Consider the following 731,667-nt stretch of genomic DNA (forward strand, 5'->3'; position numbering starts at 1 on the left):
ATATCAGAGTAGAATATTGCCGGTTGTTCCAAACTCCTATACGAGGTCATCACATTTTGTGAGCCTCACGATGATTTTCGGTGGCAGGGGCAGTTAATCTCCCCTACGAAGTCTTCTTTCTACTCCCTGAGCAGAAAGTGCTTCAGAAAAATATCCAACCTGCCACCTATCCACTCTGAGAAGTCATTATCTTCTCTTGCTTCCAACCAAGCAATACTTATTCATACCATCTCTCCTTCCTTCTTTATCGTTACCCCGGGTGTTGTAAAACTGGGGTAACACCTTCCGCTACGCAAATCACCTACAAAACACAATCTTTTTATTCCCCCAAACAATTAGTTGTGAATTTAAGCAATCATATTAATATAGTAAATATTTACTTAATATACTAGTATTTACCTTGACTAAACAATTATAGTGCTGTATCATTTGTACTTAAGCTTTAATAGTGAGGTGTTGATGGACGCACAAGAATTAGAAAACTTACGGAAAAGTTCATCAATAAAATCCCAAGATGCTGGGGAGAAAACATCAGAAGAGTTGGAAAGAAATTTAAACCTGAATGAAGCCAATAATGATAGTGTGCTGCAGCAACAAGCAGAATAATGTTTGTGAGAAGCTTTATTGAAGATGAAGGAAGGTCCTTCGAAATCGGCTTTCAGGAGCAGGTTTCAAACCACCTTAAGTGGCTCTATTTAAGAGATAGGGTCATAAGCGTTAAGGAAAAATCAGCGTAAGAGCTGGAAGGTGAGGATCAGAAAGGCGAACGTAAGTGAACCACTGATGAACGTGTCGAAATGGGAAGTGAACATCGAAAGGGGGAGTGAATCGTTCTCCTCTTAAGAGCTTACAGTGAACCTGATTACTGTGTAGGCGGTGTTCGGCATAAAGGTGGCGTGAGTCTGATCTGGGCTTTGATAAGGAACTGCAGGAACCAGTCGATTTGATGAAAAGCGAGACAAGCAAGAGGCCAATCCTCAAGTTTTAGAGTAGCGATGCAAATCACTGGGACGGATCAACTCGTAGTAGTGAAGAAGTGGTTGTAATGACTATGGAGCGAAGGGGTTGAGCTAGTCGACTTTAGTAAATCATTCAACTTGAAGGAGGATGAAAATGATTGAACGAACAAAGCCTTTTGATATACCGAAATCTCTGGTATTTTCGGCTTATAAAAGAGTTAAAGAAAACAGAGGAGGGGCAGGTATTGATGATCTAACAATTGAAAAGTTTGATCAAGATTTAAGCAAGAACCTTTATAAGTTATGGAATAGGCTGTCATCTGGTAGTTATTTTCCACCTGCAGTAAAGGCTTGTGATATAATCAAGGCAGAAGGAGGGACAAGGACACTTGGAATACCTACTGTCTCCGATCGTATAGCGCAGGAAGTTGTAAGAAGTGTTTTAGAACCAGAGCTTGAGAAGGTATTTGATGAAGATTCATATGGTTATAGGCCAAATAAATCGGCGTTAGATGCGATAGGACAAACTAGAAAGCGATGCTTCTACCAAAATTGGTTAATAGAGTTTGACGTCAAGGGAATGTTTGATAACATAGAGCACAATCTACTGATGAAAGCAGTCAGAAAACACACTACAAACAAGTGGATTCTCTTATACATACAAAGATGGCTAAGTGCAGATATACAACTTGAAGATGGAACAAGAATAAAGCGTCTCAGCGGAGTACCGCAGGGAGGTGTAGAGTCCTATCTTAAGCAACCTATGACCTTACCCAGAAAAAGTAGACAGAAAGTTAAGACGTTTTTGCTATGAGAATGATGAATCAAAAAGCTCAGGAATGCAATAGTTAATAGTAGAATGTCTACGCTGTTTATTATAAAAAATTTCTATATATTCAAATATTGCGGTTTTAGCTTGTTGTGCAGAGTGTTGTGAAGTATCAATGAGTAACTCTCTCTTAAGTGAACTAAAAAAGCTCTCTGAAACAGCATTATCATAACAACAACCTTTGTGACTCATACTAGAAGTAATATTTTTTGTACTTAGTAAAAATTGATAATTTTTAGAGGTGTATTGCGATCCTTGATCGCTATGAAATAGTAGATTTTTAGCAGATTTGCGCCTACCAATAGCCATGAATAACGCATCTATAACTAATTGCCTATTTACTGCATTACTCATTGACCAGCCAATCACCATGCGTGAATATAAATCTATTATTGCTGCCAAATATAACCATCCTTCATTAGTTTTTATGTACGTAATATCAGTTACCCATATCTTGTTAGGTTGATCAGCGATGAAATTCTGATTTAATATGTTAGGAGTTATAACTCTATTGTCTATTTGTGGTTTTTTACTTTTAAACTTTCGTCTAAGCTTAGCTTGAATGCCATTTTTCTGCATAACATTTTGCACTGTTTTGATGTTATAATTTTTACCTAAAGCCTTTAATTCAGCGTGAATTTTAGGAGCTCCGTATCTGCATTGTGATGCTCGATATACCTTCTGAATATCTTGTATGAGCTCTTCTCTTATTGATTTTTTGTTGTTTTTTTCCTTAGTAATCCATTTATAATAACCACAAGCAGATACGTTCAAAAATCTGCATGATTCCCGTATTTTATAGCATTTTTTATGTTCTTTTATAAAAGAATATTTTACTCTTTTTGGTTTGCAAAATATCCCAGGGCTTTTTTTAAAATGTCTCTTTCCCTCGTTACTCTTGCCAGCTCTTTCTTTAAATCAAACTTTTCTTTGTCACAATGAGCTACTTTCCCTTTTCCTGGAAACGCATCTACTCCAGACATTCTATCATTGTATGTTTTTACCCATCTGCTTAATGAATCACCGCTAATACCCAAATCTCTTGCTATTTTTGCTGATGATTGACCTGTTTCTTTTACTAGTCTTATAGCTTCAATTTTGAATTCTGCTGTATATTCTTTTCTTTTTGTCATACCACACCTCTTTGAAAAAACGTTTTATTTTACTTCAAAAACGTCTTAACTTTCTGTCTACTTTTTCTGGGTAAGGTCAAATCACCATGCGTGAATATAAATCTATTATTGCTGCCAAATATAACCATCCTTCATTAGTTTTTATGTACGTAATATCAGTTACCCATATCTTGTTAGGTTGATCAGCGATAAAATTCTGATTTAATATGTTAGGAGTTATAACTCTATTGTCTATTTGTGGTTTTTTACTTTTAAACTTTCGTCTAAGCTTAGCTTGAATGCCATTTTTCTGCATAACATTTTGCACTGTTTTGATGTTATAATTTTTACCTAAAGCCTTTAATTCAGCGTGAATTTTAGGAGCTCCGTATCTGCATTGTGATGCTCGATATACCTTCTGAATATCTTGTATGAGCTCTTCTCTTATTGATTTTTTGTTGTTTTTTTCCTTAGTAATCCATTTATAATAACCACAAGCAGATACGTTCAAAAATCTGCATGATTCCCGTATTTTATAGCATTTTTTATGTTCTTTTATAAAAGAATATTTTACTCTTTTTGGTTTGCAAAATATCCCAGGGCTTTTTTTAAAATGTCTCTTTCCCTCGTTACTCTTGCCAGCTCTTTCTTTAAATCAAACTTTTCTTTGTCACAATGAGCTACTTTCCCTTTTCCTGGAAACGCATCTACTCCAGACATTCTATCATTGTATGTTTTTACCCATCTGCTTAATGAATCACCGCTAATACCCAAATCTCTTGCTATTTTTGCTGATGATTGACCTGTTTCTTTTACTAGTCTTATAGCTTCAATTTTGAATTCTGCTGTATATTCTTTTCTTTTTGTCATACCACACCTCTTTGAAAAAACGTTTTATTTTACTTCAAAAACGTCTTAACTTTCTGTCTACTTTTTCTGGGTAAGGTCAGGATGGACATCAAAGGTGTCATTCCATCTTCAAACGCGTTAACATTCGCTCCTTCTTTCAATGCTTGTTGAAAATGATTCCAAGCTTCCTCAGGTGTTATTCTTTCACCACTAGCATTTTGAAATTCAATAGCTTTAAACAACTTTTTTGTTGCTTCACTTGTACTAAACATTTTAACCCCCTATCACAACAAACTTGATAAAATTATACATAGAAAAAATTAAAATATCAACTATTAAGCTAATGATCCAGAATATACTCCTTCGTTAAAGGAGACTGAGCATTTTCAAAGATTTCTTGAGTACTTCCGAATTCAACAATCTTGCCATTGCAAAAGAAAACTATGCTGTCAGATAATTTTTTAGCTTGCTTCATCGAATGAGTTACCATAATTATGGTGAACCTCAATTTCAATTCTTGTATAAGATTTTCGATTGCATTGGTTGCCATTGGATCAAGAGCAGAGCATGGTTCATCCATTAATAAAATAGTTGGCTTTACTGCAATTGCACGAGCAATGCATAATCTTTGTTGCTGGCCACCAGATAAATTTAGTGCACTATCTTGCAATCTATCTTTCAACTCTTCCCATAAACCAACCTTAGTTAAACTACTTTCTACTATTTCATCTAATTTTTGCTTATTTTTCACCATGCCATGCAATTTAGGCCCATAAGCAACATTATCATATATTGACTTTGGAAAAGGATTGGGTTTTTGAAATACCATACCAACTTTTGCTCTGAGCAATACAACATCCATATCACGTGAATATATATTACCCAGCCCATCGATTACCAGTTCACCAGTCGCTCTACATCCAGGTACGTAATCATTCATACGATTAAAACAACGCAAAAATGTCGATTTACCGCACCCAGAAGGTCCGATAAAAGTTGTGACTTTCTTTTTGCAAATATTCAAATTTATATCGAATAAAACTTGTTTAGAGCCATACCAAAGATTTAAATTTTTAACGAAAGCGTATTTATCGCTCATACTAAATCCTGCATTGAATAAAGTCCTGGAGTTTTATTCTCGCACAACCATATTGCTGCCTGAACCGCCCCTCTAGCAAACGTTGTACGATCAATTGCCTTGTGATTTAATTCTACTCGTTCATCGGAATTGACAAACATGACACTGTGATCTCCTATTACTCCACCTCCACGAGATACTGCAAAGCCTATTCCTCCTTTCCCTCTTATATTTGAATTATTATGTGAATATTGATTGAGCTCAAAATCCACTTTTGCAGCGTTAGCAACTGCTTTACCAAACTCTATAGCTGTTCCAGATGGTGAATCCTTTTTTAAATTGTGATGCATTTCCCAAATTTCAACGTCATACTCATTACCTAAAAGCTTGGCAGCTTCTTTTACCAATTTCAGCAACACATTAACTCCTATACTCATATTTGCTGACCATAATATTGGAACTTTAGCAGCATATTCTTTTAAATTTAGACCTTCTATTCCAGTTGTGCCACTAACTAGCGGTTTTTTAAATTTCACGGCCGCCTTAAGGCATTCTAGCATACATTCTTTAGTTGTAAAATCTATTACAACATCAGACGATTCAAATACCTCACTAATAGAACTTGTAATTTTGATTCCTAAATTGCAATTATTGCCTACAATAGGCCCAATATCTAAGCCTATATACTCACTGCCCAAGCGAGCAACAGCACCTGCTATTTCCACTTTGGTATTCGTAATTAATTCATTGAGTATTTTCTTACCCATTCTGCCTAAGCAGCCTATTACTCCAACTTTGATTTTCATAAAGCTTTTTCCACTATGTTAGGCTTTTTTTGAAGCTTTGTCATCTTTATAAGCTTAGCATATTTAGCCTTACACTGATAAAACTATAGCTATACATCGATGAATCTATTGAAAATTGATACTAGGAAGATACAAATTGTAATTAGTCAATTTTCTCCTATGGAGAAAACTTATAAAAAAAAAGAGCACCAAAGAAGATACTCTTTAGGAAATTGACATAATAAGTTTTGATTTTATAAGTTGTTTTTTAGATGGATTATCTACTTGACCTTACCCAGAAAAAGTAGACAGAAAGTTAAGACGTTTTTGAAGTAAAATAAAACGTTTTTTCAAAGAGGTGTGGTATGACAAAAAGAAAAGAATATACAGCAGAATTCAAAATTGAAGCTATAAGACTAGTAAAAGAAACAGGTCAATCATCAGCAAAAATAGCAAGAGATTTGGGTATTAGCGGTGATTCATTAAGCAGATGGGTAAAAACATACAATGATAGAATGTCTGGAGTAGATGCGTTTCCAGGAAAAGGGAAAGTAGCTCATTGTGACAAAGAAAAGTTTGATTTAAAGAAAGAGCTGGCAAGAGTAACGAGGGAAAGAGACATTTTAAAAAAAGCCCTGGGATATTTTGCAAACCAAAAAGAGTAAAATATTCTTTTATAAAAGAACATAAAAAATGCTATAAAATACGGGAATCATGCAGATTTTTGAACGTATCTGCTTGTGGTTATTATAAATGGATTACTAAGGAAAAAAACAACAAAAAATCAATAAGAGAAGAGCTCATACAAGATATTCAGAAGGTATATCGAGCATCACAATGCAGATACGGAGCTCCTAAAATTCACGCTGAATTAAAGGCTTTAGGTAAAAATTATAACATCAAAACAGTGCAAAATGTTATGCAGAAAAATGGCATTCAAGCTAAGCTTAGACGAAAGTTTAAAAGTAAAAAACCACAAATAGACAATAGAGTTATAACTCCTAACATATTAAATCAGAATTTCATCGCTGATCAACCTAACAAGATATGGGTAACTGATATTACGTACATAAAAACTAATGAAGGATGGTTATATTTGGCAGCAATAATAGATTTATATTCACGCATGGTGATTGGCTGGTCAATGAGTAATGCAGTAAATAGGCAATTAGTTATAGATGCGTTATTCATGGCTATTGGTAGGCGCAAATCTGCTAAAAATCTACTATTTCATAGCGATCAAGGATCGCAATACACCTCTAAAAATTATCAATTTTTACTAAGTACAAAAAATATTACTTCTAGTATGAGTCACAAAGGTTGTTGTTATGATAATGCTGTTTCAGAGAGCTTTTTTAGTTCACTTAAGAGAGAGTTACTCATTGATACTTCACAACACTCTGCACAACAAGCTAAAACCGCAATATTTGAATATATAGAAATTTTTTATAATAAACAGCGTAGACATTCTACTATTAACTATTGCATTCCTGAGCTTTTTGATTCATCATTCTCATAGCAAAAACGTCTTAACTTTCTGTCTACTTTTTCTGGGTAAGGTCACTCTCCCTTTTTCTAAAGTGACGTCTTGATCTAAAGATGTATTCTTGATTAAACTCAATTCTTTCTGCATGTTCAGTATAGTGTTTGTTAAAACTTCTATTGATTGCCATACAGTTAATTTATTATCATTCAAGTTATATACTTTCAGTATTAAATTAGCAGAATTTTATCATAAATTTATGTTAAAAGTATTACATTTTTGTGTCATGATGTTAACTACATTAGCTAAAACATGCTTTTTATCTAAGCGAAATTGCTTTGCAGCAACGAAAAGTTCATCTATTTCTTTCCATTGACTTAGTAGAATTTCAACATTATTTACTTCTTTCTTTATACTTTCTAAAATGGAGGTTTGAATTATATGTGATGCTAGTTCTAGCTCAATCTCACTATTAATTATTTTATTAACTATATCAGAATTATTTAGATTACGGAAAAATGTATAAAAATGCTTATGTGACTCATAAGCACCACTGTTTATTGCATTTATTATTACTCCCGGAGTTCCAGGAAACAAAGTAATGATCTCACTAAATATTTTATCGTCGAATTTACACTGAGATGAAACAACCTGCTTTGTTTCATCGTAAGTTAATGGAAGTAAATTCAGCTGAAAACACCTACACCTAATAGTGACTTGTACATCATATGGCTTATGGCTAATTACAAATATTTTAGAATTTTTTGGCGGCTCCTCTAATATCTTTAATATTGCATTTTTAGCATTGCTAGTCATTGCCTCCAAGCTATCTATTATAGCTATCTTATATTCTGATTGAATGGGGCTTAAGTGCAGAAAATTTTTCATTTCTCTCACCTTTTCCACTCCTATCGTATCACCTTCAACAATGTGTAAGTCTAATGCTACTTCATCGTAATTTTTGATAAGAAACCAATTAGAAAAGGATTTTGCGAATGTTGCTTTTCCTATACCTTTTTTACCACAGATCAGCCAAGATTGAACAGACAAGTTGTTCATTATCTTTTTTTTTGCTTGGTTGTGGCCTATCACCTTTTTCATTCTTTCTCCTATAGATCTTAGTTTGAAAATTCGTTATTTATTGTTTGTAATGAAATTTTACCTTTTCTTAAAACCTTAATCTTGTCTCCAGTTAAGTCAATAATAGTAGATTCTATACCAGAAACTAATTCATCATCTTCAATTACTGCAGATAAGTGCTGCTTAATAGACTGAGGTATATCTCTTGCTTTGCATATACTTTTTTCTCCTGAAATGTTAATACTAGTTGCAACTACTGGAGTTTTCAGTTCATTTAATATTGAAATCGCAATAGGATGATCAGGAATTCTTATGCCTATACTATCTTTAAAGAACTCATTTGGTAATATACTGTTATCTTGAAGTGGTAAAATATAGGTCATTGGTCCAGGAGAAAAATAGTTTATTAAATCGATATACTCTTCCTTTACCTTTGCTATATTTATCAAACTATCAATATTACTAACAAATACAGAGAGCGGCTTGTTTTGAGAACGCTTTTTTATTCGATATATTTTTTCTATAGATTCGTTACCTAGCGCATTACAAGAAAGAGCATATACTGTCTCTGTTGGAAAGCATGCTAACAAATTATTTTTTATTGCATTTATTACTTCAAATACCATATAGCTAAAACTTATGTCTACAATAGCTCTAGGTTTACCGTTATCTCGCTATATGGTAGCAATTAAGATACCGAAATGGCTAGCACGCATCTGTTGTATACTTACAGTAAATTTTATTAGCAACTGCTCGTTTTGACTGCTAGTACAACATTGCATAATTCTATTATGGCTATTTTGATCAAAATTTGCAAGATTTTTTATGCGAAATACTATGTATAAGTGGTTGTGGTTGATTTCAATTTGATGAATTAACATTCTAATAATATTTTGTTTAGTCTGCCAATCTACCAGATCAAGTTGTAATAGTTTAGACTTAATCTGACAAGCGAATAGAGTAAGATAAAAATATAAACAAATTTTAAAGGAGTGTCAGATATGAGTACAACACAAGAAAAAATATTAAAACCAAAGTTAGGATTGCTAGAACTTGCAAAACAATTAGGGAATGTATCGCAGGCATGTAAAGTGATGGGATATTCGAGAGATACATTTTACCGATTCAAAGAACTATATGAAACAGGAGGAGAAGAGGGATTACATGAGATAAGTAAAAGTAAGCCATTATATGCAAATAGAGTATCAGAGAATATAGAAAAAGCAGTAGTTGAAATAGCAATAGAATTTCCAGCATATGGACAAGAAAGAGCAGCAAATGAACTGAAAAAGAGAGGAATTCTAATATCTGCTAGCGGGATAAGATCAATATGGCAAAGAAACGATCTTGAAAATTTTAAAAAGAGATTGAAAGCGCTGGAAGCGAAGGTAGTACAAGATGGTATAATTTTGACAGAGGAGCAAGTTACTGCTTTAGAAAAAGCTAAGGAACAAAAAGAGGCACATGGCGAAATTGAGACACAACACCCTGGATACTTAGGTAGTCAAGATACCTATTATGTAGGCAATATCAAATGTATTGGACGAATTTATCAACAAACTTTTATTGATACCTACTCTAGAGTGGCCTTCGCTAAGCTTTATACGGAGAAAACTGCCATAACAGCTGCAGATCTTCTCAATGATAGAGTTATACCATTTTTTGATGAACAGAAAGTTCCATTGCTACGCATTTTAACCGATAGAGGTACGGAGTATTGTGGCAAACCAGGGAATCATGCGTACCAGCTATATTTGGGAATAGAAAATATTGATCACTCTAGAACCAAAGCTTATTCTCCACAGACTAATGGTATATGTGAAAGGCTTCATAGAACTATGCAAGACGAATGTTACAATATTATCTTTAGGAAAAAGATTTATAGTACTTTGGAAGAGCTTCAGTTAGATGTTGATCATTGGTTGCATTCTTACAATAGAGCTAGACCTCATTCTGGTAAGTATTGCTACGGTAAGACTCCTATGCAGACCTTTTTTGACAGTATGCATATTGCTTACCAAAAAAATATTGATAACATTAAAGCAGATTCTGATATCGGTTTTGACTTCGTCGATTCTTCTGTCAGATAATTCATGCTTGTCAGATTAAGTCTAAACTATTACATCTACTAAACGCAAATTACAACAAACGCAGTAGCATAATCTTGATCATCACTTAGAGAAAGGTGTATCTTGTAGTCTTTCGAGATGAAATCCTTTGTGATAGCAAGATGTGGTTTTCCCCTGATATTACTGTATATTTCTATATCTTTCATTATAATTCCCTGGCTGAATCCAGTGCCTAGCGCTTTAACAAAAGCTTCCTTTGCAGCAAAGCGTTTAGCAAAATATTTTGCCCTTACTTCTTGGCTATTATATTTTTTGCTTATCTCTATCTCCTTCTTAGTATAGACTTTATTGAGAAATTTTTCCCCGTATTTTTGTGATATTCTCAATATTCTGGGTATATATACTATGTCAGTGCCAATACCGTATATCATTTTGCGCTAAAACGATTTATTGCTTCTTCAACTTGTATTTCCTCTACCTCTCCAGTTGCCCTATTTTTTACTTCAACTATATTTGAAGTTACTGATTTCTTTCCAATAATTATTTGCCACGGCAAGCCTATCAGATCCATTCTAGCAAATTTTACTCCTATACTCTCGTCCGTATCATCATAAAGCACTTCATCACTTTTCAAAATTTTATATACCTTATCTGCAGCATTTACACACTCCGCTACTTTTGTTTGTAAATTGATCAAACCAACTTTAAAAGGAGCTACTGCCTCTGGCCAGATAATTCCTTTATCATCATGGAAAGCTTCTATTATTGCGCCAACAAGCCTTGAAACTCCAATACCATACGAACCCATATGCATATTAACATTTTTTCCATCTTGAGAAGTAACACTTGCCTTCATAGGCTTCGAATATTTATCACCAAAATAAAAAATATGCCCTATTTCAATACCCTTGCTAACATTTAACTGTTCTTGCGGTATAGGACAACTTTCAGGATCATGCATATCGTCTGCAACTGCATATATGCTCTTCAGACTTTCAATATCTTCACTCTCTAGCAGTTCAGAAAATTTATTGTCATAATATAAAGTGCTCTCACCGGTGCTTGCCAATATATGAAATTCATGACTTAAATTTCCTCCAATTGGTCCTGTATCTGCCCTCACTCCAATTGGAGTAAGTCCCATGCGTTTGAAGATTTTTATGTAAGTTTTATACATCAAATTATATGAATTCAGTGCACCTTCGTAATCTACATCAAAACTGTATGCATCCTTCATCAGAAATTCTCTGCCTCTCATAACACCATAACGTGGCCTTACTTCGTCACGAAACTTCCACTGAATTTGATATAAACAAAGTGGTAAATCTTTGTAACTTTTTACCGTATTTCTAATCAAATCAGTTACCACCTCCTCATGTGTTGGACCAAAAAGCATATCGCTTTCATGCCTATCTTTAATACGTAGCATTTCTTTGCCGTAATCATCGTAACGTCCTGACTCTCGCCAAAGACTTGCTGGCTGCACACAAGGCATCAACACTTCAATAGCACCAATTTCATCTCTGATAATATTTTCAATATTTTTAAGTACCAAAAGGCCAAGCGGCAGCCAAGAATAAATTCCAGATGCTGTCTGCTTGATTAAGCCCGCACGTAACAAATATTGATGAGAAATAATTTCAGCACCAGCCGGGGTTTCTTTTAAAGTTGGCAGGTAATATTGAGATAAGCGCATTTGATAAATCTGATTGTACTAAGTAATCTTAGTACAATCAGGCCTGTAGGTAAACTTATTTTAGGAAAGGAAAGTTGTAGTGTTTTCCTTCTATTTGTTTAAACCTTGGAAATTCTTAATCTTTTCCTTAACAGAAACAGTAGATGATTCTTGCACCTCATTACTCACTTGGTCTGCACCACTTCCTTTTGTTGCAGAAGGAGAAGCACCTTTCTCCTTTTTCTCTTGTCTTGTCCTATCACAGTAAATATAAGCTATAGACTGTGATTGTGTTTCCCAATCTTCATCATCAGGTACATTACCACTATTGCTCAATAAATTATTACTAGGGCTATTTAGTAATGGATTTGTACTGGACATTATATTCTTTAATACTATTGATTCGTTTAGCGAGTGTACATAGTTCTTTTGCTCTTGATTGAACATTTTATTTGGTTCTGTAAGTGATTCTTCCAAACTACAAAGAGAATCATCTCGTTCCTCTAAGGAATCTAGCTCTTCATCTTGAAAACCACTTCTATTTCTTTGCTTTAGAACTGTGCTTCTCAAACCCTCATCCATATAATTTCCTTGTTGAATACTCTCACTATTGTTTGGCTCTTTGTCAGTTTTTTGATTTTCAACTTTCCTTATTTGATGTACTTCTTTGTTTCGCGATTGTACGTCGCTCTCTTGTTTTTCATCCTTAGGAAGATAATTTTTCTGTTCATCTGGAACGTGTCTCAAAGAAGTACCTATTCTAATTTCTGTAATTAGATTGCTTCGAGCATCCACTGAAGTATTAGATTGTTTTTGCTGCACATCTTTTTGATTAGCATCACTAGGGCTACTTTTTCTTGTTACCCTTGGTGCTGTAGACAGATCGTTTGATTTCACAGGTAGCGGAGGTGGTGATGTCGGTGCACTGGATGTTCCAAGCGTTACTGGAAGTGATGATGCATAAGTATTGCTATGTTCAAGTCCGTTTGCTTTCTGTAAACTACTATCTTGTGATTGATTTTGACATACTTCGTTGTTTTGCTGTTGTACGTTGTCCTTTCCACAAGTTTGTTTCCTTCGTTGTTCGAGCACTTTGGACAACTCAGACTGGAAATCTCCACTTTCTTGTTGCTTGCCACCTCCTGAGGGTATGGATTTATTAGTAGTATTATTCTTTAGAGTAGGTGGTGTCGGTACACTGGATGTTCTAAGCGCTACTCGAGGTGATGATGTATAAGTATTGCTGTGTTCAAGTCCCTTTGCTTCCTGTAAATCTTGTGGTTGTTTTCTACCAGGATCAACTCCTTTCTCGCTGTTTATTGCAGAAAGGTGTGAATTGATAAGATATGCAGCTAAGCTCAACATAACCGATGCAGAAACAAAAGCAATAACTGTGAAAAGTACTGGATCACTTAGTGTTACTGAAATCGAAAGATATGTATATATACCAGCTGTAACACTAGATATACATAGCAACAAAGTAGCAATTAAATATTTTAAGGCAGCTGTCTTACTTATTCCAACTAAAGTATTAATCAAAATGGGAGTATCGATTTTTTGTTCTGTTGCAAGTTGAATAGGATTCTCAGATAGCCCTTTTTTTGATTGAGTACTATTGTTAGTTCCTGAATTACTGGAAGGTTTGTTACTATTACCATTACCTTGTTGAGAACTAAAAACTCTATGTGATACAGGCTTGGAAGTTAATCCTCTATTTGGCTCACTCTGTCTAATATTGCTTCTATCATTTTTAGTTTTGTCACTCGCATTATGTTCTTTTTGTTTTTGCAGGTATAGTGGATGATTGCTAAAATCTAAAGTTGGTTGTTGAACAGGACTCTTAGATTGATCTCTTCTTGGCTTATTGCCACTGCTGCTTTTTTCTGCAGTAACACTAGGAGATTTTCCATCTTTATCGTTATGCTTACAAGTGTTTTTCCAACCCAGAGGTGGGAGAGGTGGCGGTGGCGGAGGTGATGTAGATATGTTATTATTAGATGAATCAGTAGTAGGCATTTCTCTTCTTTATTATTAATATAGTACTAATAATAATTAAATTATTAGTACTTGTCAATAATTTTTTAGTAAGTTAATATTCAGATAATAAAATAAAAAGGAAAGAGAGAGGAGCAGTCTTCTAAGAAGAAATAGAAGCTGTTTTAAACCTCAAGATAAAAAGGACCTTCCTTCATCACTTTGTTACTACAGCACATCATCGATGTTTTGGTATAGAGTAATCAGAATCATAAGAATAGCTTAGTGTTAGCTATTTTTATGATAACCTCTCTTAAACAATTGATATTTTACAGTGTTTTTGGTAAAATAATAGCTTAAGGCTTAGAATAAAAGTTTATGAGTGAAGCACAAGGTCCAAATATTGCAGAATGGCAGGCACAGCAGCAACACCAGGAAGCCGCTAGTGAGAAAAGTGGTTTCGGTCTTGGTCATAGTGACTCTGTTGCAACAATTGTGGATGGAATGAAGTGGATGTTCAACTTTCATGAAGGAGCAATTGCTGCTTATAATAATGTGTTTGAAGGTTTGGTTAGTGGTAGCAGTCTAGTAACGTTATTTGGGAAATCAGGTAATATGTTTGGCATAAAATTTCTTGAAAGTCTTGCTGAATATTTTTCAGGTGGTGGTGGAGAAGATATGCCATCAGAAGGAATGGGTATGGACTACGGTGATGAGGGGCATCATCCGGATGATTATCCCCACTCTAACAATGAAATAGCTCAAAGTGCCGATGGTTTGCATGATATGCATGATGCAGGTGATCATCATGGCCAATCTTTTTCACCTGGTCCTTCACCATCTGTTGGTGATGATCATGAGCTTGGTTACTAAATAACTAAGAAGATTTTATTGTAATTAGTGAAAAAAGTTTCAGTTTTAGGATCAACAGGAAGCATTGGAAAAAAGACTGTAGATTTGCTCTTAAAGAGAAAGGAAGAATATCAGGTGGAAGCACTAAGTGCCAATTCTAACTTTGCTCTGCTAGCACAACAGGCAAATCTACTTAATGCAAAATATGCTGCCATTTCTGATGAAAGGTTCTACAAAGATTTAAAAGAAGATCTACTTGGTACAAACGTCAAAGTAGAAGTTGGTGCTCCAGGTCTAGCAAATGTTGCTTCTCTACCTGTTGATCTCTCAGTTATTGCAATAGTTGGCATTGCAGGCCTTAAGCCAGTCATGCAGACCATAGAAAGCGGTACTAAAGTTATTGCCCTAGCAAATAAAGAAAGCATTGTTTGTGGTGGCAAGTTACTGCTTGAAAAAGCTAAAGAAAGGAGCGTACAAATAATTCCCATCGACTCTGAACACAACGCAATTTTTCAAGTTTTGCAAAATGATGATAAATGTGTAGAAAAGATTATACTCACTGCCTCTGGTGGACCATTTTTAAATTATAGCCTTGAACAATTAAGAAATATCACAGTAAATCAGGCACTAAGTCACCCTACTTGGAAAATGGGAAAGAAAATCTCAGTTGATAGTGCAACAATGATGAATAAGGCACTAGAAATAATAGAAGCACATCATTTCTTTAATATTAGCCCAAATAGAATTGAAGCAGTAGTGCACCCTGAATCGATAGTACATGGAATTGTCGTTTATCACGATGGATTCAGCTTTGCTGTGCTTGCAGAAACTGATATGGAAATTCCCATTGCATATGCTTTGTCTTGGCCAGAAAGATCAACTTTGAACTACAAGTTAGAATTAACAAAACAAAAAAAATTGACCTTTCAAGAACCAGACCACAAATGTTTTTCTTCACTAAAGCTAAGCATGGAAGTGTTAAATTCTTCTTCTCCACATACAAATAGTATTGTTTTGAACGCTGCAAATGAGATAGCTGTTAATGAATTCTTGAAATCACGAATCGGCTTTTTAGAAGTAGTAGAGGTAGTAAAATCAACAATAGAAAACTTTGACAAGTACTCTGATATTAACTCACTATCTGACATAATAAGTGTCGATTTTGAAAGCCGTATTATTGCCAATGAAATTATAAAAAGTAAAGGTATCTGTTCAGCAGAGTGATAAAATAAGGTAGACGAGAAAAGACTGACCTTACCCAGAAAAAGTAGACAGAAAGTTAAGACGTTTTTGAAGTAAAATAAAACGTTTTTTCAAAGAGGTGTGGTATGACAAAAAGAAAAGAATATACAGCAGAATTCAAAATTGAAGCTATAAGACTAGTAAAAGAAACAGGTCAATCATCAGCAAAAATAGCAAGAGATTTGGGTATTAGCGGTGATTCATTAAGCAGATGGGTAAAAACATACAATGATAGAATGTCTGGAGTAGATGCGTTTCCAGGAAAAGGGAAAGTAGCTCATTGTGACAAAGAAAAGTTTGATTTAAAGAAAGAGCTGGCAAGAGTAACGAGGGAAAGAGACATTTTAAAAAAAGCCCTGGGATATTTTGCAAACCAAAAAGAGTAAAATATTCTTTTATAAAAGAACATAAAAAATGCTATAAAATACGGGAATCATGCAGATTTTTGAACGTATCTGCTTGTGGTTATTATAAATGGATTACTAAGGAAAAAAACAACAAAAAATCAATAAGAGAAGAGCTCATACAAGATATTCAGAAGGTATATCGAGCATCACAATGCAGATACGGAGCTCCTAAAATTCACGCTGAATTAAAGGCTTTAGGTAAAAATTATAACATCAAAACAGTGCAAAATGTTATGCAGAAAAATGGCATTCAAGCTAAGCTTAGACGAAAGTTTAAAAGTAAAAAACCACAAATAGACAATAGAGTTATAACTCCTAACATATTAAATCAGAATTTCATCGCTGATCAACCTAACAAGATATGGGTAACTGATATTACGTACATAAAAACTAATGAAGGATGGTTATATTTGGCAGCAATAATAGATTTATATTCACGCATGGTGATTGGCTGGTCAATGAGTAATGCAGTAAATAGGCAATTAGTTATAGATGCGTTATTCATGGCTATTGGTAGGCGCAAATCTGCTAAAAATCTACTATTTCATAGCGATCAAGGATCGCAATACACCTCTAAAAATTATCAATTTTTACTAAGTACAAAAAATATTACTTCTAGTATGAGTCACAAAGGTTGTTGTTATGATAATGCTGTTTCAGAGAGCTTTTTTAGTTCACTTAAGAGAGAGTTACTCATTGATACTTCACAACACTCTGCACAACAAGCTAAAACCGCAATATTTGAATATATAGAAATTTTTTATAATAAACAGCGTAGACATTCTACTATTAACTATTGCATTCCTGAGCTTTTTGATTCATCATTCTCATAGCAAAAACGTCTTAACTTTCTGTCTACTTTTTCTGGGTAAGGTCAATTAAGGTATTATAAGGCAATTCTATAAAACAGGTGAGGGTTTCTCTTGTTACTACTTTAGCTTCTGTCAAAAAGGCGTTGCATTATAATACAAATGTTATATATCCAAGTTAGTATGCGGGTAAAAATAGCTTGTATTTCTGATAATAAATAGTGGGTTTGGTATAATGTAATGAAGGGGGCTTTATGTTTAAGACACAATATCTAACAGATCACCTAAAAAAAGAAGGCGTTAATTCAAAGATTACCGAATTATCGGATCAAATACAATATATAGAGCAAGCTAAAGAATTTTATCAACTTAAGCGTTATCGGAGATCTGATGTTGATTCCGAAAGTGGAAGTCAGGTTAAGAGAATCGATGTTCCAGGAGACGGTAGTTGCTTATTTTGGTCTGTTACTATGGCTTACTTAATACCCGTCAGAAACGACGATGCTTTATTTCGACAAAGGTATGAAGTACTATTTGGAAATGATGGAACTGTAACCCAAAATTTAGATCATATTAGAGGTTTGGTTCGGAATTTAGGTGCTGCGAATTATGATGATACATTTGCAAATTTAGTAAGAAACGTATTTCGTAATCGAGTAGTTGATCACATAAGTTCTTATAGAAATGAGTTCAGAGATTTTGTTGAAGGTGATTTTGAGCGTTACTTGGAAAACATGAGGAACCCTGATACTTGGGGAGGTGAACCTGAAATAAGAGCAATGAGTGGAATGCTTAGCGCAACGATTAGTGTTTCTGGTGATGTTGAAACTCAATATGGTAATGGAAATACTCAAATACAGTTATTTCATGTTGGTGCATCAGGTAAACGAAACCATTATAATTTTGGTCTTGAAAGGAATATTATTGATAATGATAAAGAGCTTGCAAAAGGCTTAAAAAGAGTCATGGGTAAAGTAAGACCACAAGACTTTGAGTTAATACAGTTATTGATAGAGGAAGCAAGTAAAGAAGTTGGTATAAGCCGGCAAGATGAGGATTTTAAATCTTTTGAACCGAGATTTCAGTCATTTGTGGATCAGATTCCATCTTATTTACACTCTGTAGAAAAAGCAGGATTTTTTACACACTTCTTCCTAGGGAGCTTTTCTACTTTGCTAGATACAAAAATTGCAGAAAAGTTAAATATTAAAAAGATTTATTTTAGTTTTGATACTTCAAAAACTTTAAAAGTAGCTATTGTTAAAAATGGTCAAATTGGAAATGCTGAAGATGCTATTAATAATATAGATTTATTTTCCATTTCAGAAGGTAAGCGTAGCCATCAGTTTACCGTTAATGAGTTGGAGAACATATTAAGAAAGAATATAGATAGGAGTAAGATTAGAGATCGGGATGTTGAGAATGAGATCCTAAATATTAAGAATGAAATTCAAGATAGAATAAAATCTAGATTAGTACAGATCTATAAAGGAAAGGGTGATATTTTTGTTAATATGGAAGCTAAAGAGATACTTGATTCTGCTACTAGCAAGGAATTTCATGAAATAGAAAAAGGAATATGGAATAATCCGGAAGGTGATATAGCGAAGCTATCTGATTCTGATGCGCAAACAGTTAGCAGGTCTTTAAAAAAAGTTCTTGAAAAAATTAATAACGTTCATTCTGAGTATATAGGATCAGTAGTCTATGATAATAGTGCACGTGAAGCAGCACGCCGCTAGATATTGCTATTGAGCAAAAACATAATAATGTTGTAGAATATTTGGAAAAAGTTAAGGAAGAAAGAGGAGAACCTTTACAACGCAAACGCCGTCATCATCATGGAGATCATGCTCGTCATCATATGTCAAGAAAACTTCTTGCTATAGATTCAAGTAATCAACCTGAAATAGCAACAAGCAGTGGTATAAGACCAACTGCATGGATAAATGATTTATTTGGTTGGGTAAGAAGCTCAATAAGTGGATTGTTAAGTTCTAAACCTGAGAGCACTCCAAGTCCTATCTCACAAGTAGATGCAAGAGTGGATGTAAATGGTACGATAATGTTACTTGACGTGTTTATTAGAAAAGTTACAGGTCAAAAGTATGTTTCTACAGTAGATCATTCTATATCTCCACTAGAAGCACAGGGCTATGCACTCAATATTACAAATAGATTTGAGAAAGTGTTGAATAAAACTGCTATTAAGTCAGGAATATCAGTGACAAATCTAAACTTTGATCCTGTGGTAGTGCAATCAGCTATAATTGAAAAAATAATAGGAGATCTTCTGATGAAATAGCAAAAACCCTATATTCATTTGCAAAAGAAGCGTGTCCAGAATTTAAACAAACTGATAAGTTTATAGATCATTTGAGAAGCAATTTAAAAGAGGAAAAAGAAACAGTAATGTTACAACAGAAAGTAGAAAAGCCTTATAAAGACTTGAGTCAGGAAGTTTCAAGGAAAGTACAGTTATCTAAAAAGCCGGATACATTCTTAAATGGAACATCAGTTGTTCAAGGAATAAGCAGAGCGATAAATTGAGGGGGACTATGTGGTCTTTTCTGCCTGTAACTGTTTGATCTCATCGAAAGAAAGACCTGTGGTTTGTGATATGATGTCAGTAGAGACTCCAGCACTAAGTAGATTTTTGGCCACAGCTATTTTAGCCTGTTGTTCACCCTCTGCTATACCTTCAATTTTACCTTCAATTTTACCTTTTTGATGGCCGATTTGGATGCCTTCATGAAGTTTCTCTTCAAGACTAGATAAATAATCATCGGTACGTTTCTTAGCTTGGTCATAAGCAAGACGTTCTTCTTTACTCCAATTATATTGGTTCAGCTCATCATAAGCCCTGCCAATAATTAAATCACTTCCTATTATTTTTTTTAGATCCTCTTCACTTGTTTCACCGGCGTGTTTAAAAAAATAACACCATTTCTCTACTATATTTTCTAATTGATCTTCTCTTTTTTTAAATTTAGGTAACTCTATAAAAGTAAAACTAAAGTCTCTGAGATCATGTTCAAAGGTCATCTTATCAAAAGTAACGTGATCAGACTTATAAGCCAGCTTATTAGGAAATAAGATGAAATCAGCAATAGCAATAAAGATAACGCCTTTAAGATCATGATACTGGTCACCTACATCAGCTTGACTTGAATAGGCCTTAGCGGCATAATATTGGGCACGTTTTTCAAAGCCAGTAGTTTTAGCGACTTGCATCTCAATTATTGTTTTTATTCCTGTAGAATCAACACAGAGAACATCAACAATGCTTTGCTTTTGAGAGGCGATGACAGGGTCTTGAATGGGACTGAGAAAGGAGACATCTTTAATCTTATTGTCATCGGTAAGACCTAGTATATCATTGAGAAAGTGAATAAGAATATCTTTATTTTTTTCGGTACCAAAGATACGGCGAAAAGCTATATCATTGCGAGCATCAAGAAACTTGGAAAGAGCCATGATAAGTTAACCTAAAAAGCATTAATAATTATACACAATTGTGAAGAAATATTCAACTAAAATTAAACTACAGGAGAGCTTGCCATAAAATTTTAGCCTGGGTCTTTTACAATTATTTCTGTTTTGAAATTAGTGAAGATGCCTAATAGAGATTGATTTTTATTAACATTAAAGCTATATCTTCATCAGACTGAGAATTGAAAATATGGCAATAATTCTTTTAGACACAAAAACTATAAATCGTATAGCAGCGGGAGAGGTAATAGAGAGGCCAGCGAGTGTAGTAAAGGAATTAGTAGAAAATGCAATAGATGCTGGAAGTTCAGAGATAGAGATCAAAATAGAAAGTGGTGGACGTAACCTTATAACTGTGACAGATGATGGAAATGGAATAGAAAAGAACGATCTGGAACTAGCACTTATGAGGCATGCCACTTCAAAATTAAGCGATAGTGAGTTAATAGAAATCAAGCACCTTGGGTTTAGGGGAGAAGCTTTACCTTCAATTGCAGCAGTAAGCAGAATGAAATTATCATCCAAGGCAAGTGGAGCAAAGGAAGCATGGTCTATAAGATATGAGGGAGGAGAAAAAATAAGAGAGATTACCCCTTGTTCTTTGTTGCAAGGTACATATATTGAAGTTCGTGACTTATTTTTTGCTACACCAAATAGACTAAAGTTTCTAAAAACCGAAAGGGCGGAAACACAAAGTATTGTTGATATTGTGAATAACTTAGCGATGATTAATTATAGTATTGGGTTTACTCTCACTTCTGGTAATAAAAAGCTCTTAAAATATGTTAAGCAAACTTCGCTGTTCAACAGATTATGTGAAATAGAAGAAGAATTTCAAAGCAATTCACTGGAAGTTAAAGAGGAAGAAGAAGGCATCAAACTTAAGGGACACATCTGTAAACCTAATGTCAATCGTGGCAACTCAACTCAGATTTATACGTTTGTTAATGGAAGGCCAATAAAAGACAATCTACTTGTTGGTGCAATTAGATATGCGTATCACGATTTTATTCCAAACAATAGGTATCCTTTTGCAGTGTTGCATTTAGAAGTACCATATGACCAAGTAGATGTAAATGTGCATCCAAATAAATCGGAAGTAAGATTTCAGAATAAAAGGCTAATATATGAAATAGTGAGAAGAGGGATAATAAAAACACTATCAACGAGATTTGCAGCGGGTGATCAAGGTATTGAAGAGGAGCTAATTTTTAATGATAGTAAAAGCCAAGAGCAGGTTGATAGTCAAGAGAAAAAAGATCAAAAAGAGTTTTATGAAAAGAGACCAAGTCTTTTAGAAAATCGTCTAATGAAAGAATTCAATGCACCAGATGAAAGAAGGCAAAGCTTACCAGAAACGTTTAAATATGGAGAATCTCCACCCCAAAAGGGAACGATGGTTCTAGAAAGGGAGCAAATTGATTTAATAGAGGATCATCCCCTGGGATATGCACGCTGTCAGGTCTACAATACTTACATTATTGCTGAGGCTAAAGGCAAATTAATTATAGTAGATCAGCACGCAGCTCATGAGAGATTGATATACGAGTGCTTAAAGCAAAAATCAAGCATGAAAAGACAAAAACTTCTTCTTCCTGAAACAGTTGAAATTAAAAACCAAGCTGGAATGGAGATGGTTGAAACTTATAAAGATAAGCTTTTTGAAATGGGTTTTGGTATTGAAATAGAATCAGAAGATAAAGTAAGGGTGAAAGAAATACCTGCAATCTTGGGAACTGTAATAGTTTAGACTTAATCTGACAAGCGAATAGAGTAAGATAAAAATATAAACAAATTTTAAAGGAGTGTCAGATATGAGTACAACACAAGAAAAAATATTAAAACCAAAGTTAGGATTGCTAGAACTTGCAAAACAATTAGGGAATGTATCGCAGGCATGTAAAGTGATGGGATATTCGAGAGATACATTTTACCGATTCAAAGAACTATATGAAACAGGAGGAGAAGAGGGATTACATGAGATAAGTAAAAGTAAGCCATTATATGCAAATAGAGTATCAGAGAATATAGAAAAAGCAGTAGTTGAAATAGCAATAGAATTTCCAGCATATGGACAAGAAAGAGCAGCAAATGAACTGAAAAAGAGAGGAATTCTAATATCTGCTAGCGGGATAAGATCAATATGGCAAAGAAACGATCTTGAAAATTTTAAAAAGAGATTGAAAGCGCTGGAAGCGAAGGTAGTACAAGATGGTATAATTTTGACAGAGGAGCAAGTTACTGCTTTAGAAAAAGCTAAGGAACAAAAAGAGGCACATGGCGAAATTGAGACACAACACCCTGGATACTTAGGTAGTCAAGATACCTATTATGTAGGCAATATCAAATGTATTGGACGAATTTATCAACAAACTTTTATTGATACCTACTCTAGAGTGGCCTTCGCTAAGCTTTATACGGAGAAAACTGCCATAACAGCTGCAGATCTTCTCAATGATAGAGTTATACCATTTTTTGATGAACAGAAAGTTCCATTGCTACGCATTTTAACCGATAGAGGTACGGAGTATTGTGGCAAACCAGGGAATCATGCGTACCAGCTATATTTGGGAATAGAAAATATTGATCACTCTAGAACCAAAGCTTATTCTCCACAGACTAATGGTATATGTGAAAGGCTTCATAGAACTATGCAAGACGAATGTTACAATATTATCTTTAGGAAAAAGATTTATAGTACTTTGGAAGAGCTTCAGTTAGATGTTGATCATTGGTTGCATTCTTACAATAGAGCTAGACCTCATTCTGGTAAGTATTGCTACGGTAAGACTCCTATGCAGACCTTTTTTGACAGTATGCATATTGCTTACCAAAAAAATATTGATAACATTAAAGCAGATTCTGATATCGGTTTTGACTTCGTCGATTCTTCTGTCAGATAATTCATGCTTGTCAGATTAAGTCTAAACTATTACATTTATAAACGTTACGACGCTGAGCCGTAAAATTTCTCCAATTGCTCACTCCACAGCATCGGTATTTCTCTCAAATCAACTAATTTCAAATCTCTTGGCTGTCTCCCATTTACTATGTCTTCTTTAATCTTTGGTGCTAAATAGTTCAACCTCAAAATTTGCTGTATACGTCTTGTACCTATATTAATTTTGGCACTCAGCTCCTTCACACTTTCATATTTTCCCTCTTCTAGTTGCCGTTTCCACAAATGAGCTCTTACCACTGCTTTCAGTAGTACATTATTTGTTTTTCCTTCTGGCTCTACTACTGTACATTTGTTTCCTTTCTTTTTTATTGGTATAAATTCCACCTTATCCTCTGAACTCACTTCTATTCCATCTTCTTTTACCATTACTCCCTTTATTAATTTTTTCATTGCTTCTTTCTGTTCTCTGAAGCTTAAATTTTCTCCATTTCCATATAAGCGTTCAGCTCTTTTCATCACTTCTTTTTCCACCTCTCCCGCTACTATAGTTCTGTTTATTGATTCACAACCTTTTCCCCTTAAATGGTTATTGCACACGTAATATCGGTACCTTTTATTTTCTTTTTTTGCATACGTTAGTGTCATATTTACACCACAGCTCTTGCACTTAATTATTCCCCTAAGCAATGCTTCCTCATATTTTGCTTTTCTATATGGTTGATTCTTTATCAATTCCTGCGCTTTTTGCCATTTTTTTTCTTCTATTATTGCTTCATGTTTTCCTTCATACTGTTTGTCATAATGCCGTATTTTTCCCATATATATTGGATTTGTTATTATTCTTCTCACCGTCGCCTTTTTAAAGATATCTGATTTTGTTCTGTAACCTTGGCTATTTAACTCCCTTGCCAATTCTGCCATTGACTTCAGCTCTATATACCTCTCAAATATATGTTTTACCAACTTTGCTTCTTTCTCATTTATTATTAATTCTTTATCTTTTACATCATACCCAAGCGGCAAAGTTCCACCCATCCATAGTCCTTGTTCTTTTGATGTTGCTATTTTATTTTTTACTCTCTCTACTATCATTTCTCTTTCTAGTTGTGCTGCTCCTGATAACACTGTTTGTACAAACTTTCCCATTGGCGTATTATTGTCAAATATCTGCGTTACTGCTACAAAATTTACTCTATGCCTTCTAAAAAATGACGTTACTTCGATGCTGTCTTTTGTTTCTCTCGAGAGCCTATCTAGCGTATATACTACCACACAATCTACTTCTCCTCCTTTAACATCTTCAAACAATTCCTTTATCGCTGGTCTTTCTAAATTTTTTCCTGAATAGCCGCCATCATCGTACCTTTTTGCCAATGCTACCCAGCCTTCTCTGCTCTTTATGTACTTTTCACATGCTACTCGCTGGGCATCAAGACTGTTAAACTTTTGTTCTAGCCCATCCTCATTTGATTTTCTTGTATATATCGCACACCTTACTTCTTTTAGCATTTTATTCTCTTCAATTTTCATTTTTATCACGCATACCGAATAATAAAGGTCCGTTGTAGCTCATTCCCATTATTTTCCCGGCTACTGCTGATAATGATGTGAAAAATTCTTCTCGGTAGATTAAACCCTTATCTGTTACCATTACTGTATGAGTCTCTTCCCCTCTCTCTAGTATTAATTCTGTCCCTTCTACTGGTAATTTGTCACTACTTATTCTTTTTCCCTTCTCTAGTCGATCTGCCAGATACTCTAGTCTTTTTGCTCCTTTTCTTGACATTTCTCCATATGCTTTTTCCTGCATTCTATAAGCTAATCTTGGTATCAGATATTTCTTTGAGTATCTAGGCGCTTCTTCCCCAAATACCTTCTTCCATATTCTTCTCAACTCTACCAACGCTTTTTTCTCTAAATTCATTACCTTCTTTTCTATTTCTTTCTCCATGCTTTTAGCCTCTTATAGAAGATTTCCCACTTTGCTGTTCAAATAACTTTTCAATTCTGTCTGTTTCTTTCTTTAATACCTCGGTTATCTTTTTGCTATTTTTAGCATAATCCATCGCTATCATTCCAAATTTATCCGCTTGCTCTATTTCTCCTCCAGCTTTTACCAGCTCCTCCACTATTTCTTTTTCACCTACCATGCACGCAAGGTGTAGAGGTATGCATTTATTTCCATATTCCTCAGCATTTACGTCTGCTCCTGATTTTATCAATTCCCTCACGATTTCTAGACGTTTCTCCGTTACCGCTAGGTGCAGTGCTGTGTATCCTTTCACATCTGCTGCATTCACATTCACTCCTTTTTCAACTAATAACTTCACTGTTTTTACCTCTACTGCATAATGCAGAGCTGTTCTTTCCTTCTCGTCTCTTTCATAAATATTTTCATATGAGTTCTCTAATAATTCTTTTGCTGACCTATTAAATTTGCCAAGCTTTAACATAATCCACCTCACCTTTTCTTTAAATTTAAATCCCTCTTTTAAACCTTCCTTTTCGCTACCTCATCTATCATTTCGTTCACTTGGCTCATTATTTTGCTTGCTAAATTTTTACATTCTTTCTTTATTAGCGATTTGTCTCTCTTCCTTATTTCTCCTATCTCTATTATTTTTAGCTCCGGCATGTAGCTTCCATTCAACATGTCTGCTATTTCTCCCACTAGCCTCTCTATTCCATAGCACGTCAGTTCTCTACTTTTTGTTATTCCTCCTTTTTCTCTCAAAAATTTGCTTGCCTTTTCACTTTCTTTGCTATCACACAGAGAATACTTTTCACTTTCCCAGATATAGTACATTGGTGTTGCACCATATTTATTCAGTTGATTAACCTCAGCTCCTGCTTTTACTAGCTCCTTTATTATTTCAACTCCTGCTCCTCCTATTTTGCACGCAGAGTGCAGTGGCGTACATCCAGTGACATATTGAGTGGCATTTACTTCTGCTCCTTCTCTTAGCAGCACTTTTACATTTTCTAAACTTTTCGCAAATACTGCACAGTGCAGAGGTGTATAACCATTTTTATCTCTTGCATTAACCTCTGCCCCTTTTTTTATTAATAATCTCACTGTTTTGTAATCAGAGATTTCTACTGCTTGGTGCAATATCGTCTCTCCTTCTTCATTTCTTTTATTAATGTTTTTAAACCCTTTACTTGATACTTCTTTAAAAAACTTACTAAAAGATTCTTTGCTAAACTTCATACTTACCTCACAAAATTAGCTTTTCTAGCGCCAGATAAATTTCTTATGTTTACCTGCTGCTATTCAAGTCATGTCTGTTTTAGCATAAGAAAGCAAGTCTTTTTCTTTTTATTTCATACACTTTTACCTGTTATTAATATAATATATGAGGATCTAAATATAAGTACTTAACTTATTATAGATATAACTTGACTACTTTTCCAACTTCTGTGCAAATGTCGATGTTCGTGCCATTTCAGTACTCCTGGGTAAAATACCAAAATATGCTTTTCTAATTCATGTATTGAGTCTTTTTGCTCTAAATCGTTTTTATAGTAAACATTGTGTTCTGCTAAAACATAGTTTGTAATCTTCTGATCAGTATAATTTTCTACTTTGTAGTGGTGAGTAACGCTAAACCTTTCTAAAATTGGTTTGTGTTTTAAATTCCAATATTGCCCTGAAAGTTTATCGCTTCCCAATACAAATTTATTTCCTCTTTCTTCTACGCTACTTACTGGAAAGCACGTATTTATGTCTCCTAAATCCCAACTGTCTGATAATACTATCTGCGCTTTTGCAAATTTAATCGATGGTAATAAACTCTGTGGTAATGGATATAGTGCTTTTAAGTTGTACCACAAATGATCTCTTTCATAGATGCCTTTATAATCCCTTGTGTGAGGCTCGGTTTCTCCAAGGATTGCTACATCTAATCGATATATGTCATTACTAAATGCTTGCTCATAATGAATCCGAAAAGTGCTAAACTTAAAATTTGGATTTAAGCTTTTTAGCTCAAATGTGTTCTTTCTACCAAATGACAGTACTGGTCCATCTTTTTCAACTTTTCTACCTGAATAGTCTGACAATAAGCTGCCGAATAAACTTTCATCTAAAATAAACCTATCAACGTTATAGTGATCATTGAAAATCCTCATTAGCCGCGATCTTGCTGGTAACGATAGTTTTGCAAGTTCTATTACTGCATCCACAAAAAAGTCATTTGGAACATCTTTTATTCCTATTTGCAACTCGAAAAAATGTTTACCAGGTGGTTCTTCGATAATTGTAATATCTTCTATATTTGCCCATTTTAGTGCTATTTTTAGTGATGCTGGAGTTCCTCTCAGTCTTTGAAATTTTACTCCTTCTACTACGGCTTTTCTTCTATCTTTTACCCAGCGTAGTATTTCCCCCAATTCATATTCCTCAATCAAACACGGCAATGTTTCTTCTTTAAGACTAAACTTAAATCCTCTGATACAGTTTGGATCTACTTTATAATCTATCGCATCTACTAGCGCTCTTTCCTGCCTTGTTGCATTTGGTGGCAGTAACATTAATTCAACTCAATCTTTAAATTTCTCAAATTTGCACATTCATTTCCCAGAACCACAACATCCTCTTTTGGCTCGATTAATTCTACGTTTTCTACACCATCTACAAATAAATTCGCTATTATCCATGATCTTGTAACATTCCATCCCAGCCTTCTACTTGCTTCAAACTTCTTGATGAACTGTTCCTTAATTTCCTCCTTTGATATTACAGAACTTATGCTCATTCTGCTGTCAATATCTATTTCCGTAATATTGCAACCAATTACTGTTATCGTATCTGTTAAAACCCTTATATCATCTCTAGTAACCTGCTTTTTTACAATTTCAAGTAGTTCTTCTGACACTATGCCAGTTTGTGTTGATAAGATTGAAATTTGTACTTTCCCTGGTATAGGTGATTCTACTAGTGCATCTTTTACTCTACTATCTGCTGACAGTGCATGATATTTATAATATTCCTTACTTCCTCCTGTTGACCAACCTGCTATCTTTGCTTTAATTCTTTTTCTAAATCGTTCATCATCTTCTTCTTTTTGCCTCTCCACTCCATAAAACTCAGCTAAATTATCAAGATCTTCTCCTGTCGCAAATTTTAGTAAATTGCTCTTTACTGATTCATTTATTCTTTGTCTTAGTAACAATTCCCTCCATGCTGCTACTTCTAATACCTTCATCGCTGGGTCACTTTCTACTAACGCTGAAAAGGTTTCATCTCTACACACTAACTCCTCCTTCATTCTGGAAAAGATTTCCTCATAGCTTAGTTTTTCAATAATATTAGATGTCTGCATTTCTAAACAACTACTCCACTAATACCTATGAATTTGCCTTCTGAAAGATACATACCTTCAAGTACAAGAGTCATTTTTCCTTCTTTAGCTTCAGCAATCTTTACTTTTTCTAACTTAAATCTCTTCTCAAATTTCCCCAGTGCTTCTGCTGTTGCTGCATAGATTTCCAAAGTTAAATCTCTATTTATTGGCTTATCCACCAATTCAAATAATCTTGAGCCATAATCTCTCCTCATTATTCTACTGTTTACTGGAGTGGTCAGTATATCAATTATCGATTGCTTTAAGTGCTCTATTCCTTCTAACGCTTTTCCTGTTTTAGCATCCATTCCTCTCATATATTTTTCATGGCTCTGACTTAATACTTGCATGTTTTTCACGTGCTATAGAAATAGCCTTTCTCAACTTCTTTTCAAGAATTTCTTTAGAAGGAAGCTGTGTTAAATACTGTGCAACATGAATATTAGAGCCTTCGAGTTCAAGATATTCTATATCCTCTTGATCCTTATCAGCACATAAAATAATCCCTAACGGTTTTTCTTCACCTGCTTTTCGTTCATTTTTATCTAACCAATTTAAATACCATTCCATCTGTCCTTTATAAGCTGGTTCAAAGCGACCTATTTTTAGTTCTATTGCTATAAGGCGTTTTAATCCTCTGTGAAAAAATAGCAGGTCCAAATACCTGTCAGTTGTTTTAGTACTCATCCTTTTTTGACGTGTTACAAAACAAAAATCATTCCCAAACTCTTGTAAAAACTTTGTCAATTCATCCAAGATTGTATTTTCTAGATCAGTCTCACTATAACTTGATGGCAATTCCATGAAGCTAAGGAAGTATGGGTCATGAAAAATGAATTCTGGTGCTAACATATTTTCTTCACGTAAATTTTTTATACTCCTTCTTATGAAATCTTTAGGTTTTTTTGCTAGTGCTGTACGTTCATACAACATAGTATCGATTTTACTACGTAGTGCCCTAACACTCCACCTTTCAATACGACACATTTCTATATAATAATTACGCTTTAGCTCATCAGAAATTGCAATAATTTCTACAAAATGTGACCAACTCAATTGTTGTGACAGTGTCGCGACAATCTCTTGATCAGGAAAGAATTTAGAAAATTGCACCATACGAAATAATGACGCTCTATCAAACCCACGTCCATATTTAATCTGAAGTTCTTTTGCAAGTTGGGAGATGATTTGCTTCCCATAATCTGCGCGTTTGTGCTTTAGAATATCTTGATCAATTCTGGAGCCAATTTCCCAGTTTAACAATACTAGAGTAGAATTGAATTGAACAGAAAGATGATTCTTTGCTCTATCTATTAAATTACTAATGTCTCCTAATAGGCTAGTAGTTATATCCATATTCATAACTTTACTTTTGGTAAGTATAGCAGATAGTTTATTTTTATCCTGAAAAAACATTACTACTACCACTTATTACTTTAGAACCACAAGATATTGAATCTCCAACTCTTCCTATACTATAGCCATTTGCAAACACTTTTTTTGATCCTTCAATTAATACTCTACCTTCTGTAAAATTATCTCCTTTTCGGCAAACTGGCTTACCATTTACAAAAACATTGTTACTGCCGCTAATGCAGAAATGTGGTATAGCTTCTCCACAGCAGTCTCCTAACCTCACTATTCCTTTGTTCAATTTAAGTCGATCCTTTCTGCTTTCAGTTTGATTCCACTTTTTGTCATTTCTATCTCTGATTTTCCTACTTTGAAATTTAATTTATCCACTACAGAAATTTCAAGATTCTTGCTCTCTTTGTCATACAATAACTTTGTTCCATCTTGAAATACTAAACTGTTAATCATTTCACTATTCTCTGGAGCAGAATAATTTTGCTGATATATTCCAGCTAGTACTACTCCTAATGATAACTCTCCCAATGGTGACAATATTACTACCTGTTCATTTATGCTTGGTGGTAGCCAGCTTCTTTCCTCTCCTGCTCTAGAAGTTATCCATGGAAGAAAATCTGTTAAAAGTTCTCCTATCTTCACTCTTACTTTTGCTTTCTCATAATCTACTTCTTTTACAACTCCTATTCGTACAATGTTTGCTAACTTTCTTTGCAGCTCTGAAATAGCAAAATTACTCTCTAACATTTTCTTCTATTATAATCGTATGTGGCTTAATCTTATTTTCTGTCCATATCGATTTACCTAAATGAAGCTGATGACTCCAATCAACCATCCACACCAAATATGCATCTAATTCGGGTCTAAATCCATCAGGCTCTGCAGAGAGAAATTCAGCAGGAGAAATATTTTTTACGTTCCAAGTATTTTTATTTACTACTCTTGCTACTTCTGCTGCTAATGACCTTACAACTAACGAGGAATACTCGACTGTTCCATCAACTACAATTCTCGCTTCAAATCTTGCTTTCAGCGCTAATTCCTCTGTTCCAGGATCTTTTCCCGATTCTAAACTCACAAGCTCTACAAATAACGCTGGCGCTAATAATTCTTTTCTTATTGCTGGATAAATTTCACATGTCTGGATAGACGGTATTTCTTCCTTCAGTGTGCTGCAAATTGCTTGATGTAAATCTTTCCAGAACTTTGTCATGCATATAATTTAACTCATGTAATGTATAAAATATTTTTCAAATACCTTTTCAACTTCATAATTAACAAGATTCCCTATTATCCTTGAAGCCTCTGGTTTCAGTGACAATTTAACTTCCTTTATTGGCAATGCTGCCCTTCCTTCACGTTTAAACATACCGCTATTTCCTTTTGGCATAACTGCTGCAAATCCTCCTATAAATTGGTGCTTTCCTACTTTCGATCCTCTTCTTGTTTTTTGTATTTTGCCAATTGTCGATGCTCTAATGTCATAGAGATTTGCTCTAATCAACACTGCTAGTTTTCGCCTTAAAAATTCTTAATCTCTTTCTTATCAAACTTAATTTTACCTTCTTTTCCTCACTGATTTCCTTAGCTGCTTTTGATTTTAGCCATATTGCTGTTCTGTTCAGCGCTTTTATAGCTGCCAGTTTTATTTTCTGCTCTTTTCTTTCAATATTGGAGATTATTTCATTAATATTGTTACTAATTTTAATATCAAACACTTTCTATTGCCTCAATTTTCCATATTTCACTCGAAGAATCTTTTAACGGTGGTTCAAAAATCTTGTAGAACCTTTTTTCAATCTTGATATAATCGCCTATGCTAAAGGAAGTAACGTCCTGATCACGTATTTCTATAGAAGCAATTTGCTGAGTTAATGCTCCATCTGCACCTAGAGAGTACGTAGTCTCAGGACGTTTTATTAGCACTTTTATTCTACGAATACCCTCCTTATTTTTATTACAGTATGTGGCTTCCACTCCTAAATGCTCAAAACAATCTTCTAATAATCTCCCTATATTCATCAACTAGAACTAATTTTTACCAAAACTGCCGGACGATGGCACATTGGCAGAGGATTTGACTGTGTATGTAAATCTGTTCCTCTATCAAACCTCCTTGGCTCTTGTTTTGCATAGAGTGGCTGTCCAAGAGTATTTACTGTCTCATTAAAGTCTGCTGGTGCAAAATATGTTGTAAATGTGCTCGCTGTTCCTAGTGGAAAACAGTGCCCTGTATCTTTCTCAATAAATCTTCTAACCGTTCCTTCAGGATCAGTTGCTTGCCCTCTATATTCCTCAAACGTGATTCCACAAAACGTAAATCCTGATCTCATATCATTCCTTAGCGCTGCTCCTTCTTGCCATCTTTCATATGCTTCTTTCACTTTACTATGCGAAGTTAATGCATCAAAAAACTCAGGGCTTACCAAGGCATGAACTCCCGTCATATATTCGCCACTTAAGTTGTCTTCAATATGTCGCAATACCTCCAGACACTTACGCTTGACATCTGTTGTTGCTGTTCCAAGGGCAAAATTTACTACTTTTGGTGTAATTTCAAATTCGTTGTACAGATTTAATAATTCTGACCCGTCAGCATCTAAAATTATTCCTTTCAGCGCTCCCATTCGCAAATGTTCTAATGTTATCGCATGTTTGTTTCTCATTAGCTGTAAATGGTCAGTTATTACATCTGCCAGCGCTTTCAGTTCACTCTCTGATCCAAATGCCCTTACTCCTTGTACTTCCTCTGGTAATACTACATCATCATGTGGAATGTGCGGAATTGTAAATGTTCTTACCTTTCTTTTTCCTCTTTTTCCTACTGTTGCTGGTGCCCCTGGAACTTGCGTTGGTAATAAACTTAATACTCCGTTTTGCTCTTCTATTGTAATATGTCTAAATCTTACTGACCTACTTGGAAATAAATTTAAATTTTCAACTCGTCCATAATTTACCGGCAATATATTCATCGCATTTGTTAGTGCCGTCATGCTAAATGCTGTATTTGTAAATGGATTTTGCATTCTTTTTCTCCTTATTAATTTTAGTTAAACTCCCTTGCGGATAATGATCCCTCGTGCTTCAAGTTGCTTTATTGCTTCAGCTTTCTGTTCTTCAGTGATATTTGCTGGCCACACAACTGCATGATCTGCTAGTATTGCACCACGAGTAATAATTACTGCTTTGGCATTTTCTGTCGCATTTACATCACTTACTATTGCACCTATTGCTGTTTGTGTGCCATCTGTTCCAACAGGATTAAGTACTCTAATAAAACCATCTTCCGTCTTTTTGGCAACTACTGCACCAAGCTTAAGATTTTGACCTTTAGCTACTGTTATTTGATCTCTTGAATATAGGTTGGACACTTCATATTTCAGAAGATCGCCTAAATTATTTCCTTCAGTTATACTTATCATGTCTTTTTCTCTCCTTTTTTTATTTTTTTACCGCCGCGTTTACAATTGCTATACACCGCGGTTATTACCTTATAATTAGCCATTATGGCGCATTTTGGACACTTATTTACCGCAGAGCACTATATACGGCGGTTATAAAAATACTTTAACTCCTACGACTTCTTGCTACCTGTGTCATCAAATCTTCCTGCGAATTCTGTGGTACTGCACTCAGTATCTCTGTCTTCTTCGTTCTTTCTGCAAGTAATTCCATCAAAACCTCCCTTGCTTGCTCAACACTTACGCTTTGCTCAATAAATTCTCCTATCTTTTCTGGCATCTTTGATACATTACATAATCTTATTATCTCTAAAATTTCTCTACGACAGTTCTCCTCAATAGTTGTCATACTAACACTCCTACTTTTATGATTGTTGATAAATTCAAAAAATGTTGTAACTCCATCTGCAAGACCTATTTCTACTGCTTTCTCCCCAAAATATAGCCCTGCCTCTGTTGATCGAATCTTTTCAATTGAAAGACCTCTGTTCCTTGCTATTAGCTGCAAAAACATTTCATATAGTCGGTCTACTTCTTTTTGTAAGCTTTCCAGACTTTCAGACGTCATTGGCTCATGTGGGTTTAAATCATTCTTTCGACTACCAGCAAAGATTGTGGTGTACTTAATACCTTGCTTTTCATCAAATCTACTTTGATCTATATGACTTGCTATTACTCCAATACTTCCTACTCCTGAAGTTCTACTCACAAATACCTTTTCAGCGCTAGAGGCTATAGCGTACGCAGCAGAACATGCATCATCATTTGCTATTGCAATAATTCTCTTTTTTGCTCTTGATTCATAAATAAAATCAGCTAGGTCAAAGACACCGTTTACTTCCCCTCCTGGACTGTCTATGTCAAGTAGAATCGTCTCTATGCTTTTATCTTCTAAAGCACTCTCTATCTCTTCATGAATATTTTCATACGAAGTCATGTCTAAAATATGATCAAAAGCTTCTGTTTTTTTAGTCAAAACTCCATAAATACGTATTATTGCTATTCCTTTTGGGTTTATATGAAAATGCTTTAAGTTTTTAAAGATAGGTTGTTTGCTGTTATATAATGATAGTAGTTCAAAGCTTCTTCTCTCTACCATTACTGGTTTATTTATCCACATCACCTTCCTTCCCTTTTATGATTAACATCAGAATCGAAACAAAGTCCAAAAGAATCAGCACGCTTTTGATCTTCTGCTATTTCTTGGTCAATTTCTTCTACATCGTAACCCATTTCTGAAACTACTTCTGAGCGACTCTTGAAGCCATTTCTTACCGCCATTTGCTGTGCTTGCTGATCTTTAAGAGGATCCACCCAATCAAATCCCTGTGGTATCCATTTTACTTCTTCTTTCGCTGCTTTTACTACTTTTTCATCTATACGAAGTTCTCCAGAAAGTACTGCTAATTCTAGCCATCTATTCCAAATAGGTCTACAAAACTGGAACACTATCACGTTATGCTGTAACATTGCACACCTTCTGCGAAACTCTATCAGCCCTGCTCGAATGGATGAATAATTAACACCTGTTAAATCTCCTGTTAGCTGCTCATATGTTATTCCTGTACCTATTGCTATTGCCCTCAGTTGCTGTCTCATGAATGCTTCATAGCTTCCTCCAACATCTGATGGCTCTGAAAATTTTATGTCCTCTCCTGGGTCTAAAAGCTGCATTGTTCCTGGCTCTAAACCTGATAGTGCTACTCCTTGCTCACTTGCTTCACCTTCTCCCATGATATTTGCTTCTGGATCGAGTCTCGTAATAAATCCAGCAAACATTGCTGCAGTTTTCTTTCTCACCAGCTCTGCATCATCATATTGATCAAGCTCATAAAGCTTCAGCAGTATATTAGAAAGCCAAGGCTCCCCTCTGATTTGCCCAGGTCTTAATGGTCTATAAATATGTAAAACATCATTTGCTGGCACTCTCACTGATTCACCAAACGAGCCTTCACCAGGGTGTTCTTTAAATAGGTAATATGCTTCTCTTTGCCCAAGCTTGTTAAACTCAATCCCGTTTCTTATTACATTACCATTTCCTAAAGTTTGATTTGTTTTATTATCTAAATGTTCAGACTCAAGTACTTGCAGTTGTAATGGCACAGAAAATCTATCTTCCAGCTTTCTCGTTCTTAAACGTACAAAACATTCTCCTCCCTCTATCATACTTCTGCATACTAGAGCTTGTAATCCATAAAAATCACTTATTCCACAGCTATCTGCTTCATCTGTCCATTTTAGCCATAATTCTTGCACTTTCTTTCGAAATTCTCCATCTCTTGCTTTTGATTGTGGTTTTATTCCTGTTCCAATAGAGTTACTTACTATTGTATCAATGATATTTGCTGCATATGGATTTTTTCTTACCATATCCCGAGAGCGGCTACGTAAGTGCCCAAGGCTCTGAGAAAGTAAATTATTTATGCTTCCTGTTTCTCCTTGCCAATACATCACTCTTCTTCCTGAGCCTGACGCATCCCAAGCAGAACTTTTGATTTTTGGCTTACTAAATAGTTGTTTGAAATTTTTCAGCATCATACTAACCAAAATTCTCTTAATTCTTTCAAAGTTCCGTTAAATTTATTTCTGTCACATTTTCCGATTCCTTCTACTTCATGTGGCTCTGGATTTGTTTTACCGTCAGTATATTGCCATAAAATCCAATCATTCCAGCCTTTTGGTAATGTGAGCTCTTTTCTCCAGCTTGCTATCCATAATGGACATTTTGTCAAAGTTGGCGTGGCAAAATCCTTAAGAAAATAGCTACTGCCATAAATTAGGGGTAATCTTCCTGTTACTTCTTCAACTCTCTTTACAAATTCCTCAGCTTGCTTAACTGCAATATTTTTGCCACTTTTGTTTTCTTCAATATCCAGCGCAAGTATGGTATTTTTGCTTTCGCCTACCGTTTTTAGAAAATGATCAGCTTGATTCTTGCCGTTTCCTTCTGTGCCAAAATGATATGCTCCCCAGAGTAATCCTTCTTCTTCAGCTTTCTTTCTTCTCTTCGCATACTTTGAATCCACATATTTTAGCCCTTGTGTTGCCTTGTGAATTACTCCAACTATACCATTCTCTTTGTCTAGCTTAAAATTCACATTTTCTTGCCAATGTGACAAATCTATTATTCCATTTACTGGACTCTCTCTATTCTCCCATAGTTTTATAAAAGTTTTTAATTGCTCTAAAAATTCAGAATATTCCTCTTTTACAACTTTTCTCAGAAAATTTTCCCTCATATAACTCCTTTATTTGTTGCAAAAATAATCTTTCGTTTAGGCTTCATTCCAGCAATCTTTAGTTCACCTTTGATGCGTTGTCTGAGGCTGAGCAAATCATTTATCTGAACTTCAGCATATCTCACCACATGGTCACCATATGCAATTGATACCACTCTTTCGCCACTCTGAAGCTTCTTTATTGCTTGTTCAACTTGAATTAGATAATCTTCGTTATACATTTACTACTCGCTGATCCATTTGCTTTTCACTATTTTCTTTGATTTTTTACTTTCTGGTTTTTCACTTAAACTATTCCATTTACTCTCTGGCCATCTATCTATTCCCAGTGCTATCGATGCTGCTCTTGCATAAATCCTACAGTCTAATACTTCATTTCTTTCTCTTACCTTTTGCCACTCCTGTTTTGTGTATCCTTTTACTACCTTGCTGACTAATTGCTCTGCCGTTAGCTGTTTAAAATATTCAGGTGCATACTCGGGAAAATGACAATATCCAGGTAGAGCTTTTCCCTCTTCTTCTTTCAAAATATTAAGTAATTGAAAAAGCTCTGATTTTAATATCGATACTCCAACTGGCCATAGCTTTATTCCTCTCTTTAGCTTTTGACCACCAACTGTTATATCAACTCTACTTGGGCTACTCAGCGGCACTAGCGCTTTATTTACACCTTTCACTGCCATTACTCTTCCACAGCCTTGATGACCTCTTACCCAATTGTATACTTCTTGTGTTGCATATCCCGCATCAACTGCCATCATGCTTATCATGTATTCAAGCCCATTTTCACCGATAAAATGATGGTTGAGTAACTCTGAAAGTTTTCCCCATACTTCTCCTCCTCCAGTATCACCTTCAAATACTCGGTAGTCTATTGACCAATTTTCACGGCTTTTTCCCCAGGCTACAACTTCTACTTCTAAGCGATCTTTTTGGACATCTACTCCTGCTGTGAGAACCACTTCACCTTTTGGTACTGTGCCTACGGGAAAAAATTCTCTTCTGTTAAATAATTGCTTCCAGTCTGGTACTTCTCCTTTATCTACCCAAGTTTCTCCTAGCGTAGTATTTATCCAAACTTTCAGTAATTGTTCACTCTCTTTTGCATGGAGAAAATCTTCTACTGCTTGTTGCCAACTATACCAACCAACTGGACTATAAAGACTTGAAAGATGAAATCCTTTTTTCTCACCTTTTACTCTATTAGTAGGTCTCCATTCTCCACGATCTAGCATCTCTGTCTTTTGATGATTTTCTATCTTTTTACCACATTCTATACATATATAGTGTGCTGTATTTGGATTTTTATCTTCCCATTTTATTTGTGACCATTTTAAAACTTGATAGTAATTACAATGCGGACATGGAACAAAAAAGTATCTCTTATCTGTCGCTTCAAATTCTTTTTCAATTCTGCTTATTCCATGAATCGTTGGTGTTGATACTAAAAAAATCTTTCGCCGTGCAAATGTATTAGTTCGTGCAATACTGAGCAGTACTGGATCTCCTTCACCTCCTGAATCTCCTGGATATGCATCTATTTCATCAAGAAAGAGATATTTTACTGGCATAGATCGGAGGCTTACACTGCTGTTTGCTCCGGTTATTACTACTATTCCACCTGGAAATTCCTTACTTTGTACAGTATTCCCTGAATCTCTTGATCTTGGGTCTTTTACTTTACTTTTTAAACATGGTGTACTTTCAATCAGTGGCGCAAATCTTCCTTTTGACCAACGTTTTCCCATTTCAACTGTTGGCTGTACTACTAGCATTGGACCTGGTGTTTGATCGATAATATAGCCTATCCAATTATTTCCAGCTTCTGTTCCTCCAATCTGTGCTCCTTTCATGAATACTACTTTTTCTGCTGGTGAGGACGGAGAAAGTGAATCCATGATCTCTTTTAAATAAGGAGTTCTCTCTGTTCTCCATTTTCCTGGCTCTGATGCTGCAGTTGGTGCTAAAACTCGATACTCATTTGCCCACTCTGACACTTTAAGCTGGGGATCTGGTCTTAAACCTTCAGAAAAAGCTCTAGCGTATATCATTGTCTGCATCTACTAGTAATTGGTTCTAACTCAACGTCATTAACAGTAGAACTACACTCCTCCAGTTCCATAAACATCTTTTTCTGAAATTCGTTTTCTATATATCTTTTGCTCACCTCACTTATCATTATTGCTATAATAAGTGCAAATATCCCTGTTGTTGTTGCAAAAATGATTGCACTGCTTATTGTTGTTGCTGTTAAACCTATATATGCTGCCATTGCTACTGCGCTAACTGTAATACAGATGCAGATAATATTATTGTGTTTTTTCATCCTTTTATCTGCTATTTCTCTCTGTGCTATATATTTATTATGAAGGGTTGGAAAATTAATAACGGTATCTCTGCAGAGCAATGCACCATTTTTTTCAGTAAATAAAACTTTAAGTAACTCTAAATTGTTTGATTTAATTGCTAAATGTAAAACAGGTGTATAATTTGCTCCTTTTTTCAGCAATAACTTTACTACATGTAAATGCCCTTTTTCCGCAGCAAGGTAAACCGGTGATAAACCTTTATTATTTACAATATCAATATCGATTTCTTCTTTTAAGATAGACTCTACAAGCTCAATTTCTCCTCTTTGTGCAGCTAAATGTAGTAGACTATTCTTTTCAGAACCGTATTTATTACTCATCAAAGCCTTCTTTATCTCAGGTTTAGCGTAATCAAATGGTGTCTTGCCGCTATCGTCTTTTACCAGAGGGTCTATATCTTCTCGCGTTAGTAAGACCTCTATTGTTTTAAGTCTTTCAGCGTAATGTAGTGGTGTTTTATTTTCGTAGTCTTGCAAATTAACTTGAGCATTAGGTTCCTTTATTAAGCATTTGAGAATATCAAGACATAAATCCCTTTCATCATAATTAGTATTACTTACAGCTATATGAACAGGCGACAATTTCATTGAGTTTTGTCCCATGCGTGCACTATTTACATCTGCTCCAAGCTTTAGCAGTAACTTTACTATCTCCAACTTTTTATTATTAACTGCATAGTGCATTGGTGTCTGATTTCGTGCATCAAAGACATCTATTTCAGCGTTTCCTTCTTCCACTAAAATTTTGACAACATTCTCATGTCCTATGCCTGCTGCTAGATGTAATGGCGTATGATGCAAAGCATTTCGTACATTAACGTCAATACCTTTTCTGATCAAATATCTAACTGCATTAACTTCACCTATCATTGCAGCTAAATGAAGTAAGCTATCTTGTTCTGATCCGTATTTGTGATTGATTAATGCTTGTAATATTTCTGCTTTTTTCCCTTCTTTGGCGTAATCAAGAGATGTTTTGCCATCATTATCTTCTACAAAAGGATTGATATTCTTTTTTGTGAGTAGCAGATCTACCATACTTAACTCATCAAACTCTATAGCGCAATGTAGTGGGGTTTTTCCGTTTGATCCTCTAATGTTTATATCTACCCCTGGTTGATTAATGAGGCACTTTATTAATTCTAAACTTAAGTTATCAGTCATTTTATATTCAAAATCTTTTTATATTTGAAATTTAGTGTTAGATAATTCTTCGAGTGAGTTTGTAATCTCTTCAGTTAGCGCCATATGAATCTTTTCAGTGTCACTCAGTGATGCAAGCAGCGCTGAAACTCTATTTGGAATATTAAGCAAATTATTACGGACAACTCTTGCTACGTTAAATGCATCGCGCTTTACTTCCTCTACTGCTACAAGTTCTCCTATTTCAGCCTTAGCTTTTGCCTCAAGCAGTTTACCTCGTTCCATTTCATTTTTTATTCTAGTTTTTAGCAACATCGTGGAAAGGTTACTTGTATTTTCTGGATTTTTCCTCCTCAGTGGCTGACTTGGATCTCTTATTGCTGCTACCGCTTCATTTGCTTGCTCTCGGTCGATCAAACCATCCTCCAACTCAACTATTCCTTTTTTTACTAAATAACAGACATATTGCTTTGATACTCCTATCTCTCTTGCCCATTCCGTTTGTGTGATTTTTTCCACTCTTTTCCTCCTTTGCTCCTTTTTACGAATTTTCTTCTTGAATTTCTGCAAAAGTTTTACCAGTACTGGCTAAAAGGGCATCTCTTCCGGTATATACTTGCCAACGTTTTATGGTTACATCTACAAATTTTGAATCTAGCTCTATTGTCCTACAAATTCTTCCTGTTCTCTCACATGCAATCAGTGTACTTCCAGAGCCGCTAAATGGATCAAGTACTATGTCTCCTGATCTACTGCTATTAACTATTGCTCTTTCCATTAGCTCTACTGGCTTCATTGTTGGATGTAATGAGTTATGCACTGGTTTGTCATAAAACCACAGGTCACTTTGATTTCTACCTCCATGCCACTCACGTTTATTGCCGCTTTTCCATCCATAGAGCATTGCTTCGTATTGTCTTTGATAATCTGATCTTCCTAGCGTAAAGTGATTCTTTGCCCAAATGATAAATGTTGACCATTTCCCTCCCGCTTCCTCAAATACTTTTTGTAACGTTGAAAACTCTGATGATGATATGCAGATGTAAATTGCACCTTTCGTATATGCTAAAATATGGGAACAGATGTCGTAGAGAAAAAGTTCGTACTTTTCACCTTGATTATCATTTAATATTTTTTTCTCTTCTCTCTCCTGACTGCTACCGTAATCAACGTTATATGGAGGATCACATACGGTAATATCTGCCATTTTATTATCTAATACCGCTTTATATGATTCAACTAAAGAGCTATCACCACAATAGATTCGATGATCACCTAAAATCCATAGATCAGCTGGTTTTGTTATTTCTACCTTTTTGTCATCAACAACTAAGTCAGAAAGATCTTCTTTTTCATCATCTAAATCATCAAGAAAGTTTTGAACTTTTTCTAATTCAAATCCAGTCATTTTAAGATCAAACTGCAAATCTTCTAACTCTTGAATTTCTACCTTTAAAAGATCATCATCCCACTTTGCCCAATTAGCTGATTGATTTGCCAGTAATCGAAAAGCTTTGGTTTGTGGTTCATTTAAATTATCACTTAAAACAACTGGAATACTCTCCATACCAAGTTTTCTTGCTGCTTTAAGTCTTAAATGACCATCAACCACAGTTCCATCGCTTTTTGCAACTATTGGAATACGAAAACCGAATTCTCGAATAGAAGCACACATTCTGTTTACTACGTCATCATTTTTACGAGGATTACGCTTATATTCGACGAGGTTTTCAACAGGATAGTAGTGGATTGCTAAATTCATATCTTAATAATTAAAAAGTTAATATTCAAAATATCTCTGACGCTAAAGAAGGCCTGGGGTCAAACCCACCAAACCCGCCAGTATGGCCGAAAGGACCCACTTTTTATGGATTTTTCGTCTTATTAATATCTTTACTAATATAGAACATTAATGCCAAAGCATCGGCCTCATTATCATCTCTAGGTAAAAAACTTTTTTCACGTATCGCTTCAATAACTTCACTCTTACTTGCATTGCCTTTGCCTGTTATAAAGCGTTTTATAGTTTTAACATTAACACCTTGGTAGGGAATATTGTTCTCTTCACACCAAGCAGACAGAACTGCGAGAAAACCGCCATAGCAATGCGCTGTATCAGTTCCTAGATGTCTGACCTTACCCAGAAAAAGTAGACAGAAAGTTAAGACGTTTTTGAAGTAAAATAAAACGTTTTTTCAAAGAGGTGTGGTATGACAAAAAGAAAAGAATATACAGCAGAATTCAAAATTGAAGCTATAAGACTAGTAAAAGAAACAGGTCAATCATCAGCAAAAATAGCAAGAGATTTGGGTATTAGCGGTGATTCATTAAGCAGATGGGTAAAAACATACAATGATAGAATGTCTGGAGTAGATGCGTTTCCAGGAAAAGGGAAAGTAGCTCATTGTGACAAAGAAAAGTTTGATTTAAAGAAAGAGCTGGCAAGAGTAACGAGGGAAAGAGACATTTTAAAAAAAGCCCTGGGATATTTTGCAAACCAAAAAGAGTAAAATATTCTTTTATAAAAGAACATAAAAAATGCTATAAAATACGGGAATCATGCAGATTTTTGAACGTATCTGCTTGTGGTTATTATAAATGGATTACTAAGGAAAAAAACAACAAAAAATCAATAAGAGAAGAGCTCATACAAGATATTCAGAAGGTATATCGAGCATCACAATGCAGATACGGAGCTCCTAAAATTCACGCTGAATTAAAGGCTTTAGGTAAAAATTATAACATCAAAACAGTGCAAAATGTTATGCAGAAAAATGGCATTCAAGCTAAGCTTAGACGAAAGTTTAAAAGTAAAAAACCACAAATAGACAATAGAGTTATAACTCCTAACATATTAAATCAGAATTTCATCGCTGATCAACCTAACAAGATATGGGTAACTGATATTACGTACATAAAAACTAATGAAGGATGGTTATATTTGGCAGCAATAATAGATTTATATTCACGCATGGTGATTGGCTGGTCAATGAGTAATGCAGTAAATAGGCAATTAGTTATAGATGCGTTATTCATGGCTATTGGTAGGCGCAAATCTGCTAAAAATCTACTATTTCATAGCGATCAAGGATCGCAATACACCTCTAAAAATTATCAATTTTTACTAAGTACAAAAAATATTACTTCTAGTATGAGTCACAAAGGTTGTTGTTATGATAATGCTGTTTCAGAGAGCTTTTTTAGTTCACTTAAGAGAGAGTTACTCATTGATACTTCACAACACTCTGCACAACAAGCTAAAACCGCAATATTTGAATATATAGAAATTTTTTATAATAAACAGCGTAGACATTCTACTATTAACTATTGCATTCCTGAGCTTTTTGATTCATCATTCTCATAGCAAAAACGTCTTAACTTTCTGTCTACTTTTTCTGGGTAAGGTCAATTACTTCAATTGAACATAGGAAAGATTCTTATCAAAGCTAATCCTATTTATAGCACCATAGTTATAACAAAGAAATTAGTTATGTAAAAGCCGATATAGATTTTTATTTAATTAGCTTTTTAAGGAGGAACATGCAAGCTATAACACTTAATAACCCAATAACAGTTGATGGAATTTCTGTCTCAGAACTTACTGTTAGACGTCCAAAAGTTAGAGACTATCTTGTATCTTGAAAAAAGCATCTGGTGTTTTAAGCTTAAGCATTAGGTGGAGAAGGGAATAACTTTGAAGATTATCTTAGATATAAAATCTGTTAGCAAGACAAGAGTTCCCTGCTCAAAAGATTATGAACAGGTTCTAAGAGATAAGAAATATAAACCAAAAAGCCATTGGATGACAAAGTTAATGCTTTTTTAGTTTTAATGGTTTATATTTTATTTCTATAACACTAAAGGAATATTAAAATGGGAGATGTTTTTTCGATGTCAATGGAATCTTCTAAAGACAATAAAGATAGAAATGAACAATTTCTCATGCAAGTAGCTGCTTGGTTGGTTGATAACACTAGCTTAACTTTTGATCAAATAGCACAATGTTGCAAGTTATCCCTTGAAAAAGTACAAGACATAGCTGATGAGGAAATAGAAGTTGAAAAGTATGACCTTATTATTTCTGAAATAATTACTGAAAAAGAAATCGATAATTGCAAAAAAAATCCAAATCGTGTACCAAATTTGATTATAAAAAATATGAAAAAAAGGGCAAAGACGATTAGCTTTCTTGCCTTTGCTTCCACAGCAAGGCGTAGAGATAAACCTAATGCGATTTATTATTTGGTAAAAAAATTTCCTATCTTGAACAATAATGTGATAGCTAAGCTAGTTGGTACAACAAATTACACAGTTGAGCAGGTAAGAGATAGATCTCATCATAACATACTCAATATCAAACCTCAAGATCCTGTACTACTTGGTTTATGTAGCCAGGAAAATTTAGAAGCGGAAGTAGAAAAAGCGAAAGTAGAAGAAGAGAAGAAACAAAGATTAAAAAATATAAATAATAGCTATTGATGATTCTCAAATTCTTGTACTTTGTTAATATTAAATTGACTTGACTTGTTAGTTTTTATCAGTATAATGTAAGTAAAGTATCTAGTTTAATAATAATTAAGTCTAAATACGCACTAAAAACTAGCTCAGCCTAATTTATTGTTTTATATTCACATTTTAGGTTAGTAAGCATCAATTAAAATTTTTGGAGGATTATGACAACAATCAATGAAGATGTCTTAGCAAAAGGAGAGGTTGTAGGTCAACCTGAAAAAAGCGAACAAATTCATAATGCTGACGCAGTAAAACAAATGACCAGTGAAGGTGCTGAAAAAAACAAGAAAACGTTGGACCTGAGCGAATTGAAAGAGAAAACAGCAGAAGAATTGTTAGAGCTAGCTGAAGAAAGAAAAATTTCAACTAGTGGTAAAGGCAATGGCAGGATGCTAAAACAGGAAATGATATTCAGTTTAATGAAGAAAATGAGTGAAGAAGGAGGCATAACCACAGGAAGTGGAGTAGTGGAAATCTTGCCTGATGGTTTTGGTTTCTTACGTTCATCAAGTGCAAATTATGCTCCAAGTACCGATGATGTTTATATTTCCAATGGCCAAATAAAGAAGTTTAATTTACGTACAGGAGATATGGCATGTGGAGAAATAAGGCCACCTGGTGATAAGGAAAGATATTTTACTTTAACTAAGGTTCAAAGTATAAACTCTACTGAAATCAGTGAATTGAGAAAGTACGTCCATTTTGATAATTTGCTTCCGCTTTATCCTGAAAAAAGCCTCATCCTTGAAAACAACAGTAGCGGAGATAATAAAAAAGATATAAACATGCGTGCTGTAGATATAGTTACACCTCTTGGAAAAGGACAAAGAGCATTGATAGTTGCTCCACCTCGTACAGGAAAAACGATATTGCTTCAGCAAATGGCTCACTCTATAGCTACAAATCATCCTGAAATAGAACTAATAGTATTACTTATAGATGAAAGACCCGAAGAGGTGACAGATATGATACGCTCTGTAAAGGGTGAAGTGGTAAGCTCTACATTTGATGAACCTGCCTACCGTCATGTCCAACTTGCTGAAATAGTAATAGAAAAAGCTAAAAGAATGGTTGAACACAAAAAAGATGTAGTGATTTTGCTTGATTCTATAACTCGCCTTGCACGTGCTTATAATGCAGTCATTCCTTCGTCTGGAAAGGTTCTAACCGGTGGTGTAGATTCAAATGCGCTGCAAAGACCAAAACGCTTTTTTGGAGCAGCTCGTAATATTGAAAATGGTGGTTCTTTGACAATCATCGCTACAGCCCTTATAGAAACTGGTTCAAAAATGGATGATGTTATTTTTGAAGAGTTTAAAGGCACAGGTAATGCTGAAATTATACTAGATAGAAAACTTGCTGATAAACGTATATTCCCTGCTATTGATATTACAAAATCCGGAACAAGGAAGGAAGAGCTATTAGTTGATAAGGCCATACTAAATAAAATATGGGTATTGCGTAGGATACTTAACCCTATGGGATCTGTTGAAGCAATGGAGTTTTTACGTGACAAACTACTTTTAACAAAGAGCAATGCTGACTTTTTTAACTCCATGAATCACTAAAAGTAAGCCAATTCTAATGGAGCAAAAAAGCAAAGCTCTCTTATAGCTAAAATAATTTGGATTTATCAAAATATATTAAGCTGGCAATCTACCTTAAGTTGCTATTCCAACTTATAGCACTGATTTTGATCAAAAATTTTATGTAGTCAGTTTATTTACAATCGATTTTCCAGTGTCAGCCACTTAGATGACATCTTTTTGACTCTTAATATTAATATGTTTATACAATTGTGTACCAGTGTTGAAATGACACACTCAAAAGGGGATTGTATTTACTCTGAATCAGATGATAAATTAGATGCTTGGTAAGCGTAATTTGGAGCTTCCTGTGTAATGATTATATCATGAGCATGACTTTCTCTTAACCCTGATGAAGTAATAGTGACAAATTTGCAGTTTTTTTTCATCTCTTCTATATTACGGTTGCCAGTGTAACCCATTGCAGCTTGCAACCCACCAATTAACTGACAGATCACTCCTGAAGCTGGACCTTTAAAAGGAACTCTTGCTTCTACTCCTTGTGGGACTAAATCAAGTTTTGAATCTTGAAAATAACGGCTAGCTGACCCTCGTTTCATTGCACTAATAGATCCCATTCCTCGATATTCCTTATATGCTCTACCCTTATACATGATAATCTCACCTGGGCTTTCCTCAGTACCAGCAAAGATTGAACCTATCATCACAGTATCAGCACCAGCTGCAATAGCTTTTGCAACATCTCCCGAATATTTTATTCCACCATCAGCAATTAGTCTGACGTTTTTTGTTTTACAAACCTCTGCAATATTCTTGATCGCAGAGAATTGTGGCATACCAACGCCTGTAACTATTCTGGTAGTACAAATTGATCCTGGCCCTATTCCAACTTTCACTGTATCAACACCAGCATCAATCAACGCTTCAGCAGCCTCTGTTGTTGTGATATTTCCGCCGATTAATTGAGTATTCGGATACATCTTTTTTATTTCCTTAATAGTGCTGATAACGTTCTGGGAATGACCGTGAGCGGTATCTACAATAACCACATCAACTTCTTCTTCGACCAAAGCTTCACATCTTTCTATACCGTCTTTTTTACCAGTACCAATTGCAGCGGCAACTCTGAGTCGACCTTTACTGTCTTTACATGAATTTGGATATCTATTGTATTTTTCGATGTCTTTAACTGTGATTAGACCTATGCAACAAGAATTTTCATCAACAACCAAAAGCTTCTCTATTCTATTTGCATGCAACAATTTCATTGCTGAGGCGCTGTTTACTGCCTGCTCTCGAACTGTTACTAACTTATCTTTTGTCATTACCTCGGAAACTTTTATATTCATGTTCTGGTCTTCAATAAACCTCACATCTCGATTAGTTAAAATTCCCACTAACTTGCGTTGATCAACTACAGGAATGCCGGAATAATTATACTCTCTCATTAATGAAACTGCTTCTGCAACTGTTTTATCTGGGGAAATTGTAATTGGGTTATACACGATCCAGCTTTCATATTTTTTCACCCTTCTTACTTCTAACACTTGTTCATCTATTGATAAATTCTTATGTATGCAACCTATTCCACCATGTTGGGCAATAGCTATTGCAAAGCCTGATTCAGTGACAGTGTCCATTGCAGAGGATATGAGAGGGATATTTAGTTCTATATTATTTGTTAGATAAGTTCTTGTGTCTGCATCACGAGGCAATACATCAGAATAGGCCGGTAAGAGAAGTACATCGTCAAACGAATAACAAGCTTCCATTTTTTTCATATGCTTTATTTAAAGCTTATACGCCAATTAATGAAATTGCAATAGAGCTTTTGCAAAATTAGCCTGGCTCCAGCTATTTTTAGATCAAAATAGGATAGAAGAGGTATGTAGCTCCTAATATATTTATCGCAAAATTATATTATTTGCTAGCAAACAGAACTGCTCAATAGTTAAGCTTTCTGGACGTTCGTCTCCACTCAGTTTAGCATTCTCAAGAGTAGTTGAGACATCACTAGTTATACTTTGCAAGCTATTTCTCAGCATCTTTCTTCTTTGAGCGAACACAGCACGTGTTAGCTTTGTTAAGGTTTCTAAATTTACTGCAAATCTTGGAGTGGGTAAAGGTTTTACTGTAATTACTGAAGAATATACTTTTGGTCTTGGAAAAAATTCCTTAGGTTCAATATCAAATTCCTTTTTTATGTCGCATAGTAACTGGCTTAGCACTGATAGGGAACCATAATCTTTAGAATTAGGTTCTGCTGTAATACGCTCTGCTACCTCCTTTTGGAACATTAACGTCAAATTCGTAAAAAATTTTATATTATTTAACCACTTTAAAAATAACGCTACTGAGATATTGTAAGGCAAGTTAGCAATGACTTTGACTGGACATTCTACCAGCTCTTTTTCTACAACATTAAGTGCATCTGCTTCTATAATTCTATATTTTCCCTGATGCTCATTTAGCAATTGTTCGTGATGTTTCACTAAACTACTATCTTTTTCTATAGAAAGTAGAAACTTTGGATTATACGCCAATATTTCTCTTGTTAACGCACCATACCCAGGACCAATTTCAATAACATTAAAATCTTTCAGGCTACCAGCTAAGGCAACTATTCTTTTTGTTATCTCATTCGATAAAATAAAATTTTGCCCTAGACTCTTTTTTGGCTTCAGTGAAAATTTTTTCATATGATCTTAGTATGCAGTATTTTAAAAATTAGTTGACGAAAATTCATCAATAATTGTATATTGTCAGTGTATTTAATGCCGGCTTAGCTCAATTGGTAGAGCAACTGACTTGTAATCAGTAGGTTGTCAGTTCAAGTCCGACAGCCGGCACTCTTATCCATACAAGTAAAGTTGATGTCCTTTTTAATAGTAGCAAATTGGAAAATGAATGGAACACGTTCTTCATTTGTTGACTTTATAGGCAAACTTAACAACAAGAGCAACGAAATTACCTCTAAATTAGTAATTTGCCCTCCTTTTACATCATTTCCAAGCAATATAGAGTTGAACAACAATATTAAAATAGGAGGACAGAATTGCCATCATAAAGAGTTCGGTTCTTACACAGGTGAAATTAGTGCAGGAATGTTGAAGGAACTAGGATGTAGTTACGTAATACTTGGACATTCTGAAAGGGCTCATGAAAAAGATAGTGAAATAAAACTTAAATCGAAAACAGCAATAGAATCAGGATTACACCCAATCATCTGTGTAGGTGAAAACTCAGAAGATTATAAAAATAAAAAAACAAAAGAAGTAATAGAATATCAATGCAAAAACCGTTTGCCAACACAAGGTGAATATACCATAGCATACGAACCGATATGGGCAATAGGAACAGGAAATGTGCCAAATAATGACGCAATTGCTGAGGTGATAGAGATAATAAAATTGTGTACTGGTAAAAAACACATTATATATGGTGGCTCAGTCAGCTCAGAAAATATAGGAAACTTGCTCAGTATTCCAAATCTATTAGGAGTTTTAATTGGTAGTGCAAGCTTAGATTTTGATCACTTTTATCAAATTATACAACAAGTCGAGAAAAAATTTTCTCTTAATTAATTCTAAAGGATAAATACTCTTATTGTCATGACGTCCAGTACAATGTTGCAAATTAAAAATCTCTCCATCCTGGGCTGGTTCTTCGATTCTAAATGCCACCTCTACCTGGTCATGACTAATCTGAATTCGTTCTACTAATGCTTTAATGATACCACGCTTAGTTTGCCAATCTAGCTGTTCCAAGTTCGATTTTATACTAGTATAAAGACTCTTTATACTGTTGATGATAAGGTTCATTCCCTTCTCTATTGCTTTTTGATCAACTACCTTTTTCTTCTCTTCTTCTATCCCTCTTAAGCGTTCCCTCATTCTTTTCATCGTCTGTTTAAATTCTTCCTCACTTATATATCCTTTATCTCCTACATTTTCTTGACTATAATAGTCTTCCATTAACTTTTCGATGCCTTGTTTTATTTGATTTTCCCTTCTTGCAAACTTCTTATCTGATGATTCATCATTTTTATTTTCTGCAATTCTACGGTGATACTCATTTTTTATTATCTCTGGGTTTTTTAGTAAATTTTTCACCTTTTCCCATATAGCTGTTTCTAACATATCTGTACGGACCAATTTATTAGTACACTTCTCCCTACCATCAGTAATACGTATAGTACTACTACAGCGATAATAGCTAAACTTTTTTCCCTCAACTCCACATTGTGCACCACTATACGCATATCCACAGTTTTGACACACAACTAGACCTTGTAATAGATATTTCTTTTTTCCTCCCTCTCTCTGCATCCTTGCTCTTTTTCTATTTTCATCCAGTTGCTTTTGTACTTTATTAAATAACCCTTCATCAACTATTTTTGGTACTGGTATATAAATCCAGCTGTCCTCATCTGTGCGACAGATAGAAACCTTTTGTTTATTTCTTTCTCTTCTTTCAACCCTCTTTAATTTACCAAACGCTGCTTGTCCTTTATATGCTGGATTTCTTAATACCTTCCAAATTATTATTGGACACCACACCTTCTTTCCAGTTCTTGTTCTAATTGACTTATCTCTTAGTCTACGTATCACTTCCCTTATACTTATTCTCTCTTGCCCTACCCACATGAATATCTGCTTTACTATTTTTGCTTCCTCTTCATTTATTTCAAACTTTGTCTTTTCTCTATCTACATGCTTTATACGATTATAACCAAAAGGTGCAATGCCAATTACACTTACACAGCCTTTTTTTGCTCTATGGAGTTTTCCCCTACGACTACGTTCCATAATCTTTGTACACTCATATTCTGCCACTAATCCTTGCATTCCCAATAACAATTTAGACTCTGGATTATTTTCAGTCTTATGATTTAAGAAGATTACTTCTACTCCTGCTTTTTCAAATTCATCAAGTAGTATCATTTGATGTGCAGATTTTCTTGATAGTCGGTCAGGTGAATGAATATAAATTTTATCAATTTGATCTTCTCCTACTTTATCACGTAATGCATCTAAACCTTCACGTTCTAAACTCCACCCACTAAGCCCATCATCCTTAAATTCATACTCATTCAATAACTCATGCTTATCTGCAGCAATTCTATGCTTGAGCTCGGCAATTTGACTCTCTATTGTATTGTTCTGCGCTTGACTCTTCGATGAAACTCTTGCATATAAGGCCACTGTTATCATTTTTCTTTATCTTCTTTTCATTGTTTCTTTTTACCGCATACCTAAGTAACAGCTCATAGGCTTCTGCTAGATGTTGTTCCGCTAATTCATCTGGCTCGTATCGGCAAGTTAATGTTCTTTTTCTCATAGTTTCTCCTGCAAATGTTTTTGTAGTGCAAGGAGCCTTACCACTCCTTTTTTCCATCAATCCATTTACTCTTATGAAAAAGACCAACTTTTATCAGCTACAGCCTTCAAATTTGGTCTAGCCCTTCCTTTGCCAACTGCTGTTGCGCTTTCTGATACGACTCTTATTTTTTTAACAAACTTTCCATTTTCTCTGTTTCTTTCTTTAATACCTCGGCTATTTCTTTGCTATTTTTCGCATAATCCATCGCTGTTATTCCAAATTTATCTGCTTGCTCTATTTCAGCCCCTGCTTTTACTAGCTCCTCCACTATTTCTTTTTCTCCTACCATACATGCAAGATGCAGCGGAGTGCATTTATTGCCATACTCTTCAGCATTTACATTCCCTCCTGATTTTATCAATTCTCTAACTGTTTCTAGACGTTTCTCCGTTATCGCTAGATGCAGTGCTGTATTTCCTCTTACATCTGCTGCATTCACATCTACTCCTTTTTCGATTAATAACCTCACTGTTTTTACCTCTACTGCATAATGTAGAGCTGTTCTTCCTTTTTCGTCTCTTTCATAAATATTTTTAAACGAGTTCTCTAATAGTGACTTATCTTTTTTACCCAGCTTTACCATAACTTACCCCACCTTTTCTTTAAACCTAAGCCTTCCTTTTTACCACCTCATCTATCATTGCATTCACTTGGCTGATTATCTTGCTTGCTAAATTTTGACATTCTTTCTTTATTAGCGATTTGTCTCTCTTCCTTATTTCTCCTATCTCTATTATTTTTAGCTCCGGCATGTAGCTTCCATTCAACATGTCTGCTATTTCTCCCACTAGCCCCTCTATTCCATAGCACGTCAGTTCTCTACTTTTTGTTATTCCTCCTTTTTCTCTCAAAAATTTACTCGCCTTTTCACTCTCTTTGCTATCACATAGACGATACTTTTCACTTTCCCAGATGTAATACATTGGCGTTGCGCCGTACTTATTCAGTTGATTAACTTCAGCTCCAGCCTTTACCAGCTCTTTTATTATTTCAACTCCTGCTCCTCCCATCTTGCACGCAGAGTGGAGTGGCGTACATCCAGTGACATATTGAGTGGCATTTACTTCTGCTCCCGACCTTAGCAGCACTTTTACATTTTCTAAACTCTTTGCGAATACTGCACAGTGTAGTGGTGTATAACCATTTTTATCTCTTGCATTTACCTCTGCTCCTTTTTTTATTAATAATCTCACTGTTTTGTAATCAGAGATTTCTACTGCTTGATGCAAGATCGTCTCTCCTTCTTCATTTCTTTTATTAATGTCTTTAAATCCGTTACTTGATACTCCTTTAAAAAACTTACTCTTGCTAAAACTCATTTCATACCTCACAAAATTAGCTTTTCTAGCACCAGACAAATTTCTTATATTTACCTGCTGCTATTCAAGTCATGTCCTTTTTAGCATGAGAAAGCAAGTCTTTTTCTTTTTATTTCATACACTTTTACCTGTTATTAATATAATATATGAGGATCTAAATATAAGTACTTAACTTATTAGAGATATTATTCGACTATCTTTCCAACTTCTGTGCAAATGTCGATGTTCATGCCACTTCAGTACTCCCGGGTAAAATACTAAAATGTGCTTTTCTAATTCGTGTATTGAGTCTTTTTGCTCTGAATCCAAATCATTTTTATAGTAAACGTTGTGTTCTGCTAAAACATATTTTCTGACCTTCTGATCTGTATAATTTTCTACTTTATAGTTGTGAGTAACGCTAAACCTTTCTAAAATTGGTTTGTGTTTTAAATTCCAACGTTGCCATGAAAGTTTATCGTTTCCCAATACAAATTTATTTCCTTCTTCTTCTATGCTACCAACCGGAAAGCACGCATTTATTTCTTCTAAGTTCCAACTGTCCGATAATATAACTTGCGCCTTCGCAAACTTAATTTCTGGTAATAAACTCTGTGGTAATGGATATAGTGCTTTTAAGTTATACCACTGATGACTTCTTTCATAGACGCCTTTGTAATCTTTTGTATGAGGCTCTGTTTCTCCAAGTACTGCTACATCTAATCGATATATGTCATTACTAAATGTTTGTTCATAATGGTTGCGTAGATAACTCTCTATAACCTTAATTGACGTAACACTAAACCTGAAGAAATTTACTCTTCCAAACGATAACACCGGTCCATCTTTTTCTATTTTTACCCCTGAATAGTCAGAAAGAAGATCTCCAAATAAACTCTCATCCAATATAAATCTTTGCGCATTATAATAATCGTTAAAAATCCTCATCAATCTGGATCTTACAGGCAGTGATAGTTTTGCCAGCTCTACTACTGCATCTACGAGGAAGTCATTTTGTACCTCTTTTATCCCTACTTGCAACTCAAAAAAGTGTTTACCGGGTGGTTCTTCGATGATTGTAATGTCTTCTATATTTGCCCACTTGAGTGCTATTTTAAGTGATTTAGGTGTTCCTCGCAGTCTTTGAAATTTTACTCCTTCTACTATGGCTCTTCTTTTATCTTTTACCCAGCGTAGTATTTCTTCTAAACCATATTCTTCTATTATCCACGGCAATGTTTCTTCTTCCAATCTAAACTTAAATCCCCTGATACAGCTTGGATCTACTTTATAATCTATCGCATCTACTAGCGCTTTTTCCTGTTTTGTTGCATTTGGTGGCAGTAACATTAATTCAACTCAATCTTTAAATTTCGCAAATTTGCACATTCATTTCCTAGCACTACAACATCTTCTTTTGGCTCGATTAATTCCACATTTTCTACACCCTCTACAAATAGATTCGCTATTATCCATGATCTTGTCACACTCCATCCCAGCCTTCTATTTGCTTCAAACTTCTTAATGAACTGCTTCTTGATTTCCTCCTTCGATATCACAGGACTTATGCTCATTCTGCTGTGAATATCTATTTCCGTAATATTGCAACCAACTACTGTTACTGTATCTGTTAAAACCCTTATATCATCTCTAGTAACCTGCTTTTTTACAATTTCTAGTAGCTCTTCTGACAATATGCCAGTTGTGGATAATTGTGTTGATAAGATTGAAATTTGTACTTTTCCTGGTATAGGTGATTCTACTAATGCATCTTTTACTCTACTATCTGCCGACAGTGCATGATACCTATAATACTCCTTGCTTCCACACGCTACTATCTTTGCTTTAATTCTTTTTCTAAATCGTTCATCATCATCTTCTTTTTGCCTCTCCACTCCATAAAACTCAGCTAAATTATCAAGATCTTCTCCCGTTGCAAATTTTAGTAAATTACCCTTTACAGCTTCGTTTATCCTTTGTCTGAGTAAAAGTTCTCGCCATGCTGCTACCTCCAGAACTTTCATTGCTGGATCCGATTCTACTAATCCTGAAAAGGTTTCATCTCTACGGACTAACTCTTCTTTCATTCTCGAAAAGATTTCTTCATAACTCAGCTTTTCTACAATATTTAGCTGCTTCATCTTTAAACTACAATTTCATCAAAATGAATGTTTTTCCCGCTTGGTAAGTATAATCCTTCTAGATCAAGCGTTACTTTTCCTTCTTTCACCTCTGTCATTTTTACTTTTTCTAGCTTAAATCTTTCCTCCCACCTTTGTAGAGCTTCTGCTACTGCTGAATAGATTTCCAAAGTTAAATCTCTATTTATTGGCTTATCTACTAATTCAAATAGTCTTGACCCATAATCTCTCCTCATTGTTCTACTGTTAATAGGAGTGGTCAGTATATCAATTATCGACTGCTTTAAGTGCTCTATTCCTTCTAACGTCTTTCCTGTTTTAGCATCCATACCCTTCATTTCTATTTTGCAAAGACGCTTTCACTGCCTTTTATTACTTTAAACCCACATGAAACTATATCTCCTACTCTTCCTACACTAAGACCATTTGCAAACACTGTTTTTGATCCTTGAATCATTACTTTTCCTTCACTAAAACTGTCTCCTTGTCTACATATTGACTTACCGTTTACAAAAACATTATTACTTCCGCTAATGCAGAAATGTGGTATAGCTTCTCCACAGTAGTCTCCTAACCTCACTATTCCTTTGTTCAATTTAAGTCGATCCTTTCTGCTTTCAGTTTTATTCCACTTTTTGTCATTTCTATACTTGATCCCCCAACTTTCAGTGTTATTTTGTCTACTACTTCAATCTCTAAATGATGTTTATCTTTATCGTATGACAACTTTGTTCCATCTTGAAATGTTAAGCTACTCACCTCTTTTTTATTTTCTGGTGCAGAGTACTTTTGTTGATATATTCCAGGAAGTACTACTCCTAATGATAACTCTCCCAATGGTGACAATATTACTACCTGTTCATTTATGCTTGGTGGTAGCCAGCTTCTTTCCTCTCCTGCTCTAGAAGTTATCCATGGAAGAAAATCTGTTAAAAGTTCTCCTATCTTCACTCTTACTTTTGCTTTCTCATAATCTACTTCTTTTACAACTCCTATACGAACAATGTTGGCCATTTTCCTCTGTAGTTCCGAAATTGCAAAATTATTTTCTAACATTTATTTCACCGATTTCTATTTTGTGTGGCATAAATTTTCCTTCTTTCCAAATAGATCGCCCTACGTGTATTGTATGCACCCATTCAACCATCCACACGAGATATGCATCTAATTCTGGCCTAAAATCATCTCCTCCTCCTGATATAAATTCTCCTGGTGAAACATTTTTCACGTTCCAAGTATTTTTATTTACTACTCTTGCTACTTCTGCTGCTAATGTTCTGACAATAATAGCTGCATTTTCTATTGTGCTATCAATCACAATTCGTGCTTCAAATCTTGCTTTCAGTGCTAATTCTTCTGTTCCAGGATCTTTTCCCGATTCTAAACTCACAAGCTCTACAAATAACGCTGGCGCTATCAATTCTTTTCTTATTGCTGGATAAATTTCACATGTCTGTATAGCCGGTATTTCTTCCTTTAACTTAGTACAAATTGCTTGATGTAAATCTTGCCAATTCATATAGGTGTAATGTCACTTAATTCGCGGTGGAAGAATTTTTCAAATACCTTTTCAACCTCATAATTAATAAGATTCCCTATTATCCTTGAAGCCTCAGGTTTCAGTGACAATTTAACTTCCTTTATTGGCAATGCTGCCCTTCCTTCACGTTTAAACATACCGCTATTTCCTTTTGGCATAACTGCTGCAAATCCTCCTATAAACTCATGCTTTCCTACTTTCGATCCTCTTCTTGTTTTTTGTATTTTGCCAATTGTCGATGCTCTAATGTCATAGAGATTTGCTCTAATTAACACTTCTAATCTGCTAGTTTTCGCCTTAAAAATTCTTAATCTCTTTCTTATCAAACTTAATTTTATCTTCTTTTCCTCACTGATTTCCTTAGCTGCTTGCGCTTTTAACCATAGTGCCGTTTTGTTTAACGCTTTTATAGCTGCCAGTTTTATTTTCTGCTCTTTTCTTTCAATATTGGAGATTATTTCATTAATATTGTTACTAATTTTAATATCAAACACTTTCTATTGCCTCAATTTTCCATATTTCACTCGAAGAATCTTTTAACGGTGGTTCAAAAATCTTGTAGAACCTTTTTTCAATCTTGATATAATCACCTATGCTAAAGGAAGTAACGTCCTGATCACGTATTTCTATAGAAGCAATTTGCTGAGTTAATGCTCCATCTGCACCTAGAGAGTACGTAGTCTCAGGACGTTTAATTAGCACTTTTATTTTACGAATACCTTCCTTATTTCGATTACAATATATGGCTTCCACTCCTAGATGATCAAAACAATCTTCTAATAATCTTCCTATATTCATCAACTAGAACTAATTTTTACCAAAACTGCCGGACGATGGCACATTGGCAATGGATTCGACTGCGTATGCAAATCAGTTCCTCTATCAAACCTCCTTGGTTCTTGTTTTGCATAGAGTGGCTGTCCAAGAGTATTTACTGTCTCATTAAAGTCTGCTGGTGCAAAATATGTTGTAAATGTGCTCGCTGTTCCTAGTGGAAAACAGTGCCCTGTATCTTTCTCAATAAATCTTCTAACCGTTCCTTCAGGGTCAGTTGCTTGCCCTCTATATTCCTCAAACGTTATGCCACAAAATGTAAACCCTGACCTCATATCATTTCGAAGTGCTGCTCCTTCTTGCCATCTTTCATATGCTTCTTTCACTTTACTATGCGAAGTTAATGCATCAAAAAACTCAGGGCTTACCAAGGCATGAATTCCAGTCATATATTCACCACTTAGGTTATCTTCTATATGCCGGAGTACTTCCAGACACTTACGTTTTACATCAGTTGTTGCTGTTCCAAGGGCAAAATTTACTACTTTTGGTGTAATTTCAAATTCGTTGTACAGATTTAATAATTCTGACCCGTCAGCATCTAAAATTATTCCTTTCAGCGCTCCAATCCGCAAATGTTCTAATGTTATCGCATGTTTGTTTCTCATTAGCTGTAAATGGTCAGTTATTACATCTGCCAGCGCTTTCAGTTCACTCTCTGATCCAAATGCCCTTACTCCTTGTACTTCCTCTGGTAATACTACATCATCATGTGGAATGTGCGGAATTGTAAATGTTCTTACCTTTCTTTTTCCTCTTTTTCCTACTGTTGCTGGTGCCCCTGGAACTTGCGTTGGTAGTAAACTTAATACTCCGTTTTGCTCTTCTATTGTAATATGTCTAAATCTTACTGACCTACTTGGAAACAAATTTAGATTTTCAACTCGTCCATAATTTACCGGCAATATATTCATCGCATTTGTTAGTGCCGTCATGCTAAATGCTGTATTTGTAAATGGATTTTGCATTCTTTTTCCCCCTTATTAATTTAAGTTACACTCCCTTGCGGACAATGATCCCTCGTCCTTCAAGTTGCTTTATTGCTGCAGCTTTTTGCTCTTCAGTGATACCTGTTGGCCACACAATTGCATGATCTGCTAGCATTGCACCACGAGCAATAATTACTCCTTTACTATTTTCCTTTGCGTTTACATCGCTTGCTATTACACCTATCGCTGTTTGTGTACCATCTGTGGCAGTTGGATTTATTATCTTAACCATGCTATTGACCTTACCCAGAAAAAGTAGACAGAAAGTTAAGACGTTTTTGAAGTAAAATAAAACGTTTTTTCAAAGAGGTGTGGTATGACAAAAAGAAAAGAATATACAGCAGAATTCAAAATTGAAGCTATAAGACTAGTAAAAGAAACAGGTCAATCATCAGCAAAAATAGCAAGAGATTTGGGTATTAGCGGTGATTCATTAAGCAGATGGGTAAAAACATACAATGATAGAATGTCTGGAGTAGATGCGTTTCCAGGAAAAGGGAAAGTAGCTCATTGTGACAAAGAAAAGTTTGATTTAAAGAAAGAGCTGGCAAGAGTAACGAGGGAAAGAGACATTTTAAAAAAAGCCCTGGGATATTTTGCAAACCAAAAAGAGTAAAATATTCTTTTATAAAAGAACATAAAAAATGCTATAAAATACGGGAATCATGCAGATTTTTGAACGTATCTGCTTGTGGTTATTATAAATGGATTACTAAGGAAAAAAACAACAAAAAATCAATAAGAGAAGAGCTCATACAAGATATTCAGAAGGTATATCGAGCATCACAATGCAGATACGGAGCTCCTAAAATTCACGCTGAATTAAAGGCTTTAGGTAAAAATTATAACATCAAAACAGTGCAAAATGTTATGCAGAAAAATGGCATTCAAGCTAAGCTTAGACGAAAGTTTAAAAGTAAAAAACCACAAATAGACAATAGAGTTATAACTCCTAACATATTAAATCAGAATTTCATCGCTGATCAACCTAACAAGATATGGGTAACTGATATTACGTACATAAAAACTAATGAAGGATGGTTATATTTGGCAGCAATAATAGATTTATATTCACGCATGGTGATTGGCTGGTCAATGAGTAATGCAGTAAATAGGCAATTAGTTATAGATGCGTTATTCATGGCTATTGGTAGGCGCAAATCTGCTAAAAATCTACTATTTCATAGCGATCAAGGATCGCAATACACCTCTAAAAATTATCAATTTTTACTAAGTACAAAAAATATTACTTCTAGTATGAGTCACAAAGGTTGTTGTTATGATAATGCTGTTTCAGAGAGCTTTTTTAGTTCACTTAAGAGAGAGTTACTCATTGATACTTCACAACACTCTGCACAACAAGCTAAAACCGCAATATTTGAATATATAGAAATTTTTTATAATAAACAGCGTAGACATTCTACTATTAACTATTGCATTCCTGAGCTTTTTGATTCATCATTCTCATAGCAAAAACGTCTTAACTTTCTGTCTACTTTTTCTGGGTAAGGTCAGCATGATTTATTGCAACTGGAAACAGAACTACCCTCTGGTTCACAACCTGAAGTTCAATCTGATGAAGCTCATGATCTTATCAAATACAGCAATTACTTCTGCAAGCCTGAAAACAAGAGCTTTATTGGTCTTTGGGATAAAGTTGAAGATCGTTTATACAAGATAAGACATTGTTTAGATATGGAAGGCAAAAAAGCAGTACCGCCTTTATTCCAGCCGCCGCTTAATCCTAAGCAACTATCAGCAGTAACTGGAGGCCATTCTGTAGAATTACCACAAATACAACTACCACATTATCGATTCAGTCAGATGGTGAGTTATGCAAAATCAATAGTTGAAACTGTGATGCAATTTGGCTCAGAGTTACTTGATGTTTTGGAAAAGAGAGATGCTGAATCATTAACTATTTTTTACAATAAACAAGAAGGGATAACCAGTAATTTAATCTCATCGATTAAAGAAAGGACCATAGAAGCTTTAAAGAAAGAACAAGATGCACTAAGTGCAAGTTTAAATAATGCTGAGGAGCGTTGTAATAGTTTAGACTTAATCTGACAAGCATGAATTATCTGACAGAAGAATCGACGAAGTCAAAACCGATATCAGAATCTGCTTTAATGTTATCAATATTTTTTTGGTAAGCAATATGCATACTGTCAAAAAAGGTCTGCATAGGAGTCTTACCGTAGCAATACTTACCAGAATGAGGTCTAGCTCTATTGTAAGAATGCAACCAATGATCAACATCTAACTGAAGCTCTTCCAAAGTACTATAAATCTTTTTCCTAAAGATAATATTGTAACATTCGTCTTGCATAGTTCTATGAAGCCTTTCACATATACCATTAGTCTGTGGAGAATAAGCTTTGGTTCTAGAGTGATCAATATTTTCTATTCCCAAATATAGCTGGTACGCATGATTCCCTGGTTTGCCACAATACTCCGTACCTCTATCGGTTAAAATGCGTAGCAATGGAACTTTCTGTTCATCAAAAAATGGTATAACTCTATCATTGAGAAGATCTGCAGCTGTTATGGCAGTTTTCTCCGTATAAAGCTTAGCGAAGGCCACTCTAGAGTAGGTATCAATAAAAGTTTGTTGATAAATTCGTCCAATACATTTGATATTGCCTACATAATAGGTATCTTGACTACCTAAGTATCCAGGGTGTTGTGTCTCAATTTCGCCATGTGCCTCTTTTTGTTCCTTAGCTTTTTCTAAAGCAGTAACTTGCTCCTCTGTCAAAATTATACCATCTTGTACTACCTTCGCTTCCAGCGCTTTCAATCTCTTTTTAAAATTTTCAAGATCGTTTCTTTGCCATATTGATCTTACCCCGCTAGCAGATATTAGAATTCCTCTCTTTTTCAGTTCATTTGCTGCTCTTTCTTGTCCATATGCTGGAAATTCTATTGCTATTTCAACTACTGCTTTTTCTATATTCTCTGATACTCTATTTGCATATAATGGCTTACTTTTACTTATCTCATGTAATCCCTCTTCTCCTCCTGTTTCATATAGTTCTTTGAATCGGTAAAATGTATCTCTCGAATATCCCATCACTTTACATGCCTGCGATACATTCCCTAATTGTTTTGCAAGTTCTAGCAATCCTAACTTTGGTTTTAATATTTTTTCTTGTGTTGTACTCATATCTGACACTCCTTTAAAATTTGTTTATATTTTTATCTTACTCTATTCGCTTGTCAGATTAAGTCTAAACTATTACAGTTTAGTACATATGATTTCAAAAATTTTTTTTGAAATTATACTTTGACCTACACAGATCGACCTTTTTGTGAATCCTGGTTTCTGCTTTCTTCAACTTGTTTTGCAAAAGACGTCTCTTGTGTATTCATATGTTGAAGTGGTTTAGCAATTTCGCGCACAACAGCAGCAACTGCAGTTAAAAACGCCTTGAACAATCCACCTAAAACTCCACCAACTGCTTCTCTACCGTACATACGAGCTTGCTTTTCATTGTCATCAGCAGTTTCCCCTGCCCTCCTTCTTGGATCCATTCTATGAGCAATAACTGAAAACAACACCCCCCTAATTGAAGACTTCACTCGTGCTTTTGCCTTCTGAACATCTTCATCACTTGCTACTTCATGTTTTTCCCTACTATTCATTAGCTCCTTTTGTTGTTGAAAACTTAAGATCTCTTCCATCAGTTGTTTCTTTCTCTTTTCCAGAACTCTTTTCTTGGACTCTGATTTATCGCGAGTGTGTTTTGTGGTTTCAAGTTCTACATCAATATCCTCAGATGCTGCTTGGCTATATAAGGTTTCTATGAGCCTATCTATACTTCGCTTTACTTGCATAGTCCTTTCGTAACTATCTAAATTATCAACTCCTTCATCAATTTGACTTAAAATATCCTCGAAAGGTTTTAAATACTCTTTGCACTGCTCTTCAAGCTGATTTTCATTCTTCAAATTCCTTTCTCTTCTGTCATCGCTATTCTCTTCAACATTATCATCGCCTTCTTCGAAAAGATCCTCATCGTTCATAATTTTTTTTAATTTATTCCCACTTATTATTATTGTATATGAAAAAATTAAATTAACACTAATGAAAAGTGTTCACAACTTCAGCACTGGCTAAAACTACAGTGAAGCTGTCAAAAGTGGCAGGATCGTAATATCTCTCATATAATTCAACCGAACACCTGAGTTTTATCTTCTCCTTAGCATTAAAACTAATCTCATAATCATTATTAGAGTTTAACATTGCAGAATTACGCAATAATTCATCAGCCAATACTGAATTTAAAATGCCATTAATTTTTATTGTAATCTTTCTACTTCCAGCACAATCAAGCACTTTTCTCCAGCCAAAAGAGGAAATATCTTTCATCTCTTCTTTGTTATTACGCAAAGTAAACCTTAAGTTTCGTATATTATTCAACACAACAAAATTATTGTCATGACCTTTAATTTTCAGCTGTAATTTGCTCATCGCTACCTCCTTGTATTAAAATATCAAAATTAATTGTTGAATGTAAAACTTCATCATGCTGATTTATAGCACAATTACTTTCCAAAATGGTCTCACTACTAATGCTCTTTACCACCAAGCTAACATGCTTTATAGCAGCAAGCATGCTGCTTATATGATAAGTATATATGTCGCATGAAAATCTTACTTTTGTAGCAAAGTTAGATAGCATATGCAGGTTAATATAATTTACTATGCGCAATCTCAGATAAGGAATAGTAACCTGCTTAGGCAGGTAATCATAGATGTTAGTAACATATTTCTTTAAATCAGAGTTTGCTTTTAATGCTGCATAAATACTATCATACAACTCATTTATAATTTGAGTTTTTTCCATCTCACAGATACGGTTACGAAGATTGCAATTTGTAGGTACAACAGATGGTGTCATCCCATGCCCAGACACTGGTTCACTTTATAATGATGTCATTCCAGTAGCTCTTTCTTGTCGTCCCAGTGCTTGACACTGGGATCCAGGAATTTTATTAAGTTGGTAAGCATAAAAGTAGCCGTTTTATTTTAAAATACAACGTTTTGATGATCATGAAAAAACTGGATCCCAGTGTCTGAGCACTGGGATGACATCGAAGGGGCTACTCGGATGAAACCATCTGTTGTATCTGCTATTGAATGACAAACAGGAGCTACAAAACAACCTTTGGTAATACACCTTCTTCACTTCAGATAAATGGCTACTTACTTCTGATTCACGATTTTTATAGAGAGCAGAAACATGCTGTATAATACCTAGCTTTATTTGCTCAGGAACACTATCATAACCAGCTTCATATACAACATCAGCTCTTATTATGCTCAAATAATTGAAAAATTCAATATAGCTTCCTATATCACTAAAATAATAACTAAGTTTTCTATTCTTATCAGTAGCCAATATTATTTTATTCACAGGACCATAGCTTAAATAGATTCTACGAGGTATATAACCTTCATATGAAACTTGCCACGTTTGCTTTACCAGTGACTTTTCCATATGCCACTGAGCATAATCAGTTGCCATAAAAATAAAACTTGAAATCAACTTATCATCTTGATCATTTTCAATTCGTAAAAAAGATTTAACCTCTCCTAAAGTTACTGGAAAAGATTTAGGCTTAGACTTACGTTGTATATTTATGATTGGATACTTTAGTCTTGTTGACATAACAACCCTCCTTTTCTATATATAGCTAAAATAAGTAAGACTTATCCATAAAAAATCTTACTTATTTTAGTTATCACTTAATATTAAATTGCAGCAGCAACTCTATCGTACAAGTATATTGAGAAGAGAACGTATTAACGCTGTTTCTCCTTTTTTATTGATCAAGTTTACTAAGCCGGATTTTAGTAGATTGACATTCTGAGAATGAATGTTATTGAAAGTGGAGTTTATTTCTTTAGCAAGTAGACTGCGAAATTTCTGCACACTTTCATATGCGATATTTTCAAGTTCATGTGCAAACTTATCTTGAGCTACAGCTGATATGTCTTCAACTTTCTCATTGAACTCTTCTAGCTTTCTTTCCTTACCTTTAAAATTTTTCGTAAAAGTTTTCATATTAATTGGCCTCAACTATTCTTGTAATTATAATGACAATAAAAAGACTACCGAAGTAAAAAATTAGCACTACAATACTGCAAACAACAGTAGCACACCAAACCGGTTCACTTTATAGCGTAAATTCAAGTATGTCATTCAAGTAGCCCCTTTGATTTCATTCCAGCGCGTGACGCTGGAATGGCTTTGTTGCATCACTCTTCGGATAGTAGGTAACGTGGAATAAATTCATGAAGCTATCTCAAATTTAGCCATGCCTATATCAGTAAATTTGTTAAGCAAATAACACTTGAGTAGCAGTTCTCTCTCACGATTAACCTCAGATTTGTTTCTAAAACTAAACCCAAATGTTTGCTTCAGTCGCGAGAAAAAACTTTCTATATAAGATCTCTTCCCATAATTTATCTCTTTTTTCCACCTCTTCATACCATCTTCATCATATGACTTTATGAGCTTGATTGTAGAATTTCTCTCATCCATATAATCCAACTTTGGATGCTCTACTGCATTATTTTGCGGAGGAATCCTTGTCTTTATGTCAAGCTCATCGCACAGTTTGTATAACTTCTTTCGATTATATGCCCTGTCTGCATATAGTGTGCTTATATTATATTTAACATCAATCCTTGCAATAAGATCACATGCTCCATAGTGGTCAGAATAAACTCCGCCACTGTATTTTGCTGCTATAACTTTTTTGCTACCTATCTCTAGCATTACATGCAGTTTTCTTGTTTGCTCATAGCGGCGATACTTTCTATCTGTACCATTTGCCTTGCTATGACCTGGAATATTATTGTAGATGCTTATTCCAGTACTATCTATGGCAATCTCAATATCTTCTGTATTATTTTTATCATGTCTTCGATCATTAATTTTGATGTTAAGTTTTTTAAGCCTTCTTGAGGCCTGGGAATAGCTAATAACTTGCAAGTTTTTCCTTACTTGCTCAAGGTACCCTGCTATAAATCCCGCTGTTTGTCTCAGACCTATTCTAAATAAACAAGTTATTATGTGAACCAGAATCACGACCTTATCGCTATAAATATAGTTGCCACCAGCCATTTTTGGACCTTTTTCGTACCAATTTTCTATGGCATCATTGACGTAATAAAAAATATTTCCCCTCTCTTGGAGAAATTTGTTATATTCATGGCAGTTACTGACTCTCATTTTTTGTGGCATATTTTTCTTTAGTAGGTTAAATGCTTGTCTTATAGTGAATTTTGTCAGTAACTGCCAGTTCTTTTTATTTGACCTATGCAACAAAGCCCGCTGGAATCCAGTTTGTCCATAATCTCACCAAAAACGTTGTGTTTTAGCATAAAGCAACTACTTTTGTGCTTACCAACTTAATAAAATTTCTGGATGCCAGTGTCTGGACACTGACCTTTTGCTGTCTTCAAAAATGAATGTTCGTACAGTTATGTGTCACGTACTGGAACATTAAGGTGTCATTCAAGTAGCCCCTTTTTTCTCATCCCAGTGCCCAGACACTGAGATCCAGGAACCAGCGTCACGCGCTGGAATGACACCCTCTATATAAACGTTAAGAAATTTACTAATAAAAAAAGGCGAAAGCGTTAGCTAGTTGTTACTCTCTAATCCTAAAAATTGGCGTTCTATACTGTATTTAAACATTTTATAAGCCCGCTTCAGCTTATATTAGGTGAAAACCCTAGAAATTATTGTGAAGACATAAAGTGCACATAGCGCAAAGATTTATAAGACGCCAACTGTATAATACTTTTGTCGTTTAATCTGTATAGATTGAAGGCAATAAAACAACTTCAGTTTTATAGTAAGGAAGCTGAAAAATTTGTCAAGTAGTTTTCTTATCTTTTACAGGCATAATTTACATGCTACAATCAAATTTTCATAACTGGTGAATAAAAATGCAGAGAGATAAAATTAAAGTAGAAATAAAAAAGTTATCACATGGCAAAAGCTTGCCTCTTCCCTGTTATGCAACTATGCAGAGTGCTGGCATGGATCTTTATGCTGCATTGGACAACTCTGTTATTTTAAATCCACTTGAAAGGTTACTTATTCCAACTGGCATTGTGATTGCAATACCAAACGGTTTTGAAGGGCAAGTTCGCCCACGTTCTGGGCTTGCTGCAAAATATGGAATCACTGTCTTAAATTCTCCGGGCACTATAGACTCCGATTATCGAGGTGAAGTTAAAGTTTGCCTAATCAATCTAAGTAATCAGCCATATGAAATAAAAAGAGGAGATAGAATCGCACAAATCCTCATTACTCCTGTATCTCAAGTAATTTGGGATGACAGAGAAGAATTCTACACAGAAGAAACCGTCCGCAATGAAGGGGGCTTTGGATCAAGCGGTAGGTAGTTTTTTATATGTAAGTTGACTGTAATAGTTTTTGCATATATAACTCTAATTTATTTTAGTGAGGCAATTATATCAATTTTAAAGAACCACCTTCACAAAACAAACATTGCACTTGCAGCACTTACTTCTCTGTATGTTATAGGCACAGCAGTAGCACTTTCAACACCGTATTGGGTGTCTTCAACTTCGCTTTTAGCGCCACTTGCAGTTTTTGCAGCTATACCACTTGGAATAAGTGTTTTAGCATTTGTTGCTGTTGCACTGGTTAGTTTAGCAATATACTCCATCATCAAAAACAATGAAATATCTGAGCTTAGAGCTCCGAGAATTGTTACTGGTAGCTATCAAAGATACCTGATGTTGCAGGTAACAGATAAAGATCTTGAATTTATTGAAGAGATTTATAAGAACGAAAATGGCGAATATATCATAGATTTTACTAACTCAAAAGGTGAAATATTCAAAGCTGCAAGTTATGGCCAGATTAAATACAAGGATAATCCTGATCCGATCTTGCTTGGCAACACTAAACTCCTTGATCTACATCAGCTATACAAGAAGAAAGGGGATAGTATATTTGAACAGATAAATTGTGGACAGGAATTAGAAACGTTAGGTTTAGGCGTTGAAGAAAATGATGCTAAAGAAGTAATCATTAGATTTGTGCCAAGCTCAATTGTTAAGTCACCAGAAGTTAAACACAAAAAAGAGCAAGAAAAATTACAAAACCACTAGGTATAAAAGGGGTAGACTAAATAAGCCTGCCCTTCATTTTTTAGTGTTAGGTTACTTAAACTTATTGTAGAAACTATCTCAAAAAATAGATATTCACATACTTATAAGAAATTTTCTAAGGGTTTTTATTTAGTCTGACTGCATCCTTTACCTTATCTAACAACCCATTAATAAAGCCAATTTTGTTTGGAGCATCAAGTAAATCAGATGCAATGTTAGTATATTCATTAATAACAATTAGTGCTGGTGTATCAAAATCAATTAACTCACATACTGCAATACGCAAAATAGATAAGCTTATAAGATTTAATCGTGAAAGTGACCAGCTTGGGTGTAAATAAGACTCTATTATTTTATCATATTCTTCACTGCTTTTTATAACCTTACATAACAAGTTTTCTAAGAACTGATGTTCAAATTCTTCACATTCAAATATATCTTTCAACGTACTTATGTAGTCCTTAAGCTCACAATTTTCCAATTTAAAAGTGCTTTTGTTGTAATTTACAAAAATATTTGAATAAGCAATTTGTACAGCAAGAAATCTTGCCGTACTTCTTTTTATGCGCCACTTTTTATCTACTGGTTTTTCCTCCATTATTTTAATTTATTGTGTAGATCTATCATATGCAAAACAGTTGAGGCTGCATGGCCACCAACGTTCTTTTTATTTTTGTCAGCTCTAATTAGTGCTTTATCTTTGCTGTCAGCGGTAATTACGCCCATACCAAGGGGTATTGCATAATGCATAATAACTTCATTTAAGCCTTCGATTACTCCTTTACAAACGTATTTATAATGATCAGTTTCACCGCGAATCACGCACCCAAGAGCTAAATAACCGTCATAATTAGCATTCTTGCTTTTTACTGCAAAGAGAATTGTAGCTGGTATCTCAAATGCACCAGGAACTTCAATTATGTCATAGCTTGCATGACTTTCTTTTAATCTATCGACTGCACCTTCAAGCAAAAGGTTCGCTATTTCAGTGTGGTAAATTGAATTAACTATTAGTATTTTCGACATTCATCCCCACTTTTCTTGTTAAAAGCAACTTTATTAATGATTGTTGAACCAGAGTTATAATATTACTAAATATCCAATATATTACCAGGCCAGCAGGAAAAGAAGAAAAAATAAAGACAGAAATGTAAGGTAAAAACTTCATAACATTTACTTGAATATCATCTTTACTGGTTTGATCTTTCTCACTTAGCTTCTGCTGAATTATCATGGTAGCGCCGAAAATTATAGGTAAAATGCCTATAGAAATAGGAAAGTTATAATTAAACAACCCAAATAATGTAAAAATGTTTGTTGGATCAGAAGCTGAAAGATCCTTAATCCATAAATAAAAAGGGGCGTGTCTCATCTCTATAGTAACAAATAATACTTTATACAGAGCAAAAAATACTGGTATTTGTATGAGCATAGGGAAAATGCTCGACATTGGATTTACATTGTTTCTCTTGAACAACGCAATTGTCTCTTTGTGCTGCTTTAAGCTGTCATTTTTGTACAACTCTTTTATACGAGTTAATTCAGGCTGCAGGCTTTTCACCTTGAACATCGAAATATATGATCTATTAGATAAGGGAAGCATCAAAAGTTTGATTACTAAAGTTAGCAATAATATTGCTAAGCCAAAATTTTTCAAAACAAAGTTAAAATATTCAAGCAGTAAAAACACCGGCTTGGTTATAAAATAAAGAACACCAAAATCTACAGCCTTATCAAACAAAGGTATATTGAGAGTGTCTTTATAAGAATCAAGTAAATTCAATTTCTTTGCCCCAGCAAAAAAGTAGTTCAGAGTAGAAGCACTTGTACCAGGGAGTATGTGTGTGTAAGGTCTAACAAAATCTGCTTGAAACTTATCAATGTTATTAACATTCGTGTGTTTAATGCTCACATTTATTTTATCTGATTTCTCAGGTATGATGGCTGTAAGCCAGTATTTATCAGCAAAACCAAACCAATTTTTTCCACTCGTGCTTGCCTTTATTAAACGCTTCTTAGAAATATCCTTATATGTCCACTCCTCTAGCTTATTGTTAAATGCACCTAGTACTCCTTCATGTGATATCCAATAGGATTCATTAATATTATCACGTTTACGATTGATTTTACCATAGGGAACCAAAACTACATTATCTTTTGTATTGTTTTCAATAATTTGCTCAACTTTAAACATGTAGTTATCGTCAAGGCTAATTTTCATTCTAAATAAAATGCCATTTTCATTATCCCAAAATAAATTGACCTCTTTTTGATTGAGTTTATCTGCTTGCCATACTGTTTTAGAATCTGGAACTTTAATCTTTTCATTCGGATCGAGCCACCCAAATTCTGCGAAATATACATCTTTTGATTCTGCAGGTGACAGTAACACCACTTGTGGAGAAGAAGAACTCGGTTCTAAGTGGTAGTTAGTTAGGATTAAGTCATCAAACCTTGCACCTTTCAGAGAAATTGATCCTTCAAGCATATTATTGGTTAAATTAACTCTCTGTTCTCTAGTAGAATTAATAATTTCAGAACGATTTTGGTATATCATAGGAGCAAGGTCGTTAGAAGATTCGATATGTTCAATATTTTCAATCGATGGTTGGCTTTGGCTCGTGTTAAGAAAATTATCATACATAATATGCCATAATACTATAATCAATATAGAAAGAATTGTTGCTAAAATTAAATTTTTTGCTTCTGACATGAAATTAAATCGAACATACCTCCTTAAAGTATATATTAAATATTGTACTAAAACAATAAAATTTACTTATTTTTAATAATAGCTTTTAACGCTAATCTTAAAAATTTACTCTTATGGCTTCAAATTTTCATAATATGAATGCAGCAAAAAATCTAGTTATTTGGCTACTGATAATAGTCATTACTGCAATGTTTATTGATTCACAAGGGGATAAACTAAGCAATAGGTTTCTGAGCACTTTTCTACCGTACAAAGGAAGGGTTCAAAATGGCGGAAGTATTGAATTTACAAAGTCATACGATGGACACTTTTATATTCAAGCTCAAGTCAATGATCGTAATATAACGTTTTTGCTTGATACCGGAGCAACTGATATTGTTCTATCGCAAAAAGATGCGTTACATGCTGGTATTAACTTACAAAACATTCAAGACTTTAAAATATATGAAACTGCAAAAGGTCAAATAAAAGCTGGAGTGGTTCAAATACCTCAAGTTAAAATAGGAAATTTTTTAATTAATGATGTGCACGCTAGTGTTAATACTCACTCTATGTCCCATTCATTACTTGGTATGAGCTTTTTGAGATATTTTCATTTCACTATTAGGGATAATAAGCTAATATTATATCGTAGTTAAACGTTCTATACTCTACTTATCAACGCTCTGCAGGTCAATATAGGAGCAGAGATAAATATTGCGGAACAGGTGCCGATTGCAATGCCAAAAGAAATGATTAAGCAGAAGTCTCTGACCACACCTGTACAAATCAGCACTAAAGGAAGAGCGGCAAGAAGAGTAGTACCTGAAGTTAACATAGTACGAAATAGTGTAGAATTAATGCTAGCATCAACTATTTCATCCATTTCTACATCTTTTCTATTTTTTTGATACTCTCGAATCCGATCGTATATAACCACTGAATTATTGATTGAATAGCCAATCACGGTAAGTAGAGCTGCAACTGATGAAATATTAAACTCAATACTCGTTAAGCTGATAAAGCCAAGAGTTAAAATCACATCATGGATCAGTGCCATTATTCCACCAAGTCCACACTGCCAGTTAAATCTAAGCCAAACATAAAAAAATATTCCAATAATTGCAATTAGCATGGCTGATATCCCTTCAAATATCTGCGTTGAGCCTATTTGTGGACCAACATAATCTATTTTGCGATAAGTTACTAAATTACCTAATTTGCTTTCTAATATACTTTTAACCTTTTTAATTTTATCTTCATCTCCCTCATCTTTAAACCGCACAACTAAGTTATCACCAGCTTTTGAACTCTGTATCGTAAATCCACTCTCTTTTAATATACCGAGAATAGCATCATCCTTGCTTGAAGATTTTATCTCTATCAAAATTCCACCTGTAAAGTCTATACCCAAACTCATTCCACGCAGCATAAAAGTAAGCATTGAAAAAATGATAAGAATAACGCTAACAAGTGCTGTCAAATTTCTATATTTACTAAATCTTATATCAAGATTATCTGGAATAAGTCTAATTGCCATATTTCCTACTTAAATTGTGATTTTATATACTTTTTAAGCAATCGACTAGCTATTTTCTCTTAGCTTATACTAATAATGATCTTTGATTTACTTAATCTACTTGAAAAAGATATTTGATCAAAAAAATGAAAACAGCCTGGTTGTCATTAATAAAGTGCTACTTAAACATCTTTTTTAATCGATTGATTTCATCAGCAAATTTTGGGTCAGTTCTTATGAAATTTTCCACTTGTTTGACTGCGTGTATAACAGTAGCATGATCTCTACCACCAAAATTTCTTCCAATATCTGGTAAACTTTTTTGCGTAAACTTCTTTGCGAAATACATAGCTATTTGTCTCGGCCTCGCAAGACTGCGGAGCCTTCTATTAGATTGCATATCTGCAATCTTTATATTGAAAAATTCAGCTATTTTTTTCTGTATCTCTTCTATTGTGATTGACCTATGATTTGACCTAAGAAGATCAATTAGGGTCTCACTAGCTGATTCTACTGTCATGCTTCTTCCAATTAAAGAGGTATGAGCAACCTTATTTAATGCTCCTTCTAGTTCTCTTATATTGGATTTTATATTCCTTGCCAAAAATTCTAGGACATCCTTTGGAACATACATATTCATTCGTTCCACTTTCGCCTGCAATATACCAAGTCTTAATTCAAAAGTTGTTTCATTAATATCTGCAACTAATCCCCAACCAAGTCGTGATTTTATTCTTTCTTCTACTCCATCAAGATCACTAGGAGACCTATCAGCTGATATAACCAATTGTTTATTTTGGTCTATCAATGCATTGAAAGTGTGAAAGAATTCTTCTTGTGTACTATCTTTACCACTGATAAATTGCACATCATCTACCATCAATACATCTACTGATCTAAATTGCTCTTTAAATAACATAATATCTTTGCTCCGCAGCGCCGTAATATATTGATACATAAATTTCTCTGCTGATAAATATACCACTTTTCTTTTTGCTGACGGAGAATTGACTATGTCCCAAGCTATAGCATGCATTAAATGTGTTTTACCAAGTCCCACTCCACCATATAGAAATAAAGGGTTGCTTCCTGATATTGGATCTATAGATTCCGCTACACGCTTTGCCGCTGTAAATGCTAACTCATTTGACTTTCCTACCACAAAATTATCAAAAGTGAATCTGGTATCTAGTGGTGAACCAAGATTATGATTATTTTCCTCTCTATTTTTTAGTATCGTATTAGAATTTGAATTTCTTTCTTCAATTAATTGAATATCAATAGAACATACACTTTGATCTTCGCTTTGCCATAATGATAATATTTTTTCCATGTAGTGAACTGTAATCCACTCCTTTATAAATCTTGTTGGTACAGACAACAAAACTTCTCCATTTCTGTTGCTGATAAATCTTAGTGAACTCAGCCAGCTGTTATATGTTGCTTCTCCATAGAGATTATGGAGATAATTTTGGATTTTTTCCCAAGTAACATTATGGTCCGTTACTGTAATAATCTGATCAAAAAACATAGTAGAAACCTTAGGGTTAGTTAAGTTCATATACCACACCAAGAAAGAACAATAGTCAGAAAGATACAAGCTAATCAATAGCTTACTGTAAGATAAAAAGCTAACACTACTTAATACATACTTAAAATTATGAGGATTTTTTGACGAGTTGTAAAGAGTATAGAAGCACTAAAATTGATCATTTTTTTGAAATAAAAACAATCAATTTGTAAATGCCGCTTGTACCAAGTATTAGAAGTATGTTATTAAAAAATAGTAATATATTATGTATAAATAAGATATTAAATTTACTGATAAATAAGTAAAGTACTTGTATAAATATATCTGATTTAATATAAATTTATTGAAGTAAATCTGTGATTATATTAAGTAATTTGAGCCATAATACTGTATTTGGTATTGAGCTGGAGTTTTACACCGAGGGAATAAAAAAAGAATATTTATTTCTGAATAGCATCAAAAATAAAATAGCTTCTCTTGGATTTTTTTGTGAGAAAGAGAGTTCTTTAAACCAATATGAGATAAAAAGTGATTGTTATACGAGCTCTGATGATTTAATTATGCATTTTGAGTTGGCAAAACAATTACTTACTGAAGTAGCACAAAAACTTGGGGGAAATGTTTCTTTTAAAGCAAAGCCTTATCTGGATAGAGCAGGCAGTGCATTAAATGTGCATGTTAACCTTATGAATTCAAATAACGATAACTTATTTTACAGCAGCAAACAAAAATATAGTGACTACCTGATTCACAGCATAGGTGGACTATGTGCAATGATGAAAAAACATATGCTATTTTTTGCTCCAAATGATGATTCATATTTAAGATTTCAGTACCCAGATATTCATACTCCAACTACGATTAGTTGGGGAGTGAATAACAGAACTGCTGCAATAAGAATTCCCTATTTTGGCAATGATTCCAAAAGATGCTGCCTAGAGCACCGTGTTCCTGGAGCAGATTGTAACCTTGAAAAAGTACTCACAGCAATAATTGAAGGTATAGTTTTTGGTATAGAGAACAAAATTGCTCCGCCAAATAGAGTGTATGGCATTGCATCTGATCCTCAATATAAGATGGAGAGTTTGATATAGCAACTACCTGTTAAACCCTAACCCATTAAACTCCTTTGAGGTAATTGGCCATTCTAGCACTTTCCTCACATCATTATTTACATTCCCATACTGTAATAGCAAGTCTGCAGCAGATAGTTTCTGCGTACTTTTAGATGATCCAAGTCCTATATTGGTAAGGTTGCTCGGTGGCTGCTCAGGAAGTGGATTACCAAGTGCATCCATGTGTTTAGGTAAAGGTTCCATAACAATATTTGTAGCACTAGAAACGAAATGACTATCTGTAGTATCAGCACTTTCAGAAAGTGAATTACCTTTGAAATCCATATGTTTAGGTAGTCCATTTTTCATTTCTTCTTCTGCTCTTTTATTTTTTAATTCTTCTTCTAGCTCAGTTTCAGTTCTTTTTGGTTCTTTTACGGTATCTTTTTCTTCACCTTCATCAACACTGCTATACCCTTCATCTTCTGACATATCATCAGTTTTAGCAGACTTAGCTCTTGCTTTATTAAGCAATGAAAGTAATGCGTAAGTAACTGCAGCAGCAGTAACTATAATGGCTATCTTTGCAGCAATGTGAATCACTGTTAAAAATACTAAAGTTGATGAAACACCAACCAACCCAGATACGATCACTTTATTCTTGCCTTCTGTCACACTTAGAACTGCTACCATAATAATCCCTCAAATACCATGCTAAAATCATATTATATAGAAATTTTCTTACACTTGCAAAACTGTAAAAATTTTAATCATTTACATAAAGACATATAAGGATTAATTAATATATAATTTATCTTAGCTATAATATGATATAAATACGTATAATGTTTGGCATGAAAAGCTTACTTGTAGAGAGGAATAGAACAGTAATATTATTGCTTATCGTGATTTTTACCTTCGGCTCATACACTTATATAAAGATGCCAAGAGAAAGCAATCCTGATATACAGATTCCTATAATTAGCGTATTTGTCGGGTTTCCTGGTATTTCTGTCGAGGATAGTGAAAAGTTATTAGCTATTCCAATAGAAAATGAACTAAGGTCCATTGAGGGCGTGAGAGAGCTAAAGGCACTTGCAACTAATGACGGTGCTCACATGATAATTAAGTTTGGTACAGAATATGATAACAAAGAAGTACTTGATAACGTCCGTTCAAAGCTTTTAAACATAAAATCAAAATTACCTATTGAAGCAGAATCTCCGATAATCAATGAAATAAACTTGAGCTTATTTCCGATACTAAACGTTGGCTTGATTGGTAATTTGCCGGAAAGAGCTTTAACTGAAATAGCACTCAAACTAAAGAAAGAAATAGAATCTCTGCCAAATGTTCTTAAAGTTGAAGTGGCAGGTATGCGTAAAGAAACAGTGGAAGTTATAATTGAGCCCACAGTTCTAACAAAATATAACATTCAATCAAATGAGATATTTCAAGCTATATCAAACAACAACAGATTGGTAGGAGCTGGATCACTAGAAAACGATACCGGTAAATATTCGATTAAAATATCAGGGTTATTAAAAGACATAGAAGATATTATGAATATTCCTATTAGATCTCAAAGTGATGCAGTTTTGAGAATCAAAGATATAGCAAAAGTATACTTTGAGTTTGAAGATCACCAAGGATTTGCTCGTATTAATGGACTACCTAGCATTGTACTAGAAATTTCAAAACGTAATGGAAAAAACATAATAGACACGGTAAATCAAGTAAAATACTTAATGGACAAAGCAAAAGATCAATTACCTGAAAATTTAAAAGTAGTTTATTTGAATGACCAGTCAAAAAATGTACGTGATGTGCTTGAAGACTTGGAAAATGGTATAATATTTGCCGTATTACTAATACTAACCATAATAATGCTCTTTATGGGAACAAGGGCTGCTATTCTTGTTGCACTATCAATACCTGGCCCCTTTCTCATAGGAATAATGGCTCTTTACCTAATGGGTATTACTCTAAATATAGTTGTGCTCTTCAGTCTAATTATGGCAGTTGGCATGCTGGTTGATGATGCAATTGTAATCAGCGAATATGCTGATAGAAAGATGATTTGTGGCATGGATAAAGTAGAAGCCTTTTGCACCTCAGTTCATGATATGTTCTATCCAGTTTTATCATCAACATTGACTAAATTAGCAGTGTTTTTCCCTCTGTTACTCTGGCCCGATACAGTCGGTAAATTTATGCAGTACATACCAATTACAATAATTCTAACTTTAACTGGATCGCTAATTATGGCTTTGGTTTTTATACCAACACTTGGTGCAATATTTGGTAAACCTTCAATAACTTCAAAAAAAGAAATAATAAGAATGAGTGCTATAGAAAGTGGTGAGGTAAAAAACACTGGGCTTATAATAAGAACTTATGTACGTATGTTAGAGAAAGTCTTAGATCACCCCAAAAAATTTGTATGTGTTGTTGTATTTGTTTTATTTTTGTCTAGTATATTATATTTTACTTTTGGTCCTGGATTAAAGTTCTTTCCGAATGTAGATTCAGATAACATTTTAATCAGCGTTAAAGTAAAAGAAAGCTTATCAGCCAAAGAACGAGATTTGATACTTAAGAAAGTAGAAGAACGTATTTTAGGTGTTGAAAAAGAAATTTATGTTTTTTATGCTCGATCAGGAAAATTTTCAGACAACGTTATTGCCAAAATTCAATTGGAACTTGTAGATTGGCGCTGCAGGTGCAAAGCTAAGCAAATACTAAATGATATAAGGAGCAGTGTGCAAAACATAAAAGGAGTAATAATTGATGTACAGGAACAAAAGTCAGGACCATCAGCTGATAAGCCAATACAAATTAACTTAAGCGGAAGTGCATCCAACTTGAATTCAGTAGCAGAGAAAATCCTAAAAATTATGGACCAACCTTCATCTGGATTTATAAATATTCAAGATAGTAGATCAGCACCTGGAATAGAGTGGAATATGAGTATTGATAAGAGTAAGGCTACAAGCTCTGGAGTAAGTGTTGCAACCATCGGTGATTTTATAAAGATGGTTACAAATGGAGTATTAATTGGAAAATATAGACCAAATAACGCAGATGAAGAAATTGATATTATACTACGCTTTCCCAGAAAGAATCGCAACATGAAAACTATAGATAACCTTTTTATTAATACAGCAAATGGACCATATTCTATGAGTAGCATAGTGAAATACGTTCCCGAAAAAAAGGCAAATAAACTAAGTAGGATTGATGGATCACGCACAGTAACAATCTCTGCTGACGTTGATACTGGCTATCTTGTTGATGAAAGAGTTAAGTTCATTCAAAATTCGATTACTCAAGACTGTAGTAAAGGAGTAAAGATTGATTTCAAAGGTGACAAGGAAGATCAACAAAAATCAGGAGCATTTTTATTAAAGGCTTTTATATTAGCAATTACATTGATGATATTGGTGCTAGTGGCACAGTTTAACAACATATACTATACATTTATCGTAATGACAGCAGTGTTTTTATCAACAACATGTGTATTTTTCATTTTCTTTCTTATTCAGAAAGTTTTTGTAGTTGTCATGTGTGGAGTGGGGGTAATTGCTTTAGCAGGAATTATAGTGAATAATAATATACTATTGCTTGATGCCTTTCATCAGCAAATTAAGGTGCGCAAAAATAACATTAAGCAATGTATAATAAACGCTTCAATTTCTCGCATCAGGCCAATACTACTTACCGTTGCAACTACAGTTCTTGGTTTAATACCGATGATTACTAGGTTAAATATCAGTTTTTTTACGCTACAAATCACATATGATGCTCCATCAAGCCAGTGGTGGGTTGATATTTCAGCAACCATAGCAAGTGGAATATTGGCTGCAACGGTCTTAACTTTATTCTTTACTCCGGCATTGCTTACCATACAAAGACATGAAAAAACTTGACTTAAATTAGCAATCATTTAACATTTAAGATAGCGTTCTTTACCTGTTGAAGCTATAATTATAACTAATTAAATTGGATTTATTTATATGATTGCTAATCGTAAAAGCAGTGTTAAGCAGAAAAGCAACAAGAATAACATAGTTGGAAGCCTTGATGTAATAAAAACAGCGGGAGAGCTCTCACTTCAAAAAGGTTTGGATTTTAATATTATAATAAATGCACTTAAAAGTGCTATCGAAGCAGTAGCTCAACAAAAGTATGGTAGCAAAAGTAAAATTGTAGTTAATATAGATAAAAACACAGGCAAAGTTACCTCATATAGACAACTAAAAGTCATTAATGATGAATCAAATGAAAATGAGTGTGACTTAATTAAGTTGACACAAGCTAAGTTAATAAAAGAAGATGCAAAAGTTGGAGATACTATTAGTGAGTTGATTTCTCTTAACACTGATCTTGTTTCAGCAAGAATTGCCCAGCAAAAGATTTCTGAAATAATCAAAAATGAAGAGTTAAAAAAGCAATATGAGGAATTTAAAGATAAGGTAGGAGAAATGAGGTATGGCATCGTTAAACAAGTAGAATATTCAGATCTTATTATAGACATAAACGGAATTGGAGCATACCTCCCTTTACGAAACTTAATTGGTGGTGAGTCATTTCGTGAAGGCGATAAGGTTAAAGCTTACATACAGGCTGTTAAGCGCTCTGACGATGGACGTCAAATCATTCTTTCTAGGGCTCATGAAGGCTTTTTAGAGGCATTGTTGAATCAAGAAGTACCAGAAGTTGCTGACGGATTGATAACAATTAAAGGTATAGCTAGAGACGCTGGTTCAAGATCTAAAGTTGCTGTTTTTTCATCTGATAAGAATATCGATCCAGTAGGTGCTTGCGTTGGAGTTAAAGGAGATAGAATAAAAACTATTATACATGAATTAAACGGTGAAAAAATCGACGTCATACATTACTCATCAGATTTGGGTCAATTTGTTATTAAAGCCATTACTCCTGCAGAAGTATCAAAGGTCATTATTGACGAAAATGAAAATTGTATAGAGTTAATAGTTGCTGAAGATCAATTGAGTTTAGCTATAGGAAAAAAGGGTCAGAATGTAAGATTAGCTTCAGAGCTTGTTGGATGGAAAATTGAGATATTAAGCACTCAGCAAGAATCAGAAAGAAGAAATAAAGAATTTAGTCAATGTTCAGTTTTATTTGCTGAAGCTTTAAACTTAGAAGAGATTATGGGCCAATTATTGGTAACAGAAGGTTTTTCAAGTGTAGAAGATATATCTAACACTTCAATTAAGGAACTTGCTTCAATAGAGGGCTTCAATGAAGATATTGCAAATGAACTTCATAATAGAGCAAATAATTACCTGAAAGCAGAGAATGATAGAAAAATAGAAGAGCTAAAAAATTTAGGTATGGAAGACGATGTAATCAACTTAGCCTTATCAATAGATAACAAAATTGCTCTTAGTAAACATAATATTAAAACTTTAGAGGACATAGCAGATTTATCAAATTATGAGTTTTGTAGCATACTCTCTTCCTCAATTAATAATAAAGACAATCTAAAAGATACAGCAGATTTAATAATCATAGAAGCACGTAAAAAGCTTGGATTAATATAAAAACAATATGAATAATGAAGATATCAGTAATAAAAAATTAACCCTACGAGGCTTAAGCAAGCTTAAATTAGACATTAATTTAAACTCTTTAGATAGTCAAAGTACTGGTACTACAATAGTAAAAAAAAGAAGAAAAATCCATTCTGCAGAAGAATATAGTTTATTTGACGAGAGTAAATTAGGCTCTTTAACTGAAAAAGAACAAATTTCCCGCATTAATGCTGTACAGAATGCTACTTTGCTGAAAGAAAGGAATCAGAGAGAGCAAGAAGAGAAAATAAAAAAAGAAGAAAGCAATCAAGAAGCTGAAGATAAAAATGAATCACACTCTGTACCTAAAGAAATAAATAAGGAAGTTTTAAGTAATACTAACTCAGTTGAACAAAAAGAAGATAGTATTGAATATGAGAATAATGATAAAAAGTCTTTTAAAGCTAGCAAAGATATATACTCTAAGCATTCTAAGCTAGTAATTACAAAGGCAATAGATGAAAGAAATGAACACCTCCCTGTATTTAAGCAAAAATTTGGTATAAGAAGTAAACAATCAAAGTTTACTAAGGGTAAAAATATAGCAAGAGAAGTTATTATACCAGACAAAATAACTATCAGGGAATTATCTATTCGTATGGCAGAAGATAGCAAAAGTGTGTTAAAAATGTTTAAAGAAGAAGTTGGTGAGAATTATAGAGTAGATGATACAGTAGATCCAGATATAGCATGTGAAATAGCAAAAAAATTTAATCATACGGCTAAACGAGTAAGTGATGCTGATAAAGAAAAGAATTTACTCTTCATAAGCAACAGAGAAAACTTACCTAAAAGACTCAAACCACCTATTGTTACTTTTATGGGACATGTCGATCATGGTAAAACATCATTACTCGATGCATTTCGTGAATCCAATGTTGCAGAAAGAGAGTCAGGTGGCATCACTCAACACATAGGTGCTTATCAAATAACGACAAAAGATAAGCAAAAAATTACTTTTATTGATACACCAGGACATGAAGCGTTCACTGCGATGCGTGCATGTGGTGCCAATATTACTAATATAGTTGTAATAGTAGTTGCGGCTGATGATGGAATCATGAAACAAACAGTTGAAGCAATAAACCATGCAAAAGCAGCAAATGTCTCTATTATAGTTGCCATTAATAAAATTGATAAATCACAACCTGGCGATATAGAAAGAATAATTAATAGTTTGCCTCAGTATGACCTCATCCCCGAAGAACTTGGTGGTGATGTTATAATTGTGCCAGTATCAGCAAAAAAGAAAATCAACTTAGATAAACTAGAAGAGGCAATTTTATTAATTGCTGAATTAATGACGCTAGAAGGAATAGAGGATTGTCGAGCACTTGGATGGGTAATAGAATCCAAAATAGATAAAGCGAAAGGAATATCAGCTACATTGATAGTTGAGGAAGGAACGTTAAAGGTTGGTGATATATTGGTAGTTGGTACAACATACAGCAAAGTACGTAGTATGGTTAATCACCTTGGTCAAAGAGAAAAAGCAGCACTACCCTCCGCTCCAATTGAAATTACTGGTCTAAATGGTGTGCCAAATGCTGGAGATAAATTTGTTGTTGTAAAGTCTGAAAAGCAGGCGCGTGAAATTGTTGAATACAGGCTAGAGTTGATCAAGAAAAAGAAAGAAAACTCAGACGACAATAATTTAGATATATTCAGTCGTAATAACAGTGAAACAGAAGAACTATCTGTAGTTTTAAAGTGCGATGTAACTGGTTCTATTGAAGCAATATCAAGTTCAATTGATAAATTAGGTAAAGACCAAGTGAAATTAAATATCCTACACAAAGCAGTAGGAGGGATAACAGATTCAGATGTGCTGCTTGCGGAAGCATCAAGTGCAGTAATTTTAGCTTTTAATGTAAAAGTGGATTCAAAAATAAGGGACTTGGCAAAACAAAAAGGTGTAGAAATACATACTTATAACATAATATACGAGCTCATTGACGACATGAGAATGTATTTAACTAAAATGTTAAAGCCTGTTACACGAGAGGTTCGTGTTGGTTCTGCATCTGTGAGGCAAATATTTAATGCATCCAAAGCCGGTAATATAGTCGGATGTTATGTCACTGATGGAGTTATAAAAAAAGATTCTTTAATTAAGGTAGTACGTGGCAGCAAATTGGTGCATGAAGGAAAGTTAAAAGCACTACGTAGATTTAAAGATGACGTTAAAGAAGTAGGTGTAAACTTTGAATGCGGAATATCGCTAGAGGGTAATATCGATATTAAAGTTGGAGATATTTTGGAAGCTTATCAATTAGTGCAAGAAGAAAGGACGTTATAGTAGTTGAATATGAAAAAGGAAATTAGAAACCTAAAAGTAGCATCGGTATTACATAGGGCAATATCAAAAGTCTTAATGGAAGGTAATGTTCTTAATGAAAAAGTAGTAGTATCTGATGTAAAGCTAAGCAAAGATTTGAAGAAAGCAGATATATATATTGTGTTATCTTCATTAAACATCCAAAATGATAATGATGATATCAGCACTGTTGTTAATGAAATGAACCAATCTGCATGGTCAATACGTAAATCTATATTATGTTATGTTGATTTGCGATTTATACCTGAGTTAGTTTTTAAGCCTGATTTAGCATTCGATAATTTTGTCAATGTAAGCAAAATATTACATAATCACACTTAATTAATGTATTTCAACCATTATTTCTCATTAATGAGAATACACAATTTAACAGGTTTATGGCTTGTGCTATTTTCTAGCTTAAGCGGCATTCTTTTAGCCTCAACTTCTCTATCGTATCAAGCTCTTTTTCTCCTTGTTTTGTTTACTATAGGTGCATTTTTAATGAGACCCGCAGGGTGCATAATCAATGATATCTTCGATAGAGAAATAGATGCACATGTTGAACGAACAAAATACAGACCACTTGCAAGTGGTGCATTAAACATAAAGCAAGCTTTGGCTTTACTTTCACTGTTACTGTCTATTGCCCTGGTAATCTTATTATTAACCAATAAAACTACTCTTATACTTGGAACAATTTCAATGTGCATGATAGTTATCTATCCCTTGCTAAAGCGTTACGTTTGGTGGCCACAATTGTTTTTAGGGTTTACTTTCAACATGGGATCACTCATGGGTTCAGCAGCAATAACAAACCAGATTAGCATAGAATCCTTGCTATTTTATATAGGATGCGTCTTTTGGACGCTTAGTTATGATACTATATACGCTCATCAAGATAAAAAAGATGATAAGAAATTAGGAATGAAATCTACTGCATTATATTTTGGCAATACAACAAAATCTTGGTTGAAAAGATTTTATTTAATATCCTTAATGGCATGGTTGTACGCTGGTATACTATCATCATTAAATAACATCTTTTATATTGCTTTACTTGCTATAGGATTCATATTTCACCACCAACACAAAAATTTCAATCCAGACGATTCTAATCAATGCATGTCCATATTTAAAAATAATTCCCAGATAGGACTCCTGCTCTTTTTCGGTATCCTTTTAGATAGAATTGTAAATTCTACTTTTGTATCCGTTCAGATGCATGGCTAATGTGTAAATATCGAAGCAAAAATGGTGTCATTCCAGTGTCAAGTACTGGGATGACAGAGAAAGCATCATATTGGGATGACACCATTTATTTCTATGGCTGTCTTTTCTATCTTATTTTGTCACCCTGCTGAACGGATTCTACTTTTTAGAACATATCTTGAAAGAAAATCAGGAAGATAATATGATAGGATCAGTAAAAAATATATCCAGGTGATGTAAGTGACAAAGAATGGAAATTTCTTGAGCCAAGAGTTGCACAAGGTGTGGCCAAGAAAGCACAAAATAGGAACAATTATTAATGTTATACAATACATAATGAAAGGTATTTGCCAGTAGAGCAAAAGATTTTCCTCCATGGAAGACAGTGTATGATTATTTTTTTAGGTTGCATAAGTAGTCACACATTGCTTGAATACATACAAAATAAAGGCTGGTGTGCCCATTGATGTTATAAGATCAAATTACCAACCTTTTACTAGATGAAATCAAAAAGCTAAGGAATTAAGCCTTACCTTGATTGATTAAACCTCTATCCTGAATTAAATGACCTTGAACAGAAGTATTACTTAAATAACTTTGAGGCTCTAAGTTTATTTGCTATTCTTCAACTTCTAATGTACTATCTCTATTGTGTAATATCTGTTGCATTGATTGATTTACTATTAAATCTAGTTCCTTATTAAATACAACCATAAATTTGTTAAACTTCTTTGGACTTAACTTACCTGTTTCTCTATCGTGGCATGCTTGCTCTACATATGAGTTTAAAAATCCTGAAATCTCATTAAACTTACCACCCGTGATTTTTGCAGTAACCTCTTTCTGCATTTCTACACAATCAATATTTAACCGATGCATTGATATCCCACTTTTTAATGCAGCTTGCTCTACTACTTTCTCAAATTCCTCTATAATATTTAATGCATAGCCCTGTGCTTCTAATGGTGATATAGACTGAACTACTGTGGAAATATACTTCTGACCTGTGATTTTCCTTATAAATACATCTAATAAAAGAAGTACACCGTTGTTATCAATACCTTGAACTGTAATAGCTTTAGAAGGTTCCATACTTATAGCTGCCTTAAAAGGATAAGAAACAAACTGAAAAATACCTTTAATAGTATCTACCGCAGTGTAAGCAAAAATATTGATAAATGAAGATGGCTTACTTGTTCCGCTTGTAACTCCTATTTTATTAGGACCTATCTTATCATTTTGCAACGAATTTTCATCTTCTTGTCCAATACTGCGGCGATTATGGACACGTGTTGATAGGGAGCTGCTTTCTTCTTGTAAGTTAAGATGTTGGGTGATTTCTTCATTTCTTCTTATTCTTTCTTCTAGAAGGTTTCGTATTTCTAAGCTGTTTTCTTCATTAAGCGTATTTGCCACGGCTAAAGCTCCTCTAGCATCAACATAATCACTTTTATCAAGAATGAGCTTAACTATATTTAAATTGCCATAAGCAGCTGCAAAGTGCAAAGATGTCCAACCATCTTTATTTTTAGCGTTAACGTCAGCATGATTACTTATAAGAAATTTAGCTACTTCTAAATGACTGCTTTTAACAGCCCAATGCAAAGGAGTATTGCCATTATTGTTCTTAGCATTAATATCAGCTCCTTTCTCTATAAGCTCTTCTACTATACTTAACCTACCATAACTTGCAGCCCAGTGTAAAGGGATATTACCATATTTGTTTCTTTCATTAACATTCCTTTATGAGCTTTTCTAATACATCTAAATGACTATTTTTAGTAGCCAAGTGCAAAGGAGTATCGCCATTACTGGACTTAGCATTAATATCAGCCCCTTTCTCTATAAGCTTTTCTACTATATTGACATTCTGATTGAGAGCAGCCCAGTGCAGAGGAATAGCGCCATGATTATTCTTAGCATTAACATCAGCCCCTCCCTCTATAAGCTTTTCTACTACCTGTAATTTATCTGCAAGAACAGCTAAATGTAGAGGAGTATTGCCTCTATTGTCCCTGGCATTAACATCATCCCCTTTATTGATAAGATCCGCAACTTGATTAGCATCTCCACTACGTACAGCAGCAAATAATTCATTAATCATTTAACCCTCCATAAAAACCACTCAATTTCAAAGTAAGAAAAAATGTCCTTTTCTAAATAAAACAGCTACCTGATAATATAAAGAAAAATATTTTCACTATCATATTTATTATACATAAAAAATTAATAGCTCAATATACTTTTCATAAAATACTCCATCTCTAAAACTTGTCAATCCCTATTTAGAAGTTTTTTTGATAATCTTTAATGAAAGTTCTCAACGAATTAATACTGACTTAATAGTATATATTACTAATAACTTAGACAACACAATCACTTCCGCAACCAAAACCAGCTATTGTAAGAAGATTTTATTTTGAGATCGTATGGTCTAGCAAAAATTACATTACCAATTCCAAGAAAGCGGAGCATTTGGATCATCTGGAATTTCATAAAAAGACAGCCTATCAATTAACAGACTTTCTTCATCTCTACTAAGATCTCTTTTTACAATATTGCAAAAATCTCTATTGCTCCCAAAATTAGCTGTTACTGCAGTCCTTAAATCTTGATTTCCTGCCACATCTTCCTGAAAGCTGCTGTTATTGGCAAGATGAGTTTCCAGCACAGGTTTTGCGTCATTACCAAATTTGTTTTTCACATTCAGAATAGCTTGTCCCAATTTATTTGTGTTGCTACTAATTAATTTTTCTGCCACTCCTTCTTGCAAAATACGACTACCTGCTAAGATCTCTCTATTTTCATTATCCTTCACAACCGCTTTCCCTATTTCATCTACCTTGGTATTCAAAAGGTGCTGAGTTACGTTATTGACTAACGTCTTCGACTCATCTATATTATCGCCTAAGCCACTTGCATTAAACAAATACTCAGCTAATTTTTCAGGGCTGACCTTCCCTTCAGTAATTCTTTTTGCTTCACCTTTTTCTATACTGCCAGCATTAAATAACAACTCAGCTAACCTAGAAGTGCTGACATTTTTTATTATATCTTCAATAAAGCTCTTTTGATCCCACTGATGATTCTCTGCTAGTGCATTCTTAGCATCGTTAAATACTAGTTCAGAAATCTTATACGAGCTAACTTTATCTTCGGCAATCTTTTTGGCTGCAAGTTGATCTACGTTACTTTTATTAAAAAGCAACTCAGCAAGTTTTATTGGATCAGCTTTATTTATAAAATCCTGCGAATTAAGATTTATTTTATTAGCAACATGAGTGGCAAGATTTTGACCAGTGCTATCAGTTATATCAAGTACTGTTTTTCCCAATATATCTTTATTTTCATCAGTAAGTAGCTGTACAGCGACTTCCTCAATTGATGGGCTTTTTCCATCCCTACCTGCCGGACCTTGAGGACCATCTGCACCTTTTGATCCCTGCATCCCCTTGTCTCCTAAAAAAGCTTTTGCTACCTTACCGTCATAAGCATTTTTGTTATCAGCAGTTTGATCAAGAAATCTGCCTAATTTCTCCACTAAAATTGATTTCTTTTTCCCATCTCCTATATCCTCTGTTGCATCAAGTATTTTTTTCGTGAATTCTAAAATTTTTATATTAGAGCCATCAGCTTTAGCAAAATTACCCTTTTCTGCCAAAAAATCTTTTGCTGTTTTATTATCACCATATATTTCATATTTTTCATCAAGAAGCTTCCCTAATGTATTAACTAAAATTGAAGTTGCATCGGGTTCATGTTTATAAAATAATTCACTTGCTAATCTATTGATTCCATCACTGTCACGAGAAATAAATCCTCTATCTGTATCTTCCTTAGTATATACATTTTCAACATCAACCTTTTTATTTAATCCTTTATCTACTTCTTCCTTAGTATATACATTTTCAACATCAACCTTTTTATTTAATCCTTCATCTACTTCTTCCTTAGTATATACATTTTCAACATCAGCCTTTTTATTTAGGTAAGCAGGCAGAACATCTTTCCTAAGAAATGTATTATCTAGTATCAAGTTAGAGATTTTATCATTCTTATCAAAATCTTTTGCATCAAATATCGCCTCCACTATGGACTTTTCTGCTAACTTCTCTTCAAGTACTGTATGTTCATCATTGTTAGTACTTTTCATATCAAGTAGACTTTTAAAAGCTGCCGCTAAACCTCCTACTTTATAGCTTATTTCACCTTGACCATCTTGTTTATATTTTAATTCCAGACTACCATTGCTTGCATCTAAAGTATACTTATTACCTTTCTCATCGCTCAAGGTTATAATTTTAACATTTTCCAAATTTGATATTGATGTGCCTTGATTATCTTTAAACTCTATATTAGATGTCATATCATTTCATATTAATTAAAACGAAAGGATACGCAAAAAAATATATTTTTTTATTAATACATGATGCAAAAAGAGCTTTTTATTTCCAAATAAACTAATTTTCACTCTTTCAAAACCAAGGGTCGTGAGAAGAGTTTGTTTTGGGATGGGTTGGTCTACCATGTGTACCATACGAACTTTTCTACATAATAATTCTACTATATCTTAAAACTAGCTATATTAGCCTACTTTTACCACATTTACATACGAACCAAATTGCCTAACTTTGCTGTAACAATTTCACGTTTTTATTTACACAACGCCGCTTTTGTTTAAATTATTCTCACAAATATACGATCTTTTTTTGTGTTTTTTATAAAAAGTAAACGATCAAATTTTTTGTAACGCTACGGAGTGTGGTGTTTTCTACAATCTTTTATTAGTTTGTTAACATAATTGATAATCATTAAAATATTTGCTAATATAATAACTAATGAAGTATAAGGAGATATAGAAATGAATTTCAATAAGCATGTTAATGACAACGAATTATTGTTGGAGAATCAAAGAGTAGATATCAAGAAATTGCTAAGCTTTTTGCAAGAGAAAAAAAATATTACACAACTTTCTCTCAGCTGTTGTGGTATTGGTAAAGAAGGAGCAGAGGCTTTAGCTAAGAGCGAGAACCTTAAAAATCTTACTACGCTTAATTTAGAATGGAACAAGATCGGTAAAGAAGGAGCAGAGGCTTTAGCTAAGAGCGAGAACCTTAAAAGTCTTACTACGCTTAATTTAGAAGATAATGAGCTTGGTAAAGAAGGAGCAGAGGCTTTAGCTAAGAGTGAGAACCTTAAAAATCTTACTACGCTTAATTTAGAATGTAACTTTATTGATCTTCAAGGTGCAAAAGCATTATTAAAAAGTGATAACTTTCCAAATCTTAAATTGATTAGTTTTCATTTATGGGACCAATTTTATATTGGAAGTAAGATAGATCTTTTACAAGAGATAGAAAATGCTCAATCACGTAGTAAAGCAATGATAACAGGTAGTGTTTGTGGTGTTATAACTGCACTGACAGTGGGTATTGGATGCGGTGTTATCGGTGTTGAATTATCAATATTGGCTATAGTTGGTATAGCTGTAGCAGCTGCGTTAGTAATAGGAGTTATTGCTGGTGGCACTACATATTCAGTGCTTAAGTTAGATGAACCTCCCTTAGGAATAGCTAACCAACAACAAGTACCTGGAAAGAGCTAGCTTGATAACAAAAGCCCTACAGTCAAGCGGAGGTAGGGCCACCTTTTACCTTCCTTTTGTATTTTTTTGTTGGGAAAACCCTATTAAGTTAATAACTTAAGATAATTTCTAAAAAAGTCATTCCTATGCTTATGATTTTTGGAGTATGATGAACTTTTCTTCTGCAGCATCACATGTCAGCTGAAAAGCGGTCATTGGAAGCATTTGGTGTTTCTGTTGGAGCATTTTTGGGCTTTTTTACTGATTTTATATGTAAGTTGAGATATGATAAGATCCTTATAACTTTTATTGAAATCTTAATATAACTAAGCGTTAATTTCTGCAATACTGGTTTACTTCAACTTTCACTTCTTCAACATCCTCTGGTATATCAGAAATCCTTTATAGCAGCTCTTTTTGCAGTAAACATTTTTAATTTTTTGGCACATCGATCTCCTATTGCTTTTGTAAATTAAGACCGTAAAACTTCTCTACTTGCCCACTCCATAGCATCGATATTTCTCTTAAATCCACTAACCTCAAACTCCTTGGCTGTCTCCCATTTACTATGTCTTCTTTTATCTTTGGAGCTAAATAATTCAACCTTAAAATTTGCTGTATACGTCTTGTACCTATATTAATTTTAACGCTCATCTCCTTCACGCTTGCATATTTTCCCTCTTCTAGTTGCCGTTTCCACAGATGGGCTCTTACCACTGCTTTCAGTAGCGCATTGTTTGTTTTACCTTCTGGTTCTATTACTGTGCATTTATTTCCTTTCTTCTTTATTGGAATAAATGTTTCCTCTGACTCAGAATGTACCTCTATTCCATCTTCTCTTATCATTACTCCTTTTATTAATTTCTTCACTGCTTCTTTCTGTTCTCCGAAACTTAAATTTTTCCACTCTTCTGCTTTTTCTTGCCAATTTTTGTATAGGTGCTCTGCTCTCTTCATTACTTCTTTTTCCACTTCTCCTGCTACTATTATTCGATTCACTGATTCACAATTCTTTCCCCTTAAGTGGTTATTACATACGTAGTATCGATATCTCTTATTCTCTTTTTTTGAGTATGTCAGCGTCATATTCACATCACAGCTCTTGCACTTAATTATTCCCCTAAGCAGCGCTTCCTCATATCTTGCTTTTCTATATGGCTGATTCTTTATCAATTCCTGCGCTTTTTGCCATTTTTCTTCCTCTATTATCGCCTCATGCTTTCCCTCATACTGGTTTTCATAATGCCGTATTTTTCCCATATATATTGGGTTTGTTATTATTCTTCTCACCGTCGCTTTTTTAAAGATATCTGATTTTGTTCTGTAACCTTCTCTATTTAACTCCCTTGCCAATTCTGCCATTGACTTTAGCTCCACATATCTTTCAAATATATGCTTTACTGTTTTTGCTTCTTTTTCATTTATTATTAATTCTTTATCTTTTACATCATACCCAAGCGGTAAAGTTCCACCCATCCATAGACCTTGTTCTTTTGATGTTGCTATTTTGTTTTTTACTCTCTCTACTATCATTTCTCTTTCTAGTTGGCTGCCCCTGATAACACTGTTTGTACAAACTTTCCCATTGGCGTATTATTGTCAAATATCTGCGTTACTGCTATAAAATTTACTCGGTGCCTTCTAAAAAATGACGTTACTTCTATGCTGTCTTTTGTTTCTCTCGAGAGCCTATCTAGCGTATATACTACTACACAATCTACTTCTCCTTTTTTTACATCTTCAAACAACTCCTTTATTGCTGGTCTTTCTAAATTTTTCCCTGAAAATCCTCCATCATCGTACCTTTTGGCCAATATTACCCAGCCTTCTCTGCTCTTTATGTATTTTTCACATGCTACTCGCTGCGCATCAAGACTGTTAAACTGACCTTACCCAGAAAAAGTAGACAGAAAGTTAAGACGTTTTTGCTATGAGAATGATGAATCAAAAAGCTCAGGAATGCAATAGTTAATAGTAGAATGTCTACGCTGTTTATTATAAAAAATTTCTATATATTCAAATATTGCGGTTTTAGCTTGTTGTGCAGAGTGTTGTGAAGTATCAATGAGTAACTCTCTCTTAAGTGAACTAAAAAAGCTCTCTGAAACAGCATTATCATAACAACAACCTTTGTGACTCATACTAGAAGTAATATTTTTTGTACTTAGTAAAAATTGATAATTTTTAGAGGTGTATTGCGATCCTTGATCGCTATGAAATAGTAGATTTTTAGCAGATTTGCGCCTACCAATAGCCATGAATAACGCATCTATAACTAATTGCCTATTTACTGCATTACTCATTGACCAGCCAATCACCATGCGTGAATATAAATCTATTATTGCTGCCAAATATAACCATCCTTCATTAGTTTTTATGTACGTAATATCAGTTACCCATATCTTGTTAGGTTGATCAGCGATAAAATTCTGATTTAATATGTTAGGAGTTATAACTCTATTGTCTATTTGTGGTTTTTTACTTTTAAACTTTCGTCTAAGCTTAGCTTGAATGCCATTTTTCTGCATAACATTTTGCACTGTTTTGATGTTATAATTTTTACCTAAAGCCTTTAATTCAGCGTGAATTTTAGGAGCTCCGTATCTGCATTGTGATGCTCGATATACCTTCTGAATATCTTGTATGAGCTCTTCTCTTATTGATTTTTTGTTGTTTTTTTCCTTAGTAATCCATTTATAATAACCACAAGCAGATACGTTCAAAAATCTGCATGATTCCCGTATTTTATAGCATTTTTTATGTTCTTTTATAAAAGAATATTTTACTCTTTTTGGTTTGCAAAATATCCCAGGGCTTTTTTTAAAATGTCTCTTTCCCTCGTTACTCTTGCCAGCTCTTTCTTTAAATCAAACTTTTCTTTGTCACAATGAGCTACTTTCCCTTTTCCTGGAAACGCATCTACTCCAGACATTCTATCATTGTATGTTTTTACCCATCTGCTTAATGAATCACCGCTAATACCCAAATCTCTTGCTATTTTTGCTGATGATTGACCTGTTTCTTTTACTAGTCTTATAGCTTCAATTTTGAATTCTGCTGTATATTCTTTTCTTTTTGTCATACCACACCTCTTTGAAAAAACGTTTTATTTTACTTCAAAAACGTCTTAACTTTCTGTCTACTTTTTCTGGGTAAGGTCAAAATGATAAACAAGTAGAAACAACAACACTTGAAAGCAAGCCAACTGAAAATGATTGGTATGAAGCACCAGAAGATTTTGATTGGCAAAAAAGCTATTGTTTAACAGAAGGAGGAAAAATTGCTCAGCGTACTAAAGAAGATATACAAAAGGAGTTACTGGATAATGCGAAGCTTTGTGCATTTGATAGTATGCGTTTCTATTATGATAATCATACTCACCAATATGCAGGTCATTCTCACCAAAAAGCTAAATCTTATGAGATTCAAGCGGAAGCCGCAAAAAGCATTCTAGCAGCACCAGAATCTATAGATGAAAAGGATAAAGAAATTATAGAACCTTTAGCAAAAGTCCGTGGTATTACGGTTATTGAAATGGCAAGAATAATTGAGGAAAAAGTGAAAAAAGCAGTAAAAGCAATAATTAAATGTGAAGAGCTTGAAGATTTAGCCAAAAGAAAGATTGAAGAAGCCAAAAGTGAAAATGAGCTACAGACTTTGCTAGATGATTTCAGGAAAAAAATACAAAGAAATGGCTGAAGAATTTTTACATGGCGTAAATGTTATTGAGGTAACCTCAGGAGCAAAGACAGTACGTACAGCTAAATCATCAGTGATAGGTGTAATTGGTACTGCACCTGAAGCTGATGAGCAAAAATTTCCACTGAATAAACCAGTGTTAGTTGCAGGAAGCTTAAAGGAAGCAGCAAAGCTCGGAAAGAGTGGCAGTTTACCTTCTGCAGTAAATGGAATATTTTCCCAAATCGGTGCAACAGTAGTAGTTATTCGAGTTAAAGAAAGTGAAAACAGCGATCCAAAGCTCAAAGAAAGTGAAACTATTCAAAGTATAATCGGTGGAGTTGATAAAGAGACTGGAGAGTATCAAGGGATAGAGGCATTCCTCAGTAGTGAAAGTATAGTTCATGTTGCTCCAAGAATATTAATTGCACCTCAGTTTACTCATCAGTTACCTGAAATAGATGGAGTAAATCCAGTAGTGAGTGCTTTAATTTCCATAGCAGAAAAATTAAGAGCAATTATTGTTGCAGATGGACCAAATACTAATGATGAAGAAGCAATAAAATGGAGAAAAAGTGTAGGCAGCTCAAGAGTTTACGTAGTTGACCCTTGGGTTAAGGTATTTATTGAAGGAAAAGAAGGAACCTTGCCAGCAAGCCCATTTTTAGCTGGTTTAATAGCAAAAGTAGATAGCGAACAAGGATTTTGGCACTCACCTTCAAATAAAGAGATAAATGGTATTGTTGGAACAAGCAGGCCTATTGATTTTACGCTCGGTAATACAAATTGTAGAGCAAACCATTTAAATGAAAATGAAGTAACAACGATAATTCATCAAAATGGCTATAGGCTTTGGGGAAATAGAACATGTTCAAACGATTCGAAATGGGCTTTTCTATCAGTAAGGCGCACTGCAGATTTAATTAACGATAGTTTACTTCGAGCTCATCTCTGGGCAGTTGATCGCAATATCACAAAAACTTATATAGATGATGTGATTGAGGGGGTGAATTCTTACCTTGCAAGTTTAAAAGCGCAAGGAGCAATTATCAGTGGAAAATGTTATGCAACTCCCGAACTCAATACACCGGCAAATATTGCAAGCGGAAAAGTGTCTTTTGATTTTGAGTTTACACCGCCATATCCAGCTGAGCAAATAATATTCAGATCCCATCTTGTAAATAATAGTGTAATAAGTTAGGAGAAAGCGAAGTGTTACCCAAAATACTGAGAAATTTTAACGTATTTGTAGATGGTCGTGGTTATGCAGGAAAAATAGATGAAATTACGCTACCAAAGCTTACCATAAAAACAGAAGAGTACCGTGCTGGTGGTATGGATATTCCAATAAATATTGACATGGGCATGGAAAAGCTTGAAGCAGATTTCACTTTTGCTGAATACGATACAGAGCTATTTAGACTATTTGGCTTGATAGATGGAAATGCGGTTTCTTTGACGCTAAGGGGCGGATTACAAGGCAGTGGAAGTAATGATATTGAAGGAGTTATTATCAACCTTAGGGGAATATTTAAAGAGTTTGATTTTGGTAGCTGGAAACCTGCTGAAAAAGCCACTCTCAAATGCACTGTAGCTGCCCATTATTATAAACTTACGATAGGTGGCAATGAGCTGATAGAAATCGATGCTGAGAATATGATTCGCAAGATTAATGGTGTTGATCAGATGGTACTACTTCAGACGGTACTTGGAATATGAGGATTTTTAGAATTCTATTTTTTAGATGTTGATCAAAAACGTTTTACAAGATTTTATTTTTTATAGGAGAATTTTATGCAAACTATAACACTAAACAACCCAATAACAGCTGATGGAATTTCTGTCTCAGAACTTACCGTTAGACGTCCAAAAGTAAGGGATTATCTAGCAATAGAACGCCTTAATGGTAGTGATCTGAGTAAGGAAGTAACTTTGACTGCCAATTTGACATCAGTTGCAAAAGAAGCAATTGAAGAGTTAGATATTGCTGATTATGTAAAAGTGCAAGAGGTATTAAAGGATTTTTTTTCACCGATTATCCAAAAAACTTGAGATTAGAAGTACTAGTGCTTGGCTCTATCGTTGGTGGTGGAGTTGAGCACTTACTTGAAATGGAGATTAGTGAATTTATTTCATGGAGCAAATCAGCAAAGGAGCTTAAATGTCAACATTATCTATAAAAATCGGAGCTGTTTTAGATGGTAGCTTTAATACTGTAATAAAAGGAAGTAGTAGTCGACTTACTCATCTTGGTGAGAATATAAGAAAGCTTGATTCATCTTTTAAATCAGTATCAAAATTTAAGCAGTTGGGTAGTGATGTTTTGACTAGCAAGAGATCATGGAAAGGTTTTGAGGATCAGGTAAAATCCCTTGCTAAACAGATAAAAGCAGTCGAAAAACCGAGCAAAACTTTAAAAGCTGAGTTTAATAAGGCTAAAGCATCAGCAACAAAAGCAAAAGAAGCATACTTGAAAAAGAGAGATGCCTTACATTCATTCAATGAAGAAGTAAGAAAAAGTGGAAGAAATATTAAGTCATTAGTAAGTGATCAATATAAACTTAGTTCGTCCATTGAAACGTTAAAAGGTAAGTATAGTAAGCTTGGATCTGCAATACGTAGTCACCAAAGTTTTTTAGCAAGCAAAGCACATTTTAAGTCACAAATTATAGAAACTATTGGTCTTGGACTAACACTTGCAGCACCAATCAAAGTTGCTATTGATTTTGAATCGGCCATGGCTGATGTTACAAAAGTAGTTGAATTTAACAAAGAAACAAAGGAAGTAGATAAATTTGCCCAGAAATTAAAAGAGATGTCACGTACTATACCACTATCAGCAGCAGAATTAGCACAAATAGCTGCAAGCGGTGGTCAACTTGGTATCAAGAAAGAAGACCTTTTTAATTTTACAGAAACAGTGGCAAAAATGTCCACAGCATTTGATATGTCTGCAGAACAAGCAGGAGATTCCATAGCTAAACTTTCTAACGTTTATGGAATTGATGTTAGTGAAATGGAGCATGTTGGCAATGTAATCAATCACTTATCAGATAACACTGCTGCTAAAGCAAAAGACATGGTTGAAGCTCTAGCAATAGTTGGTGGTACTGCAAAGCAGTTTGGATTAAAGTTTGAACAAACAAGCAGTTTAGTAAATGCTTTCATTAGCTTAGGCAAACAACCAGCAAAAGCTGCAACTGCAATCAATGCACTACTTTCAAAGCTTCAAACTGCTGAAAGTCAAGGAAAAGCGTTTAAAGCAGCATTAGAAGAAATGGGCATAGCCACAGAAGAAATGGTACAAAGGATAAGTGAAAATGGAGAAGAAGCATTGCTATATTTTTTCCAAACTCTAAAGAAAATGGATAACCAGGAACGTTCTCAAATCCTTATGAAACTTTTCGGTCAGGAATATCAAGATGATATTGCATTATTAGCTGGAAGTTTTAATAAGTATGAGGATGCAATAAAGTTATTGGCTAATACAGAAAAGTACGGGAGCTCTCTGCAAAAAGAATTCAAAAATCGTGCAGATACCACAGCTAATAAATTACGACTCCTTAAAAATGCAATAATTGAAGTTGGTATGAACTTGGGCTCAGTGATGCTGCCTACTTTAAAATTTATAGCTGAATTTTTACAAGAAAAAACTAGGAACATAGCCTTATTTGCAGAAAAATATCCAACCTTAACTACAGCAATCATGGGAACTATAACAGCTTTAATAAGTTTGAAAATTTTAGTAGTGAGCTTGGGTTATGGGTTTACTTTTTTAGCAAGTACAGTTCTCGGGGTAAGAGCAAAAATAATTGCAACATTTTCATTTTTATCAGCTACAGTTTTTCCTGCAGTAATAACAGGGCTAAGAGCAATAACGCTTGCTGTAATGAGTAATCCTATAGGGCTTTTAATTACTGGACTTGTCACAGGTGCAGCACTTGTTATCACCAACTGGCAAAAGGTGAAAGACTTTTTCTCTAGCTTTTGGAAATCACTCATTAAACCTATAGGGAAAGCTTTTTCATGGGTAGGAAATACAGTTAGTAGCATATTTGGAAAAATCTCTGAAAATAGTCCACTGAAAGAATTTGAAAAGAGAAAAACTGTTGTTTCGTTGGTTGATGGAAAAAACAGCAGTATACTCTCTCAAAACAACATTTTTAATAACAGAAATCCTCTATTAAGTAATAGTGCACTCAAAGAAATTTCCCAGAATAGCTCGAATAATGTTAAGATTACACATACTATCACAGAAAAGAAATCTATAGCAGATGAGAAAAATCTAGAAGAGTACATAAAAGGCAAGTATGAAAATAAAACTTTTAACCAAACTCAACATAATTATTTTAACATAAGCATTCAAGCAGCAGCAACTCAGGATGTTCGTAGCCTTGCTGATGAAGTAATAAAAAGGATAAGAGAAAAATCACGTGATGTTCTGTTTGATAACATAGACCCCGTTTATTAAAGTGTTGTCTCTTGGCCCGTATAAATTTGCTCCAACAAGTTTAAAGTATAATAGAGAAAATCGTTGGAGCACAATTGAGTGTATTGAAAATATGCCACTATTGCAAAATATCGGCCAAGGTGTAGAAAATATAGATTTGAAAGGAATGATTTATCTTCATAATCTTAACGGGCTAAACCAATTAAAGAATATGAAAGAAGCTGAAAAACCACATGTTTTAGTAGATAGTTTAGGTAATATTTTAGGACAATTCGTAATTACCAAGTTAGAAGAAAAGCAGATGTATTTTTTACCTAATGGACTACCGAGAAAAGTTGAATTTAGTTTGAGTTTGAAAAGCTATAGATGACTATATATTACTTAACTAAAGAAGGAGAAATGCTAGATCTGATTTGCTGGAAACATTACGGGTTTACGGATGGAGTAGTGGAATTAGTACTAGCAGAGAACTTAGGTTTGGCAGAATACGGAAGCTTTTTGCCTGCTGGATTAAAGATAAAACTTCCTACTATTAAGAAAACAGTACAAAAGTCAAAATTAAAGGTCTGGGAATAAATGCAGCCAGATTTTATAATAGATAAATGTGAATCAATTAAAGATAGAGTTATCTCATTGCGCCTTACAGATGAATCTGGGACAATAGACGATGTAGTTGAAGTGTGTGTTGATTACAGAGATGAAAACATAGATGTTCCGAATGAATTAAGTATCGCTCTAGGTTACAAGGAAACTGGAGTAGTACCTATGGGTATATATACGGTTAATGAAATTACAGTGCAGAGTCCACCTAAAACCTTACTAATAAAGGCTCATGCAACAAATTTAAGACTCTCATTAAAAGAGAAAGTATCTAAAGAATGGCATCAAATTACTTTAGGTAACTTGGTTAAGGAAATAGCAGAAAAACACGGATATGGGTGCAGAGTTGCAGAAGAATTTGAAAATGTGTTGATTCCACATATTAACCAAACAGAAGAAAGTGATATAAGTTTACTAACAAAAATAGCAATAGAACGCGAGGCAATGGCAAAGTTAGCTGGCGGATATATACTCTTTATTCCAAAAGGCAAAGCAAAGTCGGCAACTGGAAAAGCTTTAGGAACAACAGCGATTAGACCTAAAGACGCGATAAATTGGAAAGCGCACTTTACCGTGAGCAGGTACAACTCAGTGATTGCAAAATGGCATAGTTATGAAAGAGGTGAAACTATATCAGAAACAGTTGGCTCTGGTAGTCCAAGTTATATCATACAAACAATTTACTCGAATGCAGAGTTAGCATTAAGTTCGGCAAATGCTAAATTAAAACAACTAAAACGAAATAATGCAGTGTTGGATATCACTATGCCTGGTAATCCAGAGCTATTTGCAGAGGCAAAACTTAGCCTGTTAGGGTTTCATCAAGATATAGACGGTGAATGGATAATTGACAGAGCAGAACATGTGTTAGATAGTTCAGGTTATCGCACTGCATTGTCAGCATCTATCAGTAAACGTTAAAGGAAAATCAGTAAAACCAATGTTTAATGTTGAAAAAGTATTGAATATGAATAGAGACTCAAGAAATAAGCTACATTTTTGGTGGTGTATAACAATGATAATATGTGTTGTTATTACCTATTGCTATATGAAAGCAAAAGCTACAGATAATTATAAAACAATATTACGCGTTGCTTCTCAAAATTGTAACTTAGAAGTTGTAAAATTTTCAGCAAATAATCTATTAGATATTAATACACAGATTCCCGAATTAACAGCATTACATTATGCATCTGGTGCAGGATGTTTGGAGATTGTTAAATTTTCAATAGAAAAAGGAGTTGATATAAACACAGAAAAATATGAAAGATGGACAGCATTACATGCAGCTTCATACAAAGGTAACCTAGAGATAATTAAATTTTTGTTAGAAAAAGGCGCAAACCCTAACATTAGAGACACAGATGGAAAAAACCCAAGAGATGTAGCTGTACTAAGATCGCGGCATAATAAAGATAAACCATACGATGAAATTATACACTTGCTCTATAATGCTGAAAAGAAACACGAGTCTGATCGGTAATATTTCGTAACTGGAAACGAGAAGTAGTTGAAAGTTTTTTATTACACAGTTAGGAGAAACATGCAGAATCAAAAGATTCCAATCACAGTAATAGTAACGATGGTAATACAGACCATAGCAACAATTTGGTGGCTTGCCAAGCTGGATTTACGGGTTCACATTCATGATAAATTTATAGAGCAGAACAACGGATTGACCGTTACGGTATATCGTCTGGAAGAACGGGTAAAAAATCTTTCTGAGGAACTTGATGAGTTTAAATTACAAGTCTTAAGCGGGAAAATTAAATCTTAACATCTTTATCTAAATTTTCATTTCACAATGACTAAATATATTTTACCCGTTGACGGCGGAGGCATAAGAGGAATAATACCAGCCATAATACTAGCAGAAATAGAAAAAAGATCAAGAAAAAAGGTAGCAGAAATCTTTGATCTTATGGCAGGGACCTCAACCGGTGGAATTGTTGTAGCAGGATTATGTAAAAAAGATAAACAAGGAAACCCTCAATATTCAGCCAATGATTTAGTTGAGCTTTACCAAAAGTATGGACCATATATTTTCAAGTCTTCATTTTTTAGGCGATCAATATTATCTTGGTTTAACTGTGCACAATACCCATATAAAAATATTGAATTTGTATTGGACAAATATTTTGGTGATGATACTCTACAAAACACTTTAAATAATGTACTGCTTACCAGTTACGACATTCAGAATAATTGCCCATTTTTCTTTAAAAGCTGGAAAGAAGGTACTATTAAGCTGAAAGATGCACTCAGAGCTGCAACGGCTGCACCTACTTATTTCATACCAAAACATCTAAAAATTGACCAGATAGATAGAGTATTAGTGGATGGCGGGGTGTTTGCCAATAATCCTGCGGCTTGTGCATATGCAAGTGGTAAGAAATTGTTTCCAAATGATGAGATTATACTGTTATCACTAGGTACTGGTAGAACAGATAGAAGCATAGCTAATTCAAGGAGATTTGGAAAAATAGGATGGATCAAGCCACTACTGAATGTGATGTTTTCTTCAAGTTTAGATGCAGTAAACTATCAACTTAATCAAGTTATAGCTGATAAATATATACGCATACAATCGCAACTAAAAACAGCATCACCTGACATGGATAATATTACATCAAAAAATATCAAATCTCTTCAGCAGGAGGCAAATGCAATGATAGAAGATAATCAAAAAGTAATCGATAAATTTTGCGATATCGTATCTTAATTTACATAAAAATGCCAAGCAAACTAAAAAAATTATACCACAAAGCAAAGAAAGGTTTAAAAAACATAGTTTCGTCCGAAAAACATAAAGCCGTAACTAAAAATCAAGAAGTTAAAATTTCAAACGATAAGCCAAAACCGCTACATGAGCAACCTCTAAAGTTGATGGAGAAGACCTCTAAAGTAAAAAAAGATAAAAAAGGAATAAAAGAAAAAATAAAAAGCTTTAAAATAAAACCCGTAGAAAAAGAGCTGAAAAAGGGTAACATATTCAAAAAAGGCTTCAAAAAGCTAAAAGGGAAAATAAAAAGCCTAAACCCCATAAAGTCCAAGAAAAACAAGATAATCGGGAGCAAAAGACTAGCATTTTTACTAATATCTGCTACAATCGTGGCAATTTTACCAACATTCAGTTTAGCTCCCTTGCCAGCATTAGCGGTAACTTCTGCATGTGTTTTCAGTATAAACTTTATCGCAGTCAAAACATTGAAGAAGTTTATCAAACAACGCAAATTAGCAGCAGAATCTAAAGAAGTAGCCGAACCAAACAAGCCGGAAGAGGAAATTCAAGATGTATCGGTTAAACCGGTAAAAGAAAAAGCCGCAAGCAAAACTTCAGAGAAGTCTTAAATAGATTAACTATTTTTATCTATATCATAATATATTATATAAATTATCATAGTTTTAATTCCGTTGGGAGCGTAAGTTGCGCAATTTCCTCAACAGTCAAGCTAGTTATTGAAGAAATAGCATCAGCAGAAACACCTAGTATAAGTAGATTATTTGCAACTTTTATTCCCTCTATTTTATCAATCTTCTCTTTGTAAATTTGCTTTCTTTGCAATAGAAATTCTACCCATATATCCAGTTCATCTTGTGATTCTTGAGTGTTAATTTTTTTTAACTCTCTCGCCCAGCTTAATAGCTCTCCTTCACTATCTGTATCTTCGTCTTCACAACAGTTTTCTTCCGTTACCAGATCTTCAGCATTCACTGATAATTCTCTTGCTATCTCCCACAACCTTTCACTGAAAATGGTGACACTCCCTTGTTCATAGTGATGTATCTGTGAGGGCCCTACATTAAGCTTTTTTGCTAATTCCTCTTGCGTATATCCTCTTATTATCCTCCACTTTTTCATCTCTTGTCCTCCGTTTTGGCTTGTACAACCGATACTCTCTCTATCAGCATATTCTTCAATTGATAAGCCCGTTGCTCGATAGATAATCTCAGTATCAAACCCCGCCTTAACTAGATTCTTTGCAATTCTTATTCTTGCTGCTTTTATATTACTTTCTTCTTCAGCTCGAACAGATTTGGTTAATGCATAAATTGCTTTGTGTCCTCCTGTTTTTTCTATGAAATTATACATTTCCTGAACCTTAGCTTTGTCGAAACAACTACTTTCTTTTAGTACTTTTCGTCTTGGAAAGAGATTTCTAACAGGAATTGATAACGCCTCTGCTAGGATTTTTAACTTTTCAGTTGGAATGCCACATGTTCCTTGCTCGTATCTTATCAGTGTATGATAGTTTATGCCTGCCTTGTCTGCTAAGTTTTTCAGAGTATATTTTTGTTTTAACCTCCAGCTCCTTACTTTTTGTGCTATCTGGTACCTTATCGAGATGTTTGTCATAAATATTATACAGGTTAACATAAATCAACTACGTTTAATTGTTGAATATTTCTTCAGAATTGTGTATAATTATTAATGCTTTTTAGGTTAACTTGTCATGGCTTTTTCTAAATTTCTTGATCCGAAAAACGACCTTAGCTTTAAAAAGATATTTGGCTCTGAAAAGAATAAAAATATCCTCATTCACTTCCTCAACGATATCTTGGACTTTTCTACTTCTGATCAAATAATAGAAATTGAATTCCTCAGCACTATTATGGACCCTGAAATTGCCTCTGACAAGCAAAGCATTGTTGACGTTCTTTGCAAAGACTCCATTGGTAATAGATTTGTCATCGAAATGCAGCTCGCTCGTGATAAAGGCTTTGAAAAACGTGCTCAACTTTATGCCGCTAAAGCTTACTCAAGGCAATTAGATAAATCTGGTAATTACATTGATCTTCAGAAAGTCTTCTTTATTGCTATTTCCAATTGTAACCTTCTGCCTGAAGAAGTTAACTATATTTCTACTCATAATATACGTGATATCAAAACCAATGGTCATTACTTAAAAGATCTACAATTTGTCTTTATTGAATTGCCTAAATTTACAAAAAATAGAGTAGAGCAGTTAGAGAACACTACAGAGAGATGGTGTTTCTTTTTTAAATACGCAGAAGAAACAACTGAAGAAGATCTGAAAAAGATAGCAGCAGAAGCTCCAATAATAAAGCTAGCATATGATGAATTAGACAGATTTCGCTGGAATGAAAAAGATTTGATAGCATATGAAGAAAGAATATTAAGTGTACAGAAAGAAAAGGCTATTTTAGAACAAAAACTCGATGATGCTACTCAAAAAGGCATCCAAATCGGCCAGGAAAAAGGCAGAGCGGAAGGCGAAAAACAGGCTAAAATTGCTGTGGCTAAAAATTCACTTAAAGCAGGTGTCTCTATTGATGTTATTGCTCAAATTACCGGCCTTTCTTTGGATGAGATTAAGCAACTTGACTTGCATAAGTAACTCCTTTCAAGCCCTTGTTATTCGCAGGTTCTACAGCAATGCTGTTAAGTGAAGATAAAGGTATTTTATTATCTACATTAGCTATACCTTGCTCCTGATTATTACTGTTAATCATTTGCTGCCTACCTAGCATCTTTTCAATATTGCCTTTTAAAATACTTAGAAATTTCTCATTTTTCGGACAAGCTTCTTTTGCAGCTGAATATAAGGTATTTGGCATTTGAGAGTACCTCTCGTTCCTCACATGGCCTGCTATATCTAAATATACTTTAAAAAAGTTAACATCTTTTACTAATACACCAGATTGTTTAGCTGTTTTTCTTAGTATCTCCTCAAACTCTCCTATAATATTCAATGTGCTTGCAAGAACTTCTTCAGGAGTAATAGAACACATTTTAGGAAGAGGATATTTTTTATCTAGAAAACTTTGTAATAAGAAGAACGTCAAGCCAATATTATTACTCATACAAACCTCACTACTAAATTGACTAGTGTACTGTTTATTTGGATTTCTTGCTGTATTATAATAACCTGAGCCTTTTTTGGGAATCCCAGGTAATTCAACTTTTAAAGGGGAGTATATAAACCGAGAAATACCTTTAATAGCATCTACAATAGTATTAGCAACAATATTTATCAATGAAGATGGTCTTGCCCCACTACTTGCTGCTATCTCAGGTTGATCACTTGAATCTAGGGATTCACTTAGCAAATGACGGCGTTCGCGCTGTGCAGATTTTCCTTTTTCTTGATTAAGCTTTTCTCCTAAATATTTTAAAATATTATTATGGCCTTTATCTCTAGCAATATCTAGCGGTGTTTTACCATTATTATCTTTAGCATCAATGTTAGCTCGATTATTTATAAGATGCTGCAGTACATCTAAATGACCATCCCAAGAAGCCAAGTGTAGTGGCGTCTCACCATTTTTATCAACCTCATTAATACTTGCTCCTTTCATAAGAAAAAGCTCTATAATCTCTTTATCATTACTCTCAGCAGTGTTATATATAGGCCCTCTACCATATTCATCTTGAATATCTTTGTGATTATTCATAACAGCAAAGTGCATAGGAGTTCTGCCAAGTATATCCTTAGCATTCACATTGGCTCCCTTATCAACTAAAAACTTGGCAATATCTGAATGACCTTTCAATGCAGCCCAGTGTAGTAATGTGCAGCCATATTTATCAGTCGCATTAACACTCACATCTTTACTAACAAGAAACTCTACTGTGTCTAAGTTACCACTCCAAGTATAATAAAACCCGCCATGCGTTCTGTCGTCAATATCTTTAGCAATAAGGTCATTAATTGTCCTTAGATCCTTTTCACTTTTTATGGTAAGTAATAATTCTTTATCTAAGTGTGCTTGCATAAAAACTTCCCTCATTGTATGAGAATTGGCCTCATCTAGAGGAGTTCTACCATTGTTATCTTTAGTATCAATATTAGCACCTTTACCTACAAGGTATTTTGCTATATCTAATTTATTAATCCAAGAGGCCCAGTATAAAGGTGTTCTGCCATCCTTATCCTTAGCATTAATATTGGCACCCTCATCTATAAGGCACTTTGCCATATCTAATCGATTATTAGAAACAGCAAAGTGTAACGGTGTCCAACCGTTCCAATTTTGAGCATTCAAGATAGCACCTTGACTTACAAGATCTTTTACTTTATTAAAATCACTATCTTGTACTGCAGCCAGTAATTGCTCATTTAACTGCGCTTGTTTTAGATATTTTATAACATCATCATGCTTTTGATCGATAGCAACATTCAAAGGTGTTTTACCACCTTTGTCTTGAGTATAAACGTCGGCTCCCTTATCTACAAGGTACTTTACTACACCCAAGTGACCATTCCAAGAAGCACAGTATAGTGGTGTTCGACCATATCTATCAACATCATCAATGCTCATTCCCTTACTAAGAAAAAATTCTATGATGTTTTTATTATTATTTTCAGCAGCAATATGTATAGGTTTCCTACCAAAAATATTCTCAGCATTAATATCAGCTCCCTTCTCGACTAGTGATCTAGTATCATTTAATTGACCTTTCCATGCAGCTAAGTGTAGCGGTGTCCAACCATTTTCATCTTTAGAATTAATATCAACATTTTCTCCAAAATGACTATTCACAGAAATATTGCAAATAGGAGGCTCTATTATGCTTTGATTAAAACTAAAAGCTACGCCATTATTGTCTCTAGCGCCAGTACCCGTACTCTGGCTTCTACTTTTTCTTACAGTAGGTCCACAATCTTCTATCTTCCATACACCTTGCATAACCTTGCCCCCTGGAATCCAAGTAAATACTCTTCGCCTATCATCGTCATATTTAGCATAATCAGCAGCATATAAATATTCATTAAGCTCAACATTCATAATAGAACAGTTATCGCCATCAGGTTCAATCTTCCACACATCTCGTGCAACTCTTCCTCCTGAAATCCAAGTAAACACCATTCGTCTATCATTATCATAATTAAAATAGTTACTAGCAGCATACAAAGTTTCATTAAATGCAACATTCAATATATAAAAGTTGTCACCGTCAGGTTTAATATTCCACCTAAACTTATCATTTTTTTCATTCTTTGGAGTCCAAGTAAATGCCATTCGTCTGTCGGTATCATAATTGAAACATTTGTTAGCAGCATATAAATATTCACCTTGATAAATATTCTTAATACATACTTTCGATGAAAATACTGCATTCCTTACTGATTCTGGCAATCTGCCTTTTAGATTTTCAAGTTCAGATTTTTTTTCTTGTAATAGTTTAGACTTAATCTGACAAGCATGAATTATCTGACAGAAGAATCGACGAAGTCAAAACCGATATCAGAATCTGCTTTAATGTTATCAATATTTTTTTGGTAAGCAATATGCATACTGTCAAAAAAGGTCTGCATAGGAGTCTTACCGTAGCAATACTTACCAGAATGAGGTCTAGCTCTATTGTAAGAATGCAACCAATGATCAACATCTAACTGAAGCTCTTCCAAAGTACTATAAATCTTTTTCCTAAAGATAATATTGTAACATTCGTCTTGCATAGTTCTATGAAGCCTTTCACATATACCATTAGTCTGTGGAGAATAAGCTTTGGTTCTAGAGTGATCAATATTTTCTATTCCCAAATATAGCTGGTACGCATGATTCCCTGGTTTGCCACAATACTCCGTACCTCTATCGGTTAAAATGCGTAGCAATGGAACTTTCTGTTCATCAAAAAATGGTATAACTCTATCATTGAGAAGATCTGCAGCTGTTATGGCAGTTTTCTCCGTATAAAGCTTAGCGAAGGCCACTCTAGAGTAGGTATCAATAAAAGTTTGTTGATAAATTCGTCCAATACATTTGATATTGCCTACATAATAGGTATCTTGACTACCTAAGTATCCAGGGTGTTGTGTCTCAATTTCGCCATGTGCCTCTTTTTGTTCCTTAGCTTTTTCTAAAGCAGTAACTTGCTCCTCTGTCAAAATTATACCATCTTGTACTACCTTCGCTTCCAGCGCTTTCAATCTCTTTTTAAAATTTTCAAGATCGTTTCTTTGCCATATTGATCTTATCCCGCTAGCAGATATTAGAATTCCTCTCTTTTTCAGTTCATTTGCTGCTCTTTCTTGTCCATATGCTGGAAATTCTATTGCTATTTCAACTACTGCTTTTTCTATATTCTCTGATACTCTATTTGCATATAATGGCTTACTTTTACTTATCTCATGTAATCCCTCTTCTCCTCCTGTTTCATATAGTTCTTTGAATCGGTAAAATGTATCTCTCGAATATCCCATCACTTTACATGCCTGCGATACATTCCCTAATTGTTTTGCAAGTTCTAGCAATCCTAACTTTGGTTTTAATATTTTTTCTTGTGTTGTACTCATATCTGACACTCCTTTAAAATTTGTTTATATTTTTATCTTACTCTATTCGCTTGTCAGATTAAGTCTAAACTATTACAAATTAAGTATAGGGTTAGGGCAATGACTAGTGGGAGCCTTATGAAGCGCGAGTTTCACGTAAGGTTCTGTGAGGGGCCAGGAAGGAAGTTTTCCTGGTCTACTCTCCTGAGCTTTAAAAAGATCTTTGGCTCTGAAAAGAATAAAAATATCCTCATTCACTTCCTCAACGATATCTTAGTTTTTTCTAGTTCTGATCAAATAATGGAAATTGAATTCCTTAGTACCATCATGGATCCTGAAATTGCCTCTGACAAACAAAGCATTGTCGATGTTCTTTGCAAAGACTCTATTGGTAATAGATTTGTCATCGAAATGCAGCTCGCTCGTGATAAGGGCTTTGAAAAACGCGCTCAACTTTATGCTGCTAAGGCTTACTCAAGACAAATTGATCTTCAGAAAGTCTTCTTTATTGCTATTTCCAATTGTAACCTTCTGCCTGGAGAAGTTGACTATATTTCTACTCATAATATACGTGATATCAAAACCAATGGTCATTACTTAAAAGATCTGCAATTTGTCTTTATTGAGTTGCCTAAATTTACAAAAAATAGAGTAGAGAAGTTAGAGAATACTACAGAGAGGTGGTGTTTCTTTTTTAAATACGCAGAGGAAACAACTGATGAAGATCTGAAAAAGATAGCAGCAGAATCTCCGATAATAAAGCTAGCATATGATGAATTAGACAGGTTTCGCTGGAATGAAAAAGATTTGATCGCATATGAGGAAAGAATATTGAGTGTACAGAAAGAGAAGGCTATTTTGGAACAACGTCTTGATGATGCTACTCACAAAGGTAGACAAGAAGGCATCCAAATCGGCCATCAAAAAGGTAGGGAAGAGGGAGAAAAACAAGCTAAAATAGCTGTGGCTAGGGAAATGCTTGCTGACAAAATGAATATTAATACTATTGCTAAATTTACTGGATTGTCCATTAGCAAAATTGAAAAACTTTAAAAGGGTGCTGATCTTCTTCTCATCTTATTAGCTGATGTTACATCGTTTAAGTTGGTTCCTGGTCGCATTTCCAAAATTTTACAATAATTACGACATAATCTAGCGTTTTCATTTTTTAAAATTTCAATAAGTCCCTGGTTGCTTTTTTCCTTAGCTAAAATAAAAGGAAAATTCTTTAGGTTGTTTAGAGCGTTTACATTAGCACCTCTCTCTAATAAAGTCTTAACAACCCCATTGTGACCCTCTAATGCTGCATCATGTAATGGTGTCCTACCGTCTTTATTTTTAGAATCAACATCAGCACCTCTATCAACAAGAAATTTAACTATATCTAAATTACCCCCTTGTACAGCACGATGTAAAGGCATTTTCTGGTATATTGTTTCATTAAAGAAATTATAAGACTTTTTTACAAATTAGTAAAGATTTTCATTTTAGAATCTTTATAGAAATTTTTAAAACATATGACAAATGAATTGCCTACTTCCATTCCCATTATTTGTCATAATACTGTTATTTAAAGCATCATACTGATCAAATCATATTTATCATGAAGAAAGGGGCAACTGTACTACTTTGAGTTAATCTAATATCCTCTTTTACTCATTGATTTCCACGTCCACGACCTCTGGGAACATTACTAACTCCTGGAGATTCTAACTCACTTCTAGGGCTCATACCACGCCCACGACCTCTGGGAACACTACTAATCCCTGGAGATACTAACTCATTTCTAGGTCTCGCACCATCGTTACTACCCATTGCAGATTCTAAAGTCCGCTGATCTTCTCCTTGTTGTTCTACTGTATCGGGATGTATCATATGAATAGAACTATGAACTACCTCAACAGAAGTAAACTCATTCTTGCTTGGTAAGATAAGAGAACCTGCATTATTCGCACCTTTATCAAACACAACACCCATAAAAGCCACTTTCTTTCCATCTGTCAGCGTCTTATAAGTTATACCTTTCTTATACTCATCACTTATTTGTTTGTTCGCCTCATCTTTTAACGCATCAGCTGTTTTACCTTCCCTTGGTCCTTTAAGCTCTAACCCTACTGGATCGTATTCTTTAGCATTGCTATCATGACCTCCAAATTTAATACCATGAACTAGCATATCAATACGTTTCCCCCTTCCAGTTTGAAACTCTGTTAATACTAATGCCCTGTTTTCTTGTAACTCTCCTAACTTTATATCACTATAGTGGCTAAATGCTCCATGAAATACAGCTTGGGTATGTGCTTCCTTTTCTACTAAGTTTTTAAAAGGCAGCATTGCCTCACCTATTTTTTTAAATAACTCTTTATATTTGCCTATTGATTGAGATCGATCTTGTGAAGAAGTAAGCTGAGACTCTAATACCTCATCGAACTTTTCCTTGAACTCGGCGGGATAAGGAATATCTTTAAAATTACCTTCAAATTTATTAGTTTGTCTTCTATTATACTGCTCTAGGGAAACGGATTCTCCCACCTCCACGCTAAAATACTCTTCAAATTTCGATTTTTTCTTAATGTTAAAATTAAGATTTAGTTCAACTATTTTTCTTTCTCCTATTTCTTGCTGAAGCTGATCAAGAGGAATTCCCTTTCTCATCACATTATCTCTTCCATCTGTTTCAACAATATTCATTACATAAACTGATTTTTGATCATTGCTTGGAATAAATACCATTGTCACAACTCCATGGCCTTGGTCTAACCTAGATATCTGTCCAGCATCTTGTCCTTTACTTTTCTGATCTTTAAGACGTTGAGATTTAGGTTCAGGTTGAGCTTCTGTGGGTATATTTTCTCCATAAATAAAAACGTACTTTTTAAAACTGCTTTCTAAAGCTTGAACTTCATTTAATAACAGGGACTGCCCTAACAAAAACCTACTAAAATAATGATTATCTCCCTTCTCTCCTGTACCAGGAAATGTGTGATAGATACGTTCTATATTATTCTGAACTTTCTCTTTCAGCCCCTCTTCATTAACTCTACAATTATTTCGTCCATCAATAGATATCAATATTTCATTAAAAAGAGGAATGATTTCTTGATCACGTGATTTAGCAACGATATTCGAAACAGGAGATGGATGATCAAGGTTTACACCAACGCATAGCATGTCATTTGCAGTAGTTAAAACTCTCATTACATTCGGTTGAAAACCTTTTGTATAATCCTCAGCTTGTTTTAAAGCAGCAGCTGGTGTAGTTCCACTCTTTTCCCCTATTTTACCTTCTTTTAGCTCTGCTTTAGTAGCAGCCTTCATCTCTATAATAATAGGAATAGCATTTAATGACCTATCCTTACCACGAGGCACTAGAACAATATCAGCATAACCTCTCCCTGCAAATTGCTCCAGGTAAACTCTAAGATTATGTCTATAGCGAAAATTAACAAGAGCTCCTGCTAAAAACCCATGATGTGCTGCTTCTCTTGCTTGATCAGCGTAAACAAGTGAATCCTTGTATTTTGAGTGAACTGCAATGATTTTACTAAGGACTTTTCCATAGGATTTTTTAACCTCTTCCTTATCTGAATTAGTTAGCTTAGCTATATCACTTTCTGGATTATTCCATAGCCCCTTTTTTATTTCTTTAAACTTATCTTTTGAAGCATCATCTTCATGCAATTTTTTATCTTCCACTACAACAAGTACTCCTTGTTGATTAGTATTACCTTTATCAATTGTTACTGATTTAACCCTTAACTCACGCTTATTATCAAAAACAGGTTGAAACCTTGTAGGCTGAGATCTTCCTAATGCATCCCTCAATTCACCATCACTGAACCTTTGAGTCCCAGAACGCGCACCTTTTTCTGAGATCGCAAATAACCTTATCTTATCTATCACATCTTTTTTACCTTTAATATCACCTTTTCTTATGATCGCCACCTTCAAAGTTTGTGGACCATCAAAGCAGAAATATGTTTTTTCAATATCTAGCCTCGTTGCAATCTCTGTGTCTATGAAAGTAGAAAAGATCCCTAAAAAGAAATGCGGAAAAAATCCTTCTTTACCTACTGAATGTAAATATGATGGAATCTGATCAATATACGACTGAAACCTTACTTTGAAAGATTCAAAACCACTTCCTTGCTGAGTTGAAGTACTTGGAGCAGCTCTTGTTTCTCTAATTAATAACTCTATTAACTCAAAACCCTGTGGTCTTTCTTCGTTCGGCATAAAACCCCTGTTAATATATAATTTTTTTTATTTACCCATACTGGAATGTGTTTTTCTCACTTCTACTTCAGTTAGGTCACCACTTGGACCAGGTATATTTTTTGGATTACGTTCTTCATCAGCAGACTTACCATAGGATAAAAACCTATTTAATGAATTATTATCTCCCTTCTCTAATATAGAACATATGTAATCTGCTTGCTTATAATTCATAAACTCTTTTATTTGACTAGAATCTAATTTATCCAGTACTGCCCACAGTATTTCCACACAACCCTTTTCTAACCAACGTACTAATAGATTTTTATGGAAAAAGGGATACTCATCCATTACTTCCTCATTTATTACAAGTGTACGATGGCTATCAAACCCTTCCTTTGTCCATATGTGCATGAAAAGCTCTTTAGCCGCATCTGCATAATGTCCTGAATAGTTTTGTATTTCTATAGAAAATAAGCGAGTATGATAAGAATCTTCTGTAATATCATTTGGCTTTAAACAATCAAATAGTTCCTGAAATTTATCAAAACTAAGCATGTCCTTCATTTTATTTAAAGACCCATAATGACCATTTTTCTCCAAATCTCTTTTCAAAAGCTCTGGATATCTATCAGGATTTATCTGATTAAGGAAGAACTCGAATATATCAGGGTAAACGCGAAAATTAGGTCCTGCCGAGTACACTGCATTTTTCATCAAGATCTCATCCTTTTCCTGTGCACTCATTTTATTGTCAGGCAAGGATTTTATCTTATTCCAAAAGAATTCCACTGCTTCTACTCTGTGCCAACCTACTGCACAGTCAAGCCCATACTCATATAGATGACGACCCCTCAAATCCAATTTATCAAGATACCCACTAATGAAATGTGACCAAAACTGTGCTATAGGACCTTCTCCAAAGCACTTAACTAAGTGATTATACTCTAGCAAGCTACTTCTACCTTGAGCAGACAATTCCTCTTTTCTTTCCTCAAATATAGCTCTTATTTCATCCTCCAAACAACACTCACATGCAATTTTATATCTACTTGCTCTGCCAAAAGCATTATCTGAATCTGGTAGTGTAGTAAGCCTTTTACCTACCTCGCGTCTATTAAGCTTGACTCCATGTAATCCTCCTACTTCTTCCCAAGACTCCTCATCAGATAACACTTGTGCAATAAGATTGTGTCCTTTTTGACCACTTCTTTCAATTATCTTCGAATGTGTATAGCACCAGCGTTCAATTTGGAGGAGCTTAGATGCCCTATAAGGATCATCCTCTTTAACAGATGAAAACAAAACTTCCGGAATATCTCCACGATCCATAATTACCTCCCTTACAAATGAATAAAAAAATACTTTGATTCTTAACCTTCTCACGTGCCATAATGAATTAGTCTAATATATTTTAAGTATACTATCCCATCTTTAAAACTTGTCAATCAATATTGTAGAAAATTTTAGACTTGAAATAATTTTCAAAAAAAGCCTCTTAAATATGAGAGATACATAACGTTTTGTTTGTTTTAAATTCTGTTTTTTATAATTTTATCTTAATTATTATTCTAAAATAAACTAATATTAATTTAGTGACGTATTTTATTAAAAATAAAACAATATAACCAATTTCCAGCGCTCAAAATCAAAGTCGGTGAGAAGTGTTTTTCTTGGGATGGGTTGGTCTACCATCTGTAACATACGAACTTTTCAATATAATGATTTTGCTATACGCTAAAACTAGCCATATTAGCCCATTTCATCCATATCTACATACGAACTGTTTTGCCTAACTTTGTTGCAAAGATTTCAAAATTCTATTTTTATAACCTTATTTTTACGCTGCTTGTTCTCACAAATATACGATGTTTTTTATGTTTTTGGAGAAAGTCAATAATTCAATTCTTTATAACACTAACTAGCATGGTACTTTTACTAAAGTATTTTTTGAAAAAGTTAGTTGACTTATAAATAATTCTCTACTAATACTGGCATGTGTTTTTTATTCTGCTGAAGTGGCTCCGCAGGTTACTGTATAATCTTCAGCAGTTTTTCCACTCCTTTAAAGCATAATCCATCATGCTCTTATAGTAGTGATATCAAATATAGGTCTTAACCATGTTAATTTATAGTAAAATTAGCTCAAATTTGCAGTCATAAGCAACTTTTAACCTATCTACATACTCCATTGTTACTCACCATAAAAACTTAACAAGAGCTTAACGATATGAGTAGTAAAAAGATTATGGTATTGACTTAATGTTATATATTGCATATAGTATATTAGTTTAGAGGGGTAAGTATGGGTAATTTTACTGGGATGATGAAATCTATCATCAATCAACCAAAATCCAAATCAGAATTATATGATATTGAATATGAATCCATTATAGAACATCTATCATCTAAAGAACATTTATTAAATGAGCTGATGAATGATATGTGGTACTCAGGAGATTTACCATCAGTTAGAAATCATAATGAACTACCTTCTTTAATAGATAGCAAACTTGGACTAAGCGAGCAAATTTGTGTTTGGTTTGCTCTGGACTACGATCTTACGCCAAGTCAAAAAAATTTAAACAAGAAGTTACTTAGTGCTCTAAAATGTTTAGCTCCTAACTGTGGTTCATTTGATAATACTGAACCTCTTGAAGAATTTTTACATGATAATAGAAACAATAAAGATTTAAAAGTAATTCTTAACCTCAAAAGAGGAGAATCTCAATCAACAGTATTGCATGCGGTTGCAGGAGCAAATATTGGTGAATTTCGTTGCACAGGAAATCAGGCTATAGATTTACTCTTAGAAGCAGGCGCAGATCCTAACATACAAGATAATAAAGGAAAAACACCATTATACCTTGCTGCTGCCAAAGGTCATTACAATAATGCAAACTCTCTTCTCTTAAAAGGAGCTAACCCTAATATAACAAGTAGAAAGGGCAAAACTCCACAACGAATAGCAACTAATAACCTCTGCTATAATATTGAAGAATTATTTTTAACTGATAAACAGAAAAAGATGAATAAGGAATTGTATGACTTACTTGCACTCGATTCAGACTGCACTGAAAATTTAAAGGAGTTTTTAAGTAAGCATAAAAGAGATTCAGACCTAAAAGTGGTGCTAAATATTCGGCAAGGAATGGGTGAATCAAAAGTGTTTTCGTATGTTGATCGTTTTGCTTGGAACAATGAAGGTCTTGCTCAAGAGTTAAGAAAGATATTTTTAGAAGCAGGAGCATTAGATTATGATATAAATATTTATCGTCAGCAAAAGAAAGGACAGGTCAGTAAATTACTCGTTAATTTAACTTCAAATCAAAAGGAGAAGTTAAATAAGTTTTCTGATAAGGTATTTCGAGCTCAAAACATGGCTGAACTTGAAGAGATTGTAAATGATGCTATAAAGTCTGGTGTACGTTTAAATTATTCTTCTTCACAAGATTTTTTTTTAGGTAATGAGTACACTTTTACCGATTATGTGATGAAAAAAATCAGTGAGTTAGAAAAGAATCCTAAAGTTGCTAGTAATATAGTATGTCAATTAGTATCAAAAGGGGCGGTGTTTGGTAATACAGTTGATGCTAACACACTGACATCAGAATTTAAAGAGCATAAAACTAACCTAAAAAAAGCTTATAGAGATTATATTAGCAATTCTCATAAGTTTATTGAAATCGCAAAAAGTGCAACCAATAGCGAGCTAAAAGATGCAAGAGTAGACAACTCCGTTTTTTACTTAGAATATTCTAAAGATAGTAAAATAGACATTATAAAGATAACAGATGGGGCAAGGGGTTTAGGTCTAACCGATGGAGAGGTAAACTGTGGAAGAAATATAGTAAAGATCGGTAAAAGTGAAGTAGAAATTAAAACTGAAAACGGCATAAGGAATTATACAGATCTTACAGAAGGCAGCAGTATAGTATTAACTTTCTATACTAGTTTGGGAGAATTAAAAGTTAGGTTATATCCTGATGAGAAAAATGAAAATTGGATAAAAGTAGAGGTGAGTGAAGAAGGCCTACTTCTACTCGATGAAATAGAAAGTTATAATAAAGCAATAGAAGATTGTAATGAGGGAATAGAAAATTATGAAGAAATAGGACAAAATTGCTTACTGGGGGGTTTATCAGTTATTAAAGCTATAGATCAAGGTGTTTTTGCTAGATCTGGTGGGTTAATGCGTCCTGAAGTAATAAGCGAGTCTAACAACAAATGGACAGAACGTGAAGAGTTAAGAAGGACTTCTGATCCTAGGAGAGAAGTTTCTAGGTAGGTTAACTTACTAAAAAAGTTAAAGATTATTATTTAAATACAAACTACTATAATTTATAGATTAAGAAAATTGTACCAATGTCTTCTAAGAATACTCTTTTATATTGTTTTTAAGCTGGCTACAAAATGAGGATATGGAACATACAATTGGCTGAGCTGCCTTTTATAGCCCTTCCCATAATAGTCCAAAAGAATCATAAGAAGGAAGAATCGACAGCATGACGAAAAGATGTGAATAGAGGAATGTTTTTCCTAATTCTATTTTTTATAGCTGTAATAGTTTAGACTTAATCTGACAAGCGAATAGAGTAAGATAAAAATATAAACAAATTTTAAAGGAGTGTCAGATATGAGTACAACACAAGAAAAAATATTAAAACCAAAGTTAGGATTGCTAGAACTTGCAAAACAATTAGGGAATGTATCGCAGGCATGTAAAGTGATGGGATATTCGAGAGATACATTTTACCGATTCAAAGAACTATATGAAACAGGAGGAGAAGAGGGATTACATGAGATAAGTAAAAGTAAGCCATTATATGCAAATAGAGTATCAGAGAATATAGAAAAAGCAGTAGTTGAAATAGCAATAGAATTTCCAGCATATGGACAAGAAAGAGCAGCAAATGAACTGAAAAAGAGAGGAATTCTAATATCTGCTAGCGGGATAAGATCAATATGGCAAAGAAACGATCTTGAAAATTTTAAAAAGAGATTGAAAGCGCTGGAAGCGAAGGTAGTACAAGATGGTATAATTTTGACAGAGGAGCAAGTTACTGCTTTAGAAAAAGCTAAGGAACAAAAAGAGGCACATGGCGAAATTGAGACACAACACCCTGGATACTTAGGTAGTCAAGATACCTATTATGTAGGCAATATCAAATGTATTGGACGAATTTATCAACAAACTTTTATTGATACCTACTCTAGAGTGGCCTTCGCTAAGCTTTATACGGAGAAAACTGCCATAACAGCTGCAGATCTTCTCAATGATAGAGTTATACCATTTTTTGATGAACAGAAAGTTCCATTGCTACGCATTTTAACCGATAGAGGTACGGAGTATTGTGGCAAACCAGGGAATCATGCGTACCAGCTATATTTGGGAATAGAAAATATTGATCACTCTAGAACCAAAGCTTATTCTCCACAGACTAATGGTATATGTGAAAGGCTTCATAGAACTATGCAAGACGAATGTTACAATATTATCTTTAGGAAAAAGATTTATAGTACTTTGGAAGAGCTTCAGTTAGATGTTGATCATTGGTTGCATTCTTACAATAGAGCTAGACCTCATTCTGGTAAGTATTGCTACGGTAAGACTCCTATGCAGACCTTTTTTGACAGTATGCATATTGCTTACCAAAAAAATATTGATAACATTAAAGCAGATTCTGATATCGGTTTTGACTTCGTCGATTCTTCTGTCAGATAATTCATGCTTGTCAGATTAAGTCTAAACTATTACACGAACGATCCATTGAACGTTATCATAGAGCATTTTTATAAAAATTGCCGTAGTGATGATTTTTTGGGATTTATTGATGAGAATAAGGTACTTTTTATTTTGATGAACTGTGGTACAAAAAACACGTCTAAAATAGTGAATCGTATACGCTCTGCTATTAATAAGCAGTTATTAAAGCGAAAACTACCAAGTATATCAATTATTTATGGAAATATAATTCAAAAGCATAGTGTGAAGAATGCTTAAACGCTTTTGTCATTAATTGGTTTGTAGTATCTAAGTTCTACACAATATAAGGATTGTTTTTTATTTCTGTTAAGCTTATATTAAGAATTTAAGCTTACCTATGAGGTTACTAATCACACTGTTTTTATCATTGCTCGTGGGAGGAAGTGCTAACGCTAGGGTAATTCTGGATAAGGAGATGTCTTATGTAGAACTAGATGGAAAAGTAGATTTAAGATTTGGCTACGCTTTCAATAGAGATTCTTTTAGCTCTACCAAAGACAAGACCTCAAGTTATTCAGACCTGCGCTTGCTTTATTTACAGCAAGTTTATCCAAATACTAAAATGGGTTTTGATGTTAAGGCAGGAGTTTCTGGTATTGCAAACTTAAAGGCACTAGACATAGAAAAGTTAGAAATGGAGAAGTGGTATTTTATCATAAAGAATCAGGAGTTTGGATCATTTGAATATGGTAAAGGAAGTTTAGTTAGTCAGAGTATGTTAATTAACACTTCAAAAATTTACGCAGCTGCCGGAGGAATAAATGGTCATTGGACAAACTATGCAAATCTGCGCGGTAATGGAAAAAAAGATGATGACTCTGGGTACGATAAGGACAAGGTATTTTGGGTAAAACCCAATATTTACAGCGACTATAATGGACTAGAGCTGAAGTTAAAACAACCAATGATAAACTATATTTCTCCTGAAATTCATAACTTTCAACTTGGATTCAGTTATGTTCCAGGAAAGAATAATTTACAATATAACAACCTCATAGCTGCCGGTCTTTCCTATAAAAATGGCTTATCAGATGAAATAAATTTTACTACTGCTTTGACTGGCGAATTTGCAAGGGAAAATTTAACTGACTGTACAAACAAAAATTCTAGCGATCTTCAGTGTCATAATCAATTACTACACTGGAATTTTGGTGTGAAACTAAAACTTTTTGAACTTGATTGCATTTTGTCGTACGGGAATGGTGGTAAATCTGGTGAGAAGCGTAGTTCTGAAACAAATAATATGCATTATATAAATGCAGGTATTGCTTATCATTCTGATTCTCGTAAAGTGAGCTTAACATATTTTAATAGTGTTAGGGATATTGCAGACAAAGGTACAAACGAATTAACATCACAGGCTTTCAGTCTTGAATATCCATTAGCTGTTGGTACTTCATATTACTTTGATATTGTAAGATTTAGTACTAAGGAGCTTGCAGTGGAAGATAATAACTCCGGATATGTGCTTTTGGCCGGATTGAAGCTAAGTTTTTAGTGAAGTAACTGGTATGTAAGTATTGTAATAATGAGAGTAAAATTGAGTTGTTAATATATGTGCTATTTGATATTATAAAAATAACTATTACATAAGATTTTCAATAAAAAGACATTCTGTTACTAATCCAAGTGTAGAAGAAAACGGTTATTAATTAGCAAACCAAGCCCTTCAGTAAGCTCATCTCTTCAGGTGCTCTTTTTTTCTTTTTTATATATAAAAAAATTAGATAGTATTGTGAGTGCGGTTTTTTCTGTGTTCTGATGCTTTTCAATTCTATAGCTTTTGTATTGAATTTCCTTTTTTTACTACTATTTCTCTATATTGTTGTAAGAAAGAACAGAAAATTTAGTGAGAATCTTGAGAAGAATTTACTTAAAGTAGAACATGAACTTCAAGAGGCAAAACAGGCTTTAGTAGATAAAAATAAGGAAATAGTTGATTTGAAAGTGAGGAACGCAGAACTTGAAGTAATTCTTCAAAAAGAGCGTGAAGAAAAGAAAAAGGAAATAGAATTACTAACAAAAGCAGAGGAGAGGCTTACGAACACTTTTAAAGCACTTTCTCTTGATGCTCTTCAGGTAAACAATAATAATTTTCTGAACTTAGCAAAAGAAGTGATCGATAATAAGCTAAAAGAAACAGAAAGTGACTTCAAAAAAAGGCAAGCAACGATCAACGAAGTTATCACTCCAATAAAAGAAAAATTAGAAAAATTCGACAGTGAAATACGTGAGCTAGAGAAAGAGAGGGTAGGGGCCTACGAAGGTTTAAGGGAGCAAATTGGAGCATTAATGAACCAAACTTCTAGCCTTGCTAACGCCTTGAGGAAACCTCACATTAGAGGTAAGTGGGGTGAAATGCAGCTCAAAAGAGTGATAGAGATGGCGGGAATGATTGAATATTGCGATTTTTTTACTCAAGCCTCAGTAATTGATAAAAATGAGGACAATTTGTTACGTCCTGATTTAATAGTAAAAATGCCATCAGGAAAGCAAATAATAATAGATGCTAAAGTACCACTTGATTCTTACATGGATGCTATGTCGCAAAATGATTTACAGATACAAAAGGAAAAATTGAAGAATCATTCTCTGGCAATAAAAAAACATATAAATGATCTAGGCAGAAAGGAATATTGGAACCAATTTGAAAATACGCCAGAGTTTGTGGTGCTTTTTTTAACAGGAGAAGGGGTTTTCAGCGCAGCACTAGAATGTGAACCAGCTTTGATAGAAATTGGAATAGAAAAAAAAGTAATTATTGCAACACCAATCACTTTAATCGCGCTACTTAGGGCAGTAGCCTATGGATGGAAGCAAGAGATGATAGCTGAAAATGCAAAGAAAATAAGTGAACTAGGCCATATTTTATATGAGCGAATCTGCACAATGGGCGAAAATTTTGATAATTTACGCAGAAGCTTAAAAAGTGCTGTTGATCATTACAATAAAACTGCTGGTTCGCTTGAGGCAAGAGTGTTTCCTGCTGCCCGAGAATTCAATAAGCTTGGTATACATGCAAAAAATAAAGAACTCACTGCTGCAAAAGAGTTGGAATCTTTACCACGCAGTTTACATGCTGAGAGGTTGAAAGTAGATTAGTATTTCAGGTCTCCTTAACTTACATTTGCTGATTAAAACAACTTTCTAAAAATTTTTTTTATATAGCTCAATTCCTGCACATCATTTGCTGCATAAACAGGTATAGTTTTTTGCTCAGTACCAGGTATTTCTACAAAAATTTTGCCCACTTCTTGACCTTTTTTAATTGGTGCGGGTACCATATCTTTATACTCAATACGCACTTTAATTTTATCATGTAATCTGCGGTTATAAGTTATGGTAACATCGTTTGCAACTGTAACGGGCACTTTTTTATCTTTTCCATAAACAATATTTATTTCTTCAACTACGCTATCCTTAGCAAATATTTTCTTGGTATTAAAATGATTTAAGGAATATTGTATTAGTCTTTTTGCTTCCTCTATTCGCTCTTTCTCGGTGTCCAAACCATTCACGACAGCAAAAATTCTTCTATCGTTCCGTTTTGCAGATGCTATAATGCCATAACCACCAGCACTTGTATGACCTGTCTTTAGACCATCAACTCCAATATCATGGAAAAGTAAAAGATTTTTATTTTTTTGTACAATATCGTTATATGTCAAATATTGTTCAGAGAATAGATCATAGTATTCAGGAAAATCGGTGAAAATTCTTTTTGCCAGTGTTACCAAGTCTTTTGCGCTCATAAAATGGTTTTCATCTGGCCACCCGCTTGAGTTAACAAAATGACTATCATTAAGATTTAAATCTTGTGCAACTTCATTCATTTCAGCAACAAAATTCTCCTCTGATCCTGCAATACCCTCGGCTAGCGCTATGCATGCATCATTACCTGAGGCAATTGTAACTCCTTCAAGTAGTTCTTTTACCGTAACAAATTGACCTTCTTTCAAAAACATAGAAGAGCCTTTCCTTTCCCATGCTTTTCTACTTACTCGAAATTTATCTTCCATTTTTATTATTCCAGCTTTTAGATAATCAAAAGCTACATATAAAGTCATCAATTTGCTCATTGAAGATGGGGCCATTTTTTCCCTGGAATTGTGTTCAAAAATGAACGAGTCTGAAGCTAAATCTAAGACAATTGCTTGCTTTGCTTTGGTTCTAAACTGATATGAGTATGAGTAAAAAGGAAATATAAAAATTAATAGCAAAGTTACTAATTTGCTTAACATATTTATAATTTTAAATTTATAGTGTACTAATTAATAGTATGATTTTGCACGAGCATTTCAATAGATCTCTCGCATAAAACTTCCTTGACAAACTGCGCCAGCTCCCTTATTATGACAATAAGAGTATTTATCCTTGTTTTCGATCCGCGCGGGTTCAACAACAAAAATTCAGTAAAAAACTCAGATATTTATTGGCAAATTACATAAAAATTATAGCGGCTGCATGTCTTTTTTATTTTTTCTACATTCAGCCAAAACGCGCTTATTTTAAGCGTTAGCACATTATTACAGCGCCAATTTACATTATTATAGGGTCAAAACTCGTTACACGGGGATTTTTTTGCCTTTTTTTTCGCTTGGTAAATTTCTTAACATTTACAGCTAAAGCTTCAGGCCAGCACTTGATGCTGGAAATTTTTTGAGCACAAAAGTTATGCTAGGTTTTTGTTGGTAAGAAAGGCTGGATCCCAGTGTCAAGCACTGGGATGATATATAGAAGGGACACTGGGATAGAGGCTACTTGAATGACAAGAAGGAGGGAGCAGGAGATGACAAGAGAGGGGCTACTTTCATTTGCTGTCTTCAAAAATTTACAATTATGCTTCATGTGTTTTATTAAATATTTTACTTAAAAATTCAATTTCTTATTATAAGAGATAAGCAATTCATGAATAATGAAAGATTACAAAAAAGGTCATAGAAAGCGCCTAAGAGAGAGAATTATTTCAGATAACGGACAATCATTACTTGATTATGAGATTTTAGAACACATTTTATATTCAGCATATAGTAGAATTGATGTAAAGCCAGTAGCAAAGAGTTTGATAGAAAATTTTGGTAGTTTAAATAAGGTTTTTAATGCCGATTTAGAAGCACTGCAGAATATCGAAGGAGTTAGTAATGCAGCTATATCTGCTATCTTTTGTGTTAAACAGGCTTTTGTTCGTTCTGTACGAAAAGAAGTAAAGGACCTACCTATAATCAATAACTGGGAAAATTTGCTTGATTATTTAAAAGTAAGTATAGGAAGCCTTAATAAAGAAAATTTTCGCGTCATCTATATGAATAAAAGATATCGTCTAATAGCGGAAGATCTGCAGAACTTTGGTACAGTAGATCAAACTCCTATTTACGTTAAAGAGATCATAAGACGCGCTCTTTTGATTGGCTCAACATCCATTGTAATATCCCACAATCACCCAAGTGGAGATATACAACCTTCAAGTAGCGATATGTTTCTCACCAGACAGCTTGCAGAAGCTTGCAAAAGCATAGGAATAGAATTAATAGATCATATTATTATCACATTTAGTAGCTATTTTAGTTTCAAGGAAAATAGGCTTTTATTAGAGTAGATCTAAAATTGCTTTTGCCATTTTTCTTATTATGGAAGTAAAGCTATACATGAGGTGGTTGCCAGTGGAACAAAAATTTTCCTTCTGGAAGACAATGTGTGATTTAGGTGGCGTAATAGTGGCAAATTGAAAGAAATACATGGTATTTGTCACTATTAGAAATCTCCTGTTTTGATAAGACTTATGAGGTCTTTATTGGTTTTTTGAATTTTGTTGAAGCACTCACATGCTTACTCTAATATTTTGTTCACAGAGCCTAGTTAGCTCAATTTCAACGTTAATTTGTGAAGCTCTGAGTTCTGTTAGGGGATTTTCTGGTTGAATATCTAGCTTATTCTGTATGTTCGGTAAACAAATTAAAGCCGAATCAAAAATTTCATCATACTGCTCTGCTTCATGCACACAATTGATTATTTCCTTAAATTCTTCCACATCTTGCGGCGTATCTTTTAATATTGCTCTTATTTGGTTTAGGTTTTGACGAATTTTTTCCTGATATCCAGCAATTCTCTCTTGATATATATATCAATCATTTTTTGACATGAGGTGCCTCTAAATGGGTGTTCTGCTTTTTCCTTTATGTAGGAGCTCTGAAAATTTTTGCAATTAAGGACTGCTTCTCTACATTTTTTTATGTCACTAATTATACTGGTTATTGACTTACTTGCTTTCTCATGCTCTTCTTTTTTGATTATACATTCATTCTTTGTTTGGCTCATTTTATCATACAGATTTCTGCATTCTTTATATGATACCAGCGGTTGTAGTATTCCTTCCTCTACACCTTTATTATAAAAATTCTTCAACTCATCGCTTGATAGTATTCGTATAGCATCTTCCCTTTTACCTTGTGATTTAGGATACTTTTTGTTCAGTGAACTAATATAATTTAATAGGAAACTCTTAGTTAAATCTTCCTTTTTAACTTCTGATAATTTTTCTAGTGTTTCTATATATTTCAAAGTTTCCGCAAAAAGCTGCGCACCAGATGTAGCAAATCCTGGCAGTGGTTTGCTCTGCGCCTTATAAAAATCGGTTTGTAAAAAATCTTCGGCTTGTTTTTTTATTACTGAAAGTTCATTGAAGGCTTTTTCTGGATTGATTTTTTTTTAAATACTAGTAGCTTTTTTAATCGCTCTTTCTCTCTTTTTATTATCTTGTTTTTCGTTTAAGATTAAGCTTTCAGCTTCAGTAAAAGCATTGCCTTGGGCACTTTTGGCAATATTACAAACAACGTTTTTTACAACTTGCTTAGTTGCTACATAATCTATTTCCTTTGTAAAGCAATCAATAAATAGCTGCCAAATTTTTTTATTAACGGACTTACTTGTCTTATGTTCTAAATCTTCTACATCTTTGAATCCTAAAATAGTATAGAGATTTTTTTCAATTATTGGTTCAGCATGTTGTTTTGCCACTTTACCTTTTATATTGAATAGAAATTCACTAATCTTAGTTGTGCCCATAATATTACCTCACAATATTAATGTTATATAATATAAAGTATAAAAGCTTAATGCTTAATTTTTACTTACTATTAATATAATTGAAGATTAACTTTGTTCCTATATTAAAACTTTAACTCCCAATTTATTATTAGTAATATCATTATATGAATCTTATGCCTGAATTTGGGAATATATTGTTATTGGTAGCCTGTTTGTTATCTTTAACGTATTTGTTTCTACCGTTTAGTTCTTACCGATTCGTCTCCTCTGCCATATTTTTTTGTGTGTCAGCATCAATGGCTATTTTGATCTACTGCCACATTAAAAATGATTTCTCACTTGAAAACGTATATTACCACTCACACACAACAAAACCTTTGATCTATAAGATTTGTGGTGTTTGGGGAAATAAAGAAGGGTCTATGTTGCTTTGGACCTTAGTGCTTGTCATGTATTTATTACTAATGGATATTTATATACCTTCTGTCATCCCAGTGCCCAGACACTGGGATCCAGACAATTTAATTGCAAATGAGTACATCAAATGGCAGTGTAATAAAAACTGGATTCCAGTGTCAAGCACTGGAATGACACCAGAACGAACTAATGGTAGTAAATTAAAAAAAATATCTCTTATCACCCAAGGCTTGATTTGCTTTTGTTTTTTACTGTTCACTTTACTTGAATCCAGCCCCTTCACTAAAATGCCAGGCATTGAAACAGATGGACTGGGTTTTAATCCGATATTGCAGGATATAGGCCTTGCTATTCATCCACCGGTATTATATTTGGGGTACCTTGGATTTAGCGTTCCTTTTTCGCTCTCTATAGCTGGATTAATTTTAAATACTGAAGGAAATGTTTGGGCTAAAATTGTCAGGCCTTGGGTACTTATTTCTTGGTCGCTGCTCACTTTGGGCATCAGCTTGGGTAGCTGGTGGGCATATCGTGAACTCGGTTGGGGTGGATTTTGGTTTTGGGATCCAGTGGAAAACGTTTCTTTGATGCCGTGGCTAATTGCAGTGGCGCTGACACATTTGTTGCTCGTTGTACGAAATTTCAATACTTTAAGGAATTTTGCTATTTTACTTACGCTCACAACTTTTATATTGAGTGTGACTGGAACATTTCTAGTCCGCTCAGGAATACTTACCTCAGTGCACACGTTTGCAGATGACCCAAGATATGGACTGTATATATTAGCTCTACTTGGTGTAATTACAGTCAGTAGCTTAGTAATATTTGTAGTGTTTACGAGAAAGAATCACACATCTTTCCAGTATTCGATATTGGAATCTGAAAAGAAATCTGCTACTCAAGTGACAGAGGGTAGAAGATTCTTTTCACGCCTTACGGTGATGCTGATGAACAATTTATTATTCATCACTGCCTTTTTCATCGTGTTCGTTGGCACTTTATACCCTACAGTGCTTGAGTATTTAACCGGTGAATTAATTTCAGTTGGAGCACCATATTACAATTCTTTATTTAACTCTATTGCACTAGCTATTCTAGTGCTCACCATGATAGGGCAATACTGCAGTTGGCAGGGAAATAGTCTATTGCCAATATTCCGTGAATATAGATTTTCATTTTGTAGTGCTGCAGCTATTTTGCCGTTTATCTTTCACATGGAGCTAATGATTGTGCTATCAATTACCATCTCCATAGCATTATTAATCTTTGTTTTAGAAGCATATAGTAAAAGAATTTGTTTATTTAAGGTAGCATTTGGTGAATCAATTTTATTAGCAAGAAGAGTTTCTAAGTCCTACTATGCAATGATGCTTGCTCATGCTGGAGTGGCAATTCTAGTGCTTGGTATATCTTATTCAGTTGGTTGGCAGGAGAAAAAAGAAAACTACTTGGGAATAGGAGACAGCATAACAGTCAATAAATTTAAAGTTACTTTACGAAATATTGAGCTAATAAAAGAAAAAAATTTCCATGCAGTGAGGGGTACAATGGATATCAGGAATTTGCTGAATAATAAGATATTAGGTGAAGTAACTCCTGAATATAGATTTTACCTTGCGGAAGGTCAGAAAAATGTTGAAAGCAGTATCTACCACAATTTATTTTCTGATATTTATGTTGTAATTGGAGAGATTGATAAGAGTAAGAGCAAAATCGCAGCTAAAGTGCACTATAAACCTGGAATGTCTATAATCTGGCTTGGATCCTTTCTTATCGCTTTTGGTTCGCTCCTTGCTGCTTTGCCTTCTAGCAAAAAAGTAGTTCCTTCAGTATCATAAAGTTTGCATTTTTTGGCAATTTAAACTTAAGCTAAGCAACACTAACCTTGCTAGCGAATTTTCTCTATGTTCTGTTGTACAATAGGAAATAAAGATATATTTTCTAATGAAGAACTTACATGATATGATATATGGAATCTTTTTCTAAAACTTCCTCAGGCCTTTTAAAATATCCCTGCTTAATAGCGTCGTAGACAGAAGAACCACCAAGCAAGCAGTTCTCACCTAACTCTTCTTTATAATTTTTAAACTTTTCCAATATTTCCTCCTTGTTACTCACTTCTACTATAATTTTTCCTTCATCTTGCACATCAGAATACAATCTAGCATCTACTTTTCCCAAATCAGTATGAAAAGTCAGTACTATATTACCTATAAGGTCAGTATAATTTCTTACCCCACCTTCCGTTAAAATTTCTGTCTCGCTTTCACCGATTGCTATCACGTCTCTTCGAAATTCTGTGCTTTCATCTGTTCCATTTATGATTTTTGCAACCTCGACTATACTATTCTTTGAGTATTTCAAGTAGAAAGTGAAGTTGTCCATTTTTGCCTCTTTTACCTTACCAGTAGTTGCGTTTTTTGCAGCTTCCAAAAACCTTAGAGAGTAATGTATATAGCTTTTACGTGCTTCTTTAAGATTAGCTTTGTGGTCTTTAAACTTCTCTAGTTTATCAATTACAATTATACTACTTAGAGTTTCAAATACTGCACCTCTTTTTACCAAATTACATACTATGCGACTAGCAACTTCTATGTCCCTTTCACCTTGAAAAATCTTTAATTCACTAATTCTTCTTATTACATAATCTGTAAAATTATACTTACTCTCATAAGTATTTTCATATATATTTCCCTCACAAGTAAGATTGAACCTTACCCTAGATTTTATAGCTTCATTTACAACCTGTTCTAGCTGATTTATGTCTTGAACTTCATCTAATTTACAAAAATATTTATCTGGATCTTGCTCATCTAGTAGAAAATCCTCTCCCCATAGATTTACACTTTTGCACAAATACTTTTTTCCATTATAGTCAACTTGTGTTTTTTTACGAAAAGTTCCATAAATAACATCATCAGTTAAAAAGTACTCTTTAATATTAAGGTTGGGATTATTAACTGCAAATTCTATTGGGGTTTTACCTTTTTTATCCTTTATATCAAGATTAGCTCCTTTCCTTAGAAGCAATTTGATAATTGTATCACAATGACCAGAACGAGTAGCATAATGCAAAGGCGTTCTTCCTGTGTCGTCCTTTTCATTAGGATCAGCACCTGAATTCAACAGTAAATCTATGCATTCTTCTGAATTGCTACATTCCATACTTGATAGAATATGCAGTATTGTCAGTTTAGATTCTCCTCTTTTAAGGTTGAGAATGGTTTTTAGATCTTGATTACTTTTATGATCTAGTAAAAATTTTTTAATTTTTTCAACATCGTTCTTATAATCCTTATAAGTAACATGTGGAAAGTCTTTAAAAGTACTTAAGAATTTTTTATTCAACTCCTTCTGACTCTCTGTTAAGTTGGACATGTCAACAAGCCACGTAGATATCAGCTTGCCAAATGCACTTCTTTCGACAACATCCGTTAAGGAGCAGTCATTGCGAAGTAGCAACGAGTATTTAATCAATTCATATTCATCATCTTCTTGTTGCTGTGTTTCTTCTGCTTTCTTAGAGTGCTTAAAATCATTTTTTATTAATTCAATTAAAAGCTTTAATGTGTTAAAACTTTTATGTCCCAATAAAGGATCTGCTTTGTTTTCAAGTAGAATTCTTGCTATTTCTAAATAGCCATTTCTAATAGCCCAGCATAACGAAGTACGCCCGTATTCATCCGCTACGTCAACATTAGCCCTTTTCTCTAATAGGAGTTCTACTATTTCTTTATGTCCATTGATAGTAGCACAATGCAAAGGAGTACACCCATTTTGATTTACTGCATCAACATTAGCCCCCTTGTCTAATAGGAGTTCTACTATCTCTTTATTTTCATTGTGAGCAGCACAATGCGAAGGAGTAAACCCATTTTGATCTGCTACATTAACATTAACCCCGTTTGCTATGAGAATCTCTACCACTCCTATACTGCCACTTGCAACAGCAAAGTGTAAAGGATTCCATCCATCTTGATCTGCTGTATTAACATTACCCCCTTTTTTTATTAAAAGCTCTGCTATCTTTACAAGATCATTTCTAGCAGCTATATGTAACAATGTACTTTGATCATCGAATGTATAATTTATGTTAAATCCATTATCTTGCCACTTTTTATACGTGTCTGGATCTTCTTTTTCCAATTCCTCTTTTACCCTTTCGATTATATTGTTCTCATTTAAGTCACTTATTGTCCTTAATATTTTTAACAACCGTTCATATTCCATAATTCTACCTCAAACTATTTGTTTTTGTACTATAGCTAAAAAAAATTATTTATCCATAATAAAACAACCAACACCAGAGTAAGTGGTTTGCTGATAACATATTTAAAAATGTTATGAACTTAATAAGAGAAAAAAATACCCCTGTAATGGAGCAATATTTAAATTTGAAAGCTCAATACACGGATCATCTATTGTTTTATAGACTGGGCGATTTTTATGAATTGTTTTTCGATGATGCTATTAAAGCTGCGAAATTGCTGAATATAGTGCTAACCAAGAGGGGCAATTCAAATGGGCAAGAAATACCAATGTGTGGAGTGCCAGCACACAGTAGTGAGTCTTACCTGCACAAGCTAATAGATTTAGGATTCAAAGTAGCAATCTGTGACCAATTAGAAACTGCTGATGAAGCAAAAAAGAGGGGCTATAAATCCATAGTAAAACGTGATGTAGTGCGAGTTGTAACTCCAGGTACAATTATAGAAGATTCACTACTGGAGGATAAAAGCAATAATTATCTCGCATCCATAGTTGAACAAAATGACGAATATGCTATTAGTTGGCTTGAATTATCGACGGGAAAATTTTTTCACACTTTAACGAGTTTGAAAGCTCTAGATAGTGATTTATTGCGTATATCACCAAGAGAATTATTAATTTCTGAAAAATTCATTGAGGACGAAAAAATTAGATCGATTTTAAAAAATTATAAAATATCAATTACACAACACGTACAGAGTTTTTTTGAGTATAGTAAATCTCACAGAACGTTATGCGAGTTTTATAAAATCAGGGAACTTGGAAGTATAGGAAATTTCAGCAAAGTAGAAATCATGGCGTGCGGTGCACTGCTTGAATATGTCAGAGTAACACAAAGGGGCTCCATTCCAAGGCTTGAATTCCCGAAAACCTATAAGCAACAAAATTTCATGCTTATTGATGCTTCAGCAAGGAGAAATCTTGAGTTATTCTCAACTCAATTTGGTGAAAAGAAAGGTTCACTAATTTCAGTTATTGATCACACAGTTACAGCTTCTGGTGGACGCCTGCTCAAACAAATGCTTGCTTCACCACTTGCTTGCTCCAAGGCAATCAATTTGAGGCTCAACACCACTCAATTTTTTGTAAATAATTATGAGCCACGTAGAAAAATACGAGAGATATTATCTAACATTCCGGATATTGAGAGGTCTTTATCGCGCTTAATACTAGGACGTGGTTCGCCAAAGGATATGAACCTATTAAAAATAGGCCTAGGAAAAACTTTAGAGTTATCTGAGTTTCTGTCTACCTTGCATAATTATTGTTTAAGTGAAGAACCGGCAGCTAACTCTCAGATGTCATTCCAATGCTTGAACAGAGAAAAGTCTACTACTCAGGTGATAAGTAGTAACGAAAGTGAACTAAGCACAATACATAAAAGTCTTGGTAATCATAAAGATCTATTCGGGCTTCTAAACAGTGCTATACTTGATAACAACCTCAGTTCCGTAAAAGAAGGAGGATTTATCAATCCAAAATATGATCAAGAATTATCCGAATTATATTATATATTGAACAACAGTAACAAGTTGGTAACTAAGCTCCGTGAGTCTTATCGCGACCTAACTGGCATTGCTGCACTCAAAATATTACACAACAATATACTTGGTTACTACGTTGAAGTGTCGGCAAATCACAAAATAACTTCGGATATATTTATTCATAGGCAAAGCTTAGCAAATAGCATGCGCTATACTACTAATGAATTGAAAGAACTAGAAAATAAAATTCTTACGGCACGTGATGCTGCAATCGGCTTAGAAGTGAAAATTTTTAGTGAACTATGTAGTAAAGTCGCTAAAGAATCTGAAAAAATTGCTCTTGCTGCAAATGCTTTGGCAAAACTTGATATTAGAGCCACGTTTGCGGAGCTTGCAGTGCAAAATAATTACGTAAAACCCATTATCGATGACAGTAAAGAGTTCAATATCTGTAGTGGAAGACATCCAGTGGTTGAAGTTAACGATAAATTCATTTCAAATAGCATCAATTTAGCTGGTATACATCTAATTACTGGGCCTAATATGGCGGGAAAAAGCACTTTTTTGAGGCAAAACGCTCTCATTGCAGTTTTAGCTCACATGGGGTCATTTGTGCCAGCAGAGAGTGCGCATATTGGAGTGATTGACAAGATATTCAGCAGGGTTGGCGCAACGGATAATATAACAGCTGGTTATTCTACCTTCATGGTAGAGATGATCGAAACAGCAACGATAGTAAATCAGGCAACGGACCGTTCCTTGGTGATACTTGATGAAATTGGTAGGGGCACAGGGGTGTATGATGGATTATCTATTGCACAGGCGGTGATTGAACATATTCACAATGTAAATAAGTGCCGCGCCATTTTTGCAACTCATTATCATGAATTGACTAAAGTAGGTGAATACTTAGAAAATGTGAAATGTTTTTGTATGAAAATAAAAGAATGGAAAGGAGAAGTCATCTTTTTACATGAAGTAATTGAAGGCATTGCAGATGAGTCATATGGAATACATGTAGCAAAACTTGCTGGTTTTCCTGATTCTGTTTTAAACAGAGCAAGAGAAGTATTTGAGGAGCTAAAGGCTTGAGGAAAGTAACATTATATTACTCCACAATTATGGAGTTTTAGCAGTCTATGGCGCTTTAATTTTAGTCAGCTTTCTGAGTAGCTGAATTAACGTAGCATTGATCTATTGCCACATTGGTCAAGATTCCAATTCCACCACCTACAACTGCACCTACAGCTCCTAATGCTAGTTGAGTACCAATTCCAGCAGAAGACCCAATGATTAATGGAGAAAGAAAATATAATGCTGTAATAGTTTAGACTTAATCTGACAAGCATGAATTATCTGACAGAAGAATCGACGAAGTCAAAACCGATATCAGAATCTGCTTTAATGTTATCAATATTTTTTTGGTAAGCAATATGCATACTGTCAAAAAAGGTCTGCATAGGAGTCTTACCGTAGCAATACTTACCAGAATGAGGTCTAGCTCTATTGTAAGAATGCAACCAATGATCAACATCTAACTGAAGCTCTTCCAAAGTACTATAAATCTTTTTCCTAAAGATAATATTGTAACATTCGTCTTGCATAGTTCTATGAAGCCTTTCACATATACCATTAGTCTGTGGAGAATAAGCTTTGGTTCTAGAGTGATCAATATTTTCTATTCCCAAATATAGCTGGTACGCATGATTCCCTGGTTTGCCACAATACTCCGTACCTCTATCGGTTAAAATGCGTAGCAATGGAACTTTCTGTTCATCAAAAAATGGTATAACTCTATCATTGAGAAGATCTGCAGCTGTTATGGCAGTTTTCTCCGTATAAAGCTTAGCGAAGGCCACTCTAGAGTAGGTATCAATAAAAGTTTGTTGATAAATTCGTCCAATACATTTGATATTGCCTACATAATAGGTATCTTGACTACCTAAGTATCCAGGGTGTTGTGTCTCAATTTCGCCATGTGCCTCTTTTTGTTCCTTAGCTTTTTCTAAAGCAGTAACTTGCTCCTCTGTCAAAATTATACCATCTTGTACTACCTTCGCTTCCAGCGCTTTCAATCTCTTTTTAAAATTTTCAAGATCGTTTCTTTGCCATATTGATCTTACCCCGCTAGCAGATATTAGAATTCCTCTCTTTTTCAGTTCATTTGCTGCTCTTTCTTGTCCATATGCTGGAAATTCTATTGCTATTTCAACTACTGCTTTTTCTATATTCTCTGATACTCTATTTGCATATAATGGCTTACTTTTACTTATCTCATGTAATCCCTCTTCTCCTCCTGTTTCATATAGTTCTTTGAATCGGTAAAATGTATCTCTCGAATATCCCATCACTTTACATGCCTGCGATACATTCCCTAATTGTTTTGCAAGTTCTAGCAATCCTAACTTTGGTTTTAATATTTTTTCTTGTGTTGTACTCATATCTGACACTCCTTTAAAATTTGTTTATATTTTTATCTTACTCTATTCGCTTGTCAGATTAAGTCTAAACTATTACAATTAGTATAGGTTAAAGTAATTACTTAGCAAGCAATGGGTTTCATGTAATGGTAAACCTATTACAGAAGAGTATGAGCCACGTAAAAATAATACAAACATTCCTGCAAGACCTTGTATGTTGCACCCCCCTGCCCTGTTTTTCCACTCTTCTGATGCTAAATAATATTTAATTTCTTGTTCGCTGAGACGCTTAAATTTCACTATTGTAACTACAGTCCTAATATGCTGTTTAGATTGATCAGGAGTTAATAAACACACACTGGTGTATACTCTATGCCTTCTTCCTGATAACAAGCGAACGCATTTTTCTGCTTGCTCAACGTTTTCAGCTTTGAGCAGTATCCTTCTACCACAAGCAACAACTGTATCAACACCAAGCACAAAGTAATTTGGATTTGCACTTTGTATTTTCTCGGCTTTACTTTTTGCCATACGGATTGAGTAATCTTTTGGCAGCTCTTTCTTCAAAGGCGATTCATCTGTATCTGCTGGCAAAACTAAACCTGGCTTAATATTTATTTGTTTTAGTAAGGCTACTCGCCTTTCTGATGATGAAGCAAGAATAAGATTATCTAGAGATTGTTCTATCACTTGAGCCTTTTTATTATCCTACCCTTTCTTGCATTCCTATCATAAATACTCATCTCAACTAACACTCTATCGCCTATAATGATACGTATTTTACTTCTTCTCACTCTTCCTGATACATGACAGATAATCTCATGTTCATTGTCCAGCTTCACTCTAAATTCTGCTGCAGGTAGTAAAGCAGTTACTGCCCCTTCCACTTCAAAAATTGTTTTTGATTTGTCTTCTTTTATCATTGTCGTATTATAATTTAATAATCTTTTTCAGTCTACTATAGATTTTAAATTATTATCAATACAGGAGATTTTTATACTCTACTTGAGTATTGCTCTTGCAACTTAACTCCAATCATCTCCTTAACAATGCAAGAGGAAAGCGAGCTACCTACGCTTCTACTCTCTACTACCTTCTCAATAGAACTTATATTAGAAGATAAATCATTATCACAATTTTCCTCATCGCTATCAAGTCCACTATCAAAACTTGAAGATCTGGATAACTCTGTCTTCTTTTGTGAGGCACTATCAGGTTCACTAAAAACGTTTCCTGCTAGAGTATAAAATTGATGATTGAAGCTTCTTTGTTCAATAGAACTCATGTTAGAAGATAAACCATTATCACTACCATATCCGCCATCAGAGCTTGAAGATCTGAGTAACGTCATCTTTTCTTCCAGTGGAACACAAGACTCATTATTAGTCTCATTAAAAATATTTCTTGTTGGAGTATAAAATTGATTATTGAGGCTTCTTTGTTCATCAGCATGAATTTTTTCTCCCAGTCCATCAGCTATTTCTACAACTTTATCATCCCATTCATTCTCACACTCTAGCTTGCTTCTTAACTCTTCAACTTCCCATGCTAGTTTGCATATCCCTTGTTCATAAGATTCCAGTTGTGCTTTATGCTCATCTTTCAACTCTTGCACTTGAAGTTTTAAATTGCTTATATACTGCTCCTTTTCCTTCATTATGTGTGCTGCTTCTTTTAATTTGTCTTCTAACTCCTTCTTTTCTGTATTAACACCTTTTAGCTTACCCTCTAGCTTTCCTTTTGCTTCACATACATTTTTAAGTTCTTGTGCTTTCTCTTGTAACTCTGCTAACACACTTGCTAACTTTTCATCTTTTTGTGCCAGTTCAGTTTGCAATTCCGTGTTCTTTCGCTCTTCTTTTCCAAAACTGTTTTGTAAATCAGTTATTTGTTGTGAAGCAATTTCTGGTTGAGTTTCAGTGTGCTGTAAATTGGCTTCCAATGCATTACTATTAATAGAAGGAGAAGAAGGAAGGCTATTATCAGCATAAACTTTATGATCTAACTTCCCCTCTGGTTCCTTACCTTGATAGGCCACCATAGATTCATTGTGAAAATTAATAGGAGTAGCCCTATCCTCTTCTAGTGATTCCATTACAGCATCATATAAGGAGAGACCTTGAATATATAATTCATCGTTTTGCTTTATTAATTCTAGAATCTCCTTCGATGAAACAAAATCTTCACCATTAAATTTTAGTATTTCAGTTATGCCATCGCTACTCACATTCATAATCATGGTACACATTCCTGATCCATCTTTTGCAGCCCAAGTGCTTGTCATTTCATAATATGCACCTTCTTTAAATTCATAATATCTTTTCTTATCTTTTTTATGAGCGTGTATTTCATGTTTTTTATTGCAATAGATATTCAGTTCTTTAATATCTTTCTCTTGCTGTAAAACGTCACTAATCTTTGTTGGCTCACTATTGTCGTAATGAGTAAGGTTAATATTCAAAACTTTATTATTATCGTCAATTTCTTCACAGTAAACTTGAAAGTCCTCTTTCCACTTTCCAAAATACCTACTTGCAACTTCTTTTCCTTCCTTTACTAACTCTATGTATTTACCTATATTTTTCTCAAAGTCCTCATTAACAGGCTTTTCTCTTTCTTTTACTGCTTCATCCACATACATTCGCTTAAAATCATTATCACCTATTAGATTACTAAAACTCCAATTACCATAAGCTTTTTGTATATCAGTAAAGTCCATCTTTTCTCTCAAAAGCGCTAATAAGCTTATCTTATCTCTCAAATTTTCTAACTCACAATCGAGAAAATCATCGAAACTGCATAACTTTTTATACAGTTCTCTATCTTCTATAATTGAGCGAAGAAATTTCATTACAGTAAGGTTCTTAATGGAAGGCTCATTTTTTTTCTACATCATTAATATAGCTTTTGAGAAATTGAAATATACCAAGCCCATCACTATCTTGGACAAACTTCTCTCTATCATTAACACAATTGTTGCCCTGTGATGAACATAATCTATTATGCAATTTTTGCAAGTCATGTATTGACTTAACTACATATTCTGCAACTGACAATTCTCTCAGCTGATCACTCGTTTTTTCCGCTTTTATTGCTTTGTCTCCCTTAGTCAAACTTGCAATCATAATACGCCTCCTTTAACTATGTTTATATTATAACAATCAACATGTATTTAAGAAAAATCACACTGCTCACTGTACGTTTACGCTGCTACTTTGCATAATAGATTGCTTGAAGTCACACAAGTATCGTTTTTTATTAGATAAAAGTTAACAAGACGTTTTCATAGATTTTTAAGCTTAATAACATCCTCTCTATTGGGACTAGTTGAAATTAGATGAATTGATACGCCTATTAATTCTTCTATTTTTCTCACATATTTCATCAAATTTGCAGGTAATTCCTTAACTGACCTTTTGCCTTGAGTTTTCTCTTTCCAACCAGGAAATTCTTCATATATTGGCTCTAATTCTTTTTGTATTGAATGTGATGCGGGTAAATAATCATACATTTTTCCGCCATACTTATAACCAGTGCCTATTTTAATAGTATCAAAAGAATCAAGAATATCTAATTTGGTTAATACAATGCTTGAAACTCCAGAGAGTTGTACGGCCTGGCGCACTAAAACTGCGTCAAACCATCCGCAGCGCCTTCTTCTATTGCTTACTGTTCCAAGTTCCTTACCTATAGAAAATAAGCTGTCTCCAATCTCGTTATTTTGTTCAGTAGGAAATGGACCATTACCCACTCTTGTTGTATACGCTTTTGCTACACCAATAATGTGAGCATTGTAGGATAATCCTGAGCCTGTTATCGCTTGCGATGCTACGGTATTACTTGAAGTAACAAAAGGGTAAGTTCCGTGGTCGATATCTAAAAATGCGCCTTGAGCGCCTTCAAATATTATTTTCTTACCTTCTTTCATAAAATCATTTAGTATCTTCCACACAGGTTTTTTATATAAAAGAATTTTTTCTGAAATCTCTTGAATTTCCTTTAATATTTCTTCTTTTTTAACTACCTGGTAGTTAAGTCCTTTTCTGATAGCATTATGGTAACTTAGGAGAGCATCCACTCTTTGATTGAGCTCATCTGTGTTTTCTAAGTCACAAAGGCGTATAGCTCTCCTCCCAACTTTATCTTCATAACATGGCCCTATCCCTTTGTTTGTTGTACCAATTTTGTGATTTCCGTTTAAATCTTCAAATAGCTTTTCCTTGTCCTTATGTACGCTAAGTATTAATGGACAGCTCTCGGATACCATCAAGTTGTTATAGTTTACGTCCACTCCTTTAACTTTCAATGACTCTATTTCTGAGACTAGAGCATGTGAATCAAGAGCAACACCATTTCCTATAATAGATATTTTGTCCGCTCTCAAAACAGCAGAGGGCAGTAAATTTAATTTATAAACCTCATCATCTATTACTATAGTGTGCCCTGCATTATTTCCTCCCTGAAATCTCACAACTACATCTGCATTCTCAGAAAGATAATCTACTATTTTACCCTTGCCTTCGTCACCCCATTGCAGACCAACAATTACAATATTATTCATCACTATTTTCTAGATTAATACGTAAATATTAATGCAGCATGCTACAAATGAAAAGAGAAATCTACGCCTTTCCTATATCCCTAAAATAAAGAAATAGACTATCGACTTTTTTATATATTATAAAATTATTCATCATTATATGGTACAACTTACAGCATATTTATAGTAAGGTGTTAATTATGAAAGAGGCAAAGAAGAGTCCGGTAGTTAGATTAAAGGCCACAGCTAAAGAATTCAATTTTAGTAAATTAAGAGCAGATCAAGATAATAAATTAGCGAATTCCGGTGAAACAATGTTCTTAGATTTTCAAAGAATGAATTTTATTATTAATGAAAAAGAAATAGATAAAAATTTTATTATTGCATTTAAGGAAGGAGCTAAAGATTATAAAAATGAGATTTTTAACCGTGATAATTTTGATAACCTCTCTGAAGAAGGTAAAGCTTTTATGGAACCAGTACTTAAGGAGCTTGATCAAGATAGACTATCTGAAGTTTGGGAAAATCATTGTAATAGCCCTACAGTTGCTGATGAAAAAAAAATTGATGAATATAGAAAGGAATTTGAGAGATTTTATAACGCAGGGAGAAGTTCTTATCATCTATTCTCCAAAAAAGATTACCGTGCATTAGCAAAGGAAATTTTTAAGGAAATGTTTAGATACGCTGGAACAAGGGTTCCAAGTGATGCTATTTTAGAAGAGTTAGTCACCAATTGTAATCAAGCAGGGTATGGGGCTGGTATATTTAATGAATCTCATGCCGCACTCAGTAGTTGTAATTTAACTCCACACAGTCCTAAAAAAGTGCTAAACATTTACTGCACTGACCACAACCGCATAAAAGTGACGTCTGATATGGCAATACCTATAACCACGATTGACAATCCGGAAGAGAAAATATGTGACCTATCCAGCTCATTAGAATTTACACTTGAGTCTCAATATGGTGAAGACCTTGTAAAATATGGAGATGGTAAATTATCACTTACTATTCCTGAAGAGTTGAAAAACTATAAAGATAATGGCAAGACCTTGTTTGACACTATTAAAGAATATTTTCAGAAATTCTGTGCAAAATTAGGATTTAAACCTGAGGCAAAAATACAAATAGAGCATAGCTTAGGTACTCAAATCAAAGTAAACAACTATTTAGATGGTACAATATCTACTACAGGATCGGATGCAAATGAAAAATTTACCAATCTTTTAAAGAAAAATCTCAGAGAGAGGTTATTGGAATCAGGAGTTGCTCTAGGAGGTGAAGATGTTGATGATATTATTGAAGTCAGAGTATCTGCAGTTATGGATCTACTGCGTGATTATACTAAATTGGAAGATAATAAAGAAAACAGAGAGTTATTAATAAGTGAAGTAGCAGATAATTTAGGGCTTTCCACTCAAGATAAAACAGCATCAGAAGTATTGATGGAATTAAACTCTTTACCTTCTTCGATAAAAGGTCAGGTTAATCATAATCAAGTGCAGTTTGTTGTAAATATTTTTACCAATTTAATTGTTGAAGGAAAAAGCGAAGTATACAAAGAAAAAAATACAATTAATGCAATTGATGCAATTCATCAGAAGATAGATAAGGCAATTGTTGAGCAAGAAAAAAGAGCAACCAACAAACAAGATATAGAAAATGATAAATGGACAGATAAAATAAAAAAACAGAGATTATCTATGGAATCACATGGGCATTTGCATTAAAGATACTGTGTACAGAGGCGTAGTATGCTCAATTTTCGCCTTTCATTTAAAGCACTCAAATTGACCAAACACACTCAATCCAAAGCGTTTGTAGATTCGATATCTTGAGTAACTTGACGCAGAGAGAATTGTATACCTTAGTCAACTTTTCTAGCGGTATCCATAAGGTAAATCATTATTTGAGTGTTACACCCAAGCCCTCTTTATTTTCCTCTGTTATCAAGCTAAAAATACCATTTGGTTTCATTATGTATACGAAACTATTATGCTTGCAAGAAAAAAAACCCTAAAAAACTGGAAAAGAGAATAGGAATTTGACATAAGCTATTCCCAAATTTTCAATGTTCATATGGTTATAAGCAGTACAGCTATTAATCATCCATTATTGATATACCTGAATTATTCTCAGTAAATAAATCAAGTATAATGTTAGGTACTCTACCATCAACTATGTGAACAACCCCTGCACATTCTTCTACCATTTTAGTATATGACATAAGCCTTTCAACAAATTTTTCTCCTTTAATTTTTCCACAATCAATCGATTCTTTTAAATTTTTAATCAAGACTCTTCTATTGCCAACTTTGTTTATTTCTTCATCTGTATCACTCAAGATTATCATTTTAGATGCGTAAACTGCAAGTGCAATTGCACTTGCAGTGCTATCAGTATCAATATGATATGTTTCTCCATTTTTTCCATAACCGATAGGTGCAATAACTGGTATAGAATCTGATTCTTCAATAAAGAATAATATATCAGGATTGATTTCAGTTGGTCTACCGATAAATCCCATGTCTAGTATTTTTTCAATATTATTTAATCTATTTTCCCTAAGCGTAGTGCTTATCTTTTCAGCTTTTATGAGGTTGCCATCTTTTCCACATAGTCCAATAGCTGAACCACCAGCAGAATTTATATGCTGAACAATTTTTTTATTAATTGAACCACACAGTGCCATTTCAATGATTTTCATAGTGCTTTTGTCTGTAAGTCTGACACCATTTATAAACTTATCATTCATACCTAGCATTTTTAACACTAAGTTAATTTCATATTCTCCGTCATGAACTACCACCGGATTTATACCAAGCTGTTTCAACAGAACAACATTATGCGCAAAAGCACTAAGCAGCGTTTCATCTGAGATTATTACACTGCTGCATTTGATGATAAAAGTTTCGCCTACAAATTTAGGTATGTTAGACAGAACTTCAAATAATATTTCTGTTTTTTCCTTCAATGGCATCTTACCATTTAAAGATTCATCACTTTTCATTTTTTTATCTTGTAAATTTGAAAAACTCATCTCTTACCTTGGTGATTTTATGCTTAACACGAATGCTTATTTGATGAATTGATACATGTTCATTATTAACCCACTTTTGAGTATTTTCTAGAATAGCATCTAGACTTTCCTGATTCACTTTATCTATTTTTGTTAGCACAATATTAAAGTTAATATTATTACATATTAACCAATAAACAAAGTCTTTGTCTATTTCTTTTAATCCTACCTTGCTATCTATAAGCACAAACACTCTTTTTAGATTTCTCCTGTGAATTAGATAATACTCAATTAGGTTTAAGTATTGTACTGCTTCTTCCTTGCTTGCACAAGAATAGCCATAACCCGGTAGGTCGACAATCCTAAACTTATCATTGTACATAGAGTAAAAATTTATTTGTCTAGTGCATCCAGGTTTAGAAGAAACTCTTGCAGCTTTTTTGCTGTTTATCAGCAAGTTGATTAAACTTGATTTTCCTACGTTTGATCTACCAGCAAATGCAATCTCTGGAGCCGACTCATCTGGTAATGATTTTTTGTCTGAAGCTCCAAATATGAAGCTGCAGATTGATGTTATCTGTTTTGCCATTATACTTAGGTAGAAATATTCGAGACAATTATAGTGTTATTGCTTGATATAAGAAATTTTTTATTTCAGTATATATTACTTACTTAAACAGCTAAAAACTAGACCTGTACTATATGGATATAGAGAATAATTTACAAGACTTAAAAAAAAAGTTTTCTGATGTAGAGAGAAATCTGGAAAACCCTACCAATTTGAGTCAAAAAGAATTCGTTAGTTTTTCAAAGGAATACTCTGAACTCAGACCAATTATCGAGATAATCGATGAATATAATATATTAAAAGAGGAAATTTCAGATTTAGAAGAAATCATGAAAGATGAGAACAGCGATGGTGATATAAAAGAGTTAGCAAAAGAAGAACTTCTTGAGAAGCAAAAGATACTATTACCGAAAGTAAAAGCAAAACTAAAGTTGGCATTATTACCCAAAGATGAAGATGACTCAAGAAATGCAATATTAGAAATTAGAGCAGGCACAGGCGGAGAAGAAGCAGCATTATTTGCAGCGATGTTATTTCGTATGTATCAAAAATATGCAGAAAGAAGAAATTGGAAGTTTGAGCCAATAAGTATTTCTAATACAGGTATAGGTGGCTATAAGGAAGCTTCTGCACTCATTAATGGAACAGAAGTTTTTGCAAGACTGAAATTTGAGTCAGGGGTGCACAGAGTACAAAGAGTGCCAGAAACTGAATCCTCAGGAAGATTGCACACTTCCGCAGCTACTGTTGCAATATTACCTGAAGTAGAAGAGGTTGACTTTGAAATAGAAGAAAAAGATTTACGCATAGATGTTTATAGATCCAGTGGTCCTGGAGGGCAATCAGTGAATACAACTGACAGCGCAGTAAGGGTCACCCACTTGCCAACAGGGATAGTTGTAATACAGCAAGATGAAAAATCGCAGCACAAAAATAAGTCTAAAGCGCTCAAAGTTTTGAGAGCAAGGCTATACGAAATTGAAAGACAAAAAAAAGAAATGGAAAGGTCAACAATGAGGAAAAGCCAAATTGGTTCTGGAGATCGCTCTGAACGTATAAGAACTTATAACTTTCCACAATCAAGAATAACAGATCATAGAATTAATCTCACTTCACATCGACTAGAACAGATTATAAAAGAAGGTGAACTAGATGAATTTATTGAGGCATTGATTTCACGAAATGAAGCAGAAAGGTTGACTGGAGGGGGTAATGTTACTTTTTGATGGAAATTTGAAACAAAGCATAGGTATCAGGTTAAAAAGAAGTAAAGTTAGTTGTTCATAAGGTTGACAATTATTTAAATTTATGCTGTAATTAGCAGCTCTATAACTTACAGAAACTATGGAAGTTGACTTTAATCAATATGTTAATAGTAACACCTTAGAGTTAAATAATCTATATGTATATATGGAGAAGCTAGTAAACTTTTTACAGAAAAAGCAAAATATTACAAGCTTGACTTTATCTAATTGTTATATTGATGCTCAGTGCGGAGAAGTTTTAAATGAAGCATTAGACAATATTAATCTTCCAAATATTACTGAGTGTAAATTAACTTCTAGCATTATTGGCGCAGAAGGCTCAATAGCAATCACTAAATTGTTAAAGAATGGGTAACTTTCCAAATCTTGTTAAACTTGATTTAATTTCTAATGATATTGATGTTGAAAGTGGAATAATATTAATGAGTGCGCTAAGGGGTGGTAGTTTTTCAAATATTAAAGAATTTAATTTACTTTATGACAACGTTTGCAACGAAGGCATAGCAGCATTACGTGAATCATACAACAACAATATGCTTCCAAATCTTATTAAGTTTAGTTTTCCCTTTAGTATTACTAATGATAACAAAGATATGGAAATGTCAAGCGAATACCTATTCGGTTAATAGCATCATATAGAAAAAGGCAAGTTACATTTATTTGTTGCTGCTCATAGAACATCCAAATTCAACTATAGACCTGCTAAAAGGTGTAGGAAATCTTACTGCTATTGACATTATTGCGAAAATTCCATCAATTGATAACTTCCTATTCTGTGTAAAAAAATAAGAAAGGAGAGGAAAAAAGGATTAGTTTCTTTTATGATTATCCAAGAAGTCTAGTCTAAATTCAAGTTTTGTGAATAGGCCTAGCGCTTAAATTTTTGATCAAAAAGGGACAAGTTTAGTAAAAAATAATGATATTATAAGTGGAACATAAAATAGTCCCACTGCAGTACTAATTAGGAGCAATAAAGTAGCTTTATCTGGTTGGTAATTTAAAATATTAGCAAGTATTATACTGGATCCAGAAATCGGAATAATAGCCAGTAACATCAGTGCTTTATAGATGCTTTCATCGTATATACCTGTAACATGCTTGTCTAGCAAGACAATTCCCAAAACAAATAACGGCCAGAATATGTACTTTGCTACAATAGTGGTCAAGGCAAGTTTCCAATCTACTTTAAAATTTGTAATTTGTGCAATACTTACTCCAAGCAGCACCATTCCTAATGTGATAAATGTACTTCTGATATTTATCATAACATCTGTCAAAAAAGTGGGTATTTGTATATCATATATACTTAAAAAGAAACCTAGAATCATTGCATATAATGAGGGAAGTTTGAGTAACTTTAATACGCATTCTTTTGCAGTATAGATACCATTTGCAGCTATATAAAATCCCAAGCTATTTTCAAATAGTGCCATTCCTATGTAACAGACAACATACACAGACACTGAATCTTCATCAAATAAAGCCATGGCAATCGGTAGACCAAAATAACCCATACTTGTGCTGCCCGAGCTAAACGCTAATATGTTTCTCGTGTTGTCCTTAAATAAAAAAGAAGAAAGATAATACACTGATAAGGACATAGTACTACCTATAAACCATATCAAAATCGGCAGAGAAATTACTTTTAAATTAACTTCTGTATGAGATACTCCGTATAAAATCACTATTGGATTAGCTATATAAAAGAGTATTTGAGATATAGTATTTCTATCAATTTTAAGATATCTTCCTGCTAAGTAACCAATAAGTATTGTAATGTAAATAGGTAATATTTTGAGGAAAAGAGTAAAGAACATACTAGCCTATTGTGATATCTTTGCTGATAAAGTGATATTAGATTTTAAGGTATTGTAAAAGTAAGTAAAATTTATTTTCCAATTAATCAAGTTCATAGTTAGTTAAAAAAGATTCACTGAGTGCCAAAATTTGTTTTTATATAGGACTTAATAATGATATTTTTATGATTAAATTATGTTAAGTTTGTATAAAGCTCCTTGTATATTTTTATAAACCACTTGTAGTAATTTAGGTAGATTGTTGAAAAAACACTCATCTTGAATGGTTCTCAGGAATTCTTGCCTTAATCATTAAAATCGCACTATTACTTTCCATAATTTTTTTAAAGCCAACTTTTTCGTAAACACGGATTGCACAAACATTTGCTATACCTGGGTTGACAAAGGCATTCTCATAAACTTTAAAGACAAATTTGTTTAAAAATATATTCAAAGCTTGTGAACCAACTCCTTTACCTACATAATTCAGCTCTCCGATATACCAGTCTATAGCAGCACAACTTTCTGGAAGTTCTAAAGTGTTATAGACCTGTTCAGGTGGGAAATCATGTTTGTTGTAATATTGAATATAACCAATATCAACTCCATCACAATTAATAATGAATGCGTGCATTGGTTTTTCAATAATTTGTGTCTTAGATTTCAAACGTTTGAATCCTTTAACGTAGTTGCTATATTTTTTCTCAATTAACTCTGGTGTCCAATTTATATCCGCATCCCACCACTTCTTTATATGGGGCGTTTCTACCCATTCTAATAATAGTGAAAAATGTTCTTCTTTCAACGCTTTAAATGTGATATTTTTATTCATTAATTAAAGATTTTAAGTGTTACTACCGTTTTTATTAATTCTATCTCTAATTGCTAAGTTCATTGAAATTGATATTTCTGTACCTAGTTTCCCTGATATAGTACGCTATTTTAACGTACCGGAAGGCACAATTCAATTAACTATTGCTTATAATTTTTTAGGCTTTTGCATAGGAGGGTTGTTTTTTGGTCCATTATCCGAGTGTTATGGTAGAAGGAGAATGATGATCATAGGTAATACTTTTCTATTAATTGGTGCTGTTGGTTGTGTTGTTGCACCGTCAGTTTTTTATCTTCTAATTTCCCGATTTATTCAAGGCATTGGTGCAAGCACATCTGTGGTTGTGTTTGCAATTATTGCAGACAGCTATAAAGGTGAAGAAGCGGTGAAGTTTATCGGGATCATGAATTCTGTTCTAACAATTGTCATGGCAATTGCACCAGTGTTAGGCAGTTTCATCAACGAAATTATTGGGTGGCGTGGCAATTATGCAAGTGTTGCAATACTTTGTTTTATTTCTTGGGTTTTGCTGATTTTTCTGTTACCAGAAACAAAAAAGGACCGCGATGTTTTTAGTCTAAAAAAAATGATGAAAGATTACAAAAAATTATTATCGAGTTCAAAATTTATGGTTCTGTCTTTGCAGCAGAGCCTCTTCTCTGCTGCTTATATGTCATTCATTACTTGCGGACCTTTTTTGTATATGGAAACTTTTGGCTTATCCAGTACTATTTATGCACTACATCAAGGTGCAATAGTTGGGTCCTTCTCACTAATTAGCCTATTTTCCATTTAAGATCCTCAAAAAATTTGGAGCCGTATGGTGTGTAATTTCTGGTACGAGCGTGGGTGCTATCGGATCTCTATTGTTTGTAATACTCAGTGTAATTATGCCCCATTCTTTCTACTTAGTAACACTATCTATGATTATTTTTTCTATTGGTTGTGCAATATGCCAGCCAGTGGTTTTTAACGCATCAATAAACGTTTTTCCTGAAATTAAAGGTACGGCTTCTTCTGCACTCTCGTTCATTAGAGCTTTTGTTATGGCTATTTTTATCGGCTTAACAAGCTACGTTTACAATGGTCAAGTAATCAGTGCAGCTATTCTTGTTTTTTCTGCAGTAATTCTAATTTACTGTCTACTTATTGTTTTCAAGATCTGGAGAGATTACTATATAGATCCTTCTTACTTCTAGTTATTGCGGTAATATGTATTGCAATTTTGCCGGCTGCTCTAAATGTATCTCTTCCACATCACCTAGTCTATATTAGTTAACAAGTATGAGCTTGCTCATGCGTCTAAAACTTGAGAGCCAACTTTCAACAATCCAATCAAATTCTAACTTTCTTTAAAATACTGTTTCTTGCTGTTTTTATACCCTAAAAAATTTAGCTTACTTTTGCGCTAGTTCGTTCAAATAGCATTAGTACGATTTACTTTTTTTGGGATGTAGAGATTTTCTAGGGATTGTCTTCTTGAGTTCTATAGTATTTTGTTCAACATTGAAACGAGAGTCCCGTTTCAAGCATTGAAGTGACGAATCAAGAGCTGCTTTTATCCCATCCCTATCAACTATTTGAGTAGTTGACAATGGAATCCAGTTATTTTCGTTTATACTAATCAATACATCAAATTCTATGCTATTATTGTGTTGTTTGACGTTGCTGGCTCTAATCTTATCATTCCCAAACCCAAACGTTATAGAATTATTCTCATCATAATTGACGCTTGCAGAATCAGGTAAAACCGCAAAATCCGCGTTGTTTACAAATCGAGAAAATGCATTTTTGATTTCGTTAAATGTACCGTAATGGTCTATATGGTCGTCATTAATACTTGTTACAACAGCAATATTTGCAGGAATTTTTAACATAGTTCCATCAGACTCATCAGCCTCAATTAAGAAAATGTCACTTTTGCCAAGTTTTGCATTACTCTGATAGGAATTTAATATTCCTCCAACAATTACAGTGGCGTCAGCACCAGAATGATCAAAAATGGAAGCAATCATAGCTGTCGTCGTCGTCTTGCCACTTGAACCTGAAACTGCTATCACATATTTACCTTTCATAATTTTAACCAGCATGTTTGACCTATGCAAAACGGTTTTATTGTTATTTCTTGCTGCAACTAGCTCCACATTATCAGGTTTTATTGCGGAAGAATGTACAACTATTTGAGCTTGTCTAATACTACTTGCATCGTGACCAATATAGACCTCTATACCTAATTTTTGTAACCTATCTATATTGTCGTTTGATCGCGTATCACTACCTTGAACTTTATAACTGGAATTATGAAGAATTTCAGCAATTGCGCTCATTCCAATTCCACCTATACCGATTATATGTATTACTTCTTTTTTAGTGCTGTGCATATTTGGCAGTAGACGTTTACTTATTACTAAATTTATTATAGTATAATTTAAAATCCTCATGGTATCGAACCATTTCACTAAGTACAATGATAAAAAAACTAGCCTTTCTATGTCTAATATTCGTTTTGATGAGTAGTTGTAGTTTTAGCAATAGGTGTAATCACACCGCAGGTCATTATAAAATTGGCAATAGCTATACAATAAATGGTATCACCTACCACCCAAAATACTGTAGCTGTTATGAGGAAGTAGGAATAGCATCGTGGTATGGAATAGAAGATCATGGCACAATTACAGCTAACGGTGAAGTGTTTAATCGTCACTTGATTTCTGCAGCACATAAGACCTTGCCCCTACCCTGCTTTGTTCGTGTTACTAATTTAGAAAATGGAAGGAAGCTTGTTATAAGAGTTAATGATAGAGGGCCATTTGTTGAAGGTAGAATAATAGACTTGTCAGAAAAAGCAGCACAAGTTTTAGGACTTCATAAGTCTGGGCTTGCTAAGGTAAAAGTCGAGTACTTAAGAAAGAGGTCAGAACAATTGATACAAAATACTCCTCATTACAAAAGGCAATATGAAAAAGAAATGCAGAAACGTCACCCAAAACAAAACAATGCAGAAAGTAAGGGATATGTAGCATTTTTTGTAAACGCTCAGGTAGCTAAATCAGCTGCATCAAAGCTTCGTAATCAAGGAATAGAAAATGTTAGATTGCTTTTCAAGAATGATCAATATTGCGTAAAAGTAAGTTAAAACCTGCATTACAGATTGTGTAGCATGCCAGAAACTATTTGACAAATGAGAATGTTCCAAAAGCATGTGCGTCAAGTTGAGAAACTATCGTGAAATATAGCAATATTTAAGATTGGTATTTTATTTGTTACATTTCAGGTAGTGACAGCTACCTCAGCTATAGCTGTAAAAAATAATCTACCACTTAAGAAATTTCATTAAAAAAATAGCATAATCTTATTTCTCTAAAAAATACTATCTTCAACTTGAATATGTTGAAAAATATTTTGCGTATTATCCAAAAAGTCATCCTTTATAGCAGCTAGCTCGGATTGTTTTTGAGATAGATTATCTTCTATTGTTCTATTAAAACAATCAAGATCATTGCACTTTAGTTGAGAGCGCATGTCTCCATTTTCATATAAACCTCGTATAACGTCATAATATGCTCGAGTTTCATCAGTTTCTGGTTGTTGCTTTTCTTTGAGTATTGCCTTTAATTTTGAATCTATGTCTAATTCTCTTTTTATAGCTTCAGTAGCATTTTTATGATATTTTTCATAATCTTCAAAACTTTTTAATATTTTACCTTTTACTTCATTTTGTAACATCTTTAGCAAATCTTTAGCATGAGGTTTTTCAATTTTTTCCTTCCACTCATCATACGTATATTCTTGTCGACTACCATATTTTGTATCTTGACACTCACTTCCTATGTTAAACAGCTCTTTGTTACAGATTTTATCACCCTGATAAAAGTAATCGCTTATATTAATTTTATCGCTAGTTAAAGTTTGTCTAATTGCTGCTTTATTTTCTGCAAGTTCTTCTCTGTACTTGCTAATGCAATTTAGTAATTCTTTTTTGCAATCTGTAGTCATAATCTAGCTCCTTTAATAAAATTAGACCTAATTTAGTGTAAAATAATTAATATTTTATTACTATTTTGGTTATAACTAAGATAGTAATGAGAAGTTCAGTGTCTACAAAGTTCGTTTAAACTATTTTCAAAATGGGTAGAATGTAATTTTAGGTTAATAAAATGAGTTACGATGTAATCATTTCAGGTGGTGGGCTGATTGGTCTTATTACTGCTATTGGCCTGAGTGATGATTCTGTATCTGTAGCCGTAATTGAAAAAAGTAGTTTGCCACGTACAGTTGATGACAATCGGGCATTTGCCATTTCTCAAGGGTCGAAAAAAATACTGAAAAAATTAGGGATTTGGCAGTTCTTAGAGGATGAAGCTGAACCAATACTTGATATATGCATATTAGATGGAAATAGCCCATTTACTGTGCATTATGATCATAAAATGGTCGGTGAAGAACCAATGGGTTATGTAATCAAGAGCGCTATTATATGGAATGCAATCAATAATAATTTTTTGCATAAACTCAATATATATTCTCCACGTTCCTATAAAACAATTTCTTGTGACGAAGGATACGTGGAAGTTACTCTTGATAATGATCAAAAATTGATATCATCACTATTTATCTGCGCTGAAGGTAAAAACTCTAAGCTGCCAGAGCTGTTTTCTATACCAATGATGAAATTTGGTTATAAACAAAATAGCATGGTATTTAATGTAAAACATGAACTACATCACCAAAACTTAGCTGTAGAGAGGTTTTTTCCTGGTGGTCCATTTGCAATTTTGCCAATGAAGGGTGGCTATACTTCTTCAATTGTTTGGACAGAAAAATGCGAAATTTCGAAAATGCTAATGAGCTTATCCGAAGAGGAGTTTATCATAGAACTCAAAAAAAGATTTGGTTCTTATTTGGGAGAAATTGAATTAGAGGGTGAAAGAAGATCTTACCCTTTGAGTTTTACTTTTGCGAGAAAGCTGCATAAAAGCAGAATTTTGCTTATTGGCGATGCAGCACATTCAATCCATCCAGTTGCAGGTCAAGGACTTAATCTTGGAATGAGAGATGTAGAGAGTGTTATTAGACAAATAACTACTGCAAAATCCTCTGGCATTGATGTTGGCAGTAATTATCTATTGAAGAAAATTTCACGTGACAGATACTTTGATAATTTTACTATGGCACTTGCAACTGATGGACTAAATAGAATATTTTCCAACAGAATACTTTGCGTTAAAGTTCTGAGCAATCTTGGTTTAATGGTAGTTGAAAATTCAGATTTTCTTAAAAAACGCTTCATTCGCCACGCTATGGGGTTTATATAAATCATTAGATTTCTTTCATCATAATCAGGTGTCATTAGAGTAGTTGACACTGGAGCCCAAATTCCATAATGTCATGCCAGTGCCCAGACACTGGCATCCAGAAAAATTTATAAGCAAACTTGAGCTTATGCTAAATTTGATGAAATGAAAAACTGGATTCCAGCGGGCTTTGTTGCATAGCACCTTAAGCAGTGATGGTTTACGACAAATTTATGTAATGATTTCAAATTTAGCCATACCAATACCAGTGAATTTGTTGAGCAAATAGCACTTAATTAGTAATTCTTTTTCACGGTTTACTTCAGATTTATTCCTAAACAAATACTTGCTTCAACCTTGAGAAAAATCCTTCTATGTAAGATCTTTTTCCATAAATTGCTTCCTTTTTCCACTCTTTTACACCATCTTGTCCATATAATTTTATTAACCTAATAGCAGCATTTCTGTCAGACATATAATCTATTTTTGAATGTTCTGCTGCATCCTTTTTTGGTAGAACTTTTGTCTTTATATCGTATTTCTTACACAATTTATAAAGTTTTTGCCTATCGTATGCCCTATCTGCATATAATGCTTTTATTTTGTGCTGAAAATTAACTTCTTCAAGCAAGCTCCATAGTGGTCAGAGTAGACGCCATTACTGTATCTTGCAGCTATAGCTTTTTTACTATTCACACTTAACATAACATGTAACTTTCTTACTTGCTCGTAGCTTCGGTACTTTCTATCTGCACTGTTTTCCTTACTGTGGCCAGGAGTGTTACTGTAAATTTGTACTATCTATGATAATTTCAATATTTTCCATGTTGCTTTTATCAATCCTGCAATCATTTATCTTAATATTAAGTTTTTTTTGATGCTTGTGAATAGCTGATAACTGCCAAATTTTTTCCTATTTGTTGCAGATATCCTTTTACAAACCCTACCGTTTGTCTTAAGCCAATTCTAAAAAGATTAACGATTATATGCACCAAAATCATAACTTTATCACTATAAATATAGTTGCCGCCCTGCATTTTTGGACTATTTTCATACCAATTTTCGATAGCTTCATCGATGTAACGAAAAATATTCCCCCTTTTTTCAAGGAATTTGTTATATTCGTTTTGGTTACTGACTTTCATTTTCTGTGGCATATTTTTTCTTCAACAGTTAAATGGCTGTTTTATAATGAATTTTGTCAGTAGCCACCAGATTTTTTCAGTTGCTATGCAACAAAGCCCGCTGGAATCCAAATTGCAAGTAATGCATTAGGTTGGGTGAGTATAGGTCTTGCGTTATAGAATGATGGTGTCATTCCATTGCTTGACACTGGGATGGCTTTGTTGCATCACTCTTCGGATAGTAGGTAACGTGGAATAAATTCATGAAGCTATCTCAAATTTAGCCATGCCTATATCAGTAAATTTGTTAAGCAAATAACACTTGAGTAGCAGTTCTCTCTCACGATTAACCTCAGATTTGTTTCTAAAACTAAACCCAAATGTTTGCTTCAGTCGCGAGAAAAAACTTTCTATATAAGATCTCTTCCCATAATTTATCTCTTTTTTCCACCTCTTCATACCATCTTCATCATATGACTTTATGAGCTTGATTGTAGAATTTCTCTCATCCATATAATCCAACTTTGGATGCTCTACTGCATTATTTTGCGGAGGAATCCTTGTCTTTATGTCAAGCTCATCGCACAGTTTGTATAACTTCTTTCGATTATATGCCCTGTCTGCATATAGTGTGCTTATATTATATTTAACATCAATCCTTGCAATAAGATCACATGCTCCATAGTGGTCAGAATAAACTCCGCCACTGTATTTTGCTGCTATAACTTTTTTGCTACCTATCTCTAGCATTACATGCAGTTTTCTTGTTTGCTCATAGCGGCGATACTTTCTATCTGTACCATTTGCCTTGCTATGACCTGGAATATTATTGTAGATGCTTATTCCAGTACTATCTATGGCAATCTCAATATCTTCTGTATTATTTTTATCATGTCTTCGATCATTAATTTTGATGTTAAGTTTTTTAAGCCTTCTTGAGGCCTGGGAATAGCTAATAACTTGCAAGTTTTTCCTTACTTGCTCAAGGTACCCTGCTATAAATCCCGCTGTTTGTCTCAGACCTATTCTAAATAAACAAGTTATTATGTGAACCAGAATCACGACCTTATCGCTATAAATATAGTTGCCACCAGCCATTTTTGGACCTTTTTCGTACCAATTTTCTATGGCATCATTGACGTAATAAAAAATATTTCCCCTCTCTTGGAGAAATTTGTTATATTCATGGCAGTTACTGACTCTCATTTTTTGTGGCATATTTTTCTTTAGTAGGTTAAATGCTTGTCTTATAGTGAATTTTGTCAGTAACTGCCAGTTCTTTTTATTTGACCTATGCAACAAAGCCATCCCAGTGTCAGCTACTTGAATGACAACATTTAGTTGTTTTTTCTCGTCTACCTTATTTTACTACTCTGCTGAACGAATAACACCAATAGTTAATCTCATGCTGAAAGATCATTTTATGGTCCAAGTCAGTTCTTTTACAGGTCACTTCCAAGCTCATCAAATTTTCTAAGATCTTCTTAAGTTCTGAAAGTTGCAAACTTTTCAAATGAGATTTAAAACTCTGCAATTGTTTGAAGAACAATGGAGGACTCAGCTGGTCAATTGCAGCTTGTTCATTCATTCCATTTTGTATTAACAGCAAAACGCTTTCTAGCCGTAGAAAATAATTTGATATAACACGGATTAATGCTATCGGTGAAAAATTCTCTTGTAATATCAATACATCGGAAATTTTGATGAATTGTCCCATGTCTTTACTCACTATTGCAGAGCACAGATTATCAAGTGTAACATAATCATTGCCGGAGGTTGAAAAGCATAGATCTATATCAGCAAGTTTAAGATCTTTTCTTTTTCCTAGATATAAAACTAATTTTTCAAGCTCTGAATATATAGGCAGTTTGCTATGATTAAAATAAGACTGCAAGTGGTAGATTATCTCACTTGTGCACTCTATATCATTTTGTTTCAAGTAACTTGATATAATATCACAAAGATTACTACCGCTGTCCTTATAGCAGGTAATGACACCGAAAATTTTTGAGCTTTCCACATAACTTTTAGTTGTAGAACTATATGGAAGATCATTTGCTATCATTACTATATAATGATCGCCTATATTATGATCCAATATGTTTCTTAACTCTTTAGATATACTTCCACTGACATTTATCAGCTTAACTAACCTTTTTTTAGTAAACATCGAAATGTTTGCCAACTCGGAAAATAACAAGCCAGGCGACTTATTCACTACTGCAAAATCCATCACCTGAACTGAATACTCATTCAAGTTGGCAATTACTTCCTGTACAAAAATATCGACCTTACTATTGTCACTCCCATGAATTAATACACCACTTAAAGTATCGGGTTTCTCAAGGAATTTTTTCACTTTAGATGGCGTGATTCTCATGCCATCTATATTATATTATCACTACTTGGTGGTACATCATTTGATTGCACATCAGTTTCCAACAATTCTGAGCTTTCTTGATTTGCTGTATTCTGCATATCATCAGACACTTCTTTCTTTCCCGTAACATAATTATAAAAATTTTTTATAGGCTGTCCTATATATCTAGAAAAAAATCCTTCGGCCATATCTTTCACTCCACAAATTAACAATTAGCACATAAAAACAACGTAGCAAAAACTACTTTACGCTCAGATAGTTACACTCATTTGTTAATGAATTATGAACTTCCGAGAACAAAATTAAGTCGATCTACTTAACACCAATCTTATAAAATAAGCAATGATTAAATACACAGCTGCGATAAGTATAATTGCAGGTCCAGTTAATAAGTCAAAACTTGCAGATAATATCAAACCTGATACTCCAGAAATCACAGAAAAAACTGTTGCAACAATAATCATTTGCATTGGAGTTTTTGAAATGAGTCTTGCTGATGCAGCAGGTATTAACAAAAATGCAGCAATGAGTAATATTCCTATTAATTGAGCAGAAATTGCAATAAAGATAGCGAGTATAATCAAAAATTCTAGCCTAACAAAATTAACATTTACTTTCTCAACTGTTGCCAAATCTTGATTAATCGAAATCATCAGCCAATAGCGCCATCTAAATATTAATATCAAAGTAACTATTACGGAGGTTAGAAAAATTGATATTATATTACTTTGGTCAATCATTAATATGTCACCAAAAAGTGAGCTAATAATACTATTATTACCTGATGGAAGAAAAGACATAAGTATTAAACTCGATGATAAAACTACATTGGTAACTATGTTCAATATCGTATCAGCAGAGTATAATTTATTAAAATTAAGAGAAAGTAGTATAGCAAACATAATTGCAATGAGCATTATACTTACCGATGGGCTAATATTAAAGATCAAAGCAAGTGCAATACCAAGCAATGAAGAATGGGACAAACTATCACCCAAATACGATAACCTTTGCCATATCATAAATGACCCTAGAGCTCCTGTGACTAGGCTAATCATAATTACCGCAATTAGACTGTTTATAAAAAAACTCTGTGTAAATATCTCTAACATGCTATCAGATAACTGACAACAAATCTATCTTCAGATATTAAAACGTTATGGGTTCTGCATGCAGAACCCGTCGTCATAAATTCAAAATTTAAATTCTTTTGCTCCATAAGATAAGACTTCATCGAACAATCGCGTATCTTACCAGTACCTATTATCAAAATCTCTATTTCCTCTGTTAAAAAAGATTTAAAATACTCCTTGTTATTTATATCACTTTCTTTCAATTCAATCACCTTTTCAGGAAAAATTATAATTGAGCCATGATATTCTTGATTATTTACCCAAAATCTTTCTTCCCTGTAACCATCTATAAGATTTTTCTTCTTGGAAATTAAGGGCATAAATCAAACTATTAATTCCGTGTCGCACACCCACCATTCTGGATATTCCTTTTTGATATTTGCCGCTGCAGCTTTTGCACTTTCTTCACTATCAAACATTCCAAAACACCCTACACCACTACCTGACACACGAGAAAGTATAGAGCCTTCTTGTGACTCTAGTGTTGATATTACATTCTGAATTTCAGGTACAAGACTTATTGCTGCTTCTTGCAGGTCATTTTTTGTCTCTTTAAGAAGCTCTAACAAATTCTCCTCAGTGTTATCACTCCACTTAATTGGCTGAGAGAAATCCTCTTTATACTTGGAAAATACTTCTGATGTATTCAAAAACTTTCTTTTCGGTTTCACAAGTACCAGACTTGTGGGTAAAGAGCATTGTTTAATGGGGCATAATTCCTCACCAACACCTCTGACAAAAACTGGCTTACTATCTATACTTGCAGGCACATCAGCACCAACGCTTAAAGCTATATCATTTAAAATTTGCCTATCAATGTCCCAAAGCTCTCCCAGCATGCGTATCACAGCTCCAGCATCTGAGGAACCACTACCAAATCCCGCAGCAATTGGTACATTTTTTACAACCTTCACAGTGACTTTAGTGCGTACAGGAGCATGCCTAAGCAGTAGACTCAATGCTTTCGTTATAGTATTATATCGATAATTTATTTTAAACTCAGAGTTTACAAATTGAACTGTAGAGTTATCATATCTAAAGTTTTTTTCTCCTACTTTTATCTCTAAAAAATTAGAAAGTTTAGCAAAGACAACCAAACTTTCAATTAAATGATACCCTCTTTCTTCTCTATTTATAATATGTAAAAAAAGATTGATCTTTGCAGGAGCCTTTACACAAAAATTTTCCATCTGTATATCTTCACTAACACTATCTTATTTACTATACTTGAAATGCCACTTCAGTCAAACTTTATACACTCCTAATGAGATCAAATGCCATAAATCCTAACTTCTCTGTATGGGTAAGTGCATCAGCTGGTACAGGTAAAACAAAGATCTTAATAGACAGAGTATTAAGACTTCTATTAGAGAATAAGAGAAATATTCTCTGCTTAACATTTACCAATGCTGCAACAAATGAAATGGAGGATCGCATTTACAGTACACTTAGTAAGTGGGCAATATGTCCAGAGGGTATATTGGTCGCAGATTTAGAACAATTAGCCCAGTGTGTGACCAGAGAAAATAAAGATTATTTAACAAGAGCAAGAAGGCTTTTTTCTGAACTGGAAAATCTTGGTCTTAATATTCAAACTATACACGCCTTTTGTTACAAATTAATCTCCAGCTTTCCTACAGAAGCTGGTATCGCTCCAAATTGCACGTTGAGCGAATGTAAAGAATTGCATTCCATCGTATTTGAAAAAACGCTTCATAATGAAACTGTGCAGGACAATATAAATATTATTGCAGCTGAAATTGATGAAAACAAGCTGAGTGATTTGCTCTATACCTTATGTATAAAGAGATCAGCTCTAGAAAATAATTTAGGGTATATCAAAGATAAACTAAGTGCCCCAGATAAGATTCACGATTTACAGAGTGAAACGATTGAGCAGATAAAAAGATTAGCTAAAATATTAAGTGAGGGCAGCAAAAGAGATCAGAGTTACAGTGCGATACTTTATGATTGGTGTAATAGCACAAAATCGTCCGTACCAAATGTTGTCATCCCAGTGCTTGACACTAGGATCCATATTTCTTTTTTTCTGGATCCTAGTGTCAAGCACTGGGATGACAACAAGATAGAGAACTTAGCTAAAGTATTTCTCAAATCAGAATCGTACGAAAAAAAGAGCATATCATCCATTATAACAAAGGGTGCTTTGGAAAAATTTGAAGACGTAGAGCAAATGATAGAAAGCATTCAAAATGCATTGTTTACCCATGTAAAGGATATAAATTCTTATCAAATATTCGTAAGAACCAGCAGTTTACTTAGTATATTTAAAGTATATGTTGATCTATATAATAGTGAAAAATCAAAGAATGCACTGCTTGATTATGATGATATCATCAATTTAGCAACAAATCTCCTTAGCAATCCAGGCTATAAAGATTGGATATTGTTTAATCTAGATCAAAAAATAGACCACATTCTTGTTGATGAGGCGCAAGACAATAGTATCAGTCAATGGAAAATTATAACAAATCTCTGCAATGAATTTTTTACTGGTGGTGACGAAAAGAGAACTTTATTCGTTGTTGGCGATGTAAAACAGTCCATTTACAGATTTCAAGGAGCAAATCCCCATCTATTTAATTACATGCAGCAGTATTTTCACACAAAAATTGGTGGTAGAGATTGGGTATCATGTCAACTTAAAAAGTCATTTCGCTCAACTCCAGAAGTTTTGATGCTTGTAGACAAAATATTCAACAATTTTCGTGAAGAAATATCTTTCGATGATAACGAGATAAAACATATTCCACATAGAGAAAATGATCAAGGGTACATTGAAATCTGGCCGTTACTGCCAAGGTATAAAGAGGAAGAGCAGCAAGCCTTACAAATTCATTTAATACAGAGGAAAGATTATATAGTAACAGATCGATTACTTGCTCAGGCAATAGCCCAAAGAATTCACAATTGGTTAAACGAAGGGCGTATTTTAGTTGCCAAAGATCGTCATATAGAACCAAGGGATATTATGATTTTAGTACGGCAGCGAAATATGTTAGTTGATTACATAATAAGTGAGTTAAAAAAAGTAAATGTACCAGTTATAGGCCGAGATTATTTTAGAATTATGGATTACATAGCTGTGCAGGACTTAATAGCTTTAGCCGAATTTTTGCTTCTTCCAACAAATGATTTAGCTCTCGCGAATGCTTTAAAATCACCGCTATTTAACTTCACTGAGGACGATTTATTCAATATTGCATATGATCGTAAAGAACAGTCGTTGTGGGAAAAACTTCAAGATTATCAGGAGATTACCTCTAATGAATTAAACTATCTAATTAATTTATCTCAGATAGAATCCCCCCTTACACTATTCACGCATATATTGCGCACAGGTAAGAAGAAATTTGCTGCAAGGCTAGGTCTTGAGTGCTTCGAGGTCCTAGACGAATTTATGAATCTCGTATTGCAATTTGACCACCCATCTCTTCAAGCATTTGTTCAGTGGATCAAAGAAAATAATCCTGAGATTAAAAATGATATGCAATCAGAACGCAACGCTGTACGAATAATAACAATTCATAAATCAAAAGGTCTACAAGCTCCAATAGTGTTTTTAGTTGACACAAATACAGTGCCAAGAAACAGCGAAAGTATTTTGTTTGATGCAACGGAAGCACCATTTTGGTGTGGCAAAAATAGTAATGCTTATTGTAATCAAGTAAAAAGAGAGAAAAAACTAGAGGATTATAACGAATATTTGCGTTTGCTGTACGTGGCACTTACGCGTGCTGAAGATGAGTTATACATTTTAGGCAAAGAGCCAGTACAAAAGGGCTCTTGGTATGATCTAGTTATTCAATATGGAGCATTATATGAGAGGAAAAAAGTATACTTACAGCCGATATTTAAAGAAAAAGTTGAAGTGCTATGCATGAATGCAAACTACCCTTCTATTTATAAAAAACGTGATTATTTTGATGTTCCAGTGATTTCACCTCCATCAAACCTATCAATGTCATTGCAGCACGTAACGCTGGAACCTGAAGAAAAAAAGCCAGTGTCAAGCACTGGGATGACAGATGAGAATGCTGGAATGACAAAAAGGAGCATTGGGACGACAGACAGCTATGCAAGAGGCTTAATAATTCACAGTATATTGCAATATATGCCCAAGATAGAGAAAGACAGGAGAAAAAATTGGGTTAGGAAATATCTTGATAGCATAAACACTAGTGAAGATAAGGATGAAATTTACAGCAAAATATTAACCTTTAATGAAAAATATGATTACCTGTTTGACTTGGAGGGCAAATCAGAAATTCCACTTAGTGGAACAATTGACGGAAAACCAGTATTAGTGCGGCTAGACAGACTGTGCATAACAGAAGACAAAGCAATCATAATTGACTATAAATCACACCATAACGTTTCTATTTCCTCATCAAATGAAATAACAAAGCAAATGTTGATCTATAAAACCTTAGTGCAAGAAGTCTACCCAGATAAGCAGGTAGAGTGCGTGATTATTTGGATGGAAGATTTAACCTTACAATCTTTGATCTAAACTCAAATGTTCGTATAGTAGCTACTTGCATTTGTTGTAAACTCACTTTTACTCTATAATTATCTTTTTACTACTTTATCTATTTTCTGAACTGATTTTCGTATTAGAAAACATCCAATAAGAAGAATTATAAAAGGAATAAACCATAAAATGTAGGTACTAGATTTTACAGGTGGTACAATGATAATTGAATCTCCATAAGAATTTTTTAACTCTGAAACTATTTGCTCGTTAGTATATCCATCACTGATCTTCTTGCGAATTGTCTTACGCATACCATATGCAACTTGAGACTCAGATTCGGATAATAATTCACCAGAGCATACTGGACACTTTATTACTGCAAATAAGCTACTTGCTCGCTCTTCCATGCTTTCGTCTCTTAGTTTATCATCCAAAGTAAAAGCATTTATGCTTAAATGGAATATCAATGTAAAAAGTAAGCTAATTACTATTCTCATTCTTGGTGAATTGAGTGATAAAATCAGTAGTGGATAATTTTCCAATAAAGCCTGAACCTACATTATTGTCGTACTTTATTGAAAATTGAATGTCGTTATCAGTGATTTTTTCTGATAAGGAAGATATTGATTTTTCCAATTTATCTGCAGTCTTTGAATCATTAGTCATAAACGAAATTAATTCTTTATAATTTGATATGGCTACATTGATTTTATCTTCAAATGAAGATGTAACTAAATTGTAATTACTTACTCCACCATTCGCAGCAATAGAAAAGTTATTACTCTCAATCAAAAATTTTTCTATGTTGAAATTAATCTTAGAAGCTGAAATATGGTTTACAAATTCATAATCTAATTTAGCGTCGACACTAAGGTAATTTTCAGGACTTGCAGTATGTTTATAACGGTAAGTATAAAAATCAAATTCTAGTTTAGTATTTTCATTCAGTTCTTTATCAAAGTGAAATTGAATGTAATTACTTTTATCATTCACTTCAGTTATAACACTTTGCTGATTTTCTAAAACATCACATTTTAATCCATAATCTTCGTAACGAAATGTATCTATATAGTCTATTACAGTGCTATTTCTGTTGAATTTTAATGAAGATAGTAAATCATTTAGTTTAACAACAAAGTGGCTACTCACGTGTGTGTGACACTTTATATTCTTTTTCTCATCACTACGGACAGCAATGTTTACTTTATTGCTTGGTATATAGATATATACTGACTTATCAAATAATCTGTTTTTTATCATTAAAGCTTCAGATGAAACAGTTAATTGCTCATTAGAAAATTTTGGATTCGTTACACGAAAAACTAGGTTAAAAGGAAACCCCTTAAAATCATGTGAAATATCAACTTTTTCGTCATTAATGTAATCAGTTAAAAGACTTTTTACCTTAAATGCAGAAAAATACCAAAAACCACTATACGCTAGAGGAATAAACAAAGGTAAGGAGATGAGAATATAGATAAAAATTTTACGCATTATCCTCTTATTTATCTAATGATATATTTCTTGTACCTCTGGGCACGGTTACGCACAAACCGTCAATATCTTTTGTGATTTTTATTTGGCATCCAAGCCTCGATGTCTCTGTTAAACCGAAAGCTAGATCCAGCATGTCATTCTCCTCATCAGATATAGGATTATGTGTTTCTACAACATCATAAAATTTTGGATCAATAATCACATGGCATGTAGAGCAAGCAAGAGAACCTTCACATGCACCTTCAAGCAGATCTGGATCACTTCTATGGGCTAAATTAAGAAGAGTTTCTCCCTCTGCAGCTTCATAACTTTTCTTACTTCCATCAGGTAAAATAAAAGTAATGGATGGCATACTATTAAAATCTCTACTAATTTCTCTATATTCTACAAATAATAACTAATATTTGCAAACTCTTTGTAATTCCATTGCCTATCTCTTGTCATCTATATTCCTATCAAGAAAGTAAGATAGATACCACCAGCATCTCACAGAGTTGCAAGTATAGAATTTTCTTAGTTTTAGATTTTACTAAATATATTACTGAATTAACATTATTAAACTTGATCTGCCATTTCTTCTGATCTTAAGTTATAATTTTACTAATGCCATTTGATTAATTGCAACTTCAGCATTGCTATCTTTCAATAAATTTGCAGGACTATTACAATGGTATGTGATTGCAGCAACAATAAGACAACAAACTCCAATTCCTATCCCTACCGCTAACATTCCTGAGTAGACTGCAATAGCTACTCCTAAAGCAACTCCTACTACTGCTAACGTAGAAGCAACTATGATAGAAGTATTACGACACTTAATACGAAGCTCATTTAGTTTATCTAATGCAGGAGTACCATCTTTATATTTTAGCTCTCTTAGTACATCTTTATTTTCACATTTGTTAAACAACTTCCAAGCATAACTTAACCTTGACGCTTGACCATAAAACCCCTTCTCAACATATTCAACCAAGAGATCAAACGGAGTTTCACCTTGGTCATTTTTAACATCAAATCTCGCACCTGCACTCACAAGTGATTCAACTTTGCAAAGCATTGACGTATAGGGGTGCAAGTTTCTTAAAGCATGATGTAGAGGTGTATTCCCATTTTCATCCTGAAAATTACATTTCTTTCTATGTAAAAAGCAATCAAAAATCTTTTTATTGCAATTGCTTGTAACGATATTTTCTAAAGTAATACTTGAAATTTTTATGTTATTTTCGACTAGGAGATCTAGAGCTTTTTTATGCTTATATTTAACAATAGTATCTACTAGTTCATTCAACGCAGAAGTACCTTCTAGCTTCTTTAGCTCATCGGTTTTACAACCACTAAGCACCACCGAAAGATTATTTAATTTTTCTACTACTTTTTCCTTACGAGAGAAGTATGTAGCATAATTGACCAAGAGATCAAATGGAGTTTTATCTTTGCTATTTTTAACATCAAGCCTTGCACCTTTACTAAGAAGTGACTTGACAAAACCTTGGTATTTCGATTTACCCAAATCCAACCATTTTAATGTATGATGTAAAGCTGTATTTCCTTTTTTATCTGTATAGTTGATATTTAATTTATCTAAGCACTTATTAAAAAAATAATCCAAAAACTCTTCAGATTGGTATTAACAAGCATAGCTTAAGATTTCATTTAGTGATATTTCTATCCTTCCTTCAAAGAGCTTGAAAAATGCCACACGATCGTACATAATAGCAATTTGCACTAGAAATGTAATGTCACCAGCAGAAATTGTAACTTTCTCTATTATATTATAAAACTTTTCATACTCATTTGACTTGATATTTAACAACAATCCCAGAATAGTGTCTACATATTCGAATTTGGTTAATTCTTCAGTCTCTTTAGCTTTGCCCATCTTGCCTATTTGTTCAAAACGCTTGTTTAGCCTTTCTGCTTCCTCTCTGATTAATTTTTGACTTTTCGACCCATACATACTCCATATTTCATGAAAAATTTTTTTTCTTTTCATTTCTTGTTTAAATTTACTCATCTCTTCCCTCAGTTCTGCCCGCAACAACTCCAGTTCATCACTACAATCCACATCCTCATACTTTCCTCTATCGTACTGGCTTCTTGTTTTTGGGTCAGATAACACTTTGTGTGCTACTGATATTTCCTGGAACTTTTTCAATTTCTCTTCAAGTTGAGCTCGTCGATCTTCTTCCGACTGTGATAGTAGCTTTCCGTCCTTCTTTTTTCCTTCTAGCCTATTTAGCTCTTTCCTTTCCTCAGGCAATTTATCTGGATGAAGCTCAAGTGCCAATTTGTGATATGCTTTTTTTATCTCATCGTGAGTAGCATCTCTTTTTACTCCTAATATTTCATAATAATCAGGCATTTGTTTCTCCACTATTTTGATACATTTTTTATAACATTAGTAATACTATGTCTTTAAAAGAATTGGTACTATATAAGTATTTTAGCAAATATTATAATATTTATCAATTTTATCAACAAATTGAGTGAAAATTTAAAGAGTTGTTTATGGTAATTGAGGAGCTACAACCGCATGACGTCTGCCATTAATAACTATTTCACTTATTGCAACTGCTGCAAAAACAAAACAATAATATACTTTTGTTAGTACAGCAATAGGTGAAAGAGAGGAAATGCTGCTTGCTAGTAATACTTGAGAACCATAAGGTAAGATACTTTTTGTGATCGCAGTAAATATTTCTAATAAATACGCACTACGGTGTGGTGCAATGTTATATCTTTGTGCAAGTCTTTTCGCAATATTACTAGTTAATAAAATAGCAACAACATTGCTGGAAACTAAAATAGTAAACATAGATGATATTCCTGCAATCATAAGTTCAGCTTGACTTCTTGTGAGATTCACCTCATCGGTGAATTTATCTATCTTTTTCTGACTGTATTCGTACATTAAGTGGCTTAATCCACTACTGAAAAGAATAAATATCATTACCTCATTCATCTTATTAAAACCCCTACATATATCATGAGAATAATCAATAATAGAATAATCAAAAAAAGCTATTCCTAATATTCCAGCAACAACCATATTAACAGCTAATGTTACCAGTGTGTTTATTTCAAATAAACCCATAATTATTAAAGATATATAAGGGATAATTTTGACTATGGATAAATAATTCAGACTTGAGATAGAAACAACTTCTGTACTATTTGAAATTATTACTAGATAAATAAGTATTATAAGACCTGTAACAGATCCTGTCTTGAAAGTGAGTTTTATTTTATCCTTTACTGAAGCTCCTTGTGAAGAAGTAGCAGCAATAGTAGTGTCAGATATAATTGAAAGGTTGCTGCCAAACATAGACCCACCTATCACAGCTCCAACGCCCACCGCACAATCAAAAGCTCCATTTTGTGCTAGATTCACAGCTATTGGTGTTATAAGTGCAATAACTCCGATTGATGTGCCTATTGCACTTGCAATAAACGCAGAAATTAAAAACATTCCAGGAAGTAATAATTGTGCTGGAAGAAAGCAAATAGTTAAGCTAGCAATAACATTTATACTACCAAGCGATTGAGTAACAGTAGAAAATGCCCCAGCAAGGAGAAAAATCAAACACACGGTAAGAGTAGTTTTATTCCCCATACCTTTTATAAGAATATCAACGCTATGCTGAATTTTGTTTTTATTGAATAGAATAGCAAAAAATAATGCTGGTAATAAGCAAACTAACGGTGAAATTTGATGAAGAGGATTGTCAAGTCCTATAAAGGAAAAATAAGTACTACTACCAAGATATAAGGTTAAAAAAATAATGAGAGGGAGAAATGCAAACACTTGTCGTAATTAAATAAATTGAAAATATACTAGAATAAGCTATTTTAAGCAACTACTAATACAGTGTTTTTCTAATAATTTTGAACATCTTAAGCCATCTACTTTTGAATAAATTCCATTTGCATTTCTTGTATACTATCCTCTATTTGCTTTATTTGTTCTATTAGCCTTTCCTCTAAGTCAAAATTACCGCCCAGCCTTGCTTTAATTTTTTCTTCTTGTAATACATTTAATTCTTTCCGTAATACTATGTTATTCCAGACAGTTTCTGCCGATCTCTTCTCACTTAATTGACTATTTAGTACGCTAGTTTTTTCAAATATAAACTTTATAACACTAGACTCCTGTAGCAGAATTTCTTTATTAAAGTTGCTCTCATTAGTTACCATATTAATTACGCACTGTTGTAATTTTTTCATCTCATTAGTAAATTCGAAATGAGAAAATTGCTCAAAAAATATAGGACGGTTCAAGATTTCAGGAAATTCTACGGCTATACGCAAAATTATGGCCTGATTTTGCTCTGCTTCAATTAGCTCTGGAGATTTATTGTAAAGATACTCACCTTTTGTTGCTTTGCTATTAAAAATCAGCTTTTTAAAGTTTCTTCTTAATTCACTGACCTTATTGTAAAAATAATCTCTATAATACCTTCTAATACTGCTGTTACCGATAGCATTGACATATTTCATGAACTTGTGCTCAAGAATTGAATATTTTTCCGGAGCAAATTTTTCATAATTTTGCAAATTGCTACCAATTATGTGATGCCATAAATATTCAGAGTGCAGTTCTGTTGAGCGGTTAAAAGCGGATAGTACATCTTCCGTCTTATATTCTAGTTCATTGCATATATCGTATGGGTCCTTGTTGCTTGGTAAAGTCACGAACTTCAATGTGTATCCAGGCTCCAGTATCGGCAGAACAAGTTCTGCAATTCGAATAGCAGCATGACATCCAGGACTATCGCCATCCATACAGATAGAAATTTCTTTAGCAAGTTTCCAAAGATTTTTTATCTGCTCTGCAGAAATTGCGGTACCAAGCGGAGCGATTGTATTGCTAATTCCCGCTTGATGTAGTGCTATTACATCCATATATCCTTCAACAACAAATAGATGCTGTTTTTTGCGTATTTCACTCAAAGCAAAGTTTAATCCATATAAATTTTCTCTTTTCTTAAAGAGCTGACTCTCTGGGCTATTTAAATATTTTGGTTGTTGATCAGAACTCAACGCACGTCCACCAAAGCCAATAACTTTTCCTGCAATGTTCTGTATAGGAAACATGAGTCGATCATAGAAATAATCACGAGAATTTCTATTTATCAACCCAACATTAGCCAAAATTTTGTCTTCAATACCTGAAGAGTTCAAATATTCTCTCAAACCAGAGCTTGGTGCATAACCTATTCTAAATTTATCTATGATTTTGAGTGAAATCTTGCGTTGCTTTAAATAATCTACAACTCCCTGATTTTTTTGTGTAAACCAATTTGCAGCTAAATTCAGTGCTGAAAACAGTTTGTCATTTTCTTTAGCAAAGCTGAGGTTTTTGGGTAACTCAACACCTGCAACAGATGCCAATTTTTCCAACGCTTCCTTAAAACTTAAGCCCTCAGTTTGTGAAATAAATTCAAACGCATCACCATGAGCTGAGCAACCGAAACAGTAATATAAGCCCTTAACATTGCTGACCGAAAAAGATGGAGTTTTTTCGTTATGAAATGGGCAGAGTCCAACAAAACTATCTCCTCTTTTTATTAACCTAACTTTTTTTCCTACTATGTCGGACAACAATAATTTTGACTTTATAATATCTATATGATCCATTTTACCGAATTAGTAGTGGTAGGATAAAAATTATATAGAATTTATGCATATCTGACTCGAAATTTATTCAGAAAGATCAGGAGAGCTTGACAAAAAGCTCAAAATAAATTACCCATATAAATACCCTTAAGTTGCAATTTCTTATATGTCAGATGTGATATCAGTTGCTTCAGACCACGCAGGTTATGAACTAAAATCAGAAATAAAGGCTTACTTGGAAACTTTAGATTATACAGTGATAGACCGTGGCTGCACTGCTGAACAAAAGAGTGTAGACTACCCTGACTATGCTGCTGAAGTTGTAGAAGATATAACAAACAAAAAAGCAAATTATGGAATATTAATTTGCGGTACAGGTTTGGGCATGAGTACTGTGGCAAATCGTTTTGAAGGAATCTACGCTGCTTTATGTAATAGTGTTGAGATCGCAAAATTAGCTCGCGAGCATGGCAACGCGAATATACTTTGTCTTGGTGCAGGGTTTACTGCGAGTGGATTAGCAAAAGACATAGTCAAACAATTCCTCGAAACAGAATTTTCAAAAGAAAGTAGACATAAAGAACGCCTTGATAAACTTAGCAATATTAGCAAGAAAAAAACCACAAAAACTTATAACAAAGATGAAATATCAAAATTCGCTAAAATAGCAGGTGAATGGTGGAATGAGAATGGCAAATTCAAGCCATTGCACATGATGAATCCTGTGAGAGTATCATACATCGTTGAGAAAATAAAAGAATTAAAAAAATGCGATTTAAAAGAACTATCATTGCTCGATGTTGGTTGTGGTGGTGGCATTTTGTCAGAGTCAATGGCGCGTATTGGTATTAGCGTTGCGGGAATAGATGTATGTGAGGAAAACATAAAAGTGGCACAGTCGCATGCGAAGAAAGTAGTGTTAAATATAGAATACACACACACTAGCATTGAAGAGCTAAGCAATGACAAGAAGTATGACGTGGTTTTGTTGATGGAAGTGGTTGAACATGTCGATAATTTAGAGTTTTTCATGAAAAAAGCAATAGAGCTGTTGAAGCCAGAAGGGCTAATTTTTATATCGACGATAAATAGAACTATTAAATCCTTCTGTCTTGCAATAGTCGGCGCAGAGTACATATTAAACTGGCTGCCAAAAGGCACACATAATTGGAATAAATTTCTCAAGCCATCAGAAATTGCAAATCATCTAAGGGAAAACAATGTAACACTACAAGATATGACTGGTATGGAATATAATGTAATAAAGCGTGAATGGAACTTGACCAAAGGTGTGGATGTTAATTATATACTTTGTGGAAACGTTGTAATTTGAAATCTCATTCAAGTACTAGAAGGTAATGCAAATATTTTAGGCAGTTTTACTTTACTTAGCAGCTAATTTATCATATGTATTTCCATAGGATATCGCTATATTAGAATATGTTACAATTACTAACCTTACTTGCTGTTATCACTTCGGTTGTATTTTTTGGTCATCTAGTTCCAATGGAAGTGAAAACCTTCTTGTATTCAATAAGCCTTAGTATAAAAGAGATCTTACTATTTATAATGCCTTTTATTGTTTTTGCATTAATCTTTAGTAGTGTTAACAATCTTAAGCAGTCGGCTATAAAGTTTATATTGTTACTTATTATAACGATTTTCTTGTCGAATCTAGCTTCAAGTTTAATAGCTTATTCTGTTGGGCATTTCATCACACAAAACACTTATTCAATACAAGATATAACATATGAAGAAACAATTGTTCCTTTATGGTCATTTAGGATACCTGCATTGCTTTCTAATTTTTATGCCCTTGCTTGTGGATTTGTGTTAAGCATATTAGTGTCCACAATATTACCAAAAAAAAGTAAAGAGCTCTCGAACAAAATGTTAGATTTAACTCTCTTTATTTTGAAGACATTTTTGACGCCAATTATTCCAATGTTTGTACTTGGTCTTGCTTTAAAAATGGAACATGATCAGGTTTTACCCATAATATTTAAGGATTACTCAATAATTTTTATTATTATATCATCTGCAACCTACCTTTATGTTTTTCTCTTATATGGAGCAGTAAATTCGTTCAAGATCACAAGCTGGATAGCTAGTATAGGTAATATGATACCAGCATTTATTACTGCAATGAGCACAATGTCTAGTAATATAGCTATGCCGCTTACTCTTGAAGGAAGCAAAAAAAATGTAAAGCAGCATGATATAGCATCGTCTGTTGTACCAATAACTGCTAGCTTTCATTTAGTAGGTGATTGCTTTTTTATTATAATACTATCAATGATAATGACTTTTGGTGGTGCATTGTCTGCAACAGACTATGTGACTTTCCTTCTCTACTTTCTGTTATTTAAATTTGCTATTGTTGCAGTTCCAGCGGGAGGGATTATGGTAATGTTGCCTGTTCTTGAGAAGTATCTTAAATTCTCCCCAGAGATGCTTTCATTAATTACAGCATTGTATATAGTGTTTGACCCAATAATAACTTCAGCAAATGTTATGGGTAACGGTGCGTTCACTATGATGTTTACAAAGCTCTATGATAAGCTTAAGTGATGTCCATTCTAGCAATTAATACTGTAGGTGCTGGTAGTTCAATAGCAGTAATTGATTACGATGGTAATTGTTTTGTAGAACGCAATTCTGCAAACAATAGTCATGCAGAATCATTTTTTCAAATACTGAATACTTTGTTTGATAAGCATAATTACAGCTACGATAAAATAGACCATTTAGCAGTGATAGTTGGACCAGGAAGTTTTACTGGAATCAGAGTTGGTATATCAACTGCACAAGGTATAAATCTTGCTACAAATAAGCCGTTATATGGGGTTAGTGCGCTGGAAGCTCAAGCATATGCAATATCGCTACTTTGTACAAATAGCAAAAAAAATATTAAAGCTATAATCGAAGATGATCAAAAGCTTTATACGCAGTTATTTGATTTCAATTTGTTACCGCTATCAAATCCTGCTGTAGTAAGTGAACTCCAGCCTGAAACGCACTGCATTACATATATGGATTGCAGTTTACCAAAGTTGGATGCTAGCCATGCAGGGCTATTAGTCCGTTATAGACTAAAAAATAAACAAAAATTAAATGGAGTTGAGGCTCTATATTTAAATGAGCCTCAGTATATGAAATCGTTGCCTATTGCGTAAACACTATTAATTTGGCCAAGTTTGTACATCTGACTTACTATTTCTTCTGCTACTTCTTTTATACTCATATTTGAATTTTCTACCTCTATAGCATTTTGTGGTACAAATAAATCTTCCTCCCTAAATTTAATACTATTTATATTAGTAACCTTCCTATTTTTTCTTTGCTTTTTTGATATAGTACGCTCTTGTAATATCAATGGATTGCACCTAAGTACTATAGGGAGGGTTTTTGTGCTCATTTTTTTACTAAGTTCTACTACTGAGTTATATATTCTTATGTTGTAATCATTATTTTTAATTAATTCATCAATAAATATATAATTTTTTGAGTCAATAGGATAGGCTTCTATTGCCTGAAACATAACATATGTAGTGTTATATATTCTATCTCGAGCTTCTTTGGAAGTTTGATTATATTCAAGTCCACTTACAATTACTGCATTTATCATACTAGATAATACTATTGCTGTAGAAAGTTTACCACTTCCTGGAAGACCAGTGATATATATGAAAAATTTTGTTAGCTGTCTTTTTATGTCAATGTTTATCATATTATTTTTAATATTAAAACCTATAATTATAATAACATAAAAACAAGGCTTTAAAACATATGAAATATTACATAAAAAGTCGTTTTTATAGTTAAAATACTATGTAATCTAAAAATGTAAACTCTAATCACCTAAGGCAAGTAAAAGTCCTTAGTATTTTAACGTAGGTTCACCTTTTAGTTTGTAATAAACTTTTTTTTACGTATAAATCTTTAGAAAATTTTAGTCAAGAGCTATGTTATTAACAAATAGTGAGTTGAAAAGAGACCTAGTTAACGCCTATCAAATTTTATCTTATCTTAAATTAGATGATCATACGTATACTCATCTCTCTGTACGTTCTGAAGATAAAAAGTCATTTTATGTTTATCCGTTTGGTATACGTTTTTATGAAGTAGATGAAAATTCATTGATGAAAGTATCGTTTGATGGGAATATAATTGAAGGCAAAGAATATCAATATAATAAAACTGGCTATGTAATCCATGGCTTCATTTATCAAGCAAGGAAAGATATTCAAGCAATTTTTCATCTACATACACCTTCTATTGTAGCAGTTTCTTCTCTCAAGGATGGATTACTCCCAATAAGTCAGTGGGCGCTGCACTTTTATAATAAGGTATCTTACCATGATTATAATTCCCTGGCACTTGATGATACAGAAGGAAAAAGATTAATAGCTGATTTGAAAGAAAATTTTGTGATGTTAATGTGCAATCATGGATCTATAACATGTGGTCAGACTATACAAGAAGCAATGTTTTATACGTATCACTTAGAACAAGCTTGTAAAACTCAATGCCTGACGCTAGCAATGAATAGGGCGTTGTCAATTCCAAGTGAAGAAATTTGCTCAAAAGCCGTAAAGGATCTTCTGTCTTTCGAAAGCAATCTTGGTGAGAGAGATTGGCACGCATGGGTTAGGTTGATTAAAGGTAAGTTATAAAAGTTTCTGACTCTTCGATAGATATTAGATTTCTTGCATAACCAGCCAGTCTGAAATCCAATAATGGTTTCACACGCTGTAACTCTTCAATTCATGCAAAAAGTCTAATGTCTCCATCTCTACTTAAGTTAACACCCTTAACTAAGCAGATACAAGTAAATAACTAGTAAGTTTTTTCAATCCTGCTCCACAGCAAATTTTAATGCTATGTGAGTAGTTATAGTGCTGTTAACAATTAAAATGACAAAAACTAAGATGGTGATTAGTAGTGTATAAATATTCAAGGATAAATTTTCAAATTGAGTTAGCAATTTGAAATATACAAAAGTTGGCATTATCATTGGCAAAACAAGAATTTGCGACACTCCTGATGCTAAGTTATTTCGACCAATCATCAATGCATTTCCAGTAGCTGAAATATTAATGATTATCAGCGTATTAAATAATAAAGACACTCCAACTGCTATTGAATGTTCAATATTATTGCCTAGAATTGCAAAGCTGAACATGAAAGAAATCACTGAAATCGGTAACCCAAATAACAACCAGTGAGCGAAGATTTTATAAGCAACTATCAGCCTAGAAGAGAGTGGCTGTACAAAGATTTGCTCTAATATTCCATCATGATAATCAGATGTAAATAAATTATTTGTAGAGATCTGCAAAACAAATGTAGCACATATCCATGTTAATGTTAATATGACTTCTTGTTTACTGTTGTTTTCAAGTGTATATGAAGATAAACTTAACATTATAATAAAAATACATACTATATAAGTAAGATTATTATCATTTATTACTAATTTTTTTACCGAACTAATCATACCAGGATTTTAAATGTTTATTATAAATTATAGTGTTTACTTTGAGGGTAGTATAATTTTTTTTGTTTATAAGTTATATAAGCTTTAATATATTTTATTGATAATGCTATGGAAAAATTAATAAAAATAAAGTTACCGGAAGATTACGTTCCTTCAGAAAATGAAGAATATATGAACGTAAAACAACTGGAATACTTTAGCTTAAAGTTAAAATCGATACTCTCTGAACTGGAGAAACAAGATCTAGAAGATAGTAGTATTTATTCTGATAGTGAAAATGGAGAATTAATTAAGCGCCGAAAAGATAGAAAAGAAAAAATTAAGGAGGCGTTGGAAAAAATAAAATTAGGCATTTATGGTTACTGCAATGGAACGGGAGAAGAAATAGGAGTCGAAAGACTTAAAGCTAATCCGCTTGCTATGTATTGTATTGAAGAACAAGAGAGAATAGAAAAAGAAAAGAACGTGTATAACATTAATGATTAGAACTTGTTCGGGAATTGATAAACTCAAGCATATTTCTCTCCTTAACATAACTCTACTCATAGCCAGATATATGAAATTTTCAGTGAGTAAATCTTATTCTTTCGATAGTCTTCTATTCCTAAAGCAAAAGTCCTTTCTACAACCCACCTTCTTGGCTGTACTTTAAACCCCTCATTGGTAGTAGCTAAGGCGGTGTGTCTTTGTTGACTTAGAACCTACATGAAGGCCTTTTGACAATCTCAATATCCATACCATATTCTTCCTTTATATGATTTTTTAAATTTTCTCCTTGGTATCCCATCACATTTTTTAACTATAGTATATTTTTTTCTTATATTATTTAATGCCACCTTTATCATTTTCATTAGCAGCGCTTACGTAACAATCTAGTATAAAACCCTGAGTATCTGTAATTATATGCCTTTTTCTACCCTTTACTTTCTTAAATAGCCTTTGATTCCCCTTTTTCTGTAGTCTGTACAGATTACTATACAAACACTTGACTGATCATACACAGTTTTCCATAGCGGAAAATCATTTAGTAAATACCGCCATTTACACCTGTACACAATACATAGAAAATTGCTTCTAATATTTCTCTTTTGCTATACTTTGACGACCTTCCTCCTTTCCTGTATGATACTCTGGAGTAGCTTTCTATTCTTGCCCATTCCCTTCGATTTAGCTCTGCTGGATGCTTTTTTCTCATCTTTACCCAGTATTAAAACTTTAGATATTATAGCCTCTTTTACTAATCTCTGGACAAGCTCTAGCTTCGGTAAACTCAGTAGAAGGTTCTTTTGCAAAAAATGCAGCATGTACAGCATTTTTAATAAAAAAACATGCAGCAAGTGCAAATATTGCTGTCGGTACATAGCGCAAAGGAGAAGCTATACTAAAAAAAGTAGCAGAAGCGACGATTAAGCAACAACAAGTCAGTATCGTTTGATCACGTAGATAACGTCTATCAACTCCACTGTATTCAGCCATCAACCCTTTAACTTTATCATTGCTACCATATGGCAGAGTAAGCGTTTTAATCAAATTCATTACACAATTATTAGTGAAATATGGAGCACACTCTATAACTCTGGAGCCATTAACCTTCTGATTAGGATCTGCACCATACTTTAGAAGCAACTCTACATATTTTTCGCGTTTATCGTTGTCACAATTGATTGCTTGATATAATGGACCTCGACCATTTTCATCTAACATATTAGGATTAGTACCATATTTCAAAAGTATTTCCATAGTATGATCATCATCACAAAAAAACGCTTCAAACAAAGGATTTTTACCATTTCTATCTACCATATTAGGGTCAGCACCATATTGTAACAATAACTCTACAATTCTGCTGTCGTTGAGAACCATATAATAGCATAACGAAGCTTCATTATTATTGAGTAGCCTTATGTTAGGGTCAGCACCATTTTCTAAAAGAAGTCTCAAAATACTATAATCTCTTGAATTTTTGGCTTGCATTAAAGCAATAGATAATGGAAAGTAAATACAAATAAGTTCTTCATTGATGTAATCACCAAATCTTCCATCTTTACTGCTTTTGAATTTGGAAAAAAGCTTTTCAAGAAACTTTATATCCTGATTATATAGAGCCCTATATAAGTAAAACCTCAAATCTCCAGGCGAATTAATTTCATTTAAATTTTCGTCAGTTAGATTTTTAACCCCTTCTATATTTTCCTTAGTGAGAAATTCATATGCAGTACCTAGCTTTTTAAATTTCTCCTCATTTTGTTTCTTTACAGCTTCTGAATGTTTATCAGGATGATATTTCAAGGCTAATTTTCTATACGATGATTTAATTTCTTGTTCACTGGGCGCATCGCTTGATTCAAAACCTAATATTTTTAAAGCTTCCTTTCTACTTACAATAAATTCCCCACTGAAATATGTTAAATTAAACGTAACCCAAAATTTCAAAAAGTAAAGCTTTTATGTCAAATTGCATCTATTTCATAACTGTACAAATATTGTAGATCAGGAAACTTCAGTCCTTGATACTGGAATAACATCTCTATACTACTCCGGGCCAATCTAAATATTAAGAAATTTACCATATAAAAAAAAGGCAAAAGAAACCCTATTATCTATTTTTTAAATTTACGTTCTTTATTGTCTCATTTAACGTTCACTAAACAGATACCATTTTTGCATTTAATTTACAGAATGTAGTCTAAGTACAAACTTGTGAAAGGCTTATGTGTAATGCTTCTCCACATAATCACTAATAATTTCCTTAAATTCTTCAAAAATATTATCACCTTGTAAAGTTTTGAAATATTTGCCGTCTTTGTAGACTGCTGAAACAGGTTTTTCTCCATACCCAGGCAGGCTGATCCCCAGATTTGCATGTTTGCTCTCTCCAGGACCATTTACTATGCATCCCATAACAGCAACTTTCATATACTCTACACCAGGATTCTTTTTCTTCCATACCGGCATATGAGTTTTTATGTAGCCATTTACTTCCTTAGTTAATATACGAAAACGATCGCTACTTGTGCGTCCACAACCAGGACATGAACTCACCTGAGGGTTAAAGTAGCGCAAACCTATAGACTGCAGTATTTCCTGACATACTACCACCTCATTAGTGCGTGATTCACCAGGGCGCTGAGTTAAAGAAGCCCGGATAGTGTCTCCAATACCATTTTGCAATAAATAAGTAAGCCCTGCTGTGGTATTTACTACGCCTTTGTTACCCATACCAGCTTCGGTTAAACCCAAATGCAGCGCATAATTGGAAGATTTTGCAAGTGCCGTATAAACTAAAATTAAATCCTGCACTCTACTGACTTTACATGAAATGATTATTTTCTCTGCATTAAGGCCAATCTTCTCAGCTTTTTTTGCACTACCAAGAGCAGACATTACAAGCGTCTTACGTAATATAACATCAGAAGTTTTTGGATTACTAGACAAGGAGTTTTCATCCATTAATTTTTGTGAAAGGTACTTATCAAGACTACCCCAATTTACTCCAATTCTGACAGGAAGATCATGCATTATTGCATACTCTATAATTTTTTCAAATTTTTCATCACGTTTATCACCAAAGCCTATATTACCTGGATTTATCCTAATTTTACCCAGAATTTTAATGTTGTCTGGATAATCCTGAATCAGCCTGTAGAGCTCATATTGTCCACAGCCTACTAATATCTTACCATCAAAGCCTTCTTTATTTATTTCCTCTACTATATAAGGTATTGCTTTTGCTACTTCCTTTGAGTTCAAAGCAATTCGCACCAACTCTGAACCTGCATGCGCTAGTTCTATTACTTCTTTTGCATATTTCTGAGCACTGCTTTTTATGTTGTCAGAATCTATATGTGCACCAAGTGCCATGGATTGAACAACTATAGGATTATTTCCACCTATCTTCACTTGTCCAACTTTTACAGTATGAGTTTTATGCCTGGAAACCGGCGATGACTCATATGCATCATCACTCAATGTCAGGTCTCTATCTAGCATATTATTAATCGTGACACTATTTTACTGTGTCAACTACACTGCCAAATGAACTTGAACCATTTAAACTATGCTGTGATGTTCTATTTAGATCAGTAATAGAATCATGAGAGCACGTTCTTCTTGATGGACTTTCTTTTATAGTAACATTTATAGGGGAAACTTTTTTTTCTCGTGCTGAAGTAACTTTTTTCCCTTTTTGTTGTTCACTTTTATGCTGCTTACTTTCATACTGAGAAACTGGCTCTTGATCTATAAATACAGCACCCTTTAAACGTGCAAGATTAATACCATGCTGATTGATCATAGCATCCTCCCCATCTTCAACTATGCAAGCTCCAACGTTGTTTGGCTCGTTATCAAGGCTAGCAATTTTTTTTTCTTTTAATTTTTTGATTAGATCTTCTTTATTTATAGCTAGATCTTGTAACTTTTTTTTCTTGAGGAGCTCCCTACGCTTCTCATACAGTTTATATGACTCAGCAAAATCCTCGTCTGCATGAAAGTTTGCACCACCAGGGTTACCAGGAGGTATGTACCTCTTACTGAACTTTACCTTAGACTTCGCTTCAACATTATGTACAGTAAAGAAACTAGAAACCAAAAGTATTAATATAAATAAAACTTTAGAAAAGATCTTAAGCATACTATAGTGAATATTGTGCTTTAAAAGATACCAATTAACAAACTTCAAGTAAATCAGAATCTCTACCAACTTTATAATACAAACATCTTTCTAAAAAATTTACTACCAAAACCTACGTAATCTAAAGGAAATTTAAGGTGTTACAAATTTTACGTAACACCCTTTCAAGAAGAGCATTACACTCTTCCTTGCTGTAAGTTATTCTTCAGTTTTTCGGTATCATTCACATTATTAAACTTTCCGCTTGGCATATCTTGAGACAAGTCGTTTTTCTTCTCTTTATCAAGCTTAACTCCCTGATAGATACAGAATGCAACAAAACTAGTTACCGCTATTGCAGCAACAGCACTGACTATGGCACAAGTTAGTATTGCTTGTTCTTGTCCCCCTACCATGTCTGCAAATGTTTCTACTTTTTCTTCTAAGCCTGTAAATTTTTCTTGCAAGCCGCTTAAGTGCTCTTGCATAGCTTGAAACTGCTCAGTACCAATCTTGTCTTCTAATGCACCAAAAACTTTTTCAAACTGCTCAACATCTATCTTTTGAGCTTCTTGCCACTCTTTTAATGCACTAAATACCTCTTCAAACTGTTTAGCATCTATCTTTTGAGCTTCTTGCCATTCTTTTAATGCGCTAAATACTTCTTGAAACTTTTTAGCATCAATATTTTGACTTTCCTGCAATGCTGTTACATCCGATTTATCAAAACCGAATACAAATTTGGTTATACCCATTTTTAACCCCCTAGCTAATTAATATATTACTATTGTACGTTTTTAGTAGTTAATTTAGTATTAAACACTATACAACTGGGATCCAATAAGAAATATCTGGATTCCAGTGGGCTTTGTTGCATCACTCTTCGGATAGTAGGTAACGTGGAATAAATTCATGAAGCTATCTCAAATTTAGCCATGCCTATATCAGTAAATTTGTTAAGCAAATAACACTTGAGTAGCAGTTCTCTCTCACGATTAACCTCAGATTTGTTTCTAAAACTAAACCCAAATGTTTGCTTCAGTCGCGAGAAAAAACTTTCTATATAAGATCTCTTCCCATAATTTATCTCTTTTTTCCACCTCTTCATACCATCTTCATCATATGACTTTATGAGCTTGATTGTAGAATTTCTCTCATCCATATAATCCAACTTTGGATGCTCTACTGCATTATTTTGCGGAGGAATCCTTGTCTTTATGTCAAGCTCATCGCACAGTTTGTATAACTTCTTTCGATTATATGCCCTGTCTGCATATAGTGTGCTTATATTATATTTAACATCAATCCTTGCAATAAGATCACATGCTCCATAGTGGTCAGAATAAACTCCGCCACTGTATTTTGCTGCTATAACTTTTTTGCTACCTATCTCTAGCATTACATGCAGTTTTCTTGTTTGCTCATAGCGGCGATACTTTCTATCTGTACCATTTGCCTTGCTATGACCTGGAATATTATTGTAGATGCTTATTCCAGTACTATCTATGGCAATCTCAATATCTTCTGTATTATTTTTATCATGTCTTCGATCATTAATTTTGATGTTAAGTTTTTTAAGCCTTCTTGAGGCCTGGGAATAGCTAATAACTTGCAAGTTTTTCCTTACTTGCTCAAGGTACCCTGCTATAAATCCCGCTGTTTGTCTCAGACCTATTCTAAATAAACAAGTTATTATGTGAACCAGAATCACGACCTTATCGCTATAAATATAGTTGCCACCAGCCATTTTTGGACCTTTTTCGTACCAATTTTCTATGGCATCATTGACGTAATAAAAAATATTTCCCCTCTCTTGGAGAAATTTGTTATATTCATGGCAGTTACTGACTCTCATTTTTTGTGGCATATTTTTCTTTAGTAGGTTAAATGCTTGTCTTATAGTGAATTTTGTCAGTAACTGCCAGTTCTTTTTATTTGACCTATGCAACAAAGCCATTCCAGCGTCATGCGCTGGAACTTTTGAATTCCAGTTATGCAAGAGATCTATTGATCTTAGAAATAACTTTCCTTGGTGTAAGTTAGCGATTATTCTACCAATATCTCTCTCTTTCCTGAGTAACTCGGAGCACTGACAATACCTTCTTTCTCCATTCTTTCAACAATATTTGCAGCTCTGTTATAGCCTATTCTAAGTTGCCTTTGAATGTAACTAGTTGAAACCTTTTGATCTCTCTGAATGATGGCCACTGCTTGCTTGTATAGATCGTTCTCTTCATCTTCTGTTTCACCTTCTGATTCCGTGAAAGAATTTTCATCTTCTTGAGTGATTTCCTCCATGTAGTTTGGCTCACCTTGCGTTTTTAGATGATCAACTATATTTTGCACCTCATCATCACTTACAAATGGACCGTGAACTCGAATAATCTTACCACCAGAGGCCATATAAAGCATATCACCCATACCGAGCAATTGTTCAGCCCCTTGTTCACCAAGTATTGTACGGCTATCTATCTTAGAAGTAACAGCAAAACTAATTCTCGTTGGAAAGTTTGCTTTTATCACACCTGTTATCACATCTACAGATGGGCGTTGTGTTGCCATTATAATGTGTATTCCTGCAGCACGAGCCATCTGAGCTAAACGTTGAATAGAGCATTCTATATCTTTGCCAGCAACAAGCATTAAATCTGCCATTTCATCTACAATCACCACAATATACGGAAATGTCTCCATTTTAATCGGTATTTTTTCAAACAAAGGTTTACCAGTTGTTGAGTTAAAGCCAATCTGTACAACACGTTCCAATTCTATTCCGCTATTCATCGCTTCTGTAATTTTTTGATTATAGTTTATTACATTCCGCACATTTAAATATGACATCATACGATAGCGATTTTCCATCTCTTTCACGATCCACTTAAGAGCAATAACAGCTTTTTTTGGCTCTGTTACCACTGGTGTTATTAGATGCGGTATTGAATCATATATTGAAAGCTCAAGCATTTTTGGATCGATCATTATCATCTTGCATTCATCAGGACTTAGTCGATAAACAAGCGACAGAATCATCGTGTTAATTGCAACCGACTTACCTGACCCTGTAGTTCCGGCAACAAGCAAGTGGGGCATTTTAGTCAGATCTGCAATAACTGGTTTTCCGCTTATTTCCTTGCCAAGCGCAATTGGAAGATTTAAGTTTGCATTTTGGTATTCTGGCGATTCAAGTAAATCACGCAGCATCACAATCTCTCGCTCCTTGTTTGGCAATTCTATTCCCATGGCATTTTGTCCACGAATTATTGAAATACGTGCAGAAAGTGCACTCATTGAACGTGCAATATCATCTGCAAGACCAATCACTCTTGCAGATTTTGTACCTGCTTGTGGTTCAAGTTTGTATAAAGTCACAACCGGTCCATAACATACACTTATAATTTTTCCTTGCACGCCAAAATCACTCAGCACCTGTTCGAGCAGAGATAAATTCTTATTGCTCTCTAATGCATTCAACTGTTTTCTCTGCATAGATTCTTCTACTTTAGAAAGTAAGTGAATGCTTGGAAACTCAAACTCGCTAGAAGGTGGTTTAAAAATCTCTTCGGTAGCTTTTTTCTGTCTTTCTTTTGGTTGTTGTCTAGTGGTTCTATATTTTCCCTCTATTACTAATGGTGCTATTGAATAATCAGTAGTTTTACGTAACCTGAAAAACAGAACCTTTTTAAAAAGGGAAAATATTTTTTTACATAGGAAAAGCAAAGAATAAACCGTTCTCTTCCAACCAACCAACCCTACAACACCTATTGATGCTACTACTGTGAATATGTAAAACGGGCAGTGGCCAATTAGAGTATTGCCGACTATTCCACTGTGCATATACCTAGCAGTAATGCCAAGCGACAGTTGCGCTAATGTAGCACATATTCCTAAATTGATTAATATTAAATAGAGAATTTTCAGCAGCCTTTTTGATATCAAAAAGTAAACTATGGTTGTAGCTATTGTAATACTAGCGAGTCCAAGAAATTGAACCAATATATCAGCTAAATATGAACCTACCACTCCGCCCAAATTTGTTACTTCCTGATTTGTAGCTGTATTTAAGGATGGATCTTGATAATTATAGCTAAAAACCGATATATATATATACATTAAGAGTAACAGGTATATCGCTGATTTTAGCTGTTTTTTTAACATCTACTTAAAGTAATAAGTAATTGTATATTTTACAAAGTGAATTGCTATTATCAATATCATCACGGATAAATCTAATCCATTGAATGGTTGTATATACCTTCTGATAACCTTTAGTGGAGGATAAGTGAGTCTGTTTAAAGTTTGCATTATATTGCTTACAACTTCATTATATATGTTAACTACATTAAATTTAATCAATAAATCGAGAGCAACTGAGCATATTAGAATGAAGCTGTAGAGATCAAGTAGCAGGTTAAGTAAGCATATGATTGGATGCATATTACTGATTTACACTAAAACCTATTATGTGTAGTGATATGTATAAAATCAAGCCCCACAATAATTTTTATGCTGAAATAGGTGCAAACAATAACTGATTAGTCTGTTTATCAACAGAGATGTCCACTATTTGCTGCCTTGGATTCCCTCTACTGTAAAATTCTTCAACTTCCTGCAGCGCCAATGTTACATCTCGAAGCAAAATTAATGTGTCACAGCTATGTGGAACTTGCTCTCTAAAATATCCACTGGCTGAATAATACCAGATGGCAAGGTTTATCAAATCAAGCACATCATTTAGTTCTAATATTGCGCAATGCCTGTTTTAGAACAAAAACCAACCACTCCAATATTAGCGTCAAAAAATATGTACCTACTATTTTCTCCCTTATATATTAGCATAGCATGCCCATCTTTACTGAGCTTTTCATCTTTATAATAATAACTGTGGCGGCAGCTAAACATTATATAATGCTCTGATTTTGTGTTATCTAATGCATGCTCAAGTTGCTCTTGAGAAATGGAAGCTTGTTTTTTTGTTAGGATCAAAGAAAAATTTTTGTTTATTTAGCAAGATGTTGTCAGAGAAAACAAAATTTTTACTCTTTTTAGCATCATAAAAACATAAAATAGGTAAGCACTCCGATAGAACTAGTATCAAATGTAACTTCCGTTCTTTTTCTTCCTTGCCATTAAGGTAATCTATAATATCTTGCTCGGTTATTTTGTTATTTAGTCTATTAAAAAAGCTTAAAAAGTCTTCTCTACTTTCTAGCTTCATAAAAACAATTAAGTTACTTAATGGGTTACATAATCCGTTTCTAGGATTAAAGCCTAGAATTTTTTTATACCATCCACTCAATGTTGGCATATTCCCTATGGCTGTGGAAATATGTCGATTTAATCCTAATTTGATACCATCTTCTCTCTTAAATTTTTGTGTATACTCTTCATAAGCCAACTTTACCTGAGTATATGATATTATTTCTGTGTAGTGATATTTCCCTTTGCTGTCTTTATAAATTCCTTTTATATTACAAGCAATGCTATTCTCTATATCTTGCGTGATAACAAAGTCTTCAGTTTCAATAGTTTGGTTTAAAAATTCTGCAATATCTCTTTTTGAGAAAGTTCGATCAAAAGTTTTTCCATTATCATTTTTGAAAAAGACTCTGACCTTGTCTTCCTTAAGAAGATGAATTTTTGATATTTGCGATCCACAAATATCGTTGACGTACTCTTTTATATATGTTGACATTACTGCTACCTAATATTTTAGTAATATATTAAGTATGACATAAAATATTAAAATTTTAAAGATTTTTATTAAAATTTAATAAGATATTGTAATCTTTGATTCCACGTGGATAAAAAACTTATTGATAAGTTAACGGAGAGATGTATACAATATAAGTATCTGTTCAGCAGAGTGGCAAAATAAGATAGATAAGAGAATCACAGAAATAGACGGTATCATGCCAGTGCTTGATACCTTTGTGTTTGAGGCAAAATCTGCTATAATATTTAACACACTGCTTTCACAAACGAATGTTCATACAATTCTGTGTCTGAGCACTGAGATGACGCCATTACAAAGGAACCAGCATCAGCTACTTGCATAACAAGAAAGAAAGCACTGGTTTAAATATTTGCACATTAGCCATACACCTGAATGGATATCTATATGACAAGATAAGTGTTCAGAACCATTTTCCTTATTTTAATTACCCATTACTTAATGAGATCACTTCTTTTAATTGATATTATAAAACTACTTATCGTAAAGTTGATCTATAGATATAATACTACCATTTGATGACTTTTCAGCACATTTCTCACTTTCATATTCTTTATCAGAATCAACGCTAAAGACTAAAGTATCTCCTGAAATTTTATCATGAAACTCACTAATAGCAAAAAACGGTACAGTGACTTGTTCTTGTTTTCCACGAAAGCTCAAACTGACGCTAAACTTATCCTCAAGAACTTTTAGACTATAAAATTGGTGCTGTAATATAATAAGCATTTGAGTAGGATACGATTCTTTCAAGTAGTCTGGTATGACAACACCATTAAATCGCGTAAAAAACAGTATCTCTAAGTGAGGAGTAAAAACATTATCTAATATAGTATTCAAAGCCTTTTTGATAACTTGAAATTTAGCATAACTAAGCGACTTCTGATAATCTGTTTTATCCATATAACCCTTACATGTTTGGGGGAACTTCTGTTACCCGGCGTTCCCTAAACCGTGCTTATAGCAATGAAGTTATAGTGCCTAAATTAAGCAGCTAATGCAACATTGTCTTCAGCAGCAAAGTTATCGTTTGCATCTAAATTATGAACTCTTAGCGGTGGTATCTAACCGAGCAAAGCTACCATCTTTACTATGCATGTCGATCCTTATTCGCCCCCGTATTAACAGAAAATATGGTGGAGGCGCCGAGTACTGCCCTCGGGTCCAATACACCTATTACAAGGTAATTTTATTGCCATAGTACAAAAATGCACATCTTTATTATACAGTAGTATTGAATAAATGTCAAGTTGTTGAACGTAAAATCGGTTGTAAGCTAAAAAACTAATATAAAAATTACTTCGCCTATTTATCTAATCTTAGTATAATCAAAGTAGAGGTATTTTTAGAGCTCAAAATCTATCTTCGTCTGCAGACTTTTTTATCAAATAATCAAACTCAGTGAAGAATGTAGCGTATCTTCTTCAGCGCAAATGGGTGCACACATATGCTTAATCTCTGTCGTATGTGCGTTACATTTTTTCTGTTCTTTATTAATAAATATGGGGGATTCTATGCCTAATTCTTAACAAAAAACTACTCAAATGCTTTTGTAGCTATTGAATTTCTGAGTTCAAGAAAGCAAGAGACAGTGTGAGAAATGGCACAAGCCGAAAAAAAGATAAGTTGTGGAACAAAAAATGCAAACAACTGTGGAAAATTACCCACTGGAATCCAGACTTTGATTGTCAAATAAAAAATTCACATCTTAAAAGGATCATATACATTAATTTCCTTAGTTTTCACTTTCTCGTTTAATAATCTCAAGATGGGCTGTAAATCATCGTCGATTGATAAGCACAGTACTTCTCTATCAAGAAAACCGGCTAGGTGATTCCTTTTCTCAAGGATTTCTGTTTCTTCCAATAAGTCACATTTATTTAACACTACAATTTCCTCTTTTTCAACAAGATCGCTATTGTAAAGCTTCAGTTCATTATGCGTACAATTATAAGCTGAAATAATGTCATCGTGAGTTACATCAATTAAATGCAGTAAAATTTTGCACCTTTCTATGTGCTTTAAAAATTTGTGTCCGAGCCCAACTCCAAGATGAGCATCAGCGATTATTCCAGGAATATCTGCTATTACAATTTCGCTATAATCCACTTTTGCTACACCTAAATGTGGTCTTATAGTAGTAAATTCATAATCGCCTACTTTCGTATCAGAATTCGAGCAGCGGGTTAAAAATTTAGATTTACCTACATTTGGCATACCAATAATGCCAACATCAGATAAAACTTTTAGCTTCAATATTATATTTCTTTCTTCGCCGGGCTGACCATGGGTAAAATGTCTTGGTGCCCTATTAGTAGCAGATTTAAAGTTAGTATTTCCAAGCCCACCTTTTCCACCTTTCACTACTTGAAATTCCATGTCAGGTTTATCAAGGTCTACTATTATTTCCTCACTTTCTTCATCGATTATTTGTGTACCAACTGGAACTTTAAGTATAATATCTTTTCCTGCTGTGCCAGATTTATCTCTACTCGTACCACTTTTTCCACTACTCGCTTTAATATGTCTTCGACAACGAAAATTAAGCAAAGTGTTGAGATTTGCATCACTGATGAAAATTATGTCTCCTCCCCTGCCCCCATTACCACCGTTTGGGCCACCAAATTCAACGAATTTTTCTCGACGAAAACTAGAGCAGCCATCGCCACCATCACCTGCTTTTAAATATAATTTAACTTCGTCTATGAAATCCATGCTAACCCGCGATAATATTTAGCATTTTCTCCTAGTGAACTTTCTATTCTCATCAATTCATTATACTTTGCAAGCCTATCAGAACGCGACAGCGAGCCAGTCTTTATTTGCCCACAATTCGACGCAACTGATATGTGGGATATCGTTGTATCTTCTGTTTCACCTGAGCGGTGAGAAATAATAGCCCTGTAGCCATTTAATTTTGCCATTTCAATAGCAGCAAAAGTTTCCGTAAGTGTTCCTATCTGGTTTGGCTTGATTAGTACAGCATTTGCCATTTTCTCCTCTATTCCTTTACTTATTAGTTCACAATTTGTAACAAATAAATCATCTCCAACCAATTGAACTTTATTCCCAAGTTTTATAGTAAGTAATTTCCAACCTTCATAGTCGTCTTCATTCATTGCATCTTCTATAGAAATTATTGGATATTTGCCTACAAGGTCAAAATAATACTGAACCAATTCCTCTGAAGTGAGTTCTCTGTTTTCAAATTTATAAACTCCATCTTCATAAAAAGTAGATGCAGCAACATCAAGACCCAGTGCAAAGTGATTTTTCATCGAATAACCGGCAGATTCAATAGCCTGAATTATCAAATTAAGAGCTTCTTCAGTGCTTCCAATGTTTGGTGCAAAACCACCTTCATCTCCTACGTTTGTGCTATAACCTTTTTTCTTAAGAATGCTGCGCAAGTTATGAAATACCTCTGCAGATATTCTGATTGCTTCACTGAAAGTTTCAGCACCAACCGGAAGAATCATAAATTCTTGAAAATCGAGTTTATTATCCGCATGTACTCCACCATTCATTACGTTAATGAGTGGAACTGGCATCTGCTCTTCCCCTACTCCCAAATACTTATATAACGGCATTTTAAAGCTGTTTGCTGCTGCTTTTGCAACAGCAAGAGACACACCCAAAGTTGCATTTGCTCCAAGTTTAGATTTATTTTTTGTTCCATCTAGTTCAATTAAAACTTTATCAATTGCACTCTGGTTTGCTGCGTCCATGCCAACAATTTCATTTGCTATCACTCCGTTTACGATTTGAACAGCTTTCAGCACTCCCTTACCACAATACCTTTTTTCATCCTGATCTCTCAGCTCCAATGCTTCTAGTTTACCGATTGACGCCCCAGAAGGGACAGCGGCTCTGCCTGTTGCTCCATCACATAGTTCTATTTCTACCTCAATTGTTGGGTAACCCCTGCTATCTAAAATTTCTCTTGCAAATACACTGCTGATCGTCTTCATATTAAACCTCTATTTTTAGCATAAGTACCGCAGTTTCTTTCGCTAGTTTAGCTATATTACTACCAGCACCAATAAATAATACTACATCTCCTGAACTTGTCGAATTACTAATAAAATGTGAAATGAGTAAAGCATCATTCATAATCTTCACATCATTAAACCCATTACTGATCAAGGCTTTTTGTATATCATCAATTCCACAGCCAGGAATAGGCTTATCTTCTGGAGGATGGACAGGAGTGAGAATTACATAATCAAACATCATGAAAATTCGTACGAACTCATCAAAAAAATTACGAATACGAGCAAAACGAAGCGGCTCGATAATTCCTGTTACCTTTCCTTTAGTGGTCAAACGTGCTGCTGCCAGGGTTGCCTGTATTTCATTTGGGTGGTGAGCATAATCCTCAATTAACTTAACACCTTTAATATCGGCAATTAAAGAAAATCTCCTTGCTACTCCTTTAAATTCCAAAAGACCTTTTTTAATCTCTTCATCACTAATTCCAAGTTTCACTGCAACTGATATTGCAGCCAGGGCGTTGCTAACTTTATGCATTCCTATTGCATTTGATAGCACTACATTCTTTATAATTCTGGTACAAGGTTGAATATCTTCTTTTTGTCTTTCGAGAGCGAGTTCTTTTAATCGAAACACCATATGTACATTATCATCATCAATTTCAATACGCTGAACTAACTTTCTAATTATATTAAATTTAGTCTCCCAATCTACCTCTGATAAATCACACTTTTCCTTCGTTATATGCTCTCTTACCATCTTCGCTTCTTTCCATATTACCTCTTCTAGTATATCCGCGCGTATTGGTCTGCTATTACATTCATCAAAACGGTTTCCAGGACAACGATAGTAACTTCTTCCTCCCTTAGCATTACTCATTCCATAATAAATGGATTTACAATACTGACATACAATTAATTCTTGTAATAAGTATTTACTTCCTCTTTGTTGCATTTTTTCTATTTGTAGCTCTTCTTTTTCCATGCTACCTCCCTACAACTTATATCTATTTTGCCTACAGTAAAATACGCACATAATGAGACAAATAAAGGAAAGTGCAAACCAAGTAATTGCATACTCCAAATGCTTAATTGGCTGTATAGTCAATTTTCCACCAAAATTGTCTTGCCACAATATACATTTTTCTAGCTTAATACCTAGATCATTGGAGATTTCTTCTGTACTTAAGGTAAACCACGTATTTGAAGCAATATCATTTTTGATAAACCAATTTTTGCTACCATCACAATATAAAACTCCACTCAAAGCTACTTTTTCAATTTTTGCTTTTTCTTCTTTTTTTTCTCTAACTATTCCTTTATTCACTAACATGTAATGTCCAGTGGTAAGCAATATAGGAGACAGCACATGATAGCCACGTTGACCTGCGAAAACATATAGTTCTATATCACTTAAAATTCCGTCGATTTTAACGTTTCTGTAGTTAAACTTTGAAAGATTATCACTAGGCAGTAGATGAATAACTGGAAGATCCATATTTTTGATAATATTATTCTTCCAGCTCAATCTAAATAACTGCCATAACCCGAGTGAAAAAAGAAGTAAAAAAGGTATAATGAAAATAAATACTGTTTTTCTTAACACTCTATATTTGTGTTCTCAAGTAATTTTCAATACCCATAAGCTCAATAAGGTCAACCTGTCCTTTGATCCAATGTAAGTGCTCTTCCTCATTTTTCAGTAGTCCTTCTAATAACATTACACTAATCACATCCTTTTCTTTTTCAGCAACAGAAATTGCCTCTCTGATGCCCTTTATGCCTTCTTCTTCTAACTTTAAATTATCTTCTAAGATTTTCTGTATTGTATCTTTTGTGAACTTTCCGTCATACTTTGAGATTTGATTTGTATCTTGAAAATTTGGCATGCCCTTAAGCAGTAAAATTCTTTCTGCTAGCCTATTTGCATGCTCAAGTTCTTCATTAAGCTCGTTTTTCATCTTTTCTGCAAGTTTATTAATTCCGCTATCTTTAAGAATCGCAAAATGCAAAAGATACTGGCGTACAGAAGTCAGCTCATTTGTAAGTAATTTATTTAAATGTTCTACTATTTCTTTATTCATAACCTTCCTTTAGCTAATATACCAATCTAATCTACATAACAATCAAGGCCACATCAATTCATTTTTCTCACAACAATTGTACCAAATAGCACATCATGAAATGCCTGTTTCCTCTGAGAGAAGCAAGCAACTAAATACCAACTGAAGGTAAGCATCACTATAATCACTTCTAGTGTACTTAAAGCATTTACTGATGTTTGAAAAAGTTTGATAAAGGTGATAATTGAATTATTTAGCATAGGAAGAAAAAACTGAGAGATAGTGCGATCAAATGCTAAGCTCAAACCTATTTTAGAACTATCTAAAGTGATAGTATATATATTCATTAACTGTTGACCAGGAGTTGCTTGAGCTGTTGAAGATATAAAATATGTAAAGTAGCCACAATTTATACACATGTATGACAGGTGTAAAATTAATGGAAAATCCCCTAATGACAACACAATTAGTAAGGTTGGAATTAATAAAATTGCTACATCTATTAAATATGCGCAAAAGCGCCTGTGTACACTAGCGATCTCTGTCATTACCACCTATCTTTCAAATACTTTACTATGAATTCTGTAAGTTTATTAAAATGTTGAAAATATAACAAATCTTCATAACCGCTTATTGATTGGCCGTATATAATAGGTAAGCAATTGGCATTTTGTGCACATAGAATGTCTGTGATGCTATCACCAACAAAAAACACATTTTCTCTATTTACAGGTAGCGTACTCTCCTCTAGTGCAAATAGCAGTGGAGTTGCAGATGGCTTATCTTCTGCAGTATCACATGAGCCAACTACTCTTTCAAAGTAAGAATCTAGTTTAAAATAGGCAACTTCTTGACGTAAATTAGTATTTTTCTTATTGCTAACTATCGCTAGGTAAATATTGTGGCTTTTCAGTGTCTGCAGCATTTTCTCTACTCCTTCATTCAGAGTAATATTTTGTAACAGTGCATTATCTAGGTATTTTTGATATATCTGGTTCGCTTTTTTCCACTTATCACCAAACAAATTGACCATGTAGCTCTTTCTTGATTCATTAGAGTTTCTATCAGCAACTTTGTTGCTGCACCCCATTGAATCCAAGGTATGCTGAATGGCATTAGAAATATTATCTTGAGTGTCAACTAAGGTATTATCCCAATCAAATACTACTGCTAATGGGCTATTTTTCATTTTTATATTGTTACGTATTTTAAGCTAATAAGTAAATGATATTTTGATGAAAAAAGCATAAATGAGGTGCTCCTTGTGTCTTAACCATTTTTACATAATTAACTAATATACTAATTTTAGTATAAGCTTTTATTTAGTTAGGTATGACACAGCTTAAAGATACACAAGATATTGAGAAGAAATTCAAGGATGTCTTTGCTGGTGCTTTTCCAGAAGGTACGTCGCTGGAAGATAAAGTGAAGATTATCAATGAGTTCCGCCAGGAACTTAAAGCTTACAAAAGGCAAGTAACCAAAGAAAATCTCGAGAAAAGGTTAAAAGATATTTCTGCAGCAGATAATTTTTCACTAGAAGATAAAATTAAGACTATTGCAAAATTAAATCGTAGTCTTAGAGATCGAATGAACCGTGCAGCTAAAAAAGTAGCTAAAGATTTTGAAAAGATCGTCGAATTGAATCGGGAACTTAAAGATGTTTTTCCAGAAAATTCTTCATTGGAAGATAAAGTAAAAATTATTGTTGAATTGCACCGAGAGCTTAAAGCTCAAAAAGGGCGTAAAGATGAAGTGAAGATTATTAAAAAATTGATTCATAATCTTGGAGGTCGAATGGATCGTGCAGCCAAAAAAATAGCTGAAGATTTTAAAAAGATTGCTGGATTTAAACAGAAATTCGAAGGAAAAGACGTTTTTACAAGTAAAAAAGTTGCAGAGTTTGAAAGTAGTAAAAAATCTCAAACTACATTAGAAGGCAAAATTTCTGATCAAAATAAACAAGAAAAGACCTCTGTACAAACAGACAAAATTCGTGACTCAGTTAGTGAGGTAGATACTTCTGAAAAAGCTGTTTCAGAAGATAAAAACTTTGAACAAGAAAAGATTTCTGTTCAAACAGACAAAATTCGTGACTCAGTTAGTGAGGCAGATACTTCTGAAAAAGCTGTTTCAGAAAATAAAAACTTTGAACAAAAAAAGATTTCTGTTCAAACAGATACAGTAACTAAGTTACAACCTTCAGTAAGCAAAGATCCTATAAAAGATAAACCTAGCAACAAAAAGCCTGAAATTTCGTTAAAACAAGTCTCAGTGGATAGGAATGCTACAGAAAAAAAATCTAATAATAAAAAATCTCAGTTGAGTGAAAAGAAAAATATATCTCAACCGAAAGAAAATCAAAAAGAAGAAGGCTTTTTGGTACGTTTTCTGAAGAAAATATTCAAAAAACTTTTTGGTGAAGATAAAAAGAGTGTAGAGGATATAAAAGGAACTACTCAAAAAAGTACGCCAAATGATGAAGGGCAACAACAAAATAAGCTCCTTTCAAATCAAGACCAAAGCGCAAGTGAAAGTTTAAAGCAAATTGATAATCCATTGTTAACTCCTGTCACGAAAGTAGAAAAAACAAATACAGACCATAAACGATAATTCGCCTTAGATTTCTTGCATAGTCTGGGGTCCAATTTGTCATCCTATGGCTTGACCATAGCTAAAAATCTTGATTCCAGCGGGCTTTGTTGCATCACTCTTCGGATAGTAGGTAACGTGGAATAAATTCATGAAGCTATCTCAAATTTAGCCATGCCTATATCAGTAAATTTGTTAAGCAAATAACACTTGAGTAGCAGTTCTCTCTCACGATTAACCTCAGATTTGTTTCTAAAACTAAACCCAAATGTTTGCTTCAGTCGCGAGAAAAAACTTTCTATATAAGATCTCTTCCCATAATTTATCTCTTTTTTCCACCTCTTCATACCATCTTCATCATATGACTTTATGAGCTTGATTGTAGAATTTCTCTCATCCATATAATCCAACTTTGGATGCTCTACTGCATTATTTTGCGGAGGAATCCTTGTCTTTATGTCAAGCTCATCGCACAGTTTGTATAACTTCTTTCGATTATATGCCCTGTCTGCATATAGTGTGCTTATATTATATTTAACATCAATCCTTGCAATAAGATCACATGCTCCATAGTGGTCAGAATAAACTCCGCCACTGTATTTTGCTGCTATAACTTTTTTGCTACCTATCTCTAGCATTACATGCAGTTTTCTTGTTTGCTCATAGCGGCGATACTTTCTATCTGTACCATTTGCCTTGCTATGACCTGGAATATTATTGTAGATGCTTATTCCAGTACTATCTATGGCAATCTCAATATCTTCTGTATTATTTTTATCATGTCTTCGATCATTAATTTTGATGTTAAGTTTTTTAAGCCTTCTTGAGGCCTGGGAATAGCTAATAACTTGCAAGTTTTTCCTTACTTGCTCAAGGTACCCTGCTATAAATCCCGCTGTTTGTCTCAGACCTATTCTAAATAAACAAGTTATTATGTGAACCAGAATCACGACCTTATCGCTATAAATATAGTTGCCACCAGCCATTTTTGGACCTTTTTCGTACCAATTTTCTATGGCATCATTGACGTAATAAAAAATATTTCCCCTCTCTTGGAGAAATTTGTTATATTCATGGCAGTTACTGACTCTCATTTTTTGTGGCATATTTTTCTTTAGTAGGTTAAATGCTTGTCTTATAGTGAATTTTGTCAGTAACTGCCAGTTCTTTTTATTTGACCTATGCAACAAAGCCATTCCAACGTCACACGCTAACTTAAATTATTCATAAAATTTGCTTCGGTAAACCTAATTTGGGTTAGCTATAGAAAGCAAAACAGACACAAATCAGGAAAATAAAAAAAATTATAGATTTTCTGTTTTTATTATAAAAATAATTAATTTTTAAATATTTTATATTGATTTTGTCATCAAAGTTCATATAATATTAATATATTAACTTTGATGGTGGTAAAGAAATGCATGGTAGTATAAGCGACGAAGTGGTGAAAAATTTAGACAAGTTTACTTCTTATAGACAAGTAAATAAATTTAAAAAGATATTCAATAATCTTACCACTAACCATAAAAATGAATATATAAGGCATTGTAAAGCAAAGCCTAAAAGCTCTTCAGCTATGTCCGGCATACTAAATGGACTAGACAAGGAAGAAGCACTTTCTATCTTTAATCAGTTACCTCAAGAGTTTGCTTTCAATACACTCGATTGTATTCATCCCACATTGACTTTATTTAAAATTCTATTTAATCAACTGAATCCCCAGCAAAAAGAAGATTATAAAGTAAATTTAGAGACAAAATCAACTGTCAAAGCTAAGCTTGTCCTAAAGAATTTTTACTTAAGCAATAAAGAGAGTTCAAGCAACTTAAGTACTGAAAACTCCAATGAACCGTTAGTACAAAACAGAGATGATTTGCCAGCAGCAAATTTCTCTCCTATATCTCCTGCGTTCAAGGAAACAGTTGTTGAACATCAATTTGATACTAGACTAGAACTTTCTTCTGACAAAGAGGATCAATCATGTAGCCAAACAGTAATTCCATTTCTGGGTTTTGCTGAATTCGATAATCAATTCTGCAATACTGTAACAGAAAATTCGACAGTTAGTAGTAGTTTAACGTCGAATGATAATATATCAGATAGCCTAGAAGGTGAGCAATTATCCCCAGAATATTATAACTATTTGATAAATGGAGTAACTAGTCTGCAATCCTCAATTGTGGATGATTTGCCAGAGTTAAATTTATCTCCTATAACTCCTGCATTCGAGGAAACAGTTGTTGAACATACATTTGATAGTAGATCAGACTTTTCTTATGAAAATGAACCGTTAGTAAACAAAAGAAAAAGAGCTGAAGAGAATCAATTATATAGCCAAATAATTCGTTCAATAACTGGAAAACAGCGATCACAAGACTTATGTTTTACAGCGTATAATAGTCTTACAGAATGTGAATTAGAAGAAATATGCACAGTGGAGCCACCAGCAAAGCGCCAATGCATATCAGTACCTTCATTTGAGGGTTTTGCTGAATTCCATAATCAATTCTGCAATATAGTACCAGAAGATTCAATAGTTAATGATAGTTCAGTGCCAGAAGAACATACTAGCCTGGAAGGTGAGCTAACTTTCCTAGACTCTCAAATAAATGGCGGAGAGCCATTAACTAGTCTGCAATCCTCAAATGTGAATCCATTGCCAGAGTTCAGTTTCTCTCTAAGCTCTGTTACACTAGATGAAATGGTTAAGAGATATGGCTTTAATCACAATGACCACGCTCTAAGTGATTTAGAAGAGGTATATGTAGAGCAACCAGCAAAGTTCCATACATATTACCACAATAACTAGGGACAAAAAAAGGTGGTAGTTTAACCTACCATCTCCTCTGGTTTCACTATCCTTTCAAACTCCTCCTCAGTGAGCAGTTGAAGTTTTGCTGCTGCTTCTTTTAGAGTGATATTTTCTTTATAAGCAAGCTTCGCTATTTTTGCTGCATTGTCATATCCTATATGCGTATTTAATATAGTAACTAGCATTAACGACTGATTTAGTAAATCCTTTATTCTTTCTTCGTTTGCTTTAATATCAACTACGCATTTCTCTGCAAAATTTAAACTTGCATCAGCTAAAAGTCTTATAGACTGCAAAACATTGTAAATTATCACCGGCTTAAACACGTTCAATTCAAAGTGACCATTTGAGCCACCAATTGTCACGGCAACATGATTTCCTATAACTTGAGCACATACCATAGTCACCGCTTCACATTGAGTTGGATTTACTTTACCTGGCATGATTGAAGAGCCAGGCTCATTTTCTGGTAACATTATTTCTCCAATTCCGCATCTTGGACCAGAACCAAGTAACCTTATATCATTTGCAATTTTCATCAAACTGACTGCTACTGTATTGAGTACTCCACTGAGCTCAACTAAAGCATCGTTTGCTGCCAGTGCTTCAAACTTATTCTTTGCTGAAATAAACGGAAGATTAGTGATTTCTGCTACTTCTTTAGCAAAATCCTCAGCAAAACCCTTTTTAGTATTGATTCCCGTGCCAACCGCGGTGCCACCTTGTGCAAGTTCATACACATTGCTTAGAGTTGATTTTACTCTCTCTATTCCCTTTTGAATCTGAACTGTATATCCAGAAAATTCCTGCCCAAGTGTTAGAGGAGTTGCATCTTGCAGATGAGTACGTCCTACTTTTATTATATCTTTAAATTCATGAACCTTATTATTTAGCGCTTTATATAATTCCTCAAGATTGGGAATAAGCAAGCGGTCTATTTGTTCTGCTACTGCTATATGCATTGCTGTTGGAAAAGTGTCATTTGATGACTGACCACAGTTTACATGATCATTTGGATGCACTGGAGACTTACTACCTAAATCACCGCCCAAAATTTCTATTGCACGATTGCTGATCACTTCATTCACATTCATATTGGTCTGCGTTCCAGACCCGGTTTGCCAAACAACAAGCGGAAATTGATTATTAAATTTACCGTCTATTACCTCCTGTGCCGCTGTGCAGATTGCATCCCCTACTCTATTATCTATGCTACCCTGTTTCATGTTAACACGTGCTGCTGCAAGTTTTACTATTGCTAGCGCTTTAATCAGGGGCTCTGGCATTTTCTCTGTACCAATTTTGAAATTTTCCAAAGAACGTTGAGTCTGCGCTCCCCAGTAATGTTCACTTGGTACTTTTACTTCTCCTAAGCTATCTGATTCTATTCTAATTTTTTTATCCATATTTCCTCCTTCTAGTGCTTGACGTTACCTACATATATGAATTAATTAAATCAAATTGTATTTCAGTGTCAAGCTGAGACATTTTTAGTGAAGACCTTAGAAAACTTTCAAGCCATATCTTTTGCTTCTATTATTTTTTTATTGTTATTAAGGCAATCATGCAACCTTAAGCAATAAACCTACTTTCATTCTCTACAAGGCTATTCTACTTAGAGCTTGAATAGTGAAAACATCTTTAAGCGCAGAAGCTATACCTGTGTTTGCTTTCTCTTTTTTTACTTCTACAATTGTATAACCAAAAATTGCACCTAACGCTAGACTAATGGTAGCTGATGCTACACAAACTGCAATCGCTGCTCCCGCAGAACATGATATTGTCATACCTGCAACATAACCTATTGTACCACTCACACCAATGCAGACGTATTTCTTCCGTAGCTCTTTTTGTATATGACTTTTCAGATATTCTTTTACATCTAAATGCCCGTTTCTAGTAGCATAATTCAGAGCAGTGTTTTCATAGCCATCTTTCACATTAACATTTGCTTTTGCTGTTTCTATCAGGTACTTTACTACCTCTAAATAGCCACTTCCAGCAGCCCACATTAGAGCAGTTCTGCCATAGTGATCTGTTGAATTAATATCTTCTTTCTGTTTTTCTATCAGGTATCTTACTGTTTCTAATTGACCATTTTTGGCAGCTGAAAATAATCCTGCATGATTGTTAATCATTTGTGCAAATGATAATGTTTTTAGTTTAGGGGGTTGTAACTCTTGAGTATTAAAGTTTAATTGTGCTGGAACAATTTCTACTTCAAGCTCTACATGTTCTCTCGTGAAATGATCAAGTAGCCTTTTTACCTGATCAATTGTTTGAATTCTTACCTTATAACACCGCGATAAAGAATTGATTATTTCCCTGTTGTTAAGAAAAAATATCACTAATTCTATTTTACCTGTTAAATCTTTAGCATAGATTGAGTATTCTATATTTAATCTATCTTGTGAAATATTTTGTATTGTCTCACTCTCTTTCCAAATTCTTACCTGTTCATTAATTCTCTTACTTACAAGAAAATTATATAATTCACTATCTTCTTCCTTCATTTTATTAAGTTCATCCTTACAGTCATACCAATAAGATGATAACTCTGGTATCCAAGTAGGATCAGGCAAGCGAGGAATTGACATATCAAGATTAGCTATTAAATGACATCTAGTTAGAAGCTTTGCTACCTCCTTATGGCCGTTTATAATAGCATATGTTAGAGCAGGGAATTGACATTTACGTTTCACATTAAGATTAGCTCCATTTGCCATTAGAAGTTGTATTACCTGAAGATGACCACGGGCAGCAGCATGAATTAGAGCAGTTATGTTTCCCGCATATTCCGCATTAACATTTGCTCCCTCTTCTATCAAGTATTGTACTATCTTTAGTTGATCATTGTTAGCAGCCCATATTAGAGCGGTTCTTCCAGAGTGATCCGTTGAATTAACAATTGCTCCACCCTTTATAGCTTGCTGCACAAAATCTAGCTGTCCTTTTTTAGCAGCATTAATTAGCTGCGCATTTAGCTGTTCTTGTGATGGCATATACCCCTCCTAAAATAATATACAATTTAAAGCTATTTTAGCCACTATTCAAGCTTTAATGGCTAAAATTGATTGAATCACTTTTTAGTGTTTTTTTATGGTTATTTGAGTCTAGCAAAGATGAGTCTATATCACAATCTAGTAATTCTCCTACTGCACTTAGTAAACCAGCTGTACAACCAGCTATTTTGATCTGGATGAGAGGAGATATAATTTATAACCACTCCCCTATCCTTTCTAGTTGTTTGTAGCTGTTAAATCTCAGGAATTTATCAAAATAAGGAGAGGCAATGAAGGGAGTAGTATCTCTTAAATAATTAGATAAGAAATCTGGTAGAATATTCTGAAACTCATGCATTTTTTGTCTATAATCTTTCAAAGCAATAACCTTTATTTTATCATAATCAAGTTTCCAATAAGCAAGCTCCGAGACTTCTTTTTTTGTTGTGTATTCCACTGCTAAAGCTTGTAAAATTAATTGCGGGAAAAATCCTGACATAACTTCCTCATTGGAAGGTGGTGAACCAAGTTTATAGTCTATAATTGCTACTTGCCCGCCTGGTAGATACTCAACTCTATCACATCTTGCTGTCAATAAAATTTCTTCTGTCATTCGAGTATCTGACCAGCTCTTATTACACAATTGTTTGGTGTGTTCATTTGCAATCAAATTTTCTGGATCCAAGTAGTCAAGTACTGGGATGACACCCTTCTTCTTAGTGGAAGTTGTACAGCATCCGCGCAGTTGTGTGTCACGCGCTGGAATATGAAATATCGGATAGGAAAAGCTCTTCTCCAACTCAACTTGATTGTTTCCAGTCCTATCAAACTCAACAAAAGATTGAATTATCCTCTGCAACCTTACCCACCACATATTTGAAAAGTGGAATCGATTAGACGAGAATATTTCTCGTGCAATACTCATCAGCGACTTTTCGTTGCGTAAATATCTTGCAAAAATATTGTGTACCATAGTGCCAAACTCCAATATCGATGGCTTAAAATTTAAGTCTTTCAACTGTCTAAGGTTCAGTATGTATTCAACATAAAATGAATAAGGGTTACGAATCAGTTTTTCTACCGCACTGCAAGACATCACTTGCATTTTTTCTTCTCTGACTTTGGCTTGAGGTTTTGGCATAGGCTGAGTACATGGAACAATGCACTCAGGTGTATTTAATATTCTTAGCCAATTGCGATAAGGATATTTTGGTTCTTGTAACAGAACCTCCAAACGGCGCAATAGAATTGATTTTCTATCACTCACTAGCCTCGTAATATAAACCTTGCCGGCACCAAATAAATTGCGCAAAGTATACAAAAAGCACCCTTGCTCTTCTTGCACAGAAGGAAGGTTAAATTTTTCTCTATTCAGTGCACTCAAAAACGGATTCTGAAAATTTGGTATATCATTAAATCCAGCAAGTATTACAACTTTATTTTGATATAAGCTAAATTTATCAAAGTTATTTTCTGGAGAAAAAAACTTCCTTTTTAAAAATAATATCAGGATTTGACTATATAACTCTAAGGAACACTCAATTGCTATACCGTCACATGCATTTAAGAAATCACGAGTAAAATTACCTATTTCACTATTTAGCTCTGAAAAATTTATACCAGATAATATATTAATACACTGCAAATGAGTTGCCACCACATCAGAAATAGGGCAATTTATAGAGTTAAGTAAAAGATTAAGTATAGCCTCTAACTTACTGATAATAACCAATATATCCTCTTTATATTTTAGCTTTTCGCGGGCATTAATAGCATTTATAATACTGCTTCGGCCGTTCGCACTGAAGCTACGTAATATCTCTATCTCAAACTCAGATAAAACACGAGCGTACTCTTCTTGAGTGTAATCAAAAGTCACTAGCCTATGTTTAAGGAGCGAAAGTAATGACACATTGCTCCAATTTGAGGTCAAAACTTCGATACTATAAAGTAGGAGTGTTATATAAGGATAATTTTCCGGTATGGCACTGTGTTGCCTTGATAAACATGCTATACGAGCTGCAAGTAATTTATCAAAGACAACCAAAGAAACGTTTTCATAACCTTCATTCTCTATAATTAGTGACGTCACCTGTGCTTCTTCCTCTCTGGAATCACAAGTGATGACTTCAATATTTTCAACTGATCCACTACTAACTTCGCTCAGATCAGCAGTTGTATCGAAGACGTAATCAATAATTTCGTTATTCACAGTGTTCAAGCAGATAATATTCCTCCTATCTACATTTAAATAATCGAGTAGATCTTTCAGGCAATGTTGATGGTGTTTTTTATCAAGTGACTTCCAGTCTTTTTCTTTAATTCTCAGATTCAGGTTAGGTAAAATTATCTTTCCAAGTGGTAGGTCATATATAGCTTTAATCAATAACTTGTAGATTTCACCCTTTCCAATTCCAACAAAGATTATATGTTGATCTTTCTGCAAAGAGGCTATTATATTGTTTATGTAGTCACTTTTATGTTCTAGTATATCTACTACTCCCAGGCCTTTTAAAGTGTTACCCCAAGTTTTGACAAGTAAGTTTATAAAATTCTCTATTTTCTTTGAGTGCTCATCGAACTGATAATAATCCGCTATTTGTATATATTGAAATAGTGATGGCAAGCTATAAGCCAAATCAATCGGAAAATTATCATTGTTTTTTTTATTCCACTCCAATATGAATTGAATGAGTAGCAGCGTTCTCTTTGTTGGGTTGATAACTTTAACTCTATCAAGATTTAATATTAAATCTTCTTCATCAATATTCTCTAGTGAAACTATCTCTGGCAAAATTATAGCGCTGCAACTCTTGAATGCGCTCAGTAATGCTATCACACCCCTCTTGCAGGGAAGTATGATCTTTATTTCAGGAATTTCTTTTCTTTCATATTCAGAAAATATGTGCTGAACCAGAACATCAAAAAGGGACTCATTCACATTAACAGTAAAAACTCTTCCCACTAACAGTAACAATTAATACAACACTTTTATTGTATAGAAATTATTTAAAATATAAATGTGCCCGCAGTTTCTTATGCTATGATATATTAAAGTCTTTCACAATATTACATGGCAAACATCAGAATAGAAGTTTTTAATAAATGTGAACAAGTTGGCCGCAGAAGGGTAGTTAATGTTTACTTGATTTACATAAGCAAAGAATTACCATCAAAATTACATGAAGAAATTTGTGGGCTATTTTATAATAAAGTCATACAAGACTGTCGTTATTATTCCTACAATGAAAACCTTGAAGAAGTTCAATATAACTTCATAGAATCACAAGCAAAGTGGGGCTTGGAGATAAGCTTTTTACCTGGCATGACCGATAACGTAGGCAACACGGCAAAACAAATTGTTAGAGAATATCTAATGAGCAAAGGCCACATTGATGAAAGTGTTTCTATCAAGGCAAGAAGTTCAAAATTGATTCTAAGTCAAGGAGGTTTTCCAACCGAAGATGACATAAAACAGGAATTCAATCCTATTACTGAATATTGCACACTTGTCTATAAAGAAAACGGCAATTGCCATTGGAAGTATTACAGTAAACCAAATACCCCACCTGGTGTCATTACAGCGCGTGACCAGGAAAAAAAAGAATGGATCCCAGTGTCAAGCACTGGGATGACACCAGGTAATAATGGAGCAAAATCTGTTAAACTCAATGTAAGTGACCAAGAGCTTGAAAAAATCAGCAGAGATGGAATCGATGGTAATGGCACTTTAGGGCTCTCGCTGGCAGCAATGAAAGCTATAAAGGATTACTTTAAAAAACTCGGTAGAAATCCATATGATATTGAACTTGAGTCTCTGGCACAGACTTGGTCTGAACATTGTAAACACAATATTTTTTGCTCCCCTATTGATGAAATAAAAGACGGTCTATATGCTCATTATATTAAGCGTGCAACGCGTGAGATAAATTCTAACATATGCGTGTCAGTTTTCTCCGACAACGCAGGAGGAGTAATTTTTGATGACGATTACTTGATTGTAGATAAAGTTGAAACTCACAATAGTCCTTCAGCTCTCGATCCGTTCGGTGGAGCAATGACTGGAGTGCTTGGAGTTAATCGAGATATAGTCGGTTTTGGCAAAGGTGCAGAACCTATCATGAATACTTATTACTTTTGCTTTGCCAAAGAATCAAAAGGCAAACTTTATAGAGATAAAGAGCGTACTGATAAAATCTTACCACCAAAATATATAATGAAAGAAGTGATTCACGGTGTTAATGTTGCTGGTAATTGCTCCGGTATTCCAACGCAACTTGGATCGGTATACTTTGACGATAGATTCTGTGGAAAGCCATTAGTTTTTGTTGGAAGCATCGGAATTATTCCACGGAATATAAATAATGCACCTTCACACATAAAAGAACCCAAAAACGGTGATAAAATCGTAATTATTGGTGGAAGAGTTGGAAGGGACGGAATTCACGGTGCAACTTTTTCTTCAGAGGCATTGTCGGGAAACAGCCCTTCAACAATTGTGCAAATTGGTGATCCTATAACACAAAAAAAATTATCCAACGCCGTCGTAAAAGCAAGAGATCTTGGTCTTTATAATGCAATAACGGATAATGGAGCAGGCGGTCTATCATCGTCCATTGGTGAAATGGGAAAAGACGGATTTGAAGTTGATTTGAGCAAGGTTCTCCTTAAAAACGATGGTATGGCTCCGTGGGAAATATGGATATCAGAATCACAAGAGAGAATGACCTTAGCAGTGCCAGAAGAAAATCTTCCTGCGTTTAAGCAAATCATGAAAACACATGATGTGGAGGTCTGTGTAATTGGAGAATTCAACAAAAGTGGCAAAGCCGTTGTTAAATGTCCCCCAGGAGCAGTAATAATGGACATCGAAACTGAATTTCTGCATGACGGTAATCCCAAAGTGCATTTACAAACAAAGCCATGGTCTGGAAAATCTAACCCATACGCTGTCATTCCAGAATTCTCTCCTGTTATCCCAGTGCTTGACACTGGAATCCAGCAGGCTTTGTCTGCAAATAAATCTAAAACTTTATGTCAAAATACGTGCGATGGCAGAGTTGAGCTTGAGATAGATTCCAGTGTCAAGCACTGGAATGACACCTTTGCACTAAAAGAAATGCTAAGCAGACCAAACATACGCAGCAAAGAGTTTATAGTGGTGCAATATGACCATGAGGTTCAAGGATCGTCAATACTGAAACCACTGCAAGGCAAGGGAAGAGTGTGCAGTGAAGCTGTTGTCTCGAGGCCAGTCCTTTCTTCAAACAAAGGTGTTGTAAAATCGCAGGGATTTGGCTCAAGTTATGGAGAAATTGACACTTATCACATGGCAGCATGTGCAATTGACACTGCAATACGCAACTACGTAGCTGCAGGAGGAAATATAAATCATCTAGCGTTGCTCGACAATTTTTGCTGGTGCGATGCTTATAATCCAGAAAGATTGTGGCAACTAAAGAGAGCTGCAGAGGCTTGTTACAACTTTGCAACTGCATTTAAAACGCCATTCATATCCGGAAAAGACAGTATGTTCAATGACTTCAAGGGATATGACGAAAATGGCGAGAAAGTGATGATATCTGCACCACCTTCATTACTCATTTCAGCAATTGGAGTTATAGACAATATTGAAAATGCGGTATCGCTTGATGTGAAAATGCCAGGGGACTTGATATATGTGCTTGGTACAACCCACGATGAGCTTGGTAGATCTGAATATCAGTTATATAGTGGAATAGATAATAACAACGTGCCAAAAGTTAATGCAAAGAGCGCTAGGAAGTTGTATGAACGTTACAACCAGGCAATAAAAGATGGCATAATTGTCTCTGCAATTGCACCAAACTTAGGCGGCTTAATTATTGCTCTGGCAAAATCGCTAATTGCAGGAGACCTTGGTGCTGAAATTGATCTTTCACTAGTACCAATAGGAAAAACACAAAATACAGACATAATAAACAAGATAATAATGTTTTCTGAATCGCAAAGTAGAATATTAGTAACCATTGCCCCGCAAAATCAGCGGAAGTTTGAAAAATTGTTTAAAGGTATAGTTTTTTCATGTATTGGAAAAGTGACAAAGGAGAAAGCTCTCAATATAAAGGATATTATAAGAATAGATTTGAAAGACTTAGGTACTAGTTTAAATAACTTTTGATTACGCTAGACAAATTTTTCATTATGTGTAATGTCTGATTAAAATAAATGCATGTTATTAAATTTGGGTAGGTGATTATGTCCATTTTATCAATACTCTTGCTTATCAGTCTTTCTTTACTTAACACTTCAAATAAATTAATGATATGTGCTACCTTATTTGTGGGAGCTACTTTAGTTGTAAACTCAATGGTTGAGTTTCATGGTAGAAGCAAAGCTACTTACAGCTTAATAGTGTGTACAGTGATATGCTGTCTTTTTAAATTGCAAAATTTTAGTTTGGTAATATTGGTTTCATATACTGCAATTCTAGTCTCTCTTCTCTCAAGCATAGTTATTTTAAAAAAATTAAAGTCCAAATTGAATTTTCATATGGCAAATTTCATCACTTTAATTATAGCATCAGTCATTGATAGTACGATTGTTTGTGTTGGACTACTATACAAAATTTCTGCAGGTAAATGCTTATCAAGATATATTAAAGATTTAATTTTTAAGTTTTCCTATGCATCGATATTGAGTATCTGCTTGTTTGTAGGAATGTATTTATTCTCCTTGGCAAGCAAGAAGTATTTTAAGGTTTCTGCATAACCCGTCTTCTGATATAGCCAAAATAGTTTAGATTTAACTATAACCGTCATTCCGCTATTTGTTAGCAGCTTGGCAGTATAATGTGAAAAGCTCTTATTCGGATAGCGGTTCTAAAATCAAAGTAATTGGAAACTGTTAACTTAAGTTATCCTTTAAGAGAGCTAGTACAATTTCTTACAGGTTTCATACATGATAAGAGTTTTATTTTTAGCTAAACCAATTGAAATAAGCTATAAAATCTGTTAAAGTCAACTTTGTGCAAGCACCCTTAGCTCAGTTGGATTAGAGCATTTGACTACGGATCAAAAGGTCGGGCGTTCAAGTCGCTCAGGGTGCACCATATTTTATAGGAAATAGAGGTCATACTTGAAATTCATATGTGTAATACCTATCTTTAAAGGTAAAATACTGAGCTATTATATATGAACAAAAAAGACTACTATGATCTGCTAGAAGTGAGCAGAAATGCTAGTACTGACGAGATAAGAAAAGCATATAAAAAACTAGCATTAAAATATCATCCTGACAGAAATCCTGGTAATAAGGAAGCAGAGGAAAAATTTAAAGAAGTAACAGCTGCATATGAAGTTCTATCTGACTCTGAAAAAAGAGCAGGTTATGATCGTTATGGTCACGATGGTGCTTCCGGTGGATTTGATTTCAGCCAAGCTGGAGGGGATTTTAGCGATATATTTAACGATTTTTTTGGTGGAGGATTCGGCGGCAGTACAAGTAGGTCAAGAACAAAAAGAAGTACAACAGGAGTATCTGGAGCAGATCTGCGCTACGACCTTAAAATCACCTTAGAAGATGCATTTAAAGGAATACAAGCACCTATACATTATGTGACAAATATAAAATGTAATACATGTCAAGGCACAGGTAGCGAAGGAGCAATCAAACCAGTTCAGTGCAACACATGCCAGGGAAGCGGTAGAATTAGAACTCAACAGGGCTTTTTTACCATTGAAAGAACGTGTACTACATGCTATGGGGAAGGAGAAATAATACAAAATAAATGTAAGAAATGCGGTGGAAGTGGGCGTAAAAGAGATGAAGTAAATATCTCCGTTTCAATTCCAAAAGGCATAGAAGAAGGAGCTAAGGTAAGGGTCAGTGGTAAAGGAGAAGCTGGAGCAAGAGGTGGAAAAAGCGGAGATTTATACGTATGTGTGAAAATAGCTACTCATCAGATCTTCACTCGCAATAGAGCAGATTTACACTGTAAAGTGCCTATAAGAATGACACTAGCAGTACTTGGTGGTGAAATCGATATTCAATCAATTGATGGAGCTAAAATAAAAGTAAAGGTCCCTGAAGGCACTCAAACTGGTACCAAACTACGTTGTAGGGAAAAGGGTATGCCATATATGAACTCACATGCTCGTGGTGATTTATACGTACAGGTAATAGTTGAGACTTTAAATCCAAAGAATTTAACCCAAAAGCAGATTGAGCTATTAAAAGCGCTTGAGGAAGAGGAACATGAAAGTGTAGAGCAGAAATCTGAAGGATTCTTTGGAAAAGTAAAAAAAAAATGAGAAATTTGCTAAATGATATAAAGAGGTAGCTGTCTACACTTAATTCTTTTTACCAATTTGAAAGCCTTCTCTTTTAGTGAAAAGATTTTTTTAAGTTATGCAAAAGTGATAAATTCCTTTATTTAAGGTCGAAGTTTTGCTATCCTCGCATTTTAATAATTTAAAATTAATGAACATAAACAAAAATGAGTTTTTATTTCTTCCTCTTGGAGGAGTAGGAAGAATTGGGATGAACGTTAGCCTATATCATTATCAAGGCAAGTGGATTATGATCGACCTTGGTATCGGTTTTGCAGATGAAACTATGCCAGGTGTTGAGCTACTCGTTGCTGATGTAGATTTTATTGCTCAAAGAAAAAAAGATTTGCTTGGAATAATAATTACACATGCACATGAAGATCACTGTGGTGCAGTGCCTCATCTGTGGGAAGATTTGCAATGTCCCATATATACAACAAAGTTTACAGTCAATTTTCTCAAGGAGAAACTAAAGGAGTTTCGATTGGAAGGTGTGGTACCTGTGAAAGAGGTAGACATAAATGGCAGCATAAATTTGGGTCCTTTTACCGTTGAGTTTATAAATGTAACTCACTCAATTCCTGAGGCAAATTCAATATTAATTAGCACTGAAGCAGGTAGTGCACTTCATACTGGGGACTGGAAATTTGATCCAAAACCTGTTGTTGGATTAATTTCTAATATAGAGCGTTTAAAAGAAATTGGCGATAAAGGTGATCTACTTGCAGCAATTTGTGATTCAACAAACATACTGAGCAAACACGACCCTGAATCAGAAAGTGAAATTTATGATAATATTTACAATATAATAAAGCGGTCTAAAAAATTGATTGCTGTATCGCTATTTGCCTCAAATGTGGCGCGAATTGAGACTATCGCTAAAGCTGCACAAGCACTAAATAGAAAAGTGGTTTTACTTGGCAGATCTTTATGGAGAATAGTGAAAGTTGCGCAGGATAGTGGTTATTTAACTGATTCTCCTGAGTTTCTAGAAGCAAAGGAGGCAGTAAATTTTCCAAGGGAAAAGCTGGTGCTACTTTGCACAGGTTGTCAAGGTGAGCCACTGGCAGCTACCGCAAGACTTGCCGCTAAGAGTCATCAAGCATTTAAAATGCAGCAAGGTGATACCATGATCTTTTCATCAAAAATCATTCCTGGCAATGAAACTCGTGCACATAACATACTCAATGCCTTTATTGAGATGGGAGTAGAAGTTATTACTGAAAAAACAGAGAATGTTCATGCTTCCGGACATCCAGTAAAAGCAGAGCTAAGGGAAATGTATTCTTTGATAAAACCTAAGATGTCTATTCCGGTTCATGGTGAGTATATTCATACGGATGCACATGTAAAGTTTGCTAAAGAGTGCGGTGTGAAAAAAGCAATAATGATTGCACCAGGTGATATTGTTAATTTGGAAAATGGGGAAAAAGTTAGCTCCATTGATGTCAACTACTTTGGTATTGATGGTATGTTACTCCGTCATCCAGAATGCAGCGTTATAAAAATGCGTGAGAGAATGAGAGATGCCGGAGCTATCGTAGTGACAGCAGTTGTAAACAAGAAAAATAAACTGCTTGCTAAGCCAAAAGTATTTGCACCTGGTGTTTTCGAAGCGCAAAAAGATGCAGCCATTATGCAAAAGATCATAAAGAAGGTTGAGTTAGCATTTGACTCACAGCCGATAAAAAAAATAAGAAATAAAATTGAGAGCTCAATATTTAGTATCTTAAAAGAATATTTACTAAAAAGACCTATAATTGAAGTCCAGATAGAACAGGTATAGAAATATACCTCTTTTTATTAACCATTATTTGAGTAAGAAGTTAACAATGTATTCTTTGATGTTATTTCAGCATGCAATACTGGAATCCGTAAAAAAAAATCAGTGTCAGATCACACAACTATACAAACATTGTGATTTGAATCTACCAGAAGGGTGCCATCTCAACGCCCAGGCAAACATTATAGTTTTAGAGCAATCTCCACCAGTAGGGTGTCATCCCAGTGCTCTGACACTGGAATCCAGTTTTTCATGCAACCTTGTCAAAGACGTTTATTTTAGAATAAAACAGCTACTTTTATGCTTGCCACCTCAGTGCACTTACTTGCAGTCAAATTTCTGGATTCCAGTGTCAAGTACTGCAGAAATTGATTTACTCTACTGTCATGCAGTTTAACTTCAAAAGTAAGCTATTTGCTGAGATGACAGGAGGTAATGCAAGAAATCTAATGAAGCTATTCGTTCAACTGGTGTTATTTATTTCGTTATTTATTCCTTATTCCACAAAAGCTGTTTTATATGTTGATATAAAAAAAAGCAATATTGGTAATATTGATCTTGTTGTATCTAAATGTGCATGCAAGACAGAAGTGGAAAGTGAGCTAAGTGAAAGCATCACAAAAGTAATTGAAACAAATCTATCTAATTGTGGCTTCTTTAATGTGAAACGTAACACGAAAGTTGAGTCTTGGAAAAGCGATACTGTAGTCACAGTAAGTTTAAGTGAAGTATCAAACAGAAATTTAGAGCTATCTTTTCGTTTATCTGACAGCTTTACAAACAGAGAATTACTTACTCAGTCGGTTGTTTTTCTAGCAAAAGACTGGAGGAAAATTAGTCATCTTGTTTCAGATGTGATACATGATAGATTGATTGGTGAGAAAGGGCATTTCAATACAAAAATTACATATATCGCTGAAGAAAAAGATAGCAATTACAAATCCGTCCGTAAAATTGCTGTGATGAATCAAGATGGAAGTAATATAAAGTACTTAACAAATGGTGAGAAATTTGTGTCAACACCAAGATTTTCACCAAATGGAAAGGGTATTGTTTATATCTCATACACAAATGGTAAAAGTTATATAATATTAAAAAATTTAAAAGATAACACTGAATCAATAATCAGCGCATTTGAAGGAGTTATTTCTGCACCAAGATTTTCTCCTGATGGTAAATCTCTTTTTATTTCCCACTCATTGAGTGGTGAAACAAATATATTATCTCTAGACTTAAGCAGTAAACGAACAAAAAAAATTACTAAAGGTTCAGCTATAAGTACTTCTCCCTCTTTGTCTCCAGATCAAAAGTACATGGTTTTTAGTTCTGATATAAGTGGAAGTCAGCAACTATATATCATAGATTTCACTAAAAAAAGCAAAAAACCCAAGAGAATTAGTTTTGGAAATGGAAGATATGCTACACCTGTTTGGTCGCCAAAAGGAGATCTGATAGCTTTTACAAAAATTCAGTCAGGAAAATTTTACATAGGAGTTATGAAGCCAGATGGCAAAGAAGAGCGCTTGCTTTCAGAGGGACATAAAATTGAATCTCCGGCATGGCTACCAAATGGCAGAGAAATTATCTTTACTAACGCAGAATCACCAAGCAACTCTAAATTATATTTAGTAGATTTAGTAAAGAAAAATCAAAAAATGGTTTTTACTCCAACGAATGCTTCTTTACCAGATTGGTCTTATTTTTGAAAGTAGATCTATAAAATCGGTATAAATCTTGCTTTATCTTAATCGTTTATAACCTTCGGTACTACGAAATACCCATGCTCCGATTTTGTATTGGATAATATTTCTTCTTTAATGTTTTGAGAATTTATAATATCATCGCGTACATGGATATCCTTATCTATAGTTCCATAACGCATAGGAGAAACACCTTCAGTATTAACTTTCAACAAAGTATCATGTATCCAATCCAGCATTGTCAGTTCTTTTGAGTAGTATTGAATCTCATCATCGGATAACTTAATCCTCACAAGCTGTGCAATTTTAAGCATTTCTTCTTTAGTAATTGTTATTTTTCTCTTATTTGCAAATTCTATTAACGAGGTGATAACATCTTCTGTTGATCTAGCTGGCACTTTTACCTCCTTGCATAAAGCAAATTAAAATATTTGCAATTGAAACAACATCTATCTTATCATTTTTTTCAAATTTGTGAAATACGGTGTCTGTAATTACTAATTTATCCAGAGAAGAGGAAGAGATTTTCTCAACTGCATTTCCTGAAAGTATTCCATGTGTAATGCATGAAACTACAGACTTTGCTCCTCGGTTTTTTAAAGCAAGAGCTGCATTACATAATGTTCCGCCAGAGTCAACTATATCATCAACAATGACGCAATTTTTGTTTGCAACTTCTCCGATTACATTCATTACCTCAGATGTACCTGCTTTTTCTCTATATTTATCTACTACAACAATATCATTATTTAACTTGTATTTTTCCTCTAAAATCTTTGCAAAAGTACGAGCCCTTCCAATTGCTCCAACATCAGGCGCAACTATTGCCAAATTCTCCTTGTATATAGAGTTAACAAATACTTTAAAACAGCTTAAATTAGTAACTGATATATCAAAAAAACCTTCAATTTGACTTGAATGCAAATCAATAGCAGCAACGCTATTTGCACCTGCAGTTTGAATAAGATTTGCAACTAATTTAGCACTTAAAGCAGATTGCATATTATTGTTTTTAATAACCCTATCCTGCCTACTGTATCCGTAATAAGGAATAATAGCCGTTATTCTCTTGGCTCCTGACCTCTTTGCTGCATCAATTGTAAGCAGAAGCTCCATAAGGTTATCATTTACAGGGGAAGAAATAGATTGTACTACGTATACTTCTTGATCACGTAGATCATTTGCTACTTCTACATTTACCTCACCATCAGCAAATCTTGACACCTGAGTAGGAAATAGCTGAGCATTTAGCCCACTTGCTATTAAATCTCCTAATTGTTTACTAGCGCTACCTATTATTATCTTCATATATATCAATTAAGTTTTGAAAATTATACAGAAACCATGGAATAATTAAAACTTTATTCTTGCCGTCAAGTAGCTCATAGAAAAGAAAAAGTTACTCGAAACATTTCACTAGCTTTCTTATCATAATAACGGTACTGGCTGAGTTCATTAAGTAATTTTATGGGCAGTGGAATGATAAAAAGCGTTTTCACAAACACATTTTACTACATAATCAGCGCTAATATTAAAATGCTTATAAAGAGCTTCATAAGGTGCTGATTCTCCAAAATTTTTCATGCCAATAAATATACCGTTTGAGCCTACATATTTATGCCAACCCACTTCACTTCCAGCTTCAATTGCAACTTTGATGCTGTCATTATTTAATACTACCCCTTTATATTCATCACTTTGCTCGTCAAAAAGCCTCCAACACGGCATAGAAATGACCCTTGTACCTACACCTTTTTCCTGTAATTTTTCTCTTGCCTCAACTGCAATTTCAACTTCAGATCCGGTAGCAAATATCGTCACTTCTAGCTTCCCTGAATATTCGCATAGTATATATGCACCAAATTTTGATAGGTTGGCCAATTGGTCAGTATAAGAGTGCATGTAATTAATATTTTGCCTTGAAAGCGCAAATAGTGCAGGTGACTCTTTTTTTTCAAGTGCAATGCTAATGCACTCCAAAGTTTCAATTGCATCTGCTGGCCTCAAAACATACAGATTTGGTATAGCTCTCAGAGAAGCTAAATGCTCTATTGGCTGGTGAGTTGGACCATCCTCACCTACTCCAATTGAGTCATGAGTCATTACATATATAACCTGCTGTTTCATCAAAGCTGAAAGACGTATAGCAGGTCGGCAGTAATCGGAAAATACTAAAAAAGTTCCACCATAAGGAATAATTCCACCATGAAGAGCCATACCATTCATACAAGCTGCCATAGCGTGCTCTCTCACTCCATAGTGTACATAAGAGCCACCATAATTATTACTATCTATTGCCTGCATGTGCTTATATTTAGTACAATTTGAACCGGTAAGATCAGCAGAGCCACCAATTAGTTCTGGCATAGACTTAGTTAATAGTTCCATTACTCTGCCGAAAGAAGATCGAGTAGCTTCGTTTGGCATGAGCTCACATATTTGTTTCTTCAGGTTAGCCAAATCACTCTCGATGTTATTCGGCAAACGTTTCTCAAGTCTTCTTTGTAGTTCTTCATTGATCAAGGATGTATAGTTTTGTTTTGCCCTCTTAACTGTTTCCATCCAAGCGTTTTTCACATCTTCTGGTACATAAAATGGTTCATAGTTCCAATTCAATTTTTCTCTCATCTGTTTTACATCTTCCTCTGTAAAGGCACCACTATGAGCAGAAGATGTGCCAGCACGGCTCGAAAATTTTCCGATAATAGTTTTGCAACAGATTAGTGTAGGTTTATCAGACTTTTGCGCCTGCTCTATTGCAAGGGATATAGCATCAAAGTCATGCCCATCGATTTTGTCTACATTCCATCCATACGCTGAAAAACGCTTTTCTACATCATCAGAGCAAGAGAGGCTAGTAGAGCCGTCTATAGAGATGTCATTGTCGTCAAAAAGTGCTATCAGCTTATTTAATTTAAGATGCCCAGCAAGGGACGCTGCTTCATGGCTTATACCTTCCATAAGACAACCATCTCCTAGCATCACGTAAGTGTAGTGGCTGATTTCAAACTGCTTTGCAAGAATCGATTCAGCAAGTGCCATGCCAACAGCAGTGGCAAATCCCTGACCAAGCGGGCCTGTTGTTGCTTCTATACCGGAAGTTAAGCTAAATTCTGGGTGACCTGGAGTTTTTGATGTAAGTTGCCTAAAGTTTTTTAGTTCATCTATACTAATATAGCCTGTCAGATATAATATAGAGTATTGCAGAATCGAACCGTGACCATTTGATAGGACGAAACGATCTCTACTGATCCATTTAGAATCATCAGGGTTATGGTTTAGATATTTAGCAAATAATACAGTGGCAACATCTGCCATGCCAAGTGGCATACCTGGGTGTCCAGAATTTGCTTTTTGTACCGCATCAATTGATAAAAAGCGGACAGCATTTGCCATGGATTTTAGTAGTAGATGATTCATGTATTAATAGGAAAACTTAAAAGTGAAGTATACTACATCATAGTGGCAAAAACAAGTTGACACTTAATGTTAAAATCATTAATAATTTATAGTTAGATTGTGAGAATTTTTGTATGACAACTGTTATCAATAGAAAGTATAGAATCAGTCGCAGGCTTGGTGTAAACTTATGGGGTAGAGCAAAAGATTCGGTCAATAAAAGAAAATACCCTCCAGGTCAGCATGGTATTCTTGGATTTAAGAAGTTATCTGACTTTGGTAAGCAGTTTGCTGCACATAAAAAATTTAAGTTCTACTATGCAATTTCAAGCAAACAGCTTAGACGTACATTTTTAGATGCTTACAAAAGAAAAGGTTATACGGCTGATAATTTCATTGGTGCCTTAGAATCAAGGTTAAGTTCTGTTTTATATCACTCTGGTTTTGTGCCAACAATTTACTCGGCAAAACAGCTTATATCTCATAAACATGTTACAGTTAATGATAAGGTGGTTAACATATCAAGTTATAGAGTGAAGCCTGGTGATATAGTAAAAATAAGGGAAAGAGCAGCAAAAATTCCTATATTAATAGAGGCTGAACAAAAACAAGAACGTAAGGCTCCAGATTATTTAGAGGCAGATAGCAAAGCACTTTCAGTGAAGTATTTGAGAGCGCCTCAATATTCCGAAGTCCCATATTCAGCAGACATGGAAGTTAATTTAGTAGTAGAATTTTACTCTAGATAAATAAGGCCCGTGTGGCGGAATCGGTAGACGCAGCGGACTTAAAATCCGTGGGTTTTGCGACCTTGGGAGTTCAAGTCTCCCCATGGGCACCAGTTTAATTTATCGAAAAAGTATGAAATGGCTTGATATAGAAGATATTGCAGAAGCTCTAGAAGAGAAATTTCCAAATGAAGATATAATTAGTATTAGATTCACTGAACTTAAAAGAAAAGTCTTGGATTTAGAAGAGTTTGATGATGATGAAAAGTATTGTAATGAAAAAATATTAGAGGCCATTCAAGCAGCTTGGATTGCAGAAAGATCTTAAAAAACAGATAGCTATAAGAAAATTACTGCATACAGTAAAAAGATAATCTTCTTGGAAATACTATACTTTACTCGAATTTTACTTAGCTTCATAATAATTTAATAAATTTCAATTAAAAATGATTACAAGTTAGGCAACAATATACAAATACTGCTTTTTATGTGTGAGGCTGGAGGTGTAGTTATTGTAAATCAGCTACAATCCAAGCTAGCACTACTGGAACTGACAAATAACTCCAGGATATGTTAAGCCTACCGGATGATAAAATTTGATTTGTGAGGTTGTTATGTTTAAAATATACCAATATTGTATATCTTCTAGGTTACTAAACATTTGTTTAATGTTGTCTACAATTGTGTTATTAACCGGTTGTTTTGCAACAATTCTTTCGGGTTCTACACAAGAGATTAAAATGAAAGTAGTAGATGATAACGATAACTTAGTAGAAAAAGTCAAATGTGTCATACGTGACCCATCTGAAACGAATCATTCTCTCACATCTAACCCTGGAACAGTGGTTATTCATCGAGGTTCGGGATCATTGTTTGTTGATTGCAAAAAAGAAGATTATAAACAATTAAATGTGATAGTAGGTGAAAGTTTTAATAGCGTTACCTTATTGAATCTACTATGGTTACCTGGTTTTGCTGTCGATGCAATTACTGGAGCTTATAAACAATATCCATCACACTATGTTGTGAATATGACAAAATCTGATTAATAGAAAACTATGCTTAAATATAGCGGGCCAAAGAAATTAAAATCTATAATAGAAAACTATGCATTAAAATGCATGAAAAATAAGATCAGCAAAAATGAAATACGTCTTATTTTAAACTGGAAAAGTATAGTTGGAGAGGAATTAGCAGAATGTACAAAACCACAAAAGATCTCATACGCACAAAACGTAAACTCTGGTGTGCTGTATCTGTTAGTAACAAATGGCAGTAAAGCATTAGAAATGCAGCATATGGTTTCTCTTGTAATAGAAAAAATTACAGTGTTTTTTGGCTATAAAGCAGTATACGGTATAAAAATCAAGCAAGGGAGTTGACTATTTAACTATATCAGGTTAACCTAGTTACATAGGATAAATTGGTATATTGAAGTGAGTAGAATTTGTGAGTTAACAAATAGAAAAAAGTCTTTTGGTAATAAGGTATCGCATTCAAATCGTAAAACAAAGCGTACCTTTCTCTTAAATTTACATAAAGTTACATTGACGAGTAATATATTAGACAAAAAGTTTAGCTTTCGTATAGCAACAAGAACTTTAAGAACTATAGACTATAAAGGTGATCTTGATGCTTTCTTGCTCAATACAAAAACAATTAAACTAAGTAAAGAAGCACAAAAGATAAAAAGAAGATTAAAGAAAGTTTTAGCAAAACAAGAGGTAGAATTAGCTGTTTCAGATGCATAGTAAGCCTATATGGCTCAGAGCAAAAGCTCCAGCTGGTAAAATATTCAATGAAACCTTACACACTGTTAAGCTACATAACTTACATACAGTATGCGAAGAAGCTGCGTGTCCAAATATTGGTGAATGTTGGAATAAACGTCATGCTACTGTGATGATTCTCGGTTCTGTTTGTACTCGTGCTTGTGCGTTTTGCAACGTTGCAACTGGCATTCCTGATAAGCTCGATCCTCATGAACCAGAAAATTTAGCAAAAGCAATAAAAAAGTTAAATTTAAAGCACGTTGTCATTACCTCTGTTGACCGTGACGATTTACCAGATGGTGGTGCAAATCAGTTTATAAGGTGTATAGAAGAAATTAGAAAGATAACTTCGGAAACAACAATAGAAATTCTCACTCCTGATTTTTTAAATAAGAAAGGAGCGTTTGAAGCAATAGCTATTGCATCACCTGATGTTTATAACCACAACATCGAAACAGTACCAAGGCTGTATGCAAAAATAAGACCAAGAGCTCGTTATTTTCATTCACTATATTTGCTAAAGATGGTGAAACAGATTAATCCTAAACTTTTTACGAAGTCAGGGCTTATGGTTGGTCTTGGAGAAACAAAAGAAGAAATCTTTCAGGTTATGGATGATTTACGTAGCGCCGAAGTTGACTTCATTACAATTGGTCAATATTTGCAACCAACTCCAAAGCATGTAAAGGTTGATAGATATGTTACCCCAGAAGAGTTTGAGCATTATAAATATATTGCTTATTCCAAAGGCTTTTTGGTAGTTGCATCAAGCCCATTAACGCGGTCATCGTACCACGCTGAAGAAGATTTTAACAGACTTGCTGCTGCTAAGACTTCAACCTAATTTAACCTACCTGTTCAAGGAAATGTGCAAGCCATTGCTCCCTTTCTTTTCATTCAAGTAGCCTCTTATCCTTCCAGTAGCCCATCGGTGTTATTTCAGTAACACCTGTTATTCGAGTAGCCTAACACTGAAATCAAGAGGACTGACCTTACCCAGAAAAAGTAGACAGAAAGTTAAGACGTTTTTGAAGTAAAATAAAACGTTTTTTCAAAGAGGTGTGGTATGACAAAAAGAAAAGAATATACAGCAGAATTCAAAATTGAAGCTATAAGACTAGTAAAAGAAACAGGTCAATCATCAGCAAAAATAGCAAGAGATTTGGGTATTAGCGGTGATTCATTAAGCAGATGGGTAAAAACATACAATGATAGAATGTCTGGAGTAGATGCGTTTCCAGGAAAAGGGAAAGTAGCTCATTGTGACAAAGAAAAGTTTGATTTAAAGAAAGAGCTGGCAAGAGTAACGAGGGAAAGAGACATTTTAAAAAAAGCCCTGGGATATTTTGCAAACCAAAAAGAGTAAAATATTCTTTTATAAAAGAACATAAAAAATGCTATAAAATACGGGAATCATGCAGATTTTTGAACGTATCTGCTTGTGGTTATTATAAATGGATTACTAAGGAAAAAAACAACAAAAAATCAATAAGAGAAGAGCTCATACAAGATATTCAGAAGGTATATCGAGCATCACAATGCAGATACGGAGCTCCTAAAATTCACGCTGAATTAAAGGCTTTAGGTAAAAATTATAACATCAAAACAGTGCAAAATGTTATGCAGAAAAATGGCATTCAAGCTAAGCTTAGACGAAAGTTTAAAAGTAAAAAACCACAAATAGACAATAGAGTTATAACTCCTAACATATTAAATCAGAATTTCATCGCTGATCAACCTAACAAGATATGGGTAACTGATATTACGTACATAAAAACTAATGAAGGATGGTTATATTTGGCAGCAATAATAGATTTATATTCACGCATGGTGATTGGCTGGTCAATGAGTAATGCAGTAAATAGGCAATTAGTTATAGATGCGTTATTCATGGCTATTGGTAGGCGCAAATCTGCTAAAAATCTACTATTTCATAGCGATCAAGGATCGCAATACACCTCTAAAAATTATCAATTTTTACTAAGTACAAAAAATATTACTTCTAGTATGAGTCACAAAGGTTGTTGTTATGATAATGCTGTTTCAGAGAGCTTTTTTAGTTCACTTAAGAGAGAGTTACTCATTGATACTTCACAACACTCTGCACAACAAGCTAAAACCGCAATATTTGAATATATAGAAATTTTTTATAATAAACAGCGTAGACATTCTACTATTAACTATTGCATTCCTGAGCTTTTTGATTCATCATTCTCATAGCAAAAACGTCTTAACTTTCTGTCTACTTTTTCTGGGTAAGGTCATCATCCCAGTACTTGACACTGGGATGGCTTTGTTGCATAGCACCTTAAGCAGTGATGGTTTACGACAAATTTATGTAATGATTTCAAATTTAGCCATACCAATACCAGTGAATTTGTTGAGCAAATAGCACTTAATTAGTAATTCTTTTTCACGGTTTACTTCAGATTTATTCCTAAACAAATACTTGCTTCAACCTTGAGAAAAATCCTTCTATGTAAGATCTTTTTCCATAAATTGCTTCCTTTTTCCACTCTTTTACACCATCTTGTCCATATAATTTTATTAACCTAATAGCAGCATTTCTGTCAGACATATAATCTATTTTTGAATGTTCTGCTGCATCCTTTTTTGGTAGAACTTTTGTCTTTATATCGTATTTCTTACACAATTTATAAAGTTTTTGCCTATCGTATGCCCTATCTGCATATAATGCTTTTATTTTGTGCTGAAAATTAACTTCTTCAAGCAAGCTCCATAGTGGTCAGAGTAGACGCCATTACTGTATCTTGCAGCTATAGCTTTTTTACTATTCACACTTAACATAACATGTAACTTTCTTACTTGCTCGTAGCTTCGGTACTTTCTATCTGCACTGTTTTCCTTACTGTGGCCAGGAGTGTTACTGTAAATTTGTACTATCTATGATAATTTCAATATTTTCCATGTTGCTTTTATCAATCCTGCAATCATTTATCTTAATATTAAGTTTTTTTTGATGCTTGTGAATAGCTGATAACTGCCAAATTTTTTCCTATTTGTTGCAGATATCCTTTTACAAACCCTACCGTTTGTCTTAAGCCAATTCTAAAAAGATTAACGATTATATGCACCAAAATCACAACTTTATCACTATAAATATAGTTGCCGCCCTGCATTTTTGGACTATTTTCATACCAATTTTCGATAGCTTCATCGATGTAACGAAAAATATTCCCCCTTTTTTCAAGGAATTTGTTATATTCGTTTTGGTTACTGACTTTCATTTTCTGTGGCATATTTTTTCTTCAACAGTTAAATGGCTGTTTTATAATGAATTTTGTCAGTAGCCACCAGATTTTTTCAGTTGCTATGCAACAAAGCCATTCCAGTCTGGAATGAAATTGTTTTAACATTGTACCATATTACAATGTTCATACAGTTGTGATTGGTATGACAAGATAAGAGGTGCTAGAATAATGGAACCGAAGTCATACATAGAAAATAGGTTAGGTATTTTTCAACTTTTGCTATATACTCAAGTAAAAATCTCTCTTTTACAGATGGATACAGTAAAGTTTGTTTTATTACTGCCAACAATACTACTCATACTAGTTGCTGGTGTTTACCTATCGGTTAAACTAAAATGGTTGCAGATATTTAAACTACCGTATGCCCTTTCACTTATTGGAGCTAAAAGAGGAGAAAATAAATTTTCTTCTATAGCTGCTCTGTTTACAATCTTAGGGGGAAATTTAGGAGTAGGAAATATTTCAGGAACTGCTGTTGCTCTAAAAACCGGAGGACCGGGATCCATTTTATGGATGGCAATAATTATTGTTGTTACTTCTGTGATAAAATATGTTACTTGTTACCTAAGTATAAAAACCAGAAAAGAAAAAAATGGACGGTTTATAGGTGGACCTGTAGCCTACATGGCTGATGCATTTAACTCTAGAAAAGCTACAGTTGTGTTTCTAGTTATTATGATGATGGTTTCAATAACAGTTGGTAACCTTGTTCAGGTAAATTCTCTATCAATACCACTCAGCATGGTAGATATACCTGTAGTCATTGGCGGCATTGTAATGGCCATAATATTTTTTGTTGTTGCAGCTCTCAGCTTAAAAAAAATTAAAATTTTTATATCGGCTATGATACCGATAATGACGGTAAGTTACCTCACACTTTGCGGTATCATATTATTTAAGTTTAGTGAAAATATTCTTCCTTCTCTAAAACTAATAACAAGCAATTTTTTTACAACTAGTAGCTTTAACTCTGGCTTATCTTTAGGTTTAATTTTAGAAATGTTGACTATTATTCAAGTAGGAACTCTGCGAGGTATTTTTGCAACAGATATAGGACTTGGCCTCGAAGGAATTGTACACTCCTCGATTACTCCTAAAAAAAATAACAATAAATTTATCATTGAACAGAGTCTAATCACAATAATATCTCCTTTTATAGTTGCACTCATAGTGTTCATTACAGCAATGGTACTGCTTGTCACAGATTCTTGGATTACTGATTTAGAGAGCACTAACATGTGCATTTTTGCTTTTAGAAAAGCTATGAATTGGCCCTATACTGACTATTTAATTATGGCTATAATGTTTTGTTTTGCCTTTACTACTATCTTTACTTGGTTTTTTTGTTCAAAACAAACAATACGCTATGTATCTATGGATAATAAATACACTAAAATCTGGACTGTAGTTTTTACCTTAATCATTCCATTTGGTGCAATCGGTGGAGTTAAGTTACTCTGGGATATCGCTGATATTTCAATTGCTGCTTTGCTGCTCATAAACATACTTGCTATACTCAAGCTCACTTCTCAAGATCCAGAAGTATTTACTATGAGTAGCAAATACTTGAAGTTGCAAAAACAGAGCTAAAGCAATATTTTAAGTTGTCATCCCAGTCTGGAATCCAGCCTTTCATGAACTTCATCAAAAATGTTATGTTTTAACATAATACTTTTATGCTCACTAACTGAGTGCGACTGGATCCCAGTGGGCTTTGTTGCATAGGTCAAATAAAAAGAACTGGCAGTTACTGACAAAATTCACTATAAGACAAGCATTTAACCTACTAAAGAAAAATATGCCACAAAAAATGAGAGTCAGTAACTGCCATGAATATAACAAATTTCTCCAAGAGAGGGGAAATATTTTTTATTACGTCAATGATGCCATAGAAAATTGGTACGAAAAAGGTCCAAAAATGGCTGGTGGCAACTATATTTATAGCGATAAGGTCGTGATTCTGGTTCACATAATAACTTGTTTATTTAGAATAGGTCTGAGACAAACAGCGGGATTTATAGCAGGGTACCTTGAGCAAGTAAGGAAAAACTTGCAAGTTATTAGCTATTCCCAGGCCTCAAGAAGGCTTAAAAAACTTAACATCAAAATTAATGATCGAAGACATGATAAAAATAATACAGAAGATATTGAGATTGCCATAGATAGTACTGGAATAAGCATCTACAATAATATTCCAGGTCATAGCAAGGCAAATGGTACAGATAGAAAGTATCGCCGCTATGAGCAAACAAGAAAACTGCATGTAATGCTAGAGATAGGTAGCAAAAAAGTTATAGCAGCAAAATACAGTGGCGGAGTTTATTCTGACCACTATGGAGCATGTGATCTTATTGCAAGGATTGATGTTAAATATAATATAAGCACACTATATGCAGACAGGGCATATAATCGAAAGAAGTTATACAAACTGTGCGATGAGCTTGACATAAAGACAAGGATTCCTCCGCAAAATAATGCAGTAGAGCATCCAAAGTTGGATTATATGGATGAGAGAAATTCTACAATCAAGCTCATAAAGTCATATGATGAAGATGGTATGAAGAGGTGGAAAAAAGAGATAAATTATGGGAAGAGATCTTATATAGAAAGTTTTTTCTCGCGACTGAAGCAAACATTTGGGTTTAGTTTTAGAAACAAATCTGAGGTTAATCGTGAGAGAGAACTGCTACTCAAGTGTTATTTGCTTAACAAATTTACTGATATAGGCATGGCTAAATTTGAGATAGCTTCATGAATTTATTCCACGTTACCTACTATCCGAAGAGTGATGCAACAAAGCCATCCCAGTGTCAGCTACTAGAATGACATACTTTTTGGTGAAAATTACTCTTATATTATAACGTTTGTGTAGTTATGAATTTGACTATAGGATCAAGTCTAGAAAAATCTAGATTCCAGACTGGAATGACAACTTAAATTGCTTGATGTGAACATAAAATAGCTCATGTCATCACGTTAGCAATACAACTTCTTTAATAAAAACTAAATCAATTCCCGTAATAATTGTACTAGCTAAGGCTAAAAGGCAGAGGGTTATTAGTGAGGGAAAATATGAATACTCAAAGCACACAACAATATCATGAATTCATTCGAAGATTTTTTACTTTATTCGATGAAATAAAAAAGGAAGACGACCCAATTTATAATTCCAGAGTTGGTTTTAATGCAGTAAAGTTTCTAATAAAGCACCCCATCTGGAATTTGGAGACAGATGAAGACAAAAATAAAGCTTATGAAGTTATTCTTCCAGAGCAGAACAAGATAAAGAAAGCCGAACAAAAGCTTGAAAATGAAGTTAAAGCAAGGTTAAAAGAGTATGTTGATGATATTGCAGGAGTTTCAATATATGGCGATCACGCAAGTATTACACTGGGAGATGACAAAAAAGAGTTTAAAATCAGCGAGTTTTTAAATAGTGACTTTTGTCAGAAGAAAGGAATTTCGGGATTTTCAACGCTGCATAGTGATGGAAAGAGCGGAATGCACGGTTTTGTTGCCGAAGAAGGAGAGAAAAGAATAAGGCATTATGTTGTAACCGATGGTTCATATGAAATGACTTTGAATTGGCATGACAAAAATGGAAAAAAATGTACTATCAAAATCAAGATTGATAAAGATGGTGTAGATCTCACTGAACGTAATGGTGTTACTGAGGAACAATTAAAAGCAAACACAGATGTAAAAATAGGTGGCTTATTCCTATATCAAATACAATTCAAGGAGAAAGGACAAGAACAAGAGAATCAACAATCATCTGAAACTTTCATAGAAAGTGATATTAGTAAAGGTGTTGGCGTTCAAGCTACTCAAGATCAAGAAGTTGAGTTTAAGCATGCAACGACTAGCACTACAAATTCTAATAACGCATCTGCTAAAAAGATTCCACCGTCACTGCCACCTAGAGCTAGTTCATTACCTAATAATCAGAAAAAAGATGAGTATCAGCCAATACGGATTAATAGTAGAAATAACTACAATTCTCCATATTCTGATGCTTCTTCAAGCAGTACTATTTTCACCAAGTCTGTAATCTACAATCAAGATAATACACAAGAGGATGAACGGTATGACAATCCTACATTTGCTACATTTGGACATGCTGTACCTGGAAGCCGAAAATCAGATGAAAGTGAGCAAATATCTAATAATCGGCAAAAAGGTGCAATTTTTGATCCTACAACTACTGAAAGCGCTGCACCAGTACAAGACGTTGCATTCAAAAAAGTTAAAGATGCATTTAAGTATGAAAACGCTAAAGAATCACGCAATACTGGAAATAAGCAACCACTAAATGATGTAGCTTCGATTCTTGCATGGAAAGCAAAAAATGAGTTATTACGTAGTGAAAGTGAGTATGATGAAGAATTTTCTGACTTCGAAGATGGTTGGAGCGATAACGAAGATGAGTATATAACGCTTTCAAATCCTCAATCAGATTATAAACAAGAAAAAGATTATCTTAGCACTAAGGAAAACGAAGAAAGAGGAAACGATAAACAAAAAGAAACCGAAGATAAATTACAAGAAAATGAATCGCTAGAATACAGCTTAACAGACATAAAAACAAACGACTCAGGTTACTCATCTCCAACTTACGCTAGCCACTATAATTTTCAGGTCAATTCTGAACAATTAGAGAAGAGATTAGAAACCATTGAACCAAAAGATACATTGGAAAAATTGAATAAAGGATTGAGAGAACCTTCACACCAGGCTACTAAAGATTTATTCTCAGAAAGTATGTTGAAAGAAATAAAAGAAGGTAAAAAATATGACCCTGTACGTAAGTTATTAGAAAGAAAAGTGGCAGAACAAGAAGCAGAACAAGAAAATGATAATACTAATCTGACTATAGACAAAAATAGCGAACTATATAAATTGCTAGAAAAAGATGCAGCACAACTGAAAGCTGGAATAGTAGAAGAGGAAAGAAAAGATACTTTAACAGAACGCAATGATAGTCCTGATCGCAATAGAATTGCATTAGCAAATAGAAATAGAATCTGGGCTAAACTTATTGCTGAAGAAAAACAAAAAAAGGACAGTGGTATTAGTTGTAATAGTTTAGACTTAATCTGACAAGCATGAATTATCTGACAGAAGAATCGACGAAGTCAAAACCGATATCAGAATCTGCTTTAATGTTATCAATATTTTTTTGGTAAGCAATATGCATACTGTCAAAAAAGGTCTGCATAGGAGTCTTACCGTAGCAATACTTACCAGAATGAGGTCTAGCTCTATTGTAAGAATGCAACCAATGATCAACATCTAACTGAAGCTCTTCCAAAGTACTATAAATCTTTTTCCTAAAGATAATATTGTAACATTCGTCTTGCATAGTTCTATGAAGCCTTTCACATATACCATTAGTCTGTGGAGAATAAGCTTTGGTTCTAGAGTGATCAATATTTTCTATTCCCAAATATAGCTGGTACGCATGATTCCCTGGTTTGCCACAATACTCCGTACCTCTATCGGTTAAAATGCGTAGCAATGGAACTTTCTGTTCATCAAAAAATGGTATAACTCTATCATTGAGAAGATCTGCAGCTGTTATGGCAGTTTTCTCCGTATAAAGCTTAGCGAAGGCCACTCTAGAGTAGGTATCAATAAAAGTTTGTTGATAAATTCGTCCAATACATTTGATATTGCCTACATAATAGGTATCTTGACTACCTAAGTATCCAGGGTGTTGTGTCTCAATTTCGCCATGTGCCTCTTTTTGTTCCTTAGCTTTTTCTAAAGCAGTAACTTGCTCCTCTGTCAAAATTATACCATCTTGTACTACCTTCGCTTCCAGCGCTTTCAATCTCTTTTTAAAATTTTCAAGATCGTTTCTTTGCCATATTGATCTTATCCCGCTAGCAGATATTAGAATTCCTCTCTTTTTCAGTTCATTTGCTGCTCTTTCTTGTCCATATGCTGGAAATTCTATTGCTATTTCAACTACTGCTTTTTCTATATTCTCTGATACTCTATTTGCATATAATGGCTTACTTTTACTTATCTCATGTAATCCCTCTTCTCCTCCTGTTTCATATAGTTCTTTGAATCGGTAAAATGTATCTCTCGAATATCCCATCACTTTACATGCCTGCGATACATTCCCTAATTGTTTTGCAAGTTCTAGCAATCCTAACTTTGGTTTTAATATTTTTTCTTGTGTTGTACTCATATCTGACACTCCTTTAAAATTTGTTTATATTTTTATCTTACTCTATTCGCTTGTCAGATTAAGTCTAAACTATTACATCATTGGCTGCGTTCTTACAATGAGACAAGGCCTCATTCAGGCAAATATTGCTATGCCTATGCAAACTTTTCTTGATAGCAAACAAATTGCTTTTCAGAAAAATATTAGTAACATTAAACAAAAGACTGATATTAGTTTTAACCACCTCAATTCTTCTGTCAGTTAATTCTCACCTGCAGATTAAGTTGTGTCTAGTACAATTTATATTAACTCCCTCTAGAAAGCTAGATGGATTTTCCATTGTACAATCTGACTGTCTAATAGTCTTACCTAACTCTTTAAAAGCACTACTATTTCTTTCGAAATACCCATTTTCTATAGCTGTCAAAACACTTTTCCCACCTAACAGACAACTCTGCCCTAAACTTGATTTATTCTCTAACTTGTTAAATCTTACTTCATCGACAAGCCTCACTTCTATTTTATTACTATCTTTCTCATTAGGACATAGATGAATACTGATCTCTCCTACTTCAGTGGTAAAAGACATTTCAATGATATCTCCCGAGAACTCTGTATAATTTCTCCTTCCTCCTATATTTTCAACTCTAATTATACTGTTTCCAACTTGAAGTATACCAATGTTTAGATTTAAATCTTTAGCTTTTTGATTATTTAATATCCTTGCAACTTCAACAATACTATTTTGTGGATAATCTATGCAAAAATATCCATTATCTATTTCTAGTTCAAAGTCATATTCATCAATTTGCTCACTTTTATTCATAATACTTTCAAATGCTAATTCCTTAAGCTTTGAAAGGTTTTCGGATCGTTTACTCAAAGTGTCTACATCTGAACAAATTATGTTCACAAAATCTTCATGCTCTTCGTCGCTCGATCTATTTAAAGATGCACCTTCTGATATTACCTGAAATATTTTTCTCTTGTGTAAGAACTCATGAATTCGAGTAGTGTCAGCAGATAAATATAGCTTTTGAAATGTGTCAGCTATACGATCTATCAAGGACATACCAGATTTATATGGAAAAGTGAACATTATTCCTTGTTCCAGTGCTGCGCTTATAACTTTATCAAGTTCTTTTTCGCACTCCTCATAATCTTCTTCGCTACCAGAGTAACCTAAAATGTCTAGATAATCATGAATCTTATTTATTTTTTGCCAAATACTTTCATACTTTTCTTCTTCTCTTGTATTCAGCTTTACCTTTGTTAGAGAAAAAGAGTCTTTTTGACGCATTAAAAGAAAAGTATCTTTTCCTTTTTCTTTACGGGTTATCTCGTCAGTATAGAATAGTTGACTGTAACGCCTACCAAACCCTTCATCATAATCAGGGCAAGGGCTAATATTGTCACTTTCACTATCTGTTCCATTCCATACTCCAATCTCGTAGTCAGTATCTTCAGAGTCTTTATCTTCACTTGTTCGATAATCTTGATTGTTCTCTAATCCTTCGTATAGCCGGGTTGATTCTTGATCATCGCTACTTTCATTATCAGCTTCATTCCATACTCCAATCTCGAAATCGATATTTTCAAGGTTTTTATCTTCACTTGTTTTATCATATTGATTATTTTCTCCTTCTCTACATAGCCAGGTTGGTTCTTGATCATCATTATCTTTAATACACCTGGTTTCTACTTCAGGTATAGACTGAGTTCTCGCTATTTCTTTTCTTACGTTTTCTTTGTTTATTTCATCTGCAAGAGACACTTCATTACTAATATAGAAATTTTTCTGTTTTAAACTCTCGTTTTCCTTCTGCAGGCTACTGAATTCTGCAAATAGCTCTTTATACTCTGATAAATAAATACACAATTGATCTCTTATATCATTAAGTTCCTTCTTTTTTTCTAGTATCTGATTTTCATAATTACCTTTCAAATCCTCTATACTGTTTATCAGCACTGTACTTTCTTTTCTTACTCTGTTTAACTCAGCTTCAGTCAAATCCAGTTTTTGCTGTAACTCTTCATTTATTTTGTCTGTTAACTGAATTTCATTCTTTGCCTCTTTTAATTGGTTATTTAATTTCTTAATTACATCACTTTTGTTCTGAGTTTCTAATAATAATATTTCTACTTTCTGTTTTAGCTGTTCGATGTCTTGATCATTTTCAGTTAAACTTCTTGTACTTTTTTGTAATTTAACTTCAAGCTTTTTAATTTTCCCTTCTAGGGTTTGCATTTCTCTGGTAAGTTCACTTACTTCTTCGTAATACTCTTCTACTCTTTTCTTATAGTGTTTTTGTAACTCTACATTTTTTTTAAGATCAAAATTTTCCTGTTGTAGATTTTCTATTTTGCTTTCTAAACTATCTATTACTTGATTTTCTTCACTGCTAATCTCAAATACTTCTTCAGGAAAATGTGCAAATTTACAAGATGAAATGCCTTCAAGGACGTTACTACCAAATAAATTATATTGTACTACCTGCTTCGAACTAAACATACCTATACCTCCTACTAAAATAAACAAGTAATATATTGTATGCGCTATATATCATAAATACAATCGGTTTGAATATAATCTATTTACTAATTCGTATTGTGAATTTTTATAGAATAGATTTAGGTGTAAAATATTATGATACCATTAAAGTAGATGGATAAAGCACAGTCTTTTTGAGAGGATAAATTTAATGAAAAGACCATACTAATTAGTGTTATAAGGAATTTGATCATTTACTCTTTCCAAAAATCACAAGAAAGTACCTACCTTCGTGAGAACAATTTAAATAAAAGCGGCGTTGTGTAAATAAGAATGTGAAATTGTTGTAACAAAGTTATACAAAACAGTTCGTATGTATTGCGTGGTAGACCAACTCATCCCAAAATAAACTCTTCTCACGGCTATTGGTTTTTAGCACTAGAAATGGTTGAATTGTTTAGATTATTAATAATATATAATAATAAATTAATATTAATTTATTTAAGAATAACGAAGAAGAATTAAGGCAAATTTATAGAAACAATACAACTTGAGGCCAATATTACCCCTAGCATCGTAAGCCTTAAACATTCTTTTTAATTAATTTTTTATAGCCTTCCTTAACCCTACTCTTTCTTCATTAAAAATCTTGCAATTCTGGCTAATATATGCTTTCATAAAAAATGATGCTACTATTAACTTGGTGGAGGTAAGATAGTCGTGAATGAAAATGAAAAAAAGTTTATAAATTCAGTTTCAGAAAGTGACCCAGATCATGCTGTAAAGCGCTTTCAGATTAAGGAATGGTATGAGCCATTTGGGGAAAAAGTCTTAATGAGTGCAGATCTTTCTTATGTTGCTGAAAAGCTAAATAATTTCTCAGATGCTAAATATTGGATGCACAGGCAATCTGGTGATTTTATTCTCAATAGAGCCTCTGTTGTAAATGAATTACTTGGCATAAAGAGAACAGACGATGAAGATCTATTAGATGACTACGACAGGTATCAAGTTGTTTGTTGGCTTTGCTCAGAGGAAAGTATACGTAAAAATTTTCCATCTCTAAAGCAATATCAAGGCGATTCAGAGTCAGAAGGGGAGTTTGTTACAGACACACTGAGTAGGTATTCTAGGCTGATGGAGTTCTGGTCACACTATATTCAGATAATGGATAAAAATGGTGACCTTATTTCAAATCCTAATGAGGAAATCCTAAATAACTTCAAAGAATTAATAGCAAAATATAATAAGAACTATCATAAAAACTTAGACTATAACACCCAAGTTGACTTATGGAAATATGGGTTTGAATGTGCAAAAAAAGAAGGGTGTATAGAAGCTCTTGAATTCTTTTTAGGTAAATTAGAAGGGAGAATAACACAAGATGAACGTGATGGAATTTTAATTGACACAGCACTGTATACTACTTCCTCGGGTGGTTTCAATCTCAGGCATAGCAATGCTAATGTCATAGACTTTTGTCTTGCTAATCTAGGTGCTGATAAGTATAAGATGCTTCTGCAGAAAGATTTTGAGGTTCGTGGCAATTACTCTATATTAGACGAGTTAGAAGGTAGGTATTTGTTCGGGTATGTAAAAGAGTTAATTAGTTGTTTGGAGCCTGAGAATATCTCATTTGAGAAATATTCTATTCACTTGATTTCTGGGATAGGACGTCAAGTATGTGTGGCGCCTGATAAGAAATTAATGCAGGTAAGAGGTGATTTTTTAACGTGGATATGGGATAAAGAAGGTTTTGCAAAACATAGGGAATACTGTCTCAATAAATTAAGTAAAGGTGATCCTGGATTAATTAATATGTTATCAGAACTTTCCAAAGCTGGTGCATTTGAGCCTTTAGAGAAGATATTAGACTCTGCAACTAAAGCAGGGCGTAAGGAGATAGCCGAGTCATTTCGTATGTTACAGGAACCTTGTTGTGCTTTATACATTCAAGGCAGAAAAGATCTGTTGGATAAAGTTCTTGATGATACTAAATATAGTAATAATTTTGTAAGGGCTATAGAGGAAATTCTAAAACAAAATCCTGCTTACAAACAAAAATTGGATTGCGCGTGCAACCTACATAAGGAATTTAGAATAAAAGAATCTATGACAAAAATCTTGGAATTACTATCGGACTACGGGTTAAGTGATATTATAGATAAGAAAATAAATGAGTTCGAGCAAGCTAATCAGGCTGGTGGTGATGTATCATCATCTTTAAATGATCTGAAGTCTACCGCTTCTATTCAAGCAGACGTATCTAAGTATAGAACACATTAAGGAGTGGCAATATTCCAGATGATAAAAAGGAGTTAATACAGCATCTTTTCGAGGCGAGCACTGCTAATAAAAAATTTCAAGAAAGATTTCAGTCATTCTTGGATCAAATACCAAAACCAAGTGGAGCTTCTGCTGCACCAGAAAAGGAAGGGTTCTTTATAAACTTCTTTCTTGGCATGTTCGCTAGTTTAAAGAGCACAAAACTTGCTGCAAAACTTGAGCTACAAAATTTGCATTTTCGTGAAGTTCAGGTAATTAGAAAAGATTTACATGTTATTGCAGAATTTGGAGAAGATAAGAAAAAACATCTTTTTGTTTTCTCAGAAAGCAAAGGCAAAAAGTCCAGTGCCAATTTGGAGGAAGAAATAAAGAATATAGGCGACAATATAGGCAAAAATGTAGGAACTAAGGTTCTAATAGGTAGAGAAATACTTGAAGGAGAAGAAAAAAAGAAAAAAGAGGATCAGAGGTGGAAGTTTAAAGTCTTAGTAGAACATAAAACAAGTAAGAACCCTGAAGTCAAAGATTTTAAAAAAGTAGATTGCAAAGCAGATGAAAATTTAGAAGGCAGTATAGTTAAGTTAGCTACAGGTGACTTTCAAGATAGTATAGATGTTATTGAAAAGATAATTCAAGAAGCTAAAAAACTTTACTCTGACCTCAAAGGAAAAAATCTCGTACAAAATAGTAGCAAAGAAGCAGCACAACATGGCTTTATCAGTGGTATGTTGATAAACTTTCGTTATCGCTACAACTTGAAGTTATACTTAGAGTTATTAACAGGGAGAGGGTATAGTGATATTATGTTGCTTGTAAGAGGAAAAGAGCGATCTTGGTCAGCTGTTCCTGTGGTAATGGAATTAAAGGCAGAGGGTAATGTAAATAATGCATTAACAGAAGCAGAAAGTTACGCTAGGGGATTGCGTCGTAATAAGATGCGCTTATTAACAAATGCTGATAAAGCTATTTGTATAGGTATTAACCTTAATGAGCAGAAAAAATCATATAAAATTTCTGAAGTAGCATCTAAGATAAAAAGAAATGAAGAACCTATTATGCAATCCTTGTTTAATACGGTTTATAGTAATGAAGATACTCAAAATAGAATGGAAAATCTATTAGGCCAAGTATACTACACGTTTCCTTCAGAGCAATATACAAGAGATTACTTAAGTAGGTTCTTACTTGGACAGTTGCCTTTAGTAAAAAAGCCTAAAAAGGCAAAAGATATAAAAGTATGCTTATTTAACCACTCAGAAGCAGATATACAGGACCGTCTTACTACGTACATGATTGTTATTAAGGAACAAATCAATAAAAGCAAGATATTTATTTTTCATGTACAGGAAGCTGGTAGTGAAAAATTTAAGTATAACAAGTATTCATTTACTGAAGAAATATTAAATAAAATTGGTCCCAAACAAGGAGAAATTAGACAAGTCACTCAGGTATATGTAATGGGTTATGGAGAAACCGGACCTAGTCAATCAGCACCTTCACCTGGCACTTTTTATCAAAATAAAAACTTAGTAAAGGTTGAAAATAAAGATTCAAGGGAATACTTTGAAGGAACTTTTTCTTCTCAAGGGAGACAAACAAGATCTATCACATCTAAGAATAAGTTCAAAGGAGAGGTGCAACTAATCAATCCTGCACCTAAATTAATTGATAAATTTAGAGAATCAATAAATTATCAACAAAAAGGATTAAGGGAAGAAATTGAAGGAAAAGAGAAAGAGTTAGAAAGAAATGACAATAAATTTGAGTTAGGTGCATATAAAAACTTGTTTGATGCAGTTAAAGAGTTAATGTGTGATGAAAATGGGAAACCAAAACAAAGTCTTGTATCAATGATTAGTAGTGAAAACAGGTTTAAAGCTTTTTTAGATGGGCTATTCACTGGATTAAGTGATTTGGATAAAGATAGAGTAATTGCTGTACTTACAGAATTTCAAGTTGGAGAAGGAGGTAGAGTTGATATTATGGTACAAGTTGTAGATAACGAAAATCCTGATGAAAAGAAAAAGATGGAAGAGCTAACAGAATCTGTATCTGTGGGGTTTGAATTGAAGTACTCTGAAACAACAAAGGAGGCAGCTAGTGAAAAGTTAAAAGAAGCAAATAATCAGATAGAGGGATATGCAAGATCTCAAAATATCAAATCAATAACAGAAGGTGACAAGGTAGCGTTTATTGGAGTTGTTTTCAACAGCAATGCTGATAAAAGAGATAATTTGATACTAGTAAGCGAAAAGTTTATTGTGGCTGGTGTTCCGCACAGCTCGATAGAGATTATGGGTGGTAAATTATCTACATCAGCATCGGAAATAACGTTAGGGGTAGCTAAGCTAGGTGTTAATGAGCCAAGTACATCTAGAGGAGTAAGATAATTATCATTAACAATAGTCATAGCTATTAGAAGAGTTGGTTAAAGGAGCAATTAATTTATAACTGGTAATCTTAATACTGTTTATCCTGCTAGCGCTACTCGATTAAAGAATCAGTTACCAGGAACTACTTGCGGGACAGATGACAAACCTGAATCTTGTTTAAGTGGTGTAACAGTGAATAACCAATTAAAGAGATCACCAGATTTTAAGCTATTTCTTCCTGAAGTTGTTTTATTTCATCCACCGAAAGACCGGCAATCCGAGCGATAACATCTATAGAGACACCGGCCTTGAGTGAATTTTTAGCTGCTGCTATTTTAGCCTATTTTTCGCCTTCTTTTTTCCCTTTTTCCTGGCCGATTTTGATGGCTTTTTTATCCATGAGCTGTATTGTTGTAACATTGTATAGTGAAATTTTCTGTTATCCAATCTGGTGCTTCTCTACCCTTTTCCCACTTAGCAAATCTCATCTTTTCCTTCAGGTAATATTCTCTGTAGGCTTTTATAGCGCTACTACATTTATATCGATCAGGGAGTGCTTGCACGAAAGCTTGTATATCGGTTGACTGAAAAATGAGGAAATTCTTGTTACTATCACACCAATCTATTACTTCCTCTGACTTATACTTTCTTTTGTATCGCCAGGTATACTCCGTACATAACTCTTTTCCATACTTTATCAACCAGTGAAAGTTTCCTTGTGATTGTCTAGCCCATAAAGAACAAGGATGATTGTTGTGAGTAAGTTTATATGGAACTTCTATGTTTTGGTTTGTGATACTGACAAAAGGATTTGGCATTTTTAATGCTGTTGAAAAAACATTACTCAATAATTGAGCAGTTTCTAATGGCATTTTTACTATATGCTTATCACATAACATTTGTGCTGAAATCACTGGGCTTTCATCTAATATAAAGATATTCATCTAGTAGCTTAAGTTTTTGATTTCATCAGCTGTAAGGCCAGTAGTTTGAGCTATGATATCAATAGAAACCCCTGCTTTAAGTAGATTCTTTGCAACTTCAATTTTCTCTTCTAGTCTACCTTTTTGAGTAGCATCATCAAGTTTTTGTTCCAAGATAGCAGCTTCTTTCTGTAAATCCATTACTCTTTCTTCATAAGCCATTAGGTCCTTTTCATTCCAATGAAACTTATCTAACTCATCATATGCTAGCTTTATTATTGGTGACTTTTCTGCTATTTTTCTTAAATCTTCATCCGTAGTTTCTTCTGCATATTTGAAGAAAAAGAGCCAACGATCTACTACATTTTCTAGCTGATCTTCTCTACTTTTAAGAAACTTTGGTAACTCAATGAAGATAAATTGAAAATCTTTTAAATCATGCTCATTAGTTTTTTCATCTCTTATGGTATGGCTAGATATATAATCAAGCTTATCAGGAAATAAATTACAGTTAGAAATAGCAATAAAGAAAACCTTCTTTAAATCAATGTACTTACCACCTTTATCAGCCTGCCTTGAGTAAGCCTTAGCAGCATAAAGTTGAGCACGTTTCTCAAAGCCTTTATCACGAGCGAGCTGCATTTCCGCAATGTATCTATTTCCAAGAGAATCCTTACAAAGGACATCAACGATACTCTGTTTATCAGAAGCAATCTCAGGATTCATAATGGTGCTAAGGAATTCAACATCTTGAATAGTATTGACTCCAGTGAAGCCCAAGATATCATTTAAAAAATGGATAAGGATATTCTTATTTTTTTCAGTACCGAAGATTTTCTTAAATGTTAAGTCCAATTTTGGATCGAGGAACTTGGAAAGAGCCATGAGAAAGTAAGTTAAAAAGCATTAGTAATTATACACAATTCTGAAGAAATATTCAACTTTTTTATATTGAAATCTTATTTTTTTAAGCTTTGAGAAAAAATGACCTTCAGAGGTGGGCTTAGAACCGCATTCTCTGCTTTAGACGTCCTTTGTATATCTTTTATCAACCCTTCTGTAAAGTACCTAAAAACCCCAGCTCATGAGTTTAGTGGTCATACCTATTTTAAGTGTGAAGTTCTCATTTTAGCTTGTCACGGCATAGGCATTTAATATACTAGTTTTTAACAGGCATCTGAGAGTATGTGAAAAAGAGTAACCCTGCAAGATACAAAATAGCACAAAAGGTAAGAAACTGGAGGTTAAGAAGAGAATGTACCGTAAAAGATCTAGCAGACAAAACAGGTATAAGATATTATACGCTGCTAAAATATGAACAAGGGGTACAAGGTATTCCAACTGAAGACTTAAAAAGACTAGCGGATGCATTATCAATTAAGGCTGGAGGTCTATTTCCTAGACAAAAAGTACTAAGAGAAAACTGTTGTTTTGATAAAGCCAAGGAACAAGCAATATACAATCTCATGGCACAAACAAGAGAACGCAAGGCAATTTATGCATTGACCCAATCTATTTGAGCTGAAGAGGAAAGTGATGTCAAAGCAGGATTTGCTAATTATATAATCTACCGAGCAACAGGCTTATCAGCTGATGAATATGAAAATAAAGAAGAAAAAAGTTCTAAGCATCGAAGCAAAAGACAAGAGATGAAAAAGTGGAGATGGTATGAATAAGTATTGCTTGGTTGGAAGCAAGAGAAGATAATGACTTCTCAGAGTGGATAGGTGGCAGGTTGGATATTTTTCTGAAGCACTTTCTGCTCAGGGAGTAGAAAGAAGACTTCGTAGGGGAGATTAACTGCCCCTGCCACCGAAAATCATCGTGAGGCTCACAAAATGTGATGACCTCGTATAGGAGTTTGGAACAACCGGCAATATTCTACTCTGATATATTGAAATATGCAATTGGAGGAAAAAATATGCGTCACATTGGAGTTGATTTACATACCAATAGTTTTACTGTTTGTTCCTTACAGGAAGGGAAACCTGAGCATATTCAAACGTTTCGCTTAAAAGACTTGGATAATTTCACCAAAGATCTTCAAGAAACAGATGAAGTAGCCATAGAAGCAACAGGTAACAGCTGTTTCTTTTATGATGCAGTTTCACCTTACGTTAAACGCATAGTAATAATTGCTCCTGGGCAGTTTGAAGTTGTTCGTCGCTCTGTGAACAAAACAGATAAGCATGATGCACGAGCTATTGCTTTCTTTCTCAGCAAAGATATGTTGCCTGAGGCAAGGTGCAAAAACAAACAATGCCAGCAGTTAGCTTCTCTTCTTCAAATGAGAGATCAGTTAGTAAAGTCACGGGTATCTTTAATCAATAAAGTTCATGGTCTTTTTAATTACCATGGAATAAAAATTAAAAAAGAAGTACTTACAACTAAAGTAGGATTTGAACGTGCTACTCAAAAGCATAATTGGGATCCTTTAGAAAAAGTTGAAATTGAAGTGATTAGCTATCATTTAGAAGCTATCCGAGAAAGCCTTAAAAAGCTTGAAAAGGAAATTATAGCTTTCGCTAAACAACTTCCTGGGTTCAGCAATCTTATCAGCATAAAGGGAATAGGTCCAATTTCTGCAGCTGTTTTTATTGTAACAATTGGAGACATTAATGATTTCCGTAGACCTGAGAAACTTACTGCATATTTTGGAGTTGTGCCAAGAGTTTCTCAATCTAATCAGCAATGTACAATTGGAAGAATTACCAAACGAGGGTCAAAAATAGCGCGTACTTCTTTAGTTCAATGTACTTGGATTGCTGTACGTTACAGTCCTTACTTGAAAAGCTTTTATGAACATATAAAAAAGAAGCGTGGTTCTGCTAAGGCTATAACTGCTACTGCTAGGAAATTTCTTATAACTATTTTCTACACTCTTAAAAATAACTGGGTTTTTAAAGATTTTACAAAATTTGAAATTTTTACTGGACAATAATCATAGGAGAATAATACAAGGGTATACGCAAGAGGAATTAGCGAAGGAGCTTGGTATAGGAGGTCCACAGATACATTACTATGAACAAGGAAGCACCATGTTCGGTGAGAGGTTATGGGAAATAGCAAGAAAATTATCAGTGAATGCTGAAGATCTGGTAACGGAAGAAAATTGTTGTGGAGAGGAAGATACAGATAGTGAAGAAGAAAAAGAGCTATTAAGCTGGGCGAGAGAGTTAAAAAAAATTAACACTCAAGAATCACAAGATGAACTGGATATATGGGTAGAATTTTTATCCCAAAGAAGGCAAATTTACAAAGAAAAGATTGATAAAGTAGAGTCAATCAAGGTTGTGCATAATCTACTTATACTAGGTATTTCCATTGATAATATTTCTCAAATAACTAGCTTGACTGCTGAGGAAATTGCGCAACTTACGCTCCCAACGGAATTAAAACTATGATAATTTATATAATATATTATGATATAGATAAAAATAGTTAATTTATTAAGATTTCTCTGAAGTTTTGCTTGCGGCTTTTTCTTTTACCGGTTCAACCGATACATCTTGAATTTCTTCTTCCGGCTTAGCCAGTAGAGTTGACTCTTCTTCAGATTCTGCTGCTAATTTGCGTTGTTTGATAACTTTCTTCAATGTTTTGACTGCGATGAAGTTAATACTGAAAACACATGCCGAAGTTATGGCTAAGGCTGGAAAAGGGGCCAAATTGAACATCGGCAAAATTGCCACAATCGTACCAGAAGTCAGTAAAAATGCCAACTTCTTGCTCCCGACTATCTTGTTTTTCTTGGACTTTATGGGGTTTAATTTTTTTATTTTCCCTTTTAGCTTTTTGAAGCCTTTTTTGAACACGTTGCCTCTTTTCAGCTCTTTTTCTACGGGTTTCGTTTTTAAGCTTTTTATTTTTTCTTTTATTCCTTTTTTATCTTTTTTTGCTTTAGAGGTTACTTTCGAGTATAGGTTAGGTTTCACCACAATTTCAGAGAGCGGTTTTGGCTTATTATTTGAAATTTTAGCTTCTTGCCCCTCAGTATGTTTTTTGGGCGAAACTATGTTTTTTAAACCTTTCTTTGCTTTGTGGTATAATTTCTTTAGTTTGCTTGGCATCGTTTATAGTTCAATATTGCAAAATCTATCTATTGCTTCCTGGTTGTCCTCTATCATTGCATTTGCCTCCTGCTGTAGAAATTTAATATTTTTAGGTATTACATTATCCATCTCAGCCGATGCTATTGTCAGTTGTGATTGAATTCTGATGTATCTGTCGTCCATTACGTTACCTAGCTGGTAATTTACTACATCAAGGCTCGAAGCAAACATCACATTTAATAGGGGCTTTATCCATGCTATCTTTCCTAATTTCCTGTACTTTATTCGATTAGAGAGTCTACCTGTACCAATTGACACCAGAACGATTTCTTCATTAGGAAAAAGTTTTTTACTATTCGCATACGCACAAGCCGCTGGATTATTGGCAAATACTCCTCCATCTATTAACACTCTTTTCTCTTGCTTAACTTCTAAATACTTAGGTGCAAAGTATGTTGGGGCTGCTGTTGTGGCTCTGAGTGCGTCTTTCAACTTGATAAAATTTTTATCTTTCTTCCAGCTCTTAAAGAAAAATGGGCAGTTATTGTGAATATCATAACTTGTAATTATACCAATTCTCATTATTAATGAACCAAATAAGAAGCATTGCAGAGTTGTTTAACCGTGGAAGGGGAAAGAGAGGTAATAAAATTACACAAAGCGCTCTCAAGCAGAACAATTGTATTGTAGATTTTATTGCGTAAAATGTTCTGTTTTATATATAACCAAAACCTCTCAACAGGATTGAGTTCAGGTGAGTATGGCGGTAGGTATATAATTTCGATATTTTTAGGTACCTTTAAATTTTTTGACTTATGCCAACTAGCGCAATCCATCACGAGAAAAGCCTTTCGTATTCCTAAATATTGCGACATCTGTTCAAGGAATATATTTATACAATCAGTGTTGACGTTTGGTGCAAATAAGCTAAAATTCTCTCCATTTCTGGGATTAACTGCACTATAGAGATAAAAATTTTCCCTACCTAATTTTACCTTAATCTGTGTCCTACTGCCTTTTTTAAACCACCCGTGTACAACTTTTGAATGTGTACCAAACCGTGATTCATCGAAGAAAAACAGCTCTTTTTCAGAATGCATGACAATAGTTTCATTGAGGTTTTTTTTTAAACTCCTCTTGCTTATTTTTATCTTGTCCACTATGAACTGGTCTTGGTGTGATATATGAGAATTTCATCCTTTGCATATTACGATGTATTGCAGATTTGCTGATATTCAAACCAAATCTTTCTTGGATTCTTATTCTCATTTCTCTAATAGTAATATTGGGGTTTTCCTCTATCCACACCTCAATTTGTTCAAGTTGACTTTGGTTCAATATAGTTTTTCTACGGCGTTGAGGTGGAGAAAATAATTTTTCTTCTCTTCCAAATTTTATGTGCTTTATCCATGTAGTAATTGCCTTTCTCGAAATGCAACATATTTTTGCTACAGCTGTTATACTGTGCTTTTTTGCTGCAATTACAGCATTTAGTTTTTTTGCAACATACGCATTATTTCTTACTTTCTTCAGCATCTCTTTTGCTGATTCCAACACTTTTTCATCCAATAATTTTGATCTTAATGCCATCTAAACCTCGCTATTTTACTTACTTCAGTATGGCTTTTTTTCCATTATTGTCTATTCGTTGCTTGTATAGCGGGAATTGGTATAAGGCGCATAATCTCTTCATTTTCATATAACCCTCATACAAAAAAATATATATAATGCACAAGTATATAACCTTTATATTAAAAAAGGTATAACTACATGTCAAAAAAAGTATAACTATAAAGTTAGGAAAGCGCTACTTAGATTTTTATATAACTATGTTTACTATCTTATTTGGTACAGCATACATAGCGCGAACTTTGCTTTGATCGATCCTGTTGGACACGGAGTCTATTGCTATTTTCTTTAATTCTTCTTGAGATAAGTCAACTGCCACTTCGATTGTTGCACGCAGTTTTCCATTGATCTGAACTGCCACAGTCACCATGTCATCAGTTAGCAGTGACTTGACAGCTTGTGGCCAAGGCTTTAGATATAGCATACCTTCGCCTCCTATTTCTTGCCATAAGTTTTCAGCGAGGTGTGGTATAAATGGCTCAATTACTCTGATTAGTATACATATACCTTCATCAATAAGAGATTTTCCATTTTTCACATCTATTTCAGCTATTAAATTTGTCATTTCACGGAATTTTGCCACTACACAGTTTAATCTGCAGCTTTCCAAGTCATCTGTAAGTCCGTGCAAGAGCTTATGTATTTTTTTTCTGTATTCTAAAAGTTGACCCGTGACCTTACCCAGAAAAAGTAGATAGAAAGTTAAGACGTTTTTGCTATGAGAATGATGAATCAAAAAGCTCAGGAATGCAATAGTTAATAGTAGAATGTCTACGCTGTTTATTATAAAAAATTTCTATATATTCAAATATTGCGGTTTTAGCTTGTTGTGCAGAGTGTTGTGAAGTATCAATGAGTAACTCTCTCTTAAGTGAACTAAAAAAGCTCTCTGAAACAGCATTATCATAACAACAACCTTTGTGACTCATACTAGAAGTAATATTTTTTGTACTTAGTAAAAATTGATAATTTTTAGAGGTGTATTGCGATCCTTGATCGCTATGAAATAGTAGATTTTTAGCAGATTTGCGCCTACCAATAGCCATGAATAACGCATCTATAACTAATTGCCTATTTACTGCATTACTCATTGACCAGCCAATCACCATGCGTGAATATAAATCTATTATTGCTGCCAAATATAACCATCCTTCATTAGTTTTTATGTACGTAATATCAGTTACCCATATCTTGTTAGGTTGATCAGCGATGAAATTCTGATTTAATATGTTAGGAGTTATAACTCTATTGTCTATTTGTGGTTTTTTACTTTTAAACTTTCGTCTAAGCTTAGCTTGAATGCCATTTTTCTGCATAACATTTTGCACTGTTTTGATGTTATAATTTTTACCTAAAGCCTTTAATTCAGCGTGAATTTTAGGAGCTCCGTATCTGCATTGTGATGCTCGATATACCTTCTGAATATCTTGTATGAGCTCTTCTCTTATTGATTTTTTGTTGTTTTTTTCCTTAGTAATCCATTTATAATAACCACAAGCAGATACGTTCAAAAATCTGCATGATTCCCGTATTTTATAGCATTTTTTATGTTCTTTTATAAAAGAATATTTTACTCTTTTTGGTTTGCAAAATATCCCAGGGCTTTTTTTAAAATGTCTCTTTCCCTCGTTACTCTTGCCAGCTCTTTCTTTAAATCAAACTTTTCTTTGTCACAATGAGCTACTTTCCCTTTTCCTGGAAACGCATCTACTCCAGACATTCTATCATTGTATGTTTTTACCCATCTGCTTAATGAATCACCGCTAATACCCAAATCTCTTGCTATTTTTGCTGATGATTGACCTGTTTCTTTTACTAGTCTTATAGCTTCAATTTTGAATTCTGCTGTATATTCTTTTCTTTTTGTCATACCACACCTCTTTGAAAAAACGTTTTATTTTACTTCAAAAACGTCTTAACTTTCTGTCTACTTTTTCTGGGTAAGGTCAATTTCTTCGACAACCGTATCCCAACTGTCACATGCAATACACCTTCCTACCCACCTTCCAGTGCTATGACCGCAGAATTGACATACGTATGCAGTTTTCATAAAAGCCAAAATTATAATTGTAATAAAAATTAGCTAAATAAGTGAAATAAATTTAAATAGAGAAAATTACCAATCACACTTTTTATCTTGTGGTTTTATTTGCAATATTGCTACTAAGCTGACTAATAAGCAAAAAATTACATAAAGCCCAGCAGCAAAGTCTATTTTAGGAAACATTATAGTAAACCAAGTGCATATCATAGGAGTAAATCCTCCATGCAAGGCAAAAGAGATGTTGCGTGATAAGCTAACACCACTAAATCTAACATTAGTAGGAAAAAGCTCAGCAGTAACTATCCCTATAGGATTAATACCCCTCTCGATTATAGAAAGAGCCATCACACTCAACATAATTATTAGGTAGCTTTTATAGTAATATGCAATAGATAACATAGGACAACATATTACCATTGTTATCACTATAAATAAGATTGCAGTACGTTCTCTTCCTGTTTTATCAGCTAAAATTCCAAGCACTATTGAAGATATCGGCATTAATATACTGGTTATAATGAGTACAACTTCGTTGACATACGTTGTTACATAAGTCTCAACCGACACTATTTCTTTTGCAATTGTTCTAAGAAATATGGTAAATCCAACAGCAACATTAACAGGTACAGATATTAAAATTGCAAGTATCAGGGCTCTCTTATAGCGTTTTGTAAGCTCTATTATTGGTAAATTAGGTAAATTTCTTTGTTCTCGATTTTTTTCATACGCTGGAGTTTCTCCTAGTGTATATATACTATATGCGCTTATTAATCCTAAAATGGCTGAAAAAATAAACGGCAGCCTCCAACCCCAAGCGTTAAAATCAGTGGTTTTTTTACAGATGATCACTGCAACCACAGAGAGCAATATGCCAATGGAGCGACCAAAACTTATTATTCCAAAAAACATTCCTAGTTTTTTCTTATTAGGTAAATGCTCTATGAGATAAACAGAGCTACCTCCTTGCTCAGCGCCAAGTGCAACCCCTTGTATCAGATGGATTGTAAGAAGCAACATAGTAGAGGTTATTCCTATTTTACTATAACTTGGAATAAACGCAACGAGACTAGAAGGAATCGATATTAGCAAGATAGCAATCGTTAACGCCATTCTCCTTCCATACCTATCACCAATGTGACCAAATACAGATGCACCAAGTGGTCTTACCATTGCACCCATTCCTGCAATTCCAAACAATTGCAATATGCTGTAGTAGATATCTTTTGCATAACAAAATTCTCTACTAATTATATTAACCAGATCAATAAAGAGCATATGGTCATACCATATTGCGATTCTACAGAGTATTGTTGCAATCAATACTCTTGTTTGTTGATTGTACACTTTGACCTTACCCAGAAAAAGTAGATAGAAAGTTAAGACGTTTTTGCTATGAGAATGATGAATCAAAAAGCTCAGGAATGCAATAGTTAATAGTAGAATGTCTACGCTGTTTATTATAAAAAATTTCTATATATTCAAATATTGCGGTTTTAGCTTGTTGTGCAGAGTGTTGTGAAGTATCAATGAGTAACTCTCTCTTAAGTGAACTAAAAAAGCTCTCTGAAACAGCATTATCATAACAACAACCTTTGTGACTCATACTAGAAGTAATATTTTTTGTACTTAGTAAAAATTGATAATTTTTAGAGGTGTATTGCGATCCTTGATCGCTATGAAATAGTAGATTTTTAGCAGATTTGCGCCTACCAATAGCCATGAATAACGCATCTATAACTAATTGCCTATTTACTGCATTACTCATTGACCAGCCAATCACCATGCGTGAATATAAATCTATTATTGCTGCCAAATATAACCATCCTTCATTAGTTTTTATGTACGTAATATCAGTTACCCATATCTTGTTAGGTTGATCAGCGATGAAATTCTGATTTAATATGTTTGACCTTACCCAGAAAAAGTAGACAGAAAGTTAAGACGTTTTTGCTATGAGAATGATGAATCAAAAAGCTCAGGAATGCAATAGTTAATAGTAGAATGTCTACGCTGTTTATTATAAAAAATTTCTATATATTCAAATATTGCGGTTTTAGCTTGTTGTGCAGAGTGTTGTGAAGTATCAATGAGTAACTCTCTCTTAAGTGAACTAAAAAAGCTCTCTGAAACAGCATTATCATAACAACAACCTTTGTGACTCATACTAGAAGTAATATTTTTTGTACTTAGTAAAAATTGATAATTTTTAGAGGTGTATTGCGATCCTTGATCGCTATGAAATAGTAGATTTTTAGCAGATTTGCGCCTACCAATAGCCATGAATAACGCATCTATAACTAATTGCCTATTTACTGCATTACTCATTGACCAGCCAATCACCATGCGTGAATATAAATCTATTATTGCTGCCAAATATAACCATCCTTCATTAGTTTTTATGTACGTAATATCAGTTACCCATATCTTGTTAGGTTGATCAGCGATGAAATTCTGATTTAATATGTTAGGAGTTATAACTCTATTGTCTATTTGTGGTTTTTTACTTTTAAACTTTCGTCTAAGCTTAGCTTGAATGCCATTTTTCTGCATAACATTTTGCACTGTTTTGATGTTATAATTTTTACCTAAAGCCTTTAATTCAGCGTGAATTTTAGGAGCTCCGTATCTGCATTGTGATGCTCGATATACCTTCTGAATATCTTGTATGAGCTCTTCTCTTATTGATTTTTTGTTGTTTTTTTCCTTAGTAATCCATTTATAATAACCACAAGCAGATACGTTCAAAAATCTGCATGATTCCCGTATTTTATAGCATTTTTTATGTTCTTTTATAAAAGAATATTTTACTCTTTTTGGTTTGCAAAATATCCCAGGGCTTTTTTTAAAATGTCTCTTTCCCTCGTTACTCTTGCCAGCTCTTTCTTTAAATCAAACTTTTCTTTGTCACAATGAGCTACTTTCCCTTTTCCTGGAAACGCATCTACTCCAGACATTCTATCATTGTATGTTTTTACCCATCTGCTTAATGAATCACCGCTAATACCCAAATCTCTTGCTATTTTTGCTGATGATTGACCTGTTTCTTTTACTAGTCTTATAGCTTCAATTTTGAATTCTGCTGTATATTCTTTTCTTTTTGTCATACCACACCTCTTTGAAAAAACGTTTTATTTTACTTCAAAAACGTCTTAACTTTCTGTCTACTTTTTCTGGGTAAGGTCAATATTCAAGGGATACATTTTACCGCTTCAAAGAACTGTATGAAACAGGAGGAGAAGAGGCTTTACACGAGATAAGCAAAAGCAAGCAATTGTATGCAAATAGAGTGTCGGAGGATATAGAAAAAGCAGTAGTTGAAATAGCAATAGAGTTTCCAGCATACGGACAAGAAAGAGCAGCAAACGAACTGAAAAAGAGAGGAATTCTCATCTCTGCAAGTGGAATAAGATCAGTGTGGCAAAGAAACGATCTTGAAAATTTTAAAAAGAGGTTAAAGGCATTAGAAGCAAAAGTAGCTCAGGATGGTATCATTTTAACAGAAGAACAGATAACAGCTCTAGAAAAGGCTAAGGAAGAAAAAGAGGCCCATGGAGAAATTGAAACAGAGCATCCAGGATACTTAGGTAGCCAAGACAGTTATTATGTTGGTAATATCAAAGGTATTGGACGAATTTACCAGCAAACCTTTGTTGATACCTATTCCAGAGTTGCTTTTGCTAAGCTTTACACAGAAAGGACTGCTATCACAGCTGCAGATCTTCTTAATGATAGGGTAGTACCGTTCTTTGATGAACAGAAAGTATCATTGCTACGTGTTTTGACGGATCGTGGTACAGAGTATTGTGGCAGACCTGAAAATCACGCTTACCAGCTATATTTAGGGGTAGAAAATATTGATCATTCTCGAACCAAAGCTCGTTCTCCACAGACTAATGGCATATGTGAAAGGTTCCACAGAACTATGCAAGATGAATGTTACAATATTATCTTTAGAAAGAAAATTTACACCTCTTTGGCAGAACTTCAGTTAGACGTAGACCATTGGGTGCATTCTTACAATAGATCTAGACCGCATTCAGGTAAATATTGCTATGCCTATGCAAACCTTTTTTGATAGTATGCATATTGCTTATCAGAAAAATATTGATAGCATTAAACAGGATGCTGATTTTGGTTTTGACTTTGTCAATTCTTCTGTCAGTTAATTCATGCTTGTCAGATCAAGTCTAAACTATTACAGCTTGGTGTCATTCAAATACATTAGGTGCATTTAAACCTTTTGTATGATTTTCTTCTAACCTTGCAACAATGCTCTCTCTACCGATAAAAATTAATAATTTAGCGAGTTCTGGACCTGTTTCTGTTCCTGTTAAAGCGAGGCGCAACTGCATAAATAGATCTTTTGCCTTTATATCAACTGTCTGTCGAATATTTTTAACCCATTCTGATAACGTATTTTCATTACAATCACCTTGAGGTAATGTGCTTAGTGCTATTTTTATAAATTCTTTATTAATAACCATAGGCTCTATATTGGATTTACATACTTGCCACCATTTGGCCACCTCAGAAAACCTGTTTATGTTGTTTCTTATAAAATACCAAAACTCTGAACCAATTTGACTTAAACGATCTTTCACCATTTCAAATGGCATTTGTTGCAGCACTTTGCTATTTAGCTTATACATTTCACTCAAGCTGAATTGTAAAGATGCTGAGCTAAATTTTTTGATATCAAATGAGTCAATTAAAGGCTGCATATCAATATAAGCTTCTATCGGATCAGATGTTCCAAGTTTTACTAAATAGCTAATGAGTGCCATTGGTTCAATCTCATCTTCTCTTATGGACTTAATATCCAGCCCGCCTTTCTGTTTCGATATTTTGCTATCATCAAAATGTAGTAGAGGAAGGTGAGCAAAGATAGGAATTTTCGCTTTTAATGCTTGAATCATTTGAATCTGAACTGCGGTATTAGTTACATGATCTCCCCCACGTACAACATGGGTTACATTAAAGTCAATGTCATCAATAACAGAAGGTAGCATGTACGTATAAATTCCATCTTCTCTTTTTACTACAGGATCGCTGATATGAATTGTTGCAATATTTATTTCGCCTTTAACTTCATCATTCCATTTTACAGTTTTATTTCTATCCAATTTAAATCTGAAATGTGGTTTTCGTCCTTCTTGCTCATAACGAATTTTCTCTTGCTCAGTTAAAAGCAACGCACCTTTATTGTAAATAGGGGGAAGACCTTGTTTTAATTGCAATTTTCGTTTAGTGTCTAATTCTTCTCTTGTTTCATAACATGCATAAATATGACCTTCTTTCATTAACTGTAAGAACACCTCGTTATAGCGCTCAAAACGCTCTGATTGCTTAAAACTTGAATTCCAATTTATGCCAATCCATTTTAGGTCTTCTATGATATTATCTACATATTTGATATCTGAACGCTCAAGATCAGTATCATCAAAACGTAGTAAAAATTTTCCATTTTGATTACGTGTGTACATCCAACAAATGAGTGCAGTGCGTATGTTTCCTACATGTAGGTAGCCAGTTGGGCTTGGAGCGAATCTTGTTAGCATTTAAGTGATCACTTTAGTTTATTTAATTGTATATAAATGTACTGCTAAAGCAAGATTCTTCTTTGTCTTGGTGTTAGTTGCTACAAAGTACAGCGAACATGAAACCTTTTTGTTAGAGTTCCATGATCTGCCTAAAATACTCTGAAAGCACGGCTTTAGTTATTTACTCTAAATATATTATACGTATACTTGTTATTAAATTAAATTTGAAATGATAAGAAATGAGTGAATTTAAATCAATCCGCAATATTGCAATAATTGCACACGTTGACCACGGAAAAACTACTTTACTTGATAACATGTTAAAACAAAGTGGCACGTTTCGTGAGAATCAAGAAGTTCAAGAACGAGTGATGGATAGTGGTGATCAAGAACGTGAACGTGGGATTACAATACTTGCAAAATGTACGTCAATAATGTGGGGTGATGAGAAAATCAATATCATTGATACACCAGGACATGCGGATTTTGGTGGAGAAGTGGAAAGGGTGCTCTGCATGGCAGATGGTGTATTACTACTGGTTGATGCTGCAGAAGGTCCAATGCCACAGACTAAGTTTGTGTTGTCAAAAGCACTAAAGGCAAATTTAAAACCGATTGTGATAATCAATAAGGTTGATCGACCAGACAGCAGAATTGATGAAGTACTAAATGAAATATATGAGTTATTTTTTAACCTTGATGCAACCAACGAGCAACTAGATTTTCCAGTACTCTATGCTTCAGGTAGAAATGGTTGGTGTGCTAAGGAGCTATCTGATGAGAGAAAAGATTTAAGCCCATTATTTTCAACGGTGATAGATTACATAAAACCTTCTGTTTATGATCAAAATGCACCTTTTGCTATGCTAGTTACTTTACTTGAATCTGATAAATTTCTTGGCAGAATATTGACAGGAAAGATCTACCAAGGAATCGCGCAAGTTAACTCAGATCTTAAGGTAATTGATCTTGATGGTCAAGTGGTTGAGCGAGGGAGATTAACTAAGTTACTCTCATTTTCTGGCTTAAAACGCGTTCCAGTAGAGCAAGCTGTAGCTGGTGATATCATTGCCATTGCAGGACTTGAGAAAGCTTCAGTTTCAGACACTATAGCAGCACCAGAAGTTACAACTGCGATCAGCTCAACTCCAGTTGACCCGCCAACAATGGCGATTACTATAAGCGTGAATGACTCACCTTTTGCTGGGCAAGAGGGAACAAAACTTACCTCAACTGTTATAAAAGATCGTTTATATGCAGAAGCAGAAACAAACATTGCAATTACTGTAACTTTGGCTCCAAGTGGTGAAGCATTTGAAGTAGGTGGACGTGGTGAGTTGCAGCTTGGGGTACTGATTGAAAATATGAGAAGGGAAGGTTTTGAACTTTCAGTTTCACGGCCTCGAGTGCTGTTTAAAGAAGAAGATGGCAAAAAACTTGAACCTATAGAGGAAGTAGTAATTGATGTAGATGATGAGTATAGTGGAATCATCATGGAAAAACTTAGCTTTCGAAAAGGTGAAGTAACTGACATGAGACCTTCTGGTAGTGGAAGAACTAGGTTGACATTTTTAGTGCCATCAAGGGGATTAATTGGCTATCAAGGAGAATTTTTAACTGATTCTCGCGGCACTGGTATAATCAACCGTTTATTTCACAGTTATGCTCCACATAAAGGTTCAATTTCCGGAAGGCGTAATGGGGTTTTAATTTCAACAGACAAAGGCGAAGCAGTAGCGTATGCAATTTTCAATCTGCAAGATAGGGGAATTATGTTTATTAAGCCACAGGATAAAGTATATTGTGGCATGATCGTCGGTCAGCATAGTCGTGACAATGATTTAGAAATAAATGTACTTAAAGGTAAGCAATTAACAAACGTAAGAGCTTCAGGTAGCGATGAAGCTATAAAGCTTACTCCACCAAAAATAATGACACTGGAGGATATGATAGCATATATAGACGATGATGAATTGGTAGAAGTAACTCCAAAATCTATACGTTTGCGTAAGAAGTTCCTCGATCCAAATGAACGTAAACGTGCAGGAAGGGCGAAGAATAAAGAGTAATCAACGTTCCTGATAAAAATCTGGATGCCAGTGTCAGCTACTCGGATAACACCATCATAAAGGGAACCAGTGTCAGTTACTTGAGCAGGTACTGGGATGACAAGAGAAGGCTACAAAGGTGTCATGCAAGTAGCTCATCCAGCTTTTTTATAATCATCGAAAACATTGTATTTTAACATTACTTTTATACTTATAAGTTTCTAGGCACTGGATTTGTTGTAGACTTACTATTTACTCTATCACTTTACCCTCTTATTTTACCACTCTCCTGCCTATATATTTTTATATGAGGCTTTTTGCGAAAATTTTGCATTTTGTGTAATATGATATATATGAAAATTGATCACGAAGTTAGTATAATTATTGAGGCAATAGAGAAATTTGGTGGTGAGGCAAGGCTTGTTGGTGGGTGTGTTAGAGATTCAATTTTGCAGCGTGAAATTCACGACATTGATCTTGCTACTAATCTGCTGCCTAATCAAACAATTAAAGCGCTCAAGCTTTGCAATATAAAGAGTATTCCAACAGGTCTGAAACATGGAACTATCACTGCAATTTTACACAAGAGGTCCTTTGAGATTACAACGCTAAGGCATGATGTAAAGTGTGACGGTAGACATGCGAAGGTAGAGTTTACTAATGATTGGCAAGCTGATGCTTCAAGGCGCGATTTTACATTTAATGCTCTTTATGCAGACAAGCATGGCCATATATACGACTACTTTGGTGGCATTCAGGACTTAAAAGCACGAAAGTTAAACTTTATAGGTAACGCTGAAGATAGGATTAAGGAAGACTATCTACGTATTTTAAGAGCGTTTCGTTTTCACGCTAAAATATGCATAGGAGATTTAAGTGATGAAATATTGGATGTGTGCAAAAAGCATTCACACATGATTCAAAACCTCTCTGGAGAGAGAATAAGAGAAGAAATATTTAAACTCTTGGAATGCAATGATCCTGCTCCAACACTTAAGAGCATGCAAAAATCTGATGTTTTACAAAAAATTATTCCAAAAGAAGTAAAATGCGAAATTTTATCTTCACCACTTCTTATCAACACTAAACCTCCTACAAAACCCTCAGCGTATGTCCATATGCCTTTCCTAGATCCCAGTTTGGATCCAATCGATGCACTAACAAAATTAGCTTTGCTTCTTAGGACTGCCGAAGATAGAGTTAGTCTTGGAGAATATGTAAGCAAACTTCTACGTCTTTCAAATAAGCAAAAGAAAAAAATATTATTTTTATTATCAAACAATATCAAAACAGAGCTTTCAGAAAAAGAGCAAAAGAAATACATATCTTTATTTGGTAAGGAATTATATTGTGACTTAATGAAGATTTGTGGTATTGAGTCTGGAACAAATGTTGATGAGTATATTTCATTTGCTCATATATTCAATATTCCAAAATTTCCTTTATCTGGTGATGATTTAATAACTATAGGTCATCAACCAGGGAAAAATTTAGGTAGAAACTTGGAATTGCTACGACAACACTGGGAAGACAGCTCCTACACTTTAACAAAGGAGGAGCTGATACTTTATGCTAAAAGTTTTATCTAGACGTTGCTTCTTGCTTCACACTTACCAGAGTGCTATTAGTGTGACTCATGGAAGAATTAGGTGGTAATTTGTATTTTTTTTGAGCTTTCTCTGTTAATTGATACTCGTTTACTCCTACTTGAGTCTGATTACACATTCCCTGATCTGGGGATAAAAATTTATCTCTTATACTTGATGCCAGTTGTAATCCCTGAATCTTATCTGAAAAACATTTCATTTCAGCTTCCGTTAACTTCTGCACAACAAATTTTTTGACTGAATCATTATTGCTATCATTTCTGTTAGCCAAAAAACCTGTGAAAGAATTTAGTATTGCTTTACTATCTTCTTCATTTAAATACAACTCTTTTGCGCACTTTTGAACAGAAGATACCTGTATGACAGAATTTTTTTTAACATCTTGTTCAAAAGCTCGTGTAACAACTTTTTTAACTAGATCTTCTATGATCGCTTTTCCAGATTTGACCAAATTCTCTTTCAACAGTGCAAGTAATTTATTGCTTTCAAATTTACCATCACTTTGATTTGATAGAGATTTTATAGTTTCACCAAGCACGTTATGGCAAAAGTGTTTTCCTTCAAGTTCAGGAAAACTTTTTTTCAATTCTTCATTTTGATGAGATTCTTCTTCAGGTTCAAGATTTTTGAAAACTTTGACCGAGTTGATTTCATAGAACCAGTAGTTGATTTTGCAGTAGATACTGTGCTTATCAAACTCACTGTATCTGACGCTTTAGTTTTTGTTTGCCCTTGTGATTTTTGAGTTTCTCCATCAATATCTTCTAACCTTTTATCAACATCCTTTAACTTTTCTTCCAACTTTTGTTGTTCTTGATTATTTAACAGTTGTTGTTGCATTATTCTTAATTGTTCTTCCATGTTTTCTTTTTCTCCCTGTAGTTTTTTAATATCAGCTTTCAATTGATCTTCTACTTGCTTCTGTTTCTCTTGTAATTGCTCAATCTGTTTCTCTTTCTTTGCAAGTTCTTTTTTTAACATTTCTATCAGATTCAAATGAGTTTGCCTTAAGCTATCATCTATTCCAGCTGATTCCCACTCTTTACCTTTTTCTAATGTCTGTACTTGTTCTTGTAGACTAGCAATCTTGCTTTCTAATTCTTTTTTCTCCTCTTTAGCAGCATTTAGTTTACTACTTGAATCCTTTAATTGATTTGTTAGATCAGTATTTTTTTGCTCTAATTGTTGCTGAGCACTTTCCAATTTTTTTTCTAAATTTAGTATTTTTTCCTCAGCTTGTGTGAATTCTGCTTGTTTCTCCTTAAGTTGATTTTCTAATTGCTTTATTTTAGTATCAGACTCGTTGTTTAACTTACTAAATTTACTCTTAAGTTCTGTGTTTTGCGCTCGTAGGCTTTTATTCTCTTTCTTCACAGTTTCATTTATATTTTTATTTTCATGAAATGAATTTATTAAATTATCTTGTTCCCTTATTCTTTTCTCTTCTTCAATTATAGTTTGCTTTTGTTCGTTATTTTTAGTCTCCATTTCCTTTTTCTCTTGTTCTAATACTTTATTTAATTGCGTTAAACTGCTTATTTTTGCTTCTTTTTCTTCTTCTAATAATTTTACTTGTTCTTTAAGTTCAGTAATTTCTTTCTCTTTTTTAGTTAATTCCTGATTTAAATTTGACTGATTTTCCTCCTTCTTACTACCTTCTTTCAACTTTTCTTCTAGTCTCTTAATTTCATCCTTCAATTCCTTTTCTCTGTCAGAATTTAAAAGATCATCAGTCTGAACCCCATTATCTGCAATATTGTAATGTAGGATATTCTCTGCCCATTTATTCCATCTCCCTGGCAATATTCGTCCAATTGTTTTTAGATATAGCCAAGCAAGCACAGTGGATAAGCTGTATTTTTTTTCCTTTTGTTTAGTACTAGGTTCGTAATTAACCTTATTGTTAGTATTTAGCATAAAATTACCTAATTTTTAAAGTATTAAAGTTATATATATTAATGTAATTATAAAATAAATAATAATATAGATGTTAAATTGTGTGAAAGTTTTTATAGATTTTAAGCAGAAATACACATGTTCGTAAGCACAGAATTTGCTTTTTCTATTGCTCTTGCTAACATTTCTTGTTCATTGTGCTGATTTTTCACGTTGATTACCTGAGCTGCCAAATTTGCAGGGAAAGTAACCAAACTAACTTCCCATAGCTCCACTTGTTTTAACACTCGAGCTCCGCTTTCATGATCAACATCATACTCTATTGGTATATAGCCAATCGAAAGCCCGTTAATAGTTCCAGTTTTTAGCATTAAATATGCTTCCTCTGCTTTTTGAATACCAAAAAGCAAATGTGCAGTTATATATAGGCCAATATCATTTTCGCAAATATCTGTAATATTACCTATAGGCTCACTTGGGTTGTGCTGCCAAAGAAGTTTTATCTGACTTTTATTTAAGTTGTTCTTAAATGCTCCGGGTAATATCAGATCATTTTGCTTATCAACTATATTAAAAACGCTCGCATAGCCAGAAAATACTCCGTTTTCTTCTATGCTTTTTATTGACAATGGTGAATAGAGAAATTTCTTATTCATAAGTCCTCCTTGTAAATTATGGTATTGGGTTTGCCAGTGCTCTGAGCCAGCTTAAAATGTTGTATAGATTGTTTTCCTATATCTCAGGATGAGTATAAGGCACTGCAATATAATTCTATTGTATGCAGTGCTTTGAAAATGGGGAAGTACTTTTTTAGTTATAAAATTTGTCATTTTATATACATAAGGGTAGGGTTTGTTGCACATTGGGTTGTTCAACAGCAGCGTTTTCTAGATTTGTAGAAACAGCTTCGTTTGTAGGAGTAATTATTTTTCCTAGAAGGAAGCCAAATCCCAAAGAAACAGCGGCTATAAAACCATTCATTAATGACTCTGTCCATGTTTCTCCCTCGTATTCTTGATAGATTTAAAATAGGAGAGTAGACCAGGAAAACTTCCTTCCTGGCCCCTCACAGAACCTTACGTGAAACTCGCGCTTCATAAGGCTCCCACTAGTCATTGCCCTAACCCTATACTTAATTTCCAGTGTACAAACAGATTTGGTTTACTCTTTGCAGTTCTCTCTAGTACCTTAGCTGCTTTGGTTCTATGTCCTCTCAGCTTTTTGTACTTTGCTTGAAACCACTTTCTGAGTTTCCTATTAAACATTCTTATTATGCTATCTAGTGCAGTTATATGATACTTCCCGTAATAATTAAACCACCCCCTCAGGATTGGATTACATATCCGTGATATATCCTCTATTTCCAAGTTTGTTCTACGAGCAAATTTCCAGCCTCTAATTTCTTTTCTCATCTTCTTTAAACTTTCTTTGCTTGCTATTGGAGTAAAGCTTACAAATAGACTACCATCCTTTCTATTCCGTACAAGCCTTTTTCGAAATTCATACCCAAGGAATGTGAATGATACATTCTCATGATTCTCCTTCCGCTTTCCATCTTGACAATAGATAATTTTGGTCTTTGTATGTTTTATTTCCAATTTGCAAATCTTCAGTCTCTGTTCAAGTTGACTCAAAATTAGTTGTGCTTGGTTCTCGCTTACACAATGTATAACACGGAGAGTAGACCGGCGGAACTTCCCCACCAGTCTCTCGCAGAACTGCACGGAAACCTCTCGGCTTATACAGCTCCCATTATTTAGCCTTTTGATCCTAACCCAAGTGTCCAATGATAGAAAATACTTGGAGACCTCTTTCTCACTTTTCCTAAAAATTGCTTTGCTAGTCTTCCGTGATCACGAAGTTTCTTATATTTTGTCCTGACCCATCTTATGAGGTATCTCTCTATATTCCTGAGAGATGGATACATCTCTGATTTATAAAACCTGCCATAGTACTGAAACCAGCCTCTGACTATTGGATCTATTTTCTTCGATATTTCCTCTAGTGTGGTCCATGTAATCCGATGTATTCTCCATGACTTTATGGTTTTCTTGATCTTCTTCTTGGCTTTGTTACTAATTGCAGGTAGAAATGAGATGAAATAATTCCTCATCTTATTCTTTGCTACTCTAGGTCTAAAAGTATAACCTAGAAAATCAAAGCTTTGTTTAGGAAATTGTTCTTTTCTATCATCATCCTTACTGTACACAATCTGTGTCTTTTCAGGATGTAACTTCAATTTACACTTAGCCAATCTTTCTTCAATCATTACTTTCATAAATCCTGCCTGTCTTTTAGTTCTGCAGTGCACTATCGCATCATCTACATATCTTTCAAATGGTACTGTTGGATAATTTTGTTTCATCCACATATCAAACGCATGGTGCATAAATATGCTTGAAATGATTGGGCTTATTGAACCTCCTTGCGGAACTCCTTTATCCCTTGTTACCCTACTGCCATCTGCTTGCTGAATGGGGGCTTTCATCCACCTCTCAACATACAGTATGACCCATTTGCAGTCTGTGTGTTTCTTGATAGCCTGCAGTGTGACCTTACCCAGAAAAAGTAGACAGAAAGTTAAGACGTTTTTGAAGTAAAATAAAACGTTTTTTCAAAGAGGTGTGGTATGACAAAAAGAAAAGAATATACAGCAGAATTCAAAATTGAAGCTATAAGACTAGTAAAAGAAACAGGTCAATCATCAGCAAAAATAGCAAGAGATTTGGGTATTAGCGGTGATTCATTAAGCAGATGGGTAAAAACATACAATGATAGAATGTCTGGAGTAGATGCGTTTCCAGGAAAAGGGAAAGTAGCTCATTGTGACAAAGAAAAGTTTGATTTAAAGAAAGAGCTGGCAAGAGTAACGAGGGAAAGAGACATTTTAAAAAAAGCCCTGGGATATTTTGCAAACCAAAAAGAGTAAAATATTCTTTTATAAAAGAACATAAAAAATGCTATAAAATACGGGAATCATGCAGATTTTTGAACGTATCTGCTTGTGGTTATTATAAATGGATTACTAAGGAAAAAAACAACAAAAAATCAATAAGAGAAGAGCTCATACAAGATATTCAGAAGGTATATCGAGCATCACAATGCAGATACGGAGCTCCTAAAATTCACGCTGAATTAAAGGCTTTAGGTAAAAATTATAACATCAAAACAGTGCAAAATGTTATGCAGAAAAATGGCATTCAAGCTAAGCTTAGACGAAAGTTTAAAAGTAAAAAACCACAAATAGACAATAGAGTTATAACTCCTAACATATTAAATCAGAATTTCATCGCTGATCAACCTAACAAGATATGGGTAACTGATATTACGTACATAAAAACTAATGAAGGATGGTTATATTTGGCAGCAATAATAGATTTATATTCACGCATGGTGATTGGCTGGTCAATGAGTAATGCAGTAAATAGGCAATTAGTTATAGATGCGTTATTCATGGCTATTGGTAGGCGCAAATCTGCTAAAAATCTACTATTTCATAGCGATCAAGGATCGCAATACACCTCTAAAAATTATCAATTTTTACTAAGTACAAAAAATATTACTTCTAGTATGAGTCACAAAGGTTGTTGTTATGATAATGCTGTTTCAGAGAGCTTTTTTAGTTCACTTAAGAGAGAGTTACTCATTGATACTTCACAACACTCTGCACAACAAGCTAAAACTGTAATAGTTTAGACTTAATCTGACAAGCATGAATTATCTGACAGAAGAATCGACGAAGTCAAAACCGATATCAGAATCTGCTTTAATGTTATCAATATTTTTTTGGTAAGCAATATGCATACTGTCAAAAAAGGTCTGCATAGGAGTCTTACCGTAGCAATACTTACCAGAATGAGGTCTAGCTCTATTGTAAGAATGCAACCAATGATCAACATCTAACTGAAGCTCTTCCAAAGTACTATAAATCTTTTTCCTAAAGATAATATTGTAACATTCGTCTTGCATAGTTCTATGAAGCCTTTCACATATACCATTAGTCTGTGGAGAATAAGCTTTGGTTCTAGAGTGATCAATATTTTCTATTCCCAAATATAGCTGGTACGCATGATTCCCTGGTTTGCCACAATACTCCGTACCTCTATCGGTTAAAATGCGTAGCAATGGAACTTTCTGTTCATCAAAAAATGGTATAACTCTATCATTGAGAAGATCTGCAGCTGTTATGGCAGTTTTCTCCGTATAAAGCTTAGCGAAGGCCACTCTAGAGTAGGTATCAATAAAAGTTTGTTGATAAATTCGTCCAATACATTTGATATTGCCTACATAATAGGTATCTTGACTACCTAAGTATCCAGGGTGTTGTGTCTCAATTTCGCCATGTGCCTCTTTTTGTTCCTTAGCTTTTTCTAAAGCAGTAACTTGCTCCTCTGTCAAAATTATACCATCTTGTACTACCTTCGCTTCCAGCGCTTTCAATCTCTTTTTAAAATTTTCAAGATCGTTTCTTTGCCATATTGATCTTATCCCGCTAGCAGATATTAGAATTCCTCTCTTTTTCAGTTCATTTGCTGCTCTTTCTTGTCCATATGCTGGAAATTCTATTGCTATTTCAACTACTGCTTTTTCTATATTCTCTGATACTCTATTTGCATATAATGGCTTACTTTTACTTATCTCATGTAATCCCTCTTCTCCTCCTGTTTCATATAGTTCTTTGAATCGGTAAAATGTATCTCTCGAATATCCCATCACTTTACATGCCTGCGATACATTCCCTAATTGTTTTGCAAGTTCTAGCAATCCTAACTTTGGTTTTAATATTTTTTCTTGTGTTGTACTCATATCTGACACTCCTTTAAAATTTGTTTATATTTTTATCTTACTCTATTCGCTTGTCAGATTAAGTCTAAACTATTACAGCAATATCTAAAGGGACCATCTCATTACAATCTTTAATATTTAAGTTTGCTTTTTGTTCTATTAAATAACTTATAAATTTTAAGGTTTTATCAGATTTTTGATCGTCTATGTCTTTATATTTGTAATATATTCTAATTGCAAAATTCAACGCAGTTTGACCCTTTAACGCACTACCACCAATAATTAAGTTCTGATAGCTTTTTACCTCTTGATTTATTAAGTTAACATCCGCGCCGTTTTCTATTAAAGCCTTAGCTCCTTTGAAATTGCTTTTTGCAATTTGCAGATGAAGTAAGTAACGACCAAGATGATCAGTTGCATTAGGATTTGCACCTTGTTCAATCAAATACCTTGCAATTTTATCATTAAATTTGTGATCATAAGTTGCAGATTCTAGTGGATTAGAATCTTGCTGTAACTCATCTTTAGCTATTAAGCTACTCACCTGACAGATTGATTTTACTGACTCTAAATCTCTTCTTGAACTGCCTTTGTGACTGCAGCGCTAAAGCTTATACCCTTTTCTATTAGATATTCGGCCATTTTGTTATTAGCAGAACACTTTAATAAATTTGTACCGCTTTGGGAATTAACGTCAGTAACAACATCTCGAATAATGGAACTATTTTTCTCAAAAATTGACTTTACTTTTTCTAAATCATTTTTGGTAACAGTATCAACAAGATCTTTTATTACAGCATCCACCCTCTTTTTTTTAGCCAACATTTCTTCTAATTCTTCAGAATTCATAAGTATACCTCAACACACATAAATAAAGAAACTATATTAAAATCAGAATTGTTTGTAAAGGATTTTCAGATATTAGCTTGCCCAAAGGTTAATTTATTTTATAATCTTTCTGTATTCTAGAAATTTCAATTAAATGAACTGTTATAAAACTCACGAGTGTAATGAATTAAGGAAGAATGATGTAGAAAAGGAAGTTACTCTCTCTGGGTGGCTGTACCGCAAACGTGACCATGGTAACCTAATCTTTGTTGATTTGAGAGACTTTTATGGAATCACTCAGCTAGTGTTCAATAATGATAAAAACTTTTTCGATGAAATTTCAAATTTAAAATCAGAGAGTGTGATTACTGTCACAGGAACAGTCAAAGCTAGAACTGAAGATACGGTAAACAGCTCTATTTCCACAGGAGAAATTGAAGTTATAGTTAGTAATTTACAAGTTGAATCGGAAGTTGAGTTCCACTGTGATGAAGAAATAGCAAAAGAAGAAAGGAGTATATTAGCAAGTATCGCCGGCGAGCAAGAATACCCAGAAAACATGAGATTTAAATACCGTTTTCTTGATTTAAGACGTGAAAAGGTTCGTAATAACATTATTCTGCGTTCACAGATCATTTCAGAGCTCAGGAGGCTCATGATAGAGCAAGGATTTTTGGAAATTCAAACTCCAATACTTACTGCCTCTTCTCCTGAAGGTGCACGTGACTACTTAGTGCCAAGCAGACTAAATCCTGGTAAATTCTATGCATTACCACAAGCTCCACAGATTTTTAAGCAGTTGCTTATGGTTTCAGGGTTTGATAAATATTTTCAAATTGCACCTTGTTTTCGTGATGAGGACGCAAGGGCTGACCGTTCTCCTGGGGAGTTTTATCAGCTCGACCTTGAAATGTCTTTTGTGACTCAAGAAGATATATTTCAGGTTATTGAATCTACTTTATATAAAGTGTTCGCGAAATTTTCTTGCAAGTCTGTCGATAAAGATTTTCCACGTATTACATACAAAGAAGCAATGCTCAAATATGGATCTGATAAGCCAGATTTGCGTAATCCATTATTAATTAGCGATGTAACAGAAATTTTCCGTGATTCAGAGTTCAATATTTTCAAAAGCAATATTGAACGCGGTATGGTAGTGAGAACCATTCCTGCTCCTAAAACAGCAGAGGAACCTCGTAGCTTTTTTGATAAAAAAATAGAACATGCACAAAAGGAATTCGGTGCTAAAGGTCTTGGATATATAACGTTCGATAAAGATGGAATTGCAAAAGGACCAATTGCTAAATTCCTTGATGACAATAGGTTAAATTCCATAAAAGAAATAACAAATATAGAACCTGGAGATAGTGTATTTTTTGCTTCTGATAAGGAAAATGAAGCAGCAATAATTGCAGGGAAAGTGCGTATTCTTTTGGGATCAGAACTAGGTCTTATAGATGACAATATCTTCAAATTCTGTTGGGTGATTGATTTTCCTTACTTTGCGTATGACGATAAAAGTAAAAAAATTGATTTCTTTCATAATCCATTTTCTATGCCACATGGTGGCTTGAAAGATTTAGAAGAAAAGAATCCACTGGATATCCTTGCTTACCAATATGATCTTGTTTGCAATGGAATAGAGCTGTCAAGTGGAGCAATTCGTAATAACAAACTAGATATTATGTACAGAGCTTTTGCCATTGCAGGCTACAGTAAAGAAGAAGTTGATACAAAATTTGGTGCGCTTGTGCGTGCATTTAGGTTTGGAGTGCCACCTCATGGTGGAATAGCACCAGGAGTTGATAGAATGGTTATGCTACTTGCTGATGAGCCGAACATTCGTGAAGTAATCTGTTTTCCTATGAATCAGCAAGGTGAAGATGTTCTAATGGGTGCTCCTTCTAAAGTAGAGGATAAGCATTTACGTGAGTTGTCTTTAAAGGTTATTGAATAAAAATTTTTATAGCGGAGTGTGGTAAACTGGAAGTTATGAACAATATTCAAAAAGCAATACTATCAAGCATAATCTGCAATATGATTATATGGTATGAAGTAACTCTGTTTGGAGTTTTAACGCATATAATAAGCAACGTTTTTTTTCCTTCAGAAAGTGATTATTTAAGCACAATCAAATTTCTTGGCAGTTTTGCAATTGGATTTGGATTTAGACCACTAGGTGCATTTATTTTTGGTTACATTGGAGATAAATACGGCAGAAGGAAAATTTTGCTGACTTCCGTAATATTAGCTTCGATATCATCTACTGCAATTGCGATTATACCAAGCTTTAAAGAAATAGGAATATTTTCTCCTATACTGCTTCTGCTTTGTAGAATAACACAAGGAATGGCAGCAGGTGGAGAAACAAGTATCAATTCAGCTTTTTTAATAGAGCATTCAAGCGATAAAAAAAATCTAGGCTTTTTAGGTAGCATGAAAGCTTTTAGTGGTGCTCTTGGTTCTATTACATGCTTTGTAATGATAGCTGTTTGCAAAAAGTTTACAGGTGAAAATTATGAAATTTGGGGCTGGAGGTTGCCCTTCTATTTCTGCTTCATTATGGGCATAATAGGCTTTTTAACAAGATATATAATGGAAGAGAGCTTAGCATATAAAATTCATGATCAAAATAGAAGCTTATCTGATTCTCCATTTTTAGAATTAATCAGGGACTATAAAAAGGCATTTGTGCTAGCAATGGGGCTTGGTATCGCTCAAAATGCAATCGTTTATTCGGTAATAATGTTTTATAACATATCTGTAAAAGCGCTTACTCTGTCAGGTATTGATATTAAAAATGTAGTAAGGATTATAGTTGAAATTACATTTGGAACGTCCGCAGTGCTATTTGCAATACTGTCTGATAAAGTTGGAAGAAAAAATGTAATGATTCCTACATTAGTAGCTCTAGCTTGCGCCGGTTTGCCGGTACTTTCGCTATTATCAAATGATAACCACTATATTGTCACGCTCTCTTTTCTGTTGATAAGTGTGCCGATAGGTGCATCTTTTGGAATATATAATTCTCTTGCCTGCAAGTTATTTCCAACAAAAGTTAGGTGCACCGGCTTTAGCCTCGCACATAACATATCTGCAGGTATTTTTGGTGGTCTTTCTCCATCGATATGCATGTGGATTATAGAAAAAACCGAAACAAAACTTGCAGCAGGGATTTACCTTACTGTTTGTGCATTAATTAGCCTAATATCTGTGCTTCAAATCAAAGCCAAAGACAGAAAAGTTGATTGGTGAAATCTTTTCAGTCAAAAGATAGCATTTCTATAGATTTTTCGATATGCCCAGGGATAGGAGCAGTAATGGTAATTTCTTTATTATTTGGTAGTTTTAAAGATAAAGAATGCGAATGAAGATGGATCTGATTTGCTACTCCATCAATAAAAGCTTTTTTACCGCCATATTTACCGTCACCAAGAATAGGACAATTTATATGAGCTAAATGTGCACGTAATTGATGAGTTCTGCCAGTAATTGGTTGTAATTTTAAATAAGCAACATTATGTTTTAACCTTGCTATAATTGAAAAATGCGTAGTGGCATTTTGAGGTGAATCTTCATTAATAACTACTTTTTCTTGCCCTGAAATATATTTTTTCACCAATGGGTAGTCTATTGTTCCATTATCTTTGCTTGGTATACCAGAAGTTAATGCTAGGTAAGTTTTTTTTATCCTCCGTTCTTTAAATTCCTCCATAAGGTATCTGGCAACACTAGCATTGCGTGCGAATATTATCACTCCGCTCGTATCCCTATCTAGTCTATGGACAATTTTAAATATTTCTCCCTCTCTTATTTGGTCAAGTAAATCACTAATGCTAATTTTTACCTTTATGCCGCCTTGAACAATGACCCCTGTGGGTTTGTTTATAGCTAGTATATATTCGTCTTCATATAATATGTTCTCTCTTAGTAGATTCACTAACTTTTCATTATATTTGCAGTCAGAATTAGTGTTCTCAATATAGTCTAAGTATCTTATCATTATAGTTTGCCCAGAGCTTACCCTATCGCTGGATTTTGCCGTGCAATTATCAACCTTGATTAATCCTTTCCTTAAAGACTTCTCAATTGCAGATTGTTTCAAATTGGGAAAAATTCTTCTAATGTACCTATCGAGCCTAACGTTATTGTCTTCTACTAATATGGTTTTGATACCTTCTGACATCTTACTTATAAAAATTTTATTGTGTAAACTAAAATCTAACATACCTAATGTACTCCTCAGTTTCAGCTACTTGCATCGAGTGCTACGTGCTGGAATTTAGAGGATTATTTAACTATTTATAACAGCTTCATATTTTCCTACAGCTGAGTAAAGTGGTAACAATGATAGTTTCTCGATCATAGAGAGGTGAGTATTAGGCTCTTTAGTACTAGGGCCTAGACGCGCTTCAGTGTTAGGCCCTAACTTCATACACTCAATGCCGTTAGCTAAAGATGTTACTCTTCCTACATTAACATTTTTAGTGCGATATGACCACCTGCAAGGACTATGTAATATTTGTTCTTTTACTCCATCCATTTCAGCTGGACACGCTTTAGTGGTAGTTCCTAACTGCACACATTTAATGTGGTCAGTTATAAATGCTACTCTTTTTTCATTAAGTTTAGCGTTATACTGTAATTGTTCAATTTGATTAGCTTGATCTCTTATCATAAATTCAAAGCTGATAGATGGATGTAATTCTATTTCTTTCAACATATATGATGCTATGTGTTGCACTATCAGTAATGATCTGTTTCTGAGTATACTTGATTCTAAGTCAAGCTGTGTAAGTATAGCTAGTGCTCTTTGTTCTGCTTCTACTAGAAGATTACTTATACCTTGACGTTTAGCTAAATCTCTTACAGTTTCATAACAATTATCAGGCAATGAAGGATTTGCGCCATAGCATAGTAAGGTTATTACTACTATCCAGTTTCTACGTTCGACAGAATAAGTTAAAGGAGATTCCCCTAAGTCATTCTGCGCATTAACATTTGCTCCATATAAAATTAAGATCCTTACTACTTCCGGATGGTTATACTTGGCAGCTTTATGTAAAGCAGTTGATCCTAAATCATCACCTGCATTAGCATTTACTCCAGCTTCTAATAGAGCATGTACCATTAGTGTATCACCATGTCCGGCAGCACAACGTAAAAACTCAGCTCCCATCAATTTCATCACATCCTTCCATATTCCAAGTTGTATCATAGTAGTTACTGCTTCTAGATAATTATATGGACAAATAGAAAGTAATATTTTCTGTGGATCATTCGTCTCAATACTTGCTCCATGGGCTATTAGATAATACATTACTTTTCTATTGCCTTTTGCAGCAGCACAATTAAAAGGAGTCCATCCCCATGCATCCTTATGGTTAACATTTGCTCCATATTTTATTAAGAGCTCTACTGCTTCCACATTACCATTCGTAGCAGCAATATGTAAGGGAGATCGTCCAATTAAATTATCCTCTAGATTAACATCTGCTCCATGTTCTGATATGCACTTTAATAGGGCTTCTAATATTGAAATATCGTTCTTTGTAGCAGCCCAATATACAGGAGTCCATCCAAGTACATCTACTATCTCAATATTTTTGTCAATATTCTTGTCGTTTTTTATTATACAATCCACCATTGCTCTATCAACATTTGCAACAGCAATATGTAAAGGAGTAAGTTTAAGCGCCCCATTCTTCTTAACATCTGCTCCATTATTCATTAAGAACCTTACTACTTCTTTATGGCCATTCCTGGCAGCTTCATATAAAGCAGTCAAGTTCATCAGATCTTCCACATTAGGATTTACCTTATTCATTACTAAGATTTTTGTTATTTCTATATCGCCATTTACAGCTGGCTGATATAAAGTAGTCCGTTGAGATGAATCCAACTGATTAACATTTGCCCCTTTTTCTATTAGCTTGCGTGCTACTTCTGTGTTCCTATCTTCAACAGCCCAATGTAAAGCAGTCCATTCGGAAAACGGACCTGGTGAATTAATATCGATTCCTTTTACTTTAAGCATAGCATTTATTAAATTGCTCAGCTTAAAATCAATAGCTAAATATAATAACGTGTATGAAAAGCGTTCATGCAAACAATCTATTTCAAACCAATAATTTACATCAAATTTGGCTTTCTTCCACTCTTTATACACATTTTTACTTTCTTTCTTTAGTCTATTTAATGTTTTTAGTATCTTTTGTGTATCTAGCATCACTGGTACCTTTTCTGCGATCTTTCGTGCATTTAGCACATCCTCTAGCGCCACTGCTTTTGATTCTTCTGATGTCTCTTGTACACTTAACCTTTTTAGCATTCTTTTTACCATCTGTTGCGCATTTGATACCCCCTTGACTCCTTTAGTATCTTTTTTGCTTCTTCTTTTGTCTGCGGTACATTTACCACCTTTAGTCTCTTTTTTAATGGCTCTTGTGTCTCTTGTACTCTTGGAATCTTGCTTGATACTTCTAATCCATGCGATATCTCTTCTAACATTCTTGATGTTTCTGCTTGCCCTAGTATCTTTACTTCCTTTAATAGCTCTTTTATTCTTTCAATTACATTGTCTTTACTTAAATTTACCTCTTGATCAATTACACCTAATATTATGTTCCACTGTTCATATGTCATTACCATAGCTTTACCTCATACTATAGAGTATTTTTTGATGCTATATATTATGGTAGAATAGTCAACGCATTTTCCATAGCGTAACTTGAGAGTCTAAAAGGACTGTTATTAACTTACAGAAAACCAAGCTTGCCTAAAACCACTTAATTGATTATAATCATAGGTTTTAAGGCAGTAAAATGACAGCTTTTTTTCCTTTGGTTATTTTTTTAATCTTATACCTTGGAAGTGGTGTCTATTTTTCCTTTATTGGAATTGATAATCCGCTTCGCCAAGTTTCACCGGTAATTTGCCTACTACCGGCGCTATTTTTTGCTGTTGCATGCAGTGCAGGTAAAATTCAACGTAACATCGATACTGTCATCGAGGGTATGGGCGATAAAAACACCCTTACTATGTGTTTAACTTTTCTATTTTCTGGAGCATTTTCTGTGGTGACTCAATCAATTGGTAGTGCAGATACTGTTGCTGATTTAATTCTCAATTTCCTTCCAGCAAGATTACTACTGCCTGGAGTATTTTTGGCTTCCGCTTTTATATCAACTGCAATTGGTACGTTTATGGGAGTTGTTGTATTAATGGTACCAATAGCTGTTAACTTAGCAAAAAGTGGGGCTTTTGGTCTTGAAATAGGAACTGCAACTGTAGTTGGAGGTGCCGTATTTGGTGATAATCTTTCAATGATATCTGACACTACTATTGCATCTGTTTCTTCACAGGGGGCCACGATAAAGGATAAACTTAAAGTGAATTCTAAAGTAGCATTTGTTGCCAGCATTATAACGCTTGTCTATCTGGCAATTATGGCAGATAGTACAAAAATTATTCCTACATCAAATTTAGATTATTTATCAGTAATAAAGATTATTCCTTATATTTCTTTAATAATCATGGGGTTATTTGAAGTTACTACTTTAGTAACAATAACTATAAATATAATTGTTGCTAGTGTATTAGGGATGACTTTTTTTGACTATACTATCATTCAACTCTCTCATGACATATATGACGGTTTCAAAAAAGTAAACGAGATAGTGATATTTGCTCTATTTATTGGCGGATTGAGTCATATAATGTACAAGCAGGGTCAAAAGGCATTACACAAACTTATCGATGAAAGCAATATCACAAAAACTAAAGCTGAATTTGTAATAGCGGGCATAGCATCTATGTTTACTGTTTTAGTTGCTAATAATACCATTGCTATTTTATTAAGTGGCGATATTGCAAAAAGGCTCGCGCAAAAGCATAATATTCCGTCATACCGTAGTGCATACTTGTTAGACATTTTTGCTTGCGTTACAAAAGGCATTTTGCCTTATGGTTCCCAGCTGCTGCTAGCAGGTAGCATTGCTTCTGTCTCACCTATTTCTTTGTTAACACAAGTTTATTACTGCTTTATTTTAGCAGCAGTTACAGTAGGTGAAATAATCATCAATGGCAGACGTTGCGCGGCTACAACTTAATGTACGAAGATTTCTCTTCATATTACATTTTTGTGCCCATAAGAAACGAGTTGCCATTTTCATCAGCTACTTGGATAATAGATATATTCACAAAATTGTTCCATTTTTCTCAATAGGTTTTGGTTTTCTTTTCCCCTTATTAGCAGAGCATAAAACTTAGCTTTTTAATAAATCTCATTTTAACTCCAATACACTAACTATGAAACAATCTATATTGCCATCAAAAACGGAATTTATATTGCCAACTTCATGTCCAGTCCTTAAATCCTTTACCATTTGATATGGATGCATAACATACGATCTGATCTGACTGCCCCAACCTATATCGCATTTCTTGCCATATTCTTCGGCCATTTTCTGCTCTTTTTTTTCCAATTCAATTTGATATAAACGTCCTTTAAGTAGTTTAAGTGCTTCATCTTTATTTTTATGTTGAGAACGACCATTTTGGCATTGAGCTACAACGCCTGTTGGAATATGCGTAATACGTACCGCGCTTTCAGTCTTATTTACATGCTGACCACCTACTCCAGAAGCACGGTAAGTGTCGATCTTTAAATCCTTTTCATCCACAACAATATCTATTGAATCTTCAATCACTGGAGTTACTCCTACACTTGCAAAACTGGTATGACGTTTACCATTTGCATCAAATGGTGATATTCTAACCAATCTATGAACTCCACTTTCGCTTTTTGCCCACCCGTAAGCTTTTTCTCCGATGATCTTTATTGTTGTAGATTTTATACCAACTGCATCACCATCTAATTTTTCTACAACTTCAACTTTAAAATTGTGATAAATTTCTGCCCATCTTGTATACATGCGCATGAGCATCTCAGTCCAATCATTGCTCTCTGTTCCACCAGCTCCTGAGTGGATTTCTAAAAAGCAGTTATTGTTATCTGCTTCACCAGTAAATAAGGATTCTGTCTCTTTAAGTTTGATTAATTTCTCTAGCTTTACTAACTCACCTTTAACTTCAGAAAAAAATTCTTCATCATTCTCATCAATAGCAGATTTCATCAAGCTGATAGCATCGTTGTAATCGCTTTCTAGCTTTGAAAACGATTCTATGTCATGCTTAATTTTAGAGCGTTCTTTTAAAATTTCTTGTGCTTTTTGATTGTCTTGCCACAGATTATCATTCGACGCTTGAGAATCCAGCTCTTCAAGACGCAACTTCAATCTTTCTATGTCAAAGACACCTCCTGATAAGAGAAATACTTTTATTTAAGCCTTGAAAGTATTCAAGGATTTCTGGATGGGTTTTCATTATACTTTAGACTTTAATATATTTATTACCACTAACAATAACAGCAAACAAAATAGAAATTTAACCATATAATAGTTAATTCAAAATAATTTTATTATACTTGAATGTTCAATAAAATCAAGTGTGTATATTTATTAAAAAAATAAGGTAAAGTAATGAATATTAAAACAAGTTCTCATTATGGTTTAGATAAAAAGGCTATTGATGATTTAATAGAGTCTCTCGATAATCAAGAATTAGAGAATGTTCGTAATATTGTAAAAACGATAGATAGCGTTCAGTTAGCTTATTTTTTATCTACTTCGATCAGTGATCACAGGGAGAAATTAGTTAATATCCTCGATCAACATTTGTTAAGTGATGCCTTAGTACATGTAGTACCAGATTTACAAGTAGAGATCATAGAAATATTGGGAATAGAAAATACAGCAAAGTTACTAATGCTTCTTGATATAGAAGACATAGTAGCCATAGTGAAAGATTTAGATAGAAAGTCTATAGAAAATATACTTAACTACTTACCCAATGCAACTCAAAAATTAGTAGAGGAATTGTTATCATACCCAGAAGAAAGTGCAGGAAGGTTGATACATAAAAATATGGTTATAGCTCCATATTATTGGACGATAAATCAGCTAATGGAATTCTTGCGCAACTATAAAAAAATACCAGAAACATTTTATCAAATTTTCATCATTAACTCAAAATTAGAACCCATAGGCATTTTCAACTTAAATAAGGTAATATCTCACTCAGGAGAAACAATAATAAAAGAGATAATGAGTCAAGATATAAAAATAATTAAAACTGGAATGGACCAAGAAGAAGTAGCAAGAATATTTAAAGATTACGCTCTATTATCAGCTCCAGTAGTAAATAGGAATGGTAAAATTATAGGTGTAATCCTTATTGAAGATGTAATCAAAATTGTTCAACAAGAAGCAGAAGAGGATGTGCTTAAAATAAGCGGTGTATCTTCTAAATCTGATATAAATGCCCCTATACATAAAACTATAATTAAAAGACTACCTTGGTTACTGTTTAACCTCTTAGCTGCAACAATATGTTCTATAGTAGTTGGCTTTTTCGATAACGTAATACAAAGTTTTATAGTACTGCCAATAATTATGCCAATCATTGCATCGATGAGCGGAAATGCAGGATCCCAAACAGTAACACTAACTATCCGGGCAATCGCAACAAAATATCTAACTGAGCAAAATGCAAAAAGAATACTGATGAAAGAATTTTTAATAGGTCTTATAAATGGAGTGATTTTATCTACAATTTCGCTTGTAGTATTAGCAATAAGGTTCCATAGTTTAAAAGTAGAGATCATTTTCGTAGTTTCCATGATTGCAATGTCGATCATTGCAACATTTATCGGCACTTTTATTCCTATAATGCTTCATCGTTTAAGATCCGATCCTGCTGTTTCGTCTTCAATCTTAACATCAGCAACAACTGATATTCTCTCAGCTCTTATATTTTTTGGTCTAGCCACGATCTTTTTATTAAATAGCTGAATCTTGCTATATAAAAATTGCTTTACAAGCTTTAACTGCCACGTTATCATTACTCACAGGTGCATTGAAGAAGAAAAATAACAGTCGATAAAGAAATAAAAGTACATGAAACTGAGCTGCTTTAGTTTTAAAATACAAACTAAAATAAAATGCTCAAACATGTAAAAGAGTTCTTGCTCTGCTAGATCTTTTTAGCTATAATACAGTTTAATGTAATGAATACATGGAATGTGAGTTAGATGCATTGTATTATATACATCATTCGGAAAGCAATCCTGACTTTTTTAAGCAAGTATTTAATTTAGTAAGAAATCAAAAGAAAGACACACTGCTACTCAGCAATCAAAGTTACCTAGGGTTACCGTGAGGTTTCTACAGTAAATTTGTAGAGCAGTTTAGTACAGCTGTATAAGAATCAAATGAATTAGATATTAAAACCAATCTTCAGAAAAGAGATTTACGGTAAAATAATCAAGTATGAATATTAAAATATAGGGGGTTTTATGTTAGGTAAAGGAAATATAGGAGAACAAGTAGCAGATGATCGAATGGATTATGTAGATGATGAGTCAACAATAGGAGCAAAAGGAGGTCTTGATCATGAAGATAGATTATCTAGTGGAGAACTTCAGTGTGGACAAAGTCAAGAGAGTCTTGGAGTAACAAGATCTTCATCTATAAGCAGCGGTAGTGTATGGTATAGCGCATCGAATGATACAGCCAATGTTATAAGTCTTACAGATAATGAAGTAGTGGAAAAAGCAACTTTTTTTGTTAAGACTTTTATTAAAGAATTCGAGGAAAAATTATCTAAATATTTTGAGGAGGCAGAACCAGATTCAAATATACAAAAAATAAGCAAAGCTTCAGCCAGCTTTAATTCTATTTTGAATAATACTATTCCAGCAAGTCCACTAAAATTATTTAGTGTTAAAGTTAATGAGAGTATCAATTATTGTGTTATAGGAAAACAGCATAAGAAAAGAGCGAAAAATATTTTTACAATAATTATACCTTGCTACAAAGCTGAAATGAGAGAGATTTTAGTAAAAGCTGGCTTAGAAATTTTTCACAGGTTTGAGGAACCATTCATAAAGGTTGTAGATATCAATCCCTCTTTTTATCATAGGAGAGTTAAGAAGTTAGCAATAGATGCTGTACATAGAACAATGAATTACCTTTTAACTTCTGAGGAACAAGACTTTTCTGTTGATCTTATAACACAAGGTGTTGTTCTAGATAAGTCAAAAAAGAAAGGATATTTTACGCGTCCTGGATATGAAATAAAAGATGAGCAAGGTGGTGAAAGTTTAGTAACCTCAGAATTGTATGAATGGGTAGGAATAAAGAAAAAAGAAGAAGATGAAACTGTTAATTATTATCAATATAATTCTGAGGAACATAATCTAGAGGAATATAGATGTGCTGAAAAATACGGCTATCGGCTTCCCTTTGAATGGGAGTTAAGAAAGTGGGAAGAGGTAAAACAAAAGTATGTATCCATTAAAGCACCCATAGAAGGATATGTGTATATTTTAAATGATGAAAAAAAAGAAGAATTAGCTCGTTTTATATTAAAGGAGATTAATGGACAAGATCCTGTGAAAAGGAAAGATATAGAAGATGTAAAAGAACATCTTAGAAAACAAGATGAAGATAGGCGTCAATTTTCCTATAGTTTTGACAAGACACCAGAAAATTTCATTGAAAGAAAAGAGGTGGTAAAAAATTTGAACCTAAGGTTACACAGTAGTAGTCAAGAAGTAAAAATGTCACGAGTAGTTTTAATTAGTGGGAAGTGTAATAGTTTAGACTTGATCTGACAAGCAAACAAAGTAAGATAAAAATATAGACAAGTTTTAAAGGAGTGTCAGATATGAATATGTAATAGTTTAGACTTGATCTGACAAGCATGAATTAACTGACAGAAGAATTGACAAAGTCAAAACCAAAATCAGCATCCTGTTTAATGCTATCAATATTTTTCTGATAAGCAATATGCATACTATCAAAAAAGGTTTGCATAGGCATAGCAATATTTACCTGAATGCGGTCTAGATCTATTGTAAGAATGCACCCAATGGTCTACGTCTAACTGAAGTTCTGCCAAAGAGGTGTAAATTTTCTTTCTAAAGATAATATTGTAACATTCATCTTGCATAGTTCTGTGGAACCTTTCACATATGCCATTAGTCTGTGGAGAACGAGCTTTGGTTCGAGAATGATCAATATTTTCTACCCCTAAATATAGCTGGTAAGCGTGATTTTCAGGTCTGCCACAATACTCTGTACCACGATCCGTCAAAACACGTAGCAATGATACTTTCTGTTCATCAAAGAACGGTACTACCCTATCATTAAGAAGATCTGCAGCTGTGATAGCAGTCCTTTCTGTGTAAAGCTTAGCAAAAGCAACTCTGGAATAGGTATCAACAAAGGTTTGCTAGTAAATTCGTCCAATACCTTTGATATTACCAACTGACCTTACCCAGAAAAAGTAGACAGAAAGTTAAGACGTTTTTGAAGTAAAATAAAACGTTTTTTCAAAGAGGTGTGGTATGACAAAAAGAAAAGAATATACAGCAGAATTCAAAATTGAAGCTATAAGACTAGTAAAAGAAACAGGTCAATCATCAGCAAAAATAGCAAGAGATTTGGGTATTAGCGGTGATTCATTAAGCAGATGGGTAAAAACATACAATGATAGAATGTCTGGAGTAGATGCGTTTCCAGGAAAAGGGAAAGTAGCTCATTGTGACAAAGAAAAGTTTGATTTAAAGAAAGAGCTGGCAAGAGTAACGAGGGAAAGAGACATTTTAAAAAAAGCCCTGGGATATTTTGCAAACCAAAAAGAGTAAAATATTCTTTTATAAAAGAACATAAAAAATGCTATAAAATACGGGAATCATGCAGATTTTTGAACGTATCTGCTTGTGGTTATTATAAATGGATTACTAAGGAAAAAAACAACAAAAAATCAATAAGAGAAGAGCTCATACAAGATATTCAGAAGGTATATCGAGCATCACAATGCAGATACGGAGCTCCTAAAATTCACGCTGAATTAAAGGCTTTAGGTAAAAATTATAACATCAAAACAGTGCAAAATGTTATGCAGAAAAATGGCATTCAAGCTAAGCTTAGACGAAAGTTTAAAAGTAAAAAACCACAAATAGACAATAGAGTTATAACTCCTAACATATTAAATCAGAATTTCATCGCTGATCAACCTAACAAGATATGGGTAACTGATATTACGTACATAAAAACTAATGAAGGATGGTTATATTTGGCAGCAATAATAGATTTATATTCACGCATGGTGATTGGCTGGTCAATGAGTAATGCAGTAAATAGGCAATTAGTTATAGATGCGTTATTCATGGCTATTGGTAGGCGCAAATCTGCTAAAAATCTACTATTTCATAGCGATCAAGGATCGCAATACACCTCTAAAAATTATCAATTTTTACTAAGTACAAAAAATATTACTTCTAGTATGAGTCACAAAGGTTGTTGTTATGATAATGCTGTTTCAGAGAGCTTTTTTAGTTCACTTAAGAGAGAGTTACTCATTGATACTTCACAACACTCTGCACAACAAGCTAAAACCGCAATATTTGAATATATAGAAATTTTTTATAATAAACAGCGTAGACATTCTACTATTAACTATTGCATTCCTGAGCTTTTTGATTCATCATTCTCATAGCAAAAACGTCTTAACTTTCTATCTACTTTTTCTGGGTAAGGTCAAATAGCCTAAAATAGATTCACGCCACTTTTATGCCGGACGCCACCTACCCAGTAAACAAGCTCCCAGTAGATTCATCCCAGGTTAACGACTACCCCCTGGTTTTGACGTCGTCTCTACGCTTTCGACACTTCATCAGTGGTTCACTTGCGTTCGTCTCTCTATTTCATACATGACACATAATTGTGCCTTTTCCATAACGCTCACTACCTTAGCTCTTTACCAAAGCAGCTTATGGCTGTTTGAAGCCTGCTCTTGCAAACCGGCTCCGAGGGGCCCTCCCTCATCTACTGCACAGCTTCAACACTTTCCGTGTTTCTACGGCGCACCAACATCTGCATAACCTTTTCCTATAAGCAGCTCTGGGTAGAAGTCAGCCACAGCTCGGTATCTAAAATTTACTAAAAAACCACACAGAAAACCGTGGTAATCAGACTCTGCACGAAACACTAAGCTATCTTCATGTTCATCATGGATATCAATAACATATTCCAAAATTCTTTTAACATTAGTACGCACTTCTCCTGCATCATCATTTGCCAACTCATTCATCAGGTCTAACAATTCACCTTGTTCTCTGATTGGGTTAATTTCATGAAAAATTGGAGCTCCAGGTTCATCACGTTGAGGAAATATATCTATTTCATGAATAAACCTACATTCTTCTCCAAACCGAAATATTTTATACTCTTCCCAGTCCAGATCCTCATCTTCCTGTAATTCTTGTGGAAGATTCTCTTCTACCTGCTGCTTCTGTAATAGTTTAGACTTAATCTGACAAGCGAATAGAGTAAGATAAAAATATAAACAAATTTTAAAGGAGTGTCAGATATGAGTACAACACAAGAAAAAATATTAAAACCAAAGTTAGGATTGCTAGAACTTGCAAAACAATTAGGGAATGTATCGCAGGCATGTAAAGTGATGGGATATTCGAGAGATACATTTTACCGACTCAAAGAACTATATGAAACAGGAGGAGAAGAGGGATTACATGAGATAAGTAAAAGTAAGCCATTATATGCAAATAGAGTATCAGAGAATATAGAAAAAGCAGTAGTTGAAATAGCAATAGAATTTCCAGCATATGGACAAGAAAGAGCAGCAAATGAACTGAAAAAGAGAGGAATTCTAATATCTGCTAGCGGGATAAGATCAATATGGCAAAGAAACGATCTTGAAAATTTTAAAAAGAGATTGAAAGCGCTGGAAGCGAAGGTAGTACAAGATGGTATAATTTTGACAGAGGAGCAAGTTACTGCTTTAGAAAAAGCTAAGGAACAAAAAGAGGCACATGGCGAAATTGAGACACAACACCCTGGATACTTAGGTAGTCAAGATACCTATTATGTAGGCAATATCAAATGTATTGGACGAATTTATCAACAAACTTTTATTGATACCTACTCTAGAGTGGCCTTCGCTAAGCTTTATACGGAGAAAACTGCCATAACAGCTGCAGATCTTCTCAATGATAGAGTTATACCATTTTTTGATGAACAGAAAGTTCCATTGCTACGCATTTTAACCGATAGAGGTACGGAGTATTGTGGCAAACCAGGGAATCATGCGTACCAGCTATATTTGGGAATAGAAAATATTGATCACTCTAGAACCAAAGCTTATTCTCCACAGACTAATGGTATATGTGAAAGGCTTCATAGAACTATGCAAGACGAATGTTACAATATTATCTTTAGGAAAAAGATTTATAGTACTTTGGAAGAGCTTCAGTTAGATGTTGATCATTGGTTGCATTCTTACAATAGAGCTAGACCTCATTCTGGTAAGTATTGCTACGGTAAGACTCCTATGCAGACCTTTTTTGACAGTATGCATATTGCTTACCAAAAAAATATTGATAACATTAAAGCAGATTCTGATATCGGTTTTGACTTCGTCGATTCTTCTGTCAGATAATTCATGCTTGTCAGATTAAGTCTAAACTATTACATGAATATGTTAGGTATACCTTTTAAAATGCTCCTCATAACCTAATTATTAAGAAATAGTCGATACTTGATCCAATAAATATGTTTTAAGATACTTGCCTGTAACGCTTTTTGGAGTCTGTGCAACTTTTTCTGGAGTTCCTACAGCAACCACTTCGCCACCTTTTACTCCACCCTCTGGACCAATATCTATTATGTAATCAGCAGTTTTTATAACATGTAAATTGTGCTCAATAACTATAACAGTATTTCCTAAATCAACTAGCCTATGGAGTATTTTCAGTAAATTATTTACATCTTCAAAATGTAACCCAGTTGTTGGCTCATCGAGAATATACAATGTTTTCCCGGTAAATCGCTTTGATAGTTCCTTAGACAGCTTTATTCGTTGTGCTTCACCCCCGGACAACGTTGTTGACGACTGTCCAAGCGTTATATAACCAAGCCCTACTTCCTGTAAAGAAATCAACTTTTCCTTTATCATTGGAAGATTTTCAAAAAAGTCACATGCTTGATCTATTGTCATATCAAGCACATCAGAAATTGATTTTCCCTTGTAAGTAACTTCCAATGTTTCTCGGTTATACCTCTGTCCTCTACATTGCTCACATTTCACATAAACGTCCGGTAGGAAATGCATCTCGATCTTTAAATGCCCATCACCTTTACAAGCTTCACATCTTCCTCCCTTGGTATTAAATGAAAATCGGCCTATATTGTAACCTCGTGCCTTCGACTCTGGGAGACCTGCAAACCAATTTCTGATGTGAGTAAACATACCAACATATGTTGCTGGATTTGATGCTGGGGTCCTACCAATTGGTGACTGATCAACTTCTATAATTTTATCTATATACTCAAGGCCTTCTATTTTATCGCATTTACCATGCTTTGCAGATGAATGATTTATCTTCTGTGCTGAGTATTTATATAGTGTTTCTATTACTAAACTTGATTTTCCTCCTCCTGATATTCCAGTAACACAAATAAGATTCCCTATAGGAAATTCAACATTTATATTTTTTAAGTTATTCTCACATGCGTTAACTACCTTTATGAACTGAGTTGTTTGCTTTCTTCTTTTTGAAATTGAAATTTCCTTCTTTCCACTTAAATACTGTCCTGTTATGCTCTCTGAATTTTTTTGTACCTGATCTGGTGTTCCTTCTGCAACGATTTTTCCTCCATTCACACCAGCTCCAGGACCAATATCAATCACATAATCAGCAGCCATTATTGTGTCTTCATCATGTTCAACAACAATCACAGTATTACCCATGTCTCTCAGATTTTTAAGTGTGGCAATTAATCGATCATTATCACATTGATGAAGGCCAATTGAGGGTTCGTCAAGCACGTATAGCACTCCTGTTAAACCAGAGCCAATTTGCGAAGCAAGCCTGATCCTCTGGCTTTCACCACCAGAGAGAGTGCTAGATTCACGGTCAAGTGTAAGGTAATTTAGCCCTACATTCTTTAAAAATGTCAGCCTTTTGATTATTTCGTTTAATATTTTATTTGAAATTTGCCTTTGTTGTTCTGTAAGTTTATCTGATAAATTTCCAAACCACTTAAGGGATTCATCGATGCTGAGCCTTGATATTTCACCTATATGTTTTTCGTCAATTTTCACTGTAAGTGCTTCTTTTCTCAATCTATAGCCAGCACATTCTTTGCAGTCAGTAACAGAACAATACCTATCAATAAGTGATGCATCGTAATCCATCTGGCGTTCTAGGATACTGACCAAACCTTGAAATTTCATTTCTCTAGAGCCAAAAAGTATTAAATCCTTCACTTTTTGGTCTATATTCTTCCACGGAACATCAAGGCTAAATTTGCAATTTTCAGCCAGTGATAGAATTGCATTTTTTAGCAATCCATAGTTTGTATGCACTTGACGGAATATTGATCCAATTGGCTTTAAAGCACCTTCAGATATCGAGAGCGTTTCATCTGGCACTATTAGCTTTGCATCAACACTTAGTTTTTTACCGAGCCCATTGCATGAACTGCATGCACCGTAGGGGCTGTTAAAAGAAAACAATCTTGGCTCTATTTCTTCAAGAGTAAAGCCAGACTCAGGACATGCAAAATTCTCTGAGAAAGTTAAAGTTTGACCATTTTTATACTCGGAATTGTGGTTATCAGGTAAGTTCACTATTTCTGCATACATTAAGCCATGGCCCAGACTCAATGCTGATTCTACACTGCTTGGTAGTCGATTTCCTATATCATCTGATATGGAGATTCTATCTGCAATAACAAAAATATCATGTTTCTTGTTTTTATCGAGTTTAGGCAAGTCATCTATATTGTATGTTTCACCATCTATTTTTAGTCTCACGTAACCCTGCTTTTTAATTTCCAATATCTCTTTGAAGTGCTCTCCTTTTCTACCACGCACAATAGGAGCAAGTATATATATTTTAGTTTCTAAAGGTAATGCTATAATAGTATCTACAATTTGAGATACAGCCTGTTTCGTTATTGGCAACCCAGTTACAGGCGAATAAGGTATTCCTACTCGTGCATATATCAAACGTACATAATCGTAAATTTCAGTAACGGTTCCAACAGTTGATCTTGGATTTTTTGAGATCGACTTTTGATTAATTGATATTGCAGGAGAGAGGCCTGTGATTGACTCAACATCTGGTTTATCTTGAATATTAAGAAATTGACGTGCATAAGCCGATAGACTTTCGACGTATCGGCGTTGGCCTTCTGCATAAATCGTATCGAATGCGAGGCTAGACTTACCAGAACCACTTAGTCCAGTTATAACAACTAACTTATTTTTTGGTATATTGACATCAATACCCTGCAAATTATGCTCTCTTGCACCTTTAACTCTGATCATACTTCATGTACCTTTGACCATTACAGCCCCAAAATACATAAACTTACAACAACTTTCTACTAATTTTTTCAACTATTACGGAAAACGAGATAGCACAACTAGTGCAAAACATTTTGCCACACAACTATATAAACATCTGTTTTCGCCAAGTTAGTTCGTACAACAAATGGTGTCATAAAAGTATGTTTTCTACAATCTCATCAAAAACATGCTTACCAATTTTTGGAAACAGCAAATTTTATTTTATATAAAATATAGAATTTTGATAAATTTAACTTTTTTGTGAGATTATGCAGCGATAAAAATAAATTTAGAGGGAAAGGTTATGGCAATAGAGAAGGAGAAGTTTTTTGAAATAATAAATGAGGTAAGTGAAAGTAGCGATTTAGATGAAGATAATTTACTTGAAAAAATAAAGAATGAGTTAAAAGGAAAAGATGCAGGAGAGTACAACAAGTTTAGTAAAAATTTTAGTAAAGAACATCAATTTAGTATAAAAATTTCAGAAGAAGCTGCAGAAGATTGGACGTTGTTACATCTTGCTACAGCATGCAACAATATGTTAATAGTGGAACTTTTACTAAAAAAGAAAGCAAGTGTTAGCGCTCGAGTAAAAGATGGTTCTAAAAATGATGGGCTAACTGCTTTGCATATTGCTACTTCTTGTGGACATGAAAGCATGGTAAAACAACTACTAAGTGATGATCGAGTGAATCCTTCATTAAAAAGTAAAAATAAGACTCCAAGGGAGGTGGTAGGTAATACAGAAAATAAGGAAGCGATAGTACAAATGTTAGAGGAAGCAGAAGAAAATCATTCGCGAAAGAAGATAAAAGGCTTTCACATCCAAGTTGGAGAAGGAAGTTGTGACCACTCATCTCAGAATGATAATATAACTCGAGTCAGTTCATTTGTGAATGGAATTACTAAATTAGGAAATGATAGAGAAAAATCAATAGCAGTGGAAATACAAATGTGGAATGAAAGAAGGAAAGAGAATAATGATAATATTCAGAGTGAGCAAATCGCTTCTCATTCTATTACTGGTGAAAGTGTTAGTAGTGACGACAGCGGTCTAGAGTCTGAAGCTACATTTGATACTTCTTTCTGCTCTGAAATAAATAACGACGGAGCAGCTAATGAAGTTAATGACCAAATTTTAGAAAGTCTGCAACCTCAAATTCAGTTGCAAGATAGACAAATTCGGAAGTTAGAAAAGCCAGGTAAAGAATTAAAACATGTTGAGAAAGAACTAGAAAAATTAAAGAGTGACTTAGCTGGACATGAGAATAGGTTAGAAGTACTTGATAAACTCAGTGAAGAGAATCAATCACTAAAACAACAAATACAAGATCTAAAAAGTAAAAATACAACTCTTAATAGTGAATTAGAAAAAATAAAAGGTCAGCACTCTAATGATTTAAATGAACATAAGATTAAGTTGGAAGAACTTAGCAAGCTCAACAAAGAGAATCAATCACTAAAGCAAAAAATAAAAGATATAGAAAACGAGAATACAACACTTAATAGTGAATTAAGCAAAACCAAAGCAAATAAAGTATTACTAGAAAAAACAGAAAAAGGACAACTGTCTTTCTTAAAAATTGCTTCTGTAAACTTTGCAATCATGTTGACAGTAGGTGTTGCCTTTAGTATAGCCTTCCAATTACCAATTCTATTGATGATTGCAACTTCTGTGATGTCTTCATTGATAGTCGGTGGAGTTACATACGCACTATCACCGCAACCTACTGAATTAAAAGAAGTAAGTATTCAATGCTCAATGCAACATGATGCTTGTAAAACTTAACTTGTGCGCTTCCTGGTAATTTTGATATAGTTATTTCAGTTGAAATTTACAGATTTACAAATGGCAAGCTTAAGTGTAAGAGAAGCGTTATGCACGGCAATCAGAGAAGAAATGCAAAATGACCCTGATGTATTTATCATGGGTGAAGAAGTTGCAGAGTATGATGGTGCTTATAAAGTAACAAAAGGATTACTGAAAGAGTTCGGAGAAAATAGGGTAGTTGATACACCTATTACCGAACATGGATTTGCTGGTCTTGCTGTTGGAGCAGCGTTTGCTGGGCTCAAACCTATTGTTGAGTTTATGACTTTTAACTTTTCTATGCAAGCTATTGACCAAATTGTGAATTCCGCAACAAAAACAAATTATATGTCAGGTGGACAACTTGGATGCCCTATAGTGTTTCGTGGACCAAATGGAGCTGCAGCAAGAGTTGCCGCACAACATTCTCAGTGCTTTGCATCTTGGTATTCGCATGTTCCAGGTTTGAAAGTAATAGCACCTTACTTTGCCTCTGATTGCAGAGGTCTGCTTAAAGCTGCAATTCGTGATCCTAATCCAGTAATATTTCTAGAAAACGAGATCGCTTATGGGCATGAACATGAGATTCCTGATTCTGAGCTATCAAATAAAGATTATCTACTTGAGATAGGCAAAGCTGCTGTTATACGGGAAGGAAAGGATGTAACTATCACTGCTTTTTCATTGAAACTAATGGATGCGTTAAATGCAGCAGATTTACTCTCTAGTGAAGGAATAGAAGCTGAAGTTATCGACCTCAGAACCTTAAGACCACTTGACACTGAAACAGTTATTAACTCTATTAAGAAGACCAATAGATTAGTAAGCATAGAAGAGGGTTGGCCATTTGCAGGAATAGGAGCAGAACTCTCAGCCATGGTTATGGAACAAGGATTTGACTACCTTGACGCTCCGGTTGTACGGGTAACCGGCAAGGATGTCCCCTTACCTTATGCTGCAAACCTAGAAAAGAAAGCATTACCACAAGTGGAAGATATAGTTGAAGCTGTGCACCAAGTCTGCTTTAGAAAGAAATAGTCCTATTGACTCTTTTTTTTATCTCCCGTTCCACATTCTTCCATAAAAGAGGCATTTGTAGAGTTTATACCACCCATTACTTTTATGACAATAGTTTTAGCGCCAAAATACACAGCGCAAAATACACCGAGGGCGAAAAGAGCAGGCCACGGCATTCTACCAAATATTGCAAGTAAAGCTGCTCCTATTATCACTACGGTCATAAGCGGTCCACCTATTCCCCAAACGTAGCCAATAATATTACATATTACTTGAGCAGTTGTATCGTCATTAGAGTTAGCAGCACTTCCAACATGAGAAAAAGAAATAAATAATACTATAAGTAGAATACAAAAAACCTTTCTAATTGTAGGGTTCATCCCTATACCTTAAGTTTAAATATTATAATTATATCTAAAATAGTATAATTTTCAGTAAAACTAGCATTGTGATTTATACAATATTGCATAGCAAATGATGTCTATTGGTTATCAATCACTGCCAATTACTTGAGAGCTTATTTCGACTTTCGAAAAAGAGCAATAACACCCATGAGTAAAATTTCACATTACCACTTTTATGTGTTATGATAAGCTTAAATTTATAAAGAAAATAAAATTGAAAGAATTGAGAGAGAACCGGATAGCAGGAACGAGAAAGTTTTTATCTTCACTGTTTTTTTTGCTAATAATTGCGCTATCAATACGTAGTTTTTTATTTGAGCCATTTCATATTCCTTCTGGTTCAATGAAAAGCACTCTACTTGAGGGAGATTATATTTTTACTAGTAAATATTCATATGGTTATAGTAAACACTCTTTTCCATTTTCTCCAAACATCTTTAGCGATAGAATCTTTTATACCCCTCCGGAGCGTGGTGATATAATAGTTTTCAAGTCTACAAGAAATGACAGCATTAGATTTGTTAAGCGGGTAATAGGAATACCGGGCGATAAAGTGCAAATGATAGAGGGGGAGTTATATTTAAATGATCAGAAAGTAAAGCGAAGACAAATTGAAAATTTTTTTGATTATGAGTCAAAGCGTAATATAGCAAGATACATCGAAACACTCCCGAGCGGCAAGGAGCATGAAATTCTAATAGATAATCTTTCTAATAAGTTATCATACAATACTCCAGTTTATTATGTGCCTGATGATCAATTTTTTGTTATGGGAGACAATAGAAATAATTCTTTTGATAGCAGGTTTTCTGAAATTGGGTTAATACCAACTGAAAATATAGTTGGGCGCGTAAGCATGGTTGGTTTATCGTTTAAATTAGGCAAAGTTGATTGGTTGCCGTTTGATTTTAGGTTACCTATTGCTCTGAGATTTGACAGGGTACTTCACAAAGTTTTATGAACTCTATCTGTCTGCTGATTCGCATAATTCTAAAGCAGAGTTTTCTAACTCAGAGATAGCATTATTAATGTTGTCTAAGTCATTTTCCTGTAAAGCGTCTTTTGCGTTCTGTAGTAAAATTTTTAACTTTTGCTCAGTGGAAACATTTTCAACTAGATGTATGAGCTTGTTACCGTTAATTTTAGCCTCTGCAAGGGAACGAGCCTTCATGTCTTCATCAAAGTTACTTACTGACTGATTGACCATATCTTGAATATCTTCTTCACTTAAGCCAGAGCTTGAATTTATTTCAACTGTCTGTTCGACTCCAGTAGTTTTTTCTCTTGCAGTGACAGTCAATATTCCATCAATGCTAACTGTAAATCCTATTTCAACTTTTGCAGAACCTGCAGGCAATTGTGGTATACCTTTGAGTTCAAATCGTGCTAGAGATTTATTATCTTTTATCATTTCACGTTCTCCTTGACAAACGTGAATTTTCATTGCTGTTTGCCCGTTAGCGTAAGTTGTAAACTCTTTTATTTCTGAAACTGGTAGTGGTGTATTTCTTGGTATAATTTTTTCAACTATTCCCCCCATAGTTTCTATGCCAAGTGATAAAGGCAGCACATCAAGGAGAATATTCCTATCTTTTGAGTTTGAAGTTAAATAATGAGCCTGCAAAGCTGCCCCATTGGCAACTGCTTTGTCCGGATCCACATCATTCAGCACTTTATTGCCAAAGAGTTTGATTAGTGAATTTTGCACTAATGGCACTCTAGTTGCACCACCAACTAAAATTACCCCTTTTATATCATCGATTTTAAGATCTATGTTGCTTATAGTACGAGTAACTATATTTATAGTCTTATTAACCAAAGGACTGATTGCTTGCTCAAATTCTTCTTTGGTAATTTTGCACTTAAATAATTCACCATTGATGCTGAATTCAAAAGTGCCAGAGGTATCTTCACTTAGGTACTCTTTTACAGCACGTATATTGCAGATACCAGTTTTAGTGTATGAATGTTGTAATTTGTAGGTAGTTGTATCAGATGGTGTCATTCCAGTGCTTGACACTGGAATCCAGTTCTTATTATATAACTTTCTGGTGTGTTCACTTGCAATCAAACTTTCTGGATCCCAGTGTCGGAGCACTGGGATGACACTAGAGCATTTTTTATTTAAACCTACCTTTTCTCTATATTTTTCAAGCACTATTAAACTAAGCAGATGATCAAAATCATCACCACCAAGTTTAGTATCACCACCAACTGCAAGAACTTGAAACACTCCTTGATGTAATTTTAATATTGAAATGTCAAATGTTCCACCACCGAGGTCATAAACTGCATATATGCCACTGTTATTGTTCTTTTCAATGGAGTAAGAAAGTGCTGCAGCGGTTGGTTCATTAATGAGGCGAAGAACATCTATGCCAGCTAATTTTGCTGCATATTTGGTTGCGTTACGTGCTGAATCATCAAAATAAGCTGGTACAGTAATCACTGCTTTGTTAACTTTCATCCCTGTGAATTTTTTTACCCTCTTGCATAGAGTTTTTAGTATCTCAGCAGAGATCTCAATAGGAGTGAGATACTTTTCTTCTGAGCATTTTACCCTAATAACTTTTTCACTTTCGTTATCTATTTCACAATTGATACCTTCTTTATGCAAGTCTTTAACACTTTTACCCATTAAGCGTTTTATAGAGCAGATAGCGTTTTCGCCAACATCGTAGCCTACTTTTAGTACATCCTTTTCATATGAAATGACAGAAGGTAATAGTTCACGACCTTGCTCATCTTTAAATATTTCTACATTGCCAGCTTTATTTACCATGGCAATTAAAGAGTTAGTAGTTCCAAGATCTATACCAAAAACTACCTCATTTGAACTTGGTTCAGAAATTTGAACTGGCCGCATTTTCCTTCATCTCCTCAAATGACTTATATAAATATCTCAATCTAAAAACTTGCGTAGCAGCTTCATCAAAATTTTTTGTAGCAAAAGCATTAATTAGGTTTTTAGTACAATCTTTTACCTTTTCATCAATCATCCTACTTGCAAATTGTAAATCATCGCAGTCTAGAAAGTATTCTCTTATTTCCATTGATTCATTTAATATTTCAGGATCAAGATGCTCTTTTTTGCTTTGTACGTCAAAAAGATCCAACAAATGTTCGGCACGCTTTAGCGGTGACTTCAGTACCTGATAAGCTTTGTTGATATTTTCCATATTTTTGGACTCTCTTTCATTTATATCAGTTTTGCTTAGCTCAATATATTTTTTCTCCAGCTCATCAAAGCTGATGTTAAAAGCCGGTTCAATTCCAAATAATGTAAAATGGTTGCTAGACATGAAAACTCTCTCCACAACCACATTTTCCTTTCTCATTAGGATTTTTGAAAATAAAACCTGATGAGAATTTTTCCTCTACATAATCCATTTCAGAGCCAAGGATAAACATAATAGATTTTGGATCGATCAGCACCTTGACTTTTTGATCATCACTGCAGCTTTCTTCAATTACCGACTCCAAAGGACGAACATCATATGCATATTCAATATCATATTTTAAACCAGAGCATCCTTTTTGCTTAATTAGAACTCTTATTCCTATTGCTTCTTCAAGGTTAGCATGCTTCTTTTTGTCCAATAAAAACCTTACCCTCTCTACTGCATTTGCAGTTAGAGTGATAGGTTTTTTAACAGAATTTACTCCTTGAAATTCACTCATATTCCTCAATTTTTTTGTTTATTTTGATAATCATGAATAGCAGCTTTTATAGCATCCTCAGCAAGTACTGAACAGTGTATCTTTACTGGCGGCAAAGACAATTCTTCCACTATTTGAGTATTCTTTATCTTTGTTACATTCTCAATAGTTTTTCCTTTGATCATTTCTGTAAGCAAAGAACTTGAAGCTATAGCAGAACCACAACCAAAAGTTTTAAATTTTGCGTCTTCAATAACACCTTTATCGTTGACCTTTATTTGCAGTTTCATTACATCTCCGCATGATGGTGCACCAACTAAACCAGTACCAACATTTGGATCATTTTTATCCAGAGAACCAACATTCCTTGGATTTTCGTAATGATCTAAAATTTTCTCATTATAACTCATAGATTACCCGTAAACCATTACTTACATTATAACATATTTAGGTTAAAAACTAAAGTAAAATACACTAGCAAGCGGTACATTTTACTAACAAAATATATAGGTTACGAGTGTATTTACTTTACAAATACATATAGTGCATGTCATTCTTTATATGGTAATTTTAGAAGGAGTATTTCTTGAGTTTATTCAGTAATCTTTATCAAGGACTATTAAAAACCTCCTCCCGTTTTAGTGATGGAGTAAAAAATATTTTTTCTGGCAAAAAAAAATTAGATCAGTCGCTTTTAGATGATCTGGAAGAGCTGCTGATTAGCATGGATATAGGTCATAAAACTTCTAGATTGCTTATTGATAAGCTCGCAAGTATCAAATTTGAATCAGAAGTTGAACATAACATTATCACACAGCAGTTAATGAGCGAAATAGAAACAATATTAAACCCTGTTGTGCAGCCGCTCATTTTGAATAAAAAACCACACATAATAATGGTATGCGGAGTGAATGGTAATGGAAAAACTACAACTATAGGTAAACTTGCCTATAAATATAAGGAAAAAGGAAAATCCGTTATGCTTGTTGCGTGCGACACATTCAGAGCTGCTGCGAGTGAGCAATTAAATATTTGGGCAGAACGTTCTGATTGCTCTATTGTTACTGGAGAGCACGGTAGCGATTCTGCAAGTGTGGCATATAGAGCTGTAAATCAAGCGATAAAAGATAGCGTTGATGTTGTTTTAATTGATACAGCAGGAAGGCTACAAAACAATGTAAATCTCATGCAAGAGCTGTCAAAAATACATAGAACGATAAAGAAATTGGATGATACTGCTCCTCATGATGTTATTTTAGTTCTTGATGCAACTACTGGCCAAAATGCTTATAGCCAATTAGAGGCCTTTAGTAAAATGGTTGGTGTTACCGGGTTAATTGTAACGAAGCTAGATGGTACTGCCAAAGGTGGAGTAGTGATTGGGCTTGCAGAAGCTTATAAGGTGAAATTACACGCTATAGGAATTGGTGAAAGTATAGAAGACCTGAGGGAATTTACTGGCAAAGAGTTTGCTGAAGCGCTGTTTAAATGTGATTGAAGATCTCTTTAATTTTCTCATATGACCAAGCTTAATTATCATGAGAAGCCGTTTTTAGATGGTATCATTCCAGTACTTCCTATTTGAGTAGCCTTTTCTTGTCATCCCAGTCTGGGATCCAGATTGCAAGTGAGTTGGGTGAGCCGTTATAGATAGCTAACGTATAAAAATTACTTCCGCATATTTTCAATCTCATTATAATTACAAATAGAGATATTTTAAGAGCTCAAAATCTATCTTTAGTCTGCAGACTTTTTAATCAAACTTATTAAAAAATGTATTCTTCAGTGTATGTCTGTCGTATGTGCACTGCATTTTTTCCTAACTCTTTTTTATACAGGAGGATTTTATGTCCAGAATTCCAGATACTTGATCTTTACTTTAGCCAATAAAAATCAATGGGCGCCCATGGTTTTTATAAAGAAAGTATAAGAAAAAAAATATTTTAAAGAATATGAAATAAGGATCTAATATGTTTTGTGGGCAACCAAAAACCACTTCAGCTTGTCACTCATGCCTAAAAAGTAATTATATTAATGTAATATTGATACTTGTATACCAACATAAATATATTTTAAAAATTTAAGGAGTATATTATGACAATGTCTACCACAAATTAGTGAGAAATTAGCAGCTAGCGCAAAAAGTCTCTTTGATGAGAGCGAAAAATTATTGCTTATAGAAGAGGAAATACACAATCAAGATTTAATGTATCTTTAATCACAAAAAAGAAGATATTCTACATCTTCTTTTTTTTATGCGATAATTAGCTACTTGTTTTCGTATTCGTCCAGACAAGGTAGTTATGAGTAAAAACAGCAAATGGTCAGTGCGTGAAACTGGAATGGCTTTGTTGCATCACTCTTCGGATAGTAGGTAACGTGGAATAAATTCATGAAGCTATCTCAAATTTAGCCATGCCTATATCAGTAAATTTGTTAAGCAAATAACACTTGAGTAGCAGTTCTCTCTCACGATTAACCTCAGATTTGTTTCTAAAACTAAACCCAAATGTTTGCTTCAGTCGCGAGAAAAAACTTTCTATATAAGATCTCTTCCCATAATTTATCTCTTTTTTCCACCTCTTCATACCATCTTCATCATATGACTTTATGAGCTTGATTGTAGAATTTCTCTCATCCATATAATCCAACTTTGGATGCTCTACTGCATTATTTTGCGGAGGAATCCTTGTCTTTATGTCAAGCTCATCGCACAGTTTGTATAACTTCTTTCGATTATATGCCCTGTCTGCATATAGTGTGCTTATATTATATTTAACATCAATCCTTGCAATAAGATCACATGCTCCATAGTGGTCAGAATAAACTCCGCCACTGTATTTTGCTGCTATAACTTTTTTGCTACCTATCTCTAGCATTACATGCAGTTTTCTTGTTTGCTCATAGCGGCGATACTTTCTATCTGTACCATTTGCCTTGCTATGACCTGGAATATTATTGTAGATGCTTATTCCAGTACTATCTATGGCAATCTCAATATCTTCTGTATTATTTTTATCATGTCTTCGATCATTAATTTTGATGTTAAGTTTTTTAAGCCTTCTTGAGGCCTGGGAATAGCTAATAACTTGCAAGTTTTTCCTTACTTGCTCAAGGTACCCTGCTATAAATCCCGCTGTTTGTCTCAGACCTATTCTAAATAAACAAGTTATTATGTGAACCAGAATCACGACCTTATCGCTATAAATATAGTTGCCACCAGCCATTTTTGGACCTTTTTCGTACCAATTTTCTATGGCATCATTGACGTAATAAAAAATATTTCCCCTCTCTTGGAGAAATTTGTTATATTCATGGCAGTTACTGACTCTCATTTTTTGTGGCATATTTTTCTTTAGTAGGTTAAATGCTTGTCTTATAGTGAATTTTGTCAGTAACTGCCAGTTCTTTTTATTTGACCTATGCAACAAAGCCATTCCAGTGTCAAGCACTGGAATGACGTCATTTACTATGTGACATATTGCAATGTTTGTAAAGTTGTGTGTGTGGTCCACCAAAAGGGTGTCAGCTACTTGCATGACACTATCTGCTATTTTTCCTTGTCTGAATGAATACAAAACGGTTTTTGGTTACTCACGAAATAGATTTGTCCATTTTGCTCTTATTATTTAAAACGCTTTTGTGCCAAATATGTCAAAATTTTTATTTGACATATGTTAAAAACATTCTAAGATAAGGCACTTTATAGAATAAGGGGGTATATAATGTTAAGTAATTCTTCTAAAGAAAAAAACTCTGAGGCTGTTCAAGGAACACCTGGACCAGTGTCAAGTGATAAATGGAATAGGACTTTCAATTTTCCTCCGAATAATAGGGTGAGAGAAGATGATCATCCATTTTTAGGTACCAAGCATGACCGCAAAATTGAATATTTAGATTGTGATGATGCTGATAGCTCTCCTTATAATTCAGAAAATGAAAATCACGGTAAATATCTAAAAGGCAAGATTATTGATGAAACTAAGCAAGAAATTGCTCAACACATAGAAAACAGTGATGTAGAATCTGTACAGCTTAGAGTGAGAAGTCCAATTAGAACTATGTTGACTGCAAGAATTGTGCTGAATGATAATAAAGGAAAAATAAACATTAGTAATATTTTAACTAATGATTTTTTTGAAAGCAATAGGATAACGGCGGTTACATTGTTGCTACCTGGAGATGAAAAAAGAGGAATGCGTGGACGAGTTGATGAGCATGGAGTAAGAATTTATGAAGTAGCTAATGGCTCATATAACATGACTTTGAATTGGTACGATGAAGAAAAAGAGTGTAAAATGAAAATTAATATTAGTGATGACGGTTCTATCAAGCTTATTGAAAGCAATGATATCACTTGGGAGCAAATAGCTGCACATAAAGAAGTAAAAGTAGGAAAACAATACGAAGCGAAGTCCTTGTATGATGCACTATCCTACTTACGTAAAGAAGGTTCTGAAATAGTAAAAATTTCACAGAATCCTTCAACAAGTATGGAAAGTGTGACTATATCAAAACAACTTTCTTCTGCTCAAGGAGTAAGTAAATAAGAAGACTTTATGAGCTGCTTGCAAATGTAGGCAGCTTATATTTCAGTATCCTTATTTCATGTTCTCTAGAGTGTTTTTATTTCCTGTAATCTTTTTATAAAAACCATAGGCGCCAGTTGGTTTTAAAGTAAAGGTCAAGTATCTGGAATTCTGGACATAAAATCCTCCTGTGTAAAAAAAGTTAGAAAAAAATGCAGTGCATATACGACAGATATACACTGAAGAATATATTTTTTAATAAGTTTGATTAAAAAGTCTGCAGACTAAAGATAGATTTTGAGCTCTTAAAATATCTCTAATTGTAATTATAATGAGATTGGAAATGTGCGGAAGTAATTTTTATACGTTAGCTACAGTTAAAACATAATTGACTTTGCCTAGTTAATATTTCAAATTATAAAAAAGGCAAATAATTCTATGATATTGCAGGGCAAAAAAGGGTTAATAACCGGAATAATAAATAAGAGGTCAATAGCATATGGTATAGCAAAGACCCTCTCAGAACATGGAGCTGAGCTTGCAATCACTTATCAAAATGAAACAATAAAAGAGAAATTATTACCAATAGCAAGTGAATTAAATGTAGAGTTAATATTGCACTGTAATGTTTCAAATGAGGAAACTATAGATAATGCTTTTAAGGAAATAAGGGAGAAGTGGGGTGCTATTGATTTTTTGGTACATGCAATAGCATTCTCCGATAAAAATGAGCTAAATGGTAAATATGTCAATACTTCACTAAACAACTTTATTAATGCAATGCATATATCGTGCTATTCTTTTACTGCTTTAGCGCAAAGAGCGGAAAAAATGATGTTAAATGGCGGTAGTTTACTTACTTTATCTTACTATGGTGCTGAAAAAGTTATGCCAAATTATAATGTGATGGGTTTATGTAAAGCAGCACTTGAAGCAAGTGTAAAATATATAGCATGTGATCTCGGACCACAGAACATCAGAGTAAATGCAATTTCTGCTGGTCCAATCAGAACTTTGGCATCTTCTGGAATAAGTGACTTTCACTCCATATCGGAATGGAATAGAAGTAATTCTCCACTTAGACGCAATGTTACAATAGAAGATGTTGGCAAGGCAGCACTATACTTATTAAGCGACCTGAGTAGTGGTACAACTGGAGAAATTTTACATGTTGATTCAGGGTATAATGTTGTGGGAATGAAGATAGTAGACTAATACAGTACTGCAGATGCATGTGAAGCCTGTGTTTTTTTGTTATCCGAGTAATTGACATTGGAGCCTAGTATCAGCTACTAGAATGACAACATTTTTTACTTAAATCTTCGCATATTAACCATAGAGTTATTATTTTACAAGTATTTGTTGCCGCTGATCTTCTATTTTTACTTCTTCCATTTGGGTTAAGAGATTGTGCGTGAGGGTTGCTCTTGAAGTTGCCTTGCAAGGAAAAAGTCTTTTTCCTCCCGATCTTGGAGTTGCTTTGCAAGCAAGAAATCCTATTGTTCTTATGTTTGTTTTGCTAAGACTTTATTCTTATTAAGCAGTGGTTAAAAATGAGCATGGCTTTTATTATAGAATGCCCCCTATAGAAGTATATAGACTATGAAGACTTATCTTACAGGTTGTGGTACTTGTTGTTGATAAAATGTTTTTTCTACACGTGCTTCTTCCACACTGCACCTTCTTGATAAGACTGGCTCCTCAAGGCATTTTATACGTTGCTGTACATCACTAATGCACTGCCCTATAACATCACCAATTTTTCCATCAGCATTTTTTGCCAATAACTCATCAAGCCTCTTCTCAACCTCTGCTCTCTCAGAGATATCCTTTGAAAGGTTACAATACTCCAAAATTTCATCTAATTGAAGTTCTTTTGCTAATTGAAAGTCTTCTTGCTCTTGAATTTCCTTAGTTATAACCCTAGCTCTAGAGTAATGGTTTCCACCCAGGTATATTACTTCCTTCTTCTTATTGCCCCATAATTCATCTTTCCTTACATACTCAGGATTTATCATGTTTGGGTCTGGTTTATATATTGTCATACCTTCCTGACCCTCAAAATATGCTTCGATTTCAGTATTAGATAAAGAAGCTAAAATAGGGATTTCACCGTGAAAAACAAAATACCCTTGTTTTTGTATTGCTTTGAGATAAGTCTGATAGAAGTCTTTTTGACCAATAACTGAATCTAATATTCTGTCGTTATTAATTATATATTCCTCTTTATATTTTTCTTTAGTAAGCGTGGTGTCAAGTCTATATGCACAAGACTCAAGCTCTTCCTCTACTCTATTATACAATGTTTTCTCATTTTCTTTCTTTAGTAAATCTTCAATACTAAGTAAATCTCTTTGCTGCGCATTACGCTCATTATATGCATTGGTAGCTTGCTTTATTACTTCATATATCTCATTACAAAATTTTTCATCTTCAGAAAACTTTTCTATAATGTTATTTTTTAAAGCTTTCGTTCTTTCAACACTTTCATTTATTATATCGTCAACTTTTTTATTTATTTCCTCAATGAGCTCTTTCATCTCTTTTGGTACATTAAGCACTTCCCCAGTGTTACTCAATAGATCTACAAAGAATGTTCTCAAGTGTTGCTTAAGAGCATTTGGCATTTTCGGATCATTCAATGATTTAAACTGATTTAAAAATTCGCGCCACTCTTTACGCATTGCTTGAGCTTTGTCAGTTTTGTATACATCAGAACTATTTTCACCAAACACGGCATGGAAAAAGCAATTGCCATCTCCTGCAGTATCATACTTAGCTACTTGACTGCTAGAAAGTTTTTGTTCCACATCACTAACGGACTGCCCTACAACATCACTAAGTTTACCTTCATAGAAATCGTTAGTGTAAGAATTACTATTTAAAAGAGTTATTTCTTGCCCAAAGCTCTTGAACCTTTTCGGACTTTCAACACCGTGAAGACCACTTGATGATTTCCGTTTCCTAGGTACATTCATTTGCCCTAATATCCTGGGCCTTTCTATTCCAACCTCAACATCATGAAAGTCACTTGGTAGTTTCCGTTTCTTAGCTGTAGTCATAGTTTTTACCTTAATTTAAGCTATATACCAACAAAATTGTAACTAATTAAGTATAGCAGAAATTTTTAAATTATGCAATAATTAAGGCTTTAAATAGCAAATATGAGCTTTAACTGTGGTATAGTTGGGTTACCAAATATAGGAAAATCAACTTTATTTAATGCACTTACAGAGTCAAGTGCAGCTGAAGCTGCAAATTATCCTTTTTGCACAATCGAGCCAAATGTTGGCAAAGTGCCAATACGAGATCAGCGTTTGAAACAAATTGTCGCGATTGCTCACTCAGGGAAAATAATCTACAATCAACTGGAAGTTGTCGATATTGCCGGCTTGGTTAAGGGTGCGAGCAAGGGTGAAGGACTAGGAAATAAATTTTTGAGTCATATCAGAGAAGTTGATGCCATTGTTCATCTGCTCAGGTGCTTTACGGATGACGATATCAGCCATGTAAACAGTAAAATAGATCCAATATCAGATGCTGAAATAGTGGAAATGGAGTTAATTCTAGCTGATATTGATAGCATAGAAAAAAGGCTTCCTCAATTGGAAAAGAAAGCAAAGCAAGGTGATAAAGAGCTAAAGAGACAACTTGAATTAATGCAAGAGGTATTAGCTACTTTAAAATTAGGTAAACCGGCAAGAAGCTTGGAGAATATTGATGAAGATGAAATGAAGTTGCTTCAATTGCTAACAACAAAGCCGGTTATGTACGTCTGCAATGTTGAAGATACACATATCATAACTGGCAATGAACTATCTAAAAGAGTGGAAAAAATGGCGAAGGAAAATAAAAGCAAATTTTATTGTATTTCAGCAAAACTCGAAGCAGATATTGCAAATCTTGGTAGCGAAGAAGAAAAACAGAGTTTTTTGTCAGAATTTGGCTTACAAGAATCAGGACTTGATGGAGTAGCGCGTATTATGTATGAAGTGCTGAGTATGATAACTTTTTTTACTGTAGGCCCTAAAGAAGCACGGGCATGGCCAATAAAGATAGGATCAACAGCTGACAAAGCAGCAGGTGTAATTCACACTGATTTTGAAAAAGGCTTTATAAAAGCAGAAACGATAAGCTTTGCAGATTATATAAAATATGGAAGCGAATCAGCTTGCAAAGATGCAGGGAAAACTCGCTTCGAAGGCAGAGACTATATAGTGCAAGATGGTGATATAATGCACTTTAGGTTTAATGTGTAGTATACATCTAATTACCAAAGTACCCGGGAGTCCAGCCTTTCTTTATGGCTTCCTCTTCGCTGATCTTATCTAGTTCCACGCCATGGAGAATGGAGCTAGGTGTTGTAACAACTTCTTTTCCCTGTGGTTGTATATTCTTCTCTTCCTCACATAATACGTTCTCCAGACATTCTTCTAAAAATTCATATAAAGCTTGATTTTCTATAAGCATATCCTTATTTTGCTTAGCTAATTCTAAAATTTCCCTTACTTGAACATTTTCACCATTAATAGTTGCCTGACCAATCTCAATTTCACTAGGATTTACATTTAAACTAATAAAGCATTTAATAGAATTACCTTTCTCATCTTCTGCACTCCACCTAATTTTCATATCGCATGTTGCATCTTTTGCAAAGCGGTAATTTCTTTGTTGCTTATCATTCTTTTCAATCGTTACAATTAGTTTACCATCGCTGTATATTTTTGCTCTTTTTACCTCATTTTTATTTCTTTCCATCCTTTCAATTTTGTTAGTGAAAAGATGGCTTGTTTCTAAACTCTTTTCAGGTTTAATAATATTTACACTAAGATTATCATAATGATTAACTTCTGCATTTTCGCCTGGCCAATAACGTCCATCAAAAAAGCCTACTAGACCATTTTCTTTTAGAAATTCTTTTGCATCATTCATCCCTTCTTCAATTCGAATAAGATATCTACCTAACCTATTTTCAAAATTCTTTTTCTGATCTTCATTAGTAAACTTCTTATCTAATATATTCATTATTTCTTTTTGCTGACTCAATATCGCATAGTTAAAAAGAAAAATATCCCTTTTTCTTCGATAATAATTTGCTATTTTATCAAATGGATCTGCCGGCCGGCCGCTATTATAATTTACATAATCATTAGGGTCTTCACATTTATTATCCTTAAAATCGAATTTCAAATTTTTAAAATCTGATAATACTTCTTCTGCCCTACCTTTAAGAAACTGAAGTGTACTTTGGAGCTTTTCTCCATAACTCATTCCATCTTTAATACTAGAATAAATATACTCACCCAATCTTTTTCTAAACTCTTCTTGTCTTTTGAGATCAGGAAGCTTATTATCTAATATATTGATTATCTCCTTTTGCTTGCTTAACACTACATAGTCAAAAAGGCCTCTCTCTTTTTTATACTTCTCTGCTATTTTGTTAAAACACTTACTATCATTATAATCCAATTTTTTGAAGTCTTGGAGCACGTTTTTTACATCATCCTCACTAAATTGAAGATTTGTTTGAAGAGATGGGTTAGTTCTACTTTGATCATCAAGTTGAGGATTTTTTTTAGTAGATTGGACTAATAAACTTTCTGTGCTGTTAGAGAAAGAATTATTATTTTCTTCAGGTTGAGAACTTTTCTTTTTAGACGTATTAGTAAAAAAATTAATTAGTGAACTAAACATTAAGCACCTCTTAGTATTACTATTTAACTATAACTTAATGCCAAATGTTGTAAAGCTAAAATTAATATGTAAATTCATTTTTTTAAGACAATTATAAGTCTTCCTTCTATAAAATTTTATAATTAGCATATAACAAATGTTTAAGATATTGATTTTATTTGTATTTTTATTACTTTACCAGGCAATATTATTAATGAATTAGTCAGACAAATATCTTGGCCAAACTTTACTCCATCCACAAACTCTCCATTTGTTACTCCAGTTGCAATAAACACTGATTCACTTTTTGCCATGTCTTTCACGGTGTAGATTTTTTCTGGGTCAGTGATATTCAAATTTTTTGCTCTTTCTTTTAATTGATCCGTGTCAAATATTAATCTTCCTTCTATCTGCCCACCGATTGAGCTTAGCGCTGCTGCTGCAAGCACTCCTTCTGGAGCTCCTCCTGTGCCGATATACATATCGTGATTGCCATTTATTAGCGAAACTATGGCTGCAACATCACCATCATCTATTAATTTCACTTTTGCTCCTAGCTTCCTAATTTTTGCTATTAATTCATCATGTCTTTCACGTTTAAGTACAGTTACTATAAGATCACTTGCTTTACATCCTTTTGCCTTGGCTAAATTGTCCAGATTCTTCTCAATCCTATTTTTTAGTGAGACTACACCCTCTGGGAGATTTTTTCCCACTGCTATCTTTTCCATATAAACATCAGGTGCATGTAAAAAATTACCTTTTTTTGTTGCAGCAAGAACAGACATTGCCCCTTGTTTATAATGAGCGCAAATCGTAGTGCCTTCAAGTGGATCAACAGCGATGTCAATCTCAGGGCCACTTCCTGTGCCAACTTTTTCTCCGATATATAGCATCGGTGCTTCGTCCCTCTCCCCTTCCCCAATCACAATTGTACCATTTATTTCCATTGAGTTTAGCACCGTACGCATTGCATCAACTGCAACCTGATCGGCCTTTTTTTCATTACCAAGGCCTGCCAATTTATATGCAGCAAGTGCTGCAGCTTCGGTTACTTTCACTAACTTATAGGCTAAATCTTCCATCATTTACTTGAGAATGATAAATCAATATATATCATGCCATTTGAGACTGCAAGATTCCTTGACTAATTTTGATGGAATTGATATAATAAAACATCGTAATAGTAGGTTTAATTATGCTGTACAGTAAGGAGGACATCAGAGAGTTATGTCTAGATGCAGATAGCTTTTTAATTAATGATAATAGGTACAACAATAAAATCACCCTTGAAAGCTTGCAAAATAGGTTAAGAAGAAAGGCTAAATTTAAAGACATTGATTTGCAAAGTAAATGCGAAGGGAACAATTCATTAGGAGATTTACTTTTAAAACTTGCATATGAAAATGACTACCTACGTGTTAGGGAATTTTTCCTTAAAAATGGATTCAAGCTTCCTGAGCAAGAACAAGTAACTGCTGATGAAAACAAGGAAAAGGAAGAGCAAAATACACCTAATGTAGAAGAAGATAGAGCAGAACTTAGCAACAAAAATGAAGATGATCAATTTTCTATGTCATACAATAAGATAAGGAAAATTGTAACTAATAATTCTAATATAACTGCTGAGGAGTTTAGTAATGAGCTTAAAAAAGAGAAAATAGATATAAAAATAACAAACCAAGATGGTTGGACCTTGCTTTATTATGCTGTCCGTTCAGAAGGACCTTATATTACCGAAGATCGTAGTATATTTTTAAAGACTGTTGAGTTACTCACAAATTTAAATATCGGAATCGATTTTAAAGATACTGCTTCCAAAACTGTGTTGGGTACAGCTGCAATAAATAAACAAGCTGATGTTATAAAGATACTCTTGGATAGTGGTAAATTTAATGAAGAAGAAAAATTTAACGCTCTGCGTCTTGCTATTATCCAAGGTAATGTTCAAGAAGTTGAAGCATTTTTAAGTTATGTAAATGATAAAAGCAGACAAGCAGCTTTAGAGTTGGCTATGAATAATACACAAGAAGAAATTACTCAGGTGCTTTTAAACTTTATTACACCAGAAACACCTAATGTAAAAGAAAATAGAGCAAAACCTTGCAGCAGTAATGGAAACGTTGGTAATAGATCTGTAGCAACAGCGCCTCCAGTTAGTACTAATGGTAATAATAACAAAAATGAAGCACCTGTATCAATAAGGACTGGCCCAACTGTCACACCAAATAATGATAAGAAAGCTAACGGCTTTGTAAAGGCTCAATTTTCTCCACCACATGAAAAAGAAACTAAATACAAAAAAAGTAAGGAGAGTTTTTACACCTCATTAAGGAGTGATGTTGTTGGAGTTGTTATTGCAGGATTGTTTGTTGCTGCTGCTGTGACGGTTCCATCTTTAGCTGGTGCATTAGTTTGCAGTGTCCTAGCTATTTTAGTTGTAATGGTAACTGGATTACATGTAAAAAATTTTACACTTCCAAGTTACAGCGAAATGAGAGAAAATAAGGTTGAACCTGTAAATTCAAGTTTGAGAAACCATGCAATCTAGCTCCTAGAATCACTTTTCAAACCAATTATAATTTCTTGATTGTTAAACCACTTTATCAAAATTAAGTGGGACTAGTGCGATTCGAACGCACGGCCTTCGGATTAGGAATCCAACGCTCTATCCTACTGAGCTATAGTCCCATGTCTTCTGCTATTTATGCAAAATTATAGCAAAAAGTCTCGCATTTTTCTAGGCACCCTGTACAATTAATTCACAATAATAAAAAATATTTCTGTATTTCTTGAATGTAATACTGTTATATTTAATAATACGATTCCAATTGAAAGATTAATGCTAGTTAACAATATTAGTTACTTTTATAGTAATCAAGATGGCTTTGCTTTAAGCAACATCAACATTCAAGTGAAGAAAGGAAGTGTTGCCTGTTTACTAGGTCATTCTGGCTGTGGCAAGTCAACAATTCTAAAATTAATCGCAGGAATAGAAAATCCAAAATCTGGAACCATTGTTATAAATGATAAATTAGTTGCAAGTAACAAAGTGTCAATTGCTATAGAGCGTAGAAATATCGGATTGATTTTTCAGCATTCTGCATTATTTCCTCATAAAACAGTAATAGAAAATATAACTTTTGCTATTTGCAGTACTTCTAAGAAAGAAAAATACCTTACTGCATTGGAAATCTTAAAGCTATTTAATATAGAAAAATATGAAAACATGTACCCTCATGCTTTATCAGGAGGACAGCAACAATTAGTTGCAATAGCAAGAGTAATGGCGCAAAATCCTGATGTTGTTTTGCTCGATGAACCATTTTCTAATTTAGATATACTGCTCAAATATCGAATAAGGCACCATATATTGTCACTTTTTAGAAGCAAAAATATTCCTGTACTCATGGTAACTCATGATCCGCAAGAAGCGTTGAAAGTTGCAGATTTTATTTACGTGATGAAAAATGGTAAAATTATTCAATCAGGAGTTCCTAGCTACATATACCACAGACCTAAAGATGATACGTTAGCAAAATTTTTTAGTGAGCTTCCTTTTACTCTACAGCTAAACTAAACTTAATGTTAGGCTAAAACTATTATAAGATAATTAAAAACTCTTGATTTATAATTCAATAAAAGTGATATAATTTATGTATCACTTGGCTTCAGTCAAGTTTTAATACCTAAAAGTTAATATTTTCAACGGAGGTACAAATGAGTTTAGGTCCATGGCAGCTGTTTCTAGTCTTAATAATAATCTTAGTTCTGTTTGGTGCAGGTAGGTTACCACAAGTTATGGGTGATTTAGGCAAAGGCATTAAAAACCTTAAACAAGAACTTAAGGATTCAGAGAAACTATCATCTAATGAACCAGATCGTTAGCTTCCTTATGTTTCGTGACACGCACTTTAGTGCGTGTCATTTGTTTAAACAAGGCTAAAGAATTGAAGAGGTATAACTGAAATATATTAATAATTACGTTAGTTAGAATGTTATTAAAGGGCAATTATGCAAAAAAGTGCGAAACTGAGCGAAGATAAAAAATTGGCCTCTGATATTCTAAAAGAGGTTGCAGATACTAATAATAACGATAATGATAAAGTAACATTATTTGATATTAAAACAGCTTTACATGAGCGTGGTTTTGGTATTTTAATAATCATCTTCTCTTTACCGCTATCAGTACCTATACCTGTTCCACCTGGCTATACAACCATTCTTTCTATACCTTTAATCTTATTTTCACTGCAGCTTCTATTTGGGTTTGATTCTCCTTGGATGCCTAATTGGCTAGAAAGGAAATCTTTTCAACGTTCAACACTAGCTCTCGTGGTAGAGAAAACTTCACCTATATTAAAAAAAATAGAAAAGTTCATGAAACCAAGAATGTCTTTTATTTTTCTTGGTCCGGGTGAAAAGATTCTAGCTTTTATGATGTTGCTTTGTGCAATAATAATAGCTCTTCCATTACCTTTTACTCACTTCCTTCCTGCAATTGGTATAACTCTTATTTCACTCGGCATTATGGGTAAAGATGGATTTTTATCTACGCTGGAAGTGTTATTTTCATTCTGTGCGTTATTGGTTACCCTTATTGTAATAGTTAAAGGACCAAAACTTATAGCCGGAACACTTTCTCTTCTTAAAAGCCTTATAACTTAAAAGCTTTAAAACACTTTAATAAAAGAATGAAGTACAGCATGAAATGAATAATTGATATTGAAATATAGCAATAACTATGTTAGTTAGAAGTTATATTGTTATTAAAGGGTAACTGTGGAAAAAAGTGTGAAATTGACTGAAGATAAAAAATTGGCCTCTGATATTCTAAAAGAGGTTGCAGATACTAATAATAACGATAATGATAAAGTAACATTATTTGATATTAAAACAGCTTTACATGAGCGTGGTTTTGGTATTTTAATAATCATCTTCTCTTTACCGCTATCAGTACCTATACCTGTTCCACCTGGCTATACAACCATTCTTTCTATACCTTTAATCTTATTTTCACTGCAGCTTCTATTTGGGTTTGATTCTCCTTGGATGCCTAATTGGCTAGAAAGGAAATCTTTTCAACGTTCAACACTAGCTCTCGTGGTAGAGAAAACTTCACCTACATTAAAAAAAATAGAAAAGTTCATGAAACCAAGAATGTCTTTCATTTTTCGTGGTCCTGGTGAAAATATTTTAGCATTTATAATGCTGCTTTGTGCATTATCGATAGCAATCCCACTTCCTTTAACTAACTTCATTCCTGCAATTGGTACAACTCTCATTTCACTGGGTATCATGAGCAAAGATGGATTTCTCTCTATAATGGGAGTATTAGTATCATTGTGTGGGTTATTACTTACTCTTGTCGTAATAGTTAAAGGACCACAGCTTATATTTGGAGCATTTTCTTTTCTAAAAAGCTTTGTATATGGTTAAGCTTTACAACACTTTAACAAAAAAAAAAGAGCCCTTTACACCGATCGATAAAGATCATATAAAAATGTACGTTTGTGGGCCAACAGTATATGATACAGCACATATAGGTAATGCACGTTCTATTGTTGTTTACGATGTATTATTTCGACTGCTTAAATTTTGTTATGGAAAAGTTACTTATGTGCGTAATATAACCGACATCGATGACAAGATAATCAATGCAGCAAATGAGAAAAATAGTAATATAGAAAGCATTAGCAAATATTACACTAAAACTTTTCATGAAGATATGAGAAGCATAAATTGCGTAGAACCAACACATGAACCAAAAGCAACAGAAAATATAGACCAAATTATTGAGTTAATTGAATCTTTGCTGCAGTCTGGTCATGCTTATGAATCAAATAAACATGTATATTTTAGTGTAGAATCTTACCCTGAGTACGGTGTTTTATCAGGAAAAAAAATTGATGAGTTGGATCATGGTAATAGAGTTGAAGTGGGTGAAAATAAAAAACACCCAGGAGACTTCGTACTTTGGAAACCTGCAAACGAAACTGACTATAAACTTTCAAGTCACTGGAATAGTCCATGGGGAGAAGGAAGACCAGGGTGGCATATAGAATGTTCAGCAATGTCATATGCTTACCTTGGCAAAGATTTTGATATTCACGGTGGCGGTATAGACTTGCAATTTCCTCATCATGAGAATGAAATTGCGCAGAGTAAATCTGCATTTGCTGAGTCAACGTTTGCAAAATATTGGATACACAACGGTTTTCTTACGGTAAATGAAGAGAAAATGAGCAAATCCTTATTTAATATAGTCAAAGTAAGGGATTTGCTAGATAGTGGAGTCAGAGGTGAAGTAATACGTTATGCACTGCTCAAAACTCACTATAGAAAACCACTTGATTGGACAGAAAATGTTATCTCTGAGTCGCAAGAAACTTTAAACAAGTTTTATCGGTTATTACGTAGTACATGTATTGAGGAAAGTGATGCAGAAGTCTCTAAAGATTTTATAGAGGCTTTGAAAAACGATTTAAACATTCCTGAAGCTGTAGCTATATTGCATGAAATGGCTACAGAAATCAATAAGACAAGTAATGAATGTGAGAGGCTCAAATTAACTAAGAAGTTTGTTAAAAGCGCAAGGTTCATTGGTCTTCTTGAGTCAAGTTATCAAGAGTGGTTTGCAAGTGGTGTGAGTCATCAAGAAATAGAAAGGTTGATAGGCTTAAGAAAAGTAGCAAAACAAAGTAAAGATTATGATACTGCAGACAAAATAAGAGAGCAATTGAAACAAATGGGGGTTACAATTTCTGACAACGAAGATGGTACAACAACTTGGTATGGAAAATTATCTCCTATTGTTTATAGATAGCCTAGTATCATCGCTTATCTTACCCATACATCAAGGTTTTGTACTTTACACTATGTTATGCTTTAGGTCAAACTACGATCAACTACTTATATTACTTTTTGGAGTATTAGGATCCAGTCTTGGTGGAATAGCTAACTGGTATTTAGGTAGAATAACAATTTTTATCAGAAGATCACATCACAAATTAGAGAATGAAGACAAAACACCAAAAATTGTAAGGCACCTACTGATTTGTGCAGTTGCATTGCTTTCGTGGGTACCAGCACTTGGAAGTGTGACTCAGATTTTATCCGGTTACTTCAAGTTAAACCTTTATATTCTTGTTCCCTTAATTATTTTATCTAACTTCCTCTGTTTGTTGTATCTAACGTTTACCATCTAACTAAACATCAATAAACAACTTTTCTTCTGGTCATATTGAGCTAAATTTCTTCTTCAAACTACCTTTTAAAATGCTTTTATTAGTTTTTGTCATAATACGATCAAATACTCCTAATAACCTCTTAAGTAAGCTTGGGGTTAGCGAAGAGATAGGATTAACAGATACGTTGTTGTTTTTATCATCACCATTTGCTTTGTAGTCTATTGAAATAATCCCCCTACTCTTCCCACCAGTCAGAAGTTTTCCGATTATAGGGATTTTCAACAAAGATTTGTTAATTGAGTATGCCGGTATTACTTGTCCTTCAACCTGGAATTTATAACCCTTAATATCGAGCATACCACTAGTGCTAATGCCTAGTTCCGCTCCTTCAAGCCAAGATTCTTCAATTTCAACAGTGCCATCTTTATATGAAAAAGGTGCATTACACTTATAAAAATGTACACCTTCGTTCTTTATAGCATTTACAATACCAGGCAGTGAAGACATTGATAATAAAGTGGTAAGCAGTGGAGCATCTTTGATATAGAAATTGCTGATAGATAACATACCATAATGTTCTCCATTTTCTCTCTTAGAAGATAGATAAAGAGATAATTTGCCATTTTTAACTGATTTACCAATACCTAAAGAACGCAAAAGCATACCTGAATTATCCGCGTATATTTCAAGCCCTATTTCACTATGTTCTACTAGTATATTACTGTTATCTTCTAAAAACTGTCCTGTGAATTGACTTCCACTACAATCACCTTTAGCACAAGTTACATTTAGCTTAGCATCTTTTATGATAATTCCTTCTTTCATAATTATATTATCAACATTCATAGTAACTTCTATTTTGTTATTTAATCGATTACTATCTTTGCCAAGTAAACCTAACACATCACTTAAGTTGATTTTCTCACCGTGAATAGTTATGGAATTTTTCTCCTTACCTGATTCAATTTCTATACTAAAATTATTATCAGGTAATTTAAAGTTGCTAGAATTTAAATATAGATTTCCATTTTCTACTCTTCCGCTAAATTTTATGTCTAGATCATTTCCTACAACATCTAGTTTATCTATTAGTAACTTACCTGCTCCTTTTAGCCTTGTAGAAAATAAAACTTCATTGTGATCTTCAAAATGGTTTTTCCACCCTAAGTAGCTTGAACGCAACTCGAGCTCTGATAAATCTATATTACCATTAACATATCCTGTTTTGTCTTGATACATTACTGACTCTATATTTACATTGATATAACCATCACCGAAATTAAGTATTTGAGCAGGTAAATCTCCAGTCAAACTCCAGGCAAAATTTTCATTTTTATTGCTACTTTTGAGGTCAAATAGCAGCTGTGTATTATTTACCATACCACTGCCATTTAAATCAATAAAATCTCTGCCGAAATCAAGCTTAATATCATACTTACCAAGACTTTCATTATATACGACCAAATTATCAATTTCAGAATAGAAATTTGCTGAGAAGTCCACTTTTTTACTATCACCATTTAGATTAAAAATACGAAAATTGAATATAGAATTTGCTATTCCACCTACTTTATCTCTTTCAAATTTTACCACATCATCCAGCTTAAATTTTATAGGCTCATATAACCCATAAGCATCACTTACAGCCTGACCATTAATGGTAAGAACAGAATCTTCTTTATTGAGAGAGTTCATTTCAATATGACCACTATTGATAGTAAAATTCTGAAACTTAGCTCTATTTACAATAATTTTGAGATTGTTATCCTTGAGAGTTAACTCACCGTTCAAGTTCTCTACTCGTTCAAAATCCTCATCAAATTGAACGCTGCCATTTTCTATATCAGCAACAATTACAATATCTGACAGATCATCATTTATTAAACTATCGATTTTACCGTTAAAACTTATAATTGTATTTATAATATTCCCATCAATATTATTACAATACCACTTTCTAAATTCATTGTTCACTAGACCATCTGGTACATAAGTACATAAATCTCTTGCAACAAGTTTACTAATATTAACTCTAAGCAAAGCATGATTTGTGCCAAAGTTCATTTTGCCAATCAAAGAAAGGTAAGTATCATTTAACTTAAAATGAAAGTTTTTTACGCTAATGATTTCATCACTATATGTCAAATTTACATTTACATTAGTCAAGGCTAAGTTTTTACCTGAGTGACTCTCTGTATTTAACACGTATATGTTTCCATCCATAACTTCATCCTTTCCATTAATTCTCATTGAGAAGTTCCCTTTGAACCCTATTTCTTTGTCCAAATTATAACTTTTAACTAGTGTGGAAAACTCGTTAAATAGCCCCAACTTTAGGTTATAAAATGTTCCATACAAATTTAACAAATTATTGCGATTTTTTATCATAATAGATAAATCATCTAGAATCCCCTTTTTATCTTTTGTATGAACACGAATATCCAAAACATTAAAATTTTCCTCCTTTCCTACATATACTTTATCAATGAAGAATTCACCTTCCATATTTTTATTGATAGCAATGTTAGTAATTTCAATCCTTGAGTCTGCATTTAAGTAGAAAAAAATTTTTCTTATTGTCTTCAGCAGATTTTTTGTACTACTCATCTTATCTGTCATTACAGATGTTGTTATTCCTCTGGTCTCTTCCTTCTTGATATATATGTGTACATTACCAGCTAAAACCTGAGAGAACTTTTTGGAACTTAACTTAAAGTGTACGAAAAGCTCAGGAACTTCTATGGTAAAGTCAGGATTTGCTATTTTTAAATCTGTAATGACTAGCTTGCCATCTTTCTGCCAAATAACCGAGGTACTCTCCATGCTGACATCCGAATTGGTAAATATCTTTAATATTTTTTTCTTTATATAAAAATTAATATAACTAATATTGATTTCTAAAGGACCTTCCCCTTTAAAAGGGATAAAGAAGCAGAATATAAATAATAAAATTATAGAAAATGATAGAGCTATTTTTTTAAGCATCGATTATTGCTTTTCTTGCTAAGCTGTCGGCTTCTTCATTGTATTTATCACCATTATGCGCTTTCACCCACTTCCAGCTAATCTCATGTTGCAAAGCAACATCGTCTAATTCTTTCCATAATTCTATATTTTTTACTGACTTCTTATTACTTGTTTTCCAGCCGTTCATTTTCCACTTATTTATCCATTCTGTTATACCGTATTTAACATAGAGGCTATCCGTATACAAACTGATATTACAAGGAAATTTTAATACCTTCAGTCCATTGATCACTGCTGTTAACTCCATTTTATTATTTGTAGTATTTTCTTCTCTACCACAGATGTTCTTTCTATGATTTTGAAATAATATGATTGCTGACCATCCCCCTAAACCAGGGTTACCAAGGCATGCTCCATCTGTATATATTGTCACTTCCTTTTTATTCATCTTTACTGTAGTGAATGAATTAAAGTATACCGTTACTTCTATGAAAATACTATTTTTATAGATATAGAGGCAATTTAAGCCACACCTTTAAATTTTATTATGGAAACAAAAAAAAGTGCTACAACGAGTATTATTAGAAGAGAAAGTAAAAGATAGTTTTTATGTTCTTTCATAGTTAAAATAAGTCAATAGAACAAAAAATAATACTAGCAAATAGAGAAAATAGATAAGAAATTGAGTAAGAAAACATTTTTTTCTGCGAGCTATGACTCTTAAGCCTTATAACTGATATGGCAAACCAAATAAAAACGCAACCTTCAATAATTGCCATACTGAGGTAGAATAATGACTTTTTCAAAAATAGTGCTGGGAGTAAGCTAGTTAATACCAACAATACACTATAAATTAATATATGTTTTCTTGTCTTTTTCGGTCCATGGATAACATTAAACATTGGTATCGATGCTTTTACATAGTCCTCAGATCTATTTAAAGATAGAGCCCAAAAATGTGGTGGAGTCCACATAAAAATTATTAAAAATAGAATAAAACTTTCCCAACTTACAGAGTCAGTTACAACCGCCCAGCCAATCATTGGAGGAAAAGCACCTGCTGCACCACCGATAACGATATTCTGCGGAGTACGCCTTTTTAGCCAAATTGTATATACGAAAACGTAAAATAATATGCTAACTGCAAGTAAAGCAGCAGAAACATAGTTCACTGCTATTGCCATGATAAATACTGACAATATTCCAAGAGTTATACCAAACTCAAGCGCGCTTTCTGCAGAAACTCTACGTGCAGGTATAGGACGATTTTTTGTCCTTTCCATAACCAAATCTATATCTCTGTCATACCACATATTTATTGCACCTGCAGATCCTGAACCAAGAGCAATGCACATAAGAGATATTAGTGCAAGGAAAGGATGAATGCTACCTGGTGCAGCAACCATCCCAGCAATTGCAGTAAACACTACAAGGTACATTATCCTTGGCTTCAGCAAATGCCAAAAGTCCAATATTGTCGATTCAACGTTTAACAAAGCACTTGTATACACTTTATTTTACCACTGGTGGCTTTTCGAAAGTATGAAAAGGTGGTGGTGAAGATACCGTCCACTCTAAGGTATCACCCCCCCAAGGATTATCTCCAGTTTTTTTGCCCCACTTAAAGAGATGTATAACTATAAATACAAAAAACATAACTGAAACAAAGGACATATATGAGCCAATTGAGGATATATAATTCCAAGGGATAAACGCGTCGGGATAATCAGGTATACGCCTTGGCATACCTGCTAATCCCAGGAAATGCTGGGGTAAGAAAGTGACATTGGTGCTAATAAAAGTGAGCCAAAAGTGTATCTTTCCTAAACACTCTTTATATTGCTTACCTGACATTTTGCCTATCCAATAATAAAAACCGGCGAAAGCTCCAAATAATGCAGCAAGCGACATGACATAGTGAAAGTGAGCAACGACATAATAGGTATCGTGCAAAAGCTTATCTATTCCACCGTGAGAAAGAATTATCCCTGTTATACCACCTCCAACAAACATGAAAATAAAACCTAATGCAAATAGCATTGGTGTCTTCAATTCAATCGCTCCACCCCACATAGTTGCAATCCAACTAAAGACTTTTACACCAGTTATAACACCAATGAAAATTGTGCTAGTGCTAAAAAATATAGCAGCATCCTCGCTAAGCCCAACAGTAAACATATGGTGAGCCCAAACCATGAAGCCAAACGTTGCTATTCCTATCATAGCATAAACCATTCCCATATAACCAAATACTGGCCTATGAGAAAAAGTTGACACAATCTGACTGATGATACCAAATGCAGGAAAAATAATTATGTAAACTTCTGGATGACCAAAAAACCAAAACAGATGTTGAAATAACACAGGATCACCACCACCAGCAGGATCAAAAAAGGAGGTACCTATATTACGATCAGTGAGCAGCATAGTTATAGCACCAGCAAGTACCGGTAAGGCAACAATTAACATAAATGACGTGAGTAAAATAGACCAAACAAATAGTGGTATCTTAGTGAGTGACATACCTTTTGCACGCATATTGAATATGGTAACTATAAAGTTGATCGCCCCAACAATTGATGACATACCAGCAATATGAAGTGCAAGTATAGCAAGATCAACTCCTGCACTTGGGTGGGACATAATTTGCGACAAAGGTGGGTATAAAGTCCATCCTGTTCCAGGACCTTCGCCAGCAAATACCGAGAAGATAAGCAAAATAAAAGATGAAACTAACAACCAAAAACTTAAATTATTCATACGAGGAAATGCCATATCTGGTGAACCAATCATGAGAGGTACGAACCAATTACCAAATCCTCCCATTAAGGCTGGCATTATCATAAAAAACACCATTATTACCGCATGCCCTGTAATCATTACGTTATATAGCTGGTAATTATTGTTAAGTATATTAATGTGCATTAGCTGAGTACGAATAATTACCGATAATAATCCACCAATAATTCCAGCTAATATGGAAAAAATAATGTATAGTGTCCCTATATCTTTGTGATTAGTAGAAAACAGCCAACGTCTTATACCTTTTGGTACATCACTCATATCTATACTCCAAACTTAACTTACTAATTTTTTATCTTCAATCCACTTATTAAAATCTTCTTTACTCACTGCTTCAACAACAATTGGCATAAATCCATGACCTTGACCACATAGTTCATAACATTGCCCATAATAAATACCGGGCTTTGTAACGTTAAACCATGCTTCATTCAGCCTACCTGGTATTGCATCAATTTTTATACCAAAAGCCGGTATTCCCCAGCTATGTATTACATCTCCTGCTGTCACTTGTAAACGAATATTAGTATTGATAGGTAAAATAACGTTATTATCAACAGAGAATAGTTTTAAATCTCTTTCGGTAAAGTCTTCTTTTCCTTTTATATAGCTGTCAAATGAAATACCTTGATATTCTGGGTACTGGTAACTCCAATACCATTGATGACCAATAACTTTTAGTGTTATGTCAGCTTTTGGCACTTTCTCCTGTAGTTTAATTAATTCAGCATTTTTAAAAGCCAATACCCCAACAATAATCGTTGGTATAACAAACCAGATAATTTCTACAAAGATATTATGAGTTATTTTACTAACATTTTTCACTTTGCCCTTACGAAAGCGAAATACTACATAAGCAAGCAGGGCCCATACAAAAAGCATAATTGCAATCATTACACTCATCACAAACGAATGTGACTTAACTACAACCTCCATTATCTCAGTTGCAGGCGCAGGAAATCCAAATTGCCAAGAAGTAGGAGCAGAAGCAATTGATATGTTTGAGTAAAACATTATCAATAATGCAAATAACTTCACCATATTTTTTGCTGTAAAACTAACTGTATAATAATATATATAAACTTACTATGCAAACAGAGATTATAGAATGTACACAAGTGTTTTGCTAAATATTGAATCAAAAGTAAATGATGATTAATGTTTTTTTAGCATTTAATAAATATAATAATACGATACTAACTTGAGGAAAAAGCATTTACATGAATCTATTTTAAGTTAGGTATTTACTTTAAGGAAATTCTATAATAAGTTTAATAGTGTCTGTTATTGCTAATAACCCTCTAGCCTCACACCTAAAAGCAGTAACAGACACTATTAAACTTTAGGTAAGTTTGTCTATTTATAATTCATTAAGGTAAAAATCTTACTAATTCCTTTAATTCTATTATACAGCTGAGTTTACTAATTAACCTTTAATGTTTACGTTAGCATTTGCATCTTAAATCAAAGATTTACATATTATAGAAAATAATTATAAAATAATACACTACTTGTGTATAAATTTTTTTTTGCATATCAAACTCTGTAAACAAATTTTTTAGAAAAGCCAAATAAATTATCTCTCTATGAAAGATCTATCGAATGTTGCAATTATAGGTGTAAACAAGAACGATAAAAGAGTGCGGGATTGAGTAACTATATATACTTCTACTGGCATACCAGGATATAGGTATACGTTTTTAAATTGAGCAAGTTCTGATTTTGGTATCACCACTCGCACTGAATAATAACGCCCCATCCTTGGATCATCAAGAGCATCAGGGGAAATATGGTTTACTATACCGTTAATTAAACTTAAGCGACGTGCACTATAAGCGCTCAACCTTACTTTAACTTTCAACCCTTCTAGTCCGTCAATAGAGACTATATTGCTATCTTTCTTTTTTGCTGACAGTATCTCTTCTATGTTTCTGGTTAGAACTTTAGCATCTATTATTAGATCATCATCTGATGGTACTATACTCATGATTGGAACTCCAGATTGTATAACACCACCTTCAGTGTGGTATCTTATATCTGTAACTATACCATCTTGAGGTGATTTAATTATTGTACGTGCTAACGAATCTTCAGCAACCATCAGCCTCTCTTTTAAGTCTGCAATAGATGTATTAACTTCCTTAAGCTCAGCATTTGCTCTTTCTTGAGCATCATTCTTCACATTTATAATCTCTAACTCATTTTCTCCAATCTTTTGCTGTACTTGAGATATTGCAGAACGGTAATGTCCAACTCTACCCTCAATTTCAGCAAACTGTTTTTCTAAAGCTAAAATGTGTGGTTTGCTTATATGGCCACTATCAAGTAATTGTCTTTTTGTTTCTAACTCCTCAGTTATCAAGTCATATTGCTTATGGGCTGCATTTAGTTGAAAATTTAGCCCTGCTAATTCATCATTTAACTGCTTTATACGTTGTTGCAGTATGTCAGTTTTTCCTAATATACTCTTTCTCTGAGAGTTGAACAACTTTACCTGATTCTTTATCGCTTTATTTACAAGTTCATCGTTAGATAATCTTTTAACCTCATCAGAAAATTCTAGCGTATCTAAGTCTCCCCTAATTGAAATAAGTCTTGCTTCAGTTGCCAAAAGTGATAAGAGTTTTTCTTTAATTATACTCAAATTTGCCTTTTCGTTAACATCACTTAATAAAACTAAAGGCTCATCTTTTTTAACTTCTTGACCTTCTTTTACTAAAATTTTGCTTATTATTCCCCCACCCAAGTGTTGCACTATTTTTCTATTTGAAGAGACAATAACTTCTCCACTTGCATGTACTGCTCCGTCAATTGGAGCTATAGCTGACCAAATACCACCTATTCCAAAAAAGATGAATATCACCACTAAACCAAAAAATAGTGGTCCCCATGTGACTTTTAGGACTTCATTTACGTTATTACTCTCACGTTTAAAAATAAAATTTATCATCGCATCAATCCATGCGAACGTCTTATCCAAAAACTGATATTTCTTCTTTCTATTTCCTGCCCTTTGCATGTCTATATCATCACTACCAATCAAGCCTGTCAAAGAAAGTCCAGCACTAAGCTTTTTTAACTTACTCATTATAATACTACTGCGAATTCTTGTTAACCAGGATAACACACAAAAACAAAGAATCTATACCTTAAGTACTTTACTTAGACTACGGAACATCAGAATAAACTATTTAGTAACAATTCTTATACTCTATTGAATGGTTCAGCATTAGGCTAGAAAATCAAAAAGGTTTTACAATAACCATAATAACTATAATTATTATTAACACTGTTACTGCTTCGTTTAAAACACGAAAATAAACGTGAGTTTTCTTATTCAAGCCCACTGAAAAATTTTTCCTATGTTTTGCAAGTAGACCATAAATAGCAAACATTAAGAATAATGCTAGCGCTTTTACATGAAACCACCCTTCGCGATATGCTTCCCTAATAATCATTAGCATAATTCCAAAACTAAGGGAGAAAAGCATTGCAGGGTTTATGATATATCTAAGGAGTCTCTTCTCCATTATTTGAAGTAAGCTGTCATTTTCTGACCCTGGTTTTACAGATGCATGGTAAACATAAAGCCTTGGCAAATAGAGCATACCTGCCACCCACATAATTACAGAGATAACGTGAAAAGCTTCAAGCCAGTGATAGTAGTCCATATAGATAGTATTATAAAATGTTAAAAATTTCTGGTATGATCTCAATTTAATAAAAGAAAGTCAATATGAAAGCAGAAAATTTCACTAAAGAACAGGTGATTGGATTCTACAGAAAAATGCTTCTCATACGCAGATTTGAGGAAAAAGCAGGACAATTATACGGAATGGGATTAATAGGCGGATTCTGTCACTTATCAATAGGGCAAGAAGCAGTTGCAGTTGGGACTCAAGCTGCATCAAAATCTGGTGATGCTTTTATCACAAGCTATAGAGACCATGGCTTAATGCTTGCATGTAATTCTGATCCGAATGTTGTGATGGCAGAACTAACCGGCAAAGAAACAGGGTGTTCAAAAGGCAAAGGTGGCTCCATGCACATATTTGATGTTGAAAAAAATTTCTTTGGTGGACATGGAATAGTAGGTGCACAAGTCCCAATTGGTACAGGAATAGCATTTGCTAATAAATACAAGAAAAAAGATAACGTTGTATTCACATATTTTGGTGACGGTGCTGCAAATCAAGGACAAGTATATGAATCATTTAATATGGCATCTTTGTGGAAGTTACCTGTGGTTTATATCATAGAAAATAACGAATACGCAATGGGAACTTCTGTGCAAAGATCAACTTTAGTAACTGAACTATATAAAAGAGGAGAGAGTTTTGGTATTCCTGGAAAACAAGTTGATGGAATGGATTTTTTCTCTGTTTATGAGGTAACAAGTGAAATAGCTGAGCACGTACGTGGGGGAAAAGGACCTCTCTTGCTTGAAATGAAGACATATAGATATCGTGGCCATTCGATGTCAGATCCTGCTACTTATCGCTCAAAAGAAGAAGTTGAAGATATGAAGCAAAATCATGATCCTATAAGCACCTTAAAGCAGTATATAACAGACAATAAAATCGCTTCTGATGAAGAATGCAAAGCTATTGATAAGGAAATACGAGATTTAGTAAAAAAGTCAGAAGATTTTGCTAAAAATAGTAAAGAGCCAGGCATTGATGAACTATATACTGATGTTTATAAATTTGTTAGCTAATCAGTTGCCATCAAAATTATGTTTTGGCCTACTATAGATATTTTTTGGCAGCACTTAACTTTATTGTCCCAAATTTGGGAGAAAAACCCTGGACTTGAAGTCCATCCTTTCAAGAATATAATTTGAAAGGTGAAAAATTTAGAAGAATGTGAAATATTATAGAAAGAGTAGTCATTCGGTATACGATTGCACTTATCATATAGTATGGATTACTAAATACAGATACCCAGTTCTTGTTGGAGACATAGGGCTAAAAGCAAGAGCAAGCGGTATACCAAGTAGAAATTATCAGAGGTAAAGTAGCATCAAGCCATGTCCACATATATGTTTCAGTACCACCATATTTGAGTATCAGCAAATTAGTACAACTGATAAAAGGAAGGTGCTCGAGGAAAATACAGCAGAATTTTCCAGAATTGAGGAAAAAATATTGGGGGAATCATTTGTGGGCAGTTGGCTATTTTGTCAGGACTACCGGAAATGTGACTGATCAAATGATAAAGGACTACATTGAGAATCACTCTAAAAGAGAAGATAAATTTGGTGACTTTCAAGTCGAAAATTAGCATTCCATGCTCTCTCTCAATCTATGGATTTCAATCCATAGTGGTTGAATATATAACAGCCTAGTCAATAGAAACTGTAGTAACTCTTATATTATTGATATACACCGCTCTTGGATCATAGGTTAAATGAGTTTTATTTGACTTTTTGTGCTAGTTTGCAGAATATAAAGTTATTAATTGAATAAAATACATGACAAAAGAAAACTGGGAGACAGTAATTGGACTTGAGGTACACGCTCAGGTTTCTTCTAAGACAAAGCTATTTTCTAGTTCACTAACGGAATTTGGCACTGAGCACAACACTCAAGTTTCTCTAGTTGATGCAGCAATGCCAGGTACATTGCCAATATTAAATTATTTCTGCATAGAGCAAGCAATACGTACCGGTCTTGCAATTTCTGCAGAAATTAATAAATGCTCTTACTTTGACCGGAAAAATTATTTTTATCCCGATTTACCACAAGGTTATCAAATAACCCAATTCTTTGAGCCAATAGTTAAAAATGGCAAAGTTTTTATCAATAATAATGAAAAAGAAATAAGAATTGCAAGAATTCACTTAGAGCAAGATGCAGGAAAGAGTATTCATGAAGAAAGCAAAACTTACATAGATTTAAATCGTGCAGGTGTTGCTTTAATGGAAATTGTTTCAGAGCCAGATCTTCGTTCATCTGCAGAAGCTGCAGAATTCATGAAAAAATTGAGGCAGATTTTGCGTTACATCGGTTCATGTGATGGTGATATGGAAAAGGGGTCACTTCGCTGTGATGCAAATGTTTCTGTTCGCCCAAAGGGTAGTAGCATATTTGGCACTCGTTGTGAAATAAAAAACTTAAATTCAATACGTTATATTGTACAAGCTATAGATTATGAAGCACAAAGGCAGATCGAAATTTTAGAAAGCGGAGGAGAAATAAGTCAAGATACTTTATTGTTTGATGTCACTTTAGGAAAAACAAAAGTGATGAGAAGCAAAGAAGATTCAAGTGACTATAGATATTTCCCTGAACCTGATTTGCTACCTGTTGAAATAAGCCAAGACAAAATTGATTCTATTAAATTATCTTTACCCGAGTTGCCAGATCAAAAAAAACCTCGATACATAGGGGAATTAGGTATCAATGAATATGATGCAGACGTTATCACTTCTGATAAAGAAATTGCCGATTATTTTGAAAAATTAGCAAAAAAGCATGATTCAAAGATTGCAGTTACCTGGTTAACCGTTGAGCTTTTCGGTCGTTTAAATAAAACAAATATTGATATTGTTAGCTCTCCAATTAAAGCAGATGATTTATCCGAGCTCCTCGACTTTATCGTCGATGGAACGATCTCTGCTAAACTTGGTAAACAAGTTTTTGATATTATGTTTGAAACTGGAAAGCCTGCATCCCTTATTATAGAAGAGCAGAATCTCAAGCAAATAACTGACACATGTCAAATCTCAGAGGTAATAGATAAAATCATCAATGACAACCAAGATAAAGTTCAAGAATATAAGGGTGGTAAAACAAGATTGTATGGGTTCTTTGTTGGTGAAGTCATGAAATCCACCAAAGGAAAAGCCAGCCCTGATGTCGTAAACTTGGTTTTGAGTGAAAAATTAAAATTGAGTGCCTAGGTGTACGGTCCCAGATCTTTTGCTATTTGCTTGACTTGTTTCTTTACATAGCTTCTAATTTAAATTCTGCTGTCTATTCTCTTTCATTCATAACCTTTTGCAAAACGTTTTTGCTTTCTTCTCTGCTGGTCACTATTGCTTATATAAAGCAAGTACAGTACTGAATGATGTTGCAAGCACTCAGTTCGGCAATATTATCGATTTAAGACGAAGTTAAGATTTCGATTTTTTATTCAAACTCTTCTGAAAGTTTTTATACATATTGAAGACATCTTGATAATTTAGGTGAGTGTAAACTTGAGTAGTTTCAAGGCTTGAGTGGCCAAGGAGCTGTTGTATTGATCTTATGTCAATATCTTCCTGAAGCAAATGAGTAGCAAAACTATGGCGAAATGCATGTGGAGATAAAATTTCTGGTAAGTTTAAAAATCTTCTTATTTTTTGCAAACGATTAGCAACATAAGTTCTTCCCAATTTTTTTCCTCTTACCCCCACAAAAAGATGTCCCGCTTCGTCAAAATGGGGACAAGCTTTTATATATTTTTGTATACACTTTTTTACTACTGGAAGAATAAATACCTGCCTTTGTTTATCTCCCTTACCTGTTACTATTAAACTTTCATTGCTAATATCACTAACCTTAAGATTCAGTGCTTCAGTGATTCTTAAGCCCGTACCATATAGCAGAACAACAATTGCAATTTCTCTTTTTACCACCCAAGGCTCGCCTAGATCAGGCAATTTCATTTCTTTCAATAGAGTTTCTATGTTAGATATTGAAAGTGCTTTAGGTAGAGTTCTTCTCTGAATTGGCCTTGATAAAGAAAATACCGCTTCATTATTTATTTCATAATTGTTTTTTATATATTTGAAAAAATTTCTGATTACTGACAATGCGCGAGTGTTAGATCTCGCATTTACACCTCTTGCATAACGAGAGGTAAACCAACTTCTCAGTTCAGGTATGCTTAATTTTTCTAAAGAGCCAACATTTACTTCTTCACCAATGTGAGTATTTAGGAAACTTATAAGATCTTTGAGGTCCCTCATGTATGACTCCAAAGTGTTTGGTGAGTAAGACCTGTTGTACTTTAGCCAATCATACCATTTTTCAATGATTGAACCGAGGTCCACAGTTACTTTTTAAAGAAAGCATCGATGCACGCATCCCTAAAGGCTTCATTTATATCAGGATGAGAGTGACAAATTCTGTATATATCCTCTGCTGCTGCACCATATGCCATTGCAACCGCTGCTTCATTGATTAGCGTATCAGCGTATGCTCCTATGATATGTACACCGAGTATTGTATCTGCTTTGCTACAAGTCAGAACTTTCACGAATCCCTCAACATCGTCAGTGACTTTTGCTCTACCGTTTGCAGCAAATTGACATTTACCAACTTTATACTTTTGACCAGCACTTTTTAGTTCTTCTTCAGTTTTACCGATTGAAGAAACTGAAGGGTGGGTGTAAATGACTGACGGTATGATTTCATAATTAACGTGAGGCAATTGCCTTGCTAGTATCTCTGCAACTGCCACCCCTTCTTCCTCAGCTTTGTGAGCAAGCATTGCTCCACCAATCACATCACCAATAGCAAATATTCCTTTCACATTAGTTTCATATCTGTTGTTAACTTGAACGAAATCGCGATTATCTTTTTCTATTTTTTTATCAATACCAAGACCATCAGTACATGGTTTGCGTCCTGCTGCCACCAATACCTTATCCGCCTCTATAGTGTTTGTTTGATTATCTTTTACAGAGCAAACTTTCACACTCAAAGAGTTACTACTTTGTTTTATTCCCTCAACTTTAGTGCTAAGTAAAAATTTTATTCCCTGTTTTTGTAGACTAGAAAGTAGAGACTTACTTAATTCTCCATCCATTGCTGCAGCGATTCTGTCAAAAAATTCTACTACAGTGACTTCAGACCCTAGCCTCCTCCATACAGAAGACATTTCAAGCCCTATTGCCCCGGCTCCGATTACGACAAGTTTTTTTGGTACTTCAGTTAAAGACAATGCACCAGTTGATGAAATAATACTTTTCTCATCGATATTAATTCCTGGCAAAGAAATAACGTCAGAACCGGTTGCAATTACTATATTTTTTGTCTTCAGCACCTTACCTTCAACTGAAACTTCAAGGTTGCCTTGATCAAAAGAAGTAATTTTTCCAAGTCCATTGATCTTAGTAATTTTGTAAAGGTTAAACAGATATTCTATGCCTTTTCCAAGTTCCTGAACTCTAGCGTCTTTATAGCCTATCATTTCTCTCAAATCGAGACTTACATCCTTAACTTTTATGCCAAGTTTTGATAGATTATTTTTCGCGCTAGCATACTGATAAGAGGAATGGAGTAATGCTTTTGATGGTATACACCCAACTCGCAAACACGTGCCACCAAAAATGCTATTTTTGTCTATACAAGCAACTTTGAGTCCAAGTTTTGCAGCAGCAATAGAGCATTTGTAACCACCTGGACCACCACCTATAATAATCAAATCATAATCAGTCATAAAAAACAAACCTATTTTCTAAAGAATAAACACCATTTCCTTCAGTCGTTATATACATCTTACCATGGGTAAATACTGGAGCATGAAACACATTACCGGGTATTTTAATTACCCTTCCTGTACTTTCAGATCCAGGAAAAGCAAATATTGAACCTTTATTACTTGTTACCCAAAGCGTATGGGCATACATAATTGGAACAAACAATTGCACATTCTCTATAAAATCAGATGTCCAAACTGTTTTTCCACTTTGTATGTCGATGCCAATTACCTTATTATCTTTAGTCACCATGAAAATTCTTCCGCCTTCTTTTTGTTTCTCTGCAGGAATAAGAGGGCTATAATATGACTCAATGTTTGATATACTTTTTACTTGTAGTGGCCTTGACCATAAAATATTTCCTGAGTTTACGTCAATGCTATAAATATAAGAGTTGCTTGTAGCTATTAAGATATTATCGTGTACTCTAGGTGTAGTAGTTACATCTGTAAGCTGTGTATCTAAAAGATTTGTAGCTAATTTTTGGCTCCATAGTTTTTTACCTTCTTCATTAAAAGCTATTAACTCGCCATTTGAAAATGGTGCCATTATTTTATCATTAGAAACTGCTGGTGAGATGGAATATAAACCTCGAACCTCATTTATACCATTTTGATAAGCCCAAATGGGGCTGCCATCTTTTATATCAAATACATGTAGATAGTTATCAATAGTCAATACTACCAACTTATTGTTTATTACTATTGCTTTCCCTCTTGCCGGAGCTCTTAATTCTTTTTCCCATTGAATCTCCCCTGTTTTCGCATCTATTGTGTGTAGAATGTTATCCACTACAAAGAAAACATTTTCTTTGTAGCTCGATAAACTCATATTACCAATTTTTTTCCTACTTGAGAGGTATAATTTCCAATTTATAACTCTTGGGTTATCGATATCAAAGGAATATAAGGTACCGTGCTTGTCTGGTAAAATAACGCTATTTTCTGTAAGCATTGGAGCTACATATCCTTGAGATAATTTTTTATCTACTAAACTTATTCGTTCGCTTGCCATTGTATAGTTACTATACAATAACATTATCATGACAATTATTATTTTCATAATTTAGTGAAAACAAGATTCATTAATATACATACTAGAAACGTAAATCACAACGAAAATGTTCTTAATTGTGGATCAAAAGCATTAACGTAATGTCATGCCATTATGTAAAGATTCTCTTACTGTAATAATTTTTATCAAGTATTGATTAAAACACATTTCGATAGCCCAGACTAACGCTGTCAGTAATATTACCATAATATGAAATGGAAATGGACGCAGCATTTTCACGATGAAAGATATTGTTGTAATGTCATTCATTTAAACTATGCATATCAATTTGAAAAATGTACATTGTCTTATGCTATAGTACCTAAAAGTAAATGCTCAACATACAAAATAACGCTTCACTTTGCAGGCAATGGATATTCTTGGCAGTACTTGCTCTTGCTTGTTCTGGACTGCTGTCAATAATTGTTATTTTTCTACGATTGCCTTTTATTTCTTCTCTCATTCCTTCTGCACAATATATCTTTGATAATGCACTGGTGATACACGTAAATTTGTCAATTTTGGTATGGATGTGCTCTATAATATCTCTGCTCTTCATCATAAACTTAAAAAACACCAATCATTGGTTTAACTTCTCATGGATTCTCTCAATCCTTTCCATGCTGCTAATGTTTATATCTGCATTTGTTCCAAATACTGAAGTTATCAAAAGTAACTATATACCTGTATTACAAAACAAATTATTTTTACTTGGACTCAGTCTTTTCATTACCAGCATATTGATAAATACAGCTCTAGCCTACATATCAAATAAACAAGACTCATATCTTTCAATCGGACAAATTGGCCTGGTCATTATACTTGTGTCATCATTTCTTTGTGTTGTTTTAGCACATAAAAATATGCCTCCAGGTCTATATCACTCAGACAAGAATTTATTTTATGAATATCTCTTTTGGGGAGGCGGACATTTACTGCAGTTTGCCTTTGCTCAAGCAATGTTTTTAGTTTATTTGATCATACTGAATGCTCGCTATATTAGTCTAAATAAAATTACCATTTTACCACTATTTATAAACACAGTTTTGACCGTAGGTGCGCCGTTTATATACTTTATTTATTCGGCGGATAGTGCTGAATTGATACAGTTTTTTACCTGGCATATGAGAATTGCTGGAGCAGTTCTGCCGTGCTTTTTAACAATATTAGTGTATTGCAACACAAAAACTCTGCTCAATGATAAGGGCAATTATCTTCTCCACTCGTTTGTATTGTTCATTTATGGAGGTGTGCTTGGAGTGCTAACTATTGAAGGAAATGTCACTATCCCTGCGCATTATCACGGTTCTGTGGTTGGTATTACTATAGCTTTTATGAATTTTGTCTACTGGCTGTTACCAAAATTGGGCTGTAAAGAAATAAAAAGCTCCATAGTAAGATTACAGATTTATGCATATAGCTTGGGACATTTTCTCCACATTACTGGACTTGTTTGGCTTGGTGGATATGGTGCCTTAAGAAAAGTTGCAGATCTGCCAAGTATTTCATCAATGTTGGCACGTGCTTGTTTTATTACGGGTGGAGCTATATCAGTTATTGGTGGAATGTTATTCGTAATAATTGTGATTTTACATCTTCTTAAAGGCAAGGCTCGTACCAACTAACCCACAGAAACAAAACTAAAAATTTTAGTGTAAAATTACTATATTTACTTTGTACTATGGCTCAAATAACCTGCTTCAAATTTGGAAAGGCAATGAAATGAAAAAAACTATATCAAGCTAGACTGAATTCTTATTTGCTACTCCTTGTGGTTCTTGTGTTCCATTTACTTGAGAGCTAGGTTTCATTATTAAACCACCAGCTAAGAATGCAGATACTGTTGCTATAACAACGATTAACCACATGTCCAATTTAGTTGTATGTCCAAGTGTAATATACACTACTAACCCAACAGCAAGACCAGTACTAGCAGTAGCGATGTATGTTGCTTTTTCTTTTAGTTGTTTATTTGCTTCATTTTTGGTTTCTAATATTTTCTTTTCTTGCTGTAACTGCTGGATTTGAGTATTTATTTTTTGTTTCAGTTCATTCGATACTTCACTTTTTAGTTCATTTTTTATTTTATTTTTTAATTTAGATATTGCCTTTTCTGGGCTTTTTTTAACTTCTAGTTCCAACACGTCCTCAAGCAATTCTGCTAGTTTTATTTTTTCGTTGGAGGGCAGATAGTATGGATCATATAGAGCATTAACAAGATCTTGTAAATCAGAAAATTTAAAATCAGGCATAATAAACCTCAATACTAAAAATTTATCGTGTAATACATAAAAAACTAAAATCAAGAAATTTTGTATTATAAACTAAAATGTCAGACATTAAAATTGCTGTATTTGCTCAATTGTGCTAACTTAAAGCTTAAAACTGAAAAATATTTATGTTGGAAGAAAAATACAGCTTTAGAGAAGTTGAAGACAAATACAATGTATTATGGGAAGGAAGTAAAGTTTATAAATGGAGTAGTGAAAAGGGTAACACTTTCACTATAGATACGCCCCCACCAACGATATCAGGAAAGTTGCATATTGGCCATATATTCAGCTATTGCCACACAGACTTTATTGCAAGGTTTCAGCGTATGCTGGGAAAAGATGTATTTTATCCAATTGGGTTTGATGATAATGGCCTTCCGACTGAAAGGTTAGTTGAGCAAACCTATAAAACCCGCGCAAAAGAAGTTGGCAGAGAAAAATTTATAGAGATGTGCCATGAGGTTATTGAAAAATCAAAGCAAGAATTCAAGGAATTGTTTAAATCTGTTGGCATTAGCTATGACTGGGATTTGGAATACCACACGATCAGCAAGGAAGCTGTGGCACTTTCTCAAATGTCATTCATTGATCTATATAATAAAGAGTATGCATACAGAAAAATGCAACCTATTCTTTGGGACCCAGTCGATAAAACTGCAATTGCACAAGCAGAAATAGAGGATAAAGTCTTTGAGTCATTTTTGAACACGATAGTTTTTTCCACTGAAGAAAATGAGCAGATTAAGATTGCAACTACACGGCCTGAGTTGCTTCCAGCATGTGTTGCAGTTTTTTGCCATCCAGAAGATGCACGCTACACTCAGCTGATTGGAAAAATAGCCGTGGTGCCAATAACAGGAGCAAAAGTTCCAATAATAGCTGATGATAAAGTTAAAATAGATAAAGGTACTGGGCTTGTTATGTGCTGTACGTTTGGTGATGAGCTCGACATATATTGGCAGCAAAAGCATGGTCTGCCGATGAAAATTATTATCGATCAGGATGGTAGGATAAGTCTAGATTCAGTGTATGGTAATAATAGATCCCAGTGTCAAGGCACTGGGATAACAAAGGGGAGTGACATTCCAGTGCTTGACACTGGAATCCAGCCATTAGAGGAGACACACGCTCCAGCGCGTGACGCTGGAATCTACGATGAAATAAATGGCCTAAGGGTTAAAGAAGCAAGAAAGAGAATTATTGAAATCCTAACTGAAAAGGGCCTTTTGATAGAAAGTACTAACATTTCTCATTCCGTAAAGTGTGCAGAAAGATCTGGTGCATCACTTGAAATATTACCAACTTATCAATGGTTTATCAAGACTTTAGAGCAAAAAGCTCAAGTGTTAGATAAAGTAAAAAAGTGTAGTTGGCATCCAAAGTCTATGCGTAAACGCATGGAGGTATGGATAGAAGGGCTAAATTGGGATTGGTGCATTTCAAGACAGCGTTATTTTGGTGTGCCATTTCCGGTGTGGTATTCAAAACGTAAAGGGGAGGAGGGTAAAATCATTCTAGCTGAAGTAAAGGATTTGCCTATCGATCCACTCAAAGATTTGCCAAAAGGGTATATTAAAGAAGAGGTTACCCCAGACCAAGATGTAATGGATACGTGGGCCACAAGTGCGATCACTACCCAACTAAGTGCACTGGCAGTAAACAGTGAGCTCGGTTTACCAAGCCATCGGTATGATAAGATATTTCCTGCAGATCTGCGCAGCCAAAGCCATGAGATAATAAGAACTTGGGCTTTTTATACGATTTTGAAGGCACATTATCATGCAGATTCACTGCCGTGGAAAAATATCATGATTAGTGGTTGGTGTTTGGCCGATGATAAAAAAAAGATGAGTAAATCAAAAGGTAATATCATCACTCCTCATGTAATGCTTGAAACCTATGGAGCTGACGTAGTACGCTATTGGGCAGCAAACTCAAGACTTGGAGTTGACACAGTCTACTCTGAAAATATCTTCAAAATTGGCAAACGACTTGTTACGAAACTTTGGAATGCTAGCAAATTTGTTTCCATGTTTATGGAAAAACATCAAGCATTGAGCATAAATTCCATCAGTGAGACGATGGATAAGTGGATATTGTCCAAATTATATAAAGTGATAGAAAAAACGACGAACAACCTATTACAGTTTGAATACTGCGAAGCTTTGAGCGCAATAGAAGAATTTTTTTGGAAAGATTTTTGTGATAATTACTTAGAGTTAGTTAAAAAACGTGCATATGGAGATGCATTGGACAGCGAGGCAAACATGAGTGCGAAACAGAGTTTGGCATATGTACTCAATATTATTTTGCGGTTATTTGCACCATTTTTGCCATACATTACAGAGGAAATATATCATCAGTTGTATAGTTATAACTCTGTTCACAATAAAAGTAATTGGCCTAACAAGGAAGAACTTATCTACGATAAGTATTCTGAGGAAATGGGAGATAATTTCGTGCAGATATTAAACCTTGTGAGAAAAATAAAAGCAGATAATAACGTATCAGTTAAGCATCTTATACAAAAGTTGATGATAAAAGCGAGTGTAAAAGAGGATGAGTTAAATTATTCTGCTCAGCATGATTTGCAGTCAGTTTGCAATGCTGAAGTGATAGAATGGGTTGAGAGTACAGAAGCAGAGATTATAACTGAGAATGGAAAATTTACTGTAAGTTTATTGATTGATGTAACTTAGCATTCGTATTACTATACTAATTATTTAGTTGTGAGATAATAATGATTGGTAATTCATATGATAATAAAATTGAAGAACAAAAAGATGATTATCATGACTTCATTCAAAGGTTTTTGTTTTTGCTCGGTAAGATAAAAGAAAAGAATAAATCAATTCACACTGCTGTAGCTAGTTTTCGCATATTATCTTTTTTAATAAAATACAATGCCAATTTTAATGAAGATGAAGTGTATAAAGCCGTTATCCAAGGTTTCAATAATGTAAAGGAGGCGAGACTAGAGCTTCAAGATAAGGCTAAAAAGTATTGAATGGGTATATTGAAAGTGGCGTTGAAACAGTGTCAATATATGGTAGTTGTGCAGAAGTTAAATTGGGAGCTAATAAAAACAAATTCAAAGTCAGTGAGTTTTTGAATAGTAATTTCTGCCAAGATAATGGAATTTCAGGGTTTTCAACTCTGCATAGCAATGGAAAAAATGGAATGCACGGTTTTGTTTCTGAAGAAGGAATAAGGCACTATGTTGTAACTGATGGTGCATACGAAATGACTCTGAATTGGTGTGATGAGGACGGAAAAAAGTGCACTATTATAATTAATATTGATGCTAATGGTATAGAACTTATCGAGCGTAATCGTGTTACTGATGATCAATTGAAAGCAAATAAAGATGTAAAAATAGGTAACTTATTCTTGTATCAAATAAAATTTAGAAATAAGGAGAAAGGCAATCATAAATCATCTGAGATTGTGATAGAAAATAGTAATAGAAATATTAACATTCAAACAACTCAAGAAATTGAGCGTGGCAGCAAAGAAGCTCAAATAGGCAGTACTAAAATGCAAGACAAAATTGCACAAGTTGTAGATGACAGCTTAAACGAAAGAATTAATAAATTGGAAAAAGAAAATACAAGATTAACTGGAAATAATCAAACTATATTAGAACAATTACAGCAAAAAATGAGAGAGGTGGAGGAATTAAATGGAAAGGTAAGGGAAAAAGATGAAGTTTTGGCTGAAGTAACACAAAAACTCAAGCAGCTAAGTGATTCGGTAGAGAGTGAATTTGAAAGGAGAAAAGTAGAGAAGGAAAAGTTAGAGGAGAAGTTAAGGAAAGCGCAAAAAGAGATACAAAAGTTAAGTAAAGAAAAAGCTGAATTAGTGCAAGAAAAGCAAGGCTTGGAAGAATATGCTAAAATTCTAGTTGTCAAAATACAAAAACTAGTTAATCAAATAGGGCGATCAGATCTTAAACTGGATGAATCAATAAATGAAAATAAAAGGTTAGAACAAGAATTGAATGATACTAAAAAAGATTTAGGTGATAAATATAGTGAAATCCAGAGATTAGAAAGTCAATCACATGAATTAGAATCTAAAAAAGTAACAGAATTGATGACATGTTTAGAAAAGAAAGAGAAAAAAATAGCAGAGTTAGAAGCACAGTTGCAAAAAGAAAGTTCTGAAACTTATGATTTAATACTTAAATCATCGGATTTAGAAGAAGAAAAAAGACGATTACAAGAAAAGTTAAATGAAAAAACTCAAGAAGTGATTAAACTAACTGTAGATTTAGAAGAACTAAGTAAGCAATCGGAAGAGAAAGAAACTAAATATTTCAGTAGGATTAAAGAGTTAGAAAAAATTCTTAATAAAGAAAGAAAAAACAGTGAAGAGTTGGAAAATTATAGCATCAATCTGGAGGAAGAAAGTCAAATTCAACATGAAAAGTACAAAGAGTTACTATTTGAGAAGCATTCTATAAAAGAAGAAATTTCAGATTTGAATGATCAATCTTCATTAGTTCATCAGAATCGTGTGAGCTTAGCACAAGATTTGGCAAAAAACATGATATATTTGTTCAAAGAGAATATAAGAGAAGGAGATAAAGTGATTATATCGCAGGAAACTGTATTAGAGATTTTGAATAGATTGGAGGAATTAATCAAGAATTTTGGAGTCAGTGATCAAGAAATAAAAGGAGTAATTGAAGAAATATCTGTACAAACTAATGATAGCCTTGCTCCTTCAGATATAAGTAATGGAGATTTATCAGCACTACCAAATAAAGAGCTGGATGAAGCTTCATATTCAGAAGATTTTGGATATTCTAGTAGATGTTCTACTCCTAGATGTTCTACTCCCGTCTGATTCCACCTTGCATTTTGAGTTTAGTTAGCATATCAACTAAAGTTTATCACTGGTACAATTGTGATAAGTGTTCTCCTCTACAGGTAAGACAATTTTAATCAATATATACAAGACTGCTGAAGTTTTGTATATGGGTGATGAGCAATTTACTTAATAAATATAATACATTTTATTTTATAGCTAGTTCTCTGGCTACTCTCACGTTACTTACATCTTTAATGCTTATTAATGTACCTAGTTCTTTAATTCTCGCTTTAGCTGTATTATCTGTTTTGGCTTTTATGATTTTGTATAAAATAATTATTGACACTAGTAAAGTGGAGAAGAAATTTGCTCACAAAGAGCGTGAGTTGACTCAAGAAAAGCACAATTTATACGAGGAAGAAAGAAAATTTGGTCAAAAAATAGAAGCTGAGAGGAAATCTTTTCTTAAAGAAAAAAAATCTTTGGAGGAGAAATTAGAAGCAAAAATGATCCATATAATTGGAATAACAGACGAATTAGAAAAAGTAACGAAGGAGAAAGATGAGCTTGCTGCACAAGAAAAAGAACTACTCGATAAAATCTCATATTTGTGTAAACAGTTACAGGAAAAAGAAGCTAATCTAACTGAGAGGGAAAAACGCATAATGGAATTGAAAAGAAAAATAGACAATGATAAATATGAAGAATTGCATAAGGAAATAGAAAAATTATCCAAAGAAAAGGAAGAATTATCTAAGGAAATAGACAAATTACGTAAAGAGAAACATATACTATATATGAAAAAAGAAGAATTACATAAAAGAAAAGAAGAACTTTGTGTGAAATTAGATGAATTACAATGTAAATTTAAAGAAATTGATCAGAAAAATAAAAACTTATCTCAAGAGTTAAAAAGGAAATTTGAAGAGCTAGATAAAGCAGACGGTTTAATTAAAAATCAATCTTTTGAGTTAGACAGAATAAGACAAGACTGTAATAACGAAGTGAAAAATTTAAGAAATTCACTTTTAGAGCGAGACAGTCAAATAAAACAACTTCAATATGTGATAGATAAGATAGAAGAATCGATAAGAGAAAATGAAACAATTAAAGATTATAGCAAAAAAATAATATTAGGGGAGACTCAGAAAATAAAATTTATATTAGGGCAGCTTGTGCAATTCAAGCCAATGAAAGGTTCCAAAACATCGGAGGAAACGTCTGATTCTTTACAGGAAGATCTTGGATATGCCAGTCGTTCACCCACTCCGACCAGATTATCGGGTTCAGTGTCTGTACAAAGCATTGCAAGTGGACCAATCCCTGAATATGGATTGTAAAATGCAACAATTACTCTTATTATAAAAAAAATTATACAAGATAATGAACCCAATAATATGCGCACTGGATACACAAGATTTGAATGAAGCCATATCTTGGGCTAATGGTCTGCGTGATAAGGTTGGCATGGTAAAACTTGGGTTAGAATTTTTTGCTGCACATGGCCCTTCTGGAGTGAGAGAAGTTGCAAAATGCAATATACCAATTTTTTTAGATCTGAAATTGCATGATATTCCAAACACTGTCGCTAGAACGATTGAAGCAATCAAGATTCTAAATGTTGAAATGCTAACATTGCATATCAGTGGTGGAACAAAAATGCTTCAAGAAGCGCTAAGTATAGTGCAAGGAAAGAAAATAAAGCTAATTGGAGTAACAGTACTAACTAGTATGGGCAATGAAGATCTGAGTGAACTCGGAGTAGCAAGGGAAGCAAAATCACAGGTAATTTTGCTAGCAAAGCTTGCAAAAAAGATTGGACTACATGGAGTAGTTTGCTCTGCACTAGAAGCTCAAGAAGTGCGCCAAGAATGTGGTAAGGATTTTAAGATTATTACTCCAGGAATCCGTATGAATCGAGGTCATGATGATCAAAAAAGGACAGCAACACCAAAAGAAGCAATAAATTCAGGAGCTGATTATATCGTAATTGGCAGACCCATTACAAAAAGTGACAATCCCGCAAGTAGTGCAGAGTTAATATTGAAATCCCTTACTGATTGAAGCAGGGCAGATAAGGTAGCATAGGGTAAAAGCAACAAACGGTATGTATCCGTTCAGCAGGGTGGCAAAACAAGGTAGACGAGAAAAGATAACTAAATGGGTGTCATCCCAGTGCTTAACCATTTTTCTTTTTTTTCTGGATTCCAGCGGGCTTTGTTGCATAGCACCTTAAGCAGTGATGGTTTACGACAAATTTATGTAATGATTTCAAATTTAGCCATACCAATACCAGTGAATTTGTTGAGCAAATAGCACTTAATTAGTAATTCTTTTTCACGGTTTACTTCAGATTTATTCCTAAACAAATACTTGCTTCAACCTTGAGAAAAATCCTTCTATGTAAGATCTTTTTCCATAAATTGCTTCCTTTTTCCACTCTTTTACACCATCTTGTCCATATAATTTTATTAACCTAATAGCAGCATTTCTGTCAGACATATAATCTATTTTTGAATGTTCTGCTGCATCCTTTTTTGGTAGAACTTTTGTCTTTATATCGTATTTCTTACACAATTTATAAAGTTTTTGCCTATCGTATGCCCTATCTGCATATAATGCTTTTATTTTGTGCTGAAAATTAACTTCTTCAAGCAAGCTCCATAGTGGTCAGAGTAGACGCCATTACTGTATCTTGCAGCTATAGCTTTTTTACTATTCACACTTAACATAACATGTAACTTTCTTACTTGCTCGTAGCTTCGGTACTTTCTATCTGCACTGTTTTCCTTACTGTGGCCAGGAGTGTTACTGTAAATTTGTACTATCTATGATAATTTCAATATTTTCCATGTTGCTTTTATCAATCCTGCAATCATTTATCTTAATATTAAGTTTTTTTTGATGCTTGTGAATAGCTGATAACTGCCAAATTTTTTCCTATTTGTTGCAGATATCCTTTTACAAACCCTACCGTTTGTCTTAAGCCAATTCTAAAAAGATTAACGATTATATGCACCAAAATCACAACTTTATCACTATAAATATAGTTGCCGCCCTGCATTTTTGGACTATTTTCATACCAATTTTCGATAGCTTCATCGATGTAACGAAAAATATTCCCCCTTTTTTCAAGGAATTTGTTATATTCGTTTTGGTTACTGACTTTCATTTTCTGTGGCATATTTTTTCTTCAACAGTTAAATGGCTGTTTTATAATGAATTTTGTCAGTAGCCACCAGATTTTTTCAGTTGCTATGCAACAAAGCCCGCTGGAATCCAGAAATAAAGAACAATGGATCCCAGACTCATGCGTCAATGTTAAACAAAATACCATAGAATTCAAGAAGACAATTTCCAGAAAATCTCTATATCCTAAAAAAGGGAAATATTCTCTTTAAGCTACTATAACTTAATCAATAAACTCTCCTACGGGAAGATTAGTTTATTGATTGATATTATGTCTTGTAAAGGTAAATTCATAATCAAGAATAGCCTTTTTACGCTCTACTCCCCAGCGGTACTTATGAATTTTTCCAGATTTACAAATAACACGATGGCAAGGTATGAGAAGAGAAATCGGATTATTTGCAATTGCATTTGCAGTAGCACGTATAGCTTTTGGTTTGCCAATAATGTGAGCAATATTGGCATAGCTTATCGCTGTACCTGTTGGGATTGAAATCAATGCTTGCCAAACTTTAATTTGAAAATCTGTTCCTCTAACAAGTAAAGAGAATGGCTTCTCAGGAAGTTGTGTGTCAAAGATATTGTGTACAATTTTCTCTGTTGTGAGCCTATCCTCTTTTAAGCAGGCTTGTGGCCATTCTTTTTTAATTATCTCAATAGCTGAAGTTTCGGTGTTGCAAAAAGAAATATGACAGATGCTTTGTGTAGTCACTCCAATAAGCACTTTTCCAAAGATAGTAGAGTGGTACCCGTATAAAACATCGATAGATTCTTTATTTTCTCTAGGTGTTATAATCTGATATTTAGCCATACTTAAGAAATGAGTACTGATATAGTTTAAATTGATTTATACTAAAATAAAGAGTTCAAATGCTATGCGAGAACAATGGATCCCAAAGAAAAAACTTCTCACGTCTCTTGATTTTGAGAGCTAGAAATAACTATATTGTTTAGATTTTTAGTAATATACTCTAATGAGTTAATAATTAATCTGCTTAAAAATACAGAAGACAAAGTAGAGTGAACCTACAGTAAAAAGAGAATAAAAAAAACTCTGACAAAAAATTATACAAACTTTCTAAGGTGAACTTGAGCTTAAGAAAACATAAATCAAATTTTCTTGCTAAAAGACCTTACTTTCTCTCCAACCTTACTCAAACGCACTCTAGCTTAATGCATAATTTTACCCATAAACAACCTTATCTTTGGTACATTTATTAGTTACAAGTCATCTAGAAAACCCAGATGCTCTACGAAGCCCACCAATCAATATCAGATCCTGCTCTTGTCCTATAGCATTCAATATAGCGTATAACAAAACCATCGCATCTCCCCCAGTAATACGCTTGCATCCTCCACAAAATTCGTATTCACTTAACTGTCGATTTGCCTCCACCCTTTTTCGTTCAACTTGTTTTACGGTGTTAGCATACTTCAACTCTATTCCAATTGGATGAGTATCATCATTTTCCGCAGATTTTGATAATACTAGGTCTATTTTCCTTCCTCTCTGTAGCTGGAACTCAATAATTACCTTGGCAGGATTATCGCAACTTTGAAATATCCCACGCAACAAAGCCTGAAATTTAGCTTCATTGTTCACGAGTAGACGGTTTCCATTTAATAACGGAGACAACAGACGAGAAATCTCATTAAATAAAACTTCATACCTAGCCCTGTACTCACCATTCACATTACCATCATTACCAAAATTAGGCTCAGCACTCATCAACTGATCTGCAAATTGATGTAAGTTCCTAACATTACCCATTTGTTCTGAAAACCTTCCCTCGAAATAACCTTCACTATGAGAACGTGAGTAAGCACGTAGTGATTCGAATTTCTTTGCAGAAGCCACTTCCAGATGACCCTGGACATCTACTTCACAAAGTACTTGACGCATCTTAGCATCATCTGTGGCTTGAGGTAGTAACGACAGGTTCAATGCCTTATCTGGTAAAGTCTGCCACTTTAAAGGACGAAAAATGTGAAGCACAACAAAACCAATATTTGATAAAAATAGAGCTAAAGTTAATGCATGGCTTACAATATCTGCTGCATCTCCCCTACCACCTGTACGTTTCATTTTCTCTCCCTGAGAGTGGTTAAATAGATACTTGGTAACCCTTACCTCCCGCCCATCATCTGTTTCTAAGTCTCTCCTTGTAGATAAAACATTTCCAAAAACAAACGATGACGTACAGGAAAAAGTGTTACAATGAGGAGATTGAGTGAACTCTGATGCTATGGGTTGTAAGAAACGTTTTACATTTCCCCTAACTCCATTTCCATGAGGATGTAGTAAACCCGGTATTAAGGAAAGACCACCTTCTGAAAAGGGCTGCACAGAAGTTCGGAGACCAGCACCTCCACGTAATTGAAAATTTAACGCTACACAAACAGCATTTGGTGATGAGGTATGAATAGGCAAAGACGAAACAGAACAACTTTTAGCATAATCTTTAGCTTGCTCTAACCCTTCCTCATCACCAACCTTCAACTCAATTATAATTGGAACCGAATCATTTGCCTGATCAACACCACGAACAAGCAAAAGGAGAGTAGACCGGCGGAACTTCCCCACCAGTCTCTCGCAGAACTGCACGGAAACCTCTCGGCTTATACAGCTCCCATTATTTAGCCTTTTGATCCTAACCCAAGTGTCCAATGATAGAAAATACTTGGAGACCTCTTTCTCACTTTTCCTAAAAATTGCTTTGCTAGTCTTCCGTGATCACGAAGTTTCTTATATTTTGTCCTGACCCATCTTATGAGGTATCTCTCTATATTCCTGAGAGATGGATACATCTCTGATTTATAAAACCTGCCATAGTACTGAAACCAGCCTCTGACTATTGGATCTATTTTCTTCGATATTTCCTCTAGTGTGGTCCATGTAATCCGATGTATTCTCCATGACTTTATGGTTTTCTTGATCTTCTTCTTGGCTTTGTTACTAATTGCAGGTAGAAATGAGATGAAATAATTCCTCATCTTATTCTTTGCTACTCTAGGTCTAAAAGTATAACCTAGAAAATCAAAGCTTTGTTTAGGAAATTGTTCTTTTCTATCATCATCCTTACTGTACACAATCTGTGTCTTTTCAGGATGTAACTTCAATTTACACTTAGCCAATCTTTCTTCAATCATTACTTTCATAAATCCTGCCTGTCTTTTAGTTCTGCAGTGCACTATCGCATCATCTACATATCTTTCAAATGGTACTGTTTGACCTTACCCAGAAAAAGTAGACAGAAAGTTAAGACGTTTTTGAAGTAAAATAAAACGTTTTTTCAAAGAGGTGTGGTATGACAAAAAGAAAAGAATATACAGCAGAATTCAAAATTGAAGCTATAAGACTAGTAAAAGAAACAGGTCAATCATCAGCAAAAATAGCAAGAGATTTGGGTATTAGCGGTGATTCATTAAGCAGATGGGTAAAAACATACAATGATAGAATGTCTGGAGTAGATGCGTTTCCAGGAAAAGGGAAAGTAGCTCATTGTGACAAAGAAAAGTTTGATTTAAAGAAAGAGCTGGCAAGAGTAACGAGGGAAAGAGACATTTTAAAAAAAGCCCTGGGATATTTTGCAAACCAAAAAGAGTAAAATATTCTTTTATAAAAGAACATAAAAAATGCTATAAAATACGGGAATCATGCAGATTTTTGAACGTATCTGCTTGTGGTTATTATAAATGGATTACTAAGGAAAAAAACAACAAAAAATCAATAAGAGAAGAGCTCATACAAGATATTCAGAAGGTATATCGAGCATCACAATGCAGATACGGAGCTCCTAAAATTCACGCTGAATTAAAGGCTTTAGGTAAAAATTATAACATCAAAACAGTGCAAAATGTTATGCAGAAAAATGGCATTCAAGCTAAGCTTAGACGAAAGTTTAAAAGTAAAAAACCACAAATAGACAATAGAGTTATAACTCCTAACATATTAAATCAGAATTTCATCGCTGATCAACCTAACAAGATATGGGTAACTGATATTACGTACATAAAAACTAATGAAGGATGGTTATATTTGGCAGCAATAATAGATTTATATTCACGCATGGTGATTGGCTGGTCAATGAGTAATGCAGTAAATAGGCAATTAGTTATAGATGCGTTATTCATGGCTATTGGTAGGCGCAAATCTGCTAAAAATCTACTATTTCATAGCGATCAAGGATCGCAATACACCTCTAAAAATTATCAATTTTTACTAAGTACAAAAAATATTACTTCTAGTATGAGTCACAAAGGTTGTTGTTATGATAATGCTGTTTCAGAGAGCTTTTTTAGTTCACTTAAGAGAGAGTTACTCATTGATACTTCACAACACTCTGCACAACAAGCTAAAACCGCAATATTTGAATATATAGAAATTTTTTATAATAAACAGCGTAGACATTCTACTATTAACTATTGCATTCCTGAGCTTTTTGATTCATCATTCTCATAGCAAAAACGTCTTAACTTTCTATCTACTTTTTCTGGGTAAGGTCATGCGCTGGAATGACATGGTGGAATGTCCTTCTTGTCATTCCAGTACTCCTTTTCTTGTCATCCCAGTGTCGGAGCACTGGGATGACACCTCTCTTAAATTACTTTAGCTACAAATATCAAGAAATTTACCAAGTAGAAAAAAGACAAAAGAAACCCCCTATTAGCTAGCTCTAATCCTGAAAATTGGCCTGTCTTAAACAGCCCGTTTCAGCTTATATGGTTAAAAAACTAGAAGTTTTGTAAAGAAATAAGATGCACATAGTGCAAAAAATTAAAAATAAGACGACAACTGCGTTATGCTTTTGTCGTTTAATCTGCACAGACGAAGATAAATAGTATAGCGTTATCCTTATGGTAAGGGAGTTGAAAAAATTTATAAAGCAGGTTCTTTCATTAGTTTTTTTGCGAACATCAAACAATTACTTAGAAAAATTGGAAAGACCATTAAAATATTTTTTTACTTTTTATTCTATATATTTCAACATATTACCTTTAAGTACTAATAATTATGGCATTATTAATAGTTGAGTCGCCAGCAAAGGCAAAGACGATAGGTAAATATTTGAGTAAAGAATTCAAAGTGGCTGCATCTTTTGGCCACGTCAGAGATCTGCCAGCGAAGAATGGTTCTGTTGATCCTGATAATGACTTTGCCATGAAGTATGAGATTATTGAAAAAGCAGAAAAGTATGTAAAAGAGTTAGTCAAGGAAGCTAGTAAAACATCAGATATATACCTTGCAACAGATCCAGACAGAGAAGGGGAAGCAATAGCTTGGAATGTGATAGAGGCACTAAAGGAAAGAAAAGCAATCAATGATGAAAGCAACATTCATAGAGTAGTCTTTAACGAAATAACAAAAAGAGCAGTGCAAGAAGCTATAAAAAATCCACGTGAAATTAATATGGACTTAGTGCGTGCACAGCAAGCACGCAGAGCGTTGGATTATCTAGTTGGATTTAGCTTGTCACCGCTGCTGTGGACAAAATTGTCGGGAAGCAAATCTGCAGGGCGAGTGCAGTCTGTTGCATTAAAGCTTATATGCGAACGAGAGGATGAAATCAGTAAGTTTATAACACAGGAGTATTGGAGCATAAAGGCAGAAATGCAAAATAGCAAAGATGAGGCTTTTTTTGCTATGCTAAGCCACTATGACAATAAAAAGCTAGAAAAATTTGATATTAAGAATGAAGAAGAGGCAAAGAACTTAGTCAGGGAGATCGAGTCAAGGCAGTATGCTGTAAGCACAGTAGAACGCAAGCAAGTTAAGAGAAACCCGCTTCCTCCATTTATCACCTCAAGTCTTCAGCAAGATGCAGTGAATAAACTGTATTTTAATGTGAAAAATGTTATGCGAGTAGCGCAAAATTTATATGAAGGTATCAATATTGGTGGTGAAACCGTAGGGTTGATAACTTACATGCGTACAGATGGGTTTCATATTGCAGATGAGGCTATAAACTCAATCAGGGGATCAATTAAGTCATTATATGGTGATAAATATTTACCGCAGTCTCCTCGTAAATATGTAAAAAAGGTCAAAAATGCTCAAGAAGCACATGAAGCAATCCGGCCAACTGATATTAATAGAACGCCGGGTAGTATTAAGGATTACTTAACGCCAGAGCAATTTAAACTGTACGATTTAATCTGGAAAAGAACCATTGCAAGTCAAATGGAATCGGCGATTCTTGATCAAGTGGTAGTTGAAATTAGTTCTATTGACCAGAAAGTAATTCTGCGAGCAAGTGGGTCGAGTATATTCTTTGATGGTTTTTATAAAGTCTACCAAGATAACATAGAAGCTGAAAATGAAGGCCTGCTACCTGCCATGAAAGAAGAGGAAGCATGTAAGTTGATTTTTGTTGATCCGAAACAGCATTTCACTCAACCGCCACCTCGTTATAGTGAAGCGAGTATAGTAAAAAAAATGGAAGAAGTCGGTATAGGTCGCCCGTCAACTTATGCAACAATTATTTCGGTATTACAAGATCGTGAATACGTTACACTCGATAATAAAAGATTTATTCCAAGCAGCCGCGGTAAGATCGTGACTATATTTTTGGAAACTTTTTTTCAGCGTTGTGTAGAGTATGACTTTACAGCACAAATGGAAGAAAGGCTTGATTCAATCTCAAATGGACATGCAGATTGGAAAAAAGAACTAGGCTATTTTTGGGTGCCATTTTTTAATCATGTAAATTCTGTTAAGCAAATGACACATGATGAGATTTTTAGTGGTATTCATGATTTGGTAGTCAATTGGTTTTGCTCAGAGGAAGGAAAGGAAGAAATAGGTAAAAAATGTCCTAATTGCTCTGGTGGTATATTGAAATTAAATTTTGGAAAAGCCGGTGTGTTTCTTGGATGTTCTAACTATCCTGCATGCAATCATACAAAAGAAATTACGGGCAGTAATGACAATTCAGAATATCCAAAAAGTTTGGGTATAGATGATGTGACAGGCCAAGAGGTAATGATCAAAAAAGGTCCTTTTGGACTTTATCTGGAGTTTAATAGTGAGTCAGAAAAGAAAAAAAAGATTTCTGTACCAAAAGATATAAATGTTAATGATATTGATCTAAATACCGCCACTCGATTACTTTCCCTGCCGAAAATAATCGGAGAACACCCAGAAACTGGAAAGGAAGTAAAAATAGGTCTTGGACGATTTGGGTACTATATTCTCTATGATAGTCGATACTTTTCTCTTAAAAAAAGCTCTAAGGAGGTATTAGACACACAATTAAACGAAGCTATACAAATTATTGAGAGCAGCCCACGCAAAGAGCTAAAATCTCTTGGTTTTAATGAAAAGGGAAAAGAAGTTTTTATCTGCAACGGTAGGTACGGATTCTATATAAAATGCGGTAAAACAAACGTTGCTTTGGGCAAGAATGCAGATATTGAAAGTATAGATCTGAAGAAGGCTTTAGAGTTAATTAAGAATAAAAAGTAGACTTCTTGCATAACCATTCTTTATATGTTCTTTATTGTTGTTCCAGCCCTACACGCTGGAACTGAGAAAAAAGAGCCTGAATTACAAGAAAGAAAATATTCAGATAACGAGAAAGTTGTCACCTGGTTAGCAGCTACAGTCGTGTGACGCAGACGTGCTACCAGGAAAATAGTCTCTATCAGAGTTAAGCTTTGCTGGCAAAATGAAAAGTAAGACCAGCTTCTATACCGTGTGTGTGAAACACTTGATTGCCTATACTGATACTTTCTTTGTGTAACTTCTGGTCCGATGGTTTTTGACCTTTCTTCAATTCTAATATCTTTTTTCCATCTGGGTTTGCCTGTTGCTTTTCTTTCATTTCTCCTAACACCTCTGCTTCAAAATCAACATTACTACCAAGAACACCAAAACCTCTATATCCGATGTGCATATTTACATCTTCGTTTATACGATAATCAAAGCCAGCTTTCAATTGACCTGCAGGTCTTATTGACGATTTTTCAAACATTGTCATTCTTGTTCCACCAACTCCAATACCAACGTAAGGAGAAAAAGAGAAACTATCACTTTTCCAATAATGATAAACATTTGCCATTACAGATGCGTTTTCTACTTGGTCATAATTAATTACAGTTTTATACATATAAGTTTTTTTATTAGCACTCTCACCAACGTCTTTTAGATACGAAACAGTTACTTGATTACTTGATAAACCAACATTATCTACTTTTACAGAAGAGTACATCCCTTCCAATTCAGCTCTATAGCTATTATTGCCTAGTTCTCCTGTGTAACCAAACGTTACATTTGCAGCAAAAGGTGGGTTATAATCTCCTTTATACTTACTTATTAACTGACCTTCTGTTCTCTGAGCGTCTATGTCATTTATAGATACACGGTTATCATCTGTAGCATCTTTGCCTCCAATTTTTGCTTTCAACTTACCCAAGTTCAAATATTGACCGTAATATCCACCACCAAAGTAAAATCCTTCTGTTTCACTTGCAAAAGATTGTTGTGACAACAATAAAGCAAGTGCCGTAACTGCTAATGTTTTTTTACTCATCATGACTATTCCTCTAGTTAAAATAGCTAATCTAGTACTAATTAATTAAAAATGATTTAATATGAAAAAACTAATTATTTTCTAAGCTAAAAAATAGGTAAAATTAACCTCTATCCTCGATTTTATTGCCGTCTAGTTTGTCCTCATCGTCAAATTCATCCTTACTGTCTTCATCATCAAACCCATCATCGTCTTCCTCATCATCAAACCCATCACCACCTTCAAATTTATCATCAATATCCTCGTCTTCAAATCCATCTTCAATCTCTGGCTCATCGTATACTGCATCTTCAGTTTTAGCTTCAACAGGATAATCAGCAGCTTCAATAGCATTACTCTCTTCTTCATTACTAATCTTATCTTTGTTAGCAGCAGAAAAGACCTTGTTTGGATCATATGGCTCTTGTGTAGGCACACGTGTTGGTTTAATCAGCCTCCTTGTGAATGTGCTATCACTATAGTACAAAATTTTCTTTGACTTAATTGGATAAGTCGATTCTATCAAAATTATTTGATCATCACGTGGCAGCATAATAATTTCTTGAGGTAAGAGCAATGCTCTCTGTGTTTCAGAGATATGCAATGATCTTGATGCAGGATTCAAGTCTAAAAATTTAGGTTTGTTTAATGATTCTTGTTGTACAGTTTTGTTTCCTATAAGCTGAGATATCAAATTAGCCGTTTCAATATTATTGGCTGCAAAAGTTATTCTATAGGTTGAGTTTGATAAAAAGGAGTTCATTCCTGCTTCTTCATATATTCCTTTAAGCTGTTCAGTATCTTGAACGATTAAAAATAACCTTACTCGATAGCCACGAAAATATGCGATGCCCGTTTGAAATTGCTCCATTTTTCCAAGTGTTGGAAACTCATCCATTAAAAATAATACGCCGTAAGGCTCGTCATCCGATGGCAATTTTCTACATAAAAACTCAGTTGCCTGTTGGTAAAAAACCTGCATTAAAGGCCTGAGCCTAGTTAAGTTATCAGGAGTTAAACCAACATAAACTGTAGTTTTCTTCTTTTTAAAATCCAAAATATTAAAATCACTTGATGCAGTTGCAGTATCGATCAATGGGTTTGCCCACAATTCAAGCGACGAGTTCATAGTTGACACAACACCTGATCTTTCTTTGTCAGCCTTTTGCAAAAAAGCTGCAATGTTCATATACGCTACCGGATGTATTATTTTACCCATTGTATCCAAAACTACAGCAAGATTGTAAACTACGTCATCGCTACGCATCGTACGCACAACCTCACCAAAAGATTTAACTTTCTCTGGTGCAGCAAGTAAATATAGTACCACCCCAACAAATAAGCTTCTTGCTTCGTTTTGCCAAAAATCTTGTTCAGGCATGATTAGGTTAGCTATTTTTTGCACATCGTCAACCATCTGTCCAGGTTTTTCACTAATCCATTCCAGTGGATTATAACAATGGCTTACCCCATCTGGCTGCGCTGGGTTCCATACATATACTTTTTGTCCTTGTCGCTCTCGCCAACCACTTGTTATTTCATAGTTTTCTAATTTTATATCATGCACAATTACCGAATCATTCCAAAATAACAAATTAGGAATTACAAAACCAACACCTTTACCAGAGCCTGTAGGTGCAAAGAGCAATGCATGCTGAAACCCATCAGCAATAAAATATCCTCTCTTATCTTTACCAAGCAATAGACCTTTTTTGCTTCTTAATCCCGCTTTTCGTATGTCTTTCTCTGATGCCCACTGTGAATCTCCATGAAGTGATTCTTTCTTTTTAAATGGCCGCCACTCAATTAGTCTTTCTCTCACATTCCACAAAATAATCATCAAAACAATTTGAGGCAGTACAGAAGATACAACTAATTTAATTTTGAGCTCAAAGCTATATAGCTCTGGATGATGCCAACAATATTGTATATGATCAAAAATTGTCGGCCAGAGAGCTTGAGGAAAAGGTGTCAAGCTAGGATTAATTGCTCTAAAATCTACACCATCTGGACCGTCAACAAACAGGTAGAATAATATACCAGACAAATAAAAGCAAAATTCAAGTATGCTAAAAGATACTACACCTCCTATGAGAATATTGCGTAGGTGATTTCCATTACTCATAAACTACTTTTTCTTAACTTACGTATAAATTTAAGCATTTTCATTTGAAGATCTAGTAAATAATATTTCAGAAATGCTTCTTTTTCCACCACTCGTCCTTTTGAGTTGAATAACAATGTCAATTACATTTCTAATGTATGGTATAATCTGGTCTGGGGGAATACCAAGATTTGCCTGCATCACCATCAATTTTATTTGCTCAAGAGCCATTGCCGGACTATCCGCATGAAGAGTTGATATTGACCCTGGGTGGCCAGTGTTTATTGCCCTGAGAAAACTAAAAGCTTCCGCTCCACGGAGCTCACCAACTATTATTCTGTCTGGTCTTAAACGTAAGCACGCTTCTATCAAATCTTGAGTGGTTACTTTTGCTCTGCCCTGCCCTCCTTTAGAAGCAATAAGATGTACTCTATTCGGATGATCATTCAAAACTATCTCTCTTGCATCTTCAACAGTAATAATTCTTTCTTCAGATGGAATAGCACGCAAAGTAGCATTAGTAAAAGTGGTTTTACCAGTGGAAGTTCCACCACTAATTATGATATTTTTCTTATTTATTACAGCATATTCTAAAAACTCTTTTATTTTTTTTTGTTTCAGTAGCAAATCTAGGTGACGATCTACTGGATTATCGGTCACTCCTATAACAGTTTCAGAAAAAGCCCCCATTTTTTCATAATCATCCAATGCCAATTGCATAGAAGAAGGTTTACGAATTGAAATGACTACTTTATCAGGCTCACATGCTGGAGGAAACACTATCTGTATACGATAACCATTTGGTAATGTAGCTGAAAGCAGCGGTGTCTCTTCGCTCAGTTTTTGTTCTGTAGCTTGAGCAATCAACCTGCTAAGAGATTTTAAATGATTAAGATCAAATATTTCTAACTTTTCGCATCTTATTTCACCGCGATTTTCAATCCATACTTCCTTCGGCTTATTTATTGATATCTCATTTACACCTTCTTCTTGAAATATACCTTGTAATGGCTCCAAGTATGTATCAAGTGCAGCATAGCTCATTTCAGTTATTTAATATTGACTGTGGAGGAAATACTATATCTTGGTTAACAAATACTTTCAATGCAGTTCCTTGATTAACATAAATAGTTGGTTTTTTATCTACACTCCTATCAACTATATCTCGCATGTCTTTGGAAAAATCATTGATTGACTTCCCTATTGCTTCATCATAAACAGATTTGCTTCTTTTCTGAGTTTGCCTCAACAGTTGACGTACATCGTCTAAAGTTATACCGATATTGTCACTAGTAATTGCATCAACTCCACTAGCTCCAGAACTTTTTATCACACTTACTATTTCTTCCTTTATTATTCTCAGCAAATCCTGATCACTTTTAGCATTTCGAATTTTTTCAATAGCCCTAATACCCAATTTCCATTTTTCGTCTCCTACCTTCCCAACTTCAGTTTTTATAGAATTCTCCAATCTCTCAACAATAGCCCCTTTGAGAGAAGAAATATCTATTTCAGTTGCAGTAATAGACTTCACTGCATCCATGGCAGTTAGCGCATCGATAAGATTAGAGGCTTTTTGTCCTACAACAGCTGAACCAATCGAAACACCAGCAAGTGCCACTGAAGAGAATAATGCACTTGCTATTTTATTATCAACTATTCCAGCTATCCCTGCCCTTCCAAGCTCATCGGTACCAGATGATGAAATAGCAACATCTATACCATGAGGAAGAATGATCCTATTCCAATTTATGTTCACGCGGGCTTTTGCAACATTTGAGTCGAATGAATAACCACCTATTAACCTTGAGCCTTTTGGTATTAAAATTGTATCACCAGTTTCTGCATAAACGTCTCTACTAACAACAGCACGGAGCATTCCTTGTAAGTCAGAACTTATTGCAGTTTCAAGAATAGCGTCAATAACTTTACCTTGAATAATCATTAAACCAAGCTTTCCTACTTTGGTAGCTTTGCTCGATTGTGCTGAGGTATTGGATAAAACAGCATCTGTAGCTTTACCTTCCCCACTACTACCTGAAATTGCTAACATTTGTGCACTACGTCTGTCTCTAGGATAACCGCCACCCCCTATTGTAGGAAATGAAGTAGGCAAATTGCTAATAACATTACCAGAAGGAAAATTTTGCTTTGGTAAAACAGGTATATTTGACAAGGGAATTTCTTTTAGTTGCTCTTCTTTTTTTGTCACTTCCTCTTTTTTGATTTGTTTTACTTCTGGTATGATTTGTGGAATAGGAAGAGGAGGTAAGGGTGGCAAGAGATCAGTTACTACTCTTTCGGAAACTATTGCATTATCTGGAACTTGTTCTAACTTTCCTTTCAATTCTTGAATGTTTTGCTTTGTTTCCTCTTTTTTAACAATCTCTGGACCCTCTTTATTAGAAGGACTAAAATAAAGATAGTACACTCCACCAACTAAGAGCGCTACCATAACTATCATCAATGCCTTATAACCTTGATTAGAGCCAACTGTTACTACCTTGCTTTCTATCTCTGATTCATCTTCTACACTATTATGCCTTTCTTTACTCATATTATATGTACCACAACTAAAGTGACCTATTTATAACTTCAACTTCACTACCTTCATAACGCATTAATAGCTTTTTATGTACTCCTTTTATTACAACATAATCATCAAATAACAGCCTTTTACAGGATTCGCCTTCTATAAAAATCTGAGGAATTTTATTACTATTTCTAAACTTTAAATAGGTTAAATAACCATCATCGAATAACTCAATTGGAACTATATCTACGTTACCACCTTCATCAATATATGTATAGTTGTACCTCGTATTATTTTCTTGTATTATTTTTTCTGGCTTTTCTGTAATGTATTGCATTTGAGTAGGTAAAGAAACCTCATCTAAATCAACATCAAATTCATCTTCTTCTTGAGGATAATAAAAACGTATTACGTAAGATATATCCTTTTCAACGGAATAGTCATGATCCACTTTTTTAGCATCAGTATCTGGGTATTTATCGTAATTTGGTCTTGAAATTAGATCAAAAATGTAATTTCTCTTTTTAGTTGTCGTAATAATCATGTTAGTGCGACTACTGACTTCAAATGGCATGACAAGCAGTTTATTATCATAAGGATTAATTTTCCAACTTGATGCATCACCAACAGCAATATTTTTGACTTTTTCCCCTTCTGCAAACTCAATATAAGAATAGTAACCTTGACTAAAAATTACTGTAAACACCTCATTAGGGCTATATACAAAAGTCTTTATTCTACTATCTACAGAAATAGGTTTATTATTAATAGATGCATTTAAGTTGCAACTTATTAGTAAAGCTAAAACTAACAATATCCTATACATATTCATCATCTACTCTATATGAAATAACTTGAAACCCTAACGGGTTAATATATCTTTGCTGATCATTCATTTCAAGCGATGCATATTTATACGACATCACAACTATCTTATTTTTCCTTGAGGAATTTCCATCTTTTCGTGTAAATTCTATAGAAAATCTCACTTGAAGAGCATCATTACCTAATTTTTGAATTGAACGAATTTTCAATTCACCTTTAGCATCTGAATATAAATTAAAAAGGTCATTCATATTCTGCGATTTTATATAATTGCTAAATTCACTATATACACTAGGCGAAGAAAACAACCTTACTTTTGTATAATAATTATAATTATAATTATACGGGTCAAAAACCTCCCTTGCTTTTATATACTCTGAAATAAAATAATCGTTCAGCGTTTCATTTGCAGAATATTGTTTTACTGTAACAGGATCAACCAATTGCACTATTCCTGACTTTTTGTCAATTTCTATAACGAATGGCTCAATAGTGCTACTTGTGCTAATTTTAAATATAGCTAATATGCTTATAGAAATTGCAACTAGTAATATTAATGTAAATAAAAGTAAAGTATTTCTCTGAGCAACAACTGTGCTATAGCGACTTGAATTCCAATTTATATCCTTATCCAATGACTCATTACTTTTTCCTTGTTTTAAAAATTTCAGCATCTCAATATTCTTAAAAATCTTAACTTATATTAATTAACATAGCAAGCTAACAAAGTAGTTATAACAAAAAAGCTAATAAACCCTTAATCCATGGCCTAACTTGCCAAATTTTGTTTCCATATATGAATCATTATATTCATTGCGTTCCATAATAAGTGGTATACACTTTGTAACTTCTATACCGTTATTTTTCAACTCTGATAACTTTCTACCATTGTTTGTAAGTAATTGTATTTTGTTAATGTTCAATTTCTTAAGTATTTTAGCTGCAACAGCAAAGCTCCTTTCATCATCTTCAAAACCCAATACTCTATTTGCATCAACAGTATCAAGATTATATTTTCTTTGCATACTGTATGCTCTTAACTTATTAGTTAAACCAATGCCTCTCCCATCTTGCATCAAGTATAATATAATGCCATTCCCAAAGTCGGTCATTATTTGAATCGCTTGATGTAACTGGCTTCTGCAATCACATGATAAGCTGTCTAATAAGTCTCCTGTATAGCATGAAGAATGAATTCTCACTAATGGCTCATTATCTTTATCTGGATTGCCAATGATAATTGCATAATGTTCTCTTCCGCCACTTTTGGTTCTATAAGATATGATATCTACTTCTTGAGTCTGTTTTAAAAATAATGATGTTTTGCACACTTCATACACACTATGATTTTGTTGAAAATCATTCACAAGTAACGTATTTAGTGCAATAATGTCATTTTCTTCACACCAATTTCGCATTTCATGTTTATTCTCAAAAGTCATATCAGCCACTAACGCGTATGGCAATAATTCTGAGAACTTAAGCAAGGCAACAGCATACGCATCTATTGTCTTTGAGCATTGCAACTCTTTTATCCAATCTTCCTTTGAACAGTTTATTAAATAGAGCAGTTCATCAAAATTGCTTATCAACAGACGTTTGCTACTATGTTCTTTACTCTGACATATGTATTTTACCTTACTTGCAGTCAAAGTAACATACACATTACCTGATATAAGCTTATATTGACTAAATAAATTTTTTTCTAAAGTTTCAGCAGCAGCAAGCAATAGATAGTTATTTTCATCATCATATATTAAAATTGGAAGACCACGCCTGACTTCACTGATGGCCCTTTCTACTTTATTTCTACTTTGATTTCCTATAAACATTTCACCTACACCAAACAACTTGGTGCGGTCGAGAAGACTTGAACTTCCAAGGCTTTGTGAGCCACAGCGACCTCAACGCTGCGTGTCTACCAATTCCACCACGACCGCACTTTATTCTAGTTTCTATATAATTACTTTAAATTACTTAATCATTTTAGGATTTTTCATCTAAAGTGTCAATCTGATACTAGGATAATTTAGGAAATGCCTGTATAATTTAACTATGAATTTTATGGTTACAAACTTTAATCATTTAAGATAATCTTACTACTAATTCTTAATTTAGGTCTTTATACAAATGAAAATAGCTAATATCTTCATTTTTTTAATTCTATCTCTTACAATTAGCTTTTACCCCACTCATGCACAAATATTGTACACATGGTCTCAAATCATTCCAGAAAATAAATTAAGCATACGTGCGATTATAGACAATAACATGTGTCCCATTGCTTACGTCGATAATAAGGCAGTAGAAATGCTAAGTCGCAGCTCAATTAACAATACCGAAACAGTTTGTGAACTGATAGTAGAAACAAATGCTCAAAACATTAGTATTGACAATATAAAAGTTCCCGTATTAGCGGAAAAGATCAGCAAAATTGCCTTCATTGGCGATACAGGATGTAGAATAAATATGTTATTTCAGCAAGAATGTAATTCTGTAGATAACTGGCCTTTGAAAAAAAATTTAGATTCAATCGCTTTTCATAAACCAGATTTAATTATCCATGTTGGTGATTATCATTATAGACAAACAAAATGTAGAAACACAAAAAAGTGCGGCGATATTTATGGATATAGCAAAGAAGCTTGGTACGCTGATTGGTTTGAGCCTGCAAAAGATATTTTAACACAATCTCCTTTTCTTTTTGTTCGTGGAAATCATGAGAGTTGTAATAGAGCTTATGAAGGATGGTTCAGATATTTAGATTCATACCCCTTTTTCCCTCAAAAATGTGAAGATCTTATTTCCAGTTGGTTCTTAGATGCTGGGCCGATGAAGTTTTTTATCTTCGACTCTTCATCCGGTGAGGAAATTTTTACAACCCAAAGCACAGTTGATGCTTTTGAGAGGCAGTTTGATAAATTGATACAAGATAAGCCCACGTGGTTTTTGACTCATAAACCACTTTGGAGATCTCCAAAAAAAGAATTTTTGACATTAAAAAGCCATGGTAATCTTACACAAATTGAAGCTTTTGGAGATAAATTTCCAAGCAATGTTACTACCATAGTTTCTGGCCACATTCATATAGCCCAGATTTTATTAATGGATAATGTTCCAGATCAGATTATAGTTGGAAACGGCGGTGCATTATTACACGCTCAAGATCAAGAACCTGTTTATCAAAACGTAGAATTTAACTATCCAAATAGTAGAGATTACTTAGCACACGAAGTTAGAAACTTTTTCGGCTTTGGCTTTGCAATATTAGGTTTAGACGATCACAAATTTACTTTCTATAACCAAGATAATAAGGAAATGTATTCTGCAAACCTAACGAAAGACTTTAAACTTAAAACAAATTAAAATTAGGACTATTTAAGGACGCAGAAAAAACGTGCTGAGCTTAAAAAACTCATAGCAACAAAAACCACTGAAATTCTTGTATATATCGACTAATCTGGAATTGATAACACAAAAGTCAGCGTATTAGTATGATTGCAGCTTTGAATAAGGGAAAAATTATGGTGCCCATGATTTTTGAAGGCTACTGCGATACAGACATTTTTTTGTAACTAGGCGAATGCAATCAGTTTTAGCTGCTTGAGAGGATATCAATTAATAAAGAAATGCATCTATAGTAATTAGAAGAAAGAATGAAAAAGTACAGAAGTAGAAATGTGAGTTGACAAAATAAGAGAAATATAATATATTGACGATAGTGAGACTATTTAAAATTAATTATGCCAGTAATAGTAAATACACCAGGTAACATACAAAGAACGTCAAAATTAAGAGATATTTTACTAGCCCCTGTGAGGTGGCTAGTCATTGGTTTAGCTGTAGTATTACTCATAGCATCTATTGTTCTTGTTCTAGCATTAATTCTAGTCGCTCAAGCATTGAGTAAGCTATATGTTCTTGCAGGAGGCAAATTACCAGAATGGTTAGATCAAAGAACTGAAGCATTTATGGAGGCAGCGCGTATCCCACAAACAACGCATGATACTAATGTAAATGATGCAATTAATATTAACGTTCAAAAGCTAAAAGAAAACTATGGCGAGCCTGATGTTGATGATAAGTTTATAGAGGAAATAGAAGGATTTATTGATCAGTTGGAGTGCATAGCAAATGGCACACAAAAAGCTGTAGATAAAGATCAACTCACAGCAGATGAGCAAAAACATGCACTTGAGTGCCTAAAGCGTATAAAAAATGACCCTGATTCACATAGTGGAAGTGGATTAAGATTGAAGCAAGTTTTAAGTTTGGTTTGGAAAGCTTGTAAGGATAAAAATAAAAAAAGTACTGATAATAATATAGATATTAATACCCGCATATCACAGAGAAAATATCAACTGGTTAAACATTTAGTAGAATCGCAAACAGAATACGGAGTACTTGTTGGCAGTGCATATTTTACTGGTACCTTTAACAGTATTGTCTCTTCCTTGTACACTTTTGAAGAGTTTTCCTTCTTGCAAAGAGCGGATAAGGCTACTGTAAAACAAGAATTCCAAAATGAGCTACAAAAAAAAGGTGAAGAATTATTTAATCAGCTTGCCAATGATGAAGAAAAAAAAGAAGTTGCAAAAGCTTTAAGTAATCCTTCTACAAATTTCTTTATTAGCTTTATAGAATCATTTAAAAATCACTCTGCACGTGCAGTTTTAGGTGATAAAAAATGTGATGAACTAATAAAAGAAAATTTTGCTAATCTTCAATACAAAGAATCAATATCTAGCTTTATCTAAAGTAATCACTTAACTAACGGCAAAGTGATACCATGTTGATTCATATATTTTCCTTTCATATCATCATATGACTTCTCACACTCACTTTCGCCGCTTAAAAACACAAATTGGCATGCTCCTTCATTAGCGTAAATTTTTGCAGGAAGTGGAGTAGTGTTAGAGAATTCAAGTGTGACGTGACCTTCCCATCCAGGCTCTAAAGGTGTGACGTTTACTATAATACCACATCTTGCATAAGTTGATTTACCAACACAAATTACCAGTACATTCCTTGGTATACGAAAATATTCCACCGTGCTGGCAAGTACAAAACTATTTGGTGGGATTATACATACATCTGTTTCCTTATCTATGAAACTATTCTCAGAAAAATTCTTGGGGTCTACAATAGCTGAATTAACATTAGTAAAAATCTTAAACTTATTACTAACTCTTGCATCATAGCCATAAGATGATAATCCGAAAGATACAACACCCTTACTGCTTTTATGATTCACAAAAGGCTCTATCATTCTAGAGTTTTCAGCCTTTTCCCTTATCCATTTATCTGGCATAACTGCCATAATTGTCCTTTAAAGTTTTGTAATACTTATAATAATATGTAATAGAATTTAAATGTAAACCTGAATTAGCGTTACACTCTGGAATGGCAAAGTTTCCAGTATAAACTACCTATACAAAAATAAATTGGCAATATTTCAAGCCTGCCAAGCAGCATCAAAAACGATAGAAATAGCTTTACTCCACCACTAAAGGAGGAATAATTACCTGAAGGACCTATTAGGTTACTAAACCCTGGGCCAGAATTTGTAAGCATTGCAGAAACAGAGCTGATGCTAATTATAAAGTCCGCATTGCTCAAGTAAGACATCACTATTGATGATATAGTGAACGTTAACATGTAAATCGCAAAAAACGTAAAGACGGATTGAACTTCATCATTTTCCAGTATTTTACCATTGAGTTTTACTCTATCGCTTTCACTTGGATTTAATAAAGAGCTAAAGTAATTCCTTATAGACTTTAGAAAAATGACTAAACGGAAGATTTTGATTCCACCACTAGCAGAACCACCACATCCACCAATAAAGGCTAAAAAGAAAGCTAAGACTGAAATAAAGCTCCAATTCAAGTAGTTGCACATTACATAGCCAGTTGATGTGATAAAGGAGGTAATGGTGAATGTGCTGTACCTAAATGATAAAAATACTCCTAAGTCAAAATTTTTATATAACCAAAAACAAGCAAGCAAAGATGAGATAACAACTATCTTAATAAAGTAAGAGACCTGTTCATCATAACAAACGTCTAATCGTCTTATAATTTTTAAATAGCTCAGAAAAGGTAAAGAGCCTAAAATCATAAAGATAATTGTTATGACCTCCAATATAGGGTTATTGTAGTAGCCTATAGAATCGTTATAGTTAGCAAATCCACCAGTTGATACAGCGGACATTCCGTGACATACTGCGTCGAATAATGGCATGCCAGCTAGATAGTAGGAAAATATGCACAATAAAATTAGGCAGTAATATATTTCTGCAATATGTATTACTACGCTTCGCGTATGTGGTAACTTTCTTTTAAGAGCATCTGAGTACTCAGAATAGAGTAAATTATTTAAGCTCAAAACCTTAAATATGGGAAAAATTGCAATTCCTACTGTAATTACTCCAAAACCACCTATACCGTGCAGCATTGCTCTCCACAGTAGTATCCCCGGAGATTGTTGCTCGATGTAACTTAGAACAGTTGCTCCTGTGGTTGTAATCCCAGATACTGCTTCAAACAGTGCATCAATGTAGCTTAAACTATCAAGATAAAATGGAATAGCTGCAAATAGAGATAATGCAATCCAGGTACAACTGGTAATCGCAAAAATTGCCGGCATTCCATGTAACCTACTTAGTTTACCCAGTAGAATAAAAATCGCACTAAATATGCAGGTAACTATAAATCCAACCAGAAAATTTTTCCATTCGTAACCTAGATAATTATTAGTAATAGCAGGAATAAGCATTGCTACGCCAAACAACAATAGAAAAATTCCCACAATAAACGCAATTGAACGTAAAACTTGCAGACTTTCCATAGACAGTACTTTGAAAGCTATATGTTATTAAAACTTCAACCGCTTTGCTAATTTTTTCTCTTGACTTGAGTATAAATACGTATAATTATAGCGCTAAATTTGTCATAAGAGGTAGAGGTAAGGTATGTTATTAACTGAAAGACAAAAAAACATTCGAGATTCATTAATTAGTGAAGCTATACAAGGCAACTTTGAGAATATAAAAAATAATTACGATAGCGATATACAAGAAGTTTTGAAAAGCGAATTACCTAGTAATATACAAAAAGAGTTTAAAGACGATCTACCTAATCCTTGTACCATTTCACAGTTGATTATATTCAAAAAAAATCAAAAGGAAATTAATCAATGTATACAGAAAATGGAGCAAAAAATTGAGAGTATTTCGTATGATATAGCTATGCAAGAAGAGGAAGAAAATGATGATTCGCATATGCAAAAAGTGAAAAACTTAAAGAGAACAAGTGATCTTCACCACAAATTACGTCAAGCAATAGATTATTTAGATGTTAAAAAAGTTAAAGCAGTATTAGAAGATTGTGATACAAATTTAGCAATGATTTTAAATAGACCTATACATTCACAGAGCAAAACTACCCTTTTACTTTATCCTCTGCAAGTTGGTCTTAATAAACGATATATAGGTGATGGTAAAAGATTGAAACAAGAAGATCTGAGAAATATAAAAGAAATTACTAAACTTCTTTGGGATAAAGCTTCTCCTGATATTCGCAATTTCTGGTTTAAATTCCATCAAGATCAACAAGAAGAAAGTACAAAAGACACAAAAGCAACCTTTGAAGCTCATTTGAAAAAAGCTCCTCCTGATATTCGTGACTTGTGGCTTAAATATCAAAGAGTGCCTGAAAATCAAGATGCAGCTGTAATAAAACTTCTTAAAGGTGAGCAACAACGACATGCCAAGATAGGTAGTGAAAAGTGGCTTGAAGATTTCATTCAAGAAGTTAAAGATTACACAGAACAAAAAAGCACAGAAGAAAACCTTGAAATAGCTACAGAGAAACCTACAACAAAATCTGTTCTACAAGACGCACAACTTTCTCAAATAAATAGAACTTGTTGTATTTTGTAGTAAATAAGTTCTTAGGAAATCTAAGTATGATAACAATAAAAACAAGAAATTTAAACGTTCTATTTTTAACCTAGTATCCAGAATAAAAAAATATCAAAGTCATCATATTATATCACGAACCTTTTCCAAGACTTTTTTCATATTTTCGCTTGAAAGTGGAATTAAGCCAAGCCTAGATAAATATCCACCTTCAGTACTAATAGAGTCTACAACTTCTCTAATGAATTCCCTTAATCCATCAACAGTATCTAAGTGTTCTTTCTTTATATAAAGATATAAAGGCCTTGCTAACATATACTCCCCCGATGATATATTTTTATAAGTTGGCTCAATTCCTGCGATTGTGCTTCCTTGAATCTCATCTTGGTTTTTCGCTAAAAAGCTGAAGCTAAATATTCCTAAAGCATTTTTATTGCTCTTCAATTTTTGTATTATTATGTTTTCATTAATTCCAACTTCTATATATCTTCCATCATCTCTGATATTACTACATGCTTTCTTTCTTTTTTCTTGGTCTTGATAATTCTCTTTGAAAATCCTTGAGTTCATACATGAATATTGATCAAGCATAATAAAATTAATCAAAGTTTCATGTGTACCTGTATTTTGATGTGGGCCATAGATTTTAATTTCTGTTTTTGGTAGAGCTTGATTTACATCAGACCAAAATTTCTTGTTATTCTTTACTAATCTATCATTGTCTTCAGAATATGAAGATAAAGTTTCAAACAGGTCATTTTTTGTAAAATCAAATCTATGGCTTTGATTTGAATTTGCAATAACAATTCCATCATAGCCAATTATGATCTCTATTACTTCATTCACTTTATTTCTTTTACATAATTCTCTCTCTACTTCCTTCATAGGGCGAGATGAAGTAGTGATATCTGGTGTGCCTTCCCCTATTCCTGAACAAAACATTTTGAACCCTGATCCACTTCCTATCGATTCTACAACTGGAGTTTTAAAGGAAAATATACGGCTGAATTCTTCAGATATAAATGAGATAAAAGGAAAAACAGTTGAAGATCCAACAATTCTGATATATCTTCTGGCATCAACATTTGACAGTGGGATGAGTAATACAAATGCAAAGATAAGGAAAAGGCGTTTCAGCATCGTTTTCGCTCAAGAGTGTAAACTTAATTATCGTAATAAAAAATCAAACTGAAAAGCTTTTTTTCTAGATTTCAAAAGGTATAACGATCAAATGTGTGCGTAATGATGAGATCTGAATCACAGCATTCATACAACTGTATCTATATCGAATCCTCTTATGTTTTTCAATACTGAAAAATTCTTTCATATTAACTTAATGATGCAATATATCCTTTTCTTTAATAGATAAGTCATCATCGACTTTTTTTACATTATCATCAGTAATGTTTTGTATTTCCTTTTTGGCAACATGAAAATCATCTTCTGAGATTTCCTTATTTTTCTTCATTTCCTCTATTTCTTCCATAACATCTCTGCGTATATTTCTAATTGCAACTCGTGCATTTTCAGAAAATTGATGCAATAATTTCACTAATTTTTCACGAGTTTCTTGTGTTAAGTCTGGAAGAACTATACGTATAGTATTTCCTTCAACAACAGGATTTAAATTTAGGTTAGCATTGATTATCGCATTTTTCACTTCACCGATAACAGTAGCATCCCAAACTTTAACTGATAGAGTTTTGTTATCTATAGCTGAAACGCCTGCAACTTGGTTCAGTTTTTGATGTCCACCATAGATATTTACAACTATACCATCAAGTAATGATGAGTTAGCTCTACCAGTACGTACACCTTTCATATCATCATGAAAAGACTGAATAGTTTTTAGCATTCTTTCTTTTGTTTTAGCTTTTATTTCGTTTAACATAAATTACCTAATGTTTATAATCTGAGACTATAGTATAAGTACCTTGACCTTTAATAATATTGACCATTTTTTCACTTTTCAAAGAAAAAACTACAATTGGAATAGAATTTTCACGAGCAAGTGAAATTGCTGACGCATCCATAACCTTCAAATCACGAGTTAACAAATCTGTGTAAGAAAGCCTATCGTACATTATAGCATTCTCATTTTTTTTTGGATCAGCAGAATACACGCCACTTACTTGCGTACCTTTTAAAATAACATTACAATTCATTTCAACAGCGCGTAAAGCTGCAGCTGTATCCGTAGTAAAAAATGGATTACCCGTTCCTGCTGCAAAAATTATCACCCTGCCCTCTTCTAAATGATGAATAGCCTTCCTTCTTATATAAGGTTCACATATAGTAGTCATAGGTATAGCAGACAACACCCTAGAGACTATAGAGCTTTTTTCTAAAAAATTTTGCAAAATTAAAGCATTAATGACAGTACCAAGCATTCCAATATAATCACTGCTTGCTCTTTCACAGCCACTTAAAGATGCTGATGCACCACGAAAAATATTCCCACCACCAACAACAATACAAACTTGAACTCCGAGATTACAAACTTCAACTATGTCTTTGGATAGTTTATCTATCACTTCCATATCATGGCCAAATAGCTTTGATCCCATCAAAGCCTCCCCAGAGATTTTGAATAACACTCTGGGGTATTTTACTTCTGAAGTTTTGTTACTTATTTGCACCATCCAAAGTAAGTAACTTATAATTAGCTAATTTAACAGCACTTGATTCTATAAAATCAGCAATCTTCATTTTATCATCTTTTATAAACTTCTGCTCTAGCAGAACAACTTCTTCATAGTATTTAGCCATTCGTCCATCTACTATTTTTTTCGCTACCTCTTCAGGTTTATTTAAGCTCTTTACTTGCTCCTCAATTATAGAACGCTCATTGTTTAATTTTTCTTGATCTAAATCATCTATAGATAAAGCTTCAGGTTTCATAGCAACTACATGCATAGCTATTTGCTTTCCAATCTCTTGTTTATCACCAGATGATTGCAATGCTACTAAAGCACCAATCTTACCTAAGCCATGCATATTACCATGTACATAGCCAGCAATAATCCCATCCTTAGTCTCTAGGTAGCAAAGATTGCTTAACTCTAACTTCTCACCAAGAACCGATGTACCACTCATAATAGCTTCCTGCACTGTACCAACATCTTCATATTTGGCATTTTTTAACTCATCAAGACTAGTACAACGTTCTTGACAAGCAATTGATGCTAAATTTGAAACTAATGCTATGAACTTCTCATTTCTAGCAACAAAATCAGTTTCACAATTGACTTTAACCAATACACCATAATTTTTAGCCAAGCACATAGCAATAAGCCCATCGGAAGCTACTCTATCAGACTTTTTGTCAGCTTTAGCAAATCCTATTGTACGTAACCTATCAACGGCTTTCTTAATATCACCATCACACTCTTCTAACGCTTTCTTACAATCGCTTAAGCCAAGCCCTGTTCTATCGCGTAATTCCCTTATACTACTTGAATCCATCTTCATTTACTTACTATTACCTCCCTTTCTGTTTCAACCTTAATACGCTTCTTTTTAGTTTGCACAATATCCTCTTCTTTTTCTTGAATAAGCTCATCATCCTTAACTCTAGACCTTGTCAAACTAGACTCTATTCCAGCTAATATAGAATCAGCAACTAATTTACAATAGAGCTCTATTGATTTTCTTGAATCATCATTTCCTGGTATAGGATAGGCAATACCATCTGGGTCAGAATTGGTATCAAGTACTCCAACTACAGGAATACCCAGTTTTTTAGCCTCTTTAACCGCTATATGCTCTTTGTTAGTATCAATAATAAATAAAATATCAGGAACTGCTCCCATTTCTCTAATTCCACCCAATTCTTTATCAAGCTTTTTTCTTTTCTTTTCAATGTTTCCTAATTCTTTTTTTGTTAAGATGCTATCTTCATCATTGGATATTTTCTCATATTGTATCAAAGTTTTTATCGAAGAAGAAACAGTGTTCCAATTAGTAAGCATACCACCAAGCCATCGATCATTTACATAATACTGACCACAACGAACTGCTTCACTTGCAACAATATCTAAAGCTTGAAATTTCGTACCAACAAATAAAATGCGACCATCTTGAGATGCAACATCGTATAAAGCTTTCATCGCCGCCTCTAACAATGGTAATGTCTTTCGTAAGTCTATTATGTGTATACGATTCTGTTGATGTATACCATATATATATGGGGCCATTTTCGCATTCCAGCGACTAACTTTATGGCCAAAATGCACACCAGATTCAGCTAAATCACGTATAGTAACTTTAGGCAAATTTGTCATATTTATTCCTCCAAATAGTTTATCCTCCATGGCATAACCCTAACGGGACTACTTGCATAAGCCATGTGTGAAATTAAGTTATTTACATAGTAATAAAAAAGACAAAAAAGCGCAAACAAAAAATATTGACAAGTGGCAACACGTTGATTAGCTTTAAAGTTGCAAACGTTAAAAAGCAATGGGGGGTGTAGCTCAGTTGGTTAGAGCGCATGCCTGTCACGCATGAGGTCGTGAGTTCAAGTCTCATCACTCCCGCCATTACAGCAGAAACACCTTAAAATTCTTTAAGTTTCTTATTAATTTGAATTAATTTCTTTCAGAGACTTGACATGATATTGTAATTGCTGCTTAATCTATTTAACTTTATCGTTAATAATTGGGATTAAATATGTTCATTTCTGAGGTTTTTGCGGCAGATGCGACTAACAATGTATCAGCATCTGTTGCTAGCTTTATTCCACTCATTTTAATATTTGTAGTATTTTATTTTCTCATTATTCGCCCCAATCACAAAAAACTCAAAGAACATAGAAGGATGATAGATCAAATAAAACGTGGTGATACGGTTATTACTTCTAGTGGAATAATAGGTGAAGTAAACAAAGTTGACGAAGTAAATGCACAACTAATACTAGAAATAGCACCAAAAATTGAAATAAAAATCCTAAAGTCTGCTATATCTGAAATCTTAAATAAAGAAATTCAAAAGCCAGTAGCTAAATCTATTGAAAAAAGCAAAGTTGAAAAGAATGGCAAGAAAAATAAACTAGAGGAAAGTAAAAAAGACAAAAATGCTTCATAATTTACGAAGTGTGTGGAATATTAGGTATAGTAAGTAGCGGTGATTCAGTAATACCAACTTTACTAACCGCGTTGCAAAAATTGGAATACAGAGGGTATGACTCTTCAGGTATAGCAATTATAAATAATAGAGGTAAGATAGAAGTCAAAAAATCAGAAGGTAAAGTTGAAAGATTATGTGAAGTTATTCATGAGAGCAAGATATCTAGTAGCAAAGTTGGTATAGCACATACTCGTTGGGCTACACATGGAGTTCCAAATCTTAAAAATGCTCATCCCATTTATATAAATAATGTTGTTGTTGCTCATAATGGCATAATTGAAAATTACAATATATTAAAAAAGGATCTGGAGGAAAAGGGAGTATCTTTTCATACCGACACTGATACAGAAGTAATACCAAACATATTAACTGCATATCTTAATGAAGGATTGTCACCAGTTGATTCTATATTACAGTGTCTAAACAATTTACAAGGTTCACTTGCTTTGGCTTTATTATTTGCAGAATATCCAGATACTTTATTTGTTGCAAAAAGAAATTTGCCTTTAGCAATAGGATATAACTGTAATAAAGTGTTTGCTGCTTCTGATACTAATACTTTGAATTCATTTGTAGAAAAAATATTGCATTTAGAAGATAATGATATTGCAGTAATAAAATCTAACGAATTCAGTATATATAATAATGGTATACAAGTTAAACGCAGAACAGAAAATAGCAGTCCAAGAAATTTTCTAGTTAGTAAAAATGGTTACCCTAGCTTTATGCTAAAAGAAATTTTTGAGCAACCGTATGCATTAAACAAAACAATAAATCAATTTTATAAACAATATAAAGAAATCAACAAAGAATTATTTTCTGAACTAGGTTACATTACTATAGTTGGATGCGGTTCATCCTATTTTGCTGGACTAATAGCAAAGTGTTGGCTGGAAAGTATTGCTCAAATTCGGGTATATCTAGAAATCTCGTCAGAATTTAGGTATAGCAGCGTCAAGCTCGAAGAAGGTAGTATTGGCTTATTCATTTCTCAATCTGGTGAAACTGCAGATACTATGGAAGCACTACGTTATGCGAGATTGCAGAAACAAATGATCATTAGCATAATTAATACATTTAATAGCAGCATAGAAAAAGCCTCAGATATTGTATTGCATACTCTTGCTGGACCTGAGATTGGTGTTGCTTCGACAAAAACCTTTTCTACGCAGCTTGCAATTTTAGCATGCTTTGCTGTAGAGCTTGGAAAAATAAAAGGTATACTGGGTAGAGAGAGGATAAAGAAATTAAGCGGTGCTATTAATTCCATTCCCGAACATGTAGAGCATGTTTTGAATGTGATGGAAATACAACATATATCAGGCAGTATATTAGAGCACAATAATATAATTATAATTGGGAGAGGAAGCTCATATGGAGTTGCAATGGAAGGTGCATTGAAGATAAAAGAGCTTTCATATATCAACACAATTGGTATTGCAGCGGGAGAAATGAAGCACGGTTCTATCGCCTTGATAGACTCTACTGTACTTGTTATCGCAATTATTCCTTACGATAATTTATTCTTTAAAACGCTATCCAATATACAAGAGATTATTGCAAGAAAAGGTAAAGTAATTGCCTTTAGTGATAAGCAAGGAGCACCGCTCTTAAAGGGAATTTGCATAGATGTGGTGCAACTTCCAGAAGTTGACAATTTTGTTTCTCCAATTATCTACAGTGTTGCTATGCAATTTCTTGCTTATTCTATTGCAGAAAAAAAAGGGTTAGATGTAGATTGTCCGAGAAATTTAGCTAAATCTGTCACAGTTGAGTAACTTATTTAAAGTGAGTTGCTAATTAACAGCTCTAATTGTCAGTTATAAATTACTGAATTTTACTAATAAATTCATTGCTATCATTAGCCCTCTGCGAAAGAATATGTAACTAATGTAAGGATGAGAGAGGCTAAAATCTACGCCTCAAATTAACAAGATTTGCCATTATGGTTACCAGACACAACTTAACCTAGCAAGCAAGAATTAACTAACAGAAAAATTGAAAACTAATATCAGTCTCTTATGTAATGCTACTAATATTTTTCTAAAAAGCAATATGTTTTCTATTCAGGAAAGTCTACATCGCCATAACAATATTTACTAGAATGAGGTCTTGTCTCATTGTAAAAACACAACCAATGATCAACGTCTATCTGAAGATCTTCTAATGAATTGTAGATTGTTTTACAAAAAAAGAGGAGTAAATGAGAGTTCAGTAACTTGATCATAGAGTTGTACTGCCTTTCCATATTTGAAGCAAGTTGTTATTCTACCTCAAACCATAGCACAAAGTAAATACGGCATTTTATACTAAAATTTTCTGTTTATGAGTTATATTATGTAAAGATACTATTTGACATTGAGCTTTAAAGATATTATGTAATAGCATTATTTAATATGTGAGGTTTATTATGGCTAAAGTAAGTGCTGGTGAAAACTCAAAAAAGCTTAAAGATGGTAAAAATCAGCCCATATCACCAAAAAAGTTCAAAGGCAGTCAGTCTATGTCACCAAAACGGAGTCAGAATTCTGGTGAAAAGCTATGGAATGCATTAGAATCATTAGAAGAAGCAAAATCAGAGTTAAAAAAAAGAAAGTTTGAAATAGAACTAAAAAAAGACACTAAAATATCAGAAGAAGGAATAGAAAAAGTAGTGGAATTGGAAAGGAAAACAGAAAAAGAGATAGAAGAAATAGCAATGCCAATATCAACGTTACTACTTAAGGAAACAATAATAAAATTACAAGGAACAAAAATAATAAATTTTTTAAAAAAATTAGAAAAACAAGTAAAAGAAATGCAAGAATTATGTAAGAAACTAGAATTAAATGCTAAAATAGAAAAAGAAGATCTAAATAAGCTCGAGGACATAAAGAAAGAATCAGAAAAGTGTTGCAGAGAGTTAGTGAGCTATATGCCTAATTCAAATAATCCTAGAATGTTGTACACTGCTGTTATTGGTGTTGGTCTTGCTGTTGGGCTGGTAGCAAGTACTATACTTGAACATACAACTAGACTAAGTATATTAGCAATAATTGGCATAGCTACAGCATCTGCACTCGTAGCTGGTGGTGCTACATATGAAGCACTAAGACCTAATACTAAAATAGATGAATCAAAAGAAGTCCAAATAAAGAGTTCTCATCACTCACTTTCCTAATCACACTTTAATTCAAACTTTATCAGTTTTATTCAAGTTGCTTCTAAAAGGAGAATATCAATGGTGTTCTCCTTACTGATTTGGTTAAAATGCAGAAAACGCCTATGTCAAAATTTACACAGATGTTAAGTGCTGCCACTAATTCCCAGTTAGTACAATTTGTGTATCTTATTGACATATTTAATTTATTCTGTTACAATTTTTAATAATTAGGTTGAGGTAAAACAATGAAGAGTTTTAAATGGCTACTTAATCAAGTCAGACTTTCATGGATTAGCTTAATATCAAAAGTAAAGAGCTTTTTTCAAACTAACGATACACATCATCAAACAACTGCTAGCAATGGAAATGACCATACAAAAAAAATAAGTATAGAGAATAAAATAGAAACGAAAGGTAATGAGATTGATTTAGAGGATGAACAGGATGTGTTTGAGGATGCTCTAACAGGAGAAGAGCTAGATGAAGAAGAATTTTTTTATGCTGTTGAAAGTTTTAATGAACAGGAAATTAATGCTAATAGAGAAAAAAAGGAATATGAAAAAAATAAGTACTATAGTCTACAAGAAAAAAATGAATTTGATCACACAACGCACACTCTTACACTTGCTTTTGAAATTGAAAAGCCATTTCCAGACTCTGACCTTAGTAAATTTAAATTGTGCGAGCTTAAGCAAAATGGTGGTAAATATACATTTACTCTAGAGGATGACCAGAAAAATCTTATAGAGCTACACTCTGAATACCTTAATATGTATTTTCCTAAGTATTTTGAGAAACACAGAAAAAAAGGAGCATACACTGAACTTTTTTCTCAAGAAGAAAATGGAATTAGCAATGATATTATCATCCCATTAGAAGTTCCAAAAGAGGTAGGGATACTTACTGAAAAATTCGGCCGGATGAACTTCATAAAAGCAAATATACAATCTCAAATATCAGATTTTCCGGGAGGTATAAATCTAAAAGATTGTAAAGATCATGTAAACTTCTATCTTAATTCAAATAATACTATATCTCTTTTTCTAACGTCAGCACCGACAAAATTTGCAGCTAAATTATCAGGTACTCCGATAGAAACAAACTGGCCAATAAAGGATATTTTAGTTAGAGGTAATTTTATTAATCAACATATTGATAAACAATCTAGAGTTGAAGAAACTTTTGAAGTAGTTAACGTAGAATATCATCAGAGTCAAAGATTTCAGTCTAGCATGTAGCTTTATACTCCTTCATCAATACAACATAATTTTGTGCTGACTGCATAATATATTTAATTTCCTCATCTGACATTTTTTTGAAGAATTGTGCTGGCCTGCCAGCCCATACTTCACCACTTTTTATCACTTTTCCATGTGTCACCAGTGAACCAGCAGCTACCATAGCTTCAGACTCGACAATCGCATGATCCATTATAACAGAGCCCATACCAATAAATGCTTTATCATGTATCGTGCATGCATGTAACACACAAAAATGTCCAACCGTCACCATACTACCAATAATCGTGTCACCGCCTGGATTTCTATCTACATGAATTACGGTGCCATCTTGAATATTCGTTTCATCACCTATTTTAATTGATCCAACATCTCCTCTGATCACACAATTAAACCAGATACTCGCATTCCTTCCTATTTCAACGTTACCTATGATACGCACACCATCTGCGATAAAAGAACTTTCATCCATTTTTGGTTCATAATCTTTGTATTTTAAAATGTGATAGCTCATAATTTAAATAAGGTTTAATACATACTTGGATTCCAGTAGTCAAGTTACTCGGGTAAAGATATTCTTGACTTATGATCCTTATGCTCCTAAAATCTTTATTTTTAGCTCTATTCATAATGTCAGTAACAGTACTTAGTGTACTTCAAATAATATTAGTTGTTGTATTGGTAATTTTAGTGCTCCTGCAGCCACCTGGAAGTAGTTCATTAAGTGGCTTTAGTAATTCACAACAGGGAATGAATTCAATAATTCCGGTAAAGTCTTCTGAAAATCCACTCAGTAGAATAACTTCTATAGTTGCTGGACTGTTCATTATAAATACACTGTTACTATCAGGATTATGTTCAAAAGATGTACATAAAAAATCAATTGCAGAGAAGATTATATCAGAAAAGAAGCAAGAAGGCCAATCAACTTCTGTTCCATTTGAAAATTAATGAAAGAAACCAAGTTTATCTTTGTTACAGGTGGAGTTGTTTCATCACTTGGTAAGGGTTTAGTTGCTTCAAGTGTGGGAGCACTTCTTCAAGCTCATGGATTCAATGTTCGCATCAGAAAGCTTGACCCATATCTCAACATTGATCCTGGAACAATGAGCCCAGCTCAGCACGGGGAAGTATTTGTTACTGAGGATGGTGCTGAAACTGATTTAGACCTTGGACATTACGAGCGTTTTACTAAAATTAAAGCAACCAAGGACGACAATATAACAACTGGTAAAGTATATAATAAATTATTAAAGAAGGAAAGGTGTGGTGATTATCTAGGCAAAACTGTGCAAATCATTCCTCATGTGACAGATTTAATCAAATCTTTCATTTTTAATGGTACAGAAGATTTAGATTTTGTAATATGCGAAATAGGCGGAACCGTAGGTGATATTGAAAGCCAACCTTTTTTGGAAGCTATACGCCAAGTTAATTATAAACTAGGAAAGCAAAAAGTTATCCTTATTCACTTAACTTTAATACCATATCTCACTGCAGCACAAGAATTAAAGACAAAACCGACACAGCATTCAGTTCGAGAGTTAAACTCTGCGGGGTTACAACCAGATATTATATTATGTCGCAGTGAAAAAGAAATTTCCGATAATCAAAAAGAAAAGATAGCCAATCTTTGCAATGTTTCTTTATCTAACGTAATACCTGCTCCTGATGTAAACCATATATACGAGTTACCGTCCTTGTATAATCAATGTGGGCTCGGGACACAAATTTTGGATCACTTTCACTTAAGTAAGCCAAAACCAAGCTTACCTGAATGGGACCAAATAGTACACTCTATGAGACATCCAACACAAGAAGTTATCGTTTCCATAGTAGGAAAATATACTGAATTTCCTGACGCATATAAATCACTGATTGAAGCATTAAACCATGGTGCAATTAGTAATAAAGCTAGAGTGAAGATAAATTGGGTCAACTCAAGAGAAGAGAATGGAAAATCTATAGATGCAAAGTTTATCAGAGGAAAATTACAAAGCTCTAATTCAGTCCTTGTTCCAGGAGGATTTGGTGATAACGGAATAAAAGGTAAAATATTAGCAATAAACTATGCCCGTGTAAATAACATTCCTTTTTTAGGAATATGTCTTGGTATGCAGCTTGCAGTGATTGAATTTGCTCGTAACGTTATTAAGCTTGAAGATGTACACTCTGAAGAATTTTATACTTGCAAACACCCAATCATCAAGCTCGCTGATGGTAAGAACGTTGATCTTGGTGGAACCATGAGACTTGGAACATACAAGTGTAATGTAAATCCAAATTCAAAAATGGCAAATGTGTATAGTAGTGTCACTATTTCAGAAAGACACAGACACAGATATATAGTTAATTTAGATTATAAAAATAACTTAGAAGAGAATGGAATGATATGCAGTGGTATATCAGAAGATAAAACATGCATAGAGGCAGTGGAGCTAAAAAATCACTCATGGTTTATTGGTGTGCAATTTCATCCAGAATTTCAATCAAGACCATTTTCTCCTCATCCTCTCTTTACATCATTTATTAAGGCAGCTATTGACAATAGAGTTTAATAGAACTGAATAAACTATATTCTAATAGAGAGGTAAAAAATGTTACTAAGAAATAGTAAAGATAGCATTACATATGGATCTGCGACCTTCGAGGAATTGAATAGGCATGTAGAACAAATAATACATAAATTAGAGGAGGATCAAATTATAGAGGATATAATGGAAGAAGTAGTTGTAGCTATAAACGAACTAAAATCGGTAGAAGAAATAAAAAAATATTTAAAGCGAGAAATAGATAGCCTTGTAAAAAGGACAATAGTCCTTAGTGAATTCTATAACCTAGAAAAAATAGAAAAGCCAAGAAAAGAAAATTATATTTACCCAAGCACCTAATGTTTAAGTACCAATATATGGAACTTGCCATAGAGCAAGCAAAACTTGCTCAGAAAGATGGCGAAGTGCCAATAGGTGCTGTAATAGTTAATGGAAACAATATCATCTCCTCTGCACACAATATATCTAATGATCCAACTGCACATGCAGAAATGTTAACAATTAGACAAGCATTTTCAACTTCCACGCTTTATGAAGCTGAAATGTACGTAACGTTAGAGCCGTGCCCGATGTGCGCTCAAGCTATCTCTTTTGCAAAAATTAAACGTCTGTACTTCGGGGCTTACAATCCCAAAGGTGGAGGAGTTGAAAACGGCACTAGAATATTTCAATTCTGTAACCACATACCTGAAGTTTATGGTGGAATATTAGAAACAAAATGTTCTCTTTTGTTAAAAGATTTCTTTGAGAAATTGAGAACTTAGTTTAAGATGTGTGGTTATTGTTCTGTTTTGCATTCACTTGCTCTTTGTACGAGGTTATCACTTAAGAGCGGAAGTTGCTTCATCTAGTATTAAAACCTGAGGATTTTTAAGCTTATACGTTGCTTTTGTCCTTTAGAAATTTTTAGTCTACTATCTTTATCCAGAAAAAAATTGTAAAATTTCTATAGTTATGGTATAATTGTAAATACCGCTTGCCAATAAGCTGAGTATAAAAATGCCGTTCGGACAAATCATTACATATAGCACGATATTACTTGCTATAATTGCAGTATTTCTCTTTTTGAGAAAAATATACAAAAATCATATTAGAAAAATTATATTTCCTCTAAAAGTTCTCAAAGAAGAATGGGAAGAAAATAGAAAATTTAATGAATTATATCAAAAAAATAAGCAAAAAGAGTTGATGAAACAACAGGAAATGCTAAGCGAGAAGCAAAAAGATATTCAAGTTTACAAAGAAGATCTAGAAATAGTTGATATAACAAAGCCACTAGGTAAATGGACAAAGATGGTTATGATGGGTAGTGGTTTAATGAAGCATTTTGCACAATTGATACACAGAGAAGGCGATAAAAAAGGATTTTGGGAGCTATTTATAAAAGCTCAGTCTTCAACTAAGGGTAAACATAAAGGAAAAGGCAGATAATCCATGCTTGAATGTAAAAATCTATCCTGTGCTCGTAATAACAAAGTATTATTTAAAAACCTCAATTTTAAAGCTGAGCCAAAATCAAAAATCTTAATCACTGGTCCAAATGGTAGCGGCAAAACCAGCTTAATCAGAAGTTTATCTGGACTCTTACCACCAGTATCAGGCAATATGCGATACTGCGGAAAAGACATATATGATGATCCAAAATCCTTTATACCTTCCATGGTCTATATAGGCCATAAAAACGCCTGTAAAGATAGCTTAACAATTGGTGAAAACATAGAATTCTGGGCAAGAATACGGAACACTAGAGAATTAGTTATGGCAACTGCTTATTGTTTAGAGTTGCAACCTGTATTTAACATTAGATATGGTGAACTTTCTGCAGGCTGGAAAAGAAGAGTTGCGCTTGCTCGCCTCTTAATTTCTAATGCAAACGTTTGGCTGATAGACGAACCATTTTGTAATCTCGACAGTGCAACGTGTGAATTAATATTAAATCTAATCTCAATACGCTCTGAGCAAAACGGTATAGTAATTATTACAGGACATAGCTCTACAGAACAATTGTGTGACTTCAAGACAATCGACATACGTGATTTTAACAGACCTCTTGTATAATTTTTGGCCTTATTGTACTTACATCAATAATTTATTATCACATTTAATATTACGCATTAAAATTAACTCATCTCTTTCAAAGGCTCTATATTAAAAATCGAAAGTCCAGAAGCAATGACGTATGCTAAGGCTTGGACGAGAAACATTCTTGCAGCGGTAAGATTTAAGTTATTATCCAGTATAAACCGCATATTTAAATCACTTTTGCCATATCCCCATAAAACGTGAAACGCTTCTGCAACTTCAAGTAAATAGAAAGTGATTCTGTGTGGCTCACAAAGCCTTGCAGATATTTCTACCACATCTGACCACTTTGCTAAGGTTTTTATGAGGAATAGCTCCCCATCTGTCTTTAAAAGTGAAGGGTCTGCTGTTGGGAGCTCTTTTGGAACATTACGCATTAGTGAATGAGCACGAGCGTGCGCATATTGCACGTAAAAAATAGGATTGTCTTTTGATTGTTCTTTAACTTTAGCAAAATCGAAGTCCAAGACCATATCATTCTTGCGTGTTAACATTATAAAACGAGTTATGTCCTTGCCAACTTCTTCCACTACATCTCTTGCTGTGAGGAAGTTTCCTGATCTTTTGGACATCTTAACAGGTTTGCCATTCTCAAAAAAATTCACAATATTATGCAGTTTTACCTCTATCTTTGCTTGATCATCACTGAGCGCAGAGACAACTGCTCTAAGCCTTTTAATATAACCGCCATGGTCACTGCCGAGCTCTACGATCATATTGTTAAAACCACGTGATATCTTATCAAAGTGGTAAGCAATATCCGAGGCAAAATAAGTCCAACTGCCGTCCTTTTTCTTCAATGCACGATCAACATCATCACCAAATTTTGTAGAGCGAAATAACATTTCTTTCCTGGAAGTCCAACTTTCACTTTCTTTGCCTTTTGGTCTCTCCAAGTATCCTTCATACACAAGACCCTTATCAAATAATATCTTTATACTCTCTTCGATTTTGCCATTTTTTTGTAGCTCATACTCTGAAGTAAAAATATCATGATTGACTCCAAGCAAGCTCATGTCCTCCTTTATAAGTTCTAAGATAGAACTTAAAGTATATTCTCTAATTACTCGATTATCTTCCTCTTCTCTAAGCTCCTTGCCATATTTTTTAGCTAGCCCCTCCCCTATTGGTTTTAAATATTCACCTGGGTATAAACCTTTTTCGATGCTAATTTTTTCTCCCAGAGCTTCCTTATACCGCAAATATACTGACTTTATTAGTGTATCTATCTGCGCTCCAGCATCATTAATATAGTATTCCTTAGTAACTTTATAACCAACTTTCTTTAGTAAATTTGCCAGAACATCACCAAACACTGCTCCTCTTGCATGACCAATATGCAGTGGACCAGTTGGATTTGCAGATACAAATTCAACATTAATGGCCTGATTGTTCCCTATATCTAGGGTGCCAAACTCTGTTTTTAGCTCATTTATTTGTTTTAAAATTCCATGCCACACTTCTATTTTTAAGTGTATGTTGATGAAACCAGGGCCTGCTATTTCCACTTTTGCAACTTCATCAAAAAGTTCAAATTCTTTGGCTAAAACCTCTGCAATTTCAATGGGATTCTTCTTTTCATGTTTTGCAAGCACCATAGCAACATTTGTATAGATATCACCATGTGCTCTATTGCTTGGAGGCTCTATGATAAAGTTTGTTGCATTCGTGCTTATAACACCCCTTTGCCTCAACTCATTTAACTTGCTGGAAATGAGAGAGGAAACCTGCTTGAAAATATTCATTAACTAAAAAGCTATAAGACCTGTAGCAGTATAGTGGATAAATGGGAGAAGTTGAAGGGTTATCTTGTGTCAGCTTGTTAATACACTTGACAATGACTGAAGTCTATGCTATAATAAGAATTATATTAACAGAGGAGTTATAAACATGATGGAAGTAGAACTTAATAAATATGTTAATGGTAATACCTTAGACTTAAATAGTCTACATATACACATGGAGAAGTTAATAAACTTTTTACAAGAGAATCCAAATATTACAAGCCTTATCTTACACGACTGTTATATTGATGCTGAGGGTGCAGAAGTTTTAGATGAGACATTAAAGAATGTTAATGCTCCGAATCTTACTGAGTGTAAAGTAACTTCTAGTATTATGGGTAATCAAGGTTCAATAGCAATCACTAAATTATTAGAGAATGGTAACTTTCCAAATCTTGTTAAGCTTGATTTAATTTCTAATAATATAAGCCCTGATGGTGGAGTGGAATTTATGTAATAGTTTAGACTTAATCTGACAAGCGAATAGAGTAAGATAAAAATATAAACAAATTTTAAAGGAGTGTCAGATATGAGTACAACACAAGAAAAAATATTAAAACCAAAGTTAGGATTGCTAGAACTTGCAAAACAATTAGGGAATGTATCGCAGGCATGTAAAGTGATGGGATATTCGAGAGATACATTTTACCGATTCAAAGAACTATATGAAACAGGAGGAGAAGAGGGATTACATGAGATAAGTAAAAGTAAGCCATTATATGCAAATAGAGTATCAGAGAATATAGAAAAAGCAGTAGTTGAAATAGCAATAGAATTTCCAGCATATGGACAAGAAAGAGCAGCAAATGAACTGAAAAAGAGAGGAATTCTAATATCTGCTAGCGGGATAAGATCAATATGGCAAAGAAACGATCTTGAAAATTTTAAAAAGAGATTGAAAGCGCTGGAAGCGAAGGTAGTACAAGATGGTATAATTTTGACAGAGGAGCAAGTTACTGCTTTAGAAAAAGCTAAGGAACAAAAAGAGGCACATGGCGAAATTGAGACACAACACCCTGGATACTTAGGTAGTCAAGATACCTATTATGTAGGCAATATCAAATGTATTGGACGAATTTATCAACAAACTTTTATTGATACCTACTCTAGAGTGGCCTTCGCTAAGCTTTATACGGAGAAAACTGCCATAACAGCTGCAGATCTTCTCAATGATAGAGTTATACCATTTTTTGATGAACAGAAAGTTCCATTGCTACGCATTTTAACCGATAGAGGTACGGAGTATTGTGGCAAACCAGGGAATCATGCGTACCAGCTATATTTGGGAATAGAAAATATTGATCACTCTAGAACCAAAGCTTATTCTCCACAGACTAATGGTATATGTGAAAGGCTTCATAGAACTATGCAAGACGAATGTTACAATATTATCTTTAGGAAAAAGATTTATAGTACTTTGGAAGAGCTTCAGTTAGATGTTGATCATTGGTTGCATTCTTACAATAGAGCTAGACCTCATTCTGGTAAGTATTGCTACGGTAAGACTCCTATGCAGACCTTTTTTGACAGTATGCATATTGCTTACCAAAAAAATATTGATAACATTAAAGCAGATTCTGATATCGGTTTTGACTTCGTCGATTCTTCTGTCAGATAATTCATGCTTGTCAGATTAAGTCTAAACTATTACAGTGCGAAATTGGTGCTGGTAAAACTTGTGTTGGCAAATTGAAAGCCGTACAAGGTGATTTTGGGAAATGACTATAATTATAAACCATAATAATCCTTAAAAAAATACTATGATGTTATTATAAGTTAAAATGATTAAAGATTTAATAATTTTCATTATTAATCTAGCATAACAACCAACAAGTATGACTCAAATTTTCCTTCAGTTTTTACTATATCTTCGCCAATTTTGCATACAGCCCATCTTTACTCATTAGAGAATCATGAGTTCCCACTTCTTCTACTTTCCCGCAATTAATCACTATAATCTTGTCAGTTTTGAGTGCGGTTGATAGCCTGTGCGTAATTATAATTGTTGTTCTGTTTTGCATCAACTTGCTAAGTGCTTTTTGCACTAGGTTTTCACTTTTATAATCAAGAGCAGAGGTTGCTTCATCCAGTATTAAAACCTGAGGGTTTTTGAGTATGGCTCTTGCTATTATAATACGTTGCTTTTGCCCTTCAGAAAGTTTTAATCCTCTTTTTCCTACAAATGTATCAAATTTATCAGGCAGCTTATCAATAAATTCCATCGCATAAGCGCTGATAGCTGCTTGCTTCACCTCTTCATATTCAGCATCTGGTTTACCATATAGTATATTTTCCATTATTGAGCAAGAAAATATCATGTGATCTTGTGGTACTAAGCCAAACAGCGATCTTAGATCATTTAGCGCAATTGTCTTAATATTCTGTCCATCGATAGTAATGCTACCTTTGTTTGGATCATGAAAACGGAGCAGAAGCTTTAAAATGGTGCTCTTGCCACTGCCAGATGGTCCAACAATTGATACTGATTGGCCTACCTCTATAGAAAATGATACGTTATTTAATGCTGGCTTATCAGCATAAAAAAATGTTACATCATTAAACGAAATTCCTTTTTGAACACTATTGATCCTTATAGGATTATCACTATCTAATATAGAGCTTTTCATGTTCATAAATTCAAATAAACGCTCTACAATTCCAAGACCTCGTTGCAAATCACTGATGTTATCGCTTAGATTGTTTACAGCCCCTGAAGCAAGCGCTGAATAAAACACAAATGAGGAGAGTTCTCCAATGGTCATATTATTACTTAAGACTTCTTTTATTCCAAAAAAAAGCAAAATAACTAGCGAACCTATCACACACGTGATAACTAGAGTTACTAAAATAGCACGCAAGAGTACTAATTTTACGTATGATTTTGATACTGAGTTTAGATGTTTCTGAAAACGAATTTTTTCATTTTCTTCGAGTACAAACGATTTGATAGTTACTATAGATCTAAAATTTTCCTCACTAAATGATGCAAGCTCACTTAATTTATCCTGAGCAAAGCGTGCATAATTGCGAACTTTTTTTCCAAGTGAAGTCATGATAATGAGCAGTATGGGTATTATTGCAGCTGCATATGCAGTGAGGTGCAGATTTGTGTATAATAGCATTGCAACACTACCAGTCAGTACAACAAAATTTCTCAATATTGTCAGTAAGCTGCTGTTTATTATCGATTGCAATGCAGAGGTATCAGTAATTAATGCTGAGATAACATCTTGTACGCCTGTGTTCTCAAAGAAACTCGGTTGCAAGTCAGTGATACTGCTATATAAGTCGTATCTGATTCTTGCGATAACTTTCTCGCTGCCAATGCCAATGAAATATAACCGAATAAATGCAGTGAAAGAAATGCCCAAAACTATCAGTATTGAAACTACGAGCTTGGTAGTAAAGTTATGCTCTGCGCCAGAATCAATTATGTTGCTTAAGCCCCTACCAAAAAGAAGAATCGTTAAAGCTGAAAATAGAACTGCAATAAAAGCTATGCTAAAATAATGTAGACTAGGTTTTATATAGTAAAATAGCTGCTTAATGTTAGATCGCATTTTATTTTAAAGTTAAGTATATAGATTTTAGTTCAGGAAAAAGGTACAGCATTAGTCCACAGTGTACCTCCTGAGAGCAATACGTTCAAGAAACTTTAGCTTGATTTCTACTGAAGGAAAAACGCTGCGCAATTACAGGAAGATAGCAAAAGAACTGTTGGAAGGATGAGCAGACCAGAGTTTAATATTCATTTTATTCCAATGTGTAACGCCACTATTCCATAGCTCATATTATAGAACTCAACATTCTTAAAGCCTACCTCTTCAATTTCCATTTTAAAATTAGTTTGAGTTGGAAATTCTCTTATGCTTCTTACTAGGTATTCGTAAGAACCCTTATCTTTAGCAACTATGCTACCAATTTTAGGAATTACTTTAAATGAGTATAAGTCATAAAATTTGGTGAATATCTCATTTTGATAATGCATAGGGGCAAACTCCAAGCAAATAAATTTCCCATCTGGCTTCAATACCCTATATGCTTCACTTAAAGCCTTTTTACGGTCAGAAAAGTTTCGAATACCAAAAGCTACTGTATAATAATCAAATTCAGAATCTTCAAATGGTAAACTCTCTGCATTTGCACATACCCAATTGAAATTTAGCTGATTTGAATTTATTGCTTTATCACGCCCTTTGTCCAGCATGTTTTGATTTATATCACATACTGTAACTTGAGTACTTGGTTCACCTCTTGCTATTCTTATAGCTATATCTCCGGTTCCTCCAGCAATATCCAAAACCTTGGAGTTCTTTTTAAAATGCACACTACTTACCATCTTCTCTTTCCATAGCCTGTGCATTCCAAGGCTCATTATATCATTCATAATGTCGTAGCGATTTGCTACAGAATCGAAAACCTCTTTAACTAATTGTGATTTATCCATATTTTATACAGAGATTAGCAGTTAAATTAATATACTAATGAGAAAAATATACTACAATTAAACATATTTAATCCAGTAAATCATTAGTGTCGACAGCTTTTTCACAAAATATCATCTCTCTTATTATGATATTATCTGTAGCAGTTGTTGATATGGCAACAGACTTATACTCAGTTGCATTGCCAAGTATTGCCAACTATTTTAAGGTGAAAGGTAATATAGCGCAGCTTACGATCAGTTTAAATTTAGTAGGAGTTGCAATATCTGGATTAATTTATGGCCCATTGTCAGACTATTATGGCAGGCGCCTAATAATGCTGATTGGTATGACAATTTTTACTTTGGCAAGTATTGTATGTTGTATAGCTGATAATATTATACTTTTAATATTAATCCGGTTTATACAAGGAGCTGGAGCTGGTGTTGCAGGCGTTGTCGGATATGCAGCAATCAGGGATATGTACTCAGGTAGTGAATACTCAAGAGTAATCTCAAAGTTAAATATGGTAGTAGCGCTTTCACCTGGAATAGCTCCAGTAATAGGCAGTTATATGATTTCACATGGATATAGTTGGAAGTTTTTGTTTTTTATCATATCACTTGCCGCAATTGTTATGCTCATTTTTATTTACTTGAAGCTACAAGAAACGCTGACCGTAAATAAAAGTAAAGCCAGTATTAATATCTTCAAGCAGTATATATTAATATTTAAGAATTATCGTTTCCTTGGATTTTCAACCATTCATGGATTAACTTTCATGTGGCTTTGGGCATACATTGCTAACTACCCGTTCATATTTGAATCAATGGGCGTCGAAGTACAATATTTTGGCTATCTCATATCAATCATAGTTATATTTTACATAATTGGAACTTTAATTAATAGAAGGTACGTACCAAAAATAGGAGTGAGCAAGATGCTAATCATAGGTTTGGTATTACCAATAATATCTGATGGTTTATTGGTATATTTTTATTTCATGAACAAATTGAACGTACTTATTCTTCAAGTTCTTTGGATTCCAAGCAATATAGGACTTGCACTCGTAATCAGCAATAACGTAACTTCTGCTTTAGAAACGGTCAAAAGTATAGGGCTTGGTAGTGCAGTTCTCTCATTTTGCAATATGATGTTTGGGGCTGTTGGAATATACATAGTAGGAAAATTCTTTTCTTATGGCATTTTACCAAATTTACTATTAACAGTTGTATGTTCTATAATTGCAATTCTTATATATAGTTTACTTAAATACACTGAAAAACACGAAGGATAATCATTATTTCTACAACCAAGAGTTCATGAATTATTAACTACCTTACTATAGTAATGCAATTTTATAGAGAAGTGTTAAATGAATTATTCAATCAGAAATATAGATGCTGCTTTACTTGATGCTGCTAAAAGAGGTGATCTTAATGAAGCAAAGCGCCTAATAATTGAAGAAGCTGATGTTAATATGCATATGATGGATCTCAAGGTAATTCTCTATATTGGGCTGTTAAAAATAATCATTCTGATATAGCAAAAGTTCTATTAGATAATGGAGCAGATTTTATTGCTTATGACTCTTCTCGAGAACGCCACGTGTTAAATAAATACGAAGAAGTAAAAGCTGAGCATTGTAAGGTTTCTCTACATCTGGCTGCCAGACTTGGCGACTTGAAAGCAGTAGAAGACCTATTAAAGAAAGAAGCAAATGTTAATACAAAAAATGATAAAGGACAGACTCCTTTAGATTTAGCTAAGACAGAAGAAATAAAAAATCTATTACAAAGCATAAAAGATGCCAATGACAAATTGCTTGAAGCTGCTAAAAGCGGTAATATTGATGATGTAGAAAATCTGTTAAATAGAGAAGAAAAAGTACAGGTTAACGCAGAAAATGAATTTGAAGAGACCCCTCTACACTTATCTGCTCAAAATGGACATAAAGACGTAGTGGAATTTCTACTCAGCAAAGGAGCAAAGGTTGATGTAAAAAATGAATTTGAAGAGACTCCTCTGCATTTTGCTGCTAAAAGTAGATATAAAGATACAGAAAGGATAGTAGAATTTCTACTTGATAAAGGAGCAGACGTTAATGCACAAAATAATGCAGGAGAAACCCCTTTACATTTAATTCTTCAAAAAATAGACCTAGATATAGATACAGATAAATTCTACACTCTACTGAACAAAAAAGGCATCAATGTTAATCTAACAGATAAAAATAAAGAGACTCCTTTGCATTTTTTTTTAAAAAAGAAAGCGATGGAGATACCTGAATTGGACGATCTACTGAAAGTAGAAAGTATCAATGTTAATTTACAAAATATAGATGGAAAGACTCCTTTACACCTGGTAATTGAAAAAAACAACTGGAATACATTGCCTAATGTATCGTGGAGCCGTGAAAAGATGGTCGATATTCTAATAGAAATGAAGGCAAATGTTAATGCAGTAGATAAGGATGAGAGGACTCCTTTACATTGGGCTGCAGGATATGGTAGAAAAGAGATAGTAAAAGCTCTAATAAACGCAGAAGTAAATGTTAACGCAGTAGATAAGGATGAGAGGACTCCTTTACATTGGGCTGCAAACTATGATAGAAAAGAGATAGTAGAAGCTCTAATAAACGCAGAAGCAAATGTTAATGCACAAGATAAATATGGAAAGACTCCTTTAGATTTAGCTAGCACAGAAGAAATAAAAACTCTATTACTAAAACCCCCCAAAAAAATTGATGACAGTATAGCATCAAAAGATAATGAAGTAGGTCAAGAGGAAGATGCTAGACAAGAAGGTAATGTCCAACCAAGTTTACAAGAACAAAAGGAAGAACAACAGGAGATCAGTGCAGAAGAAGAAAGTGATGTAAAAATTGAAGCTGCTGATAATGGACATTCTATTGACATAACACTTACACAAAATGGTGTTAGTCCACGAAGTTAATCATCAACAAATGAAGAACAGCCAAGCTCTTTTTTTAGTAGTTTGTTTGGTATACTGATTAAACCTTTTTCTTTAATAGGATCATTTTTAGGTGGATTTTTTCATGGTTGTTTGGATCTGATGAACCATCAACTGAATCTGATCAAATAATTGCACCAAGTATAGCTGTTCTCATAATAGTGGAAACAGAGGAATGTTTTTCCTGGCTCTGTTTTTTATAGCAAACCAATGATGCTCAATTTTATTGAAATCTGGAGAATATGGAGGCAGATACAGAATGTCTGCACCAACCCTTTTGGCAAGTTCGACAATCTTTTTAGACTTATGAAAAGTTGCATTATCTAAAATCACTGTTTGTCCAGGCTGTAAAATTGGTGCCAGAAATTGCTCGAACCAGCCATTAAAAACCTCTGTATCACAATAGCCTTCAAACGTCATAGGTGCAACATTTTTCCCTTATTTAAAGCTGCAATCATGCTAACTCTCTGAGTTTTCTTACCTGATTTTAGTGCATTCTCCCTTTCTGCAATATCCGTATTGGTAATCTTCTGTATTGTCTATACCAGATTCATCAATATATACCAAATTTTTAGGGGACTCTGCCGATATGACTTTCAGAAATTCAGCGCGTTTTTCTTCGTTTCTTTCTTCATATCCATAAGTCTTTTTTTGCGTGTAAATCCAAATTTTTTTAGAGCTCTATGAATCGTTTGACGACTTATATTGCCCCAGCACCTCTGATTGTGTTTTACCGCCGTGCTTTTTTATAAATTCTGCAAACGCATTCCAATCGGTGATTTTATGATTATAGCCTCTATTTCCCAGTTTCTTCGATTCCTGTTTCTTTCCGCCTTTTCTCCCATTTGTACAATGTTACTCTACCGATTTTGAACCTCTTTGCTACTGCTGTTTTACTCTCTCCTTCATCTAACGCCTGCATGGCTTTTTTCCTTAAGTCATAACTGTATGCTGCTGGCACTTTTACCTTCTTATTACCCTAAGTCTCTATTTTATCCTGTTTCCACTATTATGAGAAGAGCTATAACTCAGGAGGAGAGGAGCTAACAAACTATCAAGAGGGTGATAATAATATTATATAATAGATTTCTTGCATAACTGGAATGCAAAAAAAAATCAGTTTCAAGTGACCCCTTATTGTCATTCAAGTAGCTGACACTGGGATGGCTTTGTTGCATAGGTCAAATAAAAAGAACTGGCAGTTACTGACAAAATTCACTATAAGACAAGCATTTAACCTACTAAAGAAAAATATGCCACAAAAAATGAGAGTCAGTAACTGCCATGAATATAACAAATTTCTCCAAGAGAGGGGAAATATTTTTTATTACGTCAATGATGCCATAGAAAATTGGTACGAAAAAGGTCCAAAAATGGCTGGTGGCAACTATATTTATAGCGATAAGGTCGTGATTCTGGTTCACATAATAACTTGTTTATTTAGAATAGGTCTGAGACAAACAGCGGGATTTATAGCAGGGTACCTTGAGCAAGTAAGGAAAAACTTGCAAGTTATTAGCTATTCCCAGGCCTCAAGAAGGCTTAAAAAACTTAACATCAAAATTAATGATCGAAGACATGATAAAAATAATACAGAAGATATTGAGATTGCCATAGATAGTACTGGAATAAGCATCTACAATAATATTCCAGGTCATAGCAAGGCAAATGGTACAGATAGAAAGTATCGCCGCTATGAGCAAACAAGAAAACTGCATGTAATGCTAGAGATAGGTAGCAAAAAAGTTATAGCAGCAAAATACAGTGGCGGAGTTTATTCTGACCACTATGGAGCATGTGATCTTATTGCAAGGATTGATGTTAAATATAATATAAGCACACTATATGCAGACAGGGCATATAATCGAAAGAAGTTATACAAACTGTGCGATGAGCTTGACATAAAGACAAGGATTCCTCCGCAAAATAATGCAGTAGAGCATCCAAAGTTGGATTATATGGATGAGAGAAATTCTACAATCAAGCTCATAAAGTCATATGATGAAGATGGTATGAAGAGGTGGAAAAAAGAGATAAATTATGGGAAGAGATCTTATATAGAAAGTTTTTTCTCGCGACTGAAGCAAACATTTGGGTTTAGTTTTAGAAACAAATCTGAGGTTAATCGTGAGAGAGAACTGCTACTCAAGTGTTATTTGCTTAACAAATTTACTGATATAGGCATGGCTAAATTTGAGATAGCTTCATGAATTTATTCCACGTTACCTACTATCCGAAGAGTGATGCAACAAAGCCCACTGAGATCCACTCTTTTCGTCATCAAAAAAGCGCCTCGTGTTTATCAACTCAGCTGGATTACAGCGTCACACGCTGGAATGACACCTATTTGCTTTCATTGGTTCCTTTCTTATTATCCGAGTGGCCTTTCCTTGTCATTCAAGTAGCCGCGCTGTAGAATAAAATTTTTTATTTTAATGAAAAAATTGCTTCCGCATACTCAAGATGCCATTATAATGATGGTAGAGATATTTAGAGAGCTCAAAATCTATCTCAGTCTGCAGACCTTTTAACCAATTTTTCAATAAAAATTCAGCCACATCTGTTGTGTGTACATTCTGAATCTTTTTTATACAGGAGGATTTTATGTCCAGAATTCCAGATATTTGACCTTTACTTTAGCTAATAACAGGCGCCTGTAGTTTTTATAATTAGTGTTAACACGGTTTTTCTACTTTTTTTTTCCTAATGTTTTAACTCAATACACACCATCATCATTTACTGCTTCTAAATATATCATTGCTAAACACACGCCGCTGTATATTTCTATAGATAACTCATTGCCTAAACTTCGATTAAAGCAAGAATTCTTTCCTGGAAAAGCAAGGTGACTAAGGTACAGTTCCCATTGTAATCCTTTAGTTGATATTTGAGCTTTCGGTATACCAAGTAAGGATATTTTAGTATTTTTTAGCAAAGAGGAAAAATAGCTAATACCTTTTTGTAAGGCGTACCCCACCATGGGAGGCGAAGGCATATAAAAGATACTATCTGTACTTAAAAATATGATCAATTGCTCCTCCAGTAATACCCGTTACTAAAGTTAATATTTTGTAGTAATTGATGGCAATAACTTTACTGTTTTTAAGTGAGCCATTGCTTTAGAAAAGTCGCAATAATCTTGATCAGGTAGATTGACCTTACCCAGAAAAAGTAGACAGAAAGTTAAGACGTTTTTGAAGTAAAATAAAACGTTTTTTCAAAGAGGTGTGGTATGACAAAAAGAAAAGAATATACAGCAGAATTCAAAATTGAAGCTATAAGACTAGTAAAAGAAACAGGTCAATCATCAGCAAAAATAGCAAGAGATTTGGGTATTAGCGGTGATTCATTAAGCAGATGGGTAAAAACATACAATGATAGAATGTCTGGAGTAGATGCGTTTCCAGGAAAAGGGAAAGTAGCTCATTGTGACAAAGAAAAGTTTGATTTAAAGAAAGAGCTGGCAAGAGTAACGAGGGAAAGAGACATTTTAAAAAAAGCCCTGGGATATTTTGCAAACCAAAAAGAGTAAAATATTCTTTTATAAAAGAACATAAAAAATGCTATAAAATACGGGAATCATGCAGATTTTTGAACGTATCTGCTTGTGGTTATTATAAATGGATTACTAAGGAAAAAAACAACAAAAAATCAATAAGAGAAGAGTGACCTTACCCAGAAAAAGTAGATAGAAAGTTAAGACGTTTTTGCTATGAGAATGATGAATCAAAAAGCTCAGGAATGCAATAGTTAATAGTAGAATGTCTACGCTGTTTATTATAAAAAATTTCTATATATTCAAATATTGCGGTTTTAGCTTGTTGTGCAGAGTGTTGTGAAGTATCAATGAGTAACTCTCTCTTAAGTGAACTAAAAAAGCTCTCTGAAACAGCATTATCATAACAACAACCTTTGTGACTCATACTAGAAGTAATATTTTTTGTACTTAGTAAAAATTGATAATTTTTAGAGGTGTATTGCGATCCTTGATCGCTATGAAATAGTAGATTTTTAGCAGATTTGCGCCTACCAATAGCCATGAATAACGCATCTATAACTAATTGCCTATTTACTGCATTACTCATTGACCAGCCAATCACCATGCGTGAATATAAATCTATTATTGCTGCCAAATATAACCATCCTTCATTAGTTTTTATGTACGTAATATCAGTTACCCATATCTTGTTAGGTTGATCAGCGATGAAATTCTGATTTAATATGTTAGGAGTTATAACTCTATTGTCTATTTGTGGTTTTTTACTTTTAAACTTTCGTCTAAGCTTAGCTTGAATGCCATTTTTCTGCATAACATTTTGCACTGTTTTGATGTTATAATTTTTACCTAAAGCCTTTAATTCAGCGTGAATTTTAGGAGCTCCGTATCTGCATTGTGATGCTCGATATACCTTCTGAATATCTTGTATGAGCTCTTCTCTTATTGATTTTTTGTTGTTTTTTTCCTTAGTAATCCATTTATAATAACCACAAGCAGATACGTTCAAAAATCTGCATGATTCCCGTATTTTATAGCATTTTTTATGTTCTTTTATAAAAGAATATTTTACTCTTTTTGGTTTGCAAAATATCCCAGGGCTTTTTTTAAAATGTCTCTTTCCCTCGTTACTCTTGCCAGCTCTTTCTTTAAATCAAACTTTTCTTTGTCACAATGAGCTACTTTCCCTTTTCCTGGAAACGCATCTACTCCAGACATTCTATCATTGTATGTTTTTACCCATCTGCTTAATGAATCACCGCTAATACCCAAATCTCTTGCTATTTTTGCTGATGATTGACCTGTTTCTTTTACTAGTCTTATAGCTTCAATTTTGAATTCTGCTGTATATTCTTTTCTTTTTGTCATACCACACCTCTTTGAAAAAACGTTTTATTTTACTTCAAAAACGTCTTAACTTTCTGTCTACTTTTTCTGGGTAAGGTCAGTCAGATATACTGTATTTAAATTAGCACGTAAATTCGGATTTATACTATCCAAATCTCCTATTACAAGATCAGGTTTTACGCCAATTGATAGAAGCTTATTTGCTCCTCCATCTACAGCAATAACAGGTATATCTTGTTTAAAAAACGATGAATCAGGTATTTCTCCATTTAGTACTACAATAGAACGATATTCTTGCTCCACGCTACAATGTAGCATATGGTTATAAAACGCTTCGTGCAGTTTTTGCATCGTAGTAACATTTTTGAACAATTGATATTATACTGATCACTAATCCAGCAATATTACTGAGTATCACAAAAGTTAAACCCTGACAAATACCGTAAATAAGCCAAGATGATGAACAAATAAGATAATTCACCAACATTAGCATCGATACGTCACGAGTAAGTTTTGTGATATATGCTCTATATACTTGAGGCAATAACCCAATGAGAGATGTAATGAACGCGATGAAGCCAAAGCATTCTTCAATATTTATATACATACATTTTCCTACGTTTGTTTTAACAAGATCAGGTTCAAAGGGTTGTACTTTATGTACTCTCGGCTTTTTTAGAGCACCCCTAATGCGTGTAATTTATAACATCATTTAGTCTATTAATCAAGAAATTAACAGTGACTTGCATTTATGAAACCCAATCGGCTTCTATGCTAATTATTATCCAAACTAATAGTCGGCTGTGCATCCTGCTCAGAGATCAGAGCAACTAGCAAATTGTTTATCAATTGAACCTTTTGTTTTCCATCCAATTGTAAGCTTTTATTTTTTTCAAAATGGGCTATTACTTCTTCGATAATTCCTATTGCATTTTGCACTATATGCTTTCTTGCAGAGGTGATGGCATGCGCTTGTTGACGCCTCAGCATTGCTTGTGCAATCTCAGATGAATAGGCCAAATGCGATATTCTTGCTTCTGCAATTTCAATTCCAGCAATATTCAATCTTTGTTGTAGCATTGATCTCAATTCATTTGAAATTTTATCAGAATTTTTACGCAAAGATTCCTCATCGTTTTCGCTATCATACGGATAATTACTTGCCAGTTCTCTAATTACCGAGTCACTTTGCACAAAAACAAAATTATGATAATTATTAACATTATAATATGCCTTCGCAGGACTGCTCACTCTCCAAACAATTACTACTGAAATCTCTATCGGACTTCCATTAGCATCATTAACTTTAATTTTTTCTGTATTGATATTCTGAAATTTCAGAGAAACTCTATATTTACTCGAAAACGGAAGCGTTACGCATATTCCAGACTTAAAATAAGTTCCAATATAATGACCAAAAAACTCTATCACTCTTGCTTCATTAGGGTCATTAACGAAAAGTGCCTGAAGAAAAGTCAAAATTGAAACAGCAGCAACTCCAAGTGCAATTGTGCTGTCATACACAAAAAGTACCAATAAAACTAATCCTAGTACTATTAGTACAGGAAAAGCCTGAATTTTACTTAAATTTCTATCACTTATCGTATTTTTATCTGTGCTGTCTTTATCAGATTGCTTTTTCACTTGCACCCTCTCTGCTGATTATTTCATCTACCTTACTTACAAATAATTTAAACTCTCTTAATTCACGATCAGGCAACTTTATCTCATTGCCATGAGCTATCGTAAGCGGATCAATATGTTTACCATTATATATAACTTCATAATGTAAATGAGGTCCTGTTGCAACACCAGTGCTGCCAACATAAGCAATGATTTGTCCCTGCTTTACTTTAGAGCCTAACTTTATATCGCTACTAAATTTGCTTATATGTGCGTAACAAGTTGAATATTTATTGTTGTGCTTTATTTTGATGTAATTCCCATAGCCACCATTCTTTCCTATATATTCTATTACACCTTCTGCAGTGGCGTGTATAGGAGTGCCAAGTTTAGCTGCATAATCTACTCCTTTATGAAAAGCAATTTTACCATGAATGGGATGCTTTCTATTACCAAAATTCGAGGATATACGAAAATCTCCGTTTAAAGGACTTACAAAAATTTCGCTACTCTTCAAGCTTACCCCCTCTTTATTAAAATACTCTTCTTTGCTGTTTTGTGACTCATAATAATATAAACTTATAGCTTTATTGCTTGTTGTGAGTGAAGTATATAAAATTTTTTCTTCAGCCTTCTGATCACTCTCACACAGAACTTCCAACTTGCTTTTGGGCACAATGTCTTTTTTAAAATCTACACCATAATCTTTATATATGCCGATTAATCTCATTATTGTATCTGGCGCCAAACCTTCTGCATCAAAAAAAGAGGATTTTATGTCACTGGATATGAATGATAGCTTTCTATCACTTTCTGTCACCAAAGCAGCTTTTTTTTTCCTGATCCCGTCTTGGAATAACACTGGAGAGTGGATTAGTGTCATTCCAGTGCTTGACACTGGAATCCAGCTTTTTAATCGAAAATGTTGTATAGCGTGCTGTTTACAATCAATTTTGCTGAATTCCAGTGTCTGGGCACTGGAATGACAATAGTCTTTCTGCGCAAATGTTTCAGTTGCATATGCTGGTAAAATACAAAGCAGTGGAAGTATTACCAGCCTCATAGTTTATCAGCAAAAATAAAATTACCTTCAACATACTGCACATCATCATTATCTTCTAGCTCTTCAACTAATGTAGATAATTTATCAATTAATTCTTTGTCACTAACTTCAATCAGGTCCTTTGGTTGCCATGAAAGACGAGCAAGTTCTGGTTCTCCAAATTTTGTATAGAAAGCATCACGCACTCTACCAAAATCTTTCACTTCACAAGTTATAACATATAATTCTTCTTTGTTATTTTCCTCAACATTCAATACTTCTAATTCAATTCCATAGTTAAATAAATCTTCAAAATTTATACCCTCTGCTTTATAGACAATTAAGCCTACATGATCGAAAAGGTAACTCACACATCCTGTTTCTCCCAAATTACCGCCTTTGCGAGAAAAGATATAACGTATCTCAGAAGCAGTTCGGTTGCGATTATTTGTCAGAGCATGGACAATAAGTGCAGCACCAGAAGGTCCGCAGCCTTCATATTGTATTTCTTCATAACTTTCTCCAGCAACGTTACCAGCTGCATTTTTTATTGCTGTTTCTATTTTATCTTTTGGTAGATTTTCCTTTCGCGCAGCAAAGATAGCAGAGCGAAGACGTGGATTGAGTTCGGGATCAGGCAGCCCTTGTTTTGCAGCAACTGTTATTTCCCTAATGAGCTTCGTAAATTTTTGCGAGCGCTTTGCATCCTGAGCACCTTTTCGATGTTTTATATTTGAAAACTGTGAATGACCAGCCATAAGAAAACTAATTCACCCCTCCTGCTAACATATTTTCATACTGCTCAGCTTCTAAGTCAAGGCCAAGAGCTAAGTGAGCTGTTATTAAATAACTAATAACTCTAGAAGAATATTTAGAATCTTTATCGCTTACCATATTTTGAAAACGCTTAATTACTGCTAAATATTCACCACGCTTTAGGTAAAATTCACCAATAGAATACTCTTTTTTTGATATATGTTCTGTGATTAATTTTTCTTTTTCTTTGATCTCTTCTATATATTCGCTATTCGGAAAAAGATTAATATATTCAGTAGCTAGCTCTAAAGTTTTATATGCAATTTGCTGCCCAAGCTGCACTTTGTTAATTTGCATGTAATAAGATAATACTCTTAAGTAATATACATATGGCAAATCTTCACCATTTGGATAAACGTATATATAATCATCCATATCACTTGCAGCACCGCTGTATTTACCCATATTATAGTGAGAAACCCCAGACAATAATTTGGCTTTCATTGCCCAATAAGATAAAGGATACAAATCCTCTATCTTTTGAAATGCTCTAATAGCTTGCTTATATTTTTTCTGATCATAAAGCTTAACTGCCTCCTCATATAGTTCAGTTTCAGTGTGTTCAAGATCATTCGCATACGACTGCGTGAAGGGGCAAGTCAGAAGAAAAAAGCATATGATTAAAGTCTTATACATAAGATTTTTTTTGATCAAAATAAAGTATAGACTAAATATTACCTAAATAAACAAATTTTTGGCATTATCATCGAACGAAAAGCGGCTCTTGGCCACCATTACCTATATTGCTCGCACCACCACCTATTGCAACACCCTTTCCACTCACTTCTACGTTCTCTAGCTTTCTACTATAAGAATGTGTGATCAATCCACTTCCTACCATCAAAAGAGCAATACCTACTAGACCTAAAGCAGGCCCAACAGTAGACGATGCTAATGCTACTCCAGAAATCAATATTATTCTCCTGATTAGTAATAAAGAAGAACCAGCGAGCATTAACTTAGCTGCAGACATATTGCTTGTCTTTTTTTCAGATTTCTCATCAAAGCTTTGCTCTTTTTCTACTTCAGAATTTTTATTTTTCTTGTACTCACGATAGCAAAAAGTAGCACTCGCTACAAAGTAAAATAGACTAGAAATTGAAAAAGCTACGTCTTCTATTATTCCTTGCTCCAATGCTTCACTTACTATTTTAGCCACAATAACTAATGTAACTAAAGCAGCATCAGCATAGTTAAGGTAATCATCAACTGTATAAGGAACATCTTTCTTTTCTTTTTCTCCATCTTCAATATTCCCCAACTCTCGTTCTTTTTCTGCTATTTTTCTATTATTATAAATTAAATATAGTGTGCAAATAAGATATAAAGTTGTAAAAGGTAATATAGTATGGCTCAATGCGCTACTTATAAGGCCAAGTAATACCTGATCGCTACATGTTTTTTCGAGCTCAATTGCCATCAGCAATGCAAATGGAACCATTGTTGCCAATGATACACATTTTCTATTTAGCTCTCTTTTTTTTAACGTTAATAACTCCTGTTCCAGCTTCTGCTTTTTTTTTCCTTCTTCAAGTATTAATAATTCTTGCTCAAGTTTTTTTCTCTTTTTTTCTTCTTCATCAACTGTTGACCAGAAATCTCGAAAAAAATCCTCTATTTTAGTATCTTTCTCAGAACTTGATCTCTTAAAGGAAGACTCAGTATTAAAGCTATCTATAATAATACCAGTCATACAAACTTGACTAATTTATAAACTAATACATTATACAGGATTTTAACCAATCAGTCAATATTGTGAAATTATTAACTTTCTTTGTATACTCTTAAGCAATTTAGTCAATCTGTTTGATGCCAGCTAGAACGTAATTATAGCCTGACCACATAGTCATAACAGCTGCAGCCCACAAACAAATCACACCTATGTATTTAGTTGTTTCATAATCACTCATTATTAACGCCACTATAGCAACCATCTGAAAAAATGTTTTAATTTTCCCAGCTTTGCTCACAGGTAGACTAACGTTTGTAGCTATCAAAAACTCTCGTAAACCCGAAACTAATATCTCCCTACAAACAATTACAACTGACGGTATGATTGTAACATCATCTATTTTTTGCTTGTAAACTAGCATGATTATTGTTGAAACTACTACTAACTTATCAGCAATTGGGTCAAATAATTTGCCAAAATTTGATTGGACTTTCCATGCACGTGCTAAATAACCATCAAAAAAATCTGTAATGCACGCAAACATAAAGATCAATATTGTTATTAGACTTGCATATTTACTTTCTATATAAAAGCTTGATATTATTGCCGGTATCGCGAGCGCACGAGAAATTGTTAGCAAATTAGGCACGTTTTTCTTAAGCATGTAAGTCACACTATTGGTAGATAAACTTATACAGAAGTACAGCAGAATTCACAAGCTAATAGTTGAACATTCATAAAAACCCCATATACTTAAAAAATTACTAACAATAAGCTCAAAGCATGAATAATGATTTAGATAACACCACAAAACAAGAAGCACTTAAGTACCATAATAAAAGTGGTAAACCTGGTAAGGTATCGGTTATACCAACAAAACCCTTATCCACACAGCATGACCTATCACTTGCTTATTCCCCTGGTGTTGCAGCCCCATGCCTTGCAATAGCTAAAAATCCTAAAGCTGTTTATGATTACACGGCAAAAAGCAATTATGTGGCTGTCATTTCAAATGGCACCGCAGTGCTGGGATTGGGCAATATCGGTCCTCTTGCTTCAAAACCCGTCATGGAAGGCAAAGCTGTTTTATTTAAGCGTTTTGCTGACATTGATGCAATTGATATAGAAGTTGACACAGAAAACATAGAAGATTTCATCAATGCAGTAAGGTATCTTGGTCCAAGTTGGGGGGGAATAAATCTAGAAGATATAAGATCTCCTGATTGTTTTATAATAGAGAAACGTCTAAATGAGTTGATGGATATTCCGGTGTTCCACGATGATCAACATGGCACTGCAGTAGTTGTTGCAGCTGGTATAGAAAATGCCCTCGATATTGTTGGAAAGAAATTAGGAAATGTAAAGATCATCATGAATGGTGCTGGAGCAGCTGGTATTGCGTGTTTGGAAATACTGAAGTCTATGGGTGCTAAGAACATAGTACTATGTGACAAACAAGGAGTAATACACAAAGACAGAAAAGAGGATATGAATGAGTGGAAAGAAAAATATGCAATTGACACTAAAGAACGTTCCTTGCTCGATGCCATAAAAGATGCTGATGTATTCATCGGACTCTCTGCAAAGGATGTGCTCAGTGAAGGAATGTTAAAAAGCATGGGTAAAGACCCAATCATTTTTGCTCTTGCTAACCCTGATCCAGAAGTAAGGCCTGAATTTGCAAAATCTGTAAGGCCAGATGCAATAATTGCAACTGGTAGGTCAGACTATAACAACCAAGTCAATAACGTAATGGGATTTCCTTACATATTCAGAGGAGCACTCGACGTACATGCAATGACAATAAATGATGAAATGAAAATTGCTGCTGCAGATGCAATAGCAAAGCTTGCCCGCGAATCAGTGCCAAATGAGATATCTGCAGCCTATGGCGGTCGTAAAATGAGCTATGGACGTGAATATATAATACCTACTCCATTTGATCCAAGATTAATTTCTATAGTATCTCCTGCTGTTGCAAAAGCTGCAGTTACTTCAGGTGTGGCAAGAAAGGAAATAGAGAACTGGAATAAGTATGAAAGCCAATTAAAATCTCGTCTTGCTAGTGCTCTAAGCACGCTGAATCTATTGTCTTCACAATAATTAATTGCATATTTTAGACTTATAATTAAAATAAACTGATGACTATTACAATTCATGAGTTAGAGAAAATTATCAAACAATCATTTCCTGATGCTGATATAAAGATCAAGGACCTTGCTGGAGATGATGATCACTACCATTTAAAAATAACTTCCAAGTGCTTTTCTGGAAAGACAAAAATAGAACAACATAGAATGGTATATAAGGCTCTTGAAGGTCAGTCTATACATGCATTGCAACTAGAAACTGGGGCTTAAAATTAAGGTGATATTTATGAACAACTTTGAACAAATAAAAAAAGACATAGCAGAAAACGATGTAGTGCTGTATATGAAAGGCACCTCTGACTTTCCTCAATGCGGATTCTCTGGGCTCGTCGTGTCAATTCTCAAAAAATTGAATGTAAAGTTTAAATGCATCAACGTACTTGAGAATGATGAAATACGTCAGTCCATAAAAAGTTTTTCTGATTGGCCAACAATTCCACAATTATATATAAAGGGAGAATTTGTTGGTGGCTGTGATATAACCCGCGAGATGTATGAAAACGGTGAATTACAAAATTTGTTAAAAGAAAAAAAGGTTATTGCCGAGTAAGTTTACACAGCAGAGTGGCAAAATAAAAACATAGTGTCAGTGTCCAGACACTGCCTTCTTTTCTGAATTTCAGTGTCAGCTACTTGAATGACACCCTTTTAGTAGCACACACACAACTGTACAAATATTGTGATTTATACCTCAAAAATGCGAGTAGCTCATTTGGTGTCATCCCAGGTGGGATCCAGGAATTTTGAGTTTTTGATGAGATTATGGATTCCAGCACCACACACTGGGATGACAGGATTCGTTTTCATGTTACATTCGAGTTATACCTTATCACCAGGCTTAACAAATAGATGACCCAATGTTATTAACTTTATAGGCTTACTTTCATTATTTGCGACTACCCAAACTCCATCGTCTTCATAATCAACAATTTCTATTGCTGTAAATACTACATAATTATTGTCATCAACAATCTTTATTCCAAGAATACCATCGTCATTTAAGCTCAAGGCCGAAGAAGGAATTTTATATGCAAATCTTTCACCTGAAGGGAGGCTTACACTAGCAGTCAGTCCTTGCAAGGATATAATCTCATTATCAGTTACCTTTACCTCCACTCTATAAGATCCAGTTTTAGGCTCAGCAATTTTACTAATAAAACTTACTTCACCTACTAATTCCCTTCCGTCTAGCAAATTAATTTGCGCTGCACTATCCAGTTTTATTTTATTTACTTCATTTTCTGAAACATACAACACTACAAGAACCTGATCAAAATTAACTATGTCAGTTATCTTCTGTCCAACATTAACAAAATCCCCTTCATTTACGTTGATCTTATCTACATAACCATCAATAGGAGATTTAATCGCAGTGTTTTCTAAATCCAACTCTAGCCTTTTTAGGTCAGCTTTTGCACTCTGCAATGCAGTAAAAGCTGCTTCCACTTTTATTTGTGCTCCATACCCTTTTGTATTCAATTTTTTAGAGGAATGATACTCAATTTCACGCTGATTTAACAAAGCTTTGGCTTTCTCAACTTGTGCAACTCTGTCATAATCTTCTATCTTTAAAATTACATCGCCTCTTTTTACTTTTTCACCATCAGACAAATAAATAGCAATGCGATTTTGTGGAGTATAATCCTGAGTTTTTACTGAAAAACTACTAATTGGATTATCACTATGAACCGCCTGATCTTTTTTTAAAAATGTACTGTTGATAAAAAACAGTAGAATAAGAGCAATACTGGAAACGATGATTACTTTGTTTCTCATCCTTAAACAGTAAAATTTATTGACCAATCTTGTTAGAAATAACTGCATAAATTTTCAAATATCAGAAGTATAAGTATAATACATCTATTGTCACTCTATAAACAGTTTTACGTAAGCAAATTTTCCTACAATAAGTAAGTTTGCCAAAATGAAATTTTTAATTAAGAAACCTTATCCGAAAAGTTATTATGTCAATATAAGAATTTGACCTTACCCAGAAAAAGTAGACAGAAAGTTAAGACGTTTTTGCTATGAGAATGATGAATCAAAAAGCTCAGGAATGCAATAGTTAATAGTAGAATGTCTACGCTGTTTATTATAAAAAATTTCTATATATTCAAATATTGCGGTTTTAGCTTGTTGTGCAGAGTGTTGTGAAGTATCAATGAGTAACTCTCTCTTAAGTGAACTAAAAAAGCTCTCTGAAACAGCATTATCATAACAACAACCTTTGTGACTCATACTAGAAGTAATATTTTTTGTACTTAGTAAAAATTGATAATTTTTAGAGGTGTATTGCGATCCTTGATCGCTATGAAATAGTAGATTTTTAGCAGATTTGCGCCTACCAATAGCCATGAATAACGCATCTATAACTAATTGCCTATTTACTGCATTACTCATTGACCAGCCAATCACCATGCGTGAATATAAATCTATTATTGCTGCCAAATATAACCATCCTTCATTAGTTTTTATGTACGTAATATCAGTTACCCATATCTTGTTAGGTTGATCAGCGATGAAATTCTGATTTAATATGTTAGGAGTTATAACTCTATTGTCTATTTGTGGTTTTTTACTTTTAAACTTTCGTCTAAGCTTAGCTTGAATGCCATTTTTCTGCATAACATTTTGCACTGTTTTGATGTTATAATTTTTACCTAAAGCCTTTAATTCAGCGTGAATTTTAGGAGCTCCGTATCTGCATTGTGATGCTCGATATACCTTCTGAATATCTTGTATGAGCTCTTCTCTTATTGATTTTTTGTTGTTTTTTTCCTTAGTAATCCATTTATAATAACCACAAGCAGATACGTTCAAAAATCTGCATGATTCCCGTATTTTATAGCATTTTTTATGTTCTTTTATAAAAGAATATTTTACTCTTTTTGGTTTGCAAAATATCCCAGGGCTTTTTTTAAAATGTCTCTTTCCCTCGTTACTCTTGCCAGCTCTTTCTTTAAATCAAACTTTTCTTTGTCACAATGAGCTACTTTCCCTTTTCCTGGAAACGCATCTACTCCAGACATTCTATCATTGTATGTTTTTACCCATCTGCTTAATGAATCACCGCTAATACCCAAATCTCTTGCTATTTTTGCTGATGATTGACCTGTTTCTTTTACTAGTCTTATAGCTTCAATTTTGAATTCTGCTGTATATTCTTTTCTTTTTGTCATACCACACCTCTTTGAAAAAACGTTTTATTTTACTTCAAAAACGTCTTAACTTTCTGTCTACTTTTTCTGGGTAAGGTCAATTAACATTATATTAGCATATAAGTACTAACGTGCTGTTAGTTTTATAATTAAGGAGTATATTATGACAAACTCTATACTAAACCCTCCATTTCAATGGAAGGCACTTCATGATTGCTATAGAGAATGTGAAGAAAAGTCCCCAGGTAATAGTTGGTGGGTAATAGCAGAGCGAAATAATTGCAAGTGGTACTGTCGTCTGAAAGATACTCATGGCTTATTTAAATCTGATTCACAAGAAGAGTCGACACCTATTGATATAAGTAGTACATTCAGAGAGATTGGAAATAAATTCTATGATCTTGCAGATTCAGTGTCTGTTTTATAGTAAAATAAAGGTATCTATTCAGCAGAGTGGCAAAATAAGGTAAGATCAGTTTAGCTCTTCACTAAACGGGTACCCAATTGCTCAACACTATCAATTTTAATTTGTAAAGTGCCCTTTATAAATTTATTAGCCTGGTCTGTACTCATAAAAACTGTATGTTTATTGGGCATTAATTTTTCCATATCGGCTCTATTTTTTTTATCTTGCAAATGAGGTTCGCAAATATAGCTATACTTTTTAAAATCTAGAAGTTTAGCAAAGCCATCACGATCATTCTAATGGTGAAAAGCAACATTTATACCTACTATTTCGTCCGTTTCTTGCAGCTTTCCATCTTTATCTATTACCTGTGCCTTAGCAAGCGCAACTGTAGGTTTATGGCCATAATTTGCTCCAATAACCCTTCTTATTGAATGTTCTATTGCTATTTTTTGCACTTCAGGATTTTCATCAAACTCTTTCAAAAAATTAAGGTGTAAGTTAATATATTCAGAGTATTTCAATCTGTGTTTTTTATGTATAGTTGGTTTGTAGGACAGTTCATTTGTAGGTGACTTATAGTTTGCAAGAAGCAATTTTTGTTCATACTGCTCATTAAATTCCTTTATCTTTTCAAAATGTCTTTCATATTGAGTCAATCCATCTTTCCCTTTTTTCTCCATCCTTTTCAAGAATTCCTCTACTGGCTCTCGTTTGGCTAGAGTAATTTTGCGTGTAAGCGGAATTTGTTTTTTCAAGCTAATCCAATATGGTAAGCAAACAACTTTCGCATCTTTCGAAAATAGACCTTCTAACTTTTTCACTGCATTGTATAAGTTTGCTGATTCTGGTTTACAATGCCCGCTATTATTGTCTATATAAGTTATTTTACCATTTACCACTTTCATTAAACCAGAACATAAAACTGGCCTACCACCTGCAAGAGTTGAATGACGATAAGCCCATTCGCTTTTGTTAACATTAATATGTTCATGAGTTACTAATTTTCCATCAAGCGTGATAACATAAGCTACACAACCTTTTTTACCCTTACTAATTTTATCAGTTGTATCATATAGTTTGCCTTTAAAGCCTTTTAACTTGTTACCTTCCACTTCTGGCATTAAGTCCACGTATAATTTTCCTTTATAAGGAATTTTAGTATATTCTGCTTGGTCATCTGGAGTAAAATACTTAACCCTTGTATTAGTTCCAGGAATTTTTCTTCCTTCAACTCCAACTTCTGGAAACAAATTATATCGTGGAAAAAAATAAGTAAAATTATTCTCTATCCAATACAGAATCTTATTTATGATACCAAAAACCTTTCTATTACCTAAATCAATAGAGAGTTGCTGTTCCTTTGGTACTGCTAGATGATTGGACTTTGTACCAGATTTGCCAAATTCTTTGGCAGCATATTTAAACTTTTCTAGTAAATATTCCTTACGTTCTTTTGATACTGACATTTTTACCTCACTCACTATTATTTTATCTTATATTATTTTAAACAAAAAGTCAATCTTTCTTAAGATATTAAGAAAAAAGTAGCAGCAAAATAGCTAAACTGACTTAGATTTATCGACAATTTGAAAAATCATCATTCCGCTACTTGTTAGCGAAATCTATGTTCGTACAGTTGTGCTGCCCAACAAACTTATGCTAAGCTGTGCTGCCACTAATTTTGCAACCAGTACTCTATAGGGCGAGCATGACACATAATCAACCCCTGATTTGATGAAAAACTCTATGGACTGTGGATTCGCTCCATGCTCTCCACATATACCAAGTTTAATTTCTTTTCTGGTTTTTTTGCCCCTTTCGATAGCTATTCTGATTAATTCCCCTACCCCTTCAACATCTAGCACCTCAAAGGGATCGTTTTTGAATATGTTGCTTTCCTTATAAGAATCGAGGAAATTAACTGAATCATCTCGTGAAAGTCCCATAGTTGTTTGTGTTAAATCATTAGTGCCAAAACTAAAAAATTCTGCGTGTTTTGCGAGTTTGTCAGCAATAAGTGCTGCTCTTGGCAGTTCTATCATCGTTCCGATTGAATAATTCACATCGAAATTTTTAGCTTCTTTCTTTACTAACTCGCATATCAGAACAAACTCTTTCTCGCTCATGATAAAAGGAATCATGATTTCAGGTTTCACTTCTATCTTCTTTTCTTTCCTTAATTCACTTGCAGCACTGAGTATTGCCCTAATCTGCATTTTATATATTTCAGGATGAGAAATAGCAAGCCTACACCCTCGATGGCCAAGCATTGGATTTTTTTCTGATAACTGTACTATTTTATTTTTTACCGATTCAACTGACTTATTCAGTGATCTGGCGATTTTTTCTATAATGGATTGATCATGAGGTAAAAACTCATGTAGAGGTGGATCAAGTAATCGTATAGTGACTTCCTTGCCCTCCATAATAGAAAACATTTCTTTGAAATCAGACTTTTGCATTTCTTCGAGTTTATTTAATGCATTTGCCCTTTCATTTTCATCATCAGCTATTATCAATTTTTGAATGAATTCGATTCTATCACTAGCAAAAAACATATGTTCTGTGCGACATAAGCCTATACCTTCTGCACCGAATCCTTTTGCAATTTTTGCATCTTTTGGAGTATCAGCGTTCGCTCTCACTTTGATCGTTTTAATTTCATCTATCCAGTTGATTATCGTTTTGAATTCTTGCGATAATTCAGGTGAAATTGTAGGGAGAATGCCAAGCATAACCTCCCCTGTTCCTCCGTTGATGGTAATTGGTTCACCTTTATTTACTTTTGTATCCCCTACAGAAAAGAAAGTTCCATCTTTATCGATATAAAGTCCACTCACACTGCAAATGCATGGCTTACCCATTCCACGGGTTACAACAGCAGCATGCGAGGTCATCCCTCCCCGTGCTGTTACTATGCCACTTGCAGCATTCATTCCATTAATATCTTCAGGACTCGTTTCTGACCTTACTAAAATCACTTTTTTGCCCTGCTCTGCAGCTTTTTCAGCATCACTTGCACTAAACACTACATATCCAGAAGCAACCCCTGGAGAAGCCGGCAGCCCCTTCCCTATTACTTTTTGGTCACCCTTAACGTCAAGAACTGGATGCAATAAATTGTCAAAAGTTTTTGGATCAATTCTCAATATTCCTTCCTCTTTTGTAATCGCTCCTTCGTTTACCATATCAACTATTATGCGAATAGCAGCTTCGGCTGTGCGCTTGCCAGACCTAGTCTGCAAAATCCATAACTTACCGTCTTGTACAGTAAATTCGATATCCTGAATGTCCTTATTATGCCTTTCAAGTTTTGCACATACCGCGCATAATTCTCGGTAGATACTTGGTAGCAACTTCTCCATGGTACTTTCTTGCTCCCCGTCAATTGGCATAGGAGTATAAACACCAGAAACCACATCCTCACCCTGAGCATTAACTAAAAACTCACCAAAAAGCTTTTTTTCTCCAGTTGAAGGATTTCGTGTAAATATCACACCAGTTGCAGAATTATCATTTAAATTACCAAAAACCATTGCTTGCACGTTGACCGCTGTTCCAAGGTTTTCAGGAATATTATGTATTCTTCTATAGGAAACAGCCCTATCATTTTTCCAAGAGGCAAATACTGCATTAACTGAGTTTAACAATTGCTCTTCAACGTTCTGCGGAAAATGTTTCTCAGTTTTTTCATATACTATCTTTTTAAAATCGTTAACAATTCTCTTTAAAACATCAACATCAAGATCAGCTAAGCTTTTTGCTCCACTCTTTTGCTGCTCATTATCAATAACATCTTGAAATAGGTGATGATCAAGCTGTAGTACAACATTGGAGTACATCATGATGAAACGGCAGTAGCTATCGTAAGCAAAACGTTCGCCACTTTTTTTTGCAAGCCCAACAACGGTTTCATCATTTAGACCAACATTTAAAATAGTATCAAGCATGCCCGGCATTGAATTCACACTACCAGAGCGTATGGAAACTAATAAAGGATTATTTGAATCCCCGAATTTACAACCGATGTCACTTTCGAGCATCGCCATGTAGTTTTTTATCTCGTTACGTAGATCACAAGACAATTCATTATCTTGACAATAGGCCTGACAAACAGCAGTGGAAATTGTAAAACCAGGTGGAACAGGAATGCCAATGTTACACATCTCTGCCAGATTTGCTCCCTTCCCTCCTAGTAGATTTCTCATTGCTGCATTGCCTTCACAGTTGCTTTGGCTAAAGTAATATATTAACTTTTCTTGCATTTTTTTCGGATTTTCACTAATATACATACTATTCTAATAAATTTATCAGGCAGGAGTAATAAATTTTGTAAAATTCAGCAGAGCCAATACATTAAATAGTCCCTTTTCCTTTCATTCCAGTATTCTTTCCTGTCATCTCAATGACCTCTATGATGTCATTCCAGCGCATGAGGCTGGAATGGCTTTGTTGCATCACTCTTCGGATAGTAGGTAACGTGGAATAAATTCATGAAGCTATCTCAAATTTAGCCATGCCTATATCAGTAAATTTGTTAAGCAAATAACACTTGAGTAGCAGTTCTCTCTCACGATTAACCTCAGATTTGTTTCTAAAACTAAACCCAAATGTTTGCTTCAGTCGCGAGAAAAAACTTTCTATATAAGATCTCTTCCCATAATTTATCTCTTTTTTCCACCTCTTCATACCATCTTCATCATATGACTTTATGAGCTTGATTGTAGAATTTCTCTCATCCATATAATCCAACTTTGGATGCTCTACTGCATTATTTTGCGGAGGAATCCTTGTCTTTATGTCAAGCTCATCGCACAGTTTGTATAACTTCTTTCGATTATATGCCCTGTCTGCATATAGTGTGCTTATATTATATTTAACATCAATCCTTGCAATAAGATCACATGCTCCATAGTGGTCAGAATAAACTCCGCCACTGTATTTTGCTGCTATAACTTTTTTGCTACCTATCTCTAGCATTACATGCAGTTTTCTTGTTTGCTCATAGCGGCAATACTTTCTATCTGTACCATTTGCCTTGCTATGACCTGGAATATTATTGTAGATGCTTATTCCAGTACTATCTATGGCAATCTCAATATCTTCTGTATTATTTTTATCATGTCTTCGATCATTAATTTTGATGTTAAGTTTTTTAAGCCTTCTTGAGGCCTGGGAATAGCTAATAACTTGCAAGTTTTTCCTTACTTGCTCAAGGTACCCTGCTATAAATCCCGCTGTTTGTCTCAGACCTATTCTAAATAAACAAGTTATTATGTGAACCAGAATCACGACCTTATCGCTATAAATATAGTTGCCACCAGCCATTTTTGGACCTTTTTCGTACCAATTTTCTATGGCATCATTGACGTAATAAAAAATATTTCCCCTCTCTTGGAGAAATTTGTTATATTCATGGCAGTTACTGACTCTCATTTTTTGTGGCATATTTTTCTTTAGTAGGTTAAATGCTTGTCTTATAGTGAATTTTGTCAGTAACTGCCAGTTCTTTTTATTTGACCTATGCAACAAAGCCCGCTGGAATCCAGTTTGTCCATAATCTCACCAAAAACGTTGTGTTTTAGCATAATTTTGTGCTCAATATGCTTATTTGTAGTAAAGACTTCTGGATTCCAGCATCAAGTGCTGGAATGACACCGTCATACCTGTTGGAGTATGAATGTAGCCTTATCTCACACTCCTGTCATCCCAGTGCCCAGACACTGGGATCCAGAAGACTGATCAAGTAATAAGAACTAGTCACGCGCTGGCTCTCTAAAATTACTTTAGCTACAAGTGTTAAGAAATTTACCAATCAAAAAAAGGCAAAAGGAACCCCATGTTGCTTTTTGACCCTATATTACTGTAATTGATAATGTGCTAACGCTTAAACGAAGCGTGTTAGGCTGAATAGAAAAAATAAAAAAGGCATGCAGCCGCCATAATTTCGCCAATAAATACAAGATTTGTCAAGAAGCTTCTATTAAATGAAAGTTATGAAAAAAATCTATTGCAAGTCTTTTAATATTCTGTTAAGGGCTGAAGCAATATAAAAATTATTATGTTTGGATTAGAGAATAAGAAATTTCTGATTACTGGTGCATCAGGCGGAATAGGCCAGGCAATTGTAGAAATTATGCATAAGGCCAGAGCAACTTTATGTATTTCTAGTACAAAAAAAGAAGTACTCGAAGAAGCTGCTAAAAAATATGAAAAAAACATTCACGTACTTCCTTGCAACTTATCAAATCCTGAAGAGGTAAATCAACTAATAAATAAAGCAAGTGAGTTGATGAAAGGCTTTGATGGACTCATATGCAATGCAGGAATTACACAAGACAGCTTATTGTTGAGAATGACAGATGAAGCATGGCAAAAGGTAATTGATATTAATTTGAACTCTACATTTAAACTAAATAGAGAAGCATGCAGAAAATTAATTAAAAACAACTGGGGAAGAATCATAAATATTTCCTCAATAGTAGGATTGACAGGAAATGCCGGGCAAGTAAATTATGCAGCATCAAAAGCTGGAATAATAGCTATGAGCAAATCTATAGCAAAAGAAGTTGCAAGTCGCGGTGTAACAGTAAATTGCATTGCTCCTGGGTTTATAGATACTAAGATGACTGAAGTTTTAAATGAAAAACAAAAAGAAAAAATATTAGATAATATTCCAATGCAAAGAATGGGAACAGGAGAAGAAACAGCAGCAGGAGTATTGTTTTTAGCAAGCGACGAAGCAAGATATATAACGGGGCATGTGCTTAACATCAATGGTGGGCTATTTATGTAGCAACACTTATTTATGGACAAACTATGAGTTTTACCTTAAAATAAATATATATAAATTTAGATTCACACTAGTTTATTACTTGGAGGCAAAAGAATGAGCTATATAATAAAAAAACTTTTTAATGCTTTATGTATAGTGCTGTTTCTCTCTTTTTCAGATTACGCAAATGCTGCTGATAATATAGATGATACAACTGCCCAGGTAATATGCAATATTATTGGTTATATTTGGGGAATAGGTGGGCCACTTATGACTGTAGTCATAATAGGTGCAGCTTTGCTTGCAATATTTGGTAGAATGCCATGGCCAGCTCTCTTTGCCTTGGGTATGTTTTGTGGTGTATTTTTTGGCGCCAAAACGATTATAATGAAAATTATACCCAATATAAGTACTGAAGTAAAAGATATGTTGGATAAGTGCGGGAAATAACCTAAAAATAAGTGTGTTTTTGTGTGTATTGTTCCTTCATATCCTCAATTTGCAGCAAGCAAGAGCTATCTTTCGGTAAAGTTTTAATAGCTAACTCAGCGTACTTCATAAATTTCTCTAAATTACCTTCAATACAAGCCTTTTTCGTCAAAGCAAAATAATACATTGCCATATCAGCGCTACGTTTATATGCAATACTTAAATACTTCCAGACAAAGGCGTTATTTGTTTCTACGTTTGCAACCTGCTCTAGGTAAAAAATTGCCTTCTCTATTTCACCGTGTAATAATAAAGTATGAGATAACGCAAGTTTCACTAAATAGTTATTCTTCTCAGATAAATATCTAAGTGATTCTTCATACATTTTTATTGCTTCACTTAAATTTCCAGCTTTGTATAACATCTCCGCTTTTAATTCATATAAATAAGGATCATTGCGTGACTCTTGAATCAATGAATTAACTTTAGTAATAGCCTCTTCTATCTTTCCTTGCCTATAGTGAATTACAGCATTTACATACTTAGAACTACCTTCATATTTATTAGATAACACATGAATAGGAGCAAAGAAAGAGTCTAGCTTTGCAACCATACGCTCAAACTTCAGCAATTTATCTGCAAGGATTGGTTTTATATTGTTTTTAACCTTATAATTCTGTACAGCAAATATACGCTTATCACTAAGTGGGTGAGTGCGGAAATACTCTTCAGTGTTTTCATGCTCAATACTCTTAAAATAGTCAAAAATCTCTTTCATACCCAAATTATCATAGCCAGATTCATCTAGGTATCTTAAAGCATAGCTATCTGCTACACTCTCTTGCTCTTGAGAATAGTTAAAAAACAACCTTGAACTAAGCGTTACACCACTAAGCAAGATTGCACTCGCAACCTTAGGGTTAATGACAATACTAGAAACTAATCCTACCATATAACTAACCATTGCTATTGATTGAAAATAACCTACAGCACTACTCATTTGTAATACATGACCAGCAGATATATGAGCAATTTCATGTGCTAATATACCAAGTAAGACATAAGGTTCAGTCGAATATTGTAAAAGCCCTAAATGAATGAAAATGCTATTATTGTTAATTACAAAAGCATTAATCGATCTATCATCAACTATAAAAACTTTTATTTTATCATTATCAATACCCGCAGCAGAAAATAAAGGTTGCGCTAGATCCTTCACTACCGCTTCCACTTCACTATCTCTAATAATACTAACAGAGTAAGCGCTATTACAGTATACGAAAAAAAATAGTAAAACAAAAAGCTTAGACATGGAAGTTCCTTGTTTGTATAACTTTTAGGAATTTTACATTTTAACATTTAAACTATACGAATTTATAAACGCTAGTTTAAATTTTGAACGTAACTGATAAGTTTATCAATGGTAGTTAACTTAATTTTGTGTTGTTCAGCAAATTCAAGCAACTGGGGTAAGCGCATCATAGAGCCATCATCATTCACTAATTCACACCCTACAGCCGCATGACTAGATCCAACCAATTTTGCTATCTCAACACTTGCCTCAGTATGACCGTTGCGTGCTAAAACCCCGCCCTCACTTGCAATAATAGGAAAAACATGACCAGGAGTAATAATATCATCCTTAGTACTTTTTCCATCAATAGCGGTAAGTATCGTATGCGTTCTATCATGAGCAGAAACACCCGTTGTAATACCATAACGAGCATCGACTGACGTAGTAAATGCAGTGTGAGGAATAAGTGCTTCATCTACATTACTTCTCTTCATAAATTCAAGGTTAAGTTTATTCATGTAAAACTTTGTCATAGCTAAAAACACAATACCAGTGCCATACCTAACCATAAAAGCAATATGTTCTGGTTTCACCTTTTCAGCTAAAATAACCAAATCACCTTCATTCTCTCTGTTTTCATCGTCAACTAAAATGAATAATTTACCAGAACTAGCATCCCTCAATACATCTTCCACAGAAGAAATACCGGGTAGACTAATTGAAGGATAAGTTACTTGTACCATGATTTACTTAAACTCAATCTTAACTATTTTATACAATTTCTCTCCATTTGGCACTATCACTTCCACATACTCACCAACTTTTTTGCCAATTAAAGCACTACCGAGTGGTGAATCCGTAGAGATCAACTGCTTTGAAGCATCAGCTTCATATCCACCTACAATCTTATAAACATATTCAATTTCACTGTTATCATCGTTTAACATGCTTACCGTAACAGTTGCACCAAACATTACTGTATCACCAGACAAATTTTTTACTTCTATCACTTCTGCATGTGAAAGTTTACTTTCTATCTCAATTATACGGCCTTCAATAAAACTTAATCTCTCCCGTGCTGCATGATATTCTGCATTTTCGGATAAATCGCCTTGATCACGAGCATCAGAAATAGCCTGTATGATAGAAGGTTTTTCTTCCTTTAATTTCTCAAGTTCGACTTGCATACTCTCAAAACCTTCCCTTGTAATAGGAAACTTGTTAACAATGGATGAAGTCATAATCACCGCCTAAACACAATTAAATTGAGTGACAAAATCACTCACAATACCAAGAATATCATCTTTTATATCATCATTCATGTCACCCGACAACTTTTTTAAAACTCCAGGGTGAACAGTTTGAAAATAATTGATAAGATCACACTCGAACCTATTGATGTTGCTCACCTGTACCTTATTTAATTGACCATACAGATTAGAAAAGATATACATAAGCAATACTTGCTCTTCTATTTGCATAGGTGAATACTGTTTTTGCTTTAATAATTCAACAAGGTATTTACCTTTGTTTAAGGACAATTGAACAGTAGCATCAAGATCAGAACCAAATTTAGCAAAGTCTTCCAGTTCTCTATATTGGGCCAAACTCAGCTTTATAGAACCAGCAACTTTTTTCACAGATTTCAATTGTGCAGCAGAGCCAACCCGAGAAACCGATAAACCTATATTCACTGCAGGGCGAAATCCTTTGTGAAACAATTCAGACTCAAGAAAAATTTGTCCATCGGTAATTGAAATCACATTAGTTGGAACATATGCAGATACATCACCAGCCTGAGTCTCAATAATCGGCAAAGCAGTCAAAGATCCCTGTCCTTTTTCATCAGACATTTTGGCAGCTCTTTCAAGCAAGCGAGAGTGTACATAGAATATATCTCCAGGATAAGCTTCACGACCAGGAGGACGTCTGAGCAATAAGGACATCTGCCTATATGCCACAGCATGCTTAGATAAATCATCATATACCACCAAGCAATGCATTCCATTATCACGGAAAAATTCTCCAATAGTGCAACCGGTATAAGGTGCTAAAAATTGCATAGGCGCGCAGTCAGATGCGCTAGCCATAACTACGGTTGTATACTCTAATGCTCCACTTTCTTTTAGCTTATTCACCACTTTTGCTACCGTCGAAATTTTTTGTCCAATAGCAACATAAACACAGTAAATTTTTTGATTTTCGTTTACCTCATCATTAATCTTCTTCTGATTGATAATAGTATCAATCGCAATAGTGGTTTTACCAATTTGTCTATCGCCAATAATTAATTCACGTTGCCCTCTACCTATAGGAATCAACAAATCTATAATTTTAATTCCTGTCTGCAGAGGTTCATGCACAGATTTACGGTCAATAATACCTGGCGCTTTAGATTCTATATACATTTTGTTCTTGGCTCTAATTTCTCCGCCATCGTCTATAGGATCGCCTAATGCATTTACAACTCTCCCTAATAATTCATGACCTACAGGCACCTGTACAACATCACCACTACATTTTACAACGTCCCCTTCTTTTACATCACGGTCATTGCCAAGCACAACTATTCCAGCTGTATCATGATCTAAATCAAGAACTATTCCTTCTACACCGCTTGCAAAAGATACCTTTTCACCAAACTTTGCTTTTTCCAGCCCATAGACCAATGTGATACCATCCGTTACTGAAATTACTTCACCTATATTTTCTCGTTTTATAGGATTATCAAATGTCTCAACCTTCTCTTTTATTATGTTTACTACTTCAGAGGCATTTATGCTATTCTTCATATATAATTCCTTATTTTCAACATTTCCATTTTACTAAAATCAACCAATCTATCCAAATAACTCTTAAGCGAAGCATCAATCAAGTTAAAACCATACCTAACTACGAAGCCACCTAGTATAGAAGGATCAACCACATTACTGACTTTTATTATTTTACCAAGAAAGTTCAAAGATTCAGTAATTATTTTTATATCAGGTTTCTTTAAAACCTCTGCTGATTTTATAGTAATTTCCAATTCGTTTTCACTTTCCCTTACAAGATTTAAGAATTTTTCTAATATAAGGATTAATAAACGGGAGCGCTTGTTTGCAAGTGTAACCATAATAAATTTGACTAAGTTTTCACTCAAGTTCTCATTTATAGAAAGTATCGCTTCTTTTTTGTGCAAAAGAGAAACCATAGGATGAGATAGATACACAAAAACATTACTTTGATCTTTAAAAAAAGCTAACAAAAATTCTACTTCTTTTCTTATAATACCTAATCTGCTTCCTGAGACATGAAACAGTGCTCTAGCATAAGATGAAACTAAATTATTGTTTTTCATATTAAATTACCTATTCTAGTAAATCTAAGTTATTTAAGCTACCATTCCTCTTAAGGAAAGAAAACATAAATCATATCTGACTGAATAATCTAAAAAATCAAGATTTTTACTTAAGAAATATTTAGAAGAATTTATAATAGACTGACACTGAAAATGAGATATCGGTACTTCTTTTCCAAATAAACTTGTTTTAACTTCTATAAAAATCAGCTCCTTTTTTTTAGATACAATTAAGTCAATTTCACCCAACTTACAACGGAAGCGACGTTTTATAACATTATAGAATTTCAGCTTTAAATATATCGAAACTAACAATTCTCCAAAGTAACCTACAAAATAGCGTAACCTACTTACCATAAAAAGAATAATTAGCTTTGTGTAACTACTTTGCTTCCTTTTTTATTTTTACTATAAATCTCACCTTTTGCTGAAATATCTCTATCAACTAGCTCTATCACTGCCATTGGAGCGCAATCACCCTTTCGAGTACCAAATTTTATTATTCTAGAATATCCACCTTTACGGTCTTGATAACGATTAGCTAGAACGCTTAATAATTTATCAACTACTAACTTACTATTATGAAGACGTGAAAGCAAAAGCCTTCTACCATGTAAAGAATCTTTATTCTTAGCAATTGTAATAAACTTTTCCACATATGGACGAAGTGCTTTAGCCTTTGGTAAAGTAGTTACAATCTGCTCATGATTAATTAACGAGATAGATAGATTCTTTAACATTGATAACCTATGCTCGGTACAACGAGACAGTTTATTTTTCTTTATTCCATGTTTCATATACTACCTAATCCTCATCAGTATGTTGTTTAGCCAGTTCATCTATATCCTTAGGCGGCCAATTTGGTATATTCATACCCAAAGACAAACCTGAATTATTTAAAATTGCCTTGATTTCATTCAAAGACTTTCGGCCAAAATTAGCAGTTCTTAACATTTCAACTTCCGTCTTTTGCACAAGATCACCTATATAAGTGATATTTTCATTTTTCAGACAGTTATGGGATCTAACAGATAATTCCATTTCATCTACTTTACGCAATAGAACAGGATCATAGCCCAAATCTTTAGCACCACTAGACAAAGAAACTTGCGATTTTTTATAACTCATATCAGAACTAATAAAAGGCTGAAATTGCTCCTGTAATATCCTTGCAGCATAGTCAACAGCTTGACTTGGAGAGATTGTACCATCAGTTTCAATTGACAATATCAGCTTATCTTTATCAGTAACTTGACCAACACGACTATTCTCTACTCTATACGAAACCCTCTCAACAGGACTATATAAAGCATTAACTGGAATAAAACCAATTAAATCTTGTTCATTCATAGACTTTAAAAATTCATTTTCTTTATATTTATTTACAGAAAGATAACCTTTTCCACTAGCAACATATATAGTAATGTTAAGCTCCACATCTTGACCTAGTGTACATATCACCAAATCTTTATTAACAATAGAGCATTGGTCATCAGTTTCTATCATTCCAGCTAATACTTGACAAGGCCCTTTAGCGCTCAAATTTAAGCACTTATTAGACGTGTTATTTAGCTTACATCTCAACATGCCTATATTTAATGCTATATCAGTTATGTCTTCCCTAACTCCTTGGATCGAAGTAAATTCATGATTCACGCCTTCAATTTTTATTCCATAAACAGCACTACCGCGAAGAGAAGATAACATTACACGCCTTAATGCATGACCCAACGTTAAAGCAAAACCACTTTCCAAAGGTTCTAGAACTATATCACTTTTTTTACTTGAATCACCTGATATTACCTTAATCACATTAGGCTTAGTTAATCTATCTAAATTTCCACAGAAAGAGACATTATCACTATAATACATACAAAAACCTTCCAAATATCCTATACTCTTCTTTTTTTCCTTAATCTACACCCATTATGAGGTATCGCCGTTTTATCTGCAATTGAAGTGACAGTCAATCCACAATTCCGAAGTGCTTTAACTGCAGCTTCTGCACCAAAACCAGGACCACGAATTATTACAGAAACAACCTTCATACCAAATCTCTCTATTACTTTCTTCGCAGCAGAATCGGCAACCTTACCTGCAGCATAAGGTGTGGATTTTCTCGAACCAGAAAAACCACATGCACCAACAGAAGTCTGGTAAAGCGTATTACCACAAACATCAGTCACATTTACAAAAGTATTATTAAAAGTTGCACGAATATGGACAATACCAGTAATAAACCTTTTTGTATTCTTACCAACCGTTTTAACTTTTTTCATAAAAACTCACGATAATAACAAATTTTATTTTTTCCCAGCAATAGGCAATTTAGATCTGCCTTTACGAGTTTTAGCATTAGTATGGGTTCTTTGTCCCCTCACAGGCAAACCTCTTCTATGCCTTAATCCTCTATAGCAACCGATTTCCATTAAAGATTTTATATCCATAGCCACTTTTTTTCTGAGCTCACCCTCTATGACATATTTTTGCCTAATAAAACTACTAATTTTCTCTATATCTTCATCCTGTAATTCTGAAACACGCTTACGCTCATCAATTTTACAGCTACGACAAATTATATTCGCAGTAGTAATACCTATACCATGTATATAAGTTAATGCAAAAGGAATACACTTCTTCACTGGAACATTTATGCCTGCAATACGTGCCACTGATACCTCGATACTTTATTAATAATAACTCTTAATTTATACCATAAAACAACTTATAGTCAAATCAAATTACAAGAAATTTTACTTTCAATCTCTTGCATTACTCTATCAACACTCAAATTAGCGTTAATTGTTAACAACTTGCCCTTATAATACTCGCGCAAACCCTTCATCTGAAAATGATATTCTCTTATCCTCTTATTAATTGCAAGCATATTAGCATCATCAATTCTCTTCTCCAATCTCGTACTTTTACATTTAGCACAAGTAGTATTTTTAAAAGAAGATATACTATATATACTTTTACAATCCAAACAAGTAAGACGATCTTTTAATCTATCAATTGCAATATTATCGTCAAGCTGCAACTCAATTACAAGATCAACATCCCTATTGCATCTTTTTTGCAAAACTTGAGTTAAAAAATGAGCTTGATTTAAATTTCTTGGAAAACCATCTAACAAAAAATCACCATCTATTAATGCAAGCTGGTCACACAATAATTTACATATAACTTCATCTTGAATTAAATTACCAGATTCAACAGTATCCTTTATTCCTTTACCTAATTTACTCCCACTAGATATAATATTCCTTAATAAATCTCCTACTGAAACTAATTTAAAATTATACTTTGCTATTAACAAACTGGACTGAGTACCCTTACCAGAGCCAGGAGGACCAAAAATTGTAATAATCACTTTAGTCTCCTTGTTTTAGACTCATATTTCTTTATCCAACTATCGTACCTATTTGAAAAAACATAAGATTGTACTTGCATAATAGTATCAGTAATAACGTTAACTATAATCAGCAAGCTCGTCCCACCAAAAATAAATGGTATATCATAATGATACCTCATAATTTCAGGTATAGTACATATTACCACCAAATACGCAGACCCAATAAATGTTAATTTAAAAACTATATCTTGAAGATAATCAGAAGTATGTTTTCCAGGCCCTCTACCAGGAATAAAACCACCATTTTTCCTAAGAAAATCAGCATTTTCCTCTGGATTAAATATAAAATTGGTATAGAAAAAATTAAAAAGTACTATGAGTATTAAGTAAGTTATAATGTACATCACTTTATTTGCCATAAAGTAGTTTAAAATAAAATCAGCAATGGCATGACCTTTATAGAAATTTGCAATTGAAATAGGCGTTAATAAAATTGCGTTAGCAAAAATAGTTGGTATTACACCAGATAAATTGATCTTCAATGGAATGTAAGTAAAATCATCATTATGTAATTTTTTAAACTGTTTTTTGGGATATTGAACAATTACCTTTCTATAAGAAGATTCTGTAAAAATGACTAAAAGGAGCAGTAAAAAAAACAATGCTATAACAAAAAGGGTAATGAAAAACGACATACTACCATTTTTATTTAATGTTAGCAGAGATGATAAAGCATTATGTAATTCAGATGTTATGCCAGTAAAAATGATTAATGAGATACCATTGCCTATACCGCTCACACTGATCCGCTCACCAAGCCATATTAAAAATATAGTTCCACCTAAAAGGCTAAAGACACCTATAGTACGAAACATAATACCAGGTTCAACTACAACTAATACCCCTTCTCTATTCATTCTTTCTAACCCTATTAAGATCGTAATTGATTGAAAGATACAAAACACTATAGTCATATAGCGTATATAAGAGTTCATCTTTCGACGTCCCAACTCTCCGTCATTTTTAATTTCATTGATTCCTTTAACGGCAGAAGACAATAATTGCATAACTATGGATGCAACTATGTATGGCATAACGTTTAACGCCAAGATCGTCATTCTAGCTAAAGCGCCACCAGAAAATAAATTAAATACTCCAAAAATACCAGAACTCTCTTTTGGAAATATATCATTGATTATATCAAGATTAATTCCAGGAATAGGAACATAAGTGCCTAAACGATAACAAACTAAAGCCATCAGCGTAAAAAATATACGCTTTAGTAAATCAGTTTTATATAATAACGTAGAATCCAAACTATCAAATGCAAATTTACTGTTCATAATTCATGATAGTATTTCTACACTACCACCAACTGAAGCTACAGATCTTTTTGCAGCTTCTGATGCAAAATCAACATGAAACACAAATTTCTCGCTTAATTTACCCTTATTAAGAAGTTTGATTTTACTTTTTACAGATCTGATAAAACCTAATTTATGCAGTAGCTCCTTATCTATTATAGAATCCTTGACTATTTTTTTAGCTTCCATTAAGCACTGTACATCACCAACATTAAATATAGAGTATAAGTTTTTGCGTATAGGCTTAAAACCTCTTTTAGGTAAACGAGTATATATAGACTGCTGTCCACCTTCAAAACCATTTATAGAAACGCCACTTCTCGCTTTCTGCCCTTTATGCCCCCTACCGGATGTTTTACCTTTACCACAACCAATACCTCTACCTAATAATTTAGGCTTCTTTTTCTCAGATAATTTGGTAAATATAGAATTTAATTTTACAGCATCATTCATAGTTTACCTATTTCCAACTATCTCACTAATCTTTTTACCCCTCTTACCTGCCACTTGGCGAGGAGATAACATAACATCAAAAGCCTTAAATACTGCACATATAATATTATGAGGATCATTTGATCTAGTAGACTTAGCTACCACATCCTTTATACCTAATACCTCAAAAACCGACCTCATTGCTCCACCAGCAATAATACCTGTTCCAGTTCTTGCAGCTCTTAAAACTATCTCACCAGAACAAAATTTAGCTTTAATATCATGATGTAAAGTTCTACCTTCACGTAAGTACACCCTAATCATCGACTTCTTTGCAGCATTTACAGCTTTCACTCTTGCTTCAGCAACCTCTGCATGTTTACCTATTCCACATCCTACCCTACCCTTACCATCACCAACAACAACCAAAGTTGAAAATGAAAATCTTCTACCACCTTTAGTAACCGTTGTTACCCTTCGGACTGAAACCAAAAGTTCTGATAAATCATTATTATTTTGTAAATTCTTTACAGCCATACTTCAAACCTTCTAAAATTCAAATCCAGAGCTTCTTAAAGCTTCAGCAAATTGAGAAATCAATCCTGTATACTTACATGCCCCCCGATCAAAGACGAACCGCTGCTGCAATTTTGTACTAGGCAGACGCTCAATCAATAAAGAAGAAACCTGTTTTATAGTTTCAGCATTGACCCTACCTTTACATACATTCCTAATTTTATCATCCAAAGTAGAAGCAGAAGCTAGGGTTGTTCCTTTTGCATCGTTAATCAACTGAACGTAAAAATGTTTATTAGACTTAAATATGGATATACGTAAACGCCCAGCGCTCTTATCGAGCTTCGCTCTATTACGAAGTTTCCTTTTTTCATAGCTACTTAAAAAATTATACAATCTTTTCATTTTAATTACTTCTTTTTATTTACAACTTTACGCAGCATAAATTTGCCTTTTATTACAATACCCTTACCTTTATAAGGATCATATTTTCTAATTTTGCATATATCAGAGGCCACCATATAGACTTTTTGCTTATCCATACCGCGAATCACTAAATGAGTTGGCTTTATACACTTAATCTCAACGTCTTTAGGCACTTTATACTTAATATTATGACTATAACCAAGATATAAAGTCAAATACTTATCATCACATTCTGCTTTATACCCTACACCATTAATCTCAAGATCAACAGAAAAATCATTAACCATACCGTTAATCATGTTATTAATATTACTTCTATAAGTGCCCCATATAGATTTTATTTTATTATAATCATCCCTGCCTTGATCAACAGAAAGTAACAATTGATTATCAACTATCTGACACAGAATGCCACTACACAAGTTCAGCTCTTTTTCTGCCCTAACACTTCTTATTAATACCCTACCATTATTATATTCAACTGAAAGATCAGCAGGAATATTGATAGGTGCGGCACCTATACGAGACATACATTTCTCCTATCATTTAAAATACACGACACAAAACTTCTCCACCAACTTTTAATCTACGTGCATTATAATCGGTCATCACTCCTTTCGGCGTAGATATAATAAAAATTCCAAGACCATTATATGCTTTAGAAATGTCCTTACACTTAGAATAATAACGACAACCGGGCTTTGATACCCTAGCTATATCATTAATCACAGGTGATTTATCATAATACTTCAACTGCACAACAAGCGAAGGGACACCATCACTCTCTTGCTTTTTATAATTAAGAATATACCCTTCCTCTTTTAAGATCTTCAATATAGAAGAATTCACTTTAGAGAATAGGACTCTTGTTTCCCTATGCATTGCCAATTGAGCATTACGTATTCTTGTTAAAAAATCACCAATACCATCAGATAACGACACTATTACACTCCTTATATCACATTTACCAACTAGATTTTGTAACCCCTGGAACTTGTCCAAAAGAACACAAATCACGTAAAACAATCCTACATAAACCAAATTTTCTATATACTCCTCTCGGCCTACCAGTTAAAGCGCATCTATTCCTAATTCTGATTTTAGAAGAATCTCTAGGCAATTTTTCAATCAGCTTACTTTGAGCTGCAAACCTTTTTGCAATAGATAAATCCTTATTATTCATTATAGATTTTAATTCTTCCCTTCTCTCCCTATACTGATCGCATAACTTTATTCTACGAAGATTCTTCTGTATCATGGATTTTTTTGCCATATATATTTTCTCTCAATTATCAAAAAAAGGGAATTTAAGAGCCAGTAATAATTCCTTTGCTTCCTTATCACTAACTGCACTTGTTATAATATTAATATCCATACCTCTAATTTTACTTATTTTATCATAGTCTATTTCTAAAAATGATATATGCTCCTTGATACCAAAGGAAAAATTACCATGACCATCAAATTGCTTCACACTAAACCCTCTAAAATCTTTTTCCCTTGGCAAAGCAATATATATTAATCTTTCTAAGAATTCATACATTTTATTTCTACGCAAAGTCACTTTACAACCTACAGTTGCACCTTTTCTAATTTTGAAACCAGAAATAGATTTTTTTGCAAAGGTTAACACAGGCTTTTGCCCAGCAATCAAGTGTAGATTATCAAATGGCTCATTTATCGCTTTATTGTCCGTAGCAGCATCTCCAACGCCCATATTGATACAGACCTTGACAAGTTTAGGCACTTGCATTACATTGCCATAGTTAAACTTATCCTTTAAGGATTTTACTATATTATCTTTATACAATTGTTTAAACATATCAACCTAATCTATCACTTCTCCAGAAACTTTTGCAAAACGCACTTTTCTACCATCTATAATCTTAAATCCTACTTTAGTTGGAGTTTTATACTTAGGATCCAATATTGCAACATTGGATACATCAATAGCTAACTCTTTATTCAATATACCACCACCACTACCAGCTCTTGGTTTAGTATGTCTCTTACACACATTTACGCCAGAAACAACTACTTTCTTTTTAGCATCACGTATTATAACTTTGATTACCTTACCAATTTTTCTCTTATCTTTACCAGTTAAAACTATAATATCATCACCACTTTTTATTTTAGCACTCATTATAAAACCTCATCAGCTAATGACATTATTTTCATAAAAGAACCAGATAATAACTTTTTTACTGGACCAAACACCCGAGTGCCAAGTGGTTCACCTTGATCATTAATTAAAACCACAGCATTGCTAGAAAAACGAATTACAGAACCATCAGATTTCTTAACACTATTTTTTACTCTAACAACAACTGCTTTATATACTTTTCCTTTTTCAACTTTACCTTTTGGGTTAATAGACTTAGTAGATATAATAATCGTATCACCTACAGATGCAGATTTCCTACCACCTAACAAGCCAATACAAAGCACTGCACGCGCACCAGAATTATCAGCTACTTCTAACAATGTATTTTTTTGAATCATATAAATACCTATTCCTTTTTAGCTATTGATAACAACCCACTTTTTAGTAACAGAAATAGGCTTATGTTCCTGTATTAAAACCCTATCTCCCTTTTTGCAACTATTATTCTCATCATGTGCTGTATACTTCTTGCATTTTTTAATAACTTTTTTATACAGCCTATCCTTATACACTTGCAACACCGAAACCTTTACAGTCTTATCAGACTCAGCATTAGTTACGACACCACAAAAAACCTTCTTAGGCATTTTTTCCCTCTTTCTTTCTTCTATTCAATACAGTTAGACTACGAGCTATGCTCTTTCTTATTAAGCTAAAACGTGAAAAATTGTTGCACTGGCCCAGCTTTTTTTGAAAAGCCAAATTAACAAATTCTTTCCTCAAATTCACAAGAAGTTCATGTAATCCTTGTGAAGATTCTGATTCAAATTTAACTATATCCATTGCAACTCCATTCAATCATGATTAGATATAAATTTACACTTCATAGGAAGCTTAGCAGTCGCTTTTTCAAGCGCCAATCTTGCTAAATGCATGGGAACATCACTACTAATTTCAAACAAAACCCTACCGGGCTTAGCTTTAAATACCCAAAATTCAACACTACCTTTCCCTTTACCCATACGTACATCTGCTGGCTTTTTACTAACTGGGGTATCAGGAAAAATTCTTATCCACAATTTACCAGAGCGTTTTAACGTTCTAGATATTACGCGCCTTGCAGTTTCAATATGCTTAGACTGAACCTTACCTACTTCCATAGCTTTTAATCCATAATCTCCAAAAGACAGCGTGCTACCACCCTTAGCATTACCCTTGATTCTCCCCTTAAATGACTTTTTATATTTACTCTTTTTGGGAACAAACATTTCAATATACCTTAACTACCAACATAAACCCAAACTTTAACTCCTATAATACCACATATAGTCTTCGCTTCACAAAAAGCATAATCTATATTAGCACGCAAAGTGTGTAAAGGCAAACGACCTTCTTTGTACCATTCAGTACGAGCTATTTCAGCTCCACCAAGACGCCCAGAGCAACTTACTTTAATACCCTCAGCACCCATCTTCAAACAATTTTGAATAGCTTTTTTCATCGCTCTTCTACATGAAATCCTTTTTTCTAGCTGATGTGTAATACTCCTTGATATTAAAGCTGCATCTATTTCAGACTTTTTAACTCCTACTACATTCACTTCGACACTACTTTCTACTTTTTTAGCTATTTTTTGCTTTATCTTCTCAACATCTAAACCCTTCTTACCTATTATAACTCCAGGCTTAGAAGAATGTATTATTACAGACACTAAATTAACTGTACGCTCTACAATTACTTTAGAAATACCAGCATGCTTAAAGGATTCATTTATATAACTGCGAATAAATAGATCGTGATGCAATCTCTGTTTATAATCGTCTGTAGCACACCAAACAGAATCCCAGGTATTACTATTTACTTGTAATCTAAATACTTTAGGATTAACCTTCTGTCCCATATTTTTACACTTTCCTTATTAACTTTCCATTTCTATAAATCATACAATTTCTTTCAATTTTATAGTTATATTACTATAAAATTTACTCATTCTATTAGCCCTACCCATAGCTTTTGGATATACTCTACGCAAAGTAAGGGACTTACCTATTAAAATTTCCTTTATATATAAATTATCAATGTTCAATCCATAATTATTTTGAGCGTTAGAAATTGCAGAATTCAACACTTTCATTATAAAACCAGCAGCTTTTTTTTCACAAAATCTTAATTGTACATTAGCAAAAGAAACTTTTTTATTACGTACTAAATCAGCAACCAAATTCAATTTGCGAGGAGTCGATCTTAAAACCCTAGAACCAGCCTCAACTATTATATCCCTATTTTTCATATAAATTACCTATCTTCTTGTTGCCTTTTTATCACCACCGTGCCCAGTAAATTTACGAGTAGGTGAAAATTCACCAAATTTATGACCTATCATATTCTGATTATCAACACTAACAGGAATGTAATCTTTACCATTATAAACAGCAAACTTTAAACCCAAACAATTAGGAAGAATTACAGAAGCCCTGGAATGAATTTTTATCACCTTATTGATAGAACCCTCTTTTAAAGCTCTCTGAACTAATCTTAGTACAGATGGGTGCAAAAAAGGTGGTTTCCATACAGATCTACTCATAAATTAACCTTTCAATTTTTTTATATACTTATCACTAGATTTATTTTTTTTCCTAGTTTTCTTTCCTTTTGTTGCAACACCCCAAGGAGTAACAGGATGACGACCGCCAGAAGTTTTTCCCTCTCCACCTCCATGAGGGTGATCAATCGGATTCATTGCAACTCCACGCACATAAGGTCTAATTCCAAGCCACCTACTTCTCCCAGCCTTACCCAGCTTTCTATTCTTATGATCAAGATTAGACACTATACCAATAGTAGCTTTACAAGAAGATAAAATCAACCTAACTTGACCAGATCTAAGCCGCAATAAAACATATTGACCATCACGACCAACGATTTGTGCATAACAACCAGCAGCTCTAGCAATCGCAGCACCATTACCTGGCTTCAGCTCAATATTATGAACGAAAGAACCAACAGGTATATGCTTGAGTAGTAAACAATTCCCTGGCAAAATATCAGCATCATCTCCAGCTATCACAACATCACCAGGCTTCATACCTTGAGGAGCTAATATATAAGATTTAGTATCATCTTCCTTATATGATACTAATGCTAAAAACCCACTTCTATTTGGATCATACTCTATTTTCTCAACTATACCCTGATCACTTCTATTACGTTTAAAATCTATAACTCTATACTTCTTCTTGTGACCACCACCCCTGTGACGAGTTGTAATTCTACCATGATTATTTCTTCCACCACTGGATTTCTTACCAAACACAAGAGACTTCTCCGGCTTATCTTTTGATAAACCAATTTTACTTATTAATATAGTCCCACGAGAAGACGGAGTAACAGGATTAAAAAATTTCATACCCATATTAAACGCTCATTATATCTAATTTTTGACCATCTATCAAAGAAAAATAAACCTTTTTTCTCTGTTTTTTACAACCAACCACACCCCTGAAACGTCTATATTTAGGTTTAACTCTAATAACATTTATAGAAGAAATTCTGACATTAAATAAAGACTCTATTGCCGATTTTATTTGACGCTTATTTACATTTACAAAAACATACAAAGAGTATTTATTAAACTTCTCTCTTAAAAGAGAAGCCTTTTCTGTGATTACAGGAGATTTTATTATATTATTATATTTAATCATAACAATCTACCTTCAAGATGCTTTAAAGTGTCTTTTGTTAACATCACGCATTCATGATTCAATATATCAAAAACATTTAACCCAATAGGTTTGATTAAATCTACATAATGCAAATTTTTAGCAGCACGTAACAAATCATCTCCATAATCGCCAACTATTAAAAAAGAAGAAAATTTAAAATTTTTAATATATTCACACATTTTAGATGTTTTCTTCACATCAACATTTAAACTATCAAGAACAATAACTTGATTATTTAAATATTTTAGAGATAAAGCAATTTTCAAACCAAATTTACGTACTTTTTTATTAAGAGAATAAGCATGACTCCTCACAACAGGACCAAAAATAATTCCACCACCTCTAAACTGAGGAGATCGCAAGCTCCCCTGTCTCGCCCTACCGGTACGTTTTTGACCATACGGCTTAGCTGTTGTACCAGAAACATCACTGATACCCTTTGTTTTATGAGCACCAACTCTTCTCTTTGCTAATTGCCATCTCACTATATCATGCAAAATACTCAATTTTTGCTTGGCAGAAAATATCAAGGGATTAAGCTCAACACTACCTACATTATTGTTAGATAGATCAACTAATTCACATTCCATAACTAACTCACCAAATTATTAGCATCATCACTCATATTCAACAGCAGACCTACTGGAAAAGGAACATCTTTATGTAAAGGCTTTTTAACTGCATCTCTCACAAAAACATAAGAGTTTTTAAACCCAGGAACATTATTACCCTTTACAGCAATTATGCTATTTTCATAATCAATGGATAATATTTTCATATTCTGTACAGTTACTCTGCTATTACCTAAATGACCAGCCATTTTCTTCCCCCTGAATACTCTACCAGGATCTTGACATTGACCAGTAGAACCTTGTGATCTATGAGCAATAGAAACGCCATGAGATGCCCTAAGCCCACTGAAGTTATGCCGCTTCATTACACCAGCAAACCCTTTGCCTAAAGAATAACCCGTAATGTCAAGATATTGACCAACTACAAAATGATTAACCCCCACCTTTTTACCACATTCTATTCCGAATAGATCAGTTAATCTACTTTCGTATAATTTACATTTACTATTTATACCCTTTTTCTTTAAATATTCCAACTGAGGTTTTGCTATTTTTTTTAAATCTCCTGTGCCTAAAATGACTGAATTGTAGCCACATTTATCTTGTCCTTTTATATCGATAATATAAGTTTCGCTGAGATGCAATAAGGTTACAGCCATGCGACTATTATCAAAATACATAGCAGTATGGCCAACATTCGTCATTAACAAACCAATTCTCCTAAGCGAATTTATTCTCTTCATTTCCTTTTCCTAAATATTAACTTCCTTAACCTTTAAATCCACTTCTACACCAGCAGAAAAAGATAAATCTGCAAGCATCTTCATCATAGTAGAAGTAGGATTATGTACAATAATTAACCGCTTAGAAATTCTCATTTCAAATTGCTCACGAGATTTTTTATCAACATGAGGAGACCTATTAACAGTAAATTTAGAATCTTTTCTTGGCAACGCAATCGGACCAGATAAATCTGCATTAAACTGCTTTAATTGATCAACAAACTCGCGAATACACTTTTCCAATAAAGAACAATCGAAAGCTTTGATTCTAATATATATATCTTGCTTCATCTTAGTTATTATACTCATTCTAAAATTTCCGAAACAACGCCAGAACCAACAGTTCTACCACCTTCTCTTATCGCAAAACGCAATCCTTTATCCATTGCTATTGGTACTTGCAACTCCACTTCTATACTTACATTGTCCCCTGGCATTACCATCTCCTTTCCATCTAGCAATTTTATACTCCCAGTTACATCCGTTGTCCTTAAATAAAACTGTGGCTGATAATTTCCAAAAAATGGTGTATGCCTTCCTCCTTCTTCTTTCTTCAATATATACACCTCCGCATTAAATTTCTTATGCGGGGTTATTGTCCCTGGTTTTGCCAATACTTGCCCTCTCTCCACTTCTTCTCTCTTTGTTCCTCTTAGTAGTATTCCTACATTGAGTCCTGCACTTCCCTTATCTAGCAACTTCTTAAACATCTCAACACCAGTACATATCGTCTTTTGCGTCGCTTTCAGACCTATTATCTCTACCTCATCCCCTGTCTTTATCTCCCCCTTCTCTATTCTTCCTGTTACTACCGTCCCTCGGCCCGATATTGAAAATACATCTTCTATTGGCAACAAAAACGGCAAATCTACAGGCCTTGGAGGTACTGCCACATACTCATCTAACTTCTCCATCAATTTATCTATTGATTTCTTTCCATACTCACTACTATCATCCTCTAATGCTTTTAACGCAGACCCAACTATCATAGGCACTTCATCACCTGGAAATCCATACTTACTCAGCAACTCTCTCACTTCCATTTCTACCAAATCTATCATATCAGCATCAGCAACATCAGCTTTATTTATATATACCACGATATATCCAACACCCACCTGTTTTGCCAGCAATATATGCTCTCTCGTTTGTGGCATCGGCCCATCAACCCCTGACACTACCAATATCGCTGCATCCATCTGTGCTGCACCTACTATCATATTCTTTACATAATCAGCATGTCCAGGGCAATCAACGTGTGCATAGTGTCTCTTTTCTGTTTGATATTCAACATGCGCTGTTGCTATTGTTATACCTCTCTTTCTTTCTTCTGGCGCTTTATCTATTTGATCATATGCTACAAAATTACCATAATGCTTTGTTATCGCCGCTGTTAACGTTGTCTTCCCATGATCCACATGTCCTATCGTTCCCACGTTTACATGCGGCTTTCCAAATGCTTCTACTATCGCTGTCATAATCTTAACTCTTCTACCTAAAATACAAATACATCAATAAATAATATGTTGATTTTATATAAATACAACAAAAAAAAGAGCGGATAGTGGGAATCGAACCCACGTCACTAGCTTGGAAGGCTAGAGCTCTACCATTGAGCTATACCCGCACAATGGAGGAGGTAGGATTCGAACCTACGTACGCAATGCGGACAGATTTACAGTCTGTTACCTTTAACCACTCGGTCACTCCTCCACAAAAATCTGTTAAGAGAACACTACCTTAACTTAAGTTTTATTATTCCTAATATTAAACATCCAAATCCAAAAGATCAAGTAATAAAAGCTAATCTAACTGATTTCAGTTAGATTTTACTTTTATATAACAAAATATTGTCAATAAAACGCCTAAATAAATAATGTGAATCATGTGTACCTGGCGCTTCTTCTGGATGGTATTGAGTAGAAAAGACTGGGTAATCCTTCATCATTATCCCCTCTACACTATTATCAAATAGAGAAATATGAGTAACTTCAACGTTACTTGGAAGAGAAGCTGAATCAACAACAAAACCATGATTTTGGCTAGTTATCTCAACTTTTTTACTCTCCAGATCATAAACTGGATGATTACTCCCTCGATGACCAATATCCATCTTGACAGTCTTTGCTCCCAAAGTAACTGCAAGTAATTGATGGCCCAGGCATATGCCAAAAACTGGTATTTTAGATTTCACAATAATTTCTATTTCTGAAATTACACTCTCCCCTATCTCTTGTGGATCACCAGGGCCATTTGAAAGCACTATACCATCTGGATTCATGCTTAATATTTTGTGAGCAAAACCTGTATCTGGTTTGACTAATTCAACCGTACAATCAAGTTCTACTAAACGTGAGATTATACTATTTTTTATACCGAAATCAACAATTACAACCCTATATTTTGCATTAAGAGCGCTTTGAAAGTTATTACTTAAACTGACTTTCTTAGTTATTTCTATTCCATTTACAGATTTGTATTTCTTCAATTCATCTAATATATGTGCCTCACTTGACGGACATATCATTCCATTTTGAGATCCATGTTTTCTCAAATATCTCATCAAAGCTCTAGTATCAATTCCCGATATCCCAACTACATTATTTTTCTCCAACCAATCATTTAAACTAATATATGAAGAAGAGTGAGACATAATAGAAAGTTCACGCATAACCACACCACTTGCAAAAATTTTCTCTCCTTCATTATCTTTGTGATTTATTCCAACATTACCAATATGAGGAAAAGTGAACGCTATGATTTGATTAGCAAAAGAAGGATCGGTTATAGTATGTTGATACCCGGTCATACCAGTGATAAAACAAACTTCACCTATACATTTGCCCTTTTTACCTACCGATCTTCCCCAAAAGCACTTGCCATCTTGTAAAACTAAAGCTGCATCCTGCATTTAATTCTCTCAACTCATTTAAAATATTATATAAGAATTTTAAATTACAAGTAAGCAAATACTAAATTTCCCTTTAAGTTTATATAAAATTCAAAATTATAAGTAGCTTTCTTTTTTTATTATTTAGCAAAATTATAGCAAACTTAACTTGTGTGAATAGGCAATAGTCATTACATTCATACTTCACGTTATGTAAATTCACATGGATAGAAAAACTTGTCTCATTACAGGAGCATCATCTGGCATTGGAGAAAGTCTAGCACGGTTGCTCATTAAAGATGGATGGTTTGCGATTGGCATTGCAAGACGCACTGAAAAACTGGAAAAATTAAAAGAAGAATTAGGTAGTAATTTTTTACCTATAACGTGTGATGTAAGCAAAAGTGAAAATATTAAAAACTCGTCTGATTTTTTAAAAAAGCAAAATATTATACCAAATCTCTTTTTTCTTAATGCAGGATGTGGCGAAATAGAAGATAAGTTTCATACCAACATTCATAGAAAAACATTTGAAACCAATTATTTTGGCGTTATCAACTGGATTGAAGAATGGATTCATCATAATTCCTTGGCAACTTTTGCGGTTATATCTTCTCTTGTTGCTATGCATGCAACACCACATGCTTCTGCATACTGTGCCAGCAAAGCAGCACTAAAAAGTTGTTTTCAATCACTAAAAATCCAATATGCTAACAGTAGCACAAAGTTTATCACTATAATGCCAGGGCCAGTAAAAACAGATATGTTTAAGTCTAATAAACCACTTCCCTTCATATGGGAGCCAGAAAAAGCTGCAGCATATATTTTAAAAAGTATATTTAAAGGAAAGAAAGTTATAGCTTTTCCAATTTTCTGGCGGTTATTTTTTCATATTTTACAAATTCTTCCCACTAAAATGACTGCAAGAATCTTACGATAATCACCAAATCTACCATCTTGTAAAGCTAAAGCTCTTCAAAACTCAATCGCAAGCTTCTCCACACAAAAACATCTTGACTATCGCATGTTTCATATTATATGAATAAACTGTTAATGAAAGTGGAGGTTCGCAATGCCTAATAATACAGATCAGTCTAAAAAAATAAATGAGAAATGGTTATTTATAGGAGGTGCTTCATTGTTTCTTGTAATAATGCTGCCATCAATTTTTCTCTTAGCAAAAATAGCTATGATGTTTGTTATAATCTCAACTACAGCAATAGCAATAAAAATTGCCTCAAAAGCAATATCAAACGTTTTAGAGGATAAAGAGAATCAATCAACACAAAACAAAATTATAAACCTAGCTATTGGAGCGGTGTCCATACTTGCAGGTGGGCTATCATTACTTATTACAGCAAAAGTTGGTTTCATCGCAATATGTTCAACTATAGCTATTTTAGCTCTGTACGAATATATTAAAGATGAAAAAATAGGTAAGGATATAAATGATAAATTCGATGAAATAGCTAATAATACAACTGAGTTTTGCGTCAACAGCATTGAAAAACTTATTCCATCACAAAGTTGTGAAGTGTAATCTTTTGTTTATAAATTTTTAGATGCATGGCTAACGTATAAACACTGAAATCAGCACTTCCTTTCTTGTGATCCTAGTAATGGCTTCCATCATCAAAAATGTTGTATTACTTTTATACTCGCAAATCCAACTGAATTCCAGTACTGGAATGACATTACCCTGAATGGAAATCGGTGCGTGATATACATCTGTATAGAGATTAAATATGTCATTCAGGTAGCCTCTTTGTTATCATTCTAGTACTGCCATTCTATAGGTAACAGCTGTACCTGGAACTCCTCTCTTGTCATTTCAGCACTTGATGCTGGAATGGCTTTGTTGTATCACTCTTCGGATAGTAGGTAACGTGGAATAAATTCATGAAGCTATCTCAAATTTAGCCATGCCTATATCAGTAAATTTGTTAAGCAAATAACACTTGAGTAGCAGTTCTCTCTCACGATTAACCTCAGATTTGTTTCTAAAACTAAACCCAAATGTTTGCTTCAGTCGCGAGAAAAAACTTTCTATATAAGATCTCTTCCCATAATTTATCTCTTTTTTCCACCTCTTCATACCATCTTCATCATATGACTTTATGAGCTTGATTGTAGAATTTCTCTCATCCATATAATCCAACTTTGGATGCTCTACTGCATTATTTTGCGGAGGAATCCTTGTCTTTATGTCAAGCTCATCGCACAGTTTGTATAACTTCTTTCGATTATATGCCCTGTCTGCATATAGTGTGCTTATATTATATTTAACATCAATCCTTGCAATAAGATCACATGCTCCATAGTGGTCAGAATAAACTCCGCCACTGTATTTTGCTGCTATAACTTTTTTGCTACCTATCTCTAGCATTACATGCAGTTTTCTTGTTTGCTCATAGCGGCGATACTTTCTATCTGTACCATTTGCCTTGCTATGACCTGGAATATTATTGTAGATGCTTATTCCAGTACTATCTATGGCAATCTCAATATCTTCTGTATTATTTTTATCATGTCTTCGATCATTAATTTTGATGTTAAGTTTTTTAAGCCTTCTTGAGGCCTGGGAATAGCTAATAACTTGCAAGTTTTTCCTTACTTGCTCAAGGTACCCTGCTATAAATCCCGCTGTTTGTCTCAGACCTATTCTAAATAAACAAGTTATTATGTGAACCAGAATCACGACCTTATCGCTATAAATATAGTTGCCACCAGCCATTTTTGGACCTTTTTCGTACCAATTTTCTATGGCATCATTGACGTAATAAAAAATATTTCCCCTCTCTTGGAGAAATTTGTTATATTCATGGCAGTTACTGACTCTCATTTTTTGTGGCATATTTTTCTTTAGTAGGTTAAATGCTTGTCTTATAGTGAATTTTGTCAGTAACTGCCAGTTCTTTTTATTTGACCTATGCAACAAAGCCCGCTGGAATCCAGAAAACTTAATTTCAAACCAGTACTTTCCCTCTTTTCATCCCAATTTCCAAAATGTTACTCCAGTACTGAAATCCAGCTTTTTTATAACTATCGAAAACACTGTATTACTTTACAAATTTAACTAGATATAATTACTTGCATGGCACGTTCGTAAAATTACGATAAAAAATTACTTGACAAACTCTAATAGTTTTGTTACCATGCACAGTGAAGGCGTTCTAGAGCTCGGAATCTATCTTCGTCTGCAGACTTTTCAATTCAATTAATCTATAATCTTCAGTTAAAATATATTTTAGCTATACTTCGGTCGTAGCTGTATACATTTTTCTGAATCTTTTTTTATTAACAGGAGGATCATTATCTTTAAAATTCTGAATTACGCATATCATTAACCTGCATGTCTTTAAGGGACAGATGGTACCTATGTCCTTTTTATATTATATTTTATAGCAATATCATGTATTACTTTACACCCCAGTCTTTTTCAAATATTGCGAGCCCTTGATCAGTAAGTGGATGATTAATTAACTGTCTAAGTATTTTTGCTGGTACAGTAATTGAATGAGCACCAAGCCGTGCAGCTTCTATTACATGTGCTGGACTTCTTACTGATGCAACAAGAACTTTTGTCTTAAAATTATAATTAGAATATATAGTGCATATATCTTCTATTAGCGATAAGCCATCATAGCTTATATCATCAAGGCGACCAACAAAGGGAGAAATAAAACAAGCACCGGCCTTAGCGGCAAACAGTGCTTGCCCAGGAGAAAAACATAATGTGATATTAGCAGGTATTTTATGTTCTGTCCACAACTTTTTACAAGAAATTAATCCTTCATGTGTAAGGGGTAACTTTACTACGATATTACTAGCGATTTTCGTTAACTTAAGGCCTTCTTTAATCATCTCTTTATGGCTATCTGCAACAACTTCAACACTAACAGGCCCTTTTATAACAGAGCATATTTCACTTACTAAATCTTCGTATTTGTCCTTATGCCCGGACTTTGCTATTAAAGAAGGATTAGTTGTTATGCCATCAATGAACTCTTTTAGCTCCTTAATTTCATTCAAATCAACACTATCAAGAAAAATTTCCATATTATTGTCCTATTCAAAACCCATTTTTACAAAATATTGTCATCTTTGAAAAGTGTTAAATAAAATCGGATTTTTAACTCAACTCAATTCTAAGTCTGTTAGGAAAGAAAATATTGAACTGAGACATAGTATACCCCTGGTAATAAACATGAATTGGTTGCATTTTATTAACAGAATTAGCATAACCAATTTCTGAAGTTTACTAGCTTTACGTCCAATAGAAATTCTTGCATAGCCTAAAACTTAGTGCTACTATTAGTATAGTAACACAAATAGATAGTGAGGAACAATAAACAAAATGACTAAGGTCGAGTTTAACGCTCGCAGTTAAATTCAACTAAAAAGGTTAATGTAAAAGGAGTTTTGATAGCTTAATCACTCCTAAAGTAAATATATTACCAGAACAATATAGTAAGTGGGGTACACTATGTCACCAAAATTCCTGATATTGAAAGATATATTAGCAGAATTGAAAAGAAAAAATAGCATTACTGTTCTAGAAGAATACTATCAGAGCAAATGGGAGTTTTATGACTCGTTAATGGATTTGGCAAATAATGAAAAAGCGTATAAAGACCTTATAGAATTAGCAAATCAGGCAAAAAAAGCTGTAAGTAAGTACTTTAGAAACAAAGACATAGACCTTCGAGCTTTTTATGTAAAAACTAACAATTCTGATAGAGTGTTAAACATTAATCTTATTAATTACAATAAAAGTGAGCCAATAAGAATTAGCGATATCTTGCAGCAAGAAAGGGATATTAGCGAGTTGAATATTTATTGCGATAAAAAGCATGACATATACGCTTATCGAAAAGGTAAGGAAAGACATTATGAATTTAAAGAGGATGCATATTATGAAATAACAAGCACTTGGCCTGTGCAGGACAAACATGGGAAAATTTTTACCTGTACTATGGTTATGAATGTAAGTAGTTCTGGTATAACTGAAGTACTGCAATTTAATGGTAAAGATTTTGAATCGCCATCCAAGGAGTTTTGGGAATCAATAAGACAAAATGAGGAATTATATATTCAAGGCCTCTCTCTACACGATGCTGTAAAAGCATTATTGGAAAAGAATAAAAATGCTCCAGCTGTTAGTAATCTGCAAAATAACGAACATATCGTAATCAATCAAGACGAAAAGCTGAAAGATCTTGAGAATAAAGTTGATTTACAAAAGGTTGCAATTCAGACAGAAGTTAATTCACAACAATTAGATCAAGAGCTTACAAAAGCTGAACAAGAAATTAGAGAATTAAATGAGCAGAGGAACGAATTACGATATAGGCTCGATGAGGCTGAGCAAGAATTTGAAGAGTTAGAAAAGCATAATAGTGATTTACAGAATGAACTTGAAGAAGAAAAGCAAAAAAACGTAAAATTGCAAATTGGACTAACACAAAAAGATGAGAAGCTAGAAAATATATCAACAGAGCTGCAAGGGAAAATACAAGAACTTGAAGGTGCATATGAAGAAAAGAAAGACCTGAAGAAAAAGTTGGAAGTTGCTAATGCAGAACGAGAGAAACTGAAAGGTGAAGTGAATAAGTTAGAAGAAGATGCAAGTGAAAATGAAAAGGAAGTAGAACGCATGAGAGATGAACACAGTAAATCGTTAATGAATTTAAAATCTCAAATGCAAAGCTTAGATGATAAGCAAAACACAAATCTGGAATCTTATAAACAAGAGGTAGATCAGCTAAAGTGGAAATATGAAGAGTTAAAGAACGAGGTAGAGCTTAAAAATAAGCAGATTAAGAGTCAAGAAGAACAGTTACGGCAGGATGAACGTTTAACGAATTTAAAACCTCAAATGCAAAATTTGCAAAGTGAGCACAACGCACATTTAGAATCTGATGAACAAGAGGTAAGTTAGCTAGAGTGGGATGAAAAGTGGGATTTTAAATCGTCAGAGGGAGAGCTAGAGACTAAAGATGAGCAAATTGAGAGGCAAAGAGAACAGTTACGGCAGGAGATGGAAGAAGAAATAATGGATCAATGCCGTTCATTTATAGAATCAAAGTTTGAAGAGTATGAGAATGAGATTGAAATATTGAAAGAAAAGATTAAAGATATGGAAATTGAAAGAATAACGGGAGAAAGAGAAAAGCTAAACGGTAAAGAGCAACATCTAAATAACCAAGTAGAAATGTTAAGTACAGAGATTTCTCAACAGGAACCTTTGAACAATCGTGCAAAAATATCTGATCAGCTTGTAGGGGAAGTTGATAATGCAGAAAGAAAATCTAGATCTTCAAGCTCTGATAGTGCATTTTATAGTGATGATGATTGCTGTAATTCACTTCTAGACTTCATCAGCAGTCCCTCAAAGGTGTGTAGCCAAAGTCAGCACGGAAGTGTTTAATAAACATACTTATTTAGATGCATGTGAAATCAGTGCTTTTTTTCCTGTCATTCAACTCTTGTCATTCCAGTGCGTGACACATAGCTGTACGAACATTGCAATACGGCACATAATAAACAATGTCATCCCAGTGCGTGACACTGGGATGGCTTTGTTGCATCACTCTTCGGATAGTAGGTAACGTGGAATAAATTCATGAAGCTATCTCAAATTTAGCCATGCCTATATCAGTAAATTTGTTAAGCAAATAACACTTGAGTAGCAGTTCTCTCTCACGATTAACCTCAGATTTGTTTCTAAAACTAAACCCAAATGTTTGCTTCAGTCGCGAGAAAAAACTTTCTATATAAGATCTCTTCCCATAATTTATCTCTTTTTTCCACCTCTTCATACCATCTTCATCATATGACTTTATGAGCTTGATTGTAGAATTTCTCTCATCCATATAATCCAACTTTGGATGCTCTACTGCATTATTTTGCGGAGGAATCCTTGTCTTTATGTCAAGCTCATCGCACAGTTTGTATAACTTCTTTCGATTATATGCCCTGTCTGCATATAGTGTGCTTATATTATATTTAACATCAATCCTTGCAATAAGATCACATGCTCCATAGTGGTCAGAATAAACTCCGCCACTGTATTTTGCTGCTATAACTTTTTTGCTACCTATCTCTAGCATTACATGCAGTTTTCTTGTTTGCTCATAGCGGCGATACTTTCTATCTGTACCATTTGCCTTGCTATGACCTGGAATATTATTGTAGATGCTTATTCCAGTACTATCTATGGCAATCTCAATATCTTCTGTATTATTTTTATCATGTCTTCGATCATTAATTTTGATGTTAAGTTTTTTAAGCCTTCTTGAGGCCTGGGAATAGCTAATAACTTGCAAGTTTTTCCTTACTTGCTCAAGGTACCCTGCTATAAATCCCGCTGTTTGTCTCAGACCTATTCTAAATAAACAAGTTATTATGTGAACCAGAATCACGACCTTATCGCTATAAATATAGTTGCCACCAGCCATTTTTGGACCTTTTTCGTACCAATTTTCTATGGCATCATTGACGTAATAAAAAATATTTCCCCTCTCTTGGAGAAATTTGTTATATTCATGGCAGTTACTGACTCTCATTTTTTGTGGCATATTTTTCTTTAGTAGGTTAAATGCTTGTCTTATAGTGAATTTTGTCAGTAACTGCCAGTTCTTTTTATTTGACCTATGCAACAAAGCCCACTGGGATCTAGTTTTTGGACATTGTTTTTGACATATGTCCTGAAGAACTATTGTTTACTGCATAATTTGCAAATTTTTATATCTAGATCCCAGTGTCACGCACTGGGATGACAAGAAAGAAGATACTGGGGACATCCTTCTGATGTTCGTACAGCTATGTGTCACGCACTGGAATGACAAACGTAGAGATGACAAAAATAGACTCATTTCTTGAACAAAAAAGAGCCCCTAAAGAGATTTGACATCAAGATAACTTAAATATATACCAACTCTCTTATTTTTTAATGATTCCTCATCATGAGTCAGGTGATCAAAAACCTGAATTTGATTTGTTACAATGCTACAATCATTATTTACGACCTCTAATACACCATTGTCAATTACAACTTTCTCCTTTATCTGGTTACTCATTTGAACAGTAATTATACCAGGCAATAAATAAATTAAATAAGGGGAATGGCAGGCTAAAATCATCAATTCCCCTTCAAGCCCACTCACTGAAAGCGAAACCACTTCATCGAATGAAATTCGATTATCAGGAGAAAAAAACTGCACCTTAAAAGTGTTCATAATCTTTAATGTCCGGCTCCAACTTCAGCTTTTATTGATTCAGCCTTTTCTATTGCTTCACTTATACTTCCCACCATATAAAAAGCAGCTTCTGGCAGATGATCATATTTACCTTCAATAATTCCTTTAAAACTAGAAATAGTATCAGAAAGTGAAACAAATTTGCCAGACATGCCAGTAAATACCTCCGCAACATGAAAAGGTTGAGAAAGAAACTTCTGAATTTTACGAGCTCTATCAACAATAATTTTATCTTCATCAGATAGTTCATCCATACCAAGTATTGCGATAATATCTTGCAGCGACTTATAAGTTTGCAATATACGTTTCACCTCAGAAGCCACATTATAATGTTCTTCACCAATGATTTCAGCAGATAAAGACTGAGAAGTTGAGTCAAGTGGATCAACAGCAGGGTATATACCTATTTCAGCTATCTGCCTTGACAACACTGTGGTTGCATCAAGATGAGAGAATGTCGTTGCTGGAGCTGGATCGGTCAAATCGTCTGCAGGAACATATATAGCCTGTACAGAAGTAATAGAACCAGCAGTAGTTGAGGCTATTCTCTCTTGCATAGCGCCCATATCAGTCGCAAGAGTTGGCTGATAACCAACAGCCGACGGTATTCTTCCAAGCAAAGCAGAAATTTCAGAGCCAGCTTGAGTAAAACGGAAGATATTATCTACAAAAAATAGAACATCTTGATTTTCATGATCACGAAAATACTCCGCCATAGTTAGTGCTGTTAAAGCAACCCTAGCCCTTGCTCCAGGAGGTTCATTCATTTGACCATAAACCAAAACGGCTTGAGATTTTTCGTGCTCATTTATATCTATTACATTCGAAGTAATCATCTCGTTATAAAGATCATTACCTTCACGTGTTCTCTCTCCTACTCCAGCAAACACAGAAAATCCTTTATGAGCTTTTGCTATGCTGTTAATCAGCTCCATTATCAGAACTGTTTTACCAACACCAGCTCCACCAAATAAGCCAATTTTTCCTCCTTTAAGATAAGGAGCAAGAAGATCTATAACCTTTATTCCTGTAACTAAAACCTCTTCCTGTATCTTCTGCTCGGTAAAACTTGGAGGTGATCTATGTATAGGTTCTAAATTATACTTTCCTTTTAAAGGACCACACTCATCTATAAGCTCTCCTACAACATTAAAAATCCTTCCTAAAGTTGAGCGTCCAACCGGAACTGATATTGGTGCACCTGTATCAACAAACTCATCACCTCTTGACATACCATCTGTGCTATCCATAGCAATGCAACGAACTATATTGTCACCTATATGCTGTGAAACCTCTAAAACTAGCTCCTTGCACTTATATTTTAGTTTGCTTTTTAAAGCATTAAATATCTTAGGTAACTCGCCTTCAAATTTTAAATCAACAACTGCTTGAGTTATTTTAACTACTTTACCTGTACTCATCTCTTTCATCACCTAACACTACAATTCTATAAAAGAACTTCTAAAGAAAATAAATCTTATATTATTAACAGAAATTTTGCAATATTAAAACACTCACTAGTTACGTTTCATTATAAACAATGCAAATGCATTCAATAGCCAAGTAATAACAAACAGCACCAAACTAAGCGCATAAGCAGCAAGAGTTTGCACACTATTGAAATCCTGATCTCCGGTAAGTAATGTAGCAATTTGTACAGTGATAGTAGTAACTGAATTGAGAGGATTAAAGGTCAAATTTGCATTGATTCCCACAGCCATTAGTACAATCATTGTTTCACCTATCACTCTTGAAATTGATAATAAAATTGCACTTAAAATTGTAGGCATTGCATAAGGTATTGTTATATGCCATATAGTTTCCGCTGGTGTTGCGCCAAGCGCCATAAAACCATAACGTAAACTTTTTGGAACAGATCTTATAGCATCTTCAAGCAAAGAAATAATAAAAGGAAGAATCATTACCCCGATCGATAAACCAGCAATCAAAGCACTTTCTGAGTGTATACTTAAATTAAAAAAATTTGCTACCTGCTTTATAAAAAAAGACAAAAATACAACTGAGAAGTATCCATATACAACAGTAGGAATAGCAGACAAAACCTGTAAGGCTGTATTAATAACATAATGCACTTTTTCACTCGCATACTCACTAATATATATTGCAGAAAATAAACCAAGCGGCACCGCAACTAACATTGCTATAATAGTTATAAGTAATGTCCCCACTAAAAGTGGCGCTATACCAAAACATCCCACCTCTCCTTCGCCAATAATAGCTACATTATGCTTCCATTTTAAGCAAAATAAGAATTCTGAAATAGCTACTTTATTAAAAAAAGAAATGGACTGAACAAAAATAGATAGCATTATAAATAAAGTGATAAAAAGTGATATTGCTAAAGCCATAAATAACAAAAATTTTACCATCTTATTTCTTTTACCTTTAAAGATAAAAATCAGCATAAAAAAAAGTAACGCTATAGAAATAGAAGTTATAAAATAACCATCATAGAATGCTAACAAACAAGGTAGCATCCACATACAACTCAAATATATATAAGACTTAACTTTACTTACTGCTTGAAACTTACTCAAACAAAATAAAAGGATTAGTAAAACAGGTACGCCTATAATTAAATTCATTTTTCCATATATCAAATTTTATTCAACAAGAATGCCATAGAAGTTGACCATTATTTGACAATAGAGCAAAATAGTTTAAAATAAATAGTCATATTAATATAAAAACAATGAAAAGAACATTTCAACCAAAAAATTTAAAAAAAAAGCACAAACATGGATTTCGTTCACGTATGTCAACAAAAGCTGGAAGAAAAATTCTTAATAAGCGTCGCTCATTAGGGTGTAATAAATTATGCGCATAGTAAGTATAAAAAAAAAGAGTTTTCCTTTGCTTTTAAAAACAGATTAGCACCTTACAGTCTTTTTTATCGAGGGGTATATATATCACTATATGCTATAAAAGAAAGAGAACCTGAAAAGTATATTCATGTTATTAGAGTAGGTCTGGCTATCAGTAAAAAAGTCGGAAAAGCAGCAAAAAGAAATAAAATAAAAAGGCAATTACGAATGCTAGCTAAAGTTAGCATTTCTAATATAAGTAATGTAGGATACTATTACATAATACTAACCCATAAAAACATTATGCAAGCAGGCTATAAAAATTTACAAAAAGACCTCAATATTTGCTTAAAGAAAGATAAAATAAGAAGGAATTTTCACTAAAGTATTTACAGCTATATTTTTTATGATAAGATAAGTGAAGTCTTTAAAATAAATTAATAGATGTGGGTGCTTGAGGTAGAGAGTATAAAAAAACAAGATAAAAAGCTCGATACAAATAATGCTGAAGAGAGTTTTTATGAATATAGAAAGTCTAGCTATCGTACACAATGGGGAATGGCATTTGAACAAAGCCAATACTTAGAACAAAATAAAGATAATCCTAGAGGAAAATTGCTAAATTTTAATATAGAAGCAACTCATTACAATAAGAGAATAGTTTGATAAAAGTACCCGTTCAGGGAAGTGGTTCAAAAAACGATAGGCAGAGGATTATATAGTTCTCTTTGTTTCCATGTTAAGTATAATGAAATTATCCTTTCAAGTTCGTAGCTCTGATTACGTAAAATATGAGCTTTTACAGTAAACGATATAATGCCTAATTTGCTGTTCAGCGTGATAGTGGAATACTTTCTGGTTTACTTAAAAAATTTCACATCATTCTTTCAGATTTTAAAATATTTTTCGCAACTTGAGAAGCTCCAGTTGCTTCAGATAGGTAGCTTCAAGTAATACCTTATACGTTTTGCAACTTTCTTACACTTCTGTTTCATTTTTTAATAAAGCTTTTTTTAGCATAAATAATTCAGTGGATGCGTTTTTTAAGTAACAGCCCAGAATTTTAACTTCAATAGTTCAGCTATGTTTCAAAGTACCTGTCAGCGACTATTACGATTGCAACATACACTGTCTTTTAAATCTTCTTTCCCTTTAAAACTTGCAGTATTGCTTCAGCACTAACCAAGTTTACCTTTATTATAACATGTTGATGCGCAAAACCTCACTTTTCTTATTCGATTTGCTCATACACCTTTTTGCATTTTGAAGGAACTCTATATTCACTATTTGATACGCTTTCAATTCACATTAAAAACATCACTTACAATTCTCACGTTTTGAACTTTTATAAAATCCACTGAGTACTACAATTATCAACTAACTCTTGGACCGAATGTATCTGCTTCTTGGTAGTTTGCTACTTCTTCTTTCTCCTCATCTCCAACAACTTAATTAATATTCAATTATATAAAGTTTGATTTTCGAAAGATCAATTGTTTGATGATTTGTTAAATGTTACTATCTCTCCTTCTAATTTGCAAATAGGTGACAAATTCTACTTTTAAATTTTCTACTTTTATCTTAAAGTTTTCGCAGAGTTCTAAAAGATCAGTTATATTACCTCACAGCTACTCTATGTTTACCTTATTTCATCGCTCTACTTAGAAGATATAAATAAGAAGAAATTTTTATAAACTTGGCAACGACCTACTTTCCCTTTTTAAGTATCATCGGCGCTAAAAAGTTTCACTTCCGAGTTCGAAATGAGATCGGGTGGTTCATTTTTGCTATAGCCACCAAGTCAACAAAAATTTCTGACTTAACAAATTTTAATTTAATATTTAACACTGCATATGCACATATAGAAAGCAAATAAATCAATCAGGCTATTAGTACCAGTTAGCTTCACATGTTACCATGCTTCTACACCTAGCCTATCAACGTGGTAGTCTCCCACGGCCTTAATTGGGAAATTTTTTTGAAGAGGGTTTCTTGCTTATATGCTTTCAGCAATTATCCCATCTATACATAGCTACCCAGCGATGCTATTGGCATAACAGCTGGTACACCAGAGGTATATACATCTCGGTCCTCTCGTACTAGAGTCAGATCTTCTCAAATTTCCTTCACCCACGGCAGATAGAAACCGAACTGTCTCACGACGTTCTAAACCCAACTCACGTAACACTTTAATCGGCGAACAGCCGAACCCTTGGGACCTTCTCCAGCCCCAGGATGTGATGAGTCGACATCGAGGTGCCAAACGGTGTCGTCGATATGAACTCTCGAACACCATCAGCCTGTTATCCCCGGCGTACCTTTTATCCGTTGAGCGATAACCCTTCCATACAGAATTACCGGATCACTATGACCGACTTTCGTCTCTGCTTGGCTTGTCAGCCTCGCAGTCAGGCAAGCTTATGCCATTATACTATCAAGCTGATTTCCGACCAGCTCTAGCTTACCTTCGCACGCCTCCGTTACTTTTTAGGAGGCGACCGCCCCAGTCAAACTACCCACCATACAATGTCCTAGTTCCAGATAATGAAACATAGTTAGATATCAAAAGTGTAAAGGGTGGTATCTCAAGGTTGACTCCATTATAGCTAGCGCCATAACTTCAAAGTCTCCCACCTATCCTGCACATCACACTTTTAATAGCAATGTAAAGCTATAGTAAAGGTGCACGGGGTCTCTTCGTCTAACCGCGGGTACCCCGCATCTGCACGGGGAATTCAATTTCGCTGAAGTGATGTTGGAGACAGTGGAGAAATCGTTACGCCATTCGTGCGGGTCGGAACTTACCCGACAAGGAATTTCGCTACCTTAGGACCGTCAGTGTTACGGCCGCCGTTTACTGGGGCTTCAATTCAGAGCTTGCACCCCTCCTATTAACCTTCCAGCACCGGGCAGGCGTCAGACCCTATACTTCCACTTACGTGTTTGCAGAGTCCTGTGTTTTTAGTAAACAGTCGCTACTCCCTATTTTGTGCCACCTACTCATAGTTGCCTAAAAGCAGGTTACCCTTCTTCCGAAGTTACAGGTATAATTTGCCGAGTTCCTTCAACATCATTCTTTCAACACCTTAGTATACTCTACTCATCCACCAGTGTCGGTTTACGGTACGGCCTCATAAATATAAGTGCTATTTCCTGGAGCTTCTTTTAAGCATAGATCAATCCAATAAGACCTATACAAATACAAAACCCGTCACACTTAAGAGGTTTAGGAATATTAACCTAATTGCCATCGACTACTCCTTTACGGACTCGCCTTAGGAACCGACTAACCCTACGCAGATTAACTTAACGTAGGAACCCTTAGATTTTTGGTGAGAGTGTTTTTCACACTCTTTTACGCTACTTATGTCAGCATTCTCACTTCCGATATCTCCAGCAGTTTTTACAAACCACCTTCACAGACTTACGGAACGCTCCGCTACCGCGCCTATTAATCGAAATCAATAAGCACCCACATCTTCGGTATACAGCTTTAGCCCCGGTACATTTTCGGCGCAGAAAAACTTATTTAGACAAGTGAGCTGTTACGCTTTCTTTAAAGGATGGCTGCTTCCAAGCCAACCTCCTAGCTGTAATGGTTTTTCTACTTCCTTTCCCACTTAGCTGTAATTTTGGGACCTTAGATAGTGATCTGGGCTGTTTCCCTTTCCACCACGGACTTAGCACCCATAGTGTGTCTGCTGTATAATTAATTATTGGTATTCGGAGTTTGGTTAGATTTGGTAAGATGATGAATCCCCCTAGTCTATCCAGTGCTCTACCCCCAACAACATAAATACAACGCTCTACCTAAATAGATTTCGCGGAGAACCAGCTATTTCCAAGTTTGATTGGCCTTTCACCCCTAATCACAACTCATCCAATAATGTTGCAACATTAACTGGTTCGATCCTTCAGTATGTTTTACCATACCTTCAATCTGGTCATGACTAGATCACTTGGTTTCGGGTCTAATCCATAAAACTAAACGCCCTATTCAGACTTGCTTTCGCTACGCCTACACCTACCGGCTTAAGCTTGCTTCATAGATTAACTCGCTGACCCATTATGCAAAAGGTACGCTGTCACTCTAAATATCAATAAATTGATATAGAGCTCCAACTGTTTGTAAGCACTTGATTTCAGATTCTATTTCACTCCCCTCCCGGGGTTCTTTTCACCTTTCCCTCACGGTACTTGTTCACTATCGGTCGTTAAGGAGTATTTAGGCTTGGAGGATGGTCCCCCCATATTCAAACAGGATTTCACGTGCCCCGCTCTACTCAAGGATTTAAAAACTTTCTATTTATACAGGACTATCACCTTCTATGGTTACCATTTCCAGAGTATTCTAATTCTTATTTTTAAATCACTAGCCTTTTCCGCTTTCGCTCGTCACTACTAACAGAATCTCGGTTGATTTCTTTTCCTTTGGCTACTTAGATATTTCAGTTCACCAAGTTTGCTTTATATATTTAGTATATAATAACTAGCTAAGCTAGTTGGGTTTCCCCATTCGGAAATCTGCGGATCAAAATTTGTTGACAATTTCCCACAGCTTATCGCAGCCTGCCACGTCCTTCATCGCCTCTTAACGCCAAGGCATCCATCAAGTGCTCTTAATAATTTATCTATCTGACTATATGTAGAATATGCAGAGTTAAATATTAACTTACAATTGAATTGAGATTAAATAATCTCTACCATAAAACTTTTCAAACATCTAAAAACTAATCTTTTATATGTTACAATCTGATAAATCATATGTCAACGCCTTTTTACACAAAACATTTACCTATTATTATCAACAACAATATACCAGCAATCTTAAACAGTACAATCTGAGAAATATTCGACAAATTGATATGTACAGAAAAATTAATGAAAAAGATATTTTGTAAGATAAAATGTGTTAAAATTAGTTACCTAAAAATGAAAATGAACATTTGGAGTATTTCTAATGTATGAAAAGTAATCTATCTTTTATAAAAAACTTTGCTTTAAATTGTATATCCAAGCTCACTGGCTTATTAAATAGTAAAAAAGTAAAAGATTTCATTATGGATAAATACAGTACTCTCCATAAAGAAATTGTAGTGTTTCTTGAAAAATCTAAAAACCTGTTAAATACCAACACTGAAATCGGGTTATATCACTTCTATAAAGGTAATATATCAGATGCAAAGTTAAGATTTTGGTTAATTAGCATATTCTACCCTAATTTACCTCTAGTCTGGTATAATATCGGAAGATGTCATTTTGCAGTAGGCAATACTAACAAAGCTTATAATTATTTAACAAAAACCCTAAAATTAGATAGTAGTCATAAAGAAGCTTCTTACTATATAAAGAAAATAACAAACACATCAGATATTGTGGAATTGCCTGAAAATCTCATAAAGCAATATTTTGATTACACAGGTGAATATTTTGTTGAACATTGGTTGATTGCCAAACAATACAGAGGACATGAACTAGTACATATGATAATCAAAAAAATCTTTCACAACTCCACTTCTGAACTGAATATACTTGACCTTGGTTGCGGTACTGGAATATGTGGTCACTTCCTAAAAATAAATAATATTAGAAGTCGCATAACAGGAGTTGACATCTCAAATAGAATGCTCAATATTGCAAGAGGATGTCTTATAAAAGGTAAACCTGTTTACAATGAGTTAATACATACAGAAATGAAAGAGTTTCTTAAACAAGAGAAGAACCAGCAGTATGATGTAATTATCTTTGTTGAAGTGCTACACTATCTACATGATTTTCTAGCAGAATTGGAACTAGCAAAAGGATTGACAAACAAAAAAGGGGTTATTGTATGTTTAGTAAGAAGAAAGGAAGGTAAAGGTATTGACTTTGTAAACAAAGGAGATTATTTTCGTCATTCAGAAGATTATATTCAGCATGTTGCAAAAGAAACAAATATGCAAATAAGTCAAATGAGTTACTGTAAAATATATGGCAGTCAGGTTGATGGTATCTTATTTGCATTACAACATCCACAAACAAATTCAACAACTTAATCGAGAAATCGCTCAAATAAATTTCTATATTATCATAAAAGGAGCCTTATGAATTACATTACTATTAATTACGCAAAAGATAGTAAATTAACCGATTTTGGAAAAGCAGTTCTATTGGATAGGTATTTAATAGAAAATGAAAGTTATCAAGATCTCTTTATACGTATTGCTAATTACTATTCTGATGATAGAAAACATGCACAACGTCTTTATGATTACATGAGCAACTTGTGGTTCATGCCTTCAACACCAATACTTAGTAACGGCGGTACCAAAAGAGGATTGCCTATTTCCTGCTTTCTTAATGAAACTGAAGATAGCTTGAAGGGAATAGTTGATCTATGGAATGAAAATGTTTGGCTCGCTGCACGTGGTGGTGGAATAGGTAGTTATTGGGGAAATTTACGTTCAATTGGTGAAAGTGTCAAAGGTAGCGGTAAAACATCAGGAATTGTGCCATTTATCGTAGTACAAAACGCTCTGACGCTTGCAATCAGCCAAGGATCCTTAAGAAGAGGAAGCTCAGCAGTTTATCTTCCTGTATGGCATCCAGAAATAGAAGAGTTTCTAGATTTACGTAAGCCAACTGGTGGTGACCCAAATCGCAAAGCATTAAATATACATCATGCTGTAATAGTAACAGATAAGTTTATGCAAGCTGTTGAAGATGATCAAGAATGGGATTTAATAAGCCCTCATAACAATAAAGTTATTTCAACAGTAAAAGCACGGGATATATGGATTAAAATATTAACAGCAAGAATTGAAACTGGAGAACCTTATATTATCTTTCTTAATGCAACAAATAACAATAAACCAGAACCTTACAAAAAGCTCAATTTAGATATCAAAATGTCAAACCTATGCAGTGAAATAACTTTAACTACAGGTTACGATCACCTGAACAAGTCACGCACTGCTGTATGTTGTTTATCATCCGTAAATCTTGAATACTACGAAGAATGGAAAGATAATGAGCTTTTCATAGAAGATATAATGCGTTTTCTTGATAATGTATTAGAGGATTTCATAAACCAAGCACCAAATGAAATACAGCGAGCAAAATATTCCGCAATAAGAGAGCGTAGTATCGGTCTTGGCGTGATGGGTTTTCATTCATTTTTACAAAGTAAAATGGTTCCTTTTGAATCAGTAACAGCCCAACAATGGAATAAAAAAATATTTAAGCATTTGCGCGAGCAAGCAGATGTAGTTTCTAAAAAATTAGCAGAAGAAAAAGGGCCATGTCTTGACGCTAAAGAAATCGATCTAATGGAAAGGTTCACACATAAGCTCGCTATTGCTCCAACTGCCTCAATTTCGATTATCGCAGGCAACACTTCCCCTGGAATAGAGCCATATGCAGCAAACGTATTTATACAGAAGACATTGACAGGTTCATTTGTAGTACGAAATAAATTCTTGCAAAAACTACTAGCAGAAAAAAATCAAGACAATGATGAAACATGGTCCTCAATTTCAACAAATGAGGGTTCTGTTCAGCATTTAGATTTTCTTAGCAAGCATGAAAAACTGACATTTAAAACAGCATACGAACTTGATCAACAATGGATCATAGAACATGCAAGTGATAGAACTTCTTATATTTGTCAATCTCAATCAGTAAATCTGTTCTTACCTGCCAATGTGCATAAACGTTACTTACATAAAATACACATGCTTGCTTGGAAAAAAGGATTAAAGAGCTTATATTACTGCAGATCACAATCAATGCAGAGAGCTGACAAGGTCTCACATGACATATTCAAAAAAAGTGAAATATTGCAACAAAAAACAGATATTAATTATGATGAATGTCTATCATGCCAGTAGACTGTACATACCTTACTGTCACAAAAATACAATTGTACAAAAGTTATGTTTTCATAGATGCTACATAGAAATCCAGATGAATTTCTAAAGTCTATTCCAAGAGATAAACGTATAATGTGCCTTGATATGGGAGAAAAACAAATAGGCGTAGCATTTAGTGATAAAACACAGCTTATAGCTACAGCTCATAGTATATACTACAGAAGAAATATAAGCAAAGATTTAGGTTATCTAAATAGAGTGCTTAAAGAAAATGAAGCTGGATCAATGGTAATAGGACTACCATTCACAATAGATGAACAAGAGACCGAATGGTGCAAAGTAATAATCCAGTTTGCAAATAAAATAATAAAAAAATGCAAAGTACACATATACCTACAAGACGAAAGTCTATCAACATCTCTTGCAACTCACGCACTAAAAATTATTGGAATATCAATCACAAAATCAAAAAAAATAGATGATAAAATTGCTGCATGTATTATTCTACAACAAACATTAGATAAGATAAACGCCATCAAATAGTTTTTTAAACTGAATTCATGTAAAACTACTCAATAAAACAAAAATTTTTCGTATAAGCATGACAAATTGCTGTAGCAAGAGCATCAGCAGTATGGTGACATTTTATATTTGAGCTTTTAACTATTTGCTTTACCATAAATATAATCTGACCCTTATCAGCATGACCATTTCCAGTAATGCTCTTTTTTATATAGTTTGCATCATATTCATTCATGGGTAAATCCGTCATTCGTAATATTAAAATTGCAATTGCTCTTGCATATCCTAAAGTTAGCGAAGATTTTGGATTCTTATTAACAAAGATTTTTTCTACAGCAGCTTCATTTGGAGAGTATAGGAAAATTACTTTCTTTAATTGTTCAAAAATTATATGTAGACGTTCACCTACACCCAATTTACCATCAGTTGATATGGTACCGCCACCCAAAAATTTAATATTATTCTTTTCTTCCAGTCTAATAATGGCCCAACCAGTCTTACTCATCCCTGGATCTAGGCCTATTATTTTAATCACTTAATAAAGGCTTAACCAATAAATAAACAAAAATAAAAATATCCAGACTACATCAACAAAATGCCAATACCAAGAGGCAAATTCAAAGCATAAATGATCTTGAGGTGTAAATTGACCTTTTCGAGCTCTAAATAAGCATACTGACAAAAATATTATTCCTATTATAACATGCACACAATGAAAACCAGTAATCATGTAAAAGTTAGATGTATAAATAAGTTTTTCTCCTGTTTCTCGCAAAGAAAAACTTGCTTCATGATATTCGATTGCTTGCACTATTATAAAGAATACTCCAAGCAATATAGTTATAAACAGCATTTTAATCATGCTCTTTTTATCATTTTCAAGTAAAAAATGATGTGCTGAAGTAATTGTTGTACCAGAAAGTAATAATATTAGTGTATTCATGAATGGTAACGACCACGGATCCGGTGGTAAAATTCCTTCAGGGGGCCATTCAATTTTTTTTGTAGGAGAAAACGCTTCAAATAAAAAAACCGGATCAAGCCAGGCTTTAAAGAATGAACAAAAGAACGCTATAAAAAACACAACTTCCGAGAGGATCAATAAGTACATTGCAAGCTTGAGTCCATGTTTTACAATGGCAGTATGGCATTTATCATAAATTGCTTCTCTTATTACATCTCTCCACCAATAAAACAGTACACCTGATACTGCAGAGATTCCTAAAACTAAACCAAATATTCCAGAAATTTGTTTATGGAGTGTACCAACTAATCCAAGTGCAAGAACAAGAATTGCTGCTGATATAGCAATTGGCCAGGGACTTGGGTCTACTAAATGAAAATCATGTTCTTTACTTTTCATATCATCTTCAAAAATACGTACCAAGCATACAAATTAGCTTAAAATTGTCAATATTTCTTAAAATCTTGATCAAATTTTGAAAAATTATATGCGCTATTCCAAAAGCCTAACTCAAATTGTGCAGTTATTTTAAATAATTCAAGCATTCTGGTTCTTTCACTTTCTCCTACTTTGTTACAATATTCGTCAACAATATCTTCCAAAGCAACACATCCAGATTCCATCAAACTACCGCCAAAAAAATCAAGCCAATCCTTATACCTATTATTTTTTTTAATTTTATTTCTCATATTATCAACAACAATTTTATATATGAAATGGCAAGAGTAAAGAACTGTTACAGCTTCATAAACATCGCTATATGAAGTAGACAAAAGAAAGTTAGTAAAATTGAAACACTCAAGCGACTTTTCTCCACGATTTATGGAATACACAGCAAAGTAGTGGTTGTATAACACTTTCATAATCTCTATTACCCCTTTAGCCACCTCAATAAATGGAACAATGCTGTTACAACTCTCCATTTTTGATGCAATCATTAAAACAGTACGAATATAATCAGCTAAAAAGAATGCATCTTGTTGTATATAAAATTTGAAGTTTTCTATGTTTAAAGTATTATTTGCTAATTCAACATTGAAAGGATGCTCAATAATATCCTTTAAAAGATTTGACCCATAATAGCTCTTAATTATACCACTGAACATCACATAAACTAGAATATAATTTAGTGTTAATACTACAGACTATGCTAGAGAATACATCTCATCCCAAAACAATATTTCTAGCTCTAAACCTCTCTTAAAAAACTCATGCATCCTTCTTTTTTCACAATCGCCAGCTTTCTTATAAAATTTATTCGTAACATTAGTAAACTCATCAATTGCAGCATTCATTGCTTTGCTATTGTAAATATTGATCCATCCTTCGTACTTGCTATTTTTAACCTCATCAGGTGTTACCTCACTCATCATATTATGTAGAATGATTTGGTATATGTTAAAGCAAGGGTAAGATGCTGATAAAGCTTCAGCAACAGAACTGTGATATGCAACGCGCATGAAAAAGTCAGTAAAGGCAGAACAGGCTCTTGATTTTTTGTGATTATCAGATAAATCACAATCTCCAAAATGTTCTTTATATTGCCTCCGAACATCAAATGTTCCTCTTGCCACATTTATTAAGCTGCTCATTATTTCAATGTCATGAACTTTAGCTGCAATAATCAATAAAGCACGAGTACAGTCCACTAAATATAAAAAATCCTGCTGAAGATAAAATTTGAACTTTTCATAATCTAGCGTATTGTTCATCAATTCAACATTGAAAGGATGTTTTATTATTTTTTCAATAAGGCTAGATGACTCTCTTACAGCAATATCGTAAAATTCTTCTTTTGGTTTGTCGGACATCTTGTAAGCCTCATAAATATTAAAACTGGTATAATTACTAAAAAGTTACTTACAATTTAATAATAAGTTATTATATCAGTATCAAGCTAGAAATAAAAGAGTTTAATAGTTTAAAGAAATTCTCTCTTTTTTTCTTCTATATTAAATTCTTTACAAAAATCAGTAGATAAGTCCACACCTTCCCAAGAAAATCCACCATCACTTTCCGATTCTTTACCAAAATGCCCATAGCAGGCTGTACGTTTATATATAGGACGATTAAGTGATAAATGTCTTATTATGCCTTTAGTTGATAAATCTATGTTACCTTCAATAAACCCTTTAATCCTCTCTTCATCTATTGTATTCGTGCCAAATGTATCAATGTAAAATGCAGTAGGTTTTGAGACACCAATTGCATAAGAAAGCTGCACAAGACAACGTTCAGCTAAACCTGCAAAGACAATATTTTTAGCAAGGTATCTCGCCATATAAGCTGCGGATCTATCAACTTTTGTTGCATCTTTTCCAGAAAACGCTCCTCCACCGTGTGGAATATAGCCTCCATAAGTATCAACCATAATTTTTCGTCCGGTTAATCCACAATCACCAACTGGTCCACCAATAACAAATCTACCTGTTGGATTGACTAAGAGATTTTCTTTAGGGCACATCCACCCTTCAGGTAAAGATGAAGCTATGTAAGGATAAATTATTTCCTTCACTTTCGATTGACTCAGATCCTCAAGATGCTGTATTGAAACAACAATACTTTCAGCACGCACTGGAAGGTTATTCTCATACGCCAAAGTGATTTGCGATTTTGCATCCGGACCAAGCTTTACCTCTTTGACCATACTCATGATATTTCTCAGAATCAAGTGTGCATAAAAAATGGGTGCTGGCATGAGGCTTTCTGTCTCTATTGTTGCATAGCCATACATTATGCCCTGATCCCCAGCACCTTGATCCACACCTATTGCAATGTCATTTGATTGTTCATGTAGCAATATATTTACCTTCACTGTTTCCCAGTGGAAACCATCATGCTCATAACCAATATCTTTTATTGTATTCCATACAATACTTTCAATCTTGCTATTTTCAATGTTCGGCCCAAATACTTCCCCAGCTATAATAACATTATCTTTAGTAACTAAAGTCTCTATTGCAGTACGAGAGGAAGAGTCATTAAAAAGGTATTCGTCAAGTATTGCATCTGAAATCTGGTCTGCTACTTTGTCTGGATGACCGGCTGCTACTGATTCACTGGTTACTGAATTCTTATGTAAAACCATCGTTTAGTTACACAATATCAAAACTATTGCAAATTTAAATGGTGGGTCTGGGAAGAGTTGAACCTCCGACCTCACGCTTATCAGGCGTGCGCTCTAACCACCTGAGCTACAGACCCGTATCTATTCAAGCCAAGGCTTGCATATCATCTGTAGGCACAACATCAATAAACGTCTTTTTATTTGCTGATTTTCTAAAACTTACCCAGCCTTTCGTTTTAGCAAAAATCGTATGATCTTTACCCATACCAACATTCTTTCCAGGATGAAATTTTGTACCTCTTTGACGTACAATTATGTTACCTGGAATAACCTCACCATTCTTCTTTATCCCGAGCCGACGCCCTGCCGAATCTCTACCATTACAGGAACTACCACCTGATTTTTTAGTTGCCATATCTTACCTCTTACTTTTGAAGACTAATTTCATTGATACGAAGAACAGTAATATACTGCCTATGACCATTTTTCCTACGGTAATTTTTTCTTCTCTTTTTCTTAAAGATTATAATTTTTTTATCTCTACACTGCTCCAGTACTTCAGCTTTAACAACAGCATTAGATGAACAAGATAAGCCATTACTTGAAACACAAATCACTTTATTGATTTCCACTTCCTCTTTTTCTTCAGCTTGTAATCTTTCTACTTTAATTATGCTGCCTTTTTTTACTAAATACTGCTTTCCACCAGTTTCGATTACTGCAAACATGACAAATATCAATTATTGTTATTAACACTAATCGTAAATGATGTTACACATACTGTCAATATAAATAAAAACATGAAATACTTCTACCTTTATCTGCTTTTCCTCGTGGAGAGTAGTCAAGTTTTAAAACTTGACTACTCTCAAATTCTCTTAGTCTCATGAAAACTTTACGACGTTAATAAAAACTCAAGCTTTCACTAAAAACATTCAATCGGAGCTTATAAATTAAAACTCATTCCAAGTTCAAACCCATGAGAAAAATTACTGAACTTGTGAAGTTTATAGCCAGCGAAAACATTCGTTCTCTCAGAAAGTGGAAGATTAATACCAGAACCTATCTGGTAGGAAAAAAATCCTTCTCGTTCTTGAGACATTGCAATAATGCCTCCTGTGCCAAAAGTAATATAAGGAGTAATATCCGTGCTTTCAAATTGATGATGATAATGAAGCTTTGCCATAAGTCCCACCTCTAGTCCAGTAGGGTTATACTGACTATTGAGAGTAGGTTTAACTACAGAACCAACCGAAATTTTAACACTATCTGTATAGTGAAAACCAACATCATAATTAATACCAAGCCGGCTATATGACAAAGAAGTATAGATTCTATCTTTAATCCAATCAACTCCAAAAGACGGTACTGACAGGAAACAACAGACCACCAAAATAAGCAACTTTTTCATTTTTAACATGTATATTGATATACATGTATACTAATGCATATGTTAAAAATAACATAATTCGCGTAATAAAAATTAGAGTTATTTTATTTTCTTAGTTATTTGCCTTTCTCTTGCAATTGCAAGACTTTTCTCTGGCACATCCTCTACTATAACGCTACCTGCTGCAACTAGAGAGTCATCATGAACATTAAGCGGTGCAATTAATGAACTATTGGCACCAATAAAACAATTGCTTCCAATATTTGTTTTATGTTTTTTTTTTCCATCATAATTACAAATAACGGTACCTGCACCTATGTTACTCCCCTGCCCTACCTGAGTATTTCCTATATAACTTAAATGCTTTATCTTAGTATTTATACCTATATCACTTGCTTTTGTTTCAACAAAATTACCTATGATTGCACCATCACCTATTGTTGTATTTTCACATTTGGCAAATGGACCAACCCTAACACCAGATCCTATTTTTACTCCAGGACCAAAAAAAACGTATGGGTAAACAATCGAATCCATACCAATTTGCGTATCAAGAGAGAAGAAAACAGTTTCTGGAGCAACAAGCGTTACTCCAGAGTTAGTGAAAAACTTTCTTTTTTCTTCTTGAAAGTAAAACTCGGCCGTTGCAAGGTCATTCCTATTATTTATGCCAGTTGCCTCCTCCTCATCAGCAATAACATAGCCGACATTTAAATTACTCTTTACTGCAATGGCAACGATATCGGTCAAGTAATATTCATGAGCTTGGTTATTACACTCTATTTTCTCCACCAATTCACGTAGATTCTTTTCACGTGCAACCATTATTCCGGCATTAGCAAGAAATTCCTCATCATTATTTCTACCATTTTGTGCTTCTACGATTTCTCTTAGGGAACCGTTCTCAATAATTAGTCTACCGTATCCTTTATTATTAGTTTTAAACCCAAGACAAACTAAAGCATTGCTCTCTCCTAAGCAGCTTATCATTTTAGTTATTGTGCTGCTTTTTATTAGTGGAGTATCCCCATACTGCACAACAACTATATCTGACAATTCTTTCAGGTTTCTCATTGCAATTTTGACTGCATCCCCTGTACCGAGCGTTGACTCTTGTGTAATTAGTTTTATACCCTCAAAGCATTTCAGCCTTTGAGTTAAAGGCAAATCGACTACAATAACTATTTTTTCAGGATTCACGTGCTTTGCATTGTAAATGACATGCTCAAGCATGGAGAAATTACCTATTTTGTGCAGAACCTTAGGCAAGCTTGAATTCATTCGTTTACCATGCCCAGCAGCAAGTACAACAAATGTATAAGATTTATTTGTCACTTATCTTAAAGACGAAAAATGAAAACCATAATGGTTGAGCCAACTAACTCTATTGTCGTAAAAGCTCCTTAGATCACTAATTTGATATTTCAGCATTGCTAGCCTTTCTATACCAATCCCAAATGCAAAGCCACTGTATTTAGTGTGATCTATTCCAACATTTTGAAATACATTTGGATGCGTCATACCGCATCCCAGTACTTCTATCCATTTACTACCTTTATAACTTATGTCCACTTCTGCAGAAGGCTCGGTAAAAGGGAAAAAACTATTACGAAAGCGTATTTTTAGACCTTTATCTCCGAAAAATTTACTAAGGAAGCGATGAATAGTAAATTTTAATTGGCCCATATTGACATTTTCATTAACATAAAGCCCTTCTATCTGATGAAACATAGGAGTGTGAGTTGCATCAAAGTCGTTTCTGTATACTCTACCAGGAGATACGATTTTAATCGGAAAAGTTTTCGCTTTTTCCATAGCTCTGATCTCCACAGATGAGGTATGAGTGCGCAGCACCATTCTTTTATCGTTTATTTTATTCTTTAAGTAGAAGGTATCTTGCTCCTCTCGCGCAGGATGATGACTTGGAGTATTTAGCGCATCAAACACGTGAAATTCATCTTCAATATCAGGACCATCAACTGCTTTGAAGCCCATATGTGCAAAAATGAGCTTTACTTCACTTATAACTTTGCTCAGTGGATGAATCTTGCCAATTCTTTCTGGTCTGACAGGCAGTGTGATATCAACTGCTTCATTTTGCAGTTTTAACTTAACTTCTTTATCTTTTAGTTCATTTTCTTTGCTTGTTATAAGCTGGTCTATCTTATTGCGTAAAACATTAATCACTGCACCTAGGTCGCGTTTTTCTCCTGCATCATCTATATTCTTTAAGTCATCGAAATAAGCTTTTACTACACCCTTTCTCCCCAAGTATGACAACCTAACTTTTTCTAAATCCTTCAAAGAAGCAGCATTTTCAATCTCAGAAACTGCCTTATCTTCAAGTAAAGGTATTTCACTTATTAGCTCTTTATTCACCTTAAAAACGCTAGCTTAAACTTTCATTATAGTGCAATCTTTAATATCATCAATAAAACTATTTGGATAAAAAGGGGAGAGTAGACCGGCGGAACTTCCCCACCAGTCTCTCGCAGAACTGCACGGAAACCTCTCGGCTTATACAGCTCCCATTATTTAGCCTTTTGATCCTAACCCAAGTGTCCAATGATAGAAAATACTTGGAGACCTCTTTCTCACTTTTCCTAAAAATTGCTTTGCTAGTCTTCCGTGATCACGAAGTTTCTTATATTTTGTCCTGACCCATCTTATGAGGTATCTCTCTATATTCCTGAGAGATGGATACATCTCTGATTTATAAAACCTGCCATAGTACTGAAACCAGCCTCTGACTATTGGATCTATTTTCTTCGATATTTCCTCTAGTGTGGTCCATGTAATCCGATGTATTCTCCATGACTTTATGGTTTTCTTGATCTTCTTCTTGGCTTTGTTACTAATTGCAGGTAGAAATGAGATGAAATAATTCCTCATCTTATTCTTTGCTACTCTAGGTCTAAAAGTATAACCTAGAAAATCAAAGCTTTGTTTAGGAAATTGTTCTTTTCTATCATCATCCTTACTGTACACAATCTGTGTCTTTTCAGGATGTAACTTCAATTTACACTTAGCCAATCTTTCTTCAATCATTACTTTCATAAATCCTGCCTGTCTTTTAGTTCTGCAGTGCACTATCGCATCATCTACATATCTTTCAAATGGTACTGTTTGACCTTACCCAGAAAAAGTAGACAGAAAGTTAAGACGTTTTTGAAGTAAAATAAAACGTTTTTTCAAAGAGGTGTGGTATGACAAAAAGAAAAGAATATACAGCAGAATTCAAAATTGAAGCTATAAGACTAGTAAAAGAAACAGGTCAATCATCAGCAAAAATAGCAAGAGATTTGGGTATTAGCGGTGATTCATTAAGCAGATGGGTAAAAACATACAATGATAGAATGTCTGGAGTAGATGCGTTTCCAGGAAAAGGGAAAGTAGCTCATTGTGACAAAGAAAAGTTTGATTTAAAGAAAGAGCTGGCAAGAGTAACGAGGGAAAGAGACATTTTAAAAAAAGCCCTGGGATATTTTGCAAACCAAAAAGAGTAAAATATTCTTTTATAAAAGAACATAAAAAATGCTATAAAATACGGGAATCATGCAGATTTTTGAACGTATCTGCTTGTGGTTATTATAAATGGATTACTAAGGAAAAAAACAACAAAAAATCAATAAGAGAAGAGCTCATACAAGATATTCAGAAGGTATATCGAGCATCACAATGCAGATACGGAGCTCCTAAAATTCACGCTGAATTAAAGGCTTTAGGTAAAAATTATAACATCAAAACAGTGCAAAATGTTATGCAGAAAAATGGCATTCAAGCTAAGCTTAGACGAAAGTTTAAAAGTAAAAAACCACAAATAGACAATAGAGTTATAACTCCTAACATATTAAATCAGAATTTCATCGCTGATCAACCTAACAAGATATGGGTAACTGATATTACGTACATAAAAACTAATGAAGGATGGTTATATTTGGCAGCAATAATAGATTTATATTCACGCATGGTGATTGGCTGGTCAATGAGTAATGCAGTAAATAGGCAATTAGTTATAGATGCGTTATTCATGGCTATTGGTAGGCGCAAATCTGCTAAAAATCTACTATTTCATAGCGATCAAGGATCGCAATACACCTCTAAAAATTATCAATTTTTACTAAGTACAAAAAATATTACTTCTAGTATGAGTCACAAAGGTTGTTGTTATGATAATGCTGTTTCAGAGAGCTTTTTTAGTTCACTTAAGAGAGAGTTACTCATTGATACTTCACAACACTCTGCACAACAAGCTAAAACCGCAATATTTGAATATATAGAAATTTTTTATAATAAACAGCGTAGACATTCTACTATTAACTATTGCATTCCTGAGCTTTTTGATTCATCATTCTCATAGCAAAAACGTCTTAACTTTCTGTCTACTTTTTCTGGGTAAGGTCAGTTGGATAATTTTGTTTCATCCACATATCAAACGCATGGTGCATAAATATGCTTGAAATGATTGGGCTTATTGAACCTCCTTGCGGAACTCCTTTATCCCTTGTTACCCTACTGCCATCTGCTTGCTGAATGGGGGCTTTCATCCACCTCTCAACATACAGTATGACCCATTTGCAGTCTGTGTGTTTCTTGATAGCCTGCAGTGCTAAATCGTGGTCCAGATTGTCGAAAAACCCAGATATATCAAGATCTACCGTCCAATCATTTTTCCAACATCTCTTCCGTGCTGTGTATACCGCATCCAGCGCAGACTTATTTGGTCTATAACCATATGAATCTTCGTGAAATTTCGGTTCTACTAACGGCTCAAGATACATTGTAGCTGCTGTTTGCGCTATCCTGTCGAATACTGAAGGCACACATAAAATTCTTTGCCCTCCTGTATCTTTTGGTATCGCAACAGCTTTTACCGGCTCTGGAAAATAACTTCCGGATGACATCCGATTCCATAATTTGTATAGATTATCCTTTAGATTTTCTTCAAACTTTGTTATCGAGACCTCATCTACACCTGCTGCACCTTTATTTTTCGATACTTGTTTATAAGCTCTCCAAATAAGTTGCTTCGGTATATCAAAAGACTTTGTTTCATTCATTAACTCCTCCCTTTCGGTTGATAAATAATTAAAACTAAATAACTTAGCCCCTTCACTCCATTTCCATTACAGAAACTTCTTCGCTACTACGAGCTAATCCGCCCCTGTTTTTCGCATCGGTACTCTCATCCTCAGAGATCAGCTCTTTGGACTTCTCCCTTTTCATCGAAACGACAGGTTCCCGTAGTTCCATGCAATAGCCTAAAATAGATTCACGCCACTTTTATGCCGGACGCCACCTACCCAGTAAACAAGCTCCCAGTAGATTCATCCCAGGTTAACGACTACCCCCTGGTTTTGACGTCGTCTCTACGCTTTCGACACTGACCTTACCCAGAAAAAGTAGACAGAAAGTTAAGACGTTTTTGAAGTAAAATAAAACGTTTTTTCAAAGAGGTGTGGTATGACAAAAAGAAAAGAATATACAGCAGAATTCAAAATTGAAGCTATAAGACTAGTAAAAGAAACAGGTCAATCATCAGCAAAAATAGCAAGAGATTTGGGTATTAGCGGTGATTCATTAAGCAGATGGGTAAAAACATACAATGATAGAATGTCTGGAGTAGATGCGTTTCCAGGAAAAGGGAAAGTAGCTCATTGTGACAAAGAAAAGTTTGATTTAAAGAAAGAGCTGGCAAGAGTAACGAGGGAAAGAGACATTTTAAAAAAAGCCCTGGGATATTTTGCAAACCAAAAAGAGTAAAATATTCTTTTATAAAAGAACATAAAAAATGCTATAAAATACGGGAATCATGCAGATTTTTGAACGTATCTGCTTGTGGTTATTATAAATGGATTACTAAGGAAAAAAACAACAAAAAATCAATAAGAGAAGAGCTCATACAAGATATTCAGAAGGTATATCGAGCATCACAATGCAGATACGGAGCTCCTAAAATTCACGCTGAATTAAAGGCTTTAGGTAAAAATTATAACATCAAAACAGTGCAAAATGTTATGCAGAAAAATGGCATTCAAGCTAAGCTTAGACGAAAGTTTAAAAGTAAAAAACCACAAATAGACAATAGAGTTATAACTCCTAACATATTAAATCAGAATTTCATCGCTGATCAACCTAACAAGATATGGGTAACTGATATTACGTACATAAAAACTAATGAAGGATGGTTATATTTGGCAGCAATAATAGATTTATATTCACGCATGGTGATTGGCTGGTCAATGAGTAATGCAGTAAATAGGCAATTAGTTATAGATGCGTTATTCATGGCTATTGGTAGGCGCAAATCTGCTAAAAATCTACTATTTCATAGCGATCAAGGATCGCAATACACCTCTAAAAATTATCAATTTTTACTAAGTACAAAAAATATTACTTCTAGTATGAGTCACAAAGGTTGTTGTTATGATAATGCTGTTTCAGAGAGCTTTTTTAGTTCACTTAAGAGAGAGTTACTCATTGATACTTCACAACACTCTGCACAACAAGCTAAAACCGCAATATTTGAATATATAGAAATTTTTTATAATAAACAGCGTAGACATTCTACTATTAACTATTGCATTCCTGAGCTTTTTGATTCATCATTCTCATAGCAAAAACGTCTTAACTTTCTGTCTACTTTTTCTGGGTAAGGTCAACACTTCATCAGTGGTTCACTTGCGTTCGTCTCTCTATTTCATACATGACACATAATTGTGCCTTTTCCATAACGCTCACTACCTTAGCTCTTTACCAAAGCAGCTTATGGCTGTTTGAAGCCTGCTCTTGCAAACCGGCTCCGAGGGGCCCTCCCTCATCTACTGCACAGCTTCAACACTTTCCGTGTTTCTACGGCGCACTGTCATCCCAGTACTCTCCTTCTTGTCATTCCAGTGCGTGACACTGGAATGGCTTTGTTGCATAGCACCTTAAGCAGTGATGGTTTACGACAAATTTATGTAATGATTTCAAATTTAGCCATACCAATACCAGTGAATTTGTTGAGCAAATAGCACTTAATTAGTAATTCTTTTTCACGGTTTACTTCAGATTTATTCCTAAACAAATACTTGCTTCAACCTTGAGAAAAATCCTTCTATGTAAGATCTTTTTCCATAAATTGCTTCCTTTTTCCACTCTTTTACACCATCTTGTCCATATAATTTTATTAACCTAATAGCAGCATTTCTGTCAGACATATAATCTATTTTTGAATGTTCTGCTGCATCCTTTTTTGGTAGAACTTTTGTCTTTATATCGTATTTCTTACACAATTTATAAAGTTTTTGCCTATCGTATGCCCTATCTGCATATAATGCTTTTATTTTGTGCTGAAAATTAACTTCTTCAAGCAAGCTCCATAGTGGTCAGAGTAGACGCCATTACTGTATCTTGCAGCTATAGCTTTTTTACTATTCACACTTAACATAACATGTAACTTTCTTACTTGCTCGTAGCTTCGGTACTTTCTATCTGCACTGTTTTCCTTACTGTGGCCAGGAGTGTTACTGTAAATTTGTACTATCTATGATAATTTCAATATTTTCCATGTTGCTTTTATCAATCCTGCAATCATTTATCTTAATATTAAGTTTTTTTTGATGCTTGTGAATAGCTGATAACTGCCAAATTTTTTCCTATTTGTTGCAGATATCCTTTTACAAACCCTACCGTTTGTCTTAAGCCAATTCTAAAAAGATTAACGATTATATGCACCAAAATCACAACTTTATCACTATAAATATAGTTGCCGCCCTGCATTTTTGGACTATTTTCATACCAATTTTCGATAGCTTCATCGATGTAACGAAAAATATTCCCCCTTTTTTCAAGGAATTTGTTATATTCGTTTTGGTTACTGACTTTCATTTTCTGTGGCATATTTTTTCTTCAACAGTTAAATGGCTGTTTTATAATGAATTTTGTCAGTAGCCACCAGATTTTTTCAGTTGCTATGCAACAAAGCCCACTGGAATCCAGGAATTTTATTAGGTTGGTAAGCATAAAAGTAGCCGTTTTATGTTAAAATACAACGTTTTGATGATCATGAAAAAACTGGATGCCAGTGTCTGGGCACTGGCATGACATCATCTTTTTTATCAGATGCATATGAAATCAGCGCTTTCTTTCTTGTCATCCCAGTGCTCTCCTTCTTGTCATCCCAGTGCTTGACACTGGGATCCAGAACAGGTAATAAGAAGTGCTGGAATGACATCTCTATAGGACTCCTAACTAATCCAGAATATTAAAAAATTTACCAGGCGAAAAAAAAGGCAAAAGAATCCCCCAGTAGTGAGTTTTATAATGTAAATTGGCATTGTAATAATGTGCTAACGCTTATTTAAAGCGCATTTTGGCTGAATGTAGAAAAAATAAAAAAGACATGCAGCCGCTATAATTTTTATGTAATTTGCCAATAAATATCTGAGTTTTTTACTGAATTTTGTTGTTAAATCTGCAGAGATTAAAAACAAGGATAAACACTCTTATTATCATAATAAGGAGACTGATGAGGTTTGTAAAGTAACTTTTTCTGCTCTTATTGAATCCAACACGCTACTGTTATGTAAGAGTGCTATAATTATTAATTTATTGACTAATTATATTTTTTATTTCACTTTATATTAAAAAATTTACTCATGTATAGTAGTAACATAGAAACTAAGAAAAAATACGAAATCGAGGATTTACCTAAGTTTTTTAAGAATAGATCCAAAGACATAAGTAAGGCATTTTCTAACGAAGTACTGGAGATTAGCACCATTCGCTCAAAAAATATTACAAGTGATAAGCAAGAGTTTTCATTTAAGATCAAGCTGCTGACAGAGGTAAACCCTAATACAATATTACCTCAAATAAAACATTTAATTGACTTTTTTAAAATCTGCCTTTCTCAGGAGAAAAACTTCACAGCCAATATAAAAGTAGCAAAAGAAAGCGAAGAACTATACAACAACTACCATAAAGCTAATAAAACTGTAGAAGAATGCATAAGTAATGCTCCAATTCAAATCCTCCTACAGGGCATAACGATAACGCTACAAACAAACGTTAAAAACATTAACCTCGATAGCTTGCAACAAATCGAGATATTCTTAGATGAGCAGCTAAAACATGCAGAAAAAGCTAAAAATGAGGATACTACAAGAAATTTAGTGTCTCAAGAAATAGAGCGGAATATAGGTCAAACTAGGTCACACACAGATTATTTTAATGCTAATAGAAAAAAGAAATCCAAAAAGCAGGCTAAAGAATTATTGCAAGAAGAAAAACAATCAATCATAAAACAAGCTCAAATTGATGCTAGAGTAGCTATGATAGATAATTTGGCTGAGCACAAGGGAAAAAAACTCGATGAAATATTCGTAGAAGTAGTAAGTGAATATACAAATCAAGATCCAGAAATATTTCACAATATTTTCAACTCAGTGTTTAATATTATTTATTTCCAAGATAAACAACTACATGAAGTATTAGAACCAGATGAGATATCAGAAGTGCTAGAGGTACTCAAAAGGCCACAACCCCCTAATAATTCACTTTTAGGTAAAGAATATTTACAAAAGCAAGTATATAGAAAAAAAGAGCAGTTGATTAAATTAGTTTCAGGCCAACCTTCTCCACAGCCTAAAAATGTTTCTCATGAAATTTTACCAAGCAAAGCTGTAGACCATTTACCAAAAACAAATGAAGCGAAAACTCGATTGCCTACTAATATTAGGCTCAAATCACCATTAAAAGCTATGTTTTCTTCGAAAAAGACTTATTTTTGTCTATTTTTAGTAGCAGCTTCTATATCAGCACTCTGCCTATGGCACTTGCCGCTGGGAAAAGTGTCAATTTTAAAGGAATTGGTGCCAACAGAAAAAAGGGAAAGTATCGGTCTAACATTAAACATAGGGTTACCAATATTAATTACACTGTGCATTTTGAACCTGGCTTACTTTCTATATTCTGAATATTCTGTAGAATCTATTGAGCAGATAAGTAAAAAAGATCTTCCTTTGCGCACCTAACAAATAAGATCTTTTGTGATATAATTATTTATTTTATTGCATGTTTAAAGGAATTATCAAAGATATTGGCACTATAACTGGTATCACTATCCACCCTAACTCTGATCAAATCTTCCATATTGAGACACAAAATTTATCCTCTATAAACAAAGGAGATTCAATATCCTGCTCCGGAGTGTGTTTAACTGTTGTCGACATAATGAACGATGTATTCATAGTTCAAGTATCTCAAGAAACTATGAAGGTTTCTAACTTAAATATGTGGGAAACAGGGAAAAAAATAAACCTAGAACAAGCAATGAAACTGAGTGACAGAATTGACGGTCACTTGGTTCAGGGTCATGTGGATAACACAGCAGAAATTTTAATAATCAATCAAAATTCAGAATCTCATGAAATCAGACTATCATGCCCACAAGAATTAATTAAATTTGTTGCAAAAAAAGGTTCTATAACGCTAGATGGAGTTTCCCTTACAGTAAATTCAGTTGTCGATCAAGAATTCACTGTGAATATAATTCCCTATACATGGAAAAACACAACTTTTCAGCATAATAAAACAGGTAATTACCTAAATTTAGAAGTTGATATGATTGCTCGGTACTTAGACCAGCTGATAAAATATCAACACAATTAATTTTACAACTTTGTTATTTACAACTATTATATCTTGAAAATCATATAGATACAAAATATGTTTTTCGATAGCCTAATTATCTTTATTATTGTCTTGTGTGTAATAATATCGATAACTAGAGGTTTTATAAAAGAGCTATGTGCATTAATGTTCTTGCTCTTATCAGTCTTTTTGACAGCTAGTTACTATGATTTTTTTATTATAAATTATAGTAAGTATTTTGACTCTAAAGTTACACAAAACATACTTTCTACAATCTCTGTATTTATTATACTTAATCTTACATTCATGACAATGAATAACTGGCTAATGTACATATTATCACCTATAAGGTTGGGATTAATGGATAGAGTTACTGGAATCTTTGTCGGAGCACTTAGAGGAATATTGCTTTCTTATGTACTATTTTTTGCTGTGCACTTATATTGCCACACAGTATATGATAAAAAAGAGGGAGAGTCTAAAGTAGAAGCAGAAGACATATTGCCCAATTGGATAACAAATTCACACTCTTATCAGGCTTTATTTGTGACAACAGAAGAAGTAATTAACATGTATGTGCCAGAGTCATTGATACTAAAAATAAAAGAGATCGGTGAGGAAATGGTTGATCAAGAAAAACCTCAAAACAATAAAGAAAAGTGAGTGTTGATTTTCTATAGCTAAACTAGCCTAGACATCTATTATCCACAGCAATTCGCCATAGGTTACCAATTCCTATGACTAATCAAACAAAACTGCAGACATTGACGAATAAGTAAATCATCAAAAAAATTTAAATGTATAACTTTAGTTCATCAATGTAATAAAACAAAACTTTTTTAGTGAGTTCAAAATCTTCTAAGGTATTTCCTTCACATCTTGCTGTAATACAGTTTTGCGTATTTGATACTCTAAGAAGCCACCAACCTTTATTATCGGTTACCTTAATACCATCAAGCTCTGAAAATACAATATTTTTCTGCTTTAGTGTCTCCTTTATTGATTCAATTATTTGAAATTTTTTCTCATCCTTCACTACAATTTTCACTTCATGAGTGATATATAACTTTGGTAAATCTTTAATCATCTCAGATAGGCTTTGGTTTTTCTTAAGTAAAATGTCAATGGCTTTAATAGCAGAATATAGTCCATCATCAAAACCTAGCTCAGAAAAGAAAAAATGTCCACTCAGTTCACCGGCAAACTTTGCTCCTTCTTCTACCATCTTTTTCTTAACTAGTGAGTGTCCAGTGGCACAGGTAATTATTTGCCCTCCTAATTTGCTAACGAAATCATGCACTTTCATACTCATTTTTACGTTGGCAATAACCTTGCTTTTTGGGTGTTCCGCCAATACTTCACGTGAAAAAATCATAAACAAGTGATCATTGGAAACAACATTACCTTTATTATCAATCAAGCGTACCCTATCACCATCACCATCAAGTGCAATACCAAGATCACATTTATCTTTCTTGACAATATCTATTAACTGAGCAAGATTTTTCTCTTCTATGGGATCTGGGTCATGCAGTGGAAACGTTCCATCTATAAAGCTATTGGTTACGATGTGTATATGATCTGGTAAAATCTTTTCAATATACCTTACAATTGTTGGACTATTGCCAAAATCCCAAGCTATTTTTAGTTTTTGTGTAGCGTTATTCTTGAGCGCATTTTTTAATATGTTAACGTACTCACTATATATATTCGTGTTAATTAAGCTTCCAATTTTCGTGCTGTTTTTAATTGTACTGCCTATAATTTCCTTCATTTCTTGATCTGAGTAAACTTTTTTACTACTGAAAAATTTAAAGCCGTTATATTCTCTGGGATTATGAGAAGCAGTGATCATAATCCCAAGATCTGCATTCATTGTTGCAGCGTAGAGAATAGGTGAAGAACAGAGTCCAACGCGTATAACATTTGCACCGGATAAAATCAAGCCTCTGATTAATTCTTTTTCTATACTTGGTGAATCTATCCTGCTGTCATAGCCTACACAAACGTTAGCTGCAGTTTGACCGAATTTTCTACCTATTTCATACCCATCACTGATTTGCAGGTCTTTGCCTACCACACCTCTAATATCGTATTTTCTTATAATAGTATTGTCCATACTGCACTTCTTGGAGTGGTTAATATATAACATTCCCGCCAAATACTCAAGTTTATTTAACTATAAAATTAGTTGATTTTTTAAGAAAATGTGTTAATATTATAACATAGTTCTATAAAAATAGAAATTATGCTAGAAGAAAACTTATTTATAGCTGAAAATCAAGGTTTAAATGTAGATGAACAGCAGAAAAAAGATATTTTAGATGTAATTGAATCCTGCAGCAGCTTTCAGGAGACTATAAAACAATTGGAGAAAAAAAACTTAATCTGGTATTTTATTGGTCCTTTACTACAAAATAAAGACATTAAGGAACAAATGAGCTCAAAGTGGAAGACAGATTTCCAAAAATTTGAGCAATCAATAAATGAAACACATAAAGAATTTGAAGCATCTCTACCAGGTGAAAATTTCTTAGCATATACAACAAAAGATAATGACTTTCAAATTAGGTTTGAAAATAAAGAAAAACCAATAGAGATTAGTACCCTTTTAAGAGCCAGCGACGAAGGTAAGGTTTATAACCTATCTTTAGGGAAAGATAGTCAAATAACTGCAACCAAAAAAGGTAGCGAAAGACACTATAATTTTACTGGTTCAAGCTCATGTGAAATGACCATCAACTGGCAAGCTAAGGATTCTAAAGGCAATAACATAAACTGTAGTATGACTGTGAAAATAGACTCTAGTGGCATAAAAAATGTAGTTGATGAACCAAAATTTGGAGGAATAACCGACCCAGAAGAGGTATTAAAATTAATTGAGCAGAATAAAGAAGTTTTTATCAACGGCAAAACTCTACATCAAGCTTTCACTGATATGGGCAAAAGTGTGAACGAGCAGCAAACGCTGGCAGGGGGATATAATAGTTTAGACTTAATCTGACAAGCGAATAGAGTAAGATAAAAATATAAACAAATTTTAAAGGAGTGTCAGATATGAGTACAACACAAGAAAAAATATTAAAACCAAAGTTAGGATTGCTAGAACTTGCAAAACAATTAGGGAATGTATCGCAGGCATGTAAAGTGATGGGATATTCGAGAGATACATTTTACCGATTCAAAGAACTATATGAAACAGGAGGAGAAGAGGGATTACATGAGATAAGTAAAAGTAAGCCATTATATGCAAATAGAGTATCAGAGAATATAGAAAAAGCAGTAGTTGAAATAGCAATAGAATTTCCAGCATATGGACAAGAAAGAGCAGCAAATGAACTGAAAAAGAGAGGAATTCTAATATCTGCTAGCGGGATAAGATCAATATGGCAAAGAAACGATCTTGAAAATTTTAAAAAGAGATTGAAAGCGCTGGAAGCGAAGGTAGTACAAGATGGTATAATTTTGACAGAGGAGCAAGTTACTGCTTTAGAAAAAGCTAAGGAACAAAAAGAGGCACATGGCGAAATTGAGACACAACACCCTGGATACTTAGGTATGACCTTACCCAGAAAAAGTAGACAGAAAGTTAAGACGTTTTTGAAGTAAAATAAAACGTTTTTTCAAAGAGGTGTGGTATGACAAAAAGAAAAGAATATACAGCAGAATTCAAAATTGAAGCTATAAGACTAGTAAAAGAAACAGGTCAATCATCAGCAAAAATAGCAAGAGATTTGGGTATTAGCGGTGATTCATTAAGCAGATGGGTAAAAACATACAATGATAGAATGTCTGGAGTAGATGCGTTTCCAGGAAAAGGGAAAGTAGCTCATTGTGACAAAGAAAAGTTTGATTTAAAGAAAGAGCTGGCAAGAGTAACGAGGGAAAGAGACATTTTAAAAAAAAGCCCTGGGATATTTTGCAAACCAAAAAGAGTAAAATATTCTTTTATAAAAGAACATAAAAAATGCTATAAAATACGGGAATCATGCAGATTTTTGAACGTATCTGCTTGTGGTTATTATAAATGGATTACTAAGGAAAAAAACAACAAAAAATCAATAAGAGAAGAGCTCATACAAGATATTCAGAAGGTATATCGAGCATCACAATGCAGATACGGAGCTCCTAAAATTCACGCTGAATTAAAGGCTTTAGGTAAAAATTATAACATCAAAACAGTGCAAAATGTTATGCAGAAAAATGGCATTCAAGCTAAGCTTAGACGAAAGTTTAAAAGTAAAAAACCACAAATAGACAATAGAGTTATAACTCCTAACATATTAAATCAGAATTTCATCGCTGATCAACCTAACAAGATATGGGTAACTGATATTACGTACATAAAAACTAATGAAGGATGGTTATATTTGGCAGCAATAATAGATTTATATTCACGCATGGTGATTGGCTGGTCAATGAGTAATGCAGTAAATAGGCAATTAGTTATAGATGCGTTATTCATGGCTATTGGTAGGCGCAAATCTGCTAAAAATCTACTATTTCATAGCGATCAAGGATCGCAATACACCTCTAAAAATTATCAATTTTTACTAAGTACAAAAAATATTACTTCTAGTATGAGTCACAAAGGTTGTTGTTATGATAATGCTGTTTCAGAGAGCTTTTTTAGTTCACTTAAGAGAGAGTTACTCATTGATACTTCACAACACTCTGCACAACAAGCTAAAACCGCAATATTTGAATATATAGAAATTTTTTATAATAAACAGCGTAGACATTCTACTATTAACTATTGCATTCCTGAGCTTTTTGATTCATCATTCTCATAGCAAAAACGTCTTAACTTTCTGTCTACTTTTTCTGGGTAAGGTCAGTAGTCAAGATACCTATTATGTAGGCAATATCAAATGTATTGGACGAATTTATCAACAAACTTTTATTGATACCTACTCTAGAGTGGCCTTCGCTAAGCTTTATACGGAGAAAACTGCCATAACAGCTGCAGATCTTCTCAATGATAGAGTTATACCATTTTTTGATGAACAGAAAGTTCCATTGCTACGCATTTTAACCGATAGAGGTACGGAGTATTGTGGCAAACCAGGGAATCATGCGTACCAGCTATATTTGGGAATAGAAAATATTGATCACTCTAGAACCAAAGCTTATTCTCCACAGACTAATGGTATATGTGAAAGGCTTCATAGAACTATGCAAGACGAATGTTACAATATTATCTTTAGGAAAAAGATTTATAGTACTTTGGAAGAGCTTCAGTTAGATGTTGATCATTGGTTGCATTCTTACAATAGAGCTAGACCTCATTCTGGTAAGTATTGCTACGGTAAGACTCCTATGCAGACCTTTTTTGACAGTATGCATATTGCTTACCAAAAAAATATTGATAACATTAAAGCAGATTCTGATATCGGTTTTGACTTCGTCGATTCTTCTGTCAGATAATTCATGCTTGTCAGATTAAGTCTAAACTATTATAGCTAATCCAAACGAGATATTATATTGCAACAATCACTAATTTTCTGTGCTTTCAAAAAAACACATCAAGCAAAATCATTTGAAAGCAAGTGGACATTGTTAGGTGAATTAACCCTAACTTAAGAATCATGTATATACAATATTAGTATGTTTAATTAATAGTGAGGTTAAAAATGTCACCTAGTGAAATAAAATCTAACTCACGTCCTGTTGAAGCTCAACAAGATAATTTGGGTGTTAGTACAATTATGCAAGATTCATTAAGTGCAGATATTGTTCATAATTCTAAAAAACTAAAGGAAAGAATTACTGACTTGTTAAAAGGAGATACAGAATTCTCCAAAATGAAGCAAGGAGATCAGGCCCTTGTAGTAGGTACAGCAAGTGGATTATTTGCAGCAGTGCTACCACTTTTGGCAGTTGGTGCAACACTTGCTATACCAAGTGCTATAGTTGGTCTTACTCTATTTTACGCTGCGAAAGTTGCTGTAAAAGCAGTTCAATCTGGATATAAAGGGCTCAAATGGTCAGCAGAAAAAACAGTTGAAGGAGCGAAGCATATTGGCGGAAAAATTAAGGATGGCTATGAGTATTCAGCAGATTCACTGAAGAGAGGTGCTAGTTTTGTAAGTGAAAAAACAAAGGAAAAGACAAGTAATGTGCTCACTGCAACAGCGAATAAATTATATCGTGCAGCTGGTAATGAGAATTATTCAGATAGAATAGATAATGAGCTTATTCCTGATTCACCACAAAAGAAGAGAGCTCAAGAAGTGAAAGAAGATCTTAGAGCAATTTGTACTGATGGAAAAAATAATTCCACGTTAATAAAGAGCATACTTTCTGGAATATCAGAAAAAATAGAAGGAAAAATAGCAAAAGAAACATATCTTGATTGGAGAGATTATTTGCCAGACCAGCTAGTAGATAAATGGAGAGAGCAGAAAAAATTTATTGATAACTTGGACGCAGATGGTTTGCGTAACTTAGTTACAAAAAGACTATCAGATAAAGATAAATACTTTAGAGACAGTATTTTCTCTGAACATCATGATGAGATTAAGGAAGTTATTAAAGAATGCAAGGAAGAGCATACTCGTTTTAATACTTTAGAAAGGCTTAATAAGTCAGCAAAAAGGCATAAAGCAAGTTCTATGAATTCACTGGAAAATAGCTTATCAGGTAGTAGTTCAACGAGTTCTATAAGTACTGTTAGCAGCGAAGCAGAATTATTAAATCCTAGTGAGCATAAGGAAGTAAAAGCACCTACTTCACTTTGGAGCAAGTTGTCATCATCACTAAAAGGTGGCAAAAAGCCAAAGGAAGCTACTTATATAAGATATCAAGATTCTGAGTTGGATCAGATACAATCTGCGGAGATAGGAAATAGCCGTTTTTATGTTGCTCCACCAAAACCACCAAGAAGCAATTCAATGGAAGATCCTTTTGAGTTAAAGGAGATAATAATTCATAAACTACCAAAAAGCAATTCAATGGGTTCTTTAAGCACTGACAGTACTGCTACAACTTCTAGCTTTGCCAGTTACCGTCGTAATTCTGATAGTGGGTTCAATTCACCAAGTTCTTCTCCGCAACATGGTATGTTCACTGAGAAAAATGGCAAGTTAAAAACCCAAGCTGACTTAAGAAAGACAGGTTCTTTGGACAAATTGGTGGGACCTTCTTCAACAGTAACTGCTGAAGTTGATGTAGAGCATAAAGCTCCAAAAATGAAGATATAGAGAGTAAACAAAACTATCTATCTTCTTAAAAAAGATGTTACTCAGTGAGTAACATCTTTTTTTCATTTGATCAAAAACATTCGCTTGTTTTTGATCAATTTTTCATTACTAGGCCAACTATTGAGTTTCTCTTGCCTTTTTCATAGGTTACGCAAGAAACTTAAAAAATAAAAGTTTTTATTCAATAATTTGTGTATAAGGGATATTATTTTACTGCTAGTGAAATAAACCAGAATGAAGTCTATTTTATTGACAAGGCCTTTATTAGATTCGTTGAGCACAAGAAGCACGCTAAAAAAATATGGATACAAAGTTTTTATAGAACCAGTATTCACAATAAAGTACTTAAATCCTGATATATCTACGTATGAATTTGACGTTGTGATATCTACAAGTAAAAACAGTGTAAAGGCTTTCAGTCAAATATGCAAAGAGGATGGCTTTCCAATTATTACGGTTGGTAATTCAACCATGCAGGCTGCAAAAAATTTGGGATTTTCCGATATAATCTCAGCAGACAGCAACGTTGATGGTCTGATATCATTCATAAAATCTCATTATTCAAATGCAATAAAGTTCTTATATATAAGGGGACAAGAAGTATCATGTGACCTAAAAAAGAGATTATCTGAAGAAGGTTTTAACGTAAGAGAAGTTGTACTCTATAAAACAATTACTAAAAGGAGTCTAACTAATAGGTGTAAAAATTTACTATTGGACGGTAAAATTGATAGCGTTGCTTTTTTTTCCTCACAAACTGCAAGGGTATTTTGTTCATTAGTTCTAAAAAGTGGGCTATCTCCTGTGATGAATAATACAGTTGCATATACCATGAGTAAAAACATTGCTGATAGTTTAAAGTTAATCAAGTGGAAAAAAATTATAACATCGAGGTTGCCTACAGGGGAGAGTTTAATTGATATAATTAATAAGGATTGTTGATGCTAAAGATTGCAACTTGGAATGTAAACTCCATACGTAAAAGAATTAACCAACTTTGTAGTTTTATAGTTGATAGTCAGATAGATATAGTTTTGCTGCAAGAGATAAAATGTACGGAAGAGCAATTTCCTTATGCAGAAATAGAAGAATTAGAATATGAATATGCTATCTATGGACAGGTTGCAAGAAATGGCGTTTGTGTTTTATCTAAATATCCAATACTGGAGAAGTTTAAAATTGATATTGTGGAAAGTCATCAAGAAGCACGTTATATAGAGTGTGTGATAAAACACACCAATAATAAGGTAAGGGTAGGAAGTGTATACGTTCCAAACGGTCAAAGCCCAGACTCTCATACGTTTGAGTATAAACTCAAGTTTTTTGATAACCTATATGAAAGGATGGGCACTTTGTTGAAAAATGAAGAGTTAACTATTATAGCTGGCGATTATAATGTTGCACTGGATGAAATTGATGTTTTTGATTCAAATTTATTAAATGGCCAAGTATGCTTTCATATAAAAGAGCGTGAGAAGTTAAGAACAATCTTGAATCTTGGATTTAAAGACGCGTTTAGAATATCTCACCCAAATTTGCAACAATTCACTTGGTGGAATTATCAAGGCAATTCACTCAGAAACAATCAAGGAATGCGAATAGATTATATGCTATTATCGCCACAAGCTGCAGATAAATTAGAAATATGTTACATAGATGATAGGTTGCGTAAACTAGAAAACCCATCTGATCATACTCCCGTTGTATGTGTTATAAAACAATAAAAGACCTATTACACAATTCACCTTTGGCAAATAGGTCTTACTTGACTGCTGTCTTTTCTGTGCTTTTGGCTGGCTGATCTATAGTAATTTTTCCATCAAGCATAGTAAGCTGCTCACCCCCTTTATTTCCTACCTGAGGAGCTTGTTCCGGAGTAGGTTGTTTTTTACTCCCGTCAGCAATTGTTTCAAGAGAGCTTTCAATTGGGGTTTTTAAAATATCATCAATACCCTTGTAAATTTTTTCATTCAATTTTGCTCTCTTTTCTGTATCATCTTTATCTGGTGAACTAGGATCATATAAAGTACCTTTTTTGTTATTTGAAAAAAGAACCTCAACTCCTCCCTTTACAGCAAATATTGTACCAATAACAGCAGCAACTATCGCAAGTGTAGTAGGACCAAAAATTAATATTGAAGCAATGGAAAAAAGAATAGGCAGAAAAACCTTACGTAAGCACTTTGTTACCATCTCTTGATCACTAAGTAGTGGTTCATCCTCTTCTTTTTTATCTCCACCTAAAAATGGTATTTTTTCTTTCACTCCATCCATAAAGGAGCCATAAATATTTTTCGGGTCTATTTTTATTCCCAATAGTAACCCAACAAGTTTTATTAGTGAATCCTTAGCTTCTGTACCACGTATATCAGCTACACAATCATCTACTAATTTCTTTATTTCAACATTCTTGACACTCTCTTTGTTCGCTAATTTTTTCTCTCTAACTTCTTTAAATACAGAAAGTAAAAACTGACAAAAATTCTCCTCACTGAGTGATTTTATATCTTTTGGATTGACATTATTAAGTAGTATGTCCTTATAAGCTGATATAAAATAATCAGTTATTCCTTTGTCCTTCTTTAATTCGGCTTTAACTTCTAATACTTTTACAAAGCAATCGTAAATTTCCTTATGTTCCTTCTTGAAGAGTATCTCATTTTGCTCGGTCACCTGAGTAGATGACTCTAAAGGCTTATTTTTTGCTTTTGGAACCGTCATAATGACCTACTTGTACTAACCTATGTTTTAATTATAGCATATTTTTCACATTAGTTCAAATTTCTTAGAACCTATCTTGAAAGGGAAAAAAGAAAAGAATAAAGCAAAAAATAGAAGAGTAACAAATGATATAAGTGATAAGGGAACGTAAAAAATTGCTTCCATATATTTTAAATCTGATTATAATTACAGTTAGAGATATTTTAAGAGCTCAAAATCTATCTTTGTCTGCAGACTTTTCAGTCAAACTTTTAATCAAAAAGCGTAGCGTATCTTCTTTAGAGCATTTAAGTGTGCTTAATTTCTGTCGTATGTGCGCTGCACTTTTTTCTAATCTTTTTCACACAGGGAGATTTTATGTCCAGAATTCCAGATATTTGACCTTTACTTTAGCTAAAAATCAATAGGCGCCTATGGCTAATTAAAATAAAAATTTTTCCAATATATAGGAAAATTACAAAATCACTATTTACTGAAAGCGGGATGTTATTGCCAAGAAAGCTGCTGATATCACAGAACCTTAGATTATTCCCAAACGTTGTTTGCTTGACGTATGAGCGTGCTCTCCTTACTTCAAGAACTCTTTAATATGACTATGCTTGTTAATTAAGTCCTTTTAAGACAGGTTCTTAGGGTCTACGGTATAATTAAGAAAAGCCCCAGTTGTCGCTAATTTTTATTTCTACTTCAAGTGGTATAGAGATTTCTATCGCATTTTCCATTACGTCTTTCATAAGTTTTGCTGTTTCTTGTACCTTGTCGTCCTCTACTTCAACTAGTAGCTCATCGTGGACTTGCAGGATTATTTTACCTGTTTTCAATTGATCAAAAAGCTGAATCATTGCACGTCTTATTATATCAGCGGCGGTTCCTTGCAGCGGTGCATTGATTGCTGCCCTTTCTGCAAATTGTCTTAGATAAGGAATTTTATTATTTATGTCTCTTACAAAACATCTTCTGCCAAACAAAGTTTCTACATAACCATGCTGTCTAGCAATAGATACTGCTTTTTCCATATAGACCTTTATTTCTGGGTAACAAGAAAAATAATAATTAATGTATTCAGCAGCCTCTTGAAAGGTAATTCCAAGTCGCTTTGCAAGGCCAAATGGACTAATTCCATATATAATTCCAAAATTAATGGTTTTTGCTTTGCGTCTTAATTGCTCACCTATTTCTCGAACTCCAAAAACTTGTCTTGCGGTAATATCATGAATATCTTCCCTATTTGCAAAAGCTTCTTTAAATGCCGCAACATCTGCCACATGTGCCAGGAGTCTTAATTCTATTTGCGAATAGTCGGCAGAAATTATCTTGCACCCTTTTGGCACAATAAACGCTTGCCTGATAAGACTACCTTCTTCGCTTCTGATAGGAATATTTTGTAAATTAGGATTGCTAGAGCTCAGCCTTCCAGTTGCAGTTACAGTGATTGAAAAGCTTGTATGTATCCTACCATCAAGCGGATCAACCTGTTTTATTAACGCGTCAGTATAGGTACCCTTTAATTTACTTGAATGTCGCCAACTTAAAATTTTACCTGCGATTTCTGTCCCCTCCTCTTCAAGTGCCTCTAGAACTTCAGAGTTTGTGCTATAAGACCCAGATTTTGACTTTTTCTTTTTACTTAGCTCCATTTTATTAAACAAAACATCACTTAATTGTTTTGGCGATGCAATGTTGAATTTTTCTCCTGCTAAATTATGTATATCGTTTTCAAGTACAGCAATTAGCTGCTCAAACTTATCAGACAATTCCTGTAGTTTTTGAATATTGAGCAGTATTCCATTTTGCTCCATATCAAATATTACTTTCATGAGAGGTCTATCAAAGCGCTCGTAAATCGTAAAAAGTTTTTCCTGAAATAATCTTTGTGTCAGTTTCTCATGGATCGCTATTAAAATTTTTGCCGAGAAAGTTTCTACATTTTTACTTAAATTGTGTGCAATTATGTTTGGAATGCTGTGATCATGCTTACCTGTGTCAAGGCTGTATGACATGATCATCAGGTCATCAATTGAGTCTAGCACTCTCTCTATTGTAGGAAATATTTCTCTGATCTTTCTAATATCATGTACTATTTTAAGCACCCCATTTGAAAATAAAGTTGAATTTATTATAGTAAGTGCATCTTGTAGGCAGCTTTGATCTATGTAGAAAATATTATCCTCACTACAAGATAAGGAGATTTTGTTCAATCTATTGTTTTCAAAGTGGCAATGAATTGCAATTTTACCTTCATATCTGCAATGCTCCAAAAATTTTTCTAATTCTTCACTACTATATTCTATTTTCTCTTTTGTGCTAGATCCACTATAAGAAAAGAGCTTTTCTACTTTTCCTATCAATGAATTAAATTCATATTTCTTCAAAAAGGATAACAATTTTTCCATATTTGGAGGATGGACTTCATATTTTACAATATCATGTTGAAGATCTACTTTTTTGTATAGTGACAAAAGTTCTCTTGAAATTAGTGCTTTTTCCTTATGCTCAGTAAGAATATTACGAACTCTTGTTTGCTCAATGTTATTGATGTTTTCTATAATGTTATCCAACGAATCAAATTTATCCAGCAATTTAGCTGCAGTTTTTGGGCCTATTCCTGGAACGCCTGGAATGTTATCAGATGCATCTCCAGTTAGAGAAAATAAATCAAGAAGCTTATTTGAATTTACACCAAATTTTTCTATCACTTGTTTTTCATCTACGTATATATTTTTGATAGGATCAAATATTAGAATGTTGTAATTCAAAAGTTGAAATAAGTCTTTATCTGATGAGACTACTACTACTTTAAAGTCTTCGTGGTTGGCATATTTTGCAGCTAGTGTTGCAATTATGTCATCTGCTTCATAGCCTTCAATCTCTTCATAGCTAAAGTTAAAAGCTTCTACCGCTTCTCTCAGTATTGTAAATTGTGGAATTAGATCCTCAGGAGGTGTTACTCTGTTTGCTTTGTACTCAGAATATAAACTGTGCCTGAAATTTTTTTTGCCAGAATCAAGTGCTATAGTTAAGTAGTCCGAATGGGAAATATACTTCAGAACCATATTAAGAAAACCGTACACAGCACCTACTGGAATACCAGCTGTGGTAGTTAAATGATGTAAGACATAGTAAGCCCTGAAAAGAAAACCATAACCATCAATGATTGTGAAAGTTTTTTCTTTCATTGTAGATATTTATGTGTGCCTTTGATGGTCTGTTATTTAGCTATAAAAATCAAGCTCTTGTTTCCTATAGCCAAAATAATCATAATGCTATAGTTACTATAAGAAAACATATTACGTAAGGGAATTAACTATTCTGCCACAATTTTGCTCTATCACACTTGCCATATTTAATATTCCAGCTTCATCGTAATAATTTCCAATTACTTGCAAAGCAAGTGGTAAGCCTTTATTGGAAAGTCCAACAGGAACAGAAATAGCAGGTAACCCCGCTAAGCTTGCCGGCACGGTAAACACATCATTGATGCACATAATTAGCGGGTCTGGCTTTTCATTTAAGCCAAAAGCTTCTGTTGGAGCAGATGGCACAAGTATGTAATCTATTTTTTCAAACGCTTTTATAAAATCATTTCTAATTAATGCCCTAATGCACTGTGCTTTTTCATAATACTCATTGTAATGACCTGAAGAAAGCGCATAAGCACCAATTAAAATTCTCCTTTTCACTTCTTTACCAAAACCTTCTGCTCTTGTTAGCGAATACATTTCTTCAAGGGTATCAGCATCAACCCTGAATCCGTAACGTACACCATCATAGCGAGCAAGGTTAGATGAAGTTTCAGCAGAACAAATTAGATAGTAAACCGGTATCGCATATTTAGTATGAGGCAGAGTAATGTCAACAACTTCAGCACCATTTTCTTTTAAATTGGAAGAAACTTTTTCCCAATGATGAACGATTTCTTCTGAAATTCCATCCATTCTATATTCTTTTGGTATACCAATGCGCTTACCCTTGATATCACCATTTATAAGATTAGAGAATTTAGGCACTGGTCTTTCGCTCGATGTTGAATCTTTTTCATCATAGCCACAAATTGTTTCCAGCATTAACGCTGAATCAGAAACGGAACGAGTAATTACTCCTGCTTGATCGAGAGAACTTGCAAACGCAATCATACCAAAACGCGAACACCTTCCATAAGTTGGCTTTATTCCAACAACTCCACAATAAGCTGCTGGTTGGCGTACAGAACCACCAGTATCACTTCCTAGTGCTCCAGCACATAAAAACCCAGCAACTGATGCTGCAGATCCACCAGATGATCCACCAGGAACAACTTTTTCTCCGTCACTTTTTCTAATCCATACATTTTTAACAGGACCAAAATAGCTATTTGTGTTCGCAGAGCCCATAGCAAATTCATCCATGTTAAGTTTACCAAGCATGGCTGCTCCACTTTTTAAAAGCACATTAGATACCGTAGATTCATAAGTCGGGATGAAATTTTCCAGCATTTTTGAGCATGCTGTTGTTTTTATTCCTTGTGTACAGAATAAATCTTTAACACCAACTGGTATGCCCATAAGTGATGAAATATTATCTTTTTGTTTCAAAAAGTATTCATCTGCTATTTTAGCAGCTTTTATCGCGATTTCTGGGGTTTTTGTTACAAATGCATTCAGTTGCTCATTTTCAACTGCATTAACATGCGTCTCTACAAGCTCAATAGCAGAAAAATCCCCCCGCCTAAGTCCATCATGCATCTCTGTAATAGTGAGCCTTCTCAATTCATTCATTAATATTCAATTTTAGCGAGGCATTAATTATAACAACAATAGGACAGAAAATCTATATATTTATGATCGAAAACGGGAATACAACCGAGATCAATTCAGATTTCTGAAATGGATTGGTTAGTAGTACGTTTTAAATAGCCGGTTTGGCACACAATGCTAAGCCATAAGGGTTTAGCGTTTCTAAAATCAAATATCAACATCATGCACGTTAAGTGCATTGTTATTTATAAAGTCACGACGTGGTTCAACTATATCACCCATTAGCACCGAGAATATGCTATCTGCTTTCTCACAATCTTTTATTTCAACTTTTAGCAGAGTTCTAGTTTCTGGATTGAGTGTAGTTTCCCAAAGCTGATCAGCATTCATTTCACCAAGGCCTTTAAATCTCTGCAGAGTTAAACCTTTTTTACCATAATCCATCACTATTTTTGCGAGTGCACTTGGAGACTTTATTTTTATTTCAGTTTCTTGCGACTGTAAAAATGAATCACCATTAAATAAGTCAATTATGTTATCAAGAGAACTCAATATATTCCGTATTTCTTTACTTTCAAGCATACTAAGCGAGAATACATATTTGTCTGCTAACCCTTGAAACAATTTAGCAATGTGAATTTCCTCATCTTTTACTTCTACTTCCCAATTATATTCACTATACATCAATTTTAAATATTTTAATATCTCATCAGCAGACAATAGAGCATTCTTTTTGCTTAAAATTAGCAATGATTCTAAGAGATCTTTTGGTATTTCCCTATCATAATTTTTGCTAATGTTTGAAATACTGAGGCACTTATTCAAAACGAAACGCAAATCTTTGCCTACACCATTTAATGTTAATTTTTTAATCGCTGAATTTACTATATACTCTTCAAAAGTTTCATCATCTTTGATATAAGTATCTTTAGCATTTTTTGTAACTTTATAGAGCGGTGGCTGCGCTATGTATAAATATCCTTTTTCAATTACTTCACGCATATGTCTAAAAAAGAAAGTTAGAATCAAAGTTCTTATATGCGAGCCATCAACATCTGCGTCTGTCATAATGATAATTTTATGATACCTAGTTTTTTCAATATCGAAGTGCTCACTCCCTATTCCAGCTCCAATTGCCGTGATCAGAGAGCCAATTTCTGCAGATGAAAAAATACGATCCAGCCCTGCACGTTCTACGTTTAGAATTTTCCCTCTTAAAGCAAGTACCGCCTGTGTTTTACGATTACGTCCCTGCTTTGCAGTACCACCTGCGGAATTACCCTCTACTATAAACAATTCCGATAACTCAGGAACTTTTTCCTGACAATCAGCAAGCTTTCCAGGTAGAGTTGCAATATTAATATTGTTTTTATTTTTAACTAACTCTCGTGCTTTTCTTGCGGCTTCTCTTCCTTTTGCTGACCTAATCGCTCTTTCTACTATACTTGCTGCTAACTTGGGGTCAGTTTCAAGTATTGTACTCAACTTGTCAAAAACTATGCTCTCTACAACTGCCCGCGCTTCAGAACTGACCAATTTATCTTTTGTCTGTGAAGAAAATTTAGGATCAGGCATCTTGAGAGATAAAACACAAGTTAAGCCTTCTCTAACATCTTCTCCAGTCAAATTCACTTTTGCCTTCTTCAAAAAACCTTCATTGTTTGCATAGTTATTGATACATCTGGTTAGTGCAGATCTAAACCCTGCCAAATGCGTACCACCATCCCGTTGTCTTATATTATTTGTGAAGCATAGCATATTCTCATAGTAGGAATCATTCCACTCCATTGATATTTCTACACTGGTACCTAGATCTTTTACATTATCTCTAATGCTGGCAATTTTAGTAACATGTGTCTTATTCTTGTCTAAGTACCGTACAAAATTAGCTGTACCAAAATTATCTTCAGACTCTTTACTATCGTTAAAATGAGACTTTACATGTGGTTTATTACGGAGATCACACAAAATGATCTCAATATTTGAGTTTAAAAATGCCAATTCTCTGATGCGACTTTCAAGAGTGGAGTAACTAAAATCAATACTACTAAAAGTCCCCGTTGATGGCATAAACGTTACTCTAGTTCCTCTTTTATTTTTGTTTTCATTAATTACCTTTAAAGATTCAACAGACTCACCATCTTCAAAGCGTATGAAATATTCCTTCTTATTGCGCCAGATGGTTAATTCCAGCCAACTCGATAACGCATTAACAACTGAAATTCCAACACCATGTAATCCTCCAGAAACCTTATAGGTATTGCTGTCAAATTTACCTCCTGCATGTAATTGGGTCATTATCACTTCTGCTGCTGATATCCCTTCCTCTGGGTGAATGTCTGTTGGAATGCCACGACCATTGTCGGTTACAGAAACTGAACCATCTTCATTTATGCTAACTTCAATCTTACTGCAATACCCAGCCAAAGACTCATCTATCGCATTGTCAACAACCTCGTACACCATATGGTGCAGACCAGATCCATCATCAGTATCACCAATGTACATACCTGGACGCTTTCTTACAGCATCAAGACCTCTTAGGATTTTTATTACATCAGCGTTGTAGTTACTTTCCATGGAATTGCTTTATTTATAAATATTAATTAATATTACATTTGTATGTGCTGATTAGCAACATCTTTAAGTTGAAAGAAGGATCCTTGACATGTAGATAAAATATAATACATCACCTACACGAAGTGGTTTTACATGTTATTTCAATACATAAACTTAAGTTCAAATAATCATACAAAACTCTGCTTCATATTTCAAAATAAATGGCCACAATCAAATACAATTTACCTTTTCCTTCCACTTAGATTTTCCAATTTAACATAGGATAAGTTACTCATACACTCTTCTAATATTTCATTCTTTTTATCATTGTTTAATCTATTGCTGAACTCTTGACACCTTCTCTCAAGAGCTGAATGCGTAGTCATAATATACCTTACTGTTTCAGATGATAACTCTGGTAACTCGCCACGGATCCTTTCTTGTTCTGTTCCAGAGAAATTGGTGAAATTGGCTCTGGCCATTTCAGGGAATTTTTGTGTGATCGTTTCTTTTATCATTTCTCTAGCCTCTTCTCCATCGAGTGTAATAACCACTGATGGATGTAAGCCAGATAAAGACTCAAATAATTTATTGTATGTTCCACCTGCACAACTTTGACCTTGATTACCGTAAGTTGTTGCAGCGTCTACAAGACCTTTTAAAAACATATCTTTTCTGTTTTTTATGTCTTCATCATTCAAAGGAGTTCTTTGATTCTCTGTTCCTGTATTTCTATCATTGCAGGCTTTCCAACATAAAATAGCTGCTTGCTTTAGTGTTAACTTACTATGATTGTCTTTAAAATTATCTCCTGTTCTATTGATAAATCTTAAGCATTCAAGTGCATGAGATTTATCGCCTTCTGTAAATTCATTTGACTGTTTGATGTACTCTTCAATGTCGGTTGTGTTGCCTCTATTTAGCTGTACATAGAATTCATCTTTGCTTAAATTCTCTTTATACTTTTCTATGAGTCTATCAACACTCAAGTTTATACTAGCAACTGCACTTGGGTCATGAGTAGTTTGTGCCATAAAAGGAATGGCTGCTAAATCTTGAAAGAAAATAGGCCTTTCTTCCTCTGGAATTTGTTGTATTAAATCGTTAAACTGCTGTATTTCTTCAATGAGTGATTTGTTTAGCAACCATAAGCACAATATAGGCAGTACCAAAAGCACACAGGAATTAATAATGTGTATAATTAAAAAAATGCTTAATGTTATTCTAATAACATTTTTTGGCCACGCTGATAATCTTTTTTCATTTTCCCTTGGTTTGAAAAAATAATTTACTAATGATAAATACAAAGAGAGCTGTACAAGAAGAAAAAATGAAGGAATCATACTTACTAATAAAACTATATTAATGAATCTTTTAATTTTATTAGTGTTGTTGTAAGCATTTTGCACTCTTTCTATTAAAGCCTGTGCTCTATTTCTATTTTGCTGTTGATTATTATTTTGACCTGCAAACATAACACACACCCTATTCTAACATTAATATGTCATGCTATAGAAAGAATGTAAATAAAGCAAGGAATTTAGAGCTGCTTTTATTTTTGTTTGATTGGGGATACCACTTCTATACTTTCCACTCCATCTAAGGTACTATTTGGTTTTTCTACAGTAATCTTGGGAGTTACTTTATTCTCGATATCTGCTCCATATGAGCTAAGTACTTCAATGGCCTTTTCATTTCCACTATTGAGTGCAATATCCAAGGCATCCATTCCAGCTTTATTTTTGTGGTTGATAAAATTCTTCAACCGATCTCTACCAAAGCTTTCTATATATTGTTTAATGATGAGTTCCACTACTTTTCCAGGACAATTATTAGCAGCAGGAAAAAGTATTGTGTTGTTATTATTATCTTTTTTCGTTATGTCTGCTTTGAGTTTATTTATCAAATACTCGATAACTTCTACTCTGCTATCATCCTTTGCTTCAGTGCATTGCCTAATAGCTAAAAATAAAGCTGTACGCCCATTATTATCAATATCTTCAATATTCTGTCCCTTGTCAACTAAGGCTTGTATTACACTTTTATTTCCATATAAAGTAGCAAGGTGAAAAGGTGTATGTCCTTCAGTGCTTTCTCTTTCATCAATTGACGCACCATTGCTAGCTAGCAATTCTATAAACTCTGGCGTGTTTGCAAAAATTGCAAGGTGCATTGGTGTTAAGTCATCTTTGCAATGATTTCCAGTTTTTGCGTTAACGTTTGCTCCGTTATTTATCAGCAATTTCGCTATTTCAAACTGCTTATACCCGATAGCAATATGTAGTGGTGTACGATTACGTTCATAATTATCATTGACATTTGCACCAAACTTTATTAGCAGCTCTGTAGCTTCAATATCACCCATCCGAATTGCAGAGTATAAGGAAGGAGATTCATCTTTTTCTATTTCCCCTGTCATACGAAATTACGAACATAATAATTCATACATTATTAAGAATTATTGTTAATTTTTTATTAAAATAATATTAGCAACAGCTAAAAATCTTTAATTTTTATTAAAGATTTAATATCCATCAATGCTTATATAAGCATTCCAAAAGTGAAGAAGTGAAAAAAAGCTTTTCATGAGAAATTATAAATGATAAATTGTTAATAATGAATTATCGAGAATAAATTATGTGCTTTGGTTTACCTAACATAAACAGAGAAGGTTATTTATTTATAGTTGTTTCCTTTATCGTAACATGTATAGCATTCTCTATATCTTGGGGAGCTGGAATTACTTGCTTATTTCCAACGTTATTATGTACCTATTTTTTTCGTGATCCAGCAAGAGCTGTACCAAGCAATAAGGATTTTATATTAAGCCCCGCTGATGGTGTGATTTCAAAGATTGAAGAAGTTAGTTACCCTTTGTCAGCAGAAAATGAAGAAGAGAAGAGGTTTACACTCGTCAGCATATTTCTAAGTGTTTTGAATGTTCATGTGAATCGTATACCAATATCTGGTACAATAAAGGAAATGAGTTATAAAAAAGGCAAGTTTGTTTCCGCAATAAGCAATAGGTCTAGTAATGAGAATGAAAAGCAGGTTATTGCAATTGAATATGAGAAGGGAAAAGAAATCATTGTAGAGCAAATAGCTGGATTTATTGCACGCCGTATTGTTTGTAATTTGAGGACATCTCAGGGTGTAAAAGCAGGTGAACGATTTGGAATTATAAGATTTGGTAGCAGAGTAAATATTTATATTCCCATTGGCATAGAAGTAAGAGTTTCAGAAGGGCAAACTGTTATTGGCGGTGAAACAATTATAGCAGATTTTAATAAACAAGAAAAGCTTACTTTTGATGTTATATGAATAACGATGAAAGTAACAGTAAATTTTTACCTATTACCAAGTTATTCCCAAATTTTATAACTTTATTAGGTTTATGTGCTGGCCTTACTTCACTTAAATTCACATTTAATGAACAATGGGAATTTTCAGCAATTTTTATTATCATTGCAGCAATAATAGATGGAATGGACGGCAGGATAGCCAGAATTTTAAAATCAACTAGCGATTTTGGAGCACAACTCGATTCTTTTGCAGATTTTCTAAATTTTGGTTCAGCACCTGCTTTTCTTTTATATTTTTGGAAGTTAAATGAAATTAAAGTTGTAGGATGGATCTTAGTAATGATATATGTAATCTGCATATCAATAAGACTTGCAAGATTCAATGTTTCGCTACACTCAGAGCAATTATACTGGAAAAAAATTTTCTTTTCTGGTGTTCCAGCTCCTGTATGTGCTTTACTCGCTCTGTTACCAATAATTATTACCTTTCAATCTCATGAAAGTGAATATCTACTTCTTATAGAGCAATTTTTTAACGTAAAGAATACAGCTTGTTACTTTTTGACCATCTCATTTTTTTCGATAAGTCATATTCCAACTTTCTCTGCAAAATACATTTATGTCCCTAAAAGTTTATCCTATATATTTGTGTCATTTTTTGGAATATTGATCATATTTTTTATAAGTAAGCCCTGGATAACACTACCAATTTTAGGTGCAGTTTATATCTTGACTATTCCAATAAGTACCGGACTTTATATACATTACGCATATAAAACTAGCCAGCTATATAAAAAATAGTGAGCAGCATGATTATAAAAGTAACTGATCTATTAAACTCTTTTTTATATATAAAGATATTCAACATACCATTTATAATTATTTGGGTAATTGCAACTGGGGTTTTTTGTACGATTCGATTCAAATTCATTAACTTTAGGTTGTTCAAATATGGGATACAAACACTATTCAACCTAGAGAGCCATAATAATAACGGCATAATCACCCACATTCAGGCATTTGCAACGGTAATTTCAGGAACAGTTGGTCTTGGAACAATATCAGGAGTTGCAATAGCTATTACAATAGGGGGGCCAAGTGCAGTTTTTTGGATGATAATTACCGGGGTACTTGGCATGTCAATAAAATTTGCTGAAGTAGTGCTTGCATTTACTCATCGCTCTGAAAACACAACTGGTGGGGCTTTTTATTATATGGAACATGGACTTGCAAAGATTGGATTTATGAAGACTGGCAAATTCCTTGCATTTATCTACGCAGTTATGCTGCTTGTTGCAATGATTCTAGGCGGCATACCATTTCAGGCAAATCAAATTGCAGCGTTGTCAAGTAACTTATTTGAATACAACACATCTGTTATTATCTCGCTATTTGTATTAATTGTAATACTGGGAGGAATAAAGCGAATTGCTTTAGTTGCAACAGGTTTAGGGCCGATCATGATAATGTTATATATAGGCATGTGTATATATTTAATCTGTGTAAACGGAAATAATCTACTGAATGCTCTATCTATAATATTTCAAGATATCTTTAACAAATCAGCTATAGGAGGTGGAGTATTGAGTGGATTAATAGCAGGGGTAAGAAGGTCAGTGTTTGCTAATGAAGCAGGTACTGGAACAGCAGCTATAGCACATTCGATTGTAAAAGAGAAAAACCCAGTTAAAGTTGGAAGTGTTGCAATGATTGCACCATTTGTAGACACAATATTAGTCTCATTTTTGACTGGTATTGTGATAATTATCACCGATATACATATCACTAATACCGTAGGTGATATTACGTTAGTTAGCTCAGCATTTTCAACAGCCTTACCTTTATTTAGCAAGCTAGCTCTTCCGCTGATAATGTTTTCCTTTGCATTTTCCACAATAATAGCTTACTATTACTACTGTGAAGTTGCCCTAGTGTACTTATTTGGTAACAAAAAAGTACTGATATTGTTTCAGTTTTTTATAGTGGGTTCAGTGTATATCAGCTGTATATCAAAAAATATAGAATTTATATCTTATTTAGGTGATAGCCTGTTTATGTGCCTTATGATTCCAAATACTGTTGCGATATATCTACTGAGAAGGGAAGTCTTAAATACAATAGATTCTTATTACAAAAGGTATTAAACATGATTTATAGAATGCTTTATATAGTGTTATTTTGCCTACCATTTAATGATGTATACGCTGCTTCAGTTTTTCATAAAAGTTATGACACTGCATTAAATGGAGTAAGCAACTTCATGAATGAAGTGTTGTTTTTCAAGATCTTTCACGTACCATTTATAATTCTTTTATTGGCCTTTGGTTATATATTTCTAACACTACGTTTTAGATTTCTCAACATAAGGATGTTTAAGCATGCGTTCGCTATTTTATGTGGAAAATATGACACAGATCATCATGATGGTCACATTACGCATTTTCAGGCATTTGTAACCGCGCTATCAAGCACAGTAGGCCTTGGAACTGTTGCTGGTGTTGCAATCGCAATTTCAATGGGAGGGCCAGGAGCGGTACCTTGGATGATGATTACAGGTTTTTTTGGTATGTCTGCAAAGTTTGCTGAAGTAACTTTAGCATTCAGACACAGAACAGAAGGCCAGGAGCAGTTATTCAGTGGTCCCTTTCAATATATAAGAAATGGACTAGAGGAATTTGGATTTAAGAAGCTTGGTATTGTGATAGCTGCAATATATGCAGTGTTTTTTGTATTGTCAGGTCTTGGTGGAAGTGTAGCATTTCAGACTAATCAAATGGTTTCAATATTATCTGGCTATTCAAGCTGGATAGATAGTCATCCTTGGGTTCTTTCCTTCATAATTTCTACATTACTTGCTCTAGTGATTATCGGTGGAATCAGGAGAATAGCTAAAGTCTCTTCTGCGCTGGTGCCTATTATGTCACTCATATATATTTTGAGTTGTTTCACGATTATTGCATTCAATATTCACAATTTTAGCAATACATTAAAAATATTGTTTTCAAGTATGATAGACTTCAATGCTGTTGGTGGAGGAGTAGTAGGAGCATTTGTTGCTGGAATTCAAAGAGCAATTTTTGCCAGTGAAGCAGGTGTTGGTTCTGCTGCAATCACTCACGCGGTAGCTAAAGATGAGGAGCCAGTTAGAACTGGGCTGGTTGCGATGATAGAACCATGCTTTGATACAATGTTAATTTGTTGCTTGACAGGAATAACAATAGTAATAACAGGTGCATACCAGACCGGCATTGGCGAGGGAATATTGATCACCCAAAAAGCATTTGAAACAGTTTCTTCTTGGTTTCCTATACTTTTAACCATCGCTGCGCCTTTGTTTGCGTTTTCCTCAGTAATTTCATTTGTATATTGTTGTGAAATGGGATGGCTGTATTTGTTTGGTGTAAAAAGTGTAGTAATATATCGTATAGCGGTGGTGGTAGTTGCATTTTTGTCAGGTTTGTCTAAAGATATAATGGCTATTGCTAATATTGGTGGGGCTTTATTCTCTTGTTTAGCACTCATCAATATGACAGCACTTATACTGTTTAGCAATCAGATTAACAATGAAGTCCAATGTTATCTAAAAAGGCTAAGGAATAATAAAATTAGCTAGATTTCTGCTATGATAGAGATATTTGTAGTCTTTATATTATCTTACATATTAGGTTCAATAACGTTTAGCTTAATTATTGCAAAAATAAATGGTATAAATTTAAGAGAAGTAGGTTCAGGAAACATTGGTGCTACAAATGTTGCAAGAACAGGAAATAAGAGACTTGCTGTCCTCGCATTATTTTTAGACTCTTTGAAAGGATTTGTCGCGGTTTATACAGCACAACAATTTTGTGATAATAACGATTTTTATATATATGTATCTGCAATTTTAGCAGTTCTAGGGCATATGTTTCCTATTTGGCTAAGGTTCAATGGAGGAAAAGGGGTTGCAACAACTTTGGGAGCTTTGATAGCACTTAACATTTCTATAGCATTAGCATTTGTATTTGTCTGGCTAATAGTATTTTTTATCTTTCGGTACTCCTCTCTTGCTTCCTTGGCTGCTACTGCAGCAGCTGTTATAGCATCTTTCTTTTTTCAAAAGGAGTTATTCCTTATACTACTCACTGTAGCGATATTAATTTTCTTGAAGCATTACAAAAATATTGCAAATCTTCTGCAAGGCAGAGAGCATAAGTTTTTATAAGCGATGAGATGTTAAATCACTGACACTTAAACTACGAGATAAACTGCTTGATGGTATTATTTTATCTTCTTTATTTAAGATTGTAATTTTTACTCTTGTTATACTCTCTACTTCTTGAGGTATTAAAAATTCATCTTCAATGAATCTTTGCTTCACTTCTTGTATTTGTTCATAAAGTGTGGTTACATTGCGCTTATTTTGATTATAAATATCTTCAATCTCTATCTCTAGCCTGTGTGAAGCTTCTTTTTTTAACATGTTATTTATCACTGCTTCTGTTATTGCTAGCTTTTCTTGTAGAATTTTCTTTATTTCTTCTTTATCGTCTCTGCTATTTTTACTCAGTTCTGTGTATACCCTATAACACCTTTTCTCTAGTGGTAACATTCTTAAACTATCTAACATTCTGGCCACTTGACCCTTAATAGTCTTCTTGGCTTTCAATTTTAATTCTTTTACTTCTTCTTTTATTATTTTGCTAGCTATTCTCTTAGCTTCAGTTAAAGATGAGTCCTTGAGAAAAAAATCTGTTCTAAGTAAATTTTGGTTTAAAAGCTCCAAAAAGACTTTTCCTTTGATGTTTTCAAGTTGATCGTCTAAACCATCCCCCTGTAGTTTATTTGTTATGTGCTGAGACAGCGCAAAGTGCTCTAATTTATTTAACTTTACAGAGTTAATATTTTTCATTAACGTCAGCACAATTTGTTCACTATATTGAGAAGTAAAACTCAGTAATCTTCTCATTAAAGTAATGCTTACTTCTGCAATAAAATCATCAACTATTTTTTGACTTTTATCATCTTCATAATTATTTTGGGCGTTATGCCAAGCCCTAAGAATTTCTTTACTGTTCTTCTTATTTTTTAGCCTGTCTAACATAAACTTACGTGCTTCATTTTCTGCTTCTGTAAGGAGCATTTGTCTAGGTGGTGTAAATTTAATCTCTGGATCGGAATGAATACCCTCTAATGTACTTAACATTCTGTAGATAACACCAGTAAAACATGTGTTAGGAATTCGTTCTTTTCTAGAGAAAGTTTGGCTATCTAGTAAATTTGCAATCAACGCGTCTTTTTTATTTTTTACAGCTTCTCTATCTCCATCATTGCAGACTCTAAGAACTAACAGAAGAATTTGTCCACCAGTGAAGCCAGAGCTATGTTTCTCATTACCTTTGCAAAAATCTTGCAAAAACATTACTAATTTTCCCTTATTCTCATTACTAAATGGTTGGCCATCAAGCATATGTAAGTGATTTATATATTCAATAAATTCTTTAAATCCCTCATTATTAATAGCGTCTTCTGGTACTGAATCATATTTGCGTATTAACTTACCAATATTATTACTAATATCGTCATTCAATTGATGGGGTAGTAAATGCTCATAAGTACCATCAAACTTATTTGTCATACTGCGAGTATTTTCTTTTATGCCTTCTAAAAAGAAACTTATAGCAGCTTTGAGTAACGTAAATGGATTAAAATCCTTTGGCCTTAATTCACTTTGTAATAGAATTAAAACCATTGCAAGTGGTATTGTTGCAAGTAACGAAACAAGTAGAAAAGTAATTGTAAAAGTTAGATATGTTACAGAAGCAAAAAATAAAAGGAAAGATGCTATCTTAATTTTATTTTTCTCAAAAAATATTTCCCAATATTCCTTTTTACTTATTTTTTCCTGCTTTGCAGCTTTTATGTCTTTATAAACGTAAAAAGTTTTTATTTCAGATCTAAAAAACAATGTGGCAAAAGATAAAAAGACATTGGCAGGATTAACTAAAATGCTTAAAGAAACAAAAGCTGCGAAGTAACTTGCTGTCTTTAATCTGTAAGAATCCTTTCCAGGAAATTGTATTTGGGAAATACCTATCATAGCCTACTCTCTATAATATTATGATATTGTAGTAATAACAAATAGCCTATAGATGTCAATGCTTAAGTATTTTACTGTCTACGCACTCATCGTATTCAATTTCAACTGTAGAGTGCGCAATTTCGAACCTATTTAATAGTATTTTTTTTATCTCATACAAAATATTAGTGTGTTGTCCATTTTGCTTTATCTTGGCATGCATAGTAAGTATAAAATAATTATCAGATAGTGACCATGCATGTATATGATGCACATCTATCACTTCAGGTAACTTAGATACAATCTCACTTTTTATCTCCTCAGCAGATACACTCTCAGGTGTACCTTCAAGGAGTATATGGCAAGAATTCTTGAGAATTTTATAGCCACTGTTTAAGATCATTACACTGACAAATACTGATAAAATAGGGTCCACTATTTGCCATCCGGTAAACATGATAATTATGGATGCAAGTATAGCAGCTACAGAACCTAAAATATCTCCGATAACATGCAATACAGCACTTTTTATGTTTATATTACTTTCGCATTTACTATGTAATATAAAAAAGACTATAATGTTAGAGATCAGGCCAAGTGTGGCAATTATTAGCATTACTTTCCATTCAACATTGACCGGACAAATGAATCTCTTTATTGATTCAATTATAATGACCGCTGCAATGAAAAATAGAGTTAAACCATTAACAAATGCTGCAATTATCTGCAATCTGTGATACCCATATGACCTCTGTAAATCAGATTTCTTAGCTGAAAATTTGTGCGCTACCCAGCTTAAAATCAAGGCAAAAAGATCAGTGAGCATATGCCCTGCATCTGATAACAGAGCAAGCGAGTGTGAAATTACTCCACCTACTATCTCCATAAGCATTGTTATTGCAACTATTATTATGGAATAAATTAAGCGCTTGGACTCTGCTATTGAGTGTTTGCCATTGTGCACTGCTGTCATATAAAATCTTTTTATGAGCAAAAAAACGTGGGTAACACTGGGCTCGAACCAGCGACCCCTTGCACGTCAAGCAAGTGCTCTACCAACTGAGCTAATTACCCATCGTAGCTTTAGTATAGTGCTTCAGTGGAATGGAAGTCAATTTGCTTTTAGACTTCTTGCTGAATGAAACTCCTTGACAAATTTCCATAAGTGTTGAAAGTATCAAAAATGGCGTGATATAAGGTGATCAACGACATGTAAGTTACCTCCTGATAGTAAAACAATTGAACGTAAAAAAAGAGTCATTAAGATTTAATGTAAACTGTAATAGTGCTATCTTAAATCCGTCTAAGTTACTTCTGATTTTATAAATAAGAAGCTGTTTATATAAATATACACTTTCATTCCATTCATGTCCAAGTTAATGTAATTTATTTGGAAATGGTAGGAAAATTTAGTATATCGTGAAAATATCTATATTAGCCTACTTTTGCCACATTTATATACGAACTAATTTACCTGACTTTGTTGCAGCAATTTGAAGCTTCTATTTTTACAACCATGTATTTATGCGGCTTGCTCTTACAAAGGTGGGTATTTTTTGCAATTTTAAGCAGTTGTGTTAAAAGTCAATAGAAAAATTGATGTAGCTGTGAATAAATACTTAAAGTTTATGTAGACGTATTTATTCACAGCTACGCTAGTACTAGATAAAAGCAGAATTAGGGCTATATTCCTTAGTGAACACTCTACCATCTCTTACTAAAGAGTTAGCAAGAATAAGTAATTTTCTCATGGCAGCAGTAGAAGCAACTTTATATGGTTTTTTGTATTGATCATATAGTCTATCAAAGAAGATTTTTATATAAGAATTGTACCTTTGTGCACTAAGGATACACATATACAAAACTGTTCTAATTTGCGATCTACCGCCTTGAATACACCTTTTTCCTTTACTAAAACCGCTGTCTCGATTAAATGGCGCAATTCCAGAAAGGCTAGATATTTCTTTATGTTTAAGAGTTCCTAGTTCTGGCATGTAACAGATCATAGTAATAGCCAAAGTTTTACCGGCACCTGGTATACTAGTTATTGACATGTATTTTTTTTTAAGCTCTTGACTTTGATCAATTAATACCATTATTTCATCTTCCAAGATTTGAATTTGATTTTGTAAAATTACAAGCAATTCTTCTATTTGTTTGATTATGGATACATCGGTTATCTGGTGAGCTTGGGTTTTCTGTATCTTTGCCATTTCCACTAGTTGATTTCTGCGAGATAGTTTTTGCTTCAAACAATCAGTATTATTAACATTTAAAGGAGTAACACGCATGTCTGTATTATTAATATAACGTGAGATGATACTACAGTCTATTTTATCAGTTTTAGTACTAATACCAAGGCTTTTTGCGTAATTTCTAACCCATCTAGGTTGAATGACATATACTTCAAAACCATTGCTTAGTAAAGTGTAAGCGCATAGTTTTTCGTATCCACCAGTAGCTTCTAATCCAACTTTTGTTACATTATGCAAACGTAGAAAGTCAAGCACTTGATCAATAGCTTGTACGTTATTTTCAAACGTTTTATAATAACTAAGTGGATGAATGTGGATGTCTAGTTTAGTTTTGCTAACATCAATGCCAGCAATAGTATTTGGTGAATTCATAATTCCTCCATAAAATAATATTGAATACTGCATTTTCCACCCTTATATACGAGCCTAAAAGCTCAATCAGTTGTTCGGAACTTTCAGTATATAAAACAGAGAAGAGAACCTTGCTCAAAAACGGTTCTTATAACCAAGAAGGGAAACGGTTCCTCTTCTCCATATGTCCTTATATTGCCATTCTATAACATTTATAAAGACTTGTTTTAACATATAAGAAGGTAAATAAACAAATTTCTTGTAACGCTACAGGGTTTAGTATTTTTTATAAATCTTTACTTAATTTATTAAAATCTTGACAGTTGTTATAATATTTGCTACACATTTATATTGTATTACCGTGCTTTCATAAAGATGTAGTATTGGTGATGTAATGAAAAATGTTTCAAAATAGTAGAGGAATAAATGATTGATCATTATAAAGTATTAGAAGTAGAAAGAAATGCTACTCAAGATGAGATAAAAAAAGCATATCGAAAATTAGCACTTAAGTTTCATCCAGATAAATTTCCTGAAATAGTAGATCTCAATATGTTAAAAGCAAAGACGCACCTTTCAGAAGCAGAAAGAGATCAACTAATTCAACTGAAAAAAAAATTTAAAGAGTGCGAGGAAAAGTTCAAAAAGATATCAGAAGCATTCGAAGTATTATCTGATCCAGAAAAAAAAGCCAGTACGATAATGGAGATGATCCTAGTCAACAAACTTATGATGGACACTCATCATGGGAACAACAAGAGTCAGAGAAAAGACATCAAGAAAATAAAAATCCAATAATTCCTATGTCTTTAGTAATATTTTTAATATCTACGACAATAACCTTAAAAACTAGTCTTGGAGAATCAAAAGTAGGTGAAGTTGTTGCAGCAACACTTGGAGGACTGCTATCTATGCCAGTTGTAAATAATTTAGAACACATACTGGAGTTAATGTCAGATAATTCTGAAGCAAGACAGAAGTTAGCGCCAATTGCAGATAATTTAAAAAAAATATCAAAGTCAATTAGTACAAAAGATATTGTATTATCAGGAGTTATTGCAGGATTATGTACATCGATTTCTTACATCATCGTTAATACTCATAAAGAATCATTCAAATCTGGCCTTATAACTGTAGCTGCAGCTGCAATTGGGGGTGGAGCTGGTGCTGCATTGTCAAGAACTGTTTTTACAAAATTGGAAGATGTTGATACTGAACAACCAAATATCCCAGGACAGAGCATATAGCTACTCTCTCCTTTATCGTTACCCCGGTGTTGTGATACTGGGGTAACACCGTTCACTATGTAAATTAGCTAAAATGTTCATACAGTTTTTACTGAAATGACATTATTCACTGCTTCTTAACTGCTTCCTATATAGTTTGAAGACATGCTCTTAGCAGCTGCGTTAGGTCGGCTATGGAATTTTAGTCATACTTTAAATTTTACATATTAAGTTAATTACCTATATCTTTTCATTAAAATATAAACTATGTCAATACAGGTATTTACGTTTTTTTTAGAGAGATTACCTTATTCTTGATATTGAAAGAACAGCAAATTAGAGGTTAAAATTATGACAATTAATCAACAAGTAAATAAAAATATATCTAAAGATGAATATTTTAACAACAAGCATATCATAGAAGTTAAAGATTTAAATATTAAAGTAGAAGTTTATTCTCATAATTTAAGAGCAAGTAAAGTTGCTCACATTGAAAGTGAGATAAAAGAAACAGCTACTAATTTTAAAGATGCATTTAAGCTGGAGCCTGGTAGCTCAGAACAAACATTCAAAATTTATGTGTTTGATGATAAGGCTGATTACACTCACCTTGGTGGAAGCGAACGTTTTGGTTCTTACCTTGGAGATGAAGGTGGTAAATGTTACTACAAAGGAGAAGCTGATATTTTTGCTGAGATGTATGTCTATCAGCAAGGTGGCGTTCATAACCTTCAGCATGAATTTGCACATGGTTTAACTTACTTGGCTACAGGAGGAAAATCTCTACCTACAGTATTAATGGAGGGAATTGCAGATTACTTTGAACATCATTCAGATCACAAGTTCAATGCTCAAGGGTCAAGCATTGATAAAACTGAAGCCGCAAATTTGGATCTAGGTGGAATTTTAAATTTACAATACTCAGCCAATGGTGAAGAAAACAGTTTAGTGTATAAAACTGGTCATGCGTTGATAATGTACTTACAGGAAAAAGATCCTAGTTTATTAAGAGACTACCTAGATGCTTTACGTCAAGGTAACTCAGATGAATCAAAAAGTTTCTTGAAAGACATAAAAGGACATGATGCTGACTTCAAAAGTTGGCTTGCTGAGAATGATACAGAAACTGCAATGGAACATCTCAACGCTTTGCAAGTTACAAAAGGAGATTTTATAGCAACTGGTCAAGAAATAGTGGGTGGAGAAATTAAAAACATATCCTACTATAAAGCAAATATAGAAAAGATAGATGGAGAAAACGTTGGAAGTTTTTCTCCTGTAGAACATGTTGCATTTTATGATGTTGCTCGTGCTATTAATAGGGCAACAAATGATAACCTCGATATATCAAAGGAATATCATTTTTTAAAGGTAGTAAAAACTCCTGATGGACAGGATAAACTAACTTACTCTGACCAACAAGGTAATGAATATAAAAACAGTCAAGAGTATAAAAATCAGGCTTTTAGAATATTATCAAAATATGATACAAAAATTAAGAGTGAGGCAGACAAATTCGATAATTTGAATAAAGAACGTGGTGAAATGTATCAAAAATATCATAAAGGAGAGATTACTATTGAAGAGTTACGTAATGAGGAAAATACAAAATACAGACCAGCATTCTTAGAGTTTGATCAACTAAAAAACAAAACAGTTGATGAGATTGAAAATAATCCTCAGGCAGCAAAAATATTAGGAAAGCTGGTCAATATCGATCCAAACTTGATAAGAGGTACAAATCATATTGATCTACAAGAAGGCAAGATTTTTTCTATGCAAGCTCTTGGTCACGGAGATATGGGTGCACTATCTATATATGATGGGAATACAAAGCTTGGAGAGTTGTCGAGCGAATCGGGCTTTTTTAAGCAAGTTGAAGGTCAAACTAAAGAAACTTTTGTTTTTGAGGACATATTGCACAACTTGAATACTCAATATGACGGTGGTGCTTATATGGCTATTACAAAAGAAAATGGTCATTATAAAGCTTCTCTGATAGATGGCAGAACAGTTGAACGTGATGAATACTTTGATGAAGCACATTTACATGAAAATGAATTGTTGCATCCTAGCACTGGACACATTCAAAAAGATTTAGATTCTCTGCTTCTTAGAGGGACCAAAATTCTAAATCATCAGGATTCAAAGCATGCTCAATATTCTGATGAGCAAAGAGAAAGCGGCGTAATCGTAGAAAAAGGAACATTATTGGATGATAAAGGGACTGATAGAACAGACGACGATGTATACGAAGCGGTTGTAAAGCAAGGAGGCGAAAATCTACATGCATTCAAAAATATGGGCTTCTATATCATTGAAGAGATGAAAAATGAAAGAGGTGAAGTTATAAATGAAAGTAACTTGTTCATTCATGATCATGGAAAAAACGTAAGGTTTCAATTGCCAGGCAATGTTACTCACCTAAAATTGGTGGAAAAAGATGGACAATATAAATTAGCACCATCTGATTCTGAAGGAAGAGAATACAGTAGCATACCAGACGAATACAAATATATTGACCCAGTATTTGCACATGAATATGAAAAGAGAGATTATTCTCATAAACATATAAATGTGGGCCTTATAAACTTAGAAAAATATGCCCCTGGTAAACTTTTTACCATTAAACATGATCCAAATGATTATCAGATACAAAGAAACTCGAGTGGTGAAATAGTGAGAATCAACAATCAAAGATATTTCACTAAAGTAAAACTATTTGATGGTGATACTGATGAAGAAATAGGAATGTTATCTAATAACTTCCATAACTTCAAAGGGCAAATATTCTTTTCTGCTGATTATAACTACAGCTATAATGATTTCCTCGCATCTGTTTCTCCTCAAGTTGAAATTGAGAATATGGGAAATGGAAGCAAAAAAATAACTTTTGATCAAGGCAGTGGCGATATCGGTGACACTAATAGAGGCTACACTGACTATCAAAGGATATACACAAGGGAAACCGAAAGTCCAAAAGGGCAAGTAAGTGAAACTAAGACAGAGGTTAACATGAGCCATAGTACTACTAATGTTGTTGCTGAAGAGAGAACTGTATCAAACGACAATAGTGAAATACAGTCTGATCAACCACAAATTCCAACAAGGGCAAAAAGGTCAGCTTCAGTGGAGGAGAAAGAGCAGGTAGTGTTGAAAGACACAATCTTGAAAATAGAAAAGAGCTATGATCGAGATGTAGAAGGAAAGCATAAGGCAAATGTAATCATAGATTATAATGATGTGAAAGCCTTGTATAATAGAGCAGAAGGAGCAGATAAGCAATCTGTGTTAGATTTTTGGAACAAACTGCATACATCGGATTATAAGATTGGTGCTTTGCCGGAAGACAAGTATTACTTTAAAGATGGCAAATTTCTAATTCACGATAGTGACACGAAAAAGCTTATAGTGTTACCTGAAGATAAGGTATCCATCAAAATAATGAAGGATGGTGATAGTTATAGTTTGGCTATATCAAATGGTAATGGCAAAGTAATAAGCAGCATTAGTAAAATAGATAATCCAAATTACGAATTGCTATCAGATTCAAGTCACTTCAGCTTAGAAACGCAAGATAACATTGAGTTATCAGATCAACATCATGAATATAATCTCTATCTAGAGAATGGTTTTGTGAAAATGTTCGACTGCGCAAGCGATCACGTTTATCACGATCATAACTCAGCCTATATCTAATATACAAGGAGGGCCCTGCCCTCTTTTTGTTATTCCAATGCCCAGACACTGGCATCCAGTTAAATTTGCTAGTATAAAAGTAATCAACGTTTCTTATGATGGAAAAATGGATTCCAGTGTCAAGCACTGTAATGACACCAAAGGGGCTACTAGGATAACATCGTCTGCTACATACTTAGATCACAAGAGAAGAATTCTGAAGCGAAAAGCCTAAAGGGAATTTTATGCAAAATCTAGTATTTACGGAATTTATATTATTTTTATGCACATGACCTTACCCAGAAAAAGTAGACAGAAAGTTAAGACGTTTTTGCTATGAGAATGATGAATCAAAAAGCTCAGGAATGCAATAGTTAATAGTAGAATGTCTACGCTGTTTATTATAAAAAATTTCTATATATTCAAATATTGCGGTTTTAGCTTGTTGTGCAGAGTGTTGTGAAGTATCAATGAGTAACTCTCTCTTAAGTGAACTAAAAAAGCTCTCTGAAACAGCATTATCATAACAACAACCTTTGTGACTCATACTAGAAGTAATATTTTTTGTACTTAGTAAAAATTGATAATTTTTAGAGGTGTATTGCGATCCTTGATCGCTATGAAATAGTAGATTTTTAGCAGATTTGCGCCTACCAATAGCCATGAATAACGCATCTATAACTAATTGCCTATTTACTGCATTACTCATTGACCAGCCAATCACCATGCGTGAATATAAATCTATTATTGCTGCCAAATATAACCATCCTTCATTAGTTTTTATGTACGTAATATCAGTTACCCATATCTTGTTAGGTTGATCAGCGATGAAATTCTGATTTAATATGTTAGGAGTTATAACTCTATTGTCTATTTGTGGTTTTTTACTTTTAAACTTTCGTCTAAGCTTAGCTTGAATGCCATTTTTCTGCATAACATTTTGCACTGTTTTGATGTTATAATTTTTACCTAAAGCCTTTAATTCAGCGTGAATTTTAGGAGCTCCGTATCTGCATTGTGATGCTCGATATACCTTCTGAATATCTTGTATGAGCTCTTCTCTTATTGATTTTTTGTTGTTTTTTTCCTTAGTAATCCATTTATAATAACCACAAGCAGATACGTTCAAAAATCTGCATGATTCCCGTATTTTATAGCATTTTTTATGTTCTTTTATAAAAGAATATTTTACTCTTTTTGGTTTGCAAAATATCCCAGGGCTTTTTTTAAAATGTCTCTTTCCCTCGTTACTCTTGCCAGCTCTTTCTTTAAATCAAACTTTTCTTTGTCACAATGAGCTACTTTCCCTTTTCCTGGAAACGCATCTACTCCAGACATTCTATCATTGTATGTTTTTACCCATCTGCTTAATGAATCACCGCTAATACCCAAATCTCTTGCTATTTTTGCTGATGATTGACCTGTTTCTTTTACTAGTCTTATAGCTTCAATTTTGAATTCTGCTGTATATTCTTTTCTTTTTGTCATACCACACCTCTTTGAAAAAACGTTTTATTTTACTTCAAAAACGTCTTAACTTTCTGTCTACTTTTTCTGGGTAAGGTCAACAATTATGGTTTTTATAATTAACGGAAAGTGATATGGCTAGTTTAACTTTTAAAGACAACTCTGGAGCAAATGTACCATCCCCTACCATTAAAAGCATAATTTATGAAGATGCTGCACAGAATAAGTATACCTTTGGTGTAGATAATACTAGTGTTTTCAACACTTTTAGGTATGAACCTAATGGTGCTGCTGAAATAGATTACAGTGCTACAGCAACAAACTTCATGACTGGAGGTGCAATTGCTACATTATTAGGTATTGGAACTAACGTAGGTGCAATAAAAACTAAAACTGATAAGATTACAGATACCTTAGGAGCTGATGTCACTGCTATAAAGGCTAAGACTGAATTTATTCCAGATACCTTTACTGCTGATGTTGCTGCTATAAAAGATGCTACAAGTGCTGCTAATTTAGGAAATAAGGTTACTGCAATACAAACTAAGACTGATAAGATCACAGATACCTTAGGAGCTGATGTCACTGCTATAAAGGCTAAGACTGAATTTATTCCAGATACCTTTACTGCTGATGTTGCTGCTATAAAAGATGCTACAAGTGCTGCTAATTTAGGAAATAAGGTTACTGCAATACAAACTAAGACTGATAAGATGCCTGCTGACTTAAACGCTGAGTTAATTAAGTTAACTACAATAGGAAATGCTATAAATGGTAATGGTCACGTCACTGAAGCTGCTAAAGCTGTACTAGAGAGCAGTTTCAAGCAAGCTATCACGGATGCTGGGCAAGAAGGTAGTGAATGGCTTAGAAATGAGATAAAAGAGATAGTGTCACAGCCATCCTTCGAGATTCCAACAGATTCAAGTTCACCTCTTTCTTGGGATTGGTAATGTAAGTGCTAGTGAATGACATCGCAAGATGTCATTCACTGTTGTCATTCCAGTATCACATACTGGAATGACATCCTTGTTTTATTGCAACTAATTTGCAGTGATTTTTGTTTTAATGTAAATGGAATATAGTCCTATTGCTGCTGCGTTTGAAACATTTAGACTGTTAATTACGTTTGACATTGGGATTTTTAAAAGATAATCACAATTTTCTTTAACTAGTCTCCGCATTCCTTTCTCTTCAGAACCAAAAACAATTACTCTTTTTTGCCCAAAATTCTTTATTTCATCTATATTTTCCTTTGCATTGCAATCAAACCCATAACACCAGTAGCCTATCTTTTTTAAAGACTCCATCGTCTTTACTATGTTTGTAACGTATATTAGAGGGACAATATCCAGTGCTCCACTTGCTGCTTTTGCGATAGATGCATTTTCGCTTGGTGAATGGTGATACGGTAAAACCAATGCATCAATGTTAAAACAAGCTGAGGTTCTTAAAATCGAACCTATATTGTGTGTATCAGTAATTTGATCTAAAATGACTATAGTAGAGTTTTCACCTGAACCTTCAGCTATTTTTTCAATATTTAAGCTGTGAAAAATAGGAGTAACTTTTAAAGCAATTCCTTGGTGATTTACACCTTTGGGTAAAACATCATTGAACATTTTGTTCTCTACCAGTCGAGCTTTAATGCCCTTACTATCTGCACATTGTTTAATTTCTTTCTCAAATTCTCTGTAGAAATTTTCTGTTACTAACAGTTCTATACACCGCCTATTTTTGTTTCTTAATGCTGAAATACAAGTGTGCTTTCCATATATCCAACAGTTTTCATTAGCTTTTGATGATTTCATCTCATTATTAAAAATCAGATTTTTATAGAGTAAGCAATATTTTACTGTGTTTATATATTATTGTAAAATTATGCAGTTCAATTAATGAATTTATGTCGGATGATGAGTTAGATTGGCAAAAAAATGTTAAGCCAATAGAATGTGGCAAAGTTACTTTGAAAGTTGATCACAAAGTAAATATAAAATCTATGATTGATAAAGGTATCTCTGGCTTACAAGAAAATTTTCTTAATACTGATAATGGTGATTCATCATTTTGTCTTGACTACAATACAAAATTAAAGATCGATAGGGGCAAATATTTTATAAGCGATAAACTCGATTTGCATGGCTATAGTATAGATAATGCTTATTGTAAATTGATAGATTTTATTATCAAAAATTATCAAGCAAGGAATAGGTGCTTATTGGTAATTACGGGGCATGGTAATAGTACAGATAAAATAGACACTATAAAGAATAGCTTAAATAAGTGGTTGAATGACACAAAAGTTCGAAATATGATCTTATACTATCAGCAAGCCATAAAAAAACATGGTGGCAAAGGAGCTTTTTATGTCTTATTAAGAAGAAATAAAGGTTAATTTTAGAGTACCTATTTAGGAGTACCTTTCTTAGAATTCACGTGTTGAAGAATGATTTCTGCTAAACCTTTACTAATTCCAGGTACGTTTTGAATTTCAGCTAGAGAAGCTTTGCTTATGTTTTCTACCGAACCAAAATGAGACATGAGTGCCTTCTTTCTTTTACTGCCAACACCAGATATTTTGCTTAATTGTGAAGCAAAAAACTGTTTATCGCGTTTTTTTCTGTGCGAAGTTATTGCAAAACGGTGAGCTTCATTACGCAGCAATTGTAAATAAAGCATGACCTTGCTGTCACTTGCTAGAGTAAATTCTTCTCTGCTCGGCACATAAAATCTTTCATTTCCTGCGTTACGATCATGACCTTTTGCCATACAAGCAAAAGGAACGTTTATATTCAATATCTCCAACACATTCTGCACTATGGAAACATGTCCTGGCCCACCATCTATCAGTAAAAAATCAGGAATGATGTCTTTTATATTGCCAGAGAAACGTCTAGTCAGCACTTCTCTCATCATTTTATAGTCATCACCTGAAATTTCTTCTTTTATAGTAAATTTTCTGTACTCACTTTTTAAAAAACCTTCCTGACCTGCAACAACCATCACACCAATCTGTTGATTTCCAGATATATGGCTATTGTCATAAACTTCGATACGCTTTGGAATATTTGGTAACAAAAAGATTTTGCTAAGCTCTTCGAGCTTTTCTAGGTTATTTCTATAATCAGTAAGCTTCTGCTCTAGGCTATGCTTAGAATTATTGTAAATAAAATTCAACAAATCACGCTCTTTACTATTTTTCGCATACAAAACTTTTATTGATTTTTGAGTAAGAGCATAAAGTGCTTGTTCTATAATTTCCTTATCCTTAATAAAATCGGGAACGTAAATTTGCGCTGGTGGTGTATTAACTGGATTATACAAATTGACCAAAAAGGTGGATAAAATTTCATCATTTGGATGATCACTACAATTCTCAATGAAGTAAGGAATGCTTCCATAGTTACCTTTATCTCTGAAAGATAGTACACCAATGCATGCTAAGTCTGCCTCACGTACAACGCTAAAGAAATCTGCATCTTCTTCAAAAGAAAAATCCATTGGCTGCATTTGAATTTGCTGAAGAAATTTCAATCGATCTCTATAGACAGCAGCAAGCTCGTAGTTCATTTCCCTACTGCACTTTTCCATTGTAGAAAATAGCTGTCTTTGCACTTCTTTATTCCTTCCTAGCAGAGTATCTTGTGCTTGTTTTACTGATTTGCAGTAATCATCTTTTGTAATTTTATCTACGCATGGTGCTGAACAGCGCTTAACTTGATACTCAAGACATGGTCTTTTTGTTGAAGAGAAATATTGATCTGAACATACTCTTAAGAGAAAAGCTTTTTGCAATGATAATATAGTGTTCTTAACAGCAGCAGCAGATGGAAAAGGGCCGTAGTAATGAAACTCATTCTTCTTAAACTTACCTCTATATTTCGCTATTCTTGGATAATCATGCTTAGAAATTGTTATATAAGGATAAGATTTTCCATCCCTAAGCAAAATATTATAAGATGGTTTTAACGATTTTATTAACTGTGCTTCAAGAAGCAATGCTTCGATTTCATTCTCAGTGATGAATATTTCAACCTTAATAACCTGTGAGATCATTACTCTGATTCGTTCAGAAAGGTTTTCGAATTGAAGGTAGTCGGATAATCTCGACTTCAAGTTTTTTGCTTTACCAATGTATAAAACCTTATTCTTATCTCCAACCATCTTATAAACGCCACAGGATTGTGGAGATGATTTGATTTGTTCCTTATATTGCCTGAGCATTTATCAATTGTTTAACCTGTATAAGGTTAAACTCTGCTACTAAATGAAAGGTAGAAACAACATTTGCAAGCAAAGATAACCTGTTTATTCTAAGCTCATTAGAATCACAGTTAATCTTTACACTGTCCATAAATTGATTGATAAACGGAGCAAAACGAGCAAGTTCATCAAGCGCTGTATTAAAGTCGTTATTTTCTATCGCTTGTTTGATGTTTTTACAAGCAGCTATAGCACAATTTGATAGCGCAATCTCCTCATCTTCAATCAAAAACTTCTTACTGTAAGATGCATTATAAGTAGTGCCATCACTTTTTCTCACTTTGCTCATCATGTTACTGGCTCTTTTATAAGTGCTTAGAACCTGTTCACCTTCTTTTGTACTAAGATAACGATCCAATATCACAGTTTGCTTTTCCGCTTTCAGCAGATCATTAATATCGACTTTATATAGTATTGAATCTACAACATCTTGCCTTATATTTCTATTTTTTAAAATAATCTTGAACCTTTCTAAGCAGAATTTAAATACTAGTTCTGAAATTTGTTTTTCACTTGGCTTATCAACTGGAGTTATATTTTTATTCAATAGAAGCCTTGAACATAAAGATACTGACTTATCTATCAGCAATCTAATTGGAATATGCAAATTATTTTCAAGTATTGTTCTAATTATACCAATTGTCATTCTCCGCAAACCAAACTGATCATACGAACCAGAGATTTTCTCACCTGCTGCAATTAAGCCAACCAAACTATCCATTTTGTCTGCAATAGCTACAGCAATCGCAGTAGGAGATTTAGGGCATTCTTGGTCCGATCCAATTGGCTTATAGTGCTCAGTTATAGCTTCCACTACTTCTTTATCCTCTTGAAAATAAGAAGCGTAGTATCCACTCATTACTCCTTGCAATCCCGGAAATTCTTTCACTATCAACGTTGCAAGATCTGCCTTTGCTAAATATGCAGCACGTTCAACTTTAATTAATGAAGCATGTGGAATAAATATCGCTATATACTTTGAAAGAGCGATAATACGCTTCACTTTTTCTTCTACGCTACCGAGCGAAGCATGAAATGAAATAGAGCTCAATTTTTTGACATAGTAATCTAGGTTTTCCTTCTTGTCTTGAGATATCAAAAACTGGGCATCAGCAAGACGTGCTTCTAATATTCTTTCATGGCCTTTGACAACTTCATTGTTGTTAACATTTACAACAGTAACAAAATGTGATATTTTCTGTCCATCACTTAAAGCAAGATACTTTTGCTGCGTATTAATTATACTAAGTATTACTTCCTTCGGTAATTCTGATGATTTTACTTTACCAAATAATACTATTGGCCACTCTATAAGCCCTGCCAATTCATTAAGTAAATAATCATTTTTTTCAAGTTGTAAGTTCTCCTCTTTTGTAAACTTATTAATCTGATCTAGTATAAATTGCTTTCTTTTGTCCAACTGGAGAATGACATTATTTTTTTCTAACAATTCAAAATAGTCTTTGGGTGTTTTAACAGTAAGTACTGCATCACCTGAAAGAAACCTATGACCATACGTCACGTTGCATGCTGTAACCCCTGCAAAAGATATAGGTATTATTTCGTCATTTAAAATACATAGAATATTTTTAATTGGCCTAACCCATCTCTCTTTTCTTTCACTCCATCTCATACTCTTTGGCCAAGAAAAGTTTTTTAGCATTTCCTCCAGTTGATTTTTGAGAAACCCGTTGATGTTAAATAAGCAGCTTTCTCTCTTAATGAAGTAAAAATCTTCATCATTTACTTTGCGAATGAGTAAATCTTCTTCACCTTTCCGATTTTTTCTCAAAAAACCTTCGATAGCACTTTTCGGTGCATTAACTCTTGGTCCTTTAATCTCATTGTTAGAATCTTTTAGCTCCAAAGCACTTATACCATCAATAAAAAGAGCAATGCGACGTGCAGTCACATAAACTTCTATAGATGCAAATTTCACATTATTTTTACTAAAAGCATTAGTGATATAGCTCTTAACCTGAGCTGCAGATGAATTCTGCATTCTTGATGGAATTTCTTCTGAAAGACATTCAAACAATAATTGTGACAACATATTCTACTTTGCTCTATATAATTCACAGCATTTTTTTGTTAACTCTCTCACTCTACTAATATAGGCTGTACGTTCATTCACACCAAGCACACCTCTTGCATCAAGTAGATTAAGTAGATGGCTCGTTTTAATACATTGGTCATAAGCTGCTATCGGCAATTCTTTTTCAACAAGGAATTTACACAGTTTTTCTGTATCCTCAAACTGCTGTTGTACTACTTTAGTATCATAATAATCAAGTGCCAGGTAAGAAAACTCTCGCTCCCTTTGTTTAAAAATATCTCCATAAGTTGCACCGCTACCGTTCCACATTATGTCGTAAACACTATCTACACCCTGTATGCACATTGCTAAACGCTCTAACCCATATGCTACTTCACCAGGAATTATTCTGCAGTCAATACCTCCCACTTGCTGTATATAAGTAAGTTGTGTTACTTCCATTCCGTTGCATGTAACCTCCCAACCAAGACCGGATGCACCAACACTTGGGTTTTCCCAATCATCTTCAATAAACTTAATATCATATTCTTTTGTCGATACACCAAGAGCTTTTAAGCTATTTAAGTAAACATCTTGCAAATTGCTGCCAGATGGTTTTATTATAACTTGGTACTGATGATGCTGATATAAACGATTAGGGTTGTCGCCATAGCGTCCGTCTGCAGGTCTGATTACTGGTTGTAGATACGCAATTTTTGTTGATTTTTCGTCAATCGCTGACATGATTGTTGCGGGATGTAGTGTTCCAGCTCCAACTTCAGACGTATATGGATGAAGTATAGTACACCCTTCATCTGCCCAAAAATCTTGTAGCCCCTTTATTATATACTGTAGATTCACGCAAACTGTATATCTTTTAAACTAAATATATAAGCAAATAAGTACTATTCTATACTTATTTTTTTAATAGTGCCATGGAAATAGTCACTTAAGGCTATTGAACTTTCTTTTACATACTCAAATATGCTTTTATTCAAGACAATCGCATCATGCATAGTCAGATCGCAGAATATAAATGCAGTCAAGTACAATAAAATCACTGCATAAAACACATGAAAAATCCCTTCAAATGTGATTGATATTGCATTGTTATAACTAAGCTGTATCGTACTTATCGGCCATGGTTTTATTACTTCTACAATATTAAAAAATAAATAAGGTATTATAAAGAAAAAGAACAAATGCATAAGATCATTAAACCAAAATGGACATTGAAGTATTGCCTTGCATATACTTAAATAGAATTTACTTACAATATAATAAATTGACATTATTGCCGGCATCGAAAACGCAACAGTCATCACCTGTCCTGATGCTATTTGTATTACTATATTCTCATCACTGCTGGCTGAAGGATCTTGAGTATGAAAAATAGATATGCCAACTAATTGCAGCACTAACATAACTATTGCTAGCTTGGTAAAAATGGCAGCTACAACTATGCCTGTATTCGGCATTTTATATAGTATAAAATCACCTCCGTATGTAAGCATTAATATAATGTCGGTAATAAATAATATTAGAAAAGAAGACCAATAATGCTGCCAACCCGGTAAATATCCCACTCCTAAAAAAGAGCTTACTATTTTGGCAGGAAAAACCTTGCCTAGCACCTTACCTAAAAATTGAAAAAAAATCCCCATGTCCTAACTAACACTTGACTTATATTTTTCACAATACTGAATTGTAATGGACTTATCAATACACTTCTTGCATAGAAAAAAGGCAAATAGTTAAAAACGATCTAAGTTTAGCAATAACCGTTGCCCCTTCTATCGTCATCCCAGTGCCCAGGGATTGGCTCTTTTTTTCTAGATTCCAGTACTGGAATGAGATCTTCAATATTCTTACATCTGATCTCAAACTATGGAATAACACCGTTATACGTACTGGAATATGGGCATCATTCAAGCAGCTGATCTCTATGATGGCATCATCCCAGTACTGGGATCCAGAACAGGTAATAAAAACTGGTCACGCGCTGGCCTGAAGCTTTAACTATAAATATTAAAAAATTTACCAGGCGAAAAAAAAGGCAAAAGAATCCCCCAGTAGTGAGTTTTGACCCTATAATAATGTAAATTGGCATTGTAATAATGTGCTAACGCTTAAAATAAGCGTGTTTTGGCTGAATGTAGAAAAAATAAAAAAGACATGCAGCCGCTATAATTTTATGTAATCTGCCAATATATACCTGAGTTTTTTACTGAATTTTTGTTGTTAAATCTGCAGAGATTAAAAACAAGGATAAATACTCTTATTGGTATGATAAGGAAAGTGGGAAGGTTTGTCAAGTCACTTCGGCCAGCTACCTACTTAGATGTTCCACACTGCTAAGTAGATACCAAATTTTTTGCAACATCAAGTGCAGCATAGGTAAATATTGCACTTGCACCTGCACGTTTAAAACCAATTAAGGACTCATAAATCACTCTGTTATAATCCAGCCAGCCATTATTTGCTGCAGCTTTTATCATTGCGTATTCACCGCTTACTTGGTAAGCAAAAATCGGAAAATTAAACTTTTCACTTGCTGTTTTTATTACATCTAAGTATGGCATACCCGGCTTTATCATAATAAAATCTGCACCTTCATCTATATCCATTTCGATTTCGCAGATTGCTTCACGTGCATTTCTATAATCCATTTGATAACCACTTTTGTCGATGAAATTTGATGATGCGCACGAACCGACAACTTGCCTGAACGGCGCATAGAAGCTAGAACAGTACTTTACTGCATAGGACAATATCGACACATTCTGAAAGTTATTATCATCCAATGTTTTTCTTATTTTTCCTATCCTGCCATCCATCATATCAGAAGGAGCAACTATATCGCATCCTGCTTTTGCTAAAACAAGTGCTTGCTTACATAATGCTGACACAGTCTCGTCATTTTCTAAATCTATCCTACTGCTTTTTAAAATGCCATCATGACCGTGAGTAGTGTATGGGTCTAGTGCAATGTCTGCAATAATACCAATATCCGGTACATTTGATTTTACAGCACAAATTGCTTTACAGATTAAATTGTCAGGATTGTACGCTTCCTCGGCGTTTTCAGATTTTAGTTTACTATCAACTACAGGAAAAATTGCAACAGCATTAATCCCCGAGTCCTTAGCTTTCTGAATTATAGAAATTAATCCATCTATTGAATAACATTTGATATCAGGTAAGCCAGAAATTGGCTCAATTGTTTCTTCTCCGTCATGAACAAATAAGGGAAAAATCAAATCATTTACTGATAAAGTGCTTTCACTTGTTAAATTGCGAATCCACTTGCCTGAGCGCCTACGCCTTAACCTTGTATTTGGGAAATTAAACATTGGATCCAGGCAAATTCCCAGTAAAAAGCAACACTCCTGAAATGAGTATTACCCAAAGTACCGATATTGGCAAAAATACTTTCCAACCAAGACGCATTAATTGATCATAACGATAACGAGGTATTGTAGCTCTAATCCAAACAAATATAAACAAAAGTACAACTATCTTCAAAACAAACCAGATTAAACTAGGAATTTTATACAGCAAACTAAGCTCTAATGGAGGATACCACCCTCCTAGAAAGAATATTGTCATCATAGCGCTTGCTAAAATCATATTTGCATATTCTCCCAAGAAAAAGAGAGCAAAAGGCATTGATGAATACTCGACGTTATACCCAGAGACGAGCTCTGCTTCAGCTTCTGGTAAGTCAAATGGGTGACGATTAGTTTCGGCAAGCAAAGAAATAAAAAATATTATTCCTATAGGCATTAGTAATAAATCAATCCAAAATGGCATATTATGTTTCGCTACCACCATCTCTCCAAGATTTAATGTGCCAGTTGTAATAACAACTGTAGCAACTATTAGACCTATTGAAACTTCATATGAAATCATTTGAGCAGCTGACCTTATAGCGCCAAGAAATGCATAATTAGAATTACTAGACCAGCCTGCAATAATAATGCCATATATTCCCAAAGAGGATATAGCTAGCACATAAAGCACTCCAACATTAATATTTGCTATTACCTTAGGGATTATTACCTGCTGTCCATTTTCTGTAATTATTTCAGCTCCAAATGGTATAACTGCCCAGGAAATTAATGCTAAAATAAAGGTGAGCATTGGAGCCATAATAAACAGTATGGTGTTTGCTCTAAATGGTATTATCGGCTCTTTAATTATCAATTTGATAGCATCTGCAAATGGCTGTAGTAGCCCAAATGGCCCTACTACACTTGGACCATGCCTTAGTTGAATTGCACCAATAACTTTACGCTCAAAGTACACTAAATATGCTACTGAAAGCAAAAGTGGAATAAGAAGAAAAAGAATATCAAATATCAAGTACATGCAACCCTAAATCAAAAAAATAGTTCATAATTGTGGCAATAAAAAATACAGCAAATGCTCTAGACACAAAAGACAATGTCCCTATTGAAATCAATAGGACAACACTTTTCTGTACAGCATTTAGCTTAATAGAATAGTAAAATGATATGCATATGAATGACACTAGTGACATCATAATTAAGATCATTGTGAGAGGCAAATAATTCCCTCTTCCCTCGGTAACTATAATAAATGTTATTGCCATCCATACATATCCTTCCGTAAATAGTGCAATAATATCATTGATAAAATCAACTAGCTTATAAACGAACTGTTTTTCTAATGTATTTTGTTCTTTACACAAAAATATAGAGTTTAATTTTCGTTGAAAATATACCAGAATTATTAGTAATAATGGTGTTAGAATAAATAAAATATTAAGTAGAGTGTTCATAAAAATTCTTAGTACAATCTGCCATTATTTTTGAAGCGCGACTTATTGAGTCTGTCATATAAAAATTACACTTTTTTAGAGTGAAAGAGATATTACTTAATTTTATTTCATCACAGGTAATTGGTACCCATTTGTTTTTCACCACTTGGTCAACATCTCTAAACTGTGGACCAATAGTGTATAATTTCTTCCTCACATCAAATAAATTATCGTATAGTAAGGAAAGGCCCAAATATTGGGATAAATTTTTTATAATCAACCAATCTTCCTTTGCTTCACCAGGAGGAAAAACAGCTAAATTTGTTCTCTGTACTCGCCCTTCAGTATTTACATAAGTTGCATATTTCTCTGTGTAAGCAGCTCCAGGTAGAATAACATCTGCTATGTGTGCTCCACTATCACCATGATGGCCTTGATAAATTACAAATGTACTTTCTAACTTTGATATATCAATTTCATCTGCGCCAAGAAGATAAACTACTTCTATCTCACCACTTTCTGCCTGTTTTAGCATCTGATTAATGTCTTTTCCACCTTTGCTAGGAACAAATCCAATATCGAGTCCACCAACCCTTGCTGCAACCTTATGCAGTACGTTAAAGCCATTCCAGTCATCTCTGATCATGTTAAATTTTTCTGCAATTTTGCCAGCTAGAGCTAAAACTGATTCAGAATCATCTCTTATTAATGCATCTTGACCGATAATTAGCATAGGGTTCTGAGCGGCACTCAGTAACTCGCAGAATTTGTGATTTCCCTCTTCTATTTCTTTTAGAACGTTTGGACCATCACCTAATCTTTCAACATTATATAGATATTCAAGATTAGGACCAATATTTGCAATAGTGAAATTACCTTGTAAATATCTCTTTCTCAATCTTGCGTTAATTATTGGTGCTTCTATTCTTGGATTTGTATTTATAAGCAGACATAAATCTGCATTTTCTATACCCTCAATAGTGGTGTTGAATACATATGACCCACGATTATTTGGTATAAGCTTTGCTCCATCTTGCCTACAGTCTATATTCCCCGAGCCGAGCTTCTGCATCACTTCTTTGAGTAGAAGCATAGACTCACAATCTGCTAAATCACCTGCAATTGCAGCTATTTTATTTGATTTTGTATTCTTTAATTTCTTTGCAGCAACAGTTAGTGCTTCATTCCAATCAACTGGGGCTAATTTACCATCTTTTTTTACATAAGGTTGATCAAGACGCTGAACTTTTAGTCCATCATAGGCAAAACGGGTTTTATCTGATATCCATTCTTCATTTACCTCTTCGCTCAGCCTTGGTAATATTCGCATAACTTCCAGGCCACGATAATCAACTCTAATGCTACTTCCCACAGCATCTAACACATCTATAGTCTCACAATGTGATAGCTCCCATGGACGCGCTGTAAAGGAGTAAGGCTTTGAAGTTAAAGCCCCTACCGGGCAGAGATCTATGATATTTCCAGATAATTCAGAACTAATATGCCTTTTTATGTAAGTGCTAATCTCTACATTTTCTCCCCTTCCGATTCCTCCAAGTTCATTTGTACATGCAACATCAGACAAAAATCTAACACACCGAGTGCAATGAATGCATCGATTCATCGCAGTCTCAATCAGTGGTCCGAAGTGTTTTTTTGGCACAGCCCTCTTATGCTCATCAAGTCTGCTGGTTCCTTTCCCATAAGCCATCGTGATATCTTGCAAATCGCATTCACCACCTTGATCGCAAATTGGGCAATCAAGCGGGTGGTTAATTAGCAAAAACTCAAGCACACCTTCACGTGCTTTTTTAACCTTAGGGGTATCAGTGTGAATAACCATCCCTTCTGCAACTGGCATTGCACAAGAGGCTACTGGTTTTGGAGGTCCACCCTCCACTTCAACCAAACACATTCTGCAGTTACCAGCAATTGCTAAACGCTCATGATAACAAAAACGTGGAATTTCAACGCCCACAACTTCACAAGCTTGAATTATAGTGAGCCCATGCTCTACTTCACATTCCTTAGAATTAATAGTAACTTTAACCACAACTATTATACAGCTTCCCACTTTATAGGATTGCCGCTTATCTCATCTTCAACCAGATTGCCGTTGTCATATTGAGCAGACATATAATTCATGCGCGAGTCACGATCTATATATCTAACAGGTTTTACCGGTTTATCTTTATACATTTTTTGCTCAGCTTTCTTACGCTGAGTAGGGTTATTTTTACTAGCTGTTTTCGCTTTCCCGCCTGCTGCCATATAAACTCCTAAAAACTTCTTATTTTATTTTAACACTTAAGTATACACCGTCAATGCTAAATAGCTTTAAAGTTTTAATAGTCCATCATTACAATCATCACTTGAACAAAATACTTTCTCTTGATGCTGCTCAAGTATGTAACTTTAGAACCCCCAAAAAAGAAAATGTAAGTTACTTTGATGATATCATTTTCTACGTCTTATAAATAGACATTCATGTAGCCGTAAATTAAGCTATAAACTCAATACAAAGATCCTTAATTATTAATCTCATAGTACTTCTCAACCAACTTATTTAGCAACCTTACACCGAAACCTACTGCCCCTCTTGGAGAAATATCAGTGCCTTTTTCGTGCCAAGCAGTGCCTGCAATGTCTAAATGTGCCCAACAAGTGTCGTTTACAAAACGCTGTAGAAACTGTGCAGCCATTATACTATCTCCACCAGAACCTGCAGGAGCTATATTTTGCACATCAGCAATCGGCGAATCAATAATTTTGTTATAAGTTTCATTCATAGGAAAGCGCCATAATTTTTCATTTACTTCATTTCCTGCATCAATCAGATGATTCGCTAATTCATCGTTATTTGAAAAAAGACCAGCATATTCATTATTTCCCAGTGCAACCACTATAGCACCAGTTAAAGTTGCAAGGTCGATCATAAATTTCGGTGCAAATCTATCTTGTGTATACCATAAAGCATCCGCAAGTATTAGTCTTCCCTCTGCATCGGTATTTAATATTTCTATTGTTTGTCCAGACATTGAAGTGACTACATCGCTCGGTCTTTGAGCATTACCATCCACTGCATTTTCTGCAAGTGCAACCACACCAATTGCATTTACTTTTGCTTTTCGCCCAGCTAGAGTACGCATCACTCCAACTACAGTAGCAGAACCTGCCATGTCATATTTCATTGACTCCATACCGCGTGAGGGTTTAAGTGACACTCCACCAGTGTCAAACGTTATACCCTTGCCTATAAAAGCTATTGGTTTTTGTTCTTGAGAAGCCCCATTCCATTTTATCACCACTAACTTTGGCTCTTTACTACTTCCTTGTGCTACTCCAAGCAGGGCTCCCATTTTTTTCTCTTCCATTTGCTTTTTATCAAGCACTTCAACCTCAAGACCAAGTTTAGTAAGTTCAGCTTTTATACGATTAGCGTAAGACTCTGGATATAAAATATTAGGTGGCTCAGTAGTAAAAGCACGTGCAAGAAAGATGCCTTCACCTTCGTGTTTTAAACGCTCAAATGATTTTTCAATGCTACTTAACTGTTCATCTTTTACTAATAATGTAATTTCCTCTACTTCTGTAATTTTTTCATCCTTTTTAGTTTTATACTTATTAAACTTGAAACTGCGCAGAAATGCTCCATATGCAACATTTGCTGTACTGCCCTCGATTGAAATAGCTGCTCGCTTGATTCTTAATCTGCTTAGCTCACAATATATTTTACCACCAATATTTAATCCTTTGCTTTCATCCCATTCATCTCTCATTCCAAGACCAGCAACTATAATATTTTTTCCCTCTGATGAAGTAACGGAGAAAAATTCACCAAAATCTCCATTAAAACCACTAAATTTCTTGATGTTATCTATAGCTTGCTTATCTTGTAGAACATTAGTTATGAGCTTATCACCCTCAAACAAACCTACCACTAGCGTCTCAAAATCAGGTAAAGCTTTAGAAATTGTTATCTTCATCGTTGACATCTCCGTTGCAAATAATTGTAAGCTGCACATAAAACATAGTAAAAACATTAGTAAGATATTTTTCATATACATTTTAAGTACAATAGCGCTTAAGACTACTATGAACTCCCCTGATATGCAAGGGCTTTATCTTTTATCAGAAAATTTGTTATGCCCACCTAGGGTTATATTAAATGTGTAGGTCTTCATGGCCTGATTGTTATAAGTAAATGGTGCTATCAGAAGGCTTGCAAGTCCACTCTCAATAAGATTACCAAGAAGAAGATCATCACAGTTATCGCAATTATGATCAGCAAAAAACATTTGTGTTGTGAATTCTGGAAAATCTGGATGTTGGACCAAAAAGTTGATGTGTGGAGCCCTATCACCAATTTTACCTGGTACTATTGTAATAAAATTATAATAGCCAAGGTTATTTACTACAAATCTTCCTGATCCAGCAAAATTTGGATCAAGCTCCACATTTTCATCATAATAGCTCATGCCAAGTGAGTCTGCGTGCCATATAGAAACCACAGCATTTTGTATCGGTAAGCAATTTACATCAGTAACTCTACCCACTACATTTATTAATTCTCCTGCTGCATTATTTGGAGAGCCAGGTTTTCTTCTTAAATTATTTGAAGAGTTAAAGCTTTTTGGCCTTGTTTCAAGATCATAAATCCCTGGAGTTTCAATACAATTAAGCAAAATAGGATCAGCTGCAAATAATGACAAATCGAATATAAATTGTACTAAAAACGCTAATAAGATATTTTTTACATTCATTGTGTTTATAGTGCTTTTATCAGAATTATAGCAACCTTTTTCTTTTATTAAAGACAAGACTTCCTTTGAAGCCTCCTTAGAATCACAACTATCCTTTCAGTGTATGAGTTTTAGGTTTTAGTACTGCATACACAACTGCACGGACTTCCAATTTAGAAATTGCAAATCAATCCAAACACGCAAGTGTAATGTTACCTCCACATGCTGTAGTGTTGACACTTACAACCTTTTCTATAGAAAAACGTTGCAGATAATTAGGACCACCAGCTTTTGGTCCGGTACCTGACAGTCCTCTACCGCCAAATGGTTGTGTTCCAACTGCTGCACCTATTTGATTGCGATTGATGTATACATTTCCAACTGATATTTTCTTGCTTATTAAATCGATCTGACTTTGTACACGGCTTTGCAAAGAAAACGTAAGTCCATATCCTGTATTGTTTATATCACTTATAACTTCATTTAACTGCGACTTATTAAAACGTATGATATGTAAAATAGGCCCAAACACTTCTTGCTTTAATTGCGAAATTTTTTGTATCTCATAAATGTACGGAGGAAAGAAATAACCATTATAAGAATTTGTATCCATGGGTACCTTGGACAAAAGGTTTGAATCTTCATCCCTTGATATTTTTTCCGTATGTTTAGTGAGCATATCAATAGATGCTTTGTCAATTATTGGACCAATATCTGTGCTCAGTTGTATTGGGTCACCTATCTTTAGTTCTTGAGCTGCATTGCATATCATTTTTATCTGTTTTTCTGCTATATCTTCTTGAATAAATAGCACTCTGAGAGCAGAACAACGTTGACCGCCACTGCGAAATGCAGAAATTAAAACATCCTTAGTTACCTGCTCTAAAAGAGCAGAACTATCAACAATCATAGCATTTAATCCACCAGTCTCAGCGATAAGTGGCACAATAGGACCATCTCTACTAGCAAGCATTCGATTAATTATTTGAGCAGTTTGTGTTGAACCAGTAAAAGCTACACCGGAAATTCTATTATCTGGTACTAATGTTTTACCTAAATACCAACCATCCCCTGGAATAAGGTGTAGCACATTTTTTGGTATTCCAGCTTCATGTAGTATCTTAACGGCTTCATAGGCAATAATCGGCGTTTGCTCTGCCGGTTTTGCCAGCACTGCATTACCTGCTGCAAGTGCAGCTGAAACCTGTCCAATGAAGATAGCGAGTGGAAAATTCCACGGTGATATGCATAAGAAAACTCCCCTGCCTTCAAAAAAGATGAAGTTATCTTCACCTGTTGGACCTGGCAATTTTTTCCAGTCATTCAGTTCATTTTTTGCTATCATTGCATAATAGCGCAAAAAGTCGATTGCCTCTCTTACTTCTGCTATTGCATCGGATAAAATTTTTCCTGCTTCTACAATCAGAATATAAATTAACTCTTTCATCCTTTCCTCAAGCAAATCTGCAGCTTTTTCAAGGCATTTAGCGCGCTCTTCTGCTGAAACATTCTGCCACTTAGTAAAAGCACTATGTGCTATTTCAAGAGCATTTAAAGCCTGAGCACTTGTTGCACTTGACACTTCTCCAATTACATTTTCCAAATGTGCAGGATTCACTACTTCGGTAAATTCCGCACTGTCAAGAAACGACTCTCCATCAATTATTGGGCCAACTTGCCATTTCTTTTCACTAAATTCCCTTACATCATCTGCAAATTGTGAAACTGCAATTGAATCGCTAATATCCATTCCCAAGGAGTTTTTTCTTTCCTCTCCAAAAATATCTCGTGGCAACGGAATGCTTGGATGAGGCTCATATTCTAAGCTTTTTACTTTTTCTAATGGATCTGAGACTAATTCTTCAATTTTAACGTCAGAATCATTTACTTGATTGACAAACGAGCTATTAGCTCCATTTTCAAGAAGGCGCCTAATAAGGTATGGCAATAAATCACTATGTTTACCAACTGGTGCATATATACGACAATTGATGCTTGTTGCAAGTTCTGAAATTGCATAATCATACAAACTTTTACCCATTCCATGTAAGCGCTGAAACTCAAACCCAGGATGATTTTTATCGGCAAGCTCTATTATAGTAGCAAAAGTATAAGCATTATGAGTTCCAAAACATGGATAAAAGTGATTCTCTTTGCTTAAAAGTTTCTGCGCACAGGCAAGGTAGCATACATCTGTGTGGCTTTTTCTAGTAAACACCGGATAACCAATTAACCCTAATTCTTGTGTGCGCTTGATTTCTGAGTCCCAATATGCTCCTTTTACAAGCCTCACCATAATTTTATGCTTTGATCGAATGGCAACATCTTCAACAAAATCAAGAACAGATAAAGCACGTTTTTGATACGCTTGCACAGCCAAGCCAAGCCCCTCCCACTTAGAAAGTGAATCATCAAGACGCAATTGCTCAAATAAAACTAATGACATCTCAAGTCTTTCTGATTCTTCTGCATCTATACAAAGTGAAATGTTATATTTCTTCGCTTCATGACACAGTTCCAGCAACTTAGCTCTCAGCTCTTCAGCTATATTACCAAATTGGCTAAATTCATAACGTGAGTGCAGTGAAGACAATTTGATTGAAACCCCTTGAGATTTAAAGCAATCATTTATGTCAGCAGATTCACCTATGGCTTTTATTGCATGCATGTATAAATTAAAATACTCTTCCGCATCCTCAACTGTGCAAGCAGATTCACCAAGCATATCAAAAGAGCATAAATACTTACTGTAGTCATCTGATTTCACACTTTCCAATGCTTTTTCTATAGTTTCTCCAACAATAAAATGCTTGCCAAGAATGGATATTGCTTGTTTCACCGCTTTGCGGATTATTGGCTCTCCTAAATTTTTCAATAACCTGGAAATTATGTGATAGAATTTTGAATCCTCTTCATTGTTTCTTAATATACTGCTTCCTATAATTAAACTCCATGTAGAAGCATTAACAAACAATGAAGAGGAACGCCCCAGGTGTTTATTCCATTCTTGGTTGGCAATTTTATCTTTGATCAATTCATCTATTGTGTAATCGTCTGGTATTCTAAGTAATGATTCAGCAAGACACATTAGCGCTACTCCTTCGTCGTTAGAAAGTGAGTACTGTTGTATAAAAGAATCTATAATGCCTAATTTACTACCTCTAATCTTTTCGACAATTTGTTTTGCAATATTGTAAACTATGTTTTTTGAATCAGCCGAAAGTTCTGATTTTTCTACAAGATAACGTACGTGACTTTTTTCATCAGCACGATAAAATGCCTGCAATCGTTTTCGTAATGCGTTAGGTTCTTGTATAGAACTGATCATAATTATCTACAAAACACCCTTTACCATATGTAAGGTAAGATTATATCATAACTTTGCATCGAATAAATTATTATTTAAATAAAGAGCCAGAATCGATTCAAAAAACCTAGTTAATGACTGTGATAGCTCAAAAGGACTGCGCAAGTATATAGCTCAACACTCCACCACTCATCAAGTACTTAACCTCAGTTGCAGTTTGTACACAGCACTTGAGTTGAATGGATTGCTCTGAATCATCCTTTCTTTTAATGATACATTCTAGATTTCCATTTGGTACTACTTCACCTTTTATGCTCACTATCTCACTACCATCAAATATCTTTCTCGTTACTCCATCCTGAAATGCAAGTGGAAGAACACCCATACCGACCAAATTGGACCTATGTATGCGCTCAAAACTTTCTGCAATCACAGCTTTAATTCCCAGTAATGCAGTACCCTTTGCTGCCCAATCCCTACTTGAACCTGTACCATATTCTTTTCCTGCAATGACAACTAATGGAACAGCTTCTCTTTTATATTGCATTGCTGCATCAAAAATTGACATAGTTTCTTGAGAAGGAATATGTTTTGTATAGCCACCCTCAGCACCCACCATTTTATTTCTTATTCTGATATTAGCAAAGGTTCCACGCATCATTACGTTGTGGTTACCGCGGCGAGATCCATATGAATTGAAATCTTGCGGTTCAACTCCAAGACCTTTTAAATATATGCCTGCAGGACTATTTGAGGCAATATTTCCAGCAGGGGAAATGTGGTCGGTAGTGACGCTATCGCCAAACATCGCTAGTATTTGCGCATTCTTTATATCAACTATGTTGCTTTTATTGTTCTTAGTCGATAAATTATCAAAATAGGGAGGGTTTTGTATATAAGTGCTTTTCGCGTCCCAATCATAGATTTCACTTTTCTCACACTTTATCTTTTGCCAATGCTCATCACCAGAAAAAACATCCTTATACTTTTGTATGAACATTTCACGCGTCACAACACTTTTAACACAGCTCTCAACTTCACTATTTGTTGGCCATATATCTTTGAGATAAACATCACTTCCATTCTTATCTTTGCATATAGGATCTTTTGTCAGGTCAATTTGTACAGTACCTGCAAGTGCATACACAACAACAAGTGGCGGAGATGCCAAGTAATTAGCTTTGACTAAAGGATGGATTCTTCCTTCAAAGTTACGATTACCGGATAAAACTGCTGCAACAGTCAAGTTTTTATCCTTAATATCACTTTCTATATCTTTATGAAGCGGACCGGAGTTTCCAATACAAGTTGTACAACCATACCCAACCAAATTAAAACCCAAAGCACTTAGATCTTCCTGTAACCCTGACTTTTCTAAATATTCTGTTACAACTTGTGACCCTGGAGCAAGAGAAGTTTTAACCCAAGGCTTTGATTTTAATCCAAGGTTGACTGCATTACGCGCTACAAGTCCAGCAGCAATCATTACACTTGGGTTTGAAGTATTAGTGCAGCTTGTTATTGCTGCAATAACTACACTTCCATCTTGGAGTTTATCGCTTTCCTCTGACTCATTAACTGGAAATGATTTAGAAAAAGATTCTGCCACTTGCGAAAGAAAAACCTTATCTTGCGGTCTTTTTGGACCGGCCATTACTGGCTCTACGCTCGATAAATCAAGCTCCAGTGTGTCAAAGAACGCCAATTCGTCATTACTACGCCACAGCCCTTGTTCTTTTGCATAGACTTCAACCAATTTAACCAACTCTTTTGGCCTTCCGGTTAAGTTTAAATAATCTAGTGTCTTCTGATCAATTGGAAAGAATCCACAAGTTGCACCATACTCTGGAGCCATATTAGCTATGGTTGCTCTATCTGCCAAAGATAAACAATCTAAGCCATCACCATAAAATTCCACAAATCTGCCAACAACGCCTTTTGTTCTCAGGATATTAGTAATCGTTAGCACTAGATCAGTTGCTGTTACTCCCTCTGAAAGTCTTCCTATTAATTTAAATCCTACTACTTCTGGAATTACCATACTAATTGGTTGACCAAGCATCACAGACTCAGCTTCTATTCCACCAACACCCCAACCAAGAACCGACAAACCATTTACCATAGTAGTGTGACTATCTGTACCGACTAAGGTATCTGGATATAGAACTCCGCTATCGTTACATACAACTTGCGCTAAATATTCAAGATTCACTTGGTGGCAAATTCCAGTACCTGGTGGCACTACTCTAAAATTTGTGAAGGATGACTCTCCCCATTTTAAGAATTGATATCTCTCCAAATTTCTTTTTACTTCCAGTGCAACGTTTTTACCAAATGCAGAAGTGCTTCCGTAACTATCTACTTGAACAGAGTGATCGATCACAAGATCAACAGGTACAGATGGATTTATTTTGCTTGGGTTACCTCCGTTTTTCTTCACATAATTACGCATTGAAGCTAAGTCAACGACAGCAGGAACTCCTGTGAAATCCTGCATCAAAACCCTTGCTGGCTTGTAGCTAATTTCGTGATTAATGTGTTTCTTGACGCAATTTGCTAATATCTTTATATCATCTAATTTAACGCTTACTCCATCTTCGTTGCGCAATAAATTTTCAAGCAATACCTTGAGTGAACAAGGCAATTTGGTTAAATTTACTCCTAAGAATTTACCAGCGTTACTTAGGTTAAAGTAGTTATATAACCTTCCATCAATATTTAAAGTCGTCTTTGCATTTAAAGAATTGTTCATCCTGTATTAGTTAAAATTGGAATTACTAGCGCTACTTTTTTGTTGTTGACTTTGCTGCTGATACATAGTTTCAAAATCTATAGGATCTAGCATAAGTGGAGGAAACCCACCACTACTTGTAGTTCTTGCAATTATTTCTCTTGCAAAAGGGAAAAGAAAAGTAGGTCCACCAATAAATAAAGCTTGTCTCACCTCTTCTTCACTTAGCTCTGTAAAGTTTTCTATTGAAAAAATACCGCAATACTTTACCTCGCAAATGAAAGCTATATCATCTTTTACATCTTCATCTTTTACCGTTGCTTTGGCTTCTATATGCAAAGTAATTTCATGAAAAGGCTTTTCTTCACTTATTCCTTTTTTATTTTCTGTTCCTTCTAATTTTGCTGAATTAATATTAACCATTACATTAATATCAGGAGCTCTACTAGAAGGAAGGAATGGCGAATTTGGATTCTCAAACGAAAAATCTTTGACATACTGACCATGAATTTTCATTTTGTGTTGTGACATTTCTTACGTCTCCTTTAATTAAGTTGAGATGTTTAATACTTTCTTATATAATATATCTATTTACAAATGAATAGTAAACCTAACTATAGGTTAATATGAAAAACATATTTTTATCAATAATTAATAATATTTAGATACTTTATATATCAAGGAGTAAGTTACCATGATAGAGCTTGTAATATATGCTTTACTAGCGGCGTTTATTTTTTCACGCTTATATAATTCTTTAGGAAGATCATCCAGTCTCAATCTAAAAAAGCTAACAGGTGTATTAGATGTAAGTCAAAGTAAAGAGGATGTGGTAGAAAATATCGAAGATTATACTTATAGCAATAACAAAAGTTCAATAGAAGCTACTTATGAACAAATATTACAAAAAAACAGAGAGTTCTCTATTTCCAATTTTATAGAAGGTTCAAGCATAGCTTTTGAATTAATAATAAAATATTTTAACCAAGGAAATTTACCTCAATTAAAATCCCTTCTGGACAAAGACTTATATAACAGTTTTGTGGATAAGATTAAACATCGTAAAGAGACACATGAGTCCATAATTGTTTCTATCGTTTCACAAAAGATCTTAGAAATAAAGCTAGTAAAAAACGTAGTATTTATTGCAGTATACTTCCTTTCAGAGCAAATTAACTTCGTTAAGAATGGTGAAGGAGACATCATATCAGGTAGTACGTCTACTATTAACAAAGTTGAGGATGTATGGCAATTCAAAAAAAATATTAATTCATCAGATCCAACCTGGTTGCTTGTTTCCATTAACTATAAGAAGGCAAGTACCGATAAAAATTTAACAGCAAATGACAAGTAAGATTAGTTACACCGATGGAAAGTAGGCTACGAGAAATAGTACTTGATACTGAAACTACAGGTCTTGACACTGAGTCTGGCCATCGAATTATTGAGATAGGATGTGTAGAACTAATTAACCGTATTCCAACAGGTAAAACATTTCATCGATATCTTAATCCAGAGAGAGATATACCTTACCACTCATTTAAGATTCATGGTATTAGTGAGGAGTTTTTGGAAGATAAGCCACTATTTTCAGATGTTGCACTTGAATTTCTTGACTTCATATCTAATGACATCTTGGTAATTCATAATGCTGAGTTTGATATTAAGTTCCTTAATATGGAGTTAAACAAATTGAATGCCGGGTTAATTTCCTCAGATAGAGTGCTAGATACATTACCACTTGCAAGAAAAAAGTTTGTAGGATCACCTGCTTCTTTAAATGCATTATGCAAGCGTTTTGATATATCGCTAGAAGGTAGAGAGTTACACGGAGCATTAGTTGATGCTCAATTGCTTGCAAAGGTCTATGTTGAGCTTACAGGAGGATTGCAAACCTTTTTATTTAATAATGAATGTGCTCAGGACAATAACTCTACGTTTATTCAGCATAAAGTGCGTAATTTAGCTCGCAGAGAACATTCACCAAGTATTAAAGAAATTGATGAGCATAAGAAATTGTTAGATAAAATTAACAACCCACTTTGGAAGGAATATATTGAATCAATCAACTAATCAATATATGATTTAACTTTATTGGAAACGCTTTAATGATAAAGTTTATAAGGTTATTGTCTAGTTTGCTAATAACAGTAGCAGCTATCTTCTTAGGTTATTGTTATTTTACCAAGCAAGGCATATTTGTTTCACAAAATACAGAAATTAAGGTAGGTGGAGATTTTTCTTTGATCAATCAAGACGGACAAACAGTACGCAGTAGTGATTTTAAAAATAAGTATATGATGATTTTTTTCGGATTTTCCTCATGCAAAAGAATTTGCCCTATGAATCTCGGAATAATTTCAGAAACACTTGCAAAGTTAGATAAGAAAACTGACAATAAGCTACAAACATTTTTTATCACAGTTGATCCTGAGCGCGATAACACAGAAAGGCTTAAAGAATTTCAGCAGCAATTTGACCATAGAATACAAATGCTAACTGGTGAAAGACAAAAAATAGATGAAGTAGTTGCAAAGTATAAAGTATATGCAAGTAAAGTAGATGGAGAAGAGGAAATTAACCATTCTTCAATGATATACCTTATTAGCCCTGAAGGAAAATATGTCACACACTTTGTAGCTGATTTAAATTCAGATGAAAGTCAATCTGATAAGATTCTGGCTGAGATAAAAAAATATGTAAGCTGAACTAAAGAGCTTAGCTTACTTTAAATTTATGCTAACGGCTATTTTGATTAAACTAAGTCGTTTTTTTAATTTTTTCTAGGATCAACTCAGCAGCTTTTTGTTCAGCAATTTTCTTACTAGGAGCGCATGCAGAAACTTTGTCATAACTCTCTATGCAAACTGATATAGTAAATTCAGGATTGTGTGCTGGTCCAGTTTGTTTTACAAGCTCATACTTCGGTAAAGGTAATTTATTTCTCTGAGTCCATTCTTGCAGTGAAGTTTTAGGATCTTGAGGAGGATCGAGGATGTCCTTAGCTAGCTTTTCCCAATGTCGGATAATAAATTTCTCAACACTCTCAAGTCCGCCGTCAATATAAATTGCACCTATTAGTGCTTCAAGCGAATTTTCTAAATTTTTTAAGTTACATTTTCCTCCGTTACAACGTTCACTATTATTCATGATAATAAAGTTACCTAACTCTATTTCTTTAGCAACATTAGCAATGGTACTGCCACAAACTAAATCCGTTTTTCTTTTTGCCAATGCTCCTTCTTTTTCTTCAGGAAACATTTTAAACAGCATAACAGATACAACCATATTCAAAACACTATCGCCCAAAAACTCTAGCCTTTCGTAGCTTACAACCTGGTCTTCGCTATTTCTCTTATTTACGCTTGGGTGGGTTAATGCCTCTTCTAATATTGCATAATCTGTAAATTTATAATTAATAACTTTAGATATTGTATCGTTCAAAACTCTCATATTAATCATTCAATAGAAAAGCACTCTCTATCATACCTCTACACTAAAAAGTTAGCTCTATTTCACTAAGACAATATCCATAACTTCCAAAATGTACAGTCTAATGTATACAACCCACTGCTTCAGTAACATTACTAAATCCATCTCTTCTTACCAATTCCGCAAGTTCCAGGTTGATTTTGTTCACAACTTGATGCCCCTGGTATACAAGAGCAGTGTACAGTTGTACTAAAGAGGCTCCTGCCTTTATTTTTTCATATGCATCAACACCACTTGAAATTCCTCCGCATCCTATCAATAGAATTCTGCTTTTAGTAAGCTTGTACATGTCACTCAATAACTCGGTTGAAAGTTGAAATAATGGCCTGCCGCTCAACCCACCACTCTCATTATAGTAAGAATCTCGACTTATCGTAGTGTTGCTCACTATTAAGCCGTCAACTTTATATTCTAGTGCAAGCTCAGCGATATTTTCTTTTGTTTGCTGATCTATATCTGGAGAAATTTTTAATATTATCGGTATCGATTCAGAGCTATCAATTGATTTTTTGGTTAGAGTAATAGACTTCAACAACTTGGATAATTCTTGTTTGTTGTGTAAATCACGCAAGTTAGGTGTATTTGGGGATGAGATGTTCAGTACTATATAATTGCTCTTTCCATATACTATCTTTATTAAGTCAACATAATCGCTGATTTGGTCCTTTGATGTACTGTTTTTTCCTATATTGATGCCAAAAATGCAATTATCAAGCTTAGTTTCACTTATCTGCTTAAGAAAATAGTCCACCCCTTTATTATTGAATCCCAATCTATTAATTATTCCTTCATCTTTAATTAACCGAAAAATTCTCGGTTTTTTGTTTCCATATTGGGGATATTTAGTTACAGTACCAGTCTCAATAAATCCAAAACCAAATGAGAGCATGGGCCTTAGAACTTCCGCATTCTTATCAAAGCCTGCAGCAAGACCCACAGGACTTCTAAGTTTATTACCAAAAAAGTTTACATTTAAAGACTCTGGTAGCTCTATAGGTTTCCTAAAGGGCATCTTTTTTAACGCCGTTATTACCAAGGAGTGAGCAATTTCAGGCGGCAGTAAAAACAATAAATTACGTAATATCATTTGCAAAACACTTTGCTTATTTTTAGTTTATTTTTTACCATGCAACAAGAATAACGTAGAAAGCTGATTAAAGTGAGGTTTATCAAAATAGTAAGTATATAGTTTCTATAAGTAGTAAAAACTAATTTTTCTGAAGGTAAACTACAACTTGATCAGTATTTTTATCTAGTAATTCTAGGTAGCCAAATTTGTTAATTTGAGATTTTATTAGTATAGGAATCTTATTTCGATTTAAATAAAATCAATGATCTAATTGGAGTAAGAGGCCGGGACCGGAATTGAACCGGTATAAAAGGATTTGCAGTCCTCCGCATAAGCCATTCTGCCACCCAGCCGTTTTTTATGCGTAGATATTAATTATATCTTTTAGCATAGATAAAGCTTCTTCTCTTTTGCGTTGAAAAGTATTACGCCCAATTATTGAGCCATTACCACCGCCTTGCTTAATTTCTTTTACCTCACTACTTATATCACCCACTGACTTTGACTCACCACCAGAGAAAACTACTATTCTTTTTCCTGCAAAGCAAGACTTTTTAATATATTCAATTCTTTTGAATAATGATTCAATATTTTCTATTTTTTCTCTTTCCATATGGTTGGTTGGAAGTTTTACTTTTATTATGTTGGCACCGAGCAAAGCCGCTATATGCGCAGCATAAGCAATGACATCAACTGCTGTTTCACCTTCTTTGGAAATCCCTTCACCACGTGGATAAGACCATAGCACTACAGCAAGGCCACAAGATTTAGCCTCAGCTATAATTTTGCAAGCTTCTTCCATCATATCAAAACACTTAGCAGAACCAGGATATATAGTAAACCCAACAGCCACGCAGCCCAAACGTAGAGCATCTTTTACAGAGGAAGTTACTGCTTGATCTGAAGTTAAGCTTTTTGAGTGCAAAGAGTTAGCGTTATTAAGCTTCAAAATAAGTGGTAGCATTCCAGCATAAGTTGAAGCACCAGCTTCGATCATACCAAGCGGAGCAGCGTATGCACTTACTCCTGAATCAACTGCAAGCTGAAAATGATAATGTGGATCGTAAGCATCAGGGTTAACTTCAAAACTTTTTATTGGTCCGTGCTCAAATCCCTGGTCTACAGGGAGAATTACTAACTTGCCAGTTCCACCAAGTTTCCCATGCATAAGAATGCGAGTAAGATTCGCTTTTACTCCAGGGTTTTCACTTTCGTAGTAACTTAGGATTTGTTTTACTTCTTCACTCATTAATATCTTCAAATTTACTCAAAGTGTAGCAAAAACTATAGTTGAAGCAAAGACCTTTTTATGCTCTTGTTCCTACGCCTATATTTAAAGGTGTAACTTTAGGATCAGTAGTATGCTGTTGTGGTTTTTCTTGAACTAAATCTTCAAAATACATTTTAACAATAGGAAGAACGAGCGGCATAAGTACTAATTTGTAGTCATACCATGCAAATTTTTCTTTATAACTAAATTCCGCATCTTCTTCATATAAACACTGGATACAGTATTCACCATATAGTTCAAAAGCTTTTATAAAAGTTCTAAGTAAAGCAATAAGTAATAAATCTAATACTAAATTAGCCATAAGCACCATTCCATATTGAACAGGCCAGCCATTTTGTGCAATTTCCGATACTAAACTGCACACAGCAAACGCTGCTGCTATACATATCACATAATTATCAGCAGCAATAAGTAGATTGTATCTTCTATTTAACCTATCTAGATTTTCTTCTTGTGAGCCTCTTTGTTTACTTGCTGCATAGATAATACTACAAAAGGATATAATAAATAACCATGGCCAAACTCCGATGCTGAATGCATAAAATTTATAAGCAATATTTTGCACTTTGCCACTGTTAGCAAGTTGTGATAAGCAATATTTGACTTGAGGAGACGGACCAAGTACCACATTTGCTAATATAAAAAATAAACATGCTCTATTCACAGCTTTCTCTCTACGCAATAGAATCTCATTGATTCTCCTTTGTTTTTCCTGCACTTCTCGCTGTAATGTTATAGATATGCCAGCTGCTTTTAAGTCGTTAAGATATTTCTCTAGCTTATCTTTATCTGCACTAAGTTTTTTAAACTTTTCTTCAGCTATTTTTTTCTCTTTCTCTCCTACTACTTTATCAGGGTGACATTTTAATGAAGCTCTTCTAAAGCGCCGCTCAACTAACTTAAGTACATCATCAAACTCCTGGCTTATTACTTCTTCTGCTTTTATTCCCAGCCTTGAAAATAAGTTCTGTAAATCTTGATTACTGTAATATTGATTTCTGGTTAAACTTGCCACTATAGCCTCATTAAAAAATATTGACTATACTACAAATTTAATACTCAAGCAAAAATTTAAACTATATCAAAAGCAATTCCGTGTTTACCAATATAAATCCTTAATTTCTTTCCTTTAATTAATCGACGATTCAGTATTTCTTCAGCCAAATGACTTTTTATCTCTTTTTCAATCAGCCTCTCTATTGGGCGTGCTCCCATTTCTTTGCTATAACCTGTTTGCGCAAGATAAGACTTTACTTCTTCTTCCACTGAGCAGCTTATACCCTTTTGCACAAGTTGTTTTTTTAATTCCTGAATAAATTTATCCACAATGTGCAAAATGACATCCGCATCCAAATCAGAAAAGGAAATGACTGCATCAAGACGATTACGAAATTCAGAGCTAAAAACCCGTTCCATTGCTTTTTCGCTGTCACTGATGTTAAAGTTTTTATACCCAAAGCCAATAGAACTTTTGTTACGTTCAAATGCCCCTGCATTGGTTGTCATAATTAAAATCGTATTGGAAAAATTAACCTTACGTCCGTAAGTGTCTGTAACACAACCATAATCCATGATTTGTAGTAATATATTATAAATATCACTATGAGCTTTCTCAATTTCATCAAGAAGTACTACGCTATATTGATTATTAGATACAGATTCTGTAAGCAATCCACCTTGGTCGTAACCCACATATCCAGGAGGGGAACCAATCATTCTAGATATTGTGTGAGGTTCCATATACTCAGACATATCAAACCGAATAAGGTTCATACCCATATTTTGTGCTAGTTGCTTCGCAAGCTCAGTCTTACCTACACCAGTTGGCCCTGCAAAAAGATACTTTGCCAAGGGTTTATTGTAACTTCTCAGACCAGATTTAGCAATTTTAATAGAATTAACGAGAAACTCTATCGCTTGCTCTTGACCAAAAATGGCCCTATTGAGATTTTCTTTCAAAGATTTTACTCTTTGCATATCATCAAACCCGCAAGGTACGTTTGTAATCCTAGCGATAGTACTCTTAATGTCTCTACTGTTTATAATTTTTCGCCTGCTTTTTTGTAACTTACAATATGCCCCTGCTTCATCTATAACATCAACTGCTTTATCAGGTAATATTCGCCCAGTAATATACTTGTGTGAAAGTTCAGCTGCAGATTTAATGGCATGTTTCGTGTAATATACTCCATGATACCTTTCATAGTAATGCTTTATACCACCTAGTATCTTTACTGTATCATTAATAGAAGACTCTTTTACATTAATTTTTTGAAACCTCCTTGCTAATGCTTTATCCTTTTCAAAGCTATTGCTATATTCTCTATATGTAGTTGCACCTATACAACGCAACGCACCTCTTGCAAGTGCAGGTTTGAGCAGATTGCCAGCATCAAGAAAGCTGCCACTTGTTGAACCTGCTCCAATAATAGTGTGTATTTCATCAATGAAAAGAATAGCGCCAGGTTTTGCCTCAATTACTTTTATTATAGATTTTATTCTCTCTTCGAAGTCACCTCTATAGCGTGTTCCTGCAAGAAGTGATCCTAAATCCAAAGCATAAATTATGCTGGATCTCAGTGCACTCGGAACACTACCTTCAATAATTTTCAATACCAAGCCTTCAACTATTGTTGTTTTACCAACACCTGGTTCTCCGACATATAAAGGGTTATTTTTTCTGCGTCTTAGCAAGATTTCTATAGTGCGATTTAATTCATAATCACGACCAATGACATAATCTATTTTTTTGCTTCTTGCATAATCATTTAAATTTCTACAATAATTTTGTAGAACTTCTTCATCTTTTAATAATTCACCTTTATTTGCTACAGTAGAGATATCGTTATTCTTATCAAGTTTTATCTTGCGATTAGTTACATATTCTTCTATATCACCTGAATATTTTATATTGGATATGTTATAAATCAAATTAGAATCCTTTGCATTCTGTTTGCGTAATAGCTCTTCAATGTATAAATCTTGCTCAGACAGAATCTCTAATAGAATACTTGCTCCATTTATTTCTTTTCTTCCCAGACGATGAGCTCGTATCATGGCTTTATGTATTATGCGTTGAAATAGCACATCAGGCTCAACTTTATTGACAGTTAATTCGGAGTTGTCTTGTAAAAAACCTTTTGTATTATTACCATGATCATTCCTTAATATAATATTATCTATATTTATGATTTCACCAACTCTGATGTTACATCTTGATAAAACATAATTTACATCCACATCTTTGGTTAATGCTAGCAACAAATGTTCCACTTTTGCATATTTAAGCTTACAATCAGAAGCAATCTGTAACGCTCTATTTAAACTTGCCTCTAAATTTTTAGAAATCATCTATTCTCTTTAAAAGTGTAAATTTATATATAATTAGTAGCACACAATTATTAAAAAAACTGAAATCTAGCAGCTCGTTGTAGCCAAATTGAATGAAGCTACAGATTATAGTCCACACAGCCTAACATTATACCGTTGTGATAATCTCAAAACGTTATAAGCAGCAGAATTAAGATTATCAAATTGTAGGTAAATCTAATTTGGGCTAGCTATATATTCTTTCTACCATCCTCCAATCACTTCACTTTGCAGCAAGCTTACTGGAGCTTTTAAAGAATAGAAGAATAGTTAAGTACATTAATACGCTTTTTCTAGTACTCTGCTTTTCTTCTTAAATACATTGATCTTTTTTCTACCGTATTTAGCCTTTAACGTACTTGGCCTTTTAAAGATCTTTTTGCCGTTACGTTTTTGAGATTGCATACTACAATCAAAATTTGGCTCTCCTTCTTTATCTGCTAGTGCAGGCAGTCTTCTCTTATCTTGAGGTGTAACAAAAGATAATGCAAATCCTTCAGCTCCCGCACGTGCAGTTCTACCTATACGATGAACATAATCAGCTTGCGATTGTGGTACATCATAATTGATAACATGTTGAATGTGCGGAATATCAAGGCCGCGAGAAGCAACATCTGTTGCAACCATGATTTGATTGCGGCCACGACGAAAAGAATTAATGACTCTTTCACGCTTGTGCTGCCTTAAATCACCATGAATTGCCAAAGCGCTATAGTCATCTTTGTGCAATTTGTCAGTTAGCTGATCCGCTCCTCGCTTTGTTTTGACAAAAATAATGATCGATCCTTTGCGCTGACATAATTGTGTAACAAGTTTTCCATATTTTTCTGATTCTGATGCATAAACAATTTCTTGCTTAATTTTTGCAGAAGTTGTAGCCTGACAATCAACAGAAACACGCTCTGGCTGATTAAGGTACTTCTCAGTAAGTTTAACTATATCACTAGGAAGAGTTGCAGAAAACATAAGAGTCTGACGTATTTTTGGCAGATATTTCATGATCCCTTCAATTTGAATTCCAAAGCCCATATCAAACATACGATCCGTTTCATCAAGCACAAGAGTGCTGACATTGCGAGTAATCAAAGCTTTACGCTCAATATGATCTATAATACGACCAGGAGTACCTATTATGATTTGTGGTTTTTTCTGAAGCTGATTTAGCTGCCTAAAAATAGGCTCACCTCCAATCAACAAAGCGACTCTTAGTACAGAATTTTGAGATAAGAGTTTTCTTATCTCATTTGTTACCTGATGAGCAAGCTCTCTGGTTGGCACGATGACTAAAGCTGAACCAATGCTTGGCTCATTCAGCAATTTAGCAACCAGTGGAATAGCAAATGCCAAAGTCTTTCCAGTTCCCGTTTGAGCAGATCCAAGAATATCTTTGCCCTGGAGAGCTAGAGGAATCGCTTGCATTTGAATCGGGGTTGGAACACAAAGATTATTTTTACTTAGAGCTTGCCTAAGCAAAGTTGGAAGCCCCATTTCATGAAAATTACTCACAATACATTACCCTATTAAAAAGCTTCACGATAGACTAATCTTCTAATCTTAAATTTATTGCAGACTTTTTATCTTCCCCGTTCCTACCACGCTCCTCTTTAAGCTCATAACTTACTCTTTCCCCTTTCATTCCTTTCTTTTTATCCTCTCCTCGAAGTGCATCAGGTCTTATTCCTGAACGTTCTAATGTACTAACATGTACAAAAACGTCCTCACCTTTACCTTCTGGCTTGATGAAACCATAGCCTTTTTCAACATTAAACCATTTTATATTACCAAATTCCATATGGATAACTCCTAAACTACTAACTAATATTATTAATGTGATGAAAAACTTTGAAATTACGATTTAGAATGCTTTAAGCTTAGTTACTGCAACTAAACTTCTATACTCCATAGTCTATTCTTAACATTACATAGCAATAGTACACAATTATTGTACTTAATGCAACTAAAATTTTCAATCACTAAGTGAACCTGCTACTGTCATTTCGCTAACTTTAATCGTTGGTGAATTAAACTGCCCACAGAAAGTTAGGTCATTTGCAACAACTAAATTGCTAAACATATTTTTTAAATTGTCGGCAACAGTAATCTCGTGTATTGGATACGTTATTTTACCATTTTCTATAAAAAATCCGCATGCACCTTGACTATAATCGCCATTGATTAAATTAACACCAAAACCAAATAAATCAGTTACATATATTCCTTCTTTTACTTCCTCAATTAATTCCTTAAACGATCTATTACCATTTTTGAAATAGAAATTACTAGCTGAAGGAATAATTGCAGCATTACTTGCACGAGTTGCATTTGCGGTCGTTTCCAAGTTTAATTTCCTAGCCGAATATAGATCTAAAATCCAGTTTTGCAGTACTCCATTTTTTACAAATTCATTTCTTCTGCTCATTATTCCTTCCCCGTCAAACGGTCTTGATGTTATACCCCTTGGTAACAATGGGTCATCAATAATGCTAATCTCAGTATTAAAAATTTGAGTATTTAAACTATTTCTCAAAAAAGAGCTATTATTTACAATATTGCTACCATTTATGGCAGAAGCAAAGCTCTTTACTAGCTCTTTTGCTGCTCTTTTTTCAAAAACAACCGGAAATTTGCCTGTCCTGATTGTACATGAATCCAATTGATCTATTGCTCTTTTTGCTGCTTCTTTCCCTATTGACTCCGGTGTTTTTAAATCACTGAAGTTGCATGCTACATCGTAATCGTAGCCTATTTTCATTTCACTCTTTTCTCCAGCAACAACAGAAACCTGATTAACAAAAGTTGACTTACTAAATGAACCAACAAAACCAGAAACGGTTGATAATACTGTATTTACTGAAGTATGTGAAGATGAAGCTCCTTCGGAATTAATAATATTTTTATGTGCAAGAGCTGAATTTTCTGTAGCTTCAGTAATTTCTTTTAATTTATCAATTGTTACAACATTATTATCTGAGATATTTAAATCTGCAGAAGAGATATAATTACTGCCATCTACAGCAAAACTAATATAAGGATCTTCCTGGGCATTCTTTGCCATTTCCACCACTTGGCTCACTGCACTACTAAGATTATTCAAATCGTTTGTGGAAATATACGCAGCTTTGTTCTTACCTGCTATAGCTCTAATTCCGACAGTACAGTTTTTAGATTGTGATATTTGTTCAATTTTTGATAGACGCTGAGAAACCGAGGTCTTATTAGTTTCATATATTGTAACTTCTGCGTCTTGATTCTGCTTTTTTATTAGTTTAGTGATATCTGCTGCAATATTTAATATATTCATTTTTCATTCCTTGAGTTTCTATAAAGATTCTGCACCACCTATAACTTCAATCAAATCAGTTGTAATTGCTGCTTGACGAGAACGATTATAAAGTAATGCTAGTTTATTTAGCATTTCTTTTGTATTTCTGTTTGCTGATTCCATAGCAACCATCCTAGCACTATTTTCACTTGCTGCACTTTCAAGTAAAGCAGAATAAAGAGCAGCTGTAACATAATCTTGAGTCAAAGATTTTAAAATAAACTCAATATTTTGTGGTTCATACTCATAGCTGTAATCTGTTAGAGGACTAACTACAGAATTATCAATTAATAATGAGTCTTTACTCCATGGTTTTATTGTTTCTAATATTGGCTTTTGCATGAAGGTATTATAGAATTTACTGTAAAAAACCTTAACTTCATTGTATTTACTTAGATCTATATCACTAACCAAGGCTTCCACACGCTTTAGTGTGATTCCCTTACTATTTTCAACCTTCAAGATATTTTTAGAATTAAATCTATTTTTGCCTGTCTCAAAAGCTTTCTTACCAAAAAAAACAATGTCTACTTTCTTATCATTTGCAATTAATTTGTTTATATGCTCCTGACTGAATTTAACAACAGAGGAGTTGAAGCTGCCACATAAACCACGATCAGATGCAATAATAAATACTAGGAAAGAATCTTCATTATTGATATTTAGAATTCTTGCTAGTAACTCTTGATCCGCTGATAGCGCTAGTGAAGAAATAATGCTATGCAGCTTAGATATATGCAATTTTGAATTTGATAATTTCTTTTGGCTTTGTAATAATTTTGCTGCAGAAACCATTTGCATTATTTTCGTGATTTTCTGCACAGACTTAATATTTTTAATTCTTAAGGATAATTCCTTTAAGCTCTTCATTTTGTATATAATTCTAATTTATTAAAATATATAACTGGTAATGTCTAAAAACAAGTTTTTTTGACATTGGAGTCAAACCTAACTAAGAAACTCACAGATTTACTGTTTTGAGATAAAGATTATATTAAAGCAATCTCGATGTAAAAGTATCACACCTTATGGAGTCTTATAATATAAGGTAAATACAATTAAGACTATTGCAACTTGAGCACTTATAATCCCATTGCTTTAGCTCTTTATTACAATCAACACATTTCCAACCTGGATCAGGCACAGCTTCTGAGTCCATCTTATTTAGCCAGTAAATTGCTTGATCATACTCTTGTAGCATAATCTTGAGCTGTACCATAACAAGGTAGATTGATATGTAATTAGCTTTTTTCATAGCAATATCTAAATGCTGACTTGCAAGATCATATTTCCCTAAGCTAATTGAAGACAAAGCAAGCAAGCAATAACTAAAATAATAATCAGGGCGTAAGTTATATAGTCTTTCAGCGCCTTTATTATTTAACTTGATATACATTCTAGCTGATTGAGGAGTAGGATTTACTCTATACTCTTCCTCTAATACTGTGGAAGCTTTTCTGATTTTTTCAAGCTTGATATATAATTCTGCCTTTAAATAATTGATGGGCTGAAAAGTTGCATAATAACTTTGTGCTTTAGCTAAATAATCTATAGCTTTGTAAAAACTTCCTTTACTTTCGTATTGCTTTGCTAAAGCGCAATAAAAAACCGCTAACATCTTTTTACGATCAAAGGGAAGAAAAATATTGAATTTGATAGCTTCCTTTAACTTTGAAATTGCATTTATCCAATCTTCTTGCAATATACAATGCTCTATTTGAAAGGGAATAGACAAAATTTTATCATTAATTGAACTAGAGCAATATTCTATAAATTTTTGAAAGATTAACCTTTCTTGCTTTAGGTGAATAATCAGTTTATTGATCAGAAGTAGAGCTAAGTTGCGATTTTTACTTGCAATACTCGTTAAATTATGGCTGAAAAAGCTGTAATTTCCCGTTTTACCTGAATTAAAGAGCTTTACTAAAGATAATTTATCACTTTCTTCATTTAGATTTTTAATTAGCTTATTGGTGTTCTCTATATTACCTAAGTCTAAGCTAAAGAAAGCTTCAAAGAGAAGCAATTCTTCCCTACTTCTTCTTCTATTTTTTATGTTAGCAAATGTTGATGAAATAGAAGAACAAAAACGTGCAACTGCAATCAATAAAAATAATAAGACTACGCAAGCAAGAATAACAAAATATAGATCAATACTTATAGTGTAATTGCCTAATTCCAATTTTATTACTTCACCACTTACCTTGATCCATATGCCAAATAAAAACGAAAAAGCAAAAATTATAAAATAAATCATGAGATGTATTGTAATAAGTGACGATATATTATTGAAGTATTCTTGAAAGCTACAATAAAATCATTCAATTTATTAAGCCATGGTTTGAATTCTGGGTATGTTAAGTCACTTATTGCGGTGGCTATGCTCTGCCAATCATTATCGCTTATTAATTCTTCAATTTCCGCAAGCTTTAACCTGAGTGGATCACTACGATCATCTATCTTTATCCAATTTGAAATGATTTTTTTAAACAAGTTACTTTTATTGTAGTTAATAACAGTCATGTTCTTCTCAAAAGACAATTTCAACCCGCGTAAAGTATCTACCTCTTTCAAATTTTCCAATTCATTTACTGCATTTTCTATTTCTGGATCGTCAAGCTCTGATATCAAAGGCTTTATTGAATTTATATGATTATCAAACTTGGCTTCTCGCAATAACGAATTCTTCATCTTAATCACAAGTAGCAGCAACTTTGCGAGGTTCTTATGCCTTAAACTACCATCACCCTGCTCACATTGAGTGTGAAGATTTCTCTTTAAGTCAAATATCCTTTTTTCTACCCTAGGTTGATTAATTTCAAGCAACATTCTAAGTTCATCTATCTTTTCCGTTAAAACACTTATACTGTCTTCACTTTCTTGCTGATTTATTTTAAAAAATATTATGTTATTTATTGTAATATAGCTGGCAAATAACAATACAATTAAGAACCAACCTATGCATTTTTTTCGAGTATCATTCATAACGTAATATCTCCGCTGGGTCTTGTGCAGCTGCCTGCAATGCAGGAGGAATTGTTGCTAAAAATGACAAGAACAATGCAAGTGCAGAAATGTTCACTACATCTTGAGAAACTAATATCACTGGCAAACTTGAAAAAAAGTATATCATAGGATCAAATAGCTTGATGTTGGTAATGTTTTCTAAAAACACTCTAATATTTTCAATATTGAGAGAAAAAACAACCCCTATAATAGAGCCAAGACAAGTTCCTGTAAAACCAATGAGCAATCCACAAGCACAAAATATGCGCATAATGCTTCCGCTTGTTGCACCAAATGTACGCATAATTGCAATTGCAGATTTCTTTTCTTGCACTATCATCATCAAACTTGAAACAATATTGAATGCTGCTACAACTATAATTAATGTGAGAATTAAAAACATCACATTTCTTTCAGTCTTTAAAGCATTAACATAATGGCTTTGCTGAGATTGCCAACTTTCAGCTCTCATTCCTGTTTCTTTTGCTATAGCGTTTGCTAGCTTATTAGCCATAGCAATATCATCTACAAACACTTCTATACTTCTCACATTATCTTTATAATTAAAAAAAGCTTGAGCTGACTTTATGGGCATATACACCAAAGTATTATCATACTCAAACATACCCATATCAAATATTGCTACAACTTTATATTCTTTCATTTTTGGTATTTCACCAGACAATGCGTCAAATCCTTCAGGTGATATAAGCATAATGTTATCACCATAATCAATATTCAAAGCTTCTGCTAATCTTGCCCCTATTATGATACCTTCATCGAATTTTTCCACGTTACCCATAATTACATTATTCTTAACGGTAGTATTATTAAGTAAGTCTTTAGTTGACACACCACGGACTACGCTACCCATAATTCCACCATTTGCTGCAACGATCACTTGATCATTGGTCATAGAAGTAGCTTTTAATACACCTGGGATTTTCTCAATAGATTTTAACACTGCGTGGTAATCTGAATTTATGCTTCTATCAAAGTAAACATTAATATGGCCATTAATGCCAAGTACAGAGTCGAGCAGCTTTGCTCTGAACCCATTCATTACAGACATTACTACTATTAGCGTTGCAACTCCAAGAGCAATACCAATAATAGAAAACAAGGCCATTATAGAGCAAAATCTAGAATTCTTTGCTCGCAAATAGCGAATAGCCATAGTAAATTCAAAGGCAATACACATTATACTAAGATTTAAATATCATACTTTTTATGCTTCATATAACTGTAATTTTTCCTTTACCCCAAATTAGGTTGTCTAAATTTAGCAAGCTTATAGAATATATTCAATATTCTATATTAAGACCTTCCATATATATCGTCCAATCTTACTATATCATTATCAGATAAAAACTTTCCTACCTGAAACTCAACTATCTCAAGAGGAAATCTTGTACTTTTATTCTCAATTTTATGAAACACCTTCCTTGGAATCTCTATTACATGATTTTTCGTTATAGCATATGTTTTGTCATCTAAACTAACATATCCAACTCCTGATAGTATTATATGGTATTCATCTCTATAGTGGTGAAATTGCTTAGAAGTGCAGCTTAGTGGATTTATAAAAAGATATTTTATAAGAAAATCCTTGCCCATTAAAACTACACTATAAAATCCCCATGGCTTAATCTCTTTCCTTATTGGCTTTACTTCCTTAACTTTATTAATGAACAACATTAGGCTCTTACTTGGCCGTTTATAAACTCTACCTAGTAAATTTTTTGCATCATTTTCTGTCATCAAAACTGGCTCTCTTCCTTTGGTTACAGCTTGAAACGACTCAAAATTCTTATTAAATCTCTTACTTAACTCTAAAACTGAACCCCAAGTGCCAACATCCATCCAATCAAAATTGGCTTCTATCATTACAATATTTTCTGCTTTTTCTATCACTAGGTGATCAATAGATGTATCACCCATTTCTGCACAATTTTGCTGTTCTAAATACAGAAATCTCTCTCGTGATACAAAATGCTTCATACTTTTACAACATAAATTATAGAGAGTCGGAGCAATTTTTTTTATCTCATCTATATAGCGTTTTGCTCTAAACACAAATATTCCAGAGTTCCAATAATGATCGTTACTTACCTTACGCTCGGGTTTTTCTGTAAAATCTTTTACTATATGACATTTTTCTTTCTGACCATATACTGCATTTATATAGCCGTATTCAGAATTGAATTCATGAGGCTTTACCCCAAAAGTGACTATAGAGTCAGTTTCAGAGGCTAGCTTAGACGCTTTCTCAATAGAAACATAAAAACTATCCAAATCACCTATAAAATGGTCTGAAGGCAGAACTAAGATTGTCTCGTTCCTATCGCAGAGAAGCACAGCAATTAGTATTGCTGCTGCTGTCCCAATTTTAACTGGTTCAAAAACTACTTTACATTCCTGTAATGCATGTAATTCCTGCATCAATAATGACTCATATTATATATTTGTGGTAATGATGGGTGGCATATAATCGCCTTTTAGCCTCAACAAAGTGTTGTGAAACATAGTATTCTGACTAAATATTTTCTGAAATTGCTTTGGCTTAGATAGAGGCCAAAGTCTGCTGCCACTACCACCACACAGTATTACAGGGCGCATTTAATTAAGATATTAATTATTTGATTAATATCTTATACTAACAGCAAAATGCATGCAAGTTTTTATTGTGAGATGATTAAAGTAAAAAGTAATTTAAAGTGATGGTTGACTATGAGCATTATGGAATCCCTACATTTCGTGATGAGTCTTGTCTTCTTTCTATCTCTCTATCAATATTAGGAGTGCTGCTTTTTTGATTAACGGCTGCAGCTATTTTTTTATCAGTTTTGTTTTGCGGCTTCTCCTTTAAGCTTTCTCCAACACCTGGTTCTCTGGATTTATCTATACTTTCACTACTTTCATTCAGCGCCTTTTCCAAGTCTCTTTCAATACCTGGACTTCTAGCGTCAAGCTCATCCCATGTGCCCACTATACTGAGTGGCTTATGATCCTTCTGCTCCGGCTTTAGCCCTTCTTCACCTTTAATAATATTAAAGTCACTTTTTGCCTCTTTCCAACATTCTTTCAATTGGTGTTTCCACATAGTAAGATAAGCATCACCATACTTTTTCTCATTTTCTACAAATAATAAAATTGGAACCTTAAGTATTGTAGCTCCCATATTTACTAAATTTTTTACTACCACTGCAGGAGTGAAAAAAAGATAACCAAAAGATTTTGCAACTCGATTTTTTCTAGCTATCAAATTCTCTCCTAATTTCATAGGGATAAAAGTCAGCATTCTAGCACAAATCTTAGCTAAACCCGCAACAAAAACAATAGGAACAGATATCAGACTTTTATCTAGCTCTAGACTACCATTTTGATCTCTAATTTCTGAAAAATTAGTGCTTAATTTTTTATAATTACTAGTGTATAGTAATTCTCCATTTCTTCCCTTTTCATCAACAACTCCCTGAACTTTACCCTCTCCATTTTTTACCTTTTTCATTAGCACAGAAGAGTGAGTTAATTCAAACGGATATTTAGGATCATTAGTTTTTTTAGCTTCAAAAATTGGAATATGTTTTTCAAGATCGATTTTTGAAAACTCAAATGGTTTATAGTAGCCATCATAATGCTTAACATCCTTGTTTTTTTCCCGATTAACTAAAAAGTCAATAGTAAAATAAGACCTATCGTCCGTTTCCTTGACAAAAGTTAATTCAAAACTTGACCGCTTTCGATCTCTCTCGCCATATGAAAGTTTATATATAGTCTCACCATCACTATTCTTACTTTCTATAACTTTCCCAGATTCTACAATCTGATCGTAATTCTTTGGATATTTGCATTTTCTTCCATCTGTATAGGTCATTACCTTTCTAAGATCCTTGACATAAATTTGAGATTCAGATGAAGCAAATAAAACTTTTGCTTTAAGTGTAAAATCTGTTACTGCTTTTTTTAACACTCCGAACATGTTGTCAAACCAAAATCGCTATAGTTCAATAATAAAATTAGTAAACTAATAATATATTAACACAAAACTAACAATTCTACAAGAAAATATGCCTATAAGAGAAAAAAGTCGTAAAAGCAAGGACTATATAAGTAATGCTTGATAAGTATTTTATGCATGTAATTGTAAAAATCCTTAGAGGTACGCTGTCTATATAATCTTCACACACTACCTGCATTCCAAGAACTGCATGCCAAAAAATGCAAAACACCAGTATAACAAAAAACAAAAGCTCTAGTGGATGATTAATAGCCTGAAATAATTTTTCATTAAAAGATAAAGGGCTATCAACATAAAATGTGCAAGAAAATGAGTAAATAAACCAAGGAAATAAAAATAATAAAATCACCGCAGAAACACGCTGGATCCACCAATGATGTACTGAATTTACAGATTGACTCATATAAATATAAATAAAAAAGCCATAGTAGAAAGAAATAGCATTATTGTTAGTAACATAGCACTTTTTAAAACACTAGCAATTTCTAAATTAAGCCCAGCATCCCACAATAAATGACGAATACCATTAAGAAAATGATACATAAAGCTTACAAAGCATAAGATATAAGCTAATTTAGCAACAGGAGTGAACAATAATGCATTTAAGCACCTTACTATAATTAACTTAGGGGAGTAAACATATAATATAAAATACCAAGAAAGTATGATTAATAAAAGAAATAGCAAGATACCAGTCAATCTATGCATAATAGAAAAAAAACTAGTAACTTGTACTTTATATACTTGTAAATGTGGGGAAAGAGGCCTATTACTCATAAAATTTCGTTATCGAGAAATTAAAAGATAAAGTAGAAGTAAAGACAGCAGTATAGTACATAATGACACTATTATTTGAAATGGTGAATTACGTACAAAGCCTAAGGAGGTAATCCAGCTGCAGATTCCCCTACTGCTACCTTGTTACGACTTCACCCCAGTCACTGATCCCACTTTAAATAACTCCTTCCTTGCGGTTAGGCCATTAGCTTCGAGTGAAACCAATTCCCATGGCGTGACGGGCAGTGTGTACAAGACCCGAGAACGTATTCACCGTGGCATGCTGATCCACGATTACTAGCGATTCCAACTTCATGTACTCGAGTTGCAGAGTACAATCCGAACTGAGATATCTTTTAGGGATTAGCTTAGGCTTGCGCACCTTGCAACCCATTGTAGACACCATTGTAGCACGTGTGTAGCCCACTCCATAAAGGCCATGATGACTTGACATCATCCCCACCTTCCTCCAGCTTATCACTGGCAGTTTCCTTAAAGTACTCAGCATTACCTGATGGCAACTAAGGATGAGGGTTGCGCTCGTTGCGGGACTTAACCCAACATCTCACGACACGAGCTGACGACAGCCATGCAACACTTGTGTAAAATCCGGCCGAACCGACCCTATCCCTTCGAATAGGTATGATTTCCATGTCAAGAAGTGGTAAGGTTTTTCGCGTTGCATCGAATTAAACCACATGCTCCACCGCTTGTGCGGGTCCCCGTCAATTCCTTTGAGTTTTAATCTTGCGACCGTAGTCCCCAGGCGGAATGTTTAACGCGTTAGCTGTAATACAGAAAGTAAACTTCCCATATTTAACATTCATCGTTTACAGCGTGGACTACCAGGGTATCTAATCCTGTTTGCTCCCCACGCCTTCGCGCCTCAGCGTCAGATTTGAACCAGATAGACGCCTTCGCCACTGGTGTTCCTCCTAATATTTACGAATTTTACCTCTACATCAGGAATTCCTCTATCCTCTTTCAATCTCTAGATTAATAGTTTTAAAAGCAATTCCAAGGTTAAGCCTCGGGATTTCACTTTTAACTTATTAACCAGCCTACGCGCCCTTTACGCCCAATAATTCCGAATAACGCTAGCCCTCTCCGTATTACCGCGGCTGCTGGCACGGAGTTAGCCAGGACTTCTTCTGTGAGTACCGTCATTATCTTCCTCACTAAAAGAGCTTTACAACCCAAAAGCCTTCTTCACTCATGCGGCATGGCTGGATCAGGCTTTCGCCCATTGTCCAATATTCCCCACTGCTGCCTCCCGTAGGAGTCTGGACCGTATCTCAGTTCCAGTGTGGCTGATCATCCTCTCAGATCAGCTATAGATCATTGCCTTGGTAGGCTATTACTCCACCAACTAGCTAATCTAATATAGGCTCATCTAATAGCAATAAATTTTTCCCCCGTAGGGCGTATACGGTATTAGTTGCCGTTTCCAACAATTATTCCGTACTACTAGGTAGATTCCTATACATTACTCACCCGTCTGCCACTAAGTTATACTATAGCAAGCTACAGTATAACTCCGTTCGACTTGCATGTGTTAGGCCTGCCGCCAGCGTTCATTCTGAGCCAGGATCAAACTCTCAAATTTAGACTTCAACCTATAAAAGGTTGAGGGTACATCGGATAAATCCGACAAAAAATAATTTAGCTTAATACTGCTGTCTTTATTTCTACTTTAGAAATATTTTAATCTCCAACTATTCAAACAACTTTAAGAATATTATTATGTGATATAATCACTATGTCAATATGTTTTTGCAAATCAAAAGCATTAATGTATAAATATATAACTATTTGGAATATTACCATGAAAAAATACATCTTTCTGCTTGCACTCGCGCCAATGTTAGTTGGCATCACATTATACTTATTGCGCAACATTGATAACACAAAACAATCTATAACTGCAGGTGACAAGTTTTACGAAGTATTATTCTTAAAAAAAGATAATAAGTCGCTGCTAGAAGAAATAGATTCAAATTGGGAGTATTTAGCAAATTTTGAACGCGCATTCAATCATATCTCAGATTCAATGCCAACAGACACAGCATCTATTATTTATAATGATTTGGCAGACGATAAAGATGCTCCTGATGTTTTGCGTGAGTTAGCACAATACTTAGAAGTAATGAGCTTACTTCACTCCAGCGGTGAAAAAACAAATAAAGATAAAATTAGTAATTTAGAATCAAATGCAGTGTACCCTTATTCAAGCCAAGAAGCTATCGCTATATTAAAGATACACAGTAACGACATTAAAGGTGCAATTGAAATATTGCATTCATTATTAAATGATAGAGAATGTCCGACTCTAATCAAGGCCAATGCACAAGAATTACTTCGGATATACGAAAACTAAAAAACTTGCTTGCATAACAATTTGGCAGCGCATCTGATGAAATAAAGAACTTTACTTGACAAACCTCCCTATTTTATTATGGCACTAAAAGTATTTATGACTCAAAATTTGTTTTTGACTGTAGGATCAATCACAAAATCCAGTAAAAACTTAGGTGTTTATTGGCAGATTACGTAAAATTATAGCGGTTTTTTAAATTTTTTCTATACTCAGCCAAGTCGCGCTTGTTAGAACATTATTACAGCACCACTTACAGTAATATAGAGTCAAAATTTCACTACTCAGAGGTTCCTTTTACCTTTTTATTTAGTAAGACTTCTCTATATTTATAGTTAATATATCAAAGAATAAACTTCACTAGCAGAATGTCATTCTAGCACTAAAATGACAAAAAGAGGATAAAATCGCAATAGCTATGTATCAAGCACCGTTGTATTTTCTCTATATTTTAGATTACTTTGTTTACCCCCCTCCCTTTACCATTCAGCTACGCAGATAGTTACTACAAACCGTAAAGATGTTTAAAAGAAATCTAATTTTTTATCAACTCATACATTTCATTACCAACTTCACAATAAGGTTCTGCAGTTGGATAAAAATAATCAAAAAAGAAATAATCCTTTAGTATTTCTGTGCTGCATCCAGAATTATAGTAAGTATCAAGCCTTCCTTTAAATATCAACAATAGTATCTTCATACTTTTTCCAAATCACCCTACCCCAAACTGGTCTACGATGTTTGATAGGTATGCATCTCGATCATTTAACCCTTTGCTCTTATATTTACCAAGCATACTTTTCATTTTAGAGTTAAGATCGAATGCTTTTATTTCAAGATCTGCACCTTTCTTCATATAATCTAAATCATTAGCTAATTTTGTATTGAAACTCTGTGTAAGCTTTGCAGCCAGCTCTCTTGCTTTTCGTCTTTATTAAAGCTAGTATCAAACCAACCTCAGTCACATTTGCAACAATCGCATGCTTTACACCATATTCATTTAGAACCAAATGCATTACATATTTCACTAACCGCTTTATTTCAATACTTTTTCTGCTTTAACATTGTTATAAGCAGTGGCACCCATAATATTATTTCCTCGATTATAATGAAAAATAAAATCTCCTTTACCTACGTCTGGATGATGTTTAATTACTGCGTTTAGCTGATTAACTAAACGAAATTTATTGAGGAAATAAGAAAAAATAGGGTTAAGAATTTCAGATGCTGTTGCATATAAAATCGCATAGTTATGATCTTGCCGTTCATAGTATCGATCAAAAAATGAGCATCTCCATGATGACTTAAATTCTTCTAAACCTAAATACTTTGCTACATATTCAACAACAGTAAGGTCATTGCTAAAAATCCTCCTTAATAAAAAGGGGCATTAAGTTTCACGTTTCTTACAAAGGATAAGTTATTAAAATTTCAATAATTACACCATTATCAGATAAACTATCACCCAGAACACAAAAATTTTTACACTTTGAATTAGAGTTATTATTTTTATTTGCCATAACATTCAATATCTAATCATACTGCTCTATAAAGCCTATAAAAAAAGAAAAATAGGGTAAAATTATAGAACTTTGGCTGAATTTTACCTATTTTTTGAGCAGCCCTTCTGCCTTAAAAGAAACCTCTAAGTTTTTTAGCACGGCTTGGATGTTTCAACTTACGTAGTGCTTTTGCCTCTATTTGCCTAATTCTTTCACGTGTAACATTAAAAATTTTTCCTACTTCTTCTAAGGTATGCTCCTTTCCATCTTTACCAAGGCCAAAGCGCATCCTTAGAATTCTTTCTTCTTTTGGTGTTAAAGTTGCAAGAACATTGGTCGTAATGCCACGCAAGTCGGCAAGTATTGCAGCATCCTCTGGTTTAGAAACTCGCTTATCTTCTATACAATCACCGAAGGTACTACTATCATCCTTTCCTGTTGGAGCTTCAAGACTTACCGGATCTCTTGCTATCTTCATAACTTTGCGTATTCTTTCTAGCGGCATCGCCAATTCTATACTCAATTCCTCTAATGTAGGCTCTCTACCCATTTCATGAGTCATCTTTCTTAATGCTTTGTTGATTTTACTGATAATTTCCACCATATGTACTGGTATTCTAACTACTTTAGACTGTTCAGGTATTGCCCTAGTGATTGATTGTTTTACCCACCAAGTACCATAAGTCGAAAATTTATACCCACGTTTGTAATCAAACTTATCCACAGCCTTCATAAGACCAATATTACCTTCTTGTATCAAATCAAGCAGATCAAGGCCTCTTTTTGAATACTTTTTAGCAATCGAAATCACCAGCCTTAAATTAGCCTTAATCATTTCTTGCTTTGCTTGAGAGACTTCTTGTTCATGTTTCTGTATTCTCTTGATTACCTTCTTAAACTCCTGAACTTTATCTCCTTGTACATAACTCTTAATATTGCTTAAGGCACTAGCTATATACTCATAGCTATCGTTTATAAACCTTAAGAATTTATTTTTTAATTCACCTGTAAAAAGAGATTGATTTTCATCAATCTTGAGAAAACTTATTTCACTAAACTCGTGCTCTAAAAGCACATCATCATAAACATTATAAAAACTTTCTCTATCAATACCGTACTTTCTAGCTTCAGTAATAAGATTAGCTTCTTCAAACGTGATTAGTCTACTTATTTCGTAAAGTTTTTGTGTAATTCTGGTAATAGCAGCATCACTAAACTGAATTTGTAATGCTACAGACCATATTTGATTATATAAATTTTCTAGCTCATTAGAGAAATCTTTAGAATTTTTTTTCAATACCAATGCTTCATTTGTTAAAGCAATGATCTCATCCAATGCCGTGATAACCTTTGGCAATAAATCACTTTCCATTTCAAGAACAGAAATATTTAAGTTAGCTGAACTTATGTCTTCACTCTCATTTCCCTTTTCATCATTACCTTTTTCCTCATCATTAACACAATCTCTAACATCTTCAGCTTCACTTTCTTCTTTGTCTACCATATTAAAATCAGAGTTATAAATTGCATCCAGATTTATAATTTCTCTCAGTAAAAAAGTTCCACCACTTAAATCATCACGCCATGTTTTGATTATTTTGAATGCCACTGATGTTTCAATTATTGCACGTAACATGTTATGCTTTTCAGATTCAATTTTTTTTGCTACCTTAATTTCATCTGCTCGTGACAAAAGCTTTACAGAGCTCATATCCTGTAAATAAATCCTTACTGGATCATCATTTTGCACTAAAGTTGTAGTAGTATTCAACGATGTCTCATCATCATCAAGCTTATTACCATCATCATTAGAAGGAGCTTCTTCCTCATCTTCACTACTTTCGAGTATGTTAATTCCAGAGTCTTGCAATAAAGCTATAGTATCATCTATAAAATCAGTTGAAAAATTTTCATCTGACAACTTATCATTTATATCATCAAAAGCGATAAAACCGCCCTTTCTTATACTTTTGGTTACAAGATCTTTGATGATCTTTTTCCTATCTTCCGTACCATTAATAGTTGACATCATTACCTTTACAGTTTATAATTTTATTTCTTATTTATCAAATAAACTTACAATTAGCAAGCTTATAGTTTTATTCTTAATTTATAGTTACTTGCTACTTCATATAGTTTAAGATACTATCAATTTATTCACACTCTTCTTAATCAACTAATCTCTCTATTCTTACTACTATGGACAATCCAACTGAAAATGTTGCAATTCCAACCACTATAGCAGTAAGCATTAAGACGTGAGGTATAGGATTGGTATATAAGTGAAAATTTGAAGTCAATATAGGAGGTAAAGAACTTTTTACATACCCTAAAGATATGTAAAACAACAAAACAGATGCTTGTAAGACACTTAATCCCATCATTTTTTTGATTAAGTTTTTATCATTTACAATGATATAGAAACCTAGCACCATTAATATAGTAATGCCTACATAATTATATAGAGTCATTGTTTTTTCTTGCGAGCAAAATTTATATATATGATTAACATGGAAGAAGAAACGGTAAGCAATACACCCAGCTCCACTAAGAAAATACCCAATTTTTGACCTGTTCTACTATCAGCTGACAATATACTATAGGATAAAAAATTTTGGCCAAATAAAACTGTTATAATACCAGCTCCTCCATAGGTTAAAATACCTAGTACGTTAGTAAATTTGATAATAGAGTAAGGTATTGCTTTTAAAGTTGTAGGTATATCAAATAACATAGAATATAATATTATCCCAGAAGCAATAATTATTCCCGCCTGAAAACCTCCACCTGGAGTATAGTCACCATGAAACTGTATGTATAAACCAAACAAAATGATAAAAGGTATCATCAAAAATGTTACTGCACTTAATACCGGATCTTTAATCACTTTCTTTCTCTTCTAATATTAACATTATACAAAGTGCAGCAGTAAAAACTACTATAGTTTCTCCAAATGTGTCATAGCCACGAAAGCTTGCTAAAACAGCTGTCACTATATTAGGAATACCAATAGCTTTTTCAGTACTTTCTACATAATAAGGAGCAACATGCAAGTGAACTGGAGCATTATGACTGCCAAAATCTGGTAATTGAATCATAAAGTATGATAAACATGCAGTCAAAAATAACATAAAAAAAAGTGTTGTGGGGCTATGAGATAAATTTGCTTTGTAATTCTTTACCAAAGAGAGTGCTGCAAACGTAAAGACTGTGCTCAATCCTGCACCAACAGAAGCTTCAGTAATTGCAACATCTGGCGCATTCATAATCAAGTACATAAGTGCAATAAGTGCACTAAATACACACATTAGAACAGCACTTACAACCAAATGTTTCGAAAGAACTATAAAAACTGTAACCGTGAGTAACAGCAAAAGTAATATTAGATTCAGTGTTTCTAGCATCTTAACCTTCTTTAATAGTCTTTACTTTTATAATAAGTACGCGCTAAAATATAACTGTTAGTTGAATTGGCTATCCATATTATAAAAATCAATAATATAACTTTAATAGTATTGATTGAAAATTCATTTTGCCAAGCAAAACCAATCAACAACAACATTGCGCCACTAGAATCTGCAATACCTGCAGCATGTAGTCTAGTATAGAAATCAGGAAATACTACTACTCCTACGCTTGAAATGACTATTAAACAAACACCTAAAAATATGAGAATGGATGCTACCATAAATTATCAAAACAACATTAATCTCATTAGCGCTATAGTTGATATAAAGCTGATGCTAGCATATAGTAATGCTATATCAATTAAAAAGAAATCATTCAGAACAATCGATATTGCTGTTATGAGTAAAACTAATTGTGTTGATAAATTATTGAATGCTAAAATCTTATTGTAAACATCACTTGACCTAAATACTATACAACATAACATTACACTCATACAGAACAAAAGGACATAGATAGAAATACTAATCATTTATAAACTATTATAACCTCTGCAGATTTCTAAATCGGTACTTCTTCACCACTATCTTGATCATCTATTTCATCATCGTGGCTTTCTTGACTTACATCCAGACCTGTGTTAAGTTGATGATCAGAAAAATTTAACAAATTCGCTAGCTTACTTGGACTATTAATATAAGTATTATCTGTGTTTCCTTTCATGTGCTCCTTGCACCTTTTGACCAAAAGGTTAAACAACTCATGAGTATTCACCTTCTTTTCCGCTATTTCATATAAAGAAACTATCGTATCCTTATGATCTTTAAACTTAACCATTTCAACGGGATCGCTTGCCCCTGTACTCAAATCATGCGTTCTTTGACTTGCTAGCAGAACCAACTTAAAACGGTTGTGTACCTGTTCTACACACTTTTCTACAATAGACTCAACCATAAAATACTACCTTGATAAGCTTTATACTATATCACAAAAAATAAGATGTCAACTTCAGATCTATTGAGATCCAATTCTACATTCTACTTTTTCTTCTTTAGCTTTTACTGATTGATTTTCTGTTATTGTAATTGTTATTTCATGATCAAGCTTTTTCAAAAAACCTAACAGTCTCTCTAAAGAAAAACCACTTATCTTACCACTTTTAATTTGTGACACCTTTGGTTGATCAATACCAAGTTTCTCAGCCGCACAAGCTTGAGTCCAAGTATTTTTTCCTATAATTTTACTTATTATGCCAAGCAATTTTTTTTTTATTGCTTCACTATCCAGATTGTTTAATGATATTGTTTCCATAATTTTTACTCTCACATACCAACTAGCTTTATTAAATATTATATCATAATATTTAACATACCAATATATTAATAGTATATAACTTGTCAATAACTATCTGATACTCAAAATTTTAAATTGACTATAATTTTTATCAAAATACTAGTAATTTCAAACTATTATTTTGTAAAAAACTTACTATTAAAGAGAATAAGTTGAAATTGCAAAGTTTAAAATACAGAAATAATCATTTTACAAACTCGTTTTAGAGACTGTACATGATCTCAAGAAAGGAATAAAGCCGGAGATAGAGTATGTAAATTATGAAAACAGAGCAAGATGAGTAGGAGAAAAACTGAGTAGAGTTCTGTAGAAAGAAACAAAATCAAGAAGATTTAGGATGTATTTTACATAGTGTTACAGGTCCTAAAAAGTGGCTTCAGTGAATCAACAATGTTTTCAAAATGGCAAGATTATTTTAATAAATGAAGTAAAAAACATAGCGGAAGTAAAGAAAGTGTTTTGAAACATATATAAAAAAGTAGTTGCAAAGAAACAAATAAAAGGATTTAACTGTAGAGATCTTTGCCGTATTGTCAAAAGGTAAGTCTCTAAATACTCTTATAGAAAAGTGTAGACAATTGTGATAAGCAAAATTCAATACTAGCTTACAAATCGTCTTCTTGCTTCCACCGCTTTGCTTCTAAAAAGATTATGAATAGACCCTTAATATCCGAAATTTATACCTCTATATTTTAATATAGGGATTCATTTCAATTTTTAAAGTTTCTATTTAATGAGAATGCTATATCATATTCGTAATTTAATTTAAATATCTGTTGCTTCTGAAATACTATTTGGTTAGTAAATAAAATCATGTCTAATACAGAAAAAATGAAAAAGGATGTTGCTGTAATTATGGGAAGCGAGTCGGATTATGGCACTATGGTGCATGCTATTAACCTATTAAAAGAATTGGAAATTTCACATGATGTATTTATAATATCCGCACACAGAACACCAGAGAGACTCTTTAATTTTACTAAGTCTGCTCAAGAAAAAGGCTTTAAGGTTATTATAGCTGGTGCAGGAGGAGCGGCTCATTTACCTGGTATGACTGCATCGCTTACTTATTTACCTGTTATCGGTATTCCTGTGCATAGCAAACAATTAAATGGGCTAGATAGTCTATTATCTATAGTGCAGATGCCAAAAGGTGTTCCAGTTGCAACAATGTCTATAGGAGAGAGTGGAGCATGCAATGCCGCTATTACTGCTGCATCTATATTGTCGATTTCTAATAGTGAAATTGCAGATAGATTAAAAAAATGGAGAGAGGAGCAAACTCAAGCAGTAAAAGAAAAACCAACATTATAATGGCAATAGTTCTTTTAGATACAAAAACCATAAATCGTATAGCAGCAGGAGAGGTAATAGAAAGGCCTGCAAGTGTGGTAAAGGAATTAGTGGAAAATGCAATAGATGCGAGAAGCTCAGAGATAGAAATTAAGATAGAAAGTGGTGGGCGTAACCTCATTACTGTAATCGATGATGGTAGCGGAGTAAAAAAGGATGATTTAGAACTTGCGTTTATGCGCCATGCTACTTCAAAATTGAGTGACAGTGAATTGATAGAGATCAAGCATCTTGGCTTTAGAGGAGAAGCTTTGCCTTCAATTGCAGCAGTAAGCAGAATAAAATTATCATCTAAGGCAAGCAAAGCAGATCAAGCATGGTCTATAAAGTATGAGGGGGGAGAAAAAATAGGAGAGCTTGTTCCTTATCCTTTATCGATAGGAACATATATTGAAGTACGAGATTTATTTTTTGCCACACCAAATAGACTAAAATTTCTCAAAACCGAAAGGGCAGAAACACAAAGCATTGTTGATATTGTAAACAACTTAGCAATGATCAATTATGGAATTGAGTTTACTCTTATCTCCGATAATAAGAAGCTTCTTAAGTATGCTAAGCAGACCTCATTATTTAGCAGGCTATGCGAAGTAGAAGAAGAATTTCATGAAAACTCTTTGCAAATTAGTGAAGAAGAAGATGGCATTAGACTTACAGGATACATCTGTAAACCTACTGTCAATCGTAGCAATTCAACTCAGATCTATACATTTGTTAATGGTAGACCAATTAAAGATAATCTACTTATTGGTGCAATTCGTTATGCGTATCACGACCTTATTCCAAACAATAGATATCCTTTTGCAGCGCTGCACTTAAAGATACCGTATGATCAAGTTGATGTAAATGTTCATCCAAATAAATCAGAGGTAAGGTTTCAGAACAAGAGGCTAATATATGAAATAGTGAGAAGAGGGCTAATAAAAGTGCTATCAAAGAGAATAGATCTTGTAGAAACTGTATTGGCCCAGACTGGAACAACAACGAATCATCTATCATCAGATCCTTTTAGTAGGTCTAGTCTTAAAAATGAATTTTATGGAAGAAGGTCGGATCCTTTTGAAAACCAGTTAATGAGAGAATTTACTTCTCCAAATATAGAGACAAAAAGCTTATCAGAACATTCAAAATCGTTTGATTATACTGGTATGCAAAAATCTCCTCCACGAGCAGAAACTACAATTTTGGAAAGGAAACAAACCGATCTAATAAGGGACTATCCACTTGGGTTTGCACACTGTCAAATCTACAATACTTATATTATTGCTGAGGTAAGAGACAAACTAATTATAGTAGATCAGCATGCAGCCCATGAAAGATTAGTATACGAGTGCTTAAAGGAGAAATCAAGTATAAAAAGACAAAAACTTCTTTTGCCTGAAATGGTTGAAATCAAAAATCAAGCTGGAATGGAGATGATTAAAACTTATAAAGATAAACTTTTTGAGATGGGTTTTGAGATTGAAATTAAATCAGAAAATAAGATCATAGTAAAAGAAGTTCCTGCAATCTTAGGAGCAGTAGACACAAAGAGAATGCTCATTGATATAGTGGATAGACTAACAGAAATAGAAGATACATTACCTATAGAGGATAAGGTGAATAAAATACTAGCCACAATTGCTTGTTATGGATCAATAAGAGCAGGCAGAAAGATGAAATTGGAGGAGATGAATGAATTATTGAGGCAAATGGAAAAGACACCTTATTCTGGACAATGTAATCACGGAAGGCCAACCTATATAGAAATGAAATTAAGCGATATTGAAAAGTTATTTGAGCGAAGGTGAGAAGTTATCACAAATATGTATAGATTATACAACCCTAGTTTCGTCATCTCAAAACTCAGATACACAATTGTTTGAACATTCTAATTTGCAGGTAATTTGCATAGTAGATAATGTCATTCCATCACTTGACAATGATTTATTATGCAGCTACTTGATTAAAATTAAGTTTCCTAAATCCCAGGCATTGTCTTTATATGTTAATAATTAATATACAACTAAAGATACTTATCAAAAACGACAATAAAGAATTCAAAAAAAAGCTAGAATTCTGTAGAATTGACCATAAGATATAGAAAAAAAGGAAGTGTATGATCACATCCTTCAATCTGATCATTAATTTGTAAACAAAATAGTTTTGCATTTTTTGATAAGATTAAGTAATATCAGCGTATTAGTTATACAATTAATAATTTTTATGGATGAGCGTAATCCTTGGAATCTTGGAAAGAAACCGTCAGGTCCAGGTAATGAAGATATTTTAAGTAAAGCTGTGTCTGATATAAGATGCTTTTTTAATGGCTTAACCAGAAATAGAGGGAAAAAACCTTATTTCATCATTTTCATTGTTTTGTTGTTTTATTTTTGTACTGGTTTCTACATTGTCCATCCGAGTGAGGAAGGTATAGAACTTACTTTTGGCAAATATTCCAATACAGAAACATCTGGTTTGCGTTATCACTTCCCCTACCCTATTGGCAAGGTTTTTAAAGTGAACGTTAAAGAAGTAAATCGTGAAGAAATTGGGATAAGCAGCTCTTATGGGCGAGATACAGATCGTGGTGAAGGAGTGATGCTTACCGGAGATGAGAACATAGTCAACGTTAACTTTGAGGTCCAATGGAGAGTCAGGGATGCTAAAGATTATTTATTCAAAGTGCGGGATTATAAACCTGGTTTTAGCGTTAAAAATGCTGCTGAAAGTGCTATGAGAGAAATAATAGGTAAGAATACGATCTCTTTTGCACTCGAAGGTCAAGGCAGGGCTGAAATTTCCAGAGATACTAGAATTTTATTGCAACAGATTCTTGATGGATATCAAATGGGTATAGAGATTTTATCCGTTCAAATGAAAAAAATTGATCCACCAGAAAAGGTGATTAGCTCATTTAGGGATGTACAAAGTGCTCGCGCAGATAAGGAGCGTACCATAAACGAAGCATACGCTTACAGTAATGATATTATACCTCGTGCAAAAGGTGAAGCAATAAAGATAAAATTAGATGCAGAAGCATACGAGAATGAAATAATAAATGAAGCAAAAGGTAATGCAAATCGCTTTTTATCTCTTCATGAAGAATATAGACAAAATCCTTCTCTTGTTAAGAATCGTATTTATCTTGAAACTATGGAAAATATTTTTAGCAAGGTAGATAAGTTTGTTATAACAGACGATCTGAAAGGTATGTTCTCTTATTTACCCCTTACAAATCTAGGAAAATAGTCATGAGTAGTAATATTAAAATTGTTTTTGCTTTTGTATTTGTTGCGTTATTGATTGCATTATCTAATTCAATCTTCGTTGTTCAAGAAACAAAACAAGCAATAGTTATACAACTCGGTAAAGTCGTAAAAGATGTTAGGGACAGTGGTTTATATTTTAAATTGCCATTTATAAATAACGTAGAATTTCTTGATAAGAGAATTTTAGATTTAAGTCCTGATAAAACTCCAAGGGAAGTGATAACTGCAGATCAAAAGCGTATTATAGTAGATGCTTATGCAAAATATAAAATAATAGATCCTATTATTTTTTATCAAACTGTGAAAAATGAATCAGGGCTAGTTAGAAGATTATATCCTGTCATAGAAGCTCACATAAGGGAGAATATAGGAAGATTTTCATTAATTAGTTTGTTGAATGAAAAGAGATCAGAAGTTATGCAATTAATTCAACGTGGAGTTTATTCTGAAGCTGGAAAATTTGGCATAGAAATAATAGATGTAAGAATTAAGAGAGCAGATCTACCAGAAGAAAATAGTTCTGCAATATTCCGCCGCATGCAAACTGAAAGGGAAAAGGAAGCAAAAGAAATTAGAGCAGAAGGAGAACAAGCTGGACAAGAAATTAGATCAAAAGCTGATAAATTAAAAAGGGGAATTGTCTCTAGTGCAGTAAAAGAATCACATGAAATAAGAGGCCGTGGTTATGCTGAAGCAACTAGAATCTATAATGAGGCATTCAAGGTTGATGAAGAGTTTTTTAACTTTTATCGCTCTATGAAAGCTTACAGTAAATCATTTGCTGAGGGTAATACTAAATTTGTGCTTTCACCAAATAATAATTTCTTAGATATTTTGAACAAGGGATGGAAATAGTTTATGAAAAGTAAAGCATTTATTTTATCTATATTTGCATATTTTTTAATTTCATTTTCTTCATATGCTAATCTGTTTGCAAAAACAGTTGCAGATCCTGTATGTAGTTGTAATAAAGGGCTTGCTGATATAGTGGAAGAACTTATTCCCGCAGTTGTAAATATTTCAAGTGAGCAAATAGTTAAGCAAGAAAATAACAGTAGAACTAAAATTCCCTTTACGCCAAGAAATAATTTCTTTGATGACTTTAGAGAATTTTTCGAGCATTTTGATCAATTTTTTGATAGAGCTCCTAGCATTAATAGAGAAGTGACGTTACTTGGGTCTGGATTTATTATAGATAAAAGTGGAACCATAGTAACCAACTATCACGTTATTAAAAATGCCCAAGATATTACAGTTACTATGAATGATAATACTTATTTCAAAGCAGAAGTTTTAGGCTATGATGCAAAAACTGATCTTGCTGTGCTTAAGATTAATTCTGATAAAGATCTTCCTTTTGTTGAATTTGGTAATTCTGATAAAGCAAGAGTTGGTGATACAGTTATTGCAATAGGCAACCCTTTTGGTTTGGGTGGCTCTGTAAGTACAGGAATTGTGTCTGCAAGATCTAGAGACATTAGTATTGGTACTATGAATGAATTTATTCAAACTGATGCTGCAATTAATAGAGGTAACTCAGGGGGACCACTATTTCATCTAAATGGAAAAGTTATAGGTATTAATACTGCTATTTATTCCCCATCTGAGTCTGGCGGTAACGTGGGTATAGGCTTTGCTATACCATCTAATCTAGCTATTTCAATTATTGACACATTAAAAAGTGGTAAAAAAATAAAACATGGTTGGCTTGGCGTGCAAGTTCAGCCTATAACAAAAGAATTTGCTGAATCCTTGGGTTTAAAAGATATCAAAGGTGCATTAGTTGCAAGCTTAGTAAAGGGCAGTCCTGCAGAGAAAGGAGGAATCAAAGTAGGTGATATACTATTAGAGTTTGACGGCAAAAAAATTGATAGAATGACGCAATTACCTCATATGGTTTCACGAACTGAGCCCGGAAAGAAAGTACAGGTTAAGTTACTTAGAAAAGGTAAAGAAGTCAATATCAAGGTTGCAATCGAGGAATCTACAAATGATGATTCAGGTAATAATCAAGAAGAAAATAAATCAACATCTAGTTATATAAGTGGTTTAACCGTTTCAAATTTGCCAAAAGAACTAAAAAATAATGCACCCACAAAGGGTGTAGTAGTTACTAGTGTAGATAGTAGTAGTAATTCTACACTACGTGTTATTAAGAGAGGTGATATAATTATCCAACTAGATGGAATCGATATTGAAAATACTAATGATTTTCAAAAACAAATTGATTCAGCAGTAAAAAAAGACGGCAAAGATTCAGTAATGCTGCTTATTTACCGCAACGGCAATCAATTTTTCACCTCAATCAAATTGAAGAAGTAGCCATTTATCTAGCTGGTAATGAAAAAACTGCTTGACAAATTTAACTAGCTTCTTTATCCTGAGGGTAAGGGTATTTCTGTAGATTAATAAAATTTATCCCTATACTGAAAACGTCTCCAACGGGATTATGGAAGAACTAGATTTCAGTATCAAGGACTGGAACGATATCATCTATAAGATGAAAGAGCTGTAGTGGTAAGAAACTGGGTAATACAAAGCCTTTTTATAATCAGTTTAAAAAGGATAAGTTTCTTTCACAAATTAATTTATAACTAAATTAGTATAAAGCGTAATCATATTTACTTATCATCATTATTAATCAATAATTAATACCCATAAATTAATTATATCTAATCGCAAAGGGAGGTGGAGATGCGTTTTAAGCTAGAAAAAGAAGATATTCCACAAAAGGATTGTAATAATAGAATTGGTCGTAGGGTACCTGCACAAATAAGATTAAATCACAAAACAACATTTAGCCTGCCTAGTGTATCTTACATTATCATCGATACCAATTTTGATCTGAGTTTTCAAATTTGGGATTCGAAGCATGACGTGGTAAGTATACTAAACGACTTATATCAAGGGCTACAATTAAAGCTAGAAAGGGTAGGAAATGATTACAAATTCGCTTTAGTTACTACTTCTGATAAACCTTATTATTATTACTATGATGGCAAAGCTACTATCATAGCTACTATTGATCTTATACCCCGGAATTACACATATGGTTTCTATGTTAACGCATATAATCCCGAAAGATGTAGTATTTATAATGCACGGCTAGAAAATAGGAAGGTTTTAATAGATCCAAAAGACATAATTAGTAGCAAAAATGTCAGTTTTATTTTGGAAGATCTTAAAAGTTCACCTGATAAAAGACTCAAAATAGAAATAGGAGACTATTTGTTTAAAGAATCAAGATATATATACAAATTATATAGGAGCGCTCAGGTATATAATTTAACTGGTGGAAAAGTTGGCATATTGAATGATATCCTTTCAGCATTTACTCGTATAAGCAATACATTCGAGTTATTCCCTTTTCATGAAATGGAGAGCTTGAAAGCACAAGATACCTATTTCGCAGTAAAAAAGTTAGGCAATAGTTATGTTGGTTGCATATCGTATGAAAATAGCACATGCAAAAATTTTTATAATTTTAACCCTAATTCTTTTGGGTATGAGCACGACAATAGACCAGGTCCATATCCTTATTTTATAACTTAGAAAATTTTGATAACTTTTTGGAGGTTGATGTGAATATTCAAGAACATATAAATTTAGAAACAGTGACCTTACCCAGAAAAAGTAGACAGAAAGTTAAGACGTTTTTGCTATGAGAATGATGAATCAAAAAGCTCAGGAATGCAATAGTTAATAGTAGAATGTCTACGCTGTTTATTATAAAAAATTTCTATATATTCAAATATTGCGGTTTTAGCTTGTTGTGCAGAGTGTTGTGAAGTATCAATGAGTAACTCTCTCTTAAGTGAACTAAAAAAGCTCTCTGAAACAGCATTATCATAACAACAACCTTTGTGACTCATACTAGAAGTAATATTTTTTGTACTTAGTAAAAATTGATAATTTTTAGAGGTGTATTGCGATCCTTGATCGCTATGAAATAGTAGATTTTTAGCAGATTTGCGCCTACCAATAGCCATGAATAACGCATCTATAACTAATTGCCTATTTACTGCATTACTCATTGACCAGCCAATCACCATGCGTGAATATAAATCTATTATTGCTGCCAAATATAACCATCCTTCATTAGTTTTTATGTACGTAATATCAGTTACCCATATCTTGTTAGGTTGATCAGCGATGAAATTCTGATTTAATATGTTAGGAGTTATAACTCTATTGTCTATTTGTGGTTTTTTACTTTTAAACTTTCGTCTAAGCTTAGCTTGAATGCCATTTTTCTGCATAACATTTTGCACTGTTTTGATGTTATAATTTTTACCTAAAGCCTTTAATTCAGCGTGAATTTTAGGAGCTCCGTATCTGCATTGTGATGCTCGATATACCTTCTGAATATCTTGTATGAGCTCTTCTCTTATTGATTTTTTGTTGTTTTTTTCCTTAGTAATCCATTTATAATAACCACAAGCAGATACGTTCAAAAATCTGCATGATTCCCGTATTTTATAGCATTTTTTATGTTCTTTTATAAAAGAATATTTTACTCTTTTTGGTTTGCAAAATATCCCAGGGCTTTTTTTAAAATGTCTCTTTCCCTCGTTACTCTTGCCAGCTCTTTCTTTAAATCAAACTTTTCTTTGTCACAATGAGCTACTTTCCCTTTTCCTGGAAACGCATCTACTCCAGACATTCTATCATTGTATGTTTTTACCCATCTGCTTAATGAATCACCGCTAATACCCAAATCTCTTGCTATTTTTGCTGATGATTGACCTGTTTCTTTTACTAGTCTTATAGCTTCAATTTTGAATTCTGCTGTATATTCTTTTCTTTTTGTCATACCACACCTCTTTGAAAAAACGTTTTATTTTACTTCAAAAACGTCTTAACTTTCTGTCTACTTTTTCTGGGTAAGGTCACTATTTATGCACTATAGTTTTGATGTATGGATGAGGAGAGAATATCCAAGTATAAAGTGGGCAAGATATGCTGATGATGGTGCGCCGTAGAAACACGGAAAGTGTTGAAGCTGTGCAGTAGATGAGGGAGGGCCCCTCGGAGCCGGTTTGCAAGAGCAGGCTTCAAACAGCCATAAGCTGCTTTGGTAAAGAGCTAAGGTAGTGAGCGTTATGGAAAAGGCACAATTATGTGTCATGTATGAAATAGAGAGACGAACGCAAGTGAACCACTGATGAAGTGTCGAAAGCGTAGAGACGACGTCAAAACCAGGGGGTAGTCGTTAACCTGGGATGAATCTACTGGGAGCTTGTTTACTGGGTAGGTGGCGTCCGGCATAAAAGTGGCGTGAATCTATTTTAGGCTATTGCATGGAACTACGGGAACCTGTCGTTTCGATGAAAAGGGAGAAGTCCAAAGAGCTGATCTCTGAGGATGAGAGTACCGATGCGAAAAACAGGGGCGGATTAGCTCGTAGTAGCGAAGAAGTTTCTGTAATGGAAATGGAGTGAAGGGGCTAAGTTATTTAGTTTTAATTATTTATCAACCGAAAGGGAGGAGTTAATGAATGAAACAAAGTCTTTTGATATACCGAAGCAACTTATTTGGAGAGCTTATAAACAAGTATCGAAAAATAAAGGTGCAGCAGGTGTAGATGAGGTCTCGATAACAAAGTTTGAAGAAAATCTAAAGGATAATCTATACAAATTATGGAATCGGATGGGCTTTGTTGCATCACTCTTCGGATAGTAGGTAACGTGGAATAAATTCATGAAGCTATCTCAAATTTAGCCATGCCTATATCAGTAAATTTGTTAAGCAAATAACACTTGAGTAGCAGTTCTCTCTCACGATTAACCTCAGATTTGTTTCTAAAACTAAACCCAAATGTTTGCTTCAGTCGCGAGAAAAAACTTTCTATATAAGATCTCTTCCCATAATTTATCTCTTTTTTCCACCTCTTCATACCATCTTCATCATATGACTTTATGAGCTTGATTGTAGAATTTCTCTCATCCATATAATCCAACTTTGGATGCTCTACTGCATTATTTTGCGGAGGAATCCTTGTCTTTATGTCAAGCTCATCGCACAGTTTGTATAACTTCTTTCGATTATATGCCCTGTCTGCATATAGTGTGCTTATATTATATTTAACATCAATCCTTGCAATAAGATCACATGCTCCATAGTGGTCAGAATAAACTCCGCCACTGTATTTTGCTGCTATAACTTTTTTGCTACCTATCTCTAGCATTACATGCAGTTTTCTTGTTTGCTCATAGCGGCGATACTTTCTATCTGTACCATTTGCCTTGCTATGACCTGGAATATTATTGTAGATGCTTATTCCAGTACTATCTATGGCAATCTCAATATCTTCTGTATTATTTTTATCATGTCTTCGATCATTAATTTTGATGTTAAGTTTTTTAAGCCTTCTTGAGGCCTGGGAATAGCTAATAACTTGCAAGTTTTTCCTTACTTGCTCAAGGTACCCTGCTATAAATCCCGCTGTTTGTCTCAGACCTATTCTAAATAAACAAGTTATTATGTGAACCAGAATCACGACCTTATCGCTATAAATATAGTTGCCACCAGCCATTTTTGGACCTTTTTCGTACCAATTTTCTATGGCATCATTGACGTAATAAAAAATATTTCCCCTCTCTTGGAGAAATTTGTTATATTCATGGCAGTTACTGACTCTCATTTTTTGTGGCATATTTTTCTTTAGTAGGTTAAATGCTTGTCTTATAGTGAATTTTGTCAGTAACTGCCAGTTCTTTTTATTTGACCTATGCAACAAAGCCAATCGGATGTCATCCGGAAGTTATTTTCCAGAGCCGGTAAAAGCTGTTGCGATACCAAAAGATACAGGAGGGCAAAGAATTTTATGTGTGCCTTCAGTATTCGACAGGATAGCGCAAACAGCAGCTACAATGTATCTTGAGCCGTTAGTAGAACCGAAATTTCACGAAGATTCATATGGTTATAGACCAAATAAGTCTGCGCTGGATGCGGTATACACAGCACGGAAGAGATGTTGGAAAAATGATTGGACGGTAGATCTTGATATATCTGGGTTTTTCGACAATCTGGACCACGATTTAGCACTGCAGGCTATCAAGAAACACACAGACTGCAAATGGGTCATACTGTATGTTGAGAGGTGGATGAAAGCCCCCATTCAGCAAGCAGATGGCAGTAGGGTAACAAGGGATAAAGGAGTTCCGCAAGGAGGTTCAATAAGCCCAATCATTTCAAGCATATTTATGCACCATGCGTTTGATATGTGGATGAAACAAAATTATCCAACAGTACCATTTGAAAGATATGTAGATGATGCGATAGTGCACTGCAGAACTAAAAGACAGGCAGGATTTATGAAAGTAATGATTGAAGAAAGATTGGCTAAGTGTAAATTGAAGTTACATCCTGAAAAGACACAGATTGTGTACAGTAAGGATGATGATAGAAAAGAACAATTTCCTAAACAAAGCTTTGATTTTCTAGGTTATACTTTTAGACCTAGAGTAGCAAAGAATAAGATGAGGAATTATTTCATCTCATTTCTACCTGCAATTAGTAACAAAGCCAAGAAGAAGATCAAGAAAACCATAAAGTCATGGAGAATACATCGGATTACATGGACCACACTAGAGGAAATATCGAAGAAAATAGATCCAATAGTCAGAGGCTGGTTTCAGTACTATGGCAGGTTTTATAAATCAGAGATGTATCCATCTCTCAGGAATATAGAGAGATACCTCATAAGATGGGTCAGGACAAAATATAAGAAACTTCGTGATCACGGAAGACTAGCAAAGCAATTTTTAGGAAAAGTGAGAAAGAGGTCTCCAAGTATTTTCTATCATTGGACACTTGGGTTAGGATCAAAAGGCTAAATAATGGGAGCTGTATAAGCCGAGAGGTTTCCGTGCAGTTCTGCGAGAGACTGGTGGGGAAGTTCCGCCGGTCTACTCTCCTCAAAGGGCTACTTGAATGACACTCTTTTAAAATTGGCATGACAAAAAGATGAGCAGCACACACTAAAAAAAAGCACTCCAAAATCACACGCAAATTAAAGAAAACCTTTACACACCTCTCTCTTTGCTAACTGAAGAAGCGTGGTTTTCAACTCTTACACCATCAGTTAATCCTCCTGGCAGTTCCACAGCAGCATTAGCAGCTTTTTGCTGACTATTGGCAGAAGATTCTGCTCTCTTGCGTTTCCTCCCCTGAGCATTCATCTCTGTGTTGTTTCTTCTAACTCTCCTGTGTTCCTTTTGCTGTGGAGCGGGTGGACAGACAGCTAATTTTGGTTTTTCATTTTTCTCTTCTTTTGCTTCTTTCTTTTCTTTATTCATTTTTTCCAGTTTTTGTACTTCACTATTTTTGTGACTTATAACAGGTTTAGGTAGAGTGTCTACTAATTTTTCTACAGGCTTTGGTAAAAGAGCACGTTCTTGCTTGTCTAGAACAATTGGCATTGGAACTTGAGATGAAAAATTAAATAGGGAAATTGGTATGATTTCATTCACTTTTGTTTCTATTTCTTGACGAACTTCTTTTGATTCTGTTTTTTCTGCTTTTTTGTCTCTTTTTTCCTCAGTTACATCTTGCTCTACTACTGCTGCTAAATCAACTGCAAAAATTTCTGCAAACATTGCAATGACTGAGCCCACGAGAAAAGTTTGAAGCTTCAATTTTAAATTTTGCAACGCTTGCAAACGTTCGAGTATTGCTATTTCCTCTTCCGGAGATAACCCACCACTGAGTAATTTCTCCTGCAATTCTTTTATCTCTTTGTCTAGCCTTTTATCCCAACTTAAATCTAAATCTTTTTTGAAGATCTTTTTAACTAATTCCTTAAGCTTATCACGCAAAAACTTAATTATCGAAAGAAGCAGATTTTTCTCTTTCTTCTCCTTGAGCATTTTGTAGACTTTCGGATCTACATTTACTTCAAAAAGATTAAAGAGGGATTCAAAGAAACTTGCGAATACCCCTTGATTATTATCAGTAAAGTAATCCTCATTATCTTGTATCTGTAGCTCTACTTGAGATAATGTTTCATCAATGCAACTCGCAGCCTGACGCTCAAGCTCTATTCTCTTGAGCTCAGCTTTCCTAGCAAGCTCCTCCATGAATCCTTTTAATTCATTGAGCTTCTGCTCTGCAGAGAGATCTTGCTCCCTGATTCGATTAATGAAGATTGAGCTACCGTCCTCTTCGTTGTTATTGATTAAAAAATTTTCCATTGCTTTTTCTCCATTAATTGAATTACTATTTCTATAATTGTTGAGAAAGCTTTTTACCATTTTATCTTAAGTCTATAAAACACAATAATTCAATCTTACAATATGAAGTATTTAATAAGTATTAATCTTAAAAAATATCAATAACTTATTGATATTTTTACATTTATACTATATATAGGTTAGCATATATTACGTAATTTTTCAAGAACATATGAAGACTTTCTTATTTGCCTCTAAAACACCTGCAAATCATATAATAAAAGAATATTATAATGTTTAGTGTAATACTATACAATGTTATAAAATATAGTATAATACTAGCATACCACTGAATTAATGCTGAGATATTCCTTTGCTTGATCAGTTAAAACACGTCCTCTTGGTGTGCGCTTTACGAAACTGACCTTGATTAAATAAGGTTCTACTGTTTCTTCAATATTGCCAACATCTTCAGATAGTGCAATAGATATGGTGTCAATTCCAACAGGTCCTGAGGTGTTAAACAAAAATCTCAGATAATCCATATCTAATTTATTTAGTCCCATTTTATCTATACCCAATTTTGATAGTGCAGAACCGGCAATTTCACAGGTAATTTTTTTATCATCTTTTACTTCAACAAAATCTCTTATTCTTCTGAGTAATCTCAAAGCAATTCTTGGAGTACCACGGGCGCGGCAGGCAATTTCCTGCACAGCATCCTTTTCGATTTCAGCACAAAGAACTCTTGCACCTCTTTTTATAATATCAACCAGTTCCTCAAAAGAATAAAACTCAAGATGCAGGGGAATACCAAAACGATCCCTCAGCGGTGCAGAAAGCAGTCCAAGCCGTGTTGTTGCCCCAATCAGTGTAAATGGTGGTAAATCTATTCTTAAAGTTCTGGTAGATGGGCCCTCACCTACTAGTATATCTAGGCAAAAATCTTCCATAGCAGTATATAAAACTTCCTCAATGCTACGATTTAATCTATGGATCTCATCGATAAATAGAACATCTTTTGCATTTAAAGTAGTGAGCACTGCAGCTAAGTCCCCAGCTTTACTAAGCAATGGACCAGAAGTTGCACGAAAGCTAACCCTTAATTCCTTAGAGACAATTTGTGCTAAAGTTGTTTTACCAAGCCCTGGAGGACCATAGAGCAATACGTGATCCAAAGCTTCAGCTCTCGTCTGTGCAGCATTTATAAACACTTTTAAATTTTGTATTAAGTCTTTTTGCCCGATAAAATCATCAAGTTGCTCAGGCCTGATATTTAAATTACGTACATCTTCAGAGTATTCCTTACTACATGATATTGACTTCATATTGTTTTAAGCGCCATACGAATAATATCTTTAGTGTCCAAGTTTGGTGATTCATCTTCTATTTTTTTTATTGTATCATAAGCTTTTGTTCTTTCATATCCAAGATTGATCAAAGCTGAAAGAGCATCTTCACTAATTGAGTGAAAATGATTGTTATTTGTCTCTAATTTACTTACTTTGCCATTCAGCTCAGTAATAATTCGATTTATGAGTTTCAGGCCAAGTCCACTCACCTTAAGTGCTAGTTTATCCTCATTTATAATTGCCAAAAACAGTTGCTCTGGAGTTAATTTGCTCAAAATTGACATTGCGGTTTTATAGCTGACACCGCTCACTTTAACTAATAAACGCAGACACTGCTGTTCTTCTTTACTTATAAAGCCATATAGCTGAGTAACGTTTTCTCTGCTATTTGCATAAGTGTCGATAAGTAATTTTACTCTACTTCCAATCGAACAAGCACTTAAAGTTTTGGCTGAAAGATATACTATGTAGCCAACATCATTCACATTCAGGATTATGTGATCGCTACACACCTCATCAACTATTCCTCTTAGATTTCCTATCATTTCTAGTACTTTATAAAATTCAGTTTAAATGCTCCTGAATCTTAGGTCAAGCAAACGAACATTATAGAAGTGGTTCCAGTTTCAATCATTGTAGACAGGTTTGCAGGAAATCTATTTGAATATATTATTCCGGACCAGTATGTGACTGGACCACGGAGTTACTCAGCAGCAGAATTGCGGTCTATTAACTAAGTAATAGAAATTTCTATCTTTGGTATAATAAAGGTAATTGTTTGCTGTTTGCGAAAATATTTGCATAATTTAAGTAACATTACTTGATAAGAATTAACTATGGAGCTTAATAAGATTGCAGCATCGATTTTACTTTCTGGATTAATAATTATGATAGTTAGTAATGTAGTTGATATGCTCTATAACCCAGAGGATTATAAAATTGAACACCAAACAATAGTAGCAGCCAGCAATGAGCCTCAACAAAAGATTGAACAAGTGGCACTTGATATTGGAGAGCTCATGCAAAATGCTAGCTTTGAAAAGGGGAAGTCAGCAGCAAAAAAATGTATAGCTTGCCACAGTTTTGAGAAAGGTGGAATGAATAAAGTGGGGCCAAACTTATGGAACGTAGTTGGAAATAAAAAGGCCCATCTTAGCAGCTCATTCAATTACTCAAAAGCACTACTTGAAAAAGGTGGGAAATGGGAATATGAGGAGTTATTTGCTTTTTTAAAAAATCCAAAAGCCTACATAAAAGGTACACGTATGGCATTTGCAGGTATTTCTAATCCACAAGAGATTGCAGATCTAGTCAGCTATTTGCGTTCGATGAGCGATAGTCCGGTTGCCTTGCCAAAGTAGTATGAATTATTGTAAATTACTCGATGGAAGTAATGGCCATATAGCATATCGAAAGCTACAAGGAAAGAAGGCTTCTATAGTTTTTCTTAGTGGTTTTGCATCCAATATGGATGGAACTAAAGCAACTGCCGTTTACAAATTTTGCCAAGAAAATGATATAGCACTTGTGCTCTTTGATTATTTTGGCCATGGTAATTCAAGTGGTGATTTTGCTGATTATACAATAAGTGATTGGCAAAAAAATTGTGCTAAAGTGATAAGTGAATTAACTAGCAATAAACAAATAATTATAGGTTCAAGTATGGGAGGATGGCTGATGCTGCTCACTGCTCTTCAATTTCCAGAAAAAATTGCAGCATTAATCGGCATATCATCTGCTCCTGACTTCACTGAAGATTTAATATTCAAGCAATTGTCAGACAAGCAAAAAGAAGAGCTAAGCTCTAAAGGTGTAATAGATTTTACTTCGGAGCATTGTGCATACAAAATAACTAAAAATCTGATCGAAGACGGTAGAAAGAATCTTCTTTTAAATAAAAAAACAATAGATGTAAACTGTCCTGTGCGCTTGCTGCATAGCATTAATGATCAAGATGTTCCTTATCAAGTTTCATTAAATTTAGCTAAAAAAATCAAATCAACAGACGTTGAAGTACACTTAATAAAATCAGCAAAACACAACATGTCTGATAATTATTCACTGAAAATTTTATTTAAGACCATCAGAGAATTTTTGTCAGGAGAAATATATAATTGAAGTAATTTAGATGTGTTTGTCGCAAGAACTGCAGTTATAGCTTCAACAGTAGGCGCTATTCTTGATCACCTCAACATTTTCTCTTGGCAGTTCTTTAATAAATCGAGAAGTGCGCATTGGTTGCCACTGATTATTAATTTCCCTCCTATCTGCACATGAAATGACTAACCTTTCTTTGGCTCTGGTTATGCCAACATATGCAAGTCTTCTCTCTTCTTCCAAAGCTTTACCACTTTTATCTTCAAAAGATCTTTGATGAGGAAATAATCCTTCTTCCCAACCAGGTAAAAACACGCACGGGAATTCAAGCCCTTTAGCCGCATGAAGAGTCATAACATATACATTGTCATCGCTATTCATATTATCCACTTCCATCACCAAACTAATGTACTCCAAGAAGGTTATAGCGCTGTCAAAATTCTTCAAAGATGCAATGAGCTCTTTAACATTTTCTATTCGCGCTAAATCCATCACTCCTTCATTCTCAAGCATTTCCATATATCCTGATTGATTTGCTACGATTTTAACGAATTCATGCAGCGGTTTTACGCTCACTATTTCTTCCCAAGCTTTAATTTTATTTAAAAAATCATTTAGTGAGAGTTTTATTCTTTCGGTTACTTGATCACTATTAACTAATATTTTTGCTGCCTCAAAAAAAGAAATTTTGTTATCCTGAGCAGTCATGTATATTTTCTTTAGAGTTGTAGCTCCTATGCTTCTTTTTGGCCGATTTACGATCCTTTCAAAAGCGAGGTCATCATTATTATTTGTAACAAGCCTTAAATATGCAATTATATCCCTTACTTCTTGACGTTCGTAGAATTTTACGCCACTTACAATCTTGTAGGGAATTGAATATTTTATAAAATACTCTTCGAGAACTCTAGTTTGAAAAGTAGCCCTGACGAGCACTGCAATATCACTAAATCTGTATTTATTGAGTTTTAATATCTGTTCGCTTATGAACCTTGCTTCAGCCTTTCCGTCCCACAATTTGATTAGATTTACCTTTTCGCCTTCAATGTTTGTTGTCCACAATTTTTTTTCTAAGCGAGTCTTATTGTGATTGATCACATATGATGCAGTTGCAATTATGTGGGATGTTGACCTGTAGTTACACTCCAGTTTAACGGTTTTTGCATTTTTAAAATCATCGGAAAATTTCAAAATATTTTCAACTTCTGCACCACGCCAACTGTATATCGACTGGTCATCATCTCCTACACAGCAAATATTTGAATGCTCTTTTGCAAGGTATTTTAGCCAAAGATATTGTATTGCATTTGTATCTTGATACTCATCTACCATGACATACTTAAACTTGTTTTGGTAGTAGGACAGAACCTCGGTCTTTTTATTAAAAAGTTGTATGTTATATAACAATAAGTCACCAAAATCGACAGAGTTAAGGAATTTTAACCTTTCCTGATACTGGTAATAGACTTTGAGTGCAGTTACGTAAACTGGCCTAAATGATTGAACATCTTCCACTTCAGACGGCAATAAACACTTCTCTTTCCACTGCTGGATGATATTCATAATGGTCTTACATTTTTCTGATAGGTAATCAGGGCTTATTTCATTAATAATATTTTTTATTACCTGTAATTGATCATCCACACCAATGATTGTGAAATTGGAATTTAAGCCCAGAATTTCAGCATGATAACGTAAAATTTTTGCTGCAATTGCATGGAAAGTGCCAAGCCATGGTATGTTTGTGCCTGTTAGCTCAAGTACCCTTGATACCATCTCATTTGCTGCTTTATTTGTAAATGTAACTGCTAATATTTCATCAGAGTAAGCGTGACCGTTCCTAATTATGTGCGCTATTCTTGAAGTGATCGTTCTTGTTTTTCCGGTTCCGGCTCCTGCCAGTATCAAAACTGGCCCATTTATGTTAGTTACAGCTAATTGCTGTTCTGGATTTAACAGTGAGAGATAATCGTTCATTGAAGCTCTATAGATTATAACTTCATAAAGTTAAACCTATGATCCAAATATTGTAAAGGTCTTATTGAACATAACATTCAACTCATTCAAGTACTAGATATTTAAGCGTAGATCTATCTTGTTGGGGTAGCTTCAAGTGTATGCTGAGTAACAACAACTTGATTTGAGATATTGGCATCAAAACTTCTGCTTGTTTGATGAATAGGTGGAGTTTGAAATGTCTTAGACTTACGATTCAGTTCCTTCATCTTTATTTCCTCAGCTTTAATAGGAAGTTTTTCTGAAACATAGAAGTTATGCATTTCAGGTCGTTCAGTGAAATTCTCATATATTTCTTTCAACCAAGCTCCAATATCATATATAAAACCATATGCTTTTTCTTTAAATTCTCTCCATGATCTGCCTAAACTGGCTAGTGTATTATTGAAGTAAATTGTCAAATAATCTCTTGTGGTATATTGATAACTCTCTCTATTTAATTTTTCACTTTGCTTATCACAAGTTTTGAAGTAACCAAATATGTTATACATTTTGAGCTATGACTAACTATTAACATGCATATATTATACATTAATAAATTAAAATTGTCAAGAGTGTTTGTGTGACTGAGAAAATGCTCTATTTAAAATGGAGCTGAAGCTTGTAGTAGAATGTTTTCAAACGTTTAATATAATATTGACTTTACAGCAATAATTACTTTAAGTTAGTAGCTATTGTTGCAGTTAAAGTATCAATGCCTTTTTTCTTTTATTCTTTTGCAATTCTAAGCATCTTATCTGCTGTTTGTGTAATTAGCGTAAGGAATCCTGTGCATGCAGTGTTATTTTTAATTTTCACTTTTGTTAACTCTGCAGTGCTTTTTATTCTCCTTGGAGCTGAATTCATTGCTATGATGGTGCTGATAGTATACATCGGTGCAGTTGCAGTGTTATTCCTCTTTGTAGTTATGATGCTCGATATTGACTACATAAGATTGCATCAGGGTTTTGCAAAGCATTTCACTCTTGGTGCTATATTATGTGTTGTGTTTTTTCTAATCATCAGCTTTGTAATTCGCAGTTCAGAACCGAATATAAGCAATGTTATAAACTATAATAACAATAATGTGAAAGCTATCGGTAATTTGCTCTACACTGACTACATGTACGCTTTTCATCTTTCTGGTATTCTGCTGCTTGTTGCAATTGTTGGTGCAATTGCTCTTACTTTGCAGGAAAAGAAAAAAGGAGTTAGAAAACAGAACGTGTTAAAGCAATTGACACAATCTTCATCTGTAAAATTGATTAAGGCTAAATTTGGAAAAGGAGTGGAATGGAAATAGGATTAAATCACTTTTTGATAATTGCTGCTGTTTTGTTCACTATTGGAGTGTGTGGTATTTTCATCAACCGTAAGAGCATAATCAACATACTGTTATCAATAGAAATATTATTGCTGGCGATTAACATCAATTTAGTTGCTTTTTCTGCCTTTATGAATGATATAGTTGGGCAAATTTTTGTGATGTTTGTGTTGACTGTTGCGGCAGCAGAGTCAGGAGTTGCGCTTGCAATATTGGTTGTATATTATAGAAGCCGTGGCAATATAGACGTTGAACAAGCAAATTTAATGAAAGAATGAAAGTATGATGGATATACTGAAATTAATAGTATTTCTGCCACTTTTTGGTTCATTGTTTGGAGCATTTTTTAGAAAAAGTCAGTTAGTTACAACGGCAGGGATTGGAATATCTGCAGTTTTATCTTGGTATGTTTTTCTCACCTTCTCTGAAAATTATCACTTGAGTTTATTTCCTCTATTTTCATTAAGTGTATTAAAAGTAAATTGGGCAATTAGTGTGGATGCTCTCTCATCCTTAATGCTTATTGTTATTACCACCGTTTCACTGGTAGTACATCTCTACTCTATCGGTTATATGGAGCATGATAAGGGGAAGTCGAGGTTTTTTTCTTACCTATCGCTATTTACGTTTTGCATGATTGTGCTGGTTGTAAGCGATAATTTCGTGCAGCTTTTTTTTGGCTGGGAAGGGGTTGGCCTGTGTTCTTATTTACTCATAGGATTTTGGTTCCAAAAATATTCTGCAAATAATGCAGCAATTAAAGCATTTGTTGTGAATAGGGTAGGAGACTTTGCACTATTGATTGGAATCTTTCTTATTTATTATACATTTCACTCTTTGAATTTTACTGAAGTTTTTGACACAACTGATCTTCTTGGCACGCAGAACATTAGGGCATTCTGCTGTGAATTTAAAATAATTCATATAATATGCATATTACTTTTTATTGGCTGTATGGGTAAATCTGCACAGCTTGGTTTACATGTTTGGTTGCCAGATGCAATGGAAGGGCCAACCCCTGTTTCTGCACTCATTCACGCAGCAACGATGGTAACAGCAGGTATATTTTTAGTAGCAAAATGTTCTCCATTATTTGAGCTATCAAATGTGGCACGAGAATTAATAGTTATTGTTGGGGCACTTACTGCTTTCTTTGCAGCTACGGTTGCGATTACTCAGAACGATATAAAAAAAATAATTGCTTATTCAACCTGCAGTCAACTTGGTTATATGTTCATGGCATGTGGGCTTTCTGCTTACAATGTTGCTATTTTTCATTTAATGACACACGCTTTTTTTAAAGCTCTACTATTTCTTGGTGCTGGCAATGTGATTCATGCAATGCATCATGAGCAAAACATTCAGAAAATGGGAAATTGCTGGAAGAAAATCCCTTGCACTTATACTCTCATGTGGATTGGATCTCTTGCGCTTTCTGGAATATTTCCATTTGCAGGTTTTTACTCAAAGGATTTGATAATTGAACATGCTTATAGCACGGATAGCTTTGCTTTTGTAATAAGCTTAGTTGTTGCATTCTTCACAGCGTTTTACTCTTGGAGGTTATTGCTTCTTGTGTTCCACAGCCAAAAACAAAGTAAAATTAATATACATGAGGCACCAAAGATTATGCTTATACCATTACTGATACTCGCTTTTGGATCAGTATTTTCTGGAATATGGGGAGCAAATATTTTGAACATAACTAGTAATGCGTTTTGGAAATCAAGTTTAGTGATGACTGATGAGCATGGAGTTCATAATTTCTTTATAAAACTACTGCCAACCTTAGCAAGCCTAAGTGGAATAGCACTTGCGTACCTAATTTACCAATATCAAGTAATTAGGCAAATTAAGAGTAAATTTTTACTTAAGTTTTTGCAGAATAAATGGTACTTTGATGAGGTGTATGAGTTTGTTATAATTGCACCGATAAGGTTTATATCTAGGCTTCTATGGAAGTTTGATGTTAAGGCTATTGATTCATTTGGACCAAATGGTGTTGTAAGGTTGGTTAATGAATGTTCAAAAAGTTCTATAAAGTTACAAACTGGTTATATATTTGATTATGCATTTATTATGTTTGTTACTTTAATAATCGGTGCTTTATATATTATTGGAATTAAATAGAAGGTGTTGTTACTTAGTATATTCTTGCTTCCACTGATAGGAGCGTTGATTTTATCCTTAATCAGGATTAATCATCAATCTATACACTTAAGATTCCTTGCTCTATTTTTTGCTGTACTTCCATTTTTGCTTAGCATTGTAGCTTGTATAGAATTTGATTATAACGATGCGGACTTTCAGTTTGTCAGCTACCCAATTAGAAATGTTGGAATAGGGATAGATGGTATATCGTTGCTTTTCCTTCTGCTTACAACTTTCTTGTTTGTAATTTGTATACTCTACAACTGCAAAATGAGTTATACAACCCTTAGGCTATATATGGTATTATTTCTACTGCTTGAGAGTTTTGTAGTCGGTTTTTTCGTTTCACTGAATGCTATAAGCTTTTATGTGTTTTTTGAAGCTGTTTTAATACCAATGTTCTTTATTATTGGCATTTGGGGAGGAAAACACAGGGTATATGCAACGTTTAAGTTATTTCTTTATACATTAACTGGCTCATTATTATTTCTACTTGGATTGGTGTACATCTATAGCACTTTTGGGACGTTTAATATACAAAAATTAGCTACATTAGTGCCAAACCTTGATCTTGAAGTGCAGTCATTGCTGTGGATTGCATTTTTTATTTCTTTTGCAATAAAAGTACCGATGTTTCCATTTCACACTTGGCTTCCTGATGCACATGTGCAATCACCAACTTCTGGATCTGTGATTTTAGCTGGCTTGCTTATTAAAATGGGGGGATATGGATTTTTAAGGTTTTCTATTCCAATGCTTCCTCAGGCAAGTTTGTATTTTTCAAATTTCGTTGTTGTGCTGAGCATTATTGCGGTGATATATGCTTCGCTAGTTGCGTTTGCTCAAGATGATATAAAGAAGTTAATAGCTTATTCTTCAATAGCACATATGGGGATCGTTACCGCTGGCCTCTTTTCATTTTGTGAGGAAGGAGTACTGGGTAGTATATTTCAAATGATTAGTCATGGCCTTATTTCTGCTGCTTTATTTTTATGTGTTGGAATGCTATATACTCGAACTGGGACTTTGGGGATTGCAAAATATTTTGGCATAGTAAACACAATGCCAAAATTTGGTTTTATGTTCATTTTGTTTTCAATGGCTTCAATAGGGCTACCTGGAACATCTGGGTTCATAGGTGAGTTTTTGGCTATGATTGGGGTGTTTAAGAGCATAGGGTTTTTTACAGGATTTATCGCACTTGGCACTATTTTAAGCGCAGTTTATATGCTGAATTTATGTAAGCAAATAATATGGGGGGTTAGCTATTCTAAATTATTAAATAATCGCTTGGATAGCATAGAATTTTCTGTCTTAATTCTGCTTGCAGTGTTTGTTATTTTGCTTGGATTCTACCCAACCCTTGCACTGAATTATTTGAAGCCATGTATGGCAAATTTGTTAGTCAAATATAATGCGCTATGAATTATATACAGATATTGCCGGAAATGTTCTCTATTATCTCCTCGTTAGTGTTGCTACTGCTTGGAATTATATTTAACCGCCGAACTATCAACTTATTAGCACTTGGCTGCACAGTGGTAACTTTGATTATTTTAATTATTTCGGCAGAAAACAATGAAATTTTTCTCTTTAATTCGTTGTTAAAACTCAATTTATATATCAGGTCAGCCCAAGGGTTAATTCTCAGCACAGGAATTTTAATACTTTTGATGCTGAATTTATCAAAATATGACTATAAATATGAATTTTCAATACTGATTCTTTTTGCACTGTTTGGCATGATAACTTTAGTTTCAGCAAATAGTCTGATTTCTTTTTACTTAGCTTTTGAGTTGATGAGTATATCTTTGTATGTTCTTGCGAGCTTTAATAAAGATTCAGCTTATTCATGTGAAGCAGGAGTGAAATATTTTACACTTAGTGCACTATCTTCCTGCATTATGCTATATGGAATGTCGCTGCTTTATGGATATACAGGACAAGTCAATTTCTCTGAGCTCGGTTCATTCTTGCAAAACCATCAGATAACTTATGGAATAGTTTTTGGGTTAGTTTTTATCCTTATTGGTTTGTGTTTCAAGCTTGCTATTTCTCCTTTTCATATGTGGGCTCCAGATGTCTATCAAGGTGCACCTACCATAGTAACTGCGTTTTTTTCTACGGCCCCAAAAGCTGCACTTGTAACATTTTTAATTCGATTGATGAATGAAGAGTTAGTAAATGTAAAAAGTTATGTTCAGCCTATTTTCTTATACGTTTCAGCATTGTCTGTGCTTATCTCAGCTTTTGGGGCCTTGCGTCAGCAAAACTTAAAAAGGCTGTTTGCTTACAGTTCAATTGGTCACATTGGTTTTATATTTGCTTCACTTTCTATTTTTACACAAGCAGGAACAGATAGTGCCTTAATGTATCTGGTGATATATATCATCACAAGCATAGGGCTATTCTCATATCTCGTACAAATTGACGATGATGATTGTGATATTGCAAATTTATCTGGTATAGGAAAAAAGCAACCAATTTTAGCATTCCATCTTTCTATACTATTACTCTCGATGTCGGGAATACCTCCACTTGCAGGTTTTATCGCTAAATTTTTTATATTCAAAAGTTTAATAAATTCTGGCTTTATCAGCCTGTCTTTGATTCTTGTAATAGCGAGTGTGATATCATGCTACTATTATTTAAATATCATGAAAGTTATGTATTTTGATAAAGCTAGTGGTAATAAGGTTGCTTATTCTAGTGGTCTATTCATTATCACTTCAGTGGTTTCACTGATCAATCTCGTTCTTTTCTTGTATGTAGAAGATCTTGACTCACTCATTAAACTAAAGGGCTGACAAGGTGATCCTTGAAGGTTTTCGTATTTATCATTACAAAGAAGTTCCAAGTACTAATAAAGAAGCATTGGGTTTAATTGAGAAAGGGATATCTAATGAAACTATTATTATTGCCGATAAACAAGCAGAAGGCAGGGGACGCACTGGAAAAAGCTGGATTTCTCCAGAGGGTAATCTCTATGCGAGTTTGATAATTAACCAAGAAAAGGATGTCAGCAAATTGACAGAATTGACTTTTGTGACTGCTCTTGCTGTTGGAAATACTATACTGTCATTTATAAATGGTCTAAATCTCCAGTATAAGTGGCCAAATGATGTTCTAATCGATGGCAAGAAAATAAGCGGAATATTGCTTGAAAAAAAATCCAATTCAAATTGGCTCATTATAGGAATTGGAATTAATGTCAATCATGCGCCACTGCCAGGCACAACGTGCATTAGCAATTACGGTGAATCTGTGTCTCACATGGATCTGTTAAAAGAATTAATAATAAACTTTAATAAGCTAAGAAAGCAATGGCTATTTGATGGGTTTTATGCTATAAGAGAAATGTGGTTGAAAAAAGCATTCAAAATGAATGAGCAAATCAGTGTAAAGTTAGCTGACAAATTGTATGAAGGAATTTTTGCTGATATAGATAAAAGTGGTAAATTGGTGTTGCAGCAAAAGGATGGAAGCTTAATTTATTTTGATGCAGGTGAGTTATTTATTGGCAGTGCATTATGAATACATATGTAATTTTTGCTTACCTTATTAGTTTCATGCTGATTGGTGGAAATTTGATTTTTACCGTTTCTTGCTATATAAAAAGTAAAAAAAACTTAGAAAGTCTTAAAAGCAACAATGAAGAAGAAACATAAGCGATTACTTATAACTTCAGGAATTTTCTGCTTTTTAAGTTGTGCAGTTTTTTTTATTTTAACAACGCTCAAAGAAAATATCTCATTTTTCTATACAGTAAGTGAGGCAATAGTTTTACCAAATAATCAAAAGCCAATCCGTGTTGGTGGAATGGTTGTTGAAAATAGCGTGATACGGAGCGAAAGCGAAGTGATTTTTCAAATGACAGATTTTAATAAGAGCATTATGGTGAAATATCAGGGAATACTTCCACCAATGTTTTCAGAAAAAAGTGGTGTTGTTGTGCAAGGTAAAATATTTGATAATAGTACCTTTCTTGCAGATACGGTGTTTGCAAAACATGATGAGAACTATATGCCGAAAGTTTTAAAATAGATTCCCTAATGCAGCTGTATTGAAACGATATGTAGAGAGAGTAACAGCCTGCTAGCAAGCTGTTACTTTCCTAACTACTATAATATATCAGAGTGAGTTGGTGCTTCCCATTCATCTATATTATCACCACCAATTGTTCCTGTTTTTAATTCGTCAATTTTATCATACAATTCATCCATATAATCTTGATGACCTTTCAACACGTCATTCAATTTAAAAATAAATGTGTCGTTTAAATCTGCGATTAGTTTATCTAGAATTGTGTGAACGTAATCGACCGATGCATTCTTTCCTTTATTGCTCTCAAAAGATTTGGGCTTAATTTTGACCTCTATGTCGTCTATTACTCTAGGGTTATCTCCGCCTATTTCGCTCATTAATTCAAAGTTGCTTTCGCTTTCTTTTACACTGTAATTACTCATATTAACTCCTGTAAAATTTTAAAATCAACTCAGCTACACTGAAATAGCATGTGAAAAGAGTAACAGCCTGCTAGCAAGCTGTTATAGCTCTTTTTACAATAATCCGAACAGATCGTAATATGCTACTGGCCTGCTATAGCCATCAACACATATCTTATCGCATTCGGACTATTATAAGAAAAGCTATACTTTCCTAACTACTATAATATATCAGAGTGAGTTGGTGCTTCCCATTCTACGTTATTATGGTCAATTATTGCTGCTTTTAATCCTTCAACTTCTCCCCTTAGGTGATCAAGTTCTTCTGCCCATGTTCTATAGTTTTTATTATTATCAATAAATCCATCCTGTTGAATTAACTCATTCAAATGAGATAAACCTTTGGCCAAGCGTTGGTTTGTATCAAGAGACTCTTTTCGAAGTTGTACTATGTTTTTCATAAGTGAGACATTCAAATTAGAAACAAACTTCTCATTTAAATCGTAGATTAACTTATCCATAACTTGATAGACGTAATGAATTGTTGCAATTTTATCTTCAATGTCCTCAAAGTTTGTGGGCTTAACTTTAACTTCTATATTGTCTATTTCTTCAAAGTTGAAATCGCTCATTTGGTTTATTGCTTCAAAGTTATTTTCGCTTTCTTGTTTACTGTTGTTACTCATGTTAGCTCCTATTGAAATGGCATATACAGACTGGTATGAGGCTGTTACTTTCTTATACTTTACAACATGCCATAATAGGGTGGTGCCTCCTCAGGTAACATATCATTTAATTTAGCGGTTAAATCTGCTAGATCTTTTTGTAACCCTTTACTTTTGTTGCCTATAATATCTTGCAAACTTGCAACTTTATCTTGCTCTTCTTTTAACATACTATTCAACCTATTAATAAGTTGTTCATTAATATTATTAGCTAATTCATCAAATGCTTTTTTAACAGTATCACCACTAACCGCTTTCTTAAAGTCCTGTATATCCTTACCACTACCTGTCTTAAGTTTAATAAGACCAAGAGCGCTTATAAGTTGTTCTTCATTATTAGCACTTTGTAAAAGGTTTTGCGAGTTCTCACTCATATAAATTACCTCCATAAATTATTAAAGTTTAAATTATTTTTTAGTTTCACATGCACACTGTTGATTTATCAATATCCAAGTTCACAATAAATGATCTGTTACTGCAAACTCAGCATTAACATCTTGAAGAACGTAAGTTGATGGATGTGCATCATTCCAATTTGCTTCACTCTCCTCAGGAAGCATTCGTTCAACCTTACTCATAAGGTCTTTCATTTTTTCATTTTGCTCGTTAAATTTCTCCTTCAATGCATCAATAATAGCACTAGACTGATCTTTACTGCCAAGATCACCAATCACAGATATGACTTTCTCATGAGGCAGTTTGTGAATAATATCTTTAAGATCTTTTACATCTACGTTATCCAAAAGTTCTTTAAACTGCTCATGAGACATACTATGAGCAAAAGCTTTAAGTTTTTCTGGGTTGTTAGCTAAAGACTTAACAACCATCTGAATCTTATCAGAATCATCAGTTAACTCTCGAGCTACTATTGCAAGTTTCTCATGGTCTAGCTTATTAATTAAATTATGTAATTTATCTCCTTCTAACATTTTTACTAGAGTTGAAAGTCGATCTTTTAATGCTTCATGTAAAAGAGTGTTGAAAGCTTTCTCATCTGCATCTTTTATTAATTCTACAAACTGATCATTGCTCATTGTATTAATAACTTCCTGAAACTGATCCATTTTCAAGTGAGGGAAAATTTCTTTTACTTGATCTAGGTTAAAGTCTTTTACTAAGTTTGCAACCTGATCCTTATTTAATAAGGGGACTATTATTCCTAACTTTTTTGAATCCAATGTGTGAGTAAGGGCTTGTAATTGATGATTGGTTAGATGATCCACTAAAGCTAGGAATTGGTTGTCTGTTAAGTTCTCTGCTAAAGCCTGCAACTGGTTTGAGCTCAGCTCAGGAATTATTTTTTGTAATTGCTCATTATTAAAAGTATTGGCAAGAGTTTTGAGTTGGTTGCTTGTTAGACCCTGAGCAAAGATTTTAGTAAACGTGTTAGATGACATCATTTCTTCCAATCCATTAGACAATATTATTTCTTTCAAATTACTATAATCATTATATGATATACTCTTGTTTAGTACTACACTGTGTAAGAGGCTAATAGTAGGCTCTTCAGAATCTCTGTCTATCATATTTCCTTGATAATCTGACAAGTAAATTTGATAATCATCACCGCTATTTTCAAGTGTAATATATTGGTATTCCACTGGTTCTATAAGAATACATGAGGATCCTTCTAACGATGCGGGTTTTATGCTTACCAACCTGCCATTAAAGTATGCAAGAGAAAGGCATGGTATTGAAGCAATTACATTTTTTGCTTGGTCACAGACACTAATGAAAGGATACTGTATTATTCCCGGTCTTACTTCAAATTTTGGGTAAAGAACACGCATTTCATCATCTGCAATATTAAATGCAATAAAAAAGTTGTTTGTACCGTTCAGACTTTTTTTTGCCGATTCAAAATCGAAGCTAGAGTCGGTTTTAATTCTAGATTTTATTAAACATTCACCTGACTCTTTATCAAATATACTTAATTTGTAACTTTTGCCTTTTACCAGAGATAGTACTTCATCTAATTCTACTCTATAATAATTTCTATCATCATTAAAATTATTATCAACAGATCTTTCTTGCTTAATTGTACAGAGGTTTAGCTTTTTTCCATCTTCTTTCAGGCACAACATTTCTACAGTAAATGTCTTAACATTATATGGCACAATACCTCCTTCAAATTGGCACATCTGCAAGGGTAAACTTAATTCTATTTCGCTTTCATCATCTAACGCTTCAAAATTCACTTTGGCAAGATTATATTCAGAATATTTTTTCTGCCCTGTACCGTAGGAAGATTGTTGAAACTGTTCAAAAATAGGAATATCGTTAGTATCACTAAAAGATTCTCCAGGCACAATCTTAAAAATATGTTTTTCTCCACTCATAGGTATTACCAAACCAATTTAATTATAGCTATTCTAACATTTATTGATTAATTTATTACTAAGTTGGCATGTATTGGAATTATAATAACAAACATCACTTGTGTTAGGAAAAGTTATAAGAAGAAATAGGGATTTTTGGGAAAATAGATTAAAATAAGCTGTTTTGACAGGATTTATAGTATCCTAGGGATAATATAGATTGGTGGAGGCAAGCGGGATCGAACCGCTGACCTTCTGCGTGCAAAACAGATGCTCTACCAGCTGAGCTATGCCCCCAATTCTTGCTTAAAGCATAAATCACTCACGCTGAAATGCAAGAAATATTTATTTGTTATGCTATTACTCAATAGTGCGCAAACTCTGCAGTTATGTAAAATTCTCTATCTTTTTAGAGTTGTATGTCATCTTTGCCAAATAAATCTGTTAATTAACAAGAAGTTTTCCTTCAAAAATTTTTAATTAAATTATCACTAATACAGTACATTATATAATTTATTTAACCACGCATGAAAATTTTAGTTTGATTAAAACAGATAAAAACTATATTACTGTTTAGTATAGCTGAAAAATAAAATGATCCCGTAGCTCAGCCGGTAGAGCAACTGACTTTTAATCAGTGGGTCACGCGTTCGAATCGCGTCGGGATCACTTAGAATCTTAAAAGCATGCTAAAAGAACAGGACAAAATATTCACAAACTTAAATGGTAAAGAAACACCACTACTTGAGGGTGCAAAAAAACGTGGTAGTTGGCAAAAAACAAAGGAATTACTGGATTTAGGATCAGAAAAAATCATTGAGGAAGTAAAGAAATCTGGCTTGAGAGGTCGAGGGGGTGCAGGATTTTCTACTGGCCTTAAGTGGAGCTTTATGCCTAAAAATCCTTCAAAAGCGTATTTAGTAGTCAATGCAGATGAGTCAGAACCTGGTACGTGTAAAGATAGAGATATATTACGATATGAGCCACATAAGTTACTTGAGGGAATTCTTCTAGCTGGCAGAGCGATCAGCGCATCAGTTGCATATATTTATATCAGGGGTGAATTTTATAATGAATATTTAGTTCTAAAAAAGGCACTTGAAGAAGCCTATAAAGAAAACTTAATTGGAAAAAATGCCTGCAAATCAGGTTATGATCTTGATGTATTCATTCACAGAGGTGCAGGAGCTTATATATGTGGAGAAGAAACAGCTCAACTTGAATCAATTGAAGGAAAAAAAGGCTTTCCTCGCATGAAACCTCCATTCCCTGCGGGTGTTGGACTTTTTGGCTACCCAACCACAATAAACAACGTTGAAACTATAGCCATGGTTTCAGATATTCTAAATCGCGGAGGAGAATGGTTTGCATCTCTGGGTAAACCAAATAATACTGGCACTAAGGTCTTTTGCATTTCAGGGCATGTAAATAATCCATGTAATGTTGAAGAAGAGCTCGGAATTTCACTGCGTGAATTAATTGAAAAATACGCAGGTGGAGTGAGAGGAGGTTGGGATAATTTACTTGCTGTAATACCTGGTGGGTCTTCAGTCCCATTAATTCCAAAATCTATATGTGATACTATTGAAATGGATTTTGATTCATTAAGGGCTGCACAATCAGGGCTTGGTACTGCTGCTGTAATAGTGATGGATAAATCAACTGATATAATAGCTGCAATAGAAAGATTATCACATTTCTATATGCATGAGTCCTGCGGACAATGTACACCATGCCGTGAAGGCACTGGATGGATGTGGAGAATTATGAGAAGAATGGTAGCAGGAAATATTAAACCTGGTGAAGTAGATAAGCTACTTGACCTTACAACTCAAATAGAAGGGCATACAATTTGTGCACTTGGCGATGCTGCAGCTTGGCCAGTTCAAGGATTAATCAGACATTTTCGTCATATAATTGAAGAGAGGATAGTAACTTAACTTATACTTTTAAATGATTTTACTACTTAGCAGCTAAAGTTAAAGAATATTGATTTCCTTCCCTTTTAGGTGCTAATTCTACTTTTGCAATATCTTCAGCGTCTCTAATTAGCCGTTCTAATTTTTCCAGCCCAACTTCAGTGTTTATAAGCTCTCTCCCTCTAAATCTCATTGTGACTTTAATTCTATGTCCATGCACAAGAAAATCCCTTGCTTGACGCAATTTTGTTTCGTAGTCGTGATCACCAATATTAGGACCCAGTTTAATTTCTTTTATAGTTAATGTTTTTTGTTTCTTTTTTGCTTCACTTGCCTTCTTTTTTATATCATACTTTTGTTTGCTATAGTCCAGAATCTTACATACTGGAGGAGTTGAATCAGGTGCGATTTCTACCAAGTCTAAATTAACACTTTGTGCAACTTCCAAAGCTTGTTCTATTGGAACAATTCCGACCATTTCACCACTATGATCAACTAAGCGTACCTCCTTAGCTGTGATGAGTTCATTAATTCTGTTTTTATTGTTCTTTTTGACTTGCAAATTTTAGCTCCATTAATTCAAATTAATAATTTTTAACAGCAATTCAGTAGCATTCTCCAAAGAAAAAGACTCCTGTTTTTCCGATCCTAAATTTCTCACTGACACAGTTTTATTTGTAACTTCATTTTTGCCCATGATCCATAATATAGGTACCTTACTTGAACTATGCAAACGTATCTTATAGCTAATTTTTTCATTGGTCAAATCAGTTTTGATTCTCACACCTTGTTCTTTTAAAACGTTGCTGATTTCTGTAGCATAACCGTCAGCCTCATTTGTAATGGTCAGAATAGCAAGCTGTGTTGGAGCAAGCCAAACTGGAAATTTTCCTGCATAATTTTCTATTAAAATTCCAATAAAACGCTCAAAAGTTCCAAGAATTGCCCTATGTAACATGACAGGGTGATGCTTGTGCCCGTCTGCTCCTATATAAAAAGCTCCCAGACGTTCTGGTAAAATAAAATCAACTTGTAATGTTCCACATTGCCAATTTCTTCCTATTGCATCTCTCAAAACAAACTCTAACTTTGGCCCGTAAAATGCACCTTCACCAGGATTAAGTTCATAACTAAGCCCTGCTTCTTTAACTGCTTCAAGCAGTGCTCTTTCAGCTCTATCCCACACTTCATCATTACCTGATCTAGTATCTGGACGGTCTGAAAATTTCACAGAAATTTCATTGAACCCAAGTTCTGAATATACTTCTTTTAAAAGGTCACAAAACTTTACAGTTTCAGAATTCACTTGTTTTTCCATACAAAAAATATGTGCATCGTCTTGCGTAAAACCACGCACTCGCATCAGTCCGTGCAATGAGCCTGAGCTTTCATTTCTATGGCATGTGCCAAACTCTGCCATACGTATCGGTAAATCACGATAGCTTCTGATGTGAGAATTAAAAATCTGCACATGACAAGGGCAATTCATGGGTTTTATTGCTAGCTTTTTACTTTCAGATTCATCAATAATGAACATATTTTCACGAAACTTATCCCAATGTCCCGATTTTTCCCACAGCTCTTTGCTTACTAAAATAGGTGTTTTTACCTCAAAGTAGCCATTGTTCATTAACTTTTTTCTGATGTAAGACTCAAGAACATCATATAAAGTATATCCCTGTTCATGCCAAAAAATCTGCCCAACAGCTTCCTCTTGAATGTGAAATAAGTCCATATCCCTAGCAATTTTGCGGTGGTCGCGTTTTTCTGCTTCCTCCAGACGTTTAAGATAAGTATTTAATTCATCCTTATTTCTCCACGCGGTGCCATATATTCTTTGCAACATTGGGCCCTTAGAATCGCCACGCCAGTATGCACCTGCTACTTTCATAAGTTTAAACGCTTTAACTCTGCCAGTTGATGGTGAGTGCGGACCACGACATAGGTCTACAAAGTTGCCTTGTTTATAAACAGTTAGGTTTTCGTTTTCTGGTATTGATGAGACAATATCAACCTTGTATCTTTCACCTATATCACTAAAGAAATCAATTGCCTGCTTACGAGTCCAAACTTCTCGGACGAATCTGTGGTTACTTTTTATAATTTCCTTCATTTTTTTTTCTATTGCAGTAAGATCGTCCGTGGTAAAGGCACGATCTGTAGCAAAATCATAGTAGAAACCATCTTGAATTGTTGGCCCGATAGTAATCTGAGTATTAGGAAAGAGCTCTTTTACTGCCTGCGCCATTATATGAGCAGCATCATGCCTTATTATATCTAAACCCGCTTCGTCACTCAGTTGTATTACCTCTATCTCTGTATCAGATTCAATTTCACGTGAGAGATCATACAACTCACCATTTACCTTAAAGGCAATTGCTTCTCTCAAAGCATCCGGTTGTAATATATCAAAGCCAGTGACTCTACCACTGTATTCTTTTACTTTTTGTTCGGATAAAAAGGTAACTTTTATCATTCATTAGACCTTTTGTCATCCCAGTGCTTGACACTGGGATCCATGTTTCTTTCTTTTCTAGATTCCAGCGTCACGCGCTGGAATGACACCAAAAGGTGAGCTACTGATCTTTCAGTTAAATAACAGTTGTACAAGAGATCTATTACATACTTGCTGTAAGAAATTTTAATTGTTGACATACCTAGTTAATAATACGGCCTATTCTTTTTTAACCTGAGTGCAATTGCTTCTTCCCAAACTTCACCATTACGCAATAGCTTTTCTTTATTGTACATTAGCTCCTCTCTTGTTTCAGTAGCAAATTCAAAGTTAGGACCCTCCACAATTGCATCAACTGGACATGCTTCTTGGCAAAGTCCGCAATATATGCATTTTGTCATGTCAATATCATAGCGTGTGGTGCGGCGACTACCGTCTTCTCTTTCCTCTGCTTCAATAACTATTGCTTGAGCAGGGCAGATAACTTCGCATAACTTACAAGCTATGCATCGTTCTTCACCATTTGGATACCTACGCAACGCATGCTCACCACGAAACCTTGGACTTAAAGGGCCCTTCTCTATAGGATACCTCAAAGTAACCTTTGGTTTAAACATATATTTTAATGTAATAACAAACCCTTTAATTAACTCTACAAAAGACCAGTACCAAGCTAATTTCTTGAGCATAAAATATTTAAAACTTGTGTCAGTCATTATAAATCATATTATCAGTTTTCAAAATAAATATTTTCACCTGGGTGACTTTTTAGGTATTTTGGTTTCTTAAGTGTAATATTGCTAAGTAGTTCATATCAATAATGACAAACACAAATGAAACTATTTTCGCTTTATCGACCGTATTTGGTAAGTCAGGAGTTGCAGTAATCAGAATTTCAGGCAACTACGCGCTTAAAGCTTTAAATCATTTTCATATTAAGAAAGAAATTAAACCAAGATTTGCTACTTTAGTTGATCTATATGATGATTCCAGTCAATTGATAGATAATGGAATAATCATCTATTTCCCTGCTCCAAACAGTTTCACTGGCGAGGATGTTATAGAGTTACAAGTGCATGGAAGCAAGGCCGTCATAAAAATCATCTTGGAGGAATTATCAAAAATTTTCGTTATGGCCAGGCCTGGAGAATTCTCACTTAGGGCTTTTCTAAATGGTAAATTTGACTTAACGCAAATAGAAGGGATTGCAGACTTAATTGATGCTGAGACGAAAATGCAAGCTAAACAAGCGATTAAGCAGATATCAGGAGAATTGGAGAGACTATACAGCAATTGGAGGCAAAGATTAATAACGATACAATCCAAAATCGAAGCATATATAGACTTTCCAGAGGACATTTGGGCAGAAAAAAGTGAATTGGAAAAAATTAATAATGAAGTGCAATCTCTCGTGCAGTTGATACAAGAGCATTTAAATGATAATAGACGGGGCGAAAGGTTGCGTGAGGGTTTACATATTGTAATAACTGGTGAACCAAATGTCGGTAAATCAACTCTGTTTAATTTCTTAGCCAAGCGTGATATTGCTATTGTTTCTGAATATGCAGGCACAACAAGAGATATACTTGAAGCTCATATTGACATTGGTGGATACCCAATCATTCTCTCTGATACTGCTGGAATTCGTGAGAGTTCAGATCCAATAGAATTAGAAGGTATAACTCGAGCAAAAAAAAGATCCTTTGAAGCTGACTTAAGAATAGAACTACTTCCTTTTGAGCAGCGTTATAATCTCAATTATAATGCTATAAATAGTGATACTATCTATGTATTAAGTAAAGCTGACAATGCAATTAATGAGAGAAGTATACTGATTGACAGTGTAAATTTTCTACCTATCTCTATTCTAAAGGGAATAGGTACAAACAAATTGATCTCTCTCATAAAAGAGAAGGCAAAGGAAAAATTTGGGCATGATAGAGACACTCCTGTGATTACTCGGCAAAGACATAGGAATCACATGCAGAAAGCACTGGAACATTTACAGCGTTTTAATATCTATAATCCAATTGAGTTGATATCTGAAGACTTGAGGCTTGCTGCATTTGAACTTGGTGCAGTGATTGGAATTATTAACGTTGAGGAAATATTGGACAGTATATTTAGCAACTTTTGCGTGGGCAAGTAAAGCTTTTATAGATTGCTTCAAATCAAATATTGTGATAGAAAAGAAATGGACGGATGGCCGAGCGGTTTAAGGCACCAGTCTTGAAAACTGACGTACGTGATGAGCGTACCATGGGTTCGAATCCCATTCCGTCCGCACAGCATCTCGCTATGATAGCTGATTTTTAGAGCTTATTTGGACTATGTGGTTCATAACGCTGGAAATCTTATCTAATCTAGCCACATCTTTTAAAAATACATCCCTTTGTAAATTGACCTTGTTAGCAAAGAAAGCTAATATCTATAAATAGATCACCATCTGAATATGGAAACCGATATCGTAATAATAGGTGCAGGGCCTGTTGGAATATTCACTGCTTTTCAAGCGGGAATGCTTGATATGAGATGTCATGTAATAGATGTTTTGGATCAAGCAGGAGGACAATGCACAGCTCTTTACTCAGAAAAGCCAATATATGATATACCTGGTTATCCTGTAATTACTGCCCAAAAATTAATTGAGCGACTAATGGAGCAAGCTTCACCGTTTGAGCCTGTTTACCATTTAAGTCAAAAAGTGGAAAAGATTTCAAATAACGAAGGTGAAAACTTTACTATCATAACGAACATAGGTACAGAGGTAAAATGCAAAGCCGTTATCATTGCTGCAGGTAACGGAATGTTTGAACCTAACCGTCCACCCTTAAGTGGTATATTAGAATATGAAAATAAATCTGTATTTTATAATGTAAATAAAATTTCTGATTTTCAGGACAAAACTATAGTCATTGCAGGAGGGGGGGATTCTGCGGCTGATTGGACTGTAGAACTTTCTAAAGTTGCAAAGAAAATTTATGTGATACATAGGAGAAAGGAATTTCGCTGCACTCCTGAAACTAGAAATAAATTAGAATCACTTGAAAATAATGGAAAGATAGAACTGGTAGTGCCATATCAATTACACGAACTAGCAGGAGGTAATGGACAGTTGAGCGCAGTGATAGTAAAAAACATTGCCTCTAAGGAAGAAAAAGAAATATCCGCTGATTTTTTGCTGCCATTTTTTGGATTGTCAATGAATCTTGGGCCAATAAACAGTTGGGGTATAGAGTTAGAACATGGCCGCATAACTGTCGACCCAGCTACACTTAGAACCAGTAGAGATAGAATATATGCAATCGGAGATATAGCTACTTATCCAGGCAAACTAAAATTGATACTAAATGGCTTTGCTGAGAGCGCCATGGCTTGTTATCACATATACAAAGTAATTCACAATTCTCCAGTTAATTTTCAATATTCAACTTCAAAGGGAATTCATGGAAATTAAAGAGTCAGGAGATCCATGAACCTACATGAGTGTAATAGTTTAGACTTAATCTGACAAGCATGAATTATCTGACAGAAGAATCGACGAAGTCAAAACCGATATCAGAATCTGCTTTAATGTTATCAATATTTTTTTGGTAAGCAATATGCATACTGTCAAAAAAGGTCTGCATAGGAGTCTTACCGTAGCAATACTTACCAGAATGAGGTCTAGCTCTATTGTAAGAATGCAACCAATGATCAACATCTAACTGAAGCTCTTCCAAAGTACTATAAATCTTTTTCCTAAAGATAATATTGTAACATTCGTCTTGCATAGTTCTATGAAGCCTTTCACATATACCATTAGTCTGTGGAGAATAAGCTTTGGTTCTAGAGTGATCAATATTTTCTATTCCCAAATATAGCTGGTACGCATGATTCCCTGGTTTGCCACAATACTCCGTACCTCTATCGGTTAAAATGCGTAGCAATGGAACTTTCTGTTCATCAAAAAATGGTATAACTCTATCATTGAGAAGATCTGCAGCTGTTATGGCAGTTTTCTCCGTATAAAGCTTAGCGAAGGCCACTCTAGAGTAGGTATCAATAAAAGTTTGTTGATAAATTCGTCCAATACATTTGATATTGCCTACATAATAGGTATCTTGACTACCTAAGTATCCAGGGTGTTGTGTCTCAATTTCGCCATGTGCCTCTTTTTGTTCCTTAGCTTTTTCTAAAGCAGTAACTTGCTCCTCTGTCAAAATTATACCATCTTGTACTACCTTCGCTTCCAGCGCTTTCAATCTCTTTTTAAAATTTTCAAGATCGTTTCTTTGCCATATTGATCTTATCCCGCTAGCAGATATTAGAATTCCTCTCTTTTTCAGTTCATTTGCTGCTCTTTCTTGTCCATATGCTGGAAATTCTATTGCTATTTCAACTACTGCTTTTTCTATATTCTCTGATACTCTATTTGCATATAATGGCTTACTTTTACTTATCTCATGTAATCCCTCTTCTCCTCCTGTTTCATATAGTTCTTTGAATCGGTAAAATGTATCTCTCGAATATCCCATCACTTTACATGCCTGCGATACATTCCCTAATTGTTTTGCAAGTTCTAGCAATCCTAACTTTGGTTTTAATATTTTTTCTTGTGTTGTACTCATATCTGACACTCCTTTAAAATTTGTTTATATTTTTATCTTACTCTATTCGCTTGTCAGATTAAGTCTAAACTATTACACATCCTGGTTGATTAATAAGACACTTTATTAATTCTAAACTTAAGTTAGCAGACATTATTTAAAACTTAATATTAGATAATTCTTCAAGTGAGGTTGTAATTTCCTCAGTTAGTGTTTCGTGAATCTTTTCAGTGTCACTCAGTGATGCAAGTAGTGCTGAAACTCTATTTGGAATATTAAGCAAATTATTACGGACAACTCTTGCTACATTAAATGCTTCGCGTTTACTTCCTCTACTGCTACAAGTTCACCAATCTCAGCTTTTGCCTTTGCCTCAAGCAGTTTACCTCGTTCCATTTCATTTTTTATTCTAGTTTTTAGCAACATCGTGGAAAGGTTACTTGTATTTTCGTTTTCTGGATTTTTCCTCCTCAGTGGCTGACTTGGATCTCTTATTGCCGCTACTGCTTCATTTGCTTGTTCTCGGTCGATCAAACCATCCTCCAACTTAACTATTCCTTTTTTTACTAAATAACAGACATATTGCTTTGATACTCCTATCTCTCTTGCCCATTCTGTTTGCGTGATTTTCACTTTTTTTTTGCCTATTTTTTACGAGTTTTCTTCTTGAATCTCTGAAAAGGTTTTGCCAGTACCGGCTAAAATTGCATCTCTTCCCGTGTATACTTGCCAACGTTTTATCGTTACATCTACAAATTTTGAATCTAACTCTATTGTCCTACAAATTCTTCCTGTTCTTTCACATGCAATCAGTGTGCTGCCAGAACCGCTAAATGGATCAAGTACAATATCTCCTGGTCTACTGCTATTTACTATTGCTCTCTCCATTAGCTCTACTGGCTTCATTGTTGGATGTAATGAGTTATGTGTTGGCTTGTCATAAAACCACAGACACTGTAATAGTTTAGGCAAGATTATATCTTGAAAAAATTAAGCTTTAGTGCTACTAAATATTGTAACTTCTATGCTGAAACCTGACTATGAATATGGAAAAAATACGCAATGCTAAAATAAAATTACCAATATTTCTCGATTATCAATCTACTACTAAAGTAGATCCTCGTGTTTTGGAGGTGATGATACCTTATTTTGGTGAGTTTAGTAATGCACACTCTCGTAGCCATTCATTTGGTTGGACAGCTGAGGAAGCAGTAGAAAAAGCAAGGAAGCACATTGCTGATTTAGTGAATGCAGACAGCAAAGAAATCGTCTTTACCTCGGGTGCAACCGAATCAAATAACATGGCTATCAAAGGTGTTGCTCATTTTTATAAGAATAAGGGAAATCATATAATAACTGTCTGCACGGAGCATAAGTGCGTTTTAGATTCTTGTCGACATCTGGAAAATGAAGGCTTTAAAGTTACATATTTGTCCGTTAAGCAAAACGGAATTATAGATTTGTTGAAACTTGAGAAGGCAATCACTGATAAGACAATTCTGATTTCAGTGATGATGGCAAATAATGAAATCGGAGTAATGCAACCTGTCAAAGAAATTGGTGCAATGTGTAGAAAGCATAATATATTTTTTCATACAGACGCTGCCCAAAGCTTTGGAAAAGTTCCAATAGACGTAAATGAAATGAACATTGATCTTATGAGCCTTTCTAGCCATAAAATTTATGGACCTATGGGAATAGGTGCATTATATGTCCGTAGAAAAAATCCTCGTGTTAGGTTGACGCCACTAATTAGTGGTGGTGGACAGGAGAGAGGCATGCGCTCTGGAACAGTTCCTACTCCCCTTGCAGTTGGTTTTGGTGAAGCGGCACGTATCGCTAAAGAAGAAATGGAAATAGAAGCAAGCAAATTAGAAGAGTTGAGAGATATTTTGTACAACAAAATAAAAGAGGCATTTCCTGATGTTGTTTTAAATGGTGACTACGAAAATAGGATTCCAGGTAACCTTAACTTAAGTTTTCCTTATGTTGAGGGTGAGTCTCTTATCATGGCAATCAAGGATTTAGCAGTAAGCTCTGGTTCTGCATGCACATCCGCATCTCTTGAACCTTCTTATGTCATAAGATCACTAAACAATGGCCACGATCTTGAGCATTCATCAATTAGATTTGGCCTTGGCCGATTTACAACTAAAGATGAAGTTCTATACGCGGCAGATCTTGTTACTAAAAATGTTGGACGGCTAAGAGAGATGAGCCCACTTTTGGAAATGGTACAAGAGGGAATAGATTTAAGCACCGTAAAATGGGATTCTCATTGAAGAATAAGACGTTAGCCATTAGCAGAGTGATGGTTGTCTAAGCTCTTTCTATGGGTGAAATCGGAAACTTAGCTTTAAGTCCTTTGTAGATGTCACGGAACTAAGTAGCAATCCTATACATATTAAGCTCGCAGCAGTTGTGCTTCCGCCATAGGATAGAAATGGAAGTGGGTCACCTATTATAGGTAATAGGCCTATTGTCATTCCAATGTTTATAAAGAAATGAGCACCAAAAAAGGCGAAAACCCCGATAGATATTAACTTAGAAAAGTAATTTTTTGACCTGTAAGCAATGGAGAATATTATAGCAAGCAATGTGGTATAGAGTAAAATCAAAGCCATGCTGCCTAAGAACCCCCATTCCTCACTAAGTACCGCAAAAGCAAAATCTGTGCGTTTCTCTGGCAAAAATCCAAGTTGAGCTTGACTCCCATTAACAAACCCCTTACCAAACAAACCTCCTGAACCAATAGCTATTTGAGATTGCTGTGCATTATAACCTATTCCAAGTGGATCTACTGATGAATCCAAAAATGATAATATCCTTTGCTTGTGATAAGGGCGCAAAAAAGGCCAAATAGCTGGTATTGCGAAAATGCCAAGCGTTCCAAAAATTATTAAATGAGGTCTTTCCATTATTGCTGTGAATATAATTGATGCTCCTATAAACAATATTATTACAGCTGTTCCTAAATTAGGTTGCTTCAATACAAGGAATACAGGTAAGAAAATAATTATAAGTGGCTTAAATAAACTTTGAAATTTCATCATTTTATACACACTTTGTTTATTAAAATAACGAGCAAGTGCAAGTATTAAGCCCACTTTTACAAATTCTGATGGTTGTAAACTAATTGACCCAATTCTTATCCATCTCGTTGCACCCATTATATGCGAGCCAAAAAAATTTACTGCTAACAGCGCAATTACTGCTGCTATGTAAAAAAAATAAGCGTGCTTCAAATAAAAATCTAGCTCTATAAATGACATAGCTATAGCAAGCAAAAGGAAGAAAGAGAATATGACCAATTGGTGAATTGCAAATGGAGCCCACTTTCCTCCAGCAGAAGAATATTGAACAACAATGCCAACGCAAAACAGAGCTATTACGTTCATGACTAATAATAAGTGAATCTTCTTCAGCTTATCCACAGCGAAAACTTTACAGACTTTTAGATACAATAAAACATAAGAAAATCAAAAAGCAAATTTATTAATTACCAACCGAATTGGATTACTATATATCCCAGTTATTACCGTTAAAATTGCCATAAATAATAGACAAAAGAGCATAAGCAATGGTACCTCATTAAGTGTCATTCCAGCGTTTGATGCTGTACTGTTTTCAAAATACATTTTCTCAACCATTTTCCAAATGTATACTAATGCAAAAAAAGAGCTAACAGCAAAAACCATCAGAGAGACCCATGCATGAGATTCAAGAATTGCTTGCATCATATACCACTTACTTACAAAGCCATTTGTCAAGGGTACACCGATTAATGCTAAACTAAGTAGAGTAAATGCGAGTGTTGTATAGGGCATTGACTTTTTTAGTCCTGATAAATTTTCTATTTTTGTCATACCAACCTTATAAGAAATACACCCTGCAACAATGAATAAAGACGTTTTTATCATGCTATGATTTACTATGTGAAGAACTGCTGAAAACAAACCTGATTTTGAATTTAAACCCAGCATTAAAAGTATATAGCCAATCTGACTGATACTGGAGTGAGCAAACAGTCTTTTTATATCTTTTTCGATTATTGCAGATATTGATCCAAATACAATAGCGCAAAGTGCGAGGATAATTATCACATTATGCAGTGGTAAGAAAAAATTTTGCTGAAAAACAGTGTAAAAGATTCTGATAAAAACATATATCATCACTTTGGTTACTGTACCTGAAAAGAATACGCTAACGAAGCTAGGTGCTTCACTATATGCGTTAACCAGCCATCTGCTGAGTGGAAATAGTGCCATTTTGATTGAGAGACCAACAAAAATGAATAATGTACCAAGTCTTATGATGTTATTATCGTATAATGGTACTATTCTTTCAGCCATGTCAGACATGTTGAGCGTTCCGGTCATAGAGTATAAAAGGCCGATGCCAAACAAGTAAAATGTTGCTCCTACAGTACCACTAATGAGGTATTCAAATGCTGCAATCAGGGCTTTTTTGTCCCTTCCCATTGAAACTAATACATAAGAAGAAAGAGATGAAATTTCCAAAAAAACATAAAGATTGAATATGTCGTTTGTTACTAGAATCCCGAGTAGTCCGCTTAAGCACAGTAGAAATAGAGAGTAAAAACCAGTGATCTTGTTTTTGCTAATTTCTTTTTCGTTAATATAAAAGCTATAAAGCACGCTAATAAGCGCTATAAAATTCACCAAAGTTAGAATCAAGGAGTTCAATATGTCGATTCTCAACTCTATTCCGTATGGAGGAGCCCAATCTCCAAGATAATAAGTTATAATTTCACCATTGTATGTTTTCACTAGCAACATTAATGAAATAAAGAAAGTAGCTGCCGTTGTAAAAAAAGAGATAAACCAGGACACCTTATGTTTCCTGGTAAGAAAGCAGAACATCGATGCAATTATTGGTATAATAACTTGTAGAATTGGTAATTGCATTAAACTGTTGTTAATACATCGTTAAAGTATTAGTATATATAATACTTTTTGTTTTAATACCTTTATGTTATCTAAAATTTATAATGCAGTAACAAACTTATTAAGGAGAAAAGGTAAACTTATAGGTAGGGATGAAAACGGAAATTCTTACTATGAGTCAAGTAAAGGGAAAAGATGGGTAATATATGGTAATGTTTCTGAGCCCACAACAATTCCTCCAGAATGGCATATATGGCTGCATTATACTAATAATGAAGTACCAGTTAATAATAACAAAAGAAAAACTCCTAATTTAACAGGTACGAAAGGTGCATACTACCCAAATCAAAAGGTGAAAAACTACTATGAAAGCTGGAATCCTAATAATTAAAGATGCGAAGGTCAAATATACTTGAAATAATTGCTGGATCATTTGTATTAATTTTCACTATTTTTCTTGTCTTCTTCGCTATTAATAAGCTATCTTACATAAAGAGAAACTATAAGGATTGCTATAAAATACATGGCCTTTTTACTGATGCTAACGGTGTAGGGGTTGGTGATAGTGTCAAGATCTCTGGTGTAGAAATCGGAAGCATAACTGGTGTATCGCTTGACAAAGCTACCTACATAGCACGAATCGATATGTGCATAAGCAGAGACATAAAGTTGCCAATTGATAGCTCAGCTCTAATCGCTAGCAGTGGAGTTGTTGGTAGTAAATTTGTTAATATATCACCTGGTGCAGATCCTAAATTAATTTCACACGGTGGTAAAATAGCGCATACTCAAGCTGAAGCAAATATGGGTGGAATAGTGGATAAAATTATTGGCATGTTTACAAAGTGAGAATAAGAACACATAAGCCAACTTGGCCTATGTACAATTAAGGGATTTTTCTATCAATAGCTTGAAGTTGTTCAGCGTTTGAATTATCAAGATTTCTGCTAGGTTTTACATTCCTAATAATCTCAATAAATGCTTGTACTTTCAGTATAGGAGTGTTTTTTTTTACGTACTTAGGGAAGTGTTAAATAAACTGTATCAAACCGAGAAGTAACAATAAAATAGAAACAAAAAATGGAAGTTTGACAATGAGTCAAGCAAACAGAACTACCGGTTTGGTAGACTATAAAGAATTAGAAACTGACCTTACCCAGAAAAAGTAGACAGAAAGTTAAGACGTTTTTGAAGTAAAATAAAACGTTTTTTCAAAGAGGTGTGGTATGACAAAAAGAAAAGAATATACAGCAGAATTCAAAATTGAAGCTATAAGACTAGTAAAAGAAACAGGTCAATCATCAGCAAAAATAGCAAGAGATTTGGGTATTAGCGGTGATTCATTAAGCAGATGGGTAAAAACATACAATGATAGAATGTCTGGAGTAGATGCGTTTCCAGGAAAAGGGAAAGTAGCTCATTGTGACAAAGAAAAGTTTGATTTAAAGAAAGAGCTGGCAAGAGTAACGAGGGAAAGAGACATTTTAAAAAAAGCCCTGGGATATTTTGCAAACCAAAAAGAGTAAAATATTCTTTTATAAAAGAACATAAAAAATGCTATAAAATACGGGAATCATGCAGATTTTTGAACGTATCTGCTTGTGGTTATTATAAATGGATTACTAAGGAAAAAAACAACAAAAAATCAATAAGAGAAGAGCTCATACAAGATATTCAGAAGGTATATCGAGCATCACAATGCAGATACGGAGCTCCTAAAATTCACGCTGAATTAAAGGCTTTAGGTAAAAATTATAACATCAAAACAGTGCAAAATGTTATGCAGAAAAATGGCATTCAAGCTAAGCTTAGACGAAAGTTTAAAAGTAAAAAACCACAAATAGACAATAGAGTTATAACTCCTAACATATTAAATCAGAATTTCATCGCTGATCAACCTAACAAGATATGGGTAACTGATATTACGTACATAAAAACTAATGAAGGATGGTTATATTTGGCAGCAATAATAGATTTATATTCACGCATGGTGATTGGCTGGTCAATGAGTAATGCAGTAAATAGGCAATTAGTTATAGATGCGTTATTCATGGCTATTGGTAGGCGCAAATCTGCTAAAAATCTACTATTTCATAGCGATCAAGGATCGCAATACACCTCTAAAAATTATCAATTTTTACTAAGTACAAAAAATATTACTTCTAGTATGAGTCACAAAGGTTGTTGTTATGATAATGCTGTTTCAGAGAGCTTTTTTAGTTCACTTAAGAGAGAGTTACTCATTGATACTTCACAACACTCTGCACAACAAGCTAAAACCGCAATATTTGAATATATAGAAATTTTTTATAATAAACAGCGTAGACATTCTACTATTAACTATTGCATTCCTGAGCTTTTTGATTCATCATTCTCATAGCAAAAACGTCTTAACTTTCTGTCTACTTTTTCTGGGTAAGGTCAGACATCCGATTCCATAATTTGTATAGATTATCCTTTAGATTTTCTTCAAACTTTGTTATCGAGACCTCATCTACACCTGCTGCACCTTTATTTTTCGATACTTGTTTATAAGCTCTCCAAATAAGTTGCTTCGGTATATCAAAAGACTTTGTTTCATTCATTAACTCCTCCCTTTCGGTTGATAAATAATTAAAACTAAATAACTTAGCCCCTTCACTCCATTTCCATTACAGAAACTTCTTCGCTACTACGAGCTAATCCGCCCCTGTTTTTCGCATCGGTACTCTCATCCTCAGAGATCAGCTCTTTGGACTTCTCCCTTTTCATCGAAACGACAGGTTCCCGTAGTTCCATGCAATAGCCTAAAATAGATTCACGCCACTTTTATGCCGGACGCCACCTACCCAGTAAACAAGCTCCCAGTAGATTCATCCCAGGTTAACGACTACCCCCTGGTTTTGACGTCGTCTCTACGCTTTCGACACTTCATCAGTGGTTCACTTGCGTTCGTCTCTCTATTTCATACATGACACATAATTGTGCCTTTTCCATAACGCTCACTACCTTAGCTCTTTACCAAAGCAGCTTATGGCTGTTTGAAGCCTGCTCTTGCAAACCGGCTCCGAGGGGCCCTCCCTCATCTACTGCACAGCTTCAACACTTTCCGTGTTTCTACGGCGCACTGTCATCCCAGTGCCTAGACACTGGGATCCAGTTAAATTTATGAGTATAAAAGTAATCAACGTTTCTGATGATTATGAAAAAGCTGGATGCCAGTGTCAAGCACTGGCATGACACCATCTGCTACTCGTTCCACTTCATCTTCCTAAAGCCCTTCCCTGTCATGCCAGTGCCAAATGACACCATTTGTTCTTATGTTTTTGTCTATCTTATTTTACCACTCTGCTGAACGGATACAAAAAATTACTTCCGCATGTTTTTAATCTCATTATAATTACAATTAGAGATATTTATTGAGCTCAAAAATCTATCTTCGTCTGCAGACTTTTTAATCAAACTCATTAAAAATGTAGCGTATCCTCTTCAGAGCATATCTGTCGTATGTGCACTGCATTTTTTCTAATCTTTTTTATACAGGGGGATCTTATGTTCAGAATTCCAGATACTTGACCTTTAATTTAGCTAATAAAAACCAACTGGTACCTGCGGTTTTTATAGCTACGTTTTCTCAAACAGATTTCAAATGGATAGTTAAAAGAAACTCACAGTTATTCTAGTACTGCTTTATTATCTGCAGTTTTTTCATGCTTGACAAAAGAGAGTTGAGGGTTAACAGCTTTTTCTATCAATTTAGCCTGTTTATAGTCCTGACTTAGTAAATATATAGCTACTCCAATTGCTATTCCAGCAACAAGAGCAGATACTGCGAGTGCGCATAATATAATAGTCATTGAAGGGACTAAAGCACCACCAACACCGAGTCCAATGCCAAGAAAAACGCCAGGTATAATGCCAATCAAACTATTACATCTAGCACTTTCTTTTTTCGATTGAGCTTGGTCTTTCATACATTCAATGAGTACTTTTCTTGTATTTCCTTTAGCCAAATCTAATGGAGTGTGCTCATTTTTACCCTCCATCAAAGGATCCGCACCATGTTTTAAAAGTGCTTCTATTGCTTCAGTGTTATTACTTATAACAGCTTGGTGTAATAATGTATTTCCACTTTGATCTCGAAAATTGATCAATTTATAGAAATCCTCAAGAGTAATATAGTCATGCACTGCTTCATCTAGAATATTCATTGCGTTTTGAAACGATAATTTCTCTTTTTTATCAGATATTGCACTATCGTGTGCAATGCAGTGGTGCAAAATAAGATACACCATCTCTTTTCTTATATCTACAATATCCTTTGTAAATAAAGCTGATTTAAATAACTCCTTGTCAATAGGTATTTCGATATTTTTATTAAGGAATTCCTGCAATTCTCTAATTTTTTCGTTATGCTTTATCCCTTTCCTACAGATGATTTCAAGTAAAGTCATATTATCTACCTATTCTTATTATATTAATAATATGATAAATTCTAATAAAAGTCAAATTTTTAATTAAAAAATTAATTAGTAATTCTTGTAAATATCAAATAAATTCTTAAAATTCATCAAAAAAAACTCACAGGATCAACATCTATTGTTACTGCAATATTTGAATTCAAGTTGTAATTTTTAATCCAATATTTTAGCTTTTTCTTTATAGATAAACTATGTTTATTGTGTATTTTGAGTAGCACTCTATACCGATATTTATTATTTAAGAAATTTATTGCTGCTGGTGATGGGCCAAAAATTTCGAGTTCTTTTTTTCTAGTCACGCACTGGAATGACAACGCAGAAGGAATAGTAGCTGAACATTGATCATGCAAAAAGCTTGTTATCTCACTTGCTGCTTTCTGCGTTGCAAATTGATCCTTACCGCAAACTATAAGCGCTATTAATCTACTAAATGGTGGCATTTTAGCTTTGCGTCTTGACTCAAGTTCAATTTCATAAAACAAATCCCTTTTTTGCTGCTGCAATGCTTTTATTATCAAACTTTCAGGATTATTAGTTTGCAATATTACCGTTCCTTTTTCGTTGAACCTCCCAGATCTACCCGCAACTTGATGCAATAATTGATACGTCTTTTCTGCTGCCCTAAGATCAGAATTTTCAAGTCCTAAATCTGCATTTATCACTCCAACCAAAGTTAACTTAGGGAAATTATGCCCTTTGGCAATCACTTGTGTACCGATTATAATATTCACCTCTTCCTTGAGCACTGAGTCAATGACGCTACCAAGCGACTTCTGATCGCTGCTGATAATCGCAGTTTTTGCACTTGGTATTAATTTCACTATTTCCTCAAGTAACCTCTCAATTCCTACACCATAAAGGAACAATGACTTTTCGCTTTGACAATTAGAGCATTTTTCTGGAAGTTTTGATTGATAAGAACAATGGTGACACAAAAGGACGTTCTTCTTTTTGTGGTATGTAAGCCAAACAGCGCAATTTGAGCAGGAAATTTTGTATCCACACTTTTTACAAACTGCAAGTTGCGCGTATCCCCTGCGGTTTAGAAAGAGCATAACTTGCTGTTTTTTCTCTATGGTTTGTTTTATCCCTTCGAAAAGCTCATTGGAAATCCATTGCTTATTATTCACTACTTTTATATGCGGTAACTCCGCACCACCGAATCGTTCGGTTAGCTTTACATGATTGTAATTCCCTTTTTTAACGTGATAAATTGTTTCAAGCAGCGGAGTAGCGGATGATAAAATAATCGAAATATTTTCGAGCTTGGCTAAGATAATGGCCATATCTCGAGCATTATATATAATTCCCTGTTCTTGTTTAAAGGATGAGTCATGCTCTTCATCAATGATGATCAATTTTAGGTTTTTATAAGGCAAAAAAAGCGCTGACCGTGCCCCAATAATTATCTGCGCACTTCCATTTGCGATACTGAGCCAATTATTTCGGCGAGCTTTTGGAGTAAGTCCTGAGTGCCACTCAGCTATGTTGCCGGATATCTGACTGCGAACACGATTTACTAATTGCGAAGTTAGAACAATTTCTGGCAGAAGGATAAGGACTTGTGCATTACCTCCTTCTGTTGTCATTCCAGTGCTTGGCAAAGGCAGTATGCTAAGTGTTACAGTAGGTTTTGCCTTAAATACAAAGGTGTCATTCCAGTGTTTAACACTGGAATTCAGGAATTTTGATTCTAAATTTGGTATTGATTTTAAATTAAAATAAATGTTTGTGATGAGATTATATGAAAAACTGGATCCCAGTGTCGGGGCACTGGGATGACAAGAGAAGAGAGCATTGGAATTGCAAAAAAAGTAGGCACTGGGATGACAGGAGAAAGAAACACTGGAGTTACAGGAGGAGGATAGACAATGTTCGTAAATACTATGATTCTTAATTAACTGTGAAATTACAGAGAGATAAACTTCCGTTTTCCCAGACCCGGTTTCACCGTCAAGTAAAGTCACTGAATACTCATTCAAATTACTTATTACTTTATCGCGAGCTACTTTCTGTTCAGGGTTTAATTGGTAGTCTATTTTGCTTATTTCCTGCTTTTGTTCAGCATAAACTAGTTTATTTATTTGATTTACTTTTAGCACTTCCCCCATTATCACTTTCGCAAGCATACCAATAGGTATTACATTATACTGTGCAACCCACTCTGCAAATTCGATCAGTTTTGGTCTAATACTCGGTAAATCAATCTTTTGCTCAACAAATTTTAATTCTCGATCGCTTTTGCTACTTTCTCTCCAAACTATTCCAATCAAACGCTTTCTGCCAAACGGCACCACTACGTAATCTCCAATTGAAACTTCAGTATCTTCCTCAACTGCATATGAAAATAGCTGATCAATTGGAAGTGGCAGTAATACGTCAACTGTTTTTGTCATAAGTTAGCGCTGTTTTTAGATACATAGAGAAGCCTTAATGCTTTTTTCATAGTACACAATTTATAATCATAAATACTGGAAATGTGAGGAAATTCTGTATGTTTAGCGATAAAATAGTCCTAGACTTTGAAATAGAAAAAGGTGACCGAATAGATCGGTGTTACTTCTCTACACGCATCAAACTTACAGATAAGAGCAAGAGTTTTCTACGTGAAAAGCTCGGTAAACCTAACAATTTAGATGATTACTTTAATCTTAATCCTGAGAATTTTTATATTTATTACAACAAATATAGTGGTCACTATGGTATAAATGAGCTATATGTCAGAGATGATAATGGTAGATATTTAGCTACTAAACTTCCACTTGATCAGAGCGGATTTTCGATAGAGTTATTATTCGACGAGGTGAATTATGGTTTTTATCCTCTGTATGCAATCTATAATCCCACTCAATATGACAAAAAGCAGGAAAAGAGCTTTGAAGATAATGGTGAATTGCAGCCGTTTGTGTCAAGTGTATTGGATTACTTTCTAAATGGCTTAACCATTCAAGATATGTTTTTGCAAATACAAAATGAGCTTGTTGAAAAAGAAACAAAATTAGAAGAAGACAGAAGAAAGGCAGAGGAAGAATTAAATCAAAAGAATGAAAAGTTAAGAGAACTCATAGAAAATGATGAGATTAAAGTACTTAAAGTAATAAAAGGCCATAGTATTGGGAATGGACGTTCAGCGGCAATTTTACAGCTTAATGGTGATCTTGATGCAAGTAAATACTACATAGCAGAGTATGAAAGCAATGAATACTTACATTGCACGAGCTCTGGTTATGACATACTGCTTGACCAGAGCGATTTATTTTTTGTTCTGAATAGCAGCTCTTATCTTGAACTTGAAAGCGGTTTCTACTCAATCCCTGAATTTAATTCTAGAAGCTATGCTAAATATCTCAATACTAAGAATCGGCTTTTCAGCGATGATCAACTATCTCAGCAGTTGTGCAAAAACAAGGTAAAGGCTGAATCTACAGTTAACGCATTTTTCTCAAGACTTATTTATAGTGAAAATTTTTAAGAGGTGAATATGAAATTTAAAACAAATTCTGAATATGATAAATCACAAACTTTGATTAAAAAATTATTTCTAAATAAAGAAAGTATAGTAATAAACGATCAGCTTACAATAGAAGTAAAATATGGGGGATTAGCTAGTTATACCCCTGAGTATATAAAACAAACTGTAAAAGATGCTTACGGAGCCTGGTCTGATAATTTCTATTCACAAAAAAGCGTTCATTCTGGTCCAGTAAAATTACAGCTTTATGTGCTGAAAAATTACGATGATTACAAAGCTCACATCAAGGAACTTTCAGGTGGTAAGGACCATAGAGAATTATGGGGTGGTGGAACAGTAAGAACACACGAAGCTGACGGCACGATAGCAAAGACTTTTATTGTTGGAGATGTAAATGGCTTACTTTGTGCAAAATCTAAAATTTTAATGGAAAAAATGAGCGATGCATTTCTTGAGTACTCTACCGGTAATATGGATACAGTACCTGAAGTTTTACGTACCGGTATGAAGCTTTTCATGTGGAGCTATGATGCAGCTAAAAAAGAAAGCACTCGCGATATGCATTATACAAAAGAAGCATACAATAAAATGCATGAATCTGGGCATGATACACCATATAAAATAGCAAGTATGTCTAACGACTATAGAATATCAGATTGCTTAGTGACATTCCTACAAGAAAAACATCCTCAATTCATAGAGCAATTGCTTACTGAGATGTCCTTCGATAGAGTAGAAGCGATATCAAAATTCAAGCATCTTTTGAATAACTCAGAAGTTGAAAAAGAATTTAAGCAGTGGATGGATGTAAAAAGTGGCGATAAAATTGTGGCAGATCTTGTGCCAGATAGTGAAGTTATGACTTTCGGCGAACACAAGCTTCAAATAAATATAAAATATGATGATGAGGAATTAACTCAGAGCAAATTGAGTAGTGTAAAAAATGCCATCGAGAGTACTATAAAAGATTTTGATTCAGCATTTGGCATTAATAATTCTCAGCCTTGGCACAACATACCAAATAAAGTTAATGTTTTCGTATTTAATACAAAGAGTGACTACGAAAATTATCTTAAGGAGTTGAACGTTAACTATAAAGGCGCTTCTGGCTTAACAGTTCAAGGGCGTGGCTCAGAAATTCATGTTTATTTTTATCTACAAGACCAATTTGATGACTCGTGTAAAACTTTGAAACACGAATTGGGACACGCCTTAACTATCATTAATTCCTATTATGGTACAGGTGATGTCTTATCTAAGGCTATGCATGAAGGGGTTGCTAACTATATGGCAAGTTTAGAAGATGGTCGGCATGTCAATGACCATGGAGATAAAGAGGCCTTGATTGCAATAAAGAATAAAGGTCTCAAACCAGATGAAATATTGCGCAATAATATTTGGAGTAATAAAGGGGAACATTATCATTCGGATGCTGAACAAGTGATCAAATTTCTTGAAGATAAACACCCAGATATGATTGATAATTTGCTCAAGAGCCTTTCTAAATCTGGTGCAAATAGGTCTCAAGGTAATAAATTATTTGAGGATTTTTTGGCTGAGCTGAAAGGTTATGATCAAGAATTTAAAAAATGGGTTAAGGCTGAGCTGAGTGGTGAACAACATATGGAATATAATGTTGTTGAATCTAACAGTGTTGAAAGTTCAACAAGCCAACAAAGTGCAGGCAAGGGTGTATATGGTTATAGTCCAGTACATAATGTAAGTGGTGATAAAACCAAGATAGAACCTAAATCAAGTATTAGTAGAGAAGACAACATACAAGCTGCTAAAAAAGTGATTACAGACGAACAAGGAAAAGCTGTGACAACAAAAGTGATGAAGTATAATAAACAGCCTTTCTTAAAGGTGAATATTGATGACAATAATGTAGAAAACACTATAGGAAAAGTAAACGAGATAAATAAGGTAACAGGTGCGACGAGTTTACATTTTGCTGCTTCATTGGGAGATTTAAGCAAAGTAGCAATGCTACTAAAACACAATTCATATATTGATACAAGAGACCATAATGGACAAACGCCACTACATTATGCCATTCAGTCAGGAAATACGGAAGTAGCAAAATATCTTATTGATCATGGAGCAAATCTTAATGTTCATGACAATTATTATCAGAAAACTAATACTAAATATGTCTATTATAAGACACCTTTACACTATGCTATTGAGTCTGGAAATATAGAGATAGCTAAATACTTAATAGATCGTGGTGCAAATTCTAATATTAAAGATGCTTATTCCAAAACGCCATTATACAGTGCTATTTATTCAGGTAATACAGAAATAGTGAAGTATCTATTAGATCATAACGCAGATCCTAATAGTAAAAGTTATTATACTTTTCCGTTACTTGCTGCTATTAAGCTAGGGAATGCGGAAATAGTTAAGAGTTTAATTGAGCATGGCGCAGATCTTGGTATCAAGAACACGTCAGCTCAAACACTGTTGCACTATGCAATTGAGCTAAAACATACGGAAATTGCTAAATACTTAATAGATCGTGGTATAGATGTTGATACCCGTGATATTGGCTCTGGTAAATCTCCACTACATTTTGCCATGCACATGAAAAATATGGAAGTAGTTAAATATCTCATAGAGCACAATGCGGATATTGATATTCAGGATAGCTACGGCTTAACACCTTTGCATCTTGCTGTTGATCTTGGGAATAAGAAGATGATAGAGCAGTTAGTTGAAAAAGGTGCGAATATTAATGCTCGGGATAATGATGGTTGGACGCCTTTAGTTCATGCAGTGAGGCATGGAAAGTTAGATACAATAGAATATCTAATAAAAAACAAAGCTGACGTTGACGTTGTAGGCAAAGATGGCAGGACACTTGTTGAACATGCTGAGTTATGGGCAGAAGAGAAAGGACTAGCAAGAGATGTAATAGATAGCAAAGGCGATAAAGATTCTTATTATCGTGAGCTTTCAAAAGAAGCTGCAACTTGGGAAAAAGCTGGAAAGGATATGCTTAGCTATCTCAAAAAAATTACTATGCAAGAAGAAGAATCTAACGATATAGACCAAATGCCAGCAGATCAACCTGTAATTGAAGAAAGGAGTAAAAGATCGATAAGAGGAAACGAAGAGAAGCAAGAGGAAACAATTGTTATAGATAATGTGAAAGAAGAGTCACAACATCCTTTAAAAATCAAAGTGGGTGAAGCTATTGGAGATGGTAAATATAAGGCGGTGCTGCAAGCTCAAGGTCAAGACATAGATAATCTTTATCAAAACTTAAGTAGTCAGTATACTGCTGGGAAATACAATTATAATCAAATGATAGCTCTGTATAATAAAGTTTATGTGCAAGATTCCAATCTTGATGGAAAGCCGATCACTCTTTCTGAAGCATACATTACAAATGATCATCTATTTATTAAAAATCAAGATTTTGGAATTTTGAATGATTTTAATGAGATGTTTTATAAAAGTGATGAGTTTATGTAACATAAAAGGTGGATGAGAATTAATTGATATAAGGAATTAGATCTTCTATTTTCATTCCAGCGTTTCCTTTTCCTGTCGTCCCAGTGCCCCGACACTGGGATCCATTTTTTTCATCTTGATTCCAGCGGGCTTTGTTGCATCACTCTTCGGATAGTAGGTAACGTGGAATAAATTCATGAAGCTATCTCAAATTTAGCCATGCCTATATCAGTAAATTTGTTAAGCAAATAACACTTGAGTAGCAGTTCTCTCTCACGATTAACCTCAGATTTGTTTCTAAAACTAAACCCAAATGTTTGCTTCAGTCGCGAGAAAAAACTTTCTATATAAGATCTCTTCCCATAATTTATCTCTTTTTTCCACCTCTTCATACCATCTTCATCATATGACTTTATGAGCTTGATTGTAGAATTTCTCTCATCCATATAATCCAACTTTGGATGCTCTACTGCATTATTTTGCGGAGGAATCCTTGTCTTTATGTCAAGCTCATCGCACAGTTTGTATAACTTCTTTCGATTATATGCCCTGTCTGCATATAGTGTGCTTATATTATATTTAATATCAATCCTTGCAATAAGATCACATGCTCCATAGTGGTCAGAATAAACTCCGCCACTGTATTTTGCTGCTATAACTTTTTTGCTACCTATCTCTAGCATTACATGCAGTTTTCTTGTTTGCTCATAGCGGCGATACTTTCTATCTGTACCATTTGCCTTGCTATGACCTGGAATATTATTGTAGATGCTTATTCCAGTACTATCTATGGCAATCTCAATATCTTCTGTATTATTTTTATCATGTCTTCGATCATTAATTTTGATGTTAAGTTTTTTAAGCCTTCTTGAGGCCTGGGAATAGCTAATAACTTGCAAGTTTTTCCTTACTTGCTCAAGGTACCCTGCTATAAATCCCGCTGTTTGTCTCAGACCTATTCTAAATAAACAAGTTATTATGTGAACCAGAATCACGACCTTATCGCTATAAATATAGTTGCCACCAGCCATTTTTGGACCTTTTTCGTACCAATTTTCTATGGCATCATTGACGTAATAAAAAATATTTCCCCTCTCTTGGAGAAATTTGTTATATTCATGGCAGTTACTGACTCTCATTTTTTGTGGCATATTTTTCTTTAGTAGGTTAAATGCTTGTCTTATAGTGAATTTTGTCAGTAACTGCCAGTTCTTTTTATTTGACCTATGCAACAAAGCCCACTGGAATCCAGTTTCTATTGTACAGCCACCTGGTGTGTTCATTTAAAGTTAAGTTTTCTGGATCCCAGTGTCTGGGCACTGGGATGACATCTTTCTTGGTCTCTTGTATCACAATGTTCGTACAGTTGTGGATAACGTGGCGGTATGACGTAGTAGCTATATATAGACAAATTTTCTTTTCTTAGATATAATCTTAAGAAACCTTCCATATGAAAATTAAAAGAGCTTTAATATCAGTATACGATAAGACAAATATAATTGAACTTGCATCGTTTTTGATGCAGCAACAAATAGAAATTCTCTCAACAGGGAATACTTATAAAGTGCTATCAGGTGCGGGAATAAAAACGCAAGAAGTTTCAGATTACACACAATTTCCAGAAATACTAGATGGCAGAGTGAAAACTTTACATCCTAAAATTCATGGAGGAATACTCTGTGATCGAAAAAGGCACGAAAAGGAAATGCAGAATCTAGAAATTAAGCCGATAGATCTGCTTATAACTAACTTATATCCATTTTGGAAAACGGTTAATAGCAACTCAAGTAAGAAGCAAATCATAGAACAAATAGATATAGGTGGAGTAGCATTAATTAGAGCTACAGCAAAAAACTTTCATTTCACTTCAGTGATTTCTAGCATTCAAGATTACGAAACACTGAAAGCTGAGATGATCAAAAATAACAATCAGACAACATTAGAATATAGAAAACATCTAGCAACTAAAGCATTTGCTCTGACTGCACAGTATGATTCTAATATTCACAATTGGTTTTTATCACAGGGTAAAAGCAATGAGTTACCAGAGTTTTTTACTTTATATGGATGTAAAGCACAAGGACTCAGGTATGGTGAAAACCCTCATCAAAAAGCTGCATTTTATAGCAATCAATTTAGCAAGTATCCACTGGAGAAAATACATGGAAAAGAGTTGAGCTATAATAATATAGTCGACATAGAGTCTGCACTTAACATAATTTCTGAGTTTCAAGAACCTGCAGCAGTGATAATAAAGCACAATAATCCATGTGGCGCTGCTGTTAGTGATAGTGCTTTAAAAGCATATGAAAAAGCTCTATCATGTGATGAAATAAGCAGTTTTGGTGGAATAGTTGCTTTCAATCGGGAGATAGATTTAAAGCTAGCAGAGAAATTAAACGAGATATTTTTGGAAGTGGTGATAGCACCATCGGTAAACAATGAGGCACTAAAAATTTTACAAAAAAAGAAAAATTTAAGAGTGATTATTCATCAATCTCTTCAGCAAAATGCAAAATATCAAATCAAAAATGTTGTTGGCGGGTTCTTAGTGCAAGAAAATAATAACCATACAGTAAAAGTAGAAGAAATAAACCGAGTGACAGAATGCACTACAACAAAAAAAGAGAAGGAAGATCTTATTTTTGCTTGGAAAATATGTAAACATGTAAAATCCAATGCAATAGTGATAGCAAAAGACGGTTGTGCTATTGGCATCGGTGCAGGACAAACAAGCAGAATAGATAGTGTGAATATTGCAGTAAAAAAAGCAGGTGAAAAATGTAAAGGCGCAGCGCTTGCTTCAGATGCATTTTTTCCATTTCCAGATAGTATAGTAGAGAGTGCAAAGCATGGAATTACAGCTATAATTCAGCCAGGTGGCTCATTGAAAGATCAAGACGTGATAGCAGCTGCAAATGAGAATAAAATTGCCATGTTTTTCACTGATGTTCGTAACTTTCTCCATTAAGCTTTGTATCCTGTCAAAATTATACCCACACAGGGCTTTGTTGCATAGCAGCTTATAGGTTTGAAAATTGTAGTAAATTGATGTAGTTACTTTAAACTCAACTATACCTATCTGTAATTGTAAGCTGTACTCTTGAGCTCCTGATGTGATTATAGCAAATCCTAAAATGCCTTGCTGTTTTTCCTTATAGACATTCAGCTTACCTTGTATATTAGTCTATCTGGATGACATTTTACTTTTTCTAGAATATAATAATTCCCTAGAAATTACCCTACTCAATTCTATTGTACCTTGTTTAACATTGAAACATGAGTCTGGAATCCCGATACAATGTTGAACACTTTTTTTTGCCTTTCGAAAGCAAGTTCTTTCAATCGAAACACTATATGTACGTTATCATCGTCAATTTCAATGCGTTGAACTAACTTTCTTATTATATCAAGTTTAGTTTCATAGTCTGCTTGATTAAGCTCTCTCAGAGGAAAAACTTTCTACACTGTTTGTGATAAAATCTAATTCTCTCTGTAGCCTCTTTTCATCGATAGCTTCTTCCCTTTGATCTCTGATTCCTTTAACTCCTTTTCCATGCTCTCAACTTCTAAGTCATACTTTTCCTTCGTTATATGACCCCTTGCATATACATAAGCTAATCTTTCTATACCTTGTTCTATTTTATCTGCGCGTTTTTCAATCTCATCCTTTACCTGCTTATTTTCATATTTTAAAAGTCTAACCTTTGTCATTGCCTCTGGTTCTTTGAGTACCATCTTCATTTCTTTCCATACTGCTTCTTCTAGTATATCAACTCGTATTGATTTGCTGTTACACACCCTATTCCCACCAAAACGAATTGATTTCTTCTTTCAGTCCTCGGAAAAATCTTACTTAGCTTAGCTATAGATGTTTACAAAAGAAATTCAAGTGAGTGAAGAAAGAAAAATTATTTTTGCAATACCGTAGGTACGCTCCACAACTATATTGAAGTTTTTATTGCACTCAAAACCTTCATTTTTCCTCATTTCTAGAATTATTAACGCATTATCATTTAACCAGCCTGAGTGAGCTAACTCGTCTAAAGTTGAGTTAACCAGATTGATATTATAAGGTGGGTCCATAAAAACTATATCGCACTTTGAAATAGGTCTTGGTAATCCGTTAGCATTGCAACAAATTAACGTGATATCGTTCGTAATTCCAAAATCTTCTGCTGTTTTTTTAGGCAGTTGCAAATTGTAATAATCTGAATCTACCATGAATGCATGTTTAGCACCTCGAGAAAGTGCTTCAAATGAAAAAGAGCCACTTCCGCAGAATAAATCAAGTACATTTAGGTTATAAATAGGTTTTCTTGAAGAAAGTATACTAAATATTGCTTCTCGGACACTACTCATAGTGGGCCGTGCAGCTAAATTCTTGCCTGTAGTTATTTTTCTTCCACGATATTTACCCGCAATAACACGTAACATATAAAACAAGTTCGAAGTTAACTAATTATTTATAATACACATTTAATGTCAACATAGCTTCAGCAGTCTAATAGAAAGAAGGTTGCTTGTGGAGGAACGCAAGATCAATCGCTTTTCTTTGATTTATTTTCTATACTGATTGCACGACCAATCTCGTCTTGTAAATCATCATGGTTGTTTTTTTCATCATGACCCATCCCTTCAATTCTACTTTCTAACTCTAACTTAATTAAAGTATTGATTTTCTCTATACTATCGAGGAAATTGTGACACTCTTCATCACTATATTCCTCACCAGATGCTTTTTTTTCTATAAATAGACTTTTGAACCCTATTAGATCAGAACTCTGATCGGCATTCAACACAATATTTCTCTCTATAAAACTAAGATCTGATAGTAACAAACTAACCTCTAATAGATCTTCACTTTCAATGTTTGCAAGATTATCAAGATCGTCTAAAATAGAGAACATCTTAAGCTCCTTCTGTGCAATTTCTTTGTCTTCTTTGTCAAATTCTGACGATAGCCCTTTATCATCTATAAGTCTCTCATTCAGAGCTTTATTTAGCTTTGAAAGACTAACATCACCTTGCTTAGTGCTATCTAGTAACAAATCTACCCTCGCTCTGCGCGCATTTAAAACATCATTGTAATCGTTTAACTTGATATTATCATCTTCGTCTTGCTGAAGACCATAATAACTTAGCCCTTTGAAATTACGATTCTTCATCATTCTCTATGTTTTCATTCCTTTCATTATCTTGACGCTCTCTATCTTCTCCGGCACGTATAGCTTCTGTAGTGTTTTTTAGGGTTTCTGGTTCCGCACCTAATTTTCGATTTGATTGATTAGGCTTATTTTCTTTTGATGATTCATCTTCTTCTGGTTCTCTCTTGCGGCCAATAGTGTAGTCATGAAGCTTCTCAAGAAATTCCCGTCTATATGTTTTTGCTCTATAGAGTAGATTATGCTGGTAACCATCCTTTTCTCCTGTAGCAGGGTTAATTCCTATAGAGTCGAGACCATGTTCCCAAGTAAACTTCATAGCATCTTCTATTGTATAGCCCAAATGTGATCCTACATATCCTTTATAATATTCTAAATATTTATCAATTCTTCTATGTGCAATATCTTCTTTATCAATTCCAAACGCCCTGTAGATTTTTTCCTCAAGCTTATCAACATCATTTTTAGGTGATGTTGCAAATTTTGTTGCTTCAATAGTAGCACCTACAAGCTTACGTGGCACATTAATAGCATATTTCAGCACACCCCCAACTCCTGGTATTCTACCTAGCAAATTAGCTGTACCTCCAGCTAATCTGTCCGGTACATGAGTAGCCCAATTACCTAAAGACTCTAGCCCTCCACCAATTTTATCTTGCATCTGTTGTTTTAATCCCTGCATTAAACCAGTCACAGGTGATGCTTGATACATACTAGATATATTGTAAACACCAAACCCACCACCGGCAATGCTTGAGCCCATCTGTTGTACAAACTCCTTCAAAGAAAACATCAAAAACGAAAGCAAGAACAATACAAAGATCTCTCCTGGGTTGATTAAATAACCTCTCTGTATGTCTTGCACCCTTTGGTAATCACTATTTTCTTTATAATTTTTGCAATCCTCACAATCTTTACATTTCTGACAGTATTCACTGTTGGGATCCTTATATAAATCATGAAGTTTCAGTATTCTACAACCTTGTTTTTTTATCGCACTCCGCACTAAAGATCTTATTTCATTAATTATTTCCCTATAACTATTGCATTTATTTATATCTTGACAGTAGCGTTTTATTATTTCACTAACATCACCTATCCTTTTCTCTATATTGTTGATCAGTAATATAATGTCAGCCCTCTCTGATGCATGAGATAAACTATTTGTTAAGCGTACTAGATCTTTTGCACTACAGCCATTACTAACTATCATATCACTTTCCGCAATATAGTGGTCTGCTGGATTATCTTTAGTTCCAGGAATTGGATTAAAGAAAGGATAATCTATATAACGAAAACCTTTATTAATGTAATCTGGTGGAAGAGGGATATATCCAGCGCCACCAGTAAACTTTACTGTACCACCTATTCTGCTTAGTTTTTCTATACCTTCTATATTCTTATCTACGTTCAATGGAGAAGCCTCTCCAATAGCATAAGGTACAAAAATTTGCCCTGGAGTCCAGCTAAAGTATTCTTTATCAATTATACAAAAACCACCAAATACCCATTTTGGAGCACATAACTTTATTTCAAGCCATTTATTATAGCACACAGTAAAGCCTAACTGTTTATAAAAGGTATTCATTATCATCGCAGCAAGTAATGACAGCAGGGTAAATATCATAATTGATTGCAAACAGAAACTAATACAGAATTTTATCCAACCCTCAAATAGACTTTTCAGTGGTGAAAATAAAATAGAGATTAGGAATAGCGGCATTATAGCTACAAGAAAAGCTATACCCATAAAACCAGAAAGGAATATTATGTAAGCATACATACACAGCAGGAAATATAAGACAATCCCTATAAAAATTGCCGGTATCATAAGGAGACTTGCCCACATTTGATAATGTAAAAATGCTGCAAACTTTTTCCAAACAGAGTAAGCAAAAAACTTATTAAACATATCCTCCATGAAGCTAAACAATTTAGCTTCATTTCCTTGAGCAACGTTTGAATTACCTCCGGTGTTCATGTTGGGAGCAAAATTAGTAATTATGCTTATCAATTGTTCAAGACCTTTAACAAATAAAACAAGAAAATGATCATAGAAAAATCTAAAACTTCCAGGAGATATAAGCACTATTACTAGAGTGATTTTCATCATTCTGATGAGCATATCATGCTTAGTTTCTCTTATCATTCCAAAAAGATAAAGAAGCGATGAAATCACTATAAATAGAACAAGCAAGGAAAGAACAAAATTGTGAAAGCTCGTACTTTTTTCAGCTATATTTTGAAACATCGCTTGTGCAGCTGCAGGATCATTGCTATCAAAATGCTTTTTACAATTTTCGTTAATCAATAACACACATTTTAGATAGTTATAAATGTAATCAAAAAACCCAAAACTACTTGGCTGCTGCACTCCACTTAAGAACTCAAAAGAGTAGCCACCTGCATTATCTAAGTAATATCTATCTAATATTTTTACATATATTTTCCATCCCTTTTTTAATTTCACCGGGGCACAATTTCTGTCTTTTAATTTAGTGCTATCTCTGTCTAAAGTAAAAAGACCGCTCCCATTTTCTGCCATGGAGTTGTAACCTAGATGTACAGTAGGATATTGAGGATCGCGCATTAACTTTAGATTTTCGTTAGGATCATCTTTCCCCGTTTTAAACAAAAGATAAGCACCATGACCGTTGGTAAACCAACATGGAGCACCACGTGATACTGTATTTGCGCTATCATCTTCATTAATGCACTTGCAATTTACAGTGCAACTTGCTTTAGGCTTACTTGAAAATTTTTGTATGCTAGGTTTATAATCATTACAAACTAAGTGAAAGTCAGGTAGACTATTATCACCTGACTCGCCTTCAAACTTAGTCGCATATTTTAGCTGTTCCAAGCTTTGCAAATTATAACTACCTTTAGATTCTTTCTTATTATTATTACTCCAAGATGTCCATGCACCATTTACTCGTACTACTAAACTATCTCCATTGGTTTCAAATCCAGTATCTTTCCACTTCACCACTTGATTAGAGTGAAAACCATAATTGACTTCACCAGTATCATAGTCAATAATTTCCTTATCTTCGGGAACAAAGGCATCGTGATCTCTTGAAAAATGAGCACCAACTGCAACCGGTTCAGGACCAAAATAATCAGCAGATATACATCTTGGAAAAGGCATATCATTCTTACTACAACCTGTAACCAGCACACAGATTACCAAAATTAATAACCTAAACCAACATTTGCCTAAGCGTGATTGCATACCTAAACTTTTTCCAATACAGAATAAATTTCTAAAACCTTACTTCAAATATCTTTTTAATTAGTTACTCCATATATCTCATCAATCTTCCTTGACTTGTCCTTTTGTTTTATCAGAATCCTTTTGCTTATCTGGCTGACTTAGTGTTTCAGATTTGCTCATTTCTCTGCCAGTACTCGCTTTCCCATCTGCTTGCTTTGGTGTATCAGGCAATTTAGCTTCAATTTTGCTACGATCTTTACTCATTCCCTGCTTGATGTTATGTATCATATTTTGGGTTCTATCATCAAGGCCAACAGTTGACAGCATAGCTTGTGATGCGCTCCTAGAAATATGACTAACACTTTGAGCAACTCCATAACCAGAGCTGAACAACACCTGCGCCATAGTTTCTGATATGGAAACAAAAGCTTCCATTGCACTAGCAATGATGAGATATATAAATGCCTGGATTAGATCTATAGGTAATGCTGCAAAGTGCCCACCAGCCCTTTCTCCAGTACTGAGCGCAACATCAACACTATTACCAGGACTATACCCAAGAGGTAATATTGATTTCATAAGACACAGATCATACGATAAAAAATTTACACTAATTAAGCATTGATAGCATGCAGAAAAATTTGTGAGGTTGTATAGAACTGAATACATTAACTGATTTAAAAGAGACAAGGATGAAAATAAAATGACTGGTTGCAATGAAACATGAGCCAGCGTTTTTATCCAATTATCAAATAATGTTTTAGTTTGTTGAAATAGAATAAATACGATAAATAAAGGTGCTAATGACAATAAAAATGCCACTAAAACAGTAGATATTACATACTTAAACGTAGCACTAATAATGCATCTTAAAAACACAAAAGTAGCATAAAGTATTGCCAAAAATGCAATAAAGCCAAAAGGTCCTGATAGCATTAAAGACAAAAATTTCAGCCATGTTTCTCCTGTAAATAATACTCCCGCTGTTAAATCTAAGAATGCAAATTTTTTACCTCCTTCTCCTATATAGCCAGAAAAACTATCAACTAAATAAATGCTACCATCAACAAAAAGCCCAGACAAAGTTGTACCAAAGAATTCCCAACTTCTATCACTAAAAGCAAAAGCTACAAATGCTATTTTGAATATTCTTATAATAAAATCGAATTTACTTAATTGTATTGTTCCAAGCATATAGCCAACAACAGTAAATATAACGTATAGAATAAGCAGAGCTCTTATTCCTTGTAGAAGCCCCTTTCTATATCCTTCATATGGAATTTTAATTCCGTCTTCACCCCCGTCTGTTATGAAATCAAAAATCTTGTTTACAGTTGATGAAATAAAATCGTTTATTTTTCTTTTTAAAAATAAATTTACTGTGTATTTGTTATCTTCGTAATATTTGCCTTCTTTGTCCGTAATATCATCTTTCTTTACGTTTTCTACATTAATACCAAAGTATATCTTTTTAGACTCTTTATCCTTTAAATGACTTCCATCTATTATGTAATAGTCTACATTATCCTCTGTTATTTTATCTAATTTCTTTACTTTTTTGAAATTATTAGTCTTTCGAGCAGATGGATCTTCTGGCGGGCTATCACCCAAGTACATATACAATTTTTTGCCACTATCGAAGTTACATGATCTAGTTACTTCAACATGATATCCACCTCTATGAAGAAAGTAATTGCCATTGCTTGCTATAGCAAGCATTACACTACTACCAGGTTTCACCTTTTTATTTACCCCGTAGTCATGATTTAACTTTAAGGAAAAATCCCTAAAATTATCACTTATTTTTGAGCATACTAGGCCATCACTTGTTTCTTTTCTTTTTGGAAAACATTGAACAGTATTCTGATCATCAAGATCGCCAATTTTTGCAACAAGAGCTTCGGCCCAGGAGATATCTTCAGTTTCTTCTTCAATGTTTGATATAAAATCAGTGTTATCTTTATTTTCTTCAATCTTTTTAAGTTTATCTTCAACTCCTTTAAGATGAGAATATATATCACATTTGTTGTTCTTATCATAATTTTTGTACCTTACAGAAGAAACACAATTTCCATTAAAATCTATACCTTGTTTAGCATAACATATCTTCTGATAGTAACAATTAAGCTCATAAGAGCTGTACTTGCTTATCTCATTAAAATCACATTTTTTCCCATTACATAATTTATCCAGTCCTATTTTAGTTCGTCGTAAATCTAACAATGCACCATTTATCCATGAATTTTGAATATAATCCTTATTAAAATGTACCTTATTATCATATGGAGTGTAGCCATTACCAACTAGCACTCTTCTTTCTTCTATGTTCTCTTTATTAATCTTAGGAAATTCTACTTTAGTCCTCTTACCACTTTCTCCACAAAAGAACGTTCCTCCATTGAGCATGTCTTTTATTGTAGCTTTGTCTTTTTTACCATTTTCTTCAGCTCTATAGCAATTGTCATCAAAACTGATACCTTTCCCTTCCGGATTGTCATAATTAATCGTTATCTCTCTGGGAACTAAGCTAAAGCTTAACTTATCACCAGGATTTGCTTTAATTCCAGTATCTACATAACGTTTATTGCTATAGAATTCATTATTTCCAAAGCCTATATCCCCACATATTTCTCGTTCATCAAGACTAGCATTATCAATTAACTTATTACTGTAATTTGGTATTAAATCATTAGCACAAAATACAGCGGGCACAAGTACTCTCTTTGGATTTTTCCCTTCTTTAAGAGGACAAAAATTTACTGACCCACCAAGAGTAAATTTGATTTTCTCATCCTTGCTAATTACTTGACCAGAATCAACCCAATGAATTTTAACTCCTTCGCCACCTTCACGAACTGGAACATCTATACTGACACTAGTATTTCTGCTCTGCAACCCAGGTTCAACACAATCCATTGTGCAGCCAGTAATTACAAGACATAGTATCAATAATAATGATTTTCTGCTCATCATTGATTTCCTGTGTTTGTCGGTATTTTAGGTGCTGATCTTTGAGCTGATTGTGGTATTTGAGGTCTTCGACTTGGTGTACCAGATTGCTGACCTGCTCTTCTTTGGATACTTTGTTCATCTAAACCTACTGTTCCCATTAAGCTTTGCTGATATTGCCTTCCTGGTTCGCTTGCTACATAAACACCAAACAACGAATCAGATATTGTTGAAGATGCCTCAACTAAAGCTTTCATGGCATGTCCCAAAATCACAAAAGCCATCATAGCTGTGATGTTAGGTGCATGTTTGGAAGCATAACCATAAATAATACAAGGATTAAAAATCTTTAAGTTAAGATTAAGTATACATGTAGGGCAGACCTCAAAATTAAAGACCGAATACACAATATAATCCATAACCTGGCTTATTAATGATATAAAAATTAAAAGCACTACCGGATGAATTGCAAATCTTGCTAAATTTTTGACCCAATTGTGAAACATCTGTCTAGTATATCCAAATAGAAGGCAAATAATAAAAAGAGGCGCCAAGGAAAGCAATAATGCAACTATTGCTATAGATGTGATAAAAGAAAATAAGGCATTAAACATCGATAAGCTCACTGTTATCAAACCCCAAATCACCAAGCAAAACGATACAATACCCAAAGGACCAGAGAATATAAGAGATACTATTAGTAACACTGAGTGTGCTGATAAAAACCTATTGAGCGGTAAATCAAGAAATTCAAAAACATTTGATGTTGTACCTCTGAAATTTGCTATTTCTATTAACTGTTTTGGAGCATTAACAAAAATAGAAAATGCATTGTTATAAAAAAAACTCCAACTGTTATCGTTCAGCAATTGGGTAATAACTCCTATCTTTACACATATAATTAAAAATTCATATATAGAAGCATGAGACAATCCAAAAAAGTAATAAAGGGTGTATAAAACTATATATAATACTAATAACGACACTATTGTAGATCTGATGGTATTTGTTCTATTTGATGCTACAAAACTTTGATAAAGAGACTTCACAGGGCTAGTATCAGAGTGAATCGCGTTAGTGTCTTTGTAGCTAGAACCGAAAAATGCAGTTTTTACTTTTTCATCAAAAAAATTATATATCGCACTAAAAGTTCTTACAGGTGGCTCTTTAGTTGTAAGGTTAATGCTAAACTGACCCTCATTTTTCTTATAATCACAGCCATGATCTCTTATTCCGTAATATATAGTGCCACTCTTGTCCTTTAGCTTTTCTTTTAAGCCTTCCATATATTGAGTATTATAAACTTTGCTAATGTCTACAGGTATATCTCCCTGAGTTTCATCGGGCTCACGCTCAGGAAATTTGTCAGAAACGCTTATATATAAGCTTTTTTCTAAATTAGGGATTCTTGTTACTCTTATGTTGAAACCACCCTTGCCCTTACCATCACCTAAACTAAAAGTTAACTCTGGTTTTGGATGGTTACGATCTATCTTATGATCACAGTTAATACATATACCGCCTCCTGGAATGTGTTCAAATTCCTCATTATCCATGTAAACACGTAATAGTGTAATGTCAGTTTTTACCCGTTTTTCCTTTAATAAGTTATCAATAATTTCAGCAATAACAGATTCACCTCTAGAATTTAAAGTATTGAATATCTCACCTTCTATACTATTGTATTCAATATATACGCAACCTTTTTCTCCGCTGCCGAAAGAAAATTTACATATACGTCCACAGAGTAAATTTAAAATGCGCGTATCTATCTTACTTGCACTGCTCTCTGAAAGCTTGCTACAGTCTACATTTTCCCCTTTTTGTTTTATAGAGTCGATGACATTTCTAATTTCCTCTCTTTCACTTTGATCTAATTCTGAAGACCAGTACTCTTTTCCATTTAACCATTGTGCATTGCCTATTTCATATTTATTAGGACATATTTCACCTTGACACTTCTCTTGATTTAAAACATGTGAAAAATACTCCTTTTCCCCTTCACCGCAATTTTCGTCAATTTTTTTGTAGGTGACCGTGCCATTATTGTTTTTACACATTTTACTTCCAACAACACTAAAGCTTATCGCATCGCCAGCTTTAAGCGCAAACGGTAATGTAACGTTTCTTACTCCAGGTTCAATTGCAAAATCTTTATATTGCGAACAAAAATTAACCTTATTAGGTACTATATTAATCTCTGTTACTTTTATTTTATCCGAAATATAGACTCCAGAATCAACCCATTTCTGCTCTGTTGACACTATATCCAATTTCTCACGCAAGCCTGATGAATCTTCTGGCTTAATACACCCGCACCCAGATAATAAAAAGAGTATCACAAAACTTATGCATAGCTTAACCAAGTTTTGGTTGCTCAAATGTTCAAACATCTGTTACTCACCTGCGCTCACTCTCCACCTGGTTTTATAGATTCACTAGAGGAAGATCCCGATCCCTTATTATCATCTCCACCTCCTCCAATAGCCCCTCTTGCCTTATTTACAGCCGCAGCAGCAACTTGACCAGCACCTCCAGCAGCAGCTTTGGCAGCAGATAAAGCTTTATTCACCATTTGTGCAGGAGTGCTACCTGAACCAAGTGCTGCTCTGTGATTACCAGCAAGCTCAGCAGCCATGCCGGGAAGAACGTTAAAAAAGTGGTAAAAGAGGAATAATACTAAACACAATTTTAATAATTCTCCGATTAGAGAGCTGCCAAACTCCATGTATGTAAAGTCGAATAGACCAAGTATGCTGCTCTTTTTAAAGCTATAATTTTGCATCATACATGCGAGAGTAGTTTCATTTTTATCACATTCCCCATCTTTCAATTTAAACCACTGTTTTTTCTTACTATATGAGATTCCTGCTTGTTTCTTTTCATATGACTTGTCTGGTTGTTCATTTTTATATGACTCGTCCAGTTTAAAATTTAAATTTTTAAAATAGATTTTATCACATGCTATGAACATAAAAGATAGAAATGCAAAAAGGATAACTGGGTATAAACTGTAGGTAATTAACTCTTTTAGCCAACCATCAAAATATCCCTTAGTATGTTGAAACAAAACCATAGGAATGAATAAAGGCGATAAGATGATAATTACACTAAGCGCAACTAAAGATAAGATAAATACATAGCACATCCACAAAATAACCATCATCATCAAAATGGCCATAAATATACAGACAAGAGCTACTAAGATCTGTCCACCAGCGAAAATAATACCAATCACCGAACCTGCAACTAACAAGACAGGAGCAGCGCCAAGCAAAACCGCTAACGTTGCAACACCTCCAGTACCAATTTTGCCACCAATTCCATCTAAAGGGGCACCTAAATAAAATAAAATCCTGCAATCAAGCCTATCCCAAGGTGCAAGATAACTGTAAGATACCCTCTTTCCTGCGCGATCGTATTCATAATCTGTACCTGCCTCATAATTACATATATTTTTACTTTCAGATGACGCTTTAAGCACTATTTCTGATAAGCCGTTCGAAAGTTTCGTTAATTCTCCGTAATAATGAGACATGGTGCTACCTGTCGTAAAGTAAATCACTAAAGCGAATTTAATGATCAACATGTACATTTCTTGCGGACTACGCACTCCACCAGACATAACTTTTATAGAGAACAGTATTAAAGCTAAAACTAGAACAGCAGTTACAGTATTTTTCAACCTTCCTTGTGCTACAGATAAAAAACTACCCTTCTCCTGTCCTTTTTTTTCTCCATCTTCATATTTTAGCTTATCACCATTTGAGTCAATACCTGCCACTAAATTATCTAACGACTCCTTAATACATTGCACTATCATAGAAGTTATAGGAATAGGAGATAATGATTTACTCCCTGCTTGATTGTAGCAAGCTTCAGAGACATACGAGCTAAAACAGCTTTTATTGTCATAACCTACAAAAATTTTTCCTTCTTTTTCTTTTTTCCTGATAAGAGTTTTATAATCGTCATCCCTGTTGATAAAACTCCTTTCTTCACCACCTGTACCATCTTTATTTTTGAATAATATCACAGATTGTTCACACATAGGAGCAATCGGATCAGGTGGTAATTCCGTGCATCCTATATCAATTCCTTGCGGCCAAGCAGTTCCAGCCGCCCTAACTTCAGCCAATTCCACACATAACCTACCCATTTTTCTCACTGCCCTGAACGTTGATCCATGTATGTCTTCGCTCTGCCCAGCTTTAAGCACTTTACATTCTAGATCACCATCAACCTTCGGAGACCATGACCCACTTTCATATCCAGTATCTTTCTCTCTGATATCAAAGTCTATGTATCCATCTTCCCCTCTGAAATTAAAGTCATTCGTCTTGAAAAGGTTACCAAATGTTAAAGGATTGCGATGACATACTTCTATGTATTCACTATATTGCACCCCATTTTTTGGCCAGTAGTAGTGTTCCCTATCAACATTCACAACATCCCAATCAGTAAAGTTTAAAATATCTTTCTCTGTTTGTTTTCCATCTTTTCCTGATCTTTTCTGTAATGCAGAAAAATATTCATCTTCTGTTCGATAATTTTTATCTGTATCACCACTATAACCTGTATCTTTTAGTTTAAAATTTTTATATCTCCCATCATTATCGTATGCAACTGGATGCCTAACAAAACTATGCTGACAAACAATAAGTCCCCCAACTGCCTTCCAGACTCCAACAATTGCAGCTATCATTCCAACGATAACAAGAGCAGTAAATAAACCAGCAGAAGAGACAATCAAAACAATACCAGTAAATATTGCACCAATAGCAATTGCTATCCCAGCAACTGCTGCAGCTGTTTCAAACGCCTTACAGTCAGGATCAGAGGCACGGCTAAAACTACCATTAGAATTAAACCTGCTAACAAATTCTGTCTTTTCAGTACCACTTACTACATCTGCAAATACTGGATATGAGAGTAAAAAATCTATATTTAATAAAAATATCGCAACTAACAGTAATGACAGTTTAGTTTTAAACATTTTTCACCTTTTGATAAAACACAGGCAACCACATCTTTGGATCATCTCCGAGTTCTTTCAATATATCATGTAACAATAGGACACTTTCTGCACGTCCAGATAACACGTTGACCACATCATCCAAATCTTTCAGATCTATTCTAGCTACTACAGCATTAACTCCCTGCTTTACTAAAAAGAATCTAGTACTTGGATCTGTGTGTTTGATCAGTATGTACTCACGTTCAGTTAACATAAAAACATCTCGATAGACACTAGTAGCTTTCAGATTTGGCAAAAAAATTTGTGTTGCTGTCTGCTGTACAAGCGTATCACTAATAGCACTTTTACTTGCATCTTCAACACTCTGAGTAGCAAAAATCACAAAAGCATTTAACTTTCTCAGCACTTTCAACCAGTCTTTTATCTTAGGTGCAAAAACTGGATTATCTATTAACGCCCATGCTTCATCAAGAACAATAATAGATGGAGTGCCATCAAGCGATATACTAATCCTATGAAACAAATAAATCAAGACCGGCCCAAGAGCAACAGGATCTTTTAGCAAGCTAGCCATTTCAAAGCCAAACACTCTTGCTTTTGAAAAATCTAGCAAATCTTCTTTATTGTCAAATATTGCAGCATGAGAGCCATCATCATGCCACATAGATATTGCTCCAGCTAGAGTATCAGGGCCCGCAAGTCCTAAAAATGGTACAAGATTTCTCAAAAATCTGTCTTCTTTTTTTAATTTAAAATTTCCCTCAATTGCATCATTAATTCTAGCAATATCTTCTGAAGTGAATTTATCGTTGTACACTAAAATTAAAGATTTTATCCATTCCATCAAAAATGTTTTATTATCAGGAGTATCGTCAAGTTGCAGAGGATTAAAATTTGTCTTAGTTCTTGGTTCTATTATAGTATAGATACCACCAAGTGCTCTTAAAAAAATTTCTGCACCGCGATCTTTATCAAAAAAGAATATTCTTGGAGAAAATTTCATTGCTTGAGCACATAAAAAATTCATTAAAACAGTTTTGCCAGCACCTGTTGGCCCAATTATCATAGTATGTCCAACATCCCTTATATGAAAGTTGAAGAAAAACGGAGTGCCAGATGTTGTATCAAAAACTGTAACAGCATCTCCCCAGTGGTTATTGAATTTTTTACCAGTAGGATAATTATGTTGAGATGCAAAACCGGCCAAATTAAGACTACTTATTGTACCTTTTCTTACTATATAATCAAAATTACCAGGAATTTGCGCCCAAAATGCTGGTTCTAGATTAACCCTCTCACGAACAGGATAAACACCACAATTAGAAAGCTCCGATTCAACCAATGATAAAGCATTGTCCAATGATTTAGGACTTTTTTCTATACATAAGATAGTTAAATGGTGTTCACCAAACGCAATTTTACCACTCATTGCATCATCAAGCGCATGAGAAATTTCTGCTATTTGAGAAATAGCTTTATCTGCAGATTGTATCATACGATTTTGCTGTATCTGCATTTTCGCAATTGCCATTTGCCTATTTGTAAATTGAAAAGACTGCGTGATAATAAATTCATAAGGAAGTTGTAAAAAAGAATCAAGCATTCCTGCAGAAGTATTATTTCCATATTCTTTGATACTAACTATTCCAGCATATTTACTTTCATTATGAGTCACAACCTGTATCATCTTATGGCCAAAAAATAACCTATGAACTGGTAAGTATCTTGATATTTCAGTTTTTAGTGGAAAAAGCGTATTTGTAACAAAGCCACAATTTACAATTCTAGACAGAAACTCCATTATTTCACAAAACAGTCCGTTTGGAGTTTCTTTTACTCCAAGGACTTTAGGCGAATAATTCCTAAGGCTTGTTACTATACGATTTGTCGTTTCCTCTAAATCTTCATAGGTATCACGCATATCACTTTCCCAAGCATGTTTTGAAGTTACATGCCCAAATTTTTTCAGTAGATGTGATAAAAATTCTACTCCCTTTGTATCTGCCCTACGAATAATCGTAATGTATAAATCATTAATAAAAGATTGCCTAGTTGCGTGTTTTTCTCTCCATTTTAGATTTACATGGTTAGCAAAAAAATTTGGTAAACTCTGATTTGCAAATTCATCAGAAAAAATATTTTTCTTACGTCTGATGGTATGAAAGTACAAACTAAATGCTGGAGATGAAATGCTTCTTAGCATCTGATTTCTGATATTATTTTGTATCACCAAGTCTTCATCATCGGCCGTTTCAAACGCAAAGCCATTTAATTTTATAAATTTAACTAACCAATTCTGCTTTGTTATCAAGGTTGTACTATTCCAATAGCAAGAATAAGGTATAAATTCGGCAGCGTGAACCTCTCTACTTAGAATAGATTTATTCTTTGATTGAATAGCTCTAAATCTCAACATTGCATAACATCAAGTAATGTCATAAGAATTGGCTCCATGATAAAACCGATTTAAACATTTGGAGCATTTTCCCAACTTTACCATAAATAACTCAATAAACAACGGTTCCTTTGCAGAAGCTATATAGCCAAGTCCATGTATACCTGGTAACATCAGGAGAATTACTCTAAGATCATTTGTATTAATGAAAATTAGCATGCAAATTAGAACGTTTAATATTGCAAACATATAACTCACACCAAAGAGCATTGCAGGTCTTGTAAGACCTTTAAATAATTGATTCGTTTGTATGCTGCCAGTAGACATATCTTTAACCTTCTAATAAGAGCTCTAACACTAATACTACATCATTAATTAAAAATCTATTGAAATGAATAGCACTTTAGGTAAGATAATTAATTTAAATTCAATGATTATAAGCTGGCCATTTCAAGAAGCAGAAAAAATACTACAAGAATTCCCTAATAAAAAAGAGATAATATTTGAGACTGGTTATGGTCCCTCGGGTTTACCACATATTGGTACTTTTGGGGAAGTTTTTCGTACCACAGTTATTGCAAACGCTCTAAAAAAAATAGCTCCTAGTATAAAAACCAAAATCATTGCAGTTTCCGACGATATGGATGGTTTGCGAAAAATACCAGATAATGTACCAAATCAGGAAATGCTAAGAGAGAATCTGAACAAGCCATTAACCATGATACCTGACCCATTTGGCACTCATGAGAGTTATGGTCATCACATGAATTCGTTGTTGTGTAAATTTCTTGATTTGTTTGGATTTGAATACGAATTTAGGAGTGCAACAGAGTGTTATAAATCTGGCGTTTACGATGAAAAACTTTTACTCCTGCTGAAAAATTATGATAAAGTGATGGACGTAATGCTTCCATCATTTCGGGAAGAAAGGCAGCAGACTTACAGTCCATTCTTGCCGATATGCCCAAAAACTTCCCAAGTTTTACAAGTTCCAGTAATTGAAACAAATACAGATAAAGGAACAATCACGTATGAAGACCGAAACGGGGAAAAAATAGAAGTTCCAGTGACAAAAGGAAAATGTAAACTGCAATGGAAACCTGATTGGGGGATGAGGTGGGCTGCATTCGGAGTTAATTACGAAGCTCATGGAAAGGATTTGACTCCATCTGCTGTGCTTTCAAGTCAAATATGTAAAATACTTGGAGAAAAGCCACCGCTTTTGTTTTGCTATGAGTTATTTCTTGATAAAGAAGGAAAGAAGATATCAAAATCAAAAGGAAATGGTATTTCAATTGAGGAGTGGCTAACTTATGCACCCACAGAGAGTTTAGCGTTATACATCTTTCAGAGTCCTAAAAAAGCTAAACGTTTACATTTTGATGTGATACCAAAATCAACCGATGAGTATTTGGAGTTTGTTAAGCGCTATAATGAAAATGAGAAAAATAATGCATCTACTTCAGAGTCATCTACTGTCATTCCAGTGCTTGACACTGGAATGACACCTAATGAGGAGTCTAATCCTGTATGGCACATCCATCAAGGTAAAGTTCCAAACGTAGAAACTTCAGGCATAAATTTTTCGTTACTTTTAAACCTGGCAGCAGCTTGTAATGCTGAAAATAAAGAGATTCTTTGGGGTTTTATATCAACTTATGCACCAAACGTTACACCAGAAAGCAACAAAATGCTAGATAGGCTTTCGGATTTTGCAGTTAGGTATTATCACGACTTTATCAAGCCAACAAAAGCGTATAAAGCTTCAAACGAAAAAGAGAAAGAAGCGTTACTAGATTTAAAGAACAACCTACATTCCCTGCCTATTACAGCCACTGCTGAAGAGATTCAATCTCAGGTTTTCTCCATCGGAAAAAAACATAATTACAATAACTTACGCGATTGGTTTCAGTTTTTGTATGAAACATTACTTGGACAAAAAACCGGTCCTAGAATGGGATCTTTTATCAAGCTTTATGGGATAGATAATACAATCTCTCTTATAGAAAGTGCTACTGAACGTACACTTTAGAGTTTACCTTCTTCCATTTGAGCTCTCTAGTTTTATTACTTGACAAACCTTCCCACTTTCCTTATTATACTAATAAAGGTATTTATCCTTGTTTTTGGGCTCAACGACAAAATTCAGTAAAAAACTCAGATATTTATTGGCAAATTACATAAAATTATAGCGGCTTTTTTTATTTTTTCTACATTCAGCCAAATCGCGCTTGTTAGCACATTATCAATTTACATTATTAAAACTCGCTATACGGGGATTCTTTTGTCTTTTTTCATTTAGTAAATTTCTTAATATTTACAACTAAAGTAATTTTAGAGAGCCAGCGCGTGACCAACCTGGTCAGTTTTCTGAATCCCAGTACTGGAATAACAAGAAAGAGGGCGCTGGGATGAAACCATTTGCTGTCTTCAAAATGAATGTTAATACAGCTAGGATGTTTAAACCTCAATTCTGTTTTGGTGTTAAGCAAGGTATCTAGATACCTTGCTAAAGAAGAAAACTTGGAGAAAAGGAAGAAGGGACTTCTTCCTTCTACTTAACTACACTGTTGCGCCTAACTCTGAAGAAACTTCTGATTGTACATCAACTCCTTTTAGCTGCTGACCAGGACTTGACTTTGCTTGTGCAATAGCGTCCTTTAACTCATCACAAGGCTTATACACTTCATATATAATACCACCAGCAACAAGTCCTGTGAGTACAGCAGCAGCCACAGCTATCCCAGCCATAGCACCTACTGATAATGACACACCAAAAAAATATGCATAAGTAACTACTATAGCAGCTACACAAGATGCAATAATAAATATATGAGCACCCAAGTCTACTGCTTTCCCAATTGCTTTTTTAGTAAATATTTCTGCCAGATTTTTGTTACAACGACCTTTTACTAAAGTATCAGCACCTTTTCCTAATAGAGCTCTTACTATCTTGTGATAACCTTTATCAAGAGCTATATACAAAGGAGTTTTTCCAGATCCATCTTGAAAATTAACATTTATACCTTCTACTTCTAATAGAGCTTTTACTACATTTTCTTGATTATATAGACATGCTAAATGTAATAATGTTAATTCTTTTTTGCGAAAATAATCATCAACACTCAATTTATAATTTATATCAAAATTTTTCTTCTTCCATTCTGCATCAGTAGATGGGTCTGCTTTTTGTAGTTGCTTTCCTATTTTTTCAACTATGTTATTACCATTCAAATCATCTTCACGATTTACTATACTTAATATCTGTTTGAACAATGCTAAATACATATAAAATTCTCCTATAAAAATAATAGTATACTTTAATTATCATATACTTAAGCAATAAAGTCAAGAATTTAATTAACTATCATAAATATTTAAACAAGAAAAAGGGGCTTTTGTGTGAGCGTTATTAATCTTCAGTTTAATAGGATAAGATTCGTCAACATTTCTGTAAGTATCTGCTATACAGAATAGTTGCCACCAATAAAGCCTAAACTTACTAAATACATTTCTGTAGATTCAGATCTACTTGACTTTGGTTTGAAGTATCTTACTGTTTTGAACATTTTTTTTAGCTCATTGCAGAAATCTTTATCAGACTCTCCTTGAAAAATTTTTACTACAAATTTGCCATCATGATTCAAAAAATGCTTTGCAAAATTGAGCGCTGCTTCGCATAAAAGCATAATTCTGATATGATCTAACGATTTTAAACCGCAAGATTCTGGTGCCATATCAGATAAAATTACATCAAATTTGTGATCCTTGAATTTTTCTCTTAAAATTTCAAGTTCGCTGATAATATCACACTGTATACACTCTACTCCACTAATTGCGTTTATTGGTTTTATGTCAACAGCAATCACACTCGCTCCTTTCTTAGATGCAACTTGTGACCATCCACCAGGAAAAGCGCCAAGATCAATAATTTTTTGCCCTTGTTGGAGTAGTTTAAATTTATCGTCTATTTCTATTAACTTATATGCCGAGCGCGATCTATAACCGTCCTTATTGGTTTTTTGCACATACTGATCATTCAAATGGCGATGTAGCCATCTTGTTGAAGATAATTTTCTACCTCTAGCTGTTTTTACTCTGGTCTTTATACTAATAACCTACTTATTATTGATTATATCTTTGAGCTCTTTTTCAACTACTTCTTTTACCAATGCATGTAGATACTTATTCAGCCACTCTGAAAGCTGAGGTTTTAAAAGAGATACAACTAATTCTTCAACAGTAAGATCCGCTCTTTTTTGTTGTTTATGCCGTAGTTCGCTTTGCATCTTTTCAAGCAATGTTTTAATTTCCTCCATATTTTCTTTTAAAACTAAATGCTCGTTACTTTGTTCTTGATAGCTCACTTTGTTACTACTCATTTGGATATTATCATACAAATTTTTCTCTTCTGAGTTGTAACTATTAAATTGGTTATTCATTTTCTCACTTTGGCAATTATTCTCTTCTTCACTATTTTCTTTTTCTTCGATATCTTCTGGGTACTCTTCTTCAAGGCACAGTACATCATCATCTATTACTTCTGCTTTATCACCACTTGGATTTTTACCCGATATAGCTTTTTTTATATCTTCTAGTATATCTTTTACAGATTGATTATCGCTCATACCATTAAATTTAAAGGTTTATACTATTTATCATAAAAAGCAAGTTGTAAACACTAATTACATAATTGCTTTTTGCCTGAATTAGATCGGAACGTGCTTTAAATAATTCATCTTCAGTATCCAAAAGATCAGTTGTACTCTTTAAATGCAAGTTTACTTCTTGCTCAACTCCTTCTAATGCTAAAGCTGCCGCTTTTTCTGCTTCTTGACTTGCTTTAATAATAGCTTTTGCTGTCAGCACGTTATTCCAAGCATTTATAACTGCTTGCTCTATATTTTTTACTGCTTCGTAATAATCGTAAGTGGATTGTTTTGCATCCATTTTAGCTCTACTAACACCAAAAACATTAACTCCTCTTTTAAAGATCGGAATATCAAGAGTAAAGACAACATTCACATTTTCTAGTAACGTGTCTAATTTTATATTGTCCTTTCCAAAATTTTTACTTGCGCTTAGATTCAAAGAAGGAAGCCATTTGGAACTTTCAGCAATCACTTCCATTCCAGCAGCCCTTTTTTTATAAATTGCTGCTTTTAGGGACAAGTTGTTGGTTTTTGCTAACTGTAAACATTCATTTAATTCTGGTATAGAAGGTAGTTTACCATTAGTCTCGTGAAGATTATCAGCATCTTCACCAATTAAATGATAGTAAGCAATATTAGCGAGCTTTAATTCACCTTCAGCATCAACTCTTTTGGATATAGAAGATGAAAATTTTGCTTTTGCGAATAAAACTTCAGCATTAGTAACTTCTCCAAGGGAAAAGCGTTTTTTCATAGCTGACAAATGCTCTAAAGAAACACGCTCTTTATGTTCTCTCAGTTTTAATATTTCTACCTTTTGTAAAACATTAACATATGCTTTCACAGCGCTGAGTGCAACTTCTTGCTTAGATTGCTGAAATCTAATTTTTGCTGCTTTAAGAAGATGATTTGATCGGCTGAATGTAGCAAAAGTGCCACCACCATCTATTATTCTTTGACTTAATGTTAGACGTTTTCCAGAGTTTTGTAGACCGTTAATAATATTAAAATTACTATCGAAATTATATTGTAAATTGATGTCAGGTAAAAACCCAGCCAATCCAGAAAATTTTAGTTGTTTTTCAGCACTCTTATATTGGTAAAATTGAGACTTTATTTTTGAGCTGTTTTTGATAGCTTTGCTTATAGCTTCCTCTAAATCAATTGCATGGCAATCTATGGTACAAAAAGCAATTACAAATATAATAATCAATCGAAACATTTTGCTTTCTAGCATGTTGTTTAAGTTATTAGCATAAATTACTTTAATAATCAATAACTAATGTTGTTGACACTATCAAGCAACTTAGTATATTATAATCTACTCTTATGTATTGATATATGAAAACTTTTTTCTTAAAAGAGAAACAAATTGATAAAAAATGGCTTGTTATAGATGCAGAAGGATTAGTAGTAGGAAGGCTTGCAGCATTTGTAGCAATATTATTGCGTGGAAAACATAAACCTGAATATACACCTCATATGGACTGTGGTGATAATGTAATTATTGTTAATGCAGAAAAGGTACATTTTACAGGAAAGAAACTTAAAGATAAAATCTACTATAGGCATACAGGTTATTCTGGTGGTTTAAAGAAAACTACTCCAGATAATATTTTAAATGGCAAATTCCCTGAGCGTGTGATAAAAATGGCAGTAAAAAGAATGCTTGATGATGGTCCTATGGCACGTAGACGGTTTGAAAATTTGTATGTTTATTCTGGTTCAGAACATAAGCATCAAGGACAGCAACCTGAAAAAATAGATTTTGCCTCTTTAAATCGTAAAAATAAGAAATAATGGAGTAAAAAGTGAAAATAAATAATAATGATCAGCCAAAAAAGGCAATGATTGACTCACTTGGTCGTTCATATGCCACAGGTCGAAGGAAAGAATCTGTAGCAAGAGTATGGATGAAGCCAGGAAGTGGAAAATTTAGTGTTAATAAAAAAGATGATTTAATTTCTTATTTTAAAAGAGAATCAGTGTGTCAAATGATTAAAGCGCCATTCATAGTAACTTCTATGTTAGATAGGTATGATGTGTTTGCAACTGTAAAAGGTGGAGGACTATCTGGCCAAGCAGGTGCCTTAGCTCATGGAATAAGCAGAGCTTTAAGTAGTATAAGTCAAGATCTACACTCTATATTACGTAAAGGTGGATTCCTAACTAGAGATTCACGTGTTGTTGAGCGTAAGAAATATGGTCAACATAAAGCTCGGAAAAAATGTCAGTTTTCTAAGAGATAATTGTTTCATAATGGTATTTTTCTGTAAATATTATACAAGTTCTTACAAGGTTTTATGACATTTTCTCTTTTTATGACGAATTTAGTTGACTATTGGCATTAGCATAATATGCTGTTTATGTAATTTTTCAATATTAAGGTAATTTATGAGTAAAGAAGATATAGTAAACCAACTGAGTAAAGAGTGCTCTAGTCAAGGTATAGATATAACAAAAGCTAGTTTGGGTAAGTTTTATGATATTTTTATGGAAATAATCAAGAACGATCTAAATCTTAAAGGTGAAATACGTTTACATGGAATAGGGACATTCTCTACTGCTATAAGTAAGGAAAGACAATGCCGTAATCCCCAAAACGGTGATATCATGACTGTTCCTAAAAAGATAAGGGTCAGGTTTAAAGCAAGTCAAGCTCTTTCAAGTACTTTAAATAACAAAGAGAAAGCATCAGCTATTTAGATATAGTCATTTTCATCTTTTTAGTTACACTGTGTAAGCCATGAAATATAGCCTCGCTGATTAAAGAATGGCCTATATTAAGAGCTGAGATGTGAGGTATCTCTTTTATTCTTTTAGCATGTTTATAATTTATGCCATGCCCTACGTGGCATTCTATTCCTAGCTTATTAATGTATTCTGCAGAGTTAGTAATAAGTTTTAATTTTTCCTCTGATGGATTATCACAGTAATCCCCTGTGTGAATTTCTATTATGTCAGGCTTTCTTTCTAGCTTCTCAAGATATTTTAGTTGATTAATATTTGGATCGATAAACAGTGAGACTTTTATGTCAAAGCTGTGCATTTCCTCTATTATACCAGAAAGTTTACTGTGCATATTCACGATATCCAGGCCACCTTCGGTTGTTAATTCTTCTCTTTTTTCTGGTACTATACAAATCGAATAGGGTTTTACTTCTTTTGCTATTTTGAGCATTTCTTCCGTAGCTGCGATTTCAAGATTTAACTCAGTGCTAATGTTTTGTTTTAGATTGAATACATCCTCATCTCTGATATGCCTTCTGTCTTCTCGTAAGTGTACGGTGATAAAATCTGCTCCAGCATCAATAGCTATTTTTGCTGCTTTTAATGGATCTGGATAAGAAGCTCCACGTGCGTTGCGAAGGGTTGCAACGTGATCAATATTAACGCCCAATTTCACAATTTACCTCAAAAATTATTTATAAATTATACATATTATTAGATCTTATGCATGTCATTGTTTAATGCCATAGCTGAAAGACGGAGCTAGCAGTTATACCAATTCTCATTGTTGGCAAGTCAAATAAGAAACATTCAAAATTGTTTGATTGTGGAAGTGGAAAGAGAAGTAATAAATTTGCATACACTTGCCCTTTTTTACAGTTAATCTAGTTTATAGAACTACTCGTGGTAATCCAAATAAGATTTTTTCTCATAATCAAGTTATAGTAAACTGGAACAATTTTTCGCATCTAAAAAATTTTAGATTTAGGATTGAAATTAATAAGTGGAATGATTATGTAGTGCATGTATTAGTAAAAGGAGGTACAACATGAGTAATATAGTTCATTTAAATAAAAACAATAATCGTGATAATTTTAGTGTAAGAGGGTTACAAAGAGCCGTTGATGACATATTTGATAGCTTTTTTACAGGATGGAACCCAGAGCTTTCCAAAAGAGGCAGTAGTCTACTACCAGTTTGTGATTTTTATGAAACAAAGGAAAGCTATTGCCTATCATTAGAGTTACCAGGTATTCCTAAAGAAAGCATAGATATTAGTATATCTGGCAATAGCTTAATAGTGAAGGGTGAAAAAACATGTGATAATGAATCAAAAGATAAGCAGTTTTACCATAAAGAAAGGTACTATGGTTCTTTCTATAGATCTATTCAACTTCCAACAAATGTAGAGCAAGATAAGGTATCTGCCAACTTTTTAGATGGGGTATTGCATGTAACCATACCTAAGTCAGAGAAACACATCAAGAAAATTGATGTAAAGTAACCAGTAAGTAATAGCAGGCTTCTGACCTTGAGGCTTGCTATTTTCATATCTGTTCAGCAAAGTGGCAAAAAAGACAACTAAATGAATGTCATGAAAGTAGCTGATGCTGGCTCCCTTATGAAGGTGTCATCTTAGCACCCAGACACTGGTTTTTTAATTGAAAATGTTGTCTTGTTTGTGATAAATTTTGCTGGATTCCAGTGTCGAGCACTGGCATGACATTATAGAAGCTGGAATTACAGTGTCAGCTACTTGAATGACAATATTTGTTGTGTAATTTACCTTAAAAAATGAATATTCCTACAGCTACGTGTAAGCTACTTTCATGACATTCATTTAGTTGTCTTTTTTGCCACTTTGCTGAACAGATATGTAAAATATTAACTTAGCAATACAGTTTATTTCAAAAATTATCTATAGATTAGACACACCATTAGATCTTATGCATAGTCATTTTTTAATGCCATAGCTGAGACGGAGCTACTCTGCCTGCTTCCATTATCATGAAACTGTATGATACCAAAGCATAACGGTGTAATAAAATATGAAAAAATACCAATAAAAAAAGGTAAAATAACTTTAATAGTTAAAACCATAGGCGCCAGTTGGTTTTTAACTTAAAAATAAAAGTCAAGTATCAGGAATTCTAGACATAAACCCTCCTATATGAATAAAGAGCTAGCAAAAATAAACTTATATATTTTTTGCTGAAATTTGATTATTTGGTGAAAAAACCTGCAGGTGAAGATAGATTTTGGATCCTAAAAAATCTTCATTCTCCACTATAATGAAGCCACCAGAGTCTGTCAAGTAATTTTTTATTTAAACTGCTCGCAATCTTTTTATACACTCATCTTTACCAAGAATTACCATGATATCGATGATTCCAGGCGCATCCATTATTCCAGTTATTGGGGCGCGTAATGAGTGGTATATATCGCTCATTTTTATATTATGTAATTTTGAAAATTCCTTAATCTGAGAAGATAAAAAATTCTTATTCCAATCTTCATCTCCTATACTCGAGAAAAATGCTGCAAGTAACTTAATTATATTGAGGTTAGACTTGACAATTCTCTCAGCTTCTTCACTTAAATCAACTTGAATATAAAACTTTGCTAAGTCCAGCAGTTCAGTTAGATAGTTTGCTCTTTTTTTCAGCTCTGTCAGTCCCTGCAGTAAATAGCCCTTTTTTTTGTCAGTTAGAGTATTTTCTCTAAGCATTAGAGTCAGAATATCTTCATTGCTCATATTACTAATATAGTGGTTATTCAAATGCTCCAGTTTTTTGAAATCGAGCCGTGCAGGTGAACGACCGATGCTTTCTAAATTAAACCACTCTATTGCTTGCTCATCGCTAATAATCTCATCGTTGCCATGACTCCAGCCAAGTCTTAGCAAGTAATTACGCATTGCCTGTGGCAATATTCCCATCTTTTCATAATCGCAAACACTTGTAGCCCCATGCCTTTTAGATAGCTTATTCCCGTCTTCTCCATGAATTAGCGGTACATGTGCAAAGCGTGGAACATCAAAATCAAGAGCCTGATATATTAGTAATTGTTTGAAGGTATTAGTGAGATGATCAGAGCCACGTATAATATCGGTTATTCCAGCATCATGGTCATCAACCACTACAGCAAAAATATATGTTGGAGTATTGTCAGAGCGCAAGATTACTATGTCATCAAGCTGGTCGCTACTTATTGTAACTTGGCCGTATATTTTATCGTCAACAACAATATCTTCTGAGTCTGGCACTTTGAAGCGAACAACAGGCTCTGCATTTGATGTCGAATGAGTACACTTATGCTTATATATTTTTCCTTCTTCCCTTGCTTTTGCCTTCTTTTCTGCAATTTCATTCTCGGGGCAGTAACAATGATACGCCCTACCCTTTTCAACTAAAAGATTTGCAACCTCAATGTGCTGCTCTATTTTTTTTGATTGATATATTATTTCCCCATCATAGTTTATTCCAAGCCATTTTAACCCATCTATTATTGCATCAATTGCTTCCTGTGTTGAACGTTTTCTGTCGGTATCCTCAATCCTTAGTAAAAACTGGCCACCATGACGCTGCGCATAGAGCCAATTAAATAAAGCTGTGCGAGCTCCTCCAATATGTAAAAATCCTGTTGGTGATGGAGCGAATCTAGTGACTATACCTGGCATATTTGTCTATTGTGATAACGTAACCGATGATAACTAAAATTTGTACTTGCAACAACGTGGAACTATAGTAAATTTGAAAGATCAATTTACATTTATTTTTAACAAACTGCATTGTATAATTTAATATTAGTGAATGCAGTGAGGTGTATATATGGATAATTTATTTGAAATTGCAAGAGGAGTTGTAACAAAAGAGGATGAAAATAAATTTATTGAAGCTTGCAAGAAAAGAGTTGCTTGTGTAGCTAAGCATAGAATTGATGAAAATGGAAACCCATTTCATATAGCAGCAAGTAAAGGGTTTCTATTATCTGCGTTACAGGAGATCATAAAGTATTTAGAAGAAGATACTGAGAGCAAAGTCAAGAAAGCAAAAGAAGCTAAAGATTGGGAAAAAGTAAAAAGATTAGAAAAGGAACTTAAGAATAATAAGAAATATATTAAGGAAGCACTCCTCGATAAAAGCTATATTAAGGATGACGGGAAGAAGGCAGTATCACCCCTTTATTTCTTGGACCCTGCAGAGCGGAAGGAAGTTAAGCAAATTGCAGATATAAAATGTGGCTTTATATGTAATAAGAAGTTTCATATATGCTTATATATAGTAGGAGCTATAGTGTGTGCTATCACTATGTGTGTATCTTTGTATCTTCTATTTTCGGCTTCTCAATCTCTTGCATTGGCTTCAATAGCAACAATAGCTTCTGGAGGATCTTCATATCTGTTATTTAAGGCATGTAATGAAGTATATGGTCTCTATAACGAAAGTACTATAGTGACAGATCCTGATGTTATGCAACTTTTAGATAGTGGTTTAGCCCCAGTGTGAAGTATTTGCAGGTAGTAATATAGAAATTTACTTTCTTAACTTAAGAAAGTATACTGATAAGATGATAAGAAAGAAGTATAGTAAGATTTTAGTAGCGAACAGAGGGGAGATTACCTGCAGGATAATCAAAACTGCGCACAAGATTGGCATATCTTGTGTGTCTGTGTACTCAGATGCAGATGCAAATTCTGTGCATGTAAAGCAAGCAGATGAGTCAAGGCACATTGGCCCTTCGCCTGCTTATCTTAGTTACTTAAATATCGAAAAAATATGCGAAGTAGCAGTTGAAACAGGTGCCGAGGCGGTTCATCCTGGCTATGGGTTTTTAGCAGAAAATCCAGATTTTCCCCGTGCTCTGGAAAAACATAACATAGATTTCATTGGTCCAAGTGCAGAAACAATAGAAGTTACAGCCAATAAAATAACAGCAAAAGAAGAGGCAAGAAAAGCTGGAGTAAATGTAGTGCCAGGATATATGGGTAAGATCGAAGATGCTGCCCACGCAGCCATCGTTGCTGAAGAGATTGGTTTTCCCGTTATGCTCAAAGCTGCATCAGGTGGTGGTGGCAAAGGAATGCGAATTGTATATTCCAAAAAAGAAATTGAACTAGCATTTACATCAGCAACAAATGAAGCAGAGAAAAGTTTTAAAGATGGTAGTATTTTCATAGAAAAATATATAGAACTACCAAGACACATCGAAATACAAATTATTGCAGATAAATACGGCAATATAGTGTGTCTTGGGGAGAGAGAGTGCTCGGTACAGAGGAATAACCAGAAAATAATAGAAGAAACACCAAGCCCATTTATTAGTGAAGAAGTAAGACAAAAAATGTATGCTCAATGTGTTTCTTTGGCAAAGCAAGTTGATTATTTTTCAGCAGGTACTGTCGAGTTTGTTGTAGATAAGAACCAAAACTTCTATTTTCTTGAGGTAAATACGAGATTACAAGTTGAGCATCGAGTAACAGAATTTGTCACTGGAATAGATATAGTGGAAGAGATGATCAGAATTTCTTGCGGAGAAAAATTAAGATTTGGTCAGAATGATATTAAACTTATTGGCTCTGCAATAGAAAGCAGAATTTGCGCTGAAGATCCATCAAAGAGATTTTTTCCTTCCAGCGGAAGAATCAAATATTACGACAAACCAGATGAAAATGGTCATGTAAGAATAGATGATGGAGTAGCTAGCGGTTCAGAAATCAGCATGTTCTACGACTCAATGATTGCAAAAATTATAACCTATGGAAAAGATAGAATAGAGGCGATCAGCAGAATGCAAAAAGCTTTGTCTGAGTGCTATATAGGGGAAGTAATAAACAACATAGAATTTCTAGAATCCATCTTCCATAATCCAAATTTTATTGCAGCAAAGCTCCACACGAGATTTATTCCAGATCATTACCCTAGCGGGTTTCAAGGTGATTTTATTACAGAGGAATATATTAAAATATTTATTTTTATTGCACTGTATGTCCACTTAGAAAATGAGGGAAAGTATTACAGTAAGTCAATAGATGAAGCATTCATAGTGAAAATAGACGATAATGAGTACTCCGTAAATGCAAAATATCAAGATAACACATTAACAACAGTATATAACCACAATAAATACTCCGTGGTAGGTAAGTGGAAACCAAGTTACAGGTTGTTATATATAACAATTAATGATGATACCAATATAGCACTTAAAATAGAAAGGCAAGGCAGCAAATACTTTATAAGACACGCAGGTATGAAAGCTAAATGTTGTGTATTGAAACCTCATGTAGCTGAACTAAGCAAATTAATGCTAAACAACAAAACAGAAGGGATTTCAGTAGACGCTGTAAAATCTCCAATATCAGGTTTATTGGTTAAATTACACGTCAATGCTGGAGATCAGGTAGAGATAGGACAACCTCTATTTGTTGTAGAGGCAATGAAAATGGAAAATATAATATGTGCTGAATCAGAAATGGTGATAAAAAATATCCCTGTTAAAGAAGGAAAAAATATACATGCTGGTGATTTGGTATTAGATCTGATTTCTTAAATAACGCAAGCAGTATAAACCTGATCCAAATAAGATAAATGAAAACATTTGATGGGCTATAGCAATGGCAATTGATATATGCAGCAACAAAGTGACTACTCCTAGAATTACCTGAATGATGACGGAGAATAGCATAACATATAATGGTTTTATACTGGCATTTTTTATTGTGAGTATTGCTGTCAGAACTAATATCAGCAATGCCAATGTCCGGTGTATGAATTGCACTGTTACTCTATTTTCAAAGATATTTAGCCAAGCAGGCTGTAAGTAAAATAAATCTTCTGGAACAATTTGTCCATCCATTAGTGGAAAGGTATTATAAATTAAACCAGCATTTAGCCCTGCAACAAATGCACCGAAGATTATTTGTATTGTAACTAGGATTAAAATTATCCATATGTAACATGTAATGTTGCTATTAATTTTAATTATCTGTTTTGGTTTGATTTGGTAATCAAAAAATTGATATGACAATAATGCAAAGATAACCAATGCAAGCAGTAAGTGAAGTGCGAGCTTATAGTGACTAACATGAGGATTGACTACCAAACCGCTTTTAACCATATACCAACCGGCAAAAGCTTGTAAAATTCCAAATAATAGTGCTATAGATAGCCTTATTATTGTCTTCTTATCTACTCTTTTTCTGAGTATAAAATATATAAATGGTAAGATGAAAAATAAACCTGTCAGCCTTGCAATTAACCTGTGCACATATTCTATTAAGTATATGGTGCGAAACTCTTCCATACTCATACCATAATTAAATGCTTTATATTCAGGTGTAGCTTCATATTTTGATTTTTCTTTTAGCCAGTCTTGTTCACTCAGCGGTGGCAATGTTCCGGTAATTGGTTTCCATTCCGTGATTGACAATCCTGCTTTTGAAAGTCTGGTAAATCCACCAATTCCCACCATGCAAATCACCATGAGAGAGCAGAGAAAAAGCCAAATAGCTACAGGTTTTGCTTCCATAATCCATGCTGAGTTTTATTCCATTGCTGAGGGTGAATAACAAATTCCCACAAAGCGAGAAAAGCTGCAACGCTATGTAGTAGACTATAGACGGGAAAAAATATTGATACTATATAAAAATAAAAAGGCATTTTTTGTTGTCTGATAGCTATTATCAAAAAAATCAAGTTAATACCGTATACTATTATAAAATAATATAAGAATAATTCATTCAAAATTTGAGTCAGCACCAATGAAAGTAACAAAAAAGGAGTCGTGAAAAATATAAAAGCTGAGGAACCAACAAAAAGGTTTAATAGCAAAACTCCCTTAAGCCCAGTGTGCTTAAAAAGTAATTTTATATTTTTTAAATGAACGATATAAGTTTGCATATAACCTTTAATCCAGCGTGCTCTTTGTTTGATCCAAGCAAACACAGTAGTTGGTGATTCTTCCAATGTTTCTGAATCAATAATCCTGGTTTTATATCCCATTTGCGCAAGTCTCAAACCAAGGTCAGCGTCTTCAGTGACATTGTAAGCATCCCAAAAAAGCACTTTCTTTAAAATTTCCACTGAAAAATGGTTACTGCTACCACCCAAAGGTATTGGCATGTTCATTTTTTGAAATCCAGGCAAAAAATATTGAAACCAGTTCATATACTCGAGAGAAAAGAATTTTGTAAGAAAATTGCAACCAAAGTTATAGTAATTTAATTTCGCCTGTACACAAGCCAACTTTTCGTCGCCCTTATTAAATTCAATTAGTGCTTTTTTTAACTGCAACGGATCTGGCTTGTCATCTGCATCATATATTACCACATACTTTCCTCTAGCAAAGCTCATAGCATAATTGCATGACTTAGCTTTTGTTCTAGGCAGAGAATGAGGCACTTTTATTACTTCAAAATACTGTGGTAAAGTGCATTTTTCTATAGCTGCTAACATTTCTTGGTCATCGCTCTCTATCACAAGCTTTACATCTAATTTTGATTTTGGATAATCCAAACTTTCAATGTTCTTAATCAATTGCTTTATAACCGCATTCTCTTTAAAAGCAGGCAATAAAATAGTATATATAGGTTCGTTCATCTTATCATAATCTGCTTTTTGGTTAGAAATTTTACGCAAGCCAAAAATTTTAGTTACAAATTTGAATAAAGAACTAGAACATCCGATTATAAATATCAACACCAAAGCAAAATATGCATATTTTTTTGTCAGTGTTAAAGTCGAAATTATAACAAAAAAAGAGGAAAAAAAGATTGAACTGAGCCTAATGCTTCTAGCTGAAAAATTAGGATTCTTATAATATAAGTAGTTATTTGCGAATTCTGAAATACCAAAGTGCGAGTTAAGAAGATTTAAAATCTGTTCGCTATTCGCTTTTATTAATACATATTCAATACCGTAATGAGATTCGACCCAAAGGTTGATATCTTGGCTTATGTCTTCAACCATAAAAAAAGTAGTATCATTTAATTTTTGCCAAGGAATTATATTAAACCTATAGTAGAAAAGTTTCTCTTGTTCTTTGCATAAACTAGAATCAAATTTAATTTTTTCTACATTATCAGTTTGAAGTACAGGCATTAAACTTAATGCAACTTTTTGCTTAAGTCACGTGAAAACGAAGATATAACCTCACTACTACGCTTATCATCTTTACGTTCATGCATTATTTCTTTTACAGCATCAGCAGCTATACTCGCTGTGTTAGCTTGTAAATCCCCAAGAGCTTTTTCAACTTGGTCAGTAACTTTCTTCAAATTAGAATGGGCATTTTCATCTAACGTTTGATCGAGTTGCTGTCTATTATGCTTAATAATACTATTAGCCTTATCAAGTGCTTCATTCATCATTTTGTTAACTTCTGCATCTAATCTTTTGTATTTTTCAGAAGATTTTTTGTAATACTCCAACATATCTTTTCTGAATTTTTCAGTTTCTTCACTTGAAAACTTGCTTTTGTTACGTTTATTGTTAAGCGCGTTTTTTATTACCTTCCTTAACAATTTATATGAGAGGATAAAACCTACTAAAAAAGCAAGGCTTATAACTAGTAATGTAGACATAAAAACCCTAAAATTCTTTTGACACCAAGTCAGCAACAAATTCCTCTTCAATTTCAGAATTGGTTAACTTAGTATAGTAAATCAAAGCAATACTAGTAGCCATTTGTTTTAATTCACTAATATACTTAGATTTAAATTGTACTACCTTTTCTTCAACAAGTTTAATCATCTTCTTGTCTTCCTCTTCCAATATATCCTTAACATTCGCTCTCATTTCTTCTACTTGAGCAAATGCATCATCTATGATTTTTTTTGCCTGTGCTCTAGCTTGATTTAAAGCTGCATTATACTTGGCAATTTGTTCTTCTGTAAGTCTTAAAAGGTGAACAGAACTATTAAAAGAATCTAATATCCCTTTACTCCTAGTGTTTATTATTTCATCTAACCTTGGTAAGAACAAACAACTTACTACAAAAAAAAGTGAAGAGAAAAAAATTAAAAACCAAAAAACTTGAGAAAAGAAAGTGGAAACATCAAGCTGTGGCATCTGTTAAGCAACAAATATCAATAACACTGCAAGTAAGAACGCAAGTAACCCCATGATTTCAACCATGGCAGCACCAATATAAACGTAAGTTTTCATTTTACTTTCCGATTCAGGATTTCTTGCAATCCCATTTAACATAGCAGAAAAGATATTAGCTATACCTAAACCAGCACCGAGCATTCCAAACACAGCCAAACCAATTGCTATAAATTTTAAAGCCACTAAGTCCATATATTACCTTTAACTATTTCTTTATAATATAATTGTAAAATATTCTGCAAGGAAGTCAATTACTTTACTGCATCTGACAAATATACACATGTTAATATAGTAAATATATAAGCTTGCAAAACTGCAACAAAAACTTCAAATCCTATTAGTGCAATTATAAACAAAAAAGGTGCAGGAGTAAGAAATATGTTCATATTTATGACGAATCCTGCTATCACTTTGATGATTGTATGACCTGCAATCATATTTGCTGCAAGCCTTATTGATAAACTAATCGGTCTTACTAAATAAGCAAATAATTTAATAATGATGATTATAGGTGCAAGCCACGAAGGAGTTCCTTTTGGTAGCAATATGCGTAAAAATTCTACTCCTCTTTCTTTAAACCCAACAATCGTTATATAAGTAAAAACCACCATTGATAAAGCGAAGGTAACTATCACATGACTTGTAACTGTGAAACTATAAGGAAGAACACCAACTAAATTACACGATAAAATGAAAATAAATACTGTAAATATCAAAGGAATGTGCTCCAAACCTTTGCTTCCAGTGTTACTTTCTATTATTGAAACAACAAAATCATATACATATTCAACTGCAGCTTGCAAATATCCTGGTATTACTGCACCTTTTCTTATTCCAAGGAGCAAAAACAGTACCATTAATATCACCGAGATCATCATAAAAAGAGATGAGTTGGTAAAGTTTATGTCATACCCAAATAATTTTGGTAGTTCTATTATTGTATATACTTTAAATTGTTCTAGCGGATTTAACGCCATCTTGATTTATATACTTAAACTATAATAGTAAGTAAAATATAGATTTTATAGGGTAAAGTCAAGAATTAAGATAGAAAATCCATGCCATTATGGCATAAATATATCAACAAAGTATGTGATTAGAATGCTAATTATAGCCAGCGTTCCATTTAAAAATTCACTAATCTTATTAAGTTACTTAATATCTTGACTTAACATCTTATTTTAACTATAATTTAATTTTAATATGAGGCAATTATGAACGAAATAGATTTTACTAATCCACCTTTAAATTTAGAACAAGAATGTGGTAACGGGTACATCAAGTTTACAGATTATTCTTCTAACTCAGACACTGGTCTTTTCCGCATGGCAGGTGAAATGCTAAATGAAAGCCATGATGTTATAGGAAATTTTACTGGTGATGCTTACATTTATAATTTCCATATAGATGATCACAATATGAACATTCAACTCTGCATGGAAATGGACTGCAAAGGTGATATAAAGAAAATTCTTTCTTTGTAGAAAGAGTAGGCTTCTCTGTTGTTTCTTGCAATATAGAAGCCACTTATTACAACAAACTTTAAAAACATCACATTTTACATTACAATGAATTTTTATTTCTTGTTAGATAAATGAAGTTCACATTATCTTGGTTATTAGAGTACTTAGAAACCAATGCTAGTTTAGAGGAAATTACTGATAAATTAACTCACATAGGGTTAGAAGTAGAAGATGTGATCGACAATACCAAATTGGCCGGGTTTATTGTTGCAAAAGTACTAGAAGTTGCACCTCATCCAAATGCCGATAAATTAAAACTATGTAAAGTAGATAATGGAAGTAAGGCTCTACAGATAGTCTGTGGAGCAGAAAATGTTAGAGAAGGCATGAAGACTGTACTTGCATCTCTTGGTAGCACATTGCCAAAAAGTGATTTCACAATTAAGCCTGCAAAAATACGAGGAGTGCTAAGTGAAGGAATGCTTTGTTCTGCTTTCGAACTTGCGTTGACTCAAAATGAAAGTGAAGGAATAATTGAGCTTTCTGACGACTATAAAGTAGGGGATAAATTTTTTAATTGCGATCCTGTAATTGACATAAACATCACTCCAGATCGTGGAGATTGCTTAGGCTTATATGGAATAGCTCGAGATTTAGCAGCAACTGGAATTGGAATGTTAAAGGCTTTAAGCATTCCACAACTTACCTGCTCTATAAATTCACCAGTAAACGTCAAAGTTACCGACGGGGAGAGCTTTATTAGTGGAATATACATCACCAATGTAAAAAATAGAGAGAGCCCAAAATGGTTAAAAGATAAATTGGAATCTATAGGAATGCGCTCCATTTCTGCAATAGTTGATATTACTAATTACATCATGATATCCTTTAATCGCCCAATGCATGCATATAATGCAAAAAAAATAGAAGGAGAGCTCACAGTACGTAAAGCAAACGATGGAGAAAAATTTATTGGTTTAAATGATAAAGAATACTCATTAAATAAAGACATAAGTGTTATTTCTGATGATAAAAATGTTCATGCAATTGCTGGAATTATAGGTAGTAAGTACAGTGAATGCACTCTTGAGACTACTGATATTTTTTTAGAGTCTACTTGGTTTGATCCTATCTCTATCACTAAATCTTCAAGGCAACTAGGCATCTCCACAGACTCAAGTTACAGGTTTGCACGTTCAGTTGACCATGATTTTACCTTTGATGGACTCAATCTTGCAGCCAAAATGATTTTGGCTTTATGTGGTGGAGAAGTGTCAAGTGTAGTGTCTACTGGTAATCTGAATAAGGCTGATACCAAGATAAATTTCGATTATCAAGATGTAAACAAACTTGGAAGTGTATCTGCATCACCTGATGAATTATTCAATATTCTAACAAAATTAGGGTTTAGTATTGATAAAAGAACTGAAAATAATTGGAGTGTACATGTACCAAGCTGGAGGCCAGACGTAACTATACCTACTGACCTAGTTGAAGAGGTAGTAAGAATATACGGCTATGATAAAATAAAGGAAGAACCACTAGCAGAAAACGTTACAGTAGAAGCAAATACACAAGATGATTTACGCATTTTAATGGCAAGCAGAGGCTTTCATGAAGTGATAACTTGGTCTTTTATGAGTGAATCAATAGCTGAAAAGTTTGGTTACTTGAATAAATTATTTATTATCGACAACCCATTTAATAATGACTTTAATATAATGAGACCAAGCATCATACCAAATTTGTTGAAAGTTACTGCAGATAATACTGCCCATGGTACACCTGATTGTGCAATTTTTGAAATTGGGCCAATTTATAATAACGAAGCTCAATCTAAGTACGTTTTAAGTGGAATTAGATCAGGAAATAATTCGCCGAAAAACCACTATAACACTGATAGAAAAATAGATATTTTTGACGCAAAGGCTGACCTCATAACAGCTTTGGAACTTTTTAATGTCAATTGTGATAATTTAGCAATAGAGAGAGCAGAAAAAGAATATTATCACCCAGGAAAATCAGGCTCCTTATCTTTTAGAAGTAAAATAGTTGGTTATTTTGGAGAATTGCATCCAAGTATATTGGATTTTTTTAACATCAAACAAAAAATTGTAGGCTTTGAGTTGATATTAGAAAATATCGAAAATTTACCTATAAGTAGAAAAAAATTTATCAATTATAAATATCAAAGTGTAAAACGCGATTTTGCGTTTATTGTAAATAAAGATATAGAAGCAGGTAGTATAATCAATATGGTGAAAAAAAGCTCAGAGCTCATCACAGAAGTTTTGATATTTGATGTATATCATGGAAACAATATAGAATCGAATAAGATGTCTATAGCATTTTCAGTTACTTTCTGCTCTCCAACTCACACTTTAACTGAAGAGGAAATCCAAAAAGAATCAAATATGATAGTCAACTTAGTGTGTGAAAATACTGAAGGAACTTTGAGAGCTCATCATTAAGCCGTAATCGCCGTTTCCGGATTTTGCTGTGTCACGTTTACTTCATCCAATTTATTCCCTATCTTGAATTCAATATCCTTGAAAAACCTATCCCACATTCCATGCAAATGCTCTTCTACTTTAGGCCATACATCATTTTTAAATGTCGTTCCATCATCAGAAAATAAATTACCAAAAAAAACTCCTACTTCCTCATAACTTGATTGAAAATGTTGAAGAAATGTTTCCACTTCCTTATGAGTATCATGTGCCACACTCAACGCTTTTCCTTCTGTGCTCTTATTCCCACGCATTGCAACGGCAAGACCTGTTTGAATATATCCCAAGCCTGTCCTAATAGCTTTTATAGGCTGCAGCCATGAACTCTTATCACTTTTTGGTACATTATTTACTATATTTTCCACCAACCTATTTATTAAAGGAGACAATAAATCTTGACAAAAATGTTTGATATTGTCTTTTGTCTTAATCACAGGACTTTTTATGCACTTTTCTGCCAAATAGTACTCAAATCCTGCTCTCTCTAGTAACTTCTTAATTGCTTCTTCATCAAAAATTTCATGCTCGAATGCTTTAAGTAAATCATCTTCTATTATTGCAAACTTTATTTTTTCGCGAGATTCCAGTTCTTCTCTATAATCATTTTTTGTTTCTTCATTTATCAATAATCCTTTTTCTTCCAATTTCAACTGTTCTAATGCTTTTAGAATTTCTTTGTTATTTTTCAAGTGCTTCTGTATTAATTTCGTATTTGGATGCCCTTCCCCTTTTCTATTCCACTCATCTTCTAAGTACTTATTTAAATCCTTACTCCCTTCTATTATTTTTCTCAATAGCATAGGTTGTTCAGGTCTTTTTAAGTATTTTTCAATTCTCACTCGATGTGAATTAATCTTTTCTACTAGATCTGGTGCCTCCCTTTCTAATAACTTACATGAATTCTCTATACCCTTTGCTTGACTTTTAAACAAATCTTGCGTTTTACGTTTCGTTATTTCTAAATACATCTTTGCTATAGAAGCATTCACTTTACCTGAAGCTTCTTCTAAACTTTCCCCATTCAAAGGACCTTTTATCTCCTCTTCTAAATCTCGAAATTGGTCTATTAAGCTTAGTATTCCTAACAGGCCTAACTCATCCTTAGCTTTTTTCATTACTGATTCTACTAGCCTTCGCTCAACTTCTTGATCACCATACTCGAACTTAAAAAGACCTTCTAATTTCCTTTTTAAATCATCATCTGTTAAGTTATTTTTTCCTTCATCATATATTGCTTTCAATTTTTCATGTATCCCAGTATATCTTTCCTGTCCTTGTTTTTTTAAATCTTCAATTCTTTTTTTAGCATCATTTAGAGCTTCCTCTGTTTTTCCAGGATCTGTATCTTTATAAACATCAATTATTGCTTTTTTAGCTATTTTCCCTTCTTGTATAAGCCGTTCCCATTCTGCTTTAAATACAGGAAGCTCACTATCTTCTAAGATATCTGGCACTTTTGCTCCTGCTTTTTTTAGATCTTTTATTATAATCTCTTTTTCAACTGGTAATTCCTTACCTTGACTTTCTAATTTCTGTTTCACTAAAGTATTTTTTAGCTCATCTTCCAGTGAAAAATCTTCTCCCCGTCTATTTTGCTGAAACTTAATTGCTTGTATAAAGGCAACTTGATAAGCATTTTCTATTAAGTGAGTTGTCAACTTAGAATCTATGCTACTCACCACTTTCAGCCTGAATTCACTCAATAATTCCTTCAGTTTATCATGTGTAATATCTTTCTTTTCTAGCTTCATCAGCTCTTCCATAGTTCTTGCGCATTCTTGAATTGAAGTTGCAATTACACTTGCGATCTCATTACGCAAGGGCTGAAGACCATTTTTTAAATCGACACCAGTTGACAATTTCAGTATGGCATTACGTTCTGAATCCTGTATCACATTAAACCATTTGCCATTTTCACTTTGGCATAAATCTCTCAGTAATTGTTTAAATTGTGGTGGAAACTTTATTTCCATATCATATGTAATGCTTGTTCTAGAAACTTTCGTTTCATGAAAAGATACCTCTATATTTTGGTGCTTATTAGAATACTGCCCCATACTTATTTTAAGAGCAGTAACTAAAGAGTGAGATAAATCTCTATTTAAAAGATAAAAAGTAGCCAAAGCAACTGTTGCAGGAACGATTAAGACTACAAGCACAGTCACATTAACAAAAATTGCCATTGCAGCAAGAGCGCCATATGCCAATCTTTTTGGCACACCTGTTTCACTCTTTTTTGTCTTATCTTCCACTACACCTTCTTGTGTCTTGCTATTTGCTTTAAATCTACTGTATATGACTAACCCCAGTGCAGTAAAAGCAATATAAGGGAGCATTAAAACTGACAGAGCTAAATTTAATATTTTCTTCTCTGGGCAAGCTATGTTTATCTCTTTCAATATTTCGCTTGACATATTATACCAGGAGGTAAAAAAGTCAGAATTATAATCTTTATAATGAAATATACTGAGTGGAACATTAAAAGCAGCTATTTGTTTAATTAACCAATCCTGCTTACTTACAGCATCAAAAAACTCTTCTTCCTCTTCCAAAGCAACATTGGAAACAGATTGTACTTTATCTAAACCATCACTATTGTTATTTAAATCAACAATTTCTTTATGGCTATCTGTAACAACTTGATTCATATCACACCCTACTTAAAGCAATTTAAGTATAGCATAAACATTACTAACTTTGCAACTTTATTAACTTAATACCAACTGTCAAACCTTGGTATTCCTTAAAATAGAAATCGGCCTCGATCTCTTTATTAGTGTCCAAAGATAAGGCAAGGGTCTGCTCTTTTATATATTTATTCCATGTAGTTATTGCTTCCTTAATTTTTTCATCTTCTGTTTTGATTATTACTCTGATTCTATCTGATATATGAAAATCAGCTTTTTTTCTAGTTTCTTGAATAAGCCTCACAACATCTCTTGCGAGTCCTTCTAGAATTAGTTCGTCATTGAGCTCAGTGCTCAGAACAACAATCCCTTTATTGTTATCAAATACAGAAGAATATTCACTGTTTGCTTTTAACAATAGTTCATATTCACCTTTTTCTATAGTATAGTTCTCTGTTTCATCCCCCAGAAATATCTGCTCATTTTCAACTTGTTTCCACTTTCCTTCTTTGACATATTGAACTAGTTTCTTGATTTTATCTGGAATCTTCTTGCCAAGTAGAGGGAAATTTAGTTTCAGCTCTAGTGATGCAATATCTTCAAGTCTATTTACTAATTCTAATTTTTTTACATTTACCTCATCTTTTATCATCTCTTGGTATTCATTTGAGTCTGCAGTACACTGGATCCCAGTGTCACGCACTGGGATGACAGAAAACGGCTCACCTTCAAGAAAACTACAGAAAGACTGATGGTAGATAGTCATACTGCCAAGTGGCTGCCTGATGCGCATGTTAAACGTATTTCTGATGGATAATGCAGAGTTACATATCTCTCTTACCAAATCCATCTTGGCAATGAGCTGACTATTATATCTATCTGATTGTGGAAAATCAGCCAAATGAACAGATATTTCTTCATACCTAAGCCCCTGCCATATAGTCTCTGTTATCAGTGGCAACAAAGGAGCTGCAGCCCGAAGTATGTAATAAAAAACCGTATATAGAACATTATAAGCATCAGTTTTATCCTGATCACAATCACTTTTCCAAAAACGCTCGCGATTGCGACGAATATACCAATTATTTAGTACTTCAAAAAAATCTGTCAGGATTTTGCAAGCTTCCTGAGAGTTATAGTTGTTCATAGAAGCTTGCATACCTTCCACAACTTCAAAACATTTTGAAATCATGTAGCAATCAATAGTATTCTGATAATCCCTACAAATCTCAGCTTTAATTCCATCTGCATTTGCATACATAGTAAAAAAGTGATAACTGTTCCAAATAGGTTTTATTACGTTTTTCAGAACATCTCGTATCGAATTTCCTTCTTTATCGAGTAGTAAATTGCCACCACAAACGATGGAACCAGATAGCATAAGAAAACGCAGCGCATCGGAACCGTATTTGTCAAAAACCTCCATTGGATCTGCATAATTATTCAAACGCTTGGATAGTTTCTGCCCTTCCACATCAAGAACCACACCGTGACATATGCAGTTCTTAAATGGCTCACTGTCAAATAAAGCAGTGGAAAGCACAAAAAGCGTATAGAACCATCCTCTTGTTTGTGCTATATACTCGGTGATAAAATCTGCAGGGAAATTACTCTCAAACCACTCCTTATTTTCAAACGGATAGTGAACTTGCGCGAACGGCATCGATCCAGATTCAAACCAACAGTCAAACACATCAGGCACACGACGCATAACTGATTTTCCTGTTGGATCATCAGAATTTGGTCTTATCAAAGTATCGATAAATGGTCTGTGCAAGTCATCTATTTTAACATTAAAATCTCGCTCTAGTTCTGCTATCGAACCATACACATCCACTCTTGGATATTTTACATCGTCTGACTTCCACACAGGAATTGGCGTACCCCAAAATCGATTGCGTGAAATAGACCAGTCGTGCGCTCCTTCAAGCCATTTTCCAAATTGACCATCTCTTATATGATTTGGCATCCAATTAACTCTCTTATTTAGCTCTGTCATTCTTCCCTTAAACTTTGTCACAGCAACATACCAAGAAGGCATAGTGCGGTAGATTAAAGGAGTGTCAGTTCTCCAGCAGTGTGGATAATTGTGAATATATTGCTCAGTTTTAAACCAGCTCCCCTGCCTTTTTAATTTCTTGATTACTGTATCATTGGCATCAAAAACATGAACTCCTGCCAAATCTGAAACTTCAGTAGTAAATTTTCCAGCGTTATCAACTGGACAAACAGCTCGAATATCATGGCTTTGGCAAAGGTAAAAATCTTCTTCACCAAATCCAGGAGCAGTGTGCACAACACCAGTACCATCTTCTGCTGTAACATAATCGGCAATGAAAACACGGAACGCATTCTTTGTATCTTTAAAGTAATCAAACAGTGGTCTATAAGGAAGACCTGCAAGATCACTTGCTTTAAGTTTTATATTACAGTTTTCATATTGAATATTGCTTTGTTCACAGTGGCTGACAAATTTCTCTAAATAACTTTCAGCAAAGATGCAAACTTCACCATTTACTAACACCATACAATACTCAATACCCTCCCCTACTGCCAGTGCGAGGTTGCTTGGCAACGTCCAAGGGGTTGTAGTCCAAGCAAGCAACTTACATTTTTGTTTAAATTGCTTTGGGTTTTCTAAAAGTTCAAACGCAACAGTTACAGCCTTGCTAGCTTTTTCTCTATAAGCATTATCTAGTCTTGTTTCAAAATTAGAGAGTGGAGTTTCGCACGCCCAGCTATAGGGAACAACGCGTATTGATTCATACACCAGACCTTTATCATAAAGCTGCTTAAATGCCCACATGACCGACTCCATGAATGACTTATCCATAGTCTTATAGTCATTGTGAAAATCTACCCATCTTGCTTGTCTATTTACATACTTCTCCCATTCTGATGAAAATTTCATCACAGAAGTACGGCAATGATTATTGAATTTTTCAATGCCAAACTTCTCTATCTCAGTTCTACCAGATATTCCAAGTTCCTTTTCTGCACCCATCTCAGCTGGTAAGCCATGGCAATCCCAACCAAATCTACGTTCAACCCTTTTTTGCAGCATAGTTTGATATCTTGCAAATGCATCTTTTATAAAACCAGTAAGCAAGTGTCCGTAATGCGGAAGTCCATTTGCAAACGGAGGCCCATCATAAAATACAAAACAATGACCCTTGGAACGTTTCTTGACTGACTGCTCAAAAATTTTATTTTCCTGCCAAAATTTTATGATTTCCTTTTCTAGCAATGAAAAATCAGGACTGCTGCTTGTATCAGGATAATACTTCATATTCATTTTAACTGGATAAAATCAAAGAATATAGAGCTTTCTGGAAAATTACAAATTCAAAAACTCTGTTTCTATAAACATAGATAGGTATTGACATCATTATACAACATATTAATTCATTAGACTTATTTATTGAGGTTGAAGATGAATAAAGACAATAGAAGTTGGCCTTATCATAAATTTCATGATGCTAACAAAAATAATAGTAAAAGTAGCTTTATTTGGAAATCGCTTTCTTATGAATACAACAATTCTGGAGAGATTGAGAGAATACGCTATCAGTGGGAAAAGAAAAAAAATCCCGCGAATCTATTATATCAAGTCTCATATGATTGCGTAACAGAGAGCTGTAGTCCTCTAAGGATTAAATCTAGATAGCTTATAAACTTATAAAACACACAAAGTACTTCTACATGAGACCATGGGAGCACTTTTCTCTAATTAGGCAGCGCATCCCAACAAACTATTTTGCCGAGCTTCCAATATCCTTACATTTACTATTTTATCTTTGTATTTATCGTCAGGATCATCAACGCATACTGATTGCATGTATGGGCTTTTACCAATAATTTGATTTTGGTGTTTACCTTTTTTATCACTGAATAGAACAGGAATAGTTTTTCCTATCATACTCTGATTAAATTCAAGTTGTTGCTTGCTAATTAATTCCTGTAACCGAAGAAGACGCTCTGTTTTAACCTCTTCTGGTACTTGATCTTTTCTTTCCGCCCCTGGCGTTCCTGGCCTTGGGCTATATTTAAAACTATAAGCCTGAGCGTACTTTACTTTTTCTACTAACTTCATAGTTTCCTCAAAATCTTTTTCAGTTTCTCCAGGAAAACCAACAATAAAATCAGAAGAAAATTCGATTTCAGGTTTCAATTTGCGAAATCTGTCTATTATTTCCAAATACTCCTCTGCAGTGTGTTTCCTGTTCATTGCATGCAATATTTTATTCGAACCTGACTGCACAGGTAGGTGAACAAACGGCATGAGTTTTGGCTCTTCCGCATGCACCAAGTAGAGAGATTCGTGCATATCTCTTGGATGAGAAGTTGTGTAGCGGATTCTTTCTAGGTTTTCAATTTTAGCAATGTGACTAATTAATTTTCCTAAATCCCAGACCTCTTCTTCGCACTCTCCATGATAAGCATTAACATTTTGACCGAGCAAATTAATTTCCCTTGCCCCATTTGCAACTAACTTCAATATTTCACGGAATATTTCATTTATTGGTCGTGAATACTCAGCCCCGCGAGTATATGGCACCACACAAAACGTACAAAATTTATCACAACCTTCTTGTATGGCAAGAAACGCAGAAGACCCCTGGCTATTGCCATAGCATTCATCTGGCAATTTATCAAACTTCGCAACTTCTGGAAAATCAGTATTTATTACATGACCTTTACTTCTGCTTGCTTTGACTATTAACTCCGGTAAAGCAGCGATACTCTGCGGACCAACAACAATATCAACAAAAGGAGCCCTTCTGAACACTTCTTCTCCCTCTGCTTGAGCCACACACCCGGCCACCACTATAGTAATTTCCTTATTTTTTTGTGATGAATGGATTCTTCCAAGCTCTGAATAAAGCTTTTCTGCTGCCTTTTCTCTAATATGACAAGTATTCAATATCACCAAATCAGCTTGTTCTACATCACTAACAACGTTGAATCCTAGAGGCTTAACTATATTCTCCATTAAAATGGAGTCATAAACGTTCATCTGACAGCCGTAAGTTTTAATATATAGGCCTTTCATATTTAAAATTCTTCACACAAATTCTAGCAAATTATACGAAAAACTGAATTCTAGTACAACAGCCAATAAAGATTGCTTGACAAACCTTCTCGCTTTCCTTACCCTAACAGTAGAGGTATTTTAAGAGCTCAAAAATCTATCTCCGTCTGCAGACTTTTCAGTCAATTTCTCAATAAAAAGTGTAGCGTATCTTCTTCAGTGTATACTGTAGTATGTGCGCTGTATTTTTTTTCTAATCTTTCAGGGAGATTTTATGTCCAGAATTCCAGATACTTGACCTTTATTCTTAAGCTAAAAACCGATTGGTACCTATGGTTTTTATAAAGAAAGTGCAAAAAATACTTTAAAGAATATGAAATAAAGGTAGAAAAGGTTTGAGTAACCAAAAACTGTTTCCAGGCATAAATTTGTGATGCATACTTAAAAAGTAATTACATTAATATAATGTTCACACTTATATGCCAACATAGATATAATACTAATTAAAGAGCATGTTATGCAAGAAGAAGTATTAGATTTTACAGATGCTCTTTGTCAAAATAAATGTGATTCCTTTCGAGTGACACTCTCTTATATCCTTCTTTAGGTTATATAGAAGTCTAACACAATTATAGAACAAGCTTAAAAGTTCTGGTAAAGTAGTTTTATTTATAAAGAGCATGCTACTTGATATTGAAAAACGCAGCATAACAAATGCACTGTGGAAGTTACAAGAAGCAGATCAAAGGGAGATTTTTACTCTTATACAGAGATTTGAGTTGCCAGAAATATTAGCAAGAATATTAGTTGCTCGTGGTGTTAACATAGAAAATGCACATGACTTCTTACACCCACTAATCAGATCGCTATTACCAGATCCCTTTCACCTCCTTGATATGGATAAAGCTGTTTCTCGCATAATAAAAGCAATAAACAATAATGAGAATATTGCAATATTTGGTGATTACGATGTTGATGGTGCAACGTCATCAGCATTGATTAATAGGTACCTAAGAGCGATTGGGACACACTCTATAATCTATATTCCAGATCGTGTTGATGAGGGCTATGGATTGAACACAGATGCTTTATTACAACTTAAAAAGAATGGTATTGATTTATGTATTTCTGTTGATTGCGGTACGCTTGCATATCAACCAATAGAAGAGGCAAGGGTTTTTGGACTTGATATTATAGTTATCGATCATCACCTTGGTATAGAAAAATTACCAAGTGCTGTAGCAGTTGTTAATCCCAACCGCCTTGATGAGAGCTCTCCTTATAATAACTTAGCAGCAGTTGGAGTGTCATTTCTGCTAATTGTTGCTCTTAACAGAAGCCTACGTGAGCAAGGATTTTTTACCAACAAAAAAGAACCAGATTTATTTGATCTACTGGATTTGGTTGCTCTTGGAACTGTTTGCGATGTTATGCAGATTACAGGCCTAAATAGGGCTTTTGTTTTACAAGGATTAAAAGTTATGTCAGCAAGAAAAAATGTTGGCTTACGTGTTTTGTTTGACGCTTTGGGAATCCTTGAAAAACCAAGTGTTTCACGATTAGGGTTTAGTATTGGGCCATGTATAAATGCCGGAGGAAGAATTGGAGAAGCATCGCTCGGTGCAAGGTTGCTTTCCACTGATGATGAAGAAAAGGCGCATTCAATCGCGCTAAAACTAATAGATTTGAATAATGCAAGAAAAATGCTAGAAAATGAGGCTATTTTGGAAGCTACAACACAAGCGGAAAATTTTGCCCACTTAGGTGTAAATTTTATAATGGTAAGTGGTAATTGGCACCAGGGAATAATTGGTATCATTGCATCAAGACTAAAAGAGCAGTTTCACTTACCAACGATAGTGATATCTTTAAACAATGGAATAGGAAAAGCAAGCTGTAGGTCAATTTCTGGAGTAGATATTGGTGCTGCGGTTCTTTCTGCAAAATTTACCAACCTAATCATTGAAGGTGGTGGTCACAGTATGGCAGCAGGATTTTCGATTGAAGAAGATAAAATAAGTGATCTACATGATTTTTTTACTGAAAGATTTGCAAACTCCACAAACGATAAAACTATAAAAGCTGATGGTATAGTAACAGCTAAAGCAATAAACTTATCCCTTTGGAATCAACTGCAGCGCTTAGAGCCATTTGGTGTTGGCAATCCTGAACCGAGATTCATCATTCAAGGAGCAAAGATAAGAAAGCCGGAAGTTATAGGAGTTGACCATATAAAATGTTTTATTGCTGACGATAATGTTATGGTCAAAGCTATTGCGTTTCGCTGTGCAAATACTGAGCTTGGCTCTGCTATTATGCAGGGTAATGTTAAAGCCATTTTGGGTAAAATCTCTATGAATTACTGGAATGGCAATGAATTTATACAATTTATGATAGAAGATGTCTTAACCATTAGTTAAGTTACTATTTTAAAATAATTACCTATCAATCTCACCAAAGACTATGTCGAGTGAACCGACAATTGCTGCAATGTCAGCAAGCATGTGTCCTTTTGCCATGAAATCTAAGGCCTGTAAATGCGCAAAGCCAGGTGCTCTTATTCGACATCTATAAGGTCTATTGGTACCATCTGAAACTATATATACTCCAAACTCACCTTTTGGCGCTTCAACAGCCACATATGCCTCACCTTCTGGCACATGATATCCTTCTGAATAAAGCTTAAAATGATGAATCATAGCCTCCATAGATTCTTTCATTTCTGCTCTTGGCGGTGGAGAAATTTTTCTATCTTCAGTTTTTATTGGCCCTTTAGGAATTTTCTCTATGCATTGCTTCACCAAGCTAATAGATTGCCTAATCTCTGCCATTCTTACTAAATAACGGTCATAACAGTCACCATTTTGGCCGATAGGTACATCAAAATCTAACTGATCATATATCTCATATGGCTGGCTTTTTCGCAAGTCCCAAGCAAGTCCAGCAGCACGGAGCATTGGTCCACTAAAGCCCCAATCAAGCGCCTGTTTTATCGATATTTCACTAATTCCTACAGTGCGTTGCTTCCATATCCTATTTTCTGTTAGAAGCTCATCAACATCATCTATATACTTTGGAAACTGCTCTATAAATTTTGCAATATCTTCAATCAAACCTTCTGGGATATCTGCTGCAAGTCCACCTGGCCTTATATAAGCTGCGTGAAATCTTGCACCTGAGGCCCTTTCATAGAACTCGAGTATTTTTTCTCTCTCTTCAAAGAGCCATAAAAGAGGAGTCATCGCCCCAACATCAAGTGCTTGGGAAGAGATATTTAGTAAATGATTTAGTATTCTTGTCAGCTCACAAAATAGAACACGCAAATATTTTGCCCTAATCGGAACTTCGCACTGCAATAATTTCTCTACACATAACGAATATGCATGCTCTTGTGACATTGGTGACACATAATCAAGGCGGTCAAAATAAGGCAGAGCTTGAAGATACGTTTTATGTTCTATTAACTTCTCAGTGCCGCGATGCAAAAGTCCAATGTGGGGATCTGCCCTCTCGATCACTTCACCATCCATTTCTAAAACAAGACGTAGCACCCCATGTGCAGCTGGGTGCTGAGGGCCAAAGTTTAGCATCATTGTCTTTAGATCTGGCATGTTTGGAAGTTTAAGATATTAAAATTGTATAGGGTAAAATGTGCTTAAAGTCAAGAGGCTTCTTGTACAAGCTATAACTCATCGTTACAATAGAAAAACTCTCAAAAACTTCACCACTTCTTCATGATCTGATAGACAATGTTTATGTGTCACATACAATTATTGCACTTATGTTGATCAAGGCAGCGAAATTATGTATAGATAATTTTGATTGAGAAATAGTTTTTCTACTATATAAATTCTACTTTAGAGTAATCAAAATTAATGAAAGACAATAAATATAGTTTAGGTTTAAGGATCATTCATTGGTTAATGTCTGCTCTTATTATTGGTATGCTTTGTTCTGGACTGTACATGAAAAGTTTGCCGATTAGCAGTGAAATTAAATTCAGCATATACGCTATTCATAAGGCTTGTGGTATCACCGTTCTTGGATTAATTATAGTACGTATATTTTTTCGCGTCTTTACTTATGTTCCTCCATTACCGGCAAGTTTTTCTCGGTTCGTAATTAATGCGAGCAAAACGATACACTTTGGTTTGTATTTTTTGATGGTGCTAATGCCATTATCTGGTTATGTCATGTCTTCTGCTTCTAGTAAAGAGATCAAATATTTTGTTCATATCCCTTTGTTAATCAATGAAAACAAAGAGCTAGCTAGTGTAGCTAATCAGCTACATTCGATGCTTGCATATCTTATGATAGTCTTTATAACCTTGCATATACTTGGTGCTTTAAAACACACATTTATAGATAAACAAAACATTTTTAAACGTATGATATAGGCTATATGTTGAGCAGGCTTTGGAAGAAAGGAACGAATTTTCTCGGTAGTGAGTTTGCAGTAATGGGTGGTGCTATGAGCTGGGTTTCAGAGAGAAATTTAGTTTCAGCAATCTCAAATGCCGGTGGTTTTGGTGTAATTGCATGTGGTGCAATGTTTCCAGACTTACTGAAAAAAGAAATCATAGAGACACAGAAATTAACTCATAAGCCATTTGGTGTCAATCTAATTACTATGCACCCAAATTTGAGTGAGTTAATAGATATATGCATTGAAACAAAAGTAAGCCATGTAGTTCTTGCTGGCGGATTACCAACAAAACCTAATATAGCAAAAATCAAGAATGCAGGCATTAAAGTTATGTGCTTTGCACCAGCATTAAGCCTTGCGAAAAGGTTAGTAAACATGGGGGTAGATGCGTTAATAATAGAAGGTATGGAAGCAGGAGGACATATCGGTCCTGTTAGCACTTCTGTTCTCGCACAAGAGATATTACCTCATTTTAAAAATGAGAAAACACCGGTGTTTGTTGCAGGTGGAATAGGAAGAGGCGAAATGATAGTGAACTACCTAGAAATGGGAGCAAGTGGCTGTCAAATAGGTACATTATTTGTCTGCACGAATGAGTCAATCGCTCACAAAAATTTTAAAGAAGTATTCATCAAATCAGCTGCGCGTAATGCTGTATCTTCTGTGCAGATTAGTGCTGATTTCCCTGTAATTCCAGTAAGGGCTATAGTTAACAAAGCAAGTGACGATTTTATGGAGCATCAAAGAGACATTATTGATAAATATCAAAATGGAGAAATCTCAAAAGAAGATGGGCAGCTTGAAATAGAAAAGTTCTGGGCTGGAGCCTTAAGAAGAGCAGTAATTGATGGAGATGTTGAAACAGGATCTTTAATGGCTGGTCAAAGTGTTGGAATGGTTGATAGAGAAAAGCCTGTAAAAGAAGTAATAGATATACTAGTTCAACAGGCAAGCAATTATGTTGAAATGTAAAATCGGTAATCAGCAAAGAAAATAGTTAGCAAATTGCTATAATTATCCGCAATAAGGCATAACTGCCCGGTTTTAATGTAAAATTAACGCTAAAGAGGTATTCATACATTTTATTTGTATGAGAGGAATGTTATGCTAGGTACTTTAAAAAAATCTAGAAGTAATGATTTACCTTATAAAATAGAAGCGCTTATTCAATCTTTGAGTAATGAAGAAGATCGTAAACTGTTCACCAATATATACAAAAAGGTCACAAAAAACACACATAATCATGGAAATCTAAAAAAGGAAGATAGAACTATCGCAAAATGCATAGAGTTGTTCAACAAAGGAGCTGATCCTAACATATTAATTAAATTAGCAAAATTACTGAGAGAGCAAGAAGAATATCAAAAATATTATAATTATTACACCGAGAAATTTCTTCCAGCATTGGAAAAAGAAGTGATAGAGTCAGAGGGATTAATGAAACCTTCAGTACTTAACAACGAAGAAAAATCATCACAAAGATCACCAACAAAAAGAGGAAAAATATTAGGAATAATTTCAAGGATTACTAATAAAAGTAGTGACAAAAATCATTCTAGTAGCGTTATTCAAAATCAAAAAGATAGACAAGGTAATGCTATGGAACTATTTAACAAACAAAGTCTTTCTGGTGAAGTTGAAATTCCCAAAAATTCAGGTATTAATCCTCTGGAAAAGGATTCTTTAGCTAAGGGTGTAAGTGGAAAAGGAACCCCTGGAATATATAATCCCTTGAGAAGTTCAGGTTATCATAGTGCTTCAACATTTCTTACATCAAAACAATCGCAAGAAAGAAAGGAGATCGCACAATCACAATTGAATAGTCAATCTGATCTTTCGATTGATAGTAAAGATTTAAAAAATGAAAAGCCTAATATAACTGTGAATGCTGTAGAAGTGCCAAGCGGTGCAAATACTTCTAAACTCAGTAGTAGTAGTGATTTAGATAGTGGAATAAATTCATCTAGCTTGGCATCAAGTAGCAGAAGGAACAGCTTAACTTCAGTAACAAGCATTTCATCTGAGGAAAGTGTACACTTAAAATTAAACCCTGCTGAGGAAGATAATAGTTTGCAACTAGAAGATGAAGGAAAAACAAAATTAGCACATCCGAACAAAACAAGACCCAAAGGCCCAAGCGGAAGAATACCCCCTTCTAAACATTATAAGAAGACTGAAGAAGGGCCTCATTGTGTGATCTCAGTGACAGGCAGTAAGGTAAAAGATACAATGCAATCCAATAATTATGAAAATAATAGTAAAATCAAAAACAAAAATCTTCACGTCGCACTTGTAACAAGTTCTGCTCTCTTAGCAATAGGGTGCATTGTTGCAGGAGCAATGACATCAGGATTAGTAGGAGCAGGACTGTTTGTGGTGGCTGCAGTGTTTGCTACAGCAGCTGCTGCTGAATTTTGTTCAAATATTCTGTCAAGTAAATTGACATCCATTAGTGTGAGTCCTCTTGTTGATAATAAAGAGCTAACACGGTGATAAAAGTTAAATATGAGTTACTTATGGTGAGCAAGTGAATTCTGTTCTTGCCTATTGATGTAAAAATTGTTACATTTGAGGAGTATCTTAAAGGTATTTAGCTGATGCATATTCAATTGGGTAGAGTTTTTGCTATTGTAGCCCTGTTAAGTTTTATCTTCATGTCATGTTCTAGCAAAGCAAGTGATGAATTGAAAAATATACCAGGAACGTTGAAAGAACTTATTTCTTCATTTTCAGTTAAAGATACTGTAGAAAATATGAGTCCCTCAACAATTATAGGTTTATGTATAGCTACAGTGATACTTGCAGTAGTGTTCAGAGGCCTAATTTTTTTCATGATAATATTTGGCGTACTGATCATGATGTTTGGAAGCACAGAAAAGGCAACAGATTACCTGAAAGAAAAATTCAACTTTGCAAAGGACATACAGTTACAATCCAATAACAAAAAAGAAGATAAGGATTAAGTAAGATAGATGATTCTTTATTATCTTTTTATTGAATACGCATGATATTATATGCAACCAAAAGTACCAGCCACTAGCTCTAATTCTGAAAAAAAGAACAATTTAGCGTTACTAGAAAGTATTAATTTAGATTTTATCCCTTATGCTTGCCACTACGATGAAGAAACTATACTAACAAAACAGGGGGAATTATTAAAAATAATCAAATTAGAAGACTATTCTTCAGTTGATAACTATGGTGATCTTAGAACTGAAATTAGAAAAAGTATATCAAAAAATATCAAGAGTTTATATTTTACCGTTTGGATTCACACTGTCCGTAAGCGCAATAAACTGAGCTTACAGTGGAATAAAACTGCAGACTTTTCCGATCAGCTACACTCAACGTGGTTTAATAAACTAGTTGATAGTAAACTACAGTATATAAATGAATTGTACATTGTGGTGTTACTTAATGATTTTGGCAAACATATTAATAATGCATTTTTTTTTGGCGGGATAAAGAATAGGCACAAGTTATTTTTACAAAAAAATCATCAAGAATTACAAAAAATAACTGACCTGATTCAAAAAGATTTAGAACCTTTTGGAGCTAAAAAACTGGGCCTTAGGTCTAGTGAAGGCAAAATATATTCTCAAATGATGGAATTTCTCCATTACATTATTACATTAACGCACAAAGATTATCCAATATGTGAAAGGGATCTATCGCAGCATGTGAAAAACCTAAAAGTAGCTTTCGGTTTCAATAAATTTCAAACATCGTTTGAAGGTCAACAGAAGTTTGGTTCTATTTTTTGCATAAAGGAATATCGAGAAATCCCCTTAGAAAATATAGATAGGTGTTTGCAACTTGACTCTGAGCTTATCATCACAGAAATAATAATATTTACTAGTAATAATAAAGCAGTAAAAGAATTTAAAAAACAAATTAATATACTGCAAATCAGTGAGGACAATACCTTACTTCAAAACTCAGGAATAAATGAAATAATAGAGCTTGAAAAAATTTCTGCGATGGATTTTTGTCAACAGAAAATTATTGTTACAATCTTTGCAGATGATAAGAATAGGTTAGCTAAAAATATCAGCGATCTATCTTCTGTAATGTCGTTAATCGGGTTGATGATGTTTAGAACTGATCTGCACATGGAAAATCATTTTTGGGCACAGCTTCCTGGAAACTTTGCTTTTGTTACACAACCAAAAAATATATTAGAAAAATATGCTTGCAGCTTTGCTATGTTGCATGATTTTACATCAGGTACGTTAAAAGGAGGAAGATGGAAAGAAGCAGTAACAGTTTTTTTTTCAAAAAAAGGCAGTCCTTACTTTTTTAACTTTCATGGAAAGAAAAATAATGGTCATACCACAATACTTGGAGCTCCAAATTCAGGTAGAACCTCACTGATCAATTTCTTACTTTCGGAATCAAGAAAATTTAACCCTAGGATTGTTATATTGGATAATACTGGAAAATCAATAATATTTACTAAAGCAGTAAGCGGCCAATATTACATAATTGATCCAAAATATAAAGATAAAAGTCTAAAATTTAACCCACTGAACATTGAAGATAGTGCTTCTAATCGCAATATGCTTGTTGAATTGATCAAAAGGATGGTTGCAGATGCAAGCTTGGTAGACGTAGAAGAAAAGACAAAAAAAATTGTAGATTCTATATTTGCTATACCAAGAGAATCGCGATCTATTTCTCAAATTTCTGAAGTGCTTTTACTTCTTGGAGGCAAAATAAGTAAATGGTGTGGTGAAGGTGAATTTGCTTACTTATTCCAAGATGGTGATGAGTCAGATATTGACTGGGGAACAAAAACTATATCCCTCAATACTGCAAATCTCACTAAGCAAAAAGAATGTATGTCCGTGATACTTTACTATTTCTTATACTCTTTCGAAGCAAAATGTGATGGCTCACCTGCAATACTTGTTTTGGATGAAGCATGGGAGATAAGTAATATTTTTCCTACAGAGGGAGAGTTTGACGACTGGATGCAAAGAATGACAAAGTTAAATGTTGTAGTAATTCTAAGTACTGAAAACTTAAACCTAGCATTTGCTAGCAAGTTTACTCAATATTTAGATAAGCATGTCGATACGAGAATCCTGATGCCGAACATAAATGCAAACAGGTTATACATGAAAGCATTTTCTCTGTCGAAAGAGGAACTGAATGTCATTTTGCAAACACCAACACAGGAAGGTTTATTTTTGATAAAGCAATACAAAGGTTTAGTAACTTTAAATCTAGATTTGAAGAATATGAAAGAAATAAATGTACTTTCAGCTAATAAAGAAACTATAAAGTATATGTATGAAGCAATAAAGGAAAAAGGCGAAAAAGTGAGTAAGTGGTTACCGGCGTTCTATGAAAAATGTAAAGCTTAATTTTTTATTGATATTCTCCTTGATATTTTGTCTTTCTTATCAAGGATATGCTGATTGTCCAACATTTGTAAAAAGTAATACTGAAATTGAAGCTACAGGAAGTAAAGCAGGAAAAGGTATTGTGAATTTTTTTAAAGGCAAGTGGAGCGATTTAGATTTTGACGAAAAATTATTGCAATTTATTAAAGTTACAGCAGTAAATAATCAGGGACCAGAAGGTTACTTCGATCCAAAGATTAAGGTCTGCGATTACGAAGGGAACGACAACTGTTATATATTATCCAGTGGAACATCCTGCCGCCAGATATATGGAACGCAGAGTACAGGAGCTGGAATTTCTGCAGCAGCTTTTATCGATTGGGAAGGAGATAAAACAAAAGCTGGAGGAGAAATTGCCCAAGGTCTTGGATGGGAATGGGCAGATGGTGTTACTGATGAAGAAAAAGTAAAATTTGCTAATGCCCCTAAAATATGCGCTTGTAGTCAAAAGGGGGCTTGTATGTCAGGAATTTCTTCATGGGACTCTAGAGTATTTTCTGGGGAAAATATTTTTCGTCCTGGAGAGATGGAAAAAGCTTGTGATACATGCTATCAAACAAAAGTAAAGTGTGCCCCTGTGCAACTTGCACCTGGCCCACCTCCATTTTGTGAACAACTTGCGATGTCACCACCACAAGTTAGAATTGTTCCTATAACAAATGAAGAAAATGATTATTTCCATCCAAGAGTTGGAGTCATTATTGGTGAGCTGAAGGAAAGAAGGGAGCTACCTTTTCCACGCGTTATTTCAAGTAATAAAAACATTCAAAGTGCTACATACTCTATTCCAGATAAAGATACCCACCATCACTTTAAAACTTATAGAAAAAAAGGTCAGCTCTGCACTGAATATTATGGTACTGAGAGAGAAGAATCTAAAAGAAAATTACAATTTCCTGCTCGCTGTTTTCCAGAACCACCTTCTCCAGAGCTTGAAGAAGTAAGCATAGCAAAGCCTGATGAGGGTAAAGGTGAAAATACATTAAAAGTAAAAATGAAGATGAGTGAGAACGTTTGCACTTATGACACACGTGGAACTCACAATAATGGAGTATGTACTTTTTATGTTAATGCGAATTCTCCTACATATGTTGGCCATCTACCTTTAAAAGTAGTAAAGCCAGCAATAGTAAAAAAAACAACTGGTAACGGTAACATAAAAAGCGATATCGATAACGTAATAGAAGGTATATTAAAAAATAATTCGCAGTTTGAAGTGCTAAAAAAGTATGGGTATGTTCCTGATATCGAAACAGAATGTAAAGAATCTCGGGATGGTAAGTGCAAGCTAGATGACTCAGGATATCCCAAAATAGAAGTAAAATATAAAGAAAATTCTAAAAGTAAAATGCTCTGTCTCTCTGGTTGGCAGCTAGAACCAGAGGAATTTGTTCTTGAAAAAGGAAGTGAGCTAATATCACTAAAGTCAATGAGAGCAAGCTATGCTAAACACAATACTGTTTACTCGAAAGAATCAAATCAATCTTATTATTTTCCTTGCAAAAAAGGGGAAATTATTGAATTAGTTGATGTTTTAGCAAAGCCACAAGATGCACTGAATGAAATAATATTCAATAAGAAAGGATATATTTCTATTCCTGAAGAAAATAAGCCTAGAGATAATTGCATGGCAAAAGAGGATAAAGAGGTAGATACAAAACAAAATTGTGACAAATGCAAAATAGTATATGAGTTAACAGATGGAAAGTATGAAGAAAAAAACTGTAATCACGGTGATGATGGTTGCCTCTGCTTTGATGGAGTGTGTAGTCGCTCAACACAGTATGTGAACAAGGACAACAAGCCTTTTTACTTAAGAGTTTCACAGGATGAAAATGAAGTTGTAAAGAAGTTAGATCATCCAATTAAAGCAAATAGAACAGAAGTCTTTTTTGCTGATAAATTATGCAGATTCGATTTAGATGGTTTAAAAAAGAGATTGCGTGAAATAATAATAGCACAATTGAAACATAAGAAGCAGATTATTGAAGACAGGGATCAAAAACTTTATGAGCTTGGAGATGGCTATACAGATGATCTGTCAATGTATGATTACGTTGAAATAGAAGCATGGGGAGGTGGTGAAGCTGGTCATATAGCTGATAAAGCTCAGTCTACAGAAAATAGACCAGGAATGCCAGGTGATTACATTAAAGCTAAACTAAAAATCAACCCCGATTATCCCTACATTAAAGTAAAAGTGACAGAAGGAGGTGGTGGACAAGAAAATGATAAATCTAACAAGGATGGGGGACCTACTTTAATAAAAATGTGCAGAGACCTTTCAGAAACAATTTGTAAAGATTTAATTACTGTTGCAGGTGGAGGTACATACAGAACCTACGGGAGAAAGAATTACAAAGATACAATAATTCATGAGCAAAATTTAAAGCTAGAAGAAGAAGTTGTAAAAGGAGATAAGTTAGACTCTAGAGAGGATAATGAAATAGCATACATAAGGAATGGTAAGATTGAGTATGAAAATGTACCAGAATGTAGTAAAAGCTACACTAATATAATATATGGTGCTGGCGGCTGCATCAACGAAAGCAGCAAAAATTATAGCAAGGGCGCTCCTGGTTATGTGAAAATTAAACCTATATTTGAGGAAATTAATGAAAAAAGAGTAAAAAAAATAGATGATGCTATTGAAAAAATGATACAAAATCCAGATGATATCACAGGTATTGATGATTCCTTAATAAATAAACTTGATAAAAAGATTATTGAGACAATTAAGAAAGAAATCGAAAACGAATTGTTAGGATCATAGTAAAAGGACCCTGATTGTTGCAAATGGGGTAAAGTTGAATTTACATCACTGAGAGTATCTGTTCAGATGCATGTCAAACCAGTGTTTCTTTTCTTGTATCTCAGTTCCCATAATGTCATCCCAGTGCGTGACACCCATTTCTTTCTAGTGCTTCCTTCCTTGTCATCACAGCTTCCATAATGTCATTCCAGTGCTTGACACTGGAATGGCTTTGTTGCATAGCAACTGAAAAAATCTGGTGGCTACTGACAAAATTCATTATAAAACAGCCATTTAACTGTTGAAGAAAAAATATGCCACAGAAAATGAAAGTCAGTAACCAAAACGAATATAACAAATTCCTTGAAAAAAGGGGGAATATTTTTCGTTACATCGATGAAGCTATCGAAAATTGGTATGAAAATAGTCCAAAAATGCAGGGCGGCAACTATATTTATAGTGATAAAGTTGTGATTTTGGTGCATATAATCGTTAATCTTTTTAGAATTGGCTTAAGACAAACGGTAGGGTTTGTAAAAGGATATCTGCAACAAATAGGAAAAAATTTGGCAGTTATCAGCTATTCACAAGCATCAAAAAAAACTTAATATTAAGATAAATGATTGCAGGATTGATAAAAGCAACATGGAAAATATTGAAATTATCATAGATAGTACAAATTTACAGTAACACTCCTGGCCACAGTAAGGAAAACAGTGCAGATAGAAAGTACCGAAGCTACGAGCAAGTAAGAAAGTTACATGTTATGTTAAGTGTGAATAGTAAAAAAGCTATAGCTGCAAGATACAGTAATGGCGTCTACTCTGACCACTATGGAGCTTGCTTGAAGAAGTTAATTTTCAGCACAAAATAAAAGCATTATATGCAGATAGGGCATACGATAGGCAAAAACTTTATAAATTGTGTAAGAAATACGATATAAAGACAAAAGTTCTACCAAAAAAGGATGCAGCAGAACATTCAAAAATAGATTATATGTCTGACAGAAATGCTGCTATTAGGTTAATAAAATTATATGGACAAGATGGTGTAAAAGAGTGGAAAAAGGAAGCAATTTATGGAAAAAGATCTTACATAGAAGGATTTTTCTCAAGGTTGAAGCAAGTATTTGTTTAGGAATAAATCTGAAGTAAACCGTGAAAAAGAATTACTAATTAAGTGCTATTTGCTCAACAAATTCACTGGTATTGGTATGGCTAAATTTGAAATCATTACATAAATTTGTCGTAAACCATCACTGCTTAAGGTGCTATGCAACAAAGCCCACTGGAATCCATGTAAATTTAACTGGACGCCAATGTCACAAACTAGTTTTCTCATCTATCTTATTTTGCTACTCTGCTGAACAGATACGTCAATTTCATCTACTGATGAGCTAGGTCTGCTGTCCTTTATATGTTGTACCAAAAGCTCCATAATTTTTTTTTGCTCATAAAATTGCTGAAATGAATATATTCCATTCGAGCCAACTAACACGAAGAATCCTCCTTGTACATTTGGAGGATTATCATGCCAGCTAATGTTTCTTACGTATTAAGCAGCTTGTAAGGAAGTATCTCCTGAAAGGTTTTTAATATTAGGATCAGCACCTTTTTCTAGCAGTAATCTTGCCATTTTTTCATTACCTTTCATAGCTGCTATATGTAGAGGTGTATTGCCAAGCTGATTGCCAATATTGACATCCACCCCTTCTACACTAAGTAATAATTGAGCTACCTCGTCATGGCCATTATTAATAGCTACACACAAAGGATTCATACTGGTATCACAGCCATTGACTTTAGCACCATTATCAAGAAGCAACTTAACTACTGCTGCATGCCCATTCTGAGCAGCTAGATACAAGGGTGTGACATTATTTTTTTTATCTACCATGTTAACATCAGCATTTTTTGTGCTAATTAATAGTTCAACTATTTCAGTATGTCCGTTCTGAGAGGCTAAGTACAGAGCTGTTATACCAAATTCATTGTCTTTAGCATCAATCTTAATTTCTTGAGTATTAAGTAACACCTTTACAACTTCTACAAGTCCATTTTGAGCAGCAATATGTAAAGGTGTCTTACCATCAGTACAGTCTTTTATATTGGGATCAGCTCCCGCTTTAATTAACTCCTCTACTATAGCTTTGCTTTTAGCTACAACAGCAAAGTGTAAAACTGTACTGCCTTTAGTAGTTCTTGCATGAATATTAGCTTCTTTACTGATTAGTAACTTTACTACGTCTAAATGTCCTGAATAAGCAGCAAAATGCAAGGCTGTAAATTCTTTTTTATCCTTGATATTGATATCAGTTTTTACATTAAGTAATAACCTAACTTCATTTATGTTACCGTTATAAGCGGCTTGATGTAATAGAATATTTTCAACCGGGAGCGATTGAGTGCTGAACATATTTACCTCTATATAATAGTATGCCTAGTGGTATTACATCAAAACAAGGAACATTCAAGAAAAATTTTTTGCATCTGGCAATCTATTTTCTCTATTCTAATATATACAAACTCTTTAAACCCACCTTGTAATCAGGATAAACTAGAGAGACACCAAGATCTTTTTTAATTTTAGTATTGCTTACTTTTTTTGACCCTAAATAAAAACCCCGTGCGTAATTTGGTACGGAAGAAATCTCAACTGGCTCTGGAGGGCTAATATTGAGAAGCTCGGCTGCATACGTGACCACTTCAGATTGCGTAGCAGGTAAATCATCTGCACAATTGTATATCTCATAAGGCTTTATATTTTGCATGGAAGAAAATAAAATATTCGATATATCTTCAACATGAACACGAGAAAAAATTTTTTTCACATTTCTTGCTTTGCCAAGCTGCAGGTCAATTAGCGCATTTCTACCAGGACCATATATCCCAGCCAAACGAAAAATATGTACAGGCAATTTGCTACTTAGCCACTTCTTTTCAGACTCAAGGCGCTTTTCTCCTCTAATTTCTATAGGCTTTGTTTCAGATTCCTCATTCACCCAATTACCACAGTGGTCACCATAAACATTAGTTGCAGACAGATAACCAAGCCATTTAATATTCTCCAGACAATGACCGTATCTCTCCATAACATCATCGCCGTCTGGAGGAATAGAAACTAAAACATGCGTTACGCTTTTAAGCAGATCTTGATCAACCTTTTCATAATCAAAAAGTTGTATATCTTTATTTCTTGATGTACCGTTAACTTTCCAGCCTAAGTTTAGCAATTTTTTCGATAGAAATTTAGCTACATATCCGTAACCAAAGCAAAACAAGTGCATGGAAATTAATTTCCAAAATTCTTCTTGATAAACTCAACCCCTAACCTTATCCCTTCTTCATTAATAATATGGCCTAATCCATGAATTGGGTATCCTTGAGCGTTTACTCCATTTTCTTTCAGAGCTTTAACCGCTAAATCAAGGGAAGAAAAAGGTACCACATCATCAGCGTCACCATGAATAACACATATGCTGGGTTTTGATTTGATCTCCGGTGCAATTTTTGAAGGTGAAAGAAACCTACCAGAATATGCAACAACCGATGCACAAGACTGAAGCCGGGTAAGAGCTACATGCATTGCAAGCATTGCCCCTTGAGAAAATCCAACTAAAGAAAGCTGAGTATCTTTTAAATTAAGCTCCTTTAATTTTGTACCAATAAAATGATTTACAATTGATGCAGCATTTTTCACCCCATTATATAGTGCTTCCTCACTACGATCCTCTAAACTAAACCACTGATAACCATCACCTATTTCTCTTTCAAATGGAGCATTGGGAACTACTAAATATGAATCAGGCAAAAACTTGCTCATAACTTTAGCAAGATGCATGAAATTATCGCCACTTGAGCCCCAACCATGAAAAAAAATAATCAAATTTTTCTTATTTCCATTTGGGCAAATTTCTTGGCTTTGTAGTTCAATCATCTCTTCATCCCTTTATGTTTATATTTAACTCTATGGTAATACTAAATTTGAGGAACAAGACCTCACTACTGCTATAGCTCTTTGATATGAATAAATACTACTTAGCTTCAACTTTCTCTATCAATTTCTTGACCAAGCCTCTCAATCTTCTGCTGGAATCATCAAGCTCTTGAATTTGTGAAACATCTTTTCTCATGAGCTCTTTGTGATTACTCTTTATGTAATCATACATTTCCTTCATCTGAGCAATCATCTTGTTGATATCCATACCACCCATATCAGGTATCATGCTAGGCATATTTCCTTCTAGCATACCGCCAGCCATAAGTTGCTGAGACATTTGCATGAATGGCTTTAAGGTCTGTTGAAGCAAATTAGGGTCGCTTGCCAATTTTTCTATTTGCTCTTTGCAAGTATCCATGTACTGCTTCATAAATTCATCATCTTGCACTTTATCTGTCATAATTACACCTATTTGAAACTAATATTATATATTGTTTTTAATTAAAAACAATACAAGAACAACTATATTAATACTTGATTAAATGACAAATTAACTATTTTAAAGGTTCACATACTCTCTTTAACCATTCCTTATCTTTTATGCCATTTTCTATATTTTTATAAACAAATTGGTGATAGCTATTTATCCATTTAACTTCATCTTCAGTAAGCATTTGTATATCTATTAGCTTTTTATCATAAGGAACAGAGGTCAATTGTTTAAAGCTTAAAAAGACGTTTTCTCGCCTTTCAATATACATCAGATTCTCAATTCTTATTCCATACTTTCCTGGAATATAATAACCAGGCTCGTTAGAAAGTATCATGCCTGGAATGAGTTCCACTTTATTTCCTCTTGATATTGCTTGCGGTCCTTCGTGTACCGAAAGGTAACTTCCTACTCCATGTCCTGTACCGTGCATGTAATCTATTCCAAATTTCCATAAATGTATACGCGCTAATATGTCCAATTCCCCACCAGTGGTACCAGGGAGAAAGACTGCACTTGCTATCGAAATGTGAGCTTTTAGTACTATTGTGTAATGAGCCCGTTGCTCATTAGTTGGATTGCCAACTGCTATAGTTCTTGTAATATCGGTTGTACCATCAAGGTACTGACCACCAGAATCGATCAAATATAGTCCATCTTTTTTAATAGCTTTATTTGTCTTATTGCTTGCACGATAATGAATGATTGCTCCATTCTCGTTGAATGCTGAAATTGTTGGAAAACTCGATTGCTTAAACAAATTCTGCTCTTTTCTGTATTCTAAAACTTTTTCTTCAGCTTCAAGCTCAGTAATTTCACTGTCAATATTGTTTTCAAGCCAATATAGAAAATTTGTAACTGCTACTCCATCTTTGATGTGCGCACTTATAGCTCCAGTTATTTCAGTTTGATTTTTTACTGCTTTGTGAATCAAACAAGGATCCTCCTTCTCAATTATCTGCTTATTTTCTATTAGACCTCTTTCATTACTTATTGTCATCTCAGTGCTTGACACTGGGATCCATGCTTTTTTATTTCTGGTCAAGCACTGGAATGACACCAAAGCTGATTTTTCATTTAAATAATGGTTATACAAGGAATCTATTGCATTCATAATGCTCATTGGAGTCGTGCTTGGATCTATCACCACCAAATTTAACTTATGTAATGAATTTTCTAGCTCACTAATATCAAAAACATTTATATGGTTATCAAAATTTGCTTCTATAGTTGAATGTTCTTTATCTTGAATAAATAAATCAACATTGGCATTTTTATACAATATAGCACGACCCAATATACAAGGAGTATATTCAGCACTTTCATTTCTTAAATTTAATAACCACGAAATTGAATTTGGATCAGTCAGAAGAACTGCTTCAGCCTCTATGTTTTTAGCTACTCTTTCACATTTATCCTTACTACTCTCACCAGATACATGTGAGACTATTGTTTGTGCTTTATGACTACTATCTTTTTCAATTAAGTATGGTACTAGTTTACAAATGCCTTCATATTTTCTTATGTCTTTCATAGTAAAATATTGCGGATAGTAACCCAGTGAGGTAGTCAATGTTAAGTTTGCTTTTACCCATTTGTGTGGATCCTCTTCTTGTATATTATATACTCGAAAACTGCCCTGATCGAGCTGACTGTGAGCTTGTGTGATATAGCGTCCATCTGTAAAAAATGGGCACTTATTACTCTTTGTAACGATAAGTAGCCCATTTGTTCCCGTGAAGCCACATAACTCTGCTAACTCTTTTGAATATTCATTTAAATACTCGTCTTTAGTATGCAACATAAATGCATCAACATTTATTTCGTGCATAAAAGAGCGAAATTCTTCGATTTTTGACATGGAATACCTTACGCAGAATTAGCAGCTATTTTCGTTTTCTTATTCCTAAGGTACACTAATATGCTAACTATTGCTGCTGGAGTGATGCCCTGTATTTGCTTTGCAATGCCAATTGTTGCTGGTTTTATTGATTGCAACTTCTCTATCACTTCAGTTGACAAGCCTTTAATCTGTGAGTAGTTGAAATTAGTTGGAATTTGAGTATTAACTTCCTCTTGTAGAAACTTCATATCTGCTTCTTGTCTTACTAAATAAGGCTTGTATTTTGCTTCAATTGCAACTGCTTCATATATTTCATTCTTGGCTATGCTATCAGTTATAGTGTTATTCCAGCACATGACGCTGGAATCTACATTTTTTTCAGTGTCAACTGCATCCATTCTATCATCATTCAAGTACTGGATCCCAGTGTCAAGCACTGGGATGACAGGAAGAGGTGCTTTGGTGTTATGCAAGTAGCTGACACTGGAATCCATGTTTAACTCTGGCCATATTTCTCGTAATTTATTCCAGTCAATATTTGGATAACCGAGCAAATCTAATGCTGTTTTTCTTATTCCATCATAAGATATTTTAATGCCATAGGACCTGAGCTGCTCAGGAGTAATTGTTAGGCTCTCTAATTTCTCCTCAAGTTGCTTAATGGATTTAAGTTTACCCTGCAAAACAGAGTATCTCTCATGCGACACAAGAGAGATGTCATAACCTTTTTGTGTCAATCTTCTATCTGCATTATCTGACCTGATTGCCAGTCTATATTCTGCACGCGAGGTGAATAATCTGTAAGGCTCAGCAATTCCCTTAGTGACCAAGTCGTCTATCATTACACCGATATATGAGTCTGTACGATGAAGAACAAAACTTTTTTGAGATAAAGAGAGTGCTGCATTGATTCCGGCAATAATTCCCTGCCCGGCTGCTTCTTCATATCCAGTGGTACCATTAATTTGACCAGCAAAATATAGTCCTTTAACTTTCTTAGTTTCGAGAGTATGAAATAGCTCTCGTGGATCGATATAATCGTATTCAACTGCATATCCAGGTCTTAATATTTCTGCATTTTCAAGCCCTTTTATACTCTTTATCATTTCATACTGCACTTCGATGGGCAATGAATTTGAAATTCCATTTGGATATATAGTGTTATCATCAATCCCTTCTGGTTCTAGAAATATTTGGTGATTATTTTTTTCTGCAAATTTTTTAACTTTAGTTTCAATTGATGGGCAGTATCTTGGTGCAATAACGTTATCTAAATATGAAGAAGCTGATCTGTGAAGATTCTCTCGAATTACTCTGTGTGTATGTTCATTAGTATGAGTAATAAAACATGAAACCTGAGGCTGGTTAATTTTCTCTGTAAGATAAGAAAATGGTGTAGGTGGATTGTCACCCACTTGTTCTTGTAATACCGACCAGTTTATAGTGCCACGATCAAGCCTCGGTGGAGTTCCGGTACGTAATCTGCCCAGTTTAAAATCATACTTCTTTAGCGTGTTTGCAAGCTCTATTGCAGGTTTATCTCCCATTCTTCCAGAAGGAGTTGTTTGCTCTCCTATATGAATCACACCACGTAAAAAAGTCCCTGTAGTCAAAACAACTCTGCTTGTCAGTATACGTTCACCTGAGTCTGTTATTACAGCTTTTATATAAGATTCTCCATTGCTATCACTTTCGATAAGAAAATCGTCAATTGACTCTTCTTTTACTGTCAAGTTGTTATAATTTAGAATAATTTCCTGTATTGCTTTTTTGTATAATTTTCGGTCTGCCTGTGCACGTGGGCCCCATACCGCTGCGCCTCTGCTGCCATTTAAAACGACCGAGTGTATGCTTGCTCGGTCGATAGCTCTCCCCATTATTCCATCAAGGGCGTCTACTTCTCTAACTACAACACCCTTTGCAACTCCTCCAATTGCTGGATTACAAGACATCTCTCCTATAGTTGAAATTTTGTGAGTTATAAGTAGCGTGCTTGCACCAAGGCGTGCTGCAGCTGTAGCTGCTTCACACCCGGCATGACCGCCACCTACTACCACTACGTCGTACTTATGCATCTTCTTGAGTAATTCCTACTCTATAATATTCCAACTATCAGTGATTGATGTCAAATTTTACAGATTCCAGTGACCTTACCCAGAAAAAGTAGACAGAAAGTTAAGACGTTTTTGCTATGAGAATGATGAATCAAAAAGCTCAGGAATGCAATAGTTAATAGTAGAATGTCTACGCTGTTTATTATAAAAAATTTCTATATATTCAAATATTGCGGTTTTAGCTTGTTGTGCAGAGTGTTGTGAAGTATCAATGAGTAACTCTCTCTTAAGTGAACTAAAAAAGCTCTCTGAAACAGCATTATCATAACAACAACCTTTGTGACTCATACTAGAAGTAATATTTTTTGTACTTAGTAAAAATTGATAATTTTTAGAGGTGTATTGCGATCCTTGATCGCTATGAAATAGTAGATTTTTAGCAGATTTGCGCCTACCAATAGCCATGAATAACGCATCTATAACTAATTGCCTATTTACTGCATTACTCATTGACCAGCCAATCACCATGCGTGAATATAAATCTATTATTGCTGCCAAATATAACCATCCTTCATTAGTTTTTATGTACGTAATATCAGTTACCCATATCTTGTTAGGTTGATCAGCGATGAAATTCTGATTTAATATGTTAGGAGTTATAACTCTATTGTCTATTTGTGGTTTTTTACTTTTAAACTTTCGTCTAAGCTTAGCTTGAATGCCATTTTTCTGCATAACATTTTGCACTGTTTTGATGTTATAATTTTTACCTAAAGCCTTTAATTCAGCGTGAATTTTAGGAGCTCCGTATCTGCATTGTGATGCTCGATATACCTTCTGAATATCTTGTATGAGCTCTTCTCTTATTGATTTTTTGTTGTTTTTTTCCTTAGTAATCCATTTATAATAACCACAAGCAGATACGTTCAAAAATCTGCATGATTCCCGTATTTTATAGCATTTTTTATGTTCTTTTATAAAAGAATATTTTACTCTTTTTGGTTTGCAAAATATCCCAGGGCTTTTTTTAAAATGTCTCTTTCCCTCGTTACTCTTGCCAGCTCTTTCTTTAAATCAAACTTTTCTTTGTCACAATGAGCTACTTTCCCTTTTCCTGGAAACGCATCTACTCCAGACATTCTATCATTGTATGTTTTTACCCATCTGCTTAATGAATCACCGCTAATACCCAAATCTCTTGCTATTTTTGCTGATGATTGACCTGTTTCTTTTACTAGTCTTATAGCTTCAATTTTGAATTCTGCTGTATATTCTTTTCTTTTTGTCATACCACACCTCTTTGAAAAAACGTTTTATTTTACTTCAAAAACGTCTTAACTTTCTGTCTACTTTTTCTGGGTAAGGTCACCTCCTTGCGGAACTCCTTTATCCCTTGTTACCCTACTGCCATCTGCTTGCTGAATGGGGGCTTTCATCCACCTCTCAACATACAGTATGACCCATTTGCAGTCTGTGTGTTTCTTGATAGCCTGCAGTGCTAAATCGTGGTCCAGATTGTCGAAAAACCCAGATATATCAAGATCTACCGTCCAATCATTTTTCCAACATCTCTTCCGTGCTGTGTATACCGCATCCAGCGCAGACTTATTTGGTCTATAACCATATGAATCTTCGTGAAATTTCGGTTCTACTAACGGCTCAAGATACATTGTAGCTGCTGTTTGCGCTATCCTGTCGAATACTGAAGGCACACATAAAATTCTTTGCCCTCCTGTATCTTTTGGTATCGCAACAGCTTTTACCGGCTCTGGAAAATAACTTCCGGATGACATCCGATTCCATAATTTGTATAGATTATCCTTTAGATTTTCTTCAAACTTTGTTATCGAGACCTCATCTACACCTGCTGCACCTTTATTTTTCGATACTTGTTTATAAGCTCTCCAAATAAGTTGCTTCGGTATATCAAAAGACTTTGTTTCATTCATTAACTCCTCCCTTTCGGTTGATAAATAATTAAAACTAAATAACTTAGCCCCTTCACTCCATTTCCATTACAGAAACTTCTTCGCTACTACGAGCTAATCCGCCCCTGTTTTTCGCATCGGTACTCTCATCCTCAGAGATCAGCTCTTTGGACTTCTCCCTTTTCATCGAAACGACAGGTTCCCGTAGTTCCATGCAATAGCCTAAAATAGATTCACGCCACTTTTATGCCGGACGCCACCTACCCAGTAAACAAGCTCCCAGTAGATTCATCCCAGGTTAACGACTACCCCCTGGTTTTGACGTCGTCTCTACGCTTTCGACACTTCATCAGTGGTTCACTTGCGTTCGTCTCTCTATTTCATACATGACACATAATTGTGCCTTTTCCATAACGCTCACTACCTTAGCTCTTTACCAAAGCAGCTTATGGCTGTTTGAAGCCTGCTCTTGCAAACCGGCTCCGAGGGGCCCTCCCTCATCTACTGCACAGCTTCAACACTTTCCGTGTTTCTACGGCGCACTGTCATCCCAGTGCTTGACACTGGGATCCAAGAATTTAATTGTAGATAGCGCACTTAACTGGTGAGCATAGCTGTTTTATACCAGAACGAACACCTTTGACTAGATTGTATGAAAAGCTGGATCCCAGTGGGCTTTGTTGCATCACTCTTCGGATAGTAGGTAACGTGGAATAAATTCATGAAGCTATCTCAAATTTAGCCATGCCTATATCAGTAAATTTGTTAAGCAAATAACACTTGAGTAGCAGTTCTCTCTCACGATTAACCTCAGATTTGTTTCTAAAACTAAACCCAAATGTTTGCTTCAGTCGCGAGAAAAAACTTTCTATATAAGATCTCTTCCCATAATTTATCTCTTTTTTCCACCTCTTCATACCATCTTCATCATATGACTTTATGAGCTTGATTGTAGAATTTCTCTCATCCATATAATCCAACTTTGGATGCTCTACTGCATTATTTTGCGGAGGAATCCTTGTCTTTATGTCAAGCTCATCGCACAGTTTGTATAACTTCTTTCGATTATATGCCCTGTCTGCATATAGTGTGCTTATATTATATTTAACATCAATCCTTGCAATAAGATCACATGCTCCATAGTGGTCAGAATAAACTCCGCCACTGTATTTTGCTGCTATAACTTTTTTGCTACCTATCTCTAGCATTACATGCAGTTTTCTTGTTTGCTCATAGCGGCGATACTTTCTATCTGTACCATTTGCCTTGCTATGACCTGGAATATTATTGTAGATGCTTATTCCAGTACTATCTATGGCAATCTCAATATCTTCTGTATTATTTTTATCATGTCTTCGATCATTAATTTTGATGTTAAGTTTTTTAAGCCTTCTTGAGGCCTGGGAATAGCTAATAACTTGCAAGTTTTTCCTTACTTGCTCAAGGTACCCTGCTATAAATCCCGCTGTTTGTCTCAGACCTATTCTAAATAAACAAGTTATTATGTGAACCAGAATCACGACCTTATCGCTATAAATATAGTTGCCACCAGCCATTTTTGGACCTTTTTCGTACCAATTTTCTATGGCATCATTGACGTAATAAAAAATATTTCCCCTCTCTTGGAGAAATTTGTTATATTCATGGCAGTTACTGACTCTCATTTTTTGTGGCATATTTTTCTTTAGTAGGTTAAATGCTTGTCTTATAGTGAATTTTGTCAGTAACTGCCAGTTCTTTTTATTTGACCTATGCAACAAAGCCCACTGGGATCCAGAAATTTTGTTGATTATATAATCTGGAAAACCTTATTTAAGTCACACTGGATCACAGTGTCACACACACAACTGTATGAGTGTTGTGGTTTGAGAGCAATTTCCACTGGGAACCCAGTGCTCATCAGACCAGCTTCTCATGCAAAAATGCTGTGTTTTAACATAAGAATAGCTACTTTTTTGCTAATTAACTTAATGTCTAATCAAATTTCCTGGATCCCAGACTGGGATGACAAGAAGAGAAGGGATGCTGGAATGAGAGGTCTATTATGAAACTTTCTTTATACGCCATATCATCAATCTTGTTTCTATTAATTCTCATGCACGTTGCTGCAACTTTTAAGGATTGGAGTGGCTACAGAGAATATATCGTAAAAGAGTTAGAGAAGACGTATGATGCTAAAGTACATGTTGGAGGAAAAATTGAAGTTTCGCTCATTACTCCAAAACTTACTATTCACAATGTATATGTACAATATAACAAAAACAAGGAGCAAAAATTATCAGATTTAATTAGTGCAAAAAAAATTGAAATAAGGCCATCGCTATTATCGTTGTTTTCATTTTCATTGCAACCAAAGTCAATCTCATTTTTGGGCATGAAAAGCAACAAAGAAAATTTACTCAATATTATGAATACGAAAGCCAATGATAATACAGTTGATATATTAATAAAGGACAGCCAAATAAGTTTTAACGCCGATACTATTAACATCAAGGAAGTTGCTATAAAAAAAAATAAGCAGTTTTTTGGTGAAGTACAGATTGGTGACAACAATTACGATTTTTCTGGAAAGGTTAATGTAACAAAAAATAATGTACACATTAGTGTTGATTCAAATTTTGCAAATTTGCTATTTAAAGGTAATAGAAATCAAGAAGAGCTCAAGGGCAATTTAGTATTGACGATTAATAATAATTCTGACTCTATGAGTGACTTGGCAAAAATCATTAATCTTAGCTTCCTTTCTTATGTGATTCCCAGCGAAAATATTGAGATATCATCCAATATCAATCTCAATGAAAGCGAGTTTACGGCAACTAATTTAAAAATTGAGTCCAAAAGCATGCAAGGCACTGGTATAATACAAAATGATAGAAAAAGTGATCATACTAATATCAATATTAGTTTTAGTAAAGTCGACCTAAAAAACGGCTCACACAAAACAACAGATATGAAGGGTCTTTTAGAATCTTTTAGAGAGGTTGTGCCAAAGAACCTGAGCTTGGATTTTAATATGGAAGCTTCAAATATTCAATATCAAAACAGGATATTGGACAAATTTCATGCTACGCTAAAATTTGCTAATGGCGAAATAAACGTTGATACTCTTCTTCAATTTCCTGGAACCAATAATATATCTCGCTTATCAGGAAGAGTTTCAAACAATGGCAACTTGTCTGAATTTAATGGTGATATATTGATAAAGGGTGAGTCGTTCATTTCACATATTTTACCTTCTATCAAGATGCAAGAAAGAGAGAAAAGTCAATTTACAGCAAGTTCTAAACTATATTTAGCACCTAGAATACTATCTCTTTCAGATATCAGATTGCTAAATAACAAAGAATCTTGGCAAGGATCAATTAAGGTAAATCACACACAAAAACACAATATGATCGATAGTAAATTTAGCATACATAACATTAATATAGATAAATATGATTATTCATTATTCAGCAAAGTGCAATGGCTGAAAAATCTTAAATATGATGTAAATATAAGAACTAGTGTTAAAGATTCTATATTCAATGGTACAAAAATTGAAGATTTGGATTTTTCATTAAAAATACAAGAGAACAAGCTAGTTGCAGATAAAATAAAGTTATTCGGAGAAGATTTCGACATTACCGGTAGTGTAAAAATATTAGTGGATCAAAAATACACTAAGCCTTTATTAGACGTAAACCTTACAGGTAATAAATTTAATGGAAATATCTTTAAATTACCAAAACTATTAGAGGTAAAAAGAAACTCAAGAAATGAAATAAATCAAATTCAATGGTCAACAAAGCAGCTTAATTTTTTAGATGAGAAAGGAGATTTTGATGCAAACGTGCAAATCAAAACTACAGAATTTAAAATTGGGCAAAACGTCTTAAAAGATTTTAACTTGGATACAGTGATAAGAAACAACACTATCACTATCAAACAGATAAGTTACATACTAGAACATGGACAAATGTTTTTTCAGGGTTATCTAAAAGCAGGCTCAATTCACACAAAATTTTCTATTGCAAATTTGGACACCAAGGAAGTTATAGGAGTTAATAACATAAATGGCAAGATAAGCTTAAGTGGTGAAATCAAAACTCAAGGGACAAGCTTTGATGATTGGGCTAGTAACTTATCAGGAAATGTAAACTTTCAAGCACAGAAAATAGAGTTTACAAATGTGGATTTTAATTCATTCATCACTAAGTTGTTAAGCAGTAAGAATAAACCTGAAATTTCCAAGCTTGCTTACGTTGATATATATAATGGCAGTACGCTTTTTGAAAATATTAATGGAAAAGTAAGTATTAACAGTGGTGTATGTTCAACTAGTTCACAGTTTAGTATCGATCAAGCATCAGGTTCTATCTCTTCTAATTTAATCTTATCTAATTTCTCCTTAACTTCTATATTCAGACTCTTTTTCATACTACCAAATCATAATAGTCCTCTTTATATCGAGGCACACTTAGATGGCCCTATTTGGTGCCCTAAGATGAGTTTTGATGTAGACCAAATTTACAACACCTTAGTTAGCAAGCAAAATAGTTAACTCATTTAGATGTAGGATTTAAGGGACCATCTGTCTTTAAGTTAGACCTTAGTAAAAGATGTTCTAATTTCACCAATGATAAAACTGATTGTTTGTACCTGCTCAATGCTTGCGTCGCTGCAGCTTGTACTTGGACTCTCTGTCTCTCCAAGCAATAAACGTGTTATCTCCCTATAGTCTTTGAGAACAGATAAATGTAAAACAGTAACACAAGAATTACTTGATATATTAATATTTGCTCCTTTTTCAAGCAATAATTTTACCATACTTGTGTGGCCTGAATGAACAGCATTGTATAAAGGAGTATAACCGAAACGATTTTTTACATCAATAACTGCTCCTTTTTTAAGCAATAATTTCACTTGCTCTAAGCGATTTCTTTTAGCAGCGTAATGTAAAGGAGTTTCACCATTACGATCTGCTGCATTAATATTTGCTTTGCGTCTCGATGACAATTCTATATGAGGAAGAATAAATCGAGAATTACCTACTGAATTTTCTTGTTCTTGATACATAAAATACCTCTAATTTCTTACAGCTTAGTATAAATATCTACACTATATAAATATCAATTCAACGCATCACCACCGGGTAACGGTAAAAGTTTCTCCTTTTATAATGAGCATAGGCCTGTGTACATTACTCTAATTACGAGCTTGAGCAGCTGCTTGAAGTTGTTCAGCACTTGGATTATCCAAATTCTGACTTGGAAATGCCTCTATAATGTTCTTTAACTCTTTATCTGTTAAGTGATAAGTTACTTCGTCAAAAACTTGATGTAACACCCACAAATTAGAATTCTCTATAGCTGCTTTACTTTTATCTAATAAATCCCTTCTGTCCGATGCCTTATCAAATTGGCTTACTATCGTATTAACGTGTTCAGGAAATTCTGATATATATTCCAATGCGTCAGAACACCTTATTTCATCATATTCTCTCTCAGACAAATAACCTGCTAATTTATTCTCATCAGTCTCTCGCAGAAACTGATATAATGATATATTGCTGTTACTAAGCCTGACGTTCATCATCTCATTCTGATAATCATCCCAAAATTTGGACAATTCAATATTTTTGACAATACACTCTGGTTTCGTTGTGATACCACTATGTACCACAGCATATGCAATTATAGTTCTTACTACCATCGGTTTATCGCAATACCCTATTTGGTAATCATCACTAGCTACAATAGATAAAGGGGTCCTTCCTTTCTTGTCTACTGCATTAACATTTGCTCCTCTATCAAGCAGCAACCTTACTAATTCCTCCCGATTATACTTAAGTGCAAAATGTAAAGGAGTCATATCCAGATTATCTACTGCATTAACATTTGCTCCTCTATCAAGCAGCAATTCTGCTACCTCCATCTTGCCACTTTTAACTGCAGTATGTAAAGGAGTCCACTTTCGCCTTTCTACTGCATTAACATTTGCCCCTTTATTAAGCAGCAACTCTGCTACTTCCTTATGACCATACCTAACTGCAATATGTAAAGGAGTCTCCTTTTGCACAGTTGTTACTGCATTAATATTTGCTCCAGCTTCTATCAACTCCGTAACCTGCTGTATATTCTCTCCTTTAGAAGAATTCATTAATAGTTCATCCAATTCTCTTTGTTCCCTTTCATTCATAATTTACCCCACAATTTCATTGTAATTAATTTAATATGCAAAAAAATAATATCAACCCAATTTATCACCACCGGGTAACGGTTGCAAGCCAAAAGCTTCTCTTTTTTCATTGAGCGTCATAAAGCTTGCGTTTTGCACGTATTTCCACATCTTTTATCTTTTCTCCATTAGAATTTCTATCGCGTCTTTATCATATGACAAACATAAATCTTTGCCAAACTTGGGCACTAGCCAAGAATTTAAGTGACAAATAATATTTTCTAGCGTTGGTAAAATCGTCTGTTCCCAAAGGGAAAGACGTGCTTCGATCAAATTGCTATAAGTATTATCACCTGGTATGCCAAGCAACTGCGGCGGAACGCCAAAAGCTAGAGCAATATCACGAGCTGAGCTATGTTTTGACTCAATAAAATCCATATCCCTCGGTGATAAGCTCATTTCCTTCCACTCTAGGCCCCCTTCAAGCAATATAGGTCTTCCAGCATTGACAGGACCTGAGTAATGATCATTTATCTGTTCTTTTAAGCGTTGGTACTGCTCTTGACTTAAGTTTCCACCACTTCCATCCTTTTCTGATTTTACAACTATTGCACCACTTGGTCTTGCTCCATTTTGCAGCATTGCCTGATTCCAAGCACCAGCCTGATTATGCTGATCTATACTATATGCAGCTGCCTCAATTGGTGAAAGTCCATACCAATCATTCAAAGGGTTAAAGGTTTTAAGATGCAGTACTGTTGAACGCCCAGTCAATTTATCAACTTTAAAGTCATAACTGTTGTTATTTACGGTATAACGATAGGCATAAGGAACGTTACTTCTCCCCGGAACAATTTCAACTCTATCAGGGCGCAGAAGATAAAGCTCTGTTGGTTTGTTCTGCGCCTCAATCATCAATACATAAGAATTGCCATTAACTAATCGATAAGTCACAATCCCTTCAATAAATTCCGATTTTGATGTCATTGGATTAGGAGAATAAAGTAATTTTAGTAAAGGATGTGTTTTTAGTTGTAACTTTCCCTGGTCAGTAAGCTGGCAGAGAGTAAAAGGTACCGAAGATGCAGCACTTGCGATCATATTAATTGCTCGAAAGGCAATGACATTTTTTATGTAGCCTTCCTCAGCAAAACTTGCATAATCGCGCCTACTCCAACTTGGTTCCACCATTAGTTGCAAAGCAGAGTATTCATTGCTTTTCTTTCTTTGAAAAATGTTAAAATTCATATGTGCCTCCTGAAAATTTTGTTAAAAATTTGAAATTGTAGTTGAATTATATCAATTAGTGTTACAAGAATGAGGAGAGTAGACCGGCGGAACTTCCCCACCAGTCTCTCGCAGAACTGCACGGAAACCTCTCGGCTTATACAGCTCCCATTATTTAGCCTTTTGATCCTAACCCAAGTGTCCAATGATAGAAAATACTTGGAGACCTCTTTCTCACTTTTCCTAAAAATTGCTTTGCTAGTCTTCCGTGATCACGAAGTTTCTTATATTTTGTCCTGACCCATCTTATGAGGTATCTCTCTATATTCCTGAGAGATGGATACATCTCTGATTTATAAAACCTGCCATAGTACTGAAACCAGCCTCTGACTATTGGATCTATTTTCTTCGATATTTCCTCTAGTGTGGTCCATGTAATCCGATGTATTCTCCATGACTTTATGGTTTTCTTGATCTTCTTCTTGGCTTTGTTACTAATTGCAGGTAGAAATGAGATGAAATAATTCCTCATCTTATTCTTTGCTACTCTAGGTCTAAAAGTATAACCTAGAAAATCAAAGCTTTGTTTAGGAAATTGTTCTTTTCTATCATCATCCTTACTGTACACAATCTGTGTCTTTTCAGGATGTAACTTCAATTTACACTTAGCCAATCTTTCTTCAATCATTACTTTCATAAATCCTGCCTGTCTTTTAGTTCTGCAGTGCACTATCGCATCATCTACATATCTTTCAAATGGTACTGTTGGATAATTTTGTTTCATCCACATATCAAACGCATGGTGCATAAATATGCTTGAAATGATTGGGCTTATTGAACCTCCTTGCGGAACTCCTTTATCCCTTGTTACCCTACTGCCATCTGCTTGCTGAATGGGGGCTTTCATCCACCTCTCAACATACAGTATGACCCATTTGCAGTCTGTGTGTTTCTTGATAGCCTGCAGTGCTAAATCGTGGTCCAGATTGTCGAAAAACCCAGATATATCAAGATCTACCGTCCAATCATTTTTCCAACATCTCTTCCGTGCTGTGTATACCGCATCCAGCGCAGACTTATTTGGTCTATAACCATATGAATCTTCGTGAAATTTCGGTTCTACTAACGGCTCAAGATACATTGTAGCTGCTGTTTGCGCTATCCTGTCGAATACTGAAGGCACACATAAAATTCTTTGCCCTCCTGTATCTTTTGGTATCGCAACAGCTTTTACCGGCTCTGGAAAATAACTTCCGGATGACATCCGATTCCATAATTTGTATAGATTATCCTTTAGATTTTCTTCAAACTTTGTTATCGAGACCTCATCTACACCTGCTGCACCTTTATTTTTCGATACTTGTTTATAAGCTCTCCAAATAAGTTGCTTCGGTATATCAAAAGACTTTGTTTCATTCATTAACTCCTCCCTTTCGGTTGATAAATAATTAAAACTAAATAACTTAGCCCCTTCACTCCATTTCCATTACAGAAACTTCTTCGCTACTACGAGCTAATCCGCCCCTGTTTTTCGCATCGGTACTCTCATCCTCAGAGATCAGCTCTTTGGACTTCTCCCTTTTCATCGAAACGACAGGTTCCCGTAGTTCCATGCAATAGCCTAAAATAGATTCACGCCACTTTTATGCCGGACGCCACCTACCCAGTAAACAAGCTCCCAGTAGATTCATCCCAGGTTAACGACTACCCCCTGGTTTTGACGTCGTCTCTACGCTTTCGACACTTCATCAGTGGTTCACTTGCGTTCGTCTGACCTTACCCAGAAAAAGTAGACAGAAAGTTAAGACGTTTTTGAAGTAAAATAAAACGTTTTTTCAAAGAGGTGTGGTATGACAAAAAGAAAAGAATATACAGCAGAATTCAAAATTGAAGCTATAAGACTAGTAAAAGAAACAGGTCAATCATCAGCAAAAATAGCAAGAGATTTGGGTATTAGCGGTGATTCATTAAGCAGATGGGTAAAAACATACAATGATAGAATGTCTGGAGTAGATGCGTTTCCAGGAAAAGGGAAAGTAGCTCATTGTGACAAAGAAAAGTTTGATTTAAAGAAAGAGCTGGCAAGAGTAACGAGGGAAAGAGACATTTTAAAAAAAGCCCTGGGATATTTTGCAAACCAAAAAGAGTAAAATATTCTTTTATAAAAGAACATAAAAAATGCTATAAAATACGGGAATCATGCAGATTTTTGAACGTATCTGCTTGTGGTTATTATAAATGGATTACTAAGGAAAAAAACAACAAAAAATCAATAAGAGAAGAGCTCATACAAGATATTCAGAAGGTATATCGAGCATCACAATGCAGATACGGAGCTCCTAAAATTCACGCTGAATTAAAGGCTTTAGGTAAAAATTATAACATCAAAACAGTGCAAAATGTTATGCAGAAAAATGGCATTCAAGCTAAGCTTAGACGAAAGTTTAAAAGTAAAAAACCACAAATAGACAATAGAGTTATAACTCCTAACATATTAAATCAGAATTTCATCGCTGATCAACCTAACAAGATATGGGTAACTGATATTACGTACATAAAAACTAATGAAGGATGGTTATATTTGGCAGCAATAATAGATTTATATTCACGCATGGTGATTGGCTGGTCAATGAGTAATGCAGTAAATAGGCAATTAGTTATAGATGCGTTATTCATGGCTATTGGTAGGCGCAAATCTGCTAAAAATCTACTATTTCATAGCGATCAAGGATCGCAATACACCTCTAAAAATTATCAATTTTTACTAAGTACAAAAAATATTACTTCTAGTATGAGTCACAAAGGTTGTTGTTATGATAATGCTGTTTCAGAGAGCTTTTTTAGTTCACTTAAGAGAGAGTTACTCATTGATACTTCACAACACTCTGCACAACAAGCTAAAACCGCAATATTTGAATATATAGAAATTTTTTATAATAAACAGCGTAGACATTCTACTATTAACTATTGCATTCCTGAGCTTTTTGATTCATCATTCTCATAGCAAAAACGTCTTAACTTTCTGTCTACTTTTTCTGGGTAAGGTCACTTCTACACATTCCATATGGTTGCCAATTACACTCCTCACATGCGTAGTCAAATTTCTCTAAAGACATTTTCTTTCTAATTCTTTTGACTGCTTCACTCCAGGTCAAAATCTCGCCAATTTTTATTCCTAAAATTTCCATATGCCTTCTATCTAGCTCTAAAACTTTAGCTTGTGTGGTACATTTACCTTGTTTAGTCTGGTTTGGGCAAACACTGCAAATAGTGTCAAGATTATCAACTACTTCGATTTTAGTATTAGGATCACTAATTACTTTACTTGCTATCTTTTTGTAATTTTCTACAAAGCTCTGAGAATATCCATACCCTTGAAATGCAAGAGTGCACATAAAATGATGAGGACAAAACCTTATCACTTTTTCAAATACTGCAAAGCTGCTACAAGTAGAAAAATTTTTACCAAACCAGGAAGGATGAATGGTAAAACACCTACCATTATTGCTTGTTTCAGACCCACGTAAATAGTAAGGCAACTAATACCACAAATAAAGATTACGACTGTACCCGCCAGACAACTTAAAGAATTACACATAAATGATTTATATTTAGAGTTCAGTAATTCATTTACTCTGCTCATTACTACAACAGCAACTAAACAGCCAATCAAATATCCACCTGTTGGCCCGAGAAAAATGTGATGACCACCAGAAAAATTCGCAAAAACAGGAAATCCTGCTGCACCAAGTGATAGATATGTAAGCACAGAATAGAATGCTGTTCTGCGGTTAAATTTAAGCCCAACAAGCATTAATCCTAAAGTTTGCAATGTGATAGGCACAGGCTGCAATGGTATGCTTATTTGAGCCATCAAGAATAAAAGTAAAACACAAGACAATATTTCAGCCAGTGTTGACCTACTGCTTGATTGTGTTATAAACATATCTTCCCAATAAAAATAACTTACTAAATGTAATATATGTGTATAAGAGGTTTTGCAATTTAAATTTTGCTTATATTGCGCTACAATGAATTATTTATGCACTATTTAAAAATGATGAGTAAACAAGATCTATTATCGTTGATGAAAGAAAGACACAGCGGACGTTCATACGATCCTACAAGAGCAATATCTCAGAAAGAAATGGATATTTTAATAGAAGCTGTAAGGCTAACACCCTCGTGTTTTGGTGATGAACCTTGGCGATATGTGATATGCAACAAACAGAACAATCAAAGCGCATGGAAAAAATTGCTCGGTTGCCTTGATGAATCTAATCAAAAGTGGGCAAAAGATGCACAAATACTAATTATATCTCTAAGCGCTAAGAACTTCCGTAAACAAGGTAAAGGAGAAAATTTTTGGGCTAAGCATGATACTGGTGCAGCAAATTATGCACTTATGCTGCAGGCTGCAGCTATGAACTTAATGGCTCATCAAATGGGTGGATTTGATAGAGATAAAATAGTTAAGAGATTCAATATACCTGATGATTTTAATGTAATGTCAGTGATAGCAGTTGGTTACGAAAAAGAGGGTGCTGAAGTCAAAGAAAAACAAAGAAGATCAATAAAAGAAATATTCTTTTATGACGAATGGCCAGCGAGCTGACTTGACCATTCTTCTCTTAATATCTTAAAAATTGAATTATTTGGCAAATAATTTTTTTTCATCCTACCCTCTTCAATTGCTTGCCAATCTTTCCACGATAATTTCTTACTTCCAAGTTCATAGTCCATACCATCCCATATATCTTCTCGAAAGCCATAAACAGCAAAATGCCAATTATATTCATTAAAAATAGAAGTAAGATCTCGAAAATAGTGCTCTAATCCTTTTGAGCAGCGGTGCCCGCCAAACTCTCCAGCAAGGATCTTATAATCTGGTATATTATACCTCTTTTGGAAAATTTTTACAGGTTCTATATATGATTTTAACTTATCTTTATTCCAATACTCTACTTTTTTTGCATCAAAAGATTGAACATGTCCAGGGTAGGCGAAGTTACCTTGGTTTAATTTTAAGTTTGTATAAGCAAAGGGCTCATATATATGAAATGAATAAAGAACATTTTTATCACTAACTGGTTCAAATTTGTTAAAAGTATTAGAGTCAGCATAACTGCTGCTATCAAGTATTATTGGGGTCTCTGAGTCAACTTGGCGGATACTGTTTACCACGCTGCTATAAAAGCCAAATAGATTCTTCTGAACTTTGCTTTGTTCTACGTTATAAATAGCCGAATCTGCAGTATTATAAAGCCTTTCTGGATGTGGTTCATTTAAGATATTATATCCAACAATAGCAGGATGATCTTTAAGCTCTTTCGCAAGATCTTGCCAAAATTTTGCTGCTTGTTTTTGAAAAGCTTGATCTGACCATAAACGTAAATCATCTTTATCGTTATTATTTTGCTTCCATCTAGATCCAGGTAAGCTAAGCATCGTTAACACTACTGGTATTTTTTGTTGATGAAAAGCATCTAAAACATCTTTCAGAACTTTCAGGTCTTTGGAAATCAGGCCCGGATAATTGTCTGCATTGCCTAAGAGGAAGTCACGTTGCGTAGTTTCAAATTTGTCAGGAGCAAGACGAATAAAACCAATTTTGTATTCCTTTGCTGCTTTGATTAAGTCACTATCAACTTTTCTATTGAAAACATTTGCTCCCTTTCTAACTCCAGTTTGCCAAAAGAGCATTTTGCTGTTCTCCGGTATTGACTTAGCACTCACATTACAGAAAACTATAGAATACAAAACAGCTGTAATTAGAAGAAAAATTTTCACTTATATAATTTTGCTATAATGGTAAGTAACCTAACAGACAAGATCCCGTTTGTAAAGATGCACGGTACTGGCAATAGTTTTGTTATCATAGACTCACGTTCAGCAAATAATTTAGACTGGAATTATAGACAAATTGCTGATCAAGGCAGTTGTGATCAAGTGATAATTATAACAATGTCTAATGCTGCAAACTGCTTTATGCATATCTACAATGCTGACGGTAGTCGAGCTGAAATGTGTGGAAACGCAGCACGCTGTGTTGGATATTTGATAATGTTAGAAAAAGGTACTGAATATATCACTATTGAGCTGATAAATAATCGTATCTTAGAATGTTTTAAAGTAGGTGATAAATCAATAAAGGTCAATATGGGTAAACCACTGCTTAAATGGAATGAAATTCCTCTTTCTTGTGAATGCGATCCCCTTTATCTACCTATAGAGCTTGAAATGCTGAAAGAGCCAGTTGCAGTAAATATTGGTAACCCTCATATAGTTTTTTTTGTTGATAACATAAGCGAAATACCATTGCAGAATTTAGGACCAAAGCTAGAAAATCACGAATTATTTCCTCAGAAAACAAATGTTAGTATTGCACAAATAGAAAAATCTGGAGAAATAAACTTAAGAGTTTGGGAAAGAGGAACAGGTATTACTGCTTCATGTGGTAGTGCGGCTTGTGCAGCATTTGTTGCATCTATACTTCGTAAGTGTTTGGCTACTAAACAAACTTCAGTGCATTTACCAGGAGGTCAGTTACTGATTGAGTGGTCAAAAAATATACTGATGACTGGGGATATAGGGTTTTTATGACCTAGGCTAGGCACTGACACTCATTACTTCTAACACCTTTTTACCAATCACAGCAGGGGTTTCTGCAATCGCAATCCCAGCACTGCGCATAACCTCTAACTTTGCACCAGCACTTCCGCCACTAGAGGAGATAATAGCCCCAGCGTGCCCCATACGTCTTCCTGGAGGTGCTGTTTGACCTGCTACAAAACCAACGATTGGCTTTTTAGTTTTTTCTGTTTTCACAAAATGTGATACATCCTCTTCTTCGTTTCCACCTATTTCACCAATAACTACAATACCATGAGTGTCATCATCTTTTAAAAACAACTCCATACAATCAACAAACGTCATACCATGAACAGGATCCCCTCCAATTCCTATACATGTTGACTGACCAAGACCAACAGCGGTTGTTTGTGCTACCGCTTCATAAGTTAAAGTTCCAGAGCGAGACATAATTCCTATATGTCCACGTCTGTGAATATGTCCTGGCATAATTCCTATTTTGCATTCTTCGGGTGTAATAACCCCTGGACAGTTTGGGCCAATCAATCGACTGTTTGAACCAGCGAGAGCGTGCTTTACCTTTACCATGTCAAGTATAGGAATGCCCTCTGTGATGCAAACTATTAATTCTATCTCTGCATCTATTGCCTCAAGTATTGCATCAGCTGCAAATTTAGCAGGTACATATATCACAGTAGCATTCACGTCAGTTTTTTCTTTAGCTTCTGCTACGGTATTAAAAACTGGTAAATTAAGGTGAGTGCTTCCACCCTTGCTAGGAGTTACACCGCCAACCATTTTGGTTCCATAGCTAATTGCTTGTTCTGAATGAAATGTACCTTGTGCACCAGTAAAGCCCTGACATATTAATCTTGTATCTTTATTTACTAAAACAGACATACTCTACTTCACCTCTTGTACTATTTTCTGTGCAGCCTCGTCAAGTTCGTCTGCAGCAATAATATTTAGCCCTGACTCTTCTAAAATTCTTTTTCCTTCTTTGAAGTTAGTGCCTGATAATCTAACCACTAAAGGGACCTTAATATCTATTTCTTTTGCAGCTTCAACTACTCCATTTGCAATGATATCACAACGCATTATACCGCCAAATATATTAACCAAAATTCCTTGTACATTACTATCAGATAATATAATTTTAAATGCTTCAGTGACAGTTTCCTTACTTGCTCCACCACCAACATCTAGAAAGTTAGCAGGCTCTGCTCCATAGTACTTTATTATATCCATTGTTGCCATAGCAAGACCTGCACCGTTCACCATGCAACCAATATTGCCATCCATTTTTATATAACTGAGACCATGCTTTGAAGCTTCTATTTCTTCTTTGACTTCTTCATCGTAATCACGTAGGCTCACGATTTCTGAATGACGGTATAGAGCATTGTCATCAAAATTAATTTTAGCATCAAGTGCAATAAAATCTCCAGCATTCGTTTCAACTAGTGGATTAATTTCTATCTGGCTCGCATCAGTTGTAATAAACGCATCATATATATTTTTTGCAATATTCGTTACCTTTCCTATTTGTTCTGAACTCAGATTAAAGCTATTGCAAAGCTTATTGTTATCAAGACCTGTAAAACCAGTAGCAGGGTCAATATTAAAATTCACAATCTTTGTAGGAGAATTTTTTGCCACTTCTTCGATATCCATTCCACCTTCTGAAGAAAATATAAATACTAGCCTGCTAAGCTTTGGATCGACTACTAGACTCAAATAGTACTCTTTTTTAATGCTTGAACCTTCTTCAATGTATACTCTCTTTACCTGCTGTCCGCTTGGCCCTGTTTGATGAGTAACTAAAGTTATGCCAAGCATGTCCTTTACAAGTTGTTGAGCTTCTTTAGTTGACTTTGCTAGCTTTACGCCACCAGCCTTACCCCTACCACCTGCATGAATCTGAGCTTTAACCACAAACACGTCAGATTTTAGTTGATTTATTTGAGTTTCTACTTCTTCTGCAGATGTAGCAACAAAACCCTTTGGTACCGGGACATTAAACTTGTGTAAAATTTCCTTTGCTTGATATTCGTGAATATTCATAAGATAACTAATTATTAACCTTAGTAAAAGCTACCAACCATAACGCTGTCTTCTGCATTCTTGCTGATACCTCTTTTTCCTTGCTTCAGCTTTTTTTTTAGCTGTTTTCTCTGATTTCTTTTCGTGATATTTTTTTTTCATTTTGAGCCCTCTTCCTTCCTTTTGAATTATTTTTTTCAACACTGGAAGAGCTCTATCTACATCACCATAATGGACTGATACTTCAATCAAACTCTATACCTCCTTCGGTAATCACTTCAAAATCCATTTATAAATTAGAAAATTAACATTGTCAATTATTTTATAAACTTGAGCGATAGAATATGATATGCAGTGATTTATATGAAAAAAGCTTCATTCTGCTGTCAATCATTTACTTGCTGATAAAAATTGCTCTTAGGTTACAGTGCTCTTGTAATTTTTCTAATCTCGGGGCGGAGAGATTTGAACTCCCGACCCTTTGGTCCCAAACCAAATGCGCTACCAGGCTGCGCTACGCCCCGACTTCTTTACTAAGAGTATCGATAGTTCGAAAAAATGCAAGTTTCATTTATTTCTTTTAGGAAAAATATAATGCAGATTTCTTTATATAGAGTGTCAAGTTGCACTAGCCATATTAAAAAATCTAGCTATACCAATTGGTGAAGGTTAATGCAGCAACTACAGCAGTATCAACTCTCAAAATTCTTTTTCCTAGACTCAGTTTCTGACAAAATTTATTGGCAGAATCAAGTTCGCAAGATGAAAAACCACCTTCGGGGCCAACAATAATAGCAACGTTTTTCTTGCCTTTTAGAACTTTATTAGGAGGTTGTCCTTCACCTGTTTCATCACACAAAACAAAATTTTTATTCTGAGAATCGGATAATTCACAAAAATTAATAGGAAGAAAAATCTGTGGTATACTTGTCCTACCGGATTGTTCCGCAGCTTCAATTGCCTGTAATTTCGCTCTACTTAGGTTAATGTTTTTTACTACTGTACGTTCTGTTGAAATAAATTGAATGCAGGTTACTCCCATTTCAGTTGCTTGTCTTACTATGTTGCTTAAGGCGCCGCTTTTTACCAGAGCACAATACAAATATAGATCTTTTTCATGTTGTTGTTGTTTAGTGCGTTCTTTTATTATAATTTTTGTCGATTTACTTGATATATTCACTACTTCTCCTAACCATTCTCCATCCTTTCCATTAAAAAGATAGATGTTATCATGCTTCTTAAGCCGCATTACATTGTAAATATAGTGACTTTGTCGTGGATGAAGCGCCAAATTTACGTTTTGTGATAAAGCTTCTTCAACATAAAGCCTAATTTTTTTCATTCAAAACTTTAGTTATTTGCATTCTGTTTGAGTGACTCTTACGGGATTTGAACCCGTGTTACCACCGTGAAAGGGTGGTGTCCTAACCACTAGACGAAAGAGTCAACTTGAATCTAACTGAGTTATATCGATTATACATATAAAGTCAATTCAATTATTTTGAATCACATAGTTAGAGTAGTGATTTTATATCGACAGCCTCCTATTACCCCATGTTCAATGCTTACTGAACCTATCTCAGATTTAGGAGCTTTAGATCCTAATTCTAATTTTTGTTCAACTTTTGTATCTGAATCATAGCCAGAATCGTATCCAGAATCTCTACGCTCAAAATTTTGCCTTATTTCTTTTACGTTAAAGCCAGCCTTGGTCTTGATTTGCTGACTCGCTGGCTTATTAGCACTTTGCTCATTTAGTTTTACTTGCAAATTATTCACTTTATCCTGCACTAATCCATGATAAGTCCCAGAATTATTTTTATATGTTTTGCTTGTCTTTCTGATCTCTTTTTCGATAAATCTACCTTAGCATAAATAGGCTCTGGTTGCTCTTTATGATTTAAGCTAGTGGGCTTTTTTGCTCTGAGAAATCATCTACATCTTCATAAATAGGTTCTCCTGATATACTAGAACAACCACTATCTTTCAATGATAAATTTTCAGTAGATCTTTTATGCAAATCATATACTTCAGCATAAATGGATTCTTCCGATACGCTCAACTCTTCTAATGAGTTACTAACCTTAGCGTCATATACCTCATCATAAATGGGCTCTTTTAAAAGTAAAATATCATCATGCTCAAAAATTCTAGGAGGTTTTTTAGGTGAGTTGGCCTTAAATTTTAGCTCTACTTCCTCTTTAAGCTTGTCACAACTTTCCGTTTGTTTCAAAATCTCCAATATTTCTTTTCTTTCTTTTTTTATTAGCTCACCAAGCACTAAACAACATTTTTCTTTACGATCTTTGAGACTGTCCTTCTCTCCGTACTGCATAGCTTCTGATGCTATTTTATATTGAAGGATTACATTTCCTATACTATTATTTATTTCATTAATATTTTCTCCAGCACTAATAAGTAACGTCATTACATTATGATCAAGATTTGTTACTGCATACTCTAAAGCTCGATTTAAAGTTTGATCATTATTCAAGTCAAATGACCCCTTGTTCCTAAAAGGATTAATTCTAGAAAAGAGTTTTTCAAAGCTGTTTACTATATTATGAAGACTTAAAGCTAGCCTCACGCCTCTTATATTGCTATTTCTAGCGGATTTAATTAAAAAACTATCTACTATACCCATGATTGTACCCCTCTATACAAAAGCTCACCATTGTGGTACAATTTTAAACTATAACGATTTACTTTATATTAATAACCGCTTTTCACACCCACTTAACAAGAGGCGGCATCGACATCATAATTGCATCGGGGTTACCATTAGTCATTAAACCAAACCTTGTACCACGATCATAAAGAAGATTGAACTCCACATATCTGCCACGTTTTATCAATTGTTCTTCTCGTTGTTCTTTTGTCCAAGATTTTTGCATATGTTTGTGTATGATGTGTAAGTAAATTTCTAAAAAGGCTTCACCTACTGCTTTTGTGAACTCAAAATCATTTTTCCAGTTGCCAGAAGTTAGATTGTCATAAAAAATTCCACCAATACCACGTGGCTCTTTTCTATGTTGTAAAAAAAAGTAATCATCACATTGCTTTTTAAATTTCGGATAATATTCGATGTTGAACTCATCGCAAGTTGCTTTAATTGATTCGTGAATATACTTGCAATCTCCCTCATCTTTATAAATTGGAGTAAAGTCCATTCCTCCACCAAACCATTGTTTTGAGGTATATATCAGCCTTGTGTTCATATGTGCTGCAGGGATAAGGGGAGATTGCATGTGAGACACTAAAGATATACCGCTTGCCCAAAACTCTCCATTGCTTTCACTTGCACCAGGAATTTCATTAATGGCTGAGTTTTCGAGCTTTCCGTATACTCTTGAAACGTTTACTCCAACTTTTTCAAAAATATTACCAAAGATAATTGTAGATTCACCACTTCCTCCACCTGGTCGGCTCCACTTTCTTTTTTCGATTTTTGGTTGTGTGAATGACTGTACCTCAATTGATAAGAAAGATTCGGTGATCTTGTTTCTCAGTGCGCAGAACCATTCAAACGCTTGTGTCTTTTGTTTTTCCATAATGCCTTCTGTTGGCTTATTAATATTATTGTACTCTATATTTACAGGACTTAATTAGATTGGGATAGTAACTACCCATCAAGGATGTTAATAAATCTATAATAATTAAATCAATATAGTAGAATATTTTTATATGTGCAAGGATGCCAAGCAATAATAATGAGTAAAAGATACATAGATAACAAAAAAGAGAACAGAGTTGACTTCATACTAAGAAATTATGGGGTGTCAATTATTGTGATGGCAGTCATTATGTTCTTACCTCCAATAGCAATATCAGTACTCTATTTTTCTAATGTATATAGTCAGCATGTTAATATAGAGATTAATTTATTAATTAGCATTCTAATGACTCTCTTTGTGGTATATAATATAAAACGTTACAAGTATCTACTTAATATCATAGAGTTTCAAAATGCAATATTTGCAAATGCGCTGAATCATAATACAGAGTTTTGTCTCATTTTACATAAAGATGAGGGTATTATTTATGCTGATGCGAGGTTCTACGAAAGGTTTAAAGATCACATAAACGATGATGTTACGCTAGATAAAATTCTTGAAGCAGGAGATGTGTCAGAAAAAGACAGAAAATCACTCTATCATGCGTTAAGAAATAACACTTCTGTAAAAGTATGCATTTCCTTAAGCAAGAAGAGTAGAATATCTAACTTTCTTTTGCTCTCTGAACCAATACCGGATAATCCACAAATTGCTATAAATAGTAATAAGACTTTAAATTTATCATTAGCCCCAATAGCAAGACCGAATGGGTATTTTGTACTGAAGGCAACACAGGTAAACAAAGAGCAGGTATATGAAGAGTTGATAGAGAAACACAATATAGCAACTTACGTTGCAAATACAAAAGGAGGTATCTTATCTGTAAATAAAAGATTTTTAGACATGTTTGAACTAAAAAAATTGGAAAAAGGTAGCTCAATCAATGATTTTATATCTCAATCTAAGTATGACGATACAATAACCAAAAATGAAATTATGTTTTTTACTATAAGCGGTGCTCCATTTAAGGCTTATATGAGTACTGCTATATTTTGTGATAAATACAATCATAGCTATATACACGGCTTTATAACACCAACTGAATCAAATATTGTTGATTATCAACTACACCCTTGTTTTACAAATTCGTCAATTGCTATTGCACAATGCGACATAAATGGCAATTTTATAAAGAAAAATATAGCATTAGTAAAACTTGCGGGGTCAAATAATGGTTCTATCTTTGCATTGATATCAGATGGTTATCATATGAAAGTGCGTGAATATTTTTCAAGTAATAGGATAAATAATGCGTCCTTTGATGTGCAGCTCAATGGCGGTAATAACATGAAAATATATTTTAATAAGTTTCTTCATAATAAAGTGATGTTCATACTTTGTTATTTTATTGATAATACTGAACGTAAAAAACTAGAGATAAAACTTGAGCATTATCAAAAGGTGCAAGCTATAGGGCAATTAGCAGGTGGTATTGCACATGATTTCAATAATATATTAACCGGAATAATAGGATTTTGTGATTTGCTTTTACTCCAGCACTCAGCTAGCGATCCATCTTTTGGAGATATAATACAGATACAGCAAAATGCAAAACGTGGGTCAAATTTAGTAAGACAACTGCTTGCTTTTTCAAGAAGACAGACTTTGCAGCCAAAGATTATTAATGTAAATGGTACGATAGCTAATCTTTATGAAATGATCAAAAGATTAATAGGTGAAAATATAAAATTTAATATTTATTATGGTAGCGATTTGGGTGCTGTTAGGGCTGATCAAGGACAATTAGAGCAAGTTATGCTTAACTTAGCAGTTAATGCTGGTGCTGCTATGGAAAAGGGGGGAGAGTTAACTATACGAACCTTTAATCAAAAGGTTGATTCATTAAATTCTACACCTCAGGATATGTTTTCTCCAGATAAGGAAACGATTGAACATGGGAATTATGTTGTGATTGAAGTGATTGATACTGGATGTGGAATGACGAGTGATATAATTGAAAAGGCATTTGATCCATTTTTTTCTACCAAAGATATTACTTCTGGTACAGGTCTCGGCCTCTCTACTGTATATGGCATTATTAAACAAACCGAAGGATACATCTATGTTGCTAGCAAAGTAAATCATGGAACTAAATTTAGCATATTTTTGCCCATAGTTTACATATCGGATGAAAATGATAAAGAGGAAGATAGTAAAGAAATAGAGAAACCGGTAGAGATTAAAGGTAATGGTATAATTTTATTAATTGAAGATGAAGATTCAGTAAGGGAATTTACTGCTAAGGCTCTTACAAGAAAAGGATTTAATGTAATAGAAGCGAGTATAGGCAGCGAAGCACTAGAGATCATTAGAAAAAAAAATCAACACATAGATCTAATAATCACTGATGTAATCATGCCAGAGGTGAGTGGTCCAGAAATAGTTAAAGAAACATTGATACATAGGCCAAACATCAAAGTTATTTTTATTTCTGGGTATGCAGAGGATGCTTTTTTAAAGAGCGATGAAATCAATATAGAAGACTTCCATTTTTTACCCAAACCATTTACTCTGAATGAATTAGGAAATAAGGTTCAAAGTGTGTTACACAAGACAAAAAAAGGCAGTTTACTTTGAGCATGATTGGCAACAAAAAAATTTTTCTAATGCAAAAATTTCTTGCATATATACAATAGAGTTATTTTATACATAAGATAAAAGGCGTGAGCAAGATCATTGCAATAGTAAATCAAAAGGGTGGAGTTGGTAAAACTACAACTAGTATAAATTTATCAACAGCCTTTGCTGCTGTGGGAAAAAGTACTTTACTGGTAGATCTTGACCCTCAAGGAAATGCTAGTACAGGACTTGGGATTTCTTATCGTAGCAGGGAAGAAAAAAATATATATAAAATACTGCTGAGCAGCGAAAGTGAATTGGTGGAATCGGCAATTTTCAATATAAAGGAAATTCCAAATCTATCGCTGATTTCATCAGTGGTTGACTTATCAGCTGCAGAAATTGAGCTATCACAACTTGAGCAGGGAAAATTCGTACTAAAAGATACGCTAGAGAAAGTACGTAATAATTATGAGTACATAATTATCGATTGTCCTCCATCACTTGGTCTGCTTACTATCAATGCTCTGACCGCTGCTGACTCGATTATTGTTCCTCTTCAGTGTGAATTTTTCGCTCTGGAAGGATTGAGCCATTTAGTTAAGACTGTAGAGCTGATAAAAAGAAATAACCTAAACCCTTTCCTGTTAATAGAAGGAATATTGCTCACAATGTATGACAGACGCAACAAACTTAGTGAGCAGATTAAAAATGATATTTGCCAATATTTAAATGATAAAGTATATAAAACTATTATCCCCTTGTATGAGACCATTATTCCACGTAATGTACGGTTATCAGAAGCGCCTTCTCATGGAAAACCTGCTATTGTATATGATCTTAAGTGTCCTGGTGCACAAGCATATATAAGTTTGGCAAAAGAAATTTTAAAGAAACACATGAGCATCTGTAAAGAGAAAAAGCTGATAAGTGAGGGTGCAGCGTGAAGGACAATAGGCGCTTAGGTAGAGGTCTTGCTGGCCTCATAGGCGATAATTATGGTAATAAAGAAGATCGGTTACCTATTTCATTACTACACCCGAGCAAATTTCAGCCGAGAAAATATTTTGATGAGGAGTCATTAAAAGAACTTGCAGGTTCGATAGAGAAAAATGGTATAATACAACCTGTTGTGGTGCGCAAAGATCCAAATAATGAAGGTTATGAAATAGTAGCAGGGGAACGTCGTTGGCGAGCAAGTAAGGTCATAAATCTTGATAGTGTGCCGGTTATCATAAAAGATTTAAATGACAAGGAATGCTTAGAAGTATCGATAATTGAAAACATACAGAGGCAAGATATTAATCCAATAGAAGAAGGTGAGGCGTACAGAAAACTAATAGATGAATTCTCCTATACACACGAAGAATTAGCCTTAACTTTAGGTAAAAGCCGCAGTCACATAACCAATATGATACGAATGCTGTCACTCCCTAATGGAGTAAAAACAATGATCAACGAGAAAAAATTGTCTATGGGTCATGCAAGAGCATTGATTAATGTTGAAAATGCGGAAAGTATTTCAGAAAGAATAGTTTCTCAGGGCCTGAGCGTTAGACGAACTGAAAAATTGATAAAAGACTTACAACAAAATAACGACCGAAAAGAGCATAAGTGTACTAAAAATCAAGATATGGCAGCATTAGAAGGAGCTATATCTTCTCAGCTTGGTTTAAAGATCAAAATTAATGACAGTAATTCTAAGGGTAAAGTCATGATACGTTATAACAACGCAAATGAATTGGATTTTATATTGAAAATTTTGAATAGAAGACTTGAATCAGCTATTAATGTCGAAAGTAGCTCATAGAAATTTCTTAACAAACCTTCCCACTTTCCTTGCAATGGAAGTGAAATGGTGGAGTTTGTCAAGTAAGTTATTTCGTTTCTACCTTCAATAAAAATTTGCACGCAATAGCACAGAAGCATACGTTGCTATTCCCTCATTTCTTCCAATAGAACCTAATTTTTCCGCTGTGGTTGCTTTGATATTTACGAATTCACCATTAATTTCTAATATTTTTGATATGAATTCCTTCATTCCTGCTTTGTAAGGCGATATTTTAGGCTCTTCACAAACTATAGTAATATCTAAATTAGACACGCTATATCCTTTTTCCTGTGCTTTTTTAGCAGCAAAGTCAAGAAAATGAGATGAATTGCAATCCTTCCATTTAGAGGAATTAGGAGGAAAATGTTCTCCTATATCGCCACATCCTAGTGCTCCGAGTATTGCATCAACGATTGCATGTATTGCAACATCACCATCGGAATGTGCCTCTATTGCCATATTATGCTCAATTTCCACACCGCAAATTTTTATAAAGCTCTTAGCATCATTTTGAATTTTAGCAAATTTATGTATATCATAACCGGTTCCGACACGGAATTTTGGCTCTCCAAAGAGAAGTTTTGCCATATTGATATCCTCTTTTGTAGTTAACTTAAAATTCTTTTTCTCACCTTCAATAATCGCAACATGTTTTTTATGCTCCACCATTAGTGATGAATCATCAGTAAATTCTTTGACTGATTGATGGCACGATAATAATTCTCTGAAATTAAAAATTTGAGGAGTTTGCATGGCTCTAAGTTTTTCTCTTGAAATCGTAGATTCAATGAAATTATTACTCACCAACGATATAGTATCCTCGACTTCTATTGCTGGAACTACTCCTGTATATTGACCATTAATCATAGATTCAATCAAGTTGTTTATTAGAATATTTGATACAAAAGGCCTACAAGCGTCATGTATAATAACAAAATCTGGATTGATCTTTTGCAAACTCTCCAGTCCAAGTTTAACTGAACTCTGCCTGCTTTTTCCTCCACATACTGGACTCAGCAATTTAGTATCTATAGTTGATGACGTAACTTCTTTATAGAAATCTTTTTGACTTTCATTCACTACCACTCTTATGTAACTTATGTACTGATTAGCTAAGAATTTTCTAATTGTGTGAAATAAAACAGACTTACCTGCCAATTTTATATACTGTTTAGGGATTTTGGCATTGCATCTACTGCCTACTCCTGCTGCAACTATTAATGCTGCTATCTTGTATTCCTCAAGTCTGTTAGTGTGCATGCTTACCATTTTCGGTGTTAATACAAGTTATCTAGCATTTTAAAAAAGTTGATCCAATTCTCAAAAAAGAATATTCTTTTACTAGTGTAATATATGCTAGAGGAAAATAATACACGTTGCTAAGTATAATAAAGAAAATGAGATACATCTTATATTTTTTCATGGAATAGGTGATAATTATAAGAATGCGGCCAGGTATATACAAGATAGATCTACATATCTCCATAGGTCTAATTTTCACACTCATGCACATAAATACCCAATTGCATTTCAAAACTATATAACTTGCGCAATAGCTAGTTTCTTGTTTTTAGGAACATCAATACTATTACCAACTTTAATATTACTTACTAATCCAATGACATCTAGGACAGCAAGTTTAGCCATCTTAGCAGCTTTAACTTGCACCTTTTTATCTGTACCACCACTCATGATTCCGTTTATAAATAAGAATCAAAGCTTGTCTCAGCCTTCAATAAAAGAAATCAGTAAATTAATTGACAATGGTGTGAAGCCTGAAAACATTATACTTCTCGGCCATTCCTTTTGAGGAGCAATTGCATCAGAAGTGCTGAAATATTTTACAGACAGAGATATTAAACTCGGAGGTATTATTTTTACCAGCACTTTCAGCTCTTTTTACAATGCAATAAAGCATTTTCCAATTTCTCAGACAAAAATTCTAAGCATACTACCCTCTTGTTTGTTAAAAAAAATGCTTAAGGTCCTAAATTTAGACTTTGATATAGTAAGCAATATACAAAAGCTACAAAATAATGATATATCAATAGCGGTCATTAATCATGAAAGAGACACCTTAATACCATATCCTGCACAATCAGCAAAAGGACTAGAAGATAATCAATCATTAAATAGAAATTTGACCAAAATCGTTAATTTGAAAAGCTTTGAATATGACCCGCACAACGGAGTTTTATCTGGTTGGGAATTGGATGAAAATTTAGCTGATCTAATACTTAATAAAACAATGAATAGATAGTATTTACAAAAAACTGTATATTTTTTGGTAAATCGACTATGTTAGACATATGCAAAAACGTCATATAACTATTTGTTGTGTACTACTTTTTATAATAGGGGCATTATTTTTGATGCGTCCTATGATTGCTCCGTGTCTAATATCCGTTTTTGTTGCACATTTGTTTAACCCTCTAGTAACCAAGTTTGAAAAATACAGAATACCGCGTTCATGTTCTGTATTTTTTATAACACTTGCCTTATTGATAGCTTTTATATTAGTTATTACATTTGTTTTACCTATTATATATTTTCAAATTACTTTAATATTAAATTTCTTAGTGAATAAGATACCTTCACTAAAACTTAAAGTGATTCCTTCTGTGCTAGAATTTCTTAATATAAAAACTGAAGATAGTTTATTTGATCACTTGTCTAAAAATCTAGTAGAAAATTACAGTGATTATATATCTTATTTTATAAATGCTCTTAGCATGGGCAGTAATCTTATAATTCAAGTGCTAAGTTCAAGCTTTAGTTTGATTTACATGGTATCATTAATAGCTATTACGCTTATGGTGTTTTTTTATGTATTACGTGATTGGCCTTCAATTGTAGAAAAGGTTAGTAAACTAATTCCCATTCTTTACAGAGAAAAAGCTGCAGGTTATTTTTCCAAAGTAGATTTCATTATATCTAATTACCTAAAGGGACAGCTAAACGTATGTATAGTTATGATGATCTTTTACTCCGTGGGCCTTAGCATAATTGGGCTGAAGCATTCTGTAGCTATTGGAATTTTATCAGGAACATTAACATTTATACCCTATATAGGGCCATTATTATACACTATTATTGGATTTTTGAGCGCCATTACTCAATTTAGTGGATGGTTTGAAAGTGCTGCTGTCTTGCTATTATTTAGTGTTGGTCAATTAATAGACTCAAGCATATTAGTGCCTTTATTAATAGGAAAAAAAGTTCATATACATCCAACTATCATTATTCTAGGAGTTGTCATATGCACCTCATATTTTGGGTTTATAGGTATATTATTTTTTATTCCAATAATAGCAATGTTCAGTGTATTAGTAGAATATACAGTTAATAAATATTTTGAAAGTGAGCTTTATAAAAATGGCTAATTAGTTCACGATAAAAAGAAAAAGGACCTCTGATACATTTGAGAGATGCAAGTAAATTTTTATGCAAAAATTATTATCAAAAAGTAGTAATGTAAGAGGCTTTACGTGCAATTAAATTTATTTAACAATAATCAAGTTGATTATTGTTGGCAAAATTATATCGTCTTAGACGAAAACAAGCACATATATAACTCGATAATTAATGATTTATCTTGGAAATGCTTAATTCTGTTTGGGCCTAAAAACTCTGGGAAAACTCACCTTGCTCATATCTGGCAATCAAAAAACGATGCTATTTTCATTGATGTAAATAATTTTGTAAGCGAAATGAGGTACAGCGATGCGTTTATTTTAGAAGACGTACAAAACATTAAAGATGAGGAAATGTTGTTACATTGTTATAATTACATGAAAGAAAATGATAAGAGACTGCTAATTACTTCTTCGATTTTACCGAAAAAGCTTAACTTCAAACTAAAAGATTTAAGCTCGCGAATATTATCAACTATCAGCGTAAAAATTTTACCTGCAAGCGAGGAATTATTAAGAATCATGCTAATAAAACAATTTTCAGATAAACAGTTAAAAATTGATCTAAAGGTAATTGATTATATTCTAGCAAGAATAGAACGTTCTTTCCACAGCATTAATAAAGTTATAGAAAAAATAGATAATGAATCTATAGGATCAAATGTAACCATTCCTTTTATTAACACTTTATTAAAAAAAAGTGCCAATTGATTCCTTTTTTTGTAAAGTATTTATTATATATATTAAAAATTTATTAATACCCATACAATAATGAAGTTGAAATCACTATTTCTTTATGTTAAAATTATAATAAATACTATGATGTAATAAGAGTAAACAGACATAGCTAAGGGATATTTTATACGATAGTAAAACTTACTCTACAGGATGTTTTTTATAGATTCAATGTTATAATTGAAATATGGTAAAAATAAGATCAAATTTTAAAAAAAGGTTAAAACAAAGGTTTGTAGTACTTACTTTATTGATAAATGCTTTGTTTATCTCATATTTTCTTATAAAAAACACAAAAAATACTTTCAATAAAATTATAGTCAAAGAAATAAATATAGGAGCTGATAATGAAAAATAAACAACTACAAAATAAAAAAGAGAATCTTTACATAACGTATTACATAGATACTTTGGTTTCCGAAAAATCCTCTACACAAAATACTTTGGAAAGTTATCGTTCAGATTTACACCAACTTGAAAAATTTTTATTAGAAGGAGGCACTACCTTAGTTGGTGCAAGTAAAGCTAATATTAAAGATTATGTAAACTTTTTACGTACACAAAAGAAATATAAAACTAGCTCTATATCAAGAAAAATATCTGCTATCAAAAATTTCTATAAGTGCCTATTTAATGATGGAATAATAGACTTTAATCCAGCACCGGCTAATGATAATGAATTAAGAAATCCAAAGGTTTCCTGTCTTTTGCCTAAGTATTTAAGTGTTCAAGAAATATTTTTGCTCATGGAAACAGTAAAAAAATCAGCAAGCGGATCGAATAAAAAGATAAGCAGTAAAAGGCTATGTGCAATTTTAGATATCCTTTACTCTTCCGGGATGCGTATTTCTGAACTAATTAATATGAAGTTATGTGAAGTATCACATTTAGTAAACAGTAACGGTAAAGAAGGCTATATAATAATAAAAGGAAAAAGTGGCAGAGAAAGGCAAATCTTTTTTAATGAGCAAGCATTGCAAAGCCTTAAAGATTATTTATCAATTCGTGACAATCTGCTCCCTAACAACAAAAAATCTGATTGGCTATTCCCAGGTGATAAACCTAATAAACCAATTACAAGGCAAAGAGTTGGTCAATTAATAAAGGAATTAGCAAGAAAGTGCGATATTGATGAAAATAAAATCTCTCCACATGTGATTAGGCATTCTCTTGCTACCCATCTACTGAATAGCGGAGCAAATATTGTGCTGATACAAAAAATTCTTGGCCATACTAATCTTTCTACAACACAAATATATACTCATATTGCTAACGAAAAGTTAAAGGACAAATTAGCTGATTCTCATCCTATTACTCAGATGATCAATAATTAAACTTATTGCTTTTAGTTTTGTAGTAAAGTTAAATTCAAATAAGTTTACGTGTGTTTGTGATTGCAAGTTTATTGTTTAATTTACTCCTTATATTATGGGAAGTATTCTATACTTTAATTACTCTCCCTGTAATTTTCTTTCCTGAGTGTGTAATAACTATTTTCCTTGTTTGCTCGGTAAGAGTTGTATTATTCATGTTGCGTTTATTATGTGACATTAAATATGAAGTGAGGGGAATGGAAAACATTCCTAAGCAACCTTTTATAATTGCATCTAAACACCAATCTCCATTTGAAACATTTATTTTTATACTACTCTTTAGAAAAGCAGTTTTTATTTTAAAACGTGAATTGAAATGGATTCCATTCATTGGTTTGCATCTCATGGCATTAAAAATGATTTTTATTAACCGCTCAGATGGTATTAGTTCTGTGCGTCATATCATGAAATTAGCAAAAGTGTGTATAAAAGAAAATAGAGGCATAATAATATTTCCTGAAGGTACAAGAACAACTATAAACCAAAATATAAAATATCAATCGGGTATTGCTGCTTTATATAGCGTATTATCTGTTCCTGTGTTACCGATTGCTTTAAACACTGGTTTGTTTTGGCCAAAAAGCATACTTTCTCTGAGAAAGAATCCCGGAAAGGCGGTAATAGAAATATTACCTCCCATATATCCTGGGTTAAACAAAAATGAATTCTTGCAAAGTTTAGAAAAAATCATTGAAGAAAGAAGTAGTAGATTAATTGCAGAAAAAACTGATATTGCAAATTAACAAAAAAACTTTATAATTAAAAGAAAAGTACAGGTATTAATATATGGCAAATCATAAGAGTGCTAAAAAAATGATGAAGGTAATAGCAAAGCGTACTTTAGTAAATAAGATGCGAAAAAGCAAAACTCGTACTGCTATTAGAAGATTAGTTGATATAATCAAGTCTGGTGATAAAGAGAATGTTGTCTTGGCATTTCGGAATGCTGAATCCAATTTACACAAATGTGTAAATAAAGGTGTCATTCATAGGAATACCGCTGCGCGTAAAATAAGTCGCTTAAATGCAAAAGTAAAAGCATTGATGACCGCTTAATACGGTTAATGTAAAGTTAGCTGTATTAATATATACTCTTCAGTTTGTATATTCTGTATAAAATTAAGTAGCTCAAGTGATGGATAAAAAAGCATTATTGGAACTAAGTAATGGGTCAAAAATTGATCTGCCCGTATTAAGTGGAACAGTAGGTCCTGATGTGTTAAATATTAAGGACTTATATAAGACAACAGGATTATTCACTTACGATCCAGGGTTTGTTTCTACAGCTTCATGCTCTTCTACAATTACATTCATTGATGGAGATGAAGGAGTTCTTAAATATAGGGGATATAATATAGCTAATTTGGCAGAGAATAATAATTTTACTGCTGTGATTTATTTATTGCTCTATGGTGAATTACCCAGTTCAGAGCAACACAAAAAATTTCTTCTCAAAATACAAGAATCATCCAAAGTATCAGAGCAAGTTACAAATGTAATCAAAGCATTTCCAAAAACTGCTCACCCTATGTCGATTTTAGTTGCATGTTTTGCAAATTTGTCAGCATCTTACCATGAAATGCATGGCAACAATGTCAATGGTGAAGATTTAGATTTTGGAATTTCTGCAATAGCAAAAGTTCCTGCAATTGTTGCAATGATTTATAGACATATCAACAATCAGGAATTCATAAATGCTAATAATAAATTAAGTTATAGTGAGAATTTCTTAAATATGATATTTGGCAGTGCTGTTAATAATACCCTTTTTGTAAAAGCTCTGGATAAAATATTTACTCTCCATGCTGATCATGAACAGAATGCTTCTACAGCAGCTGTCAGATTGGTAGGGTCAGCTGGTTCTAATCTATTTGCAAGCCTGTCTGCAGGAGTTGCTACACTTTGGGGTCCAGCACACGGTGGAGCTAATGAGGCAGTTATAAATATGCTAAAAGAGATAGAGCAAAGTGGAGGTGTAGATAGATTCATTGAGAAAGCTAAAGATGATAAAGATCCATTTAAGCTAATGGGATTTGGACATCGTGTTTATAAAAACTATGATCCGCGCGCGCTTATATTAAAGGATGCTTGTCATGAGATTTTAAGCAAACTAGAGCAAAACAATGAATTGCTTAAAATTGCAAAAAAACTTGAAGAAATAGCTTTAAAGGATGAGTATTTTATTACACGTAAGTTGTATCCAAATGTTGATTTTTACTCAGGTATAATAATGAATGCTATCGGTATCCCTTCAAGTATGTTTACACCCATTTTTGCACTTGCAAGAACCACTGGTTGGGTTGCCCAGTGGTATGAAATGGTAAACGATAAAGAAACCAAGATTTGTAGGCCAAGGCAGCTCTACCTTGGCAAATAAACTTTCATTCACAATTCGTCCTCAAATAGTCTAATTTTCTTTAGCTATAAAATACAGCAAATTAATTTTTTATTAGTTGACGTCTGCTTTTTGCAGAACATTGGTCAGGCTGTGATATAGAAGGTTGGTTAAATGTTGTTTTAGGCTTATTAAAAGAAGATCGTGCTGAAGAAGGGCCAAAGCCACTATCTTTAGCCGAAGCATCACCCCCACCTTTACCTTCACCATAGTAGTCGGGCCTAAGGAATTTGCTTGAGTTTCCATTGTGTGATTTACCTATAACTGAATTCTTAGGTGAACCACCAAAACCACTATCTGCACTTGTATCTGCACTTGGTCCATCCGTCCCTACTTTTTCTTCAGAAGGGGCAAGAGTTTGTGGTTTCATAGCTGGCACACGCGCAGGATCAATGGACAGTTTATAATCCTTATTGATTACAGAGCTCTCTATGATCTTATTCGTCACACAGTAAGAAATGTCTGGGTTAGCAAAATCTATTCCGTACAATCCTTTACTATCACTATTCAATAGAGACTTCTGCGAAGTATAAGCTTCAACATTATTTAATACATCCATACCAAACATATTATTAACGTGATTCACTTCCTCTCTTGTTAAATGTCTCGTACTATTACTACTACTTAAAATAGGAATTAAAACTGAATCTTCGTCACTGTTCAAGTAAGAGTCACGCACAGTATACTCAACTGGTATGTTTGCTTTACGAAGCAAATCAACCACTGCAAATTTCAGCATGTCAGTAACTCCAATCTCGCCTTTTGGAGTATCAAAACAACGACATGTCAAGGATGCTTCATGCCTTACTATGTCTTTGACGAACTTAAGATCATCAAAAACGCCTTTCTTTAAATATACATAATTCCCCTTCTCTTCTAAAAAATCCTTAAAATTTTTAGGACTATTTTTATGCTTTTCCATTCTCGATGAGAATGAGGTGACAAAAGATTCTTTTAATTTTGGATCATCAAAGCCCTTACAGTATAAATAAGATTTTTTGTCAAAGCCCACATCGTATACGCTTTCATTCACATAATCTACATCACCATAATCGTCTATAATACGCGCTATTGTGAATCGTATAAGTTCATTAGCTAACAAATATTTTAGATTACGAACTACCTTTTTTTCCATTGGCACTGAAAACCTATGTCTGTTACTATCTGTAATCCATTTTACTTGATTAAAGTTAAAAGGAAAAGAGTCTGTATAAAAAAGATCATTGGCAGCCTCTTCGGCAGCAGCTTTGTCATCCTCATCTTCATTATTTCCACAAAATTTTCTTACTATACTCTCTCTCATATTGCTCAAGTACTTTCTTCGCTGATCAATATTCATATTTTTATCAAATGAGAGAACAATATGATCTTTTTCTACAGTGAGATTAGTAATAGCAGTATTATCAGAAAGAAGAACACTATTAAACGCTTTTACTAATTCTCGATTTATTTCACTTTTATTAGGCATAACGCCACCTCTCTAATTAATCAACATAATTACTTACCACTCCTACTGGTGCCCTGACCACTAGATTGATTTTTCTTTCTTTCCTCTTCACATCTAATCATGTCTCTAAAATCATCTATTTTCTTTGGATCTATTTTGCTCAGATCAACCCTTCCTCCTCCTGGAGCAGTATTATCAAATACTCTTTTGCCTGAACCATTGTTACCATGCATATCAACCTCTAAATTAAAATATTATGTAATCAGTATATTAAGAATCAATTATCAGCACAAGCAATTTTTTAACATACATTTTGTTCACCATTTTTATACTCCTGGACCCCAGTGTCAAGCATACAACTATACGAACATTGTGACAATTTCCGTAGCAAACGGTGTCATGAAAGTAGCTGACACTGGAATCCAGAAGAAAAATGGATCCTAAACTGGAATGACAACTTTTTTAAACTAAGTTTTCTGGATCCCAGTGGGCTTTGTTGCATAGCAACTGAAAAAATCTGGTGGCTACTGACAAAATTCATTATAAAACAGCCATTTAACTGTTGAAGAAAAAATATGCCACAGAAAATGAAAGTCAGTAACCAAAACGAATATAACAAATTCCTTGAAAAAAGGGGGAATATTTTTCGTTACATCGATGAAGCTATCGAAAATTGGTATGAAAATAGTCCAAAAATGCAGGGCGGCAACTATATTTATAGTGATAAAGTTGTGATTTTGGTGCATATAATCGTTAATCTTTTTAGAATTGGCTTAAGACAAACGGTAGGGTTTGTAAAAGGATATCTGCAACAAATAGGAAAAAATTTGGCAGTTATCAGCTATTCACAAGCATCAAAAAAAACTTAATATTAAGATAAATGATTGCAGGATTGATAAAAGCAACATGGAAAATATTGAAATTATCATAGATAGTACAAATTTACAGTAACACTCCTGGCCACAGTAAGGAAAACAGTGCAGATAGAAAGTACCGAAGCTACGAGCAAGTAAGAAAGTTACATGTTATGTTAAGTGTGAATAGTAAAAAAGCTATAGCTGCAAGATACAGTAATGGCGTCTACTCTGACCACTATGGAGCTTGCTTGAAGAAGTTAATTTTCAGCACAAAATAAAAGCATTATATGCAGATAGGGCATACGATAGGCAAAAACTTTATAAATTGTGTAAGAAATACGATATAAAGACAAAAGTTCTACCAAAAAAGGATGCAGCAGAACATTCAAAAATAGATTATATGTCTGACAGAAATGCTGCTATTAGGTTAATAAAATTATATGGACAAGATGGTGTAAAAGAGTGGAAAAAGGAAGCAATTTATGGAAAAAGATCTTACATAGAAGGATTTTTCTCAAGGTTGAAGCAAGTATTTGTTTAGGAATAAATCTGAAGTAAACCGTGAAAAAGAATTACTAATTAAGTGCTATTTGCTCAACAAATTCACTGGTATTGGTATGGCTAAATTTGAAATCATTACATAAATTTGTCGTAAACCATCACTGCTTAAGGTGCTATGCAACAAAGCCCACTGGAATCCAGCCCTTTCGCACAAAAAACGTTGTAAAGTGTTTACCAACTTAGTTGGATCCCAGTGTCAGCTACTCTGATGACAAGAAAGGGAGCACTGGAATTTTTGTTTCAGTATTTGTACATTAGCCATGCATCTGAACAGATACAAATATTGCAATTAAAAGCATTAGACAGGCAGTAAAGGTCTTGATATTATATAATATTAAGTTCTAAACTTGGAAGGGTGGCCGAGCGGCTGAAGGCGGCGGTTTGCTAAACCGTTATACGATTGAAAAGTCGTATCGAGGGTTCGAATCCCTCTCCTTCCGTATATTATTGTTTAGGTATTCATTACAGTAATTTCACCCTCTTTTTTAATTATTAAAAAGTTAGCTAGCGTTTATTCAGTATTTATTATAGAATTAGTTATTAGCTAAATAATTTTATATGCATAAAATACTAATTTTGATATTAATAATGCTGCCGCTTAGGTTACTTGCAACTGAGATTGAAATTGTTGCAGATGTAAATGGTGAGCCAATTTCAAATTTAGATATCGAAAGACGTATCAACTTCATAAATTCATTGCTTGGCACTCAGAAGATTAATCAAAAAGAGGTAAAATCTCAAATTCTAAGACAGTTAATAGACGAAATTATCATTGTCAGCGAAGCACAGAAGATGAATATAGAATTGAGTAACGAGGAGTTAAATAATGCTGTCACGTTATTCTTAACTCAAAGTTTAAAACTTGAGGCTGATGAAGTTGATCAATACGTAAAAAAGCATAATATAGATCTCAATACCCTAAAAAAACAAGTAAAGTGTCAGCTACTGTGGAACAAGATTATTGAAGTAGGAATTGTGCCACTTGTCAATATCAGCGATAAAGAAGTGGACGATGTAAGAAAACAAAAAGAGAAACCTGACTACCTTATTATATTTCAGGAGTTTGTAATTCCTGATCAGAAGATGGCTGAAGATTTAATAAAACAATTACGTACCAGTAATAATCCAGAATCTTCAATAAAGATGCGCAAAGCAACCGTTAATTTAAGTCAGCTAAAAGGTAACCTCAAGGACGTTTTGGAAAGATTAGAAATCAATGACGTAGCAGGTCCGATTAGTTTAAGCGAAGGTTACTCTGTTATAAAAGTCATAGATAAGGTACAGCTCGATCATACACTGCTGAAAAGTACTTTAAAACTGAAACAGGTTGTAGTTGAAGGTTCAGAAAGTTTACTCTCTAATTTTAAGGAGCAAAAGGTCAGTTGTTTAAATTTTGACAAGTTAGCAGATGATTTCAAGTTGCCAAGCGTAAAAGAGTTTGAAATAAAAATGCGAAATTTAAATCCTGATTTACAGATTTTATTTAGTAAAACAAATATGAATGAAATAGTAGAATTAAGAGAAAATAGCACTGCAAAGTTGATGATGTTATGTGATATCAAAAATAATGCAATGGATATAGAAGCAATCAAACAGGAAATGTATCAACAAAAGATTATGATACAAAGCAACCTGTTATTGGATAATATGCGTAAAAATGCAGCTGTTAGTTATCAGTTTAATTGAAGTTAGAGAGGTTTTCTACTCCATAAAAAGTTTATGAAGAATATAATGCTCATTGGCGGTGGAGTTGGAAATGCAGTGTTATTTTCGATAGGGAAGGCATGTCTTGAAAACAATCATAAGGTTTTATATTTCGCTGGCTATAAAAAATTAAGTGATGTATTTAAACGAGCACTGATAGAACGTGCATCAAGTGCAGTAATTTGGGCATGTGAAGAAGGATTGATAGAAACAAGCAGAGAACAGGATAAATCCTTTCATGGTAATATAGTTGATGCAATAATCTCATATCAGCAAGGAAAGTTAGGTAAAATTACTATTAGTTTAAACACTATAGATAAAATCATCACTATTGGTTCTGATAAAATGATGAAAGCTATAAATGAAGCTAGAAAAACAATTTTAAAGCCATATCTGAAACCAAAACACATAGCAATATCATCAGTTAACTCTCCTATGCAGTGCATGATGAAAGAAATCTGCGCTCAATGTATTCAGCAACACATAAATAAGGAAACAGGAGAAATAAGTTTTGTTTATAGTTGCAGTAATCAAGACCAGGATATGGAGCTTGTTGACTTTGATTTTTTAAGTGAGCGCTTGAAGCAAAACAGTTTACAAGAAAAGCTCACTGCAAAATGGATAGAACATGTTCAAAGACACTAAACAGAACAAAGAGGAACTAAGGAAGCAATATAGAACCATAAGAAAAGATGTTGATGAAAGTTATTCTAGTTATGCAGCAAATTCTCTTATTAATCTCTTTAACAAAAACTTAAGTTGCGTTAAAGGTAAAACAATAGCAGCGTACATTCCAACAGACGGAGAAATTAATGTTGTGCCTTTGATGCATCATTTACTCGATTTAGGATATAAAGTAGCAATTCCTAATAAAAATAAGTTATTAAAATTTGAGGAATGGAATAAAGCAGATGAAGATATAATCCCCGATACAATCATTACTCCTGTTATTGCTTTTGATGATCATTTTAATAGGTTAGGTTTTGGCGGTGGTTGGTATGATGAAATGATAAAAAAATTACGGCCACTTGGAAAAATATTTATAGGTGTAGCCTATGAGAAGCAATATTGTAAAAATTTACCTGTAGAAAAACATGATCAAAAATTGGATATTATAATCACTGAGATATGTGTTAGATTTGAAAGTGAATTGCTCAAGAAGGCGGATAGAAAGGAGTAGCATAGTCTCCCTCTTTCTGATAGTAATTGCTTATCTGTTCAGATGCATGCAAATATTGAAACCTGTACTCCCTTTCTTGTCATCAGAGTAGCTGACACTGGGATCCAACTAAGTTGGTAAACACTTTACAACGTTTTTTGCACAAAAGGACTGGATTCTAGCGTCACGCGCTAGAATGACATCAACTTTTGAATTCCAGTTATGCAAGAAATCTATTCATTTGAAACTTGTTTGAGAAACGTAGCTATAAAAACCGCAGGTACCAGTTGGTTTTGATTAGCTAAAGTAAAGGTCAAATATCTGGAATTCTGGACATAAAATCCCCCTGTAAAAAAGATTAGAAAAAAATGCAGCGCACATATGGCAGAAATTAAGTATACACTGAAGAGGATACGCTACATTTTTTTATGAGTTTAATAAAAAAGGTCTGCAGACAAAGATAGATTTTTGAGCTCTAAAAATATCTATAATTGTTATTATAATCAGATTTAAAATATGCGGAAGTAATTTTTTGTGTCCGCTTAGCAGGGTGGCAAAATAAGATAGACAGATACATTTTTGCGTCAAAATGCTCCTCAAATGCATCAACTCGGTCTTGTGATTCCTTCTTCACTCACTTGTTCAGAACTTGGACTATCTACTTGAGAATATGGCTTCATTGCTGCAACTTTCTCATTAATAATTTCTTCTACCTTCTCTATTTTACCCTCACCAATGGCCATAATTTCAGGTTGAAATTTCTCCATAAGTTCCTCAAGTACTCTTTGATCATCTAGATGAGTACCAAGACCTTTGTTCAGAAGTCTACTCATATCATCTTCTGAAAAATTTTGAATAGTTCCATTCTTTACTAACTCTTGTATAGCAGATTGCTGACCTTCATTTCGAAGCATTTCTATTACCTTTGCTTTATCCTGAATGTTTTTTATTTCACTACCTTCTGTACCAGATTGTAAGGCAAGTTGAGATAATTTCTGATATAATTTATAAAAATTTTTATCTCTGTCTTGAATCGTAGGTAATTTATCGATCACATCTTTCACAAAACTTTTCACTGCTTTTCCCGATTCAACTATACCCTGGACTGTTTTACTGGTACCCTTACCTACGCTTTCTTTTATCTCACTTCTATTCTGATATATAGCATAACCAATAGCAACTATAGCAACTAGTGCCACAAATCCTACTAATGCTGCTCCTCCAATTATTAATGCACCAGCCACTCCTCCTATTGCCAATGTACCTGCTAGTGCACCTGTCAATGTTGTAAATGCTGCTCCACTTATCAATCCTTGAGCTAACAGTTGATTGCCTAAAGTTTCAAGCTCTTTCTCCATGCCTTTTACTTTATCTACTTGCTCCAAAAATTCTTTTGATTCAATTTTGTTTTTCTCAATATCCTCCAATATAAGACCTATTACACTCCCCAAAATATCTTTATTTCCTATCAGAAATTTAGACATACTATCAATATATGATTTGTCAAAAATTTCACTTTTTCTTTCAAAGCCACGTAGTGTTAACAGACTTTGCAATTTTTGTAACAAATCTTTTTTTTTACTAATATATTCTACTACATTTTCAATGAGCTCGTCCGAATTAATTGGGTTTACTGCACCACCTTGTACCATATTCAACTCCCATCAATTATAAATATGCCTCATTATATATACTAATTATTAATTATATTATAATTGACATAAAATAATTACTCCTTCCCAAATATGGAATTTGTATTACAATACCTAGATTATATGAAATCAAGGTATTTTATGGATGAGAAAAAATTAAGAGCTGCTGTGGTTTTATCAGGATGCGGCCACCTCGACGGCACAGAGGTGAGAGAAGCGGTCTTAACTCTGCTTGTGCTTGATCAGCAGGAAGTTGAAGTCACATGTTTTGCTCCTGATGTTGATATCACACAAGTTATGAATCACAAAACAAAAGAAGCAGTAAAAGAAAAAAGGAATGTACTTGTAGAAGCAGCAAGAATTGCAAGAGGTGAGATAAATGATTTAAGAGAAGCTAAAGCTGAAAATTTTGACATGCTAGTCGTACCTGGTGGATATGGAGTTGCGAAAAATTTATCTGACTTAGCTGAAAATAAAACAGTGATGCCTGAGTTTGAAAGATTAGTCTCAGAGTTCTTTGTTGCAAAAAAGCCAATAGGAACTATATGTATATCTCCAGCCATTATTGTTTTAATCTTAAGTAGCAAGATAGGTAAAGAAGAAAGTAAGATTAAGGTAACTATAGGAGACGACAAAGACCAGTTGATAGAGAAGCTCGGCGGCGAACATATAACATGCGATACAAAGCTATCAATAGAAGACGAAAAGCATAATATATTTTCCTGCTCTGCTTATATGCGTAGTGATGAAAGTACACACTCTGTACATCAAGGAATAAAACACATGATTGACAGTATGGTAAAAAAAATTAATAAAAAAACCAAACAACCATTTCTCTAAAGTGTAGTTTCTTATACAATTAATTATGTTATACTTCCAGTTGCATTATTGTTGTAGCCAAAGTAATCTGTAATTGCTTATTAACGGTAAGCTATATTTAGTATGTAAGTTTAGTTCTTTTTTTTATAGATATAAATATGTCAGACCTTTTTTATATTGAAAGTGAGTGTTGTGTAGATGGTCAGTGTGATACTTATGCAGGAGAAGTGAGTATTAATGATGTCATGTTGGGCAAGTTTAGTCTAAATTCATACAGTGGGGAAAAAGCTACAATAAATCTAGACATCGTTACATTCGATATCCATATTGCCATGGATTACCAAGATGGAAGGACAATAACAAGAGACCTCAAGGGTCCTGAATTTGTAATTAAAGATGACGGTTCCTGGTATATTAATAAGAATCTTGGTAATGATAAATTTGAAATTATAGTAAAGCAGTCATGATATGAAACATAGTGAGCGGAGCTTACTTTTTAGCAATGTTTACATACTTACTTGATTTGAAAAAAAATGGAGATTATCTTAGCTGAACCACGCGGTTTCTGTGCAGGGGTTAAAAGAGCTGTAGACATATTAGCAATCACTTTAGAGAAATACAAAAATGAACGCCAAGTTTATGTACTACACGAAATCGTTCATAATAAGTATATAGTAGAGGACTTCAAGAAACAAGGAGTGGTTTTTGTAAGCAGCATAGAAGACATTAAAGACAATAGAGGTATATTGATCTTTAGCGCACATGGAGTGTCGAAAAGTATAGAGGATGAGGCAAAAAGAAAGGGTGTTCAAGTGATTGATGCAACATGTCCATTAGTTAGCAAAGTACATAAAGAGGCAAAAAGTTATGAGAATAGTGGTAAAGAATTAATTCTAATTGGACATGAAAATCATCCAGAAGTTAAAGGAATTATAGGAAGAGTAAGTAATCCTATATCTCTAGTGCAAACTATGCAAGACGTATACAATTTACAAATCAAAGATCCAGATAATTTATCTTATGTAACACAAACCACGTTAAGTATTGACGATACCAAAGAAATTATTGCTACACTGAAGCTCAGATTTCCAAGCATTACAGGCCCCGACTTAAAAGATATATGCTATGCAACACAAAATAGGCAGAACGCTGTTAAAAAATTGGCTAAAATTACAGACGTAGTGTTAATTGTAGGAAGTAAAAACAGTTCAAATTCAAACCGTTTATTAGACCTGTGTATTTCCAGAGGAAAAAGAGCCTATTTGATTGATAATTATAAATGTATGAACAAAAATTGGTTGCAGGGCGCAGAAAAAATAGGAATTACTGCAGGTGCTTCTGCTCCTGATATATTAGTTGATGAGCTAGTAAATTACTTAAAAATAAATATGAATACAAAAGTTTCAGTCATGCCAGATGGATTCACTGAAAATGTTCAGTTCAAGTATACTAAATGGTAATGTGCAACAAAGTGCGTCAAATCAAGTCTTTAGCTCAATTCAATTTTCTGTCTGTTGGAGAATAAAATATCAAGCTGAGATATAATTAACTCTCGTTTGTCAGGTTAAGTTGTGTCTAGCACAGAAACATTAAAATATAAAAAACCTTCATCATACAAAAGGGTTAATATTACTACTAATTTTATCAAAAACTTATAATATAAGTAATATTGTCATCTAATGTTTAATGAATTTCAATAAATTACCTTTTTAATTCTAGATGAGTATACACTTTGTTAATATGTTTTGGTCAAAACCCAAAAGTAAGTTTATGCTTTCTATAGGAAAAGAAGGCACAATGTTACTATATTTTAAAAATGATACTTTAAATAAAAGATATTTTGCTAAGGACAAAAATAATAAAGCTGTTTCTGACTTAATTTCATGTCTCTCATCAGATAAAAAAGCACCCTTATATCTGGTTCTCAATCACACTGACCAGAACTATTTGCTACAGTCTATCCCAAGAGTAAATAGGATTAGTGCTTATCTATCAGCAAAAACAAAAGTAGAGCATTTTGCTCATAATAACGATATAAATTCTATTCTCTTGGTCGAAAAGCCGAATAAATTTAATCAAAACTGGTGGTATCTATTTGTTTCATCAAAAGCAAATCATTTAATAGAATATTGGTTGGACGTGTTTGTTGAAATAGGCTCTAACTTTAAAGGAATATTAATGTTTCCTATAGAACTAGTCAGTATAGCAAAAAAGATTCTACACAAAGATCCTAGTAACTGGAAAATTATAGTTGCTGCAACTAAAACAGGTGGCTATAGACAAGTGGTTCTTAAAGAGAACAAAATGATATTTACACGTTTAATACCATTTACTAATGATAATTTACCAGGAATCATTGCTGGTGAAATATATCAGGAAGTGAAAAATACAATTCAATCTTTAACTAAGTTTGGATTTGAAAAAAATGACCCTATCGACCTTTGCATCATAGTATCAGAAGCTATTAAATCTAGTTTATCAGTTATAAATTTTTCAGAGAATAGTGTGAACATATTGACTCCATATGAGCTAGGTAAACTATTGGGAGCAGAATTAGCTATATGCGAAAAAGATAGCTTTTGTGATACTACAATTTTGTTCCATAGCTTTAAGAATAAGCCAATAAATATTTTTAACACAAAAGAAACTAAAGAATTTTATCTATTTAATTATCTTTATTTAAATTCTCCTCAAATTTTTCTATACCTACTCTTGGTTTTAGTTGTAATTAACGCCTTTTGTTTGCGAAATTTGTATTCAAATTTTAATGTTGCTGATAATTTATCTGCAAAGCGGAGTGCTTTAAATAACAAACTAATAAAACTTAGCCAAAGCTATAATGTAAAAAAGATAGATGAAGTTTACGATTTTATTAATATAAATAATATTTTATCAAAAATAGAGTACTCTCCTCTTACACAAATTAAGTATGTAGAAAAGTTAAAAGTACCAGGTGTAGAGCTTCAATCGTTTGAGTGGAATTATAATGAGGCAAAAAGTTATATTACCACAACTTTAAGGTTTAATTTTCAATCTGGTCAAGACATTTCTTATCAATACGAGAAACTACAGAAAAATTTAAACGATAATTTCCGTACTCATGATATTAGTATTTCTAGCTTACCCACTACTAAAGAGAAAAATCTATCTATTGATGTTGAAATAGGAGAGGCAATGTAGATTGATGACTATCTCTCAACTAAAAAGAAAAGCTACAATTCAGTGCATATATTATTTATTGTTATCTATTGTATTAATAGGGTTATCAACGTGTTTTATTCTCTATAACAAAAAGGTTTATAATAAAAATCAAACTGCAGCTGAGGAAATACACTCTATTAATTTACAGATCATTGAAATTCAAAAGAAAGAAGTCGTTCTAAATAAAAATCTAGATTTATGGAAAAGAATTTCTTCTTCAAACTTACATAGTAGCAGATATATTACAAATTTAAATTTTGAGCTTCACAAGCTATATAAAAAACACTACATGTTAGAACCTGAAATATCAATTTCTATACCTGAAGAAGCTGAACTCCACAATAAAAGTGAACGTACAAAAGTAATAAGAAGTGAAGTGGTTCTAAGTTTAAGCTCAATTAGCGATAAGCATATTTTTTTATTTCTACAGTCTATTCCAAATCTTCCTGGTTATGTTATGATCAGATCTCTTACCTTGAATAAGCAGAGAAATATAGATTCTGCAGCTATAAACCAGATTTTAAGTGGTAACATGATAGAGATAGTGAGAGCTAGTATAGTTTTTGATTGGTATACCATATTAAGTAGATGAATATAAAGTTGTTTTTTATTTTTACGCTGCTATTTTTTAATGTTAGTGCATATTGCAATTGTGAAGATCTTGTAGAAAATATAGGGATTTGTAAAAAATATTCTTGCCAACAGCATATTAGTGATGAAGATTTTATTGAGCATAAAATATTAGGGTTAAATAGTGAAAATTTATGTGTATATATAGAAAGACAAGGCAATGATGAAATGGTCTGTCATTATTCCAATAATGGAATGATTATAGAAAAGAAGTACTTAAAAAGTATTTTAAAAGTTGGAAATCAAGAAATAAATGATTTCATTGATATAGCAAATTTGCGTGCGAAGGAGTGTTTTTTTATCAACAATTATAAACTAAGCTATATAGATCGAGACGATATAATAAAAGAGGCAGCAGAGAGTACTTTATCGCAATATGGTAGCATAAAAAGCATTTTTTTTGATGAAGAGCAGGTTAATAGAATAGTTAGTGAGATGGAAAAGTTTAACTTACAGTCTTCAGGAGTTACAGAGGAAGAAAATTTCAATTGTAAAGTAGTCAGTTTAGATTCAATTTTATACTTTTCCCCTGATACATGGAAAATATGGGTAAATGGAAAGTTGTTTATAAATACTAAGGATTTAAAAGTGCACTCAGTAACTGAAAATTATGTAACTTTTTCATGGGCTGTAAACCAAAAGATAACAAAAGAAAGGATAAGCAATTCTAAAAATGTAAATTTTGGACATGAAGGTATTATGTTTACTCTTTATCCAGAACAAAAGTTTGATTTAGACAGTTTATCTATTAAATAATCTAATACATCTGCGCTTGTAGCTCAATTGGATAGAGCGTTGCCCTCCGGAGGCAAAGGTCGTGGGTTCGAATCCCTCCAAGCGCGTTTCTAATTAAATTTGACAATAATACTCTCACATAAGATAATAAAGATGTTTATTTTAAAGCATAATTATGTCTAGTGGTACTATAAATAAAGTCATATTAGTTGGTAATTTAGGAAAAGATCCTGAAATTAGGACTACACAAAATGGAAAAGAGATGGCAAGTTTTTCAATAGCCACGTCTGAAAGTTGGACTGACAAATTTTCTGGTACTCGCTCTGAAAAGACAGAATGGCATAATATTGTAATTTTTAGTGAAGGACTAGTAAAAATTGTTAAAGACTTTGCACGGAAAGGTAGTAAAGTGTACGTTGAAGGCTCTCTGAGAACTAGAAAATGGACTGACCAAAATGGTACTGAAAAGTACACAACAGAGGTGGTGCTATACAACTTTAATAGTGCCCTTACCCTTTTAGATTCACGAAACAGTATGTCAAACTCTGATTACAAGCCAAGTGAATACAAACAAAATGAAATAGAACAAAAAGATAAACACGGAAGTTTTGACAACGATATAAAAGCTGAACTAATCGATGATGAAATACCATTTTAATAACTTCAATTGAAACCTACATTTTTATGGACTGCTTGTGTTACTCCTTTTAATTCTAATGGAGATAGCGTAGATTACCAAAGTTTGCAGTGCTTGCTTGCAATGCAGGTTCAAGCTAAAAATGGTGTAGTGTTGCTCGGTAGCACAGGTGAAAGCTTATCACTTACTGATTCTGAAAAGCGCACCTTAGTTGAATTTGTATGTGAGCTAAAATTAAATACGAAAATTATAATTGGTGTACCAGGAGTGAATCTATATCAGACTTTTGAATGGCTTGATTTTTGCAAGGGTATGCCTATTCATGGCTATCTAATGACAACTCCCATTTATGCAAAGCCTGGAATCATGGGGCAAACTTTATGGTTTGAAAAGCTGCTTGAAAAAGCACATGTGCCAGCAATGCTTTACAATATTCCATCAAGAGCAGGAGTGAGTCTTCACGCTGAAACTGTACGTAATTTATCCAGCCACGAAAAATTTTGGGCTATCAAAGATTCAAGTGGCACCGTTGATACTTTAACTCAGTATAAGAAAGTTGCACCAAATATTGAGGTGTTTTGTGGGGACGATAATATGATATTTGATATGGCTGCTAAGGGTGCGGCTGGTCTGGTTTCTGTTGCTGCCAATGTTTGGCCAAGTGTAGTACATAAATATGTTAAGCAATGCATGAGTGGCAAGAACCCTCAAGCAGACAGTTGGCAACAAGCTTGCAAAGCTCTATTTACTGCCAGCAATCCAATACCTACTAAAGCACTTCTGCATGATATTGAGCTCATAGAACACAAAACTGTACGCCTACCACTCAGCACAGAAGACTTGCCTTCTGTTGAAACATTAAGGCAAGCTAATAAAATGATTCTTAGGTGGAAAGAATTGACTAATGGCTAGGACTAGAAACACAAACTACACATCATCAACTTCCATACCTGCATCAAATGAATTTACTGGTTATGAAAGAATCAATCATGTGAAATTCTTGTTGATATGACTTAATGAATAATTATTTTAGGTTACTAAGTTATTTAAGAAACTTTGATAATATTTAGCCCACTTACTTTTCTATTTTCCATGTCACGATGAGCCTCTATTATTTCATCAAATTTATATTTTTTATTAATTCGTACAATTAAAAGTTTTTTTCTTATCATTTCAAAAATTTCCATTGCAGTAAGCACTAACGTAAGTCTATTGTGCTTGTAGTGATATATCGAAGTTCCAGCTGCAAATAACGAACGCGAACTAAGTAAAGAGAAATTAATAGGAGCATTACCTGATATCTGCCCATAGGAAACATATATGCCAAACTTACCTAAAGATTCAAAAGAGAGCTTGCTTGTAGCGTAACCTATAGGGTCATACACCGCACCTACTCCTCTATTTTTCGTAATCTCCATGATTTTAGAAACGAAGTCTTTATCATTGTAGTTTATTGCGTATGTGCAGCCACTTTGTAGAGCTATCTTCATTTTTTCGTCAGAGCTTATAGAACCTATCACTACACCTTTTTTATCCTTTGCCCATTGGCATATTATTTGCCCCAAACCACCATTAGCTCCATGAACCAAGACAAAAGCACCAGGCCTGATTTTATAAGATTGATTAACTAAATAGTGAGCTGTCATGCCTTTAAACAACACTGCAGCAGCAACTTCATCAGGTATATCATTCGGAATTTTTATCAGATATTTCTGGTGTATAATGCGCTTTTCACAATATGCCCCTGGAGGAGCTGTGCAATATCCAACTCTGTCTCCAACTTTGAATCCATCACTGATTTTTTTACCAAGTTTTTCAACAATTCCTACTGCCTCTACTCCAAGTACTGATGGCAGATCTTTAATTTTGCGCATACCTTTTCTATGTTCTAAATCATAACGATTTAAGCCGATAATTGTATGACGTATTAAGACTTCCTCATCTTTTGGCTCACCTATGCTCTTATCTACAAATTCTAATACTTCTGGCCCCCCAGTTTTTTTAATTTGTATAGCTCTAACCATGATAAATGTAAGACAAAAACTTTAATTATGTTATCTAGCAATTAATATTTTGCAAAATGTTATTTAGAGTTTATACACTACATAAGCGTATTGTTAATAGTTTTGAGGCACAAATTATCATGAACAGAGAAATTTGTCCTTATGGTGTTTTATTCAATGTGTTGTGCAAAGTGGATGAAGATAATGATCTGGATGTTAACAATGTAATAAAAAAAATAAAAGAAAGGTTAGAATATAGAATACAAAAATCAGATAAAAAAGGAGACTATTGTAAATATTTATATACTTCTTGGGAAAAAAAGGATTTGATATTAATCACAGATTTGACTTGAAAGATTATGATGGCTTTTCAATAGGTAGTCTTTTTTCCATCGCCATTAACTATAAACCGTACACTTTAACAAATCTAGCGCAAGTTTTAATAAAAGCAGGAGCTAATGTGCAAAACGAAAAAGGATATTTACATACCTGTGTTTTGACCCATTCTCCGGACATATTAAAGGCTCTCATAAAAGCGGGAGTAAATGATAACCCAAATGAAAACTACGGTGGAAATACCGCTTTAGACTATGTTGCTAAATTATATGGTAGAGATAAGTCAACGAAATACAAGGATTGCTGTAAAATTCTAATTGAGCATACATTAGAAAAAAAACCTCACAGTAAAATGCCAGACTCTATAAAAAGTAATAAAGAGTTAACTGAGTACTGGAATGCTTGTAAAGCAAATAGTGAAGAATGGGAATTCGCAATACCAAAAACCGCAACACAAGTACTTAGTGTACAAAAAACAAATAAGTGCTTCTGCCCAATTAAATAGATCTGTTGCATAACTATTATTTAAATCAACAATAGGAAAAGGTTTGTTATTTAAGCTTAAAAAACGTATACGATAGCGTTATTTCACTTAAATCTTTTGTACTATTGTCACGAATTATTTCAGGGTCTATGTAAAAGGATACTGGCATAGCTGCTTTTTGTTTTGGCTGCAAAATTTGTTCTTCAAAGCAGAAGCATGCAACTTTATTGAAATACTTACCTGCTTTAAAAGGTGTGACATTATACACTGCCATTCCAAGCGAAGGCTGGTCAGATAAATTTTCTGCATAATAAAACACTAAACTTTTTTGCCCTATATTCGTATCAATGTAGTTAGTTTCTGATTTAAATTCCCAAGGCAGACCGGACATTACATCAGCATTGAAGTAAACCCTGATTTTTTGGTCAGTTGCATTTATTGTCGTATTAGTTGCTTTTCTCGTTGTGCCACCATATCCAGTAGCTTTGCAAAAGATACTATACAATGGCACTGAAGCATATGCAAGACACAGCATCAATACCACTAAAGATACTAGGAAAAAAACTATAGAATTTTCATTATTTCCCCTTAAAAAGGAAATCATCTAATCCTTATTGTTGAATAAATTAAGTAACCTGAGTAAATTGAGGAATATATTGATGAAGTCAAAGTAAAGATTAGTTGCACCAAGTATTGCCAGCTTAGTAGTTGCAACCTCTGAGCCATCATTATACCTATAATAAACATCTTTGATTCTCTGAGCATCGTACGCGGTCATTAAAGTAAACACTATTACTGACACAAATGATATTGCAAAATAGAGTGGACTACTCCCAAGGAACAGATTAACTATAGATGCAATGATTAATCCCCAGATTCCCATAATCAAAAAAGAACCCATACTGGTCAGATCTTTTTTTGTAGTATTACCATATAAAGCCATAGAACCAAACATGATCGATGTAATGAAAAATGCTCTCGCTATATTTTCTGCAGTATAAATTATAAAAATATGAGATAAAGAAATTCCCATTAAAACCGAGAATAGAAAAAATACAGTAAGTGTTGACTGAGCACTTAGGTGTTGAAGCCTAAAAGACATATAAAACACCAATGCAACTGGAGATAGCATTACCACAAGCGATAGAACAGGATTGGAATAAATCACCTGGAAAAGACCAGAAAACACTGTTAAAAACGCAACAAGCCCTGTAACACCTAAAGCTAAAGCCATATAATTGTATACTTTAGTTAGGTAACTCCTGAGTCCAGCACTATAATAAACGCCCTGAGAGCGAATATCCTGTTCGTTTTTCATATAAGACATATGTAACTCCTTATTATCTCTTGATGATATATTATAATACAATACAGCGTTTTTATCAAGTATAAAATGACATACTACAATTGAATGGTGTGGTATGCAATTAGAGAATTTCTTCCATAACTATAAGCAAATCGGTTTTCAGCAGCATTTAACTATTATAACAACCTCTGGCAATAGAAATTACTTTCACCATTCCCTCTATCATGATTTAAGGGGAATGGTGAAAGTAGTTTTTGCATTTACTAAAGCATTCTTCTTATAGACACTATACCAACAATCCACTATTTTTTCTATGTCTCGCGGTTTAACCTCTGGACCTATACTGATTCTAATTGAACATTCTGCTTGCTCTTTTGTTGCTCCCATTGCAAGCAAAACATGAGAAGGTCCAACTTTTCCAGAAGAACATGCAGAACCATTGCTGACTGCAATATTATTTAAGTCAAAGTGCATGAGCTGCAGATCATTCTTCACTCTCGGCATATAAATGAAACTTGTATTTGGCAATCTTTTAGAATTTCTGCCAAAGATCTTGATATCACTGACAAGACTTAATAACCCACACTCCAATTGATCACGCAGCTTCTCCACTTCATTCATTTTTGATAGAAGATCTGGAATGTTTTGCAATGCAGCAGAAAGACCTGCAATTGCAACAATGTTTTCTGTGCCACCACGTAATCCTTTTTCTTGCCCACCACCTATTATAATGGGTTCTATTACAAGCTTTTTGTCAAATATTAAAACTCCGCTGCCTGCTATACCACCAAATTTGTGGGCAGATAAAGTAAGTAAATCCACTTCTAAATCTTTCATATTGACTTTGATTTTCCCAATACTTTGAGCAGCGTCAGTGTGACAGATTGCCCCGAATTTATGTGCTATTTTAGCTATTTCCTTAACAGGCTGGATAACTCCAGTTTCGTTATTAGCCATCATCACTGAAATTATTACTTTATTCCCTTCAAGTTCGCTTAGAATTTTTTCTAGCTCTAAAAAGTCAACAATACCCTCTTGATTAACGGGTATTATATGTGGATTATATGCAGAATTAAGAATTGAAGGATGCTCTGTAGCTGAAATTACATGCAGATAGCCTTTCATTCCTCTCATGACTAGGTTGTTTGCTTCAGTTGCACCAGACGTAAAAACTATTTCTTTATCATCTGGAATGCTAAGAGCATCACGTACGTTATCTCTTACCTCTTTAAGAATCTTCCTCGCTTCTTGTCCTCTTTTATGCAGGGATGATGGATTTAGTGTTTGTTTTGACAAAATCTCAAGTATACTTTTTTTTACATTTTTACTCACTGGAGCAGTTGCATTATAATCAGCATACACGTAACTACTATCTTCCAGGGAGAATAAACTCACAGGCTTATTTGTCACTTACCATCAACCAATTATGTATGTTAACTTTAACACAATAAAAATTTATTGCAAAAACAGCAAAGTTAATACATAATTAATAAACAATTTACATTATCAACCCCTGTCAAAACAGGTTTTTATTAGGAGTCATCATGGTAGAAGTCTTTTTAAATAATTCAACAAAAAAGATAGAAGGTAGATACCATCAAAGCAAAGATACCAATGCACCGGTTGTGCTAATTTTACATCACCATCCCCAATATGGTGGTAGTATGGATAGTAAGATTATACATAGTATATATGAATCTTTTATCGATAATAACTTTTCTGCATTGACAATTAATTTTCGTGGCGTCGGAAAATCTACCGGAACTTTTGATAAGGGTATAGGAGAATTAACTGATGCTGCAGTAGCTATTGATTGGCTTCAGGAGCATAACTCTAACAACGTTCCAATTTGGATAGTCGGTTTTTCTTTTGGAGCATGGGTAGCTATGCAGTTGACAATGCGCCGTCCAGAGATAGTAAGTTTTGTTGCCCTTTCTCTTCCAGCAACTAAATACGATTTCTCTTTTCTCTCTCCTTGCCCAGTTCCTGGACTTATAATACAAAGTAATAATGATACAATTTCAGAAGAAAGCGATGTAACAGAATTAGCACAAAGGTTAATAAATTCGGTAAAAAATAACCATATGGAATACCATATAGTAGACGATACTAACCACTTTTTAAGGGATAAAGAAGAGGAAGTAGCTCAAATTATAGATAATTATATAAAACTACGCTTAAACAGTGCAGTCACTTTCTCCAAAAAAGTAAAAAAAGAGATAAGGGTAAAAGAATATGCCTAACTTTACAAATGAGAGAAATGAATGTATTAATATAAATAAAAAAAGTCTTGTTATGTTTAGGCAATTATTATTTCTCGTTTTAGCGATGTTTATGCTGTCAGGATGCTTCCTAAGTAAACAGCGTAAATTAAAGAGTCCGTGTATAAAAAGCAATGAAAGTATTTCGTGCGAATTATACTCCGTTAATGATCATTGGTTAAATAAGTACAAGTTATAGGTAGCTTTGTATTGTACTGTTTCTTCCATTCACAGCTTTACTAATGATCGGTTTTTTAGCTGAAAAATGTGATCTGCTTTTTCTGCAAGAATATAGTTGTGTGTTACTATAAGCATAGAGCTGTTATTTTCCTTTACATATGAATGTAACAGCAAAAATACATTCAAAGAATTTGTTGGGTCTAAATTTCCCGTTGGCTCATCTGCAAGTAAAAGCTTTGGAGAGTTTACAATGCTCCTTGCAATTGCGACCCTCTGCCTTTCTCCACCAGAAATTTCAGATAACATACTACTTGCTTTATTTTCCAGACCAAATTTCTCTAATATTGCTTGCGATTTTTTTTTTGCTTCAGTTTTGCTTTTTCTTGCAATAAGCTGAGGAAGCATAACATTTTCCAACACTGATAACTCCTGTAATAAATAGTGAAATTGATAAACAAAGCTAAGAAAATTTCTTCTTACATGAGTTTTATATTTATTGCTGGCTTGCGTACAATTTACTCCATCTACTGTCACTACACCTAAAGTTGGCTTATCCAATAGACCTGCAATTTGTAGTATAGTTGTTTTTCCTGATCCCGAACTACCAATCAATGCAACTACTTGCCCTCTTGTAAGACTCAGATTGATATCTTTTACAATAGCAGGACTTTTTTTGAAGCTCTTACTTACAGAAGCTAGCTCTAGTGTTACACCACCACCCATATTATAAAAAGATCCAGGAGGGAGAATTAGACCGAGAAACTGTTACCACACCCACATCGAGACTTAGCGAGAGCATTCTTGATTTGAAAACCAGAACCACTTAGATCTTCAGTATAATCTATAGTTGAGTTATTTAAAAATTTCGCTGAACAATTATCAACCATTAATACAGGGTTTCCATTCTCATCATTAATTACTATATCTTTACCTTTTTCACTAAAACTGGAGTGGCTTCTATAATCCTCGCTATCTTCGTCATCGTCAAAATCGTCGTCTTCATCATCGTCAAAATCGTCATCCAAAGACATCTTCTTATTTATTTGATCCATAAGAAAATTATACTTGAAGCCAGAGCATCCACCACCTGAAACTGCAACCCGCAAAATAGAACTCTCATCTCCTTCCTGTTCTACAAGGGAGTGGATTTTCCTTAATGCATTGTCAGTTAAGCTAATATTGTAATCTGTTGACATAACAACCACCGTTCATTATTGATAACCTATTATAGTAGAAATTTTACATGTCAAACAATAATTTTCTATTAAGTTACGCGTGCTTTCCAAATAAAACAAAAGGAAGAAATTTTAAAGAGCCAGAAGATGAAAATCGCAGCTGCTTTCAGCGTGATAGGGACCGAATTATTCACTCTAATACATTTAGAAAATTGGAGTACAAAACACAAGTTTTTATCAATTATGAGCACGACTACTATCGCACTCGGCTTACTCATAGCCTTGAAGTTGCACAAATTGCAAGGTCCATTGCTCGTAGACTTGGCTTAAATGAGGATATCACTGAATGCATAGCGCTCGCACATGATCTTGGTCATCCTCCATTTGGTCATGCAGGTGAAGATGCTCTAAAGAAATCAGTTCAAGATTTGAATCTTGATAATGAGAAGTATGAGTTTGATCATAATGTTCAAGCTATAAGGATTTTAACTTATCTTGAACAAAAACATGCTGATTTTGATGGTATGAATCTAAGTTGGGAGGTGATTGAAGGGGTTGCAAAACATAACGGTCCCTTGCTTGGTCAAAACGCAGAGTCTTCTACAAATAATCAGCTATTATTAAAATATAATGAAAAATATGATCTAAAACTTGAGGAATTTTCAAGCATTGAAGCACAAGTTGCTTCAATTGCCGATGACATCGCTTACAGTGTGCATGATCTTGATGATGCACTCAGAACAAATTTAGTAACTATTGAAGATTTGCTTAATGTTCCCTTAATTGGCAAAATGTTTAAAAACGTAAGGAGTGAATATTCAGACTTGTCTCAGAGCAAACTCATACATGAATCACTGAGTAGAACTATAGGGATTATGATAAATGATGTCGTTTTTCAGACTGAAAAAAATATTAAAGACTACAAAATAAAAAGCGTAGAAGATGTAAGAGGTCTAAATATAATGCTAGTCACATTTTCACCAGAAATTGCAAATGCCACAAAAGAGATAAAAAAATTTAACATGGAAAAAATATACAGAAGCTATAAATTGAATAGAACAATGAACAAAGCAAAACGTATAGTACAGGAGCTTTTTCAATGCTTTTATGAAAACCCAGGGTTATTACCTATAGAGTGGAACAAGCTTGCTTGTGAATCTCAGCGTTCAGTAATAATATGTGATTATATCTCAGGTATGACAGATAGATTTGCCATACACGAGCACAGAAGAATTTTTGATACCTCATACGAAATGACTTCTTTCTAATGACCGATGATTATTTCATGTCGATCGCATTAAAACTTGCAGAAAAAAGTCTTGGAAGTGTTGCACCAAATCCCGCTGTTGGATGTATCATTGTAAAAAACGGTATGGTGATCGGTGAAGGCTACACAGGAATCGGTGGACGTCCACATGCAGAAGTAGTTGCTTTGCAAAATGCTCAAGACTTAACTCATGGTGCAACTATGTACGTCACTCTTGAGCCATGTTGCCACTTTGGAGTTACAGAACCTTGCACTGCAGAAATCATAAAATCAGGAATAAGAAAGGTAGTGATTGCAGCAATTGATCCAGATAATAGAGTTTTAGGCAGAGGCATAAAAGCCTTAGTAGATGGAGGAATTGAAGTTGAGCAAGGGATTATGCAGAAAGAAGCAGAGAAACTGAATGTTGGCTTTTTTACCACCAAGAAACTCCATAGACCATTTATAGCTTGCAAAATCGCAACAACTCTTGACGGAAAAATCGCAACATTTACAGGTGATAGCAAATGGATAACAAGCAAAGATACGAGAAATTGGGTACATGAGCTCAGAGCAAAATATGATGCAATTATGATTGGCAGTAGTACCCTTATCAATGACGATCCACTCTTAACTTGCAGATTACCAGGACTCGAAGAAAGGTCGCCAATAAGGCTAATTATCGATAGCCAAGCAAAATTGCAGGAAGAGCATAATATTGCAAAGACTGCAGACAAAATAACAACTTGGGTGATTACAAACAGAGAAATAGAGAAAAAAATAAAAAACATTAATTATTTGATAGTCAATTCAAATCACAAACCTCCTGTTATTCCAGATGTTACTACAATACACTCTCCTGTCATTCCAATGCCTTCTCCTGTCATCCCAGTGCCCAGACACTGGGATCCAGAAAACTTCAAGCAATTGCGTAGTGAAAACTGGATTCCAGTGTCAAGCACTGGAATGACATCAGATCGAAAAGTCTGCCTAAAAGACATGGCATCAAAACTTGTTTCAGAAATTGGTATAACAAGGTTATTAGTTGAAGGTGGAGGAGTGTTAATTACAGAGTTATTGAAGCACGATTTAATCGATAGGTTGATAATCTACCGTAGTGGCAAGATTTTAGGTAATGATGCCACTCCTTTTATAGGGAATTTAGAGATTGAATCCATCAATAACTGCCATAAATTCAAAAAAGTAGAGATAATAGAGTTCAGTGAGGATGTAGTTGAGGTGTGGAATAAGTCACAGTAGCCTTTATCCACTTGAATGATAGAGATAAAGCAAGAGGTAGAAAATCTACCTCTGGTTATGCTAATTTATTATGCTGCTTTTTCTTGAAACTTGTCTTCAAATATTTTCATGATTTCAGGTTCTTGCATTATAGTTTTAAGCCCTTCTTTGTCAATTATACCTTGAAGTCCTTGTTCACCCTTTTCACCTTGGTCACCTTTCTCACCCTGAAGTCCTTGTTCGCCCTTATCGCCTTTTTCACCCTTAACATTTTCTATTGCATTCATTTGCTGATATGAAGCATAAGCTGCTGCGGCAAAATATACAGCGGCAATAAATAGAGCTGCAATTCCAGCAGGGCTAGCAATAAGTGCTAAAGATGCAGGGCCAGCAATTACTTTAGTAGCAATTAATATTGCTGTTATTGCTCCTGCTAAAGATGCAGCTGCAACTAAACCTTCAATACTCATTTTTGTTATATGTGCAGTGTTTTCCCACTTCAATACGTTTTTTATAGTCATAATAGTCCCCTTATAATAAGGCTAATAAAAAGATTAAGTAGTGTGTATTAATAATGCATGTTGGTCAAGCTACTTTTCACATAAAGTATATATTTCAAGCTAAACTGTTATCAGTTGTATATAATTAAACGTATGAAACATGGTTGGCTGAATCTCGATAAACCAATAGGAATTAGTTCTGCACAAGCTGTAACCCAAGTTAAAAAGATCTTTGGAATTGAGAAAGCTGGTCATCTGGGAACACTTGATCCTTTAGCTTCAGGTGTGTTGCCAATTGCTTTTGGCGAGGCAACGAAAACTATACCGTATTTATCTTGTGACTTAAAGGCATACAATTTCACAATCAAATGGGGAAAGCAAACAACTACGGACGATTTAGATGGTGATATTATTAGAACTAGCAATATAAAACCTGAATATAACCAAATAAATTGTGTGATTAAGGATTTTATTGGTGAGATAACACAAACTCCTCCTCAATTTTCAGCAGTGAAAATCAAGGGAGCAAGAGCATATAAATTAGCAAGAAGTGGGCAAAAGGTAAATATAAAGCCCCGGCAAGTCAAAATACATGAACTGAAGATGATATTTTTGGACACCATAAATAATAGTGCCGATTTTTCTATGATCTGCGGTAGCGGCGTATATGTAAGATCAATTGCAAGAGATCTTGGAATTGAATTAAATTGTTTTGGACATATTACACAATTAAGAAGAACGATGGTAGGTGATTTTAAGGAAGATGAATCAGTGACAATTGAGCAACTTACTAAAAAAAACACAACAACTTACTCTCCGATGTCATCCCAGTGCTTGACACTGGGATCCAGATATACAAATACTTACAAATCATGTAATGGACAAAAGATTCTAGGAGCATATGTCAAAAACAATGTTCGTGATGAAATAGGCTTGATCCCAGTGCTTGACACTGGGATGACAGAGGGAGGTGGGATGGCAGAAGATGATGGAAGTAATACAAAAAGTTTCATCATCCCCATTGAATCGGCCTTAAAATCGATGTTCAAAGTTGAAATTTCCTTAGAGGAAGCGGAGAAAATCAGAAAAGGTCAAGAAATTATATTAAATAACTTGCGTAATTTAAAGAATTATGATATTTTTTGTACGATAGTGGGTAATGTACCTATTGCAATTTGCAGTTTTACTCATGGTTATGTGAAGCCTATTCGTGTTTTTAATATTTTGAAATGAGGTTTAGATGTCAATAACATCCCAAAAGAAAAAAAGTTTGATTAGTACATATGCAATTAAAGAAGATGATACAGGTTCATCTTTTGTACAGTGTGCAATTTTAACCGAGAGAATCAGTAATTTAACTGAGCATTTTAAAACGCATAAGCATGACCATAATTCTAAGCGCGGTTTACTTGTATTGATAGGTAGAAGGCGCAAGCACTTAAATTATATAAAGCGTAAATTTGGTAATGAAGCCTATCAAGAGTTAATAGAGAAGTTAGGCATTAGAAAATAATCGAGGAATTTTGTATGTTTAAAATTATAAAAAAATCTATAGATTGGGAGGGGCGTACCTTATCTTTAGAAACTGGGAAAATAGCACGTCAAGCTGATGGTTCAGTAGTTGTAAATTATGGAGATACTTCTATCTTAGTCACTGTTGTACGAAAAAAGAAGGAAGAAAGTGTTGATTTTCTCCCTTTGAATGTGCAGTTTATTGCAAAAAGTTATGCCATGGGTAAGATTCCTGGTGGTTTTTTTAAAAGAGAAGGAAAACCATCTGATAGAGAAACTTTAATTTCAAGAGTAATAGACAGAAGTATAAGACCGTTATTTCCTGAAGGTTTTCATGATGAAATTAGTGTAGTATGTAATCTATTAACTTACGATACAGTCAATTCTCCTGAAGTACCAGCATTGATAGGTACCGTCGCAGCTCTTGCAATTTCTGGTGTTCCTTTCCACTTTACTATAGCTGGAGTTATGGTCGGTTGTGATGAAAATAACAATTATATACTCAATCCTTCCGTTCAAGAGATGAAAGCAAGCAACTTGGATCTGTTTTTGTCTGGTGATGAAAATTCGATCTTAATGGTCGAATCAGAAGTCAAAGAGCTCTCTGAAGAAAATGTTTTGAGTGCAATAAAATTCGGCCATGAACATCTTCAACCTGTTATTAAGCTTATAAAAGAATTTGCTGATACAGTAGGCAATAAACCTGAAAGCTTTGCTCCTGTTGATATATCAAATATAACTCAAGAACTTGAAAAATATCGAAAAGACTTTGAAGAAGCATATTCAAAAACAGTAAAACAAGAGCGAGTTCAAGCTCTAGAAGTAGTCAGGAATAATATATTGAATACTCTTAAAGAGGCTGGAAAAGACGAAAAGTTAATTACTTATGCAGTAAAAAGCTTTGAAAGATCTTTAGTGCGTGAAATGATTAGAAGGAAAAGTGTGAGGATAGACAGCCGTAAGTATGATGAAATACGCCAGATAGAAATTGAGGCTGACATTCTACCCAAGACTCACGGTTCTGCACTATTTACAAGGGGTACCACTCAGGCACTAGTTGTTACTGCTCTTGGTACTACACAAGATGAGCAAATTGTGGATGACATTGAAGGGGATAGACGTGAACATTTTATGTTGCATTATAATTTTCCTCCATTTGCTGTTGGAGAGGCTTCTGCTATACGCGCACCAGGAAGGAGAGAAATTGGTCATGGTAAACTTGCTTGGAAAGCAATTCATCCTGTTTTACCTGATAAATCTGAATTTCCTTATACAATAAGGATAGTATCTGAGATTATGGAATCTGATGGTTCTTCTTCTATGGCAACAGTTTGTGGAACTTCCATTGCATTAATGGATACAGGTGTGCCAATAAAGGCTCCCGTTGCAGGAATTGCTATGGGTCTCATCAAAGACAAAAATGAGCATATAATACTTTCTGATATACTGGGCGATGAAGACTATCTTGGTGATATGGACTTCAAAGTAGCAGGAACTAGCGAAGGGATTACAGCACTGCAGATGGATATGAAAATTCCTGGTATAAGCTTTGAAATTGTTGAAAAATCTTTAGAACAAGCAAAAGTCGGAAGATTACATATCTTAGAAAAAATGAATGCAGTAATTTCAGAACATCGTAAGGATATAAAAGATCATGTACCAAGAGTGTTATCGTTTTATATAGATAAAGATAAAATTTCTGCAGCTATTGGTGCTAAAGGAAAAAATATACGCAGTGTATGTGAAAGAAGTAATGCAAAAATTGAAATAGGGGATGACGGTAAAGTTTCTGTTTTTGCCATTAGTAGTACTGAAGCTGAAGCTGCAAAGAATATGATGATTGATTCAATAACAGAGCTAGAACAAGGTTCTATAATTGATGCTAAAGTTGTAAAGATAGAGAAGTCTATTGTAGAGTTAGAACTTCTTAATGGAAGAAAAGGAAAAATGCATATAAGCGAGGTAGCTAATCAACATGTAGAGTCCATTGAGGATATACTTAAACAGGGTGATACCTTCAAAGCTTTGATAATTGACTTTGAAAAAGGTGGATGTCCAAAATTATCAAGACGTCGTGTTGATCAAGAAACAGGTGAATTTTTTGAAGGTAAGCTTTACAATGAAGAAAGGAGAGATGGTTTAAATAATAGGGATAATTATTATAACAACTCGTTTAATAAAAAACCTGGAGATAATTATCATAGTAATAGACCTACTCGTCCTCGTTCTGGTTTTAGTAATAGAAACAGACCAAAATTTGGTAATAATGACTCATCATCAGGTTTCTATTGAGGTTGAACTTAATTTCTATTATCTCAGTGTCGAAGCACTGGGATAATAGGAATTTTTAAAACTGACAAGATAACAAAAATGGTTTGTGTTATCTGTAGGGTTATAACGAAAGATTTTTAAGATCGTTTATAGCCTTTTTCATGTCTTCAGCTTTAAATATTGTTGATCCAGCAACTAATATATTTGCACCTGCTTTTATTATATCAGCTGCGTTAGAAAAGTTAACTCCACCATCTACTGAAACTTGTGTTTTAAGATTACGGTCCTGTATCATTTTCCTCACGGTAGATATCTTACTCAACTGCAAATGAATAAACTCCTGTCCTCCAAATCCAGGATTGACTGTCATAATTAGTACAATATCTAGCTCATCTATTATATACTCAAGCACGCTTGGAGAAGTTGAAGGAACAATTGAAACTCCAACTTGTATTATTTTTTTTGTATTGTTTTTATATGATTTTATCTTTCTTACTAGCCTCTCAAGATGTATCTCTGCTTCTGCATGTATAGTGATAATATCAGCACCAGCATTTATAAAACTTTCAATATGGTTACCAGGAGATTTAATCATTAAGTGTACATCAAAAGGAAGATTGCTATATTTACGTATCGCAGAGATAACATTCGGACCTATTGTAATATTTGGAACAAAATTTCCATCCATAACGTCTATGTGTATATAATCTACATTCAAGTCGCTAATTCTTTTTACTTCCTCTCCTAATTTTGCAAAGTCTGCTGAAAGTATAGAAGGTGCAATTTTAATACCCATAGACTACTTTTTACCAAAAATAAAAAAAGTAACTTATTTTTTAAACTCTGTCATCCCAATACTATATTAATCTCATTTAGAAATTTTTGTATCCTTCCAGATGCATGTGAAACCAGTCCTTTATTTTTCTCTGCCCATGCATCTGGTCATTGTAATACTCATTAGACTTCTTTCTTCGCCTTTTCTAAATATTCCAACACAGTTTCATGTAGCGCAGTCCAAGACATTTGCTTTTCCATATTCGATATAAATTTTTGTTTCCAAGTGTCCTTAAATTCTTGAAACCACTGCTTCTCAAAATTTTGGAAATTAGATAAAACTTGCGACCTAAACTCATTAATCAAATTCGAGACTTCTATAGCCTTTTCAGGGCTTATAGACTTAAAAGATAATATTTCATTCTTTAAAACATCTAGCTTTTCAAATGAATTAAGTCTAAATGGAATATAAAGTGAAGATCTTATATTGTATCTTAGATAAGAGTCATAATATAGCTTAATCTTGTACATGAGCATAGCAAATGCATCAGAAGAAATATTATTTTCATATTCTGCAAGAGAAGATAATAAATGCTTATAATCCTCTTCATTCAAAAATGGTGGCTTTAAGCTTAATTTAGTTTTATCACTTAAAGATAAGAATTCACTAAAAACAAGATTACTATACTTAACTAAAAATTCAGGCAAAATATCTTCTTGTTCTAATTTTAGAGGCAAGTCTTTTCTAATCTCTTTCGGCAAGTAGTGCATTGAAAACTGATTGATAACCCACGCAAAATTTTCATCAAACTCATTTGAGTAATTAGCATTATTGTCAGGAAAAATCATATTACCTTCCCTATCATTCCAAGGCAGTATTTTATAAAAAAAACCGTTTAACCTTTTTTTTAATTTCAAAATATTTTCACTCTTATCGCCTACCTTATACAAAACCTCATTTACTTTTTGTTCTGCGTCTTGAGGACTGATTCTATCACCTATATGCAATCCGATACCACTTTTCTCTAATAACTCCCAATCAAATAACTTATGTGGATCAGGCTTACGCATTGCGTAACCTTCAATTGCTGAGTTGTACACTATAGTGCCTATCTCAGCGTGACTAAATATCATATCTTTTCTAATCTTAAAGCGCTTCATGAGGTACAAAATCAGATCTTTGACAGATTTCATTTGCTCTTCTGGAAAAGGCTCAAGCCCTGTGTTTACAATCTCTATACCTATAGAATAATCATTCAGTTTTCGTAGCTCTTCAACCACATTATCTACTTGAACTTTCGCATAACTTATACCAGCATGCCATGCTCGTTTTTCAAGTGGAACCATCAGAGTAATGCTACCATCTCTATCAACAATAAGCTGTACTGATATCCCTGAAGAATTTAATGCGTATTTTGTACTTTTTAATGTTGGTGATTCGGTATGGTGCACCACCACCATCAACACTTTTTTGCCTTCTCTATCATCATAATTTAAACTCGGTGCAGGATCTAAAAATATTGGATTTTTTAATGATGTTTTCAAATCTTGAAAATCGTTCTCAATATCACTTAAACAAGATTGTTGTCCGTATACAAGAGGCGCTACAAGCAGCAACAGAAATAAAACAGACAAACATTTTTTTACTATAAGTTTCATGTAGCTCTACAAATTGCCCTCAATATAACTAAATTAGCATAATACACATAAAATGTTTACTTTTTTTTCAGCCAATCAAGACTTGCTACAGCTACAATTAATACTCTTATCATTACATTTTGGTGTTAAGTCAGGATAGAACGTAAGTATAGCGTCATTCTTTCTCACAAAAACCGATTGATAATTGTCATCTCCCATTTTATATAGACACATTCCATCTTTTCCCAGTTCCTTAAACGCCTTAGTAGCAAAAACTAAAAGGAGAGTAGACCGGCGGAACTTCCCCACCAGTCTCTCGCAGAACTGCACGGAAACCTCTCGGCTTATACAGCTCCCATTATTTAGCCTTTTGATCCTAACCCAAGTGTCCAATGATAGAAAATACTTGGAGACCTCTTTCTCACTTTTCCTAAAAATTGCTTTGCTAGTCTTCCGTGATCACGAAGTTTCTTATATTTTGTCCTGACCCATCTTATGAGGTATCTCTCTATATTCCTGAGAGATGGATACATCTCTGATTTATAAAACCTGCCATAGTACTGAAACCAGCCTCTGACTATTGGATCTATTTTCTTCGATATTTCCTCTAGTGTGGTCCATGTAATCCGATGTATTCTCCATGACTTTATGGTTTTCTTGATCTTCTTCTTGGCTTTGTTACTAATTGCAGGTAGAAATGAGATGAAATAATTCCTCATCTTATTCTTTGCTACTCTAGGTCTAAAAGTATAACCTAGAAAATCAAAGCTTTGTTTAGGAAATTGTTCTTTTCTATCATCATCCTTACTGTACACAATCTGTGTCTTTTCAGGATGTAACTTCAATTTACACTTAGCCAATCTTTCTTCAATCATTACTTTCATAAATCCTGCCTGTCTTTTAGTTCTGCAGTGCACTATCGCATCATCTACATATCTTTCAAATGGTACTGTTGGATAATTTTGTTTCATCCACATATCAAACGCATGGTGCATAAATATGCTTGAAATGATTGGGCTTATTGAACCTCCTTGCGGAACTCCTTTATCCCTTGTTACCCTACTGCCATCTGCTTGCTGAATGGGGGCTTTCATCCACCTCTCAACATACAGTATGACCCATTTGCAGTCTGTGTGTTTCTTGATAGCCTGCAGTGCTAAATCGTGGTCCAGATTGTCGAAAAACCCAGATATATCAAGATCTACCGTCCAATCATTTTTCCAACATCTCTTCCGTGCTGTGTATACCGCATCCAGCGCAGACTTATTTGGTCTATAACCATATGAATCTTCGTGAAATTTCGGTTCTACTAACGGCTCAAGATACATTGTAGCTGCTGTTTGCGCTATCCTGTCGAATACTGAAGGCACACATAAAATTCTTTGCCCTCCTGTATCTTTTGGTATCGCAACAGCTTTTACCGGCTCTGGAAAATAACTTCCGGATGACATCCGATTCCATAATTTGTATAGATTATCCTTTAGATTTTCTTCAAACTTTGTTATCGAGACCTCATCTACACCTGCTGCACCTTTATTTTTCGATACTTGTTTATAAGCTCTCCAAATAAGTTGCTTCGGTATATCAAAAGACTTTGTTTCATTCATTAACTCCTCCCTTTCGGTTGATAAATAATTAAAACTAAATAACTTAGCCCCTGACCTTACCCAGAAAAAGTAGACAGAAAGTTAAGACGTTTTTGAAGTAAAATAAAACGTTTTTTCAAAGAGGTGTGGTATGACAAAAAGAAAAGAATATACAGCAGAATTCAAAATTGAAGCTATAAGACTAGTAAAAGAAACAGGTCAATCATCAGCAAAAATAGCAAGAGATTTGGGTATTAGCGGTGATTCATTAAGCAGATGGGTAAAAACATACAATGATAGAATGTCTGGAGTAGATGCGTTTCCAGGAAAAGGGAAAGTAGCTCATTGTGACAAAGAAAAGTTTGATTTAAAGAAAGAGCTGGCAAGAGTAACGAGGGAAAGAGACATTTTAAAAAAAGCCCTGGGATATTTTGCAAACCAAAAAGAGTAAAATATTCTTTTATAAAAGAACATAAAAAATGCTATAAAATACGGGAATCATGCAGATTTTTGAACGTATCTGCTTGTGGTTATTATAAATGGATTACTAAGGAAAAAAACAACAAAAAATCAATAAGAGAAGAGCTCATACAAGATATTCAGAAGGTATATCGAGCATCACAATGCAGATACGGAGCTCCTAAAATTCACGCTGAATTAAAGGCTTTAGGTAAAAATTATAACATCAAAACAGTGCAAAATGTTATGCAGAAAAATGGCATTCAAGCTAAGCTTAGACGAAAGTTTAAAAGTAAAAAACCACAAATAGACAATAGAGTTATAACTCCTAACATATTAAATCAGAATTTCATCGCTGATCAACCTAACAAGATATGGGTAACTGATATTACGTACATAAAAACTAATGAAGGATGGTTATATTTGGCAGCAATAATAGATTTATATTCACGCATGGTGATTGGCTGGTCAATGAGTAATGCAGTAAATAGGCAATTAGTTATAGATGCGTTATTCATGGCTATTGGTAGGCGCAAATCTGCTAAAAATCTACTATTTCATAGCGATCAAGGATCGCAATACACCTCTAAAAATTATCAATTTTTACTAAGTACAAAAAATATTACTTCTAGTATGAGTCACAAAGGTTGTTGTTATGATAATGCTGTTTCAGAGAGCTTTTTTAGTTCACTTAAGAGAGAGTTACTCATTGATACTTCACAACACTCTGCACAACAAGCTAAAACCGCAATATTTGAATATATAGAAATTTTTTATAATAAACAGCGTAGACATTCTACTATTAACTATTGCATTCCTGAGCTTTTTGATTCATCATTCTCATAGTAAAAACGTCTTAACTTTCTGTCTACTTTTTCTGGGTAAGGTCACTCTTCTCATAATAGTGGAAACAGGATAAAATAGAGACTTAGGGTAATAAGAAGATAAAAGTGCCAGCAGCATACAGTTATGACTTAAGGAAAAAAGCCATGCAGGCGTTAGATGAAGGAGAGAGTAAAACAGCAGTAGCAAAGAGGTTCAAAATCGGTAGAGTAACATTGTACAAATGGGAGAAAAGGCGGAAAGAAACAGGAATCGAAGAAACTGGGAAATAGAGGCTATAATCATAAAATCACCGATTGGAATGCGTTTGCAGAATTTATAAAAAAGCACGGCGGTAAAACACAATCAGAGGTGCTGGGGCAATATAAGTCGTCAAACGATTCATAGAGCTCTAAAAAAATTTGGATTTACACGCAAAAAAAGACTTATGGATATGAAGAAAGAAACGAAGAAAAACGCGCTGAATTTCTGAAAGTCATATCGGCAGAGTCCCCTAAAAATTTGGCATATATTGATGAATCTGGTATAGACAATACAGAAGATTACCAATACGGATATTGCAGAAAGGGAGAATGCACTAAAATCAGGTAAGAAAACTCAGAGAGTTAGCATGATTGCAGCTTTAAATAAGGGAAAAATGTTGCACCTATGACGTTTGAAGGCTATTGTGATACAGAGGTTTTTAATGGCTGGTTCGAGCAATTTCTGGCACCAATTTTACAGCCTGGACAAACAGTGATTTTAGATAATGCAACTTTTCATAAGTCTAAAAAGATTGTCGAACTTGCCAAAAGGGTTGGTGCAGACATTCTGTATCTGCCTCCATATTCTCCAGATTTCAATAAAATTGAGCATCATTGGTTTGCTATAAAAAACAGAGCCAGGAAAAACATTCCTCTGTTTCCACTATTATGAGAACAGCTATACTTTAGTTTTGGGAGAATAATTGGGAAAATCTGTCTAGTTATTTTAAATATTCCGGCCCTGTAAGAAAATTAATTTATACCACAAATCCTATTGAAGGGTTACATAGACAGATCAGAAAATTTACTAAGACTAAGGGCTCATCTACTAGCACAAATGCCTTGTATGAACAGGTATATTGTGCTATAAAAAAGGTAGGAGAAAAATGGGCTATGCCTATACATGATTGGGTTTTGACTATGTCTCAACTTGATATCTTTTTTTCTTGTAGAGTTGAATTAAAAATGTGGTTTGACACAGTTTATTTAACACTCCCTTTTTGAAAGGGACAGATCGCTAAAAATATTTAAACAACTAATTCTTATAACTTTATACCAATAAAACTATTCCCACCTTAATTATCAAACAGTAACGTATAGAACTACAAACTTTTGTATATTAAGAAATTGTTTAAATTGCATACCTGGCTACTATGTCCCCTACTTCCAAGATAAAGTACCTTTCACTAAAAAATATTGAATTTAATTTTTGTAATCACTTAAGTCTAGTATTATTTTGTTAATGTATCGTTCATTTGCATCCTTGATGATAAATTTTATACCATTTTTATATCTTATAACTTCATCTACAGAAGGTACCTTACCAGCAATTGAAAGAACCAAACCACTAAGTGTGGCATAATGCTCTTCAGAGTCACACAACTCTATTTTTAGATTTTCCTCTATATCCTTTATAAGGGCCCTTGCTGATATTTCAAACTTATTTTGAGATAATTCAGTAATGGTGTGTTCTGAATTTAACTCATTCTCGTTATCAATATTTGGTATCAATTCCTCTATAAGATCATTTATCGAAATTAAACCATCAGTTCCGCCATATTCATCCAGTACAATAGCTAAATATGACTTGGAAGATTTCATTCTAACAAAAAGATTTGTTGCTTTCATTGAGGCTGGGACAAATATTACATTTTGTATAATATTTCTCAGATTAAAATCTTTATTCTTATTGAAAATGATATCTTTTACGTAAAAAAAGCCTATTACGTTGTCAAAGTTATTCTTATAAGTTGGTATCTTAGCATGGTAAGTGTTTTTCACCTTCTTTATTACCTCATCCTTGCTCGATTCAATATCTACTGCACATATCTCCTTACGTGGAGTCATTATATCCATGATACTACAATCACGGAATTTTAACAGACTATTAAGTATGTCAAGACCTGACAGATCACCCATTAATGCCTCAGTCGCACATTTTTTTAACACAGAAGTTTTGTTGAAGAGAAAGAGAAAAATTCTGTATGCTATTTTTTCTACCAAAGTTCTTTTCTTATTCAATTTATTCCCTTTAATGGTGAAAATATCTTTAGATAAGGTCTATCAAGAAAACTGTTATTAAATGTTTAATAAGCATGTGAATAATGTCAAATTAATTTGTGAATCATTTGTTGACATAAAATACTAACAATTGATCAACAATTTTTTCAATGACATATACATAATTATATAACAATCCATGATAGTAAAGCTTTTTTCCATAAAAGAAAATTACTAACATTCTAGACATCTTACTTATACACATAAATCATAAAGGAAAATCAATAGTATAGAGAAGTTATTAACATATTTATCCACAAGCTAAGTAATACTAATTTTTACTGAATTTTAAGTTAATAACAATTTATTGATAGAACTACTACTACTACTATACTTTAGTTTAGATAAAAAGTAGATAAAGTAGAT

General features: G+C 34.1%; 691 protein-coding genes, 18 tRNA genes, 3 rRNA genes, 1 other RNA gene, 31 pseudogenes and 1 riboswitch. Of the genes and pseudogenes, 289 read left to right on the forward strand and 455 right to left on the reverse strand.

Going from position 1 to position 731,667, the window contains the following annotated elements; all coding sequences use genetic code 11:
• Positions 1-459 precede the first annotated feature (459 nt).
• Both ABWU52_RS03575 and ABWU52_RS03580 read left to right on the forward strand, forming a co-directional pair.
• On the forward strand, positions 460-606 hold the full coding sequence (locus tag ABWU52_RS03575) for a hypothetical protein (protein ID WP_353277637.1): 147 nt from the start codon (positions 460-462) through the stop codon (positions 604-606).
• A gap of 507 nt (positions 607-1,113) precedes the next feature.
• Positions 1,114-1,773, forward strand: a complete 660-nt coding sequence (locus tag ABWU52_RS03580; RefSeq protein WP_353277638.1) for a reverse transcriptase domain-containing protein — start codon at positions 1,114-1,116, stop codon at positions 1,771-1,773.
• Here the strand turns inward: ABWU52_RS03580 and ABWU52_RS03585 are convergent.
• The 7 genes from ABWU52_RS03585 to dapB form a co-directional block, all read right to left on the reverse strand.
• A complete protein-coding gene (locus ABWU52_RS03585) occupies positions 1,768-2,562 on the reverse strand; it encodes an IS3 family transposase (RefSeq protein WP_353277640.1) in 795 nt (264 codons plus the stop codon). The genes ABWU52_RS03580 and ABWU52_RS03585 overlap by 6 nt on opposite strands.
• Before the next feature lie 59 nt (positions 2,563-2,621).
• Positions 2,622-2,921, reverse strand: a complete 300-nt coding sequence (locus ABWU52_RS03590; RefSeq protein WP_064085359.1) for a transposase — start codon at positions 2,919-2,921, stop codon at positions 2,622-2,624.
• A 76-nt stretch (positions 2,922-2,997) separates the two neighbouring features.
• Positions 2,998-3,495 carry an IS3 family transposase gene (locus ABWU52_RS03595; protein WP_353277708.1) on the reverse strand — a complete coding sequence of 166 codons (498 nt, stop codon included), beginning with the start codon at positions 3,493-3,495 and terminating at the stop codon, positions 2,998-3,000.
• Positions 3,471-3,770 (reverse strand): transposase, encoded by a 300-nt coding sequence (locus ABWU52_RS03600; RefSeq protein WP_064085359.1) that lies wholly within the window; start codon positions 3,768-3,770, stop codon positions 3,471-3,473. Before ABWU52_RS03600 ends, ABWU52_RS03595 begins: the two co-directional genes overlap by 25 nt.
• 29 nt (positions 3,771-3,799) lie before the next feature.
• Positions 3,800-4,021 (reverse strand): hypothetical protein, encoded by a 222-nt coding sequence (locus ABWU52_RS03605; RefSeq protein WP_353277642.1) that lies wholly within the window; start codon positions 4,019-4,021, stop codon positions 3,800-3,802.
• Between the two features lie 68 nt (positions 4,022-4,089).
• On the reverse strand, positions 4,090-4,848 hold the full coding sequence (pstB, locus tag ABWU52_RS03610) for a phosphate ABC transporter ATP-binding protein PstB (protein WP_010401422.1): 759 nt from the start codon (positions 4,846-4,848) through the stop codon (positions 4,090-4,092).
• Entirely contained in the window at positions 4,845-5,633 is a 789-nt protein-coding gene (gene dapB, locus ABWU52_RS03615) for a 4-hydroxy-tetrahydrodipicolinate reductase (RefSeq protein WP_052264993.1), read from the reverse strand. The genes pstB and dapB overlap by 4 nt, the downstream gene beginning before the upstream one ends.
• A 344-nt stretch (positions 5,634-5,977) precedes the next feature.
• Here dapB and ABWU52_RS03620 point away from each other — a divergent pair, with 344 nt between their 5' ends.
• Positions 5,978-6,277, forward strand: a complete 300-nt coding sequence (locus ABWU52_RS03620; RefSeq protein ID WP_064085359.1) for a transposase — start codon at positions 5,978-5,980, stop codon at positions 6,275-6,277.
• Positions 6,253-7,131: an IS3 family transposase gene (locus ABWU52_RS03625; RefSeq protein WP_353277659.1), complete on the forward strand. Its 879-nt coding sequence runs from the start codon at positions 6,253-6,255 to the stop codon at positions 7,129-7,131. The genes ABWU52_RS03620 and ABWU52_RS03625 overlap by 25 nt, the downstream gene beginning before the upstream one ends.
• Here the strand turns inward: ABWU52_RS03625 and ABWU52_RS03630 are convergent.
• From ABWU52_RS03630 to ABWU52_RS03640, 3 genes are read right to left on the reverse strand one after another with little or no spacing between them, the layout of a single operon-like run.
• Positions 7,126-7,308: a hypothetical protein gene (locus ABWU52_RS03630; RefSeq protein ID WP_353277644.1), complete on the reverse strand. Its 183-nt coding sequence runs from the start codon at positions 7,306-7,308 to the stop codon at positions 7,126-7,128. The two genes, ABWU52_RS03625 and ABWU52_RS03630, sit on opposite strands and share 6 nt — an antisense overlap.
• Before the next feature lie 36 nt (positions 7,309-7,344).
• A complete protein-coding gene (locus ABWU52_RS03635) occupies positions 7,345-8,196 on the reverse strand; it encodes a DNA polymerase III subunit delta' (RefSeq protein ID WP_353277646.1) in 852 nt (283 codons plus the stop codon).
• A gap of 17 nt (positions 8,197-8,213) precedes the next feature.
• Positions 8,214-8,801 (reverse strand): L-threonylcarbamoyladenylate synthase, encoded by a 588-nt coding sequence (locus tag ABWU52_RS03640; RefSeq protein ID WP_006013379.1) that lies wholly within the window; start codon positions 8,799-8,801, stop codon positions 8,214-8,216.
• Between the two features lie 375 nt (positions 8,802-9,176).
• On the opposite strand from ABWU52_RS03640, the gene ABWU52_RS03645 reads away from it, so the two are divergent.
• Entirely contained in the window at positions 9,177-10,265 is a 1,089-nt protein-coding gene (locus tag ABWU52_RS03645) for an IS481 family transposase (RefSeq protein WP_353276176.1), read from the forward strand.
• Between the two features lie 38 nt (positions 10,266-10,303).
• On the opposite strand, the gene ABWU52_RS03650 is transcribed toward ABWU52_RS03645, so the two are convergent.
• The 3 genes from ABWU52_RS03650 to ABWU52_RS03660 all read right to left on the reverse strand — a co-directional run bounded on the left by ABWU52_RS03650 (position 10,304) and on the right by ABWU52_RS03660 (position 13,935).
• Positions 10,304-10,675, reverse strand: a complete 372-nt coding sequence (locus tag ABWU52_RS03650; RefSeq protein ID WP_015587654.1) for a holo-[acyl-carrier-protein] synthase — start codon at positions 10,673-10,675, stop codon at positions 10,304-10,306.
• Complete coding sequence (gene proS, locus ABWU52_RS03655) at positions 10,672-11,940, reverse strand: proline--tRNA ligase (protein ID WP_353277648.1); 1,269 nt, start codon at positions 11,938-11,940, stop codon at positions 10,672-10,674. The genes ABWU52_RS03650 and proS overlap by 4 nt, the downstream gene beginning before the upstream one ends.
• A 90-nt stretch (positions 11,941-12,030) precedes the next feature.
• Entirely contained in the window at positions 12,031-13,935 is a 1,905-nt protein-coding gene (locus tag ABWU52_RS03660; protein WP_353277650.1) for a hypothetical protein, read from the reverse strand.
• A gap of 336 nt (positions 13,936-14,271) precedes the next feature.
• On the opposite strand from ABWU52_RS03660, the gene ABWU52_RS03665 reads away from it, so the two are divergent.
• The 7 genes from ABWU52_RS03665 (at position 14,272) to ABWU52_RS03695 (ending at position 19,753) form a co-directional block, all read left to right on the forward strand.
• Positions 14,272-14,766, forward strand: coding sequence for a hypothetical protein (locus ABWU52_RS03665; protein WP_010406678.1), 495 nt, complete (start codon positions 14,272-14,274; stop codon positions 14,764-14,766).
• 27 nt (positions 14,767-14,793) lie between these two features.
• Complete coding sequence (dxr, locus tag ABWU52_RS03670; protein WP_353277651.1) at positions 14,794-15,969, forward strand: 1-deoxy-D-xylulose-5-phosphate reductoisomerase; 1,176 nt, start codon at positions 14,794-14,796, stop codon at positions 15,967-15,969.
• A gap of 104 nt (positions 15,970-16,073) precedes the next feature.
• On the forward strand, positions 16,074-16,373 hold the full coding sequence (locus ABWU52_RS03675) for a transposase (protein ID WP_064085359.1): 300 nt from the start codon (positions 16,074-16,076) through the stop codon (positions 16,371-16,373).
• A complete protein-coding gene (locus tag ABWU52_RS03680) occupies positions 16,349-17,227 on the forward strand; it encodes an IS3 family transposase (protein WP_353277659.1) in 879 nt (292 codons plus the stop codon). Before ABWU52_RS03675 ends, ABWU52_RS03680 begins: the two co-directional genes overlap by 25 nt.
• Before the next feature lie 230 nt (positions 17,228-17,457).
• Positions 17,458-18,945 carry an OTU domain-containing protein gene (locus ABWU52_RS03685; protein WP_353277653.1) on the forward strand — a complete coding sequence of 496 codons (1,488 nt, stop codon included), beginning with the start codon at positions 17,458-17,460 and terminating at the stop codon, positions 18,943-18,945.
• A 41-nt stretch (positions 18,946-18,986) separates the two neighbouring features.
• Complete coding sequence (locus tag ABWU52_RS03690) at positions 18,987-19,508, forward strand: latrotoxin-related protein (RefSeq protein WP_353277654.1); 522 nt, start codon at positions 18,987-18,989, stop codon at positions 19,506-19,508.
• A gap of 71 nt (positions 19,509-19,579) precedes the next feature.
• On the forward strand, positions 19,580-19,753 hold the full coding sequence (locus tag ABWU52_RS03695; protein ID WP_353277655.1) for a hypothetical protein: 174 nt from the start codon (positions 19,580-19,582) through the stop codon (positions 19,751-19,753).
• A gap of 6 nt (positions 19,754-19,759) precedes the next feature.
• On the opposite strand, the gene ABWU52_RS03700 is transcribed toward ABWU52_RS03695, so the two are convergent.
• Positions 19,760-20,680, reverse strand: a complete 921-nt coding sequence (locus ABWU52_RS03700; RefSeq protein WP_353277657.1) for an Rpn family recombination-promoting nuclease/putative transposase — start codon at positions 20,678-20,680, stop codon at positions 19,760-19,762.
• A 205-nt stretch (positions 20,681-20,885) separates the two neighbouring features.
• Here ABWU52_RS03700 and mutL (ABWU52_RS03705) point away from each other — a divergent pair.
• Positions 20,886-22,442, forward strand: a pseudogene (gene mutL / locus ABWU52_RS03705) (DNA mismatch repair endonuclease MutL); the annotation flags it as partial.
• A gap of 67 nt (positions 22,443-22,509) precedes the next feature.
• The gene (locus tag ABWU52_RS03710) at positions 22,510-23,598 is read left to right on the forward strand and encodes an IS481 family transposase (protein WP_353276176.1); all 1,089 of its coding nucleotides are present in this window, start codon (positions 22,510-22,512) and stop codon (positions 23,596-23,598) included.
• A gap of 44 nt (positions 23,599-23,642) precedes the next feature.
• Here ABWU52_RS03710 and ABWU52_RS03715 read toward each other — a convergent pair whose 3' ends face one another.
• The 24 genes and pseudogenes from ABWU52_RS03715 to ABWU52_RS03830 all read right to left on the reverse strand — a co-directional run.
• Positions 23,643-25,106 (reverse strand): recombinase family protein, encoded by a 1,464-nt coding sequence (locus ABWU52_RS03715; protein ID WP_353277709.1) that lies wholly within the window; start codon positions 25,104-25,106, stop codon positions 23,643-23,645.
• Positions 25,107-25,116: 10 nt separating this feature from the next.
• Positions 25,117-25,548: a DUF2924 domain-containing protein gene (locus tag ABWU52_RS03720; protein WP_353276178.1), complete on the reverse strand. Its 432-nt coding sequence runs from the start codon at positions 25,546-25,548 to the stop codon at positions 25,117-25,119.
• Positions 25,549-25,552: 4 nt separating this feature from the next.
• Entirely contained in the window at positions 25,553-26,050 is a 498-nt protein-coding gene (locus ABWU52_RS03725; RefSeq protein WP_353276180.1) for an ankyrin repeat domain-containing protein, read from the reverse strand.
• A gap of 38 nt (positions 26,051-26,088) precedes the next feature.
• A complete protein-coding gene (locus ABWU52_RS03730; RefSeq protein WP_353276182.1) occupies positions 26,089-26,808 on the reverse strand; it encodes an ankyrin repeat domain-containing protein in 720 nt (239 codons plus the stop codon).
• Positions 26,809-26,975: 167 nt separating this feature from the next.
• Entirely contained in the window at positions 26,976-28,130 is a 1,155-nt protein-coding gene (locus ABWU52_RS03735; protein ID WP_353276184.1) for a phage tail protein, read from the reverse strand.
• Entirely contained in the window at positions 28,130-28,921 is a 792-nt protein-coding gene (locus ABWU52_RS03740; protein ID WP_353276186.1) for a baseplate J/gp47 family protein, read from the reverse strand. Before ABWU52_RS03740 ends, ABWU52_RS03735 begins: the two co-directional genes overlap by 1 nt.
• A 2-nt stretch (positions 28,922-28,923) precedes the next feature.
• Complete coding sequence (locus tag ABWU52_RS03745) at positions 28,924-29,259, reverse strand: GPW/gp25 family protein (RefSeq protein WP_264735441.1); 336 nt, start codon at positions 29,257-29,259, stop codon at positions 28,924-28,926.
• Positions 29,260-29,266: 7 nt separating this feature from the next.
• Positions 29,267-30,358: a YhcG family protein gene (locus tag ABWU52_RS03750; RefSeq protein WP_353276187.1), complete on the reverse strand. Its 1,092-nt coding sequence runs from the start codon at positions 30,356-30,358 to the stop codon at positions 29,267-29,269.
• Complete coding sequence (locus ABWU52_RS03755; protein ID WP_226080738.1) at positions 30,342-30,596, reverse strand: PAAR domain-containing protein; 255 nt, start codon at positions 30,594-30,596, stop codon at positions 30,342-30,344. Before ABWU52_RS03755 ends, ABWU52_RS03750 begins: the two co-directional genes overlap by 17 nt.
• Positions 30,593-31,057: a phage baseplate assembly protein V gene (locus tag ABWU52_RS03760; protein WP_047759504.1), complete on the reverse strand. Its 465-nt coding sequence runs from the start codon at positions 31,055-31,057 to the stop codon at positions 30,593-30,595. The genes ABWU52_RS03755 and ABWU52_RS03760 overlap by 4 nt, the downstream gene beginning before the upstream one ends.
• A complete protein-coding gene (locus tag ABWU52_RS03765) occupies positions 31,044-31,523 on the reverse strand; it encodes a hypothetical protein (RefSeq protein ID WP_353276190.1) in 480 nt (159 codons plus the stop codon). The genes ABWU52_RS03760 and ABWU52_RS03765 overlap by 14 nt, the downstream gene beginning before the upstream one ends.
• A 9-nt stretch (positions 31,524-31,532) precedes the next feature.
• Positions 31,533-32,028 (reverse strand): annotated as a pseudogene (locus ABWU52_RS03770) (phage tail protein).
• On the reverse strand, positions 32,021-32,332 hold the full coding sequence (locus tag ABWU52_RS03775; protein WP_264707723.1) for a hypothetical protein: 312 nt from the start codon (positions 32,330-32,332) through the stop codon (positions 32,021-32,023). The pseudogene ABWU52_RS03770 and the gene ABWU52_RS03775 overlap by 8 nt, the downstream one beginning before the upstream one ends.
• Positions 32,332-33,336 (reverse strand): major capsid protein, encoded by a 1,005-nt coding sequence (locus tag ABWU52_RS03780; RefSeq protein ID WP_353276192.1) that lies wholly within the window; start codon positions 33,334-33,336, stop codon positions 32,332-32,334. Before ABWU52_RS03780 ends, ABWU52_RS03775 begins: the two co-directional genes overlap by 1 nt.
• 24 nt (positions 33,337-33,360) lie before the next feature.
• Entirely contained in the window at positions 33,361-33,732 is a 372-nt protein-coding gene (locus tag ABWU52_RS03785; protein WP_250120151.1) for a head decoration protein, read from the reverse strand.
• Between the two features lie 145 nt (positions 33,733-33,877).
• Entirely contained in the window at positions 33,878-34,891 is a 1,014-nt protein-coding gene (locus ABWU52_RS03790; protein ID WP_353276194.1) for a S49 family peptidase, read from the reverse strand.
• Complete coding sequence (locus ABWU52_RS03795; RefSeq protein WP_353277712.1) at positions 34,891-36,309, reverse strand: phage portal protein; 1,419 nt, start codon at positions 36,307-36,309, stop codon at positions 34,891-34,893. The genes ABWU52_RS03790 and ABWU52_RS03795 overlap by 1 nt, the downstream gene beginning before the upstream one ends.
• Positions 36,306-37,010, reverse strand: coding sequence for a glycoside hydrolase family 25 protein (locus ABWU52_RS03800; RefSeq protein ID WP_264686595.1), 705 nt, complete (start codon positions 37,008-37,010; stop codon positions 36,306-36,308). Before ABWU52_RS03800 ends, ABWU52_RS03795 begins: the two co-directional genes overlap by 4 nt.
• Entirely contained in the window at positions 37,007-37,231 is a 225-nt protein-coding gene (locus tag ABWU52_RS03805) for a gpW family head-tail joining protein (RefSeq protein ID WP_114517459.1), read from the reverse strand. Before ABWU52_RS03805 ends, ABWU52_RS03800 begins: the two co-directional genes overlap by 4 nt.
• 3 nt (positions 37,232-37,234) lie before the next feature.
• A complete protein-coding gene (locus ABWU52_RS03810) occupies positions 37,235-39,061 on the reverse strand; it encodes a phage terminase large subunit family protein (protein WP_353276197.1) in 1,827 nt (608 codons plus the stop codon).
• On the reverse strand, positions 39,058-40,542 hold the full coding sequence (locus ABWU52_RS03815) for an ankyrin repeat domain-containing protein (RefSeq protein WP_353276199.1): 1,485 nt from the start codon (positions 40,540-40,542) through the stop codon (positions 39,058-39,060). The genes ABWU52_RS03810 and ABWU52_RS03815 overlap by 4 nt, the downstream gene beginning before the upstream one ends.
• Before the next feature lie 18 nt (positions 40,543-40,560).
• Positions 40,561-41,040, reverse strand: a complete 480-nt coding sequence (locus ABWU52_RS03820; RefSeq protein WP_353276201.1) for a hypothetical protein — start codon at positions 41,038-41,040, stop codon at positions 40,561-40,563.
• Between the two features lie 22 nt (positions 41,041-41,062).
• Positions 41,063-42,283, reverse strand: coding sequence for a DNA modification methylase (locus ABWU52_RS03825; protein WP_264735621.1), 1,221 nt, complete (start codon positions 42,281-42,283; stop codon positions 41,063-41,065).
• A gap of 103 nt (positions 42,284-42,386) precedes the next feature.
• Positions 42,387-42,653 (reverse strand): annotated as a pseudogene (locus ABWU52_RS03830) (Holliday junction resolvase); the annotation flags it as partial.
• A gap of 78 nt (positions 42,654-42,731) precedes the next feature.
• Between ABWU52_RS03830 and ABWU52_RS03835 the strand changes: the two are divergent.
• The 5 genes and pseudogenes from ABWU52_RS03835 (at position 42,732) to rho (ending at position 46,601) form a co-directional block, all read left to right on the forward strand.
• Complete coding sequence (locus tag ABWU52_RS03835; RefSeq protein WP_064085359.1) at positions 42,732-43,031, forward strand: transposase; 300 nt, start codon at positions 42,732-42,734, stop codon at positions 43,029-43,031.
• Entirely contained in the window at positions 43,007-43,885 is an 879-nt protein-coding gene (locus ABWU52_RS03840; RefSeq protein ID WP_353277659.1) for an IS3 family transposase, read from the forward strand. The genes ABWU52_RS03835 and ABWU52_RS03840 overlap by 25 nt, the downstream gene beginning before the upstream one ends.
• Before the next feature lie 176 nt (positions 43,886-44,061).
• A pseudogene (locus ABWU52_RS03845) lies at positions 44,062-44,154 on the forward strand (phage tail assembly protein); the annotation flags it as partial.
• Positions 44,155-44,394: 240 nt separating this feature from the next.
• Complete coding sequence (locus ABWU52_RS03850) at positions 44,395-45,000, forward strand: cell cycle transcriptional regulator TrcR (RefSeq protein ID WP_353276203.1); 606 nt, start codon at positions 44,395-44,397, stop codon at positions 44,998-45,000.
• 194 nt (positions 45,001-45,194) lie between these two features.
• Positions 45,195-46,601 (forward strand): transcription termination factor Rho, encoded by a 1,407-nt coding sequence (gene rho / locus ABWU52_RS03855; RefSeq protein ID WP_010402274.1) that lies wholly within the window; start codon positions 45,195-45,197, stop codon positions 46,599-46,601.
• 272 nt (positions 46,602-46,873) lie between these two features.
• Here rho and guaB read toward each other — a convergent pair whose 3' ends face one another.
• Together guaB and rsmA are read right to left on the reverse strand one after the other, a co-directional pair.
• Complete coding sequence (guaB, locus tag ABWU52_RS03860; RefSeq protein ID WP_353276205.1) at positions 46,874-48,361, reverse strand: IMP dehydrogenase; 1,488 nt, start codon at positions 48,359-48,361, stop codon at positions 46,874-46,876.
• A gap of 123 nt (positions 48,362-48,484) precedes the next feature.
• Complete coding sequence (gene rsmA / locus ABWU52_RS03865) at positions 48,485-49,279, reverse strand: 16S rRNA (adenine(1518)-N(6)/adenine(1519)-N(6))-dimethyltransferase RsmA (protein WP_353276207.1); 795 nt, start codon at positions 49,277-49,279, stop codon at positions 48,485-48,487.
• Between the two features lie 77 nt (positions 49,280-49,356).
• Here rsmA and ABWU52_RS03870 point away from each other — a divergent pair.
• Both ABWU52_RS03870 and ABWU52_RS03875 read left to right on the forward strand, forming a co-directional pair.
• Positions 49,357-49,429: transfer RNA gene (locus ABWU52_RS03870), tRNA-Thr, on the forward strand.
• A gap of 24 nt (positions 49,430-49,453) precedes the next feature.
• Positions 49,454-50,164, forward strand: a complete 711-nt coding sequence (locus ABWU52_RS03875) for a triosephosphate isomerase (protein WP_353276209.1) — start codon at positions 49,454-49,456, stop codon at positions 50,162-50,164.
• On the opposite strand, the gene ABWU52_RS03880 is transcribed toward ABWU52_RS03875, so the two are convergent.
• The 14 genes and pseudogenes from ABWU52_RS03880 to ABWU52_RS03945 all read right to left on the reverse strand — a co-directional run.
• Positions 50,102-51,793, reverse strand: coding sequence for a recombinase family protein (locus tag ABWU52_RS03880; RefSeq protein WP_353276211.1), 1,692 nt, complete (start codon positions 51,791-51,793; stop codon positions 50,102-50,104). The two genes, ABWU52_RS03875 and ABWU52_RS03880, sit on opposite strands and share 63 nt — an antisense overlap.
• Positions 51,702-51,977 (reverse strand): hypothetical protein, encoded by a 276-nt coding sequence (locus ABWU52_RS03885; RefSeq protein WP_353276213.1) that lies wholly within the window; start codon positions 51,975-51,977, stop codon positions 51,702-51,704. Before ABWU52_RS03885 ends, ABWU52_RS03880 begins: the two co-directional genes overlap by 92 nt.
• 106 nt (positions 51,978-52,083) lie before the next feature.
• Positions 52,084-52,545 (reverse strand): ankyrin repeat domain-containing protein, encoded by a 462-nt coding sequence (locus ABWU52_RS03890; RefSeq protein WP_353276215.1) that lies wholly within the window; start codon positions 52,543-52,545, stop codon positions 52,084-52,086.
• 25 nt (positions 52,546-52,570) lie between these two features.
• On the reverse strand, positions 52,571-53,281 hold the full coding sequence (locus tag ABWU52_RS03895; protein ID WP_353276217.1) for an ankyrin repeat domain-containing protein: 711 nt from the start codon (positions 53,279-53,281) through the stop codon (positions 52,571-52,573).
• Positions 53,282-53,449: 168 nt separating this feature from the next.
• Positions 53,450-54,610: a phage tail protein gene (locus tag ABWU52_RS03900; RefSeq protein ID WP_353276218.1), complete on the reverse strand. Its 1,161-nt coding sequence runs from the start codon at positions 54,608-54,610 to the stop codon at positions 53,450-53,452.
• Complete coding sequence (locus ABWU52_RS03905; protein ID WP_353276220.1) at positions 54,610-55,401, reverse strand: baseplate J/gp47 family protein; 792 nt, start codon at positions 55,399-55,401, stop codon at positions 54,610-54,612. The genes ABWU52_RS03900 and ABWU52_RS03905 overlap by 1 nt, the downstream gene beginning before the upstream one ends.
• Before the next feature lie 2 nt (positions 55,402-55,403).
• On the reverse strand, positions 55,404-55,739 hold the full coding sequence (locus ABWU52_RS03910) for a GPW/gp25 family protein (RefSeq protein WP_353276222.1): 336 nt from the start codon (positions 55,737-55,739) through the stop codon (positions 55,404-55,406).
• A 2-nt stretch (positions 55,740-55,741) separates the two neighbouring features.
• Positions 55,742-55,996 carry a PAAR domain-containing protein gene (locus ABWU52_RS03915; protein ID WP_038250997.1) on the reverse strand — a complete coding sequence of 85 codons (255 nt, stop codon included), beginning with the start codon at positions 55,994-55,996 and terminating at the stop codon, positions 55,742-55,744.
• Positions 55,993-56,457: a phage baseplate assembly protein V gene (locus tag ABWU52_RS03920; protein ID WP_353276224.1), complete on the reverse strand. Its 465-nt coding sequence runs from the start codon at positions 56,455-56,457 to the stop codon at positions 55,993-55,995. Before ABWU52_RS03920 ends, ABWU52_RS03915 begins: the two co-directional genes overlap by 4 nt.
• Entirely contained in the window at positions 56,444-56,920 is a 477-nt protein-coding gene (locus ABWU52_RS03925; protein ID WP_353276226.1) for a hypothetical protein, read from the reverse strand. The genes ABWU52_RS03920 and ABWU52_RS03925 overlap by 14 nt, the downstream gene beginning before the upstream one ends.
• A complete protein-coding gene (locus tag ABWU52_RS03930) occupies positions 56,917-57,435 on the reverse strand; it encodes a phage tail protein (RefSeq protein ID WP_410541972.1) in 519 nt (172 codons plus the stop codon). The genes ABWU52_RS03925 and ABWU52_RS03930 overlap by 4 nt, the downstream gene beginning before the upstream one ends.
• Entirely contained in the window at positions 57,428-57,739 is a 312-nt protein-coding gene (locus ABWU52_RS03935; RefSeq protein ID WP_353276228.1) for a hypothetical protein, read from the reverse strand. Before ABWU52_RS03935 ends, ABWU52_RS03930 begins: the two co-directional genes overlap by 8 nt.
• On the reverse strand, positions 57,739-58,743 hold the full coding sequence (locus tag ABWU52_RS03940; protein WP_353276230.1) for a major capsid protein: 1,005 nt from the start codon (positions 58,741-58,743) through the stop codon (positions 57,739-57,741). The genes ABWU52_RS03935 and ABWU52_RS03940 overlap by 1 nt, the downstream gene beginning before the upstream one ends.
• A gap of 25 nt (positions 58,744-58,768) precedes the next feature.
• Positions 58,769-58,990, reverse strand: a pseudogene (locus ABWU52_RS03945) (head decoration protein); the annotation flags it as partial.
• A gap of 90 nt (positions 58,991-59,080) precedes the next feature.
• Here ABWU52_RS03945 and ABWU52_RS03950 point away from each other — a divergent pair.
• Genes ABWU52_RS03950 through ABWU52_RS03960 form a run of 3 tightly spaced genes read left to right on the forward strand, consistent with a single transcriptional unit; the run spans position 59,081 to position 60,834 of the window.
• Complete coding sequence (locus ABWU52_RS03950) at positions 59,081-59,380, forward strand: transposase (protein ID WP_064085359.1); 300 nt, start codon at positions 59,081-59,083, stop codon at positions 59,378-59,380.
• Positions 59,356-60,234: an IS3 family transposase gene (locus tag ABWU52_RS03955; protein WP_353277659.1), complete on the forward strand. Its 879-nt coding sequence runs from the start codon at positions 59,356-59,358 to the stop codon at positions 60,232-60,234. The genes ABWU52_RS03950 and ABWU52_RS03955 overlap by 25 nt, the downstream gene beginning before the upstream one ends.
• A gap of 54 nt (positions 60,235-60,288) precedes the next feature.
• Positions 60,289-60,834 carry a hypothetical protein gene (locus ABWU52_RS03960; RefSeq protein WP_353276232.1) on the forward strand — a complete coding sequence of 182 codons (546 nt, stop codon included), beginning with the start codon at positions 60,289-60,291 and terminating at the stop codon, positions 60,832-60,834.
• Between the two features lie 10 nt (positions 60,835-60,844).
• Here ABWU52_RS03960 and ABWU52_RS03965 read toward each other — a convergent pair whose 3' ends face one another.
• From ABWU52_RS03965 to ABWU52_RS03995, 7 genes are all read right to left on the reverse strand, one after another.
• Positions 60,845-61,933: an IS481 family transposase gene (locus ABWU52_RS03965; protein WP_353276233.1), complete on the reverse strand. Its 1,089-nt coding sequence runs from the start codon at positions 61,931-61,933 to the stop codon at positions 60,845-60,847.
• A 125-nt stretch (positions 61,934-62,058) separates the two neighbouring features.
• Complete coding sequence (locus ABWU52_RS03970) at positions 62,059-62,793, reverse strand: hypothetical protein (protein WP_264375624.1); 735 nt, start codon at positions 62,791-62,793, stop codon at positions 62,059-62,061.
• Between the two features lie 58 nt (positions 62,794-62,851).
• A complete protein-coding gene (locus ABWU52_RS03975; RefSeq protein WP_007302803.1) occupies positions 62,852-63,241 on the reverse strand; it encodes a phage tail tube protein in 390 nt (129 codons plus the stop codon).
• Positions 63,216-63,617 carry a DUF3168 domain-containing protein gene (locus ABWU52_RS03980; RefSeq protein WP_353277715.1) on the reverse strand — a complete coding sequence of 134 codons (402 nt, stop codon included), beginning with the start codon at positions 63,615-63,617 and terminating at the stop codon, positions 63,216-63,218. The genes ABWU52_RS03975 and ABWU52_RS03980 overlap by 26 nt, the downstream gene beginning before the upstream one ends.
• A 204-nt stretch (positions 63,618-63,821) precedes the next feature.
• The gene (locus ABWU52_RS03985; RefSeq protein WP_353276235.1) at positions 63,822-64,442 is read right to left on the reverse strand and encodes a head-tail connector protein; all 621 of its coding nucleotides are present in this window, start codon (positions 64,440-64,442) and stop codon (positions 63,822-63,824) included.
• Between the two features lie 102 nt (positions 64,443-64,544).
• Positions 64,545-64,838 carry a hypothetical protein gene (locus ABWU52_RS03990; protein ID WP_063631247.1) on the reverse strand — a complete coding sequence of 98 codons (294 nt, stop codon included), beginning with the start codon at positions 64,836-64,838 and terminating at the stop codon, positions 64,545-64,547.
• 228 nt (positions 64,839-65,066) lie between these two features.
• Positions 65,067-66,104, reverse strand: a complete 1,038-nt coding sequence (locus ABWU52_RS03995; protein ID WP_353276237.1) for an IS5 family transposase — start codon at positions 66,102-66,104, stop codon at positions 65,067-65,069.
• Between the two features lie 629 nt (positions 66,105-66,733).
• Here ABWU52_RS03995 and dut point away from each other — a divergent pair.
• Positions 66,734-67,195, forward strand: coding sequence for a dUTP diphosphatase (gene dut, locus ABWU52_RS04000; RefSeq protein ID WP_353276239.1), 462 nt, complete (start codon positions 66,734-66,736; stop codon positions 67,193-67,195).
• A 15-nt stretch (positions 67,196-67,210) separates the two neighbouring features.
• A complete protein-coding gene (locus ABWU52_RS04005) occupies positions 67,211-67,930 on the forward strand; it encodes a hypothetical protein (protein ID WP_353276240.1) in 720 nt (239 codons plus the stop codon).
• 115 nt (positions 67,931-68,045) lie between these two features.
• Here the strand turns inward: ABWU52_RS04005 and nusB are convergent, their stop codons facing one another.
• Genes nusB through yidC form a run of 3 tightly spaced genes read right to left on the reverse strand, consistent with a single transcriptional unit; the run spans position 68,046 to position 70,643 of the window.
• Positions 68,046-68,528 (reverse strand): transcription antitermination factor NusB, encoded by a 483-nt coding sequence (nusB, locus tag ABWU52_RS04010; protein ID WP_353276242.1) that lies wholly within the window; start codon positions 68,526-68,528, stop codon positions 68,046-68,048.
• Positions 68,528-68,956, reverse strand: a complete 429-nt coding sequence (locus ABWU52_RS04015) for a 6,7-dimethyl-8-ribityllumazine synthase (RefSeq protein ID WP_264331124.1) — start codon at positions 68,954-68,956, stop codon at positions 68,528-68,530. The genes nusB and ABWU52_RS04015 overlap by 1 nt, the downstream gene beginning before the upstream one ends.
• A complete protein-coding gene (gene yidC, locus ABWU52_RS04020; RefSeq protein ID WP_353276244.1) occupies positions 68,934-70,643 on the reverse strand; it encodes a membrane protein insertase YidC in 1,710 nt (569 codons plus the stop codon). Before yidC ends, ABWU52_RS04015 begins: the two co-directional genes overlap by 23 nt.
• A 113-nt stretch (positions 70,644-70,756) precedes the next feature.
• Between yidC and ABWU52_RS04025 the strand changes: the two genes are divergently transcribed.
• Positions 70,757-71,281, forward strand: a complete 525-nt coding sequence (locus ABWU52_RS04025; protein ID WP_068651218.1) for a TIGR02281 family clan AA aspartic protease — start codon at positions 70,757-70,759, stop codon at positions 71,279-71,281.
• Positions 71,282-71,286: 5 nt separating this feature from the next.
• Here the strand turns inward: ABWU52_RS04025 and secF are convergent, their stop codons facing one another.
• Together secF and dnaA are read right to left on the reverse strand one after the other, a co-directional pair.
• Positions 71,287-72,162, reverse strand: coding sequence for a protein translocase subunit SecF (secF, locus tag ABWU52_RS04030; protein WP_353276246.1), 876 nt, complete (start codon positions 72,160-72,162; stop codon positions 71,287-71,289).
• Positions 72,163-72,319: 157 nt separating this feature from the next.
• Positions 72,320-73,702, reverse strand: coding sequence for a chromosomal replication initiator protein DnaA (dnaA, locus tag ABWU52_RS04035; RefSeq protein ID WP_012481713.1), 1,383 nt, complete (start codon positions 73,700-73,702; stop codon positions 72,320-72,322).
• A gap of 326 nt (positions 73,703-74,028) precedes the next feature.
• On the opposite strand from dnaA, the gene ABWU52_RS04040 reads away from it, so the two are divergent.
• Positions 74,029-74,766: a glutamine synthetase gene (locus ABWU52_RS04040; protein WP_353276248.1), complete on the forward strand. Its 738-nt coding sequence runs from the start codon at positions 74,029-74,031 to the stop codon at positions 74,764-74,766.
• Between the two features lie 3 nt (positions 74,767-74,769).
• Here ABWU52_RS04040 and ABWU52_RS04045 read toward each other — a convergent pair whose 3' ends face one another.
• Positions 74,770-75,420, reverse strand: a complete 651-nt coding sequence (locus ABWU52_RS04045; RefSeq protein WP_353276250.1) for a hypothetical protein — start codon at positions 75,418-75,420, stop codon at positions 74,770-74,772.
• Positions 75,421-75,581: 161 nt separating this feature from the next.
• On the opposite strand from ABWU52_RS04045, the gene ABWU52_RS04050 reads away from it, so the two are divergent.
• The 5 genes from ABWU52_RS04050 (at position 75,582) to ubiA (ending at position 83,877) form a co-directional block, all read left to right on the forward strand.
• Positions 75,582-78,656: an efflux RND transporter permease subunit gene (locus tag ABWU52_RS04050; RefSeq protein WP_353276252.1), complete on the forward strand. Its 3,075-nt coding sequence runs from the start codon at positions 75,582-75,584 to the stop codon at positions 78,654-78,656.
• A gap of 87 nt (positions 78,657-78,743) precedes the next feature.
• On the forward strand, positions 78,744-80,297 hold the full coding sequence (gene nusA / locus ABWU52_RS04055) for a transcription termination factor NusA (protein WP_353276254.1): 1,554 nt from the start codon (positions 78,744-78,746) through the stop codon (positions 80,295-80,297).
• Positions 80,298-80,304: 7 nt separating this feature from the next.
• A complete protein-coding gene (gene infB, locus ABWU52_RS04060) occupies positions 80,305-82,626 on the forward strand; it encodes a translation initiation factor IF-2 (RefSeq protein ID WP_353276256.1) in 2,322 nt (773 codons plus the stop codon).
• Positions 82,627-82,635: 9 nt separating this feature from the next.
• On the forward strand, positions 82,636-82,986 hold the full coding sequence (locus ABWU52_RS04065) for a ribosome-binding factor A (protein ID WP_353276258.1): 351 nt from the start codon (positions 82,636-82,638) through the stop codon (positions 82,984-82,986).
• A 3-nt stretch (positions 82,987-82,989) separates the two neighbouring features.
• The gene (gene ubiA, locus ABWU52_RS04070) at positions 82,990-83,877 is read left to right on the forward strand and encodes a 4-hydroxybenzoate octaprenyltransferase (protein WP_353276260.1); all 888 of its coding nucleotides are present in this window, start codon (positions 82,990-82,992) and stop codon (positions 83,875-83,877) included.
• A gap of 597 nt (positions 83,878-84,474) precedes the next feature.
• Here ubiA and ABWU52_RS04075 read toward each other — a convergent pair.
• From ABWU52_RS04075 to ABWU52_RS04085, 3 genes are all read right to left on the reverse strand, one after another.
• Positions 84,475-85,566 carry an ankyrin repeat domain-containing protein gene (locus ABWU52_RS04075; RefSeq protein WP_353277717.1) on the reverse strand — a complete coding sequence of 364 codons (1,092 nt, stop codon included), beginning with the start codon at positions 85,564-85,566 and terminating at the stop codon, positions 84,475-84,477.
• A 22-nt stretch (positions 85,567-85,588) separates the two neighbouring features.
• A complete protein-coding gene (locus ABWU52_RS04080) occupies positions 85,589-85,960 on the reverse strand; it encodes an ankyrin repeat domain-containing protein (RefSeq protein ID WP_353276262.1) in 372 nt (123 codons plus the stop codon).
• 345 nt (positions 85,961-86,305) lie between these two features.
• Complete coding sequence (locus ABWU52_RS04085) at positions 86,306-88,222, reverse strand: hypothetical protein (RefSeq protein ID WP_353276264.1); 1,917 nt, start codon at positions 88,220-88,222, stop codon at positions 86,306-86,308.
• Between the two features lie 495 nt (positions 88,223-88,717).
• Here ABWU52_RS04085 and ABWU52_RS04090 point away from each other — a divergent pair, with 495 nt between their 5' ends.
• Complete coding sequence (locus tag ABWU52_RS04090; protein ID WP_353276266.1) at positions 88,718-89,461, forward strand: hypothetical protein; 744 nt, start codon at positions 88,718-88,720, stop codon at positions 89,459-89,461.
• Between the two features lie 435 nt (positions 89,462-89,896).
• Here the strand turns inward: ABWU52_RS04090 and ABWU52_RS04095 are convergent.
• From ABWU52_RS04095 to ABWU52_RS04105, 3 genes and pseudogenes are all read right to left on the reverse strand, one after another.
• A pseudogene (locus ABWU52_RS04095) lies at positions 89,897-91,326 on the reverse strand (recombinase family protein); the annotation flags it as partial.
• 42 nt (positions 91,327-91,368) lie between these two features.
• Positions 91,369-92,247 carry an IS3 family transposase gene (locus ABWU52_RS04100; RefSeq protein ID WP_353277659.1) on the reverse strand — a complete coding sequence of 293 codons (879 nt, stop codon included), beginning with the start codon at positions 92,245-92,247 and terminating at the stop codon, positions 91,369-91,371.
• Positions 92,223-92,522, reverse strand: a complete 300-nt coding sequence (locus tag ABWU52_RS04105; protein ID WP_064085359.1) for a transposase — start codon at positions 92,520-92,522, stop codon at positions 92,223-92,225. Before ABWU52_RS04105 ends, ABWU52_RS04100 begins: the two co-directional genes overlap by 25 nt.
• A gap of 77 nt (positions 92,523-92,599) precedes the next feature.
• Here ABWU52_RS04105 and ABWU52_RS04110 point away from each other — a divergent pair.
• The 12 genes and pseudogenes from ABWU52_RS04110 to ABWU52_RS04165 form a co-directional block, all read left to right on the forward strand.
• Positions 92,600-93,139 (forward strand): annotated as a pseudogene (locus ABWU52_RS04110) (hypothetical protein); the annotation flags it as partial.
• Positions 93,132-94,319: a phage tail sheath subtilisin-like domain-containing protein gene (locus tag ABWU52_RS04115; RefSeq protein WP_353277719.1), complete on the forward strand. Its 1,188-nt coding sequence runs from the start codon at positions 93,132-93,134 to the stop codon at positions 94,317-94,319. The pseudogene ABWU52_RS04110 and the gene ABWU52_RS04115, both read left to right, overlap by 8 nt.
• Before the next feature lie 11 nt (positions 94,320-94,330).
• A complete protein-coding gene (locus ABWU52_RS04120; protein WP_353276268.1) occupies positions 94,331-94,837 on the forward strand; it encodes a phage major tail tube protein in 507 nt (168 codons plus the stop codon).
• Positions 94,838-94,912: 75 nt separating this feature from the next.
• Positions 94,913-95,170, forward strand: a complete 258-nt coding sequence (locus tag ABWU52_RS04125) for a phage tail assembly protein (protein WP_353276270.1) — start codon at positions 94,913-94,915, stop codon at positions 95,168-95,170.
• Between the two features lie 109 nt (positions 95,171-95,279).
• Positions 95,280-97,589, forward strand: coding sequence for a phage tail tape measure protein (locus tag ABWU52_RS04130; RefSeq protein WP_353276272.1), 2,310 nt, complete (start codon positions 95,280-95,282; stop codon positions 97,587-97,589).
• Between the two features lies 1 nt (position 97,590).
• Positions 97,591-97,938, forward strand: coding sequence for a phage tail protein (locus ABWU52_RS04135; protein WP_353276274.1), 348 nt, complete (start codon positions 97,591-97,593; stop codon positions 97,936-97,938).
• The gene (locus ABWU52_RS04140) at positions 97,935-98,144 is read left to right on the forward strand and encodes a tail protein X (protein ID WP_341814232.1); all 210 of its coding nucleotides are present in this window, start codon (positions 97,935-97,937) and stop codon (positions 98,142-98,144) included. Before ABWU52_RS04135 ends, ABWU52_RS04140 begins: the two co-directional genes overlap by 4 nt.
• Positions 98,145-99,089, forward strand: a complete 945-nt coding sequence (locus ABWU52_RS04145; RefSeq protein ID WP_341814231.1) for a phage tail protein — start codon at positions 98,145-98,147, stop codon at positions 99,087-99,089. It begins immediately after the preceding gene.
• Positions 99,090-99,108: 19 nt separating this feature from the next.
• On the forward strand, positions 99,109-99,651 hold the full coding sequence (locus ABWU52_RS04150) for an ankyrin repeat domain-containing protein (RefSeq protein ID WP_353276276.1): 543 nt from the start codon (positions 99,109-99,111) through the stop codon (positions 99,649-99,651).
• Positions 99,652-99,711: 60 nt separating this feature from the next.
• Positions 99,712-99,945 carry a hypothetical protein gene (locus ABWU52_RS04155; protein ID WP_065095424.1) on the forward strand — a complete coding sequence of 78 codons (234 nt, stop codon included), beginning with the start codon at positions 99,712-99,714 and terminating at the stop codon, positions 99,943-99,945.
• 27 nt (positions 99,946-99,972) lie between these two features.
• Complete coding sequence (locus tag ABWU52_RS04160; RefSeq protein WP_353276278.1) at positions 99,973-100,890, forward strand: patatin-like phospholipase family protein; 918 nt, start codon at positions 99,973-99,975, stop codon at positions 100,888-100,890.
• 11 nt (positions 100,891-100,901) lie between these two features.
• Positions 100,902-101,519, forward strand: a complete 618-nt coding sequence (locus tag ABWU52_RS04165; protein WP_353276280.1) for a hypothetical protein — start codon at positions 100,902-100,904, stop codon at positions 101,517-101,519.
• 46 nt (positions 101,520-101,565) lie between these two features.
• On the opposite strand, the gene ABWU52_RS04170 is transcribed toward ABWU52_RS04165, so the two are convergent.
• Positions 101,566-102,525, reverse strand: a complete 960-nt coding sequence (locus tag ABWU52_RS04170) for a helix-turn-helix domain-containing protein (RefSeq protein ID WP_353276282.1) — start codon at positions 102,523-102,525, stop codon at positions 101,566-101,568.
• A gap of 97 nt (positions 102,526-102,622) precedes the next feature.
• Here ABWU52_RS04170 and ABWU52_RS04175 point away from each other — a divergent pair, with 97 nt between their 5' ends.
• Positions 102,623-103,528, forward strand: a complete 906-nt coding sequence (locus ABWU52_RS04175) for an Rpn family recombination-promoting nuclease/putative transposase (protein WP_353276284.1) — start codon at positions 102,623-102,625, stop codon at positions 103,526-103,528.
• Here ABWU52_RS04175 and ABWU52_RS04180 read toward each other — a convergent pair.
• Together ABWU52_RS04180 and ABWU52_RS04185 are read right to left on the reverse strand one after the other, a co-directional pair.
• A complete protein-coding gene (locus tag ABWU52_RS04180) occupies positions 103,503-106,271 on the reverse strand; it encodes an ankyrin repeat domain-containing protein (protein ID WP_353276286.1) in 2,769 nt (922 codons plus the stop codon). The genes ABWU52_RS04175 and ABWU52_RS04180 overlap by 26 nt on opposite strands.
• A gap of 71 nt (positions 106,272-106,342) precedes the next feature.
• The gene (locus ABWU52_RS04185; protein WP_353276176.1) at positions 106,343-107,431 is read right to left on the reverse strand and encodes an IS481 family transposase; all 1,089 of its coding nucleotides are present in this window, start codon (positions 107,429-107,431) and stop codon (positions 106,343-106,345) included.
• A gap of 117 nt (positions 107,432-107,548) precedes the next feature.
• Here ABWU52_RS04185 and ABWU52_RS04190 point away from each other — a divergent pair, with 117 nt between their 5' ends.
• Positions 107,549-108,463 carry an Rpn family recombination-promoting nuclease/putative transposase gene (locus ABWU52_RS04190; RefSeq protein ID WP_353276288.1) on the forward strand — a complete coding sequence of 305 codons (915 nt, stop codon included), beginning with the start codon at positions 107,549-107,551 and terminating at the stop codon, positions 108,461-108,463.
• On the opposite strand, the gene ABWU52_RS04195 is transcribed toward ABWU52_RS04190, so the two are convergent.
• The 3 genes from ABWU52_RS04195 to ABWU52_RS04205 form a co-directional block, all read right to left on the reverse strand.
• The gene (locus ABWU52_RS04195; RefSeq protein ID WP_353276290.1) at positions 108,460-108,831 is read right to left on the reverse strand and encodes an ankyrin repeat domain-containing protein; all 372 of its coding nucleotides are present in this window, start codon (positions 108,829-108,831) and stop codon (positions 108,460-108,462) included. The genes ABWU52_RS04190 and ABWU52_RS04195 overlap by 4 nt on opposite strands.
• 235 nt (positions 108,832-109,066) lie before the next feature.
• Complete coding sequence (locus tag ABWU52_RS04200) at positions 109,067-111,646, reverse strand: hypothetical protein (protein ID WP_353276292.1); 2,580 nt, start codon at positions 111,644-111,646, stop codon at positions 109,067-109,069.
• Between the two features lie 27 nt (positions 111,647-111,673).
• A complete protein-coding gene (locus ABWU52_RS04205) occupies positions 111,674-112,957 on the reverse strand; it encodes a hypothetical protein (RefSeq protein WP_353276294.1) in 1,284 nt (427 codons plus the stop codon).
• Positions 112,958-113,930: 973 nt separating this feature from the next.
• Here ABWU52_RS04205 and ABWU52_RS04210 point away from each other — a divergent pair.
• The 5 genes from ABWU52_RS04210 to rmuC all read left to right on the forward strand — a co-directional run bounded on the left by ABWU52_RS04210 (position 113,931) and on the right by rmuC (position 120,494).
• Positions 113,931-115,913 (forward strand): ankyrin repeat domain-containing protein, encoded by a 1,983-nt coding sequence (locus ABWU52_RS04210; RefSeq protein ID WP_353276296.1) that lies wholly within the window; start codon positions 113,931-113,933, stop codon positions 115,911-115,913.
• A gap of 348 nt (positions 115,914-116,261) precedes the next feature.
• On the forward strand, positions 116,262-117,350 hold the full coding sequence (locus ABWU52_RS04215; protein WP_353276176.1) for an IS481 family transposase: 1,089 nt from the start codon (positions 116,262-116,264) through the stop codon (positions 117,348-117,350).
• Between the two features lie 45 nt (positions 117,351-117,395).
• Positions 117,396-117,629: a hypothetical protein gene (locus ABWU52_RS04220; RefSeq protein WP_353276298.1), complete on the forward strand. Its 234-nt coding sequence runs from the start codon at positions 117,396-117,398 to the stop codon at positions 117,627-117,629.
• A gap of 100 nt (positions 117,630-117,729) precedes the next feature.
• On the forward strand, positions 117,730-118,890 hold the full coding sequence (locus ABWU52_RS04225; RefSeq protein WP_353276299.1) for a porin: 1,161 nt from the start codon (positions 117,730-117,732) through the stop codon (positions 118,888-118,890).
• Between the two features lie 263 nt (positions 118,891-119,153).
• Entirely contained in the window at positions 119,154-120,494 is a 1,341-nt protein-coding gene (rmuC, locus tag ABWU52_RS04230) for a DNA recombination protein RmuC (protein ID WP_353276301.1), read from the forward strand.
• 32 nt (positions 120,495-120,526) lie between these two features.
• Here the strand turns inward: rmuC and ABWU52_RS04235 are convergent, their stop codons facing one another.
• Positions 120,527-121,633: a D-alanyl-D-alanine carboxypeptidase family protein gene (locus ABWU52_RS04235; protein WP_353276303.1), complete on the reverse strand. Its 1,107-nt coding sequence runs from the start codon at positions 121,631-121,633 to the stop codon at positions 120,527-120,529.
• A gap of 674 nt (positions 121,634-122,307) precedes the next feature.
• Between ABWU52_RS04235 and radC the strand changes: the two genes are divergently transcribed.
• Positions 122,308-122,988 (forward strand): RadC family protein, encoded by a 681-nt coding sequence (gene radC / locus ABWU52_RS04240; protein WP_353276304.1) that lies wholly within the window; start codon positions 122,308-122,310, stop codon positions 122,986-122,988.
• 222 nt (positions 122,989-123,210) lie between these two features.
• Here radC and ABWU52_RS04245 read toward each other — a convergent pair whose 3' ends face one another.
• The 3 genes from ABWU52_RS04245 to ABWU52_RS04255 all read right to left on the reverse strand — a co-directional run bounded on the left by ABWU52_RS04245 (position 123,211) and on the right by ABWU52_RS04255 (position 124,454).
• Entirely contained in the window at positions 123,211-123,420 is a 210-nt protein-coding gene (locus ABWU52_RS04245) for a hypothetical protein (protein WP_353276306.1), read from the reverse strand.
• A gap of 38 nt (positions 123,421-123,458) precedes the next feature.
• Positions 123,459-123,950 (reverse strand): hypothetical protein, encoded by a 492-nt coding sequence (locus tag ABWU52_RS04250; protein ID WP_353276307.1) that lies wholly within the window; start codon positions 123,948-123,950, stop codon positions 123,459-123,461.
• Between the two features lie 147 nt (positions 123,951-124,097).
• Positions 124,098-124,454, reverse strand: a complete 357-nt coding sequence (locus ABWU52_RS04255) for a hypothetical protein (protein ID WP_353276309.1) — start codon at positions 124,452-124,454, stop codon at positions 124,098-124,100.
• A 146-nt stretch (positions 124,455-124,600) separates the two neighbouring features.
• Here ABWU52_RS04255 and ABWU52_RS04260 point away from each other — a divergent pair, with 146 nt between their 5' ends.
• Entirely contained in the window at positions 124,601-126,691 is a 2,091-nt protein-coding gene (locus tag ABWU52_RS04260; RefSeq protein WP_353276311.1) for a heme lyase CcmF/NrfE family subunit, read from the forward strand.
• Positions 126,692-126,806: 115 nt separating this feature from the next.
• Here ABWU52_RS04260 and ABWU52_RS04265 read toward each other — a convergent pair whose 3' ends face one another.
• Positions 126,807-129,083, reverse strand: coding sequence for an ankyrin repeat domain-containing protein (locus ABWU52_RS04265; protein WP_353276313.1), 2,277 nt, complete (start codon positions 129,081-129,083; stop codon positions 126,807-126,809).
• A 113-nt stretch (positions 129,084-129,196) separates the two neighbouring features.
• Between ABWU52_RS04265 and mutS the strand changes: the two genes are divergently transcribed.
• The gene (gene mutS, locus ABWU52_RS04270; RefSeq protein ID WP_353276315.1) at positions 129,197-131,698 is read left to right on the forward strand and encodes a DNA mismatch repair protein MutS; all 2,502 of its coding nucleotides are present in this window, start codon (positions 129,197-129,199) and stop codon (positions 131,696-131,698) included.
• Between the two features lie 260 nt (positions 131,699-131,958).
• Here mutS and ABWU52_RS04275 read toward each other — a convergent pair whose 3' ends face one another.
• The 6 genes from ABWU52_RS04275 to ABWU52_RS04300 form a co-directional block, all read right to left on the reverse strand.
• Positions 131,959-133,047 (reverse strand): IS481 family transposase, encoded by a 1,089-nt coding sequence (locus ABWU52_RS04275; protein WP_353276233.1) that lies wholly within the window; start codon positions 133,045-133,047, stop codon positions 131,959-131,961.
• 78 nt (positions 133,048-133,125) lie between these two features.
• Positions 133,126-133,716: a Maf family nucleotide pyrophosphatase gene (locus ABWU52_RS04280; RefSeq protein WP_017531625.1), complete on the reverse strand. Its 591-nt coding sequence runs from the start codon at positions 133,714-133,716 to the stop codon at positions 133,126-133,128.
• Positions 133,713-133,949, reverse strand: coding sequence for a translation initiation factor IF-1 (gene infA / locus ABWU52_RS04285; RefSeq protein WP_007302820.1), 237 nt, complete (start codon positions 133,947-133,949; stop codon positions 133,713-133,715). The genes ABWU52_RS04280 and infA overlap by 4 nt, the downstream gene beginning before the upstream one ends.
• A gap of 71 nt (positions 133,950-134,020) precedes the next feature.
• Complete coding sequence (locus ABWU52_RS04290; RefSeq protein ID WP_353276317.1) at positions 134,021-135,877, reverse strand: hypothetical protein; 1,857 nt, start codon at positions 135,875-135,877, stop codon at positions 134,021-134,023.
• Between the two features lie 25 nt (positions 135,878-135,902).
• Positions 135,903-136,151 carry a hypothetical protein gene (locus ABWU52_RS04295; RefSeq protein ID WP_353276319.1) on the reverse strand — a complete coding sequence of 83 codons (249 nt, stop codon included), beginning with the start codon at positions 136,149-136,151 and terminating at the stop codon, positions 135,903-135,905.
• 158 nt (positions 136,152-136,309) lie between these two features.
• Positions 136,310-137,587 carry an adenylosuccinate synthase gene (locus tag ABWU52_RS04300; RefSeq protein ID WP_264331062.1) on the reverse strand — a complete coding sequence of 426 codons (1,278 nt, stop codon included), beginning with the start codon at positions 137,585-137,587 and terminating at the stop codon, positions 136,310-136,312.
• Positions 137,588-137,766: 179 nt separating this feature from the next.
• Here ABWU52_RS04300 and ABWU52_RS04305 point away from each other — a divergent pair, with 179 nt between their 5' ends.
• Complete coding sequence (locus tag ABWU52_RS04305) at positions 137,767-139,299, forward strand: hypothetical protein (RefSeq protein WP_353276321.1); 1,533 nt, start codon at positions 137,767-137,769, stop codon at positions 139,297-139,299.
• 371 nt (positions 139,300-139,670) lie between these two features.
• Here the strand turns inward: ABWU52_RS04305 and argB are convergent, their stop codons facing one another.
• Together argB and yihA are read right to left on the reverse strand one after the other, a co-directional pair.
• Complete coding sequence (gene argB, locus ABWU52_RS04310) at positions 139,671-140,609, reverse strand: acetylglutamate kinase (protein ID WP_010401255.1); 939 nt, start codon at positions 140,607-140,609, stop codon at positions 139,671-139,673.
• Positions 140,584-141,180 (reverse strand): ribosome biogenesis GTP-binding protein YihA/YsxC, encoded by a 597-nt coding sequence (yihA, locus tag ABWU52_RS04315; protein WP_369800778.1) that lies wholly within the window; start codon positions 141,178-141,180, stop codon positions 140,584-140,586. The genes argB and yihA overlap by 26 nt, the downstream gene beginning before the upstream one ends.
• A 110-nt stretch (positions 141,181-141,290) precedes the next feature.
• Between yihA and prfA the strand changes: the two genes are divergently transcribed.
• The 3 genes from prfA to ABWU52_RS04330 all read left to right on the forward strand — a co-directional run bounded on the left by prfA (position 141,291) and on the right by ABWU52_RS04330 (position 143,047).
• Entirely contained in the window at positions 141,291-142,382 is a 1,092-nt protein-coding gene (gene prfA, locus ABWU52_RS04320; RefSeq protein ID WP_353276323.1) for a peptide chain release factor 1, read from the forward strand.
• Between the two features lie 118 nt (positions 142,383-142,500).
• Positions 142,501-142,776, forward strand: coding sequence for a hypothetical protein (locus tag ABWU52_RS04325; RefSeq protein ID WP_353276325.1), 276 nt, complete (start codon positions 142,501-142,503; stop codon positions 142,774-142,776).
• Entirely contained in the window at positions 142,769-143,047 is a 279-nt protein-coding gene (locus ABWU52_RS04330) for a hypothetical protein (RefSeq protein WP_353276327.1), read from the forward strand. The genes ABWU52_RS04325 and ABWU52_RS04330 overlap by 8 nt, the downstream gene beginning before the upstream one ends.
• 261 nt (positions 143,048-143,308) lie before the next feature.
• Here the strand turns inward: ABWU52_RS04330 and ABWU52_RS04335 are convergent, their stop codons facing one another.
• Both ABWU52_RS04335 and ABWU52_RS04340 read right to left on the reverse strand, forming a co-directional pair.
• Positions 143,309-144,238 (reverse strand): AEC family transporter, encoded by a 930-nt coding sequence (locus ABWU52_RS04335; RefSeq protein ID WP_015588425.1) that lies wholly within the window; start codon positions 144,236-144,238, stop codon positions 143,309-143,311.
• A 253-nt stretch (positions 144,239-144,491) separates the two neighbouring features.
• The gene (locus tag ABWU52_RS04340) at positions 144,492-145,049 is read right to left on the reverse strand and encodes a GNAT family N-acetyltransferase (RefSeq protein WP_353276329.1); all 558 of its coding nucleotides are present in this window, start codon (positions 145,047-145,049) and stop codon (positions 144,492-144,494) included.
• A gap of 16 nt (positions 145,050-145,065) precedes the next feature.
• Between ABWU52_RS04340 and ABWU52_RS04345 the strand changes: the two are divergent.
• Positions 145,066-146,248, forward strand: a pseudogene (locus ABWU52_RS04345) (multidrug effflux MFS transporter).
• Between the two features lie 396 nt (positions 146,249-146,644).
• Here the strand turns inward: ABWU52_RS04345 and ABWU52_RS04350 are convergent.
• Positions 146,645-147,490, reverse strand: a pseudogene (locus ABWU52_RS04350) (Mur ligase domain-containing protein); the annotation flags it as partial.
• 26 nt (positions 147,491-147,516) lie between these two features.
• On the opposite strand from ABWU52_RS04350, the gene ABWU52_RS04355 reads away from it, so the two are divergent.
• Positions 147,517-148,185, forward strand: a complete 669-nt coding sequence (locus tag ABWU52_RS04355) for a septal ring lytic transglycosylase RlpA family protein (RefSeq protein WP_012481726.1) — start codon at positions 147,517-147,519, stop codon at positions 148,183-148,185.
• 224 nt (positions 148,186-148,409) lie between these two features.
• On the opposite strand, the gene ABWU52_RS04360 is transcribed toward ABWU52_RS04355, so the two are convergent.
• A complete protein-coding gene (locus ABWU52_RS04360) occupies positions 148,410-149,045 on the reverse strand; it encodes a hypothetical protein (protein WP_353276330.1) in 636 nt (211 codons plus the stop codon).
• A 161-nt stretch (positions 149,046-149,206) separates the two neighbouring features.
• On the opposite strand from ABWU52_RS04360, the gene ubiH reads away from it, so the two are divergent.
• Positions 149,207-150,364, forward strand: coding sequence for a 2-octaprenyl-6-methoxyphenyl hydroxylase (gene ubiH, locus ABWU52_RS04365; RefSeq protein WP_353276332.1), 1,158 nt, complete (start codon positions 149,207-149,209; stop codon positions 150,362-150,364).
• Positions 150,365-150,677: 313 nt separating this feature from the next.
• Here ubiH and ABWU52_RS04370 read toward each other — a convergent pair whose 3' ends face one another.
• The 8 genes from ABWU52_RS04370 to ABWU52_RS04405 all read right to left on the reverse strand — a co-directional run bounded on the left by ABWU52_RS04370 (position 150,678) and on the right by ABWU52_RS04405 (position 156,170).
• Complete coding sequence (locus tag ABWU52_RS04370; protein ID WP_246433103.1) at positions 150,678-150,974, reverse strand: transposase; 297 nt, start codon at positions 150,972-150,974, stop codon at positions 150,678-150,680.
• 232 nt (positions 150,975-151,206) lie between these two features.
• On the reverse strand, positions 151,207-151,500 hold the full coding sequence (locus tag ABWU52_RS04375) for a transposase (RefSeq protein WP_353276334.1): 294 nt from the start codon (positions 151,498-151,500) through the stop codon (positions 151,207-151,209).
• A gap of 228 nt (positions 151,501-151,728) precedes the next feature.
• The gene (locus ABWU52_RS04380) at positions 151,729-152,766 is read right to left on the reverse strand and encodes an IS5 family transposase (protein ID WP_353276237.1); all 1,038 of its coding nucleotides are present in this window, start codon (positions 152,764-152,766) and stop codon (positions 151,729-151,731) included.
• 61 nt (positions 152,767-152,827) lie between these two features.
• Positions 152,828-153,847: a DNA polymerase III subunit delta gene (gene holA, locus ABWU52_RS04385; protein WP_353276336.1), complete on the reverse strand. Its 1,020-nt coding sequence runs from the start codon at positions 153,845-153,847 to the stop codon at positions 152,828-152,830.
• 5 nt (positions 153,848-153,852) lie between these two features.
• A complete protein-coding gene (locus ABWU52_RS04390) occupies positions 153,853-154,035 on the reverse strand; it encodes a hypothetical protein (RefSeq protein ID WP_015588477.1) in 183 nt (60 codons plus the stop codon).
• A 114-nt stretch (positions 154,036-154,149) separates the two neighbouring features.
• Positions 154,150-154,959, reverse strand: coding sequence for a metal ABC transporter permease (locus tag ABWU52_RS04395; protein ID WP_015588476.1), 810 nt, complete (start codon positions 154,957-154,959; stop codon positions 154,150-154,152).
• Complete coding sequence (locus ABWU52_RS04400; protein ID WP_007302686.1) at positions 154,953-155,300, reverse strand: Mth938-like domain-containing protein; 348 nt, start codon at positions 155,298-155,300, stop codon at positions 154,953-154,955. Before ABWU52_RS04400 ends, ABWU52_RS04395 begins: the two co-directional genes overlap by 7 nt.
• Positions 155,301-155,303: 3 nt before the next feature.
• Complete coding sequence (locus ABWU52_RS04405) at positions 155,304-156,170, reverse strand: 4-(cytidine 5'-diphospho)-2-C-methyl-D-erythritol kinase (protein ID WP_353276338.1); 867 nt, start codon at positions 156,168-156,170, stop codon at positions 155,304-155,306.
• 74 nt (positions 156,171-156,244) lie between these two features.
• Between ABWU52_RS04405 and ABWU52_RS04410 the strand changes: the two genes are divergently transcribed.
• Positions 156,245-159,514, forward strand: coding sequence for a UvrD-helicase domain-containing protein (locus ABWU52_RS04410; protein WP_353276340.1), 3,270 nt, complete (start codon positions 156,245-156,247; stop codon positions 159,512-159,514).
• A 59-nt stretch (positions 159,515-159,573) separates the two neighbouring features.
• Here the strand turns inward: ABWU52_RS04410 and ABWU52_RS04415 are convergent, their stop codons facing one another.
• The 7 genes from ABWU52_RS04415 to dnaG all read right to left on the reverse strand — a co-directional run bounded on the left by ABWU52_RS04415 (position 159,574) and on the right by dnaG (position 166,612).
• Positions 159,574-159,975 (reverse strand): cytochrome c-type biogenesis protein CcmH, encoded by a 402-nt coding sequence (locus ABWU52_RS04415; protein WP_010401557.1) that lies wholly within the window; start codon positions 159,973-159,975, stop codon positions 159,574-159,576.
• Positions 159,959-160,972 carry a hypothetical protein gene (locus tag ABWU52_RS04420; protein ID WP_353276342.1) on the reverse strand — a complete coding sequence of 338 codons (1,014 nt, stop codon included), beginning with the start codon at positions 160,970-160,972 and terminating at the stop codon, positions 159,959-159,961. The genes ABWU52_RS04415 and ABWU52_RS04420 overlap by 17 nt, the downstream gene beginning before the upstream one ends.
• A 7-nt stretch (positions 160,973-160,979) precedes the next feature.
• Entirely contained in the window at positions 160,980-161,327 is a 348-nt protein-coding gene (locus ABWU52_RS04425) for a ferredoxin family 2Fe-2S iron-sulfur cluster binding protein (protein ID WP_353276344.1), read from the reverse strand.
• Between the two features lie 237 nt (positions 161,328-161,564).
• Positions 161,565-162,584, reverse strand: a complete 1,020-nt coding sequence (locus ABWU52_RS04430; RefSeq protein ID WP_353276346.1) for an ankyrin repeat domain-containing protein — start codon at positions 162,582-162,584, stop codon at positions 161,565-161,567.
• A gap of 18 nt (positions 162,585-162,602) precedes the next feature.
• Positions 162,603-163,337 carry a J domain-containing protein gene (locus ABWU52_RS04435; RefSeq protein WP_353276347.1) on the reverse strand — a complete coding sequence of 245 codons (735 nt, stop codon included), beginning with the start codon at positions 163,335-163,337 and terminating at the stop codon, positions 162,603-162,605.
• Between the two features lie 144 nt (positions 163,338-163,481).
• The gene (locus ABWU52_RS04440; RefSeq protein WP_353276349.1) at positions 163,482-164,780 is read right to left on the reverse strand and encodes a Na+/H+ antiporter NhaC family protein; all 1,299 of its coding nucleotides are present in this window, start codon (positions 164,778-164,780) and stop codon (positions 163,482-163,484) included.
• A gap of 98 nt (positions 164,781-164,878) precedes the next feature.
• On the reverse strand, positions 164,879-166,612 hold the full coding sequence (gene dnaG, locus ABWU52_RS04445) for a DNA primase (RefSeq protein ID WP_353276351.1): 1,734 nt from the start codon (positions 166,610-166,612) through the stop codon (positions 164,879-164,881).
• 145 nt (positions 166,613-166,757) lie between these two features.
• Here dnaG and ubiG point away from each other — a divergent pair, with 145 nt between their 5' ends.
• From ubiG to tsaB, 3 genes are all read left to right on the forward strand, one after another.
• Positions 166,758-167,924, forward strand: coding sequence for a bifunctional 2-polyprenyl-6-hydroxyphenol methylase/3-demethylubiquinol 3-O-methyltransferase UbiG (gene ubiG / locus ABWU52_RS04450; RefSeq protein WP_353276353.1), 1,167 nt, complete (start codon positions 166,758-166,760; stop codon positions 167,922-167,924).
• A 107-nt stretch (positions 167,925-168,031) separates the two neighbouring features.
• Entirely contained in the window at positions 168,032-169,162 is a 1,131-nt protein-coding gene (locus ABWU52_RS04455) for a cation:dicarboxylate symporter family transporter (protein ID WP_353276355.1), read from the forward strand.
• Positions 169,162-169,767, forward strand: coding sequence for a tRNA (adenosine(37)-N6)-threonylcarbamoyltransferase complex dimerization subunit type 1 TsaB (tsaB, locus tag ABWU52_RS04460; protein ID WP_353277721.1), 606 nt, complete (start codon positions 169,162-169,164; stop codon positions 169,765-169,767). The genes ABWU52_RS04455 and tsaB overlap by 1 nt, the downstream gene beginning before the upstream one ends.
• On the opposite strand, the gene ABWU52_RS04465 is transcribed toward tsaB, so the two are convergent.
• Complete coding sequence (locus ABWU52_RS04465) at positions 169,737-170,321, reverse strand: AAA family ATPase (RefSeq protein ID WP_353276357.1); 585 nt, start codon at positions 170,319-170,321, stop codon at positions 169,737-169,739. The genes tsaB and ABWU52_RS04465 overlap by 31 nt on opposite strands.
• Before the next feature lie 235 nt (positions 170,322-170,556).
• Here ABWU52_RS04465 and ABWU52_RS04470 point away from each other — a divergent pair, with 235 nt between their 5' ends.
• Positions 170,557-171,267, forward strand: a complete 711-nt coding sequence (locus ABWU52_RS04470) for a class II aldolase/adducin family protein (RefSeq protein WP_353276358.1) — start codon at positions 170,557-170,559, stop codon at positions 171,265-171,267.
• 176 nt (positions 171,268-171,443) lie between these two features.
• On the opposite strand, the gene ABWU52_RS04475 is transcribed toward ABWU52_RS04470, so the two are convergent.
• Positions 171,444-172,091, reverse strand: a complete 648-nt coding sequence (locus ABWU52_RS04475) for a heme exporter protein CcmB (RefSeq protein ID WP_264374763.1) — start codon at positions 172,089-172,091, stop codon at positions 171,444-171,446.
• Between the two features lie 108 nt (positions 172,092-172,199).
• On the opposite strand from ABWU52_RS04475, the gene ABWU52_RS04480 reads away from it, so the two are divergent.
• The gene (locus ABWU52_RS04480) at positions 172,200-172,577 is read left to right on the forward strand and encodes a TraR/DksA family transcriptional regulator (protein WP_353276361.1); all 378 of its coding nucleotides are present in this window, start codon (positions 172,200-172,202) and stop codon (positions 172,575-172,577) included.
• A 33-nt stretch (positions 172,578-172,610) separates the two neighbouring features.
• Here ABWU52_RS04480 and ABWU52_RS04485 read toward each other — a convergent pair.
• From ABWU52_RS04485 to ABWU52_RS04580, 20 genes and pseudogenes are all read right to left on the reverse strand, one after another.
• Positions 172,611-173,286 (reverse strand): annotated as a pseudogene (locus ABWU52_RS04485) (transposase); the annotation flags it as partial.
• A 20-nt stretch (positions 173,287-173,306) separates the two neighbouring features.
• On the reverse strand, positions 173,307-174,524 hold the full coding sequence (locus ABWU52_RS04490; protein WP_410541973.1) for an ankyrin repeat domain-containing protein: 1,218 nt from the start codon (positions 174,522-174,524) through the stop codon (positions 173,307-173,309).
• A gap of 276 nt (positions 174,525-174,800) precedes the next feature.
• Positions 174,801-176,081 (reverse strand): flavodoxin-dependent (E)-4-hydroxy-3-methylbut-2-enyl-diphosphate synthase, encoded by a 1,281-nt coding sequence (ispG, locus tag ABWU52_RS04495; RefSeq protein ID WP_353276363.1) that lies wholly within the window; start codon positions 176,079-176,081, stop codon positions 174,801-174,803.
• A 16-nt stretch (positions 176,082-176,097) separates the two neighbouring features.
• On the reverse strand, positions 176,098-176,724 hold the full coding sequence (locus ABWU52_RS04500) for a TRP75-related protein (protein ID WP_353276365.1): 627 nt from the start codon (positions 176,722-176,724) through the stop codon (positions 176,098-176,100).
• A gap of 176 nt (positions 176,725-176,900) precedes the next feature.
• Positions 176,901-177,458, reverse strand: a complete 558-nt coding sequence (locus ABWU52_RS04505; RefSeq protein ID WP_007302667.1) for a hypothetical protein — start codon at positions 177,456-177,458, stop codon at positions 176,901-176,903.
• A 155-nt stretch (positions 177,459-177,613) separates the two neighbouring features.
• Positions 177,614-178,702: an IS5 family transposase gene (locus tag ABWU52_RS04510; protein WP_353276367.1), complete on the reverse strand. Its 1,089-nt coding sequence runs from the start codon at positions 178,700-178,702 to the stop codon at positions 177,614-177,616.
• 47 nt (positions 178,703-178,749) lie between these two features.
• On the reverse strand, positions 178,750-180,858 hold the full coding sequence (locus tag ABWU52_RS04515) for an FtsK/SpoIIIE family DNA translocase (protein WP_353276369.1): 2,109 nt from the start codon (positions 180,856-180,858) through the stop codon (positions 178,750-178,752).
• A complete protein-coding gene (locus ABWU52_RS04520) occupies positions 180,859-181,137 on the reverse strand; it encodes a YggT family protein (RefSeq protein WP_353276370.1) in 279 nt (92 codons plus the stop codon).
• 67 nt (positions 181,138-181,204) lie between these two features.
• Positions 181,205-181,429 carry a hypothetical protein gene (locus ABWU52_RS04525; RefSeq protein WP_353276372.1) on the reverse strand — a complete coding sequence of 75 codons (225 nt, stop codon included), beginning with the start codon at positions 181,427-181,429 and terminating at the stop codon, positions 181,205-181,207.
• Positions 181,430-181,440: 11 nt separating this feature from the next.
• Complete coding sequence (locus ABWU52_RS04530; RefSeq protein ID WP_353276373.1) at positions 181,441-181,602, reverse strand: hypothetical protein; 162 nt, start codon at positions 181,600-181,602, stop codon at positions 181,441-181,443.
• A 37-nt stretch (positions 181,603-181,639) separates the two neighbouring features.
• Positions 181,640-182,395 carry a hypothetical protein gene (locus tag ABWU52_RS04535; RefSeq protein ID WP_353276375.1) on the reverse strand — a complete coding sequence of 252 codons (756 nt, stop codon included), beginning with the start codon at positions 182,393-182,395 and terminating at the stop codon, positions 181,640-181,642.
• A gap of 513 nt (positions 182,396-182,908) precedes the next feature.
• Positions 182,909-183,337 carry a ClpXP protease specificity-enhancing factor SspB gene (locus ABWU52_RS04540; RefSeq protein ID WP_353276376.1) on the reverse strand — a complete coding sequence of 143 codons (429 nt, stop codon included), beginning with the start codon at positions 183,335-183,337 and terminating at the stop codon, positions 182,909-182,911.
• Between the two features lie 14 nt (positions 183,338-183,351).
• Positions 183,352-183,687: a transfer-messenger RNA gene (gene ssrA, locus ABWU52_RS04545) on the reverse strand.
• A gap of 448 nt (positions 183,688-184,135) precedes the next feature.
• A complete protein-coding gene (gene cgtA / locus ABWU52_RS04550; RefSeq protein ID WP_353276378.1) occupies positions 184,136-185,149 on the reverse strand; it encodes an Obg family GTPase CgtA in 1,014 nt (337 codons plus the stop codon).
• Complete coding sequence (gene eno, locus ABWU52_RS04555) at positions 185,137-186,405, reverse strand: phosphopyruvate hydratase (protein WP_353276380.1); 1,269 nt, start codon at positions 186,403-186,405, stop codon at positions 185,137-185,139. The genes cgtA and eno overlap by 13 nt, the downstream gene beginning before the upstream one ends.
• A 1-nt stretch (position 186,406) precedes the next feature.
• The gene (locus ABWU52_RS04560; protein WP_353276382.1) at positions 186,407-187,411 is read right to left on the reverse strand and encodes a glutamate ligase domain-containing protein; all 1,005 of its coding nucleotides are present in this window, start codon (positions 187,409-187,411) and stop codon (positions 186,407-186,409) included.
• Between the two features lie 9 nt (positions 187,412-187,420).
• Complete coding sequence (locus ABWU52_RS04565) at positions 187,421-188,032, reverse strand: SURF1 family protein (protein WP_353276384.1); 612 nt, start codon at positions 188,030-188,032, stop codon at positions 187,421-187,423.
• Between the two features lies 1 nt (position 188,033).
• Complete coding sequence (bfr, locus tag ABWU52_RS04570; protein ID WP_353276386.1) at positions 188,034-188,510, reverse strand: bacterioferritin; 477 nt, start codon at positions 188,508-188,510, stop codon at positions 188,034-188,036.
• Between the two features lie 53 nt (positions 188,511-188,563).
• Complete coding sequence (locus tag ABWU52_RS04575) at positions 188,564-189,037, reverse strand: RDD family protein (protein ID WP_353276388.1); 474 nt, start codon at positions 189,035-189,037, stop codon at positions 188,564-188,566.
• Positions 189,037-189,678: an HAD family hydrolase gene (locus ABWU52_RS04580; protein ID WP_353276390.1), complete on the reverse strand. Its 642-nt coding sequence runs from the start codon at positions 189,676-189,678 to the stop codon at positions 189,037-189,039. The genes ABWU52_RS04575 and ABWU52_RS04580 overlap by 1 nt, the downstream gene beginning before the upstream one ends.
• 143 nt (positions 189,679-189,821) lie before the next feature.
• On the opposite strand from ABWU52_RS04580, the gene ABWU52_RS04585 reads away from it, so the two are divergent.
• Positions 189,822-191,102, forward strand: coding sequence for a hypothetical protein (locus ABWU52_RS04585; protein WP_353276392.1), 1,281 nt, complete (start codon positions 189,822-189,824; stop codon positions 191,100-191,102).
• Positions 191,103-191,230: 128 nt separating this feature from the next.
• On the opposite strand, the gene ABWU52_RS04590 is transcribed toward ABWU52_RS04585, so the two are convergent.
• Positions 191,231-192,268 carry an IS5 family transposase gene (locus tag ABWU52_RS04590; RefSeq protein WP_353276237.1) on the reverse strand — a complete coding sequence of 346 codons (1,038 nt, stop codon included), beginning with the start codon at positions 192,266-192,268 and terminating at the stop codon, positions 191,231-191,233.
• 230 nt (positions 192,269-192,498) lie between these two features.
• On the opposite strand from ABWU52_RS04590, the gene ABWU52_RS04595 reads away from it, so the two are divergent.
• The gene (locus tag ABWU52_RS04595; RefSeq protein WP_353276394.1) at positions 192,499-193,890 is read left to right on the forward strand and encodes a hypothetical protein; all 1,392 of its coding nucleotides are present in this window, start codon (positions 192,499-192,501) and stop codon (positions 193,888-193,890) included.
• 20 nt (positions 193,891-193,910) lie between these two features.
• Here the strand turns inward: ABWU52_RS04595 and fumC are convergent, their stop codons facing one another.
• The 3 genes from fumC to ABWU52_RS04610 form a co-directional block, all read right to left on the reverse strand.
• On the reverse strand, positions 193,911-195,299 hold the full coding sequence (fumC, locus tag ABWU52_RS04600; protein ID WP_353276396.1) for a class II fumarate hydratase: 1,389 nt from the start codon (positions 195,297-195,299) through the stop codon (positions 193,911-193,913).
• A 192-nt stretch (positions 195,300-195,491) separates the two neighbouring features.
• Positions 195,492-196,895, reverse strand: a complete 1,404-nt coding sequence (locus ABWU52_RS04605; RefSeq protein ID WP_353276398.1) for an ankyrin repeat domain-containing protein — start codon at positions 196,893-196,895, stop codon at positions 195,492-195,494.
• Between the two features lie 214 nt (positions 196,896-197,109).
• On the reverse strand, positions 197,110-199,860 hold the full coding sequence (locus ABWU52_RS04610) for a PD-(D/E)XK nuclease family protein (protein WP_353277725.1): 2,751 nt from the start codon (positions 199,858-199,860) through the stop codon (positions 197,110-197,112).
• Between the two features lie 108 nt (positions 199,861-199,968).
• Here ABWU52_RS04610 and ABWU52_RS04615 point away from each other — a divergent pair, with 108 nt between their 5' ends.
• The 5 genes from ABWU52_RS04615 to ABWU52_RS04635 all read left to right on the forward strand — a co-directional run bounded on the left by ABWU52_RS04615 (position 199,969) and on the right by ABWU52_RS04635 (position 208,693).
• Positions 199,969-203,055, forward strand: a complete 3,087-nt coding sequence (locus ABWU52_RS04615; RefSeq protein ID WP_353276399.1) for a phosphoribosylformylglycinamidine synthase subunit PurL — start codon at positions 199,969-199,971, stop codon at positions 203,053-203,055.
• A gap of 852 nt (positions 203,056-203,907) precedes the next feature.
• A tRNA-Arg gene (locus ABWU52_RS04620) sits at positions 203,908-203,985 on the forward strand.
• A gap of 82 nt (positions 203,986-204,067) precedes the next feature.
• Positions 204,068-205,186 carry a molecular chaperone DnaJ gene (gene dnaJ, locus ABWU52_RS04625; protein ID WP_353276400.1) on the forward strand — a complete coding sequence of 373 codons (1,119 nt, stop codon included), beginning with the start codon at positions 204,068-204,070 and terminating at the stop codon, positions 205,184-205,186.
• A gap of 169 nt (positions 205,187-205,355) precedes the next feature.
• The gene (locus ABWU52_RS04630; RefSeq protein ID WP_353276401.1) at positions 205,356-206,990 is read left to right on the forward strand and encodes a ribonuclease J; all 1,635 of its coding nucleotides are present in this window, start codon (positions 205,356-205,358) and stop codon (positions 206,988-206,990) included.
• Between the two features lie 446 nt (positions 206,991-207,436).
• Positions 207,437-208,693 (forward strand): protein TolB, encoded by a 1,257-nt coding sequence (locus ABWU52_RS04635; protein ID WP_353277727.1) that lies wholly within the window; start codon positions 207,437-207,439, stop codon positions 208,691-208,693.
• Between the two features lie 38 nt (positions 208,694-208,731).
• Here the strand turns inward: ABWU52_RS04635 and gatC are convergent, their stop codons facing one another.
• From gatC to tkt, 3 genes are all read right to left on the reverse strand, one after another.
• On the reverse strand, positions 208,732-209,085 hold the full coding sequence (gene gatC, locus ABWU52_RS04640; protein WP_353276403.1) for an Asp-tRNA(Asn)/Glu-tRNA(Gln) amidotransferase subunit GatC: 354 nt from the start codon (positions 209,083-209,085) through the stop codon (positions 208,732-208,734).
• Positions 209,075-209,995, reverse strand: a complete 921-nt coding sequence (locus ABWU52_RS04645) for a ribose-phosphate diphosphokinase (RefSeq protein WP_353276404.1) — start codon at positions 209,993-209,995, stop codon at positions 209,075-209,077. The genes gatC and ABWU52_RS04645 overlap by 11 nt, the downstream gene beginning before the upstream one ends.
• Before the next feature lie 147 nt (positions 209,996-210,142).
• Positions 210,143-212,107 carry a transketolase gene (gene tkt / locus ABWU52_RS04650; RefSeq protein ID WP_353276406.1) on the reverse strand — a complete coding sequence of 655 codons (1,965 nt, stop codon included), beginning with the start codon at positions 212,105-212,107 and terminating at the stop codon, positions 210,143-210,145.
• A 113-nt stretch (positions 212,108-212,220) separates the two neighbouring features.
• On the opposite strand from tkt, the gene rpsD reads away from it, so the two are divergent.
• From rpsD to ABWU52_RS04695, 9 genes are all read left to right on the forward strand, one after another.
• Entirely contained in the window at positions 212,221-212,835 is a 615-nt protein-coding gene (rpsD, locus tag ABWU52_RS04655) for a 30S ribosomal protein S4 (protein ID WP_006012690.1), read from the forward strand.
• Positions 212,836-212,840: 5 nt separating this feature from the next.
• Positions 212,841-212,927: transfer RNA gene (locus ABWU52_RS04660), tRNA-Leu, on the forward strand.
• 20 nt (positions 212,928-212,947) lie between these two features.
• Positions 212,948-213,142 carry a Fe-S cluster assembly protein IscX gene (gene iscX / locus ABWU52_RS04665; RefSeq protein ID WP_007302643.1) on the forward strand — a complete coding sequence of 65 codons (195 nt, stop codon included), beginning with the start codon at positions 212,948-212,950 and terminating at the stop codon, positions 213,140-213,142.
• A 340-nt stretch (positions 213,143-213,482) separates the two neighbouring features.
• The gene (locus ABWU52_RS04670) at positions 213,483-213,863 is read left to right on the forward strand and encodes a hypothetical protein (protein WP_353276408.1); all 381 of its coding nucleotides are present in this window, start codon (positions 213,483-213,485) and stop codon (positions 213,861-213,863) included.
• 72 nt (positions 213,864-213,935) lie between these two features.
• Positions 213,936-214,196, forward strand: a complete 261-nt coding sequence (locus ABWU52_RS04675) for a DciA family protein (protein ID WP_410541974.1) — start codon at positions 213,936-213,938, stop codon at positions 214,194-214,196.
• Positions 214,197-214,250: 54 nt separating this feature from the next.
• Positions 214,251-214,565, forward strand: coding sequence for a 50S ribosomal protein L28 (gene rpmB, locus ABWU52_RS04680; protein WP_015588578.1), 315 nt, complete (start codon positions 214,251-214,253; stop codon positions 214,563-214,565).
• Positions 214,558-215,430, forward strand: a complete 873-nt coding sequence (gene lipA, locus ABWU52_RS04685) for a lipoyl synthase (RefSeq protein ID WP_214250205.1) — start codon at positions 214,558-214,560, stop codon at positions 215,428-215,430. Before rpmB ends, lipA begins: the two co-directional genes overlap by 8 nt.
• 222 nt (positions 215,431-215,652) lie before the next feature.
• Positions 215,653-215,952: a transposase gene (locus tag ABWU52_RS04690; RefSeq protein WP_064085359.1), complete on the forward strand. Its 300-nt coding sequence runs from the start codon at positions 215,653-215,655 to the stop codon at positions 215,950-215,952.
• Positions 215,928-216,806: an IS3 family transposase gene (locus tag ABWU52_RS04695; protein WP_353277659.1), complete on the forward strand. Its 879-nt coding sequence runs from the start codon at positions 215,928-215,930 to the stop codon at positions 216,804-216,806. The genes ABWU52_RS04690 and ABWU52_RS04695 overlap by 25 nt, the downstream gene beginning before the upstream one ends.
• Positions 216,807-217,023: 217 nt before the next feature.
• On the opposite strand, the gene ABWU52_RS04700 is transcribed toward ABWU52_RS04695, so the two are convergent.
• A complete protein-coding gene (locus tag ABWU52_RS04700) occupies positions 217,024-217,320 on the reverse strand; it encodes a transposase (RefSeq protein ID WP_246433103.1) in 297 nt (98 codons plus the stop codon).
• A gap of 232 nt (positions 217,321-217,552) precedes the next feature.
• Complete coding sequence (locus ABWU52_RS04705) at positions 217,553-217,846, reverse strand: transposase (RefSeq protein ID WP_353276410.1); 294 nt, start codon at positions 217,844-217,846, stop codon at positions 217,553-217,555.
• Positions 217,847-218,110: 264 nt separating this feature from the next.
• Here ABWU52_RS04705 and ABWU52_RS04710 point away from each other — a divergent pair, with 264 nt between their 5' ends.
• The 3 genes from ABWU52_RS04710 (at position 218,111) to ABWU52_RS04720 (ending at position 222,958) form a co-directional block, all read left to right on the forward strand.
• On the forward strand, positions 218,111-219,448 hold the full coding sequence (locus ABWU52_RS04710; protein WP_353277729.1) for an alanine:cation symporter family protein: 1,338 nt from the start codon (positions 218,111-218,113) through the stop codon (positions 219,446-219,448).
• Between the two features lie 127 nt (positions 219,449-219,575).
• Entirely contained in the window at positions 219,576-220,613 is a 1,038-nt protein-coding gene (locus ABWU52_RS04715; RefSeq protein WP_353276237.1) for an IS5 family transposase, read from the forward strand.
• 317 nt (positions 220,614-220,930) lie between these two features.
• On the forward strand, positions 220,931-222,958 hold the full coding sequence (locus ABWU52_RS04720; RefSeq protein WP_353276411.1) for a hypothetical protein: 2,028 nt from the start codon (positions 220,931-220,933) through the stop codon (positions 222,956-222,958).
• A gap of 10 nt (positions 222,959-222,968) precedes the next feature.
• Here ABWU52_RS04720 and ABWU52_RS04725 read toward each other — a convergent pair whose 3' ends face one another.
• Positions 222,969-224,057, reverse strand: coding sequence for an IS481 family transposase (locus ABWU52_RS04725; protein ID WP_353276176.1), 1,089 nt, complete (start codon positions 224,055-224,057; stop codon positions 222,969-222,971).
• 75 nt (positions 224,058-224,132) lie between these two features.
• On the opposite strand from ABWU52_RS04725, the pseudogene ABWU52_RS04730 reads away from it, so the two are divergent.
• A pseudogene (locus ABWU52_RS04730) lies at positions 224,133-224,301 on the forward strand (IS481 family transposase); the annotation flags it as partial.
• A 3-nt stretch (positions 224,302-224,304) separates the two neighbouring features.
• Here ABWU52_RS04730 and ABWU52_RS04735 read toward each other — a convergent pair.
• Positions 224,305-226,548 (reverse strand): coiled-coil domain-containing protein, encoded by a 2,244-nt coding sequence (locus ABWU52_RS04735; RefSeq protein ID WP_353276412.1) that lies wholly within the window; start codon positions 226,546-226,548, stop codon positions 224,305-224,307.
• A gap of 699 nt (positions 226,549-227,247) precedes the next feature.
• Between ABWU52_RS04735 and ABWU52_RS04740 the strand changes: the two genes are divergently transcribed.
• Together ABWU52_RS04740 and ABWU52_RS04745 are read left to right on the forward strand one after the other, a co-directional pair.
• On the forward strand, positions 227,248-228,813 hold the full coding sequence (locus ABWU52_RS04740) for a hypothetical protein (protein ID WP_353276413.1): 1,566 nt from the start codon (positions 227,248-227,250) through the stop codon (positions 228,811-228,813).
• A 98-nt stretch (positions 228,814-228,911) separates the two neighbouring features.
• Positions 228,912-231,203, forward strand: coding sequence for a PD-(D/E)XK nuclease domain-containing protein (locus tag ABWU52_RS04745; RefSeq protein WP_353276414.1), 2,292 nt, complete (start codon positions 228,912-228,914; stop codon positions 231,201-231,203).
• Positions 231,204-231,408: 205 nt separating this feature from the next.
• Here the strand turns inward: ABWU52_RS04745 and ABWU52_RS04750 are convergent.
• The 3 genes and pseudogenes from ABWU52_RS04750 to ABWU52_RS04760 all read right to left on the reverse strand — a co-directional run.
• Positions 231,409-231,579: pseudogene (locus ABWU52_RS04750) on the reverse strand (transposase); the annotation flags it as partial.
• On the reverse strand, positions 231,578-232,129 hold the full coding sequence (locus ABWU52_RS04755; RefSeq protein WP_353276415.1) for a pyrimidine dimer DNA glycosylase/endonuclease V: 552 nt from the start codon (positions 232,127-232,129) through the stop codon (positions 231,578-231,580). The pseudogene ABWU52_RS04750 and the gene ABWU52_RS04755, both read right to left, overlap by 2 nt.
• Positions 232,130-232,993 carry an Rpn family recombination-promoting nuclease/putative transposase gene (locus tag ABWU52_RS04760; protein WP_353276416.1) on the reverse strand — a complete coding sequence of 288 codons (864 nt, stop codon included), beginning with the start codon at positions 232,991-232,993 and terminating at the stop codon, positions 232,130-232,132.
• Positions 232,994-233,295: 302 nt separating this feature from the next.
• Between ABWU52_RS04760 and ABWU52_RS04765 the strand changes: the two genes are divergently transcribed.
• The 3 genes from ABWU52_RS04765 to ABWU52_RS04775 all read left to right on the forward strand — a co-directional run bounded on the left by ABWU52_RS04765 (position 233,296) and on the right by ABWU52_RS04775 (position 235,512).
• Positions 233,296-233,628 (forward strand): helix-turn-helix domain-containing protein, encoded by a 333-nt coding sequence (locus ABWU52_RS04765; RefSeq protein ID WP_353276417.1) that lies wholly within the window; start codon positions 233,296-233,298, stop codon positions 233,626-233,628.
• A gap of 401 nt (positions 233,629-234,029) precedes the next feature.
• On the forward strand, positions 234,030-235,049 hold the full coding sequence (locus tag ABWU52_RS04770; RefSeq protein WP_353277694.1) for an IS110 family transposase: 1,020 nt from the start codon (positions 234,030-234,032) through the stop codon (positions 235,047-235,049).
• The gene (locus ABWU52_RS04775) at positions 235,027-235,512 is read left to right on the forward strand and encodes a helix-turn-helix domain-containing protein (protein WP_353276418.1); all 486 of its coding nucleotides are present in this window, start codon (positions 235,027-235,029) and stop codon (positions 235,510-235,512) included. Before ABWU52_RS04770 ends, ABWU52_RS04775 begins: the two co-directional genes overlap by 23 nt.
• 45 nt (positions 235,513-235,557) lie before the next feature.
• On the opposite strand, the gene ABWU52_RS04780 is transcribed toward ABWU52_RS04775, so the two are convergent.
• The 11 genes and pseudogenes from ABWU52_RS04780 to ABWU52_RS04830 all read right to left on the reverse strand — a co-directional run bounded on the left by ABWU52_RS04780 (position 235,558) and on the right by ABWU52_RS04830 (position 242,937).
• Entirely contained in the window at positions 235,558-236,178 is a 621-nt protein-coding gene (locus tag ABWU52_RS04780) for a hypothetical protein (RefSeq protein ID WP_353276419.1), read from the reverse strand.
• 3 nt (positions 236,179-236,181) lie between these two features.
• A pseudogene (locus ABWU52_RS04785) lies at positions 236,182-236,730 on the reverse strand (patatin-like phospholipase family protein); the annotation flags it as partial.
• A gap of 14 nt (positions 236,731-236,744) precedes the next feature.
• A protein-coding gene (locus ABWU52_RS04790; RefSeq protein WP_353276420.1) for an IS630 family transposase occupies positions 236,745-237,750 on the reverse strand; the annotation gives its coding sequence in 2 pieces (ribosomal slippage) (positions 236,745-237,287 and positions 237,289-237,750; 1,005 coding nt in all).
• Between the two features lie 229 nt (positions 237,751-237,979).
• A pseudogene (locus ABWU52_RS04795) lies at positions 237,980-238,465 on the reverse strand (class I tRNA ligase family protein); the annotation flags it as partial.
• A gap of 40 nt (positions 238,466-238,505) precedes the next feature.
• A complete protein-coding gene (locus tag ABWU52_RS04800; protein ID WP_353277659.1) occupies positions 238,506-239,384 on the reverse strand; it encodes an IS3 family transposase in 879 nt (292 codons plus the stop codon).
• Positions 239,360-239,659, reverse strand: coding sequence for a transposase (locus tag ABWU52_RS04805; RefSeq protein WP_064085359.1), 300 nt, complete (start codon positions 239,657-239,659; stop codon positions 239,360-239,362). The genes ABWU52_RS04800 and ABWU52_RS04805 overlap by 25 nt, the downstream gene beginning before the upstream one ends.
• A gap of 72 nt (positions 239,660-239,731) precedes the next feature.
• Positions 239,732-239,839 (reverse strand): annotated as a pseudogene (locus tag ABWU52_RS04810) (hypothetical protein); the annotation flags it as partial.
• A gap of 66 nt (positions 239,840-239,905) precedes the next feature.
• Positions 239,906-241,177, reverse strand: coding sequence for an MFS transporter (locus ABWU52_RS04815; protein WP_353276421.1), 1,272 nt, complete (start codon positions 241,175-241,177; stop codon positions 239,906-239,908).
• Positions 241,178-241,223: 46 nt separating this feature from the next.
• Positions 241,224-241,736, reverse strand: coding sequence for an IS3 family transposase (locus ABWU52_RS04820; protein WP_353277731.1), 513 nt, complete (start codon positions 241,734-241,736; stop codon positions 241,224-241,226).
• 47 nt (positions 241,737-241,783) lie between these two features.
• Positions 241,784-242,662 carry an IS3 family transposase gene (locus tag ABWU52_RS04825; RefSeq protein WP_353277659.1) on the reverse strand — a complete coding sequence of 293 codons (879 nt, stop codon included), beginning with the start codon at positions 242,660-242,662 and terminating at the stop codon, positions 241,784-241,786.
• Positions 242,638-242,937, reverse strand: coding sequence for a transposase (locus tag ABWU52_RS04830; RefSeq protein WP_064085359.1), 300 nt, complete (start codon positions 242,935-242,937; stop codon positions 242,638-242,640). Before ABWU52_RS04830 ends, ABWU52_RS04825 begins: the two co-directional genes overlap by 25 nt.
• A 113-nt stretch (positions 242,938-243,050) precedes the next feature.
• Between ABWU52_RS04830 and ABWU52_RS04835 the strand changes: the two are divergent.
• Positions 243,051-243,999, forward strand: a pseudogene (locus tag ABWU52_RS04835) (IS481 family transposase).
• Positions 244,000-244,041: 42 nt separating this feature from the next.
• On the opposite strand, the gene gltX (ABWU52_RS04840) reads toward ABWU52_RS04835, so the two are convergent.
• Positions 244,042-245,391 carry a glutamate--tRNA ligase gene (gltX, locus tag ABWU52_RS04840; RefSeq protein WP_353276422.1) on the reverse strand — a complete coding sequence of 450 codons (1,350 nt, stop codon included), beginning with the start codon at positions 245,389-245,391 and terminating at the stop codon, positions 244,042-244,044.
• A 221-nt stretch (positions 245,392-245,612) separates the two neighbouring features.
• Between gltX (ABWU52_RS04840) and typA the strand changes: the two genes are divergently transcribed.
• Together typA and ABWU52_RS04850 are read left to right on the forward strand one after the other, a co-directional pair.
• Positions 245,613-247,442, forward strand: a complete 1,830-nt coding sequence (gene typA / locus ABWU52_RS04845; protein WP_353276423.1) for a translational GTPase TypA — start codon at positions 245,613-245,615, stop codon at positions 247,440-247,442.
• Between the two features lie 332 nt (positions 247,443-247,774).
• Positions 247,775-249,010: a CCA tRNA nucleotidyltransferase gene (locus ABWU52_RS04850; protein ID WP_353276424.1), complete on the forward strand. Its 1,236-nt coding sequence runs from the start codon at positions 247,775-247,777 to the stop codon at positions 249,008-249,010.
• On the opposite strand, the gene ABWU52_RS04855 is transcribed toward ABWU52_RS04850, so the two are convergent.
• The 5 genes from ABWU52_RS04855 to ABWU52_RS04875 all read right to left on the reverse strand — a co-directional run bounded on the left by ABWU52_RS04855 (position 249,003) and on the right by ABWU52_RS04875 (position 253,412).
• Positions 249,003-249,614: a hypothetical protein gene (locus ABWU52_RS04855; RefSeq protein WP_353276425.1), complete on the reverse strand. Its 612-nt coding sequence runs from the start codon at positions 249,612-249,614 to the stop codon at positions 249,003-249,005. The genes ABWU52_RS04850 and ABWU52_RS04855 overlap by 8 nt on opposite strands.
• Positions 249,611-250,945, reverse strand: coding sequence for a hypothetical protein (locus tag ABWU52_RS04860; RefSeq protein ID WP_353276426.1), 1,335 nt, complete (start codon positions 250,943-250,945; stop codon positions 249,611-249,613). The genes ABWU52_RS04855 and ABWU52_RS04860 overlap by 4 nt, the downstream gene beginning before the upstream one ends.
• A gap of 101 nt (positions 250,946-251,046) precedes the next feature.
• Entirely contained in the window at positions 251,047-251,580 is a 534-nt protein-coding gene (locus tag ABWU52_RS04865) for an HK97 family phage prohead protease (protein ID WP_353276427.1), read from the reverse strand.
• Positions 251,581-252,036: 456 nt separating this feature from the next.
• Positions 252,037-252,522 (reverse strand): group II intron maturase-specific domain-containing protein, encoded by a 486-nt coding sequence (locus ABWU52_RS04870; protein WP_353276428.1) that lies wholly within the window; start codon positions 252,520-252,522, stop codon positions 252,037-252,039.
• Between the two features lie 158 nt (positions 252,523-252,680).
• Positions 252,681-253,412, reverse strand: a complete 732-nt coding sequence (locus tag ABWU52_RS04875; RefSeq protein ID WP_353276429.1) for a reverse transcriptase domain-containing protein — start codon at positions 253,410-253,412, stop codon at positions 252,681-252,683.
• 141 nt (positions 253,413-253,553) lie between these two features.
• Between ABWU52_RS04875 and ABWU52_RS04880 the strand changes: the two genes are divergently transcribed.
• Together ABWU52_RS04880 and ABWU52_RS04885 are read left to right on the forward strand one after the other, a co-directional pair.
• Complete coding sequence (locus ABWU52_RS04880; RefSeq protein ID WP_064085359.1) at positions 253,554-253,853, forward strand: transposase; 300 nt, start codon at positions 253,554-253,556, stop codon at positions 253,851-253,853.
• Positions 253,829-254,620: an IS3 family transposase gene (locus tag ABWU52_RS04885; protein ID WP_353277733.1), complete on the forward strand. Its 792-nt coding sequence runs from the start codon at positions 253,829-253,831 to the stop codon at positions 254,618-254,620. Before ABWU52_RS04880 ends, ABWU52_RS04885 begins: the two co-directional genes overlap by 25 nt.
• Positions 254,621-254,641: 21 nt before the next feature.
• On the opposite strand, the gene ABWU52_RS04890 is transcribed toward ABWU52_RS04885, so the two are convergent.
• From ABWU52_RS04890 to ABWU52_RS04900, 3 genes are all read right to left on the reverse strand, one after another.
• Positions 254,642-255,730 carry an IS481 family transposase gene (locus ABWU52_RS04890; RefSeq protein ID WP_353276176.1) on the reverse strand — a complete coding sequence of 363 codons (1,089 nt, stop codon included), beginning with the start codon at positions 255,728-255,730 and terminating at the stop codon, positions 254,642-254,644.
• A 64-nt stretch (positions 255,731-255,794) separates the two neighbouring features.
• Positions 255,795-256,253, reverse strand: coding sequence for a hypothetical protein (locus ABWU52_RS04895; protein WP_353276430.1), 459 nt, complete (start codon positions 256,251-256,253; stop codon positions 255,795-255,797).
• Between the two features lie 23 nt (positions 256,254-256,276).
• A complete protein-coding gene (locus tag ABWU52_RS04900; RefSeq protein WP_353276431.1) occupies positions 256,277-256,558 on the reverse strand; it encodes a hypothetical protein in 282 nt (93 codons plus the stop codon).
• A 133-nt stretch (positions 256,559-256,691) separates the two neighbouring features.
• On the opposite strand from ABWU52_RS04900, the gene aspS reads away from it, so the two are divergent.
• A complete protein-coding gene (gene aspS / locus ABWU52_RS04905; RefSeq protein ID WP_353276432.1) occupies positions 256,692-258,494 on the forward strand; it encodes an aspartate--tRNA ligase in 1,803 nt (600 codons plus the stop codon).
• Between the two features lie 35 nt (positions 258,495-258,529).
• Positions 258,530-259,792 (forward strand): MFS transporter, encoded by a 1,263-nt coding sequence (locus ABWU52_RS04910; protein WP_353276433.1) that lies wholly within the window; start codon positions 258,530-258,532, stop codon positions 259,790-259,792.
• 7 nt (positions 259,793-259,799) lie between these two features.
• On the opposite strand, the gene ABWU52_RS04915 is transcribed toward ABWU52_RS04910, so the two are convergent.
• From ABWU52_RS04915 to ABWU52_RS04925, 3 genes are all read right to left on the reverse strand, one after another.
• Positions 259,800-260,723, reverse strand: coding sequence for an RluA family pseudouridine synthase (locus ABWU52_RS04915; RefSeq protein WP_353277735.1), 924 nt, complete (start codon positions 260,721-260,723; stop codon positions 259,800-259,802).
• 108 nt (positions 260,724-260,831) lie between these two features.
• Positions 260,832-262,880, reverse strand: coding sequence for an ankyrin repeat domain-containing protein (locus ABWU52_RS04920; protein ID WP_353276434.1), 2,049 nt, complete (start codon positions 262,878-262,880; stop codon positions 260,832-260,834).
• Complete coding sequence (locus ABWU52_RS04925) at positions 262,874-263,182, reverse strand: hypothetical protein (RefSeq protein ID WP_353276435.1); 309 nt, start codon at positions 263,180-263,182, stop codon at positions 262,874-262,876. The genes ABWU52_RS04920 and ABWU52_RS04925 overlap by 7 nt, the downstream gene beginning before the upstream one ends.
• A 179-nt stretch (positions 263,183-263,361) precedes the next feature.
• On the opposite strand from ABWU52_RS04925, the gene ABWU52_RS04930 reads away from it, so the two are divergent.
• Positions 263,362-264,648 (forward strand): Na+/H+ antiporter NhaC family protein, encoded by a 1,287-nt coding sequence (locus ABWU52_RS04930; RefSeq protein ID WP_353276436.1) that lies wholly within the window; start codon positions 263,362-263,364, stop codon positions 264,646-264,648.
• A 174-nt stretch (positions 264,649-264,822) separates the two neighbouring features.
• Here the strand turns inward: ABWU52_RS04930 and prfB are convergent.
• A protein-coding gene (gene prfB / locus ABWU52_RS04935; RefSeq protein ID WP_353276437.1) for a peptide chain release factor 2 occupies positions 264,823-265,924 on the reverse strand; the annotation gives its coding sequence in 2 pieces (ribosomal slippage) (positions 264,823-265,857 and positions 265,859-265,924; 1,101 coding nt in all).
• 155 nt (positions 265,925-266,079) lie between these two features.
• Here prfB and mgtE point away from each other — a divergent pair.
• Both mgtE and ABWU52_RS04945 read left to right on the forward strand, forming a co-directional pair.
• Complete coding sequence (mgtE, locus tag ABWU52_RS04940; protein ID WP_353276438.1) at positions 266,080-267,450, forward strand: magnesium transporter; 1,371 nt, start codon at positions 266,080-266,082, stop codon at positions 267,448-267,450.
• A gap of 503 nt (positions 267,451-267,953) precedes the next feature.
• Positions 267,954-269,273 (forward strand): hypothetical protein, encoded by a 1,320-nt coding sequence (locus ABWU52_RS04945; protein WP_353276439.1) that lies wholly within the window; start codon positions 267,954-267,956, stop codon positions 269,271-269,273.
• Between the two features lie 94 nt (positions 269,274-269,367).
• Here ABWU52_RS04945 and ABWU52_RS04950 read toward each other — a convergent pair.
• A pseudogene (locus tag ABWU52_RS04950) lies at positions 269,368-269,929 on the reverse strand (integrase core domain-containing protein); the annotation flags it as partial.
• Between the two features lie 79 nt (positions 269,930-270,008).
• Between ABWU52_RS04950 and ABWU52_RS04955 the strand changes: the two are divergent.
• Both ABWU52_RS04955 and ABWU52_RS04960 read left to right on the forward strand, forming a co-directional pair.
• Entirely contained in the window at positions 270,009-270,308 is a 300-nt protein-coding gene (locus ABWU52_RS04955; RefSeq protein ID WP_064085359.1) for a transposase, read from the forward strand.
• Positions 270,284-271,162: an IS3 family transposase gene (locus ABWU52_RS04960; protein ID WP_353277659.1), complete on the forward strand. Its 879-nt coding sequence runs from the start codon at positions 270,284-270,286 to the stop codon at positions 271,160-271,162. Before ABWU52_RS04955 ends, ABWU52_RS04960 begins: the two co-directional genes overlap by 25 nt.
• A 360-nt stretch (positions 271,163-271,522) precedes the next feature.
• On the opposite strand, the gene ABWU52_RS04965 is transcribed toward ABWU52_RS04960, so the two are convergent.
• Positions 271,523-271,756: a hypothetical protein gene (locus tag ABWU52_RS04965; protein ID WP_353276440.1), complete on the reverse strand. Its 234-nt coding sequence runs from the start codon at positions 271,754-271,756 to the stop codon at positions 271,523-271,525.
• A 279-nt stretch (positions 271,757-272,035) separates the two neighbouring features.
• Here ABWU52_RS04965 and ABWU52_RS04970 point away from each other — a divergent pair, with 279 nt between their 5' ends.
• Positions 272,036-273,124: an IS481 family transposase gene (locus ABWU52_RS04970; RefSeq protein ID WP_353276441.1), complete on the forward strand. Its 1,089-nt coding sequence runs from the start codon at positions 272,036-272,038 to the stop codon at positions 273,122-273,124.
• An 81-nt stretch (positions 273,125-273,205) separates the two neighbouring features.
• Here the strand turns inward: ABWU52_RS04970 and uvrA are convergent, their stop codons facing one another.
• Positions 273,206-276,019, reverse strand: a complete 2,814-nt coding sequence (gene uvrA, locus ABWU52_RS04975) for an excinuclease ABC subunit UvrA (RefSeq protein WP_353276442.1) — start codon at positions 276,017-276,019, stop codon at positions 273,206-273,208.
• 325 nt (positions 276,020-276,344) lie between these two features.
• Here uvrA and ABWU52_RS04980 point away from each other — a divergent pair, with 325 nt between their 5' ends.
• Both ABWU52_RS04980 and ABWU52_RS04985 read left to right on the forward strand, forming a co-directional pair.
• Positions 276,345-277,829: an ankyrin repeat domain-containing protein gene (locus ABWU52_RS04980; RefSeq protein WP_353276443.1), complete on the forward strand. Its 1,485-nt coding sequence runs from the start codon at positions 276,345-276,347 to the stop codon at positions 277,827-277,829.
• Positions 277,830-277,889: 60 nt separating this feature from the next.
• On the forward strand, positions 277,890-278,888 hold the full coding sequence (locus tag ABWU52_RS04985; RefSeq protein WP_063631208.1) for a pyruvate dehydrogenase complex E1 component subunit beta: 999 nt from the start codon (positions 277,890-277,892) through the stop codon (positions 278,886-278,888).
• 2 nt (positions 278,889-278,890) lie between these two features.
• On the opposite strand, the gene ABWU52_RS04990 is transcribed toward ABWU52_RS04985, so the two are convergent.
• Positions 278,891-279,247, reverse strand: coding sequence for a TrbC/VirB2 family protein (locus tag ABWU52_RS04990; RefSeq protein ID WP_353276444.1), 357 nt, complete (start codon positions 279,245-279,247; stop codon positions 278,891-278,893).
• A gap of 199 nt (positions 279,248-279,446) precedes the next feature.
• On the opposite strand from ABWU52_RS04990, the gene lepB reads away from it, so the two are divergent.
• Positions 279,447-280,232, forward strand: coding sequence for a signal peptidase I (gene lepB / locus ABWU52_RS04995; RefSeq protein WP_353276445.1), 786 nt, complete (start codon positions 279,447-279,449; stop codon positions 280,230-280,232).
• 3 nt (positions 280,233-280,235) lie between these two features.
• Here the strand turns inward: lepB and ABWU52_RS05000 are convergent, their stop codons facing one another.
• Genes ABWU52_RS05000 through iscU form a run of 4 tightly spaced genes read right to left on the reverse strand, consistent with a single transcriptional unit; the run spans position 280,236 to position 283,341 of the window.
• Positions 280,236-282,137, reverse strand: coding sequence for an Hsp70 family protein (locus ABWU52_RS05000; RefSeq protein ID WP_353276446.1), 1,902 nt, complete (start codon positions 282,135-282,137; stop codon positions 280,236-280,238).
• Positions 282,115-282,573, reverse strand: a complete 459-nt coding sequence (locus tag ABWU52_RS05005; RefSeq protein WP_214242103.1) for an iron-sulfur cluster co-chaperone HscB C-terminal domain-containing protein — start codon at positions 282,571-282,573, stop codon at positions 282,115-282,117. Before ABWU52_RS05005 ends, ABWU52_RS05000 begins: the two co-directional genes overlap by 23 nt.
• Positions 282,566-282,952: a HesB/IscA family protein gene (locus ABWU52_RS05010; RefSeq protein ID WP_006012614.1), complete on the reverse strand. Its 387-nt coding sequence runs from the start codon at positions 282,950-282,952 to the stop codon at positions 282,566-282,568. Before ABWU52_RS05010 ends, ABWU52_RS05005 begins: the two co-directional genes overlap by 8 nt.
• 5 nt (positions 282,953-282,957) lie before the next feature.
• Positions 282,958-283,341, reverse strand: a complete 384-nt coding sequence (gene iscU, locus ABWU52_RS05015) for a Fe-S cluster assembly scaffold IscU (RefSeq protein ID WP_353276447.1) — start codon at positions 283,339-283,341, stop codon at positions 282,958-282,960.
• 176 nt (positions 283,342-283,517) lie between these two features.
• Between iscU and ftsY the strand changes: the two genes are divergently transcribed.
• Positions 283,518-284,429 carry a signal recognition particle-docking protein FtsY gene (gene ftsY / locus ABWU52_RS05020; protein WP_019236959.1) on the forward strand — a complete coding sequence of 304 codons (912 nt, stop codon included), beginning with the start codon at positions 283,518-283,520 and terminating at the stop codon, positions 284,427-284,429.
• Between the two features lie 892 nt (positions 284,430-285,321).
• Here the strand turns inward: ftsY and ABWU52_RS05025 are convergent.
• Entirely contained in the window at positions 285,322-286,470 is a 1,149-nt protein-coding gene (locus tag ABWU52_RS05025; protein WP_353276448.1) for an IS5 family transposase, read from the reverse strand.
• 186 nt (positions 286,471-286,656) lie between these two features.
• On the opposite strand from ABWU52_RS05025, the gene ABWU52_RS05030 reads away from it, so the two are divergent.
• Together ABWU52_RS05030 and ABWU52_RS05035 are read left to right on the forward strand one after the other, a co-directional pair.
• On the forward strand, positions 286,657-287,481 hold the full coding sequence (locus tag ABWU52_RS05030; RefSeq protein WP_353276449.1) for a hypothetical protein: 825 nt from the start codon (positions 286,657-286,659) through the stop codon (positions 287,479-287,481).
• 417 nt (positions 287,482-287,898) lie between these two features.
• Complete coding sequence (locus ABWU52_RS05035; protein ID WP_353276450.1) at positions 287,899-288,675, forward strand: enoyl-ACP reductase; 777 nt, start codon at positions 287,899-287,901, stop codon at positions 288,673-288,675.
• A 395-nt stretch (positions 288,676-289,070) separates the two neighbouring features.
• Here ABWU52_RS05035 and ABWU52_RS05040 read toward each other — a convergent pair whose 3' ends face one another.
• Positions 289,071-290,522, reverse strand: a complete 1,452-nt coding sequence (locus ABWU52_RS05040) for a hypothetical protein (RefSeq protein ID WP_353276451.1) — start codon at positions 290,520-290,522, stop codon at positions 289,071-289,073.
• Between the two features lie 102 nt (positions 290,523-290,624).
• Between ABWU52_RS05040 and ychF the strand changes: the two genes are divergently transcribed.
• Positions 290,625-291,719: a redox-regulated ATPase YchF gene (ychF, locus tag ABWU52_RS05045; protein WP_353276452.1), complete on the forward strand. Its 1,095-nt coding sequence runs from the start codon at positions 290,625-290,627 to the stop codon at positions 291,717-291,719.
• Between the two features lie 7 nt (positions 291,720-291,726).
• Here the strand turns inward: ychF and ABWU52_RS05050 are convergent, their stop codons facing one another.
• Together ABWU52_RS05050 and glpX are read right to left on the reverse strand one after the other, a co-directional pair.
• A complete protein-coding gene (locus ABWU52_RS05050) occupies positions 291,727-293,154 on the reverse strand; it encodes a hypothetical protein (protein WP_353276453.1) in 1,428 nt (475 codons plus the stop codon).
• A gap of 140 nt (positions 293,155-293,294) precedes the next feature.
• Entirely contained in the window at positions 293,295-294,218 is a 924-nt protein-coding gene (gene glpX, locus ABWU52_RS05055; protein WP_353277737.1) for a class II fructose-bisphosphatase, read from the reverse strand.
• Between the two features lie 113 nt (positions 294,219-294,331).
• On the opposite strand from glpX, the gene ABWU52_RS05060 reads away from it, so the two are divergent.
• Positions 294,332-295,684: an ankyrin repeat domain-containing protein gene (locus tag ABWU52_RS05060; protein ID WP_353276454.1), complete on the forward strand. Its 1,353-nt coding sequence runs from the start codon at positions 294,332-294,334 to the stop codon at positions 295,682-295,684.
• A gap of 66 nt (positions 295,685-295,750) precedes the next feature.
• Here the strand turns inward: ABWU52_RS05060 and ABWU52_RS05065 are convergent.
• Positions 295,751-295,824: transfer RNA gene (locus tag ABWU52_RS05065), tRNA-Arg, on the reverse strand.
• A 151-nt stretch (positions 295,825-295,975) separates the two neighbouring features.
• Here ABWU52_RS05065 and ABWU52_RS05070 point away from each other — a divergent pair.
• From ABWU52_RS05070 to ABWU52_RS07310, 6 genes are all read left to right on the forward strand, one after another.
• Positions 295,976-296,713 carry an ABC transporter ATP-binding protein gene (locus tag ABWU52_RS05070; RefSeq protein ID WP_007302769.1) on the forward strand — a complete coding sequence of 246 codons (738 nt, stop codon included), beginning with the start codon at positions 295,976-295,978 and terminating at the stop codon, positions 296,711-296,713.
• Between the two features lie 140 nt (positions 296,714-296,853).
• Positions 296,854-297,021: a twin-arginine translocase TatA/TatE family subunit gene (locus ABWU52_RS05075; protein ID WP_006013840.1), complete on the forward strand. Its 168-nt coding sequence runs from the start codon at positions 296,854-296,856 to the stop codon at positions 297,019-297,021.
• Positions 297,022-297,147: 126 nt separating this feature from the next.
• Positions 297,148-297,801 carry an exopolysaccharide biosynthesis protein gene (locus tag ABWU52_RS05080; protein ID WP_353276455.1) on the forward strand — a complete coding sequence of 218 codons (654 nt, stop codon included), beginning with the start codon at positions 297,148-297,150 and terminating at the stop codon, positions 297,799-297,801.
• A 114-nt stretch (positions 297,802-297,915) separates the two neighbouring features.
• A complete protein-coding gene (locus ABWU52_RS05085; RefSeq protein WP_007302767.1) occupies positions 297,916-298,572 on the forward strand; it encodes an exopolysaccharide biosynthesis protein in 657 nt (218 codons plus the stop codon).
• The gene (cysS, locus tag ABWU52_RS05090; RefSeq protein ID WP_353276456.1) at positions 298,565-299,959 is read left to right on the forward strand and encodes a cysteine--tRNA ligase; all 1,395 of its coding nucleotides are present in this window, start codon (positions 298,565-298,567) and stop codon (positions 299,957-299,959) included. Before ABWU52_RS05085 ends, cysS begins: the two co-directional genes overlap by 8 nt.
• Positions 299,928-300,341, forward strand: coding sequence for a YqaA family protein (locus ABWU52_RS07310; RefSeq protein WP_012481730.1), 414 nt, complete (start codon positions 299,928-299,930; stop codon positions 300,339-300,341). The genes cysS and ABWU52_RS07310 overlap by 32 nt, the downstream gene beginning before the upstream one ends.
• Positions 300,342-300,371: 30 nt before the next feature.
• Here the strand turns inward: ABWU52_RS07310 and ABWU52_RS05095 are convergent, their stop codons facing one another.
• The 7 genes from ABWU52_RS05095 to hemJ all read right to left on the reverse strand — a co-directional run bounded on the left by ABWU52_RS05095 (position 300,372) and on the right by hemJ (position 309,763).
• On the reverse strand, positions 300,372-303,308 hold the full coding sequence (locus ABWU52_RS05095) for an AsmA-like C-terminal domain-containing protein (RefSeq protein ID WP_353276457.1): 2,937 nt from the start codon (positions 303,306-303,308) through the stop codon (positions 300,372-300,374).
• Complete coding sequence (gene rnhA / locus ABWU52_RS05100) at positions 303,301-303,738, reverse strand: ribonuclease HI (protein WP_353276458.1); 438 nt, start codon at positions 303,736-303,738, stop codon at positions 303,301-303,303. The genes ABWU52_RS05095 and rnhA overlap by 8 nt, the downstream gene beginning before the upstream one ends.
• 175 nt (positions 303,739-303,913) lie before the next feature.
• Positions 303,914-304,801, reverse strand: coding sequence for a heme o synthase (locus tag ABWU52_RS05105; RefSeq protein ID WP_353276459.1), 888 nt, complete (start codon positions 304,799-304,801; stop codon positions 303,914-303,916).
• A gap of 1 nt (position 304,802) precedes the next feature.
• Positions 304,803-306,353, reverse strand: coding sequence for a cytochrome c oxidase subunit I (gene ctaD, locus ABWU52_RS05110; protein WP_353276460.1), 1,551 nt, complete (start codon positions 306,351-306,353; stop codon positions 304,803-304,805).
• Positions 306,354-306,368: 15 nt separating this feature from the next.
• A complete protein-coding gene (coxB, locus tag ABWU52_RS05115) occupies positions 306,369-307,133 on the reverse strand; it encodes a cytochrome c oxidase subunit II (RefSeq protein WP_264374714.1) in 765 nt (254 codons plus the stop codon).
• Between the two features lie 535 nt (positions 307,134-307,668).
• On the reverse strand, positions 307,669-309,180 hold the full coding sequence (locus ABWU52_RS05120; protein WP_353276461.1) for an HlyD family type I secretion periplasmic adaptor subunit: 1,512 nt from the start codon (positions 309,178-309,180) through the stop codon (positions 307,669-307,671).
• A 154-nt stretch (positions 309,181-309,334) separates the two neighbouring features.
• Positions 309,335-309,763, reverse strand: coding sequence for a protoporphyrinogen oxidase HemJ (hemJ, locus tag ABWU52_RS05125; protein WP_353276462.1), 429 nt, complete (start codon positions 309,761-309,763; stop codon positions 309,335-309,337).
• Positions 309,764-309,828: 65 nt separating this feature from the next.
• Here hemJ and pdhA point away from each other — a divergent pair, with 65 nt between their 5' ends.
• The 3 genes and pseudogenes from pdhA (at position 309,829) to gatB (ending at position 312,996) form a co-directional block, all read left to right on the forward strand.
• Entirely contained in the window at positions 309,829-310,809 is a 981-nt protein-coding gene (gene pdhA / locus ABWU52_RS05130; RefSeq protein ID WP_353276463.1) for a pyruvate dehydrogenase (acetyl-transferring) E1 component subunit alpha, read from the forward strand.
• Positions 310,810-310,957: 148 nt separating this feature from the next.
• Positions 310,958-311,375, forward strand: a pseudogene (tnpA, locus tag ABWU52_RS05135) (IS200/IS605 family transposase).
• Between the two features lie 190 nt (positions 311,376-311,565).
• Positions 311,566-312,996: an Asp-tRNA(Asn)/Glu-tRNA(Gln) amidotransferase subunit GatB gene (gatB, locus tag ABWU52_RS05140; protein ID WP_353276464.1), complete on the forward strand. Its 1,431-nt coding sequence runs from the start codon at positions 311,566-311,568 to the stop codon at positions 312,994-312,996.
• Positions 312,997-313,209: 213 nt separating this feature from the next.
• Here gatB and ABWU52_RS05145 read toward each other — a convergent pair whose 3' ends face one another.
• From ABWU52_RS05145 to ABWU52_RS05165, 5 genes are all read right to left on the reverse strand, one after another.
• Positions 313,210-314,130: a tyrosine-type recombinase/integrase gene (locus ABWU52_RS05145; protein WP_010401376.1), complete on the reverse strand. Its 921-nt coding sequence runs from the start codon at positions 314,128-314,130 to the stop codon at positions 313,210-313,212.
• Between the two features lie 2 nt (positions 314,131-314,132).
• Positions 314,133-315,521 (reverse strand): dihydrolipoyl dehydrogenase, encoded by a 1,389-nt coding sequence (gene lpdA / locus ABWU52_RS05150; protein ID WP_353276465.1) that lies wholly within the window; start codon positions 315,519-315,521, stop codon positions 314,133-314,135.
• Positions 315,514-316,623 (reverse strand): PQQ-binding-like beta-propeller repeat protein, encoded by a 1,110-nt coding sequence (locus ABWU52_RS05155; protein WP_353276466.1) that lies wholly within the window; start codon positions 316,621-316,623, stop codon positions 315,514-315,516. The genes lpdA and ABWU52_RS05155 overlap by 8 nt, the downstream gene beginning before the upstream one ends.
• An 84-nt stretch (positions 316,624-316,707) precedes the next feature.
• Positions 316,708-316,884, reverse strand: a complete 177-nt coding sequence (locus tag ABWU52_RS05160; protein WP_160141980.1) for a hypothetical protein — start codon at positions 316,882-316,884, stop codon at positions 316,708-316,710.
• A 52-nt stretch (positions 316,885-316,936) separates the two neighbouring features.
• Positions 316,937-317,116 carry a hypothetical protein gene (locus tag ABWU52_RS05165; RefSeq protein WP_230440362.1) on the reverse strand — a complete coding sequence of 60 codons (180 nt, stop codon included), beginning with the start codon at positions 317,114-317,116 and terminating at the stop codon, positions 316,937-316,939.
• Between ABWU52_RS05165 and ABWU52_RS05170 the strand changes: the two genes are divergently transcribed.
• Positions 317,037-318,239: a cbb3-type cytochrome c oxidase subunit I gene (locus tag ABWU52_RS05170; protein WP_353277739.1), complete on the forward strand. Its 1,203-nt coding sequence runs from the start codon at positions 317,037-317,039 to the stop codon at positions 318,237-318,239. The genes ABWU52_RS05165 and ABWU52_RS05170 overlap by 80 nt on opposite strands.
• A 117-nt stretch (positions 318,240-318,356) precedes the next feature.
• Here the strand turns inward: ABWU52_RS05170 and ABWU52_RS05175 are convergent, their stop codons facing one another.
• Positions 318,357-318,866 carry a hypothetical protein gene (locus ABWU52_RS05175; protein WP_353276467.1) on the reverse strand — a complete coding sequence of 170 codons (510 nt, stop codon included), beginning with the start codon at positions 318,864-318,866 and terminating at the stop codon, positions 318,357-318,359.
• Positions 318,867-319,012: 146 nt separating this feature from the next.
• Between ABWU52_RS05175 and ABWU52_RS05180 the strand changes: the two genes are divergently transcribed.
• The 5 genes from ABWU52_RS05180 to pyrF all read left to right on the forward strand — a co-directional run bounded on the left by ABWU52_RS05180 (position 319,013) and on the right by pyrF (position 325,766).
• Complete coding sequence (locus tag ABWU52_RS05180; RefSeq protein ID WP_353276468.1) at positions 319,013-321,586, forward strand: valine--tRNA ligase; 2,574 nt, start codon at positions 319,013-319,015, stop codon at positions 321,584-321,586.
• Between the two features lie 41 nt (positions 321,587-321,627).
• The gene (locus ABWU52_RS05185) at positions 321,628-321,894 is read left to right on the forward strand and encodes a hypothetical protein (protein WP_353276469.1); all 267 of its coding nucleotides are present in this window, start codon (positions 321,628-321,630) and stop codon (positions 321,892-321,894) included.
• Positions 321,891-323,738 carry a hypothetical protein gene (locus ABWU52_RS05190; protein WP_353276470.1) on the forward strand — a complete coding sequence of 616 codons (1,848 nt, stop codon included), beginning with the start codon at positions 321,891-321,893 and terminating at the stop codon, positions 323,736-323,738. Before ABWU52_RS05185 ends, ABWU52_RS05190 begins: the two co-directional genes overlap by 4 nt.
• Positions 323,739-323,875: 137 nt before the next feature.
• The gene (locus ABWU52_RS05195) at positions 323,876-325,042 is read left to right on the forward strand and encodes a hypothetical protein (protein ID WP_410541975.1); all 1,167 of its coding nucleotides are present in this window, start codon (positions 323,876-323,878) and stop codon (positions 325,040-325,042) included.
• A gap of 43 nt (positions 325,043-325,085) precedes the next feature.
• Complete coding sequence (pyrF, locus tag ABWU52_RS05200) at positions 325,086-325,766, forward strand: orotidine-5'-phosphate decarboxylase (protein WP_353276472.1); 681 nt, start codon at positions 325,086-325,088, stop codon at positions 325,764-325,766.
• Between the two features lie 297 nt (positions 325,767-326,063).
• On the opposite strand, the gene ABWU52_RS05205 is transcribed toward pyrF, so the two are convergent.
• The 5 genes from ABWU52_RS05205 to ABWU52_RS05225 form a co-directional block, all read right to left on the reverse strand.
• Entirely contained in the window at positions 326,064-326,360 is a 297-nt protein-coding gene (locus ABWU52_RS05205; protein WP_246433103.1) for a transposase, read from the reverse strand.
• 232 nt (positions 326,361-326,592) lie between these two features.
• Complete coding sequence (locus ABWU52_RS05210) at positions 326,593-326,886, reverse strand: transposase (RefSeq protein WP_353276410.1); 294 nt, start codon at positions 326,884-326,886, stop codon at positions 326,593-326,595.
• A gap of 261 nt (positions 326,887-327,147) precedes the next feature.
• Positions 327,148-327,702, reverse strand: coding sequence for a methylated-DNA--[protein]-cysteine S-methyltransferase (locus ABWU52_RS05215; RefSeq protein WP_353276473.1), 555 nt, complete (start codon positions 327,700-327,702; stop codon positions 327,148-327,150).
• A gap of 417 nt (positions 327,703-328,119) precedes the next feature.
• Entirely contained in the window at positions 328,120-329,475 is a 1,356-nt protein-coding gene (locus ABWU52_RS05220; RefSeq protein WP_353276474.1) for a hypothetical protein, read from the reverse strand.
• Between the two features lie 53 nt (positions 329,476-329,528).
• Complete coding sequence (locus ABWU52_RS05225) at positions 329,529-330,050, reverse strand: group II intron maturase-specific domain-containing protein (RefSeq protein ID WP_353276475.1); 522 nt, start codon at positions 330,048-330,050, stop codon at positions 329,529-329,531.
• A gap of 149 nt (positions 330,051-330,199) precedes the next feature.
• On the opposite strand from ABWU52_RS05225, the gene ABWU52_RS05230 reads away from it, so the two are divergent.
• The 3 genes from ABWU52_RS05230 to topA all read left to right on the forward strand — a co-directional run bounded on the left by ABWU52_RS05230 (position 330,200) and on the right by topA (position 334,356).
• The gene (locus ABWU52_RS05230) at positions 330,200-330,499 is read left to right on the forward strand and encodes a transposase (protein ID WP_064085359.1); all 300 of its coding nucleotides are present in this window, start codon (positions 330,200-330,202) and stop codon (positions 330,497-330,499) included.
• Complete coding sequence (locus tag ABWU52_RS05235; RefSeq protein ID WP_353277659.1) at positions 330,475-331,353, forward strand: IS3 family transposase; 879 nt, start codon at positions 330,475-330,477, stop codon at positions 331,351-331,353. Before ABWU52_RS05230 ends, ABWU52_RS05235 begins: the two co-directional genes overlap by 25 nt.
• Positions 331,354-331,905: 552 nt before the next feature.
• Positions 331,906-334,356 (forward strand): type I DNA topoisomerase, encoded by a 2,451-nt coding sequence (topA, locus tag ABWU52_RS05240; RefSeq protein ID WP_353276476.1) that lies wholly within the window; start codon positions 331,906-331,908, stop codon positions 334,354-334,356.
• A gap of 184 nt (positions 334,357-334,540) precedes the next feature.
• Here topA and ABWU52_RS05245 read toward each other — a convergent pair whose 3' ends face one another.
• From ABWU52_RS05245 to ABWU52_RS05280, 8 genes are all read right to left on the reverse strand, one after another.
• Entirely contained in the window at positions 334,541-335,425 is an 885-nt protein-coding gene (locus ABWU52_RS05245; RefSeq protein ID WP_353276477.1) for a P44/Msp2 family outer membrane protein, read from the reverse strand.
• 100 nt (positions 335,426-335,525) lie between these two features.
• Entirely contained in the window at positions 335,526-337,526 is a 2,001-nt protein-coding gene (locus tag ABWU52_RS05250) for a type IV secretory system conjugative DNA transfer family protein (RefSeq protein ID WP_353276478.1), read from the reverse strand.
• Positions 337,527-337,556: 30 nt separating this feature from the next.
• The gene (gene virB11, locus ABWU52_RS05255) at positions 337,557-338,549 is read right to left on the reverse strand and encodes a P-type DNA transfer ATPase VirB11 (protein WP_353276479.1); all 993 of its coding nucleotides are present in this window, start codon (positions 338,547-338,549) and stop codon (positions 337,557-337,559) included.
• A 1-nt stretch (position 338,550) separates the two neighbouring features.
• A complete protein-coding gene (locus ABWU52_RS05260) occupies positions 338,551-340,062 on the reverse strand; it encodes a TrbI/VirB10 family protein (RefSeq protein ID WP_353276480.1) in 1,512 nt (503 codons plus the stop codon).
• 16 nt (positions 340,063-340,078) lie between these two features.
• Entirely contained in the window at positions 340,079-340,870 is a 792-nt protein-coding gene (gene virB9, locus ABWU52_RS05265) for a P-type conjugative transfer protein VirB9 (protein WP_353277741.1), read from the reverse strand.
• Positions 340,857-341,537, reverse strand: coding sequence for a virB8 family protein (locus tag ABWU52_RS05270; protein WP_353276481.1), 681 nt, complete (start codon positions 341,535-341,537; stop codon positions 340,857-340,859). The genes virB9 and ABWU52_RS05270 overlap by 14 nt, the downstream gene beginning before the upstream one ends.
• A gap of 72 nt (positions 341,538-341,609) precedes the next feature.
• On the reverse strand, positions 341,610-342,695 hold the full coding sequence (locus ABWU52_RS05275) for a GTP cyclohydrolase II (RefSeq protein WP_353276482.1): 1,086 nt from the start codon (positions 342,693-342,695) through the stop codon (positions 341,610-341,612).
• A gap of 20 nt (positions 342,696-342,715) precedes the next feature.
• A tRNA-Leu gene (locus ABWU52_RS05280) sits at positions 342,716-342,803 on the reverse strand.
• A 190-nt stretch (positions 342,804-342,993) separates the two neighbouring features.
• Here ABWU52_RS05280 and ABWU52_RS05285 point away from each other — a divergent pair.
• Positions 342,994-344,229 carry a metallophosphoesterase family protein gene (locus tag ABWU52_RS05285; protein WP_353276483.1) on the forward strand — a complete coding sequence of 412 codons (1,236 nt, stop codon included), beginning with the start codon at positions 342,994-342,996 and terminating at the stop codon, positions 344,227-344,229.
• Between the two features lie 377 nt (positions 344,230-344,606).
• Entirely contained in the window at positions 344,607-345,620 is a 1,014-nt protein-coding gene (locus tag ABWU52_RS05295) for a hypothetical protein (RefSeq protein WP_353276484.1), read from the forward strand.
• A 5-nt stretch (positions 345,621-345,625) separates the two neighbouring features.
• Here the strand turns inward: ABWU52_RS05295 and dcd are convergent, their stop codons facing one another.
• Both dcd and ABWU52_RS05305 read right to left on the reverse strand, forming a co-directional pair.
• Entirely contained in the window at positions 345,626-346,183 is a 558-nt protein-coding gene (dcd, locus tag ABWU52_RS05300; RefSeq protein WP_006012513.1) for a dCTP deaminase, read from the reverse strand.
• 71 nt (positions 346,184-346,254) lie between these two features.
• Positions 346,255-347,712, reverse strand: coding sequence for a TrkH family potassium uptake protein (locus ABWU52_RS05305; RefSeq protein ID WP_353276485.1), 1,458 nt, complete (start codon positions 347,710-347,712; stop codon positions 346,255-346,257).
• A gap of 124 nt (positions 347,713-347,836) precedes the next feature.
• Between ABWU52_RS05305 and ABWU52_RS05310 the strand changes: the two genes are divergently transcribed.
• A complete protein-coding gene (locus tag ABWU52_RS05310) occupies positions 347,837-348,805 on the forward strand; it encodes a hypothetical protein (protein ID WP_353276486.1) in 969 nt (322 codons plus the stop codon).
• Between the two features lie 102 nt (positions 348,806-348,907).
• On the opposite strand, the gene ABWU52_RS05315 is transcribed toward ABWU52_RS05310, so the two are convergent.
• The 5 genes from ABWU52_RS05315 to rpsB form a co-directional block, all read right to left on the reverse strand.
• A complete protein-coding gene (locus tag ABWU52_RS05315) occupies positions 348,908-349,924 on the reverse strand; it encodes a substrate-binding domain-containing protein (protein ID WP_135352867.1) in 1,017 nt (338 codons plus the stop codon).
• A gap of 193 nt (positions 349,925-350,117) precedes the next feature.
• Complete coding sequence (gene frr / locus ABWU52_RS05320) at positions 350,118-350,675, reverse strand: ribosome recycling factor (RefSeq protein WP_015588404.1); 558 nt, start codon at positions 350,673-350,675, stop codon at positions 350,118-350,120.
• A 7-nt stretch (positions 350,676-350,682) separates the two neighbouring features.
• Positions 350,683-351,426: a UMP kinase gene (pyrH, locus tag ABWU52_RS05325; RefSeq protein WP_353276487.1), complete on the reverse strand. Its 744-nt coding sequence runs from the start codon at positions 351,424-351,426 to the stop codon at positions 350,683-350,685.
• The gene (gene tsf / locus ABWU52_RS05330; RefSeq protein WP_265031066.1) at positions 351,410-352,255 is read right to left on the reverse strand and encodes a translation elongation factor Ts; all 846 of its coding nucleotides are present in this window, start codon (positions 352,253-352,255) and stop codon (positions 351,410-351,412) included. The genes pyrH and tsf overlap by 17 nt, the downstream gene beginning before the upstream one ends.
• Complete coding sequence (rpsB, locus tag ABWU52_RS05335) at positions 352,252-353,067, reverse strand: 30S ribosomal protein S2 (protein ID WP_264682668.1); 816 nt, start codon at positions 353,065-353,067, stop codon at positions 352,252-352,254. The genes tsf and rpsB overlap by 4 nt, the downstream gene beginning before the upstream one ends.
• Positions 353,068-353,248: 181 nt before the next feature.
• Here rpsB and ABWU52_RS05340 point away from each other — a divergent pair.
• The 3 genes from ABWU52_RS05340 to glmS all read left to right on the forward strand — a co-directional run bounded on the left by ABWU52_RS05340 (position 353,249) and on the right by glmS (position 355,689).
• A tRNA-Asp gene (locus ABWU52_RS05340) sits at positions 353,249-353,325 on the forward strand.
• A 130-nt stretch (positions 353,326-353,455) separates the two neighbouring features.
• Positions 353,456-353,869 (forward strand): preprotein translocase subunit YajC, encoded by a 414-nt coding sequence (yajC, locus tag ABWU52_RS05345; RefSeq protein ID WP_006012489.1) that lies wholly within the window; start codon positions 353,456-353,458, stop codon positions 353,867-353,869.
• 8 nt (positions 353,870-353,877) lie between these two features.
• Positions 353,878-355,689 (forward strand): glutamine--fructose-6-phosphate transaminase (isomerizing), encoded by a 1,812-nt coding sequence (glmS, locus tag ABWU52_RS05350; protein ID WP_353276488.1) that lies wholly within the window; start codon positions 353,878-353,880, stop codon positions 355,687-355,689.
• A 265-nt stretch (positions 355,690-355,954) separates the two neighbouring features.
• Here glmS and ABWU52_RS05355 read toward each other — a convergent pair.
• A pseudogene (locus tag ABWU52_RS05355) lies at positions 355,955-356,108 on the reverse strand (IS481 family transposase); the annotation flags it as partial.
• Between the two features lie 213 nt (positions 356,109-356,321).
• Here ABWU52_RS05355 and ABWU52_RS05360 point away from each other — a divergent pair.
• Together ABWU52_RS05360 and ABWU52_RS05365 are read left to right on the forward strand one after the other, a co-directional pair.
• Positions 356,322-357,071 (forward strand): hypothetical protein, encoded by a 750-nt coding sequence (locus tag ABWU52_RS05360; RefSeq protein WP_353276489.1) that lies wholly within the window; start codon positions 356,322-356,324, stop codon positions 357,069-357,071.
• 227 nt (positions 357,072-357,298) lie between these two features.
• A complete protein-coding gene (locus ABWU52_RS05365) occupies positions 357,299-358,291 on the forward strand; it encodes a hypothetical protein (protein WP_353276490.1) in 993 nt (330 codons plus the stop codon).
• On the opposite strand, the gene ABWU52_RS05370 is transcribed toward ABWU52_RS05365, so the two are convergent.
• On the reverse strand, positions 358,281-358,805 hold the full coding sequence (locus tag ABWU52_RS05370) for a gamma carbonic anhydrase family protein (RefSeq protein ID WP_353276491.1): 525 nt from the start codon (positions 358,803-358,805) through the stop codon (positions 358,281-358,283). The genes ABWU52_RS05365 and ABWU52_RS05370 overlap by 11 nt on opposite strands.
• A gap of 116 nt (positions 358,806-358,921) precedes the next feature.
• Between ABWU52_RS05370 and secG the strand changes: the two genes are divergently transcribed.
• The 6 genes from secG to ccmA all read left to right on the forward strand — a co-directional run bounded on the left by secG (position 358,922) and on the right by ccmA (position 362,901).
• Positions 358,922-359,242 (forward strand): preprotein translocase subunit SecG, encoded by a 321-nt coding sequence (secG, locus tag ABWU52_RS05375; protein WP_007302593.1) that lies wholly within the window; start codon positions 358,922-358,924, stop codon positions 359,240-359,242.
• Positions 359,242-360,849 (forward strand): CTP synthase, encoded by a 1,608-nt coding sequence (locus ABWU52_RS05380; protein ID WP_353276492.1) that lies wholly within the window; start codon positions 359,242-359,244, stop codon positions 360,847-360,849. The genes secG and ABWU52_RS05380 overlap by 1 nt, the downstream gene beginning before the upstream one ends.
• Before the next feature lie 39 nt (positions 360,850-360,888).
• Positions 360,889-361,182: a hypothetical protein gene (locus ABWU52_RS05385; RefSeq protein WP_353276493.1), complete on the forward strand. Its 294-nt coding sequence runs from the start codon at positions 360,889-360,891 to the stop codon at positions 361,180-361,182.
• A 17-nt stretch (positions 361,183-361,199) separates the two neighbouring features.
• The gene (locus ABWU52_RS05390; RefSeq protein ID WP_010404879.1) at positions 361,200-361,607 is read left to right on the forward strand and encodes a nucleoside deaminase; all 408 of its coding nucleotides are present in this window, start codon (positions 361,200-361,202) and stop codon (positions 361,605-361,607) included.
• Between the two features lie 235 nt (positions 361,608-361,842).
• A complete protein-coding gene (locus ABWU52_RS05395; RefSeq protein ID WP_353276494.1) occupies positions 361,843-362,274 on the forward strand; it encodes a hypothetical protein in 432 nt (143 codons plus the stop codon).
• A gap of 3 nt (positions 362,275-362,277) precedes the next feature.
• On the forward strand, positions 362,278-362,901 hold the full coding sequence (gene ccmA, locus ABWU52_RS05400) for a heme ABC exporter ATP-binding protein CcmA (protein ID WP_353276495.1): 624 nt from the start codon (positions 362,278-362,280) through the stop codon (positions 362,899-362,901).
• Between the two features lie 62 nt (positions 362,902-362,963).
• Here ccmA and argS read toward each other — a convergent pair whose 3' ends face one another.
• Positions 362,964-364,670 carry an arginine--tRNA ligase gene (gene argS / locus ABWU52_RS05405; RefSeq protein WP_353276496.1) on the reverse strand — a complete coding sequence of 569 codons (1,707 nt, stop codon included), beginning with the start codon at positions 364,668-364,670 and terminating at the stop codon, positions 362,964-362,966.
• 145 nt (positions 364,671-364,815) lie between these two features.
• Here argS and ABWU52_RS05410 point away from each other — a divergent pair, with 145 nt between their 5' ends.
• Positions 364,816-365,166, forward strand: a complete 351-nt coding sequence (locus ABWU52_RS05410) for a hypothetical protein (protein WP_353276497.1) — start codon at positions 364,816-364,818, stop codon at positions 365,164-365,166.
• 72 nt (positions 365,167-365,238) lie between these two features.
• Complete coding sequence (locus ABWU52_RS05415; RefSeq protein WP_353276176.1) at positions 365,239-366,327, forward strand: IS481 family transposase; 1,089 nt, start codon at positions 365,239-365,241, stop codon at positions 366,325-366,327.
• A gap of 244 nt (positions 366,328-366,571) precedes the next feature.
• Here the strand turns inward: ABWU52_RS05415 and ABWU52_RS05420 are convergent, their stop codons facing one another.
• Complete coding sequence (locus tag ABWU52_RS05420) at positions 366,572-368,269, reverse strand: ABC transporter ATP-binding protein (protein WP_353276498.1); 1,698 nt, start codon at positions 368,267-368,269, stop codon at positions 366,572-366,574.
• 188 nt (positions 368,270-368,457) lie between these two features.
• Positions 368,458-369,156, reverse strand: a complete 699-nt coding sequence (gene ubiE / locus ABWU52_RS05425) for a bifunctional demethylmenaquinone methyltransferase/2-methoxy-6-polyprenyl-1,4-benzoquinol methylase UbiE (RefSeq protein ID WP_353276499.1) — start codon at positions 369,154-369,156, stop codon at positions 368,458-368,460.
• 125 nt (positions 369,157-369,281) lie between these two features.
• On the opposite strand from ubiE, the gene ABWU52_RS05430 reads away from it, so the two are divergent.
• The gene (locus ABWU52_RS05430) at positions 369,282-370,430 is read left to right on the forward strand and encodes a Bcr/CflA family efflux MFS transporter (protein ID WP_353276500.1); all 1,149 of its coding nucleotides are present in this window, start codon (positions 369,282-369,284) and stop codon (positions 370,428-370,430) included.
• Positions 370,431-370,741: 311 nt separating this feature from the next.
• Complete coding sequence (locus tag ABWU52_RS05435; RefSeq protein WP_353276501.1) at positions 370,742-372,088, forward strand: ankyrin repeat domain-containing protein; 1,347 nt, start codon at positions 370,742-370,744, stop codon at positions 372,086-372,088.
• Between the two features lie 171 nt (positions 372,089-372,259).
• Here the strand turns inward: ABWU52_RS05435 and ABWU52_RS05440 are convergent.
• Positions 372,260-373,067: pseudogene (locus ABWU52_RS05440) on the reverse strand (IS630 family transposase).
• Positions 373,068-373,278: 211 nt separating this feature from the next.
• On the opposite strand from ABWU52_RS05440, the gene ABWU52_RS05445 reads away from it, so the two are divergent.
• Positions 373,279-374,316, forward strand: a complete 1,038-nt coding sequence (locus ABWU52_RS05445) for an IS5 family transposase (RefSeq protein ID WP_353276237.1) — start codon at positions 373,279-373,281, stop codon at positions 374,314-374,316.
• A 506-nt stretch (positions 374,317-374,822) separates the two neighbouring features.
• Here the strand turns inward: ABWU52_RS05445 and ABWU52_RS05450 are convergent.
• Positions 374,823-375,137, reverse strand: a complete 315-nt coding sequence (locus ABWU52_RS05450) for a hypothetical protein (protein WP_353276502.1) — start codon at positions 375,135-375,137, stop codon at positions 374,823-374,825.
• Positions 375,138-375,338: 201 nt separating this feature from the next.
• On the opposite strand from ABWU52_RS05450, the gene ABWU52_RS05455 reads away from it, so the two are divergent.
• Positions 375,339-375,638 (forward strand): transposase, encoded by a 300-nt coding sequence (locus tag ABWU52_RS05455; RefSeq protein ID WP_064085359.1) that lies wholly within the window; start codon positions 375,339-375,341, stop codon positions 375,636-375,638.
• Between the two features lie 178 nt (positions 375,639-375,816).
• Here the strand turns inward: ABWU52_RS05455 and ABWU52_RS05460 are convergent, their stop codons facing one another.
• The 10 genes from ABWU52_RS05460 to pgsA form a co-directional block, all read right to left on the reverse strand.
• On the reverse strand, positions 375,817-376,695 hold the full coding sequence (locus ABWU52_RS05460) for an IS3 family transposase (protein WP_353277659.1): 879 nt from the start codon (positions 376,693-376,695) through the stop codon (positions 375,817-375,819).
• Positions 376,671-376,970 carry a transposase gene (locus ABWU52_RS05465; protein WP_064085359.1) on the reverse strand — a complete coding sequence of 100 codons (300 nt, stop codon included), beginning with the start codon at positions 376,968-376,970 and terminating at the stop codon, positions 376,671-376,673. The genes ABWU52_RS05460 and ABWU52_RS05465 overlap by 25 nt, the downstream gene beginning before the upstream one ends.
• 57 nt (positions 376,971-377,027) lie before the next feature.
• Positions 377,028-377,300 (reverse strand): hypothetical protein, encoded by a 273-nt coding sequence (locus ABWU52_RS05470; RefSeq protein ID WP_353276503.1) that lies wholly within the window; start codon positions 377,298-377,300, stop codon positions 377,028-377,030.
• Positions 377,272-377,556: a SemiSWEET family sugar transporter gene (locus ABWU52_RS05475; RefSeq protein WP_017532519.1), complete on the reverse strand. Its 285-nt coding sequence runs from the start codon at positions 377,554-377,556 to the stop codon at positions 377,272-377,274. Before ABWU52_RS05475 ends, ABWU52_RS05470 begins: the two co-directional genes overlap by 29 nt.
• A riboswitch (TPP riboswitch) is annotated at positions 377,545-377,647 on the reverse strand. (Overlaps the previous gene by 12 nt.)
• A gap of 76 nt (positions 377,648-377,723) precedes the next feature.
• The gene (locus tag ABWU52_RS05480; RefSeq protein ID WP_353276504.1) at positions 377,724-378,593 is read right to left on the reverse strand and encodes an SPFH domain-containing protein; all 870 of its coding nucleotides are present in this window, start codon (positions 378,591-378,593) and stop codon (positions 377,724-377,726) included.
• Positions 378,577-379,635, reverse strand: a complete 1,059-nt coding sequence (locus ABWU52_RS05485; RefSeq protein ID WP_353276505.1) for a M23 family metallopeptidase — start codon at positions 379,633-379,635, stop codon at positions 378,577-378,579. The genes ABWU52_RS05480 and ABWU52_RS05485 overlap by 17 nt, the downstream gene beginning before the upstream one ends.
• Complete coding sequence (locus ABWU52_RS05490) at positions 379,632-380,372, reverse strand: YebC/PmpR family DNA-binding transcriptional regulator (protein ID WP_353276506.1); 741 nt, start codon at positions 380,370-380,372, stop codon at positions 379,632-379,634. Before ABWU52_RS05490 ends, ABWU52_RS05485 begins: the two co-directional genes overlap by 4 nt.
• A 7-nt stretch (positions 380,373-380,379) precedes the next feature.
• Complete coding sequence (bamD, locus tag ABWU52_RS05495) at positions 380,380-381,066, reverse strand: outer membrane protein assembly factor BamD (RefSeq protein ID WP_353276507.1); 687 nt, start codon at positions 381,064-381,066, stop codon at positions 380,380-380,382.
• Positions 381,067-381,133: 67 nt separating this feature from the next.
• Positions 381,134-382,123 carry a hypothetical protein gene (locus ABWU52_RS05500; RefSeq protein ID WP_353276508.1) on the reverse strand — a complete coding sequence of 330 codons (990 nt, stop codon included), beginning with the start codon at positions 382,121-382,123 and terminating at the stop codon, positions 381,134-381,136.
• A gap of 100 nt (positions 382,124-382,223) precedes the next feature.
• A complete protein-coding gene (pgsA, locus tag ABWU52_RS05505; protein WP_353276509.1) occupies positions 382,224-382,766 on the reverse strand; it encodes a CDP-diacylglycerol--glycerol-3-phosphate 3-phosphatidyltransferase in 543 nt (180 codons plus the stop codon).
• A gap of 119 nt (positions 382,767-382,885) precedes the next feature.
• On the opposite strand from pgsA, the gene ABWU52_RS05510 reads away from it, so the two are divergent.
• The 3 genes from ABWU52_RS05510 to grxD are packed head-to-tail and all read left to right on the forward strand — an operon-like array spanning position 382,886 to position 384,802.
• Positions 382,886-384,205 (forward strand): malic enzyme-like NAD(P)-binding protein, encoded by a 1,320-nt coding sequence (locus tag ABWU52_RS05510; RefSeq protein ID WP_353276510.1) that lies wholly within the window; start codon positions 382,886-382,888, stop codon positions 384,203-384,205.
• A 38-nt stretch (positions 384,206-384,243) separates the two neighbouring features.
• The gene (locus tag ABWU52_RS05515) at positions 384,244-384,462 is read left to right on the forward strand and encodes a BolA/IbaG family iron-sulfur metabolism protein (protein ID WP_006012412.1); all 219 of its coding nucleotides are present in this window, start codon (positions 384,244-384,246) and stop codon (positions 384,460-384,462) included.
• Positions 384,463-384,478: 16 nt separating this feature from the next.
• Positions 384,479-384,802 (forward strand): Grx4 family monothiol glutaredoxin, encoded by a 324-nt coding sequence (gene grxD / locus ABWU52_RS05520; protein WP_353276511.1) that lies wholly within the window; start codon positions 384,479-384,481, stop codon positions 384,800-384,802.
• Between the two features lie 269 nt (positions 384,803-385,071).
• On the opposite strand, the gene ABWU52_RS05525 is transcribed toward grxD, so the two are convergent.
• The 3 genes from ABWU52_RS05525 to ABWU52_RS05535 all read right to left on the reverse strand — a co-directional run bounded on the left by ABWU52_RS05525 (position 385,072) and on the right by ABWU52_RS05535 (position 387,431).
• Positions 385,072-386,076: an efflux RND transporter periplasmic adaptor subunit gene (locus ABWU52_RS05525; protein WP_353276512.1), complete on the reverse strand. Its 1,005-nt coding sequence runs from the start codon at positions 386,074-386,076 to the stop codon at positions 385,072-385,074.
• Between the two features lie 201 nt (positions 386,077-386,277).
• Positions 386,278-387,156 (reverse strand): IS3 family transposase, encoded by an 879-nt coding sequence (locus tag ABWU52_RS05530; protein ID WP_353277659.1) that lies wholly within the window; start codon positions 387,154-387,156, stop codon positions 386,278-386,280.
• The gene (locus ABWU52_RS05535; protein WP_064085359.1) at positions 387,132-387,431 is read right to left on the reverse strand and encodes a transposase; all 300 of its coding nucleotides are present in this window, start codon (positions 387,429-387,431) and stop codon (positions 387,132-387,134) included. Before ABWU52_RS05535 ends, ABWU52_RS05530 begins: the two co-directional genes overlap by 25 nt.
• Positions 387,432-387,573: 142 nt before the next feature.
• On the opposite strand from ABWU52_RS05535, the gene ABWU52_RS05540 reads away from it, so the two are divergent.
• A complete protein-coding gene (locus ABWU52_RS05540) occupies positions 387,574-387,837 on the forward strand; it encodes a hypothetical protein (protein ID WP_353276513.1) in 264 nt (87 codons plus the stop codon).
• Between the two features lie 275 nt (positions 387,838-388,112).
• On the opposite strand, the gene ABWU52_RS05545 is transcribed toward ABWU52_RS05540, so the two are convergent.
• From ABWU52_RS05545 to ABWU52_RS05555, 3 genes are all read right to left on the reverse strand, one after another.
• A complete protein-coding gene (locus ABWU52_RS05545) occupies positions 388,113-389,285 on the reverse strand; it encodes a hypothetical protein (RefSeq protein ID WP_353276514.1) in 1,173 nt (390 codons plus the stop codon).
• 156 nt (positions 389,286-389,441) lie between these two features.
• Positions 389,442-392,111 (reverse strand): pyruvate, phosphate dikinase, encoded by a 2,670-nt coding sequence (gene ppdK / locus ABWU52_RS05550; protein WP_353276515.1) that lies wholly within the window; start codon positions 392,109-392,111, stop codon positions 389,442-389,444.
• Between the two features lie 199 nt (positions 392,112-392,310).
• Positions 392,311-393,348: an IS5 family transposase gene (locus tag ABWU52_RS05555; RefSeq protein ID WP_353276516.1), complete on the reverse strand. Its 1,038-nt coding sequence runs from the start codon at positions 393,346-393,348 to the stop codon at positions 392,311-392,313.
• Between the two features lie 532 nt (positions 393,349-393,880).
• Between ABWU52_RS05555 and fabG the strand changes: the two genes are divergently transcribed.
• Together fabG and ABWU52_RS05565 are read left to right on the forward strand one after the other, a co-directional pair.
• Complete coding sequence (fabG, locus tag ABWU52_RS05560; RefSeq protein ID WP_353276517.1) at positions 393,881-394,615, forward strand: 3-oxoacyl-[acyl-carrier-protein] reductase; 735 nt, start codon at positions 393,881-393,883, stop codon at positions 394,613-394,615.
• Between the two features lie 93 nt (positions 394,616-394,708).
• Entirely contained in the window at positions 394,709-395,044 is a 336-nt protein-coding gene (locus ABWU52_RS05565; RefSeq protein WP_250120311.1) for a TrbC/VirB2 family protein, read from the forward strand.
• 1 nt (position 395,045) lies between these two features.
• Here the strand turns inward: ABWU52_RS05565 and ABWU52_RS05570 are convergent, their stop codons facing one another.
• The 36 genes from ABWU52_RS05570 to carA all read right to left on the reverse strand — a co-directional run bounded on the left by ABWU52_RS05570 (position 395,046) and on the right by carA (position 415,844).
• Positions 395,046-396,335: a M48 family metalloprotease gene (locus tag ABWU52_RS05570; RefSeq protein WP_353276518.1), complete on the reverse strand. Its 1,290-nt coding sequence runs from the start codon at positions 396,333-396,335 to the stop codon at positions 395,046-395,048.
• A 71-nt stretch (positions 396,336-396,406) separates the two neighbouring features.
• Positions 396,407-397,060, reverse strand: a complete 654-nt coding sequence (ribB, locus tag ABWU52_RS05575; protein ID WP_211907878.1) for a 3,4-dihydroxy-2-butanone-4-phosphate synthase — start codon at positions 397,058-397,060, stop codon at positions 396,407-396,409.
• Positions 397,061-397,063: 3 nt separating this feature from the next.
• The gene (gene greA, locus ABWU52_RS05580; RefSeq protein ID WP_353276519.1) at positions 397,064-397,558 is read right to left on the reverse strand and encodes a transcription elongation factor GreA; all 495 of its coding nucleotides are present in this window, start codon (positions 397,556-397,558) and stop codon (positions 397,064-397,066) included.
• A 9-nt stretch (positions 397,559-397,567) separates the two neighbouring features.
• Positions 397,568-399,109, reverse strand: a complete 1,542-nt coding sequence (atpA, locus tag ABWU52_RS05585) for a F0F1 ATP synthase subunit alpha (protein WP_353276520.1) — start codon at positions 399,107-399,109, stop codon at positions 397,568-397,570.
• Entirely contained in the window at positions 399,106-399,657 is a 552-nt protein-coding gene (gene atpH, locus ABWU52_RS05590) for an ATP synthase F1 subunit delta (RefSeq protein ID WP_353276521.1), read from the reverse strand. Before atpH ends, atpA begins: the two co-directional genes overlap by 4 nt.
• A gap of 33 nt (positions 399,658-399,690) precedes the next feature.
• Positions 399,691-400,014, reverse strand: coding sequence for a YraN family protein (locus tag ABWU52_RS05595; protein WP_353276522.1), 324 nt, complete (start codon positions 400,012-400,014; stop codon positions 399,691-399,693).
• A gap of 11 nt (positions 400,015-400,025) precedes the next feature.
• A complete protein-coding gene (gene rplQ / locus ABWU52_RS05600) occupies positions 400,026-400,454 on the reverse strand; it encodes a 50S ribosomal protein L17 (RefSeq protein WP_353276523.1) in 429 nt (142 codons plus the stop codon).
• Between the two features lie 7 nt (positions 400,455-400,461).
• Positions 400,462-401,529, reverse strand: a complete 1,068-nt coding sequence (locus ABWU52_RS05605; RefSeq protein WP_353276524.1) for a DNA-directed RNA polymerase subunit alpha — start codon at positions 401,527-401,529, stop codon at positions 400,462-400,464.
• Between the two features lie 20 nt (positions 401,530-401,549).
• Complete coding sequence (gene rpsK / locus ABWU52_RS05610) at positions 401,550-401,936, reverse strand: 30S ribosomal protein S11 (protein ID WP_006012273.1); 387 nt, start codon at positions 401,934-401,936, stop codon at positions 401,550-401,552.
• 24 nt (positions 401,937-401,960) lie between these two features.
• Entirely contained in the window at positions 401,961-402,329 is a 369-nt protein-coding gene (gene rpsM, locus ABWU52_RS05615; protein WP_353276525.1) for a 30S ribosomal protein S13, read from the reverse strand.
• 59 nt (positions 402,330-402,388) lie between these two features.
• Entirely contained in the window at positions 402,389-403,030 is a 642-nt protein-coding gene (locus tag ABWU52_RS05620) for an adenylate kinase family protein (RefSeq protein WP_211907868.1), read from the reverse strand.
• A complete protein-coding gene (secY, locus tag ABWU52_RS05625; protein ID WP_353276526.1) occupies positions 403,027-404,355 on the reverse strand; it encodes a preprotein translocase subunit SecY in 1,329 nt (442 codons plus the stop codon). Before secY ends, ABWU52_RS05620 begins: the two co-directional genes overlap by 4 nt.
• Before the next feature lie 3 nt (positions 404,356-404,358).
• Complete coding sequence (gene rplO, locus ABWU52_RS05630; protein ID WP_214250030.1) at positions 404,359-404,829, reverse strand: 50S ribosomal protein L15; 471 nt, start codon at positions 404,827-404,829, stop codon at positions 404,359-404,361.
• A gap of 3 nt (positions 404,830-404,832) precedes the next feature.
• Entirely contained in the window at positions 404,833-405,345 is a 513-nt protein-coding gene (gene rpsE, locus ABWU52_RS05635; protein ID WP_010404712.1) for a 30S ribosomal protein S5, read from the reverse strand.
• A 12-nt stretch (positions 405,346-405,357) separates the two neighbouring features.
• Entirely contained in the window at positions 405,358-405,729 is a 372-nt protein-coding gene (gene rplR / locus ABWU52_RS05640) for a 50S ribosomal protein L18 (protein ID WP_353276527.1), read from the reverse strand.
• A gap of 5 nt (positions 405,730-405,734) precedes the next feature.
• Complete coding sequence (rplF, locus tag ABWU52_RS05645; RefSeq protein ID WP_214250027.1) at positions 405,735-406,280, reverse strand: 50S ribosomal protein L6; 546 nt, start codon at positions 406,278-406,280, stop codon at positions 405,735-405,737.
• Between the two features lie 16 nt (positions 406,281-406,296).
• Positions 406,297-406,692: a 30S ribosomal protein S8 gene (gene rpsH / locus ABWU52_RS05650; RefSeq protein WP_353276529.1), complete on the reverse strand. Its 396-nt coding sequence runs from the start codon at positions 406,690-406,692 to the stop codon at positions 406,297-406,299.
• A gap of 22 nt (positions 406,693-406,714) precedes the next feature.
• Positions 406,715-407,023, reverse strand: coding sequence for a 30S ribosomal protein S14 (gene rpsN, locus ABWU52_RS05655; protein WP_353276530.1), 309 nt, complete (start codon positions 407,021-407,023; stop codon positions 406,715-406,717).
• 12 nt (positions 407,024-407,035) lie between these two features.
• A complete protein-coding gene (gene rplE / locus ABWU52_RS05660; RefSeq protein WP_211907859.1) occupies positions 407,036-407,572 on the reverse strand; it encodes a 50S ribosomal protein L5 in 537 nt (178 codons plus the stop codon).
• A gap of 6 nt (positions 407,573-407,578) precedes the next feature.
• Positions 407,579-407,896, reverse strand: coding sequence for a 50S ribosomal protein L24 (gene rplX, locus ABWU52_RS05665; protein ID WP_410541977.1), 318 nt, complete (start codon positions 407,894-407,896; stop codon positions 407,579-407,581).
• Positions 407,896-408,255 carry a 50S ribosomal protein L14 gene (gene rplN, locus ABWU52_RS05670; RefSeq protein WP_007302542.1) on the reverse strand — a complete coding sequence of 120 codons (360 nt, stop codon included), beginning with the start codon at positions 408,253-408,255 and terminating at the stop codon, positions 407,896-407,898. Before rplN ends, rplX begins: the two co-directional genes overlap by 1 nt.
• An 18-nt stretch (positions 408,256-408,273) precedes the next feature.
• Positions 408,274-408,504, reverse strand: a complete 231-nt coding sequence (gene rpsQ / locus ABWU52_RS05675; protein ID WP_353276532.1) for a 30S ribosomal protein S17 — start codon at positions 408,502-408,504, stop codon at positions 408,274-408,276.
• On the reverse strand, positions 408,497-408,700 hold the full coding sequence (gene rpmC / locus ABWU52_RS05680; RefSeq protein ID WP_214250023.1) for a 50S ribosomal protein L29: 204 nt from the start codon (positions 408,698-408,700) through the stop codon (positions 408,497-408,499). The genes rpsQ and rpmC overlap by 8 nt, the downstream gene beginning before the upstream one ends.
• Before the next feature lie 11 nt (positions 408,701-408,711).
• Positions 408,712-409,125: a 50S ribosomal protein L16 gene (rplP, locus tag ABWU52_RS05685; RefSeq protein WP_353276534.1), complete on the reverse strand. Its 414-nt coding sequence runs from the start codon at positions 409,123-409,125 to the stop codon at positions 408,712-408,714.
• A gap of 11 nt (positions 409,126-409,136) precedes the next feature.
• On the reverse strand, positions 409,137-409,757 hold the full coding sequence (rpsC, locus tag ABWU52_RS05690) for a 30S ribosomal protein S3 (RefSeq protein WP_353276536.1): 621 nt from the start codon (positions 409,755-409,757) through the stop codon (positions 409,137-409,139).
• A 39-nt stretch (positions 409,758-409,796) separates the two neighbouring features.
• Positions 409,797-410,147 carry a 50S ribosomal protein L22 gene (gene rplV, locus ABWU52_RS05695; RefSeq protein ID WP_006012227.1) on the reverse strand — a complete coding sequence of 117 codons (351 nt, stop codon included), beginning with the start codon at positions 410,145-410,147 and terminating at the stop codon, positions 409,797-409,799.
• Positions 410,148-410,156: 9 nt separating this feature from the next.
• Positions 410,157-410,441 carry a 30S ribosomal protein S19 gene (rpsS, locus tag ABWU52_RS05700; protein WP_010404687.1) on the reverse strand — a complete coding sequence of 95 codons (285 nt, stop codon included), beginning with the start codon at positions 410,439-410,441 and terminating at the stop codon, positions 410,157-410,159.
• Between the two features lie 3 nt (positions 410,442-410,444).
• The gene (rplB, locus tag ABWU52_RS05705; protein ID WP_353276538.1) at positions 410,445-411,269 is read right to left on the reverse strand and encodes a 50S ribosomal protein L2; all 825 of its coding nucleotides are present in this window, start codon (positions 411,267-411,269) and stop codon (positions 410,445-410,447) included.
• A 1-nt stretch (position 411,270) separates the two neighbouring features.
• The gene (locus ABWU52_RS05710) at positions 411,271-411,558 is read right to left on the reverse strand and encodes a 50S ribosomal protein L23 (RefSeq protein WP_010404680.1); all 288 of its coding nucleotides are present in this window, start codon (positions 411,556-411,558) and stop codon (positions 411,271-411,273) included.
• The gene (rplD, locus tag ABWU52_RS05715; protein WP_006012216.1) at positions 411,555-412,169 is read right to left on the reverse strand and encodes a 50S ribosomal protein L4; all 615 of its coding nucleotides are present in this window, start codon (positions 412,167-412,169) and stop codon (positions 411,555-411,557) included. Before rplD ends, ABWU52_RS05710 begins: the two co-directional genes overlap by 4 nt.
• Before the next feature lie 2 nt (positions 412,170-412,171).
• The gene (gene rplC / locus ABWU52_RS05720) at positions 412,172-412,894 is read right to left on the reverse strand and encodes a 50S ribosomal protein L3 (RefSeq protein ID WP_353276540.1); all 723 of its coding nucleotides are present in this window, start codon (positions 412,892-412,894) and stop codon (positions 412,172-412,174) included.
• Positions 412,895-412,903: 9 nt separating this feature from the next.
• The gene (gene rpsJ, locus ABWU52_RS05725) at positions 412,904-413,224 is read right to left on the reverse strand and encodes a 30S ribosomal protein S10 (RefSeq protein ID WP_353277745.1); all 321 of its coding nucleotides are present in this window, start codon (positions 413,222-413,224) and stop codon (positions 412,904-412,906) included.
• Positions 413,225-413,238: 14 nt separating this feature from the next.
• Positions 413,239-414,411, reverse strand: coding sequence for an elongation factor Tu (gene tuf / locus ABWU52_RS05730; protein WP_353276541.1), 1,173 nt, complete (start codon positions 414,409-414,411; stop codon positions 413,239-413,241).
• A gap of 78 nt (positions 414,412-414,489) precedes the next feature.
• Positions 414,490-414,560, reverse strand: a tRNA-Gly gene (locus ABWU52_RS05735).
• 4 nt (positions 414,561-414,564) lie between these two features.
• Positions 414,565-414,646 (reverse strand) — tRNA-Tyr (locus ABWU52_RS05740).
• Between the two features lie 109 nt (positions 414,647-414,755).
• Complete coding sequence (gene carA / locus ABWU52_RS05745; RefSeq protein ID WP_353276543.1) at positions 414,756-415,844, reverse strand: glutamine-hydrolyzing carbamoyl-phosphate synthase small subunit; 1,089 nt, start codon at positions 415,842-415,844, stop codon at positions 414,756-414,758.
• 202 nt (positions 415,845-416,046) lie between these two features.
• On the opposite strand from carA, the gene ABWU52_RS05750 reads away from it, so the two are divergent.
• Positions 416,047-416,763: an SDR family NAD(P)-dependent oxidoreductase gene (locus tag ABWU52_RS05750; protein ID WP_353276545.1), complete on the forward strand. Its 717-nt coding sequence runs from the start codon at positions 416,047-416,049 to the stop codon at positions 416,761-416,763.
• Between the two features lie 132 nt (positions 416,764-416,895).
• Positions 416,896-417,363, forward strand: coding sequence for a hypothetical protein (locus tag ABWU52_RS05755; RefSeq protein ID WP_007302528.1), 468 nt, complete (start codon positions 416,896-416,898; stop codon positions 417,361-417,363).
• Between the two features lie 357 nt (positions 417,364-417,720).
• Here the strand turns inward: ABWU52_RS05755 and ABWU52_RS05760 are convergent, their stop codons facing one another.
• Complete coding sequence (locus ABWU52_RS05760; RefSeq protein WP_353276237.1) at positions 417,721-418,758, reverse strand: IS5 family transposase; 1,038 nt, start codon at positions 418,756-418,758, stop codon at positions 417,721-417,723.
• A 482-nt stretch (positions 418,759-419,240) separates the two neighbouring features.
• Positions 419,241-419,882, reverse strand: coding sequence for a fructose-6-phosphate aldolase (gene fsa / locus ABWU52_RS05765; protein ID WP_353276546.1), 642 nt, complete (start codon positions 419,880-419,882; stop codon positions 419,241-419,243).
• A 427-nt stretch (positions 419,883-420,309) separates the two neighbouring features.
• Here fsa and ABWU52_RS05770 point away from each other — a divergent pair, with 427 nt between their 5' ends.
• Positions 420,310-421,764: a hypothetical protein gene (locus ABWU52_RS05770; protein WP_353276548.1), complete on the forward strand. Its 1,455-nt coding sequence runs from the start codon at positions 420,310-420,312 to the stop codon at positions 421,762-421,764.
• Between the two features lie 99 nt (positions 421,765-421,863).
• Positions 421,864-422,253, forward strand: a complete 390-nt coding sequence (locus tag ABWU52_RS05775; protein WP_353276550.1) for a hypothetical protein — start codon at positions 421,864-421,866, stop codon at positions 422,251-422,253.
• A gap of 193 nt (positions 422,254-422,446) precedes the next feature.
• On the opposite strand, the gene ABWU52_RS05780 is transcribed toward ABWU52_RS05775, so the two are convergent.
• From ABWU52_RS05780 to pstC, 4 genes are all read right to left on the reverse strand, one after another.
• Complete coding sequence (locus ABWU52_RS05780; RefSeq protein ID WP_353276237.1) at positions 422,447-423,484, reverse strand: IS5 family transposase; 1,038 nt, start codon at positions 423,482-423,484, stop codon at positions 422,447-422,449.
• Positions 423,485-423,721: 237 nt separating this feature from the next.
• Complete coding sequence (locus ABWU52_RS05785; protein ID WP_353276552.1) at positions 423,722-424,063, reverse strand: F0F1 ATP synthase subunit epsilon; 342 nt, start codon at positions 424,061-424,063, stop codon at positions 423,722-423,724.
• 5 nt (positions 424,064-424,068) lie between these two features.
• The gene (atpD, locus tag ABWU52_RS05790; RefSeq protein ID WP_353276554.1) at positions 424,069-425,505 is read right to left on the reverse strand and encodes a F0F1 ATP synthase subunit beta; all 1,437 of its coding nucleotides are present in this window, start codon (positions 425,503-425,505) and stop codon (positions 424,069-424,071) included.
• A 96-nt stretch (positions 425,506-425,601) separates the two neighbouring features.
• Complete coding sequence (gene pstC, locus ABWU52_RS05795) at positions 425,602-426,690, reverse strand: phosphate ABC transporter permease subunit PstC (protein ID WP_353276556.1); 1,089 nt, start codon at positions 426,688-426,690, stop codon at positions 425,602-425,604.
• 107 nt (positions 426,691-426,797) lie between these two features.
• On the opposite strand from pstC, the gene rpmH reads away from it, so the two are divergent.
• Genes rpmH through ABWU52_RS05810 form a run of 3 tightly spaced genes read left to right on the forward strand, consistent with a single transcriptional unit; the run spans position 426,798 to position 427,575 of the window.
• The gene (rpmH, locus tag ABWU52_RS05800; RefSeq protein WP_010404613.1) at positions 426,798-426,932 is read left to right on the forward strand and encodes a 50S ribosomal protein L34; all 135 of its coding nucleotides are present in this window, start codon (positions 426,798-426,800) and stop codon (positions 426,930-426,932) included.
• Positions 426,916-427,293 (forward strand): ribonuclease P protein component, encoded by a 378-nt coding sequence (gene rnpA / locus ABWU52_RS05805; RefSeq protein ID WP_353277747.1) that lies wholly within the window; start codon positions 426,916-426,918, stop codon positions 427,291-427,293. The genes rpmH and rnpA overlap by 17 nt, the downstream gene beginning before the upstream one ends.
• Before the next feature lie 60 nt (positions 427,294-427,353).
• Positions 427,354-427,575, forward strand: a complete 222-nt coding sequence (locus ABWU52_RS05810) for a hypothetical protein (protein ID WP_007302521.1) — start codon at positions 427,354-427,356, stop codon at positions 427,573-427,575.
• 26 nt (positions 427,576-427,601) lie between these two features.
• Here ABWU52_RS05810 and ABWU52_RS05815 read toward each other — a convergent pair.
• The 3 genes and pseudogenes from ABWU52_RS05815 to ABWU52_RS05825 form a co-directional block, all read right to left on the reverse strand.
• A pseudogene (locus tag ABWU52_RS05815) lies at positions 427,602-428,412 on the reverse strand (IS66 family transposase); the annotation flags it as partial.
• 191 nt (positions 428,413-428,603) lie between these two features.
• Positions 428,604-428,710: ribosomal RNA gene (rrf, locus tag ABWU52_RS05820) — 5S ribosomal RNA — on the reverse strand.
• A gap of 67 nt (positions 428,711-428,777) precedes the next feature.
• Positions 428,778-431,542: ribosomal RNA gene (locus ABWU52_RS05825) — 23S ribosomal RNA — on the reverse strand.
• Positions 431,543-431,873: 331 nt separating this feature from the next.
• Between ABWU52_RS05825 and ABWU52_RS05830 the strand changes: the two genes are divergently transcribed.
• The 3 genes from ABWU52_RS05830 to ruvX are packed head-to-tail and all read left to right on the forward strand — an operon-like array spanning position 431,874 to position 435,302.
• Positions 431,874-432,944 (forward strand): methyltransferase domain-containing protein, encoded by a 1,071-nt coding sequence (locus ABWU52_RS05830; RefSeq protein ID WP_353276558.1) that lies wholly within the window; start codon positions 431,874-431,876, stop codon positions 432,942-432,944.
• Between the two features lie 48 nt (positions 432,945-432,992).
• Positions 432,993-434,777 (forward strand): ribonucleoside-diphosphate reductase subunit alpha, encoded by a 1,785-nt coding sequence (locus tag ABWU52_RS05835; protein WP_250120301.1) that lies wholly within the window; start codon positions 432,993-432,995, stop codon positions 434,775-434,777.
• 57 nt (positions 434,778-434,834) lie between these two features.
• Positions 434,835-435,302, forward strand: coding sequence for a Holliday junction resolvase RuvX (gene ruvX / locus ABWU52_RS05840; protein ID WP_353276560.1), 468 nt, complete (start codon positions 434,835-434,837; stop codon positions 435,300-435,302).
• Positions 435,303-435,327: 25 nt separating this feature from the next.
• Here ruvX and ruvC read toward each other — a convergent pair whose 3' ends face one another.
• The 12 genes from ruvC to ABWU52_RS05900 all read right to left on the reverse strand — a co-directional run bounded on the left by ruvC (position 435,328) and on the right by ABWU52_RS05900 (position 443,759).
• On the reverse strand, positions 435,328-435,816 hold the full coding sequence (gene ruvC, locus ABWU52_RS05845; RefSeq protein WP_353276562.1) for a crossover junction endodeoxyribonuclease RuvC: 489 nt from the start codon (positions 435,814-435,816) through the stop codon (positions 435,328-435,330).
• On the reverse strand, positions 435,817-436,644 hold the full coding sequence (locus ABWU52_RS05850; RefSeq protein WP_353276564.1) for a cytochrome c oxidase subunit 3: 828 nt from the start codon (positions 436,642-436,644) through the stop codon (positions 435,817-435,819).
• A gap of 47 nt (positions 436,645-436,691) precedes the next feature.
• Positions 436,692-437,351 carry a TenA family protein gene (locus tag ABWU52_RS05855; RefSeq protein ID WP_353276566.1) on the reverse strand — a complete coding sequence of 220 codons (660 nt, stop codon included), beginning with the start codon at positions 437,349-437,351 and terminating at the stop codon, positions 436,692-436,694.
• A gap of 39 nt (positions 437,352-437,390) precedes the next feature.
• Positions 437,391-438,056 carry a TenA family protein gene (locus ABWU52_RS05860; RefSeq protein WP_353276567.1) on the reverse strand — a complete coding sequence of 222 codons (666 nt, stop codon included), beginning with the start codon at positions 438,054-438,056 and terminating at the stop codon, positions 437,391-437,393.
• Between the two features lie 110 nt (positions 438,057-438,166).
• The gene (metK, locus tag ABWU52_RS05865) at positions 438,167-439,333 is read right to left on the reverse strand and encodes a methionine adenosyltransferase (RefSeq protein WP_353276569.1); all 1,167 of its coding nucleotides are present in this window, start codon (positions 439,331-439,333) and stop codon (positions 438,167-438,169) included.
• Positions 439,334-439,372: 39 nt separating this feature from the next.
• Positions 439,373-439,449: transfer RNA gene (locus tag ABWU52_RS05870), tRNA-Ile, on the reverse strand.
• 8 nt (positions 439,450-439,457) lie between these two features.
• Positions 439,458-439,727, reverse strand: coding sequence for a 50S ribosomal protein L27 (gene rpmA, locus ABWU52_RS05875; RefSeq protein WP_006012184.1), 270 nt, complete (start codon positions 439,725-439,727; stop codon positions 439,458-439,460).
• 10 nt (positions 439,728-439,737) lie between these two features.
• Positions 439,738-440,040, reverse strand: a complete 303-nt coding sequence (gene rplU / locus ABWU52_RS05880; RefSeq protein ID WP_015588327.1) for a 50S ribosomal protein L21 — start codon at positions 440,038-440,040, stop codon at positions 439,738-439,740.
• Positions 440,041-440,258: 218 nt separating this feature from the next.
• Positions 440,259-440,723 (reverse strand): P44/Msp2 family outer membrane protein, encoded by a 465-nt coding sequence (locus tag ABWU52_RS05885; RefSeq protein WP_353276571.1) that lies wholly within the window; start codon positions 440,721-440,723, stop codon positions 440,259-440,261.
• Between the two features lie 78 nt (positions 440,724-440,801).
• Positions 440,802-442,037, reverse strand: a complete 1,236-nt coding sequence (locus ABWU52_RS05890; RefSeq protein WP_353276572.1) for an NTP transferase domain-containing protein — start codon at positions 442,035-442,037, stop codon at positions 440,802-440,804.
• Complete coding sequence (gene pheS, locus ABWU52_RS05895) at positions 442,038-443,081, reverse strand: phenylalanine--tRNA ligase subunit alpha (RefSeq protein WP_353276573.1); 1,044 nt, start codon at positions 443,079-443,081, stop codon at positions 442,038-442,040. It abuts the gene before it with no gap.
• 156 nt (positions 443,082-443,237) lie between these two features.
• Positions 443,238-443,759: a group II intron maturase-specific domain-containing protein gene (locus ABWU52_RS05900; protein WP_353276475.1), complete on the reverse strand. Its 522-nt coding sequence runs from the start codon at positions 443,757-443,759 to the stop codon at positions 443,238-443,240.
• Between the two features lie 149 nt (positions 443,760-443,908).
• Between ABWU52_RS05900 and ABWU52_RS05905 the strand changes: the two genes are divergently transcribed.
• A complete protein-coding gene (locus tag ABWU52_RS05905; protein ID WP_064085359.1) occupies positions 443,909-444,208 on the forward strand; it encodes a transposase in 300 nt (99 codons plus the stop codon).
• Positions 444,184-445,062, forward strand: a complete 879-nt coding sequence (locus ABWU52_RS05910; protein ID WP_353277659.1) for an IS3 family transposase — start codon at positions 444,184-444,186, stop codon at positions 445,060-445,062. Before ABWU52_RS05905 ends, ABWU52_RS05910 begins: the two co-directional genes overlap by 25 nt.
• A gap of 22 nt (positions 445,063-445,084) precedes the next feature.
• Here ABWU52_RS05910 and ABWU52_RS05915 read toward each other — a convergent pair whose 3' ends face one another.
• Both ABWU52_RS05915 and ABWU52_RS05920 read right to left on the reverse strand, forming a co-directional pair.
• Positions 445,085-445,762, reverse strand: a complete 678-nt coding sequence (locus ABWU52_RS05915) for a reverse transcriptase domain-containing protein (protein ID WP_353276575.1) — start codon at positions 445,760-445,762, stop codon at positions 445,085-445,087.
• A gap of 52 nt (positions 445,763-445,814) precedes the next feature.
• The gene (locus ABWU52_RS05920) at positions 445,815-445,955 is read right to left on the reverse strand and encodes a hypothetical protein (RefSeq protein ID WP_019078704.1); all 141 of its coding nucleotides are present in this window, start codon (positions 445,953-445,955) and stop codon (positions 445,815-445,817) included.
• A 210-nt stretch (positions 445,956-446,165) separates the two neighbouring features.
• Here ABWU52_RS05920 and ABWU52_RS05925 point away from each other — a divergent pair, with 210 nt between their 5' ends.
• Both ABWU52_RS05925 and ABWU52_RS05930 read left to right on the forward strand, forming a co-directional pair.
• Entirely contained in the window at positions 446,166-446,465 is a 300-nt protein-coding gene (locus ABWU52_RS05925) for a transposase (protein WP_064085359.1), read from the forward strand.
• On the forward strand, positions 446,441-447,319 hold the full coding sequence (locus ABWU52_RS05930) for an IS3 family transposase (RefSeq protein ID WP_353277659.1): 879 nt from the start codon (positions 446,441-446,443) through the stop codon (positions 447,317-447,319). Before ABWU52_RS05925 ends, ABWU52_RS05930 begins: the two co-directional genes overlap by 25 nt.
• A 444-nt stretch (positions 447,320-447,763) precedes the next feature.
• On the opposite strand, the gene ABWU52_RS05935 is transcribed toward ABWU52_RS05930, so the two are convergent.
• Together ABWU52_RS05935 and ABWU52_RS05940 are read right to left on the reverse strand one after the other, a co-directional pair.
• Positions 447,764-448,060 (reverse strand): transposase, encoded by a 297-nt coding sequence (locus ABWU52_RS05935; protein ID WP_246433103.1) that lies wholly within the window; start codon positions 448,058-448,060, stop codon positions 447,764-447,766.
• Positions 448,061-448,292: 232 nt separating this feature from the next.
• Complete coding sequence (locus ABWU52_RS05940) at positions 448,293-448,586, reverse strand: transposase (RefSeq protein ID WP_353276410.1); 294 nt, start codon at positions 448,584-448,586, stop codon at positions 448,293-448,295.
• A gap of 758 nt (positions 448,587-449,344) precedes the next feature.
• Between ABWU52_RS05940 and ABWU52_RS05945 the strand changes: the two genes are divergently transcribed.
• The 3 genes from ABWU52_RS05945 to ABWU52_RS05955 are packed head-to-tail and all read left to right on the forward strand — an operon-like array spanning position 449,345 to position 452,003.
• A complete protein-coding gene (locus tag ABWU52_RS05945) occupies positions 449,345-450,721 on the forward strand; it encodes a hypothetical protein (protein WP_353276577.1) in 1,377 nt (458 codons plus the stop codon).
• A 40-nt stretch (positions 450,722-450,761) separates the two neighbouring features.
• On the forward strand, positions 450,762-451,358 hold the full coding sequence (locus ABWU52_RS05950; RefSeq protein ID WP_353276579.1) for a riboflavin synthase: 597 nt from the start codon (positions 450,762-450,764) through the stop codon (positions 451,356-451,358).
• A 57-nt stretch (positions 451,359-451,415) separates the two neighbouring features.
• Positions 451,416-452,003 carry a CvpA family protein gene (locus tag ABWU52_RS05955; protein ID WP_353276581.1) on the forward strand — a complete coding sequence of 196 codons (588 nt, stop codon included), beginning with the start codon at positions 451,416-451,418 and terminating at the stop codon, positions 452,001-452,003.
• Between the two features lie 130 nt (positions 452,004-452,133).
• Here ABWU52_RS05955 and ABWU52_RS05960 read toward each other — a convergent pair whose 3' ends face one another.
• Positions 452,134-453,459 carry a phosphomannomutase/phosphoglucomutase gene (locus tag ABWU52_RS05960; RefSeq protein ID WP_353276583.1) on the reverse strand — a complete coding sequence of 442 codons (1,326 nt, stop codon included), beginning with the start codon at positions 453,457-453,459 and terminating at the stop codon, positions 452,134-452,136.
• A gap of 129 nt (positions 453,460-453,588) precedes the next feature.
• Here ABWU52_RS05960 and ABWU52_RS05965 point away from each other — a divergent pair, with 129 nt between their 5' ends.
• The 7 genes and pseudogenes from ABWU52_RS05965 to ABWU52_RS05995 all read left to right on the forward strand — a co-directional run bounded on the left by ABWU52_RS05965 (position 453,589) and on the right by ABWU52_RS05995 (position 460,266).
• Entirely contained in the window at positions 453,589-454,344 is a 756-nt protein-coding gene (locus ABWU52_RS05965; protein ID WP_353276584.1) for a hypothetical protein, read from the forward strand.
• 53 nt (positions 454,345-454,397) lie between these two features.
• Positions 454,398-454,898 (forward strand): annotated as a pseudogene (locus ABWU52_RS05970) (helix-turn-helix domain-containing protein); the annotation flags it as partial.
• Between the two features lie 80 nt (positions 454,899-454,978).
• A complete protein-coding gene (locus tag ABWU52_RS05975) occupies positions 454,979-456,133 on the forward strand; it encodes an IS3 family transposase (RefSeq protein ID WP_353276586.1) in 1,155 nt (384 codons plus the stop codon).
• A gap of 34 nt (positions 456,134-456,167) precedes the next feature.
• A pseudogene (locus ABWU52_RS05980) lies at positions 456,168-456,767 on the forward strand (integrase core domain-containing protein); the annotation flags it as partial.
• Between the two features lie 206 nt (positions 456,768-456,973).
• Positions 456,974-458,542, forward strand: a complete 1,569-nt coding sequence (locus tag ABWU52_RS05985; RefSeq protein WP_353276588.1) for a hypothetical protein — start codon at positions 456,974-456,976, stop codon at positions 458,540-458,542.
• A 234-nt stretch (positions 458,543-458,776) separates the two neighbouring features.
• Positions 458,777-459,484: a uroporphyrinogen-III synthase gene (locus tag ABWU52_RS05990; RefSeq protein WP_017532453.1), complete on the forward strand. Its 708-nt coding sequence runs from the start codon at positions 458,777-458,779 to the stop codon at positions 459,482-459,484.
• The gene (locus tag ABWU52_RS05995; protein ID WP_353276590.1) at positions 459,484-460,266 is read left to right on the forward strand and encodes an exodeoxyribonuclease III; all 783 of its coding nucleotides are present in this window, start codon (positions 459,484-459,486) and stop codon (positions 460,264-460,266) included. Before ABWU52_RS05990 ends, ABWU52_RS05995 begins: the two co-directional genes overlap by 1 nt.
• A 37-nt stretch (positions 460,267-460,303) precedes the next feature.
• Here ABWU52_RS05995 and ABWU52_RS06000 read toward each other — a convergent pair whose 3' ends face one another.
• The 6 genes from ABWU52_RS06000 to ABWU52_RS06025 form a co-directional block, all read right to left on the reverse strand.
• Positions 460,304-461,263, reverse strand: a complete 960-nt coding sequence (locus ABWU52_RS06000) for a hypothetical protein (protein ID WP_353276592.1) — start codon at positions 461,261-461,263, stop codon at positions 460,304-460,306.
• Between the two features lie 647 nt (positions 461,264-461,910).
• Positions 461,911-464,439, reverse strand: coding sequence for a DNA polymerase I (polA, locus tag ABWU52_RS06005; protein WP_353276594.1), 2,529 nt, complete (start codon positions 464,437-464,439; stop codon positions 461,911-461,913).
• Between the two features lie 111 nt (positions 464,440-464,550).
• The gene (gene gatA / locus ABWU52_RS06010) at positions 464,551-466,017 is read right to left on the reverse strand and encodes an Asp-tRNA(Asn)/Glu-tRNA(Gln) amidotransferase subunit GatA (protein ID WP_353276596.1); all 1,467 of its coding nucleotides are present in this window, start codon (positions 466,015-466,017) and stop codon (positions 464,551-464,553) included.
• A gap of 186 nt (positions 466,018-466,203) precedes the next feature.
• Entirely contained in the window at positions 466,204-468,576 is a 2,373-nt protein-coding gene (gene gyrB, locus ABWU52_RS06015) for a DNA topoisomerase (ATP-hydrolyzing) subunit B (protein WP_353276597.1), read from the reverse strand.
• A gap of 221 nt (positions 468,577-468,797) precedes the next feature.
• Complete coding sequence (locus ABWU52_RS06020) at positions 468,798-470,030, reverse strand: hypothetical protein (protein WP_353276599.1); 1,233 nt, start codon at positions 470,028-470,030, stop codon at positions 468,798-468,800.
• 77 nt (positions 470,031-470,107) lie between these two features.
• Positions 470,108-470,974 carry an ankyrin repeat domain-containing protein gene (locus tag ABWU52_RS06025; protein WP_353276600.1) on the reverse strand — a complete coding sequence of 289 codons (867 nt, stop codon included), beginning with the start codon at positions 470,972-470,974 and terminating at the stop codon, positions 470,108-470,110.
• 218 nt (positions 470,975-471,192) lie between these two features.
• Between ABWU52_RS06025 and ABWU52_RS06030 the strand changes: the two genes are divergently transcribed.
• From ABWU52_RS06030 to plsY, 5 genes are read left to right on the forward strand one after another with little or no spacing between them, the layout of a single operon-like run.
• Positions 471,193-471,876 (forward strand): phosphatidylserine decarboxylase, encoded by a 684-nt coding sequence (locus ABWU52_RS06030; RefSeq protein WP_353276602.1) that lies wholly within the window; start codon positions 471,193-471,195, stop codon positions 471,874-471,876.
• Positions 471,873-472,658: a CDP-alcohol phosphatidyltransferase family protein gene (locus ABWU52_RS06035; protein WP_214249982.1), complete on the forward strand. Its 786-nt coding sequence runs from the start codon at positions 471,873-471,875 to the stop codon at positions 472,656-472,658. Before ABWU52_RS06030 ends, ABWU52_RS06035 begins: the two co-directional genes overlap by 4 nt.
• Before the next feature lie 8 nt (positions 472,659-472,666).
• Entirely contained in the window at positions 472,667-474,001 is a 1,335-nt protein-coding gene (locus ABWU52_RS06040) for an alanine/glycine:cation symporter family protein (protein ID WP_353276604.1), read from the forward strand.
• Positions 474,002-474,003: 2 nt separating this feature from the next.
• On the forward strand, positions 474,004-475,470 hold the full coding sequence (locus ABWU52_RS06045) for an alanine/glycine:cation symporter family protein (protein WP_265023029.1): 1,467 nt from the start codon (positions 474,004-474,006) through the stop codon (positions 475,468-475,470).
• A 9-nt stretch (positions 475,471-475,479) separates the two neighbouring features.
• On the forward strand, positions 475,480-476,058 hold the full coding sequence (plsY, locus tag ABWU52_RS06050; RefSeq protein WP_410541978.1) for a glycerol-3-phosphate 1-O-acyltransferase PlsY: 579 nt from the start codon (positions 475,480-475,482) through the stop codon (positions 476,056-476,058).
• On the opposite strand, the gene ABWU52_RS06055 is transcribed toward plsY, so the two are convergent.
• From ABWU52_RS06055 to ABWU52_RS06070, 4 genes are all read right to left on the reverse strand, one after another.
• Complete coding sequence (locus ABWU52_RS06055; protein WP_353276606.1) at positions 476,053-477,933, reverse strand: hypothetical protein; 1,881 nt, start codon at positions 477,931-477,933, stop codon at positions 476,053-476,055. The two genes, plsY and ABWU52_RS06055, sit on opposite strands and share 6 nt — an antisense overlap.
• A 55-nt stretch (positions 477,934-477,988) precedes the next feature.
• Entirely contained in the window at positions 477,989-478,885 is an 897-nt protein-coding gene (locus tag ABWU52_RS06060) for a cation diffusion facilitator family transporter (protein ID WP_353276608.1), read from the reverse strand.
• A 28-nt stretch (positions 478,886-478,913) separates the two neighbouring features.
• Positions 478,914-478,986, reverse strand: a tRNA-Val gene (locus ABWU52_RS06065).
• 587 nt (positions 478,987-479,573) lie between these two features.
• Positions 479,574-480,539: an IS110 family transposase gene (locus tag ABWU52_RS06070; RefSeq protein ID WP_353276609.1), complete on the reverse strand. Its 966-nt coding sequence runs from the start codon at positions 480,537-480,539 to the stop codon at positions 479,574-479,576.
• A 405-nt stretch (positions 480,540-480,944) separates the two neighbouring features.
• On the opposite strand from ABWU52_RS06070, the pseudogene ABWU52_RS07315 reads away from it, so the two are divergent.
• From ABWU52_RS07315 to ABWU52_RS06085, 3 genes and pseudogenes are all read left to right on the forward strand, one after another.
• A pseudogene (locus ABWU52_RS07315) lies at positions 480,945-481,052 on the forward strand (DnaJ domain-containing protein); the annotation flags it as partial.
• Between the two features lie 269 nt (positions 481,053-481,321).
• On the forward strand, positions 481,322-481,765 hold the full coding sequence (locus ABWU52_RS06080; RefSeq protein ID WP_353276611.1) for a hypothetical protein: 444 nt from the start codon (positions 481,322-481,324) through the stop codon (positions 481,763-481,765).
• 330 nt (positions 481,766-482,095) lie between these two features.
• The gene (locus ABWU52_RS06085) at positions 482,096-485,443 is read left to right on the forward strand and encodes a peptidase M2 (RefSeq protein ID WP_353276612.1); all 3,348 of its coding nucleotides are present in this window, start codon (positions 482,096-482,098) and stop codon (positions 485,441-485,443) included.
• Positions 485,444-485,756: 313 nt separating this feature from the next.
• Here ABWU52_RS06085 and ABWU52_RS06090 read toward each other — a convergent pair whose 3' ends face one another.
• Together ABWU52_RS06090 and ABWU52_RS06095 are read right to left on the reverse strand one after the other, a co-directional pair.
• A complete protein-coding gene (locus ABWU52_RS06090; protein ID WP_353277659.1) occupies positions 485,757-486,635 on the reverse strand; it encodes an IS3 family transposase in 879 nt (292 codons plus the stop codon).
• Positions 486,611-486,910, reverse strand: a complete 300-nt coding sequence (locus ABWU52_RS06095; RefSeq protein WP_064085359.1) for a transposase — start codon at positions 486,908-486,910, stop codon at positions 486,611-486,613. The genes ABWU52_RS06090 and ABWU52_RS06095 overlap by 25 nt, the downstream gene beginning before the upstream one ends.
• 113 nt (positions 486,911-487,023) lie before the next feature.
• On the opposite strand from ABWU52_RS06095, the gene ABWU52_RS06100 reads away from it, so the two are divergent.
• The gene (locus tag ABWU52_RS06100; RefSeq protein WP_353276614.1) at positions 487,024-487,842 is read left to right on the forward strand and encodes a hypothetical protein; all 819 of its coding nucleotides are present in this window, start codon (positions 487,024-487,026) and stop codon (positions 487,840-487,842) included.
• A 90-nt stretch (positions 487,843-487,932) separates the two neighbouring features.
• On the opposite strand, the gene rlmB is transcribed toward ABWU52_RS06100, so the two are convergent.
• On the reverse strand, positions 487,933-488,700 hold the full coding sequence (gene rlmB, locus ABWU52_RS06105) for a 23S rRNA (guanosine(2251)-2'-O)-methyltransferase RlmB (RefSeq protein ID WP_353276616.1): 768 nt from the start codon (positions 488,698-488,700) through the stop codon (positions 487,933-487,935).
• 92 nt (positions 488,701-488,792) lie between these two features.
• On the opposite strand from rlmB, the gene ABWU52_RS06110 reads away from it, so the two are divergent.
• Positions 488,793-489,284, forward strand: coding sequence for a Smr/MutS family protein (locus ABWU52_RS06110; protein ID WP_264374581.1), 492 nt, complete (start codon positions 488,793-488,795; stop codon positions 489,282-489,284).
• A gap of 11 nt (positions 489,285-489,295) precedes the next feature.
• On the opposite strand, the gene uvrC is transcribed toward ABWU52_RS06110, so the two are convergent.
• The 13 genes from uvrC to secB all read right to left on the reverse strand — a co-directional run bounded on the left by uvrC (position 489,296) and on the right by secB (position 509,281).
• Positions 489,296-491,113, reverse strand: coding sequence for an excinuclease ABC subunit UvrC (gene uvrC, locus ABWU52_RS06115; protein WP_353276618.1), 1,818 nt, complete (start codon positions 491,111-491,113; stop codon positions 489,296-489,298).
• Positions 491,097-493,205 (reverse strand): glycine--tRNA ligase subunit beta, encoded by a 2,109-nt coding sequence (gene glyS / locus ABWU52_RS06120; protein ID WP_064085630.1) that lies wholly within the window; start codon positions 493,203-493,205, stop codon positions 491,097-491,099. The genes uvrC and glyS overlap by 17 nt, the downstream gene beginning before the upstream one ends.
• Before the next feature lie 3 nt (positions 493,206-493,208).
• Positions 493,209-494,048, reverse strand: a complete 840-nt coding sequence (locus ABWU52_RS06125; protein ID WP_353276620.1) for a glycine--tRNA ligase subunit alpha — start codon at positions 494,046-494,048, stop codon at positions 493,209-493,211.
• Between the two features lie 44 nt (positions 494,049-494,092).
• Complete coding sequence (locus tag ABWU52_RS06130) at positions 494,093-494,851, reverse strand: phosphatidylglycerophosphatase (protein ID WP_353276621.1); 759 nt, start codon at positions 494,849-494,851, stop codon at positions 494,093-494,095.
• 690 nt (positions 494,852-495,541) lie between these two features.
• Positions 495,542-496,540, reverse strand: coding sequence for a porphobilinogen synthase (gene hemB, locus ABWU52_RS06135; RefSeq protein WP_353276623.1), 999 nt, complete (start codon positions 496,538-496,540; stop codon positions 495,542-495,544).
• Entirely contained in the window at positions 496,533-497,558 is a 1,026-nt protein-coding gene (gene nuoH, locus ABWU52_RS06140; RefSeq protein WP_264374576.1) for an NADH-quinone oxidoreductase subunit NuoH, read from the reverse strand. The genes hemB and nuoH overlap by 8 nt, the downstream gene beginning before the upstream one ends.
• A gap of 416 nt (positions 497,559-497,974) precedes the next feature.
• Positions 497,975-500,044 carry an NADH-quinone oxidoreductase subunit NuoG gene (nuoG, locus tag ABWU52_RS06145; protein ID WP_353276624.1) on the reverse strand — a complete coding sequence of 690 codons (2,070 nt, stop codon included), beginning with the start codon at positions 500,042-500,044 and terminating at the stop codon, positions 497,975-497,977.
• A complete protein-coding gene (locus tag ABWU52_RS06150) occupies positions 500,029-500,241 on the reverse strand; it encodes a hypothetical protein (RefSeq protein ID WP_017532424.1) in 213 nt (70 codons plus the stop codon). The genes nuoG and ABWU52_RS06150 overlap by 16 nt, the downstream gene beginning before the upstream one ends.
• A gap of 257 nt (positions 500,242-500,498) precedes the next feature.
• A complete protein-coding gene (locus tag ABWU52_RS06155) occupies positions 500,499-501,956 on the reverse strand; it encodes a leucyl aminopeptidase (protein WP_353276626.1) in 1,458 nt (485 codons plus the stop codon).
• A gap of 135 nt (positions 501,957-502,091) precedes the next feature.
• The gene (locus ABWU52_RS06160) at positions 502,092-502,733 is read right to left on the reverse strand and encodes a protocatechuate 3,4-dioxygenase (protein ID WP_064085711.1); all 642 of its coding nucleotides are present in this window, start codon (positions 502,731-502,733) and stop codon (positions 502,092-502,094) included.
• Between the two features lie 166 nt (positions 502,734-502,899).
• On the reverse strand, positions 502,900-506,040 hold the full coding sequence (gene putA / locus ABWU52_RS06165) for a bifunctional proline dehydrogenase/L-glutamate gamma-semialdehyde dehydrogenase PutA (RefSeq protein ID WP_353276628.1): 3,141 nt from the start codon (positions 506,038-506,040) through the stop codon (positions 502,900-502,902).
• Positions 506,041-506,167: 127 nt separating this feature from the next.
• Positions 506,168-508,771: an aconitate hydratase AcnA gene (gene acnA, locus ABWU52_RS06170; RefSeq protein ID WP_353276630.1), complete on the reverse strand. Its 2,604-nt coding sequence runs from the start codon at positions 508,769-508,771 to the stop codon at positions 506,168-506,170.
• A 6-nt stretch (positions 508,772-508,777) separates the two neighbouring features.
• A complete protein-coding gene (secB, locus tag ABWU52_RS06175) occupies positions 508,778-509,281 on the reverse strand; it encodes a protein-export chaperone SecB (protein ID WP_264330773.1) in 504 nt (167 codons plus the stop codon).
• A 163-nt stretch (positions 509,282-509,444) separates the two neighbouring features.
• Here secB and ABWU52_RS06180 point away from each other — a divergent pair, with 163 nt between their 5' ends.
• The 3 genes from ABWU52_RS06180 to ABWU52_RS06190 are packed head-to-tail and all read left to right on the forward strand — an operon-like array spanning position 509,445 to position 511,458.
• Positions 509,445-510,104 (forward strand): Tim44/TimA family putative adaptor protein, encoded by a 660-nt coding sequence (locus tag ABWU52_RS06180; protein WP_353276632.1) that lies wholly within the window; start codon positions 509,445-509,447, stop codon positions 510,102-510,104.
• 14 nt (positions 510,105-510,118) lie between these two features.
• Positions 510,119-510,823, forward strand: coding sequence for a DNA polymerase III subunit epsilon (gene dnaQ, locus ABWU52_RS06185; protein ID WP_010404360.1), 705 nt, complete (start codon positions 510,119-510,121; stop codon positions 510,821-510,823).
• 35 nt (positions 510,824-510,858) lie between these two features.
• The gene (locus ABWU52_RS06190; RefSeq protein WP_010404358.1) at positions 510,859-511,458 is read left to right on the forward strand and encodes an SCO family protein; all 600 of its coding nucleotides are present in this window, start codon (positions 510,859-510,861) and stop codon (positions 511,456-511,458) included.
• A 52-nt stretch (positions 511,459-511,510) separates the two neighbouring features.
• Here the strand turns inward: ABWU52_RS06190 and rnc are convergent, their stop codons facing one another.
• The 19 genes and pseudogenes from rnc to ABWU52_RS06285 form a co-directional block, all read right to left on the reverse strand.
• A complete protein-coding gene (gene rnc, locus ABWU52_RS06195; protein ID WP_012481989.1) occupies positions 511,511-512,203 on the reverse strand; it encodes a ribonuclease III in 693 nt (230 codons plus the stop codon).
• Positions 512,204-512,303: 100 nt separating this feature from the next.
• On the reverse strand, positions 512,304-513,329 hold the full coding sequence (locus ABWU52_RS06200; RefSeq protein WP_353276634.1) for a quinone-dependent dihydroorotate dehydrogenase: 1,026 nt from the start codon (positions 513,327-513,329) through the stop codon (positions 512,304-512,306).
• Positions 513,330-513,592: 263 nt separating this feature from the next.
• Positions 513,593-513,664 (reverse strand) — tRNA-Cys (locus ABWU52_RS06205).
• A gap of 5 nt (positions 513,665-513,669) precedes the next feature.
• The gene (locus tag ABWU52_RS06210) at positions 513,670-514,560 is read right to left on the reverse strand and encodes a class I fructose-bisphosphate aldolase (RefSeq protein ID WP_353276636.1); all 891 of its coding nucleotides are present in this window, start codon (positions 514,558-514,560) and stop codon (positions 513,670-513,672) included.
• A gap of 58 nt (positions 514,561-514,618) precedes the next feature.
• The gene (locus ABWU52_RS06215; protein WP_353276637.1) at positions 514,619-515,617 is read right to left on the reverse strand and encodes a molecular chaperone DnaJ; all 999 of its coding nucleotides are present in this window, start codon (positions 515,615-515,617) and stop codon (positions 514,619-514,621) included.
• A gap of 56 nt (positions 515,618-515,673) precedes the next feature.
• The gene (locus ABWU52_RS06220; protein WP_353276639.1) at positions 515,674-517,953 is read right to left on the reverse strand and encodes an AAA family ATPase; all 2,280 of its coding nucleotides are present in this window, start codon (positions 517,951-517,953) and stop codon (positions 515,674-515,676) included.
• Positions 517,954-518,250: 297 nt separating this feature from the next.
• A complete protein-coding gene (locus ABWU52_RS06225; protein ID WP_353276640.1) occupies positions 518,251-519,477 on the reverse strand; it encodes a DEAD/DEAH box helicase in 1,227 nt (408 codons plus the stop codon).
• 34 nt (positions 519,478-519,511) lie between these two features.
• The gene (locus ABWU52_RS06230) at positions 519,512-519,763 is read right to left on the reverse strand and encodes a cold-shock protein (RefSeq protein WP_006015726.1); all 252 of its coding nucleotides are present in this window, start codon (positions 519,761-519,763) and stop codon (positions 519,512-519,514) included.
• Positions 519,764-519,937: 174 nt separating this feature from the next.
• The gene (locus tag ABWU52_RS06235) at positions 519,938-521,272 is read right to left on the reverse strand and encodes a TldD/PmbA family protein (protein WP_353276642.1); all 1,335 of its coding nucleotides are present in this window, start codon (positions 521,270-521,272) and stop codon (positions 519,938-519,940) included.
• 18 nt (positions 521,273-521,290) lie between these two features.
• Positions 521,291-522,163 (reverse strand): ATP synthase F1 subunit gamma, encoded by an 873-nt coding sequence (gene atpG / locus ABWU52_RS06240; protein ID WP_353276644.1) that lies wholly within the window; start codon positions 522,161-522,163, stop codon positions 521,291-521,293.
• 166 nt (positions 522,164-522,329) lie between these two features.
• Positions 522,330-523,550: a tetratricopeptide repeat protein gene (locus ABWU52_RS06245; RefSeq protein WP_353276646.1), complete on the reverse strand. Its 1,221-nt coding sequence runs from the start codon at positions 523,548-523,550 to the stop codon at positions 522,330-522,332.
• A complete protein-coding gene (locus ABWU52_RS06250) occupies positions 523,547-524,278 on the reverse strand; it encodes a hypothetical protein (RefSeq protein WP_353276647.1) in 732 nt (243 codons plus the stop codon). Before ABWU52_RS06250 ends, ABWU52_RS06245 begins: the two co-directional genes overlap by 4 nt.
• Entirely contained in the window at positions 524,271-525,500 is a 1,230-nt protein-coding gene (locus ABWU52_RS06255) for a lipoprotein-releasing ABC transporter permease subunit (protein ID WP_353276648.1), read from the reverse strand. The genes ABWU52_RS06250 and ABWU52_RS06255 overlap by 8 nt, the downstream gene beginning before the upstream one ends.
• 116 nt (positions 525,501-525,616) lie before the next feature.
• Positions 525,617-526,186 (reverse strand): phosphomannose isomerase type II C-terminal cupin domain, encoded by a 570-nt coding sequence (locus ABWU52_RS06260; RefSeq protein WP_353277751.1) that lies wholly within the window; start codon positions 526,184-526,186, stop codon positions 525,617-525,619.
• Positions 526,175-526,918, reverse strand: a pseudogene (locus ABWU52_RS06265) (mannose-1-phosphate guanylyltransferase); the annotation flags it as partial. The gene ABWU52_RS06260 and the pseudogene ABWU52_RS06265, both read right to left, overlap by 12 nt.
• 118 nt (positions 526,919-527,036) lie before the next feature.
• Positions 527,037-528,281 carry a hypothetical protein gene (locus ABWU52_RS06270; protein ID WP_353276650.1) on the reverse strand — a complete coding sequence of 415 codons (1,245 nt, stop codon included), beginning with the start codon at positions 528,279-528,281 and terminating at the stop codon, positions 527,037-527,039.
• A gap of 76 nt (positions 528,282-528,357) precedes the next feature.
• The gene (gene sdhD, locus ABWU52_RS06275; protein WP_353276652.1) at positions 528,358-528,723 is read right to left on the reverse strand and encodes a succinate dehydrogenase, hydrophobic membrane anchor protein; all 366 of its coding nucleotides are present in this window, start codon (positions 528,721-528,723) and stop codon (positions 528,358-528,360) included.
• A complete protein-coding gene (sdhC, locus tag ABWU52_RS06280; RefSeq protein ID WP_353276653.1) occupies positions 528,720-529,097 on the reverse strand; it encodes a succinate dehydrogenase, cytochrome b556 subunit in 378 nt (125 codons plus the stop codon). Before sdhC ends, sdhD begins: the two co-directional genes overlap by 4 nt.
• Before the next feature lie 102 nt (positions 529,098-529,199).
• Positions 529,200-530,703 (reverse strand): 16S ribosomal RNA (locus ABWU52_RS06285).
• Positions 530,704-530,856: 153 nt separating this feature from the next.
• Here ABWU52_RS06285 and ABWU52_RS06290 point away from each other — a divergent pair.
• A complete protein-coding gene (locus ABWU52_RS06290; protein WP_353276655.1) occupies positions 530,857-531,474 on the forward strand; it encodes a hypothetical protein in 618 nt (205 codons plus the stop codon).
• Positions 531,475-532,006: 532 nt separating this feature from the next.
• On the opposite strand, the gene ABWU52_RS06295 is transcribed toward ABWU52_RS06290, so the two are convergent.
• The 11 genes from ABWU52_RS06295 to ABWU52_RS06345 all read right to left on the reverse strand — a co-directional run bounded on the left by ABWU52_RS06295 (position 532,007) and on the right by ABWU52_RS06345 (position 537,692).
• Complete coding sequence (locus ABWU52_RS06295; RefSeq protein ID WP_029237694.1) at positions 532,007-532,159, reverse strand: hypothetical protein; 153 nt, start codon at positions 532,157-532,159, stop codon at positions 532,007-532,009.
• Positions 532,160-532,183: 24 nt separating this feature from the next.
• On the reverse strand, positions 532,184-532,327 hold the full coding sequence (locus tag ABWU52_RS06300) for a GDSL family lipase (protein ID WP_353276657.1): 144 nt from the start codon (positions 532,325-532,327) through the stop codon (positions 532,184-532,186).
• Between the two features lie 13 nt (positions 532,328-532,340).
• Positions 532,341-532,487, reverse strand: coding sequence for a GDSL family lipase (locus ABWU52_RS06305; protein ID WP_353276659.1), 147 nt, complete (start codon positions 532,485-532,487; stop codon positions 532,341-532,343).
• Positions 532,488-533,103: 616 nt separating this feature from the next.
• A complete protein-coding gene (rpoD, locus tag ABWU52_RS06310) occupies positions 533,104-535,002 on the reverse strand; it encodes an RNA polymerase sigma factor RpoD (protein ID WP_353277753.1) in 1,899 nt (632 codons plus the stop codon).
• A 139-nt stretch (positions 535,003-535,141) separates the two neighbouring features.
• Complete coding sequence (locus tag ABWU52_RS06315) at positions 535,142-535,444, reverse strand: cation:proton antiporter subunit C (protein WP_211907728.1); 303 nt, start codon at positions 535,442-535,444, stop codon at positions 535,142-535,144.
• A complete protein-coding gene (locus tag ABWU52_RS06320; protein ID WP_010404274.1) occupies positions 535,441-535,860 on the reverse strand; it encodes a Na(+)/H(+) antiporter subunit B in 420 nt (139 codons plus the stop codon). Before ABWU52_RS06320 ends, ABWU52_RS06315 begins: the two co-directional genes overlap by 4 nt.
• Positions 535,853-536,377 (reverse strand): DUF4040 domain-containing protein, encoded by a 525-nt coding sequence (locus tag ABWU52_RS06325; protein ID WP_211907727.1) that lies wholly within the window; start codon positions 536,375-536,377, stop codon positions 535,853-535,855. Before ABWU52_RS06325 ends, ABWU52_RS06320 begins: the two co-directional genes overlap by 8 nt.
• Before the next feature lie 11 nt (positions 536,378-536,388).
• Entirely contained in the window at positions 536,389-536,661 is a 273-nt protein-coding gene (gene mnhG, locus ABWU52_RS06330) for a monovalent cation/H(+) antiporter subunit G (protein ID WP_012481981.1), read from the reverse strand.
• Between the two features lie 6 nt (positions 536,662-536,667).
• Positions 536,668-536,913, reverse strand: a complete 246-nt coding sequence (locus ABWU52_RS06335) for a monovalent cation/H+ antiporter complex subunit F (RefSeq protein WP_353276661.1) — start codon at positions 536,911-536,913, stop codon at positions 536,668-536,670.
• A gap of 29 nt (positions 536,914-536,942) precedes the next feature.
• Positions 536,943-537,335, reverse strand: a complete 393-nt coding sequence (rpoZ, locus tag ABWU52_RS06340; protein WP_353276663.1) for a DNA-directed RNA polymerase subunit omega — start codon at positions 537,333-537,335, stop codon at positions 536,943-536,945.
• Between the two features lie 60 nt (positions 537,336-537,395).
• Positions 537,396-537,692, reverse strand: a complete 297-nt coding sequence (locus ABWU52_RS06345; RefSeq protein WP_211907726.1) for a helix-turn-helix domain-containing protein — start codon at positions 537,690-537,692, stop codon at positions 537,396-537,398.
• 855 nt (positions 537,693-538,547) lie between these two features.
• Between ABWU52_RS06345 and purE the strand changes: the two genes are divergently transcribed.
• The 6 genes from purE to ABWU52_RS06375 all read left to right on the forward strand — a co-directional run bounded on the left by purE (position 538,548) and on the right by ABWU52_RS06375 (position 545,890).
• A complete protein-coding gene (gene purE / locus ABWU52_RS06350) occupies positions 538,548-539,048 on the forward strand; it encodes a 5-(carboxyamino)imidazole ribonucleotide mutase (protein ID WP_214249852.1) in 501 nt (166 codons plus the stop codon).
• On the forward strand, positions 539,048-540,877 hold the full coding sequence (gene mutL / locus ABWU52_RS06355; protein WP_353276664.1) for a DNA mismatch repair endonuclease MutL: 1,830 nt from the start codon (positions 539,048-539,050) through the stop codon (positions 540,875-540,877). Before purE ends, mutL (ABWU52_RS06355) begins: the two co-directional genes overlap by 1 nt.
• A gap of 415 nt (positions 540,878-541,292) precedes the next feature.
• Positions 541,293-542,318 carry an FtsH protease activity modulator HflK gene (gene hflK / locus ABWU52_RS06360; RefSeq protein WP_353276665.1) on the forward strand — a complete coding sequence of 342 codons (1,026 nt, stop codon included), beginning with the start codon at positions 541,293-541,295 and terminating at the stop codon, positions 542,316-542,318.
• Positions 542,319-542,320: 2 nt separating this feature from the next.
• Entirely contained in the window at positions 542,321-543,193 is an 873-nt protein-coding gene (hflC, locus tag ABWU52_RS06365) for a protease modulator HflC (protein WP_353276666.1), read from the forward strand.
• Positions 543,194-543,196: 3 nt separating this feature from the next.
• Positions 543,197-544,660 carry a DegQ family serine endoprotease gene (locus ABWU52_RS06370; RefSeq protein WP_353276668.1) on the forward strand — a complete coding sequence of 488 codons (1,464 nt, stop codon included), beginning with the start codon at positions 543,197-543,199 and terminating at the stop codon, positions 544,658-544,660.
• A 372-nt stretch (positions 544,661-545,032) separates the two neighbouring features.
• Positions 545,033-545,890: a hypothetical protein gene (locus ABWU52_RS06375; RefSeq protein WP_353276670.1), complete on the forward strand. Its 858-nt coding sequence runs from the start codon at positions 545,033-545,035 to the stop codon at positions 545,888-545,890.
• 107 nt (positions 545,891-545,997) lie between these two features.
• Here ABWU52_RS06375 and ABWU52_RS06380 read toward each other — a convergent pair whose 3' ends face one another.
• Both ABWU52_RS06380 and ABWU52_RS06385 read right to left on the reverse strand, forming a co-directional pair.
• Positions 545,998-546,876 (reverse strand): IS3 family transposase, encoded by an 879-nt coding sequence (locus ABWU52_RS06380; RefSeq protein ID WP_353277659.1) that lies wholly within the window; start codon positions 546,874-546,876, stop codon positions 545,998-546,000.
• Entirely contained in the window at positions 546,852-547,151 is a 300-nt protein-coding gene (locus ABWU52_RS06385; RefSeq protein WP_064085359.1) for a transposase, read from the reverse strand. Before ABWU52_RS06385 ends, ABWU52_RS06380 begins: the two co-directional genes overlap by 25 nt.
• 487 nt (positions 547,152-547,638) lie before the next feature.
• On the opposite strand from ABWU52_RS06385, the gene ABWU52_RS06390 reads away from it, so the two are divergent.
• Positions 547,639-547,779, forward strand: a complete 141-nt coding sequence (locus ABWU52_RS06390) for a hypothetical protein (RefSeq protein ID WP_019078704.1) — start codon at positions 547,639-547,641, stop codon at positions 547,777-547,779.
• Between the two features lie 52 nt (positions 547,780-547,831).
• The gene (locus ABWU52_RS06395; RefSeq protein WP_353276672.1) at positions 547,832-548,017 is read left to right on the forward strand and encodes a hypothetical protein; all 186 of its coding nucleotides are present in this window, start codon (positions 547,832-547,834) and stop codon (positions 548,015-548,017) included.
• Between the two features lie 19 nt (positions 548,018-548,036).
• Here the strand turns inward: ABWU52_RS06395 and ABWU52_RS06400 are convergent, their stop codons facing one another.
• Positions 548,037-549,074, reverse strand: coding sequence for an IS5 family transposase (locus ABWU52_RS06400; protein ID WP_353276237.1), 1,038 nt, complete (start codon positions 549,072-549,074; stop codon positions 548,037-548,039).
• 13 nt (positions 549,075-549,087) lie between these two features.
• Between ABWU52_RS06400 and ltrA (ABWU52_RS06405) the strand changes: the two genes are divergently transcribed.
• Complete coding sequence (gene ltrA, locus ABWU52_RS06405; protein WP_353276674.1) at positions 549,088-550,176, forward strand: group II intron reverse transcriptase/maturase; 1,089 nt, start codon at positions 549,088-549,090, stop codon at positions 550,174-550,176.
• 189 nt (positions 550,177-550,365) lie between these two features.
• Here the strand turns inward: ltrA (ABWU52_RS06405) and ABWU52_RS06410 are convergent, their stop codons facing one another.
• From ABWU52_RS06410 to ruvA, 3 genes are all read right to left on the reverse strand, one after another.
• Complete coding sequence (locus ABWU52_RS06410) at positions 550,366-551,592, reverse strand: hypothetical protein (RefSeq protein WP_353276675.1); 1,227 nt, start codon at positions 551,590-551,592, stop codon at positions 550,366-550,368.
• A 257-nt stretch (positions 551,593-551,849) separates the two neighbouring features.
• On the reverse strand, positions 551,850-552,839 hold the full coding sequence (gene ruvB / locus ABWU52_RS06415) for a Holliday junction branch migration DNA helicase RuvB (RefSeq protein WP_353276677.1): 990 nt from the start codon (positions 552,837-552,839) through the stop codon (positions 551,850-551,852).
• On the reverse strand, positions 552,836-553,408 hold the full coding sequence (gene ruvA, locus ABWU52_RS06420; protein ID WP_211907593.1) for a Holliday junction branch migration protein RuvA: 573 nt from the start codon (positions 553,406-553,408) through the stop codon (positions 552,836-552,838). The genes ruvB and ruvA overlap by 4 nt, the downstream gene beginning before the upstream one ends.
• Before the next feature lie 291 nt (positions 553,409-553,699).
• Between ruvA and ABWU52_RS06425 the strand changes: the two genes are divergently transcribed.
• On the forward strand, positions 553,700-554,224 hold the full coding sequence (locus tag ABWU52_RS06425) for a c-type cytochrome (protein WP_353276679.1): 525 nt from the start codon (positions 553,700-553,702) through the stop codon (positions 554,222-554,224).
• 1 nt (position 554,225) lies between these two features.
• Entirely contained in the window at positions 554,226-554,981 is a 756-nt protein-coding gene (locus tag ABWU52_RS06430; RefSeq protein WP_250120012.1) for an alpha/beta hydrolase, read from the forward strand.
• A gap of 42 nt (positions 554,982-555,023) precedes the next feature.
• Here ABWU52_RS06430 and ABWU52_RS06435 read toward each other — a convergent pair whose 3' ends face one another.
• Positions 555,024-556,937 carry an ATP-dependent helicase gene (locus tag ABWU52_RS06435; RefSeq protein ID WP_353276680.1) on the reverse strand — a complete coding sequence of 638 codons (1,914 nt, stop codon included), beginning with the start codon at positions 556,935-556,937 and terminating at the stop codon, positions 555,024-555,026.
• Between the two features lie 113 nt (positions 556,938-557,050).
• Positions 557,051-557,467 carry a hypothetical protein gene (locus ABWU52_RS06440; RefSeq protein WP_353276681.1) on the reverse strand — a complete coding sequence of 139 codons (417 nt, stop codon included), beginning with the start codon at positions 557,465-557,467 and terminating at the stop codon, positions 557,051-557,053.
• 203 nt (positions 557,468-557,670) lie between these two features.
• On the opposite strand from ABWU52_RS06440, the gene ABWU52_RS06445 reads away from it, so the two are divergent.
• Genes ABWU52_RS06445 through ccmE form a run of 8 tightly spaced genes read left to right on the forward strand, consistent with a single transcriptional unit; the run spans position 557,671 to position 564,474 of the window.
• A complete protein-coding gene (locus ABWU52_RS06445; RefSeq protein WP_264682695.1) occupies positions 557,671-558,258 on the forward strand; it encodes an NADH-quinone oxidoreductase subunit J in 588 nt (195 codons plus the stop codon).
• Positions 558,249-558,557, forward strand: coding sequence for an NADH-quinone oxidoreductase subunit NuoK (nuoK, locus tag ABWU52_RS06450; RefSeq protein ID WP_264686775.1), 309 nt, complete (start codon positions 558,249-558,251; stop codon positions 558,555-558,557). The genes ABWU52_RS06445 and nuoK overlap by 10 nt, the downstream gene beginning before the upstream one ends.
• A gap of 4 nt (positions 558,558-558,561) precedes the next feature.
• Entirely contained in the window at positions 558,562-560,409 is a 1,848-nt protein-coding gene (gene nuoL / locus ABWU52_RS06455; protein ID WP_353276684.1) for an NADH-quinone oxidoreductase subunit L, read from the forward strand.
• 3 nt (positions 560,410-560,412) lie between these two features.
• A complete protein-coding gene (locus ABWU52_RS06460; RefSeq protein ID WP_353276686.1) occupies positions 560,413-561,855 on the forward strand; it encodes a NuoM family protein in 1,443 nt (480 codons plus the stop codon).
• On the forward strand, positions 561,852-563,237 hold the full coding sequence (locus ABWU52_RS06465; RefSeq protein ID WP_353276688.1) for an NADH-quinone oxidoreductase subunit N: 1,386 nt from the start codon (positions 561,852-561,854) through the stop codon (positions 563,235-563,237). The genes ABWU52_RS06460 and ABWU52_RS06465 overlap by 4 nt, the downstream gene beginning before the upstream one ends.
• A 4-nt stretch (positions 563,238-563,241) precedes the next feature.
• Positions 563,242-563,964: a biotin--[acetyl-CoA-carboxylase] ligase gene (locus ABWU52_RS06470; RefSeq protein ID WP_353276690.1), complete on the forward strand. Its 723-nt coding sequence runs from the start codon at positions 563,242-563,244 to the stop codon at positions 563,962-563,964.
• On the forward strand, positions 563,961-564,098 hold the full coding sequence (locus tag ABWU52_RS06475) for a hypothetical protein (protein WP_353276692.1): 138 nt from the start codon (positions 563,961-563,963) through the stop codon (positions 564,096-564,098). Before ABWU52_RS06470 ends, ABWU52_RS06475 begins: the two co-directional genes overlap by 4 nt.
• A complete protein-coding gene (gene ccmE, locus ABWU52_RS06480) occupies positions 564,082-564,474 on the forward strand; it encodes a cytochrome c maturation protein CcmE (protein WP_353276694.1) in 393 nt (130 codons plus the stop codon). The genes ABWU52_RS06475 and ccmE overlap by 17 nt, the downstream gene beginning before the upstream one ends.
• 77 nt (positions 564,475-564,551) lie before the next feature.
• On the opposite strand, the gene ABWU52_RS06485 is transcribed toward ccmE, so the two are convergent.
• From ABWU52_RS06485 to ABWU52_RS06505, 5 genes are all read right to left on the reverse strand, one after another.
• The gene (locus tag ABWU52_RS06485; protein ID WP_353276695.1) at positions 564,552-564,896 is read right to left on the reverse strand and encodes a hypothetical protein; all 345 of its coding nucleotides are present in this window, start codon (positions 564,894-564,896) and stop codon (positions 564,552-564,554) included.
• A gap of 200 nt (positions 564,897-565,096) precedes the next feature.
• A complete protein-coding gene (locus tag ABWU52_RS06490; RefSeq protein WP_211907603.1) occupies positions 565,097-565,561 on the reverse strand; it encodes a hypothetical protein in 465 nt (154 codons plus the stop codon).
• A 59-nt stretch (positions 565,562-565,620) separates the two neighbouring features.
• Positions 565,621-565,974 (reverse strand): hypothetical protein, encoded by a 354-nt coding sequence (locus ABWU52_RS06495; RefSeq protein ID WP_353276697.1) that lies wholly within the window; start codon positions 565,972-565,974, stop codon positions 565,621-565,623.
• Between the two features lie 81 nt (positions 565,975-566,055).
• Positions 566,056-567,939 carry a magnesium transporter MgtE N-terminal domain-containing protein gene (locus ABWU52_RS06500; protein WP_353276699.1) on the reverse strand — a complete coding sequence of 628 codons (1,884 nt, stop codon included), beginning with the start codon at positions 567,937-567,939 and terminating at the stop codon, positions 566,056-566,058.
• A 200-nt stretch (positions 567,940-568,139) separates the two neighbouring features.
• Positions 568,140-568,215: transfer RNA gene (locus ABWU52_RS06505), tRNA-Ala, on the reverse strand.
• Between the two features lie 299 nt (positions 568,216-568,514).
• On the opposite strand from ABWU52_RS06505, the gene ABWU52_RS06510 reads away from it, so the two are divergent.
• Together ABWU52_RS06510 and nuoF are read left to right on the forward strand one after the other, a co-directional pair.
• A tRNA-Lys gene (locus tag ABWU52_RS06510) sits at positions 568,515-568,587 on the forward strand.
• Between the two features lie 17 nt (positions 568,588-568,604).
• The gene (gene nuoF, locus ABWU52_RS06515; protein WP_353276701.1) at positions 568,605-569,858 is read left to right on the forward strand and encodes an NADH-quinone oxidoreductase subunit NuoF; all 1,254 of its coding nucleotides are present in this window, start codon (positions 568,605-568,607) and stop codon (positions 569,856-569,858) included.
• 22 nt (positions 569,859-569,880) lie between these two features.
• On the opposite strand, the gene infC is transcribed toward nuoF, so the two are convergent.
• The 3 genes from infC to nuoI form a co-directional block, all read right to left on the reverse strand.
• Complete coding sequence (gene infC, locus ABWU52_RS06520) at positions 569,881-570,399, reverse strand: translation initiation factor IF-3 (RefSeq protein ID WP_108784434.1); 519 nt, start codon at positions 570,397-570,399, stop codon at positions 569,881-569,883.
• A gap of 12 nt (positions 570,400-570,411) precedes the next feature.
• Positions 570,412-572,313: a threonine--tRNA ligase gene (gene thrS / locus ABWU52_RS06525; protein ID WP_353276703.1), complete on the reverse strand. Its 1,902-nt coding sequence runs from the start codon at positions 572,311-572,313 to the stop codon at positions 570,412-570,414.
• Between the two features lie 185 nt (positions 572,314-572,498).
• Positions 572,499-572,981, reverse strand: a complete 483-nt coding sequence (gene nuoI / locus ABWU52_RS06530) for an NADH-quinone oxidoreductase subunit NuoI (RefSeq protein WP_353277755.1) — start codon at positions 572,979-572,981, stop codon at positions 572,499-572,501.
• Between the two features lie 131 nt (positions 572,982-573,112).
• Here nuoI and mnmE point away from each other — a divergent pair, with 131 nt between their 5' ends.
• The 3 genes from mnmE to ABWU52_RS06545 all read left to right on the forward strand — a co-directional run bounded on the left by mnmE (position 573,113) and on the right by ABWU52_RS06545 (position 575,749).
• The gene (gene mnmE, locus ABWU52_RS06535; RefSeq protein WP_353276705.1) at positions 573,113-574,441 is read left to right on the forward strand and encodes a tRNA uridine-5-carboxymethylaminomethyl(34) synthesis GTPase MnmE; all 1,329 of its coding nucleotides are present in this window, start codon (positions 573,113-573,115) and stop codon (positions 574,439-574,441) included.
• A 47-nt stretch (positions 574,442-574,488) separates the two neighbouring features.
• A tRNA-Ser gene (locus tag ABWU52_RS06540) sits at positions 574,489-574,576 on the forward strand.
• A gap of 168 nt (positions 574,577-574,744) precedes the next feature.
• The gene (locus tag ABWU52_RS06545; RefSeq protein ID WP_353276707.1) at positions 574,745-575,749 is read left to right on the forward strand and encodes an NAD(P)/FAD-dependent oxidoreductase; all 1,005 of its coding nucleotides are present in this window, start codon (positions 574,745-574,747) and stop codon (positions 575,747-575,749) included.
• A 64-nt stretch (positions 575,750-575,813) separates the two neighbouring features.
• Here the strand turns inward: ABWU52_RS06545 and ABWU52_RS06550 are convergent, their stop codons facing one another.
• From ABWU52_RS06550 to ABWU52_RS06560, 3 genes and pseudogenes are all read right to left on the reverse strand, one after another.
• Positions 575,814-576,902 (reverse strand): IS481 family transposase, encoded by a 1,089-nt coding sequence (locus tag ABWU52_RS06550; protein ID WP_353276176.1) that lies wholly within the window; start codon positions 576,900-576,902, stop codon positions 575,814-575,816.
• A gap of 136 nt (positions 576,903-577,038) precedes the next feature.
• Positions 577,039-577,514: pseudogene (locus tag ABWU52_RS06555) on the reverse strand (hypothetical protein).
• Positions 577,515-577,532: 18 nt separating this feature from the next.
• Positions 577,533-577,832 (reverse strand): annotated as a pseudogene (locus ABWU52_RS06560) (DNA-methyltransferase); the annotation flags it as partial.
• 89 nt (positions 577,833-577,921) lie between these two features.
• Between ABWU52_RS06560 and ABWU52_RS06565 the strand changes: the two are divergent.
• Complete coding sequence (locus ABWU52_RS06565; protein WP_353276709.1) at positions 577,922-579,163, forward strand: IscS subfamily cysteine desulfurase; 1,242 nt, start codon at positions 577,922-577,924, stop codon at positions 579,161-579,163.
• Between the two features lie 48 nt (positions 579,164-579,211).
• Here ABWU52_RS06565 and rodA read toward each other — a convergent pair whose 3' ends face one another.
• Together rodA and ABWU52_RS06575 are read right to left on the reverse strand one after the other, a co-directional pair.
• A complete protein-coding gene (rodA, locus tag ABWU52_RS06570) occupies positions 579,212-580,315 on the reverse strand; it encodes a rod shape-determining protein RodA (RefSeq protein WP_353276711.1) in 1,104 nt (367 codons plus the stop codon).
• A gap of 45 nt (positions 580,316-580,360) precedes the next feature.
• A complete protein-coding gene (locus ABWU52_RS06575; protein ID WP_353276712.1) occupies positions 580,361-581,809 on the reverse strand; it encodes a proton-conducting transporter membrane subunit in 1,449 nt (482 codons plus the stop codon).
• Positions 581,810-581,873: 64 nt separating this feature from the next.
• Here ABWU52_RS06575 and ABWU52_RS06580 point away from each other — a divergent pair, with 64 nt between their 5' ends.
• The 4 genes from ABWU52_RS06580 (at position 581,874) to ABWU52_RS06595 (ending at position 584,168) form a co-directional block, all read left to right on the forward strand.
• The gene (locus ABWU52_RS06580) at positions 581,874-582,179 is read left to right on the forward strand and encodes an NADH-ubiquinone oxidoreductase subunit NDUFA12 family protein (protein ID WP_264330658.1); all 306 of its coding nucleotides are present in this window, start codon (positions 581,874-581,876) and stop codon (positions 582,177-582,179) included.
• A gap of 2 nt (positions 582,180-582,181) precedes the next feature.
• Positions 582,182-582,637, forward strand: coding sequence for an outer membrane lipid asymmetry maintenance protein MlaD (gene mlaD, locus ABWU52_RS06585; protein WP_006014110.1), 456 nt, complete (start codon positions 582,182-582,184; stop codon positions 582,635-582,637).
• A 377-nt stretch (positions 582,638-583,014) separates the two neighbouring features.
• Positions 583,015-583,314: a transposase gene (locus ABWU52_RS06590; protein WP_064085359.1), complete on the forward strand. Its 300-nt coding sequence runs from the start codon at positions 583,015-583,017 to the stop codon at positions 583,312-583,314.
• A complete protein-coding gene (locus tag ABWU52_RS06595; RefSeq protein WP_353277659.1) occupies positions 583,290-584,168 on the forward strand; it encodes an IS3 family transposase in 879 nt (292 codons plus the stop codon). The genes ABWU52_RS06590 and ABWU52_RS06595 overlap by 25 nt, the downstream gene beginning before the upstream one ends.
• Positions 584,169-584,190: 22 nt before the next feature.
• On the opposite strand, the gene ABWU52_RS06600 is transcribed toward ABWU52_RS06595, so the two are convergent.
• The 4 genes from ABWU52_RS06600 to priA all read right to left on the reverse strand — a co-directional run bounded on the left by ABWU52_RS06600 (position 584,191) and on the right by priA (position 588,644).
• Positions 584,191-584,373 (reverse strand): hypothetical protein, encoded by a 183-nt coding sequence (locus tag ABWU52_RS06600; protein ID WP_353276715.1) that lies wholly within the window; start codon positions 584,371-584,373, stop codon positions 584,191-584,193.
• Between the two features lie 52 nt (positions 584,374-584,425).
• Positions 584,426-584,566: a hypothetical protein gene (locus tag ABWU52_RS06605; RefSeq protein WP_019078704.1), complete on the reverse strand. Its 141-nt coding sequence runs from the start codon at positions 584,564-584,566 to the stop codon at positions 584,426-584,428.
• Between the two features lie 875 nt (positions 584,567-585,441).
• Positions 585,442-586,221: an ankyrin repeat domain-containing protein gene (locus tag ABWU52_RS06610; RefSeq protein WP_353276717.1), complete on the reverse strand. Its 780-nt coding sequence runs from the start codon at positions 586,219-586,221 to the stop codon at positions 585,442-585,444.
• A 116-nt stretch (positions 586,222-586,337) separates the two neighbouring features.
• On the reverse strand, positions 586,338-588,644 hold the full coding sequence (gene priA / locus ABWU52_RS06615) for a primosomal protein N' (RefSeq protein ID WP_353276719.1): 2,307 nt from the start codon (positions 588,642-588,644) through the stop codon (positions 586,338-586,340).
• A gap of 98 nt (positions 588,645-588,742) precedes the next feature.
• Between priA and ABWU52_RS06620 the strand changes: the two genes are divergently transcribed.
• Both ABWU52_RS06620 and ABWU52_RS06625 read left to right on the forward strand, forming a co-directional pair.
• Complete coding sequence (locus ABWU52_RS06620; protein ID WP_353276721.1) at positions 588,743-589,720, forward strand: hypothetical protein; 978 nt, start codon at positions 588,743-588,745, stop codon at positions 589,718-589,720.
• A gap of 9 nt (positions 589,721-589,729) precedes the next feature.
• Positions 589,730-593,200 carry an ankyrin repeat domain-containing protein gene (locus ABWU52_RS06625; RefSeq protein WP_353276723.1) on the forward strand — a complete coding sequence of 1,157 codons (3,471 nt, stop codon included), beginning with the start codon at positions 589,730-589,732 and terminating at the stop codon, positions 593,198-593,200.
• A 173-nt stretch (positions 593,201-593,373) separates the two neighbouring features.
• Here the strand turns inward: ABWU52_RS06625 and ABWU52_RS06630 are convergent, their stop codons facing one another.
• Together ABWU52_RS06630 and ABWU52_RS06635 are read right to left on the reverse strand one after the other, a co-directional pair.
• Entirely contained in the window at positions 593,374-594,462 is a 1,089-nt protein-coding gene (locus tag ABWU52_RS06630) for an IS5 family transposase (RefSeq protein WP_353276725.1), read from the reverse strand.
• Positions 594,419-594,553: pseudogene (locus ABWU52_RS06635) on the reverse strand (WPE palindromic element domain-containing protein); the annotation flags it as partial. The pseudogene ABWU52_RS06635 and the gene ABWU52_RS06630, both read right to left, overlap by 44 nt.
• Before the next feature lie 76 nt (positions 594,554-594,629).
• Here ABWU52_RS06635 and purH point away from each other — a divergent pair.
• On the forward strand, positions 594,630-596,150 hold the full coding sequence (gene purH / locus ABWU52_RS06640) for a bifunctional phosphoribosylaminoimidazolecarboxamide formyltransferase/IMP cyclohydrolase (RefSeq protein ID WP_353276728.1): 1,521 nt from the start codon (positions 594,630-594,632) through the stop codon (positions 596,148-596,150).
• A 512-nt stretch (positions 596,151-596,662) separates the two neighbouring features.
• Here purH and ABWU52_RS06645 read toward each other — a convergent pair.
• From ABWU52_RS06645 to ABWU52_RS06685, 9 genes are all read right to left on the reverse strand, one after another.
• A complete protein-coding gene (locus ABWU52_RS06645) occupies positions 596,663-596,980 on the reverse strand; it encodes a hypothetical protein (RefSeq protein WP_353276729.1) in 318 nt (105 codons plus the stop codon).
• Positions 596,981-597,067: 87 nt separating this feature from the next.
• Positions 597,068-597,616 carry a 16S rRNA (guanine(966)-N(2))-methyltransferase RsmD gene (gene rsmD, locus ABWU52_RS06650; RefSeq protein ID WP_353276731.1) on the reverse strand — a complete coding sequence of 183 codons (549 nt, stop codon included), beginning with the start codon at positions 597,614-597,616 and terminating at the stop codon, positions 597,068-597,070.
• A 104-nt stretch (positions 597,617-597,720) separates the two neighbouring features.
• Positions 597,721-598,350 carry a hypothetical protein gene (locus ABWU52_RS06655; RefSeq protein ID WP_353276733.1) on the reverse strand — a complete coding sequence of 210 codons (630 nt, stop codon included), beginning with the start codon at positions 598,348-598,350 and terminating at the stop codon, positions 597,721-597,723.
• Positions 598,334-601,579 (reverse strand): type IV secretion system protein, encoded by a 3,246-nt coding sequence (locus ABWU52_RS06660; protein WP_353276734.1) that lies wholly within the window; start codon positions 601,577-601,579, stop codon positions 598,334-598,336. The genes ABWU52_RS06655 and ABWU52_RS06660 overlap by 17 nt, the downstream gene beginning before the upstream one ends.
• An 81-nt stretch (positions 601,580-601,660) precedes the next feature.
• The gene (locus ABWU52_RS06665) at positions 601,661-604,534 is read right to left on the reverse strand and encodes a type IV secretion system protein (RefSeq protein WP_353276736.1); all 2,874 of its coding nucleotides are present in this window, start codon (positions 604,532-604,534) and stop codon (positions 601,661-601,663) included.
• The gene (locus tag ABWU52_RS06670) at positions 604,531-606,903 is read right to left on the reverse strand and encodes a type IV secretion system protein (RefSeq protein ID WP_353276737.1); all 2,373 of its coding nucleotides are present in this window, start codon (positions 606,901-606,903) and stop codon (positions 604,531-604,533) included. The genes ABWU52_RS06665 and ABWU52_RS06670 overlap by 4 nt, the downstream gene beginning before the upstream one ends.
• 17 nt (positions 606,904-606,920) lie before the next feature.
• Positions 606,921-609,506, reverse strand: a complete 2,586-nt coding sequence (locus ABWU52_RS06675) for a type IV secretion system protein (RefSeq protein WP_353276739.1) — start codon at positions 609,504-609,506, stop codon at positions 606,921-606,923.
• Complete coding sequence (locus tag ABWU52_RS06680) at positions 609,499-611,904, reverse strand: VirB4 family type IV secretion/conjugal transfer ATPase (RefSeq protein ID WP_250120002.1); 2,406 nt, start codon at positions 611,902-611,904, stop codon at positions 609,499-609,501. Before ABWU52_RS06680 ends, ABWU52_RS06675 begins: the two co-directional genes overlap by 8 nt.
• A gap of 9 nt (positions 611,905-611,913) precedes the next feature.
• Positions 611,914-612,210, reverse strand: coding sequence for a type IV secretion system protein VirB3 (locus tag ABWU52_RS06685; RefSeq protein WP_006015054.1), 297 nt, complete (start codon positions 612,208-612,210; stop codon positions 611,914-611,916).
• Positions 612,211-612,274: 64 nt separating this feature from the next.
• Between ABWU52_RS06685 and ABWU52_RS06690 the strand changes: the two genes are divergently transcribed.
• Positions 612,275-613,915: a lysine--tRNA ligase gene (locus tag ABWU52_RS06690; RefSeq protein ID WP_353276741.1), complete on the forward strand. Its 1,641-nt coding sequence runs from the start codon at positions 612,275-612,277 to the stop codon at positions 613,913-613,915.
• Positions 613,916-614,445: 530 nt separating this feature from the next.
• Here ABWU52_RS06690 and ABWU52_RS06695 read toward each other — a convergent pair.
• From ABWU52_RS06695 to ABWU52_RS06710, 4 genes are all read right to left on the reverse strand, one after another.
• Positions 614,446-615,171 carry an ankyrin repeat domain-containing protein gene (locus tag ABWU52_RS06695; RefSeq protein ID WP_353276743.1) on the reverse strand — a complete coding sequence of 242 codons (726 nt, stop codon included), beginning with the start codon at positions 615,169-615,171 and terminating at the stop codon, positions 614,446-614,448.
• A gap of 176 nt (positions 615,172-615,347) precedes the next feature.
• A complete protein-coding gene (locus ABWU52_RS06700; RefSeq protein ID WP_007302033.1) occupies positions 615,348-615,926 on the reverse strand; it encodes an RlmE family RNA methyltransferase in 579 nt (192 codons plus the stop codon).
• Between the two features lie 75 nt (positions 615,927-616,001).
• Entirely contained in the window at positions 616,002-616,511 is a 510-nt protein-coding gene (locus ABWU52_RS06705; protein WP_353276744.1) for a PopZ family protein, read from the reverse strand.
• Positions 616,512-616,521: 10 nt separating this feature from the next.
• Positions 616,522-617,757, reverse strand: a complete 1,236-nt coding sequence (locus tag ABWU52_RS06710) for a TolC family protein (RefSeq protein WP_353276746.1) — start codon at positions 617,755-617,757, stop codon at positions 616,522-616,524.
• Between the two features lie 119 nt (positions 617,758-617,876).
• Between ABWU52_RS06710 and rplM the strand changes: the two genes are divergently transcribed.
• The 3 genes from rplM (at position 617,877) to ABWU52_RS06725 (ending at position 619,241) form a co-directional block, all read left to right on the forward strand.
• Positions 617,877-618,335, forward strand: coding sequence for a 50S ribosomal protein L13 (rplM, locus tag ABWU52_RS06715; protein WP_353276748.1), 459 nt, complete (start codon positions 617,877-617,879; stop codon positions 618,333-618,335).
• Between the two features lie 47 nt (positions 618,336-618,382).
• Entirely contained in the window at positions 618,383-618,784 is a 402-nt protein-coding gene (gene rpsI / locus ABWU52_RS06720) for a 30S ribosomal protein S9 (RefSeq protein WP_172793449.1), read from the forward strand.
• 145 nt (positions 618,785-618,929) lie between these two features.
• Positions 618,930-619,241, forward strand: a complete 312-nt coding sequence (locus ABWU52_RS06725) for an HU family DNA-binding protein (protein ID WP_353276750.1) — start codon at positions 618,930-618,932, stop codon at positions 619,239-619,241.
• On the opposite strand, the gene ABWU52_RS06730 is transcribed toward ABWU52_RS06725, so the two are convergent.
• Positions 619,234-619,941, reverse strand: coding sequence for a pyridoxine 5'-phosphate synthase (locus tag ABWU52_RS06730; RefSeq protein ID WP_353276752.1), 708 nt, complete (start codon positions 619,939-619,941; stop codon positions 619,234-619,236). The two genes, ABWU52_RS06725 and ABWU52_RS06730, sit on opposite strands and share 8 nt — an antisense overlap.
• 372 nt (positions 619,942-620,313) lie before the next feature.
• On the opposite strand from ABWU52_RS06730, the gene ABWU52_RS06735 reads away from it, so the two are divergent.
• Positions 620,314-620,769, forward strand: coding sequence for an Hsp20/alpha crystallin family protein (locus tag ABWU52_RS06735; RefSeq protein ID WP_353276753.1), 456 nt, complete (start codon positions 620,314-620,316; stop codon positions 620,767-620,769).
• 822 nt (positions 620,770-621,591) lie between these two features.
• Here ABWU52_RS06735 and gltX (ABWU52_RS06740) read toward each other — a convergent pair.
• Entirely contained in the window at positions 621,592-622,944 is a 1,353-nt protein-coding gene (gene gltX / locus ABWU52_RS06740) for a glutamate--tRNA ligase (protein ID WP_353276755.1), read from the reverse strand.
• A gap of 151 nt (positions 622,945-623,095) precedes the next feature.
• Between gltX (ABWU52_RS06740) and ABWU52_RS06745 the strand changes: the two genes are divergently transcribed.
• On the forward strand, positions 623,096-623,773 hold the full coding sequence (locus tag ABWU52_RS06745) for an ankyrin repeat domain-containing protein (protein ID WP_353276756.1): 678 nt from the start codon (positions 623,096-623,098) through the stop codon (positions 623,771-623,773).
• 61 nt (positions 623,774-623,834) lie between these two features.
• Positions 623,835-625,814, forward strand: coding sequence for a biotin carboxylase N-terminal domain-containing protein (locus tag ABWU52_RS06750; protein WP_353276758.1), 1,980 nt, complete (start codon positions 623,835-623,837; stop codon positions 625,812-625,814).
• Here the strand turns inward: ABWU52_RS06750 and ABWU52_RS06755 are convergent.
• Genes ABWU52_RS06755 through ABWU52_RS06780 form a run of 6 tightly spaced genes read right to left on the reverse strand, consistent with a single transcriptional unit; the run spans position 625,797 to position 630,348 of the window.
• Positions 625,797-626,792, reverse strand: a complete 996-nt coding sequence (locus ABWU52_RS06755) for a COX15/CtaA family protein (protein ID WP_353276760.1) — start codon at positions 626,790-626,792, stop codon at positions 625,797-625,799. The two genes, ABWU52_RS06750 and ABWU52_RS06755, sit on opposite strands and share 18 nt — an antisense overlap.
• Positions 626,774-628,363, reverse strand: a complete 1,590-nt coding sequence (locus ABWU52_RS06760; protein WP_353276762.1) for a glycosyltransferase family 2 protein — start codon at positions 628,361-628,363, stop codon at positions 626,774-626,776. Before ABWU52_RS06760 ends, ABWU52_RS06755 begins: the two co-directional genes overlap by 19 nt.
• Before the next feature lie 5 nt (positions 628,364-628,368).
• Entirely contained in the window at positions 628,369-628,845 is a 477-nt protein-coding gene (locus tag ABWU52_RS06765; RefSeq protein WP_353276764.1) for a hypothetical protein, read from the reverse strand.
• A gap of 7 nt (positions 628,846-628,852) precedes the next feature.
• Positions 628,853-629,332, reverse strand: a complete 480-nt coding sequence (locus tag ABWU52_RS06770; protein WP_353276765.1) for a hypothetical protein — start codon at positions 629,330-629,332, stop codon at positions 628,853-628,855.
• Positions 629,333-629,335: 3 nt separating this feature from the next.
• Entirely contained in the window at positions 629,336-629,563 is a 228-nt protein-coding gene (locus tag ABWU52_RS06775) for a F0F1 ATP synthase subunit C (RefSeq protein WP_353276767.1), read from the reverse strand.
• 59 nt (positions 629,564-629,622) lie between these two features.
• Entirely contained in the window at positions 629,623-630,348 is a 726-nt protein-coding gene (locus ABWU52_RS06780) for a F0F1 ATP synthase subunit A (protein WP_353276769.1), read from the reverse strand.
• Between the two features lie 237 nt (positions 630,349-630,585).
• Between ABWU52_RS06780 and ABWU52_RS06785 the strand changes: the two genes are divergently transcribed.
• Positions 630,586-630,855 carry a hypothetical protein gene (locus tag ABWU52_RS06785; RefSeq protein WP_353276770.1) on the forward strand — a complete coding sequence of 90 codons (270 nt, stop codon included), beginning with the start codon at positions 630,586-630,588 and terminating at the stop codon, positions 630,853-630,855.
• Positions 630,856-630,965: 110 nt separating this feature from the next.
• Positions 630,966-633,305 (forward strand): phenylalanine--tRNA ligase subunit beta, encoded by a 2,340-nt coding sequence (pheT, locus tag ABWU52_RS06790; protein ID WP_353276772.1) that lies wholly within the window; start codon positions 630,966-630,968, stop codon positions 633,303-633,305.
• Here the strand turns inward: pheT and ABWU52_RS06795 are convergent.
• The 3 genes from ABWU52_RS06795 to miaB all read right to left on the reverse strand — a co-directional run bounded on the left by ABWU52_RS06795 (position 633,302) and on the right by miaB (position 641,024).
• On the reverse strand, positions 633,302-635,992 hold the full coding sequence (locus ABWU52_RS06795; RefSeq protein WP_353276774.1) for a hypothetical protein: 2,691 nt from the start codon (positions 635,990-635,992) through the stop codon (positions 633,302-633,304). The two genes, pheT and ABWU52_RS06795, sit on opposite strands and share 4 nt — an antisense overlap.
• A 43-nt stretch (positions 635,993-636,035) precedes the next feature.
• The gene (ileS, locus tag ABWU52_RS06800; protein WP_353276776.1) at positions 636,036-639,266 is read right to left on the reverse strand and encodes an isoleucine--tRNA ligase; all 3,231 of its coding nucleotides are present in this window, start codon (positions 639,264-639,266) and stop codon (positions 636,036-636,038) included.
• 435 nt (positions 639,267-639,701) lie between these two features.
• Positions 639,702-641,024 (reverse strand): tRNA (N6-isopentenyl adenosine(37)-C2)-methylthiotransferase MiaB, encoded by a 1,323-nt coding sequence (miaB, locus tag ABWU52_RS06805; protein ID WP_353276778.1) that lies wholly within the window; start codon positions 641,022-641,024, stop codon positions 639,702-639,704.
• 659 nt (positions 641,025-641,683) lie between these two features.
• Between miaB and recJ the strand changes: the two genes are divergently transcribed.
• A complete protein-coding gene (gene recJ / locus ABWU52_RS06810) occupies positions 641,684-643,423 on the forward strand; it encodes a single-stranded-DNA-specific exonuclease RecJ (protein WP_353276780.1) in 1,740 nt (579 codons plus the stop codon).
• 18 nt (positions 643,424-643,441) lie between these two features.
• Here recJ and ABWU52_RS06815 read toward each other — a convergent pair whose 3' ends face one another.
• Positions 643,442-644,614, reverse strand: a complete 1,173-nt coding sequence (locus tag ABWU52_RS06815) for an NADH-quinone oxidoreductase subunit D (protein ID WP_353276782.1) — start codon at positions 644,612-644,614, stop codon at positions 643,442-643,444.
• Between the two features lie 264 nt (positions 644,615-644,878).
• Between ABWU52_RS06815 and ABWU52_RS06820 the strand changes: the two genes are divergently transcribed.
• The 8 genes from ABWU52_RS06820 to ABWU52_RS06855 all read left to right on the forward strand — a co-directional run bounded on the left by ABWU52_RS06820 (position 644,879) and on the right by ABWU52_RS06855 (position 654,726).
• Entirely contained in the window at positions 644,879-645,400 is a 522-nt protein-coding gene (locus ABWU52_RS06820) for a cytochrome b (protein ID WP_353276784.1), read from the forward strand.
• 5 nt (positions 645,401-645,405) lie between these two features.
• Positions 645,406-646,401, forward strand: a complete 996-nt coding sequence (locus ABWU52_RS06825; protein ID WP_353276785.1) for an NAD(P)H-dependent flavin oxidoreductase — start codon at positions 645,406-645,408, stop codon at positions 646,399-646,401.
• A gap of 132 nt (positions 646,402-646,533) precedes the next feature.
• Positions 646,534-647,922 carry a DUF350 domain-containing protein gene (locus ABWU52_RS06830; protein ID WP_353276787.1) on the forward strand — a complete coding sequence of 463 codons (1,389 nt, stop codon included), beginning with the start codon at positions 646,534-646,536 and terminating at the stop codon, positions 647,920-647,922.
• A 104-nt stretch (positions 647,923-648,026) separates the two neighbouring features.
• Positions 648,027-648,392: a hypothetical protein gene (locus ABWU52_RS06835; RefSeq protein WP_226079535.1), complete on the forward strand. Its 366-nt coding sequence runs from the start codon at positions 648,027-648,029 to the stop codon at positions 648,390-648,392.
• Positions 648,393-648,443: 51 nt separating this feature from the next.
• Positions 648,444-650,798, forward strand: a complete 2,355-nt coding sequence (locus ABWU52_RS06840) for a type VI secretion protein (RefSeq protein ID WP_353276789.1) — start codon at positions 648,444-648,446, stop codon at positions 650,796-650,798.
• A complete protein-coding gene (locus ABWU52_RS06845; RefSeq protein ID WP_353276791.1) occupies positions 650,779-653,610 on the forward strand; it encodes a hypothetical protein in 2,832 nt (943 codons plus the stop codon). Before ABWU52_RS06840 ends, ABWU52_RS06845 begins: the two co-directional genes overlap by 20 nt.
• Before the next feature lie 293 nt (positions 653,611-653,903).
• Positions 653,904-654,197: a transposase gene (locus tag ABWU52_RS06850; protein ID WP_353276410.1), complete on the forward strand. Its 294-nt coding sequence runs from the start codon at positions 653,904-653,906 to the stop codon at positions 654,195-654,197.
• A gap of 232 nt (positions 654,198-654,429) precedes the next feature.
• Positions 654,430-654,726, forward strand: coding sequence for a transposase (locus ABWU52_RS06855; RefSeq protein WP_246433103.1), 297 nt, complete (start codon positions 654,430-654,432; stop codon positions 654,724-654,726).
• A 204-nt stretch (positions 654,727-654,930) separates the two neighbouring features.
• Here the strand turns inward: ABWU52_RS06855 and ABWU52_RS06860 are convergent, their stop codons facing one another.
• The 12 genes from ABWU52_RS06860 to ABWU52_RS06915 form a co-directional block, all read right to left on the reverse strand.
• Positions 654,931-655,086, reverse strand: a complete 156-nt coding sequence (locus ABWU52_RS06860) for a hypothetical protein (RefSeq protein ID WP_265015071.1) — start codon at positions 655,084-655,086, stop codon at positions 654,931-654,933.
• Positions 655,087-655,143: 57 nt separating this feature from the next.
• Positions 655,144-656,004 carry an ankyrin repeat domain-containing protein gene (locus tag ABWU52_RS06865; protein ID WP_353276793.1) on the reverse strand — a complete coding sequence of 287 codons (861 nt, stop codon included), beginning with the start codon at positions 656,002-656,004 and terminating at the stop codon, positions 655,144-655,146.
• 91 nt (positions 656,005-656,095) lie between these two features.
• Positions 656,096-656,875: an SDR family oxidoreductase gene (locus ABWU52_RS06870; RefSeq protein WP_007302062.1), complete on the reverse strand. Its 780-nt coding sequence runs from the start codon at positions 656,873-656,875 to the stop codon at positions 656,096-656,098.
• A 5-nt stretch (positions 656,876-656,880) separates the two neighbouring features.
• The gene (locus tag ABWU52_RS06875; protein ID WP_353276795.1) at positions 656,881-657,525 is read right to left on the reverse strand and encodes an alpha/beta hydrolase; all 645 of its coding nucleotides are present in this window, start codon (positions 657,523-657,525) and stop codon (positions 656,881-656,883) included.
• 97 nt (positions 657,526-657,622) lie between these two features.
• Positions 657,623-657,988, reverse strand: coding sequence for a hypothetical protein (locus tag ABWU52_RS06880; protein WP_341813505.1), 366 nt, complete (start codon positions 657,986-657,988; stop codon positions 657,623-657,625).
• A gap of 94 nt (positions 657,989-658,082) precedes the next feature.
• Complete coding sequence (locus ABWU52_RS06885; RefSeq protein WP_353276797.1) at positions 658,083-659,879, reverse strand: aminopeptidase P family protein; 1,797 nt, start codon at positions 659,877-659,879, stop codon at positions 658,083-658,085.
• Positions 659,880-659,887: 8 nt separating this feature from the next.
• Positions 659,888-661,936, reverse strand: coding sequence for a tRNA uridine-5-carboxymethylaminomethyl(34) synthesis enzyme MnmG (gene mnmG / locus ABWU52_RS06890; RefSeq protein ID WP_353276799.1), 2,049 nt, complete (start codon positions 661,934-661,936; stop codon positions 659,888-659,890).
• 114 nt (positions 661,937-662,050) lie between these two features.
• The gene (locus tag ABWU52_RS06895) at positions 662,051-662,929 is read right to left on the reverse strand and encodes an IS3 family transposase (RefSeq protein WP_353277659.1); all 879 of its coding nucleotides are present in this window, start codon (positions 662,927-662,929) and stop codon (positions 662,051-662,053) included.
• Entirely contained in the window at positions 662,905-663,204 is a 300-nt protein-coding gene (locus tag ABWU52_RS06900; protein WP_064085359.1) for a transposase, read from the reverse strand. Before ABWU52_RS06900 ends, ABWU52_RS06895 begins: the two co-directional genes overlap by 25 nt.
• 57 nt (positions 663,205-663,261) lie before the next feature.
• A complete protein-coding gene (locus ABWU52_RS06905; protein ID WP_353276801.1) occupies positions 663,262-663,864 on the reverse strand; it encodes a reverse transcriptase domain-containing protein in 603 nt (200 codons plus the stop codon).
• Positions 663,865-663,916: 52 nt separating this feature from the next.
• Positions 663,917-664,057 carry a hypothetical protein gene (locus ABWU52_RS06910; RefSeq protein WP_019078704.1) on the reverse strand — a complete coding sequence of 47 codons (141 nt, stop codon included), beginning with the start codon at positions 664,055-664,057 and terminating at the stop codon, positions 663,917-663,919.
• A gap of 505 nt (positions 664,058-664,562) precedes the next feature.
• Positions 664,563-665,600 carry an IS5 family transposase gene (locus tag ABWU52_RS06915; protein ID WP_353276237.1) on the reverse strand — a complete coding sequence of 346 codons (1,038 nt, stop codon included), beginning with the start codon at positions 665,598-665,600 and terminating at the stop codon, positions 664,563-664,565.
• A 287-nt stretch (positions 665,601-665,887) separates the two neighbouring features.
• Here ABWU52_RS06915 and ABWU52_RS06920 point away from each other — a divergent pair, with 287 nt between their 5' ends.
• Positions 665,888-668,386 carry an AsmA-like C-terminal region-containing protein gene (locus ABWU52_RS06920; RefSeq protein WP_353276803.1) on the forward strand — a complete coding sequence of 833 codons (2,499 nt, stop codon included), beginning with the start codon at positions 665,888-665,890 and terminating at the stop codon, positions 668,384-668,386.
• A 41-nt stretch (positions 668,387-668,427) separates the two neighbouring features.
• On the opposite strand, the gene ABWU52_RS06925 is transcribed toward ABWU52_RS06920, so the two are convergent.
• The 5 genes and pseudogenes from ABWU52_RS06925 to ABWU52_RS06945 all read right to left on the reverse strand — a co-directional run bounded on the left by ABWU52_RS06925 (position 668,428) and on the right by ABWU52_RS06945 (position 672,842).
• Positions 668,428-668,901, reverse strand: coding sequence for an ankyrin repeat domain-containing protein (locus ABWU52_RS06925; protein ID WP_353276805.1), 474 nt, complete (start codon positions 668,899-668,901; stop codon positions 668,428-668,430).
• Positions 668,902-669,030: 129 nt separating this feature from the next.
• On the reverse strand, positions 669,031-670,023 hold the full coding sequence (locus ABWU52_RS06930) for an ankyrin repeat domain-containing protein (RefSeq protein ID WP_353276807.1): 993 nt from the start codon (positions 670,021-670,023) through the stop codon (positions 669,031-669,033).
• A 51-nt stretch (positions 670,024-670,074) separates the two neighbouring features.
• Positions 670,075-671,250 (reverse strand): annotated as a pseudogene (locus ABWU52_RS06935) (phage portal protein).
• Positions 671,251-671,404: 154 nt separating this feature from the next.
• A complete protein-coding gene (gene ltrA, locus ABWU52_RS06940) occupies positions 671,405-672,649 on the reverse strand; it encodes a group II intron reverse transcriptase/maturase (protein ID WP_353276809.1) in 1,245 nt (414 codons plus the stop codon).
• Between the two features lie 52 nt (positions 672,650-672,701).
• Positions 672,702-672,842 carry a hypothetical protein gene (locus ABWU52_RS06945; RefSeq protein WP_019078704.1) on the reverse strand — a complete coding sequence of 47 codons (141 nt, stop codon included), beginning with the start codon at positions 672,840-672,842 and terminating at the stop codon, positions 672,702-672,704.
• A gap of 237 nt (positions 672,843-673,079) precedes the next feature.
• Between ABWU52_RS06945 and ABWU52_RS06950 the strand changes: the two genes are divergently transcribed.
• The gene (locus ABWU52_RS06950; RefSeq protein ID WP_064085359.1) at positions 673,080-673,379 is read left to right on the forward strand and encodes a transposase; all 300 of its coding nucleotides are present in this window, start codon (positions 673,080-673,082) and stop codon (positions 673,377-673,379) included.
• Positions 673,355-674,233 carry an IS3 family transposase gene (locus ABWU52_RS06955; RefSeq protein WP_353277659.1) on the forward strand — a complete coding sequence of 293 codons (879 nt, stop codon included), beginning with the start codon at positions 673,355-673,357 and terminating at the stop codon, positions 674,231-674,233. The genes ABWU52_RS06950 and ABWU52_RS06955 overlap by 25 nt, the downstream gene beginning before the upstream one ends.
• Before the next feature lie 22 nt (positions 674,234-674,255).
• On the opposite strand, the gene ABWU52_RS06960 is transcribed toward ABWU52_RS06955, so the two are convergent.
• Together ABWU52_RS06960 and ABWU52_RS06965 are read right to left on the reverse strand one after the other, a co-directional pair.
• Positions 674,256-674,651 (reverse strand): DUF1284 domain-containing protein, encoded by a 396-nt coding sequence (locus ABWU52_RS06960; protein WP_353276811.1) that lies wholly within the window; start codon positions 674,649-674,651, stop codon positions 674,256-674,258.
• On the reverse strand, positions 674,648-675,175 hold the full coding sequence (locus tag ABWU52_RS06965) for a biotin transporter BioY (protein ID WP_353276813.1): 528 nt from the start codon (positions 675,173-675,175) through the stop codon (positions 674,648-674,650). The genes ABWU52_RS06960 and ABWU52_RS06965 overlap by 4 nt, the downstream gene beginning before the upstream one ends.
• Before the next feature lie 96 nt (positions 675,176-675,271).
• Here ABWU52_RS06965 and ABWU52_RS06970 point away from each other — a divergent pair, with 96 nt between their 5' ends.
• The gene (locus tag ABWU52_RS06970) at positions 675,272-675,844 is read left to right on the forward strand and encodes a nitroreductase family protein (protein ID WP_211907621.1); all 573 of its coding nucleotides are present in this window, start codon (positions 675,272-675,274) and stop codon (positions 675,842-675,844) included.
• Here the strand turns inward: ABWU52_RS06970 and ABWU52_RS06975 are convergent.
• Positions 675,820-676,932 (reverse strand): glycoside hydrolase family 5 protein, encoded by a 1,113-nt coding sequence (locus ABWU52_RS06975; protein WP_353276815.1) that lies wholly within the window; start codon positions 676,930-676,932, stop codon positions 675,820-675,822. The genes ABWU52_RS06970 and ABWU52_RS06975 overlap by 25 nt on opposite strands.
• Positions 676,933-677,037: 105 nt before the next feature.
• On the opposite strand from ABWU52_RS06975, the gene dapF reads away from it, so the two are divergent.
• A complete protein-coding gene (gene dapF / locus ABWU52_RS06980) occupies positions 677,038-677,832 on the forward strand; it encodes a diaminopimelate epimerase (RefSeq protein WP_010403976.1) in 795 nt (264 codons plus the stop codon).
• Between the two features lie 6 nt (positions 677,833-677,838).
• Here dapF and sucD read toward each other — a convergent pair whose 3' ends face one another.
• From sucD to hemF, 9 genes are all read right to left on the reverse strand, one after another.
• Positions 677,839-678,720 carry a succinate--CoA ligase subunit alpha gene (gene sucD, locus ABWU52_RS06985; RefSeq protein WP_064085491.1) on the reverse strand — a complete coding sequence of 294 codons (882 nt, stop codon included), beginning with the start codon at positions 678,718-678,720 and terminating at the stop codon, positions 677,839-677,841.
• Positions 678,721-678,723: 3 nt separating this feature from the next.
• Positions 678,724-679,884, reverse strand: coding sequence for an ADP-forming succinate--CoA ligase subunit beta (gene sucC / locus ABWU52_RS06990; protein WP_353276817.1), 1,161 nt, complete (start codon positions 679,882-679,884; stop codon positions 678,724-678,726).
• Positions 679,885-679,914: 30 nt separating this feature from the next.
• Complete coding sequence (gene rpsU / locus ABWU52_RS06995) at positions 679,915-680,115, reverse strand: 30S ribosomal protein S21 (RefSeq protein ID WP_015588134.1); 201 nt, start codon at positions 680,113-680,115, stop codon at positions 679,915-679,917.
• Positions 680,116-680,313: 198 nt separating this feature from the next.
• Positions 680,314-680,387, reverse strand: a tRNA-Pro gene (locus ABWU52_RS07000).
• A 122-nt stretch (positions 680,388-680,509) separates the two neighbouring features.
• Positions 680,510-681,205: a 16S rRNA (uracil(1498)-N(3))-methyltransferase gene (locus ABWU52_RS07005; RefSeq protein WP_353276819.1), complete on the reverse strand. Its 696-nt coding sequence runs from the start codon at positions 681,203-681,205 to the stop codon at positions 680,510-680,512.
• Positions 681,206-681,237: 32 nt separating this feature from the next.
• Positions 681,238-681,309: transfer RNA gene (locus ABWU52_RS07010), tRNA-Glu, on the reverse strand.
• A gap of 60 nt (positions 681,310-681,369) precedes the next feature.
• The gene (locus ABWU52_RS07015; RefSeq protein WP_353276821.1) at positions 681,370-681,642 is read right to left on the reverse strand and encodes a hypothetical protein; all 273 of its coding nucleotides are present in this window, start codon (positions 681,640-681,642) and stop codon (positions 681,370-681,372) included.
• A gap of 121 nt (positions 681,643-681,763) precedes the next feature.
• The gene (locus tag ABWU52_RS07020; RefSeq protein WP_353276822.1) at positions 681,764-682,507 is read right to left on the reverse strand and encodes a hypothetical protein; all 744 of its coding nucleotides are present in this window, start codon (positions 682,505-682,507) and stop codon (positions 681,764-681,766) included.
• A gap of 82 nt (positions 682,508-682,589) precedes the next feature.
• Positions 682,590-683,414: an oxygen-dependent coproporphyrinogen oxidase gene (hemF, locus tag ABWU52_RS07025; RefSeq protein WP_353276823.1), complete on the reverse strand. Its 825-nt coding sequence runs from the start codon at positions 683,412-683,414 to the stop codon at positions 682,590-682,592.
• A 159-nt stretch (positions 683,415-683,573) separates the two neighbouring features.
• Here hemF and ABWU52_RS07030 point away from each other — a divergent pair, with 159 nt between their 5' ends.
• The 3 genes from ABWU52_RS07030 (at position 683,574) to ABWU52_RS07040 (ending at position 687,846) form a co-directional block, all read left to right on the forward strand.
• Positions 683,574-686,054, forward strand: coding sequence for a response regulator (locus ABWU52_RS07030; protein WP_353276825.1), 2,481 nt, complete (start codon positions 683,574-683,576; stop codon positions 686,052-686,054).
• An 86-nt stretch (positions 686,055-686,140) separates the two neighbouring features.
• Complete coding sequence (locus ABWU52_RS07035; RefSeq protein WP_006014513.1) at positions 686,141-686,983, forward strand: ParA family protein; 843 nt, start codon at positions 686,141-686,143, stop codon at positions 686,981-686,983.
• Positions 686,980-687,846, forward strand: a complete 867-nt coding sequence (locus tag ABWU52_RS07040; protein ID WP_353276827.1) for a ParB/RepB/Spo0J family partition protein — start codon at positions 686,980-686,982, stop codon at positions 687,844-687,846. The genes ABWU52_RS07035 and ABWU52_RS07040 overlap by 4 nt, the downstream gene beginning before the upstream one ends.
• A gap of 84 nt (positions 687,847-687,930) precedes the next feature.
• Here the strand turns inward: ABWU52_RS07040 and ispD are convergent, their stop codons facing one another.
• Together ispD and ABWU52_RS07050 are read right to left on the reverse strand one after the other, a co-directional pair.
• Entirely contained in the window at positions 687,931-689,136 is a 1,206-nt protein-coding gene (gene ispD, locus ABWU52_RS07045; protein WP_353276829.1) for a 2-C-methyl-D-erythritol 4-phosphate cytidylyltransferase, read from the reverse strand.
• Between the two features lie 267 nt (positions 689,137-689,403).
• Positions 689,404-689,559: a hypothetical protein gene (locus tag ABWU52_RS07050; protein WP_353276831.1), complete on the reverse strand. Its 156-nt coding sequence runs from the start codon at positions 689,557-689,559 to the stop codon at positions 689,404-689,406.
• Between the two features lie 283 nt (positions 689,560-689,842).
• On the opposite strand from ABWU52_RS07050, the gene ABWU52_RS07055 reads away from it, so the two are divergent.
• The 7 genes from ABWU52_RS07055 (at position 689,843) to ABWU52_RS07085 (ending at position 695,765) form a co-directional block, all read left to right on the forward strand.
• Entirely contained in the window at positions 689,843-690,127 is a 285-nt protein-coding gene (locus ABWU52_RS07055; protein ID WP_353276833.1) for a hypothetical protein, read from the forward strand.
• 49 nt (positions 690,128-690,176) lie between these two features.
• On the forward strand, positions 690,177-691,250 hold the full coding sequence (locus tag ABWU52_RS07060; protein WP_353276835.1) for an AI-2E family transporter: 1,074 nt from the start codon (positions 690,177-690,179) through the stop codon (positions 691,248-691,250).
• A 105-nt stretch (positions 691,251-691,355) separates the two neighbouring features.
• Positions 691,356-691,991: a DnaA ATPase domain-containing protein gene (locus ABWU52_RS07065; protein WP_211907585.1), complete on the forward strand. Its 636-nt coding sequence runs from the start codon at positions 691,356-691,358 to the stop codon at positions 691,989-691,991.
• A 371-nt stretch (positions 691,992-692,362) separates the two neighbouring features.
• The gene (locus tag ABWU52_RS07070) at positions 692,363-693,349 is read left to right on the forward strand and encodes a tyrosine-type recombinase/integrase (RefSeq protein WP_353276837.1); all 987 of its coding nucleotides are present in this window, start codon (positions 692,363-692,365) and stop codon (positions 693,347-693,349) included.
• A gap of 56 nt (positions 693,350-693,405) precedes the next feature.
• Complete coding sequence (locus ABWU52_RS07075; RefSeq protein WP_353276839.1) at positions 693,406-694,131, forward strand: lysophospholipid acyltransferase family protein; 726 nt, start codon at positions 693,406-693,408, stop codon at positions 694,129-694,131.
• Between the two features lie 43 nt (positions 694,132-694,174).
• Positions 694,175-694,444, forward strand: coding sequence for a 30S ribosomal protein S20 (gene rpsT, locus ABWU52_RS07080; protein WP_007302369.1), 270 nt, complete (start codon positions 694,175-694,177; stop codon positions 694,442-694,444).
• A 79-nt stretch (positions 694,445-694,523) separates the two neighbouring features.
• Positions 694,524-695,765: a citrate synthase gene (locus tag ABWU52_RS07085; protein ID WP_353277757.1), complete on the forward strand. Its 1,242-nt coding sequence runs from the start codon at positions 694,524-694,526 to the stop codon at positions 695,763-695,765.
• A gap of 61 nt (positions 695,766-695,826) precedes the next feature.
• On the opposite strand, the gene ABWU52_RS07090 is transcribed toward ABWU52_RS07085, so the two are convergent.
• Positions 695,827-697,251 (reverse strand): hypothetical protein, encoded by a 1,425-nt coding sequence (locus ABWU52_RS07090; protein ID WP_353276841.1) that lies wholly within the window; start codon positions 697,249-697,251, stop codon positions 695,827-695,829.
• 29 nt (positions 697,252-697,280) lie between these two features.
• Positions 697,281-697,463, reverse strand: coding sequence for a hypothetical protein (locus tag ABWU52_RS07095; protein ID WP_353276843.1), 183 nt, complete (start codon positions 697,461-697,463; stop codon positions 697,281-697,283).
• 342 nt (positions 697,464-697,805) lie between these two features.
• Here ABWU52_RS07095 and ABWU52_RS07100 point away from each other — a divergent pair, with 342 nt between their 5' ends.
• The 6 genes from ABWU52_RS07100 to ABWU52_RS07125 all read left to right on the forward strand — a co-directional run bounded on the left by ABWU52_RS07100 (position 697,806) and on the right by ABWU52_RS07125 (position 701,532).
• Positions 697,806-698,099, forward strand: coding sequence for a transposase (locus tag ABWU52_RS07100; protein ID WP_353276410.1), 294 nt, complete (start codon positions 697,806-697,808; stop codon positions 698,097-698,099).
• Between the two features lie 232 nt (positions 698,100-698,331).
• On the forward strand, positions 698,332-698,628 hold the full coding sequence (locus tag ABWU52_RS07105) for a transposase (protein ID WP_246433103.1): 297 nt from the start codon (positions 698,332-698,334) through the stop codon (positions 698,626-698,628).
• 369 nt (positions 698,629-698,997) lie between these two features.
• A tRNA-Ser gene (locus tag ABWU52_RS07110) sits at positions 698,998-699,088 on the forward strand.
• Between the two features lie 118 nt (positions 699,089-699,206).
• Positions 699,207-700,334: a SurA N-terminal domain-containing protein gene (locus ABWU52_RS07115; RefSeq protein WP_353276845.1), complete on the forward strand. Its 1,128-nt coding sequence runs from the start codon at positions 699,207-699,209 to the stop codon at positions 700,332-700,334.
• Between the two features lie 33 nt (positions 700,335-700,367).
• On the forward strand, positions 700,368-700,997 hold the full coding sequence (locus tag ABWU52_RS07120; RefSeq protein WP_019236782.1) for a hypothetical protein: 630 nt from the start codon (positions 700,368-700,370) through the stop codon (positions 700,995-700,997).
• A complete protein-coding gene (locus ABWU52_RS07125) occupies positions 700,981-701,532 on the forward strand; it encodes a 5-formyltetrahydrofolate cyclo-ligase (RefSeq protein ID WP_353276847.1) in 552 nt (183 codons plus the stop codon). Before ABWU52_RS07120 ends, ABWU52_RS07125 begins: the two co-directional genes overlap by 17 nt.
• A 584-nt stretch (positions 701,533-702,116) precedes the next feature.
• On the opposite strand, the gene ABWU52_RS07130 is transcribed toward ABWU52_RS07125, so the two are convergent.
• Positions 702,117-703,163, reverse strand: coding sequence for a glycine zipper family protein (locus tag ABWU52_RS07130; RefSeq protein WP_353276849.1), 1,047 nt, complete (start codon positions 703,161-703,163; stop codon positions 702,117-702,119).
• A 141-nt stretch (positions 703,164-703,304) separates the two neighbouring features.
• Between ABWU52_RS07130 and elbB the strand changes: the two genes are divergently transcribed.
• The 9 genes from elbB (at position 703,305) to dapA (ending at position 710,097) form a co-directional block, all read left to right on the forward strand.
• Complete coding sequence (gene elbB, locus ABWU52_RS07135) at positions 703,305-704,003, forward strand: isoprenoid biosynthesis glyoxalase ElbB (protein ID WP_353276851.1); 699 nt, start codon at positions 703,305-703,307, stop codon at positions 704,001-704,003.
• 137 nt (positions 704,004-704,140) lie between these two features.
• The gene (locus ABWU52_RS07140) at positions 704,141-704,449 is read left to right on the forward strand and encodes a hypothetical protein (protein WP_353276853.1); all 309 of its coding nucleotides are present in this window, start codon (positions 704,141-704,143) and stop codon (positions 704,447-704,449) included.
• Between the two features lie 66 nt (positions 704,450-704,515).
• Positions 704,516-705,442: a 4-hydroxy-3-methylbut-2-enyl diphosphate reductase gene (ispH, locus tag ABWU52_RS07145; protein ID WP_353276854.1), complete on the forward strand. Its 927-nt coding sequence runs from the start codon at positions 704,516-704,518 to the stop codon at positions 705,440-705,442.
• A gap of 280 nt (positions 705,443-705,722) precedes the next feature.
• Positions 705,723-707,162 carry a hypothetical protein gene (locus ABWU52_RS07150; protein WP_353277759.1) on the forward strand — a complete coding sequence of 480 codons (1,440 nt, stop codon included), beginning with the start codon at positions 705,723-705,725 and terminating at the stop codon, positions 707,160-707,162.
• A gap of 4 nt (positions 707,163-707,166) precedes the next feature.
• The gene (locus tag ABWU52_RS07155) at positions 707,167-707,775 is read left to right on the forward strand and encodes a hypothetical protein (RefSeq protein WP_353276856.1); all 609 of its coding nucleotides are present in this window, start codon (positions 707,167-707,169) and stop codon (positions 707,773-707,775) included.
• Positions 707,772-708,569, forward strand: a complete 798-nt coding sequence (locus tag ABWU52_RS07160; protein WP_341815585.1) for a hypothetical protein — start codon at positions 707,772-707,774, stop codon at positions 708,567-708,569. The genes ABWU52_RS07155 and ABWU52_RS07160 overlap by 4 nt, the downstream gene beginning before the upstream one ends.
• Positions 708,570-708,581: 12 nt before the next feature.
• Positions 708,582-708,655 (forward strand) — tRNA-Arg (locus ABWU52_RS07165).
• Positions 708,656-708,723: 68 nt separating this feature from the next.
• A complete protein-coding gene (ssb, locus tag ABWU52_RS07170) occupies positions 708,724-709,206 on the forward strand; it encodes a single-stranded DNA-binding protein (RefSeq protein ID WP_353276858.1) in 483 nt (160 codons plus the stop codon).
• 9 nt (positions 709,207-709,215) lie between these two features.
• Entirely contained in the window at positions 709,216-710,097 is an 882-nt protein-coding gene (gene dapA, locus ABWU52_RS07175) for a 4-hydroxy-tetrahydrodipicolinate synthase (RefSeq protein WP_353276860.1), read from the forward strand.
• Positions 710,098-710,231: 134 nt separating this feature from the next.
• On the opposite strand, the gene ABWU52_RS07180 is transcribed toward dapA, so the two are convergent.
• Positions 710,232-711,209 carry a quinone oxidoreductase family protein gene (locus tag ABWU52_RS07180; RefSeq protein ID WP_353276861.1) on the reverse strand — a complete coding sequence of 326 codons (978 nt, stop codon included), beginning with the start codon at positions 711,207-711,209 and terminating at the stop codon, positions 710,232-710,234.
• 119 nt (positions 711,210-711,328) lie between these two features.
• On the opposite strand from ABWU52_RS07180, the gene ABWU52_RS07185 reads away from it, so the two are divergent.
• Positions 711,329-711,541, forward strand: a complete 213-nt coding sequence (locus ABWU52_RS07185) for a hypothetical protein (RefSeq protein WP_353276863.1) — start codon at positions 711,329-711,331, stop codon at positions 711,539-711,541.
• A 107-nt stretch (positions 711,542-711,648) separates the two neighbouring features.
• Entirely contained in the window at positions 711,649-712,029 is a 381-nt protein-coding gene (locus ABWU52_RS07190; protein ID WP_353276865.1) for a hypothetical protein, read from the forward strand.
• 46 nt (positions 712,030-712,075) lie between these two features.
• Here the strand turns inward: ABWU52_RS07190 and ABWU52_RS07195 are convergent, their stop codons facing one another.
• The 3 genes from ABWU52_RS07195 to ABWU52_RS07205 all read right to left on the reverse strand — a co-directional run bounded on the left by ABWU52_RS07195 (position 712,076) and on the right by ABWU52_RS07205 (position 714,724).
• Positions 712,076-712,612: a cytochrome c oxidase assembly protein gene (locus ABWU52_RS07195; RefSeq protein ID WP_353276867.1), complete on the reverse strand. Its 537-nt coding sequence runs from the start codon at positions 712,610-712,612 to the stop codon at positions 712,076-712,078.
• Positions 712,613-713,335: a Bax inhibitor-1/YccA family protein gene (locus ABWU52_RS07200; protein WP_007302228.1), complete on the reverse strand. Its 723-nt coding sequence runs from the start codon at positions 713,333-713,335 to the stop codon at positions 712,613-712,615.
• A 201-nt stretch (positions 713,336-713,536) separates the two neighbouring features.
• Positions 713,537-714,724 (reverse strand): cysteine desulfurase family protein, encoded by a 1,188-nt coding sequence (locus ABWU52_RS07205; protein ID WP_353276869.1) that lies wholly within the window; start codon positions 714,722-714,724, stop codon positions 713,537-713,539.
• A gap of 134 nt (positions 714,725-714,858) precedes the next feature.
• On the opposite strand from ABWU52_RS07205, the gene ABWU52_RS07210 reads away from it, so the two are divergent.
• Positions 714,859-715,557: an alpha/beta hydrolase gene (locus tag ABWU52_RS07210; RefSeq protein WP_353276870.1), complete on the forward strand. Its 699-nt coding sequence runs from the start codon at positions 714,859-714,861 to the stop codon at positions 715,555-715,557.
• Positions 715,558-715,803: 246 nt separating this feature from the next.
• Here ABWU52_RS07210 and ABWU52_RS07215 read toward each other — a convergent pair whose 3' ends face one another.
• Positions 715,804-716,478 (reverse strand): ABC transporter ATP-binding protein, encoded by a 675-nt coding sequence (locus ABWU52_RS07215; RefSeq protein ID WP_353276872.1) that lies wholly within the window; start codon positions 716,476-716,478, stop codon positions 715,804-715,806.
• Between the two features lie 26 nt (positions 716,479-716,504).
• On the reverse strand, positions 716,505-716,951 hold the full coding sequence (locus ABWU52_RS07220; RefSeq protein ID WP_007302232.1) for a HesB/IscA family protein: 447 nt from the start codon (positions 716,949-716,951) through the stop codon (positions 716,505-716,507).
• 47 nt (positions 716,952-716,998) lie between these two features.
• On the opposite strand from ABWU52_RS07220, the gene ABWU52_RS07225 reads away from it, so the two are divergent.
• On the forward strand, positions 716,999-718,198 hold the full coding sequence (locus tag ABWU52_RS07225) for a deoxyguanosinetriphosphate triphosphohydrolase (protein WP_353276874.1): 1,200 nt from the start codon (positions 716,999-717,001) through the stop codon (positions 718,196-718,198).
• A complete protein-coding gene (gene ribD, locus ABWU52_RS07230) occupies positions 718,198-719,436 on the forward strand; it encodes a bifunctional diaminohydroxyphosphoribosylaminopyrimidine deaminase/5-amino-6-(5-phosphoribosylamino)uracil reductase RibD (protein WP_353276876.1) in 1,239 nt (412 codons plus the stop codon). Before ABWU52_RS07225 ends, ribD begins: the two co-directional genes overlap by 1 nt.
• A 68-nt stretch (positions 719,437-719,504) precedes the next feature.
• Here ribD and ABWU52_RS07235 read toward each other — a convergent pair whose 3' ends face one another.
• Complete coding sequence (locus ABWU52_RS07235) at positions 719,505-719,936, reverse strand: collagen-like protein (protein ID WP_353276878.1); 432 nt, start codon at positions 719,934-719,936, stop codon at positions 719,505-719,507.
• A 132-nt stretch (positions 719,937-720,068) separates the two neighbouring features.
• Here ABWU52_RS07235 and truB point away from each other — a divergent pair, with 132 nt between their 5' ends.
• From truB to pnp, 3 genes are read left to right on the forward strand one after another with little or no spacing between them, the layout of a single operon-like run.
• Positions 720,069-721,148 (forward strand): tRNA pseudouridine(55) synthase TruB, encoded by a 1,080-nt coding sequence (gene truB / locus ABWU52_RS07240; protein ID WP_353276880.1) that lies wholly within the window; start codon positions 720,069-720,071, stop codon positions 721,146-721,148.
• A gap of 7 nt (positions 721,149-721,155) precedes the next feature.
• Positions 721,156-721,428 (forward strand): 30S ribosomal protein S15, encoded by a 273-nt coding sequence (gene rpsO / locus ABWU52_RS07245; RefSeq protein ID WP_010403478.1) that lies wholly within the window; start codon positions 721,156-721,158, stop codon positions 721,426-721,428.
• A 14-nt stretch (positions 721,429-721,442) separates the two neighbouring features.
• The gene (pnp, locus tag ABWU52_RS07250) at positions 721,443-723,719 is read left to right on the forward strand and encodes a polyribonucleotide nucleotidyltransferase (protein ID WP_353276881.1); all 2,277 of its coding nucleotides are present in this window, start codon (positions 721,443-721,445) and stop codon (positions 723,717-723,719) included.
• A 100-nt stretch (positions 723,720-723,819) separates the two neighbouring features.
• Here pnp and rpe read toward each other — a convergent pair whose 3' ends face one another.
• From rpe to ltrA (ABWU52_RS07265), 3 genes are all read right to left on the reverse strand, one after another.
• On the reverse strand, positions 723,820-724,494 hold the full coding sequence (rpe, locus tag ABWU52_RS07255; protein WP_353276883.1) for a ribulose-phosphate 3-epimerase: 675 nt from the start codon (positions 724,492-724,494) through the stop codon (positions 723,820-723,822).
• 161 nt (positions 724,495-724,655) lie between these two features.
• A complete protein-coding gene (locus tag ABWU52_RS07260) occupies positions 724,656-726,131 on the reverse strand; it encodes an N-acetylmuramoyl-L-alanine amidase (RefSeq protein ID WP_353276885.1) in 1,476 nt (491 codons plus the stop codon).
• A gap of 341 nt (positions 726,132-726,472) precedes the next feature.
• Positions 726,473-727,717 carry a group II intron reverse transcriptase/maturase gene (gene ltrA / locus ABWU52_RS07265; protein WP_353276809.1) on the reverse strand — a complete coding sequence of 415 codons (1,245 nt, stop codon included), beginning with the start codon at positions 727,715-727,717 and terminating at the stop codon, positions 726,473-726,475.
• Between the two features lie 130 nt (positions 727,718-727,847).
• Here ltrA (ABWU52_RS07265) and ABWU52_RS07270 point away from each other — a divergent pair, with 130 nt between their 5' ends.
• The 4 genes and pseudogenes from ABWU52_RS07270 to ABWU52_RS07285 form a co-directional block, all read left to right on the forward strand.
• Entirely contained in the window at positions 727,848-728,147 is a 300-nt protein-coding gene (locus tag ABWU52_RS07270; protein ID WP_064085359.1) for a transposase, read from the forward strand.
• The gene (locus ABWU52_RS07275) at positions 728,123-729,001 is read left to right on the forward strand and encodes an IS3 family transposase (RefSeq protein WP_353277659.1); all 879 of its coding nucleotides are present in this window, start codon (positions 728,123-728,125) and stop codon (positions 728,999-729,001) included. The genes ABWU52_RS07270 and ABWU52_RS07275 overlap by 25 nt, the downstream gene beginning before the upstream one ends.
• Before the next feature lie 104 nt (positions 729,002-729,105).
• Positions 729,106-729,913: pseudogene (locus tag ABWU52_RS07280) on the forward strand (IS630 family transposase).
• Between the two features lie 20 nt (positions 729,914-729,933).
• Positions 729,934-730,245, forward strand: a pseudogene (locus ABWU52_RS07285) (transposase); the annotation flags it as partial.
• Positions 730,246-730,443: 198 nt separating this feature from the next.
• Here the strand turns inward: ABWU52_RS07285 and ABWU52_RS07290 are convergent.
• Entirely contained in the window at positions 730,444-731,262 is an 819-nt protein-coding gene (locus ABWU52_RS07290) for a transporter associated domain-containing protein (protein ID WP_353276886.1), read from the reverse strand.
• Positions 731,263-731,667: the final 405 nt, after the last annotated feature.

Source organism: Wolbachia endosymbiont (group B) of Villa cingulata, from assembly GCF_964028285.1.
Taxonomy (GTDB): domain Bacteria; phylum Pseudomonadota; class Alphaproteobacteria; order Rickettsiales; family Anaplasmataceae; genus Wolbachia.

Excerpts from the sequence above, each read along its gene's own strand:
- ABWU52_RS03575 (WP_353277637.1), top strand. The coding sequence starts at position 460 with ATGGACGCACAAGAATTAGAAAACTTACGGAAAAGTTCATCAATAAAA.
- ABWU52_RS03580 (WP_353277638.1), top strand. The coding sequence starts at position 1,114 with ATGATTGAACGAACAAAGCCTTTTGATATACCGAAATCTCTGGTATTT.
- ABWU52_RS03590 (WP_064085359.1), bottom strand. The coding sequence starts at position 2,921 with ATGACAAAAAGAAAAGAATATACAGCAGAATTCAAAATTGAAGCTATA.
- ABWU52_RS03600 (WP_064085359.1), bottom strand. The coding sequence starts at position 3,770 with ATGACAAAAAGAAAAGAATATACAGCAGAATTCAAAATTGAAGCTATA.
- ABWU52_RS03605 (WP_353277642.1), bottom strand. The coding sequence starts at position 4,021 with ATGTTTAGTACAAGTGAAGCAACAAAAAAGTTGTTTAAAGCTATTGAA.
- pstB (WP_010401422.1), bottom strand. The coding sequence starts at position 4,848 with ATGAGCGATAAATACGCTTTCGTTAAAAATTTAAATCTTTGGTATGGC.
- dapB (WP_052264993.1), bottom strand. The coding sequence starts at position 5,633 with ATGAAAATCAAAGTTGGAGTAATAGGCTGCTTAGGCAGAATGGGTAAG.
- ABWU52_RS03620 (WP_064085359.1), top strand. The coding sequence starts at position 5,978 with ATGACAAAAAGAAAAGAATATACAGCAGAATTCAAAATTGAAGCTATA.
- ABWU52_RS03635 (WP_353277646.1), bottom strand. The coding sequence starts at position 8,196 with ATGAAAAAGGTGATAGGCCACAACCAAGCAAAAAAAAAGATAATGAAC.
- ABWU52_RS03640 (WP_006013379.1), bottom strand. The coding sequence starts at position 8,801 with ATGGTATTTGAAGTAATAAATGCAATAAAAAATAATTTGTTAGCATGC.
- ABWU52_RS03645 (WP_353276176.1), top strand. The coding sequence starts at position 9,177 with ATGAGTACAACACAAGAAAAAATATTAAAACCAAAGTTAGGATTGCTA.
- ABWU52_RS03650 (WP_015587654.1), bottom strand. The coding sequence starts at position 10,675 with ATGATATACGGTATTGGCACTGACATAGTATATATACCCAGAATATTG.
- proS (WP_353277648.1), bottom strand. The coding sequence starts at position 11,940 with ATGCGCTTATCTCAATATTACCTGCCAACTTTAAAAGAAACCCCGGCT.
- ABWU52_RS03660 (WP_353277650.1), bottom strand. The coding sequence starts at position 13,935 with ATGCCTACTACTGATTCATCTAATAATAACATATCTACATCACCTCCG.
- ABWU52_RS03665 (WP_010406678.1), top strand. The coding sequence starts at position 14,272 with ATGAGTGAAGCACAAGGTCCAAATATTGCAGAATGGCAGGCACAGCAG.
- ABWU52_RS03675 (WP_064085359.1), top strand. The coding sequence starts at position 16,074 with ATGACAAAAAGAAAAGAATATACAGCAGAATTCAAAATTGAAGCTATA.
- ABWU52_RS03685 (WP_353277653.1), top strand. The coding sequence starts at position 17,458 with ATGTTTAAGACACAATATCTAACAGATCACCTAAAAAAAGAAGGCGTT.
- ABWU52_RS03700 (WP_353277657.1), bottom strand. The coding sequence starts at position 20,680 with ATGGCTCTTTCCAAGTTTCTTGATGCTCGCAATGATATAGCTTTTCGC.
- ABWU52_RS03710 (WP_353276176.1), top strand. The coding sequence starts at position 22,510 with ATGAGTACAACACAAGAAAAAATATTAAAACCAAAGTTAGGATTGCTA.
- ABWU52_RS03715 (WP_353277709.1), bottom strand. The coding sequence starts at position 25,106 with ATGCTAAAAGAAGTAAGGTGTGCGATATATACAAGAAAATCAAATGAG.
- ABWU52_RS03720 (WP_353276178.1), bottom strand. The coding sequence starts at position 25,548 with ATGGAGAAAGAAATAGAAAAGAAGGTAATGAATTTAGAGAAAAAAGCG.
- ABWU52_RS03725 (WP_353276180.1), bottom strand. The coding sequence starts at position 26,050 with ATGTTAAAGCTTGGCAAATTTAATAGGTCAGCAAAAGAATTATTAGAG.
- ABWU52_RS03730 (WP_353276182.1), bottom strand. The coding sequence starts at position 26,808 with ATGAAGTTTAGCAAAGAATCTTTTAGTAAGTTTTTTAAAGAAGTATCA.
- ABWU52_RS03735 (WP_353276184.1), bottom strand. The coding sequence starts at position 28,130 with ATGTTACTGCCACCAAATGCAACAAGGCAGGAAAGAGCGCTAGTAGAT.
- ABWU52_RS03740 (WP_353276186.1), bottom strand. The coding sequence starts at position 28,921 with ATGCAGACATCTAATATTATTGAAAAACTAAGCTATGAGGAAATCTTT.
- ABWU52_RS03745 (WP_264735441.1), bottom strand. The coding sequence starts at position 29,259 with ATGAGAGGAATGGATGCTAAAACAGGAAAAGCGTTAGAAGGAATAGAG.
- ABWU52_RS03750 (WP_353276187.1), bottom strand. The coding sequence starts at position 30,358 with ATGTTTTTTCAGGATAAAAATAAACTATCTGCTATACTTACCAAAAGT.
- ABWU52_RS03760 (WP_047759504.1), bottom strand. The coding sequence starts at position 31,057 with ATGTTAGAGAGTAATTTTGCTATTTCAGAGCTGCAAAGAAAGTTAGCA.
- ABWU52_RS03765 (WP_353276190.1), bottom strand. The coding sequence starts at position 31,523 with ATGACAAAGTTCTGGAAAGATTTACATCAAGCAATTTGCAGCACACTG.
- ABWU52_RS03775 (WP_264707723.1), bottom strand. The coding sequence starts at position 32,332 with ATGAATATAGGGAGATTATTAGAAGATTGTTTTGAGCATTTAGGAGTG.
- ABWU52_RS03780 (WP_353276192.1), bottom strand. The coding sequence starts at position 33,336 with ATGCAAAATCCATTTACAAATACAGCATTTAGCATGACGGCACTAACA.
- ABWU52_RS03785 (WP_250120151.1), bottom strand. The coding sequence starts at position 33,732 with ATGATAAGTATAACTGAAGGAAATAATTTAGGCGATCTTCTGAAATAT.
- ABWU52_RS03790 (WP_353276194.1), bottom strand. The coding sequence starts at position 34,891 with ATGTGGATAAATAAACCAGTAATGGTAGAGAGAAGAAGCTTTGAACTA.
- ABWU52_RS03795 (WP_353277712.1), bottom strand. The coding sequence starts at position 36,309 with ATGATGCTGAAAAATTTCAAACAACTATTTAGTAAGCCAAAAATCAAA.
- ABWU52_RS03800 (WP_264686595.1), bottom strand. The coding sequence starts at position 37,010 with ATGAGGGAAAATTTTCTGAGAAAAGTTGTAAAAGAGGAATATTCTGAA.
- ABWU52_RS03805 (WP_114517459.1), bottom strand. The coding sequence starts at position 37,231 with ATGTATAACGAAGATTATCTAATTCAAGTTGAACAAGCAATAAAGAAG.
- ABWU52_RS03810 (WP_353276197.1), bottom strand. The coding sequence starts at position 39,061 with ATGATATACGCTAGAGCTTTTTCTGAAGGTTTAAGACCAGATCCCCAG.
- ABWU52_RS03815 (WP_353276199.1), bottom strand. The coding sequence starts at position 40,542 with ATGACTGATAACTTAAGTTTAGAATTAATAAAGTGCCTCATTAATCAA.
- ABWU52_RS03825 (WP_264735621.1), bottom strand. The coding sequence starts at position 42,283 with ATGAATTTAGCAATCCACTACTATCCTGTTGAAAACCTCGTCGAATAT.
- ABWU52_RS03835 (WP_064085359.1), top strand. The coding sequence starts at position 42,732 with ATGACAAAAAGAAAAGAATATACAGCAGAATTCAAAATTGAAGCTATA.
- ABWU52_RS03850 (WP_353276203.1), top strand. The coding sequence starts at position 44,395 with ATGGGAGATGTTTTTTCGATGTCAATGGAATCTTCTAAAGACAATAAA.
- rho (WP_010402274.1), top strand. The coding sequence starts at position 45,195 with ATGACAACAATCAATGAAGATGTCTTAGCAAAAGGAGAGGTTGTAGGT.
- guaB (WP_353276205.1), bottom strand. The coding sequence starts at position 48,361 with ATGAAAAAAATGGAAGCTTGTTATTCGTTTGACGATGTACTTCTCTTA.
- rsmA (WP_353276207.1), bottom strand. The coding sequence starts at position 49,279 with ATGAAAAAATTTTCACTGAAGCCAAAAAAGAGTCTAGGGCAAAATTTT.
- ABWU52_RS03875 (WP_353276209.1), top strand. The coding sequence starts at position 49,454 with ATGTCCTTTTTAATAGTAGCAAATTGGAAAATGAATGGAACACGTTCT.
- ABWU52_RS03880 (WP_353276211.1), bottom strand. The coding sequence starts at position 51,793 with ATGATAACAGTGGCCTTATATGCAAGAGTTTCATCGAAGAGTCAAGCG.
- ABWU52_RS03885 (WP_353276213.1), bottom strand. The coding sequence starts at position 51,977 with ATGGAAAAAAGGAGTGGTAAGGCTCCTTGCACTACAAAAACATTTGCA.
- ABWU52_RS03890 (WP_353276215.1), bottom strand. The coding sequence starts at position 52,545 with ATGGTAAAGCTGGGTAAAAAAGATAAGTCACTATTAGAGAACTCGTTT.
- ABWU52_RS03895 (WP_353276217.1), bottom strand. The coding sequence starts at position 53,281 with ATGAGTTTTAGCAAGAGTAAGTTTTTTAAAGGAGTATCAAGTAACGGA.
- ABWU52_RS03900 (WP_353276218.1), bottom strand. The coding sequence starts at position 54,610 with ATGTTACTGCCACCAAATGCAACAAAACAGGAAAAAGCGCTAGTAGAT.
- ABWU52_RS03905 (WP_353276220.1), bottom strand. The coding sequence starts at position 55,401 with ATGAAGCAGCTAAATATTGTAGAAAAGCTGAGTTATGAAGAAATCTTT.
- ABWU52_RS03910 (WP_353276222.1), bottom strand. The coding sequence starts at position 55,739 with ATGAAGGGTATGGATGCTAAAACAGGAAAGACGTTAGAAGGAATAGAG.
- ABWU52_RS03920 (WP_353276224.1), bottom strand. The coding sequence starts at position 56,457 with ATGTTAGAAAATAATTTTGCAATTTCGGAACTACAGAGGAAAATGGCC.
- ABWU52_RS03925 (WP_353276226.1), bottom strand. The coding sequence starts at position 56,920 with ATGAATTGGCAAGATTTACATCAAGCAATTTGTACTAAGTTAAAGGAA.
- ABWU52_RS03935 (WP_353276228.1), bottom strand. The coding sequence starts at position 57,739 with ATGAATATAGGAAGATTATTAGAAGATTGTTTTGATCATCTAGGAGTG.
- ABWU52_RS03940 (WP_353276230.1), bottom strand. The coding sequence starts at position 58,743 with ATGCAAAATCCATTTACAAATACAGCATTTAGCATGACGGCACTAACA.
- ABWU52_RS03950 (WP_064085359.1), top strand. The coding sequence starts at position 59,081 with ATGACAAAAAGAAAAGAATATACAGCAGAATTCAAAATTGAAGCTATA.
- ABWU52_RS03965 (WP_353276233.1), bottom strand. The coding sequence starts at position 61,933 with ATGAGTACAACACAAGAAAAAATATTAAAACCAAAGTTAGGATTGCTA.
- ABWU52_RS03970 (WP_264375624.1), bottom strand. The coding sequence starts at position 62,793 with ATGAACGATGAGGATCTTTTCGAAGAAGGCGATGATAATGTTGAAGAG.
- ABWU52_RS03975 (WP_007302803.1), bottom strand. The coding sequence starts at position 63,241 with ATGAGCAAATTACAGCTGAAAATTAAAGGTCATGACAATAATTTTGTT.
- ABWU52_RS03980 (WP_353277715.1), bottom strand. The coding sequence starts at position 63,617 with ATGGAAAAAACTCAAATTATAAATGAGTTGTATGATAGTATTTATGCA.
- ABWU52_RS03985 (WP_353276235.1), bottom strand. The coding sequence starts at position 64,442 with ATGTCAACAAGACTAAAGTATCCAATCATAAATATACAACGTAAGTCT.
- ABWU52_RS03990 (WP_063631247.1), bottom strand. The coding sequence starts at position 64,838 with ATGAAAACTTTTACGAAAAATTTTAAAGGTAAGGAAAGAAAGCTAGAA.
- dut (WP_353276239.1), top strand. The coding sequence starts at position 66,734 with ATGCAGAGAGATAAAATTAAAGTAGAAATAAAAAAGTTATCACATGGC.
- nusB (WP_353276242.1), bottom strand. The coding sequence starts at position 68,528 with ATGGAGGAAAAACCAGTAGATAAAAAGTGGCGCATAAAAAGAAGTACG.
- ABWU52_RS04015 (WP_264331124.1), bottom strand. The coding sequence starts at position 68,956 with ATGTCGAAAATACTAATAGTTAATTCAATTTACCACACTGAAATAGCG.
- yidC (WP_353276244.1), bottom strand. The coding sequence starts at position 70,643 with ATGTCAGAAGCAAAAAATTTAATTTTAGCAACAATTCTTTCTATATTG.
- ABWU52_RS04025 (WP_068651218.1), top strand. The coding sequence starts at position 70,757 with ATGGCTTCAAATTTTCATAATATGAATGCAGCAAAAAATCTAGTTATT.
- secF (WP_353276246.1), bottom strand. The coding sequence starts at position 72,162 with ATGGCAATTAGACTTATTCCAGATAATCTTGATATAAGATTTAGTAAA.
- dnaA (WP_012481713.1), bottom strand. The coding sequence starts at position 73,702 with ATGAACTTAACTAACCCTAAGGTTTCTACTATGTTTTTTGATCAGATT.
- ABWU52_RS04045 (WP_353276250.1), bottom strand. The coding sequence starts at position 75,420 with ATGGTAGCAGTTCTAAGTGTGACAGAAGGCAAGAATAAAGTGATCGTA.
- ABWU52_RS04050 (WP_353276252.1), top strand. The coding sequence starts at position 75,582 with ATGAAAAGCTTACTTGTAGAGAGGAATAGAACAGTAATATTATTGCTT.
- nusA (WP_353276254.1), top strand. The coding sequence starts at position 78,744 with ATGATTGCTAATCGTAAAAGCAGTGTTAAGCAGAAAAGCAACAAGAAT.
- infB (WP_353276256.1), top strand. The coding sequence starts at position 80,305 with ATGAATAATGAAGATATCAGTAATAAAAAATTAACCCTACGAGGCTTA.
- ABWU52_RS04065 (WP_353276258.1), top strand. The coding sequence starts at position 82,636 with ATGAAAAAGGAAATTAGAAACCTAAAAGTAGCATCGGTATTACATAGG.
- ubiA (WP_353276260.1), top strand. The coding sequence starts at position 82,990 with ATGTATTTCAACCATTATTTCTCATTAATGAGAATACACAATTTAACA.
- ABWU52_RS04080 (WP_353276262.1), bottom strand. The coding sequence starts at position 85,960 with ATGATTAATGAATTATTTGCTGCTGTACGTAGTGGAGATGCTAATCAA.
- ABWU52_RS04085 (WP_353276264.1), bottom strand. The coding sequence starts at position 88,222 with ATGACATCTAATATAGAGTTTAAAGATAATCAAGGCACATCAATATCA.
- ABWU52_RS04090 (WP_353276266.1), top strand. The coding sequence starts at position 88,718 with ATGAATTTCAATAAGCATGTTAATGACAACGAATTATTGTTGGAGAAT.
- ABWU52_RS04105 (WP_064085359.1), bottom strand. The coding sequence starts at position 92,522 with ATGACAAAAAGAAAAGAATATACAGCAGAATTCAAAATTGAAGCTATA.
- ABWU52_RS04115 (WP_353277719.1), top strand. The coding sequence starts at position 93,132 with ATGGCTGAAGAATTTTTACATGGCGTAAATGTTATTGAGGTAACCTCA.
- ABWU52_RS04125 (WP_353276270.1), top strand. The coding sequence starts at position 94,913 with ATGCAAACTATAACACTAAACAACCCAATAACAGCTGATGGAATTTCT.
- ABWU52_RS04130 (WP_353276272.1), top strand. The coding sequence starts at position 95,280 with ATGTCAACATTATCTATAAAAATCGGAGCTGTTTTAGATGGTAGCTTT.
- ABWU52_RS04140 (WP_341814232.1), top strand. The coding sequence starts at position 97,935 with ATGACTATATATTACTTAACTAAAGAAGGAGAAATGCTAGATCTGATT.
- ABWU52_RS04145 (WP_341814231.1), top strand. The coding sequence starts at position 98,145 with ATGCAGCCAGATTTTATAATAGATAAATGTGAATCAATTAAAGATAGA.
- ABWU52_RS04150 (WP_353276276.1), top strand. The coding sequence starts at position 99,109 with ATGTTTAATGTTGAAAAAGTATTGAATATGAATAGAGACTCAAGAAAT.
- ABWU52_RS04155 (WP_065095424.1), top strand. The coding sequence starts at position 99,712 with ATGCAGAATCAAAAGATTCCAATCACAGTAATAGTAACGATGGTAATA.
- ABWU52_RS04160 (WP_353276278.1), top strand. The coding sequence starts at position 99,973 with ATGACTAAATATATTTTACCCGTTGACGGCGGAGGCATAAGAGGAATA.
- ABWU52_RS04165 (WP_353276280.1), top strand. The coding sequence starts at position 100,902 with ATGCCAAGCAAACTAAAAAAATTATACCACAAAGCAAAGAAAGGTTTA.
- ABWU52_RS04170 (WP_353276282.1), bottom strand. The coding sequence starts at position 102,525 with ATGACAAACATCTCGATAAGGTACCAGATAGCACAAAAAGTAAGGAGC.
- ABWU52_RS04175 (WP_353276284.1), top strand. The coding sequence starts at position 102,623 with ATGGCTTTTTCTAAATTTCTTGATCCGAAAAACGACCTTAGCTTTAAA.
- ABWU52_RS04185 (WP_353276176.1), bottom strand. The coding sequence starts at position 107,431 with ATGAGTACAACACAAGAAAAAATATTAAAACCAAAGTTAGGATTGCTA.
- ABWU52_RS04190 (WP_353276288.1), top strand. The coding sequence starts at position 107,549 with ATGAAGCGCGAGTTTCACGTAAGGTTCTGTGAGGGGCCAGGAAGGAAG.
- ABWU52_RS04195 (WP_353276290.1), bottom strand. The coding sequence starts at position 108,831 with ATGCCTTTACATCGTGCTGTACAAGGGGGTAATTTAGATATAGTTAAA.
- ABWU52_RS04200 (WP_353276292.1), bottom strand. The coding sequence starts at position 111,646 with ATGCCGAACGAAGAAAGACCACAGGGTTTTGAGTTAATAGAGTTATTA.
- ABWU52_RS04205 (WP_353276294.1), bottom strand. The coding sequence starts at position 112,957 with ATGGATCGTGGAGATATTCCGGAAGTTTTGTTTTCATCTGTTAAAGAG.
- ABWU52_RS04210 (WP_353276296.1), top strand. The coding sequence starts at position 113,931 with ATGGGTAATTTTACTGGGATGATGAAATCTATCATCAATCAACCAAAA.
- ABWU52_RS04215 (WP_353276176.1), top strand. The coding sequence starts at position 116,262 with ATGAGTACAACACAAGAAAAAATATTAAAACCAAAGTTAGGATTGCTA.
- ABWU52_RS04225 (WP_353276299.1), top strand. The coding sequence starts at position 117,730 with ATGAGGTTACTAATCACACTGTTTTTATCATTGCTCGTGGGAGGAAGT.
- rmuC (WP_353276301.1), top strand. The coding sequence starts at position 119,154 with ATGCTTTTCAATTCTATAGCTTTTGTATTGAATTTCCTTTTTTTACTA.
- ABWU52_RS04235 (WP_353276303.1), bottom strand. The coding sequence starts at position 121,633 with ATGTTAAGCAAATTAGTAACTTTGCTATTAATTTTTATATTTCCTTTT.
- radC (WP_353276304.1), top strand. The coding sequence starts at position 122,308 with ATGAAAGATTACAAAAAAGGTCATAGAAAGCGCCTAAGAGAGAGAATT.
- ABWU52_RS04255 (WP_353276309.1), bottom strand. The coding sequence starts at position 124,454 with ATGGGCACAACTAAGATTAGTGAATTTCTATTCAATATAAAAGGTAAA.
- ABWU52_RS04260 (WP_353276311.1), top strand. The coding sequence starts at position 124,601 with ATGAATCTTATGCCTGAATTTGGGAATATATTGTTATTGGTAGCCTGT.
- ABWU52_RS04265 (WP_353276313.1), bottom strand. The coding sequence starts at position 129,083 with ATGGAATATGAACGGTTGTTAAAAATATTAAGGACAATAAGTGACTTA.
- mutS (WP_353276315.1), top strand. The coding sequence starts at position 129,197 with ATGAACTTAATAAGAGAAAAAAATACCCCTGTAATGGAGCAATATTTA.
- ABWU52_RS04275 (WP_353276233.1), bottom strand. The coding sequence starts at position 133,047 with ATGAGTACAACACAAGAAAAAATATTAAAACCAAAGTTAGGATTGCTA.
- infA (WP_007302820.1), bottom strand. The coding sequence starts at position 133,949 with ATGATAAAAGAAGACAAATCAAAAACAATTTTTGAAGTGGAAGGGGCA.
- ABWU52_RS04290 (WP_353276317.1), bottom strand. The coding sequence starts at position 135,877 with ATGAAATTTCTTCGCTCAATTATAGAAGATAGAGAACTGTATAAAAAG.
- ABWU52_RS04295 (WP_353276319.1), bottom strand. The coding sequence starts at position 136,151 with ATGATTGCAAGTTTGACTAAGGGAGACAAAGCAATAAAAGCGGAAAAA.
- ABWU52_RS04300 (WP_264331062.1), bottom strand. The coding sequence starts at position 137,587 with ATGAATAATATTGTAATTGTTGGTCTGCAATGGGGTGACGAAGGCAAG.
- ABWU52_RS04305 (WP_353276321.1), top strand. The coding sequence starts at position 137,767 with ATGAAAGAGGCAAAGAAGAGTCCGGTAGTTAGATTAAAGGCCACAGCT.
- argB (WP_010401255.1), bottom strand. The coding sequence starts at position 140,609 with ATGAGTTTTTCAAATTTACAAGATAAAAAAATGAAAAGTGATGAATCT.
- prfA (WP_353276323.1), top strand. The coding sequence starts at position 141,291 with ATGGATATAGAGAATAATTTACAAGACTTAAAAAAAAAGTTTTCTGAT.
- ABWU52_RS04325 (WP_353276325.1), top strand. The coding sequence starts at position 142,501 with ATGGAAGTTGACTTTAATCAATATGTTAATAGTAACACCTTAGAGTTA.
- ABWU52_RS04330 (WP_353276327.1), top strand. The coding sequence starts at position 142,769 with ATGGGTAACTTTCCAAATCTTGTTAAACTTGATTTAATTTCTAATGAT.
- ABWU52_RS04335 (WP_015588425.1), bottom strand. The coding sequence starts at position 144,238 with ATGTTCTTTACTCTTTTCCTCAAAATATTACCTATTTACATTACAATA.
- ABWU52_RS04340 (WP_353276329.1), bottom strand. The coding sequence starts at position 145,049 with ATGAATAAAAATATCACATTTAAAGCGTTGAAAGAAGAACATTTTTCA.
- ABWU52_RS04355 (WP_012481726.1), top strand. The coding sequence starts at position 147,517 with ATGATAAAAAAACTAGCCTTTCTATGTCTAATATTCGTTTTGATGAGT.
- ABWU52_RS04360 (WP_353276330.1), bottom strand. The coding sequence starts at position 149,045 with ATGACTACAGATTGCAAAAAAGAATTACTAAATTGCATTAGCAAGTAC.
- ubiH (WP_353276332.1), top strand. The coding sequence starts at position 149,207 with ATGAGTTACGATGTAATCATTTCAGGTGGTGGGCTGATTGGTCTTATT.
- ABWU52_RS04375 (WP_353276334.1), bottom strand. The coding sequence starts at position 151,500 with ATGCCACAGAAAATGAAAGTCAGTAACCAAAACGAATATAACAAATTC.
- holA (WP_353276336.1), bottom strand. The coding sequence starts at position 153,847 with ATGAGAATCACGCCATCTAAAGTGAAAAAATTCCTTGAGAAACCCGAT.
- ABWU52_RS04390 (WP_015588477.1), bottom strand. The coding sequence starts at position 154,035 with ATGGCCGAAGGATTTTTTTCTAGATATATAGGACAGCCTATAAAAAAT.
- ABWU52_RS04395 (WP_015588476.1), bottom strand. The coding sequence starts at position 154,959 with ATGTTAGAGATATTTACACAGAGTTTTTTTATAAACAGTCTAATTGCG.
- ABWU52_RS04400 (WP_007302686.1), bottom strand. The coding sequence starts at position 155,300 with ATGCCCTTAATTTCCAAGAAGAAAAATCTTATAGATGGTTACAGGGAA.
- ABWU52_RS04405 (WP_353276338.1), bottom strand. The coding sequence starts at position 156,170 with ATGGAAAATTTTTGTGTAAAGGCTCCTGCAAAGATCAATCTTTTTTTA.
- ABWU52_RS04410 (WP_353276340.1), top strand. The coding sequence starts at position 156,245 with ATGAGATCAAATGCCATAAATCCTAACTTCTCTGTATGGGTAAGTGCA.
- ABWU52_RS04415 (WP_010401557.1), bottom strand. The coding sequence starts at position 159,975 with ATGAGAATAGTAATTAGCTTACTTTTTACATTGATATTCCATTTAAGC.
- ABWU52_RS04420 (WP_353276342.1), bottom strand. The coding sequence starts at position 160,972 with ATGCGTAAAATTTTTATCTATATTCTCATCTCCTTACCTTTGTTTATT.
- ABWU52_RS04425 (WP_353276344.1), bottom strand. The coding sequence starts at position 161,327 with ATGCCATCCATTACTTTTATTTTACCTGATGGAAGTAAGAAAAGTTAT.
- ABWU52_RS04435 (WP_353276347.1), bottom strand. The coding sequence starts at position 163,337 with ATGCCTGATTATTATGAAATATTAGGAGTAAAAAGAGATGCTACTCAC.
- dnaG (WP_353276351.1), bottom strand. The coding sequence starts at position 166,612 with ATGGATCATATAGATATTATAAAGTCAAAATTATTGTTGTCCGACATA.
- ubiG (WP_353276353.1), top strand. The coding sequence starts at position 166,758 with ATGTCAGATGTGATATCAGTTGCTTCAGACCACGCAGGTTATGAACTA.
- ABWU52_RS04455 (WP_353276355.1), top strand. The coding sequence starts at position 168,032 with ATGTTACAATTACTAACCTTACTTGCTGTTATCACTTCGGTTGTATTT.
- tsaB (WP_353277721.1), top strand. The coding sequence starts at position 169,162 with ATGTCCATTCTAGCAATTAATACTGTAGGTGCTGGTAGTTCAATAGCA.
- ABWU52_RS04465 (WP_353276357.1), bottom strand. The coding sequence starts at position 170,321 with ATGATAAACATTGACATAAAAAGACAGCTAACAAAATTTTTCATATAT.
- ABWU52_RS04470 (WP_353276358.1), top strand. The coding sequence starts at position 170,557 with ATGTTATTAACAAATAGTGAGTTGAAAAGAGACCTAGTTAACGCCTAT.
- ABWU52_RS04475 (WP_264374763.1), bottom strand. The coding sequence starts at position 172,091 with ATGATTAGTTCGGTAAAAAAATTAGTAATAAATGATAATAATCTTACT.
- ABWU52_RS04480 (WP_353276361.1), top strand. The coding sequence starts at position 172,200 with ATGGAAAAATTAATAAAAATAAAGTTACCGGAAGATTACGTTCCTTCA.
- ispG (WP_353276363.1), bottom strand. The coding sequence starts at position 176,081 with ATGCTAGATAGAGACCTGACATTGAGTGATGATGCATATGAGTCATCG.
- ABWU52_RS04500 (WP_353276365.1), bottom strand. The coding sequence starts at position 176,724 with ATGCTTAAGATCTTTTCTAAAGTTTTATTTATATTAATACTTTTGGTT.
- ABWU52_RS04505 (WP_007302667.1), bottom strand. The coding sequence starts at position 177,458 with ATGGGTATAACCAAATTTGTATTCGGTTTTGATAAATCGGATGTAACA.
- ABWU52_RS04515 (WP_353276369.1), bottom strand. The coding sequence starts at position 180,858 with ATGTTAAAAAAACAGCTAAAATCAGCGATATACCTGTTACTCTTAATG.
- ABWU52_RS04520 (WP_353276370.1), bottom strand. The coding sequence starts at position 181,137 with ATGCATCCAATCATATGCTTACTTAACCTGCTACTTGATCTCTACAGC.
- ABWU52_RS04530 (WP_353276373.1), bottom strand. The coding sequence starts at position 181,602 with ATGTTTAGCTGCCGCCACAGTTATTATTATAAAGATGAAAAGCTCAGT.
- ABWU52_RS04535 (WP_353276375.1), bottom strand. The coding sequence starts at position 182,395 with ATGTCAACATATATAAAAGAGTACGTCAACGATATTTGTGGATCGCAA.
- ABWU52_RS04540 (WP_353276376.1), bottom strand. The coding sequence starts at position 183,337 with ATGGATAAAACAGATTATCAGAAGTCGCTTAGTTATGCTAAATTTCAA.
- cgtA (WP_353276378.1), bottom strand. The coding sequence starts at position 185,149 with ATGGATTTCATAGACGAAGTTAAATTATATTTAAAAGCAGGTGATGGT.
- eno (WP_353276380.1), bottom strand. The coding sequence starts at position 186,405 with ATGAAGACGATCAGCAGTGTATTTGCAAGAGAAATTTTAGATAGCAGG.
- ABWU52_RS04560 (WP_353276382.1), bottom strand. The coding sequence starts at position 187,411 with ATGGAAAAAGAAGAGCTACAAATAGAAAAAATGCAACAAAGAGGAAGT.
- bfr (WP_353276386.1), bottom strand. The coding sequence starts at position 188,510 with ATGAATAAAGAAATAGTAGAACATTTAAATAAATTACTTACAAATGAG.
- ABWU52_RS04575 (WP_353276388.1), bottom strand. The coding sequence starts at position 189,037 with ATGACAGAGATCGCTAGTGTACACAGGCGCTTTTGCGCATATTTAATA.
- ABWU52_RS04580 (WP_353276390.1), bottom strand. The coding sequence starts at position 189,678 with ATGAAAAATAGCCCATTAGCAGTAGTATTTGATTGGGATAATACCTTA.
- ABWU52_RS04585 (WP_353276392.1), top strand. The coding sequence starts at position 189,822 with ATGACACAGCTTAAAGATACACAAGATATTGAGAAGAAATTCAAGGAT.
- ABWU52_RS04595 (WP_353276394.1), top strand. The coding sequence starts at position 192,499 with ATGCATGGTAGTATAAGCGACGAAGTGGTGAAAAATTTAGACAAGTTT.
- fumC (WP_353276396.1), bottom strand. The coding sequence starts at position 195,299 with ATGGATAAAAAAATTAGAATAGAATCAGATAGCTTAGGAGAAGTAAAA.
- ABWU52_RS04605 (WP_353276398.1), bottom strand. The coding sequence starts at position 196,895 with ATGCCATCACAAGAACAGCTAAATGCGCAGCTAATTAATGCTGCTAAA.
- ABWU52_RS04615 (WP_353276399.1), top strand. The coding sequence starts at position 199,969 with ATGGCAAACATCAGAATAGAAGTTTTTAATAAATGTGAACAAGTTGGC.
- dnaJ (WP_353276400.1), top strand. The coding sequence starts at position 204,068 with ATGAACAAAAAAGACTACTATGATCTGCTAGAAGTGAGCAGAAATGCT.
- ABWU52_RS04630 (WP_353276401.1), top strand. The coding sequence starts at position 205,356 with ATGAACATAAACAAAAATGAGTTTTTATTTCTTCCTCTTGGAGGAGTA.
- ABWU52_RS04635 (WP_353277727.1), top strand. The coding sequence starts at position 207,437 with ATGAAGCTATTCGTTCAACTGGTGTTATTTATTTCGTTATTTATTCCT.
- ABWU52_RS04645 (WP_353276404.1), bottom strand. The coding sequence starts at position 209,995 with ATGAAGATAATAATAGGTAGCGCTAGTAAACAATTAGGAGATTTAATA.
- tkt (WP_353276406.1), bottom strand. The coding sequence starts at position 212,107 with ATGAATCATCTACTACTAAAATCCATGGCAAATGCTGTCCGCTTTTTA.
- rpsD (WP_006012690.1), top strand. The coding sequence starts at position 212,221 with ATGACAACTGTTATCAATAGAAAGTATAGAATCAGTCGCAGGCTTGGT.
- iscX (WP_007302643.1), top strand. The coding sequence starts at position 212,948 with ATGAAATGGCTTGATATAGAAGATATTGCAGAAGCTCTAGAAGAGAAA.
- ABWU52_RS04670 (WP_353276408.1), top strand. The coding sequence starts at position 213,483 with ATGTTGTCTACAATTGTGTTATTAACCGGTTGTTTTGCAACAATTCTT.
- ABWU52_RS04675 (WP_410541974.1), top strand. The coding sequence starts at position 213,936 with ATGAAAAATAAGATCAGCAAAAATGAAATACGTCTTATTTTAAACTGG.
- lipA (WP_214250205.1), top strand. The coding sequence starts at position 214,558 with ATGCATAGTAAGCCTATATGGCTCAGAGCAAAAGCTCCAGCTGGTAAA.
- ABWU52_RS04690 (WP_064085359.1), top strand. The coding sequence starts at position 215,653 with ATGACAAAAAGAAAAGAATATACAGCAGAATTCAAAATTGAAGCTATA.
- ABWU52_RS04705 (WP_353276410.1), bottom strand. The coding sequence starts at position 217,846 with ATGCCACAGAAAATGAAAGTCAGTAACCAAAACGAATATAACAAATTC.
- ABWU52_RS04710 (WP_353277729.1), top strand. The coding sequence starts at position 218,111 with ATGGATACAGTAAAGTTTGTTTTATTACTGCCAACAATACTACTCATA.
- ABWU52_RS04720 (WP_353276411.1), top strand. The coding sequence starts at position 220,931 with ATGAATACTCAAAGCACACAACAATATCATGAATTCATTCGAAGATTT.
- ABWU52_RS04725 (WP_353276176.1), bottom strand. The coding sequence starts at position 224,057 with ATGAGTACAACACAAGAAAAAATATTAAAACCAAAGTTAGGATTGCTA.
- ABWU52_RS04735 (WP_353276412.1), bottom strand. The coding sequence starts at position 226,548 with ATGTTTAGTTCGAAGCAGGTAGTACAATATAATTTATTTGGTAGTAAC.
- ABWU52_RS04755 (WP_353276415.1), bottom strand. The coding sequence starts at position 232,129 with ATGAATATCTTTATATTAGATGAAAGCCCAGTGATTTCAGCACAAATG.
- ABWU52_RS04760 (WP_353276416.1), bottom strand. The coding sequence starts at position 232,993 with ATGGCTCTTTCCAAGTTCCTCGATCCAAAATTGGACTTAACATTTAAG.
- ABWU52_RS04770 (WP_353277694.1), top strand. The coding sequence starts at position 234,030 with ATGCGTCACATTGGAGTTGATTTACATACCAATAGTTTTACTGTTTGT.
- ABWU52_RS04780 (WP_353276419.1), bottom strand. The coding sequence starts at position 236,178 with ATGCCAAGCAAACTAAAGAAATTATACCACAAAGCAAAGAAAGGTTTA.
- ABWU52_RS04805 (WP_064085359.1), bottom strand. The coding sequence starts at position 239,659 with ATGACAAAAAGAAAAGAATATACAGCAGAATTCAAAATTGAAGCTATA.
- ABWU52_RS04830 (WP_064085359.1), bottom strand. The coding sequence starts at position 242,937 with ATGACAAAAAGAAAAGAATATACAGCAGAATTCAAAATTGAAGCTATA.
- gltX (WP_353276422.1), bottom strand. The coding sequence starts at position 245,391 with ATGCTAACAAGATTCGCTCCAAGCCCAACTGGCTACCTACATGTAGGA.
- typA (WP_353276423.1), top strand. The coding sequence starts at position 245,613 with ATGAGTGAATTTAAATCAATCCGCAATATTGCAATAATTGCACACGTT.
- ABWU52_RS04850 (WP_353276424.1), top strand. The coding sequence starts at position 247,775 with ATGAAAATTGATCACGAAGTTAGTATAATTATTGAGGCAATAGAGAAA.
- ABWU52_RS04860 (WP_353276426.1), bottom strand. The coding sequence starts at position 250,945 with ATGCTAAATACTAACAATAAGGTTAATTACGAACCTAGTACTAAACAA.
- ABWU52_RS04865 (WP_353276427.1), bottom strand. The coding sequence starts at position 251,580 with ATGAATAAGAAATTTCTCTATTCACCATTGTCAATAAAAAGCATAGAA.
- ABWU52_RS04875 (WP_353276429.1), bottom strand. The coding sequence starts at position 253,412 with ATGAAAGCCCCCATTCAGCAAGCAGATGGCAGTAGGGTAACAAGGGAT.
- ABWU52_RS04880 (WP_064085359.1), top strand. The coding sequence starts at position 253,554 with ATGACAAAAAGAAAAGAATATACAGCAGAATTCAAAATTGAAGCTATA.
- ABWU52_RS04890 (WP_353276176.1), bottom strand. The coding sequence starts at position 255,730 with ATGAGTACAACACAAGAAAAAATATTAAAACCAAAGTTAGGATTGCTA.
- ABWU52_RS04900 (WP_353276431.1), bottom strand. The coding sequence starts at position 256,558 with ATGAATTCTGAAGAATTAGAAGAAATGTTGGCTAAAAAAAAGAGGGTG.
- aspS (WP_353276432.1), top strand. The coding sequence starts at position 256,692 with ATGAACTGTTATAAAACTCACGAGTGTAATGAATTAAGGAAGAATGAT.
- ABWU52_RS04910 (WP_353276433.1), top strand. The coding sequence starts at position 258,530 with ATGAACAATATTCAAAAAGCAATACTATCAAGCATAATCTGCAATATG.
- ABWU52_RS04915 (WP_353277735.1), bottom strand. The coding sequence starts at position 260,723 with ATGTCAGAAGGTATCAAAACCATATTAGTAGAAGACAATAACGTTAGG.
- ABWU52_RS04920 (WP_353276434.1), bottom strand. The coding sequence starts at position 262,880 with ATGGTAAAAAGAATGCTAAAAAGGTTAAGTGTACAAGAGACATCAGAA.
- ABWU52_RS04925 (WP_353276435.1), bottom strand. The coding sequence starts at position 263,182 with ATGACATATGAACAGTGGAACATAATATTAGGTGTAATTGATCAAGAG.
- ABWU52_RS04930 (WP_353276436.1), top strand. The coding sequence starts at position 263,362 with ATGACAGCTTTTTTTCCTTTGGTTATTTTTTTAATCTTATACCTTGGA.
- mgtE (WP_353276438.1), top strand. The coding sequence starts at position 266,080 with ATGAATATTAAAACAAGTTCTCATTATGGTTTAGATAAAAAGGCTATT.
- ABWU52_RS04945 (WP_353276439.1), top strand. The coding sequence starts at position 267,954 with ATGTTAGGTAAAGGAAATATAGGAGAACAAGTAGCAGATGATCGAATG.
- ABWU52_RS04955 (WP_064085359.1), top strand. The coding sequence starts at position 270,009 with ATGACAAAAAGAAAAGAATATACAGCAGAATTCAAAATTGAAGCTATA.
- ABWU52_RS04965 (WP_353276440.1), bottom strand. The coding sequence starts at position 271,756 with ATGAATGAGTTGGCAAATGATGATGCAGGAGAAGTGCGTACTAATGTT.
- ABWU52_RS04970 (WP_353276441.1), top strand. The coding sequence starts at position 272,036 with ATGAGTACAACACAAGAAAAAATATTAAAACCAAAGTTAGGATTGCTA.
- uvrA (WP_353276442.1), bottom strand. The coding sequence starts at position 276,019 with ATGATCAGAGTTAAAGGTGCAAGAGAGCATAATTTGCAGGGTATTGAT.
- ABWU52_RS04980 (WP_353276443.1), top strand. The coding sequence starts at position 276,345 with ATGGCAATAGAGAAGGAGAAGTTTTTTGAAATAATAAATGAGGTAAGT.
- ABWU52_RS04985 (WP_063631208.1), top strand. The coding sequence starts at position 277,890 with ATGGCAAGCTTAAGTGTAAGAGAAGCGTTATGCACGGCAATCAGAGAA.
- ABWU52_RS04990 (WP_353276444.1), bottom strand. The coding sequence starts at position 279,247 with ATGAACCCTACAATTAGAAAGGTTTTTTGTATTCTACTTATAGTATTA.
- lepB (WP_353276445.1), top strand. The coding sequence starts at position 279,447 with ATGTGTTATGATAAGCTTAAATTTATAAAGAAAATAAAATTGAAAGAA.
- ABWU52_RS05000 (WP_353276446.1), bottom strand. The coding sequence starts at position 282,137 with ATGCGGCCAGTTCAAATTTCTGAACCAAGTTCAAATGAGGTAGTTTTT.
- ABWU52_RS05005 (WP_214242103.1), bottom strand. The coding sequence starts at position 282,573 with ATGTCTAGCAACCATTTTACATTATTTGGAATTGAACCGGCTTTTAAC.
- ABWU52_RS05010 (WP_006012614.1), bottom strand. The coding sequence starts at position 282,952 with ATGAGTGAATTTCAAGGAGTAAATTCTGTTAAAAAACCTATCACTCTA.
- iscU (WP_353276447.1), bottom strand. The coding sequence starts at position 283,341 with ATGAGTTATAATGAGAAAATTTTAGATCATTACGAAAATCCAAGGAAT.
- ABWU52_RS05025 (WP_353276448.1), bottom strand. The coding sequence starts at position 286,470 with ATGCAAGTAGCTGACACCCTTTTGGTGGACCACACACACAACTTTACA.
- ABWU52_RS05030 (WP_353276449.1), top strand. The coding sequence starts at position 286,657 with ATGTTAAGTAATTCTTCTAAAGAAAAAAACTCTGAGGCTGTTCAAGGA.
- ABWU52_RS05035 (WP_353276450.1), top strand. The coding sequence starts at position 287,899 with ATGATATTGCAGGGCAAAAAAGGGTTAATAACCGGAATAATAAATAAG.
- ABWU52_RS05040 (WP_353276451.1), bottom strand. The coding sequence starts at position 290,522 with ATGACTACAGCTAAGAAACGGAAACTACCAAGTGACTTTCATGATGTT.
- ychF (WP_353276452.1), top strand. The coding sequence starts at position 290,625 with ATGAGCTTTAACTGTGGTATAGTTGGGTTACCAAATATAGGAAAATCA.
- ABWU52_RS05050 (WP_353276453.1), bottom strand. The coding sequence starts at position 293,154 with ATGTTTAGTTCACTAATTAATTTTTTTACTAATACGTCTAAAAAGAAA.
- glpX (WP_353277737.1), bottom strand. The coding sequence starts at position 294,218 with ATGGAAGATTTAGCCTATAAGTTAGTGAAAGTAACCGAAGCTGCAGCA.
- ABWU52_RS05060 (WP_353276454.1), top strand. The coding sequence starts at position 294,332 with ATGCTGTACAGTAAGGAGGACATCAGAGAGTTATGTCTAGATGCAGAT.
- ABWU52_RS05070 (WP_007302769.1), top strand. The coding sequence starts at position 295,976 with ATGCTAGTTAACAATATTAGTTACTTTTATAGTAATCAAGATGGCTTT.
- ABWU52_RS05075 (WP_006013840.1), top strand. The coding sequence starts at position 296,854 with ATGAGTTTAGGTCCATGGCAGCTGTTTCTAGTCTTAATAATAATCTTA.
- ABWU52_RS05080 (WP_353276455.1), top strand. The coding sequence starts at position 297,148 with ATGCAAAAAAGTGCGAAACTGAGCGAAGATAAAAAATTGGCCTCTGAT.
- cysS (WP_353276456.1), top strand. The coding sequence starts at position 298,565 with ATGGTTAAGCTTTACAACACTTTAACAAAAAAAAAAGAGCCCTTTACA.
- ABWU52_RS07310 (WP_012481730.1), top strand. The coding sequence starts at position 299,928 with ATGGAAAATTATCTCCTATTGTTTATAGATAGCCTAGTATCATCGCTT.
- ABWU52_RS05095 (WP_353276457.1), bottom strand. The coding sequence starts at position 303,308 with ATGCTTAAAAAAATAGCTCTATCATTTTCTATAATTTTATTATTTATA.
- rnhA (WP_353276458.1), bottom strand. The coding sequence starts at position 303,738 with ATGAATAAAAAGGAAGTGACAATATATACAGATGGAGCATGCCTTGGT.
- ctaD (WP_353276460.1), bottom strand. The coding sequence starts at position 306,353 with ATGAGTGATGTACCAAAAGGTATAAGACGTTGGCTGTTTTCTACTAAT.
- coxB (WP_264374714.1), bottom strand. The coding sequence starts at position 307,133 with ATGGTGAAGTTATTTGCATTATTGATAATGTTTTACTCAAACATATCA.
- ABWU52_RS05120 (WP_353276461.1), bottom strand. The coding sequence starts at position 309,180 with ATGAGTAAGTTAAAAAAGCTTAGTGCTGGACTTTCTTTGACAGGCTTG.
- hemJ (WP_353276462.1), bottom strand. The coding sequence starts at position 309,763 with ATGGACTACTATCACTGGCTTGAAGCTTTTCACGTTATCTCTGTAATT.
- pdhA (WP_353276463.1), top strand. The coding sequence starts at position 309,829 with ATGAAAGCAGAAAATTTCACTAAAGAACAGGTGATTGGATTCTACAGA.
- gatB (WP_353276464.1), top strand. The coding sequence starts at position 311,566 with ATGACAAAAGAAAACTGGGAGACAGTAATTGGACTTGAGGTACACGCT.
- lpdA (WP_353276465.1), bottom strand. The coding sequence starts at position 315,521 with ATGACTGATTATGATTTGATTATTATAGGTGGTGGTCCAGGTGGTTAC.
- ABWU52_RS05155 (WP_353276466.1), bottom strand. The coding sequence starts at position 316,623 with ATGAAAATAATAATTGTCATGATAATGTTATTGTATAGTAACTATACA.
- ABWU52_RS05160 (WP_160141980.1), bottom strand. The coding sequence starts at position 316,884 with ATGAATGACATTACAACAATATCTTTCATCGTGAAAATGCTGCGTCCA.
- ABWU52_RS05175 (WP_353276467.1), bottom strand. The coding sequence starts at position 318,866 with ATGCCTGATTTTAAATTTTCTGATTTACAAGATCTTGTTAATGCTCTA.
- ABWU52_RS05180 (WP_353276468.1), top strand. The coding sequence starts at position 319,013 with ATGTTGGAAGAAAAATACAGCTTTAGAGAAGTTGAAGACAAATACAAT.
- ABWU52_RS05185 (WP_353276469.1), top strand. The coding sequence starts at position 321,628 with ATGATTGGTAATTCATATGATAATAAAATTGAAGAACAAAAAGATGAT.
- ABWU52_RS05195 (WP_410541975.1), top strand. The coding sequence starts at position 323,876 with ATGAGCAATTTACTTAATAAATATAATACATTTTATTTTATAGCTAGT.
- pyrF (WP_353276472.1), top strand. The coding sequence starts at position 325,086 with ATGAACCCAATAATATGCGCACTGGATACACAAGATTTGAATGAAGCC.
- ABWU52_RS05210 (WP_353276410.1), bottom strand. The coding sequence starts at position 326,886 with ATGCCACAGAAAATGAAAGTCAGTAACCAAAACGAATATAACAAATTC.
- ABWU52_RS05215 (WP_353276473.1), bottom strand. The coding sequence starts at position 327,702 with ATGGCTAAATATCAGATTATAACACCTAGAGAAAATAAAGAATCTATC.
- ABWU52_RS05225 (WP_353276475.1), bottom strand. The coding sequence starts at position 330,050 with ATGAAAGTAATGATTGAAGAAAGATTGGCTAAGTGTAAATTGAAGTTA.
- ABWU52_RS05230 (WP_064085359.1), top strand. The coding sequence starts at position 330,200 with ATGACAAAAAGAAAAGAATATACAGCAGAATTCAAAATTGAAGCTATA.
- topA (WP_353276476.1), top strand. The coding sequence starts at position 331,906 with ATGGCATTATTAATAGTTGAGTCGCCAGCAAAGGCAAAGACGATAGGT.
- ABWU52_RS05245 (WP_353276477.1), bottom strand. The coding sequence starts at position 335,425 with ATGATGAGTAAAAAAACATTAGCAGTTACGGCACTTGCTTTATTGTTG.
- ABWU52_RS05250 (WP_353276478.1), bottom strand. The coding sequence starts at position 337,526 with ATGAGTAATGGAAATCACCTACGCAATATTCTCATAGGAGGTGTAGTA.
- virB11 (WP_353276479.1), bottom strand. The coding sequence starts at position 338,549 with ATGAGCTATGCTGCACTTGATACATACTTGGAGCCATTACAAGGTATA.
- ABWU52_RS05260 (WP_353276480.1), bottom strand. The coding sequence starts at position 340,062 with ATGAGTAAAGAAAGGCATAATAGTGTAGAAGATGAATCAGAGATAGAA.
- virB9 (WP_353277741.1), bottom strand. The coding sequence starts at position 340,870 with ATGAATATGTATAGGATATTGTTAGTTTTAGCTTTACTAATAAGTTGC.
- ABWU52_RS05270 (WP_353276481.1), bottom strand. The coding sequence starts at position 341,537 with ATGCTGAAATTTTTAAAACAAGGAAAAAGTAATGAGTCATTGGATAAG.
- ABWU52_RS05275 (WP_353276482.1), bottom strand. The coding sequence starts at position 342,695 with ATGTTTATAGGAAATCAAAGTAGAAATAAAGTAGAAAGGGCCATCAGT.
- ABWU52_RS05285 (WP_353276483.1), top strand. The coding sequence starts at position 342,994 with ATGAAAATAGCTAATATCTTCATTTTTTTAATTCTATCTCTTACAATT.
- ABWU52_RS05295 (WP_353276484.1), top strand. The coding sequence starts at position 344,607 with ATGCCAGTAATAGTAAATACACCAGGTAACATACAAAGAACGTCAAAA.
- dcd (WP_006012513.1), bottom strand. The coding sequence starts at position 346,183 with ATGGCAGTTATGCCAGATAAATGGATAAGGGAAAAGGCTGAAAACTCT.
- ABWU52_RS05305 (WP_353276485.1), bottom strand. The coding sequence starts at position 347,712 with ATGGAAAGTCTGCAAGTTTTACGTTCAATTGCGTTTATTGTGGGAATT.
- ABWU52_RS05310 (WP_353276486.1), top strand. The coding sequence starts at position 347,837 with ATGTTATTAACTGAAAGACAAAAAAACATTCGAGATTCATTAATTAGT.
- ABWU52_RS05315 (WP_135352867.1), bottom strand. The coding sequence starts at position 349,924 with ATGCTGAAACGCCTTTTCCTTATCTTTGCATTTGTATTACTCATCCCA.
- frr (WP_015588404.1), bottom strand. The coding sequence starts at position 350,675 with ATGTTAAACGAAATAAAAGCTAAAACAAAAGAAAGAATGCTAAAAACT.
- pyrH (WP_353276487.1), bottom strand. The coding sequence starts at position 351,426 with ATGGTGCAAATAAGTAACAAAACTTCAGAAGTAAAATACCCCAGAGTG.
- tsf (WP_265031066.1), bottom strand. The coding sequence starts at position 352,255 with ATGAAGATGGATTCAAGTAGTATAAGGGAATTACGCGATAGAACAGGG.
- rpsB (WP_264682668.1), bottom strand. The coding sequence starts at position 353,067 with ATGACAAATTTGCCTAAAGTTACTATACGTGATTTAGCTGAATCTGGT.
- yajC (WP_006012489.1), top strand. The coding sequence starts at position 353,456 with ATGTTCATTTCTGAGGTTTTTGCGGCAGATGCGACTAACAATGTATCA.
- ABWU52_RS05360 (WP_353276489.1), top strand. The coding sequence starts at position 356,322 with ATGGCTAAAGTAAGTGCTGGTGAAAACTCAAAAAAGCTTAAAGATGGT.
- ABWU52_RS05365 (WP_353276490.1), top strand. The coding sequence starts at position 357,299 with ATGAAGAGTTTTAAATGGCTACTTAATCAAGTCAGACTTTCATGGATT.
- ABWU52_RS05370 (WP_353276491.1), bottom strand. The coding sequence starts at position 358,805 with ATGAGCTATCACATTTTAAAATACAAAGATTATGAACCAAAAATGGAT.
- secG (WP_007302593.1), top strand. The coding sequence starts at position 358,922 with ATGTCAGTAACAGTACTTAGTGTACTTCAAATAATATTAGTTGTTGTA.
- ABWU52_RS05380 (WP_353276492.1), top strand. The coding sequence starts at position 359,242 with ATGAAAGAAACCAAGTTTATCTTTGTTACAGGTGGAGTTGTTTCATCA.
- ABWU52_RS05385 (WP_353276493.1), top strand. The coding sequence starts at position 360,889 with ATGTTACTAAGAAATAGTAAAGATAGCATTACATATGGATCTGCGACC.
- ABWU52_RS05390 (WP_010404879.1), top strand. The coding sequence starts at position 361,200 with ATGGAACTTGCCATAGAGCAAGCAAAACTTGCTCAGAAAGATGGCGAA.
- ABWU52_RS05395 (WP_353276494.1), top strand. The coding sequence starts at position 361,843 with ATGCCGTTCGGACAAATCATTACATATAGCACGATATTACTTGCTATA.
- ccmA (WP_353276495.1), top strand. The coding sequence starts at position 362,278 with ATGCTTGAATGTAAAAATCTATCCTGTGCTCGTAATAACAAAGTATTA.
- argS (WP_353276496.1), bottom strand. The coding sequence starts at position 364,670 with ATGAATATTTTCAAGCAGGTTTCCTCTCTCATTTCCAGCAAGTTAAAT.
- ABWU52_RS05410 (WP_353276497.1), top strand. The coding sequence starts at position 364,816 with ATGATGGAAGTAGAACTTAATAAATATGTTAATGGTAATACCTTAGAC.
- ABWU52_RS05415 (WP_353276176.1), top strand. The coding sequence starts at position 365,239 with ATGAGTACAACACAAGAAAAAATATTAAAACCAAAGTTAGGATTGCTA.
- ABWU52_RS05420 (WP_353276498.1), bottom strand. The coding sequence starts at position 368,269 with ATGCGATCTAACATTAAGCAGCTATTTTACTATATAAAACCTAGTCTA.
- ubiE (WP_353276499.1), bottom strand. The coding sequence starts at position 369,156 with ATGGATAAATCACAATTAGTTAAAGAGGTTTTCGATTCTGTAGCAAAT.
- ABWU52_RS05430 (WP_353276500.1), top strand. The coding sequence starts at position 369,282 with ATGATATTATCTGTAGCAGTTGTTGATATGGCAACAGACTTATACTCA.
- ABWU52_RS05455 (WP_064085359.1), top strand. The coding sequence starts at position 375,339 with ATGACAAAAAGAAAAGAATATACAGCAGAATTCAAAATTGAAGCTATA.
- ABWU52_RS05465 (WP_064085359.1), bottom strand. The coding sequence starts at position 376,970 with ATGACAAAAAGAAAAGAATATACAGCAGAATTCAAAATTGAAGCTATA.
- ABWU52_RS05470 (WP_353276503.1), bottom strand. The coding sequence starts at position 377,300 with ATGCAAAAACTGCACGAAGCGTTTTATAACCATATGCTACATTGTAGC.
- ABWU52_RS05475 (WP_017532519.1), bottom strand. The coding sequence starts at position 377,556 with ATGTATATAAATATTGAAGAATGCTTTGGCTTCATCGCGTTCATTACA.
- ABWU52_RS05485 (WP_353276505.1), bottom strand. The coding sequence starts at position 379,635 with ATGAGGCTGGTAATACTTCCACTGCTTTGTATTTTACCAGCATATGCA.
- ABWU52_RS05490 (WP_353276506.1), bottom strand. The coding sequence starts at position 380,372 with ATGGCTGGTCATTCACAGTTTTCAAATATAAAACATCGAAAAGGTGCT.
- bamD (WP_353276507.1), bottom strand. The coding sequence starts at position 381,066 with ATGTATAAGACTTTAATCATATGCTTTTTTCTTCTGACTTGCCCCTTC.
- ABWU52_RS05500 (WP_353276508.1), bottom strand. The coding sequence starts at position 382,123 with ATGACTGGTATTATTATAGATAGCTTTAATACTGAGTCTTCCTTTAAG.
- pgsA (WP_353276509.1), bottom strand. The coding sequence starts at position 382,766 with ATGCTTAAGAAAAACGTGCCTAATTTGCTAACAATTTCTCGTGCGCTC.
- ABWU52_RS05510 (WP_353276510.1), top strand. The coding sequence starts at position 382,886 with ATGAATAATGATTTAGATAACACCACAAAACAAGAAGCACTTAAGTAC.
- ABWU52_RS05515 (WP_006012412.1), top strand. The coding sequence starts at position 384,244 with ATGACTATTACAATTCATGAGTTAGAGAAAATTATCAAACAATCATTT.
- grxD (WP_353276511.1), top strand. The coding sequence starts at position 384,479 with ATGAACAACTTTGAACAAATAAAAAAAGACATAGCAGAAAACGATGTA.
- ABWU52_RS05525 (WP_353276512.1), bottom strand. The coding sequence starts at position 386,076 with ATGCAGTTATTTCTAACAAGATTGGTCAATAAATTTTACTGTTTAAGG.
- ABWU52_RS05535 (WP_064085359.1), bottom strand. The coding sequence starts at position 387,431 with ATGACAAAAAGAAAAGAATATACAGCAGAATTCAAAATTGAAGCTATA.
- ABWU52_RS05540 (WP_353276513.1), top strand. The coding sequence starts at position 387,574 with ATGACAAACTCTATACTAAACCCTCCATTTCAATGGAAGGCACTTCAT.
- ABWU52_RS05545 (WP_353276514.1), bottom strand. The coding sequence starts at position 389,285 with ATGTCAGTATCAAAAGAACGTAAGGAATATTTACTAGAAAAGTTTAAA.
- ppdK (WP_353276515.1), bottom strand. The coding sequence starts at position 392,111 with ATGTATATTAGTGAAAATCCGAAAAAAATGCAAGAAAAGTTAATATAT.
- fabG (WP_353276517.1), top strand. The coding sequence starts at position 393,881 with ATGTTTGGATTAGAGAATAAGAAATTTCTGATTACTGGTGCATCAGGC.
- ABWU52_RS05565 (WP_250120311.1), top strand. The coding sequence starts at position 394,709 with ATGAGCTATATAATAAAAAAACTTTTTAATGCTTTATGTATAGTGCTG.
- ABWU52_RS05570 (WP_353276518.1), bottom strand. The coding sequence starts at position 396,335 with ATGTCTAAGCTTTTTGTTTTACTATTTTTTTTCGTATACTGTAATAGC.
- ribB (WP_211907878.1), bottom strand. The coding sequence starts at position 397,060 with ATGGTACAAGTAACTTATCCTTCAATTAGTCTACCCGGTATTTCTTCT.
- greA (WP_353276519.1), bottom strand. The coding sequence starts at position 397,558 with ATGACTTCATCCATTGTTAACAAGTTTCCTATTACAAGGGAAGGTTTT.
- atpA (WP_353276520.1), bottom strand. The coding sequence starts at position 399,109 with ATGAAGAATAGCATAAATGCCTCTGAAGTAGTAAACATAATAAAAGAG.
- atpH (WP_353276521.1), bottom strand. The coding sequence starts at position 399,657 with ATGAAAAACAATAATTTAGTTTCATCTTATGCTAGAGCACTGTTTCAT.
- ABWU52_RS05595 (WP_353276522.1), bottom strand. The coding sequence starts at position 400,014 with ATGGTAAGTAGGTTACGCTATTTTGTAGGTTACTTTGGAGAATTGTTA.
- rplQ (WP_353276523.1), bottom strand. The coding sequence starts at position 400,454 with ATGAAACATGGAATAAAGAAAAATAAACTGTCTCGTTGTACCGAGCAT.
- ABWU52_RS05605 (WP_353276524.1), bottom strand. The coding sequence starts at position 401,529 with ATGTATTATAGTGATAATGTCTCTTTCTGTGGAAATTTAGATAGATTA.
- rpsK (WP_006012273.1), bottom strand. The coding sequence starts at position 401,936 with ATGAAAAAAGTTAAAACGGTTGGTAAGAATACAAAAAGGTTTATTACT.
- secY (WP_353276526.1), bottom strand. The coding sequence starts at position 404,355 with ATGAACAGTAAATTTGCATTTGATAGTTTGGATTCTACGTTATTATAT.
- rplO (WP_214250030.1), bottom strand. The coding sequence starts at position 404,829 with ATGAATGATGCTGTAAAATTAAATTCTATATTTACCAAATTATCTGAG.
- rpsE (WP_010404712.1), bottom strand. The coding sequence starts at position 405,345 with ATGGCTGTAAAGAATTTACAAAATAATAATGATTTATCAGAACTTTTG.
- rplR (WP_353276527.1), bottom strand. The coding sequence starts at position 405,729 with ATGAAAAGATTGTATAATTTTTTAAGTAGCTATGAAAAAAGGAAACTT.
- rplF (WP_214250027.1), bottom strand. The coding sequence starts at position 406,280 with ATGTCTCGTATAGGTGCCGCACCTATCAATATTCCTGCTGATCTTTCA.
- rpsN (WP_353276530.1), bottom strand. The coding sequence starts at position 407,023 with ATGGCAAAAAAATCCATGATACAGAAGAATCTTCGTAGAATAAAGTTA.
- rplE (WP_211907859.1), bottom strand. The coding sequence starts at position 407,572 with ATGTTTAAACAATTGTATAAAGATAATATAGTAAAATCCTTAAAGGAT.
- rplX (WP_410541977.1), bottom strand. The coding sequence starts at position 407,896 with ATGAGTGCTAAAATAAAAAGTGGTGATGATATTATAGTTTTAACTGGT.
- rplN (WP_007302542.1), bottom strand. The coding sequence starts at position 408,255 with ATGATTCAAAAAAATACATTGTTAGAAGTAGCTGATAATTCTGGTGCG.
- rpsQ (WP_353276532.1), bottom strand. The coding sequence starts at position 408,504 with ATGCCTAAGAAGGTTTTTTGTGGTGTCGTAACTAATGCTGAGTCTGAT.
- rpmC (WP_214250023.1), bottom strand. The coding sequence starts at position 408,700 with ATGGATATAGTTAAATTTGAATCAGAATCTTCACAAGGATTACATGAA.
- rplP (WP_353276534.1), bottom strand. The coding sequence starts at position 409,125 with ATGTTTGTTCCCAAAAAGAGTAAATATAAAAAGTCATTTAAGGGGAGA.
- rpsC (WP_353276536.1), bottom strand. The coding sequence starts at position 409,757 with ATGGGACAGAAGGTTAATCCTAAAGTATTTAGATTACAAGTAAATAGT.
- rplV (WP_006012227.1), bottom strand. The coding sequence starts at position 410,147 with ATGAAAAATAGGGATATAATAGTTGAGGCTGGTTCTAGGGTTTTAAGA.
- rpsS (WP_010404687.1), bottom strand. The coding sequence starts at position 410,441 with ATGAGTAGATCTGTATGGAAACCACCTTTTTTGCACCCATCTGTACTA.
- rplB (WP_353276538.1), bottom strand. The coding sequence starts at position 411,269 with ATGGGTATGAAATTTTTTAATCCTGTTACTCCGTCTTCTCGTGGGACT.
- ABWU52_RS05710 (WP_010404680.1), bottom strand. The coding sequence starts at position 411,558 with ATGATTAAATATAATAATATAATAAAATCTCCTGTAATCACAGAAAAG.
- rplD (WP_006012216.1), bottom strand. The coding sequence starts at position 412,169 with ATGGAATGTGAATTAGTTGATCTATCTAACAATAATGTAGGTAGTGTT.
- rplC (WP_353276540.1), bottom strand. The coding sequence starts at position 412,894 with ATGAAGAGAATAAATTCGCTTAGGAGAATTGGTTTGTTAATGACGAAT.
- rpsJ (WP_353277745.1), bottom strand. The coding sequence starts at position 413,224 with ATGAAGCAAGATATATATATTAGAATCAAAGCTTTCGATTGTTCTTTA.
- tuf (WP_353276541.1), bottom strand. The coding sequence starts at position 414,411 with ATGACAGCGATAGTAGAAGCATTTGGAAAGCCGCATGTAAACGTGGGA.
- carA (WP_353276543.1), bottom strand. The coding sequence starts at position 415,844 with ATGCAGGATGCAGCTTTAGTTTTACAAGATGGCAAGTGCTTTTGGGGA.
- ABWU52_RS05750 (WP_353276545.1), top strand. The coding sequence starts at position 416,047 with ATGGATAGAAAAACTTGTCTCATTACAGGAGCATCATCTGGCATTGGA.
- ABWU52_RS05755 (WP_007302528.1), top strand. The coding sequence starts at position 416,896 with ATGCCTAATAATACAGATCAGTCTAAAAAAATAAATGAGAAATGGTTA.
- fsa (WP_353276546.1), bottom strand. The coding sequence starts at position 419,882 with ATGGAAATTTTTCTTGATAGTGTTGATTTGAATGAAATTAAGGAGCTA.
- ABWU52_RS05770 (WP_353276548.1), top strand. The coding sequence starts at position 420,310 with ATGTCACCAAAATTCCTGATATTGAAAGATATATTAGCAGAATTGAAA.
- ABWU52_RS05775 (WP_353276550.1), top strand. The coding sequence starts at position 421,864 with ATGGAAGAAGAAATAATGGATCAATGCCGTTCATTTATAGAATCAAAG.
- ABWU52_RS05785 (WP_353276552.1), bottom strand. The coding sequence starts at position 424,063 with ATGAACACTTTTAAGGTGCAGTTTTTTTCTCCTGATAATCGAATTTCA.
- atpD (WP_353276554.1), bottom strand. The coding sequence starts at position 425,505 with ATGAGTACAGGTAAAGTAGTTAAAATAACTCAAGCAGTTGTTGATTTA.
- pstC (WP_353276556.1), bottom strand. The coding sequence starts at position 426,690 with ATGAATTTAATTATAGGCGTACCTGTTTTACTAATCCTTTTATTTTGT.
- rpmH (WP_010404613.1), top strand. The coding sequence starts at position 426,798 with ATGAAAAGAACATTTCAACCAAAAAATTTAAAAAAAAAGCACAAACAT.
- ABWU52_RS05810 (WP_007302521.1), top strand. The coding sequence starts at position 427,354 with ATGTGGGTGCTTGAGGTAGAGAGTATAAAAAAACAAGATAAAAAGCTC.
- ABWU52_RS05830 (WP_353276558.1), top strand. The coding sequence starts at position 431,874 with ATGAAAAGTAATCTATCTTTTATAAAAAACTTTGCTTTAAATTGTATA.
- ABWU52_RS05835 (WP_250120301.1), top strand. The coding sequence starts at position 432,993 with ATGAATTACATTACTATTAATTACGCAAAAGATAGTAAATTAACCGAT.
- ruvX (WP_353276560.1), top strand. The coding sequence starts at position 434,835 with ATGCTACATAGAAATCCAGATGAATTTCTAAAGTCTATTCCAAGAGAT.
- ABWU52_RS05850 (WP_353276564.1), bottom strand. The coding sequence starts at position 436,644 with ATGAAAAGTAAAGAACATGATTTTCATTTAGTAGACCCAAGTCCCTGG.
- ABWU52_RS05855 (WP_353276566.1), bottom strand. The coding sequence starts at position 437,351 with ATGTTCAGTGGTATAATTAAGAGCTATTATGGGTCAAATCTTTTAAAG.
- ABWU52_RS05860 (WP_353276567.1), bottom strand. The coding sequence starts at position 438,056 with ATGTCCGACAAACCAAAAGAAGAATTTTACGATATTGCTGTAAGAGAG.
- metK (WP_353276569.1), bottom strand. The coding sequence starts at position 439,333 with ATGGTTTTACATAAGAATTCAGTAACCAGTGAATCAGTAGCAGCCGGT.
- rpmA (WP_006012184.1), bottom strand. The coding sequence starts at position 439,727 with ATGGCAACTAAAAAATCAGGTGGTAGTTCCTGTAATGGTAGAGATTCG.
- rplU (WP_015588327.1), bottom strand. The coding sequence starts at position 440,040 with ATGTTTGCAGTAATCGAAACTGGTGGAAAGCAGTATTTAGTAAAAAAA.
- ABWU52_RS05885 (WP_353276571.1), bottom strand. The coding sequence starts at position 440,723 with ATGAAAAAGTTGCTTATTTTGGTGGTCTGTTGTTTCCTGTCAGTACCG.
- ABWU52_RS05900 (WP_353276475.1), bottom strand. The coding sequence starts at position 443,759 with ATGAAAGTAATGATTGAAGAAAGATTGGCTAAGTGTAAATTGAAGTTA.
- ABWU52_RS05905 (WP_064085359.1), top strand. The coding sequence starts at position 443,909 with ATGACAAAAAGAAAAGAATATACAGCAGAATTCAAAATTGAAGCTATA.
- ABWU52_RS05915 (WP_353276575.1), bottom strand. The coding sequence starts at position 445,762 with ATGAATGAAACAAAGTCTTTTGATATACCGAAGCAACTTATTTGGAGA.
- ABWU52_RS05920 (WP_019078704.1), bottom strand. The coding sequence starts at position 445,955 with ATGGAACTACGGGAACCTGTCGTTTCGATGAAAAGGGAGAAGTCCAAA.
- ABWU52_RS05925 (WP_064085359.1), top strand. The coding sequence starts at position 446,166 with ATGACAAAAAGAAAAGAATATACAGCAGAATTCAAAATTGAAGCTATA.
- ABWU52_RS05940 (WP_353276410.1), bottom strand. The coding sequence starts at position 448,586 with ATGCCACAGAAAATGAAAGTCAGTAACCAAAACGAATATAACAAATTC.
- ABWU52_RS05945 (WP_353276577.1), top strand. The coding sequence starts at position 449,345 with ATGTATAGTAGTAACATAGAAACTAAGAAAAAATACGAAATCGAGGAT.
- ABWU52_RS05950 (WP_353276579.1), top strand. The coding sequence starts at position 450,762 with ATGTTTAAAGGAATTATCAAAGATATTGGCACTATAACTGGTATCACT.
- ABWU52_RS05955 (WP_353276581.1), top strand. The coding sequence starts at position 451,416 with ATGTTTTTCGATAGCCTAATTATCTTTATTATTGTCTTGTGTGTAATA.
- ABWU52_RS05960 (WP_353276583.1), bottom strand. The coding sequence starts at position 453,459 with ATGGACAATACTATTATAAGAAAATACGATATTAGAGGTGTGGTAGGC.
- ABWU52_RS05965 (WP_353276584.1), top strand. The coding sequence starts at position 453,589 with ATGCTAGAAGAAAACTTATTTATAGCTGAAAATCAAGGTTTAAATGTA.
- ABWU52_RS05975 (WP_353276586.1), top strand. The coding sequence starts at position 454,979 with ATGACAAAAAGAAAAGAATATACAGCAGAATTCAAAATTGAAGCTATA.
- ABWU52_RS05985 (WP_353276588.1), top strand. The coding sequence starts at position 456,974 with ATGTCACCTAGTGAAATAAAATCTAACTCACGTCCTGTTGAAGCTCAA.
- ABWU52_RS05990 (WP_017532453.1), top strand. The coding sequence starts at position 458,777 with ATGAAGTCTATTTTATTGACAAGGCCTTTATTAGATTCGTTGAGCACA.
- ABWU52_RS05995 (WP_353276590.1), top strand. The coding sequence starts at position 459,484 with ATGCTAAAGATTGCAACTTGGAATGTAAACTCCATACGTAAAAGAATT.
- ABWU52_RS06000 (WP_353276592.1), bottom strand. The coding sequence starts at position 461,263 with ATGACGGTTCCAAAAGCAAAAAATAAGCCTTTAGAGTCATCTACTCAG.
- polA (WP_353276594.1), bottom strand. The coding sequence starts at position 464,439 with ATGAAAGAAAAAACTTTCACAATCATTGATGGTTATGGTTTTCTTTTC.
- gatA (WP_353276596.1), bottom strand. The coding sequence starts at position 466,017 with ATGAATGAATTGAGAAGGCTCACTATTACAGAGATGCATGATGGACTT.
- gyrB (WP_353276597.1), bottom strand. The coding sequence starts at position 468,576 with ATGGAAAGTAACTACAACGCTGATGTAATAAAAATCCTAAGAGGTCTT.
- ABWU52_RS06020 (WP_353276599.1), bottom strand. The coding sequence starts at position 470,030 with ATGTTTGCAGGTCAAAATAATAATCAACAGCAAAATAGAAATAGAGCA.
- ABWU52_RS06025 (WP_353276600.1), bottom strand. The coding sequence starts at position 470,974 with ATGACAGGGGAAATAGAAAAAGATGAATCTCCTTCCTTATACTCTGCA.
- ABWU52_RS06030 (WP_353276602.1), top strand. The coding sequence starts at position 471,193 with ATGTGCTTTGGTTTACCTAACATAAACAGAGAAGGTTATTTATTTATA.
- ABWU52_RS06035 (WP_214249982.1), top strand. The coding sequence starts at position 471,873 with ATGAATAACGATGAAAGTAACAGTAAATTTTTACCTATTACCAAGTTA.
- ABWU52_RS06040 (WP_353276604.1), top strand. The coding sequence starts at position 472,667 with ATGATTATAAAAGTAACTGATCTATTAAACTCTTTTTTATATATAAAG.
- ABWU52_RS06045 (WP_265023029.1), top strand. The coding sequence starts at position 474,004 with ATGATTTATAGAATGCTTTATATAGTGTTATTTTGCCTACCATTTAAT.
- plsY (WP_410541978.1), top strand. The coding sequence starts at position 475,480 with ATGATAGAGATATTTGTAGTCTTTATATTATCTTACATATTAGGTTCA.
- ABWU52_RS06055 (WP_353276606.1), bottom strand. The coding sequence starts at position 477,933 with ATGATAGGTATTTCCCAAATACAATTTCCTGGAAAGGATTCTTACAGA.
- ABWU52_RS06060 (WP_353276608.1), bottom strand. The coding sequence starts at position 478,885 with ATGACAGCAGTGCACAATGGCAAACACTCAATAGCAGAGTCCAAGCGC.
- ABWU52_RS06070 (WP_353276609.1), bottom strand. The coding sequence starts at position 480,539 with ATGAATTCACCAAATACTATTGCTGGCATTGATGTTAGCAAAACTAAA.
- ABWU52_RS06080 (WP_353276611.1), top strand. The coding sequence starts at position 481,322 with ATGTCTTTAGTAATATTTTTAATATCTACGACAATAACCTTAAAAACT.
- ABWU52_RS06085 (WP_353276612.1), top strand. The coding sequence starts at position 482,096 with ATGACAATTAATCAACAAGTAAATAAAAATATATCTAAAGATGAATAT.
- ABWU52_RS06095 (WP_064085359.1), bottom strand. The coding sequence starts at position 486,910 with ATGACAAAAAGAAAAGAATATACAGCAGAATTCAAAATTGAAGCTATA.
- ABWU52_RS06100 (WP_353276614.1), top strand. The coding sequence starts at position 487,024 with ATGGCTAGTTTAACTTTTAAAGACAACTCTGGAGCAAATGTACCATCC.
- rlmB (WP_353276616.1), bottom strand. The coding sequence starts at position 488,700 with ATGAAATCATCAAAAGCTAATGAAAACTGTTGGATATATGGAAAGCAC.
- ABWU52_RS06110 (WP_264374581.1), top strand. The coding sequence starts at position 488,793 with ATGTCGGATGATGAGTTAGATTGGCAAAAAAATGTTAAGCCAATAGAA.
- uvrC (WP_353276618.1), bottom strand. The coding sequence starts at position 491,113 with ATGCTCAGGCAATATAAGGAACAAATCAAATCATCTCCACAATCCTGT.
- glyS (WP_064085630.1), bottom strand. The coding sequence starts at position 493,205 with ATGTTGTCACAATTATTGTTTGAATGTCTTTCAGAAGAAATTCCATCA.
- ABWU52_RS06130 (WP_353276621.1), bottom strand. The coding sequence starts at position 494,851 with ATGGGGATTTTTTTTCAATTTTTAGGTAAGGTGCTAGGCAAGGTTTTT.
- hemB (WP_353276623.1), bottom strand. The coding sequence starts at position 496,540 with ATGTTTAATTTCCCAAATACAAGGTTAAGGCGTAGGCGCTCAGGCAAG.
- nuoH (WP_264374576.1), bottom strand. The coding sequence starts at position 497,558 with ATGTACTTGATATTTGATATTCTTTTTCTTCTTATTCCACTTTTGCTT.
- ABWU52_RS06150 (WP_017532424.1), bottom strand. The coding sequence starts at position 500,241 with ATGGCAGCAGGCGGGAAAGCGAAAACAGCTAGTAAAAATAACCCTACT.
- ABWU52_RS06155 (WP_353276626.1), bottom strand. The coding sequence starts at position 501,956 with ATGAAGATAACAATTTCTAAAGCTTTACCTGATTTTGAGACGCTAGTG.
- ABWU52_RS06160 (WP_064085711.1), bottom strand. The coding sequence starts at position 502,733 with ATGAATGTAAAAAATATCTTATTAGCGTTTTTAGTACAATTTATATTC.
- putA (WP_353276628.1), bottom strand. The coding sequence starts at position 506,040 with ATGATCAGTTCTATACAAGAACCTAACGCATTACGAAAACGATTGCAG.
- acnA (WP_353276630.1), bottom strand. The coding sequence starts at position 508,771 with ATGAACAATTCTTTAAATGCAAAGACGACTTTAAATATTGATGGAAGG.
- secB (WP_264330773.1), bottom strand. The coding sequence starts at position 509,281 with ATGTCACAACACAAAATGAAAATTCATGGTCAGTATGTCAAAGATTTT.
- ABWU52_RS06180 (WP_353276632.1), top strand. The coding sequence starts at position 509,445 with ATGATAGAGCTTGTAATATATGCTTTACTAGCGGCGTTTATTTTTTCA.
- dnaQ (WP_010404360.1), top strand. The coding sequence starts at position 510,119 with ATGGAAAGTAGGCTACGAGAAATAGTACTTGATACTGAAACTACAGGT.
- ABWU52_RS06190 (WP_010404358.1), top strand. The coding sequence starts at position 510,859 with ATGATAAAGTTTATAAGGTTATTGTCTAGTTTGCTAATAACAGTAGCA.
- rnc (WP_012481989.1), bottom strand. The coding sequence starts at position 512,203 with ATGAGAGTTTTGAACGATACAATATCTAAAGTTATTAATTATAAATTT.
- ABWU52_RS06200 (WP_353276634.1), bottom strand. The coding sequence starts at position 513,329 with ATGATATTACGTAATTTATTGTTTTTACTGCCGCCTGAAATTGCTCAC.
- ABWU52_RS06210 (WP_353276636.1), bottom strand. The coding sequence starts at position 514,560 with ATGAGTGAAGAAGTAAAACAAATCCTAAGTTACTACGAAAGTGAAAAC.
- ABWU52_RS06220 (WP_353276639.1), bottom strand. The coding sequence starts at position 517,953 with ATGATTTCTAAAAATTTAGAGGCAAGTTTAAATAGAGCGTTACAGATT.
- ABWU52_RS06230 (WP_006015726.1), bottom strand. The coding sequence starts at position 519,763 with ATGGAATTTGGTAATATAAAATGGTTTAATGTTGAAAAAGGCTATGGT.
- ABWU52_RS06235 (WP_353276642.1), bottom strand. The coding sequence starts at position 521,272 with ATGAATATATTAAATATTGCAGCAGATATCACTAAACTAATAAAAAAG.
- atpG (WP_353276644.1), bottom strand. The coding sequence starts at position 522,163 with ATGAAGAGCTTAAAGGAATTATCCTTAAGAATTAAAAATATTAAGTCT.
- ABWU52_RS06245 (WP_353276646.1), bottom strand. The coding sequence starts at position 523,550 with ATGATTTATTTTATAATTTTTGCTTTTTCGTTTTTATTTGGCATATGG.
- ABWU52_RS06250 (WP_353276647.1), bottom strand. The coding sequence starts at position 524,278 with ATGAATGATACTCGAAAAAAATGCATAGGTTGGTTCTTAATTGTATTG.
- ABWU52_RS06255 (WP_353276648.1), bottom strand. The coding sequence starts at position 525,500 with ATGTGTATTGCCTTTGAATTTACTATGGCTATTCGCTATTTGCGAGCA.
- ABWU52_RS06260 (WP_353277751.1), bottom strand. The coding sequence starts at position 526,186 with ATGATAGAAGCCAATTTTGATTGGATGGATGTTGGCACTTGGGGTTCA.
- ABWU52_RS06270 (WP_353276650.1), bottom strand. The coding sequence starts at position 528,281 with ATGTTCGGAGTGTTAAAAAAAGCAGTAACAGATTTTACACTTAAAGCA.
- sdhD (WP_353276652.1), bottom strand. The coding sequence starts at position 528,723 with ATGAGTCAATCTGTAAATTCAGTACATCATTGGTGGATCCAGCGTGTT.
- sdhC (WP_353276653.1), bottom strand. The coding sequence starts at position 529,097 with ATGAGTAATAGGCCTCTTTCCCCACATTTACAAGTATATAAAGTACAA.
- ABWU52_RS06290 (WP_353276655.1), top strand. The coding sequence starts at position 530,857 with ATGTCAATATGTTTTTGCAAATCAAAAGCATTAATGTATAAATATATA.
- ABWU52_RS06300 (WP_353276657.1), bottom strand. The coding sequence starts at position 532,327 with ATGAAGAAAGGTGCAGATCTTGAAATAAAAGCATTCGATCTTAACTCT.
- ABWU52_RS06305 (WP_353276659.1), bottom strand. The coding sequence starts at position 532,487 with ATGCATTTGGTTCTAAATGAATATGGTGTAAAGCATGCGATTGTTGCA.
- rpoD (WP_353277753.1), bottom strand. The coding sequence starts at position 535,002 with ATGTCAACTATTAATGGTACGGAAGATAGGAAAAAGATCATCAAAGAT.
- ABWU52_RS06315 (WP_211907728.1), bottom strand. The coding sequence starts at position 535,444 with ATGACTCTATATAATTATGTAGGCATTACTATATTAATGGTGCTAGGT.
- ABWU52_RS06325 (WP_211907727.1), bottom strand. The coding sequence starts at position 536,377 with ATGCTAGAAACACTGAATCTAATATTACTTTTGCTGTTACTCACGGTT.
- mnhG (WP_012481981.1), bottom strand. The coding sequence starts at position 536,661 with ATGGTAGCATCCATTCTCATATTTTTAGGTGTTTGTTTAATAGTCATT.
- ABWU52_RS06335 (WP_353276661.1), bottom strand. The coding sequence starts at position 536,913 with ATGATTAGTATTTCTATCTATGTCCTTTTGTTCTGTATGAGTGTAATG.
- rpoZ (WP_353276663.1), bottom strand. The coding sequence starts at position 537,335 with ATGGTTGAGTCTATTGTAGAAAAGTGTGTAGAACAGGTACACAACCGT.
- ABWU52_RS06345 (WP_211907726.1), bottom strand. The coding sequence starts at position 537,692 with ATGGAAACAATATCATTAAACAATCTGGATAGTGAAGCAATAAAAAAA.
- purE (WP_214249852.1), top strand. The coding sequence starts at position 538,548 with ATGTCTAATACAGAAAAAATGAAAAAGGATGTTGCTGTAATTATGGGA.
- mutL (WP_353276664.1), top strand. The coding sequence starts at position 539,048 with ATGGCAATAGTTCTTTTAGATACAAAAACCATAAATCGTATAGCAGCA.
- hflK (WP_353276665.1), top strand. The coding sequence starts at position 541,293 with ATGGATGAGCGTAATCCTTGGAATCTTGGAAAGAAACCGTCAGGTCCA.
- hflC (WP_353276666.1), top strand. The coding sequence starts at position 542,321 with ATGAGTAGTAATATTAAAATTGTTTTTGCTTTTGTATTTGTTGCGTTA.
- ABWU52_RS06370 (WP_353276668.1), top strand. The coding sequence starts at position 543,197 with ATGAAAAGTAAAGCATTTATTTTATCTATATTTGCATATTTTTTAATT.
- ABWU52_RS06375 (WP_353276670.1), top strand. The coding sequence starts at position 545,033 with ATGCGTTTTAAGCTAGAAAAAGAAGATATTCCACAAAAGGATTGTAAT.
- ABWU52_RS06385 (WP_064085359.1), bottom strand. The coding sequence starts at position 547,151 with ATGACAAAAAGAAAAGAATATACAGCAGAATTCAAAATTGAAGCTATA.
- ABWU52_RS06390 (WP_019078704.1), top strand. The coding sequence starts at position 547,639 with ATGGAACTACGGGAACCTGTCGTTTCGATGAAAAGGGAGAAGTCCAAA.
- ABWU52_RS06395 (WP_353276672.1), top strand. The coding sequence starts at position 547,832 with ATGAATGAAACAAAGTCTTTTGATATACCGAAGCAACTTATTTGGAGA.
- ltrA (WP_353276674.1), top strand. The coding sequence starts at position 549,088 with ATGTCATCCGGAAGTTATTTTCCAGAGCCGGTAAAAGCTGTTGCGATA.
- ABWU52_RS06410 (WP_353276675.1), bottom strand. The coding sequence starts at position 551,592 with ATGGTAAAAAGCTTTCTCAACAATTATAGAAATAGTAATTCAATTAAT.
- ruvB (WP_353276677.1), bottom strand. The coding sequence starts at position 552,839 with ATGAAGTCAATATCATGTAGTAAGGAATACTCTGAAGATGTACGTAAT.
- ruvA (WP_211907593.1), bottom strand. The coding sequence starts at position 553,408 with ATGATAGGAAATCTAAGAGGAATAGTTGATGAGGTGTGTAGCGATCAC.
- ABWU52_RS06425 (WP_353276679.1), top strand. The coding sequence starts at position 553,700 with ATGGAGCTTAATAAGATTGCAGCATCGATTTTACTTTCTGGATTAATA.
- ABWU52_RS06430 (WP_250120012.1), top strand. The coding sequence starts at position 554,226 with ATGAATTATTGTAAATTACTCGATGGAAGTAATGGCCATATAGCATAT.
- ABWU52_RS06435 (WP_353276680.1), bottom strand. The coding sequence starts at position 556,937 with ATGAACGATTATCTCTCACTGTTAAATCCAGAACAGCAATTAGCTGTA.
- ABWU52_RS06440 (WP_353276681.1), bottom strand. The coding sequence starts at position 557,467 with ATGTATAACATATTTGGTTACTTCAAAACTTGTGATAAGCAAAGTGAA.
- ABWU52_RS06445 (WP_264682695.1), top strand. The coding sequence starts at position 557,671 with ATGCCTTTTTTCTTTTATTCTTTTGCAATTCTAAGCATCTTATCTGCT.
- nuoK (WP_264686775.1), top strand. The coding sequence starts at position 558,249 with ATGGAAATAGGATTAAATCACTTTTTGATAATTGCTGCTGTTTTGTTC.
- nuoL (WP_353276684.1), top strand. The coding sequence starts at position 558,562 with ATGATGGATATACTGAAATTAATAGTATTTCTGCCACTTTTTGGTTCA.
- ABWU52_RS06465 (WP_353276688.1), top strand. The coding sequence starts at position 561,852 with ATGAATTATATACAGATATTGCCGGAAATGTTCTCTATTATCTCCTCG.
- ABWU52_RS06475 (WP_353276692.1), top strand. The coding sequence starts at position 563,961 with ATGAATACATATGTAATTTTTGCTTACCTTATTAGTTTCATGCTGATT.
- ccmE (WP_353276694.1), top strand. The coding sequence starts at position 564,082 with ATGAAGAAGAAACATAAGCGATTACTTATAACTTCAGGAATTTTCTGC.
- ABWU52_RS06485 (WP_353276695.1), bottom strand. The coding sequence starts at position 564,896 with ATGAGTAATTACAGTGTAAAAGAAAGCGAAAGCAACTTTGAATTAATG.
- ABWU52_RS06490 (WP_211907603.1), bottom strand. The coding sequence starts at position 565,561 with ATGAGTAACAACAGTAAACAAGAAAGCGAAAATAACTTTGAAGCAATA.
- ABWU52_RS06495 (WP_353276697.1), bottom strand. The coding sequence starts at position 565,974 with ATGAGTGAGAACTCGCAAAACCTTTTACAAAGTGCTAATAATGAAGAA.
- ABWU52_RS06500 (WP_353276699.1), bottom strand. The coding sequence starts at position 567,939 with ATGAGTGGAGAAAAACATATTTTTAAGATTGTGCCTGGAGAATCTTTT.
- nuoF (WP_353276701.1), top strand. The coding sequence starts at position 568,605 with ATGCTAAAAGAACAGGACAAAATATTCACAAACTTAAATGGTAAAGAA.
- thrS (WP_353276703.1), bottom strand. The coding sequence starts at position 572,313 with ATGATAAAAGTTACCTTTTTATCCGAACAAAAAGTAAAAGAATACAGT.
- nuoI (WP_353277755.1), bottom strand. The coding sequence starts at position 572,981 with ATGCTCAAGAAATTAGCTTGGTACTGGTCTTTTGTAGAGTTAATTAAA.
- mnmE (WP_353276705.1), top strand. The coding sequence starts at position 573,113 with ATGACAAACACAAATGAAACTATTTTCGCTTTATCGACCGTATTTGGT.
- ABWU52_RS06545 (WP_353276707.1), top strand. The coding sequence starts at position 574,745 with ATGGAAACCGATATCGTAATAATAGGTGCAGGGCCTGTTGGAATATTC.
- ABWU52_RS06550 (WP_353276176.1), bottom strand. The coding sequence starts at position 576,902 with ATGAGTACAACACAAGAAAAAATATTAAAACCAAAGTTAGGATTGCTA.
- ABWU52_RS06565 (WP_353276709.1), top strand. The coding sequence starts at position 577,922 with ATGAATATGGAAAAAATACGCAATGCTAAAATAAAATTACCAATATTT.
- ABWU52_RS06575 (WP_353276712.1), bottom strand. The coding sequence starts at position 581,809 with ATGCAATTACCAATTCTACAAGTTATTATACCAATAATTGCATCGATG.
- ABWU52_RS06580 (WP_264330658.1), top strand. The coding sequence starts at position 581,874 with ATGTTATCTAAAATTTATAATGCAGTAACAAACTTATTAAGGAGAAAA.
- mlaD (WP_006014110.1), top strand. The coding sequence starts at position 582,182 with ATGCGAAGGTCAAATATACTTGAAATAATTGCTGGATCATTTGTATTA.
- ABWU52_RS06590 (WP_064085359.1), top strand. The coding sequence starts at position 583,015 with ATGACAAAAAGAAAAGAATATACAGCAGAATTCAAAATTGAAGCTATA.
- ABWU52_RS06600 (WP_353276715.1), bottom strand. The coding sequence starts at position 584,373 with ATGAATGAAACAAAGTCTTTTGATATACCGAAGCAACTTATTTGGAGA.
- ABWU52_RS06605 (WP_019078704.1), bottom strand. The coding sequence starts at position 584,566 with ATGGAACTACGGGAACCTGTCGTTTCGATGAAAAGGGAGAAGTCCAAA.
- ABWU52_RS06610 (WP_353276717.1), bottom strand. The coding sequence starts at position 586,221 with ATGACTTTACTTGAAATCATCTGTAGGAAAGGGATAAAGCATAACGAA.
- priA (WP_353276719.1), bottom strand. The coding sequence starts at position 588,644 with ATGACAAAAACAGTTGACGTATTACTGCCACTTCCAATTGATCAGCTA.
- ABWU52_RS06620 (WP_353276721.1), top strand. The coding sequence starts at position 588,743 with ATGTTTAGCGATAAAATAGTCCTAGACTTTGAAATAGAAAAAGGTGAC.
- ABWU52_RS06625 (WP_353276723.1), top strand. The coding sequence starts at position 589,730 with ATGAAATTTAAAACAAATTCTGAATATGATAAATCACAAACTTTGATT.
- ABWU52_RS06630 (WP_353276725.1), bottom strand. The coding sequence starts at position 594,462 with ATGAACACACCAGGTGGCTGTACAATAGAAACTGGATTCCAGTGGGCT.
- purH (WP_353276728.1), top strand. The coding sequence starts at position 594,630 with ATGAAAATTAAAAGAGCTTTAATATCAGTATACGATAAGACAAATATA.
- rsmD (WP_353276731.1), bottom strand. The coding sequence starts at position 597,616 with ATGTTACGTGTTATTGCGGGTAAATATCGTGGAAGAAAAATAACTACA.
- ABWU52_RS06655 (WP_353276733.1), bottom strand. The coding sequence starts at position 598,350 with ATGATGAAGAATCGTAATTTCAAAGGGCTAAGTTATTATGGTCTTCAG.
- ABWU52_RS06660 (WP_353276734.1), bottom strand. The coding sequence starts at position 601,579 with ATGCAATCACGCTTAGGCAAATGTTGGTTTAGGTTATTAATTTTGGTA.
- ABWU52_RS06665 (WP_353276736.1), bottom strand. The coding sequence starts at position 604,534 with ATGATGAGCAGAAAATCATTATTATTGATACTATGTCTTGTAATTACT.
- ABWU52_RS06670 (WP_353276737.1), bottom strand. The coding sequence starts at position 606,903 with ATGTTTGAACATTTGAGCAACCAAAACTTGGTTAAGCTATGCATAAGT.
- ABWU52_RS06675 (WP_353276739.1), bottom strand. The coding sequence starts at position 609,506 with ATGTTTAAAACTAAACTGTCATTACTGTTAGTTGCGATATTTTTATTA.
- ABWU52_RS06680 (WP_250120002.1), bottom strand. The coding sequence starts at position 611,904 with ATGTTGAGATTTAGAGCTATTCAATCAAAGAATAAATCTATTCTAAGT.
- ABWU52_RS06685 (WP_006015054.1), bottom strand. The coding sequence starts at position 612,210 with ATGTCTACTGGCAGCATACAAACGAATCAATTATTTAAAGGTCTTACA.
- ABWU52_RS06690 (WP_353276741.1), top strand. The coding sequence starts at position 612,275 with ATGAATAGCACTTTAGGTAAGATAATTAATTTAAATTCAATGATTATA.
- ABWU52_RS06695 (WP_353276743.1), bottom strand. The coding sequence starts at position 615,171 with ATGTATTTAGCATTGTTCAAACAGATATTAAGTATAGTAAATCGTGAA.
- ABWU52_RS06705 (WP_353276744.1), bottom strand. The coding sequence starts at position 616,511 with ATGAGCGATAATCAATCTGTAAAAGATATACTAGAAGATATAAAAAAA.
- ABWU52_RS06710 (WP_353276746.1), bottom strand. The coding sequence starts at position 617,757 with ATGTTTCGATTGATTATTATATTTGTAATTGCTTTTTGTACCATAGAT.
- rplM (WP_353276748.1), top strand. The coding sequence starts at position 617,877 with ATGAAAACTTTTTTCTTAAAAGAGAAACAAATTGATAAAAAATGGCTT.
- rpsI (WP_172793449.1), top strand. The coding sequence starts at position 618,383 with ATGATTGACTCACTTGGTCGTTCATATGCCACAGGTCGAAGGAAAGAA.
- ABWU52_RS06725 (WP_353276750.1), top strand. The coding sequence starts at position 618,930 with ATGAGTAAAGAAGATATAGTAAACCAACTGAGTAAAGAGTGCTCTAGT.
- ABWU52_RS06735 (WP_353276753.1), top strand. The coding sequence starts at position 620,314 with ATGAGTAATATAGTTCATTTAAATAAAAACAATAATCGTGATAATTTT.
- gltX (WP_353276755.1), bottom strand. The coding sequence starts at position 622,944 with ATGCCAGGTATAGTCACTAGATTCGCTCCATCACCAACAGGATTTTTA.
- ABWU52_RS06745 (WP_353276756.1), top strand. The coding sequence starts at position 623,096 with ATGGATAATTTATTTGAAATTGCAAGAGGAGTTGTAACAAAAGAGGAT.
- ABWU52_RS06750 (WP_353276758.1), top strand. The coding sequence starts at position 623,835 with ATGATAAGAAAGAAGTATAGTAAGATTTTAGTAGCGAACAGAGGGGAG.
- ABWU52_RS06755 (WP_353276760.1), bottom strand. The coding sequence starts at position 626,792 with ATGGAAGCAAAACCTGTAGCTATTTGGCTTTTTCTCTGCTCTCTCATG.
- ABWU52_RS06760 (WP_353276762.1), bottom strand. The coding sequence starts at position 628,363 with ATGCCTGTACTTCAAACTGATAATGTAGAAAAAATTAAATTTGATTCT.
- ABWU52_RS06765 (WP_353276764.1), bottom strand. The coding sequence starts at position 628,845 with ATGTCTACATTACTAGTTATAAGCCTTGCTTTTTTAGTAGGTTTTATC.
- ABWU52_RS06770 (WP_353276765.1), bottom strand. The coding sequence starts at position 629,332 with ATGCCACAGCTTGATGTTTCCACTTTCTTTTCTCAAGTTTTTTGGTTT.
- ABWU52_RS06775 (WP_353276767.1), bottom strand. The coding sequence starts at position 629,563 with ATGGACTTAGTGGCTTTAAAATTTATAGCAATTGGTTTGGCTGTGTTT.
- ABWU52_RS06780 (WP_353276769.1), bottom strand. The coding sequence starts at position 630,348 with ATGGCGTTAAATCCGCTAGAACAATTTAAAGTATATACAATAATAGAA.
- ABWU52_RS06785 (WP_353276770.1), top strand. The coding sequence starts at position 630,586 with ATGAACGAAATAGATTTTACTAATCCACCTTTAAATTTAGAACAAGAA.
- pheT (WP_353276772.1), top strand. The coding sequence starts at position 630,966 with ATGAAGTTCACATTATCTTGGTTATTAGAGTACTTAGAAACCAATGCT.
- ABWU52_RS06795 (WP_353276774.1), bottom strand. The coding sequence starts at position 635,992 with ATGAATCAAGTTGTTACAGATAGCCATAAAGAAATTGTTGATTTAAAT.
- ileS (WP_353276776.1), bottom strand. The coding sequence starts at position 639,266 with ATGAATATGAAGTATTATCCTGATACAAGCAGCAGTCCTGATTTTTCA.
- miaB (WP_353276778.1), bottom strand. The coding sequence starts at position 641,024 with ATGAAAGGCCTATATATTAAAACTTACGGCTGTCAGATGAACGTTTAT.
- recJ (WP_353276780.1), top strand. The coding sequence starts at position 641,684 with ATGCTACTTGATATTGAAAAACGCAGCATAACAAATGCACTGTGGAAG.
- ABWU52_RS06815 (WP_353276782.1), bottom strand. The coding sequence starts at position 644,614 with ATGCCAGATCTAAAGACAATGATGCTAAACTTTGGCCCTCAGCACCCA.
- ABWU52_RS06820 (WP_353276784.1), top strand. The coding sequence starts at position 644,879 with ATGAAAGACAATAAATATAGTTTAGGTTTAAGGATCATTCATTGGTTA.
- ABWU52_RS06825 (WP_353276785.1), top strand. The coding sequence starts at position 645,406 with ATGTTGAGCAGGCTTTGGAAGAAAGGAACGAATTTTCTCGGTAGTGAG.
- ABWU52_RS06830 (WP_353276787.1), top strand. The coding sequence starts at position 646,534 with ATGCTAGGTACTTTAAAAAAATCTAGAAGTAATGATTTACCTTATAAA.
- ABWU52_RS06835 (WP_226079535.1), top strand. The coding sequence starts at position 648,027 with ATGCATATTCAATTGGGTAGAGTTTTTGCTATTGTAGCCCTGTTAAGT.
- ABWU52_RS06840 (WP_353276789.1), top strand. The coding sequence starts at position 648,444 with ATGCAACCAAAAGTACCAGCCACTAGCTCTAATTCTGAAAAAAAGAAC.
- ABWU52_RS06845 (WP_353276791.1), top strand. The coding sequence starts at position 650,779 with ATGAAAAATGTAAAGCTTAATTTTTTATTGATATTCTCCTTGATATTT.
- ABWU52_RS06850 (WP_353276410.1), top strand. The coding sequence starts at position 653,904 with ATGCCACAGAAAATGAAAGTCAGTAACCAAAACGAATATAACAAATTC.
- ABWU52_RS06865 (WP_353276793.1), bottom strand. The coding sequence starts at position 656,004 with ATGTTCAGCACTCAATCGCTCCCGGTTGAAAATATTCTATTACATCAA.
- ABWU52_RS06870 (WP_007302062.1), bottom strand. The coding sequence starts at position 656,875 with ATGCACTTGTTTTGCTTTGGTTACGGATATGTAGCTAAATTTCTATCG.
- ABWU52_RS06875 (WP_353276795.1), bottom strand. The coding sequence starts at position 657,525 with ATGATTGAACTACAAAGCCAAGAAATTTGCCCAAATGGAAATAAGAAA.
- ABWU52_RS06880 (WP_341813505.1), bottom strand. The coding sequence starts at position 657,988 with ATGACAGATAAAGTGCAAGATGATGAATTTATGAAGCAGTACATGGAT.
- ABWU52_RS06885 (WP_353276797.1), bottom strand. The coding sequence starts at position 659,879 with ATGTCAAAAATCGAAGAATTTCGCTCTTTTATGCACGAAATAAATGTT.
- mnmG (WP_353276799.1), bottom strand. The coding sequence starts at position 661,936 with ATGCATAAGTACGACGTAGTGGTAGTAGGTGGCGGTCATGCCGGGTGT.
- ABWU52_RS06900 (WP_064085359.1), bottom strand. The coding sequence starts at position 663,204 with ATGACAAAAAGAAAAGAATATACAGCAGAATTCAAAATTGAAGCTATA.
- ABWU52_RS06905 (WP_353276801.1), bottom strand. The coding sequence starts at position 663,864 with ATGAATGAAACAAAGTCTTTTGATATACCGAAGCAACTTATTTGGAGA.
- ABWU52_RS06910 (WP_019078704.1), bottom strand. The coding sequence starts at position 664,057 with ATGGAACTACGGGAACCTGTCGTTTCGATGAAAAGGGAGAAGTCCAAA.
- ABWU52_RS06920 (WP_353276803.1), top strand. The coding sequence starts at position 665,888 with ATGAAACTTTCTTTATACGCCATATCATCAATCTTGTTTCTATTAATT.
- ABWU52_RS06925 (WP_353276805.1), bottom strand. The coding sequence starts at position 668,901 with ATGTATCAAGAACAAGAAAATTCAGTAGGTAATTCTCGATTTATTCTT.
- ABWU52_RS06930 (WP_353276807.1), bottom strand. The coding sequence starts at position 670,023 with ATGAATGAAAGGGAACAAAGAGAATTGGATGAACTATTAATGAATTCT.
- ltrA (WP_353276809.1), bottom strand. The coding sequence starts at position 672,649 with ATGAATGAAACAAAGTCTTTTGATATACCGAAGCAACTTATTTGGAGA.
- ABWU52_RS06945 (WP_019078704.1), bottom strand. The coding sequence starts at position 672,842 with ATGGAACTACGGGAACCTGTCGTTTCGATGAAAAGGGAGAAGTCCAAA.
- ABWU52_RS06950 (WP_064085359.1), top strand. The coding sequence starts at position 673,080 with ATGACAAAAAGAAAAGAATATACAGCAGAATTCAAAATTGAAGCTATA.
- ABWU52_RS06965 (WP_353276813.1), bottom strand. The coding sequence starts at position 675,175 with ATGTTTATAACACAATCAAGCAGTAGGTCAACACTGGCTGAAATATTG.
- ABWU52_RS06970 (WP_211907621.1), top strand. The coding sequence starts at position 675,272 with ATGCACTATTTAAAAATGATGAGTAAACAAGATCTATTATCGTTGATG.
- ABWU52_RS06975 (WP_353276815.1), bottom strand. The coding sequence starts at position 676,932 with ATGCTCTTTTGGCAAACTGGAGTTAGAAAGGGAGCAAATGTTTTCAAT.
- dapF (WP_010403976.1), top strand. The coding sequence starts at position 677,038 with ATGGTAAGTAACCTAACAGACAAGATCCCGTTTGTAAAGATGCACGGT.
- sucD (WP_064085491.1), bottom strand. The coding sequence starts at position 678,720 with ATGTCTGTTTTAGTAAATAAAGATACAAGATTAATATGTCAGGGCTTT.
- sucC (WP_353276817.1), bottom strand. The coding sequence starts at position 679,884 with ATGAATATTCACGAATATCAAGCAAAGGAAATTTTACACAAGTTTAAT.
- ABWU52_RS07005 (WP_353276819.1), bottom strand. The coding sequence starts at position 681,205 with ATGAAAAAAATTAGGCTTTATGTTGAAGAAGCTTTATCACAAAACGTA.
- ABWU52_RS07020 (WP_353276822.1), bottom strand. The coding sequence starts at position 682,507 with ATGGGTATAGTAGATAGTTTTTTAATTAAATCCGCTAGAAATAGCAAT.
- hemF (WP_353276823.1), bottom strand. The coding sequence starts at position 683,414 with ATGGAAAAACAAAAGACACAAGCGTTTGAATGGTTCTGCGCACTGAGA.
- ABWU52_RS07030 (WP_353276825.1), top strand. The coding sequence starts at position 683,574 with ATGAGTAAAAGATACATAGATAACAAAAAAGAGAACAGAGTTGACTTC.
- ispD (WP_353276829.1), bottom strand. The coding sequence starts at position 689,136 with ATGGTAAGCATGCACACTAACAGACTTGAGGAATACAAGATAGCAGCA.
- ABWU52_RS07050 (WP_353276831.1), bottom strand. The coding sequence starts at position 689,559 with ATGAGTGGTGGTACAGATAAAAAGGTGCAAGTTAAAGCTGCTAAGATG.
- ABWU52_RS07055 (WP_353276833.1), top strand. The coding sequence starts at position 689,843 with ATGCTTAAGGTCCTAAATTTAGACTTTGATATAGTAAGCAATATACAA.
- ABWU52_RS07060 (WP_353276835.1), top strand. The coding sequence starts at position 690,177 with ATGCAAAAACGTCATATAACTATTTGTTGTGTACTACTTTTTATAATA.
- ABWU52_RS07070 (WP_353276837.1), top strand. The coding sequence starts at position 692,363 with ATGAAAAATAAACAACTACAAAATAAAAAAGAGAATCTTTACATAACG.
- rpsT (WP_007302369.1), top strand. The coding sequence starts at position 694,175 with ATGGCAAATCATAAGAGTGCTAAAAAAATGATGAAGGTAATAGCAAAG.
- ABWU52_RS07085 (WP_353277757.1), top strand. The coding sequence starts at position 694,524 with ATGGATAAAAAAGCATTATTGGAACTAAGTAATGGGTCAAAAATTGAT.
- ABWU52_RS07090 (WP_353276841.1), bottom strand. The coding sequence starts at position 697,251 with ATGCCTAATAAAAGTGAAATAAATCGAGAATTAGTAAAAGCGTTTAAT.
- ABWU52_RS07095 (WP_353276843.1), bottom strand. The coding sequence starts at position 697,463 with ATGCATGGTAACAATGGTTCAGGCAAAAGAGTATTTGATAATACTGCT.
- ABWU52_RS07100 (WP_353276410.1), top strand. The coding sequence starts at position 697,806 with ATGCCACAGAAAATGAAAGTCAGTAACCAAAACGAATATAACAAATTC.
- ABWU52_RS07115 (WP_353276845.1), top strand. The coding sequence starts at position 699,207 with ATGCATAAAATACTAATTTTGATATTAATAATGCTGCCGCTTAGGTTA.
- ABWU52_RS07120 (WP_019236782.1), top strand. The coding sequence starts at position 700,368 with ATGAAGAATATAATGCTCATTGGCGGTGGAGTTGGAAATGCAGTGTTA.
- ABWU52_RS07125 (WP_353276847.1), top strand. The coding sequence starts at position 700,981 with ATGTTCAAAGACACTAAACAGAACAAAGAGGAACTAAGGAAGCAATAT.
- ABWU52_RS07130 (WP_353276849.1), bottom strand. The coding sequence starts at position 703,163 with ATGGTACAAGGTGGTGCAGTAAACCCAATTAATTCGGACGAGCTCATT.
- elbB (WP_353276851.1), top strand. The coding sequence starts at position 703,305 with ATGGATGAGAAAAAATTAAGAGCTGCTGTGGTTTTATCAGGATGCGGC.
- ABWU52_RS07140 (WP_353276853.1), top strand. The coding sequence starts at position 704,141 with ATGTCAGACCTTTTTTATATTGAAAGTGAGTGTTGTGTAGATGGTCAG.
- ispH (WP_353276854.1), top strand. The coding sequence starts at position 704,516 with ATGGAGATTATCTTAGCTGAACCACGCGGTTTCTGTGCAGGGGTTAAA.
- ABWU52_RS07150 (WP_353277759.1), top strand. The coding sequence starts at position 705,723 with ATGTTTTGGTCAAAACCCAAAAGTAAGTTTATGCTTTCTATAGGAAAA.
- ABWU52_RS07155 (WP_353276856.1), top strand. The coding sequence starts at position 707,167 with ATGACTATCTCTCAACTAAAAAGAAAAGCTACAATTCAGTGCATATAT.
- ABWU52_RS07160 (WP_341815585.1), top strand. The coding sequence starts at position 707,772 with ATGAATATAAAGTTGTTTTTTATTTTTACGCTGCTATTTTTTAATGTT.
- ssb (WP_353276858.1), top strand. The coding sequence starts at position 708,724 with ATGTCTAGTGGTACTATAAATAAAGTCATATTAGTTGGTAATTTAGGA.
- ABWU52_RS07180 (WP_353276861.1), bottom strand. The coding sequence starts at position 711,209 with ATGGTTAGAGCTATACAAATTAAAAAAACTGGGGGGCCAGAAGTATTA.
- ABWU52_RS07185 (WP_353276863.1), top strand. The coding sequence starts at position 711,329 with ATGAACAGAGAAATTTGTCCTTATGGTGTTTTATTCAATGTGTTGTGC.
- ABWU52_RS07195 (WP_353276867.1), bottom strand. The coding sequence starts at position 712,612 with ATGATTTCCTTTTTAAGGGGAAATAATGAAAATTCTATAGTTTTTTTC.
- ABWU52_RS07200 (WP_007302228.1), bottom strand. The coding sequence starts at position 713,335 with ATGTCTTATATGAAAAACGAACAGGATATTCGCTCTCAGGGCGTTTAT.
- ABWU52_RS07210 (WP_353276870.1), top strand. The coding sequence starts at position 714,859 with ATGGTAGAAGTCTTTTTAAATAATTCAACAAAAAAGATAGAAGGTAGA.
- ABWU52_RS07215 (WP_353276872.1), bottom strand. The coding sequence starts at position 716,478 with ATGGGTGGTGGTGTAACACTAGAGCTAGCTTCTGTAAGTAAGAGCTTC.
- ABWU52_RS07220 (WP_007302232.1), bottom strand. The coding sequence starts at position 716,951 with ATGTCAACAGATTACAATATTAGCTTAACTGACAATGCATTAAGGAAA.
- ABWU52_RS07225 (WP_353276874.1), top strand. The coding sequence starts at position 716,999 with ATGTCAAACAATAATTTTCTATTAAGTTACGCGTGCTTTCCAAATAAA.
- ribD (WP_353276876.1), top strand. The coding sequence starts at position 718,198 with ATGACCGATGATTATTTCATGTCGATCGCATTAAAACTTGCAGAAAAA.
- ABWU52_RS07235 (WP_353276878.1), bottom strand. The coding sequence starts at position 719,936 with ATGACTATAAAAAACGTATTGAAGTGGGAAAACACTGCACATATAACA.
- truB (WP_353276880.1), top strand. The coding sequence starts at position 720,069 with ATGAAACATGGTTGGCTGAATCTCGATAAACCAATAGGAATTAGTTCT.
- rpsO (WP_010403478.1), top strand. The coding sequence starts at position 721,156 with ATGTCAATAACATCCCAAAAGAAAAAAAGTTTGATTAGTACATATGCA.
- pnp (WP_353276881.1), top strand. The coding sequence starts at position 721,443 with ATGTTTAAAATTATAAAAAAATCTATAGATTGGGAGGGGCGTACCTTA.
- rpe (WP_353276883.1), bottom strand. The coding sequence starts at position 724,494 with ATGGGTATTAAAATTGCACCTTCTATACTTTCAGCAGACTTTGCAAAA.
- ABWU52_RS07260 (WP_353276885.1), bottom strand. The coding sequence starts at position 726,131 with ATGAAACTTATAGTAAAAAAATGTTTGTCTGTTTTATTTCTGTTGCTG.
- ltrA (WP_353276809.1), bottom strand. The coding sequence starts at position 727,717 with ATGAATGAAACAAAGTCTTTTGATATACCGAAGCAACTTATTTGGAGA.
- ABWU52_RS07270 (WP_064085359.1), top strand. The coding sequence starts at position 727,848 with ATGACAAAAAGAAAAGAATATACAGCAGAATTCAAAATTGAAGCTATA.